Genomic DNA, 922746 nt, shown 5'->3' on the forward strand with positions numbered 1-922746 from the left:
GGCCCGACCTCGCTGGCGGCCAGCACCGCGGCCCGGTCGAGGATCTGCTCCTTCTCCGCGCGGGCCGCCTCCAGCGCGGCGAGGTCCGCCGGGCGGGCGGCGCCGGGCGGTCCGCTCGTCCCGCGGTCGCTGGGGCCGGCGGACGGTGCGGGGTGGGGCATGGCCCCGACGCTAGTGCGAGCGCGTGGCGGCCGTCACCAGGCGCGTCAGGCCTTCACCTTGAGCGGCAGGATCAGCTCCGCGATCCAGCTGAAGAGGGCGATGAGGAAGCCGCCCACGATCGCCGTCCAGAAGCCGTCGACCTGCAGCCGGTCGGACACCGCCGCGGTGATGCCGAGCATGGCCGCGTTCACGACCAGCAGGAACAGCCCCAGCGTGAGCACCACGAACGGCAGGCTGAGCAGCCGCACCACCGGGCCGACGATGGAGTTGACCACCGCGAAGAGCAGGGCGACCCAGAGGAAGGTCCCGGTCTCCCCGAACGTGCCGTCGGGGTTGCCGACGACGGTGATGCCGGTGACCAGCTGGGTGACCACGTAGATGATCCCGGCCAGGACGACGACACGGAGCGCGAACCTCACGACGGACGACACGCCGGTCATGGTGGCAGAGGCCCTCTCCATGGGTCCCTCTACGACTCTCTGCGCGTGGTCGCTAGACAGCCGTAGACGGACCTCGAGAGCGGGATCGCCGTAGCCTCCGCGCGTGACCACGCACACGGAGGGACACCTCTCGACCGGGCAGTTCTGGCAGTCCTGGACGCCGGAGGCAGAGGTGACCGGGGTGGTCGTGCTGGTGCACGGGCTGCACGAGCACGGCGGCCGGTACGCCCACGTCGCCGAGCGCCTGGCCCGGGCCGGCTACGCCACCTCCGCCCCCGACCACCCGGGGCACGGCCGCTCGCCCGGGAGCCGGGGGAACATCGGCTCGATGGCCGCCACGGTGGCCGGGGTCGACGAGGTCGTCCGGCGGGCGGTCGAGGCGCACCCCGGCGTCCCGCTGTTCGTCTACGGGCACAGCATGGGCGGGCTCGTCGCCGCGCAGTACCTCACCGGTCGGCCCTCGGTCGCCGTCCGCGGCGCCGTGCTCTCCGCCCCCGCGCTGGACCTCTCCACCGCCAGCGGCGTGCAGCGGGCGGTCGCCCCGGTGCTGTCGCGGCTGCTGCCAGACCTCGGCGTACTGACCCTGGACGCGACCGCGGTCAGCCGCGACCCCGCCGTCGTCGCCGCGTACCAGGCCGACCCGCTGAACCGGATGGGCAAGGTCCGGGCGCGCACCGGTGCCGAGATGGTCGCGGCCACCGCCGCGATGCCCGACCGGTTGCGTTCCCTGACGATCCCGCTGCTGGTGCTGCACGGCAGCGCCGACCGGCTGGTGCCGCCTGCAGCCAGCGAGCTCGTCGTGGACCGCGCCGGGTCGACCGACGTCACGCACACCGTCTACGACGGGCTGTTCCACGAGCCGCACAACGAGCCCGAGCAGGACCGGGTGCTCGACGACGTCGTGGCGTGGCTGGACGCACACCGCTGAGGCCCCCCCTGGGGGGAACACCGACCCGGCGGACGTGCTTGTCTGGAGCAGGCCGGTCCGGTGCATGCCCCCGGGCCTCACCCCCGTCGCCACGAGCGACCACTCGCCGCGAGGCGGCTGTCCGGACCGGCCCTCACTCCTCCCGGCTCACCCCGCCGGGACGACCGACGGGGAGCCCGCCTCCCCGACCGGGATCGCGTCGAGCAGGGCGCGGGTGTACGCGTGGGTCGGGTGGTGGAAGAGCTCGGCGGGGCTGCCGCTCTCCACGATCGACCCGGCCCGCATCACGTGCACGACGTGGCAGATCATCCGGACGACGGCCAGGTCGTGGCTGATGAACAGGTAGCTGAGCCCCAGCCGCCGCTGCAGGGACACCAGCAGCTCGAGGATCTGGGCCTGCACCAGCACGTCCAGCGCCGACACCGCCTCGTCCAGGACCACGACGTCGGGGTCCAGGGCCAGGGCCCGGGCGATGGCGACCCGCTGGCGCTGCCCACCGGAGAGCTCGTGCGGGTACCGGCGGGCCAGCTCGGGGTCCAGCGCGACCTGGGACAGCAGCTCGGCCACCTTCGCCCGCCGCTCCGCCGGGGTGCCGACCCCGTGCACGTCCAGGGGCTCCCGGATCGCGTCGCCCACCGTGTACCGGGAGTCCAGGGCGGCGTAGGGGTTCTGGAAGACCGGCTGCACCCGTCGGCGGAACGCGAAGAGCTCCCGGCCCCCGATGCCGGTGACCGACGTGCCCTCGAAGGCCAGCTCGCCGGCGGTGGGCTCCGCCAGCTTGAGCACCATCTTGGCCACGGTCGACTTGCCCGAGCCGCTCTCCCCGACGATCCCGACCGTCGTCCCGCGGGGGATGGTGAAGGAGACGTCGTCGACGGCGGTGAACGGGGTGCGCCGGCCCAGGGCGCCGGTGCGCACCGGGTACTCCTTGCGCAGGCCGGTGACCTCGATGATCGGCTCGGCGGTGCCCTCCGGCGGGGTGACCATCGAGGAGGTCGCCAGGCTGGGCGCGGCCGAGATCAGCAGCCGGGTGTACTCGGCGGTGGGCGAGGTGAGCACGGTCTGCGCCGGGCCCTCCTCCACGACCGCGCCCTTGCGCATGACGACCACGTGGTCGGCCCGTTCGGCGGCCAGCGCGAGGTCGTGGGTGACCAGCAGGACGGCGGTGCCCATCGTCTCGGTGAGCTCGGCCAGCTGGTCCAGCACGGTCTTCTGCACCGTCACGTCCAGGGCGGACGTGGGCTCGTCGGCGATGAGGAGCTGGGGACGCAGGGCCAGGCCCATCGCGATGAGCACCCGCTGGCGCATGCCGCCGGAGAACTCGTGCGGGTACTGCGCGTAGCGCCGTCCGGCGTCGGCGATGCCGACCCGCTCCAGCAGCTCGACCGCCTTCTTCTTCGCCTCCCGGCCGCGGGCCTCGCGGTGGACGGTGAACACCTCGGCGATCTGCGACCCCACCGAGCGCAGCGGGTTCAGGTTCGACATCGGGTCCTGCGGCACCAGGCCGATCTGCTTGCCCCGGACGCCGTTCATCTGGCGCTCGGACCGGGCCAGCAGGTCCACCCCGTCGAAGGTCACCGACCCCTGGGTGACCCGGCCGTTGGGGGCCAGCAGCCGGTTCACCGCGGCGGTCAGCGTGGACTTGCCCGACCCGGACTCACCCACCACGGCGACGGTCTGGCCCGCGTGCACGGTCAGGGAGGCACCGGAGACGGCCTCGACGTCGCCGCGGTCGGTGCGGAAGGCGACCGACAGGTCGCGCACCTGGAGCAGGGGAGCAGTGGTCATCTCAGCGTCCTCGGTTCTTGACGTCGAACACGTCGCGCAGGCCGTCGCCCAGGAAGTTGACCGCGAGCACCACCGAGACCATCGCGATGCCGGGTCCGGCCGCGATCCACCACTGGTAGAAGTTCGCCGCGCCGTCGGTGATCATCGCGCCCCACTCGGGGGAGGGCGGCAGTGCGCCCAGGCCCAGGAAGCTCAGCGACGCGACCAGGATGATGATCGAGCCCAGGTCCATCGTGGCGTTGACCGACACCGGGGTCAGCGAGTGCGGCAGGACGTGCTTGCGCAGGACCGCCCACCGGCCCATCCCGATCGCCCGGGCCGCGAGCACGTGCTCGCGCTCCTTGATCGACAGGATCTGGCCCCGCACCAGCCGGGCGTAGATCGGCCACCAGACCGCGACGATCGCCAGGAAGGCGTTGGCCAGACCCGGCCCGAGGGCGGCCGCGACGGCCATCGCCAGCAGGATCGACGGGAACGCCATGGTGATGTCGGCCGTGCGCATGAGGACGGCGTCGACCCAGCCGCCGAAGAAGCCCGCGACCGCGCCCACCAGGCTGCCCACCAGCACCGACAGCACGATGGCCAGCACCGCGATCGGCAGCGAGAGGCGCGCCCCGTGCAGCACCCGCGAGAACACGTCGCGGCCCAGGGAGTCGGTGCCGAAGAGGTGCTCGCCCGACGGCGGGAGCAGCCGGCCGCCGGAGGAGGAGAACGGGTCGTGCGGGGCCAGCACGCCGGCGAGGGCGATGACCAGCAGCCACACCAGGACGACGACGGCGCCGACGACGATCTGCGGCCGGGCGAAGCGCCGCAGCCGGGCCCGGAACGGGAGCTTCTCGTCGTCGAGCGGGGCCTGGGGGAGGGCGGTGCCGCCGAACGGGCCGGCCTCCGCGAGCGGGCCTGCGGTGATGGTCATGAGAGCCGCACCCTGGGGTCGATGGTCGCGTAGGCGATGTCGGTGAGCAGGTTGCCGAGCAGGAAGAGCACGCCACCGACCAGACAGACGCCGGTGATGGCCGGGAAGTCCAGCCCCCGGGAGGACTCGACGGCGTAGGTGCCGATGCCGTTCCAGGAGAAGATCGTCTCGATCAGCACCGCGCCCATGATCAGGAGCCCGACCGAGACGCCGATCAGGGTGACCACCGGGGTGATCGCGTTCTTCAGCACGTGCCGGTTGAGCACCTGGCCGCGGGCCATGCCCTTGGCCCGGGCGGTCCGGACGTAGTCCGCGCCCTGCTCCTCCAGCATCTGGGAGCGCACCAGCCGGATCACCGTGCCCAGCAGCGCCAGGCTCATGATGAACGCGGGCATCAGCAGGTGCGCGAACGCGTCGGTGAACAGCGGCCAGTCCCCGGCCAGCAGCGAGTCCACGGTGTAGAAGCCGGTGACGTCGGGGGGCGGGATGACCCGGGCGGAGAGCCGGCCCGGGCTGGGCGCGATGCCCAGGGTCGCGTAGAAGACGAACAGGAAGACCAGCCCGACCCAGAACACTGGCAGCGACGAACCGGCCAGCGCGGCGACCCGCAGGACGCCGTCGGCGACCCTGCCCTGGGTGCGGGCGGCGATCACCCCGCCCACGGTGCCCAGCACGACGGCGATGACCAGCGCGGTGAACGCCAGCTCCAGGGTGGCCGGCAACCGCGCACCGAGGTCGTCCAGCACCGGGGACTTGGTGCGGAACGAGGTGCCCAGGTCACCACGGACCAGGTTGGTCAGGTACACCCAGTACTGCTCGGCCAGGCTCTTGTCCAGGCCCCACCGGCGGGTGGCCGCGGCCACGACGTCGGGGTTGCCCAGGTTGCGCTCGCCCACGATGGTGACCAGCGGGTTGCTGGAGACCGAGCGGGACAGGAAGAACGCGATGGTCACGATGCCCCAGAGCAGCAGGGGGATCAGGGCCAGGCGCCGGAGGGTGAAGCGGAGCACGGGCTGCCTCCTGGGTGGGGGATCGGGTCCCCGGGGGCGGTCACCCGCCCCCGGGGCCGGACTCAGTCGGTGAAGGAGAGCCTGGTCAGGTCGAGGTTGCGGGTGATGTCGTAGTTGTTGCCCTGGAGGTCGGCCGAGCTGGCCAGGATGTAGCTCGGGTTCACGATCGGCAGGATGATCGCGTCGTCGTACATCAGCTGGCCCAGCTCGGTGTAGGTCGCCGTCCGCTCGTCACCGGACTGCGCCAGGGCCGCCGCCACCAGGTCGTTCTCCTCCGGACTGACCGGCATCCGGGCCCGGCCGGCCCAGACCGAGCCGTCGATCAGCGAGAAGTACTGGAAGTACTGGACGGTGTCGGGGTGGTCGGGCGCGAAGTAGATCGCGGTCACCGGGTAGCCGGTGCTGTCGATCTGCTCGCCCCAGGTGGAGAAGTCCACCGGCGCCAGGTTCAGCGTCACGCCGACCTCGGCCAGGCTCTGCTGGATCGACTGCATCTCGGTGTTGGAGCTGACCCCGTAGGCCGAGAACGTCGGGTACGTGGCGTCGAGGGTCAGCCCGTCGGGGTAGCCGGCCTCGGCCAGGAGCGCGCGGGCGCCGTCCGGGTCGAAGTCCGGGATCGGCAGGTCCTCGCTGCCCTCGAAGCCGTTCGGGATGCCGGTGGACTGGCGCTCGCCGTTGCCGGCCAGCGTGGCGTCGATGACGGTGTCGTAGTCGATGCCCATCCGGATGGCGTCGCGCACCCGCACGTCCTGCAGGGCCTCCCCGCCGGCCACGCCGGGGGACAGCGCCAGGTACAGGAAGTTGTAGGAGGGGACGACGTCGGTGGTCAGCGACGAGTCGGACTCGATCTGGTCCAGGGAGTCGAAGCTGATCTGCATGGCCAGGTCGATGTCGCCCTGCTGCAGCTGCTGCAGCTGCGCCGAGGCGTCGGTGACCTCCTTGATCGTGACGCTGGAGAAGTTCGGCTCCTCGCCCCAGTAGGAGTCGTTGGCCGACAGCACGATCTCCGAGCCCTCGGAGTAGGAGTCCAGGACGTACTGACCGGAGCCGGCCGAGTTCTCCAGGAACCACTGCTCGGCGGTGTCGCTGCTGGCCGCGTCGGCGTCGGCGGTCGCGCCGTTCTCGGCCGCGACGTCGGAGTTGACCACGCCCATGTAGGACGCCGAGGCGATGTTCAGGAAGGCCGAGTTCGGCGCCGCCGAGGTGACGACGACGGTGCGGTCCCCGGTGGCCTCGACACCGGTGATGCCCTGCATGAAGTAGCTGGGCAGGCCCTGCAGGTTCTGCACCCGCAGCCACGACCAGGCCACGTCCTCGGCCTCGACGGCCGAACCGTCGGCGAACACGGCGTCGGGGTCGATCTCGAAGGTGAACTGGGTGGAGTCCTCGTTGGCCTCCCACGACTCCGCCAGCAGCGGCTCGAGCTCGCCGTCCGGGGTGGCCCGCACGACCGTCTCGTAGACCGCGGAGTTGTAGATCTGGCACGTGTCGCAGAGCGACCGGGAGATGTCCAGGGAGTTCACGTCCATCGCCCGGCCGATGATGATCCCGGTCCGGTCGGTGGTGGCCGGCCCGGTCGAGGAGCACGCCGCCAGGGACGTCGCGGCCAGGACCACGACCCCTGCCCGTACTGCGGTTCGTCGACGGTGCGGTGCACTCGGGCGGGCGCTGCTCATGGGTCTCCTCTGCCGTGCCGGGTGGGGGTGGGGTGGGTCAGACGTCGAGCGAGGCGAGCTCGTCGAAGGCGTCCTGGGTGCGCAGCAGCGCCTCGTCGACGACGTCGTCGGTGTGGGCCGTGGAGAGGAACATGTTGTGCCAGGGGTGCAGCAGCACCCCGCGCCTGATCGCGGCGTCGGTGAAGGCGAAGGCACGCTTCTTGTGCACGTCGTCGGCGAACACCAGCAGCGGCATCTGGGTGGGTCCGGTGAGCTGCAGCGGCCGCCCGGCGGCGATCGACTGGGCCTCCAGCCCCGCCTTGAACCGGTCGCCGGCCGACCGGGTGAGGCCCGGGGCGTCCAGCGCGACGGCCTCCCCGACGGTGGCGATGCCGGCCGCCATGGGCACCGCGGAGTACCAGAAGGACCCGGTCACGTAGACCTCGGACGCAGCGGCGCTCAACGCGTCGGTGCCGACCAGGGCCGCGATCGGGTAGCCGTTGCCCAGCGCCTTGGAGAAGGCGGTGAGGTCCGGGCGGATGCCCAGGGACTCCCAGGCACCCCGGACGTCGAGCCGGAAGCCGGTGCGCACCTCGTCGAGCACCAGCGCCGCGCCCTCGGCGGTGGCCAGCTCCCGGGCGGCCCGGGCGAAGGCCGGGTCCACCAGCTCCTGCGGGACGAAGGCGTCGTGCCGGAACGGGGTCACGATGATCGCGGCGACGTCCCCGGCGTGGGCGTCGACGGCCGCCCGCAGCGAGGCGACGTCGTTGTACTCGAACTCGACGATGTTGGCCCGGTCCTCGGCCGTGACCCCGACCGCCCGGGGGGTGAACCAGTCGTTCGCGCCGTGGTAGGCGACCGCGGCCTTGAGGAACTTGCTCTTGCCGGTGGCGGCCCGGGCGATCCGGATGGCCGTCGAGGTGGCGTCGGTGCCGTTCTTGGCGAACACCGCCCAGTCGGCGTGCGCCACGGTGTCGGTCAGCAGCTCGGCGAACTCCACCATCCGGGCCGAGGGGCCGGTGAGCGTGTCACCGAGGGCCTGCTGGGCGGCCGCGGCGGCGTCCACCCGGGGGTTGCGGTGCCCCAGCAGCATCGGCCCGAAGGCGCACATGAAGTCGATGTAGCGGTTGCCGTCGACGTCCCAGGTCAGGGCCCCCTCACCGCGTGCGTAGAACTGCGGGAAGGAGGGCGGCATCGTGTGCTCGTTGGCCGTCATGTGGCCGTACATGCCGCCGGGGATCACCCGGGCGGCCCGGGCCCGCAGCTCGGCGTCCAGCGTCCGGGACACGGTGAGGCGTTCTTCGGCGAGAGTCACGAGGGGGCCTCCTGGGAGCGGGGTGCGAGCACGTCCGACTATTTATGTCGGATGTTCGATATAAGTTAGGGTCCGGCTACGCTGCTGTAAAGGGTTCGGCGCCTGTTTCTCGTGACCCAGCTCACCCGTCGGCCACCAGCCGTCACCGAGGAGTCCCGTGCCCAAGATCGTCGACCACGCCGAGCGTCGGCGGGAGGTCCTCGACGCCACGTGGCGGGTCATCGCCCGGACCGGACTGGACTCCGCGACAACCCGGGCGATCGCCGAGGAGGCCGGCTACTCCATCGGCGTGCTCACGCACTACTTCAGCGACAAGCAGGACATCCTGGTCTCCGCGCACCGGCTGGCGTTCGCACGGGCGCGCGACCGCATCCTCGCCGCCACCCGGGAGACCACCGGCATCGCGGCCCTGCGCCTGGCCCTGCTGGAGGCCCTCCCGCTGGACGCCGAGCGGTTCGTGGAGGCGCAGGTCGACGTGAGCTTCCTCGGCCAGTCGGTCGGCAACGCCCACCTGCGGGGCATCCGGAGCGCCACCTACGAGGGCTCCCGGCGGCTGTGGCGGTCCTTCCTGGACCAGGCCGACGCCGGCGGTGAGCTGGGCCCCGACGCCGATCTCGCGCTGCTCGTCGACGACGTCGTCTGCCTGGTCGACTCGCTGTCGATCCAGGCGATCGTCGACCCCGACCACATGACCGCCGACCACCAGGTCGTGCTCGTCGACCGGTTCCTGGCGCGGGTCAGCGCCGGTGGTGCACCGGCGCCCGCTCGCTGACCGGGGTCGGGATGCCTGCGTACCGGGCGGCCAGCTGCAGGGCCAGGTACAGCGAGTAGTGCCGCGACTGGGACAGGTTCCCGGCGTGGAACCACAGCTGGGGGACGGCGGTCGGCTTCCACACGTTGCGCAGCTCGCCCTCCCAGGGCCCCGGGTCGCCCGTCGTCCCCGAGCCCGTGCCCCAGACCCGGCCCACCCGGTCGGCGGTGTCCTGGTCGACGAGGTCGGCGACCCAGCCGTTCATCGGGTCGTACCCGGTGGCGTGGACGACGAGGTCGGCCGGCAGCTCGGTGCCGTCCTCCAGCACCACGGCGTCCTCGGTGAGCTCGCGGACCTGCCCGCGGGCCAGCCGCACCGAGCCGTCGGCGATCAGCTCGGAGGCGCCCACGTCGATGTAGTAGCCCGAGCCCCGACGCAGGTACTTCAGCAGCATGCCGGTGTCGTCCTCGCCGAAGTCCAGCGCGAAGCCGACGGCCTCCAACCGCGCGTAGAAGTCGGCGTCCTGCACCCGGATGCGGTCGTAGACCGGCTTCTGGAAGCGGCCCAGCAGCGCCAGCGGGACCGACGCCAGCGTCAGGTCCGCCTGCATCGTGGTCACCCCGGCGGCCAGCGCCTCCTCGGAGTACGTCCCGGCCATCGACTGCAGCACGGCCTCGCTGCGGACGACGAGGGTGGAGCTGCGTTGGACCATCGTGACGTCGGCGCCGTTCTCCCACAGCGCCGCGCAGATGTCGTGCGCGGAGTTGTTCGACCCGACCACCACCACCCGTCGTCCGTCGTGCGCGCCGGAGCCGTCGTGCTCGGAGGAGTGCCGCTGCTCCCCGCGGAAGCGGTCCGCGCCGGGGAAGACCGGCACCCGGGGCTTGCCGCTCATGCCGGTGGCGAACACCAGCTGGACCGGGTGGACGGTGAGCTCCTCGCCGTCCCGCTCCAGCACCACGTCCCAGCGTCCGGCGGTGGCGTCGAAGGACGCGGAGCGGACGGTGGTGGCCGACCGGTAGTCGATCTCCATCACCCGCACGTACACCTCCAGCCAGTCGGCGATCGCGTCCTTGGGGGCGAAGACCGGCCAGGTGGGCGGGAAGGGGAGGTAGGGCAGGTGGTCGTACCAGACCGGGTCGTGCAGGCGCAGGGACTGGTACCGGCTGCGCCACTGGTCACCCGGCCGGCCGTGCCGGTCCACCACCACCGCCGGGACGCCGAGTGCCTTGAGCCGAGCACCCAGCGCGATGCCGCCCTGCCCGCCGCCGATCACCAGCACGTACGGCTCGGCCGTCCCCGGTCCTGGGCGGGGCTCGGTGCCGCGGGGACGGCGGGTGCCGGTCGCCTCCTCGTGGCCGGTGAGCTCGAACAGCGTGGTGAGCAGCGTCCACGCCCGGCCGCCGGTCAGCCGCAGGTGCCCGCGACCGCGGCCCACCGAGGTCTCGAACTCGATCCACGCCTCCTCGAGGGCCCCGTTGCGCGTGGGCGACGTGCCCGCGGACACCCGGAAGCCGGTGGGGTCCACCCGGTCCAGCACCTCGACCAGCCGGGCCCGGACGGCGTCGCGGCCCTCGGCGGTGGCGATGTTCCACGTGAAGGCGACGAGGTCCCGCCAGAAGCACTCCGGGGCGAACAGGTCCACGACCGCGTCGACGTCCCGGGCGGTGAGCGCGTCCTGGAAGCGGGCCAGCCAGGACTGCAGGTCGTCGGACACGAGCGCCTCCGCGGGTCTTTTCCATGTCGGTCGTTCGATATACGTTAGGGCGATGGAGCCCGTCCCACCAGGTGCCGACGTCCAGCGCGCCCGCCAGGCCGTGGCCGAGGGCGGACGACGGCTGATCAGCGAGGGCCTGGTCACCGGGACCGCCGGCAACGTCAGCATCCGGGTCGGTGACCTGGTCGCGGTGTCGCCGTCCTCGGTGCCCTACGACGAGGTCGGACCCGACGAGGTCTGCGTGGTCGACCTGCAGGGCCGGGTGGTGGCCGGCAGCCTCCGCCCGTCCACCGAGACCGGGCTGCACCTGTCGGTCTACGCGGCCACCGACGCCGGCGCGATCGTGCACCACCACGGCCTGCGCAGCGTCGCCGTCTCCACCGTCGTGGACGTGCTCCCGCCCCTGCACTACTACGCCGTCCGGCTCGGGGGCGCCCCGCGCGTCGCGCCGTACCACCGTTACGGGACGCCGGAGCTCGCCGCCGCCGTGACCGGGGCCCTGCAGGACCGCACCGCCGCGCTGATGCAGAACCACGGTGCCGTGACGTACGGCGCCGACCTGGACCAGGCCTTCGAGCGGGCCCACCTGCTCGAGTGGCTCTGCGAGCTGTTCGGGGAGGCCAGCGCGCTGGGCCGCCCGCGGGTGCTCACCGACGACGAGCTCGCCGAGGTCGCCGCTGCCGCCTACGGAGGGACCCCCCGATGACCCACGTCGTCTGCATCGGCCCGCACATCGTCGACGTGCTGGTCCGCCCGGTCACCGAGATCCCGCCCGGACAGGGCGGGGTGCTGATCGAGGACGCGCGGATCACCGCGGCCGGGACCGCCGCCGGGACCTCGGTGGACCTGGCCAAGCTCGGCGCCCGGGTGACCTCGATCGGGGCCATCGGGTCGGACTCCCTGGGGCGGCTGCTCCGCATGCTGCTGGCCGACCACGGGGTCGAGACGGACCGGTTGGTCACCCGCGAGGGCGGCCGGACGTCGACGACGATCCTGCCGATCCGGCCCAACGGCGAGCGGCCCACGATGCACCTGCCCGGGGTCACCGCGACGCTGACCGCCGACGACGTGGACCTCGACCTGGTCGCCCGTGCCGACGTGCTGCACCTGGGTGGACCCGACGTCCTCGGCCCGTTCGCCACCGAGGTGGCACCGGGTCTGCTCCGGCACGCCCGCGGGTCGGGGACGACCACCACCGTGGACCTGCTGCGATCGGGCGCCGGACCGGACGTGCTGGAGCTGCTGAGGCCCCTGTGGCCCTGGGTGGACCTCTTCGTGCCCAACGACGACCAGCTGCGCTCGATGACCGGCCTCGCCGACCTCGAGGAGGCCGCCCGGGTGCTCCGGGGACTGGGCGTGGGCACGGTCGTGGTGACCTGCGGCGCCGAGGGCTCGCTGATCGTCGGGGAGGGCCCGGCCGAGCGCGTCCCGGCCTTCACCCTCGACGTCGTGGACACCACCGGGTGCGGCGACGCCTTCACCGCCGGGCTGGTCGTGGGTCTGCAGCTCGGCTGGGACCTGCCGGTGGCCGCGCGACTGGCCACCGCGGCCGCCGCGCTGGTCGCCCAGGGCCTGGGGTCGGACGCCGGCATCGTCGACCTGCCCTCGACCCTGGCGTACTGGGCCGAGCGGGCCGACCAGGTGGGCCTCGCCCCGCCCTCAGCCCAGCAGGGCTGACACCACCAGCAGCACCGGGATGGAGCCCACCGTGCTCAGCGTGATCGACTCCCGGGCCAGGTCGACGGCCGTCCGGTAGGTGACCGCGTAGGTGAAGATGTTCTGCGCCGCGGGCAGCGCGCAGAGCACCACGACGACGAAGAGCGTCTGCGGCCCCAGCCCCAGCGCGAGCCCGAGCAGCCAGGCCACCAACGGCATGCCGACCAGCTTGACGCCGACCGCGGTCAGCACCGGCGCCCGCTCGGCCCCGCGGCCGGGCACCGGACTGCCGTGCAGCGAGATGCCGTAGGCCAGCAGCACCGCGGGGACGGCGAGGCCGCCCAGCAGCCCGATCGGGTCGAGCAGGAAGCCGGGCACCCGGACGTCGAAGGCGCTGACCAGCAGGCCCAGCGCCGACCCGATGAGCACCGGGTTCTTCACCGGCGCCAGCAGCCGCTCGCGCAGCGTCGTCCCCGAGCCCGGGACCGCGAGGTCCAGCACCACCAGCGACGCCGGGACCAGCACGACCAGCTGGAACAGCAGCAGCGGGGCGACCGCGGTGGCGTCCCCGAGCACGTAGATCGCGATCGGGATGCCCAGGTTGGCGCTGTTGACCATGCTCGCGCTCAGCGCCCCGATGGTCGTGCGCCCCAGCCCCCACCCGCACACCGCGCCGACGACGGCGAACACCGCGATGGCCGCCAGCGCCGACACCGAGGTCACCAGCAGCACGGGGGAGAAGACGTCCCCCAGCTCGGCCCCGGCCAGCGTGGTGAACAGCAGCGCCGGCGTCGCGACGAGGAACGAGGCCCGGGAGAGCACCTCCTGCGCGTGCGGGCCCAGCACACCGCGCCGGCCAACGAGGTACCCGACCCCGATGACCACCCCGATGACCAGGAACCCCGCCAGCACCCCGGTCACCGGCCCATCCTCGCCCACGGCCCGCACACTGGGGGCGATGAGGCGGGCGCGGGTGACGACGGCGCAGGCCGTGCGGGCAGCGCTGTTGGTCCTGCTGCTGGTCGCCGGGGTGGTGCTGGCGGTGACCGTCGACCTGCCCTCGGTGGCGACGCTGCGCGGGTGGCTGGCCGACGCGGGGGCCTGGGGCTGGGTCGGGCTCGTCGTGGTGTCGGCGCTGGTCACCCTCGCCCCGGTGCCGCGGACGGCGCTCAGCGTGCTCGCCGGGGTGCTCGCCGGGTTCGAGGGCGGCCTGGTGGTGGCCTGGGCCAGCGGGGTGCTGGGTGCCGCGGCCGGGTTCGGGGTGGCCCGGCTGCTGGGCCGGGACACCGTGCAGCGGCTGGCCGGGCCCCGGCTGGCCCGGGCCGACGCCGTGCTGACCCACCGCGGGGTGCTGTCCACCCTGCTCGGGCGGCTGACGCCGGTCGCCCCGTTCACGCTGGTCAGCTACGCGGGCGGGCTCTCGGGCATCCGCTTCCGCGACCACCTGCTGGGGACGGCGATCGGCCTGGTCCCGGGCACCGTGCTGCACGTCGGGGTGGGCGCCACGGTCGGTGCGGCCGGCGAGCTCGGCGGGTGGACGCTGCTGGCCAGCGCGCTGCCGTTCGCCGTCGTCGGCACCGTGCTCGTGGTCCGCTGGCTGCGGCGGCGCCGTCTGACCCGGTCTGCGGCCGTCTAGTCCCGCCGCTAGAGGACCGCAGACGCCGCTACGGGACCTCGACGGTGGTGGTCACCCGCACCACCGAGGGCCGGGGCGGCACCGAACCGAACCCGAACCGGACCGGTGGGTCGACGGGGGCCAGGTCGCCCAGCGGCGCACCGTCCCAGCTCGCCGTGGCCGACACCAGGGCGTGCAGGTCCTGCACGCCGTACCACTCGGTCCGTCCGTTCCCGGCCGAGCCGCGGGTGTGCAGGCCGGTGAGCAGCTGCGCGGGGCGGTCCAGCAGCCCGACCCAGGCCGGGGTGCGGGCCAGCGGCGGCGGGACGGCGCGCAGCAGCCAGCCCAGGGCCGGACGACGTCCCACGCGTACCTGCAGGGCCAGCGGACCGGCCTGCACCGTCCACCGGTCGGCGGCCCGGCGCACCGCGACGTCGACGACGTGCACCGCGTCGAAGGAGTAGGTGGCCGCCACGAAGTCGGCCAGCGGCCGCGTCTGCGCCAGCAGCACCCGGTGCCCGTCGGCGCGCTCGACCATCACGTCGGACACCGCGCCCAGCGGCGACCGCGGCCAGTGCCCGACGACCAGCCGGGTGCCCGAGGTCGTGCCGGTGCCGAGGATCCAGCCGTCGAACCGCTCCCGATGCGCCACGCGACACGCCCTACCCCGTTCTACGCAGGTCTACCTCGACCGCTAGAGAGCCGAATACGGTGCGACACATGGACCCCGTGCGGAACCCGTACGCCCCCGGCGCCGGTCAGCGGCCCCCCGAGCTCGCCGGCCGCGACACCGAGCTGAGCGCCTTCGACGTCGTCCTCGAGCGGATCGCGCACGGCCGCCCGGAGCGGTCGCTGGTGCTCACCGGGCTGCGCGGGGTCGGCAAGACGGTGCTGCTCAACCAGCTGCGGTCCGCGGCGATCGCCCGCGGGTGGGGGACCGGCAAGATCGAGGCCCGGCCCGACCAGTCGCTGCGGCGGCCGGTCTCCAGCGCGCTGCACATGGCGCTGCGCGAGCTGGGTCCGCGGCACGGCGACCAGGAGTCGGTGCAGGAGGTGCTGGGCGTGGTCAAGGCCTTCGCCCAGCGGCAGGCACCGGACGCCAAGGTGCGCGACCGCTGGCAGCCGGGCATCGACGTCCCCGCCGCCACCGGCCGGGCCGACAGCGGCGACATGGAGATCGACCTGGTCGAGCTGCTCAGCGACGCCGCCGGGGTGGCCGCCGACATCGGCAGCGGCATCGCGCTGTTCATCGACGAGATGCAGGACGTGCAGCCCGACGACGTCAGCGCCATCTGCGCCGCCTGCCACGAGCTCTCCCAGCAGGGGGCGCCGCTGATCGTGGTGGGCGCCGGGCTGCCGCACCTGCCCGCCGTCCTCAGTGCCTCGAAGTCCTACTCCGAGCGGCTGTTCCGCTACCTGCGGATCGACCGGCTGGACCGCCCCGCCGCCGACCGAGCCCTGGTCGGCCCGGCCGAGCGGGAGGACGTCGCCTTCGACGCCGAGGCCCTCGACGCGCTCTACGACGCCGCCGACGGCTACCCCTACTTCGTGCAGGCCTACGGCAAGGTCACCTGGGACGTCGCCGCCACCTCGCCGATCACCGCCGCCGACGTCGCGATGGCCGCACCGGCCGCCGAGGCCGAGCTGGCGGTGGGGTTCTTCGGCTCCCGCTACGACCGGGCCACCCCCGCCGAGCGGGAGTACATGCACGCGATGGCCGAGCTGGGCGGGCCCTCCGGCACCGCCGTCAGCACCTCCGACGTCGCGGTCTCCCTGGGCCGCAAGCCCGCCTCGCTCTCCCCGGCCCGGGACTCGCTGATCAAGAAGGGCCTGGTCTACAGCGCCGAGCGCGGCCAGATCGCCTTCACCGTGCCCCACTTCGGCCGGTACCTGCTGCGCCAGCCGGGCTGATCGGGGAGTCGGTCGCGGTGATACGCGGTGGCCGGCGCAGGTGCTCGTAGACCACGCTGGTCCGCACGTCGCCGACCTCCGGCCGCTGGGTGAGCCGGTCGACGACGAAGGAGTACAGCGCCTGGTTGTCGGCCAGGGCCACGTGCACCAGGAAGTCCTCGGCGCCGGAGACGACGAACAGCCCGATCGTCTCCGGCTGGGCCTGCGCCCAGTCCCGGAAGGCCTCGATCGCGCGGCGGGAGGGCGGGCGCACCCGGATGGCGATCAGCGCCTGCACCGGGCGCCCGACCGACGCCAGGTCGACGTCCAGGGTGGCTCCCCGGATGACCCCGCGGTCCCGCAGCGCCCGGGTGCGCTCCAGCGCCGTGGACGGCGCCACCCCCACGGCGGCCGCCACGTCCCGGTTGGTCCGCCGGGCATCGGACTGGAGTTCCCGCAGGATCGCCGCATCGAGTTCGTCCACGGACCCATCCTGCCGCCCTCTCCCGAACGTCGTTCGGAGTGCACCCACCGAGGGCGTGGATCTGCCTAGCGTGCGGGCATGACAGCGAACGAGATCGGCTTCCTCCCCGACGAGGTGGTCACCGCCGAGCCGACCCGCAACGCCCGGCTGAAGTGGGTGGTGGTCGTCGACGCCGCCGTGCCCGCCGGTGAGGCGGTGAACGCCGTCGCCTGCGTGGCGGCCGCGACCGGGGCGGCGGTCGACAACCTGCTCGCCCACGGCGGACCCGACGCCGACGGCGTGCACCACCCCGGCCTGCCCTGGGCCGGCTGCTCGGTGCTGACCGCCACGGCCGAGGAACTGGCCGCCGTCCGGGCGAAGGCGGTGGAGTCGGCCGGGGTGCTCGTGATCGACATGCCGCGGGCGGCCCAGACCCACCGGGTCTACGACGGCTACCTGGCCGAGCTGGTGACGACGCCCGGGGCCGAGCTGGCCTGCCGGGCACTGAGCCTGGTCGGTCCGCGCAACCGGGTCTCGGCGATCACCAAGCGACTGGGCCTGCTCACCGGCGGGGCCGCGTCGCCACCCGCGTGAGGGGTCCCGCGTTCCACGTGGAACGCCGACCGCCCCCGACCCGGGCGGGGTCGGGGGCGGTCGGGGGAGCGGTCAGCGCTGCGGGCCGATGCCCTGCGCGTTGAGGCCCTCGATGATCCGGCTGGTCTCCTCGAACCCGATGACCAGGATCGCGTCGGGGTTCAGGTCGACCATCTGCGACACCTCGCTGTCGTAGTTGGCGGCCTGGGGGTCGTAGACCAGCGTCACGATCGAGTCCTCGGCCAGCCCGTCGGCGACCAGGTCGGCGGCGGTGTTCTCGGCCAACCCGGTGCCGTAGGGGTCGTTGAGCGCCAGGATGCCGACGGTGTTGTTGCCGTCGCCGCCGATCAGGTCGGCCAGCGCCCGGGCCTGCAGGGTGTCCGGCGGGACGGTGCGGAAGTACAGCCCGTTGTCGGCGTAGTCGGTGAGCACGTCGGAGGTGTTCGCCGGGCTGATCATGAGCACGCCGGCCTGGGTGATCGCGTCGATGACGGTCAGCGACACCCCGGACGACGAGGCCCCGACGATCGCGTTGGCCCCGGACTGCAGCAGCCGGTCGGCGGTCTGGGTGGCCGTGTCGGTGGAGGCGTCACCGGAGTCGCCGGTGACCAGCTGGACGTCGCCGCCGAGCACCCCGCCCGCGGCGTTGACGTCGGTGACGGCGAGGGTCAGCGCGGCGATCTGCTGCGGGCCCTGGTAGCTCAGGTTGCCCGTCAGCGGGGTCAGGCTGCCGATCACCAGCGGCGCCCCGGTGGTGCCCGGCGCGGCGGGCGCCGGGCCCTCGTCGGTGGCGGCGTTCGCGATGTCCCCGGCCTCGACGAACTCCCGGGCGTCCTCGTCGATCTGGTTGTCCTCGGTGAAGCTCTCGATCGCGAAGCTGGCCACCGAGGGCTCGCCGGGCTCGGTGAAGGCCAGCTCGCCCATGATCCCGTCGTAGTCGGGGTTCCCGCCCGAGGCGATGACCGCGCTGCAGGCCGCGAAGTCCGTGCACTTCTCCCCGCCGAAGGTCACCCCGTTCACGTACGGGGCGAACGTGGTGGCCTGGTTGCTGCCGGCCAGCTGCGCGGCCAGCGCGGTGATGACGACGGCGTCGTAGGTCTCCCCGGCGGTGTTGAAGTTGACCAGCGTGGGGTCCTCGGCCAGCAGCCGGTCCCGGAAGTCCTGCGCCAGGTCGGTGAGCAGCACCGTGCCGCGCATCCCGGCGAGCACGCCCGGCTCGCTGAAGTCCTCGCCGAGGCCGTTGTTCATGTTGCCGTCGGCGCCGTAGACGTTGACGGTCTTCGCGCCGGCGTCGCTGCTGGGGGCTGCCGCGTCCGTGTCGTCGCTGCTCCCGCCGCAGGCGGTGGCGGCGAGCAGGACGGTGGCGCCCAGCGCCAGCGTCCGTCCGAGGGTGGGGTGGGTCCGCATCACGGTCTCCTGTGGGGAGGGGGAGGGCCGGCGACGAGCTGTCGTGCCGGTGGAGCGGGGAGGGTCAGCGCATGGCCGCGCCGCCGGCGATGACCACGGTCTCGCCGGTGACGTAGCCGGGTTCGACCAGGCGTTGCACCCAGACGGCGATCTCGTCGGGCTGGGCGACCCGGCCGAGCGGGATGGTGGCCGCGGCGGCCGCCATCCGGCCGGTGGCGGCGTTGCCGGGGGTGTCCACCCAGCCGGGGGCGACGGCGTTGACCACGATCGCGTCGGGGGCCAGCTCGATCGCCAGTGACTTGGTGATCGAGAGGACCGCGGCCTTCGAGGCGCTGTAGAGCAGCTGGCCGGGGGAGACCGCGAAGGCGTCGACGGAGGCGAAGTTGACCACCGCACCCCCACGGGCGGCCCGCAGGTGCGGGACGGCGGCCGCGGTCACGTTCAGGGTGCCGAGCACGTTGACGTCGAAGACCCGCCGGTAGACGTCCTCGGAGTAGTCGTCGAGCCGGGTGGGCGGGTAGATGCCCGCGCAGTTCACGACGGCGGTGAGCCGGTGCCCGGCGACGAGGCCGTCCACGGCGGCGGTGACCGCGGCCCGGTCCACCACGTCGGCGACCAGCGGGACGACGGCCGGCCCCACCTCGGCGGCCAGGGCGTCCAGCGCCTCGGCGGACCGGTCCAGGGCGAGCACCCGCCAGCCCGCGCCGGCGAGCCGCTCGACCACCGTGCGGCCCATCCCGCTCGCGGCGCCGGTGACCAGGACGGTGTCGCTCATCGGGTGCTCTCCTGCAGGGTGCGGGCCGGGTGGGTGGGGAGGCCGTCGAGCACCTGGTGCGACCGGGTCATCTGCTGCGACCAGACCGGCCGGAGCACGTCGACCCGGTCGTCGGGGGCGCCGGCGGCCAGCAGTTCGACGTCCAGCGGGCGGGCGGTGCGGCCCTCCAGGCCCAGCAGCCGGACGGCGAGGGCGGACTGCGCGCTGAACACCGGGAACTGCGCGCCCCGCGGGCTGGCCAGACCGACGGTGTACATCCGGGCGGTGCCGACCGGCACCGTCATGCCGCCGACCCGCAGCGGGGCGCCGGCGGACCAGGTGAGCTGGTCGGGGGCCAGGAACGGCAGGCTGACGGCGAACCCGGTCGCCCACAGCACGGTGTCGAACTCGGCGAAGGTGCCGTCGGCGAAGGAGACCTTGCGGCCGGCGACCCCGACCACGCCGGTGCGGGCGGTGATCCGGCCGTGCTGCAGCCAGTACAGGAGCAGGTCGTTGACCACCGGGGCCTGCTCGTTGAGGTTGCGGGTGACCGGTTCCTGCAGGCCGGGGTAGTCCGACGGGCTGCCCACCGACACCCTCACCAGGGCGCGCTGCACCCGCTCGGCCGCCCACGGCGGGAGCTTGGCGAGGAGGGGCAGCTGGTTGCGGCCCCGGCCGAAGAAGGTCTTGGGCTGGAACACCTGCCCGTGCCGCATCGCGATGGAGACCTCGAGCCGGGCGTTCGCGGCGTCCACCGCCAGGTCGCAGCCGCTGTTGCCGGCGCCCACCACGAGCACCCGGCGGCCTTCGACGTCGGCGACCGAGCGGTACTGCGAGGAGTGCAGCGAGCGGCCGGTGAAGTCCGCGGCCATCGCCGGGAGCCGGGCGTCCCAGTGGTGCCCGTTGGCGACCACCACGGCGTCGAACCGCTCGGTGCCGGCCGCGGTGGTGACGTCCCAGCCGGAGACCCCGCCGTCCGGGCTGGTGACGGCGGTGACCTCGGTGCCGAAGCGGACGTGGGCGAGCAGGTCGTGGTCGGCGGCGAAGGCGTCGAGGTAGGCGATGACCTGCTCCCGGCTGGGGAACAGCGGGTAGGACGCCGGCATGGGGACGCCGTCGAAGCAGGAGACGTCGCGCGGGGTGATGAGGTGCAGCGCCTCGTAGTCGGTGTGCCAGTGCCCGCCGGCCCGCTCGCTGCGGTCGAAGGCGACGACGTCGTGCCCGGCGTCCCGGAACACCCGGACCGCCTCCAGGCCCGCGGCACCGGCGCCGATCACGCAGACCCGCTGGGGTGTGCTGGTGGTCATCGGTCCTCCCGTGCCGGCCGGGGTGGTCGGCGTCAGGACGAGTCTGGGGCTCCCCGGGCGCCGTGTGAACGGGCAGTTCGGGACGCCAGCTCAAGGCTTAACCTCTGGCCGGACCGCCGTCGGCCGCGCGTTGCAGGGCCCGGATGTGGGTGTGCGCCAGGTCCATGAACACCCGGGTGGCCGGGCTCAGCACCCCGCCGGTGCGGGTGATGAACGCGAACCGCTCGTGCACCGGTGGTTCCAGCCGCACCCAGTGGAGCCGGCCGGGGTAGCCCGACCAGCGGGTGACCAGGTAGGAGACCAGGGAGTCGCCCAGGCCGTGCGAGGCCAGCTCGACCGCCGCGGTCTGGAACTCCACCTCGATCTGCGGTCGCAGCTCCACACCCGCGGCCCGCGCCCGGTCGGTGAGCATGCGGCGCAGCGGGTCCTCGGCACCCCAGCGCGCCTCGGACAGGATCAGCGGGGCGTCGGCCAGCTGCTGCACCGTCACCGGCTCCCGGGTGCGGTCGCCGTCGGTGCTGACGTAGACGACGGAGTCGGTGAGCACCGTGGGCCCGACGTCCAGCCCGCGGTCGTCCACCGGCAGCTGGACCAGCCCGGCCTCCAGCTCGCCGGTGCGCACCTGGGCGGCCACCTCGGAGCTGTTGAGCCCCACGACCCGGGTGAGCACCCCCGGGTAGCGGGCCCGGAAGTCCCCGATCAGCGCGGTGAGCAGGTACAGGTGCGCACTGGAGAAGGTGCCGAAGCTGACCGTGCCGCCGGACAGCTCGCGGACGTGCCGCGCGCTCTCGGTCAGCGCCGTCGCGTCGGCCAGCGTGCGCTGCGCGGCGGGCAGCAGGGCACGGCCGGCCTCGGTGAGCTGCAGCCGACGGTTGGTGCGCACGAAGAGCGTCACGCCGAGGGTGTGCTCCAGCCGGCGCACCTGTTCGGACAGGCTGGGCTGGGCCACGTGGGTGGCCTCGGCCGCCGCGACGAACGAGCCGTGCTCGACCGCGGCCACGAAGTAGGTGAGCTGCTGGAGGGTCGGCAGCTGGGCCACCCGCGCAGGCTACCGGCGCACCCCGGCCGCACAGCACGACGCCCGCGCCCCCTCGAGGGGGACGCGGGCGTCGGGGTGGGGCGGGTCAGCGCAGGGACTCCCGGGCGAGCTCGCGCTCGGCGTAGGCGGCGTCGCGCTGGCCGGGGCCGGCGTTGGTGCCGCTGGCCGGGGCGGCGTCGACCGGGTCGCCGTCGGTGCTCGACGGGGCGTGGCCGTCGTCGATCATCGTGGTCTCGTCGAAGGGACGCTCCCCGGACAGCACGGCCTTCATCTGCTCGCGGTCCAGCTCCTTGGTCCAGGTCGCCACGAGCATGCAGGCGATCGCGTTGCCGGAGAAGTTGGTGACCGCGCGGGCCTCGCTCATGAACCGGTCGATGCCGACGATGAGGCCGACGCCGTCCAGCAGCTCGGGGCGGTGCGACTGCAGGCCACCGGCCAGCGTGGCCAGACCGGCGCCGGAGACCCCGGCCGCGCCCTTCGAGGCGATGATCATGAAGACCAGCAGGCTGATCTGCTCGCCGACGCTCAGCGGGTCACCGAGCGCCTCACCGATGAACAGCGAGGCCATCGTCAGGTAGATCGCGGTGCCGTCGAGGTTGAAGGAGTAGCCGGTCGGCACCACGATGCCGGCGACGGGCTTGCTGACCCCGGCGTGCTCCATCTTGGCGATGAGGCGGGGGAGCGCGGTCTCCGAGGACGACGAGGAGACGATCAGCAGGTACTCGCGGCCCAGGTACTTCAGGAACGTGAAGACGTTGATCCCGACGACCACCCGCAGGATCGCGCCGAGGAACACGAAGACGAACACCGCGCAGGTGGCGTAGAAGCCGAGCATCAGGATGCCCAGGCTCTTCAGCGCGTCGACACCGGTGGCGCCCACGACGGCGGCGATGGCGCCGAAGGCACCGATCGGGGCGACCCACATGATCATCGCCAGGATGCGGAAGACCAGCTTCTGCAGGTGCCCGATGCCGGTGAGGATCGGGGCGCCGGCCTTGCCCATGGCCTGCAGCGCGAAGCCGACCAGCAGTGCGATCAGCAGCGCCTGCAGCACCGAACCACTGGTGAGCGAGGACAGCAGGGTGGTCGGGATCAGCGACAGGATGAAGCCCGTGGTGCCCTCGGGGGCGCCCTCCGCGGACTCCGAGAGCAGCTCGGCGCCGGCGCCGCGGACCTCGTCGGTCAGCTGCAGGCCGTCGCCCGGGTGCAGGACGTTGCCGACGACCAGGCCGATGGCCAGGGCCACCGTGCTCATCGCGATGAAGTAGCCCAGCGCCAGACCGCCGATCCGGCCGACCTGCGCGGCCTGCCGGATGGCCCCGATCCCCAGCACGATCGTGCAGAAGATGACCGGCGCGATGATCATCTTGATCAGGCCTACGAACGCGGTCCCCAGCCACTTCAGCGAGACGCCGAACTCGGGGAAGACCAGGCCCACCACGATGCCGGCGACCACGGCGACGATCACCGAGATGTAGAGCCAGTGGGTCTTGTCGCGCTTCTGCCGGGGGGCGGTGTCGGTACCGGGGGATGCCATGGACTGCTCCTGTGGAGTCGGTGGCGGACGGGGTGCTCGGGGTGACGGAGCGCCGTCCTGACTGCGGCCGCCGAGTCCGGCGACGCGCTGACTGTCGCGTCTCCCGTGATGGCCGTCACCCATGCGTTCATTGCGTTCACACCGCACCGACACCGGACCGGCACACTCCACCCGTGCGCTTCCCCGCCCTGCTCACCCGCGGGGGCGGCAGCCTGGCCCGCCAGCTGCTCGCCCTCCAGGCGCTGGTGCTCGTCGTCGTCGTGGCCGCGTTGGGCTGGGTCGCCGTCGACGACGCCCGGGACGCCGTCGAGGCGCGGGCCGACACCCAGGCGCTGAGCATCGCCGAGACGATCGCGGACTCCCCGCTGGTGCGCGCCACCGTCGTCGAGCCCGACCCGTCCTCGGCGCTGCAGCCCTACGTGGAGCAGGTCCGCGCCGACACCGACACCTCCTTCATCACCGTGCTGGCCCCCGACCGCACCCGGTTCACCCACCCCGACCCGGCGCTGATCGGCCAGCCCTTCGTCGGCACGATCGGCCCCGCGCTGCGCGGGGAGACGTTCACCGAGACCTACGCCGGCACGCTGGGCCCCTCGGTGCGCGCCGTCGCCCCGGTGTTCCGCTCCGGCAGCACCACCGACGTGGTCGCGCTGGTCAGCGTGGGCATCACCGTCGCCGCCATCGGGGACGACGTCGCGGCCGCGCTGCCGGGCATCCTGGGCGTCGCGGCGGCCGTGCTGCTCGTCGGGGCGCTGGGCAGCCTGGCGATCAGCCGGCGGCTGCGCCGACAGACCCATGGCCTGGGTGCCGAGCCGCTGGCCCGGATGCTGGAGTACTACGACGCGGTGCTGCACGCCGTCCGGGAGGGCCTGCTGCTGCTGGACGGCGAGCGGCGGGTGCAGCTGGTCAACGACGAGGCCCGCCGGCTGCTGGAGCTCGAGGGCGACGTGACCGGCCGGCACGTGGGCGACCTGGGCCTGTCCCCGGAGCTGGTGGCCACGCTGGGCCGGCAGCGGCTGGCCGTCGACGAGGTGCACGTCAGCGGCTCCCGGGTGCTGGTGGTCAACCAGGCGCCGGCCACCCCGCAGGGCGGGTCGGTGGGTGCGGTGGTGACCCTGCGGGACCACACCGACCTGCAGGCCCTCACCGGCGAGCTGGACAGCGTGCGGGCCTTCGCCGAGTCGCTGCGCGCCCAGGCGCACGAGGCGGCCAACCGGCTGCACACCACGGTGTCGCTGGTCGAGCTGGGCCGCAGCGCCGAGGCCGTGGAGTTCGCCACCGCCGAGCTCGCCCTGGCCCAGCGGCTCACCGACCGGGTGGTGGGCGCGGTCGACGAGCCGGTGCTGGCCGCGCTGCTGCTGGGCAAGGCCGCCACCGCGCACGAGCGCGGGGTGGCCCTGGAGATCGACCCGGCCACCGCGGTGGGCGCGACCGGCATCCCGGGCGGGGACCTGGTGACCATCGTGGGCAACCTGCTGGACAACGCCATCGACGCCGCCCTGGCCGGTGATGCCCCGCGCGAGGTGCAGCTGGCCCTGTGGACCGAGGACGGCCGGCTGGAGCTGCGGGTGGAGGACACCGGCCCCGGGGTGAGCGACCCCGAGGCGGTGTTCCGGCGCGGCTGGTCGACCAAGGACGACGGCCCGCGCGGCACCGGCCGCGGGCTGGGCCTGGCGCTGGTCGCCCAGGCCGTGCGGCGCAACGGGGGCACGGTCGCCGTGCGGCCCGGCCCGGGTGCGGAGTTCACCGTGTCGCTGCCGCTGCGCGAGACGGCCGACTCGTGAACGACCTGCGGGTGCTCGTCGTGGAGGACGAGCCGGTCGCCGCCGACGCGCACCGCGCCTACGTCGAGCGCACCGCGGGGTTCACCGCGGTCGCCGTCGCCGGCACCGGGCAGGCGGCCTGGGACGCCCTGGGCCGGCTGCCGGTGGACCTGGTGCTGCTGGACATGAACCTGCCCGACACGCACGGCATCGAGCTGGTCCGCCGGCTGCGTGCGGCCGGCCGGGACGTCGACGTCCTCGCCGTGACCTCGGCCCGCGAGCTGACGACCGTGCGGGCCGCGGCGGCCGCCGGGGTGGTGGGCTACCTGCTCAAGCCCTTCACCTACGCCGCGCTGCGCGACCGGTTGACCGCCTACGCCGACTACCGCGCCCAGCTGCGCGCCGACGGCGACGTCACCGGGCAGGACGCCGTCGACCGGGTGCTCGAGGCCGCCCGCCCCGCCCGGCCGGCGCCGCTGCCCAAGGGGATGGGCCGGGAGACCCTGGACGCGGTGGTCGCCGCCGTCCGGGGCGGGGACGGGCTCTCCGCGGCCGAGACCGGGGAGCTGATCGGGGCCTCCCGGATCACAGCCCGCCGCTACCTGGAGCACCTGGCCGAGGCCGGGCTGGTCGCCCGGACCCCGCGCTACGGCGGGACCGGACGACCGGAGCTGGAGTACCGCTGGCGTCAGTGACCCGCGCTCTCCGGCCTGCGCCGTGACATCGGGTGCGGCCACCAGGTCCGCTCGCCCAGCAGCCGCACGACCGCCGGCACCAGCAGCGACCGGACGACGAAGGTGTCCAGCAGCACGCCGAAGGCGACCAGGAACGCAATCTGGAGCAGGAAGAGGATCGGCAGCACCCCGAGCGCGGCGAAGGTCGCGGCCAACACGATGCCGGCGCTGGTGATCACCCCGCCGGTGACCGAGAGCCCGGTGAGGACGCCCGCGCGGGTGCCGTGTTCGAGGGACTCCTCGCGCACCCGGGTCATCAGGAAGATCGAGTAGTCGATCCCCAGCGCGACCAGGAACACGAAGGCGTACAGCGGCACGGTCGGGTCGCCGCCGGGCAGGTCGAGCACGTGGTCGAAGACCAGCGCGGCGGCCCCGAGGGTGGCCGCGAAGCTCAGCACGTTGCTCAGCAGCAGCACCAGCGGTGCGACCAGCGACCGCAGCAGCACCGCCAGGACGACGAAGACCACCAGCAGGATCACCGGGATGATCCGGTCGCGGTCGGCCACCGAGGTGTCCCGGACGTCGAGGGCCTGCGCCGTCGTCCCGCCCACGAGGGCGTCGGCGGAGACGTCGTCGAGGTCGGTGCGCAGCGCGGCGACGGCGTCCTCGGCGGCGGGGGAGTCCGCGGCGTCGACGAGCGTGACCTGCAGCTGGACCAGCCCGTCGACCTCCAGCGGCTCCCCGGTCGCCGGGTCGGGGGTGGGCTGCACGTCGGAGACGCCCGCAGCGCCGCCGACCACCTCGGTGACCGCCTCGAGCTCGTCCGCCGGCGCCACGACCAGGGTCGGTGACCCCGAGCCGGCCGGGAAGTGCCGGGCCAGCGCCTCGCCGCCGACCACGGACTCCACCCGGTCCAGGAAGGTGTCGGTCTGGCTCACGCCGTCGGTGTCCAGGGTCGGGGCGAAGGCGGCCAGCACCACGAGGAACAGCGCGCTGAGCACCCCCACGGCGACCGGACGGCGGCCGACCAGCGCGGCCACCCGGGCCCAGACGCCGGTGGTCTCCGGGCCCTGCGACCCCACGTGCGGCACCCCGGGCCAGAACACCCACCGGCCGTGCTCACCGGCCGACGTCCGCCCCGGCAGCACCAGCAGCGCGGGCAGGAAGGTCAGCGCGGCGAGCACCGCGGACACGATGCCCACCGCGGTCACCGGGCCGAGGCCGCGGGTGGGGCCGATGTCGGCCAGCAGCAGGCAGAGCAGGCCCAGCACGACGGTGGCGGCACTCGCGGCGACCGGCTCGAGCGTCTGCCGCCAGGCCCGGCGCATCGCGTCGTACCGGTCGTCGTGCCGGCGCAGCTCCTCCCGGTACCGGGCGACCAGGAGCAGCGAGTAGTCGGTGGCCGCACCCACCACCAGGATGGAGAGGATGCCCTGGCCCTGCCCGTCCAGGGTGACGACCCCGGCGTCGGCCAGCAGGTAGACGACCAGGCTCGCGGTGGTGAGCGCGAACCCGGCCGTGAGCAGCACGAAGAACGGCAGCACCGGCGAGCGGTAGACCACCAGCAGGATCAGCAGGACGGCGATCCCGGCGACGAGCAGCAGCGTGCCGTCGATGCCGCCGAAGGCGCTCACCAGGTCCGCGGTCGTGGCCGCCGGCCCGGCCACGTAGACCTCGCCGCCGAGGTCGGGCACCGCGGCCCGGACCTGCTCGACCGCGACGGTGATCGGGCTCTCGCCGTCGGGCAGCGAGGCGCTGGTCAGCCCGCTGTCGAAGGAGACCAGCGCCAGCGCGGCCAGGCCGTCGTCGCTGGGCACGACCGGGATCGGCCCGGGGACCAGGAAGTCCCCGACCCGCTGCGCCGTCCCACCCTCCACCGGCACCTCGACGTCGGGCAGGGACTGGGCGAACGCGCTGAAGTCCTCCAGCTGCTGCGGGCTGAGCGGGGTGTCGGACTCCAGCAGCAGGTAGGCCGGGAAGGCCTCGGTGTCGCTGAACCCGGCCGACAGCTCGGCCACCCGCTGGGACTCCGCGCTGCTGGGCAGGAAGTCGCTCTGGGAGTTGGACTGCACCTCCGACAGCCGGCCGCTGTACGGCCCGGCGACCGAGGACAGCGCGAGCCAGCCGACCACCAGCAGCGCGGGCAGCAGCCAGCGCAGCCGTCGGCGGGACCGGGTGCTGTCGGGGTGGGCCATCGGGGTGCTCCTGCGTGCTGGTGGGCGACGGGGCAGAATGGTCAGCCTGCTGAGGGAATCTAGCAGGATGTTCAGCATGCTGAGCAAAACGGGGAGGTGGGGATGGCGGACCGTCCTGCCGACGACCCCTCCACCTGGGCCACCGGGCGGTTGCTGTCCACCGCCGCGCGGCTTGTCGAGCACGCCTGGGACGCCCACCTGGGCCAGTGGGGGCTCAACCACGCCGGGTTCGCGGTGCTCTGGATGCTGACCGGCGGCCCGCGCTCCCAGCGCGAGCTCGCGCAGGCCGTGCAGGTCGAGGACCAGACCATGAGCCGGGTGCTCGAGCGGCTGGAGCGGCACGGCCACGTCAGCCGGGCGCGGTCCACGGTCGACCGGCGCCGGGTCGAGGTCAGCGTCACCGGTACCGGGCGGACCGCACTGGCCGAGGCCGGGGACGGACAGGCCGCCGAGCGGGTGCTCGGGGACGCCGTGCCGGACCTGCCGCAGCTGCGTGCCGGGCTCATCGCGATGGTCACCGACCTGTCGGCCCGCCGGTGGCCCGACGAGGACTGAGATGCTGCCCGGGTGTCTGTCCTGGACGACCTGCCCGCCCACCGCCGCGAGGTCTTCGACGCCCGGGTGGCCCGCTGGCTGCCCGACCTCCTCGCCGGGCTGACCCCGCTCTACCCCGACCCGGGGGCCGTCGCCGACCGGCTGCTGCTGGCCGCCGCGCAGGCCTTCGCCGACCGGGACGACGAGCTGCACGCCCTGGACCTGCGTCGCACCCTGGCCCCGGACTGGTTCCAGCAGCCGGAGGCCCTGGGCTACGCCGCCTACGCCGACCGGTTTGCCGGCACGCTCGCTGACGTCGCCGACCGCGCGGGGTACCTGGCCGACCTCGGCGTCACGTACCTGCACCTCATGCCGGTGCTCACCCCCGGCCCGCCGCCCAACGACGGCGGCTACGCAGTGGCCGACTACTCCACGGTCCGCCCCGACCTGGGGACGACGGCCGACCTGCGGGCGCTCACCCGGGAGCTGCGCGGCCGCGGGATCAGCCTGTGCCTGGACCTGGTGCTCAACCACGTCGCCCGCGAGCACGCCTGGGCCCGGGCCGCCCGGTCAGGCGACGCGGAGAAGCGCGCCTTCTTCCACGTCTTCCCCGATCGGACGCAGCCCGACGCCTACGAGGCCACGCTGCCCGAGGTCTTCCCCGACCTGGCTCCCGGCAGCTTCAGCTGGGACGACGACCTCGCCGGCTGGGTGTGGACGACGTTCAACGACTACCAGTGGGACGTCGACTGGTCCAACCCCGACGTGTTCTGCGCCTACGCCGACGTCGTGCTGGAGCTGGCGAACCACGGCGTCGAGGTGCTGCGGCTGGACGCGATCGCCTTCACCTGGAAGCGGCTGGGCACGAACTGCCAGAACCAGCCCGAGGTGCACGCGCTGACCCGGGCGTTGCGCGCGGTGGCCCGGATCGCCTGCCCGGCGACGGTCTTCCTGGCCGAGGCGATCGTCGGCCCGCGGGACCTGGTCGGCTACCTCGGGCAGGGCGAGCACTGGGGCAGGGTCAGCGACCTCGCCTACCACAACGGGCTGATGGTCCAGGTCTGGTCGATGCTGGCCGCCCGCGACGCGGTGCTGGCCTCCCGCGCGCTGCAGCAGCTCCCCGTCCCGCCGTCCACCACGGCCTGGATCACCTACGTGCGCTGCCACGACGACATCGGCTGGGCCGTCGACGACGGGGACGCCGCGGCCGTGGGGCTGTCCGGGTCCGCGCACCGCCGGTTCCTCTCCGACTGGTACTCCGGGGCCTTCCCCGGCTCCTGGGCCCGCGGGCTGGTCTTCGGGGAGAACGAGGAGACCGGGGACCGCCGCATCTCCGGCACCGCCGCCTCGCTGGCCGGACTCGGCGCCTGGGACCCGAACGCCGTCGCCCGGGTGCTGCTCGCGCACGCCGTCGTCCTCGGGTTCGGCGGGCTGCCGGTGCTGTGGAGCGGGGACGAGCTGGGGATGCTCAACGACCCGCACTGGGCCGAGGAGCCCGGGCACGCCGAGGACAACCGCTGGGCGCACCGCCCCCGGCTCACCTGGCCCGCGGAAGGACCGCCCGCCCCGGTGTCCCCGGCGATCGCGGCCGGCATCCGGGCGATGGCCGCGGCCCGGGCGACGCTGCCCCAGCTGCACGCCTCGGTCGCCGCGCAGGTGCTCGACCCGCGCGACCCCGCCGTCCTGCTCGTCGCCCGCCGGCACCCGCTGGGCACCGTGCTGGGCGTCTACAACGTGGCCCCCGAGCCCCGGCACGTGCCCCTCGACGTGCTCCGAGAGCTCGGCCTGGACCCGGCCCGGGTGGTCGACCACCTCACCGGCGAGGCCCCGGTGATCAGCGACGGCGCCGTCCAGCTGCGCCCCTACGAGGCCCACTGGCTCCGCTGAGTGGAGGGCGGGAGGCGAGGTCTCCTCACCTCCCACCCTCCACTCAGCGCACGGGGGAGAGGACCGCGCCGGTGGACAGGTCCTTGGCGTAGAGATCGCGCAGTCGGTTCGCATCGGCGGGCAGCAGGGCCTGGGACGTCGTCAGCAGCACCAGGTCGCCGCTGACCGGCAGCACCCGGCCGTACTCCGCCGGCGCCACCGCCCCGGCCGGCCCGGTGGTCGTCCGGCCGTCGGCGTCGGCGGTGACCAGGGTCAGCGTGCCCGTCTCCAGGTCCCGGCGGACGACGTCGGTGTGCCCGTTGGCGTCCCCCGGCGTGACGGCCGCCGTCGTGGAGAAGAACCCGTACCGGCCGGTCGGGTCCAGGCCGACCTGGTGCTCCCAGGCCGCGGTCTGCCCGCTGCCCACTGGGGAGAGCGCGCCGGTGACGACGTCCTTGCGGTAGGCCAGCCCCGTCGACCAGCTGCTGCCCGGCGCGGTCGGCTTCGCCGCCGTCACCAGGGCGACGTACCGGCCGTCGTCGGAGACCGCGACGTCCCCGGCGTCCCGGTAGACCGCGACCTCCGTCGTCCGGCCGGCGGCGACCACGGTGGAGACGACGACCGCCTCGCCCGCGCCGGCCCCCGACAGCGTCTTCCGGTAGAGCACCAGCGGGCCCGACGACGAGGTCGCCGGGAAGACGGCGAACCGGCCGTCCGGGGTGAGCGCCAGGGCCGGGCCGGTGGCGGTGCGCGGCAGGTCCGTGCCGGTCGCGGTGGTGGAGACCCGGGTGACCGCGCCGGTGGACACCCGCGTGGCGTAGACGTCGACGGCGCCGTTGGTGTCCCGCGGCCCGAGGTCGGCCCGCGCGGAGTAGTACGCGACGAGGTCGCCGTCGGCGCTCATCGCCACCGTCGGGCTGGTCGCGTGCACCGACGAGCCGGTCTGCAGCACGGTGCCGGCCACCGTGGCGCTGACCCGCCCCCCGGCCGGGACGCTGACCAGCACCCAGGTGCGGGTGGCCAGGTCCAGTCGGTAGACGTCGCTGAGCCGGTTGGTGTCGGCCGGCAGCAGCGCGGCGGTGGTGGCCAGCGCGACGTACCGCCCGTCGTCGCTGACCGCCGGGGCGGCGGTGTTCGTCGGGTCGGTGGCACCTGTGGCGGTCACGGCCAGGGGGGCGACGCGGACGGCGGTGCCGGCGGTGCGGTCGAGCAGGTACAGCTCGTAGGCGCTGTTGGTGTCCGCGGGCTCGAGCTGCGCCCGGGTGCCGACGACGACGAACCGGCCGTCCCGGGAGGCCGCGAGCCCGCCGGTCTCGCCGGAGCCGAGCGGGGGCACCGTGCCCACCGCCGGGACGACGACCACCGCGACCGACGCCGCCGAGGCGTTGCCGCTCCCGTCGAACGCCACCACGGTGAAGCGGTAGGACGTGCCGTTGACCAGCCCGGACACCGTCGTCGACGTGCCGGTGACCGTGGCGACCACGTCACCGTCCTGCAGCACCCGGTAGCCCGCGACGTCGGTGTCGGCGACCGGCTGCCACCCGACGGTGGCCGCGGTGTCCCCGGCCCGGCCGGTGATCCCGGTCGGGACCGCCGGCGCGGTGGTGTCCACCGGCGTCACGGTGACCGTCGCGGACACCGGGGAGACGTTGCCGTGCCCGTCGACGGCGACCACGGTGAACGACACCGGCGCAGGCTCGAGGCCGGTGACCGTCGCCGACGACCCGGTCGAGGTGGCGACGACGACGCCGTCGCGCAGCACCCGGTGCGCCACGACGTCCCCGGCGGCCGACGGCGCCCAGGTGACCGTGGCCGAGCGCTCCCCCGCGGTCGCGGCCACGTCGGTGGGGGCCGGCGGCGGGGTCAGGTCGGTGGGGGTGGCGTCGACCGGGGGAGAGGGCGGCGAGGCGTTGCCGTGCCCGTCGACCGCGACCAGCGTGTAGCGGTAGGCCGTGTCGTTGGTCAGCCCGGTGTCGGTCACCGAGGTGCCGGTGACGGTCGCGACGACGACGCCGTCGCGCAGCAACCGGTACGACGCGACGTCCGGCTCGGGGGACGCCGTCCAGCTCAGGGCGACCTCCCCGTCGCCGCGGGTGGCGACCAGCCCGGTGGGCCCGGCCGGGGCGGTGAGGTCGGTGGGGGTGCCCGGCACGGCCGGTGCCGACGTCGCCGAGGCGTTGCCGTGGGTGTCGACGGCGGCGATCGCGTACCGGTAGGTGGTGTCGTTGGTCAGCCCGGTGTCGGCCAGCGAGGTCGTGCCGGCGGGGACGGTGGTGAGCAGCGCGCCGTCCCGGAACACCCGGTAGCCGGCCAGGTCGGGCTCGGTGTTCGGCGTCCAGGACAGGTCGACCCGGCCGTCGCCGCGGGCGGCAGCCAGCCCGGTGGGGACGGTCGGTGGCGTCAGGTCGGTGGGCGTCGCGGCGACCGCGGGGGACGACGCGGGCGAGCGGTTGCCGTGGGTGTCCACGGCGACCAGGGAGTACCGGTAGGTCGTGTCGTTGGTCAGCCCGGCGTCGGTGACCGACGTGCCGGTGACGGTCGCGACCTCGACGCCGTCGCGCAGCAGCCGGTAGGAGCCCAGGTCGGACTCGGTGTTCGCGGTCCAGGACAGCGCGACGCGGCCGTCGCCACGGACCGCGGTGAGGCCGGTCGGGGCCGCGGGCGGGGTGAGGTCGGTGGGGGTGGCGGCGACGGCGGGGGAGGACGACGCCGACCACTGCCGGCTGACGTCGACGGCCTGCACCGTGTAGCGGTAGGTGACGTCGTTGGTCAGCCCGGTGTCGGTGTAGGAGCGGCCGGTGAGCGTGCCGGTGACCACCGTCCCGTCGCGCAGGACGCGGTAGCCGACGAGGTCGGCCTCGCTGTTCGCCGCCCAGGAGAGCTGCACCTGCCGCTCCCCGCGGACCGCGACCACACCGGTCGGCGCGGCCGGGGCGACGCCGTCGCGGGGGTACCCGCTCACCGGGGCGCTCGGGCGCCCCTCGTACTGGGTCAGGCCGAAGAAGCCCCCGCGCGTGCGGGTGGCCACGGTGACGGCGTAGTCCGTGCCGTTGACCAGGCCGGTCACCGTGAGGCTGGTTGCGGTGGTGGTGCCGCGGTCGACGCCGCCGACGACCACCCGGTAGCCGTTGGTCCCTGTCTCCCCGGACGCCGTCCACCGGACCAGCAGGGCGGTGTCCTGACCGGTGACCGTGATGCCGGTCGGGGGCACGGGGTCCTCGGTGCTCGCCAGCTGGAGGACCGGCGTGGGCACCGGCGTCGCCGGCACCCCGGCCGTCGTGAGCACCGCCGCGCCCACCACCGCCAGCGCCAGCGCCCGCACCCACCGTCGTCGTCCCGTCCGCTGCTGTTGCACGTGGAACACCCTCGACCGGGCGCGGGTGGAGTTGAGTCCGGTCCTGTTTTGTTGACGTTTCATGCACCTGGGCCTACGGTCGTGCCATGGCCTCGATCTTCGACCCGCAGGTGCCCGCCGGTGCCTTCGACGACTTCCTCGTCGACGCACTCCCCGCCGCGCGCGAGCAGCGCAGCTGGACCGCCGAGGACGGGGCCCTGCCGAGCCTGTACCTCAGCCACGGCGCGCCCCCGCTGTTCGACGACGGCCCGTGGATGCGCGACCTGCACACCTGGGCGCTGTCGATGCCCAAGCCCAAGGACGTGCTGATCGTCAGCGCGCACTGGGAGTCCGCGCCGCTGTCGCTGTCCGGGTCGGCCGCGCACACGCCGCTGGTCTACGACTTCGGCGGCTTCGCCAGGCGCTACTACGAGATGACCTACGAGACCCCGGACGCCTCCGACCTCGCCCGCCGGGTCGCCGCCGCCATGCCGGACTCCGAGCAGGTCCACGAGCACAGCAACCGCGGCCTGGACCACGGCGCCTGGGTGCCGCTGAAGGTCATGTACCCCCTGGGCGACGTCCCGGTGCTGCAGATGAGCCTGCCCACCCACGACCCGGAGCGGCTGATGGACCTGGGCCGCCGGGTCCGCGAGCTGCGCGAGGAGGGCACGCTGGTGATCGGCTCGGGCTTCATGACCCACGGCCTGCCGTTCCTCACCCGCGAGTCGGTGACCAGCGGCCAGGTGCCGAGCTGGTCGGCGGACTTCGACGCCTGGGCCGCCGACGCCCTGGACCGGGGCGACGTCGACGCCCTCGCCGACTACGCCCACCGCGCCCCGGGCCTGCCCTACGCCCACCCGACGGTCGAGCACTTCACGCCGCTGTTCGTCACCCTCGGCGCCGCCGACCAGCCCGAGCGCCCGGTCACCACCACCATCGACGGCTGGATGATGGGCCTCTCCCGCCGGTCCTTCCAGCTTCAGTAACGGAACCGACCCACCGTCGTCCGCAGCTCGCCGGCCATCCGGGCCAGCTCGTCCACGGCGACCTGGGTCTGACCCAGCGCCTGGGTGGTCGCCCCGGCGGCGTCGCTGACCCCGGTGATCGTGCCGGCGATCTCGGTGGTGCCCCCGGCTGCCTCGGTCACCGAGCGGGACATCTCGTTCGTCGTGGCCGTCTGCTCCTCGACCGCGCTGGCGATGGTCAGCTGGTGGTCGTTGATCGTCCCGATGGTCACCGAGATCCGGCCGATGGCGGCGACCGCGGCCACCGAGTCGCCCTGGATGGCCTCCACCCGGCGGGCGATGTCCTCGGTCGCCCGGGCCGTCTCCTGCGCCAGCTCCTTCACCTCGTTGGCCACGACGGCGAAGCCCTTCCCGGCCTCCCCGGCCCGCGCCGCCTCGATCGTCGCGTTCAGCGCCAGCAGGTTGGTCTGCTCGGCGATGGACGTGATGACCTTGACCACGTCGCCGATCTCCTTGGAGGAGACGCCGAGCTGGGTGACCGTGGCGTTGGTGGTCTCGGCCTCGCCCACCGCGGTGGTGGCGACCCGCACGGCCTCGTTGGCGCTCTGCGCGATCTCCCGGATCGACGCGCTCATCTGCTCGGCCCCCGCGGCCACCGTGGCCACGTTGCGGGACACCTCGTCGGCCGACCGCGACACCTGCCCGGACTGCGTGGAGGTCTGCTGTGCGGCGGCCGAGATCTGCGCCGAGGACGCCGACAGCTCCTCGCTGGACGCCGCGACCGCGTCGGCCGAGCCCACGACGGCGGCCATCAGCTCACGCAGCCGCACCTGGGCGCTGGTCAGCGCCCGGGCCATCTGGCCCAGCTCGTCGGCCGAGTGCACCTCGGGGACGACGGTCAGGTCGCCGGACTCCAGCGCGGTCAGCGACCGGTGCACCGAGGCGACCGACCGGCGGATGCCGCGGACGACGACCCAGGCCAGGGCACTGCCGATCACCACGACGGCCAGCAGCCCGAGCCCGAGCACCCACAGCGTCCGCGAGGCGGCCGCGTCGGCTCCGACGATCTGACCCGCCGCCTCCTCGCTGGAGCGGGTCTGCTCGGCCGAGAAGTCGTCCATCACCGCGTCGGTGGCGGCCTGCACCGGGCCGGTGACCAGCGCGGCGACCGCGGCGGTGTCCCCCCGGTCGGCGGCGGGCACGAGCTCGTCGTCCACGACGGCGTAGTAGGCGGCGAGGTCGGCGCGGAACTGCTCCCAGGCAGCCGGGTCGATCGCCAGCGGGGCGTAGCCGGCCAGCTGGTCCTGCAGGGTGGTCTGCCGCTCGGCGAGCTCGGTGGCCAGCGCGGCGCGGGTCTCGGCGTCGGCCAGGCCGTAGGTGATGTAGCGGGCGCGGTCGCCCTGGTAGCTGCGCTGGATCTCCCCGAGGGCGTCCAGGCCGACCACGTGTCCGGTGTAGAGGTCGTCGGCCTCGGCGCGCAGCTCCTGGGAGCGCAACGCGGCCACGGCCATCAGCACGCCGCTGAGCAGACAGACCACGGCGACGATGGCACCGGTCTTGACGGAGACGGATCGATCGGTGAACCAGCGCACGGGGACTCCTGGACGACGACGGGCCGGCGGTGTGGCCGGTCACACCCGTCACTTCGGCCCCACCCGCCCCGGCCTCGCGCCGAGGGGTCGGTCGTGTCCGAACCGGTGCACGGCACAACGGTCACCGCCCCGGACCGGTCGACATCTCGACGGGTCCGGGGCGGTGGGCGTCCGGTGGTGCGGTGCCGCGGGTCAGGCCTCGTGCGGTGAGCTCTTCACCCCAAGGATCGGGCACTCGACGTCGAGCAGGATGCGCTGGGCGGCCGAGCCCATCAGCAGCTTGCCCACCGCCGAGCGCTTCTTGAGCCCGATGACCAGCAGCTCGGCGTCGGTCTCGCGGACCACGTCGGCCAGCTCCTCGGAGACGTCCCGGCCGCGCACCGGCTGGCGCACCTCGGCGCGCACCCCCGAGGCGGTGAGCTCGTCGTGCAGGGCGCGCAGCGCGTCGCCCTGCAGGAAGTCCGAGTCCACCAGGGCGTCCCCGCGGGAGCTGTTGACCACCACAAGCAGCGCGTCGCGACGACGGGCCTCCGCGAGGGCGTGGTCGAGCGCGAAGCGCCCGCGGGTGTTGGGGACGTACCCCACGACGACGACGGCCATCCGACGATCCTCTCCCATCACTGGTCCCTGCCCGACGTGACGACGCTCTCGTCGTCCCGGTGCTCCAGCTGCCCGTCCCGCTGGACCTCCTCCGGCGTGGCCCGCCGGCCCTTCACCAGCCGCAGCACGAACGGCCCGACCAGGGCGACGAGTGCGAGCAGCAGCACGATCCGGCTGAACCAGGTGTCGGTCAGCGCGGACAGGTCGCCGTCGCTGATCGCCAGCGCGCGGCGCAGGTTGTTCTCCGCGATCGGGCCGAGGATCAGCCCGATCACCGCGGGGGCGACCGGCCAGCCGTAGCGGCGCATCACGAACCCGAGCAGACCCAGCACCATGAGGATGACCAGGTCCAGCGGGTCGGCGTTGACCGCGAACGAGCCGAGCGAGGCGAAGACCAGGATGCCGGCGTACAGGTAGGGCCTGGGGATCTTGAGCAGCTTCACCCAGACGCCGACCAGGGGCAGGTTGAGCACCAGCAGCATCACGTTGCCGATGAACAACGAGGCGATGAGCGCCCACACCAGCGGACCCTCGGTGGTCAGCAGCGTCGGGCCGGGCTGGATGCCGTAGCCCTGGAACGCGGCCAGGATGATCGCCGCAGTGGCCGAGGTGGGCAGGCCCAGGGTCAGCAGGGGCACCAGGACACCGGCGGCGGCAGCGTTGTTGGCCGCCTCCGGTCCGGCGACGCCCTCGATCGCGCCCTTGCCGAAGTCCTCGGGGTGCTTGCTGAGCTTCCGCTCGGTGGCGTAGCTGAGGAAGGTCGGGATCTCGGCACCACCGGCGGGCAGGGCGCCGAACGGGAAGCCGAACGCCGTCCCGCGCAGCCAGGGCTTCCAGGAGCGCTTGAAGTCCTCTCGGGTCATCCAGTTGCCCTTGTGGTCGATGACCTGCACGGCGCCCTTGCGCAGCCGGCTGGCCACGAACAGCGACTCGCCCACGGCGAACAGCGCCACGGCGACCACGACGACGTCGATGCCGTCGGACAGCTGAGGGATGCCGAGGGTGAAGCGCTCCTGACCGGTGATCAGGTCGGTGCCGACCAGGCCCAGGTACAGGCCCAGGCAGAGCGCCGCCAGTCCGCGCAGCGGGGAGGACCCGAGCACGGTGGAGACGGCGACGAACGCGATGACCGCGAGGGCGAAGTAGTCGGCCGCGGTGATCCCGATGGCGAGGTCGACCACGGTCGGGGCGACCAGCGCAAGCAGCAGGGTGGCAATCGTGCCGGCGACGAAGGAGCCGATGGCAGCGGTGGCCAGCGCGGCCGACCCGCGGCCGGCCTTGGCCATCTTGTTGCCCTCGAGCGCGGTCATGATCGAGCTGGACTCACCGGGGGTGTTGAGCAGGATCGACGTCGTCGACCCGCCGTACATGCCGCCGTAGTAGATGCCGGCGAACATGATCAGCGCCGCGGTGGGCTCCAGCACGTAGGTGGCCGGCAGCAGCAGCGCCACCGTCATGGCCGGGCCGATGCCCGGCAGCACGCCGACCGCGGTGCCCAGGACGACGCCGAGCAGCGCGAAGAGCAGGTTGACCGGGGTGATCGCGTCGGCGAACCCGCCGAGGAGTGCCTCGATGCCCATCAGAACCAGCTCGTCACGAACTCGAGGACCGTGCCGCCGGGCAGCGCCACGTTGAGGGCCTTCACGAACAGGACCCAGGCGATGCAGCCCAGGGCCAGGCCGATGAGGAAGGGCCGGACGATGCCGACCGCCCCCAGCGCCCAGGCCACCGCGGCGAACATCAGCGCGACCGCCAACGGCCAGCCGATGACGTTGATCAGCAGCGCGTGGGCCAGGAAGGCAACCGCGATGACGGCGACGGCGCGCCAGTCGGTCGGGGCGTCGGGGTCGACGTCCTCGCTGTCGTCGGAGGGCGCCCGGTCACCGCGGAGCACCCGCAGCGCCAGGAACGCACCCGTGACGACGGTCAGCCCGCCGACGAGGTAGGGGAAGAACCGCGGGCCCAGGGTGTTCGTCGAGCCGGGCACGGCGATCGCGCCGGCGTCGACCAGCAGGTAGACGCCCAGGGCGGCCAGCAGGACGGCGAGCACCAGCTCGCCGGTGTTGCGCTTGGTGGTGGTGGTCGGCTCGGTCACGGGGCGGACGTCGTCCGCTCGGGTGCTCACTGGCTGCGTCTGATGGCCCATCTCGCTGGCGCTCACTGGATCAACCCGATCTCGGTCAGGACCTGGCGCACGCGGGTCTCCTCCTCGGCGAGGAACTCGCCGTACTCGTCTCCGGTCATGAAGGTGTCCAGCCAGCCGTTGGTGTCCAGCGCTTCCTGCCACTCGTCGGTGTCGTGCGCCTCGGTGACCAGGCCGATGAGGTCCTCGCGGGCGCCGGCGCTCATCCCCGGGCGGGCCATCAGGCCGCGCCAGTTGGTGACCTCGACGTCGTAGCCGCTCTCCAGGATCGTGGGCACGTCGGGCACCTGGGTGGACCGGTCCGCGGTGGAGACGGCGATGCCGCGCAGGTCGCCGCTCTGCACCTGGGGGCCGTAGTCGGCGGTGCCGGAGATGCCGGCGGCGACCTGGTCGCCCAGCAGCGCGGCGAGGGACTCACCACCGCCGGAGTAGGCGATGTAGTTGACCTCGATCGGGTCGATGCCGACGGCCTGGGCGAGCAGCCCGGCCAGGATCTGGTCGGTGCCGCCGGCCGAGCCGCCGGCGATCGGGGTGCCGCGCGGGTCGGCGGCCCAGCCCTGGACGAAGTCCTCGAGCGTCTCGTAGGGCGACTCGGCCGGGACGACGATCAGCTCGGTCTCGGCGATCAGCTGGGCGATCGGGGTGACGTCGGTGAGCCGGGTGCTCGAGTCGTTGGTGTCGATGGCCCCGACCATGACCAGGCCCATCATCATCAGCAGGGCGTCGTCGTCCTCGCGGGACAGCTGGCCCAGGCCGATCGTGCCGCCGGCCCCCTCGACGTTGAACACCTGGACGTTGCGGGCGACCCCGGTCTGCTGGATCACGCGCTGGAGCGTGCGGGCGGTGGTGTCCCACCCGCCGCCCGGGCTGGCCGGGACCATCATGCGCAGGCGGGACAGGTCGCCCGGGGAGACGACGGTGCCGGCACAGGCCGACAACGCGGACAGGGCCGGCAGCGCGAGCGCTCCGGCCAGGAAACCTCTGCGGGTCAGCTGCACGGGAGGTGCACCCCCGACGCTGGGGAGACGGCGATCACGTGACGGGACGCTAGGGCCCGCGGCGACCCACGTCACAGGTCCGGGGCTGTCCCTTGGTTACACAACCCGCGCACGTCCCAGAAACCGCGGTTTCCGGGGACGTCAGACGTGCAGGGCCGTGGCCAGGCGCTCGAGCAGGGCGCGGACGCCGTCCAGGTCGGGAACCCGGTGTGCGGCGGCGGTCTCGCCGGGGCCGACCTTCACGGTCACGTCCTCCCGACCGAGGGCAGTGAACGCGTCCTCGTCGGTGGTGTCGTCGCCCAGGTACAGCGCCCCGTCGGCGCCGAGCTCGCGGCGCAGCCGGAGCACCGCCGTCCCCTTGTCGGCGTCGGTGAGGGCCAGCTCCAGCACGTCCTTGCCCGGCTTGCGGGTGATCCCGGTGTCCGCGGCGGCGTCGGCGGCGGCCAGCAGGCCGGCGGCTGCGTCCCGGTCCGTCGCGGTGCGCACGTGCACGGCGACCGCGGCCGGCTTGACCTCCAGCCGGGCACCGGGGACGGCGTCCACCAGCGGCTCGAGCGCGGCGACCAGGGTGTCGCGGTGGGCCAGCAGCTCGGGGTCCGGCCCGCCGTCGAACTCCGCCCCGTGGCTGCCGACCCAGCGGTAGGGGCCGGTGAAACCGCTGGTGGCCTGCAGGTCGGCCACGCCCCGACCGCTGACCAGGGCGACGGTGACGTCAGGAGCCGCGGCGAGGCGGGTCAGCAGGTCCGCCGCCCACGGCTGCGGCCCGGCCTCGGAGGGGACGTCGGCCAGCGCGGACAGCACGCCGTCGTAGTCGGTGGCCAGCAGCAGCGGACGGCGCAGCGCGAGGGCGTCCAGCGCGTCCTCCAGCGTCAGGTCCAACCCGCTCACGACTGGGCCTCCAGGGCGTCGAAGAACGACCCGGCCCAGTGGTCGAGGTCGTGACCCCGCAGGTAGCGGCGCATCGCCTTCATCGCCTTCGCCGACTCCGCCGGGTCGGCCCGCAGCGCGCGCATCAGCTGCTTCTTGACGCCGTCCTTGTCGTGCGGGTTGACCAGGTAGGCCTGCTTGAGCTCGGCCGCGGCACCGGCGAACTCGCTGAGCACCAGCGTGCCGCCGTTGTCGCTGCGCGCGGCGACGTACTCCTTGGCCACCAGGTTCATGCCGTCCCGGTAGGGCGTCACGAGCATGACGTCGGCGGCCCGGTAGAGGGCGGCGAGCTCCTCGCGCGGCATCGACTGGTTGAAGTAGTGCACCGCCGGACCGGTGGTCGAGCCGAAGACCCCGTTGATGTGCCCGACCTGCTGCTCGATCGTCTCGCGCATGGTCACGTAGTGCTCGACCCGCTCACGGCTGGGTGTCGCCACCTGCATGAACACCGTGGACGGCGCCTCGATCAGCTCGTCCTCCAGCAGCTCCAGGAAGACCTCGAGCCGGACGCCGATGCCCTTGGTGTAGTCCAGCCGGTCGACCCCGAGCACGACCTTGTCGGGGTTGCCGAGCTCGCGGCGGATCTCCGCGGCCCGCTCGAGCACCTCCGGGGACCGGGCCAGCTCGTCGAACACCGAGACGTCGATCGAGATCGGGAACGCCTTGACGGTGACCGTGCGGCCCTCGTACTCGATCGTCCCGCCCTTGGTGGGCAGCTCGTGCAGGCGCTTGGCCAGCTGGACGAAGTTCGTCGCCGCGGCCGGCATCTGGAAGCCGATGAGGTCGGCGCCCAGCAGGCCCTCGACCACGGCGTTGCGCCACGGCAGCTGGGTGAACAGCTCGTAGGGCGGGAACGGGATGTGCAGGAAGAACCCGATGGTCAGGTCCGGGCGCAGCTGGCGGAGCATCGCCGGCACCAGCTGCAGCTGGTAGTCGTGCACCCAGACGATCGCGCCCTCGGCGGCGACCTCGGCGGCCTTCTCGGCGAACCGGCGGTTGACCTGCACGTAGCTGTTCCACCAGGTGCGGTGGTACTCCGGCTTCTCGACCACGTCGTGGTAGAGCGGCCAGAGCGAGGCGTTGGAGAACCCCTCGTAGTACTGGTCGACGTCGTCCTCGCTCAGGGCGACCGGGACCAGGTGCATGCCGCCGGACTCGAAGGGCTCCGGGGCCTCCCCGGCCGAGCCCGACCAGCCCACCCAGGCACCGCCGCGGCCGGCCACGAAGGGCTCCAGGGCGGTGACCAGGCCACCGGGACTGCGGGTCCAGCTGACCGTGCCGTCGGCGGCGACGACCTGGTCCACCGGGAGTCGGTTGGCGACCACGACCACGGGACTGTCTGACTGCGTCTCATCAACCATGCTGGCCCGACCCTACTGAGGCCCGGCGGCCGTCGCAGGTCATCGGACGGCGAGGTACCCGACCGCCGCCGCCCCGACGCCCAGCAGCAACGACCCGGCCACGTAGGCCAGCGCCCGGCCCACCGCCCGTTCCTCGACCAGCCGGACGACGTCGAAGCCGAAGGTGGAGAACGTGGTCAGCGTGCCGCAGAAGCCGGTGCCCACCAGGGCGACCACCGCGGGGGAGATGTCGCGCAGGCCGAGGACGACGCCCAGCACCAGGCTGCCGAGCACGTTGACCGCCAGGATCCCGAGCACGCTGCCCCGGCCCCGCCACCGCACCGCCGCCCGGTCGGCGGCGAACCGCAGCGGCGCCCCGACCAGCGCGCCGAGCGCCACCCACAGCGCGGTCACCGGGCCACCCGCCGGCCCACGCCCAGCCCGAGGACGACGGCGGCCAGTCCGCCCACCACGCTGACCAGCAGGTACGCGACCGCCAGCAGCCACCGGCCGGCCTCGACGAGCTGGACGGCGTCGACGGAGAACGTGGAGAAGGTGGTGTAGCCCCCGAGCACCCCGGTGGCCAGGAACGGCCGCAGCCACGGGTGGTCCGGCGCCCGGGCCAGCAGCACCGCGAGCAGCAGGCCGATGAGCAGACAGCCGGTGAGGTTCACGGCCACGGTCGCCCACGGCCAGGCGCCGGGGGAGTGCGGGAGGCCGAGCTGGACGCCGTACCGGGCCAGGGCCCCCAGGGCGCCGCCGACCGCCACCACGACGTAGGGACGCACGGTGCGGGAGCATGCCACCACGACCTGAGGAGAGTGGGGCACCGTGGCCGGACCGCTGCAGGGTGTGCGCGTCGTGGAGTTCGCCGGCCTGGGCCCGGGCCCGTTCTGCGGGATGCTGCTGGCCGACCTGGGCGCCGACGTCGTCCGGATCGACCGGCGCAGCGCCGGTACCGGGCTGATCGGCGCACTGGGCGGGACCTCGCTGCTCGACCGCGGCAAGCGGTCGATCGCGCTGGACCTCAAGGACGCCGAGGACCTCGCCGTCGTCCGGGCGCTGGTCGGGCGGGCCGACGTGCTGCTGGAGGGCTTCCGCCCCGGGGTGATGGAGCGCCTGGGGCTGGGCCCGGAGCAGGCGCTGGAGCTCAACCCGGCGCTGGTCTACGGCCGGATGACCGGCTGGGGGCAGACCGGGCCGCTGGCGCACTCGGCCGGGCACGACATCGGGTACGTCGCGCTGACCGGGGCGCTGGGGGCCACCGGTCGACCCGACGAGCGCCCGGCACCGCCGCTGAACCTGCTCGGCGACTTCGGCGGCGGCGGGGTGTTCCTCGCCCTGGGCGCGGTCGCCGCCCTGCTGCACGCCCGGACGACGGGGCAGGGCCAGGTGGTCGACGCCGCCATCGTGGACGGCACCGCGGTGCTCACCACGATGATCCACGGGATGCTCGACCAGGGCACCTGGCGCGACGTGCGCGGGGGGAACCTGCTCGACACCGGCGCGCCGTTCTACGACGTCTACCGGTGTGCGGACGGGACGTTCCTCGCCGTCGGTGCACTGGAGGAGCAGTTCTACGCGGCGCTGCTCACCGGTCTCGGCCTGGCCGGGGACGCCTCGCTGCCCGACCGGTCCGACGTGCGCGCCTGGCCGCAGCTGCGCGACCGGTTCGCCGAGGTGATCGGCAGCCGCACCCGGGACGAGTGGTGGCAGGTCTTCGCCGGGACTGACGCCTGCGTCGCCCCGGTGTGGTCGCTGCTGGAGGCGGTCCAGGACCAGCACAGCACCGAGCGCGGGGTGTTCGTCGAGGTGGACGGCGTGCACCAGCCCGCCGTCGCCCCCCGGTTCTCGGTCACCCCGGGCGCGGTCGGCTCCGTGCCGGCCGTCGGCCAGCACGACGCGGAGATCCGCGCCGAGCTGGCCGGCTGACTCAGGAGGGCGACAGCGCCGCCAGCGCCTTGTCCGCGTGCTTGGCGAAGCGGAACTCGCTCTTGATGACGTCCTTGACCAGGCCGTCGGTGCCGATCACGTAGGTGTGCCGCTTCACCGGCGCGGCGTTCATGTTGCGCTTGGTGCCATAGGCCTCGCAGACCGCGCCGTCGACATCGGCCAATAACGGGTAGTCGAACCCGTTGCCCTCGGCGAACACCTTCTGCTTCTGCACCGAGTCCCGGCTGATGCCCACCCGCTGCGCGCCGACGGCGGCGAACCGGGCCTGCTCGTCGCGGACGGAGCACATCTCGGTGGTGCACCCGCCGGAGGAGGCCAGCGGGTAGAAGAACAGCACCACCGGACCGTCCTGCAGCATCGTGGACAGCCGCCGGGGCGTGCCGTCCTGGTCCGGGAGCTCGAAATCGGGGGCCACGTCTCCGCGCTTCATGCCCCACCTTCGCATCCAGCCCCCGGACCGGTTCGGTTCACGGGGTACCCGGGTGGTTGCGGGATGCACCGTCCGGGCAGGACGACGGGCATGGACACACGCACGCTGAACGACCTGACCGTCGCCGCCCAGGGCCTGGGCTGCATGGGGATGAGCGAGTTCTACGGCACCGGGGACCAGGCGGAGGCCGAGCGGACCATCCACCGCGCCCTCGACCTGGGCGTCACCTTCCTCGACACCGCCGACATGTACGGCCCCTTCACCAACGAGCAGCTGGTCGGGGCCGCGATCGCCGGCCGGCGCGACGAGGTCGTGCTGGCCACCAAGTTCGGCAACGAGCGCAACCCCGACGGCTCCCGCGTCGGCATCAACGGGCGCCCGGAGTACGTGCACAGCGCCTGCGACGCCTCGTTGCAGCGGCTGGGCGTCGACGTCATCGACCTCTACTACCAGCACCGGGTCGACCCCTCCGTGCCGATCGAGGACACCTGGGGCGCCCTGGCCGAGCTGGTCCAGGCCGGCAAGATCCGGCACGCCGGCATCTCCGAGGCCGCTCCCGACACGATCCGCCGGGCGCACGCCGTGCAGCCGGTGACCGCCGTGCAGACCGAGTACTCGCTGTGGACCCGGGACCCCGAGACCGACGGGGTGTTCGCCGCCTGCGCCGAGCTCGGCATCGGGTTCGTCGCCTACTCACCCATCGGCCGCGGCTTCCTGTCCGGGCAGATCCGCAGCGTGGACGACCTGGAGGAGGGCGACTTCCGCCGGGTCAACCCGCGGTTCCAGGGGGAGGCGTTCCAGCAGAACCTGCGGCTGGTCGACCGGGTGCGCGAGCTGGCCGAGGGCAAGGGCGTCACCGCGACACAGCTGGCACTGGCCTGGGTGATGGCCCGCTCGGGCGCCGAGGGGCTGCCCACGATCGTGCCGATCCCGGGCACGAAGCGGGTGTCCTACCTGGAGGAGAACGCGGCCGCGGCCGACGTCGTCCTCAGCGCCGACGACCTGCAGGCCCTGGACGAGGCCGCCCCGGTGGGCGCGGCCGCCGGCGACCGCTACCCGGACATGTCCTCGGTGCACGTCTGAGCGACCCGCACCGGGCAGCACCTCAGGAGAACGGCATCAGATGAGCGACGGGGAGTCCTGCTGGGCCCGGGGGGCGACGACCTCGCCGACGTCCTCGGCCAGCCGGGCTCCCACGTGCTCGCGGGCCGGGTCGGCCAGCCGGGCGCTCAGCTCGGTCCAGGTGTCGCAGGCGTCCTGCCCTGGCCAGTCGGTGGCCTTGAGCTCCGGGGGCAGGAACGGGTCGCTCCCCACCATCACCCGGAACGCGCGCAGCGAGCGCAGGTGGGCCCGCAGTGCCTCCGCGCCGCTGGGGCAGGGGGCGGCCAGCTGACCGCGGAACGCGGCGGTCAGCTCCCGCCACCCGGCGGCGAGGGCGTCGAGGTCCCAGCAGCGGTGCGCGAGCTCGAAGTCGGTGGCGGGCATGTCGGCGTCGGCCATCGTGGCCCGCAGCACGTCCAGCCGGGCGATCGGCTCGGTGGCCAACTCGGCGCGCACCTCGTCCAGCGCCGCCTCCTGGGGGGAGATCCAGGTCGCCGGGGCCAGCATGCCGAAGCCGTGCCTGCCCAGGGTGCGGCGGACCCGCTCCCGGGTGGCGCGGTCGGTCTCCGGGACGGTGTAGATGACCATCCGCCAGCGGCCGTCCCAGGGCAGCAGCCGCTGATCCAGGCGCTCCTGGCGGCGCTCGCGGACCGCGCGCAGCCGGTCGGTCGGCGTGTAGAGGGTCTCCCGGCCGCTGCGGCTGGCGGTGAAGAGACCCTCGCGGCGCAGCCCGGCCATCGCGACCCGGGTGGTCGGCTCGGCGATCTCGAGGTCCTCCAGCAGCGCGACCAGGGTCTGCAGCCGGACCGGGTGGGCCGTCGGCCGGTCCAGGTGCTCGGCGAAGAGGTCGCTCACCAGATCGCGGACGGTCATGCCCCGATTCTGTCCCACCACCGGGCTCCTGGGGAGGCCCCGCGGGGGCTACGAGACCCGATCGTGCCCTACCCGCCAGTAGCGCCCGGCGGACGTCGCACTGGGAGGATGGCGGGCGTGACCGGACCGCTGGACCCCGTGTGAGCACCCCCCTGGTGGTCGCGGCCTCCGCGGTGGCCCTGGTGCTGGTCGCCCTCGGCGTGCTGTCCACCGTCCTCCGCCGCCGCACCGGGCAGGCCCACCTGGTCGTCGCCGGGGTGCTGGAGCTGATCCTGGTCGTGCAGCTGGTGCTGGTCGTCGTCGCCCTCGTCGGCGGGGAACGCCCCCCGGAGACGGCCACCTTCCTGGCCTACCTGGTCAGCGTGGTGCTGGTGCCGGTCGCCGGGGTGCTGTGGTCGCGCACCGAGCCCACGCGGTGGGCCGGGTCCGTGATCGCGGTGGCCGGTCTCGTCGTCGCCGTCATGGTGTGGCGGCTGCTCCAGCTGTGGGAGGCCACCGGTGGCTGACCGCCTGGGCGCCCCGGCGGCCGGCTCCGACGGGCCGACCGACCACGGCTCGCGGGGGCCCGGCCGGGTCCTGGTCGCCCTCTACGGCACCTTCGCCCTGGCCGCGGGCGCCCGGGCCGCCGTCCAGCTGGCCACCCAGTTCGACGAGGCACCGGTGGCCTACCTGCTGTCGGCGTTCTCCGCGGTCGTCTACCTGGTCGCCACGATCGGGCTGGCCTGCGGCGGTCGGGGCGGGCGACGCACCGCCGTGGTCGCCGTCCTGGTCGAACTGGTGGGGGTCCTCGTGGTGGGCACGCTGTCCCTGCTGGACCGGCAGGCGTTCCCGGACGCCACGGTGTGGTCGGTCTACGGCCAGGGCTACGGGTTCATCCCGCTGGTGCTGCCGGTGCTGGGCCTGCTGTGGCTGCGGCACCTCGCCGAGCTCGACGCCACGCCCCCGACGACCCCCCCGGCGCGCCGGACCCCGGCGCCGCCTGAGGCCCGCGACCCCGGAGCGGAATGCGGAACGGTCCCGGGTCACAGCCCCCGCTTATGCTGTACGCGTGCCGTCTGAGCGCGACGAGCCGCGGGCCGCGTCGGTCCCCGTCCCCCCGGAAGCCGCCGCGGCGGTCGCCGGTGTGGCGGCGTCCCCGGCGGACGGGTCCTCACAGGCCGGCATCGTGGGCGCTGCCGAGGCCCTGGTGTCCGACCGGCCCCAGGGTGCCCGGTCCGCGCTGCCCGGCGTGCTCTCCGACGTCCCGGTGGCCGTGCTGGTCATCGACCGCTCGGCCGGCACCGTGGTCTACGCCAACACCGCTGCGGTGGAGATCGCCGGGCACGTGCGGCTGCCGGTCCCGATCGACGAGTGGGGTGCGTCGGCGGGCCTGACCGACCTCACCGGCGCGCCGCTGGCCAGCACCGGCAGCCCGCTCTCCCAGGTGGCCGACGGGTCACCCGTCGCCGGGGAGGCCGTGCGGCTGTCGCCGCTGCGCAGCACCGACGCCGACCGCGCCGGCGCCGCCGACGACGACAGCGACCCGCTCACGCTGTGGGTCACCGGGTTCCCGCTCTCCCAGGACCCCGACGCCGAGCAGCTGGCCCTGGTCGTCTTCCTCCAGGTCGACGGCGGCACCTCGGCCGACCCCGAGGCCCAGCTGCAGGCCCTGCGCGACCGGGCCGTCGTCGCCACCGACATCACCTTCACCATCACCGACCCCCGGCAGCCCGACGACCCGCTGGTGTGGGTCAACCCCTCCTTCACCCGGGTCACCGGCTTCTCCTACGAGGAGTCGGTGGGCCGCAACTGCCGGTTCCTGCAGGGGCCGGCCACCGACCGGGCGGCCGTGGACGCCATCGGCGCGGCCCTGCGGGCCCACGAGCCGCTCACCACGACGCTGCTGAACTACCGCAAGGACGGCACGGCCTTCTGGAACCAGCTGTCGATCACCCCGGTCTTCGACGGCACGGGTGAGCTGGTCAGCTTCGTGGGCGTGCAGACCGACGTCACCGAGCGGGTGCGGGTCGAGGGCGAGCGGGCGTCGGCGTTCGCCGCCGAGCAGTCCGCCCGCCGGGAGGCCGAGATCGCCCAGGCCGTCGCCGAGCAGGCCCGCGCCGACGCCGAGCGGGCCACGGCCGAGGCGGAGCTGGCGCAGAGCCGCCTGGCGCTGATGGCCGAGGCGACCAGCACCCTGTCGGCGACGCTGGAGATGAGCGAGCTGCTCGACCGGTTGGCCGGGTTGTGCGTGCCCCTGCTGGCCGACTGGGTGTTCATCACCCTCGTCGACCCGTTCGGCGACGTCCGGGAGACCGCGGCCCGGCACCGCGACGGCATGCACGACGAGCTGCGCCAGTTCAGCAACCTGCACGCCATGCACCTGCCGGAGGCGTCCCCCAGCCGCCAGGCCCTGGACACCTCGCTGCCGGTGCTCATCCCGGACATGGACGACGAGCGGACCGCCGCGGTGTTCAGCCACCCGTCGACCGCCGGGCTGTTCCGCCGGCTGGGCGGCACGTCGGTGCTCAGCGTCCCGATGGTGGCCCGGCGTCGCACGCTGGGCGCGATGGCGCTGGTGATGACCAGCGACGACCGCGGGTTCGACCGCGAGGACGTCGACCTGGCCGAGGACCTGTCCCGCCGGGCCGCCCTCGCGATGGACAACGTGCGGCTCTACCAGCAGGAGCACGAGGTCGCCGAGACCCTGCAACGCTCCCTGCTGCCCGACCTGCCGGAGATCCCGCGGATCACCTCGGCGGCGCACTACGTCAGCGCGTCCACCGCAGCCGACGTCGGCGGGGACTTCTACGACCTGCTGGCGCTGCCCGACGGGTCGGTCGGGGTGGCGATCGGCGACGTGGTCGGCCACGACGTGGTGGCCGCGGCGGCGATGGGCCACCTGCGCGGACTGCTGCGGGCCTGCGTCTGGGAGCCCACCGACGCCGACCCGGGTGCCGTGCTCGGCCGGGTCGACCGGCTGGTCCAGGGCCTGCACGTGGCCTCGATGGCGACCATGGCCTACGTGCGGGCCGAGCCCCCGGCGGGGGAGGGCCGGCCCTGGACGCTGGCCATCGCCAACGCCGGGCACCCCCCGCTGCTCGTCCGCCGTCCCGACGGCAGCGTCGAGGTGCTGGACGAGGTGAGCGGGCTGCTGGTGGGCGTGGACCGGGAGTCCCGTCGGGAGACCCTGCACCTCGAGGTGCCGGTGGGGACCACGTTGATCGGCTACACCGACGGGCTCATCGAGCACCCCGGCGCCGACCTCGACGAGGGCATCCGGACGCTGGTGCGGCGGCTGCGGGACGCCCCGGTGGACGCGCTGCCGCAGGACCTGTGCGACCACGCGGTCGCAGCCGACCTCGACCGCCGGGACGACGTCGCGCTGATCGCCGTCCGCTTCGACTAGCCCTTCGTCTGCAGGCCGTAGGCGCCGCGGTGGAAGACCAGCGGGGCCTTCTCCGCCGTCGCGCCGAGGTCGAGCACCCGGCCGACGACGATGGTGTGGTCCCCGCCCTCGTGCTCGGCGAACAGCTCGCAGTCGATCCAGGCCACGACGCCGTCCAGCACCGGTGAGCCGTGTGCGCTGGGCTCCCAGCTCACCCCGGCGTACTTGTCGGTGCCCGAGCGGGCGAACTGCGAGGACAGCCGGTCCTGGTCGTCGGCCAGCACGTTCACGCAGAACCGGCCGGCCTCGCGCAGCCGCGGCCAGGTGGTCGAGCTCCTCGCGGGGGCGAAGGCGACCAGCGGCGGGTCCAGCGACAGGGAGCTGAAGGACTGGCAGGTGAACCCGATCGGGCCGTCGTCGGCGATCGCGGTGACGATGGTGATGCCGGAGGCGAAGTGGCCGAGCACGTCCCGCATCACACGGGGGTCGACGATCTCCGGGGGCTGCTCGCTCATGCCTGCGATCCCACCACCTCCGGGGACCACGTGCCGCGCGGGGCGTTGCGACCTCCGGCACGGAACAGCGAGCTGGGCAGCTCCCGGCCGACCGCCCGCCGGGTGACCGCGGCGGCGGCCAGGACGGCGTCGAGGTCGATGCCGGTGCGCACCCCGGAGTCCTCCAGCCAGTACACGAGCTCCTCGGTGGCGATGTTGCCGCTGGCGCCGGGGGCGAACGGGCAGCCGCCCAGCCCGCCCACCGAGGAGTCCAGCTGGGTGACCCCGGCCTGGACGGCGGCCAGCGCGTTGGCCTGACCGGTGCCGCGGGTGTCGTGGAAGTGCACGCCGAGGGGGACGCCCGGGGTGGCCCGGCGGACCTCGTCGAGCAGCCGCACCACCCGCAGCGGCGTCGTCGTCCCGATGGTGTCGCCCAGGCACAGCTGGTCGGCGCCGGCGGTGACCGAGGCCCGGGCGACGTCCACCGTGCGGTCCAGGGCGGTGCGGCCGTCGAAGGGGCAGTCCCACGCCGTCGCGACGACCACCTCGAGGCTGCCGCCGGCACCGTGGGCGAGCGCGGCGATGTCCGGGACGGCGGCCACGGCCTCCTTCGTGGGCCGGCCGGCGTTGGCCCGGGAGTGGCTGTCCGAGGCGCTGACCACGTACTCCAGGTCGGCGATCCCGGCGTCCACGGCCCGCTGCGCACCCCGGGTGTTGGCCACCAGCGCGGAGAAGTGCACGCCCGGGAAGCGGTGCAGCTCGGCGGCGAGCGCGTCGGCGTCGGCCAGCGCGGGCACCGCCTTCGGGGACACGAAGGAGGTCACCTCGATCCGGCGCACCCCGGTCTCCACCAGGGCCTCGAGCATCGCCAGCTTGTCGGCCAGCGGCACCGGCGCCTCCAGCTGCAGGCCGTCGCGCATCCCGACCTCGCGGACGTCGACGGCCTGCGGCAGGAGGAGCTCGAAGTCGGTCACCCCCCGATCATGCCGCGTCCGGTGCGGACCCCACGTTGAACATCCAGGGGGTGCCGAAGCGGTCGGTGCACTGGCCGTACTCGTCGCCCCACATCTGCTTCTCCAGCGGCACCTGCACCTCGCCGCCCTCGGACAGCTGCGCCCACCAGCCACGCAGCTTCTCCGTGTCGGTGCCGCTGATGCACACGCTGGCCCCCGCGGCCTTCTCGAAGCCCATGCCGGGGCCGGTGTCCGAGCCCATCAGCAGGATGCCGTCGGGGGTGTCCAGCTGGCTGTGCATCACGCGGGCGGCGTCGGGGCCCTCCATGCCGAACTCCCCGAAGGTGTTGACGGTCAGCTCACCGCCCAGCACGCGCTGGTAGGTCTCCATCGCCTCCCGGGCGTTGCCGTCGAAGGACAGGTACGGGCACAGGTTCGCGGTCATCGGGTCTCCTCTGGGGCGGGGTCTGTCACCCTCTCGGACCGGCGGGCCCGGCGGAAGTCATCGGTCCCAGCGGGCGACCACCTCGGCGAAGGTGCGGGCGGCATGCTCGAGCTCGGTGACCTCCACGTACTCGTCGCGGGCGTGCATGACGGCCGGGGTGCCCGGGCCCCAGACGACGATCGGGGCGCCGTCGGCGACCGGGCCGAGGACCGAGCCGTCGGTGAAGTAGGTGGCCGGCTGGCTGCGCGTCTCCGCCGGCAGGGCCTGCACCCACCGGTCGTCGGCGGGGGTGAGCAGCGGGGGCAGGTCGACCCGGACCTCGACGTCGGCGACCTCGGGCTGGGCCCGCCACCAGGCCTGCAGCGCGGCGCCGTCCCCGACGGTGCGCAGGTCGACGACGACCTCGGCGGCGTCGGGGACGACGTTGGGCACCGTGCCACCGCTGATCACACCCGGGTTCCAGGTCTCGGTGCCGAGGAACGCCTCGCTGGCCAGCGGGAGCTGGGTGCCGGCGCGCTGGAGGACGGCGACGAGGTCCATGACGGCGTTGTGGCCCAGGTGCGGGGTGCTGCCGTGCGCGGCCCTCCCGGCGGCGCGGACGGCGAGCCACAGCGCACCGCGGTGGCCCAGGACGACCTCGTTGCCGGTGGCCTCGGGGACGACGACCGCGCCCGTGCGGGTGCCCTGCAGCGCCCGGGCGGCGACCTGGGCGCCCTTCGAGCCGATCTCCTCGTCGCTGGTGAGCAGCAGGCCGACGGGGGTCTCGGGGTCGGCCGCGGCGACGGCGGCGATCGCGGCCACCAGGCCGGCCTTCATGTCCGAGCCGCCGCGGCCCCACACCCGGCCGTCCTCGGCGTCGGCACCGAAGGGGTCGCGCTGCCAGTGCGTGGCGTCCGCGGCCGGGACGGTGTCGACGTGGCAGGCGAACAGCAGCCGCGGCCGGTCGGGGTCGGTGGGGGTGGTGAGCAGGGTCCACGGCTGGTCGGCGTCGTCGCCGTCGGTGCGCTGCAGGTGCGGCGCCTGCGCGCGGAGCACCTCGGTGACCACGCCCATCACGTCCCGCTGGGGCCGGGGGTCACCGGAGACCGTGGGACGGCGGACGAGCTCGCGGACCAGGTCGACGACGTCGATGCTCATCGGCCCACCCTGCCCGTGGCGGTCGGGGTCGGCACCCCGGACACACGGCGGGCCGGGTTCCACGTGGAACCCGGCCCGGACGAGCCGACCTACCAGCCCTGCGGGCTGTCCTGCCTCGGTCCGGCACCCCGCCTGCTGGCGACCCAGCCGCCGACCAGCGGCAGCGCGGCCAGCACGGCGGCGACCGTCGGCACCGGGAGCAGGAAGACGACCAGGGTGGCCTGGCCCGAGGCGGAGCCGTAGGAGGAGGCCGCGCTGACGACCGCCTGCAGCAGCACGGTGAGGGCCAGGGCAGCTCCGCCCCCGACGACGAACCACCGGTCGGTGCCGGCCAGCAGCCGGATCGAGCCGTAGATCAGTGCGGCACCCGCCGGCAGGCCCACGACCACGCTCACCCAGGTGGCGCTGCCCCCGTCCGAGCCGGCCAGCAGCACGATGCCCACCAGGCCCCAGAGGATCGCGATCCCACCGGCGATGAACCCGAGCACTGCGGCTGCGGTGCCCTGCGCCGGGCGTCCGGGTCCCTTCGGCCAGGCCAGGGGCACGGCCGGCGGCGTCCACCACGGGCCCTGCTGCCCACCCCACGGCTGCTGAGGCGGCGCACCCCACGGCTCCGGGGCCGGGGCGTATGCCGGCGGTGGCCCGCCCTGCCCGTAGGGCGGCGCCCCGGCGCCGTACGCCGTCGCCCCCGAGCCGTACCCGCGCCCGTCACCGCCGGGAGGCGTCGCCCCCGGAGGGTTCGCGTCCCAGCCTCGTCCGTCGTCTCGCGCCCCGGTCACCGGCCCAGTCTGCCCGGACCGGGCCGTTCCCCGTGGGAGGCGGTCGACCCGGGCCACCCGCCGGGGTGACCCGCCGGTGGCGGGGGGATCAGACGGTGGCCAGCACCCGGGTCATCTGCTCCTCGGTGTCGGTGCCCAGCTTCTCCAGCGCCGGCTTGAGCAGCGGCCCGGCCAGGGACGCGACCCCGTGGAAGTCGAAGTCCACGTGGTAGCGGATCTCGGTGCTGGTGGCGTCGACGGCCCGGAAGGAGATCTCGTCGGTCGAGGTGACCGTCTTGTTCTCCCCGACGAGCACGAGGCGGTCGGCCTCCCAGGTGGCCAGCCGGTACTCCAGCTCGGTCTCCCGGCCCATGAACTCGCTGACGTTGCGCCAGCGGGAGCCCACCTGCACCGGCTGCCCGTCGACCGGCGTGCAGCTCTTCGTGCCCGGGTCCCAGGCCTCGGCGTGGGCGAAGTCGGCGAGGTAGTCGACCGCCTTCTCGAGGGGGCACTGCACGACGAAGGTCCGTTCGACGGTGGGCACGGCTGCTCCTGGGGTCGGGGTGGTGGGATCCCGTCATGCCCCCGTGGCGGGGGGTCGACACCACACCTGGAGGCGTCGTCCGCCCCGGTCGAGCACGCCCTCCCGCTCGAAGCCGGCCCGGGTGGCCACCCGGCGCGAGGCGGCGTTGCCGGGCAGCACCAGGGCACGCACCCGCTCGGCACCCCCGGCCAGCAGCATCTCGGCGACCTGCCGGACGGCACCGGAGGCGAGCCCGCGGCCCCGGCCGGCCGGGAGCAGGGCCCAGCCCAGCTCCCAGCCCTCGTCCTCCAGCCGCACGCCCACCACCCCGACGTCCAGTCCGTTGGCCACGACGACCCACCGGTCACCCGTGCCCGCGGCACGGCGCGCGAGGAGCCGGTCGACCCGCGCCCGGGCCTCCTCCTCGGTGAGGTCCGGGGCTGCCGACGTGCCGGCGACGACCAGCGGGTCCCGGGACAGCGCCTGCTCCAGCGGCCAGTCGGCCGCCGTCAGCAGGCGCAGCCCCGGCTCAGACGAGGGCGCGACCGACGGCCACCGCACGGGTGTCCGGCGCGGCGACGCGGGCGGCGTCGGCCTCCTGGTCGTTGTCCTCGGTCTGCGAGCGGCGCTCGGCCTCGACCCGCGCGGCGTAGGAGGCGACCTCGTTGGTGACCCGCTCCTCGTCCCAGCCCAGCACGCCCGCGACGGCCCGGGCCACCGGGAGGGCGGACTCGGTGCCGCGGTGCGGGGTCTCGATGGAGATCCGGGTGCGGCGGGCGAGCAGGTCGTCCAGGTGCAGCGCACCCTCGCAAGCGGCGCCCCACACCATCTCGACCATCAGGTACTCCTCGGCGCCGGGCACCGGCTGGAGCAGCGACGCGTCGTCGGCGGCGAGCTCGAGGACGTCCGGGGTCAGCGAGCCGTACCGGTTGAGCAGGTGCTCGGCACGGAAGCGCGGGACGCCCCACTGGTCGGCCAGCCGGTCCAGGGAGTTGACCATCGCGAAGTAGCCCTCGGCGCCGACCAGCGGCACGTCCTCGGTGACGCTCTTCGGGATGGTCCGGGTGACGTCCTCGGCCACGGCGTCCACGGCGTCGGCGGCCATCGGCCGGTAGGTCGTGTACTTGCCGCCGGCGACGGAGATGACGCCCGGGGAGGGGCGGGCGACGGCGTGCTCGCGGGAGAGCTGGCTGGTGTCCTCGGACTCACCCGACAGCAGCGGGCGCAGCCCGGCGTAGACCCCGGAGATGTCCTCGTGGGTCAGCGGGGTGGTCAGCACCTCGTTGACGTGGTCGAGGATGTAGTCGATGTCGGCCTTGGACGCCGCGGGGTGCGCCTTGTCCAGGTCCCAGTCGGTGTCGGTGGTGCCGACGATCCAGTGCGAGCCCCACGGGATGACGAACAGCACCGACTTCTCGGTCTTGAGGATCAGCCCGGTCTCGCCGTTGATCCGGTCGCGCGGGACGACGATGTGCACGCCCTTGGAGGCCCGCACGTGGAACCGGCCGCGGCCCCCGACGAGGGTCTGCAGGTCGTCGGTCCACACGCCGGTGGCGTTGACCACGACCTCGCTCTTGACGTCGATCTCCTGGCCGGTCTCCACGTCGCGGACCCGGGCGCCGACGACGCGGCCGCCGGCCCGCAGGAAGGAGACGACCTCGGCGGAGTTCAGCACGGTGGCGCCGTACTTGGCCGCGGTCAGCGCGACGGTGAGGGTGTGCCGGGCGTCGTCGGCCTGGGCGTCGTAGTAGCGGACGGCGCCGACCAGCGCGTCGGGCTTGAGGGCCGGGAAGAGCTTGCGCGCCCCGGTGCGGGACAGGTGCTTCTGGGAGGGCATCGGCTCGCTGAGCGCGCCGAACCGGGCCAGCCCGTCGTAGAGCGCCAGGCCGGCGGTCACGTAGGGGCGCTCCCACACGCGGTGGGTCAGCGGGTAGAGGAACGGCAGCGGCTTGACCAGGTGCGGGCTGATCCGGTTCACCGCGAGGTCGCGCTCGTGCAGCGCCTCGCGGACCAGGCCGAAGTCGAACTGCTCCAGGTAGCGCAGGCCACCGTGGAAGAGCTTGGAGGACCGGGACGACGTGCCCGAGGCGTAGTCGCGGGCCTCGACCAGCGCGGTCTTCAGGCCGCGGGTGGCCGCGTCCAGCGCCACACCGGCGCCGGTGACGCCGCCACCGACGACGAGGACCTCGAACTCCTCGGCGGCCAGCGCGGCCCACGCGGCGGCGCGCTGCTCGGGACCCAGCGGGGTGACAGCGGACATGGGGTGCTCCTGTGGTCTCGCCGCCACACGGACGACGTCGTCGGCGTCGGGTGCCCCGGGGTCCGGTGCACCTCGATGTGTGGGCCGCGGTGTGACCCGCGGCTCTTGACGTCCACGGTAGGTCCGCGGCACAGGCCCGGCGAACCCCGGCGTCCGACAATCTCGGACGCGCACCCTCACGGGTAGGGCGCGCCCCAGGCGATGGACAGCGCCACCGCACGCTCCCAGGTCGGGTACTCCGCGGACAGCTGGGCGGCACGCGCGGGCACCGGGCTCCACTGCGCCGAGCGGTGCCAGTTGCGCCGCAGCGCCTCGACGTCGGCCCACAGCCCGACCGCCAGCCCGGCGGCGTAGGCCGCGCCCAGCGACACGGTCTCCCCGACCATCGGGCGGACGACGGGCACGTCGAGCACGTCGGCCACGAACTGCATGAGCAGGTTGTTGGTGGTCATCCCCCCGTCCACCCGCAGCGCCGGCAGCGGCAGCCCGGAGTCCGCGGCCATCGCCCGGACGACGTCCCGGGTCTGCCAGCCCGTCGCCTCCAGCACCGCCCGCGCCAGGTGGCCCTTGGTGACGTAGGAGGTCAGCCCGGCGACCATCCCGCGCGCCTCGCCGCGCCAGTGCGGGGCCAGCAGCCCGGAGAACGCCGGGACGACGTAGCAGCCGCCGTTGTCCTCCACGGTGCGCGCGAGGGTCTCGACCTCCGGGGCGGTGCCGATCAGGCCGAGCCCGTCACGCAGCCACTGGACCAGGGCACCGGCGACCGCGACCGACCCCTCCAGCGCGTAGTGCACCGGTTCCCCGGCCAGCTGGTACGCCACCGTCGAGATCGACCCCGACCGGGTGCGGACCAGCTCGGTGCCGGTGTTCTGCAGCAGGAAACTGCCGGTGCCGTAGGTGCACTTGGCCTCGCCCGGGGCGAAGCAGGCCTGCCCGAACAGCGCGGCCTGCTGGTCGCCCAGCGCACCGGTGATCGGGATGGCCGGGCTCAAGGCGGTGGCCACCCCGAGCTGGCCCACCGAGGGCCGGATCTCGGGCAGCAGCGCGGCCGGGACGCCGAAGAACTCCAGCAGGTCGGGGTCCCAGGCGCAGGTGCGCACGTCCATCAGCGACGTCCGGCTGGCGTTGGTCACGTCGGTGACGTGCACCCCGCCGTCCGGGCCGCCGGTGAGGTTCCAGACCAGCCAGGTCTCCATGGTCCCGAACAGCAGCTCGCCGCGCTCGGCCCGCTCCCGGGCCCGCGGCACGTGGTCGAGCACCCAGCGCAGCCGCGGCCCGGCGAAGTAGCCGGCGATGTCCATCCCGCTGCGCTCGGCGACGATCCCGGCGTCGGGACGGGCGGTCAGCCGGGTGACCAGGTCGGCGGTGCGGGTGTCCTGCCAGACGATCGCCCGGGTCACCGGCCGGCCGGTCGCCTTCTCCCAGACGACCGTGGTCTCCCGCTGGTTGGCGATCCCCAGCGCGACGACCTCGCCGGCGGCAGCGGCCACGTCGTGCAGCGCCTGGGCCGCGGTGCGCTGGGTGTTGGCCCAGACCTCCATCGGGTCGTGCTCCACCCAGCCCGGCCGCGGGAACCACTGCCGGTGCTCCCGCTGGCGGACCGCGACCATCCGGCCGCTGCGGTCGAACACGATCGACCGGGTCGACGTCGTCCCCTGGTCCACCGCCAGCACGTAGCGCTCGGCCACGTCAGCCCCGCCAGCCCAGCTCGCGGGACACCGCGTGCGCCGCCTCGGTGACCATGCCGACCAGCTTGGGCCGGGCCGCACCGCGGCGGTCGCAGACCTCGTCGACCGGCCCGGCGATGCCCATCGCGGCCACGACCAGCCCGGTGGACCCGCGCACCGGCGCGGCCACCCCGCCGGTCGCGGACTCGAACCCGCCGCACTCCACCGCCCAGCCCTGCGCGCGGACGGCGGGGAGCTCGGCGCGGGCGACGTCCTGCACGCCCCGGGTGGAGCGGTGCGGGGCGAAGGCCGCCAGCACCCGGCCGAGCGCCGTGCTCTCGGCCGGCAGCGTCGTCCCCACGTCGAGCACCTGCACGGAGTCGTCGGGCCGGAAGACGTGGTGCACGACGACGACCCGGTCCTCCACCAGCGCGGCCAGCCGGACGGCGTGTCCGCTGCGCGAGGCCAGCGCGTCGGCCCAGTTCGAGGCCCGGGAGCGCAGCTCGTTGACGTCGAGGTGGCTGGCGCCCAGCCGGAGCAGGCCGGCGCCCAGGGCGTACCGGCCCTCGCGGTCCTGCTCGACGAACCCGACGGCCAGCAGGGTGCGCAGCAGGCTGTGCGCGGTGGTCTTGGGCAGCCCGACCGCCGCAGCGATGTCGGTCACGCCGAGGGTGCCCCCGCTGCCGGCCACCACCTGCAGGATGGCGGCGGCCCGCTCGATCGACTGCACGGTGCCCGGCACGCGCCGAACGGTAGGGCATCCCGGGTGGCGGGACGGCAGCACGAGGCGGTGCCGTTCCGTCCGACGATGTCGTACGACGTCCCCTTGGCCTGGTGATCGGGGCCACTTAGCGTCCTGCAGCGACACACCCCGGGGTGACGGGGGACACACCACTCCCCGGGTTCGACGACCGGCCCGCAGTGACGCGGGCCCAGAACGGAGTTCCCCTTGGACCAGGTCAGCCTCATGACCGTCTTCGGCAGCGAGGTCACGGGCACCGCGATCCTCATCCTGCTCGGTGTCGGTGTGGTCGCCAACGTCTCCCTCGCGAAGTCCGGCGCCCTCGGCGGCGGCTACATCGTGATCATCTTCGGCTGGGGCCTCGCCGTCTTCGCCGGCGTCTACGCCGCGGCCAGCTCCGGGGCGCACCTGAACCCGGCGGTCACCATCGGGCTGCTGGCCTCCGGGGCGGCTGAGTACGCGCCCGGGGTCGAGGTCACCGTGGCGTCCACGGTGGTCTACCTGGTCGCCGAGCTGCTCGGCGCGATCATCGGCGCCGTCCTGGCCTGGGTCGCGTTCCGCCAGCACTACGCCGCCGAGACCGACTCCGGCGCCATCCTGGGCACCTTCTCCACCGGCCCGGCCATCAAGAGCACCGTGGACAACCTGCTCACCGAGGCCATCGCGACCTTCGTGCTGATCTACATCATCATCCGGTTCGGCGACACCCCGACCGAGGTCGGCCCGCTGGCCGTGGCCCTGCTGGTCGTCGGCATCGGCGCCTCGCTCGGTGGCCCCACCGGCTACGCCATCAACCCGGCCCGTGACCTGGGCCCGCGCATCGCGCACGCCATCCTCCCGATCAAGAACAAGGGCGCCAGCAACTGGGGCTACTCCTGGGTCCCGATCGTCGGCCCGCTCGTCGGCGCGGTCGTCGCCGGCCTCTTCTCCCAGGTGAACATCTGACCCACGCCCCGTCCTGACCCCGCACCTCAGAGCAGAGGAGACACCCCATGGCCCAGTACGTGGCCGCGATCGACCAGGGCACCACCAGCACGCGCTGCATCCTCTTCGACCACGACGGCACGATCGTCGCGACCGGTCAGAAGGAGCACGAGCAGATCTTCCCCAGGGCCGGCTGGGTCGAGCACGACCCGCTGGAGATCTGGGCCAACACCCGCGAGGTCGTCGGCCAGGCGCTGGCCCGCGGCAACGCCTCCACCTCCGACATCGTCGCCGTCGGCATCACCAACCAGCGCGAGACCACCGTCGTCTGGGACAAGACCACCGGCCAGCCGGTCTACAACGCGATCGTCTGGCAGGACACCCGCACCGGGAAGATCTGCGACGAGCTGGCCGCCCTGGGCGGTGGCGACGAGCGCTACAAGGACCGGGTCGGGCTGCCGCTGGCGACCTACTTCGCCGGCCCCAAGGTCCGCTGGGTGCTGGACAACGTGGACGGCGCCCGCGAGCGGGCCGAGGCCGGTGACCTGGTCATGGGCACCATCGACTCCTGGCTGATCTGGAACATGACCGGCGGCACCGACGGCGGCCTGCACCTCACCGACGTCTCCAACGCCAGCCGCACCATGCTCATGGACTACCGCACGCTGGAGTGGCTGCCCGACATCGCCGAGGACATGGGCATCCCGATGTCGATGCTCCCGGAGATCCGGTCCAACTCCGAGGTCTACGGCAAGGGCCGGGCCGCGGGCTTCCTCGCCGGGGTGCCGATCTCGGGCTCGCTGGGCGACCAGCAGGCCGCGACCTTCGGCCAGGTCTGCTTCGAGAAGGGCATGGCCAAGAACACCTACGGCACGGGCAACTTCATGCTGCTCAACACCGGCGAGGAGGCCGTGCCCTCGGAGAACGGCCTGCTCACCACGCTCTGCTACAAGCTCGGCGACGCCGCGCCGGTCTACGCCCTCGAGGGCTCGATCGCCGTCACCGGCTCGCTGGTGCAGTGGCTGCGCGACAACCTGGGCATGATCAAGGACGCCCCCGAGGTGGAGACCCTGGCCGCCGGCGTCGAGGACAACGGCGGGGCCTACATCGTCCCGGCGTTCTCCGGCCTCTTCGCCCCGCACTGGCGCTCGGACGCCCGCGGCGCCCTGGTCGGGCTCACCCGGTTCGTGAACAAGGGCCACATCGCCCGCGCCGTCCTGGAGGCCACCGCCTTCCAGACCCGCGAGGTCCTCGACGCGATGAACGCCGACTCCGGCGTCGACCTCACCGAGCTGCGGGTGGACGGCGGCATGGTCGGCAACGAGCTGCTCATGCAGTTCCAGGCCGACGTCCTCGACGTCCCGGTCATCCGGCCGAAGATCGTGGAGACCACGGCGCTGGGCGCGGCCTACGCCGCCGGGCTGGCCGTGGGCTTCTGGTCCTCCCTCGACGAGCTCACCGCCAAGTGGGCCGAGGACAAGCGCTGGGAGCCCGCCATGGAGACCGGCGAGCGCGAGCGGCAGTACCGGCAGTGGCAGAAGGCCGTCACCAAGACCCTGGACTGGGTCGACGACGACGTCTCCTGACGCCCCGCTGCCCCGCAGCGTGGATCAGGTGACCTGATCCAAGACTGGCCGCCCTCACCGACGCTGGTGAGGGCGGCCAGTCGTTGGTGAGGGCGGCGGGTCAGGACCCCAGGGCCGCCGAGACGACGGCGCGGGCCTCGTCCTGGACCTGGGCGAGGTGGTCGGCGCCCTTGAAGGACTCCGCGTAGACCTTGTAGACGTCCTCGGTGCCCGACGGGCGGGCGGCGAACCAGGCGTTCTCCGTGGTCACCTTGAGCCCGCCGACCTTCGCCCCGTTGCCCGGGGCCTCGGTCAGCTTGGCGGTGATCGGCTCCCCGGCCAGCTCGGTCGCGGTGACGTCGGAGGGCGACAGCTTCCCCAGCTTGGCCTTCTCCTCGCGGCTGGCCGCGGCGTCGACCCGGGCGTAGGCGGACTCCCCGAACCGGGCGGTCAGCTCGCGGTGGTGCTCGGACGGCGACGTCCCGGTCACCGCCTGGATCTCGCTGGCGAGCAGGGCGAGCAGGATGCCGTCCTTGTCCGTCGTCCACACCCCGCCGTCCCGGCGCAGGAACGAGGCACCGGCGGACTCCTCGCCGCCGAAGCCGACCGACCCGTCGAGCAGTCCGGGCACGAACCACTTGAAGCCGACCGGCACCTCGACCAGCCGGCGGCCGAGGTCGGCGACCACCCGGTCGATCAGGGACGACGAGACCAGCGTCTTGCCCACCGCGGTGTCGGCCGACCAGCCCGGCCGGTGGCTGAACAGGTACTGGATCGCCACGGCCAGGAAGTGGTTGGGGTTCATCAGGCCGCCGTCGGGGGTGACGATGCCGTGCCGGTCGGCGTCGGCGTCGTTGCCGGTGGCGATCTGGAACTCGTCCTTGCGGCTGATCAGCGAGGCCATCGCCGACGGCGAGGAGCAGTCCATCCGGATCTTGCCGTCCCAGTCCAGGGTCATGAACCGCCACGTGGGGTCGACCAAGGGGTTCACCACGGTGAGGTCCAGGCCGTGGGCCTCGGCGATCCGGCCCCACCAGTGCACGCTGGCGCCGCCGAGCGGGTCGGCGCCGATCCGCACGCCGGCCGAGCGGACCGCCTCCAGGTCGAGCACCTGGGGCAGGTCCTCGACGTAGGTGCTCGTGAAGTCGTAGACGCCGGCCGCGGCCCGGGCCCGGGCGAACGGCACGCGCTGCACGCCCTCAAGACCGGCGCGCAGCAGCTCGTTGGCCCGGCCGGCGATCCAGCCGGTGGCGTCGGAGTCGGCCGGGCCGCCGTGCGGGGGGTTGTACTTGAAGCCGCCGTCGCGGGGCGGGTTGTGCGAGGGGGTGACGACGATGCCGTCGGCCAGGCCCGCACCGCTCGTCCGGCCGGCGTTGGCGCGCAGGATGGCGTGGCTGACGCCGGGGGTGGGGGTGTAGGAGTCCTCGCTGTCGACGAGCACGGCGACGTCGTTGGCGGCCAGCACCTCCAGGGCGCTCACCCAGGCCGGCTCGCTGAGGGCGTGGGTGTCCCGGCCGATGAACAGCGGGCCGTCGAAGCCCTGGCCCCTCCGGTACTCCACGATCGCCTGGGTGGTGGCCAGGATGTGCGCCTCGTTGAAGGCGCCGTCCAGGCTGGACCCGCGGTGTCCGCTGGTGCCGAAGACGACCTGCTGGCCGGGGTCCTCGGGGTCGGGCTCGGTGGCGTAGTACGCGGTGACCAGGTGCGGGACGTCGACCAGGTCCGCGGGCTGGGCCGGGGTCCCGGCGCGCTCGGTGCTCATGGGTCGATCCTGGCCTGCCCGGGCCCGCTCCGGCGACCGGAGGCCCTCAGTCCGAGCGACCCATCGCCTTCCGCACCCGGTGCAGCCACCCGCCGGTGGCGATCCCCTGGGCCACCCGCTCCGACGGCGTGGCGTCCGAGCCGGCCGCGACCATCCCGGCCACCTGGCCCTGGAAGGTGGTCCCGCAGTCGGGGCACAGGGTCCGGCCGGTCGGGGTGCGCACCGGCGCCTCGTCGAAGCGGGTCCGGCAGCTGTCGCAGGTGGTGGCCATGCACCAGTCTCACCCCGCCGCCCGTCCCCGGGCCATCGCGACCGGGACTGTCAGCACGCCGCCGTAGCCTGGCCTGGTGCTCGAAGAGTGGCGTCAGGAGGCGTCTGACGCCGCTCTCACGGCACACGTAGGGCCCGAGGTGTTCCGCCGGGCGCTGACCGTGCTGAACGAGGGCGCCGTGACCGCGGTCGACCTCTCCCGCGACGGCCGCCGGGTCACCGCCACCGTCCGCGGCACCGCCTCCCAGCCCTACCGGACGACGATGGTGCTGGCCGGCCAGGGCCGCGAGGGCTGGACGAGCGTGTGCACCTGCCCGGTCGCGGTGGAGTGCAAGCACGCGGTCGCCGCGCTGCTCGCGCTGCGCTCGTCGGCGGTCGGGCCGACGGTGCAGCTGCCCGAGTGGGAGCGCACGCTCACCGAGCTGGTCCAGGGCACCGAGGCCCCCGGCCGGGCCCCGACCCGGGTCCCGCTGGGCCTGCAGTTCGAGGTCTCCGCCGAACCCGCGGCCCGGGCCTCGGTGGGTGCGCCGGGCTCCCGGCCGCGGCTGGTCCGGCTGCGCCCCGTCGTCCCGGGCAAGAACGGCCGGTGGGTGCGCACCGGCATCACCTGGAAGCAGCTGCAGTACGACGCCGCCCAGTCCGGGTGGGACCGCCGGCACCTGGCCGCGCTGCGGGCCCTGTACGCCACCCACCAGGCCTCGCGCGGGCAGTACTACTCCTACGCGCCCACCGACGTGTACCTGCACGAGTTCGGCCCGGGCCTGTGGCGGATGCTCGACCAGGCCCTCGGTGACGGGGTCGTGCTGTCCGGTGCCGGCCCGCGCCAGCAGCCGGTGGTGCTCGCCGACGCCCCCGCCGACCTCGCCGTCGACGCCCGCCAGCAGGCCGGTGGCGGAGCCCAGCTGCAGGCGGTCGTGCGGGTGGACGGCCGGGCCGTCGACCCGGCGGCGCTGTCCTTCCTCGGCCACCCCGCGCACGGGGTCACCGTGCACGAACCCGACCCGGAGACCGCGCTCCTGCTGGCCCGCCTCGACCGGCCGGCCACGCCCACGCTGGCCGGGCTCGCCGCCCGGGGCCGTCCGCTGGACGTCCCGGCGGCCGACGTCGGGCGCTTCCTCCGCGACTGGTACCCCGACCTGCGCAGCCGGGTGCCGGTGGTGTCCGGCGACGGCTCGGTCGAGCTGCCCGACGTCGTCCCCCCGCGGTTGGCGCTGACCGCCACCTACCCCGGCGACCTGTCGGTCGAGATCGCGTGGACGGTGCGCTACGGGCCCGACCGGTCCTTCCCACCGGCCGCGCCCGGGGACACCGCGCAGCCCGGCTCCGGCCGCGACCTCGACGCCGAGCGGGCGCTGGAGACCCGGCTGCCCGGCCCGGTCGGCGGGGTGCCCGAGCTGTGGACGGTCGACCGGCGGCTCACCCCCGCGGCCGAGCTGCGCGGCATGGAGGCCATGGAGTTCACCTCCGAGGTGCTGCCCGCGCTGCGCGAGGACGCGGGCGTCGACCTCACCGTCGTCGGCTCGCCGCCGGACTACCGGCAGTCCACCGCGGCCCCGCAGATCACCTTCACCGCCCGCGACAACACCCAGTCCGACTGGTTCGACCTCGGGGTCGCGATCACCGTCGACGGCCAGGTCGTGCCGTTCTCGGTGCTCTTCCAGGCCCTGGTCACCGGGCGCACCCGGCTGATGCTGGTCACCGGCACCTGGTTCTCCCTGCAGCGCCCGGAGTTCGACCGGCTGCGCCAGCTGATCGAGGAGGCCCGCGCGCTGGAGGACGTGCCCGCCGACGGCGTCGTGGCGGTCAACCGGCTGCAGGCCGGCTGGTGGGAGGAGCTGCTCACCCTCGGCGTGCTGGAGGAGCAGAGCACCCGCTGGACCCGCGACGTCCAGGGCCTGCTGGACGCCGGCACCGGGGACCGACCGGAGGTCCCGGCGGGGCTGACCGCGCAGCTGCGGCCCTACCAGCACGACGGGTTCGCCTGGCTGTCCTTCCTCTGGGACCGCCGGATCGGCGGGATCCTGGCCGACGACATGGGGCTGGGCAAGACGCTGCAGACCCTCGCGCTGCTGGCGCGGGCACACGAGGCCGGTGACCTCGACGAGGCCCCGGTGCTGGTCGTGGCGCCCACCAGCGTGCTGTCCACCTGGGCCCGCGAGGCGGCCCGGTTCGCCCCCGGGCTGCAGGTCGCCGTCGTCCGGGAGACCGAGCGGCGCCGCGGCACGCCGCTGGCCCAGCACGTGGCCGGCGCGCACGTCGTCGTCACCTCCTACGCGGTCTTCCGGCTGGAGGACGAGCAGCTGCAGGCGCTGCCGTGGCGCGGGCTGGTGCTCGACGAGGCGCAGACGGTGAAGAACCACCAGGGCCGCACCTACCAGTGCGCCCGCCGCCTGGACGCCCCGTTCACCCTCGCGCTGACCGGCACGCCGCTGGAGAACAGCGTCATGGACCTGTGGTCGCTGCTGTCGATCACCGCGCCGGGCCTGTTCCCGGACCCCTCGGCCTTCACCCACCACTACCGGACGCCGATCGAGCGGGACGGCGACCGCGAGCGGCTCGCCTCGCTGCGCCGCCGGATCAAGCCGCTGGTGCTGCGCCGCACCAAGGAGTCCGTGGCCCCCGAGCTGCCGCCCAAGCAGGAGCAGGTGCTGGAGGTGACGCTGAACCCCGAGCACGAGGAGCTGTACCAGAAGCACCTGCAGCGCGAGCGGCAGAAGGTGCTCGGCCTGGTCGAGGACCTGGCCAAGAACCGGTTCACCATCTTCCAGTCGCTCACCCTGCTGCGGCAGCTGAGCCTGGACCCCTCGCTGATCGACCCGGACTACGCGAGCGTGGCCTCCAGCAAGGCCGACGCGTTCGTCGAGCACCTCACCGAGGTGGTCGAGGAGGGCCACCGGGTGCTGGTGTTCAGCCAGTTCACCCGGTTCCTGGGGAGGATCCGGGACCGGTTGACCGCCGAGGGCATCGAGTGGGCCTACCTGGACGGCTCCACCAAGGACCGGGATGCCGTCGTCGACGGGTTCCGCCAGGGCGACGCACCGGTCTTCCTGATCAGCCTCAAGGCCGGCGGCTCGGGCCTGACGATCACCGAGGCCGACTACGTCTACGTGCTCGACCCGTGGTGGAACCCGGCCACCGAGGCCCAGGCGGTCGACCGCACGCACCGGATCGGCCAGGACAAGACGGTGATGGTCTACCGGCTCGTCGCCGCCGGCACCATCGAGGAGAAGGTCATGGAGCTCAAGGCCCGCAAGGCCGAGCTGTTCTCCGACGTCGTGGGCGAGGGCGCGCTGTCCTCCGGCGCGCTGACCGCCGAGGACGTGCGCGGCCTGTTCGCCTAGGCCTCGACCTGGGCCAGGCCGTGCCGTTGCTCGACTCCGTCGAGGAACCGGCGCACGGCCTCGGTGAACACCTCCGGGGCCTCCGAGTGCACCCAGTGCCCGGCGTTCTTCACCCGCACCAGCCGGACGGCGGGGAACAGCTCGTCCATCCGGGCCCGGTCCTCCGGCAGCACGTAGGTCGAGTCCGCTCCCGCGATCCACAGCACCGGGCCCGGGAACACCGCACCGGGCGGGGGCTCGGGGAACCCGCGCAGCACGCCCAGGTCGCGGCCGAGGGTCGCCAGGTTCAGCCGCCACCGCCAGCCGCTGGACCCGTCGCGGACGAGGGACTGCAGCAGGAACCCGCGCACCATGTCGCTGGGCACCGCCGTGCGCAGCGCGGCGTCGGCGTCCTCCCGGGTCGCCAGGGCGTCCAGGTCGATGGCCCGCATGGCGGCGATGAAGGCCGCGAACGGGGAGGCCTCCTCGTCCGGGTCGTCGGTGCGGCCGCCGGTCTCGGGGTAGGTCGAGGGCGAGATGTCGACGACGACGAGGGCGCGCAGCAGCTCGGGGTGCCGCAGCGCCAGCTGCATGGCGACCTTGCCGCCCATCGAGTGCCCGACCAGCGTCACCGGCTCGCCCCAGGAGGCCAGCAGCTCGGCCAGCAGCTCGGCCATGTCGACGTAGTCGACCCGGTCGGTCCACGGCGAGTGCCCGTGGTTGGGCAGGTCGACCAGGGTGACCCGGTGCCCCGGGCCGGCCTCGGTGGGATCGGCGAGCCGGCGGGCGATCGTCGTCCAGTTGCGGCCCTGCCCGAACAGACCGTGCACGAAGGCGACCCGCGGTCCTGCCTCGCCGAGGGTGCGGGTGGACAGCTCCAGGTCCTCGCTCACCCCCCGATGAGACCACGGGACGCACGGGGACCCTGGGGGAGGAGGAGGGCAACGGGGCCGGTGGGACGGGAGCACGCTGCCCCGTTCGTGTCGCGCGACCGTTCTGCCCGTGACACAGCGTCATGGTGTGGTCATGACGTTCAGCGGCGAGGCGGTGGTCTGGCAGGGCAGCGGCACCGTGTGGCCGGGTGTCGCCTGGGGTGAGCCGCTGGCCACCGTGCTCGGGACCCTCGGCTGGCGGGTCTCGCTCGTGCCGTGGGGCGACCCGGCAGCCGAGCACCGGGGCCGCGACGGGGTGCTGCACGTGTTCAGCGGCGGCCTGGAGGCGATCGGCTCCGGGAGCGCGGCGATGGCCGAACGCCTGGACGCCGTCCGCGCCGCCCTGGACGTCGCCGCCGACGACCGGGCCAGCGTGGTGGGCATCTGCCTGGGCGCCCAGATGATCGCCGCCGTCGCCGGACAGCTCGACCCCGAGCCGGTGCCCTCGGGCGGGGAGGCCGGCACCACCACGGTGCACGGCCACGGCGTCCCCGACCTCCACGTGGCCACCGCGCACGCCCAGCAGGTGCCGACGGCGTTCCTCGGCACCCCGGGCACCCGGTTGCTCTGGAGCAACGCGGTGACGCCGGTGCAGGGCTTCACGCTCGGCTCCCGGGTGGCCGGCGTGCAGTTCCACCCGGAGCTGTGCCCGCTGGAGGCCGGCTGGGCCGCGACCGCGTTCCAGGAGCTGCTCGGGGTGCCGGACGCCGAACCCGCCCGCGGTGACCTGGACCCGGTGACCGCCACCGGCACCGTGCTGGCGATGGCCGGGGCGCACCGCCGCATCCGCTCGCTGGCCGCCTGACCCACCGCGCCGGGAGCGTCGGACCCCGCCCGTAGCGTCGGGGCGGTCCCCGTCGTCCCCTGCTGAGGAGCCCCGTGCCCGGTCGTCGTCGCCGCGCCACCACGACCCGGAAGGCCGCACCCCGCAAGGCCGCACCCCGCAAGCCGCGGACGGCCGTCGCCGCACCCGACGTGCCGGTCGCCGGGCCGGGGGAGCGGGTGTGGGTGCTCGCGGTGCCGTTCCGGGCGCCGGCCCCGGGTGCCGTCTGGCACAAGGAGCTGCAGGCCCACGTGTGGGTGGGCGCGCAGCTGCCGCCCGAGCTCGCGGTCTACGACCCGGGCCCGTACACCTTCGAGCGCTTCCTGGAGGAGCAGCTCAACGACGAGGCCCGCCCGGTGCCGGCCGGGGACTCGATGACCCCGCGGGCCGAGCAGGTCAGCGGAGCGGCCGCGATCGCGGCCCACGAGGCCGCCGGTGGCCGGATGTTCCTGCTCGGCGACGACCCGGGCGTGGGCAAGACCGGGACGGCGGTCCTGGCCGTGCAGCAGATCGCCGCACGCCGGGGCGCCCGCACCGTGCTGGTGGTCGCCGACCGGCCGGCGGCGATCACCGTGCCGCACTGGACCCGGTCGATCACCGCGTTCGGGTCGGGCGGGCTGCGCTGGTGCGTGACCACCTGGGACCGGCTGGCCAAGGTGCGCGGGCTGTCCTTCGACGTCGTGGTCGCCGACGAGGCGCACATGGTCCGGCACACCACCACCCAGCGGTGGAAGCACTGGAAGGCGGTCTCCGGGTCCGGCCGGGTGAAGGACGCCCCGTTCGTGCTGCTGGCCACCGCCACCCCGGCGCACTCCCCGCTCGAGCTGCCCTACCTGGCGCCGCACTTGGCCGCGGTGCACGACGAGCCGCTGCGGGCCTGGGCCGACCTGCCCACCAAGCTCGCCGAGCACGGGTTCCACGTGGAACGCGGCCGCTACGGCGCCACCTGGACCGAGGACCCCGACGAGCGGCGGGCCGACCTGGCACGGCTGCGCGGCTGGCTCACCGACACCGACCCGCCCTCGACCCTGCACCGGCCGGCCCCCTGGGGGCAGGTGCAGGTGACCGGCACGCCGGTGGCGCTGACCCCGGCCGAGCGGGCGGCCTACGAGCAGGAGTGGAGCGCCTTCCGCGAGGAGATGCAGCTGGCCCGCCGGAAGAAGGAGGCCGCCCGCGGGCGGGCCGCGCTCATGCGGTTCCGGCAGAAGGCCGGGCTGATCCGGGTGCCGGCCACCGTCGACTGGGTGAAGGCGCAGGTGGAGGCCGACCGGCAGGTCGCGGTGTCGGTGGAGTTCGTGGAGACCGCGGCCGACCCGATCCGGACCGCCCTGCTGGACGCCGGGGTCGGCGTCTCGGGCGTCTACGGCAGGGACCGCTTCGACGTCGAGGCCGAGCGGCTGCGGTTCCAGACCGGGGAGTCGCGGGTCTGCGTGTTCACCGTGACCGCGTCCATCAGCCTGCACGCCGGCGAGCAGCTCCCCGGGGGTGCGCCGGCGTCCACCACCCCGCGGGTCGGGCTGTTCCACCAGCCGCGGTTCTCCGGCATCGCCGCCCGGCAGGTCACCGGCCGCACGCACCGCGACCACCAGGTGTCCCCGTGGCGGATCGCCTACGCCGAGGAGACCGTGGAGGAGCAGGTGGCCAAGGTGATGGTCGAGCGGCTCGCGGTCACCGGCCAGACGGCCGGCGGCGACACCGCCGGGCTGCAGCAGATCGCCGAGCTGCTCGACGCCGACTGGCTGCCCGCGGCCTCACTCACCGGGAGCGACTGAGCCGGCGACCACCCGCATCGGCAGGTGCAGGATGCCGTCCTCCAGGTAGTCCTCGCCCGACCGGACGAAGCCGAAGCGGCCGTACCAGGCCTCCAGGTACGCCTGCGCCCCGATGTCCACGGTGCGCCCGGCGCACAGCTCGAGCCCACGGGTCACCAGCTGCGCGCTGAGCCCCCGGCCCCGGGCGGAGACGGCGGTGGCGACCCGGCCGATGGCCCGGTCCTCGCCGTTCTCCAGCACCCGGATGCAGGACACCGGGACGCCGTCCTCCTCGACCCAGACGTGCACCGTGCCCGGCTCGGTGTCCCGGCCGTCGAGCTCGGGGTACGGGCAGTCCTGCTCGACCACGAACACGTCGACCCGCAGCTTGAGCAGGCCGTACAGCTGGGCCGGGGTCAGGTCGGCGAAGCGCTTCTCGACGATCACGACCCCAGCCTGCCGCACGGTCTCAGGCGTTCTCCCCGTCCACCGGCACCACGGTGCCCGTACCGGTGCCGAACGACGACACCGCGTCCCCGGACAGCCGCTTGAGCAGCTGGGCCATGTCGATGCCGGTGAGGTCGCCGGACAGCTGCAGGCCCTGGGCGACGTTGGAGGCCACCGACCGGGACAACGACCCGGGGCCGTCGGCGCTGATCACGGTCATCTTGTCCACGCTGGACAGCGGGGCCGCGGCGGCCGCGACGACCTCGGGCAGCACCTTGACCAGCAGGTCCAGGATCGCGGCCTCGCCGTAGGTGCTGAACGCCTGCGAGCGGGCGTCCATCGACTCGGCCTCGGCCTTGCCCCGGGCGAGGATCGCGGAGGCCTCGGCCGAGCCCTCCCGCTCGACGGCGTCGGCGATCGCCTGACGGCGCAGCTTCTCGGCCTCACCGCGCTTGGCGCCCTCGATGGCCTCGGCCTCGGCGAGGGCGGACCGGCGGGCCCGCTCACCCTCACCGGAGAGCTTGGCCTGCTCGGCGGCAGCCTGGGCCGCGGCGATGGTGGCCTGCCGGTCGGCCTCGGCGGTGAGGATGCGGCTGTTCTTGCGACCCTCGGCCTCCTGCTCGACACGGTAGCGCTCGGCGTCGGCCGGGCGGCGGACCTGGGTGTCCAGCTGGGCCTGGGTCAGCGTCGCGGTGCGCGCGGCGACCTTCTCCTGCTCGGCGAGCACCTGCTGGTCCTGCGCGGCCTGGGCGAGCGGGCCGGCCGCGGCGGCCCGGGCCTTGGCGGCATCGGTCTCCGCGGCGATCTCGGACTGCTTCAGGGCCAGCTGGCGCTGGGAGACCGCGATGGCCTCGTCGGCGAGCAGCTGCTCCTGCTGGGCGGCCTGGCGGGCGCGGGCCTCGGCGATCGAGGCCTCCTTGAGCACCCGGGCGGCCTCGGGACGGCCCAGGTCGGCCAGGTAGGTGCCCTCGGCCTGGATGTCCTGCAGCTGGAAGGTGTCCAGCACCAGGCCCTGGCCGGTGAGGGAGGACTCGGCCTCCTCGGCGACGGCGGAGGCGAAGGCCGCGCGGTCGCGGATGATCTCCTCGATCGTCAGCCGGCCCACGATGGAGCGCAGCGCACCGGCGAGCACCTCCGAGGTGAAGGTGTCGATGCCCTGCTGCTGGGCCAGGAAGCGCTGCGCAGCGGCCCGGATCGAGGACTCGTTGCCGCCGACCTTGACGATCGCGACGCCCTCGAGGTCGCACTTGACGCCCTGCTTGCTCACCGCGCCGCGGATGCCCACTGGGATCCGGCGGCTGGACAGGTCGATCGAGTGCAGCTTCTGCACGACCGGGAGCACGAAGACGCTGGCGCCCATGACGACCTTCTGGCCGGACATGTCCCGGCTGACCGCGCCGTCGGCACCGGTCACCGAGCGGCCCTGCCGGCCGGTGACCAGGAAGGCCTGGTTGGGCCCGGCGACCTTGATGCGGGACAGCACCAGCAGCACGAGCAGGAGGACCAGGGCGACGATGCCGCCGAGGGCGATGAGCAGGGTCACGGGGTGGGGCCTCCAGACGGTTCCGGTGCGGTCGAGACGACCTCCACCGAGGTCGCCGACGGGGTGTCGACGACGTAGACGGGTGTGCCGGCCGGCAGCGCGGCCTCGCTGCGGGCCGAGTACTTGAGCTGCTGGCCACCGACGGAGAGCCGGACCTCGCCGAACCCGCCGGCCGGCACCGCGGAGACCACGACGCCCTGGGTGCCCAGCAGCCGGTCGTCGGTGAGGGTCGGCTCGGTGGGCATGTCGCGCAGCGAGGCCGACAGCCGGAGGGCACCGGCGGCCAGCGGCAGCGCGACGACCAGGCCGGCGAGCAGGCTGAGCAGCACCGTCGCCACCCCGGGCAGGTCGGGCAGCAGTGCCGACGCCGCCGCCCCGCCGAAGCCGATGCCGCCGAGGAAGGCCGCCACCGCGGGCACGGAGAAGGGGCCGTCGACGTCGCCGCCGAACTCGCCGATCTCCCCGACCACCAGGGACAGCACCAGCACGAGCAGACCGACGCCGCCGACGACGAGCAGGGTCACGGCGATCGGGTCCAACCGGGCTCCTCTGCAGGTCGGGCGGTGCGGGGTGACCCCACCCTCACAGCTGGGGCCGCGGCGATCAAGCACGGTCGCGTCTCGGTGGACGGACCTCACCCCTGTGGACGACGACCGGCGGACCGGCGCCCGGGATGCCAGGATCGGCGTCGACACGGGGTGTCCCGACCGCGGGACTGAGAGCACACCCGTCGAACCTGCTCCAGCTGACACTGGCGAAGGGATGTCGACCTCGATGGACGCCGCACTCCTGGGGGCTGCCCGCGGCAGCCTCACCGACACCGCACCCCTGGTGCACTGCCTGACCAACACCGTGGTGCAGACGATCACCGCGAACGCCCTCCTCGCCGTCGGCGCCGCCCCGGCGATGGTCGACGCGCCCGAGGAGGCCGACGCCTTCGCCCGGGTCGCCTCGGCGGTGCTGGTCAACGTGGGCACGGTCAACGCCCGGACGGCGGAGGCGATGCGGCTGGCGGCCCGGGCCGCCGGGGAGGCCGGCACGCCCTGGGTGCTCGACCCGGTGGCCGTGGGCGGGCTGCCCTTCCGCACCCGGCTCGCCGCCGAGCTCGTCGACCTGTGCCCCGACGTCGTGCGGGGCAACGCCTCGGAGGTGCTCGCCCTGGCCGGTGCCGGGGCCGGTGGCCGCGGGGTGGACAGCACGCACAGCACCGACGACGCGCTGGAGGCCGCCGGCGACCTGGCCCGGCGCACCGGTGGGGTGGTCGCGGTCAGCGGCGAGGTGGACGTGCTCACCGACGGGACGACGACGGTGCGGGTGGGCGGGGGCCACGTGCTGCTGACCCGCACCACCGGCGCCGGTTGCGCCCTGGGTGCGCTGACCGCGGCGTACGTGGCGGCGACGGGGTCGAGCCTCACCGGCGCGGTCGCGGCGCACGCGCACGTCGCCGTCGCCGCCGGGCGGGCCGCGGCGGGGACCCCGGGCCCGGGGAGCTTCGCCGTCCGCTGGATCGACGAGCTGGCCGCGGTGACCCCGGGCGACCTGGCCGCGGTCGTCCTCCGGTGAGGTTCGACCCCACGCTCTACCTGGTCACCGACACCGCGCTGTGTCTGCCCCGCAGCGTGCCCGAGGTGGTCGGGGCCGCGGTCGCCGGCGGCGCGACCGCCGTCCAGGTGAGGGACAAGACAGCGACCCGCCGGGAGCTGCTCGCCCTCACCCGGGCCGTGCTGGCGGTGCTGGCCGACCGGCCCGACGTCGCGGTGGTGGTCGACGACGCGGTCGACGTGGCGCTGCTGGCCGGTGCACACGGGGTGCACCTGGGCCAGGACGACCTGCCGGTCACCGAGGTGCACGCACTGGCCCCGCACCTGCACCTGGGGCTGTCGGTCGGCTCCTCCGCCCAGCTCGACGCCGCCCTCGCGCTGCCCGCCGGGACGGTCGACCTGGTGGGGTTGTCCCCGCTGTGGTCCACGCCCACCAAGCCCGACGCCGGGGCCGCGCTGGGCCTGGCCGGGGTCCGCGAGCTGGCCGGCCGGGCGCGGGCCGCCGGGTTGACCGCGGTGGCCATCGGCGGCATCCACCGCGACCGGGTCGCCGAGGTCGCCGCGACCGGGGTGGACGGCGTCTGCGTGGTCTCCGACGTCTGCGCCGCCCCCGACCCGCGGGCTGCCGCGGCAGCGCTGCGCGACGCCCTCGCCGGGGTGCCGGCGTGAGCGCGCGGGTGGCGCTCAGCATCGCCGGCTCGGACCCCGGCGGCGGCGCCGGCGTGCAGGCCGACCTGAAGACCTTCTCCGCGCTGGGGGTGTTCGGCACCGCGGTGCTCACCGCGCTGACCGCGCAGAACACCCGCGGGGTGACCGGGGTGCACCCGGTGCCGGCGGCCTTCGTCGGTCACCAGCTGCGCACCCTGCTCGACGACGTGACCGTGCACGCGGTCAAGACCGGGATGCTCGGCTCGGCGGCGGTGGTGCACGAGGTCGTCGCCGTGCTGACCGACCGCCCGGCCGGCCCGCTGGTCGTCGACCCGGTGATGGTGGCGACCAGCGGTGACCAGCTGATCGACGACGACGCGGTGGACGCCGTCCGCACCGCCCTGCTGCCGGTGACCGACCTGCTCACCCCCAACGTGCCCGAGGCCGCCCGGCTGCTGCGCAGCACCCCGGCGACCGGCGTCGACGGGCTGCGGGAGCAGGCGCTCGCCCTGCTCGAGCTCGGCCCGGGTGCGGTGCTGGTGAAGGGCGGTCACCTGGCCGCCGCCCTGGGCGAGAGCGTCGACGTGCTGGCCGTGGCCGGTGCGGGCGGCCCGACGGTGCACCTCAGCCGACGTCCCCTGGTGCCGACGGCGAACACCCACGGCACCGGCTGCACGCTGTCGGCGGCTCTGGCCGCCGGGGCCGCCCGCGCCGGGGCGGCTCCGGACTGGCCTGCCCTCGTCGAGGACGCCCGCGACCTGCTGCAGGCCGCCCTGCTCGGAGCGGACACGTTGGGGGTCGGCTCCGGGAACGGTCCGGTGCACCACCTGGCCCGCACGTGGGGGGAGGCATGAGCTTCACGGCCGACGCCTGGGCCGCCACCGCCGGGGTGCGCGCCCAGATCGAGGCGCTGCCCTTCCTCGCCGAACTGGCCGACGGCACCCTGGACCCGGCGTCCTTCCGGCACTACCTGGAGCAGGACGCGCTGTACCTGGCCGGCTACGCCCGGGCGCTGGCCCTGCTGGCCGCCCGGGCCCCGGACACCGCGGCGACCGCGTTCTGGGCCGAGGCCTCGCACGGGGCCGGTGCGGTGGAGACGACGCTGCACGCGGACCTGCTGCAGCTCTCCGGCGGGGTCGACCCGGCCGTCGAGCCGTCACCGACCTGCCTGGGGTACGTCTCCTGGCTGGTGGCCACCGCCGCGACCGCCCCCCACCCGGTGGGCTGCGCCGCCGTGCTGCCCTGCTTCTGGGTGTACGCCGACACCGGCGTCCGGCTGGCCGCGACCGCCCGGTCCACGCCCGACCACCCCTACGCCCGGTGGGTCACCACCTACGACGACCCGGCGTTCCAGGAGTCCACCCGGCGGGCCCGCGAGCTGACCGATGCCGCGGCCGCCCCGGAGCACACCGCCGCCATGCACCGGGCCTTCGCCGTCGCGACCCGTTACGAGCGGGACTTCTGGCGGGCCGCGTACGAACGGGAGACCTGGGCCGGCTGAGCTCAGCGCCAGTCGGGCGGATCGGCCGGCTGCAGGTCGGGGTCGTCCCCCGCGAAGGTGCGCACCTTGCCGGGCCCCGTCGTCGGCCCCTCGAACCGGCAGGTGACCCGGTTCAGCCCGCTGCCCCACACCCAGCCGCGGCCGAGCTCGGCGTGCTCGACGTCCTGGCCGGGGTGCCAGACCCGCTGGGCCGGACCGGGGGCGGGGTCGTCGGGGGCCAGGGCGTCGGGGGCGCGGTCCTCCTCGGCCGACTCGACGGCGGCGGACACCGGCTCCTCGGCGGGGGCGAACAGGTCGCCCTGCACGTAGGTGGCCAGGCCCGAGACGCCGACCCCGAGCAGGCGCACCCCGCCGGTGCGGTCGATGCCGGCCAGCAACCGCCGGGCGACCTCGGCGATCGTGCGGGCGTCGTCCACCGGTTGGGGCAACGTCTGCGACCGGGTGAGGGTGGTGAAGTCGTACCTGCGGAACTTCAGCGTGACGGTGCGGCCCGCCGTCCCGTCCGCCTGCAGCCGGGTGACCACCCGGTCGGCCAGCCAGCGGATCTCGGACTCGAGCCGGCCCAGGTCGGTCAGGTCGGTCGCGTAGGTGCGCTCGGCCGACACGCTCTTGGCCTCGCGGTCGGGCACGACCGGCCGGTCGTCCTCGGCGCGGGCCAGGCGGTAGAGCCCCGAACCGTGCGCCTGACCGACCAGGGAGACCAGGTCGGTGAGCGAGCGCTGGTGCAGGTCGGCCACCGTCCGGACGCCGACCGAGGACAACCGGTCCCCGGTGGCCGGGCCGACGCCGGGCAGCGAGCGGACCGGCAACGGGTGCAGCACCTCGAGCTCGGTGCCGGCCGGGATCACCCGCAGCCCGTCGGGCTTGTCGAGCTCGCTGGCGATCTTGGCCAGCGTCTTGGACGACGCGATGCCCACCGAGCCGCGCACCCCGCCGGTGGCCTCGTGGATGCGCACCTTGAGGGCTGCCGCCAACGCCGTGAGCCCGTCGGTGGTGAGGTCGTGGCCGCCGGCGGCGAGGTCGACGTAGGCCTCGTCGACGCTCACCTGCTCCACCAGGGGCGACAGCTCGCGCAGCTCCTCCATCACCACCCGCGAGGTCGTGGAGTAGGCGGCGAAGCGGCCGCCCAGGAACGCGGTCCCGGGCGGACAGCGGCGGCGCGCCTCCCCGGCGGACATCGCGCTGCGCGCCCCGTAGGCGCGCGCCTCGTAGGAGGCGGTGGCGACGACGCCGCGGCCCCCGGTGCCGCCGACGACCACGGGCTTGCCCCGCAGGCTGGGCTTGTCGCGCTGCTCGACGGCAGCGAAGAAGGCATCCAGGTCCAGGTGCAGGATGCTCGCCTCTCGCCGCACCGGTCCATCGTCCTCCACCGGCGCAGCCGATGATGGGCCCGTGACCGAACCGAGCATCTGGGCCCAGCAGGCCGCCGCCGACCCCGAGCACTCCGCGAACTACGTCGCGCGCTTCCGCGGGCTGGCCGCCGACGGGTTCGACCTGGACGGCGAGGCCCGGTTCGTCGACGCGATGCTGCCCCGCGGCTCCCGGGTGCTCGACGCCGGCTGCGGCCCCGGCCGGGTGGGCGCCGCGCTGGCCGCGGTCGGGCACGAGGTGGTGGGCGTGGACGCCGACCCGGTGCTCGTCGAGGCGGCCCGGGCCGACCACCCGGGTCCGACCTGGCTGGTCGGCGACCTGGCCCTGCTGGACGTGCCCGGCCGGTTCGACGCCGTGGTGTGCGCGGGCAACGTGATGGCGTTCCTGGCGCCGTCCACCCGTCGCCGGGTGCTGGCCGGCTTCCGGTCCCACGTCGTGCCCGGTGGCCGCGCGGCGATCGGCTTCGGTGCCGACCGCGGCTACCCGTTCGCCGAGTTCCTCGACGACGCCCGCGCCGTCGGCTGGACCGTCGACCTGCAGCTGGCCACCTGGGACCTGCGACCGGCCACCGCGGAGTCGGACTTCCTGGTCGCCGTCCTCTCCTAGACCACCAGCTCCAACCGCGCCGTAGCCCGGCCGACGGTGACCTGCTGGCCCCAGGAGACGGTCAGGTGGTCGTCCTCCAGGCCGTCGCCGAACACCACCAGGCCGTCGCTCTCCACGGTCACGGTCAGCACGTCGTCGCCGTCCAGCCGGCCCTCGGTGCAGCGGGTGCCGGTGGCCGGGGACGGCCACGCCTCCCGCACGAACCAGGCCAGCGCCGGGTCGACCGGCCCGGGCAGCACCAGCGGGCTGTGCCGCTCCAGCCAGGCCGAGCGGCACCAGCCGGTGGCCCCGGTGCCGGTCGCGACCAGGACCCCGGACGACGCCTGCCGCTCGGCCGCGGCCCCCGGTGCCTGCAGCCGGTACCGGGCGGTCTGGTGGGTGGGCTGACCCAGGTAGACCTCGTTGAGCGCCAGCAGGGTCTGCCCGTCGTCCGCCGTCGCCTGCACCATGGTGAGGGACTCCGTGCGGTCGCGGTGGGCGAGCAGCCGGCCGACGTCGGCCGGGCGGTGCCGCACGAGGACGCCGGCGTTGCGGCCCGGGTCGGGGTCCACGCCGACGACGGGCTGACCGGTGAGGTACTTGGCCACGTTGGCCACCAGGCCGTCCTGCCCGACGACGAGGACGACGTCGTCGGGGGAGAACAGGAAGCGGGACAGGTCGGCCCGCTCCACGCTGCCCCGCCGCCAGTCCAACGGCACCTGGGCCATCGCCCGGGCCACCGCGGCCTGCTGGGCGGCGTCCCGGGCGGCGACCTCCTCGACGTCCCGGCCCCGGCTCTGCAGGAAGAACGCCGCCTGGGCGCGGGTGCCGTGCCGGGCCACCAGCTCGGCGAGCTCGGTGGCCCGGTGCACGAGCACCACCCGCGGGGCGAGGCTCACTCGGTCCTCCCGGCAGCCCCCAGCTTGGCCAGCACCGGGGCCAGCAGGTCCGGGGTGAGGACCAGGCTGTCGATCTTCGGCAGGTTGGCCGCCAGGTCCTTCAGCGCCAACGCGGTGACCAGCTCGGCGTCGACGGTGGCCCAGGCGGCCAGGTCCGCCGCCGTCGTCTCGGCCTTCGCCGCGCCCTGCACCCGCACCGCCTCGGCCCGCACCTCGGCGGTGCGCCGGTCGCGGCGGGCGGCGGCCTCGGCGGCGACCTCGGCGGCGGCCGCGGCGCTCTCCGCCTCGCGCCGGGCGTTCACCCCGCGCTGGGCGACCAGCTCCTCCTCGCGGCGGGCCAGCTCGACCTGGTTGGCCAGCTCGTTCTCCGCGATCGCCCGCTCGCGCTCCACCGCGACCGCCCGCCGGCTGTAGGTGGCCGCGTCCGCGTCGGCCTGCACCTGCTCCCGGGTCGGCGTGCGCAGTGCCCGCTCGACCTCGGGTTCGGGCCGGATCGCCACCACCCGGACGTCGATCACCACGATCCCGGTCTCGGCCAGCCGCGGGTCGGCGGCCAGCCCGGCCGCGACGGTGTCCCGGACGGTGCGCACCCCGCCGGTCAGCGCGACGGTCATCGCCGCACCGGCCAGCAGGTCGATCGCGTGCTGCTGGGCCGACTCGGTGAGCAGCCCGGCGACCTGCTCCAGCGGGGTGCCCCGCCAGCGGCCGGTGTCCGGGTCGATGGAGAAGTCCACCCGGGCCGCGGTCACCGCCGGATCGGTGAACCGGAAGGTCAGCGTCATCTGCACGGTGACGTCCTGGAAGTCCGCCGTCCGGGCGTGGAAGAGCAGTGGCAGCTCGCGGTCGTCGACCGGGATCTCGCTGAGCACCGCCGAGAGCGGGCGGAACCAGAAGCTGGCGCCGGTGCCCGCGTGCCGCAACCGCCCCGCGGTGACGTGCTGGACGTGGGCGGTCGCCGAGCCGCGGAGGTGCCGGACGAGGGGGTAGCGGGCGATGTCGGCCATGACGGGGTCCTCTCGGTGGGCTTTTGTCGTCAGCTCGACGATAAGTGTCGCTAGCCCTTGTCGTCAACCTGACGCTAGGGTGCCGGCGTGGACTTCCCCCCGTTCGCGGTCACCGTCGACCTCGTGGTGCTCACCGTCCGAGGCGACGAGCTGTGCGTGCTGCTGGTGCGCCGGGGCGTCGAGCCCTTCGCCGGCCAGGACGCGCTGCCCGGCGGTTTCGTGCGGCCCGAGGAGGACCTCGCGGCCGCCGCGGCCCGCGAGCTGGTCGAGGAGACCGGGCTGACCGTCGGCCACCTGGAGCAGCTGGCCTCCTACGGGGCGCCGGACCGGGACCCCCGCCAGCGGGTGGTCACCGTCGCGCACCTGGCGCTCGTGCCCGACCAGCCCGCGCCCACCGCCGGCACCGACGCCGAGGCCGCCCGCTGGGCGCCGGTGGCGGGGCTGTCCGGGTTGGCCTTCGACCACGACCGGGTGCTCGCCGACGGCGTCGAGCGCGCCCGGGCGAAGCTCGAGTACTCGGCGCTGGGGACGGCGTTCTGCCCGCCGTCGTTCACCGTCGCCCAGCTGCGCCGGGTCTACGAGGTGGTCTGGGGCCGCGACCTGGACCCGCGCAACTTCCACCGCAAGGTCACCGGCACCGCGGGGCTGCTGGAACCGACGGGTGAGACCACCACCCGGGACGGCGGCCGGCCGGCCCAGCTGTACCGCCGCGGTCCCGCCGACACGCTGCACCCGCCCCTGCTGCGCACCGACGCCTGAGCCGGCTCAGGTGTCCGGGTGGGCCTTCCTGGTCCGCTGCGGGGCGCGGGCGCGCCAGGCGTCGGTGACCAGCTCGGTCAGCAGGTCGACCGCCACGTCGTCCAGCCGGACCAGGACGGCGGCGTACCCGTCGAAGTGCGGGATCGTGAAGCAGACGTCGGGCTCGGCGGCGAGCAGCTCGGCCTTCTCGCCCTCGTCGGCCACCCGGACGCCCAGGACCTCGCCGTCGGGGGCCTCATCGCCGAGGTCGGCGCGGTCCTTCTTCCCCAGCGGACGCACCCAGACGAAGGTCGCCCCCGCCACCTTCCAGCAGCGGTTGCCCCAGGTGGTGCCCTCCTCGACCGCCGGCAGCGCGGTCGCGATGCGCTCGACGTCCGCCCAGGTGGCCATGGCGGCCACCCTGGCCCGGTCAGCCGGCCCCGGCAAGGGCCGCCCGCACCCGGTCGGCGACCTGGGCCATGGTGTCCCGCGCCCGCACCGGGTCCTCGGTGAGGAAGTAGTGGTCCACGCCGGGGGTCTCGTGGTGCCAGACGTCGACGCCGGCCTCCCGCAGCCGCTGGACGTAGCGGACCCCGTCGGGCCGCAGGGTGTCCCGCTCGGCGGTGAGCACCAGCGCCGGGGGCAGCCCGGACAGGTCGGGAGCCAGCACGGGGGAGGCGTAGGGCTCGGTGCGCGAGGCCGGATCGGGGAAGTAGACCCGGCGGACCAGCGCCCGCAGCGACGGCGAGATCATCCCGTTCCCGGCGGGCAGCTCCGCCGCGAGGTCCAGCGCCGGGATGCCCAGCACCTGCAGCACCGGGGTGAAGGACCCCCGGTCACGCGCCTGGAGGCAGACCGAGGCCGCGTTCCCGCCGCCGGAGGAGAACCCGCCGACCGACACCCGCTCGAACCGGCCGGCCACCAACGCGGCGACGTCGTGGCACTGCTCCTGGGCGACCGGGTAGGCCACGTAGGGCCCGGTGCGGAAGTCCACGTTGTGCACCGTCGCCCCGGTGGTCGCGGCCAGGTAGCGGCACCACCAGTCGTCCATCTCGGGGTACCGCATCAGCCAGGCCCCGCCGTGGAAGTGCACGTGCGCCCCGTCGCCGGCCCCGCGGTAGACGTGCACCGGCACCCGGCCGTGCCGCGTGTCCACCCCGACGACCTCGGGGTCGGGCAGGTCGGTGCCCGCGAACCGCAGCTCCTCGCCGTACCGGACCGTCCACCGGGCGGTCGCGTGCATCGTCATCGCCTGCAGCCGGTCGGAGATCCGCATGGCCGGTGTTCGTCCCCCGGGTCGGATCGGTTGCCGTCCTGGTAGGACGAGGGGGTGAGCTTCCCGCCCGACCCGGCGACGGTCTCCCGGCACACCGACCAGGAGACCGCCGGCCAGACCCGCTTCATCGCCACCGGCGCCCAGACCCGCGGTGACTTCGGCCTGTTCGAGGTCACCCTCCCGCCCGGTGGCGGCGGCCCCGGCCCGCACGTGCACCGCACGTTCAGCGAGTCCTTCCACGTGCTGGAGGGCCGGCTGGCCGTGCTGGACGGCGACACCTGGACCACCGCCTGCCCCGGTGACCTGGTCTACGTGCCCCGCTCGGGGGTGCACGGCTTCCACGCCGCGGACGACGACGCCGGCTGCCGGTTCCTCATCCTGTTCACCCCGGGCGCCCCGCGGGAGGACTACTTCCGGGGGATGGCCGCGCTGCACGCCGACGGGCACGTGCCGACGACCGACGAGCTCGACGAGCTGGCGGCCCGGTACGACCAGCTCAACCTGCGGGACTGACGTCGCGCTCGTCGCGGTCCTGCCAGGTGCACACGCACACCTCGTTGCCCTCGACGTCGGCCAGCACCCAGAACGAGCGGGCCATGTCATCGGACAGCAGCCGACCGCCGGCGGCCAGCGCGGCGGCGACCCGGGCCTGCGCCTGGTCGTGGGCGACGGTGACGTCGAGGTGGATGCGGTTGCGCTGGGGGCGTGCGGCGTCCATCTGCTGGAACCAGACCGTGGGCAGCACACCGGCCGGGTCGACCAGGGCCCCGTCGTCACCGGGCTGGGGCACGAGGTCGAGCACCGCGGCCCAGAACGGCAGCACCGCCGGGATGTCCAGGGCGTCGACGGCGATCTCCAGGGCCTGCACCGGGTGGCCGCCGGCGGGCTCGACGGGCCGGTCGAGCGCCGCGGTGGCCCGGTGTGCCAGCTCGACGTCGACCCCGGTGACCAGTGCCCGGTCGCGGGTCTGCAGGCCCACCTCGACCCGGTCGCCGCGCAGGTCGATCCGCAGGTGCCCGTCGGCGTCCGCCCCCAGGGCCCCGGTCACCGCAGTCGCCACCGCCGCAGCGTCGGTCAGCGACCCCACCTCGACCGCCGTGCGCAGCTCTCCGAGCAGCAGCCGCCAGCCCAGCGCCTCGACGGCCGTGGAGGCCTCGGTGCGGGACAGGGCACGGGTCGGGTCTGCTGCCGGTTCCTCGGTCATGGCGCGCATGCTGCACCACCCCTCCGACAGTCAGGACTCCTGTTCCCACAGGGCCCGGTACCAGCGGATCCGCTCGGCGTCCGGCGCGATGCCGTAGGCGTCGAACAGCTCGCCCTGGTGGCCCTCCCCGTAGTTCCAGTCCAGGCTCAGCGAGGCGACGGCGAGGTCGGCCCACCGGTCCCCGACGCTCAGGTCGCCGAGGTCGACGTGGCCCACCCAGCTGCCGTCGTCGGCGACGAGGGTGTTGGGGGCACAGGCGTCCCCGTGCACGACGACGGGGTGCTCGACCGGCGGACGCGGGCCCAGGGCCGGCGGGGTGCGGGCCGCCCAGGCCTCGGCCACCCGGTCGGCGGGGACCACGTCGACCGGCAGCGCGTGCAGTGCCCGGAGCCCGGCCGCGATCGCCGCGACGGCCTCGGGCCGACGGGCCCGCCACCGCGTGGTCCCCGGCCACCGTCGCGGTGAGCAGCCACCGGGCCTCGCCGTCCGCACCGCTGCCCAGCACCCGCGGGACGGGGTGGTGACCGGCGAGCCAGCCCAGCGCGTCCCGTTCCCGCCCCAGGTCGATCCCGGCGGAGTGCGGGCTCCACTTCACGTGCGCGGTCGATCCCAGCGCGAAGGTGAGCCCACCGAGCTGGTTGCGCCAGACCAGCCGGGCCGGTCCGTGCTCGTCCGCCAGCCGGGTGACGACGTCGGGCACCGGGTCCTCGCCGAGCTGGTGGAACCGGGCGAGCTCGCTGAAGGGCCGGTCGGTCACCGGCCCATCAGCGCACGCCCGACGCGGCGGCGCCAGCGACTTCTCAGTTGGCCATGTCCACGAAGCGCGAGTAGTGGCCCTGGAAGGCGACGGTGACGTTGGCGGTGGGGCCGTTGCGGTGCTTGACCAGCATGATGTCGGCCTCGCCGGCCCGCGGGGACTCCTTCTCGTACATGTCCTCGCGGTGGATCATCATCACCATGTCGGCGTCCTGCTCGATCGAGCCGGACTCACGGAGGTCGGACAGCATCGGCTTCTTGTCCTGACGCTGCTCGGACCCACGGTTGAGCTGGCTCATCGCGATCACCGGGACCTCGAGCTCCTTGGCCAGCAGCTTGAGCGCACGGGAGAACTCCGAGACCTCCTGCTGACGGGACTCCACCCGCTTGCCCGACGTCATGAGCTGCAGGTAGTCGATGACCACCAGCTTGAGGTCGTTGCGCTGCTTGAGCCGCCGCGCCTTGGCCCGGATCTCCATCATCGTCATGTTGGGGGAGTCGTCGATGTAGAGCGGGGCGTCGGCCACCTCGCCCATCCGGCGGGCGAGCTTCGACCAGTCCTCGTCGCTCAGCGAGCCCGCGCGCATGTGGTGCAGCGGCACCTTCGCCTCGGCCGACAGCAGACGCATGGTGATCTCGTGCTTGCTCATCTCCAGGGAGAAGATGCAGGCCGCCTGGTGGTGCTTGACGGAGGCGTTGCGGGCGATGTCGAGCCCCAGCGTCGACTTGCCCACGCCGGGTCGGGCCGCGATGACGATCATCTGGCCGGCCTGCAGGCCGTTGGTGAGCTCGTCCAGGTCGCGGATGCCGGTGGGCACACCGCGGGCGGTGCCACCGCGGCTGGCGATGGCGTCCAGCTCGTCCATGGTGGGCTGCAGGACGTCCTCGAGGCGCGAGTAGTCCTCGCTCATCCGCTTCTCGGTGACGTCGTAGATCTCCTGCTGGGCCCGGTCGACGATGTCGTCGACGTCGCCCTTGCCGCCGGCTGCGCCGTAGCCCAGCTGCACCACGCGGGTGCCGGCCTCGACCAGGCGGCGCAGCACGGCCTGCTCGGCCACGATCGCGGCGTAGTAGCCGGCGTTGGCCGCGGTCGGCGTGGACTGGATGAGGGTGTGCAGGTAGACCGCGCCGCCCATCCGGGACAGCTGGTCGGTGCGGTTGAGCTCGGCGGCGACGGTGATCGCGTCGGCGGGCTCGCCGCGGCCGTAGAGGTCCAGCACGCAGTCGAAGACGATCTGGTGGGCCGGGCGGTAGAAGTCCGCGCCGTGCAGGACCTCCACCACGTCGGCGATGGCGTCCTTGCTCAGCAGCATGCCGCCGAGCACCGACTGCTCGGCAGCGACGTCCTGAGGGGGCTGGCGGTCGTACTGGGGAGCTGCGGCCTGCGGCCTGCTGATGTCGTCGAGCACTGCCACTGAGAACTGCTCCCGTCGTTGCGCGGACCCACCACCACCGCGCCCGGACGGGGCGCTGCGACGTCGTCGTGTGTTGGTACCGCGGGGGTCCGACAGTTCCGACGTCGTCGGCCGGGGACCGCCCGCGCGGTGGGTTCGCAGGCGACGCTAGGCACCGCGGGGGGCGCCGTCCACGACCGCTGTGCACGTGGATCTGCACAACCTGTGGACAAGTCGGTGGACGAACGCAGCCTCCGTGTGGAGAGCGTCGGGGACGCGTCCCGGCCACCCGGCGGAAAGGCGCCCGTCACCTGGCAGTCCGCTGCCCGGACCCTGTGGACGGGAGAAAGTCGGCACCTTTCCGCCACACCCGGGCGCGGCGTGACGGCACCGGTGCGTCGCCACCACGGCACCCCACCAGGCCGCGGCCCAGGGCTGGCAGATCTCGCCCGGAACGCCAGCAGGGGCGCCGGACCGGAGTCCGACGCCCCTGCTGGAGGGTGGTGCTGTTACGCGGAGACGACCTCGATGGGCAGCGCAGCGCTGACCTCGGGGTGGACGCGCACCGTGACGGTGTGCGTGCCGGTGCTCTTGATCGAGCTGGGCAGTTCGACCCGACGACGGTCCAGGGCCGGACCGCCGGCAGCGGTCACCGCGGCGACGACGTCGGCCGTGGTGATCGAGCCGAACAGCCGTCCGCCGTTGCCGGCCTTGGCCGGCACGGAGACCTTCAGCGACGACAGCTGGCCGGCGACCTGCTTGGCCTCCTCCAGCGTCGCCACGTCGCGAGCCGCACGCGCACGGCGCAGGCCCTCGATCTGCTTCTCGGCACCGCGGGTGGCGATGATCGCCAGTCCACGGGGCAGGAGGTAGTTGCGGGCGTACCCGCCCTTCACCTCGACGGTGTCCCCGGCGGAACCGAGGCCGGTGACCTCCTGGGTCAGGATCAGCTTCGATGCACTCATGATCAGCGCGCCGTCGAGGTGTAGGGCAGCAGGGCCATCTCGCGGCTGTTCTTCACGGCCACGGCGACGTCACGCTGGTGCTGGGAGCAGTTGCCGCTGACGCGACGGGCACGGATCTTGCCGCGGTCGGAGATGAACTTCCGGAGCAGCGTCGTGTCCTTGTAGTCGACGTAGGTCGCCTTGTCCTTGCAGAACTGGCAGACCTTCTTCTTCGGCTTGCGGATGGGGGGCTTGGGCACAGGGTTCTCTTTCTAGGCTTACGAGATCAGAAAGGGGGCTCGTCGGACGACGACGCCGGGGTCGACCAGGGGTCGCTGGAAGCGCTGCCTCCGCCACCGCCGCCGGAGGAGCCGAAGCCGCCTCCGCCGCCGCCGGACGAGGACCCGCCACCGAAGCCGCCGCCGCCACCCTCACCGCGGTTGGCCTTGGTGACCTTCGCGGTGGCGTAACGGAGCGAGGGGCCGATCTCGTCGACCTCGAGCTCGATGACGGTGCGCTTCTCGCCCTCCTTCGTGTCGAAGGAGCGCTGCTTCAGACGGCCCGAGACGATGACCCGGGAGCCACGGGTGAGGGACTCGGCGACGTTCTCCGCCGCCTGCCGCCACACGTTGCACCGCAGGAAGAGGGCCTCGCCGTCCTTCCACTCCGACGTCTGACGGTCGAAGGTCCGCGGCGTGGAGGCCACGGTGAAGTTCGCGACGGCGGCACCGGACGGCGTGAAACGCAACTCCGGGTCGGCGGTGAGGTTGCCGATGACGGTGATGACGGTCTCGCCGGCCATGGTCAGTGAGCCTCGGGCCGCATCAGCTTGGTGCGCAGGATGGACTCGTTGAGGTTCAGCTGACGGTCCAGCTCGGCGACCGCAGCGGGCTCGGCCTCGATGTCGACGATGGCGTAGATGCCCTCGGCGTTCTTCTTGATCTCGTAGGCCATCCGACGACGGCCCCAGATCTCGGTCTTGACGGTGCCACCGGAGTTGGTGACGACCGACAGGAACCGGTCCAGGCTGGGAGCGATGGTGCGCTCCTCGAGCTCGGGGTCGAGGATGATCATCAGTTCGTAGTGACGCACGGAGAACCCCACCTCCTCTGGTCTCAGCGGCTGCAGAGTGTCTGCAGCAGGAGGGTTGTGCACGCGTCGCGCGTCGGACGGGACGACCACAGGGGGCCACCGCCAGACGCGCGTCGTTCAGGCTACCAGGGGCTGGACCAGCGGTCGGCCCGAGCGCTGCGTCAGCCGGCGGTGCGCTGGGCCCGGTGGGTGCGGACCAGGGCGGCCGTGACACCGGCCAGGGCGACGACGGCGGCCAGGGCCGGGATCGACAGCGCCGGGTCGGGCGTGCCGGCGGCGGAGTCCGCGACGGTCTCGACGTCGTCCCCGGCGCCGGAGCCCAGCGCGCCGCCACCCAGCCCGGCCAGGTCGCCGAAGACCGGGACCGAGGCGCCGTCGTAGGTACCGGCGTTGCCGCCGCCCCCGGCGGTGGAGGCGGCGTCCCCGGTGGCGAACCGGGAGGGGTCGAACGCGGCGGCGGCCGAGGTGTCCAGCGGCGCCATCTGGCCGGCCGGGGAGACGGTGCCGTAGCTGTAGGCGGTCCCGTCGACCGGTGCCTGGGTGGCCGGTGCGGCGGCCGGGGTCTCGGCCACCGGCGCGGTCGGGCTGGTGGTGCCGCTCGGCTGCGCGGTGGGGGTGGTCGGGGTGGTGGGCACGGCCGTGGGGACGGCGACGGGGGGCAGGCTGGGCAGGTTCACCGAGGGCAGGTTCGGCAGCGGGACCAGGGTGTTCACCACGAACGGGGTGGGCGCCGGGAGCGCGGGCAGCAGCGCCGTCGCGCCGTTGACCACCTGGTTGACCAGGTTCGAGGCCAGCCCGGACTGCACGTCGATCCGGTACGTGTAGGTGATGACCCCGGCGGTGGTGGCCGGGAAGGTCTTCGTCATCGAGGCGCCGGGGGCCAGCGGCTGTGCCCCGCCGCCGAAGGCGAGGGACACGTCGGTGTGCGCGGTCGCGGCGATCCCGCCCAGCAGGGGGAGCTGCACCGTCACCGGCTTGTCGGCGATCTGGTTGACGAAGGTGACCGACCCGCCGGCGTCCACCGACACCAGCGGCGGGGTGAGGTCCCGGATGGCCACCGTGGCGGTGGGCGCCGCCTCGGCCGCCGGTGCGGCCAGCACCGAGCCGGCCACGGCCAGCAGCCACCCCAGGGTCGCCACGGCGATGCCGCGTCGAGCCGTCCGCCGGATCCGGCCGCTGTCCATCGGTGCTGCCTCCACGTCGAGGTCTGTGGTGCTGGTGGGGCTACTCACGAGTAACCCACGTCACGGTGGAGAACGAGGGTGTGCCGCCGGGGGTACGCCCGCACCTGGAGGACTTCTGTCGGTCACCCTTCCTAGGGTCGTGCCATGTCCTCGCAACTCGTGGGAGTCCACGTCGGGTCCGGTCTCACCGCCGACAACCAGGTCGAGGACGGCGGGGTGCTGGCCCGGGCCGCCGAGGTCGACGCCGCCGTCGTCCAGGTGTTCCTGGCCGACCCGCAGGACTGGAAGGCCCCGAAGCCCCGCCCGGACGTCGACGAGCTCACCGCCGGCGACGTCGCCCTGGTCGTGCACGCCCCCTACGTGCTCAACGTGGCCTCCCCGAACAACCGGATCCGCATCCCCAGCCGCAAGCTGGTCGGCCAGCACGCCACGGCCGCCGCCGCGATCGGCGCGGTGGGCCTGGTCGTGCACGGCGGGCACGTGACCGGCAAGGACGACCCGGCGGCGGGCTTCGACAACTGGCGCAAGCTCTTCGAGCGGCAGGCCGGCGACGGCGGGTTCGGCGTCCCGGTGTGGATCGAGAACACCGCCGGCGGTGACCACGCGATGGCCCGCGAACTCGAGGCGGTCGCCCGGCTCTGGGAGGCCGTCGGTGAGTTCGGCGCCGGGTTCGTCCTGGACACCTGCCACGCGTGGGCCGCGGGCTGGGACCTCGCCACGGTGGTCGACGACGTCCGCGCGATCACCGGGCGCATCGACCTGGTGCACCTGAACAACAGCCGGGACGAGGCCGGCTCGAACCGCGACCGGCACGCCCCGCTGTCGGCGGGGGAGATCCCGACCGAGCTGCTGCTGGAGGTCGCGCGCACCGCAGGCTGCCCCGTGGTCCTGGAGACCCCGGGCGACGCCGCCTCGCACGCCGCCGAGATCGCCCTGCTGCGGGAGACCCTGGGCTGACTCAGGCGGGGACGGGCTCCGGTGCGGGCTCGGCCCGCCGGGTCAGCACCGGGCGCAGGCCGTCCAGCCGGAACCGGTCCGGGGCCCGGTCGAGCACCCCGCCGGCCGGGTCGTCGGTCCCGGGCCAGCTGCGCCGGACCAGGTCCCCCTCCGGCCGCCACACGTCCCGGACGACCAGGGCCACCAGCACCAGGACGGCGACGTCGCGCAGTCCGACGGCCAGGAAGAACCACTGCACGTCGATGCCCTTGTTGTCGGTGCCCAGGTACCAGAGCATCCGGGGCACCCACAGCAGCGCCTCGGTGGCCTGCCACAGCAGGAGCGAGCGCCACGCCGGGCGGGCCAGCACTGCCAGCGGCAGCAGCCACAGCGAGTACTGCGGACTCCACACCTTGTTGATCAGCAGGAAGCCGGCCACGAGCAGGAACGCCAGCTGGGCCACTCGCGGCCGGGTGGGCGCGGCCAGCGCGAGCCAGCCGACGGCCGCGGCCATCACCACCAGCAGCACCGCGATGACCGCGTTGAGCACCGCGGGTGACTCCCCGGCGGCGAGCGGGCCGTCGAAGAGCCGGTCCCCCGAGGCGGTGATCGCGATGTTCCACAGCGTGTCCGGGTCGGCCGGGCGGCTGTCGTTGAGGGCGAAGAACTCCCGCCAGTTCTCCGGTGCCAGCAGCGCGATCGGCAGGTTCACCGTCAGCCACGCCCCGGCGGCGGCCAGCGTGGCGGTCAGCCACGGCCGCAGCTGCCACGTACGGAGGCAGAGCACCAGCAGCACCCCCAGCAGCAGCACCGGGTAGAGCTTGGCCGCCGTCCCCAGGCCGATCAGCACCCCGGCCAGTGCCGGGTGCTCCTTCGCCCAGGCCCACAGGCCCAGCGTCGCGAGCGCCACGGCGAACAGGTCCCAGTTGGTGAAGGCGTGCACGAACAGCAGCGGCGAGAGCCCGACCATGGCGGCGTCCCACGGCCGGCGGCCGCTCAACCCGGCCACCGAGCGGGTCACCAGCAGGGCGCAGACGCTGAGCATCAGGCAGGTGACCACGTAGTAGCTCTGCACCGGCACGACCGAGGGCAGCAGCCCGACCGCGTCGGCGGCGGTGTCGTAGGCCCGGGCCAGCAGCGCGGCCAGCGCCATGAACCCCCCGGTCAGCACCGGGTACTCCAGCGGCGAGTCCAGGTAGGGGGTCAGCCCCTCCGACAACCCGCGCAGCCCGAACAGCGGCACGGTGTCGGAGTAGCAGAGGTGGGTGTACTGCTTGGACCCCGCCCAGTTGCCGTCCGAGCACGGCGACTGCTTCGCCCACGCCAGCGCCAGCACGACGACGGTGAACAGCAGGCAGACCCGCAGCGGGGTCCAGAACAGCGCCCGTCCGGTGACGGCGTGCCGGCCCCAGGGGCCGCCGAAGGCCTCGCTGGCCTGCCGCGCGACCCGGTCGGACCAGCTGGGGACGACGCGGTCGGGCCACTCGGGCGCGGCGACCTGCGGCGGCCGGCTCACCGTCGGGGACGACACGGGCCCGTCACCCGGCTGGTCGGCCGGGGACGGGCCCGTGTCGTTCGAGGTCACGCGGTCAGTGTGCCTAACCGACCGGCTGCCCCGGGATGGGCACCGCCGGTGCCGGTGACGGTGTCGTGGGCACCGGCGCCTGGGTCGTGGGCGCGGCCGTCGTGGGTGCCGTTGTCGTGACGGGGGGAGCCTCCGTGGTCACCGGCGCCTCCTCCGTCGTCGGAGCCGGCGCCTGCGTCGTCCGCTGGGGCGCCTGCGTCGTCGGCCGGGGGGCCTGGGTGGTCTGCGGCGCCGGGACGCTGTTGCCGGTGTCCCCGCGGATGATCGCCGAGTCCGGCAGCTCCTCCACCGGGGTGCCGGCGAGGACGGCGTCCATGTACTGCTGCCAGATCGCACCCGGCAGACCGGACCCGAAGACGATGGACCCGGCCGCGTTCACGATCGGGTCGCTCGGGCTGTCGTTGCCCATCCACACCGCGGTCGAGATGGACGGGGTGAAGCCGACCATCCAGGCGTCGGAGTTGTCGTCGCCCTGACCCTGGGTGCCGGTCTTGCTGGCCACCGGGCGATCGCCGTCCAGCGAGCGGCGGGAGTACTCCGCGACGCCCTCCATGGAGAAGGTGGTGTCGCTGGCGACGTCGGCCGGCATGGCCTGGGTGCCGGCGTCCACGACGGACTCCGGGGAGACCAGCACGCCGCCCTCGGCGTCGGTCACCGAGCTCACCATGTGCGTGGCGTGGTGCACGCCGCCGTTGGCGATCGTCGCGAAGCCGGCCGCCTGGTCGATCGGGCGCATCTCGTACTCGCCGATGCCGATCGCCGACCCGGTCTGCCGGGTCTCCGGGCTGGACAGCGTGCGCAGCGGGCCGCCCTCGATGTTGCCCAGCTGGGTGCCCTCGGGCCACACGTCGGGCATGCCGGTGGCAGCGAGCGCGACGTCGCGGACGGTGTCGCCGCCCACCTCCAGGGCGAGCCCGTAGAAGGTGGTGTTCAGCGAGCGGGTCATCGCCTGGACCAGCGTGCAGGAGCCGCACGAGGCACCGCCGGAGTTGCGCACCGGCGTCCCGCGGTCGGAGAAGGTCTGCGGCGAGCTGCCGTCGCGCCGGGCGTTGACGCTGATGCCCTGCTCGAGGGCCGCGGCCATCACGTAGGGCTTCATCGACGAGCCGGGCTGGCGCTGGGCCTGCACGTAGTCGGTGCCGGTGCTGGTGACCGGGCTGAAGTAGGTCAGCACGGCCCCGGTGCGCGGGTCGACCGAGACCAGTGCCTCGCGCAGGCCCTCGGGCTCGCCCTCCATCACGTCGGCGACGGCGGCCGCCGCGGCGTCCTGGTAGGCCTTGTTCACCGTCGAGGTGACCCGCAGGCCACCGGCGAAGATGTCCTGGTCGGTGAGCCCGTACGTGGTCTCCAGCTCCTGGACCACCTGGCGGGCGATGAAGCCCTCCGAGCCCTCCGGGTAGTTCAGGTTGGCCGTGGAGGCGGGCAGCACCTCGGGGTAGGTCGAGGCCTCCCGCTCGTCGGCGGTCAGCCAGTCCTGCTCGACCATGCCGTCGAGCACCAGGCCCCAGCGGTCCTGCGAGCCCTCGGGGTTGGTGGCCGGGTCGTAGGCACTGGGGCTGCGGATCAGCACGGCCAGCACCGCGCCCTGCTGCGCGGTCAGCGCGGAGGCGTCGACGCCGAAGTAGGCCTGCGCCGCGGCCTGGATGCCGTAGGCGCCGCGGCCGAAGTAGATGGTGTTGAGGTAGCCCTCGAGGATCTCGTCCTTGGTGTAGCTGTTGTCCAGCTTCACCGCGAGGAAGAGCTCCTGGAACTTGCGGCTGAACGTCTGGTCGGCCGTGAGCAGCGTGTTCTTCACGTACTGCTGGGTGATCGTCGAGCCACCCTGGGTCGAGCCACCGGTCAGGTTGTTCCACGCCGCTCGGGCGATGCCGGTGATCGAGATGCCCGGGTCGTCGTAGAAGTTGCGGTTCTCCGCGGCCAGCACCGCCTCCCGGGCGGGCACGGAGACCTGGTCCAGCGGCACGTTGATCCGGTTCTCGGTGCCGAGCCGGGCCATCTCGGTGGTGCCGTCGGAGTAGTAGATGATCGAGAGCTGGTCCTGCTGGACGTCGTCCAGGCTCGGGACGGTGGTGTTGGCGTAGACCACGCCCACGAAGACGCCGAGGAGCACGGCCACGCTGGCCACCAGCGCGGCGAGGACCTTGTAGACCCGCCGCCGCTTCTGCTTCGCCGTCCGCTTGCCCTTGCGCCTGGGCGCCGGCTTGCGGGCCTGGACGGAGGCGCCGCCACTGCGGGAGGCGGTCGTGCGGCCGCGGTCGGCGCGGGCCGGACGACGGGGGTCCGGCGGGCCGGGACGGCGACCGCCACCCCCGGACCGGGTCTCACGGACAGGGGGCGGACGGCGGAGCGAACCAGCAGGTTGCCCGACGGGGGAGGTCTCGTCGTGGGGAGGCACGGCGGTGGCCCCTCTCTCGAGTCGGTGGGCGGGCGCAGGCGTGCGCCACGCACCCAGGATGGCGGGTCGAGCTGTGAGGAACGGGGGAGCGCGGCGCTCCCGGCGGGCCGAACGCCTACTCGGTGGCTGCCCGGCGGCGGGTCTTGCGGGGCGCCCGACCGGGCAGCGGCTCTGCACCCAGGACGTAGGACGAGGCCAGGTGGTTCCAGCCGCAACCCCGGCAGACCTCGACGCTGTAGACGCTGAACTCGTCCTGCACGGCGTGCATCCGGGCCAGCTCGACCTGGGTCTTGGCCTGCCCGGCGACCGGCCCGAGGGCGTCGCCGTAGACGTAGTTGACCACGGTCAGCCGGTGGACCTGGCAGACCGGGCACGTCTGGTCGACCGTCTCGCCGTGGTGCTTGGCCGCCCGGGCGAGGTGGGGGCCGGCGTCGCAGACCTCGGACACGGTGGTCCGGCCGGCCTGGACGTCGGCCAGCAGCGAACGGCGACGCAGGGCGTAGTCGACCACCGCCCGCCTCACCACCGCAGCTCCGGCCACCTGGCGATCGTACGCACGCAGGGCCTCGCCGTCCCCCCTCCGCGGGCATCCCCGGGCGGACACCCGGGCGTCATCCGGAGTTGCACCGCCGGCCGTGCGTCGATGTATCGTCGCGATACATCGATCAGCGGTGGACGAGGACGGAACGAGGTGGCGGGGTGCTCGAGTTCGCCATCCTCGGTCTGCTCCACCAGTCCCCGATGCACGGCTACGAGCTGCGCAAACAGCTCGCCGGCGTGCTCGGGGGCTGCGCAGCATCTCCTACGGGTCGCTCTACCCGGCGCTCAAGCGGATGCTCGCCGCCGGCCTGGTCTCCGTCGTGGACGGCGACCCCAAGGCGCTGCTCCCCGCGGACGCACCGCCGCTCACCGGGCGGCGCGGCAAGGTCGTCTACGCCATCACCGCCGAGGGCAAGGAGCGCTTCCACGAGCTGGTCAGCCAGACCGGCCCGGAGGCCTACGACGACGAGGGGCGCTTCGGCGTCCACCTGGCGTTCTTCGGCTCCACCGCCGCCGACGTCCGGCTGCGCATCCTCGAGGGCCGCCGCCGCACCGTCGAGCAGCAGCGCGACGGGCTGCGGGCCGCCCTGGCGCGGACCCGGGAGCGGATGGACCGCTACACCCTCGAGCTCCAGCGCCACGGGCTCGACGGGGTGGACCGCGAGGTCCGGTGGCTGTCCGAGCTGATCGATCGAGAACGTGCCGACCCGGCAGCGTCGCCGGAGCCGGACAGCACCACCACCTGAGCCATCTCGTCATCGGAGCCGAGCACGCACGTGTGCTGGCACAAGGAGGAACCCCGTTGTCTTCAGTCAAGGTCGCCATCGTCGGCGTCGGCAACTGCGCCGCGTCGCTGGTGCAGGGCGTCGAGTACTACAAGGACGCCGACGCCACCCAGTCCGTCCCCGGGCTGATGCACGTCGAGTTCGGGCCGTACCACGTCCGGGACGTGCAGTTCGTCGCCGCGTTCGACGTCGACGCCAAGAAGGTCGGCCGTGACCTCTCCGAGGCCATCGTCGCCAGCGAGAACAACACGATCACCATCGCCGACGTCCCGCCGCTGGGCGTGACCGTGCAGCGCGGGCACACCCTGGACGGCCTGGGCAAGTACTACCGGGAGATCGTCGAGGAGTCCGACGAGCAGCCGGTCGACATGGTCACCGCGCTGCGCGAGTCCGGTGCCGACGTCCTGGTCTGCTACCTGCCCGTCGGGTCGCAGGAGGCCGCGGAGTTCTACGCCCAGGCCGCCATCGACGCCAAGGTCGCCTTCGTCAACGCCCTGCCCGTCTTCATCGCCGGCACCCCCGCGTGGGCCCAGAAGTTCACCGCCGCCGGTGTGCCGATCGTCGGTGACGACATCAAGAGCCAGGTCGGCGCCACCATCACCCACCGGGTGCTCGCCAAGCTGTTCGAGGACCGCGGCGTGCAGCTGGACCGCACGATGCAGCTCAACGTCGGCGGCAACATGGACTTCAAGAACATGCTCGAGCGCGAGCGCCTGGAGTCCAAGAAGATCTCCAAGACCCAGTCGGTGACCAGCCAGGTCGACCGCGACATGGGCAAGGGCAACGTGCACATCGGCCCGTCGGACCACGTGCCGTGGCTCTCGGACCGCAAGTGGGCCTACGTGCGCCTCGAAGGCCGTGCGTTCGGCGACGTCCCCCTGAACCTGGAGTACAAGCTCGAGGTCTGGGACTCCCCGAACTCTGCCGGCATCATCATCGACGCCGTCCGCGCCGCGAAGATCGCCCTGGACCGCGGGATCGGCGGCCCGATCCTGTCGGCCTCGTCGTACTTCATGAAGAGCCCGCCGGTGCAGTACAGCGACTCCGAGGCCCGCGACGCCGTCGAGGCGTTCATCCGCGGCGACGCCGGCGCCTGATCCACCGGGGCCCCGGACCTGCTGGTCCGGGGCCCCGAGGGCGTCCAGGGAGCCCTCCTAGGGTGGGGCCATGTCCGCCCGGCCCCGCCTGTTCGTCGTCGTCCTCGGTCTGGTGCTGGCGCTGCTCGCCGGCTGCGGGGACGACGGCGGCGCCTCGGCGACCCGCGCCCCCGGTGACCCGATCACCGCCGACGAGGCCGACGTGCTCGCCGGCCTGCTGCACCGGGACTTCGAGGCCGGCGGCGCCGACTTCACCGTCGCCGCCCCGTTCGCCGAGGGCACCGTGCTGACCCTCACCGGCGAGGTCGACTTCCGCCGCGGCGAGGGCAGCGCGCAGGCCGTCACCAGCTACAGCGACGGCCGGCCCGACGACACCCGCACGCTGTTCTTCACCGCCACCGACCTCTGGTACGGCGACGTCCCCGGGCTGACCGAGGCGATCGCCGCCGCCGGCCGTCCCGACGTCACCTACCTGCAGCGCCCGATCTCCAGCACCCAGCCCGACGGGACGGCGTCGCTGGTCGACGTGCTGGTCCAGCTGGTGCCGCGGCTCTCGGCCCGCGCCGACGACGACCCACGTGCCTTCCTCGAGCGGGACTACACCTGGCAGGGCCAGTCCTCGGTCAACGGCCAGCTCGCCGGGGTCTACCAGTTCGGGGCCGGCACCACCGTGGCCGTGTCCGCAGCCGACCAACTGCTGCTGCAGTACGTCACCCGGCTCACCGACCAGACCTTCGACGTCACGGTGACCCTGGCCGACCACGGGGAGCGCTCGATCACGCTGCCCGGCGAGGACGTCACCGCCCAGGCCGCGGACTACCCGGACGTGGTCGCCGAGCTCGGCTTCTGACGGGGGGAGACAGCGCGGGAGGGACGGTCTCTTCCCCAGACCGTCCCTCCCGCAGGTCGAGTTCTACCAGAGCGCGACGTGCTGCGCGCCCGGCGCGCTCAGTTCTGCGACGGGTCCGCGGTGGCGGTGGAGAGCACGGCCCGACGGCCGGTCTGCCGGCCGAGCACCGACCGCCACAGCGCGGCCCCACCGACGGTGGAGACGACGTCGTCGGGCTGCCCGGCCAGGCACGCCCAGGCGCCCTCGGCGATCTCCGCGCCGAGCTGGCCCGGCGACCACCCGGCGTACCCGGCGAACACCCGCAGCCCGGCGATGCCGTGGCCCAGCTCGTCGGGGTCGGAGTCCAGGTCGACCAGGTGCACGTCGCCGTCGACCGTCTGCAGTGCCGCGCCCGGGCGGCCGGTGGCCACCGCCAGGCACAGCGCCGTCTCGCTCTCGCACGGCCCGCCGACGTGGAAGACCCCCGGCTCGACGGCCAGGTCCGACCAGCCCGGGAGCACGTCGTGGATGGCCACCTCGCTGGGCCGGTTGAGCACCACACCGACCGTGCCGGTCGCGGAGTGGTCGAGCACGTAGACCACCGTGCCGGCGAAGGTCGGGTCGGTCAGCATCGGCATCGCGACCAGCAGGGCACCGGGTCGGACGTCGTCCAGCGTGCCGATCGAGACCGGCGGGGCGGCGACGGCGGACGGCCGGCCCGCAGCCGAGGCGGCGGGCCGACGCTCCGGGTCGGACGAGGCGGGCACCGGGTTCATCGGCTGCCAGTGTGCCCCAGGATCGGGGTCCGGCGGTGCCCTCCACACGTCCGGATGCGTCTCGCTTCCCCGGACGTAGGGTCCTGGGGGTGGCGGGACGTGCGGTGGTGGCACGTCGGCTGCTGGCCCGCGGGGACTTCCGTCGACTCCTGCTGACCCGGCTGTCCTCCCAGTTCGGGGACGGGGTCTTCCAGGCCGCGCTGGCCGGCACGGTGCTGTTCAACCCCCAGCAGGCCACCGACCCGCTCGACGTCGCCCTCGGGTTCGCCGTCCTGCTGCTGCCGTACTCGCTGATCGGGCCCTTCGTCGGCGTCTGGCTGGACCGCTGGAGCCGCCGCCAGGTGCTGCTGTGGGCCAACGTGCTGCGGGCCGGCCTGGTCGCCGTCGTCGCCACGATCACCTGGGCCGGGGTCGGTGGGCCGGCCTTCTTCCTCGCCGGGCTAAGCGTGTTCTCGGTCAACCGGTTCGTGCTCTCGGCGCTGTCGGCCGGCCTGCCGCACACCGTCGACCGCGGGGTGCTCGTGTCGGCCAACGCGCTGTCGACCACCTCGGGAGCGGTGTCCACCGTCGTCGGCGGCGGGGTGGCCGTGGGCGCCCTGGGCCTGCTCGGCGCCGGCAACGGCGGGTACGCGCTGCTGGCGCTGCTCTCCGGCGTCCCCTACCTGGTGGCCTCGGCCGTCGTCGCCGGTTTCGCCCGGCCGTACCTCGGCCCCGACCACCTCACCCGGACGGCGACGGCCTCGGCCCGCGACGTGCTGCACGGCCTGGCCGCCGGGGCCCGGCACGTGCTCGACCACCCCCCGGTGACGGCCGTGCTGGCCGTCATGGCGGTGCACCGGGTCTGGTACGGCCTGCTCACCCTGATGACGCTGCTGCTCTACCGGAACACCTTCACCGAGGGCAGCACGCTGTTCCCGGCCGGGTTGGGCGGCCTGGCCCAGGTGCTCGCCGCCGGCGCCGTCGGCACCCTGCTCGCCGCCTCCGTCACCCCGTGGGCCGTCCGCCGCTGGGGCAAGGTCCGCTGGACGACCGGGGCCCTGGTGCTCGGTGGCGTCGGCCAGCTCGCCCTCGGCCTGCCGTTCCTGCCGCCCACCATCGTGGCCGCCGGCTTCGTGCTCGGCTTCGTCGCCCAGGCGGTGAAGATCTGCGTGGACACCACCCTGCAGGAGTTCGTCGACGACGACTTCCGCGGCCGGGTCTTCTCCGTCTACGACACCGTCTTCAACGCGACCTTCGTGGCCGCCCTGGTGCTGGGCGCCGTCGTCCTCCCCGAGTCCGGCGTCAGCGTCGCCGTCCTCCTCGTCGTCGGCGCCGGCTACCTCCTCCTCGCCGCTGCCTACGGAGTGTGGAGTGCCAGAGCGCAGGTCTCCTCCGCTCCTGCCCTCCGCTCAGGCGACGAGCGGGCTCAGCTCCGCGGCGACCCGAGCCGGTGACCACCGGATGGTGTTCACCGGCCACCTGAGGAGCGTCAGGCCGGTGCCCACGATCGCGTTCTGACGGCGCAGGTCCCACCCCCAGTCCGCGGCCCCCAGGTGCCAGGCCCGTCCGTCGGCTTCGCCGACGACCCCCGCCCGCCGCCACAGGGCGTCGACCTCGAACGTGCCCATCGCGGTCTCCACCTCGGCCCCCCACTCGGGTTCCGGCAGTCCGGCCATCGCGACCACACGCCGGAGGTCGCTCTCCCCGACGGACCGCATCCCCCTCCCTGCGTCGAGCAGTGCCTGTTCCAGCCACGGTGTCCGTCGCCGTCCCAGGAGAACGGCCTCGGCGCAGAGCTCGGCGACAGAGCTCAGCTCCTTCTGCAGGACGTCGGAGACGACGTGATCGACGTCCCGGCGCCTCGGGACGGTGACGGCCACGTCGACGGCAGCCCTGGCCGGGGGACAGCAGGGGAGTCCGTCGACGGAGTGGGGCTCGGGGACGGCCCGACGGCTCTGGTGCACGACGACGAAGCCACGGGAGTCGAGGTGCCGGCCGTGCGGCACCGTGACCTCGACGAGTCCACCCTCGGGTGGTCGTTCGTAGGTCCCCCGCACACCGGCCGGTCGGGGTGCCAGGTCGAGCTCGCTGACCCGCGCCCCCACCGAGACGAGTGCACTGCGGTGCGACAGCACCGCACCGTCGCCCGCGTACTCCAGCGCTGCCTGCCACCGTTCGACGCGGGTGAGCGGCCCGGTGTGGCCCACGACGACCCCCGGCAACGGCTCCTGCCACCGACCGCCCCGGACCGCCGTCCGGATGCGGTAGGTGGACACCTGCGTCAACCGACTGCGGTGAGCGACCGGGCGACCCAGGTGGTCGACGAGAGGCAGGAGCACCGCCGCAGCCTGACGTCATCTCCGCGACTCCCCTCCCGCTGTCCACAGACGGAGGGTGGGAGAGCAGGAGACCTGCGCTCTCACCCTCCACTCAGCGGGAGCGCCACCAGGTGAGGAGCTCGGCCTCGGCGGTGTCGGGGTCCAGCGGGCCGCGCTCGAGGCGGAGCTCCTTGAGGAAGCGCCAGGCCTCGCCGACCTCGCGGCCGGGTGGGATCTCCAGCAGCTCCATGATCCGGTTGCCGTCGAGGTCGGGCCGGACCCGCGCGAGGTCCTCGGCCTCGGACAGCTCGGCGATCCGGGTCTCCAGGGAGTCGTAGGTCGCCGAGAGCATGGCCGCGCGCCGCTTGTTGCGGGTCGTGGAGTCCGAGCGCACCAGCTTGTGCAGGCGGGTCAGCAGCTCGCCGGCGTCGGTGACGTACCGGCGGACGGCGGAGTCGGTCCACTCGCCGGAGCCGTAGCCGTGGAAGCGCAGGTGCAGGAAGGTCAGCCGGGAGACCTGCTCCACGACCTCCTTGGGGTACTTCAACGCCAGCAGCCGCTTGCGCACGAGCTTGGCGCCGACCACCTCGTGGTGGTGGAAGGAGACCCGGCCGCGCGGCTCGTGCCGGCGGGTGGCCGGCTTGCCGATGTCGTGCAGCAGGGCCGCCAGCCGGAGCACCAGGTCGGGGGAGACGGCGTCGGGGTCGGCGAGCTCCAGCGCGATCGCCTGGTCGAGGACGGTGAGGGAGTGGGTGTAGACGTCCTTGTGCTGGTGGTGCTCGTCGATCTCCATCCGCAGCGCGGAGAGCTCGGGCAGGACGACGTCGGACAGCCCGGTGGAGACGAAGAGCTCCAGCGCCGCCCGGGGCGCGGGGTTGAGCAGCGTGCGGGAGAACTCGTGCTGCACCCGCTCGGCGGTGATCCGGGCCAGCTCGGGGGCGAGGGTGGTCATCGCCTCCACCACCTCGGGCACCGGGGTGAGGTCGAGCTGGGCGACGAACCGGACGGCGCGGAGCATCCGCAGCGGGTCGTCGGCGAAGGAGTCGGTGGCCAGGCCGGGGGTGCGCAGCCGCCGGGCGAGCAGGTCGCCGAGCCCGCCGAAGGGGTCGGTGACGGTGCGGTCGGGGCCCAGCGAGACGGCCATCGCGTTGACGGTGAAGTCCCGGCGGGCGAGGTCGTCGACCAGCGAGTCGCCCCAGGCCACCTCGGGGTTGCGCGACTCCCGGTCGTAGCGGTCGGCGCGGTAGGTGGTGATCTCCAGCCGCTCGCCGCGGACCTCGGCACCGACGGTCCCGAAGGCGATGCCGGTGTTCCACGTGGAACTGGCCCACCCGGCGAGGACGGCGAGGGTCTCCTCGGGGCGCGCCGAGGTGGTCAGGTCCAGGTCACCGAGCCGCGGCTCGCCGGCGCCGGCGGCCAGCAGCGCGTCCCGGACCGACCCGCCGACGAGGTGCACCTCGTGGCCGGCCGCGGTGAAGCGCTCGCCGAGTTCACCCAGCACCGGAGTGAGGTCCACCAGGGCGCGGACGGTGTCCTGCACCGCCTCGGGGACGGGCTCGGGGGAGGGGTCACCCGAGGGGCGACGCGGAGGCTCGACGGACACGACCAGCCAGGCTACTGCCGCGGCCCGCGCTACCCTCCTGGCATGGCTGGGACGGGCGGGCGACGACGCCCGGGCCGTCGGCTGCGCCGGGTCGACGAGACCTCCGCCGGTGGCCTGGTGGTCGCCGACGACGACGGCACGGGGCCTCGCGCGGCCCTGATCGGCCGCACCGACCGTCGCGGCCGTCTGCTCTGGTCCCTGCCCAAGGGGCACATCGAGGCCGGTGAGACCCCCGAGGACACCGCCGTCCGCGAGGTGGCCGAGGAGACCGGCATCCTCGGCGAGGTCCTCGCCCCGCTGGGGATCATCGACTTCTGGTTCGTCGCCGACGGACGACGGGTGCACAAGACCGTGCACCACTTCCTCCTGCGGGCCGTGGGCGGCGAGCTCTCCGACGAGGACGTCGAGGTCACCGAGGTCGCCTGGGTGCCCCTGGCCGAGCTGTCGGGCCGGCTGGCCTACGCCGACGAGCGGGCTCTGGTCGAGCGCGCCCCCGGCCTGCTGGCCGACACCGCGTGAACCGGCGGGCCGCCGGCGGCGCCGGCCGCCCACCCGTCGCCGCTCGGGCCCGGTGCGCCGTGCTCGCCGCGTTCGTCGCCGGGGCGACGCTCCTGCCCGGTCTCCCGGCCTCCGCGGCGCCGGCCCGGCCCAGCAGCACGCCCGCGTCCTCGGCCCCGACCGGCAGCTCGGTCGCCGAGCGGCCGGTGGACGTCACGATCACCCGGCTCGAGCCGCGGACGGTGACCCCGTCCGCCACCGTCCAGATGTCGGTCAGCCTGGTCAACGACGGCGACGACACCCTCACCGACCTCAGCCTCCGGCTGCAGCGCGGTGACCGGCTGACCACCCGGCAGGCGCTGACCGAGGACCTGGCCACGCCCTCGACCGGGGGCGCGGCCCAGGCGGCCTTCGCACCCGTGCCCGGGGAGCTCGAGCCCGGCGACTCGATCGCGTTCACCTACACCGCCACCGCGGCGGACCTGCAGCTCACCGAGGCCGGCGTCTACCCGGTGCTGGTCAACGTCAACGGGACCCGCGCCGGACTGGTCGAGCGGGTGGGGGAGCTGTCCACCCACCTGGTGGTCCAGCCCGACGTGGTCCAGCCCGGCCAGCCCACCAGCCGGACGACGGTGGCCTGGCTGTGGCCGCTGACCGACCGGCCGCACCGCGACGCCCAGGGCGCCTTCACCGACGACGACCTGGCGGCCGAGGTGTCCGCGGACGGCCGGCTGGACCGGATGCTCGACGTGGTCGAACAGCTGCCCGACGGTGGGACGACCGTGCCGGTCAGCCTGGCCGTCGACCCGGCACTGGTCGAGGAGCTGGCCGCCATGCGGGGCGGGTACACGGTGGACGGCGAGACCGGCGCGGGCTCGGCCGCCGCGGCGGACTGGCTGGACCGGCTGCGCGCGCTGGCCGCCGTGCACCCGGTCATCGCGCTGCCCTACGCCGACGTGGACGCCGACGCGCTGCAGGCCGCCGGCCTGGCTGGAGCACTGACCCGCAGCCTGCCCGGCACCCCGGAGGGCACCGCCCTCCAGCCCACCGACGCCGGGGGCGACCCCGCCGCCACCCCGACCGCGGCGCCCGACCCGGAGCCGGTGGAGCCGGCGACCACCGGCGCCGGGGCGCAGCTGCTCGCCGACGAGCTCGGGGTCACCCCGCGCACGGACCTCGCGTGGCCGGCCGAGGGCGCCGTCCGCGCCGACACGCTCGCCACCCTGCAGGCCGGCGGGGTCGACCAGCTCGTGCTGTCCGCCGACGGGTACACCGACGCCGCGGCCGCGCTGGGCGGCACCGGGGAGACCGCCGCCGCACGCGTCCCGGTCGACACCGCGTCCGGGGAGACCACGACGCTCGTCGCCGACCCCGCACTGTCCGAGGTGGTCGCCACCGCCGAGACCACCGCCGGCGGGCCCCGGGTCGCCGAGCAGCGGTACCTGGCCGAACTGGGCGTGCTCACCGACCAGCTGGCCACCGTCGACCCCGCCGTCGCGCAGACCGTGCTCGTGGTGCCCCCACGCGACCTGGAGGCCGACCCCGACTGGGCGACGGCGATGATGGCCGACACGGTCACCCAGCCCTGGCTGGCCGCCGCGTCGGTGGAACAGCTGGCCGAGGGCCCGGTCGCCGCGGCCGGCGACCTCGTGGACCCCGCTGCCGCCGACCAGCTGTCCGGCCCCCCGCTGGCCGACCTCGCCGCCGCGGTGGGCATCCGCGAGGACGTGGCCGCCGCGGTCGTCGGGGACGCCGACACCGCACTGGCCGGCTACGACGCGGCGGTGTCGCGCGCGTCGTCCTCGGCCTGGCGCGGGGAGCCAGACGGGTTCGCGGCCGCGGCCGCCGACGTGCTGGACACGCTGACCGGGCTGCGGGGCCAGGTCAGCCTGCTCTCCCCGGCCGACGGCGCCTACAGCCTGGCCTCCAGCGACGCCCCGCTGGTGCTCACGGTGCGCAACGACCTGCCCTTCGCCGTCACGGTCCGGGTCGCGCTGACCTCGCGCGGCAACGTGGGCTTCAGCTCCGGCGAGGTGCCGGCGGCCACCGTCGAGCCCCAGTCGCGGACGACGGTCACCGTGCCCACCCAGGTGCGGCAGTCCGGTTCCTTCCAGGTCGTGGCGATGCTGACCACCCCGACCGGTGGACCGCTGGGCGAGTCGGTGCAGATGCGGGTCACCAGCACCGCCTACGGGCCCATGACCCTCGCCATCACGATCGGCGCCGCCGCCCTGCTGGGGCTGCTCTTCCTGCGCCGCCTGGTGCTCTTCGTGCTGCGCCGACGCCGCGGGGAGCCCCGGCCGGTGGACGACGACGTCCTGGTGCCCGTGGACGGTCCCGGCCCGGCCGAGAACGGCCCCCCGCCGACCCGACGGAGCCCGGTGTGACCGGCAGCCACCGGCACGAGGCGACCCCCGAGGCCGAGGAGGCCCCCGGGTCCTCGGAGGCCACCACCGTCCAGGAGATCGTCGAGCGGACCCGCGCCGAGCAGCCGACGCCCCCACCCGGGCCGCTGCTGCCCCCGGTCCCGCCGGCGCGGCCGACGACCGGGGAACGGCCGCGCGCCGCGTCGGGCCCCCGCTCGACCGAGCAGGCCAGGCCTGCGGCACCCCTGCCGCCGGCGCCCTACCGGGCGGCCCCGCCGCTGGCCTCCCCCTCGGCGGGGGCGTTCGGGAACACCGACGCCCCCCTCGGCAGGTCCGGGCGCGGCCCGGGTGCACCCCCGGCAGCGGCACCCCGGCAGGCACCCGCCGAGCGCGCTCCGGGCACCCGGGTCAGCCCGCTGGGTGCCGCGCTGCCCCCACCGGTCGCACCCCCCGTGCTGCCACCGGACCACGACCCCCTCGCCCTGCCCCCGACCGACGCGCCCCCGGTGCAGCCCGGCCCCCGGTCGGTCGAGCAGCACGTCCCGCTGCGCGAGCGCTTCCTGCCCGCCTCCGAGGACACCCAGCTCATCCCGGTGCTCCCCCCGGTGCCGCTGGTCCGCCAGGAGGACGAGGACGAGGACACCGGCCAGGTCGAGCTCCGCGAGGGCCGCCCCGGCGGCAGCCGCGGGATCCTCCGGGCCGCCGGCACGATGGCGGTGGCCAGCCTGGTCTCCCGGATCACCGGGCTGCTGCGGACCATCGTGCTCGCGGCCGTGCTCGGCGTGGCCCTGGTCAACGACACGTACACGACCGTCAACACGCTGCCGAACATCGTCTACGAGCTGCTGATCGGCGGGGTCCTGACCTCGGTGATCGTGCCGCTGCTGGTGCGGGCCCAGGAGAAGGACGCCGACGGTGGCGTGGGCTACGCCCAGCGGCTGACCACCGTGGCCATGGTCGGGCTCACGGTGATGACGGCGCTGGCGGTCCTGGCAGCCCCGCTGCTCACCCGGGCCTACGGGATCACCGGCGACCCCGAACAGGTCGCCTTGGCCAACTGGCTGGCCCGGCTCCTCCTGGTGGAGATCGTCTTCTACGGCCTGGGTGCACTGGCCACGGCGATCCTCAACGCCCGGGGGGTGTTCGGCTGGCCGGCCTGGGCGCCGGTGCTGAACAACCTGGTGGTGATGGCGACCGCCGTGCTGTTCGCCCTGGCCGGCGGCCCCGGGGACCTGACGCCGGTGACCATCACCGACACCCAGGTCTGGTTGCTCGGCCTGGGCACGACCCTGGGCATCGCCGTCCAGGCACTGGTGCTGGTCCCGCAGCTGCGCAAGGTCGGCGTGCCGTTCCGACCCCGCTGGGGACTGCGCGGCACCGGGCTGCGCGAGGCCGGGACGCTCGGGCTCTGGGTGATCGCCTACGTCGCGGTCAGCCAGGTCGGCGTGCTCGTCTCGACCCGGGTGGCCAACGCGGCCAGCCGCGAGGGCGGCCTGGGCCCCGGGGCCCTGAGCATCGTGAGCCTCCTGTTCCAGATGCCCTACGGGATCATCGGGGTCGCGCTGCTGACCGCCCTGGTGCCCCGGATGAGCCGGGCAGCCAGCAGACAGGACGTACCCGGTGTGGCCGCCGACCTGTCGCTGGGCCTGCGGCTGTCGGCGACCGGCCTGCTGCCGGTGACCGCCTTCCTCGTCGTGCTCGGCCCGGCCGTTACCACGATCGCCTTCAGCATCGGCCGCACGACGCCCACCGACGCGACCGCGATGGGCCAGGCCCTGGCCTGGGGCGCCTTCGGGCTGCTCCCCATGGCCGTCACCCTGCTGCAGCTGCGGGTCTTCTACGCGATGAAGGACGCCCGGACCCCCACGCTGATCCAGATCGCCATGGTCGCCGTCCGGGTGCCGCTGCTGTTCGCCGTCCCGGCGGTGGTGGAACCGCGGCACGTGGTCGCCGGGCTGATGGTGGTGACGTCGCTGACGTACGTGACCGGCTGGGTGGTCGGCGACCTCGCGCTGCGCAGGCGGCTCGGTGCGCTGCGCACCGGGGACGCGGCCGCGTCGGTGCTCAAGCTGCTTGCCGTCTCCGTGGTCGCGGGGGCCCTGGGCTGGGGCGCCCTCACGCTGACCACCGGTACCGAACCCGGCACGTTCGCGGAGTCGCTGGCGACCCTCCTGATCGGTACCGTGGTCATCGGCACCGCGGTCGTCGTGGGTGTCGTGCTGGCGAAGGTCCCCGAGGTCTCGGGTCCGGTCGCGGCGATCCGGTCCCGGCTGGGTCGTGCACGGCGCTGACCCGACCCTCGTGCCAGTCCGGCGCACCCTGTGCCGGCGGGGGACCCAGGAGGTCGGCAGCGCCCGTGACGTCGACGACCACCGGGCTGCCCGACCGGTACCGGCCCCTGGACCAGCTGGCTCCCGACGAGCCCACCAGCACCGGTGTCATCCGCTCCTGGCGGGCCCGTGACCGGGTCCTCAACCGGGACGTCGCGCTGCGCGTGCACACCCCCGGCGGCCCGGCCGCCCGCACCTGGATCACCCGCGCCCTGACCGCCGGCGGCCTGGCCACCCCGGCCCTGTCGATGGTCTACGACGCCGCCGAGGGCACCTCCGACGACACCCCCGCGGCCTACGTGGTCAACGAGTGGATCGAGGGGGAGACCCTCGCCGAGCGGCTGGCCACCGGCCCCCTGCCCGAGCGCGAGGCCCGCACCGTCGTCCGCCGGCTGGCCGAGGGCGTCGCCGAGGCGCACCGGGTCGGTCTGGCCGTGGGCGGTCTGACGCCCGAACACGTGGTGCTGCGGCCCGGCGGCCTGGTCGGCCTGCTCGCCGTCCCCGCCGCCGAGGGCACCGTCCCCGGCGACATCGCCGCCCTCGGTGCGCTCCTCGAGCTGTGCCTGACCGGGTTGCCCGGCGAGGGGCACGCCGAGCCCGTCATCGCCCAGCCCGACCTGTCCGCCCTCGTCCGCCGGGCCCGGTCGACCGAACCCGGCACCGCGCTGTCCAGCGTCGCGGCGATGGCCGCGCTGCTCGGCGAGCCGCCCCGGGGCGGGCACACCGGACCGATCCCCGCTGCGCGCCCCGACGAGGCCGACAGCGGCTGGCTCCGCCGGTTGCGTGACCGCCGCGACGAGGCCGATGCCGCCGAGGCCCAGGCCCAGGCCGTGCACGGCACCGACGACGCCCCCGTGCCCGTCGACCGCGCCACCCTCCCGCCGGTGCCGCGCTCCCGGGCCGCCCAGCGCGACGACCCCGACGAACGGCTGGACTGGGGCGGGGCGTTCCACGACGGCAGCCCCGAGGACCCCGACGAGGACGACGAGGTCCGGGCCGGCGGCTGGCGTCGCACCCTGCTGGTGGTCGGCCTGCCGCTGCTGGCACTCGTGCTCGTCGTCGCCGGCGGGTACTGGCTGGGCACCAACGTCGTCTCCGCGGCCTCCAGCACCGAGGACTCGGTGGGCTCCACCCCCACCACCGAGGCCCCTGCCGAGGGCGGCGCCCCCGCGGAGGAAGCCGCGCCCGCCCCCCTGGCGATCGCCTCGGCGCAGGTGTTCGACCCCTTCGGCGACGGTGAACCCGAGAACGACGACGACGTCCCGCTCTCCTACGACGGCGACCCCGCCACCTCCTGGCCGACGCTGAACTACCGCGGCAGTGCCGAGTTCGGCAACCTCAAGCCCGGTGTCGGCGTGCTCTACGACCTGGGCACCGAGCAGGCGCTCTCCGCGGTGACCATCGGCACCGACACCCCGGGCGCGACCGTCGAGGTCCGTACCGGCTCCAGTGCCGACGGCGAGCTCGACTCCTACCCCGTGGCCGCCGAGGGCGAGCTCACCGGCACCGACGACCTGACCTTCGCCGAGCCGGTGACCACCCGCTACGTGCTGGTGTGGGTGACCGGTCTGGTGTCCCAGGACGAGGGCTTCTCCGCCGACCTGTCCGAGGTCACCCCGGTGGCAGCCGACGCCGGCTGAGCAGCCCGCACGGCCCGCAGCCCGGGAATGACACCCCTACCCTGTCCGTTGTGCCGCCTGTGACGACGAACCAGCCCACTCCCGGACCTGCTGTCTCGACGGACGGCCCCCCGGCCATCCCGCCGGCAGAGCACGACGGGGTCCGCGACCTGATCATCATCGGGTCCGGTCCGGCCGGGTACACCGCTGCGACCTACGCCGCGCGGGCCAACCTGCACCCCCTGGTGTTCGAGGGCTCCCAGTTCGGTGGCGCGCTGATGACCACCACCGAGGTGGAGAACTTCCCCGGCTTCCCCGAGGGCGTCCAGGGCCCGCAGCTCATGGACGACATGCGCACCCAGGCCGAGCGCTTCGGCGCCGAGCTGGTGCCCAGCGACGTGACCTCGGTCGACCTGACCACCACCCCCAAGACGGTGACCGTCGGCGACGAGGTGCACCGGGCCCACGCGGTGATCGTGGCGACCGGCTCCAAGTACCGGTACCTGGGCCTGGAGAACGAGGCGCGGCTGCTGGGTCACGGTGTCTCCGCCTGTGCCACCTGCGACGGGTTCTTCTTCCGCGACCAGGACATCGTGGTCGTCGGTGGTGGTGACTCCGCGATGGAGGAGGCCACCTTCCTGACCCGCTTCGCCAAGACGGTCACCGTGGTCCACCGTCGTCCCGAGCTGCGCGCCTCGAAGATCATGCAGAAGCGCGCCCAGGACAACGAGAAGATCCGCTGGGCGCTGGGCAAGCAGGTCACCGACGTGCACGGCGACACCCAGGTGCAGTCGGTCACCCTGACCGACGCCGAGACCGGCGCCACCGAGACCCTCGACGTCAGCGGCCTTTTCGTGGCCATCGGCCACGACCCGCGCAGCGAGATGTTCGCCGGGCAGCTCAAGCTCGACGACGAGGGCTACGTGCAGGTCGAGCACCCCACCACCCGCACCAACATCGACGGCGTGTTCGCCTGCGGCGACGTGGTCGACCACATCTACCGCCAGGCGATCACCTCGGCCGGCACCGGTGCCGCCGCCGCGATCGACGCCGAGCGCTGGCTCGCCGACACCTTCGACGAGCGCTGACGGCCGCCAGGCCGTCCCCTCCACCTCCCCTCACCCCGGCACCACCCCCACCGAAGGAGCCACCACCATGGCCAGCAACACCGTGAAGGTCACCGACGACAGCTTCGCTGCCGACGTCCTGGGCAGCGACAAGCCCGTGCTCGTCGACTTCTGGGCCGAGTGGTGTGGCCCGTGCAAGATGGTCGCCCCCGTGCTCGAGGAGATCGCCAGCGAGCACGGCGAGAAGCTCACCATCGCCAAGCTGAACATCGACGAGAACCCGCAGATCGCCCGCGACTACCAGGTCATGTCGATCCCGACCATGACGGTCTTCCAGGGTGGCAAGCCGGTCAAGAGCATCATCGGCGCCAAGCCCAAGGGCGCGATCCTCTCCGACCTCGCCGACTTCATCTGAAGAAGGACCTGACTGCCCCCCACGACGTGCTCCGCACGCCGCGGGACCCTGCAGCCAGGCCGTAGACCCGACGGGGCCCGGACGCCGCACCACAGCGTCCGGGCCCCGTCGCGTCCGGCCCTCCCCGCGCGGACGCCGAGCACCCAGGTGCGCGGCCGTCCCCGGGGAGGACGACAATCGTGGGGCACCCCGCCCCCTCGACCCCCTGGAGCGACACCCGCGTGGAGATCCTGGTCCCCGGCAGCACAGGTCCGGCCGTCGCCGACGTCCGCGCCGTCCTGCACGGTCTCGGGCTGCTGCAGCCCGAGCCCACCGGAGCCACGGGCGGTACGGCCCCGGACGTGTTCGACGACGCGACCTCCCTCGCCGTCCGGCACTTCCAGCAGGTCCGCGGCCTCTCCGTCGACGGACGGGTCGGCGAGGAGACCTACCGGGCGCTGACCGAGGCCCGCTGGTCCCTCGGCGACCGGGTGCTCCGCTTCGACCCCGAGCGCCCGATGCGCGGCGACGACGTGGCGGTGCTCCAGGAACGGCTGCTCGAGCTGGGCTACGACGCCGGCCGGGCCGACGGCATCCTCGGCTCGGAGACCGAGGCCGGGCTGCGTGCCTTCCAGCGCGACTACGGCCTGACCGTGGACGGCACCTGCGGCCCGGGTACCATGCGGGCCCTCAAGCAGCTGGGACGACGGGTCACCGGCGGGCGGCCGCAGCTGCTGCGGCAGAGCGCTCACCTCGTCGACTCCGGGCCGCACCTCATCGGCCGGGTCATCGTGATCGACCCCGGGCACGGCGGGGAGGACACCGGGTACACCGCGGGGGAGACCACCGAGGCCGACCTGGTGTTCGACCTGGCCTCCCGCATCGAGGGCCGGCTGGCCGCCGCGGGCGCCACCGTCTACCTGACCCGCGGGCGCCGGGGCGGCCCGGCCCTGGCCGAGCGCACCGCGTTCGCCAATGACGCCCGGGCCGACCTGTTCGTCTCCCTGCACATGGAGGCGCACGACTCCCGGCACGCCCGCGGGGTGGCCAGCTACTACTACGGCACCGGCTCCGGGGCGTCGTCCACGGTCGGTGAGGAGTTCGCCAACCTGCTGCGCCGCGAGGTCATCGCCCGCACCGGGATGCTCGACTGCGGCTCGCACGCCAAGACCTGGGACCTGCTGCGGCTGACCCGGATGCCGGCCATCCGGATCGACTGCGGGTACCTCTCGCACCCCGTCGACCGGCTGCTGCTGCTCGACGCGCGACTGCGCAGCACCATCGCCTCCTCGGTGCTGGCCGCCGTCCAGCGGCTCTTCCTGCCCGCCGACGCCGACCCGCCCACCGGCACCTACCAGCTCCGCACCCCGGCCTGAGGCACCCCCCCGAATACACTCCGGGCATGTCCTCCTCGACGCCCGACCCCTCGGTCAGCGCGTCGGTCCCGGTCCCGGCGCGTCACCCGCGGCTGGACCCGCTGGCCGACCGCTACGCCGCCCGCACCCACGGCATGAAGAGCTCGGAGATCCGGGCCCTGTTCTCCGTGGTCAGCCGCCCCGAGGTGGTCTCGCTGGCCGGTGGCATGCCCGCCGTCACCGCCCTGCCGCTGGACGCCGTCGGGTCGATGATCGGCGAGCTGGTGTCCGGGATGGGCGCCCAGACCCTCCAGTACGGCTCCGGCCAGGGCGACCCCCGGTTGCGCGAGCGGATCTGCGACGTCATGGCCCTGGAGGGCATCACCGACGCCTCGCCGTCGGAGGTCGTGGTGACCGTCGGCTCCCAGCAGGGGCTCGACCTGGTCACCCGCGTGTTCGTCGACCCGGGCGACGTCATCCTCGCCGAGGCGCCGTCCTACGTGGGTGCGCTGGGGGTCTTCCAGGCCGCGCAGGCGCGGGTCCAGCACGTCACGATGGACGACGACGGCCTGGTGCCCGAGGCCCTGGAGGACGCCCTCGTCGAGTGCCGCGCCCGGGGCGACAAGGTCAAGTTCCTGTACACGATCCCGAACTTCCACAACCCCGGCGGCGTGACGCTGACCGAGGAGCGGCGGGTCCGGATCATGGACATCGCCGACCGCTACGACCTGCTGGTCGTCGAGGACAACCCCTACGGCCTGCTCGGCTTCGAGCACGAGCCGATGCGCGCGCTGCGGGCCCGCAACTCCGAGCGGGTCGTCTACCTCGGGTCGTTCTCCAAGACGTTCTCCCCGGGCCTGCGGGTGGGCTGGGTGCTCGCGCCTCTCGCCGTCCGGGAGAAGCTGGTGCTGGCCAGCGAGGCGCAGGTGCTGTGCCCGCCGTCCCTCACCCAGTACGCAGTCGCCCGGTACCTGGACACCCAGCCGTGGCAGCAGCAGATCAAGACCTTCATCGAGCTGTACCGGGAACGCCGGGACGCGTGCCTGGAGTCGCTGTCCGCGCTCATGCCCGCGGGCACCACCTGGACCAGGCCCGACGGTGGGTTCTACGTCTGGCTCAAGCTGCCGCACGGCCTGGACTCCAAGCTGATGCAGCCCCGCGCGGTGAGTGCGCACGTGGCCTACGTGCCGGGCATCGGCTTCTACGCCGACGGCCAGGGCAAGGAGTTCATGCGGCTGTCCTACTGCTACCCCGAGCCGCACCAGATCCGGGAGGGCGTCCGCCGGCTGGCCCGGGTGATCGAGGCCGAGCTGGACCTGCACTCCACCTTCGACGGCGTCGACACCGGCACCTTCCGCACCGTGGGCAGCTCGTCGAGGCGTCCGCAGACCCCCACGACGCCGAGCCTCACCGGTCCGGCGTCCTCCGACCAGATCGGGGACCAGCCGTGACCGACGCCCCGCCCGTGACCGATCTGCTGCGGGCCGTCGTGCTCGCCGGCGGACTGACCTTCGAACGCGAGGTCAGCCTCTCCTCGGGCACCCAGGTGGTCGAGGCGCTGCTGCGTGCCGGTCTGGACGCCGAACTGCGGGACGCCGACGGCGAGCTGCTGCCCGGGCTGGCCGCGGCCCCCGGGGACGCCGTCTTCATCGCCCTGCACGGGGCCACCGGCGAGGACGGTGCCGTCCGCGCCGTCCTCGACCTCGCCGGCGTGCCCTACGTCGGTTCACCGGCTGCCGCCTGCCGGCTGGCGTGGGACAAGCCGGCCGCGAAGATCGTCGTCCGCACCGCCGGGGTGGCCACCCCGGACTGGGTGGCGCTGCCGCACTCCACCTTCCGCGAGCTCGGCGCCGGTGCGGTGCTCGACCTCATCGTCGCCCGCCACGGGTTGCCGCTGATGGTGAAGCCCGCGTCCGGCGGGTCCGCGCTGGGGGCCCAGAAGGTGACCCGGGTCGAGGACCTGCCGGCCGCGATGGTCAGCTGCTTCGCCTACGGCGACACCGTGCTCGTGGAGCGGTTCGTCGAGGGCATCGAGCTCGCCGTCTCGGTCATCGACCTCGGGGACGGCCCGCAGGCGCTGCCCGCGGTGGAGATAGCCCCCGAGTCCGGCGTCTTCGACTACACCTCGCGGTACACCCCGGGCCTCACCGAGTACCACACCCCGGCCCGGGTGTCCGACGAGATCGCCCGGCGTGCGGCCGAGGTGGCCGTCACCGTGCACGAGGTGCTGGGGCTGGCCGACCTGTCGCGGACCGACCTGATCGTCGACGCCGAGGGCACCGTGCACTTCCTGGAGGTCAACGTCTCCCCGGGGCTCACGGAGACCTCGATGTTCCCGATGGCCGTCGAAGCTGCCGGGTACCGGCTCGGTGACGTGCTGACCCGACTGCTGCAGCGGGCCGCCACCCGCTGAGACCTCCCCGGTTCCGTCCGTGACGGAACCGGGGACCACGACGGGGGTCAGCCGGTCTGGGAGCTCCGACCGGTGATGTCGGGGGCCATCATGCCGATGATGCGCTGCAGGTCGTCGACCGAGCCGAACTCGACCACCACCCGGCCCTTCGACCGGCCGATCTGGATCTTGACCTTGGTCTCGAAGACGTCGGACAGCCGACCGGCCAGCTCCTCGACCCCGGGGGCGGTGATCGACCGGCGCTTGCGGGTGGCCTCCGGCGCCGCCGCGACCGCCATCGCCACGGCCTCCTCGGTGGCCCGCACGCTCATGCCCTCGGCGACGATCCGGGTGGCCAGGGCGTCCATGGCCTCGGGGGTGGGGAGCCCCAGCAGGGCCCGGGCGTGCCCGGCCGACAGCACCCCGGCGGCCACCCGGGTCTGCACCTTCACCGGCAGCTTCATCAACCGGATGGTGTTGGTGACCTGCGAGCGGCTGCGACCGATCTTGCTGGCCAGCTCCTCGTGGGTGGCACCGAACTCCTCGAGCAGCTGCTGGTAGGCGGCCGCCTCCTCCAGCGGGTTGAGCTGCACCCGGTGGATGTTCTCCAGCAGGGCATCGCGCAGCATCGCGTCGTCGGAGGTGTCCCGGACGATCGCCGGCACCGTCCCCAGCTCGGCGAACCGGGCCGCGCGCAGTCGGCGCTCGCCCATGATCAGCTCGTAGCCGCCCTCGGCCCGCTCCCGGACGACGATCGGCTGCAGGAGACCGAACTCCTTGACCGAGTGGGCGAGCTCCTCCAGCGCCTCGTCGTCGAAGACCAGCCGGGGCTGCTTGGGGTTGGGGACGACGTCGTCGACGGCGATCTCCCGCAGGTACGCGCCGGGCACACCCACCACACCGGCGTCGGGCAGGTCCGGCACCGGCGCCAACGGCGCCACCTGCACGTCGCTGTCCGGCTGACCGTGGGCGGCCCGCTCGGCCGCCGCCTCGACGGCCTCGGCGGCCCGGGCGGCCGGGGTGGCCGTGGGGGCCGGTGCACTGGTGGGGATGAGGGCCGCCAGGCCCCGGCCGAGTCCGCCGCGCTTGCTCATGAGCTCTCCTGGGAACGAGATCGGGTGCCCGTCCCGGAGTGACCGAGGACGAGGGCGTTCAGGGGCGGCGCCGCCGGGGGAGCGGCCGCGACGGCGGGTGCCGGAGCCACGGGCACCAGGGGCTGCAGAGCGACGCCACGCTGGGCGAGCTCGCGGGCGGCCTCCACGTAGCTGGTCGACCCGCGGGAACCGGGGTCGTAGGTCAGCACGGACTGCCCGTAGCCCGGCGCCTCGGACACCCGCACGTTGCGCGGGATGACCGAGCCGAGCACCAGCTCACCGAAGTGGTTGCGCACCTCGTCGGCGACCTGGTCGGCGAGCTTGGTGCGCCCGTCGTACATGGTCAGCAGGATGGTGCTCACCGCGATGGTCGGGTTCAGGTGCGCCCGGACCAGCTCGATGTTGCTGAGCAGCTGGCCCAGGCCCTCCAGCGCGTAGTACTCGCACTGGATCGGGATGAGCACCTCGTCCCCGGCGACCAGCGCGTTCAGCGTCAGCAGCCCGAGCGAGGGCGGGCAGTCGATGAGCACGTAGTGCGGGCGCTCCTCGGCCGGCAGCGCGTGCAGGTGCGACTCGATGGCCCGGCGCAGGCGGTGCTCGCGGGCCACGACGCTGACCAGCTCGATCTCGGCACCGGCCAGGTCGATGGTCGCCGGGATGCAGACCAGGTTCGGCGAGGCCGTGGTCGGGTGGGTGACCTCGGCGAGGGAGGAGTCCCCGACCAGGGTGTCGTAGATCGACGGCGTGCCCACCGAGTGGTCCACACCGAGGGCCGTGCTGGTGTTCCCCTGGGGGTCGAGGTCGATCACCAGCACCCGGAGACCGAACAGCGAGAGGGCCACGCCGAGGTTCACGGTGGACGTGGTCTTCCCGACCCCGCCCTTCTGGTTGGCGATCGTGATCACCCGGATCCGGCCCGGAGCCGGGAACGGGTCCTGCTCACCGGCGTGCAGCACCCGGGTCGCCCGCATGGCCTCCATCGCGATGGGGCTGTCGAACTCGGCGACCGGCTGCTGGTCGGCGGCCAGACTGCTGCGCAGCCGTTCGCCCGGATCGGTCATGCCGGCGTCCTCCTCACCCGATCGTGTTCCACGTGGAACGGCACTCGGGTTCCTGTCGTCGTTCATCGCTGGTCGCGGCCCGTTCCACGTGAAACGAGCGCGGGGCATCGTCTCGCCGGTCAGCCTACGGGTCCTCGGGGGTCGGGCGGACGTACCGCTCAGCGTCCGGTGCGGGTCATCACGACCACCGTCGTGGCGGCGGCACCCAGCGACGCCCCGACCGCACGCACCTCGACGTCGGCCATCCCCGCCGCGGTGAACTGGGGGATCAGCTCGGGCACCTCGGCAGCTGCCTTGGCGCCCACCAGGGCGACCAGCTGCGCGCCGGGGCGCAGCAGGCCCCGGGCCCAGCCCACCAGCCGGGGGAGCGGCGCGACCGCCCGCGCGGTGACGACGTCGACCGGCCCGACGGTGCGGACGACGGACTTCTCCTCCGCCCGCCCGCGCACGACCGTCCAGGGCGCACCCAGGGCGGCGACCACGTCCTCGAGGAACTCCACCCGGCGGGCCATCGGCTCGACCAGGGTCAGCGTGAGGTCCGGTCGGGCCAGGGCGAGCGGGATGCCCGGCAGGCCGGCGCCGCTGCCGATGTCGACGACCCGGGCGCCCTGCGGCACCGCCTCGGCGACCGCGGCGCTGTTGAGCACGTGACGCTCCCACAACCGCGGCACCTCGCGCGGCCCGATGAGGCCACGGACCACGCCGTCCCCGCCGAGCAGCTCGACGTACCGGCGGACCGCCGGGAGGGCATCGCCGAAGAGCCCGGCGGCCAGGTCGGGCTCGGCGGGCAGCTCGGGGGGCGGGGTCTCGCTCACGTCTCCGGCAGGACCACGACGCGGCGGTTCGGCTCCTCGCCCTCGGACTCGCTGCGCACACCGGCCGCGGCGGCGATGACGTCGTGCACGACCTTGCGCTCGAACGGGTTCATCGCGGCCAGCCGCTCGGCGGTGCCGCTGGCGGCCACCCGGGAGGCAGCGGCGCCGGCGAGCTCGGTCAGGTCGGCGCGACGCTGGGCCCGGAAGCCGCCGATGTCGAGCATCAACCGGCTGCGCGTGCCGGTGGACTGGGCCACGGCGAGCCGGGTGAGCTCCTGGAGGGCCTCCAGGGTCGCGCCCTCGGGCCCGATCAGGGTGCTGAGCTGGCCACCGACCACGGCCACCGAGGCGCGGTCGCCCTCGACGTCGAGGTCGATGTCGCCGTCCACGTCGAGGATGTCGAGCAGCCGCTCGAGGTAGTCCCCGGCGACGTCGCCCTCCTGCACGAGCAGGTCGTCGCCGTCCTCGTCGTCGTCCTCGTCGTCACCGTCGGTGGTCTCCACGACCTCGGCGGACTCGACCACGGCGTCGGCGGAGGCCGCGTCGGCGTCGGGCAGCGCGGTCTCGCCGGTGTCGGTGGCGGTGACCGCGTCCTCGGACGTTGCTTCGGCGGTCGTCTCGGTGGTGCTCTGCGGTGCGGTCACGGTTCCTCCTGGGGCGTGCAGGCGGCCGGGGTGTCCCGGTGGTGTGGGGGCTCCGGTGGACCGGAGCGGGGGCGCCGGTGGGTCAGCGGCGCTTGCGTCTGCCGCGGTTGGCCGGCCCGGCCGATCCTCCGGAGGAGCCCGATCGGGGCCGGGCGGAGCCACCGGAGACGCGGTTCTCCCCGGTGCCCGGCCCGGAGGACGCAGCCGTCGAGCCGGTGCCGTCCGCCACCGGGGCCTCGGCGTCGGTCACGTCCTCAGCGGGAGACGTCGCAGCCGGCAAGGCCGTGGACTTGCCGTTCTTGGGGCGGACCGGCTTGGCACCCGGCTTGGGAGCCAGCAGCTTCGGGTCGATCTTGGGCTTGTCGGCCTCGGCCTTGGCCAGCGCACCCGGGGACCCGGGCGGCGGCAGCTTCTTGAGGATGTAGAACTGCTGGCCCAGGGTCCACAGGTTGTTGGTGAACCAGTACAGCAGCACCAGGATCGGGAAGAAGAAGCCGGAGACGAAGAGGCTGATCGGCATGCCGTAGAGCAGCAGCTTCTGGATCGTGGCGGCCTGGCCCTCGACCGGGCCGGAGCGCTTCTGGATCTGCTTCTGGGTGTAGAAGGTCGTGAAGCACATGATGATGATCAAGATCATCGCCACGATGCGGATGTTGGTGTAGCTGTTGTCCGTCAGGGCGAGGATCGCGCTCTGCTTCGGCTCCTGCATGTTGAACGACGCCGCGATGGGCGCTCCGAACAACTTGGCCTCGGCGGCCTGCTGCGTGAGGTCGAAGTCCCAGCTGTAGAGCCCGCGGGCCTCGGGCGCGATCCGTCGCAGGACGTGGAAGAGACCGATGAAGATCGGGATCTGCGGCAGGATCGGCAGACAGCCGGCCAGCGGGTTGACCCCGCGCTCCTTCTGCATGGCCATCATGGCCTGGCTGAAGCCCTGCTTGTCACTGCCGTACTGCTTGCGCAGCTTCTGGATCTCCGGCTGGATCTCCTGCATCGCCCGCTGGCTCTTCACCTGCTTGACGAACAGACGGAACAGCAGCACGCGGATGGTCACCACCAGCATGACCACCGACAGCGCCCAGGCGATGCCGCTCGCGGGGTCGAGGAACGTGGAGAACAGTGCGTGCCACTGCTTCATCACCCACGCGATCGCGGTGTACAGCCAGTCAAGCAACGCGTGCCTCCTGCGGCGGGGTCCGGCCAACGGTGGGCCGGGGAGCGACGGCGGAGCGGTCGGCTGCTGCCGGGCCCGCCCCCGTGTCCGACGAGTGGGGGTGCTGTGCGGTTCCTCGCGTCCGGCTGTGGCCGGGCTCGGGGACCAGGTCGATGCCACCACGGTGCCACGGCGCGCACTTCGCGATCCGCCGGGCGGCCAGCCAGCTGCCGCGCCCGGCGCCGTGCACCGAGACAGCCTCGAGGGCGTACTCGCTGCAGGTGGGGGTGAAGCGGCAGCGCGGGCCCAGCAGCGGGCTGATCCCCCGCCGGTAGAAGCCGATCAGGCCGAGCAGCGCGCGGGCCGGGAGGCCGGGGCGCTCCCTCACCGTCGGTCCAGCACGCGGTCGAGACCGCGACCGAGGTCGCGGCGCAGGGTCGCGGCGTCGGCACCGGCCGCCTCCGGGCGGGCCCGGACGACGAGGTCGGCGGTCGCCGGGAGGCGGTGGAGCTCGTCGCGGACCAGGTGCCGCAGCTGGCGGGTCACCCGGTGCCGGCAGACGGAGTTGCCGACGGACTTGCCCACCACGAAACCGGCCCGCGGTCCGACCTGCGGGTCCTGGGGACCCGGGGCCTGGACGACGGGCCGTTCGGGGAGGTAGTGCAGCACCATGGTCGGACGCCCGGCACGCCGGCCGGAGCGGACGACCACGGTGAACTCCGGACGCCGGCGCAGGCGTGCCTGCGTCGGCAACACCTCAGGCGGAGAGCTTCTCGCGGCCCTTGCGCCGGCGACCGGCGAGGATCGCGCGGCCCGCACGGGTGCGCATCCGGAGCCGGAAGCCGTGGGTCTTGGACCGACGACGGTTGTTCGGCTGGAACGTGCGCTTGCTCACGAGGTACTCCCACTGACGACGTCGAGGCGGTGGCCGGCCGGTCGGGCCGACCACGCGGGGTGCCGGCGCGGGCCGGCGTCTGCCGTCCCCACGCCCACACCGAGGCTGGTCTGCTGCGGTCACGCACGGACGAGCACGCGTTGAACACACGAGCGAGCCGTCCGCTGTCCACAGACCCGGTCAGCATAGCCGAGACGGACGGCGTACCGGCGGACGGGCGGAGAGCGGACCCGTCATGCTGCACCACGGCCGGTCCGCCCCACCCGCGACGCGCCGGGCGCGACACGACCGGGGGCGCACACAGCGGCCCTCGGCTCGTTGCCCGCCTGTGGATGGGGCTGTTAGCGTCGCCTCGCTCCAGACCCGCCGCCGGACGCCTGAGGGCAGGACCGTCCGGCGCGGGCCGCCCGACCGGCGGACGCACCGGTCCCGCCCGCCGTGCGCGCCCGTGACCAGGGCGTACCGATCGGGACCGGGGTCGGTCCACCGGCCCCGCACGACAGCCCTGCCCGCGAGCCCCTCCGGTGTCCACAGTCTGTGGACACGGGTGTGGAACCCGCACCGGCGCGGGTCCCCACCTGGGGACGGACCGGGGGACGACGGAGCGCGGCGACCGGGACGGACCGGTCCCGACACACCCTCACGACACACGGACCACCCGCCGCTGCGCGGCACACCACGGGGACGCAGGAAGGGACACAGCCGATGCCGGATCCGATCGACCTCGCCACGGTCTGGGAGGGCATCCGCCACCGGCTGGCCGGGAGCCTGACCCCGCAGCAGACCGCGATGCTCAACCTCACCCGCCCCCTGGGCCTGGTGGAGGACGTGGCGGTGCTGGCCGCCCCCAACGAGTTCACCCAGACCGTGCTGGAGTCCCGCATGCGGGCCGCGCTCAACGAGGCGCTGTCGGCGGAGTTCGGCCGGGAGATCAAGGTCGCCGTCCAGCTCGAGGACGGGCCCACCCCGCCGCCGCCGCCCCGCGAGGACCGCGAGCAGGCCTGGCCGGCCGAGCCCGCCCGTCGTCCGGAGTGGGAGCGCGCCGACCGGCGCGACGCCGAGGACCGGGCCCGCGAGGACCGGTCGAGGGACGAGCGCACCAGGGACGACCGCAACCGCGACGACCGCAACCGGGAGGACCGGGACCGCGACGACCGAGACCGGGACGACGAGGACCGTGCCGCCCGCGCCCAGCTCGACGACGGCCGCAGCGCGTTCGGGGTGCGCACCGACGCCCCCCGCCGGGACGCCTGGCTGCCCGAGTCCGGGGACGGTCGGGACTGGTCCCGCGGCACCGGCTACGACCGCGAGGCCCGCGAGGACCGGGCCCCCGCCTGGGACCGCCCCCGCGCCGACCCCCGTCGTCCGGCCCCCTGGGACCAGGACGACGCCGCCGGCGACCCGGGCTCGGCGTCGGCCGGGTCCGAGGACGGCCGCCCGTCCGACGGCGACCACGGGATCGGGCGGGACCCGGGTCAGGCCGGTGCCGCCGGCCGAGGTGGGTACGGCGACCGTCGCTCCCCGGGCAGCGACCTGGGTCTGAACCCCAAGTACGTCTTCGACAGCTTCGTCATCGGCAACAGCAACCGGTTCGCCCACGCCGCGGCCGTCGCCGTCGCCGAGGCGCCGGCCCGGGCGTACAACCCGCTGTTCGTCTACGGCGACTCCGGGCTCGGCAAGACCCACCTGCTGCACGCGATCGGGCACTACGCGGCGCGGATGTTCCCCAACGTCCGGGTCCGCTACGTGTCGACCGAGGAGTTCACCAACGAGTTCATCAACCTGGTGCACTCCGGGCGGGCCGAGGACTTCCGCCGTCGCTACCGGGACATCGACTTCCTGCTGATCGACGACATCCAGTTCCTGGAGCGTGCCGAGCGCACCCAGGAGGAGTTCTTCCACACCTTCAACACGCTGCACAACGCCAGCAAGCAGATCGTGATCACCTCCGACCGGCCGCCCAAGAAGCTGACGACGCTGGAGGACCGGCTGCGCACCCGCTTCGAGTGGGGTCTGATCACCGACGTCCAGGCGCCGGACCTGGAGACCCGGATCGCGATCCTGCGCAAGAAGGCGTGGGGGGAGCGGCTGCAGGCCCCCGACGCGGTGCTGGAGTTCATCGCCAGCAAGGTGCAGACCAACATCCGCGAGCTCGAGGGCGCCCTGATCCGGGTGACCGCCTTCGCCAGCCTGAACAAGCAGCCCGTGGACCTGGCGCTGGCCGAGCTGGTGCTCAAGGACCTGATCAGCGACGAGCAGGGCCCACAGATCACCGCGGCGATCATCATGGCCGCCACCGCCGAGTACTTCTCCGTGACGATGGAGGAGCTGCAGGGCGCCAACCGCTCGCGCACCCTGGTCAACGCCCGGCAGATCGCGATGTACCTGTGCCGTGAGCTGACCGAGCTGTCCCTGCCCCGCATCGGGGCGTCCTTCGGCGGCAAGGACCACACCACGGTCATGCACGCGGTCAAGAAGATCACCGGGCTGATGAGCGAGCGCCGCGCCACCTACACCCAGGTCACCGAGCTCACCGCCCGCATCAAGAGCCGCGCCCGCCAGTGAGGCCCCGGGTGCCCCTGCACCCGCACCGTTGCAAGAAGCGCCCTTCTCGTCAGGACTCCTGACGAGAAGGGCGCTTCTCGTCGTGGGGGACGTCGAAGAGGGCGCTTCTCGTCGGTGGGGGTGGTGACCGGCCGGGTGACCGGGCTCGGGGGTCGACTCGGCGACCGGCACGCCTCACCCGTCCTGGTGACTCTGCGCAGTCGCCTGAGCACCGGGCTGCCCCACGGGTCTCGTTGTCCCCAGCTCTGTGCACAGCCTGGGGAGATCGCGTGTGCACCGCTCCACCCAGGGTCACCACGGTTGGTCACGCTGCGTCCGCGCAGGTCACGTCGCTGCACCCGGACGAGGGTCGGTGACCGTCCCGGCGGACCCGCTCACCGGCCCTCGCCGTCCACACCGTGTCCCCATGTCGACCCCCCTCCACCCCCAGCCCGTCCCGAGGTGCTCCCCAGCGCCGTCCCCCCTGCGGGGGGTGACGTGCGCCCTGGGGACCGACGGGGGGATCGGGCGGGAGAGCGGGTGGACCAGGGGTGGAGGAGGACGGTCACCGGTGGACGCGGGCTCCTGTGTCCCCAAGTCGACCCCAGGGAGACGGTCACCGGCCCACAGCGGGCCAACAGGGGCACTCACGGCCTGACCTGGGCGGAAGGGCTCGGTCCCCAGTACCCACACCTGTGATGACGGTGATGAGTGATGTCCCTCGAGGAGTCCTTGAACCACACACTGGGTGTGCACGTGCCGGTCGACGAGTCGACACGGACGAGCAGCACCGACCCGGGGGGCTCCGTGCAGGGGCAGGTCGACGCCGGGGTCGATCGCAGGGGAGGATGACGCGGCACCGGCAGCGGGACCGCTGGTCCGAGCTGGACCGAGACAGCAGCACCAGACCGAGCAGGACGAGCAGGGGTGGACACGACATGAAGTTCCGGGTGGCACGTGAGGTGCTCGCCGACGCGGTGGCGTGGACGGCGCGCAGCCTCCCCCCGCGACCGTCGGTGCCGGTCCTCGCCGGGATCCTGCTCGAGGTCGAGGGCAACCAGCTGTCGGTCTCCGGCTTCGACTACGAGGTCTCCGCGCGGTCCGAGGTGGACGTGCAGTCCAGCGAGAGCGGTCGCGCCCTGGTCCCCGGCCGGCTCCTGGCCGAGATCACCCGGGCTCTGCCCCCGCAGGCCGTCGACGTCGTCGCCGAGGGCGCCCGGCTGTCCATCAGCTGTGGCAACGCCAAGTTCTCGCTGCCCACGCTCCCGGTCGAGGACTACCCGTCGCTGCCCTCGATGCCCTCGACCGCGGGGGTCGTGGACAGCGACGCCTTCGCCGAGGCCGTCGGCCAGGTCGCCGTGGCCGCCGGCCGCGACGACACGCTGCCGATGCTCACCGGCGTCCGGCTGGAGATCGAGGGCGACCTGGTCACCCTGGCCGCCACCGACCGCTACCGGCTCGCGGTCCGCGAGTTCGCGTGGCGCCCGGAGACCCCGGGTCTCTCGGCCGCGGTCCTCGTGCCCGCGCGCACGCTCGCCGACGCGGCCAAGACGCTGACCAGCGGACCCGAGGTCGTGCTGTCGCTGTCCTCGGGCGGCTCCGGCGAGGGCATCCTCGGCATGAGCGGCAAGGACCGGCAGACCACCACCCGGCTGCTGGACGCCGAGTTCGTCAAGTACCGGGCGATCATGCCGAACGAGTCGGCCTCCCACGCCACGCTGCCGGTCGGGCTGTTCACCGACGCCGCGAAGCGCGTGGCCCTGGTCGCCGAGCGCGGCACGCCGCTGCGCTGCGAGTTCACCCCCGGGCAGGTCACCCTGCGCGCCGGTGGCACCGACGACGAGGGCCAGGCCGAGGAACGCTGCGACGTCGAGTTCGACGGCGACCCGCTGACCATCGGCTTCAACCCGACGTTCCTGCTCGACGGCCTCGCCGCCGTGCACACCGAGCGGGCCCGGATGGACTTCACCAGCGCGCTCAAGCCCGCGGTGCTGTCCGGCCACGAGGAGCCCAGCGAGGACGGCGCGGTCCGGCCCGGCTCCTACCGCTACCTGATCATGCCCGTCCGCCTGCCGGGCTGAGGAAGGACCCCGTCGCCCCCCACGACTCGCGAGCTCGCCGTGGGACCCTGCGACGGGGCCGGGGGGCAACGACCTCCGGCGACCACATCGAACGAGGAGACACGACGTGCAGCTGGGCCTGATCGGACTGGGCAAGATGGGCGGCAACATGCGCGAGCGGCTGCGCCGCGCCGGGCACGAGGTCGTCGGCTACGACCGCTCGCCCGAGCTGCAGGACGTCGACAGCCTGGAGTCGCTGGTCGGTGCGCTGAGCGCACCCCGCGTCGTCTGGGTGATGGTCCCGGCCGGTGACCCGACCCGGGAGACCGTCGAGGCGCTGGGGAACCTGCTGGAGGCCGGTGACGTCGTCGTCGACGGCGGGAACTCGAAGTTCACCGACGACAAGGTGCACGCCGACCTCCTGGCCACCAAGGGCATCGGCTACGTCGACGCCGGCGTCTCCGGCGGTGTCTGGGGCCTGGAGAACGGCTACGCGCTGATGGTCGGCGGGACGAAGGAGGACGTGGCCAAGGTCCAGCCGGTCTTCGACGCCCTCAAGCCGCCGGTCTCCACCGAGACCGACTCCCCGGCCGGTGAGGGCGCGGGCTTCGTGCACGCCGGTCCCGTGGGCGCCGGGCACTTCTCGAAGATGGTCCACAACGGCATCGAGTACGCGATGATGCAGGCCTACGGCGAGGGCTACGAGCTGCTGGCCGCGGTCGACCTCGTCGAGGACGTCCCCGGCGTCATCGCCTCCTGGACCCAGGGCACCGTCATCCGCTCCTGGCTGCTGGACCTGCTGGTCCGCGCGCTGCAGGAGGACCCGGGCCTGGACGACATCACCGGCTGGGCCGCCGACTCCGGAGAGGGCCGCTGGACCGTGGAGCAGGCCATCGAGCACGCGGTGCCGATGCCGGCGATCTCGGCCTCGCTGTTCGCCCGGTTCTCCTCCCGGCAGGACGACAGCCCGACGATGAAGGCCGTCGCCGCGCTGCGGAACCAGTTCGGCGGCCACGCGGTCAAGGCCCGCGAGGTCGAAGACCCCGCCTAGCAGCAGCGTCGAAGACTCCGAACTGATCGGCCCCCTCGCAGGGGCCCGGACCGAGCCTGCGAGGTTCGGGGGGCGAGGGGGTCCTTCATGTACGTGAGACACCTGCAGCTGGGGTCCTTCCGCAGCTGGGAGGCCGTCGACCTGCCGCTGACGCCGGGTCCGACGGTCTTCGTCGGGCGCAACGGCCAGGGCAAGACCAACCTGGTCGAGGCGATCGGCTACCTGGCGACGCTGGGCAGCCACCGGGTGTCTTCCGACGCACCGCTGGTCCGGCACGGCGCCGAGCAGGCCGTCGTCCGGGCGGCGTTGCGCAAGGACGACCGGGAGCTGCTGGTCGAGGTCGAGATCAACCCCGGCCGGGCCAACCGGGTGCGGGTCAACCGCTCCCCGCTGCCCCGGCCGCGGGAGCTCCTCGGCCTGGTCAAGACGGTGCTCTTCGCCCCCGAGGACCTCGCCCTGGTGCGTGGTGACCCGACCGAGCGCCGCCGCTTCCTCGACGAGCTCCTGGCCAGCCGCACCCCGCGGCTGGCCGGGGTCCGGTCGGACTACGACCGGGTGCTCAAGCAGCGCAACGCCCTGCTGAAGACGGCGAAGCTGGCCCGCGGGAACGCGCTGGCCACCCTCGAGGTGTGGGACGGCCACCTCGCCGACCTGGGCGGTCAGCTCCTGGCCGCCCGCCTGCAGCTGGCCACCGACCTGGCCCCGCACGTGACCGAGGCCTACGCCGGGGTCGCCGGGGACGGCGCCGACCGGGCGAGCCTCGGGTACACGAGCACGGTCCCGCTGGCCGGGGACGGGACGGCGTTCCTGCCCGGCTGGGGTCTCCCGACGGCGGCCGAGCTGACCGCGGCGCTGGCCCGACGGATCGAGGAGCGGCGCAAGGACGAGGTCGACCGCGGGGTCACCCTGGTGGGCCCGCACCGCGACGACCTGGTGCTGCACCTGGGCCCGGCGCAGGCCAAGGGCTACGCCAGCCACGGCGAGTCCTGGTCGTTCGCGCTGGCGCTGAAGCTCGCCTGCTTCCAGCTCCTGCGGGCCGACGGCGAGGAGCCGGTGCTGGTGCTCGACGACGTGTTCGCCGAGCTCGACGCCGGCCGGCGCACCGCGCTGGCCGAGGTCGCGCGTACCGCCGAGCAGACGTTGATCACCGCTGCCGTGGCCGAGGACGTGCCGGCGGCGCTCCGCGGCACCCGGGTCGAGGTCGTGGGTGGAGGAGCGCACGTGCTCGCCGATCCGGAGGATGCTGGGACGCGTGACTGAGCCCGGACGCCCCGCCCGGCCCAGCGACATCGCCCGCGCAGCCCTGGACGCCGCCCGGGCCGCCTCGGCCGCCCGGCCCAAGCCCACCCGGCGCCGGGTCGCCGGGCCGCGGAGGTCCTGGACCGGGGCGCACCCCGGCGCCGACGACCCGCAGACGCTGGGGGCGCTGGTCGACTCCCTGGTCAGCCACCAGGACTGGAGCGAGCGCACGAAGGTCGGCTCGGTCTTCGGCCGGTGGGACGCCCTGGTCGGGGCCGACATCGCCGCGCACTGCAGCCCGCAGTCGCTGAGCGAGGGCGAGCTGACCGTGGTCGCGGAGTCCACAGCCTGGGCGACCCAGCTGCGGATGATGGCCCCGACGATCCTGGCCAAGCTGCACGGGGGGTTGGGCGGCGGCGTCGGTGGGGACGTCGTGACCCGGTTGCGCGTTGTCGGTCCGACGGCGCCCAGCTGGAAGAAGGGCCCGCGGACCGTGCGTGGCCGCGGCCCGCGCGACACCTACGGCTGAGCACCCGCCCACCCCGATCCGCACACCGACCCCGAGAGCGAGCCAGGCGATGACGACCCCCCGCGACGGTTCCGACCGACCCGAGGACCAGCCGGCCGACGGCGACCAGTCCCGGGCCTGGGAGCCGCCGGGCTGGTCGCTCCCCCCGGCCGAGCCCGACCGCAGCCAGCAGTCGGCCACCCCGCCGGCCCAGCAGCCGGCGCCCCCGGAGCAGGACTGGGAGGCCACCCCGCCTCCGCCGCAGCAGCCCGCCGCCTGGGACCCGCCGCAGCAGCCCGAGCCGTGGGACCAGCCGCAGCAGCCCCCCGTGCAGGAGGAGCCGCGCCGCGGGGGCCTGTTCGGCGGGCTCTTCGGCGGCGGCCGCAACCGCCCGCCGGTGGACCGCCCGCCGCGCAAGCCCACCGCGCTGGAGGAGGTCTACCGCCCGCGGGAGGCCGGCACCTGGATGGACACCCAGGCCTGGGGTGCCGCCCACGGCTGGACCCCCAGCGACGGCACCGGCCCGCAGGACGCCCCGCTCGTCGCCCTGACCCGCAGCGCCCCGGTCCGCCCGGCCAAGAGCGAGGTCCCCAGCAACGTCCTGCGCGGCCGGGACGCCGGCCTGGACCTGGTCGCCTTCGACATCGTCTCCCCGGTCGGCCAGGCCTGGGTGGCCACCCACGCCGTCACCGCGGCCCCCGTGCTCGGCGGTGCGCCGGCCTTCCGGCTGACCCCCGCCCGCTTCTGGCGGCACGGCACCGGCGGCCAGCTGCAGATCCCCAGCGGTGACCCCGAGTTCGACCAGCGCTGGGTGCTGCTGGTGCCCGAGGACGGCCCGCAGGTGCGCCGGCTGGTCGAGGACCCGGTGGTCCGGCAGGCCCTGCTGGGCTCCGACGACGGCGACGAGCTGTGGTCGGCCGAGGGCTTCGTGGCCGCCGTCCGGCCCGACGGCAACCGCCCGCTGCTCATCCAGCACCACGCCCGGATCCTGGCCGCGGTCACCGCCGCGCTGGCCAGCGCGTACTGAGCCCGCCCTGACCACCACCGACCAGCCCGAGTCACCCACCGCGGGGCTGCGCGAGCTGCTGCCCCTGCTGCGCCCGCACCGGCGGGCGCTGATCGCGGCCGCCCTGCTCTCGCTGGTGTCGGCGGCGGCCGCGCTCACCCAGCCGCTGCTGGTGTCGCGGGTGATCACCGCGGTGGGGGCGCAGACGCCCCTGCTGCCGGTGGTGGCGACCCTGGTCGTCGTCCTGGTCGCGGCCGCGGTGCTCGGTGCCGGCCAGCAGTACCTGCTGCAGCGCACCGCCGAGGGCGTCGTCCTCACCACCCGGCGGACGCTGGCCGACCGGTTGCTCCGGCTCCCGGTCGCCGAGTACGACCGGCGGCGCACCGGGGACCTGATGAGCCGGGTCGGCTCGGACACCACCCTGCTGCGTTCGGCGGTGACCAGCGGGGTGGTGGAGATCGGCGGCTCGCTGGTCGTCGGCATCGGCGCGCTGATCGCGATGGCGCTGGTCGACGGCCTGTTGCTGCTGGTCACCCTGGCCAGCGTCAGCATCGGCGTGGGGGTGGCCATCGCCGCTGCCCGCCGGGTGCGGGTGCTCTCCCGCCAGGCCCAGGAGCAGGTCGGCGCGATGAGCGCCGCGGTGGAACGGTCGTTGTCGGCAGTGCGCACCATCCGGGCCAGCGGGGCCACCGGCCGCGAGGTGGCCACCGTGGGGTCCTCGGCGGAGAAGGCGTTCTCCGCCGGCGTCGCCGTCGCCCGGCTGCAGGCGCTGGTGTCCCCGGCCAGCGGCATCGCCGTGCAGGGCGCGTTCCTGGCGGTGCTCGGCCTGGGCGGCTACCGGGTGGCCACCGGCGCGATCGAGGTCGCCGACCTGGTCGCCTTCATCCTCTACCTGTTCCTGCTGGTCATGCCGTTGGGTCAGGTCATCCGGGCCTACACCGAGCTGCAGACCGGGCTCGGCGCACTCGCCCGCGTGCAGGAGGTGCTGTCGCTGACCCCCGAACGGGACGACGTCGCCGAGCGGCCCGGCACCACCACGTCCCCGCGGCTGCCGGCGGCCGGTGACCCGGTCCCCCTGCTGGAGCTCCGCGACGTCGACTTCGGCTACCCGGACGGCACCCGGGTGCTCTCCGGGGTCTCCTTCGCCGTCCCGGCCGGCACCCGCACGGCGCTGGTCGGGCCCTCGGGCGCGGGCAAGTCCACCCTCCTGGCGCTGGTCGAGGGCTTCTACCCGATCAGCGGCGGGTCGGTCCGCTGGGCGGGCGCCGACGTGCGGGAGCTGCCGCGCGCCCAGCTGCGGGCCGCGATCGGCTACGTCGAGCAGGAGGCCCCGGTGCTGGCCGGCACCATCCGGGAGAACCTGCTGCTCGCCGCCCCGGACACCCCGGAGCCCGCGCTCTGGGCGGCGTTGGCCGACGTCGGCCTGACCCCGGTGGTCACCCGGTCACCCCTGGGCCTGGACGTGGCGGTCGGCGACGACGGCGTGCTGCTCTCCGGCGGGGAGCGGCAGCGGCTGGCGATCGCCCGCTCGCTGCTGGCCCGCCCGGCGTTGCTGCTGCTCGACGAGCCGACGGCCAGCCTGGACGCCCGCAACGAGACCCTGCTGCGGCAGACCCTGGCCACCGCCGCCCAGGACCGGGCCCTGCTCGTCGTGGCCCACCGGCTGTCCACGGTGCGGGACTCCGACCAGATCGTGGTGCTCGACGGGGGCCGGGTGGTCGCCGTCGGCACGCACGACGAGCTGGTCGAGACCGACCCGCTCTACCGCGAGCTGGCCACGGCTCAGCTGCTGGTCTGACCCGCCAGCGCGGCCCGGACGGCGTCCTCGAAGCCCAGCCGGGGCGGGGCGTCGAGGACCGACCAGACCCCGTCGTCCGCGGCGACGACGGTGTTGGGCAGCGACTCGACCAACGAGCGGGCCAGCTCCCGGGACACCGGGGTGAGCGCGGCGACGCCCCAGGCGGCCAGAGCCGGGCCGGCGTCCGGCACCCGCAGGAAGCGCCGGCGCCCGAGCCCGGCGACCGCGGCGTAGCGCTGCACCAGCTCGGCGTAGGTCAGCACGTCCGGGCCGGCGAGGGCGAACGCACCGTGCACCTCGGCCGGCAGGGTCGCGCAGCCGACCAGGGCGGTGACGACGTCGCGCAGGGCGACCGGCTGCACCCGGGTCTCCACCCACCCGGGGGCGGGGAGGACGGGCAGCCGTTCCGTCACGTGCCGCAGCATCTCGAAGCTCGCCGAGCCCGGGCCGACCACCATGGCCGCGCGCAGCACGACGGTGGGCACCCCGGACTCCAGCAGCAGCGCACCCACCTCCTCGCGGGAGAGCAGGTGCGCCGAGAGCGCCTCGTCGGCCGGTCGGGGTCCGCCCAGGTAGACCAGCCGGCGCACCCCGGCGCCCCGGGCCGCGCGGGCGACCACCCGGGCCGTCGCGCGGTCGGCCGCGGCGAACCCGGGTCCGGTGTCCAGGGCGTGCACCAGCCAGTGGACGACGTCGACCCCGGCGCAGGCCCGGGCCACCAGGTCGGCGTCGGCGGCGTCCCCGACGACCACCTCGACGTCGTCCAGCCAGGGCCGCCCGGCCAGCCGGTCGGCGTCCCGGGTGAGCACCCGGACGCGGTGCCCGGCGCCCAGCAGCGCCGGGACCAGCGCACCCCCGACGTGTCCGGAGGCACCGGTCACCAGGCACACGGGGTCGTGGGTCACCCGGCCGATTCTGGCCTGGTCCTGCCCCATCCGCCTCACCCGTCCGTGGAGGGCGCGGGAGGGGCGGGGACGGGAGGGGTGGTGGACGGCCTCACGATCAAGGCTCACGGACGACGTCAGGGCGTGGACGGCGCATCCTGGTGGCAGGGACCCGGTACGATCGAGGGGTCACACCGCCAGCAGCCCGCCGTGTGCCTCCCTGAGCCCCTGCCGCACCGCCGCGGCCGGTCACCACGGGGGCCCGTGCGGCGTCGCGCGAGAGAAGGGCCCCACGTGGTCGCTCGACCCAGCACTGAGTCCCAGGAGCAGCAGAACGCCTACTCCGGCAGCTCGATCACCGTCCTCGAGGGGCTCGAGGCGGTCCGCAAGCGCCCCGGCATGTACATCGGCTCCACCGGCATCCGCGGCCTGCACCACATGGTGCAGGAGGTCGTGGACAACGCCGTGGACGAGGCGCTGGCCGGCTTCTGCGACACCGTCGAGGTCACCCTGCTCGACGACGGCGGCGTGCGGGTCGTGGACAACGGCCGTGGCATCCCGGTCGACATCCACCCGGTGGAGAAGCGGCCCACCGTCGAGGTCGTCATGACGATCCTGCACGCCGGCGGCAAGTTCGACGGCAAGTCCTACGGCGTCTCCGGCGGTCTGCACGGCGTCGGCGTCACCGTGGTCAACGCACTGTCCACCGAGGTGGACGTGACCATCTGGCGCAACGGCATGGAGTACCACCAGCGCTACCGCGACACCGTGCCCGGCCCGCTCGAGGAGGTCGGCCCCACCGAGCGGCGCGGCACCTCGATCACCTTCTGGTCCGACGGGTCGATCTTCGAGACCACGGTCTACGACTACGACACGATCCGCCGTCGGCTGCAGGAGATGGCGTTCCTGAACAAGGGCCTGACCATCAAGCTGCGCGACGAGCGCCGCACGCAGGTCGAGGCCGAGGCCGCCGCCGAGGACATCCTGACCCTGGCCGCCGAGCCCGCGGTCGAGGACGGCAAGCCCTTCGAGCCGACCGAGGTGACCTACAAGTACGACGGTGGCCTGGCCGACTACGTGGCGCACCTGAACGCCAAGAAGGACGCCATCCACAAGTCCATCGTCAGCTTCGGCGCCGAGGGCGTCGGCAAGAACGACATGGCCATGAGCGTCGACGTCGCGATGCAGTGGTCCAGCGCGTACTCCGAGTCGGTGCACACGTTCGCCAACGTGATCAACACCCACGAGGGCGGCACCCACGAGGAGGGCTTCCGCGCGGCGCTGACCTCGATCGTCAACCGCTACGCGGTGGACAAGAAGATCCTCAAGGACAAGCCCGAGGACAAGCTGACCGGCGAGGACATCCGCGAGGGCCTGGCCGCGATCGTCTCGGTGAAGCTCGGCGACCCGCAGTTCGAGGGCCAGACGAAGACCAAGTTGGGCAACACCGAGGTCAAGGGCTTCGTGCAGAAGACCTGCAACGAGCAGATCAGCCACTGGTTCGAGGCCAACCCCGGCGAGGCCAAGACGATCATCACCAAGGCCAGCTCGGCCGCCCGGGCCCGCCGCGCCGCGCAGGACGCCCGCAAGCTGGCCCGCAAGAGCCCGCTGAACTCCACCGGCCTGCCGGGCAAGCTCGCCGACTGCCGCTCCACCGACCCGCGCAACTCCGAGGTCTACATCGTGGAGGGCGACTCGGCCGGCGGTTCGGCCAAGTCCGGCCGCGACTCGATGTACCAGGCGATCCTGCCCATCCGCGGCAAGATCATCAACGTCGAGAAGGCCCGCATCGACCGGGTGCTGAAGAACACCGAGGTCCAGGCGATGATCACCGCCTTCGGCACCGGCATCCACGACGAGTTCGACATCGCCAAGCTCCGTTACCACAAGATCATCCTGATGGCGGACGCCGACGTCGACGGCCAGCACATCCGCACGCTGCTGCTGACCCTGCTGTTCCGCTTCATGCGCCCGCTGGTCGAGGCCGGCTACGTCTACCTGGCCAACCCGCCGCTGTACAAGATCAAGTGGGGCGCCAAGCTCGGCGACGAGTACGTCTACACCGACGCCGAGCGCGACGCCCTGCTCAAGGCCCGGGCCGCCGAGGGCCGCAAGCTGCCCAAGGAGGACGCGATCCAGCGCTTCAAGGGCCTGGGCGAGATGGACGCCAAGGAGCTGTGGGAGACCACGATGAACCCGGAGTCCCGGATCCTCTCGCTGGTCACCCTGGACGACGCGGCCGCCGCCGACGAGCTCTTCAGCATCCTGATGGGCGAGGACGTCGAGGCACGGCGGTCCTTCATCACCCGCAACGCCAAGGACGTCCGCTTCCTCGACGTGTGACCTGGCGTTTGTCCCCCGCTGTGCATCGACTTGTGGAGAACTGAACCGTGACGGAGACCCCCAGCCGCGACCGGATCGAACCGGTCGACCTGCAAGAGGAGATGCAGCGCAGCTACATCGACTACGCGATGAGCGTCATCGTCGGTCGAGCGCTGCCCGAGGTGCGTGACGGGCTCAAGCCCGTGCACCGCCGCGTCCTCTTCGCGATGTACGACCAGGGCTTCCGCCCCGACCGGGCCACCGTCAAGTGCGCCCGCGTCGTCGGCGAGGTGATGGGCAACTACCACCCGCACGGTGACTCCTCGATCTACGACGCCCTCGTGCGGCTGGCCCAGCCCTGGTCGATGCGGTACCCGCTGATCGACGGCCAGGGCAACTTCGGCTCCCCGGGCAACGACCCGGCCGCCGCGATGCGGTACACCGAGGCCCGGCTGACGCCGCTGGCGATGGAGATGCTCGCCGACATCGGCGAGGACACCGTCGACTTCCAGCCCAACTACGACGGCAAGAACATGGAGCCCCTGGTCCTGCCGGGGCGCATCCCGAACCTGCTGGTCAACGGCTCGGCCGGGATCGCGGTCGGGATGGCGACCAACATGCCCCCGCACAACCTGCGCGAGGTGGCGGACGCCGTCTACTGGATGCTGGACAACCCCACGGCCCCGGCCGAGGAGGCCCTGGCCGCCTGCATGGCCGTGGTCAAGGGCCCGGACTTCCCGACCCACGGCCTGATCGTCGGCCGGGACGGCATCGAGGACGCCTACCGGACCGGTCGCGGCTCGGTGCGCATGCGCGCCGTCGTCGCCGTGGAGGAGGACAGCCGGGGCCGGGTGCAGCTGGTCGTCACCGAGCTGCCCTACCAGGTCAACCCCGACAACCTGGCCGAGTCCATCGCCGAGGGCGTGCGCGACGGCCGGCTGCAGGGGATCTCCGAGATCGCCGACGAGTCCTCCGACCGGGTGGGCCGCCGGCTGGTCATCACCCTGCGCCGCGACGCCGTCGCCAAGGTCGTGCTGAACAACCTCTACAAGCACACCCAGCTGCAGACGACGTTCGGCTGCAACATGCTCTCCATCGTCGACGGGGTGCCCCGCACGCTGCGGCTGGACGAGCTGATCCGCTACTGGGTCGCCCACCAGGTCGAGGTCATCCAGCGGCGCACCCGCTACCGGCTGCGCAAGGCCGAGGAGCGCGCGCACATCCTGCGCGGCTGGGCCAAGGCGCTGGACCAGCTCGACGCGGTGATCGCCCTCATCCGGGCCAGCGAGTCCGCCGAGACCGCCCGCACCGGTCTGATGGACCTGCTCGACGTCGACGAGGTCCAGGCGCTGAGCATCCTGGACCTGCAGCTGCGCCGACTGGCCGCCCTCGAGCGCCAGCGGATCATCGACGAGCTGGCCGAGATCGAGGCCCGCATCGCCGAGCTGCAGGCGATCCTGGACTCCCCCGAGCGCCAGCGGCAGATCGTCCGCGACGAGCTCAAGGAGATCGTCGACAAGTACGGCGACGACCGGCGGACCAACTTCATCGCCCACGACGGCGACGTGTCCATGGAGGACCTCATCGCCGAGGAGCAGGTGGTCGTCACGATCACCCGCACCGGCTACGCCAAGCGCACCAAGGCCGACCTGTACCGGTCCCAGCGCCGCGGCGGCAAGGGCGTCATGGGCGCCACGCTGAAGCAGGACGACCTGATCCAGCAGTTCTTCGTGGGCTCCACCCACGACTGGATCCTGTTCTTCACCAACAAGGGCCGGGTCTACCGGGCCAAGGCCTACGAGCTGCCCGAGGCCGCCCGGACCGCGCGCGGTGCCCACGTGGCCAACATCCTGGCCTTCCAGCCCGACGAGAAGATCGCCCAGGTCATCCAGATCAAGGACTACACGGTCGCGCCGTACCTGGTGCTGGCCACGGCGAACGGCCAGGTGAAGAAGACCCGGCTGGCCGACTTCGACTCCCCGCGCAGCGGCGGCGTCATCGCGATCAACCTGCGCGACGGCGACGAGCTGGTCGGGGCCTCGCTGATCGACCCGGAGCAGAACCTGCTGCTGGTCACCAGCCGGGCGATGAGCATCTGCTTCAAGGCCGACGACGCCCAGCTGCGGCCGATGGGCCGGGCCACCGAGGGCGTGCGCGGCATCTCGCTGTCCGACGACGACCGGCTGCTGTCGATGATCGTGGTGACCGAGGGCGTCGACGTCCTGGTGGCCACCGAGGGCGGCTACGCCAAGCGGACCGGGATCGAGAACTACCCGGAGCAGAACCGCGGCGGCAAGGGCGTGCTCACCGCCGACCCCAAGTCCCGCAAGGGCGTGCTGGTCGGGGCCCTGTCGGTGGTGCTCGGCGACGAGCTCTACGCCATCACCTCCACCGGCGGCGTCATCCGCACCCCGGTCAACGGGGTCCGGCACAACAAGGACCGCGCGACCATGGGCGTCAAGCTCATGAACTTGCCGGAGGACGTGACGATCGTGGCGATCGCCCGCACGACGGACAACGACGAGCCCGACGCCTAGGCTGAGGCGTGATGCCAGACCCGGGGCCGGACTCACCAGTCCGGCCCCGGCCTGTCTGGAGCGCGCACGGGACTGACCGATGCACCGACGCCCTCCCGCCCGGGAGCGTGTCGAGTGCGAGGGGGCGACGAGAGTCGCCCGGGGACGGGAGTACGGCATGAGCGACCGGACACAGGGCTCGGTCCGCGACGACGCCGGACGGCCGTCGCAGGGACCGGGCACGCAGGCGACGCCGGCGAACGGGGCGGCCCCCGCGGCCCCGACCGGTTCCTCGGCCGCGGGCAGGCCGTCGGCCCCCACGACCGCCCCCGGCTGGGGCGGTGCCACCCCGGCCCGTCCCGCCGACCAGGGTGGGACGACGAAGGCCGCCACCCTCCCCGCGCCGGCGCCCCAGCCGGCCACGGCCCAGCAGCCGGCGGTCACGCCCCCCGCCGCGCCGCCGGCGCCCAAGGCGACCCCGCCCAAGCAGGCCCCCCCGAAGCAGCCCGCCGCCCGGGCCGCAGCCGCTGGTGCCGCTGGTGCCGCCGTCGGCGCAGCCGCCACCCGGACCTCCTCCGCGCAGGGCGGCCGCGCCCCGGCCGCCGAGCGCCCCGCGGCAGCCCGGGTCACCCCGGCCGCAGCCGCCCCGGCCACCGGCACCGGTGGTGGCGGGGGCACCGGCCCGGGCGGTCCCGGACGACCCACCGGTGGGTCCGGCAACAGCGGTTCCGGGAGCTCCGGCGAGTCCTCGGGCACCACCAAGACCAAGGGCGGCCGCGGACCCCGCCGGGCCCGGCTGCAGCTGCGGCACATCGACGTGTGGTCGGCGCTGAAGATCTCGCTGGTCCTGGCGATCGCGCTGTTCTTCGTCTGGATGGTCGCCGTCGGCGTGCTCTACGGCGTGCTCAACGGCCTGGGTGTCTTCACCACCGTCAACGACCTCATCGGCCAGCTCGGCTCCACCGCCGGGGTGACCGACGGCGCACCCGCCGACGTCATCACCCCCGGCATCGTCTTCGGTGGCGCCGCGGTCATCGGCGCGGTCAACATCGTGCTGTTCACCGCGCTGTGCACCGTCGGGACGTTCATCTACAACCTGTGCTCCGACCTGGTCGGTGGCCTGGAGGTCACGCTCTCCGAGCGCGACTAGGTCCACGGCGATGCTCCGCATCGCACCGCCACCAGGAGCCGTCCCCGGCTCTTGGTGAGCCGTTGCGCCCCTCCTCGGGGAGGCCTCCGGCCCCCCGCTCGTCGGGGACTCGGACGGTCCCGTCGCGATGTCGGGTCCTCCGCTGGCCTCTGAGGACCCCGTGTGCGGTGGCCGGAACAGCTCCACGTATGCTTTCCGAGGTTCACGGGCCTGTAGCTCAGACGGTTAGAGCGCATCCCTGATAAGGATGAGGCCGGAGGTTCAAGTCCTCCCAGGCCCACCCGTGCACCGCCGTGGGGCCCTCCCGGCGCCGCGACGGACACCGGTCACCCCGCAGCCGCGGGAGCCGACTCGTCGAGGAGGTCCCCACCCGTGCTGAAGACCCTCGCCGGCGCAGCGCTGGCCGTCGCGGCCCTGGTCGCGGTCCGCAAGCGCTCCGCCGCCCGCGGCGACACCGGCCTCTGGGCCGAGGCCACCAGCGGGCCCGAGGCGGTCAGCACACCCACCCGCTAGACCCACCGCGGTACCGTGCGCACCGCACCGGGGACGTAGCTCAATTGGTAGAGCACCGCCTTTGCAAGGCGGGGGTCAGGGGTTCGATTCCCCTCGTCTCCACCCACCGCACCACCTCCCGCCGGCCCTGCCCGGGATGAGCCAGACTCACCGCGTGCGCACCCTCCACCGGGCGGCCCCGGCCGCGATCGCCGTCGCGCTGTCCGTCGTCCTCACCGGCTGCGGCAGCGCCGAGGAGCCGGTCGCCGCCCCCACCAGCGCGTCGACGGCCGCCCCAGGATCGGCGACGACCACGGCGGCCGCGCCGACGACGACCGTCGCGCCCACCCCGGAGACCGTCGAGCAGGACTGCCCCTACCTGGACACCGCCACCGTCCAGGACACCGTCGGCCAGCAGACCCCCACGGTCACCACCACCGGCGTCCCCGGTGGTCCCCCGCCCACCTGCACCTTCCTCAAGCCGAACGACGAGGCCGCGGCGACCGTCGAGGTCAGCCAGGCCACCGACGCGATCGCCGCGCAGACCGCCGCGGTGCAGCGGGTCGCGGGCATCGGCGGCACCGCGGTCGACGACATCGCCGACGGCGGCGGGATCGCCAGCACCGACGGCGGGACCGTGCTGGCGGTGGCCGACGGGACCCTGGTCGTCGTGGTCACCATCAACCAGGCGTCCAGCCTGCAGGCCCGGGAGCTGGCCCAGGCCGTCGTCGCCGTCCTCTGACCGGGTCGTCGGCGCCGCCGGGAGGTGGGACGATGGGCGGGTGACCGAATCGACTCCTGCACGGCGCGCAGTCCTGCACACCAACCACGGCGACATCACCGTGGACCTGTTCCCGGACCACGCCCCCAAGACCGTCGCCAACTTCGCCGAGCTCGCCGAGGGCAGCCGCGAGTGGGTCGACCCCCGATCCCGGGCCAAGACCACCGAGAAGCTCTACGACGGCACGATCTTCCACCGCGTCATCGACGGCTTCATGATCCAGGGCGGCGACCCGCTCGGTCAGGGCACCGGTGGCCCCGGCTACCGCTTCGGCGACGAGTTCCACCCCGACCTGCAGTTCTCCAAGCCCTACCTGCTCGCCATGGCCAACGCCGGCCCGGGCACCAACGGCTCGCAGTTCTTCATCACCACCACGAACACCCCGCACCTGAACAACAAGCACACGATCTTCGGCGAGGTGGCCGACGACGCGTCCCGCAAGGTCGTCGACACCATCGGCAAGGTCCCGACCGCGCGTGGCGACAAGCCCCTCGAGGACGTCGTGATCACCTCGGTCGAGGTGCAGCGCAGCTGAGCACGCCCGACGGCCCGGTGGGCGCCGGCGGCGAGCAGCCGCCGGCGCCCCCGGCCACCACCTGCTACCGGCACCCCGACCGGCCGACCCGGATCTCCTGCGTCCGCTGTGGCCGGCCGATCTGCCCCGAGTGCATGCACCCCGCCTCGGTGGGCTTCCAGTGCCCCGAGGAGATCGCCGACGCCCGGCGCACCGTCCGGCAGCCCAAGCGCACCACCGGCCTGCAGATCGCCGGTCGCCGCTGGGGCACCGTCACCGTCACCCTCGTCGCGCTCAACGTCGCGGTGGCCGTCGCGACCGCGATCTCGGCCATCAGCGTCGGCAACAGCCCGCTGCGCACCTTCTCCTCCCCGTTGCAGTCCGCGCTGCTCACCGCCCCGGTGCTGGTCGACGACGGCCAGTGGTGGCGGGTGGTCACCAGCGCGTTCACCCACGCCAGCCTGGTGCACCTCGCGCTGAACATGCTCGCCCTCCTGCTGTTCGGCTCCGAGCTCGAACGCATGATGGGCAAGGCGCGCTACCTGACCGTCTACCTGGTCGCCGCGCTCGGCGGAGCCGCCGCGCTGCAGCTGTTCGGCGCCTACCTCGGCGGTGTCGTCGGGGCCTCCGGAGCCATCTACGGGCTGCTCGGCGCCTTCGGCGTGGTGCTCGTCCGACAGAAGCAGGACCTGCGCGGCCTGCTCACCCTGCTCGCCATCAACCTGGTGATCAGCTTCCTGCCCGGGGTCTCCCTGCTCGGGCACCTCGGTGGTCTGGTCACCGGTGCCGCGACGGCTGCGATCCTGCTGTGGGCCCGGCGACGCACCGCACTGGCCGTCGGCGGGACCGCCGTGCTGGTCGCGGTCCTCCTGGTGCTCGTCTTCGGCGGACTCCGCTAGCTCCCGGCCGGGCGCAGCCGCAGCAGCTCGGCACCGACCCGCTCCGGGTCGGTGCCGAGGTCGCGCCGGCCGAGCACCAGCAGCACGGTGTCCTCGGCGGTGTCCTCCAGCTCCAGCGTCGTGGTGCGCAGGCCCAGCCGACGGGTCGTCCGCACCCGCGTCCGCAGCCGGGCCCACGGCACCGTCGTCGTGCCCGCGGTCGTGCGGACGACGACACCGGCCTCGTCGGCCGACAGCCGGGGGGCGCGCACCACGTCCCGGACGGCGACGGCGAGCAGCAGCAGCGCCGCACCCCCCACCAGGACGGCGCCGACCGGGTCGACGACCAGGGCGGCCGCTCCGAGCACGGCCGCCACGACGACGGCGCCGACGGTCTCCCCGAGACGTGTGGACCACTGCACGGCCCCATGGTCGCAAGCGGTTCGTCCACAGGGCCGGGACGCTCACCGCCGAGACGGGTGGGACGACGGTGACCCGCGGGACGAACTGCCGGTTCACCAGCGGCGCGTCCGGGTAGACGAGCGGCGGGTGACCGTTCTCGCAGCGAGGTCACCGCACCGGTCGAGTCGACTTCTCCACACCTGTGTGCACAGGTGGGGACAGAAGAACAGACGTGTAGTTACGCCGTTGCGTCGTGCGCCCCGTGCGTCACACGGTCCGCATCGGTGCAGGTCAGCGGCCCGGCGGAGGTAGCCCGGAATCCACACTCGGTGGACAACCCTGGGGGTGACGGTCCCGGCACGCTGTGGACTCCCGTGTCGACCTGTGCACAGCGGTGCACACCCGGGTCGGGCCGCCGGGCCGGTCGTCGAGTCGACCCCACGCCTCGCCTGGCAGAGCGGGCGCACAACCGCGACGCTGGGCCGATGCAGGTCTTGGTGACGGGTGCGTCGGGTTTCGTGGGCGGTCGACTCACGTCGGCCCTGGTCGAGGAAGGCCACCGGGTGCGGGCCATGACCCGCCGTCCCGATGCCTACGAGGGCGCCGGTGAGGCCGTGGCCGGGGACGTGACCGACGAGGGCTCGTTGCGCCGGGCGATGGAGGGCTGCGAGGCGGCCTACTACCTGGTGCACAGCCTGGACGCAGCCGACTTCCAGGACCGGGACGCCGCGGCCGCGCGCACCTTCGGCCGGGCGGCCGCCGACGCCGGGATCCGCCGGATCGTCTACCTGGGCGGCCTCGGGGACGACGCCGACGACCTGTCGGCGCACCTGCGCAGCCGCCGCGAGGTCGAGCGCCTGCTGGGCGGTGCCGGCGTGCCGGTGACCGTGCTGCGGGCCGGCATCGTCGTCGGCCACGGCGGCGTCTCCTGGGAGATGACCCGCCAGCTGGTGGCCCACCTGCCGGCGATGGTGACCCCGCGCTGGGTGCACACCCGGACCCAGCCGATCGCCGTCGCCGACGTCGTCCGCTACCTGGTGGGGGTGCTGGAGGCGCCCGAGGCCGAGGGCCGGGTCTTCGAGGTCGGCGGGCCCGACGTGCTGGAGTACCTGGAGATGCTCACCCGGGTGGCCGACATCCAGGGCCGGCACCTGTTCGTGCTCCCGGTGCCGTTGCTGAGCCCGCAGCTGTCCTCCCGCTGGCTGGCGCTGGTGACCGACGTCGACGTGCAGACCGGCCGCTCGCTCATCGACTCGATGACCAACGAGGTGGTCGTGAAGGACGACGCCATCCGGCAGGTCGTGCCCTTCGAACCGATGGACTACGACCAGGCGGTGCTGGTCGCCCTCGGCGAGCGCGCCGCCGACCGGCGCCGGACGTCGGGACCGGGCAAGCGGCTGGGGCTGCTCGCCCGCGGTGCCCGCTCGTGAGTCGCGCCTCGGTGCCCGACCGGATCTGGGGTCAGGTGACCTCCCGCGCCCCGGCGTGGCTGATCGACCCGGTGCCCCGCGACCACCGGGAGTCCGACCGGGCCTTCTGCCGCCGCCGGCGGGTCACCGCGGCCGTCTCGGTGGTGGGCGCCGGCCTGCTGGGCACCTCGTTGTCCCAGAAGCCGGACTCCAAGGCGTTCTACGGCCTCACGATGGCCGTGGCGGGCACGTGGGTGGCCGGGGGCATCGCCTCCGGGCCGCTGCACCGGGGGTGGATGCGCTCCTCCCGCGAGGTGCTGCACCGCCCGGTGATCACCCCCGTCGTGACCGGCGTGGGCGTGTTCGGGCTGTTCTACAGCGCCGCCCTGGTCGCCCGGCGGATCCCGGTGCTCAACGCCGCCGTCACCCGGGTGCTGCGCTACGCCCACCAGGGCAACCCCGCGCTGGTGGCGACGACGACGCTGGCCAACGGGGCCGCCGAGGAGGTCTTCTTCCGCGGGGCGCTCTACGCCGCGGCCGGGACCACCCACCCGGTGCTGAAGTCCACCGCGGTCTACGGGCTGGCCACCACGGCCACCCGCAACCCGGCGCTGGTGCTGGCCTCGGTCGTCATGGGCGTGCTGTTCGGCTGGCAGCGCAAGGTCACCGGCGGCATCCAGGCCCCGATGCTCACCCACCTGGTCTGGTCCACGCTCATGCTGCGTTACCTGCCGGCGCTGTTCGACGACCAGCCCGGCATCAACGCCCCGGTGCCCGCCGACGAGGGCCCCGCAGGCACCACCGCCTGAGACGACGACGGCCCCCTCCCGCGGGGGAGGGGGCCGACGGACGGCGGTGCGGGGGCCTCAGCGCCAGCGCATCGACATGACCAGCCCGGCGACCATCGCGCCGAAGCCGATCGCGAAGTTCCAGGCGCCCAGGGACACCATCACCGGGATCTGGTCACCGGCGACGTAGTAGACGACGATCCACACCAGGCCGAGCACCATCAGCGCGACCATCACCCCGGCGTACCACCGCGGGCTGGGCTGGGCGGCGCGGGCGCGCGCGGCACTGGCCGGCAGCACCCCCTCGGGCGGGGTGTAGACCGACTTCTTGCGCACCTTGGACTTGGGCACTGCGCGGACTCCTCGGGCTTCGCTTCCACGTGCAGGGGTGTCCGGGCACGAGCTCCACCGGCCACGACGTCCACCCAGCCTAAGCTGACGGCCACGGGCCGGGGTGCTACGGCCCGCACGGAAGTGCGAGGACGTTGCCGAGGACGTTGCCCAGGAGGTGCCGTGACGCGAGCCGAGACCCGCCGTCGCGGGCGCCCCCCGCGCACCGTGTGGACGGCGCTGGTGCCGGTGGTGGCGTTGGCGGCCGGGCTGCTGTTCGCCACCTCCGGTCAGACGGCGCGCGGCACCGACCTGCGGGCCGGGGACGTGTCCCAGCTCGGCGGGCTGATCCAGCAGCTGCAGGCGGCGGCCGACCGGCAGGAGGCCGAGCTGTCCACGCTGCAGGCCCGCAGCGAGGAGCTGACGGACGAGGTGGCCGGCCGGGACTCCGAGGTGGCTGCGCTGCAGGCCGCAGGCGATGCCGGGCTGCAGTCGGCCGGTCTCACCGCGCTGTCCGGCTCCGGGGTGGAGATCGTGCTCGACGACGCCCCGGCCACCGCCGACGGCACGCTGCCCCGCGGCGCCGAGCCCGACGACCTGGTCATCCACCAGTCCGACGTGCAGGGCGTGGTGAACGCGCTGTGGGCGTCGGGCGCCGACGGCGTGACGATCATGGGCCAGCGGCTGATCGGCACCAGCGCCGTCCGTTGCGTCGGCAACACCCTGCTGCTGCAGGGCCGGACGTACTCCCCGCCCTTCGTGGTGACCGCCGTCGGCGACGCCGACGCGATGCGCGAGGAGCTCCGCGGGTCCTACGAGGTGCGGTTGCTGCAGGCCGCGGTCGACCGGTTCGGCCTCACCTACCGGGTGACGGACACCCGCGACGTGGCACTGCCCGCCTACGATGGCGCACTGGACCTGCAGCACGCCACACCCGTGGGCTGATCCCAGCTCCGTCCGGGCGGTGTCGGCGCAGGTCAGACCGACGGCCCCGGGGGGACCACAGTGGACGGCGAGAGCACCAGCGGCGGGGACCGTCGCGGACGACACTCCCACCGCGCCGACCCGACGCCCCCCGTGGACGGCGACACGCCCGCCGAGCGAGACGAGAACGACCGGAACGACGACGCCACGGCCTGGCAGCCGTTGGTCCCCGGTGTGCCCGGTGTGCCCGCACCCCGGGCCGACGAGGCAGACGACATCGCCGACGCTCCAGCCGAGGCCGACGGGTCCACGGCCGCCGTCCGCCGGCCCGAGCGCACCCGCGGCGACCTGGTGCGCACCGGCGTCCGCGGCGTGGGGCAGCTCCTGGTCACCGCCGGCCTCGTCGTCCTGCTCTTCGTCGTCTACGAGGTCTGGGTGACCGACCTGTTCAGCGACCGGAAGCAGACCGAGCTGAGCCAGGAGCTGCGCGAGGACTGGACCGAGGACCCCACGGTGCCCACGCTGCCCGACGGCGGGATCTCCGAGGTGCCGCTGGGGCAGGGGTTCGCGTTCATCCGGATCCCGGCGTTCGGCGAGGACTACGTGAAGGTGGTGCTCGAGGGCACCGACGAGGAGGAGCTCGTCGAGGGCCCGGGGCACTACGTGGACTCCGCGATGCCCGGCGAGCAGGGCAACTTCGCCCTGGCCGGGCACCGGGTCGGCAAGGGGTCGCCGTTCCTCGACCTCGACCAGCTCCAGCCCGGCGACCCGATCGTCATCGAGACCGCCGACACCTGGTTCACCTACCGGGTGGTCGGTCCCGACGACCCCAACGGCATCCCGTCCCAGCAGATCGTGCTGCCCAGCGACGTCTCGGTCATCGCCCCCACCCCGAACGGACCGCTGGACGGGCCGTCGTCGGGTGCCTACCTGACGCTGACGACCTGCCACCCCAAGTTCTCCGCCCGCGAGCGGCTGATCGTGCACGCGGTGCTGGACGGCGAACCGGTCAGCAAGACCGACGCCCCGGACGGCCCCCCGGCCCTGACGGAGGGCTGAGCCGTGTACACCTGGATCTGGCGGCACCTCCCCGGCGGCACCGGACTGAAGGCGGTCCAGGCACTCGTCCTGGTCCTCGCGGTCTGCGCGCTGCTGCTGTTCGTGGTGTTCCCGGCGATCGAGCCCTCGCTGCCCTTCAACGACGTGACGGTGGACCAGTGACCGAACCGACCGGACGACCCGTCCTCGTCGTCGACAACTTCGACAGCTTCGTCTACAACCTCGTGCAGTACCTGGGGCAGCTCGGCGTGCCCAGCATCGTGCGGCGCAACGACGCGGTGACCACCGCCGAGCTCGCCGACCTCGACGTCGCCGGGGTGCTGCTGTCCCCGGGCCCCGGCACGCCCGTCGACGCCGGTGTCACCGTCCCGATGGTGCGCGCGGCCGCCGAGGCCGGGGTGCCCGTGCTGGGCGTCTGCCTGGGCCACCAGGCGATCGCCGAGGCCTTCGGCGGGGACGTCGTCCGGGCCCCGGAGCTGCTGCACGGCAAGACCAGCCAGGTCGTGCACGACGGCGCCGGCGTCCTCGCCGGGCTCCCCTCGCCCTTCACCGCCACCCGGTACCACTCGCTGGCCGTGGAGTCCTCGACGTTCCCCGCCGAGCTCGAGGTCACCGGCCGGACGCCGTCGGGCATCGTGATGGCCCTGCGGCACCGCGACCTGCCGATCGAGGGCGTGCAGTTCCACCCCGAGTCGGTGCTGACCGAGGGTGGCCACCAGCTGCTGGCCACCTGGCTGGAGAGCTGCGGCCTGGCGCCCGACCCCGCCCTGGTGGAGTCCGCCAGCGCCTCGGCCAAGCGCCTGCTCACCGCCGTCGGCTGACGAGGAGCGCCCTTCTCGTCGGGGCGCCCGACGAGAAGGGCGCTCCTCGTCAGTCCTGGGGCTGGCCCGGGATGGGGATGACGCCCGTCGGGGTCGCGGTCGGCGTCCCGGTGGGCGCCGTCGTCTCCGTCGGGGTCGGGGTGGGGACGGCGATCAGGACCGTGATCTCGGTGTCCGCGGTGACCTGGGTGTTGGCGCCGGGCTCGGTGCTCACCACGGTGCCGGCGGCGACGTCGTCGCGTTCGACGTTCTGCGGGGTGATGACCGTGAGCCCGGCCGTGCGCAGGGTGGTCTCGGCGGTCGCCTGGTCCTGACCGGCCACGTCGGGCAGCGCGATGGTCCCGGTGGAGATCTGCAGCGTGATCGAGGTGTCGGGGGCGACCTGCTGACCCGCGGCCGGGTCCACCGAGACCACGGTGCCCTCGTCCTGCAACGACTCCACCTGCTGGCTGTTGATGCTGCCGGTGAAGCCCTGGCTCTCCAGGTTGGCCCGGGCGTCGTCCTCGGTGAGGCCGACCACGCGCGGCACCGTGATGGGGTTGGGTCCGGCCGAGACCACCAGCGCGACCGCGGAGCCCTCGTCGAGGGTCTCCCCGGCGGCGGGGTCGGTGCGGATGACCTGGCCGGTCTCGACGGTGTCGTCGGGCTCGCTGGTCACGGCACCCACGGTGAGGCCCTCGGCCTGCAGGGCGGCCGTGGCCGCGGCCTGGTCCTGCCCGACCACGTCGGGCACGGCGACCGTGACGACGGTCGGCGTCGCCGGGGTGTCGTCGTCCCCGCCGCCGCTGTTGAGCGCGATGAGCAGGGCGACCAGGCCGACGAGCACGAGGACGCCGGCGACGACGAGGGCGATGATGCCGCGGCGGCGGCGCTTGGCGTGCGCCTCGTCGTCGGCGTCCCACTGGTCGTCGTGGCCGGGGTAGCCGCCGGCCCCGATGAACGAGGTGCGCTCGGCGTCGCCCATCACCGGGGTGGCCTCGACCCGCTGGCCGGCGACGGCGCGGAGCAGGTCGGCGCGCATCTCGGCGGCGGACTGGTAGCGGTTGGCCGGGTTCTTGCTCATCGCCTTGAGCAGGATGGCGTCGAGCTCCGGCGGGACCTCGGGGTTGATCGAGGACGGCGTCCGGGGGTCCTCGCGCACGTGCTGGTAGGCCACCGCCACCGGGGAGTCACCGGTGAACGGCGGGGCGCCCGTGACGAGCTCGTAGAGCAGACAGCCGGCGGAGTAGACGTCCGAGCGCGCGTCCACACCCTCGCCGCGGGCCTGCTCGGGGGAGAGGTACTGCGCGGTCCCGATGACGGCGGCGGTGGACGTCATGGTGGCCGCGGAGTCCGAGACGGCCCGGGCGATGCCGAAGTCCATCACCTTGACGGTGCCCTGCGGGGTGATCATCACGTTCCCGGGCTTCACGTCCCGGTGCACGATCCCGTTGCGGTGCGAGAAGTCCAGCGCCGCGGAGATGTCGGCGGTGAGGCTCATGGCCCGCTCGGGGGAGAGCCGGCCCTCGCGGCGCAGCACGTCGCGCAGCGTCTCGCCCTCGACGTACTCCATGACGATGTAGGGCGTCGCGCCCGTGGTGGTGCGGTCCTCACCGGTGTCGTAGACCGCGACGATCGCCGGGTGGTTCAGCGACGCCGAGGCCTGCGCCTCGCGACGGAAGCGGACCTGGAACGAGGGGTCGCGGGCGAGGTCGTGCCGGAGCACCTTGACCGCCACCTCGCGGCCCAGCCGCAGGTCACGCCCACGGTGCACCTCCGCCATCCCGCCACGGCCGAGGACGCCACCGATCTCGTAGCGCTCACCGAGCACCTGCGGGGTGGTCATCGGAGGTCCTCTCGGGCGGCTCGGGCATGCGGTCCCGGGAGCGTGGCGGTGGTCGGGCGGAGCGTAAGCGATCGGTGCGTCGTGACCCGGGCGGCGCGGGGGAGCGCGGTCACGGCGGCGTCCCGGGGCCGGGCGCCGCACCCTCTGGTGGGACCGGCGTGGTCGTCTGCTCCGTCGTCGGGGCCGCGGTCGTGGTGGTCGGCGCCGGGGTGGTCGACCGCGTCGTCGTCGCCGGGGGCCGCGTCGTCGTCGGCGCCTGGGTGGTGGTCGCCGGCGGGGGTGCCTCGGTGGTCTCCTCCTCGGTCTCCTCCGGCGGCGGGGCCTCGGTGGTCTCCTCGGCGGTGGTCTCGGGTGCCGAGGTGGTGGTGGCCGGGGCGGAGGTCGTGGTCGCCGGGGCGGTGGTGCTCGGGCCCGGGTCGGTGTCCTCGCCGGTGTCGTTGCCGCTGAGCAGGGTGAAGGCCACGACGGCGCCGATCACGAAGAGCACCACGGCCACCGCGACCACCCAGGGCCACGGGGAGCGCCGGCGCCGGGGCTCGTCGTCCCGGTAGGCGTACGGGTCCTCGCCGACGGGTGGGCCCTGCAGGGGCGGCATGGTGCGCGGGGCGGTGTCCGGGCCCCGGGAGGCCCGGGCCGCGGCGGCGCCGGCGAATGCCCCGGCGCCGAGGCCGGCGGCACCCGCGGCACCGATGGCCCGGGTCCGGCCGTCCGCGTCGTCCTCGACCGCGGGGATCATCTGGGTGGTCGCGGCGGCGGTGGCCGGCCCGGGGCCCCCGGCAGCGACGGCCCGCGCGGCGTCGGCCAGGTCGCCGCCGTCCACGAAGCGGGCGGCGGCGTCCTTGGCCAGTGCCTTCTCGATCAGCGCCCGCACCGGGGCCGGCACGGAGTCCGGCAGCGGGGGCGGGGGGCGGTTGATCTGGGCCAGGGCGATCGCGACCTGCGACTCGCCGTCGAAGGGGCGGTTGCCGACCAGGCACTCGTAGCCCAGCACGCCCAGGGAGTAGACGTCGGACGCCGAGGTGACCCCGAAGCCCTGCGCCTGCTCGGGGGAGAGGTACTGCGCGGTGCCCACGACCATGCCGGTGCGGGTGAGCGGGGCGGCGTCGCGGGCCCAGGCGATCCCGAAGTCGGTCAGCTTGACCACGCCGTCGGGCCGCACCATCAGGTTGCCCGGCTTGATGTCGCGGTGCACGACCCCGGCCCGGTGCGCGGCCGACAGCCCGTCACCGGCCTGGGCGAGCACGTCGAGGGTGCGCTGGGGGGTGAGCGTGTGCTCGCGGTCGAGGATGCTGACCAGCGGCTCGCCCTCGACGAACTCCATCACCAGGAACGCCAGCGCGCGGCCGTCGTCGTCGGTGGTCTCGCCGTAGTCGTAGACCGAGGCGATGTTGGGGTGGGTGAGCGCGGCGGTGTGCCGGGCCTCGTTGCGGAAGCGCTCGAGGAAGGCCGGGTCGCCGGTGTACTCGCTCTTGAGCACCTTGGCGGCCACCGTGCGGCCCAGGGTGCGGTCGGTGGCCTTCCAGACCTCGCCCATGCCGCCGGTGGCGACCGGGGCGGTGATCTCGTACCGGTCGGCGAGCAGGCTGCCCACGCGCAGTGCCATCAGTTGCCACCCTGTCCGGCGAGGTAGGCGCTCATGACCTGCTGGGCCACGGGCGCGGAGAGGTCGCCGCCGGTGCCCTGACCGCCCTGCACGAAGACCGCGACGGCGATCGAGGGGTCGCCGTCCGGGCCGGCGAAGCCCACGAACCACTGGTTGTCGTCGCCGTCGGCGGTGGTCTGCGCGGTGCCGGTCTTCCCGCCGACGGTGACCCCGTCGATCTGGGCCCGGCGACCGGAGCCGTTCTCCACGACGCTGACCATCATCTCCTGGAGCTGGCTCGCGACGTCGGAGGAGACCGCCTCGCTGAGCACCTCCGGCTCGGTCTGGTCGATGACGGTGAGGTCCGGTGCCTGCACCTGGTCCACCAGGTAGGGCTGCATGAGGTCCCCGTCGTTGGCGATCGCAGCGGCGATCATCGCCCCCTGGAGCGGGGTGATCTGCACGTTCTGCTGGCCGATCGAGGCCACCGCGAGCTGGGCGTCGCCCTCGATGTCGCCGACCGTGCTCTCCGCGACGGCCAGCGGCATCTCGAAGCCGCCGGTGTCCAGGCCGAAGGACTCGGCGGTCTCCCGGATCCGGTCCTCGCCGAGCTCGACGCCGAGCTGGGCGAAGGCGGTGTTGCAGGAGATGGTGAGCGCGTCGATGAGCGGCTGCTCGCCGGTGCCCGAGCACGCCTCGCCACCGAAGTTGTTCAGCGGCCGGCTGGTGCCCGGCAGGGTGTACTGCTGCGGGGCCGGGACGACGGTGTCGGGGGTGTACCCGTCCTCCAGCGCCGCGGCCGAGGTGATCAGCTTGAACACCGACCCGGGTGAGTAGCGCTCGGCGATGGTGGTGTTCACCCGGGGGTCGGGGTCGAGCTGGTCCAGGCTGGCCGAGTACGCCCGGATGGCCTCGGGGTCGTGGCTGGACAGCTGGGCCGGGTCGTAGCCGGGGCTGCTGACCATGGCCAGCACGGCGCCGGTCTGCGGGTCCAGGGCGACGACGGCGCCGTCCACCCCGTCCAGGCCGGTGACCGCGGCCTGCTGGGCGGCCGGGTCGAGGGTGAGCTCGATGTTGCCGCCGGCCGGGTCGCGGCCGGTGAACAGGTCGGCGAGCCGGCGGAAGGTCAGCCGAGCGTCGGAGCCGGAGAGGATCTCGTTCTCCGCGCGCTCGAGCCCGGTGTTGCCGTACACCAGCGAGTACGCCCCGGTGACCGTGGAGTACAGCTCGGACTGGGGGTACTGGCGCAGGTAGGTGAGGGTGTCGTCGGTCTCGACGGACTCGGCGACCAGGTTGCCGTCGACCACGATCGACCCGCGCTCCCGGTCGTACTCCTCGGCCAGGATCCGGGTGTTGCGCGGGTTGTCGCGCAGCTCGGAGGACCGGACGACCTGGATGTAGTTGGCGTTGAGGATCAGCAGGGTGAACAGCACCAGCACGCTGATCGCGACCTTGCGCAGCGGGGCGTTCACCGCTTCACCACCTCGGTGGGTGCCTCGCCGAGCTTGGGCGGGGCGGGTGCGGCGGCCGTCGGGGGACGCCGCGCGGCGTCGCTGATGCGCACCAGCAGCGCGACCAGGCCGAAGTTGGCCACCAGCGACGAGCCGCCGTAGGCGACGAAGGGCGTGGTCAGGCCGGTGAGGGGCAGCAGCCCGGTCACCCCGCCGAGGACGACGAAGACCTGCCAGGCGACGGCGAAGGCCAGCCCGGCGGCCAGCAGCTTCCCGAACGCGTCCCGGACGACGAGGGAGGTGCGCAGCCCGCGCTCGACCAGCACCAGGTAGACCACGACGACGGCGACCAGGCCGAACAGGCCCAGCTCCTCACCGAGGGCGGCGGCGATGAAGTCGCTCTTGGCCACCGGCACCTGGTCCGGGCGCCCGCCTCCGAGGCCGGCGCCGAAGATGCCGCCGGTGCCCAGGCCGAACAGCGACTGGACGATCTGGTAGCCGCCGGTGTCGGCGTAGGCGAAGGGGTCCAGCCAGGTGTCGACCCGGACCCTCACGTGGCCGAAGAGCTGGTAGGCCAGGCTCGACCCGGCGGCGAACAGCAGCACGCCGATGACCAGCCAGGACGCGCGCTCGGTGGCGACGTAGAGCATCACCACGAAGATCCCGAACAGCAGCAGCGAGCTGCCCAGGTCGCGCTCGAAGACCAGCACCAGGATCGACAGGCCCCAGGCCAGCAGCACCGGGCCCAGGTCGCGGGCCCGGGGGATCTCCAGGCCGAGCACCCGGCGGCTGGCCAGCGCGAGCACGTCGCGCTTGTCGACCAGGTAGGCGGCGAAGAAGACGATCAGGCAGATCTTGGCGAACTCACCGGGCTGGATGGAGAAGCCGGCGACCCGGATCCAGATCTTGGCGCCGTTGACCTCGCTCATCGAGGCGGGCAGCAGCGCGGGGATCGCCAGCAGCACCATGCCGACCAGGCCGATCGTGTACGCCAGCCGGGAGAGCACCCGGTGGTCGCGGACGACCAGCAGCACGGCCACGAACAGCACCAGGCCGACGGTGGCCCACAGCAGCTGGGTCGGGGCGTCCTCGCGGGTGGTGACGGCCTCGCCGAGGGCGTTGGCGGCGATGTCCAGCCGGTGGATCATCACCAGGCCCAGCCCGGTGAGCAGGGCGATGCAGGGCAGCAGCAGCGGGTCGGCGTAGGGCGCGAACTTCCGGACGACGAGGTGCGCGGCCACCCAGATGCCGGTGAACCAGCCGCCGAAGGTGGCCAGCTCGGGGCTGATGGCGCCGGTGACGGTGATGTCGACGATGCACTGCGCGGCCAGCGTGATCAGCACCGCGAAGCCCAGCATGGCCAGCTCGGTGTTGCGGCGCTTGGGCGGGACGGCGATGCCCGGGGCGGCCTGCTTCGGGTCGGTGCCCGGTCCCTGCGCGGGTCCCTGGGCAGCGGAGGCGGCCATCAGCCCGCCACCCGGCAGTCCACTCCCGGCTCCTGCGTCCGGGCGGACGTCGACGGGCTGGTGGTGGTGCTGGGTGCCGCGGTCGTCGTCGGGACGGCGCTGGCGCTGGGGTCCACGGGGGTGCTCGACGGCGCGGGCGTCGTCGTCGGCGCGGCGCTGGTGGTGGCCGGGGTGCTCTCGGGGGTGCTCTCCGGGGTGCTGCAGACCGGCAGCCGCTGCTCGAGCAGGTTCGCCAGGATCCGGTCGGCGTCCTCGCGGTCCCCGGCCTCGATCCCGTCGACGACCCGGCTGCGGGCGGCCTGGGTGAGGTCGGTCAGGGACAGCTCGGTGGGGGTGTCCAGCCGGTAGAGGTCCAGGCCCAGCAGCGAGGCGTTGACCCCGCGGTAGACCGCGACGTCGCCCTCGTCGACCGACCGGACGAACCAGTGGCTCATCACGAACAGGTAGGCACCGACCGAGGCCGCGGCCAGCACCAGCACGGTGCCCAGGGCGATGAGCGCGGTGCGCAGCGGCCGGCGTCGCTGCACCGGGGCCGAGGTGGTGGCGGTGGCCGTGGGGGTCGCCGGTCGGGGGTCGGCCAGCGCGGCCCGCCCGGCGGCCGAGCGGGGGTCGACCTCGCGCTGGCCGCGGTTGTCCCCGGCGGCGCCGTCGACGACGGGGTCCATCCGGGAGCTGCCGTCGTCGTCGACGACGTCGGCCACGATCACGGTGATGTTGTCCGGACCACCGCTGCGCAGCGCCAGCTCGATCAGGCGGTCGGCGGTGGCCTGCGGGTCGGGGTCGTGCAGCGCGTCGGCCATGGTCTCGTGGCTGACCACGCCGGACAGGCCGTCGGAGCAGATGAGGTAGCGGTCGCCGGCGCGGGCCTCGCGCATGGAGAGGTCGGGTTCGACGTCCTGCCCGTTGAGGGCCCGCAGCAGCAGCGAGCGCTGCGGGTGGCTGTTGGCCTCGTCGGCGGTGATCCGGCCGTCGTCGATCAGGGTCTGCACGAACGTGTCGTCGTGGGTGATCTGGTTCAGCTGGCCGTCGCGCACCAGGTAGGCGCGGGAGTCACCGACGTGGCACAGCGCGAGCCGGCCGCCGGCGAAGAGCACCGCGGTGAGCGTGGTGCCCATGCCCTCCAGCTGGGGGGACTCCCGGATGACCTCGCGCAGGTGCTCGCTGCCGTCGAAGACCGCCCCGCGCAGCAGCTGCAGCATGTCCCCGGAGGGGGCGTCGTCGTCCAGGTGCTCCAGCGCCGCGATGACGACCTTGCTGGCGACGTCGCCGGCCGCGTGCCCGCCCATCCCGTCGGCGACGGCCAGCAGCCGGGGCCCGGCGTACACCGAGTCCTGGTTGCTGCCGCGGATCAGCCCGCGGTCCGACCGCGCCGCGTAGCGCAGCACGAGGGTCATGAACGGAGCTCCAGCACGGTCTGTCCGATCCGGATCGGTTGTCCCGGGGCCACCAGCAGCGGACCCTGCACGCGCTGCTGGTCCAGGTAGGTGCCGTTGGTGGAGCCGAGGTCCTCGACGTACCACTGGCCGCCGCGGTTGGTCAGCCGCGCGTGCCGGGAGCTGGCGAAGTCGTCGGTGAGGACCAGGGTGGAGTCGTCGGCACGGCCGATCAGGATGGCCTGCTCACCCAGGGTGATCTTGGTGCCGGAGAGCGGGCCGGCGGTCACGAAGAGCGTCTTGAGCGCGCGCGGGCCACCACGCTTCTTGCCGGCCTGCGCCCGCGGGGGGACCGAGGCGACCCGGCCGGTGCGCCCGCCGAACAGGTCGGCACGCACGACCCGGAAGGCGGCGAAGACGAAGAGCCAGAGCAGCAGCAGGAACCCGAACCGGAAGGCCTGCAGCACGATCTCCGCGGTCATGCGCCGTCCTGCCGGTAGACCAGCACCGAGTGCCCGATCCGGATGACGTCGCCGTCGGCCAGCGGCTGGCGGCCGACCCGGCGGCCGTTGACCAGGGTGCCGTTGGTCGAACCGAGGTCCTGGACGGCGGCGACCGGGCCCTCGAGGACGACGTCGACGTGCTTGCGGCTGACCCCGGTGTCGGGCAGCCGGACGTCGGCCTCCGTGCCGCGGCCGATCACGTTGCTGCCCGGGGTGAGCACGTGCCGGGTGCCCGGGCCGTCGACGACCAGGACGTGGGTGACGCCGGGGCGCTGGCCCGAGCGGCCGATCACCGAGGGCGCCGCGCCGGTGTCGGGGGTGCGGCCGCGCAGCGGCGGGAGCGGGGGCAACGGCGGCCGGCCGGGCACCGGGGGCGCGCCGGGGGCCGCGGCGGGTGCGGGGGCGCCGTGGCCGGGCACCGGGCCGCCCCAGTCGTCGGAGAGCCCCGCGGAGACCGCCGAGGCGCGGGCCTGCGACCGGGCCGGGCGGGACGGGTCGGCCACGCTGGAGGCGACCTCGAAGACCCCGGTGTGCAGCTCCTCGTCGAGCTCCAGGGAGACCTGGATGTCGCCGAAGGTCTGGAAGCCCTCGTCGGCCACGTGCTCGGCGACCATGTCGGCGAGCTCGGCGGCCAGCTGCTCGGACCACTCGGAGAGGTTGTCGTAGTCGGTGCGGCCCAGCCGGACGGCGTAGACGTTGGGCACCAGGACCCGGCCCTCGCCCATCACCTTGCGCTGCTCGGTGGCCTCGCGCTGGAGGGCCTTGGCGATCTCGGCGGGGTGGACCTTGCCCTTGAAGACCCGGGCGAAGGCCAGCCCGACCATGCCCTCGAGACGTCGCTCGAAGCGCTGCAGCACGCCCACAGTCGCTCCCTACGCTCGGTTGACCTCCCACTGACTGGTGGCCGATCGTAACCGGGGACGGTGGCCGAGTCCGGTCGGTGAGCCTGCGACTCCCCGGTGTTCTCGGTGGACCCGGCAGGTCCCGAACCCACCCGGCGGAGCACGGCGGAGCCCCGTGTAGTGTCCTCCCTCGCCAGGGCAAGTGGCGGAATGGCAGACGCGCACGGTTCAGGTCCGTGTGTCCGAGAGGACGTGGGGGTTCAACTCCCCCCTTGCCCACCAGCACGAGAGCCCCCACCCGGGTCGGGTGGGGGCTCTCGTCGTCTTCGGGGGTCAGGCCGTGCGGCGCCGGGTGGTGACCGTGCGGGCCAGCAGGGCCACGCCCCACGGGCCAACCACCCACACCGGCCAGGGGTACAGCCAGTCGCCGGTGCCCAGCACGCTCATCAGCCAGATCCCCCAGACCAGCGCGGCGACGAATGCCCAGTGCCGCCACACGGCGCCCAGGTCCTCGGCGTCCTCGGTGGTGCCGTCCGCGGCCGACGGGGCCAGGGCTGCGGGGAGGTCGGCGGTCAGCGCGGCCAGCTCGCCGTGGGTGCGGGCGGCGTAGGCGGCGGTCAGCCGCTCGTCGTACTCCTCGACCTGCAGCCGGCCCTCGTGCAGGGCGGTCCCGAGGACCTCGGCGACCGACGCGCGGTCGGCGTCGGCGGCACGCAGCTGGGGTTCGGACACGGTGACCTCCCTGGTGGGCATGGTCACGAGTCTTCGCCGCGCACCCCCTCCGGCACCACTGACGTCTGTCACCGATGTGCCCTGCCCGCCGTCACCGGGTAGCGACCCCCCATGACCGATCGCGACACCGCCGCCCGGGTGCTCGAGCTGCACGGCACCGGCTACGCCGAGGAGGCCGGCATCCGGCTGGCCGACACCCCCGCCCCGCTGTTCCAGCTCCTGGTGCTCGCCGAGCTGCTGTCGGCCCGGATCTCCGCCGACATCGCCGTCGCCGCGACCCGGGAGCTGCTGGCCGCGGGGGAGACGACCCCGGCGCACACCCTGGAGGCGAGCTGGCAGGACCGGGTCGACGCGCTGGGCCGGGGCCACTACCGCCGCTACGACGAGCGCACCGCCCGCCAGCTCGGCGAGCTCGCCGGGCAGGTGCAGGAGCGGTGGCACGGCGACCTGCGCGGGCTCGCGGCCGAGGCCGACGGGGACGTCGACGCCGCGGCCGCCCTGCTCCAGGACTTCCCCGGCATCGGCCCGACCGGCGCCTCGGTGTTCCTGCGCGAGGTGCAGCAGGTGTGGCCGTGGGTGCGCCCGTACCTCGACGAGCGCGCCACCCGCGGTGCCGAGCGGGTCGGGCTGCCGACCGAGGCAGCCGCGCTGGCCGGTCTGGTGGACGGCGACGAGCTGGCCCGGTTCGCCGCCGCCCTCGTCCGGGTCTCCCTGCTGCCGGCTGCCGAGGACCCGCTGGCGTGAGCGTTCGCCGCGCGGGTCGGCCCGTGGTGAGCTGACCGCAGGCCACACCACCCCTGGGAGTCCGACCGTGCCGCTCGACCCGCACTTCCCCCCGTTCCTCGAGCGTCTGGTCGAGGGCGGCTGGACGCCCCTGGTGACCGGGGACGCCGTCGCCGACCGGGACCGCTACCGGCGGCTCTCGCTGGTCCGCCGTGGCGACGGGTACCGGCCCGAGCCGGTCGCCGACGTCGAGGACCGCACGATCACCGGCCCCGGAGGCGACCTGGCGCTGCGGGTCTACCGCTCGGGGCTGGGCCGGGTGCAGGGCGGCGCGGCGCGGCCGGTCGTCGTCTGGCTGCACGGGGGTGGCTGGGCGGTCGGCGACCTCGACACCCACGACCCGGTCTGCCGGGCGGTGGCCAACCGGCTGGGCGCCACCGTCGTCGCGGTGGACTACCGGCTGGCCCCCGAGCACCCGCACCCCGCGCCGCTGGACGACTGCTACGCCGCCGTCGAGTGGGCCGCCCGCCGCTGGCCGACCGCGCCGCTGGTGGTGGGCGGCGACAGCGCCGGGGGCGGGCTGGCCGCCGGGGTCGCCATCCGGGCCCGGGACGCCGGCGGCCCGGTGCTGGCCGCCCAGCTGCTCGCCTACCCCGGCCTGGACCCCGCCCAGTCGATGCCCTCGGTGGAGGAGAACGGCAGCGGGCTCTTCCTCGAGCGCGGGGACATGCGCACCTTCTACGACTGGTACGTCCCCGGTGACCTGGCCACCGACCCGCTCGTGTCCCCGCTGGGCAGCGACCTGACCGGGCTGCCGCCGGCCGTCGTCGCCACCGCCGAGTTCGACCCGCTGCGCGACGAGGGCGACACCTACGCCGTCGAGCTCGCCGCCGCCGGCGTCCCCGTCATCCACCTGCCCGGCCCCGGCCTGGTGCACGGCTACTTCGGGCTCACCGAGGTCGCCCCGGCCGCCGCGGTGCGCCGGGCGGAGGTGCTCGACGTCGTGGCCGACCTGCTGGGGACGCCGGGGGCCACCCCGGACGCCGAGCCGTGGCCGACCACCGAACCCCTCGGCGCCTGGCTGGAGCGCGGGGACGCCCGGGTCGCGGTCGACCTGCGCGGTGGCGGGCTGCGCCGGCTCGCCGTCGGCGACTGGGACGTCCTGGACGGCTACCCCACCGGCGTCGTCCCGAAGGGCCGGCGTGGCGGGCTGCTGCTGCCCTGGCCGAACCGGCTGCGCGACGGGCGCTGGAGCTGGGAGGGCGCCGACCTGCAGCTGGACACCGCCGGGCCGGGCGGGCACGCCATGCACGGCCTGTTGTCCTGGCAGCCCTTCGACGTGCTGTCCCGCACCCAGGACACCGTCACCGTCGGCACCGTGCTGGAGCCGCGCTCGGGCTACCCGTTCCGGCTGGCCGTCGCGCTGGACTACCGGCTGGACCCCGACCGGCTGTCGGTCACCGTCCGGGTGCGCAACGTGGGCACGCACGACGCCCCGTTCGGGGTCGGCATGCACCCCTACCTGCACGTGGGGGCCGAGGCCGACGGGGACATCGGGCTGGGCGTGCTCGACGTCCCCGCCCGCACGTCCCTGGACGTCGACGGCGGCCTGCCGACCGGGGGCCGCAGCCCGTTCGACGGCGCGGTCGGCCGGATCGCCGACACCGAGCTGGACACCCCGCTGACCGACCTGGTGCGCGACGCCGACGGGTGGGCGCGGGTGCGGCTGTCTGGTCCGGCCGGGGCCCTGGAGCTCGCGGTGGACCAGCAGTGGCCGTGGCTGCAGGTGTACAGCGGCGACACCCTGCCCGAGGGGCAGCGCCGGCGCAGCCTGGCCGTGGAGCCGATGACCTGCCCGCCGAACGCGCTGGCCGACGACGCCGACCTCGTGGTGCTCCCCGCCGGGCAGTCGTGGGCGGGCACCTGGACGCTGACCTGGCGGCCCGCGTGAGGGTGCTCGAGATCTGGCGCTACCCGGTCAAGTCGCTGCAGGGCGAGCGGCTGACCCAGGCGGAGGTCGGGGTGGAGGGCATCGCCGGCGACCGTGGCTGGGCGCTGTTCGACAGCGCGACCGGCTTCGGGCTCACCGCCCGGCGGGTGCCGGACCTGCTGTTCGCCTCCGCCCGGCTGGTGGGGGACCGCCCCGAGGTGGTGCTGCCCGACGGCACGGTCACCGACGACGACGCCGTCCTCTCGTCCTGGGTCGGCCGCCCGGTGCAGCTGCGACCGGCCTCCTTCAGCGGCGAGCGGCACTACGAGAACCCGGCTGACCTGGAGACCGAGTCGCGCTGGGACCCCTTCGCCGGCGCGGACGGCGCGTTCCACGACAACGCCGGCGCCCGGGTCACCCTGCTGTCCACCGGCTCCACCCGGGACTGGGCACCCCGCCGGTTCCGGGCCAACGTGCTGCTGGACGGGTCGGGGGAGGACGCGCTGGTCGGCAGCCGGGTGCGGCTGGGCACCACGGTGCTCGACGTCGGGATGCACGTGGACCGCTGCGTGATGACCACCCGCCCGCAGCCCGGCGGGATCGGCCGGGACACCGGGGTGCTGAAGACCATCCACCGCGAGCACGACGGCACGCTGTCGGTCGGCGCGGTGCCCGTCACCCCGGGCCGGATCGCCGCCGGCGACGAGCTGCGGGGAGACTGACCCCCGTGCAGACCGTCGAGCTCCGCCCCGGTGAGGACGTCATCCGGCTGGGCCAGCTGCTGAAGCTGGTCGACGCCGTCCCCACCGGTGCGCAGGTGAAGGACGTGCTGACCAGCGGCGACGTGTCGGTCAACGGCGAGGCCGAGGAACGCCGGGGCCGTCAGCTCCGCAGCGGCGACGTCGTCACCGTCGAGGGCCTGGGCGACTTCCGCATCGCCTGACGAAGGACCCCGTCAGCGGGGCTGGCACACGGGGCACCACCAGACCTTGCGGGTGCCCATCTCGGCGACCCGGATCTCGGTGCCGCAGCGCAGGCAGGGCTCGCCGTCGCGGCGGAAGACGTAGAACGCGTCGTCCCGGGAGACGTGGCCGTCGGTCTCCGGGCGGTCGGCCGGGTCGGTGGTGATCTCCTTCCCGCCCCGTTCCACGGCGGCCTGCATCACCCGGCGCATCTGCGTCCACATCGTCGTGAACTCGTCCTCGGTGACGTCGACCCCGGGGCGGTGCGGGTCGACCCCGGCCAGGAACGGCACCTCGGCCCGCCAGATGAGCCCCGCGCCGGCGGTCACGCCCTGGTCCAGCAGCAGCCCGCCGATCGGCTTCTTCGACTTCCGCACCTTGGCCCAGGCGACGTCGGGGTCGGCGTCCTCGCGCAGCGGGTCGGGGCCGAGCTTGGCGACCGCGCGGTCCACGCCCTCCTCGTCGACGAGCGTGCAGGTGATCGCCCCGCGCAGCTCGGCCGAGCGCTCCGCCGTCCCCCGCCCCGAGCGCAGGCGCAGCCGCACGTTGCTGGAATCGGCGTTGACCACCGGGCGGCCGGAGAGCTGCTGGTGGTCGTGGTCCCACCAGGTCCAGCCGCCGATCAGGCCCAGGTGCACGTGCAGGTACTGCGGGGAGTCGCCGGAGAACCGCAGGAACAGGTTCTTGCCGAAGGCCTCGGTGCTCCGCAGCGTGCGGCCGTCGAGCGCGGCGGCGCCCTCGGCGAAGCGGCCCTGCGGGCTGTCGGTGTGCACCACGTGGCCGCCCATCGCCTCGTCGAACCGACGGGCGTCGACGTGGATCATGTGTCCCTCGGGCATGCGCCCTGTCTACCCGGCGCGGTTCCACGTGGAACCGGGGCGGGCCCTGTGTCACGGTGGCCGCATGGCCGTGCGTCGTGTGCTGAGGGTCCCCGGCCGGTTCGACTCCGCGGCGATCGCGGCGGAGTTCGGCGTCCCCGACGCGTTCCCGGCCGAGGTGCTGGCCGAGGCCGACCGGGTGGTCGCGGACCCGCCCGGCGGTCCGGACGACGACCGGTACGTCGACGCCGCCGACCTGCCGCTGGTCACCATCGACCCGTCCGGCGCGAAGGACCTGGACCAGGCCGTGCACCTGGCCCGGTCCGGCGCCGGCTACCGGGTGAGCTACGCGATCGCCGACGTCGGCGCCTTCGTGCCGCTGGGCAGCGCCATCGACGCCGAGGCCCGCCGCCGCGGCCAGACCCTCTACCTCCCCGACGGGCGGGTCCCGCTGCACCCGCCGCAGCTGTCCGAGGGCGCGGCCAGCCTGCTGCCCGACCAGCTCCGCCCGGCCGCGCTGTGGACCATCGACCTGGACGCCGACGGTGAGGTCACCGCGGTCGACCTGCACCGTGCCCGGGTGCGCAGCCGCGAGCAGCTGGACTACGCGACCGTCGGGACGCAGGTGCCGCCGTCGCTGGAGCTGCTGCCCGAGATCGGCCGACTGCTGCAGGCCCGGGCCCGGGAGCGGGGCGCGATCGAGCTCGGCACGCCGTCCCAGGAGGTCGAGGCGCTGCCCGACGGCACGTGGCGGGTGGAGTTCCGCGGCCAGTCCGACGTCGAGGGCTGGAACGCGCAGATCTCGTTGCTCACCGGCCGGTGCGCGGCCCGGCTGGTGCTCGACGGGGGGATCGGGGTGCTCCGCACGCTGCCCCCGGCCGCCGAGCGGGACGTCGCCGCGCTGCGCCGGCTCGCCCCGGGGCTGGGGGTGACCTGGCCCGAGGGCGCCGGGCCCGGCGAGGTGATCGCCACGCTGGACCCGGCCCGGCCCCAGCACGCCGCGTTCCTGGACGCCGCGGCGTCCCTGCTGCGCGGCGCGGCCTACACCGCGTTCGACGGCGAGCCGCCCGCCGAGCCCGGCCACGGCGGGGTCGGCGGCCCCTACGCCCACGTCACCGCCCCGCTGCGCCGGCTGGTCGACCGGTTCGGCACCGAGGTGTGCCTGGCGCTGGCGGCCGGCCGGCGTCCGGGTGACGAGCTGCGCGCGGTGCTGCCCGAGCTGCCCGGCCTCATGGCGGCCTCGGACCGGCGGACCCGGGACGTCGAACGGGCCGTGGTGGACGCCACCGAGGCGACGCTGCTGGCCGGCCGGGTGGGCGAGGTGTTCGACGCGGTGGTGCTGGACTCCGACGGCAAGCGCTCCACCGTCGTGCTGCCCGACCTCGCCGTGCAGGCCCGCTGCGACGGCGCACTGACCCCTGGTGAGGTGGCGCGGGTGCGGCTCACCGCTGCCGACCCGGCCACCCGCACGGTGCGCTTCGAGGCCGCGTGAGCCCGGCCCGCCCCCGCAAGAAGGCCCCGGCCCCGGTGGCCGCACCGTTCACCGACTACCGCGACGAGCTGATCGCCGTCGGGGACCGGGTCCGCATCGCCCCGACCCGCACCCGCCGGGGGGTGCCCGCCTACCTCGGCGGCGAGGTCGGCGTGATCGCCTCGCTGGGCCGCTCGAAGGTCACCGTCGTGCTCGACCGCTACCCCGACCGGCCCTGGGTCGTGCCCCCGGACGTGCTCGGCAAGGTGCGGCTGGGAGGCTCCCCGGCATGAGCACCCCGCACCTGGCCGCCCGGCTGCAGGGCTTCGGGACGACGGTCTTCGCCGAGATGAGCGCCCTGGCCGTGGCCACCGGCTCGGTGAACCTGGGCCAGGGCTTCCCGGACACCCCCGGCCCGCCGGAGGTGCTCGACGTCGCCCGCGCCGCGATCGGCACCGGCCTGGACCAGTACCCGCCGGGCCCCGGCCTGCCGGTGCTGCGCGAGGCGATCGCCGCCCACGTGCAGCGATTCCGGGGCCTCGCCTACGACGCCGACACCGAGGTGCTGGTCACCGCCGGGGCCACCGAGGCCCTGGCCGGGGCGATGCTGGGGCTGCTGGACCCCGGCGACGAGGTGGTCGTCTTCGAGCCGGTCTACGACAGCTACGCCGCCGGGATCGCGATGGCCGGGGGCGTCCTCGTGCCCGTCCCGCTCCGCCCGCCCGCGGTGGTCGACGGGGTCAGCACCGATCCGTGGACCTTCGACGAGGCCGAGCTGCGCGCCGCGGTCGGCCCGCGCACCAAGCTGCTGCTGCTCAACACCCCGCACAACCCGACGGGCAAGGTGTTCGACCGCACCGAGCTGCAGCTGGTCGCCGACCTCGCGGTCGAGCACGACCTGGTCGTGGTCTGCGACGAGGTCTACGAGCACCTGGTCTTCGCCGGCAGCGAGCACGTCTCCCTGGCCACCCTGCCCGGGATGCGTGAGCGCACCCTGCTGGTCTCCAGCGGCGGCAAGACCTTCTCCACCACCGGCTGGAAGGTCGGCTGGGTGTGCGGCCCGGCCGAGCTCGTCACCTGCGTGCGGACGGCGAAGCAGTTCCTCACCTACGTCAACGCCGGCCCGTTCCAGCCGGCCATCGCCGCCGGGCTCGGTCTGCCCGACGCGTTCTTCACCGCGCTGGCCGCCGACCTCGAGGGCAAGCGGGACCTCTTGGTCGCCGGGCTCGCCGCGGCCGGCCTGCCGGTGGTGAGTCCGCAGGCCACCTACTTCGCCACCGTCCGGGTCCCCGGCGACGGGCTGGAGTTCTGCCGGGAGCTCCCGCACCGGGTGGGGGTGGTCGCCGTCCCCAGCTCGGCGTTCTACACCCGCGAGCACGCCGACCTGGGCCGGCACCTGGTCCGGTTCGCGTTCTGCAAGCGCGACGAGGTCCTCCTCGAGGCCACCCGGAGGCTGAGCGCATGAGGAGGCCCGCATGAGGATCGCCGCCGTCCAGCACGACGTCGTCTGGGAGGACCGGGAGGCCAACCACGCCCGGCTCGCCCCGCAGGTCGCGCACGCCGTCGGGGCCGGGGCCGACCTGGTGCTGCTGAGCGAGACGTTCTCCACCGGGTTCTCGATGACCCCGGGCATCGGGGAGCCCGAGGGTGGCTCGTCGGCGCAGTGGCTCCAGGCGCAGGCCGCCGAGCACGGCGTGTGGGTCGGCGGCTCGTGCGCGGAGGTCGCCGAGGACGACCCGCGGCCGTTCAACTCCTTCGTCCTGGCCGGCCCGGACGGCGAGGTGCACCGCTACCGCAAGCTGCACCCGTTCACCTTCGCCGGCGAGCACGAGCGCTACCGGGCCGGGGCGGAGCCGGTCACCGTGACGGTCGGCGGCCTGCGGATCAGCCTGTTCGTCTGCTACGACCTGCGCTTCGCCGACGAGTTCTGGGCGCTGGCGCCGGACACCGACGTCTACCTGGTGCCGGCCAACTGGCCCGCCGCCCGCCGGCTGCACTGGCAGACGCTGCTGCAGGCCCGGGCGATCGAGAACCAGGCCTACGTGGTCGGCTGCAACCGGGTGGGGACGGCGGGCGACGGCACCGAGCACGTCGGGGACAGCCGGATCGTCAGCCCGCTGGGCGAGCTGCTGGCCACCGCCGCCGAGGGCGAGACGATCCTGCTCGCCGATGTCGACGCCGCCGAGGTCGCCCGGGTGCGCGACCGGTTCCGGTTCATGGCCGACCGGCGCTGAGTGGGACGAGAGTTCACCCAGACGCAACACCGATCAGGTGCAGGAGGGCCCGCCGCGGGGCAGTGCAGGGGTGCCCGGGCGGCGGTGGCCAGCCCCGCCGCCCGGGGCTCCCGCTCAGCGAGGCGGCAGCGACAGCTCCGTGACGACGGCCCGGTGGTCGCTGCCGGCCACCCGGTGCACCCGCACCGCGCGCACCCCGACCCGGCCGTCGACCAGCACGTGGTCGATCACCAGTCGCGGGTGCGGCAGGCGCTGCGGCGTCCAGGTGGTGGTCAGCGCCTGCCCGGCCGCGCGGGCCGCGTCGACGTACCCGCGGGCGAGCAGCCGGCGGAACCCGGCGTGGTCGAGGGTGGCGTTGTAGTCCCCGGCCAGCACCCGCACGACGTCGGCGCCGGGAGCGGGCAGCGCCTCGAGGTCGGCCACCCACCCGGCGACGTCGGCGGGCGAGCCCGCCGGTGGCTGGCTGTGCACCGCCGTGAGGTCCACGCCGGGTGCGCCGGGCACCTCGAGCACCGCCCGGGGCTGGTCGAACCGGCCCGGCACGGTGGTCCGGTCCGTCAGCGGCGTCCGGGAGAAGACGGCCCCGCCGGCCCCGGGCGGGTTGCCCGGCCGGGCGTGCACCACGTGGTCGTGCGGCAGCAGGTCGCCGATCCCCGCGGCCCGCAGACCCGCCTCGGCCTCGGGGGTGACCTCCTGCAGCGCCAGGGCGTCCAGCCGCTCCCGGCGGACCAGCGCCACCAGCCCGGCGGGGTCGGCCCGCCCGTGCAGCAGGTTGACCGTGCCCAGCCGGAAGGGCACCGCCCCCTCCGGGGTGGGTCGGGTGCCCCGTCGTCCGAGCACGGCGGTGGTCAGGGCGCCGGTCGCCACCCCGGCCAGCAGGGCCGCGGGCGCCGACCGGCGGGCCACCGCGAACCCCAGCGGGAGCACCGAGGTGAGCGCTGCGTAGGGCGTGAACGACAGGGCCGGCACCAGTGGGAAGCCCCGCTCGGTGCCGGTGGCGCGCAGCGTCGCCCACACCGCCCACGGGGTCGCGGCGGCCAGCGGGAGGAGGTCGCGCGGGGTCGAGGCCATCGACGGCCACGGTAGGCGGGCCCTCCCCAAGATCCACTCCGAGGTGTGCCGTTCACCTGGTTGCGGTAACAACTGCGCTGACCACCTCGTTCGGGCGTGGTCGGACGACCGAGCAGGAGTGGGTGCCCCGTGGCCAGCCAGCACACCGAGATCGAGCGGAAGTTCGACGTCGAGGAGACGTTCGCGCTGCCCGACCTCAGCGCGGTGCCCGGGGTCGCCTCGGTCGGCGCCCCCGTGGTGCACGAGCTCGCCGCGAGCTACTACGACACCAGCGACCTGCGCCTGGCGCACGCCAAGATCACCCTGCGTCGGCGCACCGGTGGCACCGACGCCGGGTGGCACGTGAAGCTGCCGGCCTCGGCCGGGGCGCGCCTGGAGCTGCAGTCCCCGCTGGGCCGGGCGCTCAAGGCCCCGCCGCGTGCGGTGCTGGCGCCGGTCGTCGGCATCGTGCGCCGGGCCATCCCCGCCCAGGTCGCCACGCTGCACACCCGCCGGACCGTGGTCACCCTGCTCGCCGAGGACGGCCGGGTGCTGGCCGAGGTCGCCGACGACCAGGTCACCGGCACCGCCCTGCCCGCCCGCGCCGGCGAGGCCGCCGTCGTCACCACCTGGCGTGAGGTCGAGGTCGAGCTCGTGGACGGCGACGAGGAGCTGCTCGGTGCCGTCGGCGCCGAGCTCGAGCTCTCCGGCGCCCGCCCCTCGGACTCCCCGGCCAAGCTCACCCGGGTGCTCGCCGACCGGCTCGCCCCGCCGCCCGCGCCTGCCGCCGACGACGCGGACACCGACGTCGACGAGGACGGCGCCGAGCCCCCGGCCAGCGAGGACGAGCCCGAGGACCTCACGACGGCGGAGCCGGTGGACGAGGAGCCCCTGCCGGAGGGCAAGAAGGCCCGCGCCAAGGAGACCGCCCGCCGCGAGGCGGCCGCGAAGGCCGCGGCGAAGGCGGCGGAGAAGGCCGCGAAGGAGCACGCGAAGCGGGTCGCCGCCGAGGCGAAGGCCGCGAAGAAGGCCGCGAAGGCCCGGGCCGCGGCCGCCGCCGAGCAGGCCCGGCTGGACGCGATCCCCAAGGCCGGGGACGTCGTCGTCGACGCCCTGGCCGCCCAGCTCGCCGCACTGCAGCGGGCCGACGTGATGGTCCGCACCGACACCGCGGACGGCGTGCACCAGGTCCGGGTGGCCTGCCGCCGGCTGCGCAGCATCCTGGCCGCCTACCGGCCGGTGCTGGACCGGGAGCGCACCGACCCGGTCCGCGCCGAGCTGCAGTGGCTGGGCCAGGAGCTGTCGGGCACCCGGGACGCCGAGGTGAGCCTCGAGCACCTGCGGGGGCTGGTCGCCGCGCAGCCCCCCGAGCTGGTGCTCGGCCCGGTGGCCGCCCGACTGCAGCAGGCCGAGCTGCAGGGCGAGACCGGCGGTGCCGACCGGGCCCTGCAGGTGCTGGGCACCGCCCGCTACCTCACCCTGCTGGACACCCTGTTCGACCTGGTCCAGCACCCTCCGCTCACCGAGCGCGCCGACGAGCAGGCCGCCGACCTGGTCGCCGAGGTGCTGCGCCGCACGGTGAAGCGGCTGCGCGGCCACGTCGAGGACGCCGAGGTCGCCGAGCGCGGCAACGCCCCGCTCGGCTCGCCGCCCCAGCACCAGGACGAGTCCACCGGCACCGCCGAGACGCCCTACGAGCTGGCGCTGCACGAGGTGCGCAAGGCCGGCAAGCGGGTCCGGTACACCGCCGAGGTCGCGGCCCCCGTGCTGGGCGGGTCGGCGATGGGCGTGGTCGACGCGATGAAGCAGCTGCAGGACGTGCTGGGCGACCGGCAGGACACGGTGGTCACCCGGGAGCAGTGCCGTCAGCTGGGCATCGCCGCCTTCGGGGCCGGGGAGAACGCCTGGACCTACGGCCGGCTGCACGCCCTGGAGGAGGCCCGCGCCCAGCGCGCGGAGCACGACTTCTGGGCGCTGTGGCCCTCGCTGGCGCCGGTGCTCAACGCCGTCGCTGCGAAGAAGTAGGCGACCACCCCGGTGATCGACGGGCACCGGCTGGTCGACGCGCACGTGCACGCCGCCCGGCTGCCCACGCTCAAGCAGGCCTGGCACGACTGGGCGGCCCGCTTCGGTGACGCCGAGGTGCTCGGCCGCGTCTACGACGAGGCGGGCTCCGTGCGCCCGGCCGAGCTGGACGCGTTGTTCGCCGAGCAGGGCGTCGACGTCGCGCTGCTGTTCACCGAGTACAGCCCCAAGGCCACCGGCATCCAGCCGGTGGAGGACGTGCTGCCGGTGGTCGAGCACGCCCCCGAGCGCTTCCGGCTGGTCGCCAACGTCAACCCGCACCTGCACTTCCCGCTCGGCGAGGAGGTCGAGCGCCAGCTGGACCTGGGTGCCGTGGCGGTGAAGCTGCACCCGGTGCACGCCGGGTTCGCCTGCAACGACCGCGCGCTCTACCCCGCCTACGAGGTCTGCCGGGCCCGCGGCGTGCCGGTGGTCGTGCACGTGGGCACCAGCTCGTTCCCCGGCTCGATGAACCGGTTCGCCGACCCGGTGCTGCTCGACGAGGTGGTGGGGGACTTCCCCACCATGGACGTCGTCCTCGCCCACGGGGGCCGCGGCTGGTGGTACGACGCGGCCGCCTTCATGGCGCTGGCCCGGCCGAACGTGTGGCTGGAGCTCTCCGGGCTGCCCCCGCACAAGCTGCGCGACTACTACGCCCGGCACGACTGGACCCGGCTCACCCGGCGGATGGTGTTCGGCACCGACTGGCCCGGCGTGCCCGGCACCGCGGCCAACGCCCGTGCGGTCGCCTCCCTCCTCCCCGACGACGAGACGGTCGGGCTGGTGCTCGGCGGGAACGCAGCGCGGGTCTTCGGCGTCTGACTGCTGATCCCCCTCTGACTGGAGTCCCGGCTTGTCCCTGATCGGCCTGCTCGGCTTCGGTTCCGTGGTCCTGCTCGCGATGGCCGTGCTGCACGGCTGGCTGTGGTTCCGGCTGGTCCGCAGCACGACCCGCCGCGGCCCGACCCGGCGCCGGCTGACCGTGCTCACCGTCGTGCTCATGGTGCTGCCGGTGGCCGCGGTCGTCGGCCGCCGCGACCTGCCCTACGCGATCGCCACCCCGCTGGACTGGGTCGGCTACTCCTGGTTGGGCATCGCGTTCTACGCGTTCCTGGCGCTGCTGGTCCTGGAGCCGGTCCGCTGGGTGCTGCGGGCGGTGCAGCGCCGGCGGACCCCGGCCGCCGTCCCCACGCCCGTCGAGGAACCCGCCCCCGAGCCGGCGCCCGAGCCCGCCGACGTCTCCCGACGGCTGTTCCTGGCCCGCTCGCTGGCGGTGACCGCGGGCGTGGCCGCCGTGAGCACCGCCGGCTACGGCGCGTGGGCCGCGAACTCCGCCCCGCTGGTGCGCCGGGTGCCGATCACCATCCCGGGGCTGGCCCCCGAGCTCGCCGGCTACCGGATCGTCACCTTCTCCGACGGCCACCTGTCGGCGACCTACGGCGGCCGGCGCTTCGAACGGCTGGTGGAGACGGTCAACGCCCAGGACGCCGACGTGGTGGCCATCGTCGGCGACCTGGTCGACGGCGAGGTGTCCGAGCTGCGCGAGGACGCCGCTCCGCTGGGCGACCTGGTCAGCCGGGAGGGCGCGTTCTTCGTCACCGGCAACCACGAGTACTTCGTGGACACCAACGCCTGGCTGACCCACCTCGGCGGCCTGGGCATCGACGTGCTGCGCAACGAGCGGGTGGCGCTGGGCCGAGGCGGGGCGACGTTCGACCTGGCCGGCATCGACGACCGCACCGCGGCGGCGTCCGGGCTGCCCGGGCACGGCGCGGACCTGGACGCCGCCCTCGACGGCCGGGACGAGTCGACCCCGGTCGTGCTGCTGGCCCACCAGCCGGTGCAGGTGGAGCAGGCCCGCCGGGCCGGGGTGGACCTGCAGCTGTCCGGGCACACCCACGGCGGGCAGCTGTGGCCCTTCGACTACGCGGTGCTGCTGGACCAGCCGGCCGTGGAGGGGCTGTCCCGGCAGGGCGACACCCAGCTGTACGTCACCGCGGGTGCGGGGTACTGGGGCCCGCCGATGCGCGTCGGCGCCCGACCGGAGGTCACCGTGATCGAGCTGGTGCCCTAGATCGAGCGGAGTGCCTCGAAGGCCTCGTCGACGAACTGGGCGAGCGAGCGCTCGCCGTCCCCGGCCGCCCAGCGCAGGAACGAGGTGGTCGAGGCGTTCATGCAGGCAGCGACCACGACGGTGTCGGCAGCGCCGTCCGAGCCCGTCGGGTCGACGCCCAGGTGTCCCAGCAGCACCTGCACCGAGGCCGTCTCCCGCTCCATGCTGCGGCGCCGGAGCACCGGGACGGTGAGCACGAGCCGCCACCGGCGCAGCAGCTCGGCGTGGCGCTCCGGGGGGAGGGCGGCGATCATCGACTGCAGGCCGAGCCGGATGCGCTCGGGCAGCGGCTGGTCGGCGGGGGTGCTCTCGAGCAGGGCGACGATCCAGCCCGGGTCCTGCGGCGGCAGGACGACGTGCTCCTTGTCGGCGAAGTACTTGTAGAACGTCGGGACCGAGACGCCGGCGCGGGCGGCGACGTCGCTGACCGGGGTGGCGTCGTAGCCACGGTCCTCGAACAGCTCGAAGGCGGCGTCGGAGAGCCGTTGCCGGGTGGCGTCGCGCTTGCGCTCCCGCCAGTCGCCTCCGGTCATCCGACCAGCTTTGCAGGTCAGGAAGGTGGGAGCGACCCGGGTGGGCCACGCCGGGTCGCCACCAACGAGACCGCGGAGTCGGATCGTCCTGGGTGTCAGCTGTGCAGGTGGGGGCGGACGACCGCGTCCACGAGTGCGTCGACGAGGGTGTCGTCGACCGGACCCATCTGCATCAGGAACCGCTCGGTGAGCAGGGCCGCGGCAGCCCGCAGCGCCAGCTCGGGGAAGCCACCCGGCGCCACCTCGCCCCGCTCCTCGGCCCGTCGGACGACGGCGGCCGTCGCGACGTCCCAGGCCCGGGCCCGGCCGTCGCGCAGCACCTCGACCAGTTCCGGGTGCCGGGGCAGGTCGGGGGTCAGCTGTCGGGTCGCCCGGGCCAGCGGCGTGCCCAGCGCCGCGCGCAGCCCCTCCAGGTGGGCCCGGGCGTCCTCGACGAGGCTGCCGCGGTCGCCCTCGGGGACGGGCAGCGTCGTGGCGTTGCGGAAGGCATCGAGGACCAACGCCTCCTTGCTGGGCCAGCGCCGGTAGATCGTCGCCTTGCCCACCCCGGCGCGGCGGGCCACCTCGTCGAGGGCACAGGCGTCGAGGCCGCCCTCGGCGAGGAGCTCGATCGCGGCAGCCCGGATCGCCACGTCCAGACCGGGGTCGCGCGGTCGACCGGCCGAGCGGGGCTGCTGGGGGTCCATCAGGGCGTCCTGTCGGTGCCGGGGGGCGGGTCGGGGGCTGAGGGTAGACCGGTGTCCTGGCGTCCCGGCAAGGGTCTGGGATCGATCCCAGATGTCTTGCGGACGATCCTGTTGCGCATCGCTGAGTCTCCTGACCCCCTCGTCGTCATGACGTCTAGACGTCTGCTCGTGCTAGACGTCTCGTCGTGGCGTAGGTTCGCCGTCGTGGCGAGCCCGGAGGCAGGTCCGAAGTACCTCGCCGTCCGGGAGCACCTCCGGCGCCGGGTCGCCGGGCTCCCCGAGCACACGCTGCTGCCGCCGGAGCCGGTGCTGTGCGAGGAGTACGGGGTCAGCCGGATCACGCTGCGGCGGGCCGTGGACGGCCTGGTCGCCGACGGCCACCTGGTCCGGGAGCAGGGTCGTGGCACCTACGTCACCCGCCCGGGCATCCGGCACGAGTACCGCGAGAGCTTCGTGCACCGCATCGCCGGCTTCCGGTCGGCGATGACCGAGGGCGGTGCGCAGGTCGGCACCACGGTGGTCACCCAGCACGTCGCCCCGGTGCCGCCGTCGGTGGCCGCTGAGCTGGGTCTGGACCCGGCCGACGAGGTGGTGGAACTCGTGCGGCTGCGGTCGGTGGACGGGCTGCCCAACCACGTCGTGCACTCCTACCTGCACGCCGAGACCTACCCCAAGGTCGCCACCGAGGACTTCGGGCACGGCTCGCTCTACGAGTTCCTGCGCACCGAGTACCAGGCCGAGCTCGCCCAGGCCCGGATCAAGGTGGACGTGGCCACCGCCGGGGCCGCGGAGGCCGAGCTGCTCCAGGTCAGCGCGGGGTCACCGCTGCTGGTGGTGCGGACGACGGTGCACGACCCCGCCGGCCATCCCCTCGTGCACTCCTTCGCCCGGCTGCGTCCCGACGTCAGCCAGGTCGAGTTCGAGGTCTCGGTCAGCGGCCACTGAGGTCTGGCGCTCCCGCGCGCACGGGGGACGTCTTCCGGCGCTGGGTCCCCCTGCACCCCGACGGGCTCGCGGCACGTGTCGGCTGACGACCCGGTGCAGGTCGGTACTGCCGGTGCCGGACGGCCTGGCACCGCTCCCTTCCCGCCGGGGAGGGCCAGGCCGTTGCTGAGCTGTCGGAGGCCGGTTCGCATCACCCTGCGTGGCGATGTCGTAGCGGAGAAATGTCCTGCTGAGGGCCCTGTCATGGACCCGTTTCTGTCAGACCCCTCCTCTAGCTTCGTGTCATGGAGACGGGGCTGCGGTGGGAAGTCGGGGTGTCGGCGTCCTTGGCCGTGCCCGACCCGTGGCCTGACGAAGACCTCCCTGCTGGGGTGACTCGTCGGCGGACGCGCTTGTCGGAGATCGTGGACGTCTCCCACTGGGACGACGCCGCGTGCGCTCAGGCTCTGCAGGCGCTGGCCGACGCGGACTCCCAGCTCGCCGCCTTCCGGGCCGATGTGGTGAAGCGGTTCGCCGACGTGCGCCCGGACCTGTGGGACCTGAACCCCGACGATCCGGCCGCGAAGGTGGAGGGCTGGGGGTCCGGGAGGACGTTCAACGGGGTGACGGAGTTCTTCACCGACGAGCTGGCCACGGTGTTGGGCACCTCGCGGATGCGGGCGGACACCCTGGCCAACTTCTCCCTGGTGCTGCGCGAGCAGCTCATCGACACCTGGCATGCCCTCGCTGAGGGCCGCATAGACGAGCCGCGGGCGCACGCCCTGGTGAAGGCCCTGGGTTGGCAGGCACCGGCGGTGGACCCCGAGGTCGTGGCTTCTGTCGAGCGCGAGGCGCTCGGGTGGGCTTTGGCCGGCGAGGGCCCCTACCGGCTGCGGGAGCGGGCAGCGGCCTTGTTGCTGCAGTACGACGCCGAAGCCTCCGACCGGCGGCGGAAGGCCGCCAAGAAGCTCACCGACGTGGTGGTCCGCAACCCGGCAGACGGGTTCGCGGACTTCGTGGTGCGGATGCCCACCGAGGTGGCTGCCGCCAGCTGGGACACCTGCGACACGTACGCCCGGATGCGCAAGGCGGCTGGGGACACCCGCCCGATCGGGGAACTCCGGGCGCTGGTTGCGAGCGACCTGATCCTGCGGCCGTGGGACACCTCCCGGGAACCGGTCACGGCGCACCTGACGCTGTTCGCCCCGTTGCCCAGCCTGGTCGACGACCCACGCGCCGACCAGCCAGACCCCGACGCTCCGACCGAGTGCGGCCGGGTCGGGAACCAGCCCATCACCGCAGCCCACCTCCAGGAACTCCTCACCCATCTGGGGTTCTGCACCGCAGCCGGCCTCGACGTCCCATCGGGCAGCACGGTCGACATCGGCCTCACCGACCCCGACACCGGGGCACTGAGCCGTCGTGACCCCGCACCAACTGCGCCACCTCGCCCGCAGGGGGTGCACAGAGCACCAGGGGACAGCTGTGTCCTGCGACTGCGCCGTCCTCGATGCGCCCCCGCCCACCGACGCCTACCGGCCCACCCCTGCACAGAACCGGTTCATCGACGCCCGTGACCGCACCTGCCGCCACCCTGGCTGCCAGAGACCAGCCCGGTTCACCGACGCCGACCACGTCATCGCCTTCCACGACGGCGGCCGCACCGAGTGCGCCAACCTCTGCAACCTCTGCCGCAGACACCACCGGCTCAAGACCCACGCCCCCGGCTGGCGCTACTCCATGACCCCGGACGGGCGGCTGTCGGTCACCACACCCAGCGGCGTCACCCGCACCTCAGCGCCACCGGGCACCCACCACCGGCTCCGACCCGACGACCTGCTCCACCCCCTGGAGACCGCGGTCCCCGAGCTGCCCGCACCCACCGTGGACCCCGCGGACGACCCACCACCGTTCTGAGCTCCACGGTCGAGGTGGCGGCACGCGCGCTGGGGCCCCAGGTCGCGCGGTTACCGTCAGGGGCGCACCAGGACCCCCGTCCGCACCACCTCAGGAGCTGCATGACCACCGCGACCGGCACCCGAACGGTCCCGCAGAGCCGGGCCGAGGTCTGGCGCGCCCTGGCCGTGCTCGAGCCCTACTGCGCGGTCTGCGACGTCTCCTACGTCGTCACCGGCACGGCTGGCCTGGGAACCACGTTCGTCTGCGTCCCGGGCCGCATCGAGGCCGACCGGCCCCCGGCGGCCACGGCACCGCGCGGGGAGATCGTCGAGTGGGAACCGCAGAAGACGGTCGCCACCCGGCTGGAGCTCACCCCGGAGACCTGGACCACCCGCATCGAGCTGGCCGACGCCGCCGACGAGGCGGGCACCGCGGTCACCATCACCGTCACCCACCAGCCCAAGGGCGGCTCCAAGCTGGTCCGGTTCGTGCAGAAGGGCGCCACCACGCGCCTGGTGCAGCACACCGTCGACTCCGAGCTCGCCAAGTTGCCCGAGCACCTCGCCCAGGTGAACTCTCCGGACGCTGCCGACACCGGGAACTGACCCGGGCGCGGAACCCGTGCACCGCACCTACCGTTGACGAAGACGGACCCCCGCCGCTCGACCTCTGGAGCACTGCTGTGAGCGCTGCTGCGCACGCCCTCGAGTGGCAGGCCGCCGCCGCCGCGTTGATCCGCGCCATGCCCCGGCACCGGATGGTCGGCAACGGCATGCAGGCCACCGACGCCGACGAGCTGCACGCCGGGGTCTCCGCCGGCGCCGCCTGGTCGGAGGTGGCCGCCCGGCTCGCCCGCCGGCAGACCCGGCTGGCCGTCGAGGCGATGGCGGTCGGTGACCCGGTGACGGCCCGGGAGAAGTTCCTCCGCGCCGCCGCCTGCTGGTCCTTCGGGCAGATCCCGCTGGAGGACGGCCCGGCCAAGCAGGCCCACTACCGCAGCCTGGTCGAGGCCTTCGGTCGCGCCGGCGCCCTGCTCGACCCCCCGGCCGAGCACGTCGAGGTGCCGTGGGCCGGGAAGAGCCTGCGCGGTTGGCTGCTCCGTCCGCACGGCGTCGTCCGCCCGCCCGTGGTGATGGTGCTCGGCGGGATGGACGCCTGGCGCGAGGAGTACGCCGCCGGTGCCGAGCTCGTCCGCGACCGTGGCGTGGCGCTGTTCCTGCTCGACGCCCCCGGCCAGGGCGAGACCCGCGTCCTGGGCGGCCTGCACCTGGACCGCGACGTGCGGCTGGCGCTGTCCGCGGCCGTCGACCACGTGCTCGCCGACGACCGCCTCGGGGACCGGGTCGCCGTCTGGGGCAACAGCATGGGCGGGCACCTGGCCGCCCTGCTCGCCGCGCAGGACCCGCGGATCGCCGCCTGCGTCGTCACCGGCGGCACGGTGACCCCGTCGGAGACCCACACCCGCTTCCCGCGCTTCATCGGCAAGGTCCAGGCCATGCTCGGCCTGCAGCACGACGAGGACGCCGCGCGCAGCCTGATGGACGGCCTCGCCCTGGACGCCGAGACGCTGTCCGGCCTCACCTGCCCGCTGCTGGTGCAGCACGGCAAGCGGGACGCCGTCTTCAAGATCGCGAACGCGCGGCCGATCCACGACCTCGCCGCCTCGACGGACAAGACCTGGCAGGAGTGGGCGGACGGCGACCACTGCGTCGACAACCACGCCGACGAGAAGTACCTCGAGGTCGCCCGCTGGCTGGCCCCCCGGCTGACCGGGGCACCCGTCCCCGCCTGAGAGCGGCGGGGCCGGGTTCCACGTGGAACGCGGTCAGCCGGTGACGGCGTCCTCGTAGTCCTCATAGGTCGCCAGCACGTCCTCGATGTCGATGATGTCGGGGAAGTCGGCGACGTCCTGGTGCTTCTTCAGGAAGTCGATCGTCGTCACGATGAAGTCCGGCTCGTCGTCGTCGGACACGCCCAGGCGGTCCAGCACGGCGGGGGAGAGCTTGAACCAGACCTCGACGGTCTCGCCCTGCTCGTTCAGCCGGACGACGTACTCGTGGTCGCCCTGCTCCTCGATGTCGTAGTCCTCAGCAGGCATGGCCGCCGCCTACCCGGGCCCGCGGGAGCCCGAACGTGACCCCGGTGTCACAGCTGGACCGACTCCCCGGGGGCCAGCCGGTGATAGGTCGACGGCGAGCCGGGACCCTTCTCCCCGACCATCCCGCCGATCGCCTGCAGCCCGATGTCGTTGAGCAGCCCGTCGTGCACGGCGTAGGCCTGCGGGGCGGCCACCTCGCGCAGGTAGTCGACCAGCTCGGAGACCTTCGACCAGGGCGCGTGCAGGGGCAGCAGCAGGGTGGGGACGGCGACACCGGGCGCGGTGAGCGCGTCACCGGGGTGGAAGACCTGCCCGTCGACGAGGAACCCGGTGTTCAGGATGGTCGGGACGTCGGGGTGGATGACCGCGTGGTGCTCGCCGTGCGCGGTGACCTCGAAGCCGGCCGCGGTGAAGGCGTCGCCGTCGCCGACGACGTGCACCCGGGAGCCGCCGTCGAGCTGCTCGGCCACCGAGCGGTTGGTCCACACCTCCAACGCCGGGTCGTCGGCCAGGGCCTGCTTCGTGCGGCCGACGTCGAGGTGGTCGAAGTGCTCGTGGGTGATGAGCACCGCCGAGGCGCCGGTCCAGGCGCTCTCCTCGGTCAGCGAGCCGGGGTCGAGGACCAGGCGGCGGTCGCCGTCGGACAGGACGACGCAGGCATGTCCGTGCTTGGTGAGCTGCATGCGCCCGACGCTATGTCGAGGACGGGTGGAGCGCAGCGTGTTCGGCCGGCCGGTGTGCGGGGCAGGAGCCGGGCATGGAACACGTGAGGCTGAACAACGGCGTCGAGATCCCGCAGCTGGGCCTGGGCACCGCCCGGGTGGAGGACGAGGAGATCCGGCGCATCGTGCGGGAGGGCCTCGAGGTCGGCTACCGGATGGTCGACACCGCGGCCAAGTACGAGAACGAGGTCGGTGTCGGGCAGGGGCTGGTCGACTCCGGGCTCGCCCGGGACGACGTCTTCGTGACCACGAAGCTGCGCGGCGCCGACCAGGGCGGCGAGTCGGCGAAGCAGGCGCTCACCGACAGCCTGCGCCGGCTGGGCCTGGACCACGTCGACCTCTACCTCGTGCACTGGCCGCTGCCGCAGCAGGACCGCTACCTCGAGTCGTGGCAGGCCCTGCAGGAGCTCACCGCGCAGGGCCTGACCCGGGCGATCGGCGTCTCCAACTTCCTGCCCGAGCACCTGGACCGGTTGGCCGCCGAGACCAGCACGGTCCCGGCGGTGAACCAGATCGAGTGCCACCCGCGCTTCCCGCAGGTCGCCCAGCGCGACGACGACGCCCGCCGCGGCATCGTCACCCAGTCCTGGTCACCGCTGGCCAACGGCGGGGACCTGCTGGGCGACGACGTCGTGACCCGGATCGCCGCCGAGCACGACGTCACCCCCGCGCAGGTGGTGCTCCGCTGGCACGTGCAGCAGGGCCTGGTCACCATCCCGAAGGCCAGCTCGCGCGAGCGCCTGGTGGCCAACCTGGACGTGTTCGGCTTCGCCCTCACCGACGCCGACCTGGCCGCGATGACCGCCCTGGACACCGGTGAGCGCACCGATCCGCGTCAGGACCCCGCCACCTGGGAGGAGTTCTGACACGCAGGGCGACCAGCGGGTTCCCGACCTGGAGGGCGAGAAGGTGACCAACCCGGACGGGTGAGTTCGTCAGCGACGCAACTGCACACCACACCCGCGGCGGCCGACGGTGGGGACATGAGCAGCGAACTGGTCCTCACCCTCGCCGCGGCCCAGGGCCGCAGCACCGGCCTCTGGCACGCCGTCGAGCTGCACCGCAGCCCCTCGGAGGTGGACGGCGCCTGCGAGGTCGCCGTCTGCGGCGCCCTGGCCCGCGTCGACGTCGAGCAGCGCTGGGACGGCGCGGACGACGAGTCCTGCGAGGCCTGCGCCGACCTCCTGTACTGAGCCCCTCAGACCGGGGGCGCCACCGGCGCGTCCTCGTCGGGCACCTCGAAGGGCGCCACGTGTGCCCCGAACCGCTCGCACACCCAGCCGCCCTCGACCGGGGCCAGCACCGCGAACTCGGTGTTCGCCAGGTGCGTGGTCATCGCGAACGTCGCCGGCAGGTCCGACACCGACGTCGCCACCCAGCGGATCGCCGCCCCGTGGCTGACCACGACCACCGAGCGCGCCGGATCGGCCTCGAGCAGGCGACGGACGTCCTCGACCACCGGCAGGTAGCGGGCCAGCACGTCGTGCCCGCTCTCCCCGCCCGGCGGGGCCACCTCGGGTGCGCCGGTGAACCACTGCCCGTAGGCGCGGTCGTACTCCTCCAGCACCGGCCAGCCGGCCTGCCCCTCGAGGTCACCGACGAAGGTCTCCTGCAGCCCGTCGCGGACGTCGACGTCCAGCCCCAGCCCGGCCGCCAGCGGGGCCGCGGTCTGCTGCGCCCGCAGCGCGCGCGAGGCCAGCACCGCCGCGACGGGGATGCCGCGCAGGGTGTCCACCAGCGCGCGGGCCTGTGCCTGCCCGTCCTCGGTCAGCGGGGCGCCCGGCGGCAGCGAGTCCAGCCGCATCGCCACGTTGGCCTCGGACTGGCCGTGCCGCACCAGCAGCAGTCGGCCGTTCACTCGCCGGTGAAGACCGGCGGACGCTTGGCCAGGAACGCCTCGACGGCCTCGGTGTGGTCGTGCGTCTGGCCCAGGGCCTTCTGCAGCCGACCCTCCAGCGCGAGGGTGTCGGCCAGGGAGTCCGTCGCCGCCGTCGCGAGCACCTCCTTGATCGCCCGGTAGGCCGCGGTCGGGCCGGCGGCGAGCCGGCCGGCCAGCTGCTGCGCGGTCACCAGGACCTCCTCGGCGGGGACGACGTGGTGCACCAGGCCCCACTCGCCGGCCTGCTCGGCGGTGAACGTGTCGGGGAAGAGCAGCAGCTGGGTGGCCCGGGAGCCGCCCACCGAGTGCACCAGCGCGGAGGCCAGGGCGGAGTCGCTGCCCAGCCCGATGCCGGCGAACGCGGTGCCGAACTTCGCGCCCGCCGCGGCCACCCGCAGGTCACCGCGCAGGGCGAGCCCCAGCCCGGCCCCGACGCAGGCGCCGTTGACCGCCACCACGGTGGGCACCCGCAACGCGGCGAAGGCCAGCACCATCGGGTTGTAGGAGTCGGCGACGACGTCCAGGGAGGTGCTCGCGTCCCCGTGCAGCGCCTGCACGTGCTCGGCGAGGTCCTGCCCGACGCAGAACGCCCGGCCGGAGCCGGTGAGCACCACGGCGCGCACCGACCGGTCGCCCGCCACGCCCTCGATGGCCGCGGTCAGGTCGGCGCGGGACTGCCGCGACAGCCCCGGGACCAGCAGGGTCAGGGTGGCGACGCCGTCGGCGTCCGTACGAGTGACGGTGTCGGACATCGTCGTCCCCTCAGCTGTAGTCGTGGAAGCCGCGACCGGTCTTGCGACCCAGGTCACCGGCGGCCACCTTGTCACGCAGCAGCTGGGGGGCGGCGAACCGGTCGCCCAGGGTCCCGGCCAAGTAGTCGGCGATGGCCAGCCGGACGTCGAGACCGACCAGGTCGGTGGAGCGCAGCGGGCCCATGGGGTGCCGGTAGCCCAGCTCCATGGCCTGGTCGATCGCCTCGGCGTCGGCCACGCCCTCCTCGAGCATCCGGATCGCCTCCAGGCCGAGCAGCACGCCCAGCCGGGACGACGCGAAGCCGGGGGAGTCCTTGACCACGACGTCGGTCTTGCCCAGCTCGCGCACCCACGTCCGCGCGGTCTCGACGGCGTCGGCGGCGGTCTCCGGCGCGACGACCACCTCGACCAGCTTCGACGCCGGCACCGGGTTGAAGAAGTGCATCCCGAGGAAGCGCGCCGGCCAGTCCAGTGCCGCGGCCAGTTCGGTCACCGACAGGGAGCTGGTGTTGGTGGCCAGCACCGCGTCCGGGCCGATCGCGGCCTCGGCGGCCCGCAGCACCGCGATCTTCAGCGCCGGCACCTCGGGCACGGCCTCGACGACGAGCACGGTGTCGCCGGGCAGCTCGGCGGCGGAGTCCACCATCGTCAGGCGGGCGGCCACCTCGGCGACGGACCCGGTCAGCTTCCCGCGGCGGTCGGCCTCCTCGAGACCGGCGACGATCCGGTCGTGGGCGGCCTGCGCGGCGTCGTCGCCGGCCTCGACCACGTGCACCTGCGCGCCGGTGCCCAGCAGCGCCTGGGCGATCCCGCCGCCCATCCGCCCGCCGCCCACGACGCCGACCGGGCGGGCCATCAGACCCGCTCCACCAGCATCGACACGCCCTGGCCGACACCGACGCACAGCGTGGCCAGCCCGCGGCGGCCGCCCTCGCGCTCCAGGCGGCCGAGCAGGGTGACCAGCAGCCGGGCGCCGGAGCAGCCCAGCGGGTGGCCCAGGGCGATCGCGCCGCCGTCGGCGTTGACGATCTCCTCGTCGATGCCCAGCCGGCGCAGCACCCCGAGGGACTGAGCGGCGAAGGCCTCGTTCAGCTCGACGGCGTCGAGGTCGGCGGTGCTCCAGCCGGCCTTGGCCAGCGCCTTCTCCGTCGAGGGCACCGGACCCAGGCCCATCACGTTGGGGGCCACGCCGGCCGAGGCGGAGACGACGACGCGGGCCCGGGGGGTGAGCCCGTGCCGCTCGACGGCCTCGCCGCTGGCCAGCACCAGCGCAGCCGCGCCGTCCGAGAGCGGGGAGCTGTTCCCGGCGGTGACGATGCCGCCCTTCCGGAAGACCGGCTTGAGCTTCCCCAGCGACTCCAGCGAGGAACCGGGGCGGGGGCCCTCGTCCCGGGTGACGGTGACGGTCTCCTTCTTGCCGACGACCTCGACCGGGACGATCTCGGCGTCGAACCGGCCGGCCTCCTGCGCGGCGACGGCCCGGGCGTGGCTGCGGACGGCGAAGGCGTCGCACTCGTCGCGGGTGAGCCCGTCCAGCGCCGCGATCTCCTCGGCGGTCTCGCCCATGGTGAGGGTGATCTTGCGGGTGGTCGGGTCCTCGGGGTGCTCGACGGCGCGGTCGTGCGCGGCGAAGGTCGGGTTGGTGAAGCGCCAGCCCAGCGAGGTGTCCACGACCTCGCCCGGGCGCGCCCACGGGGTGCCGGGCTTGGCCATGACCCAGGGGGCGCGGGTCATCGACTCGACCCCGCCGGCGATGGCCAGGTCGATCTCCCCGGCCCGGATGGAGGCCGCGGCCGAGGCGGTGGCGGTCAGCCCCGACGCGCACAGCCGGTTGGTGGTGTACCCGGGCACGGTGTCGGGGAGGCCGGCCAGCAGCACGGCCATCCGGGCCACGTCGCGGTTGTCCTCCCCGGACTGGTTGGCCGCACCGAGCACGACCTCCTCGACGAACTCGGCCCCGGCACCCGAGCGGCGCAGCGCCTCACCGACGACGAGGGCGGCCAGGTCGTCGGGCCGGACCCCGGCCAGGGCCCCGCCGTACTTGCCTTGGGGCGTGCGGGCCCCGCTGACCAGGTAGACCTCGGTGGACGGCATCGTCGCTCCTCGCAGCTGGGACGTCCGGTGAAACTGACCGGACGGTCAGGAAAGCCTGTCGCCACCTTCGTGCACACCGATGGGCAGGGCAAGTCCCCGCTCCCGACCAGCGGGAGCGGGGACGGCGGGCGCGCCGGTGACCTGCCCCGTCACCGGCGGACCCCGGTCGGGTGCCCCGTGGGCGACACGGTGGTCAGGGGCACCGGTCGTGTCAACGGCCGTGCAACGTTCGCCGGCCCTTTACTTGACTCGTTCCAGAACAGCCCGCATGCTCGGGGGGTGACCACGCCGGCGGACCTCGAGCAGGAGCTGCGCTCGGCGGCCCTGCGCGTGACCCGGCCGCGGCTGGCCGTCCTCGGCGTCGTCCGTGCCCACCCGCACGCCACCACCGACACGGTGCTGCGGCTGGTCCGCGAGCAGCTGCCCGAGGTCTCTCACCAGGCCGTGTACGACGTGCTCCGGGCGCTGACGTCGTCCGGGCTGGTGCGGCGGATCGAGCCCTCGGGCTCGGTCGCGCGCTACGAGTCCCGCGTGGGCGACAACCACCACCACCTGGTCTGCCGGTCCTGCGGGGTGATCGTCGACGTCGACTGCGCCATCGGCGAGGCCCCCTGCCTGACCCCGTCGGCCGACCGCGGCTTCGTCGTCGACGAGGCCGAGGTCATCTACTGGGGGCGTTGCGCCGCGTGCGTGGCCGCCCCCGCGTCACCGCACCCCGTTCCACAGCTCCCCGTTCCTCAGCTCCACGCCTGATCCCCGTCCGGAAGGAAGTCACGTGAGCGACGAGAACCTCCCCATCGACACCCAGACCGTCGAGCGCAACATGAACGACGAGGTCGACGGCGGCTGCCCCATGGGCGACCGCTTCAAGCACCCGACCGAGGGTGGGGGCAACCAGGACTGGTGGCCCAACTCGCTCAACCTCAAGGTGCTGCGCAAGCACCCGGCCGTGGCCAACCCGCTCGACGCCGACTTCGACTACGCCGCCGCGGTGGCGACGATCGACGTCGAGGAGCTCACCCGCGACGTCGACGCGATCATGACCGACTCCAAGGACTGGTGGCCCGCCGACTTCGGCCACTACGGCGGCCTCTTCATCCGGATGGCCTGGCACAGCGCCGGCACCTACCGGGTCAGCGACGGCCGCGGCGGCGCCGGGGCCGGCATGCAGCGCTTCGCCCCGCTGAACAGCTGGCCGGACAACGCGAGCCTGGACAAGGCCCGTCGGCTGCTCTGGCCGGTCAAGCAGAAGTACGGCCAGAAGCTCTCCTGGGCCGACCTGATCGTCTTCACCGGCAACCGCGCGCTGGAGACCATGGGCTTCCAGACCTTCGGCTTCGCCTTCGGCCGCCCCGACGTGTGGGAGCCCGACGAGGACGTCTACTGGGGCCCCGAGCAGACCTGGCTGGGTCGCGAGCGCTACGGCGCCGACGACAAGCTGCAGGGTCCGCTGGCCGCCGTCCAGATGGGCCTGATCTACGTCAACCCCGAGGGCCCGGCCGGCAACCCCGACCCGATGGGCTCCGCCCGGGACATCCGCGAGACCTTCGGCCGGATGGCCATGAACGACGAGGAGACCGTCGCCCTCATCGCCGGTGGGCACACCTTCGGCAAGACCCACGGTGCCGCCGACCCCGAGCCGCACGTCGGCCCCGAGCCCGAGGCCGCCCCGCTGGAGGCGCAGGGCTTCGGCTGGGCCAACTCCTTCGGCTCCGGCAAGGGCCGCGACGCCATCACCTCCGGCCTGGAGGTCACCTGGACCTCGACCCCCACCCGCTGGGGCATGGGCTACCTGGAGAACCTCTACGCCTACGAGTGGGAGCTCGAGAAGAGCCCGGCCGGTGCGCACCAGTGGCGCCCGGTGGACGGCGGGGGCACGAACACCATCCCCGACCCCGAGTCCGGTGAGCTGAACCGCTACCCGACCATGCTGACCAGCGACATCGCGCTGCGCGTGGACCCGGTGTACGAGGAGATCACCCGCCGCTTCCTGGCGAACCCCGACGAGTACGCCGACGCCTTCGCCCGCGCCTGGTTCAAGCTCACCCACCGCGACATGGGCCCGATCCAGCGCTACCTCGGCCCGCTCGTGCCGCAGGAGGAGCTGGTCTGGCAGGACCGCGTGCCGGCCGTGGACCACCCGCTGGTCACCGACGCCGACGTCGCCGTCCTCAAGGAGAAGGTGCTCGCCTCCGGTCTGACCGTGGGCCAGCTGGTCAACACCGCGTGGGCCGCGGCCGCGACCTTCCGGATCAGCGACAAGCGCGGTGGCGCCAACGGCGGGCGCATCCGGCTCCAGCCGCAGGCGAGCTGGGACATCAACCAGCCCGACGAGCTCGCCGGGATCATCGGCGTCCTCGAGGGGATCAAGGCCGACTTCGACGCCTCGGCGGCGGACGGTCGCAAGGTCTCCTTCGCCGACCTGGTGGTCATCGCCGGCAACGCCGGGGTCGAGAAGGCCGCCGCCGACGCCGGGACGCAGCTGACGGTGCCCTTCACCCCGGGCCGCACCGACGCCACCCAGGAGCAGACCGACGAGGACTCCTTCTCCTGGATGGAGCTGCACACCGACGGCTTCCGCAACGTCACCGGCAAGGGCGAGATGCTGCCCGCTGAGTACCTTCTGGTCGACCGGGCGAACCTGCTCAGCCTGTCCGCGCCGGAGATGACCGTGCTCGTCGGTGGCCTCCGGGTGCTGGGTGCCAACAACGGCGGCTCGGCGCAGGGCGTGCTCACCAGCCGTTCGCACACCCTGACCAACGACTTCTTCGTGAACCTCCTGGACATGGAGAACACCTGGAAGCCGGTCGGGGACGGCAGCTACGAGGCCCGCGACACCGCCGGCCAGGTCGTGTGGACCGGCAGCCGGATCGACCTGCTCTTCGGGTCGAACTCCGAGCTGCGGGCCGTCGCGGAGGTCTACGCCCAGGGCGACTCGGCGGAGAAGTTCACCCGCGACTTCGTCGCCGCCTGGACCAAGGTCATGGAGCTGGACCGCTACGACGTGAAGTGACGTAGCAGCCAGGAGGCCCCCGTGCGTGTGCACGGGGGCCTCCTGCGTGTCTGGGAACTCCCTGGGGGGCCTCGACGTTCTCGTGCACCCCGTCTAAGGTCAGCCTGCCCTTGGTCGACCGACCCCGCGGCAGTGACGTGCCAGGAGGTGTCCGCCGTGGGCCAGGTCTTCTTCCCCAGCTACCTGATCGGCCTGCGCGAGGGCCTCGAGATGGTGCTCATCGTCAGCGTGCTGGTCGCCTACCTGGTCAAGACCGACCGCCGCCGGCACCTGCTGCCGGTCTGGGGCGGGGTCGCCGCCGCCGTCGTGCTGTCGGTCGGGTTCGGCGCCGCGCTGTCCTACGTGTCCACCACCGTGCTGGGCGGCCCCGGCCAGGAGCTCTTCGACGCGATCACCTCGGTGGTCGCCGTCGCCCTGGTCACCTGGATGGTCTTCTGGATGCGGCGCACCGCCCGCAAGCTGTCGGGTGAGCTGCGCGGCAGGCTCGACGACGCCGTGGGCCTCGGGCTGGGCGCCGTCGTCGGCATCGCGTTCGCCTCCGTCGTCCGCGAGGGCCTGGAGACGACGCTGCTCTTCTTCGCCTCCGCCCAGGGTGCGGTGAGCGCGACCCCGCTGGTCGGGCTGCTGGCCGGGCTGGCCACCGCCGTCGTCCTCGGGTTCGCGCTGTACGCCGGCGCCGTCCGGATCGACCTGTCGCGGTTCTTCACCGTCTCCGGAGTCCTGCTGATCTTCATCGCCGCCGGGATCTTCAAGTACGGCGTGCACGACTTCCAGGAGGCCGGCGTGCTGCCCGGCCTGACCACGTACGCCTACGACGCGTCGGGCTGGCTGGACCCCGGCAGCTGGTACGGCGCGGTCCTCGACGGCGTCTTCCACGTCTCGGCGCAGCCCACGGTGCTGGAGATGGTCGCCTACGTGGCCTACCTCGTGCCGGTGCTCGCCCTCTTCCTGCTGCCCGGCCGCTCGGCAAGGCAGACCCCCCGCACCACCACCACGGAGCCCCAGCATGTCGACGCCACTGCGTAAGTCCCTCGGCAACGCCCTCGCCGCGACCTCCCTCGCCGCGGTCACCCTGCTCGCGGCCTGCGGCGGCGCCACCGACTCCTCGGCGGGCGGCGCGGGCGAGGCCTCCGACGACATCGCGGTCGCCGCCAGCGACGACACCTGCGACGTCGCGGCCAGTGAGCTCGAGGCCGGCACCCACCAGTTCACGGTGACCAACTCCGGCAGCAAGGTCACCGAGTTCTACGTCTACGCCGAGGGCGACCGGGTGATGGCCGAGGTCGAGAACATCGCCCCCGGGGTGGCCCGCGACCTGCTCGTCGAGCTCCCGGCCGGGGACTACGAGACCGTCTGCAAGCCCGGCATGGTCGGCGACGGCATCCGCAACGACCTGGTCGTCTCCGGCGAGGCCGTCACGCTCTCCGAGGACGAGAACCTGCAGCAGGCCGGGGTGGACTACCAGCGCTACGTGCAGAGCCAGACCGGGGCGCTGCTGGAGCAGACCACGGCCTTCACCGACGCCGTCAAGGCCGGGGACGTCGCGACCGCGCAGGCGCTGTTCCCGGTCGCCCGCACCTACTGGGAGCGGATCGAGCCGGTCGCGGAGAGCTTCGGCGACCTGGACCCGCTGATCGACGGCCGCGAGGGCGACCAGGCCGAGGGCGAGGACTTCACCGGGTTCCACCGCATCGAGCAGGCGCTGTGGGAGACCGGCGACGTCTCGGACATGGGCCCCTACGCCGACGACCTGCTGGCCAACGTGCAGGAGATCGTCGCCCGGGCCAACGAGGTCACCCTCGACCCGCTGCAGCTGGCCAACGGCGCCAAGGCCCTGCTCGACGAGATCGCCACCGGCAAGATCACCGGCGAGGAGGACCGCTACTCGCACACCGACCTGTGGGACTTCGCCGCCAACCTCGAGGGCTCCGAGGCCGCCGTGCAGGCGCTGCGCCCGTTCCTCGAGGAGGCCGACCCCGACCTGGTGGCCGAGATCGACGCCCGCTTCGCCGCCACCGAGGCCGAGCTCGAGCAGTACCGTGTGGGGGACGGATGGGCCCTGCACGACACGCTCACCGAGGACCAGCTGCGCGGCCTCAGCGACAGCATCACCGCGCTGAGCGAGTCGGTGAGCCAGGTGGCCGCCGTCGTCGCCGACCAGTAGGGAGTCCCGGAGTTGGGTGCCGAGCAGGGCGGGCTGTCCCGCCGACGCTTCTTCGGCCTGGCCGGGGCCGGCACCGCCGGGGTGCTGGCCGCCGGGGCCGCCGGCGGGGTGATCGGCCGGGCCACGGCCGAGGAGCCGACGTCGAGCGGGCCCAGTGCCAGCGACGCCGTGGACTTCGAGGGCACCCACCAGGCCGGGATCGTCACCCCGCGCAGGACCGGCTGCACTTCGTCGCCTTCGACGTGACCACCGACGACCGCGACGCCCTGGTCGAGGTGCTGCAGGCCTGGACGGCGGCCGCCCGGCGGATGACGGCCGGTCAGGACGCCGGCCCGGTGGGCGCGGTCGCCGGCAGCGAGTACGCCCCGCCGGACGACACCGGGGAGGCCATCGACCTGCCCCCGGCCGGGCTGACCATCACCGTCGGGTTCGGCCCGACGCTGTTCACCACCGCCGAGGGCGCCGACCGCTTCGGGCTCGCCGACCGCCGTCCCGACGCGTTGACCGAGCTGCCCGCCTTCCCCGGCGACGCCCTGGACCCCGCCCGCAGCGGCGGCGACCTGTGCGTGCAGGCCTGCGCGAACGACCCGCAGGTCGCCGTGCACGCCGTGCGCAACCTGTCCCGGCTGGGCGCCGGGGTGCTCAGCGTCCGGTGGTCCCAGCTCGGCTTCGGGCGGACGTCGTCCACCTCGTCGGGGCAGAGCACCCCCCGCAACCTCTTCGGTTTCAAGGACGGCACCGACAACCTCAAGGCCGAGCAGCCCGAGACCCTCGACCGGTTCGTCTGGGTGTCGGGCACGGACAGCTGGATGGACGGCGGCTCCTACCTGGTCAGCCGGCGCATCCGGATGCGGATCGAGCCGTGGGACACCTCCACGCTCGTCGAGCAGGAGCAGACCATCGGCCGGGCCAAGGGCAGCGGGGCGCCGCTGGGCCAGCGCGACGAGTTCGACCCGGTCGACTTCACCCAGCAGGTGGACGGCGAGTTCGCCGTCCCCGAGACCTCGCACGTGTTCCTGGCCCACCCCACCAACTCGGGGACGGCGATCCTGCGCCGCGGCTACAGCTTCGTCGACGGCTCGGACGGGCTGGGTCGGCTGGACGCCGGGCTGTTCTTCCTCTGCTACCAGTCGGACCCTGCGACCGGGTTCACCCAGGTGCAGCGCAACCTGCGGCTGGACAAGATGAACGAGTACGTCCAGCACACGTCCTCGGCGGTCTTTGCCTGCCCGCCCGGGATCACCGGCCCCGACGACTGGTTCGGCCGGGCGCTGTTCAGCTGAGGCTGGCGGGGCGGCTGGTCCGCGACGGCCGTCCCGGGTGAGGATGGGGGAGTGGAACCGGCTGCCCGCACCCTCGGTGGGCGCTACGAGCTCCGCTCGCTGATCGCCTCGGGCGGCATGGGCCAGGTGTGGCGGGCCCACGACCAGCTGCTCGGCCGGGCCGTCGCGGTGAAGGTGCTGCGCAGCGAGTACGCCGGCGACCCCGCGTTCCTGGGGCGCTTCCGGGCCGAGGCCCGGCACACCGCGCTGCTGCACCACCCCGCCGTCACCTCCGTCTTCGACTACGGCGAGACCGACGCGTCCTCCGGGGAGCACCTGGCCTACCTGGTGATGGAGCTGGTCGAGGGCGAGTCGCTGGCCGACCTGGTGCGCCGGGAGGGCGCGCTGGACCCGGCCCGGGCGCTGGAGGTGCTCCGGGCGACCGCCTCGGGGCTCGCCGCCGCGCACGAGGTGGGCGTCGTGCACCGCGACGTGAAGCCCGGCAACGTGCTGGTGGGCTGGGACGGCGCGGTGTCGGTCACCGACTTCGGCATCGCCTGGTCGGCCTCCAGCGTCTCCCTCACCGACACCGGCCAGGTCATCGGGACCGCGCACTACCTCTCCCCGGAGCAGGCCGAGGGCCGCCCGGCCACCCCGGCCAGCGACGTCTACGCCCTGGGCATGGTCGGCTACGAGCTGCTCAGCGGCCGCAAGGCGTTCCAGGGCGAGAGCTCGGTCGCGGTGGCGCTCAGCCAGATCCGCGAGGAGCCCCCACCGCTGCCGGCCACCGTCCCGGCGCCCGTGCAGGCGCTGATCGCGGCCATGACCACGAAGGACCCCCGGGCCCGGCTCGCCGACGGCGACGCAGTGGTCGCGGCGATCGACCGGCTGCCGGCCGCGGTGCGCGAGGACCCCACGCTGCTCCTGCCCACGACCGCCTCGGTCCCCGCCGCCGACGAGCCCGGGTCCCGACGTCGCCGCCCGCTCGTGCTGGCCCTGCTGGCCGGCGCGGTGCTGCTGGCCGGGGTGGGCGTCGCCGTCCTGCTCGGGGTCGGCGGCACCGAGGCCACCGCGGACGCCGGCCCCGCCCCCTCGGCCGCGTCCTCCACGACGGCTGCTGCGCCCACCACGACGGCCGACGTCGTGCTGACCGCCGGTGACCTCCTGGGCCGCCCGGCCGACGAGGTGGTCGCCGAGCTGACGGCGCTCGGGCTCGCGGTCACCCGCGCGGAGACCGCCAGCGCCCAGCAGACCGTGGGGACCGTCCTGGCCGTCGACCCCACCGGCACCCCGCTGGCCCCGGGATCGGCGGTCACGGTGACCGCCGCGGTGGCCCCGCCGACCGAGTCGCCGGGGTTGACCACCGTCGGCGGCACCACGGGCTCCGGGGCCGAGGGTGTGCCCGTCGTCCCCACCGCGGAGCCCGCGCCCACGACCGCGGCCCCGGCGCCCGCCCCCGGGCCGGGCAACGGGAACGGCAACGGCAACGGCAACGGACCGGGGAACGGGAACGGCCCGGGCGGCGGCGGGCCGGGGAACGGGAACGGCCCCGGCGGCGGGCGGGACGACGAGGACGACGACTGACCCCGATGATGGGCCGGTGCCCCTGCTGCGTCCCACCCCGCCCGCCCTGCCCGACCTGAGCGACCGCACGGTGCTGGTCACCGGGGCGAACGCGGGGCTCGGCCGGTGGGCGGTGGAGCAGCTGGCCGGGGCCGGTGCCCGGGTGCTCATGGCCTGCCGGTCGGCGCAGCGGGCGGCCCGGGCCGCCGACGACGTCCGCGCGCGGGTGGCGGGGGCCCGGCTGGAGCTGCTGACCCTCGACGTCGCCGACCTGGCCTCGGTCGCGGCCTGCGCGCGGGCCGTGGACACCGAGCTGGACGCGGTGCTGTGCAACGCCGGGGTGACCGAGACCCGGGGCCGGCAGGAGACCGCCGACGGCCTCGAGCTGATGATGGGCGGCAACACGTTCGGCCACGTCGCGCTGGTCGCGCAGCTGGCCGACCGGATCGCCCCCGGTGGGCGGGTGGTCACCGTGGGCTCGATCGCGCACCGCTGGTCGCCGCTGGACCCGACCGACCTGCAGGCGCAGCGGTCCTTCTCCTCGTTCCGGCAGTACGGACGCTCGAAGACCGCGTCGATGGCGTTCGCGTTCGAGCTGGACCGGCGGTGGCGGGCCGTCGGCCGGGACGCGGTCGCGGTGACCGCGCACCCCGGGTTCGCACTGGACTCGCTGTCCCCGGCCCGTCGGGGCGACGGCGTGCCCGCGGCGCTGCGCGCGGTGGCGGCGCCGGCCCGGGCGTTCAGCCAGGGCAAGGACGAGGGCGCCTGGCCGCTGGTGCACGCCTGCGTCGCTGACGGGGTGCAGGGCGGGGAGTACTGGGGTCCCGGCGGCTGGCAGGAGATGACGGGCCGGCCCGCGCTCTCCCGGGCCCGCGACCACGCCCGCGACCCGCTGACCGGCGCCCGGCTGTGGGCCGCGGTGGAGCGGGCGACCGGGGTGTCGTTCCCGATCGCCCCCTGAGCTCAGGCGGGGGCTGTCGTCCTCGTCGCACGGTGGGCGGCGAGCAGGGCGGCCGCTGCGCCCAGCAGGGCGAGGCGGCCCGGGCTGGCGTCCAGGCCGCCGAGGACCACCCCGACCCCGGCGGCGGCCGCCGCGGCCAGCAGCAGCCGGTCCCGGCCCGTGCGGACGGCGACCAGCGCGCAGGCCAGCGCCGCGACGACGGCGACCCGCGCCGGGTGCGCCGCGCCGGGCCCGACGCCCCAGGAGAGCCCGAGGGCGAGCAGTCCGAGCACCCCTCCGAGGGCGGCCAGCGACCGCGGGGTCACGGGGTGGCGGTGCGACCGGGGGTCAGCCACAGCGCGGCGCCCGCCAGCCCGAGGGCCGCGGTGAGCAGGAAGCCCTGGTCGCTGGCCACCAGCGGCAGCACGACCAGCACCCAGAACAGCGCCAGCCCGCCGACGCCGGCCGCGCCGACCCGCCACGCCTGCCGGCGGCTCAGCCCGCCACCGGGCACGAAGGGCACCAGGGCGACGAGGGCGGCCACCGTGGCGAACGCCGACCAGGTGGGCACGGCCGACCACAGCGAGGTCAGTCCGAACGACAGCGCCAGGCCGAGCTGGAGGACGACGAGGGCCAGCACGCCGAGCACCGTCGCGGTGAGCCTGGCCCGGTCGGCGGTGCCGCGGTTGCGCGGTGAGACCTGGGGGGCGCGGCCGGTGTCGTGCTGGCCGGGGGGCCCGGCCTGCGGCGGCGGGCGGTCGCCCGGGAAGCCGGGGACCCAGTCCATCGGGCCGGTCGGCGCGGCCGGGTAGGCCGGGTCGTAGCCGGTGGGCACCCGGTACTCCTGCGGTCCGGTGGGCTGTCCGGGCGGCGGGCCGACGGGCTGGGACCACTGCGGCTGACGCTGCACGGGCTGCGAGTGCTGCTGGGCGACCGGCTGCTCACCGGTGGGCTGCGCGGGGATCTGCGCGGTCCGGGGCGCCCTGGGGTTCTCGGAGGGGTCGTCGGCCGGCGGGTGGGGCGGGTACGGCGGCTGGCTCACCGGCCCACCGTATCGGCGGCCGGGGGTGCGACCGGGGACCCGACGCCGACGGGCGGCGAGGCCCGGTCATCCCGCCTACGGTCGCAGGCGTGGCAGTCCGTGCAGGCATCGTGGTCACCGGCACCGAGGTCCTCACCGGGCGGGTGACCGACCGGAACGGCCCCTGGCTGGCCGAGGCGTTGCGCGCCCGCGGCGTGGACGTCGGGCAGGTGGTCGTCGTGGGCGACCGGCCGGAGGACCTGCGCTCGGCGCTGGCGTTCCTGTCGGCCGGCAACGACCTGGTCATCACCTCCGGTGGGCTCGGGCCCACCGCCGACGACCTCACCGCCGAGGTGGTCGGGGACGTGCAGGGCCGGCCCAGCGCCGTCGACGAGGAGCTGGCCACCCGGATCGGCGCGATCGTCGAGCGGTTGATGAGCCGCCGCGGTTGGAAGGTCGACCCGGAGGCGACGCTGGCCGGCACCCGCAAGCAGGCCCGGGTCCCGGCCGGGGCCCTGGTGCTCGACCCGGTGGGCACCGCGCCGGGTCTCGTCGTCCCCCCGGCGCAGGGCGACGGGCCGCCGGTCGTCGTCCTCCCCGGGCCGCCGCCGGAGCTGCAGGGCATGTGGCCGGCCGCGCTGGCCGCCGCCCCCGTGCAGGCGGTGCTCGCCCGGGCCACCGAGCTGCGCCAGGACACGCTGCGACTCTGGGGCACCCCCGAGTCCGAGCTCGCGGCCACCCTGCGCCGGGTCGACGACCAGCTCGCGGGGCTCGAGATCACCACCTGCCTGCGCGACGGCGAGCTGGAGATCGTCACCCGCTACGCCCCCGACGCCGCGGACGCCTACGGCCGGCTCACCGACGCCGTCCGCGGCGACTTCGGCCCGACCCTGTTCAGCGAGGGCGACGACGTCGACACCCTGGTCGCGGCCGGCCTCGTCGACCGGGGCTGGACCGTCGCCACCGCGGAGTCCTGCACCGGCGGGCTGCTCGCCGCCCGGCTCACCGACCGGGCCGGCGCCTCGGCGTCGGTGCTGGGCGGGGTCGTGGCCTACGCGAACAGCGCCAAGGAGCAACTGCTCGACGTCCCGGTGGCGACGCTGGAGGCGCACGGCGCGGTCAGCGCCGAGGTCGCCCGGGCGCTCGCAGAGGGCGCCTGCGCCCGGTTCGGCTCCGACGTCGGCATCGGGGTCACCGGCATCGCCGGGCCCGGCGGCGGGACGGCGGACAAGCCCGTGGGCACCGTCCACCTGGTCGCGGTCGGCCCGGACGGGGCGTCGGCGAGCCGGTCCCTCGTCGTCCCCGGCGACCGGTCGGCGTTCCGGAAGCGGACCGTCACCGTCGGCCTGCACGTGCTGCGCGAGCTGCTGCTGGGCGGGCCGCCCGCCTGAGCCCCACGGTTCCACGGGGGACGGATCGGGCAGGGTGGAGGGCATGACCTCTGTGCGCCTGCACGCCACCGGTCCGGTCCACCCCGACGAGGCCTGGGACCGGTACCTCCACCCCGCCCGCTGGTCGGACTGGTCACCGCAGATCCGCGGGGTGCTGACCGACGCGGTGCGGATCGACCCCGGGGTGACCGGTCGGGTGCAGGGTCCGCTGGGGGTCTCGGTGCCCTTCGTCGTCGACGCGGTGGACGACGAGGCCCGCGAGTGGACCTGGTCGGTGGACATCGGCCCGGGCACGTTGGTGCTCGTGCACTGGGTGCGCCCCGGCCCCGGCGGGGGGACGACCACCGGCCTGCGGGTGTCCGGGCCGCTGCCGCTGGTCGTCGGCTACCTGGCGCTGGCACAGGTGGCACTGCAGCGGCTCGTGCGTCGCTGATCTCCCCTCCGGGTCCCCGGGGACGGGCCTGCACCTCCGTAACGTCGGGGGCATGAGCTCCACGCACGAGGTGACCAACCAGGTGCCCCCGCTGGTCGGTCACGACCCCATCGCCGGTGACACCGCGCTGGTCGAGGCCTGTCTGCGGCACGCCGACGAGCTGACCCTGGACTCCCTGGAGGAGCTCGGCGCGCTGGCCGGCAGCGAGCAGGCCGCGGAGTGGGGGCGGCTGGCCAACGAGAACCCGCCGCGGCTGCGCACCCACGACCGCACCGGGCACCGGGTCGACGAGGTCGAGTTCCACCCGGCGTGGCACGAGCTGATGGGCGCCGCCGTCGGCCACGGGCTGGCCGGGGCGCCGTGGGCACTGGCCGACGACCCCGAGCACCCCGACCCGCACGCACACGTCCGCCGGGCGGTGGGCTACCTGGGCTGGACGCAGGTGGAGATGGGGCACGCCTGCCCGGTGACGATGACGTACGCCGTCGTCCCCGCGCTGCGTCGGGCGCCCGAGCTCGCGGTGGTGTTCGAGCGCGGGCTGACCAGCACCTCCTACGAGGCCGGGCTGGCCGATCCGCGCACCAAGGCCGGGCTGGTCGCCGGGATGGGGATGACCGAGAAGCAGGGCGGCTCCGACGTGCGGGCCACCACCACCCGCGCCGTGGCCCAGCCCGACGGCACCTACGCGCTCACCGGGCACAAGTGGTTCACCTCGGCGCCGATGAGCGACCTGTTCCTCGTGCTCGCGCAGCTGGAGGAGGGCGTGTCCTGCTTCCTGGTGCCCCGGATGCTGCCCGACGGCGACCGCAACGTGTTCCGCCTGCAGCGGCTCAAGGACAAGCTCGGCGACCGCTCCAACGCCAGCAGCGAGGTGGAGTTCGACGGCACCGCCGGCTGGCTGGTCGGTGAGCCCGGCCGCGGCGTGCCGGCGATCCTGGAGATGGTGGCCACCACCCGGCTGGACTGCGTGCTCGGCTCGGCGGCCACCGTGCGGGCGGCGCTGACCCAGGCGCTGCACCACGCCCGGCACCGGGAGGCCTTCGGCGCCCGGCTGGTCGACCAGCCGCTGATGCAGAACGTGCTCGCCGACCTGGCCGTGGAGAGCGAGGCCGCCACCGCGCTGGCGATCCGGCTGGCCGCCGCCCAGGACGCCGGGGAGGCCGACTTCCTGCGGCTGGCCGGGGCCGCGGCGAAGTTCGCCGTCTGCAAGCGGACGCCGACCGTGGTCGCCGAGGCCCTCGAGGTGCTCGGCGGCAACGGCTACGTCGAGGAGTCGGTGCTGCCGCGGCTCTACCGGCAGGCGCCGCTGAACTCGATCTGGGAGGGCTCGGGCAACGTCATCGCCCTCGACGTGCTGCGGGCGATGGACCGCCGCTCGGAGTCCGCCGAGGCCGTGCTGGCCGAGATCGAGGCCGCCACCGGCGCCGACGACCGGTACGACACGGCCGCCGCCCGGCTGCACGCCGAGCTCGCCGACCCCGAGCAGCTGCCCTTCCGCGCCCGGCGGGTCGCCGAGCTGCTGGCCCTGTGCCTGCAGGGCTCGCTGCTGCTCCAGCACGCCCCGGGCGCCGTCGCCGACGCCTTCTGCGCCACCCGGCTGGGCGGTGACTGGGGCTCCGTCCTCGGCACGCTGCCCGCCGGCACCGCGACCGCCGAGATCGTCGACCGCGCGGTGGTCGCCCCGGCCTGAGGCTGGGAAGCTCGAGCGGGTGACGCAGCGCAAGCCCGAGGGGGTCTCGTTCGAGACCTGGGTCGAGCACCAGATCCGGACGGCGGACGAGCGGGGCGAGTTCGCCGACCTGCCCGGCGCCGGCAAGCCGCTCCCGAAGCGGGACGGCCCGGAGGACGCGTACTCCTGGGCACTGTCCTGGGCCCGCCGGCAGGAGCCCGACGCCACCTTCCTGCCGCCGTCCCTGGCGCTGCGCCGGGAGTACGACGACCTGCCCGCGCGACTGGCCACGCTGCGCGAGGAGTCGCAGGTCCGGGCTGCGATCGCCGAGTTCAACGGCCGGGTCGCCGCGGCCTGGCGGCAGCCGCTGGACGGGCCGCCGGTCGTCGTCCCGATGCGGGAGGAGGAGGCGGCGGTCGAGGTGTGGCGGGCCTCCCGGCCGCCGGAGCCCGAGCCGGAGGAGCCGGCGCCGGAGCCCGTCGTCCGCACCCGGTGGTGGCGCCGGACCCGGTGACACCGGTGCGGCTCACTGTCGGTCGGGGAGCCCGGGTCTAGCGTGGTGACGATGTCGATCGAGGAGCAGCGCCGGGCGGTCCCCGTGCCCGGCAGCTCCCTGGTGACCCCCCGGTTGCGGCTCCGACCGGTCCGCGCGGGGGACGGCGACGACGTCGTCGCCCTGCACGGGGACGCCGAGGTGATGCGCCACCTGGGCACCGGCCACCCCGTCCCGCCGGCCCGGGTGCGCGGGCGTGACCTGCCCCGGCTCCTGGCCAACCACGGCGCGCACCCGCTGGGCTGCTGGGCCGCCGAGGACCGGGCGACCGACGCCTTCGTCGGGTGGTTCGAGCTGCGACCGATGGCCACCACGCCGGTCGTCGCCGTCGAGCTGGGCTACCGGCTGCGACGCGCTGCCTGGGGTCGCGGGCTGGCCACCGAGGGCGCCCGCGCGCTGGTCGAGGCGGTGTTCACCGGCACCGACGTCGACGAGGTGGTGGCCACCACGATGGCGGTGAACACCGGGTCGCGGCGGGTGATGGAGAAGGTCGGCCTGACCTGGCGGCGGACCGTGACCGAAGAGGCCCCCGGTCCCCTCCCCGGTGCCGAGCACGGCGAGGTCGAGTACTCCCTCGCCCGCGCCGACTGGCGCCCGGCCCGCACCGAGCCGTTCCACCGCCGCCAGCCCCGCCGCTGGTCCACCCGCCGCCCCTGACTCAGCTCCCGCGGTGCACGCGGAGGACGGCGTGGGCGGCCAGGGACGGGGCGTCGGTGAAGCGGCCCTCGCGCACCCGGGCGAGGAACTCGGCCTCGGTGACGAACGCGCTCACCATGTCGGCCTCGCTGACCTCGCGGGCGGTCGGACCCCGGGTGAGGTCGGTGGCCAGCCACAGGTCGAACTGCTGGGTCATGATCCCGGGCGCGAGGTCCAGGTGGGCCAGGTGCTCGAGCCGGCCGGCCCGCAGCCCGGTCTCCTCGGCGAGCTCGGCCCGGGCCAGCTCCTCCGCCGTCCCCGACGCGCCGGCCGGCCACCCGCCCTGCGGGAACTCCCAGCTGCGCCGGCCGATCGGGTGCCGGTGCTGCTCGACCAGCCAGAACCCGTCGCGCTCGGCCGGCACCACCATCGCGAAGTCCGGGCGCTCGACCACCCCGTACACGCTGGTGGAGCCGTCGGCCAGCACGACGGTGTCCTCCCGGACCGTCGTCCAGGGGTTCCGGTAGACCTCGCGACTGCCCGTGGTGCGCACCCCGGCAGCGTGGCAGCAACGCGCCCGGGTGACCCGGTCGGGTGACGCTCCAGGTGTTTCGGACGAATGTGGCCCGTATCGTCCTCGTCACACGGGCCGGTGCGGCCCCGACGGGGGGAGCAGCGGGGTGTTCGGACTCGGTGCCCGGGACGGCGCAGCGCCGCTCGCCGCGGTGCTGGACACCCTGCCGGCGGCCACCGTCGTCATCGACGGCTCCTTCACGATGCTCGCGGTGAACGCGGCCTGGCGGCGGGCCGGGGGCACGATGCTCGAGCCGGGCAGCGAGATCTCGCTGGACGGCGACTCCTACCCCGACGCGCTGGACCGGGTGCTCCCGCCGCCCGAGCGGGCCCGGCTGGTGACCGCGCTGCGCGGGCTGCGCGCCACCGGGGAACCCACCGAGGTGCTCCGGTTCGCCGTCAGCGGTGCGTCGGGGGTCGTCTGGACCCAGTGGCAGGCGGCCGCGCTGCCGGAGGACGCCGGGCCCGGCGGAGCGCTCTTCGTCGTCACGCACACCGACATCACCGAGCTGGTCCGGCGGGAGCAGGAGCTGGCCTGGCGGGCCGGGCACGACGACCTCACCGGGCTCCCCGGGCGCAGCCGGCTGCACGAGCTCGTCGGCGAGGTGGTCGACGCCGGGGCCGGGGCCGCGGTCCTCTTCCTCGACGTCGACGGCTTCAAGAACGTCAACGACAGCCTCGGCCACCGGGCCGGCGACGAGCTGCTCACCCAGGTCGCCGCCCGGCTGGAGCGCCGCACCCGCCCCGGGGACGTCGTGGGCCGGGTGGGCGGCGACGAGTTCCTGGTGCTGGCCCGGGACTGCGACGTCGACGGTGCGGTGGCCATCGCCGAACGGCTCCGGGCGGCCTTCGAGGAGCCGTTCCTGCTGGGCGTCGAGCGGGTGTCGCTGACCGCGAGCGTCGGCATCTCGGTGACCCCGTGCCCCTCCGGGGCGGCCGCGGCCGACGACGGCGAGCCCCCGGCCGACGGCCTCATCGGCGACGCCGACGCCGCGATGTACGCCGCCAAGTCCGCCGGGCGCGACCGCACCGTCGTCTTCAGCACCGAGCTGCGGCAGGCCGCGCGCTGGCGGCTGGAGGTGTCCTCCCGGCTGGGCGACCCGGCCACGTACGCCGAGCTCGTCGTCCACTACCAGCCCATCGTGCACCTGCCCTCGGACCGGATCACCGGCCTGGAGGCGCTGGTCCGCTGGCAGCACCCCCGTCGCGGGCTGCTGCTGCCCGACGAGTTCGTCCCCCTGGCCGAGGAGACCGGGACCGTCGTGCCGATGAGCCGCTGGCTGCTGCACGAGGTCTGCCGGCAGGGCGCGGCCTGGTCGGCCGCGGGCACCCCGGTGGTCATCGGGGTCAACGTCTCCGCCCGGCACTTCGGCGCCGGGACCCTCGTGCAGGACGTGGTCGCCGCACTCACCGCCGCCGGCCTGCCGCCGTCCCAGCTGGTGCTGGAGCTGACCGAGACCGCGCTGGCCGACGAGCCGCACACGGTGGCCGCGCAGCTGCTGGAGCTCGACGCACTGGGCGTCAGCATCGCGGTCGACGACTTCGGCACCGGCTGGTCGACGCTGGCCCGGCTGCTCGCCCTGCCGCTGGACACCCTCAAGATCGACCGGTCGCTGCTGGACGCGGTCGACGGCATGAGCACCGACCAGGCGCACGGGGTGATGGCCGCCATCGTGGCGCTGGCCGACACCCTGGGCATCCGGGCGCTGGCCGAGGGGGTGGAGACCCCGGCGCACCTGGCCCGGGTGCGCGCGGCCGGCTGCGTCTTCGCCCAGGGCTGGCTGTTCGGCCGGCCGGTGCCGGCCGAGGAGCTGGGGCCGATGCTGGACGGGGTCGGGGAGCCGTGGGCGGACGTGGCCCGCGCGGGCTGACCGCGCGGCTGGGACGATCCCCGACGTGGCCTTCCCCGCGATCGCGCGTCGCTCCCGCCGGGCCACCTCCCCGGCGGGTCCCCCCTCCCGGGTGACCGCCCCGGCGGACCGGCCCTCCGGGACCACCGACGACACACCGACCCGGCACACTGCGGAGGTGACCGTGACCGAGAGCCCCGACGTCGAGAGCGGCTGGGAGCCCAGCACGGAGGCGTCGCCCGCCCGTCCGCGGCCCTCCCTGGACCTGCTGGTCTGGGACGCACCCAACATCGACATGACCCTGGCGACCGTCATCGGCGCCCGGCCCACCGCGGCGTCGCGCCCCCGGTTCGACGCCATCGCGTCCTGGTTCGTCAACGGCGCCGGCGACCCGGCCGGCAGCGGCTCCGACGACGTCGAGGCCTGCGTCTTCGCCAACGTGCCCCCGCAGCACGTCACCACCCTGCGCGGCTGGGTCGAGGCGCTGCGCAGCTTCGGCTACTCGGTCTTCGCCCGCCCCAAGAGCCGCCCGGACGACGACATCGACCAGTCGATGCTCGACCACATCGAGGTCCGCGCCGCCAGCCACGACCTGCGTCGGCTGGTCGTCTTCTCCGGTGACGGCCGCAACTTCGCCGAGCCGCTGGAGACCCTGGCCCGCAGCGGCACCGAGGTCGTCGTCGTCGCCTTCTCCGAGGTCGCCGGTTACGCGCTGAGCTCGGACCTGCTGCGCTTCGTCGACATCGAGGACGTCCCCGGCGCCTTCGCCGCCCCGCTGGACCGGGTCCGGCTGGACTCCCTGCCGGTGGACGGTGCCTGGCTGCGGCCGACCAAGAGCCTGCGCGAGGCGGCTGCGGCGTTCGTGGCGAAGCGGTCCACGTGAGCGCCGAGGAGGTCGGCACCACCACCGACCCGGACACCGGCGGCTTCTCCGCCGCCGTCCCCAGCCCGCGGGAGCCGGTCGACGACGACCCCACCCGCGGCAGCGTGCTGGTCCCGGGCGAGACCGTCTGGCGGATCGAGCGGGCCACCTCCCACGCGGTGTTCGTCGACGCCGCGGACTACTTCGCCACCCTCAAGCAGCTGATCCTGCGCGCGGAGAAGCAGGTGCTGTTCATCGGCTGGGACTTCGACCCGCGGATCCGGCTGGACCCCCGCACCCCCGGCAGGGGCCGCGACGACCGGGTCGGCCGGGTGCTGGAGCAGGTCGTGCAGGACAAGCCCGACCTGTTCGTCGGCGTCCTGCAGTGGGACCTGGGCATGTTCGAGGCCCTCGGCCGCGGTCTGGTGCCGATCGTGCTGCTGAACCGGCGCACCTCCGACCGCTTCCAGATGAAGGTCGACGCGCACCACCCGCTCGCCGGCGCGCACCACCAGAAGATCGTGGTGGTCGACGACTCGCTGGCCTTCGCCGGCGGCATCGACGTCACCGCCGACCGCTGGGACGACAGCCGGCACCTGGACCGCAACCGGTACCGGCACCGCCCCCGGTCCCGGCGCTCCACCCAGCCCTGGCACGACGTGACCAGCCTGGTGTCCGGGCCCGCGGCGAAGGCCCTGGGCGAGCTCGCGCGGCGGCGCTGGGCGGCCGGCACCGGCCAGCAGCTGGACCCGGTCGAGGGCATCGAGCACGCCTGGCCCGAGCAGGTGCCGGTGCTGCTGCGCGACGTCGACGTGGCCATCTCCCGCACCCGCCCGGAGTTCCGGGAGTGGGAGCTGGTGCACGAGATCGAGGACCTGTGGCTGGCCAGCATCGCCAGCGCGCAGACCTGCGTCTACATCGAGAGCCAGTACTTCGCCAACCGCCGGGTGGCCGAGGCCATCGCCGCCCGGCTCGGTGAGGACGACGGGCCCGAGTTCGTCGTGGTCAACCCCGAGACCGCCGACGGCTGGCTCGAGGAGAAGGCCATGGGCACCGCCCGGGCCAAGCTGCTGCGGATGGTCCGCGAGGCCGACGTGCACGGCCGGTTCCGGCTCTACGTCCCGGTCACCGCGACCCGGCAGCCGATCTACGTGCACGCCAAGGTGTGCGTCGTCGACGACCGGCTGCTGCGGATCGGGTCCTCCAACCTGAACAACCGCTCGATGGGCACCGACACCGAGTGCGACCTGACGATCGAGGCGACCGCCGACGACCCGCGGCGGGAGGAGATCGCCGGTTCCGTGCTCGGCATGCGCGACCGGTTGCTGGCCGAGCACCTCGACGTCACCCCCGACGAGGTGGCTGCCGCGATCGCCGGGCACGACGGCTCGCTGGTGGCGGCGGTGGAGTCCCTCGTGCGTGCCGAGGGCCGGTCGCTGGCGCCCTTCGAGATCCCCGAGCAGGGCCTGCTCGACACGGTGCTGGCCGACACCGAGCTGCTGGACCCCGAGACCACGCCCAACCGCGCCCAGCGGGTGGTCGCCCGGTTCCAGCGGCGCGGGCACCACGGCTGACCCGACCTCGGGGCCGGTGACCCCGGCGGGTTAGGGTCCCCTCACATGGACGGGGTGCCGCAGACCGCGGGGGCGTTGCTGCGTCGTGCGCTGCGCCGGCACCCCCGTCGGCTGGGGGCCGCCGTCCTCCTGCTGTCGGTGCACCAGGCCTGCGAGGCGCTGGTCCCGGTGGCCATCGGGGTCACCATCGACCGGGCGGTGGCGACCGGGTCGGTGCCGGCGCTGATCGCCTCGCTCGGTGGCACGGCGCTGCTGTTCCTCGTGCTGTCCCAGGCCTACCGGTACGGCGCCCGCAACGTGGTCACCGGCTGGTACCGGGAGAACCACCTGCTGCGGGTCGAGGTGACCGCCCGGGTGCTGGATCCCCGCGGGCTGCGGGGCGCGCCGCCCACCGGTGAGCTGCTCTCGATCGCCACCTCCGACGCGGAGAAGTCCGGCCGCGTGCTGGAGGCGGCCGCGATCGTCGTCGGCGGGACCACCGCGCTCGTCGTGTCCGCGGTGAGCCTGCTGCTGATCAGCGTGCCGCTGGGGGTCGGGGTGCTGCTGGGCGCGCCCCTGCTGGTCGCGGTCCTCCAGCTCCTCGCCCCCGTGCTCACCCGGCGCACCGCCACCCAGCAGGAGGACGTCGCCCGCACCGCGGGGCTGGCCACCGACCTGGTCCGCGGTGTCCGGGTGCTGCGCGGGATCGGGGCCGAGGACGCCGCCGCCGCGCGCTACCGGGCCACCAGCGCGACCGCGCTGGGCTCCACGCTGCGGACCGCCGGCGTGATCGGGGCCTACCGCGGTGCCACCGTGCTGGGCAGCGGGTTGTTCCTGGCCGCCGTGGCCGGCGTCGCCGGGGCGCTGGCGCTGGAGGGCCGGCTGTCGGTGGGTCAGCTGGTCACCGTCGTGGGGCTGGCGCAGTTCCTCGCCGAGCCGGTCGGCCTGCTGGGCTTCGCCGGGCAGAAGCTCGCCGAGGCCCGGGCCTCCGCGGCCCGGGTGGTCGGGGTGCTCACCGCGCCGCCGCTGCACCCGGCCGGGGTCGTGCCCGCCCCCGGCCCGGGTGCCCTGGAGCTGCGCGGCCACGGGTTCCACGTGGAACCGGGCCAGGTGCTGGGGGTGGTCGCCCCCGACCCCGCCGACGCGGAGGGGCTGGTCGGCCTGCTGGCCGGCCGACGCCCGGCCGACCCCGGTGAGCTGCTGCTCGACGGCGTCGACGTCGGCACGTTGGACCCCGGCACCGTCCGGGCCGCGGTGCTGGTCGAGCCGCACGCGGTGGTGCTGTTCGAGGGCACCCTCCGGACCGCGGTCGACCCCGCCGGGGACGCCGACGACGACCGGCTGACCGGGGCGCTGGCCGCGGCCGGCGCCGCCGACCTGACCGACCTGGAGCTGGCGGTGGCCGACCGCGGGCGCTCGCTGTCCGGGGGCCAGCGGCAGCGGGTCGGGCTGGCCCGGGCGTTGCTGCGCGACCCCCCGGTGCTGGTGCTGCACGACCCCACCACCGCCGTCGACGCGGTGACCGAGGAGACCATCGCCGAGGGGCTCACCCGGCTGCGCCGGACCCGCACCACCGTGCTGGTCACCAGCAGCCCGGCCCTGCTCGGCCGGTGCGACCACGTGGTCGTGCTGGCCGGCGGCCGGGTCCGCACCCGCGGCACGCACACCGAGCTGACCGCCGACGCCGACTACGCCGCGGCGGTGCTGCGGTGAGCGTGCCGGTGCCCGGGACCACCGACCAGCTGCTGCCGATCGCCACCGGCCGCCGCGCCGCGCAGGTCGTCGGTGCCCACCTGCGGGAGCGGCCGTGGGTCAGCGCGCTGACCGCGCTCACCGCGGTGGCCGCCTCCGCGGCCGGGCTGATCGCCCCCTGGGTGCTGGGCCGGCTGGTGGACGCCGTGGGGGGTGGCGGCTCGGTCTGGCCCTACGTCGGCGGGCTGCTGGGTGCCGCGGTGCTGGTCGCCGTCCTCACCGGGCTGTCGGCGCTGCTCATCGCCCGGCTCGGGGAGACCGTGCTGGCCCGGCTCCGCGAGGCCGTGGTCGACCGCGCGCTGCACCTGTCCTCGGCGACCCTGGACCGGGTGCGCGGCGGGGACCTGCTCTCCCGGGTCGGGGACGACGTGGCGAAGGTGGCCGACTCGGTCACCAGCGGGCTGCCCCAGGTCGCCGGCGCCGGGCTCACCGTGCTGCTGACCGTGGTCGGGCTGGGCGCGCTGGACGGGCGGCTGGCACTGGCCGGTCTGGTGGCCATCCCGCTCTACGTCCTCGCACTGCGCTGGTACCTCCCGCGCTCGGCCCCCCGGTACGCCGCCGAGCGGGTCGCGATGGGCGAGCGGTCCCAGGCGCTGGTCAGCTCCGTGCAGGGCGCGGACACCGTGCACGCCTACGCCGACGAGCAGCGCCACCGTGACGTCGTCACCGACCGCTCGGCCCGGGCGCTGGACATCGGGGTCGGGGTCTTCCGGCTGTTCACCGACTTCGGCTGGCGGATGAACCGGGCCGAGTACGTGGGCCTGGCCGCCGTTCTCGGGGTGGGGTTCGCGCTGGTGCGCAGCGGGGACGTGACCGTCGGCGCGGTGACCACCGCCGCGCTGCTGTTCCACCGGCTGTTCGGCCCGCTCGGGCTGCTGTTGTTCAGCTTCGACGACGTGCAGTCGGCCGGGGCGAGCCTGGTGCGCATGGTGGGCGTCGCCGACCTGCCCGCCGTCCCGGACCGGGAGCCCGCGCGCACCCCGCACCGGCCGGCGGTGGAGCTGCGCGGGGTGACGCACGGCTATGGCGACGGCCCGCCGGTGCTCACCGACGTCGAGCTGCGGCTGGCCCCGGGCGAGCGGGTGGCGCTGGTGGGGGCCTCGGGGGCCGGCAAGACCACGCTGGCCGGGGTGCTCGCCGGTGGACTCACCCCGCGGGCCGGCACGGTGCTGCTCGACGGCGCCCCGGCCGACCTGCGCGCCCACGTCGGGCTCGTCAGCCAGGAGGTGCACGTCTTCGCCGGCACGCTGGCCGACGACGTCCGGCTGGCACGGCCCGGGGCCAGCGACACCGAGGTGCGTGCGGCGCTGGCGGTCGTGGGTGCCGACTGGGCGCAGCTGGACGACCGGGTCGGCGAGGGCGGGCGTGAGCTCACCGCCCCGCAGGCCCAGCAGCTGGCCCTGGCCCGGCTGGTGCTGGCCGATCCCCCGGTCGCCGTGCTCGACGAGGCCACCGCCGAGGCCGGCAGCGCCGGCGCCCGCGACCTCGAGGAGGCCGCCCTCGCCGCCACCGCCGGCCGCACGACGCTGGTGGTCGCCCACCGGCTCACCCAGGCGGCCCGGGCCGACCGGGTCGTGGTGCTCGAGGCGGGCCGGGTGGTGGAGGAGGGCACGCACGCCGAGCTCGTCGCCGCCGGCGGGCGCTACGCCGGGCTCTGGTCGGCCTGGACCGCGCGGGGGTGAGTCAGGCGAGGACGCGGACGGCGAGGACGGCGATGTCGTCGTCCCGGGCCGGGCCGGTGAGGTTGGTCAGCACGTCGTCGAGCAGCTCGTCCACCGGGCGGTGCTGCTGGCCGGCCAGGGCCCGGGCGAGGTCGCCGGTGCCCACGTCGAGGTCGCGGTCGCGGTGCTCCACCAGGCCGTCGGTGTAGAGCACCAGGGTGCTGCCCACCGGCAGGTCGCGGACGTGGTCGTGCCGCAGCCGCGTCGGGTCGACGCCGATCAGCACGTCGGGCGGGGTGACCAGCAGCTCGACCGCGCCGTCGGGGTGCACCAGCAGCGGGGGCGGGTGCCCGGCGTTGGACCAGGTGACCCGGGCACCCAGGTCGAGCCGCTCGACCCGGGCCAGCAGCAGGGTGGCCAGGGTGTCCAGGTCCAGACCCGCGGCGGCGCGGTCGACCCGGTGCACCGACTGCGAGGGCACCTCGGAACGGTCGAAGGCGAACCCGCGCAGCAGGGTGCGCAGCTGGCCCATCGAGGCGGCCGCCGCGGTGTCGTGCCCGGTCACGTCGCCGATGGCCAGCACGGTGGTGCCGTCGGGGGTGGTGAAGGCGTCGTACCAGTCCCCGCCGACCTGGTCCTGGGCGTGCGAGGGCAGGTAGCGGGCCGCCACGGCCAACCGGTCCGGTGCCGGGAGCTCGGTGAGCATCGCCCGCTGCAGCGTCTCGGCGACCCCCCGCCGCTCGGCGAGCAGCAGTGCCCGCTGCAGCGCCTGGGCCACGTACCGGGCCAGGGCCCGGATCACCAGCCGGCCGGCCGGGGTGATGTCGCGTCGGGAGGTCCAGACGAGGCTGAGCACCGCGCGCTCCTGGCCGACCAGGTCCAGCGGCAGGTGCAGGTTGGCCTCGAAGGGGGCCACGTCCTCGGTCAGCCCGGGGACGGCGGCCCGGGTGGCGGCGGCGTCGGCGAACCAGCGCTCCCGGCCGTCGAGCGCGGTGAGGGTGGCCGGGTGCGGCTCGTCCTGGGGGCGGGGCCGCCAGCTGCCGGTGCCGGGGCGCCCGTCGGCGGTGACCGGCACCAGGTCCCGGCGGTGGCCCTCCTGCAGCGAGACCACGGCCCGGTCCACCCCGAGCCGGCGGGTGGCCAGCTGGGCGACCGTGGAGGCGACGTCCGCGACGGTCTCGGTGCGGTTCAGCGTCTCCGACAGGGCCAGGAGCAGCCGGGACTGCCGGCCGGACTCGGCCTCGGCGTCCGCGGCGGCGTCGGCACGCAGCTGCAGGGTGCGCAGTCGCAGCTCCGACGAGCAGGCCGAGGCCAGGTCGGCCAGGCTGCCCAGGTCGTCGGTGGTCCAGGTGCGGGTCTCGGTGTCGATCGCGCACAGCGCCCCGATCACCCGGCCCTCGGCGTCGACCAGCGGGTGCCCGGCGTAGGCGATGAGCCCCAGCCCGGGGATGGCCAGGCTGTCGCGCAGCAGCGGGTGCTCGCGGGCGTCGGGGACGGCCAGCGGACCGGCGGTGGTGACCACGTGCTGGCACAGCGACCAGGAGATCGGCATCGAGCGCTCGGTGGCGAAGGGCTCGGGCAGGCCGACCGCTCCGGGGAACACCTGCCGGTCGGCGTCGACCAGGCTCACCAGCGCGATCGGCACCCGGAGCTGGCGGGCGGCGAGCCGGGCGAAGCGCTCGAAGGCCTCGTCGGTGCGGGCCGGCAGGGGGGTGGCGACGGGCAGCGGCAGCGGGAGCCGGAGCGGCTGGGTCAGCTCGCCGCTGTCGGTGCCCTGGCGGGAGATCGTCACCCGCGCAGCGCCACCAGCACGGCCTCGACCCGCCGGTCGCGGGTGGCGTCGGTCTTCGCGCCGTCCACGGCGAGGGCGTGCGCCTTCTGCTTCGACGGCGAGAGCGCGGCGAACGCGGCCCGGTCGGCGTCGTCCATCACCGCGGCCAGTGCGGCCGGGGGCTCCACGGTGCGCGGCTCGGTGTCCAGCTCGAGGTCGACCACGACCTCCTGGCCCGCCTCGACACCCGCGGCGGCCCGGTACTCGGCGGCCAGCGGCACCAGGTCCTGCCCGCCCATGACCGCCACCGTGCTGCGGTAGGAGTACCCGTTCAGCCTCACGGTGACGGCCGGTCGCCGCCCACCGCCCAGGGCGGTCACGACGTCGTCCGGGACCGGCAGACCGGTGGCGGTCTGCCGGGCCGCGAGGACGGTCGTGCGGAACTGCATGGCCTCATCCTGCCCGACGTGACCACCCCCCGGGAACGTCCGTGGCCGGAGGCCCTGCGGTGGCTCCCGTCCACCAGGGACGCGGCATGATCGCGGCGTGTCCGACTGGCTGGCCCGTGTCCCCCTCCTCGGCTCCCGCGTGCACCTGGTGCCGCTGGGTCCCGAGCACGCCGGGGCGTGGCTGACCGGCCTGACGGCCGACGTCGCCGAGCACCTGTCCATCGGCCCGCCGGCCGACCGGGTGGCCGCCCTCGACCAGGTCGCCACCGCTCTGACCCAGGCCGGCCGGGTGCCGTTCGTGCAGCTGACCCCGGCGGGGGAGTTCCTCGGGTCGACTTCGTTCTACGACGTGGACGAGGCGAACCGGTCGCTGGCGGTCGGCTACACCTGGCTGGTCCCGGCCGCGCAGCGCAGCGGGGTCAACCGGGAGGCCAAGCTCCTGCTGCTCACCCGGGCCTTCGACGAGCTGGGCGCGGTGCGGGTCGTCTGGCACACCGACGAGCGCAACGAGCGCTCCCGGGCGGCCATCGCGGCCCTCGGCGCGGTCGAGGAGGGCCGGCTGCGCAAGCACCGCCGCCGGCGGGACGGCAGCTGGCGGACGACGGTGCAGTTCGCGATGACCGACGAGGACTGGCCGGCGGTGCGCGACCGGCTGCGCGCCGGGTCGTCGTCGTGAGCGACCTGCGCGGGCCGGACTGGTACGGCGAGGACCTCTCCGGCCGCGAGCACACCGGCGACGCGTTCTGGGACGGCGACCTGTCCGAGGTGACCGGCACCGCCGCGACCTTCACCGACTGCACGTTCGGTGGCGTCCGGTTCAACGCGGCGCGGCTGACTGGCTCGGCCTTCCGGTCCTGCACCTTCACCCGCTGCTCGTTCTTCGCCGCCGAGCTCGAGGAGTGCAGCTTCGTGGGCAGCCGGTTCACCGACTGCACGCTGCGGCCGTTGACCGTGCGCGGTGGGGACTGGTCGTTCGTCTCGCTGGTCGGTCAGGACCTGCGGGGGACGACCTTCGACGGCGTCCGGCTGCGCGAGGTGGACCTGACGCGGGCCGACCTGTCGACCGCGGCGGTGACCGGCGCCGACCTCTCCGGCGCCGAGCTCACCGACAGCACCTGGACCGGTGCCGACCTGCGCGGCAGCGACCTGAGCGCCTTCGACGTCCGCGAGGTGGCCCTGGCCGGCGTGCGGATCCGCGCCGAGCAGGCCGTCACCCTCGCCCAGGCCCTGGGCCTGCGCATCGGCTGACGCGGGGGCCTCAGCCGCAGGAGCCGACGTCGATGCCGTGCGCCTGCAGCCAGGGGGCCGGGTCCTGCCGGTCCTGGTAGAGGCCGGCGTAGTGCGTCTCGATGTGCAGGTGCGGCCCGGTGGACTGGCCGCGGTTGCCGACCTCGGCGATCTTCTGGCCGGTCTCGACCACCTGTCCGGCGCGGACGTCGAAGGAGTCGACGTGGCCGTAGAGGGTGATCACGCCGTTGGGGTGCTGGAGGTAGACGGCCTGGCCGAACCCGCTGGCCGGGCCGGCCTGCAGGACGACACCACCCTCGGGGGCGTAGATGGGCGTCCCGATCGGGGCGGCGATGTCGATGCCGTAGTGCGTGGTGCCCCAGCGCGAGCCGTAGCAGGAGGTGATCCGGCCGGTGACCAGCTGCCCGGTGCCGGCGGTCGCGACCTCGGTGGCCCGGGTGGCGGCGGCGGTCGCAGCGGCCTCGGCGTCCTCGACGCCCTGGGCAGTGAGCAGCGCGACCTGGGCGTCGAGCAGCTGCTGGGCCAGCGCGGCCCGCTCGGCCTCGGCGGTGGCGTAGGAGGCCTGGGCGGCGGCGAGCTCGCCCTGCGCGGCGGCGTCGGCCTGGGCGGCGGTGGCCGCGGCGGCGTCCAGCTGGGTGACGGCGGTCTGCGCGGCGGCGTCGGCGTCCTCCTGCTGGTCCTGCACGAGCTCGACGGCCTCCAGGCGCTCGGCGCGGTCCACCCCGAGCCGCTCCAGCGTGGCGGCCCGCTGCAGCACGTCCTCGGGGCCGGCGGCGTCGAGCAGCACGGTGGCCGCACCGAGGGACTGCTGGCCCATGAAGGCCTCCCGGCCCAGGGTGGCGACGTCGGCCTCGGCCACCTCGGTGGCGGCGATCGCGGTCTGCAGCTGGGCGGCGGTCTGCACCTGGGCGGCCTGCGCGGCCACCAGGGACTCCTGCGCGGCCCGGTCGGCGTCCGCGGCGGCCTCGGCGAGCACGGTGACCCGGGCCAGCTCCTCCTCGGCGGCGGCGACCAGCGCGGTCACCCGGTCGACCTCGGCGGAGGCGGTCGCGATCCCGGCGGCGTCGGTGGGCACGTCCCCGGGAGCGGCGGACGCCGAGGGCGCCCAGAGGCCGGAGAGCGACAGCGCCGCGAGGGTGGCGACCAGGGCTGCCAGCAGGCGGCTCCGGTGGGTGTGCTCGGGGCGCAGCGACAGCAGGACGGACTCCGTTCGAGGTGTGACGAATGGTGTGGGTGGGGCGCGGGGCCCTGGCGACCGTAGCCGGAGACACCCCCGCCTGTCACGAACGGGTAACGGACCTGTGGAGGAACCCACACCCCCGGGGGGCCACGGACGGGTGAGCCCGGCCCCGGGTCGGGTCGCGCTCACTACCATCGGGCGCGTGGGTTCTGCACACACCCGGCTCGGACGGGCCGGCGACGCGGTCTCCGAGGAGCTGGTCGAGGCCGCCGAGGCGGCCCTGGCCGGGCCGTCGGGGGGATCCGCGGTGCTGCCGCGGGTGGTGGGCGAGGCCCCCGTCGCGGTGCTGCTCATCGACCGCGGCACGGGCGAGGTCACCTACGGCAACACCGCCGCCCTCCGCCTGGCCGGTGACCTCGAGCTGCCGCTGGGCACCGACGCCTGGGCCGATGCCGTGGGGCTCACCGACCTCGACGGCCACCCGCTCTCGGGCACCGACGGGCCGCTCTCGGCCATCGCCACCGGGCTCCCGGTCGCCGGCGAGGCCGTGCGGGCACCGGGGGCCGACGGCGGCCCGGAGCAGGTGCTGTGGGTGACCGGTTTCCCGCTGGGCCCCGGGGTGGACGGGCTGGACCTCTCCCTCGTCGTCCTGCTGGCCGTGGACGAGGGGCCCGACGCGGCGACCGGCCTGGTGCTGCAGTCCCTGCGCGACCGGGCGGTCGTCGCCACCGACATCTGCTTCACCATCTCCGATCCCCGCCGCCCGGGGAACCCCCTGGTGTGGGTCAACCCCTCGTTCACCCGGGTCACCGGGTACAGCGCGGAGGAGGCGCTGGGCCGCAACTGCAGCTTCCTGCAGGGCCCGGCCACCGACCCCGCGGTGGTCGCCGAGATCCGGGCCGGGATCGCGGCCCGCCGGCAGACCACGGTCACCCTGCTCAACCACCGCAAGGACGGCACCGCGTTCTGGAACCAGCTGTCGATCTCCCCGGTGTTCGACCGGATCGGTGAGCTGACCGGCTTCGTCGGCGTGCAGTCCGACGTGACGGCCCGGGTGCTGCTGGAGGCCGAGCGGGCGGCCGCGCACGCAGCGGAGCGGACGGCCCGCCGGGACGCCGAGGCCGCCCAGGAGCGGCTGCGCCTGATGGCCGAGGCCACCACGCTGCTGGCCGGCACCCTGGACACCGGGGAGCTGCTCGACCGCCTCGCCGGACTCTGCGTCCCGTCGCTGGCCGACTGGGTGTTCATCGCCCGGCTGGACGGCGACGGGGTGGTGGACGAGGTCGTGGTGCACCACACCGGTGGCGACCCGGCGCACCTGCAGGACGTGCGCTCGGCCTTCCTGGGCCGGCACCTGCCCGAGTCGTCCCCGGCGTACGAGGCGGTGCGCACCGGGGGGCCGGTGGTCGTCCGCGACCTCCGGCCCGAGACGCTGCAGCCCTTCTCCCGCGGCCTGGACCCCCGGATGCTCGCCGAGCTGGGCACCCGGTCGCTGCTCGCCGTCCCGTTGCCGGCGCGCGGGGGCACCCGCGGGGTGATGACCCTGGTGCGGGCGATCGACGACGGCTTCTCCGCCAGCGACGTCGGTCTGGCCGTCGACCTGGGCACCCGGGCCGGACTCGCGCTGGACAACGCGCGGCTCTACGAGCAGGAGGCGTCGGTGGCCGAGGCCCTGCAGCGCTCCCTCCTGCCCGAGCTGCCGGCCATCGACGGCGTCACCGGGGCTGCGCACTACACCAGCGCCTCGGCCGCGGCCGCCGTCGGCGGGGACTTCTACGACCTGCTCGCGCTGCCCGGCGACCGGATCGGCATGGTCATCGGCGACGTGGCCGGACACGACCTGAACGCCGCGGCGACGATGGGGCAGCTCCGAGGCCTGCTCCGGGCCGGGTGCTGGGACCTCGACGCCCCCGACCCCGCCGTCGTCCTGGGTCGGGTCGACCGTCTGCTCGACGTGCTCGACGTCCCGGGGCTGGCCACCACCGTGCTGCTGCGGGCCGACCGACCGGCCGACGGCGGGCCGTGGCGGGTGGAGTGCTCGAACGCCGGCCACCCGCCGGTGCTGGTGCGCGGCCCGGACGGGTCGGTGCGGCCGCTCACCGAGGAGCACGACCTGCTGCTGGGCGCCGCGCCGCAGGCCCGGCGCCGCACCGCGGTGGTCGAGGTGGAGCCCGGCAGCCTGCTCATCGGCTTCACCGACGGGCTCATCGAGCAGCCCGGCGCCGGCGGCGGGCCGGCCCGGGACGTCGACTCGGGCACCGCAGCGCTGGTCGGGCTGCTCGCCGGGCTGCCGGTGGGTCTGCCCGCGCCGGACGTGTGCGAGGCGATGACCGCGCTGGTCTCCGCCCGGCTGGACGACGTGGCCTGCCTCGTCGTCGCCCTGCACTGACCTTCAGGCCTTCAGGCCTTCAGGCGCGGGTGGACCTCGGGGCCGGGGTGGCACCGGGGACGCCGACGCCGGAGGTGAGCTGGGCCCACACGTGCTTGCGGTCCTGACCCACGGCGTAGCCGTAGTGGGCCGACAGCTGGGCCACCATCGGCAGGCCCATGCCGCCCAGCGCCGGGTCGCGGTCGACCGCGGGCACCGGCGGACGGTCGGGGGCCTCGTCGGACAGGGTCAGCAGCCAGCCGTCGCGGGTGGCCACGATGACGGCCTCGACGGCGCCGCCGCCGTGCCGCAGCGCGTTGGAGGCCAGCTCCTCGAAGGCCAGCAGCAGGCCCTCGCGGGCGTCCTCGGTGGAGGACGAGGTGAGGGAGGGGTGCGCCAGCCGCGCCCGCAGGTCCATCCGGACCCGGGAGGCGTCGTGCACGCTGGGCAGCTGCCACCGCCAGACGTCGCCGACGATGTCGGGCACCGGCGCAGCCGGCCAGGCGTCCTGGTTCACCGTCGGTCCTCCCCGGATGTCGTGGTCCGACGGGCCGTGCCGACCCGGTGACGGCTGGTGCGCACGTTCACGGGGCCTCCACTGCTCGAAGGGCGGTCGTCGTCCATGGTGCGGGACGGCGCAGCTCCCCGCACGGGGGAGCCGGTCCTCAGGAGGTGCTGGGCGCTCCGTGGACCGGGATGATCCCCGGGGTGACCCCCCGCAGCACGGCCGTGCCCGGTCAGGACGTCGTGGACCTGCCGACGGCCCTGGAGCAGCTGCGCGACCGGGTGGCGGCCGTCCCGCTGGTGCTGGCCACCCCCGGTCGGGACGCCGCCGACCGCACCGCCCGGTCGGTCGTCGACCAGGTCACCGACCACCTGCTGCCCCGGGTGCGCGACATGGACGCCCCGCTGCTCACCGTGGTCGGCGGCTCGACCGGGGCCGGCAAGTCGACGCTGGTCAACAGCCTGCTCGGCGCCACGGTGACCACCCCCGGGGTGCTGCGCCCCACCACCCGCTCACCGGTGCTGGTCTGCGCCCCGGCCGACCGCGCCGCGTTCGCCGACGACCGGGTGCTGCCCGGCCTGGCCCGCACCACCGGGGGCTCCGGCGGCCCGGGGACGCTGCAGCTGGTGGTCACCGACGCGCTGCCGGCCGGCCTGGCCCTGGTGGACGCCCCCGATGTGGACAGCGTGGTGGAGGCCAACCGCGACCTCGCCGGGCAGCTGCTGTCCGCCGCCGACCTCTGGGTCTTCGTCACCACCGCGTCCCGGTACGCCGACGCCGTGCCGTGGGACCTGCTGCGCACGGCCGCGGAACGGGGGACGGCGCTGGCCGTGGTGCTGGACCGGGTGCCCCCGGAGGCCGTGCGGGAGGTGGCCGAGGACCTGCACGGGATGCTCGGGCGGGCCGGCCTCGCGCAGGCGGCGTTGTGGGTGGTCGAGGAGCGACCGTTGGTCGACGGGTTCCTGCCCGAGGACCAGGTCGCCCCGCTGCGGTCCTGGCTGCACGGCCTCGCCGCGGACGCCGGGGCCCGGGCCGCCGTCGTCCGGCAGACCCTGGTCGGTGCGCTGGCCAGCCTGGACGAGCGGGTGGCGGTGGTGGGTGTCGCGGCCCAGGAGCAGGCCGCGGCGGCCGGGGCCCTGGCCGCCGCCGCCGACACGGCCTACCGGCGCGCGGAGGAGGCGGTGGACGAGGGCGTGCGCAGCGGCACCCTGCTCCGTGGGGAGGTGCTGGCCCGCTGGCAGGAGTTCGTCGGCACCGGGGAGTGGATGCGCAGCCTGCAGGCCGGGATCGGCCGGCTGCGCGACCGGGTCACCGCGGCGTTCACCGGGAAGGCGACCCCGGCCGAGGACCTGCAGGTGGCGCTGGAGTCCAGCGTGGAGCACCTGCTGCGGGCCTCGGCCGACGAGGCGGCCGAGCGCACCGTCACCTCCTGGCGCGGGCTGCCCGGCGGGGCCGCGCTGGTGGCCGGCCGGGAGCGCGAGCTGGGCACCGTCACCCCCGGCTTCACCGAGGCCGCCGCCGACGAGGTGCGCGGGTGGCAGGGCGCCGTCCTCGGGCTGGTGCGTGACGAGGGGGCCGGCAAGCGCTCCCGGGCGCGGCTGCTGTCCTGGGGCGTCAACGGTGCCGGTGCCGTGGTCATGGTCGCGGTGTTCGCGCAGACCGCCGGACTCTCCGGGGCCGAGGTCGCGGTCGCCGGCGGGACGACGGTGGTCGGCCAGCGGGTGCTGGAGGCCGTGTTCGGCGACGCCGCCATCCGCCAGCTCGCCGACCGGGCCCGCACCGACCTCGACGCCCGGGCGGCCCGGTTGCTCCACGTGGAACACGACCGCTTCGTCGCCCTGCTGGAGCCCGCCGCGACCCCGGCGGACGCCGAGGAGCTGCGCGCCGCGGTCGCCGTGCTGGCCCGGGCCCGCTCGTGAGCCGCCGCGAGCTGTCCCTGGCCGACCGGCTGACCGCGCTGCGCGAGGCGGTCGAGGTCGCCGACGGCCGGCTCGAGGTGCCCGAGGTCGGCAGGGCCCGCGCCCTGCTGGCCAAGGCCGGGGCCCGGCAGGCGCTGGGCGACGCGACCGTCGTCGCGTTGGCCGGGGCCACCGGCAGCGGGAAGTCCACCCTGTTCAACGCGCTCAGCGGCAGCGAGGTCAGCACCCCCGGGGTGCGCCGGCCCACCACCGGCGTCGCGCACGCCACGGTCTGGGGGGAGGGTGCCGACGGGCTGCTCGACTGGCTCGAGGTGCCCCGCCGGCACCGGCACGCCCCAGACCCGGCGCTGGACGGGTTGGTGCTGCTCGACCTGCCCGACCACGACAGCGTGCGCCTGGAGCACCGGCTGGAGGTCGACCGGCTGGTCGAGCTGGTCGACGTGCTCGTGTGGGTGCTCGACCCGGAGAAGTACGCCGACGCCGCGGTCCACGACCGGTACCTGAAGCCCCTGGCCGGGCACGCCGGCACCCTGCTCGTGGTGCTCAACCAGGTCGACCGGCTCACCGACGAGGCCGCCGCGGCCTGCCTGACCGACCTGCGCCGGCTGCTGGACGCCGAGGGGCTGGCCGGCACCGAGGTGGTCGCGGCCAGCGGACGCACCGGTCAGGGCCTGCCCGAGCTCGTCGACCGGCTGACCCGCCGGGTCGCTGCCCGCCGGGCCGCCGCGGAACGGCTGACCGCCGACGTGCGCGGGGCGGCCCGCGGCCTGGCCGAGCACTGCGGGACGGCGGGGGAGACGTCGCGGGCCGACCGGGAGGTGCTCACCCGCGCCCTCGGCGACGCGGCCGGGGTGCCGGCGATCACCGCTGCGGTGGAGCGCTCGACCACGAAGGCGGGGACAGCGGCGACGGGGTGGCCCGTCGTCCGGTGGGTCGGCAAGCTCCGCCCGGACCCGTTGAAGCGGCTGCACCTGGGCAACGCCGACAGCCGCAGCTCGCTGCCCGAGGCCGGGGCGGTGCAGCTGGCCGGGGTGGCCACCGCGGTGCGCCGGGCCCGGGACTCCGCGGGCGAGGGCCTGCCGGTGGCCTGGACCGACGACCTGCGGCGCACCGTCGAGGTGCACTCCGACCGGCTGGGCGACCGGCTCGACCGCGCGGTCACGGGCACCGACCTGGGCTCCGAGCGCACCCCGGTCTGGCAACGGGTCGTCGGCGGGCTCCAGTGGCTGCTCGCCGCGGCCGCCCTGGTCGGGGTGCTCTGGCTGCTGGGCCTGGTGGTCCTCGGGTGGCTGCAGCTGGACGACGTCGTGCCGCTGCCGCGGGTGGAGGGCCTGCCGGTGCCCACGCTGCTGCTGGTCGGCGGGTTGCTGGCCGGTGCGTTGCTCGCCCTGCTGGTACGACCGTTCGTCGCGCTCCGGGCCCGACGCCGGGCCCGCCGGGCGCGGAAGCGGTTGGACACCGCGGTGGCCGCGGTCGCTCAGGCCGAGGTGCTCGACCCGCTGGCCGAGACGACCGCCGACCACGCGCGCTTCTGCGCCGCGGTCACCCGCGCCGGCAGCTGACCTGCCGGCGCGGGTGGTCGCTCAGTTGAGCGGCCGGACCCCGTCGGGCAGGTTGCCGCCGGCGATCGCGTCGGTGGCGAAGTCGGCGAACGCGGTGAGCGCCAGGCGCTGGGTCCACGGGCCGAAGGACACCCGGGCCACGCCGAGCTCGGCGAGCCGGGCCTGGGGCAGCGAGCCCGGGACGTTGATGACCGAGACCCGGCGCTCGCCGATGCCCTCGACCAGCTGCACCACGGTGGGCTCGTCGAGCAGGCCGGGCACGAACACGCAGGAGGCCCCGGCCTCCAGGAAGGCCCTCCCGCGCTCGATCGCGTCGGCGACGACGTCGGCCCTCGGACGGTCGCCGGCCTTGACGAAGGCGTCGGTGCGGGCGTTGAGCACGAAGGGCACGCCCTCGGCCTCACCGGCGGCGACCACGGCGCGGACGGCGGCCACGGCCTGCTCCAGCGGCTTCATCTGGTCCTCGAGGTTGGCGCCCACGATGCCGACGCCGATGGCCTTGCGGGTGGTCTCGCCGGCGTCGCCGTAGCCGCCCTCGAGGTCGGCCGACACCGGCACGGACACGGCGGCGGCGATCCGGCCCACGGCCTCGATCATGGTGTCCACCGGGATGTTCTCCCCGTCGGCGTAGCCGTACGAGGCGGCGATCGAGTGGCTGGCGGTGGCCAGCGCCCTCGTGCCGGGCAGGTCGGCCACCACGGTCGCGGTGATCACGTCCCAGACGTTGACGACGGTCAGCAGCTCGGGGTCGGTGTGCAGGCGGAGGAGCTCCGCGGCCTTCTCGGCGTTCGTGGGCATGCCTCCAGTCAATCCGAGACCTGGGCGGACGGCCCGTCGGCGGGCGGCACCGCGGGCCCGGTGCGGTCCTCGGGGGGCACGGAGTGCGCGGGCATCCCGCTGACGTCGAGCTGCTGCAGGAGACCGGTGAGCTCCAGCGGCCCGGTGACGATCCGGCTGGTGGCGACCACCCGCACCCGCTTGCCCGCGGCCTCCGGGTGCTGGCTGAGCCAGACCAGCGCCGTCACCCCGGCGGAGCCGAAGAAGTGCACCGCGGAGAGGTCGACGGTGAGCACGTCGTCGGCCTCGCGCAGCGCGGTGAGCAGGTCGTGCTGCAGGGCCGGGTTGTAGGCGGAGTCCAGCACCCCGGTGACCGCGGCGACGAGGTCGCCCTCGGTGCCGGGGTGCGTGGACACCGTGTAGGGGACGTCGTGGGCGTGGTCGTGCACGGTCATGTCGGGCTCCTCTGCTCGCCCTCTTCCTCACCGCTGGCGGCGGGTCCGAAACGCGCTGGTCGGACGCCTTCGTGACGGCATCGTGATCTCCACGGGGTCGACAGGTGGGGCTGGTGTGGCACGGTGGAACGCAGTCGAAACGGACCGGGTGCGTACTGCACCGGTCCGGCAGCGGGGGCAGCCGACACGGTTCTCCGTCGCGTCCGGGCCACCCCGACCGGGGTGGCCCTCCCGAGGACCGAGGAGGTGGACCCGTGTGTGGCAGTACCTCGTGGACCGCCGTGAGCTGATCGCGTTCCAGGCCTACCAGCACGTCAGCCTGGTGGTGCAGTGCGTGCTGCTGGCCACCGTGCTCGCCGTCGGGCTGGCCGTGCTGGCCTACCGCAGCCCACGGATCACCAGCCTGGCCAACAGCGTCTCGGCGATCGGGCTGACCATCCCGTCGTTCGCGCTGCTGGGTCTCCTGCTGGCCCCGTTCGGCTTCGGCATCACCCCCGCGGTGATCGCCGTCGTCTTCTACGCCGCGCTGCCGGTGCTGCGCAACGCCGTGGTCGGCCTGGCCGGCGTCGACCAGTCCCTGGTCGAGTCCGCGCGGGGCATCGGGATGAGCCGGCTGACCACCCTGCGCCGCGTCGAGCTGCCCCTGGCCTGGCCGGTCATCCTGGCCGGCGTCCGGGTGTCCACCCAGATGGTCATGGGCATCGCCGCCGTCGCCGCCTACGTGCTGGGGCCCGGCCTCGGCAGCCTCATCTTCTCCGGACTCTCCCGGCTCGGTGGCGCGAACGCGCTCAACGCCACCCTCGTCGGGACCATCGCGGTCGTCCTGCTCGCCCTCGTCCTGGACGTGGTGCTCGTGCTGGTCGGCCGCCTGACCACCTCGAGGGGCATCCGTGTCTGAGACGACCGTGACGCAGCAGGACGACCGCACCGTCAGCGGGGTCGCCATCCGGCTGGAGGGCGTCACCAAGCGGTACCCCGGGCAGACCACGCCCGCCGTGGACGCCGTCGACCTGGACATCGCCGCCGGTGAGACGGTCATGTTCGTCGGCCCCTCGGGCTGCGGGAAGACCACGCTGCTGAAGATGCTCAACCGGCTCATCGAGCCCAGCGGCGGGAAGATCTACCTGGGTGACGAGGACGTCACCGACCAGGACCCCGACCAGCTGCGCCGCCGGATCGGCTACGTCATCCAGGCCGGCGGGCTCTTCCCGCACATGACCGTGGGCACCAACATCGGGCTGGTCCCCGGCATGCTCAAGTGGGAGAAGCAGCGCATCGCCGAGCGGGTCGACGAGTTGCTGGACCTGGTGGGCCTGGACCCCGAGGTCTACCGCGACCGGTTCCCCAAGGAGCTCTCCGGCGGCCAGCAGCAGCGGGTCGGGGTGGCCCGCGCGCTGGCCGCGGACCCGCCGGTGCTGCTCATGGACGAGCCCTTCGGCGCGGTCGACCCGATCACCCGCCAGCGCCTGCAGGACGAGCTGCTGCGGATCCAGGAGGAGCTGGGCAAGACGATCGTCTTCGTCACCCACGACTTCGACGAGGCGGTGAAGCTCGGGGACAAGATCGTGGTCTTCGACGTCGGCGCCCGGGTGGTGCAGTACGACACCCCCGAGGCGATCCTGGCCGAGCCGGCCGAGGAGTACGTCGCGGACTTCGTCGGCGCCGGGGCGACGCTCAAGCAGCTGACCCTCACCCGGGTCGCCGACACCGACCTGCACACACCGGTCACCGCACAGGCGGGCGAGGACAGCGCGGCCGTCGTCGCCCGCGCCACCGCGGCCGGCGAGCAGTACGTCGTCGTCACCGATGCCCGGGACCGCCCGGTCAGCTGGCCCTCGGTCGCCGAGCTCACCCGGACGACGACCGTGCCGGCCACCCGGGACGACCGGCTGCCCGTGGTCGGCCTGCGCTCCACCCTCAACGACGCCCTGGACACCATGCTCGCGGCCAGCCAGGGCGGCGTCGTCGTCACCGGCCGGCGGGACGTCGTGGCCGGCGTGCTGGTCGTCGAGCAGGTCATGGCCGCGATCCAGGCCACGCGCGGGGAGACCCGCGGATGACGGCCGCGGTCGGCGGGGCGATGGACGAGGCGGTCGACGTCGAACCCGGGGGGCGCCGTACCGGCACCGCCTGGCGGGGGCTGCTGGTGCAGCCCGTGCTGATCCTGGCCGTCCTGGCGGCGTTCGTGGTCTGGCGGTCCACCGCCACCCTCACCGATGCCGAGGCCCGGCCACTGGCCTGGTCGGCGCTGGGCAGCAGCATCGCCGACCACCTGTGGCTCGTGCTGGTCTCCGCCGTCGTCGTGCTGGTGGTGGGCGTCCCGCTGGGCGTGTTGCTCACCCGCGGCCCGTTCCGCCGCGCCACCCCGGTGGTGCTGGGCATCGCCAACACCGGGCAGGCGGCCCCGGCGATCGGGCTCTTCGTGCTGCTGGCCACCTGGCTGGGGTTCGGCTTCCGGTCCGCCGTCCTGGCCCTGGTCCTGTACTCGGTGCTCCCGGTGCTCCGGAACACGATGGTCGGGCTGCAGGGCGTGGACGCGCGGCTGGTCGAGGCCGGCCGGGGGATGGGCATGAGCTCGCTGGCGGTGCTGCTGCGGGTCGAGCTGCCGCTGGCCGTGCCGGTGATCCTGGCCGGCGTCCGCACCGCCCTGGTGCTCCTGGTCGGCACGGCGACCCTGGCCACCTTCATCGACGGCGGCGGCCTGGGCCTGCTGATCACCACCGGGATCAACCTCAACCTCGACGTGCTGCTCTACAGCGGCGCGCTGCTGGTCGCGCTCCTGGCGTTGGCCGTGGACTGGCTGGGGCGGGTCGTGGAGACCGTCGCCCGGCCGAAGGGACTCTGATGCGCCGCTACACCACCGCTCTGCTGATCGCCCCGCTCCTGCTGGCCGGGTGCGGCCTGCAGGCCGCCAACCAGTACACCCCCGACGCCGACCCCGGCCTCATCGAGCCGATCGCCGGTGCCGAGGGCGTCGAGCTCGTCGTCGGCAGCAAGAACTTCACCGAGCAGCTGATCCTGGGCAAGGTCGCGGTCATCGCGCTGCAGACCGCGGGGTTCGACGTGCTGGACCGCACCAACATCCCCGGTTCGGTGCCGGTGCGCACCGGTGCGACCAGCGGTGAGATCGACATGAACTGGGAGTACACCGGCACCGCCTGGCTGACCTACCTGGGCATGTCCGAGGGCATCCCGGACCGCACCGAGCAGTACGAGGCGGTGCGCCAGGCCGACCTGGCCAACGACCTGACCTGGCTGCCGCCGGCGGAGATGAACAACACCTACGCCTTCGCCATCCGCAGCGAGGCCGCCGCCGACCTCGGCGTGAGCACGCTGAGCGACATCGCCGAGCTGCCGGTGGAGCAGCGGACGTTCTGCGTCGAGGCCGAGTTCGCCAGCCGCAACGACGGGTTCGTGCCGATGCTGGAGGCCTACGGCATCCCGCTGGGCAGCCCGGACGGCGTCCCCCGCGACAACGTCTCGACGCTGGACACCGGGGCGGTCTACACCGCCACCGACCAGGGCGCGTGCAACTTCGGCGAGGTCTTCACCACCGACGGCCGGATCGAGTCCCTCGACCTGACCGTGCTCGAGGACGACCGGCAGTTCTTCCCCGCCTACAACGTGGCCCCGGTGGTCTACACCCCCACGCTGGAGGCGCACCCCGAGCTGGCCGACGTGTTCGCCGAGATCACCCCGCTGATCACCGACGAGGTCATGATCGAGCTCAACCGCCGCGTGGACGTCGACGGCGAGGAGCCAGTGGACGTGGCCCTGGACTGGATGCGCTCGGAGGGCCTGGTCACCTGACCCGCTGGCCCCGTGGCGTGGCAGGGCGCGGTCCCCGCGCCCTGCTCACTCCATGATGGGCACCGTGGACTTCGACGAGGTCGCCGACGAGCTGTATGCCGCGCTGCCCGGGGAGTTCATCGCCGCCCGGGACGACGCCGTGGCGGCGGCCAAGCGCACCGACAAGGTGCTGGCCCGCCGGCTGGGTGCGCTGGGCAAGCCGACGCTGGCCGGCTGGACGGTGAACACGCTGGTCCGCTCCGCGGGGGACCAGGTGCAGGAGCTGGTGTCGCTGGGCGAGCTGCTCCGCTCGGCCCAGGACTCCCTGGACCCCGAGGCCATGCGCGAGCTGGGCAAGCAGCGTCAGCAGGTGGTGCGGGCGCTGGCCCGGGAGGCCGCCAGGCTCGCCCGGCGCGCCGGGCACCCGGTGAGCGAGCAGGTGGTCGGCCAGGTCGAGGAGACGCTGCGGGCCGCGGTGGCCGACCCGGCGGCGGGCGAGGCGGTGCTGGCCGGCCGGCTCACCGGGGCGCTGACCTACAACGGCCTGGGGACGCCGGAGCCCGCGGCCCGCCCCGCCGGCCCGGCGCGCCGTCCCCCCGCACGCGCGGCCGCCCCGGAGGAACCCGAGGAACCCGCCGCCCCGCCGGTCGACCTGGACGCCGCCCGGGCGGCCAAGGCCGACCGGGCCGCCCGGCGGGAGGCCGAGGAGCGGTTGCGCCGGGCCCGGGCCGAGCTGCGCACCGCCCGCACGGTGGCCGACGACGCCGCCGGCGAGGTCGAGCAGGCTGTGACGGCGGCGCACGAGGCCGAACAGGCCGCCGCCGAGGCGCGTCGCGGCCGCGACGACGCCGACCGACGGGTCACCGAGCTGGAGTCCGCGCTGGAGGCCGCCCGGGAGCGGGCCACCGCGGCCGCCGACGACGTGACGCAGGCCGAGGACGCCGCCGCCCGCGCCGAGGACGACCGGCAGACCGCCCGGGCCGAGGCCGAGCGGGCCGCCGAGCAGCGGGACAGGGCCCAGCAGGTCGTCGACGAGCTGTCCTGAGCACCCTGCCGGGTTGCCGCTGGAGCTCGTCGGGGCAGGATGTGACGCACAGCACTCACCCGCCTGGACGGGTGAGGCGGCCGATCGTGCGGAGACCCACAGATGACGACCAGCCAGCGGCGCACCCGACCGGAGACCACCGTGGCCGAGCCCGCGGAGCAGCAGTCGGACCTGGAGCTCGTCGAGGCCGCGATCGAGGCGCTCACCGGGGCGCTCCCGGTCGCGCTGAGCCCCACCCAGGGGCTGGCCGCCGCCCGTCGGCTGGTGGGCACCGTCGTCCGGCAGCCCCGGGCGCTCACCAAGCGGGGGGTGGACCTCACCGCGCAGCTGGCCCGGATCGCCGCGGGCACCTCCGACATCGCCCCCGACCGCAAGGACGCCCGCTGGAAGGACCCGGCCTGGCAGACCAACCCGCTCTACAAGCGGGTCGGCCAGTCCTACCTGGCCTGGAACCGCGCGGTGCACGGCGTCGTGGAGGACCTCGACCTCGACGAGAAGAGCAAGTTGCGCGCACTGTTCCTGCTCAAGCTGGTCACCGAGGCGGTGGCGCCCACCAACACGCTGGTCGGCAACCCGGCGGCGCTCAAGCGGGCCCGCGAGACCCGGGGCAGGAGCCTGGTCGACGGGGCCCGGCACGCCCTCTACGACGTGCGCAACAACGGGGCGATGCCCTCGATGGTCGACTCCCGGCCCTTCGTGATCGGCGAGACCATCGCCGCGACCCCGGGCGCGGTGGTGTGGAAGAACGAGATCGCCGAGCTCATCCAGTACTCCCCGAGCACCGGGAAGGTGCACGAGCGGCCGATGCTGGTCATGCCGCCGCAGATCAACAAGTACTACGTGCTGGACCTGGCCCCGGGCCGCAGCATGGTCGAGCACCTGGTCTCCCACGGACACCAGGTCTTCATGCTCAGCTGGGCCAACCCCGGCAAGGGCGACGCGGCCTGGGACTACGACTCCTACGCCCGCACCGCGCTGGAGGCCTCCGACGTCGTCCGGGAGATCACCGGGTCCTCGGACATGAACCTGCTCGGCGTCTGCGCCGGCGGGATCACCGCGGCCGGGCTGCTCGGGCACCTGGCCACTGCCGGTGACGACCGGTTCGCCAGCGTCACCTTCCTGGTCACCCTGATCGACTTCGAGGTGCCCTCCCAGGTGGGCACCTTCATCTCCAGGCCGGTCGTGGCGGCGGCGAGCCGGAAGAGCCGGAGCGAGGGCGTGCTGTCCGGCCGGGAGCTGGCCCGGGTGTTCGCCTGGCTGCGGCCCAACGACCTGGTCTGGAACTACTGGGTCAACAACTACCTGATGGGCAAGAACCCGCCGGCCTTTGACGTCCTGGCCTGGAACGCCGACGCCGTCGACCTCCCGGCGTCGCTGCACGGGGACTTCATGGACATGGCGCAGAGCAACTCCCTCACCCACCCCGGCGAGCTGCGGGTGCTGGGGACGGGGGTCGACCTGGGGAAGGTGACCGTCGACAGCTACGTGGTCGGCGCGGTCACCGACCACATCTGCCCCTGGCGGGCCTGCTACCCGGTGGTGGACCTGATGGGCGGCTCGGTGGAGTTCGTGCTCAGCAGCCAGGGCCACATCCAGGCGCTGATCAACCCCTCGGGCAACCCGAAGGGTTCTTACCGGACGACGGACGGCGACGACCCCGCCCGCGGTGCGGACGACAGCGCCGGCAGGCCCACCGCCGACGAGTGGCTCGAGCGGGCCACCGAGCACCCGGGCTCCTGGTGGGACCACTGGGTGGAGTGGCTCGAGCCCCGCTCGGGGGCGGAGAGGAACGCCCGGCGGAAGCTGGGCAGCAAGGCCCACCCACCGATCGAGGACGCCCCGGGCAGCTACGTCCGGGCGAAGGTCTGAGGGTGGCGCGCACCGCTGCTGCCCGCGGTCGCTCCGGCGCCCGCACCCTCGAGGTCGCTGGGTACTCCCTCCGCGTGCGGGTGGAGCACGCCGGGGCCGGCCGGCCCCTGCTGCTCGTCAACGGCATCGGCGCCACCGGCGACCTGTTCGACACGTTCCGCTCGCACCTGGGGGACAGGGAGACCGTCTCCTTCGACGCGCCCGGGGTGGGGGAGAGCTCCACCCCGACCTACCCGCCGACGATGCGCAAGCTGGCCGGCGTGGTCGCCGAGCTGGTCCGCGCGGTGGGCCACGAGCAGGTCGACGTCCTGGGGCTGTCCTGGGGCGGGGCGCTGGTCCAGGAGCTGGCCCGCCGGCACCCCGACGTCGTCCGGCGGCTGGTGCTGGCCGGCACCACCCCGGGCTGGGTGTCGCTGCCCGGGCGGCCGGCGGCGATCAGCATCCTGGCCTCCCCGATGCGCTACTACTCCCCGGGCTACCTGACCCGGGTGGCCCCGACGCTCTACGGCGGCGGCATCCAGCACCACCCCGACCTGCTCGGCGAGCACGCCGCGCAGCGCTCGGCGCACCCGCCCACGCCCTACGGCTACCTCTGCCAGCTCGCGGCGCTGCGCCGCTGGTCGAGCCTGCCCTGGCTGCACCGGCTGGAGATGCCGACACTGGTGCTCGCCGGGGACGACGACCCGATCATCCCGCTGGCCAACGCCCGGCTGATGGCCTCCCGGCTGCCGCACGGCGAACTGCACGTCGTCCGCGGTGGGGGGCACCTGTTCCTGTTCACCCACGCCGACCGGATGGCCGGCGTGGTGCGCGAGTTCCTCGACTCCCCTCAGGCGCCGTAGGACTCCAGCCGGCCCACCAGGAACTCCACCGCGGCCTCGCTGTCGACGGTGTCGGCGACCTCGACGGCGGTGTCGGCGGTGCTCACCGCACGCAGGTCGGCGAGCGTCTGGCCGCGGGCGGCGCCCAGCGTGGTGCCGACGACGACGTCCCGGCGGGTGGTGCCCAGCGTGCCGGGCACGACCGCCTCGGTGAGCGCCAGGGCGTCGTGCACGCACACCCCGCTGATCCCGTAGCTGTTGCGGGCGGCGTCCACGTACTGCTGCAGCACCGCCGCGGCGGTCCGGCCCACGTGACCGCCGTGGGCGCGGAAGCGCTCGATGCCGGGCTCGGTGAGCACGGTGGGCAGCGTGACGTCCAGCCCCACCATGGTCACCGGCAGCGGGCTCGTGAGCACCGCGTGCGCGGCCTCCGGGTCGGCCCAGGCGTTGAACTCCGCCGCCGCGGTGACGTTGCCGCCGCGGGCCGCCGAGCCGCCCATCCAGACGACGCGGCCGATCCGGGCCGCGGCCTCGGGGAAGACGGCCAGCAGCAGCGCGATGTTCGTCAGCGGGCCGATCGGGGCGACGGTGACGGTGCCCGGGTCGTGGGCCATCAGCAGCTCGGCCAGCGCGACCACGGCCGGTCGCGGGTCGACCGCGGCCGGGGAGGGGTCCAGCTCCACCCCGCCCATGCCGGCCGCGCCGTGCACGTGCCCGGCCCGCTCGGGCAGCGGGTGCACGAGCGGGCCGGCGGCACCCACCGCGACCGGTACGTCCGAGCGCCCGGCCAGGTGCAGCACCCGCAGCGCGTTCTCCGTCGTCTGCGCGAGCTCGACGTTGCCGTGCACCGTCGTCACCAGCTGCAGGTCGACCTCCGGGCTGGCCAGGGCCAGCAGGATCGCCAGCGCGTCGTCGATGCCGGGGTCGGTGTCGATCACCAGGGGGATGCGGTCGGTCACGGCGGCCACCCTGCCGCACGCCCCGCCCCCGACGAGAGGCGCCCTTCTCGTCGGCAGTCCCACGCGACACGCCAGCCCCACGTGTCGCGTCCGGAGGTCACCGTCCCGGAAACCGCGGTTTCCGGGGGATCTGGGCCCTGGGGGTCGACAAGTGACCGGATCGCGAGGGGGGTCACCGGCCCGCGACACGGGTTGCGCATCGGTTCGGTCACGCGGGCTCCAGAGCGTGTCCGTGGTGGCCGATCACGGGAGTCCCACGCGTCACTCTCGTCCCTGACCGGAGCTCCTCCCCGGCTCCGGCCCACTCCCGCCCAGGAGACAGACGATGACGATGACCGCGGTCCCCGTCCCCACCACGCTCGTGCTCGACGCCCTGCCCGCCCTCTCCTTGACCTCCATCGACACCGACGTCGAGTTCCTGGAGCCCCGACCCCGCCGGTCCGAGGTGAGCGACCTCTGGGCCGCGCTGGAGGCCTCCACCGACCCGCAGGTGCCCGCACCGACCCGGTTCGCCGGCCTGCTGCAGACCCTGGTCGGCTGGCTGCGCCGCCAGTGGCTGCGGCTGGGCTCCTGGGGCGCCGGCCCCCGGGGCGAGCACCTGGCCTGGGGCGGACGCCGGTACGCCCCGCTCCAGCCGGCCGCCCCGGCCCTGCGCCACCGCGCCCCGGACGACGACGACCCGGTGCCGATGCGCGAGCTGCCCAGCACGCCGACCACCGCACCCCGGCCCCGGCACACCGGCGCACTGCGGACGACGTCCCTGCAGGCACCGCACGTGCTGCTCGGCCGCCGGGCGCCGGCCCCGCTGCCGCCCCGGCCCGCCCCTGCGCCGGTCGTCGTCCGGCCGCTGCCCCCGCTGGTGCACGCCCGGCGGACCACGTCGGTCGTGGTGCGACCCAGCGGCGCCGACCGCTCCGTGCCCCGCTCGGTGCGCCCGGGACTGCGCACGGTGAGCCGGACCACCCGACCGGTCCTTAGTCTGGCTACGTGTCCAGCCCCGCTTTCACCACCCGACCCGAGCTCGCCGGCACGTTCGGGATGGTCGCCTCGACGCACTGGCTCGCCAGCCAGGCGGGCATGGCGACGCTCGAGGCGGGCGGCAACGCCTTCGACGCCGCCGTCGCGACCGGTTTCGCCCTCCACGTCGTCGAGCCCCACCTCAACGGCCCGGGGGGCGAGGTCCCGATCCTCTTCGCCCGCGGCGGGAGCGGGGCAGGCGCGGGGCAGCCCGTCCTGCTGTCCGGTCAGGGGGTCGCCCCCGCGACCGCCACGATCGACGCCTTCGAACACCTGGGCCTCGAGCTCGTCCCCGGCACGGGACTGCTCGCCGCCACCGTCCCCGGTGCCGTCGGCGCCTGGCTGACCCTGCTGCGCGACCACGGCACGATGCCGCTGGACGCCGTCCTCCGCTTCGCCATCGAGTACGCCGAGACCGGCCACCCGCTCACCGCACGGGTGGCAGCGACCGCGGCCTCGGTCTCCGAGCACTTCCGCACCCACTGGCCGACCTCGGCCGCCACCTGGCTCACTTCCGACGGAGCACCCCCCACCGCCGGCCGCCTGTTCCGCAACGACGTCCTCGCCTCGACCTACCGCCGACTGCTCGACGCAGCGCGCGGACCCTCCCGGGAGGCGGGCATCGACGCGGCGCTGGCTGCCTGGTACCAGGGGTTCGTCGCCGAAGCGATCGACGTGTTCTCCCGGTCCCCCGTTCGTGACGACTCCGGTCGTGATCACGCGGGCTTCCTGACCGGACACGATCTGGCCGGCTGGCGACCGACGTACGAGCCGCCGGTCACGACCGACTGGCGTGGGTGGAGTGTCTCGAAGGCCGGGCCCTGGTCCCAGGGACCGGCGCTGCTCCAGGCGCTGGCGATGCTGGACGGCGTCCCGTCGGTGTCACCGGGTTCCGGCGCGGGTCGGCAGGCGCCGACGGCCGACGTCGTCCACGACACCGTGGAGGCGGTCAAGCTGGCCATGGCCGATCGCGAGGCCTGGTACGGCGACGAGGCCGACGTCCCCCTGCACGACCTGCTCTCCCCGGCCTACACCGACGGCCGCCGCGCCCTGATCGGCGCACGCGCCGACCTCGGGCTCCGCCCCGGCTCCCCTGGGGGCCGTGCGCCCCGGCTGCCCCGGCACGTCACCGACCCGAGCGGTTCGTTCGCGGTCGGGGCCGGGGTCGGCGAGCCCACCGTGGCCCGCACCGGTGAGCAGGTGGTCTCCCCCGACGGCACCACCCGCGGCGACACCTGCCATGTCGACGTCGTCGACCGCTGGGGCAACGTCGTCTCGGCCACCCCCTCGGGCGGCTGGCTGCAGAGCTCGCCCGTCGTCCCCGGCCTGGGCTTCCCGCTGGGCACCCGGGCGCAGATGTTCTGGCTGGACCGCGGGCTGCCGAACTCCCTGGCCCCGCGCAAGCGGCCCCGCACCACGCTCACGCCGTCCCTGGCGCACGACCGGGAGACCGGCCGCTGGCTGGCCTTCGGCACCCCGGGCGGTGACCAGCAGGAGCAGTGGCAGCTCTGCTTCTGGCTGGCGCACACCGTCCGCGGGCTGGACCTGCAGGCCGCGATCGACGCCCCGGCCTGGCACACCACGTCGTTCCCGTCGTCGTTCTACCCGCGGGAGACCAATGCCGGTGAGGTGGTGGTCGAGTCCCGGGTGGGGGACGACGTGATAGCCGACCTCCGCGGCCGCGGACACTCCGTCGTCGTGGCCGACGCCTGGTCGCTGGGCCGGCTGTCCGCGGTCAGCACCGACCCGTCGACCGGGATCGTCCGTGCCGCCGCCAACGCCCGCGGCATGCAGGGCTACGCGATCGGCCGCTGACCCGTCAGGGGCGGGCGGGGGTCAGCGGGCGAGGGCGAGGAGGGCGGGGGTGTCCTGGCCGGCCCAGGTGCCGCGCAGGACGGGGCCGCCGACGGAGCCCTCCTCGGGGCCGCCGAGCACCCGGAGCAGCACGAGCTCGCCGCCGTCGGTGCGCAGCACGGTCGTCGTGCCCTCGGTGGTGACGGTGACCTCGGCGTCGGCCGGGGGTCCGCTGAGCGTGCCCAGCGCGCCGTCGACGTGCACCCGGGCGGTGGGCTCGCGCACCTCGGGGCCGTCGGGGGTCTGGTACTCCAGCTCCGCCTGCGGGGTGCCGGTGAGCAGCGCGGAGGAGAGCGCGGCGGCGTAGACCGGGTCGGTGGGGCCGTCGTAGACGAAGCGGTGGCCCAGCACGGAGTGCTCCGTCGTCCCGACCAGGACGGCGTCCTCCAGCGGCTGGGCCCGGTAGGTCACCGGCACGTGCAGCACGGTGCCGTCCCCGGTGCGCAGCAGGAAGGTCTCGGTGCCGACCTCGCCGGCGGGGTCGTCGAAGCGGTAGGCGCCGGCGAGCTCGAGGGCGGTGGTGTCCAGCCCGGCGGCCCACGGCTGGGTGGGCACCCACGCCTGGAGCAGCTCGAGCTTGCCGGGGACGAGGGTGGCGAGGTGGATGACGGCCATGCCCGGACGCTAGCGCCGGACGTCGGCCGGCCCGCGCCCGACCGGGAACCCGGCGTCCCGCCACGCGGCGAACCCGCCGGCCAGGTCGGTCGCCCGGTGCAGCCCGACGGCACGCAGGCTCGCCGCGGCCAGCGAGGAGCTGTAGCCCTGGTGGCAGACCACGACCACCTCGACGTCCCAGCCGGTCGCCTCCGGGACGCGGTGGCTGCCGGTCGGGTCCAGCCGCCACTCCAGCACGGTCCGGTCGATCACCAGGGCGCCGGGCAGCTCGCCCTGCTCGGCGCGCTGGGTCTCGGTGCGGGTGTCCACCACGAGCGCCCCGCGGGCCAGCGCGGCCGCGGTCTCCGCCGGTCCGGGTCGGTGCACGCCGTCCCGGGCCCGGGCGAGCACGTCGTCCACGCCGGTCACCGGGGTGCCTGCTCGGCCGGCCCGGGGGCGACGACGGCGGTGAGGCAGCGCCGCAGGGTGGTCACCACGCTGCCGGCCACGAACAGGTCCTGGCCGCTCTCGACACGCTGGGCCCGGACCCGGTCGGCGAGCGCCTCCACCGCGACCCGGGCCCGGGCGACCACCGCGGGGTCGCCGACCACGTCGTCCCCGATGGCGTCGTCGGCGACCGAGCGCAGGACGTCGGCGATCGCGGTGAGGGCCCGTGCGGTGTCCGGACGGAGCCTCGGGCCCATCGCGATCTCGTCCCAGGGCAGCTCGGCGGTCTCGTGCTCGCGCACCAGCTCGGTGAGGTCGGCGACCAGGAACGCCAGGCTCTCCAGCGCCCGGGCGTGCTCGTACTGCTGCTGGGCGGTGTCGGCGTGCCGGCGGGCCCGCCGGTTGCCGCGGCGGGCCTCGTCGCTGAGCCGCACCGCCTCCCGCATCCGGGTGAGCACCGGGTCCACCGCCCGCATCCGGCCCCGCCACTGGGCTCCGTCGGGCAGCTCGTCCTGGGTGAGCCCGGCGGCCAGGTCGTCGAGCTGCTCGGCCAGCAGGTCGCGCAGCAGGGCCAGCTGGGTCTGCGCCGGGGCCAGCGGCAGCGGCGGGAACGCGGCGGTGACCGCGAGGCCGATGGCCGCGCCCAGCAGGGTCAGCCCTGCGTAGCCGGAGACGTACCCGACGGGGTCGGCGTCCCCGATGATCAGGGTGAACAGCGCGGCGGTGGCCACCCAGCTGCCCGCGGTCCCCAGTGCCCGCCACCCGGCCAGCAGCACCCCGAGGGCGATGACCAGCGCGACGGTGGCCACGTTGGGGTAGGCCAGCGCGTCGACGGCGAGGGCCACCACCGCACCCAGCGAGATCGCCCCGACGGTCTGCAGGGCCTCCCGGGCCGAGCCGGCCAGCGTGGTGGAGGTGGCGATCACCGCGCCCAGGGGTGCGTAGTACGGGTACTCCCCGGCGGCACCGGGGACGAGCTGGACCACCGCCCAGGCCAGCGACGCGGCCAACGCGGCCTTCACGGCCAGGCCGAGCCGGGGGTGGCGGGCCCAGGTGCGCAGCAGGGCACCGGTGGGTCCGGGCCGTCGGGCGGTGGGGGTCACCGCGTCATGGTGCTCCGTCGACGCCCGGAGGGGTGGTCCCGCGTCCGTCCGTGGGGCGCAGCGCCCCCGGTCCGGGCAGGATGGGGGGATGGACGACGGGGAGCAGGTGTCGGGCGGTGCCGCACCGCCGTCCGGGCCCGTGCCCACCGGTGACCGGGAGGGCGCCCCCGGCGACGTGCTGACCGCGGCGCTGGCCGAGGGCCTGCGGGGGGACCGGGACCGGGTGTCCGCCGTCCGGCGGGTCGAGGCCGCGGCCGTGGGGTCCCGCGCGCTGGAGCGGCTGGCCCACCTGGCGGCACGGCTGCTGGACGCCGGGTCGGCCCAGGTCTCGCTGCTCGGTGACCTGCAGACCGTGGCCGGCGGAGCCGGGTTGGCCCCGGACTCGGTCGGTGGGCAGGGCCCGCTGGCCGACTCGCTGTGCACCGTGACCGCCGGGGGCCAGGGCCCGTTGGTGGTCACCGACGCCCCGGCTGACCCCCGGGTGGCACACCTGCCCCCGGTGCGGGCCGGTGCCGTCGGCTCCTACCTGGGCATGCCGCTGACCGGCTCGGGCGGCTTCACCGTCGGGGCGTTGTGCGTGTTCGACCCCGCCCCGCGCACCTGGAGCGACTCCGACGTCTCGTTGCTGCGCCAGCTCGCCGACTCGGTGTCCACCGAGCTGGAGCTCTCGGCGCTGTCCACGGAGTTCGAGGCCAGCCGGCTGCGCTGGGGCCTGGCCATCGACGCCGCGGAGATCGGCAGCTTCGACTGGGACCTGCAGACCGGCCGGCTGGTCTGGGACGACCGGCTGGTCGAGCTCTTCGGCTACGACCGGGGGGTGTTCGGGGAGACCATCGAGGACTTCAACGCCCGGCTGCACCCCGACGACGTGCCCCGGGTGGCCGACGCCCTGCAGACGGCCATCGACACCGTCGGGCCCTTCGAGGCCGAGTACCGCGTGCAGCTGCCCTCGGGGGAGACCCGCTGGGTCGTCGGGCGCGGCCGGGCGCTGGCCGACGGCAGCGGCCGGTCGACCCGCATCCTCGGCGCTGCCTACGACACCACCCGGCAGAAGCACGGCGACGCCCGGGTCTCGCGGGTGCTGGAGTCGATGTCGGCGGCGTTCTACTCGATCAGCCGCGACTGGCGGTTCACCTACGTCAACGCCGAGGCCGAGCGGCTGCTGCAGAGCTCGCGCGAGGACCTGCTGGGCGGGGAGATCTGGGAGCTGTTCCCGGCGACGGTCGGCAGCGTGTTCGAGACCGCCTACCGCGGGGCGATGGCCAGTGGGGAGCAGGTGGTCTTCGAGGCCTACTACCCGCCGCCGCTGGACGGCTGGTTCGAGATCCGGGTCTGGCCGAGCCCGGACGGTCTCAGCGTCTACTTCCTGGAGATCACCGAGCGCCGCGCCGCGGAGAACGCCGCCCGCACCAGCGCGGCCCGGCTGGAGATGATCGCCGAGGTGACCGCCGCGTTCGGCGCGCTGCTGGCCGGCGACCGGACCCACGAGGAGGCCCTGCACCAGCTCGCCCGGTCGGTGGTGCCGGTGCTCGGTGACGCCGCGATCGTCAGCGAGGCCGACGCCGACGGCCGGATGCGCGACATCGGCAGCTGGCACGTCGACCCCGACCGGGCAGCGGCGCTGGCCCGGTACACCGAGCTGCGGTTGCCGCACCTGTCGCCCGGCGCCCCCCTCCTGCGCAGCCTGGACACCGGTGAGGTGCTGGTCAGCGAGCAGGTGGCCGAGCTGGTCGAGGAGTTCGTGGCCGGCGACGACGCCGCCCGCGCCTACGCCGACCTGGACCTGAGGTCCCTGGTCGTCTACCCGCTGGTCGCCCGCGGCCGGACGGTGGGCGCGCTGTCGGTCTACCGCGGTGCCGAGCGGGCTGCGCAGGACGACGACGACCTGGCTGCCGGCCGGGAGGTCGCCGACCGCGCCGCGCTCGCCCTGGACACCGCCCGGCTCTACGAGCAGCAGCGCCGGATCGCCGAGGAGCTGCAGCGCAGCCTGCTCACCGCCCCGCCGTGCACCCCCGGCGCCCGGATCGCGGTGCGCTACCTCCCGGCGGCCGAGGCGGCCCAGGTGGGCGGGGACTGGTACGACGCCTTCCTGCAGCCCGGTGGGGAGCTGGTGCTGGTCATCGGCGACGTCGTCGGCCACGACACCGAGGCCGCGGCGTCGATGGGCCAGCTGCGCGGGCTGCTGCGCGGCATCGCCTACCGCGAGGGGGTCGGACCCGCCGACGTCCTCGCCGGTCTGGACCGTGCGATGGCCGGCCTGCAGGTCGACACGATGGGCACCGCCGCCGTCGCCCGGCTGGAGGGCGTCGGTGACGCCGGGCCCACCCGGGTCACCTGGTCCAACGCCGGGCACCCGCCGCTCATGGTGGTCGCCGCCGACGGCACGGTGACCGAGCTGACCGCGGGCCGCGCCGACCTCATGCTCGGTGTCGACGAGACGGCGTCCCGCCGCTCGCTCCCGCTGGAGCTGGGTGCCGGCGCGGTGCTGCTGCTCTACACCGACGGTCTCGTCGAGGCCCGGGACATGCCGCTGGACGAGGGCCTGGACCGGCTGCGCACGACGCTGGAGGACCTCGGACCGGTCGGACCGGGGGAGCGGGACCTCGAGGAGTTCTGCGACCGGGTCGTGGCCCGGCTGCGGCCGGCGGGTTCCGAGGACGACGTGGCCCTGGTGGCCGTCCGGCTGGACTGAGCTCAGCCCCGCAGCAACGCCCAGACCACCTTGGTGTCGGTCTCGGCGTGCCACCCGTGCTCGACCGACATCTCGGCGATGAGGTAGAGCCCCAGCCCGCCCTGGCTGGGGTCACGGCCGACGGCCGGGGTGGGTGGCCGGACCCTGGCTGCGTCCCGCACCTCGACCAGCCAGCAGTCCGCCGACCGGCTGACCGTCGCGGTCGCGCCGCTCCCGCCGTGGCGCAGGGCGTTGGAGGCCATCTCGTCGAAGGCCAGCACGACCCGGTCGACGGCCTCGCCGGCCCCCACCAGCAGCCGGCGCAACGCCGCGCGGACGCCCGGGAGTTCCGCGACGTGCGTGAGCGACCACGACCACCCGTCGACGACGGGCGGGGGAGGGGCTGCGGGCCACACGGGGCTCGCCCACTCGCGGGTCACGTACGCACTCCTCGTCCACTCGGCAGTCCGGCACCCGGGGTCGCGTGCTCGTGGCGGCTGCTGCGCCTCGGGGTGGATGCTCAGCCGCCCCGGTGCCCAAACACGCAGCTCACCCCGGGGTGAGGGCGGCGACCCGCTGCACGGTCGCCCAGTTGCGCGCGGTGCCCGCGACACCGAGCAACCGATCCCACCGCCAGCGGCCCACCGGGGTGTCCTGCACCCCGCCGGGCAGCCACAGGTGCAGCTCGCGGTCGCGCAGCCACCAGCCGCCCTCGTCCGGTCCGGCCGCGGGGACGGCGGCGGCCAGCGCGGGGTCGGGGGTGCCGGCCAGGAAGGTCACCAGGTAGCGGGCCGGGTCCAGGACGGCGGGGTCCTCGAGCAGCGGGCCGGCGGCCACCACCACGGCCAGCTCGGCGGCGGTGCGGACGACGACGGCCACGTCGTGCCCCAACCCCTCGGCGACCGCCGCGTGCACGTCGGCGGCGACGGCCTCGGCGTCGAGGTCGCTGGACAGGATGACGTTGCCGCTCTGCAGCAGCGTGCGCACGTCCCGGTGCCCACGGGTGGTGAGCAGCTCGCGGAGCGGGCCCATCCCCACCCGCTTCGCCCGCCCCACGTTGATCCCGCGCAGCAGGACGACGTAGCGGGTCACGCCCGGCACCCTAGGGCCCCCTTACGGTGCGGTCGGGTCTCGGCTCTGCCAGGGTGGTCCCGTGCGGTGGTGGGGGGCCGAGGGTGCCGGACCGCAGGTCGGACCGGCAGCTCCGGGGGTGCCCCGGGGACCGCAGCACGCCGCCACCACCACGCCTCCGGCCACGCGCTGCGCTCCGCGCAGCCGATGGTCGGGACGACGGGACAGGTCGGCCCCTCCCACCGCACGGTGTTCCACGTGAATCGCGAGGTGGCCCGGGCGCTGGCCGACGCGTTCCTCGGGGCGCCGGCCTGGCGGGTCTCGGTGCTGGTCGACCGGGGCCGCGCGGTGCTGTCGACCGAGCCCTCCTGGCTGGGCCGGGCCGCTGTCGCCGCCGTCACCAGCTGGCCGGAACCGCCGGTCGACGCCCCGGGCGAGCTGGCCCGGTTCCTGCTCGGGGTCGACGTGGGCCCCGAGGACGAGGAGGCACGCCCGGAACCGCCGCCCCGCGTGGTCCGCCGGGTGCCCACCCCGACCCGCATGGGCCGCACCCGCTGGCCGGTGCACCCGCTGCACGACCTCGCCGACGTGGCGGAGCTGCTGGGCACCGACCTCGAGCACCTGGACTGGTACGCCGACCGCCAGGGCCGCCAACGTGCCGAGCCGGCCGGTCACCTGCAGCTCTACCGCCGGCGGTGGCTGCCCCGCCCGGGCCGGGTGCCCCGGCTGCTGGAGGTGCCCACCCCCCGGCTGCGTGCGGTGCAGCGGCTGCTGCTGGACCGGGTGCTCGGGCCGGTCCCGGCGCACCCGGCCGCGCACGGGTTCGTGCCCGGGCGCAGCGCGGTGACCGGGGCGGCGCAGCACACCGGTGCCGACGTCGTCCTCACCCTGGACCTGGCCGCGTTCTTCGCCACCGTGACGTCCGGGCGGGTCCACGCCACGCTGCGGACGGCGGGCTACCCGGAGCCGGTGGTCGCGCTGCTCACCGGGCTGGTCACCACCCGGGCCACCCGCGACGACCTGGCCACCATGCCCCCCGGCGGCACCGATGCCGCCCGGCACCAGCTGCGCGGCGCGTTGGCCGCGGCGCACCTGCCGCAGGGCGCCCCGACCTCGCCGCACCTGGCCAACCTCGGCGCCCAGCGGCTGGACCGCCGGCTGGCCGGGTACGCCGCTGTCGCCGGGGCCGGCTACACCCGGTACGCCGACGACCTCACCTTCTCCGGGGGGCCCGACGTGGCCCGCCGGGTGCGGGCGCTGCAGCACGGCATCGAGCGGATCGTGGCCGACGAGGGCTTCGTGGTGCACCCGACCAAGACCCGGGTGCGTGGTCGGGGTGCCCGGCAGACCGTGACCGGCATCGTGGTCAACCGGGGGACGTCGCTGCCCCGGGCCGAGCTCGACGCGCTGCGGGCCCGGCTGACCAACGCCGCCCGCCGCGGCCCCTCGGCAGCCGACCTCGCGGCGTTCGACGACGACCGGGTCGCGCTGCGGGCGCACCTGACCGGCCGGGTCGCCTGGGTGGCCCAGGTGCACCCCGCGAAGGGGGCGCGGCTGGCCGCGCTCCTCGCCGCCGTCGACTGGGACGGCCCCGACACGTCGCTGTGACCCGGCTGTGACCCGGACCCGCCAGTCTCGCCTCACGCGCGGTGCAGCGGGTGCCGTCGCAGAGCCAGGGGGAGCACGACGTGGCGACGACGAAGACCGGCCTCCAGAGGGACCCCACCGACCCGAACGCGCTGCCGCCGTGGTCGGTGGCCGTGCCGCTGGGCCTGCAGCACGTGCTGGCCATGTTCACCTCGAACCTGACCCCGGCGATCCTGCTGGCCGGGGTCGTCGGCGCCACCACCGGCGAGGCCACCCTGCTGGTGCAGGCGGCACTGCTGTGCGCCGGGCTGGCCACCCTGCTGCAGACCGTGGGCATCGGCCCGGTCGGCAGCCGGCTGCCGCTGATGATGGGCGCCGGGTTCGCCTTCATCGCCGTCGCGGTGCCCCTGGCGGCGGACTACGGGCTGTCCGCGGTGCTCGGCGGCGTGCTGGTCACCGCCGTGGTCCAGGTGCTCATCGGGTTGAACATCCACCGGGTCGCCCAGTTCTTCCCGCCGGTGGTGACCGGCACGATCATCCTGGTCATCGGGCTGGGTCTGCTGCCCAGCGGCGTGAACCTGGCCGCCGGCGGCATCGGCTCCCCGGACTTCGGTTCGCCGGCGAACCTGGCGGTCGCCGCCGTCGTGCTGGTGCTCACCGTGGTGCTCAACCAGTTCGGCCGCGGGCTGCTGTCCAGCGCCGCGGTGCTCATCGCCGTCCTCGTCGGGTACGTGGTCGCGATCCCGTTCGGGCTGCTCGACCTCTCCGGGGTGGGTGACGAGCCGCTGGTCGCCGTCCCCACGCCGTTCGAGTTCGGGGTGAGCTTCCCGCTGGTCGCGGTGCTGTCCATGGCGGTGGTCGGGGTGGTCAACATGGTCGACTCGGTGGGCACAGTGCACGCGGTCACCGAGGGCGGCGCGGGCCGGCCGGCGACGACGAGGGAGCTGCGCGGCGGGATCCTCGCCGAGGGCGGCAGCGCGGTGCTGGGCGGGGTGTTCGGTGCCCTGCCGACCACGATGTTCAGCCAGAACATCGGCCTGGTCGCGCTCACCAAGCAGATGAGCCGGCACGTGGTGACCATCGGCGCGGTCGTGCTGGTGCTGCTCTCGCTGCTGCCCCAGGTCGCCGCGGTGCTCGCCGCCATCCCGCCGGCAGTGCTGGGCGGGGGCGTCCTGGTGCTCTTCGGGATGGTCTGCGCCATCGGCGTGCAGCTGCTGAGCAAGGACGGGCTCACCACCCGCTCGCTGCTCGTCGTGGCGATGTCGCTGGCCCTGGGACGCGGCATCGCCTCGGCCCCGGACGCCCTGGACCGGGTCACCGGTGAGTGGGGTGCGCTCTTCGACTCCGGGATCGTGGTCGCGGCGGTGGTCGCCGTCGTCCTCAACCTGGTGCTGCCCGGCCGCACCCGCGCCCCGCTCGCGCCCGAGGTGCTCGTCGAGGGCGCCGCCGACGCCGAGGCCGACCGGCGCCGCGAGGACTGAGCCGCACAGCCGCGCGCTCTACGCTGCGCGGCGATGGCGAAGACCGGGCTCCTCGAGGTGCGTGACCTGTCGGTCGGCTACGGCGGGGAGCCGGTCTGCGCACCGGTCACCCTCAGCGTGCAGGCCGGGACGGCGGTCGGGGTGATCGGCCCCAACGGCGCGGGCAAGTCCACCGTGCTGCAGACCCTGGTCGGGCTGCTCCCGGCGATCGCCGGCACCGTCGAGCTCGAGGGCCGCCCGGTGGACGAACGGGAGGCGGTGTTCCGGCGCTCGGTGGCCACCGTGCTCGACGACGACGCCTTCTTCCCCTCGCTCACCGGCGCCGAGCACCTGCTGCTCACCGCCCGCGGGCACGGGGTCACCGACGCCGAGCAGGTGGTCACCGACGAGATCGCCGAGTTCGGCCTCGAGGAGCGCGCGCACGCGCTGCCCTCGGCGCTGTCCTCGGGTCAGCGGCGCCGGCTCGCGCTGGCGGCGGCCTTCGTCCGGCCGGCCCGGTTGCTGGTGCTCGACGAGCCCGAGCGCCGCCTCGACGCCCAGATGCGCCGCCGGCTGGCCGCCCGGCTGGCCGAGGACGTCGCCGACGGGCTGACCGTGGTGTTCGCCAGCCACGACCCGGAGTTCCTGTCCACCGTGGCCCGCCGGGTGCTCGTGGTGGACGACGAGGAGTGCACCGTGGTCTCCCCGAAGGCCGCCGTCGCGGCGCTGCGCGAGGGGTGAACGCCGACCCGACGCTCGAGCTCAGCGGGGCAGGCGTCCGCAGGTACACCCGGCAGGCCACCGCCACCCGGGCCGACACGAGCTGGCTGACCCTCGGCGGGGACGTGCTGTCCTGGCTGACCACCGCCGGGGTCGTCGTCGCCGTCCTGGGCGGGGCGTTCTCCGCGTTGCGCGAGCGGATCGCGGCCCGTCCGGAGACCGGGACGACGGTCCTGCCCGGCGAGCTGACCGCCGTCGTCGCCGCCGTGCTGGTCACCGCGGGGGTGGTCGCGCTGTTGTCCCGGCTCGGCCCGGTCAGTGCGACCCCGGCCACCGCGGCCTGGTGGCTCCCCCTCCCGGCCGGACGGCGCGGCCTGCTGCGCGGTGAGCTCCGCCGGGTCGGCCTGGTCGCCGTGGTGGCCGCGGTCGTGGTCGCCCTGCCGGTCGTGCTCGCCGCCCCGGCCGCGCCCACGGTCGCCGAGGTCGCGGCCACCGTCGCCGGTGCGGCCCTGCTGGCCCTGGCGGTGGTCGGCGCCCTGGTGGTGCTGCAGGCCGCCGGCCGCACCGGGTGGGTCGCCCCGGTCGCCGGGTCGCTGGCCACCGTGGTCGTCGTCGTCCCCGCGCTGCTGGGCACGGTCGCCGGGTCGTGGGCGTGGGAGCCCAGCGCCCCCCACCTGCCGGTGCCGGTGCTGCTCGGGGTGCCCGCGGTGCTGGCCGTGGCCGGGCTGGTCGCCGCCGACCGGGTCAGCGACCGGCTCGCCGCCGGCGCCCTGCGCGAGCGGGGGACGGCGGTGTTCGTGGCCTCGGCGTCCGCCTTGTCGCTGGACACCCGGGAGCTGGGCCGCGCGCTGGGCACCCCGGTGCACCCGCCGCGGCGCACCCGCTCGTGGAGCTGGGTGCGCGAGCCGTGGCAGGCCGTCGTCGCCGCCGACCTGGCCGTGTTCTCCCGCTCCCCGTGGCGCTGGGGGCAGCTGGCCATCGGGGCCGCGCTGCCGGTGCTGGCCGCCCGCACCCGCGGGCTGGGCGAGGTGCCCGCGCTGGTGGCGGTGGCCGTCGTCCTGGGCTGGTCGCTGGCCGCGGTCGCGCTGGGGGAGCCCAGCCGCCGGGCGCACGGCGCCCCGGCGGGCGACCGCTCGCTGCCGCTGGACGCCCGGGACGTCGTCCGCTCGCGTGCCGTCGTCCCGCTGGTCGGCCTGGTCGTGGTCTGCGGGGTGTCGCTGGGGCTGACCGGGCTCGGCTGGGAGTGGGTGCTGCTCGGCGTGGCGACCGCCCCGGCCTGGGCGGGCGCCGCGGTGCGCGGGGGCTACCGGCCGGAGCTGGACTGGTCGGGGCCCGTGCTGTCCTCGCCGATGGGCGCGGTGCCCACCGGTGTCGGGGCCACGCTGGTGCGCGGGTTGGACCTCGGGGTGCTCGGCACGGTGCCGCTGGTCGTGGCGCTGCTGCTGGGTGAGGTGCCACAGCTGCTGCTCGGGATCGCCGTCGCCTGGTCGGTGGGGCTCGGGCTGGTCTCCGTGGAGACGGCGCGCCGCTCGAAGGAGTGATCACGACGCGCTGACCTGCGGTTCCTGTGGGAGGGTGCGGATCCGTCCGACGAGGGGAACGCACGTGTCACTGGGGTCCTGGTACGTCAGCCGCGGTCGGATCGACCGGCGCACCTACTGGTTGCGGTACTTCCTGCCGGTGTTCGTGGTGCTCGTCGTCGTCGCGGCGGTCGTGTTCGCGCTCTTCGGCGAACAGACGGCGCCGGGGACCGTGTCGGTCACCGGCGGGCCGGCCTTCCTGCTCTTCGCCGTCTACCTGGCGGTGCTCACCCCGGCCCTGACCTCGGCCCGCAGCCGGCTGCACGACACCGGCCGCTCCGGGTGGTGGCTGCTGATCGGCTTCCTGCCGCTGGTCGGTGCGATCGTGCTGCTGGTCTTCTACTGCCTGCCCGGCGACCCGGGCCCCAACCGGTACGGCCCGCCCACGGGCGCCCTGCAGCAGCAGCCCGGGTGGGCGCCCCAGCAGCAGTACGGCCAGCCCCCGCAGGGCTACGGGCAGCAGCCCCCGCAGGGGTACGGCCAGCAGCCCTGACGGACGGCGGCGGTCAGCTCCCGGCGCGGGTGGTCGGGTCCGGGGTGTCCTGCGAGGCGGCGTCGGAGTCCGAGCCGCGGAGCACGCGGTAGACCAGCGCACCGAGCACGCCGCCGACCAGCGGGACGACGATGAAGACCCACAGCTGCTCGAGGGCGGTGCCCCCGGTCAGCACGGCCGGGCCGAAGCTGCGGGCCGGGTTGACCGAGGTGCCGTCGACCGGGATCGCGACCAGGTGCGCGACGACGAGGGTGAAGCCGATCGGGAGCCCGGCGACGGCGGCGTTCGACTGCCGCGCGGTGGCCGACAGGACGACCAGGACCAGCAGCGCGGTCAGCACCAGCTCGACCACGATCGCCGAGGACAGTCCGTAGCCACCGGTCGAGGCCGCGCCCCAGCCGTTGGCGCCCAGGCCGTCGGTGGACAGGTCGAACGAGGGGTCACCGGAGCGGAACGCCAGCACCACGCCGGCGCCGGCCAGACCGCCGAGCAGCTGGGCCACGACGTAGACCCCGGCCGCGGCCGGCTCGATGCGCCGGGCGACGAGCAGGCCCAGGGTCACCGCCGGGTTGACGTGGCAGCCCGACACCGGTCCCAGCGTGTACGCGAGCACCAGCAGGGCGAGGCCGAAGGCCATCGCGATGCCGAGCGTGCCGGTGTCGGGGGCGGCGACGGCCGTGCCGACGCCGGCGATGACGAGCAGGGCGGTGCCGAGGAACTCGGCGAACCCGCGGATCGGCAGCGCCGGCTGGGACGGGGCGGTGGTGGTGCTCATGGGGACCTTCCCGGAGTCGTGGGGACGACGCGCCTCAGGGCGCGTCCGGGGGGTCAGACGGGGCGCGGCGGCGATCCTCACGCGCTGTCCGGTGTGAACCGGCTCACCGACCACCGGCGACGTCGGCCACGTGCACGTCGACCTGCAGGGCAGTCAGCCCGGTGAACACCCGGACGTGCCGGGCGACCAGCCGGCGGACCCGGTCCACCAGGGGCGGGATGGGCACCCCGGCGTCGACGGTGACGGTGAGGACGACGACCACCGGCGGGTGGTCGCCGTCCCGGCGCCCGTGGTCGGGCCCGTCGGAGGGCAGGGCACCGCCCGGCAGGACCCGGCCGGTCACCGTGTGCACCCCGGCGACGCCGGCGGCGGCCCGGCGGGCGACCACGGCCACCACCCAGGCCCCGATCCGGGTGCGCCCGGTCCGGTCGGCGACCACGGCGTGCCAGCCGTGGACGGCGTGCGTGGCCACCCGCTCCATGACGCTGGCGTCCAGCGTGCGGGGAGTCGGCGGCGTCTCGTCGAGGGCGTCCAGCGGGGCCCAGGCGGTGGCGAGCTCCGCCAGCGCCGGCCCGCAGAACGGGCAGGTGCGCTGGTGCTCGAGGGTCCCGGCGTCGGGGACGACGCCGTCGGCGACCTGCTCCAGGAGTGCCTCGACGTCGGCCCCGCAGGGCAGCCGCGGGGTCGGGGGTGCGCTCACCGGGTCACCGCCAGTCCGCCATCGCGGTCACCAGGGCCCGGCGGGCCCGGTGCAGCCGGCCGCGCACGGTGGGTTCGGTGAGCTCCAGGACGTCGGCGACCTCGGCGTAGGACAACCCCTCGAACTGGTGCAGCACCAGGGGGGCGCGCTGGTCGAAGGGCAGGGCGAGGACGGCGGCGCGCAGCGCGGCGGTGCGGGCCCGCCGCTCGACGACGCGGTCGGGCTGCTCGGAGACCGGCACCGGCTCCTCGCCGGTGAGCGGGACCGTCCGGCGCGGCCGGCTGAGCAGGGTCAGCGCCTGGTTGGTGACGATGCGGTGCAGCCAGGTGCTGAACGCCGACCGGCCGGCGAAGTCCGGCAACCCGCGCCAGGCCGAGACCAGCGCCTCCTGGGCGACGTCCTCGGCCAGTGCCCGGTCGCCGACCAGTCGGTAGGCCAGCCGGTAGGCCCGGTCGCGGTGCCGCTCGACGAGCAGGCCGAACGCCTCGACCGAGCCGCGGGCGGCCTGCTGGACCAGGTAGTCGTCGGGCAGCCCCGCCCCGTCGAGGAACCCCGCGTCCAACCGGGCGGGGACCGGCCGAGGGTCGTCGTGCTCGATCTGCGGGGCGGCCGAGGTCGTGGGGTCCGCGGCCGGTTGCGGCCGGGCCGGGCTGTCGGACAGCGGGAGGCCGACGGGGGGAGCGGGCAGGTCCAGTGGCGCGACGTCGTCCGCGGTCTCCGGGGTGGCCAACGGGCCGGTGAGGTGGTCGGCGAGGACCTCCCGGGCGGCTGCCGGGTCCGCCACCGCGCCCGACGGCTCCACCGGACCGCGCAGGGCGGTCTCGCGGGCGGGGTGGGTCACGGCGGTGGGTCCTCGTCGGTCGTGGGTGGGGCACGCTCCAGCGCACTGCGGAACTCGTTCGTCCGTTAGGGCCTGTCCGGATTGCCCACGTCGGATGTCGTGTCGTGCCCTACCCGGTGGTGGACAACCGAGCGTACGAGACCAGTGATGCAGCTCACTTGATCGAGACGTGAGGATGCGGCGGCGTCCCCGTCTGAAGGGGTGTCAGCACGTCACGCCCGGCACCGTCCGGGCCACACCCTGAAGGAGATCCCCATGAGCGGCATCGACAAGATCAAGAACGCTGCGGAAGAGGCCCTGGGCAAGGCCAAGGAGGCCGTCGGCGGCGCGACCGACAACGAGGAGCTGCAGGCCGAGGGTCAGAAGGACCAGGCCTCGGCGAACACCAAGCAGGCCGGCGAGAACGTCAAGGACGTCTTCAAGTAGGTCGTCCCCGGGGTCTCCGACCCCTGCCCGGCCCGGGCGCCAGCACGCGCCCGGGCCGGGCCGCCCCACCCACCCACCGAACGAGCGAGAGCGAGCACCGCACCCCGATGGCCGTCCACCGCACCGTCCGCGTGCAGCACAGCGCGACGCACCCCGACCGGGGGGCCATCACCCTCGACGGGGACACCCTGACCCTGGTCGGCGAGGTCGACCACGGGCTGGTCGCCCGGTGGACCGCCGAGGCGCCCGCCGACGTCACCGCGACGACGGTCGACGCCCGCGCCGTCACCTTCCTGGGCAGCGCCGGACTGGCCCTGCTCGCCGGGCTCGCCCGGGCGACGCCGTCCCGGGTGGTGCTCCTGACCGAGCAGCGGGTGGTCACCCGCCCCCTGACCGTGACCGGCCTCGACGCGCTGTTCGAGATCCGCCCCGGCTGAGCCGCTCAGCCCCCGACGAACACCGGGTCCCACGCCCCGGCCAGCACGCTGGCGGTCACCGCGACCGCGCAGACGGCGACGGTGGCCAGCACGAACCAGCCGTCGCGGGCGTGCAGCACCGATCCCCGCGCGTTGGTGCGCACCACGCCGGAGTCGAACCCCCGCGCGTCCATCGCCGTGGCCAGCCGCGACGCCCGCCGCACCGCCCCGACCAGCAGGGTGAACCCGATCCCGGCCAGCAGCCGCACCCGGGCGACCGGGTCGCGGCCGGCCTCCACGCCCCGCGTCCGCCGGGCCAGTCGCACCGACTCGAACTCGGCCACCAGCAGCGGCACCAGCCGCAGCGCGGCCAGCGCGCCGACGGCGAACCGGGCCGGGAAGCGCCAGTGCACGGTGAGCGCGTCGGCCAGCCGCACCGGGTCGGTCGAGGCCACCAGGAACACCCCGGGCAGCGCCAGCCCGACCACCCGCAGCGCCAGGCCGAGTGCCGACACCGCCCCAGACTCCCCGAGCCACAGGTTCACCAGTCCGACGCTCGTCGCCCCCACCAGCAGCGGCCAGGTGCGCAGCCACACCGTGCGCGGGTGGGTGAGCCCGGCGGCGGGGAAGAGGCACAGCTCCACCGCGACGACGACGGCCGGTGTCACCACGTCCAGGCTGGTCAGCAGCACCAGCGTGACGACGACGATCGCGGTCAGCTGGGCGACCGGGTTGATCCGGGACAGCGGCACGTCCGGCGTCGGCCCCAGGGCCAGGGACGCCGTCACAGCGGGTGCTCCCCGTCGGCCAGGACGTCGACCAGGTCCCGGTCGTGGGTGACCACGCAGACCGCGCACCCGGCGGCCCGCTGTTCGGCCAGCAGCGTGACCAGCTCGCGCCAGGTCGCGGCGTCCTGGCCGAAGGTCGGCTCGTCGAGCACCAGCACCCGGGGCGCGGTCGCCAGCGCCGTGGCCACCGACAGCCGGCGCTGCTGCCCGCCGGACAGCGTGAACGGGTTGGCGTCGGCGAAGGGTGTCAGCCCCAGCCGCTCGAGCAGCTCCTCCGCCCGGGCCCGCGCCGCGGTCGACCCCGAGCCCGAGCGCAGCGGCCCCAGCTCCAGCTCGTCGCGCAGCCGGCCGGTGAGGAACTGGTGCTCGGGCTGCTGGAACACCGTGCCGATCCGGGTGACCAGCTCCCCGGCCCGCCACCGGTGCGGTGCCCGCTCCCCGCGCACGGCCAGCTCCTCCGCCGCCCGCACCCGGCCCCCCGTCGGGCCCCGCAGCCCCGCCAGCAGCAGCGCCAGCGTCGACTTCCCCGTCCCGTTCGCCCCGGTCACCGCGGTCACCGCCGCCGCGGGCAGCGCCAGGTCGGTGGGCGTCAGCGCGGGCGTCGTCGTCCCCCGGTAGGAGAACCCCGCCCCCTCCGCGACCACCAGCGCCCCCCAGCGTGGATCAGGTGACCTGATCGACGTCTCTCCGCCCTCAGCAACGTTGGTGAGGGAGGCCAGCTTTGGATCAGGAGACCTGATCGAAGCTGGGGGCAGCACCAGGCCGGCGGTGCGGGAGGCCGGGGTCCAGCCGGGGCCGTGGGCGACCAGGCCGCCGTCCACCACCTCGACCACCCGGTCGACCAGCGGGAGCCACGGCGCGGCGTCGTGGTCGACCACGAGCAGGGTGGTGGCGCGGTCGGCGACGGCGCGCGCCACCGAGGTGCGGACGACGTCCGAACCCGCCGGGTCCAGCTGGGCGGTCGGCTCGTCGAGCAGCAGCAACCCGGGACGCCGGGCCAGCGCCCCGGCCAGCACCAGCCGCTGCTTCTCCCCGCCGGACAGCATCTGGGTGGGCCGGTCGCGCCCGTACCTCCAGCCCATGGCGTCCAGCGCGGCGTCCACCCGCGGCCAGATCTCCTCGGCGGGCACGCCGGCGTTCTCCAGGCCGAAGGCGACGTCGTCCCCGGCGCGGGTCATCACCAGCTGGCTGTCGGGGTCCTGCAGCAGCAGGCCGAGCCGGTCGCGGGCCACGGCGGGCGCGAGGCCGTCGACCGTCAGCTCGCCGGTGACCTCGGCGGCCTCGGGGTCCAGCAGCCCGGCGAGGACGGCGAACAGCGTGGACTTCCCGGCCCCGGACGCGCCGGTGACCAGCACCCGCTCACCGGGGGCGACGTCGAGGTCGACCCCGGTGAGCGCCCAGGCCAGCCGGGAGGCGTGCCGGACGGCGAGTCCGCGCGCCCGGACCGTGGCGGGCGCCGGCACCTCAGACGCGACTGCGGCCGGAGGCGAACGAGCTCAGTGCCCCGGTGCGGGCCAGCGCCCGGACCAGCAGCAGCCCGACGACCCCGGCGAGCAGCACGCTGCTGAGCACGGTGAACGCGGTGTAGGGCACCTTGTAGGCCCAGAAGCCCAGGTCGGCGTAGTAGACGGTGGTGTCCAGGATGGAGGTGGACAGCCCCGCGGTGACGCCGGCCAGCACCGCCGTCCCCCAGCCGAAGCTGCGGTAGCGGGTGAGCAGGAAGCCGATCTCGCCGCCCAGGCCCTGGATCAGGCCGTAGACGATGATGATCCCGCCGTAGGGCGAGCCCAGCAGCAGGCTGACCGCGGCGGCCAGGCCGGAGGCGAACACGGCGGCGCCCGGCTTGCGCACCAGCAGCCCGGCAACCACGCCGGGCATCAGGTAGACCCCGTTGAGCACCGCGGACAGCGGCGGGAAGAAGTCCAGCGGGGCGGCCAGGACGCCGAAGACCAGGTTCCAGGCCCAGAAGACGACGCCGAACGCGACGCCCAGGACGGCGGTCGTGACGATGTCGACGGTGCGCCAGGTGCGGCGCGGTGCGGTGCTGCGTGCAGCGGTGGGACGGGTGACCTCAGCGGTCATGTCGATCTCTCCAGACTCCCTACGCCGGCATGACCCGGTTCAGGTTCGAGGGTCTGCGGTTGCCCGCACTCTCAGCGCCGTCCGGCGCTCCCCTGTCGGTGTGTTCTGTTGTGAGCGGGACTGTACGCAGGCCCGCATCGAGCCGCCGTCCGGGCCTGCTGGTAGACCGGTGCGCAGACGTACTGGCCAGTAGGACAGCGCGAACGGACTCGACGAGGAGCGCAGAACAGATGGCGGACACACAGCGGACGGCGATCGTCACCGGCTCGGCCCGGGGGATCGGTGCGGCGATCGCCCTGCGGCTCGCCGCCGACGGGATGTCGGTGGCGGTGCTCGACCTGGACGAGGGCTCCTGCGCCGGCACGGTCGAGCAGATCAAGGCCGCCGGCGGCGACGCGATCGCCGTGGGCGCGAACGTGGCCGACGAGGCCAGCGTGGCCGCCGCCGTCGACCGGGTCGCCGAGGAGCTCGGCGGGCCGACCGTGCTGGTCAACAACGCCGGCATCACCCGGGACAACCTGCTGTTCAAGATGAGCGTCGAGGACTGGGACGCCGTCATGAACGTGCACCTGCGCGGTGCCTTCCTGATGACCAAGGCCGCCCAGAAGCACATGGTGGAGGCCGAGTACGGCCGGATCGTGAACCTGTCCAGCGTCTCGGCGCTGGGCAACCGCGGCCAGGTCAACTACTCCGCGGCCAAGGCCGGCATGCAGGGCTTCACCAAGACCCTGGCCATCGAGCTGGGCCGCTACAACGTGACCGCGAACGCGATCGCCCCGGGCTTCATCGCCACCGACATGACCGCCGCCACCGCGGAGCGGGTCGGCGTCCCCTTCGAGGACTACAAGGCGATGGCCGCCAAGCAGATCCCGGTCGCCCGGGTGGGCCAGCCCGAGGACATCGCGCACACGGTGTCGTTCCTGACCAGCGAGGGCGCGGGCTTCGTGTCCGGTCAGGTCATCTACGTCGCCGGCGGCCCGCGCGACTGACCTGGTGGAGGGTGGGCGCGCAGGATCCCTGCGCGTTCACCCTCCGGCCGGGCGCACCAGCGTCCAGACGGGCAGCTCGTGGTCGACCGCGGTGCGCTCGCTGGCGCTGACCACGAAGCCCAGTGACTCCGCCCAGCGGACGACGCCGGAGGTGTAGGCGGCCAGCGCGGCCGGCACGCCGTCGGCGTCGCAGCGCTCGAGCACCGGGCGCAGCACCGCCGCGCCCAGGCCCTGCCGGCGCACCGAGGCCCGGACGCCGGCCGCCCGCAGCCACCAGTGCGGTCCGTCGGGGCGCCCGCCGGCGGCGATCCGGTCGGAGGCCTGCACGACCCGGTGCCGGCCGCCGAACACCTTGGGCAGGTCGCGGTCGAGCACGGCCTGCATGTCCGCAGCCGGGGCGGGGTCGCCGGGTGCCTCCCAGGTGGCGACGGCGGTGCAGCCCTCGCTCACCCACGTCGTCCCGGCGTCCACCCCGGCCAGGCCGGCGAGCACCTCGTGCCACCGGTGCAGCCGCTGGGCCCGGCCGTCGTCGGGGAAGGCCCAGGAGGTCCAGCGGTAGTCCGGGTAGGCCGCGGCGAGCGTGGCGGCCAACCGGGGGACGTCGGAGCGCTGGGCCAGGCGGACGGCGGGGGCCGGTGGGAGCTCGCTCACGAGGGCGATCCCACCACGCGGCCCCCGGGGCCGCCCGGGTTCAGGCGGCGACGCGGCGCGACGTGCTGAGCCGGCGGCCGTGCTCGGCCGCCTCGCGCTCGGCGTCGGCCTTGAGCTCCTCGGCCATCGCGGTGAACTCGTCGAGGGCCGGGTTGACCCCGACCAGGGTGAACTCGCGGGTGACGACGGTGAGGTCGAGCTGCCAGACGTCGGCGAGGATGCGGCGCAGCCAGCCGGTGGCGTGGTCCCAGTCCTCGCGCGGGGTGCCGGCGCTGTAGTTGCCGCCGTGCACGGTGACCAGGACGGCGGGCTTGCCGGCCAGCAGCGGCGGCTGACCGGGGGCCATCCGGGGGTCGGTGATCACCAGGTCGACCCAGTTCTTCACGTGCTGGGAGACCCCGAAGTTGTACAGCGGGACGGCGATGAGCAGTGCCTCGGCGTCGGCGAGCTCGTCGGTGAGGATGGCAGCGAGCGCGACGGCCTCGGTCTGGGCGGGGGTGCGCTGGTCCTCGGGGGTGTAGGCGGCGTTGACCGCGTCACCCCAGGCGGTGGCGGGCAGCGGCTCGGTGCCGACGTGCCGGCGGGTGACCGGGGCGTCGGGGGCGTCCTCGCGCCACTGGGCCTCGACGATGTCGGCGATGGCCCGGCTGGCCGAGCCCTCGGTGCGGATGCTGGCGTCCAGACGGAACAGGGACACGGTGACCACTTCTCTCAGGTGTGTAGCTAGGAAAAAACGAGCGACCAGAGAAAAGCTAGCACGGGTAGGGTGGGTCGTGTGGAGGACGTGGTGCACGAGCCCCGGGCGTGTGACGCCGCCTTGAGCCACGCCTTCTCGTTCCTGGGCAAGCGCTGGAACGGCATGGTCATCGCCGTCCTCACCGGGGGGCCGGCCACGTTCAGCGAGCTGCGGCGGGCCGTCGGCGGGATCAGCGACTCGGTGCTGTCCGACCGGCTCACCGAGCTGGCCGGCGCCGGGTTGGTGCAGCGGACCGTCGACGCCGGGCCGCCGGTGGGCGTCAGCTACCGGTTGACGCCCTCGGGCGACGCGCTGGCCCCGGTCCTGGACCAGTTGGGTCGCTGGGCGACGGAGAACCTCGCCCCGCGCTGCCCGTCGGCCGGCTGACCCCTCAGGGACGCATCACCAGGATCGAGCTGGTCGCCGTCGCGAGGAGCCTGTCCGCGCCGTCCACGAGCCGGGCCTCGGCGAGCGCCGTCCGGCCGCCCAGGTGGGTGACGGTGCCGATGCAGCGCACCGGTCCGGTGTCGGTGCGCATCGCGCGCAGGAACTTCACCGTCAGGTCCAGGCTGGTGTAGCCCACCCCGGCCGGGAGCATCGAGTGCACCGCGCAGCCGCAGGCTGAGTCGAGCAGGGTGGCGTAGACCCCGCCGTGCACCGAGCCGATCGGGTTGTAGTGGAACTCGGCAGGCTCCAGGGTGAAGACCACCCGGCCGGGCTCGACGGACTCCAGCCCCATGCCCAGCGTGGAGGCGATCGGGGCCGCGGGCAGCCGGCCCTCGGCGATCCCGCGCAGCACCTCGATGCCCTCGCTGGTGCGCACCTCGGCAGCGGAGACGCCGGGGTCTCCCCAGGTGTGGGTGCGTTCACGAGTCGGTTCGAGCGCCACACCGACAACGTAGCTGTCGCTCGTCCCGACCCTGCCCCTTGACATCCGGCCAACTGACATCTGAGATGTCAGTTGTGCGCGTGCTGCTGCGGGACCAGGCCCTGGTGCGGATCCGGGAGGCGATCGTCTCCGGTGAGCTGCCCCCGGGCGGGGTGGTCAAGGACGCCGAGCTCGCCACCCGGCTGGGCCTCTCGGTCGCCCCGGTGCGCACCGCGCTGGCCCGGCTGGCCGACGAGGGCCTGGTCGAGTCCAAGCCGCAGAGCCACACCCGGGTCACCGCCGTCGTCCCGGCCGCGGTGCGCGATGCTGCCGTCGTCGTCCGGGCGATGCACGAGCTCGCCGTCCGCACCGCCGTCCCCACCGTGACCGCGGACGACGTGGCGGCCATGCGCACGGCCAACGCCGCCTTCGCCGCGGCCGTCGGGGCCGGGGACGTCGACGCCGCCCTGGACGCCGACGACGCCCTGCACGCGGTGCTCGTGGCGCGCTGCGGCAACGGCGCCGTCACCGCGACCGTCGACCGCTTCACCCCGCTGGTCCGCCGGCTGGAGCGGCTGCGCTTCGCCGCCGCCCACGGCGCGGACTCCGTCGACCTGCACGACCGGCTCATCGCCGCGTGCGAGCACCGCGACGTCGAGGACGCCGTCTCGGTCACCACCGCCATCTGGACCGCCCTGCTGGCCGAACTCTCCGAGGAGACCCCGTGACGACGCTCGACGACTTCCCCCGCACCCCGCTGCTCTTCGGGCCCTCGCCGGTGCACCGCCTGGACCGGCTGACCGAGCACCTCGGCGGTGCCGCGGTGTGGGCCAAGCGGGAGGACTGCAACTCCGGCATCGCCTACGGCGGCAACAAGACCCGCAAGCTGGAGTACCTGGTCGCCGAGGCGCTGGCCCAGGGCTGCGACACCCTCGTGTCGATCGGCGGGGTGCAGAGCAACCACACCCGCCAGGTCGCTGCCGTCGCCGCGCACCTCGGGCTGTCCTGCGTGCTGATCCAGGAGAGCTGGGTCGACTGGCCCGACGCCGTCTACGACAAGGTCGGCAACATCCTGATCTCCCGCCTGGCCGGCGCCGACGTGCGGCTGGTGAAGGCCGGGTTCGGCATCGGGTTCAAGGAGAGCTGGGAGACCGCGCTGGCCGAGATCGAGGCCCGCGGGGGCAAGCCCTACGCCATCCCGGCCGGTGCCTCGGACCACCCGCTCGGTGGCCACGGCTTCGCCCACTGGGCCCGCGAGGTCGCCCAGCAGGAGGCCGAGCTGGGGGTCTTCTTCGACACCGTCGTCGTCTGCTCGGTGACCGGGTCGACGCAGGCGGGCATGGTCGCCGGGTTCGCCAAGCTCGAGGAGGACGGCGCCCGCCCACGCCGCGTTCTCGGCGTCGACGCCTCGGCCAAGCCCGCCGAGACCCGCGACCAGGTGCTGCGCATCGCCCAGCGCACCGCCGCCGCGATCGGGCTCCAGCGGCAGCTGACCCTGGACGACGTCGAGCTCGACGAGCGCTTCCACGCGGGGGTCTACGGCATCCCCGACGACGTCACGCTGCGCGCCATGGAGACCGCCGCCCGCACCGAGGGCATGGTCACCGACCCCGTCTACGAGGGGAAGTCGATGGCCGCGACCATCGAGCTGGTCCGCTCGAAGGAGATCTCGCCCGACTCCACCGTGCTCTACGCCCACCTCGGTGGACAGCCGGCCCTGAACGGGTACAGCGCCCTCTTCAGCTGACGCGCTGTGGAGTGGGAGGGCGCGCTCCCCGCGTCCCTGCCACTCCGTGAGCCGGGTACACCTCCGGCCCGACCGCCCCTGGCTGGGGTGGTCGGGCCGGTGGTGCCCTGTGGGGGTCTCTACTGCTGGTGCTGGCGGCGCCGGGTGGCGGTCGTCAGGCCCAGGCCGAGGGCGAGGGCGAGGAGGGCGGCCAGCAGCGGGGTGGTGAGGTCGGCGCCGGTGTAGGCGAGGGTCTCGTCGGTGCTGGTGTTCTGGTCGTCGGTGCCGGCGTCGTAGGTGACGGCGGTGGCGACGGGAGTGCTGCCGGTGAGGACGACCGGGGTGAGGCCGCGGGGGGTCTCCGGGGTGGTGGCGTCCTCCGGGGTGGTCACCGGGGTCTCGGGGTCCGTCGGGTCCTCAGGGGTCCCCGGGGTCTCGGGGTCGGTGGGGGTGCCGGGGGTGGCGGGGCCGCAGTCGGCGGCGGCGTCGCCGAGCAGGCCGACGGCGATGCCGCAGACGTCGACGGGGACGGTGACGGGGACGTCGATGCCGGTGCCCGGCGTCGTGGTGCCGGGGGTGGTGGGGGTGGTGCCGCCGGTCGTGCCACCGGTGCAGCCGGCCGAGGCGTCGCCGATGACGCCGGCGGCGATGCCGCAGACGTCCACGGGGACGGTGATCGGCACCGTGACGTCGTTGCCGGTCCCGGGCGTGGTGCCGGGGTCGGTGGGCGTGGTGCCCGGGGTCGGGGTCGTTCCGCCGGTGGTGGAGCCGCCGGTGCAGTCGCTGCTGGCGTCACCGATCACGCCGGCGGCGATGCCGCAGACGTTCACGGGGATGGTGACGGGGACGTCGACGTCGTTGCCGGAGCCGATGGTGTCGGTGCCGGGGGTGGTGGTGCCCGGCGTGGTGGGGGTGGTGCCGCCGGTGGTGGCTCCACCGGTGCAGTCGCTGCTGGCGTCACCGATCACGCCGGCGGCGATGCCGCAGACGTTGACGGGGATGGTGACGGGGGCGTCGACGTCGTTGCCGGAGCCGACGGTGCCGGTGCCGGGGGTGGTGGTGCCCGGGGTGGTGGGGGTGGTGCCGCCGGTGGTGGAGCCGCCGGTGCAGTCGGCGGCGGCGTCACCGAGGAGGCCGACGCCGATGCCGCAGACGTTCACCGGGACGGAGATCGGGGCGTTCACGTCATTGCCGGAGGCGACGCGGTCGGTGCCCGTCGTCGGGGTCGTGCCGGTCGTGGGCGTGGTGCCGCCGGTGGTCGCGCCACCGGTGCAGTCGGCCGCGGCGGAGCCGATGGCGATGCCGCAGACGTTCACCGGGATGGAGATGGGTGCGTCGACGTCGTTGCCGGTGGCGACGCTGCCGCTGTTGGTCGGGGTGGTCCCGGTGGTGGGTGTGGTCCCGCCGGTGCTCGCGCCGCCGGTGCAGTCGGCGGCGGCGTCACCGAGGAGGCCGACGCCGATGCCGCAGACGTTCACCGGGACGGAGATCGGGGCGTTCACGTCGTTGCCCGAGGCGATCCCACCGGAGCCGGTGGTGCCGGTGGTCGGGGTGCTGGGCGCCGGGGTGGTGGAGGCGCCGCCGGTGGAGCCGGCAGCGCTGTCTCCGAGGACGCCGGCGGCGATGCCGCCGACGTTGACGGGGGCGGCGACGTCGACGTCCACGTCGTTGCCGGAGGCGATCCCCCCGGAGGAGGACGCGGGCGCCGGGGCAGGAGCAGGCGGAGGAGCGGTTGCGGCGCCGCCGGTGGAGTCGGCAGCAGCGTCGCCGAGTACGCCGGCGGCGATGCCGCCGACGTTGACGGGGGCGGCGACGTCGATGTTCACGGTGTTGCCCGAGAGCAGTCCACCGCTGGCTGCGGCGGGTGCAGGAGCAGGGGCCGGTGCCGGGGTGGTGGTGCCGCCGGTGGAGCTGGTGGTGGCGTCGCCGAGGAGGCCGGCGGTGATGCCGGTGACGTCGACGGGGGCGGCGATGTCGATGGTGATGGTGTTGCCGGTCAGGAGGCCGGTTCCGGTGTCGGCTGAGGCGATACCGCTGCCGGTGGCCAAGAGGCCTCCGGTGAGCAGTGCCGTCTGCAGACCGCGCTTGACCCACAGGTTCATCGCGAGAGTCCTTCTCAGAGGGGTGGTGCTGGGACTGATGGGTGCCGGCCCGCTCGGAGGGGGTCGGGTGTCGCCGTGCTCAGCGCGCAGAGGCTGAGGGCGCCCGGGTCAGTCGGGGGAGAAGGAGGGGTCGTACGCGGTGTTGCCCGCGGCGTCGCGGGCGGTGTCGGCGGTCGCGGTGAGGCCCGCGGCGTCGGCGGCCAGCACGGCGGCGGAGAGGTCCGCGGCCGTCTGGTCGTGCTGGGCGGGGCCACCGACGGAACCGGTGGAGGCACTCATCGGAGCCGCCGGGGAGACCGGGGCAGCCGGGGAGGAGGACGGTGCGGCGGGGGTGGCAGCGACGTCGACGACCGCGGTCACCGGCGCAGTGGAGGTCCCGATCGTCGGGACGCCGACGCTGCCTGCAGCCGCCTCGGGGGCGCTCGGGACGGTCCCCGCGGACGGCGCTGCGGTCGGCTGGAGGTCGTCCAGGACGGAGCCCAGCACGGGGGCCAGCGACACCGCGACCGGCGCCAGCGGCTCGGTCACCGGGGCGACGGCGTCGACGACGGGGGTGAGCGTGCCGGTCACGGGCGTGAGGGCCTCGGTGACGGGCGACAGGGCCTCGGTGACCGGCGCCAGGCTCTCCACCAGCGGGTCCACCGCGGGAGCGACGGCCTGCGTGACCGGGGCCAGCACCGGCGCGACGGCCTGCACGACGGGTGCCGTCACCTGGACGACCGGAGCCACCACGGGTGCAGCGACCTGCGCCACCGGTGCCACGACCTGCGCCACCGGCGCGACGACCTGGGCGACGGGAGCAGCCACGGGCGCGGCGACCTGGGAGACGACCGGGGCGACCGGGGTGGTCACCGCCGTCACCACGTCGGCTACCGGGGCGGTCACGCTCGACAGCAGCGAGGGCTGCTCGGCCTGCGCCGACGCGGTCGCCTGACCGGCCAGCCACAAGCCGGCACCCAGGCCGGCCACGGTCAGCGCGCGCCCGGCGAACCGGGAGAGGCGGACCCCACGTCGGGACTCGGACATCGGGCACACCTCCACTCACGGTCATCGGACGACTACACCTAGTAGAACGAGACGATGCCGTCCGGGGCCCGGTGAAGCGCGTCGCCCGATGGGATGGAGATGCGGGAACGGACGGTGACGATCCGTGAGCCCCCCGTTCGGGTCAGGCCGGCGTCGGGTGTCGGCGGGTGAGCAGCGCCGCCAGCGCGGAGAGCACCAGCACCAGGACAGCCAGCGCAGCGGCGGCCACCGTCAGCGACGTCCGGGTGGCGATCTCCCCGACCCCGACCACCGGCACGGTGATCCCCAGGTAGGCGACGACGAAGAAGCTCGACGTCACCGCGGCCCGCTCCTCGGCCGAGGCGAGTCCGCCGACCCGGGCCACCGCCGACTGGAACGAGAACCCCACGCCGGAGCCGCCGACCACCGCGGCGAGCAGGAACAGCGGCAGCGACCCGACCCCGAGGGCGGCCACCACCAGGGCCGTCCCGGTGGGCAGCAGCACGGCCCCGACGAGCGCCGCCCGGTCCAGGTCCCACCGCTGCACGAGCAGCTGGCACGCCACGGCCGCGGCGAACATGACCGAGATGGACAACCCGACCAATTGCGGGCCGGGATCGCCGAGCTCCTGCCCGAGGAAGGACGACGTCAGCGCGGTGAACAGCCCCAGCACGGAGAACGCGGCGAAGCCGCCGACCGCCGCGGCCGCGAACCGGGCCCGGGTCGCGCGGGGCACGGCGAGCCGCTGCGGCCGGACGGCGCTGCGCAGCGACCCGGTCCGCGGCCGGGTCTCGGGCACCAGCCCGAGCGCGAGCACCGGCACCAGCAGGACCAGGAACACGAGGTAGGGGCCCACGGTCGGGCCGGGCAGGTGCTGGGCGACCAGCCCGGACACCACCGGGCCCAGGCCCAGGCCGCCCATGTTGGCCACCGTGGCCAGGGTGGTCGCCGTCCGCCGGTCGTGGTGCAGCTCGGCGATCGCCGCCGTCGCCGTCCCGGTCGTCAGACCCACCGACAACCCCGACAGCACCCGGGCCAGCAGCAGGCCGGACAGGGTGGGGGCGACCAGGAACACCACCGTGCTGAGGACGGCGACCGACACCGCCAGGGCCAGCACCGGCCGTCGTCCGACCCGGTCCGACAGCCCGCCGCCCAGCAGGAGCGCGGTCAGGGTGCCCACCGCGTAGGCGGCGAAGACGAGGGTGACCTGCAGCTCGGAGAGGTCCAGCGCCTGCACGTAGAACGGGTAGAGCGGGGCGGGCACCGTGCCCCCGAGCATGACGACGGTGAAGACCCACACGACCAGCCACACCGCACCACGTCCGCGCACGGCGCGACGGTAGGACCGGGAAGCCCTGCGCGCCCGGTGTCGTTGGCCACCCACGTGACGACGCCGACGACCACCACCGCCATCGCCGCCCTCCGACCCGGGGCCGTGGACGCACCCGACTCCTTCGCCACCGTGCAGCTGGACCTGGCCCCGCTGGGTGCGCACGACCTGCTGGTCGACGTCCGTGCTGTCTCGGTGAACCCGGTGGACGGGAAGGTGCGTGCCTCCTTCGACGCCGCCGAGGGCCCGAAGGTGCTCGGCTTCGACGCCTCCGGCGTGGTCACCGCGGTGGGCGAGGCCGTGACCCGGTTCGCGGTCGGCGACGAGGTCTACTACGCCGGCTCGATCGCCCGGCCGGGCACAAACGCCGAGCTCCACCTGGTCGACGAGCGGGTCGTCGGCCCCAAGCCCCGGTCGCTGGACCACGCCGAGGCCGCCGCGCTGCCGCTGACCACGATCACCGCCTGGGAGACCCTGTTCGACCGGCTCGGCCTCACGGCCGACAGCACCGGCACGATCCTGGTGGTCGGCGGGGCCGGCGGCGTGGGTTCCATGATCGCCCAGCTCGCCCGGGCCCGGACGCAGCTGACCGTGGTCGCCACCGGCGCTCGCCCGGAGTCCGTGGAGTGGGCGACCTCGATGGGTGCCCACCACGTCGTCGACCACCACGACCTGGTCGCCGCCGTCCGCGAGGTCGCCCCCGACGGCGTCGACCACGTCTTCAGCGCGTTCTCCGAGGGCAACGTCGAGGCCTACGCCGAGCTGCTCCGGGTGCACGGCGCGGTCGTGGCGATCGACGACCCGGTGGGCCTGGACCTGATGCCGCTGAAGTCCAAGGCGCAGACCTGGCACTGGGAGTTCATGTTCGCCCGCCCGCTGCACCTGCCCGAGGACGCCTACCAGCACGACCTGCTCGTCGAGGTCTCCCGCCTGGTGGACGCCGGCCGGCTGCGGACGACGGCCACCACCCGCCTGCAGGGGATCACCGAGGACACCCTCCGCGAGGCGCACCGGCTGATCGAGGCCGGCTCCGTCGTCGGCAAGGTCGTCCTGACCCGCGACTGAGGCCCGTCACCACGCTGGGTGGTCGTCGCCGTCCGGCGTTCACTCTTTCGTGGACGCGTGCACTCCGGAAGGCCTGACGCCCTTACGTTCCGTGACCATGAGCCAGCAGCAGCCCCCCGTCAGCACAGCCCTGCGGGTCGAGCGGATGCAGACCGTCCCGGTGGAGCTCGTCGCGGGTTTCTACGAGCTCTACCGGGAGGCGTTCGAGCCGCTGCGCACGCTGGCCGCGGCCCGGCACGTGCTCAGCCCAGCCGAGTTCGCCGAGGAGATGGCCGACGAGCGGATCGACAAGTACGTGGCCTTCGACGCCGACGGCAGCGCCCTGGGGTTGACCACGTTCACCGGCGACCTGACCGCCGTCCCGTGGATCGAGCCGGCCTACTTCGCCGCCCGGCACCCCGCGCACGCCGCCCGCGACGCCATCTACTACCTGGGGTTCACGCTGACCCACCCCAGCGCCCGCCGCAGCCTGGTCTTCCGCACCACGCTGCAGCCGATCATCGACCGGGTCGTCGCCGACCGCGGGGTGGTCGCCTTCGACATCTGCGCCCACAACGACACGGTGCAGCACATGAGCGCCACCCTCGAGCGCTGGATGACCGGCGCCTGCGACGGCACGATGCGCGCCCCCGACGTCCAGACGTACTACGAGATGGAGGTCCACGGCCCAAAGGTCGCCTGACCGGGGCCATCGGGGCGTGCCCAGTACGCGGTCCGGACGGCGACTGCGTACCACCCACGCCCTGATGGGAAGGGCCGGTGTCCACAGGGCGAGGGCTCGTCCACAGATCGCCTCCGGGCGGGGTCACCGGGTCCCGTCACCTCCATGGTCGAGCTGTGACGACGGACCTGACCGCCCTGCTCGGTGACGACGGGGTCTGCCGGTGGCAGGACCTGGCGGCCCGGACCCATCCCAGCAGCGTCACCCGATGGCTGGCCTCGGGCCGGCTGGTCCGGCCGCTGCCCGGCGTCGTCGCACTGCCCGAGGTAGCCGGGCGCTGGCGCAGCAGGGCCGGGGCCGCCGTGCTGTGGAGCGGGGGCCACCTCGCGGGCCGGAGCGCCCTGGCCGCCTGGGACGTCGTCGCGACCCCCGGACCGTTGGTGCGCGTCGCCGTCCGGCGGTCACGGAACGTGCCCACCGTCCCGGACTGGTTGCGGGTGCACCGCATCGACCTGCCCCACGGACCGACGCGGGACGACTTCCCGGTCCTCTCCCTGGCACGGTCGCTCGTCGACTGCTGGGGGCACGCGCACGCCCGGACCGGGTCACCCCGCGATGTCGAGATCGCCCGCGGTGCCCTCATCGGCGCGGTCCGCCGACGGGTGACCGCGGTCCGCGAGGTCCGCCGAGAGCTGCGCAAGCACCCGAAGCTCCCCGGTCGGGCAGCGCTGGTGCACCTGCTCGACCTGGTCGAGGCCGGCTGCCAGAGCGAGTTCGAGATCTGGGGTCTGCGCCACCTGCTCGACGTCCCGGGCCTACCTGCGGTCACCCTCCAGCACCCGCTCGTGACCCGGATCGGCGAGATCCACCACGACGGCGCCTGGCCCGAGGTGCGGTTGGCGGTCGAGCTCGACGGAGCGCAGTTCCACCGCGCACCCGACCGCCGCGAGCAGGACCTCCGCCGCGATGCGGCCTCCCTGGCGAGGGGCTGGGCGGTGCTGCGGATCAGCTACCGGCGAGCCCACGCCGAACCGGAGGTCTGCCGAGAGGAGATCGCCACCGCGTTCCACGCCCGCCGCTGATCGTGGCGTGCCCCCTACGCAGTCCAGAGCTGGACTGCGCACCCAGCACGCCACGATCGAGCGGGTCAGCGGTGGAAGGGGTCCCGCGCCAGGCCCAGCTGGCTGACGCCGAGGTAGCCGCTGCGGAAGCCGGCCTCGCAGTAGGCGAGGTAGAACTCCCACATCCGGCGGAAGGTGCCGTCGAAGGAGCCCGACAGCTGCGGCCACTCGGCGATGAACCGGTCGCGCCACAGGTGCAGGGTGTGGCCGTAGTGCGGGCCCAGGTCGCGGCGCTCGACGATCGACAGCGACGTGTGCGCGGTCAGGTTGTCCTCGATGGAGCGGACCGAGGGGATGATCCCGCCGGGGAAGACGTACTTGTGGATCCAGGTGTAGCTGCGGCGGGTGGCCATCATCCGGTCGTGCGGCATGGTGATCGACTGCAGGCCGACCCGCCCGCCGGGCACGAGCAGGGTGTCCAGCGCGGAGAAGTAGGTGGCCCAGAACTTCTCGCCGACCGCCTCGATCATCTCCACCGAGACGACGGCGTCGTACTGGCCGGTCGCGTCCCGGTAGTCCTGGAGCTTGACGTCGACCAGGTGGGCGACGCCGGCCTCCTCCGCCCGGGCCCGGGCCAGTGCCTGCTGCTCGGAGGACAGGGTCAGCGTGGTCACCCGGGCACCGCGGTCGGCGGCGGCCCGGATCGCCAGTGCGCCCCAGCCGGAGCCGATCTCCAGCACGTGCATGCCCTCGCTGACCCGGGCCATGTTGAGCACGCCGTCGATCTTGCGGAGCTGCGCGGTCGCCAGGTCGTCACCGGGCTCGAACCAGGCAGAGCTGTAGGTCATCGTCTCGTCGAGGAAGGCCTCGAAGAGCTCGTTGGAGAGGTCGTAGTGCCGGCTGATGTTGTGCCGGCTGTTCTCCTTGGTGTTCTCCTCGCCCATCGGCTGGGTGCGCTCGACCAGGTGCCGCAGCCGCTGGAACGCGGGGTGCACCAGGGAGGACATCCGCGCGGCGAAGGGGGCCAGCAGGTCGGCGAGGTCGGTGTCGGGCCCCGTCGTCCAGTCGCCGGTCATGTAGGCCTCGCCGAAGCCGATCTTGGCGTCGGCGCCGAGCCGGTGGAACACGTTGGCCGGGCGGACCATCCGCATCACCGGGGCGTGCCGGTCGCCGGCCCCGAGCACCGTGCCGTCGGGGAAGACCACCCGCACCGGCAGGGTGCGCACGGCGTTGCGGAAGAGGCCCTCGGCGATCCGGGCGCGCAGCGCGTCGTGGGGCGGGGTGGCCAGACCGGGCCAGTGCGCCTCGTCCGGGCGCGGCACGGGGAACCGTGCGTCCTCGGTCCGGCTGGCGTTGTGGTGCACCGTGGTCATGGTCTGTCCCCGTTCGGGCTGGTCAGTGGGTCGTGGGTGTTCGCAACGACACCCGCAACCGGATCGTGTGGGGGGCGGGGCACGACCGGGAGCCGTCGGGCCCACAGCCGGATCCCCTGCCACCGGATCAGCACGGCCACCCACAGGCTCATGAGCGGCCAGCGCAGGAGAGTACGGATCACGACGCCCGTCGTCGCCGGCCGGGCGCTTCCGGTCAGCGTGGCCACGAAGGGCGTGCGGCCCTCGACCTGGAGCGCCATGGTCACGTGCAGCTGCTCACCGGGACCGGAGAACCGCATGAGGTAGCGGCCGTCGACGGTGTTGAACGGGGAGACGTAGAAGTCCTTCTCCGCCTGCGCGCGACCGGCCTCGTCGGGGTCGAGCAGGTAGGCGTGCCGTTCCCCGTAGGTGTTGTGCACCTCGGCGACGATGCAGGCCAGCGACCCGTCGGCCCGGTAGCACCAGTGCGTGGACAGCGGGTTGAACACGTGCGGCCCGCTGCGCGCGTTGGCCATCATCACCACGCGGGCGACGTCGTCCACACCGTGCAGGGCGGCGAAGCGCACCACGTTGCCCTTCAGCGACGCCGCCGGGTCGCCGAGGTGGTCGGCGGCCTCGAACCGGGCCGCCCAGCGCAGCCCGCGGGGGAGCCGGGGCAGGTCGTCGAGGTCGACCAGCCACAGGTAGCCGCCGTACTCGAACCGGTTGCGCAGCGGCCACGAGCGCGTGTGCCCGACCCGGACGTCGTAGAGCGCGGGCACCGTCGTCGGGGCCCAGTCGACGAGCGCGGGCCGGACGGCGGTCACCAGCCGCTGCCGAGGGACTCCGCGGCCCGCACGCCCGACGCGCAGCCGTCCTCGTGGAAGCCCCAGCCGTGGTACGCCCCGGCGAACGCCGTGCGCCCGGTGTTCAGCGCGGGCAGCCGGCGCTGGGCGGCGACCGAGGCCGGGGTGTACTCGGGGTGGTCGTAGACCATCCGGCGCAGCACCGTGCTCGGGTCGACCTTCTCGGGGGCGTTGAGGGTGACCAGGTAGTCCAGCGGCTCGTCGATGGCGTGCAGCTTGTTCATCCAGTACGTCACCTGGACGGCATCGGTGTCGGTGCCACACCCGGGCATCCGGTAGTTCCACGACGCCTTGGCCTCGGCCGCCCGCGGCAGGATCGTCGGGTCGGTGTGCAGCAGCGTCTCGTTGCGCGAGTAGGAGAAGGCCCCGAGGACGGCGCGCTCGTCGTCGGTCGGGTCGCCGAGGAGGGCGAGGGCCTGGTCGGGGTGCGTGGCGACGACGACGACGTCGGCGGCGTGCCGCTCACCGTCGGCGTCGACGAGCTCGACGCCGTCCACGTGCCGGGTCAGCGAGGTGACGCCGCTGCCGGTGCGCACCGCGGTCAGGCCCTTGGCGGCCTTCTCCACGTAGGCGCGCGAGCCGCCGGTGACGGTGCGCCACTGGGGCGAGCCGGTCACCGAGAGCATCCCGTGGTTGGCCAGGAACCGGAACAGGTAGACGGCCGGGTACTGCAGCGAGAGCCCGGTGCCCGAGGACCAGACGCAGCTCACGACCGGGATCATGAAGTGCCGGACGAAGTAGTCGGAGTACCCGCCGAGGGCCAGGAACGCGCCCAGGGTCAGGCCGTCGAACTCGCTCGTCCCACCCGCGCCGCGCTCGTGGTCGGCGCCGGCCAGGTCGAGCAGCCGGTGGGCCTGGCGGTGGAACTTCTTCACCTCGACGAGCATCCGCAGGTAGGCCGGGTTGGCCAGCTGCTTCTTCTGCGCGAAGACGCCCTTCATGCCGCGGGCGCCGGCGTACTCGAGCCCGCAGCCCTCGCAGACGATGGACATGCTCATCTCGGTGGGCTGGGTGGCCACGCCGAGCTCGGCGAAGAGCTTGAGCAGGTTCGGGTAGGTGCGCTCGTTGTGCACGATGAAGCCGGTGTCGATGGGCACGACCCGGTCGTCGGGGGTCGCGACGTCGTGGGTGTGGGCGTGCCCGCCGAGCCGGTCGTCGGTCTCGAACAGCGTCACGTCGTGGGTGCGCTGCAGCAGGTGCGCCGCGGTCAACCCGGAGACACCGGAGCCGACGACGGCCGCGGTGGGCCGGTCCATCGCCGCGGCGGTCACTTGCCCGCGCCCTTCAGGGAGACCGCGCAGAGCGCGGCGTAGCCGAGGGCCACGGCCAGCGACTTGGCCTTCTTGTCCCCGGTCGGGGCGTTGAGCCCGAAGGAGACGGCGTCGGTGAGGTCGGAGACGATCCGCATCACCGTGGCGGCCTGCAGCTGCGGGCCCGCGGGGGCGACGGTCATCGCCAGCCCGATCGCGACGTCCCGCGCGCCGAGGGAGTGGTGCAGCGTGCGCAGCGCGACCGAGGGCTTCCCGAGTCCTGCGGCGTTCCCGTACAGGTCGGTCTTGACGAACTCCAGGACGCCGAAACCGGCGGTGGCGACACCGAGCACACGGGACAGGACGGGCATCTTCTACTCCTCGGCAGGCGGAGGTGCGGATCGCACCGGGCCTCACCCCGAGGAGCTGGTCGTCACAGCGGGACGGCCAGGCCCTCCGGGCTCGGTTGCTGGAGGGCGTTCGTGACGTCGTCCCGCATCGGTTCGAGGCCGGTGCCGGCCAGCACGATGTCACGGGCGAAGGCGTGCCAGCGGTGGGCCCGCCGCAGCATGGTGTGCCCGCCCGGGGTGGTGAAGCGGGCGACGCGGGCTCCGGCGCGCCGGGCACGAACGGCGAAGTCCGCGCTGAGCCGGGCCGGCACCCACCGGTCGGCCGACCCGTGCAGGATCGCCACCGTCTGCCCACGCAGCTGCATGACCGGCTCACCCGGCGGGGTCCAGGGGGCCAGCGCGCAGACGGCGGTGACCTGCGGGTCCCCACCGGCCTTGAGCGCCGCGCGACCGCCCATCGAGTGCCCGACGAGCACGATCGGCACGTCCTTGCCGACGTCGTCCCGCAGGGCGTCGATCGACCACTGCACGTCCTGGTAGGCGTCGGCGGCCTCGCCGTTCCACCCCGCGACCCGGTAGCGCACCAGCGCCGTCTGGATGCCCCGGTCGCCCAGGTCGTTGCGGACGAACTGCTCGAAGGCCCGGATCCGGACCAGCGACAGCGCCTTCTCCTTCGGCGGGGCGATGCTCGACGCCGTCCCGCCGTGACAGAACAGGGCGATGCCGCGGGTCTCGCCGTCGACGGGGTGGCGCTCGAGCTGGGGGTCGGTCACGTGCGTCCTTCGGATCGGGGGTGCCGAGCGGATGGAGCGGTCAGCGGCGGCGACCGCGCAGCTTGGCCGCGCCGTTCTCGGCCAGGTCGCCGGCCTTGATCAGGTTCTTGCTGATCGCCGACGGGCCGTTCTTCGACTCGAGCTTCCGACCGAGGGAGCGCAGCACCCGGGTGCCCAGCGGCACGAGGACGGTGAGCAGGAGGTACATGCGGATGCGCCGGGAGATGAAGAGCCACATGGGGTCCTCACTTCCCGGCGCACCCGGTGCTCAACCGGCGTCGGGTGAGAGACGCACGACCATCTTCCCGGTGTTGCCGCCGCGCAGGAGGTCCAGGAAGGCCGGGACGGCGTCGTCCAGCCCGTCGCGGAGGGTCTCCCGGGCCTGCAGCTCGCCCGAGCGCAGCCAGCCGGTGACGGTCTCGACGAACTGCGGACGCAGGTCGGTGTGGTCCCCGACGATGAACCCGCGCAGGCTCAGCCGCTTGCCCACCACCAGGAACATGTTGTCCGGCCCGGGGGCGGGCGTGGTGGCGTTGTAGCCGGAGATCGCCCCGCACAGCGCGGCCCGGCCGTGCTCGCGGAAGGAGGCCAGTGCGGCCTCCAGGTGGTCCCCGCCCACGTTGTCGAAGAAGACGTCGATGCCCTGCGGAGCGGCCTGTGCGAGCAGGTCGCGCACCGGGCCGTCGTGGTAGTCGAAGCCGCCGGTGAAGCCGAGCTCCTCGGTGATCCAGCGGACCTTCTCCGGCGTCCCGGCGCTGCCGACGACGCTGTTCGCACCGCTCAGCCGCGCGAACTGGCCGACCAGGCTGCCCACGGCGCCGGCGGCCCCGGAGACGAAGACGTCGTCCCCGGCGCGGAAGTCGGCCAGCCGGAACAGCCCGGCCCAGGCGGTGAGCCCGGGCATGCCGAGCACCCCGAGGTGCCAGGTCAGCGGCACGCCGTCCAGCTCGGGCAGCACGCTGACCAGCGTGTCGTCGAGCACCGCGGTGTCGCGCCAGCCGGCGTTGTGCAGCACCAGTGCGCCCTCGGGCACCCGCTGCGAGCGGGACTGCACGACCCGCCCGACGGTGCCGCCCTGCATGGTCTCGCCGACCTCCCAGGCCGGGGCGTAGCTGGGGCCGGCGTTCATCCGGCCGCGCATGTAGGGGTCCACGCTCATCGCGGCGTTGGCCACCACGACCTGGCCCTCGGTCGGGTCGGGGCGCTGCAGCTCGACGGTGCGGAAGTCGTCGGGGGTGGGCTCGCCGTGCGGACGGGCGGCCAGCTGGACCTCGCGGGTGGTGATCGGCATGTCCGGTGCAGGGCCGCCGGGGCCCCGGATGTTCCCGCTGCCGCGGGTTGCGGGGCCGTCCTACATTCGGGGCATGTCGTTCTTCTCCCGCGCCAAGACGCAGGCGGTCACCGCGGAGGACGCCCTGCCGGGCCGGTCCCAGGTGCTGCCGCACATCCCCGAGCTCCACGCCGTCAACGGCAACCGGATCCAGCCCCCCTTCCCCGACGGGATGCAGACCGCCGTCTTCGGCGCCGGCTGCTTCTGGGGCGTGGAGAAGGTCTTCTGGCAGCACCCGGGCGTGTACTCGACCGCCGCGGGCTACGCCGGTGGCCACACCCCCAACCCCACGTACGAGGAGGTCTGCTCGGCGCGCACCGGGCACACCGAGGTCGTGCTGGTGGTCTTCGACCCCGCCGTCGTCTCCTACGACGTGCTGCTCAAGGAGTTCTGGGAGGAGCACGACCCCACCCAGGGCATGCGCCAGGGCAACGACATCGGCACCCAGTACCGGTCGGCGGTCTACTACACGACCCCCGAGCAGCAGGCTGCCGCCGAGGCCTCCAAGGACCAGTACCAGGCCCGGTTGACCGCCGCCGGCTACGGCGAGATCACCACCGAGATCCTGCCGCTGGGCGAGTTCTTCTACGCCGAGGACTACCACCAGCAGTACCTCTACAAGGTGCCCAACGGCTACTGCCCGGTCAACGGCACCGGCGTCTCCTGCCCGGTGGGCCTCACCGGCGTCTGAGCCCCCGGAGCAGCGTGGATCAGGTGACCTGATCCAAGCCTGGCCGCCCCCACCAACGCTGGTGAGGGCGGCCAGTCGTTCGTGAGGGCGGACGGCGGTCGTGGGGACGACGACCGGCGTGGGGGACAGTGGACGACGTGTCCGACCCCTTCTTCGACCAGCTCCGCCGCGAACCCGACGTCGAGGCCCCGGACCTGGTGGCCGTCGACGCCACCGACCGGCTCCTCCTCGACGAGGCCGCTGAGCTGATCGCCGCCCACCCGGACGCCCTCGTCACGATCGACGACGCGCACGGCGCGCTGACCCTCGGCGCGATCGCGCTGCACGGGGCCACCGGTGTCCGGGCCCACCAGGACCTGCGGGTCGCCGAGCGGGCGCTGGACGCCAACGCCGAGCGCACCGGGACCACGGGCTTCACCCACCACGCGCTCGACGCCGACCTCCTCCGCGGCGCGACGGTCGTGCTGGTGCAGGCGCCCAAGGGCCTGGACGCCCTCCGGGAGATCGCCGAGACCGTCGCGCGGCACGCCGACCCCGAGGTGACGCTGCTGGTCGGCGGCCGGGTCAAGCACATGACGAAGGCGATGAACGACGTCCTCGGGGACTCGTTCGGGCACGTGCACGCCACCCTCGCCCGGCAGAAGTCCCGGGTGCTCGTGGCCCGGGAGCCCCGGCCCGGGGACAGCAGCTTCCCCCGCCGCCAGGAGCACGCCGACCTGGGGATCGCCGTCCTCGCGCACGGTGCGGCGTTCGCCGGCACCAAGGTCGACATCGGCACCCGCTCGCTGCTGAGGGCGTTGCCCGGGACAGGCTCGGGGACGGCGGTGGACCTCGGCTGCGGCACCGGCGTGCTCGGCGTCGTCCTGGCCCGCGCCGGGTACGACGTGCTGGCGTCGGACGCCTCGGCGGCCGCGGTCGCGTCCGCCCAGGCCACCGTCGAGGCCAACGGGGTCGCCGACCGGGTCACCGTCGTCCGGGACGACGCGCTGGACGGCGTCGAGGACGCCAGCGTCGACCTCGTCGTCCTGAACCCGCCGTTCCACCTGGGCGTCGCGGTGCACACCGGCGCGGCGGAGCGCCTGTTCGACGCCGCGGCCCGGGTGCTGCGCCCCGGCGGCGAGCTGTGGTGCGTCTACAACTCGCACCTGCCGCACCGGCAGACGCTGCAGCAGACGGTCGGACCGACCCGTCAGCTCTCCCGCGACCCGAAGTTCACGGTGACCGCGTCGACCAAGCGCGGCGGCATCCACCGCGTCGCGTGATCAGTGGGCGAGGCCGCCGCGGCGGTTGACGACCGGGGGCTGCACCGACCAGGGGAAGTCGATCCAGGCGTCGGTGCGCTTCCAGACGTAGTCGCACGTCACCACCGAGCGGGGCTTCTCGTAGACCACCGCGGACCGCACCTCGGCGACGTAGCCGGCGCAGAAGTCGCGGACCAGCTCGAGGGTCTTGCCGGTGTCGGCGACGTCGTCGGCGATGAGCACGTTGGCCCCGGTGAGGTCGACCCGGTCCAGGGTCGGCGGCAGCACCACCGGCAGGTCCAGCCGCTCGTCCACGCCGGTGTAGAACTCCACGTTCATCACGAAGATGTTCTTCACGTCCAGGGCGTAGCCCAGCGCCCCGCCCAGGAACAGCCCACCGCGGGCGATCGCCAGGATGAGGTCGGGCTCGTAGCCGTCGTCGGCGACCTGCTGGGCGAGCTCGCGCCCCGCCGTCCCGAACGTCTCGTAGGTCAGGGTCTCCCGCTCGGGCGCTGTCACGTCGGTGATCTCAGCAGAAGCCCGGGGTGCCCTGCCAGGCGACCTCGGCAGGGGCGACGTCGTCGCGCAGCACCTGGCCCTCGATGAGGCCGTAGGGCCGGTCGTCGGCGTGGTAGACGACGTCGGGGTTGTCCAGGCCGAAGGCCGAGAGGTCCTGCAGGAAGTGGTGCTTGTTGGGCATCGACATCCGCACCTCGGCGACCTCGGGCACGGTCTCCAGGACGGCGGACCCCATAGCGAACAGGGTCTGCTGCAGGGCGAGGGAGTGCGTGCCGGCGAAGGCCTCCAGCAGCGTCGTCCGCACGGTGTCGTAGACGCCGTTCCAGTCCAGGTCGGTGCCCACGTAGCGCCAGCGGGCGGTCACCGCGGTGGCCAGGATCCGCTCCCGGGTCTCGGCCAGGGTCGTGTACGCATCGCGCGGGAAACCCCAGAACTCCGATCCGGTGGACTTCAGGACGACGAGGTCGGTGAGCCCGGCCACGACGTGCCGCTCGTCGCCGTCGGCGGTGACGACGGCGGTGCGCACCTCGCCACCGGCCTTGCGGAACGCGTGGTCGTGCGGGGTCCCGCCGACGGCGATCCGGTCCCAGCCGTAGGACTCCACGGCTACCCGGGCGCCGGTGACCCAGTCGTAGGACCCGGCGAAGTGGCCGGCCAGCCGCAGCCCGAACTCCTCGGGGGAGGCGATGCCGTCCCGGGCGAACGCGAAGACGGTGTTCTTCTGCGCGTCGGTGGTGAGCACGTGGGCGTTGTCGCCGGTCAGGTGCGCGTCGGCGAAGTCACCGCGCAGGGCCGAGCTGACGTTGAGGTCCATCAGGGTGTGCCGGGGGGTGGAGCGGTCGACCGCGACCACCCGCACCTCGGCCTTCCCGTACTGGTTGGGTCCGAGCACGATCGCCATGCGCGCAGCCTCTCCGATCGGTGTTGCCGTGGTGTTGCACGTGGAACGTCAGTGCAGCGGGACGTCCCGGCCTCGCTCGGCCTCGGGCCGGGGCCCGGTGATCCGCCGGTCGGCCTCGGTGATCGGCACGTCGTTGATGCTCGCCTCGCGCCGGCGCATCAGGCCCTGCTCGTCGAACTCCCACAGCTCGTTGCCGTAGCTGCGCCACCACTGCCCGTCGGCTTCGTGCCACTCGTACTGGAACCGGACGGCGATCCGGTCCTCGGTGAACGACCACAGGCTCTTGCGCAGCGCGTAGTCGAGCTCGCGCGCCCACTTCTCGGTGAGGAACGCGACCACCTCGGCCCGACCGGTCAGGAACCGGTCGCGGTTCCGCCAGACGGTGTCCTCGGTGTAGGCCAGGCTCACCCGCTGCGGGTCGCGGCTGTTCCAGGCGTCCTCGGCGGCCTGCACCTTGGCGGCGGCGCTGTCGGCGTCGAAGGGCGGGAAGGGCGGGCGGGGTGTGCTCACGGGTGGGTCCTCAGCTTCCGCGGTAGGTGCTGAACGCGAACGGCGACAGCAGCAGGGGCACGTGGTGGTGCGCGGCCGGGTCGAGGACGGCGAACTCCAGGGTCACCGACGGGTAGAACGTCTCCCGGCCCTGCTCGGCGAACCAGGCGCCGGTCCCGAACACCACCCGGTGGGTGCCCGCGCCGGTGTCCCGGTCGGCCAGCCGGAACCGGCCGTCGGCGTCCGTCACGCCCTCGGCGAGCAGCTGGTCGCCCTCGAACAGCTGCACCACCATCCCGGCGGCGGGCCGCCCGAGGACGGCGTCCAGCACGTGCGTGGAGACGCTCACGAGACCAGCCCCCGCACGCGCAGCTCGGTGATCTGGGCCAGCTGCTCGAGCACCTCGGGTCGCTCCTGCTCCGCGGTGTGGGCCAGTCGACGCCGGAGCTCGGCGAGCATCTCGGCCGGCGTCCGGCCGGCGGCCCGGATCAGGAAGACGTGGTCGAAGCGGGCCTCGTAGTCCCGGTTGCCCTGCAGCAGGGCGGCGCGGACGTCGTCCTCGGCCGTGGACATCGCAGCCTGCTCCCGCCGCGAGGACGCTGCCTCCGCCGAGTCGCCGGACACCCGGTCGCCGATCCGCGGGTGCGCGGCCAGCGCCTGGGCCACCTCGTCCCACGGGAGCGCCCGGGACACCTCGCCGGCCCGCGCCACCAGGGCGTCCACCGACGGGTACGGCCGGCCGGCGGCCACGGTCGGGGCGAAGGAGGCCGCGGCGTTGCACGCGCGCAGCGCCCCGGTCACCTCGGCGGGGCTCGCTGCGGAGAAGCTGGACAGGTCCACGGCTGCGAGGATGCCAGGACCAGAACCCCGATCGAAGGAGTGCGCGTGATCGACGTCCAGGTGATCGGTCCCGAGGTCGAGCGGTCGGTCGAGGTGCTCACCCCCGAGGCCCTGCAGTTCGTCGGCCGGCTGCAGCACCTGTTCGGCGCCAGCCGCGACGAGCTGCTCGCCACCCGCGCCCTGCACCGGCAGGCGATCGCGGACGGGCAGCCGCTGGACTTCCGGGTCGAGACCGCGGACGTGCGCGAGGGCGACTGGCAGGTGCCGCCGCCCCCGCCCGGGCTCGTCCGGCGCCGGGTCGAGATCACCGGGCCCACCGAGCCGAAGATGGCGATCAACGCGCTGAACTGCGGCGCCGACGTGTGGCTGGCCGACCTCGAGGACGCCAACACCCCGCACTGGCGCAACGTCGTCACCGGGCAGGTCGTGCTCAAGGACGCCGTCCGCGGGTCCCTGGAGTTCACCAGCCCGGAGGGCAAGCAGTACGCCGTCCGCCCCGACGCCGTGCTGCCCACGATCGTGCCCCGCCCGCGCGGCTGGCACCTGGACGAGCGGCACCTGCTGGTGGACGGCGACCCGGTGGTCGCCGCGTTCGTCGACGCCGGGCTGTACCTCTTCCACAACGCGGCGGAGCAGCTCGAGCGCGGCAGCGGCCCCTACTTCTACCTGCCGAAGATGGAGTCCCACCTCGAGGCTCGGCTGTGGGCCGACGTCTTCGTGCACTGCGAGCGCGAGCTCGGGCTCCCGCGCGGCTCGATCCGCGCGACGATGCTCATCGAGACCATCCCGGCCGCGTTCGAGATGGAGGAGATGCTCTACGAGCTGCGCGAGCACGCCACCGGGCTGAACGCCGGCCGCTGGGACTACCTGTTCAGCGTGGTCAAGGTCTTCCGCGACGCCGGGGCCGACTTCGTGCTGCCCGACCGCTCCGCGGTCACCATGACCGCGCCGATGATGCGGGCCTACACCGAGCAGCTCGTGGCCACCTGCCACCGCCGCGGCGCGATGGCCATCGGCGGCATGGCCGCCGCGATCCCCAGCCGGCGCGACGCCGAGGCCAACGAGCGCGCCCTGGCCAAGGTCCGTGAGGACAAGACCCGCGAGGCCGGCGACGGCTTCGACGGCTCGTGGGTGGCCCACCCCGACCTGGTCGGCATCTGCCGCGAGGTCTTCGAGGGCGTGCTCGGTGACGCCGACAACCAGCTCACCCGCCGGCGGGACGACGTCCGGGTCACCGCGGCCCAGCTGCTCGACGTCGCCGGCGTGCCCGGGGAGCGCACCGAGGCGGGGCTGCGGGCCAACGTCGAGGTCGGCATCCGCTACCTCGCCGCGTGGCTGACCGGCAACGGCGCGGTCGGCATCCACGGCCTGATGGAAGACGCCGCCACCGCCGAGATCTCCCGCTCCCAGGTCTGGCAGTGGGTGCGCACCGGGGTCGTGCTGGACACCGGCGAGACGGTCACCGCCGAACTCGTGCACCGGGTCGTCGAGGAGGAGGTCGCCGGCATCGGCGAGCTCGACCGGCTCGACGACGCCCGCCGGCTCTTCGAGCAGGTCGCGCTGGCCGACGAGTTCCCCGACTTCCTGACCCTCCCGGCCTACTCGTTGATCGACTGATGACCCCAGAAACCGCGGTTTCTGGGGTCACCGAGGAGGTGCTGGCCGAGCTGGACCGGCGGCTCGGGCCGGTGGACGACGCCCGGGCGGCCGTGTACCCGGGGGAGCGGTCGACCCGGCAGCCGGTGCACACCTGCTACGTGCCCGCCGACGCCGTCGTCCCCGGGTTGGTCGCGTCGTGGGGCGAGCAGGCGCTGACCGCCCTCGACGAGCACGGCCTGCCCGACCTGGGGCTGGACGCAGGGCTGGTCGAGCAGGTGCTGCCCCGGGTGCGGGAGAAGCTGGCCCGCGAGCCGGTCGAGGACCTGCGGGTGGACAGCGAGGACGGCTACCGCGGCCCGCCCGACCGGGAGGACGAGGACGTGGCGAGGGCCGCGCAGGTGCTCGCCGCCGAGGCGGCCCTGCCGCCGTTCTGGGGCACCCGGGCCAAGTCGCTGGAGGGCCCCACGAGGCGCCGCGGGGTCCGGTCCCTCGACCTGTTCCTCGGCGGCCTGGCGGGGACGGGCCGGGCGATCGTCACCCTGCCCAAGGTCACCGCCGTCGAGCAGGTGGCCGCGTTCCTGCCTGTGCTCGACGCGCTGGAGCAGGCGCACGGCCTGGCGTTGGACCTCGAGCTGCAGGTGGAGACCCCGCAGGCGGTCCTCGGCGCCGACGGCGTCGCCACCCTGGCCGCGATGCTGCACGCCGGCGGCGGCCGGGTGACCGGCCTGCACTACGGCACCTACGACTACTCGGCGTCCCTGGGCATCGCCGCCGCGCACCAGGCCAGCGACCACCCGGCCGCCGACCACGCCAAGGCCACGATGCAGGTCGCGGTGGCCGGCACCGGGGCGCGTGCGGTGGACGGCTCGACCAACGTCCTGCCGGTCGGGGCGCGGGACGCGGTGCACCACGGCTGGCAGCTGCACGCCGGGCTGGTCCGCCGGGCCCTGGAGCGCGGTTTCTACCAGGGCTGGGACCTGCACCCGGCCCAGCTCGTCACCCGCTACGTGGCCACCTACGCCTTCTTCCGGGCGGCGCTGCCCGCCGCCGGTGCCCGGCTGGCCGCCTACGTGAGCCGGGTGGACGGCGGGGTGCTCGACGAACCGGCGACCGCCCGTGCGCTGGCCTCGGTGGTGCTGCGCGGGCTGGACTGCGGCGCGCTGGACGCCGCGGAGGTGGAGGCCGCGACCGGGCTGGGCCGACCGGTCCTGGACCGGCTGGCCGGTAGGGCGCAACCGGGTTGAGCACCGGCGACGCGCCCGATGTGCGCGCTCACATCCCTCGTGCGGGGTGAAGCCGCAGGTCACGGGCGTGGGGGTCGTGAGCGTGGGCAGCGGTCCTCCAGCCTCCTGGTTGCCGGACGGCGGCATGCTCCATGATGGGTCGATCGGCCTGACCGGGCCGCACGGGGACGGAGGGGCGCTGTGACGGCTGGCCGGCACCTCCTCCAGCCCTCGCCGGCCCCGGAGCTGCCCGTCGACGGCGCCCTGGACCCCGCGGTCGCCGACGGTGGCCGGGTGCACCGCGTCGCCGTCGTCGACACCGACGACGAGCTGATCGCGATCGCGCTGGGGTTCCTCCGGGCCGGGCTCGACCAGGGCGACGTGGTGGTGGCCTACCTGGCCCCGGCGGCCGCCGGGCACGTCCGCGCACAGCTGCCCGAGGTCGACGTCCGGGAGCTGAGCGTGCCGACCCCGCGGGAGCCCGACGCCATCGCCGGCCACCTGCAGATGCTGGGGGACGCCCAGGCCGAGGGCCGCCGCCTGCGGGTGCTGGGCCAGGTGCACGAGCGCGACCGGCGGGCCTGGGACGAGCGGGTGCGCGGCGAGGCCGCCCACGAGCACGTCTTCGCCGGTGAGCCGATGACCTCGCTGTGCGTGTACGACAGCCGCACCACCCCGCTCGAGGCGCTCGAGGTCGTGCTGGTCGCCCACCCCGAGGTCGTCGTCGGCGGCCGGGTGCACGAGAGCCCGGGCTTCCGTCCGCCGCTGGACCTGCTGGCCTCGCTGCCGGTGCCCGAGGAGCCCCTGCAGGCCCAGGCCCCGGTGTTCGCCGTCGACGACGCGCCGTCGCTGCCCGAGCTGCGCCACCAGCTGGCCGCCGCGCTGCGGGGCCGGTTCGCCGGGCGGGACGCCGAGGAGGACTTCCACCTCGCCGCCTCCGAGATCGCCGCCAACGCCTTCCGGCACGGCGGCCGGCCGGTCTCGGTGCGGCTGTGGGCGGCACCGGACCGGGTGGTCTGCACGATCAGCGACGGCGGCAGCGACTACGACGGCTTCCTCGCCGGCTACCGCCCCGCGCACGGCGACGACCTCTCCCGCGGCGGCATGGGCCTGTGGCTGGCCCGCAAGCTCTGCGACCACGTCGACCTGCACCGCTCCGCCGCGGGCCTCACCGTCCGCCTCACGGCCGCCGTCCCCGCCTGAGCCCCCGGCCGACCCCGGCGTCGATCAGCTCCGACGACCGACGTGCGTCCTCAGCCGTCGACGTCGGTGGAGGAGGACGCACGCCGGTGGCGCAGGACGACGGGTGAGCCGGGCTTGACGCGGCGGTCTCTCACCGGTGAGCTACCCGGGTGATCGTCGTGACGGCAGCTGGCGGCAACACCGGGACGGCGGTGGTCCGCGCGCTGCGGGCCCGGGGGGAGCGGGTGCGGGCCGTGGTGGGCAGCGCGAAGCCCCGCCCCGAGCTCGACGGGCTCGGCGCCGAGGTCGTCGTCGCCGACCTGGTGGGGGCACCCGCGAGCCTCCCGCTGACCGACGTCGACGCCCTCTACCTGGTCTGGCCGAACTTCGAGCCGACCGAGGCCGCCGGGGTGCCCCGGGCCGTGGAGGCCGCGAGGCAGGCCGGCGTCGGGCGCGTGGTCTACCACTCGGTGCTCCGTCCGCAGCTGCGCTCGATGCCGCACCACGCCGCCAAGGACCGCGCCGAGGAGGCGCTGGACGCCGGCGGGGTGCCGTGGCGGGTGCTGCAGCCCTGTGCCTACGCCGACAACCTCGACGCCCAGCTGCCCCGGATCGCCGAGACCGGCGAGCTGCGCAGCCCGTGGGGCCTGGAGCAGGCCCAGTCGCTGGTCGACCTGCGGGACGTCGCGGACGCCGCGGCGGTGCTGCTCACCGAGGACGGTCTGGACGGCGGCACCTTCGAGGCGGTGGGCCCGCAGCCGCTGACCGCGCCGGACCTGGCCGCGGCGCTCGGCGAGCACCTGGGCCGCGACGTCCGCGCCGTGGACACCCGGCCGGGCACGGACGACGACTACGCCGGCCGGTGCTCGCGGACGATGTTCGACTGGTACCGCCGGCACGGGTTCACCGGCAGCCCGCGGGTGCTCACCGCGTTGCTGGGCAGGGAGCCCGCCACGTTCGCCGACCACCTCGCCGGGCTGTCCCGGTGACCGGACGCGGCGACGCGCTGGACCTGATCCTCGAGCAGTGGGGTCGCGAGCGCCCGGACCTGGACTGCTCGCCGATGGGCGTGATCGGCCGGATCACCCAGCTGCAGCGCGAGGTGTTCCTCGCCCAGCGCGCCACGTTCGCCCGGCACGGGCTGGACGCGCCCTCCTTCGACGTCCTGGCTGCCCTGCGCCGGGCCGGTGAGCCCTACCAGCTGACCCCGACCGCGCTGATGCGCACCGCGCTGGTCACCAGCGGAGCGATCACCCAGCGGCTGGACCGGCTGGAGGAGAAGGGCCTGATCACCCGCGGGCGCAGCGAGGCCGACGGCCGGGCCGTCGTCGTCACCCTGACCGCGGCCGGCCGGACGGCGCTGGACGCGGCGCTGCCCGACCACCTGGAGACCGAGCGCGGCATGCTCGAGGGCCTCAGCGACGCCGAGCAGGCCCAGCTGGCCGACCTGCTGCGCCGGTTCCTGGTGGCGCTGGGCCGCACCCCCGACGGGCCGGCGCCCGACCCCAGCTGAGCCCTCTAGGGTCGCCGGGGTGAAGATCGCCGAGGCCCTGTCCCTGCGTGCCGACGCCCAGCGCCGGGTCGAGCAGCTGCGGCACCGCATCGTGTCCAACGCCCGCTTCCAAGAGGGCGAGGAGCCCGCGGAGAGCGCCGCGGACCTGCTCGTCGAGGCCGACCGGGTGCTCGACGGGCTCGAGGTGTGGATCGCCCGGATCAACCGGACGAACGTCGCGGTCGACCTCGGCGCCGACGGCACCATGACGGAGGCGCTGGCCCGCCGGGACGTGCTGCGGCTGCGGCACTCCGTGCTGTCCGCCGCGGCCGACGCCGCCGGCTCCGACACCGGCTTCCGCCAGCTGCGCAGCGAGCTGCGGCAGGTCACCGCGCTGCCGGTCCGCGAGCTGCGCACCCGGGCGGACGACGTCGCCCGACAGCTGCGCGAGCTCGACATCCGCATCCAGCAGGCGAACTGGACCCACGACCTCCTAGAGTGACGCCGGCCGTCGCGGGAGCCGGCAGCCGAGGGGGAGCGGGCACGAACCCGACGGACCGGCGGGCAACCCGGTCCTCGCTGGCGGGTGGAGGGCAGCTCGGGGTTCGACTCCCCACTGCACGGCGCAGCCCAGCAGGCCGCACCACCGACAGCGCACCGAGCACGACTCACCACCGTGTGTCGGCCCCCGAGGTCAGGCTCCCGCGGCGGTCCCCAGCGCGTCGGCGGCCGGTGTCCAGTCGAGCCCGTGGGCGGCGGCGACCGGCTCGCTCGTGAGGGTCCCGCCCAGGCTGGTCAGGCCCTTCGCCAGCACCGCCGACGTGCGGGCGGCCCCGCGGACGCCGTGGTCGGCGACGGTGACCAGGTACGGCAGGGTCGCCGAGGTGAGCGCCAAGGTGGAGGTGCGGGCGACGGCGCCGGGGATGTTGGCGACGCAGTAGTGCACGACGCCCTCCTCGACGTAGGTCGGCTCGGAGTGCGTGGTGGCCCGGCTGGTCTCGAAGCAGCCGCCCTGGTCGATCGCGATGTCCACGGCGACGCTGCCCGGGCGCATCGAGGCGATCATCTCCCGGCTGACGAGCTTGGGGGCCTTGGTGCCGGGCACGAGCACGGCACCGATGAGGACGTCGGAGTCCGCCACGTAGGCGGCCAGCCGGGCGCGGTTGGGCTGCACCAGGTCCAGCCGGCCCTCGAACACGTCGGAGAGGTAGGCCAGCCGGGCGGGGTTGGTGTCGAAGACCCGCACGATGGCGCGCATGCCGACGGCGATCTTCGCGGCCTCGGTGCCCGAGACCCCGCCGCCGATGATCGTCACCTTCGCGGCCGGCGTGCCGGGGACGCCACCGAGGAGCAGGCCGGCGCCACCGGCGGGGCTCTCCAGGTGGTGCGCGGCGGCCTGCACGGCCATCCGGCCGGCGACCTCGCTCATCGGCGTCAGCAGCGGGAGCCGGCCGTCGGGGGTCTGCACGGTCTCGTAGGCGATGGAGTCGATCTCCCGCTCGACCAGGAAGTCGGTGAGCGACCGGTCGGCGGCGGCGTGCAGGTAGGTGAACAGCTGCTGGCCCCGGCGGAAGCGGTGGTACTCCGCGGGGACCGGCTCCTTGACCTTGACGATCAGCTCGGCGCCGAAGACCTCGTCCACCGAGGAGGCGATCCGCGCACCGGCGGCCACGTACTCCTCGTCGCTGAACCGGGAGCCCACGCCCGCCCCGGCCTGCACGAGCACCTCGTGCCCGTGGTGCACGAGCTCGGCGGCGCCGTCGGGCTGCAGGGAGACCCGCTGCTCGTTGTCCTTGATCTCGCTGGGGATGCCGATCAGCACGGGGGTCCTCCTGGGTGGGTGTGACGTGGCACCATCCACCCACCCGCTGCGGGTCAGGACCAGGGGAGTCGAACAAGTGCGCAGTCTCAGGCCCGATGTCCGCAGGATGCGATCCCCTCGGTTGCCCCGACGGTGAGTCGCCGAACGCTGGACGACGTCGACCGCCGCCTCTTGGAGCTCCTCCGGTCCGACGGACGACGGCCGAACAACCAGCTCGCCGCTGCCGTCGGCGTCTCGCCGTCCACCTGCCTGGCCCGGGTGCGCGCGCTGGTCGCCGACGGTGTCATCACCCGGTTCACCGTCGACGTCGACCCCGAGGTGCTCGGCCGGCCGCTGCAGGCGCTGGTGTCGGTGCGCATCCGGCCCGGGGCGCGGCACCAGCTGACCGCGTTCTCCGACCAGCTGCGCGGGTTGCCCGAGGTGGCCCAGTTCTTCTACCTGGCCGGGGCGGAGGACTTCGTGGTGCACGTGCGGGCCCGCGACACCGCGCACCTGCGCGACTTCGTCACCGACCGGATCTCCACCCAGCCGATGGTCGCCGCCACCAACACCAGCCTGATCTTCGAGCACGACCACAGCGGTTGAGCCGGGTCCGGCCGGGGGATGCAGGCCCGGTGAGCGTCGATCTGAGGAACCTGCGGCGGGTGGTCGGTGCGTCGGCGGCGGTGGTGACCGCGCTGCAGGCGGGGACCGCGGCGCTGGCCCTGCGGAAGGGACGCCGGGACTACGCCGACGGTGTCTGGGGGCCGGGGCTGGCGGCGGTCGCCATCACCGGTGCCGCCCTCGGCACCGGTGACCCGTGGCGCCGGTGGGCGCTGGCCGCGGTGACCACGGGGTGGGCGGTGCGACTGGAGACCCTCATGCTGGGCCGCCTGCGCGGCACGGACACCGAGGACGAGCGCTACACCGAGTTCCTGGAGGGGGCCTCGACGCCCACCGTGCTGGCCAAGGTGTTCGGCACCCAGGCGCTGGCGCAGCTGGTGGTCTCGGCCCCGCTGCAGCTGGCCGCGGCCAGCACGCTGCCGAGCTCGGCCCGCCGGTGGCTGTTCCCGGTGGGGGTCGCCGCGGCCGTCGGGGGTGCCGTGGTGGAGGCGGTGGCCGACCGCCAGAAGGCGGCGTACTCCGCGCGCGACCGGGACGAGCGGCCCGACGTGCTCGACACCGGGCTGTGGGCGGTGAGCCGGCACCCCAACTACCTGGGTGACTCGATCGTCTGGGACGGGCTGTGGCTGGCCGGGGCGGCGTCGGCACCCGGGGGGTGGCTGTTCCCCGCCCCGGCGGCGATGAACTGGTTCCTGGTCCACGCCACCGGCGCCAAGCGCACCGAGGACCGGATGGGCGACCGACCGGCCTACCAGGACTACCAGCGGCGGGTGTCCTTCTTCTTCCCCGGGACCTGACCGCGGGGGATCCTGACCCGGTGGCCCGCCTGCTCTACTCCGCGATCTGCTCCCTCGACGGCTTCGTCGCCGACCGCGACGGCGACTTCGGCTTCGCCTTCCCCGACGAGGAGGTGATGGCGTTCGTCAACGAGCAGACCGCCCGCATCGGCACCTTCCTGCACGGCCGGCGGATGTACGAGCTCATGCAGGGCTGGGAGACCGACCCCTCCTGGGCCGAGGGCACCTCCGGCGAGGCCGACTTCGCCGCGCACTGGCAGCGGGTGGACAAGGTGGTGTTCTCCACCACGCTGGGCGGCACCGTCACCGAGCGGACCCGGCTCGAGCGCACCTTCGACCCCCGGGCCGTCCGCGACCTGGTGTCCGCCGCCGAGCTCGACGTCACCGTCGACGGCCCGACGCTGGCCGCGTCGGCGTTCCGGGCCGGCCTGGTCGACGAGGTGCACCTGCTCCTGGCCCCGGCCGTCGTCGGCTCGGGCCTGCGGGCACTGCCCGACGACGTCCGGCTGGACCTGGAGCTGCTCGACCAGCGCCGGTTCGCCGGGGGCTTCCTGCACGTGCGGTACGCCGTCCGGCGCTGACCTCAGTCGTCGAACTCGGTGCTCGTGCTCAGCTCCCGCCAGCGCTCCAGCTCGGCGCGCCGGTCCTCGAGCACGCCCTCGGCCGCGGTCACGGCGTCGGTGCCCAGGAGCAGCAGCTTCGGCGGGGCGGCGCTGGTGACGGCATCGATCAGCGCGGTCGCGGCCTTGGCCGGGTCGCCGGGCTGGGTGCCGTGCGTGGTGTCGTGGGCCTTGCGGCGCTTGCCGGCGGTCTCGGCGTAGTCGTCGATGGCGCCGGCGGACTCCCCGATGGAGCGGCCGGAGAAGTCGGTGCGGAAGGCGCCGGGCTCCACCACGACGACCTGCAGCCCGAGCGGCTCGACCTCGCGGCGCAGCGACCCGGACAGCGCCTCCAGGGCGGCCTTCGTGGCGGCGTAGTAGCCCGAGCCGGGCGGGCAGATCTGCGCGCCGATCGAGGAGACGTTCACGACCGTGCCGCTGCGGCGGGCCCGCATGCCCGGCAGCGCGGCCTGCGTCACCGCGACCGGGCCGAACACGTTGGTGGCGAACAGCTGCTGGACGTCGGCGTCGTCGGCCTCCTCCAGGGCGGCCCGGTAGCCGTAGCCGGCGTTGTTGACCAGCACGTCGATCGCGCCGAACCGCTCCTGCGCCGCCTGCACCGCGGCGGTCACGGCAGCCGGGTCGGTGACGTCGAGGGCGAGGGCCAGCGCGGTGTCCGGGTGCGCGTCGACCAGGTCCTGCACCGACCGCGGGTCACGGGCGGTGACGACGGCCTGCCAGCCCCGCTCGAGGACGGCGGCGGCCAGGGCGCGCCCCAGGCCGGTCGAGCAGCCGGTGATGAACCAGGTGGGCACGGTGGGACTCCCTGCGGTGGCGGCGACGAGGCCCGGGGCCTACCCGCGACCGCCGACGTCAACCGACGGGTCCGTCGGTGGACCGGAACGAGAACGGCCTGACCCGACGGAGGGGGACGGCGCAGCTCGACTCCGCCCGGGCCCCGGCGCCGTCCGATGTGCTGGACATGCGTCTGTCCTCCCCGCCCTCCCACCCCCGTCGCGGGGTGCCGCTCACCGTGCACCTGACCGCGCTGGTCCTGGTCCCCGTCGTCGGGGTGCTGGTGATGGTGGGCGTGCTCGTGCACGCCGCCGTCGGTGACTCCCGGGCCGCGGTGTCGGCCGAGCGGTCGGTGCGCGCGGTGGCGCAGCTGGAGACCGCACGCAGCAGCGTCGAGCAGGAGGTGATCCCGGTCCTGACCCTGGCCGTGCTGTCCAGCCCGGACACGCTGGCCCAGCTCGGTCTGTCCGGCGGCTTCGCCGACATGGCGCGCACCCAGGCCGACGCCGCGGTCGAGACCACCCGCCAGGCCACCGACGACGCCGTCGCGGCCGTGCCCGCCGGCTCCCCCGCTGCCGCGGCCGCCGCGGCGGCGGCCACCGAGCTGGCCGACCTGCGCGCCCCGGGTGCGGACGGCGAGATCAGCTTCGCCGACGTCGTCGACACCTACACCGGGTACCTGCAGGTGTCCGCCGACCTCGCCGCCGCCCAGCGCCTGGCCGGCGCCGGGGCGGGCAACCAGGACGTCTCCGCCGGCACCCGGGGCGCCGTGGCCGACGTCGGGCTGGTCGCCCGCGCCTCGCAGGCCGCCAGCCGGGAGATCCCGCTGTTCCTGAGCACGATGACCGAGCTGGACGAGGCGGTCGGCGTGGACTCCTGGGTCACCGCCCGCGCGGACTTCCGGTCGGCCACCGCGTCGCTGACCCAGCTGTCGGACCGGGGCCTGACCGAGGACTGGACGGCGGTCCAGGCGCTCCCGGCCGTGCAGGCCATCGACGCCACGCTCGACGCCCAGCTGCGGCCGGGTGCCACCCCGCTGGGGGCCCTGCAGATGTTCGGCCTGGTCACCCAGAACGCCGAGCGTGCGGCGGCGTTCAGCCAGCTGCTGGAGTCCGCCGTCCAGGACGCCGTCACCGCGGCGGCCGCCGACCGCGCCTCGGCCGACAGCGCCCGGGACACGACCCTGCAGGTGGGCCTGGCGCTGCTGGTCCTCTCCTGCGGTGCCCTGGTGTGGGTCGGCCGGCTGGTCACCCGATCCCTCGGACGGCTGGCCGACCGCGCCCAGGAGGTGAGCCGCGGCTCGCTCGTGGACGTCGAGGTCACCGGTCCACGGGAGGTGCGCACGGTGGGCGCCGCGCTGCACGCCAGCGTGGCCAGCCTGCGGCGCATCCAGGACCAGGCCGGTGCGGTCGCGGCCGGCGACCTGGACCACGCCCTGCTCGCCGAGCCGCTGCCCGGTCCGCTCGGCGAGGTGGTGCACGCCTCGGTCCAGCAGATCGTCACCTCCGTCCGCGAGCGGGAGGAGCTGCAGTCCAAGCTGGCCCACCAGGCCGCCCACGACCCGCTGACCGAGCTGCCCAACCGTGCGCAGGCCCGCCGGCTGACCACGTCGGCGCTGCACCGTGCCCAGCGGTCCGGGTCGGCCATCGGCCTGCTGTTCATCGACCTCGACGGCTTCAAGGCCGTCAACGACGGGTTCGGGCACGCCGCGGGCGACGAGGTGCTGCGCACCGTGGCCGACCGCCTGCTCCGTGAGCTGCGCTCCGGGGACGTCGTCTGCCGGCTGGGCGGGGACGAGTTCGTCGTCCTCGTCGAGCCCGCGGAGGACGAGGAGGCGCTGCTCGAGCTCTCCGCCCGGCTCATCGAGGCCGTCTCGGCACCCATCCGGGTCGAGGGAGCCACCATGGCCGTGGGCGCGAGCATCGGCATCGCCGTCAGCCGGGACGCCGGGACCGACAGCGACGCCCTGCTCGCCCAGGCCGACGCCGCCGTCTACCGGGCCAAGGCCCACGGCCGCGGCCGCGCCGAGCTGTTCGACGAGGCCCTGCGGGCCCAGCTGGTGGCCCGCGCGGGCCTGCAGGCGGCCATCGCGGCCGGTCTGGCGGCGGGGGAGATGCGGCTGCAGTACCAGCCGGTCCACGACGTGGCCACCGGCGCGCTGACCGGCTACGAGGCGCTCATCCGCTGGGACCGGCCCGGGCACGGGACGGTGCAGCCCGACGACTTCATCGCCGCCGCCGAGGCCTCCCGGCTGATCTGCCAGCTCGACCGCTGGGTGCTGCACGAGGCCACCCGGCAGCTCGCCGAGTGGCGGACGACGTCGGGGCCGGTGCGTCCCGGGGAGCCCACGGTCGCGGTCAACATCTCCGGCCGGCACCTGTCGGACTCCCGGGTGGTCACCGACGTCGTCGACGCCCTCACCGCCTCCGGGGTGCCCGCGGGGCTGCTGGTCGTCGAGGTCACCGAGACCGTGCTGGTCGACGACCCCGCCGCGTACGCCCACCTGGCCGCGCTGCGGGACCTGGGCGTCAGCATCGCCATCGACGACTTCGGCACCGGCTACACCTCCATCGGCCAGCTGCGGCACATGCCGGTGGACACCGTGAAGATAGACCGCAGCTTCATCGCCAGCGACGAGGCCTCGCACCGCACGCTGGTGGCCCTGATGATCCAGTCGGCACACGCCTTCGGGCTGACCGTCATCGCCGAGGGCGTCGAGGAGGCCGACCAGCTGGCCCGCCTGCAGGCCGACTCCTGCGACCTGGCGCAGGGCTACCTGCTGGCCCGCCCGATGACCCCGGCGCAGGCCCTGGCGCTCCGGGCGGCCCAGCCGGTCTGACTCACACGTGGACGGGCTGGCCCGTCGCCTCCAGCACCGAGAGCCAGAGGTCCCCGCGGGGGTCGACCTGGTTCCGGGACGACGTCACCAGCGGGATGGGCAGGTTGACGAAGCGGCCGTGCCAGCGGCCGGCGACCGCCGCCGTCCGCCCGGCCATCGCCGCGTGCACCGCGGCCTGGGCGAGGCGGGTGCAGTAGACCGAGTCGTGGCTGTTGGCCGGGACGCTGCGGATGGCGTAGCCGGGGTCGACGTAGCGCAGCTGGAACTGCTTGTCGGCGGCGGCGAGGTGGCCGGTGAGCCGGTCGCGGAGCAGCGCGCCGATGTCGTGCAGCTTGGCGTTGCCCGAGGGGTCGGTCTCCTCGCTGCCGGCGAACAGCTCCTGCCCGGCGCCCTCGGCGACCACGATCAGCGCGTGGTTCTGCCGGTCGAGGGTGCGTTCCACGTGCGCCAGCACCCCGCGCTCGCCCTCCAGCGGCATCTGCACCTCGGGGATGAGCACGAGGTCGACGTCGTCGCTGGCCAGGGTCGCGTAGGCGGCGATGAACCCGGAGTGCCGGCCCATCAGCTTCACCAGGCCCACCCCGCCCGGGTGCGAGCGCGCCTCGGTGGCCGCCGCCCGGATCGACTCCGCGGCGCGGCCGAACGCCGTCTGGAACCCGAAGCTGCGGTCGATCCACGGGATGTCGTTGTCGATCGTCTTGGGGACGCCGACCACCGCGATCGGCAGCCCCCGTCGCTGCGCCTCGTCGGCGATGGTCTGCGCCCCGCGCAGCGACCCGTCACCGCCGACCACGAACAGGACGTCGATCCGGCGCAGCCGCAGCGTCTCGACCATCACCCTGGGGTCCTGGCCACCGCGCGAGGTGCCCAGCACCGTGCCGCCCTGCTGGTTGATCCACCGCACCGAGTCCGGCGTCAGCACCATCGGCTCCGCGCCGTAGGGCGTCAGGCCCTGGTAGCCGTCCCGGAAGCCCAGCACCTGGTGCACGCCGTAGTGCTCGGCCAGCTCGTCGACCAGCCCGCGGATCACGTTGTTCAGCCCAGGGCACAGCCCGCCGCAGGTCACGATGCCGACCTTGGTGCGCTTGGGGTCGAAGAACAGCTTGCGGCGCGGGCCCCCGGGCTCGAACGTGGGCAGCTCCTCCACCGGCACGCCGCGGCGCATCGCCACGCCCAGCGTGCCGTCCACCAGCACCCGGTCGTGCTCGCCGACGTAGTGCATCGACTCGCCGCGCTCGAGCAGCCCGCCGTCCAGCGGGGAGTGGAACGTGAGCTCGCCGAGGGTGCGCACCTCGAGATCCGCCGCCGTCAGCTGCAGCTGTTCGCCCGTGTCCACGAGGTAGATCATCCCGGGTCGCTGTTGCGGGCCGGTCACGGGCACGCTGGCCCCGTGCCGATGTCTCCCTACGTCGCCGGGATGCGTGCCCGGATCGGCGACGACCTGCTGCTCCTGCCCACCATCGCGGTTGCCGTCTTCGACGACGCCGGCCGCCTGCTGATGGCCGAACACGTCGAGGGCGGCCGCTGGTCGGTGATCGGCGGCGGCGTCGAACCCGACGAGGACCCTGCCGACGCGGCCCGCCGCGAGGTCGCCGAGGAGGTCGGGCTGGCCGTCGAGCTGCGCGGCATCGTCGGCGTCTACGGCGGCCCCGACTGCCGCAACCACTACGCCAACGGGCACCAGGTCGCCTTCGTCGCCGCGCTCTTCGCCGCGTCGCTGGTGGGCGAGGTGCCGGGGACGACGGACGGCGAGATCAGCGCCACCGGCTGGTTCGACGAGCCCGGCGTCGCCGCCCTGGACACCCCCGACTGGACCCGCCGCGCCGTCGCCGACGCCTTCGGCTGGTGGCGGACGCACGGAACAGCGCCCGGGCAGCCCTCGTTCGACCGGGCGTGACCTTCTCCCTGGCCGTGCTGGGCGACTCGATCGCCTACGGCACCGGCGCCTCCAGCCCGGCCGACGCGATCGGGCCGCGGCTGGTGCGGGCGCTGGCCGAGGACGACGTCGACGCCGCGCTGCAGGTGGTCGCCGTCCCCGGGTCGGTGTCGGCGGGGCTGGCCGCCCAGCTGCGCCAGGTCGCCCGGGCCGACCTCGCGATCGTCGTCGTGGGGTCCAACGACCTGACCCGGCTCGTCCCGCCGGCCACCGCGGCCGCGCTGCTGGGCGATGCCGTCCGGGCGCTGCGGCTGCTGGGTGCCGACGTCCTCGCCGTCCCCGCACCGGACCTGTCCACCGTGCCGTGGGTGCCGCCGGCGCTGCACTCACTGGTGAGCAGCGCCAGCGGGGAGCTGCGGCGCCGGCAGACCGAGGCGGTCCGGGCGGCCGGCGGGGTGGCGGTGCCGATCGCCGACGACCTGTCGGCCCGCTTCAAGGCCCAGCCGGCGCTGTTCGCCGCCGACCACTTCCACCCGTCGTCGGCGGGCTACGCGCTCATCGCCGAGGCGCTGGCGCCCGTCGTCCGCTCGATCGCCCGGGCGCGCACCGCGGCCTGAGGTCAGTCCTCCTCGTCGGCCTCCCGCGCCTTGAGCTCGCGGGTGGCCATGCCGCCCGTGCCGCCCTCGTCGTGCGGGCCGGGGTGCAGCTGGGCCTCGGCGTCGTCCTTCTCCGGCTCGGTCATCCGCCCACCCTGGCCCGGCCTGCTCCATCGCGCAGGCCGAGCCGCCGTCGTCAGAGCTTGTCGAACTCGTTGAACGACGCCCCGCCCGAGAGCGTCGCGTAGCCCGGGCCGCGGTCGAAGAAGGGCTCGTCCCCGGTCCGCTCGGCGCGCATCGAGGAGCGCAGGGCGTCGGTCGCGGTGAGGTCGGCGTCCCCGTCGTCGTCGATCACCACGCCGTAGTCCCGCCGGGCGCCGGCGACGGACACCTTCAGCCAGGCGATGTCCTGCAGCACCTCCTCGACCGGGCGCTCCAGCGGGTCGCCCCAGCCGCCGCCCCCCGTCGTCCGGACGCGGACGACCGTGCCGGCCTTCAGCGGCTCGGCGTCGGCGAGGGCGTCGACCTCGTGCTCGTCGGGGCCGCCGGGGTCGACGGTGATCTGGAAGGGCTGGCCGGCCTTGCCGCCCTTGACGCCCCAGCAGGCCAGGATCGAGCGGTCCGCGATGGACATGAAGTGCGCGTCGCGGAGCACCCGGATGTGCTTCTCGTAGCCGCAGCCACCGCGGTACCGGCCGGCGCCGCCGGAGTCCAGCGCCAGGCCCAGGGCCTCGATGCGCAGCGGGAAGCGGCCCTCGGTGAACTCGGTGGGCAGGTTCCGGGAGTCCGGGACGACGTGGATGGTGTCCTCGCCGTCGGCGTAGTAGCGCCCGCCGGAGCCGCCGCCGAGCACCTCGCGCATGAGGTAGGACTCGCCGTTGGCGTCGGTGCCGTAGACACCGGTGTAGCGGATCGTCTCCTGGTCGGCGGGCATCCGGCCACCGGTGGCCTTGGCCAGCACACCGGCCAGCACGCCCAGCAGCCGCAGGATCACGAACGTGCGGGCGTTGGTGGGTGCGGGGAACACCGGGGTGAGCAGCGTGCCCTTCTCCGGGAAGCGCATCTCGATCAGCGGCACGACGCCCTCGTTGACGTCGAGCTCGGCCATCCGCTCCGGGGTGGCCGCCAGGTTGCGCAGCACCGGGGCCAGCCACTTCTTGAGGAAGTTGCCGTCGGAGTAGTCGCCGCAGTGGTTGATCGGGCCCTTGGCCTGGGGGCCGGTGCCGGTGAAGTCGATGACCAGCGGCACCTCGGCGGTGCTGTCCATCGTCAGCGTGATCCGCTGGCGGTGCAGCATCGGCTCGTCCACGCCGTCGTGCTCGGCGTAGTCCTCCCAGACGTAGGTGCCGTCGGGGATCTGGCTGAGGATCTCGGTGCGGTAGACCTCGGTCGAGTTCGACAGGATCGCGTCGAAGCAGGCCTCCACGGCCTCCACCCCGTACCGCTCGAACAGCTCACCGAGCCGGCGGGCACCGGACAGGCAGGCCGAGCACTCGGCGTCGAGGTCGGCGGCCAGCGAGTCGGGCATCCGGGAGTTGCGCGTCATGATCTTGAGCGCGCTCTCGTTCGGGACGCCGCGGTCCCACAGCTTGATCGGGGGGACCATCAGGCCCTCCTCGAACATGCTGGTGGCCGCCGAGGGCATCGAGCCCGGGACGGCACCGCCGATGTCGTCGTGGTGCCCGAATGCCTGCACGAACGCCACCACCGCGCCGCCGGCGAACACCGGCACGGTCACGCAGAGGTCGGGCAGGTGGCCGATCCCGCCCTCGGAGAGGTAGACGTCGTTGTGGAAGAAGACGTCGCCCACGTTCATCTGGTCGATCGGGTAGTCCCGGACGACGGGCTGCACCAGCGCGGAGTAGGAGCGACCGGTGAGCTTGCGCAGCTTGCGGTCGTGGATCCCGGCCCGGAAGTCGTGCGCGTCGCGGATCATCGGCGAGCGCGAGGTGCGGCCGATGGCGGTCTCCACCTCCATCTCGATCGCGGCCAGCGTGCCCGCGACGATCTCGACGAGCACCGGGTCGGCGGCAACGGCGGTCATCAGGACTCCTTGGTGAGCAGCAGGTTGGCGAACGGGTCGACGGTCGCGCGGAAGCCGGGGTGCACCGGGACGGTGGAGCCGAACTCCTCCACGATCGCCGGGCCGGCGACGACGTCGCCGGGCTGGAGCTCGGTGCGGGTGTAGGTGGGGGTGTCGACCCACTCCGTGTCGAAGAAGACCCGGCGCGAGCCGGAGACGGCGTCGGCGACCGACCCCGACGTCCGCTCGGGGGCCGGGACCATCGCCGGACGACGGATCGGGCCGATCCCGCTGACCCGCAGGTTCACCCACTCCACGGCCTGGCGGGGGTCGGCGGCGAAGTCGTAGCCGTAGAGCTGGCGGTGCGCGGCGTGGAAGGCCGCGGCGACCTCGTCGAGGTCCTCGCCGTGCACGGGCACCCGCACCTCGAAGGCCTGGCCGACGTAGCGCAGGTCCGCCGTCCGCTGCATCTTCTGCTCGTCGCGGGTGAAGCCCTCGCCGTCCAGTGCGGTCGCGGCCTGGGCCTCGAGCGCGGCGAACGCGGCGCCGACCGCGGCCGGGTCCAGCGCGGTGTGCCGGGTGACCATCGTCTGCACGTAGTCGTTGCGCACGTCCACGGTGAGCAGCCCGAACGCGCTGACGTTGCCCGGGTTCGGCGGCACCAGGGTGCGCGGCAGGCCCAGCACGTCCATCAGCCGGCAGGCCAGCAGCGAGCCCGAGCCGCCGAAGGTGGTCAGGGTGAAGTCGCGGACGTCGAGACCGCGGGCCACGGTGACCTGGCGCAGCGCGTTGGCCTGGTTCCAGGCCGAGATCTCCAGGATGCCGGTGGCCGCGCGCTCCAGGGACAGGTCGAGCTTCCCGCCCAGCTCCTCGAGGCCGCCGCGGGCCGCTTCGACCGACAGCGGGATCTCCCCGCCCAGCAGGTGCGGGGGGATCCGGCCGAGCACGACGTGGGCGTCGGTGACGGTGGGCTCGGGGCCGCGGCTGGGGTAGCACATCGGGCCCGGGTCGGCGCCGGCCGAGCGGGGGCCGACCTTGAGCGTGCCCTCGGGGGACAGCCAGGCGATGGAACCACCGCCGGCGCCCACGGTGACGACGTCGATCATCGGGATCTTGGACGGGTAGTCGCCCACGGTGCCCTCGGTGGTGAGCGCGGGCTCGCCGTCGATGACCACGGTGACGTCGGTGGACGTGCCGCCGCCGTCGCAGGTGAGGATCCGGTCGAACCCGGCGGTGCCGGCGATGAGCGCGGCACCCAGGGCGCCGGCGGCCGGGCCGGAGAGCATCGTGGTGATCGGCTGGTGCACGACCTCTTCGGCGGACAGCACGCCGCCGTTGCTCTTCATCACGTAGAACGGAACGTCGGGGGCGAGCTCGTCCAGGCGGCGGCGGATGTTGGTGACGTAGGCGGCCACCTTGGGCTTCACCGCGGCGTCGACCAGCGTGGTCACCGACCGCTCGTACTCGCGGTACTCCCGCAGCACGCCGGAGGAGATGGAGACGACGCAGTCGGGGTGTTCCACGTGGAGCACGTCGAGCATGGCGCGCTCGTGGGTGTCGTTGGCATAGGCGTGCAGGAAGCAGACCCCGACGGTGGTGATCCCGGCGTCCTTGAAGAACCGGGCGGCCGCGACGGCCTGCTCGCGGTCGAAGGGGCGCACCTCGGCGCCGGTGTGGTCCAGCCGCCCGCCGACGGTCTTCACCAGGTCGGCCGGCACGATCCGGGGCGGCTTGACCCAGAAGTAGCTGTTGCCGTAGCCGTCGGGCACCGACTGGCGGGCGATCTCCAGCACCGAGGCGTAGCCCTCGGTGGTGATGAACCCGATCCGGTCGAGCTTGCCCTCGAGCAACTGGTTGGTGGCCACCGTCGTGCCGTGGCTGACCGCCTCGATCGCCGCGGCGGCGTCGGTGATGCCCAGCATGTCCAGGACCTTCTGGACGCCGGCGAGGAACCCGTCGGCCGGGTTGCCCGGGGTGGAGGGCGTCTTCGTCGTCGTCGTCGCGCCGGTCTCCTCGTCCACCGCCACCACGTCGGTGAAGGTGCCGCCGGTGTCGATGCCGATGCGTACGCGCCTGCTCGTCATGGATTTACCTTAGCGATGAGAGACCCGGAGCGGAAGGTGCTCGACGGGATGACGCGTGTGTCCTGGGGTTGCACGTACCGCCGCCGACCGGCATCCTCTTACCTGTGACCAACGGTCACACGCACTGTTCCCGGACAGCGGAGGACCCAGCGATGACCAGCACCCTGCCGAACGCCACCACCGACGAGCTCACCGGCGTCTTCCACGCCGGGGCCCGGGACGGCGAGGAGGTCGCGCGCCGGCTCCTGGACTCCGCCGCCCAGCTCTCCTACGACCCGAGCACCGAGGTCGACTGGGACGAGCCGCTGGGCGAGGGTCTGCACGGGCTGAACCCGGAGTGGAGCACCCTCTACGGCACGCCCCTGTGGGACGAGATGACCGAGGAGCAGCGGGTCACGCTCACCCGGCACGAGGTCGCCTCGATCATGAGCACCGGCATCTGGTTCGAGATGATCCTGCAGCAGATGCTGCTGCGGGAGCACTACGCCGGGGACGCCACCCGCAAGGACTTCCAGTTCGCGCTCACCGAGATCGCCGACGAGTGCCGCCACTCGATCATGTTCGCCCGGGCCTGCGAGAAGCTCGGCGCCACCGGCTACGCGCCCAAGCGCAGCGGCATCGAGCTGGGTCGGTTCTTCAAGACCGTCGCCGGCGCCGAGCGGGCCTTCGGGGCCGCCCTGGTCGCCGAGGAGGTCCTCGACGTCATGCAGCGCGACTGGATGCGGGGCGAGGACGTCCTCCCGATGATCCGCACGACCAGCCGGATCCACGTGGTCGAGGAGTCCCGGCACATGACCTACGCCCGGCAGGAGATGCGGGAGTCGCTCGTCGGGGCCTCGAAGCCCCGGCTGCGCGCCTCGGCCCTGCTGATCGCCATCGTGACCTCGGTGGTGGTGACGAACCTGGTGCACCGCGACGTCTACACCGCCGCCGGGCTGGACGCCGACCGGGCCGAGCGCGAGGCCGCGGCCAACAAGCACCACCACGCGATGATGCGCACCAGCAGCCGGCACCTGATGGCCTTCCTCGGCGAGTGCGGGCTGCTGACCGGTGCCGCGGTGGCTGTCTACCGCCGCCTGCACATGCTCTGAGGACGACGACGACATGGCGTTCGCGATCACCCAGAACTGCTGCTCGGACGCCTCCTGCGTCTCGGTCTGCCCGGTCAACTGCATCCACCCCACGCCCGACGAGCCGGAGTTCGGCCACACCGAGACGCTGTACGTCGACCCGGCCACCTGCATCGACTGCGGCGCCTGCGCCGACGCCTGCCCGGTGGACGCCATCGCCCCCACCTGGGTGCTCCGGCCCGACCAGCAGGTGTTCGCCCAGGTCAACGCCGACTGGTTCACCCGGCCCGACGCACCGGCGGCCCCGGTGTGGGATGCCCCGCGCTTCCCGACCGTGGACCTGTCGAAGGTGGGCAGGCTGGAGGTCGCCGTCGTCGGCACCGGGCCGGCCGCCGTCTACGCGGCCCAGTCGATCCTGCGGGCCACCGAGGCCCGGGTGACCTTCCTCGAGCGGCTCGGGACGCCGGGCGGACTGGCCCGCTGGGGCGTGGCCCCGGACCACCCGGGCACCCGGCGGGTGCTCGAGCACACCACCGCGGTGCTCCGGCACCCCCGGGTCACCCTGCGCACCGGCGTCGAGGTCGGTCGTGACGTCACCCCGGCCGAGCTCGCCGCCCGCTACGACGCCGTCCTCTACGCCACCGGTGCCGCCGGGGACCGGGCGCTGGACGTGCCGGGGCAGGAGCTGGCCGGCAGCGTCTCGGCCCGCGAGGTCGTCAACTGGTACACCGGCCACCCCGAGGCGGCGCCGGTCGACCTGACCCGGGTGCAGCGGGTCGTCGTCGTCGGCACCGGGAACGTCGCGCTCGACGTGGCCCGGATGCTCGCCGGGGACGTCGGCCGGCTGGCCGGCACCGAGACCTCCCCGGCCGCGCTCGAGGCGCTGCGCACCAGCGCGTTGCGCGAGGTGGTGGTGGTCGGCCGTCGCGGTGCCGAGGACGCCGCCTGCAGCCGGTCGGAGCTCCGCGCGCTGACCCACCTGGCCGGCGTCCGCACCGTGCTCGCCGGGGAGGCCCCCGACGGCGCGGCCCCCGGCAGCCTGGGCGAGCTGTTCGCCGGGCTCCACCGGTTCGACGACGACCTGTCGGCCGCCCCCGGGCCCGGCCGCCGGATCGTGTTCGCCTTCGACCGGGCCACCACCGAGCTGGTCGGGAGCGAGCGGGTCGAGGGCATCACCCTGACCGGCAGCGAGGGGAGCACGACCGTCCCCACCGAGCTGGTGGTGCGGGCGATCGGCCACCGCGGCACGGAGCTGCCGGGACTGCCCTTCGACGAGGAGCTCGGCCGGGTGCCGCACAGGGCCGGTCGGGTGACCGGCGGACCCACCGGCACCTACGTCGTCGGCTGGGCCAAGCGCGGGCCCTCGGGCGGCATCGGTGCCAACCGCGCCGACGCCGAGGAGACCGTGGACTCCCTGCTGGCCGACGCCGCCGCCGGCCTCATCGGCCGGCGGTAGCGCCGGGGGCAGCGCCGGGACTCAGCCCTGGGCCAGCTCGGCCACGTGCTGCCACTCCTGCCAGCCGGCCAGGCGCTTCTCGTAGTCGGCGGTGGCGATGCCCAGCGGGGCCGAGCCGAAGAAGACCCGCAGCGGCGGGTTCTCGGCGTCCACGACCTGGAGCACCGCGGCGGCGGAGGCGGCCGGGTCGCCGGGGGAGGAGACCCGGGCCTTGCGCTGCTCGGCGGCCTTCTCCCGGAACGTGTCGTAGGCCGGGTTCGGCGTGGCGTGCTTGGCCGAGGCGCCGCCCCAGTCGGTGTCGAACCCGCCGGGCTCGATGAGCGTCACGTGCACGCCGAAGTCGGCGACCTCGGCAGCCAGGGCCTGGGAGAAGCCCTCCAGGGCCCACTTGGAGGCGTTGTAGACCCCGATGTTCGGGAACGCGGAGATCCCGCCGATGCTCGAGACCTGCAGCACGTGGCCCGAGCCCTGTGCGCGCAGGAAGGGCAGCGCGGCCTGGGTGACCCAGAAGGCGCCGAACACGTTGGTCTCGAACTGGGCGCGGACCTCGGCCTCGGAGGCCTCCTCGATCATCCCGAACTGGCCGTAGCCGGCGTTGTTGACCACGACGTCGAGCCGGCCGAAGTGCGCGTGGGCCTGCTCGACGGCCGCGAACACCGCGGTCCGGTCGTCCACGTCGAGCCGGATCGGGAGGAGCCGGTCGCCGAAGCGCGCGGCGAGGTCGTCCAGGGAGGCGGTGTCCCGCGCGGTGGCGGCGACTGCGTCCCCGCGCTCGAGGGCGGCGATGGACCACTCGCGACCGAAACCGCGGGAGGCCCCGGTGATGAACCAGGTCTTGGGCATGTCAGGCCCAGCGCATCAACCGGCCGGACTGTTCCGTACCGACGCCCGCAGCACGTTCTTCTGGATCTTCCCGGTGGGGGTGCGAGGCAGCTCCTGGACCAGCACCAGCGACTCCGGGTACTTCTGCCGGGCGATGCCGAGCCCGTCGAGGAACGTGGTGAGCGACGCCAGGGTCACCGTCGCCCCGGCCCGGGGGACGACGACGGCGCAGCCCCGCTCGGTCAGCACCGGGTCCGGCACGGCCACCACCGCGACGTCGGCGACGTCGGGGTGCCGGTACAGCAGGTCCTCGACCTCCTTGGCGCTGATGTTCTCCCCGCCGCGCAGGATCAGGTCCTTGCTGCGGCCGGTGACGGTGAGGAACCCGGCCTCGTCGACCCGGCCCAGGTCCCCGGTGGCGAACCAGCCGTCGGCGTCCACCACCTGCCGGTCGAGGCCGTGGTAGCCCAGGAACATCTCCGGGGCCCGGGCCCGCAGGTGGCCGACCGTGCCGGCCGGCACCTCGCGCTCCTCGTCGTCCACCACCCGCAGCTCACCGAGGCCGACCACCCGGCCGTCGGTGTCCGCGCGCAGGTCGGCCGGGTCGTCGGCGTGCCCGGCGGTGACGGTGGGGATCTCGGTGGAGCCGTAGACCCGGACCACCGTGCAGTCCAGGTCGCGGGCGGCCTCCCGCACCAGCTCGGGCGGCACGTCGGCCCCGCCGCAGCCGAACACCCGCAGGGACGAGGACGCCGGCCGGGCCGGGGAGTGCGTCAGCCCGTGCAGGAACGGGGTGGCTGCGACCGTGACGCTGCAGCCCTCGGCCTCGATCAGCGCCCAGCCGCGCTCCGGGGACCAGACGTCGCAGAACACGACCGCGGTGCCCAGCAGCGACGCCAGGTGGAAGCCGTAGAGCACCCCGGTCACGTGCGCGACCGGCGAGGCCGCGAGCACGACGTCGTCCCCGGTGAGCTGCAGGTGGGCGACCATGCTGCGGTCCTCGTGGCCGAGGGTGTCGTGGCTGTGCACGGCGCCCTTGGGGTCGGACTCGGTGCCCGAGGTGTAGAGCAGGCACACCGGGTCGCCGCTGGTGCGCCCCGGCTCGGCGTGCCCGCCCTCGGTGGTCGAGAGCAGCTCGTCGAAGCCGGGCGCGCGGGCGGTCACCACGTGCTCGAGGGCCGGGCAGTCCGCCCGCAGCCGCTGCGCCATCGCGGTGTGGTCGCACCCGCGGAACACCCCGGGGACGACGAGCACCCGCGCCCCGCCCGAGCGCAGCGCGAACCGCATCTCGGAGTCCCGCAGGATCGGCATCAGCGGGTTGCTCACCGCGCCGAGCCGGATCGCGGCCAGGTGGACGACGAGCGCCTCCCACCAGTTGGGCAGCTGCTGGGCCACGACGTCCCCGGGCCCGACGCCGAGCCGGCGCAGCCCCGCGGTCGCCCGCACCACCCGGTCGTCGAGCTCGGCGTAGGTCAGCCGGACGTCGCCGTCGACCAGGGCGAGCCGGTCGGGGTCGGCACCGGAGACCCAGGCGTCGAGCAGCGTGCCGTCGTACGCGCCGGCGGCGGTCCACCGCTCCCGGACGGCGTCCGACGCGCGCGGGAAGGTGCTCACGCCAGGGTCTGCTTCGCCCGCTCGGCCAGCAGGAACTTGCGGGGCCGACCGGACGGCGTCAGCGGGATCTGGTCCGGTGCGATGGCCAGCACGTGCCGGGGCACCTTGTACCGGGCCAGCCGCTGCGCGGCGAAGGCCAGCACCTCGGCGGCGTCCAGCTCGGCGCCCGGGGCCAGCACCACCCAGGCGACGCCGACCTCGCCCATCCGCTCGTCGGGCAGCGGGACGACCAGCGCCGTGGTGATCCCGGGGTGCTCGGCCAGGACCACCTCGACGTCCCCGGGCACCACCTGCTCCCCGCCGCAGCGGTAGCAGTCCTTGACCCGGCCGGCCAGCCGCAGCCACCCGTCGGCGTCCACCGAGCCCAGGTCGCCGGTGCGCAGCCACCCGTCGGCGGTGAAGGTCGCGGCGTCGGCGGCCGGGTTCTCGAAGTAGCCGGTGATCACGCCGGGGCCGCGGGCCAGCAGCTCGCCGACCGCGCCGGGCTCCAGCGGCTCCCCGGTCACCGGGTCCGCGGTGCGGTAGACGACCAGCCGTCGGTCCAGCGCGGGGTCCCCGGCGACGCCGGCGTCCCGCACCCGGCCGTTCGTGGTGCGCCGCCGGTCCGGCGGGTCCTCCGGGCGGGTGCACGTGGTGGAGGCCGTCGTCTCGCTCTGCCCGTAGCCGGTGACCACCTCGACGTCACCGAACACCTCGTCGATGGCGTCCCAGATGCCGGCGGGGGACACCCCGCCGGAGGAGAACAGGTGGGTCAGCGACGACACGTCGTGCACGTTCTCCCGCAGCTCGGCCAGCACCGCCAGCGTCATCGTGGGGATGAGCAGCGCGTCGTCACAGCGGTGCTCCTCGATCGCGGCCACGGTGCTCGCCGCGTCGAAGGACAGCTGCGCGACCAGCGAGCCGCCCACGAACGGCACCGTCAGCAGGCCCTCGACGAAGCCGTACACGTGGTACATCGGCAGCGAGAACGTCAGCCGGTGGCCGTCGGCGAAGGCCCGGCCGAACACCGAGGAGAACGCCGCCCGCAGCAGCATGTCGTGGGTGAGCGGCACGCCCTTGGGCTCGCCGGTCGTGCCCGAGGTGAACAGCAGCACCGCGGCGTCGTCCGGGTCCCCGGTGGACTCCTGCAGCGGCGCGGTCTCGGAGAGCGCGGCCAGCGTCGTCGTCCCCTTGCGGGGCAGCGCCTGCCCGGTCTCCACGACGACGACGTGCCGCAGCTCGGGCAGCGACTCCCCGCCCCCGGCGGTCTCCCAGCCCGGGGCCAGCTCGTCGAGCATCGCCAGGTGGTCGGTGCCCCGGAAGGAGTCCATGACCACCAGTGCGACGGCGTGCGAGCGGCGCAGCACGAAGCCGAGCTCCGCCGTCCGGTTCAGGAAGTTGATCGGGACGGCGGTGACCCCCAGCCGGCTCAGCGCGTGGGTGACCACCGGGAACTCCGCGTAGTTGGCCAGCACCACCCCCACGTGGTCCCCGGCCCGCACCCCCAGCCCGGCCAGTCCGGCGGCCAGCCGGCGGGAGCGCTCGGCGACCTCGGCGTACGTCCACCGCACCCGGTCGGTGATCACGAACGGCCGGTCGGCGAACTCGGTGCAGGCGTGGTCCAGCGCGCCGGACAGCGTCCGCGGCGTCCACGTCGGGAAGCGCTCCTCCAGCAGCTCGCGCCGCCGGGCGGGGGAGAGCGGGTGTGCGGTCACCGGGCGGCCGCCGTGAGGTGGAACCCGTCGTAGCCGTCGGCCACGACCTTGTCCAGGACCCGGGTGTAGCCCCGCACCCCGCCGACGTAGGGCGTGAACACCCGTGGCTTGCCGGGCACGTCGTCCCCCATGTAGTAGCTGCGGGCCTGCGGGTAGAGCGTGGCCTCGGCCCGTTCGTTGACGTGGTCGACCCACCGGTCCTGGGCGGCGGCATCGGCCTCGATCACGTCCGCGCCCCGTTCCCCGGCGGCCTGGAGCAGGTCGGCCACCCAGTCGACGTGCTGCTCGATGCTCAGCAGGACGTTCGACAGCAGCGAGGGGCTGCCGGGGCCGGCGATGACGAACAGGTTGGGGAACCCGGCCACCTGGACGCCCAGGTAGGTGCGCGGCCCGCCCGACCACGCCTCGCGCAGCGTGAGCCCGTCCCGGCCGACGATCTCGGGCTTCAGCAGCGCCCCGGTCATCGCGTCGAACCCGGTGGCGAAGACGACGACGTCGAGCTCGACCTCCCGCTCGGTGGTCTGCAGCCCCCGCGGGGTGAAGCCGGTGACCGGGGTGTCCCGCACGTCGACCAGGTCGACGTCGTCCCGGTTGAAGGTCTCGAAGTACCCCGAGTCCACCGGCGGCCGCTTGGCCCCGAAGGGGTAGCCCTCGGGCAGCAGGTGCGGCAGCAGCTCGGGCTTGGTCACCTTCTCGGTGATCTTGGCCCGGACGAAGTCCGCGACGGTGGCGTTGGCCGCCTCGTCGAGCATCAGGTCGCGGTAGGCCAGCAGGAACCCGAAGCCGGTGGTCGGCCACTGCTCCTCGTAGTGCCGGCGGCGCTCCTCGGGGTCCACCTCGAGGGCGGACTCCCGGCTGACCGGGAAGCTCAGCCCGGTCGGGGAGGTGCGCGCGGCCTCCCGTCGCTCCCGGTAGACGGCCTTGACCGCGGCGTCCTCGGCGTCGTCCACGGGTGCGTTGGTGGCCGGGATGGAGAAGTTCGGGGTGCGCTGGAAGACGGTGAGGTGCGCGGCCTGTTCGGCGACGACGGGGATGAGCTGGGTGCCCGACGACCCGGTCCCGATGACGCCGACCCGCTTCCCGGTGAGGTCGACGCCCTCCTTCGGCCACCGGGCGGTGTGCAGCACGGTGCCGGTGAAGTCGTCCTGCCCGGGCAGCTCGGGGTCCTTGGGCACGCTCAGCTGGCCGGTGGCCATGACCACGAAGCGGGCCCGCCAGGCGCCGGCCGTGGTCTCCACGTCCCACCCGCCGTCGCCGAACACCATCCGGGTCACCCGGGTGTGCAGGTGCACGTCGCGGGCCAGGTCGAAGCGCTCCACCACGTGGTCGACGTAGCGCAGGATCTCCGGCTGGGTCGCGTAGCGCTCGGTCCAGCGCCACTCCTGCTCCAGGTCGGGGTCGAAGCCGTAGGAGTAGTCGTGGCTGCGGACGTCGCAGCGCGCCCCGGGATAGCGGTTCCAGTGCCACACGCCACCGATCCCGTCCCCGGCCTCCAGCACGGCCACGCTGTGCCCGCGCTCGCGCAGCGTGTGCAACGCGCGCAGACCGGCGAAGCCGGCTCCCACCACCACGACGTCGACGTCGGTCATGGGGCGACTGTGGCCCTGGACACGTCGGGCTGTCAACACCTACGTTGGCGTTGACGACAGCCGGGACGACGACGGAGGAACCGACATGGGCCGCAGGGTGCCGACACCATCGATGCTCACCTACGAGAAGGAGGGCCGGATCGCCACCATGACGCTGAACCGGCCCGACCGGGGCAACGCGCTGTGCCGGCAGCTGCGCGACGAGATGGACGACGTCCTCGACGACCTGGACAGCGACGACGACACCCGGGTGCTCATCGTCGCCAGCAACGGAAGAAACTTCTGCACCGGCTACGACCTGTCCGAGTGGGGCTACCTCTGGGGCACCGGTGAGCCCTCGCGGCCCGAGGACAGCCGCCCGCACCGCCGCGCCCCCATCTTCAGCCGCCGCGAGTTCCACGAGTCCCGCGAGCGCTGGATGCGGCTGTGGCGCATCCGGCAGGCCACCGTCGGCGTCGTCCGCGGAGCCTGCGTGGCCGGCGGGCTGGACCTGGCCGGCGTCCTCGACGTGGTGTTCGCCGCCGACGACGCGACCTTCGGCCAGCCCGAGGCCCGCACGATGGGCGAGATCCACACCTTTGGCATGTGGCCGGTGCACCTGGGCATGCGCAAGACCAAGGAGTGGCTGTTCACCGGCGACTCGATGACCGGCACCGAGGCCGAGCAGTACGGCCTGGTGAACAAGGCCGTCCCCGCCGACGAGGTGATGGCGGTGGCCCGCACCTACGCCGAGCGGATCAGCCACGTGCCGCTGGAGATGCTCTACAGCCACAAGGAGGCCACCAACCGCTGGTGGGACGCGATGGGCATCGCCTCGGCGATCGCCGCGGCCAACGACGCCGACGCGATGGCGATCGCCGGGCCCGCGATGGCGGACTTCGAGCGCATCCAGCGGGCCGACGGCGTCCGGGCCGCGGTCGAGGACCGGGACGAGCCGTTCAGCCACCACCGCACCTACTGGGAGGCCTACCAGGCCGGTCGCGCGGCGGAGCGCGCGTCCCGGGAGTGAGGTGAGCTCCCCCGAGCCCTCCAGCGACCTCGGTCGGCGCCGGGCCGCCCGGCGGGACTCCGGCAAGCCCGCGTTCGCCGAGCGCCGGGCCGAGATCGTCACGGCCGCGGCCCGGGTCTTCTCGGGCCGCGGCTACGCCCGGACGACGCTGGCCGACGTCGCCGCCGAGCTCGGCATGGACCGGGCCTCGCTCTACCACTACGTGGGCAGCAAGCAGGAGCTCTTCCAGGACGTCGTCGGCGAGACGGTGGAGCGCAACGCCGAGCGCGCCGAGGCGATCGCGGCCGGCCCGGGGACGCCTGCGGACAAGCTGCGTGAGCTGGTCACCGAGATGATGGCCAGCTACGCCCGCAGCCACCCGTTCCTCTACGTCTACCTGCAGGAGGACCTGCGCGCCGTCACCCCGGACCGCTCGGAGTGGGCCCAGCACATGCGGCGGGTCAACAAGCGCTACGAGAACGCCGTGGTGGCCATCGTGGCGGCCGGGGCCGACGACGGGACCTTCGCCGTCCGTGGTGACCCGTACGTCGTCGCAGCCGGGGTGATCGGGATGGTGTCCTGGACCAACCGCTGGTTCGACCCCGGGACGTCGGCGTTCACCGCCGCCGAGATCGCCCGGACCTACGCCGACACGCTCGTGCTGGGGCTGTCCGCGGGCTGAACGCACGAGCGCCCCTCCCGACCGTGGTCGGGAGGGGCGCTCGCAGGGTGCGGGGTGGGTCAGCGCTGCTGGCCGCCCTGACCCTGGTCGCCCTCGAGCCGCTCGTAGCCGGTGGCCCGGGGGAGCTGCTGGGTGCCCGGGTCCTCCTGCTGGACCGGGGGCTGGGCGTAGGCCTGCGAGGGGTCCGGGACCGGGACGGCCTCGGTGGAGTACCCCTGCGGCTGGCCGTACTGCTGCTGCTGGCCCTCGGGCTGGCCGTAGCGCTGGCCCTCGGCGCCGTACTGCTCGGTCACGCCCTGGCCGTAGCGCTGGCCCTGGTCGCCGTAGGCCTGGCTGGGGTCGCCGCCCTGCTGCTGGTCGTAGGGCTGCTGGCCGTAGGCGCTGGCGCCGTACTGCTGGCCGGCCTGCGGCTGGCCGTACTGCTGCTGGCCGGCGTACTGCTGGGCCTGCTGGTCGCCGTACTGCGGCTGCCCCTGCTGGGGCTCGGGGCGGTACTGCTGGGCCTCCTGGCGCAGGGCCTCACGCGGGGAGCTGGCGTTGGCCGCCTCGCGCTTCATGTTCGGGGCCTCGGCCTCGACCTTGGACAGCGCGTTCTCCCAGCGCTGGCGCATCGGCACGATGCCACCACCACCGACGGCCACGACGACGACGCCGACGAGCGCGGCGAGCGTGGCGTAGAGGACGGCGTTGACCACGTTCTGGGCGATCTCGAGCTGGTTCAGCGCGGCGATGACACCCAGGGCCAGGATCACCGTGGAGGCGACGTTGGCCAGGATCTTGCCGTAGGACAGCGAGCCCAGGGTGTTCTGCACCAGGAGCTTGACGCCGGCGGCGATCGCAGCGGCGATCACCAGGATCAGGATCGCGACGAAGACCTTGGGCAGGTAGCCGATGATCGCCGACAGGTAGTCGCTGATCGGGTTCTGGCCGAAGACACCGAACGCCGTGGACAGCACGAAGAGCATGACCGCGTAGAAGACGATCTTCGCGAGGATCTGCGAGGCGTCGTACTGCGAGTTCTGCAGGGCCTTCTTGATGCCGCCGCGCTCGACCGCCCGGTCGAAGCCGACCTTCTCGAGCACCTTGACCAGCACCTTCTCCAGCGCCTTGGCGATGAAGTAGCCGATGGCCAGGATGATGATGAACAAGAGCAGTGCGGGGAGGAACGCCACGACGTTGTCGAGTGCGTTCCGGAAAGAGTCGCCCATGGGCGCATGCCTCCGTCGGTGAGGTGCGCCGCGGGTGCGGCGTCGTCGGGGCTCACTGCCCCGTGATCGACTCCGGCAACCCCCCAGTGATCATCTGGTGCGGAACCGTTCCGTTGCCCCCGGACGAGAAAGGCGCTTCTCGTCAGCCCGGCCGGGTCAGGCCCGGCGGCCCAGCAGGTACCCCACGAGGACACCGAGCAGCGTGAGCACCCCACCACCGGCGGCGGCCAGGGCCAGCTCGGCCGGGGCGGACCCGCCGGCGGCGGTGGCTGCGGGGGCGGCGAACCGGGTGGCCGGGGCAGGCGCAGCGGCAGGTGCGGCCGATCCGGTCTGTGCGGCGGTGTCGCTGACCGCGGCGGCGGAGGGCGTCACGTTCGCGTTCGCCGGGGCGGCCGGCGCCGGGGCGGTGCCGGTGAGCTCGGCGTCGATGGCGGAGAAGAACTGCCCGGCCAGCCGCTTGGCGACCCCGGTGATCATCCGCTGGCCCACCCCGGCCACGGCGCCACCGACCACGGCGTCCGCGTCGTAGGTCAGCCTGGTGCCGCCCTCGACCTCCTCCAGGGTGATCGGCACGGTGGCCCGCACCGAGCCGGGCCCGCCGGAGCCCGAGGCGTGCATGACGTAGCGGGTGGGCTCGGTCTTGTCGGTCAGCTTGACCTCGCCGGCGTAGACGCCGCGGATCGCGCCGACGCCGACCGAGACGGTCATCGCGTACTCGTCCTCGCCGGTGCGCTCCAGGCCCTGGCAGCCGGGGATGGTGCGGGCCAACACCGCGGGGTCGGTGATCGCGGCCCACACGGCGGCGGGGGGAGCGGACAGGGTGGCGGTGCCGTCGAGCTTCACGCGGGGACTCCAGGGATGGCGGCGGGGACGCGCTCGGCGTCGGGGGAGCGGACGAGGTCGTAGAGCTCGGTGGGGCTGATCGGCATCGCGGCGATCCGGAGACCGATCGCGTCCTCGATGGCCGAGGCGATGCAGGCGGTGCCCGGGATGACGCCGGCCTCACCGGCGCCCTTGAGGCCCAGCGGGTTCAGCGGGGACGGGGTCTCCTGGTGGTCGATGACCACGTCGGGGACCTCGCTGGCGTAGGGCATCAGGAAGTCCATGAACGAGGCGTTCTGCAGCTGGCCGTCGCTGTCGTAGGCCATCCGCTCGTAGAGCGCCCCGCCCACGCCCTGGGCGACCCCGCCGTGCACCTGGCCCTCGACGATCATCGGGTTCACGATGTTCCCGCAGTCGTGCACGACGGCGTAGTCGACGACGTCGATCTCCCAGGTGGTCGGGTCGATCTCCACCACCGCGGCGTGTGCGCCCGAGGCGAAGGTCGACCGGATCGGGGAGTAGTAGTCGACGTGCTCCAGGCCGGGGGCGTCGCCGACGGCGACCGGGGGCTTGCTGTCGTCGCCGGGGCCGGCGAACTGGGTGGCCTGCCGGGCGGCCTCGTCGAAGGCGTACCGCAGCGGGTTCGACAGCACGGCCACGGTGCGCAGCGGGATCGCCGTCCCGGGCGTGCCCTTGACCTGCACCACGCCCTCGTCGATCTCGAGGTCGTCGACGTCGGCCTCGAGGATCTCCGCGGCGATCCGCAGCGCCTTGGCGCGCACCCCGCGGGCGGCGAGGGCGATGGCGTTGCCGCTCATCACCGCCGCGCGGGAGGCGAAGGTGCCCACGGCGTAGCCGAAGCGCCGGGTGTCGCCGGTGGTGACCTCGACGTCCTCGATCGGGACGCCCAGCTCGTGCGCCACGATCTGCGCGAAGGCCGTCTCGTGACCCTGGCCCTGGCTGGTCAGCCCGGTGGAGACCAGCACCTTGCCCGAGCCCAGCACCTGCACGTGGCCGCCCTCGTAGGGGCCGGGGCCGGTGCCCTCGACGTACATGGCCATCCCGATGCCCAGCTGCTTGCCGCGGGAGGCGGCCTCGGCCCGGCGCTCCTCGGCGCGGTCCCAGCCGACCAGGGCGACCAGCTTGTCCAGCAGGCCCTCGTAGTCACCGGAGTCGTAGATGACCGGCCGGCCGTCCTGGAACGTCAGGTGGTGGTCGTAGGGGAACTGGTCCTTGCCGATCAGGTTGCGGCGGCGCACCTCGGCCCGGTCGAGCCCGAGGTGCTGGGCGATCCGGTCCATCGTGCGTTCCATCGCGTAGCAGCCCTGGGGGCGACCGGCGCCGCGGTAGGGCGTGACGATGACGGTGTTGGTGTAGACGCTGTCGATCCGCACCCGGTAGACCGGGACGGCGTACGGGCCCACCAGCTGGGTGGCCGTCACGATCGGCACGATGATCCCGTAGGGCGTGTACGCGCCGTTGTCGTGCCAGGCGCGGACGTCCAGCGCGGTCACCCGGCCCTCGTCGTCGTAGCCGACGGTGATCTCCTGGCGCTGTTCGCGCTCGTGCGCGGAGGAGATGAAGTGCTCGCGACGGTCCTCGGCCCAGTGCACGGGCTGGCCGAGCGCGATGGCGGCCATCGGCACCAGCAGCTCCTCGGGCCACGGGTGCACGATCTTGACGCCGAACCCGCCGCCGACGTCGGGCGCGACGACCTCGACCTTCTCCAGCGACAGCTGCAGCTTGGCGGCGATCGCGGCCCGCACCGAGGTGGAGGCCTGGGTGGAGGTGTGCACCCGCAGCGAGGAGTCGTCGTGGTTCCACACCGCGTGCACGCCCTTGCCCTCCATCGGCATGCAGGCGCTGCGCTCGATGTACTGGGTGAAGGACAGCGTGTGCGTCGAGGCGGCCAGCGCGGCCTCGACGTCGCCGGTCTCCTGGTGGTGCCGGGCGGCCACGTTGTCCGGGACGTCCTCGTGCACCGCGTGCACGGCGGCCCGGGAGGCGTCGACGCCCACGACGACCGGCAGCTCCTCGTAGGTGACGACGATCCGGTCGCAGACGTCCTCGGCGACGTAGCGGTCGGTGGCCACCACCATCACGACGGCCTCGCCCACGTGCTGGACGACATCGCGGGCCAGCGGGAAGCCGGTGCGCGGGGCGGTGAGCTGGGGGTGCGGGATGAGCACGGGGAGCGGCTCGGCCATCGGGCCGAACAGGTCCTCGTAGGTGTAGACGGCGACGACGCCCTCGACGTCCAGCGCGCCGTCGACCTCGATGCCGGTGATCCGGGCGTGCGCGTAGGGGCTGCGCACGAAGGCGGCGGCGAGCGCGCCGTGCCCGATGTCGTCGGTGTAGCGCCCGCGGCCAGTGATCAGCCGCAGGTCCTCTCGCCGGCGGACCGGCTCGCCCATCAGCTTCGTGGTCACTCCGCGGCCTCCTTCATGAGGCCCGCGGCGTGCCGGCAGGCCTTCTTGATGTTGGCGTAGCCGGTGCACCGGCAGAGGTTGCCGCCGACGATCTCGTCGACCTCGTCCTCGGTGATGTCGGTGCTCTGGTCGCGGGCCTCGAGCCCGGCGGCCATGGTCATCAGGAAGCCGGGGGTGCAGAACCCGCACTGCAGGGCGTGGCACTCGCGGAAGGCGGTCTGCACCGGGTGCAGCACCTCGCCGCCCCGGCCGTCGTCCCGGGCCAGGCCCTCGACGGTGGTGACGGCCTTGCCGTCCACCTGCACGGCGAGCACCAGGCAGGAGCGCATCGGCTGCCCGTCGACCAGCACCGTGCAGGCGCCGCAGACGCCGTGCTCGCAGCCCACGTGGGTACCGGTCAGCTCGAGGTCGTGGCGCAGCGCGTCGGACAGCAGCCGGCGGACCGGGACCGTCGTTTCACGTGGCACACCGTTGACGGTGACGGAGATGGTGCGCTCGGTGGAGACGCTCATCGGTTCTGTGCCTCCTGGGCGGCGCGGGCGAGGGTGCGTTCGGTGAGGACGCCGACCAGCAGCCGGCGGTAGTCCGCGCTGGCGTGCAGGTCGCCGTCCGGGTCGACGAGGGTGCGGGCCAGGGCGCCGGCGGCGGCCCAGTCGGCGGTGTCGGCGGACTGGCCGGCGACGGCCTCGGTGAGGTCGTGCACCTCGGGCACCAGCCCGACGGAGATGTAGGACGCCCGGGCGGAGGTGACCCTCGAGTCGTGGTCGAGGGTGACCGTCACGCCGGCGCCGCAGACGGCGTAGTCGCCCTTGCGGCGGGAGATCTCCTCGAACGCGGTGCCGGTGCGGGCGGGCAGAGCGGGGAAGAAGGCGTCGGTGACGACGGCCGGGCCGTGCACCGAGGTCTCCAGCGGGCCGACGAAGAAGTCCGCCCAGTCCACGACGGAGGACCCGGCCGGCGTGGCGACGGTGACCGAGCCACCGGTCAGCGCCAGCACCGAGGTCATCTCCCCGGAGGGGTCGGCGTGCGCGATCGAGCCGACGGTGGTGCCGCGGTTGCGGATCGCCGGGTGGGCGACGTTCGCGGTGGCGCGGGCCAGCAGCGGCTGGACCGCGGCGGCACCGGCGTGGTGCAGCAGGTCCACGTGCCGCACCAGGGCCCCGACCCGGACACCGTCGTCGCTCACGACGACGGTGTCCAGGTCGGGCACCCGGTTGATGTCCACGAGCGTGGTCGGCGAGGCCAACCGCATGGACAACAGGGGGAGCAGTGACTGCCCTCCGGCCATCACCTTGGCGCCCTCGCCCTCGCTCTGGAGGACGGACAGCGCCTCGCCGAGCGAGGTGGGGTCGGCGTAGCCGAAGGGTGCGGGCTTCACTGCGTGCGGGTCTCCTTCACGGTGCCTGTCTGTGCGTCCAGCGACGAGGGGTCGGCGGCGCCGTCGGTGGTGTGCGCACCGGTCGCGCCCAGGGCGGGGCCGGTGCCGTGCCGGAAGCCGTCCTCGGCGTCCAGCGAGTCCTTCATCTCCCGGGGCGCGAGGGCCCGGGCCAGGTGCCAGCCGCCGACGGCGACGATGGTGCCCAGCGAGATGCCCGACAGCGAGAAGTTGTCGGTGACCTGGAGGTTGACGTTGCCGATGCCGATGATGATCCCGGCCGCGAGCGGCACGAGGTTGATCGGGTTGGCGAAGTCGACCCGGTTCTCCTTCCAGATCTTGGCGCCCAGCAGACCGATCATCCCGTAGAGGACGACGGTGATGCCGCCGAGGACGGCACCCGGGGTCGCGTTGACCACGGCGCCGAACTTGGGCACCAGGCCGAGCACGATGGCCACGATCGCGGCCACGTAGTAGGCGGCCGTGGAGTAGACCCGGGTGGCGGCCATGACGCCGATGTTCTCGGCGTAGGTGGTCGTGGGGGAGCCACCGACGGAGCTGGCGAGCACGGTGCCGACGCCGTCGGCGAAGACCGCGCGGCCCATGACCGGGTCGAGGTTGCGCTTGGTCATCTCACCGACGGCCTTGACGTGCCCGGCGTTCTCGGCGACGAGCGCGATGACCGCGGGCAGCACCAGCAGGGAGAAGTTCACCGAGAAGCTGGGGGCGGTGAAGGTGGGCAGCCCGAACCAGTCGGCCTGGCCGATCCCGTCGAGGTTGACCCGGTCGTGCGCGCTGACCACGCCGGCGCCGTCGGGGGCGGTGATCTGGCCGATGCTCGCGTCGAGCACCAGGGAGAGCACGTAGCCGAAGACCAGGCCGAGCAGGATGGAGATGCGCGACCAGAAGCCGCGCAGCGCCAGGGACACCACGACGACGAAGGCCATGGTGGCGAAGGCGACCCACTGGTCCTGGGGCCAGTACGTCTGGGCCGCGACCGGGGCCAGGTTGAAGCCGATCAGGAGCACCACGGCGCCGGTGACGGCGGGGGGGAGCACCTTGTTGACCACGACCGGACCGGCCTGCTGGATCACCAGGCCGACGATCATCAGGACGACGCCGGAGACCAGGATCGCGCCGACCACGTCGCCGCTGTCACCGCCGCCGGCCCGTACCGCGGCCACGCCGCCGACGAACGCCGCCGAGGTGCCCAGGTACGAGGGCACCTTCCCCTGCACGATCAGCAGGAAGACGATCGTCGCGATCCCGCTCATCATGATCGCGAGGTTGGCGTCCAGGCCCATGATCAGCGGGAAGACGAAGGTCGCACCGAACATGGCGACGACGTGCTGCGCGCCGATCCCGACCGTCAGCGGCCACGACAGCCGCTCGTCGGGGGCCACGGCCTGACCGGGCGGCGGGGTCTTCCCGTCGCCGTACAGCTTCCACCCGAACGCCATGGTTCCTCCTGCTCGTGACGGCAACTCGCCGCAGCCGGCGGGCTCGATCCCACCGGGAGCGGTCACTGTGACACCGACCACCGACAGTCCGGAAGTACCTCAGCGCTAAATCTTCGTGCCGGGATCATTGCATCCGGATTTCCCTCACCGCTGAGACACTTCCGCCTGTAGCGTCCGGACGGTGAGTGCCCCCACAGCAGCGGCCGGCGACCTCCAGCAGGTGCCCCGGCACGTCTCCCTGCGCAGCGGCGTCTACGCCGACTCGGTCAAGTTGATGCAGGTCAGCAAGGCGATCGGCGCCCGCGAGGGCGTCACCGCCGTGCTGGTCGCGATGGCCACGCCGCTCAACCTCGAGCTGGCCGCCGGGATGGGCCTCTCGCCCGACCCCGGGGCCAAGCCCGACCAGCTCCTCATCGCGTTGACCGCGACCGACGACGCCGAGCTCACCTCCGCGGTCGCCGCGGTCGAGGCCGCGCTGACCGCCCGCGAGGACCGCGGCTCGGCGCAGGCGATCCCCTCCCGCACGGTCGGCGCGGCCCTGGACGAGGAGCCCGAGACCCCGCTGGCGATCGTCAGCGTGCCCGGTCCGTACGCCGTCGCCGAGGCGATGGACGCGATCGCCGCCGGCCGCAGCGTGCTGGTGTTCAGCGACGGCGTCCCGGTGGAGCACGAGATCGCCCTCAAGCAGGCCGCACACGACGCCGGCGTGCTGGTGATGGGCCCCGACTGCGGGACCGCGATCGTCGCCGGGGTCTTCCTGGGCTTCGCCAACGTCGTCCGGCCCGGGCCCGTCGGCCTGGTCGCCGCCTCCGGCACCGGCGCCCAGCAGGTCAGCTGCCTGCTCGACACCGCCGGCGTCGGCGTCAGCCACGTCCTGGGTGTCGGCGGCCGCGACCTCTCCGCCGCCGTCGGCGGCCTGGCCACCCTCGACGCGCTCCGGATGCTCGAGGAGGACACCGCCACCGAGCGGGTGCTGCTGGTCTCCAAGCCCCCGGCCCCCCAGGTCGCCGAGCGCGTCGCCGCCGCGTCGGCGGAGCTGTCCACCCCGGTGTCCAGCGCCGCGCTCTCGGCCGACAGCCCCGACCTGACCGCCGCGGTCGAGGCGCTGCTGCGCGACATGGGCGTCGCCGTCCCCACCTGGCCGACCCGGCCCGGGGCCGACCGGGCCGTGCCCGCCGGTGCCGTGCTCAAGGGCTTCTACTCCGGCGGCACGCTCGCCGACGAGGCGATGCTGGTGGCCGCCCCGGCCCTCGGCGACGTCCGCTCGAACACCCCGCTGCGCCCCGAGCTCGACCTGGGCGCTGACTTCGCCGCCCGCGGGCACGTGGTCGTCGACTTCGGGGACGACGCGCTCACGGTCGGCCGAGCGCACCCGATGATCGACCCCACGCTGCGGCTGGAGGCGATCGCGACGCTGGCCGCCAGCGGTGAGCCCGCCGTCCTGCTGCTGGACGTCGTCCTCGGCCACGGCGCCGACCCCGACCCGGCGGGTGCGCTCGCCCCGGCCCTGCGCGACCTGCAGGTCCCGGTCGTCGTCGCACTCGTCGGCACCGAGGGCGACCCGCAGGGCTGGTCGGCCCAGGCCGACGCCCTCGCCGCTGCCGGCGCCGCCGTCTTCGCCTCCAACTCCGCGGCCACCCGGCACGCACTCGACCTGATCGGGGCATCGAAGTGACCAGCCTGCTCAGCGGCCCGCCCGCCGTCGTCGCCGCCGGGGTCGACGTCTTCTCCGACGCGCTGCGCGCCCAGGGCGCCGCGGTGACCGACGTCGAGTGGCGTCCGCCGACGATCGGCTCGGCCGAGGACCTCACCCAGCTCGCGCTGGACCCGCGCCGGGCCGCCGCCAACCGGGCCGCCGTCGAGCGTGTGCTGGCCGCGGGCTCGGTGCTCACCGACGTCCTGCCCGCCCGCGACGTGCTGGGTCTGCCCGACCGCACCCTCCTGCACAGCGGACCGCCGCTGACCTGGGAGACGGCGTCGGGCCCGATGCGCGGCGCGCTCATGGGCGCCTGCCTCTACGAGGGCTGGGCCGAGACCCCCGAGGACGCCGAGGCGCTGCTGGCCTCGGGCGGCATCGCGCTGGACCCCTGCCACCACCACCGCGCCGTCGGCCCGATGGCCGGGGTGACCAGCCCGTCGATGTGGATGTGGTGCCTCACCGACCCCACCGACGGGCGACAGGCGTTCTCCAACCTCAACGAGGGCCTGGGCAAGGTGCTCCGGATGGGCGCCTACGGCCCCGAGGTCGTCGAGCGGCTGCACTGGATGACCCGCACGCTGGGCCCGGTGCTCCAGGCCGCCGTCCGCAGCCGGTCCGCGGACCCGCTGGACGTCAAGGCCGTGCTCGCCCAGATGCTGCAGATGGGCGACGAGGGGCACAACCGCAACCGGGCCGGCTCCCTGATGACCCTGCGCGACCTGTCCCCGGCGATCGTCGAGGTGGACGCCCCGTCCTCCGACATCGCCGCGGTCCTGACGTTCATCGGCGGCAACGAGCACTTCTTCCTCAACCTCGGCATGCCGACGGCCAAGCTCGCGATGGACGCCGCCCGCGACGTCCCCGGCTCCACGCTGGTGACCGTGCTCGCCCGCAACGGCACCGAGTTCGGCGTCCAGACCGCCGGCACCGGCGACCGCTGGTTCACCGCGCCGGCCAACACCCCTGTCGGGCTGTTCCTCGGCGACTACGGCCCGGACGACGCCAACCCCGACATCGGCGACTCCGCGATCATGGAGACCTACGGCGTCGGCGGCTTCTGCATGGCCGCGGCCCCGGCGATCGTCCGTTTCGTCGGTGGCACGGTGCCCGACGCGTTGGCCACCACCGAGCGGATGTACCAGATCACGATGACCGAGAACCCGGCGATGCAGGTGCCGGTGCTCGGCTTCCGCGGCGCCCCGACCGGCATCGACGTCGTCTCGGTCGCCCGCACGGGCTGGCTGCCGCAGATCAACACCGGGATGGCGGGCCGGGTCGCCGGCACCGGGCAGGTCGGCGCCGGCCTGGTCCAGCCCCCCGCCGCCTGCTTCGAGCAGGCCGTGGTGGCGCTGGCCGAGGAGTCCCGCACCGCCCTCGCCTGACCCCCGCGCCCCACCCTCGGCAGGGGAAGCCCTGCACACACCCGGGAGCCCCGACGGTGTGTGCAGGGCTTCCCCTGCCTGGGGCCGATGTCAGCGGATCAGCGTCCCCAGGTCCACCGGCAGCTGGATCCCGGTGACGTGTCGGGCCTCGTCGCTGGCCAGGAAGGCGACGGCGTTCGCGATGTCCTCGGGCTGGGAGAACTGGTCGGGCAGCGCCTGCATGAAGATCGGCGCCAGGGTCTGCGCGTTGGCGGCGATCAGCGGGCCCAGGTCGTCCACGGTCATCCCGGTCGCCACGCCGTGCGGGTGCACGGTGTTGACCCGGATCGAGTGCTGGGCCAGCTCGTTGGCCAGCGACTTCGCGTAGCCCACGACCCCGTGCTTGGTCGCCGCGTAGGCCGACAGGAACGGCAGCCCGCGCAGCCCGGCCACCGAGCTGGTGATGACGATCGAGCCGCCGGTGCCCTGCTCGAGCAGCGTCGGGATGGTCGCCTTGGCGGTGTGGAAGACCCCGGTGAGGTTGACCGCCACGGTCTCGTCCCACTGCTCGAGGGTGATCTCCCAGCTGTTGCCCGCCGAGCAGATCCCGGCGTTGGCGACGACGACGTCCAGGCGCCCGAGCTCGGCGACGCCCTCGGTCACCGCGGCCTGCACGGCGGCAAAGTCCCGGACGTCGGCCTGCCGGGCCACGATGCGGCGGTCCAGCGCCTCGACCTGGCGGACGGTCTCGGCGAGGTCCTCCGGGGTGGCGCCGGCGTAGTGCGTGGTGGCGGGTTGGGTGCAGACGTCGATGGCGATGACGTCGGCGCCCTCGCTGGCCAGCCGGACGGCGTGCGCCCGGCCCTGGCCGCGGGCGGCACCGGTGACGAAGGCGACCTTGCCCTCGAAGCGGCGGGGGTTGGTGGACATGGGGATCTCCTCGGGTCAGGCGGGGGCGCCGGAGGTCGTGGTCGCCAGCAGGGCGCCGGCGTCCACCTTGAGCTGCAGGCCGGTGACGTACCGGGCCTCGTCGGAGGCCAGGAACAGCACGGCGTTGCTGATGTCGACGGGGTCGACGAAGGGGATGGGCATCGGCTGCATGGCCGGGAAGGCGAGCATGGCGTCCTCCCGGGTCGGGTTCTCCAGGTCGGGCCGGAAGACCTTGTACATGGGCTCGCTCTGCAACATCGGGGTGTCGACGTTGGTCGGGTGCACCGCGTTGACCCGGATCGACTGCGGGGCGAGCTGCTTGGCCAGCTCGTGCACGAAGCGGGCGACGTTCTGCTTGGCGAAGCTGTAACCGGATCCGCCGGGGCCGTTCTGCGGGTTGTCCGTGCCGCCGGACAGCAGCCCGGCGACCGAGCCGGTGCAGACGATCGAGGCACCGGCGCCCAGGTGCGGCAGGGCGACCTCGACGGCGTTCAGCACGCCGGTCAGGTTCACCGCGACGACGTCGAACCAGCCCTGGACCGGGACGTCGGCGCCCAGCGGGCAGATGCCGGCGTTGGCCACGACGACGTCCAGGCGCCCGAGCTCGGCGATGCCGGCCTCGACGGCCGCGGCCAGCTGGGCGCGGTCGCGCACGTCGGCGACCCTCGTGACCACCCGGCGGTCCAGCGCCTCGATCTGCCGGGCGGTCTCGGCCAGGTCGGCCTCGGTCGCCAGCGGGTAGTGGTTGGTCGCGATGTCCGCGCAGACGTCGACGGCGATCACGTCGGCGCCCTCCTGGGCCAGCCGCAGGGCGTGGCTGCGGCCCTGACCGCGGGCGGCCCCCGTCACGAACGCGACCTTGCCCGTCATCCGACCTGCCACAGCTGACCTCCAGACAGTCTGGTTGCACTCAGTGCAACGTGAGCGCGGTCACCGTAGCGCGCCCGGGCTAGCGTGGGAACCGTGTCCCTCCCGGTGCGCGAGCAGCAGCGGCGGGACAGCTGGTCGGCCCTGCAGGCCGCGGCCCTGGACCTGGTGGCCCGGCAGGGTTTCACCGCCGTCACGGTGGACGACGTCGCCACGGCCGCCGGGGTCTCCCGCCGGACCTTCTTCAACCACTTCCCGACCAAGGCCGCCGCGCTCTTCGACCCGCACCCCGACGACGCCGACCGTCTGGCCCGCCTCCTCGCCGACGTCGACACCACCGGAGGGCTGTGGGCCGCGCTGCGTTCGGTCCTCGTGGAGTTCGTCGGTGGCTTCGCGGCCGTGCTGCCGGTCCGCCGCCGGTTGGTGGCCGAGGACGCCGAGCTGGACGTCTACCACCGCACCGCCCACCGGCACGTCGGTCACGCCGTCGAGACGTGGACGCGGGACCGGCTGCCCGACGACCCGCACCGGGCCGCCCTGGTCGCCGAGGCCGTCGCCGCCGTGCTCATCACCGCGTTCACCACCTGGGACCCCGACGACGACCCGGCCGTCTTCGTCGAGCTGGTCGCCCGCGGCTTCGACGTCCTCGGCGCCGGCCTGTCCTGACCCGCAGGCGACACCGCCGTGACACCGGCGCAACAAGGCTGAGCCAGCCTGGGCCGGTGAGCTTCGAGGTCCCCGTCGTCGACATCTCCCCCTACGTCACCGGGGTCGGTGACCGGGCTGCGACCGCTGCGGCCATGGACGCCGCCTGCCGTGCCGTCGGGTTCGTCCAGGTGGTCGGGCACGGTGTCCCGTCGGCCGCGGCCGACGGGCTCGCCGCCGCGATGGACGCCTTCTTCGGGCAGCCGGCCGAGGCGAAGCTCGCCGTCAGGACCCCACCGGAGGTCAACCGCGGCTACAGCCCGCCGAGGAGCGAGTCGCTGTCGCTGTCGCTGGGCGTGGAGTCCGCGGCCCGGATGAACGACTTCTTCGAGGCCTTCAACGTCGGCGCCTCCCAGGACACCTACCCGGCGGTGCCCGACCTGCCGGTGCCGGACTACGCGCCCAACACCTGGCCGGACGTCGCGGGCTTCCAGGCCGCGGTGGACGTCTGGTTCCCCGAGGCGGCCCGGGTCGCCCGCACCCTCACCCGGGTCTTCGCCGACGCCCTCGACCTGCCCGCGGACTTCTTCGACGGCATCACCGGGCACTCCCTGGACGTGCTGCGGATGAACAACTACGCGCTGCCCCCGGGCACCGTGGACCTCGACGGCGAGCTGACCGGCATGGGCGAGCACACCGACTACGGGATCGTCACCGTGCTGTGGGCCGACCAGGTGCCGGGCCTGCAGGTGCTCGCCGCCGACGGCAGCTGGCACGACGTCTCCCCGGTCGACGGCGCGCTGCTGGTCAACCTGGGGGACGTGACCGCGCGGCTGACCAACGAGCGCTGGTCCTCGACCCTGCACCGGGTCAAGCCGCCGATCGTGGACGGCGCCATCCGCCGGCGCCGGTCGGCCGCGTTCTTCCACGACGGGGACGTCGACGCCGTCATCGCCACCCTGCCCAGCTGCCTGGACCCGGGGGAGGTGCCGCGCTACCTGCCGGTGACGGTCGGGGAGCACGTCGCGGCCAAGCTCCGCGGCTCGCGGGCGGGCGTGGTCAACACCGCCGCCGAGCGGGAGGCCGCCCGGGTGCTCGCCGCCCGCAGCTGAGGGAATCCCCGGGCGGCACCGTGTCTTGGCCCAGGTGACCACCCCGACCACCTGGAGGACCACCGTGCCCGTCGTCTACACCGCCATCGCCACCGCGACCGGGGAGGGTCGCAACGGCCACGCCCGGTCCTCCGACGGCCTCATCGACGTCGACCTCGCGACGCCGGCCGAGATGGGCGGCGCCGGCGGGGCGACCAACCCCGAGCAGCTGTTCGCCGCCGGCTACGCGGCCTGCTTCCACTCCGCGCTCAAGGTCGTCGCCAAGCGCGAGGGCACCACGCTGGCCGACTCCGCGGTCACCGCCGAGGTCGGCATCGGCCCGAACGACGCCGGCGGCTTCGGCCTGGAGGTCGTGTTGCACGTGGAACTGGGCGGCGGGCTGGACCAGGCCGCCGCCGAGGCGCTCGTCGAGGCCGCGCACCAGGTGTGCCCGTACTCCAACGCGACCCGCGGCAACGTCCCGGTCACCCTCGAGACCACGGTCGCGTGATCCGCAACGTCGTCGTCGGACGGCTGCTGCCCGGCGCCGACCCGGCCGCCGTCCAGACCGCGCTCGACGCGATCGTCGCGTTGCCCGTGCAGGGCTGTCTGGACGTCCGGGTGGGGCGCGACGCCGGGCTCCGGGACGGCGCCTGGGGCTTCGCGATCACCAGCGACTGGGTGGACGCCGAGGCCTACCGGGTCTACGACCTGGACGCCGAGCACAACCGGATCCGGGCGGAGCTGTTCGGGCCGTTGTGCGCCGAGATCGCCCGCGTCCAGTTCGAGGCCTGAACGCACGAGCGGCCCGCACCCCGGTGGGTGCGGGCCGCTCGCGTCGTCGTCAGGCCTTGACGATGGCGGCGACGGGGCCGCCGCCCGAGGGGCCCTGGTGCACGGCGGCGACGGAGACGAAGACCGCCGGGTCGCCGGTCACCGAGGCGGCGACGCCGCCCACGGTGGCCTTGATCTGGCGGTGCCAGAACACGTCGGAGTCGTCGAGCATCGCGTTGCGACGGCCACGGACGTAGCCGGTCGGGTCGGCCTCGCACTTGAGGAAGACGTTGACCAGGTCGTCGCCCAGGTCGGAGGTGCGGGGGCGCTCGGGCAGCTCGAGACCGGCCTCGCGGATGGCGTCCCAGATGCCGTCGGTGTCCAGGGCGTCCTTCATGACCGAGTGGCCGATGCGGTAGGCCCCGCCGTGCCCGCGGGCGTTGCCGACGACGACGATCTGCGCCTGGTCGAGCTCCACGCCCGAGGAGCAGGACGCGACGGCCGAGAACAGCGAGAAGTCCCGCATGACCTGCTTCTGCTCGGGCAGCTCGATCTCGCCGAGGGCCAGCGCGATGCCCAGCGCCGTGGTGCCGTTGGAGAGGTCCATCGAGCCGTGCGGCTCGTCGTAGTAGGTCTCCTGGCCGCGCGACTTGGCCTCGCGGATCGTCTCGATCGTCAGCAGCGGGGTCTTGGTCTGCACGTAGTGCACGTCGGCGGGGTCGGTGATCCCGGCCTCGGCCATCGCCCGGCGGACGCCCTCGGCGACCTTCTCGACCATGGTGATCCGGCCGATGTCCTCGGGCAGCAGCACCTCGCTCATCGCGAAGCCGACGGTCAGCCGGGGCTCGTCGGTCTTCTCGACCGAGTCCTCGGGCAGCGTGGCGAAGATCGTGGCGTGCGGGCTGATGACGCCGTCGGTGCCACCGGACCACACGATCGGGATCTGCTTGACCTCGGCCTCGCTGCGGGTGCCCTTGGCCATCAGCACCTCGCGGAAGGCCCGGTCGGCGATGATCCGGGTGTAGTCGTTGACCCCGCCGTTGCCCTCGGTCTTGCCGATGACGGCGACGACGCGGTCGGCGTCCATGACGCCCTCGTCGATGAGCTTGGCGAGCTCCGAGGCGTCACTCACGTTGTGCAGCGGGACCTTGCGGACCTCGATCGGTGCGGGCATCAGGACTCCTCCTGGTTGATGACGGTGCCGACGGCGTCGTCGGCGACGGCTTCTGCGATGTGTTCGAGAGAGGTGATGACGGCGCGACGGCCGGTCCCGCCGGCGACGAACCGCAGCGCGGCGTCGACCTTCGGGCCCATGCTGCCGCGCGCGAACTGGCCGGCCGCGGCGTGCTCGCGCAGCTCGGCGACGGTGACCCGACCCAGCGGCCGGGCGTCCGGGGTGCCGAAGTCGACCATGACGTTGTCGACGTCGGTGGCGATGACCAGGGTGTCGGCGCCGAGCTCGGCGGCCATCAACGCCGCGGTCAGGTCCTTGTCGATGACGGCCTCGACCCCGCGCAGCGCGGCGCCGTCCCGGCCGTCGTCGACGACCGGGATCCCGCCGCCGCCGGCGCAGACGACGACGTACCCGGCACCGGCCAGGGTGCGGACGGCGGGGGAGTCGAGCACCGACAGCGGAGCCGGCGAGGCGACGACGCGGCGCCAGCCCTTGGCCCCGCGGTCCTCCCAGGTCTGGCCCAGGTCGATGAACCGCTGCGCCTGGTCGCGGGGCAGGAAGCGGCCGACGGGCTTGGTGGGCTCGGTGAACCCGGGGTCCCCGGCGTCCACGAGCGTGCGGGTGACCAGGGCGGCGGTGCGCTGGGTCAGTCCCCGGGCGGCGAGGGCGGCGTCCAGCTCGTCGACGACGGTGAAGCCGATCGTGGCCTGGGTCTGGGCGACGTTCCAGTCCAGCGGGACCGGGGGGACCTCGTGCGCGGCCAACTCGTTCTTGACCAGCAAGTTCCCCACCTGGGGGCCGTTGCCGTGGGTCAGCACGACCTGGACCCCGGTGGCGACGACGTCGGCCACGTGTCCGGAGGCGACGGCGATGGCCGCGCGCTGGGCGCCGGGTGTCGCCGACCCGTCCGCCCCGGTCATCGCGTTGCCGCCCAGGGCGATCACGACGGTGCGGGGTGAGGTCATGGACGGACCCTAGCGGGATTTCTCTTAGCGGTGAAGTAGTTCACCCTCGGGGGTTCGGGCGGGGTCAGCGCCGCCAGAAGTCGAACCGGTCGCGACCGGGGGAGAACCCGGCCGCCTCGACCACGTCGACGGCGAGGTCGAACCGCTGGCCGACGGCGGTGGGGGTGTGCGCGTCGCTGCCGAAGCTGACCGCCTCGCCGCCCTCGTCCCGGAACCAGCGCACCAGCTCCACCGAGGCGAGCGGGCTGGTCGTGTTGACCTCCAGCGCCCGCCCGGTCTCGGCCAGCGCCCGGAACACCTCGCGGTACTCGGCCTCGAAGGGGAGCTCGGCGTACCGGTCGCGGCCGCCGGGCCAGTAGCGGCGCGGGTAGTCCACGTGGGCGAGCACCTGGAACACGTCGCTGGCCCGCACCATCGCGGCCATCTCGGTGAGGTATCGGCGCATCGTGGCATCGGCGCCGGAGCGGGTGAGCATCCGGTTGACCCCGATCAGCCGTTCGCCCTGGGTGAGGGAGTGCAGGGAGCCCAGGACCCGGTCCACCGGCGCCGCGGCCAGGTGCTTCGCGACGCTGGCCGCGAACAGGTGCGGCTCGCCTGCCTCGACCCCGGAGACCACCCGCAGCTCGGGGAACCGGTCCCGGCACTCGGCGATGGACGCGGCGTAGGCCTCGACGTCGATGGGGCGCTGGTTGGCCGGGTGCCGGTCCACCAGGCCGTCCCGGGCGGCCCGGTCCTCGGCGGCCCAGACGGTGAAGTCCAGGTGCTCGGTGAACGCGACCGCGGGCAGTCCGATCCGGACGGCCTGCTCGCAGGTCTCCACCATCGAGGCCCAGGGCCCGGTGTCCCACGAGAACTCGGTGTGCACGTGGTTGTCGGGAGGAAGCATCGAGGTGCATCCTCCCCCGTCGTCCACAGGTCCGCCTCGTCGGGCGGGGACTGTCACACCGGGTGCCTAGTGTCGGACCCATGAGCACCGCCGTGGCACCCACCGAGATCGCCGACGAGGCCCTCGCGGTCCTCCGTGAGCTCACCGGGCGGGCCGACGCGGTCTTCCGCGAGGGCCAGGACGCCGCGGTCTCCGCCCTGGTGGAGCGGCACCAGCGCGCCCTGGTCGTGCAGCGCACGGGCTGGGGCAAGTCGGCGGTCTACTTCGTGTCCACCGCGCTGCTCCGCCGTCGCGGCGCCGGCCCCACGCTGCTGGTGTCGCCCCTGCTGGCCCTGATGCGCGACCAGGTGGCCGCCGCCGCGCGGGCCGGGATCAAGGCGGTGGAGATCTCCAGCGCCAACGCCACCGAGTGGGACGACGTCGCCGCGCGGCTGGCCGCCGACGACGTCGACGTCCTGCTGGTCTCCCCGGAGCGGTTGACCAACCCGCGGTTCCGGGACGAACAGCTGCCCGACCTGGTCGACCGGTGCGGCCTGCTGGTGGTGGACGAGGCGCACTGCGTGTCCGACTGGGGCCACGACTTCCGGCCGGACTACCGGCGCATCCGCGAGCTGCTGGGCCGGCTGCCCGCCGGCACCCCGGTGCTGGCCACGACGGCGACGGCCAACGAGCGCGTGGTCGCCGACGTCGCCGAGCAGCTGGGTTCCGGGGGCGTCGACGTGACCACCGTCCGGGGGCCCCTGGCCCGGGACTCCCTGCGGCTGGGCGTGCTCCGGCTGGACACCGACCGGGCCCGGCTGGCCTGGCTGTCCGCCCACCTGGAGGACCTCCCGGGCAGCGGCATCGTCTACACCCTCACCGTGGCCGCGGCCGAGGAGACCGCCGCGCTGCTCCGCGACGCCGGTCACGAGGTGCGCTCCTACACCGGGCGGCTCGACGACGCCGACCGCAAGGACGCCGAGGAGGCCCTGCGGGAGAACCGGGTGAAGGCGCTGGTGGCCACCTCCGCGCTGGGCATGGGCTTCGACAAGCCGGACCTGGGCTTCGTGGTCCACCTGGGGGCGCCGTCGTCCCCGGTCAGCTACTACCAGCAGGTCGGTCGTGCCGGCCGTGCCGTGGAGCACGCCGACGTGCTGCTGCTCCCCGGGCCCGAGGACATCGCGATCTGGCAGTGGTTCGCCACGTCCTCCATGCCCCGGGAGGACCACGCCGCCTCCGTGCTCTCGGCCATGGCCGACGGGAAGGCCTGGTCGGTGGCCCGTCTGGAGACCGTCGCCGACGTCCGCCGGTCCCGGCTGGAACTGCTCCTGAAGGTGCTCTCCGTCGACGGGGCCGTGGAGCGGGTCCAGGGCGGCTGGCGCTCGACCGGGGTCCCGTGGGTCTACGACGCCGACCGGTACGCCCGGGTCACCCGCACCCGGGAGGCCGAGCAGCGGTCGATGATCGCCTACGCCCGACCGGTCGGGGAGGCGGAGTGCCGGATGGCGTTCCTGCAGACCGCCCTGGACGACCCGACGGCCGCCCCCTGTGGACGGTGCGACGTCTGCGCCGGCCCCTGGTACGCCACCGACATCCCGGCCGGGGCGTCCGAGGCGGCCACCGCGCGGCTCGACCGGCCCGGTGTCGAACTGCCGCCACGGGCCCAGTGGCCGACCGGTGCCGACCGGCTCGGCGTCGAGGTCAAGGGCAAGATCGCGCCCGGCGACCAGGTGCTGCCCGGCCGCGCCGTCGCCCGGCTCACCGACCTGGGCTGGGGTCAGCGGCTGCGCACCCTCTTGGGGGACGACGGCGTGGGCGGGGTCGCCACCCTGGCCGAGGACCTCGAGGCGCCTCCCCTGGAGGAGGACCCGGATGCCGCCCTCGACGTCGCGCACCGGGTGATCCGACCCGGGGTCGCCTCCGACGCGCCGCCCACCGAGGAGCTGATGAGCGCCTGCGCCCGGGTCCTCGGCGCCTGGGACTGGGCTGACCGGCCGGTCGCGGTCGTCTCGATCCCGTCCCGGCGGCGCCCGGCTCTGGTGTCCGGGGTGGCCCTGGGGCTGTCCCGGCTGGGACGGCTCCCCTACCTGGGGGAGCTCGAGCTCGCCCACGGCGGGCCGACCGGCGGACCCGGGGGCAACTCCGCCTTCCGGCTGGCCGGGGTGTGGCAGCGGATCGTGGTCGGTGACGAGCTCCGCGGCCGCCTCGCCGAGCTGTCCGGACCCGTGCTGCTGGTCGACGACCTCGCCGACTCGCGCTGGACTACGACCGTCGCCGGCCGCGAGCTGCGCCGGGCCGGGGCCAGTGGGGTGCTCCCGTTCGTGCTCGCCCTCTCGGCCTGACCCCTCCGTCCACAGGGTTTCGCACACCTGTTCGAAACTCCGTTAGCCTGTGGACATGCCTGTGGCTCACCAGCTGTCCATGTGGGACGTCGCCGAGTCCGCCTCGCTGGGCCCGCTGGGGGACCGGGTCACCCGGCACCACCTGAGCCGTGGGGCGTGGCTCGACCACCTGCCCGCTTGGGTGCTCGGTTCCGACGAGGTGCTCGAGGTCCTGCTCGGGGACATCGGCTGGCGTTCCGACCGGCGGCAGATGTACGACCGCGAGGTGGCCGTGCCCCGGCTCCTCCGCTGGTACGCCGGCGGTGAGGAGCTGCCACACCCGCTCCTCGACGATGCCCGAGGCGCACTCGACCAGCACTACGCGGCCGAACTCGGCGAGCCCTTCGTCTCTGCCGGCTTGTGTCTGTACCGGGACGGTCGGGACTCCGTCGCCTGGCACGGCGACACGATCGGCCGGGGTCGCTCGACCGACACGATGGTCGCGATCGTGTCCTTCGGGTCGCCTCGCGTCCTGGCGCTGCGCCCCGTCGGCGGCGGGGAGTCGCTGCGCTTCCCCCTCGGTCACGGGGACCTGGTGGTGATGGGTGGTTCCTGCCAACGCACCTGGGAGCACGCGGTTCCCAAGACCGCGGCACCCGTCGGACCGCGGGTGAGCGTCCAGTTCCGCCCCCGCGGTGTCGCCTGACACGGGCCGTTCTGCCTGCTCAGGGCCGATGTGAGGGGTGGTGTCGGTGGGCCCTGGACCCCCCTCTGGGGACCCCCCTGCGAGGGCCCTCAGAAGGCGTGTATGGTTCTCCTTGCACCGCGAAACACCGGGGCGGGACGAGAGTCCAGCCCCCGAGCCAGCCCCCCGGGGTTGACGAGCTCGGAGCGTGGAGTAGCGTGTAGCAGCCACCAGGAAGACGAAGCCTGCAAGGGCTGGCGTTCCTGAGTGTCCGCTCCTTGAGAACTCAACAGCGTGCTGAAAGTCAGTGCCATATGTTTTACCCCAGTCCTGGGGTGCCTTCGGGTTTGCCAGGATGGGTTCCTTTGGTTGATTGACATCGAGAGTGCCAACTCTTGGTTCTCAGCCGTGATCAAATCATCTACGGAGAGTTTGATCCTGGCTCAGGACGAACGCTGGCGGCGTGCTTAACACATGCAAGTCGAGCGAGGCCCGCCTTTCGGGGTGGTGCCCTAGCGGCGAACGGGTGAGTAACACGTGGGCAACCTGCCCTCAGCTCTGGGATAACTCCAAGAAATTGGTGCTAATACCGGATATGACTACTGGCCGCATGGTCTGGTGGTGGAAAGATTTATCGGCTGAGGATGGGCCCGCGGCCTATCAGCTTGTTGGTGGGGTGATGGCCCACCAAGGCGACGACGGGTAGCCGGCCTGAGAGGGTGACCGGCCACACTGGGACTGAGACACGGCCCAGACTCCTACGGGAGGCAGCAGTGGGGAATATTGCGCAATGGGCGGAAGCCTGACGCAGCGACGCCGCGTGAGGGATGACGGCCTTCGGGTTGTAAACCTCTTTCAGCAGGGACGAAGCGAAAGTGACGGTACCTGCAGAAGAAGCACCGGCCAACTACGTGCCAGCAGCCGCGGTAATACGTAGGGTGCAAGCGTTGTCCGGAATTATTGGGCGTAAAGAGCTCGTAGGCGGTTTGTCGCGTCGGCTGTGAAAGCCCGGAGCTCAACTCCGGGTCTGCAGTCGATACGGGCAGACTTGAGTGTTGCAGGGGAGACTGGAATTCCTGGTGTAGCGGTGAAATGCGCAGATATCAGGAGGAACACCGGTGGCGAAGGCGGGTCTCTGGGCAACAACTGACGCTGAGGAGCGAAAGCGTGGGGAGCGAACAGGATTAGATACCCTGGTAGTCCACGCCGTAAACGTTGGGCGCTAGGTGTGGGGGCCATTCCACGGTCTCCGTGCCGCAGCTAACGCATTAAGCGCCCCGCCTGGGGAGTACGGCCGCAAGGCTAAAACTCAAAGGAATTGACGGGGGCCCGCACAAGCGGCGGAGCATGTTGCTTAATTCGATGCAACGCGAAGAACCTTACCTAGGCTTGACATGTGCGGAAATCCTCCAGAGATGGTGGGTCCGTAAGGGTCGCACACAGGTGGTGCATGGTTGTCGTCAGCTCGTGTCGTGAGATGTTGGGTTAAGTCCCGCAACGAGCGCAACCCTCGTTCCATGTTGCCAGCACGTAATGGTGGGGACTCATGGGAGACTGCCGGGGTCAACTCGGAGGAAGGTGGGGATGACGTCAAATCATCATGCCCCTTATGTCTAGGGCTGCAAACATGCTACAATGGCCGGTACAAAGGGCTGCGATACCGCGAGGTGGAGCGAATCCCAAAAAGCCGGTCTCAGTTCGGATTGGGGTCTGCAACTCGACCCCATGAAGTTGGAGTCGCTAGTAATCGCAGATCAGCAACGCTGCGGTGAATACGTTCCCGGGCCTTGTACACACCGCCCGTCACGTCACGAAAGTCGGTAACGCCCGAAGCCGGTGGCCCAACCCCTTGTGGGAGGGAGCCGTCGAAGGCGGGATCGGCGATTGGGACGAAGTCGTAACAAGGTAGCCGTACCGGAAGGTGCGGCTGGATCACCTCCTTTCTAAGGAGCACTGGCCGCCACACTCGTTGTGGTGGTCCAGAGCCGTGCACGGGCCGTGAGATGTCTGCATTCGCAGGTGTCCTGGTGTTCGTGACGGAGCTCAAGGGTGGAACACTGACCAGTTCGGTTGATGATGGTCATCGGCCCCTAGTACAGCTACCTTCGGGTGGTGGGAACGGGGATGGTGGCGGTCGGAGGCCGTAGGCACGCTGTTGGGTCCTGAGGGAGCGGACCTTGCGCCGGTAGGCGCGGGGGAGGCGATCTCGTGGGGGACTAGCCGTCCGTCACACCGCCGCAGTAATGCGGGTCTGGTGGCGGCATGGGGTTGGTCGACTCTCCGTACTTTGAGAACTGCACAGTGGACGCGAGCATCTTGTAGGAAACAATGACTCCTGCACCGTGACCGTGAAGCACGTATCGCCTTCGGGTGGTGGGTGTGGATGGCCGGGGTGTGGGTTTGTGTGTGTTCAAGTTAGTAAGGGCACACGGTGGATGCCTTGGCACCAGGAGCCGATGAAGGACGTAGGAGGCTGCGATAAGCCTCGGGGAGCTGTCAACCGAGCGTTGATCCGAGGATTTCCGAATGGGGGAACCCCGCACCAGTCATGTGGTGTGACCCTCGCCTGAACACATAGGGCGAGTGGAGGGAACGTGGGGAAGTGAAACATCTCAGTACCCACAGGAAGAGAAAACAACCGTGATTCCGTGAGTAGTGGCGAGCGAAAGCGGATGAGGCTAAACCAGTCACATGTGACAGCCGGCAGGCGTTGTGTGGTTGGGGTCGTGGGACGTTCTTAGATCTTCTGCCGAAGGTCTGGAGAGTCAGAAAAGTGTGTTGTTAGTGGAAGGCCTCTGGAAGGGGTCGCCATAGAGGGTGAGAGCCCCGTACACGAAAACGCGCACTCTCTCTTGAGCTCATCCCAAGTAGCACCGGGCCCGTGAAATCCGGTGTGAATCTGGCGGGACCACCCGCTAAGCCTAAATACTCCCTGGTGACCGATAGCGGACAAGTACCGTGAGGGAAAGGTGAAAAGTACCCCGGGAGGGGAGTGAAATAGTACCTGAAACCGTGTGCCTACAAGCCGTGGGAGCCTTATGCGTTTTCGGACGTGGGGGTGACTGCGTGCCTTTTGAAGAATGAGCCTGCGAGTTAGCGGTACGTGGCGAGGTTAACCCGTGTGGGGTAGCCGTAGCGAAAGCGAGTCCGAACAGGGCGTTTGAGTCGCGTGCTCTAGACCCGAAGCCGAGTGATCTACCCATGGCCAGGTTGAAGCGCGGGTAAGACCGCGTGGAGGACCGAACCCACTTCAGTTGAAAATGGAGGGGATGAGCTGTGGGTAGGGGTGAAAGGCCAATCAAACTCGGTGATAGCTGGTTCTCCCCGAAATGCATTTAGGTGCAGCGTCACGTGTTTCTTGCCGGAGGTAGAGCACTGGATGGTCTAGGGGCCCCACAAGGTTACTGAAATCAACCAAACTCCGAATGCCGGTAAGTGAGAGCGTGGCAGTGAGACTGCGGGCGATAAGGTTCGTAGTCGAGAGGGAAACAGCCCAGATCAACAGCTAAGGCCCCTAAGCGTGTGCTAAGTGGAAAAGGATGTGGAGTCGCAGAGACAACCAGGAGGTTGGCTTAGAAGCAGCCACCCTTGAAAGAGTGCGTAATAGCTCACTGGTCAAGTGATTCCGCGCCGACAATGTAGCGGGGCTCAAGCACACCGCCGAAGCTTTGGCATTCATGCAATAGCCTGCCTTTCGATCAAGGTCGTTGGGCCAGGTGTGTGGATGGGTAGGGGAGCGTCGTGTGGCGGTGGAAGCGGCGGAGTGATCCAGCCGTGGACGCCACACGAGTGAGAATGCAGGCATGAGTAGCGAAAGGGGAGTGAGAAACTCCCCCGCCGGATGACCAAGGGTTCCTGGGCCAGGCTAATCCGCCCAGGGTGAGTCGGGACCTAAGGCGAGGCCGACAGGCGTAGTCGATGGACAACGGGTTGATATTCCCGTACCCGCGAAAGAGCGTCCATGCTGAGCTCAGCGATGCTAACCACCTGAAGCCCCGTGATGGCTTCCCTTCGGGGGAGTCGCGTGTGGGTGGAACGTGGGACCCGGACTGGTAGTAGGCAAGCGATGGGGTGACGCAGGAAGGTAGTCCTACCGGTGAGTGGTAGTACCGGTGCAAGGGTGTGGCCCGTTCGATAGGCAAATCCGTCGAACACACAGGGTGAGACCTGACGCATAGCCGAATGAGGCGAATTGGATGATCCTATGCTGCCGAGAAAAGCCTCTAGCGAGCTCTGAGCGGCCCGTACCCCAAACCAACTCAGGTGGTCAGGTAGAGAATACCAAGGCGATCGAGCGAACTGTGGTTAAGGAACTCGGCAAAATGCCCCCGTAACTTCGGGAGAAGGGGGGCCATTGTCTGTCAACCGACTAGCTCGGGGCAGCAGATGGTGGCCGCAGAGACCAGTGAGAAGCGACTGTTTACTAAAAACACAGGTCCGTGCGAAGTCGAAAGACGATGTATACGGACTGACGCCTGCCCGGTGCTGGAACGTTAAGGGGACGGGTTAGCTTTACGGCGAAGCTCAGAACTCAAGCGCCAGTAAACGGCGGTGGTAACTATAACCATCCTAAGGTAGCGAAATTCCTTGTCGGGTAAGTTCCGACCTGCACGAATGGCGTAACGACTTCTCAGCTGTCTCAACCACAGGCTCGGCGAAATTGCACTACGAGTAAAGATGCTCGTTACGCGCGGCAGGACGGAAAGACCCCGGGACCTTCACTACAGCTTGATATTGGTGTTCGGTTCGGTTTGTGTAGGATAGGTGGGAGACTGTGAAGCGGGCACGCCAGTGTTCGTGGAGTCGTCGTTGAAATACCACTCTGGTCGAATTGGATGTCTAACCTCGGTCCGTGATCCGGATCAGGGACAGTGTCAGGTGGGTAGTTTAACTGGGGCGGTTGCCTCCCAAAATGTAACGGAGGCGCCCAAAGGTTCCCTCAGCCTGGTTGGCAATCAGGTGTTGAGTGCAAGTGCACAAGGGAGCTTGACTGTGAGACCGACGGGTCGAGCAGGAGCGAAAGCTGGGACTAGTGACCCGGCACCGGCATGTGGAAGCGGTGTCGCTCAACGGATAAAAGGTACCCCGGGGATAACAGGCTGATCTTCCCCAAGAGTCCATATCGACGGGATGGTTTGGCACCTCGATGTCGGCTCGTCGCATCCTGGGGCTGGAGTAGGTCCCAAGGGTTGGGCTGTTCGCCCATTAAAGCGGCACGCGAGCTGGGTTTAGAACGTCGTGAGACAGTTCGGTCCCTATCCGCCGTGCGCGTAAGAGACTTGAGAAGAGCTGTCCCTAGTACGAGAGGACCGGGACGGACGAACCTCTGGTGTGCCAGTTGTTCCGCCAGGAGCACTGCTGGTTGGCTACGTTCGGCAGGGATAACCGCTGAAAGCATCTAAGCGGGAAGCTCGCTTCGAGATGAGGTCTCTCACCGGGTCAACCGGGTAAGGCCCCCGCCCAGACCAGCGGGTTGATAGGCCGGAAGTGGAAGCACAGCAATGTGTGGAGCTGACCGGTACTAATAGGCCGAGGGCTTGACCAACACACCTTGCATTGAATATCTACTGTCTCGCGTCCACTGTGCGGTTCTGAAAGTGCGGAACCCATCGTTCCACCACCCCCCTGTCTTGACCGGATGGGTGTGGGTGGAGACTTTCACAGCGTTACGGCGGTCATGGCGAGAGGGAAACGCCCGGTCTCATTCCGAACCCGGAAGCTAAGCCTCTCAGCGCCGATGGTACTGCCCGGGGGACTGGGTGGGAGAGTAGGACGCCGCCGGACATCATTCCCGAAACGGGGTCACAGCTACGGCTGTGGCCCCGTTTCGGCGTTCCCGGCACATCCACGGAAACCGCGGTTTCTGGGGTGTCCCGATGCCAAGAAGCGCCTTTCTCGTCAGGACTCCTGACGAGAAAGGCGCTTGTCGTCGTGCGGGGGCTTGTGGTGTGACGGTTTCGGTGGCTGGTCCCGGGGTCTGCGCAACAGGACCGTCACACCCCCGGGTTAGCGTCCACCGAACCCGACGAGGAGGTCGACCGGTGCACCTGTCCCCGCACGAGCAGGAACGGCTGCTGCTCAGCTACGCCGCCGAGCTGGCCCGCCGCCGGCAGGCCCGTGGCCTGAAGCTGAACCTCCCCGAGGCCACGGCCCTGGTCAGCGACCACGTGCTCGAGGGAGCCCGCGACGGCGTCCTGGTCACGGAGTTGATGCAGACCGGCCGCACCGTGCTCACCCGGGACGACGTCATGGACGGCGTTCCCGAGATGCTGGAGGAGGTGCAGGTGGAGGCGACCTTCCCGGACGGGACGAAGCTGGTGACCGTCCACCACCCCATCCCGTGATCCCGGGCGAGGTCATCCCGGCCGAGGGGTCCATCGAGACGCTCCCGGGGGTGCCGCGGGTGGAGCTCGAGGTGCACAACAGCGGCGATCGACCCGTCCAGGTGGGGTCGCACTTCCACTTCACCCAGGCCAATGCCGCGCTGGTCTTCGACCGCGGTGCTGCGCACGGGCACCGGCTCGACATCGCCGCGGGCACCGCCGTCCGCTTCGAGCCGGGCATCGAGAAGACCGTCGTCCTCGTCCCCCTGGCCGGCGCTCGCGTCGTGCCGGGGCTCTCCGCAGAAGGGGGTCTGGGCTGATGGTCCGGCTGTCCCGTGAGCGTTACGCCCAGCTGTACGGCCCCACCACGGGTGACCGCATCCGGCTGGCCGACACCGACCTGCTCATCGAGGTGACCGAGGACCGGTCGGGCGGGCCCGGGCTGGCCGGCGAGGAAGCCGTCTTCGGTGGCGGCAAGGTGATCCGGGAGTCCATGGGGCAGGGCCGGACCACCCGCGCCGAGGGTGCCCCCGACCTGGTGATCACCGGGGCGGTCGTGCTGGACCACTGGGGCGTGGTCAAGGCCGACGTCGGCATCCGGGACGGGCGCATCGTGGCGTTGGGCAAGGCCGGCAACCCCGACACCATGGACGGGGTCCACCCGGACCTGGTGATCGGACCGGCGACCGAGGTGTTGTCCGGGAACGGGAAGATCCTCACCGCCGGCGGCATCGACTGCCACGTGCACTTCATCTGCCCGCAGATCGTGCCGACCGCGTTGGGCTCCGGGGTCACCACGCTCATCGGTGGCGGCACCGGACCGGCGGAGGGCTCCAAGGCCACCACGATCACACCCGGCGACTGGTACCTGGCCCGGATGCTCGAGTCGATGGACGTCTGGCCGGTCAACGTGGCCTTGCTGGGCAAGGGCAACACCGTCTCGCACGCCTCGCTGGAGGAACAGCTCCGGGCCGGGGCGAGCGGCTTCAAGCTGCACGAGGACTGGGGGTCCACGCCCGCAGCCATCGACGCCGCCCTCACCGTGGCAGGACGGCACGGGGTCCCGGTCGCCCTGCACTCGGACACCCTGAACGAGGCCGGTTTCGTGGAGGACACCCTGGCGGCCATCGGTGGCCGGAGCATCCACGCGTACCACACGGAGGGGGCCGGAGGAGGTCACGCGCCGGACATCATCACCGTCGCGGGGCACCCGAACGTGCTGCCCAGCAGCACGAACCCGACCCGGCCGCACACCGTCAACACCCTCGACGAGCACCTCGACATGCTCATGGTCTGCCACCACCTGGACAGTTCCGTGCCCGAGGACCTCGCCTTCGCCGAGAGCCGGATCCGACCCACCACCATCGCCGCCGAGGACCTGCTGCACGACCTGGGGGCCATCTCGATGATCGGCTCGGACGCCCAGGCCATGGGACGGGTCGGCGAGGTCGTCATGCGCACCTGGCAGACCGCGCACGTGATGAAGCGCCGCCGGGGCTCGCTGGCCGGGGACGGTGCCGCCGACAACGCCCGGGCCCGCCGGTACGTCGCCAAGTACACGATCTGTCCAGCCGTGGCGCACGGCATCGACGGCGAGGTCGGCTCGGTGGAGCCGGGCAAGCTGGCTGACCTGGTGCTGTGGGACCCGAAGACCTTCGGCGTCCGGCCGCACGTGGTGCTCAAGGGCGGCATGATCGCCTGGGGCCAGATGGGGGACGCGAACGCCTCGATCCCCACGCCGCAGCCGGTCTACCCGCGCCCGATGTTCGGCGCCTACGGCAAGGTGCCGGCGATGACGTCGATGCACTTCGTCGCCCAGGCCGCCCTCGACGACGGTCTGGCCGATCGGTTGGCGGTGGACCGGCGACTGGTCGCTGTCTCCGACACCAGCCGGCTGGGCAAGGCGGACATGCCGGAGAACACCGCCCTCCCCGACATCCGCGTCGACCCGGACACCTTCACCGTGTCTGTCGACGGGGAGGTCTGGGACCCCGAGCCGGTCGCCGAGCTGCCCATGGCCCAGCGCTACTTCCTGTTCTGACGTGACCGCTGCCCTGCTCGCGCTCGCCGACTCCCGCCTCCCGGCCGGCGGCCACACGCATTCCGGTGGGGTGGAACAGGCGATCACCGCCGGGGTGGTGCACGACCCGCGCACGCTCGAGACGTTCCTGCGACGACGGCTCTCCACCGCGGGTCGGGTGGCCGCCGGTCTCGCGGCAGCGTCCTGCCGCGCGGTGCTGACCGGGGAGGAGTCGACCCTGACGACGTGGGACGCCGAAGCGGAGGCGCGTACACCGTCCCCGGCGCTGCAGCAGGCCTCCCGCCAGCAGGGCCGCGGGCTGGTGCGGGTCGGGCGTCGCGCCTGGCCGCACCCGGCGTGGGACGCGCTCCCCGACCGGCCGCACCACCCCGTGGCGCTCGGGGTCGCGGCCGCCGCCGGCGGCCTCACCGCACGGGATGCAGCGGCAGCTGCCGCCTACCTGTCCATCACCGGTCCGGCCACCGCCGCCCAGCGACTGCTGGCCATGGACCCGATCACCGTCGCCACGGTCACGGCCCGGCTGAGCCCCGACGTGGACGTGGTGGCCAGCACGGCCCAGCCGGACCCGTGGCTGCCCGCCGACACCGATCCCCTCCTCGACCTGCTGGCCGAGGTGCACGCCTCCCGGAAGGACCGGTTCTTTGCCTCCTGACCACAACCTCGACGACTACGTGGACCCCTACGCCGATCCCGCGAACCGGGGCCACCGGCACGGCCCGCTCCGGGTGGGCCTGGGCGGTCCGGTCGGATCGGGCAAGACGGCGCTGGCGGCTGCGCTGTGCCGCACGCTCGGCGCCGAGTACGACCTGGCCGTCGTCACCAACGACATCTACACGACCGAGGACGCCGACTTCCTGCGCCGCAACGCCGTGCTGCCCGACGACCGGATCGAGGCGGTGCAGACCGGCTGCTGCCCGCACACCGCGATCCGCGACGACATCACCGCCAACCTGGACGCCGTCGAACTGCTGGAGTCCCGGCACCCGGGGTTGGAGCTGGTGTTCGTGGAGTCCGGTGGGGACAACCTGACCGCCTCGTTCAGCTACGGCCTGGTCGACGTGCAGGTCTTCGTCGTCGACGTGGCGGGCGGGGACAAGGTGCCGCGCAAGGGCGGGCCAGGGGTGACCAGCGCCGACCTGCTGGTGGTCAACAAGACCGACCTCGCGCCGATGGTGGGTGCCGACCTCGGTGTGATGCGCCGGGACTCCGACGCCGTGCGCGACGGCAAGCCCACCTTCCTCATCTCGCTGCGCGAGGACCCGGCGGCCACCCAGGTCGCCGAGTGGGTGCTCGAGCAGGTGCGCGCCCGCGCCGTGCAGCACGCCTGAGGCACCGGTGAGGACGGTGGTGGAGGTGGTCGCCCGGGCGGGTCCGGGCGGGCGCACCGTGCTGCCCGTGGTGCGGGCCAGCGGCCAGTTCGCCGTCCGACGCACCGGCCCGACGACGGTGCACCTGGTGGCCACCGCCTTCGGCCCGCTGGGCGGGGACGACGCGCAGATCAGGCTGGTCGTCGAAGCCGGCGCGCGCCTCTCGGTCTGCACGGTGGCCGCCGCGGTGGTGCTGCCGGCGCGGTCCAGCGACGGATCGGGGTCCCCGCCCTCGGTCCAGCGGGTGCTGGCCGAGGTCGCCGGGGAGCTGGACCTGCAGCCCGAACCCACCGTGGTGACCGCCCGGGCCCACCACCACGCGCTGCTGCACGCCGTGCTGGACGACGGGGCCCGGCTGACCGCCACCGAACAGGTCCAGCTGGGCCGCACCGGCGAGGAGCCCGGGCACTGGACGGGCACCACCCGTGTCGAGCGGTCGGGTGTGCCGGTGCTGCACACCACCGTCGGCCTCGGCCCGGGCGCAGCGGCGTGGCTGCCCCCGGTCGCCCCCCGGGCGTACGCGAGCACCACTCACCTGGGCACGCAGGGCGGCCGTGCCGTGGGCGACGACGCGGTGCGGCTGCCGTTGCCCGGCGGGTGGGTGGCCACGGCCTGGGGTGACCGGCTGACCCCCACCCTGGCCCGGCTGGGCGCGCTGGAGGACACCCCCCTGACGAGGAGAGAGGCCCGATGACCGAGGACCTGCCGGCGGACCTGGTGGTCCGGGCCCGTCGGGTCGTGCTGCCCGACGGCGAGCGTCCTGCGGCCGTGCACGTGCGTGACGGTCGCATCGCGGCCGTCACGGCGTTCGAGGACGCCCCCGCTGGTGCCACGACGCTGGCGGAGGACGAGGTGCTGATCCCCGGATTGGTGGACAGCCACGTGCACGTCAACGAACCCGGCCGCACGGCCTGGGAGGGGTTTGCCAGCGCAACCCGGGCCGCGGCAGCCGGTGGGGTCACGACGGTGGTGGACATGCCGCTGAACTCGATCCCGCCCACGACCTCGGTGGGTGCGCTGGAGGTCAAGCGGGCGGTGGCTGCGGGCCAGGTCAGCGTGGACGTGGCGTTCTGGGGCGGCGCCGTGCCGGACAACGCCGGTGAGTTCGCCCCGATGCTGGCCGAGGGGGTGGTGGGCTTCAAGTGCTTCCTGCTCGACAGCGGCGTCCCCGAGTTCCCGCCGCTCTCCACCGACGGCCTGCGGGCCGCGCTCACCGAACTCGCGGCCGTCGACGGTCTGCTCATCGCGCACTGCGAGGACGGCCCGACCATCGACGCCGCCCCCGACCCCGACGGCACCAGCTACGCCGCGTTCCTCGCCTCCCGGCCCGGGGCTGCCGAGGAGACCGCGATCGGCACCCTGTTGGCCGTGGCCGCCGAGACGGGGGCCCGGGTGCACGTGGTGCACCTGGCCGACGCGCACGCCCTGCCGCTGCTGCGACGGGCCCGGGCGGACGGCGTCCGGGTGACGGTGGAGACCTGCCCGCACTACCTCACCTTCGCCGCGGACGAGGTGCCCGACGGGGACACCGCCTTCAAGTGCTGCCCGCCGATCCGGGAGGCCTCCCACCGGGAGGCGCTGTGGCAGGCACTGGTCGACGGCGAGATCGACCTGGTGGTCAGTGACCACTCCCCGTGCACCCCGGAGCTCAAGCGGCTCGACGTGGGCGACTTCGGGCTGGCCTGGGGTGGCATCGCGGGCCTGCAGGTGGCGCTGCCCGCGGTGTGGACCGGCGCCCGGGCGAGAGGAGTGCCCCTGGCCCGGGTGGTGGAGCTGATGTCGGCGGCCCCGGCGGCGCTGGCCGGGCTGCCCCGCAAGGGCGGCATCGAGGTCGGGAAGGACGCCGACCTGGTCGCCTTCGCCCCCGACGCCACCGCGGTGGTGGGCCGCCTCGAGCACAAGAACCCGGTGACCCCCTACGCGGGGCGGGAGCTGACCGGAGTCGTGCGGGCGGTGTGGCTGCGCGGGGAGCGCACCGGCGGGGCCCCCGCGGGCAGGTTGCTGCGCCGCGGGGACCGGTGAACAGGGGCTACTGCTGGGGCTTGGCAGCAGCCGCCTCGTCGATCGGCTTCGGGTCGGTGGCCACGCCACCGGCGGGGTCGGCGTTGCCCAGCGCGGTCTCGGCGGGCAGCTCCTGCATCGCCTTCTTCGCGCGTTCTGCCAGGTCCTTGGGGGTCGGGGTGCTCATGGGTGCTCCTCCTGTTGGTGGGACCGGAACCACCCACTGTGCACCCTCCGGCGCTGATCGGTGGCCTGAGAGGGTGGGACGTCACCCCGAGTCAGGAGAACGATGACCGACGTCCGCGCCCCCTGGACCCAGCTGCCCGACCTCGCCGGCCGCACCCTGGGCGGTGCCGTGGTCGCGGCCAACGACGAGTTCTTCGCCGCCCGGGAGAACCTGGTGCTGCCCTGGCCGGCCGTGCGGCGGGACGACTTCGGTCACAAGGGCAAGGAGTACGACGGCTGGGAGACCCGCCGCCGCCGCACCCCGGGCGAGGACTGGGCCGTCGTCCGGCTCGGGGCGCCCGGCGTGGTGTCCGGGGTCGTCGTCGACACCGCGTTCTTCACCGGCAACTACCCGCCGCAGGCCTCCGTCGACGGGGTCGCGGTCGAGGGCCACCCCTCGGTCGAGGAGCTGGCCGGCGCCGACTGGCAGCCGCTGCTGGGCCGGGTGGACCTGGCCGGGGACACCGCCAACGCGTTCGCCGTGGTCAGCGACCGGCGGGTGACCCACGTGCGGCTGACCATCCACCCCGACGGCGGGGTGGCCCGCTTCCGGGTGCACGGCACCGTCGTCCCCGACCCGCGGTTCCTGGACGCCGGCCCGTGCGACCTGGCCGCGCTGGAGAACGGCGGGCGGGTGACCGCGGTCAGCAACGACTTCTACGGCAGCCCGCACCAGGTGCTCGGCCGGGGCGACGCCCGCTCGATGGGCGAGGGCTGGGAGAACGCCCGCCGCCGGGACGACGGCAACGACTGGCTGGCCGTCCGGCTGGCCTGCGAGGGCACGGTCACCCTGGCCGAGCTGGACACGTCGTACTTCCTGGGCAACGCCCCCGGTGCGGCCTCCCTCACCGGCATCACCGCCGACGGCACCGAGGTCGAGCTGCTGGCCCGCACCCCGTTGCAGCCGGACACCCGGCACCGGTTCCTGCTGACCGACGCGCCCGGGGTCACCGACGTCCGGCTGGACGTCTTCCCCGACGGCGGGATGGCCCGGTTGCGGCTCTGGGGGCGGCCGACCGAGGGTGGCCGGGCCGAGCTGGACCGCCGGTTCGGGGCGGGCTGACCGGGCCGTACAGCGGGCGGAGCTCCCCGGCCGACGGGTCGCCCGGCTGCACCGGCTCCGACGTGCGGACCCACACCGACGGCGAGGTCGTGGGCGCCGACACCCCGCGCCGACCGCCACCCGCGTGGGTGACGCTCACCGAGCCGACACCCGCCAGGGTCGCTACCTTGCCGGGGAACGCACAGGGAACACCCAGGTGCGCCGACCGAGGAGACAGCCATCACCCGCTCAGCCTTCCGCCGCGCCGCCCTGGGTGTCGCCGCCGCCCCCGTCCTCGCCCTGTCGCTGAGCGCCTGCGGCGCCGGCTCGGTCGACTCCGACAGCGTCGAGTCGCAGGTCGAGGACCAGCTCGAGCAGCAGGTCGGCGTCCGCCCGGACGTCGAGTGCGAGGAGGACCTCCCCGCCGAGGTCGACGCGACGATCACCTGCGCCCTGGAGGTCGACGGCGAGGACGGCGTCTACGACGTCACCGTCACCACGACCTCGGTCGACGGCGACACCGCGATGTTCGACGCCCAGGTGGCCGACACCCCGCGCTGAGGCACGTCGGCGACCGGGCCGGAAGCAGGGTCCCCGGTCCGGTCGCCCGTGTTCCACGTGGATCACGGGGGCGTCCTGTGCGAGGGGTCGGGCGCCTCCGGGAGCCGGTTCGCCGGCGCGCTGAGCGAGTGGGTCGAGGGGCAGCTGCGGCCCGACCCTCAGAGCACCGATGCCAGCTGGTCCAGCTCCGCCTCGGTGACGTCCAGGTGCGGGGACACCCGCAGCACCGGGGCGGCCAGCTCACCCGGCGCCCGGGAGGGCAGGCACAGCGTGGTGACGATGCCGTGCTCGACCCGCAGCCGGGTGTGGGTCTCGGTGACGTCCACCCCGTCCGGAGCCGCGATCGTGGTCGCCGGCGTCGGCTCGTCGACCGGCTCGACGACCCGCCAGCCGGCCACGCCGTCCAGCCGTTCACGGGTCGCCCGGCCGATCCCGGCCAGCCGCTGTCGGACGGCGACGGGGCCGGCGGCGAGGTGCTCGCCGATCGCCAGGGTCAGGCCCACCCGGCCGGCCACGTGCGCGTCGTGGGTCTCGAAGGACGTGGCCTCGGCCGGGTCGCCCTGCACCGGGGTGAGCCGGGCCCGGAACGAGGGCCGCAGCACCAGGAAGCCGACCCCGCGCGGACCGGCCAGCCACTTGCGCGAGGTGCCGTAGACGGCGTCGGCGGGGACGTCGCAGTCCACCTGGCCCAGCGCCTGGGCGACGTCGACGACCAGCGGCACCCCGGTCGCCCGGCAGATCCGGGACACCTCGACCAACGGCTGGACGACGGCCCGGTGGCTGGCCACCACGGTCAGGTGCACCGCGGCCGGGGGGTCGGCGCGCAGCGACCGGGCCAGCGCCTCCAGGTCCACCCGGCCCAGGTCGTCGGCCGCGAGCACCTGCGGCTGCAGGCCGGCGTACCGGATCGCGGCGAGGTTGCCGTGGTACTCCCCGGGCAGTACGGCCACCCGGGAGCCCGCGGGCAGCTGCCAGGACGAGAAGAGGATGCGCACCGCCGAGGACGCGCTCTCGCAGAACGCGACGTCGGCAGCCGCCAGCCCGACCAGCCCGGCGAGCACCGACCGGCCCTGCTGCAACAGCGGGGCCGCGGACTCCTCGGCCTGGTAGCCACCGACCTCGGCCTCGTGCCGGGCGTGGTGGGCGACCGCGTCGAGCACCTTCACCGACTGCCGGCTGCAGGCCGCGGAGTCCAGGTGCACCGCGGCCGGACGTGGGCGGGCGGCGCGCCAGGAGGCGCCGAGCTCGGGGTGGGGCAGGGCGCTCACCGGGCCGAGGCTAGACGGGGGTGGCCAGGGTGAGCGCGAAGTCCCCGTCGTCGTCGGTCCAGCACTCGGCGACCCGCAGCCCGGCGGCGGCCAGCTCCTCGGCGACGGCCTCGACGGTGAACTTGGTGGACACCTCGGTCCGCAGGTCCTCCCCGACCGCGAAGGGCACCTCCAGGTCCAGGCCGTCGATCCGCACGACCTGGTCACGGGTCGAGCGCAGCACCATCTCGATCCGGGAGTCCGGGGCGTTCCAGCGGGCCACGTGGTCGAAGGCGTCGAGGTCGAAGTCGGCCTTGAGCTCCCGGTCGACCACGGCCAGCACGTTCTTGTTGAACGCCGCGGTCACTCCGGCGGCGTCGTCGTAGGCGGCGACCAGCCGGCCGGTGTCCTTCACCAGGTCGGTGCCCAGCAGGAACCAGTCGTCCGGGTCGAGCATCGCGCCGACGGCGGCCAGGAACGCTGCGCGCGGGCCGGGCTCCAGGTTGCCGATGGTCGAGCCCAGGAAGGCGACCAGCCGGCGTCCCTCGCGGGGGAGCTCGCCCAGGTGCGCGGTGAAGTCGCCGACCGCGGCGTCCACGGCGAGGTCGGGGAACTCCTCGGCCAGCTGGGCGCCGGCCAGCCGCAGCACCGACGGGTCGACGTCGAAGGGCACGAACCGGGTCAGCGTGCCGGCGGTCTGCAGGGCGGTGAGCAGCAGGCGGGTCTTCTCCGACGTCCCGCTGCCCAGCTCCACCAGGGTGTCGGCGCCGGAGAGGACGGCGATCTCGTCGGCGTGCTCGACCAGGATCGACCGCTCGGCGCGGAACGGGTAGTACTCCGGCAGCCGGGTGATCTGGTCGAACAGGTCGCTGCCCCGCTCGTCGTAGAACCAGGTCGGCGGCAGCGTCTTCGGGGCCGCGGTGAGACCGGCGGCGACGTCGGCGCGCAGCGCGGCGCCGGCGTCGACCGGGCCGAGGTGGTCGGTGAGGGTGAACGTCACTGCAGGTCCTCCAGGGAGATGCCGTCGGGGGTGACCGACACCAGGTGCCGGTCGGGGACGTCGACCCAGCGCGGGTCGTCGTCGAAGGGCTCGCTCGCCAGCACCGTGCCGGCGTCGGTGGTGAGCACCGAGAGCGTGTCGCCCCAGGTGGTGGCCAGCAGCCGGGTGCCGTCGGCGGCCAGCAGGTTCAGCCGGGCGGCGGGGTCCGCGGCCCCCACCTCCCGGACGACGTCGCCGAGGTGGTCGACGCCGCGGTGGAACACCAGCGCGGCCAGCTGTGCGCTGTCACAGACCGACTCGGCGCCCGGGGACGCCGGCAGCACCGCGCGGTCGACCCGGCCGTTGTGCGACAGCAACCACCGGCCGTCGGTGAACGGGGCGGCCGCGGACTCGTCGATCGGCATGCCGACGGTGGCCGAGCGCACCGCGGCGACCACGCAGGAGGCGGCCACCGCGGGGGCGACCGAGGCGAAGGACGCCGAGCCCCACAGCGGGGTCGCCGCCCGCCACCGGGCGGGTTCGGCGCGTCCCTCGGCCCACCAGCCCACGCCCCAGCCGTCGGCGTTCACCGTGCCGTGCGCCTGCCGACGGGGTGCGTAGGACTGCACGACGAGCGCCGACGGCGGGTCGAGCACCAGTGAGGCGAGCGTGCGGGGCCGCCCCAGCCACGCGAGGTGCCTACACATCCCAGGCCAGCCGGATCCCGCTGAACACCTGGCGGCGCTGCGGGTGGTCCCAGTTGCGGAAGCTGGGCCGCAGCGTGGAGGCACCGACCGCCCAGGAGCCCCCGCGGAGCACCCGGTAGTCGCCGCCGAAGAAGGGCTCGGAGTACTGGGCGTAGAGCATCGGGGTGAACCCGGGCCAGGCGGTGAACGCCGAGCTGGTCCACTCCCACACGTCGCCGAGCAGCTGTTCCACGCCGTACGCCGAGGCCCCGGCCGGGTAGGCGCCGACCGGGGCGGGCCGCAGGGCGACGCCGTCCAGGTTGGCCAGCTGCGCGCTCGGCTCGGACGCCCCCCACGGGAAGCGGCGCCGCGTGCCGGTGGCTGGGTCCCAGCTCGCCGCCTTCTCCCACTCGACCTCGGTGGGCAGCCGGGCCCCGGCCCAGGCCGCGTAGGCCTCGGCCTCGAAGAAGGTGACGTGCTGGACCGGTTCGTCACCGGGCACCTCCTCGACGGTCCCGAAGCGGGTCCGGGTGCCGTCGGCGTGCCAGGTCATCGGCCGCTCCAGCCCGGCCTCGGCCACGTGCGCCCAGCCGCGCTCGGACCACCACCGCGGGGTGCGGTAGCCCTCGTCGGCGACGAACCGGGCGTACTCGGCGTTGGTGACCGGCACCAGGCCGATCCGGAAGGCCGGGACGTCCACGGTGTGTGCTGGGCGCTCGTTGTCCAGGCTGAAGGGCTCCTCGACGCCGTCCACCCCGAGCTGGCACGGGCCCGCGGGCACCAGCACCGAGGTGCCGGCCACCCCGGGCCGCCCGGGGGGCAGCGGTGTGCCGGCACCGAGCACCGCGGGGCCCGAGCGCAGCTGCAGGGTCTGCAGCATGGTCTCCCCGTGCTGCTGCTCGTGGCTGACCACCATCGCGGCCGGGAACAGCGCGGTGCCCGGGTCGTCGGACCGGCCGGCGGCCTCGATGCCGTCCAGCACCCGCGCCCGGACGTCGGCGACGAAGCCGCGGGCCTCCACCGGCGGCAGCAACGGCAGCCCGGCGCGCACGGCGCGGGGGTGGGTGAAGGCGTCGTAGAGCGCCTCGACGTCCACCGGCAGCACCCCGGGGCGTCCGGCCTCGCCGCCGCGCAGCAGCCAGAGGTCCTCCTGCTGCCCGATGTGCGCGAGGTCCCAGACCATCGGGCTCATCAGCGGGTCGTGCTGGCGGAGCAGCTCGGGCTCGTCGAGGTCGGTCAGGTGCAGGGTGCGGTCCCGGGCCGCGGTGAGGTCCCGGACGACGGTCTCGGCGGTCGGCTGCTGGGGGGCGGTGGTCACGAGGTCTCCTCCATCGGGGTCGGGTCGGCACAGGCGGCGAGCAGGGCGGCGGCAGGACCCGAGCGGCGGGCGGTGTCCAGCACGTCGTCGGCCGGGCTCCGACCGGCGTCGACGAGCGCGGCGAGGGCCTCGACCTCGGCCCGCAGCCCGGTCGGCGACCGGTCGAGTGCCGCGGCCAGGCAGCCCCGGGCGGCGGCGTGCAGCGCGGGATCGGCCAGCCCGAGCCGGGCGGCATCGGACCACCGGCCGGCGACCGGCTCGCAGGCGGCTGCCGCGGCATCGGCGGCCACCGGGTCGTCGAGCAGCGTGGTGGTGACCGCGGCCAGGGCCGGCCACCAGGGGTCGGGGGCGGCGTCGAGGTAGCGGACCTCGAGGAACCCGCGCAGCCGGACCGGGGGGAACAGCGTGGTCAGGTGGTAGTCGAGGTCGGCCGGCGTGGGTCGTCGTCCGCCCAGCAGGGTCTCCCCGGACGCCCAGTCGGCGAACGGGACCCGGCCGGTGACCGGCTCGGCGCCGCCGGCGTCGGTCAGCCGCACCAGCATCACCGGCGCGGCCAACGCGTAGTCGGCCCACTCGTCGGCCGGGTCGCCCCGCCCGAGCAGCGGCCCGCAGCGGGCCTGGTCCAGATCACCCCACACCTGCTGCCGGGTCGACACCCAGCCGGTCTCCTGCCCCACCAGCAGCGGGGACGACGCCGAGACGGCCACCAGCACCGGGCCCAGCGCGTGGGCCAGCGCGACCCGCTCGCGCCACCGTCCCGGCGCCCCGGCCTCCAGGTTGACCTGCAGGGACGCCGTCGACGTCATCATCGCCGCGCCGGCCCGGGTGCAGTCCACGGCGGCGAAGTGGTCCTCCATCGCCCGGTACCGGGGCCCGGGGCTCACCCGGGCCGCCGGGCGGAGCGGGTCGGCGCCCAGCGGGGCCAGCCCCAGTCCGTCCCGGGCCAGGGCGCTGCGGAGCACGGCCGCGTCGGACCGGAGGGCTGCCACGGCGGCGGTCACGTCGGGGTGCGGCGGGCCGGACAGCTCGACCTGGCCACCGGGCTCCAGGGTGACCGCGTTGCGTCCGGGCAGCGGACCCAGCCGGTCGACCAGCCCGGTGATCCGGGCCCAGGGCACCCGGACCGCGGGATCGCGCAGGTCGACCAGGTGCGCCTCGAGCTCGAGCCCCACCGGGCCGGGCGCGCCCGGGTGCAGCGCCGCGGCCACGACGTGCTCGTGGGCACTCGGCACGCCGTCCAACGGACGGGCGTCGGTGATCGTGCTGTCTGTGCTGGGAAACGCCGTGGCCACAGCCACCCCCTCCAGGTCCGGACCGGTCACGTACGACCGCGGGTCGGTGCGGGGGCGGCCTGCCGTGGCGGGCCGTCCTCGTCCACCAGGGTGCCACGCCGCTGCCACTGCCTCGACCGGGGAGAATCGGGCAGGTCCGGACGCCTAGCCTCGTCCCCACCCGGGTAGTCCGCGGGTGAGCGCCGTCCGGCGTCGACGAACGAGGGGCGGTGGGACGACGTGGGTGCCGACCGGGACTGCGCGCGACACAGCGCGTTGCTGGTCTCCGCCGACGCCGACCTCACGGCCGCCGGGGCGAGCTGGGTGCGGGCCGGCCACGAGCTCGGCCAGCCCGTCGTCGCCGTGCTCACCCCGGACGTCGCCGCCGCGCTCGCGCCGGGCACCACCGACGGCACCGTGGTCTGGGCCGACTGGTCCGAGGTGTTCGCCGGGGGCGCTCCGGCCGCGGTGACCGCGCTGCGCCGGCTCGCCGCCCGGCACCGCGTGGGGGAGGACGGCGTCGTCCGGCTGCTCATCGAGCCCTGGGCCGGCACCGACCCCGACGCGTGGCGGGAGTGGCAGCGCTTCGAGGCCGTGCTCGACCACGTCGCCGGCAGCGAGCCGCTGTGCGTGGCCTGCGTGCACGACACCCGTCGGCAGCCCGCCCAGCTGGTCGACACCGCCCGGGCCACCCACCCGGTGCTGCTGCAGGCCGAGGGCGAGGTCGCCAACGCCGACCACCAGGACCCGGCTGCCTTCCTCACCGCCCTCCCGGTGCCCGCCGAGCCGCTGGAGGGCGAGGCGCCGCTGGTCTCCGCGGACTCGGTGCGCGACCTGCGCGGGCTGCGTCACGACCTGTCGGTGCGTACCTCGGAGAACGGGCTGCTGGCGGGCCACGAGACCACCGTCGAGGACTTCCTGCTGGCCGTGGACGAGATGACCACCAACGCGCTGCGGCACGGCCGGCCACCGGTCGACCTGCGGCTGTGGGCGACCGCCGACCGGCTGGTCTGCCGGGTCACCGACCACGGCAGCGGCCTGGACGACCCGTTCATCGGCTACGGGCCCGCGCACGGCGAGGACCTCTCCCGCGGCGGGATGGGGCTGTGGCTGGCCCGCCAGCTCTGCGACCACGTGGACATCACCCCCGAGGGCGACGGCGTCTCCATCCGGCTGACCACCAGCCTGGACTGACGGTGGCCCGGGACCGGGACGCCGAGGGACGGGCCCGCAACGCCCGACCCCGGGACGGCCTGGGGCGGCCGCTGCCGCACGGGTCGCCGGGGGTGGAGCGGGCCCCGGAGGGCGTCGTCCGCACCGCCGGGGACACGCTCGTCGAGGCCCAGCGCCTGCTCGACGCAGGCCGGCCCTTCCACGCCCACGAGGTGCTCGAGGACGCGTGGAAGACCGGTCCGGACGACGAACGCGAGCTCTGGCGCGGGCTGGCCCAGCTGGCGGTCGGGCTCACCCACGCCGCCCGCGGCAACACCACCGGCGCGCGCACCCTGCTCGACCGGGGTGCCGGGCACGTGCAGGCGGCTGCCGGCACCGCGGCCCGGCTGGGGGTGGACGGCGTGGAGCTCGCCCGCTGGGCCCGGTCCGCCGACGTGACCGGTCCGGTCGAGCCCCCCGTGCTGACGGTCAGGCGGGGACCGGCACCGCAGCGTGCTCCCGACGGCGCCGCAGCACCCGGCGGGCCACCAGGACCGCGACCAGGACCGTGACCGCCAGCGGCACGAGCACGTAGACGTCCGCGTCCAGCGGCGGCATCAGGTTCGCCGCCGTCGTCCCGCTGACCACCAGGGTGGTCGCCCAGGCCAGGGCGCCGACGAACTGGGCCACGGTGAAGCGGCGGTAGGAGACCCCGGCTGCCGCTGCGGCCCGCGGGGTGAGCGTGCGGGTGCCGGCGACGCACTGGGCGACGGCGACGACGACGAGCGGGTGCCGCCGCAGCCCGGCGAAGACCCTGCTCACCAGCGCTCGGGCGCGGCCGGGGGCCTTCGCGACGAGGTCGCCGTCCCGACCCCGCCACCACGACAGGTGGGCACCCAGCACGGTCGCGGCGGTCACGACGCCGATGACCACCGGGAGCGGCAACCCGCGGTTCACGGCCAGCCAGCCGGCGGCGAGCACGGCGGTGCTCCCGGGCAGCAGCATCCCGGCGAGGAACCCGGACTCGGCGACGAGGACGACGGCGATCAGGGCCAGCCCGACCCCGCGGGGGGTCGCTGCGAGAGCTCCGAGCACGTCGTCCACGAGGTCCGGATGCCCCCGGGGCGAGATCGTGTAACGCGCAACTACTCCTGTGACGCGTCTCGCAGGGCGTCCACGGCGGCGGTGAGGAAACGGGCGACCACCGCGACGTCGTCCGCGCTCATCCCGTCGAGCACCGCGCCCACCCCGGCGGCCATCGGGGTGAAGAACTCCCGGGCCAGGTCGCGGGCCCGGTCCTGCACCCGGAGCACGACCTTGCGCCGGTCGGTGGTGCTCCGCTCGCGCACGAGGTGACCCGACCGGGCGAGCCGGTCGACCAGGGCCGTCGTGGCCGGGGAGGACAGGCGCAGCTCGGTCGCCAGCAGACCGGGGGTCATCTCCCGCCCGGCCATCGAGGCGCCCACGACGACGGCGAGGGCGTCGAGGTCGGTGCGGTGCAGGTCGTGGGTCTCGCCGAAGACCGCGGCGGTGCGGTTGCTCTCCACCGACACCGAGCGGAGCAGCAGGACCACCTCGCGCCGGCGTGCGTCCATCGTCACCCCTCGGTTTGGGTCGGGTACTTCCACGGTAGAGACATCTCGTCGTCGAAGGAACGTCCGAGGAGCACAGCATGAAGGACAGCACCAGGGTCGTCGCGGTGGTCGTGGCCGCCGTGGCCCAGATCGTCGGGAGCCCGCTGGGGACGCTGGTCTCCGGCCGCAGCGTCGGGGACGTCAGCGACGGGGCCCGCTCGCTGGTCACCCCGGCCGGCTGGGCGTTCTCGATCTGGGGGCTGGTCTTCCTGGGCTCGCTGGCCTGGGCGGTGTACCAGGCCCTGCCCGCCCAGCGCACCCGGTCGGTCCACCGCCGCACCGGGTGGCCGCTGACTGCGGCGTTCGCCGGCAACGCGGTCTGGGAGACCGTCTACCCGCTCGGCGGGGCGTGGCAGTACGTCGCCCAGGTGCTGATCTTCGGGATCACCGCCGCGGCCGCCGTCGGGTTCGCCCGGCTCCAGGACCTGGACGCCCGCGGCGAGGTCGCCGGCCTGGCCCGGGTGCTGCCCGCGGCGACGGCCGGCCTCCTCCTGGGCTGGGTGACCGTCGCCCCGGTCGCCAACGTGGGCAACACCGGCGTCGCGCTGGGCATCGACCCCGACACCACGTCGTCCCAGGTGTGGGCCGTGGTCGCGATGGTCGCCGTCGCCGCCATCGGGGCCTTCGTCGTGCTGGCCTCCCGGGTCGCCGCCGGCCCGTTCGCCGCCGCCGTGGTCTGGGGCACCGTGGCGATCGCCGCCGCCGGGGGGCCGCTGCCGGTCACCGTCGCCGCGCTCGGTGCCGCCGCCGTGGTGCTGGTGTCCCTCGGCGTCCGCGCCGCCGCCCCGCAGGTCAGCGCCCGCACCCTGCTCGTCGGCTGACCCACCCCGCCCGCGGCGTCGATCAGCTCCGACGAGGGACGTGCGTCCTCCTCCACCGGCGTCGGTGGAGGAGGACGCACGGTGGTCGTCCCACCTGATCGAAGAGCGGGGCCAGGAAGCAGGGGGCGGGGGGTCAGGTGGCGAGCTCGATGGCCACCCAGCCGATCAGCACGATGAGGAGCGGGATCGCGTAGAAGACCAGGGTGGCCCAGCGGGGGGTCCGCACCAGGGGTCGGCCGGTGCGCGGGTCGCGCACCTCGCGGGCCCGGCGGCTGACCATGTACGCCGGCGGGATGCCGACGACCAGGCCGGTCGCCAGCCACAGCCAGCCCGAACGGCCCAGGTACGGCTCGTCGAGCAGGACGGCGAAGGCCCCCTGGCCGATCAGCCAGCCGGCCGCGGCGGCCAGCACCAGGGTGGTCGTCGTCCACCACCACGGCGGCTTGCGGTGCTCGTCGGTGAGGCTGGCCGCGTACTCCCGCGGCGTGCCGAAGGCCTCGACGGGGTCCTCGCCGGTGTCGGCGACGTGGCTCTCGACCTCGGCGACGATCTCCCCGATCCGGTCCGGCGGGACCTCCTGCAGGCGCAGGTGCAGCACCAGGGACTGGCCGTAGTCGGTGACGGTGGGCGTGGGGTCGTTGCTCATCGGGTGCTCCTCGGGCTCGGGAACAGGCCGGCGGCCCGCTCGGTGAACGTGTGCCAGGCGGCTGCCCGGCGCTGCAGGTGGTCGCGGCCGGCGTCGGTGGCGGCGAAGAACTTGCGGCCGGGGCCGCCGACCCCCTCGCGCCAGGACGACGTCAGCAGTCCGTCGGCCTCCAGCCGGTTGAGCACCGGGTAGAGGGTGCCGCCCTTGACCGCCCCCAGACCCGCGGTCTGCAGGCGCTGGGCGACCGCGTACCCGTACGTCTCCTCCTCGGCGACGGCGGAGAGCACCGCCAGGGGCAGCACCGCCCGCAGCCACTCGGTGGGCAGTTCGTCGTCGGCCATGACTAGAAGCTAGCGGCCACTAGTCAGGGACACAAGCTAGTCGCGCCGATGGAACCCGGTTGCGGTCACAACGGTCGCCGTCCCGTCGTTGGGAGACGTGGGTCACCGGTGGGAGGCTCGGCGGGCCATGACAGAGACCCCTGCCCAGACCCCCGCCGAGACCCCGGCGCCCGCCCCCGCCCGGGGGCCGGTCACCTCGGCCTCCTACTCCGTCACCGTCCGGCTGGCCGCCGACGGCGACCCCGCCACCATCGGCCGGATCGCCACCGCGGTCGGGTCCGCCGGCGGGGCGGTCACCGCGATCGACGTGGTGGAGTCCCGTTCGGACGGGCTGACCGTCGACGTGACCTGTTCGGCGGCGGACACCACGCACTCCGAGGAGGTGGTCGCGGCCCTCGACGCCCTGGACGACGTCCACGTGCGCAAGGTCAGCGACCGCACCTTCCTCCTGCACCTGGGCGGGAAGATCGAGGTCGGGTCCAAGGTGCCGCTGAAGACCCGTGACGACCTGTCGATGGCCTACACCCCCGGGGTCGCCCGGGTCTGCCTGGCGCTCGTCGACCACCCAGAGGACGTCCGGCGGCTGACGATCAAGGGCAACACGGTCGCCGTCGTCACCGACGGTTCGGCGGTGCTCGGGCTGGGCGACATCGGCCCGGGCGCCGCGATGCCGGTCATGGAGGGCAAGGCCGCGCTGTTCAAGCGGTTCGCCGACATCGACGCCTGGCCGGTCTGCCTGGACACCCAGGACGTCGACGAGATCGTCCGCACCGTCGAGCTCATCGCGCCCGGCTTCGGCGGCATCAACCTGGAGGACATCGCGGCGCCCCGGTGCTTCGAGATCGAGGCCCGGCTGCGCGAGAAGCTCGACATCCCGGTGTTCCACGACGACCAGCACGGCACGGCGATCGTCGCGCTCGCGGCCTTGCGCAACGCGCTGCGGGTGGTGGACAAGCGGCTGGAGGACGTCCGGGTCGTCGTCGCCGGGGGAGGCGCCGCGGGGACGGCGATCGTGTCGCTGCTGCTGGAGGCCGGCGCGCAGCACGTGCTCGTCTGGGACCGCGAGGGCATCCTGCGCCCGGACGACGACCGGCTCTCCCCGGCCAAGCGCGAGCTGGCCGCCCGGACCAACCCGGCGTGCCGCAGCGGCGAGCTGCCCGACGCCCTCGTGGGCGCCGACGTCTTCATCGGCGTCAGCGCGGGCAACGTGCTCCCGGTCGAGGCGCTGGCCGGGATGGCCGAGAGGGCGATCGTCTTCCCGATGGCCAACCCGACGCCCGAGGTCGACCCGGTGCGGGCCCGGCCCTACTGCGCCGTCGTCGCCTCGGGCCGGTCGGACCTGCCGAACCAGATCAACAACGTGCTGGCCTTCCCCGGCGTCTTCCGGGGTCTGCTGGACGCCAAGGCCACCGAGATCCGGCCCGGGATGCTGCTGGCCGCGGCCGACGCGTTGGCCGCCGTGGTGCGGGACGACCAGCTCAACGCCAACTACATCATCCCGAGCGTGTTCGACGCCGCGGCGACGGAGGCGGTGGCGCATGCCGTCGCGGAGTCCGCCCGACAGGCGCCCGGCGCGACGCTGCAGCTCGATGAGGACCGGCTGCCGGTGTGAGTAAGGTGAGCCTCACCTAAACCAGCGGGAGGCTCGACGTGGCACGCAGGAACGGACTCGGCACGGTGGCGCTGGCGGCGGTGGGGGGTCTCGTCCTGGCCGCCTGTTCGGCGGATCCCGGCCCGGCGGGGGCGCCGGTGGCGGCCACGGACGAGGTGCGGTCGGTGACCCACGCGCTGGGCACCACCGAGGTGGTCGGCACCCCCGACCGCGTCGTCGTCCTGGACAGCGGCGAGCTCGACGCCGTCACCTCCCTCGGCATCGTCCCGGTGGGCACGGTGGAGACCGAGGGGCTGCTCGACGAGCTGGCCGGCACCCACGGGTTCGAGGCCGACGACGTCGAGGTCGTCGGCTCGATCTCCGAGCCCGACCTGGAGGCGGTCGCCGCGCTGCAGCCGGACCTGATCCTGACCAACGCGATCCGGCACGAGGCGATCTACGACCAGCTGTCCGCGCTGGCCCCGACGGTGGTGTCGGCCGAGCTCGGGGCCGTGTGGCAGGAGAACTTCCTGCTCTGCGCCGAGGCGCTGGGCATGACCGAGCAGGCCGAGGAGATGCTCACCGGCTACGAGACCCGGATCGGGGAGATCGCGGCTGCCTGGGGCGACCCGGGCGTCACCGAGGTCGCCGTCCTGCGGTTCATGGGGGGCGGTGAGGTGCGGGCCTACGCCCGCGGCTCGTTCATCGGCAGCGTGCTCGAGGACGTCGGGTTCACCTGGCCGGCCGCGCTGGACACCACGGAGAACCGGGTGGAGCTGACCCCGGAGTCGCTGGACACGGTCACCTCCGACGTCGTCTTCTGGTCCCCGGGCTTCTCCGACGCCGGCGCCGCCGAGTCGGCCTCGATCACCTCGGGCGGGCTGTGGACGTCGCTGCCCCCGGTGCAGGCCGGCGGCGACCACGAGATCGACGACAGCCGCTGGTTCCTGGGCCTGGGCCCGTCGGGCGCCGACCTGGTCCTCGACGACCTCGCGGAGATCGCGGCCGCCCGCTGACGAGAGGCGCCCTCCTCGTCACCCGGGCGGGGGGTCGTGCGGTGGACGGGGTGTCGTCGGTGGGACGACGATGGACCCGTGCCCGAGTTGCCCGAGGTGGAGGCGCTGGCCGCGTTCCTGCGGGAGAACGCCGTCGGCAGGGTCGTCACGCGGGTGGACCTCGCGGGGATCCAGACGCTGAAGACGTTCGACCCGCCGCTGGTCGCGCTCGCCGGGCTGGAGGTCACGGGCGCGTCCCGGTCGGGCAAGTTCCTCGACCTGGACGTCTCGGGCATCCACCTGGTGGTGCACCTGGCCCGCGCCGGCTGGCTGCACTGGCGGGCCCAGCTGCCCGAGGCCCCGCCCAAGCCGGGCAAGGGACCGCTGGCGCTGCGCCTGCACCTGGACGACGGGGCCGGCTTCGACCTCACCGAGCAGGGCACCCGCAAGGGGCTGGCGGTCTACGTCGTCCGGTCGCCGACGGCCGAGGTGCCCGGCATCGCCCGGCTGGGGCCCGACGCGCTCGCGGTCGACGCCGAGGCGTTCGCGGCCCTGATGGCCGGCCGCAAGGGCCAGCTCAAGGGCGCCCTGACCGACCAGACCCTGATCTCGGGCATCGGCAACGCCTACTCCGACGAGATCCTGCACATCGCGAAGCTGTCGCCGTTCAAGGGCGCGGACAAGCTGAACGACGACGAGGTGCTCCGGCTCTACGACGCGATGCGCACCACGCTGGCCGATGCCCTCGAGCGGCAGGTCGGTCAGAAGGCCGCGACGCTCAAGGGCGAGAAGCGGGCGACCATGCAGGTGCACGCCCGCACCGGGCTCCCCTGCCCGGTCTGCGGGGACACCGTGCGCGAGGTGTCCTTCGCCGACACCTCGCTGCAGTACTGCCCGACGTGCCAGACCGGCGGCAAGCCGCTGGCCGACCGGCGGATGTCCAAGCTCCTGCGGTGAAGGACCCCGCTGCCCCCCACGACACGCTCCGCGCGCCGTGGGGCCCTGCAGCGGGGCCGTTCCATCAGGTCAGCTGCATCAGGCGTTCTCGAACGCGACCCTGTCCACCCGGCGGTGGTAGGCCGAACCGATGCGGCCGCCGAGCAGCGCGCCGATCAGGGTCACCACGAGCACCGCGCCGAGGGCGATGAGCCCCGCGGTGGTGGCGGTGCCGGACTCCACCGGCAGCGCCGGCAGGTTGAGCTGGTCGAACACGTTGTACTGCGAGCCCAGGACCAGCCCGGCGACGGCGACCAGCACCGTGATGATGACGCCCCACAGCCAGACGCCCAGGCCCTGCTTGGCCCCGTTGAAGCGGGCCATCCGGCCGGCGACGTACCCACCGGCCAGGTAGGCGAGGAACAGCACGACCAGCAGCGCGATCGCCGCACCCAGGCCGATGCCGGTGGCCGCCTGGTCGGTGGCGCTCTGGGCGTCGTCGATGGTGGCGTTCAGGCCGAAGGCCAGGCCGGCCGCGGACAGGACCGCCAGCAGGATCACGGCGACGCCGATCGCCGACAGCCAGCCGAAGAACGCCGTCCCCATGTGCAGGCCGCCGTAGCGGGCCCGCTGCACGGCGGCCATCTCCTTGGCCGTGGTCGGGACGGCGGCCCCGGTGCGGTCGTCGCGACCGTCGCCGTCCCGGTCGACGGGGTGCTCGGCGTCGGCGACGGGCCGCGCGCCGTGCCGGCCGGAGCCGTCGGCGAGCTGGTCGGTGGTGGGGTCGTACGGGGTGGCGCCCCGGCTGTCGTCGGCCATGGTGGGACTCGTCTCGGTGGGTGCACCGGCGCCTCGGGCGGCTCCGGTCGTCGGGGATGGGTGCCCGGCCCTCCGCGCGTGCAACCCTGCGTGCCGTGTTCGTGACCTTCGACCTGTTCAGCGCCCTCGTCGACAGCCGCACCGGGGCGGCCGCCGCGCTGGCCGAGATCACCGCCGGCGCGGGGCACCCGGCCGACGGCGGTGAGGTGTACGACGACTGGGACGCCCGCAACAAGGCCTCCCAGCGCGACGTCGTCGAGTGGGTGCCCTTCGCCGAGCACTGCCGCCGTTCGCTGGCCGCCACCTGGGCCGCCCGGGGGTGGTCCGACGACCCGACCGCGGCCACCGACGCGCTGCTGGCCGGCCTGCCGGACTGGCCGCTGTGGCCCGACGTCGCCGAGGTGCTGGCGGTGCTGGCCCGGGAGCACCGGGTCGGTGTGCTGAGCAACGTCGACGACGCGCTGTTCGCCCGCACCCGGGTGGCCGGGCTGGTCGACCCGGCGGACCTGGTGAGCAGTGAGCGGGTGCGCGCCTACAAGCCGCACCCGCAGCTCTACCGGGGTGCGGTGGCCGCCGGGGTGGACGTGCACGTCCCGGCGTCCGCGCGGGACACCCGGGGAGCGCTGGAGGCCGGGCTGGCCGTGGTGCGGGTGGCCCGCCCCGGGCACCGGGTCGACCCGGCCGGCCCGCAGCCGGAGCGGACCGTGTCCGACCTGCGGGCCCTGCCGGGGGTGCTCGCCGGCCTCAGCGGACCGCCGTCCACCAGTCGGGGGTGACGGGGGTCGAGTCGGTGAGGTCCAGCCGCTCCCCGGGCCGGGGGACGACGACCGGGACGTCGGACCGCGCCGCCGCCTCGAGCAGCCGGTCGACCGGCTCGGCCCAGCCGTGGAAGGCCAGGTTGAACGTGGCCCAGTGGATCGGCAGGAAGACCCGCCCGCCCAGGTCGCCGTGCGCGCGGACCGCTTCCTCGGGGTCCATGTGGATGGCGGCCCACGCGGGGCTGTAGGCCCCGATCGGCAGCAGGGTCAGGTCGAAGGGGCCGTGCTGGGCGCCGATCGCGGCGAACGCCGGGTGGTACCCGGTGTCCCCGCCGAAGAAGACCCGGTGCCGGGGGCCGCGGACCACCCAGGACGACCACAGCGTGTCGTCCCGGGACAGGCCGCGTCCGGAGAAGTGCCGGGCCTCCACGCAGGTGAGGGTCAGCGGACCGACGGTGTGCGAGCCGGCCCAGTCGAGCTCGACCACGCGGTCGGCGGGGACGCCCCAGCCCCGCAGGTGCTCCCCGATGCCCAGCGGGACGACGAACGGGGCGGACTGCTCCGTCACGAGCCGGCGGACGGTGGGCAGGTCGAGGTGGTCGTAGTGGTCGTGGCTGATCAGCACCGCGTCGACCTGGGGGATCTCCTCCAGCGGCCCGGGGACCGGGTGCAGCCGGCGCGGCCCGAGGGTCGCCGAGGGGGAGACCCGCTCGCCCCACACCGGGTCGACGAGCACCCGGTGGCCGTCGACCTCGAGCAGGGCGCTGGCGTGGCCGTACCAGGTGACGGCGAGGTCGGCGGCCTGTGCGGGCACCTCAGGGCGCACCAGCGGCACGGACCCGCTGGGGACGCCGGCCCCCCGGCCCTCGCGCAGCTGCTTGAGCAGGGCTCCGCGGGAACCCGGCTCCATCGTCGGGGTGGGCACCGTGTTGCGGAACTTGCCCTCGGAGAACTGGGGGGACCCGGTGACCAGGGGGCGCAGCCTGCGACGGCGCGCACCGATCTGGGTCGGGACGCCCCAGGCGGCCCGGCCCAGCAGTGCGGCGGGGACGGCGGCGGCCGCGGTCAGGGCGGCGGCGGCGAGGGCCGAGGTGAGGGAGCTGCGGCGGGGGTCAGGTGACACGCCCTCCAGCATCCCCGCCGGGAGCGCTCCGCGTCAGCTGGGGGTGGGCGTCGCCAGCGGGGAGGGGCTGGTCTCCGTGGGCTCGGTCGTGGGCTCCGGGGTCGGCTCGGGGGTCGGCTCGGTCGTGGGCGCCGGGACCGACTCGGAGGTGGTCGTCGGCGGGGTGGTCGACGGCGGTGCCGTCGTCGTCGGCGCCGTGGTCGTCGGCTCGGTCGACGTCGGCGTCGGCTCGCTGGTCGTCGGTTCCGTGGTGGTGGGCTCGGTGGTGGTCGGTGCCGTGGTGGTCGGTGCCGTGGTCGTCGGCCCGGTCGTCGTGGGGACCGGCTCGGTCGTCGTCGGCGTGGCGGTGGTCTCCCGGGCCGACGCGGTGGTCGGCGCGGTGGTCGGCTCGGGCACCGGCTCGGGGGCCGGCACCGCGACGGTGGGCTCCTCGACCTCGGCCTCCTGGGGCACCTCGACGGGGGCCTCCACCGGCGCCTCGGCCCGGTCCTCCACCGACGGCTCGGGCGCCGACGTCGGCACGGTCGTGGTGGCGCCGGTGTCGACGTCCCCGGGCTCGACGGGCGCGGACGGGACCACGGACGCCGGCGGGGTGAGGGCACCGGTGGCCACCGGGGCGTCCACCGTGGTCTCCGCGGCACTGGTCGCCACGGCACTGGTCTCCTCGCCCGGGCCGGCGAGGAACTCGGCCTGCCCGGCCTGGCTGGGGTCGGTGGGGGTGGAGTCGGAGGGGGAGGCGACGGCGAGCACCGTCAGGCCCCCTGCTGCGACGACCCCGACGCCCAGGGCGACGGCGGCCGGGGCGACCCGCCGGGCCACGGTCGGCCGCCGGGGGCCGACGGTCAGGGGCTCGGCGTCGGGCACCAGGTCGGCGACGATCACGACCGGGGTGTCCCCGGTGTCGGCGTGCCGGCCGTAGACCTCGGCGTCGGGGTCGAACCCGTCCTCGGTGGCTGCCATGACCTGCCCCTCCCGTCGTCCGGACCCGGTGGTCCGCCCCCGACTGCACCACGGATCAGCGCCCCGTGCCGGACGGCCGGGGCGCTGACCTGCGTATTCGTCGCTGTGCGTCAGGTGACGCGCACTGCCTGTGCCTGTCAGCCGGCGATGGCGGCCACCGGTGAGGTGCGGGCCGCCCGTCGGGCGGGCAGCACCGAGGCGAGCAGCCCGGCGAGGGTGGCGACCAGGACGATCGCCAGGACCTGGAGCCACGGGATGCTGACGACGGTGCCGTCGGCGGACAGCGAGCCGAGCACCGACGCGGCCCCGACCACGCCGTAGCCGCCGCCCAGGAGCACCCCGAGCGCGGCGGCCACCCCGGCGACCAGCACGGCCTCCCACGCCAGCAGGCCACGCAGCTGACCCCGGGTCAGGCCCAGCGCCCGCAGCAGCCCGCTCTCCTGCCGCCGTTCCACCACCGACAGCGCCAGGGTGTTGCCGACCCCGATCAGGGCGATCAGCACGGCCACCCCCAGCAGCCCGGTGACGACCAGCAGCAGGGTGTCGAGCACGTCGTCGATCGCGGCGCGCTCGCTGGCGATGCCGCTGACCGCGGCGGTGGGGACGGCGGTCCCGGCCAGCTCGGTGACGTCCTCGACCACGGTGGCGGTGTCGGCGCCGTCAGCCAGCCGCAGCCAGACCTGGCCGGTGCCGGCGTCGGGCACCAGGGCGGCCAGCTCCGGTCCGGTCAGCCGCGGCTCGTAGACGTCGTCGCTGCCCAGCACCGTGGTCATGGTCAGCGACCGGTCGCCTGCGGTGAAGGTGACCGGGTCGCCGGCGGCCACCCCGAACTGCTGGGCCAGGTAGGGCGGCAGCACGGCCTCCCCGACCGCGGGGAGCTGCTGGTCGGTGGTCGACCGCAGCACCGGCAGCGTGGCGGCGGTGTCGAAGCCCTCGGCGTCCCAGACCTCGCCGTCGGGTCCGGTGACCTGGCCGGTGGTGACCGCGACGCCGGCACGCACGCCGGACACGGCCGTCAGCTGGCCCAGCAGCGAGGCGGGCAGGTCGCCCGAGTAGTCCTGGACGACGACGTCGGTGGGGTAGGCCGCGTCCAGGCCGGCCGAGGCGGTCGCGCGGGCCGAGGAGGCGCCGACCACCATCGCGGTCGTCAGGGTCACCCCGATGACCAGGGCGGTGGCCGTGGCCGCCGTCCGGCGGGGGTTGCGGGTGGCGTTGCCGGCCGCCAGGCGGCCGGGCACGCCCCCGGTGCGGCCGAGCAGCCGGCCGGCCAGTGCCACCACGGGCGGGACGGCGCGCTGGGCCAGCAGGAGGGCGCCCAGGAAGCTGAGCACCCCGCCGGGCAGGGCGACGAGCACCTCGCCGGACGCGGCGCCGTAGAGCAGCAGCGCGACGCCGGGCAGCAGCATGAGCAGGCCCAGGGCCAAGCGCAGCACACCGCTGCGGGAGCGCAGCGGGGCGGCGTCGGTGGGCCGCAGCGCGGCGAGCGGAGCCACCCGGGTCGCGGCGCGGGCGGGGGCCAGCGCGGCCACGACCGTCGTCACGAGGCCGACGACGACGCCGGCGGCCACGGCGGTCCACGGCACCGTCACCCCGGACAGCGGGATGGGCGAGTCCAGGCTCCCGGCCAGCGCGGAGACCCCGGCGGCCAGTCCGATCCCGGCGAGCACACCCAGCACGGAGGCGGCCAGGCCGGTGACCGCGGCCTCGCCGAGCACGCTGCGGCGGACCTGCCGGGACGTCGCCCCGATGCAGCGCAGCAGCGCCAGCTCGCGGGTGCGCTGGGCCAGCAGGACGGCGAACGTGTTGGCGATGACCAGCCCCGCGACGAGGACAGCCACGGTGGCGAAGACCAGCAGGACGACGGCGAGGGCGTCCGAGCCGCCGGTGATGGCGGCAGCCGCGGTGTTCGCGGCCTCCTCACCGGTCTGCAGGGTGACCGCACGGGTGGCGATGGCGGCCTGCAGTGCGGTGGTGTCGGGGTCGCCGGCGATCCGCAGCTCCGACGCGGTGGCACCCCAGGCCTGCGCCTGCGCGGGGGTGACGAAGCCCTGCGCGTAGAGCCCGCCGGTGAGCGAGCCCGAGAGGTCGACCAGGCCGGTCACGGTGACGTCACCGGTGGTCTCGGTCCCGTCGGCGGCGAAGGTGGTGACCGGCAGGACGTCGCCGACCGCGACGTCGGTGGACGCCGACAGGGCGATCTGGCCCGGCCCGGTGGGGAAGGAGCCCGCGGTGAGCTCCTGCCAGCGCAGCTGCTCGGCGTCGGCGACGGGCGTGATCGCGACGTACCGGGCGCCGGTGGTGCCCGGGAGGACGGTCTGGAGGGAGGTCGTCCACTCGGGGGCGACGGCGGTGACCCCGGGGACGGCGGCGACGGCCGCGGCGTCGTCACCGAGGGAGGCGCCCTCGGTGGAGGACAGCACGTGGTCGCTGCCGACGTACTGGGCGCCGACGGAGTCGAGCACCGTGGACTTCGCGGTCTGGTTGAGGACCAGGGTGGCGACGACGAAGGCGACGGCGATGACGATCGCGGTCATCGAGGCGATCAACCGGCCGGCGTTGGCCTTGACCTGGGCGAGGAGCACGCGGTCCACCCGGTCAGCCCCCCAGCCCGCGGAGCGCGTCGATGACGGCGTCGACGGTGGGCTGGTGGACCTCACCGGCGAGCCGGCCGTCGGCCAGCAGGACCACCCGGTCGGCGTAGGCGGCGGCCACCGGGTCGTGGGTGACCATCACGACGGTCTGCCCGGTCTCCCGGACGCTGGAGCGCAGCAGGCCGAGCACCTCGGCGCCGGCCCGGGAGTCCAGGTTCCCGGTGGGCTCGTCGGCGAAGACCACGTCGGGGCGGGGCAGCAGCGCCCGGGCGACGGCGACCCGCTGCTGCTGGCCGCCGGAGAGCTCGTGCGGGCGGTGGGCGAGCCGGTCGCGCAGGCCCAGCCGGGCCACCACGTCGTCCATCCAGGCCCGGTCGGGGCGCCGACCGGCCAGCTGCATCGGCAGCACCATGTTCTCCCGGGCGTCGAGCACCGGCAGCAGGTTGAACGACTGGAAGACGAAGCCGATCCGGTCCCGTCGGAGCCGGGTGAGCTGGTCGTCACGCAGCGAGGTGAGCTCGGTGTCGCCGAGCCAGACCTGCCCGGCGGTGGCGGCGTCCAGGCCGGCCAGGCAGTGCATGAGGGTGGACTTGCCCGAGCCCGAGGGGCCCATGATCGCGGTGAACCGGCCGCGGTCGAAGGCGACGTCCACCCCGTCGAGGGCGTGCACGGCGGTCTCTCCCCGACCGTGGGTCTTGGTCAGCCCGACCGCGCGGACGGCGGCGGCGCTGGGCGGGGCCTCGCCCGGGACGGTCATGACGGGGACGGCGGAGTCGAGCACGGGTGCCTCCTGGTGGGCGGTGGTCAGGACCCGTCCAACCTCCCGCCGGGAGGCCCTCCACCGCGTCGGAGCTGGGGCGGGACCCTGCCCCGGCCGTGCTGCACCCGTGGGGGGAGGACCGTCATCCCCCGGGGGGACTCACTCGTCGAACAGGTCGTCCGGGCCGGCTGCGGTGACCGCCTGCCGGGTGCCGTCGGGCAGCACGAGGGCCGTGGTCGCGCGGTCGTCGTCGACCAGCGCGAGGCCGTCGGTGAGTGCCAGCGGGGTGGTCGTCGTGCCGTCGACGAGGGCCAGGCCCGCGGTGCCGGCCGGGGCGGTGACCAGCAGCGTGCTGAGCACCCGGGTGGTCTCCCGGTCGGCGACGTTGCACCGGGCGGCGACCACCAGGGCGGCGACGTCGGTGCCGGCCGGGGAGGTCTGCAGGCCGCAGCCGTTCTGCTGCAGGGTCCCGTCGTCGAGCCGGTCGGCCCAGGCGGTGCTGAGGACGACGGCCCCGCTGGGCACCGGCACGGCGAGCACCGCGGCGTCCACGGTGCCCCCGAGCGGGTCGGGCAGCGCGCCCGCCCAGAGCAGGGTGGGCCGCAGGGTCGCGGGGTCCAGCCCGGTGGGGACGGCGACCGCGGACAGCGCGGCCCCGACCGCGGCGACCGAGGGCGGGGAGCTCGACCGCAGCGCCGACAGCTCGGGGACCGGCGCGGCCGGCCCGACGGGCAGGTCGGCCACGGTCACCGGCACCGGGGCCAGTGTCAGGTTCGAGAACTCCCCGGCCCGGGCCACCTGGACGCGGACCGCGACGCCGCCGGCGTCGGGTGCGGCCAGCCGCAGCGTGCCGACCCCGGCGTCCACCGGCAGGGCGGTGAACACCCGCTGCACCGTGCCCGCCGGCCCGACGACCTGCCCGGTCGAGACCCGCACGCCCTCGTCGGGGGCGGCGACCACCAGCAGCGCGGTGCCGGCGAGCAGGGCCGCGGGCTGGTCGGGCCGCAGGGTGACCGGCCGGTTCGCCGGCACCATCTCCTCGGCGGCCGCGCCGGGCGGCCCCAGCGACCACCGGCCGGACAGCTCGCCGTCCACCGTGCCGACCACCAGCACCCACCGGGCGTCCAGCTCGTCACCGGCGAAGACCACCCGGCGGTCGGTCGGCGTCGGCTCCCCGGCGAAGGCGGCCTCCGTGACGGCCGCCAGGAAGGCGTCGTCCCCGGCCGCGGAGCCGCGGGTGGGTGCCTCCAGGGCGGTGTCCCGGTCGGCCGGGGCCGGGTCACGGGGCAGCGCCCGGACGACGGGGACCAGCAGGGCGAGCACCACCAGCACCGCCACGGCCAGCAGCGGACGACGACGGGCGGACCGTCGGTGGTCCCGCACGACGACCGCGGCGTCGGCGTCGGTGAGCACCGGCGGCCGGCGCACGGCGAGCAGCCCGTCCAGCGCGCCACCGGGGTCGGCCCCCAGGGCCCCGGCAGCGGGCGGCAGGGGCCGGCCGGACGCCGCGGCGAGCACCACCGCGGTGCGGTCGGCGGTGGCCAGGGCGGCGAGGGCGGCGGCGGTCCGGCGGGCGGCGGCCAGCTCGGTGGGGGACACCCACCACGGGTCCGCGCCGCCCCCGGTGACCCGGCCGCGGGGGTCCCGGGTGCGCACCAGGGCGGCCAGGGCCGCGGCCCGGTCGGCGTCGGCCGGCAGCCGGGCCAGCGCACGGTGCGCCCGGTCCTCGGCGAGCTGCTCGTCGCCGGTGAGCAGGAACCCCGCCTCGAGCAGGGCGGTGCGGTGCGCGGCGACCAGCGCCCGGTCGCGGTCCACCGGCTCAGGCAGTGGCGTCGCGCAGCAGGTCGGCCGGTTGCACCAGTCCGCAGCGGTAGGCCAGCACCACGGCCTGCACCCGGTCCCGGGAGCCGGTCTTGGCCAGCACCCGGCCGACGTGGGTCTTGACCGTCGCCTCGCTGACGAACAGGCCGGCGGCGATCTCGGTGTTGGAGGCGCCGTAGGCCATCTGCACCAGCACCTCGCGTTCCCGGGGGGTCAGGTCGGCGATGCCGGGGTCGGGGGTCGCCGGGGTGGCCGGCTGCTCCGAGCGCAGCATCGGCGCCACGTGCTGCAGCAGCCGGCGGGTGGAGCTGGCGGCGATCACCGCCTCGCCGGCGTGCACGGTGCGCAGCGCGGCCAGCATCTCCTCGGGGGCGGCGTCCTTGAGCAGGAACCCGCTGGCCCCGGCACCGATCGCGGCCAGCACGTACTCGTCGAGGTCGAAGGTGGTCAGCACCACCACCCGCGGGGGGTCGGGCAGCGCGGTGACCTGCGCGGTGGCCTCGATGCCGTCCGTCCCGGGCATCCGGACGTCCATCAGGACGACGTCGGCCGGGGTGCGTCGCAGCAGCGCGACCGCGGCGGCCCCGTCACCGGCCTCGCCGACCACGGTCAGGTCGGGCTGGCTGTCGATCACCATCCGGAACCCGGCCCGGACCATCTGCTGGTCGTCGACCAGCACCACGCGCACCTGCTCGGGGGAGCTCATCGGCGCTGACGGTAGGGCAGCACCGCGTGCACGCCGAACCCCCCGCCGTGCCGGGGCCCGGCGTCCACCCGGCCGCCGTGCAGGGCGGCCCGCTCGCGCATGCCCAGCACGCCGTGCCCACCCCCGTCCCCGGTCTCCCGGACGGCGGCGGCACCGCGGCCGTCGTCGAGCACCGAGAGCTCCAGGGCGTCCTCGCGCCAGTGCAGCCGCACCCAGGCACGGCTGGCCGGGCCGGCGTGCTTGAGCACGTTGGTCAGCGACTCCTGGGTGATCCGGTAGGCGGCCAGCTGGGTGCCCGCGGCCAGCTCGACCGGGGTGCCCTCGCTGATCAGGTCCACGTCCAGGCCGCTGCGCTGCACGTCGGCGACCAGGTCGGTGATCGCCGCGACGTCGGGCTGGGGGGCGAACTCCTGGGCGCCGTCCTCGCGGAGCACGCCCAGCAACGAGCGCATGTCGGTCAGTGCCGTCCGCCCGGTGGCCGCGATCTGCTCGAGCGCCCCGATCGCGGCCCCGGGGTCGGTGCGCCCGGCGTACCGGCCGCCGTCGGCCTGGGCGATGACCACCGACAGCGAGTGGGCGACGACGTCGTGCATCTCGCGGGCGATCCGGGCGCGCTCGGCGCTCGCGGCCAGCGCCATCTCCTGGTCGCGCTCGACCTCCAGCAGCTCGGCCCGTTCGCGCAGCCCCTGCTCGCGCAGCAGCCGGCCGCGCTTGACGCTTCCCATGGCCCAGCAGGCCAGCACCAGGACGGCGATGGCCGCGGCGCTGATCAACGTGCCCTGCAGGCTCGCGTAGCCCGAGCCCACGCCCAGGTAGACGTTGCCGAAGTACCGGTCGGCGGCGAGCAGGGCGCCCACGAGACCGACGACCAACCCGGCCCGTCGCCAGGCCGCCGGTGCGTAGGCGGCCAGGGCGTAGACCATCGCCGGGGCCGCGACGTTGGCGAGCAGGAACTGGGACAGGGCGACCAGCTCGACCAGCCCCGCGACGGTCACCGCGATCGCCGCGGGGACGGTGGCCCGGCGGCGCCAGGCCAGCGGCGCGATGAGGGCCAGGCTCAGGACCAGGACCACCGAGGTGCTGTCGTCGCTGCCGAGCCCGCTGGTCACGACGAGGAAGAAGAGGAGGACGGCGAGGGCGGCGTCGACGAGGAAGGGGTGCTCGCGCAGCCAGCGGGAGACGCGCTCCAGCGCGGGCTGCCGGTCCGCTCCCACCTGCGTCGTCACCTGCTCGACCCTAGGCAGCCGCCGCCCCGGCGTCGTCGTCCCCAGGGATGACCCCGGGTGCGACCGGGGTGTGCCGGTGGCAGGCTCGGGCCCGCCCGTGGCGTGCGTCGAGACGAGGACCCCATCAGCACGACGACGACCGACCCCGCCGACGAGGGCCGCCGTCCCTTCGGAGCCGACGTGGGCACCCCCGACACGGCGGGTCAGCTGGTCGTGCGGGTGACCGGGGTGCTGGACAACTACAGCAACCCGCGGCTGCCGCGCCAGCTGCTGGCCGCGCTGGAGGACGCCCCGCAGCGCCTGCTCGTCGACCTCGAGGGCGTGGACTTCTTCGGCTCGGCGGGGATCACCGCGCTGGTCGAGGTGTCCAAGGCCGCCGACGCCGCCGGCAAGGAGCTCCGGGTCCGGGCCACCCAGCGCACGGTGACCGGCCCGCTCGAGGTGACCGGACTGCTCGACCGGCTGCGGCTCACCGAGGACTGAGCCGCACCCGCGGTCAGCGCAGCGCGACCCGGATGCCCGCGGGGCCGCTGAGGAACTGCACGTGGGACAGGTCGGGGGCGTAGCCGTCGGCCTCGAGCTCGCTGTGGTCGTGGGTGTCCCCGACGGCCAGCGTCGCGCAGCCCGCGGCCCGGCCGGCGGCCAGTCCGGCGGGGGCGTCCTCGACGACCAGACAGCGCTGCGGGTCGACCCCGATCCGGTGGGCGCCCAGCAGGAACGGGTCGGGCGCGGGCTTGCCGTTGGCGACGTCGTCGACGCAGACCACCTCGCGCGGGCGACGCAGACCCGACCCGGCGATCCGGGCGGCCAGCAGCGGGCCGGTGCAGGAGGTGACGATCGCGACCCGGTTGGCCGGCAGTGCGGTGAACGCCTCGGTCACCCCGGGCAGCACGTCGATGCCGGCGTCGGCCTGCGCGGTCTCCAGCTCGTGGATGCGGTGCATCCCGGCGGCGACCTGCTCGGCGGGCAGCAGCGAGCCCACGATCAGGGCCGCCGGGCGTCCCCCGACGGCGGCGAGCGCGGCCGGGTCGACGCCGAACTCCGCGGCCCAGGTGTGCCAGGCCTCGACCGCGCCGGGCATGGTGTCGATGAGGGTGCCGTCCATGTCGAACAGCACGCCGTCGAACGTCCGACCGGTCAGCGCGTCGAGGTCGAGGAGGGCGCCGGGGCGCGGCTGGGTCCGTTGCACGTGACCGAGGGTCCCACCACCGGTCGAACGGGCGGTGACACCGGGGCGACGGTCCGTCGGGTCTCGCTCGGAGGGGCCGGGTGGCAGGGTGGTCCGGCGTGCCCCTCGGTCGGTCGTTCTGGAGGCTGCTGGCCGCCAGCACGCCCTCCAACCTGGCCGACGGCGTCACCCGGGTCGCGCTGCCGCTGCTGGCCGCGACCCTCACCCGTGACCCGGTCGCCGTCGCCGCGCTGACGGCCCTGGCCTTCCTGCCCTGGCTGCTGTTCGCCCTGCCGGCCGGGGCGCTGGTCGACCGGTCGGACCGGCCCCGGGCGATGGCGCTCGCGAACACCGTCCGGGCCCTGGCGTTCGGGCTGCTCGCCGCGGCCGTGCTGACCGGGACCGCGGGGCTGCCGGTGCTCTACGCGGTGGCGTTCACCATCGGGGTGGCCGAGACGGTCTACGACTCGGCGGCCCGGGCGGTCCTGCCGCAGGTGGTCACCCGCGACCAGCTCGACCGGGGCAACGGCCTGCTCACCACGGGGGAGTCTGCCGGTGAGGGCTTCGTGGGGGCCCCGCTGGGCTCGGCGCTGTTCGTGCTCACGGCCGCGGCGCCCTTCGTGACCAACGCGGTGGTCTACGCGCTGGCCGTGGTGCTGGTGCTGACCATCGCCGGCACCTCCCGCCCCGTGCGCACGGCCGTGGCGCCGACGACCGTCCGTCGCGACGTCGCCGACGGGGTGCGCTGGCTGTGGGCACACCGGCTGCTGCGCGGTCTGACCGCGGTCTCCGGGGTCACGTCCCTGCTGGCCGCCCTGACCTCCGGGGTGCTGGTGCTGCTGGCGCTGGAGACGCTGCGGGTGACCGAGGCCGGGTTCGGGCTGCTGCTGACCGCCTCCGCGGTCGGTGCGGTGGCCGGCGGGCTCACCGCGACACCCCTGGCGCGCCGGATCGGCCGGACGGCGACCCTGGTGCTGGGGGCGGCGCTCGCGGGGAGCTGCTTCGTGGCGCTGGGGGCGGTCTCGGACCCCTGGGTGGCCGGGGTGCTGCTGGCCGTGGACTCGGCGGCCGTGATGCTCTGGAACGTGCTGACCATGTCGCTGCGCCAGGCGCTGATCCCGGAGGAGCTGTTCGGCCGGGTGCAGGGCGCCTACCGGACCGTGGTGTGGGGCGCGATCCCGGTCGGCGCGCTGCTGGGCGGCTGGCTGGCCGCGGCCACCACGGTGCCCACCGTCTTCCTCGTCGCCGGGACCGGCCAGGTGCTGGTCAGCGGCTGGCTCTGGCGGCTGCTCCGAGCCCATCGCGGCGAGGTGGCCGGCGCCCTCACCTCGGCGCGCTGAGCCCCTGGTCCGCGGGCGGGCCGAGCTCCAGCACGACGGTCGTCCCGGGGGCGTGGACCAGGCGCAGCCCACCACCGGAGGCCTCGGCGGTGCGGCGGGCGATGTCCAGCCCGAGACCGCTGGAGCCGGCTCCGGAGACCCCGCGGTCCAGCACCGCGGTCGTCAGGCCGGGGCCCTCGTCGGCGACGGTGACGACGGCCCCGCCGCCGGTCCGCGCCTCGACGAGCACCGCGAACGCCGTCCCCACCCCGGTGTGCGCCACCACGTTGCCCAGCAGGGCGTCCACCGCGGCGGCCAGGTCGTCGGCGGCCAGCCGGACCGGCAACGGGCCCGCGGGGAGGGAGACGGTGACGGACCGGTCCTCGTCCTCGGCCAGCGGGGTCCAGAAGGCGATCCGGTCGGCGACGACGGCCACCGCGTCACACCCGGCGACCAGCCCCTCCCGCTGGGACCGGCGGGCCTCGGCGATCACCGCGTCGACCGTCCGGTCCAGGGCGTCGACGTCGTCGACCAGCCGGTCCCGGGCCGGGCCCGGGGGCAGCGCGTCGGTGTCCAGCCGCAGCGCGGTCATCGGGGTGCGCAGCCGGTGTGCGAGGTCGGCGGCGGTCTCCCGCTCCGCGGTCAGCAGCTCGTCGATCCGGCCGGCCAGCCGGTTGAGCGCCGTCCCGACCGCCCGGACCTCGGGGGGCCCGGCCGGTTCGACCCGGGCGTCCCGGTCCCCGGCCCCCAGCCGGTCCGCGGTGTCGGCCAGCCGACGCACCGGACGGGTCATCGAGCGGGCCAACCGGTCGGCCAGCAGCAGGGCCAGGAGGAACAGGAGCACCCCCAGCCCGGCGAGGACCGCCCAGCTGCGGGTCACCCCGGCGCGCTGCTCCTCCTCGGGGACGAGCACCGAGAGCGTCGCCGTGCCGCCGTCGGCGCGGCCCACCGGCTGCACCAGCCGGGTGCCGTCGGCGGACTCCTCCTGCGCGGCAGTGCTGCCCACCGGACCGTCGGGGACGGCCGAGGGGTCACCGAGCACGGTGCCGTCGGTCCAGACCACGGCGACCCGCCGTCCCGAGGCGACGGCCACCTCCACGGCCACCCGGACGTCGTCGAGGCCGGCGAGGGCGACCGAGGGGATCAGCACCTGCACCTGTTGCTGCCCGGCGTCCAGCGCCCGGGACGCGGCCACCCGGGACACCAGCGTCGCCGCCGGCACCAGGAAGGCCAGCAGCACCACCGAGGTGGTGGCCGCGACCAGCAGCGTGATCTGCCGCCTCACGGCGCGGGCACCGCCAGCCGCACGCCGACCCCCCGGACCGTCTCCAGGAACCGGGGCTCGGCGGCGGTCTCGCCCAGCTTGCGGCGCAGCCACGACAGGTGGACGTCCACCGTCCGGTCCGAACCGCCGTACGGCAGCTGCCAGACCTCGGCCAGCAGCTGGCGCTTGGTGACGACCGCCCCCGGGCGGGCCATCAGGTGGGCGAGCAGGTCGAACTCCTTCGGCGCGAGGTCCACCGCTGCCCCGTCCAGGGTCACCCGCCGGCTGCGTGGGTCCAGCACGAGCCCGCCGACGGTGACCGGCCCGGCCCCGTCGTCCGCGTCGCCGGCGGCCCGGCGCAGCACGGCGCGGATCCGGGCGTCCAGCTGGGCCGCGGCGAAGGGCTTGACCACGTAGTCGTCGGCGCCGGCGTCCAGGGCGCGCACCACGGAGGCGTCGTCGTCGCGGGCGGTGGTGACGATGACCGGCACCGCGGAGACGGCCCGGAGCATGCGCAGCACCTCGACGCCGTCCAGGTCGGGCAGCCCCAGGTCCAGCAGGACCAGGTCGGGGGTGCCGTCCACGGCCAGGCGCAGGCCCTCCAGCCCGGCGGCGGCCGAGGACAGCACGTGGCCCCGCTCGCGCAGCGCCCGGACGACGGCGCCGCGGATCCGGTCGTCGTCCTCCACCACCAGCAACTGGGCCACGGCCGGACGCTAACCGACCCCGCAGCCACCGGGGGACCGGCCGTGCGGGAGCTTGTCGCCGCCTTGACCTGCCCTTGACCTCGCTGGCGACAATCTCCTCGCCATGACCAAGACGAGCATCCTCCTCGGAACCGCCTGGACCGGTGCGGCTGCGGCCGCCGTGGGCCTGGGCCTCGTGGCCGTCGGCCTGATCGACGCCGACGGCGCGACCGCAGCCACCCCCGCTGCCTCGACCAGCACGCTGGCGACGGCGGCGCCCGCGACGACCCCCGCCCCCGGCGCGACCGGGACCGTGACCACCGCCGGGGTGCACCAGACCGCCGGCGGCACCGTCTACGCCAGCTGCACCGACGGCACCCCGTCCGTCTCGGGTGCCCCCGCCCTCGGGTGGGAGCTCGACGACAGCCCCGCCCCCGGCGAGGTGGAGTTCAAGCAGGGTGACCTGCGGGTCGAGGTGCTGGTCACCTGCGGCGCCGACGGCCCGGTCTTCACCGACGACGACCGCTCCGGCGGCTCGTCCTCGTCCTCGTCCTCGTCGTCGTCGTCGTCGTCCTCGTCCACCGCCCCGGCCACCGGCTCGACGTCGGCACCCACGTCGGCCGACGACCACGGCTCGGGCGGGCACGGCGCCGACGACACCGGCCCCGACGACTCGGGCTCCGGGTCCGGGTCCGGGTCCTCCGGCAGCGACGACCACGGCTCGGGCGGACACGGCTCCGACGACTGAGCCCCGCACGCCTCCGCCGAAGGCGCCCACACCACCGGGGTGGGCGCCGTCCTCATGCCGCGGCCTGGTCCTCCGCCGGGCCTGGCGCCGCGGCCCCGGTCGCCCGCACCCCCACCACCCAGTCGGCCAGCGTGCGGCGCAGCGCGACCCCGAGCCGGTCGGCCGGCACGTGCAGCTCCGCGCGCATCGTCAGCGGCAGCCCGGGGCTGTCGGCCCGCTCGAGCAGCCGGAGGTCCGCGGCGAGCTCCGTCCGCTGCTGCGCCACGGCGGCGGCCCGCTCGGCCCGGGACGCCCCGGGCAGCGTGACCCGCACGTAGACCCGGGTGGAGTCGGCGTCCTCCGGCTGGAGCAGGACGAGCACGGTGCGCGACGTCCCGTCGTCCCGGCGCCGGAGTTGGAACGGCGTGGCCACGTCGGCCCGGCCGCCGGCCCAGGTGCCGGCGAAGCCGCCCTCGTGCAGCACGACCTCGGGCACCGCGGGGGTCGGGTCCAGCAGCGCGTCGGCCAGGACGGCGGCCGGGACGCCGGTGCGCACCGCCGGCAGCCAGGTGCCACCCGGGTCGCCCGGTCCGAGATCGGCGCCGCGGGGCTCGGCCGGCGCCAGCCACACCACGCCCCACAGCTCGCGGACCCCCCAGGCCGGGGCGGCCGCGGTCACCTCGCCGCCGGTGCGCTCCAGCGTCCAGGTCCGCCCGAGCAGCCGGACGGCGAGCCACCCGCCCTCCCGCAGCTCGACGGCGAGGGCCACCGGGTGCCAGGCGTGCTCCAGCGAGGCGTCCAGGTTGCCCAGCACCGGACCGGTCGGGCCGGGCAGCACCGGGACCGGGTCGGCCGTCGTGTGCGACCCGGCCCGGGGCGGGCGGTGGTGGACGGTGCGTTCGGGGGCGATCCACACCCAGCCGTCGCGTTCCTCGACCGCCCAGGGGGCTGACAGGTCCGCGCGCGGGGGCGGGGTGCCGTCGACGCCGAGGGACGGGATGTCCACGCAGCGGCCGTCGGTGGTGAACCGCCAGCCGTGGTGCGCGCACTCCAGGGTGCCGTCCACGACGGACCCGGTGGTCAGCGGCGCCAGCCGGTGCGGGCAGCGGGCCGACAGCGCGGTGACCTCGGCGCCGGGCCGCAGCCGCAGGACGACGTAGGGACGCCCGCCCGCACCGACCGCGATCGGGCGCTGCCGACGTCGGCCGCGCGGGCGACGGGGAACCAGCCGGTGGAACCGGGTGAGGGGACAGTCCTCGAGAGGGCCATGCACCAGGGGACCGCCCGGGGATCACCCCCGCGTTGCCCATAGGTGACGAGTTCGGGTCGGCCCGGACCGCACCGGGTCCCGGCGGGTCGTTCCGGAACCCCGCACCGCACCCCTAGTGTGAGCGTTCACACACAGCGGACCCACAGTGAGGTTGGACCCCGTGACACAGCCCGAACGCCGGCTCCTCACCCCCGAGGAGTACCGCCAGGCCCAGAACTCCCCGGAGTTCACCGAGCTGCGCCGACGCTTCCGACGGTTCGCCGTCCCGATGACCGTGGCCTTCCTGGCCTGGTACCTGCTCTACGTGCTGCTCTCCACCTACGCGGTGGACCTGATGAACACCCACGTGTTCGGCAACGTGAACCTCGGGATCCTGCTGGGCCTGGGCCAGTTCGTCACGACGTTCCTCATCACCCAGCTCTACGTCGCGTACTCCGCGCGGCGCACCGACCCCATCTCCGACGAGATGCGCGGCCGGCTCGAGGCCCACGAGTTCGCTGCGAAGGAGGACCCGCGATGACCCCGGAGACGATCGGCGAACCGGCCGTCAACATCTCGATCTTCGGCGTCTTCGTCCTGATCACGCTGGTCATCACGTTCCGGGCCAGCCGGGGCAACTCCAGCGCGGCGGACTTCTACGCCGCCGGGCGCAACATCTCCGGCACCCAGAACGGCCTGGCCATCGCCGGGGACTACCTGTCCGCGGCCTCGTTCCTCGGCATCGCCGGCGCCATCGCGGTCTACGGCTACGACGGCTTCCTCTACTCCATCGGCTTCCTGGTCGCCTGGCTGGTGGCGCTGCTGCTCGTCGCCGAGCTGCTGCGCAACACCGCCCGGTTCACCATGGCCGACGTCCTGGCCTTCCGGATGCGCCAGGGGCCGGTGCGCACCGCGGCCGCGCTGTCCACGCTGACCGTCTCGCTGTTCTACCTGCTCGCCCAGATGGCCGGCGCCGGTGGACTGGTCACCCTGCTGCTCGGGGTCAGCGGCGAGGCCGCCCAGGCGCTCACCGTCGTCGTCGTCGGCGCGCTGATGATCTTCTACGTGCTCGTCGGCGGCATGCGCGGCACCACCTACGTGCAGCTGATCAAGGCGACGCTGCTCATCGCCGGTGCGTTCGTCATGACGATCTGGGTGCTGGGCAAGTACGGGTTCAACCTGTCCTCGCTGCTCGGCGGGGCGGCCGACACCGCCGCCGTGCAGGCCACCCCGCGCGACGTGCTCTCCCCGATGGGCCAGTACGGCGCCAGCGGCACGTCCAAGCTGGACTTCGTCTCCCTGGGCCTGGCGCTGGTGCTCGGCACCGCGGGTCTGCCGCACGTGCTCATGCGCTTCTACACGGTGCCGACGGCCAAGGACGCCCGGAAGTCCGTGGTCTGGGCGATCTGGCTGATCGGGTTCTTCTACCTGTTCAGCCTGGTCATCGGCTACGGCGCCGGCGCCCTGGTCGGGGCCGACGAGATCCTCGCCGCCCCCGGCGCGGTCAACTCCGCCGCCCCGCTGCTGGCCTTCGAGCTCGGCGGCACCGTGCTGCTGGGCATCATCGCCGGCGTCGCCTTCGCCACGATCCTCGCGGTCGTGGCCGGCCTGACCATCACCGCGTCGGCGTCCTTCGCCCACGACGTCTACAACTCGGTGATCAAGAAGGGCTCCGCGTCGGGCAAGCAGGAGGTCCGGGTCGCCCGGATCACCTCGGTGGTCATCGGCGCGGTCGCCATCGGGCTGGGCATCCTGGCGCTGCAGGCCGGGCTGAACATCGCCTTCCTGGTGGCGCTGGCCTTCGCCGTCGCGGCCTCGGCGAACCTGCCGACGATCCTCTACACGTTGTTCTGGAAGCGCTTCACCACCCAGGGCGCGCTGTGGTCGATCTACGGCGGGCTGATCTCCTGCCTGGTGCTGATCCTGTTCTCCCCGGTCGTCTCCGGCGGTGCGGTCAACCCGGCCACCGGCAAGTCCACGTCGCTGATCCAGGACGTCGACTTCTCCTGGTTCCCGCTGAACAACCCGGGCCTGGTCTCCATCCCGCTGGCCTTCTTCCTCGGCTGGCTGGGCACGATGCTGTCCAAGGAGAAGCCGGACGTCGACAAGTACGCCGAGCTCGAGGTGCGGTCCCTGACCGGCATCGGCGCGGAGCAGGCCGTCCAGCACTAGGCCCGGCTGCAGGGCCCCAGGGCGCGCGCAGCGTGTCCTGGGGGGCAGCCGGGTCCTTCTTCCGGCGTCCCCAGGACGCCGGGGCTCTGCTGTGTCAGCGGGGGACGGTGGAGAGGTCGGCGGCGGCGTCGTCGTAGAGGTCGGCCATCGCCGTCCGCAGCTTGTACTTGAGCACCTTGCCGCCCACGGTCTCGGGCAGCGCGTCGCTGAAGAGCACCGCCTTGGGCGTCTCGAAGCCGGCCAGCCGGCCCCGGCACCAGTCGACGAGCTCGCGCTCGGTGATCGTGGCCCCGGGCGCGCGGACGACGACCGCCGTCACCGCCTCGCCCCAGCGGTCGTGCCGCAGCCCCACGACGGCGGCCTTGGTCACCTGCGGGTGCTCGTGCAGCAGGGCCTCGACCCTGATGCTGGAGACGTTCTCGCCGCCGCTCTTGATGATGTCCTTGTACCGGTCGACCATGATCCGCAGCCCGTCCTCGTCGACCACGCAGCTGTCCCCGGAGTGGAACCAGCCGTGGCGGAAGGCCTCCTCGGTGGCGGCCCGGTCGCGGTAGTAGCCGGCGGTCACGACCGGGGAGCGGTAGACGGCCTCGCCGGGCACCCCGGGGGAGTCCATCAGGGAGCTGCCGTCGACGTCCATCACGGTGGAGGCCAGCAGCGGGCTGGGGATGCCGACGTAGTTCACCGACGAGCCGGCGGCCCGGTACTTGGCGTCCTCGACGTCGGGCCAGAACCGGTGGCAGCTGATCGCCTCGGTCTGCCCGAAGATGCCGACCAGGGTCAGGCCCTCGCCGCAGGTCGCCTTCAGCGAGTCCCGGACGCCGACCTCGACGGCACCCCAGCCGTAGACGACCACCCGCAGCGTGCTGGTCCCCGGTGCGGACGCCGCGGCCAGCTCCGCGGCGAAGGCCTTGACCAGCTGCGGTGAACCGCCCCAGACCGCCGTCCCGCCCTCGCGGACGACGGCCGCGGCCATGTCCGCCGGCACCGGGCGCCGGCCGATGACCAGCCGCCCCCCGGCCAGGAACGCCGACAGCGACAGGATCTGGTCGGCCACGTGGTAGACGACGGGCAGGAACGCGACCTGGACGACGTCGGCCTCGACCGGGATCCCGCGGGTGAGCGACAGGGCGTGGCCCAGCGCCGCCTGGTGGGCGTAGTGGTGGGACAGCATCACGCCCTTGGGCAGTGCCGTGGTCCCGGAGGTGAAGAGGATCTCCCAGACGTCGTCGCCGTGGACGGTCGCCGCCCCGGCGTCCTCGGCGGACTGGGCGGCGGTGAAGTCGGCGAAGGACGCGCTGCCCTCGATCGGGCCCCCGCCGATGGTCACGGTGACGTCCACGGCCAGGTCGCAGGCCTCGAAGGCCGGGCGCACGTGCTCCCAGAGCTCGGCGTCGACGACGGCGAACCGCGGCTGCGCCAGGTCCACCAGCTGCTGCACGACGTCGGGGGCCAGGGAGGGGTTCAGCGGTACCGACACCAGCCCGGCCCGGGCCGCACCGAGCTTGGTCAGGTAGGCCTCGACGGAGTTCTCGCAGACCAGCAGCACCCGGTCGCCGCGCACCAACCCGGCCGCGAGCAGCCCGTGGGCGATCCGGTCGACCAGCCCTGCGGCCTCCCGGTAGGTCAGCCGCTCGAACGCCGGGTCGCCGAACGCCCCTGCCCACCCGGTGATCGCCACCCGGTCGGGCCGGCTGTACGTCAGCCGTTCCAGCACGTCTCCGACGCTCGTCCGGTTCCACCGGTCGTCGGCCCGGCGGTCGTACAGGCTGTCCACGTCGATGGCCACGCGTGCTCCTCGTCCCCGGCCGGGCGTCGTCGCGCGGCGTCGTCGGGAGTGAACCGTCGACCACTCGGCACCCTCCCGTCAAGGGCAGGCTGTGAGCCCGTGCACAACGGGGCCTGGTCTCTGTCGGTGGGGTCGGCTACGGTGCGGCAGTAGTGAACGACCGATCACATGGGAGTGCCCGATGGAGTTCGCCGAGAAGCCCGAGCTGCAGGCCCTGCGCGAGACCGTGGGCGCCATCGCGGCCCGCTACGGCGGCGCGTACTACGCCGAGCACGCCGCCCGGCACGAGCCGCTGACCGAGCTGTGGGCCGAGCTGGCCCGGGGCGGCTTCATCGGCATCAACGTCCCCGAGGAGTTCGGCGGCGGGGGCGGTGGGCTGGTCGAGCTCGCCATCGTCTGCGAGGAGATCGCCGCGCAGGGCTGCCCGATGCTGCTGCTCCTGGTGTCGGCGGCGATCTCGGCGGAGGTGATCACCCGCTTCGGCGACGCGGAGCAGAAGCAGCGCTGGCTGCCCGGCCTGGCCGACGGCACGTCCAAGGTGGTCTTCGCCATCACCGAGCCGGGTGCGGGGTCCAACAGCCACCAGCTCGCCACCACCGCCCGCCGCGAGGGCGACGACTGGCTGATCTCGGGCACCAAGTACTACATCTCCGGCGTCGACGAGGCGCAGGCGCTGATGGTCGTGGCGCGCACCGGCACCGACGAGGTCAGCGGCAGGGCGCAGATGTCGCTGTTCCTCGTGCCCACCGACGCCGAGGGCCTGGTCGCGCAGCCGCTGCCGGTGGACGCGATGCTCCCCGAGCGCCAGTTCACGCTGTTCTTCGACGACGTCCGGGTCGGCCCGGAGATGGTGGTCGGCGAGGTCGGTGCCGGGTTCGCGCAGGTGTTCCACGGCCTGAACCCCGAGCGGATCACCGGTGCCGCGCTCTGCGTGGGGATCGCCCGGTACGCGCTGGGCAGGGCCACCGCCTACGCCAACGAGCGCACCGTCTGGAAGGCCCCCATCGGGTCGCACCAGGGCGTCTCCCACCCGCTGGCCAAGGCAGCGATCGAGACCGAGCTGGCCGCGCTGATGACCCGCAAGGCCGCCTGGACCCACGACGCGGGCCTGCCCGCCGGGGAGTCCTCGAACATGGCCAAGTACGCCGCCGCGGAGGCCGCACTCGGTGCGGTGGACGCCGCGATCCAGACCCACGGCGGCAACGGGCTGTCCTCCGAGTACGGCCTGGTCCCGTACTGGGGGCTGGCCCGCCTGCTGCGGATCGCCCCGGTGAACCGGGAGATGGTGCTCAACCACGTCGCCCAGCACACCCTCGGCCTGCCCCGCTCCTACTGAGGAGAGCCCCGTGCCCGTCACCCCCCTGCAGGACAACCTGGTCCACCGGGTCAACGTCGGCGACACCCTCACCCGCACCGCGGACCGGATGCCGTCCAAGGTCGCCGTCGTCGACGGGGACCGCCGGATCACCTACCGCGAGCTCGACGACTGGACCGACCGGCTGGCCCACACCCTCGTCGACCGGGGCTACGCCCCCGGTGACTCCCTGGGCTTGGCCAGCGGCAACAGCGCGGAGTTCCTGGCCGTCTACTACGCCTGCGCGAAGGCCGGCGTGGTCTGCGTGCCGCTCAACCTGGGCTGGCGGGCCGCCGAGGCCGGCTACGTGCTCGGGCACGCCGGCGTCCGCGGGATCGTGCTGGAGGCCCAGCTCGCCGACTGGGTGGGCGAGGCGCTCACCGACGTGGACGGCGTCACCGACGTGGTGGTCGCCCCCGGCACCGGTGGATCCGTGCCGAGCACCCTGGCCGGTCGGACGACGACCACCCTGGAGGGGTTCACCGGCACCGGCACCGGCCCCGTCGAGGTGCTGGTCGCCGACCGGGCGCCGCTCACCTACCTCTACACCTCGGGCACCACCTCGGCGCCCAAGGGCGTGGTGGGCAACCACCTGGCCGTCTACGTCGAGTCGATGACCATGGCGCTGGAGGCCCGCTGGACCGACGAGGACCGGTTCATCGCGATGATGCCGATGTTCCACACCGCCCAGCTCAACTGCTTCTGCACCCCGGCCGTGCTGCTCGGCGCCACCCTGGTCGTGCACCGCGGGTTCGACGCCGACCGGTTCCTGGACACCGTCGAGGCCGAGGGGATCACCCAGGTGTTCGGCCTGCCGATGATGTTCCGCGCGCTCACCGAGCGGCCCGACACCGCCGGCCGCGACCTCTCCACCCTGCGGCGGGCCTGCTACGCCATGGCCCCGATGCCCGAGGCGCAGCTGCGCCGGGCGATCGAGGTGTTCGGCTGCGAGTTCTTCCTGCTCTTCGGACAGACCGAGATGAGCCCGACGACGACGCTGTTCCGGCCCGAGCACCAGCTCACCCACGCCGGGGCGGTCGGCACCCCGACCGTCGGCGTCCGGGTCGCCCTGGTGGGTCCGGACGGGGAACGGGTGCCCGCCGGCAGCGAGGGCGAGATCGTCTACCGCAGCCCGCAGGCGCTCACCGAGTACCTGCACGACCCGGTGGCCACCGAGGCGGCCTTCGCCGACGGCTGGTTCCACTCCGGGGACATCGGCCGCTTCGACGACGACGGCGTGCTCTGGTTCGCCGACCGCTCCAAGGACGTGATCAAGACCGGCGGGGAGAACGTCGCCTCCATCGAGGTCGAGCGCGCGCTCTACGCCGCCGACCCCGACATCGCCGAGGTGGTCGCGGTCGGCCTGCCCCACGAGCGGTGGACCGAGGCCATCACCGCCGTCGTCGTCGCCCGGCCCGGGACGACGGTCGACACCGACGCGCTGCTGGCCGCCGTCCGCGCCCGGCTGGACGGCTACAAGGTGCCCAAGGCCGTCGTCGTGCTGGAGGACCTGCCGCGCACCTCCACCGGCAAGGTGCAGAAGAACGTGCTGCGGCAGCGGCTGGCCGACCACTACCGCGAGGTGACCGCGTGACCGTCTCCACCGACCCCCGGGTCACCGAGGGCACCGTGCTGACCTCGCTGCTGGACACCCGCGGCGACCAGTACCGGACCAACCGCACCGCCTCCCTGGCCGTGCTCGACCAGCTCGAGGAGCAGCTAGACCTGGTCCGGGCCGGCGGCGGTGAGCGGTACCAGGCCCGGCACCGCGACCGGGGCCGGCTGCTCGCCCGGGAGCGGATCGAGCTGCTGCTGGACCGGGACGCGGCCTTCCTCGAGCTGTCCTCGCTGGCCGCCTGGGGCACGCCGTTCACCGTCGGGGCCAGCATCGTCACCGGCATCGGCGTCGTCTCCGGCGTGGAGTGCGTGCTCATCGCGCACGACCCCACGGTGCGCGGTGGGGCGATGAACCCGATCTCGCTGAAGAAGACGCTGCGCGCGCTGGAGATCGCCCGGCGCAACCGGCTCCCGGTGGTCAACCTGGTCGAGTCCGGCGGTGCCGACCTGCCCAGCCAGGCCGACCTCTTCGTCAACGCCGGCCAGATCTTCCACGACCTCACCGAGCTCTCCTCGATGGGCGTCCCGACGATCGCGCTGGTGTTCGGCAACTCCACCGCCGGGGGCGCCTACGTGCCCGGCATGTGCGACTACTCCGTGCTGGTCGACCAGCAGGCCAAGGTGTTCCTCGGCGGCCCGCCGCTGGTCAAGATGGCCACCGGCGAGGACGCCGACGACGAGGAGCTGGGCGGCGCGGCGATGCACGCCCGGGTCTCCGGGGTCGCCGACCACTTCGCCGTCGACGAGCGGGACGCGATCCGGCTGGGCCGACGGATCATCTCGGAGCTGAACTGGCGCAAGCAGGGCCCGGGGCCGAGCTTGCCCGCCGACGAGCCGCTGTACGACCCCGACGAGCTGCTGGGCATCGCCCCGGCCGACATCCGGGTGCCCTTCGACCCCCGCGAGGTGCTCGCCCGGGTCGTGGACGGCAGCCGGTTCGGTGAGTACAAGCCGGAGTACGGCACCAGCCTGGTCACCGGGTTCGCCTCGGTGCACGGCTTCCCGGTCGGTGTGCTGGCCAACGCCCGCGGGGTGCTGTTCAGCGAGGAGGCCAAGAAGGCCGCCGAGTTCATCCAGCTGGCCAACCAGGTCGACACCCCGCTGGTCTTCCTGCAGAACACCACCGGCTACATGGTCGGGAAGAGCTACGAGCAGGGCGGCATCATCAAGGACGGCGCCAAGATGATCAACGCCGTCACCAACTCGACGGTCCCGCACATCACGATCAACACCGCGGCGTCCTTCGGGGCCGGCAACTACGGGATGAGCGGGCGGGCCTACGACCCCCGGCTGATGTTCGCCTGGGCCGGCGCCAAGCTCGCCGTCATGGGCGCCACCCAGCTGGCCGGGGTGATGTCCATCGTCGGCAAGGCCTCGGCGGAGGCCTCGGGCCGGCCCTTCGACCAGGCCGCGGACGACGAACGACGGCGCGGCATCGAGGCCCAGATCGAGGCCGAGTCGCACTCCTTCTTCGTCACCTCGAAGGTCTACGACGACGGCCTGCTGGACCCCCGCGACACCCGCACGGTGCTCGGCATCGCGCTGTCCGCCGCCCACTCGGGCCCGATCGAGGGGCGCCGTGGCTACGGCGTCTTCCGGATGTGAGCGCCGTGACCATCTCCAAGCTGCTCGTGGCCAACCGGGGTGAGATCGCGCTGCGGGTCATGCGCACCGCCCGCGAGATGGACGTCGCCACCGTCGCCGTCTTCTCCGACCCCGACGCGGACGCACCGTTCGTGCACGCCGCCGACGAGGCCGTCGCGCTCCCCGGGTCGAGTCCGGCCGACACCTACCTGCGCGGTGACCTGGTGATCGCCGCGGCGCTGGCCACCGGTGCGCAGGCGGTGCACCCGGGCTACGGGTTCCTCAGCGAGAACGCTGGCTTCGCCCGGGACTGCGCCGCGGCCGGGCTGGTCTTCGTCGGCCCGACCCCCGAGGCGATCGACGCGATGGGTTCCAAGACCGCGGCCAAGGAGCTGATGGCCGCCGCCGGGGTGCCGGTGCTGCCCGGCGTCGTGGTCGACGAGGGCACCGACCTGGTCGCCGAGGCCGCCCGGATCGGCTACCCGGTGCTGGTCAAGGCCGCGTTCGGTGGCGGCGGCCGCGGCATGCGCATCGTCGCGGGCCCGGACGGGCTGACCGACGCCGTCGACAGCGCCCGGCGCGAGGCGGTGTCGGCGTTCGGCGACGGCACGGTGTTCCTGGAGCGCTACGTCGAGCGGCCCCGGCACGTCGAGGTCCAGGTCGTCGGCGACACCCACGGCACCGTCGTGCACCTCTTCGAGCGGGAGTGCTCGATCCAGCGCAGGTACCAGAAGGTGCTGGAGGAGGCACCGTCCCCCGCGGTGGACGACGCGCTGCGCGCCCAGCTCGGCAAGGCCGCGGTCGCCGCCGCGCAGGCGATCGGCTACGTCGGCGCCGGCACCGTGGAGTTCGTGCTCGCCCCCGACGGCGACTTCTTCTTCCTGGAGGTCAACACCCGGCTGCAGGTCGAGCACCCGGTCACCGAGCTGGTCACCGGCCTGGACCTGGTGCGGGTGCAGCTGCAGGTCGCCGAGGGCCTGCCGCTGCCGCCCGAGGTGCTCGACGCCCGGGTCACCGGGCACGCGATCGAGGCCCGGCTCAACGCCGAGGACGTGCCGGCCGGGTACCTGCCGGTCACCGGCACCGTGCACCGGTTCGCCGTCCCCGCTCTCCCCGGGGTGCGGGTGGACAGCGGCGTGGCCGACGGCTCGGTGGTCGGCGTGCACTACGACTCGATGCTGGCCAAGGTCGTCGCGCACGGGGCCACCCGCGACGAGGCCTGCCGGCGGTTGGCCCGTGCGCTGGCCGAGACCCGGGTGCACGGCATCGTCACCAACCGCGACCTGCTGGTCGCCGTGCTGCGGGAGCCGGAGTTCCGGGCCGGGGAGATCGACACCGGCTACCTGGGCCGGCACCCCGAGCTCACCTCGCCTGTGCTGGACGCCGAGGTGACCGCACTGCACGCCGCCGCGGCTGTGCTCGCCGACGCGGCCGGCCGCCGCGCCACCGCGCGGGTGCAGCGACCGGTGCCCAGCGGCTGGCGGAACGTGCCGAGCGGGGACCAGGTCGCCGTCCTCACGCACGGCGACGACGAGCTGGAGGTGCGGTACCGGCGGACCCGGGACGGCTGGCGGGTGCGCGTCGGGGACACCGCACTCGACGTCGGCGCCGTGCAGGCGACCGCGGACCGGGTGCTGCTGACCGTCGGTGGGGTCCGCCGGTCCCTGGCCGTGCACCGGGTGGGCGAGGAGGTGTTCGTCGACGGCCCCGCCGGGTCGACGGCGTTCACCGAGGAGCCGCGGTTCCCGGTGCCGGGCAGCCAGGCCGGGGAGGGCTCGCTGCTGGCCCCCATGCCCGGCACCGTCGTCCGGGTCGCGGTGGCCGAGGGCGACACCGTGACCGCGGGGCAGACCGTGCTGGTGCTGGAGGCGATGAAGATGGAGCACGTGGTGGCCGCACCCACCGACGGCGTGGTCGGCGAGCTGCACGCGACGGTCGGGCAGACCGTCGACACCGGCGCCGTGCTGGCCGTGGTGACGGCGGTGGAGGCGTGAGCGTCACCTACGAGGTGGTCCGCCGGGTCGCCTGGCTGACCATCGACCGGCCCGAGGCCCGCAACGCGCTGTCCGCCGAGGTGCGGCGGCTGCTCACCGAGGGGTTCGAGCGCTTTGCCGCCGACGACGGGGCCGCCGTCCTGGTCGTCACCGGCGCGGGGGAGAAGGCGTTCTGCGCCGGCGGAGACCTGCGGGAGATGGCCGACACCGGCCTCACCGTGCCGCCGCCGGACTTCGTGCCCCAGCCCGGCCGGACGATCGAGCTGACCAAGCCGGTGGTCGCCGCGGTCAACGGGATCGCCTACGGCGGCGGGTTCCTGCTCGCCCAGCAGTGCGACCTGGTGCTGGCCGCCGAGCACGCCCGGTTCGCGATCAGCGAGGCCAAGGTCGGCCGTGGTGCACCCTGGGCGGCCCCGCTGTCCTGGCTGGTCCCCCCGCGGATCGCCATGCAGCTGCTGGTCACCGGCGACCCGATCACCGCGCAGCGCGCGTACGAGGTCGGCCTGGTCAACGAGGTCGTGCCGGCCGACGAGCTGCACGACGCCGCCCAGGCCCTCGGCGAGCGGATCGCGGCCAACGCCCCGCTCTCGGTCGCCGCGGGCAAGCAGACCGTGCGGCTGATGGCCGGGCAGCGGTTCGCCGACGCGTACGCCGAGGCCGAGGCGCTGTGGGAGCCGGTCTACCTGTCCGACGACGCGCAGGAGGGACCGGCCGCGTTCCGGGACAAGCGCACCCCGGTCTGGACGGGGCACTGAGGTGCCCGTCGACATGGGCGCGCTCGTCGCCGACCTCGCCGCCGAGTCCGCCGACTTCGACCGGGTGCTCGCCGCACTGCCCGAGGACGCCTGGGCCACCCCCACGCCGGCGGAGGGCTGGACGGTGGCCGACCAGGTCGTGCACCTGGCCCACTTCGACGAGACCGCGACCACCGCGGCGCTCGACCCCGACCGGTTCCGCGCCGAGGCCGAGGCGCTGATGGCGCACGGCGACGACTTCACCGAGGTGGTCACCGCCGCGAACCGGGGGCGGACGCCGGCCGACCTGCTGGGCTGGCTGCGGACCGCCCGGGCCGGGTACCTGCGGGTGTTCGGTGCGATGGACCCCGGCACGGTGCTGCCCTGGTACGGCCCCCCGATGAGCGCCGCCTCCTCGGTGACCGCCCGGCTCATGGAGACCTGGGCGCACGGCCAGGACGTCAACGACGCCGTCGGCGCCACCCGCGAGCCCACCGGTCGGCTGCGGAACACCGCCCACCTGGGGGTGGCCACCCGGGGCTGGAGCCACCGGGTCCGGGGTGAGGAGCCGCCGTCCGAGCCGGTCCGGGTGGAGTTGACCGCACCCGACGGCGCGGTCTGGACCTGGGGACCCGCCGACGCCGAGGACCGGGTGACCGGCCCCGCGCTGGACTTCTGCCTGCTGGTCACCCAGCGCCGGCACCGCGCCGACCTCGCCCTGACCGCCACCGGCCGGGTCGCCGACCACTGGCTGGACCTCGCGCAGGCCTTCGCCGGCCCGCCCGGACCCGGGAGGACCGCCTCGTGACGCGGGAGCCGATCAGGATCGCCAACTGCTCCGGCTTCTACGGCGACCGGCTGGCCGCCGCCCGGGAGATGGTCGAGGGCGGCCCCATCGACGTCCTCACCGGTGACTACCTGGCCGAGCTGACCATGCTCATCCTCTGGAAGGCCCGCCAGAAGGACCCCGACACCGGCTTCGCCCGCACCTTCCTCACCCAGCTCGAGGAGGTGCTCGGCACCTGCCTGGACCGCGGGATCAAGGTGGTCAGCAACGCCGGTGGCCTCAACCCGGCCGGCCTGAGCACCCAGATCGGCGCGCTCGCCGAACGGCTCGGGCTGCACCCGCAGGTGGCGTACGTGCACGGGGACGACCTGCTGCCCCGGGTGCCGCAGCTGCTCGCCGACGGCGTGGACCTGGCCCACCTGGACACCGGTCAGCGGCTGGCCGACGCCGGCGTCGACCCGGTCTCGGCCAACGCCTACCTGGGCGGCTGGGGCATCGCCGAGGCGCTCACCGCCGGGGCGGACGTCGTCGTCACCGGCCGGGTCACCGACGCCTCGGTCGTCGTCGGGCCGGCGGCCTGGTGGCACGGCTGGTCGCGCACCGACTGGGACGCCCTGGCCGGTGCGGTCGCCGCCGGGCACGTGATCGAGTGCGGGCCCCAGGCGTGCGGGGGCAACTACGCGTTCCTGGACGAGGTCGTCGACCGCCGGTACCCCGGCTTCCCGATCGCCGAGGTCGCCGCCGACGGGTCCAGCGTGATCACCAAGCACGCCGACACCGGGGGTCTGGTCTCGGTCGGCACGGTCACCGCCCAGCTGCTCTACGAGATCGACTCCCCGGTCTACGCCAACCCCGACGTCGTCGCCGACTTCGGCACCTGCGAGCTCACCCAGCAGGCGCCGGACCGGGTGCTGATCGCGGGCACCCGGGGGTCGGCGCCCTCGGACCGGCTGAAGGTCGCGCTGAACCACCTGGGCGGCTACCGCAACACCATGACCCTGGTGCTCACCGGGCTGGACGTGGAGGAGAAGGCGGCTTGGGCCACCGACGAGCTGTTCGGCATCCTCGGCGGCCGGGACTCCTTCGCCGGGACCGACGTCCAGCTGCTCCGCTTCGACACCGCCGACTCCCCGCTCAACGCGCACGCCACCGCGCACCTGCGGGTGACCGTGAAGGACGCCGACCGGCGGAAGGTCGGCCGGCGGTTCTCCGACGCCACCATGCAGCTGGCCCTGGGTGGCTACGCCGGCTTCCACACCACCACCCCGCCGTCGGCGGAGAGCGCCTACGGCGTCTACTGGCCGGCCCTGGTGCCCCGTGACCTGGTCGAGCACGTCGTCGTCCTGCCCGACGGCACGGCCCGGCTGGTCGAGCACTCGCCGTCCGGTCCGGTCCCCGCGCCGGTGTCCGCCGCGGTGCCGGCCTGGGACGACGACGGGCCCACCGAGCGGGTGCCGCTCGGCCGGCTGGTGGGGGCGCGGTCCGGGGACAAGGGCGGCAACGCCAACGTCGGGCTCTGGGCCCAGGACGACGAGACCTGGGCGTGGCTGGCCGCCACGATGACCGTCGAGCGGTTCCGCGAGCTGCTGCCCGAGGCGGCCGACCTCGCCGTCCGCCGGTGGGAGCTGCCGCACCTGCGCGCGCTCAACCTGGTCGTCGTCGGACTGCTGGGGGAGGGCGTGGCGTCGGCGACCCGGCCCGACCCGCAGGCCAAGGGGCTGGGGGAGTACCTGCGCTCCCGGACCCTCGAGGTGCCGGTCAGACTGCTGCGGTGACCAGCGACGGGGGTGGCGTGCGCACCCGCGACCCCGACCGGCGGGTGCGGATCCTCCGGGTGGCCGCCGACCTGCTCGCCGACCGCGGGTTCCACGGCGTCTCGATGGCCGACATCGGCGGGGCGGCCGGCATCGTCGGGTCGGGGGTCTACCGGCACTTCGACAGCAAGTCCGCCGTCCTGGTCGCGCTGCTGGACGACGTGATGGACCGGCTGCTGCAGACCGCCTCGACCGCCGGGGCCTCGGGCCGGGACGAGCGCGAGGTGCTCGCCGACCTGGTGCACGGCCAGGTGCTGTTCGCCGTCGACGACCGGGCGCTGTTGCAGCTCTACCAGCGCGAGGTGCACAGCCTGCCCGACGCCGACCGCCGCCGGCTCCGTCGCCTGCAGCGGCACTACGTGGAGGAGTGGGTGCACGTGCTCGCCGAGCTCCGCCCGGAGCTGACCGACGCCGTCGCCCGGGCCTCGGTGCACGCCGCGATCGGCGCGGTGCAGTCGGTGGCCACCTACGACGGCGGCCTGCCCCGGGACGAGGTGGTCGCGCTGCTCACCCGCACCGCCTACGCCTGCCTCGGCGTCGAGCCGTGACCGCGCTGGCCTGCGTCGACATCGGCTCCACCTTCACCAAGGCCGCCCTCGTCGACACCGACACCGGGGCGCTGCTGGCCACCGCCCAGGCCCCCACCACGCTGGAGGACGTCGTCCGCGGGGTGCTCACCGCGACCGCCGACTTCCCCGACGCCCCGGTGCGGGCCTGCTCCAGCGCCGGCGGTGGGCTGCGGCTGGCCGTGGTCGGCTACGAGGCGCTGATCAGCGCCGAGGCCGGGCACCGAGCCGCGCTGAGCGCGGGGGCACGGGTGGTGCACGTGGCCGCCGGGCTGCTCTCCGCCGACGGGCTGGTCGGTCTGGCCGCCTCCCGCCCCGACGTCGTCCTCCTGGTCGGCGGCACCGACGGCGGCGACACCGCGGTGCTCACCCACAACGCCCGGGCCCTCGCCGGGTGGGACCGGTCCGTCCCCGTCGTGCTGGCCGGGAACGCCCAGGTCCAGGACGAGGTGGCCGGCCTGCTGCGGGACGGCGGCCTGCCGGTCACCGTCTGCGACAACGTGCTGCCCGACATCGGCCTGCTCGCCCCCGAGTCGGCCCGGGCGGGCATCCGCGCGGTCTTCCTCGACCACGTCATCGGCGGTGACCGGCTGTCCACCGACCCCCGGCTGCGGCAGTGGGTCCGCGCGGTCACCCCGGACGCGGTGCTCGACGGGGTCGTGGTGCTGGCCGGTCTGCGCGCCGACGCCGCCGTCCCCGGCGTGGTGGTGCTCGACGTCGGCGGCGCCACCACCGACGTGTACTGCGTGCCCGACCTGGACCCCGAGCAGGCCGCGCTGCGCCGCGAGGCGGTCGGCGTGCCCGCGCACCGGCGCACCGTGGAGGGCGACCTCGGGGTGCACCACGCGGTCGAGGACCTGCGCGCCGCAGCGCACGCCGAGGGCCTGCCGCCGCTGCCCGACGGCGCCCTGGCGATGGGCGAGGCGGCCGCCACCGTGGCGCTGCGCCGGCACCTGCGCGCCGAGGCCGCCTACGGCCCGGGCGGGGCCAGCGCCCGCGGGGTGGGCCTGGTCGTGCTGTCCGGCGGGGTGTTCCGGCACGCCGGCGCCGCCGCCCGGGACGCCGTCGTCACCCGGCTGGCCGCCGACCGCGGAGGCGCCGGGGGTGTGCTCGGTGGGACCGAGGTCGCCGTCGATGACCGGTACGTGCTGGCCGCAGCGGGCCTGCTCGCCGGCGACCACCCCGCCGCCGCCCGCGGCCTGCTCGCCCCCCTCGCCTGACCCCCTCGCTCGCCCGCTCTTCGATCAGGTGGGACGACCACCGTGCGTCCTCAGCCACCGACGCCGGTGGAGGAGGACGCACAGTGGTCGTCGGAGCTGATCGACGCCGCGGGGCCGGGTGGCGGTGGGGGGGCTGCTCGTGGGTCTGGTGCTGCTGGGCCTCGACGTGGTCGACAACCCGTTCTGGTGCGTGTCGATCGGCATCGTCGTGGCCGCGGTGGCCATGCCGATGCGCCGGGCCGTCAGCCGGGCGGGCTGAGCGTCCGGGCCCACCGGCCCGACGCGGCGGCGGCGAACGGTGCCGCGTCGTCCGCGCTGAGGTCCAGCGCGGTGTAGCCGCCGCTGCCCGCGCCGACGGCCGCCACGACGGTGGCCAGGCCCTGCCGGCGCTGGAAGAACGTCTGGTGCACCTGCCAGCCGACCACGGCGCGACGCTGCAGCACCGCCTGCTCGCGCACCAGCCAGCCCGACCGCACCGAGAACGACCGGGGCCCGGCCGCGTGGCCCAGCGCGGCGTACCGGCCCAGCCCCAGCGGCACCCCGAGCGCGCTCAGCACGAGCCCGACGGCGAGCAGCCACCACTGTCCCGTCAGGGCCAGCAGCACGCCACCGCCCACGGTCACCAGCAGCCCGCCGACGACGGCCCGCAGGATCCTCCGCCGGCGCGCCGCGGGCGGGTGGGCCCGCAGCGGGCCCGGGTCCTCGACCAGCCGGGAGGCCAGTGCCCACGCCTCCGCCCGCGGGCCCAGCGGCAGCAGCTGCCCCCGCCGGGTGGCATCGCCCAGGCCGGTGACCAGTGCCGAGGCCCGCGCGGCCCCGACCCAGCGCATGCCCAGGCCCTCCGAGACCGTGCAGCCGCGGATCCGGTCGACCTCCAGCTCGGTGTGCCGCCGGGTCAGCAGCCCCCGGACGGCGACGAGCGACCCACCCCGGCGGACCAGCCGGAACCGCCAGTTCACCAGCGCGCTGCCCACCACCGCACCGACGGCCAGCAGCACGACGGCGACCAGGAGGGCGACGACCAGCAGCCCGGTGTCGGTGAGGTCGGGCCGCCCCAGGTCGGGCGTGAACCGGTCGGGCAGCTCGTCGGCCAGCCGGAACAGCGCGCCCACCGCGGCCAGGGGCACGGCCAGGTAGCTGCCGACCAGCGGGGCGTAGAGCAGCCAGCGGTTGTCGAACCGGGCGAACTCCTCCTCGACCGGTTCGGCCTCGAAGGCCTCCACCGGCACCTCGGGGGCGCGCCGGGCCAGGAGGTGGACGCGCAGCCGGTCGGCCTCGGCGGGGGTGATCCCGTCGACGACCAGCTCCTCCTCCTTGGCCGAGACGGCGCCGGCCGCGGCGTCGACCCGCACCCGGACGAGGCCCAGGAGCCGGTGCACCAGCGGGGTCTCGACCTCCACGCCGCGCACCCGGTCGTTGGGCACGGTGCGCACCGAGCGGGACAGCAGGCCGCGGGTGACGACCATCGCGGACGCACCGTCGACGTAGGTGAACCGCCACCACGACAGCAGCGCCCCGGCCAGCGACAGCACGGTGATCCCGACCGCGATGAGCACGACGGCGAACACCCCGTCGGTCAGCCCGCGGAACGCCCCGATGCCCAGCACGACCGGCACGAACTGCCGGGCCTGCCGGAAGGTGATCGTGTGCACGAGCACGACGCGCCAGGAGGTCCGGCGTCCGACCGGGGCCCGCGCCGGGTCCGGCGGCTGCCAGGGACCGCTCACGTGGCCTCGTCCCGCACCGTCTCGGCCCGGCGCGCCAGGTCGTCGGCGACCCGGGCGGCGACGTCGGCCTCCAGGTGCAGGATCCGCACGGTGCCCTGCGAGGACGCCGTCAGGACCGCGACCGTGGCCAGCCCGAACACCTGCTGCACCACCCCGCGGGTGACGTCGACGGTCTGGATCCGGGACACCGGCACCAGCGTCCAGGTGCGCGACAGCCAGCCGGTGAGGGTGTAGACCGCCTCGTCGGTGACCTCCCAGCGGTGCACCCGGTACCGCAGCCGCGGGCGCAGCCCGATCGTCACCACGGCCTCGACCACCACGAGCACCGGGAGCAGCACCGCCACCCAGGTGGGCAGCGGGAGGAACACCTCCAGGAGCACCACCACGACCACCCAGAACAGCGCCCCGAGGACCCCCTCGGCGGTCCACAGCCCGATCGCGTTGCGACCTGGGGACCAGGCGGGCTGTCGGGCCGGGTCGTGCCGGGGAGCGCTCATCGTCGTCCATCCTCGCAGGCCGGACCCCGGGCGGGCGTGCCACGATGGGGTGCGTGACGATGCCGCAGCAGGTCCCCACCGTGCCCGCCGACCAGGTCCCCGACGACGCCGTCGTGCTCGACGTGCGTGAGGACGACGAGTGGGTCGCCGGCCACATCGACGGCGCGACGCACGTGCCGATGGGCGAGGTGCCCGCCCGGCTGGACGACCTCCCCGAGGGCGACCCGCTCTACGTGACCTGCCGGGGCGGTGGCCGCTCGGCCCGGGTCGCGGCCTGGCTGAACCAGAACGGCTACGACGCGGTGAACGTCGGCGGCGGCATGGGCGACTGGGAGGCCGCCGGCCGTCCCATGGTCAGCGAGACCGGGAACGCACCGAGAGTCGTCTAGACGCCACCTGCCGCGGGCCCCGGTGCAGGGGCCCGCGGCGTGCGCAGCGCGTCGTGGGTGGCAGCGGGGTCCTCCTACTGCGGCTGGTAGTCCGCGAAGCGGGTGCGCAGGTCCTTCTTGGAGAACTTGCCGACGCTGGTCTTGGGCACCTCGTCGATGAACTCGACCGCCTCGGGCAGCCACCACTTGGCCACCAGCGGGGTGATGTGGTCGATGATCTCCTGCTTGGAGGACTCCTCGCCCTCCTTGAGGACGACGCAGGCCAGCGGGCGCTCGTCCCACTTGGGGTCCGGGATCGCGATGACCGCGGCCTCCTTGACCTTGGGGTGGCTCATGATCGCGTTCTCCAGGTCGACCGAGCTGATCCACTCGCCGCCGGACTTGATCAGGTCCTTGGTCCGGTCGGCGATGCGCACCGAGCCGTAGGAGTCGACCGCGGCCACGTCGCCGGTCTTCATCCAGCCGTCGGAGGTGGACAGCTCCACGCCCTCGTCGGGCTTGTAGTAGTCCTGCGCGGTGGTCGAGCCACGCACCTGGAGCTCGCCGGTGGCGACGTCGTCCCAGGGCAGCTCGTCGGTGGTGCCGGCCTCGACGATCCGCACCTCGACGCCCATGAACGGGATGCCGGCGCGGGCGCGCCAGGCGGCCTTGTCCTCGTCGCTGCCGTCGAACAGGTGGCGGGGGAGGCGGGCCGAGGTGGCCACCGGGTGCGTCTCGGTCATGCCCCAGGCCTGCAGGATGGGCAGCCCGACCTGCTCGCGGTAGGCCTCGCTGAGGGCCTTGGGGACGGCGGACCCACCGCAGCCGATGTCGCGCAGCTGGTGCTCGCGGCCGGCCAGCTCGGGGAGCACGCCCTGCCAGATGGTGGGCACGCCGGCGGTGAACGTGACGCCCTCGTCGACGATCAGGTCCGCCAGCGCCTTGGGCTGCATCATCGGGCCGGGGAAGACCATCGCGGCACCCACCGAGGGGCCGGCCTGCGCCAGGCCCCAGGCGTTGGCGTGGAACATCGGCACGACCGGCATGACGACGTCGGTCTCGCCCATCGAGAAGACGTTGGGCTGCACCACGGCCATGGTGTGCAGCACCGTCGAGCGGTGCGTGTAGAGCACGCCCTTGGGGTTGCCCGTGGTGCCCGACGTGTAGCACATGCTGGCTGCCTGGTCCTCGTCCTCGACCCGGAAGTCGACCGGGCTGGCCGCGGCGAGCAGCTCCTCGTAGTCCCGCACGCGCGGGTCGTCGGGGATCTCGTTGTCCCCGCCGTCGTCCATCACCACGACGTGCTTGACGGTGGTCATCGTGTCCACCAGCGGCCAGAACAGCGGGAGCACCGTGCGGTCGACGAAGACGACCTCGTCCTCGGCGTGGTTGGCGATGTAGGTCAGCTGCTCGGGGAAGAGCCGGATGTTCAGCGTGTGCAGCACGCGCCCGGTGCTGGGGACGGCGAAGTACAGCTCCAGGTGGCGGGCGGAGTTCCAGGCGAACGTGCCCACCCGGCCGTCGGCGCTGATGCCCAGGTCGTCCAGGACCCCGCCCAGCTTGCGGGTGCGCTTGGCCCACTCCGCGTACGTCGTCCGGACCGGCCCGGTGGGCGAGTTCGTCACGATCGGCTTGTGGCCGTGGTGGCGCTCGGCGTACCGGAAGATCGAGTCGATCGTCAGGGGCGTGTGCTGCATGTGACCGCGCATGCAGCGCATCGTGCCAGTGAGCGCGCTCACCTTCTACTGGTGGGTAGCTCCGCTCAGCGGCGCAGCACGACCGGCAGCTCGGCCAGCCCGCGGATGACGAACTCCGGACGACGGACGGCCTCCCCGCCCAGCTCGACGGACGACGTCCGGGACAGCAGCGCGCCGAACCCGGCCTGCAGCTCGACCCGGGCCAGCGGGGCGCCGATGCAGAAGTGGATGCCGGCCCCGAAGCTCACGTGCGGGTTGTCGGCCCGGCCCACGTCCAGGTCGCCGGGGGAGTCGAAGACCGCGGGGTCGTGGTTGGCGCTGCCCAGCAGGGCGGCGACCTTCTGGCCCCGCTCGACCACGACGCCGCCGAGCTCGACGTCCTCGGTGGCGGTGCGCTCGAAGAGCTGCAGCGGGGAGTCGTAGCGCATCAGCTCCTCGATCGCGGTCGGCAGCAGCGCGGGGTCCGCGCGCAGCCGGGCCAGCTGGTCGGGGTGCTGCAGCAGCGCGAGCAGGCCGTTGCCGGTGACGTTGACGGTGGCCTCGTGACCGGCGTTGAGCAGCAGGATGCAGGTGGTGACCAGCTCGTCCTCGGTGAGGGCGTCCCCGGCGTCCCGGACGCCGACCAGGTGGCTGACCAGGTCGTCCCCGGGCACCCGGCGGCGTTCGGCGGCGAGCTCCCGCAGGTAGGCCACGAACTCGTCGGCGGCCCGCTCGGCGGCGTCCTCGGTGTCGGGGGTGCGGCCGTACTCGTACATCTTCACGATGGCGTTCGACCAGGGCCGCAGCAGCGCCCGGTCGCTCTCGGGGACGCCCAGCAGCTCGGCGATCACCGCGACGGGCAGCTGCTCGGCCATCCCGGTGAGCAGGTCGACCGGGGTGCCGTCGGCCGACGCGTCGGCGAGCTCGTCGACCAGCCGGTCGGCCAGCTCCACCACCCACGGCCGCAGCCGCTCCACGTGCCCGCGGGCGAAGGCCTTGCTGATCAGCCGCCGCAGCCGGGTGTGGTGCGGGGGCTCCATCTCCAGGATGGCGTTGCGGTGCACCAGGTTGAACGACCCGAAGCGGTCGGCGGGCTCCCGGTCGGCCCAGATCCGGCCCAGCCGGCGGTCCCGCAGCACGGTGTTGGACTCGGCGTGGGTGAACGCCAGCCACAGCCCCAGCCCCTCGTGCCACTGCACCGGGGCCACGGCCCGGGCGGCGTCGAAGGCCGGGTACGGGTCGAGGACGACGGCGGGGTCGGACAGGTCCAGCGGCGGGGCGGTCGGCACACGCGGAGGCTAGCGACGCCCGCTCCGTAACCTGGGCGGCATGGCCCGCACCGCATCCCGTCGTCGTCCTGCCGCCCCCGCCGCCGACGGTGAGGTCAACCCCAAGGCGCCCTGTCCCTGCGGGTCGGGCCGCAAGTACAAGCACTGCCACGGCTCGGCCTACGCCCCGGTCGTGTCCCGGCCCTTCGAGGGCCTGGCCGGCGAGGCCGACTGGGTGGCGCTGCGCGAGCTGGTGCCCTCGGCGACGGCGACGCTCTCCACCGCGGACGGCCGCACCGTGACCCTGGCCAGCGTGCTGCCCGGGGGCGCCCCCGGCCTGGTCCGGGCCAACGGCGAGATCGTCCTCGGCGTCCAGCTCGCCACCTCCTCCGACGACGTCAGCCGCGACCTGGGCACCGCGCTCGCCGCGGCCCTGGAGGCCCCGGCCGGCAACCCGGTCGACCCGGGCCCGATCGGCGCCGAGGGCTCGGCCGGCCCCCGGCTGCAGGAGCTGCTGGACCCGGCCGCCCCCCTCGAGGTGACCGTGCACGAGGACTTCGGCTTCTGGCTCGAGGGCACCGGCGCAGGCCCGGCCGCGCTGGCCGGCCTGGAGCGGGCCAACGAGGCGGTCATCCCCACCGTCCGGCTCGAGGGCCTGGACGCCGCCTACTGGTGCCGGCCCGCGGTGGACCGGGCCCACGTGCGGTGGGTGCGTCCCGAGCCCGAGGAGCAGCTCCTGGACGCCCTCGCCCGGCTGGGCGCGGCCGAGCAGCTGACCCTCGGTGAGGGCACCAAGTACGCCGGCGCCTTCCGGGCGCACGGCCTCGTCGTCCCGGTGTGGGACGTGCCGGCCGACACCCCGCCGGCCGACTGGGCCGGCCCGGCCGCCGAGCTGCAGACCCGCCTGGAGGCAGCCCTCGCGGTCACCGAGCCGCTGTCCACCGACGAACGCCGGTCACGGGCCGGGCTGCTCTCCCGGCAGGTCACCCTGCGCTGAGGCGGACGGGGCCCGGGTGGTTCCGAACCCACCCGGGTCCGCCTGCTGTGGCCGACGTGGCGCAGGTCACGCCCGGCCCGCTTCGGCCCGTTCCGCGCACAGCCGGGTTACGTGGGGCCACCGCCTTCGTTACGAGAACGTGACACGAAGCTGTCCGGAACCTCTTGACGGGAGTGTGTTGTTAGCGCTCACAATGTGAGCGCCCGCACAGACGTGGGCCTGAGCGCCGAGATGTGTGTCCGGCGGCAGACGTCTCGAAGAGGAGATCCATTGAGCAACAAGCTCAAGATGACCGCCCTGGGTGCCGCGCTGGCATTCGGCCTGACCGCGTGTGGCGGCGGTGGCGCCGGCAGCGGCGGTGGCGACACCGCGGACGCCGACCCCAGCGACCTCAGCATCGGCGTCTCGATGCCGACCGAGACCTCCGAGCGGTGGATCGCCGACGGCGACGCCGTGCAGTCGCAGCTCGAGGACGCCGGCTACACGGTGGACCTGCAGTTCGCCAACGACGACATCCCCACCCAGTCGCAGCAGATCGACCAGATGATCACCGAGGGCGCTGACCTCCTGATCATCGCCGCGATCGACGGCACCGCGCTCTCCGGCCAGCTCCAGGCCGCCGCCGACGCCAACATCCCGGTCATCTCCTACGACCGCCTGATCCGCGACACCGAGAACGTCGACTTCTACGTCACGTTCGACAACTTCGCCGTGGGCGAGGCCCAGGCCAACGCGCTGCTCACCGGCCTCGGCCTGCAGAACGCCGACGGGTCCGCCGGCACGGCGACCGGTCCGTTCAACATCGAGCTGTTCGCCGGCTCGCTGGACGACAACAACGCGTTCTTCTTCTTCAACGGCGCGATGTCGGTCCTGCAGCCCCTCATCGACGACGGCACGCTCGTCGTCCCCTCGGGCCAGACCACCATCGAGCAGGCCGCCACGCTGCGCTGGCAGCAGGAGACCGCCCAGTCGCGCATGGAGACCCTGCTCACGGGTTCCTACAACGACGGCACGGTCCTCAACGGCGTCCTGTCGCCCTACGACGGCATCTCGCGCGGCATCATCACCGCCCTGCAGAACGCCGGCTACGGCCCGGACCTCGCCTCCACCCCGCAGCCGCTGCCCGCGGTGACCGGTCAGGACGCCGAGATCGCCTCGGTCGCCCTGATCGACCAGGGTGTCCAGAGCTCCACGATCTTCAAGGACACCCGTCAGCTGGCCGAGCAGGCCGTCACCGCCGCCACCGCCATCCTCGAGGGTGGGGAGCCGGAGGCCAACGACACCGAGACCTACGACAACGGCGTCAAGGTCGTCCCGTCGTACCTGCTCCCCGTCGAGACGGTCTACGCCGACGACATCCAGTCGGTGCTCGTGGACTCGGGTTACTACACCGAGTCCGAGGTCCAGTCCGGCCAGGCCGACTGACCCACCCCGCCTGACCCGGTCGGGCCCGGCAGCCTCGCGCTGCCGGGCCCGACCGGCACCACCCCTGGGCACGCTCCCGGGGGCACCTGCACGAGCACGATCCGGCAACGAACGAGTGAGACGACGGAGTCCATGGCCGACCACATCCTCGAGATGCGCTCCATCACCAAGACCTTCCCCGGCGTCAAGGCCCTGTCCGACGTCACCCTGGCGGTGTCGCGCGGCGAGGTCCACGCCATCTGCGGGGAGAACGGCGCCGGCAAGTCGACGCTGATGAAGGTCCTCTCCGGGGTGTACCCGGCCGGGGACTACGACGGCGAGATCGTCTTCGACGGGCAGGTGTGCAACTTCGCGGGGATCCGCGACTCCGAGCACGCCGGCATCGTGATCATCCACCAGGAGCTCGCCCTGGTGCCCTACCTCTCGATCGCCGAGAACATCTTCCTGGGCAGCGAGAAGCGCGGGCGCTTCGGTCTCATCGACTGGAACCTGGCCAACGCCGAGGCCGGTCGACTGCTGCGTGAGGTGGGCCTCGAGGAGAGCCCCACCACCCCGGTCGGCACGCTCGGCGTCGGCAAGCAGCAGCTGGTGGAAATCGCCAAGGCACTGAGCAAGGACGTCAAGCTGCTCATCCTCGACGAGCCCACCGCGGCGCTGAACGACACCGACTCCGCGCACCTGCTCGGGCTGATCCGCGGCCTCAAGGGCCGGGGGATCACCTCGATCATCATCTCGCACAAGCTCAACGAGATCGACGCGATCGCCGACCACACCACGATCATCCGGGACGGCCAGACCGTCGAGACCCTCGACATGGCCGACCCCACCGTCGACGTCGACCGGATCATCCGGCTGATGGTCGGCCGGGCGCTGGACTCCTACTACCCCGAGCGCGAGTCGCACCCGGGCGAGGAGGTCCTGCGGGTCGAGAACTGGACCGTCAAGCACGCCACCCAGGACCGGCTGGTCGTCGACGGCGCGAGCTTCGACGTCCGGGCCGGTGAGGTCGTGGGCATCGCCGGGCTGATGGGCGCCGGGCGCACCGAGCTCGCGATGAGCATCTTCGGCCGCTCCTACGGCACCTACGTCGACGGCAAGGTCTTCGTGCACGGCCGCGAGGTCAAGGCCAAGAGCGTGTCCGAGGCCATCGACGCCGGTCTGGCCTACGCCACCGAGGACCGCAAGAAGTACGGCCTCAACCTCATCGACGACATCTCGCGCAACGTCTCGGCCGCCGCGCTGGGCAAGCTGTCCACCCGCGGGTTCGTGGACTCCAACGAGGAGACCCGCGAGGCCGAGGACGCCCGGACGTCGATGAACATCAAGGCCCCGACGGTGAAGTCGATCGTCGGCAAGCTGTCCGGTGGCAACCAGCAGAAGGTCGTGCTGTCCAAGTGGCTGCTGACCGACCCCGACGTGCTGATCCTCGACGAGCCCACCCGTGGCATCGACGTGGGCGCCAAGTACGAGATCTACACGATCATCAACCGCCTCGTGGCTGCCGGGAAGGCGGTGGTGGTCATCTCCTCGGAGCTGCCCGAGCTGCTGGGCATCTGTGACCGCGTGTACACGCTCTCGGCCGGCCGCATCACCGGGCAGCTGCCCGTGGCCGAGGCGACCCAGGAACGCCTCATGACCCTCATGACCCAGGAGAAGGAGCTCGTCGGATGACCCACACCGTCGGTCCGACGTCGGAGCCCGAGGCCGAGTCGGCCACGCAGGCCAAGGACGTCGCCCCCGCTGCCGCACTCGGAGTCGGCACCAGCGACGTCCGCGCGCTGCTGACCCGCAACCTGCGCACCAGCGGCATCTACATCGCCTTCGTGGTGGTGGTCGCGCTGTTCGCGATCCTGACCGGGGGCACCTCGCTCTCCCCGGGCAACATCACGAACATCGTCCTGCAGTACTCCTACATCCTGATCCTGGCGATCGGCATGGTCATCGTGATCATCGCCGGCCACATCGACCTCTCGGTCGGTTCGGTCGTGGCGGTCACCGGTGCCACGTCCGCCGTGATCGTCATCCGGCAGGACCAGCCCTGGTGGGTCGGCGTGCTCGCCGCCCTCGCCGTCGGCCTGGTCATCGGTGCGTGGCAGGGCTTCTGGGTCGCCTACGTGGGCATCCCCGCGTTCATCGTGACCCTGGCGGGCATGCTGCTGTTCCGCGGCCTGACCCTGCAGGTGCTGGACAACATCTCGCTGTCGCCCTTCACCCCGGAGTACGGGCGGATCGCCTCGGGCTTCAGCAACGGGCTGCTGGGTGGCAACGGCTTCGACGCGTTCACCCTGCTGGTGTTCGCCGTCGCGGTGGTCGCCTACGCGGTGAGCCAGTACCGCACCCGCCTCGCCCGGGTCCGCTACAACCAGACCGTCCCGTCGTTCCCGCTGTTCGTGGCGCAGATCGTCGTCGTGGCCGCCGTCGTCATGGCCTTCGGCTACCAGCTGGCCACCGCCCGCGGTCTGCCCTACGTGCTGGTCATCCTGGCCGTGCTGATCATGGTCTACGGCATCGTGACCAAGCGGACCGTCTTCGGCCGGCAGGTCTACGCCATCGGCGGCAACCTGGCCGCGGCCACGCTGTCCGGCGTCAAGGTCAAGGCGGTCAACTTCTGGATCTTCGTGAACATGGGCTTCCTGGCCGCCGTGGCCGGTGTCGTGTTCTCGTCCCGGTCCAACGGTGCCCAGCCTGGCGCCGGCAACAGCTTCGAGCTCGACGCCATCGCCGCGGCCTTCATCGGTGGCGCTGCCGTCACCGGTGGTGTCGGCACGGTCGTCGGGGCGATGGTCGGTGGTCTGCTCGTCGGTGTCATGAGCAACGGCATGCAGCTCATGGGCGTCGACCAGTCCATCCAGTCGATGGTCAAGGGCCTCGTGCTGCTGCTCGCGGTCGCCTTCGACGTCTACAACAAGCGCAGGGCCGGCTCCTCCCGCTGACGCGGGGGGACCGGCAGGGGCGGCGCGGGTGTCGACGGAGACAGCCGGGGCCGCCCCGGCCGGGGCGGTGAAGGCGTTGGTCATGGCCGACGTCGCCGCCCGGGCCGGGGTCTCCCACCAGACGGTCTCGCGGGTGGTCAACGACCACCCCAACGTGGCCGCACCCACCCGGGAGCGGGTGCAGCGCGCGATCGCCGAGCTGGGCTACCGGCCCAACACCGCGGCCCGCGCGCTGGTCACCGGCTCGTCCCGGACCATCGGGCTGATCACGATCAACGTGAACCAGTACGGGCCGGCGCAGACGCTGATCGGCCTCGAGGAGGCGGCCCGGGCCGCGGGCTACTCGCTCTCGGTGGCCATCCTCGACGAGCCCGGACTCGACGAGCTGCAGGGTGCGCTGGACCGCTTCCTGGCCCAGTCGGTCGACGCGGTCGTGCTGCACACCTCCAGCTCCCAGGCCGTGGAGGCACTGCGTTCCCTCGACCCGCCGGTGCCGCTGGTCGCGGTGCAGATGGGGGCCGAGGAGGTCCGGCCCACCGTCACGGTGGGGCAGGAGGCCGGCGCCCGGCTGGCCGTGGCGCACCTGCTGGGCCTGGGTCACGCGACCGTGCACCACGTCGCCGGCCCGGCCTACTCCCTGGAGGCCCAGCGACGGGTGGTCGGCTGGCGAGCCGAGCTGACCGGCGCCGGCGCAGAGGTCCCCGAGGTCGTGCACGGCGACTGGTGGCCGACGTCGGGCTACGCGACCGGGCTGGCCCTGGCCGCCCGGATCGCTGCCGGGGAGGTCATCACCGCGGTCTTCGCCGGCAACGACCAGATGGCCCTGGGGTTGATGGTCGCGCTCTGTGCCAGCGGCCTGGAGGTGCCCGGTGACGTGAGCGTCGTCGGCTTCGACGACGTGCCGGAGGCGGCGTTCTACACCCCGCCGCTGACCACGGTGCGCCAGGACTTCGCCGAGCTCGGCCGCCGGGGCGTGGCGCTGGTGCTCGCGCAGCTGGCCGGCGAGGACACCCTCCCCGACCAGGTGGAGCCCCAGCTGGTCGTCCGGTCCAGCACCGCCCCACCCCGCCGCTGAGCCGCGCCCTCGACAGGGGTGTGGTCCGGAGCACGTTGTTAGCGCTAACATACTGAACACCGCGGACGGGTCCGACGTCGTGACCGCGCCGCGCGGAGGAGGAACGCATGTCCGAGCAGCACGTCATCGGGGTCGACTACGGCACCCTGTCCGGCCGGGCCGTCGTGGTCCGGGTGTCCGACGGGGCGGAGCTGGCCAGCGCCACGCACCCCTACCCGCACGCCGTCATCGAGCGCGAGCTGCCCGGCACCGGGGAGCAGCTGCCGCCGGACTGGGCGTTGCAGGTGCCCGCCGACTACGTCGACGTGCTCAAGACCGCGGTGCCGCAGGCGCTCAAGGCCAGCGGCGTCGACCCGGCCTCGGTCATCGGCATCGCCACCGACTTCACCGCCTGCACGATGGTGCCCACGCTGGCCGACGGGACCCCGCTGTGCGAGGTGCCGGAGTTCGCCGGGCGCAAGCACGCCTTCGTCAAGCTCTGGAAGCACCACGCGGCCCAGCCGCACGCCGACCGGATCAACGCCCTGGCCGCCGAGCGTGGCGAGGCGTGGCTGCCGCGCTACGGCGGGCTGATCTCCAGCGAGTGGGAGTTCGCCAAGGGCCTGCAGCTGCTGGAGGAGGACCCGGAGGTCTACGCGGCCACCGAGCGCTGGGTCGAGGCCGCCGACTGGATCGTCTGGCAGCTGTGCGGGGAGTACGTGCGCAACGCCTGCACCGCCGGCTACAAGGGCATCCGGCAGGACGGCGCGTACCCCTCCGCCGACTTCCTCGCCGCGCTGAACCCGGGGTTCGCCGACTTCGTGACCGACAAGCTCGACCAGCCGATCGGCCAGCTCGGTGAGCGGGCCGGCGGCCTGACCCGGGAGGCCGCGCGCTGGACCGGGCTGTCCGAGGGCATCGCCGTCGCCGTGGGCAACGTCGACGCACACGTCACCGCCCCGGCCGCCCGGGCCACCGAGCCCGGCCAGATGCTCGCGGTGATGGGCACGTCCACCTGCCACGTGATGAACGGCGACACCCTGGCCGACGTGCCGGGCATGTGTGGCGTCGTCGACGGCGGGATCATCGACGGGCTCTACGGCTACGAGGCCGGGCAGAGCGGCGTCGGCGACATCTTCGGGTGGTTCGTCGACACCGCCGTCCCGCCGGCCTACGTGCAGGCCGCCGCCGAGCGCGGCATCTCGGTGCACGAGCTCCTCACCGAGCTCGCCGCCGTGCAGCGGGTCGGTGAGCACGGCCTGATCGCGCTGGACTGGCACGGCGGCAACCGCTCGGTGCTCGTCGACGCCGAGCTGTCCGGGGTCGTCGTGGGCCAGACGCTGGCCACCCGCCCCGAGGACACCTACCGCGCGCTGCTGGAGGCCACCGCCTTCGGCACCCGCACGATCATCGAGTCCTTCGAGTCCAGCGGGGTGCCGGTCACCGAGCTGGTCGTGGCGGGCGGGCTGCTGAAGAACGCCTTCCTCATGCAGACCTACGCCGACGTCTGCCGCCGTCCGCTGTCGGTGATCGTGTCCGAGCAGGGCCCGGCACTGGGCTCGGCCATCCACGCCGCCGTCGCCGCCGGGGCCTACCCCGACGTGCCGGCCGCCGCCGAGGTCATGGGCAAGGTCCGCCGCGGGGCGTACACCCCCGACCCCGAGCGGGCCGACGCCTACGACGCGCTGTTCGCCGAGTACACGCTGCTGCACGACCACTTCGGCCGGGGCGGCAACGACGTGCTGCACCGGCTCCGCAAGATCCGTCGCGAGGCCGCTGCCGCCGCCGGTCGTGGCGTCACCACCCCCGCCCTCGACACCGAGGCCCCCAGCCTCGAGGAGCTGCCCGCATGAGCGCCGACACCCGCAACACCGTCAAGACCGCCGCGTCCGGCGAGTCCGGGACCTTCCGCGCCCAGCGCGAGGACCTCGCGCGGCTGCACCAGCTGCTGGTGAGCAACGGCCTGGTCACCTGGACCTCGGGCAACGTCAGCGAGCGGGTGCCGGGGGAGGACCTGTTCCTGATCAAGGGCAGTGGCGTCGGCTACGACGAGCTGACCTGGGAGGGGATCACCGTCTGCGACCTCGACGGCCGCGCCGTCGACGGCGTCAAGGGCCCCTCCAGCGACACCGACGCGCACGCCTACGTCTACCGGCACATGGCCGAGGTCGCCGGCCAGGTGCACACGCACAGCCCCTACGCCACCGCCTGGGCCGCGCGGGCCGAGCCCATCCCCTGCGTGCTCACCGCGATGGCCGACGAGTTCGGCGGACCGATCCCGGTCGGGCCGTTCGCGCTGATCGGGGACGACTCGATCGGCCAGGGCATCGTCGCGACGCTGCAGGGCCACCGCTCGCCCGCCGTCCTCATGCAGAACCACGGCGTGTTCACCATCGGCGGGAGCGCCAAGGCCGCGGTCAAGGCCGCCGTCATGACCGAGGACGTCGCCCGGACCGTGCACTTCTCCAAGCAGCTGGGCGAGCCCCTCCCGATCAGTGACGCCGACGTCACGGCGCTGTGGCAGCGCTACCAGAACGCCTACGGGCAGAAGTGAGCGAGATGACGACCCCCCAGATCTGGTTCCTCACCGGCAGCCAGGACCTCTACGGCCCCGAGACGCTCCAGCAGGTCGCCGAGCAGTCCCAGCGCGTCGCCGCCACCCTCGACGGGGCCGCCGCGGTGCCCGTCGAGGTCGTGTGGAAGCCGGTCCTCAAGGACTCCTCGGCCATCCGGGCCGCCATGGGCGCGGCCAACGAGGACGCCGCCTGCATCGGCGTCGTCACCTGGATGCACACCTTCTCCCCGGCCAAGATGTGGATCGCCGGGCTGGACGCGCTGCGCAAGCCGCTGCTGCACCTGCACACCCAGGCCGACGCCGCCCTGCCGTGGGCGACCATCGACATGGACTTCATGAACCTGAACCAGGCCGCCCACGGCGACCGCGAGTTCGGCTTCGCCCTGACCCGGCTCAAGGTCCCGCGCACCACGGTCTCCGGGCACGCCTCGAACCCGGCCGTGCAGGCCCGGGTCGGCGGCTGGGCCCGTGCGGCGCTCGGCGTGGCCGAGGCCCGCACCCTGAAGCTGGCCCGGTTCGGCGACAACATGCGCAACGTCGCGGTGACCGAGGGCGACAAGGTCGAGGCCGAGCTGCGGGTGGGCGTCTCGGTGAACACCTACGGCGTCAACGACCTGGTCGACGTCGTGGCCCAGGTGACCGACGCGCAGATCGACGCGCTGGTCGCCGAGTACCTGGACTCCTACGTCGTGGCCGAGGACCTCCGCCCCGGCGGCGACCGGCACGACAGCGTGCGGGAGGCCGCGCGGATCGAGGCCGGCCTGCGCGCCTTCCTCGTCGACGGTGGCTTCCGGGCCTTCACGTCCAACTTCGAGGACCTCGGCGCCCTGCGCCAGCTCCCCGGCCTGGCCGTGCAGCGGCTGATGGCCGACGGGTACGGCTTCGGCGGCGAGGGGGACTGGAAGACCTCGGCGCTGCTGCGCATCCTGAAGGTCGTCGGCGGCGACCGGCCCGGCGGGACGTCCTTCATGGAGGACTACACCTACGACCTGTCCGCGGAGACCCCGAAGATCCTGGGCGCGCACATGCTCGAGGTCTGCCCCTCCATCGCGGGGGAGAAGCCGAAGCTCGAGGTGCACCCGCTGAGCATCGGTGGCCGCGAGGACCCGGCCCGCCTGGTCTTCACCGCGGCGTCCGCGCCCGGTGTGGTGGTCGGCTGGGCGGACCTGGGCGACCGGTTCCGCTGGGTGGCCAACGAGATCGACGTCGTCCAGCCCACCGAGGCGCTGCCGAAGCTCCCCGTCGCGCACGCCGTGTGGGAGCCCAAGCCGGACTTCGCGACCTCCACCGAGGGCTGGCTGACCGCCGGGGCACCGCACCACACGGTGCTCTCCACGCAGGTCACCACCGACGAGCTCACCGTGCTCGCCGAGGCGTTCAGCACCGAGCTGGTGGTCATCGACGAGGCCACCACCCGGCGTGGCCTGGCCCAGGAGCTCCGCTGGAGCGCCGCGTACCACCGGCTCGCGAACGGCGTGTAGCCCACAGTCGCCACGGGGCGGGCCGGATCACCGGCCCGCCCCGTGTGCTCCCACCGGCTCAGCGGCCGGTGTGCTCCATCCAGATGCGACGCCGCTCGACCTTGGTGCGCACCCGGCTCATCGCCTCGACCCGGCGGGTCTGCTCGGGGGTGGCCCGACGCTCGGCGACGGCGACCTCGGCCTCGCGGATCTCCCGCTCGGCCCGGCGCTCGGCCGGGGTCGATGGCGGCAGCTCCGGCTCCTCGTCGGCGTCGGTCTCCCGGTTGCCCGCGGTCTGCAGGTGGTACGGGTTGTCCGCCGGCAGGTTCCCGCTGACCCGGCCGTACAGGCCCAGGGTCAGCAGCACGATGCCGGTGACGATCGAGAAGATGACGTTGGCCATCGAGAAGGCCAGCACGTTCAGCGACGTGTTCAGCACGAACAGGTGCCAGAACGCCGACAGCAGGAACGCGACCCCGAAGCCGATCATCACCACGCCGGACTGCCGGCCGCCGCGCAGCGCGGAGGCGACCAGGACCGCGGCGGTGAGCAGCGAGATCGTGGAGAGCAGGCCGTTGCTGGACAGGCCCACGACGGTGTCGCCATCGGTGGAGAAGTACTCGAGGCCACCGAGCAGGCCCAGCAGGCCGAAGACGGCGAGCACCGCGGCGACCACGAGGGCGCCGATCCGGTGCACCACCTTGACCTTGCGCGCGGTCGGGGTGTCGAGGTCGTCCTCGGTGCCCCACACGGTGGCACCGCTCTGATCGGGGCGCTGCGGGTCGACCGCGGGGCGCTGGGGGGCGTTCGTGGAGTCCATGACGGGTGCCTCTCTCGGTGCGCTCTGGTCTGAACGACCTGCGCCAGCTACCCGCCCCCGCGCACCTGTAACCGTCGCTTACGCCGGTGGGGGGAGGCTGTGTGGCACCCCGGTGTCGGCCAGGAGCTCGGCGACGGCGGCCTCGGCCTCCTCCCGGGCCCGGCCCGGGCCCTCGACCAGCGCGGAGAGCACCGTGCCGTCGAACACCGCGACCAGCCGGGCCGGCGGCGGGCCGCCCCGACCGCTGCGGTCGAGCACCTCCTGGACCAGGGCGTCGAGCCGCCGTCGGGTCGCCGCGAGCACCGGGCGCACCGCCGGGTGGCGCCCGGTGGCCAGGAAGCGCTCGTAGTACGCCAGCAGGTCGGCGTCGGTGCGGCGACCGGGCCCGACCACCACGTCGGCGACGAGGCCCGCGGTCGCCGCCGTGGGCCGGCGGCGGCGGGGGAGGGCCTCGACCAGGGCGGCGACCTCGTCCAGCTCTCGCGTCCCGAGGGTCTCCAGTGCGGCCGCCAGCAGGTCGGCCAGGTCGCGGAAGTAGTAGGTGGTGGCGGCCAGGGGCACCCCGGCGGCCGCGGCCGCGGTGCGGTGCGAGACCGCGTCCGGGCCGCCGGCTGCCACCAGGTCGGCCGCGGCGCGGACGATCGCGGTCCGGCGCAGCTCGCCCTTGGGGGTGGCGCCCACGGCTCAGTGCGCCGAGGAGGGGGCCAGGTTCAGCCCGATGACCCCGGAGACGATGAGCACGATCGACAGGATCCGCAGGGTGCCCACCGGGTCACCGAGCAGCGCCATGCCCACGATCGCCGTCCCGGCCGCCCCGATGCCGGTCCACACCGCGTAGGCCGAGCCCACCGGGAGGGTGCGCAGCGCGATGCTCAGCAGGGTGAAGCTGACCGCGGCGCACACGATGAACGAGACGGTCCACCAGAGCCGGCTGAACCCCTCGGAGTTCTTCAGCGAGACCGCGAACGCGGTCTCGAAGAGTCCGGCGACGATGACGAGTGCCCAGGCCACGGGGAGCCCCCTCGGTGCGAGCCGCGGGCTGGTCCGGCGGCTTTCTGGCACGACCGTACCAAAAAGTCAGGAGGTGGGCGGCTTGGGCACCTCGGCCCAGACCTGCTTGTCCTCGGGAGTGACGTCCACCCCGTGGGTGAGCGAGAGGTCCGCGACCAGGTAGAGGCCGTGGCCGCCCTCGGCGGCGGGGCGGTCGACGGCCGGTTCCGGCAGGCGCTCGACGGCGGCGTCGGCGGCCACCACCACCCACGAGTCGGCCCGGTCGAACACCTCCAGCCGCGCCGGGGGGCGCCCGTGCCGCAACGCGTTGGAGGCCAGCTCGTCGATCACCAGCACGACCTGCTCCACGGTGTCCTCGACGACGTCGGGGTCCTCCGGCCCGGCCGCCCCGGTGGGCAGGGCGGTGTCCAGCAGCAGCTGTCGGGCCGCGCGACGGACGGCGGCCAGGCCCCGCAGGTCGGTCAACGCCCACTGCTGCGCCGGGGCCGGGACCGGCGGGGTCGCCGCGGGCAGCCAGAGGTCGTCCCGGTCGCGCGTCAGCACGGGTGCGGGGTCCAGCTGCAGGGCCAGCAGGGCGATGTCGTCCTCGGCCTCCTGGGCCACCAGGTCGAGGAGGTGGTCGCAGAGGTCGCCCCCGCGCACCCCGGCTGCGGTCGCGGCGCCGACGGTCGCGACGAGCCACGCCGTCCCGTCGTCGAGGTCGGTGCCCCGGCGCTCGACGAGGCCGTCGGTGTACAGCAGCAGCGTCTCCCCGGGCGCCAGCTCGGCGCGGTGGTCCGACCGCCGGGCAGCGGGGTCCACGCCGAGCATCAGCTCGGGTCGGGTGTCCAGCAGCTCGACCCGCCCGTCGGCCCGGACCACGAGCGGGGCCGGGTGCCCGGCGTTGGTCCAGCGGACCACCCGGACCTCGCGCTCGTCGGGCTCCTCCAGGCAGGCCAGGACCAGCGTCGCGTAGACGCCCGTGCCCAGGTCGGCCAGGGCACGGTCGAGCTGGCCGACGACGGCGGCCGGGGGCTCGTCGACGGTGTAGGCGATCCCGCGCAGCAGGTTGCGGGCCTGGCCCATCAGCGCCGCGGCGTCCTGGTCGTGCCCGCTGACGTCGCCGACCACGACGTCGACCAGGCCGGCCGCGGTGGTGAAGCTGTCGAACCAGTCGCCGCCGATCTGGGCGAGCAGCCCGGCCGGGCGGTAGCGGGCGGCCACGGTGCACCCGGGGTGCTGGGTCGGTTCGGTGAGCAGGCTGCGCTGCAGCGCCTCCGACATCTCCACCGCCTGCACGGCCCGGGCCTGTTCGGCGTCCCGGGCCCGGATGCGCACCAGGGCCTGGGCGCACTGGGCGGCCAGCGCGGAGAACACGTCCTCGTCGGCGGGGGAGAAGGACCGCGGGTGGTCCCAGCCGAAGGTGAGCGCGCCGAGGGTCTCCCCGCCGGCGAGCAGGGGGTAACCCACCACGGCGTGCAGGCCGGTGGCCTCGAACATCTCCGCCATGCCGGCGCCGCTCGCCCCGCCGACGGCCCGGTCGCCGAGCAGGACCGGACGGCGGCCGACGGTGACCGCGGCGGGGATGAGCTCGCTGTCCAGCGGGATCTCGGCGTACGCCGCGATCGCGTCGTCGGCGCCGGTGGTGATCGCCTGGGAGACCACCCGGCCCCGCAGCACCCCGATCGCCCCGGTGGTGGCGCCCACGGTCCGCAGGCCACGGTCGACCAGCACCCCGCGGAGCTCGGCCAGGTCGCGGGCCTGGGCCATCCCCAGCGCCGCCTCGGCCAGTGCGGCCCGCAGTGCGAGGGCGTCGCTCTCGGCCGCGCGGGCCCGGGACACCTCACCGGCCCGGGCGAGCATCCGCGCCTCGACCTCCTCGGCCCGGGCCCGCCAGGTCCCCTCGGTGGGCGTGGGCAGCGCCGCCTGCTGGCCCAGCACGTAGTCGGTGACCTCGGTGAGCACCTGCACCACGAGGACGACCTCGTCGTCGGCGACCACCGGGACGGCCAGGTGCGACCAGTAGCGCTCGCGCGGGATACCGGTGTCCCGGTCGGCGATGTCGTAGCGGGCCACCGGCATCGGGTCCGGCCGCCGGGACGCCGCGGCGCGCTGGAAGGACTGCACGATGAACGGGGTGCCGTCGACGTCCAGGCTGCCCGGGTCGGGCGGGAACAGCGAGACGATGTCCCGGCCGACCACGTCCGCGCGGGTCATGCCGAACATCCCCAGGTACGCGTCGTTGGCGTCGACGACCACCATGTCCGGGTCGACGGCCACGTGCGGGGTGGGGAGTGCGGCGAACAGCTGCGCGTACAGGTCCCGCGCCACCGCCCACCTCCTGCTCGTCCACCCGTGTCGCTGGAGATGATGACCCACCCGGGGCGGCCGGGGGTCAGCCGGGGAGGTCCTCCCGGACCACCGGGCAGCTCATGCACCGCGGTCCGCCGCGGCCGCTGCCCAGCTCGGACCCGGCGATCGGCACGACCTCGATCCCGGCGGCCTCCAGTGCGGCGTTGGTGACGGTGTTCCGCTCGTAGGCCACGGCCAGCCGGGGGGCCAGGGCGAGGGTGTTGTTGCCGTCGTCCCACTGCTCGCGCTCGGCGGTGACCGGGTCCAGGCCGGTGTCGATGACCCGCAGCCGGTCGATGCCCATCGCGGCGGCAGCGGCGACCAGCAGCGGCTGCGGGCCGGTCACCCGCAGCTCGGTGGTGTCGGCGTCGTCCGGGGGCTGCTCCCCGGCCGTGACGGTCCAGGCGACCAGGTGGTCGGCGAGGTTGGGGTACATGACGACGGCGTCGACGTCGACCATCGTGCAGATGGTGTCCAGGTGCATCGTGGCCCGCTCCTGCGGCACCGGGACGACGAGGACGGTGTGCGCCAGGCCGCGGGCGAAGGCCCGCCGGGCCACCCGCTCGGCCCCGCCGGCGGTGGTGCGCTCACCGACGCCGACGGCCAGCACGCCCGGGGCCAGGGCGAGCACGTCGCCGCCCTCGAGGTGCTCCAGCTCGGGGCCGTAGAGCTGCTCGGTGCCGGCGAAGCGCGGGTGGTGGCTGTAGACGGCCCGGGTGATCGTCGACTCGCGCAACCGGGCCGGCATGGTCAGCGAGGTGACCGCCACCTGGTCGCCGACCCACACCGAGGAGTCCCGGGTGAAGAGCAGGTTCGGCAGCGGGGGGACGACGAAGTCCCCGCGGGTCATCAACTCGTAGGCCAGGCCCCGGCCGCCCCGCAGCTCGTCGTGCGCCAGCCCGGCGATGAGCACCGAGGCCAGGTCCGCCGCGCCCAGCCCGGAGAGGTGGGAGGTGGTGGCGTGCCGCAGCGTCGCGCCCAGCCGGGGGTCGTCGACCGCTGCGGCGATCAGCTCGTCGCGGGCGGCGGGGACCTCCATGACGTCGGCGAGCAGCCGGTCCAGGTGCAGCACCTCGACCCCGCGCCCACGCAGCGCCTCGGCGAAGGCGTCGTGCTCCTCCTGGGCGCGGGCCACCCACGGCACCCCGTCGAAGAGCAGCTGGTCGTTGTTGCGCGGGGTGAGCCGACGCAGCTCGGCGCCGGGGCGGTGCAGCATCACGGTGCGCAGCCGGCCGACCTCGCTGGTCACCCGGGGCGGCAGGGGGGCGCTCGTCGCGTCGGCGGTCACGGGGGCGGCGGTCATGGGTGCAGAGCCTTCCCTGCGCCCACCTCCCGGTCCAGCCGGGGCAGACTGTCGCGGTGACCGAGCCCCGTGCCGCCCAGCCGACCTGGTTCGTCGTCCTGCTCGGGCTCGGCCTGGCCGTCCTGGTGGCCGGGCTGTCGTTCTTCGCCCTGCAGGCCCTCGGGGTCGAGGCCGTCGGCGGTGGCTTCGTGCTGGTGATCTGCCTGCTGGCCGCCGTCGTCGGGGGCTTCCTGGCGCGCACCGTCGCGGCCAGGCTCCCTCCGCTGGGCCGCCCCCGCTGACCTGCCGGTCGACCCCAGCAGCACCCCGCCGACCACGAGGGCGCCCCAGGCGAGCTCGGTGCCCGTGGTCGGCTCACCCAGCAGCAGCCAGGCCGACCCGATGCCGACCACCGGGACCAGCATGGAGAACGGCGCCACCGTCGACGACGGGTGCCGGCTCATCAACGCACCCCAGACCCCCGAGCCGAGCAGGGTGGCCACCAGCACGGTGAAGGCCAGTCCGGCCAGCGCCAGCAGCCCGGTCGTCGTCCCCAGGGTGGTCAGCGAGCGCCCGACGGCGTCGGGCCCCTCGACGGCGAGGGAGACCCCGAGCATCGGCAGCGGGGGCACCACGCTCATCCACAGCGTCAGGGCGAACGGGCGCGGCGCCCGGGCCTGACGGGTGCAGAGGTTGCCCAGCGCCCAGCCCAGCCCGCCGCAGAGGGTGAGCAGCACCGGCAGCAGCAGCGCCCCGCCGTCCACCTCGGCCCGGTGCAGGGCGATCCCGGCCAACCCGGCGACGGCGACGGCCACCCCGAGGGCCTGCCGTCCGGTGAGCCGTTCGCGCAGCAGCAGCGCGGCCAGCACGACGGTGCAGGGCGCCGAGGACTGCAGCACCAGGGAGGCCAGCCCGGTGGGCATCCCGGCGGCCATCGCCGCGTAGAGGAAGAGGAACTGCAGGACGCCGAACCCGACCCCGTAGCCCAGCACCCAGCGCCAGGGGACCCCGGGCGGACGCACGAAGAGCACCGTCGGGACGGCGATCAGCGCGAAGCGCAGGGCGACCAGGAAGAAGGGCGGGAACTGCTCGAGCGCGACGTGGATGGCCGGGAAGTTGAGGCCCCAGGTGACGGCGACGAGGCAGGCGAGCAGGCGGTCGCGGGTGGGCACGTGCTGATCCTGCGGCGGGAGATCGTTCAGCACCATCGAATCCTGGTGCGCTGTCGATGTAGCGTTGCTGCATGGACGTGCGGGCGCTGGAGACGCTGCGAGCGGTGCGCAGCCAGGGCGGGGTGACCGCCGCGGCCGCGGTGCTGCACCTGACCCCGTCGGCGGTCTCCCAGCAGCTGGCCGGGCTGGCCCAGGACGCCGGCGTGCCGCTCACCGAGCGGGTCGGGCGCGGGCTGCGGCTGACGGCCGCGGGGGACGCGCTGGCCGATGCCGCGGTCGACGTCGCGGTCGCCCTGGAACGGGCCCGGACCGCGTGCGCCGTCTTCCGCGACGCGCCCACCGGCACGGTGCGGGTCGCGGCGTTCCAGTCCGGGGCCTGGATGCTCTTCCCGCGGCTGCTCACCCGGGTCGCCGCACAGGGCGGGATCGAGCTGCGCTGCTCCGACGAGGACGTCGCCCAGCGGGAGTTCGCCGCCCTCACCGACCGCCACGACCTGGTCGTGGCGCACCGCCCGGAGGACGGCGAACCCGGGTGGGGCGGGGGCGTGCGCGTGGTGCCGCTGCTGCGGGAGCCGCTGGACGTGGCACTGCCCGCGGAGCACCGGTGGGCCGACCGGGAGTCCGTCACCCCGGCCGACCTGGCCGACGAGGACTGGATCACCGTGCGGCACGGGTTCCCGCTGGCCCGGGCCCTGGCCGACGTCGGGCTGCGGTCGGACACCACGCCCCGGGTGGTGCAGCGGATCAACGACTTCCACGTGGTGGAGGCGCTGGTGGCCGCCGGGCACGGCATCGCGCTGCTGCCCCGGTACTCCTCCGGCCTGCACCCCGGCGTCCGGCTGGTGCCGTTGGTCGGGGTGCGGGCCGGGCGTCAGGTGGACGTGCTCGTGCGCCGGGACGTCGCCGAGCGACGGGCCGTGCGAGTGGTGCTGGAGGAGCTGGTCGCCGTGGCCGGGGAGATCGACGGCCGCGGGGACCTCAGGCCGGGGTGACCGGGGCGGGCACCGAGCGGAAGACCCGGTTGAGGCCCGTCTGGTTCAGCAGCAGCCGCAGCGACGTGGGGGGCTCGACGAGCTCCAGCTCGGCGCCGGCGCGCTTCTGCTTGCGGGCCAGGTGGACCATCAGCTCCAGCCCGGCCGAGCTCATGAAGGTGACCTCGCGGGCGTCCACGCGGGAGGGCCACTGGGCCGGTCGCACGGTCACCCGGAAGTGCCGCACGACGTCCTTGTCGATCTCGCCGGTGAAGACCAGCAGCTCCCCGTCGCCGACGAGGGAGATCGAGCCGTGCTCGGGGGCGGTGTCTTCCGCGGGCTCGGTCATGGCTGCGCCTGTAGCCGACCTGTGCGTTCGCAAACCCCGGCCCGGCGCGTCACCCCGGGAGGAGGACCCCCGGGTTGCAGACCCCCTGCGGGTCCAGCCGGGCCTTGACCGCCCGCAGCACGTCCACGCCGAGGGCCCCGACCTCCTGCTCCAGCCAGGGCCGGTGGTCGGCGCCGACGCCGTGCTGGTGGGTCAACGTGCCGCCGGCGCCGAGCAGCGCGTCGGTGGCTGCGCGCTTGGCGGTGAGCCACTGCTGGAGGGGCAGGCCGTCGTCCCGGTCGGCCAGCACGGTGACCACCAGCGAGGCGCCGGTGGCGTAGCCGTGCGCGACGTGGGTGAGCACGAGGGGTCGGTGGCCGGGCCGGCTCAGCGACTCCCGCAGCGCCCGGCGCACGGCGTCGTAGACGGTGGGCAGCGCCGACCAGGTGGCCGCGGTCTCCAGGGTCTCGACCAGCAGGCCCTGGTCGAGCAGCTGGTCCCGCAGCTGCGGCACCGCCGCCCGGGGTGCTCCGGCGCGGGTGCCCAGCCGCATCGCGCCGCTCTCCCGCAACAGCGCCGACGCGGCGGCCCGGCGGGCGCGGACCACCGTCGGCAGCCCCTCCCAGCCCAGCACCAGCAGGCAGTCCCCACCGTGCCGCCGGGACCGGAGCAGGCCACGCAGGGCCCGCGCCCCGGACCCGCCGGCCAGCAGCGACCCGGTGCGGGTGTGCGCGGGGTCCCCGAGCGACACGACGTCGGGCAGCAGGTCGTGCCGGGCCAGCCGCTGCAGCGCGGCCAGGCCGGCGGCCCAGCTGCGCAGCGACCAGCCCTCGTGGTGCCGGGCGCGGGGCTCGGGGCGCACCTGCAGCCGCAGCTCGGTGACCACCCCGAGGGTGCCCTCGGACCCCAGGGCGAGGGCGAGCAGGTCGGGTCCGGCGGCCGGTGCCGGGGGCCGGCCGAGCTCGAGGACGCCGGTGGGGGTGGCCAGGGTCAGCCCGGCGACCAGCCGGTCGAAGCCGCTGGTGCCGGTGGCCGCGTGCCCGCCGAGGGTGCCCTCGGCGAGGTCCTGCGGGAGCCGGTCCAGGGCCAGCCCGTCCGCCTGCAGCGCCTCGGCCAGCGCGGGCGCCCGCATCCCGGGGCCGACGGTCACCAGCGAGGAGGGCACGTCCAGGGCGCGCACGGAGGCCATCCGGGCCAGGTCGAGCACGACCACCGGCCGGTCGTCGGCGTCGGTGCCGGGCAGCCCGCCGACCGGGCTGGTGCCGCCTCCCCAGGGGACGACGACGACCCCGCGGGCGCTGCACAGCGCCAGGACCGCGGCGGTCTGGTCGGTGTCGGCCGGGGTCAGGACGGCGTCCGGGGCGTCGGAGGCGTCGCCCTGCCGACGGCGCAGCCGGTCGAGGTAGCTGGTGCCGCCGGTGTGCCGCAGCCGGGTCTCCCGGTCGTCGGCCACCTGGTCCTCGCCCAGCAACGCCACCAGCTCGGCGCGCACCTCGGCGGGCAGCCGGGTGGCCCGGGGCTCGAGGTCGGCCGCCGGCACCGGCGGCGTGGCCCGCGGGGTCCAGCCGAGCTCCCGGGTCAGGTGCTTGCGCGCGGCCTTGGACAGGGTCTGCTCCCGGGCAGCGGGCTCGGCGGGGGTCGGTGCGGGCTGCTCGGGCATCGGTCCAGTCTGCCCGCCCGGGCCGCCCCCACCCGGGACCCCCGCGGGTCGGTCAGGGCGTGGGCCAGTCCGGGAAGCGGCCGTCGGGGAAGCGGGCGGTGCCGACGACGACCGCGGCGCCGGCGAGCAGGGCGGCGTTGAGGAGGGCGAACCCCAGGAACCCGGCCGGGGCCAGCACCGCGCCGGCGACCAGCGGCACGCTGACCTGCCCGGCCCGGTTGGCCCACAGCCGCACGCCCAGCGCAGCACCCTGCACGCCGGGGGGCACCAGGCCGACGGTCCAGGACATGGTGAGCGGCTGGGGCGCGCCGAGGGCGACGCCGAGCAGCACCATCGCCGGCCACCCGGCAGCCGTGGGGCCCAGCGCCAGGAGCACCAGGGCCAGCACGCCGGTCACCAGGGCCCCGGCGAGCACGGGGCGGACGCCGAGCCGGTCGACGATGCGGCCCAGGGCGACCCGGCTGAGCACCGACACCGCTGCGCGCAGGGCCAGCAGCAGGCCCAGGGTGCCGGCGGCGACGTCCCGCTCGGCGGCCCAGAGCGGCAGCATCGTGTACATCAGGTCGACGGTCACCAGCACCGCGGCGCTGGTGCTCAGCGACCGCCAGAACTGGGGCAGCCGCACCAGCCGGTGGGCCGGGAGCCCGGCCCGGGTGCCGTCCGCGGCCCGGGGCGCCCGGGTGGGGCGGGGTGCGCTGCGCACCGCCACCCCGGCGGCCACCAGCCCGACGACCCCGGCGATCCCGCAGGCGACCAGGCCCTGACCGGTCCCCGCCGCGGCCACCGCGCCGAGACCACCGGTGACCGCCAGCGGCGCGACCAGCTGGCCCAGCGACGCCGCGGTGGTCACCAGGGAGAAGTGCCCGGTCCGGTCGCCGGCGGCCGAGCGGGCCGCGACGACGGCCTGCTGGCCGACCATCGCGAGCAGGCTGCCCGCGCCGGTCACCGCGGCGCCGGCGAGGAGCCGGGGCAGGTCGGGGGCGGTGGCGATCAGCGTCGTCCCCACCAGCAGGACGACGATGCCGAGGACGGCGACCGCGCCCCCGCCGAACCGGTCGCAGGCGCGTCCCGCGGGCACGGCACCCAGCAGTGCGGGGAACGCCGTCGTGGCGGCCAGCACCCCCAGGGCCGCGACCCCGGCGCCCTGCTCCACGGCGACGAGCCCGGCGAGCACCCGGGCGCCCACCCAGACCACCTGCACCGCGGCCGTCTGCAGGGTGAGGAGGGCGAGCCAGCGCTGTCTCACGAGGGCCGCAGCGGGACCTCGCCGCGGCCGCCGACGAGCCGGGTCAGGTCGTCGATCGACTCGCGGACCGCCGTGTAGTGCCCGGCGTCGAGGTGGTGCACGGCCAGCTGCAGGGCGTAGACGATGGCCATCGGCACCAGCAGGGTGTTGTACTCGCTGTCCCGGCCGCGGCCGGCGGCCAGCACGTGGTCGGGCCGGGGCTCGAACTCGTAGCCGGGCGTGTCGGTGACCAGCACGACCCGCCCGCCGCGGTCCTGGGCTGCGGCCACCAGGGCGGGCAGGCTCGTGGGCGCCTCGCGCAGCGCGAAGGCCATGAGCAGGCAGTCGGCCCCGAACGTCACGAACCCCTCGGCGATCTCCCGGGCGGTCGGGCCGATCGGGACGACGACCTTGCCCAGCCGCTTCAGCCGGCGGGCGAGCAGGTCCACCGCCTCGCGCGCGCCGACCGACGTGTAGAGGTAGACGCGCGCCGAGTCGTGCACCGCCCGCGCGGCCGCGTCGACGTCCTCCTGTCGCAGGTGCCGGCCCATGAGGGTCAGCGCGGCGGCCTCGTCCTCGGCCAGGGACGCGACGTCGTGCCCGGTCTGGGAGCGCATGACGCCGCTGGGGGCCCGGTCGCTGCTCTCGTCCCGGCGCAGGTCGGTGCGCAGCTCGGCGTACCCGCGGTAGCCGAGCTTCTGGGCCAGCCGCACCACGGTGGACTCGTGCGCCTGGGCCCGTTCGGCCACCTGTGCCGCGGTGAGCCCGGAGGCCTCCTCCTCGGTGAGCAGGACGTTGAGGACACGCCGGTCGGACGTGCTGATCGATCGTGCGTTGGTGGCCAGCGCCGCCCGGAACCCCACGTGGTCTCTCCTCGGTCCGCTCGAGCCGTCCGGCTCGGGTTGTTGACAGCATCACACCTCAATGCAAGCCTGTGCAAGCTTGCAAGTCCGCCCGCCAGGGTGGAGGACTCCTCGCAATGGGGCGACATCCGATGACATCTCAGACCCACTCCCGCACCATCCTCGAACGGACCCTCGTCGGGTCCGCCGCCGTCGCCGGCGCCGTGGCCCTCGTGGCCGGCAACGGCTACGGGCTGACCGCCCCCACGGGCGTCGGCTCCGGCGTCGTGCCGGCCGTCGCCGGGGTGCTGCTCCTGCTCGGCGCCCTCGCCTGGACCGTCGAACTGGTCGTCGCCGGCCGGGCCGCGGCCGACCAGCCCGCACTGGCCACCGTCGTGGCGCACCAGGTGACCGACAGCGAGCTCCTCGACGACGAGCTCGAGGAGGAACCCGACCCGATGCCCGGGCGTCGGGACGTGGGCCGGGTGGTCACCGTCCTGGTCGCGATCGCGGCCACCGCGGCCCTGCTCCCGGTGCTCGGGTTCAGCGTCAGCATGGTGGCGCTGCTCCTGGTGCTGCTGATCGGCGTCAGCCGTCGCCGGCCGCTGGCCGCCGTCGTCGTGGCGGTCGTGGCGACCGCCGCCGCCCGGCTGGTCTTCGAGACCTGGCTGGGCACGGCGCTGCCGACCAGCTCCCTGCCCCTCCTGTCGACCTGGGGGCTGTGAGCCGTGTTCGGTGCCCTGTTCGACGGTCTGCTGTCCATCCTCACCGTCCACCACCTGGCGTTCGCGCTGCTCGGCTGCGTGCTGGGCATGCTCGTGGGCGTCCTGCCCGGCTTCGGCCCGGCCGCGGCGGTCTCGCTGCTCATCCCGGTCACGTTCGGCCTGGACGCCACCACCGCGATCATCACGCTCGCCGCGATCCTCTACGGCGCCGCGTACGGCGGGACGACGACGGCGGTGCTGCTGCGCATCCCGGGTGAGGCCTCCTCGGTGGCCACCACCCTGGACGGCTACGCGATGGCCAAGCGCGGCCGCGCCGGCCCCGCTCTCGTCATCGCCGCGCTGGCCTCCTTCGTCGGCGGCATGGTCGGGGTGGTCGGCTTCGTCCTGGTCGCCCCGTTCAGCCGGCTGGCGCTGGAGTTCGGTGCCCCCGAGCTGACCCTGGTCGCCGTGCTCGGGATGGCCCTGATCACCGCCTTCGCCGGCTCCAGCCCGGGCAAGGCGCTGGTCAGCGTGGGCCTCGGCGTCCTGGTGGCCAGCGTCGGCATCGACCAGGGCCAGGGCCTGCAGCGCTTCACCTTCGGCCTGCCCGAGCTGTTCGCCGGCATCGGCCTCGTCCCGGTCGTGATGGGCGCCTTCGGGCTCAGCGAGATCCTGTCCCAGGTCGCCCGGGCCAACGGCGCCCCGGTCGCACCCTTGGAGGTCGGTCGGCTGATGCCCACGAGGACCGACCTGCGCCGATCGGCGGCCCCGTTCGCCCGCGGCTCGGTCATCGGGTTCTTCATGGGCCTGCTCCCCGGCTCGCCCGGAGCGGCCACCTCGCTGGCCTCCTACGCGCTGGAGAAGAAGGTCTCCCGCCGGCGTGGGGAGTTCGGCCGCGGTGCCGTGGAGGGCGTCGCCGGACCCGAGGCGGCCAACAACTCCCTGGCCATCTCCTCGATGATCCCGCTGTTCACCCTGGGCATCCCGACCAGCGCCACGGTCGCGATCATGGCCGGGGCGTTCACCATCAACGGCCTGGTCCCCGGCCCGCTGCTGTTCCGGGACAACCCCGACGTGGCCTGGGGCATCATCGCCAGCCTCATCGTCGGCAACGTCATCCTGCTGGTGCTGAACATCCCGCTGGCCCGGGTCTGGGTGTCGCTGCTGCGCATCCCCTTCCCGTACCTGATGGGGCTGATCATGGTGTTCCTCGTCCTGGGCACCTACAGCATCAACGGGACCACGTTCGACGTCTTCGTGATGGTCGCCGCCGGCGCCCTGGGCTACGTGATGAGCCTGGCCGCGGTGCCGCTCACCCCGTTCGTGCTCGCGCTGATCCTCGTGCCGATGATCGAGGACAACTTCCAGCGGGCGCTGGCGCTGTCCCGCGGTGACTACGCCGTCTTCACCGACGGCCCGATCAGCAGCACCCTGCTCGGCCTCATCGCCCTCGCCGTGCTCGCCACCGCGGCCCGCCCGCTGGTCTCCCGGGCCCTCGCCCGGGTGCTGGCCCGCCGCGTCGACCGCAGCCAGGGCGAGCCGCCGGCCGGCCCCGCGGCCCCCAGCGGGGACGACGACGGACCGGTCCCGCCGGCCCCGACCGCTCCCGCCACCCACGACCCGGCACCCGCCGCGGTCGTCGACCCCACCCGCACAGACACCCGCACAGACACCGACACCCGCACGGCCACCCGCACGACGACGAAGGAGTCGATCCGATGAGCAGCACCCGCCCCCTGATCCGCCGGACCCTGGGCGCGTTCGCCCTGGTCACCGCCACCACCCTGACCGCCTGCTCGGGCGGGTCCGCCGGGGGGACCGAGGCCGACGCCGCGGCCTTCCCGGAGGCCGGGTCGACGCTGGAGTGGGTGGTCCCCTCGGCCGCCGGCGGTGGCAACGACATCCTGGCCCGGATCGTCGCCCCGGCCCTGGCCGAGGAGCTGGGCGTGACCGTGCAGGTGGTCAACCGCGAGGGCGGCAACCAGGTCATCGGTCTAACCGAGCTGGCCAACGCCGACCCCGACGGCACGACGTTCGGCTACACCAACCTGCCCTCGATCCTGGGCCGGTACCTCGACCCCAGCCAGCAGGCGAGCTTCGACCGGGAGAGCTTCACCCCGTTCGGCTCGTTCGCCAGCAATGACATCGTCATCGCCGTCCCCGCCGACAGCCCGGTGCAGACGATGGAGGACTTCGTGGAGGCCGCGCAGGACGACCCCGGCGCGATCACCGCCGGCACCGACTCCCGGGCCGGCGACGACCACGTCAACCTGTCGGTCCTGGAGCAGGAGCTCGACATGGACCTCAACGTCGTGCACTACGACTCCGGCTCGGACAAGGTCGCCGCGCTGGTCTCCGGCGAGGTGGACATGGCCCTGGGCGGTGTCTCGAGCTTCTTCGGCCCCTACCAGTCCGGGGACATCCGGCTGCTGGCCGTCGTCGCCGACGAGCCCAACCCCTTCGTCGAGGACGTCCCCACGCTCACCGACGCCGGCTTCCCCGGCATCGACCAGATGACCAGCCGGTTCACGCTGTCGGTCCCGGCCGGCACCCCCGAGGGGATCGTCACGACGCTGGAGGCCGCCCTCGAGGTGGCGACCACCGACCCGGAGGTCATGAGCGCCCTGGAGGACGCCGCCACCCGGCCGGACTTCCTCGACGCCCAGGAGGCCGCCGACCTGTGGGCCGAGCGCGAGACCGCCGTGGAGCCGATCATCGCCGACCTCCTCGTCGGCCAGTGACCCGTCCGACCGCCCCCGCCCCTGCCGCCGGAGGAACCCGATGACCGTCGTCTCCCGACCCGACACCACCGACCTCGTCTCCCGCGCCGCGCTGCTCCCGACGGCGAACATCGGCGACGCCCAGGAGCGCTTCGGCGTCCCCCGGGGTATCACCCCGGTCTGGTCCGGCGCCCGGGTCGCCGGCCGGGCGTTCACGGTGCAGACCAGGGCCGGGGACAACCTGTTCGTCCACCGGGCCCTGGAGCTCGCCAGCCCCGGTGACGTGCTGGTCGTCGACGGGGGAGGGGACACCTCCCGCGCGTTGATCGGCGACCTCATCGGTCTCAAGGCCCAGCGCGCCGGCATCGCCGGGTTCGTCGTCGACGGCGCCGTGCGGGACGCCGATGCGCTGGCCGAGCTGGGCCTGCCGGTCTTCGCCCGCGCGGTCACCCCGGCCGGTCCCTACAAGCACGGCCCCGGCCGGCTCGACGTCGCGGTCGCGATCGGCGGGGTCGTCGTGACCCCCGGCGACCTCGTGGTCGGCGACGCCGACGGCGTCGTCGTCGTCCGGGCCGCCGACGTCGAGACCGTGCTCACCGACGCCGAGGCGGTGCTGGAGCGCGAGCAGGGCAAGCGCGCCACCCGGGGCTGACCAGGATCGCCTCTCCCGTCCTCACGGGAGGGGCGCTCCCCGCCGGTCGTGGGGCGGGGGAGGGCGGCGAGGGCGGTCACGGCGGCGGCGACGCCGAAGGCCAGGGGGGCGCCGTGCGGGAGCAGGGCGCCGGCCAGGGGGGCCCCGACCGCCTGGCCGGCCAGCAGGGCGACGAAGAAGGCCGCGACCGCCGGGCCGGGGGTGCGGGTGACCCGGCCGGCCCAGGCGATGAGCACCGTGGTCGCCGCGGTGTGCCCCAGCCCGAAGAGCGCCGCAGCGAGCCAGGGGAGCGGGCCGACCGCCAGCAGGACGGTGGCCACCGCGGTGGCCAGCACGCACGCGGCCCAGGCGAGGGACACCCCGTGGCGGAGCAGGCGCGGGGTGGCGATGGCGGCCAGGGTCGCCCCCAGGCCCAGGGCGATCCAGGCGCCGACGGCCCGGGTCGGGGAGAGCCCGCCGTCCTCGAGCACCGCCCGGCCCCAGGTCCAGACCGCGGCGCTGCCGGTGCCCAGCAGGACGGCGGCGAGCAGCGGGCGGGCCCACGCGCGGGAGAGGTCGAGCCCGGTGGGCGGGGCGTCGTCCCCGGCCAGGCCGCGGGTGCCGACCAACAGCGCGACGGTGAGGCCGGCGGTGACCGCGGCGGCCACCACCCAGCCCCGCTGCCACTGCGACCCGGCCACCACCGCGATCACGCCGGCGGCGACCAGGCCCGGACCGGTGCCGGCGTTCACCAGCGACTGGGCGGCGTCCCGACGGGGTGCGGCCACCGCCCGGCGGACCAGCACCACCAGGCCCGGCGAGGCCGCCCCGGCCCCGGCGCTGCCGAGGACGACGGCGGTGGCGAACGCCGTCGGGCCGGTGGCGAGGCCCGCGCCCAGGGCCCCGGTGGCCGCGACCGCCCCGGCGGCGGTGACCACCGCGCGCGGCCACCGCTCGCACGCCCAGAACGCCAGCACGGCGGCGACGCAGTAGGCCACCGACGTCGCCCCGGACACCGCCCCGGCGGCGGCGGTGGACAGCCCGAGGTCGCGCTGGGCGGCCGGCACCGACAGCCCGTAGGCGTAGCGGACCAGGCCGTAGGTGGCGGCGACGAGCCCGGTGCCGAGGACCACGGTGGCGGATGACTGAAACGATCGTTTCACAGAACGCACGTTACAGTCCGCTCGTGACCGCGCGACCCGACGCCCGCACCCGGCTGCTGGCCGCGGCCGACGAGCTCTTCGCCGCCGAGGGGTTCACCGGCACCCCGGTGGACGCCGTCCTGCGGCGTGCCGAGGTCGCCCCGGCCACCCTGTACGCGCACTTCGGGACCAAGGCGGGCCTGCTCGAGGCGGTGCTCACCGACCGGCTGGCCGCCTGGGACGCCACGTGGGCCCGGGCCGTCTCCGCGGCCCGTGACGACCGGGCGCGGCTGCTGGCCGTGTTCGACGCGGTCGAGGCCTTCCGTGCCGGCGCGACGCCGGCGCGGTGGTGCGCGTTCCTGGACGCCGCCGCCGGCACCCCGACCGGCGACCCCACGGCGGAGGCCGCGCTGGCGCAGGACACGGCGCTGCTCCGCCGTCGGCTCACCGAGCTCGCCGGCCCGGTGGCCGGGGACCGGGCCGCCGAGCTGGGGGAGCACCTGGTCCTGGTCGTCACCGGGATGCTGGCGATGCAGCTGCGCGAGGACGCCGACGACGCCCGGTGTCAGGGGCGACGCACCGCCGAGCTGCTCGTGGACGCCCTCGCCCCCGCTGTTCCGAGCCGGCGCGTTTCCACCTCGTCCCGGCCCGGGTAGGCCCCCTGAGACGGAGGACGGCTCCAGCGAACTGGCCGCCTCCGACCTCCAGCACCCCACGGGGTGCGCCTCTCCCCGACGTCCAGACCCGGCGTCGCGCAGCCCTCGCTGCGCGGGGACCACCCCTGTGCCACCCCTCGTGCCGCGCGCTGCGCTGCACGCCCCTCAGCCGTGCCCGCTCGCCGGTGCCGGCCCCCAGGAGGACCAGATGACGCACTCCCTCGACACACCCCCGGCCTCGGACTCGACGTCCACCGCCGACACCGCCGAGGACGAGGCCCGCGCGGTCGGTCAGACCACCGCGGACGCCGGCAAGCAGGTCGCCGGCGCCGCCGCCGAGCAGGCCGCGGAGGTCGCCCAGGAGACGAAGAAGCAGGCGGCCGACCTGCTGTCGGAGGGTCGCACCCAGGCCGTCGACCAGGCCCGCGCCGGCCAGGCCAAGGCGGCCGAGAGCCTCTCCGCCCTGGCCGAGGAGATGCGTGGCATGACCGGCGGTGACGGCTCCGGCCCGGCGCACGACCTGGTCGGTCAGGCCACCGGCATCGTCGAGGACGTGGCCGGCCGGCTGCGTGACCGCGAGCCCGGCGAGCTGCTGGACGACCTCCGCACCTTCGCCCGCCGCCGTCCCGGCGCCTTCCTGGTCGGTGCCGCCGTCGCCGGTGTCCTCGCCGGTCGGCTGACCAGCGGGATCAAGGCCTCGCACGCCGACGACTCCGGCTCCGCGGGCGCCACGTCCCCCGCCGCCGGCCTCCCCGACCGCCCGGCCGGCTACGCGCCCGCCACCACCCCGGTCGCCGGCTACGAGACCGTGACCACCACGGGGCTCCCGAGCGGGAGTGGCCAGGCGTGAGCACCCCCTACCAGCCGCCCGCGGGCCCCGCGGGCCAGCCGACGACCGCCGACGGGCACCCCGACGTCGAGGGCACCTCGGTCGGCCAACTGCTCGGTGAGGTCAGCAAGGACCTCTCCACGCTCATGCGCCAGGAGCTCGAGCTGGCCAAGGCCGAGGTCAAGGCCGAGGCGACCAAGGCCGGCAAGGGCGTCGGCATGCTCGCCGGCGCCGGTTACGCCGGTCACCTGACCGTGCTCTTCCTCAGCCTCGCGCTGTGGGCCGCCCTGGCCAGTGCGATCCCCGCCGGCTGGGCCGCGCTGATCGTCGCCGTCGTCTGGGGCGCGGTGGCCGCCGTCCTCGCCCTGAGCGGCCGCAAGCAGCTCAAGACCGTCAACCCCAAGCCCGAGCGGACGGTGGAGACCCTGTCGCGGGTGCCCGACGCCGTGCGTCCCTCCTGAGCGAAGCGAGAGAACCCATGACCAGCAGCAGTGACCCCGACGTCATCCGTCAGCAGATCGAGGAGACCCGCGCGGGCCTCTCCTACGACGTGGACGCCCTCAACGAGAAGGTCAACCCCGCCCGGGTCGTCGACCGTCGCGTGACCAAGACCAAGGACGCCGTGGACGGCCTCCGCAACCGCGTGATGGGCGGGAGCGACGACGGTCCCGGCCGCGTCTCCCAGGCCGCGCACGGTGCCACCGACGCGGTGACCGGCGCCCCGGACGCCGCGCTGGGCAAGACCCAGGGCAACCCGCTCGCCGCCGGCCTCATCGCCTTCGGCGTCGGCTGGCTCGTCTCCTCACTGCTCCCCACCACGCAGAAGGAGAAGGAGCTCGCCGCCCAGGCCGAGTCCGCCGGCCAGCCGCTGCTCGAGCGGGCCAAGCAGGCCGCCCAGGAGGTCGGGGAGAACCTGAAGCCGGCCGCCCAGGACGCCGTCGAGTCCCTGAAGGGGACCGCGCAGGACGCCGTCGGCACCGTGAAGCAGGAGGGCCAGTCGGCCGCCTCGGACGTGCAGGGCCAGGCCCAGCAGTCCCGCGAGGCCGTGCAGGGCTCGCAGGGCTGAGCGCCCTGTAGGACCGGAGGGCGGGGGTCGAGGACCCCCGCCCTCCGTCGCGCGCGGTGCCGGCGACGCTCGTCTACGGTGAGGACGCTTCGCACGGATGCCTCCAGGGACGGGGGTGACCGCGACGGTGGAGGCACCGCATGACCCGCCCGGCACCCGTCCACGACGGGCTCGCTGAACCGACGGCGTTCGACGACAGCACGATCCTCGGGGCGCTGCACGACCTGCTCGTGGCCGCCGCCCAGGGGGCTCCCGGCGTCCTGAGCTGTGTGCTGACCCTGGTCAGCCCGCAGGGTGAGGTCGCCGTGTCCTCCGCCGACCCGCTCGGCCGGGCCGCCCGGCTCACCGACGACGACCTCGGGGCGGGCCCCGGCCTGCAGTGCGCCCGGGACGGCGACGTGGTGTTGGTCGGCGACACCGCCGCGCAGGGCCCCTGGGGCGCCGCCGCGGAGCGGTCCGGCGTCCGGTCCAGCTCCTCGTACCCGCTGGCCGTGGACGCCGGCACCCGGGGCGCGGTCACCTTCCTCTGCGCCGAGCCCCGCACCCCGGTCGACCCGGTGCACGCCGCGCACACCGCGGGGCGGGTGGCCGGGCTGCTGACCGCCGCCGCCCGGCTCGCCGAGCACGACGACCAGATCGCCCAGCTCGGCCGGGCGCTGGAGAGCCGGACGGTGATCGGCCAGGCCGCCGGCCTGCTCATGGCCCAGACCCGGTGCCGGTCCGACACCGCCATGGACGCGCTCAAGCGGCAGAGCCAGCACGCCAACCGCAAGGTGCGCGACATCGCCGTGGAGCTCGTGCAGGCCCACGAGGACGCCGTCAGCAGGGCGGTCGCCGCGGCGGCTCCCGCGCCGGCCGAGCTGACGCCGGCGGCCTCCCCGGCGGTGGAGGCCGTGCCGCCGGCGGAGGCCCAGGACGAGACCGCGCGCACGCCGGCCCGGCCCCGGGAGGCCGCCCGCACGGCGCCCGTCGACCCCGGCGTCCTCGTGCTGCACCGCGGCGGCCCGCACGCCGGGCGGGTCCGCCGGGTGCCGGCCGAGATGTCCCGACAGGCCCTGGTCTACGAGCGCGACCTGGCCGTCTACCGCCCCGAGGTGCCGCCCCGGCTCCTGCCCACCCCCGAGGGCCCGGCCCAGGTGTGGGTCTGCACCTGAGCGCCCCGACCCCCCGAGTTCCACGCCCCGACTAGCCTCGACCCCACCCGGCGGGTCCCAGGACCGTCGCCGGGGGCGTCCAGACCCGGCGCCCCACTCCCGCCGTCGACCTCCCGCCGGCGGTACCGGCGTGGGCGTCGGACGCCTCGAGGAGGACCCCGTGGACACCCCAGCAGCAGACCCGACCCGCCGACCGGTGGAGCTGGGCGACGTGCGCCTGGCGGCCGAGTCGATGCAGTCCCTGCTGCACCGGGTGGCCGACCTCGCCGTCGCCACCGTGCCCGGGGTGGCCGAGGCGTCGGTGACGGTCATGGAGCGCACCCGGGCGCACACCGTGGCCGGCAGCGGGCTGCTGGCCTACGAGCTGGACGAGGCCCAGTACGGCCTCAACTACGGCCCGTGCCTGTTCGCGGCCACCAGCGGGCAGCCGGTGCTCATCCGCGACCTCGCGACCGAGACCCGGTGGCCGGAGTTCTGCCGGCTGGCCTCCCGGCAGGGGGCGGTGAGCACCTGCTCGGTGCCGATCCTGATCGTGCACGAGCTGCAGGCCGGGCTGAACGTCTACAGCACCGACCAGCCCCTCGACGAGGAGTCCCGGGCCGCCGCGCTGGACCTCGCCGGCGTCGTCGCGGTGACCATCAGCAACATGCACGCCCTCGAGCGGGCGAACCGGACGGTCGGCGAGCTGCAGGAGGCCATCGCCTCCCGGGCGGTCATCGAGCAGGCCAAGGGCGTGCTCATGGTCCAGCTGGGGCTCTCGGCCGACGAGGCGTTCACGCAGTTGTCCCGGCGGTCGCAGAACACCAACCGCAAGCTCCGGGACATCGCGGTGGAGGTCGTCGACGGGGTCCTGCGGGGCAGCTGACCCCGGTCGCTACCGTCGGTCGCTGCCCCTCCCGACCGAGAACAGGCCCGTGCTCCCCCTCGACCTCGTCCCGGCCGACCTCTCCGGGCTCGCCCTCCTGCTCCTCCTGGTCGCGGCGTTCGCCGCGGGCTGGGTCGACGCCGTGGTGGGCGGCGGTGGGCTGATCCAGCTGCCGGTCCTGCTCCTGGTCGGCGGGATGAGCCCGCTGCAGGCGCTGGGCACCAACAAGCTGGCGTCGGTCTTCGGCACGCTGACCAGCGCCACCACCTACTTCCGGCGGGCCCGACCGGCGGTGCGGACGGCGCTGCCGATGGCCGCCGGGGCGTTCGTGCTGGCCCTCGCCGGCGCCTCGGTCGCCTCCCGGCTGCCCGCCGAGGTGATCAAGCCGGTCATCGTGCTGGCCCTCGTCGCGGTCGCGGTGGTCACCGCGGCGCGGCCCTCCCTCGGTGACCTGGCCCGGACCCGGCGGGCCGCCGGCAGCCACTACCTGCTGGCGATGGTGCTGGCCGTCGTCATCGGCTTCTACGACGGCGTGCTGGGCCCGGGCACCGGCACCTTCCTGGTCATCGGCCTCATCGCCCTGCTGGGCTACGACTTCCTGCACGCCAGCGCGACCGCGAAGATCGTCAACGCCGCGACCAACCTGGGTGCGCTGGCCTTCTTCCTGCCCACCGGCGCGGTGCTCGTCGGGCTCGGCGTCGTCCTCGGGCTGGCCAACGTGGCCGGCGCCTACCTGGGCTCACGGATGGCCATCGCGAAGGGCAACCGGTTCATCCGGGTCGTGTTCCTCGTCGTCGCCACCGCGCTGATCGTGCGGCTGGGCGTCGACGTCGTCCGCGACCTGGCCTGACGGGGTCAGCCGGCGTACGGGGCGACGACGTCGAGCACCCACGTCACGCCGAAGCGGTCGGTGACCATGCCGTACAGCGGGGAGAACCCGGCCGGGCCGAGAGCCGCGCGTACGGTGCCGCCCTCGGCCAGCCCCTCGAAGAACCGGGTGACCTCCGCGGCGTCGTCTCCACGGACGGACACGTAGACGGCGTCGGTGCCCTGGTCGTAGGCCCTGCCCGGGGGCACGTCGAAGGCCATGACCGAGAACCCGGCGGGGGACTGCACGCCGCCCCACTTCAGCTGGTCGGCGGCCGCGCCGTCGGCGGTGTCCCGCTCGTCGCCGCCCTGGGCGAAGGTGAAGGCCTGGACCTCTCCGCCGAACACCGCGGCGTACAGGTCGAGCGCCGCGCGGGCCTGACCGCGGAAGTTCAGGTGGGTGGTGGTGGTGACGGCCATGTCGCTCTCCTCGGGTCTGCCGGCGCTCACCGCCGGCGATGGACCCACTGTGTCGGGGGTGGCGGACAGGTACGGTCCTCTACTCCAGGCATCCTGGCGGGCATGACCGGGACGTCGGCGCGACTGCTCACCCTGCTGTCCCTGCTGCAGGCGCGTCGCGACTGGCCCGGCGCCATCCTGGCCGCCCGGCTCGACGTCACGCCGCGGACGGTGCGCCGCGACGTCGACCGGCTGCGCGCGCTGGGCTACCCGGTGCAGGCGTTCAAGGGCCCGGACGGCGGCTACCGCCTGGACGCGGGCGCCGAGCTGCCGCCACTGCTCTTCGACGACGACCAGGCCGTCGCGCTCGCCGTCGCCCTGCAGCTGGCCGCGGTCAGCGGTGCCGGCATCGAGGAGGCGGCGGCCCGGGCGCTGACCACGGTGCGCCAGGTGCTCCCCGCCCGGCTGCGGCACCGGGTCGACGCGGTGCAGGTCACCGCCGTCCCGCACGGTCGGGACGCCGACGTCGACCCGGCCGTGCTGGTCGCGCTGACCTCCGCCGTCCGGGCGCGCGAGGTGCTGCGGATGGACCACGCGACCCCCGGCGCGCCCGAGGAGTGGGCGCCGCCGCGGCGGGTCGAGCCGCACCACCTGGTCACCCGGGCCGGCCGCTGGTACCTGGTCGCCTGGGACCTCGACCGCGCCGACTGGCGCGTCTTCCGGGCCGACCGGATCACCCCGCGCACCCCCACCGGCCCGCGCTTCGTGCCCCGCGAGCTGCCCGGCGGGGACGTCGCCGGGTTCGTCGCCGCCCGGTTCAAGGGCTCGACCGGAGCCGACCAGTGGCCGTGCCGGGGCGTGGTCGAGCTGGCGGTGCCGGCCGCCGAGGTCGCCCCGTTCGTCGGGGACGGCGTCGTCGAGGCGATCGCCGCGGACCGCTGCCGGCTCACCCTGGGCGCCTGGTCCTGGAACGGGCTGGCGGCGTCCATCGGGCGGTTCGACGCCGACGTCACGGTGCTCGGCCCGCCGGAGCTGGCGGCCGCCTTCCGGGTGCTGGCGGCCCGGTACGCGGTGGCCGGCGGCTGAGTGCGGTCAGCGGCGCAGCGCCCGGCCCACGTTGGCGAACAGCGTCCGGCGCCCGGACGGCGGCAGCGCGGCCGCGACGCGGGCCATGCTCGCCGCGACCGCGGCGGGGGAGGACCCCACGTCCAGGTAGGCCGCCCACGCCCGGGGCGGCAGGGTGAAGAAGGCCCGGAAGAACGCGTCGGTCTGCGCCTCGTCCAGGCCGACCAGCACGTCGCGGCCCAGCCCCAGCAGCGCCAGGGTGGCCCGGCGGCGTCGCGACCGGACCAGCGCCCGCAGCTCGGCGGCCCCGGCCCCGCGGAGCACCGCGTCGGCGACCACCGGTCCCAGCCGCAGCGACGTGGCCACGCTGTAGCCGGTGGCCGGGTGCACCAGCCCGGCTGCGGCACCCACCGGGACCCCGCCGGTGCGAGCGGCCGGGGCGTCCAGCGGGATGGCCACCTTCTCGGGCTCGCCGACCGTGCGCAGGTCGTGCGCGGCGAGGAACACGTGCAGCCGGTCGCGCAGCTCGGGCAGCGGCACCGGGGGGCGGGCGGCCAGCGAGGTGGCCTCGAGCAGGGTGCTGCCGTCGTCCAGGCCCATGCCGTAGAGGAAGGCGACCGGCTGCGGGTCCGACGGGTCGCGCAGCGCGGCCCAGTCCATCAGCAGCGCGCTGCCGGCGGGGACGACGTCCTCGACCGGGCCGGTGACCCGCTCGCCCCAGGCCCGCTGCTGGGCGGTGCCCGGTCCGCTGCCACGGGCGTCGACCACGACGGCGCCGGTGAGCGCGGTGCCGTCGGTCAGCACGACGCTCCGGTCGTGCACCTCCGCCACCGACCCGGTGCGGGTCTCGCCGCCGGCGCGCACCCGGTCCAGGAACGCCGCGTGCACCGCCGCGTTGTCCAGCCGGGCGTAGGGCCGGCCCAGGTCGTGGTCGCCGGCGCCGGTGCGCACCAGGGTCGTCGGGTAGACCGTCCCGGCGACGGTCAGCTCGTCGGCCCACAGCCCGTAGGTGTGCGTCCAGGGCCGCAGCGCCGGGGCGACGACGACCGTGGACAGCCCGCGGGCCACGCAGGCCGCGGCGACCGCGAGCCCGGCCGGCCCGGCGCCGGCGACGACGACGTCCCAGCGGTCGCGTCCGGGCGGGGCCATGCCGACCAGCCAACCAGGTGTGCGCGGGGTCAGTCGGGCAGCCGGGCCTGCAGGTCGGCCGCGAAGCCCTCGGCGACCGCGAGCTGCTCGCGCAGCGCGGTGACCCGGGTGTCGGCGGCGGCGTGGAACATCCGCAGCCGGTCCTCCAGGGCCGGGCGGGTGGCGTCGTCGGCGGTGCTGAGTTGGTGCAGCACGTCGAGCAGGGCGGCCATGTCCTCGAGGCTGAAGCCCAGCGGCTTCATCCGCTTGACCACCTCGAGCCGGGCGACGTCCTCGGCGCTGTAGAGCCGGAACCCGCCCTCGGTCCGGGTGGTCGGTACGACGAGGCCGTTCTCCTCGTAGAAGCGGATGGTGCGCAGGCTGAGCCCGGTCTGCTCGGCCACCTGGCCGATCTGCACCAGCTCGCCCCGGGCGACCGGGGTCACCCCGTCGACCATCAGTGGCCGCCGGTGAGCTGGCCGCTGTGCCGCGCGTAGCGGGTGGCCGAGTGCCCGGCCAGGCCGACGACCTCGACGGTCTTCCTGCGCAGCTCGTACTTGTGGGTGATCGCGTCCAGCGCGGCGACGGTCGAGGCGTCCCAGACGTGGGCGCCGGAGAGGTCCACGACCACGTGGTCGGGGTCCCCGGCGTAGTCGAACCGGGTGTACAGCTCGTTGCTGGAGGCGAAGAACAGCGCCCCGGTGACGGTGTAGACGCGGGTGTCGCCGTCGGTGGTGGCGGTGACGTCGACGAGGTGGGCGACCCGGCGGGCGAAGAGCACGCAGGCGACGAGCACGCCGACGCCGACGCCGATCGCGAGGTTGTGGGTGACCAGGGTGGTCGCGACGGTCGAGAGCATCACGACCGTCTCGCTGCGCGGCATCGTGTGGATGGTCCGCAGCGAGTGCCAGTCGAAGGTCGCGATCGACACGAAGACCATCACCGCGACGAGTGCGGCCATCGGGATGACCGCCACGACCGGCCCGAGGACGACGACGAGGACCAGCAGCAGCGCGCCGGCCAGGAAGGTCGAGAGCCGGGTGCGGGCCCCGGACTTCACGTTGATCATGGTCTGGCCGATCATCGCGCAGCCGCCCATGCCGCCGAAGAAGCCCGAGGCGATGTTGGCGACGCCCTGGCCCCAGGACTCGCGGGTCTTGTCCGAGCCTGTGTCGGTGAGGTCGTCGACCAGCTTGGCCGTCATCAGCGACTCCATCAGCCCGACGAAGGCCACGCCGAGGGCGTACGGCGCGATGATCGTCAGCGTCTCCAGCGTGAACGGCACCAGCGGGACGCCGAAGAACGGGATGCTGTCGGGCAGTGCGCCCTGGTCGCCCACCGTGGGCACCAGGATGCCGGCGGCCACGGTGAGCCCGGTCAGCACGACGATCGAGACCAGCGGGGCGGGCACGGCCTTGGTGAACCGGGGCAGCCCGAAGATGATCAGCAGGCCGGCGGCGACCATCGGGTAGACCAGCCACGGCACGTCGATGAGGTACGGCACCTGGGCGCTGAAGATGAGGATCGCCAGGGCGTTGACGAAGCCGACCATGACGCTGCGCGGGATGAACCGCATGAGCTTCGCGATGCCGCCGGCGGCCAGCAGCACCTGGAACACCCCGCCCAGGATCACGGCGGCGAAGAGGTACTCCACCCCGTGCTCCCGGGCCAGCGGGGCGACGACCAGCGCGATCGCGCCGGTGGCCGCGGTGATCATCGCCGGGCGGCCGCCGGTGAAGGCGATGACCACGGCCATCACGAACGAGGAGTAGAGCCCGACGCGGGGGTCGACGCCGGCCAGGATGGAGAAGCTGATCGCCTCGGGGATCAGCGCCAGGGCCACGACGAGGCCGGCGAGCACCTCGGTCTTGGCCACCTTCGGGTCCAGCCAGGCGGGTCGGGTCAGGCGGGGTGGGGTCAGGGTGGAGGTCATGGTCCCGTTCCGGGTCGGGTGCCCGCGGGCGCCGTGGGTCGGCAGCTCCGTGCGGGCGTGGCGGGGGAGGAGGCTCGTGGTCGAGCCGGGCGACGGGGTGTCGCCATCCGCTGCACCTGACTCAACCCTCACGTGAGGGGAATGTCCACGTGCGTCGGGTCACAGTCGCTGCGGCACCGGCTCCGTGGGCCGCGGGGACAGCAGGGCGGCGACCGCCACGAGCCCCGGGAGGACCGCGCCGGCCAGCAGGGCCGGCCCGTAGCTGCCGGTGGCGTCCCGGACCAGCGCGAACGCCACCGGCCCGAACGCCGTCGACCCGACGCTGACCGAGGCGACGACGCCGCGGATGGAGCCCAGGTGCGTCGTCCCGAAGTACCGGGGGAACGACCCGGCCTCCAGGGTGCGGATCGCTCCGCCGGCAGCCCCGATGGTCAGCCCGAAGCCCAGCGCGGACCACCCCGGGGTGACGACCGTGCCCCACAGCAGGCCGCCGGCCAGCGGGAGCATGCAGGCGACGGCGAGCCGGCGGCCGTCGAACCGGTCGACCAGGGCCCCGACGGCCAGGGTGGACAGGAGCCCGGCCGCGGTCTGCGGCAGGAAGTTCGCCGCCGCCTCGGTGCTGCTCAGCCCGCGCTCCCCGAGCAGGTCGAGCTGGTGGAAGGTGACGCCGGTGGCCAGCATCCCGGACACCGCGACCCCGGCGAGCACCACCCAGAAGAACGGGGTGCGGGCGGCCTGCCTGAGGGTGCGGCCCTCGACCGGTGGTGGTGCGGGACGGTCGGCGTCCACGCGGCCGTCGGGCACCTGCCCCAAGTCCGCGGGCCGGTCGAGCAGGCCGAGCACCGCCAGCGGGACGACGACCGCCCACACCACCAGCCCCTCGACCAGCCAGGCGGTCCGCCAGCCCTGCGTGGAGACGAGCACCTCCAGCCCGACCGGGGCCAGCGAGATCCCCGTCGCCCCGACGGCCGAGACGATCCCCAGCGCCAGGCCGCGGCGGCGGGTGAACCAGAACGCCACGGCGGTCGTGGCGGTCAACCCCAGTGCGCCCTGACCGGCCAGCCGGACGCCGACGAACCCCGCCGTCAGCCCGACCAGGCTGCTGACCAGGGACAACCCGACCAGGACGGCGCCGAACACCGCCCCGATGACGGCCATCGTCCGCCGGGCGCCGAACCGGTCCAGGGCCCTACCCACCAGGGGCATCGCAGCGGCGCCGGTGAGCGTGCCGACCAGGTAGGCGGTGGCGACCGCCGAGCGGCTGATGCCCAGCTCGGCGGTCACCGGGCCGATGAAGGCCGCGATGCCGGCGGTCTGGCCCGGGGCGGTCAGCGCCAGCGCGAGGGCCGAGACGCCGACGACGTGCCAGCCGTAGAACCCGCCGGGCGAGCGGCTGCGGAGCCTGGACGTGGGGTTCCTCCCGGGGTCGAGAGCCTCCGGGCAGGACCCTCGACGTACACCGTAAGCGTCTGCTTGACTCCTCGGGTGCGACCTGATGACGACGGGTTGCGCTCCTCGGTGCCGTCCCCGGCCGTGGGCGCCGACCTCGTCGTCCCCACGTCGGCCCGCGCCGGTGGGGCGCACCGGGACGACGCGAGGGCCCCTGGGCGGGGTCCCTCAGCCGCGTCCGTGCACGCCCAGAGCGACGCGGTCGCCGCCGCCACGCAGGCCGCGGACCCCGCGTCCCCGGTGCCCAGTTCGGCCCTGCCGGCGATCCTCGGGGACGTGCCGGTCGCGGTGCTGCTCATCGACCAGTCCACCGGCGAGGTCACCTTCGCCAACGGCGCGGCCATGGACCTGGCCGGCAAGGTGCCCCTGCCGGTGGCGACGGACAGCTGGGGCGCCGCCGCCGGGCTCACCGATCTCGACGGTCGCCCGCTCGCCGGCACCGATGCCCCGCTGTCCCGGGTGGCGGCGGGTCAGCCGCTGGCCGGGGAACCGGTCCGGTTGTCCCCGCGGCGCAGCGACGACCGCGAACGGGCCGGCGCCCACGACGGCCGGGACGACCAGCTGCTGTGGGTCACCGGGTTCCCGATGACCACGCCGGAGGCCTCCGCCACCGACCAGCAGGCGCTGTCGCTCGTGGTGTTCCTGCCGGTCGCCGACCCCGAGGCCCGCGACGGCGGGGTGCTGCTCCAGCGGCTGCGCGAGGGTGCGGTGGCCGCCACCGACATCTGCTTCACCATCAGCGACCCCCGGCAGCCCGACGACCCGCTGGTCTGGGTCAACCCCGCCTTCACCCGGGTCACCGGGTACTCGCTGGAGGAGGTGGTGGGCCGCAACTGCCGGTTCCTGCAGGGCCCGGCGACCGACCCTGCTGCCCTCGAGGAGCTGCGGGCCGGGCTGGCCGCGCGTCGTCCGGTGACCGTCACGCTGCTCAACCACCGCAAGGACGGCACGGCGTTCTGGAACCAGCTGTCGGTGAGCCCGGTCCTCGACGGCGCCGGTGAGCTGGTCAGCTTCGTGGGCGTGCAGTCCGACGTCTCCCAGCGGGTGGTCGCCGACGCCGAGCGGTCGCGGGCGCTGCGTGCGGAGACCGCGGCCCGGGAGACCGCCGAGCAGGCCCAGCAGCGGCTGCTGTTGATGGCCGAGGGCACCGGGCAGCTGTCGGCGACCCTGGACACCGGCGAGCTGCTCGACCGGCTCACCGGGATCTGCGTGCCGGGGCTGGGGGACTGGGCCTTCGCCGTGGGGCTGGACGACCACGGCCAGGTGGGCCGGGCGTCCGCCGCGCACCGGGACGGCGACCGGCCCGAGCTCGCCGGGCTCGTCGAGCTGGTCACCGGGCGGCCGCCGCCGTCCGGTTCGCCCGCCGCGGCCGCCATCGCCGACGGGACGGTGGGCCTCCTCGCCGACCTCACCCCGGAGGCGCTGGCCGGCCACGTCAGCACCGAGGCCGGTCGCCGGCTGATCGAGTCCCTCGGGATGCGGGCGCTGCTCACCGTGCCGATGACCGCGCGCGGTCGGACGCTCGGCGTGCTCAGCCTGGTGCGCACCGGCTCTCCCTTCGCCCCGGACGACGTCGAGGTGGCCACCGACCTCGGCCGCCGGGCGGCGATGGCGATGGACAACGCCCGGCTCTACCAGCTGGAGCAGTCGGTGGCCGAGACGCTGCAGCGCTCGCTGCTGCCCCAGCTGCCCGACGTCCCCGGGGTCACCGCGGTGGCGCACTACGAGGCCGCGTCCGCGGGGGCCGCGGTCGGTGGCGACTTCTACGACCTGATCGTGCTGCCGGACGGCGCGGTCGGGATCGCGATCGGTGACGTCGCCGGGCACGACATCGACGCCGCGGCCGAGATGGGCCAGCTGCGCGGGCTGCTCCGGGCCTGCGCCTACGACGGTGGCAGCACCGAGCCCGGCCGGGTGCTCGACCGGCTGGACCGGCTGGTGCTGGGTCTCGGGCTGCGCACCCTGGCGACCGTCACGTACGCCTGTGCCTGCCGGGCCGAGGACGGCAGCTGGACGCTGCACGTGGCCACCGCCGGGCACCCGCCGCTGCTCGTGCACGCACCGGACGGCGCCGTCCGGCAGCTGGACGACGTGCGCGGGCTGATGATCGGCGTGGCCGACGGCGCCTCACGGGTCTCGGTGGCCCACCACCTGCCCGCCGGCAGCACGGTGCTCGCCTACACCGACGGGCTGGTCGAGCACCGCGGGCCGGACCTCGACGTGGGCACCGCCCAGCTGATGGCCGCCCTGGCCGCCGTCGGGCCGGTCACCGGACCGCAGGAGCTCTGCTCGACGGCGATGCGCCAGGTGGACGCCCGCCTCGACGACACCGCCTGCATCGGCGTCACCCTGCACTGAGGGTCTGCGCCTGCTCAGTGCAGGTGGGTGCGCTCGCCGCCGTGGTCGAAGATCGCGAGGATCTCGGCCGGGCCGCCCTCGGCGCCGAACGAGTGGGGGGTCATCGTGGAGAACGAGGCCGCCTCGCCCGCCTCGACCCGGATGGTCCGCTCGCCCAGGAACAGCACGACCGTGCCCGACAGCACCGTGAACCAGTCCCGGCCGGGGTGCACCGGGAGCTCGCCGGTACCGCGCGTCGGGGCCGGCCGGGTGAGCCGCAGCTTGGCCACGGTCATGCCCTGCGGGCCGTTGTCGCCGTTGAGCTGCCAACTGGTGAAGCCCTGCTCCTCGTTGCGCTGCGGTCGGATGACCACGTCGTCGTCGGAGTCGGAGGCGACCAGCTGGTCCAGGGTGGTGTCCAGCGCCCGGGCGATGCCGCTGAGCTGGTCCAGGCTGATCCGGCGGGCGCCGGTCTCGATCCGGCTCAGCGTCGAGGCGCTCTGGTGGCACCGGCTGCCCAGGTCGTCGAGGGACCAGCCACGGGCCACCCGCAGACCGCGGATGCGCTGCCGGACGAGAGAGTCGACGTCACCGTCTTGCGTCATGCGCAACAGCGTAGGACTTCGGCGCAAGGCCGTCCTACCGTCGGGGCATGACCTCCCACGCGCACGGCCACGCCCACTCGCACGACCACGGCTCGGCCCAGGGCGGCCTCGCCGAGCTGCTGGACCTGGATGCCGAGGTGCTCGGCGACCACCTGGACGACGTCCTCGGCTGGGTGGCCGCCGCGGTCGGTGACGGAGCGGTCCGGACCGTGCTGGACGTCGGCGCGGGCACCGGCACCGGAACCTTCGCCCTGCTGGAACGGTTCCCCGACGCCCGGGTGGTCGCGCTGGACGTGGACCCGGACATGCTCGCCCACCTGGCTGCCCGGGCAGCGGAGCGGGGCGTGGGGGACCGGGTCCGCGGGGTGCAGGCCGACCTGGACGGCGACTGCCCGACGTCGGGCCGGTGGACCTGGTGTGGGCGTCCTCGTCGCTGCACCACATGGCCGACCCCGACCGGGCGTTGGGCCGGATGCGCGACGCGCTCGCCCCCGGCGGCCTGCTGGCGCTGACCGAGATGGACTCCTTCCCCCGCTTCCTGCCCGACGACGTCGGGGTGGGGGAGCCCGGCCTGGAGGCGCGCTGCCACGCCGCAGCTGCTCAGGCCCGGGCCGAGCACCTGCCGCACCAGGGTGGTGACTGGGCGGCCCGGATCGCCCGCGCGGGTTTCACCGTCGAGGACGCCCGGGTGTCCGTGGTGGAGGTGCCGGCCCCGCTCTCGCCGACCGCCCGCCGGTACGCGTTGCTGTCCCTGCGGCAGATGCGTCGCGGCCTGGCCGAGCGGGTGGGTGCTGAGGACCTCGCCACCCTCGACGTCCTGCTGGACGACCACCGTCCGGAGGGCGTGGCGCAGCGCTCCGACCTCCGCGTCCGCGCCACCCGCGACGGCTGGCTCGCCCGCCGGCCCTGAGTCGCCCCGCCGCTCAGAAGGGCGGCGGGTCGTCCGCGGGGTCGTCGGCGGGTGGGGGCAGTTCGGGCACGGCGGTCTCGAGTGGGTGGAGGAGGTCGTCGGGTCGGAGCCGGTGGTGAGTGCCCGGGGGTGCGCTCGTCCTGGTGACGCCGCTGGGTGTGGTGACCGACAGTCGTCCGTCGGGGGTCATGGAGTAGCGCCAGCCGGGTGCGTGGGTCTTGAGGCGGTGGTGTCTGCGGCAGAGGTTGCAGAGGTTGTCGCAGGACGTGGGTCCGCCGTCGTGGAAGGCGATGACGTGGTCGGCGTCGGTGAACCGGGCCGGTCTCTGGCAGCCGGGGTGGCGGCAGGTGCGGTCGCGGGCGTCGATGAACCGGTTCTGCTCGGCGGTGGGCCGGTAGGCGTCGGTTGGCGGTGGTGCGTCGAGCACGGGGCAGTCGCAGGGCAGGGCTGTCCCCTGGTGTTCCAGGCACCCCCTGCGGGCGAGGTGACGGAGCTGGTGGAGGGTCACCACTGCTCGCAGCGCCCCGGTCCCGGGGTCGGTGAGGGCCACGTCGACGGTCCCGCCCGGTGGGACGTCCAGTCCGGTGGCGGTGCAGAACCCGAGTTGGGTGAGCAGCTCGCGCAGGTGGGCGGCGGTGATGGGCTGGTTGCCGACCCGTCCGTCCTGGAGTCCTGACTCCTCCGGCGGGTCGGGCAGCGTCGCGAACAAGGTCAGGTGGGCGGTCACCGGCTCCCGCGTGGCGTCCCACGGCCGCAGGATCAGGTCCGAAGCGACCAAGGCCCGGAGCTCGCCGATGGGCCGGGCGTCGCCTTCGGCCTTGCGCATCCGGGCGTAGGTGTCGCAGGTGTCCCACGACGCGGCCGCGACCTCGGTGGGCATCCGCACGACGAAGTCGGCGAACCCGTCGGCGGGGTTGCGGACGGTCACGTCGGTGAGCCTCCTCGCGGCCTTGCGCCGCCGGTCGGAGGCCTCCGCGTCGTACTGCAGCAACAGCGCGGCGGCCCGCTCTCTCAGTCGGTAGGGCCCCTCGCCGGAGATCGCCCAGTCCAGGGCCTCGTGTTCCACGGCCGCGACGACGTCGGGGTCCACAGCGGGGGCCTGCCACCCGAGAGCGGTGACCAGCGCCTGGGCCCGGGCCAGGTCGATGCGCCCGTCAGCCAGGGCGTGCCAGGTGTCCACCAGCTGCTCCCTCAGCACCAGGGACAGGTTGGCCAGCGTGTCCGCGCGGACACGAGAGATCCCCAGGACGGTGGCGAGCTCGTCGGTGAAGAACTCGGTGACCCCGTTGAACGTCCGCCCGGACCCCCACCCCTCGACCTTCGCGGCCGGGTCGTCGGGGTTCAGGTCCCACAGGTCCGGGCGCACGTCGGCGAACCGCTTCACCACGTCGGCCCGGAACGCGGCCAGCTGGGAGTCCGCGTCGGCCAGCGCCTGTAGAGCCTGAGCGCACGCGGCGTCGTCCCAGTGGGACACGTCCACGATCTCCGACAGACGGGTCCGTCGACGGGTCACCCCGGCGGGCAGCTCCTCGTCAGGCCACGGGTCGGGCACGGCCAGCGACGCCGACACCCCGACCTCCCACCGCAGCCCCGTCTCCATGCCACGAAGCTAGAGGAGGGGTCTGACAGAAACGGGGCCAGAACAGGCCCCCCAGCAGGACTTTCTCTGTCACCCTGCGACTGCGCCGGGTCACGGCGCGGCCATCGACGGAGGGACACCCGTGAGCGACGTCGACGACTACATCGCCGGCTTCCCGGCACCCACCCGGGCCGCCTTGGAGGAGTTCCGGGCAGCCGTGCACCGAGCCGCCCCGGGGGTGACCGAGACCATCAGCTACCGCATGCCCACCTTCGTGCTCGACGGCCGACCGCTGGTGCACCTGGCCGCGTGGAAGGAGCACATCGCGCTCTACCCGCTGCCCGACGGCGACCCCGAGCTGGATGCCCACCGCACGAAGGCCGCCACCGGCCGCTTCCCGCTGTCCCAGCCGGTGCCCGTCGCGGTGGTCGAGCGCGCGGTGCGCCTGCTCCTCGACCGACGGGCGGGGTGACCCCGCGTCAGAGGCTCTCGCCGACCGGCGCCGCGTACGGCGCGATCGCCGCGAGCTCGTCGGCGGACAGGTCGGGGCCGGCGAGGGCCTGCAGGTTGGCCTCGAGCTGGGCGACCGAGCTGGCGCCGATGATCGCCGTCGTCACCCGGTCGTCGCGCAGCACCCAGCGCAGCGCGAGCTGGGCCAGGGTCTGGCCGCGGCCGGCCGCGATCTCGTTCAGCGCGCGGGCCCGGGTGACCAGGTCGTCGGTGACGTCCTCGGCCGACAGGTAGGCGCTGCGGGTGGCCCGGGAACCGGCCGGGACGCCGTCCAGGTACCGGTCGGTGAGCCGGCCCTGGGCCAGCGGGGAGAACACGGCCACCCCGGCGCCGGCGGTCGCGGCTGCCTCGAGCACGCCGCCCTCGGGGCTGCGGTCGAAGACCGAGTAGCGGGGCTGGTGCAGGGTCAGCGGGGTGCCCAGGTCGGCGAGCAGCTCGGCGGCGCGGGCGGTGTCGGCGGGGGAGTAGTTCGAGATGCCGACGTACAGCGCCTTGCCGGCCCGGACGATCGCGTCGAGGGCGCCCATCGTCTCCTCGAGCGGGGTGTCGACGTCCCGCCGGTGGGAGTAGAACACGTCGACGTAGTCCAGCCCGGTGCGCCGGAGCGACTGGTCGAGGCTGGCCACCAGGTACTTGCGCGACCCGCCGTCGCCGTACGGGCCGGGCCACATGTCGTAGCCGGCCTTGGTGGAGATCAGCAGCTCGTCGCGGAAGGGCCGCAGGTCGCTGGCCAGCACCGCGCCGAACGTCGTCTCGGCCGAGCCGTAGGGCGGGCCGTAGTTGTTGGCCAGGTCGATGTGGGTGACCCCGAGGTCGAAGGCCCGGCGCAGGATCGCCCGCGGGGTGGCCAGCGGCCGGTCGGCGCCGAAGTTCTGCCAGAGGCCCAGCGACACCGGCGGCAGCAGCAGCCCGCTGCGCCCGGCCCGGCGGTAGGCGGTGCTGGCGTAGCGGTCGGCAGCGGGGGCCCAGCCGGAGTCGGTCCGGTCGTCGGTGATCACGTCCGGATCATCGCAGGGCCCCCGCGGTCGGTCAGCGGCGCTCGACCAGGGCCCGGGCGACCTGGGCGGCGATCGCGGCGTTGTTCTCGGCGAGCGCCAGGTTGGCCGGGATCGACTCCCCGTCGGTCTCCTCCTCGATCCGCGCGAGCACGAACGGGGTGACCTTCGGCCCGGTCACGCCGGCCTGCTCGCTGGCCTGCAGGGCGCGGACCATCTTGGCCTCGATGTCGGCGGCCGGGATCTCGGCGGCCTCGGGGATCGGCACGCTCAGCAGCACCCCGGTCTCCTCGCGCAGCCGCGCGCGCAGCACCCCGGCCACCTCGGCGGCGGTCTCCACCCGGTGCGGGACGGGCAGCCCGCTGGAGCGGGAGTAGAACGCCGGGAAGTCGTCGTGCTGCCAGCCGAGCACGGGCACGCCCGCGCCCTCGAGGAACTCCAGCGTGCGGGGCAGGTCCAGGAAGGCCTTGGCGCCGGCGCAGACGGTGACGACGGGGTGGTTGGCCAGCGCGTCGAGGTCGGCGGAGACGTCGCCGGTCAGCTCGACCCCGCGGTGCACGCCGCCGATCCCGCCGGTGGCGAAGACCTCGATGCCGGCGGCGTGCGCGAGCGCGACCGAGGCGGACACGGTGGTCATGCCCTCGGCCCAGCCCTGCGCGATCGCCACCGGCACGTCGCGCTCGGCGACCTTGTTGCTGCCCTCGAGCACCCGGTCGACCTGCGCGGCGTCCAGCCCGACGCGGGGCTTCCCGTCGAGCACCGCGGTCACCGCGGCGACGGCGCCCGCGGCCCGGACGGCGGCGACGCAGCGCTCGTAGGCCTCCCGGTTGCCCGGGGCGGGCAGCCCGAGGTTCGAGAAGATCGTCGACTCCATCGCGACGACGGGCGTGCCGGAGGCGAGGGCGTCGGCCACCTCGTCGCCGATCACGAGTCCGATGCGCTGGGCCAGGGGGGTCATGGGGTCTCCTCGTTCGGGGTGGGGACGGTGCGGGTGAGGCTGGCGCCGGGGTGGGAGAGCACGGCGGCGGCGAGGTCGTGCCCCGCGGTCACCGCCTGCTCCGGGGAGGCGTTGCGCAGGGTGGCGGCGAGGAAGCCGGCGGCGAAGGCGTCGCCGGCCCCGGTGGTGTCCCGGACGTCGGCCACCGGCGCGACGGCGACCCGGGTGCGGACGCCGTCCGGCGAGGTGATGGTCACCGGGTCCGCGCCGGCCTTGACCACCACGGAGGTGCCGGGCAGGGACTCCTCGACGAGGGAGAGCGCGGCGGCCTCGTCGGCGTTGGCGAACAGGACGTCGGGGGCCAGGGCGCGCAGCGTCGCCAGGACGGCGTCGGCCCCCACCCGCAGGATCAGGTCGACCGAGGACGCGTCGACCGAGACCAGCGCACCCGCGGCGCGGCCGGCCGCGAACAGGTCGAGCGTCGCGGCGGCGCAGGTCGGTGTCGCCCAGGAGTAGGCCGGGGCGTGCACCACCCCGGCGTCGGCGACCCAGCCGGGCGGCACGTCGGCGAGCAGGGCGGCGGCACCGCGGTCGGGGAACATCGTGCGCTCGCCGTCGGGGGCCACGAGGATGACGTTGCTGCCGGTCCGGCCCTCGCGCTGCACCCGGACCTCGACGCCGGCGTCGGTCATCTGCCGCTCGAGGTGGCGGCCCAGCTCGTCGTCCCCCAGCCGGCCGATGAAGCGCGAGGCGGCGCCCGTGGAGGCGGCCAGCGCGGACACGTTGGCGGCGCTGCCGCCGCGCACCCGGGTGATGGTCGCCGGGTTGTCCGTCCCGTGGGCCAGCGGCCCGGACGGCCAGACGATGACGTCCTGGATGAGGTCGCCGATGCACACGAGCACCTGTCCGGGCACCGTCACTCCCTCGTCCTGCGCTGGGTTAGGCGCTTAACCTAGCAGCGTGGAGGGCGCTCCGGTGCTCTCCCGGACGACGAGTCCCACCGGCAGGACGACCTGCCCGCGCGCGGGCCCGCCGTCGATGAGCTCGCCCAGCAGCTCCGCCGCCCGCCGTCCCAGCTCGTGGGCCGGCAGCCGCACCGTGGTCAGCGCCGGGCCGGCCACCGCGGCGAAGGCGATGTCGTCGAAGGAGCCCAGCGAGACGTCCCCGGGGACGGCCACCCCCAGCTGGGTCAGCCCGGACAGCACGCCCAGGGTCTGGATGTCGGTGGCGCCGACGACGGCGGTCACGCCGTCGCGTCGCCAGTGGTCCCAGCGGGCCAGGGTCAGCTCGCGGGCGGCCTGCAGGTCGATGCCGCACCGCTCGGTCTGCACCTCGGCGCCGGCGCGGGTCAGCTCCTCGGTCAGCGCCGTCCGGCGGCGGGTGAAGGTCGCCCAGGGACGGGCGGCGTCGAGGTAGCGCACCCGCCGGTGCCCGAGGTCGAGCAGGTGCCGGGCCAGGGCGCGGGCGCCGGCCTCGACGTCGAAGCACACCCCGGGCCCGGGGGCGTCGGGGTCGTCCAGGTGCACCACCGGGGTGCCGGTCGCGACCGTGGCGCCCCCGGGCCAGTTCAGCAGCACCCCGTCGACGGTGGAGGCAGTGGCGTCGGTGAACGCCGGCGCCTGGTCCCCGGTGGACAGCGCCAGCACCAGGCTCGCCCGCCCGGCCAGCGCCGCGGCGACCCCGGCGGCGACCTCGGCGGTGAACGGGTTCGTCATGTCGTGGGCCAGCAGCGCGATGCTGTGTCCCCGGCCGGTGGCCAGTGCGCGCGCGGTCTCGTTCGCCACGTAGCCCAGCTCGGCGACGGCGGCCCGCACGCGCTCCTGGGTGGCCTCCGAGACCCGGCCCCGCGCCTTGCCGTTGACCACGAACGACACCGTGGCGACCGAGACCCCGGCCCGGGCGGCGACGTCGCTCGCCCGTGCCCGTCCCACCACGGCACCAGTAGAGCAGCGCGTGTCGGTTCGATGTGCAAACCTCCGGCCGTGGTCGTCCTGTCCGAGCTCCCCGGCCGCCCCTGCTCGATCGCCGCCGCGCTGGAGGTGGTCGGGGACCGGTGGGCGTTGCTGGCCGTCCGTGAGGTCCACCTCGGTGCGCACCGCTTCTCCGACGTGCTGGCCGGCACCGGCGCGCCCCGCGACCGGTTGGCGGCGCGGTTGAAGGACCTGGTGGCCGCCGGCGTGCTGGAACGCCGTCCCTACCAGGACGCCCCGCCCCGCTCGGACTACCACCTGACCGAGGCCGGGCGGGAGCTCGTCCCCGTGCTCGCTGCGCTGAGGACGTGGGGACGGCGCTGGGCCGTCGAGGACGAGGACGCCTCGACCGGCTGACCCGTCGTCCCCGACCCCCCGGTGGGGCGGGACGCGGCTACGGTGGACCGACCGGTCTCGACCGGTCGCGCGTCCAACAGCGGGCGTCCGCTGGGGTGTCGTCGGTCCCGCCGCCGCGCCCCACTGTGCAGGCACGTGCCTGCCGAGGGGCCCCGCATGAGCTCCACCGCGCACGACCCCACCCCGCACGACCCCACCCCGCACGACGACACCGCGCCGGAGGGTCCCGAGCTCCTCCTGGTGACCGACCACACCACGACCGCGCTGCTGGAGCAGCTCTCCAGGACGGCCCGCCGGCGCGTCCCCGGCGTGGCCGAGGCGTCGGTCACGCTGCTGCAGGACGGCCGGGTCTCCTCGGTCGGCTGGACCGGCCTGCTGGCCTACGAGCTGGACGAGGCGCAGTACGTGGCGGGCCACGGGCCCTGCGTGGACGCTGCCCGCTCGGGCGTGGCCCGGTGGGTCCAGGACAGCAGCGTGGACCGGAGGTGGCCGGTCTACCTCGACGCCGCGGTGGCCCGGGGCGCGCTGAGCTCGTTCTCGGTGCCGATCCCGATCACGACCGACGACGGCTTCCGGGCGGGGCTGAACCTGTACAGCACCGTCGCCGACGGGTTCTCCGTCCAGGCCCGGGAGACCGCCGTCGAGGTCGTGGTGGCCGCGGCCCCGGCGGTGGCCAACCGGCACGTCTACGACCTCGTGGTCACCCAGGTGGAGCACCTGCACCGGGCCATGGAGACGCGCTCGGTGATCGACATGGCCAAGGGCGTGCTGGCGTTCGGTCTGGGGCTGTCCGCCGACGAGGCGTTCGCGGTGCTGGCCCGCCGGTCCCAGAACACCAACGTCAAGGTGCTGGAGCTGGCGGCGCAGTTGCTGGCCGCCGTCGCGGCCGGGGAGGGGGCGGCAGCGGTGGCGGTGTACCGCTGACCGGGATCAGCCGGTGGGGAGCTCGCCGGCGAGCACCAGCTCCGCTGCCCGCTCCAGGTCCAGGTCGTGGGTGAAGGCGTGCGCCCGGAGCAGGGCGAGGGCGTCCGACGTGGTGCAGGCCCGCTGGCCGGCCAGGTAGCCGACGGCGATCCAGACCTTCTCCCGCGCCTCGGCGGAGGGTCCGGTGAGCCAGCTCGGGGTGCCCGCCAGACGGTCGTCGGCGGTGGCCAGGTCGTCGGCCAGGGCCGCGCCGACCAGGTCGGCCACGGTCTGGACGTCGTCCGCGGGGAGGGTCGCGACCGCGTCGGGTGACCGGACGTACAGGTCGATCCCGGCGACGCCGCCCAGCGGTCCCCCCACCGGGACGGCGACGACGCCGCGGAACGGGGTCCCGGTGACCAGCTGTCCGGCGTAGACCGGCCAGGAACCCTGCAGCTCGGGCAGCGCGGCCCGGACCAGGCGGTGCTGTCGCTGCGCGGTCAGGCAGGGTCCCTCGCCCAGGGCGAACTGCAGCCGTTCGGCGGTGGCCGCCACCGGGTCGCTGGCGCCCACGGGCAGCCGGCGGTCGGAGGTGAAGGTGTAGCTGAGCCCGGCGCCGTCGACCTGGGGCAGCGCCGCGACGCAGGCGCGGGCCAACCGGTCGGGCAGGAGGGCGGGCTCGGCGGAGGAGGTCTCGAGGTGGCCGAGCGCGGCGGCGAAGACGTCGGCGGTCGTCACCGCCCGCGCTCCGGGCAGGGCAGGACGGCAGGCGGGACGGGGAACGACACGGGGGGTCCTCGAGGCAGTACCGGAACACGGACCCCCGTTGTTCGAGGCCGCCCGTCAGTGTGCCCCTGTCGGCGTCCCCCGTCGCGCCGGGGGCGGGGTCAGCCGGGGCCGTAGACCAGGTGGGCCACACCGTTGCTGAGCCGGTCGGCCGCCACCAGGGTCAGCGGCGTCTGCGGCGCCCCCTCCGGGAACAGCCGGGTGCCGGTGCCCACCGCCACCGGGTAGACGAACAGGTGCAGCTCGTCGACCAGCCGGTCGGCCAGCAGGGCGCGGACCAGGGTGGTGCTGCCGCTGACGTAGAGGTCGCCGCGGGTGGTCAGCTCCCGGATGCGGTCGGGGTCGTAGCCGCCCAGCACCTCGGTGTTCGACCACGTGGGGTCGGTCAGGGTGGTGGAGACGACGTGCTTGGGGCTGTCGTTGAAGAACGGGGCACCCGGGTCGTCCTCGACGGTGCGGGTCGACCAGGCCGGCGCGAACATCTCGTACGTCCGGCGGCCCAGCAGGATGCCCGCCGCGTCGGCGGTGAGCGCACCCACGGCCGCGGAGAGGTCCTCGGGGAACCCGTACGGGAACGTCCAGGTGGGGGTGTCGACGACCCCGTCGACGGTGGTGAACTCGTGGACCTTGATGGCGCCCATGGCTGCTCCTGGGGGAGTGGTCGATCCGGGCGTGGAGGAGGACTCCGCCGACGGTCGGGACTCATCGTCTCCCGCGCGGGGCGGCACGGGGGTGCGGGGCGTGGTGGGTCGGTCGGTGTGCACGACGGCTGCTCGGGTGGGGGTGTGCCGTCAGCGCCGCCCCGGACGCCGTCGCCGTCCTGCTGCTGGGCCTGCTGCGGGGGCTCGCCGCCTACTGAGCGGTCGACGGGCCGGGGCCGGGCCGAGGGTGCAGGGTCGGCACCGTGCACCGCCGGGTGCCGACGACCCCCGAGGAGAACCCGTGCCCACGTACACCTGCTGGTCGGAGTCCGGGCTGGTCGGCCCCGAGCAGAAGCAGGCCGTCGCGACCGCGCTCACCGAGATCCACCACGAGGTCGCGGTCGCGCCCCGCTACTTCGTGCAGGTGCTCTTCACCGAGCTGGTGCCCGGGTCGGTGTTCCTGGCCGGGCAGCCGGCGACCCGGGGCCACGTCTGGATCCGGGCCGACATCCGCGCCGGGCGGACGGTCGAGCAGAAGCGTGCCCTGCTGGAGCGGATCACCGTGGAGGTCGGCGCGATCCTGGGTCTGCCCCCGGAGGAGGTCTGGGTCTACGTCTGCGACATCCCGGGGTCCAGCATCGCCGAGCACGGCCGGGTGCTGCCCGAGCCCGGGGGCGAGGACGCCTGGTTCGACGCGCTCCCGCCCGACCTGCAGGAGCGGCTGGCCGCGCTGCGCTGAGCGGGCGCGGTCACCCGGTCTCGGTGCCGTGCGGGTGCAGCCGCGGGGCCCAGGTGCCGGCCAGGGCGTCCTCCACCGACCGGCGCCAGACCGCGGTCTCCTCGGTGGGCACCGAGGTGGTCTCCGCGGCGACCCGGCAGACCCGCTCGACGCCCTCCCGGACGGCGTCGTCCACGGTGCCCTCCGGGGCCCGCCAGGCCAGCTCGCGCAACAGCCCGGCCAACCGGCGGAGCACCGCGGGGGAGCCGCCGGCGTACTCCAGCGGCTCCTCCAGGGCCACGTGCAGCAGGGCCGGCAGGTCCCACTGGGGGACGACGACGCGCAGCACGCCGTCCTCGTCGTGCGCCTCCACCGGCTCCAGACGGCGGTGCACCAGGTCCCCCAGCAGGGCCGAGACGTGCGACAGGGCGTGCACCGCGGTGGTGGGGTCGTTGATGCCGCTGCTCAGGGCGCGGGCGGCGATGTCGACGACCTTGCGCAGGCTGTAGGCGACGTCGGAGCGGGTGGCCCGCTCGAAGTCCAGCTCGACGGCGGTGCCCAGCGCCCGCCGGAGCGGGTCGAGGTCGGTGCCGGGCGGGGCCCAGGCGTGCGCCAGGGGCGTGCCGGCGACGACGGAGTCCCCGATCCGCAGGTCCAGCACCACCAGGGCGTCGCACCCCCGGGCAGCGGCCGCCAGGGCCTGCTCGTCGACCTCGACGAGGAACCCGCTTGACGTCGCGGCCAGCGGGGTGGCGGGCCCCTCGGGGAGCCGCACGGCAGACCGCGGCCCGGGGGGATCGGTGCCGAGCACGTCGTCGTAGGTGTCCACCGCCTCGTCGTGGACGTCGCGCAGCATCGTCTCCACCCGCAGCGACCGGGCCAGGTGGCCCAGGAAGAGCACCAGGGCGACGACGGCGCCCAGCGTCAGCAGGTAGGCCACGGTGATGGACAGCCGGGGCACGAAGGCGTAGTCGAACTCCGAGGCGTCCTGGGTGCGCACCGTGCGCAGCACGGTGAGGGCGTAGACGAAGGTGAGCACCAGCTGGGCCAGGGTCAGCTGGACGACCCGGTCGGTGACGAAGGTGGCCAGCAGGCGCGGGGAGTACTGGGAGCTGCCCAGCTGCAGGGCGACCACGGTCAGGGAGAACACCAGCCCGGTCACCGAGATCAGCGACCCGGCGATGGCGGCCAGCAGGTCGCGGGCGGCCGACGGGCCACCGCCGAAGACGAACGTCAGCGGGCTGGCGCCGCCGCCGTCCTCGAGCACCTCGTCGACCGCCGGGAGCCCGACGCCCAGCGCGATGGCCACGACCACGCCCAGCAGCGGGATCGGCCACAGGGAGCCGCGCATCCCCCGCCACAGCCGCTTCGCCGGGCCCGGACGCCGTCGTCTCACGAGGTGATCACCGCGCGCCCCTTCCCCGGCCGTCCTCCGTCAAACCCCGAGGGCGCGGAAGACGTGCTGCTCACAGGGGGGTTCGGGGGGCGGTGGCCGGGTAGCCGTGGGCGGTCCGTCCCCCCGTCGTCCCAGGAGTCACCGTGCGTCGTCGTCCCGTCCTCGTCAGCCTCGCCGCCGTCGGCGTCCTCGCCCTGAGCGCCTGCTCCGACGAGGCGCAGACCCGGCCCAGCGGTGAGGTGGTCGGCGGGAACGCCGGCGTCGACGAGCGGGTCGGGGACGACCTGACCGTCGCCGACGTGGAGCTGGAGTTCCCCGACGACGGCGAGGGCTACGCCGAGGGCGACGACGCCGACCTCTACCTGGCGATCACCAACAGCGGCCCGGCCGACGACACCCTGGTCGAGGTGCGTGCCGCCGAGGCCGACTCGGTCGGCGGTGACCTGCCGATCGACGTGCCGGCGGACGACAACGTCTACGTCGGTGCCGAGGGCGGGCCCGAGCTGGTCCTGGAGGACCTGCAGACGGCGCTGCGTTCCTCCCAGTCCACCGAGGTCACCTTCGTGTTCGAGAACGCCGGCGAGGTCACCGTCGAGGTGCCCGTCGCGGCCTCCCCGCGCACCGACTCCGACGAGGACTTCTCCGGCGTCGACGGGGAGACCGGCAGCGAGGGCTGAGCCGCACCGCTCAGCGGTACCACCGGTCGACCTGCTCGAAGGCCCGCATCGCGTGGTCGGCACGGAAGTGCTCGTGGTCGGCCTGCACCCGGTCCCGGGCCTCGAGGGCGAAGCGCAGGACGTCGTCGACGAACAGCTCGCGCGGGCCGACCGCGGCGATGACGTCGGGTTCGACGTCGTGGTCGACCAACCCGGCCTCGTCGGACAGTGCGTGGGCGTGGGCGAGTACCGCCCCGCAGATGCCGGCGTAGTCCGACCAGTCGGCCTTGGACAGCCCGGCGAGGTCGACGTCGTTCTTGTACGGCGAGCGCTCCCGGACCATGAAGCTGACCCCCTCGGCGTCGACGCTGCCGAAGAAGGCGTCCCCGCCGACCAGCTGTACGCGCTGGGCGTGCGCGACCCGGTCGGCCTCGCCGATCAGCTCGAACTCCGAGGGCGGCACCAGTCCGCGCAGCGCTGAGCGGCGGGCCTGCTTGAACTCCAGGACCACGTCGTCGGTGGCGTCGCCGGCCGGGCCCTCGATGAGCACGTAGTACCGCTGCAGGCCCAGCGAGGCCACGCCCTGCCCGTGCCGCAGGCAGACGTCCTTGACCCGCATGGCACCCGCCCGGGCCGGCGGCGTCAGCCGGTTGACCTCGACGTACCGCTGCACCAGGGCCTGGAACTCGGGCACCCGGTGGGTGACCGGCTCCAGCCTCGCCGAGGACGCGAAGCCCCGGCCGCTCTCGTCCAGGTACTTCTTCCGCAGCCACCGGGCCCGGGACCGCGCGGCGGACTCCTGGAGCACCGCGGCGACCAGGGGCGGGGCGTCGGCCAGGCCCATCTGGCCGGCGGTCTCGTCCAGCTCGCCGGCGTAGCGGTCCATCGCGTCGAGGTAGCCGGCCAGGAAGGCCCGCACGGTGCGCCGCTGCGTCTTCGGTCCGTACCCGCCATCGGCCACGCCGAGGAGGAAGCCGACCGCGCCGCGCTTGAGGTCCCAGGTGAACGGGGCGTAGAACGCCTCGTCGAAGTCGTTGACCCCGAACACCGGGACGTCGTCGGCGTTCGGCATCACCCCGAAGTTGTCCGGGTGCACGTCGCCCAGGGTGAGCACGGTCGGCATCCACGCGTCCTCGCCGGCCAGGTCGCGGTAGAAGAGCAGGCACGAGCCGCGGAAGAAGGCGAACAGCGAGTCGGCCATGACCTGGAACTTCGCTGCGGCGTCGGCGGCCCCGGTGACGATCCGGTTCTCGTGGTCCTCCCGGACGGTCTGCCGGACGTGGATGCGCCGGTCGTGCCCGGTGAGCATCCGAGGCAGCAGCACCATCTCCCCGCGCCCGCGCGCCCGGGCCAGCTCGGCGAAGGCCTCGATCCGGTCACCGACCGGCGTGGGGGAGCCGTCGTCGGCGGTGGCGGCGCCGGGGCCGCGGGGGCGGGTGGGGGTGCGGGTCACGGACCCCTCTTCCCCCGTCCGGACGGCGGTCATGCAGGAGCGGTGCGCGCAGTCCCTCCCGGGGTCAGACCGGCGCGGTCGGCATGAGCGCCCAGACCGTCTTCACGTCGTCCTGGGGCACCCAGCCGCAGGCCGAGGCCACGTGGGCGACCATGCCCAGGCCCATGCCGCCCTGGCCGGGGTCGCGGGTCGACGTGGGCATCAGCGGGGTCGAGGCAGCCCGGTCGCTGACCAGGAGCAGCAGGCCGTCGGCGGCGGCGCGCACCTCGACGTGGACCGGCGGCCGCCCGTGCCGCAGGCCGTTGGACATCAGCTCGTCCAGGGCCAGCACCGACTCCTCGACCCGGTCGGCCGGCAGCACGGGACCGGGCAGGTCGTCCCCGCTGATGTTCGTCCGGAACTCCCGGCGGACCGCGGCGAGCTCCTGCAGCCCGGACGGCGCCCAGGTCCAGCAGGTGTCGCCCTCGGGTGGGGGGGTCATCTCCCACGCACGTGCTCGGTCCACGACGGCCCTCCGGTCGGACGCACCGGGCCGACGGGCCCGACCCGCTGGTGATGCCCGCTCCACCGGGCTCCGACACCCCGCGGTGCGCGTGGCTACCGTGGGTCCTCATGCCTGAAGGTGACACGATCTACCGCCTCGCCCGCCGCCTGGGTGTGCTGACCGGCACCGAGGTCCAGAAGAGCGACTTCCGCGTCGCCCGGCACGCCACCGCCGACCTCCGCGGGGCGCGGGTGCTGGGCACGACGTCGCGGGGCAAGCACCTGCTCACCCGGTTCGACCACGGCGGCGAGCTGATCACGCTGCACACCCACCTCCGGATGGACGGCGAGTGGAGCATCGTCGGGGCCGGCAAGACCCTGCCCCGACGGCTGATGGGCGAGGCCCGGCTGGTGCTCATGACCACCGGGGCGACCGCCACCGCGCTGCGGATGCCCGTCGTCGAGCTGCTGCCCACCAGCGCCGAGGACACCGTGGTCGGCCACCTGGGCCCGGACCTCCTCGACGACCGCCGGGACGTCGGCGAGCTGATCGCCGAGGCGACCCGCAACCTCGAGGCACAGCCGGACCGCCCGCTGATCGCGGCGCTGCTGGACCAGCGGGTGCTGACCGGGCTGGGCAACGTGTGGGTCAACGAGCTGTGCTTCCTGCGCGGGCACCTGCCGCTCACCCCGGTCGGCGAGGTCGAGGTCGAACCGCTGGTGCGGCTGGCGGCCCGGGCGATGCGGTTCGCGGTGCAGCCCACCGGCGTCGGCCGGGTGACCACCGGGAACACCCGCCCCGGCCAGCGCTACTACGTCTACGGGCGGGGCAACGAGGCCTGTCGCCGCTGCGGCACACCGCTGCTGTTCTCCGCGGAGATCCCGAACGACCCGGAGGTCCGGCACACCTGGTGGTGCCCCAGCTGCCAGACCTGAGCGGTTCCGGCTCCGGGCCGGGCAGGAGTACCTGTGACACCGGGTTGCACACGACCACCCTGCGGCGTACCAATCAGTTGGCAAAGACAACTGGTTGTGCCACAGAGAGGTGGTCGACGTGTGCGGCATCGCGGGATGGGTCTCCTTCGACGGGGACCTGAGGACAGAACGGGCCACCGCTGCGGCGATGACCGACACCATGGCCTGCCGGGGGCCCGACGACGTCGGGCTGTACCTGCGCCCGCACGTCGCGCTGGGGCACCGCCGCCTGGCGGTCATCGACGTCGCGCACGGCCGCCAGCCGATGGCCCTGGCCGCCGACGGCGGGCTGGCCGCCGGCCCGGACGTGGAGCGGGTGACCGACGAGGACCTGGCGCTGGTCTACTCCGGTGAGGTCTACGACTTCCGCGAGCACCGCGCCCGCCTGGGCGGCCGGTTCGACACCGACAGCGACACCGAGGTCGTGCTGCGCGCCCACCGCGCCGGCCGCGGCCGGGACCCCCGCGAGGTCGTCGCCGGGTTCAACGGCATGTTCGCCTACGCGCTGTGGGACGCCCGCGCCCAGGAGCTGCTCCTGGTCCGCGACCGGCTCGGCGTGAAGCCGCTGTACTACCGGCAGACCGCCGACGGCGTGCTCTTCGGCTCCGAGCCCAAGGCCGTGCTGGCCCACCCCGACGTCCCCCGGGTCGTCGACGCCGCCGGGCTGCGCCAGGTGTTCGGCCTGGTCGCCGACCCCGCACACACCCCGTTCGCCGGGCTGCGCGAGGTGCCCCCGGGCCACGTCGTCCGGGTGACCCGCACCGGCGTGCAGGAGCTGCGGTACTGGCAGCTGGAGTCCACCCCGCACACCGACGACGTGGACGCCACGGTGCGCACCGTCCGCGAGCTGCTCGACGACACCGCCGCCCGCCAGCTCGTCGCCGACGTCCCGCTGTGCACCCTGCTGTCGGGTGGGCTGGACTCCTCGGCGCTCACCGCGCTGGCCGCCCGCCAGCTCGGGGCCGCCGGTCAGGGCCCCGTCCGCTCGTTCTCGGTCGACTTCGCCGGCAACGACGCCGACTTCGTGCCCGACGAGGTGCGCGGCACCCAGGACGCGCCCTACGTCGTCGACGTCGCGCGGCACGTGGCCAGCGACCACACCGACGTCGTGCTGGACGACGCCCGGCTGCTGGACGACGCCGCCCGGGCCGCCGTCCTGCGGGCCCGGGACACCCCGGGCATGGGGGAGATCGACACCTCGCTGTACCTGCTCTTCGCCGCCGTCCGGAAGAGCTCGACGGTCGCGCTGAGCGGGGAGAGCGCCGACGAGGTGTTCGGCGGCTACATCGACTTCCACGACCCCGCCGCCGTCGGCGCGGGCACCTTCCCCTGGCTGGCCGGGCGGATGGTGCGCGGGCACCGCCTGGGTGACCTCCTGCACGAGCGGGTCGCCAAGGAGCTCGACCTCACCGGGCACGTCGCCGACGCCTACGCCGCGACCATGGCCGAGGTGCCCCGGCTGGCCGGGGAGACCGGGCACGACGCCCGGATGCGCGAGGTCTCCTACGCCTACCTGACCCGCTTCCTCCCGGTGCTGCTGGACCGCAAGGACCGGATGAGCATGGCCGTGGGCCTCGAGGTGCGGGTGCCGTTCTGCGACCACCGGCTGGTGCAGTACGTGTTCAACGCACCCTGGCACCTGAAGACCTTCGACGGCCGGGAGAAGAGCCTGCTGCGGGCCGCGACGGCCGACCTGCTGCCGCGGTCGGTGGTGGAGCGGGTCAAGAGCCCCTACCCCTCCACCCAGGACCCGCGGTACGGCGCCGAGATCGCCCGCCGGTTCGGCGTCCTGGCCGACGACGGGACGACGCCGCTGGGCGAGCTGGTCGACCTCGAGGCCGCCCGCAGCGCAGGGCGGGACGTGCAGGACCGGCTGCTCTACGTCGACGCCTGGCTGCGCGAGTACGACGTCGAGGTGCAGCTGTAGGTCCCCGGGGGTGGCGCCCGGTGGCCCGGCACACTGGGCGCCATGACCCTCGACGACCTCGGCCTCGGCCCCGTCCTGACCGCCACCGTCTACCTGGCCCCGGTCGGCCTCAGCGACCAGGTCGCCGTGCTGAAGGACCGCAAGGTCGTGCTGCGCGAGGGCTTCACCCACGTGCAGACGACGACCGGCGGGCAGACCGTGGTCAGCGCCTACCCGGCCAGCCGGGTGGTCAAGGTCGAGGACCTGCGGAGCTGAGGTCCCGCACCGCGTCGGCGAACCGGCCGGCGACGGTGTGGTGGCCGGCGGCGCTGAGGTGCAGCCCGTCGGGCAGCGGGTCGGCGTCGTGGTCGGCCGGGCCGTAGAGCCCGAGGCCGTCGACCAGGTGCAGGTGCGGGTCCCGCCGGACGGCGAGGACGGCGGCCAGCGCGGTGCGGACGACGGTGAGCGTGAGCTTGCCGGCGGCCACCTCGGCCGGGTCGCCGGTGGCCAGGAACCGCACCCGGCCGGTCGTGTACGAGGCGGGGTCGACCGCGCCCGGGCCGGGGGTGTCCTCGTGGAGCGGGCAGAACAGCGGGGTCACCACCAGCAACGGGGTCGTGGGGTGCGCGTCGCGCAGGGTGTCCAGGAACCCGTGCACCGCCGGGCCGAACGCACGCAGCCGCATCAGGTCGGTGTTCACCAGGTTGATGCCGACCTTGACGCTGAGCAGGTCCGCGGGCGCGGCGGCCATCGTCCGGGCGGTGAACGGGTCCAGCAGCGCGCTGCCGCCGAAGCCGAGGTTCACCAGCGACAGCCCGGCTGCCGCGGCGGCCAGCGCGGGCCAGGTCTCCGTCGGGCCCTCGGCGTTCGTGCCGTGGCTCAGCGAGCTGCCGTGGTGCACCCAGACCGGCCGGGGGTCCGGCGCCGCAGGGCGGACGGGGGCGTCGGTGTGCAGCTCCAGCAGCTCGGTGGTCTCGGTGTGCGGCAGCCACACCTCGACCTCCTTGTCGCCGGGCGGCAGGGCCGGGAAGACGACCGGGCCGGGCTCGCCGTCGACCACGGTGCGGCTGCCGTCGCGCAGGTCGATCACGAGCTGCCGGCCGCCCGAGCTGTGCGCCCGGGCGGTGCGCACCCCGTCGACCAGCAGGTCGTAGGCGCCGTCCGGGCGGTCGGGGGTGCCGGCGTAGCCGACCCGGGTGCGCCGGGTGACCAGGGTGAGCGCGGTCGACGTGGTGCCGAACACGACCCGGACGCCGGAGGGCTGGGACTCGGCCATCAGCAGCTGGGGGTCCTCGTGCCGCTCGCGCACCCAGCCGGGGAGGCGGTGTGGGACCAGTCCGTCCGCGGTGGTCTCGACGTCGACGGCGCCACGCAGCATCGCGGCGGTGACGGGTGTGCGGACGGGGGTGCTGGTCACGGGTGCTCCTCGGGGGTGGGGGTCCAGGAGCGGACGAGGGCGTCGAGGGACGCCAGGCACCGCTCCCAGCTGAGCTCGGGCGCGGGCTCGCTGTGCCCGAAGGCGCCGGCCCGCTCCAGGGCGACGAATCCGGCGACGAGGCTGCCGAACAGCCGGACGGCGTGCACCTGGTCCTCGGCGCCGAGGGCGAACCCGCGCAGCGCGGCCCGGACGAAGGCGGCGTGCTCGGGGCCGGCGCTGCCCGCGGCGGTCGCCGGGTCCACCGGGAACGTCGAGGCGTCGTACCGGCCGGGGTGGGCCCGGGCGAAGTCCCGGTAGGCACCGGCCAGGGCGGCGAGGGCGTCCGCGCCGGCGCGGCCACCGATGGCGTCCCGGGCGAGGTCGGCCATCTCGCGCAGCGCGGCGACCGCCATCCGGGTGCGCAGGGCGTCCAGGCCGGCGACGTGGGCGTAGAGGCTGGGGGTGGCGACGCCGAACCGCCGGGCCAGCGCCGACAGGGTCACCGCCGTCGCCCCGACCTCGTCGGCCAGCTCGAGGGCGGCCCTCGTCAGGCCGTCCGCCGTCACACCGCTGCGAGCCACGACCGGAACCTACACCCATTAGGCTGATGACTCGGACGTGTAGGTGCGTGGCCCACCCCGTGCGGGGGGCCGTCCCCGCCGAGGGCTCAACGGCGCCGCCCACCGCGCCGACAGCAGCAGGGTGACCGGAACGCCCCCTTCCGCCGACGTCCACGCCGTGCTCGCCGCGCGGGCCGTGACCAGCGTCTTCCAGCCCATCGTCGACCTCGACAGCGGCCGGGTCGTCGCCTACGAGGCGCTGGCGCGCGGCCCGGAGGGCGCCCTGCGCAGCCCCGACGCGCTGTTCGCCGCCGCCCGCGAGGCCGGCGTGCTGGCCGAGCTGGACGCCGCCTGCCGGGTGGCCGCGTTCCGCGGCGCGGTCGACGAGCACCTCCTCGCGCCCCTCACCGTCTTCGTCAACGTCGAGCCCGAGGTGCTCGACGGCGCCCCGCTCGACGAGCTGCTGGCGATCGCCCAGGGGGCCCCGGCCGAGCTCCGGGTCGTCGTGGAGATCACCGAGCGGGCGCTGGCCGCCCGGCCGGCCGAGCTGCTGCAGACCGTCCGGCGGGTCCGGGAGGTCGGCTGGGGCGTGGCCCTGGACGACGTCGGCGCCGACGCGGTCTCCCTGGCCTTCATGCCCCTGCTGCGCCCCGACGTCGTCAAGCTCGACCTGCGGCTGGTGCAGGACCGCCCGGGTCCGGCGGTCGCCGAGATCATGAACGCGGTCAACGCCTACGCCGAGCGCACCGGGGCCCTGGTGCTCGCCGAGGGCATCGAGACCCCGGAGCACCTCACCGCCGCGCTCGCCCTGGGCGCCACCCTCGGGCAGGGCTGGCTCTTCGGGCGCCCGGAGGCGGGCCCGGCCCCGCAGTTCGAGACCGCCGAGCTCGTGCTGCCCCCCGCGGCCGCGGCCGTCCCCGCGGTCGACGTCTCGCCCTTCGCCTGCCTGCCCCCGGGCACCCCGCTGCGCCGCTCGCCCAAGCTGCTGCTGATCGAGCTGAGCAAGCAGCTCGAGCGGCAGGCCATGCGGCTGGGGGAGACCTGCGTGGTCGCCGCGACCTTCCAGGAGGCCCGGCACCTCACCCCGTCCACCGTGCAGCGCTACCGCGAGCTGGCCGCCCGCACCGCCTTCGTCGCCGCCCTCGGCGACGGGCTGTCCACCGAGCCGGTCCCCGGTGTCCGTGGCGCCACGCTGGCCACCACCGACGAGGTCCGCGGCGAGTGGGACGTCGCCGTCCTCAGCCCGCACTTCAGCGCGGCGCTGCTGGCCCGCGACCTGGGCGACGACGGTCCGGAGCTGGAACGCACCTTCGAGTTCGCGCTCACCTACGACCGCGACGTCGTCGCCCGCGCCACCCACGCCCTGGTCTCCCGGGTGGCCCCCCGGGAGACCCGGCTGCCGGTGGCCCGCCGGGCCGCGGCGGTCACCGCCCCCCGGGTCCCGGAGATCACGGTGACCGCGCCCGGCGCGGAGGGCCTGCTGCACCGGGCGATGGCCGCCACCAGCAGCGGCGTCGTCATCGTCGACATGCAGCTGCCCGACCAGCCGATGGTCTTCGTCAACCGCGCCTTCGAGCGGCTCTCCGGCTTCTCCCGCGACGAGGTGCTGGGCCGCAACTGCCGGTTCCTGCAGACCCCGGACACCGACCTGGCCGCCGTGGCCCGCATCCGGTCGGCCATCGCCGAGGGCCGGGAGTGCCGGGAGACCGTGCTCAACCACCGCGGCCCCGACCAGGTGCCCTGGTGGAACGAGCTGCACCTGGCGCCGGTGACCGACTCCGCCGGTCGGGTCGTGCAGTACATCGGCGTGCAGGACGACGTCACCGGCCGGGTGGAGGCCGAGCGCCGGCTGGCCCGCGAGCAGGACCGCACCCGGCAGCACCTGGGCCGGATCGAGCAGCTGGCCTACACCGACCCGCTCACCGGTCTGCCCAACCGGCGCCGGCTGCAGGAGCAGGTGGAGCTGGCGATGTGGGAGTCCGAGACCGCGGGCACCGCGGTGGGGCTGCTCTTCCTGGACCTCAACGGCTTCAAGGCCGTCAACGACCGCTTCGGCCACGCGGTGGGCGACGAGCTGCTCGTGGTCGTCAGCCGCCGGGTGCGCAGCCTGCTCCGGCGCACCGACCTGCTCGCCCGGCTCGGTGGGGACGAGTTCCTCGTCGCCCTGCCCGGTCTGGACCCCTCCCGCGCGCAGGCGGAGGCGGCCCGGGTCGTCGACACCCTCGTCGCCGGGGTCGCCCTGCCGATCGAGCTGGACGGCGAGGTGGTGACGGTGGGGGCGAGCATCGGTGCCGCGGTGTCCCCGACCGACGGCGTCGACTTCGCCACCCTCCTGCACGCCGCGGACCTGCGGATGTACGCCCTCAAGGAGCAGCGCCGGGAGGCCGTGGGCGTCTGAGCAGCGGAACCACCGCTGACCGGAACCAGGAGGACCGTCGACTCGGCGCGAGCCCGACCGGGACCTGTCGAACGTCCGGTGAGGGACGACGTCGTGACCACGGCGGACGGCACCCCGCCTCGCTCAGGAGTCCCCGTGTTCACCGCCCTGCACCGCCCCCGCCCCACGTCCGCCGCCGGGCCGACCGGACCCGGAGCCGGAGCCGATGCCGACATCGACGCGGTCACCGCGGTCGTCACCGGGCTGGCCCGCGCGCGATCGGCCGAGGAGGCCGTCGACCTCGCCCTGCAGGCGGTGCGCACCGCGTTCGGCTGGGGCCACGGGTCCTACCGGACCGTGGAGCCGGCCGAGGGCTCGGCCGGGCGGGCGTGGGCGACCGGTGAGCTGGTGCACGCGCCCGACGAGGCCGTGGTCTGCCTCCCGCTGACCGCCGCCGGGGTCGTCGTCGGCGTCCTGGAGTTCCCCGGCGCCGGCCCGCTCGGCGGCCGCCGCCTCGCCACGCTGCGGTGCGTGGGCGTGCTGGTGTCCCAGGCGCTGGAGCGTGCCGCCCTCGCCGAGGAACAGGACCGGACCGCCCAGGACGTCGCCGCCGTCACCGGGGTGCTGGAGCTGCTGACCGCGGCGACCGACGCCGACGCCGCCCTCGGCGTGGCCCTGGACACCGTCCGCCGGGACTTCGGCTGGGCCTACGGCTCCTTCTGGCGGGTGGACCCCGCTGCCGGGGTGCTGCGCTTCGAGCGGGAGTCCGGGGACGCCGGCCCGGAGTTCCGCGCCGTCACCCTCGCGGCCACCTTCGCCCCCGGGGTCGGGTTGGCCGGGCGGGCCTGGCAGGCCGACGACCTGGTCTCCGTCGCCGACCTGGGCGAGCTCACCGACTGCGTGCGGGCGCCGGCCGCCCAGCGCGCCGGTGTCCGGTCCGGGGTGTGCCTGCCCGTGCGGGTCGGGGGTCGGGTGGTCGGCACGATGGACTTCTTCGCGCTGACGACCCTGACCCTCTCCGCGGGCCGGCGGGCCGCGCTGCGCAACACCGCCTTCCTGCTCGGCAGCGCCCTGGACCGGATCGCCGCGACCGAGCAGCTGGCCTCCGCCGGCCGGGAGCTGGTCGCCTCCATCGAGGAGGTGGAGCGCAACGTGCTGTCCGCGACCTCGGTGGCCGGCGAGGGCCGGCGGCTGGCCGAGGCCGCCCACGAGGTGGTCGCCCAGCTCGGGGACTCCAGCCGCCAGGTCGGACAGGTCGCCGTCACGATCGGCACCATCGCCGGGCAGACCAACCTGCTGGCCCTCAACGCCACCATCGAGGCCGCCCGGGCGGGGGAGGCCGGCCGCGGCTTCGCCGTGGTCGCCAACGAGGTGAAGGAGCTGGCCCGGGAGACCGCGACCGCCACCACCGACGTCACCGCGAGGATCACCGCCATCCAGGAGCAGGTGGACGCCGTCGTGGCCACCCTGGGCGGCATCGGCGCGGTGATCGAGCAGATCAACGAGACCCAGGCCGTGATCGGCGGCGTGCTGACCGAACAGGTGGCCGTCACCCGGGGGATCCTGGACTGAGCAGGGGCGTTGCCTTCCGGGCCGGTGGTCGACACGCTGTCCCCCTGCGGGGCGCACCCGCGGGCGACGAGGGGGACACCATGCCGGCGCCGGCCGACAGCCACGACCTGATCCGGGTGCAGGGCGCCCGGGAGAACAACCTCAAGGACGTCAGCGTCGAGCTGCCCAAGCGGCGGCTGACCGTGTTCACCGGGGTGTCCGGGTCGGGCAAGAGCTCGCTGGTGTTCGGCACGATCGCCGCGGAGTCCCAGCGGATGATCAACGAGACGTACAGCGCGTTCCTGCAGGGCTTCATGCCCACGCTGGCGAGGCCCGACGTCGACGTCCTCGACGGCCTGACCACGGCGATCATCGTCGACCAGGAGCGGATGGGGGCCAACCCGCGCTCCACCGTCGGCACGGTCACCGACGCCGCCGCGGTGCTGCGGATCGTGTTCAGCCGGCTCGCCCAGCCCCAGATCGGCGGCCCGCAGGCCTACTCGTTCAACGTGGCCTCGGTCAGCGGTGCCGGCGCCATCACCACCGAGCGGGCCGGCAAGCAGGTGAAGGAGCGCAAGACCTTCACCGTCACCGGCGGCATGTGCCCCACCTGCGAGGGCCGCGGCACGGTCAGCGACATCGACCGGACGGCGCTCTACGACGACTCCAAGTCCCTCAACGAGGGCGCCCTGACCATCCCGGGGATCACGATGGACGGCTGGTACGGCCGGATCTACCGGGAGAGCGGCTTCTTCGACCCGGACAAGCCCATCCGCGACTACACCGCGACCGAGCTGGACGACCTGCTGCACAAGGAGGCCACCAAGCTCAAGATCAGCGGGATCAACCTGACCTACCTGGGCCTGCTCCCGCAGGTCCGCAAGACGTTCCTGGCCAAGGACCGGGAGGCCATGCAGCCGCACATCCGGGCCTTCGTGGACCGGGCGGTCGCGTTCACCACCTGCCCGGACTGCGGCGGCACCCGGCTGGCCGAGGCCGCCCGGAACAGCCGGATCGGCGAGGTCTCCATCGCCGACGCCTGCGCCATGCAGATCACCGACCTGCGCGACTGGGTGCACGGCCTCGACGAGCCCTCGGTCGCCCCGCTGCTGGGCGCGCTGCGGCACTCGCTGGACTCCTTCGTGGAGATCGGCCTGGGCTACCTGTCCCTCGACCGGCCCTCGGGCACGCTCAGCGGCGGCGAGGCGCAGCGGGTGAAGATGATCCGGCACCTCGGGAGCTCGCTCACCGACGTCACCTACGTCTTCGACGAACCCACCATCGGCCTGCACCCGCACGACATCGCCCGGATGAACACCCTGCTGCTGCAGCTGCGGGACAAGGGCAACACCGTGCTGGTCGTCGAGCACAAGCCCGAGGCCATCGCGATCGCCGACCACGTCGTCGACCTCGGGCCGCGGGCGGGCACCGCCGGCGGCGAGGTGGTCTTCGAGGGCACCGTCGAGGGGCTGCGGGCCGCCGACACCCTCACCGGCCGGCACCTGGACGACCGCGCCCGGCTCAAGGACGTCGTCCGCACCCCCACCGGGGTGCTCGAGGTGCGCGGCGCGAGCGAGCACAACCTGCGCGACGTCGACGTCGACGTCCCGCTCGGGGTGCTGGTCGTCGTCACCGGGGTGGCCGGGTCGGGCAAGAGCTCGCTCGTGCACGGCTCGGTCGCCGGCCGGGACGGCGTGGTGGTGGTCGACCAGGGCGCGATCCGCGGCTCCCGGCGCAGCAACCCGGCCACCTACACCGGCCTGCTCGAGCCGGTGCGCAAGGCCTTCGCCAAGGCCAACGGGGTCAAGCCGGCACTGTTCAGCGCCAACTCCGAGGGGGCCTGCCCGACCTGCAACGGCGCCGGGGTCGTCTACACCGACCTGGCGATGATGGCCGGGGTCGCCACCACCTGCGAGCAGTGCGAGGGGCGCCGCTTCGACGACGCGGTGCTCGAGTACCACCTCGGCGGCAAGGACGTCAGCGAGGTGCTGTCCATGCCGGTGTCCGAGGCGGTGGAGTTCTTCGCCGCGGGGGAGTCGGCGGTGCCGGCCGCGGCGAGGATCGTGGCCCGGATGGTCGACGTCGGGCTGGGCTACCTGACGCTGGGCCAGCCGCTCACCACGCTGTCCGGCGGCGAGCGCCAGCGGCTCAAGCTGGCCACCCACCTGGGTGGGGACGGCGGGGTCTTCGTCCTCGACGAGCCCACCACCGGCCTGCACCTGGCCGACGTGGAGCAGCTGCTCGGACTGCTCGACCGGCTGGTCGAGTCGGGCACCTCGGTGGTCGTCATCGAGCACCACCAGGCGGTGATGGCACACGCCGACTGGATCATCGACCTGGGGCCCGGCGCCGGGCACGACGGCGGCCGGGTGGTCTTCGAGGGCACCCCGGCGCAGCTGGTCGCCGACGGCTCGACGCTCACCGCCCAGCACCTGGCCGCCTACGTGGGACGGTGACGTCGGGCACCCCGTGACCGATCGGACAGGTCCGACGTGCATGGTGGACGGCGAGACACCCCCGAGCCACCCAGGAGCCCGTCGCCCGTGTCCGTCGAACCGCCCCCCGACCTGCAGCCCGACGACGTCTTCGGCCCCCTCACCCGGGTCGACGTCGACCCGCTGCCGTGGCTGGCCACCCACCGCGAGGCCGGCCCGGTGGCCCGGCTCGACCTGTTCGGCAACCCGGTCTGGCTGGTCACCCGGCACGCCGACGTCCGGGCCGTGCTGGGGGACACCGCGACCTTCAGCAACGACTTCGCCCACCTGGCCGCGGCCGACGACGACGGCGACCTGGGCCTCTCCGACCCCGGTGGCCTGGGCTTCCGCGACCCGCCCGACCACACCCGGCTGCGCCGCATGCTGGCCCCGGCCTTCACCGCCCGGTCGATCGCCGCGCTGGAGCCCGCCGTCCGCCGGGTCGTCGACGAGTGCCTGGACGCCGTCGCCGCGGCCGGACCGGGCGTGGACCTGGTCAGCGTGTTCGCCGACCAGGTGCCGGCACTGGTGATCGGCGAGCTGCTGGGCGTGCCGCGCGCGGACCAGGTGGACTTCGCGGCCCTGGCGGCCGGTCGCTTCGACCTGCTGCAGAGCATCGTGGCCCCGCTGGACTCCGCCGCCCAGTCGCTGGTGCTGCTGCGCGACCTGGTGGCCCGGGAACGCAAGGACCCGGGCACCGGCCTGCTCGGGGACCTGGTGCGCGAGCACGGGGACACCGTGGACGACGAGGAGCTCGCCGGGCTGGTCGACGGCCTGCTCGTCGGTGGGCACGAGACCACGGCGAGCATGCTGGCCCTGTCGACCCTGCTGCTGCTGCGTGACCCCGCCGCAGCCGACCGGCTGCGCCGGGACCCGGCGGCGGTGCAGGGTGCGGTCGAGGAGCTGCTGCGGCACCTGACCGTCGTCCAGGTGGCGTTCCCGCGGTTCGCCCGTGCCGACACGGTGCTGGCCGGTCAGCCGGTCGCGGCCGGTGAGCTGGTGCTCTGCTCGCTGGCCGGCGCCGACCGCGACCCGCGGTGGGCCGCCGACCTGGAGGAGCTGGACCTCTCCCGTCCGGCCCTGCAGCACCTGGCCTTCGGGCACGGCATCCACCACTGCCTGGGTGCGCCGCTGGCCCGGCTGGAGCTGCAGGTCGCGCTCCCCGCGCTGCTCGCCCGCTTCCCCGACCTGCAGGTCGCCGACCCTGCCTGGCAGCCGGCCTTCCGGCAACGCTCCATCGTGTTCGGGCTGGAGTCGCTGCAGGTCAGCTGGTGAGACGCCCCCACCCTGCCGCTCAGGCGCCCGCGGGGTCCTGCAGGGTCTCCGGCGGCAGGTGGTGTGCGCCGGTGTCGAGCATCGTCGTCAGCCGGTCGAGCAGGCTCTCCAGGGCCTCCTCGAACTCCGTCACCGTCTCGTCCAGGGACAGCAGCGGCTGCAGCTCGACGATCAACGGGTAGGCGTCCAGGTCGCTGACCCGGGCGGTGGAGGACCCGTTCGGGTCGTCGATGGCGTTCATCGCGATGCCCCGCTGGGCGACCTCGAGCAGCAGGTGACCCAGCAGGAAGCTGGTGTAGGCGCGATACGCGACCACCGCCTGCACGCTGGTGAAGCCGTTGGTGTGCAGCGCCCGCAGCAGCGACTCCACCCACCTCAGGCTGCGCAGTGGCGGTCGCACCCAGGGTGCCGCCGGCGGGCGGGTGGCCACCAGCGGGAAGAGCGCCGGGTGGGCGAGGGCGATCCGCCGCACCCCGTGCGCCAGTCGCTGCAGGTAGTCCTGCCAGCCGAAGCGCGGCTCGAAGAACACGTCCGCGTCGCCGAACAGCTCGTCGACCACGGCGTCGACGACACCGTCGAGCAGGTCGTCCCGACCGGGGACGTAGCGGTAGAGGCTCATCGCCTCCACGCCCAGGGCGGTGCCCAGCCGACGCATCGTCAGGGCCGGCAGGCCGTGCGAGTCGATGAAGTCGATGGCACCGGAGATGATCCGGTCCCGGTCGAGCGGGATGCGGGTGCCCAGGTCCGGCGGGCCCACCGGGTCCTCGGCCGGTCGCAGCCCGCGGTTCTCCGGCAGGTCGGGGTCGTCGGGGTGGTCGGGGCTGTCGATGCCCCCCTGGCCGACGGCGCCCACCTCGTTGCGGGGGACCTCGTCGGCCGCCTCGTCGGTGGTCGCGGGCACGCTGTTCCTCCGCTCGCCGTTCGGTTGACGCCGTCAACCCTTGCACCGGCTCCACCCAGCGGCACGTCGAAGCCGCATGTCACCCCCCAGGGGGTTTGGGGCGTTGCCTTACGGCGTACACCTCCCCTCGACGACGCGCCCTTACGACGTAGGAAGCGCGGGGTCACACCGGATGGTGCGCAATGCACCGTCCGGGAACCGATCGCCCGGGCAGCTGCCCGGACGGCCCCGGCGCTCCGGCGCCCGACACGAGGAGATCCCCATGAGCGGCATCGACAAGATCAAGAACGCTGCGGAAGAGGCCCTGGGCAAGGCCAAGGAGGCCGTCGGCGGCGCGACCGACAACGAGAAGCTGCAGGCCGAGGGTCAGAAGGACCAGGCCTCGGCGAACACCAAGCAGGCCGGCGAGAACGTCAAGGACGTCTTCAAGTAGGTCGTCCCCGGGGCCGGGCGTCCACCGCGACGCCCGGCCCGGCGCGTCCCCGGCCCCACCTGCACCCCCCCCTCATCGACACCCGGCCACCGGTCGCGCACTCCAGGAGCACCGCATGAGCACCGACCCGAACACCCGCGCCGACACGACGGCCGGCGCGACGCCGGCCTCGGCCGTCACCGCCGACCGGCACGTCGACCGCAAGGACGTCGTCGCCCTCGAGAAGTCCCGCGTCGGCGGCGTGAAGATCGGCTCGGCCTTCTTCGGCTGGCTGACCGCCACCGGCATGAGCATCCTGCTCATCGCCCTGGTCGCCGCCGCCGGCACCGCGGTCGGGCTCAGCAACGACGTCGACCTCTCCGAGGCGGCCGACCAGGCCGCCCAGGACCCGCAGTCGGTGGGCCTCGTCGGCGGCATCGCGCTGCTGGTCATCCTCTTCATCGCCTACTACTGCGGTGGCTACGTCGCCGGCCGGATGGCCCGCTTCCACGGCGCCCGCCAGGGCATCGCCGTCTGGGGCTGGGCCGTCGTCATCGCCGTCGTCATCGCGATCGTGGCCGCCGTCGCCGGTGACCAGTACGACGTGCTCGGCCAGCTCAACGTCTTCCCCCGCCTGCCGGTCAACGAGGGCGACCTGACCACCACCGCCCTGATCGTCGCCGGGATCGTCGCCCTGACCGCCCTCGTGGGTGCCGTCCTCGGTGGTCTGGCCGGCATGCGGTTCCACCGCAAGGCCGACAAGGCCGGTCTGGGCGCCTGACCCACCCGGGCACCGCACCCGCCCCGCACCGTCCGACGGTGCAGCAGTGACCCACCCCCGCCCGGGCGACGAGCCCGGGCGGGGGGCCTCGGCCCCCCGAGACGTCGCGCCCCTGGACTCGGAGCTGACCAGCCCCACCGACCCCGCCGCCGTCCTCCCCGACCCCGAACGGGGCCCGGCAGCCGGCACCGTGCGCGGACGGGCCGCCGTCGTCGACGGCGTCCTGGTCCTCACCGGCGAGATCGACGGTGACCTCCGTCGACTCTGGGACGACGAGGCCCCCGCCGGCCTCGACGTGGTTGCCGTGGACGCCCGGTCCGTCACCTACCTCGGCACCGCCGGTCTGGCGTTGTTGTCCGAGCTGTCCGGCACCTCCGCCGAGCCGATCCCGCTGTGGACGGCGAGCCGGGCGGTGCTGCACGCCCTCCGAGCGGTCGGCCTGGACTCCGGGTTCGACCTGCACGACCCGTCGTCCCCCACCGGCTGAGCGTCCGCTCCCCGGCCCCCTGATCGGAAGGAACCCCGCCGTGTGGGTCCTGCTCTCCAGCAAGCTGCGCACCTGGGTGCTGCTGTCCGTCGCCGTCCCCCTCGTCTCGCGGCTGCTGCGCACCGTGGCCGCCTCCCTCGAGAAGCGCACCGGTCACACCGTGATCACCCGCGTGCTCGCCAAGGCCGGTGACCTGACCGGTCGCGTCGCCCGCAAGGGCGCCTCGAAGGCCGCGACCACCGCGACCGACGCCGCCTCGGGTCAGAAGCGCGCGGCGTGAGCACCGCCCGGTCGACCGCACCGGCCCAGCCGGCGCTGCCGATCCGCGGTCTCGCCGAGTTCCTCGGCACCGCGCTGCTCGTCATCGGCGGTGTCGGCACCGCCGTCGCCGCCCCGGACACCGGCACCGTCGGGATCGCCCTGGCCTTCGGCCTGAGCCTGCTGGTGCTGGCGTACACGATCGGCCCGGTCTCGGGCTGTCACGTCAACCCTGCCGTCACCCTCGGCGCGCTCGTCGCGGGCCGGATCGCCCCGGCCGCGGCGGGCGTCTACGTCCTCGCCCAGCTCCTGGGCGGACTCGCCGGTGCCGGCGTGGTGTTCGGCATCCGCTCGGCCGACCCGACGTTCCGCCTCTCCGTCGACGGCCTGGGCACGAACGGCTGGGGCGAGGCCTCGACCGGCGGCTACGGCATCGGCGCCGCGCTGATCGTCGAGTTCGTGCTCACGCTGCTGCTGGTGCTCACCGTGCTCACCGCGACCGCCCGGACGACGAACGCCGCCGTCGCCGGCCTGCCGATCGGGTTCGCCCTGGTCGTGGCGCACCTCGTCGCGGTCCCGATCGACGGCACCTCGGTCAACCCGGCCCGCAGCCTCGGTCCGGCGCTGATCTCGGGGGGCACCGCGCTGAGCCAGGTCTGGCTCTTCCTGCTCGTCCCGCTCGTCGGCGCACTCGCCGCCGCGCTGCTCTACAAGGTGCTGTGGCCCGCCGGGTCCGAGCAGGCCGGCGACGACGCCCCCGCCGAGGGTGGCGCCCGGGGCCGGGCCGCGCGGAACCGCACCCAGCCCGACCCCACCACCGGTCCGGCGGGCAAGCGCCGCCGCTGACCAACCCGTCCCACGGAGCGGGAACACCGTTCCGCTCCGTGGGACACCGGTGCATGCTGCCGGTGTGGACACCTACACCCACGGCCACGCCGACGCAGTCCTGCAGTCCCACCGCTGGCGCACCGCGGAGAACTCTGCCGGGTACCTGCTGCCGCACCTGCGCCCCGGCCTGGACGTCCTCGACGTCGGCTGCGGGCCCGGCACGATCACCGTCGACCTGGCCCGGCTGGTGGCACCCGGCGGCCGGGTGACCGGTCTGGACCTCTCCCCGGCCCCGCTGGACGAGGCCCGGGCGCTGGCGGCCGAGCGTGGGGTCGACGTGGGCTTCGCCGTCGGCGACGTCTACGCCCTGGACCTCCCCGACGACAGCGTCGACGTGGTGCACGCCCACCAGGTGCTGCAGCACCTCACCGACCCGGTCGCTGCGCTGCGCGAGATGGTGCGGGTCTGCCGGCCCGGGGGCGTGGTCGCCGTCCGGGACGTCGACTACGCCGCCACCACCTGGTTCCCGGCCGACGACGGGCTGGACCGCTGGCTGGCGCTCTACTCCCGGGTCGCCCGGGCCAACGACGCCGAACCCGACGCCGGACGGCGGCTGCGTTCCTGGGCGCACGCCGCCGGACTGCGCGACCACACCGCGACCACCTCGGCCTGGTGCTACGCCGGCGACGCCGAGCGCGAGTGGTGGGGCACCTCGTGGGCCGGCCGGGCGACGGCGTCCGCCTTCGCCGAGCAGGCCGTGTCCTACGGGCTGGCCACCCCGGCCGACCTGGACGACGTCGCCGCGGCCTGGTCGCGCTGGGCCGCGGCCGACGACGGCTGGCTCGCCCTGCTGCACGGCGAGCTGCTGATCCGGGTCTGAGCGCTCACGCCTCCTGCGGGTGCCGGACCTGTGCCTCGAGGGCCTGCAGCGAGCGGCGGACCCCCACGGTCACCGCGCCCAGGGCGAAGAACCCCTCGTCGTCGGGGATCTCCGAGGCGCGCAGCAGGTGGGTCAGCCGGTCCAGCGCCCCGACGGCGGCGACGATGGCCGCATCGCGACCGTCGGGGTCGTCCCCGTCGTGGTACGGGGTGCGGACGACGCCGGCCAGCCCCTCGAGCGCGTCGGCGAGCACGTAGCCCGTGCCGTCGTCCACCCGGTCCAGGCCGCGGCGGTGCGGCTGGAACTCCACCACGAGCGTGGTCAGGTCGTCGATCAGGACCGCGACCCGGTCCAGCGCGCGGGACTGCTCGCGGATGCTGCCGGCCCGGCCCTGCCAGCGGTGCGCCCGCGGGTTGGCCCGCCGGGCCCGCTCGACCTGCTGCTCGTCCCGGCGCAGCCGGTCCAGCGCGGCGTCGAGCACCTCGCCGCGCTGGTCCCAGTCGGCGGGGCTGGGCACCCGCCCGACCCGGAGGGCGACGGCGACGTCCTCGAGGTGGGCGGCCAGCAGCGAGCGGGTGACGGCGAGCTGCTCGACGGCCCGGGTGAGCAGCATCGGCGGGAAGAGGAGCGTGGTCACCACGACCCCGACCGCGGCCCCGAGCAGGGTCAGCCCGCCGTAGCGGAGCACGTAGGACGCCGGGTCGTCGGTGCCGACGGTGATCATCAGGACCGCCGCGAAGCTCACCCAGCTGGCCTGCTCGCGCAGCAGCCGCCACTGCTCGACCACCACGGCGATCCCGACGATGAGCGCGATGGTCAGTGCGTTCGGCACCCCGCGGGTCAGCTCGTAGACCCCGACGGCCAGGCCGAAGCCCAGGAACATCGCGGCCACGGTCCGCCAGGCCGCCGAGACCGAGTCGGCCACCGTCGGGTGCACGGCGATCACCGCGCCCAGCGGGGCGTAGTAGGCGTAGTCGCTCAGCGTCGGCGGCAGCAGGAGCGCGATCTGCCAGGCCAGTCCCGCCGCCACCGCTGCCCTGATCCCACGCTGCACCCACGGCCGGCGCAGCAGGTCGACCGCCTGCCTCACCGGGTCATGATGGGACAGCCCCCGTCGTGGCCCGCCGCCGGGTTCAGCGGGCGGCGGCGGCGCCGGCCCGCCCGGTCTCGACCCACCCGCGCAGCGCGGCCTCGTCCTCCAGCTGCTCGGCCTGCACCACCAGCCAGCCGGCCATCTCACGGTCCCGCATGACCATCCGGGTCACCCCGGGTCGGGCGAGCAGGTCCTCGGCCCGGGCGGGGTCGCAGCGGACCATGAGCACGCCGGCGCGGTTGGCGGCCAGCACCATCCGGCCCCCCACGAGGAAGGCCAGTCCGCCGAACATCGCCTTCTCGCTCGCCCCGGGCAGCGCGGCGCGCAGGCGGTCGGCGAGGTCCCGGTCGTAGGCCATGCGGCACCGTACTGGCTGTCGGTGCCGGTGGTCAGGCGTCGAGCCGGTAGCCGACCCGGTTGACCGTGACGAGCTGGCCGGCCGCGGGCCCGAGCTTGGCGCGCACCCGCATGAGGAAGACGTCGACGGTCCGCCGTCCGGGCTCGGGGCCCGCGCCCCACACCCGGCGCAGCAGGTCGGCGCGGGTGAGCACCTCGCCGGGCTGCCGGGCCAGCACCTCGAGCACCTCGAACTCCCGGGCGGTGAGCTGCAGCTCCTCGCCGTCCACCCAGGCCCGGTACCCCGCCGGGGCCATGGTGAGCCGGCCGACGCGGACCAGGTCGTCGGTGGGCAGGGCGGGGCTGGTCGCGTGCGCGTCCAGGGTGCGGGCCAGGGCGGCCACCTCCGCGGGGGTGGCCTCGTGCACCGAGCCGTCGTCGGCGTGCACGGACACCGCCAGCGAACCCGGTTCGTCCTCCCGCTGGTGCACCGTGATCACGGTGATGGTCATCGTCGTCTCCAGGTGACCGGGGCGGGTACGCCGACGGCCGGGGTCCACGACGGTGCGTGGGCCCCGGCCGCCGGGCCGTGCCGTTCTGCGGTGCGGTGGGTCAGCCGGCGTTGATCGCGTCGACGGCGGTCTGGCCCTCCTCGCGGAGGGTGTCGGAGATCGGGGCGGAGCCGGCGGCGTCGGCCGCGGCCTGCTGGCCGTCCTCGCTGATCACGTAGCCCATGAAGGCCTTGACGAGCTCGCCCTGGGCGGCGTCCTCGTAGTCGATGCAGCCGATGTGGTAGCTGACCAGCACGATCGGGTACTCGCCGGACTCCTCGGTCTGCCGGTTGACCTCGATGGCGAAGTCGTACTCGCCGCGGCCCTCGACGTTCTCGGAGTTCTCGACGACGGCGGCGGCGGCCTCGGCGGACGGGGCGACGAAGTCGTCCCCGACACCGATGTTGGCCACGCCGAGGTCGCCGGCCTGCGAGGCGTCGGCGTAGCCGATGGCGCCGGCACCGGCCTCGACGGCGGAGATGACGCCCGAGGTGCCGTTGGCGGCCTCGCCACCGGACAGCGGCCACTCGCCGTCGGCCTCGTCGGTCCAGACGTCGGGAGCGGTCTGGCCGAGGTAGTCGGTGAAGTTCTCGGTGGTGCCCGAGTCGTCACCGCGGTGCACGGGGGTGATGGCGGTCGAGGGCAGGTCGGCGTCCGGGTTGTCCGCGGCGATCTCGGCGGCGTCCCAGGTGGTGATGGAGCCGTTGAAGATCCCGGCCAGCACGGTGGGGGAGAGGTTCAGGTCGTCGACGCCGTCGAGGTTGTAGACCACGGCGATGGGCGAGATGTAGTTCGGCAGCTCGAAGACCTCGCCGCCGCCGCACCGCTCCTGCGCCGCGGCCAGCTCCTCGTCGTCCAGGTAGGCGTCGGAGCCGGCGAACGCGGTGCCGCCGTCGATGAACTGCTCACGACCGCCGCCGGAGCCGACCGGGTCGTAGTTGACCGTCACGTCGGGGGCGACGGAGGTGAAGCCGGCGGCCCAGCCCTGCATGGCGGCCTGCTGGCTGGAGGCCCCGGCGCCGACGAGCTCGCCGGAGAGGTCGGCCGAGGCGGAGTCGCCGCCGGCGGCGGTGTCGGAGCCGCCGCCCTCGTTCGAGGCGCCACAGGCGGACAGGGCCAGGGTGCTGACCAGGGCCGCGGAGAGGGCCCAGGTGCGCGTGGTGGTGCTGAGCTTCACGAGTGACCTCATCTTGTGTTCCGGGCTCACAAGCCCGACGGGGACCGCCCGGGATCCCCCGGGTCGCTGTCGGGTGGAACGGTCCGGTCAGCCGGTGAGCGGACGGGTGCCGTTCGGTGGACCCCCGGTGAACGAACGGTCAAGAAGAGGTCACGGACCTGTGACGACGACGGCTGCTCGCCCGCCGGCCACCCGGCGTTCACCCGCGGCGTGACGAGGGTCTCGGGGCGCCCGCCCGGACCCGGCGTCGATCAGCTCCGACGAGGAGAGTGCGTCCTCCTCCACCGGCGTCGGTGGAGGAGGACGCACGGTGGTCGTCCCAGCTGATCGACGCCGACGAGGGTCAGGTCGCGGGGTGCTCGGCGTTGGCGACGACGGCGGTGCTGACGTACTGCGCGAGGCCGGGGGCGATCGCGTCGTAGTACCGGGTGAACCGGTCGTCCTCCACGTACATCCGGCCCAGGCAGGCGTGCAGCTCCGGCGGGCAGTCGTACCAGCGGGTGGTGATCTGCTGGCGGTGCTCCTCGGCCAGGTCCCGTGCCCGCTGCCCGTCGGCGGGGGCGCCCTCGGCCAGTGCGGCGGCGAAGCGGGCCTCCAGGTCGGCGGTCTCGGCCTTGACGTCGAGCCAGTCCTGCTTGCTCATCGCCTGCTGCCGCCCTTGCGACTGCGCCCAGGCGTCGGTGTCGCCCCAGCGCTCCTGGGCCTCGTCGGCGTACTGCTCGGGCAGCCAGTCGCCGAACACCTCGAACCGCTCCTCCGGGGTCAACGAGATCCCCATCTGCCGTGCCTCCATCTCCTTCTCGACGGCCGCGACCATCTGGTGCGTCCGGTCCAGCTGCTCGGTGAGCAGCCGGTGCTGTCGACGCAGGTGTTCCCCCGCGTCGACGTCCGGGTCGTCCAGCAGTGCGCCGATCTCCTCGAGGCCGAAGCCGAGCCCGCGGTAGAGCAGCACGCGCTGCAGCCGGTCGACGTCGGGCACGTCGTAGACGCGGTACCCCGCCGACGTACGGCCGGACGGCGTCAGCAGCCCGATCCGGTCGTAGTGGTGCAGCGTGCGCACCGTGACCCCGGCCAGCCGGGCGAGCTCTCCCACCGTGTGGCTCACGGCCCCTCCTCTCTCTGACGATCTCGACTGAAGCGCCTGACGTCGCGTCAGGGTCAACCCCGCTCCCGACGAGAAACGCCCTTCTCGTCAGCGTCCCTGACGAGAAGGGCGCTTCTCGTCGGGCGTGGGCGGGGGGACGGGGCCAGGATCGGGGCGTGCTGCCCTCCCCGGACGACCGCTTCCCCCGCTCCCGCGTCAGCATCCGCGGCAAGGAGATGGCCTACGTCGACACCGGGTCCGGGGAGACGATCCTGTTCCTGCACGGCAACCCGACGTCGTCCTACCTGTGGCGCAACGTCATCCCGCACCTCACCGACCAGGGCCGGTGCGTGGCGCCGGACCTGATCGGCATGGGCGAGTCGGACAAGCTCGAGGACCCCGGCCGCGGCACCTACTCCTTCGCCACGCACGCGGCGTACCTGGAGGACCTGCTCGAGGACCTGCAGCTCGGCGACCGGATCACCCTGGTGCTGCACGACTGGGGCTCCGCGCTCGGGTTCGACTGGGCCTCCCGGCACCCCGAGCGGGTGCGGGCGATCGCGTTCACCGAGGCCATCGTCAGCCCGCTGCTCTGGGCGGACTGGCCCCGGGCGGCCAAGGGGGTCTTCCAGGGCATGCGCTCGGACGCCGGGGAGTCCCTGGTCCTGGACCGCAACACCTTCGTCGAGCGGATCCTCCCCGCCTCGACCCTGCACGGGCTGACCCCGGAGGCCCACGACCGGTACCGGCAGCCGTTCCTGGAGCGGGAGGACCGCTGGCCCACGCTGGAGTGGCCGCGGCAGATCCCGATCGAGCACGTGCCGCCGGACGTGCACGACGTCGTCGACCACTACGGGCAGTGGCTGGCGCACTCCGAGGTGCCCAAGCTGTTCCTGGACGCCGACCCGGGCTCGATCCTCACCGGGCGGCTGCGGCACCTGGTGCGTCGGTGGCCGGCGCTGACCGAGGTCACCGTGCCGGGCTCGCACTTCGTGCCCGAGGACTCCCCGCACGAGCTGGGGACGGCGATCGCGGACTGGCTGCGCAGCCTGCCCTGAAACCGGTGGCCCGACGGCGGGCGGGGCTGGCAGGGTCGGGCCGGTGAGCGCACCGGCCCGCCAGGAGTCCGCCGTCGCCGCTGCCGTGGCGGCCGCCCGCACGCTGGGGCTGGTCGTCGAGGAGCCCCGGGTGCTCTACGACGGGTTCTCCGTCGTCGTCCACCTCGCACCGTCCCCGGTGGTCGCGCGGGTGCCCACGGTGCTCGGGCGGACGGTGCTGGCCGACCGGAGCGCGCAGCTGCGCCAGATGCGGCTGGAGCTGCAGGCCACGGCGTGGCTGGCCGGCACCGGGTTCCCGTGCGTCCGCCCCGCGCACCCCGAGCCGCTGCAGGCCGGCGGGCACGCGCTGACCCTGTGGGAGCTCGTCGAGCAGCTGCCCGACCCGGTCACCGAGGCCGAGAGCGGTGCCGTGGTGGCCCGGCTGCAGGCAGCGCTGGCCACGTGCCCCGTCGACCTGGACTGGCTGGTGCCCCTGGACCCCTCGGTGCCCGACGGGATCGTCCAGCTCGCCGACACCAGGCCCGGCCACGTCACCGCCGACGACGTCGAGCGCGCCCTCGCCGAGTGGGCGGTGCTCGAGCCGTGGGCCACCGACCCGACCGTGCACGCCGCGGTCTTCCCCGACGTGCCGGTGCAGCCGGTGCACGGCGACGCCCCGTTCTACAACGTGATCGTGACCGCCGACGGGGTGCTCAGCTCGGACTTCGAGCACGTCGGGCTGGGCCCGCGGGAGTGGGACGTGGCCGGGGTGCCCGCCGGCGTGCGGGCCGGGTACGACGAGGCCGCCGCCGAGCTGGGCCTGCCCGGGCTCGACCCGCAGGTGCTGGCGCTGTGCGAGCGGGGCCGGCTGCTGCAGCTGCTCGCGGTCTTCCCGCTGGCCGACGCCGTGCCGGGCATGGTCGACGCGCTGGAGCCGCTGGTCGCAGGATGGCGGGACTCGCCCCCGCTCACCGACCTGCGGACGCCGCTGACCTGAGGGCGTCAGACGCCCGCGGGCTCCAGGACGGCGTCGCAGACGGCCAGCAGGCGCTCGCGGAGGGCCGCGCCGCGGGCGGCGAAGCCGCGTTGGGCGGCGGCGTACTCGGCCTTGCCGGCGGCGGTCTCGATGCGCACGGGGGACCAGCCGTGGTCGGCCAGGTCGTACGGGCTGGCCCGCATGTCGAGCTCGCGGACGTCGGCGGCGAGCACGAAGCCGTCGGCCAGCAGCTCGCCGGGCACGGCGGGGGAGAGCTTGTAGGCCCACTTGTAGAGGTCCATGGTGGCGTGCAGGCAGCCCGGCTGCTCCAGCTCGGACTGGGTCTCCCGGGTGGGCGTGAGGCTGTTGCGCCCCACGGCCGGCTCGGTGAAGAAGCGGAACGCGTCGATGTGCGTGCACTGCAGCCGGTGCCCCTCGACGACGGCGTCGGTGCCCGCCGACCCCAGCCGCAGCGGCACCGCGCCGTGCCGGACGTCGTCCCCGGAGCGGTAGACCATCGCCCACTCGTGCAGCCCGAAGCATCCGAACTGTCCGGCCCGGGACGCCGTCCGCTCGAGCAGGGACGCCGTCCAGCCGGCCGCCGTCCCCCGCTTGGCCCGGAACGCGGCGACGTCGAGGCCGACCGACCCGTCCCCGAGTCGGGCGTACATCGGCCAGCCCAGCCGCTCCTCGGCGAGCTCGCCGGTCACCGCCGTCCCCACGCCGGGGTGCCAGCGCAGCAGCTTGGCGGGCGACTCGGAGTAGTAGGTGAAGAGGAAGTCCCAGACCGGGTGCGCCTCGCGCCGGCTGCGGCGCTCCTGGTGCGGGCCCACCCAGGGCAGCAGCCGCTCGCGGTGCGCGGCGGCCCGGGCGGCCGCGACGTCGGGCGGCAGCACGGTCACGGCTCGAGGGTAGAGCGGGGCTCCCTTGACAGTGGTCGCGCGTTCAACGATCGTCCGACCCAGCCGTGACCGCGGTCACCACCCCAGCTGAGGAGACACCCGTGCCCGTGGAGACCGACGTCCTGGTGGTGGGCACCGGCCCCGCCGGCGCGTCCGCCGCGCTGTTCCTAACCACCTACGGCACGCGCGTCCTCGTCGTCACCAAGTACGGCCGGCTGTCCCAGGAGCCGCGGGCGCACATCACCAACCAGCGGGCCATGGAGACCCTGCGCGACATGGGCGTCGAGCAGACGCTCACCGCGCTGGCCACCCCGTGGGAGCTGATGGGCACCACCACGTTCTGCACCAGCCTGGCGGGGGAGGAGCTCGGCCGGATCCCCTCGTGGGGGACCGACACCGTGCGGCACGCCGACTACGAGCTGGCCAGCCCCTGCACGATGCTCGACGCCCCGCAGACGATCACCGAGCCGGTGATCGTGAAGGCCGCCCAGGACCGGGGTGCCCGGGTGCGGTTCGAGACCGAGTACGTCTCCCACGTCCAGGACGACGACGGCGTCACCACCACGCTGCGGGACCGGATGACCGGCGTGGAGTACGAGGTGCGCTCCCGCTACCTGGTGGGTGCCGACGGCGCCCGCAGTGCGGTCGCCGCCGACCTCGAGCTGCCCTTCGAGGTCCCCGGCGCGGTGGGCGGTGCGCTGGGCATCGTGTTCCGCGCCGACCTGACGCACCTGGTCGCGCACCGGCCCTCGGTCCTCTACTGGATGCTCCAGCCGGGCGCGGAGAAGGAGGGCGTCGGGCTGGGCGTGCTGCGGATGATCAAGCCCTGGACCGAGTGGATGCTGATGTGGGGCTACGCGGTCGCCGACGGCCCGCCGGAGCTGACCGACGCGTTCGTCCGTGAGCTCGCCGTGGGCCTGGTGGGCACCGACGACTTCGAGATGGAGGTGCTGTCCGGGTCGCCGTGGACGGTCAACCACCACTTCGCGACGACGATCTCGAAGGGCCGGGTCTTCTGCGCCGGGGACGCCGTGCACCGGCACCCGCCGACCAACGGCCTGGGCTCCAACACCTCGATCCAGGACGCCTACAACCTGGCCTGGAAGCTCGCCCACGTCATCGCCGGGACCGCCGACCCCGCGCTGCTGGACTCCTACGACGCCGAGCGCGCCCCCATCGCCCGGCAGGTCGTCGAGCGGGCCAACCAGTCCATCGCCGACACCGGCCGGATCATGGCGGCGCTGGAGCTGACCGACACCACCGACGTCGAGGTGCTCGAGCGCCAGCTCGCGCTGCGCCGGGCACCGGGCCCCGAGGGCGACCGCATCCGGGCCGCCGTCCGGGACGCGATCGCGCACAAGGCCTACGAGTTCGACGCGCACGGCGTGGAGCACAACCAGCGCTACGCCTCGGGCGCGGTGGTCCCCGACGGGACGCCGATGCCGGCCTACGAGCGGGACGCCGAGCTGTACGCCCGGCCCACCACCTGGCCCGGCGCCAAGCTGCCGCACACCTGGGTCACCCGCGACGGCCGGGAGGTCTCCACCCTGGACCTGGTCGGGAAGGGCCGGTTCGCCGTCGTCACCGGCGTCGGCGGCGAGGCCTGGGTGGAGGCCGCCGCCGAGCTCGGTGCCGAGCGCGGGCTGCAGCTCACCGCCGTCCCGATCGGGCCCGGGCTGCCCTACGACGACCCGTACGGCACCTGGGCCGCGCTGCGCGAGACCGCGGACGGCGGGGTGCTGCTGGTCCGCCCCGACGGGTACGTCGCGGCCCGGCAGCTGACCGCCCCGGCCTCGGCGGAGCAGGCCCGGGAGTGGCTGGCGACCGCGCTGGACGCCGTCCTGGGGCGTCGTCCGGCCTGAGTGACCCCCGGGGGTGGCAGCGCGACTACCGTGGCTGGCTCTCGTCCAGCGCCACCCCCAGGGAGTCTGCGAACCGTGCCGAGCGCCACCCCTGAGGTCCCGACCGATCCCGTGCTCGCTGCCGAGCAGGAGCACGTCACGGGGCTGTACGCCCGGCTCGACGCCGCCCGCGAGCTCGCCGTCACCCGCCGGCAGCAGGCCATCTCGGCCCCGCTGGTGGACAACGCGCAGGCAATGGGGGAGAAGGAGGCCGCGGTCCGCTTCCACGGCACCCGGATCGTGCAGCTGGACGCCGCGGAGGCCGGCCTGGTGCTCGGGCGCCTGGACCGGGAGTCCACCCCGCAGCCGCTCTACGTGGGCCGCACCGGGCTGCCCGCCGACGACGCCGGCGGCGACCCCGCGCTGGTCGACTGGCGGGCCCCGGCGAGCCGGCCGTTCTACACCGCCACCCCGTTCCGGCCCGAGGGCGTCACCCGGCGTCGGCACATCCGCACGCTGGGCCGCACCGTCACCGACGTCGACGACGAGGTGCTGGTGCTCGCCGAGGGCGAGGAGGCCGACGAGCACGGGCTGACCGGCGAGGCCGCGCTGCTGCGGGCGCTGACCGCCGACCGCACCGGCCGGATGACCGACATCGTGCGCACGATCCAGGCCGAGCAGGACCAGATCATCCGCTCGGACTCGCGCGGGATCCTCGTCGTCCAGGGCGGGCCGGGCACCGGCAAGACCGCCGTCGCCCTGCACCGTGCTGCCTACCTGCTCTACACCCACCGCGACCGGCTGGCCCGCAGCGGGCTGCTGGTCGTGGGCCCCACCCCGACCTTCCTGCGCTACATCGCCGACGTGCTGCCCGCCCTCGGCGAGACCGGCGTCGTGATGGCCGGGCTGGGCCAGCTGCGCCCCGGCCTGGACGCGACCGCGCTGGACGGCCCCGAGACCGCCGAGGTCAAGGGCCGCCTGGACATGGCCGCCGTGATCGCCGCGGCGGTCAAGGAGCGGCAGGGCGTGCTGCGCGGCACCCGCGAGGTCGTCGTGGACCGGGAGCGGATCCGGCTGCGTGCCGGCGACATCAGCCGGGTGCGCACCCAGGCGCGGCGGGCGTCGCGGCTGCACAACCTGGCCCGGCCGGCGTTCTACCGCGGCCTGGTCGACCTCATCGCGCAGCGGGTGGCCGACCGGCTGGGCTCCGACGTCCGCGGCGGGGAGAACCTGATGGACGCCGAGGACCGGCGCGCGTTGCGCCAGGAGATCGCCGGCGAGCCCGCGGTGGCCGACCTGGTGGAGGAGCTGTGGCCGCTGCTCACCCCCGAGGAGCTGCTGCGCGACCTGTTCTCCTCGGCCGACCGGCTCGCCCGGGCCGGCCGCGACCTCTCCGAGGCCGACCGGGCGCTGCTTCTGCGCCCCGCGGACGCGCCGTGGACCGTGGCCGACGTGCCGCTGCTGGAGGAGGCCGACGAGCTGCTCGGGGTGGACGACAGCGCCGAGCGCGCCGCGGCCGCCCGCCGCCGCCAGGCCGGGGTCGACGACGCCCAGCGCACCCTGGACCTGCTGCACGGTTCCCGCTCGCACGACGCGGACGACGACGAGGAGTCCGAGGAGCTCACCGCCGCCGACCTGCTCGACGCCGAGGGGCTGGCCGACCGCGAGGAGGAGGCCGACTACCGGTCCACCTCCGAGCGGGCCGCCGCCGACCGCACCTGGACCTTCGGGCACGTGGTGGTCGACGAGGCGCAGGAGCTGTCGGCGATGGCGTGGCGGGTGCTGGCCCGCAAGTGCCCGACCCTGTCGATGACCGTGGTCGGCGACCTGGCCCAGACCGGCTCGCTGGCCGGTGCCTCGAGCTGGTCGGAGGTGCTCACCCCGCACGCCCGCACCCAGTGGCGGCTGGCCCAGCTGACCGTCAACTACCGCACGCCGACCGAGATCATGGACGTCGCCGCCGACGTGCTGGCCGCTTCGGGCTCGGAGCTGGAGGCGCCCCGTTCGGTGCGCAGCAGCGGCGAGCACCCGCGCGCCGAGCGGGTGGACGAGCGCGAGCTGCTCGACCGGGTGGTCATGGTGACCTCGGACCTGTCCGGCAAGGGCGGGACGACGGCGGTCATCACCCCGGTCAGCCGGTTCGACGCGGTGCTCGCCGCCGTCTCGGCCGAGCTGTCCTCGGTCACCGCCGGCGCCGGCGCGGACTCCTCGGCCGGCACCGTGGTGCTGCGCCCGGCCGAGGCGAAGGGCCTGGAGTTCGACTCCGTCGTCCTCGTCGAGCCCGAGCGGGTGCTCACCGAGGGCGTCCGCGGTGACAGCGACCTCTACGTGGCGCTCACCCGGGCCACCCAACGGCTGGCCGTGCTGCACACCGGCGACCTCCCCGAGAGCCTGCACCGGCTCACCGACTGAACCCCCCGCCCCCCTCGGCAAAGGAAGCTCTACACCCCCATCGGGGCCGCGGATGGGGTGCAGAGCTTCCTTCGCCGGAGGGGCGAGCGAGGGAGACTCCTCGAGTGACCACGGACGACGAGGTGCTGGCCGCCGCCCACGCGGTGGCGGGCGAGGACGAGGACCGGGCCGGCGTGGCGATGCTGGTCGCGCTGCACGGCGGGGCCCCGGGGACGGGTACCGACGACGACCGGGCGCTCGCCGAGGACCTCGACCGGGCCTGGCGGGTGCTCCGGGCCGCCGCCCCCGACACCACCGTGCAGGACGCCCTCGCCGCCCTGGCCCACCTGCGTTTCCGGCCGCCCGGTCCTGCGGCGGAGCCCTCCGCCGCTCCACTGGCCGCATGGCGCCCGGCCGACACCGGCCGCGGCGACCGGGACGCCGAGGCCGCGCGGGTGCACGACGCCGTCCTCGCCGGCCGGCACCTGCGGGTCGTGAACTGGCACAACACCCCCGCCTCGCACGCGGCCGAGCTGCGGCGCGAGCTCACCTGGTACGCCGAGCGGTTCGCCCCGGTCACCGAGGCCGAGCTGCACACCGCGCTGGACACCGGCCGCTGGACCGACCCGCGGCCCGGCGTCGTCCCGGCCTTCTTCGACGGGTTCGCCAGCGCCGCCGAGGTGGCCGCGCCGCTGTGCGAGGAGCTGGGCCTCGTCGGCTGGTTCTACCCGCCGACGGAGTTCCTGGACTGCCCCGCCGGCGAGCAGCGCGCCTTCGCCGCCGAGCACGACCTGGGCGTGCTCGACGAGGACCTGCCCGGCGACGCACCGCTGGCGATGAGCTGGGACGCGCTGGCCGACCTCGCCACCCGGCACGTCGTCTGCGGGCACTCGGCCACCCACGCCAGCTCGGCGTCGGTGCGGACCCCGGCCGACGTCGACCGGCAGGTGCACCGCCCCCTGGCCCGGCTCACCGAGGTGATCGGCCGTCGTCCGGCCGCCTGGGCCTGGCTGGGCGGCACCCCCTTCGACCCGGCCGCCCCCGGCGACGCCGCCGTCGCCGCGTCCGGCGTCCGGCTCTGGACCTCCAACGCCGCCGTCGAGCGCCTCCACCCCTGACGACAAGGGCGCTTCTCGTCAGCGGGGGACCAAGATCGACTCGCGTGTGACGTGCGGAACCCCGACTGTTCAGCGGTGATCGACTCACGACGTAGTCGCGGGTTCTCGCGACGGTCCTTCCTGGCCGCCTCGGGGGCCGGTGCGCTGGCCCTCGCCGGGTGCGGCACCGGGTTCGAGCTGCAGCGCGGGGACGGCACGGCCAGCCGCGAGGGCCGGCTCAGCTTCACGCTGTGGGCGGGGGACGCCGAGCTGACCGCGTTCACCACCGTCGCCGAGGAGTGGTCGCGCACCAGCGGCATCCCGGTGGTCTTCAACGTCGTCCCGTTCGGCGAGGCGTTGACCGGCATCGACGCGGGCCTGGCCAGCAGTCGGGCGCCGGACCTGTTCCGGGTGACCTACCAGGACATCGGCATCTACGCCGCCGGCGACGCCCTGCTCGACCTCACCGACCTGCTGCCCAGCGGGTTCGTCGACGGGTTCGGCCCGGCATTCGTCTCCGCGGTGCAGTCCGAGGGCCGGGTCTACGGCGTGCCGCACCACACCGACACCTCCCTGGTCCTCTACGACACCGAGGCACTCGCGGGGGCCCGCATCCCCGAGAGCCTGGACGACGCCTGGACCTGGGAGGAGTTCGGCTCGATCGCCCGGTCGCTGCCGACCGGGGAGGTCCAGTTCGCCTTCGGGGTCAACTGGCAGCTCGCCGGGGCCTACCGCTGGCTCAACTGGGTCGACCAGCTCGGCGGCCGGCTGCTCACCGAGGACCTCACCGGGCCCGCGATCGACAGCCGGGCGGGCCGGGACGCCCTGGCCTTCACCCAGTCCTTCTTCGCCGACGGCCTGGTGCCGCGGACGACGTCGACCAAGGGCGCCTACGTCGACGAGCTGTTCACCGCCGGCACCATCGCGATGGTGTTCGCCGGGGACTTCCTGCTGCCCACCATCGACCCGGCCTTCCTCAGCGCCGGCCGCGAGTACGGCGCGACGTTCCTGCCCCGGGACGAGCGGGCCTCGGCCGACCTGGGCGGCAACGCCGTGGTCGCCACCTCGCAGTCGAAGAACCCCGAGGCCGCCGCGGACTTCCTGGCCTACCTGTCCGGGGACGAGGCCCAGGCGCTGTTCTGCGCGCAGGCCACCGTGCTGCCCACCCGGACGGCGCTGCTGGACCAGCAGCTGGACTACGCCGTCCGCCCCGATCTCATGGAGCTCTTCGTGCAGCAGGCCACCACGATCACCCCGGAGCTGTCCGCCCAGGTCACCGTGCCGCAGTTCAACGCGGTCAACGCCTCGATGGTCGACCGGCTGGAGCAGGCGTTCCTCTCCGGGGACGACCCGGCCGGGGTGCTCGCCGACCTCTCCGACGACATCGCCGGCCGGCTCTCGTGACTACGACGGCCCCGGCGGCGGTCACCGCGCCCCTGCCCGAGGACGACGAGGAGCAGCGGCCCACCAGGAAGCGGCGCGGCGCGTGGAAGGACTCCGCCGCCGCCTGGGCGATGCTCTCGCCGAACCTGCTGGTGTTCGGGCTGTTCCTGCTGCTCCCGCTGCTGGCCACGTTCTGGCTCTCGCTGTACTCCTCCTCGGGGTTCGGGCCGAGGGAGTTCATCGGGTTCGAGAACTACAGCGAGCTGTTCGGCGACGACACGTTCTGGCGGGCCACGCTCAACACCGGGGTCTACGCGCTGCTCACCGTGCCGGTGTCGCTGGTGCTCGGCCTCGGCGTGGCGCTGGCGATCAACAGGCCGATGCGCGGTCGCGGGCTGCTGCGCGGCATCTACTACGTGCCCTACGTGATCAGCGGCGTGGTCATCGCCGTCGCCGGCCGGTGGGTGTTCAACGAGAACGTCGGGGTGGTCAACCGGCTGCTGCGCGGGGCGGGTCTGGACGGCGTGCCCTGGCAGTCCGACGGCGTCGGCGCGATGGCCTCGCTGGTGCTGATCAGCGTGTGGACCAAGATCGGCTTCTGCATGGTCGTCTACCTGGCCGGGCTGCAGTCGATCCCGACCGAGTACCTGGAGGCCGCCCAGATGGACGGCGCCGGGCGGTGGACCCGGCTGCGGCACGTCATCGTGCCGCTGCTCAAGCCGACGACGGTGTTCCTCGTCGTCCTGGGCGTGATCGAGAGCTTCCAGGTGTTCGACATCGTCTACGTGCTCACCGGCGGTGGCCCGGGCAACGCCACCGAGATGCTCGTGACCTACGCCTACGCCGAGGGCTTCGACGCCCGCCGGCAGGGCTACGCGGCGACGATCGGCGTGGTCACCTACCTGCTGATCGCGGTGCTGACGGCGCTGTGGTGGCGCCGCCAGAAGGCGACGGAGGCCGACCAGTGACCACCCTGCAGACCAAGCCCGAGGCGCTGCGGCGGACCCCGAAGCGCGGTGGGGCCGGATGGATCTCCGGGCGCAAGGTCGCGCTGGTCCTGGGCGCGGTGGTGATGCTCTTCCCGCTGTACTGGATGGTCGTCACCGCCTTCAGCGGGCAGGGCTCCCTCACCAGCGGCCCGCTGCGCTGGTTCCCGGAGAACCCCACCCTGGACGGGTTCCGCCGGGCCTTCGAGCTGCTGCCCTTCGGCAGCTTCTTCGTCAACTCCCTGGCCATCGCGCTGGTGGCCATGGCGCTGTCGGTGACGCTGAACCTGATGGCCGGCTACGTGCTGGCCAAGTACCGGTTCCGCGGCCGGCAGGCGGTCTTCGTCGTCATCGTCTCGACGCTGATGATCCCGGTGCAGGTCGTGATGGTGCCGCAGTTCCAGCTGGTCGCCGGGCTGGGCTGGATCGACTCCTACTGGGCGGTGATCGTGCCGCGCGCGGCGGAGGCGTTCGGCATCTTCCTGTGCCGGCAGTTCATGCTCGCCATCCCCGACGAGATCCTCGAGGCCGCCCGGATGGACGGCGCCGGGCACCTGCGGGTGTTCTGGTCCGTCGTGCTCCCGATGTGCCGGCCGCTGATCGCGGTGCTGGTGATCCTCACGTTCATGTACCGCTGGAACGAGTTCGCCTGGCCGCTGATCGTGCTCAACGACCAGCAGCTGTTCACCGTGCCGATCGGGCTGGCGTTCCTGCAGGGCGAGTACGGCACCGACTACCCGGCGCTGATGGGCATGGCGCTGCTGTCGACGCTGCCGGTGCTCGTGGTGTTCGCGCTGTTCCAGAAGCAGTTCGTGGAGGGCGTGGCCCGCAGCGGCCTGCGCTGACCCGTCCGGGGTGGCCCAGCGGACGGACCGCCGGAGGGCGCGGGAGACTGACCCCATGGGGTTCACCTCGCTGTACACGCACGGGTTCGCCCGGGTCGCCGCGTGCACCCAGCGCACCGCGCTGGCCGACCCGCCGGCCAACGCCGCGGCCGTGCTGCGCCAGGCGCGGGCCTGCCACGACGACGGTGTCGCGGTCGCGGTGTTCCCCGAGCTGACCCTGTCCGGCTACTCGATCGAGGACCTGCTGCTGCAGGACCCGCTGCTCGACGCGGTCGAGGGGGCGCTGCAGACCGTGGTCGAGGGCAGCCGCGACCTCCTGCCCGTGCTCGTCGTCGGCGCCCCGCTGCGGCACCGCAACCGGGTCTACAACTGCGCGGTGGTGGTGCACCGCGGCCGGGTGCTCGGTGTCGCGCCGAAGTCCTACCTGCCGACCTACCGGGAGTTCTACGAGCGCCGTCAGCTCGCCCCCGGCGACGACCAGACCGGCACGATCCGGGTGGCGGGCGAGGACGTGCCCTTCGGCCCCGACCTGCTCTTCGCCGCCACCGACGTGCCGGGTCTGGTGCTGCACGCCGAGGTCTGCGAGGACGTCTGGGTGCCGATCCCGCCGAGCGCGCAGGCCGCGCTGGCCGGGGCCACCGTGCTGGTCAACCTGTCCGGCTCGCCGATCACCGTCGGCCGGGCCGAGGACCGCCGGCTGCTGGTGCGCAGTGCGTCCTCCCGCTGCCTGGCGGCCTACGTCTACGCCGCCGCGGGGGAGGGCGAGTCGACCACCGACCTGTCCTGGGACGGGCAGACCCTGGTCTACGAGAACGGCGTCCTGCTGGCCGAGACCGACCGGTTCCCCGACGGGGACCGGCGCGCGGTGGCCGACGTCGACCTGGACCTGCTCCGCCAGGAGCGGGCCCGGATGGGCACGTTCGACGACAACCGCCGGCACCACGATCCCGTCACCCGGACGATCGACTTCACGCTGGCCCCGCCGGATGCGGACCTCGGCCTGCGCCGGGAGCTGGAGCGGTTCCCGTTCGTGCCCAGCGACGACGCCCGGCTGGCCCAGGACTGCTACGAGGCCTACAACATCCAGGTCGCCGGCCTCGCCCAGCGCCTCGGTGCGATCGGCGACCCGAAGGTGGTCATCGGGGTCTCCGGCGGGCTGGACTCCACCCACGCGCTGATCGTGGCCGCCCAGGTGATGGACCGGGTCGGCCGCCCGCGCAGCGACGTCCTGGCCTACACGTTGCCCGGCTTCGCCACGAGCGACCACACCAGGGGCAACGCCTGGGCCCTGATGCGCGCCCTGGGCGTCACCGCCGCCGAGCTGGACATCACGCCCACCGCCCGGCTGATGCTCGAGGAGATCGACCACCCGTTCTCCGACGGGCAGGACGTCTACGACGTGACGTTCGAGAACGTGCAGGCCGGGCTGCGGACGGACTACCTGTTCCGGATCGCCAACCACCGCGGCGGGATCGTGCTGGGCACCGGCGACCTGTCCGAGCTGGCGCTGGGGTGGTCCACCTACGGCGTGGGCGACCAGATGAGCCACTACAACGTCAACGGCGGGGTGCCCAAGACCCTCATCCAGCACCTGATCCGCTGGGTGATCGGCTCCGGCCAGTTCGACGACGAGGTCGGCGGCATCCTGCAGGCGATCGTGGACACCGAGATCAGCCCCGAGCTGGTGCCGGGGGAGACCGCGCAGTCCACCGAGGCGTCGATCGGGCCGTACGCGCTGCAGGACTTCACCCTGTTCCACGTGCTGCGCTACGGGTTCCGGCCCTCCAAGATCGCGTTCCTGGCCTGGCACGCCTGGCGGGACGCCGAGGCCGGCGACTGGCCGCACGGCTTCCCCGAGGCCAAGCGGACGGCGTACGACCTGGCCGAGATCCGCCGCTGGATGGAGGTCTTCTGCCAGCGGTTCTTCGGGTTCAGCCAGTTCAAGCGCTCGGCGATGCCCAACGGGCCCAAGGTGTCGGCCGGCGGCTCGCTGTCCCCGCGCGGGGACTGGCGGGCCCCCTCGGACGGCTCGGCCGCACTCTGGCTGGCCGAGCTGCGGGACAACGTCCCGGGGTGAGCATCCGCCCGACGGCCGCCGAGGTGGCGGCGACGCTGCCCGGGGACGACCTGGTCCCCGACGCCGCCGTCGTGATGGACACCGCGTTCTCGCTGCCCGCGCCCCCGGCCGCGGTCTGGCCGTGGTTCGTGCAGCTGGGCAAGCGGCGCGGCGGGTACTACCTGCCGCGGTGGGTCGAGGCGCTCACCCCGCCCGCCCGGCGGGGCCTGCGGCACCTGGAGCCCCGGCTGCTGGACCTCGCCGTCGGCGACACCATCCCCGACTGGGGCGGCCGGCACGCGACCTTCACCGCCGCCGTCCTGGAGCCGCCGCACACCCTGGTGCACCGCTCCACCCGCGGCGCCGTCCGGCTGACCTGGGCGATCGCGCTGCGCGCGGAGGGACCGGGCACCCGCGTTCAGCTGCGGTTGCGGCTGGCCGGGGTGCGCCGGCAGCGGCTGGCCCGGCTCGTCGGCGGGGCCGCGGACCGGCTGACCGTGGCGGGTCTGGCCATCGGGTTGCGGGAACGCCTCCGATGAGGAGCAGGATGGTTCGATGGCCACCGTCGAACGACACGTCTCCGCCGAGCCCGCCGCCGTCTGGGCCGTGCTGGCCGACGGCTGGGCCTACAGCAACTGGGTGGTGGGCGCCTCGCACGTGCGCGCCGTCGAGGCGGCGTGGCCTGCCGTCGGCACCCGCATCCACCACGCCCAGGGCAACTGGCCGGTGACCCTGGACGACGAGGCGGTCGTCGAGCAGAGCGAGCCCGGGCGCCGGCTGGTGCTGCTGGCCAAGGGCCGCCCGCTCGGCTCGGCTCGGGTGGAGGTCGTCCTGCACCCCGCCGACGGCGGCACCCGCGTGGTCTTCACCGAGACCCCGGTGTCCGGGCCGGGCAGCTGGCTGCACAACCCGGTCAGCGAGGCGGTGCTGGTCAAGCGGAACGTCGAGGCGCTGTCCCGGCTGGCCGCGATCGCCGAGCGCCGGACCACGCCTCAGGACTGAGCGAGCCGCTGGGGTGCGTGCCGGGTGGGCTCCCGGTACAGCGGGTACAGCTCGCCGACCGTGCGGGCCACGGCGGCGACGTCGAGCCAGGCCGGCCCGCCGACCCGCTCGGTGGCCTCGGGGGTGAGCCGCACGGGCCGGCGGTCCGGGCCCTCGGCGACCCCCAGCCCCACGAGGTCGCTGCCCCTCGCCAGCAGCCGCCGCAGCACTCGCTCGCCGATCCGGCCGTAGGACAGCGTCTCCACCTCCAGGCCCGGGACCAGCACCTTGGCCACGTGCACCCCGCGCACCCCGGTCGCGGCGACGAGCAGGTCGAACCCGGCCAGCCGCTCCCGGTACAGCGCCAGCGTCTCCGCCGGCCCGTGCACCGCCGACGTGGGCAGTCCGGCGAAGGGCACCTCGGTGCGGCGCGCCCACAGCGGGGCGAGCAGGTCCGTCAGCTCGGCGGTGCCCAGGCCGGTCCAGGCGGTCATCGCCGCCAGCGCCCGGGGCTCCTGCTCGGGGAGCGGGGTGGCCAGCTCGTCGGCCAGGTAGTCCGGGTGCCGGGCCCGCACCCCGGCCAGCGGGCCGAACGCGAACGCCCGCCGGGCTCGGGAGGACGCCAGCTCCAGCACGGCCTTGCGCACCGCCTCCGCCCGGTCGGGGGCGGCGGCCTCGCCGATCGCGCTGACCACCACCGGCACCTCGGCCGCCGGGTCGGTGGCCACCGCGTGCACGACGACGGCGAACTCCGTGCTGGCCAGCTTCACCGTCACCTGCAGCCCGGCCGCCTCCAGCGCGGCGATCGCGGCGAGGGCCTGGGGGTCGTCGATGCCGGTGACCACCCGGCCGGTGTCCAGGGCGCGGAAGTCCACGGTGTTGCCGTGCCGCTGGAGCAGCTCCCCGATGCCGTGGCCCACGGCCCGCTCGATCGTGTCCCCGGCGCCCATGCCGTTGGTGATCGGGGTGACCAGCCAGCCCCCGGCCGGGGGAGGAGCGGCGATGCCGGCGGCGTGCGGGGCGACGAACTCGGCCGGCACCAGCACCTCCTCCCCGGTCGCCCAGCGGGTGGTGGGCAGCCAGCGCAGCGGCCGGTCCGGGTCGTCGTCCACGCCGGCGGGGAGCACCAGCGTGCGCGGGTCGGCCACCCGGTCGGCCCCGCGCTCGGCCACCAGCTCGCGGAAGGAGGCGGTGCGCGGCTCCCGGGCCAGCAGCGCGTCGTCGAGCAGCACCTGCTCGGCCAGCTCGCCCCACGCGCCGATCGCCGCGGCCTCCTCGGTCGCCCCGTAACCCACGCCGTGCCCCGACCGGGTGCCGTCGGCAGCCCGCCACACCGTGGCGGTGACCGGGATGCCGGTGCGGTCGTAGCCGCGCAGGTCCAGCTCGGTGGTGCGGCCCTCGGGCAGGGCGGCGCGGTAGGCGGCAGCGGGGTCGGTCACGCACCCACGGTGCCCGGCCGGCCGGCCCGGCACACTCAGTCCCGGCGGGGGCGCCCGCGCTTGACCACGTACATCGCCTCGTCGGCCGCGGTCAGCATGGTCTCCGGGGTCGACGCGGGCCCGCTGAGCGCGACGCCGACGCTGACCCCGACCTGGTGCCGGCCGGCGCTGGACCACAGCGGATCGGTCATCGCCTCGGTCACCCGCTCGGCGAGCGCGGCCGCCACGGCGGGGTCGGCGACCTCGGGGCACATGAGCACGAACTCGTCGCCCCCGATGCGGGCGGCGGTGTCGCCGGGCCGGACGACGGCGGCGAGCCGGACCGCGGCCTGGGCCAGCACCTCGTCCCCGGCGGCGTGCCCGTGCGCGTCGTTGACGGCCTTGAACCCGTCGAGGTCGCAGTACAGCAGGGCCACCTGGTCACCCCGGCGGGCGGCGGCGACCAGGGCGTGGTCGAGCCGGTCGACCAGCAGGCTGCGGTTGGGCAGCCCGGTCAGCGGGTCGTGCAGCGCCGCGGTGCGCAGCTGCTCCTCCAGCTCGCGCTGGGCGGTGACGTCGGCCATCGCGACCACCGCACCCAGGAACCGGCCGGAGACGTCACGCACCTCGGTCGCCGAGCAGGACACCGTGCGCGGGAACCGGTCGTGCGGGTGGATGACGATCTCGGCGTCGGTGACCCGGCCCTCGGTGTAGGCCCGCAGCAGCGGCACCTGGTCGGCCGGCAGCGGGGTCCGCCCGTCGGCCTCGAACAGGTCGTAGGCGGTGGGCAGCTCCGCCGGGGTGAGACCGCTGTCGGTGTCGTGGCCGTGCCAGAAGCGGCTGACCTGGTTGAACAGCGTGATCCGGCCCTCGGCGTCGGCAGCCACCACGCCCACCGGCAGCGCCTCCAGCAGCGCCCGGTCGAAGGCCTGGGTGCGCACCAGCTCGTCGTTGGCCCGCACCAGCTCGGCGCGGGCGGCCTCGCCGATCCGGGCGGCCCGGCGGCGCTCCAGCAGGGCCACCACGACCCAGGCGAGGTCGTTCAGCCGGGCCACCTGGTCCTCCGTGAGCACCCCCGGCACCTCGTCGCTGACGCACAGCGTGCCGATGACGACCCCGTCGACCACCAGCGGTGCGCCGGCGTACAGCCGGACCCGGGCCCAGCGGCCGTCGACCCAGGCGCTGTCGGTGAACCGGGGGTCGGCGGCCAGGTCGGGGGAGGAGAACACCCCGCCGAGTTGCGCCACCCGGTGGCAGGGCGACTCGTCGCGGGGTGACTCCCCGCCGACGAACCCGAAGGTGGCCGGCTGGGTCATGACGTCGGTGTCGAGCAGGTGGATCCCGGCAAAGCGGGTGCCGCACACGGTCGCGGCCAGCCGGGTCACGGCGTCCAGCTCGGCGTCGGACGGGGCGTCGAGCAGGTCCAGGTCGACCAGCACCCGGTGCTGGCGTTCCCGCTGCGCGGCGTCGTCGTCCGGGGGGTCGAGGACGCCGTCCCCGTACCGCTCGCTGAGCATGCCCACGTCCCACCCGTCCTGTCGGCGGACCCGTCGTCCGTCAGGAGGACAACGGCCCGGACGCTAGTGGTCTTGAGACGTCCCGGACAGGGTCCCCCGGCAGGGGGAGGAGGTCACCCGACCAGCTGACGCACCGTCTCCACCACCGCGACGACGGCGAAGACCGCGAAGAGCACCGCGGCGACCCGGCGGATCAGCGGGATGGGCAGCTTGTCGGCGAGCTTTGTGCCCAGGAAGACGGCCAGCCCGGAGACGACCAGCAGCGCGGCCCACGCGCCGACGAAGACCGAGAGCGGCTCGTCGTAGCGGGCGGCCAGGCCGGCGGTGGCCAGCTGGGACAGGTCGCCCCACTCGGCGGCGAACAGCACGCCGAAGGAGATCGCGGCCGCGCGCAGGAACGGGGTCTTCTCGCGCTGCTCGGCGGCCTCCCCGCCGTCCTCGGGTCCGCTGTTCGCGCTGCGCCACAGCAGCACGGCGCCGACCAGGAACAGCAGCGCGACGATGCCGCTGACCAGCGCCGCGGGCAGCAGCGACAGCAGCGAGCCGGCGGTGACCGCGATGGCCACCTGCACGGCGAACGCGGTGCCGACGCCGACGAAGACCGGCAGCGGGGCGAACCGGGTGGCCAGCACCAGGGTGGCGAACAGCGTCTTGTCCGGCAGCTCGACCGGGAGGATCAGGATGAACGCCGCAGCGACGACGGACAGGACCACGGGGGCCTCTTCTCTGCTCGGCGCGACCGGGCAGGGGGCGCACGCCTCCGACCGGCAGCGCCACGGGTGGGTGGACTGCAACAGTCGAAGGTCTCGCCCATCCGGTTCGCACCGGACCCGCTGACCGGGTGCCCCGGGGGGCACCAGCATGTCGACCAGCGGACGGGGGGCTACTCCCCTTCTCCGCCCGGGACCCTAGCCCATGCCGCCGCGGTGGCGGCACGCAGCACCTCCTTGACCGGTAGACCCCGCTCACGGGCCAGGGCGGCGACGTCCTCGAACTCGACGCTGACGTTGAGCACCCGGCCCGCGTCGTCCCGGGCGGTCTTGGTGCCCACCCGGCCGCCGAGGACGTCGACGTGGTCCTGGCTGCGGGCCAGGGCCACCTTGCCGACCGGCGAGACGCGCAGCCCGATCGTGGGGGTGTGGGCGAACACCGCCCGCTGGACGGCGGCCACCGTCTCGGGCCGGCACAGCGCGGCCAGCGTGTGTGCCGGGCGGCCCTTCTTCATCAGGATCGGGGTCAGCCAGGCGTCGCTGGCCCCGGCGGCGAAGAGCGCGTCGAGCACCCCGGGCCACAGCCGGGGGTCCAGGTCGTCGATGTTGGCCTCGAGCACCACCGGTGTGCCGGGGGTGGCCACCGGCTCCCCGAGCACCAGCCGGACGGCGTTGGGCAGCTCGACCGGGTCGCGGCCGCCGGCCCCGGACCCGACCAGGGCCGGTCGCATCCCGGGCAGCGGGCCCCAGACGTCCACCAGCTCGGCGACCAGCGCCGCCCCGGTCGGGGTGCAGCACTCGTGCGGCACCGGTCCGGCGTGCACCGGCAGACCGGTCAGCAGCTCCAGCACCGCCGGTCCGGGCACCGGCACGACGCCGTGCTCCCCGCGGGCGGTGCCGCTGCCCAGCGCCACCGAGGTCGCGTGCAGCTCGGCCAGCCCGAGGTGGGCGAACCCGGCGACCACCCCGACCACGTCGGCCAGGGCGTCCAGGGCGCCGACCTCGTGGAAGTGCACCTCGTCGGCGGGCACCCGGTGCACCCGGCCCTCGGCCGCGGCCAGCCGGGCGAAGACGGCCAGCGCCCGCTCCCGGACGGCGTCGTCCAGCGTCGCGCCGCCCAGCAGCTCCCGGACGTCGGCCCAGGTGCGGTGGTGGGTGCTCGGCGGGGCGTCGACGTGCACCCGGGTGGCACCCAGCCCGTGCCGGGTGACCTGCTCGGTGCGCAGCAGCACCGGTTCGACCGGCAGCCCGGCGACGGCGTCCTGCACCACGGCCAGCGGCACGCCGGCGTCGACCAGGGCGCCGAGCAGCATGTCGCCACTCGCGCCCGCCGCGAGGTCCAGCCAGCCGATCACGAGGTCATGGTGCCCCGAGCGGCGCGGCCCGGGTCAGCGGGGGATGGACCGCCGGGCGATCCGGGCGGCGAACACGCCGGCGGCGTAGCCGTTGTCGATGTTGGAGACGACCACGCCCGGGCTCGCCGAGTTGAGCACGGTGAGCAGCGCGCCGAAGCCACCGAAGGAGCTGGTCTGCCCGGTGGAGGTGGGGACCGCGACGATCGGCACCTCGGTCATCCCGGCGACCACGGTGGCGAGTGCGGCGTCCAGGCCGGCGACGACCACCAGGCAGTCGACATCGGTGAGCAGCGAGCTGTCGGCCAGCAGCGGGCGCATCCGGCTGCCCCCGACGTCGTCGACCCGGGTGACCTCGGTGCCGGTCACCTTGGCCACGAACGCGGCCTCGGCGGCGACCGGGGTGTCCCCGGAGCTGGCGCACAGCACGGCGACCCGGCCGCGCACCTCGGGCAGCGGGCCGACGGCGGCGGCCATCGCGGCGGCGTCCATGGTCGTGTAGGCGTCGTGCTCGCTGGCCAGGGCGACCAGCGTCTCCGCCGAGGCCCGGACGACGACCGCGGCCCGGTCGGGGAACTCGCGGCGGGCGTCGCGGACCAGGGCCAGGACCTGCTCGGTGCTGCGCCCGGTGCCCCAGATGACGTCGGGGCCGACGGTGGCGGGGGGCTGGCGGGTGACGACCGGGCTGGTGCTGGGCGGACGGACGTCGGCCTGCGGGGTCTGGGTGGCCTGCTGCCGGGGGGCGGGCTCGGGCCGGACCGTGCGGCCGCGCTGCTCGCGCTGGCCGCCGGCACCGGGGACGGGCTCGACGAGGAGCCGGGCGAAGCCGCCCGCGCCGTCCTCGTCGGGGGCGTCGTCCTGCTCGTCGGCCGCCGGGGTCGGCTCGGCAGCGGGCCCGTCGCCGAAGAGCACGTCGGTGGGCCGGCCGGGACGCCGCGTCGCGTCGCTCGGGCCGGACTCCTCGGCGTGGGTCTGCGGCTGCACGTCAGTGACACTAACCGGCCCGTCCCCTGACTCCGGGTCATCCGCGGGGGCCGTGTCGGCGGGCAGCAGCTCGCCCTCCAGGAAGGTGGGGGACAGCCGGTAGACCGGCGCGACCTCGGCGGTCGGGTCGTCGGTGGCCCGGGTCTGGGTGACCCCGGAGAGCCGGACGACGCGGTCCCGGCCGCTGCGCTTGGCGTCGTAGAGCACGCCGTCGGCGGCGGCGAACAGGGTGCGCCGGTCGTCCCCGCGGGCCGCCGAGGCGATGCCCACGCTGATCGTGACCGGCACGTCGATGCCGAGGGCGGACCAGTCGTTGCCCGAGATCGACCGGCGGATCCGCTCCATCGCCCGCTCGCCCTGCTCGGCGGTGGTGTCGGGCAGCAGCACGACGAACTCGTCGCCGGCCCAGCGGCACACCTCGTCGCTGTCGCGCACCCCGTCGACCAGCAGCTGGGCGACGGCGCGGAGCACCGCGTCACCGCCGGGGTGCCCGGCGGCGTCGTTGATGGACTTGAAGTGGTCGATGTCCACCACGGCCAGCGCGGGCGCGGCGCCCGCGGCCAGCAGACCGTCGAGGCGGGCCTCGGCGTAGCGCCGGTTGGGCAGGTGGGTCAGCGGGTCCTCGTAGGCCTGGCGGCGCAGCTGGCCGGCGGCCCGCTCGGTCTCCAGCAGGCTCTTGCGCCGGCCGAACAGCTCGACCCAGCGGGTGCGCCGCTCGTCGACCCGGTCCAGCTCGTCGGCCAGGTAGGCCTGGAGGTAGGGCAGCGCGCGGGCGGCGTCGTCGAGCTCGGCGTGCAGCGTGCACAGCTCGCGCAGTGCGGACCGGCGCAGGCGGGGCAGGCCGTGCTCGGTGGCCAGCGCCAGAGCGTGCGCCAGGTGGTCGTCGGCCGAGCGGACCCGGGCGGTGTCCCCGACCAGGCTGCCGGACCGACGCAGTGCCCGCCCCAGCGCCAGCTCGGCGGAGGCGAGCAGCCCGCGGTCGTCCTCGGAGGTCAGCGCGACGGCCTGCCGCAGCGGGGCGACGGCGGCCGGGCACTCGCCCAGCCCGACCAGCGCCCACCCGTGCACGACCTGGGCCTGGACCCGGCGGGGGTCACCGACCGGCAGCTCGGCCAGCGCCCGGTCGGCCAGCGCCCGGGACTCGGCGAAGTAGGGCCGGGCGTCGTCGGTGCGGGCGTCGTCGAGCAGGTTCTCCCCGACCTCGGCGCACAGCGCGGCCAGGCGGGCGGCGGTGTCCCCCACCAGCGCGGCGGACCCGGCGCCGGGCACGTCGTCGGCCAGCCGGACGGCGGTGTCGTGGGCGCGCCGCTGGTAGTCCAGGGCCAGCGGCATGAGCTCGAGGTCGGCGAGCACCCCGGAGAGGGCGCCCAGGGTGTGCACCAGCAGCGGGCTGACCGGCAGCGCCGGGTCCAGCAGGCTGGCGGCCTCGACCGCCTCGTCCATCGCGGCGTCGGTGCGGCGGGAGAGCAGCTCGATCCGGGCGTGCCGGGCCAGGCCCGCCGCGCGCTGCAGGTCGTCGTCGGAGGCGTCGAAGGCGGCCCGGGCGGAGCGGACCAGCGCGATCGCCAGCGCGGCGTGCGCGGCGGACTCCGAGCGGGTGCCCAGCTCGACGGCCGCGACTGGGGCGTCGTCGGGGGTCTCGGCGGCCTCGAGCAGCTCGGCGACCCCGTCGTGCAGGTCCAGCGGCTCCTCGGTGGCCGAGGCGTCGATCGGGTCACCGAGCAGGGTGAAACCGGCCATCCGCAGCCGCCGGACCAGCAGCTCGGCGCGCAGCGTGTCGGCCCAGGCGCGGGCCAGGGAGGTCAGCGGGGCGCCGGCGGTGGGCGGCACGGAGAGACCGGCGTCGCCGTCGACGTCGGCCAGGAGCGTCTCGGCGAGGTCCAGCTGCCAGTTGGCCAGCGCGGAACTCACCTGCTCGTGCAGGACCCCGGGTGGCACGAGCGCAGAGTGCACGCTGGCGGTGCCGCTGTCACGCACCGGGCCCGGGGCACGCCGGGAGTCCGCCCGTCCGTGCTGTCGGTCGCCCGTCCCGGCACCCGACCGGCGGGGTCGGGGAGCGCTCACGACGACGGCTCGTCGTCGGGTGCGAACGCCCAGCCCGGCGGGCGCTGGGTGCGGGCGCCCAGCAGCTCGTCGACCAGCTCGTCGACCGAGGCGTGCGCGGTCGAGGGCTGCCCCCCGACGCCGGTGTCGCCCGGACCGGTGGCCGGGGCGGGGGTGCCGGTGCGGACCCGGTCGCGGCCGGTGCGCTTGGCGGAGAACAGGTGCAGGTCGGCGCTGTCGAACAGCTGCCGCCAGCTCTGCGGTCCGGTCTGGTCCGGGTGGGTCGTGGCGATGCCGATGCTCACCGTCACCGGTCCGGCGAGGTCCAGCTCGTCCCACGGGCACTCGACGACGGCCACCCGCAGCCGCTCCATGGCGACCACGGCCTGCGCCTCGTGCGCCCCGGGCAGGATCACCAGGAACTCGTCGCCGGCCCAGCGGAAGACCTCGTCGCCGGTGCGGCAGTGCAGCCGGAGCAGGTCGGCCAACCGGCGCAGGACGGCGTCCCCGTGCAGGTGGGAGTTGTCGTCGTTGACCGACTTGAACCGGTCGACGTCGACCACGGCCAGCGAGGCGGTGGTGGTGGTCAGGTCGAGCTCGGCGAGCCGGCGCTCGGCGCTGCGCCGGTTGCCCAGCCCGGTGAGCGGGTCCTCCATGGCGTGCCGGCGCATGAGCGCGGCCTGCCGCTCGGCCTCCCGCAGCCGGCTGCGGCGGACGAACATCTCCGCCCACAGCTCGCGGCTGCGCAGCGCCACCTGGGAGGCCTCGGCCCGGTAGGCCTCCAGCCAGTGCAGGGCCTCGGCGGCCCGGCCCAGCGCGGCGGTGGCCTGGCCGAGCTCGAGCAGGCACTGCCGGTGCCGGCGGCGGTCGCCCACGGCGGCGAACGCGCCGGCCGCGGCGACCAGCAGGTCGGTGGCCTCGTCCGCCAGCCGGACCGATTCGGGTGCCTCGGTGCTCCCGACCCGGGTGGCCTCGCGCTGGGCGGTGCGGGTGAGCAGCCGGGCCAGGGCCAGGTCGGCGTAGCCGAGCAGCCACAGCCCGCCCTCGGCCTCGATCCGGCCACGCACCCGGCGCAGGGCCGGGAGGGTGTCGTCCAGGTCGTCGGCCAGGGTCAACGCCCAGCCGTGGACGACGGCCAGCAGGTCGCTCTCGGCGTCCGGGGGCTCCCAGTCCAGCGCGGTCGCGGCGTGCGAGCAGCGCAGCGCGACCGCGGCCAGCCGGGCAGCACGGACCTCGTCCCCCCGGCGGTGCACGGTCTGGGCCAGCTCGGCGTGCTGCTGGGCGCACAGCCGCAGCAACCGCCAGCGGTCGGCGACCCCGCCCAGCGCGGTGGCGACCCGGTGACCGCGCAGCGCCTGGGCGACCGCGAGCTCCTCCAGGTCGAGCCGGGTGAGGGCCAGGGAGAGCCAGTGGTGGGCCTGGTGCAGCTCGCGGCTGGGGTCGTCGGCGGGCACCTGGTCGGTGAGCAGGCTGGCGTCGACGGCCAGGTGCATGGCGGCGTCGGAGCGGTCGCCGCTGACCTCCAGGTGCGCCAGGTAGGCCAGCGTCAGGGCGCGCTCGGCGTCGGCCGGGCACAGCTCGGTCGCCGCGCGGGCGGCCGCGACCTCGGCGGCTGCGGCCTCAAGGTCGTGGGTGGCCAGCAGGCGGCGGGCGGCGAAGGCGTGCGACCAGGCCACCCAGCGCGGGGTGCCCGCTCCGGTGAGGTCGGCCTCGACGGCGGCCAGGGTGTCCAGGAACGCGTGGGCGTCCTCCCGGTCGCTGGCCTCGAGCAGGGTCCACCGTGCCTGGGCGAGGAAGGCGTCGTCGACGAGGGCCGGGATGCCGGTGCTCACCACGTCCTCCACTCACCTGTGGGTCGCCCGGACGCGCGGGGTCCCCGCGTCCGTGCTCCCGGCCGGTGGCGAGGCAGCTCCCCCCGGGTCGGGGACTGGACCCGACCCGGCCGCACTACCCTCGTCGGATGCCTCAGCAGCACCCGACGCGGTTCGCCTATCTGGGGCCCGAGGGTACCTTCACCGAGGCGGCCCTCCGCAGTCTCGGTGCCTCCTCCGAGGGGGAGCGGCGACCGGCCGCCAGCGTGCCCGCCGCACTGGCCGCGCTGCGCGCCGGTGAGGTCGACGCGGCCTTCGTCCCGATGGAGAACTCGGTCGAGGGATCGGTGTCCCCGACCCTGGACGGACTGGCCGCCGGGGACCCCGTGGTCATCACCGGTGAGGTGTTCCTGGCCGTCGACTTCGTGCTGGCCGTCCGCCCCGGTGTCGGGCTGGACGGGGTGGGCTCGGTGGCCAGCCACCCGCACGCGCTGGCCCAGACCCGCGGCTGGGTGGCCGAGCACCTGCCCGCCGCCGACGTCCTCGCCGCGGCCTCCACCGCCGACGCGGCCCGGCTGGTCGCCGAGGGCGCCTTCGACGCCGCCGTCTGCCCGGCGCTGGCCGCCGAGCGCTACGGCCTGGACGCCGTCGCCACCGGCCTGGCCGACCACCCCGGGGCGGTCACCCGCTTCGTCCAGGTGGAGCTGCCGGGCCGGCTGCCGGCGCCCACGGGGGCGGACAAGACGACCGTGCACTGCGTGGTCACCGACCGGACCGGGGCGCTGCTGGACCTGCTCACCGAGTTCGCCGTCCGCGGGATCAGCCTGACCCGGCTGGAGTCCCGGCCCACCCGGGAGCGGCTGGGCGTCTACTCCTTCTCCCTCGACGTGGAGGGCCACGTCGCCGACGCGCGGATGGGCGACGCGCTGGCCGCGCTGCACCGGCGGTGCGAGGAGGTCCGGTTCCTCGGGTCCTACCCCCGCGACGACGGCCAGGCGCCCAAGCCCGTGCTCGACGCCGACGGCGACCCGGCCTTCGGTGCCGCGGCCGACTGGCTCGCCGACCTGCGCCGGGGCCACTGACCCCGCTGCGCACACCCCGGCTCCGGTCATGGTCACCCAGTGTGCTGCGCCCAGAGCCTGGTGCAACCCCTTCGTCCTCGATCGGTGGACGGACGGGTCCTTCACACGTGCGCTGTGTCACCCACGAGGGTCTCGGCAGCGTCCACCCGGGCGCGGGTGGCCACGGTGGTGCCGCTTAGCACCCCGCCCGGGCTGCGTCGTCCGGGCAGCACGAGGACGGCGAGGAGCAGCACCGCCAGCCACGCGGCGATGACCAGACCGGTCTGCCGCGGGGTGTCGGCCAGGTCCACCAGCACCGCGAGCGGGGCCCAGTGCAGCACCGAGCGCAGCAGCACCCGGACGCGCGGGGCCGCCGTCGTCCCCGTCCGGTCGGCGACGGTCAGCCCCACGGCGGCCTGACCCGGGGTGCTGCGGTGCCGGCCGAGCATGGGGAGCAGGCCGACGAGCAGGACGGGGACGGCGTAGCCCGCGCCCGCGCGCAGGGTGTCGAAGGTGGTGGTGTCCAGGGCGGCGGTACCGGCCACCGCGGCCACCCCGAGGGTCAGGGTCACCGTGGCCAGCCCGGCGGCAGCCACCAGGGCCAGCAGGTCCACGACGACGGCCAGCCCGCGGCGGGGCAGCGTCGGGGGCTCCAGGTCCGCGGCGGGGGCCGGCACCGGGTCGGGCAGCAGCCGGCGGGCCGGGGCGGCCAGCAGACCGCCGATCAGGGCGCCGAGGGTGTTGGTGAGCAGGTCGTCGACGTCGGCCACCCGGTACGGGCAGGGGTAGGCGCCGAGGACCGCCGTCCCCTGGGTGGTCTCGATGCCCAGCGAGACGGCCGCACCCAGCAGCACCGCGGGGAGCAGCCCGATGCCGAAGCGCCAGCGGGCCAGCACGCCGAGCGGCACGAACAGCACGACGTTGAGCAGCACCTGGAGCACGGCCGGGTGGGTCAGGAAGCCCAGCGGGTCGCTGCCGGAGGCGCGGGCCAGGGCGTCCTCGACCGAGCCGAGGGGAACCAGCTGCCAGGTGGCGCTGCGCGAGCAGGCGCCGGGTGGCTCGTCGGGCAGCGGGAACAGGGTGAACGCGACCAGCCCGCAGGCGTAGAGCCCCACCGCGGTCGACACGGCCGCCGGCCAGCCGCGCAGCCGGCCGTACCGGCGGTACTGGGCGGCCAGCCACGGCAGGAACGTGACGGCGACCAGGCCGGCGAACAGGAAGACCGCGACGAACGCCGAGGCCAGCCAGAGGGTCATGCGCGGGTCAGAGGTAGAGCCCGGTGGCTTCCTCGATGCGCTCGGCCGCCACGGCGTGCACGTCGCGCTCGCGGAGGATCACCAGGTCCTCGCCGTGCACCTCGACCTCGTGCTGGTCCTCGGGGGAGAACAGCACCTGGTCGCCGACCTTGACCTGTCGCACGTTCGCGCCGACCCCGCGCGCCTCACCCCAGATCAGCCGCTTGGCGACCTGGGCGGTGGCGGGGATGAGGATGCCGCCGGAGCTGCGCCGGTCGCCGGCGTCCTTGCGCAGGGAGACCAGCAGCCGGTCGTGCAGCATCTTGATCGGCAGACCGGTCTGCGAGGCGTCGTCGGGCACGTCGTCGGACGCTACCGGTCCCTCAGCCCCAGCCGAGTTCGTGCAGCTTCTCCTCGTCGATGCCGAAGTGGTGCGCGATCTCGTGCACCACGGTGATCGTGACCTCGTCGGCGACCTGCTCGGCGGTCTCGCAGACGTCGCAGATGGCCTCCCGGTAGACCATGATCCGGTCCGGCAGCTGGCCGGAGAGGTCCCAGCTGCGCTCGGTCAGCGCGTAGCCCTCGTAGAGGCCCAGCAGCGTGGGCTCGTCCTCGTTGCGGTCCTCGACGAGCACCACGACGTTGTCCACCAGGGCCATCAGCTCGGCTGGCACCTGGTCGAGGGCGTCGGCGACGAGGTCCTCGAACTCCTCGAGCGGGAGGGCCCTCACCAGCTGGTCGGCAGCGGGCGGCCCTCTTCGTAACCGGCGGCGGACTGCACCCCCAGCACGGCACGCTCGTGCAGCTCGTCCACGGTGCGGGCGCCGGCGTAGGTGCAGCTGGACCGGACACCGGCCACGATCTGGTCGACGAGGTCCTCGACGCCGGGGCGGGCGGGGTCCAGGTACATGCGGCTGGAGCTGATGCCCTCCTCGAACAGCCCGGCGCGGGCGCGGTCGAAGCCGGACTGGGTCGACGTCCGGGCCTTGACGGCGCGGGCCGAGGCCATCCCGAAGCTCTCCTTGTAGAGCCGACCGGTGCCGTCCTCGTGGACGTCGCCGGCGCTCTCGTAGGTGCCGGCGAACCAGGAGCCGACCATGACGCTGGCCGCGCCGGCGGCCAGGGCCAGGGCGATGTCGCGGGGGTGCCGGACGCCGCCGTCGGCCCACACGTGCTTGCCGGCCTCGCGGGCGGCCGCGGCGCACTCCTCGACGGCGGAGAACTGCGGGCGGCCGACGCCGGTCATCATCCGGGTGGTGCACATGGCGCCGGGGCCCACGCCGACCTTGACGACGTCCGCGCCGGCCTCGATCAGGTCGCGGGTGCCCGCCGCGGTGACCACGTTGCCGGCCACGACGGGCGTGGAGCCGGCGACCGAGCGGGCGGCGCGGACGGCCTCGACGGCCTTGGCCTGGTGGCCGTGCGCGGTGTCCACGACGAGCACGTCGACGCCGTGGGCGAGCAGTGCCTCGGCCTTGCCGGCGACGTCGCCGTTGATGCCGACCGCGGCGGAGGTCAGCAGGCGGCCTCCGGCGTCGAGGGCGGGGGAGTAGAGCGCGCTGCGCAGCGCGCCCTTGCGGGTGATCACGCCGACGAGGCGGTCGCCGTCGACGACGGGGGCGGCGTGCACCCGGGCCTCGGAGAGCACGTCGAAGACCTTGGGCAGGTCGGTGCCGGCGGGGATGGTCAGCGGGTCGGCGGCCATCACCTCCGACAGCTGGGTGAACCGGTCGACGCCCTGGCAGGCGCCGTCGGTGACCACGCCGATCGGGCGGCCGTGCTCGACCACGACGACGACGCCGTGCGCGCGCTTGGTGAGCAGCTGCAGCGCCTCGGCGACCGTGGCGGTCGGCGCCAGGGTGATCGGGGTGTCGTAGACGGGGTGCCGGTCCTTGACCCAGCCGACGACCTCGCCGACGACGTCGGTCGGGATGTCCTGCGGGAGGACGGCCAGCCCACCGCGCCGGGAGATGGTCTCGGCCATCCGCCGGCCGCTGATCGCTGTCATGTTGGCCACGACCACCGGGATCGTGGTGCCCACCAGGTCCGGCGTGGTCAGGTCCACCTCGAGCCGGGAGCCGATGGTCGAGTCGTTGGGGACCATGAACACGTCGGCGTACGTGAGGTCCGTGGCCGGGCGCTGGTCGTTCAGGAACCGCATGACCCCATCGTCCCGCACCAGGCCCGCTGAGCACAGAGGCGCCTCTCCCCCTCCCTCCCTCCCATCCATCCCTCCCCCGGTGATCACGGGGTTGTTGCCAGGGACCCGCCGACCACCAGCGTGTCGTCTGGCGAGAACCCCGTGATCACCGCGGAGAGGGGGGAGCGAGGAGGGGGAGGGACCACCTCGCGGACCCGCCGGTCCTGTGATCGGATTGCACGCGCCGGGGCCGCGCGGTGAACAGGCAGTGACTTCACAGGCTCTCGGCCAGCGTAAAGATCTCTTACGTGGGTAGGCTCCGTCGGAACGTCGCACCGCCTCTCCTGGGCGCGCGGCCCCACCGAGTCGAGGTCCCCACCCGTGTCCGCACTGCTCTTCGGTTCCATCAGCACCCTGGCCGACACCTCCGAGCTCCAGCGTGAGTCGTTCAACGAGGCCTTCGCCGCCCACGACCTGGACTGGCGCTGGGACCGCGAGGACTACCGCGAGATGCTCCGCGGCAACGGCGGGGCCGACCGCATCGCCGGCTACGCGGCCGAGCGCGGCCAGGACGTCGACGCCGCCGCCGTGCACGCCACCAAGTCCGAGCTGTTCCAGCAGAAGCTGGGCCGCGGCGGCCTGACCGCCCGCCCGGGCGTGCTGGAGTCCCTGCGCAGTGCCAAGCAGGCCGGCGCCAAGGTCGCGCTGGTCACCACCACCTCGCCGGAGAACGTCGTCAGCCTGGTCCAGGGCGTCCAGGACCTGCAGCTCGACGACTTCGACCTCGTCGTCGACAACTCCGTGGTCAGCGAGTCCAAGCCCGACCCGGCCGCCTACACCCACGCGCTGAGCGCGCTGGGCGTGGACGCCGCCGACGCCGTCGCCGTGGAGGACAACACCGGCGGGGTGCAGGCCGCGAACGCCGCCGGCATCACCGTGCTGGCCTTCCCGAACGAGAACACCGCTGAGCACGACTTCAGCGCCGCCTCCCGGGTGGTCGACCACCTGGACCCCGCCGAGCTGCCCGCCGGGCTGCAGGCCTGAGCACCAGGAGACCCCGATGACCACCCTCAGTTCCAGCGTGACCCGCCAGGACGGCGGCTTCACCGTCGAGGCCGTGCAGAAGACCGAGTACCGGCTCGTCCCGGTCGACGGCGTGTTCACGCCGGAGAACGAGCAGCTCGCCGACTGCTACCGCGCCGCCGGCCGCTGCCTCGCCGTCGTCGACGAGAACGTGCTGGCCCTGCACCGCGAGACGATGCAGGCCTACTTCGACGCCCACGGCATCGCGCTGACCGTCATCCCGGTGGCCATCGCCGAGACCGACAAGACGCTGGCCACCCTCGAGCGCCTCGTCGACGCCTTCTCCGCCTGGGGCCTGCTGCGCACCGAGGCCCCGCTGGTCGTCGGCGGCGGCTTGGTCACCGACGTGGCCGGCTTCGCCTGCGCCTCCTACAAGCGGTCCACGCCGTACATCCGCATCCCCACCACGCTGATCGGCCTCATCGACGCCAGCGTCTCGATCAAGGTCGCGGTGAACCACGGCAAGGCCAAGAACCGGCTGGGCGCCTACCACGCCAGCTCGACGGTCTTCCTGGACTTCTCCTTCCTGGCCTCGCTCGCCGAGGACCAGGTGCGCAACGGCATGGCCGAGCTGATCAAGATCGCCGTCGTCGCGAACCGGACCGTCTTCGACCTGCTCGACGAGCACGGCGAGGACCTGCTGCGCACCCGTTTCGGCCACCTCGACGGCACCCCGGAGATCCGCAAGATCGCCGACCAGGTCACCGACGAGGCGATCGACACCATGCTGCAGCTCGAGGTGCCCAACCTCGCCGAGCTCGACCTGGACCGGGTGATCGCCTACGGGCACACCTGGAGCCCCACGCTGGAGCTCACCCCGGAGACCCCGTTCTTCCACGGGCACGCGATCAGCGTCGACATGGCCTACTCGGCGACCCTGGCCGCCGCGCGGGGGTACATCACCGTCGCCGACCGCGACCGGGTGCTGGCGCTGTTCAGCCGCCTCGGCCTCACGATCGACACCCCGTACCTGACCGCGGACCTGCTGCAGGAGTCCACCAAGTCCATCCTGCAGACCCGCGACGGCCTGCTGCGCGCCGCGGCCCCCAAGCCGATCGGGGAGTGCACGTTCATGAACGACGTGGACGACGCCGAGCTGGCCCGCACCCTCGACCTGCACCGCGAGGTCGTCTCCGCGCTGCCCCGCGAGGGTGCCGGTGTCGACGCGTTCATGGTCCCGCGCACGAGCCCCGTCGTCGCCGCACCGTGACGGTGTCGGCAGGGCTGCGTCCGGTCACGCCGCTGGGCATCCTGGCGGCGCGGCTGGACGCGGTCTGCGGGCGCCTGGACGGGGTGCCCGAGGAGGTCCGCGCCGAGCTCGAGGGCATCCGGGACCTCGCGGTGGGCTTCGAGCCCTACCTCGAGGCGCAGACGACGCCGGAGTCCCCGGCTCTCGCACTGCTGGCCGAGCGCACCCTGGCCGCCGCGTGGTCGGGGTCGCTGGAGGCCGAGATGCTCTCGGGGCACGTGGAGGGCCGGTTCCTGGCGTTCCTGCTGCGCACGGCGCGGGCCCGTCGGGTGCTGGAGGTCGGCATGTTCACCGGCTACTCGGCGCTCGCGATGGCCGAGGCGCTGCCCGCCGACGGCGAGGTCGTGGCCTGCGAGCTCGACGCCGACGTCGCCGCCTTCGCCCGGGAGTGCTTCGACGAGTCCCCGGACGGCGGCACGATCGACGTCCGGGTCGGCCCGGCGGCGGACACGCTGGCCGCGCTGGTCGCCGAGGGGCAGGTGTTCGACGTCGTCTTCGTCGACGCCGACAAGGCCGGGTACGCCGGCTACCTGCAGACCGTGCTGGACGGCGGGCTGCTCGCCGACGGCGGTCTCGTGGTCGTGGACAACACCCTCATGCAGGGCCAGCCCTGGGCCGGGGACCGCACCGCCAACGGCGAGGCCATCGCCGCGTTCAACGACGCCGTCACCGCCGACCCCCGGGTCGAGCAGGTGCTCGTCCCCCTCCGCGACGGGATCACCCTGATCCGCCGCACCGACAGCTGAGGACCCCCGTGCACACCACCACCCTCGAGCCGCTGGGCGCCGAGCTCACCGACACCGACATCGCCGCGCTGACCGACGACCAGATCGGCGAGGTGCGCGGCCTGCTCGCCGAGCACGGCGTCGTCGTCTTCCGCGACCAGCACGTCGACGACGACGCGTTCCTGGCGTTCCTGCAGCGCTTCGGGCCCCTGACCTTCACCGCCGGGGAGACCCCGGTCGACGGGTTCCCCGACCTCAACGTGATCAGCAACGTGGGCCGCACCGAGCCGCCGCGCAGCACCTTCCACGTGGACAGCTCCTACCTCTCCACCCCGCCGGCCTACACCGCGCTGCGCGCCGTGGAGATCCCCAGCCAGGGCGGGGAGACGGTGTTCACCAACCAGTACCGGGCCTACGAGACGCTCGGCGACGACGTGAAGGCCCGGCTCGAGGGCGCGACCATCACCCACGTGGTGACCGGCATCGACCCGAGCCTGCTGACCGAGGACGACGAGACGCAGGCCGAGCACCCGGTCTTCCGCCCGCACCCGCTCTCGGGCCGGACGGCGCTCTACATGTCCACCCCCAAGCGCTGCGCCGCGGTCAGCGGGCTGGACGACGACGAGGCCGCCGAGGTGGTGGCGCAGCTGTACGCGCACTCGACCACCGAGGAGAACAGCCACGCGCACCGCTGGGCCCCGGGCGACGTCGTCATGTGGGACAACGGCTGCGTGCTGCACCGCGGTGACCACTCCGTCGTCGTCGGCGACCGGGTGATGCACCGCGGCATGGTCGCCGACTACGGGCTGGACCGCTGACCACCCGACCCCGGCCCACCCCGCTGCGGTCGCTGGGGGCACTGGCGGCGCTGACCCTCACGCTGCCGGTGGACCTCGCGGTGACCGCGGCGGCGCTGGTCAGCACCCGCGCCACGCGCCCCGCACCGGCGGCGGACCGGAAGACCGTGCTGATCAGCGGCGGGAAGATGACCAAGGCGCTGCAGCTGGCCCGGTCCTTCCACGCCGCGGGGCACCGGGTGGTGCTGGTGGAGAAGGACACCTACCGGTTCACCGGGCACCGCTTCTCCCGCGCCGTCGACACCTTCCACGTCGTCCCCGACCCCCGGGACCCCGGCTACGCCCACGCGCTGCTGCGCATCGTGCAGGCCGAGGGCGTGGACCTGTACGTGCCGGTCTGCTCACCGGTCGCCTCGGAGTTCGACGCGGCGTCGGCGGAGGTGCTCGCCGGGCACTGCGAGGTGCTGAGCCTCGAGCCGGAGACGGTGCGCACGCTGGACGACAAGCACCGGTTCACCGAGCTCGCCGCCTCGCTGGGCCTGAGCGTGCCCGACACGCACCTGGTGACCGACCCGCAGCAGGTCCTCGACTTCGACTTCAGCGGCCGGCCCAGGCCCTACGTGCTCAAGTCGATCGCCTACGACCCGGTGCACCGCCTGGACCTCACCCAGCTGCCGCTGCCCACCCGCGCGGCGACGAGTGCGTTCCTCGCCGGCAAGCCCATCTCGGCGGACAACCCGTGGATCCTGCAGGAGTTCGTCACCGGCGCGGAGGTCTGCACGCACTCCACCGCCCGGGACGGCGTCGTCACCGTCTGGTGCTGCTGCCCGTCCTCGGCGTTCCAGGTCAACTACGCGCAGGTCGACCGGCCCCGGATCCGGGAGTGGGTGACCACCTTCGTCAGCGAACTGGGGTTGTCCGGGCAGGTGTCCTTCGACTTCCTGGAGGAGGCCGACGGCACCCCGTTCGCCATCGAGTGCAACCCGCGCACCCACTCGGCCATCACCATGTTCTACGACCACCCCGGGCTCGCGGACGCGTACCTGGAGCCGCGGGACACCCCGCTGGAGCCGCTGCCCACCAGCCGGCCCACCTACTGGAGCTACCACGAGCTGTGGCGGGCGCTGAGCTCCCCGCGCACCGCCGCCGAGCGCTGGCGGGTGGTCCGGGAGGGCAAGGACGCCGTGTTCGACCGGGCCGACCCGCTGCCCCACCTCGTGCTGCACCACGTGCAGATCCCGCTGCTGCTGTGGAAGAACCTGCTGACCGGCGGCGCGTGGAACCGCATCGACTTCAACATCGGCAAGCTCGTCATGCCGGCAGGGGACTGAGATGACCACCCGCGTGCTGCACCTCGTCGGCTCGCCCACGAGCGCCTTCATGGACGACCTGTCCCGGCTCTACGCCGCCGACTGCCTGGCGAACGTCGGCCCGGGCTGGGAGCACGTGGTCGCCCACGTCTCGCCCGACGGCTCGTGGCGCTTCCCCGAGACGCTCGACACCCTGGCCGCTGCCGAGCCGATGCCCATCGGAGCGGGCATCGCCCGGCTCACCGCACTGGACGTCGACGTCGCGCTGCCGCAGATGTTCTGCATCCCCGGCATGACCCACTACCGCTCGCTGCTGGACACCCTGGGCATCCGCTACGTCGGCAACACCCCCGACGTGATGGCGCTGGGTGCGCACAAGGACCGGGCCAAGGCCGTGGTGGCCGCCGCCGGCGTCCGGGTGCCGGACGGCGAGGTGCTGATGCGCGGGCAGGAGCCCACGCTCGCGCCGCCCGTCGTCGTCAAGCCGGTGGACGCCGACAACTCCCACGGCGTGACGCTCGTGCACGACACCGACGACTACGGGGCCGCCCTGGCGGCCGCGTGGGAGCACTCCGACGGCGCCCTGGTCGAGCAGTTCGTGCCGCTGGGCCGCGAGGTGCGCTGCGGCGTCGTCGTCCGGGACGGGGAGCTCGTGCCGCTGCCGCTGGAGGAGTACGGCCTGGGCGAGGGTCGTCAGGTGCGCACCGCCGAGGACAAGATCCGGCGCGCGGACGACGGCACCCTGGGCCTGATGGCCAAGGACACCCCGACGGTCTGGATCGTCCCGGCCGACGACCCGGCGAACGCCGCCGTCTGGGAGGCCGCGCGGGCCTGCCACGTCGCCCTAGGCTGCCGGGACTACTCGCTGTTCGACTTCCGGATCGACCCCGACGGCGTGCCGTGGTTCCTCGAGGCCGGGCTCTACAACTCCTTCGCCCGGCAGAGCGTGATCCCGACGATGGCCCGGGCCGCCGGCATCGAGCTGCCCGAGCTGTTCGCCGCCGGCATCGCGGGCGCCCTGGCCCGCTGAGCCCGCCACCTACGATCAGACCCGTGATCGACCTGCGACTCGTCCGCGAGAACCCCGACCTCGTCCGCGCCAGCCAGCGGGCCCGGGGTGCCGACGAGTCCCGGGTCGACGCCCTGCTGGCCGCCGACGCCGGGCGCCGCGCCGCCGTGCACCACGCCGACCAGCTCCGCGCCGAGCAGAAGGCGGCGTCCCAGGCGGTGAAGAAGGCGACCCCCGAGGAGCGGCCCGCCGTCCTCGAGCGCGCGAAGGCCCTGGCCGCGGAGGTCAAGGTCGCCGAGGAGGCCACCCGCGCCGCCGACGAGGCGCTGCGCGCCGCGCACCTGGTGATCGCCAACGTCGTGGCCCCCGAGGTGCCGCCCGGTGGTGAGGACGACGCCGTCACGATCCGCACCGTCGGTGAGGTGCCCACCTACGACTTCGAGGTCCGCGACCACCTGGACATCGGCACCGCCCTGGGCGCGATCGACATGGAGCGCGGCGCCAAGGTCTCCGGCGCCCGGTTCTACTTCCTCACCGGCCCCGGCGCGATGCTCGAGTTCGCGCTCGCCCAGCTGGCCATCACCCGCGCGGTGGCCGCCGGCCTCACCCCGGTCGTGGCCCCCGCGCTGGTCGGGCCGAAGGCGATGGAGGGCACCGGCTTCCTCGGCGAGCACGACGAGGAGGTCTACCGGATCGAGCGCGACGACCTCTACCTGGTCGGCACGTCGGAGGTCGCGCTGGCCGGCATGCACGCCGACGAGGTGCTCGACCTGTCCGCCGGTCCGAAGCGGTACGCCGGCTGGAGCTCCTGCTTCCGCCGGGAGGCCGGCTCCTACGGCAAGGACACCAAGGGCATCATCCGGGTGCACTGGTTCGACAAGGTCGAGATGTTCAGCTTCTGCGCGCCCGAGGACGCCGAGGCCGAGCACCTGCGGCTGCTGCAGTGGGAGGAGGAGTTCCTCCAGGCCCTCGAGCTGCCCTACCGCGTGGTCGACATCGCCGCCGGCGACCTCGGCACGAGCGCGGCCCGCAAGTTCGACATCGAGGCGTGGTTCCCCACCCAGGGCACGTACCGCGAGCTGACGTCGACGTCGGATTGCACCACCTTCCAGGCCCGCCGGCTCTCGATCCGCTCCCGCGACGCCGACGGCAAGCCGCAGACCGTCGCCACCCTGAACGGCACGCTGTGCGCGATCGCCCGCACCATCGCCTGCCTGCTCGAGGTGCACCAGCAGGCCGACGGCTCGGTGCACGTGCCGGTCGCGCTGCGCCCGTGGCTGGGTGGCCACGCCGTCCTGAGCCCCGGCATGTCGCTGGTGCCCACCGCGTGACCGCACACATCCCGGCCCGCGCCGCCAACACGCTCCCGAAGCACTCCGGCGGCGAGGGCAGCGACCTGGTCGTCGAGCTCGGCGACCTCGGGCCCTGGCGGCCGAAGCTCGTGGCGACCGACCTCGACGGCACCCTGCTCACCAGCCAGGGCGTGGTCAGCGACCGCACCCGCGCCGCGATGGACGCCAGCTGGGCGGCCGGTGTGCCCGTCGTGGGGGTCACCGGCCGCGGCCCGCGGCTGCTCGACAGCGTCCGGACGACACTCGGTGGCCGCGGGGTCGCCGTGCTCGCGCAGGGCGGCTTCGTCGTCGACCTGGACTCCGACGAGGTGCTGCGCACCGTCGGGCTGCCCCGGGACGAGGCGCACGCCGTCATCGCCGCGATCGAGGCGGTCACCGGTCCGTTGGTCATCGCCGTCGAGGACGCCGCCACCCAGAGCGAGGCGCTCAGCCCGCTGCGGGTGCAGCACGGCTTCGACTGGCCCTACCCCGAGCCCGCCGACCTGCTGCCCCGCGAGCACGTGCTGCCCGACGGGCCGGTGCTCAAGGTGTTCCTGCGCTCGGAGACCCTCGACCAGGACGAGCTGCTCTCCCTCGCGCTCTCGGTCACCGACTCCTCGGCCGCCGAGGTCACCCACGCCGGGCTGGGCTTCATCGAGGTGCTGCCGCCGGGGATCACCAAGGCGACCGGTCTGGCCGTCGCGCTGGAGCGCTTCGGCGTGCCGATGGCCGACGTGGTCGTGTTCGGCGACATGCCCAACGACCTGCCGATGATCCTGGCGGTCAATGAGGCCGGTGGCCGGTCGGTCGCCGTCGCGAACGCGCACCCGGCCGTGAAGGCCGCCACCACCCACCGCACCAGCGGGCACGACGCCGACGGCGTCGCCCGCTACCTGGAGGCGCTCGCGTGAGCGACTGGAAGCCCAAGCTCATCGCCAGCGACATGGATGGCACGCTGCTGCGCAGCGACGAGACCGTCGCGCCGGCCACCCTCGAGCAGATCGAGGCCTGGGGTGCCGACGGCGTGCCGTTCGTGCTGGCCACCGGCCGGCCGCCCCGCTGGATGGTCGGCATCCGCGAGGTCATCGGCACCGGCACCGCGGTCTGCTGCAACGGTGCGGTGATGCTGGACCTGGGCGCCTTCGAGGTCACCCACGAGCGCACCGTGGCCCCCGAGGTGCTGCAGCAGATCACCGCCGGGCTGCGCGCGGCCCAGCCGGGCACCTGGTTCGCCGTGGAGTACGGCCTGGAGTTCCGGCACGAGCCGGTGTACCAGCCGCGGTGGGACGTCGACGCCCCCGGCGTCGCCCAGGCGACCCTGGAGGAGATGGTGTCCGCGCCGGTCGCCAAGTTGCTCGCCCGGCACGAGGACCTCTCCCGCGAGGAGTTCATCGCGCTGGTCGACGAGGTGGTCGGCGACCTGGCCACGGTCACCAACTCCTCCTCCGACGCCCTGGTGGAGATCTCCGCGCTCGGGGTCAGCAAGGCCACCGGGCTGGCCGACGTCTGCGCCGAGCTGGGCATCACCGCCGGGGACGTCGTCTTCTTCGGGGACATGCCCAACGACGTCGAGGCCTTCCACTGGGTGCGCGAGGGCGGCGGCCGGGCGGTCGCCATGGGCAACGCGCACCCCGACGTCCTCGCCGCGGCCACCGACGTCACCGACACCAACGACGAGGACGGCGTGGCCGTCTTCCTCGCGTCGCTCCGCTAGAGCCGGGTCAGCTCCGTCGCGGCCAGGGTGGCGGGGTCGGCCAGCAGGTCGATCGCGGTCACCCGGCCCTCCTCCACGGTGAAGGCGAAGACCACCCTCACCTCGCCGCGGTGCTGCCAGGCCGCGCCGGCCCAGCCGTCGACCGCCAGCACCCGGGCGGCCCGGGCCGCGCCGTCGAAGAACGCGGCCACCGTCTCCCGCCCGGTCAGGTCCGGGGAGCCCATCGCGGCCGCAGCCCCGTCGGCGCGGACGACGGCGCCGGGGTCGAGCAGCTCCAGCAGGCCCTGCAGGTCGCCGTCCCGGGCCGCGGTGAGGAACGCCTCGACCACCCGCCGATGGGCCTGCCGGTCCGCGGCGGTGTCCTCGCCGGGCCGCTGCACCCGGCGCCGGCCGCGGCTGGCCAGCTGACGCACCGCGGCCGGCGACCGGCCGACCACCGTGCCGATCTCCTCGAAGGGGACCCCGAACAGGTCGTGCAGCACGAACGCCAGCCGTTCGGCCGGACGCAGGCTCTCCAGCACCACCAGCAGCGCGGCGCCCACCCGGTCGGCCAGCTCCGCCTCGGCCTCGGGGCCCGCGTCGGCCGCGGGCAGGTCGACGTGCTCGGCGACGGCGTCCTCCCGGCGGCTGCTGCGGGCCCGCAGCTGGTCCAGGCAGACCCGGGAGACCACGGTGGTCAGCCAGCCGCGCAGGTTCACCACGTCGGAGGTGTCGGCGCGGGCCAGCCGCAGCCAGGTCTCCTGCACCGCGTCGTCGGCCTCGTGCGCGGAGCCCAGCAGCCGGGTGGCGACCGCCCGCAGGTGCGGGCGGTGCTCCTCGAAGGCGGTGGCCGGCAGGTCGTCCACGTCGGGTCCTCACGTCGGTGTCCGTCACCCCCCTGACGTGCCGCGCGGTGCGATCGTGACGCCGCCGGGGCGGCGCCGGGGGTGCCGGCGTGTCCATGATGGCGTCGTGGCCGAGCACGAGGTGTCCGGACGGGCGCCCACGGTGCTGTCGGTCGGTGCGGCGGCGGCCCGGCTGGGCGTCGCCCCGGAGACGCTGCGCAGCTGGGGTCGGCGCTACGGGCTGACCCCCAGCGGGCACACGGCCGGCGGGCACCGGCGCTACGACGACGCCGACCTGGACCGGCTGCTCCGGATGCAACGGCTGGTCGCCGAGGGCTGCAGCCCGGCCGCGGCCGCCCGGCAGGTGGTGGCCGGGTCGCAGGACGAGCCGCCGACCCGACGCCCCGGGCGGCCCCGCCGACGCTCGGGTGCCGGTGGCACGGTGCTCGCCCTGCCCGACGCACCCCCCGAGGCCCGCGGCCTGGCCCGGGCGGCTGCCCGGCTCGACGCCGACGGGGTGCACGAGATCCTCGGCGACCTCCTGGTGTCCCGCGGCACCGTCGCGACCTGGGACGACGTCCTCCGGCCGCTGCTCGTGGCCGCCGGGGTGCGCTGGGAGCAGACCGGCGCGGGCATCGACGTGGAGCACCTGCTCAGCGAGGCGGTGACCGAGTCGCTGCGGGCGCACCGGTCCTGCCAGCCCCGCCCCGAGCCCGGCCGCGGGGTGCTGCTCACCTCACCGCCGGGGGACTGGCACGTCCTCCCGCTGCACGTGCTGGCGGCTGCGCTGGCCGAACGCCGGGTGCCCACCCAGGTGATGGGCCAGCTGCCCGCGGCGGCCCTGGCGTCCGCGGTGCGGCGGACCGGGGTCTCCGGGGTGTTCGTCTGGAGCCAGCGCCCGCGGGGCGGGGACGAGGTGGCGCCCCGTTTCCCGGTCGACGCGCTGCCACGCACCCGCAGCGGGCGGGTGCTCGTGGCCGGCGGCCCGGGCTGGGCCGGTGCCTCCCCGGACCCGCGGGTGACGCTCTCGGCCGACCTGGCCCACGCCGTGCGGGTGCTGGCCGCCGCCCCCCGGTGAGGGACCGACGTCCCGAACCTGTGCAACTGGACGCGTTGCCTGCATCGGCGTAAACCCCGCTTACCGGAAACGGTCGGTCCCGTCACGAGGCGGGACCGGGTCCCCCTCCCGTGAGGCCCCCGATGGTCCAGGCATCCGCCGTCAACATCCCGTCCCTCTCCGCCGGCAACTTCGCCACGGTCTACAACCTGTTCTCCCTCGCGATCGCCTGTCTGCTCTTCACCGCGCTGTACCTCGTGGTGTCCCAGCGGCAGGTGGCGAAGCAGTACCGCAACGCCGTCATCGTGTCGGCGACCGTCTGTGCGATCGCCGCGTACCACTACTTCCGGATCTTCAACAACTTCGAGGCCAGCTACCCGGCCGGCGAGACGATCGACTCCGCGCACCAGCTCTCGAACATCGAGTTCAACGAGGGCTACCGCTACGTCGACTGGTTCCTGACCGTCCCGCTGCTGCTCCTGGAGACCGTCGCGGTGCTCGCCCTGGGGCGGGCGGCGTCGAAGAAGCTGCTGTTCAAGCTGATCCCGGCGTCCGCGCTGATGATCGCCCTGGGCTACCCCGGCGAGATCACCAACGAGGTCGTACCGCGGTTGGTGTGGGGCACGTTGTCCACCATCCCGTTCCTCTACCTGCTGTACGTGCTCTTCGTCGAGCTGTCCAAGTCGCTGGACCGGCAGCCCGAGGAGGTCAAGCACACGATCAAGATGCTCCGGATCGCGTTGGTCGGGCTGTGGGGCGTCTACCCGATCGCCTACCTCTTCCCGATCCTGGGCGGGGACTTCTTCGGTGGTGAGGGCGGCTTCGTGCTGAAGCAGGCCGGCTACTCCATCGCCGACATCCTGGCCAAGGCCGCGTACGGGCTGGCGATCTACAAGGTGGCCCGGACGAAGAGCCGGATCGAGGACCCGGAGTACGACGACCACCCGGACACCGTGCACGACGGCAGCCACGAGGCGATCGTCGACGAGCCGGTCGGTGCCTCGCGCGCCGGCCGGACGAACCGGACCGCACGGACGAGCTGACCCGTGCTGCAGACCACCGGGCAGACCCGGCCCCCGCGTGGGTCCGGGCCTGCCCGGCGGGCCGGGCGGGCCCGTCCCTCGGTCGCCCTCGGCCGGGCCCTGGTCCTGCTCGTCCTGGCCGTCCAGCTGCTCGACCCGGACCTGGTGGCCCGGGCCGCCCCGGTGCTGGCGATGGTCGGGATCGTGCTGGGCGTGCCGCACGGCGCGGTCGACCACATGGTCCCGTTCTGGACCGGGGGACGGCGGCCGACGCCGGCCACGCTCGCCTCGGTGCTGGCCGGTTACCTGGCCGTCGCCGCCCTCGCCGCGATCGCCCTCCTGCTCGCTCCCACGGTCACCGTCACCGCGTTCCTCCTCGTCTCGGTGCTGCACTTCGGCCGCGCCGAGGCCGTCGTCTGCGCCGAGGACGCGGGCCGCCCTGTCCCCGGCCCGCTCCAGGACGTCGCGACGACGCTCGCGCACGGCCTCGCCGTGGTCGGTCTGCCGCTCGTGCTGTGGCCCCAGGAGTCCGCCCGGGTGCTGGGCCACCTCGCGCCGGCCTGGGGCGTCCCGCTCCCCACCTCGGCCCGCGCCCTGCTGGGTCTGGTCCTGGTCGGCGCCGTGCTGCTCTCGGCCGCCGGCGCGCTGCACCGTGGCCGGCCGGAGGAGGCCGCCGAGCTGGTGATGGTGGTGGCGCTGTTCACCGTCGTCCCCCCGCTGGCAGCCTTCGGGGTCTGGTTCGCCGGCTGGCACGCGCTGCGGCACACCGCCCGGCTCGTGGCGCTGGTGCGCGGCGGCCCCTCCGCCCCGGGACCGGCCCGCGCGGCCGGCCGGGTCGCGCTGCACGCCGCGGTCCCGACCGTGGTCAGCCTGGGCGCCGTCGTCGTGCTGGCCGGGCCGGCGGCCTCACCGGCCGCGGTGGGTGCGGCGCTCGCCGTGGTGCTGGCGCTGACGTTCCCGCACGTCCGGACGGTCGCCGCCCTGGACCGATCGGCCCGTCAGAGGTACTGACCGCCGCCGGGCTGCTGCGGCATGCCGGACTGCTGCGGGGCGCCGCCGGGCAGCGCCTTGCGGCGCATCTCCTCCAGCTGTGCCCGGGCGGCCATCTGCTGGGCGAACAGCGCGGTCTGGATGCCGTGGAAGACGCCCTCCAGCCAGCCGACCAGCTGGGCCTGGGCGATCCGCAGCTCGGCGTCCGACGGGGTCACGCCGTCGGTGAAGGGGAGCGTGATCCGCTCCAGCTCCTCGCGCAGCTCCGGCGCCAGGCCCTTCTCCAGCTCGCGGATCGACGAGGCGTGGATGTCGCGCAGCCGGTTGCGGCTGGCCTCGTCCAGAGGTGCGGCGCGGACCTCCTCGAGCAGCTGCTTGATCATCGTGCCGATCCGCATCACCTTGGCGGGCTGCTCGACCAGGTCGGCGATGCCTCCCTCGCCGTCGGCCGGCATGGGCATCGTGCCGACGGGCTGGCCGTCGGGACCGACGACGACGATCTGCTGGTCCTGGCTCTCCGGCCCCGCTGCTGTCATGCCCCCATCCTGCCCTCCGCGGGTGGTTGCTGAACGTGACGGATCGACCCCTCACCGCGTCACCCGTCGAGTTAGGGTCTGCACCATGTCACCGGGGGCCGCACGGCTGGACGTCGCGCGCGTCCGCGGGCTCTTCCCCGGGCTCTCCGACGGGTTCGTGCACGCCGACGGCCCGGCCGGGTCACTGGTGCCCGAGAGCGTGCTGCGCGCGGTCACCCAGGCCATGCGGGTGCCCATCGCCAACCGCGGCGGGGTGTTCCCCTCCTCGGCCCGGGCCGAGCAGCTGGTCAGTGGTGCGCGGTCGGCCGTGGCGGACCTGGTGGGCGGGGTCCCGCAGGGCGTCGTCCTCGGACCGAACATGACCTCGCTGACCTACACGATGGCCCGCACGCTGGCCAAGACCTGGCGGCCCGGGGACGAGGTCGTGGTCAGCCGGCTCGACCACGACGCGAACGTGCGGCCCTGGGTGCAGTTGGCCGAGGAGGCCGGGCTGCTGGTCAAGTGGGCCGAGGTGGACATCGAGTCCGGTGAGCTGCCGGACTGGCAGTACGACGAGCTGCTCACCGACCGCACGAGGCTGGTCGCCGTCACCCTGGCCAGCAACGCCATCGGCACCCGGCCCGACGTCCGGTCGATCGCCGACCGCGCCCACCAGGTCGGTGCGCTGGTCTACGTCGACGGCGTGCACGCCGCCCCGCACGGGCTCATCGACCTCGCCGCCACCGGCGCGGACTTCCTGGCGCTGTCGGCCTACAAGTGGTGCGGCCCGCACGTGGGCGCCCTGGTCGCCGACCCCGCGCTGCTGGAGTCCCTCGTCCCGGACAAGCTGGTGCCCTCCTCGGACCGGGTGCCGGACAAGTTCGAGACCGGCACCCCCGCCTTCGAGCTCTACGCCGGGGTGTCCGCGGCCGTGGACCACCTGGCCGCCCTGTCCCCGGACGCCACCGGCACCCGACGCGAGAAGCTGGCCACCTCGATGGCGGCGGTCGGCCGGTACGAGGCGGAGCTGTTCGACCGGCTGGACCGCTCGCTGCGCTCGATGGCCCACGTGCAGGTGCTCGGCTCACCGCTCTACCGCACGCCGACCCTCTCCTTCACCGTCTCCCGGATGCGCCCGCGGCAGGTGGCCACCGAGCTCGCCAGGCAGACGATCTGCGCCTGGGACGGCGACTACTACGCCCGCGAGCTCTTCGACGCCCTGGGGGTCAACGAGACCGGCGGCGCCGTGCGGCTGGGGCTGCTGCACTACAACACCGTCGAAGAGGTCGACCACATGATCGAGAGCATCAGCGCCCTGCGCTGACCGGGACGGCAGACGGGGGCCCGACCCGCGTGGGTCGGGCCCCCGTCCGGTGGGGTCGTACGGGTCAGACGCGACGCTTCCGGGCTACGACGAGGGAGCCGGCTCCGACGAGGAGCAACCCGCCCGCGAGGGCGAGTGCCGGGCCGGTCTCAGCCCCGGTGTTCGCCAGCGTGGGACCGGCGGGGGCCGCGGCCACCGGTGTCGTCGCGACGGGCGCCGCGGTGACCGGGGTCGTGGTGGGCGGGGTCCCGGGGGCAGCCTCGACCGCCAGGCTGGCCGTCCCGACGGTGCTGGTGAGCCCCGTCAGACCGGTCACGGCGTCCGGGGTGATCGTGTACGTCCCTGCTGCGGTGGCGACCACGGGCACGGAGATCACGCAGTTGGCGGTCGCAGGCACGGCGCCGGAGGTGAAGGTGACCGTGGACGAGCCCGGGGTCGCGGTCAGCGTGCCGCCGCAGGAGTTGGCGGGCGCGTCGGTGCCGAGGGTGAGACCGGCCGGCAGGGTGAAGCTGAAGCCCACGCCGTCCACGGCGGTGAGCTCGGTGTTCACGATGTCGAAGTCCAGCAGCGTGGACTCCCCGACCGCGGCGACGGGTGACCGGAACGACGCGGAGAGGTTCGTCCCCTGCTCGTTGACGAAGGTCTCCTGGGCGCGGGAGTAGGTGCCCGGGGCCGACCCGAGGTCCCACTGGATCATCAGACCGGCGTCGTGGAGCGCGGTGTCCACGGTGAAGCCGATGTCCTCGCCGGCGCTCACGGCGTCGTAGGGCGCGTCGTAGTCCTGGGACGTCGCCCCGTCGAAGGGGGCGCTGGTGGGCACCTGGCGGTAGCCGAGCAGGACGCCGGCGTCGGGGTTCAGGCTGATGACCGAGTAGGCCGGCTGGGTGAGCAGGATGCCGTAGCCCCGGTCGCTGCCGCCGGGGGACGTGTCCCCGCCCTGGTTCAGGACCACCGGGAGGGTGTTGCCGGTCGGGATGGTGACGGAGTACGCGTCGGTGAAGTAGTCGTTGGGGAAGGTGTAGCTGAGGGTGCGGTCCAGGGTGTAGGTGAGGCCGTCGAGCGTCACCGAGTAGCGGAGGACAGCCGATCCGTCGCCGGTGGTCGCGGCGCTGCTGCCGGTGTACGTCCCCTCGGGCGTGACGGTGGCGGACCCGGAGGACGACACCAGCGTGACGCTGTCCCAGTCCAGGGAGTCGTTGTAGGTCGCTGCGCCGGCCTGGCCGACCAGCTGCCCACCGATGGTCAACGAGGGGGCGGCCGCGCCGCAGCAGTACTGCTCCTCGTCCCGGTAGAGGATCTGGTCCTCACCGGGGTCGTCGTACTCGGCGTCGACGTTCACCAGGACGTGGAGGCCGTCGCTGCCGTCGGTGAGGGCGCCTCCGCCGGGGTTCAGCTCCACCATGGGGCCGCCGAACTGACCCTGGGCGGCCAGGGCGGCGCCGGTGGTGAGACCGAGGAAGACGGGTGTGGCGAGTGCGCCGGCGAGCACTGCCGCCGACAGGCGCCGGGTGAGGCGGCGCGCGGGAGCCCCAGCGGGCTCGAAGTCAGTCATGCCGGTGACTATCGGCAGTCGGTACGCCGACACGGGGCAGCCCCACCGTGGACACACCGACGCCGTCCCACCGTTCCCACGGCTCCCGCGATGTCCGTGTCGCGCACGCCGGAACCGCCGAAACAGCCCCTGGCGCCTCGTCAGTCGTTGACGAGCAGCACCTTCCCGATGTGCGAGCTCTCCTCGAGCACCTGGTGGGCCTCGGCGGCGCGGGCCATCGGCAGGCGGCGGTCGACGATCGGGCGGACGACGCCGCGCTCGACGTCGGGCCACACGTCGTGCAGCACCGCGGCGACGATGTCGGCCTTGGAGTGCCGGCCGGTCGCGGGGCGGCCGCGCAGGGCGGTGGCGTGCACGGTGCCGCGCTTGCGCAGCAGCTTCCCGAGGTCCAGCTCGCCCTTCACCCCGCCCTGCATGCCGATGACGACGATCCGGCCGTCGGGGGCCAGCACGTCGACGTTGCGGGGGAGGTACGCAGCGCCCATGTTGTCCAGCACCACGTCGGCCTGGCCGACGGCCTCGACGAAGTCCTGGGACCGGTAGTCCACCAGCACCTCGGCGCCCAGCTCGCGGCAGAAGTCCAGCTTGGCCTGGCTGCCGGCCGTCGTGGCCACCCGGGCGCCGGCCCGGACGGCGAGCTGGATCGCCATCGTCCCGATGCCTGAGGACCCGCCGTGCACCAAGAACGTCTCCCCGCGCTGCAGCCCGGCCAGCATGAACACGTTGGACCACACGGTGCAGACCACCTCGGGCAGCGCCGCGGCGGTGGCGAGCTCGACCCCGGCGGGCTTGGGCAGCACCTGCCCGGCCGGGACGGCGACCCGCTCGGCGTAGCCACCGCCCGACAGCAGGGCGCACACCTCGTCGCCGACCATCCAGCCGGTCACGCCCTCGCCGACCTCGGAGACGATGCCGCTGCACTCCAGGCCGAGGATCTCGCTGGCGCCCGGGGGCACCGGGTAGTTGCCCTGACGCTGCAACAGGTCGGCCCGGTTGACCGCGGTGGCGACGACGTCGATCACGACCTCGCCGGGGCCGCAGACGGGGTCGGGGGCCTCACCCCAGACCAGGACCTCGGGGCCGCCGGGGGAGTCGATCGTGATCGCGCGCATGGGCCCGACCGTAGGCCGCACCCGTCGGGCGCGCGCGGCGCAGAACCCGCAGGGTGGACCGGTGAGCCAGCTGCCCGTCCCCGCCGTCGACGACGTCCCCCGCTGGGTGGGCGAGCACCTCGGCCACCTGCACCGCGACGACGACGTCCACCCCTCGGGCCGCTTCCGCGGCGGCCAGACCGCCGCCGACACCGCGCTCGCCACCCTCGACGTCACCGGGTACGCCGGACGGCGCAACGAGGTGCTGCCGGAGTCCCGCCGCGGTGCCTCGGCGATGAGCCCGTACATCCGGCACGGCCTGCTGCAGCTGCCCGAGGTGTGGGACGCCGTCGAGGACGCCCCCACCCGCGACCGCACCAAGTACCGCGCCGAGCTGCTGTGGCAGGAGTACTCCCGGCACCTCTACGCCCGGCTGGGCACCCGCACCCGGTCGGCGCTGCGGGCCGAGCCCGCCCGCGGCCACGCCCGCTGGCAGGAGCCCTGGCCGCGGGAGATGGCCTGCCTGGACACCGTGCTCGGCGAGCTGGACGACGACGGCTGGCTGGTCAACCAGACCCGCATGTGGGTCTCCTCGCAGTGGACGGTGCGGGCCGGGCACGACTGGGCCGAGGGCGAGGACGAGCTGTTCGCCCGGCTCATCGACGGGTCCCGGGCGGCGAACCGGGTGGGCTGGCAGTGGACGGTGGGCTCGGGCAACGGCAAGCCCTACGGGTTCTCCCGCTGGCAGGTGCGCAAGCGCGCGCCGGGGCTGTGCGAGCGGTGCCCGCTGGCCGCCGACTGCCCGATCGAGCAGTGGCCCGAGGACCAGCCGGTGCGCTGGCTGGAGAAGGACCCGCTGATGACCGCCGACCCCGACCCCGGGCGCACCGCCGGGCCGGACGACGTGGTCACCGACGCCCCGCCCGAGGCGGTGTGGCTGACCGCGGAGTCCCTGGGCGCCACCGACCCGGCGCTGGCGGCCAACCCCGACCTGCCGGTGGTGTTCGTCTTCGACGAGCCGCTGCTCACCCGGCTGCGGCTGGCGTCCAAGCGGCTGGTGTTCCTCACCGAGACCCTCGCCGAGCTGGCCCAGGACCGGGAGGTGGAGCTGCGGCTGGGGTCCCCGGCGCAGGAGCTGGCCGGACGGTCCCTGGCGGTCACCCACGCACCGGTCCCCGGGTTCACCCGGATCGCCGCCGAGCTGCGGCCGGCCGAGGTGCACCCGTGGCCGTGGCTGCGGCGTCCGCACGCCGGGGGCATCGGCTCCTTCAGCGCCTGGCGGAAGGGCCTGCCCCGCACCCGCTGAGGCGTCTCGGCGGGTGCGGGGGAGGGCTCAGCGGGCGCGCAGCTCCTTGCGCAGGATCTTCCCGGCGGCGGACTTCGGCACCGCGTCGATGAACTCCACCAGCCGGATCTTCTTGTGCGGGGCCACCTTCTCGGCCATGTAGGCCTTGACCTCGTCCTCGGTGATCTCGGTGCCGGGGGCGCGGACCAGGAACGCCTTGGGCAGCTCCTCGCCGGACTCGGCGTCCTTCACCCCGATGACGGCGGCGTCGGCGATCTGCGGGTGCCCGATCAGCACGGCCTCCAGCTCGGCCGGGGCCACCTGGTAGCCCTTGTACTTGATCAGCTCCTTGACCCGGTCGACCACCGAGTACCGGCCCTCGGCGTCGACCATCGCGACGTCGCCGGTGTGCAGCCAGCCCTCGGCGTCCAGGGTCTCGTCGGTCGCCTTCTGGTTGTTCAGGTACCCGAGCATCACCTGCGGCCCGCGGACCCACAGCTCGCCGCGCTCGCCGTCGGCGGCGTCCTCGCCGGTGGCCGGGTCGACCAGCCGGCACTCGGTGTTGGGCAGCGCGTACCCGACCGAGCCCTTGGGGACGTCGGAGGCGCCGGCGGGCTCGGTGCCGTGGTCGGGCGTGGTGTGGCTGACCGGGGACAGCTCGGTCATCCCGTAGCCCTGGGCGACGGTCACCCCGTCGTCCCCGGTGCCGGCCAGGGTGCGGAGCCGGTCCTGCGCGGCGAAGGCCAGCGACTCGTCCAGCGGGGCCGCGCCGGAGGTGACCGAGCGCAGCGAGGACAGGTCGAACTGCTCGACCAGCGGGTGCTTGGCCAGCGCCAGCAGGATCGGCGGGGCCACGAACGCCCGGGTGACCCGGTGGTCCTGGATCGCGCGGAGGAACTGCTCGAGGTCGAAGCGGGGGAGGGTGACGACGGTGCCGCCCCACTGCAGGCCCTGGTTCATCAGCACGGTGAGGCCGTAGATGTGGAAGAACGGCAGGACGGCGATGATCCGCTCGTCGCCATCGTGCAGGTCGATCAGCGGCCGGGTCTGGGCGACGTTGGCCACCAGGTTGCGGTGGGTCAGCATCACGCCCTTGGGCAGCCCGGTGGTGCCGCTGGAGTAGGGCAGCGTGACCAGGTCGGTGGCCGGGTCGATGTCGACCTGTGCGGTGGGAGCGCCGCCGGTGAGCAGGTCGCGCAGGCTGTCCACGCCCTCGGCGCCGTCGAGCACCACCAGGTCGGTCACCCCGGCCTCGGCCATCGCCGGGCGGGCCCGGTCCAGGAACGGCGAGACGGTGACCAGCAGCTTGGCGCCGGCGTCCTTGAGCTGGAAGGCGATCTCGTCGGGGGTGTAGAGGGAGTTGATCGGGCTCATCACGCAGCCGGCTGCGGCGATGCCGTGGAAGACCACCGGGAACCAGATGGTGTTGGGGGAGAACACCGCGACCACGTCGCCCTTGCGCAGGCCGCGGGCGTGCAGGGCGGCGGCGAAGCGCTCCACGTACGCGACGAGCTGGCCGTGCGTGATCGTCTCCCCGGACAGCCCGTCGACCAGCGCCGGGGCGTCACCGAGCTCCGGCGAGCGGGCCAGCACGTAGGCCGGGACCGGCAGGTCGGGGATCTCGATGTCGGGGAAGCGACTGGCCAGGGCCACGGGGTGTTCCTCCTCAGGAGCGGACGGACGTGACCCCAGTCTCACACCCGCCCGGGCCTGCGCCCCATGCGGGTTACCGGCCGGTACGGGTCAGCGCGGCCACAGCACAGACTGGGTGCAGCGGAACAGCGCCAGCGTCTTACCCGAGCCCGCGTCGGTGACCACGGCGTCCCAGACCTGCGTCGTCCGGCCGGCGTGCACGTTGGTGGCGACGGCGTCGATCCGGCCCTCGCGGGCGGTGCCCAGGTGGTTGCTCTTGAGCTCGATCGTGGTGAACCCGGTGGCGCCCTCGGCCAGCAGCGCCCGGGTGGCGAGACCGCAGGAGGTGTCGGCCAGCCCGACGACGGTCGCGGCGTGCAGGTAGCCGTTGGGCGCCAGCAGCTCGGGCCGGACGTCGAGGTGGCTGGTCAGCCGGCCCGGCTCGTGGCTGTCGATCACGATGCCCAGCAGCCCGGGCAGCGTGCCCGGCAGCAGGGCGTTGAGCTCGTCGGCGGTGTGGAACCCGGTGGCGGCCATGGTCGGCAACCTAGCTCTGGACCAACCGGTCGCTGCGCAGCAGGGCGTGCACCCCCACGGCCTGGTTCACCACCTGGGTGACCCGCAGGTCGACCAGCACCGAGGCCAACGCCAGTGCCTCCGAGTGGCCGAACCCGTGCAGCGCCCCCATCAGGTCGAGCACCGCGTCCAGGGCGTGTCCGGTGGCGGTGTCCAGGTCGTCGGCCACGCCCATCGCCACCCAACCGGACGGGGTGTCGGCGACCGGGGTGCGCAGCGTGAGCCCGTGCAGGTCGTCCAGCACGTCGACGGTCAGCGTCGCCTCGACCGGGCTCTCGATCGCGGTCCCGCTGACCTCGCCGTCGCCCTGCGCGGCGTGCCCGTCGCCGACGCTGAGCAGCGCGTCGGTCACGGTGACCGGCAGGTACAGCGTGCTGCCGGCGACCAGCTCCCGGCAGTCCAGGTTCCCGCCGTGCCAGCGCGGCGGCACCGTGGAGTGCCGGCCGGGCTCGGCCGGCGGCAGGCCCATCACGCCCAGGAAGGGGCGGGTGGCCACCCGGTGACCGTGCTGGTCGACCGCGGTGTCGCCCTCGATCGTCCAGCGCAGCACCACGGGGTCGGCCAGCACGCCGAGCCGCCGGTTGAGCGGGGTGTCCCGCAGGCCGCAGTAGGTCGTCCCGAACGCGCCGGGGACGACGGCGTCCACCCCGATCGCGAGCACCTGCCCCGGCTGCGCCCCCCGGACGGCGATCGGCCCGGTCAGGGCGTGCCCGGTGCCCGGCTCCCACGCCGGGTGCCGTGGGCGCGCGGCCAGGTCCCCGCCGTCGAAGGGGCCGGTGGACCAGCCGGAGTCCAGGCAGCCCACCGTCACCGTCGAGCCGGGCTCGACGGTGACCACCGGGGGCAGGTCGCGGTCGAACCAGCCGTGCAGCGTCTCCGCGGTGGGGGCGATCACCCGACGATCGCCTGGTTCACCAGCTGGCGCAGGTAGGAGCGGATCGGCAGCGTGCTGGAGGGCAGCAGCTGCGTGTAGAAGGTGACGGTCAGGTCCTCGACGGGGTCGACGTAGAACGCGGTGGACGCCGCGCCGCCCCACGAGTAGTCGCCCACCGAGGCGACCGTCCCGTAGCGCGCCGGGTCCAGCACCATCGAGAAGCCCAGCCCGAAACCGACGCCCCGCAGCGGGGTCTCGGCGAACAGAGGGCGCCCGTAGGTCTCCAGGTCGGCGTTGCCCGGGACGTGGTTGCGCACCATGTGCGCCAGCGTGCGGGAGCCCAGCACCCGCGTGCCGTCGGCCGCCACGCCCCCGGCGCGGAGCATCTCCACGAAGCGCAGGTAGTCCCCGGCCGTGGAGACCAGCCCGCCCCCGCCGGACAGGAACGCCGGCTTCTGCTTCGCGGCCGGCTCGAAGGCCGCGAGCGGGACGAGGCCGGCACCGTAGAGCCGGGCGAGCATGCCCGGGTCGTCGTCCGGGCGCAGGCCGAAGGAGGTCTCGGTCATCCCGAGCGGGCCGAACACCCGCTCGGCGAACACCTCGTCCAGCGGCTTGCCGGCGATCACCTCGACCAGCCGACCCAGCACGTCGGTGGACACGCCGTAGTTCCACTCGCTGCCGGGCTGGAACACCAGCGGCATCGCCGCCCACTGGCGGGTGACCTCGGCGGAGTCCGCGCCCGGCGGCGTGCCCCACTCGTGCCCGGCGGCCCGGTACATCCCGTCGACGGGGTGGGCCCGGTGGAAGCCGTAGGTGAGCCCCGAGGTGTGGGTGAGCAGGTGCCAGACCCGGATGGGCTCGACCTGCGGCACCGTGACCGGCTTCTGGTCCGACCCCGCGACGTAGACCCGGGTCTCGGCGAACTCCGGCAGCCAGCGGCTGATCGGGTCGTTCAGCTCGAACGCGCCCTCCTCGTACAGGCTCATCGCCGCCACCGAGGTGATCGGCTTGGTCATCGAGAAGACGCGCCAGATCGTGTCGGGGGTGACCGGCAGGCCGGCCTCGACGTCCCGCATGCCGTGGGTGCCCACGTGCGCCAGCTCCCCGTGCCGGGCGACGGTCACCAGGAAGCCGGGCAGCTGCCCCTCGTCGACCCAGCGGGCCAGCCGGGCGTCCAGTCGCGCCAGGCGGGCCGCGTCGAGGCCGACGGCTGCGGGGTCTGTCTCCACGGTGAGCACGACCGCATCCTGCCCCCGGACGTGCGACGGCGCCCGCCCCGGTGGTCGGGGACGGGCGCCGACGAGGGGCTGGGTGCTTACTTCACCGGGACGGCGGCAGCGGCCTTCTTGAGGTTCGAGCCGGCGGTCAGCTTCGCGGTGTTCGAGGCGGCGATCTCGATGGACTCACCGGTCTGCGGGTTGCGGCCGGTGCGGGCGGAGCGGGAGCCGCGCTCGAGGGTCAGCAGACCCGGCAGGGCGATCTTGTCGCCACGGGTCAGGGCCTCGACGAACTCCTCGCCGAGGGCGGCGATGACGGAGTCGACGGTGGTGGCGGGGACGTCGGCGCGCTTGGAGATGGCGGAGACGAGTTCGGCCTTGTTCACGGTGGGTTCCTCTCGGTGGTCTGGTGGCCTGCCACGTGGGGCGGGCCTCCCCGGTCGTCCGGGTGGACGTCCGGGGCCTCCGCGGGGTTCCTGGCGGGCCGGTCCCGGCTCGCTCGGGTGCCCCGTGGGCGGTCTGGTCGACCACGTCGTCGACCAGGGACGTCAGGCACGGTGCCATGCCGACCTGCGGATTGGCCAGCGACAGGCCTGGTTTTCCGGGGATCCGGTGCCCCAGGAGGCCTCCGGAGCCCCTCCCGACCCCACCGGCCACGCAGCGTGAGGGACCGGTCCGACGTAGGTTCGGGGCATGCCTCAGCTCCCCGGGACCGATCTCACCGTCAGCGATCTCTGCTTCGGCGGCAACGTCTTCGGCTGGACCGCGGACGAGGCGACGTCCTTCGCGCTGCTGGACCGGTTCCACGACGCCGTGCCCTCGACGCAGTCGCCGTTCGTGGACTCCGCGGAGATGTACGGCAACGGCCTGAGCGAGCAGATCCTGGGCCGGTGGATGGCCGAGCGCGGCGCCCGCGACCGGGTGGTGGTGGCCACCAAGGCCAGCCCCGGCGAGAAGGAGCACCCGCTGGCGGCCGCGGAGATCCAGGCTGCGTGCGAGCGCTCGCTGCGCAACCTGCAGGTCGACACGATCGACCTCTACTACGCCCACTACGACGACGAGACGACCCCGCTGGAGGAGTCGCTGACCGCCTTCGACGCCCTCGTGCAGGCCGGCAAGGTGCGGTACGTGGCGGCCTCGAACTACTCGGCCGCGCGGCTGACCGAGGCGCTGGACCTGCAGCAGGCCCACGGCCTCGCCCCCTACGTGGCGCTGCAGCCGCACTACAACCTGATGGAGCGACCGGTCTACGAGGACGAGCTGCGCGACGTCGTCGCCGCCCGCGGCCTGGGCACGCTGCCCTACTTCTCGCTGGCCAAGGGCTTCCTGACCGGCAAGTACGCCGCCGGGCAGACCATCGACAGCCCGCGGGCCAAGGGCGCCTCGGCCTACGTGGGGGACAAGGGCGACCGGGTGCTCGCCGCCCTGGCGGAGGTCGCCGGGGCCCACGGCACCACCGGCTCGGCCGTCGCGCTGCGCTGGCTGGCCGACCAGCCCACCGTCGTCGCCCCGATCGCCAGCGGCCGCAGCGTCGAGCAGCTCGCCGACCTGCTGCCGATGCTCGACCTGGTGCTCACCGACGACGAGCGGCAGGCCCTCACCGACGCCAGCGCCTGACGCTCAGCCGGCGGTCGCGGCCCCGGCCAGGTCCTCGACCCGCAGCAGGCCGACGACGGCGCCCAGGGCGTCGGTGCACGGCACCGGGTCGAACCGGTGCGCCGGCCGCCGGGCCAGTGCGCGGTGCAGCGCCTCGGCGACCGGGGTGTCGGCGGGCAGGGTGAGCGTGACGGGGGCGTCGAACCAGACACCGGTCCGGGCGTCGACCAGGCTCATCGTCGCCGGGTGGCCGTCGGGGTCGAGGACGACGACGGGCGGGGTGAGCTGGCGGTCGTCGCGGCCGGGCAGCCAGCACCGCACCGGGCGCAGCAGCCCGGCCACGCTGGCGTCCCGTCGTCCCTGCACGGCGCGTCCGCGCAGCAGCCGCAGGACGTCGGCGGCGGCCGGGCCGGGGGTCTCGCCCGGGCGGCCGAGCAGCCAGCCGCGGGCCAGGTGCACCCCGAGGGCGCTGAGGCCCGACAGCTCGGCGGTGGTCTCCACGCCGTCGGCCAGCACGAGGGCGCCGGTGCGCTCGGCGTAGCCCAGCACGCCGGCGGCGACGGCGGTGCGGCGCGGGTCGCCGGCCAGTCCGGCGGTCAGCGCCGGGGGCAGGACGACGACGTCGGCGGGCAGCTGGGGGAGCCGGTGCAGCAGCGTGGTGGGGACGGCGAGGCTGGCGCCCCGGTCGGCGAGCAGGTGGCAGCGTCGCAGCAGGGTGCCCTCGTCGTCCACGGGGGAGTCGGCGAGCTCCAGGAGGACCCCGGCCAGCGGGGTGTCCAGGGCCTCGTGCACCACGGGCGCGCCGAGCAGCCAGGGGTCGACCGGGATCGACAGCCAGCCGTCGGCGGGCCGCCGGGCCAGCGCGGTCTGCAGCAGCAGGGCCTGCAGGGGGGCGGCGAGACCCGCGTCGGCCGCGGCGGCGAACCAGACGTCGGGGGTGGCGGTGCCGGGGAAGCGGGCGGCGGCCGACCAGCCGGCCACGGAGGCGGCGGACAGGTCGATCACCGGCGACAGCGCGAGGCTGAGGTCGTCGGGGTCGGCCAGCAGCGGGCGGCAGTCGGCGCGGCGCGTGGGCTCGAACAGATCGGTCACACCGTGTACGTCGACGCCCGGCGCGGGGGGCTTGACGCCGTCCCACCCCGTCGAGGGGGTCAGCCGACGGTGAGGGCGCGGCGCTCGAGCAGGGCGGGCACGTCGGCGCCGTCCATCGGCCGGCCCAGCAGGTAGCCCTGGGCGAACTCGCAGCCCAGCTCGCGCAGCGCCCGCACCTGGGAGGGGCGCTCCACGCCCTCGGCGACCACCTGCAGGCCGATGTCGTCAGCCAGCCGCAGCACCGCGCGCAGGAAGGTGGCCTGGCGGGCGTCGGTGTCGATGGTCGTGAGGAAGGACCGGTCGATCTTCACCGAGTCCAGCGGCATCGAGTTCAGCTGGGCCAGCGAGGAGTAGCCGACCCCGAAGTCGTCGAGGGAGACCCCGACGCCCAGGGTGCGCAGCTGGACGACGGTGCGCCGGGCGGCGTCCAGGTCGGCGAAGATGCCGGACTCGGTGATCTCCAGGACCAGCCGACCCGGCAGCAGCCGGTAGCGGGTCACCAGCTCGCCGACGGTGTGCACGAAACCGGGGGCGATCAGCTGGCTCGGGGCGATGTTGACGTGCACCGTCAGCGGTTCGTGCCGGCCGCGGGTCCAGTCCGCGAGCTGGCCGCAGGCCTCGGTGAGCAGGTCGGCGGTGAGCGCCGGCATCAGGCCGGTGCGCTCGGCGAGGGGGATGAAGACGTCGGGCGGGACGTCGGCGTCCCCGTTGCGCCAGCGGGCCAGCGCCTCCAGGCCCAGCACCCGGCCGGTCTCCAGCTCCACGATCGGCTGGTAGGCCAGCCGCACCCGGCGGTCGTCGATGGCGGTGCGCAGCGCCTGCCGCAGCTCCTGGTCCTGCAGCTCGGCCAGGCTCATGCCCACGCTGTAGGTGACGATCCGGTCCTTGCCCGAGCGCTTGGCCGAGTACATCGCGGTGTCCGAGCGGGCCAGCAGCTCGTCGGCGGCGATCGGCGGGTCGTCGGCCGAGAGCGCGCAGATGCCGATGCTGGCGTGCACCTGGAGGCTGGTGCCGCGCAGCGTGAACGGGGTGGTCAGGCCGCCGGCGATCTTGTCGCCGATCTGCAGGGGGTCCCCGCCGTCCTCGAGCAGGACGGCGAACTCGTCGCCGCCGAGCCGGGCCACGGTGTCCCCGGTGCGCACCGAACCGGTGAGCCGTTCGGCCACCCGGACCAGCAGCTCGTCGCCGGCGGCGTGCCCGAGGGTGTCGTTGATGACCTTGAAGTCGTCGAGGTCGAGGAACACGACGGAGACCGGGCGCAGGTCACGGGCGTGCAGCTGGAGGGCGTGCTCGAGCCGGTCGCGGAACAGCGCCCGGTTGGCGATCCCGGTGAGGCCGTCGTGGAAGGCCTGGTGGCGCAGCTCGGCCTCGCGCACCGCGAGCTCGGCGGCCAGCCGGCCGTTGTCGCGCAGCGCCAGGTACTGCCGGGCGAGCAGCAGGGCGACGACCAGTCCGGCGGTGAGCAGCTCCCCGCCGTCCAGCTGGCGCCCGCCCACCGCGAGGGCGGCGGTGACGACGAGGGCCGCCGCGACCGGCACGTAGGGCAGGAAGGCGGCCCGGGCGCTGGCGCGGCGGACGGTGTGCTCCCGGCCTGCCGGCCCCTCGGTGCCGTCGACGTCCCGAGGGCTCAGCGCCGCCAGCGCGATGAGCAGGAAGCCGGCGACCCAGCCCAGGTCCAGCGAGCTGCCCACGTAGCCGCCGGTCGCGGCCACGTAGGCGAAGGCGCTGTCGGAGACGCTGAAGGCGACCAGCCCGGCCCCGACCAGGGCCAACGGCGTCCGGCCACGGGTGCTGCGCGCCAGGGTGAGGACGGCCAGCACGACGAGCAGCACGTCGAGGACGGGGTAGGCGACCAGCAGGGCGGAGGTCAGGGTGTTCTCGGTGACGTCGACGGCGACGACCGCCCCCAACGTGGTCTCCCAGCTCACCAGGCCGACCGCGGCCGAGGTCATCAGCGCGTCCAGGGGGCGCTGCCACCGGCCCGTGCGCCCGCCCCCGGCGGGGTGCAGCAGCAGTGCGGCGGCGGCCAGCAGGGGGAAGGCGATGAAGCCCACGTCGGCGAACGAGGGGAAGGGGGTGGCGCCGTCCTGGACGATCTCCACCCAGCACCACCAGCCCTGGGCCAGCGTCCAGGCCGCGGTGCCGGCGGTGAGCAGCCCCCAGGACCAGCGGTTGCGGCCGACGAGGCCGGCAGCCCGCCAGGCCCCGGCCGCGGTCGCGGCGGCCCCGGCCAGCAACTGGGCGAGGTTGGAGACGAAGCGGTCGAAGACGTCGGGGCTCGCGGTGACGGCGAGGACCTGGCAGACCGCGAGCACGACCACGACCGCCAGCACCGCGCCCGTGGGCGGTGCAGCGGGCCAGGGTCGTCGCCCCCGTTGCATGAGGATCCCTTCGTGTCGCGCCGCTCTGGCCCGACACGGTGATCATCGGTGAACGTCCGGGTGGTCCTCATCCCCCGCAGGGGTGACCTGGTGCAGTCGACCGGTGACCGATCGCTGTCAGCGGCGGCCCAGACGGCGCCGCCGCCTGGCTGCGTCGTCCGCCGTCCGGGTGGTGGGCCGGCGCACCCGGGCCAGCCGGGACCGGGCCCGCAGCGGCAGGTCGATCGCGACCGGAGCGGCCCACCCGCGCCAGACCGACAGGATGCGCAGCCCGGTGACCAGCACGATCACCAGGACGGCGACGGGCAGGGGCGGCACGTCCAGCGGACCGGCGAGCACCGTCAACGCCGACGCCCCGATCAGCGCGGCCACCGCGTTGTAGGGCCCGGGCTGCACGATGTCGGCGCGCTGGGCGAGCAGCACGTCGCGGATGACCGTGCCCCCGACCGCCGTCACCACCCCGATGAACACCACGCTCGCGCTGGGCAGCCCGGCCAGCTGCGCCTTCTGGGCGCCGATCAGGGTGAAGAAGCCCAGCGTGAGGGCGTCCAGACCGACCAGCAGCGCCGTCGCCCGGGACAGCCAGCCGGAGAAGAAGAAGGTGACCATCGCGGTGATCGCCACCGTCGGCAGGTAGGCCGGGTTGGTCAGCGCCACCACCGGCACGCCGAGCAGCACGTCGCGGATCAACCCGCCGCCCAGCCCACCGGACACCGCCAGCAGCAGCACCCCGGACACCGCGAAGCCCTCACGGGCGGCCAGCAGACCGCCCGTGAGGGCTCCGATCACGATCGCGGCGAGGTCGACCGCCGCAGGGACGCGCAGCGCCTCGTCGGCGGCCACGTCCGCGGTGACCTGGAGGAGTGCGCCGGTGGTGCTCACCGGCTCATGGTGCCCGCTACTGCGCGGGGGCCATCTCCAGGTCGACGGCGGTGTCGTCGGGGGTGTCCACGGCGGACTCCCCGGCCGGTGCGGCGGCCCGGACGCGGGCGTCCTCGGCGGCCATGGCCTCCTGGCGGGCGCCCTCGGTGTCCACGATCGAGGACTTCACCCACGCCTCGGGGATCGCGAAGGCGTCGACCAGCGTGCGCATGTGCGGCCGCAGCTCCTTGAGCAGCTGGTTGACCGCGCCGGTGAGCGCCTTGGCCCGGGTCGGGGTGAGCCGGCCGTGCTCGAGGAACCAGGCCTTGTCGGCCTCGATGGTGGTCAGCGCGTAGAGGTCGCACACCTTGGCCAGCAGCGCCTTGGCCGCGGGGTCGGTGGTCCGCTCGATGCCGGCGACGAACGCCTCCAGTACGACCCGGTCGATGTGCGTGACCGCCGTCTTGAGCACGTGGTCCTGCACGTCGTTGAAGATGTCGAAGGGCTTGATGCCCTTGGTGGCCGCCCCCTTGCGCAGCCGCTTGATCGCGCCGTCCAGCGTGTGCTTCTCGCGGTCCTCGAAGGCCCTGAGCTGCCAGCCGCGGTCCAGCAGCGAGACCTCCTCGTCCCGGCCGGGGACGGCGTCGACGAGCCGGGCGATCAGCGAGCGGGCCGCGGTGCGCTCGAGCACCGTCTCGCGCACCTGGTCGGCGACGAACTGGGCCTTGCCCCAGCCGTCGAGGGAGCCGAACGCGTCCCGGTACCCGGTCAGCAGCCCCTTGGCGACCAGCTGGAGCAGGACGGTGTTGTCGCCCTCGAAGGTGGTGAAGACGTCGGTGTCGGCCTTGAGCGCCGGCAGCCGGTTCTCCGCCAGGTAGCCCGCCCCGCCGCAGGCCTCGCGGGCCATCTGGATGGTGGCGGTGGCGTGCCAGGTCTGGGCGGCCTTGAGCCCGGCCGCCCGCGACTCGAGCTCGCGCTGGGCCGCCTCGTCGACGTCCGCCTGGCCCTGCACGTCGTGCATGGTGGAGACGAGCTCCTCCTGGGCGAAGTGCAGCGCGTAGCTCGTGGCCAGCGCCGGCAGCAGCTTGCGCTGGTGCACCAGGTAGTCGTTGACCACGATCTCGCGGTCCTCGCCGGGGGCGGCGAACTGGCGGCGGACGTCGCCGTAGCGCACGGCGATCTCCAGCGCGAGCTTCGTCGCCGAGCCCGCCGACCCACCGACGCTGACCCGCCCGCGCACCAGGGTGCCGAGCATGGTGAAGAAGCGGCGGGTCTCGTTCTCGATGGAGGACGTGTAGGTGCCGTCGGCGGCGACCTGGCCGTACCGGTCCAGCAGCATGTCGCGCGGGACGGTGACGTGGTCGAAGGAGAGCCGGCCGTTGTCCACGCCGTTGAGCCCGGCCTTGGCGCCGTCGTCCCCGATGGTGACGCCGGGCGCGGCGTTGCCGGCCTCGTCACGGATGGGCACCAGCCAGGCGTGCACGCCGTGCCGCTCACCGCCGCTGACCAGCTGGGCGAACACGACGGCCATCCGGCCGTCCTGCGCGGCGTTGCCGATGTAGTCCTTGCGGGCCGAGTCGTGCGGGGTGTGCAGGTCGAAGGTCTCCGTCGCCGGGTCGTAGGTGCACGTCGTCCGCAGCTGCTGGACGTCGGACCCGTGGCCGGTCTCGGTCATCGCGAAGCAGCCCATGAGGTCGGCGGAGATGATGTCGGCGAGGAACCGCTCGTGGTGCCGCTCGGTGCCCAGCAGCTGCACGGCGCCGCCGAACAGCCCCCACTGCACGCCGGCCTTGACCATCAGCGACAGGTCGCCGAACGCGAGCATCTCGATCGAGGTGACCGAGGCGCCGGCGTCCTCCTGCCCGCCGTAGGCGCGCGGGAAGCCCAGCGCGGTGCGGCCGGTGGCGGCGAGCTCCTTGGTCAGGCCGGTGATCCGCGCACGGGCCTCGGCGTTGGACTCGCCGTAGACGGGGGCGTACTTCTCCTCCCCGAGCTGCTCGCGGGCGTCGCGGCGGACCTGTGCCCAGCGGCCGTCGAGCACCTCGGTGAGGCGGGCCGGGTCGACCGTGGTGGGGAGCGGCGTGCTGGTCATCGGTTCTCCTCCGTGTGGTGCCGGGTCTTCTCGGGGATCTCGACCACGACGCCGGACAGTCCGGTCCACGCGAGGTCGGTGAGGTGTGCGGTGAGCTCGCCGCGGGACATGCCGCCCGCCGAGCCGAGCCAGCGGTCGCCGGCCGAGCGGACCAGGCCCACCAGGCCGTGGCCCCAGGGGCCGGCGGCGGCGGTGTCCCGGCCGGCCTGCTCCAGGGCCAGCTCGACGAGGGCGGCGGCCTGGTCGCCGACGAGTTCGCTGAGCCCGGCGATCGGGTCGGCCTCGGGGTCGCGGTCGGCGGGGGAGTGGACGACGAAGCGGTAGAGCTCGGGATCGGCCTCGATGAAGGCCAGGTAGGTGTCGATGGCGGCGGCGACCATCTGGCGGGGCCGGTCGGTGTCGGCCATGGCCACGCGCAGGGCCGCGAGCAGCTGCTCGGCGACCTGGGCGCAGACGGCGAGGTGCAGCTCGCCGCGGTCGGCGAAGTGCCGGTAGACGACGGTCTTCGACGTCCCTGCCGCGGCGGCGATCTCCTCCATGCCCACCCCGGGGCCGTGCTCGCCGACCGCGGTGACCGTGGCCTGGACGAGCTGCTCCCGACGGGCCCGCCGGTGCTCGTCCCACCGGGAGTCCCGCTTGTCGCGGGGCAGGGGTCCGATCTCGTGCTTCGTCACCGCCTCGGCTTTCACGGCACCGACGGTACCTGATACCGTCGGTACCGACAACGCCCGCCACTCGACGGAGGCACTCCGTGACCCGCCCTGACACCCGCTCGGCCGCGATCGTCGGCGGGAACCGCATCCCCTTCGCCCGCTCCAACTCCGCCTACGCCCGGGCGTCCAACCAGGACATGCTCACCGCGACCCTCGACGGACTGGTCGCCCGCTTCGGGCTGCAGGACGAGACGGTCGGCGAGGTCGTGGCCGGCGCCGTCCTCAAGCACTCGCGCGACTTCAACCTGACCCGCGAGTCCGTGCTCGGCTCCCGGCTGTCGGCCGCGACCCCTGCCTACGACGTCCAGCAGGCGTGCGGCACCGGTCTGGAGGCCGCCGTGCTGGTGGCCAACAAGATCGCCCTGGGCCAGATCGAGTCCGGCATCGCCGGCGGGGTGGACACCACCTCCGACGCTCCCCTCGCGGTGAACGAGGACCTGCGGCACGCGCTCATCGCGCTCAACAACGCGAAGACCCTCCCGCAGCGGCTCAAGGCCATCTCGGCGATCCGGCCGGGCCAGCTCGCTCCCGACATCCCGCGCAACGTCGAGCCGCGCACCGGGCTGTCGATGGGCGAGCACGCCGCGATCACGGCGAAGGAGTGGGCCGTCACCCGGGAGTCCCAGGACGAGCTCACCGTCGCCAGCCACCAGCACCTGGCCGCCGCCTACGACCGCGGCTTCTTCGACGACCTGATGACGCCGTTCCTCGGCCTCACCCGCGACCAGAACCTGCGGCCGGAGTCCTCGCTGGAGAAGCTGGCCACCCTGAAGCCGGTCTTCGGCAAGGGCGAGGGCGCCACCATGACGGCGGCCAACTCCACCCCGCTGACCGACGGGGCCTCGGTGGTGCTGCTGGCCAGCGACGAGTGGGCCGCGTCGAAGGGCCTGCCGGTGCTCGCGCACCTCGTCGATGCGCAGACCGCGGCCGTGGACTACGTGCACGGCGGCGAGGGCCTGCTCATGGCCCCGGCCTACGCGATGCCGGTGATGCTGGCCCGCAACGGCCTGACCCTGCAGGACTTCGACCTGTACGAGATCCACGAGGCGTTCGCCTCCACCGTGCTGTCCACCATGGCGGCCTGGGAGGACCCGGCGTTCTGCCGGGACAAGCTGGGCCTGGACGCCCCGCTGGGCTCCATCGACCGCAGCAAGCTCAACGTCAACGGCTCCTCGCTCGCCGCCGGCCACCCGTTCGCCGCCACCGGCGGTCGCATCGTGGCCTCGCTGGCCAAGGCGCTGCACGAGATGGGCCCGGGCAAGCGCGGGCTGATCTCGATCTGCGCCGCCGGCGGCCAGGGCGTCGTCGCCGTCCTCGAGTCCTGAGAAGGAGACCCACCCCATGAGCGACTGGTACCGCGACTTCGCGAACTCCGGTGTCGGCACGACCGTCACCAAGCAGCTCGGCCTGCCCCGCCCGGCCGTGCTGCGCCGGCACACCCCCGGCGACCCGCTGCTGCCCGGTCCCGCCGTCGTCGGCTCGGCCGGTGAGGGGCGCCTCCGCGCGGAGCTGACCTCGCTGCTGACCGAGGCCGGGGTGACCGTGCTGTCCCCGGCCGCCGACACCGAGAAGCTGTCGGCGGTGCTGCTCGACGCCACCGGCGTCACCGGCCCGGCCGACCTGGCCAGCGCGCACGACTTCCTGGCCCCGGCCCTCAAGCGGCTGCGCCCCAATGGCCGGGTGCTCGTGCTGGGCGACCCACCGTCGGAGACCGCCTCCCCGGCGCAGTCCGCGGCCCGGCAGGCCCTCGACGGCCTGGTCCGCTCGATCGGCAAGGAGCTGCGTGCCGGGGCGACCGCGAACCTGGTCTACGTGCCCCTCGGCGCCGAGGCCTCCATCGCCAGCCCCGTGCGCTTCTTCCTCTCCGGCCGGTCGGCCTACGTCGACGGTCAGGTCGTCACCGTGTCGGCGGCCCAGTTGCCCCCGGCCGAGGACGTCGCCCGCCCGCTGGCCGGCAAGGTCGCCGTCGTCACCGGTGCCGCGCGCGGCATCGGTGCGGCCATCGCGCGCACCATCGCCCGGGACGGCGCCCACGTGGTCGCCGTCGACGTCCCGGCCGCCGGACAGGCACTCGCCGACGTCGCCAACGAGGTCGGCGGGACGGCGCTGCAGCTCGACATCACCGCCCCCGACGCGGCTCGGCGCCTGGTCGAGCACCTACGGGAACGGCACGGCGGGGTCGACGTCGTCGTGCACAACGCCGGCATCACCCGGGACAAGCTGCTGGTCAACATGGACACGGCACGCTGGAACTCGGTGATGGCGGTCAACCTGCAGGCCCAGCTGGACATCACCCAGGCACTCCTGGACGCCGACGGCGTGCTGCGTGACGGGTTCCGGGTCGTGTGCGTCAGCTCGACCAGCGGCATCGCCGGCAACCGCGGGCAGACCAACTACGCCGCGTCCAAGGCCGGGATCATCGGCATGGTGCGCGCCTGGGCCCCGGAGTTCGCCTCGCGCGGTGGGGCGATCAACGCCGTGGCGCCGGGGTTCATCGTCACCGAGATGACGGCGAAGATGCCCTTCGGGACCCGCGAGGTGGGCTCCCGGATCAACTCGATGCAGCAGGGTGGGCTGCCGGTGGACGTCGCCGAGACGATCGCCTGGCTCTCCCAGCCGGGGTCCGGCGGGGTCAACGGCCAGACCGTGCGGGTCTGCGGCCAGTCGATGTTGGGCGCCTGATGGGCGCCCCGGTGGTCCTCTCCTCGGCCCCCTCCATGGCGAAGCTCTTCGCCCAGGCCGCGTTGTCGGCCCGCGGGCGCGGTGGCGACCTGCCCGACACGCACCTGGCCCGGGTCGCCGTCGAGGTGGACCCGGTGCAGGTCGCGGACTACGCGCAGGTCTGCCGGTTCCCGCTCGGCGACGTCCTGCCGCCGACCTTCCCGCACGTGCTGACCTTCCCGCTGCAGGTCGCGCTGATGGCCGACAAGGCGTTCCCGCTGGCGCTGCCCGGGCTGGTGCACGTGCGCAACCGGGTCGACGTCGTCCGGCCGGTGCTGGCGTCGGAGAAGCTCGACCTCGAGGTCTGGGCCGACGACCTCCGCCCGCACCGCTCGGGCGCGACGGTCGACCTGGTCGCCTCGGTGCGCTCCCGCGGTGACGAGGTGTGGCGCGGTCGCTCGACGTACCTGTCCCGCAGTGCCACGGCGCCCTCCGGTGAGCCGGCCGACCTCGACCTGACCGTCGGCGAGGTGTCCCCGGCCGCGCAGTGGCGGGTGCCCGACGACGCCGGCCGGCGCTACGCCAAGGTCTCCGGCGACGTGAACCCGATCCACCTGTCCGGCCTCACCGCGAAGGCGTTCGGGTTCAAGCGGGCCATCGCACACGGCATGTGGGTCAAGGCCCGGGCGCTCGCCGCCCTCTCGGGTCGGCTTCCGGAGTCGTTCTCGGTGGACGTGGCGTTCAAGAAGCCGCTCTTCCTGCCCTCCACGGTGACGCTGTCCACCGGTGCCGTCGACGGCGGGTGGGACCTGACGGTGCGCAACGAGAAGTCCGGCGCCGACCACGTGCTGGGGCTCGTCCGCCCGCTGTAGCCGGTCGGATGGTCACAGGTTCTTGCCAGGCTGCCGATGGGGTGGGCGGTGGGAACGACCCCACCGCGTGCCCGGCGTCCCGGGCCACCCCGGGGGAGCCCGCCCATGCGTTTCACGTCCCCGTCCCGCCGTGCGCTCGGCCTGCTGGCCGTGTCCACGATCGGGATGTCCACCGCTGTCCTCGGCGTCTCCGGGGTTGCCTCGGCTGAGCCCCTGCCCACCCTCGAGGCCGGAGACCAGTTCTCCTCCGACGACGTGAGCTCCTTCCAGGTCGGGGCCGGGGTCTGCTCCATCACCTGGACCGTGACCGGTGCGATGGGCGGATACGCCACCGGAGACGTCAAGGGGGCCTACGGCGGCGAGGTGACCGCCGACCTGGATGCCGAGGCAGGAGAGGTCTACTCCCTCTACCCCGGGGAGTCCGGGGGCCACGGCAGCTACGACGTCGACAGCGACACCGCGACGGCCGGTGCTGGCGGCGGCAGCGGCTGGTCCGACGGTGGCGCGGGCGGGACTGTCGACGGGAGCGAGGCGGGTGGCGGCGGGGGAGCCGGCTCGGTCGTGACCCTCATGACGGGTGCGGACGAGGACGCGGTCATCGGCGCCTTCGGTGGCGATGGCGGCGGCGGTGAGCTCGGCGGCAGCGGCGAGGGCGACGAGACGAACTTCCTGCTCGACGTCGAGTCGGCCACGGCGTCGACCTCCGTCGGTCCTGGCTACATCACCGCCAGTGCGAACGAGTGCGCGGTGTCCTACGCCCCGTATCTCAACTACGTCACCGCAGGCGACGGCTCGGTGACCGTCGTCTTCGTGGCTCCGCAGAACGACAACGGCATCGAGGTCACCGGCTACGAGGTCACCGTCGACGGCGGACTCACCTGGGCACCCCTGGCCGTGACCGACGAGGAGGGCACCCTCTCCGGGACCGTCACCGGCCTGACCAACGAGACCGAGTACAACGTCGGCGTCCGTGCGGTCAGCGGTGCCGACGGGTCGGTGAAGGGCGACGCCAGCGACTTCCAGACGGCCACCCCGTACGAGCCCCTCGCCGCCCCGGCGATCACCTCGCTCACCACCGGGCCCTCGCAGGTCACCCTGACCTGGACCGCGCCGTCCGGCGACGTGAGCGGCTACGACGTGGGCTACGGCACCGGCCGCAGCGGCAACGGCGGCGTCTGTGCGACCGACCAGCCGACCGTGCTGACCTGCACCTTCGCTCTGCCCGCCAGCTCGGGCTACACCGTCGGCGTCACCGCGCTCGACGACGAGGGTCGCCGCGGCCTCTCCGCCGTCCAGGAGGCCGTCACCGTCCCCGCCCCGGCCGTCCCGTCCTCGGTCCCGACCAAGGACGACGGCGACATCGTCGGCCCGGCCGGCCCCATCACCGCGGTCACCGCCGGCCAGACGCTGACCGTCCAGGGCCAGGGCTTCGCGCTGTACTCCACGGTGCGGCTGAGCCTCTTCTCCACCCCGATCGACCTGGGCACCGTCGACACCGATGACACCGGGTTCTTCCGCACCCAGATCACGCTGCCGGCGAACCTGACCAACGGCACCCACACCCTGGTCGCCACCGGGATCAACCCCGACTTCACCACCCGGAACCTGGTCATCACGGTGACCGTGTCCGGTGGGGTCGTCACCAGCGCGACGCTGGCCAACACCGGCGTCGACACCGCCGTCCCGCTGGCCGGTGGCGCCCTCGCGGTGCTCGCCGGCATGGGGCTGCTGGTCGGCGCCCGCCGCCGCAGCACCGTCTGACCCGCACGCGCTGGACCCGGCGGCCCCGTCTCCCACCCGGGAGGCGGGGCCGCCGGCGTGTTTCCGCGGAAACGTCTCAGGCACTGAGCGAGCGGACGGCGGGGACGCCGAGCACCCGCTCGTAGTGACCGATCAGCTCGTCGCCCAGCCGACCCCAGGTGCGGTGCGCGACCGACGGGCGGGCCCGGGCGGCAGCCACCCGCAGCGAGAGCCGGTCGTCGCGCAGGCCGGCGACCTGAGCGGCCAGCACCTGCGGGTCGTCGCCGGCCCAGAGCCAGCCGTTCTCGCCGTGCCGCACGAGGTCCAGCGGCCCGCCCGATGCAGCGACCAGTGCCGGGACTCCGGCGGCGAGGGCCTCCTGCACGGCCTGGCAGAAGGTCTCGTCCGCGCCCGGGTGCACGAGCAGGTCCAGCGAGGACACCAGCTCGCCGAGCTCGGCGCCCACCACCCGGCCGGCGAACACCGCCCGGGGGAGCGCGCGCTGCAGGGCCCGGCGCTGCGGGCCGTCGCCGACCACCACCAGGCGCACCCCGGGCAGCTCGGACAACGGGCCGAGCAGGTGCAGCCGCTTCTCCACCGCCAGCCGAGCGACCGTGCCCACCAGCAGTTCGCCGTCCGGGGCCAGCGAGGCGCGTAACGCCGGGGACCGGCGGCCGGGGGCGAACTGCTCGAGGTCGACCCCGCGAGCCCACAGCGCGAGCGGACCGATGCCGTGTCGGCGCAGCATCGCCATCGTCGGGGTCGAGGGCACCAGCGTCAGCGCCGCCCGGTCGTGGACCGCACGCAGCCACCGCCACGCCGTCGCCGCGCCGCCCGGGAGCCGGTAGCGCCCGGCGTAGGCGGCCAGGTCGGTCTGGAACACCGCGACCGCCGGGATGTCCCGGACCTGGGCGGCGCGCGCAGCGGCTGAGCCGAGCACGGCGGGAGAGGCCAGGTGGACGACGTCCGGGCGCAGCCGGTCCAGCAGCGCGCCGACCTCGGCGGTCGGCGCGGCCAGCGGCAGCTCCCGGTACCCGGGCAGACGGACCGCCCGCACCGGGTGCACCTCCACCCGCGCACCGCAGCGGGACTCGTAGGAGGACCCGGACGGCGCGATCACCACCGGTTCGTGGCCACGCAGCGCCAGGTGGTCGGCGGCGCGCAGCACCGACGTGACCACGCCGTTCACCGCTGGGCTGAAGGTCTCGGACACCAGGGCCACCCGCATGCCCCCAGGACACCGGTCCCAGGTCGCCTGCGGGTGACGGGCACCCGACGGGTCGACGGCGTCCGGACGACGATCACCCACCGCGGCGCCCCGGGATAGGGTCGGCGGCGCCGGGAGGGCTCGCCTAGTGGCCGATGGCGGCGGTCTTGAAAACCGCTAGGGGTGAAAGCTCCTCGAGGGTTCGAATCCCTCGCCCTCCGCTCTGAACAGCACGTTCATGCCTCGGCTCTGAGTTCGGGGCCGGGCTGAGGTGGCTCAGATGCCCCGTCGTGCCCGCTGCGTGCCCGTTCGGGTCGCGCGCGTGCCCTCCCAGAGCCGGCCGAGCCGGTTCGCGACCTCTGCGTCGCGCTGGGTCCGCGGCGTGCTGGTAGCTCATCGCGGCGCGCGTGGAGGAGTGGCCGGCACGGCGCATGACCTCGGCCAGGGTGGCACCGCTCTGGGCGGCCACCGTCAGGCCGGTGTGCCGCAGGTCGGGCAGGTGCGCCTCCGGGAGACCCACATGGCGACGTGTCGTCTGCCAGGCCGAGTGCACGTGGTGGGCGCGCAGAGCGCTGCCGTCCGGTCGGGCGAACAGGTTGGCTGCCGGGGTCCGAGGCTCCCCGTACGCGGAGGTGTTCGTCCACGGCGTCGATGCCCTGGTCCGGCAGGTGCACGGTCCGCTGACTGTCGGCCTTGGGCGGTCCTTCGCGGGGCCGTCGTCGGTCTCGACGATCTGACGGCGGGCGGAGATGGTGCCTGCGTCCAAGTCGACGTCCTCGATGCGCAGCGCGGCCAGTTTCCTCCATACGCAGGTTCCCCGAGCACCCGAGCTTCACCGGGCCCGCCGGCGATGCGGCAACGTCGACGCCTAGCTCGCCGTCAGCCTCGTCAGGGCTGACCCGTCACCGGCCGGTGGTCTCCTGCTCACCCGGCTGGAGGCTCGTCTCGGACAGACCGGGCTTGCTGGTCGGCCGCTCCTGAGGCGTGGCGTCGCCATCTGCGGGCGGGGGGAGCTGGCCGCGGGTCTTGAGCAGCGAAGCGACGGTGGCGATCACCAGCACGCCGAGGATGACCGCCAGCGACAGCCAGATCGGGATCTCCGGGACCGCCTCGATCGGCTCCCCGCCGTTGATGAACGGCAGCGAGTTGTCATGCACAGCCTCGAGGATCAGCTTGACGCCGATGAAGGCCAGGATCACCGCGAGGCCGTAGGAGAGGTAGACCAGCCGCTTGAGCAGCCCGCCGAGCAGGAAGTACAGCTGCCGCAGGCCCATGAGGGCGAAGACGTTGGCGGTGAAGACGATGAACGCCTCGCGGGTCAGCCCGAAGATGGCCGGGATGGAGTCCAGCGCGAAGAGCAGGTCCGTCGTCCCCAGCGCGAGGAAGACCACGATCATCGGGGTGAAGAGCTTCTTGCCGCCCTTCTCCACCCGGATCTTGTTGCCGTGGAAGTCCGCCGTCATCGGCAGGACCTTCTTCAGCCGCCGGATGAGGGCGTTCTCCTCGTAGTCCTCGTCCTCGCCACTTCCACGGATCAGGTTGATGGCGGTGTAGACCAGGAACGCGCCGAAGATGTAGAAGACCCAGGTGAACCGCTCGATCACCGCGGCGCCGAGCAGGATGAAGATCCCGCGCAGCACCAGGGCGATGATGATCCCGACCATCAGGACCTCTTGCTGCAGCTTCCTGGGCACCTTGAAGCGGGCCATGATGATCACGAATACGAAGAGGTTGTCCACCGACAGCGAGTACTCGGTGAGCCAGCCCGCGTAGAACTGGGTCGCGAAGTCCCCGTTGGTGACCACCAGCAGCACCAGGCCGAACAGCAGGGCCAGGGCGATGTAGAACGTCACCCAGATGCTGGCCTCCCGCACCGAGGGTTCGTGCGGACGACGGGCAACGATGGCGAGGTCGGCCAGCAGCAGGACGGTGAGTCCCACGAACGTGCCGATCTCGAACCAGACCGGGAGCTCCACGTTCGAGCACATTACGTCGAGGAGACGGGACGGGGCGGGTCCTGGCCAATACCCGCGCGGCGCGCTGCGGTGTCGGAACGGTGGATTCCAGCTCTCCGACTCATAGGCTGCGGCCGTGCAGGCGATCGAGCTGAGCAAAGGAGCCAACACTCCACTCGCTGAGGGAACCCCTGGGGTCCGCTGCGTCATCGCCTGGGGGCAGTCCGAGGTGGAGGTTGATGCGTCGGCGCTGCTACTGACGTCCTCAGGGCGTGTGCGGAACGACGCAGACATGGTCTTTTACAACCAGCCCACGTCTGAGGACGGCGGCGTTCGCCATTTGGGTAGTGCACTCACTGAACACGGGGGCCAAGAGAGTCTGGCGATCGACCTCGAGTCGCTGCCCGTGGACGTTGTGACCGTGGCCTTGGCGGCCAGCGTTGCCTCTGGGACCTTTGCCGACGTCAAGGAGTGCATCCTGCTGGTCTGCGACCAGAACGGCAGTCCGCTCGCCTCCCACCGAATTGTCGGGGCTGACGCAGAGACGGCCATGGTGCTCGGCGAGATATACCGGCGGAATGGGTCGTGGCGGGTCCGAGCTGTGGCACAAGGATGGGCGAGGGGCCTCGCCGGACTGGCTACCGACCTGGGTGTCACGGTGGCGGACGAGATGGAACTGGACGTCGCCACCCCGCAGGCCACTGGCGAACCGGAGCAGACACCAGAGGGAGCCGGCGACGACGTCATCGTCATCGAGCTCGCCGCAGAAGCCGCTGCTCCGATGGCGGTCGTGGTGGAGCCAACGGCTCCCCGGATGACGCCCGCCCCCTCTCTGGGTGATCGCGAAGTGGTGGGGGTGCGCACGGTTCGTGCGGGCGTGCGGACGCGCAAACAGCCCCCTAGCCGAGTTGTGCCGCCGGCACTGAAGCTCGCCGGTGCCGACACGTGGGGGGCTGCTCGCTTGTTCTCCATCTCGGGGGTGGGGAACGCTGCCGAGCAGGAGAAGCGGGCCACCTCTGCGCTCTTGGCCACGATGATGGCCGTGCGCCCATTTGGTCGGGGGATCACTGCTCGATTCGGGGCTCCGTCAGGTCTCCTCGAGTCCTATCTCGAGGTCCCGTTCCACCGGGGCGAGTCGCTGGTCGTCCCCGATGGCGTCATCCGTGTCCAGCGCGGGGCGCGTCTGTGGACAGCACTGCTGGAGACCAAGACGGGGAGTGGGCAGCTCCGCCGTGAGCAGATCGAGAGCTATCTGGACGTAGCCCGACACGAGGGTTACGACGCTGTCATAACGCTGTCCAACGAGATCGCGCCCGGGGTGAATGAGCACCCGGTCACCGTTGACCGTAGAAAGCTCGCAAAGGTCACGCTCCACCACCTGTCCTGGGCAGAGGTGGTGCACGAGGCGCACATGGTCCTCAACCACCGCGGGGTGGCGGATGCCGGGCAGGCCTGGCTGCTCCATGAGTTCCTCCGTTACGTCCAGCACCCTCGGTCCGGCGCTGCCGGGTTCGACGACATGGGCGTGGCCTGGGTCCCGGTCCGCGAGGCCGTGGCCGCCGGCACGTTGCGTCCTGGTGACCGAAAGGTCCCGTCCGCTGTCGACGCCTGGATCCGGTTGGTCCGGCAGCTGTGTCTACGGCTCACCGCGGAACTCGGAGTGGACGTCGCTCACGTGCTGCCGCGACGGCTGGCGACCGACCCTGATGCCCGGACCCGCGCGGGGGTGGAGTCGTTGGCCAGCACCGGACGCCTGGAGGCCACGCTGCGGGTCCCCGGAGCTGTCGGCACGGTGGAGGTGGTGGCCGACCTGCGCACTGGGCAGGTGCTCACCTCCACCCGTGTGCCCGCTCCGCAGGAAGGCACCAACCACCGCCGCATCAGCTGGCTGGTCAAGCAGCTCGCCGATGCCCCTGCGGATCTACTGGTCGAGGCGGGGTTTGATGGCGCTGCTCCGCCGACCTGTGAGCAACTGCAGCTCGTCAGAACCGACGCTGCCTGCCTCGCACCCACGACACGGGTCGCGCTGTCGTCCTTCCAACTGACCCGCAGCGTCCCGATGGGGACCAAGCGGTCCGGAGTGCGGGGGGCGTTCATCCCCAGCGTGATCTCGGCCGTCGAGGACTTCTACGGCTACGTCGTGCAACCCATCAGGCCGTGGGTGGCCAAAGCACCTCGCCTTCCCGACGACGTGGTGGAAGACGACTCTGCGGACGCCGCGGCCACCGAGCTGGAACCCGCAGGCGGTGACCGACCTTGAGACCGGCGGACCGCCGCGCCTCCGGTACCGAGGCTGCTTAGGATCGCTCACAGGCGCCGGTGTCCGGCGTCACAGGGTTGCGCCGTTCGACCGGCGCCCCATCCAACGGGAAGAAGACGGAGACAATCGCGTGGCAGTCAGCTTGAGCAAGGGTGGCAACGTCTCTCTGACCAAGGAGGCCCCCGGCCTCCGTGCGGTGACGGTCGGTCTCGGCTGGGACGCCAGGACCACCGACGGCAAGGCCTTCGACCTCGACGCCTCTGCCATCGGGTGCCGACCCGACGGCAAGGTCGCCTCTGACGAGCACTTCGTGTTCTTCAACAACCTGCGGAGCCCCGACGGAGCCATCGAGCACACCGGGGACAACGTCACTGGCGAAGGTGCCGGTGACGACGAGCAGATCAAGGTCGATCTCGCCGGCGCTCCGGCAGACCTCGACCGAGTGGTCTTCCCCGTGTCGATCTACGAGGCCGAGAGTCGTGGGCAGAGCTTTGGTCAGGTCCGCAACGCCTTCATCCGGGTGATCAACCAGGCTGACAACGCTGAGATCGCCCGATACGACCTCTCGGAGGACGCCTCCACCGAGACCGCCATGGTGTTCGGGGAGCTCTACCGCAACGGATCGGAGTGGAAGTTCCGGGCCGTTGGCCAGGGCTACTCCACCGGACTCGGCGGCATCGCCGCCGACTTCGGCGTCAACGTCTGATCCGGGACTGGGACGGGGGAGCAGATCATGAGTGTGAGCCTCAGCAAGGGCGGCAACGTCTCGTTGACCAAGGAGGCGCCCGGTCTGACCGCGGCCCTCGTCGGCCTGGGATGGGATGCCAGGACGACGTCAGGGAACGCTTTCGACCTGGATGCTTCAGCGCTGTTGGTCGACGCCGGCGGAAGGGTGTTGAGCGACGCGCACTTCGTCTTCTTCAACAACCTCACGTCGCCGGACGGGTCGGTGACCCACACGGGAGACAACTTGACCGGTGAGGGTGACGGTGACGACGAGGCGCTGACGGTCGCCCTGCCCGTCGTGCCCGCAGCTGTCGACAAGATCGTGTTCGCAGTGTCGATCTACGACGCCGATGGGCGAGGCCAGTCTTTCGGTCAGGTGCGCAATGCCTACATCCGAGTGGTGAATCAGGCCGACGGCGCGGAGATCGCCCGTTACGACCTGTCCGAGGATGCATCCACCGAGACCGCCATGATCTTCGGTGAGATCTACCGGCACTCCGGTGATTGGAAGTTCCGCGCTGTCGGCCAGGGCTACACCTCGGGTCTGGGCGGCATCGCCCGGGACTTCGGGGTCAACGTCGGCTGACCGCCACACCCGGGGCCGACATCGGCCCACCCACGAGGACACCCCGGGAGGCCGGGGCGAGAGACGAGGCATGCCGTGCCCATCGACTACACCAAGCGCTCCGCTGGGCCATCGCCCCAGCCCCCGTCGGCCGGACCGTCAGGCAAGGTCACGCTGACCAAGTCCGCGCCGACGGTCTCGCTGACCAAGAGGGCCTCCGCCGGCGGAGTCCTCCGGGTGAACCTCAACTGGACCGCCCGCCCGCCGGGTCAGCAGAGCGGCTTCTTCGCGCGTCGTGAGCCTGACATCGACCTCGACCTGGGTTGCCTGTACGAGTTCTCCGACGGGAGCAGGGGCGTCGTCCAAGCGCTCGGGAACTCCTTCCATGCGGGTCTGCCAGGAGCGCCGTCCCCGGCCGTCTGGCTGGACGGGGACGACCGGTCGGGGGCGAACTCCGGCGGCGAGAACTTGTTCATCGACCTGCAGTACGCCCCCCACATCACCCGCGTTCTCGTGTTCGCTTACATCTACGAGGGCGTTCCCAACTGGGCCGCGGCTCAGGCGCTGGTCACGCTCACGCCCCCGGACGGGCCGCTGATCGAGGTGGCTCTCGACGAGCCGCGCGCCGGGGCCACCAGTTGCGCGGTCGCGCTGCTCGCACCATCGGCCGGGGACTTCTCCATCCGCCGTGAGGTCCGCTACGTCGACGGGGCGCAGCCCCAGCTCGACGCCGCTTACGGGTGGGGCATCCGTTGGAGCTCAGCCCGCAAGTAACAACCCCACCCTGCCTTCCGGGCCGAGCAGACCCAAGGCCCTCCGGTCATCGCCCACCTCCAACCACACCCCGACACGAGGAGTCCCCATGAGCGTCAACTTGAGCAAGGGCCAGAAGGTCTCGCTGGCCAAGCGGGACGGTGGCCAGCTGACCCGTGTCCGGATGGGTCTGGGCTGGGACGCCATCAAGAAGAAGGGCTTCTTCGGCAGCCGTGACCAGTCGGTCGACCTCGACGCTTCGGTCCTGATGTTCGACGCCGCCGGCAAGCTGGTCGACCAGGTCTGGTTCCAGCAGCTGCGCAGCAAGGACGGCTCGGTCCAGCACACCGGCGACAACCGAACCGGCGCCGGAGACGGCGACGACGAGTCCATCCGTGTCGATCTCACCAAGCTCCCGGCCACGGTCACCACGTTGGTCTGCACGGTGAACTCCTTCACCGGTCAGGACTTCTCCCAGATCGCCAACGCGTTCTGCCGGCTCATCGACGAGACCAGCGAGACCGAGATCGCTCGCTACGAACTTAGTGGTTCCGGCCGGCACAACGCCCAGATCATGTCCAAGGTGTCCCGCGACGGCGCAGGCTGGTCGATGACCGCTCTGGGCGTCCCGGCCTCGGGTCGTACTTTCCGCGACCTGCTCCCGGCCATTTCCGGCAGCCTGTAGCGCCCCCTTCTCTCCGTTCCCGTTCGCTCGTCGCCTCAGGAGGCAAGCCACCATGTCCGAGCTGGACCTCGGTACTTCGTCCGCACCGTCCCCCGGTGGGCAACCCGCGCCCGCTGCGGGGGCTTTGGTCCTGACGCCGCCCGCGCCGGTGGTCGTCGTCGCCCCTGAGCAGGCCGCTGGGGCAGTCACGCTGGAGAGCTCCAAGCAGATCGAGCTGCGCAGCAAGGCCAACGCCTTCGTGACCGACCTGGTGTCGCTGGACACCAAGAGCCCCGCCTTTGCGCAGAAGGTCGGCTCGATCACGGCCATGGGCGGCAAGGAGATGCGGGCCTCGGCTGCAGTCTCCAACCGGATGCTCGACCGGCCTGCCGCGGCCATGGGTGCCAAGGGCAAGAGCGGAGACGCCGTGACTCGGGTGTCCAACACCCTGATAGACCTTCGGCACACGGTGACCGAGCTCGACCCCAAACGGTCGGATCTCAGCGGGGTCAAGAAGGTGTTGAAGTGGCTTCCGGGTGGGGACAAGATCGATCGCTACTTCGACAAGTACAAGTCTGCCCAGTCCCACCTCAATGCGATCATCAAAGCGCTGGACTCCGGTCAGGACGAGCTGCGCAAGGACAACGCGGCCATCGAGACCGAGAAGGCCAACATGTGGACGACGATGGGCAAGCTCCGGGAGTACAACGAGTTGGCCACCGCCCTGGACGAGGCGTTGGAGGGGAAGGTCGCAGAGCTGGAGGCCGCCGGCCTCGGCGACGACGCGAACACCGTGCGGGCAGACGCGCTGTTCCCAGTCCGGCAGCGCCGCCAGGACATCACGACTCAGCTCGCCGTATCCGTGCAGGGGTACATGGCTCTCGATCTCATCCGGCGGAACAACCTGGAGCTCATCCGCGGTGTCGACCGCGCCCAGACGACGACCATTGCCGCCCTGCGTACCGCGGTCATCGTGTCCCAGGCGCTCAGTCGCCAGAAGTTGGTCCTCGACCAGATCAACGCGCTGAACACCGTGACCTCGGATCTGATCCAGTCCACGTCGGAGCAGCTGCGGGTGCAGGGAGCGGCGATCAACCAGCAAGCGGCTGCGTCGACCATCGACGTCGCAAAGCTGCAGGCGGCATTCGACAACGTCTTCGCCACCATGGACGCCGTCGACACCTTCCGGGCACAGGCCGTGACCTCCATGGCCGACACGGTCCGGGCGCTGGAGGGCCAGCTGGAGCGGGCCCAGCCGTATCTGGCGCGGGTCCGTGCGAACGAGGCCATCGAGGGGTGACCTGTTCGTGAGCACCAGGGAGTGGCAACGTGCCCTGGTTCCGGCGTAGCGAAGAGCCCGAGCCGACTCCGGTCGTCGGCCAGCCGGGGGTCGACCAGGAGGACACCCCGTCCGCCCTGCACGCCGAGATCGCCGGCGCCGTCCGACTGGTCAATGCCGCCGCCGGCGACCTGCCGGTGGCGTCGGTCGTGGCGGCACGTCGAATCACCGACCTGCTGACGGAGGTGGTACGCACCTCTGACGTCCGGCCGCTGGACGTCTACGCGGCCATCTCGGTGCGGGCCACCGCCACCGACTACCTACCCACCACGGTCCGGGGCTTCACCGCTCTCGACCCCGACTTGGTCGACGTCCCAGCGGCCTCAGGCATGACCCCCACCCAGTCGCTCGCCACTCAGCTCGGCTCGCTGGAGGGGGCCGCTGAGCAGGTGCTGGAGGCGGCCCGGCGGCAGGACGTGGACGTGCTGATGACTCAGGGCAGCTTCTTGCGCACGAAGTTCTCCGGCTCCGACCTGGACCTGTGACCCGAGCCCCGTGAACCGACCCGCACGACATGAGAGGCGAGCACCGTGGCACGCATGACCCGCGGGGCCAATGTGGCCCTGACCAGGGAGATCCCTGGCCTGACCAGCCTGGTCGTCGGGGTGGCCTGGGACGCCGGCAGCGAACGCGTGCTCACTGACAACCTCGTCCTCGCGCTGCTGCTGTGTGGGCCTGACAGCCGGGTGCTGTCCGCGCGGCACATGGTGTTCTTCAACCAGCTGACCTCGCCCGAGGAGTCCGTGGCCGCCCGCGACGAGGCCCTGGACGGCGACCAGGAGCAGATCGAGATCGACCTGCGCGGCGTGCCTGCCGAGGTCTCGCGGCTGGTTGCCGTGGTCTACGTCAACGAAGGGACGCCGCAGCGCCGCACTCTGGGCCAGCTGCGCGCGGTGTCCGTCGTGGTCCGGGACGCGCGCACCCACCGCGAGCTCGTCCGCTCGGAAGACCTCGCCCCGGTGCTCCAGGCTGAGACCGCGCTGGTGCTAGGCGAGGTCTACCGGCACGGCGGCGACTGGAAGTTCAAGGTGGTCGGCGAGGGCTACCGCAACGGGATCAGCGGCATCGCCGCCGACTACGGGTTACCACTGTGACCACCGTCCCCGGGGACGCGCCCGCCCGCCCGGACCTCGATTGGCTGCGCCACCGGAGCCGCCGTCAACCCGAGACAGGTGCGGTGTCTCCCGCCACCGGGTCGGTCGGGTTGGCCGACTTCTTGGCCGGCCGGACCACCCGCCGGCAGCCTGAGCCGACGGCCACCCCGGAACCGGCCCTGCCGCAGGTCCACCGCCCGGCCCCGGCCGGGGACCTGCACCTCATGACGCCGGCCGCTGACCCGCTGGACCTGTCCGGTCCGCCGTCGGCCCGACCGACCACTCCACGCGCACCGGCCCCCGTGGCCCCGCCGGGCGGCGACCAGGTGGACCTGTCGCCGCCGAGCACTGTGCGGCCCGCGTCGCGTCAGGTCAGCGAGGACCTCGACCTCTCCTCGTCGGACCTGGACCTGTTCGAGCGGGCACCGCGCCCCGGCCCGTTGCAGGCCCCCGTGTCCGCCGACCTGGCCGTGTCCGACCCGCCGGTCGCTCCGCCGTCCGCCGCCCGCCCTGAGTCCTCCGACCTCGACCTCTTCCCCGAGGCCTCGAGGAACCGGGTGCCGCGGACCCCGGCACCGCCCCCGCGGCTCGAGCCGGTGGTCCGCAGCGTCCCGCGTGTGCCGCCGGGGGGGCGGGTGATCCTGACGCCGCGGGAGCCCACGGTCACGCTCGACCGCGTGCAGTCCGGGGTCGGGGCGCTCACCATCACCGCGATCTGCTCGCCAGCCGTCGGTGACCTCGTACTGGGCGCGGTGCACCAACTGGCTGACGGCAGCTCCGGCGTGGTCAGCCGCACTGTGGGCATCCCGACGGCTCCGCCGCGTTCGCGCCGGCCGGTGCTCGAAGCCGGCCGCGGCGAGTTCGACCAGATCCGGGTCGACCTGCGCCAGAGCCGGTCATTGCGCCGGTTCGTCGTCTACGCGGTGTCGGCGTCCGAGTCCTCGCTGGCTTGGGGCGGGACCCTGTTGCTGTCCACCCACGGAGGCTCCCGGGTGGAGATCCCCCTGGACCTGGCCCAACACGACGGCCCCGTCGTCCTCTCGTCCGTCTACGTCGTGGACGGCGAGTTCGTGGTCCGCGCGGAGCTCGACCCCGTCCGCGGCCTGGTCCGCGACGTCGCGCAGGCCTATGGCTTCCGGGCCATCACCTGGGCCGACGCCCGCACCCCGGTGCTGTGAGCGCTCCCGTCAGGCCGCTCCCGCTGCGGCACTTCGCGCACCTGGACCCCGCCGACGAGCACCGTCTCTTCCTGCAGCCGCCTCAGCCGGTGGACCCCGAAGGCGACCCCGAGGTCCTCGCGCTGGCGTTGGGAGCCACGCTCTACCTGCCCGCCGACCGGCCGGCGCTTGCCGGCGACGTCCGCCGGCAGCAAGCCGCCGGGGTGACCAGCGTCGTGCTGTGCCTGGAGGACGCGATCGCAGACGCTGACGTCAAGACCGCGCAGGCCAACCTGGTGCACCACGTCCGGGACCTGGCCGCCGACCCGCTCCTGCCTCTGGTGTTCATCCGGGTCCGCTGCGCCGAGCAGGTCGGCGAGCTCATCGACGCGCTGGGGGACACCGCCGCGGTCCTCACCGGTTTCGTGCTGCCCAAGTTCACGGGCGCCACCGGCCCAGCCTTCCTCGAGGCGGTACGGGCGGCGTCGGCCCGGCTGGGTCGGCCCTTGCGGGTCATGCCCGTCGTGGAGTCCCGGGAGATGGCGCACGCCGAGACCCGGGTCGACGCCCTGGTCCAGGTGCGCGACCTGCTCGCCGAGCACCGGGCCGAGGTGCTCGCCGTCCGGATCGGGGCGACCGACCTGTCCGCAGCGTTCGGCTTGAGACGCCGCCGCGAGCTCACCGTCTACGAGGTCCGGGTGGTCGCTGACGTCATCGCCGACGTGGTCAACGTGCTGGGCCGGGCCGACGGCACCGGCCACGTGGTCACCGGCCCGGTGTGGGAGTACTTCAACAGCCCCGACCGGGTCTTCAAGCCCCAGCTGCGCGAGACGCCGTTCCGCGAGCTCGAAGAGCGGTCGCTGCGAGCCGACCTGCTCGCCCGCGACCTGGACGGTCTGATCCGTGAGGTGGTGCTCGACCAAGCCAACGGCCTCAACGGCAAAACGGTCATACACCCCACCCACGTGGCCGCCGTGCACGCACTGTCGGTCGTGCCGCACGAGGAGCACGCCGATGCCCTCGACATCCTCGGTGCCGGGGCCGGCGGCGGGGTGGCCGCGTCGTCGTACCGGAACAAGATGAACGAGTCCAAGCCGCACCGGGCCTGGGCCCACCGACTGGTGCAACGAGCGCAGGTGTTCGGCGTAGCTCGGCCCACGACCTCCTTCGTCGACCTGCTCGGCGCCGGGATGCACCCGTGACCGCCGGCTCGCCCTGGACCGGGGAGTGGGTGTGCGGTGAGCTCGACATCGTCGTCACCACCACCGACGCAGCAGGGTCCCTGAACGTCACCGACCTGGTGGGGATGGCCGTGCGGGTCAACCCGCGGCGTGCCCATCTGCTGGTCAGCCGGGTGCTGGGCAAGCACGTGCCGGCCGACCCCGACGTCGTGCGCGGGGCCGGCATGCTGCTCGGCCGACTGGTCGCCGACCGTCTGGCCGGGGTCGACAGCGGCGTGGCCGCCGCTGGCGGGGACCTCCTCGCAGCCGCCGTCCGCGGAGACAGCGGCGCTCCGGCCAGCCTGGTCGAGCTCACCCGGTGGACCACCGATCGCGCTCCGTGCGACGTGCTCGTGCTCGGCTACGCCGAGACTGCGACAGGCCTGGGCCACCTGGTCGCCGATGCGCTCGACACTGATGTCCTGCACTCGACGCGCCGACCGGTCGGCACGACACCCTTTGGCACGTTCGAGGAGGTGCACTCGCACGCGACTGGCCACCTCTTGCTGCCCGACGATCCCGGCCTGTTCGCCGGGGATCGCCCGGTCGTGCTGGTAGACGACGAGTTGTCGACCGGGGCCACGGTCATGGACACCATTCGGGGAATCCAGGCAGTCGCGCCGCGGCACCGGTGGGTCGTGGCCAGTCTGGTCGACCTGCGAACGGCCGAGGCCCGCGTGGAGCTGGACCGCTTCGCCGACTCGCTGGGCGTACAGATCGACGTGGTGGCGCTGGCAACCGGGGTGGTCGATCTGCCCGTCGACGTCTTGGCCCGCGGGAGGAAGTTGGTCGCCCAGCGCCTTGCCGGGGATGACGCACCCCCCAGCCCGGACGCCGGAGGACCAGTTGCGGAAGTGCACACCGGTTCCGGAATCCGGGACGGCGGCCGGCACGGCTTCACCCCTGCCGACCGTCGCGCGATGGAGTCGGCCCTCCCCGGGATCGCCGCCCAGGTGGTCGGGGCGCTGGGCCCAGTCGCCGGCCGGGTGCTGGTCCTCGGCAGTGAGGAACTGGTCTACCTACCGGTGCGAGTTGCCGGCGAGCTGTCCGCTCGCGGGGTCGACGTGGTCGTGTCGAGCACCAGCCGCTCCCCGGTGCTGGCGGTCGACGACCCTGGGTACGCCGTCCGGTCAGTTGTGCGCTTCCCCAGCCACGATCGGCCCGCGGATGGCCCGGGTCCACGCTTCGCGTACAACGTGGCCCCGCCTGTGGGGGTCGGTGCCTTCGCCGCCGCCGTCCTCGTGGTCGACGACGCGAGTCGAGATTGGAGTGACGATCCGTCTGCGCTGCCCTCCGTGTTGGCGTCGGTCGTCGACGGGCCGGTTGTGGTGGTGACCGTCCCCAGCCATCGGCCCACCCCGGAGCCCCTGCGTGGCCCGACCTTCGGTTCCTACGCCCCTGACGAGGTGGGCTGGCTGCTCACCGATCTCTCGCACCTATCGCTGGAAGCCCCGGTGGAGGATCGCGAACGTGCCATCCAGGCTGGCCGTGCGCATTACTCGGAGTCCTTGCCTGTGGAGTACCAGCCCGGTCCTGCCTACCTGGAACTGTTCGAGCAGGCTCTGGCGGCCTCCGCTTCCCGTCTCGCTACAGCGGTGGGTGTGGTGACCGAGGTGGTGCTCGCTGGCCGGTCCCGGCCCCCGGTGCTGGTGTCGCTGGCTCGCGCGGGCACGCCCATCGGTGTGCTGATGCGGCGCTGGGCGGCCCTGCGCCGGATCGACGTCCCCCACCTGACCGTCTCCATCGTCCGGGGACGTGGGCTGGACCCCCGAGCGCTCGACCACCTGGCAGCCCACTACGACCCAGCCGACGTGGTCTTCGTCGACGGGTGGACGGGTAAAGGGGCGATCACCCGCGAGCTGTCGGCGGCGGTGAGAGGAGCAGAACGTGAGCAGGCCCGCGGCTTCCGGCCCGAGCTCGCGGTCGTCGCGGACCCCGGCGGCTGCACGTCGCTGTTCGGCACCCGAGAGGACTTCCTCATCCCCTCGGCGTGCTTGAACTCCACCGTCTCCGGATTGGTGTCGCGGACGGTGCTCCGAGATGACCTGGTGCCGCCGGGCGGTTACCACGGTGCGAAGTTCTACCGCGAGCTTGCGGCCCAGGACGTCTCGGGCAGGTTCTTGGACGTCGTGTCCAGCCACTTCGAGTCGGTTGTCGACGATGTGGCTCGCAACCTGGCGGCCCCAGTGGACCGAGCCCCCACCTGGGCCGGCTGGGCCGCTGTGGAGGAGGTCGCGCAGGGGTTCGGCATCACAGACCTGAACCTGGTCAAGCCCGGGGTCGGGGAGACCACCAGGGTGCTCTTGCGCCGTGTGCCGTGGAAGGTGCTGGTGCGGCCCGACCGGACGGCTGAGCTTGCTCACGTCCTCCACCTGGCGAGCGACCGCGGCGTCGAGGTCGAGACGCGTCCGGACATGCCGTTCTCCTGCATCGGTGTCATCCGCCCTGGCGGGGCCACGTAGTGACAGCCGACGTCCTCATCGCCACGGATCTCGACCGCACGCTCATCTACTCGGCGAACGCGGCGGGAGAGCCGTTGCCGGGGGAGCCGCCCTGGGTGGTGGTGGAGCACCTGGACGGGCGGGCCATCTCGTACGTCTCCGCGCTCGCGGCCAGCCGTTACGAGACCCTGGCCGATGCCTGGTGCGTCGTCCCGGTGACCACCCGGACCCCTGCGCAGCTGGCACGGATCCGACTGCCGGGTCCGGCCCCCAGGTACGCCGTGGCCGCGAATGGTGGGGTCCTGCTCGAGGAGGGGAAGCCCGATCACCTGTGGGCGGAGACGGTTGCCGCGGCCATGGCCAAGGTTGCTGCGGTCGACGAGGCCCACGCCGCACTTGCTCGCGCCTGCTCGGCGGACCTCAGTGCGCGGCTGTACACCGTGCCCGGCCTGTTTTGCTATGCCGTTGTCGACCGGCCGGCGTTCTCGGAGGACAGGCTTGCCGAGCTGCGCGCCTGGGGCCGTGTGACGGGGTGGGGAGTTTCGCTACAGGGCCGCAAGCTCTATCTCGTACCGACGGTTCTGACCAAGTCCGCTGCGGTCGCCGAAGTGGCCCGACGCGCGAGGGCTCGGTGTGTGCTCGCTGCCGGTGACTCTCTCCTGGACATCGACCTCTTGGAGTTTGCGGACGCCGCCGTCAGGCCGGGGCATGGTGAGCTGGCGGAGCGCAGTTGGTCGCGGCCGCATGTAACGACCCTCGAGTCGCAGGGCATCAGGGCCGGGGAGGATGTCCTGGCCTGGTTCGCAGAGCAAGCCGGCGAGCGTCGAGCCGGGATGGTGTCCCCGCTCTAGCTTGCTGGCTGATGCGCGCAGCGTGGGGCCGTTGGCGTCGCCGGAAACCCGCTGGGAGTGAAAGCTCCTCGAGGGTTCGAATCCCTCGCCCTCCGCTCGAGCAGGTCGCGGGGGATCAGACCCCGGCCATCACGGTGGTCCGGGTCAGCTGCGGCGCCGCCGCCAGCACCTCCGCCAGCCGGGAGGCCCCCTCCGGTGTCTGGCGCCAGGCCCGGTAGGCGTCGTCGTGCTCCAGCGACTCCCAGCGCTCCACCACCACGACGTGGGCCGGGTCGGTGGCGTCGACCGTCACCTCCACCCCGAGGCAGCCGGCGAAGGCGCGGGTGGCCTCGAGGGTGGTGGTGAGGAGGCGCCCGGTCCCCTCCGAGTCGGCGGCGGCAGCGGGGGACAGGGTCAGCTCCAGCAACGAGATCACGGTCATGGCCGCATCATGCCGCCACCCAGCACGTCTCAGCGAGCGCCCGTGGGCCCTCCGCCCGAGCGCCCGCGGCGCCGGTGCTTGGGCCGGTCCGAGGGCGGGGGCCCGGCGTCGGAGCCGCGGCCGCGGTCGGCGCGGTTGTGCGCGTTCGGGTCCTGCCGGCCACCGGCGCCGATGTCGGACTTGCGCGGCTTGCGGCCGCCCGTCGTCCCCCCGGACTTGGCGCCCGAGGACGAGCCCGAGCGGGACGGGCGACCGGAGCGGGCCGGAGCACCCTCGCGCGGCGGACGACGGTCCGAGGCAGCCGGCCGACCGGCCGGGCGGGTGCCGCAGTCCCGGCAGGTGGTGAACCACGGCGCGATCGGCGTCCCGCACTCGACGCACTTCGCGGCGGTGGACATGGCGATCGCGTCGGGCAGCAGCTCGGTGATCCGCTGCGCGCACTTCTGCTCGTTGGCAGCGGCGTCCTCGCTGGTCAGGCCGGCGACCCCGGGGAAGGAGCGGAGCAGCGTCTGGGCCTCGCGGGCCTGCGCGGCGGCCATCTCGAAGTCCTGCACCGTGGCGGTGCGGGGGACGTCGGGCAGCACCAGCTCGCGGCTGACGTGCAGCCCGGCTTCGTGCTGCAGGGCGGCGCGGGCCAGCGCGAGCCAGCGCACCTTGCGCGGCGGGTCGTGGTCGACGGCCAGGTTGATCAACCGCCAGACCGTCCACAGGTCGGTGGCCAGCGGGCCGCGCAGCATCGGGAGCAGGGCCTGCACCCGGATGACCAGGCCGGTGACGTCGTCCGGCGTCATGACCTGGGAGTCCTTGGTGGCCGCGCGGGCCCAGGCGGCCCAGCGGGTCAGCGCCTCGGGCAGGTCGACGGCCTCGAACGCGCCGAGGTCCTCGAGCTCCGGGCGCAGCCGCGGACGGCGGTGCGGCAGGTCGCTCATCACGTCGCCGCGGGCGACGGAGGCGCCGGCGACGACGAGGGAGGGCACCGGCTTGAGGCCGGGGATGCCGCCGAGGACGCCGACGGTGCCGTGCCCGGTGAGGCCGTACCGCCCGGCGCGACCGGCGATCTGGGCGGCCTCCCAGGTGCGCAGCGGGCGCAGCTCGGTGCCGTCGTACTTGGTGGTCTCGGCGAACAGCACCGTCGTCGCGGGCACGTTGATGCCGTGCCCGATCACGTCGGTGGTGACCAGCACCTCGAGCTCGCCGCGGGTGAAGCGGTCGATGACGTCGCGCCGGGTGGCCGGCGGCAGCGCCCCGTAGAGGACGCCGACCTTCCCCTGGCGGTGCGGGTCGAGCTGCGCGGCGACGGCGTAGACGGTCTTGCGGGAGAACGCGACGACCAGCGTCTGGGCCTGCACGTGGGCCGGGCGGACCGGCCGCTCCAGCACGTCGAGCCGGGACAGCCGCTTGTGGTTGACCACGACGACCTGCTGGGCGTCGGCGACCAGCGGGCGCAGCAGCAGCAGCGCCTCGGCGGCGGAGATGAGGTGCATCTCGCGGTACTCACCGGTCAGCAGCAGCCGGGCCCAGTGGTGGCCGCGGTCGGGGTCGGCGACCCAGTGCGACTCGTCGAGGACCAGCAGGTCACCGCGCGGCGGGGCCTTCTCCACCGTGCAGCAGACGATCGGCGCGTACGGGTCGATCTCCTCCTCGCCGGTCGACAGACCGACGGTGCCGGCGGGCAGCTGGGCGGAGAGCTTGGCGTACGCCTCGTGCGCGAGCTGGCGCAGGGGGGCGGCGTAGACGCCGGAGCCGGCGGCCGCGAGGGCCTGCAGCGACTCGTAGGTCTTGCCGGAGTTGGTGGGGCCGAGGTGGAAGACCACGTGCTCGGGCCGGGTGGTGCGCACCGGCAGCGCGGGCTCGGCGCCGTCGACCCAGGTCTGCTGGGCGCGGCGCTCGTCGCGGGCGGCGGCCTTGTCGGCGGTGCGGGCGGTCGCCTCGTCGGCGGCACGGCGGGCGGCCTTGCCGGGGCGGCCGGAGGGGGTGCGCACCCGGCGACGGGCGGCGGGGGAGGGAGGGGTCACGGTGTCCTTCGGGTACAGGGCGGGTCGGCGCAGTGCTGCGCTCGGGACCTCACAGGGGGCAACAGCGCCGTCATCGGTTCTGTGCCCACCTCCACGGTCCCACACGGGCCCACCCCGGGGGGTGAGGGCGACCGCCGACGGACGAAGTCGGGGCGCTGACCTGCCGATCTTCCCGTCGTGCACACCCCCGACCGACGGCCACCGTGGACCGTCCCGACGTGGCTGGCCCCGCGCGACCCGCGCCTGGGCCCCCTGGTGGCCGCCGCCCTGCTCGCATGCGGCGCGCTGCTCGACCTGACGCTGATGCTGTTGCTCCCCGCCCTCGGCGGCACCGCGCCGGGCTTCGGCTGGGTCGTGCTGGTGCTGCTCGTGGTCAACGGCCTGGTCTGCGCGACCGCGCCGCGAGGGAGCGCGACCAGCCAGCTGTCGGTCGTCGCCGGGGCGCTCACCGCGATCGTGGCCTGCGCGTCGATGTGGGGCCTGCTCTACGGGGAGCTCGACGCCGGGGTCTCGCTGATGGGGCTGCCCGCGGTCTTCGCCGCCAGCCAGCTCCGCCGCCCGCTCGCGATCGCGCTCACCGGGCTCACCTGCCTCTCGGCGGTCACCGTGCTGGCACTGGTCGCCCCGTGGACGGCGTTCCGGACCGTCGACGCGGTGATGGTCTGCGGCAGCCTGACGCTGCTGTGCGGCGCCACCCTGCACTACGTCGAGGACACCCGCCGGCTGCTGGACCGCCTCGAGCGGCTGGCCGCGGTCGACGGGCTGACCGGGCTGGTCACCCGCCGGGTGCTGGACGACGCCCTGGCCACCGCACTCACCTCGGCCGGCGCGCAGACCGGCACCGCGCTCGTGCTGGTCGACGTCGACTCCTTCAAGACCGTCAACGACCGCTACGGCCACCCGGTCGGGGACGCCGCACTGCAGCACGTGGGCGCCGTCCTCACCGCCGCGGTGCGCAGCACCGACGCCGTGGTCAGCCGGCTGGGCGGGGACGAGCTGGCGGTGCTGCTCCCCGGCTGCGCCACCGACGTCGCCCGCGCCCGGGCGCAGGACCTGGTGCTCGCCGTCCGCGCTGCCCCGCTGCTGCTGGCCGACGGCTCGCCGCTGCCGATCACCGTGAGCGTGGGTGTCGCGCACGCACCCACCCACGCACCCGACGTCCGGGCGCTCTACGCCGCCGCGGACGGCGCGCTGTACGCGGCCAAGCGCGGCGGCCGGGACCGTTCCGAGGTCGCCGAGGTGGCCGTCCTCAACTGAGCCGGCGGGCCGCCGCGGCCAGCGTGCGGGCGGTCAGCCGGCCGTCGGCCAGGCCGAGGGCGACGACGTCGTCGAAGACCCGCTGGTCGTCCCCGGCCGCCCGGAACGCCGCGTCCATCACCCGTGGCCAGCGGCTCACCCAGGAGGCCGTCGAGGAGTGCGCCAGGTGGACGCCCAGGCGGGCCCGCAGCGCGGAACGGAAGGCCCGTCCGGCACCGGCGCCCTGCGCGGCGGCCGCACCGGCCAGCGCCCCGGAGAGCACCGCGTAGAAGATGCCCTCCCCGGTCATCGGGTTGATCAGCGACTGCGCGTCCCCGGCCAGCAGCACCCGGCCGTCGGGCAGACGCGGGCGGCCGGTGGACAGCGGCAGCCGGTGTGCCCGCAGCCCGGTCGGATCGACGCCCGGGAGCAGCCGGTGCAGGCCCTCGAGCAGCCCGGCGCGGGTCGCGCCGCCGCTGACCAGCTCGCCGTAGCCGACGTTGGCCCGGCCGTCGCCGATCGGGAACGACCAGGCGTAGGCCGGCCAGCGCTGGTCGGTGGTGGTGATGACCTGCACGCCCCCCTCGCCGGCGGGGGCGTAGCCGCGGATCGCGATGGCCAGCCGGTCCGGCCGGTTCGGGCCGATGCCCAGCGCCCGGCGGACGACGGACTCCGCGCCGTCGGCCCCCACGAGCACACCGGCCCGCAGCACCCCGTCGACGTCCACGCCGTCCGGACCCGGCGTCACCCGCTTCACGGTGTGCCGGCGGAACGCGGCGCCGGCGGCCAGTGCGGCGTCCAGGATGCGGCCGTCGAGCACCGCCCGGGGGACGACGACGGCCGGCCGGTGCATCGTCCGCTCGACGGTCCGGCCCGAGGGCGAGGTCAGCCGCAGCCGCGGGACGGCGGGGTACCCGTCGGTGAGCGCGTCGACGTCCACCCCGAGGACGGCCAGGACGTCGAGGGCCTCGGGGGCGATGCCGTCACCGCAGACCTTGTCGCGGGGGAAGTCCGACCGGTCGAGCACCAGCACCGAGGCGCCGTGCCGGCGGGCGGCCAGCGCGGTGGCCGCTCCGGCCGGGCCGCCGCCGACCACGACGACGTCCCAGGTCTCCACGGTGCCGACGGTAGGTGGTTCCGCCCGGGGCCGCGCCGGTGCAGGCTGGGCGCATGAGCGAGCACGAGCTGTGGCTGCGGTCGATCGCCGAGCAGCGGGCCGCGTTCCGGGGTGCGGTCTCGGGGCTGACCGAGGAGCAGGCCCGCTCGGTGCCCAGCGCCAGCGGCCTGTCGCTGGCCGCGCTGGTGAAGCACGCGGTCTGGGCCGAGGACACCTGGGTCGGGGCGCGCGTCGGCGGGGTCGTGCCCGACGAGGGCCCGGCCGGGTGGGTGGCCGGGTTCGAGCTCACCGCCGAGGACACGGTGCCCGCCCTGCTGGCCCGCTGGGACGCCGCCGCCGTCCGCACCGAGCAGGTCGTGCGCGCCGAGCCCGACCTGGACCGGCCGGTGCCGCTCAGCGCGGAGACCCGGCAGTACGTCGACCCGACCGCCGAGCCGACCGTGCGCTGGGTCCTGCTGCACCTGGTCGAGGAGCTGGCCCGGCACGCCGGGCACGCCGACGTCGTCCGGGAGTCGATCGACGGCAAGGGCGCCGCCGACCTCGCTCAGCCCTGAGCCGGGCGGGTCCACTTCCGCTGCGGGTGCTCGTACCGCTCGACGAACTCCAGCAGCCCGTCGGCGGTGTGCACCACGCCGAGGGCGTCGAGCCGGCGGCCGTCGAGGTAGCCGTCGTCGACCATGCGGTGCAGCTGGGTGAGCAGCGGCTGCCAGAAGTCGTCGACGTCCAGCAGCAGGGTCGGCTTGGCGTGCAGGCCGAGCATCCCCCAGGTCCAGGCCTCGAAGAGCTCCTCGAGCGTGCCGGCCGCGCCGGGCAGCGCGACGAAGGCGTCGGCGAGGTCGGCCATCGCCGCCTTGCGCTCGTGCATCGAGGACACCACCCGCAGGTCGGTCAGCTCGGGGTGGGCCAGTTCGTCGTCCACCAGGTGCTGCGGGATGACCCCGACCACCTCGCCGCCGGCGGCCAGCGCGGCGTCCGCGACCGTGCCCATCATCCCCACCTTGCCGCCGCCGTAGACGATGCCGACCCCGGCGCGGGCCAGGGACTCGGCGAACGCGGTGGCCGCGTGCTGGTGGGACGGCGGCCCGGCCTGGGACCCGGTGAAGACGGCGATGCGCATGGCGTCGACCTTATGGAGTGCCACGGGCGAGGATTCCTGCGCCGTGGCACTCCATCAGGGTCAGGCGGGCTGGCCGTAGGCGCGGGTGACCCACTCGGCGATGCAGACCGGCTTGTCGCCGCCCTCGCGCTCGATGACGACCGACAGGGTGTTCTGCACCCCGCCGGCCACCTCCTCGACGTTCGCCAGGGTGGCCGTGGCCCGCACCCGCGAGCCCACCGGCACCGGCGCGGGGAAGCGGACCTTGTTCAGCCCGTAGTTCACGCCCATGACGGCGTCGGTGATCGTGTAGGTCTGGGTGGCCAGCGGCACCAGCAGCGACAGGGTGAGGAACCCGTGCGCGATCGGCCCGCCGAACGGGCTCTCGGCCTTGGCGCGCTCGACGTCGATGTGGATCCACTGGTGGTCACCGGTGGCGTCGGCGAAGGTGTTGACCGCCTCCTGGGTGATCTCGTACCAGTCGCTGGTGCCCAGCTCGGTGCCCTTCAGGCCCGGCAGGTCGGCGATCGTCGTGGTGGTGGTCATGCGTCACTCCTCGATGAGTACGTCTGGCGTAGGTCGGGCTTGCGGATCTTGCCGGTCGCGGTCTTGGGGAGCTCGTCGACGAACCGGACCTCCTTGGGCACCTTGAACCCGGCGAGCCGTTCCCGCAGCGTGGCGCGGAGGGCGTCGGCGTCGGGCACGGTGCCGGGCGTGGGGACGACGACGGCCAGGCCGACCTCGCCCCAGTACGGGTCGGGCACGCCGATGACGGCGACCTCCTGCACCTCTGGCAGCTCCAGCATCGTGGACTCCACCTCGGCCGGGTACACGTTCTCCCCGCCGGAGATGATCATGTCCTTGTAGCGGTCCCGGATGGTCAGGTAGCCGTCCTCGTCGACCGACCCGGCGTCCCCGGAGTGGTACCAGCCGTCCACGAGCACGGCGGCGGTCGCCTCGGGGGCGTCCCAGTAGCCCTGCATCACGTTGGGGCCGGAGACGACCACCTCGCCGATCTCGCCGGGCGCGCACTCGGTGCCGTCGGGCCGCACCACCCGGACGTCGACGAAGAACTGCGACCTCCCGGCCGACCCCACCTTGGCCACCGCGTCCGCGCTGTCCAGCATCGTGCCGGCCGGTGCGGTCTCGGTCATGCCGTAGGCCTGCTGCACGGTGATCCCGCGGTCGAGCCAGGTGTGCAGCAGCGGCAGCGGCAGGGGAGCCCCTGCCGCGGCGACCGTCCGCAGGGCGGAGAGGTCGAGGGTCGCGAAGCCGGGCTGCCGGGCGAGGGCGTCCATCATCGTGGGGACGGCGAAGAACGACGTCACCCGCTGCTCGCTGATCACCTGCAGCGTCGCGGCCGGGTCGAACCCGCGCACCAGGACGACGCAGCCCCCGCGCAGCAGGGTCGGGTTGACCGTGCCGTTGAGCCCGCCGACGTGGAACAGCGGGGCCAGGCCCAGCGTCCGCTCGTCGGGGCCGCCCTCCAGGCTGAGCACCTGGTCCAGGCACGCCCACGTCATGTTGCCGTGGGTGAGCACCGCGCCCTTGGGCCTGCCGGTGGTGCCCGAGGTGTACATGACCAGGCAGACGTCGTCGTGGGTCACGGGCTCGTCGCGGAGCAGCGGTGCGGCCGCCGCGGTGAGCGTCGTCCAGTCCAGGCTGTCGGCGCCGCCCTCGAGCGGCGGCTCGGCGGCGATCCAGGTGCGGACGGCGGGCAGCTGGTCCCGCAGCACGTCGGCCGTCGTCCCGTGCTCGCGGCCGTGCACCACCAGCGAAGCCCCGGAGTGGGCGAGCACGTACTGCGCCTCGGGCGGGGTGAGCCGTGCGTTGACCGGCACCCACACCGCGCCGAGCTGGCCGCAGGCGTAGAGCAGTTCGAGGCCGACGGGGTGGTTGGCGCCCAGCCAGGCGACGCGGTCGCCACGCTGGACGCCCAGGTCGTGCAGGACCGAAGCCGCCCGGCGGACGGCGAGGGCGAACTCGCCGTGCGTCGTCGTCGTCCCCTCGAACCAGATGGCCGGCTTCTGCGGCGACATCCGCAGCCGGCGCTCGGGCCAGGACCCGAGCCCGGAGTTCCTCACCGCAGCCCCAGGGCGACGATGGCGTTCTCCTTCATGATCAGCGGCACGACCTCGGGCTTCATCTCGAGCGTCGAGAAGTCGGCCATCCAGCGGTCGGGCTTGAGCAGCGGGTAGTCCGAGCCGAACAGCACCTTGCGCTTGAGCCGCCCGTTCGCCGCCTTCACCAGCTGCGGCGGGAAGTACTTCGGTGACCAGCCGGACAGGTCGATGTAGACGTTGGCCTTGTGGGTGGCGATGGAGATCGCGGCGTCCTGCCAGGGCACCGAGGGGTGCGCCATGATGATCGTCAGGCCCGGGAAGTCGGCGGCGACGTCGTCGAGGAGCATCGGGTCGGAGTACCGCAGCTTGATCCCGCGCCCGCCGGGTAGGCCCGCGCCGATGCCCGTCTGGCCGGTGTGGAACAGCGCCGGGACGCCGAGGCTCTGCAGTTCCTCGTACAGCGGGTACACCGCGCGGTCGTTGGGCTCGAAGGCCTGGATCGACGGGTGGAACTTGAACCCGCGGACCCCGTGCTGCTCGACCAGCTTCCGGGCCAGCGCGATGCCCTTGGCCCCGCGCGCGGGGTCGACCGAGCCGAACGGGATGAGCACGTCGGGGTGCTGCGCGGCGAGGTCGGCGATCTCCTCGTTGGACAGCGCCGGGTGCCCGGTGGCGTGCTCGATGTCGACGGTGAAGACGACCGCGGCCATGTTCCTGCTGCGGTAGTCCGCGGCGATGTCCGGGACGGTCGGGTCGTAGGGGTCGCCCTTGAAGTACTTCGCGGCAGCAGCGTTGAGCTCGTCGTCCAGTGCGAAGTGGCCGTGGGTGTCGGCGTGCACGTGGGTGTGCACGTCGATGGCGACCAGGTTCTCCAGGTCCAGCTGCAGGGCCATCTCAGGACTCCGGCTCGAACTGCTGGCCGACGGTCTGCTTCGAGGCCTCGAACCGCTCGGGCCAGATCGCGGCGATGGCGTCGGCCGACCAGCCGGTGCCGTCGGCGAACTCGACGACGACCTCCGACGGGTGGCTCCACAGCGCGAGCCGGTCGCCGCCGATGCCGACGGCCTGCCCGGTGATGCCGGCCGCGGCGTCCGAGGCCAGGAACGCGATCAGCCCGGCGACGTCGTCGGCGGAGCCGAAGGCCAGCTGCTGGCGGGCGTAGGGCGGCAGCTGCTCGCCGGCCTTGAGCGCGGTGACGTAGGGCTCGAGGAAGGGCACCGTCTCGGTCATCGCGGTGGCCGCGACCGGCACGACGGCGTTGACGGTGATCTCGGCGCGGGCCAGCTCCATCGCCCAGGTGCGCACCATGCCGACGATCCCGGCCTTGGCCGCGGCGTAGTTGGTCTGGCCGAAGTTGCCGACCTGACCGGTGGGGGAGCCGATGCAGATGACGCGCCCGCCCTCGCCCTGCTCGCGCAGCTTCACCGCGGCGGCCCGGGTGCAGGTGAACGTGCCGCGCAGGTGGGTGGTGATGACGGCGTCGAACTGGTCGTCGGTCATCTTCCACAGCGTGGTGTCGCGCAGGATGCCCGCGTTGTTGACCAGCACGTCGAGCCGGCCGAACTCGGCCACCGCCCGGTCGACGAGGGCCTGGGCGGTCTCGCTGCTGCCCACCGGCACGACCTCGGCCACGGCGCTGCCCCCGGCGGCGGTGATCGACTGCACCGCGGCCTCGGCCACCTCCGCGTCGACGTCGTTGACCACGACCGCCGCACCGCGGCGGGCGAGCTCCTGGGCGTACGCGAGGCCGAGGCCCCGCCCGGATCCGGTGACGACGGCGACCTTGCCGGTCAGCTCCACGGGTTCTCCTCGATGAGTGGGGGTGGTGCCGGGACCGTAGGCGGGTATCGTGGAGGTTGTCAACGATGGAGGAACTCATGGACAGACCGTTGAGCGAGGACCTGGGCTTCCTGCTCTCCCGGGCCAGTGGCGCGGTCGTCCGGACGACGAACGCCGCCCTGGTCGAGCACGGGCTGCGTGTGCGGCAGTACTCGGTGCTGGTGCTCGCCTGCGAGACGGCCGACGGGGTGAGCCAGCGCACACTGGCCACCGTGCTGGGTCTGGACCCCTCCCAGGTGGTCCTGCTGGTCGACGAGCTGACCGCCGCGGGCCTGGTCGAGCGGCGGCCCGACCCCGCCGACCGCCGCACCCGGCTCGTGGTCGCCACCGCCGCCGGACGTCGGGTGCGGGGCCTGGCCGGCACCGCGGCCGCGGCAGCCGTCGAGTCGCCGATGGCCCTGCTGGACGAGGCCGACCGGCAGGTCCTGCGCGAGCTGCTCACCCGGATCTGGTCGGCCACCACCTGAGCCGACGGCCGGGGCGGCCGCCCCGGGTCAGGCGGTCTGCTCCTCGGGGATGGTGTCCAGGCAGGCCGCTGCGGCTGCCCGGGCGGCCGGCTCGACCCGGGCGTGCTCGGCGGAGAACAACGCCTGGGCCTGCTCGCCGGGCCACGGGCTCGGCAGCAGGTCCAGCGGGAGGCGGGGGGTGTCCCGCAGCGCCAGCCGCCACTCCTCCTGCAGGGCCAGCTGACGGGCCAGCGGGTCGGTGTGCCGACGGTCGGAGCTGCCGCCGTCCCAGCGGCGGGTGAACGCCTCGAAGGTCTCCGCGGCCGCGGGCACGTCCCAGACCTCACCGAGCAGGACGGCGGGGTCCAGGCCGGCGTGCGGTCGTGCGGTGAAGGCCCGGACGTGGGCGGCCGCCTCCAGGTCGCCGAGCGCCGCACCGATGTCCACCGTGCCCGGGGCCGCCCACAACCCGCCCTGCAGCAGGCCGAACCCCGCGGCCTGCAACCGGGTGCGCAGCTCGTGCCGCTGGCGCTGCCAGGCGTCGGGCAGGTGGAAGGACAGCAGCGTCCACTGCCCGTCCCACTGCCGGTCGGCCGTGGCGTCCTCCCGCCAGATGCGGGTGTAGCCGGCGCGCAGGGCCTGCACCGAGGAGGGGGTCAGGCCCAGGTAGACCTGGCGGCCGCGCTTGTGGCCCACCAGTCGGCTGCGGCGCACCATGCGGGTGATCGCCGACCGGGTGGCGTGTGCCGTCACGCCCAGCCCGTCCATCACGTCGATCAGGCTGGGCGTGGCGACCAGCAGGCCCCGGTCCAGCACGTGCGCGCCGTAGAAGGTGAGCAGCAGGCTCTCCGGGCGCAGTGCCACGTCCTCGGGGCCGCCGGCCGTCGCGCCGGCGGCCGCGTGCTCCTGCTCCTCGACGTCCTCCACCTGGCCAGTGTCACCGATGACCTGCGCGGACCCCCGCCGGCCGTCAGCCGAACGGGCGGTTGAAGCGGGGCGGGGTGTACGGGACGTAGCGCGGGGCGGGGTCGGCGCCCAGGGCGGCGGCCCGGGCGTTCATCGCGGCTGCCGAGGTCGCCGGCCAGTGCCCACGGTCCAGTCGCTGGACGAGGGTGTCGATCGCGGCCTGCTGCTCGGCCGCCGAGAACGTGCAGTGCCCGACGGTCGCGGTGTACGTCTGCCGGAGCAGGGACGCGCTGCCCGCCCGTCGCACCAGGGACTCGTAGTGCTGCTGCTGGGCCACGGTGGAGATCTGGTCGCCGGTCGGTGACAGGGTCAGCACCGGGACCTGCAGCTCCCCGTCGAACACGATGCCCTCGGAGAAGCGGTCCACCGCGGCGGGGTCCGCGGCGATCCGGGGTGCCCCGGCCAGGGCGGCGAGGTCCGCGCGCAGGTCGATGCCGGCGGCTGCGTAGAGCTCGCGCACCACGCGGCGGGCCTCGGGGTCGGCCGCCTGGAGCTGTCGGGCGTAGTCCACACCGGTGTTCCACGAGGGGTTGCCACCGGCCGCGGCGGTGAGGGCGGCCCGGCTGCTCATGGCCTGTCCGATGTAGGGCAGCGGACCGCCGGCGAGAGCCAGGAAGGCGCCCTCCTGCAGGGCTGCGACGTCGTGGCGACCGGGCGGGGGCGGCTGCGTGCCGTCCGGCTGCACGCCCCAGTTCGGCAGCTGCCCGATCGCGGTCGCCAGCGCGATGCGGGCGCGGCCCTCGGGGGTCTGCTGGGCGGTGGTCAGCGCCTGGATCCAGGCCTGCTGGGCGGCCGGGACGTCGGGGACCTCGAGGACCGGCAGCCCGGGCGCGACGAGCTGCTCGAGCACGAAGACCGTGTCCAGCTTCTGGTTCCACTGCGGCACGGAGCCGCTGAGACCACCGCACATCGGGACGGCACCGTCGAACACGTCGGGGTGCACCTGGGCGACGCCGGCGGAGACGAACCCGCCCATCGAGGTGCCGGCGGCGACCGCGTGCCGGGCCGGGCCGTAGGCGGCCTCGAAGCGGGCCAGCGCCTCGGCCTGGTTGTCGATGGCGGAGGCGATGTCCCACCCGGTCACGGTGCGGGTGGTGCCGCCGCGGGCCGTGCCCTCGGCCAGCAGGCGCTGGGTCAGCGCCTCGGCGGGCCCGGCGCCGACGAAGTCCAGTGCGACGACCACCGTGCCGTTCCAGTCGGCCGGGACGAGGAACTCGTACGGGGTGCCGTCGGTGAGCACCCCGCTGATGCAGGTGGGTCGGGCTGCCGAGTCGACCTGGCAGGGGACCCCGCCGGCGGGCGCGGCTGCGGCGGGGGCCGTCGCCGTCCCCAGCAGCAGGGCGAGGGCGCCCACCACGGTGGCGGCCCGGCGGGTCCTCGGGGTGGTTCGGGAGCGGGTGCGCACGCGGCTGCCTCCACGGGTGGACGGGTGCGGCCGCCCGGTCGGGCCGCCGCGGCCGGCGGTTGTGACGGGGGCCACCGGACGGCGGCGAGCGTCCACCCGGACTCCCGATGATGTCAAGCAGCTTGAGATGTCCAGCCCGCTGCGAGACTCCCCGGTGTGGCAGGTGAGGGCACAGGGTCCCCGGTCGATCCCGGTCGTCTGCCCCGGGCGGCCGCGGGCCGGGTGGAGTACGTCGCCCAGCGGCTGGCGCGGGCGCTGACCCGGTCCACCGACGCGATCGCCGCCCGGCACGGCGTGAGCGTCCCGGAGTACCGGGTGCTGCTGCTGCTCAGCGACCAGGTGCCCCGCTCCAACGCCGAGCTCGCCCGGTTGTCGTTCGTGTCCGCCCAGGCCACCCACCTGGTGCTGGCCGACCTGGTGGCGCGGGGTCTGGCCGAGCGGGGGGCCCACCCGGAGAACCGCCGGATCCGGTTGGTCCGGCTCACCGACCAGGGCGCCGCCGTCCTGGAGGCCTGTCTGGCCGACGTGGTCGCCGTGGAGGACCGCCTGCACGCCGGCATGCCCCAGCCCGAGCGCGACCTCCTGCTGTCGGCCCTCACCCGGGCCGCGGAGACCCTGGCCGGCGGCCACTTCGGCGACCTGCACTCCGAGCGCGAGGCGACGGAGCGACGCCGACACCGGCCCTGAGCCCCGAGGGGCGCGTCGAGAACGTGCGGCACTTTCTTGACGGCCGTCACGCAGACGACTAGCTTCCTGTCACCGGTGAGCTGTGGATCACACCGACGTGATGCGGCGCGGCACGCGCCCAGGACTGGAGTTCGCGATGAAGAGGCTCATGACCGCGGCAGCGACCGCTGCCCTGCTCACCCTGGCCGCCTGCGGCGGGTCCGGGGACGACGGCGGGGAGTCGGCCGACGCGTCGGGCGGTGCCGGGGCCGTGCAGGCCGAGTTCTCCCAGGAGGCGGCCGACCTGCTGCCGCAGGCCATCCAGGACAGCGGCACCATGACGTGGACCGCGGCGCCCAAGCCGCCGTTCTACGTCGACGGCGAGGACGGGTTCACCGGGCTGGGCCCGGACCTGCAGGCCGCGATGGAGCAGGTGCTGGGCGTGGACATCGAGTTCCAGGCCACCGACGGGCTCAACTCGGTGCTGCTGTCCCTGCAGTCCGGCCGGGCCGACTTCTTCGTCGGGGGCGTGCGGGCCACCCCCGAGCGCCAGCAGGACTTCGACCTGGTGGGCTGGCTGACCGTCGGCCCCTCCTACCTGATCCCGGCCGAGCGGGCCGACGAGCTGACCGAGCCGGGCGACCTCTGCGGGCTGACGGTCGCCTACGAGGAGGGCAGCTCCATGGAGTCCTTCGTGACCGCGCTGGCCGAGGACTGCGCCGGTGGCAGCGACGGCGAGCTGACCCCGCTCCCGCTCACCGCCGACGGTGCCCGGCTGGCCGTGGACTCCGGGCGCGCCGACGCCTTCGCCGCCAACGAGAGCGACAGCCGCTACATCCAGCTGCAGCGCGAGGGCCGCTACGAGGTCATCGTGGAGGACACCGGCACGTCGGACCTGACGGCGGGCATGTCGCTGGCCGGGTCCGGCGTCGGGGAGGCCATGGCCGCTGCCTTCCAGGCGCTCATCGACCAGGGCGTCTACGAGGAGCTCATGACCGAGTGGAACCTCGCGGACTCGATGGTCGACGAGTCCGTGCTGAACCCGGCATGAGCGTCCAGGGCCCGGAGTCCCCGGCCCGGTCGGTGGTCGGAGCGACCCGGGCGACCGACGGGGGGACGACGGTGGACGCGCGGGACAGCCGCCCCGAACGCCGTCCCCTGCTGTGGCTGGCCTGGGTCGTGCTCGTGCTGCTCGTGGCCCAGGTGGTCGCCTTCGTGCTGCGCAGCGACCGGCTGGAGCTGTCGGTCGTGGGGGAGTACCTGTTCGCCGAGCCGATCCTGGACGGGCTGGTCACCACCGTCGTCCTCACCGCCGTCGCCACGGTGCTGGGCACCGCACTGGGGGCGCTGGTGTGCCTGGCCCGGCTCAGCTCGCTGGCCCCGGTCCGCTACCTGGCCACGGCCTGGATCGCGGTCTTCCGCAGCGTGCCCCCGCTGGTGCAGCTGCTGTTCTGGTTCAACCTGGCCTACCTGGTGCCCGTGCTGTCGCTCGGCATCCCGTTCGGGCCGTCGTTCGGGGAGTGGAGCGCCAACGACGTCATCACCCCGTACACCGCCGCGGTCGTCGGGCTGTCGCTCTACAACAGCCCCTACAGCGCGGAGATCATCCGGTCGGGGCTGTCGGCGGTGCCGCGGGGTCAGCTCGAGGCGGCCAGCTCCCTGGGGCTGCCCGGGCGGGACACCTTCTTCCGCATCCGGCTCCCGCAGGCCACCCGGATCATCCTGCCGCCGATGGGCAGCCAGGTGATCTCGCTGCTCAAGGGCACCTCGCTGGTCAGCGTGATCGCGATGACCGACCTGCTCGGCGCCGCCCGCGAGGTCTACACCCGCACCTTCGAGGTCGTGCCGCTGCTCATCGTCGCGATCGTCTGGTACATCGTCCTCGTGGCGGCCCTCACCGCAGGGCAGTCCTGGTTGGAACGGCGGTTCTCCCGTGGCTACTGACCCAGCGACCCCGGTGCTGCGCGCCCGCGGTGTGGGCAAGGTGTTCGGCGAGGTCACCGCCCTGGAGGACGTCGACCTCGACGTCACCGAGGGCGAGGTCGTCGTCGTCATCGGCCCCTCGGGGTCGGGCAAGTCGACGCTGGTGCGCTGCATCGACCAGCTCGAGCAGATCGACGCCGGCTCCATCGAGCTCGACGGCGAGCTGCTCGGCTTCCGGGTCGACCGCGGTGGCGTGCTGCGCCGGCTGCCCGCCCGCAGGACCGCGCCCCAGCGGCGCCGGATGGGCATGGTCTTCCAGTCGTTCAACCTCTTCGCCCACCTCACCGTGGAGCGCAACGTCTGGGAGGCCCCGGTGCGCTCGCTCGGCGAGCCGGTCTCCGAGGCCAGGGCCCGGGCCCGGGAGCTGCTCGACCGGGTCGGGCTCGCCCACAAGGGCGAGGCCTACCCGGTGCAGCTGTCCGGCGGCCAGCAGCAACGGGTGGCGATCGCCCGGGCGCTGGCGATGCGCCCCCGGCTGATGCTCTTCGACGAGCCCACCAGCGCGCTGGACCCCGAGCTCGTCGGTGAGGTGCTCGCCGTCATGAAGTCCCTGGCCCAGGAGCGCACCACGATGGTCGTGGTGACGCACGAGCTCCAGTTCGCCCGCGAGGTCGCCGACCGCGTCGTCTTCATGGACGCCGGCCGGGTCGTCGAGCAGGGCCCGCCCGACGAGCTGTTCGGCCGGCCGCAGACGGAGCGGCTGCAGGCGTTCCTGCACCGGTTCTCCGCCGCCTCCTGAGGCCCCCACACCCCCCGTCCCTCCCACGCCGACGTCCTCCACCGGTCCCGCCCAGGCGGGCGACCGGGGTGCCCGTCGGGTCTGGAGCCCCACCGTGCCCACGAACGAGACACCCACCCCCGAGACCGACGACCGGCCGCTGGCCGGGATCCGGGTCCTCGACCTGACCCGCGCGCTCGCCGGGCCCTACGCGACCCTGCTGCTGGCCGGCCTCGGTGCCGAGGTGGTCAAGGTCGAGGACCCCGACTCCGGCGACCTGGCCCGGGAGAACAGCCCCTACCTGGGGGCGGACGGCGTCACCGTGGGCCGGCAGGGCCCCGACGACGTCTCGCTCTCCCACCTCACCCGGTCCCGCGGCAAGTCCGGCGTGACCCTGGACCTCAAGCACCCGATGGCCGCCGAGGTCTTCACCGACCTGGTGGCCAGGTGTGACGTCGTGGTGGAGAACTTCACCGCCGGCACCGCCGAGCGCCTCGGGGTGGACTACGCGCGGGTCAAGGAGGTCAACCCGCGCGCGGTGTACCTCTCCCTCAGCGGCTTCGGGCAGGACACCCGGGCCGGCAGCAAGGCGATGGACGTGCTGGTCCAGGCGCTGAGCGGGGTCATGTACACCAGCGGCGAGGCCGAGGACCCGCCGGTGCGGCTGGGCATCCCGGTGGCGGACATGCTCGCCCCGGTCTTCGGCGTCATCGGCATCCTGGCGGCACTGGAGCGCCGGCACCGGACGGGCCTGGGCGACTGGGTCGACGTCTCCATGCTGGGTGCGCTCACCTCCTTCGTCGCCATCGAGAACTGGGGCGCGATGGCCGAGGCCGGCATGGAGGCCCGCACCGGGCGCACCGTGCACCGGCTCTCGCCCTTCGGCGTCTTCGAGTGCGCCGACGGCTGGGTGGCGGTCGTCGCGGTGCACGACAAGCTGGCCACCGGCCTGTTCAGCGCCATGGGCGACCCCACGCTCGGGGACGACGACCGGTTCCGCAGCCGGGACCGCCGGGTCGCCAACGCCCGCGAGCTGGAGGCCCGCATCGAGGCGTGGACCAGGACCCTCCCGGTCGCGGAGGTGCTGGACCTGCTGGAGCGGCAGGGCGTGCCGGCGGCCCCGGTGCGCACACCGGAGGAGGCACTCGCCGACCCGGGCACGCTGCGCCGGCAGGAGTCCGTCCCGGTCGTGCACCCGGTGCACGGCCCGGCCGAGGGCCTGCACACCGCCGGGGTGCCGATCACGTTCACCTCGGGCAGCGTCGGCTTCGACGACGTCCTGCCGCTGCACCTGGGGCAGCACAACGACCACGTCTACGGCGACCTGCTCGGCTACGACGAGGAGCGGGTGCAGGAGCTGCGGGACCGCGGGGTCATCTGATGCCGTCCCCGTACCAGGCACTGGTTGCGGCGCACGCCGCCCGTCGGGACCCCGCCGGCTGGCGGGGTGCGGGACCCGTCGTGCTGCTGGTCGGACCGGTCTCGGCGACCGAGCTCGTGCTGGCGGCGGGGATGCACCCGGTCGAGCTCTCCGCGGACCCGGACGCGGCCACCCCGACCCTCGACGAGCTCGCCGGGCCGGTGGCGCTGGGGTGGCGGGGGCGTTCGCTGCTGGACCAGGTGCTGGCCGCGCGGGACGACGCCGCCGCGGTGCTGTTCACCGGGACGACGTCGGCCGACGCCGGGCTGTACGCCACGGTGCGGGAGCTGGCCCGCACCACCGGCGTCGCCCTCCCGCCGTGCCACCACCTCGACGCCCCGGGCCTGGACCGGGACACCTCGCGCCGCTACCGCCGGGAACGGCTGACCGGGGCGATGGCCTGGCTCGGGGGCGTCGGCGGGAGCGAGGTCACCCCGGGACGGCTGCGCGAGGCTGCCGCGGTCGTCGCGTCCCGGGACGCCGTCCTCGCCGAGCTGCGCGCCGAGCAGGCGTCGGTCCGGCCGCGCCTGGGCGGCCACGCCGTGCAGGTCGCCGGGCAGGCCGGGGCCGCGCTGGGGCCGGCCGCCCACGAGCAGCTGCTCGCCGCCCTGGTGGCCGAGGGGTTCGCCTCCGCCCCGGCCCCGGTCGGCAACGGGCCCCGGATCGTGCTGTCGGGCAGCGTCCAGGACGAACCGTGGCTGACCGCCGTGCTCGAGGAGTCCGGCGCGGTGGTGCTCGACGCCTCCGGGGGCGGCGTCGCCCGCGCCCTGGACCGCACGCCCGACGTCGTGGGCGCCCTCGCCGAGCGGCCGGTGCGCTGGTCCGGACGTCCGGCTGCCGACGACGGGGAGCTGGTGGCCGACCTCGTGCGCCGGGCTCGCGAGGCCGACGCCACCACCCTCGTGCACGCCGCGTGGGACGGCGACGAGGTGGCCGCCTGGGACGGCGCCCGGTTGCAGGCCGGTGCGCCCGCCGACCTCCGGGTGGTCGTCGTCCGCGGCTCGGCCGGGCGGCACCGGGCAGCCGGGTTCTCCGCGGACCGGGCCGGCAGCGGACCTCGCCCGCGGCCCGTGGCGACCGCGACGGACCGGCCGGCCCGGCCCGCCCCGCCGGGGGCGCGGTCCCGGAAGGTGCTGACCGTCAGCGACTCCTTCAGCGCCCACCAGCGGGAGTGGTTCGCCGAGACCACCCAGCGGGCGCGCGAGGGCGAGCCGTTCGCCGTCGTCTCGGCCGACTACCCGCACGAGCTGCTGCGGGCGATGGACGTGCCCTACGTGGTCACCCAGTGGTGGGCCTCGATCGTCGGGGCCAAGCGGCTCACCGCCGGCCACGCCGAGGTGCTGGCCGCCGCCGGGTACGCCGCGGACGTCGAGCCCTACAGCGCGCAGGGCCTCGCCAGCCACCTCGCCACCGGGGAGGAGCCGTGGGGCGGGTTGCCCCGTCCGGACCTGCTCGGGGCCTCGCTCGGCACCCCGCCCACCCAGCGGCTGTACACCGCGTGGGCCCGGGAGACCGGTGCCCGGTACCTGCCGCTGGAGCGGTCGGCCGAGACGCGCTGGGAGCTGTCCCCGACCTGGTGGGAGGACCTGCGGCACGACTGGGACACCGCCCTGGAACCGGCCCGGCTGGACCTGCTGCAGGCCGAGCTGGCCGGGGTGGTGCGCGGGGTGCAGGAGCAGACCGGGCGGCGGCTGGACCCCGACCGGCTCGCCGAGGTGCTCCAGCTGGCCAACGAGCAGGCGCAGGCCAACCGGGAGGCCCGCGACCTGCTGGCGGCGGCCCGCCCGGCCCCGGCCGGGGTGGTGGACACCATGCCGGCCACGATGGTGCCGCAGTGGCACCGCGGGTCGGTCTGGGCCCGTGACGCCGCCCGCGCCCTGCGTGACGAGCTCGCCGAGCGGGTGGCGGCCGGGCAGGGCGTGGTCGCCGACGAACGGCTGCGGCTGATGTGGGTGGGCCGTGGCATGTGGGGCGACACCGGGCTGTACCAGCACCTCGAGGACACTCACGGCGCGGTGTTCGTCTGGTCGATGTACCTGGCGCTGGCCGCCGACGGCTACGAGCGGCAGTGTGCCCCCGGGCAGGACCCTGTGCGGGCGCTGGCCAGCAGGTTCGCCGTGATGGGCGACGAGCTGAGGATGCCCGGGTGGGCCGGCCCCTGGCACGTCGAGGAGGCCCGGCGGCACGGGGTGGACGCCGCCGTGGCCATCGCCGACGCCGACCCCTTCGTCGTCCGCAGCCTGGAGGCGGCCGGCGTCCCGGTTCTCCGGCTGGACCTGGACAACACCGCGCACGACGGTGGCGCCCTCGCCCGACGCCGACTGGAGGACTTCGTCGCGGGGCTGCACCCGGTCCGGTGAGCCGCCCGGGCGTGCTGCGCGGGTACTTCCTGGGCTACGTGCTCGGTGCGCTGAGCTCGGGCACCGGCATCTGGATGCTCCGGCTGGGCCAGACGCTGGCGCTGCTGCAGGTGCCCGACGTCGCCGGCTGGGCCTTCGGGGTGCTCGCCGCCCTGCAGACCGTGCCGGTGGTGCTGTTCTCCCCGGTGGTCGGGGTGCTGGCCGACCGGGTGCCCCGGCTGGCGCTGCTGCTGGCCGGGCAGCTGTTGATGTCCGCCGTGGCCGTCGTCGAGGCCGTCCGTGCCCTCACCGGCACCCACCTGCTGGCCCCCTCGCTCGTGCTGGCCGCCGTGCTGGGGTGCGCGGCCGCCCTCGACCAGCCGGTGCGGACGTCCGCCGTCTCCGACCTGGTCCCCGCCCGGGACCTGCCGCGCGGGGTGGGCGCGGTGGTGCTCACCACGCAGCTGGGCCGGGTCCTGGGCCCGGCCGCCTGTGCCGGGCTGACCGCCGTACGGGGCACCGCCGCGGTCTTCGTGGGGTGCGTCGGGCTCTTCGCCGTGTTCACCGCGACCCTGCTGCCCGGACTGCGCAGGCGCAGCCGGGGGAGGCCCCGGACCGCCGGCGGCCTGCGCCGGGCGTGGGCGGCCCTGCGGGACGACCCGGCGCTGCTCGTGGTGCTGTGGTTCGTCGGCTGCGGTGGGCTCGTGGGTCCGAACCTGACCACGCTGAGCACCCTGACCGTCAGCGGGGAGTTCGGCGGGGGTGCTCTCCAGGTGAGCATCGCGACGCTGGCCCTCGCCGTGGGAGCCGTCGCCGGGGCGGTGTGGACCACGGTCGGGCTGCGGGGACCGTCGCCGGTGTCGGTCGGTCTGGGCACGGTCGCCTGCGGCGTGACGGCCTCGGCATCGGGACTCGCACCGACGTACCCGCTCTACCTCGGGGCGCTGGTGCTGTGCGGTGCACGTCGCTGTTCATGGCCTCCCAGGGCAGTGCCCTCGTGCAGGTCCGGGTCCCCGACGAGCTCCGGGGGGTGGTCACCGGGTTGTTCACGGTGGCCCTGATCGTGGGCGTGCCGCTGGGGGCGCCGCTCATGGGCCTGGGGTCCGACGTGCTCGGGCCCCGGTCCACGGCGGTCCTCGCCGGTGCCGCCGTGGTCGTCGCCGCCGTCGGGGGGCTCGCGTGGTCGCGGCGCCCCGGGCTTCCGCCACGCGGAAGTCCCGTTCCGCCGACCCCGTGACGGCAGTCACGCTCGACCCGTCACCGCCGACGCCCCAGGAGGACCCCGCATGACCTCGATCGTCCGCGACCAGTGGTACGTCGCCGCCTACGGGCGCGAGATCGGCAGTGGCCCGGACCGGGAGGTCTTCGGGCGGACGATCTGCGGGGAGTCGATCCTGTTCTGGCGACGGGAGGACGGTGTGGTCACCGCCATGAGCGACCGGTGCGTGCACCGGCGGTTCCCGTTGAGCGAGAAGCCCAGCCACCTCGTCGGGGACACCGTCGTCTGCGGCTACCACGGCTTCACCTACGGGGCCGACGGGAAGTGCGTCGCCGTCCCCGGTCAGACCCGGGTGCCGCGCACCGCCCGGCTCAAGACGTACCCGGTGGTCGAGCAGGACAGCTTCGTCTGGGTCTTCATCGGCGAGGACGAGAAGGCCGAGAGCGTGCCGGTCCCGCGCGCGCCCTGGCTGGACCAGGAGGGGTACGCAACGGTCAGCGGCATGGAGCCGCTCGCCGCGCGGGCCAGCCTGCTGGTCGACAACCTCATGGACCTCTCCCACGAGACGTACCTGCACGGCGGCTACATCGGCACGCCCGAGGTGGCGAACACCCCGATCACCACCGAGGTCGACGAGGACGCCCAGGTCGTCTACGTCTCCCGGCACATGGACGACGCCGACTGCCCGCCCTTCTACGCCAACTCCACCGGCATCCAGGGCCGCATCGTGCGCTGGCAGGACATCGAGTTCCACCCGCCGTGCCTCTACCTGCTGCACAGCAGGGTCGCCCCGGTCGGCGTGCTGCCGGCCGAGGACGGCACCGACCCGGGCGGCTTCCACGTCGAGGTCGTCTACGCGATCACCCCGGAGACCGAGCACTCCACGCACGACTTCTGGGCCGTCGCTCGCGACTTCGCCCTCGACGACCAGGGGGTCAGCGACTACCTCGCGGAGAGCAACCGCACCGTCGTGCTGCAGGACGTGCACGCCCTCGACGCGCTCGAGCGGGTCCTGGCCGGGGAGCCCGACGGCTACCAGGAGCTGTCGATCAACATCGACACCGGTGGGCTCGCCGCGCGCCGGATCATCGCCGCCCAGGCCGCGGCCGGCGCCGAGCGCGTGCCCGACAGCCCCGCGGTCCTCAGCCGGTGACCCCCACGCCCACCCGGATGCTGGACGGCGACCGGGTCACCCGGGTGGCCTGGCTGCCCGGCAACGACCGGCTCGTGGGGGAGTGCTCCTGCGGGGCGTCCGCCGAGGCCGGTGACCCGATCCACCTGCAGGACTGGCTGCTCGCCCACCCCGACCACCCGGCCACCGTGGTCGAGCCCGACCAGGAGACGGTCGAGCACGTGCCGCCCCCGCACCGGGTGCTGCACCCGTGGCAGGCCGCAGGCGATCGGCGGGCGGTCACGTGAGGCTGCGAGTCGCGGGGCGGACCGAGGGCGCGGAGGGCGTCGTCGTCCTCGAGCTCGCCGACCCCACCGGCGCCGACCTGCCCGCCTGGACCCCCGGCGCGCACGTCGACCTCCTGCTGACCGACGACCTGACCCGGCAGTACTCGCTGTGCGGCGACCCGGCCGACCGGTCGGTCTACCGGATCGGGGTGCTGCGCGAACCGGCCGGGCGGGGCGGCTCGGCGTACGTGCACGACCGGCTCCGCGAGGGGGACGACGTCGACGTGCAGGGCCCGCGCAACCACTTCGAGCTGGCGCCCTCCCCGCGGTACCTCTTCATCGCCGGCGGCATCGGCATCACCCCGATCCTGCCGATGGCCGCCGCCGCGCGGGCAGCGGGCGCCGACCACGAGCTGCACTACGGCGGCCGCAGCCGGCGCTCGATGGCGTTCCTGGCCGAGCTCGAGGGCACGCTGCACCCGCAGGACGAGGTCGGCCTGCTCGACCTCGACGCCCTGCTCGGCACCCCGCGGCCGGACACGCTGGTCTACTGCTGCGGCCCCGAGCCGCTGCTGGCCGCCGTCGAGGAGCACTGCGCCGCTTGGCCCGCCGGGACGTTGCACGTGGAACGGTTCGCCTCCAAGGGCGTCGGCGACGTCGTCCGCGCCGAGGGGTTCGAGGTCGAGTTGAGCCTCACCGGGACGACGATCACGGTCACCCCGGAGCAGTCCGTGCTGGCCGCGCTCGAGGCCGCGGGGGTCGACGTCCTCTCCTCCTGCCAGGAGGGCACCTGCGGCACCTGCGAGACCGCGGTGCTGGCCGGCGAGGTGGACCACCGGGACTCCCTGCTCACCCCCGACGAGCAGGCCGCCCACGACACGATGTTCGTCTGCGTCTCGCGCGCTGCCGGGCCACGGCTCGTCCTGGAGCTGTGACACTGCCGCGGTGAGGACGGCGAACGGCAAGCTGCTCGCCGTCCTGGACGCCTTCGGCCGGGACCGTCCGGTGCTCACCCTCTCCGAGCTGGCCCGGGCGGTGGGGGTGCCGCTGTCCACCGCGCACCGGCTGGTCGCCGAGCTCACCGCGTGGGGTGGCCTGGAGCGCGACGCGGACGGCGGCTACCGCGTGGGCCTGCGGCTGTGGGAGCTCGGGGCGCTCGCCCCGCGGGGACTGGGGCTGCGCGAGGTGGCGCTGCCGTTCATGGAGGACCTGTACGAGGTCACCCACGAGAACGTGCAGCTCGCGGTGCGGGACGGGGCCGAGGTGGTCTTCGTCGAGCGGTTCGCCGCCCGGGGCGCGGTGACCGTGCTGACCCGGGTGGGCGGGCGGTTCGCGCTGCCGCCCACCGGGGTGGGGCTGGTGCTGCTGGCGCACGCCCCGGTCGAGGTGCAGGAGGAGGTGCTGGGCGCCCCGTTGCAGCGGCACACCCGGCACACCGTGGTCGACCCCGGTCGGCTGCGCCGGGTGCTGGCCGAGGTGCGCCGCGCCGGGCACGCGGTCAGCGACCGGCAGGTCACCGACGACGCGGTGTCGGTCGCTGCGCCGGTGTGGGAGCGCGGGCAGGTGGTCGCGGCGCTGTCGATCGTGGTGCGCGGGGAGTCCGCCGCCGTCGTCCGGCCCTTCGTGCCCGGGGTGATGGCGGCCGCGCGCGGGATCAGCCGGTCGCTGCCGGGGTGACCCGGTCGTCGACCACCCGGTCGCGGCCGGTGCGCTTGGCCTCGTAGAGGTGCCCGTCGGCGCGGCTGAGCAGCTCCGAGGGGGCGGCCGTGGCCGACCACCGCGTGCTGGTGGCACCGATGCTGACCGTCACCGGGACGGCGCCGGTGAGCGACTCCCACGGGTGCTCGGCGATGGACCGGCGGACCTCCTCCAGGCGTCGCGCGGCTGTCTCGGCGTCCAGCCCGACCAGCACCAGCAGGAACTCCTCCCCGCCCATCCGGGCCGCGAAGGAACCCGGCGGCTCGGGCGTCACGGCACCCTCCAGCAGCGAGGCGACCCGGCGGAGCACCTCGTCGCCCACCTCGTGGGAGCAGGTGTCGTTCACGGCCTTGAAGTGGTCCAGGTCCAGCAGAGCGACCTCGGTGGCCTGGCCCTGCACCGCGGCCTGCACGAGCAGGGCGGGCAGCTGGTCGTCGACGTGGCGGCGGTTGTAGAGCCCGGTCAGCGGGTCGCGCAGCGACAGCTCGCGGTACCGGCGGCTCTGCCGGCGGGCCTCGGTGGTCTCGTACATCGCCTGCAGCGTGCGGGCCCGGGAGTCCCGCTGGGCGTCGAGCTGGTCCAGCGCGTCGCGGGTGTAGGTCACGTGCTCGGTGTAGGCGGCCTCGAAGTCACCCTGCGCGGCGTGCAGCTCGGCCTGGGCGCGGCGGGCACGCACCCGGATGGCGGTCAGCCCGTGGGTCTCGCACCGCCGGACGCACTCGTCCAGGCTGGCCTGGGCCTCGCCGAGGTGGCCGCGGGCGCGCTGCACCTCGGCGTGGGTGAGGAGGAAGTCGGCACCGTCGTCCCCGTCGGGGGAGCCGGCGAGCACCTCCGGGGTCAGCGCCGGCCGCAGTGCCGCCTCGGCGTCGTCGAGGCGGCCGAGCCCGACGAGCACCCGGGCCACGGTGTCCAGCCGGCCGACGTCCAGCCCGATGCCGTGCTGGGCCGACAGCGCCTGCAGCCGGGTGGAGCGCTCCAGCGCGGTGTCGTGCACCCCGGCCAGGGAGGCGGTGTAGGCGCTGTTGTTGAGGATCAGGAGCAGCCGGTCCAGGTCGCCCAGGGCCTCGGCCCGCTCGAGCACCTCGGAGTAGCGGTGCTGGGCGGTGGCGTCGGCCTGCAGGCCCAGGCAGTCGGCCAGCCGCACGCGGTGGTCGATCTGCAGCTGTGCCGGGGCGTCGTCGGCCAGCAGCTCGACGGCGTGCACGGCGTGCTCCAGGGCCACCGCGAGGTCGCCCAGCTCCTGGAACACCGAGGCCAGCAGGAAGTGGCTGCGGGAGAGCAGGTGGGTGGCCTCGTGGTCGGTCGCCCAGCGGTGCACGTCGTGCGCGGTGCGGCCGGCCTCGGCCACGTGCCCGCGGCGACGGCGGACGTCGGCGGCCACCAGGTCGGCCCGCAGCTCGAACTCGGTGAGCCCGAGAGCACGGGCGTCGGCCGCGGCCACCTCGGCGCCGCGGGCGGCCAGGTCCATGTCCCGGTCGAAGCGGGAGAGGGCCTCGAGGTCGTCGAGGGTGGCCTCGAGGCGGGCGGCGGTGGGCGCGGTCGAGGGCACGGCAACAGGCACGGCGGCACCCGCTGCCTGCCCGCCCGTCACCACCATCGCGTCGCCCACGTCCTCCCCATCGTCAGTCCGGCCCCCCTCATGAACCCGGGAGTGCCGCTTCCCACCCTCCCGGGTGTTCCTGGACCCGATCGTGCCGCATCGGTCACACCCAGGTCACGGGGTGGTTGGCCGTGTCGGGGGCGGGGCAGTCGACGACGTGCCCGCCTCCCTCCGCCGACGACTCGACCACCTCGTGCGACGGCTGGACGCCGACCGCTACCTGCAGCTGGTGCTGCTGGGCTTCGGCGGCTCCATCGTGGTCACCCGGCTGTACCTCGAGCTGACCGACTACCCCACCGTGGGCGGGGACACCCTGCACATCGCCCACGCGGTGTGGGGCGGACTGCTGCTCTTCGTCGGTGGAGTGCTGCCGCTGGTGCTGGCCAACCGCTCCGCGCTGCCCTGGGCGGGGCTGCTCACCGGCATCGGTGCCGGGCTGTTCGTCGACGAGATCGGCAAGTTCATCACCGTCGACAACGACTACTTCTTCGCCGCCGCCGCGCCGGTGGCCTACGCGGTGTTCGTGCTGGCGCTCTGGCTGTACTTCCGGGTGCGCGGACAGCGCGACGACTCGCCCCGCGCCGAGCTGCACGCCGCCCTCGAGCTGCTCGGCGACGTGGTCGACCGCGACCTCTCCCGGGACGACCGGCGCGAGCTGGAGCGGCGGCTGGAGTCCGCCGGCCGTTCGGACGTCGAACGGCTGTCCCGGCTGGCGGGCGAGCTGCTCGAGCTGACCCGCAGCGGCGCCCTGGACGGCGGCATCGAGGAGCCGGGGCGGCTGCGCAGGCTGGCCGACCGGGCCGGGGCCTGGGCCGACCGGCACCTCGCCGGTCCCCGGCTGCGCCGCCTCACCGTCGGCGCCCTGGTCGCGCTGGGGGTGGTCGCCGTCGGCGACCTGGCGGTGGTCGCCACCATCGGCGTCGACCTGCTCGACGGGACGACGACGTCGCTGGCCGACGCGGCGAACGACTACGCCCGGGTGGGCATCCAGGACGGGCTGGGCGTCACGCTGCTGCTCCTGCGGGTCGGCCTGGACCTGGTCGTCGGCGTGCTGCTGCTGGTCGCGGCCGTGCTGCTGCTCCGGGGCCGCGACCGGCGCGGGGGTGGAGATCGGCCAGGGCGGCCTGCTGCTGGCCCTCACCCTGGTCAACGTGCTGCTCTTCTACACCGAGCAGTGGGTCGCCGCGGGGGCGGCGACCGTCGAGCTCGTCGTCCTCGGCCTGGTCTGGCGGTTCCGCCGTGACGCGCTGCAGGAGCAGCCCGACGGCTCCGACGACGAGCCCGCCGAGGTCAGAGAGCCGGCCGGACGAACGAGTTGACCTGGCTGGTGATCACCTTCGGGAAGGTCTCGAAGGCGGTGGCACGCTCGGCCGAGGCGTTGTAGGTGGCCTCCACCTCGCGGAAGCGGTCCTCGTCGCCGTCGAGCTCGACGGCCCAGACGAAGGCGTCGTTGGTCTCGTCCACCCACGGCTGGAGCACCCGGAAGCCGTACTGCCGGCGGACCGGGACGATCGAGGGGAACCAGGCGAGGAAGTCGGCCATCCGGCCCGGCTCGACGGCGTAGCGACGCAACTGCACGGTCGTGGTCATGCGCGCAGTGTGCCGGGGCCGCAGGGCGGCCCCGGCACGCACCTCACGCCGGGGGTGCGTAGAACTGCAGGTCGTTGCCCTCGGTGTCCTTGAAGGGCGCGATCTTGCCCCACGGGTGCTCGCTGATCCCGCCGGTGAACTCCACCCCGGCGCCCTGGAGCCGCTCGACCTCGGACTCGATGCCGCCGTCGGGCTGGAAGGTGATCACCGCGCCGCCGTGCGAGTGGCCGGTGTCCTCACGCCCGTTCAGCCCGATCATCAGGCCGTTGGCGTCGAACTCGCTCCAGTCCTCGGTGACCTTGCCCTCGGGCAGGCCCAGGACGTCCCGGTAGAAGGCCCGGGCCCGCTCCATGTCGTCCACGGGCACCCACACGCTCGCCACTCCGCTGGCCATGTCGTTCTCCTTCGCTCGTCGGATGTCTCCACGCCTCGTGCCCGCCGGGCCGGGATCGCAACCGTCGGGGGAGACTGACGGCATGGCCGATCGCAACTGGGGTTTCCGCACCCGGGCCCTGCACGCCGGGGGTCAGCCCGACCCCACGACCGGGGCGCGGGCGGTGCCGATCTACCAGACCACCAGCTACGTCTTCGAGAGCGCCGACGACGCCGCGAACCTGTTCGCACTGCAGAAGTACGGCAACGTCTACACCCGGATCGGCAACCCGACGGTCGCCGCGTTCGAGGAGCGGATGGCCTCGCTGGAGGGCGGGCTCGGGGCGGTGGCGACGTCGTCCGGGCAGTCCGCGGAGTTCCTGACCTTCGCCGCGCTCGCCGGCGCCGGGGACGAGATCGTCGCCGCGGCCTCGCTCTACGGCGGCACGATCACCCAGCTCGACGTCACGCTGCGCCGGTTCGGGGTGACCACCACGTTCGTGCGGGGCAACGACCCGGCCGACTACGCCGCGGCGATCACCCCGCGCACCAAGCTGCTGTTCGCCGAGGTGGTGGCCAACCCGGGCAGCGAGGTCAGCGACATCGCGGGCCTGGCCGAGGTCGCGCACGCCGCGGGCATCCCGCTGGTGGTCGACGCGACCACGGCGACGCCGTACCTCTGCCGGCCGATCGAGCACGGTGCCGACCTCGTGATCCACTCGGCGACCAAGTTCATCGGCGGGCACGGCACCACGATCGGCGGCGTCGTCGTCGACGCCGGCACCTTCCCGTGGGACAACGGCAACTTCCCACAGATGACCGAGCCGACGGAGTCCTACGGCGGCATCTCCTGGTGGGGCAACTTCGCCGAGTACGGCTTCCTCACCAAGCTGCGCAGCGAGCAGCTGCGCGACATCGGCGCCTCGCTCAGCCCGCACAGCGCGTTCCTGCTCATCCAGGGCGTGGAGACGCTGCCGCAGCGGATGCGTGAGCACGTCGCCAACGCCCAGCGCGTCGCCGAGTGGCTCGACGCCGACGAGCGGGTCGCCTGGGTGCGGTACTCCGGGCTGCCCGACCACCCGCACCACGCGCTGGCCGAGAAGTACCTGCCCGAGGGCCCGGGGGCGGTGTTCAGCTTCGGCGTCGTCGGGGGCCGCGAGGCCGGCCGGCGGTTCGTGGAGTCGGTGGAGCTGTGCAGCCACCTGGCCAACATCGGCGACGCCCGCACCCTGGTCATCCACCCGGGCTCGACCACGCACGGCCAGCTCTCGGTGGAGCAGCTGGAGACCGGTGGGGTGTCCCCGGACCTGATCCGCATCTCGGTGGGGCTCGAGGACGTGGAGGACGTGCTGTGGGACCTGGACCAGGCGCTGACCCAGGCGGTGCGGGCGTGAACCCGACCGCCGGCGAACGGCAGACGATCCTCGACCGCACCCGCACGGTCGCCGTCGTGGGCGCCTCGGACAACCCGTCCCGGGCCTCCTACTTCGTGGCCACCTACCTGCTGTCGACCACGCCGTACGAGGTCTGGTTCGTCAACCCGCGGGTGAGCGAGATCCTCGGCCGGCCGGTGTACCCGTCGCTGGCCGAGCTGCCCGGCGTCCCGGACCTGGTCGACGTCTTCCGCAAGCCCGCCGACCTGCCCGGGGTGCTCGAGGAGACGATCGCGGTCGGCGCGCGCACCTTCTGGCTGCAGCTGGGGCTCTCCGACGACGCCCTGGCCGCGAAGGCCACCGACGCCGGCCTCGAGGTGGTCATGGACCGCTGCCTGAAGATCGAGCACGCCCGCTTCCACGGCGGCCTGCACCTGGCCGGCTTCGACACCGGCGTGATCAGCTCCCGCCGCCGTCCGGCCCGCCGCTGAACCAGGGGTGGCGGGCCGTTCTGCACGGTGGCGAGCCGGTGCAACGCCCCGCCACCGTCAGAAGTGACCCGCGCCCCCGGTCCCACCGGGGCCGAGGGGGCCACCCAGGGTGTCCTGGGCCCGCCACAGCCAGCCGTCGTCAGCCGTCCCGGTCCGGACCTTCCCGACCGGGCGGGCCCGTTCGCCGAACTCGCGGTGCCGCGGGCCGGGCAGCGCCAGCTCCCGCAGCACCCGGGCCCGCAGTCGTGACCACTCCTCGGCCAGCATCCGGTAGGTGATCCGGACGAAGCGGATGCCGAACGACCGCAGCAGGTCCTCGATGCGCTTCTCCTCCCACACGTCGGTCCGCTGGTCGGCTGGGCCCAGGTACTTCGAGCGTCCGTCGAACTCCACGGCCAGCGCCGCCTCGGGGTACCACCCGTCGACCACCTTGAGCAGCTCGCCGTCGAGCCAGATCTCGACCTGGGGGACGAAGGGCGGCAGTCCACCGGCCGCGAAGGCCAGTCGACCGCAGGTCTCGAGCCAGCTCTCCGCCCGGCCGTCCGCGAGCTCCAGGACCCGCCGCACCGCGGGTGTGCCGGCAACGGTGGCGTGTCGCTCGAGCGTCTCGACCAGCTCCTCGCGTGTGGTCAGCCCTCGGAGGAGCGCGGCGTCGGCGGCAGCCACGGCATCGACCTCCCGCCAGGTCCGGGCCACGTCCACCACCGTCCGACCGGGGGTGGTGAGCAGGTAGGCGCCCCGGCGGGTCACCTCGTCCGTCGGCAGGGCTGCCCGGTGGAGCACCCAGTCGCGGCCCCGGCCACCCACCCCGGCCGGGTCGACGAGGTGGACCCGGTCGACGGTGCCGTGGCGACGGGCCGAGCGGGGCAGGCCCCAGACCCAGGCGGCCGTGCCTGCGGCCAGCGGCGCCGCTCCGCCGCCGACGGCCGCGCTCACCGCCAGGGCCCGCAGTCCCGGCAGTCGACGGGTGCGCTCGACCTCGGCCAGGTCGGCGGCCGAGACGTAGGCGCCCCGCCGCACCTGGCGCAGCTCGCCCGCACGGACGGCCGCCGCGATCTCCCGGTCGGTCACCCCACGGGCCAGGAGGGCAGGGCGGGTGACGAGGCCCAACCGGTGGCGCGCGGCCTCCCGGGTGGTCAGCGGCAGCACGAGGGTCATGCCCCGACCGTGACCCGCGCCGCGGCCGCCCGGGGTCCGGGGAACGGATCTGTGGACACCGCCGGCGGGTGTGGACGCCGGCGAGCGCGTCGGGCCTGGGTCTGCTCCTCGGGGTCGGGGGCCGTTCTGCACGGTGGTGGACCGGTGCAACGGCCCGCCACCGGGGGGAACCACCCGCCGGCTGCCCGCGCGGCAGGGGAGGATGGGGCGGTGAGGTCACCCACCGACGGCTGGACGCGCTGCTCGCTGGGCCACCGGCACTGGGGGCTGGCCGGGGCGGCCGGGCTGCTGGTGCATCGCCGGGGGGCCGACGGCGTGGAGCTGCTGCTGCAGCACCGGGTCGAGTGGAGCCACCACGGCGGCACCTGGGGCACCCCCGGCGGGGCGCTGCACCCGGACGAGTCCGCGGTGGACGGTGCGCTGCGCGAGGCGGGGGAGGAGCTGGGGCTGACGGCGTCGGCGCTGGTCCTGGGCGCGCAGAGCGTCGACGACCACGGCGGCTGGAGCTACACCACCGTGCTGGCCACCCCGGTCGGTGACCTGGAGCCGGCGGACCTGCAGCTCAACGACGAGAGCGTCGGGGTGGCCTGGCTGTCGCCCACCGACCTCGGGGTGCCGCTGCACCCGGGCCTGGCCGCCTCGCTCCCCACGCTGCTGCCGCTCCTGGGCTGACACGTTCGGGTGGACGTCGGCGCGGCTCGTCCTGTGCCGGAACGGGAGCGTGCAGGATCGTCGGGCACGGGTCACCCCTCGAACTGCGGAGTCCACCGGATGCGCCTGCCGCGCCTCGTCCTCACGTCCCTCGCCGCCGCTCTCGTCGGTGCCGTCGCCCTCCCGGGGGTCGCGGCCGCCGCCCCGCCGCGGGGCGCCTACGGGCTGCCCACGGGTGGGGGTGCCGCTGCCGGCAGCTACGACACCGCGGTGGTGGGCTTCCCCGGCATCGAGCGGTCGACGACCAGTGGGCTGGCGCCGACCACGCCGACGACGTCCGCCCTCTTCCTGAACGCGGCCACCCCGTTCGGGGCCGTCTTCGGCACGTCGGCCGGGCAGTCCTACCTCTCGGTCCGGACCGGTGCCCAGGCGACGACCACCGTCCTCACCCTCGCCTCCCCTGCACCGGCCGGCTCCTGGGGCTTCGCGCTCGGCGACGTCGACGCCGAGTCGTTCGTGGTCACCGGCACCGGTGCCGACCAGCAGCCCCTCACCGCCGCGGAGCTGGGGGTGCAGGCCGCGTTCTCCCTGTGCGGCGCAGACCCGGCCGACAGCACCGACCCAGGGGTGTGCCCCGGCCCGGAGGCCGGCAACGTCCCGGCGATCAGCTCGGCCGGGGGTGCCGTCACCGTCGCCGGGACCGCCGACAACGCCACGGGTCTGGACTCCGAGGGAGCGTCCGCCTGGTTCCGGCCGACCGCGGAGGTCACCTCCGTCACCCTCGTCTCCACCCGCCGGCCCACGGTCGGCACCACGCCCACCGCGCAGCTCTGGGTCGCCGCCCTGGCCGCGACCCTCTCCGGGACCGTCACCCCGCCACCGGCCACCCCCGAGGCCCCGGTCGCGGGCCTGACAGTGACCCTGGAGACCCCCGAGGGCGAGCCGCTGGTCGATCCGGCGACCGACGCCCCCGCCAGCACGGTGACCGGTCCCGACGGCGCGTTCGACTTCCCCGCCGTCGTCGCCCAGCCGGTGGTGGTCGTCGTCGCTCCGCCGGCCGGGGTGGACGCCGCACCGACCACCGTGTCGGTCGACCTGTCCGACGGCGACGTCCTCGACGTGAGCGCCGCCCTGCCGGTCGCGGCAGCGCCCCCGGTCACCCCGCCGACGACCCCACCCGCGACGCCGACCGCGACGTCCTCCGCGCCGGGCGCCGTCCCCGTGGCCCCGGTCGCCGTCACCCCCGCCCCGCAGCTGGCCGCCACCGGCACCCCGGTCGGCCTGCTCGCCCTGGGCGGTGGCCTGCTGCTGGCGGCGGGGTCCGGCACGGTGCTGGTCAGCCGGGCCCGCGCCGGGCGATGATCCCGCGGTGACCGACCGACGGACCGCTGCCCGGGTCTTCCACACCGTGCTCGCGGTGCTGGTGACCGTCTCCGTGCTCACCGAGCTCGGCCGGGCGGTGACCGGCGCGAACGTGCTGGTGCCGACGAACGACCCGGGCACCGGGATGCGGGTGCTGCGGTTCTTCTCCTACTTCACGGTCCAGAGCAACCTGCTGCTGCTGGCCGCGGTGCTGCCGCTGACCCGGGACCCCGACCACGACGGCCGGGGTTGGCGGGTGCTCCGGCTGACCGCGCTGCTGGGCATCACGGTGACCGGGCTGGTCTACGTGTTCGTGCTGGGCCCGACGCTGGACCCGGTCGGGCTGGGGTGGTGGACCAACGCGGGGCTGCACTACGCCGCGCCGCTGCTCGCCGTCGTGGGCTGGCTGGCCTTCGGGCCGCGCCCGCGGGTCACCGGGCACACCGTGGGCTGGTCGATGGCCTGGCCGGTGGGCTGGATCGGCTACGCGCTGGCGCTGGGCGCGCTCACCGACTGGTACCCCTACCCGTTCATGGACGTCGTCGAGATCGGCTACCCGACCGCGCTGCGCAACCTGGCGTTCGTCGCGGTGCTGGCGATCGCCCTGCTGCTGCTGTTCCGGCTGGTCGACCGCCGGCTCCCGGCCACGGAGGTCAGCCCGGCACGACGGTGACCGCGGCCATCCGGTGGTCCCCGAGGGACAGCCGGGTGACGACGGGGTCGGTGCCGACCAGGCCGCCCAGGGACAGCAGGTGGTCGAACTGCACCTTGGGGTCCGGGGCCGGCCAGGTGCGCTCGCTGACCAGCCGGCGGCCACCGGTGACCACCGAGGACAGCGAGCCGCCGAGGTTGAGGTCGCCGGCGACGAGCACCGGGCCGGGCAGCGAGCGGGTCCAGCGGTGCACCCGGCGCAGCTGCCGGGCCGCCGAGGGGGCGGAGAAGGACAGGTGCGTGCCGACGACGGTCACCCCGTCGAGCTCGGCGGCGATCGCGGCGCGGGGCTCGTCGGGGAACCACCACAGCTTCCGGTCGCCGGTGCGCGGGTCCGGTGCCACCAGCGGCAGCTTGAGCGGGCCGGCCCGCAGACCCAGCACGTGCCAGCGGCGCACCGGCAGCCGGCTGAGCAGCGCCACCCCGTAGTGCGGTCCGGTGACGGCGTCGCCGGGCCCCTGGAGGACGCCGTCCAGCGCCGTCCAGGAGGCGAACGGGTCGGGCGTGCCGGCCAGGGTCGGGGCGAACCGCCAGTCGGTGGCCCCGACCGCCTCGGCCACCGCGGCGGGCTGGTGCACCCGGTGCGAACGCGCCTGCTCGACGTCGACCTCCTGGAGTGCCAGCACGTCGACGTCCAGGTCGGCGAGGGCGCCCGACAGGTCGTCGCGGGAGGCGGACCGGCCCGAGGAGTCGCGCCCGGAGGCCAGGTTCAGGGTGCCGACGCGCATGGGCCCACCCTGCGGGTTCTGGGTCGGGCGCGCGCGGGCTACGGTCGCCTGCGTGAGTGCACTCGAGGGCGTCTCCGAGACGTTCGACCCGGCCGCCTGGCAGACCGTCGAGGGCTTCGAGGGCCTGACCGACCTGACGTACCACCGGGCGGTGGACGCCGGCGTCGTGCGGGTGGCCTTCGACCGACCCGAGGTCCGCAACGCCTTCCGGCCGCAGACCGTCGACCAGCTGCTGCAGGTCCTGGAGCACGCCCGGCTGGCCACCGACGTCGGCTGCGTGCTGCTCACCGGCAACGGCCCGAGCCCCAAGGACGGCGGCTGGGCCTTCTGCTCCGGCGGGGACCAGCGGGTGCGCGGCAAGTACGGCTACGAGGCCGGCGCCGGGGTGAGCGGGCGGCTGCACATCCTGGAGGTGCAGCGGCTGATCCGCTTCATGCCCAAGGTCGTCATCGCGGTGACCCCCGGTTGGGTGGCCGGCGGCGGGCACAGCCTGCACGTGGTCAGCGACCTGACCCTGGCCAGCGCCGAGCACGCCCGGTTCAAGCAGACCGACGCCGACGTGGGCAGCTTCGACGGCGGGTTCGGCTCGGCCTACCTGGCCCGCCAGGTGGGGCAGAAGTTCGCCCGGGAGATCTTCTTCCTCGGTGACGAGTACTCCGCGGCCGACGCGCACCGGATGGGCATGGTCAACGCCGTCGTCCCGCACGCCGAGCTCGAGGCCACCGCCCTGGACTGGGGCAGGCGGATCGTGGCCAAGAGCCCGACCGCGCAGCGGATGCTCAAGTACTCCTTCAACGCCATCGACGACGGGCTCGTCGGTCAGCAGCTGTTCGCCGGGGAGACCACCCGGCTGGCCTACATGGCCGAGGAGGCCGTCGAGGGGCGGGACTCCTTCCTGGAGAAGCGGCCGGCGGACTTCAGCCGGTTCCCCTGGCACGTCTGAGGAGGCGCACGTGATCGTCGAGGTGCTGGGCCCGGACGACGTCCGGGTGGTCGACGTGGACGACCTGACGAGGTTGCACCTCGCGCTGGGGGTGGTCGACGCCGCGGAGGCCGACGCCGCCCTGCGCGCGGCCGGTCTGGGCCGGCTCGACGGGCCGGACGACGCGGTGCTGGACACGGCCGCGCTGCGGGCCGCTGCGCAGCTGCCGGACACCGACCCGGGCTGGGTCGGCATGCTCCGCTACGCCGAGCAGCACGGCTGGCTCGTGGAGGACGGCGCCGGGATCCGGGTGCACGTGGAGTCCGCCGCCGGCTGAGGTGACTGGTTGAACACGTGACGACCTGTTTTCGTCACGCCGAGTGACACCAGGCTGACGGCGTAAGGGACACGCGGAATTGTCGGACGTCGGTCGTTGTGGTGACTCCACTCCTAGAGGCACCATGGGGTTGTGACGAGCACCAATGACGTTCCCGCACCGGCGCTGGTGCGTTCCCCAGGACGGCCCCTCAGCCCCGAGCTCAGCGACCAGCTGACCTCGGTGGCGGTCGACATCCTGGCCGACGAGGGGTGGGGCCGGCTCAACAGCGACCGGGTCGCCGCCCGTGCCCGGGCCGGCAAGGCCGGCATCTACCGGCGCTGGCCCACGATGGCGGCGCTGGCCCGGCACGCGGTCACCGGCTTCCAGCTGGTCCGCACCCCGGAGGACTCCGGCTCCGTACGCGGCGACCTCACCGAGCTGCTCGGCCCCTGGACGCGCCCGCTGGACCGCGAGGAGCGCGCCGCGGCCAGCCTGGTCGGCGCCGCCCGGCACGACCCCGAGCTGCGTGCCGGGCTCGACTCGGCGGTCGTCCAGCCGTTGGCCGCGGTGCTCACCGAGATCACCGACCGCTCGGCCGACCGGGGCGTCGTCGTCCCGGAGAACCGGCGCGCGCTGCTGGGCACGCTGGTCCAGGCCCTGTGGTGGGAGCGCTACACCGCCTTCGCGGTGCCGCTGACCGACGCTGAGGTCGACGAGCTCGTCGCCGAGGTGCTGCTGCCCGTCGTCGAGCCGGCAGCGGTGCTCTCGGCCTGAGCCCGGTCGTCGAGCACCTGCAGCCCCGCCGCGATCGCGTCGAAGACCGCGGTGGTCGTGGCCGCGATGTCGGCGTCGGTGACGTCGGCCTGCTCGCTGAGGATGAGCCGCCGCTGGGCCACGATCAGCACCCGGGCGGCGCTGAGGAACTGGCCGGCGACCAGGTCGGCGGACAACTTCAGTCGAGGCGAGTCGGTCTCCCACGCCTCCAGGACGGCGCGGGCCAGGGTCCGTTCGGCCACCCGGTAGCGCTGTGACTCGGCCGCACGCAGGGCGTCTGACTCGCTGAGCACCTCGAGGTAGCGCCGTCGCTCCGGGCGGCTGACCGAGGCGGGGTAGGAGTTGATCTCCCGCTGCAGGAAGTCGCGCAGCGCCGCGACCGGCCCGACGCCGTCGGACCGCTCCCGCACGGCCTGGGCGGGCCGGTCCACCCACGGGGTGCGGTCGGCGAAGAAGAGGTCCTCCTTCGCCGCGAAGTGGTTGAAGACGGTCTGCACGGCCACGTCGGCCCGCTCGGCGACGTCGGCGATGGTCACCGCGTCGAAGCCCCGCTCGGCGAACAGCAGGTGTGCGGCGTCACGGATCTCGGTGCGCGTCAGTGCCTTCTTCCGCGCCCGCCGGTCGCTGCCCTCCTGCACGCAGGCAGCGTAGGCAGGGGTCACGCCCGGGGGAAGCGCGTCAGCGGCGGGTCGTGACGCCCGTCCAGTCCCCGACGACGGCGGCCGACCAGGACCGGACCAGCGCGGGCAGGTCCACCACGTCGAGGTCGGCGGCGACGTCGGCGACCGTCGTCGTCCACTGCTCGGGCCGGACGGCGGGGGCCGCCGACCCGTCGCCGAGCAGCTGCCGCAGCCGGGCCAGTGCCGCCGCGTCGTCCCCGAGCGGGTGCTGGGCGTCGTAGGTGGCCTCGGCCAGCTCCAGGACGCCGGCGGCCCGCAGGTCGCTGGGGGCCTCGTCGCGCAGGCCCCGGACCGTGACGTCGAAGAGCCGGGTGCAGGCGGGGGAGGCGCCCTCGTGTCGGACCTCGAGACCGGGGACCGCGGCCAGCACGGCGCCGCACCCGGGGCAGCGGGAGACCATGCCCGACGGTTCGGGCAGAGCCGGGGGAGCGGCGGCCGGGGACGGGTCAGACGGCACCCGGCGATCCTGCCGCACGCAGCGGCGGCCCGCCCGCCGCCGGGGGGAGACTGTGCGGCATGTCGCTGACCACCGGCCCCGGCCCGCTCGCGCACGCCAACCGCGGGCGGTTCAACGTCGACCTGTCCGCCGCCCCGGCCCACCTCCTCTACCTGCACGCCGTGCCCCAGCGGGTCCGCGGCGTCCTGGCCGGTCAGACCGTCGTGGACACCGAGCGGGCGGTGCTGCTGCACGAGAGCGCGCTGCTGCCCCAGTGGTACGTGCCGCGCGAGGACGTCCGGTTCGACCTGCTCACCCCGACCGCCACCAGCACGCACTGCCCGTTCAAGGGCGACGCCGTCTACTGGTCGCTCACCGTCGGCGACCGGGTGGTGGAGGACGCCGTCTGGGGCTACCCCGAGCCGCTGGACGCCGTCCCCGAGCTGGCCGGGCTCGTCGCCTTCTACTTCGGCGAGCTGGACGCCTGGTACGAGGAGGACGAGCTGGTCTTCGGCGGCCATCCGCGCGACCCCTTCCACCGGGTGGACACCCGGCGCAGCAGCCGTGAGGTCACCGTCACCGTGGGCGGCACCGTCGTCGCACGGACCGACCGGGCCGTCGCGCTGTACGAGACCGGCCTGCCCACCCGCTGGTACCTGCCCCGCGAGACGGTCGACCCGGCAGCGCTGACGGCGTCGGACACCCGCAGCGAGTGCCCCTACAAGGGCGTGGCGAGCTACGCCCACCTCACCGTCGACGGCACCCGGCGGGAGGACCTGCTGTGGTCCTACGTCGCGGCGTTCCCCGAGGCCCAGGGCGTGGCCGGGTACTGGGGCGTGGACGACTCCGCCGAGGACGTCGAGGTGCGGGTCGGGTGAGAGCGCCCCTGCTGCTGGTCGGCGCGCTGATGCTGGCCGGCTGCGGCAGCCCGCCCGCGGCCTCGACGATCAGCGCCGCCCTGCAGGACGACGGCGCCCCCGCCGCGCTGGCCGACTGCTTCGCCGCGGGCCTGCTGGACGCCGACGTCTCCGGCAGCACGCTGGACACGTTCGCCGAGCAGGGCGCGGTCGACGACGAGGGCGCCGACGTCGAGCTCGACGTCGACGACCTGCCCGTCGCCGACGCCCTGCTGGCCGACTGCGCGGAGCAGACCACCTCGGGTTGAGCCCACCGGCCCCTGGGCACCGCGGGGACCGTGCCCGCACCCGTGATCGCTGTCCTGGACGTCGACGGCACCCTCGTCGACTCGAACTACCACCACGCGCTGGGCTGGTACCGGGCGTTCCGCTCGGTGGGGGAGACCTTCCCGGTGTGGCGGCTGCACCGGCTGATCGGGATGGGCGGGGACCAGCTGGTGGCCGCGATCGGCGGGCAGGAGCTGGAGGACCGGGTCGGCGACGAGGTGCGGGACCGCTGGGCGGCCGAGGTGGAACCCCTGCTCGGTGAGCTGTCCCCGCTGCCCGGCGCCCGGGACCTGCTGGTGGCGATCCGCGACCGCGGCCACCGGCTGGTGCTCGCCAGCTCCGGCAAGCAGTCGCAGGTCGACGGCTACCTCGACCTGCTCGACGCCCGGGATCTCGCCGAGGACTGGACCACCAGCGACGACGTCGAGTCTTCCAAGCCCGCGCCGGACCTGCTGCAGACCGCGCTGCGCAAGCTGGGCGAGCCCGCGGACGCACCCGCCGTGCTGATCGGGGACTCGGTGTTCGACGTGGAGGCGGCGAAGCGGGCCGGCATGCCCGCCATCGCCGTCCGCTCCGGTGGCTTCGGGGACGACGAACGATGCGAGGCCGGCGCCGTGGCTCTGTACGACACCCCGGGCGACCTGGCCGCCGACCTCGACGCCACCGCGCTCAGCTGACGGCGGCGAACCGCTCGACGTAGTCGGCCACGGTCACCATCGGCGGCCGCTGGTCGACCGCGACCGGGATGCTGGTGGGCACGAAGCCCTCGCCGTCGTGCGCGAACTGGGTGAGCAGCCCGCCCGGTGCCGAGCGGTGCCGGTTGCCGCGCTGGGAGCGGGCCAGCACGGTCGACAGGATCTGACCGGCCATCGCGCCGAGCGCCTCGTCGGTCTGGTGCGAGTGCACCCGGGTGCCGAGGTCGACCTGGGCCAGGCCGGGCAGGCCGCAGACCTGCAGCAGGTCGACCAGCAGACCCACCTCGACCCCGTAGCCGGAGACGAAGGGCACCTGCTCCAGGGCCGAACGCCGTCCGGCGTACTCCCCGCCCAGGGGCTGCACGAAGCCGGCCAGCTCGGGCCACAGCGCGTTGAGCAGCGGTCGCGCGGTGAGCTCGGTGACCCGGCCGCCGCCGGCCGCGCGCACCTCGCCGTCCACGGACAGCGGGCGGGTGTAGCAGCCCTTGACGTAGTCGACCCGCGGGTCGGTGAGCAACGGGCCGAGCAGGCCCGGCACGTAGTGGCTGACGTCGTTGAGCAGGTCGGAGTCGATGAACACGACCAGGTCTCCGCTGGTGGCGGCCAGGGACTTCCACAGCGCCTCGCCCTTGCCGCGGCGCGACCCGTGGCCGGGCAGCACGTCGGCGGTGGCCACCACGTCGGCGCCGGCGGCCCGGGCGATCGCGGCGGTGTCGTCGGTGGAGTCGGAGTCCATCACCAGGACCTCGTCGACCAGCTGCACGTCCTCGACCCAGCGGGTGACCAGGTCGCGGACCAGCCCGCCGACCGTGGCCGCCTCGTTGCGCGCGGGGAGCACGACCGAGATCCGGTGGCCCCCGCGGCGCTTGGCCGCGAGCAGGGCGGGGACGTCGATCTCGGCCAGGGAGGTGGCCGAGGTGGTGCGGTGCTCGAACCAGGCGCGGGCGTCGGGTCTCATGCGCCCACTGTCAGACACCCCTGCCTCTCCTGTCGCGTCCGCAGGGGCGGGTTCACGCGATCTTCACGTCCGGCGCGGCGCGGGGCACACGCCCGTAACGGAGCCTGACCAGGCCGTTCCCGCCGTCCACCGGTCGTTCACCCGCCGGCCGCCTCCACCCTCGCGGCGGCGCGGGGATCGGGGTGGCCCAGGTCGGTGAGCCAGCCGCGGAGGACCCGGTGCAGCGCCTCGGCGCCGACCACCTCCCCGGGCGGGGTGAAGGACGACGGGTAGACCAGGAAGCCGTGCTGCTGCGGCCCGCCGAGCCCACCGTGCGACCCCACGTGCGGCTCGAAGGGGGAGGCCTCGTCGGTCTCCGGGTCGTACCGGCTGTTGATCATCAGGTCGGCGCAGTGGGGGAAGGTCGAGGCCCGGGCGACCAGCGATGCGGCGTGCTCGCCGTAGGGCTCCAGCGGGTCCTCGCCGACGACGACGCCGGAGTCCAGCCGGCGCAGTCCGTCGCGGCCGAGCACCACGGGGCCGAACTCGGCGGTCTGCACCAGCACGAAGCCCACCCCGGCGTGGTCGACGAGCCGGGGGAGCAGGTCGGGCCAGCGCTGCTCGATCTGCTCGATGGTGGCCCGGCCGGGCAGGTCGGTGAAGCTGACCAGCGCGGTGTGCCCGCTGACCACGCAGACCACCCCGGGGGCCACCCGCGCGGTCCGGCCGGGCTCGCCGGTGACGTCCCGGGGGCGGTGCTCGGCCGAGCCGGCCGTCTCCACCCGGGCGCGCAGCCGGCGGGCGATCGGGCCGTCCCCGGTGGACACCTCGGCGAGCGCGGCGCCCACCTGCCAGCCCTCCGCGGGGCGGCGGCTGTCCGAGGGGCCGGCGAGCGGCTTGTGCCGGCCGCGGTGCCGGCGGGTCTGCGGCACACCGCCGCACAGCCGGCCGACCAGCTCCTCGACGGTCTCGCCGAACCGGTCGGCGAAGGCCTGGCCCTGGGTCTGGCCGTGGTCGGAGAGGCAGACCAGGTGGTAGGGCCGGGGGGCGAGCTGGGTGGCCCGCCAGAGCCGGCCGATCTGCTGGTCGATGCTGCGCAGCACCTCGAGGGTGTCGTAGCGCTCGATCCCGGAGTGGTGCGCGACCTCGTCGTAGCCCAGGAAGTCCGCGTAGGCGACGGGGCGGCCGGCGACCATGTCCTCGATCAGCGCGGCGACGACGACGTCCCGGGCGATGACCGTCGTCCCCGGTCGGGCCAGCGGGTAGACGCCGCCGCGCCGCACCCGGGGGCGGACGTCGGCGCGGCGCTGCTTGCCCGCCGCGCGCAGCTCGCGCCACACGTCGACCAGGGACACCGCCAGCGTGCGCAGGGTGTTCACCGGGTTGGCGAAGTAGGAGTAGTAGCCGGCGCCGAAGCGCGCGTCGGCGGCCCGCGAGCCCCGGGCGACCAGCTTGGGCAGTGCGCTCATCGTGAGCGAGACGTGGTCGGCGTCCCCGGTGAACAGGTTGCCGCGCCCGGCGCCGCCCCCGGACAGCAGCCCGGCCCCGTCGCTGTGCCGGGCCTCGACCAGCGCGGCGTCCCCCGGGTGGGAGACGGTGACCACCCGGTCGCGCTCCTTCTCGTACCAGCGGAAGGCGACGACGTCGAAGTTGTCGCCCTGCAGGATCCCGCAGACGCTGGCCCCGGTCTGCGAGCTCCAGTCGGTGTGCCAGGAGGTGAGCACGTGGCTGTCGGCGCGCAGCCACGCGGCGAGCGTGGGCATCGTGCCGTCCCGCACGGCACGGCGGGCGATCGCGTGCCCGAGGCCGTCGATCTGCAGGAACAGCACACCGGGGACGTCGTCCCGGGTGCCGTCGCCGGCCTTGCGCCGGGCCCGCCGGTGGAACAGCTCGTCCTCGTCCAGGGCCAGCGCGCTGCTGATCACCGCCGCCACCCCGGCCATCGCGACCGCGACCACGATCGACGTCCGGAAGGAGGTGACCTCGACCCCGGGGATGGCGTAGAAGACGCCCAGCACGCCGGCGCCGAGCACCAGGAACCCGCCCAGGCCCAGCGTCACGAACGCGAACGGCAGCGCGATGCGCATGAGCAGCGGCCAGACGACACCGGCCAGCACGCCCAGCAGCAACGCGGCGACCGGCGGCTGCCACCACGCGTCCATGGCGAAGCCGGTGAGCCAGCGGTCCAGGCCCCACAGCGCCAGGGTGGCGAGCAGCCAGACCAGCAGCACCCGGGCGACGGCGCGGCCGGAGGTGAGCACCCGGCCGGGGGGACGGTGCGGGGCGCTCACTCGACCGGCTGCTTCCGCTTCCGGCGCCGGGAGGCCACCAGGTTGCCGACCAGCCCCACCAGCAGCACCAGCCCGGTGGCCACCAGGGTGGCGATCAGCGGGTTGTCGAAGATGCCGCCGCTGACCACGCCGAGCAGGGCGTAGGCGACCGCCCACAGCAGGGCGGCGCCGAACGAGGCGGGGAGCAGCCGGCGCCAGGGGTAGGCCAGCGCGCCGGTGGCGACCAGCACCGGGATGCGGCCGGCGGGCAGCAGCCGGCCGGCGACGACGATCTGCCAGCCGTGCGCCCGGAACTGGGTGCGCACCTCCTCCAGCCGGGAGGCGTGCTGGCCGCGGGAGACCCAGCGGACCGCCGACGGGCCGCCGAACCGGGCAATGGAGAACGTCACGACGTCGCCGAGGAAGGCGGCCAGGGTGGCGAGCACCAGGACGAGGGCGATCTCCAGCCGGTCGGTGGTCATCGCGACCGCGGCCGCCACCGACAGCAGCGGCCCGGTGGGGACGACGGGCACGATCGAGCCGAGCAGGATGCCGCCGAACAGCACCGGGTAGCCCAGCGAGCTCCCGTCGGTCCACCCCGAGGCGAGCACGGTGACGCTCACGGGGCGGGCCAGGCGATCGGGGAGCCGGGGGCGGTGACGAGGACGGTGGTGTCCAGGCCGGCGGCGGCCACCGCGGCGGCGAAGTCGTGCGGGGGGTCGACGAGCAGCCGGCGCATGAGGGGACCCACGCGCGGCAGTGTCGTCGTCCCCACGGCTGCGAGGGTGCCCCAGTGCACTGGGACGGCGTGCCGCGGGTGCAGCAACGCGCAGGCCAGGGCCGCGCCGGCCGGGTCGAGGTGCCCCGGGCCCAGGGAGGTGCCCCAGCCCCAGACGGGCAGCAGCGCGAGGTCGATCGTCCCCAGGGAGGACATCTCGGGGAACACGTCGGTGTCGCCGGCGGCGTAGACCGTCGTCGTCCCGTCGGAGAGCAGGTGGCCCATCGCGAGGGCGTCCGGGCCGCGCTCGGAGCGCGGGCCCCACCGGTGGCCGCTGTGGTGCGCGGGCACCCCGGTGACGGTCAGCGCGCCGTCGGTGAGCACCTCACCGGGCGCCAGCTCCTCGACCCGGGTGAACCCCTTGCCGCGCAGCCACGCCCCGGACCCGCGGGGGACGACGACGCGGGTGCCGCGGCCCAGCGTCCGCAGCGAGGGCAGGTGCAGGTGGTCGCCGTGCTGGTGGCTGATGAGCACGAGGTCCACGTCGGCCCACGCCGAGGGGTTCAGCCGGGGGACGACGCGGCGCAGCGGACCCACCCCGCCGGTGAGCAGCGGGTCGGTGAGCACCACCCGGTCGGCGAGCTCGAGACGGACGGTGGAGTGGCCCAGGAAGGTGGCCGCCGGTGTCCGCACGGGGTCAGTGAACAACAGAGATGCAGGTCAGCGGCCACCGACGCTCGGGGCGCCCTCGGCCAGCAGGGCGCGGACCCCGCCGATGTCGACCAGCTGGGGGGTGGCCCGGCTGCGCACCATCCGCACGCCGGTCGCCAGGGCGGCGTCGCGCAGGGGGGGTGGCCTCCACGCCGTGCACGATCGTGGTGATCCCGAAGGCGTCGGCGGTCGCGGTGATGGCCGCGAGCACCTGGAGGGCCCGGGCCTCGTCGCCCCGGGCGCCCAGGGCCGACAGGTCCACGCGGACGGAGTCCAGCGGGATGCGGGACAGGTGCTTGTAGAGCGTCTGGCCCATGCCGTAGTCGTCCAGGCAGATCCGCACGCCGTCGGCGTGCAGCACGTGCAGCGCCCGGGGCAGCGAGGCCGGCGCCGTGGCCAGGGCCTCCTCGGTGACGGCCACCGAGAGCCGGGGCGCGGGCAGGCCGGAGGTGGCCAGGGCCGTGCGGACGTCGGCGACCAGCAGCTCGGGTAGCACGTGCCCGGCGGGCAGGTCGACGGCGAGGGTCAGGTCCGCGGGCAGGGTGGCCGCCTCGGCGGTCGCGGTGTGCACCAGCCAGCGCTGCAGGGCGGCTGCGTGACCCTGCCGGCCACCGGCCGCCCAGAGCTCGGCGGCGGGCAGCTCGCCGGCGGTGCGGTGGACCCAGACCGGGACGGCGTGCACGGCCAGCACGGGGGACTCCGCGGAGCCGGCCAGGGTGTAGCGGAGCTGGACCTGGCCGTCGGCGAGCGCGGCGGCGACGTCGGAGTCGGTGGAGTGCGAGCCGCGGCCGTCGTCCCACACCCGGACGCAGCCCTTGCCGGCCTGCTTGGCCGCCCGCAGGGCCGCGTCGGCCTCCCGGAAGGCGAGCTGGCCCCCGCCGGGGTGCAGCTGGGCGACCCCCACGCTGGCGCCGACGGCGTAGGTGCCGGCCGCGGTGCGGTGCGGGTGGGCGAGCGCGTCGACCACCCGCTGGGCGGTGTCGCGGGCCTCGCGCAGCGTGCCCTCGACCAGGACGGCGAACTCGTCGCCCCCGAGCCGGGCGACGACGTCCTGCTCGCGGACGGCCGAGCGCAGTCGACGGGCCACCTCGACCAGCAGCTGGTCGCCGGCCTCGTGCCCGGCCTCGTCGTTGACCGCCTTGAAGCCGTCGAGGTCGAGGACCAGCAGGCAGCGTTCGGCGGTGCCGTTGCCCATCTCCTGGAAGAGCAGGGCGCGGTTGGGCACCCGGGTGAGGTGGTCGGTGTAGGCCATCCGCTCGAGCTCGCGCTCGCGCCGGCGGCGGGTGGTGACGTCGCGCAGGTGCAGCACCCGGCGGTCGCTGCCGGGACGGTCGTGGTGGGTGACCTCGAGCTCGGTGTGCCCGTCGTCGTCGGCCGGGACGCCGAAGTGCAGCACCGAGCCGCCCACGGCCAGCTCCTGCCCGACGCGCTCACGGTCGGCGGCGTCGACCAGGTCGAGCAGCGGGATCCCGGCACCCGGGTCGTCCAGACCGAGCAGGCTGCGCGCGGCGCGGGACGTGAACTGGAGGCGGAGGTCGCCGTCGACGATGACCACCCCGTCGGTGCTGGACTCCACGAGCTCGCGGAAGTCCTCCTCGGTCCGCATCAGGTCCGCCACCAGCCGCCCGCTGTCCCGCACCCGCAGGCTGGTGCGCACCAGCAGCAGGGCCACGACGGCGGCCACCCCCGCGAGGGCCACGGGCGAGGGCTGCTGGCCCCGGAGCACGGCGACGAGCAGCGCCAGCGGGAGGCCGAAGAGCGCCGCGACGGTGATGCCCAGGCCGATCGGGTTGATCCGGGGCGCCCGGGCGCGGGGGCCCTGGTCGGCCGCGACCGTGCGCGGTGCCGCGGCGATGGCGAGGAGGAAGGCCTCCAGGGCCAGCAGGACGGCACCGTCCCCGACCGCCTGCCAGAGCTGCAGCGGGTACAGCAGGGAGACCGCGAGCATCGAGGACGCCAGTGCGCTCAGGGCGATGCCGACCACGACGGCGGTGGCCGAGTGCCGCAGCGCGCGGGTGGACACCGTGCACAGCGCTCCGCCGAGACCGACCGCGACGGCGGCGTAGCTGCCGTAGCCGACGGCCAGCGGGCCCAGGGCGCCCGCGCCCTCGGCGGTGAACACCAGCAGGTCGGTCACGACGAGCAGGGACAGCGTGACCAGCAGGCCGTCGACGAGCAGGGTCGGTCCACGCGTGCTGCTCACCTGCCGGGCGAGCAGCACGCAGACCACCGGCGGGAGGCAGACGGCCAGGCCGAGCAGCAGGTCCCCGATGCCGACGCCACCGAACGCGGGTGCCAGGCCGCTGCCGGTGACCAGCCCGGACAGGGAGAAGAGCCCCCCGCAGACGAGCAGGAGCCGCCACGGGGTGCGCGCCCGGGAGTCCAGGCCGCGGGCGGCCCGGGCCGCCCGCAGGGTGGCGACCGCCGCGAGGAGGCCGAGGGCGAGGTTGTCCCACTGCCGGCCGGAGCCGTCCGGCGGCGACGACGGCAGCGCGAGGGCCAGCACGAGGCCCCCGACCACGAGCGCCACCACGCTGGAGCGCGGGACGGCGGTCACGACGGCAGACCCGTGGGGGCCACGGCGTTGCGGGCCACCCGGTCGGGGAGGTCGACGGCCTCCAGCGGCCGGGCCAGCAGGAAGCCCTGGACGAACCGGTGGCCCATGTCGCGCAGCAGCTGCAGCTCGGCCGGGGTCTCCACGCCCTCGACGACGACGTCCATGCCCAGGCTGCTGCCCAGGTGGAGCACCGAGCGGCACAGCGCCCGGCGCTGCCGGTCGTGCTCGATGTCGGCGAGGAACTGCCGGTCCATCTTGAGGACGTCGATGGGCAGCCCGACCAGGTAGGCCAGCGAGGACCACCCGGTGCCGAAGTCGTCCACCGCGATCCGTACCCCGAGCCGGTGCAGGGCGAGCAGCTCGTCAGCGACGTGCACGTCGTCCAGCACCACCGACTCGGTGAGCTCGAGGGTCAGCCGCGAGGCCGGGAGGCCGCTGTCCTCCAGGGCCGTGAGCACGTCGGTGAGCAGCTCCCCGGACCGGACGTGCCGGGCCGAGACGTTGACCGCGACGGCCACCGAGCTGGTCGGCAGCGCGGCCACGGTGCGGGTCGCGGCGCCGAGCACCCAGCGGCCCAGGGTGACGACGAGGGCGGACTCCTCGGCCAACGGGACGAACTCGGCCGGGGACACCTCGCCCCAGGTCGGGTGCGACCAGCGCAGCAGGGCCTCGACCGAGACGGTGCGGTGCAGGGCGAGGTCCACGATCGGTTGGTAGACCAGCCGCAGCTCGTCGCGCTCCAGGGCCACCTCGAGGTCCCGGCGCAACGCGTCGCGGCGGTTCTGGGCGATGAGCAGGGCGACGCTGTGCCTGCGGACCCGCCCGGGTCCGGCCGCCCGGGCACTGGTCAGCGCCGTGCCCGCCCGGCGGAGCACGTCACCGGCGTCGGCGTCGTCCTCGAGGGTGGCGATGCCGGCGGCCGCGGACAGCCGCAGCCCGCCGAGCGGGGTGTCCGGGTCGACGGAACCGGTGAGCCGGTGGGCGACGGCCTCGGCGTCGGTGACGGACCCGGCGACCAGCACGGAGAACTCGCCGGTCCCGGACCGCACGAGCCAGTCGTCCCCGCGCAGCAGTCGGGCGAACCGGGCGGTCAGCTCGACGAGGGCCGCCGGGTGGGGCCGCTCACCCAGGCCGCTGACGCCGATCTTGACCAGGGCGGTCGGGCGGCAGGGCCGGTCCCGGAGCAGGGTCGCCAGGCGCTGGACCAGCTCGGGGCGGGTGGGCAGTCCCGTGACCGGGTCGGTGGCCGTCACCAGGGCGACGTCGGCGCCGTCGGTCCCGCGACGGCCGCTCACGTCGCGGCAGTAGAGCACCAGGGCCCCGACGTCGGGGTCGGCCCGCAGGTCGCGGACCCGGGCCTGGATGAGCCGCCAGCTCCCGTCCCGGTGCTGCAGCCGGGCGGTGCGGGTGCGGCCCTCGGGTCCCTCGTCGCCGGCGGTCGAGCGGAGCCCGGCGAACAGACCGGGGGCGTCGTCGGGGTGGACGACCTCGGAGATGAGGTGCCCCACGGCCCGGTCGGCGTCCCGGCCGAGGAGGTCGGAGACCCCGCTGGACGCCCAGGCCACCCGGAGCTGGTCGTCCAGCACGACGACCGGGTCGACGCTGGAGCGGACGACGGTGCGGAAGTAGGCCTCGCTGCGCGTCAGGTCGGCGGTGAGGGCCCGGTGGTCCCGCCAGGCGACGGCCTGGTGCAGCACGAGCAGGGCGAGCCCGACCACGCCGAGGACGACGCCGACCCGGCTGAGCTCACCGGTGACCAGCACGCTCACCAGCAGCAGGGTCCCCCCGACCAGGGCGGTCGCGTGCGGGAGGAGCGCCCCTACCGGGGACAGCAGGACGTCGGCGGGGACGGTCGGCGCGGGGGAGCGGTCGGCGAGCGCGGCCACGGCCAGCAGGCCGAAGCCCAGCACCCCCACGGCGCACGCCACCGCCGGGGGGTCCGTCGCGGCGGGGTCGACGAACTCGCGGAGGGCGCCGATCGAACTGGCGAGAGCGTTGGCGAGCTGGGCGGCGAGGACCACGAGGGCGACCCGGCGCAGCGGCCCGGTGCTGCTGGTGGTCAGCAGCAGGCTGACGCCGGTGGTGAGGGCGACGACGATGCCCAGCGCGTAGAGCGTGGCTCCGTCGGTGGTGCCGGCGTCGAGGTCGCCCCCGTTGAACAGGACGAAGACGGTCAGCAGGCACAGCAGGCAGGCGACGACGAACAGCGACAGCGAGCTGGCGAGCTGCAGGGGCAGCCCGCGCCAGGTCGCCGCGGGGATGAGCAGGGCCACCGGGACCAGGGCCAGCAGCATGCCCGGGAGCGCGCCGGCGGTCGGTGGGACGGCGTCACCGGAGACCACCTGGACGAGCCCGGAGCCCAGGGTGGTGGCCAGCGTGGCCGCGGCGTACCAGCGCCACACCGCCGGGTGGCCGCTGCGCCCGGCCAGCCGCAGGCACGCGACGGCGGAGGCCACCAGGCCGCCGAACGTGAGGGTGACGAGCGCCGCCGTGCCCGTTGCACCGGGCAACCGGCCGGCGGCCAGCGTGGCTGCTGCGGCCAGGAGGACGAGACACGTCGCCCGTCGGAGACGACTGTCGGAGGGGGACCCGGTGGTCGCCACGGAGGCGCGGGGTCCAGTGGTCACGGGCAGATCTTCGGGACCGGGAGGCCCCAGGTGGAGCCCCCCGCGTGGTTGTCACCCGAAGGGGGAGCGCTCCGTGACCACATAGTTACGCGCCGTCCACCGAATGACTGGCTGAACCCCACGCGTCACACTAGGTTCCAGTGACCCGCACCACTGGTGCGGCCATACCCCCGAGGAGGGGTCGATGTTCATCCTGTGGATCACACTGGCGTGGTCTGTGGTGGCGTGCGCGGCCGGCCTGTGGATCGGTGCGTCGATGCACCTCGCCGAGCTCGCCGACGAGGTCCGGTTCGACGTGGACGAGCTGTTGCGCCGGGAGTTCGCGCCCAGCTGACGCGGGTCAGCCGGCGGTGCTGGCCGCGGACGTCGTGGCCTGCGCCGACGGGCTGGTCGTCGTCTCCGACGTGGCCGTCGCGGCCGTGTCCGTGGCGGTCGCGGTCGCGGTCGGCTCGGAGGACGCGGTCGGGTCCGGCGTCGGCTCCGTGCTCGGGGCGGGGGGCGTCGTCTCCGTGGGGACGGACGCGGTCGGAGCGGTGACCTCGTCGACCACCGGCGGGACGACGCCCGGGTCGACGGCCTGCGTCGTCGCCGTGGCCGTGGTCGGGGTGGTGGGGACGGGCGCGACGGAGGTGGCGGCGGTCGTCGCCGACGCGGGCTCGGCGCGGGTGGTCGCGCTGTCCACGACGGGGGTGGCCGGGTCGCTCATGGCCCCGTGGGCCAGCACCGCCAGCGGGACGGCGGCGAAGCTGAGCGTCCAGACGGCGAGGGCGACCGGGAGCCACTGCTTCTGGGGTGGCCGGGCGGGCGCCCGACGGCGGGAGCCGTGCCCCGCCGCTCGATGACCACCCACCGTGTCGCTCCCCGTGTCCGCCTGATGACTGCAGGCACGGACGCTAGTCACCTCAGGCCGTGACGGACCAGTCCCACCGGCGTGTCCCCGAGCGACGCGCCCGCCGTCCGGTCGGGATCACGCCGGGGCGGTCGTCGTGCAGTCCGTCGTGCAGCTGGGTGTCGTCGTCGTGGACTCCGACGTCGGGGCGCTGCTCTCCGACGTGCTCGAGGCGGACGAGGTCGAGGTCTCCACCGGGGTGCTCGTGACGACCGGGGCGTCCGGGGTGACCGGCGCGGGCGGGCGGGGCGTGGTGGTGGTGTGCACGACCGGGGTGCTCCTCGGCGCCGACGTGGTCCGCGCCGCGGTGGGCGGGCTCCCGGCCCCGGCGGTGCCCGGGGTGCCCGGCGTGAGGTCGATGGTGGGGATCGCGGGCATCGGCAGCTCGGCGGTGGTGGTCGCCGCCGGGGTGGTGGCGACCACGGCCTCGGTGCCCGCCGCGTCGTCCGTGCTGGTGGTCGGTGCCGGGTTGCTCGCGAACCCGGTCGTCAGGACGACCGCGGCCACGACGGCGGCGACGGTGACCCCGACGCCGGCCGGGATCCACCGGCGGTGCGAGGGGCGGTGGACCAGCACGCGACCGCCGGGGAGGTCGTCGTCGGGCTCGTCGACCGCGGCGTGCCGGCCGGTCTCGGTGAGCACGGGCGTCGGCGTGACGCTGGTGTCCTCGGAGAGGTCGGCGTGCCGGCCGGAGTCGGACAGCCGGTCCGCGGGCGGGAGCCCGACCGGGCCCGGCGCGGGTGCGGCGGCGTGCCTGCTGGCCTTCGGGGGGACGGGAGGGAGGCTGCCTCGTCGCACGGGCTGGTCGTCCATGGTGGGTCCCCCTCGGTGCCGCCGCCGGTCACTCTCCGGCGCACGCGATCGTGACAGTCCGGAGGTGTGCACGTACAGAACGTGCAGGCGTGTCGTCGACGGGCGGTCGGCGTGTCCGGTCACACGGCGCGTCCGGTCACACGGCGCGTCGGTCAGGCGGCGACCGGCTCCGCGACGGCGACCTCGGCGCGGCGCGGCGCGGCGGTGAGGCGAGGACCGATCACGCAGGCGAGCGCGCAGGCGATGAAGACCGCGTGGTGGCTGGCCCAGACGAGGAACGCGAACAGCGAGGCGTCGACCCAGAAGCTCATGGCGGGATCCTCAGGGTCACCGTAGGAGCACGGTGCGCGACATGCCGCTGGTGGGGGCATCACGTGACGGAAGGGACCGGTGTTCCGTCGGGCGGCCCACCCGGGGCCGCCTGCCGTGGGTCAGGAGGCGCGGACGGTGCTGGTCGCACCGGGCGGGGGTGTGACCGCCCGCGCACCGTCGCGTCACGGGTGGCACGATCGTCCGGGTGAAGACCTGGCTCGACTCCTGGCCGGTGTTCCGCCAGCTGACCGGTTCCGACCCCCTGGGTCGTGGACACGCAGCGCGGAGCAAGGCGACCGAGAACGTCACGAGCCGGACGGCCACCGCCGACCGGGTCGTGAAGTCCATCTGCCCCTACTGCGCCGTGGGTTGCGGCCAGCGGGTCTTCGTCAAGGACGAGAAGATCGTCCAGATCGAGGGCGACCCCGACTCCCCGGTCAGCCGCGGCCGGCTGTGCCCCAAGGGCAGCGCGAGCAAGTCCCTGGTCACCAGCCCCACCCGGGTGACCACGGTGAAGTACCGCGCGCCGTACGCCACGGAGTGGACCGACCTCGGGCTCGACGAGGCGATGGAGATGATCGCCGACCGCGTGCTCGCCGCCCGTACCAAGGGCTGGCAGGACACCGACGGCGGCAAGCGCGTGAACCGCACGATGGGGATCGCCAGCCTCGGTGGCGCGACGCTGGACAACGAAGAGAACTACCTCATGAAGAAGCTCTACAGCGCCATGGGGGCCATCCAGATCGAGAACCAGGCCCGCATATAGCACTCCGCCACCGTGCCCGGTCTGGGTGCGACGTACGGGCGCGGCGGCGCCACGGGGTTCCAGCAGGACCTGGTCAACGCTGACGCCATCGTCATCGAGGGCTCGAACATGGCCGAGTGCCACCCGGTCGGGTTCCAGTGGGTGATGGAGGCCAAGGCGCGGGGCGCCAAGGTCATCCACATCGACCCGCGCTTCACCCGCACCAGCGCGGTCGCCGACCAGCACGTGCCGCTGCGGGTGGGCACCGACATCGCCTTCCTCGGCGGGCTGATCAGCTACGTCCTGGAGAACGAGCTCGACTTCCGTGACTACGTCACCGCGTTCACCAACGCGGCGTCCATCGTCAGCGAGGACTTCGTCGACACCGAGGACCTCGACGGCCTGTTCTCCGGCTGGGACGACGAGTCGAACTCCTACGACAAGGCCAGCTGGCAGTTCGAGGGCGCCCAGGAGCCCAGCGCGAGCGGGTCCGACGAGGTCGGCGCGACCATCCCCGAGCCCTCGAAGGTGTCGGGCACCCCGGCCACCGACCCGACGCTGCAGCACCCCCGCTGCGTCTACCAGGTGCTCAAGCGGCACTTCGCCCGCTACACCCCCGAGATGGTCTCCGACATCTGCGGCATCGAGGCCGAGGTCTTCCTCGACGTCGCCCGCACGGTGACGGCGAACAGCAACCGGGAGCGGACGACGGCCTGGGTGTACTCGGTCGGCTGGACGCACCACACCGTCGGCGCGCAGTACATCCGCACCGCCGGGATCCTGCAGGCCCTGCTGGGCAACATGGGTCGGCCCGGGGGCGGCATCCTCGCCCTGCGCGGGCACGCCTCCATCCAGGGCTCGACCGACATCCCGACGCTGTACAACCTGCTGCCGGGCTACCTGGCCATGCCGCACGCCACCGAGCACGAGACGCTGGACGACTTCTGCGCCGTCGGTGACGAGATGAACGGCTTCTGGGGCGGCACGCGGGCCTACATGGTCAGCCTGCTCAAGGCCTGGTGGGGCGACGCGGCGACCGCCGAGAACGACTACCTGTTCAACAACATCCCGAAGATCAACGGCGACCACGGCTCCTACCGCCAGGTCGCGGACATGATCCAGGGCAAGATCCCCGGCTACTTCCTGGTGGGGGAGAACCCCGCGGTCGGCCACGCCAACGGCAAGATGCAGCGCCTGGGCCTGGCCAACCTGGACTGGCTCGTCGTCCGCGACCTGCAGATGATCGAGTCGGCCACCTTCTGGAAGACCGCCCCGGAGATCGAGACCGGTGAGCTCGTCACCGAGCAGATCGGCACCGAGGTCTTCTTCATGCCGGCGGCCACGCACACGGAGAAGGAAGGCACCTTCACCAACACCCAGCGGCTGCTGCAGTGGCACCGCCAGGCGGTCGAGCCGCCGGACGACGCTCGCAGCGACCTGTGGTTCTACTACCACCTGGGCCGCATCCTCCGGGACCGGCTGGCCGACTCCACCGACCCCCGCGACCGCCCGCTGCTGGACTTGACCTGGGACTACCCGACCCACGGTCCCTTCGTCGAGCCCAGCGCCGAGGCGGTGCTGCGCGAGATCAACGGCGTCGGCCCGGACGGGAAGACGCTGTCCTCCTACACCGAGCTCAAGGACGACGGCTCCACGTCGGCCGGCTGCTGGATCTACACCGGTGTCTACGCCGACGAGGTCAACCAGTCCGACCGGCGCAAGCCCGGCCGGGAGCAGTCCTGGGTGGCCCCGGAGTGGGGCTGGGCGTGGCCGGCGAACCGGCGCACCCTCTACAACCGCGCCTCGGCCGACCCCGAGGGCAAGCCGTGGAGCGAGCGCAAGGCCTACGTCTGGTGGGACGAGGACGCCCAGAAGTGGACCGGGCACGACGTCCCGGACTTCGAGGCGACCAAGCCGCCGTCCTACCGGCCCGCGCCCGGCGCCAAGGGTGCCGACGGCATCTCCGGCGCTGACGCGTTCGTGATGCAGAACGACGGCAAGGCGTGGCTGTTCGCGCCGACCGGGCTGGCCGACGGCCCGATGCCGACGCACTACGAGCCCGACGAGTCGCCGGTCTCCAACGCGCTCTACGCCCAGCAGTCCAACCCGGGCCGCGAGGTCATCGAGGCGGCCTGGAACCGGAGCAACCCGCCGACCAGCGACGTCTACCCGTACGCGTTCACCACCTACCGGCTCACCGAGCACCACACCGCCGGCGGGATGAGCCGCACGCTGCCCTACCTGTCCGAGCTGCAGCCGGAGTTCTTCGTCGAGGTGAGCCCCGAGCTCGCCGACGAGCGCGGGCTGGAGAACGGCGGCTGGGCGACGCTGGTCAGTGCCCGGACGGCGATCGAGGCCAAGGTCCTGGTCACCGAGCGGGTGCGCCCGCTCAAGCTCAAGGGCGGCCGGATCGTGCACCAGATCGGCGTCCCGTACCACTGGGGCGAGCAGGGTCTGTCGGTCGGCGACAGCGGCAACGACCTGTTCGGCGTCGTGATGGACCCCAACGTGCACATCCAGGAGTCCAAGGTCGCCACCTGCGACATCCAGCCCGGACGGCGCCCGCGCGGCCCGGCGCTGGTGGACTTCGTCGAGGCCTACCGCGAGCGGGCCGGCGTGAAGTCCGGCCGCGTCCCGGTCGGCGGCCGGTCCCCGGTCGAGGCGGCGTCCTTCACCGGCGAGAGCGGCCACCAGGCGAACACCACACAGACCAACCCGTCCGGCGACGGACCGAGGACCCCGTGACCCAGATCAGCTCAGCCAGCCCGGTCTTCACCGGCAAGGACGACGAGAACCGGCTCTACGGGCCGCTGCCGGACGTGTCCGGAGAGGCCGGGTACGAGGACGACCACCCGGCCCGGGTCGGGTTCTTCACCGACACCAGCGTCTGCATCGGCTGCAAGGCCTGCGAGGTCGCCTGCAAGGAGTGGAACACGCTCCCCATGGACGACGCCGACGGTCTGAAGGACGCCATGGGCCTGTCCGGGATGTCCTACGACAACACCGGCATGCTCGGGGCCAACTCGTGGCGGCACGTCGCGTTCGTGGAGCAGTCCCGCGCGATCGACCTGCCGATGCCCTCGATCGGCGTGCCGGCTGCCCCGGGCCAGGGTGCCCAGTCGGCGGGTGGGTGCGGTGGGTCCTGCGGTTCGGGGGAGTCCCCGGCGCACGCGAAGGCCGACGGCGTGACGATCGACCAGGCCAGCGTGCTCAACGCCCAGGCGCTGAGCTCGTTCGACCCGCAGACGGCGCCCTCGGGTGACCGGGAGATCCGCTGGCTGATGTCCTCGGACGTCTGCAAGCACTGCACGCACGCCGGCTGCCTGGACGTCTGCCCGACCGGTGCGCTGTTCCGCACCGAGTTCGGCACCGTCGTGGTGCAGGACGACATCTGCAACGGCTGCGGCTACTGCGTGCCGGCCTGCCCGTACGGCGTGATCGACCAGCGCAAGGACGACGGCAAGGTCTTCAAGTGCACGATGTGCTACGACCGGCTGACCGACGGTCTGCAGCCGGCGTGCGCCACGGCGTGCCCGACCCAGTCGATCCAGTTCGGTGATCTGGCCGAGCTGCAGGAGCGTGCCGACGCGAGGTTGGCGACGCTGACCGAGCAGGGCGTGACCACGGCGCGGCTGTACGGCCGCGACGAGGACGACGGCGTCGGGGGAGCGGGGGCGTTCTTCCTGCTGCTCGACGAGCCGGAGGTCTACGGCCTGCCGCCGGACCCGATCGTCACCACCCGCGACCTGCCCTCGATGTGGAAGCACGCGGCCGGTGCGGCCGCGATGCTGGTCGGCGTGGCCGTCACCTCGTTCCTGGGACGGCGGAAGTGAGCGACGCAGGCAAGCGGTCGGCCCCGGAGGTCTCGCCGGACTCGGCGATCGTCGGGCGCCCGTCCGAGCCGGTCGACGCGCCGCTGGACCACCGCCCCGGCACCTCCGGGGTGGCCACCCCGGGTGGTGGCTGGCGCAAGGCCGACGGTCCCTCGGCGCAGAAGCGGACCAAGCGGAAGCGCAAGGGCGGCGGCGGTGGGCGCGGCCGGGACGGCGACCCCACGGTCGGCGACGCGGACTTCCAGTCCTACTACGGCCGGCAGATCGTCAAGTCCGCGGTGTGGAAGACCCCCGACGTGCCGCTGTACCTGTTCCTGGGTGGCGCGGCCGGTTCGGCGTCGGTGCTGGGTGCGATGGCCGAGTTCACCGACCGTCCCGCCCTGGCGCGCACCGGACACCTGATCGCCGGCGGCGGCGCGATCGCCTCGGTGGGCTTCCTGATCCACGACCTGGGCCGCCCCGAGCGCTTCCTGCACATGCTGCGGGTGTTCAAGCCGACCTCGCCGCTGAGCGTGGGTTCCTACATCCTGTCGCCGTTCAGCGCGCTGACCGGCGCGACCGCGGCGCTGCACCTGCTGGGCCAGGTCCCGGCCGTGCGCCGCTCGGGTGGCTGGCTGCCGAAGCTCATCCGCTCGGTGGGCCTGCGCAAGACCGCCGGCATCGGCGCCGCGGTCTTCGGTGGCCCGATGGCCGCCTACACCGCGGTGCTGCTGGCGAACACCGCGACGCCGTCCTGGCACGAGCCCGGCGACCAGCTGCCCTTCGTCTTCTGCGGTTCGGCGCTGGCCGCCGGTGGCGGCCTGTCGATGGTCTTCACCCCGGTCGACCAGGCCGGCCCCGCCCGCCGCACGGCCGTCGCCGGTGCCGCGGTCGAGCTGGTCGCGATGCACAAGGTCGAGAACGACCACGGCATCGTCTCCGAGCCGTACCACATCGGCCGGGCCGGGAAGCTCCTGCGGATCGCCAAGGCGTGCACCGCCGCGGGCGCGGTGGGTGCCACCGTGGTCGGCGGGCGGCGCTGGGGTGCCGTTGCGTCAGGGACGCTTCTCGCGGCTGGCTCGCTGCTGACTCGGTTCGGCGTCTTCGACGCGGGGATGGCGTCGAGCAAGGACCCGAAGTACGTCGTCGTCCCGCAGCGGGCGCGGATGGCTGCCCGGGAAGCGGCTGCCGCGGGCTGAGTCGGGCTCCTCCGGCACGTGCGTGGGGGTGCGCCGAGATCCCGCGTGGGTCAGCACGCCCCGCAGCGGATCCGCCCGGTCTAGGTTCACCCCGTGCAGCAACGGGTGAACCAGGCTCTGGCCGCCGTACGCACGGCGCGGGCGGTGAGCCAGCACGTGGCCGGGCGCAGACCCGTGACCGGTGGAGGCGCGTCGGGTGTCGTCGTCTCGCTCACCACGCACGGGCGGCGGGTCCGCGGGGTGCACCGGACCATCGAGACGATCGCGGCCGGTGTGCTCCGGCCCGACCGTCTGGTGCTCTGGCTGGACCCCGCCGACCACGCGACACCGACCGATGCCCTCCGGCGGCTCGTCGACCGTGGTCTGGAGGTCCACGAGGCCCCGGCCGAGTGGGGACCGCACAAGAAGTACCTGCCCTACTGCCTGGCGCACGCTGCTGACGGTGCACTGCTGGTCACCGCCGACGACGACGTCCTCTACCCGCGTCGCTGGCTGCAGGACCTGGTGGACGCCCACAGGGCGGACCCCGCGGCGGTCTGGGCGCACCGGTCGCGGATGATGCGGCTGACCGCCGACGAGTCCGTCCTGGCGCCGTACCAGGCATGGTCGTACTCGCGCAGCTCCGGTCCGTCGTTCGCGCGGGTGCCGATCGGCATGGGCGGCGTCGCCTACCCCGCCGTCCTCCAGGCTCGGCTGGCAGAGGGGGGTGCGAGCGTGCCCGACCTGGTGCGGCGCACCGATGACCTCTGGTTGCACCGGCACGCCCTGCGGGGCGGCTTCCCGGTGGGACAGGTCCGGGAGGTGGCCGCCGACTTCCCCGTCCAGTTGGGTTCGCAGGACTCGGCCCTGTTCCGGACGAACCTGAACGGTGGGAACGACCACGTGGTGAGCCGGCTCTACGACCCCGCCGACCTCGAGCTGCTGCGGGAGCACGCCCGGGGCTGAGCTGTGGGCGGTGTCATGGGCGGTGGCGCCGTCGTCGGAGCGGTCCGGGGGTTCTGGCTGACTACTCTCGGAGGGGAGGGCTGCCGTCGCCGGTGCCGTTCGGGGCGTCCCGTGACGGGTGCCCGCCCGACGAGGGAAGAGGCCCCGGAACCCGCATGGCCCAGCTCGAGACAGCCCGCCCACCGTCGCGGAACCGCCCCCCGGTCCGGCGGGTGCTGGAGTTCTACGGGCTGACCGCCGCCACGGCTCTGGCGCCGCTGGTCGCGCTGCCGGCGATCACGTCCTCGGCCGGTGCGTCCGGGTTCGCCGCCGTCGTGCTGGGTCAGACACTGGGCGCTGCGGCGGCCGTCGTCGTCCTCATGGGCTGGGGCCTGGTGGGGGCGCACGCAGTGGCGGTCCGGCGTGACTCGCCGGTCGAGCTCCAGGAGGTCTACTGGACCAGCCTGTTCACCCGGTTGGCGGTGGCTGCGGTCGTCCTGCCCGTCGTGGGCCTGATCGCCTTCCTGGTCGCACCCAGCCACGCCGCCGTCGTGGTCCTGGCCGCCGTCGGCTCCGGGCTCGTCGGGCTCACCAGCTCCTGGTACTTCACCGGGCTCGGGCGCAGTGGCCTCGTCGCGCTGTACGAGACGCTGCCGCAGGTCGCCGTCTCCGTGCTCGGTTCGGTCGCCCTCTGGTCCGGGATGCCGCTGATCGGGTTCCCGGTGCTCACGATCGTCGCGAACGTCCTCGCCGTGGTCCTGGCGTTCGTGCGGCTGCGCGGTGACCGGGCCACCCGCACCGTCCCGGGCCCCCGGGCGATCGGGACGTCGCTGCGAGAGCAGTCCGGCCTGATCCTCAGCTCGCTGGCTGCCTACGCCTGGACGGGGTTCTCGGTCACCCTCGTGGCCACGGTCTCCCCCGCGTCGCTGGCGCTGTTCGCCGCCCTCTACCGCGTGCAGCTGCTCGGTCGGGCACTCCTCTTCCCGTTCAAGAACGCGCTGCAGAGCTGGGTCTCCGGCGGTGCCGACGAGGACCGCCCGGCCCGCACCCGCACCGCCGTGCTGGTCACCGTGGCCGCGGGGGTGCTGGTCGCCGTCGGGATGGCGGTCCTGACGCCGCTGTTGGACGGGGTCGTGTTCTCCGGGACCATCGAGGTCGGGTTCGGGCAGGCCTCGGCCATGGCCGTCTCCCTGGTCGTGGTGTCGATGTCGCTGGCGTTCTCGGCCTACGTGCTCGTTCCCGGGGGGCTGACCAGGATCATCGTCACGAGCACCGTGGCAGGTGCAGTCGTGGGCGTCCCGCTGCTCTTGGCTGGAGCGAACTGGGCAGGGGCGGTGGGGGCGAGCCTGGCCATCCTGCTCACCGAGCTCGTCGTGCTCGGCAGCGCCTTCGTCCTGTGGAAGCTGAAGCGGCGCCGGTTCACGGGGCCGGCGAGTTGAGCCGGCCGTTCCCGTCCGCGCGGACGCCGGGGTCAGGGTGCCGTTCCCGCATCGCTGCCACCACGACGAGCATCGCCACAAGGAACGACGCGCTGCCCAGCATCTCGAGGAGCTCCTCGGGGATCATCATCGCCGAGTACCCCGTCCGCTGGACGTCGCCGTCCCACTGCAGGAACTCGAGCACCTGGGAGACCACCCAGCAGACGGCACCGAGCACCCAGGTGCCCCGGAACGCGGGGATCGCCCAGTACCGGCGCAGGGCGAGGAGGAAGCAGACACCGGCCACAGCGAAGGCGGGGAGGTAGAGCACCTGCCAGTCGACCCCGGTCGTCGCTTCCAGGGTCTCGTGGAGCGCCGTGACCTCGTCGACGGCCATGAAGCACAGCAGGACCCCGACAGGGAGCACGGCCCGCCCGGAACGGTCTCGTCGCCAGACCCCCACGGTCGAGGTGCCGGCAGCCAGGAGCAGCAGGGCGGAGAAGACCGCAGCCCCACGCAGCTCAGCATCGAGCTCGAACCACTGGGCGGCGGCCACGTCGAGCCTCGCCAGGAACCCCGTGATCGCGAAGAGCGTGATGAGAGCCAGACAGACCACTGCCACGAGCACCGGCGGCCGGGGTGCCTCCATGGCCAAGGCCCCTGCTCGCCGGATGGTCGAGTACCGGGACGTGGGCGTGCCCAGCGACATGACACCTCTCTCGGTCCAGGCTCGGCACTCGGCGTGAGTGAGGGCGCTCGCCTGGTGAACGCCCGATCAGGTGAACTGTTGGTCGGTTGTTCACCCGCTGTCAAGCTGGGTCGGCGCGCAGGTGCGTCGATGCCCCCTGACCCCGGTCTGCGCCGGCCACGTCCGTGCCCGACCACCCTCGGGGCGGCGGGAGCAGGGGCCTCCTGCGGCGGGCAGTTCGGCTGTCGGCCGCCGTGCGACCGGTGTCACTCCATAGTGCACCCCGGGTGGGGGACACTGAGGGTGATGATGATGCGTCAGTCAGTTGCGAGACCGTCCCGCTCCGGGTGGTCGGGAGACCGCAGGGGTGCGCTGTCGTGATCGCCGTGGAGGACGCCTCGGACGCGGCCGTACGCCACGCTCGGCTGCGCGTGCTGTTCGCGAGCCACACCCCGGAGAGCGGGGTCTTCCGGGTGGGCAGCCACCACCTGTCGCGGGAGTTCGCCCGGCAGGGGATGCAGGTCGGGCACATGTCCACTCCGCTGTCCCCGGTGAAGTTCCTGGGCCTCGGGAACCGGATCGGCCTCCGTTCGCGGTTGTCGGCGACGCTCAGCGGCCCCACTGCGGACGCCGACGGGCGCATGTCCTCGGTCCCCTTCACCACGTTGCCGGTGCAGTTGACCGCTGGGTGGCCGGTCAACCTGGCGCTGCACACGGCCGTGCCGAGCCTCCGTAGGACGATCCGGGCGTCGGGTCTGGAGCGCCCGGACTTCCTGCTGATGGACCAGCCGATGTTCGCCGGCCTCGGTGCCATGGTGGGTGCCCGGACGACGGTCTACCGCCCGACCGACGTCTACACCGGTGAGCGCATGCGGGCGGCACAGGATCGTGCGCTCGCCGAGTCGGACGCCGTCGTCGCCACGTCGCAGGAGGTGCTCGACCGGCTGCCCTCCCGTGCTCGGGACCTGCCCAGCCTGGTGCTGCCGAACGGGGTGGACGCACCGTTCTTCCGTGGCGGACGAGCCAGGACCGTCGCCGAGGACGCCGTCGTCTACGTGGGCGCTCTGGACGACCGGCTGGACTGGGCCTGGTTGCGCGACCTGGCGAGATTGCGGCCACACGTGCGGTTCGACCTCTTCGGCCCTCCGCCGCCCGTCCGGCCCGACGGTCTGGGGGAGAACGTCCGGCTGCGCGGGGCGATCGACTACGCCCGGGTGCCGGCCGCCCTGGCTGGGTACCGGACCGCGTTGATGCCCTTCACCCCCGGGGTCACCAACAGCGGACGCAGCCCGATGAAGCTCTACGAGTACCTCGCTGCTGGACTCCGGGTGCTGGCCACCCCGCACTTCGCCGGCAGCAGCACCCCACCGCCGGGTGTGTTCGTGGCGGCGGATGCGAGCGCCGCTGCCGGCATCCTCCCCGGTCTGCTCGTGGCCGACGACCGCAACGAGGCCGGAGCCGAGGTGGCGGACGACCGCGACTGGAGCCACCGGTCGACGACGCTGTTGGACTTCCTGCTCACGCTGTGACGTCTGGAGGCCCCACCCGTCGCCCCTTCGGGTGAGGAGGGGGCGCCTTCGGCCCCCAGCACCTCCAGTCCCACCGCTCCCACGTCGATGGGCACTCGAGAACACTCGAGTCCCAGGGAGCGCGTCGTGCACACAGATCAGACACCGTCGAACGTCGCCGGTCGGCGACGCCGACGGATCTTGATCGGGGCCACCCTCGTGGTGCTCGTCGGGGCCGGTGTCCCGAGCCTGACCTCGTCGCAGACCAGGCTGCCCGAGACCGGCGTCGTGTCGATGCCACCGTCCAGCCCGGCCGTGGCCCAGCCGTACCCGGTGGCGACCCAGGCCCGCGGGCAGGTCCCCGGCGACCCGGCCGGTGCCGGGACGTCGTCGACGACGCAGGCGCCGCCGACCACCGTCGAGGTCCCGGTCCCCGCCGCCGTGCCCACGCCCGTTGTGCCCGTCACCGTCCCGACGGCCGCACAGCCGGCGCCTGCACCGGCTCCGGCCCCCGACCCGGTGCCGGCGCCCGCCCCGGAGCAGCCGGTCGTCGTGGACCCGGTCGTCGTCGACCCGGGCACGCCCCCGGTCTCCGGCGACCCCACGACCGAGCCCGCACCGCCGTACGAGGGCGGTGACACCGACGCCGCCGTCCGGCTGTACTCGGTGACGGAGTTCGGTGCCGTCGGCAACGGCGTCACCGACGACACCGCCGCCCTGCAGCGGGCCTTCGACGCAGCACGGGACGGCGACGTCGTCGTCATCCCCGAGGGCCGGACCTTCGTCCAGGCCGACGTCCTCACGGTGCGCCGGGACGGCATCACGATCACCGGCGGCGGCACCGTGCTCGCCACCCGTGAGGCCCGCTCGTCCTTCGTCCTGGCCGCCGACCGGGTGACCCTGGACGATGTGACGCTGCGCATCTCCGGGACCTCGAAGCGCTGGGACGCCTACGAGCAGCAGCGCCTGCGCATTGCCGGGCACACCGGGATCACCGTCCGGGACGTCGCGGTCGTCGGCTCGGCAGCCGCAGGCATGTACATCGGCAACGGGACGTCGAACTTCCTCATCGAGCGGGTCGACGTCTCCAACACCCGCGCCGACGGGATCCACATGACCCAGGGCGCTCGGGACGGGCGGGTCGTGGCTCCCTACGTGCACAACGTCGGCGACGACGGCGTCGCCGTCGTGTCCTATCGAGGTGACGGGGCCCCTTGTACGCGCATCGAGGTGGTCTCTCCCCGGGTGGACGGCACGAGCGGCGGCCGTGGGATGTCCGTCGTGGGGGGCACGGACATCACCTGGCTGGACGTCGACGTCCGCAACACCTACGCGTCGGCCCTCTTCATCGCGGCGGAGGGCAACTGGGGCACCACGGGCGTGGCCCGGGTGCGGGTGCTCGGAGGGACCGTGGTGAACGCCAACGCCGACACCACGATCGACCACGGGTCGGTCATGCTCTACAACGGCACCAGTGACCTGGCTGTGGAGGACGTGGTCATCTCCGACATCAACGTCTCCGGGTACCGCGGCACGATGAGCCGGGTGCTCGGTCTCATCGCCAACACCCCCGCCGGCGTGATCCGGAACATCTCCCTGCAGTCCATCACGATCACCGGTGACAGCCGGCCGGCCGCCCTCGTGGTCAACCAGCCGACGAGCCAGTTCGGGATGGCGGGCGTGACGCGCAACGGTGGCGGACTCCGACAGTCCGGGGGCTACTTCCGCTGACCGGGGCGGCGCATGGGATCCTCGTCCACGGTCCGGCGGGACGCGATGGGCCCGGCTGGGTCCATTCCGCTGGGCCGACGAGGAGGACGCAGCCGTGGCGGCAGACCCGCAGACCGACCCGCTCGAGGCAGGTGGGCCCGCAGCGCCGCGGATCACCCTGGTCCACGAACGCTTCACCGAGTTCGCCGGCTCCGAGGCCGTGGTCGAGCAGCTGGCCCGCCTGTGGCCGCAGGCCCCCGTCCTGGCCCCGGTCGGGATCCCCGGTGTCATGCCGGCCGACCTCGAGCCACGGGTGCAGACGACGGCGTTGAGCCGCCTGCTGCGGGGGGACTCCTACGCGCACCTCCTCCCGGCGCTCCCGGTTGCCGTGCGCCGGCTGCACGTGCCGCCCTCGGACGTCGTCGTGGCGTCCCACCACGCCTTCGCCAACCAGGTCGTGCACGCCACCGATGCCCCCGTCGTCTCCTACGTGCACTCCCCGGCCCGCTGGGTCTGGGACCCCTCCATGCGGGACGGCGAGGTGGGCGGCCGGGCCGGTGCACTGGCCCTGGGGCTCTTCGCCGCCGCCTACCGCCCGGTCGACGTCAAGGCCGCGGCGCGGGTGCACACCCTGGTCGCGAACTCCGAGGCGGTCGCCCAGCGCATCCGCGACTGGTGGCAGCGCGACGCCGTCGTCGTGCACCCGCCGGTGGACACCGAGGCCTACACGCCGGACCCGAGCATCCCGCGGGAGGACTTCTTCCTCCTCGCCGGCCGGCTCGTCCCCTACAAGCGCCCCGATCTGGCGGTGCGCGCCGCTGCCGCGGCGGGTGTGCCGTTGGTGGTCGCCGGCGACGGCCGGGCCCGTGCCGAGGTCGAGGCCCTGGCCGGCCCGAACACCACGTTCGTCGGCCGGGTGAGCGACGAGGGGCTGCTGGACCTGTACCGCCGGTGCGCCGCCCTGCTCATGCCCGGCGTCGAGGACTTCGGCATCGTGCCGGTCGAGGCGCAGGCCTGCGGAGCGCCCGTCATCGCCGTCGACGCCGGTGGGGCCCGGGACTCCGTCGTCCCCGGGGTCACCGGCGAGCTCGTGCCCCAGCAGTCGACGCTCGCGGCCGAGGTCGACGTCTGGGCGGAAGCGCTGCGGGACTTCCAGCCCTCCCGTTACGAGGCGACGGGCGTGCGCGCCCACGCCGAGGGGTTCTCGCGGGCGCACTTCCGCGCGGCCATGGACGCCGTCGTGCAGGGCGTGCTCGCCGGACGGTGACCCTCCGGCGTCACCCGTTGGGAGGTCGGGAGCACCGAGACGGTTTCGTAGACGGCTGCTGAGCTCTATCTTCGCCTTTCGAGACCGGGCCGACTCCTCCTCCGTCTGGGGACGGGAGCAGTACCCGGTGACTGAGGGTCACGAGGAGAGCACGCATGGACGACCTGACCGCTGCCTGGGACCAGCGGGTGGAGACCCTCGACCCGGTCGGGCACGCGACGCCGGTGGTCGCCGGGGCCGACCTGCGCAGCTACCTGGCACCGCGGACCGGCGCCGGTGCGGTCGTCCCCACCAGTTCGCTCGTCGGTCGCGCCCGCCGGGTCCTCGGGCCCCGCCAGCGTGCAGCCGTCAAGATCGCCGGGACCCGCATGATGGCCCCGCGGTCGGTCCGCAGGTTCCGGTCCCTGCTGGCCGGTGGCGAGCCGTTGCTGCTCAACCTGGGCAGCGGCACCTACAACGCCCCCGGCTGGGTCAACGTCGACCTCTGGGGGCTGCACCGCTCGTGGGGCGTCGACCCCGACGTCATCTGGGACCTCCGCCGCCCACTGCCGCTGCCCGACGGGTCGGTGCGAGGGGTCTTCCTCGAACACGTCCTGGAGCACCTGCCCGCCCCCGTGGGCCTGGCCGCGACCGACCAGGCCTTCCGTCTGCTCGAGCCCGGCGGCGTCCTGCGCATCTCGGTCCCGGACTTCGGCAGGTACGCCCTCACCTACGCCGACCGCGTGCGGGGCCTGCGTTCCGGCACCGATCTCATCGCCAGCGAACGCCCGGGCCGGCCCACGGAGCTGCTGGCCGTCGCCGAGGTGGTCTACGACCACGGTCACGTCTCCGTCTGGGACGCCGAGACCCTCATCGCGCTGATGCGGGCTGCCGGCTTCGTCGACGTGCACGAGTGCAGCTTCGGGTCGGGGGCCGTGCAGCCCGTACCCGACTCTCCCGCCCGGCGCGGCGAGAGCCTCTACGTCGAGGGCACCCGGCCCGCCTGAACCGCCTCAGCGGCCCGACAGCACCGCCGCCACCGTCTCGGCCGCCACGTCGTCCCAGCTGCGGGTCACCGCCGGCGGGGTGCGGGTCCCCACCGGGACGGCGAGGTGCTCGAGCGCGACGCGCGCCCAGCCGGCGACGTCGTCGGGGGCCAGGTGGACGGCGCGATCGCCGCTCACCTCGACGAGGGCGGCGTCGGTGGAGGTCACCAGCGGGGTGCCCAGGTCGATCGCCTCGGCGGCCGGGAGCCCGAACCCCTCCGCGAGGCTGGGGGTCAGCACCACCGACGCGTGCTCGTAGGCCCAGCGGAGCACCCCGTCGGTGACGTCCTGCAGCTGGTGCAGGTTGCCCGAGGCGACCAGGGCGTCGAAGTCCGGCCCGTAGTCCTGCTCGCCCCACGGCGGCGGTCCGACCTGCAGCAGCACGGCGTCGGGGCGTTCGGCGGCGACGCGGCGCCACGCGGACACCACGGTCGGGAGGTTCTTGCGCGGCTGGGTGTCGCCCACGACGAGTGCGAAGGGCCGGTCGGCCACCGCGGGGACCGGGACCGGCTCGCTTGTGCGCAACGCCGGGCTCGTGGCCAGCGGGACGACGGCGCTGCGCGGACGCGTGCCGGGCACCGAGACGACCAGTCGCTCACGCGTCGCGGCACTCACGCAGAGCAGCGTGTCCGCCTGCCGGATGGACGCCGCGTAGGGCTGGCGCAGCAGGGTGCGCTTCGCCGTCCCGAAGTCCTGCGGGCGGTCGTAGAGCAGCATGTCGTGCACGGTGAGCGCCGTGCGCGCGGCGACGCCGCAGGGGACCAGGTGCTTGGTGCCCTGCACGACGTCGAACCGGTCGCCGAGCGTCCGGCCCAGCAGGGCCCGCTCGTACCCGGACACGGCCAGCCCGGGCAGGCCCGGCAGCCGGACCAGCCGGTCGGGGCCGTCCACGAGGTCCACGAGGCCGTCGGCGGCGGCCGGGTCGACGAGCAGGTGCAGGTCGACGTCGTCCCGCCGGCGGAGGGCCTTCGCGAGTTCGACGGTGTACCGGACGATGCCGCCGCCGCGGCCGCTGGCCGCGACGTGACCGGCCATGAGCAGCCACCGTGTGGGCGCGGTCATCGGACGGCCTCCGGGACGCGGTTGCCCACCGCTGCCGGCGGCGCGGGGAACCGCCGGCGGGGGAGCGGTTGCCGGCTGACGCCCACGGGGCGCCCCACGTACAGGGCGACGGCCACCAGGCACACCACGGCGGGGACGACGCGCCCCTGGGTCCAGTAGAGGTACCGGGGGAGGTCGAAGAGACCGGTGACGACCATCGGGTAGAGCAGGGCGCCCATCGGGGAACCGTCGACGAAGCCCCGGTACAGCAGGCCGATCACCACGCCGCAGAGGACGAAGAAGAGGAACCCGCCGAGCAGGCCGAAGTCGACGAAGGGCGTGGTCACCCCGCCCGGGTTGTTGAACTCGGGGTTGCCGAACCGCTCCAGCACGTTCTGCGCCGTCACCGGCGCCGGGGCGGACAGCCGGTCGTACAGGCCGAGCTGGGCGATGCCGGGGGCCGACCAGAAGGCCGCGATCGAGTCCAGCGGCATCCGCCCCGGGTAGGGGTCGTGCACCAGGTGCAGCTGCCCGTTGTTGTACGACGTCGCGTAGTAGCCGGCCAACCGGATGAGGGCGAAGACGGGGAACGACTCGTCGGTCCGGGTCTTGAAGAACTGCCAGCTCCGGGAGAACTCGAAGGCGGCGAAGAGCAGGAACAGCAGCGGGGCCAGGACGAGGGGGGCGAGCCGGGCCGCGGCCCGCTTGCCCCGCCGCAGGGACCTGCCACCGGCGAGCACGAGGACGACGATCACCGGCACGGACACCTCGACCAACGCCAGGCGCTCGCTGGCGATGAACGACCGGAGCAGGCTGAGGAAGAAGACGAACCCCAGCTGGGCGGCGAGCCGCCGGTCGCGGCCCTGCAGCAGCAGGTACGTCGCGACGATGACGAAGGCGATGCCGACCTGGGTGAGCGTGGTGATGCCGGCGACGCCGGACAGCTGCTCCTTCAGGTCGCCGCTGTAGTTGCTCTGGCTGAACACCGCGTTGAAGACGTCCGCGGGACGCAGGCCGTTGGACGCGCCGACGGCGAAGTACAGCAGGTAGCCCACCATCGTGAGCCAGAAGAGCGCCTGACCGGCCGAGTACAGCCGGCGGGGGACCACGCCGGGGGAGCGGACCAGCCGGCGCTTGCCCGACGGGGCGAGCGAGGCGGTCACGGCGGCGGTGGCACCCAGCACGAGCACCGTGACCGCGATGAGCAGCAGGGTCTCCCCGGTGACGGACTTGGGGGAGCGGTAGAACAGCCGGAACGCGTTGTCGTCGAGCCGGGCGGTGAGCAGCAGCGTGATCGGCACGACGAGGGCCAGCGCGCCCACGGGGGAGATCCACCAGGTGCCGCCCCGACGGCGGACCGGCGCTGTCACGACCGTGACCCCACCGGCAGCTCGCGGGGGCGACGGTCGGTCCACCCGGCCCAGGTCCCGCGCAGGTAGGCGAGGTCAGCCCGGGCCAGGTTCCGCTGGCCTCGCACCCGACGGACCACGGCCCCGACGACCTTGCGTGCCGAGTACCAGGCCAGCAGCCACCGGGGCAGCCGGTGCAGACGCCAGAGGTGGCCGTTGCCGCAGCCGTAGCGGAGCATCTTGCGCTCGAACGCCGCGTCCGCGTCGTCACGGGGCTCGTCCTGCAGGACGACGAGCTCGGGCACGTACTGCACCCGTCCGCCCCCGGACAGGACCCGGAGCAGCAGGTCGGACTCCTCGCCGGCGCCGTACCAGCCGGCCGAGCCCACGCCCATGCCCTCGTCGAAGTGCCCGACCCTGTCGATCACGTCCCGGCGGAAGAACATCGTGCTCATGATCGACGTCTTCATGAAGTTCGTCCGGGTGACGGGGCCACCGGTGGAGGGCCACCGCAGCATCGACGGACGGCGGTCCAGGGTCTGCTGCTGACCGCTCAGCCCGGACAGCCCCGGGTCGGCGGCGAAGGTCGCGACGACGGCGGACAGGGTGTCCGGTGGGAACCAGCAGTTGTCGTCGGGGAAGCCCACGAGGGGGGCGGTCGCCACCTCCAGGCCGGCGTTGCGGCCCACGGAGGCGCCCCGGCCCGACGTGGTGGCGACCCAGCGGAAGGCAGGGTCACGTTCCCGCAGCACGGTGGCGCAGGACTGGTCCGCGCTCTGGTCGCAGACGACCAGCTCGACCAGGTGCGCGGGGACCGTCTCCTCGATCGAGGTGATCAACCGGTCGAAGTCGACCGGCCGACCCACCGTGCTGACGACCAGGGAGAGCGCCGGTGCGGCGTCGACCTGCTCAGCCATGCCGCGGCCGGGCGACCACGTTCGGTGCCTCGGGACGGACGACGGGCATCTCCTCGGTCACCGGGGCCGCGTCGACCTCGGGTCGACGGTCCTGGGCCTCGGCGGCGCGACGACGGTGTCGACGGCTCTCCGCGGCCTCGTCCTCGAGGGGCTGGCGGTCCGAGGAGGACGACGCGGATCGTGCCGCTCCCCGCGGGAGGCGGTTGACCAGCACGCCGGCGGGCGTGGTGCCGGCCGCGTGCAGGATCTGCACCGCCCGGTCGACGTCGACCACCCGGGACGAGCCCACGGCGGCGACGACGAGGGTCTCCCGGCACTGACGGGCGGCGCGCACGCCCTCGTCGGAGACGTCCAGGGGAGGGGCGTCCACGACGACGGACCAGCCTGCGGCGGTGGCCGTGGGGACGAACCCGTCGGGCAGGAGGTCGTCGATGCTGCGGGCGTCGGCGACGTGGTCGGTCGTCGCCTCGCCCAGGACGAGCACCAGCAGGCCGGGCACCGGCGTCGTCCGCAGGCCGTGGACGACCACGAGACCGGCGACCGGGTTGCTCGGGGTGAGCGTCAGGTCGACGTGGTCCTGCAGGCCCCCGACGCCGTCGGCGACCCCCGGGCCGTCGGAGGTGACGAGGACGGTCTTGCCGCGGCGGGCGGCGTGCAGGGCGTGGGCGACGGCGGTGAAGGTGGCGCCGACCCCGGGGGTCGCCGCGACGACGGCGAGGGAGCCGCCGTTGACCGGGCCGGCGGGGAGCTGGAGCGCCTGCAGCTGCACGGCCCGGAGGAGGGCGGCGGACCGGCGCGGGGCCGAGGCCGAGGGCAGGTCGGGGCTCAGCACCGGGACGCCGAGGTTGGCGACGTCCTGGTCGTCGCGCACCCGGCCACGCAGGGCGGAGACGACCGGTGCCAGGACGGCACCGAGCAGCGCGCCGAGGAGGACGGCGGCCGCGATGGTCAGCACGTTGTCCGACACGGCCCCGCTGGGCAGCACGTCGGCCTGCTGGATCTGGCCGGCGATCTGGCTGGTGTCGGCCGCGGCCCGCTGCAGGGTGTCCCGCGCGTTGAGCAGGTCGACGCTCTGCTGACCCAGGGCACCGCGCTGCTGCTCGTTCGAGTCGAAGCCCGTGATCGGGGGGTCGGGCAGCGCGGCGATCGCCTGCTCGTTGGCCGTGATCTGGCTCTGCACAGAGGCCAGGACGGCGTTGATGCGGTCAGTCAGCCGCTGGACGCGGCCGGCGATGTACACGTCGGCGGCGGTCTGGGCCTGAGCGAGTGCGCCGGCCCGGTCCGGGGCGGTCGAGGTGATGTTGATGACGTTGGAATCGCCCACGCGGGCCGCTTCGAGATCGACCTCGGCGAGGTCGATCCCCAGGGTCGTGGCGACCTGGGTGGACAGGTCGGTGCCGTTCAGGTAGACCAGCTCGGTCTCCACGTAGGTGGCGTTCCTGGCTGCAGCGTCACCGCCGACGGTCCCGGTGAGGGGGTTCTCCACCGCGTCCGGGTCGGCGTAGCTCTGGACCAGAGCCTCGGCGCTGACCGGCCTCTCGGCGGTCGCGGCCAGCGCGACGCCCCCGGCTCCGAGCACCAGCGCACCGACCAGGGCTCCCACGAGCAGGCGACGGCGGCGGCCCGAACGGGCCGGGCGCCCGGCGCGGGCGTCTGCCACCTCGTCGGTGGGCAGGGGAGTCGGGGTGGTCACCGGTGCATCCCTCCGTCGAGGTGGGTCCGACGCCGTGTGGCGGCGTCCTTCTGCGGGCTGAGCTGGGCCAACGACACTCTCCGACCTCCAGGTCTGATCGTCGTCGCGTGCCGCGTGGGTACGCTGGGGACTTCACGCCTCCCGCCCCCGTGGCGGGATCAGACCGGCCCAGTATCCACGAGCTGGGCACTGGAGCGGGCGCGACGACGCGTCTGACGTCCCTCATGAGAGGCACGTCTCGCCCGGTCGACCGCCCCCCTCCGACGACGGGAACTCCCGGATGCCCTCGCACAGATCCCCCTCTTCCGAGCTCGGCGAGGCCCCGCTGGCCGCCGGTGCGCCGGAGGCCGATGCCCCCGGGACCGGCCCCGCCGGCTCCCGCCGCCTGCTGGTGCTCGGGATCGTCATCGCGCTGCTCGTCGTTGCCGGCGGTGCCTGGTTCCTCTTCGGCCGGGGGGACGATGCCGAGCCCACCGGTGCGGACACCCCACCGCCGGTCGACCTGGCTTCTGCGCTCACCGTCGAGGAGTTCGGTGCCGTCGGTGACGGCACCACCGACGACACCGAGGCCGTCCAGGCCGCTCTCGACGCGGCCGACCCGGGTCAGGGCGTTCTCTTCGCCGAGGGTGCGACCTACGCCGTCGACGACGTGCTCACCGTCACCACCGAGGGTGTCGTGCTGACCGGTGGGGGCACGCTGCTGGCCACCGACGAGCAGCTCTCCTCGCTCACCATCAGCGCCGACGACGTCGTGGTGCAGGACCTGACCCTGGCCGTCGAGGAGACCAGTCAGCGGTGGGACGCCTACGAGCAGCAGCGCCTGCGTCTCGACGAGCACTCGGGCATCGTCGTGCGTGACGTGCGGGTCACGGGGTCTGCCGCAGCCGGCATCTACGTCGGAGGGACCACCGACTTCGTCCTGGACGCCGTCGAGGTCAGCAACACCCGGGCCGACGGGATCCACATGACCCAGGGGGCCAGCGACGGTCGCGTCCTGTCCCCGCTGGTGCGTGACGTGGGCGACGACGGCGTGGCCGTGGTCTCCTACGCCCCCGACGGCGACCCCTGTGCCCGGATCGAGGTCGTCTCCCCGGTGGTGGAGGGCTCGGACGCCCGAGGGGTGTCTGTGGTGGGCGGCGAGGACGTCACCTTCACCGACATCCAGGTGTCGGACACGGCTGCTGCCGGTGTCTACATCGCTGCCGAGGGCAGCTACGACACCGCCGGGGTCATTGGCGTGCGTGTCGAGGGCGGCACCGTGACGGGCGCCAACACCGACTCCGACACCGACCACGGGGCCGTGCTCGTGTTCAACGGCACCGAGGGCCGCACCATCGAGGACGTCGAGATCTCCGGTCTGGAGCTGCGGGACACCCGTGAGGACGCCTCGCGGTGGGTGGGCCTGCTCGGGGGCAGTGGCGGAGAGATCACCGACGTCCAGCTCACCGGTCTCGCACTCGACGGTGACGGGCCGGGCACCCTGCTCGAGAGCAACGAGGACAGCACGGACTTCAGCGCGCAGGACTGGACCCGCGACGGCGAGGCCGTCGAGGACGAGAAGAGTTCACCGTGAGCTCCGTGCGTCCCGTCTTCGGCACGGCCCAGCTCGACGGTCTCGCCGACGACCGTCGATCGGGCGCCCTGCTCGACGCGGCGTGGGAGGCGGGGTTCCGCGCCTTCGACACCGCGCCCTCCTACGGGGGCGGCCGCGCAGAGGCCCGCCTCGGGGCCTTCCTGGCCGGCCGTTCCGAGTCGGTGCTGGTCAGCACCAAGGTGGGGCTGGCTCCCGCCCTCGGTTCGCGAGCCGGTGGCAAGAAGCTCGTCAGCATCGCCCGTCGCGTCCTGCCGACACGGGTCACCCGGGCCCTCAAGGCCAAGTCCCAGTCCTCGATGCGGGGCCGCTTCGACCCCGATGCGGTCCAGTCGTCGGTGGAGGCCTCGCTCCGACTGCTGGGGGGCCGGATCGACCGGCTCCTGCTGCACGAGGTCCGCGCCGAGGAGATCACGGACGACCTGCTCGCCCGGTTGGCGGCGTTGCTCTCTCGAGGTGACGTCGGCGCCGTCGGTGTGGCGACACAGAACGACGCGGCCGCGGCAGCCGTGCGCCGGGGCGGGGAGCTCGTCACCGTGGCCCACCTGGCGGTCGGGGTCCTGGACGCGCCGGTCCCGCTGCCCAGCCACGTGACGACCCGGGTGGGCCACGGCCTGCTCGGCGGTGGAGGGTCGCACCTGCGGGCGATGGAGGCCGTCCTGGTCTCGGACTCCGATGCCCGCCAGGAGTGGCATGCCGCCGCCGCAGGTACCCGCTACGCCGGGGCGGGCGGACTGCCCGCCGCCCTGGTGGCCGCTGGTCTGGCCCGGGACGTCACCGACGTGCTGGTCGCCACCACCCGCGTCGAGCGTGTGGCCGTCAACCTGGCCGCGGTGGGGGGAGACCCCCTCACTCCTGACCTGGCTTCCGCCGTGCGGTCGCTCGCCGCGCGGACGACGCGGGGCACCACCCCGGACTGAGGACCCGGCCGCCCCGGTCACACCGCGGCACCCGTGGGTCCCGTTACAGTCTCCGCCGCGCGGTCGTGGGACCGGCGTCACGGAGGAGGTCTGATGCGCACCATCGCGTCGTTCGACGTGTTCGACACGGTGCTCGTGCGGATGACCGGCACCCCCCGCAGTGTCTTCGAGGCCGTCGGCCGTCAGCTGACCTCGGAGGGCGTCACCGGGTGTTCCCCGACGGCCTACGCCGCCGCCCGCGAGGCTGCGGTCGAGGTGCTGACCGTGGACAAGGCAAGACACCCGACGCTCGCCGTCATCGCTCGGGAGACAGCCGCCCGGCTGGGTCTGCCACGCGATGCCGCTGACCGCTTGGCCGAGGCGGAGGCGCAGGTGGAGGCCGAGGGTCTCGTCGCCGTGCCCGGCATGGTCGAACGGCTCGAGGCCGAGCGGGTCGGGACCGGTCACGGCGTCGTCTTCGTCTCCGACACGTGTCTGTCCTCCCGCTGGTTGCGGGACGTCCTGGGGGAGCGAGGGCTCTTCCGTCCGGGCGACGCCGTCTACGTGTCGTGCGAGGCCGGCGCCAGCAAGCAGCACGGGGGCCTGTTCGCCGCCGTTGCTGCGGACCTGGGGGTGCCGCCGGCGACGATGAGCCACCACGGTGACGACCGCTGGTCCGATGTCGCCCACGCCCGCCTCGCCGGCTGGCGCGCCACCTGGCTGCCCCAGGGTGCGTTCACCGCACGCGAGCAGGCACTCCTGCACCGTTCGGACGAGACCGACGGCGCGACTGCGCGGTTGGCCGCCGCCGCCCGGTACGCCAGGCTCGCCGCTGGTCACCGCGGTCTCGTGGACGAGGCGGCCGACGTCGTCGGGATCGCCGGATCGGTCGCGGCACCCGTGTTGGTGGGGTTCGGGCTGTGGGTCCTCGGGCAGGCGAGGCAGCGGGGTCTGGACCGGCTGTACTTCATGTCGCGCGACGGCGAGCTGCTGCAGCAGGTGGTGAGCCGGCTGGCCGACGCAGCCGGGATGGCGATCGACTGCCGCTACCTGTACGGCTCGCGTCGTTCCTGGCAGCTGTCCGCCCGTGGTGGCGCGCGGGCCGACGACTCACGCCGCCCCTGGGTGCCCGACCAGGAGACTGCAGCGAACAAGACGCCGCGCCAGCTGCTGGCACTCATCGACCTGCGGCCGGAGGACCTGGCGGGCTCAGCCGTGAGCGGCCTGAGCGCTGCCGGCCGTGCCGACCGGCCCTGTGGTGCGGGGTTGGCCGGGGAGATCGTCCGTGCCGTCGCCCAGGAGCCGCTGGCCGGCATCGCGCGGGAACGCGCACGGTCGGGAAGGGAACGGCTGCTCCGCTACCTCGACCAGGAGGGCGTCACCGACCCCTCCGCTCGGGTCGCCCTCGTCGACGTGGGGTGGAGCGGGAAGGCCGCGCGGGTCTTCGAGGACGTGCTGGCCGGCACCGATCGCCCGCTCCCCGTGGCTCACCTCTACGTGGGCCTCACGCGGGCAGCCCCCGAAGCGATGGGTCCCGAGCTCTTCGAGCGCTCGGAGGGCTGGATGATCGACGGGGGCCGTGGCCGGGTGCCCGACGGTGACGCCGAGGACTTCGTCCGCCTGATCGAGACCCTGTGCATGGGCGCGGAGGGCACGACCGTCGGGTTTGCCGACGAGGGCGCCCGGGTGGTCCCCGTCCTGGCCCACGAGCGCAATCCGGAGACCGACCGGTGGCGTTTCGAGGAGTACCGGACCGGGGTGCTGGACGCCGTCGATGCCTATGCCCGAACCGACCCAGGCCCGGCCGCGGACCTCGCCGTCGACCTGCGGTCGGCCACCTGGGCCCCGCTGCTCGGGCTCTGGCGCCGGCCGTCTCCGGCCGAGGCGCGTGCCTGGGGTCGCCAGCCCTTCGGCGACGACTTCGGCAACGACCACGCCGTCCCCCTGGCCAGCCCGATGACCGTCCGCAGGGTGTTGGCCCGACTCGGTGTGCGAGCCGGTGAGTGGCGTGAGCCGACCTACTGGCTGCCGGGGTCACTGGTACTGACCCCGTCACCCCTGCGGCCGGTGCTGGCGACCGTCGACCGAGGGGAGCGGGCGGTGCCACGGTTGCGGCGCCTGCCGAGACGGCTCCGCGCGGAGTGGGTCCTGCGACACGGTCGACGCTGAGGCCCGGTCCGGTCCCGGGCGACCCGGCCGGGCGCGGCACAATGGGGCCCTCCAGAACGTCTACCTCTGTGAGGCCGCACCGATGATCATCGACCTCGACACCGCCGGGCAGGTGGCACTGGGCCGCCTCGACCCGCAGGCCACGCTCGTGGTCGGTGGTGGAGCGGCCGGCCTGGCAGTGGCACTCGGCCTGGAGGACCTCGGGCGCCCCGTCGTCCTGCTGGAGTCGGGCGGGGACCCGCGCGACGTCGAGGCGCAGGCCGCCTCCTCGGAGCTCAACGTCGGCCAGGTGTCCGGTGCCCCCTACCGCGGGCTGGAGGGCGGCCGGGCGCGGGTGCTGGGCGGGGCCACCCAGCTCTGGCACGGGCAGTGCACCCGATTGCGGGACTCCGACCTGGCGGTCCGTCCGTGGGTCCCCGGGAGCGGCTGGCCTCTGGGGCCGAGCGACCTGGAGCCCTGGTACACCGCAGCCGAAGCGTGGTTCGGGCTCAGCGGCCGTGGCTACGACGCGGAGCGGTGGGCCGAGCACCGTTCCGTGAGCCCCATCCCCTGGTCACCGGACAAGCTCCAGGCAGACTTCAGCGAGTACACGATCACCCCGCACCTGGGGAGCAAACACCGCCGCCGGCTGACCCGCTCCAGCACGGTCACCACCGTGCAGCACGCCACCGTGGTCGGTGTCCTGGTCGAGGAGCAACGAGCGGTCGGAGTGCGGCTGCGGGACCGCTCCGGTGCGGAGGTCGAGCTGCGGGGCGGTCGGGTCGTGCTCGCCGCCGGCGCGATCGAGAACGCCCGGATCCTCATGCTGAGCGACCCCGAGGGCATCGGGCTGGGCACCGGCCGCGGAGTCACCGGGCGGTACCTGCAGGACCACCCCGTGGTGGAGACGCTGGAGATCCACCCGACGCGACGGTCCTGGTTGCAGGACCGGACCTCGCACCTGCACCGGGGCCGCCGTCGCCTCTACCCGAAGGTCCGTCTCAGCCGGGCCGCCCAGGAGGGTTCGCGGCTGGTGGCGGCCAACGCCGTCCTGGTGCACGAGCACGACGACCCGGGTCTGGAGGCCGTCCGCCGACTGCTCGGATCGGCGGTCGCGCGGACCCGCCCGGAATCCCTGCGCCGGGACGTCGTCCGGGCCGTGGGCTCGGTGCCTGCGGTCGCCCGGACGGCCTACCGGCGGTGGGTGCGCGGGCTGTCGGCTGGGCGGCCGTCGTCCTCGGTGCGTCTGCAGATCTGGCTGGAGCAGGTCCCGGACCGGGAGAGCCGGGTGACCCTGGGCGCGGCCTCGGACCCCCTCGGCCTCCCCGTGGCCGACGTGCGCTGGCGCCTGGCGGACCAGGAGATCGAGACCAGTCGCGTCTTCAGCCGCTGGGTCGCCGACGACCTGCGGAGCGCCGGCCTGGCCGAGGTCACCGAGCTGCCTGCGATGGTCGACGACGCGGCATGGCGCGCCCAGGTGGTGGACGCCTACCACCCGGCGGGGACGACCCGGATGAGCGTGGACCCCGCTGAGGGCGTCGTGGACACCGACAGCCGGGTACACGGTCTCGACGGGTTGTTCGTGGCGGGCAGCAGCGTCTTCCCCATCGCCGGCTACGCCAACCCGACGTTGACGATCGTCGCGCTCAGCCTGCGGCTGGCCCATCACCTGGCGGGGTTGCCGGCCCGCCGCTGAGCAGGTCACGCTCCGAGGGCCTCATCGCGGGCCGCCCCACTCCCCGCGCTGGTACACCTCGGTGAGCCGGTCGACGTGTACGCCGAGACTGAACTCGGCTCGCTGCAGCTCCTGCAGTTCGCGTCCGTACGTGGCCCGCCGGGTGGGGTCGTCGGCCAGGGCCCAGAGGTGGTCGGCGGCTGCGTTGGCGTCCCCGGCGGGGAAGAGCGTCGCTCCCGCGGCGGTGCCGACGGTCTCGGGGTTGCCCCCCGAGGCCGAGGCGACGACGGGGAGACCGAAGGACATCGCCTCCAGGATGCTGAGCCCGCAGGGCTCGGCGAGGGCCGGGGCGAGCAGGACCCCCGACGTCCGGAATGCGTCGGTGGGGTCGGGGAGCCAGCCGACGAAGTCCGTGCTGTCTGCGACACCGAGCTCGCGGGCCAGCTGCTCCAGGGGGTCCCGCTCGGCACCGTGGCCGGCGATGACCAACGTCCACCCACGGTCGGCGAGACCGGACAGGGCCCAGGCGCGGATGCCGGTCTCGGTGTCCTTCTCCGGGGCCAGTCGGTGTGCCATGAGGACGACGTGCTGCCGGTCAGGACTGGTGTCCGGCTGCTCCCGCACCCCGTTGAGCAGCACGACGTCGGAGGCAGGCCGGACCTCGTCGGACACGAACCGGCTCACCGCGATCTCACGGTGGAGCGCCCGGCGCACGAGGGGCGCCAGGCGCTGGGCGCGGGGACCGTGGCCGCGCGGGGCGGTCAGGTGACGGGTGGAGAAGCGCCGCCCGCGGTTCACGGGTGCTGCGGCCAGCGCCACGAAGTCGGCCTTCGTGATGTGGCTGTGCACGACGTCCCGCCGCCCCTGCCGGACCAGTGCCCGCAGCGCGTCCCGGGGCGTGGCACCGGGGTGCCACTCGACGGCGGGGGTCAGCAGCCGCTGCATGGACGCCGGGTCACCCCCGACGACGGACACGTGATGGCCGCGGCGTGACTGCTCAGACGCGACCTCCACGACGTAGCGCTCGAGGCCGGCGAACTGGTCGGTGCCCACGACATGGGTGATGCGCAGTTGACTCTCCTGGTGTTCCGGGGTCAGCCCGCTCGCCGACAGCGGCGGCCAGGCTAACCGTCCGACGGTCCGCCGGGCTAGCCCCGGTGCCTACCCCCGGCCGTGGTGGGGGCCGTGCGGGCCGGTCGGGGTGACAAGCCGGCGAAGGCGCGTCCGACCGGGCCGGGCAAGGTCCCGGCCAGCCACGCGGTGTCCTCCCGGCCCACCAGCCCGAGGAAGCGGACGGTCACCGCGAGCACCAGGCCGAAGGCGACGACCGCCAGCACGACACCGGCGAGACCGCCGACCAGGAGGAGGGTGCCGTGCGCAGCCCCGCCCGCAGCCAGGGCGATGGCCGTGGTCACGGCCAACCGGCCCGGGCTGATCTCCAGCCGGATGCCGCGGCGGTGGGTGTGGACGGCGATGAGACCCGCGGACACGGCTGCGGCGCCTAGCGAGGCCACCACGGCACCCGAGGCTGCGAACGGGGGCACCAGCGTCCACGCGAGGGTGATGTCGACGACGGCGCCTGCTCCTCCCGCGATGAGCACCGGGCGCAGGTGGCCGGTACCGGTCCACAGCGCGCTGTAGAGGTGCCCCAGCGGCAGGATGAGGAGCGTGAGGCCCAGGAGGCGCACCAGGGTGCCGGCCTCGGCGAAGTCCTCCCCGTACGCGGTGGTGACCAGCCGTGGGCCGATGGCGATGGTGCCTGCGGTGAGGACCAGGTTGACGGCCACCACCACGCGGGCGGCCCTGCTCAGAGCAGCCGTGACCGATCCGGGGTCGCGGGCGTGCCGGGCTGCGATGGCCGGCATCGACGCCCCGATGAGCGCTGCGGAGACCATCGTCGGGATGCCCACGACGTTGAAGGCCACGGAGAACATGGCCACGGTCTCCGGGGAGTGGAACCAGTCCAGGAAGACGAGCTCCAGGCGGCGCTCGACGATCTGGGTGATGAGGACCGAGAGGGAGAACATCGACCAGAGCCGCAGTACCGGGGCCCATGCGGGACGGTCCGTGCCAGCCACCGACGGGGTCTGGGTGCGGCGGTCGACCCGGCGCAGCACGAGCAGCAGCACGACGGCCACCACCAACTGGGCTGTGAAGACGCCCTCGATGCCCAGGCCGGCATAGACGGCCGCGATGGCGAGCGCAGGGCTGACGGCCTGCGCGACCAGCCTGCGGGACGCCGTGGGCCCCCACCCGTGCCGGGCGATGTCGCGGCTGGCGTGTGCCCAGCCGATCGAGTCGACCATCGCGGTGGCCGCGGCCAGGAACCACAGCGCCTGGTAGTCGCTGCGGGCGAACCCGATCGACACGAGCAGCAGCGCCGACACGAGACCACCGGTCAGGTGGGCGGCGAAGGACCAGCGCGACAACCAGGCGAGCCGGTCCCGGTCGTCCCCGGCGTTCGTGGCCGCCAGCATCTGCACGCTGGCGGAGGTGAACGAGAAGATGAGGACGGACACCATCAACGAGTTCACGTACGCGACCAGGCTCTGCTGGCCCAGAACGGCGGGACCCAGCTCGCGGCTCACGACGACGGACAGCACGAGGGTGGCGCCCATGGGGAGGACGGCCGAGGCCGCGTTCCAGAGTCCGCCTGCGAACGCACCCTTCCGGGTGTCCAGTCCGCTCTGCACCGCTGGCTCGGTCGTCCCCGTGGCGGGGTCGTCGAGCTGGACGCCGACGACAGGAGCAGCCCGCGTGCCCGTTTCCGAGCGGTCCGAGGGTTCCACGGGTCCCCCTCTCGTCCTCTGCCACCGGTTCTTCCGAGGTCGGCACCAGGGTAGGCGTGCCAGGGGCGCCGGCTCGAGCTCGTTCAGGCGACATGGGTTGCAGGGGACGCCACGCCCGACATGACGGGAGTCACTCAGGTAGAGGTGTCGAGTCGCCCAGATCACTCTGGGTGGAGCCTCGGGGTGAGCACGCCCCCTGTCACTCGACCCAGAGTGACGATTTGTGCACGAAGCGTCTACGAGCGGCCCCGATCGTGGTCATCCATCGGGTGACGATGCTCGCTTGCGGTGTCGTTCCGTGACGAGGGCAGATAGCTTGGGACCCGTCAGCGAGCCCAGCGTCGGGCCGGACCGGAGGGCACCTGCGTGCCCTGATCCCATGCCTTCGGGGGCGTTCAGACTTGCTCTTCACCCAGGACCACCGGCCCAGTGGGCCCGCGCACCGGCGTCTCAACGCCCGAGCGGCCACCGCCCGACTCCGGGGCGAGGGCACCGACGCCCGCCGCGCGTGGCGGACGACCTACCGCCGCAGCATCGCGACCGGCGACGTCCTCGCCGCCACGGCCGCGACGGCCGTGAGCTACCTCTTCCACTTCGGTCCGGCTGCGCCGGTCACCGCGGTCTCCCAGCCGGCCGCCCGCTGGTTCGCGCTGCTCATGCCGGTCGTGTGGCTGCTCGTCATGGGGGCCTCCCGCTCCTACGAGGAGCGGTTCCTCTGGATCGGCCCCGAGGAGTACCGCCGGGTGTTCCGCGCAGCCCTCATGCTGCTCGCCGGCGCCGCGCTGGTGTCCTGGGCGCTGAAGCTGGACCTGGCCCGCGGGTTCGTCATGACGGCGATCCCGTTGGCCGCGGTCCTCACGCTGGCCCAGCGCTGGGTGCACCGCAAGATCCTGCACCGCCGTCGCACCGCCGGTGAGCACGTGCAGACGACGATCATCGTCGGCCACCGCAGCGCCGTCGCCGCGCTGCACGAGCAGATCGACCGCGAGGCCCACCACGGCTACCGCGTCATCGGCTGCCTCGTGCCCCCGGCGGTGGGCGGCACCGTCCCGCCGTCCTTCGACGGTCTGCCCGTCCTGGGTGACCTGTCGATGGTCGCCGAGGTCGTCAGCGACTACCAGGTCGACACCGTCGCCGTGCTGCCGTGCCCCGAGCTCGACGGTCCGGCGCTGCGCAGCCTGGGCTGGGAGCTCGAGTCCACCAAGGCCGAGCTGCTGCTCGCCCCGGCCGTCACCGAGGTCGTCGGCACCCGGGTGGCCATCCGCCCGGTGTCCGGCCTGCCCCTGCTGCACGTCGAGCGCCCCGAGTTCGGTGGGCCCCGCCGGCTGGCCAAGACCGCCTTCGACAAGGTGTCGGCCTCGCTGCTGCTGCTCGTCCTGCTGCCGGTCTTCGTCGCCATCATGATCGCGATCAAGGTGACGAGCCCCGGCCCGGTGTTCTACCGCCACGAGCGCGTGGGCCTGGACGGTCAGCCGTTCCACGTCCTGAAGTTCCGCAGCATGGTGCCCGGTGCCGACCGCCAGGTCGACACGCTCTTCCTGCAGAACGAGGGCAACGACGTCCAGTTCAAGATGAAGAGCGACCCGCGGGTGACCGGGGTCGGTGCGTTCCTGCGCCGCTACTCCCTCGACGAGCTGCCGCAGCTGCTCAACGTCCTCGGCGGCAGCATGTCGCTGGTCGGCCCCCGCCCGCACGTGACGCGCGAGGTAGAGCAGTACGGCCACGACATGCGCCGCCGCCTGCTGGTCAAGCCGGGCATCACCGGCCTGTGGCAGGTCAGCGGCCGCTCGGACCTCTCGTGGGACGAGTCGGTGCGCATCGACGTCCGCTACGTGGAGAACTGGTCGCTGTCCTTCGACTTCATGATCCTGGCGAAGACCGTCGGCGCCGTCGTCCGCAGCTCCGGGGCGTACTGACCCCCAGCAGCACCTGAGTTCGCACCGGCCCGGACCTGCCCAGGTCCGGGCCGGTCTGCGTCCTACCCAGGGTCACCACCCGGACGGGTGGAGTCGCCCGGCCGTGGACTACACACGGCACCCGGTCCTGCCGATGATCGGCTCATGGTCCTGATGCTGCTGGTGTGGGTGTTCGCCGCGATCACCCTGGCGTTCGTGCTCGGTGCGGCCGTCCGCATGGCCGACCACCACGAGGCGTGCGACCTGTACCTGGACGACGTCCTGGCCGTGGCACACGGCGGCGTCGCCGTCCCCGCCGACCGCTGACCCACTGGCAGCCGGCAGCCCGGCTCAGTTGGGGACGGCGTCCAGCGCCTCGTCGGTGAACTCGTCGGCGTTCTGGCTCAGCGAGTCCGACTGCAGGTAGCCCCACATCCGCTCGGCGGTCGTGGTGTCCAGGTAGACGACGCTCGCGGCGCCCTCGGTCCCGGTGCCCAGCACGGGCGCGGTGAAGAAGTCGATCCCGTCCGGGGTGACGCCCCGGGCGGAGAGGGCCAGGGACAGCAGGCCGCCGTTGCCGAGCGAGTCGTCGACGGCGATCGAGCTGGTCACCGCGAGGAGCACCTCGTCGAGCTGTCCCGGGCTGGAGAACGTGCCCTGCTGGAAGAGCTTGGTGAACAGCGACCGCAGGTAGTTCTGCTGCCGCCGGACGCGGTCGAAGTCCCCGCCGGGCAGGTCGTAGCGCTGGCCCACGTACCAGCGGGCCTGGTCGCCGTCCAGGTGGTTCGTGCCCTGGGTGAAGGTGTACGGTCCCCAGCTGGTGGTCTCGGCGACCTCGACGTCCACCCCGCCGAGGGCGTCGGTCATCGAGATGAGGCCCTCGAAGCTGATCGCGGCGTAGTGGTCGATGCGCACGCCGGTGAGCTGCTCCACCGTCTGGACCAGCAGGCTGGGCCCACCGAAGGCGTAAGCGGCGTTGATCTTGTTCTTGCCGTGCCCCGGGATGTCGACCCACGAGTCGCGGGGGATGGACACGACCTGGACGTGCTGCCGGTCGCCGGACAGCCGGGCGATCATGATCGCGTCCGACCGAGCATCGGGGAGCTCCCCGCCGGCGATGTCTGCCCGGGTGTCGGACCCGACCAGGAGGAAGGTGACCGGCTCGGCGTCCGTGCCGTCCTCCGGCGTGGCCGGTGCGGGACGGCTCTCGGGGTCCAGGCCGGCGAAGACGTCACCCACCCGGTCGATGTTGCCGGCGTAGCGGTCGGTGAGGTACCAGGCGGCACCGCCGACGACCAGGGCCATGACCAGGGTCAGCACGCCGAGGCCGACAGCCAGGCGGCGCAGCACCGAGCGACGGCGAGGTGGCGGCGGGCTGTCACGCTCGTCGACGGCGGCTGTCGTGTCCTCGGTCGACGTCACCGCGCCGTCCAGCGGACGTGGGTCGGCGTCGGCCGTTCCTGGCTGGTCGTCGTCCATGGTCTCCCCCGTCGGTTCGCGCCGACGGTACGGCGGGAGGGCTCCGGGGCGCTCAGGGGTCACCCGTCAGGGTGATTCGCGGCCCAGCAGGGTCAGAGCCCGGGTCGACGCTGTCCGCACCGGCAGGCGTAGGTGCTCCCGTGGTCCAGCCACTCCGGCCCTGACCAGCGGAACCAGTGCAGGTGTGTCCTCTGCAGGATGCGCACCGCCTGCTCGCCTCCTGGTGGGTTCGATCACGGGCGGGTTCGCCCGGGGTGATCCTGCCTCCTCGCAGGGGACCCGGCTGCGTGGTCCCGCGGGGTGTCGCGGCCTGCCGCTCAGGGGTCGTCACTGGCAGTAGTCGGGTGTCAGGGGCCGGCGGGAGTGCGTGTTCACCTCCCGGCTACCCGAACGGGTGGGGCAGTCCACGATCCCTTGTCTTTGCTGTCACGGAGGGTCACTATTCGACCGGACCAGAGCTGAGGACCTGCACGTCAACGACGAGCACCCATCGAGCTCGACAGAAGTGGTCACGTGGAGTGAGAGGTCGGGGGAGATGCTCGCGGGTTCAGGTGGGGGTACACCGGGCGGTTCGCGGTCTGCTGCGGCGCTCACAGAGCGTGCGGTGTGGACGAGGACTGCGCGCCGCGCGGACCTGCGTGTCCTGACCACTCCCGTCACGCAGGTCCCGGGGACCCCGGCTCACGGGGCACCCGCGGCGCCCCGTGCCCTGCACCCCCCGGTCGGCGGCACCCCGCCGTGGGCCCGCCGGTACCTGGCCGCCCTCGTGGGTGGCGACGTCCTCCTCGGAGCAGCAGCCGGTGCGGTGCTCGTGGGTGAGGTCATGGCCACCCCGCGGAGCGCTCTCCTCTGGGCCTGCCTGCTGCTCCCGGTGCTGTGGCCGGCGCACGTCGCGCTCGCTGGCGGTTACGCCGCCCGGGTCGCTGCCCTGGGCCGGGAGGAGCTCTCCCGGGTGCTGCGGGCCGGCCTGGCCGCCCTCGCCCTCGTCGGGTTCGCCTCCTACGCCTTCGAGCTGGAGCTCTCCCGCCGTCTCGTCGTCCTGGTCCTGCCCGCCCTGGTGCTGGCCTCCCTGGTGCTGCGCTACGCGGCCCGAGCACGGCTGCGGGCCCTACGGCGCTCCGGGCGGTGCACCAAGCGGGTGCTCCTCGTGGGCCGCGGGCAGGCCGTGCTGAGCCTGGCGGAGCGGCTGGCCGCCGATCCGTCCTCCGGTCTCGTCGTCGTCGGCGCCTGCGTCACCGACCCCGACCGGCGGCACGTGGCCGGCGTCACCGGCCTGCCGGTGGCCGGTCTCGCGGACGTCGCGGCGACCGCTGCCGACCTCGGCGTGGACACCGTCGCGGTGACCAGTGCCAGCGAGACCGCGGCCGAGTACCTGCGCCGCCTGTCCTGGCAGCTCGAGGGGTCGGGCCTGGAGCTGCTGGTGGCGCCCGGTCTGATCGAGGTGGCCGGTCCGCGGCTGCACATCCGCCCGTTCGACGGGCTGCCGCTCCTCGCCGTCGAGCAGCCCCGGTTCGAGGGCTGGCGGCGCGTGGTGAAGGCCCTGGTGGACCGCGGCCTGGCCCTCGCGGCCCTGGTCGCCCTCGGGCCGCTGCTGATGGTGCTGGCCGTGGCGGTGCGCTGCGACAGCCCCGGCCCGGTGTTCTTCCGCCAGGAGCGGGTGGGCAAGGACGGCCACACGTTCTCGATGATCAAGTTCCGCAGCATGGTCGTGGACGCCGAGGTGCAGCTGGCCCGCCTGCGCGAGACCAACGAGTCCGACGGGCTGCTCTTCAAGATGCGGGCCGACCCCCGGATCACCCGCACGGGCCGGTGGCTCCGGCGCCTGTCCCTCGACGAGCTGCCCCAGCTCTTCAACGTCCTGGGCGGCTCGATGTCCCTGGTCGGCCCCCGACCGCCCCTGCCGGTCGAGGTGGCCCGCTACGACGGCTCGATCACCCGACGGCTGCTGGTCAAGCCGGGCCTGACCGGCCTGTGGCAGATCAGCGGTCGGAGCGACCTGTCATGGGAGGAGTCGGTCCGCCTGGACCTGCGCTACGTGGAGAACTGGTCCCTGGCCATGGACGCCTCGATCCTCTGGCGGACCACCCGTGCGGTCCTCTCCTCCTCCGGCGCCTACTAGCGCCCCCGGAGCCCCGGCCACTGCCGGCTCCGCACCCGCCTTCCCCCGAATCGACAGAGAAGCGAGACCAGCCATGCGCATCGCCCTGGTGGGCACCCGAGGGGTGCCTGCGGCCTACGGAGGGTTCGAGACCGCCATCGAGGAGGTGGGGCAGCGCCTCGTCCGCCGTGGGCACGACGTCGTCGTCTACTGCCGCACCACGCCCGACTCCCCGGCCGAGCTCCCCTCCACCCACCTCGGCATGGAGCTGGTGCACCTGCCGGCAGCCCGCAAGCGGGCTCTGGAGACGCTCTCGCACACGGCCCTGTCGGTGGCGCACCTGGTCACGCACCGCACCGACGCGGCGTTCGTCTTCAACGCCGCCAACGCGCCGCTGCTGCCGGTCCTGCGGGCCGCGCGGATCCCCGTCGCGACCCACGTGGACGGCCTGGAGTGGAAGCGCACCAAGTGGAGCGGCACCGGCAAGCGGTACTACCGCGCCGCCGAGTCCCTCGCCGTCCGCTGGTCGGACGCGCTGATCTCCGACGCCCAGGGCATCGCCGACTACTACACCGAGGAGTTCGGGGCGCCCACCGACCTCATCACCTACGGGGCTCCGATCATCGACCCGCCCGCCGACCGGCTGGCCGAGCTCGGCCTCACCGCCCGCGGCTACCACCTCGTCGTCGCCCGCTTCGAGCCCGAGAACCACGTCGCCGAGATCGTCGCCGGCTACGCCGCCAGCGGCGCCACCCACCCCCTCGTGGTCGTCGGCTCCGCGCCCTACTCCGACGAGTACACCCAGCGGGTGCACGGCCTCGGCGACGAGCGGGTGCGCTTCCTCGGCGGGGTCTGGGACCAGGAGCTGCTGGACGTCCTCTACGCCCACGCCACCTCCTACCTGCACGGTCACTCCGTCGGGGGCACCAACCCCTCGCTGCTGCGGGCGATCGGTGCCGGCGCGACCGTGCTGGCCTACGACGTCTCCTTCAACCGCGAGGTGCTCGGCATCTCCGGTCGCTACTTCTCCGGTGCCGACGACGTGCCGGCCCTGCTCGTGCGGGCCGAGAACGACCCCGAGAACGCCCGCAAGCGGGGCGCGCAGGCCCTCGAGCGGGCCGCGGCCTACGACTGGGACGTCGTGGCCGCCGCCTACGAGGACCTCGCGGTCCGGCTGGCGGCCCGGGCCTTCCCGCGTCGCCGTCCGGCCGGACGGCGAGCCCGCCAGGCCCTGCCCGTCCCGGTCGACCGTCCCGTGGCGCAGGACGGCCCCGCCGGCCTCCGGTCCGTCGCGTGACCGCCACCCTGCCGGCCCCGGCCCGCCCGTCGGCCGACGAGACCGTCCGCGACACCGTGCGCCGGCTCGCCGGAGCCCAGAAGGGCGCGCAGGGTGCGCCCGCGTACTCGCGCTTCGTCAACCGCCCGATGGGCCGGGTGCTGGCCGCCGTGGCCTTCCACCGCGGGCTGACCCCCGACGGCGTCACGGGCCTCAGCGCCGCCTGCAGTGCCGCCGGGCTGGCCCTGATCGCGCTCGCTCCGCACACCGTGCTGACCGGGGTGGCCGTGGCGGTCCTGCTGGTGCTCGGCTACGCCCTGGACTCCGCCGACGGCCAGCTGGCGCGGCTGCGCGGCGGCGGGTCGCCCGCGGGGGAGTGGCTCGACCACGCGGTCGACTCCGCCAAGGTCGTGGCGATCCACCTGTGCGTGCTGATCGGTCTCTACCGCACGGGTGAGCTCGCCCCCGGGTGGCTCCTGGTCCCGATCGGCTTCGCCCTCGTCGCCGTCGTCCACTTCTCCCTGACGCTGCTGAACGAGTCGCTGCGGGCCCAGCACGGTGCCCGCACCCGGGCGTCCCGCGGCCAGGGACGGCCCAGCGTGGTCCGTTCGCTGCTCGTCGCCCCCACCGACTACGGGGTGCTCTGCCTGGTCTTCCTCCTCCTGGGGGCGACGCCGGTGTTCCTCGCCGGTTACGGTCTGTTGGCAGTCGGCTCCGCCGGGTACGTGCTGCTGGCCCTGCCGCGGTGGCGGCGTGAGATGGCGGCCCTGGGCCGCCGGGACGGGACGACGTCGTGAGCTCTCCTGCTGCGTCTGCCCGCCGCCCCTCCCGACGACTGCTGGTGCTGCTCGGGCTCGGGGTCGTCGTCCTCGTCGTGCTGGTCGTGGCCCTCACCGGTCGCGGCGGCGGGGATGCGACCGGTCCGGCTGCGAGCGGGAGCAGTGCGGCTGCCGCGTCGTCCTCCGCGGCGTCGGGTTCGGCCCTACCTCCGCCGACCAACCCGCCCACCCCGGAGCCCACCGGCCCGACGGCCGACGCGACGGCCCTGCCGCCGACGCTGGACCCGGTCGGTCTCGACGACGAGGCCGCCGTCGGGGACGGGGTCACCGGACGGCTGGTCTCCATCGAGGCCGTGCAGGGCGACGGCGAGGGCGTCGGCAACGTCGACGGGCCGTCCCTGCTGGTGACCGTCGAGCTCACCAACGGCACCGACGGGCCGCTCTCCTTCGACGCCGCGGTGGTCGAGGCCTACACCGGTCCCGACCTCGCCCCGGCGACGCTCCTGGACGACGCGCAGGCCTCCCCGCTGCGGGGCACCGCCGCCCCGGGGGAGTCCCTGACCGGGAGCTACGTCTTCTTCGTGCCCGAGGACCAGCGGGACGACGTCACGGTGCAGATCGGCTACCAGGCAGGCGCGCCCTACCTGGTGTTCACCGGCAGCGCCTCCTGATTGGTCCGGCCACGCCCGGACCTCCGCTCCACCCCGGTTCCTGAACCGTTCCTGACTGCATCTCTTCAGTCACGCAGAGTCATGGACCCGCACCTTTGCGGTCGCCTGACCTGCAACTTCACTCGATCGAGGCGCGCTCACCCCTGGTGTTCCCGCGTCCGGTCACGCACAGTCAACGCCGATGCCGGGCGCCTGGGGGCATGCCGGCCTGCGAGATCGAAGGACCCATTGCGCACCACAGCACTGTCCGGCACCTGGCGCATCGCCGCCGCGGGCGTCCTCTCCCTTCTCCTCCTGCTCGGCTCGTTGGCCGGCGGCGCCCTCCCGGCGCGCGCCGACTCCATGCCCGTGGCGGACATGACGACCGGGAAGACCGCGCCGACCACGGTGACCGCCGACGCCCTGCCGACCACGCAGATCAACGGCGTCGTGTGGGACCAGGCGGTCGTCGGGAACACCGTCTACGTCGCCGGCCGGTTCACCACCGCCCGGCCGGCCGGGGCTGCCGCGGGCACGAGTGAGGTGTCGCGCAACAACCTGCTCGCCTACGACCTCCGCACCGGGGTGCTGGTCTCGTCGTTCAACCCCAACCTGAACGCCCAGGCGTGGAGCCTGGCCACCAGCCCGGACGGGCGGACGCTGTACGTCGGCGGTGAGTTCACCCGGGTCGGTACGGCCACCCGGAACCGGATCGCGGCCTTCGACACCGCCACGGGCGCCCTCACCTCCTTCGCCCCGAGCGTCTCCGGCGTCGTGAAGGCCATCGCCGCCACCTCCTCAGCCGTCTACTTCGGCGGCACGGTCTCCGCCGTCGGCAGCACGAGCCGCAGCCGCCTGGCGGCCGTCTCGCCGGCGGGCACCCTGCTGCCGTGGGCCCCGGTCCCCGGCGTCGGCCCGACCGACGGCAACTCGCTGCCGAACAACCCCACCCGCAACGCGCAGACCAGCAACGAGGTCAAGTCCATCGTCGTGACCGGGGGCGGCAGCCAGGTCGTCGTCGCCGGACACTTCTACACGCTCAACAACCAGCCCGCCTCGGGCGTCGGGGCCCTCGACGGCGCCACCGGTGCCACCCGGCCCTTCGCCATGGGCACGATCGTGACCAACCAGGGCGTCAACTCCGCGGTCTACAGCCTCTCCACCGACGGCACGAACGTCTACGGCACCGGCTACGACTACTACGGCCCCGGCAACCTGGAGGGCTCCTTCTCCGCCGCTGCCGACGGCGGTGCCCTGCAGTGGGTCAACGACTGCCACGGCGACACCTACTCCAGCGTCCCCTTCAACGGCGCGCTCTACATGGCCGGTCACCCGCACACCTGTGAGGCCATCGGCGGCTACCCCGAGCAGGACCCGCGGGTCAGCAAGTACGCCACCGCCGTCTCCTTGACCGCCGAGGGCACCAACGCCTGGGGCTTCAACGGTGCCCCGGCCCCCCAGCTGCTGCACTGGTACCCCGACCTCAACGTCGGCTCGGTCTCCGGGTCCTACCAGGCCGGCTGGGACGTCGCCGCCGCCGGTGACTACCTGCTCTACGGCGGGGAGTTCACCCGCGCCGGCAACACCGGCCAGCAGGGCCTGGTCCGCTTCGCGATGCCCACGGCCGCGCCGAACAAGGTCGGGCCCGTGTCCGACGCCGGCATCACCCCGACCGCGGTCTCGGTCGCCGCGGGGTCGGTCCGGGTCTCCTGGACCTCGGCCTACGACAACGACAACCAGCAGCTCACCTACCGCGTGACCCGGTCGGACAAGCCGAACGCCCCGGTCTACGAGACGACGGCTCCCTCCAGCTGGTGGAACCGGCCGGCCCTGGGCTTCGTCGACCGGACCGTGGTCGCGGGGACGAACTACACCTACCGCGTGGCCGTCAGCGACCCCTTCGGGAACACCACCACCCGGGGCAGCGTCACGGTGCGGGCCTCCTCGGCCGCCCTGTCCGACTACTCGACCCGGGTGCTCGCCGACGGCGCCACCGGCTACTGGCCGCTGGAGTCGCTGACCGGCAGCACGAGCTACGACTACGCCGGACTGTCCGACGTCACCGTCGCGCCCGGTCTGACCGCGGCCGCCGGGTCCCCGACGGGCACCACCTCCCTGTCCGGTGACGGCAGCACCGCCGCCCGCGGCACGGCCGGGGCCACGGGCGCCCGCACGGTCGCTCCCGACACGTTCAGCCTCGAGCTGTGGTTCAACACCACCACCACCGAGGGTGGCCGCCTGGCAGGCTTCGGCAACGCGGCCAACGGCGACAACGGCTCCTACGACCGTCACCTGTACCTCGACCGCCTGGGCGTCCTGCGCTTCGGCGTGTACCCCGGCAGCGTGCAGACGGTCAGCTCGCCGTCGGCGCTCAACGACGGGCGTTGGCACCATGTGGTCGCCGAGCTCTCCCCGGCCGGCCAGGTCCTCTACGTGGACGGCGTGCGGGTCGGCGCCAACAGCCGGGCCACCACGGGCCAGCCCTACACCGGCTTCTGGCAGGTCGGCGGCGGCAACATGGGCGGCTGGCTCGGCTCGGACGACTTCGAGTACACCGGTCAGCTGGCCCAGGTCGCCGTCTACCCGACCGCCCTGGACACCGCTGCGGTGCGAGCCCACTACACGGCCACCGGCCGGACCGTCGACGTCGTCGCGGCCCCGACCGACCCGTACGGTGCCGCTGTCGCCGCCGACGGGCCGACGACCTTCTGGCGCCTGGACGACGCGGCCGGCTCCGGGCGCGCCGCCGGTGTCAGCGAGAGCGGTGCCACCGGCACCTACACCGGGGACGTCACCCGACGCACCCCCGGTGTGTCGCTGCCGGGCACCACGTCCTCGGCCATCGACCTGGACGGCCGCGGCGGCTACGTCGTCGCCGACCAGCGGGTGGCCAACCCGACCACCTTCTCGACGGAGGTCTGGTTCAACACCACCTCCACCCAGGGTGGACGCATCATCGGCCTGGGCAACAGCCAGGACGCCTGGAGCCAGAACTACGACCGCTTCGTCTACATGTTCAGCGACGGCCGGGTGCGGTTCGGGGTCTGGGCGCCGGGTGAGGCGGTCATCGACAGCCAGCGCGCCTACAACGACGGGGACTGGCACCACGTGGTCGCCACCTTCGGCGCCGGCGGCATGGCCCTCTACGTCGACGGGGCCCTGGTCGGCACCAACACCAACACCTCGGTGGACGGCTACGACGGGTACTGGCGGCTGGGTTCGGACAACATCTGGGGCGGGGCAGCGACCGCGGCCTTCGACGGTCAGCTGGACGAGGCCGCGGTCTACGACCGGGCACTCACCCAGCAGCAGGTGAGCGCGCACTTCGCGGCCGCCGCGCAGACGGCGACGGTCGCCCCGACCCGGCCGGCCGACGCCTACGGGGCTGCGGTGTACGACTCCAACCCCACCCTGTTCTGGCGGATGGACGACACCAGCGGCAGCGCGGCCGCGGCCGCGGCGCCCGCCGGTGGCCGTGGCACCTACGCCGGGGGTCCCGGTCTCGGGGCCACCGGCCCCCAGCTCGCCGGGACGTCCGCCAACCGGGCGGTCGCCTTCGACGGGACCGACGACGGGCTCTACAGCCGTACTCCTGTCGCCAACCCGACCTCCTTCACCACGGAGCTGTGGTTCAGCACCACCTCCACCCGGGGCGGGAAGCTGATCGGGTTCGGGGACCGCCAGACCGGTCTGAGCGGCAACTACGACCGGCACGTCTACCTCGAACCGTCCGGCCAGGTGAGCTTCGGTGCCTACACGGGGCAGACGAACATCGTGACCACCCCGGCCGCGTACAACGACGGTCAGTGGCACCAGGTCGTGGCCTCCATGGGTGCCGACGGCATGCGGCTCTACGTCGACGGGGCCCTGGTCGGCTCCAACGGCAACACCGGGGCGCAGGCCTACACCGGGTACTGGCGGGTCGGCGGTGACTCCAGCTGGTCCGGCGACCCCTACGTCGCCGCCACGATCGACGAGGTCGCCGTCTACGACCGGCAGCTCTCGGCGACCGAGGTCAGCACCCACCACCGGGCCTCCGGTCTGGGTCCGGACGCCGTGCCGGTCTCCCGGTTCACCTCGACGGTGGACGAGCTCGCCGTGGTCGTCGACGGCTCGACGTCCGCCGACGTGGAGGGCCCCATCGCCTCCTACGCCTGGGACTTCGGGGACGGCACCACGGCCACCGGCACCCCGGTGTCCCACCGGTACGCCACCGCAGGTGACCACCAGGTGACGCTCACGGTCACCGACTCGAAGGGCCAGCGGGCCACCTCGACCCAGACGGTGACCACCACCGCTCCCGTGCCGAACTCAGCACCCGTGGCGTCGTTCACCGACACCACGGACGCGCTGGCGGTCTCCCTCGACGGCACCGGCTCCTCCGACACCGACGGTGCCGTGGCCACCTGGGCCTGGGACTTCGGCGACGGTTCCACCGGGACGGGCGCGACGGTGAGCCACACCTACGCGGCCGAGGGCACCTTCGTCGTCCGGCTGACCGTGACCGACGACGACGGCGCCTCCACGACGGTGACCCGCTCGATCACGGTCACCGCACCGAACGAGGCGCCCACCGCCGTGGCGACGGTGACCCCGACCTTCCTGGCCGTGGCCGCCGACGGCCGGTCCTCGGTCGACCCGGACGGGTCGATCGCCTCCTGGGCGTGGGAGTTCGGCGACGGCGCCGTGGCCACCGGGTCGACCGCGACGCACACCTACTCCGGGGCCGGCACCTACACCGTGACCCTCACCGTCACCGACGACGAGGGTGCGACCGGTCGCACCACCAGCAGCGTGACCGTGGCACCGCAGCCGCCGCCGAACCAGGCGCCGACCGCGGCCTTCACGGCACCGGTCACCGACCGCACGGTGCAGGTGGACGGCAGGACCTCCACCGACTCCGACGGCCAGGTCGCGACCTGGGCCTGGACCTTCGGGGACGGGGCCTCGGCCACCGGCGCCACCGCGTCGCACACCTACACCGCGGCGGGCACCTACACGGTGACCCTGACGGTCACCGACGACGACGGCGCCACCGCCGTCCTGAGTCGGGACGTCGTCGCCACGGACCCGCCCAACCAGGCGCCGACCGCGGGTGCCAGCGTGCAGGGCGCCGGGCTGGACGTCACCGTGGACGGCCGCACCTCCGCTGACGCGGACGGCCGGGTCGTGGCGTGGGCCTGGACGTTCGGGGACGGGGCCTCGGCCACCGGTGCCACCGCGTCGCACACCTACGCCGCGGCGGGCACCTACACGGTGACCCTGACGGTCACCGACGACCGTGGGGCCACCGGCTCCACGACCCGCTCGGTCACCGTCAGCCCGGCCGCCCCGGCCGTCCTCGCCTCCGACGCCTTCGGGCGGACGGTGACCGGGGGCCTGGGTCAGGCCGACACCGGTGGCGCATGGGTCGCCAGCTACGGCGCGGCCCGGTTGTCGGTGACGCCGGGGGTGGCCCAGCTGGCGCTGACGTCGCCGACCAACCAGACCGGTGCCTACCTGGCGGGGGTCTCCTCCACGGCCGTGGACCTGCGGACGTCGGTGGCGCTGTCCGGCCCGGTCACCGGCGGTGGCACCACCGTCTACGTGGCAGGCCGCCGGGTGGGGCTGAACCAGGAGTACCGGCTGCGCCTGCGCTTCCAGTCCAACGGAGCGGTCGGGGTGGCCGTGACGCGGCTGGCCGGCTCCGCGACGGAGACCCTGATCGGCGGCGAGGTGACCCTGCCGGGTCGCTACACCGCGGGCCAGGTCCTCCAGGTGGACCTGCGGGTCTCCGGTTCGGGGACCACCACGGTGAGCGGTTCGGTCTGGGCCGACGGGGCGACCGCTCCGGTGACGCCCACGGTGACCCGGACCGACACCACCGCGTCGCTGCAGGCGCCGGGCTCGGTGGGTCTCACGGCCTACCTGTCTGGTTCGGCGACCAACGGGACCGTCGCACGGTTCGGCGCACTCACGGTGACCGAGCTGCGCTGACCGTCCGTCACCGTCATCCGGGCGGCACCGACCCCAGGGTCGGTGCCGCCCGGACCCGTCTCCGCTGTCCCCTGACCGGGTGACCGCGGGCAGGTGCCACTCGGACGGGGCTACCGAGAGTGACCTGCAGCGGTCATGATGGGTCGCCGACGGACCCACCCGTCGGTTCGCGCTCACGGATGGTGACTGAACGGTGTCTTTCTCCTCGCGTCGGACGTGGCTCTCCCGCCTCCTGGCCGTGTCCGTCGTCGGCCTCGTCGTCGCGGCCACCCCGTCCATCGCGACCGCCGCCGAGCAGCCCTCGGCGGGCGCTCCGCCTGCCGCGGCGACCACGGTGGCCGCGGACGGACTCCCGACGGTCCAGATCGACGGCGTGGTCTGGTCCCAGACGGTCGTCGGCACCACCGTCTACGTTGCCGGGCGCTTCGCCAACGCGCGGCCTGCCGGCGCCGCACCGGGCACCTCCCTGGTGCCCCGGGCCAACCTGCTGGCCTACGACATCCGCACCGGCGTGCTCGTCCCCGGGTGGGCCCCGTCGCTGAACGCCCAGGCGTTGACGATCACCGCGTCCCCGGACGGGTCGCGCATCTACGTGGGCGGTGACTTCACCACCGTCGACGGCCAGACCGCCCGGCGCATCGCAGCCCTGGACCCGACGACCGGTGCTCTGGTCCCGGACTTCCGGCCGGCCGTGACGGCGTCCGTGCGGGCCATCGTCGCCACCGCCGACACCGTGTACGTCGGCGGTGACTTCAACGCGGTGGGCAGCGCCTCGCGCCTGCGTCTGGCGGCGTTCGACCCGGCCGGGCAGCTCCTGCCGTGGGCCCCCGGCACCGGCGTCGGCCGCAACCGCGACGGCAGCGTCGCCGCCGGTGCCGGCGTGAGCGCGCTCGCCCTGGTCGGCGACCAGCTGGTCGTCGGCGGTCGGTTCGGCTCCATCAACGGCACGGCGACCAGCGGCGTGGGTGCGGTCTCGGCGACCACCGGGGAGGTCCGCCCCTTCGCGGTCGGGCAGCGCATCACCAACCAGGGTGACGACTCCGGCGTGACCAGCCTGACCACCGACGGCACCACCGTGTGGATCGGCGCCTACGACTTCTCCGGGCCGGGCAACGCCGAGGGGGTCGTGGCCGCCCGGGTGGCCGACGGCTCGCTCGTGTGGGACGCGGACTGCCGCGGTGACACCTACTCCACCTTCCCCGTGGGGGGAGCGGTCTACGTCGCCGGCCACCCGCACGTCTGCAGCAACATCGGCGGGTTCCCCGAGGTGACCCCCCGGGTCAGCCGCTTCGGGATCGCCTACTCGCAGGCGACCACCGGGACGGTGGGCACCGGGACGTGGGGCAACACGGCCTTCCGCGGTGCCCCCGCCCCCTCGGTGCTGGACTGGTACCCGACCATCACCCCCGGCACCTTCACGGGGCAGGGCCAGGCCGGTTGGAGCGTCACCGGCACCTCGGAGTACGTGCTCTACGGCGGGGAGTTCCCCCGGGTGAACTCCGTCGGCCAACAGGGCCTCGTGCGGTTCGCCGTCCGATCGCTGGCACCGAACCGGATCGGCCCGGTGGCCGGGAGCCTGGCCACCCCCACCGTGACCGCAGGCGGGGCCGGCGTCCTCTCGGTCGGCGTCACCACGACGTCCGACAGGGACGACCGGAACCTGACCTACTCCCTGTACCGGGACGGTGACACGGCCACCCCGGTCGCCACCCAGGTCGTGGACTCGATCTTCACCACCCCCCGCACCGTCACCCTCCACGACCGGGGGCTGGCGCCGTCGTCGACGCACACCTACGTCGTCCGCGCCCAGGACGCCTGGGGCAACACGGTCACCAGCCCGTCGTCGTCGGGCACGGTGAGTGCCGAGCCGCTGCCGTCGGCCTACACGCAGACCGTGCTGGCCGACGGCGCGACCTCGGCCTGGCCACTGGGCTTCCTCACCGGTTCCACGAGCGGTGACGCCACCGGGGCCGCGCCCCTGACCGTCGGCTCGGGCGTGACCCGGCAGGCGACCGGGGCGGTCGCCGGCGACGCCGGCGGGGCCTTCGCGCTCGGCGGCACCGCGTCCTCCCGGATGGTCGCCGGGGCTGCCCAGGGTGCCCGCAGCGCGCCGCAGACCTTCTCGCTGGAGTTGTGGTTCTCGACCACGGCGACCACGGGCGGGCGGCTGGCCGGGTTCGGCAACTCGGCCACCGGCAGCAACACCAGCTACGACCGGCAGGTCTACCTCGACGCCGCCGGCCGGGTCCTCTTCGGCGTCTCGAGCGGGAGCCGGCAGGTGTTGGCCAGCCAGGCCGCCTACAACGACGGGGGATGGCACCACGTCGTGGCCTCGCTCGGGCCACCGGGACCTCGCTCTGGGTGGACGGCGTCCTCGTCGGCACCGCACCCGCCGTGACGTCGGCTGCGGCCTACGCCGGCTGGTGGCAGATCGGCGGCGGACCGCTGAGCAACTGGCCCAGCGCCGGCGCCACCGACCTCGTCGGCGCGGTCGACGCCGTCGCGGTGTACCCGACGGTGCTCGACCAGGCCACGGTGCGGGCCCACGTCGGGGCCGCCGGGGCGACCGGGCGGTGGACCTCGCCGCCCGCCGACCCCTACGGGGCCGCGGTGTTCGCCGACCGGCCGTCGCTGTCCTGGCGGCTGGACGAGTCGTCGGGCACCCGGGTCGCCGGTTCCCAGCCCGCCGGGGACGGCGGCACGGGCGTGCTCCTGGGCGGGCCGTCGCTGGGCGCGGCGGGTGCCACGGACACCCCCGGCCGGGCGGCGGGCACGGCCCTGGCCCTGGACGGCAGCAACGACGTCCTCGCCACGGTGGCCTCGGCCGCGGCTCCGGGCACGTCCTCCCAGGAGCTGTGGTTCGCCACGACGACCACCCGCGGCGGCGGCCTGATCGGCTTCGGCAGTTCCCAGAGCGGGACGTCGAGCACCGCCGACCGGGTGCTCGCGATGCGCACGGACGGGCGACTGAGCTACACCGCCAGTTCGTCGCTCGTGAGCACCCTCACGGTCACCTCGAGCTCGGCGTACAACGACGGGCGGTGGCACCACGCCGTCATCAGCACCGGGGCCGCCGGCACCGTGCTCTACGTCGACGGGCGGGCAGTGGCCACCGACTCGCGCACCGTGGGCCGGTCGATGACCGGGTGGTGGCGGGTCGGCGGTGACCGGGGCACGACAGCGACCGGCACGTGGTTCGCCGGTCGCGTCGACGACGTCGCCGTCTACCCGACGGCTCTGTCCGCGGCCCAGGTCGCGGCGCACTGGGCCGCAGCGCAGGTGGTGCCCAACCGGGCCCCGACCGCGTCGTTCACCGCGACGGCCGCCGACCTCTCCGCGACCGTCGACGCCCGTGCCTCCTCGGACTCCGACGGCTCCGTCGTCGGCTGGGCGTGGGACTTCGGCGACGGCGGCACCGCCACCGGGGCCACGGCCACCCACACCTGGTCGACCGCAGGGGACTTCGTGGTGACGCTCACGGTCACCGACGACGACGGGGCCACGGCCACCACGACGCGCACGGTCACGGCGAGCCTGCCGGTCAACCGGGCCCCGACCGCGGCCTTCACCGCGTCCTCCACCGACCTCACCGTGGCCCTCGACGGGTCCGGGTCGACGGACCCGGACGGCGTCGTGACCGGCTTCTCGTGGGACCTGGGCGACGGGACCACGGCCGTGGGGCCGCAGGTGCAGCACGCCTACCGGGCACCGGGGGACTACCCCGTCGTGCTGACCGTGACCGACGACCGCGGGGCGACCGCCCGGACGACACGTCAGCTGACGGTCACCGCGCCCGCCGTCTGGACCGTCGCCTCCGACGCCTTCGCGCGCACCACGAGCGGAGGACTGGGGACGGCCGACGTGGGCGGGCCCTGGAGCTCGCTGAGCGGCGCCAGCCGCACCTCCACCGCCGACGGCGCGGCCGGTTTCGCGCTGACCGCGCCCGGGACCGCGGCTGCGGCCCACCTGGGGCTCGTCTCGGTCCCCGGCGTGGAGGTCGCCACGTCGGTCTCGGTGGCCACGGCACCGACCGGCGGAGGCACCTACGCCTACGTGACGGGCCGCCGGGTGGGCCCGGACCTGGAGTACCGCCTGCGGCTGCGCTTCCTGCCCGACGGCTCCGTGCGGGCCGGGGTCACCCGGCTCGCCGGCAGCGCCAGCGAGACGCTCCTGGGAGCGGAGACCACCGTGGCCACGGGTCTGGCCCCGGGTGCCCGCCTGCAGGTGCGCCTGCAGGTCACCGGGGTGGGGACCACGGCCGTCACGGCCAGCGTCTGGGCCGACGGCGGCGCCGCGCCGGTGACCCCGTCGCTGAGCCGGACCGACACCACGGCGGCGCTCCAGGCGGCCGGGAGCGTGGGCCTGGGGTCCTACCTGACCAGCTCGTCGACCGCGGCCACCGCGGTCCGGTTCGGGCCGTTGCGCGCCAACGGGCTGGCGTGACCGGAGCCCCCACGTCCTCCCGCACGGCGTCGCGACCCGACCGGGCCTCCGGTCGCGGCCGCCTCGTCGGCGCTCTGGTGGGCCAGGGCACGTTGGCCGCCTCCGGTCTGCTGTTGCAGGTGGTGGCCGCGCGGGAGCTCGGTGCTGCCGGGCTGGCCGCGTTCTCCGTCGGCTACGGCGCGATCGTGCTGGCCACGTCGGTGAACAGCGGGCTGGTCGGGGACTCCCTGACCGTCCTGGACCGGCACCAGCACGGCGTGCGGGCCGCGTTGCACGTGCTCGCCCTCGGGGTGGCCGTCGTCGCCGGACTGGTCGGCGGGGTCGCAGCAGCCCTGGCCGGGTGGGGGGGTGTGGCTGCCGGGCTCTGGGTGGGGCTCGCCGCGCTGGCCTTCGTGCTGGAGGACGTGCTGAGGCGGCTGCTCATGGCGGCCGGGCGGTACTGGCGGCTCCCCGCGGTCGACCTCGGAGGGGCCGCGGTCTCCCTGGCGGTCGTCGTGGCCCTCGCCCCCGGTGGCGTGGGTCTGGTCGACCTGTTCGCGGCCCTGGCGGTCGGGCAGACCACGTCGGTGGTGGTGGCCCTCGTGCTGCTGCCCCGCGGCGAGCGACCGGGGGGTCCCTGGCGAGGGGGTGACCTGCGTCCGGTGGTCGCCTTCGGTGCGTGGCGGGCCGCCGGCCAGGCGGTGCGCCCCGGCACGCTCACGCTGGTCCGGGTGGTCGTCATCGGGGCAGCCGGAGCCGCCGCCTACGGCCCCGTCGAGGCCGCCCGCGTGCTCACCGCGCCCACCCTCGTGCTGGTGGCCGGGGTCGGGTCCTTCCTGCTGCCCTGGTTCGCCGCGGCCCGGGACCGCCCGCAGCAGGAGCTGCTCCGGCGTGCCGACCGGGCCGCGGTGGCCGCTGCCGGAGCGACCGCGCTGGTCGTCGTGGGCACCGTGGCGCTGCTGCCCTGGCTGGGGCCCCTGCTGTCGGGCGGGGAGTACGCGGTGCCCCTGGTCGCCGTCCTCGGGTGGGGGCTCTACGCCGTCACCGGTGCGGTCCTGCTGCCCTACGCCGGCCTGGCCTCGGTCCACCGCGCGCAGCGGGCCGTGCTGGGCTGGCGGGTCGTCGAGCTGACGGCGCTGCTGGGAGTCGCGGCCGTCGTGCTCGTCCACCCCGGGGCGGCTGCGGCGGCGCCGGCCGTCCTGGCGGCCGGCCCGCTGCTCGCTGCGGTCGGTGTCCGGTGGCGGGTCCTGGTGCCCCGGGTCCGGACCGCGCGGGTCTAGACCGTCGGGTCCTGCCCGCGTCCGGGGGCGGCCGTCCCGACCACCTGCGCCACGATGGCGTCCCGGTAGCGCTGCAGCCCGAAGCGCTCCCGGGCCGAGCGGTTGCCGGCCCGGGCCAGGTGGTCGGCGGACCCGGGGTCGGTGAGCAGCTGGTGGACGGCGTCGGCGAGAGCCGCCGGGTCGTCGGCCGGCACGGACCGGCCGGTGACCCCGTCGGTCACGATCTCGCGCAGGCCCTGGACCGCGCTGGCCACCACCGGCCGCAACGCCAGCTGGCCCTCGACCGCCACGTTCCCGAAGGGCTCGGCGCGCGAGGGCACCAGCACCACGTCGGCCGCGGCGAGCGCCGGCCAGGTCGGTGAGGTGTACCCGGCCAGGTGCACGTGACCGGCCAGGTCGGGGCGGGCGGCCCGGTCGCGGAGCTGCTCCTCGAACCACTCGTAGCCGGGGAAGACGGTGCCGCACAGCTGCAGCTCGACGTCCACCCCGCGGGCCCGGAGCAGTGCGGTGGCCTCCACGGCGACGTCGCTGCCCTTGCGCGGGGCCAGCCGGCCGACCAGGACGAGCCGGGCCGGCCCGTCGCTGCGGGCGGGGGCGCTGGGCGCCTCCGGGGGGCCGGCGACGCCGTTGTGCACCACCCGGGTGCGGCGGGCCAGTTGCGGGACCGCGCCGAGCAGGGCCTCCGCGGCGGCGTGGCTGTTGACCACGACCCGGTGGGCCAGCAGCAGGGGGGCGTTGAGCACCCACCGCTGCCACCGCGGGAGGTCGGTCTCCGCCTCGTGCACGTGCACCAGGACGGGGACGCGGGCGAGACGGCACAGCGGCAACCACGCCGGCAGCGTCACGGTGTTGACGTAGACGACGTCCGCCGCGGTGCGGCGGAGCAGCCGCCAGGCCGGCGGGCTGGAGGTGAGCACGGACCGGACGAGGGTGAGGGCACCACGCGGACGCAGCAACGACTTGCGAAGCACGGGCACGGGCAGCACGACGACGGTGGCGCCGGCGGCGGCCAGGCGTGCGGTCAGCGGGCCCTCGCCGGGGAGGGTGACCGTGACGGAGCAGCCGGCCGCGGTCAGGGCGGCGACGCTCTCCACCAGCTGGAGGTCCGATCCGTACAGGTCTGCCGAGGGGTGCGCGACCAGCACACGGAGGCGGGCGTGCTCAGCCACGACTGCCCACCGCCTGGCTGCGCGGGACGTCGGCCGGGACGGCGACGTCCTCCCGGGTGCCCCGTTCGCCCGCCAGGGCGAGGGTCAGAAAGACCACCAGTGCGGGAGTGGCGTCGAACAACCCGCTCTCCAGGAGGCTGCGGACGACCACGAAGCAGAGCAGCCCCGCCGCGAGGGGCCACAGCTGCGGGGGCAGGGTGCGCAGGCCCCGCGCACACGCCACGACCCAGCCCGCCGCGACGAGCAGCCCGACGAGGCCCGCCTGCACGAAGACCGACACCCAGCTGCTGTCGAGCAGCTGCTCGTTCCACCACTGGCCGGCCACGGGGATGAGCTTGACCGAGAGTCCGGCCCCCATCGCCCACTGCCAGGCCGAGTCCGCCCAGTCCAGTGCGGCGGACCACGCGATGAAGCGGGAGTCCAGGGTGCTGTTGCCCGAGGCGTCGGTGCGCTCGGCGAAGGAGACCACCAGGTCGGTGGACGCCAGCACGAGCACCCCGGCCGTCACCGCGGCCCCCAGCCCGACCACGAGTCCCACCTGGGGGCGCCGCAGCCGGACGGCGGCGACCAGGACGGCGAGGAGGGCGACCGCCAGCGAGGTGCGGGAGCCGGTCAGCCACAGCACGCCGAGCGCAGCCGTTGCGACCACGGCGTGCGCGGGCCGGCCCTGCCCCAGGAGGGCGGGCCAGGCGGCACCCAGCAGGACGATGCCCGCCAGCAGCGCGATCTCGTTGGGGTTCAGCGGGGGGATGCCCCCGAAGAGACGTCCCTCGGCGATGCTGGGCAACCCCGTCAGGGCGGCGAGGCCCCCGACGATCCCGCAGGCCCAGACGGTGGCGACGAGCACCTCCTGGGCGCCCAGCGCGCGGACCAGCAGCCGGACGGTGACGGCGAGGAGGGCCACCCGTACGGCCACCACCGCGCTCGGGAGGAGCGTCCCGTGTTCGGCCGCGCCGAGCACGCTGGCGGTCAGCAGGACCGCCAGCGCCACGAGAGAGGCCGTACCCACCCGCCGCCCGGCGCCTCGCCGGGAATCGAGGAGCGCGGCCAGGCCGAGCGCCAGCAGGCTGACCAGTGCCTTGGCCGCGACGACCGGGTCGACCCCGCCGGCGAACACCTCGCCGCGCCGCCAGGCCACCGACCCGGCGACGACCAGGAGGAGCGCCAGCAGACCGGGGGTGCCCGGCCGGGCGAGCAGGCGGGGCGTCGTGGCCGGCGTGGTCACCGCAGGCGCGGGCGCGAGGGCGTGGAACGGCTGCCCGACGACTGCGCAGGCTGTCGGCGGGAGGGTGCCGTCGGTCGTCGGCCGCCCGATCCGTTCTTCTTCCCCGTGGTCGCCGCCGGGGGCGTCGCGGACGCCGGGGCGGGCTCGCGCTCACTGCTGGGCTCGACGCCCTCCCCGGCAGTGCTCGCCGCGCCCTGACGCTGGGACGCCGTCTCCGGGGTCAGAGGTGCCCAGGCCGTGTCCGTGGCCGACCGCTTCGGACTCGTGGACGACGCGCCGGTCGTGGTCGGGTCCCCCTCGGGCGGGAAGAAGCCCTGATCGGCCGTTGCGGGACCGGCGGGGTCGGGAGCCGGTGCCTGGTGCTCCGTGGTCCCTCGGGTGGGCCGCCGCTGGCGACGGACGGGGCGGGTCAACAGCATCGCCACCGTGGAGGCCTCGACGCCGTCGAGCACCTGCCCCAGCTCGAAGACGTCCACCCGGTGTGCGCTGCCCACGGGGCAGACGACGACCACACCGTCGCTGTCCCTGGCCTCGTCACGCCACCTGCTCAGGGCGGCGTCCGCCGGGACGACGCGGAACTCGATGTCGGGCTGCCCCGACGGGCCGTCGGTGGGCGAGCCGGGGGAGTGGCTCGTGGGGGCGCTGTAGACGGCGGACAGGCCTCGTGCACACAGGACCCGGATCAGGGAGGCGACCAGGTCGTCGACGGCTGCGCCGCCCGCGGCTGTCGGGGCGACCAGGACCACGCGCTGCGGCCCGTCCTGGGCCCGTCGCTCGATGCGCCGGGCCAGCACCTGCGCCGCCCGGTCCGCCGGCTCCTGGCGGGTGGGCGGAGCGACGACCTCGGGGGCCGTCGGACCCCAGGCCCCACGGGCGTCCTCCACCGACCACACCCGCCGGTCCCAGCGGTCCCGGAGCACGGCGGCGGCCAGTCCGGCCCCGGCTCCACAGACCAGCCCGAGCAACAGCAGCAGGGACACCTGCGGGCTGGAGGGGCTGGTGGGCACCACGGCGGGGTTGGTGACGCTCAGGGCGACGGGACTGGTGCCCGCGTCGGTGGTCTCCAGCCGGCTGACCGTCGAGCTGAACTCCTCGGCGACGGCATCGGCGATGCGGGCGGCGAGCTGGGGGTCGCCGTCCACGACGGAGATGTTGATCTGCGAGGTGTCGACCGGGTTGACGGCCGTGACCTGGGTGCGCAACGCGGTCAGCGACAGGTCCAGGTCCAGCTCGTCGAGGACCGGCTCGAGCACCTCGGCACTGCTGGCGACGTCGGGGTAGCTGCGCACCCGCTGCTGGACGAACTGCGAGCCGGCCGTGCCGTCCTGCGTGCTGGAGACGAACACCTGGGTGGTGGCGGTGTAGGCCGTGGGGGTGATCGCGGCGACGGTCCCCGCCAGGGCGAGCCCGATGACCAGGCACGCCGCCCACCACCGCCAGCGGCGCGTCAGCACCGCGGCGTACTCGCGCAGCTCCACCTGGACTCCGTCCCCCTGGGGGACGCCGCGGGGTGTCCGCGGCGCCTCTGACCGCAAACGTACGTCGCAGACCCGCCCGCGGACGGCTCTCGAGCCGTCTCGCCACCCGGACGGGGGACGAGGTCGCCGGACCGCGCGGACGGAGGACGTCTCACGCAGAGTGACTGAACGAGTCCGCGGTGTCATGCGGGTGCGAGCGCCTGGGCTGCATGTTCTCGCCGATGGGCCTCACACGTACGGGTGGAGGAGGTCGTCGTCGTGACACAGAGTGCAGAATCTGTCCTAGGGTCAGGTCGATGGTCCGACCCGGGCCGCCCACCACCTGGAGGACCCGTGACCGTCGTCGGATACGCACCCGGCGCGTACGACCTGTTCCACATCGGCCACCTGAACGTGCTGCGGCACGCGGCGGACAACTGCGACCACCTGATCGCCGGTGTGGTCGCCGACGACGTGCTGGTGCGGACCAAGGGCAAGGCCCCGGTCATCCCGCTCTCGGAGCGGATGGAGATCGTGGGCGCCCTGCGTTTCGTGGACCAGGTCCACGCCGAGGTCGTGCCGGACAAGGTGGAGACCTGGCGCCAGGTCGGCGGCTTCGACGTCATCTTCAAGGGCGACGACTGGCGGGGGACGGCGAAGGGCGACGCCCTGGAGCGGGACTTCGCCGCCGTGGGTGTCCGGGTGCACTACTTCCCGTACACGATGCACACGTCGAGCACGATCCTCCGCAAGGCCCTGACCGCCATCGACCGTCCGGAGCCGGTCGGCCGCGTGGCGCGCGCGCTGACCAACTGACCGCACGACCGGTCGGTCCTCGGCGTGGGTCTTCACCCGAACGGGTGACGGTGCGGGGCGCCTGTCCCCACTGCCCCCGCGCGGGACGGTAGACAGCACAGCGTGTCCACCGTCGTCGCCCCACGGGCGCGTGTCCGCCGGCCGCCGGTGCCCCGGTGGGCCTGGCGGTTGGGCGGGGTCGTCGTAGGCCTCGAGATCGTGGGCTTCCTCCTCCGGGTGCTGCACGCCCCCCGGTGGATCTCCCGACCGTTGTCCATGGAGCTCCCCTTCTCGGCTCCCCGGCTCCTCATCGCGGCCGTCTTCGTCGCCGTCGCCGTCGCCGCGCTCTCCGGGGCTGCACGGCTGAGGGGACGCAGGACCTGGTGGACCGCCATCGCCGGAGTCGCTGCGCTCGTCGCCGTCGTCAAGGCGGGCAGCGTCGTGCACAAGGTCGTCCTGGAGGCCATCGACGGGTACGCGCACCCGGTGCGGACCCTGCTGCTCTCCGGGTCCGTCGCTGCCGCCGGGATCGCCTGGTTGTGGTGGCTGAGCCGCGACGACCGCCGTGACCGTCGACGGGTCCTCACCTGGTTCGCCGTCTACGCGGGGGCATCGGTGGGCCTGTCCACGGTCTCAGGCGTCGTCGAGAGCGCCCTGGGCCACGGACACCCGCTGACCGCGGCGGCGGCACTGGTGGAGGAGGGCACCGAGGGCATCGCAGCGGTCGGACTGCTCCTTGCCGTGCTCCTGGGTGTCGCACCCAAGCTCGTCCTCCCGGCCGGCTGGAGCTTCCGCCGCCAGGACGACGAGGGGAGCCCGGAGCCGGTCGAGGCCGACCGGAGGACTCAGCCCCGCAGCTGATCCGGCGCCCGGGTGTTGACGACCCGGTCTGCACCGATCCCCGCCTGCACCGCCCGCTCGCACCCGGCGCCCTGCCAGTCCAGCTGCCCCGGTGCGTGCGCGTCGGTGTCGATCGAGAACTCGCAGCCGATGTCGGCGGCGAGCTGCAGCAGGCGCATCGGCGGGTCCAGCCGCTCGGGGCGGGAGTTGATCTCGACGGCCACGCCGTGTTCGAGGCAGGCGGTGAACACGGCCTCGGCGTCGAAGGTGCTCTCCGGGCGCGGGCGCTGCGTCTTTCCGCCGGCCTGCTGACGCTCGACCAGCAGCCTTCCGGTGCAGTGCCCGAGGACGTCGGTGTGCGGGTTGGTGACCGCGGCCAGCATCCGCTCGGTCATCTGCGCCTTGGCGGCGCGCAGGTCGGAGTGCACGCTGGCGACGACGACGTCCAGCCGTGACAGCAGGTCCTCGTCTTGGTCCAGCGAGCCGTCGGCCAGGATGTCGCACTCGATCCCGGTCAGGATGCGGAACGGGGCCAGCTCGGCGTTCAGTTCGGCGACCACGTCCAGCTGGCGTTCCAGTCGCTCCGCGGTGAGCCCGTTCGCGACGGTCAGCCGGGGGGAGTGGTCGGTGAGCGCCAGGTAGTCGTGGCCGATGTCGCGGGCCGCCTCGGCCATCTCACGGATCGGGCTGCCGCCGTCGGACCAGTCGGAGTGGGTGTGCAGGTCGCCCTTGAGCGCCGCCCGCAGCTCGGCGGCGGGGCCACTGAGCTCCTCGGGCACCTGCTCGTCCTCGACGTCCTGCAGGTACGAAGGGACCTTCCCGGCGGCGGCCTCGAGGATGACGGTCGCCGTCTTGTCGCCGATGCCGGAGAGGTCCTTCAGCGTCCTGGTCCGCACCCGGTGCTCGAGCTCACCGTCAGCCATCCGGTCGACGACGGCCGCCGCGGTGCGGAACGCCTTCACCCGGTAGGACGGCTCGCGGGCGCGCTCCAGGAGGAAGGCGATCCTCCGGAGCGCGCCCGCGGGTGTCATGCCGGTGGTGCTCAGAGCCCGGCGGCCTTCTTGGCAGCCTTGGCCTGCTTGCGGATCTTGCGCCCGGTGCGGCCACGGGCGGCCTTCTTCTGTGCCTTCTCGGCCTTCTTCGAGGCCTTCTCGAACTTCTTCTCGGCCTTGTTGATCGTGCGCTCGCTGACGTTCTTCACGCGCCAGCCGGCCGAGGGCTTGCCCTCGGTGTCGACGGCGGCGATCAGCAGACCGCCGAGCAGTCCGGCGTTCTTCAGGAAGTGCGCCTGGTTGCTGAACTTCTTCTCCGGGTCGCTGTCCTCCCAGAAGCGGTGCCCGGCCAGCGTGGTCGGCACGATCGACGCGGCGAGGGCCAGGGCGGACAGCCGCGGGAAGACCCCGAGCGCGAACGTGGCGCCGGCGCCGACCTTGATCCCGGCATCGACCTTCACCCACTGCTCGACGTCCTTGGAGACCTCGACCGGGAGCTGCTTGTCGGCCTGCTCCGCGAGCTGACCGACGATCTTGGTGGCGCCCGGAACCCGGCTCTGGGGGTTCCGCAGCGTGCTGATGCCCCCGTACACGAACGAGGAGGCGAGCAGCGGCCGAGCGATCCGGCGGACCAACATGGGGAGTACCTCTTCCATCGACGACGTCGGCGGGTCCTGTGCCCGCGGTGACCGCCGGGCAACCCTCGTCAGGACCGTAGTGACGTCCGGTGGGGGACGCCTGGGGAGACCCTGGGTGTGACCGACGGCGCAGGTCCCGGCCCGGCCCGGGGCGCGCACACTGGTCAGGTGACCCCGCGACCGGCATCTCCCGGTCCGCGGGACGACACGTGGTTGTGGGCCCTCGTCGGGCTGGCACTGGGGTTGTTCTCCCTGGGGTTCCTGGTCCGGTGGCGGTGCGCCGTGGGGTCCTGCCCCCTCCCGGGCCGGGAGTGGATCGTCGACCTGGACGCCATCGGCGGGCTGCCGCGGTTGTTCACCACCGCGGTCTTCGCCGCGACCGCGGTGGCTGCCGCCGTCGCTGCGGTGCAGACGCGGGGGACGTCCCGGCTCTGGTGGAGCGCCGTCACGGCGATCGGCGCGGGGCTGGTCTTCGCCAAGCTCGTGAGCGCGCACTCGGTGCTGGAGACCTCCGACGGGACGACGCTGACCCTGCTCGTGGGGACCGTCTGCACCGTCGTGGGTCTGCCCGCACTGTGGGCCGCAGGCCGTGCGTGGGGGGTCGCCGGCAGCGGGCTCGTCGTGCTGGGACTGGCCGTCTACGCGGTGGCCGCCCTGGGTCTGGACGTGGTCACCCGGACGGTCGCGGTCGTGCAGCCCCAGCCGCTGCCCCTGACGGCTGCCACCTTCGTCGAGGAGCTCGGGGAGGCGCTGACCGCGGTCGCGTTGCTGGGGGCCGTCGCCCGGGCCAGGGCGCGGCGTCGCCTCGGCGGGCGAGGGCAGCACGCCGGCAGCGGCCGGCTCAGTCGTACGGGTTCGTGAGGACGGCGCCCGCTTCTAGGACGGCGAAGGTGACCGCAGGCCCGTCCGTGGTGGTCGTGCCCGGGACGGCGACCTGCGCGCCGCCGTCGACGCTGAACGTCGCACCCCAGGTGACCGTGACGTAGGCCGTGTAGCTGCCGGACGAGTAGTCGTGGGTGACCGTCTGTCCGGGGTAGGGGGCGCCGGGGTCGGTGCTGGTGAGGGTGGTGCCGTCGCCGGTGTGCCAGGTGTAGGACTGCGCCCCCGCCACGATCACGACCTGGAAGCCCCGGATGTCGACGGTGAACGTCTGCTGCGTCGGGCTGTCGGTGAAGAAGATGACCGGCAGCCCGACCAGCCCGTTGCCCGGGGGCTGCTGCTGGGTTACCAGCTCGGGCAGCGGGAGCGTCTGGAAGTAGCGGAAGACCTCGTCGGGGGACGGCGGGGGATTCAGGTCGGTGACATCGACGCAGCTGAGGCCTTCGTTGGTTGGGGGCCCGTAATTCGCGCCTGGGACGGCCCCGGGAGCGGGTGCGAGTCCGTCGATGGCTGCCGCATCTCCCTGCACGACCCGGCGGCTGATGACGTAGAACTGCGTGACTACGCGTCCTTCGATCTGTACGCAGGGTTCAAGACCGACCTCGCAAGCTCCTTGCGGGCCGTCAGTGAAGTCGCACGGCCGCACCAACTCGTAGGTACGCAACGTGGGGGTCGCGAAGCTAGCGCTCCGTACTGCGTCACCCGGTGCCCCCGACACGACAGCGGTCGTGACGCTCCCCTCTCCGATCGACACATCAGCCGAGGGCGGGGGGCATGTTGCACCGAAGCAGGCAAGGGCAGGTGTAGGAGCGAGGACGGCAACGGCTACCAGCACAGCCACGACAAGCGACGTGCGCCTCATTCGAAGAGCAAGCTCGTGGTAATCCATGCCTGGCTGGTAGTGGACCAGGTCATCGAGGCCGATGTTGGTACCCCAAAGACGGCATCTTCGCTGCGATCGGGGAGCGCCTGACCCTGGGCATCGGTCGCAGAGACCGCGGTTTGGTCGACTGTTGCAGAGAACTCGGCGAGCAGGTCGTTGACGGCAGGAGGTGCAGAGGCAGCAACCGTTATCTCGCCCCCCTGGAACGAGATGCCCTCAAGTGCGTCGGCGTCCGATTGGTCTGCAAAGAACGTGCAGAGCTCGCAGTCCTGGCTGAGTTGGCGCAGTGGCCCCCCGTCTACGCCAGCCTGGCGCCCGATGAGAGACAAGTAGTAGCGGAACGCAGCGTCCGCGCCCGAGGCCGTTTGCTGGCGAGCCTCGTCAGGCACTGGAAAGTCCGCCGGCCCCAACGGCTCGAGAGTCGCCTCCGCGGATGCAGAACCCGACGCCGTCGGCAGCGTCCCGTTCGCCTCCTGCCCCCGCGAACACCCGGAGGCGAGCAGGGCAACAGCACAGCCCACCGCCAGCACAGACCTGACCCGCATCTCACGCCCCCGCGTCTCCCGACAGAAGTCACGGGAGTCTATGCAGGTCAGAGGCCTGAGACGACCCCCGCTGTGGACAAGGGGATCAGCGGTTGCAGTACACAGTCAGCCGCTGACGCTTCGTGAACGTGAACGACGTGGCGGCCGACCCGGTCTCCCCGTCGTAGGCCACCGTCTGCGGCCCCGACCGGGACTCCACCCGCAGCTGCTCCACCTGGAACTGCGCGTACGAGCGGCTGTGCTCGCTCACCCCCAACAGCGTGGCGAGCACCGCCCGGGTCCGGCCGAAGCGCAGGTCGGCCCGCAGGTACTGCACGTCCAGCATCCCGTCGGCCAGGGACGGGCGCCAGGCCGGTGACAGTCCCCGCGGGGTGTAGACGCCGTTGCCGACGAAGAGGATCCACGCGCGGATCGGCTGCCCGTTCACGACCAGCTCGATCGGCGACCCGGTCCGCAGCACCTGGCCCGCCGCGACCGTCAGCGCCGCCCACTTGCCGATGCGGCCCTTCATCGCGTCCCGCCGTCGCACCATCTCCGGGTACAGCCCGATGCTCGCGGTGTTCAGGAACGACGTCCCGTTCACCGTCGCCACGTCCACCTGCACCCCGTGCCCAGCCTCGACCGCCTGCGCCGCCTCCACCGGCGTCGCCACCCCGACGTCCCGCGCGAAGTGGTTCAGCGTCCCGGCCGGCAGGACCGCCAACGGCAGCCCGTGGGTGAGCGCCACCGCCGCGGCCGCTGCGACGCTGCCGTCGCCGCCGGCCACGCCCAGCGCCCGCGCACCGTTCTGCGCCGCCTCGGTCAGCACGTCGGTCACCGACTGCGCCGGCGTGATGTCGACGACCGTCGCCCCGGGCAGCAGGCCCTGGATGTCCTCGGCCGGGTCGTAGTCCTCCCGGCCCGAGCGCGGGTTCACCGCCACGGTGAGCCCCTCGCCCCGGGGGAGCGCGGGCGCCGCGAACGACGTCCGCACCTTCGCCGGCGTCGTCGGCCGCACGTGCCACCAGTGCTGGCTGGCCGCCGCGATCGCACCCCCGACCGCCATCCCGGCCAGCACGTCACCGGGGTAGTGCACGCCCACGTGCACCCGCGAGTACCCGACCCCCAACGCCACCGGCGCGACCAGGGCCCCGGCCCACGCGCTCTCCATGGCCACCCCGGTCGCGAACGCCGCCGCCGACGCGGAGTGCCCGCTCGGGAACGACAGAGTGGTGAGCTCGCGGTCCAGCGCCCGCGAGGACAGCGCCCCGCTCTCGGGCCGCCCCCGCCGGAACACCGGCTTGAGGACGACGTTCACCAGCGCGCTGGACACCGCCATCGACCCCAGCCCCCGGATCGCCGCCCGCCGGGGTGCGCCCTGCTTGGCGGCCAGCACGAGCCCGACCCCCACCCAGAGCTTGCCGTGGTCGGCCAGCTCGGACAGCCGGCGCAACGTCCCGTCGGCGCGCGTCTGGGGCAGGCGGTGGACGGCGGCCTGCAGGCGGGCGTCGAGGCGGCGGGGAGAAGGCACGCGACGACGCTACGACGCCGACCTGGGCCCTCACCCCTCCGAGGGACGACGGGTGCGGACCCGCCGTGCACCGGTCGATGGGAGGGGGACGCCATCTCCACCACCACGAGGGACTGACACGACGTGCGCACCAGGGTCCGACTGCTCCCACTGCTCGCCGCCACGCTGATCGGCGCGACCGCCACCGCGGGCCCCGCGCTGGCCGAGGTCGCGCCGACCCCGGCGCCGGCCGAGGAGACGGCGCCGACCCCTGCCCCCGAGCCGGAGCCCGTCACCCCGGCGCCCTCGCCCGCCCCGGCACCAGCACCGGCACCGGCACCGGTCCCCGTCCCGGCGCCCCAGCCGGCCCCCGCCCCCGAGCCGGCCCCCGCCCCGGCACCTGCCCCCGAGACCGCGGCCCCGCAGACGCAGCAGGCCCCGGCTCCGACGCAGCGCGCGACCCCCCGTCCGACCACCCAGGGCACCGGCTCCAGCCGCCCGTCCCAGCAGCAGGGTCCCGTCGTCGTCCCCGAGCAGCCCAGCACCGGCGGCTCGGCGGAGGCCGACACCGCGACCGCGCTGGCCGCCACCGCGGCCACGGCCGCCACCGACGGCGCGCGGCACGCCGCGGAGGCCGAGGCCGGTCAGCTGCTGGCCGCCGGCTACGCCGACCGGGCCAACGCCGCGGCCCTCGCCGACGCCACGTACACCCGCGACCAGGTCGCCGCCGCGCTCGCCGACGCCAGCACCGCTCGCGACCTCCTCGCCGACCAGGTCACCGCCGTCACCACCTCGGTCGAGCAGGCCCAGGCCGCCCTGGCCACCGCTGTGGCGAACCGCGACCAGGTCCTCGCCCTCCCACAGGGGGCCCGCGGTGTCGCCGCGCAGGCCGAGTACGTCGCCCAGGTCGTCGCCGCCGCGCAGGTGTCGGTCGACCGGTCGGCGGCCGCACTGGCCTCGATCGGCTCGTTCACCGCGCCCGTCGACGACGCCGTCCGCACCCTGAGCGCCCTCGCCGATCGGCTCGACCCGGCCGCCAGCAGCACCCCGCTGCCCGACGTCGCCGCGGTCTACGCCCTCGGCGGGGTCGTGCTCCTCGGGGTCGGCGTCGCCGGGGTGGTCGGCATCGGCCACGTCCGGACGACGCCGCGCCGCCGGATGGCCTAGCTCTTCTGCCGCGCCCGGTACGCCGCCACCGACGACCGGGACGCGCAGGTGTTCGAGCAGTACCGCCGGCTGGCGTTGCGCGAGGTGTCCACGTAGACGTTCCCGCATCCCTCGGCCGCGCAGACCCCCAGCCGCTGCCAGCCGTGCTGCACGACCACCTGCGAGAGGCCCATCGCCACCGTGGTGGTCAGCTGCTCCAGCGCGCCGGCCTCTGCGGCGGCGTAGTGCAGGTGCAGCTCGCCGTCGTGGTCGGTGGCGTAGGGCTTCGGGGCCGCCATCGCGAGCAGCGCGTTGAGCCGCGCCACCACCTCGTCCTGGGACTCCGCCAGCGCCACCTCGCGCACGAGGTCGGCGGTCTCGGCGACCGCGCGGGCCTGCCGCGCCGTCAGCTCGAGCGCCGTCCCGTCGGTGAACCACTCGTCGTGCGCGGTCAGGAACTCCGGCACCCAGGAGTCCGTCTGGTCGGCGTTGGCCAGGTCGATCGCCAGCTCGACGGCGTTGGAGCCGTAGTCGTCGTAGTCCATCAGGACCCTCCCGCCGTGTAGGCGTCGTCACGCATTTGACTCCCTACGAACCGGCTCGTACCGTCGGGAACACGTAGGGGGCCAACGGTGGTTTGCACCCTACGATTCCCCCTCTCGTACGTTCGAAGTGAGCTCCGTCATGCGCCAGTACCTCACCGTGTGGCGGCTGCCGTCCGCCCCGGTGCTGCTCGTCGCCGGCTTCGCCGGTCGGCTGCCGTCCGCCATGGTCCCCCTCGCGCTGCTCCTGCTGGTGCAGCAGCAGACCGGTTCCTACGCCGTCGCGGGCCTGGCCTCGGCCACCTACGGCATCGCGATGGCGGTCATGGCCCCCGTGCTCGGCCGGCTGGCCGACCGCCGCGGCGCCCGCGTCATCCTGCTCTCCCAGGCCGTGGCCTACCCGCTGCTGCTGGTCGTGCTGGCCTCCACCGTGCTGACCACCACGTCGGTGCCGCTGATGGTGGCGGCCTCGGCCGCCGCCGGCATGAGCACGCCGCTGGTCAGCGGCACCGTGCGCGCGCTGTGGTCCCGCGTCGACCCCCGGGTCCGCCCCACCGCCTACGCCCTGGACGCCACCACCACCGAGCTGGTCTTCGTCGCCGGCCCCACCACGGTCGCCGCGCTCACCCTGCTCGCCAGCCCGGTCGCGGCCATCGCGCTGGCCGGCGTGCTCACCGTCGTCGGCACCCTGGGCATCGCGTTCTCCGGCGCCATGCGCGCCTGGCAGCCCGCCGTCCCGGTGCAGCGCAGCCTGTTCTCCACCGTCCGGGTGCCGGGCATGCCCCGCGTCCTGGTCAGCGGCACCGCGCTGATGCTCGCGTTCGGCGCGATCGAGGTCGCCGTCCCGGCGTTCGCCGACGCCGCAGGCAGCCCCGGGCTGTCCGGCGTGCTGCTCGCGACCTGGTCCCTCGGGTCGGTCGCCGGCGGGCTCTGGTTCGGCGCCCGGGTGCTGTCGGTCTCGCTGCCGCGGCTCTACCGCTGGGGCCTGCTGGGGACGACGATCGGCATGGTGCCGCTCGCCGCGGTCTCCAGCCCGCTCGTGCTCGGTGCGCTGCTGTTCCTGGGCGGCACCGCGATCGCCCCGACGCTGACCGTGCAGAACTCCCTGGTCGGCTCGATCGCCCCGGCCGACGCCACCACCGAGGCGTTCACCTGGCTGTCGACGATCGCGTTCGGCGCCTCCGCGGTCGGAGCGGCCGTCGGCGGGGCGATCGTGGAGACCTCCTACGGCGTCGGTGGCGCGCTCGTGATGGCCGCGACCGCGGCTGCGCTGGCCGTCGCGGTGACCCTGCTGCCGGGTCGGCGGGTGCCGGCGCCGGTCGTGCGCGAACCCGTCGCGGCCTGAGGCACCCCCCGGGAGCCCGGGGTCGGAGGCGCTGGTAGTCTTCATCCTCGGTGCTCCCGGGGGAACCTGGAGCCCGGGGAGGCTTCGCCTAGTCCGGTCTATGGCGCCGCACTGCTAATGCGGTTTGGGTTTTGGCCCATCCCGGGTTCAAATCCCGGAGCCTCCGCGCAACAACTGAACAGCACCACCAGGCACCCGTAGCTCAACGGATAGAGCATCTGACTACGGATCAGAAGGTTAGGGGTTCGAATCCCTTCGGGTGCACGTCTGGTTGAGACAGCGCCGGCCCCCGCACTCCTCGGAGTGCGGGGGCTGACGACTGTCCGGGGGTCCTACAGCGGGAAGCTCACGTACTTCGTCGACAGGTACTCGGCCAGGCCCTCGTGGGCGCCCTCGCGGCCCAGGCCCGACTGCTTCACGCCGCCGAACGGGGCGGCCGGGTCGCTGACCACGCCGCGGTTGACGCCGACCATGCCGAACTCCAGGGCCTCGGAGAGGCGCAGGCCGCGCGCCAGGTCCTGCGTGAAGACGTAGGCGACCAGCCCGAAGGGCGTGGAGTTGGCCAGCTCGAGCACCTCGGCGTCGTCGGAGAAGGTCGCGATCGGGGCGACCGGGCCGAAGGTCTCCTCGACCACGGCGGCCGAGCCCGCGGGCACGTCCACCAGCACGGTCGGCGGGTAGAAGAAGCCTGGACCGGACGGCCGGGTGCCGCCGGTGACCACCCGGGCGCCCGCCTCGACGGTGGCCTGCACGATCCGGTCCACCTTGGCGACGGTCTCCTCGTTGACCAGCGGACCCAGGCCGACGCCCTCGTCGTCCCCACGCCCGACCTGCACCGCGCCCATCCGAGCGGCCAGCTTCTCGGCGAACGCGTCGGCGACCGAGGACTGCACGTAGAAGCGGTTGGCCGCGGTGCAGGCCTCGCCGCCGTTGCGCATCTTGGCCAGCATCGCGCCGTCGACGGCGGCGTCGAGGTCGGCGTCGTCGCAGACCACGAACGGGGCGTTGCCGCCGAGCTCCATGGAGGAGACCAGCACCTGGTCGGCGGCCTGCTTGAGCAGGATCTTGCCCACCTCGGTCGACCCGGTGAAGCTGATCTTGCGCAGTCGGGGGTCGGCCATCGCGGTGGCCACGACGTCCTTCGCGTTCAGCGTGGGGACGATGTTGACCACGCCGTCGGGCACCCCGGCCTCGGCGAGCACCTGGGCCAGCAGCAGCGCGGTGAGCGGGGTGTCCTCGGCCGGCTTGACCACCACGGTGCAGCCGGCGGCGATGGCGGGGCCGAGCTTGCGGGTCAGCATCGCGGCCGGGAAGTTCCACGGCGTGACCAGCAGGCAGACCCCGACGGGCTGGCGGGTCACGATCGTGCGGGTGCCGCCGGCGGGCGCGACCCGGTAGTCGCCGTCGATGCGCACGGCCTCCTCGGCGAACCAGCGGAAGAACTCCGCGGCGTAGGTCAGCTCGGCCTTGGCGTCGGCGGTGGCCTTGCCGTTCTCCCGGGTCATCAGCAGCGCGAACTCGTCGGCCCGGGCGGTCATCGCCTCGAACGCCCGGCGCAGCATCTCCCCGCGCTGACGGGGCGGGGTCGCGGCGAACCCGGGCAGGGCGGCGTGGGCGGCGTCGACCGCGGCGGTCACGTCGTCGGTGGTGCCGTCGGCGACGGTGGCCAGCACGGTCTCGTCGGCCGGGTCGAGCACGTCGAAGGTCGCCCCGGACGACGCGTCGCGCCAGCTCCCGCCGATGAACACGCCGGTGGGCACGGGGGAGGAGATGCCGGGGATCTGCACGTCGGTCGTCACCGGGTCATCCCACCACCACCGGCCCCGCTCAGCAGCGGCGGAAGCCCGCCACGGTGACCTCGCCGTCGGCGAACCCGGCTGCCCGGGCCTCGATGCCGGCCAGCGTCGCCGCCGCCCGGGAGCAGGGGAACCCCCACCGCGCCTGCACCCGGTCGCTGGCGGTCCGCATCGCGTCCCGGCTCAGCGCCACGAACTCGGCCACCGGGTAGGGGTGCCCGACGGTGAACACGTCCTCCACCACCAGGGACGGCGAGTACACCCACCCCGAGCGTCCGTCGGGCCAGTGCACGTCGAACTCCACTTCCGGCATGGGGACGAGTGTGGGGCGGGGCGCCGGTCCTGGCGGTCTGGCCGCGTTGGTCGGCTGCGCTCGTCGGTGAGGAGCCTTCGTTTGCCGGCTGCCCCGCCCACGACCACTGTGACGCAGGACACACAGCGCCGTCAAGACCTGCGCAGCACCTCCGGGGAGAGCTGGTCGACCGAGGTGTGCCCGGTGAGCCCGAGGGTCAGGTCGAACTCGCCGACGACGTCCTCGACCACCTGGCGCACACCCGCCTCCCCGGCCAGGCCCAGCCCGTAGACGTAGGAGCGGCCCAGCAGGCAGGCGCGGGCGCCGAGCGCGACGGCGACGAACACGTCGGCGCCGCTGCGCACCCCGCTGTCCAGCAGCACCGGCACCCGGCCGTCGACCGCGGCCAGGACGTCGGGCAACGCGTCCAGCGCGCCGATCGAGCGGTCCACCTGTCGGCCGCCGTGCGTGCTGACCACCAGCCCGTCGACGCCGGCGTCCACGGCCTGACGGGCGTCGTCGGGGTGCAGGACCCCTTTGAGCAGCATCGGCAGCCGGGTCTGGGCACGCAGCCAGGCCAGGTCGGTCCAGGTGATCGAGGGCCGGGAGTAGATGCCCAGGAAGGTCTCGACGGCGGCCCGGGGGAGCGGGGAGCGCAGGTTCTCCCGCAGCGACCCCGGCCAGGCCCGGGCCATCCCGACCATCGCGGCGACGGCGGCCGCGGTGGGTCGGGGCTGCGGTCCGCGCGGCCCGGCGGCGGCCGCCCGCTCCTCGACGAGCCGGCGGAACACCGGGTCGGAGGTGTACTGCGCGATGCCCTTGCCCAGGGCGAACGGGAGGTGGCCCAGGTCCAGGTCCCGCGGACGCCAGCCCAGCATCGTGGTGTCCAGGGTGACGACGACGGCCTCGCAACCGCTCGCCTCGGCCCGGCGCAGCATCGAGGTCACCAGCTCGTCGGACGTCGACCAGTACAGCTGCATCCACCGCGGCGAGTCGCCCATCGCCGCCGCGGTCGTCTCCATCGGCACCGAGGCCTGGTTGGAGAACACCATCGGCACCCCGGTGGCAGCCGCAGCCCGGGCGACGGCGAGGTCGGCGTCGCGGTGCACCAGCTCCAGCGCCCCCACCGGGCCGAGCAGCAGCGGGGCGGGCAGGCGTCGTCCGAACAGCTCGACGGAGGTGTCCCGTGCGCTGACGTCGCGCAGCACCCGCGGCACCACCTGCCAGCGGTCGAACGCGGCCCGGTCGGCGCGCACCGTCGACTCCCCGCCCGCGCCGCCGGCCACGTACCCCAGCGCCCGTGCGGTCAGCTTCCGCCCGGCCGCGGCGGCCAGCCGGGTGTGCACGGTGGGGACCGTCGGACGGCGGCCGTAGACCCCTGCCCGGTAGACCTCGTCCTGCCGCCGCCGTCCGGTCCCTGCGCCTGCGCTCATGGCCCGACGCTAGTGACCGGCGCCACCCCGTGCGGCGCGGCCGACACGCCCGGGAACCCGGTCACGACTCGACAACCCTGGGTGGTCAGCGGGGATGATGGGCGGGGAACACAGCAGGGACGAGCAGGACGACGGGGGTGGGGAGCAGTGCGCAGCGCAGTGTCGGCGCACCGGTCCGTGCTGCTCGTGGTGCTCGCGGCAGCCCTGGTCGTCGGCCCGGTCGGCCCCGCGTGGGCGGCGCCGGTGGAACCCTCCCCGACGGCGAGCGCGACGCCCACCCCGAGCCCGGCGCCCGCCCTCGTGGCACCGGCCTCCGCACGGCTCACGTACGGGCCCAACTGCGTCGACGGGTACGTCCGCGTCGAGGTCACGGCCGGCAGCGAGGCCGCGACCGTCGAGCTCACCTACGACGGTGCACCGGCCGGCGACCAGGCGTCCCTGGACCCGGGGCAGACCGTGGTGCTCGAGGGCGCCGAGGTCGACTGGGGGACGTCGGTCGAGATCGCCGTCGCGGTCACCACCGCCGCCGGCCCGCAGTCCCCGATCGTCATCGGCTCCCGGGTGCGCCCCAGCGAGGCCGACTGCGACGCGGTTCTCACGCCGCCGCCGACGAGCCCGCCGACCACGACGCCGACCATGGGCACCACCCCGCCCAGCAGCAGCGCCCCGACCACGGCCCCGCCGTCGACGATCCCGGTCCCGACCACCCCGCCGTCGTCGTCCGGTCCGTCGTCGACCGGGCCGTCGACCACCCCGCGGCCGACCACCCCGAGCCCGTCGACGTCCGCCCCGACGACCCCGGCCACCCCGTCGACACCGGGCAGCCCGAGTGGTCCGCTGGGCGGTTCGTCCTCGAACGGGCAGGTCTCCCCGGGCAGCGTGGTCACCATCCGCGGCACCGGGTTCACCCCGGGCGAGCAGGTCACGGTGACGCTGGCCGGCGCCGTCACGCCGCTGGCCACGGTGACCGCCGACTCCGACGGCGCGGTCGAGGCGGTCGTGCAGATCCCGCAGGACACCGACCTGGGTGCCGCCGTCGTCCAGCTGGTCGGGGTGCAGTCGGCCCAGACCGCGGGGGTCGATCTCGAGGTCGCCGCCGTCGAGGTGCCCGCGGCGACCGGCGGCACGCCGTGGCCGCTGCTCGCTGCCGGGCTGGGGCTGCTCGGGGTGGCCGTCGCGCTGGCCTCGGCCGCGGCCCGTCGTCCCCGGCGCGACGACTGGCAGGCGCCGGGCGGCGCCCCCAGCTGATCGCGGGGGGCGCCGGCCAGGACCGCTACTGCAGGTAGCTCTCCACCTGGGACTCCGGGCGGTCGTCGGCCTCGGCCGGGTCGTTGCCGTACTGGCGCTTGGCCCGCCGCTGGCGCAGCAGGTCCCAGGCCTGGTCGAGGTGCTTCTCCAGCTCGGCCATCCGGGCGCGCTGGTCCTCGCCGTGCTCGGCGGCGCTCTCGCGGAGCTGGTGCTCCTCCTCGACGAGGCTGTGGATGCGGCCGAGGACGTCGGCCTCGGTGGGGTCGGGTGCGGTCACGGGGTGGCCTCTTCTCGTCGTGGGTGAGCCCCCACCCTGCCCCTCCGGGCGCCGGCCTACGCCCCGGCGGGCACCCAGCCCTCCACGAAGGCGGCCAGCCGCCGGTCCACCGCGCCGCCGGCGCGGCCCAGCGCGAGCAACGCGGCCCGGTCCAGCGGCACCCGCACGGTGCGCCGCTGCGCGGACCGCCCGGTCACGACGGCGTGCCCGGCCTCGACCAGCTCGGGCCACGGCCGGTCCAGCTGGGCCCGCACCGCGTCCAGCGCGGCCGCCGTCGGCCCGGCGTTGCCCTCGACCATCGCGGTGACGAAGGCCGGGTCGCTGCCGACCACCCGCGTGCCGCTGGAGAAGCTGCCGGCAGCCAGCCCCAGGGTGAGCGGGCCGGCGTCACCCGCGGCCGCCGCGAGGGCGGCGGCCAGCAGGTGCGGGACGTGGCTGATCGCGGCGACCGCGGCGTCGTGCTCGGCGGCGGTCACCGGCACCACCTGGGCGCCGACGGCCAGCGCCAGCTCGGCGACCCGCAGCCAGCGGGGCAGCTCGGTGTCGGGCTCCAGGCAGACCGCCCAGCGGGCACCGCGGAACAGCTCGGGGTCGGTCGCGGCGTGCCCGCTGCGCTCGGTGCCGCACATCGGGTGCCCGCCGACCACCCGGGTGCCGAACCGCTCGCGCAGCGCGGCCAGCACCGGCGCCTTCACCGAGCCCAGGTCGGTGACCGTCGCGTCGTCGTCGACGTCCAGGTCCTCCAGGGCGGTGGCCAGCGCCGGCAGCGGGGTGGCCAGCACGACCACCCCGGACAGCTCCCGGCCGACGGTCACCCCACGCGCAGCGGCGGCGTCTCGGGCGGCCGGGTCGGTGTCCCAGCCGGTCACCGGCCTGCCCGCGGCCACCAGCGCGGCGGCCAGCGACCCACCCAGCTGGCCCAGCCCCACGACGGAGACCGGGGGCGCGGGCATGGTCGGCACCGGGAGCCGGCTCACCGCAGCTCGTCCGGGGCCGGCGTCGGGCCGGCGGGGCGGGTGCCGGGCCCGCCCACCGGCGGGGGTGGCGGGGGAGCGGCGTCGGCGTCGACCGGGGTGAGCTGCATCGTCGGGGGAGCGGCGGGGCCGGCCAGCTCCCAGTCGCGGTCGGTGCGGAACACCCGGGCCAGCGCGATGGCCACCATCCGGCCGTCCTGGGCGCGCGCCTCGATGCGGTAGACCGCCGTCCGGCTGCTGCGGTGCAGCTCGGTGCCCTCGGCGACCAGGTGGTCACCCGGGCGGCCGGGGGCCAGGAACTCGGTGTGCACGTCCTGGGCGACGGCGACCGTGCCGTGGCTGTTGCTCACCGCGGCGTGCACCACGTCCAGCAGCGCCATGGTCGCCCCGCCGTGCGCCGTCCCCACCGCGTTGAGCTGTGCCGGGCCGACCGTCATCGACGCCCGGGCGTACCCCGGTGCCACCTGCTCCAGGGTGATGCCCAGGTGGGCGGCCAGCGGGTCGGCGGCCAGGGCAGCGAACAGCGCCGGCGGGACGTCGGGGGCGGGCGCGGTGCTGTCGGGGTCGGCCACGTCGGCGATGATCGCACCCATGAGCGACCCGATGACCGGCCCGATGACCGAGGTGCTGCCCTCCTGGGCCGTGCGGGTGGAGAAGCAGTCCGACCGCTGGGTGGTCGAGCTGCTCGCCCAGGACGCCTCCGACGAGCTGCCGGTGCTCGAGCGCGCGCTCGGCGAGCCGGGTGCGAGCTGGCCCGGGCCCTACGTGTTCGTGGTCGACACCCGGCTGTACTTCGTCGCCCTCACCCACGGTCCGGGCGGGATGGTCCGCGCACTGATCAGCGACGTGACCCTGCAGGAGTGGGTGCTGGCCAGCGAGGTCGTGGAGCGCTACGGCATCGAGGTCGACGAGGACGCCACGGACGACGACGACGAGGACGGCTTCCCCGCCGGCGACCTGGACCTCTTCTCCGACGGCGGGCTGCCGGCCGCCGAGCTCCAGCCGATCCTCACCGCCGACCTCTGGGCCGACGAGATGGTCGCCGCGATCGCCACCCGGCTCGGCTTCGCCGACGAGCTCGCCGCGGCGATCGCGCCGTGACCGTCTCCGCGGTCGTCTTCGACCTGGGCGGGGTGATCACCACCAGCCCGCTGGCCGCCTTCGGTGACTACGAGCGCGACGCCGGCCTGCCGGTGGGGCTGATCGCCCGGCTCAACACCGAGAACGCGCACACCAACGCCTGGGCCCGCTTCGAGCGCAGCGAGCTCGACCGCGACGGGTTCGTCGAGGTCTTCGAGGCCGAGGCGCGCGCGGCCGGGCACGACGTCGACGCCACCCGGGTGCTCGCCGCGCTGAAGGGCAGCGTGCGGCCCGAGGTGGTCACCGCGATCCGGCACCTGGGGACGGCGGGGGTGCCACTGGCCCTGCTGACCAACAACGCCGCCCCGATGGACCCGGCGTCCGAGCACGGCGCGCTGATGGAGCTCTTCGACGTCGTCGTGGAGAGCTCGGTGGAGGGCATCCGCAAGCCCGAGCCCGAGATCTACCCGCTGACCCTGGAGCGGCTGTCCCGGGCCGTGGCCCGGGAGATCGCGCCGAGCGAGGTGGCCTACCTCGACGACCTGGGCCCCAACCTGAAGCCGGCCCGGGCGCTGGGCTGGCAGACGGTCAAGGTCGTCGACCCGGCCGAGGCGCTCGCCGAGCTGGCCCGGCTCACCGGGGTGCGGCTGGCATGACCCCCGAGCAGGCGATGGACCGCGCGCTCGAGCTCGCCGCCGCGGCGCCGGGCTGGGGGGACGCACCGATCGGTGCCGTCGTCCTCGGGTCCGACGGCACCGTGCTGGCCGAGGCGGCCAACGAGAGGGAGAGGACCGGCGACCCCACCGCGCACGCCGAGGTGCTCGCGCTGCGGGCAGCGGCGGCCGCGCACGGGGACGGCTGGCGGCTCACCGGCGCGACCCTGGTGGTGACCCTGGAGCCGTGCACGATGTGCGCCGGGGCGGCCGTGCTGTCCCGGGTCGCCCGGGTGGTCTACGGCGCCGACGACCCCAAGGCCGGGGCGGCCGGCTCGCTGTGGGACGTCGTCCGGGACCGCCGGCTCAACCACCGTCCCGAGGTGCTCGCCGGGCTGCGGGCGGCGGAGTCCGGGGAGCTCCTACGCGCCTTCTTCCGCGCCCAGCGGGGCCTGTAGTCTGCTCCACGGTGGCGTGTCCGAGCGGCCGAAGGAGCACGCCTCGAAAGCGTGTGAGGTTCACAGCCTCCGTGGGTTCAAATCCCACCGCCACCGCCAGCACGAGAGGGCGGCACCCACGCGGGTGCCGCCCTCTCGTCGTCCCGGCCCTCAGGCGATGACGTCGACGTCCATGAGCAGCGCGCCGTCCGCGCCCTCGACCAGCACGAAGCGGTGCTGCTCGACCTGCTCCTCGCCGTCCTCGACGAAGGTGACCTGCCCGGTGGCCTCCAGCGACCCGTCGGTGGCGCTCACCGGGCCGAGCACGACGTCGTCGAACCGGTTCCAGAACGACGTGTAGTCGCCGCGGCTCGAGGCCTCCTGCAGCGTCGGGCCGGTCAGGCCGTAGGCGGTCTGCGGGTCACCGGGCAGCAGCGCGTAGTAGCCCTCGATCGCGGTGGCCACGTCGGCGGCGGTGACGACGTCCTCGGTCGGCTCGGTGGTGGCCTCCGTGGTGGGCGCGGCCTCGGTGGTCGGGTCCTCGGTGGGGGCGACCGGCTGGGCGGCCGACGTCGCCGGGGCGGACGTCGTGGGGTCGGCCGTCGTCGTGGACGCGTCGTCGGGCCGGGTGACCAGGAAGACCCCGCCCGCGACCAGCAGCAGGACCAGCACGAGGCCCGCGGCCACCAGCCCGCCACGGGACCGGCGGGGTGCCGGGGCCGGAGCGACCGCCGTCCGCCGTGGGGGAGCGGGCAGGTCGGTGCGGGTCGGTGCGCGGGGCGGTGCCGGCACCGTCTGCAGCGGCGTCCGGGCGGTGAGCACGGCGGTGACGTCGCCCCCGCGTCCCGCGGCCAGGCCGGCCAGCTCGTCGCGCACCTGGGCCATCGTGGGGCGGGCCGCCGGGTCGGTGCCGAGCATCCGCTCGATCGTCGCGGTGAGCGCACCCGAGCGCTGCGGCGGGCGGACGTCGCCGGCCGCGGCCCGGTGCAGCATCTCCAGGGAGTTGCCCGACGAGCCGAACGGCGGGTCGCCCTCCAGGCACGTGTAGAGGGTCGCGCCGAGGCTGAACACGTCGCCGGCCGGGCCCGGCTCCTGGCCGCGGGCGACCTCGGGAGACAGGAACGCCGGGGTGCCGGTGAGCATCCCGGTCTGGGTCAGCCGGACGTCGCCCTGGGCGTGCGAGATCCCGAAGTCGGTGATCTTGACCAGGCCCTCGAGCCGGTCGCCCTGCCCGACCAGGACGTTGCCCGGCTTCACGTCCCGGTGCACGATCCCGGCGGCGTGCGTGGCGACCAGGGCGTCGGCCAGCTGGGCACCGATCTGGGCGACCTGCTGCACCGGCAGCACCCCGTCGGCGGACAGCACGTCGGCCAGGCTGCGCGAGGGCAGGTGCTCCATGACCAGCCACGGTTGGCCGCCGTCCTCGGCGACGTCGTAGACGCTGATCGCGTGCGGGTGGCTGACCCGTGCGGCGATCCTGCCCTCCCGCATCGTGCGGGCCCGGTGCTCCTCGGCGACCGCGGGGTCCACGCCGGGGGGCAGCACCACCTGCTTGATCGCGACCTCGCGGCCCAGCCGCTCGTCGGTGGCCAGCCAGACCGCGCCCATCCCGCCGCCACCGAGTCGGGACAGCAGCCGGTAGCGCCCGGCCACCCGGTACCCGGGGCCGATCCCGGCGCTCGTCATCCCGGCGACGCTACCGGCGGTGCCGGTCGGGCGCTCAGGCCTGGGCGGGCGTGCCGTACCGCTGGGCGTACTCGGTCTGGGCGCCCTCCGGCAGGGCGTCGTACAGCTCGGCGAGCTCGGTCTCGGTGCCGGCCGGCAGGTCGTCGAACAGCTGCGCCCAGGTGGGCGGGTCCTCGTAGCTCCGGGTGAGCAGCAGCTCCCAGGCCCGCACCTGCCGGTCGCGCTGGTCGCGGCCGGCGATCATCCGGGTGAAGTACCGGTCCTTGGCGGCGTCCTTCTCCGCGCGCGTCGCGTCCTCGGGGAGGTCGCTGGGGTCGGTCTCGGTGAGCGCAGCCACGATCGCGTCCACCACCTCGGGGCGGATCTGTTCGGCGTCGCTGCTCATCGCGTGCTCTCCCGGGTCGGTGCTGCGGTGTCGGGCCCGAGCTTGCCCGGTCCCGACCCCGCTGACCACACCGGTGACCCCGCCGCATCCGACGTCCGCACCCTCGGGCGGCCCACCCGGTGCCGGCCGCCGAGAGCCGGGGCCGAACCGCCCCGGGTCGACCGGTAGTCTGGTCGGCGCAGTTGGAGGATTCGCCTAGTGGCCTATGGCGCTCGCTTGGAAAGCGGGTTGGGTGCAAGCCCTCGGGAGTTCGAATCTCCCATCCTCCGCAGGTACAGCCCGGCCACGGCGCCGAGCATGAGCAGGCCCCCCACCAGTGCGGTGGGGGCCAGCCGCTCGCCCAGCAGCACCGTGGCCAACGCCGTCGCGGTGAGCGGTTCGAGCAGCGTCACGATCGACACCACCGCCGCGGGCACCGCTCGCACCCCGGTGAAGAACAGCCCGTAGGCCAGTGCCGTGGGCACCGCGCCCAGGTAGACCAGCAGCGCCAGGGCCACCGGGTCGGTGGTGGAGTCCAGCCCGACGGCCAGGGCGACCGGGGTCAGCGCGACGGCGCCCACGGCGAAGCCGATCGTGGTCGTCGGCACCCCGGCCGGCACCCGCGACGAGGTGAGGACGACGGCCGCGTACGCGACCGCGCAGCCCAGCGCGGTGAGCGCCCCCAGCACGACGGCGTCCCCGCCGTCCCCGGTCGCGGACACCCCGACCAGCAGCACCAGACCGACCAGGGCGACGGCCAGCGCGGCCCAGGTCGTGGTGTCGGGCCGGCCGTGGCCCAGCAGGCTGCCGCCGACCGCGATGAGCAGCGGGGCGGCGCCCAGGGCGACCAGGGTGGCGATCGAGACGCCCGCGGTGCCCACGGCGAGGAAGTAGGCGGCCTGGTAGACCGCCAGCCCGACGCCGACCACCAGGAGGCGCGCCCGGGCGCCGTCGGTGGTGGACGCCTTCCGGCGGGCGAGCTGAAGGGCGACCAGCAGGGCCGCCCCGATCGCCATCCGGTGCCAGGCGACGTCGAGCGGGTCGAGGTCGGTGCGGCGGAGCACGGCGTCCCCGGCGACCCCGGAGGTGCCCCAGGCCAGTGCCGCGGCGACGACGAGGGCGAAACCGCGGGCCGGGGTGGTCACCGGGAGATGATCGCGGAGGCGTCCACCGGGTTCCCCGGGCGTCCTCTAGACTGACCGGCAGACCCCTCGTGCGGCGTCATCCTGTGAACCTCCCCAGGGCCGGAAGGCAGCAAGGATAAGCGGGCTCTGGCGGGTGTGCGGGGGGTCCCTTGTGTTTCCGGCACGGCTAGACTGCTTGAACCTTCATCATCGGGAGTGTTCGTGCCCAGTCGCCGCACCTGGACCGTCGTCGGGGGTGTCGCCGCGCTCGTCGTGGTCGGTGCCGTCGGCGGACCGCTCGTCTACGCCGCGCTGCAGGAGGACGCCGCCCCGGCGACCACCGTGCAGGCGCAGGACTCCGACGCACCGCTCGTCGAGACCACTGACGGCACCTGGACCGTGAGCAGCGGCTCGTCGGCCGGCTACCGGGTCGACGAGGTGCTCAACGGCGCCGACGTGACCGTGGCCGGCACGACCGACCAGGTGACCGGCACCGTCGTCGTCAGCGGAGGGGACCTGGCCTCGGCCGAGGTGGACGTCGACGTCGCCTCCGTCACCACCGACAGCGACCGGCGGGACTCCTACTTCCGGGACGACGTGATGGAGGTCGGGGAGTTCCCGACCGCCTCCTTCGTCGTGGACCGGGCCGTGGACCTGCCCGAGCTGACCGGGACGCCGGTGACCGTGCCCGTCGCCGGGACGCTCGCGCTGCACGGGGTCACCCAGGACGTGACGGTGGACCTGTCCGTCGTCCGGACCGCCGACGGCGTCGAGGCCTCCGGCTCGATCCCGGTGACCTTCAGCGACTACGACGTGACCGCGCCGGACCTGGGCTTCGTCTCCGTCGAGGACGCCGGCTCGGTCGAGCTCTTCCTGGTGCTCGCGCAGTAGCAGGAGTGTCGGAGGAGACCCGTAGCCTCGGGGTGTGGCTCTGGCGCTCTACCGCAAGTACCGTCCGGCGACCTTCGCCGAGGTGGTCGGGCAGGAGCACGTCACCACCCCGCTGGTGAACGCGGTGGAGAGCGGGCGGATCAACCACGCCTACCTCTTCAGCGGCCCCCGGGGCTGCGGGAAGACCTCCTCGGCGCGCATCCTGGCCCGCTCGCTGAACTGCGAGCAGGGCCCCACGGCGACGCCGTGCGGGGTCTGTGTCTCCTGCGTGGCGCTGGCGCCGGACGGCCCGGGCTCGATCGACGTCATCGAGATCGACGCCGCCAGCCACGGTGGCGTGGACGATGCCCGCGACCTGCGGGAACGGGCCTTCTTCGCCCCGGTGCACAGCCGGTACAAGGTCTACATCGTCGACGAGGCCCACATGGTCACGACGGCGGGCTTCAACGCGCTGCTCAAGGTGGTCGAGGAGCCGCCGGAGTTCCTGGTCTTCGTCTTCGCCACCACGGAACCGGAGAAGGTGCTGCCGACCATCCGGTCGCGCACCCACCACTACCCGTTCCGGCTGGTCCCGCCGACCACGCTGCGCAAGCTGCTGGAGAGCACCTGCGAGCGGGAGGGCGTCGAGGTCGAGCAGACCGTCTTCCCGCTGGTGGTGCGGGCCGGCGGCGGGTCGGTGCGCGACTCGCTGTCGATCCTGGACCAGCTGCTGGCCGGCGCCGGGCCCGAGGGCGTCACCTACAAGACCGCGGTCGGCCTGCTCGGGGTCACCGACGACGCGTTGCTCGACGAGACCCTCGACGCACTGGCCGCCAGCGACGCCCCCGGGGTGTTCCAGGCCGTCGACCGGGTGGTCGAGGCCGGGCACGACCCCCGCCGGTTCGCCACCGACCTGCTCGACCGGCTGCGCGACCTGATCGTGCTGGAGGCCGTCCCCGAGGCCGGTGGCAACGGGCTGCTCGACTGCCCGCCCGACCGGCTGGACCTGATGAGCCGGCAGGCCACCTCGATGGGGGCCGCGACGCTGTCCCGGCTCGCCGACACCGTGCACGAGGGCCTCACCGAGATGCGCGGGACGACGGCGCCGCGGCTGCTCCTGGAGCTGGTCTGCGCCCGCATGCTGCTGCCCGGGGTCGACGGTTCGGCGGTGGCCACCCTGCAGCGTCTGGAGCGGCTCGAGCGGCGGATGTCGATCGCCGGGGAGCACGCGGGCCGTCCGGAGGTCGCGCCTGCACCGGTGCGGGCTCCCGCTGCGGAGGAGGCCTCGGCCCCGAGTGCCTCGCGGGCGTACGTCCGGCCCTCGCAGACGCGGTCCGAGCCCACCCCGGCGCCTGCTCCGACACCGCCCCCCGCTCCGGCGCCCGAGCCACGGCCGGCCGCGCCGACCCCTGCGCCGGACCCGACGCCTGCCGCGCCGGTCCCTGCCCCCACCCCTGCCCCGGTCGCACCGGCGGCGGAGGAGGACGGCTGGCCGGAGACCGCGACCCCCGGGGCGCCGGTGTCCTCGCTGGACCGGTCGACCGCGGCGGCGGCCGCTGCCCGGCCCGTCCCGGCCGCAGCTGCCGAGGTGGACGGCTGGCCGGAGACCGCGGTGCCCGGTGCACCGCCGGCTGCGCCCGCGCCCACACCCCGGCCCGCGGAGACGTCGTCCGAGCCCGACGTCCCGTTGCCGCCCGAGCCCACCGACGACGAGGACTGGCCCGCCCCCAGCCGTCCTGCTGCTCCCGCCGCGCAGGCCGCACCGCAGCCGCGGGCGGCCGCGGAGTCCTCACCCGCTCCCCGCGGCGGGGAGCCCACCCCGCTGGTCACCGCCAACCCGCCCGACCAGGCCGAGGACGGCGCGTTGACCACCGCCGACGTCCGGCGGATCTGGCCCGAGCTGATGGCCGTGGTCAAGCGGCACAAGCGGACCACCGAGGCGCTGCTGAAGAACGCCCAGGTGCACGAGCTGTCCAACGGCGTGCTGACGCTGTCGACCACCTCGCCGGCGCTGTCGCGCAGGCTGGGCGACGACCTGAACAAGGACGTCGTCCGCGAGGCGTTGAACGAGCTGCTCGGGGTGCGGTGGCGGGTGACCGCGATCGTCGACGCCCCCGGTCAGGCCCCGGCCGGGACGCCCCCGCCGGCGCCCGAGCAGGTCCGTGCCGCGGCACGGGCCGCGGAGAGCGCCGAGGCCGACGAGCTGATGGCCGAGCGCCGGGCCGATGTCGACGCTGCCGCCGGCCAGGACGCCCCGCCCCCGGTCGACCCCGAGCAGGCCGCGCTGCAGCTGCTGCGCACCCAGCTCGGCGCCCGCCCGCTGGAGGGCTGACGACGACGGGCGCCCACCCCGCAGGGTGAGCGCCCGTCCCCGGCCCCCTCGCCGGGAGCGAGGGGGTCCTTCCTCAGTGCGCCATGACCGGGGCGGACTCCGGGTCGCGCTGCACGGCGCCGTGCGGCAGGAGCAGGCCGCAGACGACGGCACCGGCGGCGAAGATGGCCGCCGACCAGGCGAAGACGGTCGTGTAGCTGGAGACCGAGGCCTGCAGCAGGGCGGCCGGGTCGCTGGGGTCCACGCCGACCAGGGCGTCGGTGGCGGCAGCCGCAGCCAGGGCGCTGAGCACCGCGGTCGCGATGGAGCCACCGATCTGCTGAAAGGTGTTCACCGCGGCCGAGGCGACCCCGGCGTCGTCGGCCCGCACCCCGAGGGTCGCGGCGGCGAAGGCGGGGGCGATGACCAGCCCGATGCCCAGGCCCACGACGACCAGGCCGGGGAAGACGTGGGTCCAGTAGCCGCTGTCCACACCGAGCGTCGTGAAGATCAACAGGCCGACCGCGCCGACGGCGAAGCCGAGGGCGACGGGCACCTTGACCCCGACCCGGGCGACGACCGCCGGGGAGGTCTGGGCGGCGATGGTCAGCGCGACGATCATCGGCAGGAAGGCGACGCCGGTGGGCAGCGGCTCGTAGCCCAGCACCTGGGTCAGGTAGTAGGTGAGGAACAGGAAGACGCCGAACATGCCGGCCCCGACCAGCCCGACGGCCACGAACGCACCACCCCGGGCGCGGTCGGTGACCACGCGCATGGGCAGCAGCGGGTGGTCCACCCGGGTCTCGACGACGACGAAGGCGATCAGCAGCACGATGCCGGCGGCGATGAACCCCAGCGTGGTGCCCGACGTCCAGCCCTCGGTCTCGGCGCTGGCCAGGCCGTAGACCAGGGACACCAGGCCGGCGACGCTGAGCAGCGCACCGGGGACGTCCAGGCCGGGGGCGTCGGCGGCACGGGTGCCGCGGCGGGGCAGGAAGACCAGCGCGCCGACGACGGCGACGATCGCGATCGGGATGTTCACGTAGAGGCACCAGCGCCAGGACAGGTACTCGGTGAGCGCGCCACCGAGGATCAGCCCGATCGCGCCACCGGCGCCGGAGATGGCGCCGAACACGGCGAAGGCCCGGCCGCGCTCGCGGCCGTCGGTGAAGGTGACGGTCAGCAGCGAGAGGGCGGCGGGGGCCAGCAGGGCGCCGAACACGCCCTGGGCACCACGGGCGGCGACGAGCACGCCAAAGCCGTCGGCCGCGCCACCGACCGCGGAGGCCAGCGCGAAGCCGATCAGCCCGACGAGGAAGACCGGCTTGCGACCGACCAGGTCGGCCAGGCGCCCACCGACCAGCAGCAGGGAGCCGAAGGCGAGGGCGTAGGCGGTGACGATCCACTGGCGGGAGTCGTTGCCGAAGCCCAGGTCGGCCTGGGCGGTGGGCAGTGCGATGTTCACGATGGTGGCGTCGAGGACGACCATGAGCTGGGCGAGCGCGACGACGCCGAGCACCAGCCAGCGGCGGCGGTCGCCGCCGTCGGTGGCCGGGGTCGCGCCGGGCGGAGTCGCCTCCGGGCCGGTGCGGGTGGTGCTGGTCATGCGTCCTCCGGGGAAGTGGAAAGGTCGTTCCGGTTCGGTCGAGACGGTAGCAAGGAAAACGGAGAGGTTGTTCCGCTTCGGTTACGATGGCGTCATGTCCTCCGTCACGCCGGCCGCGCGCCCGTTGCGGCGCGACGCCGAGCGCAACCGCCTGCTGATCCTGGAGGCGGCCCGCGAGGTCTACGCCGACCGCGGGCTGACCGCCGGGTTCGACGAGATCGCCCGGGTCGCGGGGGTGGGCGTGGGCACCGTCTACCGGCGCTTCCCCGACCGTGCCGACCTGGTCGAGGCGCTCTTCGACCAGCAGGTCGACGACGTCGTCGCCCGGGTGGAGGCCGCGGCCGACCACCCGGACGCGTGGGAGGGGCTCTGCGCCTTCGCCCGCTGGGGGGTGCAGACCCAGGCGGCCGACCGGGGGCTGGCGCAGGTGCTGTCCTCGGCCGGGCACGGGCACGACCGGGTTGCCGCCGGGCGGGAGCGGATCGAACCCGCCGTCCGGGTGCTGGTGCGGCGGGCCCAGCAGGCCGGTGCGCTGCGCCCCGACGTCACCGAGCTCGACCTGGGCATGACGGTGGCGATGGTCAGCCGGATCGGCGGCCCCGGGGACCACGAGCTCCGCGAGCGGTTCCTGACCCTGGCCCTCGACGGGCTGGCCACGCGCCGGGAGGCCCCCAGCCCGCTGCCGGCCCGACAGCCCTCCCAGCACGACCTGGGCTGCGTCGCCGAGCTGGCCCGCCCCGCCCGCTAGACCCGTCCTCCTCCGCCACTGTGCGTCCTCCTCCACCGACGTCGGTGGAGGCGGACGCACGGTGGTCGTCGGAGCTGATCGACGCCGGGGCGAGGGTGTCGGACCCACCCCCTACCCTCGGGGCATGCAACCCGGTGGAGCCCCCGACATGGCGCAGATCCTCAAGCAGGCGCAGGCCATGCAGCAGCAGCTCGCGTCCGCGCAGGAGGAGCTCGCCCAGGCTGAGGTCACCGGCACCGCCGGCGGCGGCATGGTGTCGGCGACGATGACCGGCAGCGGCGAGCTGACCGCGATCACCATCTCCAAGGACGCCGTCGACCCCGACGACGTCGAGACGCTGCAGGACCTCGTCGTCGCCGCCGTGCGCGACGCCAACCGCGCCGCCGGTGAGCTGACCCAGGCGACCATGGGCCCGCTGGCCGGCGGCATGGGCGGGATGGGCCTGCCCGGCTTCTGAGCCGCCGCACCAGGAGCCACCGCACCACGAGCGCGACCCGACGAGCGCAGGAGCACCCGTGTACGAAGGCGCCGTCCAGGACCTGATCGACGAACTGGGCCGGCTGCCCGGCGTCGGCCCCAAGAGCGCGCAGCGGATCGCCTTCCACCTGCTCGCCGCGGACGCCACCGACGTCGGTCGGCTGGTCGCCGCGCTGCAGCGGGTGCAGGCCGAGGTCCGGTTCTGCGTGACCTGCTTCAACGTCGCCGAGGGCGAGCAGTGCCGGATCTGCCGCGACCCGCGCCGCACGCTGGACGTCATCTGCGTGGTCGAGGAGCCCAAGGACGTGGTGGCCATCGAGCGCACCCGGGAGTTCCGCGGCCGCTACCACGTGCTCGGCGGGGCGATCAGCCCGATCGAGGGCATCGGACCCGACGACCTGCGGGTCAAGGAGCTGATGACCCGGCTGATGGACGGCTCGGTCACCGAGCTGATCATCGCCACCGACCCCAACCTCGAGGGCGAGGCGACCGCGGCCTACCTGGCGCGGCTGATCAGCCCGATGGGCATGGCGGTCTCCCGGCTGGCCAGCGGGCTGCCGGTCGGTGGCGACCTGGAGTACGCCGACGAGGTCACCCTCGGGCGGGCCTTCGAGGGCCGCCGACGGGTCTGAGGCGACGGAGGGCTAGGCCCAGGCCAGCGCGCTGCGGGTCGCCCAGTAGGTCGTCGGCTCCTCAGCGAGGTCGGGCAGGTCGACGTCCAGTCCGCGGGCGTCGGCGTTGGAGCGCAGCTGCGCGACCGTGACGGCACCGCTGAGGACGACGTCCACCCACGGCTGGGCCAGCACCGCGGCCAGGGCGACGGCGTCGGGGGATGCCCCGGCCCCGCGGACGGGGGAGTCGGCGGGCAGGCCGCGGTCGGTGAGCCGGCCGTTGGCCACGCCCTCCTTGACCACCACCCGCAGCCCGGCGGCGTGGGCATCGGCCAGCGCCGGGCCGGCCGAGGTCTCCAGCAGGTTCCAGGTGCTCTGCACGGTGCCGAAGAGCCGCGCGCCGTCGACCTCCAGCACGGTCCCGCGGCGCACTGCGTCGGCCTGGGCCGGCCCGGAGGTGGAGAAGCCCAGCTCGGTGCCGGCGTCGCGCAGCCCGGCCAGGCGGTGGAGCAGGGCCCCGTCGTCCCAGAGCGGGCTGTCGGCGGTCAGCGAGTGCACCTGGTGGAGCCGCAGCCGGTCCCCGAGCAGGGCCTGCGTCTCGCCCCACTGGCGCTCCAGGGTGGGCAGGTCGTGCGTCTTGACCTCGTCGGCGTCGACCGTGGGGTCCTCGGCGGTGTAGGTGTAGCCCCACTTGCTGGCCACGAACGGGTCGTCGTCCCGGCCGCGCAGCCACGAGGCGAGGAACTCCTCGGCCCGGCCGTAGGACCGGGCGGTGTCCAGGTAGGAGATCCCGAGGTCGGTGGCGGCGTCGAGCAGCTCGTGCGCGCGGGCCTGCAGGACGGCGGGGGAGCGGTCGGCGGGCAGGTCGGCCGAGCGCCCCAGGGTGATGTAGGCGGGGCGGCCGACCGCGGCCAGACCGAGTCCCAGGACGGCGCTCACCCGGCCATCCTGCCCCCTCTCCTGGTGACCCACGTCATTGCCCCGGCGAAGGGCCGGGGTTGGTCTCGATCCGGTGACGATCACCCGGACGGGTCACACGACTGTCACAGGCGGGGCTTAACGTCCCGTTCGCCGTCGGGACGTCCTCTCGTCCTCGGTCCGTCACGCATCAGCTCATCCGGCCCGCTCGGGCCGAGAAGGCAGGTCTTCCGCGATGCACCGTCGCCCCACACGTGTGTTGGCCGTCTCGGCCGCCACCCTCACCGCTCTGTCGATGGCGGCCTGCGCCTCCAGCGACCGGGAGGAGACCAGCGCCGGGGGCGGTGAGTCGTCCGGGGGCACCTTCGTCTTCGGCGCGGCCGGCGACCCGACGATGTTCGACCCGGCCTTCGCCACCGACGGTGAGTCCTTCCGGGTCACCCGGCAGATCTACGAGGGCCTGCTGACCAACGAGGAGGGCTCCGCGGACCTCGCGCCGTCGCTGGCCGAGAGCTACGAGGCCTCCGAGGACGGGCTGACCTACACCTTCGACCTGCGCGACGACGTGACGTTCCACGACGGGACGCCGTTCAACGCCGAGGCCGTCTGCTTCAACTTCGAGCGTTGGTACAACTTCGAGGGCCTCGCGGCCAGCCCCGCGGCCTCGGAGTACTACCAGAACAACTTCGGCGGGTTCGCCAGCACGCCCGACGTCCCCAGCCTGTACGCCGGCTGCGAGGCCACCGACGAGTTCACCGCCGAGGTGCAGATCAGCCAGGTCACCAGCCGGTTCCCGGCCGTCCTCGCGCTGCCCTCGTTCGCCATGCAGAGCCCCGAGGCCCTCGAGCAGTACGACGCCGACGAGCTCGGTGGCAACGGCGACGCGCTGACCTACACCGAGTACGCCCTCGAGCACCCGACCGGCACCGGGCCCTTCCGGTTCGACAGCTGGGACCAGGGCAACGGCGAGGTCACCATCGTGGCCAACGAGGACTACTGGGGCGACGCGCCCGGGGTCTCCGAGATCGTCTTCCGCTCCATCGCCGACGGCAACACCCGCCGCCAGGAGCTGCAGGCCGGTTCGATCGACGGGTACGACCTGGTCGCCCCGGCGGACTACCAGACGCTGGAGGACGGCGGGTTCCAGGTGCTGCCCCGCGACCCGTTCAACGTGCTGTACCTGGGCATGAACGGCGGCAACGTCGAGGGCACCAACGCCAACCCGGCCCTGCAGGACATCCGGGTGCGGCAGGCCATCGCGCACGCCATCGACCGCGAGACCATCGTCAACTCGCTGCTCCCCGAGGGCGCCGAGGAGGCCATCGAGTTCGTGCCGCCGGCCGTCGACGGGTGGACCGAGGACGTCACCACCTACGACTACGACCCCGACCTGTCGCGTCAGCTGCTCACCGAGGCCGGTGCGCTGAACACCACGCTGCGCTTCTACTACCCGACCGACGTCAGCCGGCCCTACCTGCCCGACCCGGCCGCCATGTTCGAGGTCATCAGCCAGAACCTGACCGACGCCGGCTTCACCATCGAGCCCGTCTCGCTGCCCTGGAACCCGGACTACCTCGACGCGGTCAGCGCCGGGCAGGCCGACCTCCACCTGCTGGGCTGGACCGGTGACTACAACGACGCCTACAACTTCATCGGCACGTTCTTCGCCGACGCCGGTGGTGGGCAGATGAAGGCCGAGTTCGGCGGCTGGTCCGACCAGGCGATCTTCGACGCGCTGGCTGCCGGTGACGGCGAGGCCGACATCGACGCCCGCGGCGAGCTGTACGCCGAGGCGAACGCGGCGATCATGGACTTCCTCCCGGCGGTCCCGGTCTCGCACAGCCCGAACGCGCTCGTCGTCGCCGACGACGTCGACGGTCTGGTCCCCAGCCCGCTGTCGGCGGAGGACTTCTCCACCGTCACGATCGGCAACTGACCCACCCCTCCGGCCGGTGCCCCCTCCGCGGGGGTGCCGGCCGGAGGTCCGTCCGGGCCCCGCCGGGCCCGGCTCCCGACCCGAGAGGCTGACCGACGCGTGCTGCGCTTCATCGTCCGCCGGCTCCTGCAGCTGATCCCGATCCTGCTGGGGCTGTCGATCCTGCTCTTCGCGTGGCTGCGGGCACTGCCCGGTGGCCCCGCGCTCGCCGCCCTCGGTGAGCGCGCCACGCCGCAGCGCATCGCCGAGTACAACGAGGCCTTCGGTCTCAACGAGCCGGTCTACGTCCAGTACCTCAAGTTCCTGGGCCGCGCGGTCCAGCTGGACTTCGGCACCTCGGCCCGCACCGGCCAGTCGGTCACCTCGGAGTTCTTCCTCCGCTTCCCGGGCACCATCGAGCTGACCCTCTTCGCGATGGCCTTCGCCATCGGCGTCGGCATCCCGCTGGGCTACCTGGCCGCGAAGAAGCACGGCGGCTTCGTCGACAACGCCTCGGTCATCGGCTCGCTGCTCGGGGTCACCATCCCGGTCTTCTTCCTGGCCTACCTGCTGCGCCTGGTGTTCGCCGTCGAGCTGGGCTGGCTGCCCGGCTCCGGCCGCCAGGACGTCCGCATCGACGCCACCCACATCACCAACTTCTACGTCCTGGACGGCCTGCTCACCCGGGAGTGGGACGCCGCCTGGGACGCCCTGACCCACCTCGTGCTGCCCGGCGTCGCGCTGGGCACCATCCCGCTGGCGATCATCGTCCGGATCACCCGGGCCGCGGTCCTGGACGTGGTGAACGAGGACTACGTGCGGACGGCGAACGCCAAGGGCCTGGCCACGACGACGGTGCGCAACCGGCACGTCGTCCGCAACGCCCTGCTCCCGGTCTCCACCACCATCGGGCTGCAGACCGGCCTGCTGCTGAGCGGGGCCGTGCTCACCGAGACCGTCTTCGCCTTCGGTGGGGTGGGTTCGGCGTTGCGGCAGGCGATCAGCGACCGTGACTACGCCCTGCTGCAGGGCTTCATCCTCATCCTGGCGGTGGTCTACGTGCTGGTGAACCTGCTGGTCGACGTCTCCTACGGGCTGCTCGACCCCCGGGTGCGCACCCGATGAGCGCCCCGACCCTGGTCCCCGGCGGACGCCGCCGGGAGAAGATCGACGAGCTGGCCGCCCGGGCCGGTGCGCTGTCGGCCGGTGCCGGTGGCGAGTCGCTGTTCCGCAGCGCCGTCCGCCGCCTGCGCCGCGACCCGGTGGCCATCATCGGCGCGGTCATCGTCGTCGTGTTCCTGGTCGTGGCGATCCTGGCGCCGTTCCTCGCGCCCCGGGACCCCTACGCCCAGACATTGCTCTCGGAGGTCCGGCAGGGTTCCATCCCCGGCGCCCGGGAGGGCTTCCCGCTGGGCGTGGACCAGCTCGGCCGCGACGTCCTCTCGCGGCTGATCGTCGGGTCGCGGCAGTCGCTGGTCATCGGCGTGGTCTCCACCGTGCTCGGCGCGGCCGTCGGCATGGTGCTGGGCATCCTGGCCGGCGGGCTGGGCGGCAAGGTCGACACGATCGTCATGCGGTTCGTCGACATCCTGCTGTCCATCCCCGGCCTGCTCATGGCGATCAGCGTCTCGGTGCTGCTGGGGGCCAACCAGCTGTCGCTGATGATCGCGATCGCGGTGACCCAGGTGCCGGTGTTCGCCCGCCTGCTGCGCGGGTCGATGCTCGTCCAGCGGGACAGCGACTACGCCCTGGCCGCCCGTGCGCTGGGCGTCAAGCGCCGGAAGATCGTGCTGGGTCACGTGCTGCCCAACTCGCTGTCCCCGGTGATCGTGCAGGCGACGCTGTCGCTGGCCACGGCGATCATCGAGGCCGCGGCGCTGAGCTTCCTGGGTCTCGGCGACCCCGACATCAGCCGGCCCGAGTGGGGAGCCATGCTCGCCAGCGCCCAGGCCGTGCTGTCGGTCCGCCCGGAGCTGGCCGTCTACCCGGCGCTGTGCATCATCGTGGTCGCGCTCGGCTTCACCCTGCTCGGGGAGTCGCTGCGCGAGGCCCTCGACCCCAAGTTCCGGCGGTGAGCGGCGTGCAGGTGCCCCAGACACCCGTGCTCGAGGTCGACGACCTCCGGGTCCGGTTCCAGCGACGTGGCGAGCCCGCCACCCTCGCGGTGGACGGCGTCAGCTTCGCCGTCGCCCCGGGCGAGACCGTCGGCCTGGTCGGGGAGTCCGGCTGCGGCAAGTCGGTCACCTCGCTGGCCACCATGGGCCTGCTGCCGAAGCGCGGCGTGCAGGTCACCGGCTCGGTGCGGCTGGACGGCCAGGAGCTGCTCGGCGCCGGTGACCGGACACTGCGCAAGCTGCGCGGCAAGGACATGGCGATGGTCTTCCAGGACCCGCTGTCCTCGCTGAACCCCACGGTCACCATCGGCGTGCAGGTCACCGAGGTGCTCGCCGCGCACCGCGGGATGAAGGGCGACGCCGCGAAGGTCGAGGCCGTCGACCTGCTCGACCGGGTCGGCATCCCCGACCCGCGGCGCCGGCTGGGGGAGTACCCGCACCAGCTCTCCGGTGGCATGCGTCAGCGCGCGCTCATCGCGATGGCGCTGGCCTGCTCGCCCCGGCTGCTCATCGCCGACGAGCCGACCACCGCCCTCGACGTGACCATCCAGGCGCAGATCCTGGAGCTGCTGCGCGACCTGGTGCAGGGCTCCGGGACGGCGCTGGTGATGATCACCCACGACCTCGGCGTCGTCGCCGGGCTGTGCGACCGGGTGCACGTCATGTACGCCGGCCGGATCATCGAGACCGCCGAGCGGCGGGACCTCTTCGCCCGCCCCCGGCACCCCTACACCGGCGGGCTGCTGAACTCGGTGCCCCGCCTGGACAGCGGGCGCGGCACCCCGCTGACCCCCATCCGCGGCTCGGCCCGCGACACCATCCCCTGGGCCCAGGGCTGCGCGTTCGCCCCCCGCTGCGACGTGGCCGAGGACGACTGCCTGGTCGAGGTGTCCGGCAGCGAGGTCGCGCTGGTCCCCGACGGCGGCGCCCGCGAGCTGCGCTGCATGCACCCCCTGACCCCCGCCGCCCAGACCGCAGGAGCCCCCTCGTGACCGCCGCCGCCGAACCCCTGCTGCGGGTCGAGGGCCTCAAGGTGCACTTCCCGATCAAGCGCGGGGTCTTCATCGACCGCACGATCGGGCACGTCAAGGCCGTCGACGGCGTGGACCTGTCCATCGAGCGGGGGACGACGTACGGCCTGGTCGGGGAGTCCGGCTGCGGCAAGTCGACCCTGGGCCGGGCGATCCTCCGGCTGGAGGAGCCCACCGCCGGTCAGGTCTGGTTCGACGGGGTGGACGTCGCCTCGTTGAAGCCCGAGCCGCTGCGGCACATGCGCCGCCGCATGCAGATGGTCTTCCAGGACCCGCTGGGCTCCCTCGACCCCCGGCAGGACGTCGAGTCGCTGCTGGCCGAACCGCTCAAGGCGCACGGCCTGGGCGGGGACAAGGCCGCCATCTCCACCCGGCTGCGCGAGCTGCTGGACGCCGTCGGGCTGCCCTCGGCCGCGCTGCGCCGGTACCCGCACGAGTTCTCCGGCGGTCAGCGCCAGCGCATCGGCATCGCCCGGGCCATCACCGTCGAACCCGACCTGCTCATCGCCGACGAGCCGGTGTCGGCCCTCGACGTCTCGGTGCAGGCCCAGGTGCTCAACCTGCTCGAGGAGCTGCAGGGCCGTCTCGGGCTGACCTACCTGGTGATCGCGCACGACCTGGCCGTCGTCCGGCACATCTCCGACACCGTCGGGGTCATGTACCTGGGCTCGCTGGTCGAGCAGGCGCCGGCCGACTCGCTCTACGAGCAGCCGCTGCACCCGTACACCCGGTCGCTGATGAGCGCGGTCCCGGTGCCCGACCCCGTCGTGGAGGACTCCCGCGAGCGGATCCTGCTCTCGGGTGACCTGCCCTCCCCGGCGGACCCGCCCTCGGGCTGCCGGTTCCACACCCGCTGCCCGTGGCGCCAGGAGACCCGGTGCGACACCGAGGTGCCGGTGCTGCGCGAGCTCGCCCCGGCGCACCTGGTGGCCTGCCACTGGGCCGAGGACGTCCGGGACGGGAAGCTGCTGCCCAAGGGCCCCGAGGAGGTCGCCGCCACCCAGGGCGTCTCGATCGCGGCCACCGGCGCGGACGTCGCCCCGGACTCGATGGTGGCGGTCGACCAGCCGATCGAGCGCCGCTAGCGCCGACCGGCGGGGTGGGGCGGCCGGGATGCGCCAGGATGGCCGCCATGCGCCGACCGCCCCTCCCGCTGGCCCGCCTGCTCGTCGTGCTCGGGCTGGTCGCCGCCCCGGTGCTGCTGGCCTCCCCGGCGTCGGCGCAGGAGCCGTCCCGGCTGGCCGACCAGCTCACCGACGACGCCGGGGTGCTCTCCGACGCCGACCGGGCCGAGGTGGAGACCGCACTCCAGGAGCTGCAGGACGCCGACGGCACCCAGCTGTTCGTCGTCTTCGTGGACACCTTCGACGGGCAGAGCGGCCCCGACTGGGCCACCGAGACCGCCGAGCTGTCCGGGCTGGGCACCTCCGACGCGCTGTTCGCCGTCGCTGTCGAGGACCGGGCCTACGGGATCGACGTGGCCGACGGGTTCCGGCTGAGCGCAGCCGAGATGGACGACCTGGCGGTCAGCGACGTCGAGCCCCGGCTCGGCGACGACGAGTGGGGTGCTGCGGCGGTGGCGCTGGCCGAGGGGCTGACCCCGGGCTCGCCGCCGTGGGCCGCCCTGGGGATCGGGGCCGGCGTGCTCGCGGTGGGTGGCGGCGGGTTCCTGGTGGTCAAGCGCCGCCGGGACGCCGCCGAGGAGGCCGAGCGGGTGCGCGAGGCCGGTCCCTACCCGGACGAGAGCACCGAGCAGCTCACCGCCCGGGCCAGCGAGGGCCTGCTGGCCGTCGACGAGGCCGTCCGCACCTCCCAGCTGGACCTGGACTTCGCCCGGCTGCAGTACGGCGAGGCCGCGGTCGGTGAGTTTGCCGGCACGGTGGGGACGGCGAGGCAGGAGATGGCCGAGGCGTTCTCGATCCGCCAGCAGCTCGACGACGAGACGCCCGAGAACGAGCCCACCCAGCGGCGGATGCTGGCCCGGCTGCTCGAGCTGGTGCAGGCCGCCGACGACCGGCTCGACGCCCAGGCCGCGGCCTTCGCCGCCCTGCGGGACCTGGAGGCGAACGCGCCCCGGGTGCTCGACGGGCTCACCCCGCGGGTGACCGCGCTGACCGGTCGGTTCGCAGCCGAGGAGCAGCGGGTCGAGGCGCTGCGCCGGCGGTGGGCCCCGGCGGTCGCGGCCTCGGTCGAGCAGGCGGTGCCCGAGGCCCGGCAGCACGTCGCCGCCGCCGATGCGGCGCTCGCCGCCGCGCGCAGCGAGGTGCAGGCCGGCCGGCCCGGCGCCGCGGTGTCCCCGCTGCGTGCGGCGGAGGCCGCGGTCGCCTCGGCCCAGTTCGCGCTGGACTCGGTCGGGGCCCGCGAGCAGGAGGTGCAGGCAGCGGCCACCGGGGTCGCCGAGGCCCGCGCCGACCTGCAGGCCGGCATCGTCTCGGCCGGTCAGGCCGACCCCGCCGACGCCTCCGCCCTCGCCGAGCCGGTGCGCCAGGCGCGGGAGGCCCTCGCGGTCGCCGACCAGCTGACGGCCGGCCCGGCGCCGGACCCGCTCACCGCGCTGGCCCGGCTCGACGCCGCCGACGACACCCTGGACGCCGCCCTCGGCGCTGCCCAGCAGGCCGTCGCCGCCCGCCGGGACGCCGCCGCCCGGGCCGAGCGGGCCGTGCTGAGTGCCCGGATGGCGGTCGGCAACGCCACCACCGCCGTGGCCGGTGGCCGGTCCTACGCCTCCACCGAGTCGCGCACCCGGCTCAGCGAGGCCGAGCGGCACCTCGCCGCCGCCGAGGCCGCCCTGGCCGGTGACCCCGCGGCAGCCACCAGCGAGGCCGGCCAGGCCTCGTCGCTGGCCGAGCGGGCCGTCTCGATCATCACCGCGGCCCGGCGCCGGCAGCAGGACCTGGACTCGAGCTACAGCGGGGGTGGCGGGTTCTTCGGCGGGTCCGGGGGTGGCTGGTCGGGCGGGTCGTCCTACCGCAGCTCCCGCACCCGGTCGTCGTCCCGCTCGTCGCGGTCCTCGAGCCGGTCGTCGTCCTCGGGTCGGCGGAGCTCCGGCGGCCGGTCGGGTGGACGGCGGAGTTCCGGCGGCCGCTTCTGACGTCCAGCGGGCACACAGCTCGCTGAGGGACGATGGAGGCATGCGTCTGCCGTACCGCCTCCTCGCCGGGTCCGCCGTCGGCGCCACCGTCCTCCTCGCCGGAGCTGGTCCCGTGCTGGCCGAGGCGCCCTTCTCGCCCGTCGAACAGGTCACCGACAACGCCGACGTGCTCTCCGCGGACGAGGAGCAGCAGGTCCAGGACGCCATCGACGTCCTGCAGGACGACGGCACCTCGCTCTACGTCGTCTACGTGGACTCCTTCGACGACCTCACCCCTGCCGAGTGGACCGAGCAGAGCTACACCGACGGCGGGCTGGGCGGGAACGACGTGCTGCTGGCGGTCGCCGTGGACAGCAACCGCGTCGGGGCGGGCACGGCCCAGACGGGCACGGACCTGCAGCAGATCGTCCAGGACGACGTGGAGCCCCTGCTCGGCCAGGGGGAGTACGCCACGGCGGCGGTCACGTTGGCCGAGGAGCTGCAGCCCGGGGACGGCGGCACGATCGCCCTGGGTGCGCTGGCCGGGATCGCCGTCGTCGGTGGTGGCGGGTACGCCCTGCTGCGCAACCGCCGGAAGAAGAAGGTCGCGGCGGCCTCGGCGCAGGCCCGCCGGGAGCGCGAGGAGGCCGAGGCGGCTGCGGCCGACCCGCACCACGGCACCCCGACCCAGCAGCTGACCTTCCGGGCCAGCGAGGAGCTGCTCGCCTTGGACGAGGCGGTCAAGACCTCCGAGCTGGACCTCGCCTACGCCCGCTCGCAGTACGGCGACGGCCCGGTGGCCGGGTTCGGCGACGCGCTGGCGGAGTCCAAGGCCGAGCTGTCCCGGGCGTTCACCATCCGGCAGGAGCTCGACGACGACATCCCGGAGGACGAGCCCACCCAGCGCCGGATGCTCACCGAGCTGCTCGAGCTCACCGGCACCGCCCGCACCCGGCTGGAGGGCCAGCGGGAGTCCTACGCCGAGCTGCGCCACCTGGCCGACTCCGCCCCCGAGGCGCTGGAGGCGCTGACCCCCGTCGCCACCCGGCTGCGCGGTCGGCTGCCCGACGGTGAGCGCACGCTCACCTGGCTCGCCGAGCGCTACGCCCGCTCCGCGTGGGCGCCGGTGGCCGACAACGTGGCCGAGGCGCAGGCCCGGATCGAACGGGCCGAGCAGCTCGTCGTCGCCGGCCGGGCCGAGATCGAGGCCGGCCGGCCCAACGGTGCCGTCCCCGCCGTCCGGGCCGGGGAGGACTCCCTGGCCGAGGCCGGCAAGCTGCTGGACGCCGTCGACCGCACCGTGGCCGACCTGCGCGACGCCCCCGGGCACTTCGAGGCCGTGCGCGCGGAGACCGAGCGCGACATCGCCGAGGCGAAGGCGATGCTCGCCCGCAACGTGGACACCCCCGGGCTGCGCGAGCAGCTGGCCCGCGCGGAGGCGGCACTGGCCGGCTCGGTCGGGACGCTGCAGCCCACCGACGGGTCGCTGCCCGACCCCGTCGCGGTGACCCGCCGGCTCGACGAGGCCGACCTCGCGCTGGAGGCCGCGCTCGAGCCCGCGCGCGACCTGCGTCAGCAGCAGGAGCGGGCCACCGCCCACCTGCAGCAGGCGATCCGCTCGGCCGACGCCTCGGTGGCTGCAGCCGGGGACTTCATCACCACCCGCCGCGGGGCCGTCGGCAGCTCGGCGCGCACCCGGCTGGCCGAGGCCGAGCGGTACCTCGACGACGCCTCACGGTCCGGGTCGAGCGACCCGATCGCCGCACTGCGGTCCGCCCAGCGGGCCGACGCGTTGGCCCAGCAGGCGATGCAGGCCGCCCAGCAGGACGTGCAGGACTACCAGGACGGCCAGTACGGCGGTGGCGGCTACGGCCGGCCCGGGTACGGCCGCGGCGGGTACGGCGGCAGCGGATTCGGGCCGGGCCTGGCCGGCGGCCTGCTCGGCGGGCTGCTGCTGGGTGGCATGGGCGGCGGCAACGGCGGCGGGTTCGGTGGCGGCGGGGGCGGCGACTTCGGCGGTGGCGACTTCGGGGGCGGCGGCGACTTCGGCGGCGGCGGCTTCTGAGTGGAGGGCAGCAGCGCAGAGGACCTGCGCTGCTGCCCTCCACTCACCTCTCGCGGCCGCGGGCCTTCAGGGGGACGGGGGGCATCGGCGGGGCGCCGGTGCGCTCGCCGTCCTCGAAGCCGTCGACGTGGCCGAAGCGCTCACCGGCCTCCCACTGCTCGCGGGCCTCGGTGACCTCCTCGCCGCTGCGGCCGACGAAGTTCCACCACATGACGATCTGCTCCTCGAACGGCTCGCCCCCGAGCAGCAGCAGCCGGCTGGGCCGCTCGGCGCGCACCCGCACCGTCGTCCGGCCGGTGCCCAGGTAGAGCATCGAGCCGTGCGCCACCGGGGCGCCCTCGACCGTGGAGTCGCCGGAGGACGCGAGGACCGCGTGCTCGAAGCCCGGCTCCAGCGGCAGTTCGACGTCCGCCCCGGCCTCCAGGGCCAGATCGACACCGACCAGCGGGCTGTACGCCGTCCCCGGTGAGGTCTGCCCGGCCATCGAGCCCATCAGCACGGTCGCGGTGACGCCGTCGGAGACGAAGCCGGGCAGCGTGGCGTGGTGCTCGAAGGCCGGGGCGGTGTCCCGGGTGCCGTCGGGGAGGGCCACCCACAGCTGGGCGCCCTGCAGCAGCCGGGGGTGGGTCACCGGGGACTGCTCGCTGTGGCTGATGGCGGAGCCAGCGGTCATCAGCGCCAGTTCGCCGGGGTGGAACAGCACGTCGCTGCCGAGGGAGTCGCGGTGGTGCACCGAGCCCTCGATCAGCCAGGAGACGGTCTGCAACCCGGTGTGCGGGTGGGGGAGCACCTGCATGCCGTCGCTGCTGGAGATGTCGTCGGGCCCGTAGTGGTCCACGAACGCCCAGGCGCCGACCATCCGGCGGCTGAGGGTGGGCAGCAGTCGGCGGACCTGCATCTTCTCGCCCAGCGTCACGCTCTTGCCGGGCAGCAGGTCCAGGGCCGGGCGAGGGGCGACGCCCCCGAGCCCGCCCAGCGTGTGCGGTGCGGGGCGGGGCTCGAGGTCGCTCACGTCAGTCAGCCTGCCCCTGCACGCCGGCGTGCGCGACGTGCTGGGCCGGGATCGACCCGAGGCGCCCGCCCTGCCAGTCGGTGAAGGCGTCCCGGACCTCCTCGCGGGTGTTCATCACGAAGGGCCCGTACATCGCGATGGGCTCGCGGATCGGCTGTCCGCCGAGGATCACGACGTCCAGGGACGGCGTCCGGCTGTCCTGGTGCAGGGCACCCTTGACGGTCACGGTGTCGCCGGGGCCGAAGACGGCGAGCTGGCCTCCGGTCACCGGCTGGTCGCCGGCGCCCACCGTGCCGTTGCCGGAGAGGACGTAGACCAGGGCGTTGAAGTCCGGGTTCCACGGCAGGTCCAGGGTGGCGCCGGGGGCGATGGTCGCGTGCACCATGGCCATCGGGGTGTACGTCGTCCCCGGGCCGGCGTGCCCGCCGACGTCACCGGCGATGACCCGCAGGAACGCACCGGCGTCCGGGCTGGCCAGCAGCACCGACTGGTCGGCGCGCAGGTCCTGGTACCGGGGCTCGACCCACTTCTGCGCCTTCGGCAGGTTTACCCAGAGCTGCAGGCCGTGGAACAGACCCCCGGAGAGCACGAGCGACTCCGGCGGCTTCTCGATGTGCAGGACACCGCCGCCGGCGGTCATCCACTGGGTGTCGCCGTTGGTGATCGACCCGCCGCCACCGTGGCTGTCGGCGTGCTCGAAGGTGCCGTCGATGATGTAGGTGACGGTCTCGAAGCCGCGGTGCGGGTGCCACGAGGTGCCCTTGGGCTCACCCGGGGCGTACTCGACCTCGCCCATCTGGTCCATGTGGATGAACGGGTCCAGGTCGCGCAGGTCGACCCCGGCGAACGCGCGGCGCACCGGGAAGCCCTCGCCCTCGAAGCCACGGGGAGCGGTGGTCACCGACCGGACGCGGCGCCGGACGGTCTTCGGGGCGGGCACCGGCACCCGGGCCAACGTGGTGGTGTCCTCGACGGTGACGGCGGGCATCTCGACCTCCAGAGTTGAGCACTCAACTACTTGTGTGCACCTTAAGCCACGCGCGCGGGGATGTGTTCCTCAGCCCCGCAGTCGGCCCCAGAGCCGGACGACGGGGGAGGTGGCGAACTGCAGGAGCAGGCCCCAGAACCCGATCGCCGGCACCAGCAGGCCCAGCACCAGGGCCACCAGGAACAGCGCGGTGGTGACCGCGGAGGGGACGACGCGGCCGACCTCACCCGACCCGGCCCGCTGCACCGCCGGGGTGCGGGCCACGTGCACCACGATCAGGGTGAGCGCGATCGAGCTGGCCGTGAGGTCGCCGACGTAGAGGGCGAACACCGTGCGACCGCCGTCCTCCCCGGCCAGCAGCGCCGTGGGGAAGGGCAGCAGCACGATGGTGAACAGCCACAGCAGGCTGAGTCGCACCAGCGTGCGGTCGTAGCCGCCGACCCGCTCGAACACCGCGTGGTGCACCGACCACAGCCGGGCGATCACCACGAAGCTCAGGGTGAAGGCGGCCAGTTCGCCCACGTGGTCGCCGAGCAGGTCGGCGACCGACTGGCCGGGCTCGCGCTCGGTGGCGACATCGACCAGCGGCAGGACCAGCAGCGTGATGGCGATGGCCACCACCGCGTCGACGAAGGTGACGAAGCGGTCGAGACCCCGCTCGGTGCGCAGCGGCGCGGGAGGGGACACGGGTGGACGGTGTCCCCTCCCGGCCCGGCCGTCAACGGTGCCGGCGCAGCACCTCCGCGTAGAACAGGGCGGTGTCCTTCGGCGTCCGCACCTGGGTGTCGTAGTCCACGTGCACGATGCCGAAGCGCTGGTCGTAGCCGCGGGCCCACTCGTAGTTGTCCAGGAACGACCAGGCGAAGTAGCCCCGGACGTCGGCACCCTGCTCGATCGCGTCGGTGACCGCGGCCAGGTGGGTGAGCAGGTAGTCGGTCCGCTCGGGGTCGTGCACGGCGCCGTCGGCCGAGACCTCGTCCGGCCACGCCGAGCCGTTCTCGGTGACCACCAGGGGCAGGCCCGGGGCGGTGTCGCGCAGCCGGAGCAGCAGCTCGGTGAACGCCGCGGGTGTCACTCCCCAGCCCATCGTCGTGGTCGGGCCGGACGGCGGGACCTCCTCCACCCGCTCGCCGCCGATGAACGCCGAGGCCTTCCCGGTGGGCTCCTCGGTGGCCCGTACGACCGAGCCGAAGTAGAAGTTCACGCCCAGCCAGTCCAGCGGGGCGGCGATCACGTCGAGGTCGCCGTCCTCGACCGGGAGCGGTGCACCGGCGGCGGCGAGGTCGGCGACGACGTCGGCCGGGTACTCGCCGGTGACCACCGGGAGCAGGTACATCCGGTTCTGCTGGCCGTCGAGCCGTCGCGCGGCGTCGGCGTCGGCGGCCGAGTCGGTGGCCGGGGTCATCGGGGTGAAGTTCAGCGTCAGTCCGAGCGACTCCACGCCCCGCTCGCGCAGCACCCGGGCGGCCAGGCCGTGCCCGAGCAGCAGGTGGTGGGTGGCCCGGGAGGCCTCGACGGCGTCGGTGTGACCGGGGGCGTGCTGGCCGGCCATGTGCCCGAGCAGGGCGCTGCACATCGGCTCGTTGAGCGTCGACCAGTGCCGCACCCGGTCACCGAGCGCGTCGTGCAGGACGGCGGCGTAGTCGGCGAAGCGGGCGGCGGTGTCCCGCGAGGTCCAGCCGCCGGTCTCCTGCAGGGACTGGGGCAGGTCCCAGTGGTAGAGCGTCAGCCAGGGGTCGACGCCGGCGCCGAGCAGCTCGTCGACCAGCCGGGAGTAGAAGTCCAGCCCGCGCTGCTCGACCCGGCCGGCGCCCTCGGGGAGCACCCGGCTCCACGAGGTGGAGAACCGGTAGGCGGACAGGCCCAGCCCGGCCATCAGGGCGACGTCCTCGCGGTAGCGGGCGTGGTGTTCGACGGCGACGTCGCCGGTGTGCCCGAGGTGGGTCTTCCCCGGCGTGTGGCTGAAGACGTCCCAGATCGAGGGGCCGCGGCCGTCGACGTCCACCGCGCCCTCGATCTGGTAGGCGGCGGTGGCGGCGCCGAAGACGAAGCCCGGTGGGAACACCAGGCCGTCGGTGGCCCGGGTGCGGGTGTCGGTGCTGGTCATGCGGGGGCTCCAGGGGGTGGGCGCGTCAGGCGACGCGGGTGCCGGTGGTGGGGTCGAAGACGTGCAGGGCGTCGGCCCGGGGCGCGACCCAGACGGTGTCGCCGACGGCGGGGGCCTCCCGGGACGCCGTCCGCAGGACGACGGCGTCGTCCCCGCAGGTGCCGTGCACGTAGGCGTCCGAGCCGAGCTGCTCGACCAGCGTCACGGCGACGGGCAGCCCGTCGCCCGCGGCGCCGACGACGAGGGACTCCGGCCGGAAGCCGACGGTCGCCCGGCCGGTGCCGCCCGCGGCCCGGTCCAGCTGGGCGCGGGGCACCGGCAGCACCGTCGTCCCCACCCGGACGCCGCCGTCGACGGCGTCCCCGGTCACCAGGTTCATCGCCGGGGAGCCGATGAAGCCGGCGACGAAGGCGTTGGCCGGGCGGGCGTAGAGCTCCCCGGGCGGGGCGCACTGCTGCAGCACGCCGTCCCTGAGCACGGCGACCCGGTCGCCCATGGTCATCGCCTCGACCTGGTCGTGGGTGACGTAGACGGTGGTGGTGCCCAGCCGGCGCTGCAGGGCCGCGATCTGGGTGCGGGTCTGCACCCGGAGCTTGGCGTCGAGGTTGGACAGCGGCTCGTCCATCAGGAAGACCTGCGGGGAGCGCACGATCGCCCGGCCCATGGCCACCCGCTGCCGCTGCCCGCCCGACAGCGCCTTGGGCCGCCGGTCCAGGTGTGCGGCCAGGTCCAGCACGGTGGCGGCCTCGGTGACCCGGCGGGTGATCTCGGCCTTGGAGACCTTCGCCAGCCGCAGCGCGAAGCCCAAGTTCTCCGCGACCGTCATGTGCGGGTAGAGCGCGTAGTTCTGGAACACCATGGCGATGTCGCGGTCCTTGGGCGGCAGGTCGGTGACGTCGCGGTCGCCGATCCGGATCGCGCCCTCGTCGACCTCCTCGAGACCGGCGAGCATCCGCAGCGAGGTGGACTTGCCGCAGCCCGAGGGGCCGACGAGGACGAGGAACTCGCCGTCGGCGACGTCGAGGTCGAGCCGGTCGACCGCCGGGGCGTGCGCGCGGTCGTAGACGCGGGTGGCGCCGGCGAAGGAGATGCTGGCCATCAGGGAGCTGCCTTCCGAACGAGGGGGTGGGGGAGCGGGTCAGCCCTTGACGGCGCCGGCCATGATGCCGCCGACGATCTGCTTGCCGAGGACGCCGAAGACGACGAGGACCGGCAGGGTGCCGAGCAGGGTGCCGGCCATGATCACGGCGCGCTGGGGCACGTAGCCCGAGCCCAGGTTGGCGATCGCCACCTGCACCGTCGGGTTGGCCGCGGTGAGCGCGATGATCGGCCAGAAGAACTCGTTCCAGGCGGTGAGGAACGTGAGCATCGCCAGCACCGCCATCGCCGGGCGGGCCACCGGCAGCACGATGGAGAAGAAGATCCGGTGCGTGCTGGCGCCGTCGACCCGGCCGGCCTCGAGCAGTTCGTCGGGCAGGGCCGAGACCAGGTACTGGCGCATGAAGAACACGCCGAACGCGCTGACCAGCGTCGGCAGCACGACCGCCTGGAGCTGGTCGACCCACTGCAGCTCGGCGATCATCATGAACAGCGGGATGACCGCCAGCTGGGTCGGCACCATCATCGTGCCGACCACCAGGGACAGCAGCAGCCCGTTGCCGCGGAACCGCAGCTTGGCGAAGGCGAACCCGGCCAGCGTGCAGAACAGCACGGTGCCCACGGTGATCGCGCCGGAGACGATGACCGAGTTGAGGATCGCCAGCCCCAGCGGCGCCTGCTCCAGGGCGGCGTCGATGTTCTCGAACAGCGTCGCGTTGGGCAGGAACGGCGGCGGGGTCGCCGCGATCTCGGCGTTGGTGTGCGACCCGGCGACCACCGTCCAGTACAGCGGGAAGACCGACACCAGGGCGAAGAGCGCGAGCAGCGAGTAGGTGACCGGCCCGGCCTTGCCCGTCTTGGTGCGGCGCCGGGCCTTGCGCGGGGCGGGGGTGACGGGGGCGGACGGCGGAGCGAGCGTGGCGGTCACGGGGTGCCTCCGGTGCGGCGGGCGCGGAGGCGACCGGCGAGTGCCGCGAGCCCCACGACCAGCAGGATGATCAGGAACATCGCCCACGCGGTGGTGGCGGCCTGGCCGATGTTGAAGTTGGACCAGCCCTGCTGGTACATCAGCAGGCCCAGGGTCTGGTACTGGTTCCGGGCGCCGCCGGTGGTGCTGCCGTTGCCGGCGAACAGCAGCGGCTCGCCGAACAGCTGCACCGCCCCGATCGTGGAGACCACGACGGTGAACAGGATCGTGGGGCGCAGCGACGGGATCGTGACGTGCAGGAACTGCCGCCACCGGCTCGCGCCGTCCATCTCCGCGGCCTCGTAGAGCTCGTCGGGGATCGACTGCATGGCCGCCAGGTAGATCAGCGCGTTGTAGCCCGTCCACCGCCAGGTCACGATGACCGCGATGGCGACCTGGCTGGTCAGGCTGCCGGACTCCCAGTCGATCCGGTCCAGCCCGACGGCCTCCAGGCCGGTGTTGATCAGGCCGTAGTCCCGGCCGAACAGGGTGGCGAAGACCAGGGTCGCAGCGGCGATGCTGGTGGCGTAGGGCATCAGCATCACGACCCGGAAGAAGGTCCTGCCGCGCAGCTTGTAGTGCAGCAGGTGGGCCAGCCCCAGGGCCAGGCACAGCTGGGGCACGGTGGCCAGGACGCCGATCGTGACCGTGTTGCGCAGGGCGTTCCAGAAGTAGGCGTTGCCCAGCAGCGCCGCGTAGTTGTCCAGCCCGACGAAGGTGCCCCCGCCGATGTCGGACAGCCGGGTCTCGTGCAGGGAGATCCACAGCGTGAAGACGAAGGGGAAGAGGCTGAAGGCGCCGAAGACGAGGAAGAAGGGGGCGACGTAGGCGTAGCCCCAGCGGTTCTCCGACAGCCGGGCCCGGCGACGGCGGGGCGCTGTGGTGTCGACGGGTGGTGGGGCGACCGGCTCGGGCACGGCCACGGGAAGGGCGGTGCGCAGGCTGTCGTCGGCGAGGGTCACGGTGCTCCCGGTGGTCGGGGTGGTGGTGTGTGGGCCGGTGCAGGTGCCCGGGGGTGGAGACCACCCCCGGGCACCGCGACTCGGGTGGTGCGGCCGGTCAGCCGCCGACGACCTGCTCGATGGCGTTCAGCGCGTCGGTGTAGGCCTCGTCGGGGGTCCGGTCACCGTCGGCCACCGTGGTCAGCGCCGCGGAGAACGCGTCCTGGATCTGGGTGTCGTACGGCCCGATCGGCGTCCGGCGCACGGAGTCCGCGGCATCGCCGAAGACCTGCCCGATGGGCGCGTCGCTGAAGTACTCGCTGACGGTGTCGGCGACCTCGGGGCTCTCCGCGGCGGTCGAGCTGGAGGGGAAGAACCCACCGTCGGTGAACATCCTCACCTGCTGCTCGGGGGCGGTCAGCCACTCGACCAGGGCGGTGGCCTCCTCGACGTGCTCACCGCTGCTGGGCACCCCGAGCCACGAGCCGCCCCAGGTGCTGCCGGCCTCGGCCTGCCCGGGCAGGGTGGCGATGTTCCACAGCCCGGCCCCCTCGTCGCCCATCTGCGAGGTGATGTAGCCCAACATCCAGGACGGGCAGGCGATGGTGGCGAACGCGCCGTTGCTGAAGGCGGCGTTCCAGTCGTCGCCGAACTGGGCCAGCGACGCCGTCAGGCCGTCGTCCGCGGCCTGGCTGGCCAGGTCCCACGCGGTCTCGACGCCGTCGCTGTCCTCGACGACGGGGTTGCCGTCCTCGTCGTCGTAGGCGACGTCGCCCTGCCGGACGGCGGGGGCGAAGACGCTGTTCGGGCTGTCGACGAACGAGCTGCCCTCCTGGCGGGTGGCCGAGTCGGTGTACTGCTGACCGGTGGCCAGGTAGTCGTCCCAGGTGGGCCACAGCGCGCTGACCGCGGCCGGATCGGTGGGCAGCCCGGCGGCCTCGAAGAGGTCCTGGCGGTAGCACATGGCCTGCGGGCCGGCATCGGTCCCGAGCCCGATCACCCGGCCGTCGGTGGTGCTGGCCTGGTCCCACTTCCAGTCGTAGAAGGTCCCCTCGAGCTCGTCGGCGTTGTCCTGCGCGGCGAAGTCGACGAAGGCGTCGGCGTGGTTGGCCGTCACGTCGGCGACGAAGCCGATCTCGATGCCCTGCACGTCGGCCATCCCCGAACCGGCGGCCAGCCGGGTCTGCAGCGCCTGGTAGTACGCCCCGGACTGGGCCACCACGGACTGCTCGATCCGGATCTCCGGGTGCAGCTCCATGTACTCCTCGTAGAGCCCGGCCTCCTCGTAGCCGAAGGTGCCGTAGAGGCCCATCGTCAGGGTGATCGGGTCGTCGGCGCTGCCGCCGTCCGCGGCGCTCCCGCCGCCGCAGCCGGCGGTCAGCAGGGCGAGGGCGACGGCGGCGGACGCAGCCGCGCGTCCGCGTCGGTGATCGAACATGGGACCTCCATCGAGAGCCGCCGGTCCGGGGCGTCAGTGCCCGGTGGCGGAGGCCGTGAGAACGCTCTCACGGGCTTGACGGAGAGAGTGGGCGGCGTCACAGGGGGCTGTCAAGGACCCGGCACAGAAATGTGGGAGCGCTTCCACGGAGCCCTTCCCAGGACGCCCCTCGTGCCGCACGATGGCCCCGTGACCACGACCGGGACGCGCACCGCGCTGCCGACCCTCGACGAGGTGGCGGTGCTGGCCGGCGTGTCCCGGGCGACCGTCTCCCGGGTGGTCAACGACTCCCCGCGGGTCAGTCCCGAGGCGCGGGTGGCCGTGCACGCCGCCATCGAGCAGCTGCACTACGTGCCCAACCGGATGGCCCGCAGCCTGGTCACCCGGCGCACCGACACCATCGCGCTGGTGCTGTCCGAGCCCAACAGCCAGGTCTTCTCCGACCCGTTCTTCGCCAGCATCGTGCACGGGGTGTCCGCCGCCCTGGCCGACACCGAGCTGACCCTGGTGCTGCTCACCGCCCGGGACGCCCGGGAGCAGCAGAAGATCGGCCGCTACGCCCGGCAGGGCCACGTCGACGGCGTCGTCCTCATGTCCCTGCACAGCGAGGACCTGCTGCCCGCCGTGCTCACCGACGCCGGGGTGCCGTTGGTGCTGTGCGGTCGGCCCTACGACGGGCGCGAGGTGGCCTTCGTCGACGCCGACAACGCCGGGGGCGCCGGGGTGGCCACCCGGTTCCTCCTGGAGCAGGGGCGGTCCCGCATCGCCACGCTCACCGGCCCGATGGACATGATCGCCGGGGTCGACCGGCACGCCGGCTGGGCCCGGGCGCTCACCGCGGCCGGTCGGCCCACCGACCCGGCGCTCGTCGCGCACGGCGACTTCACCGAGGCCGGGGGAGAGGCCGCGATGGCCCGGCTGCTCGAGCAGAGCCCCGACCTGGACGCGGTGTTCGTGGCCTCGGACCCGATGGCGGTGGGCGCGCTGCGGGCGCTGCGCGCGGCCGGCCGCCGGGTGCCCGAGGACGTCGCCGTCGTCGGCTTCGACGACGCGGAGGTGGCCCGCACCTGCGACCCCCCGCTGACCACCGTGGCCCAGCCGCTGGACCGGATGACCCGCCAGCTCACCGAGCTGCTGCAACGCCAGATCGACGGGGTCGCCGGGCCCGCGGAGTCCCGGGTCTGCGCGACCGAGCTGGTCCGCCGCGCCTCTGCCTGAGCGGCTGTGCGCGCCGACACGCGCCGTTCACGAGCCCTGGATAGGTTCCCCGCATGGCGGACCTCTTCGACGGCTACCCCCTCGGGGAGCAGTGGGACGAGATGTTCGGCGCACCGGCCCAACCGCGGCCGCCGTACGCCGGGCTCTTCAGCTCGCTCCAACCGATGTCCGGGGAGGAGCTCGCGGCCCGCGCGGACGTGCTGAGCCAGACCTACCGCGACGCCGGGGTCACCTTCGCGCACGCGGGGGAGGAGCAGCCCTTCCCGCTGGACATCGTGCCGCGGGTGATCGGCAGCGACGAGTGGGCGCACGTCGAGCGCGGGGTCGCCCAGCGGGTGCACGCCCTCGAGGCGTTCCTGGCCGACGTCTACGGCGCCGGTCAGGTGTTCGCCGACCGCATCGTCCCGCGCAGCGTGATCACCACCAGCGCGCACTTCCACCGCGCCGCGCACGGCCTGGTGCCGCCCAACGGCGTGCGGGTGCACGTCTCGGGCATCGACCTGGTCCGCGACGAGGCCGGGGACTTCCGGGTGCTCGAGGACAACCTGCGCAGCCCGTCGGGCGTCAGCTACGTGATCACCAACCGGGCGGCGATGAGCCAGGTGCTGCCCGAGCTGTTCGGGGACCACCGCATCCAGCCTGTCGCGGACTACCCGTCCAAGCTGCTCGCCGCGCTGAAGGCCTCGGCGCCGACCGGGGTGAGCGACCCGACCGTCGTCGTCCTCACCCCCGGTGTCTACAACTCGGCCTACTTCGAGCACGCCCTGCTGGCCCGCCAGATGGGCGTCGAGCTGGTCGAGGGCCGCGACCTGGTCTGCTCCGGCGGCCAGGTCAGCATGCGGACGACGGACGGCCAGCAGCGCGTGGACGTGGTCTACCGACGCATCGACGACGAGTTCCTCGACCCGGTGCACTTCCGCTCGGACTCGGTGATCGGCTGCGCCGGCGTGCTCAACGCCGCCCGCGCCGGCCGGGTGACCATCGCCAACGCGGTGGGCAACGGCGTCGCCGACGACAAGCTCATCTACACGTGGGTGCCCGACCTCATCCGCTACTACCTGGGCGAGGAGCCGGTGCTCGCCAACGCCGACACCTACCGCCTGGACGACGCCGACGCCACCGAGTGGGTGCTGTCCAGCCTGGACCAGCTCGTGCTCAAGCCGGTCGACGGCTCCGGCGGCAAGGGCATCGTGATCGGCCCGCGTGCCGACGAGAAGACCCTGGCCGAGCTCGCGGTGAAGGTGCGCGCCTCCCCCCGGGACTGGATCGCGCAGAAGCCGATCGGGCTCTCGACGTCCCCGACGCTGATCAACGGCAAGATCGCCCCGCGGCACGTCGACCTGCGGCCCTTCGCGGTCAACGACGGCACCGACGTGTGGGTGCTGCCCGGCGGGCTGACCCGGGTCGCGCTGCCCGAGGGCGAGCTGGTGGTCAACTCCAGCCAGGGCGGCGGGTCCAAGGACACCTGGGTCATCTCCGGTTCCCGCCCGCAGGCCGAGCCCACCCCCGACCGCACCCAGATCGAGTTCACCACCGCCGACCTGCCCGCCGAGCCCCCCGCCCAGGACCCCGGCCCGGCCAACGACAACGCCGTCGCCCAGGGCCAACAGCAGCAGCAAGGGGTGTCGCAGTGCTGAGCCGCATCGCCGAGTCGCTGTTCTGGATCGGGCGCTACGTAGAGCGGGCCGACGACACCGCCCGGATCCTCGACGTGCACACCCAGCGGCTGGTCGAGGACCCGTGGATCGACGAGCAGCGGGCCTGCCACAACCTGCTCGCGCTGATGGGCGTGCCCTGCCCGCTGGAGGAGGCCGACACCGAGCGGGTGCTCGGCACGCTGGCCTTCGACCGGGTGGCCCCGAGCTCGATCGTCGGTGCGCTGAGCGCGGCCCGGGAGAACGCCCGCGGCGCCCGCGAGGTGCTGTCGGCGGAGATCTGGGAGTCCCTCAACGTCACCCACAACGCGCTGCCCCAGCAGCGCACGATGGCCCGCCGCTACGGCCCGCACTCCCTCTTCCGGTTCGTCCGGGAGCGCTCGGCCATGGTGTTCGGGCTGGCCGACGCCACGATGAGCCGGGACGAGAGCTGGCTGTTCCTCATCCTGGGCCGCTCGCTCGAGCGGGTGGACATGACCAGCCGGATGCTCTCCACCCGGGTGCTGGCCGGTGACGCGGCGCCGTCCTGGACGTTGGTGCTGCGCTCGACCGGGGCCTACGAGCCCTACCTGCGCACCTACCGGGGTGCGGTCAACTCCAGCCGGGCCGCGGAGTTCCTGCTGCTGGACCGGCTCTTCCCCCGCTCGGTGTTCGCCGCGCTGGAGCAGGCCGAGGGCTGCCTGGCCGAGCTCGAGCGCTCCAACGTCCGCGACGGGCACCGGATCGGCGTCGCGGGGGAGGCCCACCGGATCGTCGGACGGGCCCGGACGATGCTGGAGTTCATGGGCACCGACGAGATCCTCGCCAAGCTGCCCACCCGGCTCGACGAGCTGCAGCGCACCTGCTCGGCGGCCAGCGAGGCCGTGACCAGCAGGTTCTTCACCGAGCAGGCGCCCCAGGTGTGGGTGCCGGAAGGCGTGGGATGAGCCCGATGAGCGCGCAGTCCCAGACGCAGTCCCAGTCCCGCCCGGCGCCGGACCGGTGGCGGTTGCAGGTCGTGCACCGCACCCGCTTCGAGTACGCCGGGCCCGTGCGGTCCTCCTACAACGAGGCCCGGATGACCCCGGAGAACACCACCCGGCAGACCACGCTGCGCTCCCGGGTCGAGGTGGAACCGGCGGCCTCGATCCACGCCTACCGGGACTACTGGGGCTCCACGGTCACCGCGTTCGACCTGCACGGCCCGCACCGCGAGCTGGCCGTCGTCGCCACCTCGGTGGTCGAGGCCGGGCCCGAGCCCGACCAGGCGCCGGTGGTGTCCTGGGAGGGGCTGGCCGACGCCGACGTCGTCGACCGGTTCGGGGAGATGCTGCGGCCCACCCCGCTGACCGCGATGGACGCCCCCGTCGTCCGTGCCGTCCGCGACGTCGTCGGCGACGCCGACCCGCGCGAGGCCGGCCACCGGGTGTGCCGGTTCGTGCACGACCACATGCAGTACCTGTCCGGCTCGACGAACGTGAAGACCAACGCCATGCAGGCGTGGACGTCGGGCAAGGGCGTCTGCCAGGACATGGCGCACGTGTCGGTCGGGCTGCTGCGCTCACTCGGCATCCCGGCCCGCTACGTGTCGGGCTACCTGCACCCCAAGCCCGGTGCGGCGATCGGCGAGCCGGTCAAGGGCGAGAGCCACGCCTGGGTCGAGTGGTGGGACGGCAGCTGGACCGGCTACGACCCCACCAACGTCGTGGAGATCGGCACCCGGCACGTGACCCTGGGTCGCGGCCGGGACTACCGCGACGTGCCCCCGCTGAAGGGGATCTTCTCCGGTCCGCGCAGCCAGGGGCACTCGGTCGTCGTGGAGGTCACCCGGCTCGCCTGATGCCGGGGCCGTCGGTCCGGTGGCAGGGACCTGGGAGACTGAGGTCCTCATGACGACTCCGCTCAACCTGGTCTCGCTCGAACGCGTCTCCAAGGCCCACGGCACGACCTCCCTGCTCGACGACGTCTCCCTCGGCATCTCCGCCGGCGAGCGGATCGGCGTCGTCGGCCGCAACGGCGGGGGCAAGTCGACCCTGCTGTCGGTGCTCACCGGCGTGGAGCCCCCCGACTCCGGCCGGGTGACCATGCGCAACGACATCGCGATGGGCGTGCTCGACCAGGCCGGCACGCTGCCGGCGGGCACGACCGTGCACGACGTCGTCCTCTCCGGGTACGCCGCGGAGCACGAGTGGGCCGCCGACCCCGCCGTCCGCTCCGTGCTCACCGGCCTGGAGCTCGACCGGCTCGGCCTGGACGCCCCGGTCGCCCCGATGTCCGGTGGCGAGCGCCGCCGCGTCGCACTGGCCGCGCAGCTGGTGCGGCCGCTGGACCTGCTGGTCCTCGACGAGCCCACCAACCACCTGGACGTCGAGGGCGTCGCGTGGCTGGCCGAGTACGTCAAGCAGCGTGCCGGCGGCATGGTGGTCGTCACCCACGACCGGTGGTTCCTCGACGAGGTCTGCACCACCACGTGGGAGGTCGCCGACGGCTCGGTCTACGCCTACGACGGCGGCTACTCCGCCTACACGCTGGCCCGGGCCGAGCGTGCCCGGATCTCCAGCGTCACCGAGGAGCGCCGGCTCAACCTGGTGCGCAAGGAACTGGCCTGGCTGCGCCGGGGCCCTCCGGCCCGCACCAGCAAGCCCAAGTTCCGGATCGATGCCGCCCAGGCGCTCATCGCCGACGAGCCGCCGGCCCGCGACAAGCTCGCGCTGTCGAACTTCGCCGCCCGCCGGCTGGGCAAGACGGTCTACGAGCTCGAGCACGTCGACTACGCCGTCCCCACCGAGGACGGCCCGCGCACGTTGTTCGCCGACCTCGACTGGAACGTCGGCCCGGGCGACCGGATCGGCATCGTCGGGGTCAACGGCGCCGGCAAGACCTCGCTGCTCAAGCTGCTGGTGGGGGAGAACAGGCCGGACTCCGGGACGATCAAGGTCGGCCAGACCGTCTCGCAGGCCTACCTCTCCCAGCACGTCACCGAGCTGCCGCCCAAGGCGCGCGTGCTCGAGGCCGTGCAGGACGTCGCCCGCGTGGCGCGGCTGGGCAACCAGGAGATCTCCGCGTCCACGCTGGCCGAGCGTTTCGGCTTCGCGGCGAGCCGGCAGTGGACCCCGGTCGGGGACCTCTCCGGTGGGGAGCGGCGCCGGTTGCAGCTGCTGCGCCTGCTGATGGCCGAGCCCAACGTGCTGATCCTCGACGAGCCGACCAACGACCTGGACATCGACACCCTCACCGCGCTGGAGGACCTGCTCGACTCCTTCCCCGGCACGGTGCTGGTCGTCAGCCACGACCGGTACTTCGTCGACCGGGTCTGCGACACCGTCGTCGCGCTGCTCGGTGACGGGTCCCTGGCCCAGCTCCCGGGCGGCGTCGAGGAGTACCTGCGGCGCCGCGCCGCCGGCGGTGCCCCGCTGACCACGGCGTCGGGCGCGCAGTCGGGCCTGGGGACGACGGCGCAGGCACCGGCGGTCTCGGCCGCCGACGCCCGCGCCGCCCGCAAGGAGGTCCAGAAGCTCGAGCGCCGGATGCTCAAGCTGGACGGCGACGAGAAGAAGCTGCACGACCAGCTCGCCGCGGCCGCGACCGACCACGCGAAGGTCGCCACCCTCAACGCCCAGCTGCTGCAGCTGCAGGCGGAGAAGGAGCAGGTCGAGACCGACTGGTTGGTCGCCTCCGACCTCGCCTAGGACCCGGGCCCACCCGAGGCAGGGGAAGCCCTGCACACACCCGTGAGCCCCGCAGGTGTGTGCAGGGCTTCCCCTGCCTGGGTAGTCAGCGCGGGGTGGCGGGGTCCTCGTGGTGGCAGCGGGCCTGGTGGGCGAGCACGTCGGAGAGCCGCAGCCGCCGGTGGCTGCCGGGCTGGTCGTAGGGGATCAGCCCGTGGTCCAGCATCCGGACCAGTGTCGGGCGGCTGACCCCGAGCAGGTCGGCGGCCTCCTGGGTGGTGACCATCCGCTCGTGCCGGCTCAGGGTGACCGCGGCGCCGTCGGTGAAGGCGTCGGCGACGAACTCCAGGGCCTCGGCCAGCTCGGTCGGCAGCGTGATCTCCGTCCCGTCCGGGCCCGTGAGCACCCACGGACCCGCGGGCAGCGGGGGCGACACGGCAGGCGGGTGCACCGTCGACTCGCGCAGGCCGTGGTCCACGGGGCAGACTGTAAATCGAACGAATCGAACGCGCGCGCCGTGATCACGCCCGGCCGCATCCCGAGACCCCCTGGAGACCCGTGGGCCTGCTCCTCCTCGCACACCTGGTGGCCGCCGTGCTGGCGCCCGTCCTGGTGCGCTGGTGGGGGCGCTCGGCCTACTACGTGCTCGCCCTGGTCCCGGCGGCCGCCTTCGGCTGGCTGATGGCCCAGCTGTCCACGGTGCTGGACGGCGGCACCGTCGACGAGGTCACCACGTGGATCCCGGCGCTGGACCTCGACGTCACCCTGCGGCTGGACGCCCTCGCGCTGTCCGTCGCCGCCCTGGTCACCGGGGTGGGCGCACTGGTCTTCGTCTACTGCGCCCGCTACTTCGAGCCCGACGACGAGGGCCTGCGGCGGTTCGCCGGCGTCCTGATGGCCTTCGCCGGGTCGATGCTGGGCCTGGTCGTGGCCGACGACATGCTGCTGCTCTACGTGTTCTGGGAGCTGACCACGGTCTTCTCCTTCCTGCTGATCGGTGGCAGCGGCGCCGCGGTGGCCGCCCGGCGGGCCGCCCAGCAGGCGCTGATCGTCACCACCGCCGGCGGGCTGGCGATGCTCGTTGGGCTGGTGATGATCGGGCAGGCCAGCGGGAGCTACCTGCTCAGCGAGGTCGTGGCGGACCCGGGCACCGGCCCGGTGGTCACCGTCGGCGTGCTGCTGGTGATCGCCGGCGCGGTCACCAAGTCCGCGATGGTGCCGTTCCACTTCTGGCTGCCCGGCGCCATGCAGGCCCCCACCCCGGTCAGCGCGTACCTGCACGCCGCGGCGATGGTGAAGGGCGGCATCTACCTGATCGCCCGGCTGGCCCCCGGGTTCGCCGACACCCCCGGCTGGAAGCCCGTCGTCCTCGGGCTGGGTCTGGCCACGATGCTGCTCGGCGGCTACCGAGCTCTGCGCCAGTACGACCTCAAGCTGCTGCTGGCCTTCGGCACGGTCAGCCAGCTGGGCTTCCTCATGGTGCTGGTGGGCACCGGCAGCCGGGAGGCCGCTGCGGCCGGGATCGCGATGCTCCTGGCGCACGGGCTCTTCAAGTCCACGCTGTTCCTCACCGTCGGCGTCATCGACCACACCTGCGGCACCCGCGACCTGCGCGAGATCAACGGCCTGGGACGCCGGGTGCCGGTGCTGGCCGTCGTCGCCGGGCTGGCCGGCGCCTCGATGGCCGGGCTGCCCCCGCTGCTGGGCTTCGTCGGCAAGGAGGCGGCCTTCACCGCGTTCCTGGACGGCGGCCTGGAGAGCCGGGTCTGGGCGATGGTCACCCTGCTCGGCCTGCTGCTGGGCTCGGTGCTGACCGTGGCCTACACCGCCCGTTTCCTCTGGGGCGCCTTCGGCACCGGCGGCTCGCTGCGGCACTGTGCGGCCGACCGCCCCAGCCCCGAGCACCTGCACCGGCCGGGTCCGGCGTTCCTCGCCGCCCCCGTCGTCCTGGCGCTGCTCGGCCTGGCCGCCGGCCCGCTGAGCTCCTTCCTGGAGCCGCTGGTCGCCCCCTACGCCGATACGCTGCCGCTGGTCGCCGAGGAGGCCGAGTCCCTCGCGCTGTGGCACGGCCTGCAGCCGGCGCTGCTGCTCTCGCTGGTCACCCTGGTCGGCGGTCTGGCGCTGTTCGCCGCCCGCGACCTGGTCGCGCGGCTCCAGCGCCGGGTCGCCATGGACGCCTCGGCCGACGAGGGCTACTGGCACACCATGCGCGGCCTGGACGTCGTCGCACAGGTCACCACCCGCACCACCCAGCGCGGCTCGCTGCCCACCTACCTGGGCGTGATCCTCGTGGTGCTGGTCGCGCTGCCCGGCTCGATCCTGGTGTTCCGGGCGCCCTGGCCCGACGACGTCCGGCTCTGGGACACCCCGGTGCAGGCCCTGGTCGGCGTCGTCGTCCTCGGGGCCGCCGCCCTGGCCGTGCGGATCCGGCAGCGGCTGTCGGCCGTGCTGGTCGTCGGCGTCACCGGCTACGGCATCGGCGTCCTCTTCGCCCTGCAGGGCGCCCCCGACCTCGCGCTCACCCAGTTCCTGGTCGAGACGCTCACCCTGGTCACGTTCGTGCTCGTGCTGCGCAAGCTGCCCAAGGACATCTCCGACCGGCACCAGGCCAAGGAACGCACCGCCCGCGGCCTCATCGCCGTCGCGGTCGGCCTGCTCATGGGCGGGGTCGGCGTGGTCGCCCTCGGCGCCCGCACCGCGACGCCGGTCTCGGTGGACTACCCCCAGCAGGCCTACGACTTCGGCGGCGGCGAGAACATCGTCAACGTGACCCTGGTCGACATCCGGGCCTGGGACACGATGCTCGAGGTGTCGCTGCTCGTCGTCGTCGCCACCGGCGTGGCCAGCCTGGTCTTCCTCCGCGAGCGCACCGGCGCCGTCGCCCGCGCGACCCACGCCCCCGACGCCGGCGCCGCCGCGGCCCGCCGCGCCCCGCGCGACCGCTGGCTGGCCGCGAGCGCGACCCTGGCCCCGCAGCGCCGCTCGGTCATCCTCGAGGTGATCACCCGGGCGCTGTTCCACACGATCATCGTGCTGAGCGTCTACCTGCTGTTCAGCGGGCACAACGTGCCCGGTGGCGGCTTCGCGGGCGGTCTGGTGGCCGGGCTCGCGCTCGTGCTGCGCTACCTGGCCGGTGGCCGGTACGAGCTCGGCGAGGCGGCGCCGGTCGACCCCGGCAAGCTGCTCGGCGGCGGCCTGCTGCTGGCCGGCACCACCGGCATCGCCGGCCTCGTCCTCGGCGCCGACGCGCTGCAGACCACCATCCTCGAGCGCACCGTGCCGCTGCTGGGCGACGTCAAGCTGGTCACCTCGCTGTTCTTCGACATGGGCGTCTACCTGATCGTCATCGGCCTCGTGCTCGACGTGCTGCGCAGCCTCGGCGCGCAGATCGACGCCGACGACGAGGACGACGACCGCGAGCAGGAGGACGGCGACGGCACGGGCACCGGCGGCGTGCACCACGTCGAGGACGGCGGCCCGGTCGCGTCGTCCCGCGAGGCCTCCGGCGCCCTCGCCCCGGGAGGACCCCGATGACCCCCACCGTCGTCCTGCCGGTGATCATCGCCGGGCTCTACGCCGCCGGCGTCTACCTGCTGCTGGACCGCAGCCTGACCCGGGTGCTGCTGGGGTTCCTGCTGCTGGGCAACGCGACCAACGTGCTGCTGCTGTCGGCCGGCGGAGTGGCCGGGCTCGCCCCGATCCTCCCCGTCGACGACGAGTCGCAGATCAACGACCCGCTGCCCCAGGCGCTGGTGCTCACCGCCATCGTCATCACGTTCGGCATCTCCGCGTTCGTGCTGGCGATGATCTACCGCTCGTGGCGGCTGGTGCGCGATGAGGTCGTGCAGGACGACGCCGAGGACCTCCGGGTGGCCACCCGCGAGGAGATCGACGCCGACGACCGCGACCCCGAGCTGCTGCACCCGGCCGAGCGTGGCCCCGGCGACGGGCTCACCGTCGAGGCGCCCCCGCACCACCCAGACACCGACACCCCCTCGGACGACGTCGCGCTGGGCCTGGCCGGCGCCGAGGCGGCCGAGAACGAGTCCGCCGAGGCTGCCGCCGTCGGTGACGTCAGCGCGACCCCGGCCGGCGGCCGGTCGGCCCGACGGGAGGAGGAGCACTGATGGACGACCTGATCCGCGTGCTCACCCCGCTGCCGGTGCTGCTGCCGCTGCTGGGTGCCGCCGGGGCCCTGCTGGTCGGCAGGCACCCCCAGCTCCAGCGGACGCTGAGCATCCTGGTGCTCACCGCGGTGCTCGCCGTCTCGGTGTCGCTGCTGTTCCTCGCCGACGCCGAGGGCGCCACCTCGGTGTCGGTCGGCGGGTGGCCGGTGCCGCTGGGCATCGTGCTCGTGGTCGACCGGCTCAGCGCGCTGATGCTGGTCGTGGCGAACACCGTCACCCTCGGCGTGCTCGTCTTCGCCGTCGGGCAGGGTGTGGCCGACGGCGACGAGACCGACACCCCGTTGTCGATCTTCCACCCGACCTACCTGGTGCTGGTCGCCGGCGTGAGCAACGCGTTCCTCGCCGGGGACCTCTTCAACCTCTACGTCGGCTTCGAGGTGCTGCTGGCCGCCAGCTACGTGCTGCTGACCCTGGGCGGCACCGCCGGGCGCATCCGGGCCGGCATCACCTACGTGGTGGTCAGCCTGATGAGCTCGCTGGTCTTCCTGGCCGCGATCGCGCTGGTCTACGCCGCCACCGGAACGGTCAACATGGCCCAGCTCGCCGTCCGCCTCGGGGAGCTGCCCGACGGCACCCAGCTGCTGCTGCAGTCCATGCTCCTGGTCGCGTTCGGGATCAAGGCCGCGGTGTTCCCGCTCTCGGCCTGGCTCCCCGACAGCTACCCCACCGCGCCGGCCCCGGTCACCGCGGTGTTCGCCGGGCTGCTCACCAAGGTCGGCGTCTACGCGATCATCCGGACGAACACGCTGCTGTTCCCCAGCGGTGCGCTGAACGACCTGCTGCTGTGGGCCGCGCTGGCGACCATGGTCATCGGCATCCTGGGTGCGGTCGCGCAGACCGACGTCAAGCGGATGCTGTCGTTCACCCTGGTCAGCCACATCGGCTACATGGTCTTCGGCGTCGCGCTCGGGACGACGGCGGGCTTCGCCGGGGCGATCTTCTACGTCGTCCACCACATCGCCATCCAGACCACGCTCTTCCTGGCCACCGGCCTGGTCGAACGCCGCGGGGGGACGACGAACACCGAGAAGCTGGGCGGCCTGGCCAAGGCGTCCCCGCTGCTGGCGATCCTGTTCTTCGTCCCGGCGATGAACCTGGCCGGGATCCCGCCGCTGTCGGGCTTCATCGGCAAGCTCGGGCTCATCGAGGCCGGCGTCGCCGTCGGCGGGGTCGGGCCCTACGTGCTGGTCGGTGGCGCCGTCGTCACCAGCCTGCTGACCCTGGTGGCCATCGCCCGCGTCTGGGGCCGTGCCTTCTGGCGCCCCCGCGCGGTGGACACCGCCGACGAGGACCTCGAGGCGATCCGGCCGGCCGCCGGCACCGCCGTCACCACCGAGCAGCTGCAGGCCGCCAAGCTCCCCAAGACCATGGTCGCGGCCACCGCCGGCTTCGTCGCCATCACCGTGGCGATCACCGTGTTCGGCGGGGTGCTCTACGGCGTCGCCGACCGGGCCGCGGACGACCTCGTCGACCGCACGCCCTACCTGGAGTCGGTCTTCGGCGACCGGGTGGTCGAGTGACCGCGCGGGTGACCCGGCTGCGCCAGCAGGTGCCGCTGCTGGTCTGGCTGGTGCTGGTCTGGAACATGCTGTGGGGCACGTTCAGCTGGGCGAACCTGTTCAGCGGGCTGCTCATCGCGATCGTGGCGACGACGCTCCTGCCGCTGCCCAGCGTGCCCGCCTCCGGGCGCTTCCGGCCGCTGGCCGCGCTGCGCTTCCTGGGCCGGTTCGTGGTCGACCTGCTGGTGTCCAGCGCGGAGGTGTCGTGGCTGGCGTTCCGGCCCGGCCGGCACCGCTCGGCGATCATCACCGTGCAGCTGCGCACCGACTCCGACCTGCTGCTGACCGTCATCGCCGAGGCGTTGTCGCTGGTGCCCGGGTCGCTCGTGCTCGACCTGGACCGCGAGGAGCAGGTGCTCGCCCTGCACCTGGTGCAGGTGCGCGACCTGGCGCACGTCGAGCGGCAGCGGGCCAACGTGCTGGGCATGGAGGACCGCGTGGTGCGCGCCTTCGGCTCGGCCGAGGACATCGCCCGGCTCGACCGTCCCGACACCGACACCCCGGAGACCCAGGGCACCGAGAGGCTGAGCCAGCGATGACGACCGTGGTCCCCCTCGTCTGCTTCGCCCTGCTGGGGGTGGGCGCCGTGCTGATCCTCGCCCGCCTCGCGATGGGCCCCTCCCTGCTGGACCGGGTGGTCGCCACCGACGCGCTGCTGGTGACCATCGCCTGCGGCATCGCCGTGTACTGCGCGGTCTACGAGGACATCTCGCTGGAACCGGTGCTGCTGGTCGTCGCCCTGCTGGCCTTCGTCGGGTCGGTCTCGGTGGCCCGCTACATCGGCGGCATGCTGGTGAGCACCGGGGACCCGGCCACCCGCGGGGGCGACGCCGACCTCTCCGGTCGGGCCGACGCACGCAGCGAGGGGACGCCGTGAGCGTCGCCGACGTCGTCGCGTCGATCTGCCTGGTCGCCGGCTGCTTCCTCTGCCTGACCGCGGGCCTGGGGCTCATCCGCTTCCCCGACGTGCTCAACCGGATGCACGCGGCCACCAAGCCCCAGGTGCTCGGCGTGCTGCTGGTGATGACCGGCGCGGTGATCCGGCTCGCCGGCCAGCCCATCGTCTGGATGCTGGTCCTGGTCGGGGTCTTCCAGCTGCTCACCGCCCCGGTCAGCGCGCACATGGTCAGCCGGATCGCCTACCGCCGCCGGCACGTGCGCCGCGACCTGCTGCTGGTGGACGAGCTCGGCAAGCCCGCGGACCCGCTGCCCAGCCGCCCGCACCCCGAGCACCCCGAGGGCGACCCCGACGTCGACGAGCCCGCCGACGGCCCCGACGCCACCCCCCGCACCACCTCCTAGCCCCCGGGGCCCGCGGATGGTCCGCGCAGGTGGGGGATGGTCCGGAGCCGGCGGCGGACCTCCCCCCAGCCCGGCGGACCATCCTCAGGTGGTGAGCGGGTAGGCGGCCCACCGAGGGGCACCCGGGCGCACCCGACCTGCGGCGCGTGGGACTGCGGTGAACGCCTCGAGGCGTGGGACCGGTGCGGCGATCATGCGCGCGACGCGTGCGTGCAGCGCCGGCCAGCCACCGAACACGTCGGTGACGGTGGGCCGGACCACCCGGATGCCGACGGCGCGCACCTGGTCCTCCAGCCGCTTCTCCTCCCAGGCCACCTGCGCCGGCGACCGCCCGTCGTAGGCATCGGTGTACTTGGTCTTCCCGTCCGTCTCGAAGGCGACGGCGTGCTCGGGCAGCCAGCCGTCGACCACCTTGACCAGCGCGCCGTCGATCCAGATCTCCACCTGGAGCTCCGGCACCACCAACCCGGACGTCAGGTGGCGCACCCGCCAGGCCGACTCCAGCCAGGACTCCGCCCGCCCGTCGGCCAGGGCCAGGGCACGCTGCACGGTCGGTGTCCGCTTGCTGGTCGGCGAGGCGCGCAGGACGGCGTGGAGCTCCTCGACCGTCACCAGGCCGCGCAGCAGGGCGTCGTCCACCAGGGCGACCGCGTCGACGAGGGCGCGGTCCCCGGTGGTCGACGCCGCGGGGGACCAGCTCGCGCGAAGGCAGTCGACGACCGTGCGCGCCACCGCGGTCACGGCGAACGGGCCCAGGCGGGTCACCTGGTCGACGGGGAGGGCGGCGCGGGTCATCCGGTACCCGTTGCCGTGCCGGGTGCGTCCGGGATCGACCAGTTGGTGGACCTGGCGCCCGCGCGGGGCCGGTAGCAGCAGCCCGTGCAGGTACCCAGCCGTGCTGCGGGCGAGCACAGCCCCGGGGCGGTCGAGCTGGCGGAGCAGGGCGAGCAGATCGAGGTGGTAGCGGCGTCCCGGGTCGGCAGCACCGAGCACGGCGGTGGGGCAGTACTGCCCGGGGCGGAGCGCTGACCAGGTGCCGCTGCGCAGGAGGGCGCGCACCTCCTCGGGGGAGCGCCCGCCGGCCAGCGCCGCCTGCCGGCTGACCAGGTCAGCGGTCCAGGCCGGGTGCGACGCGGTCACCCGGCCAGCGTGGCGCCGGATGACCCGCCGTGGGGCTCTGGCGGCCCATCTGTGGACGCAGCACCCACCTGTGGACGGCGGATGGTCCGCGCAGGTGGGGGATGGGCCGCAGCCGGTTGCGGCCCATCCCCCAGCCGGGCGGACGTACCTCAGCGCAGGGCGCGGTTGACCGCCGACACCACGGCGCGCAGGGAGGCGCTCACGATGTTGGGGTCGATGCCGACGCCCCACAGCACGCGCTCGCCGACGGCGCACTCCACGTAGGCCGCGGCGCGGGCGTCGCCGCCGGAGGAGAGGGCGTGCTCGGCGTAGTCCAGCACCCGGACGTCGACGTCGACGCCGGAGAGCGCGTCGACGAAGGCCGCGATGGGGCCGTTGCCGCGGCCGGTCAGGGTCACCGGCACGCCGTCGTCGACGAGCTCGACGGTCATCTCGTCGGGGCCCGAGCCGCTGGCGGTGTGCTGGTGGCCGGTCAGCGCGAGGCGGCCCCAGGGCGCGTGCGGGTCGGGGAGGTACTCCGAGGTGAAGGCCGCCCACATCTGCTCGGCGGTCACCTCGCCGCCCTCGTCCTCGGTGTGCCGCTGGACGACGGCGGAGAACTCGATCTGCAGCCGGCGCGGCAGGTCCAGCTGGTTCTCGGTCTTCATGATGTAGGCGACGCCGCCCTTGCCGGACTGACTGTTCACCCGGATCACGGCCTCGTAGCTGCGGCCGACGTCCTTGGGGTCGATCGGCAGGTAGGGCACGGCCCACGGGATGTCATCGACGGTCACGCCGGCCTCGGCGGCATCGGCCTTCATGACCGCGAAGCCCTTGTTGATCGCGTCCTGGTGCGAGCCGGAGAACGCGGTGTAGACCAGGTCGCCGCCGTAGGGGTGCCGCTCGTGCACGCCGATCTGGTTGCAGTACTCGACGGTGCGGCGGATCTCGTCGATGTCGGAGAAGTCGATCTGCGGGTCGATGCCCTGGCTGAACAGGTTCAGGCCCAGGGTCACCAGGTCGACGTTGCCGGTGCGCTCGCCGTTGCCGAACAGGCAGCCCTCGATGCGGTCCGCGCCGGCCCGGTAGCCCAGCTCGGCGGCGGCGACGGCGGTGCCGCGGTCGTTGTGCGGGTGCAGGGAGAGGACGACGGAGTCGCGCCGGCCCAGGTGGCGGTGCATCCACTCGATCTGGTCGGCGTAGACGGTCGGCTCGGCCATCTCCACGGTCGCCGGCAGGTTGAGGATCGTCGGGTTGTCCGGGGTGGGCTCCCAGACGTCGGTGACGGCGTTGCAGATCTCGACGGCGAACTCCAGCTCGGTGCCCGTGAAGGACTCCGGGGAGTACTCGTAGCGGATCTCGGTCTCCGGCATGTTCTCGGCCAGCTTGCGCACCAGCCGGGCGCCGTGGACGGCGATGTCGACGATGCCGGCCTTGTCGCTGTTGAACACCACGCGGCGCTGCAGCGTGGAGGTCGAGTTGTAGAGGTGCACGATCGCCTGCTTGGCGCCGACCAGGGACTCGAAGGTGCGCTCGATCAGCTCGTCGCGGGCCTGGGTGAGCACCTGGATGCTGACGTCGTCGGGGATCAGGTCGTCCTCGATCAGCTGCCGGACGAAGTCGTAGTCGGTCTGGCTGGCGGCCGGGAAGCCGACCTCGATCTCCTTGTAGCCCATCCCGACGAGCAGCTCGAACATCCGGCGCTTGCGGTCGGGGGTCATCGGGTCGATCAGCGCCTGGTTGCCGTCGCGCAGGTCGACGGCGCACCAGCGGGGGGCGACCGTCGTCGTCGTCGCGGGCCAGGTGCGGTCGGGGACGTCGACCGGGGTGAACGGCGCGTACTTCCCGATCGGCATCGCCGAGGGCTGCTGGGCGTTGCGGGCGTGCGGGTGCTGGTCGGTGCTCATGGGGCTCTCCGGGGTGTGCCGAGGTGTGTCGGTCAGCAGCGCGGGTGCGGACACGCGCGGTCACCGCGGCGAGGGAGCCGACCTAGGAGAGGGCCTCGCCGCGGCACGTAAGGAGGAGGCTGCCGCGCACGTCGGACACCGTAGCAGCGGCTCAGAACTCGTGGCGCACCCTGAGTCGGACGGGGCGACCGTCCGGGTCGTGGACCAGCTTGTAGAGCGGGGTCGCCCAGACCCGTTCCACCCGGGTCAGCTCGGGCCGGCGGTGCGGCCGGATCCGACCCGGGGGACGGGGGCCGACGCGGCCACCGGTGTGCCAGCCCTCCAGGGCGTCGGCGGCCGCCACGCAGGCGGCGACGAACTCGTCGGGGTCCAGCAGGCCCTCGTCGTCGTCCCGGTCGAGGTGTTCTCGGGCCAGTTCCAGGCGCAGGTCGCGGGCGAACGTGCGGGCGCCGTCCCCGAGTCCGGCCGGGTCCTGCGGTTCGCGCTCGTCGAGGGTGGTGTCCAGGACGGCGTTGGACAGCTCGCTGTCGTGGGTCCAGGACCGCCGGTTCATGTTGTCGCTGCCCACCTCGGCCCACACGTCGTCGACGACGCAGACCTTGGCGTGCACGTAGACCGGGGTGCCCTCGTGGTTCTCGATGTCGAACACGTGCACCCGGCCCGGCGCGGCCTCCTGGAGCAACCGCATCGCCTGGGCCTGACCGTGCTGCTGCGGGCGCTCGGAGAACGCGCCCTGCTGGTCGGGCACCCGGGGGACGACGACGACCAGCTGCAGCGTCTCGTGCTCGCGCAGCGAGGAGGCCAGGTGGTCGGCGATGTCGGTGGACCACAGGTACTGGTCCTCCAGGTAGACCAGCCGCCGGGCCCGGGTGAGCGCCTTGGTGTACCCCCGCGCGATCGACCGCTCGCCCTCGGGGGCGAAGTCGAAGGCCGGCCAGACCTTGGGGTAGGTGCGCAGCGTCTGCACCGTGTGCGGCCCGCACGCCGGGGGTGCCGGGGGCTGGTCGGGGAGCGGGGTGGGGTCCATCTGGTTGCGGCCCAGCCACTGCAGCGTCTTGTCGTGCAGCCAGGCGAACGGGCTCTCCGACGCCGGGCTCGTCGGGTCGTCCCACCGCTCGCGGAAGCAGTCGTCGAGCACACCCACGACCGGGCCGCGCAGCTGCAGCTGGACGTCGTGCCAGGGCGGGGTGTCCCCGTACGCGTCGGACATGTCCTGCGGCTGCGGGTCGCCGCGGTGCTCGGCGTCGTCCCGGCGGGTGTGCCCGAGGTCGATCCCACCGGCGAAGGCCACGTCGCGGGAGGGGTCCTGCGGGTGCCGGCAGAGCACCAGCTTCTGGTGGTGGCTGCCCATCCGGCGCACCCGCTGGTCCCGGACGACGACCGCGCCGTCCTCCTCCAGCTCCCGGTCCAGCGAAGCGTTCTGCTCCTTGGAGAAGCTCAGCCCGTCCCAGTGCGACCGCCACACCAGCCCGCGGACGACGACCCCGCGCCGGGCGGCGCGGGAGAACAGCTCGTCGACGGTCGGGCCGTCGGCACGCAGCTTCTGGCCCGGGTCGCCCCGCCAGTCGGTGAAGAAGAGGTGGTCGCCCTCGCCGAGGTCCTCCACGGCGTCGACCAGCCGGTCGAAGTAGGCCGCGCCGTGCACCAGGGGCTCGGCGAGGTTCCCCGCCGTCCAGGCCGGGATCGCGGTCGCCGGGTTGTCGCGTTCTGCGGTGGTCAGCAGCCAGTCGCGGGCGTCGTCCTCGGTGTCGGGCACCGGGTGATCTCACCACCGCCCGCCCGTCGGCGCTGGTCCGCGCCCCGCGCCGGTAGGCTGCGGCCCCGTGGCCCTGGTCGTGCAGAAGTACGGCGGTTCGTCCGTCGCCAACGCCGAACGCGTGAAGCGCGTCGCCGAACGCGTCGTGGCGGCCAAGAAGCAGGGCCACGACGTGGTCGTCGTCGTCTCCGCGATGGGCGACACCACCGACGACCTGCTGGACCAGGCCAGCCAGATCACCGCCGACCCGCCCGGCCGCGAGCTGGACATGCTGCTCACCGCCGGCGAGCGCATCTCCATGGCGTTGCTGGCCATCGCGATCTCGGTGCACGGCTACCAGGCGCGGTCGTTCACCGGCTCGCAGGCCGGGGTGATCACCACGTCCAGCCACGGCAAGGCGCGGATCATCGACGTCACCCCGGGCCGGCTGCGTTCGGCGCTGGACGAGGGCTCGATCGTGATCGTCGCGGGGTTCCAGGGCGTCAGCCAGGACACCAAGGACATCACCACGCTGGGCCGCGGCGGTTCGGACACCACCGCGGTCGCGGTCGCGGCAGCGCTGCACGCCGACGTCTGCGAGATCTACACCGACGTGGACGGCGTCTTCACCGCCGACCCGCGGATCGTCCCCAACGCCCGGCGGCTGGACACCGTCACCTACGAGGAGATGCTGGAGCTCGCCGCCTGCGGGGCGAAGGTCCTCATGCTGCGGTGCGTCGAGTACGCCCGCCGCTACGACATCCCGGTGCACGTCCGCAGCTCCTACTCACAGCTCCCCGGCACCACGGTGTCCGGTTCGATGGAGGACCTCACGGTGGAACAGGCCATCATCTCCGGCGTCGCGCACGACCGGAGCGAAGGCAAGATCACGGTCTACGGCGTCCCGGACCGGCCCGGTGAGGCCGCCCAGCTGTTCCGGGTGCTGGCCGACGCCGAGATCAACATCGACATGATCGTGCAGAACGTGTCGGCCTCGGCGACCAAGCTCGCCGACATCTCCTTCACCCTGCCCAAGAGCGACGGCCCCACCGCGCTGGCCGCCCTGGAGAAGGTCAAGCACACGGTCGGGTTCACCGACGTGGTCTTCGACCAGCACATCGGCAAGGTCTCCCTCGTCGGTGCGGGCATGCGCTCGCACCCGGGCGTCTCGGCCAAGTTCTTCGGCGCGCTCGCCGACGCCGGGGTCAACCTGGACCTGATCAGCACCTCGGAGATCCGCATCTCGGTCGTCTGCCGCGAGGAGGACGTCGACCTCGCCGTCCGCGCCGTGCACGACGCGTTCGAGCTGGGCTCCGACGTCGAGGCCGTCGTCTACGGCGGGACCGGGCGATGAGGCCGCTGCACCTGGGCGTCGTCGGCGCGACCGGTCAGGTCGGCGTCGCCATGCGGCAGATCCTGGCCGAGCGCGACTTCCCGCTCGCGAGCATCCGGTTCTTCGCCTCCGCCCGCTCGGCCGGCACCACGCTGCCCTGGGGCGACGGCGAGATCACCGTCGAGGACGCCTCGACGGCCGACCCGACCGGGCTGGACGTGGCGCTGTTCTCCGCCGGTGCCACCACCTCGCGCGCCCAGGCCCCCCGCTTCGCCGCGGCCGGGGTGACGGTCATCGACAACAGCTCGGCGTTCCGCAAGGACCCGTCGATCCCGCTGGTCTGCAGCGAGGTCAACCCCGGCGACATCGCGCTGGCCGGTGAGCAGCGCATCATCGCCAACCCCAACTGCACGACCATGGCCGCGATGCCGGTGCTCAAGCCGCTGCACGACGAGGCCGGGCTGACCCGGATCGTCGCCTCGACCTACCAGGCCGTCTCCGGCTCCGGCGTCGCCGGCGTCCGGGAGCTGCACGGGCAGGCGCTCGCCGTCGTGGCGGAGGCCGACCAGCTGGCCTACGACGGGTCGGCGCTGGCCTTCCCCGACCCGGCCGTCTACGTCGCGCCGATCGCGTTCAACGTGCTGCCGATGGCCGGCTCCGTCGTCGACGACGGGTCCTTCGAGACCGACGAGGAGCAGAAGCTCCGCAACGAGTCCCGCAAGATCCTCGGCATCCCCGACCTGCGGGTCTCCGGCACCTGCGTCCGGGTGCCGGTCTTCACCGGGCACTCGCTGTCGCTGAACGTGGAGTTCTCGCGGGAGATCAGCGTCGAGCGCGCCCGCGAGCTGCTGGCCGGCGCCCCCGGGGTCGAGCTGGTCGACGTCCCCACGCCGTTGCAGGCCGCCGGCAAGGACCCCTCCTACGTCGGCCGGGTCCGCCAGGACGGACCCAACGGCCTGGCCCTGTTCGTCTCCAACGACAACCTGCGCAAGGGCGCCGCGCTGAACACCGTGCAGATCGCGGAGCTCATCGCCGCCCAGGGCTGACCGGTCCGCCCTGAGCGTTGATCAGGGTCCTGCACCGATGTGCGTCCTCCCCCGGGAACGATCGCGGGGGAGGACGCACGGTGATCAGGGACCCTGATCAACGCTCCGGGGTCAGGGCCGCACGTGGCGCAGGGCGAAGTCCAGGGCGACCTCGACCTGGCGGATGGTCTCCTCGATGACCAGGGAGCCGTGGCCGGCGTCGAAGCGGTAGACCTCGTGCTCCTTGCCGCGCTCGGTCAGCGCGGCGAGGTAGTTGTCGATCTGGCGGATGGGGCAGCGCGGGTCGTTCGCGCCGGCGACCACGAGCACCGGGGCGACGACGGCGTCGACGTGGGTGAGCGGCGAGGACCGGCGGTACACGTCGGGCACCTCGTCGGGGGAGCCGCCGAACAGCGCCCGGTCGTAGGCCCGCAGGCCCTCCATCTCGTCCTCGTAGGCGGCCAGGTAGTCCGCCACCGGCACCTCGGCGATGCCGGCGGTCCAGCGCTCGGGCTGGGTGCCCAGGCCGAGCAGGGTGAGGAAGCCGCCCCACGAGCCGCCGGTGAGCAGCGTGCGGGTCGGGTCGACGACGCCCTCGGCGACGAGGGAGTCGTAGACGGCGGCGACGTCCTCGAGCTCGGTGGGGCCGGGGTTGCCGGTGAGGGCGTCCCGCCAGGTCGAGCCGTAGCCCGAGGAGCCCCGGTAGTTGACGTGGACGACGGCGTACCCGGCGTCGACGTAGGCCGCCCGGCGGGCGCGGTAGGAGTCGTCGTCGGCGGACTCCGGGCCACCGTGCACCAGGAACGCCGTCGCGTACGGCGCCTGCCCGGCCGGGCGCACCAGCAGGGCGTGCACGTCGCCGCCGGGGCCGGGGACCCAGCGGTCCTCGACCGGGTACGCGGCCGGGGGCTCGTCGCCGGGGGCGGCCAGCACGACCGGACCGTCGGCCCGGCGGATGACCGGCGGACGCTCCGAGCTGGACCAGGCAAGCTCCACCGAGCCGTCGGGGCGGGCGGTGGCGCCGCGGACGACGCCCGGCGGGGTCTCCAGCCGGGTCAGCTCACCGGTGGCCAGGTCGTACCGGTACAGCTCGCTGCGGGCGGCGTGGTCGTGGCCGACCAGCAGGGCCGAGCCGTCGGGGTACCAGCCGGCGGTCACGTCGCCGGGCAGGTCCAGCACGACCTCGGTCTCGGTGTCGGTGGCGACGTCCCAGATCAGCAGCTCCTCGCGGCCGCGGCGCTCGTGGCCGACCAGCAGCCGGCGGTCGCCGGGCACGGGGGCGAACCCGAGTGCGTGCAGGCCGCGGCCCTCGCCGTCCCACTTCTCGGCCACCACCCAGGGGCTGTCGGCGGTGGTCTGCCCGCCCCCGGCGGCCAGGAAGGCGGCCACGTCGAACACCCGCAGCGCGGGGTAGCGGGGGTCGCCGGGCTCGGAGTGGCTGATCACGACCAGGTCGTCGTCGTGGGAGAGGCCGTCGACAGCGGCGGTGTCGGGGGTCGAGTAGCAGACGGTGGGGGTGCCGCCGACCGGTGCGACCCACAGCTCGCTGCCGTCGTCGGTCGACCGGCCCAGGGCCACCAGTCGACGGCCGATCTCCAGGCCCGAGGGGTAGGCCGGGCCCACCTCCGGGACGGCGACGACGTCCTCGCCGCCGGTGAACGGCTGCCGGCGCCAGACGCCGAACTCGTCGCCGTCGGTGTCGGCGAACCACCAGATGCTCTCGCCGTCCGGGCTGATCGTGGCCGCCAGCGTGCCGTTGGCCCGGTCGGTGACCTGGCGCTGCTCACCGGTGTCGCGGTCCCAGGTGTACTGCTCCACCACGCCGGTGACGTCGGAGGCGAACAGGCAGCGCTGGGGGGCGTCCTCGGCCCAGTCGGGCAGGCTGACGCGGGGGGCGCGGAAGCGGGCCTGCCAACGGGCGGTGATCTCGGGGGAGAGGGCGTCCACGGCGCCCATCCTGCCCCGGGTGGTCAGCTGCGCCCGGAGGTGGTCGGCGCCCGGTCCTCGACCGAGGCGTCGCGCACGTCGCCGATGAGCTGCTCGAGCACGTCCTCCAGCGCCACGACGCCGAGCACGTCGCCGTCCTCGACCACCCGGCCCAGGTGCACCCCGGCCTCGCGCATCGCCTGCAGCACCTCGGGGAGCGGCTCGTCGGGGGAGAGCTCGACGAAGTGCTCCAGCGCCGCGTCGGGGAACGGGTCGTCCCGCTCGGTCACGCCCAGCACGTCCTTGACGTGCACGTAGCCCAGCCAGCCACCGGCGGCGTCGAGCACCGGGTAGCGGCTGAAGCCGTGCTCGCCGACCGCGCGTTCCAGGTCCCGCGGGGTGGCCTCGCGGGTCACGGTCACCAGCTCGTCGGTGGGCAGCAGCACCGACCGGGCGTCGTGGGTCTCGAAGCCCAGCGCCCCGGCCGCCAGCTCGCCGACCTCGTCGCCGAGCAGGCCCTGGCTGCGCGACTGGGTGATCATCGAGCGGATCTCCGAGCTGTCGAAGCTCGCGGCCACCTCGTCGGTGGGCTGCACCCCGAACAGGCGCACGAAGGCGTTGGCCAGGGTGTTGAAGAACCAGATCAACGGCTTGAGCACCGTGACGACCCTCGCCATCGGCGGGCCCAGGGCGATCGCGGCGCGGTCCGGGCCGGCGATGGTGATGTTCTTGGGCACCATCTCCCCGAGCACCATGTGCAGCACCGTCACGATCGACAGGGCCACCACCAGCGCGATGGGGTGCAGCAGGCCCTCGGGCACGCCGGCGCTCTCCAGCGGCACCTCGATCAGGTGCGCCACCGCGGGTTCGCCGACCGCCCCCAGGCCCAGCGAGCACAGGGTGATGCCCAGCTGCGCTCCCGCCATCATCTGGGACACGTTCCGCATCGCGGTCAGCGTCTTCTGCGCCCGCGCCGAGCCCGCGGTGGCCCGGGGCTCGATCTGGTCGACCCGGGCCGAGACGAGCGCGAACTCCGCGGCCACGAAGAACGCGTTGCCCAGCAGCAGGGCGACCAGCACGAGCAGTGCCACGGCATCGCTCACGCCTGCGCCACCTCGTGCTGGCGGGCGGGCAGGTCGTCGTCCCCGGTGGGCACCGGGTCGGCGTGCAGGACCGCCACCCGACGGCCCTCGAGCCGGGCGACGGTGAGCCGGTGGCCCTCCAGCTCGACGGAGTCACCGACGGCGGGCAGCCGGGCAAGCCGTTGGGTGACGAAGCCGGCGACGGTCTCGTAGCGCCCCTCGGGGACGGCGACCCCGGTGCGCTCGCGCACCTCGTCGGGGCGCAGCAGCCCGGAGACCTCCCAGCCCTCCCCGCGGCGGCGCAGCTGGCGCAGCGGGCGGTCGGTCTCGTCGGCGATCTCCCCGACCAGCTCCTCGACGATGTCCTCCAGGGTCACGATGCCGTGCGTGGCGCCCCACTCGTCGACGACCAGGGCCAGCTGCAGGCCCTCCTCGCGGAGCAGGTCCAGCAACGGGTCCAGGTGCAGCGAGCTGGGGACGGCGAGCACCGGGCTGGCGAGCTCACCGGCGGTCCGGGTGGCCCGCTCGTCCTCGGGGACCGCGACGGCCTTCTTCACGTGCACCAGGCCCGTGACGTCGTCCAGGTTCGAGTGCCAGACCGGGAAACGGCTGTTGCCCGAGGCGATCGCGGCGGCGATGACGTCGGCGGCGGTCGCGGTGTCGGGCAGGGTCACCAGCCGGGTCCGCGGGGTCATCACGTCGGTGGCCAGCTTCTCCCGCAGGCCCAGCGAGCGGTCCAGCAGGCGGGCCGCGGTGGGGGAGAGGTCGCCCTCCTCGGCCGAACGGCGGGCCACCGAGGCCAGCTCACCGGCGCCGCGGGCGCTGTCGAGCTCCTCGCGCGGCTCGAAGCCCAGCTTGCGGACGATCGCGTTCGCCAGCCGCTGCAGCGCCCGGACCAGGAAGCCGAAGACGGTGGTGAACGCCCGCATCCCGGGGGCGACGAACCCGGCCACCGCGAGCGGACTGGCGATGGCCAGGTTCTTCGGGCCGAGCTCGCCGATGAGCATCTGCAGCGTGGTGGCCAGCGCGATGCCCAGGACGACGGCGACCGCGGTGACCGTGCCCTCGTTCAGCCCGAGGGCGCCCAGCGGCCCCTCGAGCAGCCCCCCGATCGCCGGCTCGGCCAGGTAACCGACCAGCAGCGTGGTGATCGTGATGCCCAGCTGGGCGGCCGAGAGCTGGGTGGACAGGCCCTGCAGCGCGGTCACCGTGCCCGCGGCACCCCGGCGGCCCTCGGCGGCGGCCTGCTCGGCCTGCCCGCGGTCGACGGTGGTGAAGGAGAACTCGGCGGCGACGAAGAAGCCCGTCAACACGGTCAGCACGACCGCGGCGAGCAACAGCAGCCACTCGGTCATCGAGGCCCAGCGTGCGGGTTGCGCGCTGCAACCGCGCGTCGACCGGGTGTGGCGTTCAGGACAGCAGCTGCTCCACCCGCCGGGCCGCGGCGAGCAGGGCGCCGTCGGCACCGGGGAGGGACTCCAGCGACAGGCCCACCGGCAGGCCGGCCGACGTCGTCCCGCACGGCAGGCTCAGCGCGGGCATCCCGGCGGTCGACCCGGGGGCGGTGTTCTGCACGACGGTGGCGAAGACCGGCACGTCGCGGCCGGCCAGGTCGGTGGTCACGTCGTCGCCCACCGGCGGGGCGGGCAACGGGACGGTCGGGTAGACCAGTGCGTCGAGCCGCCCGCCGTCCGCCGTCCTCAGGGCGCGGTCGTAGGCCTCGCGGAGCTGCTCGCGCAGCTGCAGGCACTCGGCGTACGCGTCCTCGGGCACCGGTGCGCCGAGGGCGTGCTCCAGCGCGCCGCGGACGTCGGGGGAGGCCACCTGGGCCAGCACCTCCTCCAGGGTCGGGCCCTCGGGCAGCGAGGCCAGGTAGCGGGGCAGCTCGCGGACCACCTCGTGGAAGACGATCGGGAACCCGCAGCGGGCGTCGAGCTCGTGCCCGCCGGCGACGTCGACCTCGACCAGCTCCACCCCGGCGTCGGCCAGCCGGTCCAGTGCCTCCCCGACCCGGTCGGAGACCTCCGGGTGCAGGCCGTCGAAGAAGCCGGGGAGCGGGACGCCCAGGCGCAGGGCCCGGGCCGTGGGCACGGTGGTCGGGCCGTCCCCGGTCACGACCTGGTCGAGCAGGACGACGTCGGCGACGGTGGTGGCCAGTGCACCGGCGGTGTCCCGGGTGCCCGAGAGCGGCACGGTGCGGCCGCTGCCCCACCGCCCGGTGGTGGGCCGGAACCCGACGATGCCGCAGAACGAGGCGGGGACCCGCAGCGACCCGCCGGTGTCGGTGCCCAGCGCGACGGCCGTGACCCCGGTGGCGACGGCGATCGCCGACCCCCCGGACGAGCCGCCGGCCACCCGGTCGGGGTCGTGCGGGTTGCGGGCCGGCCCGTAGGCGGCGTTGTTGCCGGTGATGCCGAAGGCCAGCTCGTGCAGGTTGGTCTTGCCGACGACGGTCGCACCGGCCTCCCGCAGCATCGCCACCGCGTGGTGGTCGCGCCCCGGCTGCGACTCGTGCAGTGCCGGGGTGCCGCCGGTGGTGGGCAGGTCGGCGGTGTCCAGGTTGTCCTTGACCGCGATCGGGACGCCGGCCAGCACGCCCTCGGGGTGGCCCGGGTCGGTCGCGTCGGGGTCGACCACGGTGACGAACGCCCCCAGGTGGCCCACCGCGTGGGCCCGGGCGACGGCGGCGGAGAGCCGCTCGGCGGCGCTCCCACCGCGGGACCGGGACAGGTCGAGACGGTCCAGGCGGGTCACTGGGGCACGGTACGACGGGTGGCGCCGTCCTGCCCCTGGAACGCCTGAAGGCCCGCCTCGTGGAGGCGGGCCTTCAGGTGGTGGTCGGGGTGACAGGATTTGAACCTGCGGCCTCGTCGTCCCGAACGACGCGCGCTACCAAGCTGCGCCACACCCCGAGGTCCTCCGACAGCCTAGCCGACGGCTGCCGGTGCGCCGACGGCGGTCCTCAGGGCTCCCGGGCGACCAGGGTCAGCAGCGTGGCCTCGGGCGGGCAGGCGAAGCGGACCGGCGCGTACGGGCTGGTCCCGAGCCCGGCGGAGACGTGCAGCCACGTGCCGGTGGGGTGCGCGGCGGTCGGCTCGGCCCAGCGGTGCAACCACCGGCAGCGGTCCCGGTCGATGCCGCAGTTGGTCACCAGCGCGCCGTAGAACGGCACCCGCAGCTGCCCGCCGTGGGTGTGCCCGCACAGCAGCAGGTCCCAGCCGTCGGCGGCGAAGCGGTCCAGCACCCGCGGCTCGGGAGCGTGCACCAGCCCGATGCGCAGGTCGGCGGTGGGGTCGGCCGGGCCGGCGACGTCGTCGTAGCGGTCGCGCTTGACGTGCGGGTCGTCCAGCCCGGCGAACACGATCCGGCGGCCGTCGACCGTGAGCTCGCCGCGGGCGTTGTCCAGGTCCAGCCAACCCCGGTCGGTCTTGCCGTCGCGCAGCGACTCCCACGGCAGCCACTCGCCGTGCACCCGCTTGTGGCCGGGGAAGAAGTACTTGAACGGGTTCTTCGGCCTGGGCGCGAAGTAGTCGTTGCTGGCCAGGACGAAGGCCCCCGGCTTGTCCAGCAGCGGGTCCAGCGCGCGCAGCGTGGGCCCGACGGCGTCGTGGCCGGCCAGGTTGTCCCCGGTGGTGACCACGAGGTCGGGGTCCAGGGCGGCGAGCCCGGCGATCCACTCCTGCTTGGACCGCTGACCGGCGGTCATGTGGATGTCGCTGATCTGCAGCACGGTCAGCGGCCGTTGGCCCGGGGGCAGCACGGGGACGTCGAAGCGACGCAGCGTCCAGTGGGTGCGCTCGATCAGCGACGCGTAGCCGACCGTGGCGGCACCGGTCGCCAGGACGGCCGCGGGGACGGCGAGAGCGGGGCGCATCGGGTCAGCCTATGTCGCGCGGGCGGTGCGACTGCGGTGCGGACGGCGTCGTCCGCGTGACAGGCTGGTGGGCGTGTCCGACCTCAAGCAGACCCTCCGCGACGACCTGACCACCGCCATGAAGGCCCGGGACGAGCTGCGCACCGCCACGCTGCGCATGGTGCTGTCCGCCGTCAGCGCCGAGGAGGTCTCCGGCAAGGCCGCGCGCGAGCTGTCCGACGACGAGGTGCAGGCGGTGCTGCGCCGCGAGGCGAAGAAGCGCAAGGAGGCCGCGGAGGCCTTCGGCGGCGCCGGCCGGGCCGAGCAGGCCGCCCGCGAGGAGGCCGAGGGCGAGGTGCTCGCCGGCTACCTGCCCACCCAGCTCTCCGACGAGGAGATCGCCGCCATCGTCACCGAGGTCGTCGCCGCGACCGGGGCCAGCGGGATGGGCGACATGGGGAAGGTCATGGGCCGGGCCAACGGCCAGGTCGCCGGGCGCGCCGAGGGTGGCCGGGTGGCCGCCGAGGTCCGCCGGCAGCTCGCCTCGTAGGACCCCGCAGACGCCGAGGGCCGGTCGACCACCTGGTCGACCGGCCCTCTGCCGTTCCTCGTGCCGCCGGGATCAGCCCGGCTGACCGTCCCCGTTGGTGTCCGGGGCGTTCGGGTCGGCCGGCGGCTGCTCGGCCGCCGGGGGAGCGACCTGCGAGCCGTTGCTCACCAGCACCGTGACGCGGGCGCCGGCCTGGATGCGGTTGCCCGCCGACGGGTTGAGCCCGACGACGGTGCCCGCGGGCTGGTCGGAGTCCACGCTCTGCTGGCCGCCGTAGGTCAGCTCCGCGCCGGTGATCGCCGACTGGCAGGCGCTGACCGAGGAGCAGGACGGCACCGCGCGGGTGTTGCCGTTCTGCACGCCCGCGTCGGCCTGCGGGAAGTCGACCGAGGGCTCGTTGGCCAGGATCGGCGCCATCGCGTCGTTGAAGATCTCGGCGGGCTTGTTGCCACCGAAGCCGCCGACGTTCTGGTTCCCGATCGGGTTGAAGACCATGACGCTGGCGGTGTACTGCGGGGTCGAGCCGATGAAGCTCACCGACACGTTGCCCTGCGCCGTCCCGGTCTTGCCGGCGATCTGGTGGCCGGGGACCGCGGCCCGACGGCCGGTGCCGTAGGAGGCCTGGGTGTCGCCGATCATGATCTGGTTCATCGTGGTGGCGACACCGGACGGGATGGCCTCGGGGGTGCACCGGTCGGCGGTGTTGATCGGGGTGCCGTCGGGCAGCGTGGCCGGGGCGCCGGTCTGCGCGACGACGATCGAGGTGACCGGGTTGGGGTCGCACTGGGTGCCGTTGGCCGCCAGCGTGGAGTACGCCGACGCCAGGTCCAGCGGGCTGGTGGCGTAGGGCCCGAGGGTGAAGGACCCCTGGTTCTCCGCGATGATCTGGTCGGCCGGGGTCTGGTTGGCCCGGTCGAAGTTCATCCCCATCCGCTCGGCCATCCGCACCGGGGCCTCGACCGAGCCCAGCCGGTCCTCCAGGGCCACGAAGTAGGTGTTGGAGGAGCGGACCAGGGCCTGCTCCAGGTCCAGCGTGCCCGGGTAGGTGCCGGCGTTCTGCACCGTGTAGGCCCGCCCGCCGTTGCGGTAGACGCTGGACACGTAGGGGTCGGAGGTGGTCAGCGAGTAGTACTGCGAGTAGCCCTGCTCCAGCGCGGCGGCGGCGGTGAAGACCTTGTACGTCGAGCCCGCGCCCTTGCTGGCCACGGCGTTGAAGTTCACCGACTCGCAGGCGGCGTCGACGGCCTCGTCGCACCCGAACCGGCGGTTGTTGGCCATCGCCAGCAGGTGTCCGGTGCCCGGCTGGACGACGGTGAACGTGCCGACCAGCGGGTCGCCGAGGGCCACGGTGTTCAGCACGGCCTGCTCGCCGGAGGCCTGGATGTCCGGGCGCAGCGTCGACTGGATGACGAACCCGCCGTTGTCGATCTGGTCCTGGGTCATCCCGAGGGTGTTGATCAGGTAGCCCTCGAGGTAGTCGCAGAAGTACCCGCCCAGGGAGGCGTTCGCGCAGCCGTTGACGGGGGGCTGGCTCTCGGCGGTGACGACGGGGGAGGCGGTGGTGTCGGCCAGTTCCTGCTCGGTGATGTGGCCGAGGTCGAACATCCGGTTGAGCACCTGGTCGCGCCGGATCTGCGCGTTCTCCGGGTTGGCCAGCGGGTCGTCGGCGGTCGGGCTCTGCACCAGGCCGGCGAGCACCGACGCCTGGGCCAGGTTCAGGTCGATCGCGTTGACCGAGAAGTAGCGCTGCGAGGCGGCCTGGATGCCGTAGGCGCCGGCGCCGAAGTAGGCGATGTTCAGGTAGCGGGTGAGGATCTCGTCCTTGGAGTAGGTCTCCTCCAGGGCGAGGGCCAGCCGGGCCTCGCGCAGCTTGCGGCCGACGGTCTGCTCGTCGGCGGCCTCGCGCTCCTCGACGGTGTCCGCGGTCTGCAGCAGGGTCTGCTTCACCAGCTGCTGGGTGAGGGTCGACCCGCCCTCGGCGACGCCACCGGCGGCGATGTTGGTCGCCAGCGCACGCAGCGTGCCCTGCACGTCCAGGCCGTTGTGGCTGTAGAAGCGGCTGTCCTCGATGTCGACGATCGCCTGCTTCATGATCGGCGAGATCTGCTCGGCGGTCACCGGGGTGCGGTTGTTCGTGTAGAAGTTCGTGATCGGCTGCCCGTCGGCGGCCAGCACCACGGTGTTGCCGTTGGGCGTCTGGTCGGTCAGCTCGACCGGCAGCGCGTCCAGCAGCGAGGCGGAGTTCCGGGCGACCAGCCCGGTCCCGCCGACGAACGGGAGCATCATCCCGGCGACCAGCGCTCCGGCCACGACGATCGTCGCGACGAGCTTGGCGAGGGCGCCGACCTTGGAAGCAGCGGTGTCAGACATCGCAGGCCAAGGTACCTGTCGGACGGGTCCGTCCGGTGTGTCGCGCACCGGACGCGCAGAGCCGTCCGGTGGGTTCGTTCCCACCCGTCACAGGCCCCGCACAGCAGTCTCAGCGGCGGGCCGGCAGCACCCTCGTCCGCGGCGTGCCGGTGCGGGTGTCCCCGTCGGCTGCGGTGAGCTCGCCGGCCATCACCCGCAGATCGGCCAGGTCGTGCACGTCCCCGGCGGCCGCCGGCACGGTGCGGACGGCGACCTCGGGGTGCGCGTGGGTGAACCGGTCGGCCAGCCGCTGCTCCCGCACGGCGAGGGCCATCCGCTCGGCGTGCACCCGCAGCGCCCCGGCGGCCAGCTTCGCGCCCTTGCCCCCGCCCTCGGCGACGGCCTCCGCGGCGGCCTCCGCCCGGGTGGCCGACAGCGCCGTCGTCGCCGGCGGGTGGGTGCGGTTGAGCACCAGCCCGGCCAGCGGCATGCCCTCGGCGGACAACCGGTCGACGAAGTAGGAGGCCTCGCGCAGCGCGTCGGGCTCGGGGGAGGCGACGACGAGGAAGGAGGTGCCGGGCTGGCGGAGCAGCTCGTAGGTCGCCGTCGCCCGCTCGCGGAACCCGCCGAACATGGTGTCCAGCGCGGAGACGAACGCGGAGATGTCGTTGAGCAGCTGCCCGCCGAGGATCTTGGAGATGATCCGGCTGAAGAAGGAGAACCCGGCGCCGACGATCCGCAGCCCGGCCTTGCCGCCGGCCCGGGCGGGGGCGGTGAGCAGCCGGATCATGGTGCCGTCGAGGAAGCGGCTCATCCGGTTCGGGGCGTCCAGGAAGTCCAGCGCCGACCGGGACGGCGGGGTGTCCACGATGATCAGGTCCCAGACGTCGCTGGCCCGCAGCTGGCCCAGCTTCTCCATCGCCATGTACTCCTGCGTGCCGGCGAAGGAGGAGGAGAGCGCCTGGTAGAAGGGGTTCTCGAAGATCGTGGCGGCCCGCTCGGGCGTGGAGTGAGCGGCGACGATGTCGTCGAAGGTCCGCTTCATGTCCAGCATCATCGCGTGCAGCTCGCCGCCCGCGGAGCCGTCCAGCTCGGGCACCACGACCTGCCGCGGCTCGTTGTCCAGCTCCTCCAGACCCAGGCTCTGGGCCAGCCGGCGGGCCGGGTCGATGGTCAGCACGACCACCTTGCGGCCGGCCTCGGCGGCGGCCAGCGCCAGGGCGGCCGACGTCGTCGTCTTGCCCACCCCGCCGGCCCCGCAGCACACGACGATGCGGGTGGCCGGGTCGGCGACGATCGCGGCGAGGTCCATCGCCGGGGCCGTGCGGGGGGCGGTCACGCGGCGACGCCCTGGGCCAGGTGGGCCTCGAGGCGGTCGGCGAGCTCGTGCAGGGCGCCCAGGTCGATCGGCCCGACCAGCATCGGCAGCTCGACGGTGGGCCGGCCCATCTCCCCGACCCGGTCGCGCAGCGCGTCCTGGGACTGCCAGCGACGGGCGTGCTCGACGGCCTCCACCACCAGGCCCTCGGCGATCGCCGGGTCGGCGGGCAGGCCGCCGGCGGCCAGCGCGGGGGCGAGCTCGGCGGCGGTGATCCGGCCCTCGGCGGCGCGGGCCAGCGACGAGGCCGGCAGCAGCGGCTCGGTGGCCATGTTGACCAGCACCGACCCGACGGGCAGGCCGGTCGCGGCGAGCTCGGTGATCGCGTCGGCGGTCTCCTGCACCGGCATCTCCTCCAGCAGCGTCACCAGGTGCACCGCCGTCTGGGGGGAGCGCAGCACGGCCATCACGCCGTCGCTCTGGGTCTTGATGGGCCCCGAGCGGGCCAGCCCGGCGACCTCGTCGGTGACGTTGAGGAACCGGGTGATGCGACCGGTCGGCGGGGCGTCGACCACGACGGCGTCGTAGACCTGCCTGCCGTCCACCCGGCGGGTGACGGCCTCCTTGACCTTGCCGGTGAGCAGCACGTCCCGCAGGCCCGGGGCGATGGTGGTCGCGAAGTCGATCGCGCCCATCTTGCGCAGCGCCCGCCCGGCCCGCTTCATCGAGTAGAAGAGCTCCAGGTACTCCAGGAGCGCCTCCTCGAGGTCGATGGCCAGCGCCTTGACCTCACCGCCCCCGCGGGCCACGGCGACCCGCCGCTCCTCGTAGGGCAGCGGCGGGGTGTCGAAGAGCTGGGCGATGCCCTGCCGCCCCTCGGTCTCCACCAGCAGGACGGAACGCCCGTCGGCGGCCAGCGCCAGGGCCAGGGCGGCCGCGACCGTCGTCTTCCCGGTCCCGCCCTTGCCGGTCACGACGTGGCAGCGCACGGGGAACGGCTCGAGGCTCACCGGACGAGCGTACGAGCGGGGACCGGGGTCCCGCCCGCTCGGACCGCCCCGCGCCCGGGCCGCGGGTCCGCCGCTGCGCTAGCGTCCGGCCCCATGACCGAGTCGACCCGACGGACGTGGGAGTACGCGACCATCCCGCTGCTCACCCACAACACCAAGGCCATCCTCGACTCCTGGGGGGTCGACGGCTGGGAGCTGGTCACCGTGCTCCCGGGTCCCGGTGGCGGCGACCAGCTGGTCGCCTACCTCAAGCGGCCCTCCGCCTGAGGCGCCGGCCGTGACAGAGAGCACGCCGCAGAGCTGGCACGCCCGCCTCGCCGAGCTGGGGCTGCGGCTCCCGCCGGTCGCCGCGCCGGTCGCCTCCTACGTGCCCGCCGTCCGCACCGGGCAGCTGGTGATGACCAGCGGCCAGCTGCCCTTCGTCGACGGTGGCCTGCGCCGCACCGGCAAGGTCGGCGGCTCGGTGGAGATCGAGGACGCCGCCCACGACGCGAAGGTCTGCGCGCTGAACGCGCTGGCCGCCGTCGACGACCTGGTCGGCCTCGACTCCGTCGCCCGCGTCGTCCGGGTCGTCGGGTACGTGGCCAGCGCCGAGGGCTTCACCGGCCAGCCCCGCGTCGTCAACGGCGCCAGCGAGCTGCTGGGCCGGGTCTTCGGCGAGGCCGGCAAGCACGCCCGCAGCGCCGTCGGGGTCGCCGAGCTGCCCCTGGGCTCCCCGGTCGAGGTCGAGCTCACCGTCGAACTCCGGTGACCCAGCCGATCCGCCAGGCCGCAACGGTGCTGCTGCTGCGGGACGGCGACACCGGGCTGGAGGTCCACCTCCAGCGACGCACGCGGGGGATGCCCTTCGCCGGCGGCATGACCGCCTACATCGGCGGCGGGGTCGACCCCCGGGACGCCGACACCGACGTCCCCTGGGTCGGCCCCAGCCCGGCCGAGTGGGCCACGACCTGGGGGTGCGACCCGTCCACGGCGCGCCAGCTGGTCTGCGCCGCCGTCCGGGAGACCTTCGAGGAGGCCGGCGTGCTGCTGGCCGGACCCGAGTCCGGCGGGGTGGTGCCCGACGTGTCGGGGGAGGAGTGGGAGGCCCAGCGGCAGGCCCTGCTCACCCGGGACATCGCGCTCTCGGAGCTGTTGAGCCGGCGGGGCCTGGCCCTGCGCTCGGACCTGCTGCGGCCCTACGCGCACTGGATCACCCCGCCGCAGGAGACCCGGCGCTACGACACCAAGTTCTTCGCCGCCCTCATGCCCGAGGGGCAGGAGGCGCGCGACGTGTCCGGGGAGGCCGACGAGGTGTCCTGGCTGACCGCCGACGCCGCTCTCGCCGAGCTCGCCGCCGGCACCCGGCCGATGCTGCCGCCGACGATCCACACCCTCACCCAGCTGCAGGCCTTCCCCGACGTCGCCGCCGCGTTGGCCGGCTGCCCCCCGGACCCGCTCGAGCCGATCAGCCCCACCTTCGAGGACGACGACGAGGGCCAGCGCTGGGCCGTGCTCCCCGACGGCACCCGCATCCGTCTCGTGGTGCCACTCCCGTCCTGATCCCGTACTCCTGATCCCGTACTCCTGATCCCGTACGACGAAGGCCCCCGCTCCTGGTCGGAGCGGGGGCCTTCGTGTCGTGCTGGACTCAGCGGGCGCGGCGGCGGAGGCGCTCCTCGTCGAGGACGACGACGGACTTGCCCTGCAGCTGGATCCAGCCGCGGTGCACGAAGTCGGCCAGCGCCTTGTTCACCGTCTCGCGGGAGGCGCCGACGAGCTGGGCGAGCTCCTCCTGGGTCAGGTCGTGCTTGACGCGCAGGCCGTCGGACTCGCGGCTGCCGAAGCGGTCGGCCATCTGCAGCAGCGCCTTGGCCACGCGGCCGGGGACGTCGGTGAAGATCAGGTCGGCGACGGAGTCGTTGGTGCGGCGCAGCCGGCGCGCGAGCACCTGCAGCAACCGCTCACCCACCTCGGGGTGCGCCTCGATCCACGGGCGGAGCATCGCCTGCGGCATCTTGGCCAGCCGCACGTCGGTCACCGCGGTCGCGGTGGCCGTGCGCGGGCCGGGGTCGAAGACCGACAGCTCACCGAACTGGTCGGAGGGGCCCATCACGGCCAGCACGTTCTCCCGGCCGTCGGGCGAGCGACGGGAGAGCTTGATCTTCCCGGACAGCACCACGTACAGGCTGTCACCGGGCTCGCCCTCGTTGAACACGACCCGGCCGCGGGGCAGCGACACCGTCTCGAGCCCGCTCGCCGTGGGCTCGGAAGCCTCCTCCGACAGCCCCTGGAACAGACCGGACTGGGCAAGGACCTCGTCCACCAGCGCACCTCTCACCGACGTCGTCGTGGGTGCAGAGATCACCCACGTCCGCAGGCAGTCTAGGGCCTGTGGGCGCGCTCACCATGCGGAGCGTCACCACGGTGCCCACTCCGGGTGGGACCGGTCAGTCCGCCTCGGGTGCGGTGAGCGCGGTCTGGCGGGCCTCGACGGTGCGCGCGGACCGGCGGCCACGCCACCGCTCCATGGCGCGCCGGATGCCCGAGTGGGCCAGTTCGTCGACGTCGGCGGGGGTCGCCGTGGCGAGGAACTCCTCCACCTGGCGCTGGGACGTCGGCCGCCGCAGCGGCTCCTCCACCCGCTCCATGACGAGCAGGAAGGCGATCACCAGCGGGGGGAACAGGATGACGATGAGGGCGACCACCAGCACCTCCTCGGCGTGCGTCTCCGGGGGCTGGGGCAGTCCCCGGGGGGAGAGACGGACGACGTCGGCGGGTCGGGAGGCGACACCGGTGTGACGGGTGGGCCTGCCGGGACGAGCATGACAGGTCCGTGCGTGTCGGCCCCCCGGCCTACGCTCGACCGCGTGTCCGTCCCCGCCGCCCCGACCCGCACCGAACCGCCGGCACCCCCGCGGCGGGCCGCCCGGGCCGCCCGCCTGGGTGTGTCCCCGTACGACCCGGGCGAGACGTCGCTGGGCCGCACCCGGAGGGCTCGTCGGATGGCCCGCGAGCTGGCGGTGATCCACCCCGACGCGCACTGCGAGCTGGACTTCACCACCCCGCTGGAGCTGCTGGTCGCCACCGTGCTGTCCGCCCAGACCACCGACCGCACGGTCAACACGGTCACCCCGACGCTGTTCGCCCGGTACCGCACGGCCGCCGACTACGCCGGGGCCGATCGCGAGGAGCTGGAGACCATCCTCAAGCCGACCGGCTTCTACCGGGCCAAGGCGAACTCGGTGCTGGGCCTGGGGCGGGCGCTCGTCGAGCAGTTCGACGGCGAGGTGCCCGGCCGGCTGGCCGACCTGGTGACGCTGCCCGGGGTCGGCCGCAAGACCGCGAACGTGGTGCTCGGCGATGCCTTCGGGGTCCCCGGGCTCACGGTGGACACCCACTTCGGCCGGCTGGTGCGCCGGTTCGGCTGGACCGCCGAGGAGGACCCGGTGAAGGTCGAGACCGAGGTCGCCGTGCTGGTGCCGAAGAAGGAGTGGACCGACTTCTCCCACCGGGTGATCTTCCACGGGCGCCGGGTCTGCCACGCCAAGAAGCCGGCCTGCGGCGCCTGCGGGCTGGCCCGCTGGTGTCCGTCCTACGGCACGGGGCCGATGGACCCCGAGACTGCGGGGAAGCTCGTGAAGAGCCCGGCCGCCTCGGACACGCTGTGAAGCGCCGGTTCCTGCTGGTGCTGGCGGCCTCGGCGCTGCTGGCCGGGTGCACCAGCGGCTCGGACGACGACGCAGCCGCACCGACGACCTCGGACGTGGACGTCCAGGGCCTGGACACTGCGCTGGAGTCCTGTCCTGAGCAGGACGGTCCCGACGTCACTGCCACCGAGGCACTCCCGCCGCTCGTCTTCGACTGCATCGGGGGCGGCACGCTCGACCTGGGGCGAGCTCCGGGCGTGCCCACCGTCATCAACCTGTGGGGGTCCTGGTGCCCGCCGTGCCGCGAGGAACTGCCGATCGTGCAGCAACTCGCCGAGGCCGCGGGTGACCAGGTCCAGGTGCTCGGGCTCGTCAGCGTGGACACCCTGACCGCTGCCGACTCCTTCGCTGCCGATGCGGGTGCGACGTTCCCCAACGCGTTCGACCGGCAGGGTGACCTGTCTGCCGAGCTGGGCTACCGGGGCGCGCCGTACACGTTCTTCCTCGCCGCGGACGGCACGTTGACGTACACGGAGACCGGGGCAGTGGACTCGCTCGCGGAGTTCGAGCAGCTGGTCTCTGACCACCTGGGCGTCACGCTGTGACCGAGCTGCTCGACCCCGATCTGACCGGCGTCCCCGAGCACGTCCGCCGGCTGGTCACCGGCGCGGCGGACCTGCCTCTGCGGCACCGGCGCGCCGACGCCACCGACAGCGCCCGCCGGTCGGCGGTGCTGATCCTCTTCGGCCACGGCCCGGCCGGGCCCGACGTGCTGCTGATCGAGAAGTCCGACCGGCTGCGCACCCACGCGGGCCAGCCGGCGTTCCCCGGCGGCGGCGTCGACCCCGGCGACGACTACCCGGTGGGGACGGCGCTGCGCGAGGCGCACGAGGAGGTCGGGGTGGACCCGGCCGACGTCCGGGTGCTGGCCACGCTGCCCGAGCTGTTCCTGGGGCCCTCGGACAACCTCGTCGTCCCGGTCGTGGGGTGGTGGGACGACCCCCGCGAGACGGTGACCGGCGACCCGTTCGAGGTCGCCCAGGTCGCCCGGGTGCCCCTGGCGGCGCTGGTCGACCCGGTGAACCGCTTCCGGGTGCGGCACCCGTCGGGCTACGTCGGGCCGGCCTTCGCGGTGGCCGGGATGGTCGTGTGGGGCTTCACAGCCGGCGTGCTCGACGCCGTCCTCACCGCCTGCGGGCTCGAGCGGCCCTGGGACGCGACCGACGTGCGGCCGCTCGCCGCCGAGCAGGAGCGGGTGCGCGGGGCGCACGCGCAGGTCACCGAGGAGCCCGCCGACCGCGCCGCGCCGACGGTCGCCGAGGCCCCCGGACGCACAGGTGCGCCGCGTACGGTCCGACGGCGATGACTGCTTCCCCGCGCTCCGCCCGCGCCGTGCTCGTGGCGCTGCTGCTCGCCCTCGGCCTGCTCGCCGGCTGCACCAACGAGACCCCGGCGACCCCGGACGCGACCCGCACCCCCGACGCCGGGGTCGGGGTCGTGACCACCGACGAGGCGGGCGTCCAGGAGATCACCCTGGAGACCGGCGACGACTACGTCTTCACCCCGAACACCTTCACCGTGGCCCCGGGGGTGGTGCGGCTGACCGTGACCAACACCGCCACCCAGCTGACCCACAACTTCCTCTTCACCGAGGGAGCCGGCGTGGAGGACATCAGCGAGCAGATCCCGCTCCTGGCCCCCGGCGACAGCCAGACGATCGAGTTCACCGTGACGACGCCGGGCGACCACCCCTTCGAGTGCAGCTTCCACACCGCTCTGGGCCAGGTCGGCACGATGACCGTCAGCGGCTGACCCCGCCGCCGTGTCCTTCGTCGACCTCGCGCTCATCGCGCTGGCCCTGCTGTTCGCGCTGTCGGGGTTCCGGCAGGGGCTGATCGTCTCGGCGGCGTCCTTCGTCGGGTTCTTCGGCGGGGCCGTGGCCGGTGCGCAGCTGTCGGGTCCCGTGGCCGACCAGGTCTCCGGGTCCAGCCTGGCCCGGGTGTTCGTGGCGCTGGTCGTCGTCCTCGCCGGGGCCCTGCTGGGCCAGCTGGTGTTCGGCGCGGTCGGGCGGGCCATCCGCAGGAAGGTCACCTGGGAACCGGCCAAGGTCGTCGACTCGGTGGCCGGGGCGTTCATCTCGGCCGTCGCCGTGCTGCTGGTCGCCTGGATGGTGGCCACCCCGCTGGCCAACTCGGCGTTCCCGGCGGTGGCCAGCCAGGTGCGCCAGTCGACGCTGGTGCAGGCCGTCGACCAGGGTGTGCCCGACGGTGTCCGGTCCCTCTACGACTCCCTGCGCGAGGCGATCGACCGCCGCGGCCTGCCCGACGTGCTCGACCCGCTCACCCCCACCCAGGTGCGCGACGTGCCCGCCCCCGACCAGGGCCTGCTCGCCAGCCCGGTGGTCACCCAGGTCCGCGGCTCGGTCGTCCAGATCAGCGGCATCGCCTCCTCCTGCTCCCGGCAGATCGATGGCTCGGGCTTCGTCTACGCCGACGAGCGGGTGATGACCAACGCCCACGTGCTGGCCGGCGTCACCTCGCCCACGGTCAACGCCGAGGGCGAGAGCTACGACGCGGTCCCGGTCTTCGTCGACGAGGAGACCGACGTCGCCGTGCTGGCCGTGCCCGGCCTGCCGCAGGTGCCGTTGACCTTCGCCGCGCAGCCGGCCGACTCCGGCGCCGACGCGATCATCATGGGCTACCCCGGTGGCGGTGGCCTCTACGTCGGCCCCGCCCGGGTGCGCGACCGCGGCGACATCAGCGGCCCGGACTTCCGCGCCTCGCAGACCGTCGTCCGCGACGTCTACGCGCTCTTCGGCCAGGTGCGCGCCGGCAACTCCGGTGGCCCGCTGCTGGCCACCGACGGCACCGTGCTGGGCGTCGTCTTCGCCTCGGCCATCGACGACCCGGACACCGGCTACGCCCTCACCGGCGCCCAGGTCGCCGAGGCCGCCGCCGCGGGCAGCACCGCGCGCACCCCCGTCGACACCGGCCCCTGCGAGTGACGGACCCCTCGCCCCGGCGTTGATCAGCTCCGACGACCACCGTGCGTCCTCCTCCACCGACACCGGCGGCTGAGGACGCACGCTGGTGGAGGAGGACGGGCGGGTCAGGCTGCGGCCGAGCTGGACGAGCCCGGGTCGGCGGTCCACGGCCGCGCTCGGGGCTCCCGGCGCAGTCCGCCTCGCCACTGCTCGATGCGCACGCCGGGCGGGAGCACCAGTGGCTGGGTCAGGAGGCCGCGCAGTCGGTCGACCTTGGGAGCGAGGGCTCGTCCCAGGTCCGGCTGGGCGAAGCGGACGCCGACCAGGCCGAGGTCCACGAGCGCGTCGTGCCGGCGCTTCTCCTCCCAGGCGACGTCCGCTGCTGACCGGCCCCGCCACGGGTCGGTCCACTTCACCCGGCCGTCGCACTCGCCGAACGCGGGCGTGCCCTCCCACCACATGTCCAGGACCGCCAGCAGCCGGTCGTGCTGGAGGACGGCGGCCTGCAGGACCGGCTCGGGCAGGCCGGCCGCGACCAGGTCGAGCCGCGTCCTGGTCTCCAACGGGGAGTGGGCGCCGAGGCGGGCCAGCCCGACCGCGCCAGCGGAGTTGCCCACCCCGACCCAGTGTGTCTGCTCGAGGACGCCGTCCACCAGGTCCTGCAGCGTGATCCGACCGTCGGCGAGGGCGTCGTCCAGGGCGGTCACGGTGTCGACGACGTCCCACTCGCGGCCCAGGTCGAGCAGGGTGCGTCGGACGCTGGTGAGTCGGAGTGGGTCGCGGGTCTCGACTTCCCCGGCTGGCAGGCGCGCGGCGAGCACGCGGTAGCCGCGGCCGAGTCGGAAGCGCTCGGGATCGGTCAGGGTGACCCGGGTGTCGGCGTCCCGGGGGAGCACGAGGTCGTGCAGGCGACCGGCTGTCGCGTGGCTCAGGACGGTGCTCGGACGGCCCAGTCGGGCCAGCACGGCGGCAGCAGCCAGCCAGTGCGGGCTCCCGGCGTCCGTGTGCTGACGCCGCACGTGATCGGTCGTGTAGACGCCGAAGCGCACGCCGTGCCACGCGCCCGACCGGACGAGGGCGGCGATGGAGTGGCGGGTGTGCCCGACGGCCACGGCGTCGGCGGTGGTGAACACGCCTCCGCGTCGGAGCATCGCGGCCAGCAGCTGGGGGTGCATGCCGGCAGCGTGGCGTGCCGCGTTGCCCCGTGGAGGCTCACGTCGAGGTCTGGGGACGGACCCCTCGGATGTGGACGGCGATCAGCCGATCCGGGCCGGAGTGGGGTAGCCGCGCGTCGTCCTCAGCCACCAGCGTGCATCCTCCGCCGGCGACGTCGGTGGAGGAGGACGCACGGTGGTCGTCGGAGCTGATCGAAGCCCGGGGGGAGGGCGGGTCAGCGGGCCCAGGCGGCTATGGCGGCGCTGACCTCGTCGGGGGTCTCCTCGTGGGGGAAGTGGCCGATGCCGGGGAGCTCGCGCCACTCGTAGGCGCCGGCGACGTAGCGGCCGGACCCGTGGGCGGTGGCGGGCAGGATGCAGCGGTCGAGGGCGCCGTGCAGCTGCAGGGTGGGGGCGGTGACCGGGGCGGCCATCCGGCGGGCGTAGCGCAGACCGTCCGGACGCAGCTGGGAGCGGAACGCCCAGCGGTGGAACTCCATCGCGCCGTAGGCGGCCTGCGGGATCCGGGCGGCCTGACGGTAGCGCTCCACGGCCTCGGCGAAGTCGGTGGTGTGCACCCAGTCGGGGCCGGCCCAGCGGCGCAGCAGCTCGGCGACCGGGTCGTCGTCGTCCCGGGTCAGGCGGCGCTCGGGCAGCCGGGGAAGCTGGTAGCGCAGGGCGTACCGCGAGGCCCGGCGCTGGGCGCCCGAGGTCATCGCCGAGCGGAGCTCGCGGGGGTGCGCGGAGGACACGACGACCAGCCCGCGGACCGTGCGGGGGTGCAGCGCGGCCATCGTCCAGCCCAGCAGCCCGCCCCAGTCGTGCCCGACGACGACCGCGTCGGACTCACCCAGCGCCCGGACGACGGCGGCCACGTCGGCGGACAGCGTGGGCAGGTCGTAGCCACGCGGGGGCTTGTCGCTGCCGCCGTAGCCGCGCAGGTCGACCGCGACGGCCCGGAACCCGGCGTCGGCCAGGGCCACCAGCTGGTGCCTCCAGGCCCACCAGAACTGCGGGTACCCGTGCAGCAGCAGGACCAGTGGGCCCTCTCCGGCCTCGGCGGCGTGCAACCTGACCCCGTTGGCGGAGATGTCGCGGTGCCGCCAGGGCCCGGGCAGGAGCACGCTGGTCGCGTCGGGGGCGCCGTCCGGGACCCGCGGGGCCCCGGCGTCGGTCACCGGGTCAGCCCAGGCGGGAGTGCGGGTCCTGCCGGGCGAACTGCCCGTCGCGCACCACGGGCAGGTCGCGCTGACGCTGGCCGGGGAGCTCGCGGCGCATGACGTCGGGCAGGTCCTTCAGCGTCTCGATCGTGCGCTCGGGCTTGCGCATCTTCTTGGTGAGCTTGACGCCGACCATGATCGCGAGCGCGGCGAAGAGCACCAGGGCGCCGAAGACGATGAAGTAGGAGACGAAGCGGGGCAGCCCCAGCCAGGTGATCAGCTCGGCCAGCCCGATGAACAGGAAGATCGAGGCGAAGGCCAGCATCACGGCGCCGGCCGCGATGAGCCCCCCGCCGATGCCGACCTTCTTCACCGACGAGCCGACCTCGGCCTTGGCCAGCTCGATCTCGCTGCGGATCAGGGTGGAGACGTCGGCCATGGCGCTCTGCGCGAGAGAGCCGATGGAGGGCTCCTGGGGACCGGCCGGCTCTCCGGACAGTCGGGTCGTCGGCGCGCTGTGGGCCACGGGGTCCTCCTCGAGTACTGCGGGTGCTGCCGTGGGTCGGCCCCGGTCTGGTCATGATCGTGCCTCATCGGCCAGTGCGCCGCGCGCCCCGAGCCGCGGGGCCACCCCTGATGGAGTGCCAGGGACGCGAAAACCGCGCCCTGGCACTCCACCGGCGGTGTCAGTCCTCCGTCGAGCTCGGCATCTTGGAGCCGATGAGCTCCATCACCGAGGAGTCGGTGAGCGTCGAGACGTCACCGAGCTCGCGGTTCTCGGCCACGTCGCGAAGCAGGCGGCGCATGATCTTGCCCGAGCGGGTCTTGGGCAGCTCGGCCACGACCATGATCTGCCGCGGCGAGGCGATCGGGCCGATCTCCTTGCGGACGTGCTGGCGCAGGGTCTTCACCAGGTCCTCACCGGAGTCGGTGGCGTCCCCGCGCAGGATCACGAAGGCCACGATGCCCTGGCCGGTCTGCGGGTCGGTCGCCCCGACGACGGCGGCCTCGGCGACCGTCGGGTGGCTGACCAGGGCCGACTCGACCTCGGTCGTGGAGATGCGGTGCCCGGACACGTTCATCACGTCGTCCACCCGGCCGAGCAGCCAGATGTCGCCGTCCTCGTCGAGCTTGGCGCCGTCCCCGGCGAAGTAGACGTTGTTCCCGTAGCGCGACCAGTAGGTCTCCACGTAGCGCTCGTCGGAGCCCCAGATCGTGCGCAGCATCGCCGGCCACGGCTCGGTGAGCACCAGGTAGCCGGTGGCGCCGGGCTCGATCGGCTTGCCCTCCTCGTCGACCACGGCAGCCGAGATGCCGGGGATCGCGCGCTGCGCGGAGCCGGGCTTGGTGGCCACGACGCCGGGCATCGGGGCGATCATGTGCGCGCCGGTCTCGGTCTGCCACCAGGTGTCGACCACCGTCGCCGTCCCGCCGCCGACGTTCTTGCGGTACCAGAGCCACGCCTCGGGGTTGATCGGCTCACCGACCGAGCCGAGCACCCGCAGGGTGGACAGGTCGAGGGGCTCGAGCTCCTCGGCGCCCCACTTCATGAAGGTGCGGACGACGGTCGGGGCGGCGTAGAGGATCGAGACGCCGTACTCCTGGACGATCTCCCACCAGCGGCCGCGGTGCGGGGTCTCCGGGGTGCCCTCGTACATCACCGAGGTGGCGCCGTTGGAGAGCGGGCCGTAGACGATGTAGGAGTGGCCGGTCACCCAGGCCACGTCCGCGGCGCACCAGAAGACGTCGGTGTCGGCCTTCAGGTCGAAGGTCGCCCAGTGCGTCCAGGACACCTGGGTGAGGTAGCCGCCGGAGGTGTGCAGGATGCCCTTGGGCTTCGCCGTCGTCCCGGACGTGTACATGATGTAGAGCGGGTGCTCGGCGTCGAAGGCCTGAGCCTCGTGCTCGGTGGACTGGCCGTCGACGAGGTCGTGCCACCACTGGTCGCGGCCCTCGGTCCACTCGACGTCCTGCTCGGTGCGCTTGACCACCAGCACGTGCTCGACGCCGGCGACCTTGGTCAGGGCCTCGTCGACCGCGGGCTTGAGCGCCGAGGGCGCACCCCGGCGGAAGCCGCCGTCGGCGGTGACGACGACCTTCGCGCCGGCGTCCTCGATGCGGGAGGCCAGGGCGTCGGGGGAGAAGCCGCCGAACACGACCATGTGGACGGCGCCGATGCGGGCGCAGGCCAGCATCGTGATCACGGCCTCGGGGATCATCGGAAGGTAGACCGCGACCCGGTCGCCGGACTGCACGCCGAGCGCGGTGAGTGCGTTGGCGGCCTTCGAGACCTCGTCCTTGAGCTGGGCGTAGGTGATGGTGCGGGTGTCCCCGGGCTCACCGACCCAGTGGTAGGCGACCTTGTCGCCGTTGCCGGCGGTGACGTGCCGGTCGACGCAGTTGACCGCGACGTTGAGCTCGCCGCCGGTGAACCACTTCGCGAAGGGCGGGTTCGTCCAGTCCAGGACCTCCTCCCAGGGCTTCGACCACTCCAGGCGGCCGGCGGCGTCGGCCCAGAAGCCCAGCCGGTCCTCGGCGGCACGGTCGTAGTCGGCCTGCGTGACGTTCGCGTGCTCGGCCAGTGCGGTGGGCGGGTCGAACACACCGCCGGCCGGGATCTCGCTGGACAGGCCCTGGGTCTCGGTCTCGCTCACGGCGTCTCCTCGGGTCTCCGGCGTCGCGCGAGGGACCGGCGACGCTGCCTGGGGTCCGACCCTAGGGCGCCGGGGCGCCGACCGGCAGGTCGGCGGTCAGACTGGGCCGGTGACCCTGCCGGACGACGCCCAGACGGCCGTCGCGGCCCGGTTCCCCGGCGCCGCCACCCTCGGGCTGCTGGTGCCCCCGGGCTCGCGGCCGCTGGCCGGGACGGCGTTGGCCGACGTCGCGTGGACCACCGAGCACCTGGAGCTCCAGGCGGTGACCGGCCGGACCGCGGACCGGCGGGTGCTGGCCACCCTCTGGTGGTACTCGGCGTCCCTGGTGCTGCTGGGTCCGGCGCTGGCCGGGCTGGTGGCCGGCCGGGCGCTGTCGGCGCGGCTGGAGGACACCACGCTGCACGTGGTCGGGGACCTGCCGTGGGCGGCCACCGCGACGGCGGCCACCGGGGACGTGGTGGTGGAGCTGCGCGACTCCCTGGCCGCGGTCGTGGCCACCGTGGCCGAGGCCGGCGGCCTGCGGGAGGCGCCGCTTCGGGCGATCGCCACGGACGCGCTGGCCAACAAGCTGCTCGCGCTGGGCCGGTCGCGGCGGGACGTCGGCGCGGTCACCGCCCTGGCCGGGCCGCTGGCCCGGGAGGCGGGTCTGCCCGCCCCGAGGTTCGTCGAGGCGGGCGGCCAGCGGTTCACCCGGCGGGCGTCGTGCTGTCAGATCTGGCGGGTGCCGCACGAGGTGCTGTGCACGTCCTGCCCGCGCCGGGACGCCGCCGAGCGGCAGGTCCTGCTGGAGGACACCGCCGCCCGGATGGGGTGACCGGTCAGGGCTGGGTCTGGTCGGTGGGGCGCACGAGCACCTCGTTGACGGCGACCGCGGCCGGCTGGGTGACCACGTAGAGGATGGCCCGGGCGACGTCCTCGGCCTGCAGCGAGCGCATCGACGCGTAGTTCTCCTTCGACGTCTTCCGGGCCTGCTCGTTAGTGATCTGGTCGTTCAGCTCGGTGTCCACGGCGCCGGGCTCGACCAGGGAGATCCGCACGCCCTGGGCGGTGACCTCCTGGCGGAGGGACTCGGAGAAGGCGTTGACCGCCCACTTGCTGGCGTTGTAGACCCCGGCACCGGACCGGGCGACCCGGCCGGCGACGCTGCTGATGTTCACCACGTCGCCCGAGCCCTGGGCGACCAGGCCCTCGATCGCGGCGTGCGTGACGTACATGGTGCCCAGCACGTTGGTGGTGATCATCCGGCGCCAGTCCTCGGTGTCGGCGTCCACGATCGGGCCGAGCAGCATGAGGCCGGCGGAGTTGACGACGACGTCGAGCCCACCGAGCTCCTCCCGGGTGCGCGCGACGGCGGCCGCGCAGGCCGCCTCGTCGGTGACGTCGAGGTCGACGGTGAGCACGGTGGCGCCCTCGGCGCGCAGCTCCTGGGCGAGGGCCTCGAGCCGGTCGGCGCGACGGGCACCGATCGCCACGGACGCCCCGGCGGCGGCCAGCGCGCGGGCGGTGGCCGCGCCGATGCCGGAGGAGGCGCCGGTGACCAGGGCGACCTTCCCGTCGAGGGGGGTGGTGGGGTCGGTCATGTCGAGCTCCTCGTGAAGTAGGTCGTGTACGACCTAACTGCCCGCGGCGCCCGGCTTCGATGCCTCGGTGGGCCGGACCAGCTCGCGGTAGGCGCCGGCGTAGGCCCTCAGGTCGGCGGCGACCCGGGCCGCCTCGTCGCCGATGCCGTGCGCGGCCGGCAGGGCGGTCGAGGCCCGGACGGCGGCGGTCACGTCGGCGACCACGGCGAGGTGGGCGCGGGCGGCCTCGTGGAGCTCGGTGGAGTGGTCGGAGGCCGTGGTGGTGACCAGGCGCAGCGCGCGGGACAGCGCGAAGCCCTCGTCGGCCAGCCGGGGGAGCACGGTGGGGACCTCGCCCAGGTGGGCACCGGCCCGGCGGGCGACGGCCACCTCACGCTGGAGGGTCACCGACGCCGCGGTCACCCGGGCGGCCAGGACGCCGGCGGTGCGGTCGACCCGGGCGGGGTGTCGGGCGACCCCGACGGCGAGGGTGGCGTAGCCGCCCAGCTCGCCGGCCCGGCGCACCGTGCTGCTGGACCGCAGCGCCCGGACGGCGCGGCGGGTGCCCACCACGGTGCCGGTCACGACGGTGCCGGCCACGAGCAGCATCAGCAGGACCAGGAGCAGCACGGGTTCCACGGGACCTCCACAGGCCGGGCGGACGGACCCGCCGGTCCTCCCCGACGGTAGCCGACGCCGGACGCCCGGGACCGATCCGTCACGAGTCCCGGAGTTGTCCGTCACCCGCGGACACAGCTGTCGTTGTCCGGTCAGCCGGGGCCTGCTGCGGGCCCCTCCGCCCGTCCCGACCAACGGAGGTCGCCGCCGTGCCCCAGTCCCACCCCTCGTCCCGCACCGGACGGCGGCTGCTCACCACCGGCCTGCTGTCCGCCGTCGTCGTGCTGGGCACCCCGGCGATCGCGTCGGCCGCACCCGCGCTGCCGAGCCTGCCGAGCCTGCCGCTGCCCGGCCTGCCGCTGCCCGCGGGGACCGCGACCCCGTCCCCGACGGTCTCGCCCGCCGTCCCCACGTCCGGCGCGGGTCTGCCCTCGCTCCCCGGCGCGGGCGCTCTCCCCGACCCGCTGGAGTCCGTCTCCGCCGGCGCTGCCTGCGTGGACGGCCTGGCCACCGGCATCCAGATGTCCATCACCGACGTCGTGGGCGGGTTGGCCGGCCTGGGCGGGCTGCTCGCCGGCCTGCCCGGCGGCGACCTGGTCCCGGTGCCGGGGACGTCGAGCACCTCGGCGGCGACCACCATCCCGCTGAGCATCGACGACCTGCGGGACCTCCTCGGTCCCGAGCGGCTGGCCGAGCTGCTGGCCGGTGGGCAGGAGGACGTGACCGCCCAGATCGAGGTCGTGATCGGCGGGGTGACCAGCCTGGTCCCCGTCGTCCTGGACTTCGTCTCCTGCCTGGCCGCGCTGATCCCGAGTGCCGCCCCGGCCGCGCCGACCACCACCGCGCCGGTCGCCCCGGCCGTCCCGGCCGCGCCGACCACCACGGGCCCGGCCCCGACGAGCGCCCCGGCTGCCGTCCAGCCGGTCGCCTACCCCGGATACGCCCCCACCGGTGGCGCCCCGGGCGAGGAGAGCCACGCCCCGCTCGCGCTGGCCGGGCTGGGCGTGCTGAGCGCCGCGGGTGCGTCCGCGCTGTGGCTGCGGGGCCGTCGTGGCGTCACCGGCTGAGGAAGGCGGCTCGAGCTCGGGCCTGGCCGTCCTCGTCGTCCTGTTGACCCTGGTCGGCGGCGGGTTCGTCTACGGCTACGACGAGGTGACCGATCCGGCCGCCGACGCAGCGGTCGCGTCCACCCCCATCGTCCCGGCCTCGCTCAGCGTGCCGGCGATCGGCGTGGAGGCACCGGTGGAGTCCCGGGGCACCGTGCAGTACGAGAACCCGTTCACCGGGCAGCCGGTGACCGGCTACGGCGTCCCGGAGAGCATGGCCACCACGTCCTGGTGGTCCGACGGCCCGCAGCCCGGGTCCGGACAGATGGCCGTGGTCCTGGGCCACGACGTGCCCGGGGACGAGGCCGGCGTGTTCGACGGGCTCGCCGACCTGGAGCCCGGGGACGCCGTCGTCCTCACCGACGCCGCCGGCACCCAGCTGCAGCTCCAGGTGATCGAGGACCCGCTGACCGGCCTGGACAAGGCCACCTCGGACCTCTCCGACGCCCTCAACGGCCACCCCGAGGGTGCCGACGTCGCCCTGGTCACCTGCGGCGGGGAGTACGACTCCTCGGCCGGTGCCAGCGAGGAGAACGTGGTGGTGTTCGCCTCCGTCGTCTGAGGGACACCCACCCGCTCCTGCCCCCCGGTGATCATGGGGTCGTTGCCGGCGGACACGCCGCACACCGGCGCGCCCCCGGCAACAACCCCATGATCAACACCAGGGGGAGGGGGAGGGGGGAGGGGGAGGGGGAAAGAGGGGGTCAGGCGCCCAGGGCGACGACGTCGCCGACCACCCAGACGGCCGGCGGGCGGACGGCCTCGTCGGTGAGGGTCTGCCCCAGGTCGGCCAGTGTCGTGCGGAGCAGGCGCTGGGTGGGGCTGGCGCCGTCCACGACGACGGCGACCGGGGTGTCCGCGGCCCGGCCGTGCTCGACCAGGGACGCCGCGATGGCCGGTGCGGTGTCCACGCCCATGAGGACGACGAGGGTGCCGCGCAGCCGGCCCAGCGAGGGCCAGTCCACCAACGAGGCGGGGTGCCCGGGCGGGACGTGCCCGGAGACGACGACGAACTCGTGGGTCATCCCGCGGTGGGTGACCGGGATGCCGGCCAGCCCCGGGACGCCGATCGCGCTGGTCACCCCCGGCACGACCTCGACCGGGACACCGGCGGCCGCGCAGGCCTCGAGCTCCTCCCAGCCGCGGCCGAAGACGAACGGGTCGCCGCCCTTGAGCCGCACCACCCGCTTTCCGGCCAGGGCGTGCTCGACGAGGAGGGCGTTGATCTGCTCCTGGGCCATCGACCGGCCGCGGGGCAGCTTCGAGGCGTCGATGACCTCCACGTGCGCGGGCAGCGAGGACAGCAGCGACTGCGGGGCGAGGTGGTCGGCGAGCACGACGTCGGCGGTGGCCACGGCCTGTCGGCCGCGGACGGTGACCAGGCCGGGGTCGCCGGGTCCGCCGCCGACCAGGACCACGCTGCCGCGGCCGTCGGCGGGGCGGGAGACGGTGTCGGCGATGCTGCCGTCGGTCAGGCCGGCCAGCACCGCGTCCCGGACGCCGACGGCCCGCTGCGGGTCGCCGCCGCCGTGCACGCCGACGACGAGGTCGCCCTGCCGGCCGACCGCGGGGGTCCAGGCGCTGGACTGCGAGCGGTCGTCGGCGCGGGCGCAGAACACCCGCATCCGGTCGGCCTCGGCGGTGACCGCGGCGTTGACCTCGGGGTCGTCGGTGGCGGCGACGGCGTACCAGGCGCCGTCCAGGTCGCCGTCGGCGTAGGGCCGGGCCTGCCAGGTCAGCGACCCGGGCTGCACGAGCGCCTCCAGGGCCGGGGTGACCTCGGGGCTGACCAGGACGACGTCGGCGTGCGCCTCGAGCAGACCGGCGACCCGCCGGTGCGCGACCTGGCCGCCACCGACGACGACGACGCGCCGGCCGGTGAGCCGCAGCCCGACGGGGTAGACGACGCCCAGGCGGGGGTCGACGGGGGTGGCCGGCATCAGGCCTTCTCGGTGACGCCGGCGGAGTCGAACGTGGCCACGTCCTGCAGCGCCCGGGCGGCACTGGCGACCAGCGGGTACGCCAGCAGCGCGCCGGTGCCCTCGCCCAGCCGCAGGTCCAGGCCGAGCAGCGGGCGCAGGCCCAGCGCGCGCAGGGCGAAGGCGTGCCCGGGCTCGGCGGAGACGTGTCCCGCCAGCGCGTGCTCCACCGCCGTGGGGCACAGCGCGGCCGCGACCAGGGCGGCCGAGCCCGCGATGACGCCGTCCAGCAGCACCGGCACCCGGGCGGCGGCCGCGCCCAGGACGAACCCGGCCAGCGCGGCGTGCTCGAGCCCGCCGACCTCGGCGAGCACGGTGAGCGGGTCGGCGTCGGCGTCCAGCCGGGTCAGCGCGCGGGTGACGACGTCGACCTTGCGGTCCAGCGTGGCGTCGTCGACCCCGGTGCCGCGGCCGGTGGCCTGGGCGGGGGTGGCGTCGGTGAACGCGCAGACCAGCGCGGCCGACGCGGTGGTGTTGGTGATCCCCATGTCGCCGGTGACCAGGCAGCCGTGGTCGGCGGCGAGCTGGGTGGCCACCGCGATGCCCACCTCGACGGCCCGGCGGGCCTCGTCCCGGGTCATCGCCGGGCCGACGGCGAGGTCGGCGGTGCCGCGGCGCACGTTGCGGTCCAGGAACCCCGGGGACGGTGCGGTGGGGGAGGCCACCCCGACGTCCACGACGACGACGTCGGCGCCCAGCTGCGCGGCGAAGGCGTTGACCACGGCGCCGCCGGCGGCGAAGTTGGCCACCATCTGCGCGGTCACCTCCTGCGGCCAGGGGGTGACGCCCTGGGCGTGCACGCCGTGGTCACCGGCGAAGACGGCCACCGCGACCGGGGTGGGCAGCGGTGCGGGGCACACCCCGGCGGTGCCGGCCAGCTGGGCAGCGACGTCCTCGAGCACGCCCAGGGAGCCCGGGGGCTTGGTCATCCGGTCCAGGCGCTCGCGGGCGGCCCGCTCGGCGGCGGGGTCCCGGGGCGTGATCGCGGCGATCGTCTCGTCGAGCAGGCTCATGGTGACTCCAGGATCGCAGTGAGGGCGGCGGCGAAGGCAGCCGAGGTGTCGGGGTCGCGCACGGCGACCCGCAGGTGGTCGGGGGCCAGGCCCGGGAAGGTGTCGCCGCGCCGCACGGCCCAGCCGCGCCCGCGCAGCTCCCGGCGCACCCGGTCGGCCTCGGGGACGGCGAGCAGCACGTAGGAGGACCGGGGCTCCCCGACCACGGTGACCCCCGGCGGGAGGAGGGCGAGCAGGGCGGCCCGGTGCGCCGTCAGCTCGACGGCGACCGCCTCGGCCTCGGCCCGGGCGCGCTCGGAGGTGCAGGCGACCAGCGCAGCGAGCGCGGGGGTGGAGACCGGCCAGTGCGGCTGCGCGGCGGCCAGCATCGCGACCAGGTCGGGCGGGCCGAGGGCGTAGCCGACCCGCAGCCCGGCCAGCCCCCAGGTCTTGGTGAGGCTGCGGACGACGAGCAGCCCGGGCAGGTCACGCCGGCCGGCCAGCGACCCCGGCTCCCCGGGCACGGTGTCGGCGAACGCCTCGTCGACCACGGTCACCCGGCCCGGGCGGCACAGCGCGGCGACCGCGTCGGCGGGGTGCAGCACCGAGGTCGGGTTGGTGGGGTTGCCCAGCACGACGAGGTCGGCGTGCTCGTCCGGGGCGGTGAGCGCGTAGGAGGGCGCCGCGAGCAGGTGCCGGTGCACCGCGTGGCCGGCGGCCCGCAGCGCGGCCTCGGGCTCGGTGAAGGAGGGGTGCACGACGACGGCGTGCCGCGGGGTGAGCGCCCGGGCCAGCAGGGTGAACGTCTCCGCGGCGCCGGCGGTGAGCAGCACCTCGTCCTCGGGGCGCCCGTGCGCGGCGGCGACCGCGGCGCGGGCGGCGTCCTGCGAGGGGTAGGCGGCGCTGTCCTCGACCGCGGCGTGCAGCACCGCGCGCAGCCAGGCCGGCGGTGCCCCGGCGCGCACGTTGACGGCGAGGTCGACCAGGCCCGGGGTGGCCTCGGCGTCCCCGTGGTGGTGCAGGTCGGTCACCGGAGCACGACCGCCACGGTGACCCGGCCGTGCACCGTGCGGGGGACGACGAGCTCGCCCCCGCCGACCAGCGCGGCCGCCTCGGCGACGCTCCCGGTGCCGACGGCGGCCCGCACCCGTGCCGAGGAGGTGGGGGTGGCGACGCCGTCCAGCTCGGTCGCGGCGTGCGCGGACAGCGCCCAGCCGCGCAGCGCGACGGCGTCCCGCAGCCCCGGCTCGGCCGCCCGCCGGTCGAGCGTGGCCACCAGGTCGACCGGCCCGCCGACGGCGTCGACGGCGGCCAGCACCTCCTGGGCGCTCACCCCGCGGCGCGCCCCGATCCCGACGACCCTCACCGCCCCGCACCCCCCGACGAAGGAGGCTCTGCACCCCCGGACGAGCTGATGAGGGGGTGTAGAGCTTCCTTCGTCAGGGGGCCCAGGGCGGCGAGGAGGGCGGCGGTGTCGCGGGGGAGGACGCCCTCGGGCAGCAGGCCCAGCTCGCGGAGGCGGGCACCGACGGTGAGGGTCCAGGGGCGGTCGAGGCGGGCGCGGGCGAGCAGGTCGTCGTCCCCGAGCACGACCTCGGGGCGGCCCTGCACGACCCGGCCGTCGACGACGACGGCGACCTCGTCGGCCCAGCCCAGCGCGAGGTCGACGTCGTGGGTGCTCATCACCACCGTGGAGCCGGACCCCTGCAGCCGGGAGAGCGCGGCCAGCGCCTCGGTGACCGCGGAGGGGTCCAGACCGGCGGTGGGCTCGTCGAGCAGCAGCACGCAGGGCCGCATCGCGACCGCGCCGGCGATGGCGACCCGCTTGCGCTCGCCGAAGGACAGCTGGTGGGTGGGCCGGGCGGCCAGGCCGGTGACGGCGAGCAGCTCCAGGGCCTCGGCGACCCGGGCGCGCACCTCGTCGTCGGTGAGCCCCAGGTTGAGCGGGCCGAAGGACACGTCCTGGGCGACCGAGGCGCTGAACAGCTGGTCGTCGGGGTCCTGCAGCACGAGCTGGACCTCCTGGCGGTGCGCCTTGAGCCCGGCGCGGCTGTACCGCACGGGCGCCCCGTCGACGACGACCTGCCCGGAGGTGGGTTCCAGCGCCCCGGACAGGCAGCGCAGCAGCGTGGTCTTGCCCGATCCGTTGGCGCCCAGCAGGGCGAGCCGGCGGCCCTCGGGGATCGTCAGCGAGGCGCCGTCGAGCACCCGTCGGCCCCGGGTGTAGCCGACGACCAGGTCGAGGGCGGCGAGCTGCTGGTGGCTCACGCGAGCACCAGCGTGGTCGCGACCAGCGCGGCGAGGCCGAGGACGGTGGCGGTCAGGAACAGCCGGGACGACGGGAGGACCTCGGGCAGCACCCGCAGGTCGGTCTCCATCCCGCGGCCGGCCAGGCCCTCCTGCAGCCGCCGGGCCCGGTCCCAGGAGCGGGTGAGGACGGCGGCGGTCAGCATGCCGGCGGAGCGGTAGGAGCGGCGGAACCCGGTCCAGCCCATCCGGGCGGTCTGCGCCTCGCGGATGGTGCGCAGCGACTCCAGCAGCACGAACAGCAGCCGGTAGGTCACCGACGCGACCTCGACGACGGCGCCGGGCACCCGGGCCCGGCGCAACGCGGGCAGCAGGTCCGACACCGGTGTGGTGGTGGCCAGCAGCATCACCGCGGCACCGCCGGCCAGGGCGTGCCCGACCAGCCCGCCGCCGACGGCGAGGGCGTCCGGCGCCCAGCCGATCCCGTCGCCGGACACCGATACGACCGCCGTCACCGCCCCGATGGTCACGAACACCAACGGCAGCCGGACGGCGCGGCCGAACACCCGGGCGGGCACCCGGGCCGGGCCGAGCGCGAGGACGACGGCGGCCACCCCGACCAGCACCGAGCCCGGCCAGACCGGCAGCACCAGGGCACACAGCACCAGCCCGAGGGAGAGCAGCACCTTGTCGCCGACCGCGCGCGGACGCCAGGCCGAGGCCCAGGCCGCGTCGTCGATGGCGAGACCGGTCACGGGGTGACGTCGTCCTTCGCGGTGGCCTCGCGCTGCGCCCGGCGGCCACGGAGGCGACCGAGCACGTAGCCCAGCACCCCGCCGCCGATGGCGGCCTGCAGCGCGAACAGGCCGGATTCGACCTCGGAGGAGCCGGGGGAGAAGACGTGGTCGAACCACGGCACGTAGTCGGGGTTGGACGCCTCGATGGCCTCGGTGGCCAGGCTGTCGGTGCCCGCGTAGTCGCTGGGGGCGCCGAAGAGCAGCGGCAGCGCGAACAGCGCCACCACCCCGAGCACCAGCGCGAGGGTGACCCAGTGCCGACGGCTCATCGGGTGGCCTCCTCGGTGGGCTGGGGCTTCAGGACGCCGAGGCGTTCCAGCTCGGGCCGGGCGTTGACCGTCAGCACCCGGAACAGCAGCACGCCGAGCAGGCCCTCGGCGATCGCCAGCGGCACCTGGGTGACCGCGAAGACGCCGAGGAACTTCACGGCGGCACCGAGGAAGCCGGTGGAGGCGTCGGGGAAGGCCAGGGCCAGCTGCAGCGAGGTGGTGACGTAGGTGGCGAGGTCGGCGATGGCCATGCCGGCGAACACCCCGACCAGCAGCTGCCCGGAGGCCTTGCGGGCCAGCCGGTAGGCCCCGTAGCCCGCCCACGGTCCGACGATGGCCATGGAGAACGCGTTGGCGCCCAGCGTGGTGAGCCCGCCGTGGGCCAGCAGCAGCGCCTGGAAGAGCAGCACCACCGTGCCGAGCAGGGCCATCACCGGTGGCCGGAAGAGGATCGCGCCCAGCCCGGTGCCGGTGGGGTGCGAGGAGGAGCCGGTGACCGAGGGCAGCTTGATCGCGCTGAGCACGAACGTGAACGCCCCGGCCGCACCGAGCAGCAGGGTGGACTCGGGGTTCTCCCGGACCTCCTTGACCACCGCCCGCGCACCGTGGACGACGAAGGGCGCCGCGGCGATGGTCCAGCCGATCGCGTGGACGGGGGGCAGGAAACCCTCAGCGATGTGCACGGGCCACCTCCTGGACGCGGGCCGCCGCAGCGACGAAGCGGGTGGCCATGGTCGGTGACCCGGCCCAGTTCAGGTGCAGGTAGGAGGCGTGCACGGCGCCCTGCACGAACCCCTCGGGCCCGTCGGCGTTCCACTGCCAGGCGGGGGTGGCACCCGCGCCGGGGTCGGTGCGGGTGCGGTGGAACTCGTGCCCGCGCACCCGCGTGCCGGCCGGGGCCAGCACGCTGTCGGTCAGCGCGACCGCCGAGCGGTACCCCAGGGTGAGCCGGGGGTGCATCGCGGCGCCGGCGTCCAGGACGCCGCACATCGGTTCGCCGTCAAGCTCGCGGGCCAGGTAGAGCAGCCCGGCGCACTCCGCGGCGATGGGGGCGCCCCGGTCGGCGAGGGCGGAGATCGCCGTCCGCAGCCCGACGTTGGCCGCCAGCGCCGAGGCGTGCACCTCGGGGAAGCCGCCGCCGACCACGAGGCCGCAGGTGCCCGGGGGCAGGTCGGCGTCCCGGAGCGGGTCGACGGTGACCACCTCGGCACCGGCGGCCGCCAACAGCTCGGCGGTCTCGGCGTAGCCGAAGGTGAACGCGGGTCCACCGGCCACGGCCACCACCGGGCGGCCCTCGGCGCGGGTGACCTCGGTGGCCGGGTCCCACGGGTCGGCGTGCAGGTCGGGGGCGGTGCGGGCGAGCCGGAGGACGGCGTCGAGGTCGACGCTGGACTCCACCACCGCACCGAGCGCACGCACCGTGTTGATGGCCTCGGCCGACCGCTCCGCGGCGGGCACGAGGCCCAGGTGCCGGGACGGCGTCTGCAGCGCCTCGATCCGGCGGACGGCACCGAGCACCGGCACCCCGGCCGAGCCGAGGGCCTCGCGCAGGATCGCCTCGTGCCGGTCGGAACCGACCCGGTTGAGCACCACCCCGCCGAGCCGGACGGTCGGGTCGAAGGTGGCGAACCCGTGCACGACGGCGGCGACGCTGCGGGCCTGCGCGGAGGCGTCGACCACCAGCACGACCGGGGCCTGCAGCTGGGCGGCGACCTGCGCGGTCGACCCGTAGCCGGGCTCCACCGAGGGGTGGCTGGCGCCGTCGAACAGGCCCATCACGCCCTCGACGACGGCCACGTCGGCCGGGGTCGGGTGGGTCGCGCCGCGCAGGAACAGCGGGACGATCCGGTCCTCGCCGACCAGCCAGTTGTCCAGGTTGCGACCGGGACGGCCGGCGGCCAGGCCGTGGTAGCCGGGGTCGATGTAGTCCGGGCCGACCTTGTGCGGGGAGACGGTCAGCCCGCGGGCGGTGAAGGCGGCGATGAGGCCGGTGGCGATCGACGTCTTGCCCGAGGACGAGGACGGCGCGCCCAGGACGATCCGCGGGACGGTGGTCACCACTCGATCCCCCGCTGGCCCTTCTGCCCGGCGTCCATCGGGTGCTTGACCTTGGTCATCTCCACGACCAGGTCGGCGGCCTCGACGAGCGCCGGGTGCGCGGTGCGCCCGGTGATCACGACGTGCTGGTTCCCGGGCCGCGCGCGCATCGTCTCGACCACGTCCTCGACGTCCACCCAGCCCCACTTCATCGGGTAGGTGAACTCGTCGAGCACGTAGAACCGGTGCGCCTCGGCGGCCAGGTCGCGCTTGATCTGAGCCCAGCCCTCGGCGGCGTCGGCGGCGTGGTCGGTCTCCTCGCCGTGCTTGCGCGACCACGACCAGCCCGAGCCCATCTTGTGCCAGACGACCGGCCCACCCTCACCGGTCTCGGTGTGCAGCCGGCCCAGGGTGGTCAGCACGTTCTCCTCGCCGACCTTCCACTTGGCGCTCTTGACGAACTGGTAGACCGCGATCGACCAGCCCTGGTTCCAGGCGCGCATCGCCATCCCGAAGGCGGCGGTGGACTTGCCCTTCATCTCCCCGGTGTGCACGGCGAGCAGCGGCCGGTTGCGGCGCTGGCGGGTGGTGAGCCCGTCGACCGGAACGGCGGTGACCTGTCCCTGGGGCATCAGGCAGCCGCCTTCACGGTGCGGACGAGCTGTTCGGCGCCGAGCTCGTCGAGGCGGAGGGTGCGGGCACCCAGGTGCGCGCCCAGGTCGCCGGCCAGGCCGAGCCGGACGTGCCCGGCCTCGCAGTCCACGACCACGCCCGCGGTCCCCGCGGCACGCAGCAGCCCGGCGGCCCGGCGGGCCTCGCCGAGGTGGTCGACCCCGCGGGCGCCGGTGGCCCGACCGTCGGTGACCAGCACCAGCAGCGGACGGCGCCGGGGGTCGCGGACGGCCTCCACGCGCAGCGTCTCGTGCGCCCGCAGCAGCCCGGCGGCGACCGGCGAACGGCCGCCGGTCGGCAGGCCGGTCAGCCGGGCCGCGGCGGCCTCGACCGACCAGGTCGGCGGGAGGGCGAGCTCGGCGCCGGAGCCCCGGAAGGTCACCAGGCCGACCTTGTCCCGCCGCTGGTAGGCGTCCACGAGCAGCGAGAGGACGGCGCCCTTGACCGCGGCCATCCGGTCGGCGGAGCCCATCGAGCCCGAGGCGTCGACGACGAAGAGCACCAGGTTGCCCTCGCGGCCCTCCAGCGTGGCCTGCCGCAGGTCCTCCTTCTGCAGCCGCAGTCCCGGTCCGCTGCGGCCCCGCGCCCGCTGGTGCGGGGCGGCCGCGACGACGGTGTCGACCAGGTGCAGCCGGGTCACCGCGCCCTCGGGACGCCGGGAGCCGACCACGCGGCCGCGGTCGCTGCGCGCCTTGGACCGTCGTCCGGCCACGCCCTCGCCGATCCCGGGCACCTCGAGGCGGCGGGCGCGGAACGCCTCGCCCGGGTCGACGGCGGCCCGCTCGGGGGCCGGGACGGGCGTCGCGGTGTCCCCGTCGGTGTCGTCGGCCTCGCCCCGCGGGGGCATGGGATCCCCTGCGGACGGCGGGGCATCCGTGCTGTCCGCATCGGATTCCGTGCCGTCGCGGCCGGGTGGGGTCTCCCCGGCGCCCTCGCCGGTCTCCTCGGGCTGGCCGCCGCCGTCGCCCTCGGGCGGCGTCGGGTCGTCGTCGGGCTCCTCGGGGCGGGCGTCGTCCAGGGCCTGCTCGAGGGTGTCGGGGTCCAGGCCGGGGGCGTCGAAGGGGTTGCGCCGGCGGCGGTGCGGAAGCGCGAGGCGGGCAGCCACCCGGACGTCGTCCTCGGTGACGGTCTCCCGGCCCGACCAGGCGGCGTGCGCGATGGCGGCGCGGGCGGTGACGATGTCGGCGCGCAGGCCGTCGACCTCGAAGGCGGCGCAGACGGCGGTGACCTGGCGCAGCGCGTCGTCGCCGAGCACCACCCGGGGCAGGCGCTCGCGGGCCTCGGCGATCCGGTCGGCGAGCGCGGTCTCCTCGCCGTCCCAGCGGGCGGAGAAGCCGGCGGGGTCGGCGTCGGCGGCGAACCGGCGGCGGACCACCTCGGCGCGCAGCTCGGGCTCGCGCGGTGCGGCGACCTCGACGGTCAGCCCGAAGCGGTCCAGCAGCTGGGGGCGGAGCTCGCCCTCCTCGGGGTTCATGGTGCCGACCAGCAGGAACCGGGCGGCGTGCTGCACCGAGACGCCCTCGCGCTCGACGTAGGCCCGGCCGAGCGCGGCGGCGTCCAGCAGCAGGTCGACCAGGTGGTCGTGCAGCAGGTTGACCTCGTCGACGTAGAGCACGCCGCGGTGCGCGGCCGCCAGCAGGCCGGGCTCGAAGGACTTCACGCCCTCGGTGAGCGCCCGCTCGATGTCCAGCGAGCCGACCAGCCGGTCCTCCGAGGCGCCGACCGGGAGCTCGACCAGCCGGGCCGGACGCTGCGGAGCGGGGGAGTCGGCGAGGTGCGGGCCGTCGGGGCAGTCCGGGTCCGGAGCGGCCGGGTCGCAGCCGAAGCGGCAGCCGGCGACGACGGCGACCGGCGGCAGGACCGCGGCCAACGCGCGGACGGCGGTCGACTTCGCCGTCCCCTTCTCCCCACGCACGAGCACGCCGCCGACGGCCGGGGAGACGGCGTTGAGCAGCAGGGCCAGACGCATGTCGTCCATCCCGACGACAGCACTGAACGGGTACACCACGGATGCGGTCCTCTCCCCGGGTGTCCGCGCCCGGAGATAGCAGGAGGCGACGGCTGGAGTTCCTGGCTCACCCCGGGGGGCTGACAGTGGCGGGACCGCGCCGGAGTCGCACCGGCTTCCTCCACTGCCGTCGCAGTTCGAAGGCCATCAGACCACGCGCCCCCCTCCGGGCGACAGGCCCGCACGACTTGACGGATCGGAAAGTCACGGTGGAGACTTTCCGACATGGAAAGCGACGAGGTGCACAGGGACCGTGCGGCGGCCGACCTGGCCGCCCTGCAGGCCGACCGGACGGCGCTGGCCGACCGGCTGCGGCAACCCGGCTGGTACGACCCGGCGCTCGGCGTGCTGGTCGCGGGGTTCTTCTCGACCTACTCCTTCGGCTACCCGTGGGTCACGCTCGTGGCTCTGCCGGTGTTCATGGCCGGTATCGCGCTGCTGGTCACGGGCTACCGCCGGCACACGGGGACGTGGGTGAACGGCTTCCACGGGGGGCCGGCCACCAAGCCGGTGATCCGTGCGTGGGGGGCTGCATGCCTGGCCGTGTTGGCGCTGGGGCTGCTGGGGGAGTTCGTGGTCGACGTCCGCTACTCGATGGTCGTGGCCGGCGTCGTCCTCGGCGTGGTCGCCGCACTGCTCAGCCGCCGGTGGACGACGGTCTACCAGCGCGAGCTGCGGGGCGAGCTGTGAGCGCCGACCGCGAGCGGGCCGCCGCCGACCTCGCCGCGCTGGACCGCGACCGGGCCGCACTGGCCGAGAAGGTGCTGCAGCCCTGGTGGTTCGACGCCGCGCTCGGCCTGCTGCTCTTCGGCTTCCTCGCCGTCCAGGCGATCGACGCGGCCTGGGTCACCGCGCCCACGCTGCTCGTCTTCGCCGGGGGCCTCGCACTGCTCGTGCGGGTCTACCGGGCCCGGTCCGGGGTCTGGGTGCACACCCCGGCGCGGGTCATGGCCGCGTGGGGCGCGCTGGTGCTCGTCGTCCTGGTGCCCGCCTACCTGCTGTCCTCCCAGGGCCACCTGTGGGCGATGGTCCTCGCCGGTGCGGTGCTGGGGCTGGCCGTCGCGCTGCTCAGCCGGCACTGGGGCCGGGCCTGGCAGCGCGAGCTGCGGGAGGGCGTGTGACGGCCGTCGAGCCGCGCTTCGACCAGGTCGTGCACGCCCCGCCCCGGCTGCAGGTGTGCGGCCTGCTCGCCGCGGTGGACACCATGGAGTTCGCCGCCGTCCGCGACGCCGTCGGGGTGAGCGACTCCGTCCTCTCCAAGCACGTCAAGCAGCTCGAGGACGCCGGCTACGTCCGGGTCCGCAAGGCCACGATCGCCTCCCGGGTGCGCACCAGCCTGTCCCTCACCGCCGAGGGCCGGACGGCGTTCGGCGCGCACGTCGCCGAGCTGAAGCGGATCACCGGGGGCTGACCACCCCGAGGCCCCGCAGGGCGCGGGTGTAGCGACGCCGGTACACCCGCTGCGCGACCAGCAGGACCGGGAAGACCACCCGCCAGGGCCCGCGGCCTGGCCCGGTGACCGAACGCAGGGTCAGCCGGACACGGCCGTCGGGGTCGCGGTGCAGCACGAAGGCCTCCTCGCCGGAGACCGGGTGGCCGGGTCGGGTGGCGTAGGCGAAGCCGCGGCGGTCGGGGGTGTCGACGACGGCGACCACGCGGACCGGCTCGTGCACCCGGAGCGGACCCACCACCGCGGTGAGCCTGAGGTCCTGGCCCACCCGGACGGGCCCGGGCGGCTCGACCCGGAAGCCGCTGCGGGTCTTGACGCCCCAGGCCAGCAGCGCGGCCGAGGCCGCCGCCCAGTGCGCGTCACCCCAGCCCGTCACGGTGGTCTGCTCGTGGGTGCGGCCGGGTGGCCGCGTCCACTGCCGGGCGGCCGGAGCGGTCTGCACGGTGGCGTCGGCCGGGTCTGTGCGCACGGTGGGGATCCTGCCGGGCAGAGTGGGCACCCGTGGACGGGGGACGACGCACGCTGGTACTCGACTGGGTCGCCGTCCTCGCCGTCGCCGGGGCGCTGACCGCTGCCTTCGAGCTGCTCGGGGTGCCCTCGGCGACCCTGTTCGCCGGCCTGCTCGCCGGGCTGGGACGGGCGCTGCTGGTCCGCCGCCGGCTCGGGCTGCCCAAGCAGGGGATGACCGCCGCGCAGGCCGTCGTCGGCGTCTCGATCGGGGCCCTGGTCTCGGTCTCGACGCTGCAGACCATCGCCACCGACTGGGCCCCGGTCCTGCTGGTCACGGTCGGCACGCTGCTGCTCAGCCTGGTCGCCGGCCAGGTGATGGCGCTGCGCAGGGACATCACCCGGGTGACCGGGGCGTTCTCGATGATCGCCGGCGGGGCCTCGGGCATCACGGTGATGGCCCGCGAGCTCGGTGCCGACGAGCGCATGGTCGCCGTCCTGCAGTACCTGCGGGTGCTGATCATCGTGTTCGCGATGCCGGTGGTCGCCGCCGTCGGCTTCGGTGCCTCCAGCGCGGACGCGGGGCCGGCCGCCGCCGACGGGCCCGGGTTCTGGGCCGGGGTGCTGTTCACCGTCGTCTGCATCGCCGTGGGCATCCCGCTGGGCCGGCTCACCCGGATCCCGGTGGCCTCGCTGCTCGGGCCGATGCTGGTGGCGGCCACCCTGGACCTCACCGGGCTCTCCCAGGGCGCGCAGGTCCCCGCCGCGCTCGAGGGCCTCGGCTTCGTCGTCATCGGCCTGCAGGTGGGGCTGTCGTTCACCCGGGACAGCCTGCGCACGGTCGGCCGGGCGCTGCCCCTGGCGCTGGTCACCATCGTGGCGGTCATCGGGGCCTGCGCCGGGCTGGGGGCGCTGCTGGCCGCGACCGCCGACGTCAGCCCGCTCACCGCCTACCTGGCCACCACCCCCGGCGGGCTCTACGCCGTGCTGGCCACCGCGACCGACAGCGACGCCGACGCGACGTTCGTGCTCGCCGTCCAGGTGTTGCGGCTGTTCGTCATGCTGCTCACCGCGCCGCTGGTGTCCAAGCTGCTCCTGCGGGGGCGCTGAGCGTGGACCCGGCCCGTGCCGACGAGGTCTTCGTCGCCGCCCTGGAGGCCCGGCCGGGCAGCCGCAACCGGCAGCGACTACGGGTGCTGGGTGCCTTCGTCGCCGAGCTCGCCTGGGGACTGCTGCCGCACCCCTCGGTCAGCGACCTCGTGGTCCGCCGGCGGGACAGCGGGGTGGAGGTGCTCCGGCTGGAGGCCGGCGACCCGCACACCAGCGGTGACCTGCTGCGCCAGGCCCGCGAGGCGATGGGCCGGCTCTCCCCGGCCGCCTTCGAGTACCAGTGGGGCCTCGACCGGCCCTGACCTCACCAGCCCAGGACGCGGCGGGCCTCGGTGGCGACGGCGTCGAAGCGGCGGCGGTCCAGGGTGGCGCCCTCGCGGCGGACGTCACCGGCGTCGATCTGCAGCACCCGGTCCACCCGGACCTCGCTGGGCCGGCCCTGCCGGTCCCAGTCACCGCTGCCGATGTCCACCCAGTGCCGGCCGTGCCGGGCCTCGTCGGCGGCGTCCCGGTCGTGGTCCTTGCTGGTCAGCATGAAGCCGAGGAGGTCGGTGCCGGTGCGCCCGACGACGAGCACCGGTCGGTCCTTGCCGCGGCCGTCGCCCTCCTCGTAGGGCACCCAGGCCCAGACGATCTCGCCCGGGTCGGGGCGGCCGTCGTCCCGGGGGGCGTAGTCGATCTCGCCGCGGCCGCTGAACTCGCCCGCGCCCCGGGCCTGCGGGCGGGCCAGCGCATCGCGCGAGGGCCGGTCGGGGAGCTTCGCCGGGGCCCCCGCACCGGCAGACCGGCGGCGCAGTTCCTTCGACCCCTCCCGCACCACGGTCTGCACCACACGGGAGAGCACGGACTTCCAGCCGGTCGCCATGCCCCGCGACGCTAGGGGACGACGACGCCGCGCGCGCCCCCACCCCGGTCGGCCGACACACCCGGACGGGAGGGGCACGCGGGGCGGGTGTGGCCCGATGGGACGAACCGGTCACACCCCCGTTTGAGCTGGGCGTTCCCGGGTCATCCACCGAGCGGGCGGCGGTGCCGCTCCACCACGGGAGGCGGTCGTCATGACCAGCGCAGAACCGGTCCGGCCGGCCACCACCACGACGGGCCTCTTCGGCACCACGAAGATCCAGGCCTCCGTGCTCGCCTCCTACCAGCTCGTCGAAGACGCCCGGCAGCGCACGCCCGAGCACGTCCGCAAGCGTCAGCGCGCCCGGGCCCGCGCCGAGCAGGTCGTCGCCGTCCGCAAGGCCGCCCGCGAGTTCGAGCGGGCCGAGCGTCCCGTCGTCCCCACCGTGGTGGCCTCCGACCTCAGCTGAGGCAGAGCTCGTTGCCCTCCGGGTCGGCGATCGTGATCCACGAGGACGGCCCCTGCCGGCTGCGGTGCAGCTCCCGGGCGCCCATGCCGACCAGCCGGGCCAGCTCGCCCTCCTGCTGGTCGGCACCCACCCGCACGTCCAGGTGCACCCGGTTCTTGACCGTCTTGGGCTCGGGCACGAGCTGGAAGAGCACCCGGGGCGCGGCCGGTTCGTCGGGGTGCCGGATGGCCGCACCCTCCCGCCACACCAGCTCGCCCCGGTGCACGGCGGTGTCGGACTCCTGGGCGTGACCGGCATCGACCATCCGGCGGATGAACGCCTCGTCGCTGGGTTCGCGGGTCCAGCCCAGCGCTTCGGCCCACCAGTCGGCGAGGTCGTGCGGGGTGGGGGAGTCGACGGTGACCTGGAAGACGTGTGCCATGCCGGCACGCTAGGACCACCCACCGACAGTCCTCGAGGGGCAGCGTCGCCGGGGCGACCGTAATCTCACCCGGTGCCGATCAGCTCGCCCGAGGGCAAGGACTGGACCCGTCAGAAGATCCGCGAGCTCGCGCCGGAGTCGCTGCTGGACGTGGGAGCCGGAGCCGGCACCTACGCCAAGCTCCTGGCCGAGGACCGGCCCGCGCGGCTGACCGCGCTGGAGGTCTTCGAGCCCTACGTGGAGAAGTACGGGCTGCGCGAGCTCTACGACGAGGTGGTGCTGGGCGACGCCCGCACCACCGAGCTGCCCGCCGCCGACGTCGTCGTCCTCGGTGACGTGGCCGAGCACATGACCGTCGAGGAGGCCCAGGACCTCTGGCGCCGGGCCGGCGAGGCCGCCGGGCGCGCGGTCTACATGAGCATCCCGATCGTGCACTACCCGCAGGGCGAGCTGGAGCACAACCACCACGAGGTGCACGTGGTCGACGACTGGGACCACGACAAGGTCATGGCCGCCTTCCCCGGGATCACCGACACCTTCCGCGGCGAGGTCGTCGGGGTCTACGAGCGCCGCACCGACTGATCGGAGGGTGGGGGCGCAGACTTCCTGCGCTCCCACCCTCCACTCAGAGCTCGAGGGCCAGTTCGGCGCGCATCTCGGTGTCGTCCTGGGCCGGGGTGGCGGCCTTGGTGTGCTCGCGCCAGACCTGGCCCATCGGCGGGAACACCGAGCGGTGCACCTGGGCGCCGGGGTCCCACAGCCTGGAGCGCATCACGGCCTTCGCGCAGTGGAAGTAGGCCCGCTCGACGTCGATCACGGTCACCGACAGCGGCTGCTTGCCGAACTCGGTCAGGTCGGCGTCGACCTCGGCCGGGGTGACCAGCCGGGCGCGGCCGTAGACCCGCAACGTCTCCTCGATGCCGGGCACGAAGAACATCAGCGCCACCCGGGGGTTGCCGGCCAGGTTGCGCAGGCTGTCGACCCGGTTGTTGCCCTGGCGGTCGGGCAGCGCCAGCGTGTGCTCGTCGACCACCCGGACGAAGCCTGGACCGCCACCGCGGGGGGAGACGTCGGGGAAGCCGTCGGGGTCCACCGTCGCCAGCGTGGCGAACGGCGAGAGCTCGATGAACCGGGCGCAGTGGTGGTCGACGTGGTCGATCACCTTGTCCACGGCGCGGGTGGACGCAGCGGGGTAGCTGGAGACGACGGTGCTCACCTGCGCAGGAGAACACACCCCGGGTTGCGTCCGTGTTGCCCGGCCTACCGTCTGCAGCCGTGTCCCTCACCTGGAGCGCCCCGGTCCGGTACAGCGAGTGCGACGACCAGCGGGTGGTCTTCAACGCGAACTACCTCGTCTGGGCCGACGAGGCCTCCAACGCGTGGTGGCCCTCGGTCGGGCTGACCTGGGACCCCGACGGCGTCGCCGGCGTGCAGCCGATGGTGAAGGCCTCGACGTTGGAGTGGACCGCCAGCGCCCGCTGGGGGGACGTCGTCGACGTGGTCTGCGCGCTGGACTCCCTCGGCCGGACCAGCCTCACGCTGCGCTTCACCGTGTGGGTGGGCGAGCGGCTGTGCTGCGTCGTCCGGACGACCTACGTCGCCACGTCGGACGGCGCGGCGGTGCCCTGGCCCGACGTCGTCCGGGCCGCCGTCACAGCCGGCTGACGGTCTCCCGGTCCTCGACGCCGCGGTACCACTGGTCCAGCACCTGACCGAAGAGCGGCTGGTCGGGGTCGGCCCGGCCGAAGAGCGTCATCGACGAGCGCAACTTGCGGTCGTCGGGGGAGTGCAGGACCTCGAGCGCCGTGCGGTCGGGGTGGGCTAGCAGCAGCTCGGTGACCTCGAGCAGCCTCGGGCCGAGGACCGGGTGGGCCAGGTACTCGCGCGCGGCGTCGAGGTCGGGGATCGCGTAGCGGCGGTTCATGTCCGAGGTGCCCAGGCCGGCGAGCTGGGGGAAGACGAACCACATCCAGTGCGTCCGCTTGTCCCCGGCGCGGAGCTCGGTGCGGACGTCGTCCCAGAGCGGGTCCTGGGCGTCGACGAAGCGCTGGGTGTCCATCAGGAGCCTCCGGGTGGGAGCAGGGGGAGACCGGACGGGGCGCCGGCCTCGATCAGGCGCCACAGCGCGTCGGTGTCGGCGTGGTCGGCGATCAGGTCGCCCAGGGCGTCCAGGCGGGTCTCCCGGACGGCGGCGAAGTCGGTGTCCTCGGCGACGAGGAAGCGCCGGCCGGTGAGCCGGGCGACCTCGGTGAGGAAGGCCCGGCGGAAGCCGTCGTTCTCCAGCGCGCCGTGCCACGTCGTCCCGAAGACCGCCCCGACCCGGGTGCCGTCGAGGAACGGCTCACCGCCCTCGACGGTCACAACGCCGTGGTGTATCTCGTAGCCGCGCACCTCGTGGCCCAGCGCCTGTCCGACCGGGCGGCCCAGGGTCTTGTCCCGGGCGAAGACGACGTCGGTGGGCAGGAGCCCCAGCCCGTCGACGGCCCCGGCCCGGGACTCCACGTCGTCCACGATCGTGCGGGCCAGCATCTGGTGCCCGCCGCAGATGCCCAGCACCGGCTGGTCCGCCGCGGCCCGGCGGGCGAGCGCTGCGTCCAGGCCACGCTCGCGCAGCCAGGCCAGGTCCGACACGGTCGAGCGGGTGCCGGGGAGCACCACCAGGTCGGCGTCGGCGAGCTCCTCGGGGCGGGTGGCGTAGCGCACCAGCACGCCGGGCTCGGCGGCCAGCGCGTCCAGGTCGGTGAAGTTCGACAGCCGCGGCAGCTGCACGACCGACACCCGCAGGACGTCGTCCCCGCGTGGGGGGAGGGAGGGGCCGCGGTCCCCGGCGAGGTCCAGGGAGTCCTCGACGTCGAGCCACAGGCCGGGCAGCCAGGGCAGCACGCCGAACGTGGGCCGGCCGGTGAGCCGCTCGAGGGTCTCCAGGCCGGGGGCCAGCAGGCGGACGTCGCCGCGGAACTTGTTCACCAGGAACCCCGCCACCAGCGCCTGGTCGGCCGGTGGCATCAGCGCGACGGTGCCGTAGAGGGCGGGGAACACCCCGCCGCGGTCGATGTCGCCGACCACGAGCACCGGCAGGTCGGCCGCGGTCGCCAGGCCCATGTTGGCGATGTCGGTGTCGCGCAGGTTGATCTCGGTGGGGGAGCCGGCGCCCTCGCAGACCACCACGTCGAACCGGCTGCGCAGGTCGGCCAGGCTGACCAGCACCTGCTCGAGCAGCGCGGCCTTCATCGGCCGGTAGCTGAGCGCGGTCACGTCGGCGACGGCCCTGCCCAGGACGACGACCTGGCTGGAGTTCTCGCCCCCGGGCTTGAGCAGCACCGGGTTCATCGCGGCCTCGGGCTCGACCCGGGCGGCGGCGGCCTGGAACACCTGGGCCCGGCCGATCTCCGCACCGTCGGAGGTGACGCCGGAGTTGTTGCTCATGTTCTGCGCCTTGAACGGCGCCACCGAGACGCCCTGGCGGACCAGCCAGCGGCAGATCCCGGCCGTGACGACGGACTTGCCGGCGTCCGACGTCGTCCCGGCGACCAGCAGCGCGCCGCTCACCAGCCGGACTTGTCCTGGCCGGACAGCTCGGCGATGGCCTCCATGACCCGGTCGGTGACCACCCGGCGGGCCTTGCCGTTGCCGGCCAGCCCGCGCTGCTCGGGGAAGGTGATCGGCTCGCCGAAGGTGATGGTCACCTTGTGCGGGCGCGGCCAGCGGGCCCCGACCGGCTGCACGTGCTCGGTGCCGTGCACCGCGACCGGGACGACGGGGCAGTCGGCGGTGAGCGCCAGCCACGCCACCCCGGTCTTGCCGCGGGCCAGCTTGCCGTCGCGGGACCGGGTGCCCTCGGGGTAGATGCCGAACGCCTCACCGGCCTCCAGGGCGTGCAGCACCGTGTCCAGCGCGGCCTGCGCGGCCCGGTGGGTCTGCCGCTCCACCGGCCGGGCGCCCAGCGCCGTGAACAGCGTCTTCGAGGCCCACCCGCTGATCCCGGTGCCGGTGAAGTACTCGGCCTTGGCCAGGTACCCGACCTTGCGCGGGGCCATCAGCGGGATGGCGATGGAGTCGATGAAGGACCGGTGGTTGCTGGCCAGCAGCAGCGGGCCGGTGAGCGGCAGCCGCTCCTTGCCGACCACGGTGGGCCGGCAGGTGAGGATGAACAGCGGTCTGAGCACGAACCGGGCGATGAAGTAGAACACCGCGCCTCCCTCCATCGCGTGCCCGACGACGGCGTCCGGGCAACCCCGGCAGTCTCCCCCACGCCCGGCGCCGACCGGGGGTGGGGCGGGTCACCTCAGACCACGGTGGACGACGGCGCCGGCCGCGGGGTGGCCTGTCCGCGCAGCTGCCGGTCCAGCCCGGCGAGCACCTCGACGGCGCTGCGCAGCTCTCCCGGGGGCCGGGTGAACGGCAGCCGCAGCCGGTCGTCGAAGGCCGCGCCGGTGCCGAACACCCGGCCCTCGGCGAGCAGCAGCCCGGCCGGGGCCGCCGCCGCGGTGAGCGCCGCGGAGCTGAGCCCGGGCGGCAGCTGCGCCCACACGCACAGCCCACCCGAGGGGACCGTGAGCGACCAGTCGGGCAGCTGCTCCCGCACCGCGGCCACGAGGGCGTCCCGCTGGGTGCGCAGCTGCTCCCGGCGGTGGGCCAGCACGGCGTCCAGGTCGCGGACCAGCGTGGTGGCGGCGAGCTGGTCGAGCAGGCCGACCGACAGCTGCCGGTGCCCCAGCACGGTGGCCAGCCGCTCCACCAGCGCCGCGTCGGTGCGCAGCCACCCCACCCGCAGTCCGCCCCAGACGGACTTGGAGAGCCCGCCGACGGTGATCATGGCGGCGTCGGGCAGTCCGGCGGCGACGTGCGGAGCGGGGTCGCCGTCGATGACGAGCTCGGCGGCGATCTCGTCGACGACGGTGAGCACGCCCTGCTGCCACAGCGTCGCGGCCAGCCGGCGGCGGCCGGTGGCGCTCAGCGAGATGCCGGTCGGGTTGGCGTGGTCGGGCATCAGGTAGGCCATCCGCGGGGCGCTCTGCCGGGCGGCCAGCCGGGCCGCCTCGACCAGGGCGTCGGGGTCGGCGGCGTCGACCGGCACCGGGACGCAGCGCCCGCCGGCCAGCTCCACCGACCGGATCGCCCCGGGGTAGCTGGGGTGCTGCACCAGCACCCGGTCGCCGGGCTCCACCAGGGCGCCCCAGACCAGGGCCGCGGCGTCACCGGCCCCGGAGGTGATGAGCACCTGGTCGGCCGTGGTCGGCAGGCCCTGGGCGGTGTACCGGTCGGCGACCGCTGCCCGCAGTTCGGGCAGGCCGACCGGCACGTAGCCGCTGCCCCGCGTGTACGCCTCCAGCCGGGTGAGGGCGTCGGCGTAGGCCGGGGCGAGCAGCGGGGACGCCGGGGACGCGCCGTGGGCCAGGTCCACCACGCCGGGGACGTCACCGGACCGCCAGTTCCAGGCCGGTCGGTCGTCGGGCAGCTCCAGCACGGTGCCCGAGCCGTGCCGGGTGTGTGCGAACCCGGCCTCGCGCAGCGTCCGGTAGGCGCTGGCCACGGTCACCCGGCTGACCCCCAGGGCGGCAGCGAGGTCGCGCTCGGCCGGCAGTCGGGTGCCGACCGGCAGCTCGCCGGTGACCACCAGCTCCCGCACCCGGCGGGCCAGCGCGGCGTACCGGGGCGATCCGTCCGTGTCCCCGAGCTGAGCAGCGAGCTCGTGCGCAGGAGTGGACTGCTCGGTGACGACTGGCATGCGGACCACCATGCCGGACTGGACTGCTCGGCACCAGTCCTCCGTGCGTCACGGTGGGTCCATGACCTCGGGTGGAGTCCTCGCGCTGCTGTTCCTGCTCGGCTGTGGCTGGCTGCTGCTGGCCACCGTCCGGGCCGTCGTCCGCGGTGGCCTCGGCCCATCCGACCCGCCGGCCAGCCACCCCCGCGTCGACCCGGCCGGCTTCCTCGCCTCGCGCTGACCGGGCCCGGGCGTCGATCAGCTCCGACGACCACCGTGCGTCCTCCTCCACCGGCGTCGGTGGAGGAGGACGCACTCTGGTCGTCCCAGCTGATCAACGCCGGGGGCGGGCCAGCAGGCGGGTGAGGACGGCGAGGGCGGCGGACGCCGTCCACACCGCGCGGGAGAGGGCGACCGCGCGGGCGACGTCGGCCCGGACCGGGGGAGCTCCGTCGCCCATCGTGGGGCGCTCCTCCACCCGGGTGCCGTAGACGTTGCGGCCGCCCAGCCGGATGCCCAGCGCGCCGGCGGCGGCGGCCTCGCAGCGGCCGGAGTTCGGGCTGGGGTGCGCCGCGCCGTCCCGCTGCCAGATCCGCAGCGCCTCACCTGCCGAGCCGCCGACCAGCGGCGCGACGGCGACGGTGAGTGCCGCGGTGAGCCTGGCGGGCAGCCAGTTGGCGACGTCGTCCGCCCGGGCCGATGCCCAGCCGAACCGGAGGTACCGGTCGGACCGGTAGCCGACCATCGCGTCCAGGGTGTTCACCGAGCGGTAGGCGACCAGCCCCGGCAGCCCGGCGACCGCACCCCACACCAGCGGGGCGACCGCGGCGTCGGAGGTGTTCTCCGCGACCGACTCCACCGTGGCGCGCACCAGCTCGGCCTCGCCCAGGGACGACGGGTCGCGGCCGGCGAGGGAGGACAGGTGCGCCCGCGCGGCGGGCAGGTCGTCGGCGGTCAGGTGCCCGGCCATCTTCGTCCCGGCCCGGCCCAGCGAGGTGCCGCCGAGCACCGACCAGGTGACGAGGGCGGTCAGCGCCGCGCGGGTGAGCGGCCGCGAGCGGGTGGACCGGTCGGCCGCCGTCCCCAGCGCGGTGACCGTGCCGACGCACACCGCCCAGTACGCGGCACCGGTCGCCCGGTCGTCGCGCCAGACGCGTCGTTCCAGCGCTGCGGCGGCCTGGCCGAAGCCGGCGACCGGGTGCCGGCGGCGCGGGTCGCCGAGCGCGGCGTCGGCCAGCGAGCCCAGGGCGAGGCCGGCGGCGGTCGGGAGGTCCACGAGGGGAGATGGTGCCAACTACGATCGGCCCCCATGCGCCTGCCCGGCCGTTACGACGGCGTCGCCCGGCCGATCGTCACCTACGGCAGCAACGAGGTCCTGCACCGTCCGTGCACGCCGGTGACCGAGTTCGGCCGCGACCTCAAGCGGCTGCTGCTGGACATGTTCGCCTCCATGGAGGCCGCCGACGGCGTGGGCCTGGCGGCCAACCAGATCGGCGTCGACGCCCGGGTGTTCGTCATCGACTGCCCGGACGCCGACGGCGAGGACGTCATCGGCTACGTGGTGAACCCGGTGCTCACCGTGCTCGAACCGCTGGACGGAGAGCCCGAGGTGGAGGTCACCGAGGAGGGCTGCCTGTCGGTCCCCGGCCCCTACGCCGAGCTCGAACGGCGCTTCCGCGCCCGGGTCGACGGCGTGGACGCCACCGGCCAGCCCACCTCGATCGAGGCCACCGGGATGGCCGCCCGCTGCCTGCAGCACGAGTGCGACCACCTCGACGGCACCGTCTACGTCGACCTGCTCCCCGAGGAGCTGCGCGAGCGGCTGCTCGCCGAGGCCGCCGGCCCCGGGGGCGAGCTCCCCGCGTGACCGTCGTCGTGGTCGGCATCGGCGCCGACGGCTGGGACGGGCTCGCGCCGCTGTCGAGGGCCGCCGTCGAGGCCGCCGAGGTGCTGCTCGGCTCGGACCGCCAGCTCGACCTCGTCCCCGCTTCGGTCACCGCGCACCGGCAGGCCTGGCCCTCCCCGATGGTCCCGGCGCTGCCCGGGCTGTTCGAGACGCACGCCGGGCGGGCCGTCGTCGTCCTCGCCTCCGGTGACCCGATGCTGTCCGGCGTCGGCACCACGCTGGTGCGGCTGCTCGGCCCCGGGCAGGTGCGGGTGCTCCCGGCGCCGTCCTCGGTCTCGCTGGCCTGCGCCCGGCTGGGCTGGGCGGTGGAGGAGACCGAGGTGGTCTCGCTGGTCGGCCGGCCCCTGGAGCTGCTGCACCCGCGCGTGCAACCCGGCCGCCGGCTGCTGGTCCTGGGCTCGGACGGCGACACCCCCGCCGCCGTCGCCGCCCTGCTCACCGCCCGCGGCTACGGGGAGTCCACGGTGACCGTGCTGTCGGAGCTGGGCGGTCCGGCCGAGGCCGTGCACACCGGTACCGCAGCAGCCTGGACACCGACCGCCGACCCGTTGGTGGTCACCGCCGTGGAGTGCCGGGCCACCCGCGGCACCGCCCCGCTGCCCACCACCCCCGGCCTGCCCGACGGCGCCTACGAGAACGACGGCCAGCTGACCAAGAACGAGGTCCGCGCGGTCACGCTGTCCCGGCTGGCCGCCGTCCCCGGGCAGCTGCTCTGGGACGTCGGCGCGGGCGCCGGGTCGATCGGCATCGAGTGGATGCGCACGCACCCCTCCTGCCGGGCGGTCGCGGTGGAGTCGGTGCAGGAGCGGGCCGAGCGCATCGTCCGCAACGCCACCCGGCTCGGCGTCCCGCACCTGCGCGTGGTGCACGGCCGGGCGCCGGAGGTCTTCGGTCGGCTCGCACCGCCGGACGCCGTGTTCGTGGGCGGCGGGGCCACCACCCCGCTGCTGCTGGACGCCTGCTGGGACGCGCTGCGGGAGGGTGGCCGGATGGTGGTCAACGCGGTGACCGTGCAGAGCGAGGCCGTGCTCGCCGACTGGCACGCCCGCTTCGGCGGTGAGCTGGTGCGCATCTCGGTGCAGCGCGGCGAACCCGTCGGCGGCTTCACCGGCTGGAAGCCGGCCATGCCCGTGACGATCTGGAGCGGCACCCGATGACCGTGCACTTCATCGGCGCCGGCCCCGGCGCCGCCGACCTGGTGACCCTGCGTGCTGCCCGGCTGATCGCCGCCGCCCCGGTCTGCCTGTACGCCGGCGCCCTGGTGCCCCGCGAGCTGCTGGACACCGCGCCGGCCGACGCCCGGCTGGTCGACACCGCCGACCTGGACCTCGACCAGATCACCGCCGAGCTGGTCGCCGCGCACGAGGCCGGGCTCGACGTCGCCCGGCTGCACTCCGGGGACCCGTCGGTGTGGAGTGCGATGGCCGAGCAGATGCGCCGGCTGGACGCCGCCGGGGTGCCCTACGACGTCGTCCCCGGCGTGCCGGCGTTCGCCGCCGCGGCCGCCTCGCTCAAGCGCGAGCTGACCGTGCCCGGGGTGGGCCAGACGGTGGTGCTCACCCGCACCTCGGCGCGGTCGACCGCCATGCCGCCCGGGGAGCAGCTGTCGGCCTATGCCGCGACCGGGGCCACCCTGGTGCTGCACCTCGCCGTCCAGCGGATCGCGGAGCTGGCTCCCGAACTGGCCGAGCACTACGGCACCGACGGGCCGGTCGCCGTCGTCGCCCGGGCCAGCCGGGACGACGAGCTGGTGCTGCGCGGCACGCTGGGCGACATCGCCGAGAAGGTCGCGGCCGCGGGCGTCGTCCGGACGGCGGTGGTGGTGGTCGGCTCGGTGCTCACCGCCGGGGAGTTCCCGGACAGCCACCTCTACTCGACCTCCCGGACGCGCTAGTGGAGTGGCAGGGGCGCGGGATCCGCGCCCTGGCACTCCACCTACGCACGCCCCACGACGGTGCCGCCGCGGTCGATGACCACGACGTCGACCTCGACCGGGGCGCCGGCCAGGGTGCGCAGGCAGGTCTCCCGGGCGCCGGCCGCGACCAGGTCGCCCAGCGGGAGGCCGGCGGCCTGGCACTGCTGCAGCGCGTCCAGCGCGGTGTTCGCCGCGCGCACGCCGGCGGCCAGCTCGGCCGACCCGCCGGCGCCGGTGACCAGCTCGGCGAGGGCGTCGGTGGAGACCTGCGAGCGGGCCGAGTGCAGGTCGAGGTGGCCGTCGGCGAGCTTGGCCAGCTTGCCGATCCCGCCGGCGATGGTCAGCCGCGGCACGGGGTGGGTGCGCAGGTACTTCAGCACCGCGCCGGCGAAGTCGCCCATGTCCAGCAGCGCGTCCAGCGGCAGGCCGTGCAGCGCGGCCACGGTGTTCTCACTCGTCGAGCCGGTGCAGCCGGCCACGTGGGTGTGCCCGGCGGCCCGGGCGACGTCGATGCCCCGGCGGATCGAGTCGATCCACGACGCGCACGAGTAGGGGACGACGACGCCGGTCGTGCCCAGGATGCTCAGCCCGCCCAGGATCCCCAGCCGCGGGTTCCAGGTCTGCGCCGCGAGGTCCGCGCCGCCCTCGACGGACACGGTGAGGACGACGTCGCCGCTGCCGCCGTGCCGGGCCGCGACGGCCGCGACGTGCTCGCGCATCAGCCGGCGCGGCACCGGGTTGACCGCCGGCTCACCGACCGCCAGCGGCAGCCCGGGCTTGGTCACCGTGCCCACGCCCTCGCCGGCCACGAACACCACGCCGCTGCCGGGCTCGCCGTGGGTGACCGTGACGCCGATCAGCGCGCCGTGCGTGACGTCCGGGTCGTCGCCGGCGTCCTTGACGATGCTGGCGCTGGCGTGCGCCGGCCCCAGGTCCTCCCGGGCGAGGGCGAACGACGGGTGCCGGTCGCGGGGCAGGTCGATCTGCACCGGGTCGGGGAACGTGCCGGTGAGCAGCGCGGTGTAGGCCGCGGTGGTCGCCGCGGTCGCGCAGGCGCCGGTGGTCCAGCCGTGCCGCAGGCCCGTGCTCCCCTCGGTCCCGGCACTGGTCACGGCTCCATGGTGCCCGGTCGGTGACCGTCCTCGTGCTCGGTGGCACCGGCGAGGCCCGGGCGCTGGCCGCGGCCCTGGTCGGGGACGGCGTCGACGTGCTGTCCTCGCTGGCCGGTCGGGTGGCCGAGCCGCTGCTGCCGTTGGGCGGGGTGCGGGTCGGCGGGTTCGGTGGCGCTGCGGGGCTGGCCGCCTGGATCGCCGAGCACCGGCCGACCGCCGTCGTCGACGCCACGCACCCCTTCGCCGCCACCATCACCGCGAACGCCGCAGCCGCCTGCGCCGCCAGCGGCACGCCCCTGCTCCGGCTGCAACGCCCGGGGTGGACGGCCCAGCCCGGCGACGACTGGCGGTGGGCCGACTCCCTCGCCGAGGCCGCCACGATGGTCAGCGGCACCGTCTTCCTCACCACCGGGCGGCAGGGGATCGGCGCGTTCGCCGCGCTGCCCGGCACCGTGCTGGTGCGCTCGGTCGACCCCCCCACCGAGCCGCTGCCCGCCGGGGCCACCCTGCTGCTGGCCCGGGGGCCGTTCACCCTGGACGACGAGCTCGCCCTGCTGCGGGAGCACGCCGTCGACGTCGTCGTCACCAAGGACTCCGGAGGGCACATGACCGAGGCCAAGCTGACCGCCGCCCGCACGCTCGGCATCCCGGTGGTGCTGGTCCGCCGGCCCGCGCTGCCCGCGGGGGTGGCGGTGGTCGACACCGTCGAGGCGGCCCTGGCGTGGCTCCGGTGAGGCTCGTCCTGTTCGACCTGGACGGGACGCTGGTCGACTCCTCGCCCGGCATCCACGCCAGCATCCGGGTCGCCGCCGACGCCCTCGGGCTGCCCGCACCCACCGCCGACCAGCTCACTGCGATGGTCGGCCCGCCGCTGCAGGACGGCTTCGCCGCCGCGTTCGGGCTCACCGGCGCCGACGTCGACCGCGCGGTGGCCGCCTACCGGGCGCACTACGCGGCCGGCGCGATCCTCGACGCCCCGGTCTACCCGGGCATCGCCGAGCTGCTCGACGTACTCCGGGCCGACGGGGCGGTGCTCGCCGTCGCCACCAGCAAGCCCGAGGAGTTCGCCCGCCGGATCCTCGACCACGTCGGGCTCACCGACGCCGTCGCGAGCGTGCACGGCGCGACGATGGACGGCCGGGTGCGGCACAAGCAGCAGGTCGTCGGGCTGGCCCTGGCCGCCCACGCCGACGGCGAGCGGCCGGTGCTCGTCGGGGACCGCGCCCAGGACGTCGTCGGCGCCCGGGTGCACGGTCTGCCGTGCATCGGCGCAGGCTGGGGGCCCGCCCGGCCGGGCGAGCTCGCCCAGGCCGGGGCCGCCGTCGTCTGCGCCGTCCCGGGGGACGTGCCGGCCGCGCTGGCGGACCTGTGACTCCCCTGGGTGATCACCCGTCCGGCGACTGTTCCGTGGGGCATCCGCAGCCGATGACCTGACCAGCGGGGCACTCCGGTCCCGGACGTCGTCGGGAGGTGTGTGCGTGCTGCCGGGTGCCGAGCTGCCGCTGCCGCGTGCGCTCGTCGACGTCGTCGTCGGCGGGGTGGTCGTGACCGGTCGGGTCGAGCGACTGCGCCCCACCGGCCTGGTCGTCGAGCTGCCCGGCGCGCTGCCCCCGGGCGACGGCGTGGAGCTGTACTGGAACGGGGCGGACGGCGTCCGCGTCGTCCCGGCCCGGGTGGTGCTGTGCTGGACCGTGCGCACCGGCGTGCGGGTGCAGCTGGTGCCCAGCGGCCCGGCCGAGGCCGGCAACCGGCGGGACGCCGTGCGCGCGGACCTGCGGCTGCGCGCCCAGCTCACCGAACGGGAGTCCGGCGCGGTGTTCCTCGGCCGCACCCGGGACGTCAGCGAGACCGGACTGCGCTGCCTGCTGTCCCCCGGCCCGCTGGCCCCGACGACCGGCGCCGAGGTCGACGTGGGCCTCACGCTCCGCGGCGCGGTGTTCCCGGTGCCCGGACGGCTGCACCGGGTGAGCCCGGACGAGCACGGCTGGGACGTCGTCGTCGCCTACGCCGGGCTGTGCGCGAGCATGGCCGACCTGCTGCGCGCCCAGGTGTTCGCGGCCCTGCGGGAGCAGCGGCGGCTCAGTCTGCGGTGACGAGCGCCCGGGCCGGTGCCCCGCGCTGGTGCACCAGGAGGCCGACCACGGCCGACAGCGCGAGCACGATCACCGCCACCCCGTAGACCTCCGCGGTGGTGGTCAGGCCGATGTGCGTGCTGGCCACCCCGGCCGCGATCGCCGGGATGCTGAACGCCAGGTAGCTGACCGTGAAGACCGCCGACAGCAGCCCGGCGCGCTGACCGGGGTCGACCCCGCGGGTGACGGTGGCCATCGCGCCCAGGAACGCCGACCCGAAGCCGAACCCCGACACCACCGCGGCCACGAAGAAGAAGGCCAGCGACCCCGCCAGGAGCGCGGCCACCGTGCCCGCGACCCCGACGGCAAAGACCAGCGCCCCGGTGATCATCCCGCGGGTGGGCTCGAGCCTCTGGGTGAGCAGCGAGCCGACCAGCCCGGTGCCGTTCAGCGCCAGGATCAGCAGGCTGCCCACCACGTGGTTCTCCACCCCGTAGACCCCGGCGACCAGCGAGGGCCCCAGCGAGGCGTAGAGCCCGCCGAGCGCCCAGGTCGCGGCCAGGCACGGCAGCACGACCACGAACGCCCGCCGGTTGGCCCGCGGCACGTGCATGCTCGGCCGCAACGACGCCCACGCGCCCGGCCGCCGCGGCGAGGACTCCGGCAGGCCCAGCCACACCGCGGCAGCCGCCACCAGGAACACCACGGTGAGGACGCCGAAGACCCATTCCGTGGGCGAGGGCACGAACTGCACGGCGATCCCCGCGCCGACCGCGCCCGCGCTGAGCCCGAAGCCCGGCGACGCGCTGTTGACCAGCGGGCCCAGGGGCTTCTCCGGCCGCTGCAGGTCCAGCAGCGCCGCCCCGAACGCCCCGGTCATCGCGCCGGTGGCCAGGCCCTGCACGACCCGGGCGGCCAGCAGCCAGCCCACGCCGTCCGCGGCCAGGAACAGGCCCATCGCCGCGGCCTCGAGCACCAGCGCGACGGCCAACACCGGGCGTCGTCCGACGTGGTCGCTGAGCCCGCCCACCACCAGCAGCGCCCCCAGCAGGGCGAAGGCGTAGACGGCGAACACCACGGTGATCACGCCCGAGGAGAAGCCGAACTCCTCGGCGTAGACCCGGTACAGCGGCGAGGGCACGCCGCTGGCGGCGAGGACCAGGACCAGCAGCACCGCGACCGACCAGAACGCCGCCGGCCGGGAGAGTGTGCGCACTCGTTGCGCAAGCCACCGGCCCCCCGGTCTGTTCCCGGCGCGCCGAGTGCACGCTCGCTCTTCCCCAGGGAGCCGCGGGACCAGATCAAGCGTGCAGTCAGTGCATGGGGACGCCGAGAGCGGAGGCGCGGGCGGCCAGCGCAGCAGCGATCCTCTCGACGAGGCCCCTCATGTCGTGCGGGTCCGGTGCGGTGACGTAGAACAGCTGCCACCCCAGCTCCTGGACCTCGTTCAGGACGCGGCGGTCCTTCGGCAGCCGGAACCGCTGCTCCGGGCGGGTCGAGGTGCTCACGTGGGTCGACCCGTCGTACTCCACCGCGAAGCGCAGGTGCGGCCACGCGAAGTCCAGCGTCTTCACCGTCTGACCCGACGGCTTGCGCAGCCGGTGTTGCGCGACGGGGTCCGGGAGCCCGGCTGCGCGCATCGCCAGGCGGAGCACGGTCTCGGGAGGTGACCCGGCGAGCCCGTCGGCGTCGGCGAGAGCGGCCCGGAGGCCGCGACAGCCACGCCCGGACCAGAGCGCGCCGGCCGCCCGCAGCTGCGCGAGGGTCACCGGCGCCGACTCCACGAACTGGTCCAGCACCACGACCGACTCGGTGTGACCGCGGGCGGGGTCGGCCGCCAGCTCGAGCGCCGCGTGCACCGGCCACAGCGCGGGCACGTCCCGCATCCAGGGCACGCAGCCGATGTGGTCGGGGTGCAGCGCACGGCGCCGGATGTGCAGGCCCCGCACCTGGCGCCCGTCGCCGGGGGGCACGGTGACCTCCACCGGGTGGCCGCGGAGCGCGCCGTCCGGACCGTCGACGTCCACGCCCCAGAGCCAGGCGGCGCTGCGGCCGCTGACAACCGCCGAGGGCAGCAGCAGGTGGGCGGCCTGCGCCCGGACGTCGTGGGTGACCGTGGTGCCGGCAGCCACGTAGACGTCCCACAGGACGCGTTCCCAGCCTGGGCCGTGCAGCTCGTTGCGGGTCAGGAGACCGGCAGCGAGGGCCCGCGACCCGCGGAACGGTCCGGTCGCGAGCTCGGGGACCGGGCGGAGGCGGAGAGGCACCGCCGGAGAGTGCCGGACGTCGTCCAGGCGACGGGGCCGCTGTCCACAGGCGCAGCGACCGAGTGCACGCTCGGTCTGGTTCCCGGGCCTCTCGAACCAGACGGGGCGTGCACTCGGCGAGTCAGCCCGGGTAGTGGCGGCTGGTGTACACCTGGCCGGACGGGGTCACGCGCGTCTGGGTCGAGCCGATCATCACCAGGCAGCGCATGTCGACGGTGCCGGGGTCGAAGGCGCCCAGGGTGGTGACCACCAGCGACTCCTCGGGGCCGCCGACGTCGCGGCCGACGACGACCACGGTGTCGGGGGAGCGGACCTCGAGCAGGGCGTCGCGGGCCTCGAAGAGCTGCTGCGGGCGCGCCTTGGAGCGCGGGTTGTAGAGCGCGATGACCAGGTCGGCCTGCGCCGCGTGCCGCAGCCGGTCCAGGACGACGTCGAAGGGCTTGAGCACGTCCGACAGCGACAGGATGCAGAAGTCGTGGCCCAGCGGGGCGCCGACCCGGGAGGCGACGGCCTGGGCGGCGGTGATGCCGGGCAGCACCCGCACCGGGACGTCGGGGAAGTCGGCGGCGGCCACCTCGAGCACGGCCGCGGCCATCGCGAACACCCCCGGGTCGCCCGAAGACACGACTGCGACCCGGCGGCCCGAGCGGGCCATCTCCAGCGCTGCGGCCGCCCGGAGAGCCTCCACCCGGTTGTCGCTGGGGTGCTTGACCTGGCGCGGGTTGGCCGGCACCCGGTCCAGGTAGGGGCCGTAGCCGACCAGGTCGTCGGCCTCGGCGAGCGCGGCGGCGGCCTCGGGGGTGGTCCAGGCGCGGGAGCCCGGTCCCAGCCCGACCACGGTGACGCCGGGCTCGGTGGGCGGACCGGCGAACGACTCGGGCGCGTTGCCCGGCCCGGTCAGCTCCGAGGGCAGCAGGGCGAGCGAGAAGTACGGCACGCTCTCCGGGTCCACGTCGGCCAGCGGCAGGACGCGCTGACGCGTGGTCGTGGCCCGCTCCACGTACCAGGCGCGGTCGAGCACGCCGGCGGCCTCGAAGGCGTCCCGGACGCCGGGGAAGGTGCGGCCCAGCTTCATCACCGCGGCCGAGTCGGTGGTGGCCAGCCACTCGGCGAGCTCGTCGGAGGGCAGCGTGCCGGGCAGCACGGTGAGCACCTCGTCGCGCTCGACGAGCGGCCGGCCGAGGACGGCCGAGGCGCCGCTGACGCTGGTCACCCCGGGCACGACCTCGGTCTCGTACCGGTGCGCGAGCCGCTTGTGCATGTGCATGTAGGAGCCGTAGAAGAACGGGTCCCCCTCGGCGAGGACGACGACGTCCCGGCCGGCGTCCAGGTGCGCGGCGAGCCGGGCGGCGGCGGTCTCGTAGAACTCGTCGATCGCGCCCTGGTAGCCGCCGGGGTGGTCGGTGGTCTCGGTGGTCACCGGGTAGACCAGCAGCTCCTCGACCTGGCCCGCGCGCAGGTACGGCTCGGCCAGCCCGCGGGCCACCGAGCGGCCGTGCCGGGCGGCGTGGAAGGCGACGACGTCGGCGGCACCGATCAGCCGGGCGGCCTTGACGGTGACGAGCTCGGGGTCGCCGGGGCCCAGGCCGACGCCGTAGAGGCGGCCGGTCACTCCGCGGTGCTCGCCAGCGCGTTGACCGCGGCGGCGGTCATCGCCGAGCCACCCCGGCGGCCGCGGACGACGAGGAAGTCCAGGTCGGAGGCGGCCAGGGCCTCCTTGCTCTCCACCGCGCCGATGAAGCCGACCGGGATGCCCACGACGGCGGCCGGGCGCGGGCCACCGGCGGCGACCATCTCCAGCAGGTGGAACAGCGCGGTGGGGGCGTTGCCGATCGCGACGACGGCGCCCTCGAGCTTCTCGCCCCACAGGTGCAGGGCCGCCGCGGTGCGGGTGGTGCCCATCTCGCGGGCCAGGTCCGGGGTGCGCGGGTCGTTGAGCGTGCACACCACCTCGTTGAAGGCCGGCAGCCGCTTGCGGGTCACCCCGGCGGCCACCATCTGCGCGTCGCACAGCACGGGGGCACCGAGCTCCAGTGCGGCCCGCGCCTTCCCCACCACGCCGTCGGACCAGGCGACGTCGGAGACCAGGTCGACCTGTCCGCAGGCGTGGATCATCCGCACCGTCACCTGGGCGACGTCGGCGGGCAGCCGGTCCAGCGCCGCCTCCCGGCGGATGGTCGCGAAGGACTGCCGGTAGATCTCGGCGCCGTCGTGCTCGTACTCGTACTGCGCGCTCACACCGCTCCGATCGTGTAGCCGTCACCGGTGGCGACCACGTCCAGGGCCCCGGCGGGGCGGCCGCAGCGTCGTCCGCAGCCGGCCCAGTGCTGCCGGGCACCGTCTGCAGGCAGTCTGCCCGCCGTCACCGCGGCCCCTGCATCCGCCCGGACGTCGGCGAGGGACTTCGCGCACCCGGGCCGGCCGGCACACGTGGTGACCTGCAGCCACGGGCTCGACTCGTCGAAGACGAACCCGGTGCGGAACAGGTCGACGGCGGCGTCGTCCACGGCCTCCTCGGCCAGGTCCGGGACGACGACGGTGCGCCACGGGGTGATCCGCACGCCGTCGGCCAGCTCGGCGAGCAGCTCGGCCTGGTCGGCGCTCAGCCGGCCGAGGGGGACGACGCCGACCAGCGCGGTCCGTCCATCGGGCTGGGCGACCGCGCCCACCTGGCCCACCAGCGGCGCGGCGGGCACCTCGACCGGGGTGCCGCGGCGGGCGGTGAGCCGGGCGGCGACCCGGGCCGGTCCGTCGTCCAGCTCGGCCAGCCGCCAGGCCTGCGAGTCCTGCGCGGCGCGTTCGGCGAGCAGGGCGCGGGCGGCCTCGAGCGCGAGGTCGACGGCGCCGCCAGGGTCGGTGCGCAGCCCGGAGTCGACCCCGCCGAGCACCAGCGCGACCTCGGTGGCCGACAGCGCCAGCAGGCCGACGTCGGCACCCAGGCCGATCACGTCGCCGCGGCCGTCGTCCAGGGAGACCAGGAAGCGGCCGGGCAGCTCGGCGAGGGCGGGGTCGGCGACCAGACCGGCGTCCAGGGCCCGCACCCAGGGGGAGGCGTTGACGTGCCCCTCGTCGTCCAGGCCGGTGAGCGCGCTGGCCAGCACGTTGCGGACCCGCTCGTGGGTGGCGCTGGGCAGCAGGCCGGCGTCGGCCAGCCGGTCGCCGAGGTCGTGGACCACCGGGAGACCACGCAGCTGCAGGTTGCCGCGGCTGGTCATCTCCAGGTGGCCGTCGCCGAGCTCGCGGGACGCGAGCGCCAGCACCCGCAGCTGGTGGGCGCTCAGCGACCCGCCGGGCACCCGCACGCGGGCGAGCTCGCCGTCGGCGGCGGTGTGCGTCTGCAGGGCGCCGGGGCAGGCGTCGACGCGGTCGCGGGGTGAGGTCATGACCCGGGCGAGGTTACGTGCGCGCCCTTCAGCAGCAGCACGGCCAGCGGGACCAGCAGCACCCCGGCGGCGACGGCGACCGTGCCGTAGCCACCGGCCGACAGCACCGGTCCGGCCAGCGCGCCGGCGGTGGCCCCGGCCAGGCCCATCACCAGGTCCGAGCTGCCCTGCACCGGGGTGCGCACCTCGGCGGGGACGGACTCCGAGAGCAGCGTGGAGCCGGCGACCAGCCCGGCCGACCAGCCGAGCCCCAGCAGCAGCATCGAGACGGTCACCCAGCCGTGGGCCTCGGCCGGGGCGAGCCCGCCGACCAGCAGCGCCACGGCGAGCAGGCCCACCCCGAGCCCGAGGGTGGGCACCCGGCCGAACCGGTCGGCCAGCCAGCCCATCACCGGGGAGGCGGCGTACATGCCGGCCACGTGCACGCTGATCACCAGCCCGACCAGCTGCAGCGAGGCGCCGCCGTGGCCCAGGTGCACCGGGGTCATCACCATCACCCCGACCATCACCGCGTGCGACGTGGCGATCGCGACCAGCCCGAGCCGGGCGGCCGGCAGGCCCCACACCACGCCGAGCGTGGTCCGCAGGGAGGGCCGTGGACCGGTCGGCGCGCCGGGCCCGGCGACCACCAGCGGGTCGGGCCGCAGCAGCACCCAGACCAGCACCGCGCCGGCGGCGAAGGCGGCCGCGGCGAGCAGGAACGGCCCGGCCAGCGGGGTCACCCCGACCGCCTCGCCCAGCCGGCCGCCGACGCCGGACAGGTTGGGGCCGAGCACCGCGCCGGCCGTGGTCGCCCACACCACGGTGGACAACGACCGGCCGCGGGTCGCCGGCGTGGCTGCGTCGGTGGCGGCGTAGCGGGCCTGGAGCCCCGACGCCGTGGCCCCGCCGACCAGCAGCAGACCGGCGACGAGGAGCACGAACGAGCCGAGGACGGCGGCGAGCACCACCAGCCCGGCGCCGGCCAGGCCCAGCCCGTACCCGGTCGCCAGCGCCGGACGTCGTCCGCGGGCGGCGGCCAGCCGGGCCATCGGCACCGCGAGCCCGGCCGCGCCCAGCACGGTGGCGGTCTGCGCCAGACCGGACAGCGCCGTCGACCCCGACACCTGCTCGGCCAGCAGACCGCCGACGGCGATCCCGCCGGCCACCCCGACGCCGCCGAGCACCTGGCTGCCCACCAGCACGGGGACCGCCCGCCGGCGGGCCTGCTCACGGCTCGCGGTCGGGGTCTCGACGGCACGGGTCACCCGGAGGATCCTGCCCCGTGGACGGCGGGAAGGGCAGCGGCCCGTGGCGCGTTGTGCCCCCGCCTGAGAGGAGGCCCCCCATGACCGACATCGACCTGCACTCCGAGTTCCTCCGCGCCGAGCTGTTCCTGACCAGCGGGCAGCCGACCGAGGCGGTGGCGATCCTGGCCCCGGTCGTGGCGGCCGAGCCGACCAACGTCGCCGTCCTCGAGCTGCTGGGCCGGGCCTGCTTCGAGTCCGCGCAGCTGGTCAGGGCCGAGCAGGCGTTCGAGGCCCTGGTGGGCCTGGCGCCGGCCGACGGCTGGGCCCGCCGGGCGCTGGCCCGCACGCTGGAGCGCCAGCACCGGGCCGACGAGGCCGCACTGCACCACCGGCTGGCCGACGCCCTCGGCGCGGCGAGCTGAGGTGGAGGGCCGGAGCGCAGGAGACCTGCGCTCCGGCCCTCCGCCTACGCGGTGCGGCCCAGGCGGGCGAGCACCCGGGTCTGCCGGTCGGCGCCGTCCGGGGCGGGGACGGCGGGGGCGCAGATGCCGTCCATGTGCAACGCCTCGCCGAAGCCGTCCGCGCCGGCCTCGGTGCGCGCCAGCTCGGCGTCGGTGAGCGTCTCGTCGCCGCCGGTGGCCCGGGCGACGTCCCAGCGGTGCACGACCATGTCCCAGACGTAGAACTGCTCGAGCGTGGCGCCCACGGTGGTGGGGCCGAAGAACCCGTCGTAGGTCCGGTCGGCCAGCTCGCCGGCCAGGCCGAGCAGCTCGATGCTGTGCGCGCGGAAGGCCGCGGCCGGGTCCGCTAGGTCGGGCGCCGGACCGAGCGCGGCGCCGTGCGTCGTCAGCAGCTCGCGCTGGGTGGTGACCACGTGGGCGACGACGTCGCGGGCCGACCACCCGTCGCACGGGGACGGCGCGTCCCAGGCGGTGGCCGGGACGGCGTCGAGGACGGCGGACAGGGGTCGGGCGGCGGCCTCGTAGGCGGCGGTGGCGTTCACGCCACGGACCCTCCTGCGTGCGGCAGGGTGGCGTCTTGATGGAACCCGACACCCCACGCCGCTCGGTGGACGCCGTGGAGCGCGCCCACCTGCGGGCGCCCGGCGACCGCTCGCACGTGATGCACCGCTACCCGCCGCCGCCCGGGCTGGAGCCGCTGGTGCAGCGGTTCTGGGTGCCGGTCTGGTCGGTGCCGGCCGGGGAGGAGTCGGTGCAGCGGGTGCTTCAGTACCCGGTGTCGCTGCTGGTCGTCGCGCACGACTACGCCCGCTTCTACGGCGTCCGCACCGGGCTGTCGGAGACCACGCTGGCCGGGGACGGCTGGGCCGTGGGCGTGATGTGCACGCCGGCCGCCGGGTCGCTGGTGGCCGGCGGGTCGATGGCCGCGTTCACCGACCGGCACGTGGACCTGGGTGAGGTGCTCGACTCGGCTGAGCTCGTCGACAGGGTGCGGACGGCGATGGCCGTCGACCCGCTCGCCGCGACCGCCCACGAGGCCTCCATCGCGGCGTTCGCCGAGGCGCTGACCCCGCTGCTGCCGGTCGACCCCGAGGGCGAGCTGGTCGACCGGGTGGTCGCGCTGGTGGAGGGCCGGCCCGACCTGCTGCGGGTGGCCCAGCTGTGCGAGGAGACCGGGCTGGGCGAGCGTGCCCTGCAGCGGCTGCTGCAGCGGCGGCTGGGGCTGACCCCGAAGTGGCTGGTCCAGCGGCGCCGGCTGCAGGAGGCCGCCGACCTGCTGCGGCACGACGGCGCCCCGCTCGCCGAGACCGCCGCGGTGCTGGGCTACGCCGACCAGGCCCACTTCGTCCGCGACTTCTCCCGGGTCACCGGCACCACGCCCGGCCGGTTCGCCGCGTCACACCGTGAGGCGCAGCGGTAGCGAGTCCCAGGCGCGCAGGGTGTTGTTGAGGTGTCGCACCGGCTCGCCGGTGAGCTCCAGCCGGGTGACCCGGGCCAGCAGGGCGGTGAGCAGCGACTCGGCCTCCAGCCGGGCGACGTGCTGGCCGACGCACTGGTGGATGCCCATCCCGAAGCCGACGTGGCCGGAGGGGTCGCGGGTGAGGTCGAAGGCGTCCGGGTCGGCCCAGTGCCGGGGGTCGCGGTTGGCGGCGGCGAAGAACACCAGCACCTTCGCCCCGGCCGGGACGACCGCGTCGGCGACCGGGACGTCGCGCACCGTCGTCCGGAAGAACGCCTGGACCGGCGACTCCCACCGGACGGCCTCGTCGAAGGCCACCCGCACCAGCTCGGGGCGGGCGCGCAGCAGGTCCCAGGCGCCGGGGGTGGCGGCCAGGGCGTGCAGCACCGCGCCGATGCCGTGCACGGTGGTGTCGACCCCCGCGGTGAGCAGCGAGCGGACGACGAGCGGGGCCTGGGCGTGGGTGAGGTCGCCGCGGTCGGCGGCGGCCCAGATGTCGGCGCCGAAGCCGGCCGGGGCCAGGTTCTCCCGCAGGCACTGCTGCCCGACCCAGCCGGCGTGCTCGGCCATGTGCTCGTTGCCGGCCAGCACCAGCGGGTTGTCGGTCGGCCCGAAGGCGTTGAACGCGTGGTCGCCGTAGGGGAGCAGGTGCTCCCGGCCGTCGGCCCGCAGGCCCACCGCGTCGGGGAAGACCCGCAGCGGGAAGGCCGCGGCCAGCGTCGGGACGGCGTCCACCTCGACCTCGGACCGGCCGCCCAGCAGGTCGTCGACCAGGGCCACGGCGTCGGCGGCCCAGTCCTCGCGCAGCCGGCGCAGCGCCCGCGGGCCGAGGATCCTGGCCAGCACCGTGCGCGGGGCGTCGTGCGCCGGCGGGTCGGCCTCCAGCAGCAGGGACGGCGGGCGCCACGGCGTCTCGGTGCGGAAGTTCGTCAGCCCCACCCCGGCCGAGGACTCGAAGGACTGCCAGTCGCTCAGCGCCGCCCGGACGTCGGCGTACCGGGCGATCGCGTACGTGTCGTACCGCGGGAGGCGGACCAGCGGGCCGGCGTCGCGCAGCGCGGCGTGGGCGGGCAGCGGGTCGCGCAGCACCTCGGGGTCGAAGGGGTCCAGGTCCAGGGCCGGCAGGGCGCTCACAGGTCCAGCACCAGACGGTCGCCGCGGGAGCGGGAGACGCAGACGAACAGGCAGTCCCCGGCGGCACGTTCGGCCTCGTCGAGCACCGAGTCTCGGTGGTCGGGCTCCCCGGCGAGCACGGTCGTCTCGCAGGTGCCGCAGGTGCCCTCCCGGCAGGAGGACAGCACGTCCACCCCGACCGACCGGACCGCCTCCAGCACGCTGACGTCGGGGGTGACCACCACCTCGACGCCGGTGCGGTCGAGCACCACGGTGAACGGGGTGTCCCGGGCCGGGGCGCCCTGCTCCTGCGCAGCGAACCGCTCGGTGCGCAGCACTCGCGGGGGGAGGTCGAGGCCGGCGACGGCGTCCAGCAACGGGGCGGGGCCGCAGCAGTAGACCCGGGTGTCGGCGTCGACCCCGGCGAACAGCTCGGCCAGCGGCAGGTGCCCGTGTTCGTCCTGGGGCAGCACGGTCACCCGGTCGCCGTGCACCGCGAGCTCGTCCAGGAAGGCCATCGAGTCGCGGGTGCGGCCGCCGTAGACCAGCCGCCAGTCCGCGCCGAGCCGACGGACGGCGTCGATCATCGGCAGCAACGGGGTGATCCCGATGCCGCCGGCGATGAAGAGGTAGCGCGGCGCGGGGACCAGCCGGAACTGGTTGCGCGGGCCGCCGACGCCGACCAGGTCGCCGACCGCGAGCTCGTCGTGCACCCAGGCCGAGCCGCCGCGTCCGATCGGCTCGCGGAGCACCGCGACCCGGTAGGTCGAGGCGTCCCAGCGGTCCCCGCACAGCGAGTACTGCCGGGTCAGCCCGGTGGGCAGCACCAGGTCGACGTGCGAGCCGGGCGTCCAGTCGGGCAGCCGGGCCCCGGCCGGGTCGGCCAGGGTGAGCGCGACGACGCCGTCGGCCACCGTCTCCCTGGCGGTCACCCGCAGCGTGGCCTGCCGCGGCGCTGCGGCGGTCGGTGTCATGCCGCGGAGCATCTCCGGATGCACGTGACGGCTGCCATGCCGTTCTCGCTCAGTGAGAGACGAGCTGTCGGCCGATCCCTCGGGCCGCCGCCCGCAGCGCCGGGACCTGGGTCCGGGCATCGGCGTCGTTGGGCACGATCACCGCCAGCGCGGCGACGACGGCACCGGCCGGGTCGCGCACCGGGACGGCGATCCCGCAGGCGTCGGCGTGGATGTGCCCGGGGCAGAACGCCACGCCCTCCCGGCGCACGTGGTCCAGTGCCGCCCGCAGCCGTGCCGGGGTGCCGATCGTGGCCGGGGTGAAGGTGCGCAGCGGCCCGGCCAGGGTGCGTTCCTGCAGGTCGGGGCCCGCATGGGCGAGCAGCACCAGCCCGGAGGACGAGGCGTGCAGCGGCAGCCGACCGGCGATGCGGGTGTAGTTCACGACCGCGCCCGGGGCGGACAGCCTTTCCAGGAACAGCACCTCGGCGCCGTCGAGCACGCCCAGCTGGGTGTGCTGGCCGACCACGGCGTGCAGGTCCTCCATCAGCGGCATGGCCACCTCACGCAGCGACAACGCCGGCGAGGCCCGGGCGCCCAGCTCCCACAGCCGCAGGCCCAGCCCGACCCTGCGGTCGGTGTCCCGCCGGAGCAGCCCCAGCTCGACGAGCTCGGCGACCAGCCGGGACGTCGTCGCCACGTGCAGGCCCGACCGGCGGGCGATCTCGGAGACCCCGAGCGTGGTCTCGCCGGGCCGGAAGGCGTCGACCACCCGCACCGCCCGGCTGACCACCGACTCGCTCACCGGCTGAACAGGTCCGCGCCCTCGCGGGTCACCGTGCCCGGCACCCCGTCGGCGGAGACCTCGGTGAACGCGTCGGCGTCGGCGACGACGAAGCCCCACCCGCGGTCGAGCCCGGGCGTGACGGTCGTGCCGCCCGCAGCGATGCCGAGCACCACGGGCACCCCGGGCGGGGCGGCGACCAGCAGCGTCACCCCGAACGTGGAGCCGTCGCCGGCGTAGGAGCCGCAGCGGGCGGCCACGGTCAGCGAGGCCGGGTCGGTGCCCGCCGGGTGCCCGGTGCTGCCGCAGCTGCCCCAGCTGGTGGTCTGGGTGCCCACGCTCGCCCAGGCCGTCGTCGTCACGAGGCCGCCGTCGGGCAGCACTGCAGCAACGGAGACGGCGTCGGCGTCGGTGCCCCCGGGGAGCGGGAACGTGCCGGCGCCGAGCACGGTGACGTCGAGCTGCTCGGGGGCCCAGCCGGTGGCGTCGCCGATGGTCGACAGCGCGACGGCCAGCGCCCGCGCGGAGCTGGTCGCCGCCCCGGACCGGGACGGCGGCCCGGCGGGGGTGGGGGGCTCGGCGCCGTCCCCGAGGTCGGCGACGACGGCCGGGCCGTCGGGGTCGAACGGCACGGCCGGGTCGAAGAGCAGGTCGTCCCGGACGACCTGGTACCGCACCGCGTCCCCGTCGGGCCGGACGGCGACGGCGGCCACGCCGTCCTCGGACACGGGGACGTCGGCGAACACCTCGCTGGTGCTGCCGTCGGCCGCCACGTCCAGGCCGGGGGAGACCCGTAGCTCGTCACCCGGGCGCCCGACGACCAGCAGGGTGGGGTCCGCGACGCCCTGGTCGGGGCCGACCACCACCGCGGCGGCCTCCGGGGCCTGGCCGGGGGACCACGCGACGGAATCCAGCTCGCCCGCCGGGGCGCCCGCCGGGCCGGTCAACCAGGTCAGCTCGGTGGTGTCGGGAGCGCCTCGGCTGAGCAGGACGGCGCGCACCCCGGACAGGTCCCCGGCGAACTCCACGGTCCAGCCGTCAGCGCCGGTGCTGCGCCAGCCCGGGTCCAGGGCGGTGCGGACGTCGCGGAGGAACCCGTCGTCCGCGGCCAGCGACCCGCGGGTCGGCGAGGCCGTGGGGGTCGCCGAGGGTGCCGCCGCCGTCGGGGCGTCCCGCGTCGTGAGGCCGGGCGCCAGCACCGCGCCCACGGCGAGGACGGCGACCGCACCGACGGCCAGTGCGACCCGGCGACGCCGGTCGGTGGTCACCCCGCGGACGCCCAGCGCCACGGTCTCGTCGGTGAGCGTCCCTGCGTCCGACAGCGCGGCCAGCCCGTCGAGCCGGGCCGGGAGGTCGGCGGGGTCGGGGACCTCGTCGGCGAGCAGGGCCGCGGCGGCGACCGGGTCGGTGTCGGGCACCAGGGCGGTGGTGTCGGGCACGCCCTCGTGGAAGCGCAACACCACCGCGGCCCGCTGGGCCGGGGTGAGCCGGTCCAGGGCCGCGGCCAGCCGCGCCGCGGACGCGGCGTCGGCGGGGGAGACCCAGAACGGCGGGGTCGGGGTGCCGACGAGCGTGCCCGACCCGCGGAGCCGGCGTCGCAGGTGGGCCCGGACCAACCCGCGCAGCGCGGCGTCCCGGTCGTCGCCGTCCCGCACGGCGGCCAGCCCGCGCAGCAGCAGGTCGCGGGCCTCGGCGTCGGAGCCGGTGAGCAGGTGTGCGGTGGGGAGCAGGGCACGCCACTGCTCCGTGACCACCCGCCCGGACCCCCGCACGCCGCCAGTGAACCCGGTCACCGGCAGCGCGTCACCTCACGACGTCGCGTGGATGGCCTCGATCGCCGCGAGGGCCTCCTCGCGCAGCGCGTCGGAGATCGGCGCCGACCCGGCCACCTCGGCGGCGGCGTCCTGACCCTCCTCGCTGACCACGTAGGAGAGGAACGCCTGCAGCAGCTCGACGGTCTCCGCGTCGTCGTACGCCAGGCACCCGACGTGGTAGCTGACCAGCACGATCGGGTACTGGTCGCCCGTCGTGGTGTCCCGGGCCAGCTCGATCGCGCGGTCGTGCTCGCCGCGGCCGGGCAGCAGCTGGGACTCCTCGACGACGGCCGCGGCGGTCTCCGCCGACGGCGCCACGAAGGTCTCGCCCACCCCTATCGAGGCCACGCCCAGCTCGCCGACCTGGCTGAGGTCGGCGTACCCGACGGTGCCGCTGCCCCCGCGCACGGCGGCGACCACCCCGGAGTTGCCCTGGGCGGCCTCCCCGCCGCTCAACGGCCACTCGCCGGAGGCGGCGGCCGGCCAGGCGTCGCCGGCCGCGGCCACCAGGTAGTCGGTGAAGTTCTCCGTCGTCCCCGAGTCGTCGCTGCGGTGCACCGGGGCGACGGCGAGGTCGGGCAGGGCCACACCGGGGTTGTCGGCAGCCACGGCCGGGTCGTCCCAGCGGGTGATCGCGCCGGAGAACAGCCCGGCCAGCGTGGCCGGCGCCAGCTGCAGGTCCGGCACGTCCAGGCTGTGCACCACGGCGATCGGGGCGATGTAGTCGGGCAGCTCGAACACCCCGGCCGGCCCGCAGCGCTCGGTGGCCTCGGCCAGCTCCGCGTCGTCCAGGGCGGCGTCGGAGCCGGCGAAGACGATGCCCCCGGCCAGGAACTGCTCGCGGCCACCGCCGGACCCCACCGGGTCGTAGTCGACGGAGACGCCGGGCTGCAGCGCGGAGAAACCCGCCGTCCAGCCCTGCATGGCCGCCTGCTGGGCGCTGGACCCCGCGCCGACCAGCGACCCGGTCAGCTGGGGTCCCTCAGCGGTGCCGGTCCGCCGTTCGTTGACCGGGGTGAAGGTCGCCGCGAAGGCGACGAACCCGCCGAGGGCCAGCACCACGGCGCCGGCGCCGAGCTTCCTGCCGAGAGTCACCCGGCCCAGTGTGCCCGAGGCCGGCCGGGGTCAGGCCGACCAGTCGGGGTCGGTGTCCGCGCGGTGCAACGGGTCGGCCGAGGCCCAGACGCCGACCGCCACCCCGCCGGTGCGGGCCCGGTGCAGGGCGTCCCGGACCGTGACCGGTCCGCCCGGGGGGTCGGGCACGAAGTCGGTGATCCGGTGGTCGTGCGAGGCCATGCTGTTGGGCAGGCTCATGATCAGGTCGGCGGCCAGCTCGTGCGGCAGCGGGGTGAGCCGGGACGCGATGGCCGCGACCAGGCGGGCAGGGACCGGGGGCATCGGCACCCAGAGCCGGCGCAGCCCGGCGTCCGCCGCGTAGGCCTTGATCAGGTCGGCGTAGGAGGGGTCCTCGCCGTTGGACACGTCGTAGGCCCCGGCCGGCAGCACGTCCCGCTCGGCGGCGGCGACCAGGTGGCGCAGCACGTCGGAGACCGCGATCGGGGAGACCGGGTGACGCATCCAGGTCGGCAACGGCACCACCGGCACCCGGTCGGCGATGTGCCGGACCAGCTCGTAGGACGTCGAGCCGCCACCGAGCACGATCGCCGTACGCAGCCAGACCAGCTCGACGCCGGCCTCGCCCAGGGCGTCGCCGACGTCGGCGCGGCTCTCCAGGTGCTCGGACAGCTCCTCCTGCTGCGGCACGAACCCGCCCAGGTAGACCAGCCGGCGCACCCCGGCACGGTGCGCGGCGGCGGCGAACTGCCGGGCGCTCTCCAGGTCGTGCTCGGCGAAGTCGCCCTCGCCGATGGAGTGCACCAGGAAGTAGGCGACCTCGACCGGGCCGGCCTCGGCGAACGCCCGGTCGCAGGAGGCCGGGTCGGACACGTCGAGCTCCACGGCCGGGACGTCGTCGGGCCAGTCGAAGGCGGCCAGCTTGTCGACGTCACGGGCCGAGGCGGCGACCTCGTGCCCGGCCCGCACGAGCTGGACCACCAGCCGGGATCCGATGTAGCCCGTCGAACCGGTCACCAGGCAGCGCGTCACCGGTGGGTCCTGTCCGTCGCGGGGGGAGGTGGAAACGGCGCGGGCGACACTGGCGACGTGATCCTCGACCTGCGCACGCGCACCGTGGCCCGGCTGCGGGCGGCCGGCTGCGTGTTCGCCGAGGACGAGGCCGAGCTGCTGCTGGAGGCCGCCGGGGGCGCCGCGCTGGACGCGCTGGTGGCCCGCCGGGTCGCCGGCGAGCCGCTGGAGCACCTGCTCGGCTGGGTCGAGTTCGCTGGGCAGCGGGTGCCCGTCGACCCCGGCGTCTTCACCCCCCGCCGGCGCACCGAGCTGCTGGTGGAGCTGGCCGTGGCCCACGGGGGCGCCGTGGTGGTCGACCTGTGCTGCGGCGCCGGCGCGGTCGGGGCCGCCGTGCACCGCCAGCTCGGTGGCGGGGAGCTGGTCGCCGCCGACGTCGAGCCGGCCGCCGTCGCCTGCGCCCGCCGCGCGGTCGAGCCCCTCGGTGGCCGGGTGGTGGCCGGCGATCTGTACGCCGCCCTGCCCGCCGACCTGCGCGGCAGGGTGGACCTGCTGTGCGTGAACGCGCCCTACGTGCCGAGCGCGGCCGTCGCGGACATGCCGCCCGAGGCCCGTGACCACGAGCCGCTCGTCGCCCTGGACGGTGGGGACGACGGCCTGGACCTGCACCGCCGGGTCGCGGCCGGCGCGGCCGACTGGCTGGCCGAGGACGGGTTGCTGCTGCTGGAGACCAGCCGCGGCCAGGCCGACCGGACCGCCGCCCTGGTGCGGGAGGGCGGGCTGACCGCCGAGGTGGTCACCGACCCCGACGAGGACCGCGGCGGCACCGTCGTGGTCGGGCGGTCAGCGCGCCGGTGACCCGGTGTCGTTGACCGCGCCGCACCGCGGGCAGCGCAGCAGGCCCTCCCCGGCCGGCCGCGGGCGACGGGCCAGGGCCAGCACCTGCCCGCACTCCCCGCAGACCAGCTGGTCGGCGGTGTCGGACCCGCGGGGGAGCGAGGTGCGGACGCCCTCGCCCGGGTCGGGGACGACGGTGAGCCGGTGGTCGGTGGGCACGGGGCTCCAGGTCTGACACGGGCGTTCCGGCCGGGCGACCGATCGAGCCGATCCTCCCTGCTCAGGCTCGGGCGCGCGCGGCAGCCACCAACGCCCGGGTCTCCTCGGCGACCAGGTCGGCGTTCACCATCGCGCCGGCCTGCAGCCCCGAGGCCATCGAGGAGACCACCTGGGCCATCGGGTCGGTGGTGTTCCCGGCCACCCAGACCCCGGGCACGCTCGTCCTGCCGGTCGGGTCCGCGGCGATCTTGGTGCCCAGCACCGCCCCGGCGTGCACCAGGTCCTCGGCGACGAGCCCGAGCGAGGCCAGGTGGGTGTCGCGGGCCCGGAACTGCGGGGCGACCACGAGCGCGGCCCGGGGGACGACCTCCCCCGACGCCAGCCGCACACCGCTGAGCCGGTCGTCGGTCACCTCGACACCGACCACCTCGCCCTCGACCACCCGCACCCCGCGGGCGGCGAGGGCCTCGGCGTCCTCGGCCGACAGCGCCGGCCCGGTGTGCGCGAAGTAGACGACGTCCGCGGTGAGCTGGGAGAACAGCATCGTGCCGTGCACCGCCATGGGGGTCGTGGCCAGCACGCCGACCGGGGTGTCCCGCACCTCCCAGCCGTGGCAGTACGGGCAGTGCAGGACGTCGCGGCCCCACCGCTCGCCCAGCCCCTCGACGTCGGGCAGCACGTCCTGCAGCCCGGAGGCGATCAGCAGCCGCCGGGCCCCCAGCGAGGTGCCGTCGGCCAGGTCGACCCGGAAGCCGCCGTCGGGCAGGGCGACGGCGTCGGTGACCCGCCCGGAGCGGACCTGCCCGCCGTAGGCCGCGAGCTCGGCCCGCCCGGCGGCCAGCAGCTCGCGCGGGGCGATGCCCTCGTTGCCCAGCACGTTGTGCGCGCCGTCCGCGGTGGCGTTGCGCGGTCGGTCGTCGTCCACGACCACCACCGACCGCTTCGACCGCGCCACCGCCTTGGCCCCGCTCAGCCCGGCGGGGCCGCCCCCGACCACCACGACGTCGACCTGCTCCAGTGCTGCGTCCACGGTTCCGTCCTCTCCTCCGTCGGTCACTCCGACCGACCACCTCACCGTCCGCTGCCCACGCCCCACCGGCAACACCCCTTGCGCATCCGGCAAGAAGCTGACGACAAGCGCCCTTCTCGCCGGCTCCCCGGACGAGAAGGGCGCTTCTCGTCAGGGGTCTGGGAGGATGTGGGACGTGCGTCCACATTTCCTCTGGCTGCTGGGCGGGGCGGTGGCCACCGAGGTCGTCGGCACCCTGGCGTTGCGGGTGTCCGACGGGTTCACCCGCCCGCTGCCCACCCTCGGCACGCTGCTCGGCTACGGCGTCTCGCTCTGGCTGTTCTCGCTGCTGCTCGACCGCGGGGGCATCGGGCTCGGCGCGGCGTACGCGACGCTGACCGGGGCCGGGCTGGTGGCGGCGACGGCGGCCAGCGTGCTGCTGTTCGGTGACCCGCTGACCGCGGTTCAGGCCCTCGGGCTGCTGCTGCTCGCGGCCGGGGTGGTCGTCGTCCAGACCGCGCGTCCGCCGGTGGCGCCGTGACCGGGGTGGGGCTGGCCTGGCTCGCCGGGGCGGTCGTGGCGCAGGTGGTGGGCATCGCGGCGCTGCGGGTCAGTGCGGGCTTCCGGCGTCCGGGCATGGCGTTGCTGACCCTGGCCGGCATCGGGGGGTCGGTGACCCTGATGGCGCAGGCCCTGGTCAACGGGGTGTCCCTCGCCGTCGGCTACGGCATCTGGACCGGCTCGGGGATCGCGTTGGCCACCCTCGGGGGTGCGGTCTTCTCCGGCGACCGGCTCGGCGGCCGGCAGCTGGTCGGGGTGGGGCTGATCGTGCTGGGCGTCGTCGTCGTGCACGCCGGCTCGTGACCACCCCCGACGGACGGCGCGCCCGGGGGGAGGAGACCCGCGGGGAGCTGCTGGACGCCGTCCGCCGGCTGGTCGCCCGAGAGGGGGTCGACGCCGTCACGCACCGCACGGTCGCGGCCGAGGCGGGGGTGGCCAAGACGTCGGTGGCCTACCACTTCGCGACCCTCGACGGGCTGCTCGCCGCCGCGCTCGCCCAGCAGACCGACGAGCTGGTGGCCGCCGTCCCGGCTGTGGGTGCCGACCTGCACTGGCTCGCCGGGCGGCTGGTGGACGCCTTCGCGGCCGACCCGGAAGCGGTGCGCGCGGGCTACACGCTGTACCTGGCGGCCGGGCACCGGCCGGCGCTGCGGGAGTCGGCGCAGGGCTGGGTGCGGCTGCTCACCGACCTGGCCTCTGCGCACACGCCCGACCCGGACCGGGCCCGGGCGGCCGTGGCCGTCGTCGACGGGTGGGCGGTGCAGTCCCTGGTGACCGGGACGACGCCGGACCGGGGCGTGCTCGGCCGGTCGTTGACCGTCCTGCTGGGGGAGTGAGCTCAGCCCCAGGCGCGCTGGTGGACGTCGTCCCGGTCGGCCAGCTGGACGACCGCCCGCGAACCGTGTGCCTCGGTGTAGACGTCGATCAGCTGGGCGCGGCGCAGCTCACCGACGGCGTCCAGCAGGGCCCGGTGCCGCGAGGACCACTCCTCCCGGTCGCCCTGGGCCGGTCGCGGGTTGAGCCGGGCGAGCAGCTCGCGCAGCTCGACCGGCCGGCCCAGGTCGGCCAGGGCCCGCAGGCAGGTGGTCGCCAGCCGGGACGCACCCACCGGATCGGTCGGCGACGGGTGCGGGTCGACCTCGGGGCGGCGCATCGGCCCAGCCTGACCCCTACCGACCGTCCCCGTCCAGTCTCGTTCCGTAGTCGTGACTCAACTCGTCAGCTCCAGGTAGAGGTCCCGGATCTTGTGCTTCTGCAGCTTCCCGGTCAGCGTCCGCGGCAGTTCCTCGACGAACAGGACGCTGCGCGGCACCTTGTAGTGGGCGATCCGGGCCCGCAGGAAGTCCAACAGCTCGCGCTCCAGCTCCGGTCCCGGGGTCGCCTCCGGCGCGGCCTGGACGACGGCCCGCACCGACTCGCCCATCTCCTCGTCCGGCACGCCCAGCACGGCCAGGTCGGTGACCGCCGGGTGCAGGGTGAGGGCGTTCTCGACCTCCTGCGGGTAGATGTTCACCCCACCGCTGATGATCATGAACGCCTTGCGGTCGGTCAGGTAGAGGAAGCCGTCCTCGTCGACGTGCCCCACGTCGCCCGTCGTGCCCCAGTTGTCGTGCTGCGGGTGCTGCGCGCGGCGGGTCTTCTCCGGGTCGTTGTGGTAGCTGAAGGGCAGCACCTCGCGCTCGAAGTACACGAGCCCGGTCTCCCCGACGGGCAGCTCGGTGCCGTCGTCGGCGCAGACGTGCAGGACGCCGAGCCCGGCGCGGCCCACCGAGCCCTGGTGGGTCAGCCAGGTCGGGCTGTCGATGAAGGTGACCCCGACCGCCTCGGTGGCCGCGTAGTACTCGTTCAGGATCGGGCCCCACCACTCGATCATCGCGGCCTTGACCTCGGCCGGTGCCGGGGCCGCCGCGTGGATCGCGACCCGGTGCGAGCCCAGGTCGTGGCGGGTGCGCTCCTCGGTGGGCAGCTTGAGCATCCGCACGAACATCGTGGGCACCCACTGGCTGTGCGTCACCCGGTACCGCTCGATGGCCGCCAGTGCGGCGACGGGCTCGAACCTCGGCATGACGACGACGGTGCCGCCGACCATGTGCACCATCCCGCCGAAGCGCAGCGGGGCTGCGTGGTACAGCGGGGCGGGGGAGAGGTAGACGGTGTCGGCGTCGAAGCCGTACATCGGGCCGAAGACGTTCAGCAGCGGCTCGCCACCCTCGGTGACCTGCACCCCGGGCAGCGGCGGCTTGACGCCCTTGGGCAGCCCCGTCGTCCCGGAGCTGTAGAGCATGTCCCGGCCGCGCGGCTGGTCCGCCGGCGGCTCCGGGGACGCCGCGGCCAGGGCCCCCTCGTAGTCGCCGTGGCCCTCGACGGCCCCGCCCAGGGCCAGCCGCAGCGTGATGCCGGGGGTCTCGGGGACCACGGCGCGGGCCAGCTCGCTCAGCGCGGCCGAGACGATCAGCGCCTTCGCCCCGCAGTCGTCGAGCACGTAGGTCACCTCGCCCGGCGCCAGGTGCTGGTTGATCGCGGTCAGGTACAGCCCGCTGCGCATCGCGGCCCAGAAGACCTCGTAGGTGTGCAGCCCGTTCTCGGCCAGCAGCGCGACGTCGTCCCCGGGGCGCAGGCCGGCGTCGTGCAGGGCGTGGGCCAGCCGGACCGACCGCTCCTCCAGCTCGCCGTACGTGAGCGTCGCGCCGGTGTCGCTCATGACGACGGCGGGGTGGTCGGGGGCGTGGGCGCCTGGGTACACGTTCGGTCCTCCACGGTCAGGGCTGACGGTTCCGGCGCAGCATGCCCGGTGCGTGTGACGGGGACAACACCGCGACACCCCGGCCTGTCGACACGCCGGACACGCCGGGCTGTTGCACAGTGGTGGCAACAAGGCCCCTGGCCCACGCGAACGAGTGACGCGTGTGAAGGGTGTGGCCTGCATGTGACGAGCACCCCACCCCCGGTGCACACAAGCTGTCGAACTCACAGCGAGTTCCGAGTCTTCTCGCCCCGTAAGCCCAGAATCCGCTGGCAGCTGCCTAGGTTGTGCACGTCGCAGCAGGAACACGGGGTACCACCAGTCCTGCCGCTCCACCGCTCAGCCGTCCGGGGAACCCACAGCTCACCGGCTGCTGCGACACCCTCATCGGTGATCTCCCGTCCACACGGACGGCCTGGGAAGGACGCACATGTCCGAGCACGACCACATCCTCCAGCGGCGCAGCACGCGTGCAGCCGCACTGTTGACCGCGGGCGGGGTGCTCGCCGGCTCGGCCGTGATCGGGCTGCTCCCGACCGTGGCCGGCGCCTCCAGCCACCGCGAGGCCCCGCTCATCGCGGCCGACCCCGCGGTGGACAACACCGACGTCTACGCGTTCGTCGACCCGACGGACCCGACGCTGGTCAACCTGATCGGCAACTGGATCCCGTTCGAGGAGCCCAACGGCGGCCCGAACTTCTACCCGTGGGCGACCGGCGCTGCCTACGACTTCAACATCGACAACGACGGCGACGCCGTTGCCGACCTGATCTACCGGTGGGAGTTCTCCACCCAGGACACCCGTGGCACGGACACGTTCCTCTACAACAACGGTCCGGTCACCACCCTGGACGACGAGAACCTGCTCTTCCAGCAGACCTACGACCTGACGCTGTCCGAGGACAACGGGACGACGTTCACCACCGTCCTGGACGACGCCCCGGTCGTGCCGTCCTTCACCGGCAACGCCGGGATGCCGGACTACGAGTCGCTGCGCACCGCAGGCATCACCGCTCTCCCCGACGGTGGGCAGACCGTGGCCACCCAGGCGGACGACTCGTTCTTCCTGGACCTCCGCGTCTTCGACCTGCTCTACGGCGGTGACCTGTCCGAGGTCGGCCAGGACACCCTCGCCGGGTACAACGTCAACACCCTCGCCCTGCAGCTGCCCGCCGACGCCCTCGCCCTGAACGGCGACGCCGAGGCCAACCCGCACTTCGGTGTGTGGAGCACGACGTCCCGCGACTCGATCACCACCCGCAACGCCGACGGCACCGTGACCACCGGTGGTCCCCTGCAGCAGGTCTCCCGCCTGGGCCAGCCGCTGGTGAACGAGGTCGTCATCCCCGCCGGCCTGAAGGACGCGTTCAACGCGATCACCCCGGCCGACGACGCCGGCATCCCCGCCGTCGTGGACCGGGTCCTGAACCCGGAGCTGCCCGCGCTGATCGAGGGCATCTACGGCGTCACCGCGCCGGCCACGCCCCGCAACGACATCGCGCAGGTCTTCCTGACTGGCATCACCACGGCGTTCCCGGCCCTCGCGCCCGGTGGCACCGCACCGCTGCCGATCGACCTGAACTCGCAGGCACTGAACACCGACTACGTCGACGGCACCTTCGTCCCCTCGGAGATGCTGCGCCTGAACATGTCCATCCCGCCGACCCCGGCTGCGCAGCAGAGCCGGCTGGGCGTCGTGGGCGGTGACCTGCAGGGCTTCCCGAACGGTCGTCGCCTCGGTGACGACGTCCTGGACATCGAGGTCCTCGCTCTCGAGGGCGTCTACGACGTCACCGACTTCCCGAACAACGTCCCGGCCGACCGGGTCGCTGCCGGAGTCGCGGCCCTCGCTGCCGGTGACGCCGTCGACGTCAACGACAACGACTTCTCCAACGTGTTCCCGTACGTCTCGCTGCCCAACACCGAGGCCGTCAACGGCGGCGGCGGCACCGGTGGTGGCGGGCTCAGCCCGGTTCCCCCGGCTCCGGCCCCGACCCCCGGTGGCGGCGCGGCGACGCCGTCCACCACCCCCGTCGCCTCCGCCCCGGGTCAGTACCCGGTCGGTGGCGTCGACACCGGTGCCGGTGGCTGGGACGACACCCTGATGCCGGCGCTGACCGGTGGGGCCGCGCTCCTGCTCCTCGGTGCCGGAGCGGGTTCGCTCATCCGCGGTCGTAACCTCCGCTCCAAGGCCGCGGGCACGCCCCAGGTCTGACCTCGCACGACGGTGCCGGGGTGTGGTGGCAGCTGCCACCACACCCCGGCACCACCCCCTCACGGACGAACCCTCACGCCGCCGGCACCCCTGACCGGGGCCCGTCGGGAGGCAGCAGACCGAAGGAACGGACTCCCATGGCTGACCACTCCGCCCCGTACGGCTCCGACCACGGCAACGGTGACGACACCCCGTTCCTCGAGTCCGAGATGACCACCGACGAGCCCGCCCCCACGAAGCGTCGTCGGCTCCCCACCTGGCTGATCCCCACCGTCGCCGCGCTCGCCGTCGGCGTCCTGGTGGGCGCCCTGTTCTTCGGCGGCTCCGACGCCCCCGCAGCGACCCCGTCGGCCACCGCCCCGACCAACTCCGCGGGCGAGCCGATCCCGCACCTGACGACCGCGCTGACCCGCTCCGAGCCGGTCCAGGTCGACATCCCCGCCATCGAGGTCAGCTCCTCGCTGGTCGACCTCGGGCTCAACAGCGACGGCACCCTCGAGGTGCCGGTGGACTTCTCCCGGGCCGGCTGGTTCACCGGCGGCAACTACCCCGGTGACCCGCAGGGCCCGCCCGGGCTGATCGCCGGCCACGTCGACGACTACACCGGCCCGGCGGTCTTCTACCGGCTCCGGGACCTCGCCGTCGGCGACGAGGTGATGATCACCCGTGCGGACAACACCGTCGCCGTCTTCACCGTCACCGAGAGCCAGGAGTACGCGAAGGACGCCTTCCCCGCCGACGAGGTCTACGCCCCGGTCGGTGACAGCGAGATCGTGCTGATCACCTGCACCGGTGCCTTCGACCAGGGTGCCCGCTCCTACGACGACAACCTCGTCGTCCGCGCCACCCTGGACCTGGACCGCTCGCTCGAGGAGAGCGACGCCCGGATCGCCGCCGGCACCCCGGCCCCCGCCGGCGACCAGCCGAACGTCTGATCGTGCGTCGTCGCAACGCGGTGGCCGCCGTCGCCGCCGGGGGTCTGCTCCTGGTGGCGTCGGTGGCCGGGTTCGCCAGCGCCCAGCAGGACCGGCAGACCACCGAGGCGGCCGCCGCCGAACAGGCTGCCGTCGTCGACCCGCTGACCGCCGCCATCGCCGCGGCGCAGACGCGGCTGGAGACCGTGCCCGGGGACTACACGACCTGGGCGCAGCTGGGCTCGGCCTACGTCGAGCAGGCCCGGGTCACCGCGGACCCGAGCTACTACGACCTCGCCGACGGTGCCCTGGCACAGTCGCTGACCCTCCGGCCCGACGCCAACGACGCCGCGCTGACCGGGCAGGGTGCGCTCGCCAACGCCCGCCACGACTTCGCCGCAGCGCGCGACGCCGCGGACGCCGCCCTCGCGATCAACCCCTACAGCGCGACCGCCTGGGGGGTGCTCACCGACGCCCGCACCCAGCTGGGCGACTACCCGGGTGCCACCGAGGCGCTGGACCGGATGCTCGAGCTGCGGCCGGGCCTGGCGTCCTTCACCCGCGCCTCCTACGACGCCGAGCTGCACGGCGACCTCGCCAACGCCCGGTCGGCGCTGGAGCAGGCGCTGGAGACCGCGACCGGCGACCCGGCCAGCGAGGCCTTCTGCCGCACCTACCTCGGGCAGCTCGCCCTGAACCAGGGCGACCTGGACGAGGCCGGCGCCCAGTTCTCCGCCGGGCTGGTCGACCTGCCCGACGACGCGTCCCTGCTCCTGGGCCGCGCCCGGGTCGACGCGGCCCGGGGCAACGAGGACGCCGCGGTGGCCGGTTTTCAGCGGGTCGTGGACTCCAGCCCCCTGCCCGAGCACTTCGTCGAGTTCGGTGAGTACCTGGAGTCCCTCGGTCGGGACGACGAGGCCCAGCAGCAGTTCGCCCTGGTCGACACCGTCCGCCAGCTCTTCGCCGCCGGCGGGGTCACCGACGACCTGTCCGCCGCGCTGTTCGCCGCCGACCACGGCGACCCCGCTACGGCGCTCACCGCCGCGCAGGCCGAGTACGACCGCCGGGTCAACATCGACAGCCAGGACGCCCTGGCCTGGGCGCTGCACGCCGCCGGCCGGGACGCCGAGGCGCTCCCGCTCGCCCAGCAGGCCACCTCCCTGGGCGGAGCCAGTGCGCTGTTCCTCTACCACCGCGGGGCCATCGAGGCCGGGCTCGGGATGACCGACCAGGCGCGCGCGACCCTGACCCAGGCGCTGGACACCAACCCGTACTTCTCCCCGCTGCTCGCGCCGCGGGCCACCGAGCTGCTGGAGTCCCTCGGCGGACCGGCATGAGGTCCCGGCGGGCAGCCGCCGTCGTCCTGGGCGCCGGCCTGTTCTGGGCGGTCGTCCCGGCCGGGGCGGCCCAGGCGCACCCGCTGGGCAACTTCACGGTCAACCACTCCGACGCCTTCGTGCTGACCCCGGACCAGGTCGCGCTGACCGCCGTCGTCGACCGGGCCGAGATCCCCACCGCGCAGCTGCTGCAGACGATCGCCCCGGACGGCTCGCCGACCGACGACCAGCTGTCCTCGGCCGCTGCCGACGAGTGCACCGACGTCGCCTCGGCCGTGCGTGCCTCGGTGGACGGCGAACAGCTGACCTGGGCCGGCCAGGGGTCGTCGATGACGACGGTGCCCGGTGCCGGCGGTCTGCCCACCCTGCGTCTGACCTGCGACCTCACCGCACCGGCCGACCTGGGTGGCGACGCGGCGTTCGAGGTCGAGGACACGTACCTCGCCGACCGGGTCGGCTGGCGGGAGATGACCGCCGTCGGGGACGGGGTCGCCCTCCTCGACCCCCCGGTGCCCAGCGAGAGCATCACCGACGCCCTGCGCGAGTACCCCGTGGACCTGCTGGCCTCCCCGCAGGACGTCCGCGGCTTCACCGTGGACACCCGGCCGGGCGAGGGCTCGGGCTCCGCACCGACGATCAGCACCGGGGGAGGGGACCCGTTCACCAACGCCGTCGCCGCCCTCGACCGCCGCTTCGAGGACATGATCGGTGGCCGTGAGCTGACCCCGCTGGTGGGCACGCTGGCAGTGCTGCTCGCGGTGCTGCTGGGCTGCGGCCACGCGCTGCTGCCCGGTCACGGCAAGAGCGTGATGGCCGCCTACCTGGCCGGCCGGCGGGGCCGCAGCCGGGACGCCGTCCTCGTCGGGGCCACCGTCACCGGCACCCACACCGTGGGCGTCCTCGTGCTGGGCGCGGCCATCACGATCTCCAGCTCGCTGGCCGGGGACCAGGTGCTCCGCTGGCTCGGCGTGGCCAGCGGCCTGCTCGTCGCGGGGATCGGCGTGGCCATGCTGCGCGGCGCCGTCCCCCGCTGGCGGGCCGCCCGGGCCCTGCAGATCCCGCCGGAGCAGGCGCTGCCGGAGCCGGCACTGGCGGGGGCCGTCAGCGCTCTGGGCGGACACCAGCACGCGGTGCACGGGCACGACCACGGCGCCGGGCACGACCACCCGCACCCGCACCCGCACGACCACGACCACGCGCACGACCACGACCACCCGCACGACCACGACCACGACCACCCGCACGGCGAGCACGACCACAGCCACGGCGAGCACGAGCACGACCACGACCACGACGAGCACAGCCACGACGACCACGAGCACGGCAGCTGGTGGAGCGGTGGCCACAGCCACGGTCCCGGCGGTCACTCGCACGGTCCCGGGGTGGGCCGCGGCGGGTTGATCGGGATGGGCGTCGCAGGCGGTCTGGTGCCCAGCCCGTCGGCGTTGATCGTCCTGCTGGCCAGCATCGGCCTGGGGCGCACGGCCTTCGGCGTCGTCCTCGTGGTCGCCTACGGCCTGGGCATGGCCGCCACCCTCACCGCAGTCGGCCTGCTGCTGGTCAAGCTGCGCGGCCGGCTGGAGCGCCGGGTGGCCGACCTGCGCCGGGCCCGGCTGCTGTCCCGCGTCGTGCTGGCGCTGCCGGTCCTCACCGCCGTCCTGGTGCTGGTGGTCGGGCTGTCCCTGGTCCTGCGCGGGGTCGTGCTGGGCGCCTGATCCCGGCAGCCGTTGCCAGGGCGCCCCGCATCCACTAAGACCGCCTCATGAGCACCCCGGAGCAGCACGCCGAGCACGAGCACACCCACGCCGAGGGCGCCCACGCCCACCCGCACGGGGAGGGGCACCACGAGGGCGCCGTCGTCGTGGAGCACCACGAGCACGAGCACGGCCACCCCGAGGACCCCGAGCACGCCGACCACCAGCACCCGCACGCCCACGAGCACGGGCCCGAGCACCACCACTGACCTAGACGGTCACCCGCGGCAGCGGCACGACCGGTGTCCGGCCCAGCTCGGCCTTGGCCAGGCTGCGCAGGTGCACCTCGTCGGGGCCGTCGAACAGCCGCATCGCCCGGTGCCAGCCGTACATGGCGGCCAACGGGGTCACGTCGGTGACCCCGGCGCCGCCGTGCACCTGGATCGCCCGGTCGATCACCGCGGTGGCCGCCCGGGGGACGGCGACCTTGGCCATCGCCACCAGGTCCTTGGCGGCCTTGTTGCCCTCGCTGTCGATGACGTGGCTGGCCTGGTGGCAGATGGCGCGGGCCTGCTCGATCTCCAGGCGGGACTCCGCGATCTGCTGCTGCACCACGCCCTGCTCGGCGAGCGGCTTGCCGAACGCGACCCGTTCCTGCACCCGGGCGACCATCATCGCCAGCGCCCGCTCGGCCGCACCCAGGGCACGCATGCAGTGGTGGATCCGGCCGGGGCCCAGCCGGGCCTGGGCGGCGGCGAACCCGCCGCCCTCCTCGCCGACCACGTTGGTCACCGGCACCCGGACGTCGTCGAAGCGGACGACGGCGTGCCCGTGCTGGTCGTGGTGGCCGAACACCGGCAGGTCGCGCTCGACGGTGATGCCCGGGGTGTCCATCGGCACCAGCACCATCGTCTGCTGGCGGTGCTTGGGGGCGTCGGGGTCGGTCTTGCCCATCAGCACCAGCACGGCGCAGCGCGGGTCCAGCGCGCCCGACGTCCACCACTTGCGGCCGGTGATCACGTAGTCGCCGCCGTCCCGGGTGATCCGGGTGGCGATGTTGGTGGCGTCGCTGCTGGCCACGGCGGGCTCGGTCATCGCGAACGCCGAGCGGATCTGCCCGGCCAGCAGCGGCTCGAGCCAGCGCTGCTGCTGCTCCGGTGACCCCAGCAGGTGCAGCAGCTCCATGTTGCCGGTGTCCGGCGCGGCGCAGTTGGTGGCCTCCGGGGCCAGCTCCAGGCTCCAGCCGGTGAGCTCGGCGATCGGTGCGTACTCCAGCTGGGTCAGCCCGGACTCACTCGGCAGGAACAGGTTCCACAGACCGGCTGCCTGCGCGCTCTTCTTCAGCCGCTCGACCACCGGGGGCGGTTCGTGCCCGTCCGGGCCCGCCGCGCGACGGTCGCGCTCGTACTCGGCCTCGGCCGGCAACACCTCGTCGCGGAGGAAGTCCCGCATCCGTCCGTGCAGGGCGACGGCGTGCTCGGAGGGGGCCGGCAGCGAGACGGTCATGGGGGCGACTCCGGTGTGTGCACGAGCGGCTGTGACCTGCATCATGCACATGACCACCGACCGTGCGAGTGCCCGGCCAGCTCAGGGCGCCGCGAGAGACCGGAGACGACGATGTCCGACGTTCCTGCCATGCGCGAGGTCCTGGGCGACGACGCCCCTTCCAACTGGGGCAAGTGGGGTCCCGACGACGAGCTCGGTTCGCTGAACTACCTCGACGCCGCCGAGGTGCTGCGCGGCGCCCAGCACATCCAGAGCGGTGAGACCTTCACCCTCCAGATCCAGATGGGCCGCGCCGAGGCCCCCGGCGACCCGCTGTGGCCCGGCCGCCGCGGCATCGAGCGCAAGAACGAGCTCGACGAGTCCACCTGGGACACCGACGCCGCCCCGCAGTTCCCCGGCGGTCTGCACTACGCCGACGACACCGCGCTGATGTTCCTGCAGGGCTCCACGCAGTACGACGCGCTGGGCCACGTCTGGTACGACGGCAAGCTCTGGAACGGCTACGACGCCCGCTCCACCGTCGGCGGCATGGACAAGGCCTCTGTGCTGCCGATCGCGGAGAAGGGCATCGTCGGGCGCGGCGTGCTCATCGACATGGCCCGCCACCGCGGCAAGCAGTGGCTGGACAAGGGCGAGACCTTCGACCACACCGACCTCGAGGCCGCCGCGGCCGCCCAGGGCGTGGAGATCCAGCCGCACGACATCCTGGTGGTCCGGACCGGCTGGATGAAGTACTGGTACGACCTCAACGACCCGGAGACCTTCTACGACGGGTTCGCCGAGCCCGGCCTGACCTACTCCCGCGAGCTGGTCGAGTGGTTCCAGCGCACCGAGATCCCCAACCTGGTCACCGACACCATCGCCAACGAGGTCACCTACGACCCGGTGTCCGGCGTCGCCCTGCCGCTGCACTGCGCCCTGATGCGCAACCTGGGCGTCACGCTCACCGAGATCGCCTGGCTCGACGACCTGGCCGACGCGTGCGCTGCGGACAACCGGTGGACGTTCCTCTACGTCGCCGCCCCGCTCAAGGTCGTCAACGGCACCGGCGCCCCGGTCAACCCGGTCGCGATCCGCTGACCCGGGCATGAGCGTCTACACCGACAAGCCCTGGCTGGCCCTCTACGGCGAGGGCCAGCCGGCCTCGATCACCCCCGAGCACGACACCCTGCTCGCGGTCTTCGAGGCCACCCTGACGGCCACCCCCGACGCGGTGGCGATCCGCTACTTCGACGGCACCCTGACCTTCGCCGACCTCGACGTCGCCTCCGACGCCCTCGCGGTCGGACTGCTCGGCGCGGGCTTCGCGCACGGCGACCGGATGGGCCTCTACGTCCAGAACGACCCGGCGTTCGTGATCGGGCTGCTCGGGGCGTGGAAGGCCGGCGGGTCCGCGGTCGCGATCAACCCGATGAACAAGTCCGCCGAGCTGACGTACCTGCTCGCCGACTCCGGCGCCACCGCGCTGCTGTGCCTGGACGAGCTGTACGACACGGTCGCGAAGGGGGTGATCGAGGCCGGGAAGACGAAGGTGACGACGGTCGTCACCTGCTCCGGTCTGGACCACCAGACCCGCGGCGACCAGCGGCTGTTCGAGGGCACGGTCAAGGCCCACCCCGAGGGGACCCTGGACCTGGGGGAGCTCGTGGCGACCCACGCCGGCGAGCAGCCACCGCCGGTGCAGCTGACCGGCGACGACATCGGCGTCCTGACCTACACGTCGGGGACGACGGGGCGACCCAAGGGGGCGATGAACACCCACTCCACGATGGTGTTCAACGCCTGCACCTACCGGGAGTGGATGGGCCTGGGCCCGCAGGACTCGGTGCTCGGGGTGGCGCCGCTGTTCCACATCACCGGGCTGATCGGGCACGTCGCGATCGCGATGCTGGTCGGCTGCCCGCTGGTGCTGGCCCACCGGTTCCACCCCGACGTGGTGCTGGAGGCCATCCGGGAGCACCAGCCGACGTTCACCGTCGGGGCCATCGCGGTGTTCATCGCCCTGGGCAACGCGACCGGGGCCGGCCGGGAGGACTTCACCTCCCTGCGGGCCGTCTACTCCGGTGGCGCCCCGATCGCCCCGGCGGTCACCGACCAGCTGGAGGAGAAGCTCGGGGTCTACGTGCACAACATCTACGGGCTGACCGAGACCAACAGCCCGTCGCACGGGGTCCCGTTCGGGGTCAAGGCACCGGTGGACGAGAACTCCGGGGCGTTGAGCGTCGGCGTCCCGGTCTACGACACCGTCGTCCGGGTGCTGGGCGAGGACGGCGAGGAGGTGCCCGTCGGCGAGGTCGGGGAGTTCGCCACCTCCGGGCCGCAGGTCGTGCCCGGGTACTGGGAGCGCCCGGACGCCACCGCGGAGTCCATCCCGGGCGGGGAGCTGCGCACCGGTGACGTCGGGTTCATGGACGCCTCGGGCTGGTTCTTCCTGGTCGACCGCAAGAAGGACATGATCAACGCGGCCGGCTACAAGGTCTGGCCCCGCGAGGTGGAGGACGTGCTCTACGGCCACCCCGCGGTGCGCGAGGCAGCGGTCGTGGGCATCCCCGACGAGAAGCGCGGCGAGACGGTGAAGGCCTACGTCTCGCTCAAGCCGGGTGCCTCGGTCACCCCCGAGGAGGTCATCGCCTGGTCCAAGGAGCGGATGGCGGCCTACAAGTACCCGCGGTTCGTCGAGGTGGTCGACGAGCTCCCGAAGACCACGACGGGCAAGATCCTCCGCCGCGAGCTGCGGGCGAGGAACTGAGTGCGCAGTTGCGGTCGTCGACACGCACCGGCTCGCCGGGGCCGGCGGCCGCAACTGCACTCTCGACAGGGGAGGGGCGCCGGGTAGCGTCCGGGGCCACGGCAGTGCAGCGAGGAAACCGGTGAGATCCCGGTGCGGTCCCGCCACTGTGACCCCCACCCGGGGGTGAGCCAGACACTCCGGCTGCCGTGCCCGACGAACTCCGGGCGCGGACCCGGGGGAAGGCGACACCCCTCATGCGCACCTTCACGCTGCTCTCCACCGGCGACACCGACCTGCTCTCGGCCAAGGCCGGCGCCTCGGACTGGAAGCTGGGCAACCCCTACCGGGTCGGCCCCGGCGAGCTGGCCGAGTTCGCCGCCGGCACCGACCTCGTCGTGTTCCGGATCCTCGGCGCCCGCCGGAAGTACGAGGACATGATCCAGCCACTGCTGAACAGCGGGCTGCCCGTCGTCGTCCTCGGCGGGGAGCAGCTGCCCGACGCAGAGCTCATGGAGCTGTCCACGGTGCCCATGGGCGTGGCCACTGAGGCGCACGCCTACCTCGCGCAGGGCGGGCCGGACAACATCGACCAGCTGCACCGCTTCCTGGCCGACACCGTTCTGCTGGACGGCGAGGGCTTCCAGGCCCCGGCCGTCGCGCCGGACTGGGGGCTGCTCGACCGGCCGACCCAGGCCACCGGTCCCCGGGTCGCCGTCCTCTACTACCGGGCGCACCACCTGGCCGGCAACACCGCGTTCGTGCACGCACTGAGCGCGGCGATCGAGACCGCCGGCGCCGTCCCGGTCCCGGTCTACTGCTCCTCGCTGCGCTCGGTCGCCCCCGAGATGCTCGACGTGCTGCGCACCTGCGACGCCCTGGTGGTCACCGTGCTGGCGGCCGGCGGTTCGAAGCCGGCCACCGCCCAGGCCGGGGGGGACGACGGCGCGTGGGACGTCGGCGAGCTCGCCCGCCTCGACGTGCCGGTGATCCAGGGCCTGGTGCTGGGCACCCCCCGTGAGGTCTGGGCGGCCAACGACGACGGGCTGTCCCCGCTCGACGTGGGCAACCAGGTCGCGATCCCGGAGTTCGACGGCCGGATCATCACCGTGCCGTTCTCCTTCAAGGAGGTCGACGACGAGGGCCTGACCTCCTACGTCGCCGACCTCGAGCGCTGCGCCCGGGTCGCCGGCATCGCGGTGGCGCACGCCCGGCTGCGGCACACCGCCCCGGCCGACCGCAAGATCGTGGTGATGCTGTCGGCCTACCCGACCAAGCACTCCCGGATCGGCAACGCGGTCGGCCTGGACACCCCCGCCTCGGTGGTGCGGCTGCTGGCCGCGATGGCCGGCCAGGGCTACGACATCGGCCCGTTCGACGGCCCCGGGTCGCTGCCCGGCGTGGCCGACCTGGACGGCGACGCCCTCGTGCACGCCCTCATCGCCGCCGGTGGGCAGGACCCCGACTGGCTCACCGAGGAGCAGCTCAGCGGCAACCCGGTGCGCATCGCCGCCGCGGACTACCGGGCCTTCTTCGACACGCTGCCCGCCGAGCTCACCGACCGGATGGTCGAGCACTGGGGCCCGCCGCCCGGGGAGCTGTTCGTCGACCGCAGCCACGACCCCGACGGCGAGATCGTCTTCGCCGCGCTGCGCGCCGGCAACCTCGTGGTGATGGTCCAGCCGCCCCGCGGGTTCGGGGAGAACCCGATCGCGATCTACCACGACCCCGACCTGCCGCCCTCCCACCACTACCTGGCCGCCTACCACTGGCTGCGCACCTCGTTCGGCGCGCACGCGGTGGTGCACGTGGGCAAGCACGGCAACCTGGAGTGGATGCCGGGCAAGACCGTCGGGCTGTCCGCGGCCTGCGCCCCCGACGCCGCCCTGGGCGACCTGCCGATGGTCTACCCGTTCCTGGTCAACGACCCCGGCGAGGGCAGCCAGGCCAAGCGCCGTGCGCACGCCGTGCTGGTCGACCACATGGTGCCGCCGATGGCCCGCGCGGACACCTACGGCGACATCGCCCGGCTGGAGCAGCTGCTCGACGAGCACGCCAACATCGCCGCGATGGACCCGCCGAAGCTGCCCGCCGTCCGGCAGCAGATCTGGACGCTCATCCAGGCCGCCAAGCTCGACCACGACCTCGGCCTGGACGACCGCCCGCACGACGCCGAGTTCGACGAGATGATCCTCAACGTCGACGGCTGGCTGTGCGCGATCAAGGACAGCCAGATCCGCGACGGGCTGCACGTGTTCGGCTCCCCGCCCGAGGGCGACGCCCGGGTCGGGCTGGTGCTGGCGATCCTGCGGGCCCGCCAGATCTGGGGCGGCTCGGTCGCCATGCCGGGTCTGCGTGAGGCCCTCGGCCTGGTCGAGGACGGCTCGGCCGGGCTGCACGAGACCGACGACGTCGAGGCCCGCGCGCTGGCCCTGGTCACCGGGATGGAGGAGGCCGGCTGGACGTCGGCCGCCGTCCCCACCGTGATCGAGACCGTGCTGGGCGAGCCGCACGCCGACGTCGAGCGGGTGCTGCGCTTCGCCGTGGAGGAGGTCGTGCCCCGGCTGGCGAAGACCACCGACGAGCTGGACATGGCGCTGCACGCCCTCGAGGGCGGCTACGTGCCGGCCGGTCCGTCGGGCTCGCCGCTGCGTGGCCTGGTCAACGTGCTGCCGACCGGGCGGAACTTCTACTCCGTCGACCCCCGCGCCGTCCCCTCCCGGCTGGCCTGGGAGACCGGTCAGGGCCTGGCCGAGTCCCTGGTCGAGCGGTACGTCAGCGAGACCGGGGAGCACCCGCGTTCGGTCGGGCTGTCGGTGTGGGGCACCTCGGCGATGCGCACCTCCGGCGACGACGTCGCCCAGGTGCTCGCGCTGCTCGGCGTCCGGCCGGTCTGGGACGAGGCCTCCCGCCGGGTCACCAAGCTCGAGGCCATCCCGCTGGCCGAGCTGGAGCGCCCGCGGATCGACGTCACCGTGCGCATCTCCGGGTTCTTCCGGGACGCGTTCCCGCACGTCGTCACGATGCTGGACGACGCGGTGACCCTGGCCGCGGGCCTGGACGAGACACCCGAGCAGAACTTCGTCAAGGCGCACGTGGACGCCGACGTGGCCGAGCACGGGGACCGCCGCCGGGCCACCACCCGGGTGTTCGGCTCCAAGCCCGGGGCCTACGGGGCCGGTCTGCTGTCGCTGATCGACAGCCGGGACTGGCGCACCGACGCCGACCTGGCCGAGGTCTACGCGGTGTGGGGCGGCTACGCCTACGGCCGGGACCTGGACGGCGTCGCCGCCCGGTCGGACATGGAGACCTCCTACCGGCGGATCGCGGTCGCGGCGAAGAACATCGACACCCGCGAGCACGACATCGCCGACTCCGACGACTACTTCCAGTACCACGGCGGGATGGTCGCGACCGTCCGCGCGCTGACCGGCAGTTCGCCCAAGGCCTACGTCGGGGACTCGACCCGGCCCGAGCACGTGCGCACCCGCTCGCTGGTCGAGGAGACCTCCCGGGTGTTCCGCGCCCGGGTGGTCAACCCCAAGTGGCTGGCCGCGATGCGCCGGCACGGCTACAAGGGCGCCTTCGAGATGGCCGCCACCGTGGACTACCTGTTCGGCTACGACGCCACCACCGGCGTCGTCGCCGACTGGATGTACGAGAAGCTCACCCAGACCTACGTGCTCGACCCGGAGAACCGGGCGTTCATGGAGGAGTCCAACCCCTGGGCGCTGCACGGCATCGCCGAGCGGCTGCTCGAGGCCGCCGACCGCGGGCTGTGGGCCGAGCCCGACCCGCAGCTGATGGCCGACCTCAAGCAGGCCTACCTGGACACCGAGGGCGACATCGAGGGCGGGGAGACCCCCGCGCAGACCTCCACCCAGCCCACCCCCGAGAGGACCCCGTGACCCGCCGTCCCACCCTGCTCCTGACCACCCTCTCCGCCGCCGCACTGGTGCTCACCGCCTGCGGCGCGGACCCCGAGCCGGAGGCCTCCGCGGAGCCGACCGCGACCTGCGAGAGCGTCCCCGCGACGGCGGAGGCACCGTCTTCGGTGTCCACGGACCTGGCCGTGGCACCCGAGGTGCCGGCCTCGGACGGCCTGCCGCCGTGCGGGCTGGTGGTCAGCGACGTGGTGGTCGGCGACGGCGCGGTCGCCGAGCAGGGCGACCCGGTCGAGGTCAAGTACGTGGGGGCCTTCTACGACACCGGCGAGCAGTTCGACTCCTCCTGGAGCCGGGGGGACACCGAGACGCTGCCCTTCACCGCCGGTGGCGGCCAGGTGATCGAGGGCTTCGACGAGGGCACGCTCGGCATGGCCGTCGGTGGTCGCCGCTACGTCACCATCCCCAGCGACCTGGGCTACGGCCCGGCCGGTCAGGGGCCGATCCCCGGCGGGGCGACGCTGGTCTTCGTCGTCGACCTGGTGTCGGTGGGCTGACCTCAGCCCAGCAGGACGGCGGCGGCCAGCAGGGTCGCCGCCGTCGTCACCTCGCCGGCGGCGCCCATCACGTCCCCGTTCACCCCGCCGAGCCGGGCGCGGGCCCGGCGGTGCAGCAGCTCGCCGGCGGCCAGGCCGAGCACGCCGGCGGCCACCAGGCGGGCCCCCTGCGCGACGTCGCCCAGCCACGTCGCGGTGGCCAGCACGCAGGCCACCGCGACGACGGTGCAGCCGGCCAGCCACACCCGGGAGACGGTGCCGGCGACCGCGGCGCCCAGCGACGAGCCCTCGGCCACCGGCACCCCGGGCAGGCCGGTGCGGGCCATCGCCAGTCGGGCCGCGACGACGGCGGTCCACAGCGCGAGCCAACCGCCCTCGACCGTGAGCAGCTGGGCCAGTGCCGCCACCTGCAGCAGCAGCGTCAGGACGAGCGTGGCGACGCCGAAGGGCCCCACGTCGCCGGCCCGCATGACCTGCAGTGCGCGTTCCCGACCGCGCAGCGGGCCCAGCCCGTCGGCGGTGTCAGCGAGCCCGTCCAGGTGCAGCCCGCGGGTCAGCCAGGCCAGCAGCGCCACCCCGAGCACCGCGCCGACCAGGGGCGAGGCGTACCGGGCGCCCAGCCAGCCGGTGAGCGAGGCCAGGTCGCCGAGCACCAGCCCGACCAGCGGTGCCCAGGGCAGCACGCCCCGCGGTGAGGGGTTGCCGCCGACCCGCAGGACCGTGAGCCAGCCGAACGCCGCCCTCATCGCAGGCGCTGGGGCAGCCCCGCGACGACGAACCACACCTCGTCGGCGGTGGCCGCCAGCCGCTGGTTGACCGTGCCCAGGGTGTCCCGGAACAGCCGGCCCGACCGGGTCTCCGGCACGATGCCCAGTCCCACCTCGTCGCTGACCGCGACCACGTGCGCCGGGGTCATCACCCAGGCCTCGAGCAGCTCGTCGACCCGGCGGGAGAGCCTGTCGGTGGCCCGCTGACCGCCGTCCCAGACCCCGCTGGCGTCCATCATCGCGGTGACCCAGGTGGTGATCGAGTCGACCAGGTAGGTGCCCGGGAGCACGAGCTCGCCGGGGTTCGTCGTCTCCTTGGTGCGCCAGGTGCTCGGCCGGCGGGCCTGGTGGGCGGCGATGCGCTCGGCCCACTCGGCGTCGTCCGGGCGGGGGTCCGACGTCGCCAGGTAGGTGACGTCGTCCCGGCCCTCGAGCAGGAGCTCGGCGTGGGCGGACTTCCCCGACCGGGAACCGCCGAGGACCAGCGTCCGGCTCACAGCTCGAGCCGGGTGACGGTGCCGTTGTGCGGGGTCACGTGCGGCATGGCCTCGGGGCCGTCCCCGGCGACGACGGCCTGCACGGCCCGGATGGTGTCGCCGTGGGTGACCAGGGCGACGACGTCGGCCGGCGGGGCGTCGCGCAGCGTCTGCAGGTAGGCGGCCACCCGGGCGTGCAGCTGGGCCAGGGACTCCCCGCCCTCGGCCGACCAGTGCACGTCGGTCCAGTCGACGAGGTCCCACAGCTCACGGGAGGGCCGGCCCTCCAGCACGCCGTAGCCCTGCTCGCGCAGCGCCGGGGTGGTGGTGAACCGGCGACCGGTGGCGGCCATGCAGTGCTCGGCGGTCTGCACCGCGCGGCGCAGGTCGCTGGAGACCATCGCGCCGGGGGCCAGCGCCGCCAGCTCCGCGGCGGCGGAGCGGGCCTGCTCGTGGCCGAGCTCGGTCAGCGGGACGTGCGCCGTCTGGCCCTGCATCAGGCCGCTGGCGTTCCAGGTGCTCTGTCCGTGCCGGACGAGCAGGAGCGTGGTCATCGAGGGGGAGCCTAGGTGGCGGGCGGGCGCGGCTACCGTCGTCGCCGTGACGATCCCGATGCGGCCCCCGACGGACGGTCCCGGCGCCTCCGGCCTGGGCGTCCGGCGGGCCGCCCCGCGCCCGACCCGGCCGGCCGGGCCCGACCCGCTGGCCCCGCTGCTGGAGCTGCCCGGCGTCCGGGAGGCCGCCGACGGCGCCCGCACCGCGATCGACCGGCTGCTCGGGCACAAGGTGCTGCGCCGCGAGTCCGCCGGGGTGAGCTCGGAGTCCGCGCTGCGCGGCGCCCGGGCCTCGGCCGCGCTGGAGGGCGTCGACGTCCCGCTGACCCAGGTGCGCTCCGGCGACGTCAGCGAGCCGACCCTGCAGGGCGCGCTGCGGGTGTCGGTCGCGCTGGGTTCGATGGTGGAGACCTGGGACCGGGCGCCGGGCCAGGTGCTCGCCCGGATGCACGTGCTGGCCGCCGCCGACCTCGCCGCCCCGGCCGACCTGGGCCGCCCCGAGGTGCGGGCCGGAGGACGGCTGGGCGGGGTGTTCTCCCTGGTCACCGGAGCGACCACCGCCCCGGCGGTGCTCATCGCCGCCGTCGTGCACGGCGAGCTGGCCGCGATCGCGCCCTTCACCGTCGGCAACGGCGTGGTCGCCCGGGCCGCCGGCCGGCTCACCGGGATCGCCCGCGGGCTGGACCCCAAGGCCGTCTCGGTGCCCGAGGTGGGCTTCGCCGAGTTGGGCGCCCCTGCCTACGCCGCCGCCCTGGACGGCTACACCGCCGGCACGATGGACGGCGTCGCCGGCTGGCTGGTGCACTGCGCCCGCGCCACCGAGCTCGGTGCCGTCGAGGGCCTGGCGATCTGCGAGTCGCTGCTCCGCGGCTGAGGGACCCTCGATGTGTGCGCCCGGCGCTCCGGGGCACGGGGCAACCCATGCGCTTCATCGAGGTCGACGGATTGGGTCCGGTCAGCCGTATCGGGCTGGGCACCTGGCAGTTCGGGTCCCGTGAGTGGGGCTACGGCTCGGACTACTCCGGGGGTGGTGCCGGGGCGATCGTCCGGCGGGCCCGCGAGCTGGGCGTGACCCTCTTCGACACCGCGGAGGTCTACGGGTTCGGCACGAGCGAGCGGATCCTCACCGAGGCCCTCGGGGACGAGCGCGCGGACGTCGTCGTCGCCAGCAAGGTCTTCCCCGTCGCGCCGTTCGCGCCGATCGTCCGCAACCGGTTCGAGGGCTCGGCGAAGCGCCTGCAGCTGGGGAAGATCCCGCTGTACCAGGTGCACCAGGCCAACCCCGTCGTCCCCGACTCGATCGTCATGCAGGGCATGGGCGAACTGCTGGACGCCGGGAAGATCGGTGCCGTCGGCGTCTCGAACTACTCGCTGGACCGCTGGCGCGCCGCGGACACCGCGCTGGGCCGCCCGGTGGTCAGCAACCAGGTGCAGTTCTCCCTGGCCACCGCGGGCCCGCTGGAGGACCTGGTGCCCTTCGCCGAGCGCGAGAACCGGATCGTGATGGCCTACAGCCCGCTCGCCCAGGGCCTGCTCGGTGGGAAGTACGGCGTGGACCACCGCCCCGGCGGGGTGCGCGCGATGAACCCGCTGTTCGGCACGGAGAACCTGCGGCGCATCGAGCCGCTGCTGGCCGTGCTCCGCGAGGTCGCCGACGCCCACGACGTGAAGCCCGCGCAGGCCGCGCTGGCCTGGCTGCTCGGGCTGCCGCAGGTCGTGGCGATCCCGGGGGCCGCCAGCGTGGAGCAGCTGGAGTTCAACGTGGCCGCGGCCGACCTCGACCTCGCCGCCGACGAGCAGGCCGCGCTCACCGGCGCGGCCCGCGCCTTCACCCCGCAGGGCGTCGTCCCCACGCTGGTCGAGCGGGTGCGGGAGAAGCTCGGGCGTTAGTCCGAGCCGGACTCCATGGCCGCCCGGTCGAGCATCTCCTCGTCGGCGGAGACCGTGCCGCGGGAGGCGATCGCCTGGGCGCCACCGGCGGCCATGTCCCCGACCAGCGCGGTCTGGGCGCCGCCGACCATGCCCAGCCCGGCGTACTGCTCGAGCTTGGCGCGGGAGTCGGCGATGTCCAGGTTGCGCATGGTCAGCTGGCCGATCCGGTCGACGGGGCCGAACGCGGAGTCCGTGGTGCGCTCCATCGACAGCTTGTCCGGGTGGTAGCTGAACGCCGGGCCGGTGGTGTCGAGGATCGAGAAGTCCTCGCCACGCCGCAGCCGCAGGGTGACCTCGCCGGTGACGGCGGCACCCACCCAGCGCTGCAGCGACTCGCGGACCATCAGCGCCTGCGGGTCCAGCCAGCGGCCCTCGTACATGAGCCGGCCGAGGCGGCGACCCTCGCGGTGGTAGGTGGCGAGGGTGTCCTCGTTGTGGATGGCGTTGACCAGCCGCTCGTAGGCCACGTGCAGCAGGGCCATGCCCGGGGCCTCGTAGACCCCGCGGCTCTTGGCCTCGATGATCCGGTTCTCGATCTGGTCGCTCATGCCCAGGCCGTGCCGGCCGCCGATGGCGTTGGCCTCCAGCACGAGGTCGACGTCGGAGTCGAAGCGGGCGCCGTTGATCGTCACCGGGCGGCCCTGCTCGAAACCCACGGTGACGTCCTCGGTGGCGATCTCGACCTCGGGGTCCCAGAACCGGACGCCCATGATCGGCTGCACGGCCTCCAGTGAGACGTCGAGGTGCTCCAGCGACTTCGCCTCGTGGGTGGCGCCCCAGATGTTGGCGTCGGTGGAGTAGGCCTTCTCCGTGCTGTCCCGGTAGGGCAGGTCGTGCGCGACGAGCCACTCGCTCATCTCGGTGCGGCCGCCCAGCTCGGTGACGAACGCGGCGTCCAACCAGGGCTTGTAGATGCGCAGCTCGGGGTTGGCCAGCAGGCCGTACCGGTAGAACCGCTCGATGTCGTTGCCCTTGAAGGTCGAGCCGTCGCCCCAGATCTGGACGCCGTCCTCGAGCATCGCGCGCACCAGCAGGGTGCCGGTGACGGCGCGGCCCAGCGGGGTGGTGTTGAAGTAGGTGCGGCCGCCGGACTTGATGTGGAAGGCGCCGCAGGTCAGCGCGGCCAGACCCTCCTCGACCAGCGCGGCGCGGCAGTCGACCAGCCGGGCGACCTCGGCGCCGTAGCTGGTGGCCCGGCCGGGGACCGACCCGATGTCGGGCTCGTCGGCCTGGCCGATGTCGGCGGTGTAGGTGCAGGGCACCGCGCCCTTGTCGCGCATCCACGCGACGGCCACGGAGGTGTCGAGGCCTCCGGAGAAGGCGATGCCGACACGTTCGCCGACGGGCAGGGAGGTCAGTACCTTGGACACCGGAACATCATGCACCACACTGCATCACTATGCAGAGTCAGGGGTCGGTGAGGCCCTGCTCGATGGCGTACCGGGTGAGCTCGACCCGGTTGTGCAGCTGCAGCTTGCGCAGCGTGTTCTGCACGTGGTTCTCCACCGTGCGGTGCGAGAGCACCAGCCGCTCGGCGATCTGTCGGGCCGACAACCCCCGGCTGACCAGCTTGAGCACCTCGGTCTCCCGGTCGGTCAGCCGCGGGGCGCCGTCGTCGGGACTCGAGCGCAGCCGCCGGTACTCACCGAGCAGCAGGCCGGCGAGGCCCGCGGAGAAGACCGCGTCGCCGGCGGCCGTACGGGTGACGGCGTCGGCCAGCTCGTCGGCGGAGGAGGACTTGACCAGGTAGCCCGATGCGCCGGCCTTCACCGCCTCGAGGACGTCGACCTGCTCGGCGCTGGCCGAGAGCACCAGCACCCGGGTGGCCGGCAGCGCGGCCACGACGTCGCGGGTGGCGTCCACCCCGGACCCCTCGCCCAGCTGCAGGTCCATCACCACCACGTCCGGGCGGACGGCGAGTGCCCGGCGGACGGCGGCTCCCACGTCCCCGGCGGTCGCCAGCACCTCGAACCCGCGGGCGGTCAGGTCGCGTTCGACCGCCTCGCGCCACATCGGGTGGTCGTCGACCACCATCACCGTCGTCATCGGGTGGCTCCCTCTCTCGGCACGGTCAGTTCCCACTCGGTGCCCTGGCCCGGGCCGGTGTGCAGCTGCGCGGTGCCGCCCAGGTCGGCCAGCCTGCCGCAGATCGAGGACCGCACGCCGTGGTGCCCGGCCGCGACGGCCGCGGGCAGGCGACCGTCGGGGATGCCCGGCCCGTCGTCCCGGACGACCACGAGCACCACGTCGTCCTCGGGCTCGACGCTGACCCAGGCCCGGGCGGCCGGTGCGTGCTCGGCGGTGTTGGCCAGCGCCTCGCGCACCGCCGCGGTCAGCTCGTCGGCCACCGGGGCGGGCAGCAGCACCGGCTCGGCCGGCGAGGAGACCTCGACGTCGGGGGTGGACAGCAGGCGCAGTGCGGCCCCCAGGTCGGCCACGTCGCCGTCCCGGGCCGAGGGAGCGGAGGAGAGCAGCCCGCGCAGGGCGACCTCCTGCTCGGCGGCCAGCCGGGCGAGGTCCGCGGCGTCCCCGCCGAGCTCCTCACCCCGGCGGCGGACGGCGGCCAGCACCTGCAGCACCCCGTCGTGCACCGCGCGGCCCAGCCGCTCCCGCTCCGCGGCCGCGGCGGCGGTCGCCGCGGCCTGCTGCACCGCCAGGGTCGCCGCCCGGGTGGTGGTCGCCGCGTACCCCAGCAGCACCGCGGACAGCGTGAAGAGCACCAGGTTGAACAGCTCCTCGTCCCCGACCCGGCCGCGCACGGCGGACACCGCGGCCCAGACGACGACGCCGCCGACCAGCCCGCCGTCCCGGCCCCGGGCCACCGCCAGGGCGTAGGCGGGACCGGCCACCCACAGCGAGGTCAGGATCGGGGCGTCGGCGGCCAGGGCGTCCCGGCTCTGCGTGGTGAGCACGGCTGCCAGCAGGGCCAGGGTCACCGCCAGGTCGACCAGCGCGGTGCGGGTGCGTCGTCCCTCGGCCCGGGAGTAGGCGACGGTGACGACCACCGTCCACACCGCCATCGCGGCCAGCAGGAGCACCGGGGCCAGCAGGCCGGGGTACTCCTCCCGCCCGCCCACGAACCCGACCACGGCGACCACCCACGCCAGCGGCCGGAAGACCACGACCGCCCGCCACAGCGGGGCGAGCAGGTCCCGGCGGCGGGTGCTCGCGGGGGCGGTCATGCCGGGATGGTGCCAGCCCGGGGCGTCCGCCGGGCGGGCCTGTGGACAGCGGTCACGCGCGGGCGCGGGGCCGTCGCCGGTGCTGGGGGGCTGCCTCCAGCAGGCGCAGGGCCCGCCGCCGGGCGTACCAGGCGAGCCCGACGACGGCGGCGCCGACGCCGACCGCGGCGCCGGTGACCAGGGGCGCGCGGCGCTGGGCGGACCGGGCGCTCAGCGGCACCGGGCGGGCGAACTCCAGCACCGGCCAGCCCCGCTCGGCCGCGGCCCTCCGCAGGCCCCGGTCGGGGTTGACCGCGGTCGGGTGGCCCACGGCGGCGAGCATCGGGAGGTCGGTGACGGAGTCGGAGTAGGCGTGGCAGTCGGCCAGGTCGTAGCCCATCTCGGCGGCCACCTCGCGCATCGCGGCGGCCTTGTTCTCCCCGTAGGCGTAGTACTCGATCTCCCCGGTGTACCGGCCGTCCACCACGACCATCCGGGTGGCGACGACCCGGTCCACGCCGAGCATCTCCCCGATCGGGGTGACCACCTCCGACCCGCTGCTGGACACGATGACCACTTCCTGGCCGGCGGCCCGGTGGGCCTCGATCAGGTCGGCGGCCTCGGCGTAGACCAGCGGGTCGACGATCGAGTGCAGGGTCTCCCGGACGATGTCGTGCACGACGCCGACGTCCCACCCGGTGCACATCGCGGTGATCTGGTCGCGCATCCGGTCCATCTGCGCGGCGTCCGCACCGGCCAGGGAGAACACGAACTGGGCGTAGGCGCCCTTGAGCACGGTGCGGCGGTTCATCAGGCCGCCCTCGAAGAACGGTCGGCCGAAGGCCAGCGCGCTGGACTTCGCGATCACCGTCTTGTCCAGGTCGAAGAACGCCGCTGCGCGCCCCACCTCGCCGGTCATGGCGCGAGGCTAGGGCCAGCACACCCCGGGGGCACCCGGCGCGCCGTCGTCCACACCCGGAGGGGTCGTCCACAGATGCGCCGGACGTCTTCCCGGCGCCGGGTCCCCGCGGCTGACTCGACCCGTGGACGAACACACCCCCGACCTGCCCCGACCCCTGGTGGTCAGCTCCGACGACCAGCTCGTCGACGAGCTGCTCCGGCTGCTCGCCGCCGCCGGCACGACCCCGGAGCTGACCCACGGCTCGGGGGCGCTGCGCCGGGCCCACCGGGGCGCGCCGCTCGTGGTGCTGGGCGCCGACGTGCTGACCAGCCCCGCGGTCCGGGCTCTCCCACGCCGTGCGGGCGTGGTGGTCGCGACCCGCACGGAGCTGTCGGGGGAGGGGTTCGAGGCCGCCCTCGGCGTCGGCGCCGAGCGGGTGGTGGTGCTGCCCCGCGACGAGGGCTGGCTGGTGGAGCGGGCCGCGTCGGCCGTGCGCGACCCCGTGGAGCCCGGGGCGCTCGTCGTGGTGGGGGGCTGTTGCGGCGGCGCCGGGGCCAGCACGCTGGCGACCGCCCTCGCACTCACCCTGGCCGGCACCCGCGCCCCGTTGCTGGTGGACGCCGACGGCACCGGTGGCGGCCTGGACCTGCTGCTGGGCGCGGAGTGGGTCTCCGGCCTGCGGTGGCCCGACCTGGCCGGGCTGCGCGGACGCGTGGCCGGGGAGCAGGTGGTGGCCGCGCTGCCCGAGGCGCACCGGGTCCGCGTGCTGGCCCCGAGTCGGGACGCCCCGTCCCCGGTGGTCCCCGAGGTGCTGGCCGCCGTGGTCGCCGCGGCGCGGGCCGACGGGCACCCGGTGGTGGTCGACCTGCCCACCCGCGCCGAGCCCCAGCTGGCCGAGGCGGTGCTGCCCGAGGCCGACGTGGCGGTGCTGGTGGTGCCGTCGCGGGTCAGGGCCCTCGCGGTCGCCGGCAGCCTGCTGACCGGTCCGGCCTGGGGCCGTGCCCTGGTGGTCACCCGGGCCGTCCCCGGCGGGGTGCCGTCGGCCGAGGTGGGGTCGGTGCTGGGCCGGCCGGTGGTCGCCGAGCTCGGCCACGACCGGTCCGCCGTCGCCCGGGGCGAACGCGGCGAACCGCCGCTGACCGGTGCGCGCGCTCCGCTGGGCCAGGTGTCGCGGCAGCTGCTGGCCCGACTGCGGGCCCGGGAGACCGCCCGTGCGTGAGTCGACGCCCCTGGTCGACCGGGTCCGGGCCCGGATGGCGGCGGACCCCGCGATGACGAGCCAGGCGGCCGTCGCCGCGCTCGTCCGGCAGGAGGCCGGCGGGCTGGTGGGGGACGGCGACGTGCTCGACGCCGTCCGGGCCACCGTCGACGAGCTGTCCGGGGCAGGGGTGCTCGAGCCGCTGCTGCGACTGCCCGGGGTGACCGACGTGATGGTGGTCGGCGCGGACCGGGTGTGGGTCGACCGCGGGGCGGGGCTGGAGGAGACCGGTGTCCGGTTCGCCGACGACGAGGCGGTGCGTCGGCTGGCGGTGCGGCTCGCGGCCTCGGCCGGGCGGCGGCTGGACGACGCCGCCCCCTGGGCCGACGTCGGGCTGCCCGACGGCACCCGGCTGCACGCGGTGCTGCCACCGGTGTCCGGATCAGGGACCTGCCTGTCACTGCGGGTGCTCCGCCGGGCCCGGCTGGACCTCACCGACCTGGCCGCGGCCGGTGCCCTGCCCGGTGCGGCCGAGCACCTGCTGCGCGCCCTGGTGGCCCGGCGCTGCGCGTTCCTGGTCACCGGCGGCACCGGGACGGGCAAGACCACCCTCCTGTCGGCGCTGCTGGGTCTGGTCCCGCCTGCCGAGCGGGTGCTGGTGTGCGAGGACGCCGCGGAGCTCGACCCCCAGCACCCGCACGTGGTCCGGCTGCTCACCCGGCCGCCCAACGTGGAGTCCGTCGGCGCGGTGACGCTGCGCGACCTGGTCCGGCAGGCCCTGCGGATGCGCCCGGACCGGCTCGTGGTGGGGGAGGTGCGCGGGGCCGAGGCCCCCCGCCGCCGGGTTCCCCAGGCGGCGAGTCGCCGCCCGCGCCGAGCGGGTCGTCTCCGCCCGGCAGCTCGCCCTCGATCGCCAGCGCCGGGGTAGCCGAGCCGTCGAGGACCGTCACCCGCACCCGGAGGAGCTGCAGGACCTCCCGCTGCTGCTCCGGGCCCATCGAGGGCAGCCGCTCAGCCGCCTGGACGGCCAGCCGGCGGATCGTGACCGCCCGATCGGCCTCCGCGGCCCGCGACGCCTGCACCGCTTCGAGCTGGGCCGCGTAGGCCGCCAGGCTCTCCGCTTCCCGCTCCAGCTCGGCGACCGCGGCGGCGAGGATCGCGGGGTCCACCCCCGCTCGGAGATAGGCGGTGACCCGCTGGGTGCGGGCCCGCTCGTTCTCCGCCAGCTTCCCCCGCACCGCCTCGAGGTCGGAGGGGCCGTCGTCCCCGGCCTGCTCGCCGAGGTAGGCGTCGGCGGCGGCGATGAGCCGGTCCGGGTCGCCGAGGACCTCGGTGACGGCGGCCCAGACGCGGGCGTCCAGCTCGTCGGCGTGGAGCTTGGGGCAGCCGCAGCGGGGGAGGTCGCCGGGGCGCCACTTCGCGTTCGAGCACCGGTACTGCCGCAGGTCCCGCTCGACTCGATAGACGCCGCCGAGCCGCCCGCCGCACGGGGTCGCCGCCCCACTCACCGGGTAGACCTTGTCCGGGCGCTTCTGCCCGTAGGACCGGCGGCTCAGCGCCCGTTCCAGCGCCTCGTGCTGCCTCGCGGTGAACGGCGGGTCCGCGAGCCGCACCAGGATCGGGTCGCCGTACTTCGGGTTCCCCCAGCGGTCGAGCTTGGTGTGGTGCCCGAGCCGCTTAGGGCGGTCGGCCTTCCCCCACCAGACCTCGCCGCGCATCGACTCTCGCCGCAGCAGGCGGGCGAGGTTGTTGTGGACCCAGGGGCTGCCCCGGCGGGTCAGGTGCCCCAGCCCGTTGAGCAGCGCGCAGGTCTCCCCGGTGGTCTTGCCGTCGCGGACCAGGGCCTTGTAGGCGAGGTCCAGCACCTCGCGCTCCGCCGGGTCGGGCACGCACCGGGCGTCGCGGGTCCGCCCCTCCAGCCGGTAGCCGTAGGGAGCCTCCCCACCGGGCCAGCGACCCTCGGCGGCCTTCCGGCGCTGCCCGCCGACCCCGCGCTCGGCGATGACCTCGCGCTCCATCTCTGCGAAGACGGCCAGAACCCCGCGCATGGCGCGGCCGGCGACGCTGCTGGTGTCGAAGTGCTCGGCCAGGCTGACCAGCGCGACGCCGAGCTCGTCCAGCTCGGCGACCAGCGGGGCGAACAGCGCTGTGGACCGCCCGAGCCGGTCGAGCTTGGTGACGACGAGGGCGTCCACGCGCCCGCCCCGGACCTCGGCGAGCATCCGGTCGAGGGCGGGGCGGGAGTGCTTCGCGCCGGACTCGCCCTCTTCCCGGTAGACGTGCCGCTCGTCCAGGGCCCAGCCGCGGTTGGCGACCTCGGCGCGGCAGCGGTCGAGCTGGTCATCGAGGCTGGTCCCGCTGACCTGGTCGAGCGTGGAGACGCGGGTGTAGATCGCTGCGCGGGGGGCCCCCGGCGGGCGGACGGGGCGGGCGGGGGCCTCCCGCCCGCCGGGGGCCCGGCTCACGCTGCGCCCTCCGCCCCGCCGCGGAGCTGGCCGCGGACCGCCTGGGGCGCGCCATCGCAGGTCGAGGAGTACAGGCTGCGCGGCCTCGCGCCGACGCCGTCATCGAGCTCCAGGACGACGCTGTCTTCGGCCTCCGAGGGCTTCCGGTCGGTCCCGGCCCCTGCCTGGAGCACGCGCTCCAGGAGGGTCATGAGCCGCCACCAGGCCATAACGCCCCCCTGGACACCCGTGTCGATCCCCTCCTCGACGCTGATGAGCCTGGGCATGTCGGGGCGCGAGCCGTCGGACCACTCCTGGGCGATCAGCCAGGCGAACTGCTCGGGGGTCCGAGCGATCCTGTCAAGCGATCTCGTCAGCACTACGCCGACCCGGCGCGCGCGGATCCGCTCCCTCAGCTGCCGGAGGCCGAAGTCGGGGAAGTGGCCGATGTCGACGTAGGCCCTGACGCGCGTGCCCCGGCGTTCGAGGTCAAGGCTTGCCGCGAGGTCCAGAAGGCCCTCGAGGTGCTCGTCCGCTTCTCCCGCGCGGGTGGTCCGTTCGTAGACGGCGATCTCCATGATTTCCTCGTTCTCGTAGGTAGTGCTGGAAGGCGGCGGGGCGCTGTAACGCCCCGCCGCCCCACGCCCCCGGACGGGGGCGGGGCTTGTTGGCCCCGGGCGGACCGGGGCGGGTCTAGCGGCTGGCCGCCTCCGCGGCCTCGGCGGCGAGCCGGCGGGCGGCGCCGGGCCCGTGGGCCTCGGCGATGACGAAGAGCAGAGCGGCACATTCCTCGGCGTCCGCGTCCCACTCCCCGGCGGCGGGGTCGTGCTCGGTGAAGGCCTCGCGGGCGACCTCGCCGGCCGCTGTCAGGAGGCCCTCCCCGCCGCCCCCGAGAACGGCGGGGGCGGCGGCGAGAAGGTCAGCGGGGGAGGGGTCTGGACGGGTCACGGGGCGGCTCCGAGGGGGGGCTTGCCCGGCTGGCAAGCGCTTGCCCCGAGTCAACCGACCAAGATCGTTCCCAGGAATCCATCGTGGGACCTGGGCGCCACGGGCGGGTGCCCGCCTCACGGCGGCGCCGCGAGCGCGTTCAGGTACTGCTCGACCTGCCGCCGCTCGTACGCCGGGAGGGCGAGCGCCGCCGCCCGGAGCTGCCCCCGCTCCATCGGCGTCAGCGACGTCCGGGCCAGCAGCTCCGCCGCCCGCTCCTCCGCCGGCACCGGGGCGGTGACGCCCGGCGCCGAAAGCGCCCGCAGCTCCCCGCGCTCCATCGCGGTCAGCGTCCCCGCGGGCTTCGCCGCCAGCTCCGCCCGCCGGGCGGCCAGCCGGTCCGGGGCGCTCATCGCCGCGACGCCCAGTCGAAGCGGCGCCGGACCGGAACCACCCGGTTCACGGGCGAGTCCGGCTCCGGCCGGACCGTCCGACGGGGCGGTTCGAAGGCCGCGGCGTCAACCTCCCGGGCGTCCCGAATGCAGCTCTCCCCGGAGGCCGCCGCCCGCAGCAGCTCGGCCGTGTCCCTTGGCGGGATCGCCTCCAGGGGCTCCGATCCGGCGGCCCGCCGGAGCACCCCGACGGCCTCGCGCAGCTCTAGGACCTCTCGCAGCTTGCCGCGCAGGACCGCGTCCACCTCGCGGACCTCAGCGTGGACCGACGCCTCCAGCGCCTCCGCCTCCGGGAGCAGCCGCTCCGCGGCGGCGGCCAGCGCCGCCTGGGCCCGTACGCGAGCCTGCTGGACCGCGAACTGGAGGTCCGCGTGCAGCTGCTCCTCCCCGCGGAAGACGGGCTCGGGCTCAGCGAGGACGCTGTAGTCTCCGGCGGCGGCGCGCTCGGCGAGGTGGGCGCGGCGGTTCGACCTCGCCCGCTCGAACTCCGCCTGCCGGTCTCGCAGCGCGTCGCTGAGCTTCGCCAGCGCTTCCTCTGCCTTCGCCTCGGTGGCCTTGGCGGCCCGTACTCCGGGGTCCGCCTCGATGAGCTTGTGCATCTCAGTCTCCTTCCTGGCCCGCCGAGTGGCGGGGGTCTGTGGGGTGGTGCATCGGGTCGCCGCCGGCCCTGCGGGCCCGGACCTCGAGCGACCCGTCCGGGAGCTCCGTCTCCGTGGGGCCCTCCCGCTCGGGCTCGGGGGCGGCCTCGATCTCCCGGGGCGGCGGGGCGGTCCACGCGGCCGCGTGCGGCAGGCCGGTAACCGGCTTGGGGGCGCCGGTTGCGGGCTCGCCGCGGAGGTCCGCGCCTGGGGCGAAGTTGCCGAGGTACCAGCCGAAGAGCGTCCGGGCGTCCTCGAGCTGCCCGGCGTTGGAGCCGAGGTCTGCGAGCACGGCGAGCAGCAGGTCGAGGACGAACTGCGCGTCCTGCTCCGCGAGCTTCCGGTCCAGCTCGCCGAGCCCGTGCTTCGCGGCGGCGTCGGCGACGCGCAACAGCTGCCCCCGCTCCGTCGCCAGCTCCGCGGCGACGCCCTCAATCCGGACGTCGTGGGAGCCGCTTCGCTCCATCTCGACGAGGTGCGCTTCGAGGGCCTGGACTCGCCCGGCGGTGCGGGCGAGTTCGTCGGCGAACTGGTCCAGGGGGCGGGCGCCGTCCACCCGGTTGCCCCACAGCCCGGCCTTCTCCTGCTCCCGCTCCGCGTACCTCCGGCGGTCCTCGGCGGCGGCGGCGGCCCGGACGTTCGGGAGGGTGCCGCCATGCAGCCGGCAGGGACCGGAGCGGTTCGGGGTCCCGGAGCCCGCCGGGTTCTGGCAGGGGGCCCCGGCGGGGCCGGCGGGGGTCTCCCGGTAGGTCGGCCGTCCGCACCGGTCGGCGGGCCACGCCTGCACGGCGGGGTGCCCGGCCTTGTGCGCTCGGCGGGGCCGCTTGACCGGCTCCCCAGCCGCCGCGCTCCCGTTCAGCCTCGGCACGGCGCACCCCCGACCGTCCGGAGTGGGCCGCGGAGGGCCTTCGTGTCGCCGACGTCGGTCTGCGAGGGGCGGCGGGGGCCCACGGCGGGGGTCGAGCCGAGCGAGCCAACCGGCGGCGGCGGGTGGGCACCCGGGCGGGGTGCCCCGGCACCCCGCAGGAACCGGGTGGTCACGACAGCACCCCCGGCTGCGGGCGGCCGGTCCACCGAACCCAGTCGTCCACCGGAGGCGGGACCGCCCAGCGCTCGCCGATGCCGGGGGCGATCCGGAGGACCCGGACCCAGCCGTCGGCGGGCAGCCGAAGCTCCCCGAGGAGGCAGGGGCGGACGCGGGCGTCCTCCTCCGGGTACTCGTCGAACCACTCGCGGTCCAGCCGGGCGGCCAGGGCGGTGACCTCCGGCGCCTCGGGGGGCAGGCGGGGGCTCACCGGGTCCACCCGCGTCGGGCGGCCAGCTCAGCCAACAGCCGGTTCTGCTCGGCCTCCGGCAGCAGCCCGAAGGCGGCCTCCCGGTCCCGGCGCCTCGCGGCGCGGTTCCGGTCGTACGCCCGGCGGTCCTCCACGCCGTCCAGCGCGCGCTGGGCCCGCCGGCGAACGGCGCACGGTGCGCAGACCCGGGGGCGGTCCACCTCCGTCCCGCAGCCGGCGGAGCACTGCAGCGCTCCCAAAACGGTCTTGGGGCCCTCGGTCCTACTCATCTCGGTCTCCGCCTTCCCTCGCGATTCGGGTACTGGGGCGCCGCGCCTTGCCCAGCTGGCACGGGTCTGTTGACGGGTTGACGGCGTTGACGGGCCGCTGCGGGGTGTCGCAGCCCCGCCGCCCGACCCCCTCCGGCCCGTTTCCCCCTCTTCTAAGAGAAGGGAAAAAGAGCCCGCTCTCTGCCGTCAACGCCGTCAACGCCGGGCGGCCTAAGGGCCTCAGCCGCGCCGTCCGGGGCCTCTCGCGCCCTCCGCGGGTTGACGAGGGGGGCTTCCCCGCCGTCAACGTCTCGTCAACAGCCGTCAACGTCTCGTCAACGCTCCGGCGGCTCACGCGGCGCCCCCGTGGGGCAGCTCGGTCTGCGCGGGGCCGTCAACGCCGTCAACGCCGTCAACGCTGCGGCGGATGGCCCACCCGCGGTCGCGCTTGTTCCGGTAGGGCTCGACGTCCCAGCCGCTCTGGCGTAGGGCGGGCGCGACCCGGGCGACGTGGCCGCCCAGGGCGGCGGCGGTCTTGGGCCAGTTCGGCGGCCGCTCGCGCGGTTCGACCCGGAGCCTGAGGAGGTCCAGGATTTCCCCGGCGGAGGCCCGAAGCTCGCCACCGGGGGAGCTGCCCGCCAGCTCCAACAGCGGCCCGACGACCGGGTCGCCCTCCATCACCTGGGCAGCTAGGCCCTCCTGCATCGCCATGTAGGTGCCGTAGGCGTCGGTCCCCCGGGCGACGTCGACGGCGCGGGCGTAGCGGGCGAAGTCGATCATCCGGGGGTTGCGCGGCAGCTCGACCTCCCCGTCGCGGATCGCCCGCAGGGCGCCGGCGAGCACGTCGAGCAGCGCGCCGAACAGCGCGGGCCGCAGCCGCTCGAAGCGCTCCTTCAGGGCGGCGATCTCAAGCCGGTTCTCGGGCGGAATCCGCCGCAGCTGCAGGTGGACCATCCGGTCGGCCAGGTCACCGCGGACAGCGCCCACGCCGATCCCGTTCATCATGATCACGCGCTGGTAGCTGCTCACGACCAGCGACTTGTCGCCGTAGAGCTTCCGGCGGACGTCGCCCTCCCCGGTCGAGGCTCGGCAGACCGCGTCGGAGAACCAGTCCGGGAGAGCGCTGAGATTGTCGAAGTTGGCGACGAGGCTGCCCTCGACGGAGACGGTGAAGCCGTGGTCGTCGCGGGGGGCCTTCCGGCGCGGGGCGGGGCCAGGGTCCATAGCCATGCAGACGAACTCCGAGGTGGTCGTCTTGGCCGCGCCCTGCTCCGCGGTCAGGAGCAGCACCGGGTGAGCGATCTCCGGGACCCAGGCGGCGACCATGTAGGCGACCAGCAGGTCGAACTCCCCGGGGGCGACGTTGAGCAGAGCGGCGAAGTCGGCGAGATCCCCGCCGCGCTCCGGCCGCGGGAACGCGCCGGTGACGTTCGAGCGGGCGAACAGCACCGGCGAGCGGTCGAGGACTCCCCAGCCGTCCGGGCCAACCCGGACGGCCCAGCCGGCCTCGTCGCCGCCGTGGACGTGCACCGATCCGTCCGCGGCCCTCCCGGCCCGCATGTACGCCCGTTCCGGCTCGGTCCGGAGGGCCATACCCCCGAGGACGGCGGCGGCGTCCGTCCGGGCCGCCCCTGGCGCGACGGACCTGTAACGCTCGTAGTACTTGGCGTCCAGCTCGGCCTTGAACTCGCTCCCCAAGACGCGGGTTACGCGACCCCCGGCCTTCGGCACCACGTGGAGGTCGCCGTCGGGGGTGCGGCCCAGGTCGTAAGCCTCCAGAGCCAGCTCGACCAGCCGGTCCGCGGCCTTCAGCCCATCGTCCTGCCTGCCCTCGCCCCCCGCGGCCCCGTCGTCTGCGCTCCGCGAGGGGCCTTCCTCGTACTCGGAGTAGACCCGGTGGAGCGTTGCCTCGATGAACGGGAGGTCGTGCCCGCAGTGCGGGCCGCGGTCGATGCGCCGCAGGACGTCCGGGGCCTGAGCGAGAGCGCCGGCGAGCGGGACCGACCGGCCCCGGCAGCTAGCCGCCCACTGGAAGACGGTCGTGTCGTGCGCGCCGGACTCGATCCGCTCGGGGAGGACGAAGCGCTCGCCCCCGGCTCCGGGCCCAGCTGCCTGCTTCCGGTCCGGGGCGCGGGCCGCGAGGTACCTCGACGCCACCCAGTCGGGGGCGGGCCCCGGCGCATGCTCCTCGCCCAGGAGGGCGCGGCCCTCCTGGCCGGGGCACACGACCAGCCCCCCGAGCCCACGGACGTCCACCCCGGGGTCGACGGTCTGCACGCGGTTCTTGACCCGGTCGGCCCCGAGTCCCTCCAGCGTCTCGAGGTCCGGGTAGGCGTAGAAGTAGTGGGCGCCTCCGCCGGGGCTGCTGGCGACCAGGGCGGCCCCCAGCTCCGCCCCGGCCTCAGCCTCCGCCTGGGCCAGCGACTCCGGGCCGCCGTTCTTGACGTCCGCGTCGAGGACCCAGATCCCGGAGCCGGGGCCGGTCGCAACCCCGACGAGCGTGCCGCGGTGGGTGCCGTTCTCCCCCCACCAGCCAGCCCAGGCGGTGGGGCCGTCGGAGGCCCGGGCCTGCCAGCCCTTGAGGGCGGGGCGCTTGTCCCCGGCACGCACGGGGAAGACCTTCCAGCCGTACCGGGCGGCAAGGCCAAGGGCGGTGTCGAGCTCCTCAGGCCACCGCCGCGCCGCTGCGGGGTCGGAGACGCCGAGGCGTAGCCGGGGCATCAGGCACCGCCCCGGGCACGGCGAGGGACGGGCCGGAGGGACGGGCGTGGGCTCGCGTACCCGACCCGCCCCCCCGGCCTGCCGGACCCGGCGGGCGGGAGCAGGGGAGCCTCCGCCGGGTCGTCTGCGGCGTCGCTGAAGAGCAAGGTCAGCAGCCGGCGCCGCTCCTCGGGGGGAGGGTCGGCGGGGGACCACTGGACCGTGACTCGTTCGCTGGGCACGGCGAAACGGAATCGTGGGACTCCTCGGGCCCCCGACTCTTCAGAGCAGGAGTCCGGGCGGGGCGGGAGGACGGGCGGGACGTCGGCCCGCCTGCCAGGGGGCTGCCGCTCGGCGCCGGGGGTCGTGGACGCCAGGGGTCGCTTGAGCACGGCCGGAGGGCCTCTCGGATCGGGGAAGGTGGCCACGGCGGGCACGACCCGGGAACCCGCGGACGGCGTGCGCCTATCCGGGTTGCCTCAGGTGGTGCCCGACTGTCGTGGCTTCCGCGTCCGAGTTCGGCTCCTCGCTCCCCCCGGCTGGTTGCCGGAGCTCGCGCGCCCCCACTTGCCCTTCACGCCCAGCCATGGTCTGGCGCCCGGAGACCGGTGAGTCCGGGGGCTGGCGCTAACAGTCGTACTGCGTTCGCTTGCTCTTCGATTGCCCGCCGACGGGTGCCGCGGGGCGCTCGGGCTCCTTTGTATAACCGGTCCCCCGCCCACCGCAAGGGCGTGGGCTCGGTCCCTGGGCGCGGGTGCCGGTGCGGGCAGGCGGGCCGCCCGCCGCCGCCGGGTTCAGGCCGGAGGCGGCTCGGGCGCGGAGGCCGGGAGCCGCAGCTCGGGCTCCAGGCCGGCCAGCCCGCCGAACGCCTCCGCCACCTCGCGGAGGGTCGAGGTGATCTGGTCGTAGGCGGAGCCCAGTGCGCGCTGGGCCTCAACGTCGAAGCTGCCGTCCGGCGCCAGCGGCACCGACACGGTCAACGCGCGCATCCGCTGCAACGACGGCCGCAGGGTGCGGTCGAAGGCCTCCGCGCGGGCCAGAGCGATCGCCGCGCGGCAGAACGACGGGTCCAAGTCGTCCACCAGGATCTCGATCCGCCCGCAGTGGTCCGTGATCGCGAACTCGGTGCCGGCTTCCTTGAACGCAAGCGTGAAGTCCCCGTCGATGCCGAAGAGGACCGACGGGGCGTCGAAGTCGGCGAGGTTGGACTCGTCCAGGTACCCGAACGGCTCCACGACGTTCGCGGAGTAGAGGGGGACGTCGCCGGCGGCCTTGCCGAACAGCTCTCCCTTCAGCACTCGCTTGCCGATCGAGAGCCTGAAGTAGCGCCCGTCGCCAAGGGACACCGCCCGCGTCTCCTGCGGGGCCTGGGAGTCGGCCTGCTCGACCAGGGCAGCCGCGAGGTCGGAGACGGTGCCCGACACCTCCGTGAGCCGCTCGGCCAACTCCCTCGGCGAGATCGAGGCGCGGGCTTCGTGCTCCGGGAGGGCCGCTAGCTCGTCCTCGCCCCACCAGCGGTCGACCAGCCAGTGGCTCTCCGGGTGGAAGCGCTCGAAGTCGCGCACCCTCACGCGGTTCCCCGGCGCGGAGGGCGCCTGGTACAGCTCCGGGTACCCCGAGAAGAGGCGGAACTGCTGGGCCATGTCGACCAGGTCGTTCTCGGGGATCACGAAACGCTTGGCGTCGAGGGTCTCGCCGACCCGCCCGACGATGTAGGTGAAGACCGGGGAGACCTGCTCCACCCCGCTGACCTGCTTCTTCCGCAACGAGACGATGTAGGTCTTCTTCGGGGTGCTGTAGAAGGTGTCCTTGGGCAGCGAGATGACGGCCTCCAGGACGCAGTCACGCAGGATCCGCCGCTTCAGGGACTCCTCGGAATGCCGGGCCAGAAGACCGTCGGGCAGGACCACCAAGGCCCGCCCGCCCGGCTTGAGGCCGTTGACGATCTCCTGGACGAAGAGGTTCTCCACCCCAGATCCGGACACGTCGTAGTAAGCCGCGAGCCTGGGGTCCCTGCCGATCGCCTTGCGCTGGCTCGTAGAACCGGCGACGACGTACGGCGGGTTCGTCATGACGAGGTCCCACTGGGCCCGGGGCGCGAGCCGGAGGCTGCCGACCTGGGAGTCGGCCATCGACGTGAAGGTGTCGTTGAGGATCGGCGCGAGGCGGGCAGCGGCCCCGGCGGGGTCCCGCTCGATTGCCTCGCTCAGGTGGATGAGCATGTTGGCCTTTGCGAGGCGCACCGTCTTGGCGTCTCGGTCGTAGCCGCGGTAGGTCAGCGGTGCGGCCGCGGGGTCGCGGAAGTCATGCGCTCGCTTGTGCACCAGGGGCTCGAGGAGGAAGCCCCCCACGCCGGCCGCCGGGTCCGCGACGGACGCGCCCGGCGGCAGCGACTCGACGCCGCTCATCTCCACGATGGCCTTCACGACGTTCCTCGGGGTGAAGAACTGGCCCCAGTTCTTCTGGCTGATGCTCTTCTTCAGGAACCGCTCGAAGATCCTGGACTTGAACTCCGGGTCGATGCGCCGCAGGTTGCCGAAGGCTTGGAACCGCGCCAGCACGCTGAGGAAGATCGACCGGTGGTCGCGGTTCGCCGGGTCGAGGGAGAGGCCGCCCACGACGCTGACGCCGTCGGAGCCGGGCGGGAACAGGCGCTCGATAGCTGGCCTCGTCTCCTCGACGTACCTGGGGAGGGCTTGGTCGGTCGAGAGGGTCCGGACGGACTCGAAGTCCACCTTCACGCCGCTCGGTGAGACGCCCAGCAGGCCGAGGTCGGACAGGAACTTAAAGAGCAGAACCTCAACGAAGGACGCGAGGCATGTCTCCGGGCTGTCCCCCGACGCCAGCCAGAGCATTTGCCACGTTTGGTCCGCCAGCCTGGTCGGGTCAACTGAGGCAAGCGGGACCAGTGACGCGGTGGCGGGGTCCAGCTCGGTTTGCAGACGCGAGATCAGCTCGGCCAGAGCCTCGCGGCCGTCAACCGACGCGAGGTCAACCGGCGCGTCCAGCGGGTAGCCGTCCTCGCGCCCGATCGCTCGCCACGTCGCCGCCTGGGGGTCCACCAGTAACCAGAAGGTGCTGACCGTGTCGCTAACGACGGCCAGCGAGCAGTCCAGCTGGCCGTTGTAGACCTCGGCCACCTTGTTGAAGACGGTGGTCCGGCGTGCCTCCGTCCCAAGCTCCCCCCGGTCCTTGTACTCGACGACCAGGATGGGGCGGGGGTGCTCGGGGTCGCGCCGGTCGACGACCAGGCCGTCCGGCTTGGCGGTCGGGCTGGCGTAGAGCTTGTCCTGGACGGCGCCCACGGCCTTGAGCTGGCGGATCGTCGAGTTGCCGATGTTGAAGCCCTCGTACGGGCCGACTCGGTCCCCCCTCAGCGCTCCGTCCGCCGCCAGATAGCCGCGTTGGCGCAGGTCTTCGGACATCTCGTTCCCCCAGACGCGGCTGGGGTTCACCAGCAGCTCCAGGAGAGTACCTACGCGTTCTGGGGTGGTCTGCATGGGGGCCAGAGCACTCGCTGGGCTGGCGAACCGCGGGGATGCGGCCCGCGACGCGTCGGCGGGGCCGCGCCTAGCCGTCCCCGGGTACCCCCACCGGAGCGGCGCCGGCGGGGCGGCGCAGCACCCCGTGCTTCGACAGGATGTTCCGCACCGCCGAGTGCGAGCGGTCCGTTAGCTCTGCGAGCTCGCGCAGGGACCGGCCCTCGGCGTACGCCGCCAAGATGAAGGCCTCCACCCGGGCCTGCACGGCGGGGTCCGGCCGGGGAGCCGCGGTACCCGCGAACTCGCAGAGCGGCTGTGGTTGTGGCCGCGGCGGGTAGGGCACGGAGCCGACCCTATGGCCTCCGCGAACTGGCGCCGGGGGCTCAGGCGCCCTACAGCACGACGTATAGCAAGCCCACGAGCGTCGCGAACAGGCCGATGCCAGCCATGACGGCCCCGCCCACGGCGGGGGCGCCGATGGTCCATGCGACGAGCGCGCAGCACCCGGCGAATGCGAGCAGGCAACCGATGAGCCGCTTGGCCGCCACCGTGCCGTAAGCGCGGCGGGTCCAGCCGATGGTGGCGATCCATGCCCGCGAGCCGCTGGTTAGGGCGGGGTCGAGGCCCGAAGCGTCGAGAACCGCGATCATCTCCGCGACGTAGACGGCGAACCCGTCGTCCGCCTCGTCGTCAGCCGGACCCAGGCCCGCGCCAGCCCCGTCGTTCCCGGCGTCTTCGGGGGCCACGTCGCCCGGGGGCTCGACACTGCCGCCCCCGCCCTCGCCCTTCTCGGCCCCCGGGAGCCACCCGTACGACTCGGCGGCCGCGCGGTTCGCCGCCGCCGTCTCCGCGGGCGTGGCTCCCTCATCGGCCAGGCCCAGCCAATCCTCCGTGAACGGGGCGACCGCCTGCCGCGCCAGCTCGTCGGCCCGCAGGTCGTAACCCGCCAGCGCCAGCTTCGCCGCCTCGTACGCGTTCGGCAGATCGCGGACTTGCGACGCGGCGCGGACGCTCTCCGTCAGGGTCGCGAGCCGGTCGGCGGGGACGTCCGAGCTCGCCAACCGGGCGGCTTCGAAGGTCAGCGGGGCCGCGGCTGCAGCCCGCATGGTCGCGAGCTGGGCCTGCGTGGTGGCGGCGATCTGCTTCGACAGCTCCGAGTAGGGGATCTGGGCCTGAGCCAGCATCGGCGCGACGGCGGCCTTCACCCGGTCGTTCAGCGCCGCGTTGAGGTGGGCCTCCGCCAACCGCGCCGTCTTCCGGAGCTGCTCCAGGTGCTGGCTGGTCCACGTGCGACCGATCGCCTGCAGCTGCTCCCGGTGCTGCCGCTCGGCCGCCTGGGCCGCCTCGCGCACGCCCCGGAGGGGGTCGGTCCCGTACGGGTGGCTCGTCACGCCTCCGACGCTACTGGGGCAGTACCGGCCCCGCCCCGCCACCGCTAGGCGGCCTCCGCCCGCCAGCGCATGGGCACCCCGGGCGCGTGGGGCCGAGGTGGTCGACCTGCTGGCCGCGCTCAACACCGGGCACGACGGTGGCTGCGGCACGCTGCACGTCAACCGGGCCGCCGAGGTGCCCGCCCGGCTCGAGGCCCTGGGCGTGGCCGCCGGCCTGGACCGGGCGGCGGTGCACAGCCAGGCCGCGGCGGCGCTGTCGGTCGTGGTGCACCTGCGCCGCGCAGCCGGGGGCCGCCGGGTCGAGGAGCTGGGCGTCGTGCGCCGGCGCGGCGAGCTGATCGAGGTCGTGTCCGGGTGGCGCGCGGACGGTGCCGAGGCACCGGCGGGGGCGGAGCTGGCGGCCCTGCTCGGGGTGCGCGCGTGAGCGCCGTCGTGCTGAGCCTGCTGGGTGCGGCGGTCGTGACGTGGCCCCGTGGCTCGGACCCGCTCGTGCGCCGCGCCCGCAGGCTCCAGCCCCGGGGCCGTCCCGGGCCCCCGACCACGCTGCCCGTGGCGGTCCTCGTCGTCGGTGCGGCCGTGACGACCGCGGCGCTGTTCTCGACCCCGGTCGTCGCTGCCCTGGTCGGCGGCGCGGCCGTCGCGGGGGTCCGGGCCTGGCGGCGGCGGGCGGCCGAGCGGGACGCCGAGGTCCGCGACCGGGCCCTGGCCGAGGCCCTCGGGGTGCTCGCCGCCGAGCTCCGGGCCGGCCGACCGCTGGCCGACGCCACCACGACCGCGGTCGGGGGCTGCCCGCACCCGGCCGTCGCCGCAGCCCTCGGCCCGGTGCTGCGCACCGGCACCGCGGACCCCGGCGAGGGCGGGGCGCTGGCCCGACTGGCTGCGGCGGTGACCGTGAGCGCCCGCACCGGCTGCTCGCTGGCGGCGGTCGTGGCCGCCGCCGAGGACGACGTGCGGGCCCGGCTGCGCACCCGGGCCGAACTGCGAGCTGCGGTGTCCGGGCCGCGGGCGTCCGGGGTGGTGCTGGCCGGGCTGCCGGTGCTCGGGCTGCTGATGGGGGCCGGGGTCGGGGCCGACCCGTGGCAGGTGCTGACCGGCACCCCGGTCGGCACGGCGCTGCTCGTCGGGGGCGTCGGCCTGGAGGCCCTCGGTCTGTCCTGGACGGCCCGGTTGGTGCGCCGGGCAGCAGCCCGGTGACCGGCGCGCCCCTCGCGCTGCTGGCCCTCGCCCTGCTCGCCTGGCCGCGCCCGCCCGGGACCGCCGGCCGCCGGCTCGGTCCGCGGCAGCCGGCGGTCCCGCCGGACGACCCGCCCCCGGGTGTGGTCCGTCGGTGGGCGGTCGGCGCCCTGGCCGGCCTCGTGGTCCCGCTGCTCGCCGGGCCGGGGCCGGTCTCGCTGCTGTGCGCCGTCGCCGTGGCCGTCGGCGTCGAGCGGGTCACCCGCCGCGCCGGAGCCCCGCCCGACCCGGCGGGCCCCGTGCGGGCCGACCTCCCGGTGGCCTGCGAGCTGCTCGCGGTCTGTCTGGCCGGCGGGACCCCGGTCGCGGGCGCGGTGGGCGCGGTCGGCACCGCCCTGGGCGGACCGCTGGGCACGGCCATGCAGACCGTCGCCGCCCGCTACCGGCTGGGCGCCTCCCCACGAGCCGCCTGGTCCGACGTGCCCCCGACCGCCGCTGCCCTGGCCCGCACGGTGGTGCGGGCCGGGGAGTCCGGATCGGCGGTGGTGCCCGCGCTGCGCCGGCTCGCCGACGACGCCCGGGTCACCGAGCGGGCCGACACCGCGGCCGCGGTGCAGCGCGCCGGGGTGTGGGTGCTGGCGCCCCTGGGGCTGTGCTTCCTGCCCGCGTTCCTCTGCCTCGGCGTCGCCCCGCTCGTGCTCGGCATCGCCGCGGACGTCTTCGGGTGAGCACGGACCGGGCCCGGTGTGCCGGCCGCCGTCCCCAACCGGAGTGGCTGTCCACAGATCGCCCGGACGGGGCCTGCCCGGGGCCGCGCCGCCGGAGTCTCGGGACGGGTCCGACGGACGGACCCGGGAGAGGAGTCGACATGACGACACGACGACACGAACGGGGACCGGCCCGGGAGGCGCGGGTGCACCCGGTGGTGGTCTCGGCCTGGCCCGCCCGGGTCCGGGCCCGGTTGACCGCGGACCCCGAGGCGGGGATGAGCACCGCGGAGTACGCGGTCGGCACGGTGGCGGCCTGCGCCTTCGCCGCCGTCCTCTACTCGGTGGTGACCGGCGCCTCGGTGGTCACCGCGATGAGCGGGCTGGTGGCCGACGCGCTGGCCACGCTGTCCTGAGGTGTCCCGACGACGAGCACGGTGGCGGGACGACCGGGGGATGGTGACCGCCGAGACGGCGGTGGTGCTGCCGGTGCTGCTCCTGGTGCTGGCCGGTGCGGTGGCCGCCGTGGTCGTCGTCGGGGCCCAGCTCCGCTGCGTGGACGCCGCCCGGGAGGGCGCCCGGGCGGCGGCCCGGGGCGAGTCGGCCGCGACGGTGGCATCGCTGGCCGGCCAGGCCGCCCCCGACGGGGCCCGGGTGGCGACGGCGACCGACGGCGACCGGGTGACCGTCACCGTCTCGGTCCGCGTGCAGCCGCTGGGTCCGCTCCCACTCGCGGTCACGGTGTCCTCGGCCGCCACCGGCCTGACCGAACCGGCTGCCGGGGCGCTGCCGTGAGGGACGAGGAGGGGTCGGCCACCGTGTGGGTGGTCGCGCTGGCCGGCCTGCTCGCGGCCCTCGGCGCGGTCACCGTGCTGGTCGGGTCGGCGGTGGTGGCGCGGCACCGGGCGACCACCGCCGCCGACCTGACCGCGTTGGCGGTGGCCGGCCGGGCGGTGCTGGCGGACCCGGCGGCCTGCGCGGTGGGGGAGGGGGTGGCCGCGGCCAACGGTGCCGGCCTGGTGTCCTGCCGGGTCGACGCCGGCGCGGTGGTCGTCGTCGAGGTGACCGTGCCGGTCCGCCTCGGGCCGCTCGGGGTGACCGCAGCCCGGGCGCACGCGCGGGCGGGCCCGGTGCCGCCGTGACCGGCCTAGAAGACGACGTCGTCGACCGGGCGGGTCCGACGATCGGGGGCGGCGTCGGTGTCGGCGTGGTCCTCGACGTCGCTCCACTCGGCCTCGGTCCCGGGTGCCACCTCGTCCGGGACCGCCACCGGCGTGCGCGAGCCCCGCATCGGACGGGCCGCCGGTGCCGAGCCCAGCCGCTGGCGCCGGCGCAGTGCCCTCGAGTGCGCCGCGGACGTCGCCGCCCGCGCCTGCGCGAACGGCCCGCCGAGCCCGAGCGGGTCGGGCTCCTCGACGGCCGCGTCCTCCGCCGCCTCGGTGTCCCCGGCCGCCGCGAGCTCGTCGAGGACCACGTCGAGCACCCGGACCGCCCCGGCCTTGTCCAGCGGGTCGTTGCCGTTGCCGCACTTGGGCGATTGGACGCACGACGGGCAGCCCGAGTCGCACTCGCAGCTGGCCACCGTCGCCCGGGTGGCGGTGAGCCAGCGGCGGAGCACCGCGTGCCCGCGCTCGGCGAAGCCCGCGCCGCCGGGGTGCCCGTCGTAGACCACGATCGTGGCCGCGCCGGTGTCCGGGTGCAGCGCGGTCGAGATGCCGCCCAGGTCCCACCGGTCGCAGGTCGCCAGCAGCGGCAGGATCCCGATCGCGGCGTGCTCGGCGGCGTGCAGCGAGCCCGGCACGGCCAGGTCGTCGAGCTCGGCGCGCTGCAGGGCCCGCTCGTCGAGGGTCAGCCAGACCGCCCGGGTGCGCAGCTGCCGGGCCGGCAGGTCCAGCGGGAACTCCGCCAGCACCTCACCGGTGCCGACCCGACGCCGCTGGTAGGCCACCACCTGGTTGGTCACGTCGACCGTCCCGGTGTGCGCGGTGACCGTGCCCAGACGACGGGTGGTGCTCACGTCCACGATCGACAGGTCGGTGACGTCGCGGGCCACCGTCGTCCACTCCGGGCTCTCCGGGTGCACTGCGGCGCAGGCGTCCTCGACGTCCAGGGAGTCCACGACGAAGGTCTCCCCGCGGTGCACGTACAGCGCGCCCTCGTGCACGGCGGAGTGCGCCGCGTCGCCGTCCACCGTGCCCAGCAGCCGGCCGGTGGAGCCCTCGATGATCGACACCGGCTCGGCCCCGGAGCCCCGGATGTCGACGTCGGGCCGGCCGCGCCCGGCCCAGTACCAGCCGGTGGGCCGCCGCCGCAGCTGCCCGGTGGCGACCAGGTCCTCCAACGCGGCCCGGGCCGCGTCGCCGCCGAACTCCTCGAGCTCGTCGTCGGTCAGCGGCAGCTCGGCCGCGGCGCAGCACAGCTGGGGGCCCAGGACGTAGGGGTTGGTGGGGTCGGTGACCGTGGCCTCCACCGGCCGGCCGAACACTGCGCGCGGGTGGTGGGCCAGGTAGTGGTCCAGCGGGTCGTCGCGGGCGACGAAGACGACCAGGGACTCGCGTTCCGCGCGTCCGGCCCGCCCGGCCTGCTGCCAGAGCGAGGCCAGCGTGCCGGGGTAGCCGGCGAGCACGACGGCGTCCAGGCCGGCGATGTCGATGCCCAGCTCCAGGGCGTTCGTCGTCGCCACCCCGAGCAGGTCGCCCGCCGACAGCGAGCGCTCGAGCTCGCGGCGCTCCTCGGGCAGGTAGCCGCCCCGGTAGGAGTCCACCCGGCGGACCAGGTCCGGGCGCCCCCGGTCGGTGAGGATCCGGCGGGCCTGGTCGGCGACGGACTCCGCGGAGCGCCGGGACCGGACGAACGCCAGCGTCCGGGCGCCCTGCTCGACCAGGTCGGCGAGCAGCCCGGCGGCGTCCGCGGCGGCCGAGCGGCGCAGCGGGGCCCCGTGCTCCCCGGTCTTCTCGGTCAGCGGCGGCTCCCACAGCGCGAAGGTGGCGCCCGGCCGGGGTGAGCCGTCCTCGGTGACCGCGGTGACCGGTGCCCCCACCAGCCGGGTCGCGGCTGCTGCCGGGTCGGCGACGGTGGCCGAGGCCAGCACGAACACGGGGTCGGCGCCGTAGCGGCGGCAGATCCGCCGCAGCCGACGCAGCACGTGCCCGACGTGGGAGCCGAAGACCCCCCGGTAGGCGTGGCACTCGTCGACCACGACGTAGGCCACCCGGCGCAGCGTGGACGCCCAACGCTGGTGCCCCGGCAGGATCCCGCGGTGCACCATGTCCGGGTTGGTGACGATCCACCGGGAGTGCCGGCGCACCCAGTCCCGCTCCTCCTGCGGGGTGTCCCCGTCGTAGGCGGCCGGGCGCACCGAGGGCCCGGCGATCGCGCTCACCGCGGCCAGCTGGTCGCGGGCCAACGCCTTGGTGGGCGCCAGGTACAGCACGCAGGCCCGGTCGTCCTCGGCGAGGGTGGACAGCGCGGGCAGCTGGTAGGCCAGCGACTTGCCCGAAGCCGTGCCGGTGGCGACCACGACGTGCTGCCCGGCGTGCGCCAGTTCGGCGGCGGCGACCTGGTGGCTGAACGGGGCACGGACGCCACGGGACACCAGCCGCTCCCGCAGGTCGGTCGGCACCCAGGTCGGCCAGACGCCGTGGCTGCTCTCCCGCACCGGCAGCCGGTGGACGTGGGTGACCGGGGAGTCCTCCTCGGGGGTGCCGACCAGCAGCGCGTCGAGCAGCTCGTCCCCGGGCAGGGCGGACGGCGGCACCGGGACCGCTGCGGAGGACGTCACCCCACCACTGTCCCTCGTGCCACCGACAGTCCGGTGCACACACCCCGGCCGTCCGCACCAGCAGTCCGGCCCGGCTGTGGACGGGGGCCCCGCCTGTGGACGACGGGCCCCGGACCGTCGGTGGCGGAGCCGAGGGTCGCCGTCGTCGGCCCCACCCGGGGGCCGCGACCGACAGGAGCCCCCCGTGCCCGACCTCGTGACCGTCCAGCTGGACGCCGTCGACGCGCTGGCCGCACGGCTGGCCGGGCTGGGCGGTGAGCTGACCGCCGACGCCGAGCTCACCCGGGTGAGCGCGCCGGCTGCGGCCGCCGCCCTCCCCGGGCCGGCCGGCGCGGAGCTGGCGGGCACCGGCACGGCCTGGTCGGCGCTGCTCGACGTGCTGGCCGAGAGCACGTCGGCGATCGCGGCCACGCTGGTCGCCTCGGTGGCCGCCTACCGGGCCCTGGACGCGTCGCTGGACGCAGTGATCACCCAGCGGATCAGCGGCCGGTACGGCCTGACGGCGGTGGCCGCGTGAGCGCCGCGGACCTGTACGCCATTGCCGGCTGGGACGTCGCCGCCCTGCGCGGGTCGGCCGGGACCCTGGGCGACGTCGCCGAGCGGGTCGGCCCGTGGGCGGTCCGGGTCGACGGCCTGGCCGTGGCGCTGTCGGCCGCCGACTGCTGGTCCGGTCCCGCGGGCACCGTCGCCGCCGCTGCACTCACCGAGCTCACCCGGGCCGCCGGCGGGGTGCACGTGGCCCTGGTGGCCGCCGGCGAGCAGCTCCTCGTGGTGGCCGGGGAGGCCGACACCGCCCGGACCGCGGCCGAGACGGCACTGGCGGTCGCGGCCACCGGTCCGGTGGAGCTCGCCGCGGACGGCACCCTGGTCGGACCGCCGCCCGCGGCCACGGCGGTCCCGGAGCTGGACCAGGTCGGGGTGGTGGAGGACCGGCAGCGCGCCGCGGACCTGGCGGTGCGGTGGGCGCGCGATGCGCTGGCCGCGGCCGGCGCCACCCACCTCGCCGCGGTCGCCGTCGGCACGGCGCTGGCCGAGGTGGGGGTGCTCGCCGCCGTCGCGCCCGCCGACCTCGCCGGCCTGGTGGGCGCCGTGGACAGCCACCCCGTCGCCGCGCCCCGGGTGCCGCCGCCCGGTGACCCGACAGCGGCCGGGGCCTGGTGGACCGGGCTCACCCTGGTCGAGCAGCAGGCCGTGGTCGCCGCCGACCCGGAGGCGATCGGCGGGCTGGACGGCGTCCCGGCGGCCGCCCGGGACGAGGCCAACCGGGCGCTGCTGGCCCGTGCCCTGGCCGACCCGCAGGCGGACGGCTCCGGGACGGCCGTGGCCGTGCAGGACCAGCTCACCCGGCTGGCCGCCGACGGGCGGACCGCGCAGCTGGTGCTCTTCGACCCCGGCGAGGACCTCGTCGCCCTGGGCGTCGGTGACCTGGACACCGCAGGGGCGGTCGGGGTGCTCGTCCCGGGGATGATGACCGCCCCGGTCGGTGACCTGGGGGCGATGACCACCGACGCGGTGCACGTGCAGGACCTGGCCGAGGCGGCAGCGCCCGGCCTGGCGGTGGCCACCCTGGTCTGGATGGGCTACCAGACCCCGGGGGTCGGCTCCTTCTTCCTCCCGGTCAACGCGCGGGCGGCCGGTCCGGTGCTGGACCGCACCCTCGACGGGCTCGCGGTGGCCAGGTCCGGGCCGGCGGCGGCCGGGGGAGCACCGCTCCCGCGGACGACGCTGGTCGCGCACAGCTACGGCACGGTCGTGGCCGGGGAGGCGGCCCGCGCCGAGGGCGAGCTGGCCGCCGACGCCGTCGTGGTGCTCGGCAGCCCGGGCATGCGGGTGGCCGACGCGAGCGGGCTCGAGGCCGACGAGGTGTACGGCGCCTGGAACATCGAGGACCCGGTGTCCTGGTCGGGCTACTACGGTCCCGGGCCGTCCACGCCGTTCTTCGGTGCGGTCCCGTTGCCCACCGATCCCGACCAGGGACACACCTCTTACTACGACCCCGAGCGGCCCACCCTGCAGGCGATCGCCGAGGTCGTGGCGGGCACCCGGGAGCCGTCCTGACCGGGGCCCTGGCCGAGCCCCCGGCGCGCCCGTGCCACCTCGTCGCACGGACGGCCTGCTCCGCCGTGGCCTACCGTGGCGCTGCCGGGCGGGTGCTGCGCCGCCGCTCTCCTCGGCACCCGGGTGCGTCCCGGCGCTCGCGCACAGCACCACCGACAGGAGCCCCGTTGCCCCCCACCAAGACCGCGAAGCCCACCACCGACGACGTCGAGGCCACGGCCGAGACCGCCGCCGGTGGCACCGCCACGCCGCCGCGCAAGCGTGCTGCCGCGGCGTCGGGGGGCAAGCCGTTGGTCATCGTGGAGTCGCCGTCCAAGGCCAAGACGATCGCCGGCTACCTGGGCAGCGGGTACGTCGTGGAGTCCTCCATCGGGCACATCCGGGACCTCCCGCGCAACGCCGCCGACGTGCCGGCCGCGCACAAGGGCGAGTCGTGGGCCCGGCTCGGCGTCGACGTGGACAACGGCTTCCACCCGCTGTACGTGATCAGCCCCGAGCGCAAGCAGCAGGTCAGCCGGCTCAAGTCGCTGGTGAAGGACGCCTCCGAGGTCTTCCTCGCCACCGATGAGGACCGCGAGGGCGAGGCCATCGCCTGGCACCTGATCGACACCCTCAAGCCCAAGGTCCCGGCCCGGCGGATGGTCTTCCACGAGATCACCCCGGAGGCCATCGCCCGCGCCCTGGCCAACCCGCGTGAGCTGGACACCGCGCTGGTCGACGCCCAGGAGACCCGGCGCATCCTCGACCGCCTCTACGGCTACGAGGTCTCCCCGGTGCTGTGGAAGAAGGTGCTGCCCAAGCTGTCGGCCGGCCGGGTGCAGTCCGTCGCCACCCGGATCGTCGTGGAGCGCGAGCGGGCCCGGATGCGCTTCACCGCCGCCGACTACTGGAGCCTGACCGGCGTCTTCGACGTCCAGCAGGGCGCGCAGGCCGCCGACGAGGGCGAGCCGACCAGCCTGACCGCCAAGCTGGTCAGCGTGGACGACCGGCGGGTCGCCACCGGCCGGGACTTCGAGCCCGACACCGGCACCGTGGCCAGCGACGTGGTGCACCTGGACGAGGCCGGTGCCCGCGGCCTGGCCGCCCGGCTGGAGTCCCGCCCGGTCGAGGTCGTGCGGGTGGACCAGAAGGACTACCGGCGCCGCCCGTACGCCCCGTTCACCACGTCCTCGCTGCAGCAGGAGGCCGGCCGGAAGTTCGGCTGGTCCTCCCAGCAGGTCATGCGCACCGCGCAGCGGCTGTACGAGAACGGCTTCATCACCTACATGCGCACCGACTCGACGAACCTGTCGGAGACGGCGCTGCGCGCGGCCCGTACCCAGGCCCGCGAGCTGTACGGCGACGCCTACGTGCCGGCCGAGGCGCGGCGGTACTCCAAGAAGGCCAAGGGCGCCCAGGAGGCGCACGAGGCCATCCGCCCGGCCGGGGACGCCTTCCGCACCCCCGGGCAGCTCGCCGGCCAGCTGGCCCGTGAGGAGTTCCGGCTCTACGAGCTGATCTGGCAGCGCACGGTCGCCTCCCAGATGTCCGACGCGGTGGGCAACACCGTGAGCATCCGGCTGGCCGGCACCTCGACCACCGACGAGGCCGTGACGTTCACCGCCAGCGGTCGCACGATCACCTTCCCCGGCTTCCTGCGCGCCTACGTGGAGAGCCGGGAGGACCACGAGGTCGGGGACGCCGACGACGCGGAGAACCGGCTGCCCCGGGTCGAGCGCGGCCAGCAGCTGGACACCCGGTCGCTGGACGCCAAGGGGCACACCACCACCCCGCCGGCCCGCTACACCGAGCCCTCGCTGACCAAGGCCCTGGAGGAGCTCGGCATCGGCCGGCCCTCCACCTACGCCTCGATCATGCAGACCATCCAGGACCGCGGGTACGTCTGGAAGAAGGGCTCGGCCCTCATCCCGACGTTCGTGGCCTTCGCGGTGGTCAACCTGCTCGAGCAGCACTTCGCCGCGCTCGTCGACTACGACTTCACCGCCTCCCTCGAGGGGGAGCTCGACGAGATCGCCGGCGGCACGCTGCGCCGGGTCGACTGGCTCACCGAGTTCTACTTCGGCGGCGGGGGTGGGCACGCCGGGGGCATCGCGGCCTCCGGCGGGCTCAAGCAGGTCGTCGGCCAGCGGTTGGAAGAGATCGACGCCCGCGGGGTCAACTCGATCCCGCTGCGCGCCACCGGCCCCGACGGCCAGCCGGTGCTCGTGCGGGTCGGGCGCTACGGCCCCTACCTGCAGGCCGGCGGCGAGGAGGGCACCCGCGTCTCCATCGCCGACGACATCGCCCCCGACGAGCTCACCCCCGAGCGTGTCGAGGAGCTGCTGAACGCCCCCTCCGGTGACCGGGAGCTCGGGGTCCACCCCGAGTCGGGCCACCAGGTGCTGGTCAAGGCCGGCCGCTACGGGCCCTACGTCACCACCGTGGTGCCCGAGGACAGCAAGGAGTCCCCGCGCACCGGGAGCCTGTTCGCCTCCATGACCCCGGAGACGCTCACCCTCGACGAGGCGCTGAAGCTGCTGACGCTGCCGCGCACCGTGGGCACCGCCCCGGACGGCGAGGAGATCCAGGCACTCAACGGCCGCTACGGCCCGTACCTGAAGAAGGGCACCGACTCCCGCTCGATCGACAGCGAGGAGAAGCTCTTCACCACCACGCTGGAGGAGGCCCTCGCCGTCTTCGCCCAGCCCAAGCAGCGCGGTCGGGCCGCGGCCAAGCCCCCGCTGAAGGAGCTGGGCCCCGACCCGGTCACCCAGGGCCAGGTCACCGTGCGGGAGGGCCGCTTCGGGCCCTACGTCACCGACGGGGAGTCCAACGCCAGCCTCCGCAAGGGCGACGACCCGGCGACCATCACCCTCGAGCGGGCGGCCGAGCTGCTGGTCGAGCGTCGGGAGCGGGCGCCGGTGAAGAAGAAGGCCGTCCGCAAGACCGCGGCCAAGAAGACCACCGCGAAGAAGACGACGGCGGCGAAGAAGACCACCGCGGCGAAGAAGACGACCACGGCGGCGAAGAAGACCACGACCGCGAAGAAGACGGCCGCGAAGAAGACCGCCGCCCGGACGACGACCGGCGACGGGGTCGTCCCGGCCGGGAGCTGACGGTGACCGGGCCGGCGTGGGACGCCCGGCGGACCTCCTTCGGGTCCGTCGCGGCCGACTACGCCGCGCTCCGGCCCGGGTACCCCGCCGACGCGGTCTCCTTCCTCCTGGGGGAGCGGCCGCTGCGGGTGCTGGACCTGGGTGCGGGCACCGGGCTGCTCACCGACCAGCTGCTGGCGGCCGGGCACGAGGTGCTCGCCGTCGACCCCTCGGCCGGGATGCTCGACCAGCTCACCGCCCGGCTGCCGCAGGTGCAGGCCGCGGTCGGGGACGCCGAGTCCCTGCCCGTCCCCGGCGGTGACGTGGACGCCGTCGTCGCCGGTCAGGCCGCGCACTGGTTCGACCCCGAGCGTGCCGCGCCGGAGCTCCGTCGGGTGCTGCGCCCCGGTGGCGTGCTCGGCTTCGTCTGGAACACCCGCGACGAGCGGGTGCCGTGGGTGGGCGCGCTCGGGGCGGCGCTGGCGGCCGAGGCCCGCGACCACGAGGCCGACCAGACCGTCGTGGCCCGGTTCGCCGCCGCGCTGCCCGCGACGGTCACCGAGCACCTCTCGACCGTGGTGCAGCGGCTGACCCCGGAGCAGGTGGTGGGCACCATCGGCACCCGCAGCTACGTCGCGACCATGACCCCCGACGAGCGGACGACGTTCCTCGACCGGTTGCGCGCCCTGCTCGCCGAGCACCCCGACACCGCGGGCCGCACCGAGCTCGAGCTGCCGTACGTGACCCGCAGCTACCGGCTGGTCCCGGCCTGACCGACGGCGAACACCCGCCGGAAGGGCAGCAGGGTCGTCCCGTCGGCGCGCTCCGGGTAGGCCTGCCGCAGGGCCTCGGCGTACGTGCTCTCGAACGTCCCGGCGTCGTCCCCCAGCCGGGCCAGCACCGGCCGCAGCACCGAGCCCCGCACCCAGCCCAGCACGGCGTCCGGGCCGCGCAGCACGTGCAGGTAGGTCGTCTCCCACGCCTCGGCGCGCAGTCCGGCCGACTCCAGCACGCCGAGGTACCCGGCGGGGTCGTCCACGGCGGACGTCGAGGGCGCCAGGTCGCCCACCCGGTCGGCCCACCGCGGGTCGCGGCACAGCGCCGCCAGGAGCGCGTGCGTGGGCGCCGCGTGGTTGCCCGGAACCTGGAACCCCAGCCACCCGCCCGGCGTCAGCGCACCGGCCCACTCCACCAGGCGTCGCCGGTGCTCGGGCACCCACTGCAGGGCGGCGTTGGAGACGAGCACGTCCACCGGGCCCTCGGGCTCCCAGGTCTCCAGGTCGCCCGGGACGAACGACACCCGGCCCGGGACGGCGTGCGCGGCCGCGGCGGCGAGCATCGCGGGGGAGGAGTCCACCCCGGTGACCCGGGCGCCCGGCCAGCGGCGGGCGAGGGAAGCGATGAGCTCGCCCTCCCCGCAGCCCAGGTCGACCACGACGCCCGGGTCGACGGCGTCGACTCGGGCCAGCAGATCGACATACGGGCGGGACCGCTCGTCGGCGAAGCGCAGGTACCGGGACGGCGACCGGTCGGCAGGCACACCCCACCCTGGCAGCCCGAGGACTGTCGGTGCCCGCCGGTACCGTCGCCAGCGTGACGAGCCAGGAGGACCGCCCGGCCGGGGTGTTCCTCGCCTTCGAGGGCGGCGAGGGGGCGGGCAAGTCCACCCAGGTCGCCCGGCTCGAGGCCTGGCTGACCGCGCAGGGCCGCACGGTCCGCACCACCCGGGAGCCCGGCGCGACCGTCATCGGCGGCACCGTCCGACAGCTGCTGCTCGACCCGTCGACGGTCGGGTTGTCCTCCCGCGCGGAGGCGCTGCTCTACGCCGCCGACCGCGCCCAGCACGTGCACGAGGTGGTCCGCCCGGCGCTGGAGGCCGGCGCCGTCGTCGTCACCGACCGGTTCGTGGACAGCTCGCTGGCCTACCAGGGCGCCGGCCGCACCATCCCGCTGGAGGACGTGCGCTCGATCAGCAGCTGGGCCACCGGCGGCCTGCTGCCCGACCTGACCGTGCTGCTCGACCTGCCCCCGGAGACCGGGCTGGCCCGCGCCCGGGGCCGGGCCACCGCCGACCGGCTGGAGGCCGAGTCCCTGGAGTTCCACCTGCGGGTGCGGCAGACCTTCCTGGAGCTCGCCGCGGCCGAGCCGGCCCGCTACCTCGTCCTGGACGCCACCGCCGCCCCCGACGAGGTCGCCGAGGGCATCCGCACCCGGGTCACGGAGCTGCTCGCGTGAGCGTCTGGACCGACGTCGTCGGCCAGCCCGCCGCGGTCGCCGAGCTGGAGCGAGCCGTCGCCGACCCCTCCGCGATGACGCACGCCTGGCTGTTCACCGGCCCGCCCGGGTCGGGCCGGTCCACCGCCGCCCGGGCCTTCGCCGCGGCGCTGCAGTGCCCGGCCGGCGGCGACGGCACCTGCCACGCCTGCCACACGGCGCTGGGCGGCACGCACGCCGACGTCCGGGTCGTCGCCCCCGAGGGGCTGTCGATCGGGGTCGCGGAGGTGCGCGAGATCGTCCGGATGGCCGGTCGGGCGCCGTCCCAGGGCCGGTTCCAGGTGGTCATCGTCGAGGACGCGGACCGGATGACCGAGCAGGCCACCAACACCGTGCTGAAGATGCTCGAGGAGCCACCGGCCCGCACGGTGTTCCTGCTCTGCGCGCCCTCGCTGCACCCCGACGACGTGCCGGTGACCATCCGGTCGCGGTGCCGGGTGGTCGCGCTGCGCACCCCGCCGGTCGAGGCCGTCGCCGAGGTGCTCGTGCGGCGTGACGGCATCGACCCGGCGCTGGCGGCGTGGTCGGCCGCCGCGGCTGGTGGGCACGTCGGCCGGGCCCGGCACCTGGCCCGCGACGAGGGTGCCCGGATGGCCCGCAAGGCGGTGCTCGACGTCCCGCTGTCGCTGGTCAGTCTGGCCGCGTGCCTGAACGCCGCGGACGACCTGGTGTCGGCGGCCAAGGAGGAGTCCGACCGGACGACGGCGGTGGTCGACGGCGCCGAGACCGAGGCGGTGAAGGCCAGCCTGGGCGTCGGTGCCCGCGGCCCGGGAGTCGCTGCGGCCAGCCGCGGCGCCGGTCAGCTCAAGGAGCTGGAGAAGAAGCAGAAGTCCCGGGCCACCCGGCTGGGCCGGGACTCCCTGGACCGGGCGCTGGTCGACCTGGCGTCGATGTACCGGGACGCGCTGGTGATACACACCGTCCGCGGCGACCTGTCCCGGGTGCCGCAGCTGGCCCACCCCGACCGCAAGGCCGACAGCCTGGAGCTGGCGAAGAAGATCGGTGCCGAGGGGGCGCTGCGCCGGATCGACGCGGTGCTCGCCGCCCGCACCGCGCTGGAGCAGGCGGTCAAGCCGCAGATCGCCATCGAGGCGCTCTGCGTGGCACTCCGGCTCCCGGCCTGAGCGCGGGGTGGCACACCCGGTCCCGTAAGCTCTCGCAGGCACGCCCGCCGCCTTAGCTCAGTCGGTAGAGCATCTCACTCGTAATGAGAAGGTCGTCGGTTCGATTCCGACAGGCGGCTCCACGCACCACCCGGCACGGCGGTTACGTTCACCGCCGTGGACATGGTCTTCCCGGCGCCGGGACGTCAGCTGGCCGGCGACGAGCTGCTGGAGGCCTACCCGTGGCCCGACGAGGGCCGCTGGGTCCGGGCGATGATGGTCACGACGCTGGACGGCGCGGCAGCCGGGCCGGACGGGCTCAGCGGCTCGATCTCCTCCTCGGTCGACGGCGACGTGTTCACCGCCGTGCGCCGGATGGCCGACGCCGTCCTGGTGGGTGCGGGCACGCTGCGGGCCGAGGAGTACGGCCCGATGCAGGCAGCCGGTGCCGACGCCGGGCGCCGCCGCGCGGCCGGTCAGGCGCCGGCGCCGCAGCTGGCGGTCGTGTCCGGGTCGCTGGACCTGCCGTGGGCGCTGCCGGTGTGGGCGGAGTCCACGCTCACCCCGCTGGTGCTGACCGGGCCGACGCCGGACGCCGAGGCGCTGGCCGCCGCCCGGGAGCACGCCGAGGTGCTGCAGCTGGCCGACCTGGAATCCGCGTCGCTGCTCGCCGCGCTCACCGACCGCGGCCTGCGCCGGATCGTGTGCGAGGGCGGGCCGAGCCTGCTGGAGGCCGTGGTCGCCGCCGACCTGCTCGACGAGGCCGACATCACGCTCGCGCCGGTCTTCGCCGGCACCGCGCAGACCCCCCGCACCGACGGGCTCGCCGAGATCGCCCGGTTCGACCTCGTGCACCTGCTCACCGCCGAGGGCTACGTCATGGCCCGCTACGTCCGCCCGGGACACCGGTGATCAGCCTCCGCGAACTCGCCCGGCTGGCCACGGAGCACGCCGCGGACCTCGAGCACCCGGTGGCTCCGTTCCGGGTGGGGGACCGGGTGCTGGACACCGATGCCCGCCCGGCGCTCATGGGCGTGGTCAACCTGTCCCAGGACTCCTGGTACCGGGAGAGCGTCGCGCCCTCCGCCGCCGCCGCCGTCCGGCGCGGGATCGTGCTGGCCGCGCAGGGTGCCGACGTCGTGGACCTCGGGGCCGAGTCGGTGGTCGCCGGCAGCACCCGCGTGGGCCCCCAGGACCAGATCAGGGCCCTGGTGCCCGTGGTGGAGGAGCTCGCCGCCGCCGGGGTGGCCGTGTCGGTGGAGAGCTACCACCCGGAGGTGGTGCGGGCCGTGCTCGCCGTCGGCGCACAGGTGCTCAACCTGACCGGCTCGGCCGACGACGGCGCGATGTTCGACCTGGCCGCCGAGTTCGACGCCGCCCTGGTCCTCTGCCACGTCCTGGGGGACAACCCCCGGGAGCTCACCGACACCGCCGTCGACCGGGACCCCTACCCCGCGATGGCCGCCGCGCTCGGCGCCCGGGTCGACCTCGCCCGGGCCCGGGGCGTGCGTGCCGGCATCTGCGTCGATCCGGGGGCGGGCTTCGGCATGGCGCGGCTGACCGACCCGCTCGAGCGGCTGCGGCACCAGTCGGTGCTGCTGCTGCACGCCTTCCGGCTGCGCAGCCTGGGCCTGCCGGTGTGCCACGCGCTGCCGGCCGGGTTCCCGTACTTCGAGGACGAGGTGCGGACGGCGGAGGGGTTCTTCGCCGTCCTCGCCGGGCTGGGCGGCACCGGGGTGTACCGCACCCACGAGGTCCCGCGCGTGCGGGCCGTGCTGCGGGCGATGGCGGACCTGCCCGTCGACTGAGCGCCGCGGCCCGGGTGTCGAGCAGTCAGTGCTGACCGGGCAGACTCGGGTGTGTCAGCGCCCGACCCGGGGCGCCCACAGAGAGGTGGACCTGCCCCGATGACCCTGCCCGACGTCCTCCGCGGTCGGCTGAGCCTGCCGGTGATCGCCTCGCCGATGTTCATCGTCAGCGGACCCGACCTCGTCGTCGCCCAGTGCACGGCCGGCGTCGTCGGCTCCTTCCCGGCGCTCAACGCCCGGCCCGCGGCGCAGCTGGGCGACTGGCTGACCGAGATCGACGAGCGGCTCGCCGCGGCAGCCGCCACCGGGGCGACCGTGGCCCCCTACGCGGTGAACCAGATCGTGCACCGCTCCAACGACCGCCTCGAGGCCGACGTCGCGCTGTGCGTGGAGCACGAGGTGCCGATCGTGATCACCTCGCTGGGCGCCCGGGCCGACGTCTACGACGCGGTGCACTCCTACGGCGGCATCGTGCTGCACGACGTCATCAACGACCGGTTCGCGCACAAGGCGGTCGAGAAGGGCGCCGACGGGCTCATCGCGGTGGCCGCCGGTGCCGGCGGCCACGCGGGGACGACGTCGCCGTTCGCCCTGGTGCGGGAGATCCGCCAGTGGTTCGACGGCCCGCTGGCGTTGTCCGGGGCGATCGCGCACGGCAGCTCGGTGCTCGCCGCCCAGGCCGCCGGTGCCGACCTGGCCTACGTCGGGTCGGCGTTCCTGGCCACCGAGGAGGCCCGCGCCGAGGCCGGCTACAAGCAGATGGTCGTGGACAGCCGCGCTGACGACATCGTCTACAGCAACCTGTTCACCGGGGTGCACGGCAACTACCTGTCCGGCTCGATCGTCGCCGCCGGCCTGGACCCGGCCGACCTGCCCACCTCGGACCCCAGCGCCATGAGCTTCGGCAGCGACGGCGGGGCCAAGGCCTGGCGCGACGTGTGGGGCTCGGGCCAGGGCATCGGCGTCGTCGACGGGATCGTGCCGGCCGCCGAGTTGGTGGCCCGGCTGGCCCGGGAGTACGCCGAGGCGAAGTCGGCGCTGGACCGCGCCTACGTGCCGGCCTGAGAGACGACCGCCCCAGACGCGACCGCCCCAGACGCGACTGCCCGAGACACGACGACGGGCGCCGCACCCGGTGGGGTGCGGCGCCCGTCGGTCGTCCGGGTGCGCTCGGCGGCCGTGAGGTGACCGGCCAGTCAGGAGGGGGTCAGTGCTTGTTCGAGGCCTGCTTGGCGCGCTCGAAGGACGCGGTGATCTCGGCTTCCGCCTCGACGATGCCGACCCAGTCGGCACCCTCGACGCTCTTGCCGGGCTCGAGGTCCTTGTAGGTCTCGAAGAAGTGCTGGATCTCCAGCCGGTCGAACTCCGACACGTCGGTGATGTCCTTGAGGTGGGCCATCCGGGGGTCGGTGGCCGGCACGGTGAGGACCTTGTCGTCCCCACCCGCCTCGTCGGTCATCCGGAACATGCCGATGGCACGACAGGTGATGAGGCACCCGGGGAAGGTCGGCTCCTCCAGGAGCACGAGGGCGTCGAGGGGGTCACCGTCCTGCCCGAGGGTCGCCTCGATGTACCCGTAGTCCGCCGGGTACCGCGTCGAGGTGAACAACATCCGGTCCAGCCGGATGCGTCCAGTGGCGTGGTCCAGCTCGTACTTGTTCCGCTGGCCCTTGGGGATCTCTACCGTCACGTCGAACTGCACCGACGTAGTGTGGCCCACGCCGGCCGGACGTGGGTCGCCGGAGGTCCGAATCTGCCCGGGAGGGGTCATCGCGCGCACTCCCCGAGGCCCCGGGAAGACCCCTCCGCGCTGGCGCCGCCGGATCTGGCAGGCCCTCGTGGCGGTGTGCCTGGCCCTCGTCGTGGTCGCCGGTGCGGTGCTGGTGGCGATCAACGTGGGCTCCGACGCCGACCCCGACACGGTGGCCGCCGTCCCCTCCGACGCCGAGGCCGTGCCCGACGCCGTCCTGCCCGACCTGGACGAGCCGGCCCCGGTGCTGGCCGCGCTCACCGGCCCCGCCCCCGACCCGGCGGCGGTGGCGGCCGTCCTGGCGCCGCTGCTGGCCGCGCCGGCCCTCGGCACCGGGCTGTCCGCTGAGGTCGTCGACGCCGCCACCGGGCAGGTGCTGCTCGACGTCGACGCCGCCGCCCCCGGGACACCGGCGTCCACGGCCAAGCTGCTCACCGGGCTGGCCGCGCTCACCACCCTGGGCCCGGGGGCCACCGTGCCCACCACCGTCGTCGCCGGCGCCGTCCCGGGGCAGGTGGTGCTGGTCGGCGGTGGTGACCCGACGCTGTCCACCACCGCCCCGTCGCTGAGCTACCCGGGCGCACCCACCGTCGCCGAGCTCGCCGGGCAGGTGCAGACCGCGCTGGCCGGGGTCCCGGTGACCTCGGTCGTCGTGGACGACTCGCTGTTCGTCGGGCCGCTCACCGCGAGCGGCTGGGGCAGCGAGGACGCGCCCTCGACCTACGCCGCGCCGGTCACCGCCACTGCCGTGGACGGCGCCCGGCGCACTCCCGGGCAGTCCCCGCGCAGCGGCCAGCCCGGCACCGACGCCGGCACGGCGCTGGCCGCGGCACTCGGCGCACCCGGCGCCACGGTCACGCTGGGGACGGCGCCGGCCGGTGCCGCGGTGCTCGGCCAGGTGCGGTCCGCCCCGGTCGAGCAGCTGGTCGAGCAGGCGCTCACCGCCTCGGACAACCTGCTCGCCGACACCCTCGCCCGGCAGGTCGCGCTGGCCACCGGCGCCGAGGCCAGCTTCACCGGCGCCGCCCAGGCCGTGGCGGACGCCGTCTCCGCGGCCGGGTTCGACACCACGGGGTTGTCCCTGTCCGACGGTAGCGGGCTCTCGGGGGAGGACCTGGTGCCGGCGCGCCTGCTGGTCGACGTGCTGGAGGCCGGGGCCGACGGGTCGGTGCCAGGGGCCGCGACGCTGCTGTCCGGGCTCCCGATCGCGGGCTACACCGGCACGCTCGCCGACCGCGCAGACGCCGACCCGGCGACCGAGCCCGGCGCGGTCCGGGCCAAGACCGGCACGCTGTCCACCACGAGCGCGCTGGCCGGCACCGTGGTCACCCTCGACGGGCGGCTGCTGGTCTTCGCCGTCCTGGCCGACGGCACCCCTGGCAACGTCATCGCTGCCGAGGCCGCCCTGGACGCCGTCGCCGGCGCCCTCGCCTCGTGCGGCTGCTGAGACCCCCTCCCGCCCGCCTGCGGCGTCGATCAGCTCCGACGACGAACGTGCGTCCTCCTCCACCGGCGTCGGTGGAGGAGGACGCACAGTGGTCGTCCCAGCTGATCGACGCCGGGGCGGGGGGCGGGTCCCGCCGTACATTCGGGCGATGAGCAGCTCCCTGGTCGACTGGGCCCTGGCCAACCGGACCGCGAAGCGGCTGGTCAACGCCGGTCCGGTCACCACCCGCGAGGAGGCTGCCGCGGTGGTCGCCGAGCTGCACGAGTGCGCCGCGGCCGCCGTCGCGCACGTGCAGGCGCTCACCGGGCTCAGCCCGGCCCCCGGGGCCCCGACGCCGACGGTCGCCGTGGTCGACCGGCCGGGCTGGGTGCGGGCGAACACCGCGGGCATGGCGGCGCTGCTCGACCCGCTGACCGAGGCGCTGCAGGAGAAGACCGGCTCGAAGCCCGGTGCGATCGCCCAGGCCGTGGGCAGCCGGGCCACCGGGCTGCAGGCCGGCGGGGTGCTGGCGTTCGTGTCCTCCAAGGTGCTGGGGCAGTACGAGGTGTTCGGCTCCGGCGGCCGGCTGCTGCTGGTGGCGCCGAACATCGTCGAGGCCGAGCGCAAGCTGCGGGTCGACCCCTACGACTTCCGCCTGTGGGTCTGCCTGCACGAGGTCACCCACCAGCTGCAGTTCACCGCAGTCCCCTGGTTGACCCCGTACCTGGAGAGCCAGATCGAGGCCTTCGTCGAGGTCAGCGACCTCGACCCGACCGTGCTGCGCGAGCGGCTGCGCGACGTGGTGTCCAGCCTGTCCGACGCGGTGCGCGGCAAGCCGGTGGAGGGCGACGCCCCCGGCGGGCTGATGGCGCTGATCGCCGACCCCGCGCAGCAGGAGGTCATGGACCGGGTCACCGCGGTCATGAGCCTGGTCGAGGGGCACGCCGAGTTCGTGATGGACGGCGTCGGCCCCGACGTGCTGCCCACCGTGGCCACCCTGCGCAAGCGGTTCAGCCAGCGCCGGAAGGGCACCGGCCCGGTCGACCGCGTGCTGCGCCGGCTGCTGGGGCTGGAGCAGAAGATGCAGCAGTACGCCGACGGCCGGCACTTCGTCGCCGGGGTGGTCGACCTGGTCGGCATGGAGGCCTTCAACACCGTCTGGACCGGGCCGGAGACGCTCCCGCTCAAGGACGAGCTGACCCACCCCGAGCGCTGGGTCGAGCGCGTGCTGCACCGCCCCGCCGTCACCGTCTGACACGCCGGTGGGTCCCGACCCGGCGGTCGCCGCGGTCCGCAGCGCGGTGCGCCCCGGGCTGGCCGACGGTCCGGTGCTGGTGGCCTGCAGCGGGGGAGCGGACTCCCTCGCGCTGGCCGCGGCGGTGGCGTTCGAGGCGCCGCGGGCCGGGTGCGCGGCCGGGGCGGTCACCGTCGACCACGGGCTGCAGCCGGGGTCGGCCGACCAGGCGGCCCGGACGGCGGAGCAGCTGCGCGCCCTGGGTCTGACCCCGGTGCACGTCGTCCGGGTCGAGGTCGGCACGGACGGCGGCCCGGAGGGTGCGGCCCGCGACGCCCGGTACGCCGCACTGCGCACGGTCGCCGCCGGGCACGGTGCCCGGATCGCGCTGGGCCACACCCGCGACGACCAGGCCGAGACCGTGCTGCTCGGGCTGGGCCGGGGGAGCGGTCCGCGGTCGCTGGCCGGGATGACCGAACGCCGCGACGTGTTCTGGCGCCCGCTGCTGGGCGTCGACCGGGCCACCACGGTGCGGGCCTGCGCCGCCCAGGGGCTCACCGTGTGGGAGGACCCGTGGAACACCGACCCGGCCTACACCCGGGTCCGGCTGCGCACCGAGGTGCTGCCGCTGCTGGAGGAGGTGCTCGGCGGCGGGGTGGCCGCCGCACTGGCCCGCACCGCCGCGATGGTGCGGGAGGACGTCGACGCCCTCGACGCGCTGGCCGCCGCCGTCCCGGACCCCACCGACTGCACCGCGCTCGCCGCGCTGCCGGCTGCGCTGCGCCGCCGGGCCCTGCGCGACTGGCTGCTCGGAGCCGGGACAGGGGACCTGCAGGCGGTGCACCTGCAGGCCGTGGAGAGCCTGGTCACCCGGTGGCGCGGGCAGGGTCGCGTGGACCTCCCCGGCGGTGCGGGCGTCGTCCGGGTGTCTGGCAGGCTGGTCCTGCAGCCCGGTCCCCCCGTCGTCGCGACGCCCGGGCCGGCACCCGAACCCCGCACCGAGGAGCCAGCACCGTGAGCGAGTCCGCCACCCCCACCGGAGCTCTGGGCCCCGACCACGGCTACGGGCCGGACATCGACCACGTGCTGCTCAGCGAGGCCCAGATCCAGGAGAAGATCGGCGAGCTCACCGCCACGGTCTGCGAGGACTACGCGGGCAAGGAGGTGCTCCTCGTCGGCGTGCTCAAGGGCGCGGTGCTCTTCATGAGCGACTTCGCGCGGGCGCTGCAGCTGCCCACCCAGATGGAGTTCATGGCCGTCTCCTCCTACGGGTCGGCCACCAGCTCCTCCGGCGTCGTCCGGATCCTCAAGGACCTCGACCGGGACATCACCGACATGCACGTGCTGGTCCTCGAGGACATCATCGACTCCGGCCTGACGCTGTCCTGGCTGTTGAAGAACCTGGGCAGCCGCCGCCCGGCGTCCCTCGAGGTCTGCGCCCTGCTGCGCAAGCCCGACGCGGTCCAGGTCGACGTCCCGGTGAAGTACGTCGGCTTCGACATCCCCAACGAGTTCGTGGTCGGCTACGGCCTGGACTACGCCGAGCGCTATCGCGACCTGCCCTACATCGCGACCCTCAAGCCCGAGGTCTACAGCTCCTAGCAGCGCCTCCTCCCTCCAGGGGACGGCGGTCGTCTGAGCAGCTGACGCACAGCGTCGTCCGTGTACCGTCGGTCCAACGACGTCGCCCCTCGCGACGCAGGTGCCCACCTCGGGTCGCGCGGCGTCCCCGGACGATCAGGAGGGTCGACGGGCACCCCCGGGTACGTCACCGGGAGCCCGGCATCGGTGTATGGAACGCAAGAAGATCTTCCGCTCCGTCTGGTTCTGGGTCGCCCTCGTCGTCCTGCTGGTGGCCATCGTGCTGCCCTCCTTCCGCGGCAACAGCGGTGGTGAAGAGGTCCCGACCTCGACGGCCCTGGCCCAGTTCGCCGACGGCAACGTCGACCGCGTCACGATCAACGACCGGGAACAGACCCTCGACATCGAGCTGTCGTCCCCGGTCGACGGCAACGACGAGATCACCACGTCCTACCCGGCGGGTGCCTCCAGCCAGATCTACGACCTGGTCCGCGGCACCGACGGCAGCGGGTCGGACAACCCGGTCCGCTTCGACACCAACGTCACCCAGGACAACCTCCTGGTGTCGATCCTGGTCAGCTTCCTGCCGTTCCTGATCATCCTCGGTCTGCTGTTCTGGCTGTTCAGCTCGATGCAGGGCGGTGGCCGCGGGGTCATGGCCTTCGGCAAGAGCAAGGCCAAGGTGGTCAGCAAGGACACCCCGAAGACGACGTTCGCCGACGTCGCCGGGGCCGACGAGGCCATCGAGGAACTGCACGAGATCAAGGACTTCCTGCAGAACCCGGTCAAGTACCAGGCGATCGGCGCGAAGATCCCCAAGGGCGTGCTGCTGTTCGGCCCTCCCGGCACCGGCAAGACGCTGCTGGCCCGCGCCGTGGCGGGCGAGGCCGGCGTGCCGTTCTACTCGATCTCCGGCTCGGACTTCGTGGAGATGTTCGTCGGCGTCGGCGCCAGCCGGGTCCGCGACCTGTTCGAGCAGGCCAAGACCAACGCCCCGGCGATCATCTTCATCGACGAGATCGACGCCGTCGGCCGGCACCGCGGCGCCGGCATGGGCGGCGGCCACGACGAGCGCGAGCAGACCCTCAACCAGATGCTGGTCGAGATGGACGGCTTCGACGTCAAGGGCGGCGTCATCATGATCGCCGCGACCAACCGGCCCGACATCCTCGACCCGGCGCTGCTGCGCCCGGGCCGCTTCGACCGGCAGATCGCCGTCGACCGGCCCGACCTGCTGGGCCGCGTCGCCGTCCTCAAGGTGCACGCCACCGGCAAGCCGCTGGCCGACGACGTCGACCTCGAGACCCTGGCCCGTCGCACCCCCGGCTTCACCGGTGCCGACCTCGCCAACGTGCTCAACGAGGCCGCGCTGCTCACCGCCCGGCACGGCGGCACGCTCGTCACCGACGCCACCCTCGAGGAGGCGATCGACCGCGTGCTCGCCGGCCCCGAGCGCAAGACCCGGGCGATGAGCGAGAAGGAGAAGAAGGTCACCGCCTACCACGAGGGCGGGCACGCGCTGGTCGCGCACGCCCTGCCCAACCTGGACCCGGTGCACAAGGTGACGATCCTGCCGCGCGGCCGCTCGCTGGGGCACACCCTCGTGCTGCCGACCGAGGACAAGTACACCCAGACCCGCTCGGAGATGATCGACACCCTGGCCTACGCCCTGGGTGGCCGGGCCGCCGAGGAGCTGGTCTTCCACGAGCCGACCACCGGTGCCGGCAACGACATCGAGAAGGCCACCGCGATGGCCAAGTCGATGGTCACCGAGTACGGCATGAGCGCCAAGCTCGGTGCGGTCAAGTACGGCAGCACCGACGCCCAGCCGTTCATGGGCCGCGACATGGGCTCGCGCTCGGACTACTCCGAGGCCGTCGCCGCCGACATCGACTCCGAGGTGCGCGCGCTGATCGAGGCCGCGCACGACGAGGCCTGGGAGATCCTGGTCGAGTACCGGCACGTCCTGGACGACCTGGTGCTCGAGCTCATGGAGAAGGAGACGCTGACCAAGGACGACATGGCGCGCATCTGCGCCGGTGTCTCCAAGCGGCCGAACCTGGCTCCCTACAGCGGCTTCGGCAAGCGCACGCCGTCCGCCGAGCCGCCGGTGCTCACCCCGGCCGAGCGGGCCCGCGGCAACGGGGCCCTGAACGGCCACGGCGGTGGGGACGTCGAGAAGCCCCTCCCCGTGGGCGACGCCGGCGCCCCGCAGCACTGGTGAGCACGCACGTCGACCACGCCGTCGACCCTCGGCCCGTGCCGCACTCCGCCGATCAGGTGGACCACGCGCGGGCCGAGGCCGCGGTGCGGGAGCTGCTGATCGCGGTGGGGGAGGACCCCGACCGCCCCGGGCTCCGGGAGACCCCGGCCCGGGTCGCCCGGGCCTACGCCGAGACCTTCGCCGGGTTGCACCAGGACCCGGCGGAGGTGCTGTCGACGACCTTCGACGAGGACCACGACGAGCTCGTGCTGGTCAAGGACATCGCGCTGTACTCGACCTGCGAGCACCACCTGGTGCCCTTCCACGGGGTCGCGCACATCGGCTACATCCCGGGCGAGGACGGCCGGGTGACCGGCCTGAGCAAGCTGGCCCGGCTGGTCGAGGTGTACGCCCGCCGCCCCCAGGTGCAGGAGCGGATGACCAAGCAGATCGCCGACGCGATGATGTCGGCCCTGCACCCCCGCGGCGTGATCGTGGTCGTGGAGGCCGAGCACCTGTGCATGGCGATGCGCGGGGTCCGCAAGCCCGGCACCCGCACGATGACCTCGGCGGTGCGCGGCATCTTCAAGGAGAACGCCTCCACCCGGTCCGAGGCGATGGGCCTGGTGCTCGCGAGGTGAGCCTGCCCGTCACCGACCGCTGTCAGGTGATGGGCGTCCTGAACGTCACGCCCGACTCCTTCTCCGACGGCGGCTGCTTCGCCGACACGCCCAGCGCGGTCGCCCACGGGCTGGCCATGCACGTTGCGGGTGCCGACTGGGTCGACGTGGGCGGGGAGTCCACCCGCCCCGGTGCCGACCGGGTGGAGGCAGCCGAGGAGTGCGCCCGGGTCGTGCCCGTGGTGCGGGAGCTGGCCGCGGCCGGCATCCGGGTCAGCATCGACACCACGCGGGCCGAGGTGGCCGCCGCCGCCCTGGACGCCGGTGCGCAGCTGGTCAACGACGTCAGCGGCGGGCTGGCCGACGCCGGGATGGCGCCGCTGGTCGCCGAGCGTGGCGTGCCCTGGGTGCTCATGCACTGGCGCGGCCACAGCCGGGAGATGTACGCCGCGGCCCGCTACGGCGACGTCGTCACCGAGGTCTGCGCCGAGCTCACCGCCCGGGTCGAGGACGTCGTGGCCGCCGGTGTCGACCCGTCCCAGCTGGTGCTGGACCCCGGGCTCGGCTTCGCCAAGAACGCCGAGCACAACTGGTCCCTGCTGGCCGGGCTGGACCGGCTGGTCGGCATCGGACTGCCCCTGCTGGTCGGGGCCTCCCGCAAGAGCTTCCTGGGCCGGTTGCTGGCCGACGAGGACGGTGTCGTCCGGCCGGCCGAGCAGCGGGACGCCGCCAGCCTGGCCACCACGGTGCTCGCCGCCCAGGCCGGTGCCTGGGGGGTGCGGGTGCACGACGCGGGACCGTCGGTGGACGCCGTCCGTACCGTGGCCGCGGTCCGCGCCGCCCGACCGAGGAGCTCCCGTGCCTGACCAGATCGCCGTCCGTGGCCTGACCGCGCACGCGAACCACGGCGTCTACGCCGTGGAGCGCGAGCAGGGCCAGACGTTCACCGTCGACGCCGTGCTGGACGTGGACACCGCCCCGGCGGCCGCCGGTGACGACCTGGACAAGACGGTGAACTACGCCGAGCTGGCCCAGCAGCTGCACGCGGTGCTCACCGGTGAGCCGGTCGACCTGCTGGAGACCCTGGCGCAGCGGCTGGCCGACGTCTGCCTGGCGAACGCCCTGGTCGACGCGGTCGAGATCACCGTGCACAAGCCCGAGGCGGACCTGGGCGTGCCCTTCGACGACGTCACCGTGCGCATCCGCAGGACGCGATGACCCGCGCCGTCCTGTCCCTCGGTGCCAACCTGGGCGACCGGGCCGGCACGCTGCGCACCGCCCTGCGGGCGCTCACCGGCGAGGGGCTGGTGGCCCGGTCGGTGCTCTACGAGACCCCGCCGTGGGGCCCGGTCGAGCAACCGCCGTTCCTCAACGCCGCCGCCGTCGTCCGCGGGGAGCGGAACGCCGCCGGCTGGCTGGCGCTGTGCCACGAGCTCGAGGACGCCGCCGGGCGCACCCGGGGGGTCCGCTTCGGCCCCCGCACGCTGGACGTCGACGTCATCACGGTCACCGGGGACGACGGCACCCCCGTGCTGTCCGAGGACCCCGAGCTGACGCTGCCGCACCCCCGGGCGCACCAACGGGCCTTCGTGCTGGTCCCGTGGCTGGCCCTGGACCCCCGGGCCGAGCTGCCGGGCCACGGGCGGGTCTCCGACGTGCTGGCCGGGCTGCCCACCGAGGACGTCGAGGGCGTCGTCCGCTGGGAGCAGCTGGCGTGAAGCCGGTTTCCCGGCGCGACCTCGCCGTGGTGGCCGTGGGGGCCGCCGTCATCGGCTGGCTGGTCGTGGGCACGTTCTACGGCGACCTGCCGGCGCTGCGCTGGTGGCAGCCGCTGCCGATCGGCCTGCTCGCCGCCGCCGAGGGCCTCGGGGCCCGCACGCTGCGGGCCCGCCTCGCCGCCGAGCGCGACCGCCGTCCGGCCCCCGGCCGCTCCGGCGCCGCCGCGGCACGCCCGGTCGAGCCGATGCTGGTCGCCCGGCTGGCCGTCCTCGCCCAGGCCAGCGCCTGGGCGGGCGCGGCCTTCACCGGCCTGTGGGCCGGCGCCCTGGTCCACGCCCTCACCGAGGTCGGCCGCCTCGCCGCCGCCCCCTCGGACGCACTCGCCGCGGGTGTGGGCGTCGCCATGTCCACGGCCCTGGTCGCCGCAGCCCTCTTCCTGGAACACACCTGCAAGGTCCCCGAGGGCCCGGAGGAGTCGGCCTAGCTGCTGCTCCTGGATCAGCTCCGACGACGGACGTGCGTCCTCATCCACCGACGTCGGTGGACGAGGACGCACAGTGGTCGTCCCACCTGATCGACGAGGGGGTCAGACGGCTCCGGCGGTCTCGGGGACCTGGCCCTCCACGCTCCGCCGCAGGGCGCGGTGCAGGGACTCGGGGGTGAGGACGCCGAGGAAGCGGCCGCCGTCCAGCACGGCCACCCAGCCGGCCTCCATCCGCAGCATGATGGCGAAGGCGTTCTTGAGCGTGGAGTCGACCGGGACCCAGGCCTCCATCCGCCGGCTGGCGTCGTAGACGCTGCCCTCGCCGGCGGCGCGGTCGGTGGAGATCCAGCCGTGCAGGTCCTCCCGGTCGTCGAGGACGACGGCCCAGCGGGCGCCGGCCCGCTCGAGCACCTCGCGGACCTGCGCCCGGCTGTCGTCGACGTGCACGACGGGCGGGTGCTCGAGGTCCTCGACGGCGATGCCGGTGACGGCCAGCCGCTTGAGCGCGCGGTCCGAGCCCACGAAGTCGGCCACGAACGGGCTGGCCGGACGGCCCAGCAGCTCGGCGGGGGTGGCGTACTGCTCGACCTTGCCGCCCTCGCTCATCACCGCGATCCGGTCACCGAGGCGCACGGCCTCCTCGATGTCGTGGGTGACGAAGACGATCGTCTTGCGGACGGTCTCCTGGAGGCGGAGGAACTCACCCTGCAGGCGCTCGCGCACGACCGGGTCCACGGCGGAGAACGGCTCGTCCATCAGCAGCACCGAGGGGTCGGCGGCCAGGGCGCGGGCGACGCCGGCGCGCTGACGCTGGCCACCGGAGAGCTGGTGGGGGTAGCGGTCACCGAAGGTGGCGGGGTCCAGGCCGACGGTGGTGAGCAGCTCCTCGACGCGGTCGCGGGTGCGCTTCTTGTCCCAGCCCAGGAGCTTGGGGACGGTGCCGACGTTGGTCCGGATGGACTGGTGCGGGAAGAGCCCGACGTTCTGGATGACGTAGCCGATCCGGCGTCGCAGCTGGACCGGGTCGACCCGGGTCACGTCGTCGTCACCGACCAGGATCCGGCCCGTGCTGGGCTCGATGATCCGGTTGATCATCTTCATCGTGGTGGTCTTCCCGCAGCCCGAGGGGCCGACCAGCACGGTCAGCTCACCGGCGGCGAAGTCCAGGTCGAGCTCCTGCACGCCGACCGTGCCGTCGGCGTAGACCTTGCTGACCCCCTCGAGGCGGATGTGCTCGGCGCCCCCCTGACCTGCGTCAGCGGTGGTGGGTGCGGTGGAGGTGGCAGTAGCGTCCACGCGGTGGCCTTCCTGGTGAGCACTCGGTGAGCGCAGCGAGCGAGATGACGGTGCTCGCGGTGGACGCGGCGCCGAACCCCTGGTTCAGCCCCTCGTGGGTGGTCGACAACTGGGGCACCATCATGCCGTTGTTGGCCCAGCACGTCAGGTTGACCGTCGTCTCGGTGCTGATCGGGGCGGTGATCGCGTTCCCGCTGGCCCTGCTCGCCCGGCGCAGCCGGTACCTCACCGGGCCCGTCCTCGGCGTCTCGACGCTGGTCTACACGATCCCGTCGCTGGCCATGTTCGCCTTCCTGGCGCCCTTCACCGGGCTGTCGGAGACGACGGTCGCGGTCGGCCTGGTGCTCTACTCGCTGGTCATCCTGGTGCGGAACTTCCTGGCCGGGCTGCAGGCGGTGCCCGCCGACGCCGTCGAGGCGGCGCGGGGCATGGGCTACGGCCCGGGCCGGCTGCTGCTGAAGGTGGAGATCCCGCTGGCGCTGCCCTCGATCATGGCCGGGCTCCGGATCGCCACGGTCTCCACCGTGGCGCTGGTGACCGTCGGGGTCGTCGTGGGCCAGGGCGGGCTGGGCCAGATCATCATCGTCAACGGCTTCAGCGCGAACTACTACCGGCCGCCGATCGTCTTCGGCACCCTGGCCTGCGTCGTGCTGGCCCTCATCGCCGACCAGCTGCTGGCCCTGCTTGAGCGGGTGCTCACGCCCTGGACCCGCACACCCACCCGGGCGGTCACCTCGTCCACCGGGACGCCCGCCCAGACCGTGGAGGCCGCCGCGTGAGCGTCGTCGGGGACGCGTTCCTCTACCTCAACGACCCGGTCAACTGGACCCGCCCGCGCGGCATCCTCGACCTGGCCGGCCAGCACCTGCAGATCGCCGGGCTCTCGCTGGGGATCGCCCTGGTCGTCGCCGTCCCGCTGGCGGTCGTCCTCGGGCACACCGGCCGCGGCGGGGCGCTGACCGTCGGCCTGGCCAACGTGTCCCGCGCCGTCCCCACGCTGGCGATCCTGACGATCTTCGCGGTGACGCCGATCGGGTTCACGATCTGGGCGCCGGTGATCGCCCTGACGGTCTTCGCCATCCCGCCGATCCTGGCCAACACCTACGTCGGCTTCCGCGAGGTCGACCGGGACGTCGTGGAGTCCGCGCGGGCGATGGGCATGAGCGAGAAGCAGGTGGTCTTCCGCGCCGAGCTGCCGCTGGCGGTGCCGCTGATGATGACCGGCATCCGGACAGCAGCCGTGCAGGTCGTCGCCACCGCCACCCTGGCCGCCCTCCTGGGCGGCGGCACGCTCGGCTCGGTCATCCGCACCGGCTTCGCCCGGCAGGACAACGGCGTGGTGATGGCCGGGGCCCTGCTCGTGGCGCTGCTGGCCCTCATCACCGAGGTCCTGCTGGCGCTGGTCAGCTTCGCCGTCACCCCCGGTCAGAAGACCCTGCCGTTCAGCCGGGCCAGGAACCGCCGGCCGGTCGACGAGCCGGTCGACCTGCCGGCCGCCGACGACCGGGACGACCTCGTCGGAGCCGGTTCCTCCCCCCGGTAGGTCACGGGACGGCAACGGTCGATTGCACAGGTCGGTGGTGCGGCGCAGAGTCGTGCGCTGCGGGAGTCCTCCCGCCAGACACGCGTCGCCCCCGGACCGGGGGCGCGGGACACAGAAGGCGGACCCATGCGCACCAGCGCCCGCATCCTCACCACCACGTTCGCCGTCGCCACGGTGCTCGCCACCGCCGCCTGCGGTGAGTCCGGTTCGTCCGGCACCAGCGCGGGCAGCGGCGGGGAGGCCTCCGGCGACGCCTGCGCGCCGATCCCCGGCGACCAGCTCGTCGTCCTCGAGGACGACAAGGGCCTGCAGGCCGTCGACAACATCATCCCGGCGATCAACACCGCGTTCTCCGAGGCGAACCCCGGGGTGCTCGAGGTGCTCAGCTCCATCTCCACGGTGCTCACCACCGAGGACCTGGTCGCGATGAACTCCGGGGTGGACATCGAGCGGCAGTCCGCCGAGGACGTCGCCGCGGCCTACGTCAGCGACAACGACCTGGGCGCCGACGCGACCGCCGGGAGCGGTGCCGTCGTCGTCGGCGCCGCCAGCTTCACCGAGAGCCAGATCCTGGCCAACGTCTACGCCGACACCCTGAACGCCGCGGGCTACACCGCGAGCGTGCAGACCGTCGGCCAGCGCGAGACCTACCTGCCCGCGCTCGAGGCCGGGGACTTCGACGTCTTCCCCGAGTACGTCGGGACGCTCACCGAGTACCTGGACGGCAACCCCGACGAGGCGGTCGCCAGCTCCGACCTCGACGCGACCGTCGAGGTGCTGCGCCCCCTGGGTGAGGCCGTCGGCCTGACCTTCGGCGAGCCGGCCGAGGCCGCCGACGAGAACGCCTTCGCCATCACCACCACGCTGCAGGACGAGCTCGGCGGGGTCACCACCCTGTCCGAGCTGGCCGAGGCCTGCTCCGACGGGTCCCTGGTCCTCGGTGGCACGCCCGAGTGCCCGACCCGGCCCTTCTGCCAGCCCGGCCTCGAGGAGACCTACGGCTTCACCTTCGCCCAGGTGAACGACTACGACCTCGGTGCCCCCACCAACCAGGCGCTCATCCAGGGCGAGATCTCCCTGGCCCTGGCCCTGTCGACGGACCCGGTCTTCGCGCAGTAACGCGAGGACGACGACGGACGGGCACCCCCACGGGGGTGCCCGTCTGTCGTTCGGCAACGAATCGGTCACGGTGCACCCGAGGGTTTGCGCTGGTGAGGGCACACCGGGTTCTCTCAAGGGCCGCGGGACACCTCCCGCCAGACACGCGTCGTCCCCGGGACCGGGGACGCGGGACACAGAAGGCGGACCACATGCGCATGCGCGCCCGCGTACTCACTCCGTTCGCCATCGCCGCGGTGCTGGCCACCGCCGCCTGCGGCGAGTCCGGCTCCTCGGGCAACGGCTCCGGCGGCAGCGACGGCGGCCAGGCCTCCGGCAGCGCCTGCGCGCCGATCGCCGACGACAACCTCGTGGTGATGGAGGACGACAAGGAGCTCCAGGCCGTCGACAACATCATCCCGGCCCTGGAGACCACGTACTCCGAGGCCAACCCCACCGCGATCGACGCCCTGAACACCGTCTCGGAGGTGCTCACCACCGAGGACCTGGTCGGCCTGAACGCCGCCGTGGACGTCGAGCGGCAGAGCGTCACCGACGCCGCGGCCGCCTACGTCGAGGAGAACGACCTCGGCTCGGGCGTCACCGGCAGCGGCTCGGTCACCGTCGGGGCGGCCAGCTTCACCGAGAGCCAGATCCTGGCCAACGTCTACGCCGGGGCGCTGAACAACGCCGGCTTCACCGCCACCGTGCAGACCGTCGGGCAGCGCGAGGCCTACCTGCCCGCCCTGCAGGCCGGCCAGTTCCAGGTCTTCCCCGAGTACGTCGGCACGGTCGCCGAGTACCTGGACGGCAACCCCGACGAGGCCGTGGTCTCCGGTGACCTGGACTCCAGCGTCGAGGTCCTGCGCGGCCTGGGGACCCCGGCCGGGCTGACCTTCGGCGAGCCCGCCGAGGCCGAGGACAGCAACGCCTTCGCGATCACCGTCGCGCTGCAGGAGGAGCTGGGCGGCATCACCACGATGTCCGAGCTCGCCGAGGCCTGCTCGGACGGCTCGCTGATCCTGGGCGCCACCCCCGAGTGCCCGACCCGGCCCTTCTGCCAGATCGGGCTCGAGGACGTCTACGGCTTCCAGTTCGCCTCGCTGGGCGACTACGACCTGGGTGCGGCCACCAACCAGGCCCTGATCCAGGGCGAGATCTCGATGGCCCAGGTCCTCAGCACGGACCCGATCCTCGCCCAGTAGCGCGAAGGACCGGACCGCAGAGGCGGGCACCCCACACGGGGTGCCCGCCTCTGGCGTCAGCGGCCCCTCTGCAGGGGCCCGCGCCGAGCTTGCGAGGTGTGGGGGGCAGAGGGGTCCTTCTAGTACCAGCCGTTCTCGGGGAGCTGCTCGCCGACCGGGACGACGGCATCGAGCTGGTTGCCGGCCTGGGGCAGGGGGCAGGACCAGCGCGGGTCGTAGGTGCACGAGGGGTGGTAGGCGAAGTTCAGGTCGACGACGAGGTGCCCGTCGTCCCCGCCGAGGTCGGCGCCCTTGACGGTGTCGAGCAGGTAGCGCCCCCCGCCGTACGTCGTCTGGCCCGCGCTGCCGTCGCGGAAGGGCAGGAAGACGCCCCCGCCGTAGCCCCCGAGCCACCACACGTCGAGCCGGCCCAGGTCGCCCAGGGTGACCCGGCCCAGCAGGTCGAGGTCGACGACGCCGTCGTCGGCGGTGGGCAGCGACAGGTGCTGGGGCTCGACGTCGGTGTCCAGCCGGGCCCGGAAACGGAAGGCCGGGTCGTGGTCGGCGACGGGCAGCCCGGTGAAGGCGGCCCGGGCGTCGGGGCCCAGCGGGGAGTCCGGGTGGTCGGCGAACAGCGCGTCGCGGCCGGCCCGCCAGGCGGCCCACCCGGCGGCGGGGTCGGGCTCGGCCCGCACGGCGGCGTAGAGGGCGTGCACCTGTCGGCGCCAGTCGAGGAGGGTGAGGCTCACCGGGACGACTGTGGCACCGCCGGCGCGGACCGGCGCGTCCGACAGCGGGGCAGGTCACGGCCGAGGGGGGTCCGGGAGCCCGTAAGGTCACGGATGTGGCAGGTGAGCCGGACGAGACGGGACCGCGGGTCCCCGGCACGTCCCGGCCCGGCCTGAACCCCGTCGTCCGGGTCGTCGGACTGGTGCTCGGGTTCGCCCTGGCCATCGCTGCCACGCTGGCCGTCTTCCTCACCGAGGACGCGCTCTACCTCCGCCTGGCCGTCATCGCCGTCGCCTGGGCGTTCGTCATCGCCGCGTTCGCCGCCGGCCGACGGTCCACCGACCAGGCCGTCGCCGCCGGGCGGGAGGCCGAGCTGCGGCAGGCCTACGAGCTCGAGCTGGAGCGTGAGGTCGCCGCCCGCCGGGAGTTCGAGCTGACGCTGGAGAACCAGCTGCGCCGCGAGGCGCAGGAGGCCATGCGCGCCGAGCTGGACCAGATGCGCGCGGACCTCGCCTCGGTGGCCCAGTTGCGCGACCAGCTGGCCGGGCTCGGTGAGCTGCGCGCCGACATGGGCCGCTTGCGGCGGGAGCTCACCGAGCAGCTGTCCGGGGAGATGCTGGTCGAGCGGATCGTGATGCGCACCCAGTCCATCCGGATGCCGGCCGACCGCCCGCTGCTGGGCGCACCCGACGCGCGCCTGCTGGAGGGGACCCCCCTCTCCGAGCCCGTCGTCGAGCAGCCCCGCCGCGCCGTCCCGCCCCCGGTACCGGCCCCTCCCGGCCCTGCCGAGTCCACCCAGGCCCTGCCGCGGGTCGTCGAGCCGGAGCCCGAGCCCGAGCCCGAGCCCGAGCCGAGGCCGGAACCCGCACCCGGCCCCACGACCGGCTCGCACGCGGCCCTCTGGGACGCCCCGGCCGCGGTCGCGCGCACGCCCCAGGACGGTCCAGCCCCACGCCGGCACCGTCGCGCGGCCCCGGAGGAGGAGGTCGTCGCCGTCCCCCAGGAGCCCGAGCACGAACCGGACGTCTACGAGACCGCCGGCCACCAGCGGCTGACCCAGATCCTCGAGGAGTCCGGTGCGACCGCCGGTGGGGGCGGCCGCCGGCGCCGCCGCGCCGCCGAGGACGACGACGGCGACGACGTCCTCGCCCGGGTGCTCAGGGGGAAGTGACGGTCTGGAACGGCCTCGTCCCCGGGACCCGCGGCGCGCGCAGCGTGTCGTGGGGAGGGACGAGGTCCTTCTCTAGATGGGGCCCTGGCTCAGCGCGCCGCCGTCGAGCACCAGGGTCTGACCGGTCACCCAGCCCGCGCCGTCGGACAGCAGGTAGGCCGCGGCCTCGCCGATGTCCTCGGGCACACCGAGCCGGCCGACCGGGTACTGCCCGGAGACCTCGTCCTCCCGGCCGGTGAACAGCGCCTCGGCGAACTTGGTCTTGACCACGGCCGGGGCGACGGCGTTCACCCGGATCCGCTGCGGACCGAGCTCGACGGCCAGCTGGGTGGTGAGGTTGACCAGCGCCGCCTTGCTGACCCCGTAGGCGGCGATCCCGGCGCTGGACTTCAGCCCGGCGACCGAGGCCACGATGAGCACCGACCCGCCGTGCTGGCCCATCCACGCCCGGTGCGCCTCCTGGACCAGGCCCAGGGTGCCGACGACGTTGGTGTCCAGGATCTTGCGGAAGGCGTCCAGCGGGGCCTCGATCAGGGGTCCGTAGTAGGGGTTGATCCCCACGTTGCCGACCAGGCAGTCCAGGCTGCCGAACGTGTCGATCGCGGTGCGGACCGCCTCGGCGCGGTGCTCGGGGTCCCCGGCGTTGCCGGCCACCGCGACGGCGACCTCCGGGCCGCCGAGGGCCTCGACCGCCTCGGCGAGCGCCTCGGGCTTGCGGGCGGTGAGCACCACCCGGGCGCCGCGGTCGACCAGGCTGCGGGCGATGGCCAGCCCGATGCCCCGGCTGCCGCCGGTGACCAGGGCGGTGCGTCCTGCGTAGGAGTCGGACGTGCTCAGGGGGTGCTCCTCGGGGGTGCTGGCCGGCCGCGTCGCCGACGCGGCGAACCTACCGAGCCCCACGGGTGAGTCAGCACACAGCCGCCGTGCGTTGCCGAGCGGCCCCTGGGATAACACACTCGCCGACGACACGACACCTGCGTGACACACCCGGTCGCAGCAGGGGCCCGCGTCGCCGCACCACCCGATCCACCCGCGGCTCCCCGACGACGAGGAGCCGCACCCGCCGACAGTCCGGTACCCGCGAGGGACTGGAACGAGAGGTGCACCCCCGTGAACCGTGCCCGCCGCACGCCCGCAGGACCCGTCCCGCCCCCCGCCCGCCTCCGCGTGGGCATCGTCGGCGCCGGCCGGGTCGGCTCCGTCCTCGGTGCGGCCCTCGCCGCCGCCGGTCACGACGTCGTCGCCGCGTCGGGGGTGTCCACCGCCTCCGCCGAGCGCGCCGGCCGGCTGCTGCCCGGGGTCCCGCTGCTGCCCGCCGACGAGGTGGTGGCCGCCAGCGACCTCGTGGTGCTCGCCGTCCCCGACGACACCCTGCCCGGGCTGGTCGCCGGCCTGGCCGGCACCGGCGCCTGGCGTCGCGGCCAGCTGGCCTTCCACACCTCCGGCGCCCACGGCCTGGCCGTGCTGGCCCCCGCGGAGGAGCACGGCGTGCTCAGCCTGGCGCTGCACCCGGCCATGACCTTCTCCGGCGGTCCCGAGGACGTCGCCCGGCTCACCGGCACCGCGTTCGGCGTGACCAGCCGTCCCGAGCACCGTGCAGTGGCCGAGACGCTGTCGCTGGAGATGGGCGGCGAGCCCTTCTGGGTCGCCGAGGACGACCGGGCGCTCTACCACGCAGCGCTGGTCACCGGCGCGAACCACCTGGTCACGCTGGTCGCCGAGGCCGCGGACCTGCTCCGCGCCGCCGGCGTGGACAGCCCGGCCCGGGTGCTGGGCCCGCTGCTGACCGCCGCCCTGGACAACGGGCTGCGCCGCGGGGACGCCGGGCTCACCGGCCCGGTCAGCCGGGGGGACGTCGGCACGGTCGCCGGGCACCTGGCCACCCTCGCCGAGCGGGCCCCCGACGCCGTCGGCGCCTACGTGGCGATGGCCCGCCGCACCACCGAGCGGGCCGCGGCCGCCGGGCGGCTCAAGCCGCACGAGGCAGCCCCGCTCACCGAGCTGCTCGACGCCGCCGGACAGGACGTGCCGCGATGACCGCGAACACCGCGCTGCGGCTGCCCGTGGTCGCCGAGACCGTCGGCGAGCTGCGCGAGGTGCTGGCCACGCTCCCCGCCCCGGTCGTGCTGGTGCCCACCATGGGCGCCCTGCACGAGGGGCACCGCACGCTGGTGCGGGCCGCCCGCGGGCTCGGCGGCAGCGTCGTCGTCTCCGTCTTCGTCAACCCGACCCAGTTCGGGCCGGGGGAGGACTTCGACCGCTACCCCCGCACCTGGGACGCCGACCTCGCTGCCCTGGCCGAGGAGGGCGCCGACGTGGTCTTCCACCCCGGTGTCACCGACGTCTACCCCGAGCCGGCGACCGGTGTGACCGTGCAGCCCGGCCCGGCGGGTGACGTGCTGGAGGGCGCCGTCCGCCCCGGGCACTTCGCCGGGGTGCTGACCGTCGTCGCCAAGCTCTTCGGCCTGGTGCGCCCGGACGTCGCGGTCTTCGGGGAGAAGGACTGGCAGCAGCTCACCCTGGTGCGCGGCATGGCCCGCGAGCTCGCCCTCGGCGTCGAGGTCGTGGGCGTCCCCACGGTCCGTGAGGACGACGGGATGGCGCTGAGCTCCCGCAACCGGTTCCTCGACGGCGACCAGCGCACCGCGGCGGCCGCCCTGTCCGCGGCCCTGCGTGCGGGGTCCGCTGCCGGGTCCGACGGGGCCGACGCGGTGCTCGCCGCCGCGCACGCCGTGCTGGACACCGCACCCGGCCTGGTGCTCGACTACCTCGCCCTGACCGACCCCGACCTCGGCCCCGCGCCGGCGGAGGGCCCGGCCCGCCTGCTCGTCGCTGCCCGCGCCGGCAGCACCCGACTGATCGACAACACCGCCGTCCACCTGGGGGTATCCCGATGATGCGCACCATGCTCAAGTCCAAGATCCACCGGGCCACCGTGACCCAGGCCGACCTGCACTACGTGGGCTCGGTGACCGTCGACGAGGACCTGATGGACGCCGCGGACCTGCTGGCCGGCGAGCAGGTCGCCATCGTCGACGTCACCAACGGCGCCCGGCTGGAGACCTACGTGATCCCCGGCCGGCGCGGTTCGGGCGTGCTCGGCATCAACGGCGCGGCCGCGCACCTGGTGCACCCCGAGGACCTGGTGATCCTGATCAGCTACGGGCTGGTGGACGACGCCGAGGCCAAGGCGCACATCCCGACCGTCGTGCACGTCGACGGGCAGAACCGGGTGGTGGAGCTGGGCACCGACCCGGCCACCCCGCCGCCGGGGGTCGCCGGCAACGGGCTCGTGCGCGGGGACGTCGTCGAGCCCGGCCGGTGACCACCACCGCGGTCCACCCCAGCGCCACCCCGGTCGCCGGGCCCCCGCTGCCCACCGGCCTGCCCCTGCGGCTGGCCGCCCCGGTGCCGGGCTGGGAGCTGACCGCGGACGTCTGCGTCGTCGGGTCCGGCGTCGCCGGGCTGTGCGTGGCGCTGCACGCCCGGGCCGCGGGCCTGTCGGTCGCCGTCGTTACCAAGGTCGAGGTGGACGACGGGTCGACCCGGTGGGCGCAGGGCGGCATCGCCGCGGTGCTCGCCGACACCGACTCCCCGGCCGACCACGCCGCCGACACCGAGGTGGCCGGCGTGGGGCTGTGCGACCCGGCGGCCGTGGCCGCGCTGGTCACCGAGGGCCCCGACCGGCTGCGCCAGCTGATCAGCTGGGGCGCTGCCTTCGACCGCGGCCCCGACGGGCACCTGCTGCTCACCCGCGAGGGCGGTCACCACGCCGACCGGATCGTGCACGCCGGCGGCGACGCCACCGGCGCCGAGGTGCAGCGCGCGCTGCACGCCGCGGTCACCGCCGACCCCGGGATCACCCTGGTCGAGCACGCCATGGTGCTGGACCTGGTCACCGATGCCGCCGGGCGGGCCGCCGGGGTCACCCTGCACGTGTTGGGGGAGGGCAGCTCCGACGGCGTCGGCGCCGTCCGGGCGCGGGCGGTCGTGCTGGCCACCGGCGGGATGGGCCAGGTCTACGCGGCCACCACCAACCCGGCCGTGTCCACCGGCGACGGTGTCGCGCTGGGCCTGCGCGCCGGGGCGGTCGCCACCGACCTGGAGTTCGTCCAGTTCCACCCCACTGCGCTGTACCTGGGCCCGGGCGCCCGCGGTCAGCAGCCGCTGGTGTCCGAGGCGCTGCGCGGGGAGGGCGCGCTGCTGCGCGACGCCGCCGGGGAGCGGTTCATGGTCGGCGTGCACCCGCTCGCCGAGCTCGCCCCCCGCGACGTCGTCGCCAAGGCGATCACCCGGGTGCAGCTGCGCGACGGGGTGGACCACGTGTTCCTCGACGCCCGCCACGTCGAGGGCCTGGCCGACCGCTTCCCGACCATCGTGGCCCGCTGCCGGGAGGCCGGCGTCGACCCGGTCACCGAGCTGGTGCCGGTCACCCCGGCCGCGCACTACGCCTCGGGCGGCCTGGCCACCGACCTCACCGGCCGGACGACGGTGCCCGGGCTCTACGCCTGCGGCGAGGTCGCCTGCACCGGTGTGCACGGGGCCAACCGGCTGGCCTCGAACTCGCTGCTGGAGGGCCTGGTGTTCGCCGGCCGGATCGGTGCGGCGCTGGCCGTCGAGCTCCCGGTCCCCGAGGAGGTCCCGCCGCACGCCGCCCACGCCGACGGGTTGCTCGACCCGGCCGCCCGCACCGAGCTCACCGCGACGATGTCGGCCCGGGTCGGCGCGCTGCGCAGCGGAGCCGGGCTGACCGAGGCCGCCGGCGCGCTCGCCGGACTGGCCGCCCGGCTCGGGGACGCCGAGCCCGGGGTCGCCGGCTGGGAGGCCACCGACCTGCTGACCGTGGCCACCGCGTTGACCGCCGCCGCCGGCGCCCGCGAGGAGACCCGCGGCTGCCACTGGCGGGAGGACCACCCCGACGCCGAGGACGCCTGGCTGGTGCACCTGGACCTGCAGCTGGGGCACGACGGCGCCCTGCAGCTGACCCCCCGCCCGGTGGGCACCCCCGTGGCGGTGGCCTGGTGAGCGAGGTGGCCACCCCCCGTGACGCCCGGGACCTGACCGGCACCGGCCTCACCGAGGCCTGGGTGGCCGAGCTGGTCGAGCGCACCCTGGCCGAGGACCTCACCGGCGGCTCGCCGCTGCCGCACGCCCCCGACCAGGCCGTGGCCCACGACGTCACCAGCGCGGCCACCGTGCCGGCCACCCAGCGGGGCACCGCCGACCTGGTCGCCCGGGCCGACGGCGTCGTCGCCGGCCTCCCGGTCGCCGCCCGGGTGTTCGGCCGACTGTCGCCCTCGGCCACGATCACCGCCTCGGCCGCCGACGGCGACGTCGTCCGCCGCGGGGACGTGCTGCTGACGGTGTCCGGCCACGTCCGGGCGCTGCTGGCCGCCGAGCGCAGCGCGCTCAACATCGCCAGCCGGGCCAGCGGCATCGCCACCGCCACCCGCGCCTGGGTGGACGCCGTGGCCGGCACCGGTGCCGTCGTGCTGGACACCCGCAAGACGACCCCCGGGCTGCGCGCCCTGGAGAAGTACGCGGTGCGCTGCGGCGGGGGCTCCAACAAGCGGATGGGGCTCTACGACGTCGCGATGATCAAGGACAACCACGTCGCCGCGGCCGGGTCGGTGGCCGCCGCCGTGGCCGCCGTCCGCGAGCGGGCGCCACGGGTGACCGTGCAGGTGGAGGCGGACACCGTCGCGCAGGCCGTGGAGGCCGTCGAGGCGGGGGCGGACTTCCTGCTGCTGGACAACATGAGCCCGGCGGTGCTGCGCGAGGCCGTCGCCGCGGTGGCCGGGCGGGCCGAGACCGAGGCCACCGGGGGGCTCACCCTCGCCGTGGCCCGCGAGGTCGCCGAGACCGGGGTGGACTACCTGTCGGTCGGGGCCCTCACGCACAGCTCGCCCATCCTGGACCTGGCCCTCGACCTGCGGACCGGCTGATGCTGCTGGCCGTGGACGTCGGCAACAGCCACACCGTGCTCGCCGTGTTCGACGGCGACCGGGTGGCCGGCTGCTGGCGGGTGCGCACCCAGCCCCGGGCCACCGCCGACGAGCTCCAGCTGCTCTGGCGCGGGCTGCTGCGCGACACCGAGGTCACCGGGGTCGCCGCCTGCTCCACGGTGCCCCAGCTGCTGCCCACCCTCCGGCAGCTGCTCGACCGGCTCGAGGTGCCGGTCACCCTCATCGGTCCCGGCGTGCGCACCGGGGTGCCGCTGCACGTGGACAACCCCCGCGAGGTCGGCGCCGACCGGGTGGTCACCGCCCTCGCCGCGCACGAGCTGTTCGGACGACGCCCCGACGGCACCGGCCGGCCCGTGGTCGTCGTGGACTTCGGCACCTCCACCACCGTGGACGCCGTCGGCCCGACCGGTGCGTTCCTCGGCGGCGCGCTGGCCCCCGGCGTCGAGGTGTCCCTGGACGCCCTCGCCGCCCGCGCGGCCCAGCTGCGCTCGGTGGAGCTGACCGTGCCCACCCAGGCGATCGGCAAGAACACCGTGGCCGCCCTGCAGTCCGGGGTGGTGCTCGGGTTCGCCGGGCTCGTCGACGGGCTGGTCACCCGGATCGCCGCCGAGCTGATCGCCCAGTTCGGCGTCGGCCCGGTCGTGGTCGCCACCGGGGGACTGCACCCGCTGGTCGTGGACAGCTGCCGGTCCATCGGGGAGCGCGAGCCCGACCTCACCGTGCACGGCCTGCGGCTGGCCCACCAGCGGCACCAGGCCGGTGGGCGCTGAGGGAGGCACGTGAGCGGGGCCACCGGGCCCGGACTCCGTAGGCTCGTGGGGTGACCGTCGAACCACCCGAACAGCCCGACGACGAGCTGCCCGAGCAGCTGCGCGTCCGCCGCGCCAAGCTCGACCGGCTCCGGGAGTCCGGTGTCGACCCCTACCCGGTGGGCGTGGCCCGCACGACGTCGCTGGCCGACGTCCGCGCCGCCCACCCCGACCTGGACGCCGACCAGACGACCGGCCAGGTCGTCGGGGTCACCGGCCGGGTCATCTTCAGCCGCAACACCGGCAAGCTGTGCTTCGCGACGCTGCGCGAGGGCGGCACCGAGCTGCAGGTCATGCTCTCCCGCGACCGGGTCGGCGAGGAGGCCCTGGCCGCCTGGAAGTCCGACGTCGACCTGGGCGACCACGTGCTCGTCACCGGCGAGGTGGGCACCTCCCGCCGCGGGGAGCTCTCGGTGTTCGCCGACTCCTGGCAGCTGGCCGCCAAGGCGCTGCGCCCGCTGCCGGTCGCACACAAGCCGATGAGCGAGGAGCTGCGGGTCCGCCGCCGCTACGTCGACCTCATCGTCCGCGACGAGGCCCGCCGGGTCGTGCACCAGCGCTCGGCGGTGAACGCCGCCGTCCGCGCCGGGCTCACCACCCGCGGCTACCTCGAGGTCGAGACCCCGATGCTGCAGGTCGTGCACGGCGGGGCCACCGCCCGGCCCTTCCGCACGCACATGAACGCCTTCGACCTCGACCTGTACCTGCGCATCGCCCCGGAGCTGTTCCTCAAGCGGTGCATCGTGGGCGGGCTGGACCGGGTGTTCGAGATCAACCGGAACTTCCGCAACGAGGGCGCCGACAGCTCGCACTCCCCGGAGTTCGCGATGCTGGAGTTCTACGAGGCGCACGCGGACTACCAGCAGATGGCGACGACGACGCGCGAACTGGTGCAGGAGAGCTGCGCGGCGCTGTTCGGCGACCACGTCGCCCGGCACCACGACGGCACCGAGGTCGACCTCTCCGGCGTCTGGCCGCAGGTGTCGCTCTACGGGGTCACCTCGGAGGCGCTGGGGGAGGAGATCACCCCGGCGACCCCGGTGGAGACCCTGCGGGCGCACGCCGAACGGGTGGACGTCGGCGTCGACCCCGCCTGGGGAGCCGGCAAGCTGGTCGAGGAGCTCTTCGAGGCCCTCGTCCAGGACACCCTGCAGGACCCCACCTTCGTCGTCGACTACCCGACCGAGACCTCCCCGCTCACCCGTGCGCACCGGTCGGTCGAGGGCGTGGCCGAGAAGTGGGACCTCTACATCGGGGGCATCGAGCGGGGCACCGGGTACTCCGAACTCGTCGACCCCGTCGTCCAGCGCGAGCGCTTCACCGCCCAGGCGCTGCTGGCCGCTGCCGGTGACCCCGAGGCGATGGTGCTCGACGAGGACTTCCTCGAGGCACTCGAGTACGGGATGCCCCCGACCGGTGGTGTGGGAATGGGGATGGACCGCCTGATGATGACGCTGACCGGTCTCGGGATCCGCGAGACGATCCTCTTCCCGCTGGTGCGCCCGATCACTTCCTAGACCATTCTGACCCGATCGGGGCTCTTTTCCTGCGAATGGCCACGCGGATTCGTCCAATGCGCGTGCGTCGTGGTGCAATGAATGCGTCGCCGAAATGGCGACGAGTTCCACGGCCGCACGGGGGCCAGCAACGGAAAAGGGAAACAAGATGGCTCGCAAGGTCCAGGTGATCCTCAGTGACGACCTCGATGACGACGTCTCGGCGGACGAGACCGTGACGTTCTCCCTCGACGGGACCACGTACGAGATCGACCTGTCGGACAAGAACGCCGGCGAGATGCGCGACGTGTTCAGCAAGTACGTCAACGCCGCCCGCAAGGTCAGCAGCCGCGGCACCCGCGCCTCCGGCGCCGGCCGTTCCAAGGCCACCGGCGGCGGCGCCGGCCGGATGGACCGCGAGCAGGCCGGCGCGATCCGCGACTGGGCCCGCAAGAACGGCCACGACGTCAGCGACCGGGGCCGCATCCCCGCCACCGTCGTCGACGCCTACGAAGCAGCTCACTGAGGAAGGACCCCGTCTCCCCCCACGACCCGCTCCGCGCGCCGCGGGTCCCTGAGACGGGGCCGTTCCAGCACGTCACGAGGCCCGACCCCGTTCCCGGGGTCGGGCCTCGGTCCGTTGCGCTGAGGGCGTAACCGGGGCGGAACACCGGTCCGGGACCGTCAGTTGTGCAGGGCAGACGCAGGACCGGAGGGTGTGCACGCACGCTCCCGACCCCGCGTCGGTGACTACAGTGGAACGACCGGTGCCCCGTCCTCGGACGGACAACAGTCGACGACGTCGGCAGCACCACCCCGCGAGGGGAGCAGCACCGCACGTCCGAGCCGGTCAGAGGGGAAGCAGCAGATGTTCGAACGGTTCACCGACCGAGCCCGTCGGGTCGTCGTCCTGGCTCAAGAAGAAGCCCGGATGCTCAACCACAACTACATCGGCACCGAGCACATCCTCCTGGGTCTGATCCACGAGGGTGAGGGTGTCGCCGCGAAGGCGCTGGAGTCCCTGGGCATCTCGCTCGAGGGCGTGCGCCAGCAGGTCGAGGAGATCATCGGACAGGGCCAGCAGGCCCCCTCCGGTCACATCCCCTTCACCCCGCGGGCCAAGAAGGTCCTGGAGCTCTCGCTGCGCGAGGCCCTCCAGCTCGGCCACAACTACATCGGCACCGAGCACATCCTGCTCGGCCTCATCCGCGAGGGCGAGGGCGTCGCCGCTCAGGTGCTGGTCAAGCTCGGCGCCGACCTCAACCGGGTCCGCCAGCAGGTCATCCAGCTGCTCTCGGGCTACCAGGGCAAGGAGCCGGCCGCTGCCGGCGGCCCCGCCGAGGGCACCCCGTCGACCTCGCTGGTCCTCGACCAGTTCGGCCGCAACCTGACCCAGGCCGCCCGCGACGGCAAGCTGGACCCGGTCATCGGCCGGGCCAAGGAGATCGAGCGGGTCATGCAGGTCCTCTCCCGCCGCACCAAGAACAACCCGGTGCTGATCGGTGAGCCCGGCGTCGGCAAGACCGCCGCCGTCGAGGGCCTGGCCCAGGCCATCGTCAAGGGCGAGGTGCCCGAGACGCTGAAGGACAAGCAGCTCTACACCCTCGACCTCGGCGCCTTGGTCGCCGGTTCCCGCTACCGCGGTGACTTCGAGGAGCGGCTGAAGAAGGTCCTCAAGGAGATCCGCACCCGCGGCGACATCATCCTGTTCATCGACGAGATCCACACCCTCGTCGGGGCCGGTGCCGCCGAGGGCGCGATCGACGCCGCCAGCATCCTCAAGCCCATGCTGGCCCGTGGTGAGCTGCAGACCATCGGTGCCACCACGCTGGACGAGTACCGCAAGCACCTGGAGAAGGACGCCGCGCTCGAGCGTCGCTTCCAGCCCATCCAGGTCGCCGAGCCGACGCTCGCCCACACGATCGAGATCCTCAAGGGCCTGCGCGACCGCTACGAGGCACACCACCGGATCAGCATCACCGACAGCGCACTCGTGGCTGCCGCGACGCTGGCCGACCGGTACATCTCCGACCGGTTCCTGCCCGACAAGGCGATCGACCTGATCGACGAGGCCGGCGCCCGCATGCGCATCAAGCGGATGACCGCCCCGCCGGACCTGCGCGAGTTCGACGACCGGATCTCGGCCATCCGCCGGGAGAAGGAGTCGGCGATCGACGCGCAGGACTTCGAGAAGGCGGCGAACCTCCGCGACAAGGAGAAGCAGCTGCTGGGCGAGAAGGCCGAGCGCGAGAAGCAGTGGAAGGCCGGCGACATGGACGTCGTCGCCGAGGTCGACGACGAGCAGATCGCCGAGGTCCTCGCCAACTGGACCGGGATCCCCGTCTTCAAGCTCACCGAGGAGGAGACCACGCGTCTGCTCCGCATGGAGGACGAGCTCCACAAGCGGATCATCGGCCAGGAAGAGGCCATCAAGAGCGTCAGCCAGGCCATCCGGCGCACGCGTGCGGGTCTCAAGGACCCGCGTCGTCCGGGCGGTTCGTTCATCTTCGCCGGCCCCTCGGGTGTCGGTAAGACCGAGCTGGCCAAGACGCTGGCGAACTTCCTCTTCGGCGACGACGACGCGCTCATCCAGATCGACATGAGCGAGTACCACGACAAGTTCACCGTGTCGCGGCTCGTCGGTGCCCCTCCCGGCTACGTCGGTTACGACGAGGGCGGCCAGCTGACCGAGAAGGTGCGGCGCAAGCCGTTCTCGGTGGTCCTCTTCGACGAGATCGAGAAGGCCCACGCCGATGTCTTCAACACGCTGCTGCAGGTGCTGGAGGACGGGCGGCTGACCGACGGTCAGGGCCGGATCGTGGACTTCAAGAACACGATCCTGATCCTCACCACGAACCTCGGCACCCGGGACATCTCCAAGGCCGTGGGTCTGGGCTTCCAGGTCGGCAACGACGACCAGAGCAACTACGAGCGGATGAAGCTCAAGGTCAACGAGGAGCTCAAGCAGCACTTCCGGCCCGAGTTCCTCAACCGCATCGACGACATCGTCGTGTTCCACCAGCTGACCGAGAACGAGATCGTGCACATCGTCGATCTCATGCTCAACCGGGTCGAGACCCAGCTGTCGAACAAGGACATGTCGCTGGAGGTGACCCCCGCGGCCAAGAAGCTGCTGGGCTCCCGCGGCTTCGACCCCGTGCTCGGTGCGCGACCGCTGCGTCGCACCATCCAGCGCGAGATCGAGGACACGCTGTCGGAGAAGATCCTCTTCGGCGAGATCGCCCCCGGGCAGATCATCGTCGTCGACGTGGAGGAGAACGCCGACCCCACCAAGTCGACGTTCACCTTCCGCGGTGAGGCCAAGCCGATCGACCTGCCCGACACCCCGCCGGTCGCCCTCTCGGGCGCCGACGGCGACGAGGACAGCGCACCCAGCGCGTGATCTGAGCACCACCTGACGAGGGCCGTCACCCGCACACGCGGGTGGCGGCCCTCGCCGCGTCTCAGGAGGGGAGGGCGAACCTGTCGTCGTCGGTCTGCACGACCAGGCCGTCCACCAGCAGCGAGTCCAGGCAGCGGGAGCGCTGGACGGCGTCGGACCACACCGCGTCCAGTTCGGCCGCCTCCACCGGGCCGGGGGCCGCCCGCAGGACGTCCAGGAGCCGCCCGCGCACCTGGCGGTCGGTGCCGGCGAACTTCTGCACCTTCTTGGGCGGCCCGTCGTACGGCGGGGAACCGGCCAGCCGCCAGGCGCACACCGTGCGCACCGGGCAGACCCCGCAGCGCGGGGTGCCGGCCACGCACACCAGGGCGCCGAGCTCCATGACGGCCACCGAGAACCGGACCGCGCGGTCGTGGTCGGCCGGGGCCAGGGACGCGATGTCGTCCAGGTCGGTGGCGCGGGCCGGGGCGGCCTCGGCCCGGCCGTGCACCAGGCGGGCGACCACCCGCCGCACGTTGGTGTCCACCACCGGCTGGCGTTGCCCGTAGCCGAAGCAGGCCACCGCCCGGGCGGTGTAGGTGCCGATCCCGGGCAGCGACTCCAGCACCGCCACGTCGTCGGGGACGACGTTGCCGTGCTCGGCGGCGATCGCCGCAGCAGCCGCCTGCAGGCGCATCGCCCGACGCGGGTAGCCGAGCTTGCCCCAGGCGCGGATGACGTCACCGGGGGAGGCGGCCGCGAGGTCGGCCGGGGTGGGCCAGCGGTGCAGCCACTCACGCCACAGCGGCTCGACCCGGGCGACGGGGGTCTGCTGGAGCATCACCTCGCTGACCAGCACCGCCCACGCATCCACCCCGGCCACCCGCCAGGGCAGGTCCCGGGCCGCCCAGGCGTACCAGTCGACGACCAGGTCGCCGGGGGAGCTGTCGGTCGTGGGGGAGTAGCTCACGAACAGCCAGTCTCCCAGCCGCCCCTGAGGCCCGTCAGCCGCCGTAGGGAGCGGTGGCCGACACCTCGTGCACGGTGATGGTGGGCTCGGCGGTCACCAGCGGCGGCAGGGCCGCCAGCAGCGCGGCCAGGCCGGGGGTGCCCATGTGCCTGTCCAGGTCCTCCCGGGTCTCCCACTCCTCGACCGACACCAACGCGTTGGGGTCCTCCAGGTCGGCGTGGAAGGCGTAGGAGAGGTTGCCCTGCTCCTGGCGGGAGGCGCGGGCCGCCTCGACGAGCAGGGCGACGAGGTCGGCCCCTCCGTCGGGGCGGGCGAGGGCACGGGCGACGACGAGGATCACGGGCGGAGCGTGGCACGCGGTCGTGGTCGGCGCCAGGCGCCGCGGCGAGCCGTCCGCGCCGGTCGGCGTCGGACGGTTAGCGTCACAGGGTGCTGCATCCGGTCGGCGAGCTGCCTCCCGCCGTCTACTGGCGGCGGCGTGCGCTGCTGCTCGGTCTGCTGGTCGCCCTCGTCGTCGGGGGCGGGTGGGCCGTGGTGTCCGCCGCGGCCGGTGGCACCGACACCGCGGCCGTCGCCGAGGACACCGGCGCCGACTCCCCGGTGCTCCCCGCGCCGTCCCTGGAGCAGGTCGTGCCCTCGTTGGCCGCCGGGGAGACGCCCACCGCGCCGGCCCCCACGACGACCGAGCCGGCCCCGGTGGAGCCCGCACCGGCCCTGGAGACGCCTGCCGGACCCGTCTACACCGAGGGCCAGGCCTGCGGCGACGACATGATCGCCGTCGGGGTCTCCGCCGACCCGGCGCAGGCTGCCGCGGGCAGCAAGCCGACGTTCACGCTGACGGTCACCAACACCTCGCCGGTGTCCTGCACGCGCAGCCTGGACGCCGGGCTGCGCGAGATCGTGCTGCTCGACGGTGCCGGGACCCGGCTCTGGGGCAGCCAGGACTGCTTCCCCGAGGCCAGCAGCGAGCCCCGCACGCTGGCCGCGGGCGAGGTGCTCGCCTACCCGGTGGTCTGGGGCGGGCTCACCAGCTCGCCTGGCTGCGCCACCGACCGGGTCACCCCGGCGCCGGGCGCGTACCAGCTGCAGGCCCGGCTGGACACCGCGGTCGGCCCCGCGGTCCCCTTCACCTTGCAGTGAGGTGATGGCCCCGTCTCAGGGCCCCACGACGCGCGCAGCGCGTGGTGGGGGGAGACGGGGTCCTTCTCTCAGCTGTAGCGGTCGAGGATCGAGGTCTCGGCCAGCCGGGACAGCCCCTCGCGGATGCCGCGGGCCCGGGCCTCCCCGACGCCCTCGACGGACAGCAGGTCCTCGATGGTCGCGGCCAGCAGCTTCTGCAGGCCCCCGAAGTGGACGACCAGCTTGTCGATGATGCCGGCGGGCAGCCGGGGCACCCGGGCCAGCAGCCGGTAGCCCCGCGGGCTGACCGGGGAGTCCAGCGCGTCGGGGGAGGTGGGGAGCCCGTAGCAGCGCGCCACCGCGGAGAGGTCGAGCAGCTCGGTGGCGGTGAGGGCGCGCAGGTCGGTGAGGACCTCCTCGCCCGCCGGCGTGCGGCGCCCGTCGGTGGGCAGGTAGTCCCGGACCAGCAGGCCCCGGTCCTCCTCGACGCCGGCCAGCATCTCGTCGAGCTGCAGGGCCAGGAGCCGCCCGTCGGTGCCCAGCTCGACGACGAAGCCCTCGATCTCGTCGGCGATCCGGCGGACCATCTCCAGCCGCTGGCTGACGCTCATCGCGTCGCGGACGGTGACGAGGTCCTCGATCTCCAGCGCGGACAGCGTGGAGGCCACCTCGTCGAGCCGGAGCTTGTACCGCTCGAGGGCGGCGAGGGCCTGGTTGGCGCGGGCCAGGATCGTCGTGGGGTGCTCAAGGGTGTAGCGACGGCCGGCGACGTAGACGCTGATGATGTGCATCGACTGGCTGACCGACAGCACCGGGAAGTCGGTCTGCAGGGCGACCCGCTCGGCGGTGCGGTGCCGGGTGCCCGACTCCTCGGTGGGGATGGTCGGGTCGGGCATGAGGTGCACGCCGGCGCGGACGATCCGGGTGCCGTCGTAGGAGACGATCACCGCGCCGTCCATCTTGGCCAGCTCGCGCAGCCGGGTGGCCGACAGCGCGACGTCCAGGGCGAACCCGCCGGTGCACAGGGACTCCACGACCCGGTCGTAGCCCAGCACGATGAGCGCGCCGGTGCGGCCGGCCAGGATCCGCTCCAGACCGTCCCGCAGCGCCGTCCCCGGCGCGATCCGTCCCAGGAGCTCGCGGAGGGCGACCTCGGGGTCCACTGCGGGGGGCACTCGCGCTCCTGACGTATGCGGGTGGTGCGAGGGCTGAGTCTAGGTGACGCCCTGGCCGGGGGCCTGGGCTCCGGTGCGCCGGGACCGCGGGGGGCTCAGAACAGCTTGTGGAACAGCGCGCCCAGGTCGGCGACCTCGACCAGGCGCATCCCGGGCGGGGCCTGTCCGGCGTCCGGGGGGACGAGCGCCACGGTGTAGCCCTGGCGGGCGGCCTCGGCCAGCCGCCGGCCGGTTCCGCCGACCCGTCGGATCTCACCCGAGAGCCCGACCTCGCCCAGGGCGATGACGTTGCCCGGGACCGCGCGGTCCTTGCTGGCCGAGGCGATCGCCAGCGCCAGGGCCATGTCGGCCGCCGGCTCGGTGATCTTCACCCCGCCGACCGAGGCGGCGAACACGTCGGCGTCGGCCAGCCGCACCCCGCCGCGCCGCTCGACCACGGCGTTGATCATCGCCACCCGCTGGGGGTCCAGGCCGCTGACCGCGCGGCGCGGTGACCCGCCGCCGGACGGGGCAACCAGCGCCTGCACCTCGGCCAGCAGCGGTCGGCTGCCCTCCATGGTCACGGTCACGGCGCTGCCGGCCACCGGGGAGGTGCGGCGGGAGACGAACAGGTGGGAGGGGTCGGGGACGCCGATGACGCCGCCGTCGCCGATCTCGAAGCAGCCGATCTCGTCGGCCGGGCCGAACCGGTTCTTGGTGGCCCGGACCATGCGCAGGGTCGAGTGCCGCTCACCGTCGAAGCTGATCACCACGTCGACCAGGTGCTCCAGGGCGCGGGGCCCGGCGATCGCGCCGTCCTTGGTGACGTGCCCGACCAGGATCACCGTCATCCCGCGGGCCTTCGCGATCCCGGTCAGCGCACTGGCCACGGCGCGGACCTGGGTGGCGCCGCCGTCGGTGCCGTCGACGGCGGGGGAGCGGACGGTCTGCACGCTGTCGAGCACGAGCAGGGTGGGGTTGACGTCCTCGATGTGCGAGAGCACCGCGGACAGCTCGGTCTCCGCGGCCAGGAACAGCTCGTCGTGCAGGGCGCCGATCCGCTCGGCGCGCAGCCGCACCTGGGCCGCGGACTCCTCCCCGGACACGACCAGGGTGGGCCCGTTGCTGGCCGCCACCCGGTGGGCCACCTCGAGCAGCAGCGTGGACTTGCCGACCCCGGGCTCACCGGCCACCAGCAGCACCGCACCGGGCACCAGGCCACCGCCCAGCACCCGGTCGAACTCCTCGATGCCGGTGGGCACCGCGCGGGCACCGGCCAGCTCGACCTGGGCGATCGGACGGGCCCGGCCGGTGGTGGGGCCGGCCTGCACCGAGCGGAGGCCGCCGCTGGCGGTGGCGCCGACCTCGGCGATCGTGCCCCAGGCCTGGCACTCGGGGCAGCGACCGACCCACTTGGCGGAGGCGTAACCGCACTCGGTGCAGCGGTGGCCGGGGCGGGACTTCAGGCTGGTCGGTGGCACGGCTCCATCGTGCCCGGTGGGTACGACAGAACCGTGCGGCTACTCCTCGCCGTGGAAGTCGAAGCCCTCGCCGCGCGGGAGGTCCAGCGCCGGGGTGCCGACCAGCACCGGGAGGGTGACCTCGCCGGCGTTCTCGAAGGTCATCGTGACCTGCAGCGCCGTGCCAGGGGTGAGCTCCTCGGTCAGCCCGACGAGGGTGACCGCCGGGCCGCCGTCGCCGACGTAGACGTTGCCGCCGGCCGGGATGGTCAGCTCGGTGGTGGGCTCGGTCGCCTCGGGGTCGGCCTCGGGGTCGACGATCTCCACGGACTCGAAGCCGTCGCCGGAGATGTCGGTGAGCACGTCGTCGGTGGGCCCGGAGTTGGCGATGGCCACCAGCAGGCGGGCGTCGTCCCCGGCCTCGTACAGCCCGTTGGTCGGGTACGCGGTGGTCGCGGTGCGCAGGTGGATGTCGCCGAGGTCGGCCTGCCCGCCGCGGATGTCGCGGTCCTGGGTGGCGGTCTGGGCGATCTGACCGGCGCTGCAGGAGGTCAGGAGCACCGGGGACAGCAGCAGCGCGCCGACGGTGGCGGTGCGCAGGACGCGGTTCACGGCGGGGGACCTCCAGGAGCAGCACGGCCACCGGACGTCGGTGGCTCGAGTCGCGCTGAGCCTAACGGTCTGCCCACCATGCGCGCGGGGAGGTGAGGCACGTGGCCGCACACAGCACGCAGGAGCACGCCGTGGACGCCGAGGACGACGGGCGGGCACCGGACGACCCGGCCCTCGCCGACTTCCCGGAACGCGCGCCGGACACCCGGCGCTGGTGCTTCGCCGACCAGCTCGGCCCGCACTTCCTGGACGACCCGCACCAGGAGGTGCTGCTGGTCGAGTCCCGCGCGGTCTTCCGCCGCCGCCGGTTCCACCGGCAGAAGGCCCACCTGGTGCTGTCCGCGCTGCGGCACCGCGCCGCCGAGCTCGGCGACCAGGCGGTGTTCCTGCAGACCGACACGTACGGCGAGGCGCTCGACCGGGTCGAGGGCCCGGTGAGCGTGTGCGCACCGACCACCTGGGGCGGCCGGGACTTCGTGCTGGCCCGCGACGGGCTGCAGGTGCTCGCCGCCCGCGGCTTCGTGACCAGCCAAGCCGACTTCGCGACCTGGGCGGGCGGGCGGTCGAACGGCCGGCGCGGCCGGGCGCTGCTGATGGAGGACTTCTACCGCGACGCCCGCCGCCGGCACGAGGTGCTGATGGACGGCGCCGAGCCCGTGGGCGGGCGGTGGAACCTGGACGCCGACAACCGCGAGCCCCCGCCCAAGGACGGCCGCTCCCCGGCGCCGGAGCCCTGGATGCCGGCCGAGGACGAGATCGACGAGCAGGTGCGCGCCGACCTGGACCGGTGGGAGGCCGACGGCGATGTCTCCTTCGTCGGGGACGACGGTCCGCGGCTGTTCCCGGTCACCCGCCGGGAGACGCTGCACCGACTGCGCGACTTCCTGGACCACCGGCTGGCCGCCTTCGGCCCGCACGAGGACGCGATGCTGGCGGGCGAGCCGTGGCTGGCGCACTCGCTGCTGTCCGCGCCGATGAACCTGGGCCTGGTCGACCCGGTCGAGGTCGTGCACCGCGCCGAGGCGGCCTACCGCGACTCGGTGGGCGACGGCGCCGGGCTGCCGCTGAACTCCGTCGAGGGCTTCGTCCGCCAGGTCATGGGCTGGCGCGACTACGTCTGGCACCTCTACTGGTTCCTGGGTCGCGACTACCGGGAGGGCAACGCCCTCGAGGCGCACGCCGCCGTCCCCGACTGGCTGGCCGACCTGGACACCAGCCAGGTCGACGCCGCCTGCCTGGCCGGCGTGGTCGGCGACCTCCGGGCCCGTGGCTGGGTGCACCACATCCCGCGGCTGATGGTGCTGGGCAACTACGCCCTGCAGCGGGGCATCGCCCCGCAGGCCATGACGGACTGGTTCCACCGGCTGTTCGTCGACGGCTACGACTGGGTGATGGTGCCCAACGTGGTCGGCATGAGCCAGCACGCCGACGGCGGGGTGCTGGCCACCAAGCCCTACGCCTCGGGCGGGGCCTACATCGACCGGATGAGCGACTACTGCGGCGGCTGCCGGTACGACCCCAAGAAGCGGATCGGGGAGGACGCCTGCCCGTTCACCGCCGGCTACTGGGGGTTCCTGGACCGGACGAGGGAGAATCTCGCCGGCAACCACCGGATGTCGCGCCCCCTGGCCGGGCTGGAGCGGCTCAAGGACCGCGCCGAGGTCGTCGACCAGGAGCGCCGGAGGGGGACCGACCCCTTCTAGAAGGACCCGGCTGCCCCCCACGGCACGCTCCGCGCGCCGCGGGACCCTGCAGCCGCGCCGTTCCAGCACGTCACGTCACGGCTGCGCCGCCGGCGAGCAGCAGGACGACGTCGACGACGGTCAGCAGCATGACCGCCGGGAAGGCGGCCCGGCGGAAGCGCTCGGTGCCGGCGAGGGCGGCCACCCCCAGCGCCGGGACGGCGACGACCAGGGCCACCCAGCCCAGCGGGGTGGGCGGGCCGGCGGGTCCGAGCACCAGGACGAGGGACGCCCCGCCCAGCAGCAGTGCCGCGACGAGTGCCGACGCCGTGGCGCCCAGCCGGTGGGGGAGCCCGCGCACCCCGGTGGCGGCGTCGTCCTCCAGGTCGGGGGCCACGTTGGCCAGGTGCGCGGCCCCGCCCAGCGCGGCACCGGCGGCGACCAGCCACCACGGGGCGACCGGGGTGCCGGGGGCCGCGGCCACCACGCCGGCCGGGAGCAGGCCGAAGGCCACCAGGTAGGGCACCAGCGAGGCCGCGGTCCGCTTGAGCCCGGCGTTGTAGGCCCAGCCGCCGGCGACGACGCCCAGCAGCAGCACGCCGGGCGCGGGGCCGAGGGCCAGGGAGAGCACCACGGCGAGCGCGAGGGCCACCAGCGCGGCCGCGCGCAGCCGGGCCGGGGTGACCAGACCCTGCACGGTCGGCTTGTCCGCGCGGGCGACGGCGGCGTCCCGGTCGGCGTCCAGCCAGTCGTTGCTCCACCCGATGGAGGCCTGCCCGGCGAGCACCGCGAGGGTCACCAGCACCGTCCGGGTGGGCCCGACCCCGGCGGTGACGGCCAGCAGCGCGCCCACCGTGGTGACCGCCACGGTGGGTCCCAGATGGGTCGCCAGGGCCATCGCGAGCACCACCCGACCGGCCCCCGGACGGTCCCCGTCACCCGCTGCAGGCACACCCACCATCCCCTGTCAACCCCACTCTGACCAGCAACAAGCCTCTGACCTGCACGTTTGGCAGGACCAACCAGATCCGTAGCACCCGTCCCGTGGTATTCTGGGGTCCAGCGAAAGGGGCTACACACACATGGGCTTCACCGTCGGCGAGACCGTCGTCTACCCGCACCACGGAGCAGCGCTCATCGAGGCGATCGAGCAGCGCACCGTCAAGGGAGTCGAGAAGGCCTACCTCGTGCTCAAGGTCGCCCAGGGCGACCTCACCGTACGAGTACCAGCAGACAACGCCGAGATCGTGGGCGTTCGTGACGTGGTCGGGCAGGAGGGCCTGGACAAGGTCTTCGAGGTCCTGCGCGCCCCGCACACCGAGGAACCGACCAACTGGTCGCGTCGCTACAAGGCCAACCTCGAGAAGCTGGCCTCCGGTGACGTGAACAAGGTCGCCGAGGTCGTCCGCGACCTGTGGCGTCGCGACAAGGACCGCGGCCTGTCGGCCGGGGAGAAGCGGATGCTCTCCAAGGCCCGTCAGATCCTGGTCAGCGAGCTCGCGCTCGCCGAGGGCACCAACGAGGACAAGGCCGAGATCCTGCTCGACGAGGTCCTCGCCAGCTGAGCACCGCGCCCCACCAGAACCACACCCGGACCACTCCCGTGCACGCTGTCGGCATCGTCGCAGCGGCCGGGAGTGGTCTGCGTCTGGGCCACGAACGCCCCAAGGCCCTCGTCGAGCTCGCCGGCCGGCCCCTGGTCGCCTGGGCGGTGCAGACCCTGCTCGAGGGCGGGGTGCAGCGCGTCGTCGTCGCCGTCCCGGCCGCCGACCGGGCCGCCTTCGCCGCAGCGCTCGGGCCCGACGTCGAGCTGGTCGAGGGCGGGGACACCCGCACCGCCTCGGTCCGCGCCGCGCTGGCCCTCGCCCGCGAGGACGTCGACGCCGTCCTGGTGCACGACGCCGCCCGTCCGCTGACCCCGCCGGACGTCGTCGCCCGGGTGCTCGCGGCGCTGGCCGCCGGTGCCCCGGCCGTCGTCCCCGTGCTGCCGGTCGTCGACACCACGGTGGCCGTGGCCTCCGACGGGTCGGTGACCACCGAGGTCGCCCGGGCCGCGCTGCGCCGGGTGCAGACCCCGCAGGGCTTCCACCGGCAGGCCCTGGTCGCCGCCTACGCCGCCGCGCACGGCAGCGCCGCGGAGTTCACCGACGACGCCTCCGTCGTCCGCGCCTCGGGCGTGCCGGTCACCACCGTGGACGGCGACGAGCGGGCCGCCAAGATCACCGTCCCGCACGACCTCCGTCTCGCCGAGCTCCAGGTGGCCGCCCCGTGACCCAGCCCGTCCTGCCCCGCGTGGGCACCGGCACCGACGTGCACCCGGTCGAGGCCGGGCGCACCTGCTGGCTGGCCGGTCTCGAGTGGCCCGGCGTGGACGGCTGCGCCGGGCACTCCGACGGCGACGTCGTGGCCCACGCCCTCACCGACGCGGTGCTGGCGGCCGCCGGTCTCGGTGACATCGGCGGGCTGCTGGGCACCGACGACCCGCGCTGGGCAGGGGCCCGGGGAGCCGACGTCCTGGTGCACGTGCGGGAGACCCTGGCCGCCGCCGGGTGGGTCGTCGGCAACGCCACGGTGCAGCTGGTCGGCAACACCCCGAAGGTCGGCCCGCGTCGCGCCGAGGCCGAACGGGTGCTCACCGCGGCCCTCGGTGCCCCGGTCGGGCTGACCGCCACCACCACCGACGGGCTCGGGCTCACCGGTCGCGGCGAGGGACGGGCGGCGATCGCCACCGCGCTCGTGGTCCGGACCGGTGGCGGGGCCTCCGTAGACTCCGCCCGGTGAGCCTCCGCCTGTACGACACGGCCGCGCGTGCCGTGCGCGACTTCACGCCCCTGCGTGCCGGGCGGGCCTCCATGTACGTCTGCGGCCTCACCGTCCAGGGCCCGCCGCACATCGGGCACGTGCGGGCCGCGCTGGCCTTCGACGTGCTGCGCCGCTGGCTCACCCACGACGGCCTCGACGTCACCTTCGTGCGCAACGTGACCGACGTCGACGACAAGATCCTGGCCAAGGCCGAGACCGCCGGTGTGGAGTGGTGGGACTGGGCCTACCGCAACGAGCTGGCCTGCACCCGGGCCTACGACCTGCTGGGCACGCTGCCGCCCACCTACGAGCCGCGGGCGACCGGCCACGTGCCGGAGATGATCGAGATGATCGCCCGGCTGGTCGAGCGCGGGCACGCCTACCCGGCCGGTGGCGACGTGTACTTCGACGTCCGGTCCTGGCCGGCGTACGGCGAGCTGACCGGGCAGAAGCTCGAGGACCTGCAGCCGGCCGCCGACAGCGACACCGACGACCTCAAGCGCGACCCCCGGGACTTCGCGCTGTGGAAGGCGCACAAGGCGACCGACCCGGCGACCGCGTCCTGGGACACCCCCTGGGGTCGGGGCCGGCCGGGCTGGCACCTGGAGTGCTCGGCGATGGCGCACAAGTACCTGGGTGCGGAGTTCGACCTGCACGGCGGCGGGCTGGACCTGCGCTTCCCGCACCACGAGAACGAGCAGGCGCAGTCGCGCGCCGCCGGCGACCCGTTCACCCGGTACTGGCTGCACAACGGCTGGGTCACCCTGGGCGGGGAGAAGATGAGCAAGTCGATGGGCAACACCGCCCTGGTCGACGACGTCGTCACCCGGGTTCGGCCGGTCGAGCTGCGCTACTACCTCATCGCCCCGCACTACCGCTCCACCATCGAGTTCACCGAGGACGCCCTGGCCGAGGCCGGTCAGGCCTACCGGCGGCTGGAGTCGTTCGTGCGGAGGGCGGCCGAGCGGGTCGGTGCCGACGCCGGGGCGCCGGAGCTGGCACCGGAGTTCACCGCCGCGCTGGACGACGACCTGGCCACCCCCGCCGCGGTCGCCGCCGTGCACGAGGCCGTCCGGGTCGGCAACACCGCGCTGGCCGACGGCGACGAGACCGCGGTCGCCACGGCCCTGGGCTCGGCGCGGGCGATGCTCGCCGTGCTCGGGCTGGACCCGCTGGACCCGCACTGGGCCGGGTCCAGCGGCAGCGATCCCCGGCTCGCCGAGGTGACCGACGGTCTGGTCCGGCTCGCCCTGGACCAGCGTGCGGCGGCCCGGGCCCGCAAGGACTTCGCGGCGGCCGACGCCGTCCGCGACCAGTTGACCACCCTCGGCGTCAGCGTCGAGGACACCCCGTCCGGCCCCCGCTGGGAGCTCTCCCGGTGAGCCGGACGGCAGCAGCACGGAGAGAGGTGACCCGCTGATGGCGGGCAACAGCCAACGACGCGGACGGTCGGCAGGCGCCGGCAAGAAGACGGCGACCGGGGGCACCGGCGGGAAGAACCGCCGGTCCCTGGCCGGCCGGGGGGCCACCCCCAAGGCCGAGGACCGGCCTTACCACCCGGCGCACAAGCGGGCCAAGCAGGTGCAGGTCCGCCGCGAGGGCCGGGCCCGGGTGCAGCGCCGCAACGAGGAGACCCCCGAGCTGCTGCTCGGGCGCAACCCCGTCGTGGAGGCGCTGCGCGCCAGGATCCCGGCGACCGCGCTCTACGTGGTCACCGGCGACACCAGCCGCGGCGGCACCGACGAGCGGATCGCCGAGGCCGTGCAGCTCTCGGCCGACCGCGGGCTGCCGCTGCTCGAGGTGGGCAAGGCCGAGTTCGACCGGATGAGCGACGGCGCGCTGCACCAGGGCATCGGGCTGATGGTCCCGCCCTACGAGTACGCCCACCCCGAGGACCTGCTCGACATCGCCCGGGACAGCCAGCGGCCGCCGCTGATCGTCGCCCTGGACGGGATCACCGACCCGCGCAACCTGGGTGCCGTCGTCCGGTCGGCCGCGGCCTTCGGCTCGCACGGCGTCGTCGTGCCTCAGCGTCGTGCGGTCGGCATGACCGCCTCGGCCTGGCGCACCAGCGCCGGTGCCGCGGCCCGGATCCGGGTCGCCCGCGCGGTCAACCTGGCCCGTGCGGTGCAGGGGTACCAGGAGGCCGGGCTGCAGACCGTCGGGCTGGCTGCCGACGGCGACATGAGCCTGCACGACTACGACGGTCTGGCCGACCCGATCGCGCTGGTCGTCGGCGCCGAGGGTGCGGGCCTCTCGCGGCTGGTGCGCGAGCGCTGCGACGTGGTGCTGAGCATCCCGATCTCCAAGGACACCGAGTCGCTGAACGTCAGCGTCGCGGCCGGCATCGCGCTCTACGCGGCGGCCTCGGCCCGACGCTGATGCCGGGCACGGCGGAACGGCTCGGACTCGAGCCCCACCCCGAGGGTGGCTCGTTCCGCCGCACCTGGACCGCGCCCGCGGCCGACGACGGTCGGCCGCGGGCGACGGCGATCCTGTTCCTGCTGGCCGCCGGGGAGTCCTCGGCCTGGCACACCGTCGACGCCGACGAGCTGTGGCTCTGGCACGGCCCCGGCCGGCTGCGGCTGCAGGTCGGGGACGACGTCGTCGAGCTCGGCCCGGAGCACGTCCAGGCACTCGTGCCGGCGGGCGTGCGTCAGCGGGCCGAGCCGGTGGACGGCGAGGTCTTGGTCAGCTGTGTGGTGAGCCCCGGCTTCGAGTGGGCCGGGTTCACCCTGGACGGACCGCCGGCCTGATCAGGCGGCGAGCCGCCGGCCGTCCTCCGGGTGGAACAGGTGCTGCTCGCCGGGGCGGACCGACAGGTCGACCGTCGAGCCCATGACCGGGGGCGTGCGCCCGTCGACCCGCACGACCATCTGCTGGGCCTCGCCGCCGTGCCGCACGGTGCCGTGCAGGTACGCGTCGGCGCCGAGCTCCTCGACCAGCCGGACGTCGAGCTGCAGGCCGGTGGGGGAGCTCGACAGCTCGAAGGACTCCGGCCGGATGCCGATGGTGACGGTGTCGGTGACCCCGGTGAGGGCCTCACGGGGCACCGGGACGGTCAGCCCGCCGACGGTGACGCCGTCGGCGGTGACCGGGGCGGTGAGGATGTTCATCGCGGGGGAGCCGATGAACCCGGCGACGAACACGTTCGCCGGGGTGTCGTAGAGCTCGCGCGGGGTGGCCACCTGCTGGAGCAGCCCGTCCTTCAGCACCGCCACCCGGTGGCCCATGGTCATGGCCTCGGTCTGGTCGTGGGTGACGTAGAGCGTGGTGGTGTTCAGCTCGCGCTGCAGGTTCGCGATCTCCGAGCGGGTCTGCACGCGCAGCTTGGCGTCGAGGTTCGACAGCGGCTCGTCCATGAGGAACACCCGGGGCGAGCGGACGATGGCCCGGCCCATCGCGACGCGCTGCCGCTGGCCACCGGAGAGAGCCTTGGGCTTGCGGTCGAGGTAGGCGGTGAGGTCGAGCATCCCGGCGGCCTTGGCCACCCGGTCCTTGATCTCGGCCTTGGGGGTCCCGGCCAGCTTGAGCGCGAAGCCCATGTTCTCCCCGACCGTCATGTGCGGGTAGAGCGCGTAGTTCTGGAACACCATGGCGATGTCGCGGTCCTTGGGTGCGGCGTCGGAGACGTCGCGGCCGTCGATCCGGATCTCCCCGGCGTCGACGTCCTCCAGCCCGGCCAGCATCCGCAGCGCGGTGGACTTCCCCGAGCCGGACGGGCCGACGAGGACGAGGAACTCCCCGTCGGCGACCTCGAGGTCCAGCGCGTCCACCGCGGGGGTGTCGGAGCCGGGGTAGATGCGGGATGCCTGCACGTAGGCGACCTGAGCCATGCCCGCGACAGTAACCGGGGTCACCCGGCGTCGCAGCCGGGGTCGGTGCAGGTCAGCCCAGCAGTTGGGCCACCGTGTAGATGACCAGCCCGGCCAGGCCGCCCACCACGGTGCCGTTCACCCGGATCCACTGCAGGTCCCGACCGACCTGCAGCTCGATCCGCCGGCTGGTCTCCTCGGTGTCCCAGCGGGCCACGGTGCTGCTGACCAGCTCGGCGAGGTCCCCGGCGAACCGGTCGACGACGTAGCCGGCGGCCCGCCGGGTCTGGGTCTGCACCAGGTCGCGGGTGGTGGGGTCGGTCTGCAGGAGCACCGCACCCTGCCGGATGAGCCCGGCGATCCGGACGCGCAGTTCGGAGTCGGGGTCGGCGGCCGCGGCGAGCACGGCGTTCTTCGCGGTGGTCCACAGCGACCCCGACCAGGTGCGGACGGCGGGGTGGTCGACCAGCTCGGCCTTGAGCTCCTCGACCCGGGCGGCGGTGGCCGGGTCGGTGCGCAGGTCGTGCACGTAGGTGCGCAGCCGCTGGTCGTAGGAGCGACGCAGCTCGTGCCGGGGGTCCTCGCCCACCTCGGCGAAGAAGCCCTGGAGCAGGGTGAACACCTTGTCGAAGAGCCGGTCGTCGACCCAGATCGGCACCCAGCTGGGCGAGGCGTCCCCGAGCTGGGCGCGGAACACCGCCTGGTTCTCCTCGAGGAAGGCGGCCAGCGCCTTCAGCCCGGCGCTGAGCACCTCCTGGTGCCGGTCGCCCTCGATCACCAGCTCGATCGCCCGAGCCAGCGCCGGGGCGGCCGGGGTGTCCCGGAGCTTGCGGTCGACCAGCGCGGCGACGGCGGGCTGCAGGTCGTCGTCCTTCAGGAGGTCGCCCAGTGCCCCGAGCGCGACGCCGGCGTCCCCGGCCAGGCGTTCGGCCCGGCCCGGAGCCGCCAGGAAGTCCCCGATCCTCCCGGGCACGTCGACGGCGGCGAGCCGCTCGTCGACCACCGCGCGGGTCAGGAAGTTCTCCTGGACGAAGGCGCCGAGGCTCTCCCCGATCTGGTCCTTCTTGCGCGGGATGATCGCGGTGTGCGGGATCGGCAGCCGCAGCGGGTGCCGGAAGAGCGCGGTGACGGCGAACCAGTCGGCCAGCGCCCCGACCATGGACGCCTCGGCGGTGGCCCGGACGTAGCCGACCCAGGTGCGGTCGCCCCCGAACAGCACGCAGACCAGGAAGACCACCGCGGCGAGCACGAAGAGCCCGGTCGCCAGCCGCTTCATCTTCTGCAGGTCGCGGGCCCGGGCGGGGTCGTCGAGCGCCCCGGTCAGGGGGAGGGACGTCCGGGGTGCCGACACCGGACCAGCCTAGGAGGGCCCGGACGTGCGACGACCCGGCACTCCAGGTGGAGTGCCGGGTCGTCCGTCGTCGGCCTCAGCTGGTGGCGGTGCCCAGCGTGACGTCGACGGTGCTGGTGCTGTCCCCGCGGCGGACGGTCAGGGTGACCTTCTCGCCGGGCGAGGAGCTGCGCACCGCGGCGGTGAGCTCGGTGGAGGTGGTGATCGCCCGGTCACCGACCGCGGTGATCACGTCCCCGGCCTGGAGACCGGCCGCGGCGGCCGGGCCGCCGGACTGCACCTGGGAGACCTGGGCGCCCTCGCCGACCTGGGAGTCCCCGGAGGCGGTCTGGGCGCTGACCCCGAGCAGCGCGTGGCTGGCGCTGCCGTTCTCGACGATCTCCTCGGCCACCCGCTTGGCGGTGTTGGAGGGGATGGCGAACCCGACGCCGATGTTGCCGCTCTGGCCGGCCTCCTGCCCCGGCACCGAGGCCGCGGCGACCGAGGCGATCGCGGTGTTGATGCCGACCACCTCACCGGCGGCGTCCACCAGCGCGCCGCCGGAGTTGCCCGGGTTGATCGCGGCGTCGGTCTGCAGGGCGTCGATGACCGTCTGCTCGGTGTCCGACCCGGTGGCGACGGCACGGTCGGTGGCGCTGATGATGCCGTCGGTGACGGTGTTGGACAGGCCCAGCGGTGCGCCGATCGCCACCGCGAGGTCACCGACCTGGACGTCGTCGGAGTCGGCGAACGTGGCCGGGGTCAGACCGCTGGCGTCGGACAGCTTGACCACCGCGAGGTCGGAGCTGGGGTCGGTGCCCACGACGGAGGCGTCGTAGAGGGTGCCGTCCGCCGTCCGCACCTGGACCGTGGCGGTGGAGGTGCTGCTGTCCAGCGTGACCACGTGGTTGTTGGTCAGCACGTAGCCGTCCTTCGTCAGGACGACGCCGGAACCGGAGCCGGACTCGCTGCTGCCCGAGACGTAGATCGTCACCACGCTGGGGGCGGCCTTGGCCGCTGCCGCCGTGGCCGACGTCGCGTCCTGCGGGTCGGTGATCACCACGCTCTGCGCCGAGGCGGCCGGGGTGGTGGCCGAGGAGTCCGAGCCGACCAGGCTGACCACCCCGGCCCCGGCGCCGCCACCGATCAGCGCGCCGGCGACGAGCCCGGCGACCCCGATCCGCCAGCGCCCGGTGCGCCGGGCCGGCTGCGGGGGCACGAAGACCGGGGGGAGGCCCGGGCCCGCGGTCGCGTACGAGGGGACGGCGGGCTGCGGCTGCCCGGTCCACCCCTGGTGCGGCGGCACGTGCGGCGAGGGGGCGCCGTAGGGCTGCTGGGGCGGCAGGCCCTGCGTCGGGTACCGGCCGGTGTTCTGCCCGGTCTCGTCGGCCGGGCGGTTCTGCTCGTTCACTGCTGTCCTCCCACCGTCGCGGAGGTGTTCTCCGCTCGTGGTGACGACGGTGCCCGGGCCGACTCTGCGCGCGCTGCACGTGGGCTGTGAGGTCCCTGCACGCCGGACATCCGACCGGGGCCCCCGGTGCGAACGCCGCACGTCCCGCTCCACCCCGACCGTGCACCAGGAGGCGTCGTGTCCGCCCGTGGTCTGGTGGGTCGTGGGCCGGGTGCCCCGGGGGTGGTGGTCCTGGCGGCTCTGTCGCTGGTCGTCGCGGTGCTGGTGGGGGGCCTGGCCGGGGTGCTGGTGGCGGTCGCGCTGGCCGGCCTGACGACCTTCGCCCTGCGGACCCGAGGGGGCCGGGCTGTGCCCGGCCCCGCGGTGCCGGGGTCCCCGCTGCTGACCCCGGTGGCAGAGCTCAGCACCGACGCCCTGGGCCGGGAGTGGCTGCGCACCGCGGGCGCACTGGGTGCCGAGCTGGAGCCGGGGACGCGGCAGCACGTCGTCCGACGGCGGCAGGACACCCTCGATGAGCTGGAACGACGTGACCCCGCCGGCTTCGCCCGCTGGCTGGCCGACGGGGCCCGGGTGGACAGCGACCCCGCGTCCTGGGTGCGGGGCGACGCGCCTCAGCCCTGAGTCGTGAGCCCTGCGTACAGCGCGCCCATGTCGACGCCGGAGGGGTCGCCCACGCGGTCGGCCGCGACGGTCATGGTCTCCAGCACCGCTGCGGCCAGCCGGTCGCTCACCCCGGCCGAGCGCAGCGCCTCGGCGATGAGACCGGCGTCCTTGATCGCCCCGGCCAGCGCGAAGCTCACCGGGAACTCCCCGGCCACCATCTGCGGGGCCTTCATCCGGGCGTAGGGGGTGTCCATCGCGCCGCCGTCGATCGCGGCCAGGAAGTCCTCGGCGTCCAGACCCAGCCCCTCGGCCAGCGCCACCGACTGCGCGATGCCGGCGATCACCGAGAGCACCCAGGCGTTGGCGACCAGCTTCAGCGCGCTGCCGCGGCCGGCCTCGCCGACCCACTGCGTGCGGCTGCCGACCGCGTCCAGCACCGGGGCGAGGAGCGGCTCCACCTGCTCGCGCGGTCCGCTGGCCAGCATCACCAGGGCGCCGTCCTCCGCGGGCTTGCGGGTGCCGAGCACGGGGGAGTCGACGAGCACCAGGCCGAGCTCGTCGGCCAGCGTGATCGTGCGCGCCGCGCCCTCGACGCCGACGGTGGTGGTCTGCAGCCAGACGGTGCCGGCCGGGGGTGCGGCCTCGCGCACGACGGCCAGGGTGGAGTCGGCGTCGAAGAGCATGGTGAGGACGACGTCGGCACCCGCGACGGCCTCGGCCGGGGTGTCCAGGGCGAGGGCGCCGGAGTCGGTGAGCGCGCGGGCCTTGGCGGCATCGCGGTTCCAGGCGCGCACCGGGAGGCCGGCCCGGCGCAGCGACCGGACCATGCCGGCGCCCATCACGCCGGTGCCGAGCACCGCCACGGTCGGGTGTGTCGTCGGCTCGGTGGGTGTGTCGGTGGCGGTCATGCCGGCGATGCTGCCCCGGTAACCTGCTCGGCGCAGCACGCCCCGTTAGCTCAGTGGTAGAGCACCCGCCTTGTAAGCGGAAGGTCGTCCGTTCAATCCGGACACGGGGCTCCCTCCCCACCCGGCGGACCCCCGGGTCCCGTGCCAGGGTCGTGCCCAGTCCCGCCGGGTCCCCGGCGGCCCTGAGCGAGGAGACCGTCGTGAGCGACCACGTGTACCGGCTGAGCGAGATCGTCGGCAGCAGCACCACCAGCGTCGACGACGCCATCCGCACGGCGGTGGCCAAGGCCTCGGAGACCGTCCGCAACATCGAGTGGTTCCAGACCTCGGAGATCCGCGGCATGGTGTCCGAGGGCCAGGTGCAGTACTTCCAGGTGACGATGAAGATCGGCTTCCGCGTCGAGGACTGATCCTCAGCCGAGGACGACGTCCGAGCCCCGGACGGCCAGCGCCACCGGGGTGAGGCCCTCCTCGGCCGGGCCGTCCAGCACGTCCCCGGTCGCCGGGTCGAAGGCCGAGCCGTGGCACGGACAGCCCAGACCGCCGTCGGCGAGTGCCCGCACCGCGCAGCCCTGGTGCGGGCACTCGGCGTCCCAGCCCCGGACGTCGTCCTCGGCCGGCCGGGTGACCAGCGTCCGCCGGCCGTCGACGTCCAGCTCGACGGCGCCGCCCACCGGGAGGTCGGCGACCGGCAGGACGACGTCCCCCGGTGCCGTGGCGTCGGAGGTGCGCACGGGCTCACCGGCGCAGGCGGTGAGCGACACCAGTGCGGCCGCCGAACCGGTGGCGGCGAACAGGGCGCGGCGGGACAGGCAGGTCACGGGGTCTCCGGGGGTCGTGCGGACCGGTCAGTCGTAGCTGCCGGCGCCGTCGCGGCGGTAGCGGGCGTGCCGTTCGACCTCATCACGGGCGGCCCGCTCGGCGCGGACCCGGGCCGTCGTCCCGGGCGGCCAGCCGGCCTTCACCGCGCGGTGCTCGGTGGTCTCGGTCATGTAGGCCGCGGAGAACAGCAGGCCCAGGAACACCCCGCCGCCGGCCGCGGCGGCGCGGAACGCGAAGGGCACCACGGGCACGGCGACCAGGCACACCAGCAGCACCGGGCTCATCTGGACCAGGGCGCGCGCCAGGTGCCGGACCGGCCAGCTGCGGCGGGTCGTGTCCTCGAGCACCCAGCGGGAGTACGCCCGCGGGAGGCCGCCGCCCATGGCGTACCAGAGCCACCGCAGCACGGGGGGACGGCGGTTCGGCACGCGCCCACGGTAGGCGTCTGTGCGCCGCCCGGGGCGGCGCTGTGCGGACGACGGCAGCGGGGCCGCCCCGGTCTCCCGGAACGGCCCCGCCTCCCGTGCGGTGGTGCGGTGGTGCGGTGTGTCCTCCGGGGTCAGGCGGAGGGGGTGTTGCTCATCCGGCGACGCAGCGGGCCCGCGCCCAGGGCGGCGCCACCGACGGCCAGCAGACCCAGGCCGAGGCCCAGCATCGGCAGGGGCTCCGCGCCGGTGTTGGCCAGCGCGGCCGGGCGGGCGGGGCCGCCGGCGATCGGGTTCACGACCGGGGTCGTGGTGCCGGGGGGCGTGACCGGCGGGGTGACCGGGGGCGTGCCGCAGGTGATGCCGCCGGCGATGTTCGTCGCGTCGACCCCGAGGGCGCCGATGCCCAGGTCCACGAGGTCCACCGGGGCCGTGACGGCTCCGGTGCCGTCCAGGTCCACGGCCAGGGTCAGGCCCAGGATCGAGGCGTCGACGACACCGGCCTGGACGTCGGCGTCGGTGATGGTGTTGAAGACGTAGGTCAGCGCCAGGCTGGGTCCGGTCTCCCCGGCCGGGGTCAGCGGCAGGTAGACGGTGTCGCTGCTGCCCTCGGGGAGGGCGACCGCGCCGCCACCGCCGGGGGTGGTGATGGTGCCCGTGGGGGCGGTGTAGTCGAGGACGGCGGCTCCGGTGGCGTCCGGCACCAGGGCGGTCAGCTGCCCGCCGGTCAGGTCGATGACCGTCTCGGCGTCGGTGCCGCCGAACAGGGTCAGCCCGGCGACGTCCAGGGTGGCGGTCGACTGCGTGCTCAGGCCCGGCTGGCCGGCCGCGACGAGGGCCACCGACGAGGTGGAGGTGACCTCGTCGGTCGTGACGAGGCCGGTGCCGGCGAAGTCCAGCAGGGAGACGTCGGTCAGCACGCTGCTGCCGAGCCCGAGGGGGGCGTCGGCGACCGGGCAGTTGTCCGCGCCGAGCGCCCGGGCGCCGGCGGTGTTGGTCACCAGGCCGGCGGTCAGGACCGGGCCGAGGTCGACCGTGGCGCTGGCGGTGTCGGGGGCGGCGTTGTCGGGGGGAGCGACCTGGCCGGCGTCCAGGGCGGTGAGGCGGGTGCTGGCCTGGTCGAGCTCCAGGGCGGCTGCGAGGTTGCTGGCCGTCGCGCTGGCGGTCTGCGGGTCGACCTCGGGGGCGTTGGCCGCTGCCGTGGCGTTGCCCAGCTCGACACCGGCGGCCAGGCCGACCGAGTCGACCAGGTCGGCGACGGTCCCGGTGAGGGTGCCGGTCGGGTCGGCGACGGTGAGGGCCGCGAGGAGCTCGGTGATGCCCGCGGTCGGGGCGGCGCCGACGGCCAGGAAGTTGGAGGACGCGGTGCCGCTGAAGGTCTGCCCGGGGGCGGCCATCGCGGGGGTGGCGAAGACGAAGGGGAGGGCGATGGAGCCGGCTGCCAGCAGGCCGGCCGTTGCTGCTGCGCGCTGACGCGCCATGGGAGCTCCCGGGGAGTGGGGTGTGCGTGGAGTGCGGATGTGGAAAAGCTAGGAGCAGGAACTGCTCGTTCCGGATCGCGTAGAGCCGTGTCCCTGCCGTTTCGGAACGAACACGGACGCGGGTGACTGTGCAGAGTTGTCCAGGTCGCGCCTCAGTGGTCCCAGGGCTCACGACAGCCCCATCACCCACTCCGTCGCGCACGACCGACCTGCGCCCCGGGGTCCCCGGCGGCCACCTCGCGAGGGCGATGACCGTTTCGCTCCGGTCACGCTTGACCTCGCCCGCTTGGGACACGTAGACAGGTCCCCCACAGCAGAGTGAGGGGCGTCACGTGTACGCGGAGGAACGGCAGGAGCACATCCTGCGGGCGGCCCGGTCGGTCGGACGGGTCGAGGTGGCCGAGCTGGCCGCAGAACTGGACGTGGCACCGGAGACCATCCGCAAGGACCTGACGGCGCTGGAGCGGGTCGGCGTCGTCCGGCGGGTGCACGGTGGCGCGATCCCGGTCGAGCGTCTCGGCTTCGAACCCGCGGTGGCCGCCCGCGACGTCGTCCTGACCGCGGAGAAGGAGCGGATCGCCAAGGCCGCGATCGCCGAACTCCCCGACGAGGGCGCCGTCCTCATCGACGCGGGCACCACCACGGCGCGGCTGGCCGACCACATGCCGACCGACCGCGAGCTCACCGTCGTCACCAACTCGCTGCAACTGGCCGGGAAGCTGGCGGCCTTCCCGGCCCTGAACGTGCTGCTGCTCGGTGGGCGGGTCCGGTCCCGCACGCTGGCCAGCGTGGACGCGTGGGCGCTGTCGGCCCTGGCCGGCGTCTACGTCGACCTCGCCCTGCTGGCCACCAACGGCGTCTCGGTCGAGCGCGGCCTCACCACCCCCGATCCCGCCGAGGCCGCGATCAAGACCGCGATGATCGGGGCGTCCCGCCGGGTGGTGCTGCTCGCCGACCACAGCAAGGTCGGGCACGACCACTTCGCCCACTTCGGCGACCTGGACGCCGTCGACCTGCTCATCACCGACACCGGTCTGGACGAGCGCACCGCCGCCGAGCTCGCCGATGCCGGCCCCCGGGTGCACAGGGTCTGACTCCCGGGCGGCCACCGACCCGTCGGCGGTGGCAGGCTCGCCCTCACCGTCCCGCACCGCCCCCTACCGCAGGAGCGCGAACACCATGGCGAGCATCGAAGGCAAGGACGTCCGCAAGCTGGTCATCGCGTGCGACGCGGGGATGGGCAGCAGCGTGCTGCTGGCCAACCAGCTGAAGAAGCGCCTCAAGAGCGACGACGTCACGGTCGTGCACAGCCCGGTCGACGCGATCCCCACCGACGCCGACGTCGTGCTCACCCACGCCAAGCTCGTGGAGCGGGCCCGTCGCTACGCCGGCGACAAGCCCGTCGTCCCCTTCACCCTGTTCGTGGGCGACCCCGCCGTGGACGGTCTGGTCGAGGCCATCCAGGGCGGGTCGACCATCGATGGCTGACGGTCTGGTCGCCGGCCTCCTGGACCCGAGCCGGATCGTGCTCGACGGGGTGGCGGCCGACAAGACCGAGGCCGTCCGGCAGGCCGGTGAGCTCCTGGTCGCCGCCGGCGCGGTCACCGCCGACTACGTCGCCTCCATGCTCGAGCGCGAGGAGTCGATCTCGACGTACATGGGCGAGGGGGTGGCCATCCCGCACGGCACCAACGCCGGCCGGGAGTCGGTGCTCGGCGACGCGCTCACCGTCACCCGCTACCCGGCCGGGGTCGACTGGGGCAACGGGCGGGCCGAGGTGGTCATCGGCATCGCCGCCGTCGGCGACGGGCACCTGCCGGTGCTGGCCGCGCTGGCCCAGGTGCTGGTCGACCCGGAGAAGGCCGCCGAGCTGCGCGCGGTCACCTCGGTCGAGCAGGTGCTGGCCCTGCTCACCGCCGACGTCGAGGACTGAGCAGCCCCGGGCCGTCGCCTCGCGCGCCACGGCCCGACCGCCCCGCCGGCGGGTGCCAGGATGCCCGCGTGCAGCCCCCACACCAGCCCCCGTACCCGCAGCAGCCGCCCGCCGGCCTGGTCGCCCCGCTGGGTCCGCCGCGCCGGGTGGACCCCACGCTGCGCACCGTCGTGCTGGTCGCCCTGGGCGTCCTGGTGCTCGTGTTCTCGGTGTTCGGCGGGTACGAGACGGCCCTGCACGACAGCGACCGGCTGGGCACCATCGGCTGGTTCCTGCCGACCATCGCGGTGTTCGTGGCGATGATCGTCCTCTGGCAGGACAGCGCCTTCTCCCTGCGCAGCGACGGCCGGGTGCTCGAGGGCACCGGGCTGCTCGGCAGGCACGGCATCGACCTGGCCCGGCTGACCTCGGTGACCTCCGCGGCCGCCCGCGGGTCGGTCTCGCTGACCCTGCGGGACGACGTCGCCGCGATGACCGTGGACTCCAAGGCGCTGGTCAAGGCCGGTCCGGCGGTGCTCGACGCGGTCGGTCGGGCGGTCTGGGCGGGCCAGGAACAGCGGCGCTACGTCGTCACGGTCGGTGCGGCCGGCGTCTGGGGGATGCCGACCCTGCCCGGAGCACCCGCGCACGGGACGAGCGGGGTGACCGGGCGCGCCCTGCTCGCGGTGGCGCTGCTGGTCGTCGGAGTCACCGTCGGCGTCGTGCTCGGCAGTGCGGCGTGACGGGCCTGGCGCCCCCGCTGGGGGAGCCGCGCCGGATCGACCCGCGCCGGCGCACCGTCGTGGTGTGGGTGCTGAGCGTCGTCATGGTCGTGTCGGGAGCCGTCGGGGGCTTCCGGGCCACCCGCGCCGAGGGTGACCCCGCCGTCCCGGCCCCCTGGTTCCTGCTCGCGCTGATCGCGTTCACCGCGCTGTTCTCGATCTGGCCCGGGATCAGCTTCCGGGTGCGCAGCGACGGCCGCGTGCTGGAGGGCCGGGGGCTGCTGGGCCGCCACGGCATCGACCTGACCCGGCTGACGCACGTGGGGTCCGCGGCCACCGGTCGGTCGGTGTTCCTCGCCCTCAGCGACGACGTCGGCACGCTCAAGATCGACTCCCGCCTGCTGCGCCGGGCCGGCCGTCCGGTCCTCGACGTCGTCGGACGGGCGGTCTGGCAGGGCCAGCAGGAGGGGCGGTACGTCGTCCCACGGGGGGCCGCGCAGGTGTGGGGCATGCCGGCACGGCCCGACGCCCCCGGTGGCAGCACGACCGGGACGACACGGCAGCAGCTGGTGGTCGTGGCGATGATCGCGGCCGCGATCGGCGCGGGCGTCCTCCTGGGGCAGCTCGTCTAGAGCCGGCCCACCCAGGAGCTCGCCGACGCGGCCTCCTCGTAGTCCAGCTCCTGGAGCACCGCTCGCATCACCTCGTCGTCCAGGTGGCCCGCGTCGCGCTCCTCCATGAGCACCCGGCGCTGCACCTCGATGATCTCCTGGCGCACCCGGTGGAAGACCTGGGCGCGCTTGCGGTTGCGGTCGGCGTCCTCCTGCTCCTCCGCACGCACCGAGGCGGCCATCGACTGCGCCCGGCCCTTCAGCGGCCCCCGGATCCGGTCGGCGACCGCCTTCGCCCGTTCCGGGCCCACCCGGGCGGCGATGTCCCGCTCGAGCTCGGCGACCCGATCCAGGGCCGCGGCGGTGGCCCGCTCCACCAGGTGCACCTCGGCCTCGGCGTCGCGCTGGGCCTGGCCGGCGTCGTGCACGTCGAGCCGGCGGATCAGCCACGGGAGGCTCAGCCCCTGGAGCAGCAGGGTGCCGATGGCCGCGGTGAACGCCAGCAGCTGGAGCACGTCACGGTCGGGGAATTCGGCCGGCACCGCAGCGGCGGCGGCGAGGGTGACCACCCCGCGCATCCCGGTCCAGGAGATGACCGCCTGCTGCTGCCAGGTGGGCCGGTGCGAGCGGGACCTGCGCCCCGACCACGGGCGGGGTGCCCGGCGCAGCGCCTCCACGGCGAACACGAACAGCGGCCGGACGACGATCACGGTGAGCAGCACGGCGGCCGCGGCGCCGACCAGCGCGACGTTCGACCGTTGGGACTCCACCACCGACTCGGCGACGTAGCGCAGCTGCAGCCCGATGAGCGCGAACACCACCGCCTGCAGCAGCAGGTCCAGCGAGGACCACAGCGGGCGCTCCTGGAGCCGGCTGGCGTACCCGGCCTCGGGCGAGCGGTGGCCCAGGTAGAGCCCGGCCGCGACCACGGCCAGCACCCCCGAGCCCTCCAGCTCCTCGGCGAGCAGGTAGGCCGCGAAGGGGACGACGAGGCCCATCACCGAGGTGACCACCGGGTCGTCCAGCCGCACCCGGACCACGTGCACCACGACGCCGATCGCCAGCCCCAGGAGCACGCCGACGCCCACGGCCAGCCCGAAGGTGCCCGCCGCGACGCCCCAGTCGAGCCCGAGCACCCCGCCGCCGACGCCGAACACCGCGGCCAGCGCCACCTTGTAGAAGGTGAGGGAGGCCGCGTCGTTGATCAGGCTCTCGCCCGACAGCACGGTCATCACCGGGCGGGGCAGGCCCAGCTGGCGGCCGATCGCGGCGGCGGACACCGCGTCCGGTGGGGCCACCACGGCGCCGAGCACCAGGGCGGCGGGCAGGGGGAGACCGGGCACCACCCAGTGGGCGACCAGGGCCACCACGACCGCGGTGACGACGACGAGCACCACCCCCAGCTGCACGATCGGCCGCAGCAGGGCGCGGAAGTCGGCGTAGGAGACCTCGAGGGCCGCGGAGTAGAGCAGCGGCGGGAGGACGACGGCCAGCAGCAGGTCGCCGTCGATGGCGAACTCGGGCACGCCGGGCACGAAGCTGACGACGAACCCGACCAGCACCAGCAGCAGCGGCGTCTGCCAGCCGAACCGGCGGGCCACCGCCGCGACCGTCACCGCCCCGACCGCCAGGGCCAGCAGGGCAGGACCCTCCACGTGTCCGTCCTCTCCCGCGCCAGCTGCGCCACCGGGGTTTACCCGGGGCCCTCGCGGGTGCATCCCCAGGGGACTGCTCGTCCCCGCCTCGTCTGGAGTCCACCATGCGCATCCCCCTGCGAGTCGCCCCGTGAGCCCGAAGGTGGTCGTCGTCACCGGTGCGAGCGGCGGGGTGGGGCGGGCCACCGCCGTGGAGTTCGCCCGCCGGGGCGACCGGGTGGCGCTCCTGGCCCGCGGGGAGGTCGGGCTGGCCGCGGCGGCCGAGGAGGTCCGGGCCGCCGGGGGCACCGCGCTGGTGGTGCCCGTCGACGTCGCGGACGCCGCTGCCGTCGAGGCCGCCGCGGACCGCGTGGAGGCCGAGCTGGGGGAGATCGACGTCTGGGTCAACGTGGCCTTCACCGCCGTCTTCGCGCCCTTCCACGAGCTGACCGCCGAGGAGTACGCCCGGGTCACCGAGGTCAGCTACCTCGGTTTCGTGCACGGCACGATGGCCGCGCTGCGCCGGATGCGACCGCGCGACCGGGGTGTGGTCGTGCAGACCGGGTCGGCACTGGGCCGCCGGGGCATCCCGCTGCAGAGCGCCTACTGCGGGGCCAAGCACGCGGTGAAGGGGTTCACCGAGTCGGTGCTCACCGAGCTCAGGGCCGAGGGCAGCAACGTGCACGTCACCCGGGTGGACCTGCCCGGGGTGAACACCCCGCAGTTCAGCTGGGTGCTCAACAAGATGCCGAAGCGTCCGCAGCCGGTCGCGCCGATCTACTCCCCGGAGCTGATGGGCCGGGTCATGGTGCACGCCAGCGAGCACCCCCGCCGCCGGGCCTGGTGGATCGGGACGCCGACGGTCTACACGGTGCTGGGCGCCGAGGTGTGGCCGCAGTTCATGGACTGGTACCTGGCCCGCGGCGGCATCGAGGGCCAGCTGACCGACGTCGACGCGAGCCCGGACGACCCGGTGAACCTGTTCGAGCCGGCCGACGGCGAGGGCGGCCGGGACTTCGGCGCCGAGGGACGGTTCTCCGACCAGCAGTGGGGCTGGGACGCCCAGATCTGGGCCAGCCGGTACCACGGCACGGTCGCCGCGGTCGCCGGCGCCGGGCTGCTCGCCGGGGCCGGCGCGCTGGTCCGCCGGAGCCGGTCGTGAGCACCCGGGCCACCCGGGTGGTCGCCGTCGTCGCCGCCCTCGAGGGCCTGGCGCTGCTGGCCCGGCCCGTGCAGGCGACCGCCGCACTCGGGCTGGGGGAAAAGCCCCCGCCGACGTGGGTGGTGCGGGTGCTCGGGGCCCGGCGGCTGGTCCAGCACGTCGCGCTGGCCGCGGCACCGGGCCGGGGAGCCGCCCGGCTCACCGTGGTCACCGAGCTGGCCCACGCGGCGAGCATGCTCCCCGCGGCGCTGGTGTGGCCCCGGCACCGGCGGGCCGCGCTGACCAGTGCCGCGGGTGCCACCGCCGCCGCGCTCGCGGTCGGCGTCGCGCAGGCCGGGGAGGACGCCGGGACCGGGGAGCTCTGGGCCGACCCCACCCGCTGAGCCCGGCGTACGGTCCGGCCGTGGCTGAGCGGCGGACCGGGGTCCTGATGGGTCTGGCGGCCTACGGCGCGTGGGGGCTCTTCCCGCTCTACTTCCCGCTGCTCGAGCCCGCCGGCGGCGTGGAGATCGTCGCCCACCGGATCGTCTGGTCGCTGCTGTTCATCGCCGTCCTGCTCACCGTGCTGCGCCGGTGGTCGCACGTGCGTGCCGCGGTGCGCGACCGGCGCACGATGCTGGTGCTCGCCGTGGCCGCGGTGCTCATCGCGGCCAACTGGCTGACCTTCGTCTACGGGGTCAACTCCGGGCACGTGGTGGAGACCTCGCTGGGCTACTTCGTCAACCCGCTGGTCAGCGTGCTCCTGGGCGTCGTGGTCTTCCACGAGCGGCTGCGCCGGCTGCAGTGGGTCGCCGTCGGCATCGCGGCGCTGGCGGTGGTGGTGCTCACCGTCGACTACGGGCGGCCGCCGTGGATCGCGCTGACCCTGGCGCTGACGTTCGGCCTCTACGGGCTGATGAAGAAGCTCGTCCGCGTCGAGGCCGCGCCCGGGCTGTTCCTGGAGACCCTGGTCGTCGTCGTCCCCGCGCTGGTCGTGCTCGGGGTGCTGCAGGGCGACGGGTCGGGCACGTTCGGCGGCGCCGGGGCCGGGCACGCGCTGCTGCTGGTCAGCTCGGGTGTCGCCACGGCGATCCCGCTGTTGCTGTTCGCCGCCTCCACCCGTCGGATCCCGCTGTCGACCATCGGCCTGCTGCAGTACCTGACCCCGCTCATGCAGCTGGCGATCGGCGTCTTCGTCTACGACGAGCCGATGCCCGCCGCCCGGCTCGCCGGTTTCGTGGTGGTCTGGGTGGCGCTGGCGGTGTTCACCGTGGACAGCCTGCGGGCCGCGCGCACCGCCCGGCGGGCCGCTCCGGAGCCGGTACCGGCCGGGCTCTGAGGCAACCGTCCGGTCGCTCCCGGTGACGCCACTGGGGCGCCGTGGCCGGGCGGGTCGGGTGGGACGGACGCGCACGGAGGGCGTCCCGGCACCAGGCGCGCGAGAGGGTTAGCGTCGGGTCTCACCCCCCGCTGCGCGATGCGCGACGGGCCCGATCGACGACCCGGAGGACCACCCCCGCATGAGCAGCGACGCCGCCACCGCACCTCAGGACCCGCAGGGCGCCGCGGGCCCCGACGGGGCGCCCGGTGACGTGTCGGGACTGCCGCGCCGGGAGCGGGACGTGCTGGCCTTCGAGCGGCAGTGGTGGCGCTACGCCGGGGCCAAGGAGGCCGCCATCCGCGAGCAGTTCGGGCTCTCGGCGACGCGGTACTACCAGGTGCTCAACGCCGTGATTGACCGTCCGGAGGCGCTCGCCGCCGACCCGCTGCTGGTCCGCCGGCTGCGTCGGATGCGGGCGACCCGGCAGCGCCAGCGCTCGGCCCGCACCCTGGGCATCGACCTCACCTGACCACTAGGGTCGGTCACCGTGGGGAGGCATGGGGGACCGGGCGGTGACGAGGGCCCGTCGGACGGCGAGCGCCCCGCAGGGGGCCGGCGCCGCGCGCCGGAGCCCACGGCCACCCCGCCCGACGCACCCCGCCCCGACGACGACGAGCTGACGACCCTGGGCCGGCGCACCCGGGCCGAGCGGCGCCGCGAGGGTTCGCTCCCGCCGGGGGAGGACCCCATGTCGGGCAGGCCGGTCCGCAGCATCCGGCCGACCCCGCCGCCGCCGGGCCCGCCGGCCCGACCGGTCGAGTCCGCGCGCACACCTCCGCCGGGTCGTGCCGCCGGCGAGGGCGCCCCGCGCGACGGTGCCCCCCCGCCGGTCTCGGGCCCCCGGACCACGTCGGACCCGCTGACCACCACCCGGCCGCCGGTGCCCCGGACGCCCGCGCTGCGGGCACCCTCCACGACGAACCTGCCGGTCCCCGCGGGTCCGCCGCCGGCCCCGCCGCACGAGGCCCCGCCGGCCGGGGCCACGACGTCGGCAGCGGGCGCTACGACCGAGGCCCCTCGCGACCGGGTGCCCGAGGTCCCGGCGACGCCCGCCCCCTCGCCGTCCTCCGCCCCGGTGCCTCCTCCGCCCGGTACCCCGCGTCTGGAGGCGACCCCGTCGGCGACGACGCAGACGCCCGGTGACCGACGGCCCGGGACACCGGGTCCGGCCACCGGCCCGCAGGGCGGTCGCGCCGCGTTCCGGGCCGAGCGCCAGGCCGCGGACGCCGCGCGGCGCAAGGACGACCGTCGCCGCGGGACGCCCCCGGAGCCCACGCCCCTCGAGGAGACCCGGCGCGGATCCCGCTCCCTGGTGATCGGCCTGGTCGCGGTCGTGGTCGTCGCGCTGGTGCTGCTGAGCGTCTGGTCCTTCCAGCGCACCGACACCGACGAGGCGGCCCGGTCGCAGCCGGTGGCCCCCACCACCGCCGCCACGACCCAGGCGCCGGCCCCGACGACCACGGCGGCGCCCGACGGGACCCCGGCCGCCCCCGCACCCACCGGGCCGGTCTTCGCCCCGGTGTCGGTGCTCAACAGCGCCGGCATCTCCGGGCTGGCCGCCGACATCGGCGACCAGCTGGTGGCCGGTGGCTGGGAGATCCGCACCCTGGGCACCTACGGCTCCGACGACGTCGCCACCACGACGGTCTTCTACACCGAGGGCGACACCACCCAGCAGCAGGCCGCGGAGAGCCTGGTGGCCCAGTTCCCCGAGGTCAGCGGCCCGGCCGTCCGGTTCTTCGAGATCCCGGACCTGCCCGACCCGGGCATCGTGGTCATCGCCGACGGCAGCTGGCGGCCCTGACCCGCCAGGGTCCCCCGCGCAGCTCCGGCACAGCCTCGTCGCCGGCGGAACACAGTCCCGTCGTCGTCCGTTCAGGTGCCGTGCGTCCCACCCGCGGGCTCGTGCGTCCCAGCCCGCGCCCCGGCGCCCGTGCGACGCTCCGTGCCCTCCCCGCCGTCCTGGTCACCGCGCTCCTCGGCGCGCTGGTGCTCGCCGTCCCCACCGCGACCCCGGCGCGCGCCGCCGAGGACGTCGCCACCGAGGACGCCACCGTCGCCTCGGGCAGCGGGGCCGACGCCGTCGAGCTGGACACCACCGTCTACGTGCCGGCCTCGGCCACGGCCGACACCCCGGCCGCAGCCGTCGTCCTCGCGCACGGGTTCGGCGGCAGCAAGGACTCCACCGCCGACGACGCCCGGGACCTCGCCGGCCGCGGCTACGTCGTGCTCACCTACTCCGCCCGCGGGTTCGGGGAGAGCACCGGGCAGATCGGCCTGGACGACCCGCGGTACGAGGTCGCGGACCTCTCCACGCTGATCGACCGGCTGGCCGAGCGGGACGACGTGCTCCTCGACGGCGAGGGCGACCCCCGGGTGGGGGTCTCGGGGGCCAGCTACGGCGGGGCGCTCTCGCTGCTGGGCGCCGCCTACGACGAGCGGGTCGACGCGATCGCCCCGCAGATCACCTGGAACTCCCTGACCAGCGCGCTCTTCCCGTCCCAGGCCGGCACCGTGGACGCCGACACCGTCGCGGCCACCCCCACCACCGGGGACACCGGGGTGTTCAAGCGGCTGTGGGCCGGGCTGTTCTTCGCGACCGGCTCGGTGCCCACCGGGGACGGGCTGCTCGCCTCGATCACCGGTGGGGGCTCGACCGGCGCCGCAGCCGGGGGCCTGCCCGACGTCGACCCCTCGACCCTGGACTCCGCGGCCGTCGAGCAGGCCCTGACCTGCGGCCGGTTCCGGCCCGAGGTGTGCGCGGCCTACCAGTCCGCGGCCTCCACGGGCACGCTCACCCCGGAGATCGCCGAGGTCCTCGACCGCTCCAGCCCCGCCGCCGTGCTCGACCGGATCACCGCGCCGACCCTCCTGGTCCAGGGCACCCAGGACTCGCTGTTCGGCCTGGGCCAGGCCGACGCCAACGCCGCCGGGATCGCCGCGAACGGCACGCCGGTCAAGGTGGTCTGGTACGAGGGCGGCCACGACTCCTCGGCCGACGAGGGCACCACCGCCGACCTGCGCGACCTGGTCGCCGGCTGGTTCGACGACCACCTGCGCGGGGAGGGCGACGCCGGCACCGGCTTCACCTACCCGGTGCCCACCGGCGTCGGCGCGGCCACCGGCAGCGTGCAGGGCGGCGGCCAGACCGAGCAGGCCGCGGCCTACCCCGGCACCGGCGACGCGGCCCCGGCGCAGCGGGCCGACGTGGCGCTGTCCGGGACCATCTTCCCGGTCGTCACCCCGCCCGGGGGCAACCCGGCCGCGATCACCACCGTGCCCGGCCTGGGTGCGGTCACCGCGGCCCTCGGCGGGACGACGGTGGAGATCCCCGGCCAGTTCGCCGCCTTCGACTCCGAGCCGCTGACCACCGCCACCGACGTGGTCGGCGCCTCCACGGTGACGCTCGCGGTCTCCTCGCCGACCGGCACCGCGACGCTGTTCGCCAAGCTCTACGACGTCTCACCCGACGGCGGCCAGTTCCTGCCCTCGGGCCTGGTCGCACCGATCTCGCTGACCGGCATCTCCACCGACCCGACCGCCCCCACCGAGGTCGAGGTCGCCCTGCCCGGCATCGTGCACCGGTTCGAGACCGGCCACACCATGCGGGTGCTCGTCTCCTCCACCGACCAGGCGTTCGCCGCGCCGGCCGAGGCCGGGGTGTACTCCGTCGCCCTCGCCGGGGACGGCGCCCTGGCCGCGCCCACCGTCGACGGCACCGTGCAGGGCGAGTCCGGCGCCACCCGGTGGTGGGTGCTGCTGGCCGTCCTGGTCGGTCTCGGGGTGCTCGGCGTCGTCGTCGCCAAGCTCTGGGGCGCCCGTCGCCGCAGGCAGCTGTCGGTCGTCGAGCCCGACGGCGAGGACGTGCCGTTGCGCTTCGAGGGCGTCACCAAGTCCTACAAGGACGGGTTCACCGCCGTCCGCGACCTGTCCTTCGAGGTCCGCCGCGGCCAGGTGCTCGGCCTGCTGGGGCCCAACGGGGCGGGCAAGACCACCTCGCTGCGGATGCTGATGGGGCTGATCCAGCCCTCGGAGGGCACCATCTCCGTCTTCGGGCACCCGGCGTCCCCCGGCGCCCCGGTGCTCTCCCGGCTCGGCTCCTTCGTCGAGGGCACCGGCCTGCAGCCGCACCTGTCCGGCCGGGACAACCTGGAGCTCTACTGGGCCGCCACCGGCCGGCCCGCCGAGGACGCGCACCTGGAGGAGGCGATCGAGATCGCCGGCCTCGGGACGGCGCTGGACAAGCGGGTGCGCTCCTACTCCCAGGGCATGCGCCAGCGGGTGGCCATCGCCCAGGCCATGCTCGGCCTGCCCGACCTGCTGGTGCTCGACGAGCCGACCAACGGGCTGGACCCGCCGCAGATCCACGCCATGCGCGAGGTGCTGCAGGACTACGCGAAGACTGGTCGCACGGTCATCGTGAGCAGCCACCTGCTGGCCGAGATCGAGCAGACCTGCTCCCACGTCGTCGTGATGGCCAAGGGCCAGAAGGTCGCCGAGGGCACGGTCGAGGAGATCATCGGCACCGGTGGGGCCGTGCTGGTCGTGCTCGCCGACGACGCCGACACCGACCGGGCGGTCACCGTCCTGGAGTCCCTGGACGGTGCCTCGGTCGAGCGTGCCGACGAGGGGCTGGTCGTCGACCTCGGCGGCACCAGCCGGGCGGCCGCCGTCGCCGCCCTGGTCGGAGCCGGCATCGGCGTCGACCAGGTCACCCCGCGTCGTCGCCTCGAGGACGCGTTCCTGTCGCTGGTGGGGGAGTCATGAGCAGCACGACCGGGTCCACCGTCCAGTCCACCGGCGCCGTCGCCGGGTACCGCCCCGAACGCACCCTGCGGCTCTCGGTGGAGCTGCGCCGGCAGTTCAAGCGGCGGCGCACCATCGGGGTCTTCGCCCTGATGGTCGCCCTGCCGCTGGTGCTCATCGCCGCCCTGCAGCTGGGTGCCAGCGAGGACGCGCAGGCCAACAGCCGGCTCAACCTGGTCGACGTCGCCACGTCGTCCGGGCTGAACTTCACGCTGTTCGTGCTGTTCGCGACCACGTCGTTCTTCCTGGTCGTGGTGTACGCGCTGTTCTTCGGCGACACCGTGGCCAGCGAGGCCCAGTGGGGCTCGCTGCGGTACGCCCTGGCGACGCCGGTGCCCCGGATGCGGCTGCTCCGGCAGAAGTGGCTGGCCGCCCTGGTGCTCTCGGTGTCCGCGCTGCTGACCGTCACGGTGGTCGCCGTCGTCGCCGGCGGGATCGCGTTCGGGTTCTCCGACATCCAGACCCCGATCGGGATCAGCATCGGGCAGGCCGACGGGCTGCTGCGGCTGGCCGGGATGGTCGGCTACCTCGCCGTCCACCTGCTCGTCGTCGGCACCCTGGCGTTCTGGCTGTCCACGGTCACCGACGCGCCCCTGGCCGCCGTCGGTGGCTCGGTGTTCACCATGTTCGTCTTCGCGATCCTCGACCAGGTCGAGCAGCTCGGCGCCGTCCGGGACTACTTCCCGACCGCCGAGGAGTTCGCCTGGACCGACCTGCTGCAGACCCCGATCGACAGCGGCGACCTCTACCGCGGCGTCGTCCAGTCGCTGCTCTACGCCGCCGTCTTCACCGCCCTGGCCTTCCGGCACTTCTCCCGGCGCGACGTCACCTCGTAGCCGCGCGCGTCAGAGGGAGGCGCGGACGGCCTGGGCCCAGCCCTCGCCCATCGGGGCGTCGGTCACGGTGACGTTCGCGAGGGCGGCGATGGCCTCGGTCATGCCCGGGACGGCGGCGCCGTTGGCGGTGACCCACAGGCGGCCGACCGCGGGTGCCATCTCCAGGTCGCTGACGGAGTCCCCGACGGCGACGGCGTCGGCCGGGTCGATGCCGCGGCGCGCGAGGTCCCAGGTGATGGCGGCGCCCTTGTCGATCCCCCGCGGCATCAGGTGGTAGACGTGCGGGTCGCCCTCGTGGTCGGCCAGCGTCATCCGCGAGGTGCGCGGCACCCTCCCGTTGTCCTTGACCGTCAGCCACCCCCAGCCCCGCTGGGCCAACCAGCCGTCGACGGCGACGGTGTCCACCCAGCCGCGCAGCAGCGCGTCGGCGGCGTGCGTAGCGTGCCAGGGCGCGTGCCACTCCAGCCGGCCGGGGTGCTCGGCGACCAGGGCGTCGACCACGCCGAGCTCGGCCAGGACGTCCATCGGCGTCCGGCCCTCGTGCTCGTCGGGCAGTGCGCCGGTGAGCAGGTGCGTCTCCCGGCCGCCGTCCCAGCTGACCAGCGAGCCGAGCTCGGCGACGTGCCCGTCGACGGCGAAGACCCGGCCGGCCTCCAGCAGCTGCGCGTGGGTGCGCCCGGAGACCAGCACCAGCGGGATGCCGGACCGGTGCAGGTCCAGCAGGGCGCCGGCGGGGGAGTCGGTGAGCTCGCGTCCGGCGGTGTGGAAGAAGGAGCCGCGCGGTCCCACCATCGTGCCGTCGAGGTCGGTGTAGACGATCGCAGCGGCCATGCAGGTCATCCTGCCGGAGCCCCGGTTCCGGTACGGTGGCGCCGTTCCACTCATCCAGAGGGGCAGAGGGACACGGCCCGCTGAAGCCCCGGCAACCACCGTGCGCACTCGTGCGCGCAGCAGGTGCCCCTTCCGTCCTGCGCGGCTCGACGGCCCGACGCGGGGAAGATGAGGAGGTAGTCGTCGTATGACCATGACCGCTCCGGTTGCTGGAGTCGCTGCCCAGCGCTCCACCCAGCCCATCCCGACCAACCCCGCCCGCGGCCTGGTGTGCCGCAACTGCGGGGCCACGTTCGGCCTGATCGCCGAGCACGCCTGCGCCGAGTGCTTCGGCCCGCTCGAGGTCGACTACGACCCCGAGCTCATGCGCGCGGTGACCCGCGAGCAGATCGAGGCCGGCCCGCAGAACATCTGGCGCTACTCCGCGCTGCTGCCCACCGGTCAGGACCCCGAGTCCCGGGTCAGCCTCGACCCCGGCATGACCCCGCTCGTGCGCGCCCAGCGCCTCGGCGACGAGCTGGGCTTCACCGCCCCGCTGTGGGTCAAGGACGACTCGGCCAACCCGACGCACTCCTTCAAGGACCGCGTCGTCAGCCTGGCCGCCACCGCGGCCAGGGGCTTCGGCTACGCGAAGATCGCCTGCGCCTCCACCGGCAACCTGGCCAACTCCGTCGCCGCGCACGCCGCCCGCACCGGGCTGCCCTCCTTCGTGTTCGTGCCCAGCGACCTCGAGCCGGGCAAGATCGTCCAGTCCGCGGTCTACGGCCAGACGCTGGTCGCCGTCGACGGCTCCTACGACGACGTCAACCGGCTCACCAGCGAGCTCGCCGAGACCGACGAGTTCGAGGACTGCGCGTTCGTCAACCAGAACGTGCGGCCCTACTACGCCGAGGGCTCCAAGACCGTCGGGTACGAGATCGCCGAGCAGCTCGGCTGGCGCATCCCGGCCCAGGTGGTCATCCCGATGGCCTCGGGGTCGCTGCTCACCAAGGTGGACAAGGCCTGGCGCGAGCTGGTCGCCGCCGGCATCGTCGCCGACACCGAGTGGACCGTCTACGGCGCCCAGTCGGCCGGCTGCGACCCGATCGCCACCGCCTTCGAGAACGGCTGGGACGTCGTCAAGCCGGTCAAGCCCACCGGGATCGCCAAGTCGTTGAACATCGGCAACCCCGCCGACGGCCCCTACGCCCTGGACGCCATCCGGCGCACCGGCGGCTCGGTCGGCCGGGTCGGGGACGCCGAGATCGTGCAGGGCATCCGCGACCTGGCCCGCACCACCGGCGTGTTCGCCGAGACCGCGGGCGGGGTGACCACGGCGGTGCTGCGCCAGCTCGTCGAGCGCGGGGTGCTCGACCCGGCGAAGGAGACCGTGGTGCTCAACACCGGCGAGGGCCTGAAGACCCTGGACCCGCTCGCCCCGGTCGTCGGGCCCACCCACCGGGTGGACCCCTCGCTGAAGTCGGTCCGGGCGGCCGGGCTCATCAGCTGACCCCCGTGGACGGCCCCGGCACGCCTCCCCGGGTGCCGGGCCGCTCCTGGGCTCCGGCCCTGCTCGCCGGGCACGGGGTGCTGGCCGTCGTCCTGCTCCTGGTCACCCTGGTGACCGCGCTGGTCGGCGGCCGGCTGGACGCCACCCCGGGGCCCGACGACGTCGTCCGTGCCGCGGTCCTGGTGCTCGCGCTGGCCGTGGTCGTCGTCACCGCGCTGCGGGTCGGACGGCGCCGCCCCGGTGTCGAGGCGCGCTGGTGCGCCGTCGTCGCGCTGTGGGTGGTGCTGCCCTGGGCGTGGGCCGGGTTGTGGGTCGGCGGGTCGTCCCCGGCCGCGCTCTCGGTCGGCGTCCCGCTGCTGGGCTTCTTCTGGTGGCCGTTCATCCTGGTCGCGGGGCTGCTGGGGGCCGTCGTCGCCACCGTGCTGGCAGCCGTCGCCGCCCGGCGGGCGGACTGAGCCCGGACCCCCACTCCTTGCACTCGCAGGGGTCGAGTGCCAGACTCGGGCTGGCACTCGGAGCACCTGAGTGCCAACCAGGTCGGACCGGTGAGGCACCGGCACGTGAGCCGCAGGAGGCGCACGGTGCGGGTGTCGTCCGTCGCGGGCACCGCCCGACCAGCAGCGAGCCACGCATGGAGGACACCACCACATGGCCAAGATGATCGCCTTCGACGAAGAGGCCCGCCGCGGCCTCGAGCGGGGCATGAACACCCTCGCCGACGCCGTCAAGGTCACCCTCGGCCCCAAGGGCCGCAACGTCGTGCTGGAGAAGAAGTGGGGCGCCCCCACGATCACCAACGACGGTGTGAGCATCGCCAAGGAGATCGAGCTCGAGGACCCGTACGAGAAGATCGGGGCCGAGCTCGTCAAGGAGGTCGCCAAGAAGACCGACGACGTCGCGGGTGACGGCACCACCACCGCCACCGTGCTCGCCCAGGCCCTCGTCCGCGAGGGGCTGCGCAACGTCGCCGCCGGCGCCAACCCGATGGCCCTCAAGAAGGGCATCGAGAAGGCCGTCGCCTCGGTCTCGGAGTACCTCCTCTCGACCGCCAAGGACGTGGAGACCAAGGAGCAGATCGCTGCCACCGCCTCCATCTCCGCCGCTGACCCGGCCATCGGCGAGCTCATCGCCGAGGCGATGGACAAGGTCGGCAAGGAAGGCGTCATCACCGTCGAGGAGAGCAACACCTTCGGCCTCGAGCTCGAGCTCACCGAGGGCATGCGCTTCGACAAGGGCTACACCTCGCCCTACTTCGTGACCGACACCGAGCGCATGGAGGCCGTCCTCGACGACCCGTACGTGCTCGTCGTCAACAGCAAGATCAGCTCGGTCAAGGACCTGCTGCCGCTGCTGGAGAAGGTCATGCAGTCCGGCAAGGCCCTCATGATCATCTCCGAGGACGTCGAGGGCGAGGCCCTCGCGACCCTGGTGGTCAACAAGATCCGTGGCACCTTCAAGTCCGTCGCCGTCAAGGCCCCGGGCTTCGGTGACCGCCGCAAGGCCATGCTCGGCGACATCGCCATCCTCACCGGTGGCCAGGTCGTGTCCGAGGAGGTCGGCCTCAAGCTGGAGAACGCCGGTCTCGACCTGCTCGGCCGCGCACGCAAGGTCGTCGTCACCAAGGACGAGACCACCATCGTCGAGGGCGCCGGCGACACCGACCAGATCGCCGGTCGGGTCAACCAGATCCGCGCCGAGATCGAGAAGTCGGACTCCGACTACGACCGCGAGAAGCTCCAGGAGCGTCTGGCCAAGCTCGCCGGCGGCGTCGCCGTCATCAAGGCCGGTGCCGCGACCGAGGTCGAGCTCAAGGAGCGCAAGCACCGCATCGAGGACGCGGTGCGCAACGCCAAGGCCGCCGTCGAGGAGGGCATCGTCGCCGGAGGTGGCGTCGCGCTCGCGCAGGCCACCACCATCGCGTTCGAGAAGCTCGACCTCGAGGGCGACGAGGCCACCGGGGCGAACATCGTCCGCGTGGCGCTCGAGGCACCGCTGAAGCAGATCGCCATCAACGCCGGCCTCGAGGGCGGCGTCGTGGCGGAGAAGGTCCGCAACAGCGACATCGGCTGGGGCCTCAACGCCGCCACCGGTGAGTACGTCGACCTGGTCGCCGCCGGCATCATCGACCCGGCCAAGGTCACCCGCTCCGCCCTGCAGAACGCCGCCTCCATCGCGGCTCTGTTCCTCACCACCGAGGCCGTCATCGCCGACAAGCCGGAGAAGTCCGCGCCGGCGATGCCGGGTGGCGACGGCGGCATGGGCGGCATGGACTTCTGAGTCCAGCAGCACCTGCACCACCAGCACGTCCCTGACGGGGCGGTCCTCCTCGGAGGGCCGCCCCGTTCGGCGTTCCGGGGCGGTCGTGATCACGCTGAGACAAGGGCAGGCTAACCTCACCAAGCCGCACTCGTCCGATCTTGGAGAACCATGACCCGCCGCCCCCTGGCCGCCCTCGCGGCCGCCGCGACCGCCCTCACCCTCGCCGCCTGCGGCAGCGGTGACGACAGCGCCGACACCGCCGAGGCCACCGGCGGCGCGTCCTCCGACAGCGCCTTCCCGGTCACCATCGAGAACAAGTTCGGCACGACCGAGATCCCCGCCGAGCCCGAGCGCATCGTCACGATCGGCTTCAACGACCAGGACTTCGTGCTCGCCCTCGGCGGCACCCTGGTCGGCGAGCGCGAGCTGATCGGCGACTACGACGCCACGCAGCGCCCCTGGGCGCAGGACCTGCTGCCCGACGACGCCGTCCCCACCGTCGGCAGCGACGAGCTGAACCTGGAGGAGATCGCGGCGCTGCAGCCCGACCTCATCGTGGGCGTCTACTCCTTCATCGACCAGAGCGTGTACGACCAGCTGTCGGAGATCGCCCCGACGCTGGCCCAGACCGACGAGTACGCCGACGGGGCCACCCCGTGGCAGGAGCAGACCCTGCTCACCGGCCGCGCCCTGGGCGTCGAGGACGAGGCTCAGGAGCTGGTCGACGAGGTCGAGGGCCGGTTCGAGCAGGCCGTCACCGACAACCCGGACTTCGCCGGTCAGGACATCGCCGTGGACCTGACCGGTCTCGGCGGGTCGGGCCACTACCTGCTGGGCCAGGACGACCTCCGCACCCAGTTCTTCTCCGACCTCGGCTTCACCGTGCCCGAGGCGAGCACCGAGCTGAGCGCCGAGCGGCTGGACCTCCTCGACGCCGACGTCCTGGTGATGAACGGCTACGACCAGGCCGCGCTGGACGCCGACACCCTGGTCGCGCCCCTGGGAGCCGTCACCGAGGACCGCACCGTGCTCATCGGCCAGTACTCCAGCCCGGTCTCCGCCGCGCTGGGCTTCGGCAGCCCGCTGTCGCTGCCCTACCTGCTCGACCAGCTGGTCGACCCGCTGGCCGCCGCAGCCGACGGCGACCCGGCCACGACGGTGGAGCAGCCCACCGCGTAGCCCCGGCGCCCCCCTGACGAAGGAAGCTCTGCACCCCGGTTTCTCTCCCGGAGGGGGTGTAGAGCTTCCTTTGCCAGAGGACGGGCGGGGGTCAGCGGGCTTCGGTGAACGCCACGCCGAGCTGGCCGGCGGCCTCCTCCAGCACCCGCATCACGGCGACCGTGTCGGCCAGCGGCATGACGGCGGACTCGGTGCGCCCGGCCAGCACGCCCTCGTGCACCTCGGCGATCTCGTGGCTGTACCCGGTGCCGGTGGCCGGCAGGGTGGTGGTCTCGGCGTCCGCGCCGGCCCGGTGCAGCACGATCGTGGCCGGGTGGTGGAACCGGGGGAGGACGTCGATCCAGCCCTCGGTGCCGAACACCCGCGCCTGGCCGGGCAGGGCGTTGCGCAGCGAGGTGGTCAGCGTCGCGGTGCGGCCGTCGTCCCAGCCCAGCAGCAGGGCGGCCTCGGCGTCCACCCCGGTCGGGAACGTCGAGCCCGTCGCGCGCACCGTGTCCGGCGTGCCCAGCAGCATCTGGGCGAACGACACCACGTAGACGCCGAGGTCCAGCAGCGCCCCGCCGCCGAGCTCCTTCGCGAAGAGCCGGTCCTCGGGGTCGAACTCCCGGGCCACGCCCAGGTCGGCCTGCACCGAACGGACCTCCCCGATCGCGCCCTCGGCGATCAGCTCCCGCAGCCGGACGACGGCGGGCTGGAAGCGGGTCCACATCGCCTCCATGACGAAGACCCCTGCGGCCCGGGCCGCGTCGACGACCTCGACGGTGCCGGCCACGGTGGCGGTGAACGACTTCTCCACCAGCAGCGCCTTGCCCGCGGCGATGGCCTGCAGGGCGACCGCGTGGTGCTGGGGGTGTGGGGTGGCCAGGTAGAGCACGTCGACGTCGGGGTCGGCGACCAGCTCGGCGTAGGAGCCGTACGCGGTGCCGATGCCGTGCCGGCCGGCGAAGTCCCGGGCCCGGTCGATGGACCGGGAGGCCACGGCGGTCACCGTCGCGCCGTCCACGTGCGGGAAGTCCCGGACGACGTTCTCCGCGATCCGGCCCGGTCCGACGATGCCCCAGCGGGTCCCTGTGCTCACGCCTGCGACGGTAGCGGGGGAGACTCCCACCCGTGGCGCTGCTGATCGACACCCCCGTGTGGCCCTGGCGGGGGCGGCTGTGGTCGCACCTGGTCAGCGACACCGACTACGACGAGCTGCACGCCTTCGTCGAGGCCGAGCTGGGCATCCCGCGGCGGGCCTTCCAGGGCGACCACTACGACGTGCCCGAGGAGCTGCACGCCACCGCGGTGGCCGCCGGCGCGGAGTCGGTGTCCTGCCGCGAGCTGCTGGCCCGGCTGCTCGCCGCCGGGTTGCGGGTCAGGAAGCCGCGCGCGAGCGCAGCAGGGTGAGCTCGGCGGTCAGGTTCGCCCGGGCCGGCCCGGTCCACAGCGCGGCGGTCCGGGGCAGCCGGTAGAGCGCCGGCAGCGCGAGCAGCTGCTCCAGGACGGCGGTCCGCCCGGCGGTGAACGCCTCGTCGTCCAGGTGGCCGTACTCCTCGCGCACCGCCGAGGCGTAGGCCGCGTAGCTCGCCGGTGGGCCGGCCAGCACGGCGAGGTCGGCGTCGCACAGGACGGCGCCGTTCGGGTCGTCCTCGGCCGGGTCGTGGGTGGTGGTGAGCAGGACCAGTCGCACCACCTCCGCGACGACGTCGTCGGGCACCAGCCCGAGCAGCCCGATCCGCGCCCGCTCGGCACTGACCTGCTCGTTGTCGCTGCGCTGCGGGTCGTAGGCGACGTCGTGGTACCAGGCGGCCAGGGCCACCGCGGTGGGGTCCGCGGCATCCGCGGCGAGCTCGTCGACCAGGCCGAGCACGGCGGCCAGGTGGGTGAGCGAGTGGTAGGCGCGGTGCGGCTCGGACCAGGCGCCGACGACCGCGGCCCACTCGGTGCGCGAGGTCTCGGACTCCCCGGCCAGTGCCGCCCAGTCCTCGAAGGTCACGCCCACGAGTGCACCCCGCACTGCCGCAGCGCCGTCAGGGCGAGCACCCGGGCCACGTGCACGACGTCGTCCACGGGCACCTGTTCCTGGGGGGCGTGGGCCAGGGCGAGGTCGCCGGGGCCGTAGTGCAGGGTCGGGATGCCGGCGGCGGCGTAGAGCCGCAGGTCGGTGCCGGCGGGCAGGGCCCGTTCGACCGGACGCGCCCGACCGGCGTCCTCGGCGGCCCGGGTGACCGCCGGCAGGAGCGCGGACCCCTGGGCGAGCTGGCCGCTGGCGAAGCTGCCGCCGACCCACTCCACCCGCACCGGGTGCTCGGCCAGCCAGCCGTGCCCGGCGCAGAACCGGGCCAGGTGCGCCTCGAACACGGTGCGTGCGGTCTCCACCGGCTCGCCGACCCGCACCCCGTACCGGCCCTCGGCCACCAGCCGGTCGGGCACGGTGGAGGACCAGTCGCCGGCGTGCACGGTGCCGACCGAGATGCCGTACGGCAGCCGGGTGCCCAGGAACCTGTCGACGTCGTCCTGCCGGCCGGCCTCCAGCTCGCGCAGCGCGGCGTGCACCAGACCGAACAGCTCCACCGCGCTGACCCCGGCGTCCCGCATCGCGCCGTGCGCGGCCAGCCCGGTGACGGTCAGCCGGAAGGTGAGCGCGCCGGCGCTGGCGGTCATCACCGCACCGGCGGTCGGCTCGGGGATCACGCAGGCGGCGCCGCGGTGCCCACGGTCCAGGGCCGCCCACGCGCCGAGGCCGCCGTCCTCCTCGCCCACCACGCTGTGCACGGCGAGCGGGCGGACCAGCCGGACCCCGGCGGTGTGCACCGCGCGGGCGGCGGCCAGCGCGGCCACCAGGCCGCCCTTCATGTCGCAGGTCCCGCGACCGTGCAGCACGCCGTCGACCAGTCGCGGTGCGAACGGGTCGCCCGACCACAGCGCCGGGTCACCGGCCGGGACGACGTCGGTGTGCCCGCACAGCACCAGGCCGGGTTCGCCGTCCTCGTGCCCGGGCAGCGTGCCCACCACGCCCCACGCCTCGTCGCGGACCACCTCCTGGCCGGGGGCGTCCTCCGCGGTCGCCGCGGCGACCAGGTCGACCGGCCAGCAGTCGACGTCCGAGCCCTGGGCCGCGAGCCACCCGGCGACCAGGTGCTGCGCCTCGGACTCCGCCGCACTGCCACCGACCGAGGGGACGGCGACCAGCTCCCGCAGCCTGTCGAGCAGCCACACCTCGTCCAGGGCGTCGAGCACCCGCGTCTCCGCCTCGCTGAGCCTGCTCACGGGGACCAGTCTGGCGCACTACGGTGCACGCCATGTCCTCTCCGCCGCCCCCGCCGGGCTGGTACCCCGACCCGTCCGGCACCCCCGGGAACCGCTGGTGGGACGGACAGCGGTGGACCGAGCACGTGCAGCAGGCGCAGCCCGCGCCGGTGCAGGTGCAGCAGGCCCCGCCGCAGCCCCAGCCGGGCCAGTACGGCGGCCCGCCGCCCCGGTCGGTGCTGTTCGAGCAGCCCACGCTGGTGGTGAACCAGAAGACCAAGCTGATCGAGCTGACCAACGAGTACGCCGTCTACGACGCGAACGGCCAGCAGCTGGGCGCCGTCGTCCAGGTCGGGCAGAGCACCGCCCGCAAGGCGCTGCGGTTCGTCTCCCAGCTCGACCAGTACCTGACCCACCGGCTGGAGGTGCGCGACGCGAACGGGGTGGTGCTGAACCTGGTGCGCCCGGCCAAGCTGGTGAAGTCCCGGGTGGAGGTGACCCGGGCCGACGGGTCGCCGGTCGGGGAGATCGTGCAGGCCAACGTCTTCGGCAAGATCCGCTTCGACCTGGTGGTGCAGGGTCAGCTGGCCGGGGCGATCCAGGCGGAGAACTGGCGGGCGTGGGACTTCTCGATCTCCGACCACTCCGGCCAGGAGGTCGCCCGGATCACCAAGAAGTGGGAGGGCTTCGCGCGCACGGTGTTCACCACGGCGGACAACTACGTCGTCCAGGTGCACCGCCGGCTGGAGGACCCGCTGGCCAGCCTCGTGGTGGCGGCCGCACTGACCGTGGACACCGCCCTCAAGCAGGACGAGCGCGGCTTCAACTGACGCCGGGAGGCGTACCGTTCACGGGGTCCGGGCCGGGCGACCTGTGTCCCCGGGCTCCACTGGATAACTGCCGCTGGGGAATACCGCTCTCACGAGGCTGGAGCCCCAGATGCGCAACTCGCCGCGAGGCGACCAGCGTCCGGCTCGGATCTGAACGACGACGAAGGCCCCCTCCCGCGCGGGAGGGGGCCTTCGGTCACTCGTCGGTCTGGCCCAGCAGCCAGCCGCACGGGGCGGCCAGGTCGTTGGCCGCCGTCGGACCCCAGGAGCCGGGCTCGTAGGGCTGCACCTCGGGCCGGTCCTCGAGCAGCGGCTCGACCGAGGCCCACGCCTTGGACAGCCCGGCGCTGGTGGTGAACAGCGACCGGTCACCGGTGACCACGTCGTGGATCAGCGAGACGTAGGGCGGCAACGGGGTGCCGCCCTCGATGTCGGCGAGGTCCAGCGACGTGGTGGCCTGGGTGAGCTCCAGCGACGGGCCGGGCTTCTTCGCCACGAACTGCAGGTCCAGCGAGCCGGCCCCCGACAGCGACAGCGAGACGACGTTGCCGTGCCCGGGCACCTGGGTGACCGGGCCGTCGGGCTTGCGCAGCAGCAGGGAGACCCGCTGCTGGGACTCGGCGAGCTTCTTGCCGGTGCGCAGCAAAAAGGGCACGCCGTGCCAGCGGTCGGTGTCCACCCACAGGCGGGCGGCGACGAAGGTGTCGGTGGTCGAGTCGTCGGGGACGCCCTCGATGTCGGTGTAGCCCTCGAACTGCCCGAGGACGACGTCCTCCTTGGCCAGCGGCCGGAACGCGGCGAGCACGGACTCGCGGGCGTCCTGCAGGGACTCCGGGGACAGGTCGACCGGGGGCTCCATGGCGACCTCGGCCGCGACCTGGAACAGGTGGGTGACCAGCATGTCCAGGGTGGCGCCGGTGGCGTCGTAGAACTCGGCGCGCTGGCTGACGTCGAGGGTCTCCGGGACGTCGATCTGCACCTGCTGCACGTGCTCGCGGTCCCAGACGTGCTCGAACAGCCCGTTGGCGAAGCGCAGGACGTGCAGGTCCTGGGTGCCCTCCTTGCCCAGGAAGTGGTCGATCCGGAAGACCTGCTCCTCGTCGAGCACGGAGAGCACCAGCTCGTCGAGCTCGCGGAAGGACTCCGGGTCGGTGCCGTAGGGCTTCTCGTAGACCACCCGCGAGCCCTCGGTCAGGCCGTGCTCCTGCAGGCCCTTCGTCAGCTTCTCGAACGCGGTCGGGGGGACGGCCAGGTAGTGCACGTGCTGGGGGTCCCCGCCCATCTCGGCCTTGGTGTCCTCCAGGACGTCGAGGAGGCTGCCGGGGTCGGTCTCGTCGAAGCCGCCGCCGGCGAAGCGCAGGTTCTTCGAGAACTCCTCCCACGGGCCCTCCTCGGGCTGGGGGCCGAACTCGGTGAGCGCGTCCTTGACCCGACCCTGGAAGTCCTCGTGGGACACGTCGCCGCGGCCGTTGCCGACGAGCCGCCACTCCGACGGCAGCAGGCCGTACTGGGCGAGCTGGAAGAACGCCGGCAGCACCATGCGGCGGGCGAGGTCACCGGTGGCGCCGTAGAGCACGAAGATGGTGGGGGGAAGGTCGCTGTCGGTCGTCCCGTTCTCGGGCACGGTGCTCCTCTCGCAGGGGTGCGCCACCGGGTCCGCCCGGCGTCGCCAGCCCGTGCCATGCCCGTACCCACCTGCGGCTACGCCTGCCCGGCTGCATGAGACGGCTCTCATCGTCTCCTCATGCGGACCTCGTGGTCCGTGGGCAGCATCCTGCCCATGACCTCACGCCGACTGCTCCTCGCCCTCCCCGCCGCCGCCGGCCTCGTCGTCCTCTCCGCCTGCGGTTCCGACGACGTCCAGGGCGCCGCCGAGGCGGGCGCCAGCAGCGTCTCCTCCGCCGCCTCCTCCGCCGCCTCCTCCTCCGCTGCGTCCTCGGCCACCTCCTCCGGCTCGTCCTCCGGGGGCAGCAGCGCCGCCGCCGAGATCGACTTCGAGGACCAGTCCGGCGGTGGCGACGTCGCCACGGTCGCCCGGGTGAGCGCGCCCGAGGCCGGCTTCGTGGTCGTGACCGTGGACGACGACGACCGCAGCGACGACGGCGCCGTCCTCGGCTCCACCGCGGTGGACGCCGGCACCTCCACCGACGTGCAGGTCCCGCTGGCTCCGCCGCTGGACGGCGACGCCGACCTCGAGGCGACCCTGTTCGCCGACACCGACGGCGACGGCAGCTTCGACGCCTCGGTCGACCAGCCGGTCGCCGAGCCCGAGGACAGCGACGACGGCGACGACACCGACGTGGTCGACGACGGCGCGGAGTACGCCGTCAACTGACCCTGTGCCCTGCCGGTGGGCGCGCTGAGTGCTGGGTCACTACCCTCGCCCGAGACCCAGCCGCCCACCGACGGGAGTCCCCGTGGCCAGCACCGTGCAGCAGCAGGGCACCGAGACCGAGCAGCACAAGCTGCCGATCAAGACACTGGTCTCGGCCAGCATCGGCAACGCCGTGGAGTGGTTCGACTGGACCGTCTACGCCACCTTCGTCGTCTACTTCGCCGGGCAGTTCTTCCCGGCCGAGAACGAGGCGCTGGCGCTGATCGGGGCCACCTCCACCTACGCCCTGGCCTTCTTCTTCCGTCCGCTGGGCGGGTACGTGCTGGGCCGGTTCGCCGACCTCAAGGGCCGCAAGGCCGGCATGCTCGTGACGATCCTGCTGATGGCCGGCGGGTCGCTGGTGATCGCCGTCCTGCCCACCTACGAGCAGGTCGGCTGGTTCGCGCCGATCCTGCTGCTGCTCGCCCGGATCGCCCAGGGCATGAGCCTGGGCGGTGAGGTCTCCAACGCCTCGGCCTACCTGGCCGAGATCGCCCCGGCATCGCGCCGCGGCCGCTACTCGGCGTTCTTCTACGTCTCCACCGGCACCGCGCTGCTGCTGGCCTCGCTGCTGGGTGTGCTGCTCACCAGCGTGCTGACCGACGACCAGCTGCAGGCCTACGGCTGGCGGATCGCCTTCGGCATCGGCGGCGTGCTCGGCTTCGTGGGCATGTACCTGCGGCGCTCGCTGGTCGAGACCGACCAGTTCGAGGAGAACGCGGAAAAGGCCCGGGCCACCAAGAACCCGCTGATGCAGACCATCAAGCACCACCCGCGGGCCGTCGTGCAGCTGTGCGCGTTCACGCTGCTCTCGACCCTGAGCTACTACACGTTCTTCTCCGCGCTCACCCCGTTCGCGATCAACTTCCGGGGCGCCGACGGCAACGAGGTCTTCATCGCCCTCTCGATCGGCACCGCGATCTTCGTCGCGCTCTGCTACCCGTTCGGCGCGCTGTCGGACCGGATCGGGCGCAAGCCGCAGATGCTCTTCTGGTCCGGGGCGATGGCGGTGCTGATCATCCCGCTGTCGTTCCTGGTCCAGGACGACCTGTTCTCCCTCATCGTCGTCTTCTCGGTGGGCCTGACGCTCTACGCGATGATGGCCTCGCTGGCCCCGGCGGTGATGAGCGAGCTGTTCCCGACCGAGCTGCGGGCCACCGGCATCGGCTCCTGGTACAACCTCACGGTCGCGCTCTTCGGGGGCACCGCGCCGCTGGTGATCACCGCGCTGTCCGGGGCCGGGCACCCGGTGTTCTTCTTCGTCTACGTCGCGGTCGCCGCGGCCGTGGCCTTCGGCGTCATCCTCACCCTGAAGGAGACCAGGGGCACCGAGCTGCGCTGAGGCCCCTCAGGGCCGGACCGGCCGGCGGACGACGTGACCGCCCCCTGCCGGCCGGCCCCCCTCAGGGCGAGCGTCCTCGTCATCGCACCCGATGACAGAGGAGGACACCCGTGGACGCCGTCTGGGGACCCGGAGCCGAGGCCGAACTGGCCTACCGCCGTGAGCAGCTGAGCCTGGCCCGTGGGGTGGGACGGCGGCCCGCCCTGCCGCGGTGGCCGTTCCGCCGGCGCTGACCCGGACGTGTCGGAGGGGCGTGCCACGATCGGTCACGTGCCGCAGTGGGTGGAGGGTCCGCTGGTCGGGCGGGCCGAGGAGCTGGCCCGGCTGACCGGGCACGTCGCACGGGCCAGGGCCGGTCGGCCCTCGGCGGTGCTGCTGGCCGGGGACGCCGGGGTCGGCAAGAGCCGGTTGCTCGGGGAGCTGGCCACCGTGGCCCGGACCGCGGGCCTGCGGGTGCTGACCGGCCACTGTCTGGACCTCGGCGACGTCGGCCTGCCCTACCTCCCCTTCGTCGACCTGCTGCGCCCGCTGCGCGAGGAGCCGCCCCCGGCCGCACGCCGCCCGGCGGTCGCCCCGCTCCTGGGCGGACCCGCGGCGTCCGCGGCCGACGAGGACGCCCGGCTCCAGCTCTTCGAGGGGGTGGCCGCGCTGCTGGGGGAACTCGCCGCGGAGCAGCCCCTGCTGCTGGTGCTGGAGGACCTGCACTGGGCCGACCGGTCCAGCCGTGACCTGCTGCGCTACCTGCTCACCCGGCTGGTCGAGGAGCCGGTGTTGCTGGTGGCCAGCTACCGCAGCGACGACCTGCACCGTCGGCACCCGCTGCGCCCGGTCCTGGCCGAGCTCGTCCGGCTGCCCGGGGTCGAGCGGGTGGACCTCGCCCCGCTCCCCGACGTCGAGGTGGCAGCCCTGGTGCGGGCCGCGGCGGCCGGCGACGGCGGGGTCGACGAGCAGGTGGTGGCCGACGTGGTCGCCCGGGCGGAGGGCAACGCGTTCTACGCCGAGGAGCTGCTGGCGGCCGGGGCGGGCGGCGCGCAGCTGCCGGTCGGGCTCACCGAGGTGCTGCTGACCCGGGTCGAGGAGCTGGGGCCCGACGCCCAGCAGCTCCTGCGGGTCACCGCCGTCGCCGGCCGCCGGGTGCGGCACGACCTGCTGGCCGCGGTCGCCGGGCTGCCCGGCCGGGAGCTCGACGCCGCCCTCACCGAGACGGTGCAGCGACACCTGCTGGTGGTCGAACCCGACGGCAGCTTCCGGTTCCGGCACGCCCTGCTCCGCGAGGCGGTGCTGGCCGACCTGCTTCCGGGGGAGCGCACCCGGGTGCACGCCGCCGTCGCCGCCCGGCTGCGGGTCGACGGCACGGGGACCGCGGCCGAGCTCGCCCACCACGCCCGGGAGAGCAACGACCTGCCCGCGGCGTTCACCGCCGCCCGGCAGGCGGCCGAGGAGGCCCGCTCGGTCGGTGCGCCCGCCGAGGCGCTGCAGCACCTGGAGGCGGCGCTCACCCTGTGGCCGGCGGTGCCCGACCTGCACGCGGGTGTCCCGGACGGCGAGGTCGGTCTGCTGTTGTCGGCCGCGGCCGCCGCGCGGGCGGCCGGTGAGCTGCACCGCGGGGTGGCCCTGTTGCGCGCGGCCCGGGACGCGGTGTCCGAGACCGCCGACCCCCGACTGGCCGCCCGGGTGCTGTCCACCCTGGCCCAGGCGCTCACCCGGGTCGACGACCTGGCCGGTGCGGTGGTCGCCAGCAGCCGGGCGATGGAGCTGGTGCCCGCCGAGCCGGTGACCCCCGAGCGGGTCTGGGCGGCCGCCACCCGGGCGCGCACCGCCTGGGCGACCGGCGGTGCCGACGCCGAGGCCCAGGCGGTGGCCCGGGAGGCGCTGGCCGGCGCCGAGCAGCTGGGCCTGGAGGACGCGTGGTCCGACGTGGTCATCTCGCTGGCCCGGATGACCGAGAGCGGCGACCCGGTGGCCCGCACCGCCGCGCTCACCGAGGCACTGGAGCGGGCCCGGCGCGCCGGGGACGTCGACGTCGAGCTGCGCGCCGCCTACAACCTGTCCAGCATCGCCTACGAGGACGGCGACCTCGGGGCCGCCGCGGGCTGGATCGACCCGGCAGTGGCCCGCAGCGTCGCGCTCGGGGTGGAGTGGAGCTTCTACGCCGCCGAGCTGCGCTTCCTGCAGGTCCTGGTGCGGCTGGCGCGCGGTGACTGGGCCGGCGCCCAGGCCACCGCCGAGGAGCTCGCCCGGGTCCCCGACACCGCCGCCCACGTCCGGGTGGCCGGGCTGCACGTGGCCGTGGCGCGCGGCGCCGAGGGGGTGCGCGAACAGGTCGACCGGGCCGCGGCCACCGCCGACCGGCTGGGGCACGCCACGCTGCTGCTCACCGCGGGGAGCGCCGCGATCGAGCTGGCGGTCTGGGGCCAGGACGCCTCGGCCGCGGTGGCCGTCGCCGAGCGCACCGTCCGCCGGCTGCGGGAGATCTGGCCGCTGGACTTCCTGGTCGCCGTCCGGCTGGTGGCCGTGGCGCTGGGGCCGGTCGCCGACGCCGCGGTCGTGGCCCGGGAGGCGCGGGACGCCGACACCGCGGCCCGGTGGGTGGCGGCCGGCCAGCGGCTGGTCGCCCAGGCCCGGGACGCCCAGGCGCTGTTCGCCGAGCACCTCGGGGAGGTCTCCCGGGAGGGTCGGGCGTGGGGGCTGCGGCTGGACGCCGAGCTGGGCCGGCTGCTCGGCGCGGCCGACCCCGCCGCCTGGGCCACCGCCGGCGCCGCCTTCGGGGACGAGCAGGTCTACGAGCTGGCCCGCTGCCGGTGGCGGGAGGCCGAGGCGCTGCTCGCGGCCGGGGACCGCACGTCGGCGGCCACGGTGCTGCGGGCTGCCCACGACGCGGCCGTCGCGCTCGGGGCCGCCCCGCTGCAGGCCCGGCTGGCGGCCCTCGCCCGGCGGGGCCGGCTGGACGCCGGGATCCCCGGGACGCGCCCGGTCGACCCAGCCGCGGTGTTCACCCCGCGGGAGGCCGAGGTGCTCGGGCTGGTGGCCCAGGGCCGCACCAACCGGCAGATCGGTGCGCAGCTGTTCATCAGCGAGAAGACGGCCTCGGTGCACCTGTCCCGGGTGCTCGCCAAGCTCGGCGTCTCCGGGCGCACCGAGGCGGTCGCCGTCGCCGCCGCACGCGGCCTGCTGGACTGACCGGTCAGCGCAGCACGAGGCCGGCGGCCAGGAGCAGCACCCCGACGGCGTCGACGGCCAGCGCGGTCAGCGCGGTCCGGTCGACCACCAGGCCCTGCTGGGTGAACCGCTCGGGCCGGGCCGGGTCGTACCGCAGTCGGACGGCTCCGTCGCGCCCCGGCGTCGCCACGTCGGCGGGGGTGGCTGCGGTGGCCGTGACCTGGCTGCCCTCCGCGGTGGTGAACCGGACGACGGGGAGGCGGACCCCGGACAGGTCCTGGTGTCCGGTGACCACGCCCTGCGCCGGGACCCAGCGGGAGTACCGCAGCACCCGGCGGAGGTAGAGGGTCACCCCGACCGCCATGAGGAGGGCGCCCACCACGATCATCGCGAGGGGCACGAGCGCGGGCAGACCGCTGGTGGAGGTCACCGGTGCAGCCTGCCCGAGCGCTGTCACCATGGCCCGGTGACCTCCCGGTCGGCCGTGTGGGCCGGCACCCTCGCCGCCGCCCCGCTGTGGGCGGTGGTGCAGCGCGCCGAGGCCGGTCCGTACCTGCGCCGGGACGCCGACCGGTTCGCCGCGTGCCTGCGCCGTCCGGACGTGGCCGCGTTGTCGCCCCGGGCCCGGTTCGGCTGGCTGGTCGCCCGGCACCCGGAGTTCCGCTCCCTGGTGCACTT

General features: G+C 74.4%; 848 protein-coding genes, 11 tRNA genes, 3 rRNA genes, 1 other RNA gene, 21 pseudogenes and 5 riboswitches (2 of these 889 running past the window's edge). Of the genes and pseudogenes, 474 read left to right on the forward strand and 410 right to left on the reverse strand.

Features of this window, described 5'->3' with window-relative positions; genetic code table 11:
• Both F1C76_09360 and F1C76_09365 read right to left on the reverse strand, forming a co-directional pair.
• Nucleotides 1-161 carry the start of an NAD-glutamate dehydrogenase gene (locus F1C76_09360; protein QNG36775.1) on the reverse strand. It extends 4762 nt beyond the left edge of the window, so the window shows 161 of its 4923 coding nt (coding positions 1-161); the start codon lies at nt 159-161; the stop codon falls past the left edge of the window.
• A gap of 45 nt (nt 162-206) precedes the next feature.
• Nucleotides 207-623: a phage holin family protein gene (locus F1C76_09365; protein QNG36776.1), complete on the reverse strand. Its 417-nt coding sequence runs from the start codon at nt 621-623 to the stop codon at nt 207-209.
• Between the two features lie 82 nt (nt 624-705).
• Here F1C76_09365 and F1C76_09370 point away from each other — a divergent pair, with 82 nt between their 5' ends.
• Nucleotides 706-1530: a lysophospholipase gene (locus F1C76_09370; GenBank protein ID QNG36777.1), complete on the forward strand. Its 825-nt coding sequence runs from the start codon at nt 706-708 to the stop codon at nt 1528-1530.
• Nucleotides 1531-1677: 147 nt separating this feature from the next.
• Here F1C76_09370 and F1C76_09375 read toward each other — a convergent pair whose 3' ends face one another.
• The 5 genes from F1C76_09375 to F1C76_09395 all read right to left on the reverse strand — a co-directional run bounded on the left by F1C76_09375 (nt 1678) and on the right by F1C76_09395 (nt 8127).
• Nucleotides 1678-3318 carry an ABC transporter ATP-binding protein gene (locus F1C76_09375; GenBank protein ID QNG36778.1) on the reverse strand — a complete coding sequence of 547 codons (1641 nt, stop codon included), beginning with the start codon at nt 3316-3318 and terminating at the stop codon, nt 1678-1680.
• 1 nt (nt 3319) lies between these two features.
• Entirely contained in the window at nt 3320-4234 is a 915-nt protein-coding gene (locus F1C76_09380; GenBank protein QNG36779.1) for an ABC transporter permease, read from the reverse strand.
• Entirely contained in the window at nt 4231-5244 is a 1014-nt protein-coding gene (locus F1C76_09385) for an ABC transporter permease (GenBank protein ID QNG36780.1), read from the reverse strand. Before F1C76_09385 ends, F1C76_09380 begins: the two co-directional genes overlap by 4 nt.
• 62 nt (nt 5245-5306) lie before the next feature.
• Nucleotides 5307-6920: an ABC transporter substrate-binding protein gene (locus F1C76_09390; protein ID QNG36781.1), complete on the reverse strand. Its 1614-nt coding sequence runs from the start codon at nt 6918-6920 to the stop codon at nt 5307-5309.
• A 37-nt stretch (nt 6921-6957) separates the two neighbouring features.
• Nucleotides 6958-8127 carry an aminotransferase class III-fold pyridoxal phosphate-dependent enzyme gene (locus F1C76_09395; protein ID QNG39130.1) on the reverse strand — a complete coding sequence of 390 codons (1170 nt, stop codon included), beginning with the start codon at nt 8125-8127 and terminating at the stop codon, nt 6958-6960.
• A 244-nt stretch (nt 8128-8371) separates the two neighbouring features.
• Between F1C76_09395 and F1C76_09400 the strand changes: the two genes are divergently transcribed.
• Entirely contained in the window at nt 8372-8986 is a 615-nt protein-coding gene (locus F1C76_09400; protein QNG36782.1) for a TetR/AcrR family transcriptional regulator, read from the forward strand.
• On the opposite strand, the gene F1C76_09405 is transcribed toward F1C76_09400, so the two are convergent.
• Nucleotides 8952-10850 (reverse strand): NAD(P)/FAD-dependent oxidoreductase, encoded by a 1899-nt coding sequence (locus F1C76_09405; GenBank protein ID QNG36783.1) that lies wholly within the window; start codon nt 10848-10850, stop codon nt 8952-8954. The two genes, F1C76_09400 and F1C76_09405, sit on opposite strands and share 35 nt — an antisense overlap.
• On the opposite strand from F1C76_09405, the gene F1C76_09410 reads away from it, so the two are divergent.
• A complete protein-coding gene (locus F1C76_09410; protein ID QNG36784.1) occupies nt 10735-11388 on the forward strand; it encodes a class II aldolase/adducin family protein in 654 nt (217 codons plus the stop codon). The two genes, F1C76_09405 and F1C76_09410, sit on opposite strands and share 116 nt — an antisense overlap.
• Entirely contained in the window at nt 11385-12359 is a 975-nt protein-coding gene (locus tag F1C76_09415; GenBank protein QNG36785.1) for a carbohydrate kinase family protein, read from the forward strand. The genes F1C76_09410 and F1C76_09415 overlap by 4 nt, the downstream gene beginning before the upstream one ends.
• Here F1C76_09415 and F1C76_09420 read toward each other — a convergent pair.
• Nucleotides 12342-13259, reverse strand: coding sequence for an AEC family transporter (locus F1C76_09420; GenBank protein QNG36786.1), 918 nt, complete (start codon nt 13257-13259; stop codon nt 12342-12344). The genes F1C76_09415 and F1C76_09420 overlap by 18 nt on opposite strands.
• A gap of 37 nt (nt 13260-13296) precedes the next feature.
• Between F1C76_09420 and F1C76_09425 the strand changes: the two genes are divergently transcribed.
• Nucleotides 13297-13974 carry a TVP38/TMEM64 family protein gene (locus F1C76_09425; protein ID QNG36787.1) on the forward strand — a complete coding sequence of 226 codons (678 nt, stop codon included), beginning with the start codon at nt 13297-13299 and terminating at the stop codon, nt 13972-13974.
• Between the two features lie 28 nt (nt 13975-14002).
• Here the strand turns inward: F1C76_09425 and F1C76_09430 are convergent, their stop codons facing one another.
• Nucleotides 14003-14605, reverse strand: a complete 603-nt coding sequence (locus F1C76_09430) for a hypothetical protein (protein ID QNG36788.1) — start codon at nt 14603-14605, stop codon at nt 14003-14005.
• A gap of 68 nt (nt 14606-14673) precedes the next feature.
• Between F1C76_09430 and F1C76_09435 the strand changes: the two genes are divergently transcribed.
• Nucleotides 14674-15864, forward strand: a complete 1191-nt coding sequence (locus F1C76_09435; protein ID QNG36789.1) for an ATP-binding protein — start codon at nt 14674-14676, stop codon at nt 15862-15864.
• Here the strand turns inward: F1C76_09435 and F1C76_09440 are convergent.
• Nucleotides 15818-16327, reverse strand: coding sequence for an Lrp/AsnC family transcriptional regulator (locus tag F1C76_09440; protein QNG36790.1), 510 nt, complete (start codon nt 16325-16327; stop codon nt 15818-15820). The genes F1C76_09435 and F1C76_09440 overlap by 47 nt on opposite strands.
• A 78-nt stretch (nt 16328-16405) precedes the next feature.
• Between F1C76_09440 and F1C76_09445 the strand changes: the two genes are divergently transcribed.
• On the forward strand, nt 16406-16900 hold the full coding sequence (locus tag F1C76_09445; protein ID QNG36791.1) for a DUF2000 domain-containing protein: 495 nt from the start codon (nt 16406-16408) through the stop codon (nt 16898-16900).
• Nucleotides 16901-16972: 72 nt separating this feature from the next.
• Here the strand turns inward: F1C76_09445 and F1C76_09450 are convergent, their stop codons facing one another.
• From F1C76_09450 to F1C76_09470, 5 genes are all read right to left on the reverse strand, one after another.
• Nucleotides 16973-18307 (reverse strand): ABC transporter substrate-binding protein, encoded by a 1335-nt coding sequence (locus F1C76_09450; GenBank protein ID QNG36792.1) that lies wholly within the window; start codon nt 18305-18307, stop codon nt 16973-16975.
• Between the two features lie 64 nt (nt 18308-18371).
• Entirely contained in the window at nt 18372-19082 is a 711-nt protein-coding gene (locus F1C76_09455) for an SDR family oxidoreductase (protein ID QNG36793.1), read from the reverse strand.
• Nucleotides 19079-20368 (reverse strand): SidA/IucD/PvdA family monooxygenase, encoded by a 1290-nt coding sequence (locus F1C76_09460; protein QNG36794.1) that lies wholly within the window; start codon nt 20366-20368, stop codon nt 19079-19081. The genes F1C76_09455 and F1C76_09460 overlap by 4 nt, the downstream gene beginning before the upstream one ends.
• A 97-nt stretch (nt 20369-20465) precedes the next feature.
• Entirely contained in the window at nt 20466-21407 is a 942-nt protein-coding gene (locus F1C76_09465; GenBank protein ID QNG36795.1) for a LysR family transcriptional regulator, read from the reverse strand.
• Between the two features lie 85 nt (nt 21408-21492).
• Nucleotides 21493-22944 (reverse strand): cation:dicarboxylase symporter family transporter, encoded by a 1452-nt coding sequence (locus F1C76_09470; protein QNG36796.1) that lies wholly within the window; start codon nt 22942-22944, stop codon nt 21493-21495.
• Between the two features lie 212 nt (nt 22945-23156).
• Between F1C76_09470 and F1C76_09475 the strand changes: the two genes are divergently transcribed.
• Together F1C76_09475 and F1C76_09480 are read left to right on the forward strand one after the other, a co-directional pair.
• The gene (locus F1C76_09475) at nt 23157-24728 is read left to right on the forward strand and encodes a sensor histidine kinase (GenBank protein ID QNG39131.1); all 1572 of its coding nucleotides are present in this window, start codon (nt 23157-23159) and stop codon (nt 24726-24728) included.
• Nucleotides 24725-25402: a response regulator gene (locus F1C76_09480; GenBank protein ID QNG36797.1), complete on the forward strand. Its 678-nt coding sequence runs from the start codon at nt 24725-24727 to the stop codon at nt 25400-25402. The genes F1C76_09475 and F1C76_09480 overlap by 4 nt, the downstream gene beginning before the upstream one ends.
• Here F1C76_09480 and F1C76_09485 read toward each other — a convergent pair.
• On the reverse strand, nt 25396-27576 hold the full coding sequence (locus tag F1C76_09485) for an MMPL family transporter (GenBank protein ID QNG36798.1): 2181 nt from the start codon (nt 27574-27576) through the stop codon (nt 25396-25398). The two genes, F1C76_09480 and F1C76_09485, sit on opposite strands and share 7 nt — an antisense overlap.
• Nucleotides 27577-27678: 102 nt before the next feature.
• Here F1C76_09485 and F1C76_09490 point away from each other — a divergent pair, with 102 nt between their 5' ends.
• Both F1C76_09490 and F1C76_09495 read left to right on the forward strand, forming a co-directional pair.
• Nucleotides 27679-28131: a MarR family transcriptional regulator gene (locus F1C76_09490; protein ID QNG36799.1), complete on the forward strand. Its 453-nt coding sequence runs from the start codon at nt 27679-27681 to the stop codon at nt 28129-28131.
• Nucleotides 28132-28143: 12 nt separating this feature from the next.
• On the forward strand, nt 28144-29997 hold the full coding sequence (locus tag F1C76_09495; GenBank protein ID QNG36800.1) for an alpha-amylase: 1854 nt from the start codon (nt 28144-28146) through the stop codon (nt 29995-29997).
• A 43-nt stretch (nt 29998-30040) separates the two neighbouring features.
• Here F1C76_09495 and F1C76_09500 read toward each other — a convergent pair whose 3' ends face one another.
• Nucleotides 30041-33394, reverse strand: coding sequence for a hypothetical protein (locus F1C76_09500; GenBank protein ID QNG36801.1), 3354 nt, complete (start codon nt 33392-33394; stop codon nt 30041-30043).
• Nucleotides 33395-33417: 23 nt separating this feature from the next.
• On the opposite strand from F1C76_09500, the gene F1C76_09505 reads away from it, so the two are divergent.
• Nucleotides 33418-34299: a dioxygenase gene (locus F1C76_09505; protein ID QNG36802.1), complete on the forward strand. Its 882-nt coding sequence runs from the start codon at nt 33418-33420 to the stop codon at nt 34297-34299.
• On the opposite strand, the pseudogene F1C76_09510 reads toward F1C76_09505, so the two are convergent.
• The 9 genes and pseudogenes from F1C76_09510 to crcB form a co-directional block, all read right to left on the reverse strand.
• A pseudogene (locus F1C76_09510) lies at nt 34293-35864 on the reverse strand (methyl-accepting chemotaxis protein). The gene F1C76_09505 and the pseudogene F1C76_09510 overlap by 7 nt on opposite strands.
• A 198-nt stretch (nt 35865-36062) precedes the next feature.
• Nucleotides 36063-36470, reverse strand: a complete 408-nt coding sequence (locus F1C76_09515; GenBank protein QNG36803.1) for a universal stress protein — start codon at nt 36468-36470, stop codon at nt 36063-36065.
• Nucleotides 36471-36487: 17 nt separating this feature from the next.
• Nucleotides 36488-38053 carry a tripartite tricarboxylate transporter permease gene (locus F1C76_09520; GenBank protein QNG36804.1) on the reverse strand — a complete coding sequence of 522 codons (1566 nt, stop codon included), beginning with the start codon at nt 38051-38053 and terminating at the stop codon, nt 36488-36490.
• The gene (locus F1C76_09525; GenBank protein QNG36805.1) at nt 38050-38631 is read right to left on the reverse strand and encodes a tripartite tricarboxylate transporter TctB family protein; all 582 of its coding nucleotides are present in this window, start codon (nt 38629-38631) and stop codon (nt 38050-38052) included. The genes F1C76_09520 and F1C76_09525 overlap by 4 nt, the downstream gene beginning before the upstream one ends.
• Nucleotides 38628-39611: a tripartite tricarboxylate transporter substrate binding protein gene (locus F1C76_09530; GenBank protein ID QNG36806.1), complete on the reverse strand. Its 984-nt coding sequence runs from the start codon at nt 39609-39611 to the stop codon at nt 38628-38630. The genes F1C76_09525 and F1C76_09530 overlap by 4 nt, the downstream gene beginning before the upstream one ends.
• 141 nt (nt 39612-39752) lie before the next feature.
• Nucleotides 39753-40484 (reverse strand): trehalose-phosphatase, encoded by a 732-nt coding sequence (gene otsB, locus F1C76_09535; protein ID QNG39132.1) that lies wholly within the window; start codon nt 40482-40484, stop codon nt 39753-39755.
• An 11-nt stretch (nt 40485-40495) separates the two neighbouring features.
• The gene (locus F1C76_09540; protein QNG36807.1) at nt 40496-41899 is read right to left on the reverse strand and encodes a trehalose-6-phosphate synthase; all 1404 of its coding nucleotides are present in this window, start codon (nt 41897-41899) and stop codon (nt 40496-40498) included.
• A 39-nt stretch (nt 41900-41938) separates the two neighbouring features.
• Entirely contained in the window at nt 41939-42292 is a 354-nt protein-coding gene (locus F1C76_09545; GenBank protein QNG36808.1) for a CrcB family protein, read from the reverse strand.
• Nucleotides 42289-42666, reverse strand: coding sequence for a fluoride efflux transporter CrcB (crcB, locus tag F1C76_09550; protein QNG36809.1), 378 nt, complete (start codon nt 42664-42666; stop codon nt 42289-42291). Before crcB ends, F1C76_09545 begins: the two co-directional genes overlap by 4 nt.
• A gap of 43 nt (nt 42667-42709) precedes the next feature.
• On the opposite strand from crcB, the gene F1C76_09555 reads away from it, so the two are divergent.
• Entirely contained in the window at nt 42710-43810 is a 1101-nt protein-coding gene (locus tag F1C76_09555) for a CoA transferase (protein QNG36810.1), read from the forward strand.
• 1 nt (nt 43811) lies between these two features.
• Here the strand turns inward: F1C76_09555 and F1C76_09560 are convergent, their stop codons facing one another.
• Entirely contained in the window at nt 43812-44261 is a 450-nt protein-coding gene (locus F1C76_09560) for a peroxiredoxin (GenBank protein ID QNG36811.1), read from the reverse strand.
• Between the two features lie 90 nt (nt 44262-44351).
• On the opposite strand from F1C76_09560, the gene F1C76_09565 reads away from it, so the two are divergent.
• Nucleotides 44352-45344 carry an aldo/keto reductase gene (locus tag F1C76_09565; GenBank protein ID QNG36812.1) on the forward strand — a complete coding sequence of 331 codons (993 nt, stop codon included), beginning with the start codon at nt 44352-44354 and terminating at the stop codon, nt 45342-45344.
• 36 nt (nt 45345-45380) lie between these two features.
• Here F1C76_09565 and F1C76_09570 read toward each other — a convergent pair whose 3' ends face one another.
• Complete coding sequence (locus tag F1C76_09570) at nt 45381-46235, reverse strand: PaaX family transcriptional regulator (GenBank protein ID QNG36813.1); 855 nt, start codon at nt 46233-46235, stop codon at nt 45381-45383.
• Nucleotides 46236-46375: 140 nt separating this feature from the next.
• On the opposite strand from F1C76_09570, the gene F1C76_09575 reads away from it, so the two are divergent.
• The 3 genes and pseudogenes from F1C76_09575 to F1C76_09585 all read left to right on the forward strand — a co-directional run bounded on the left by F1C76_09575 (nt 46376) and on the right by F1C76_09585 (nt 49620).
• Complete coding sequence (locus F1C76_09575) at nt 46376-46741, forward strand: hypothetical protein (protein QNG36814.1); 366 nt, start codon at nt 46376-46378, stop codon at nt 46739-46741.
• Between the two features lie 4 nt (nt 46742-46745).
• Nucleotides 46746-47150, forward strand: a pseudogene (locus F1C76_09580) (hypothetical protein).
• A gap of 133 nt (nt 47151-47283) precedes the next feature.
• Nucleotides 47284-49620, forward strand: coding sequence for a SpoIIE family protein phosphatase (locus tag F1C76_09585; protein QNG36815.1), 2337 nt, complete (start codon nt 47284-47286; stop codon nt 49618-49620).
• Here F1C76_09585 and F1C76_09590 read toward each other — a convergent pair.
• From F1C76_09590 to F1C76_09635, 10 genes are all read right to left on the reverse strand, one after another.
• Nucleotides 49617-50114 (reverse strand): flavin reductase family protein, encoded by a 498-nt coding sequence (locus F1C76_09590; GenBank protein QNG36816.1) that lies wholly within the window; start codon nt 50112-50114, stop codon nt 49617-49619. The genes F1C76_09585 and F1C76_09590 overlap by 4 nt on opposite strands.
• Nucleotides 50111-51067 carry a hydroxymethylglutaryl-CoA lyase gene (locus F1C76_09595; protein ID QNG36817.1) on the reverse strand — a complete coding sequence of 319 codons (957 nt, stop codon included), beginning with the start codon at nt 51065-51067 and terminating at the stop codon, nt 50111-50113. The genes F1C76_09590 and F1C76_09595 overlap by 4 nt, the downstream gene beginning before the upstream one ends.
• Nucleotides 51068-51074: 7 nt before the next feature.
• The gene (locus F1C76_09600; GenBank protein QNG36818.1) at nt 51075-51491 is read right to left on the reverse strand and encodes a VOC family protein; all 417 of its coding nucleotides are present in this window, start codon (nt 51489-51491) and stop codon (nt 51075-51077) included.
• Nucleotides 51492-51548: 57 nt separating this feature from the next.
• The gene (locus tag F1C76_09605; protein QNG39133.1) at nt 51549-52622 is read right to left on the reverse strand and encodes a M20 family metallopeptidase; all 1074 of its coding nucleotides are present in this window, start codon (nt 52620-52622) and stop codon (nt 51549-51551) included.
• A gap of 95 nt (nt 52623-52717) precedes the next feature.
• Nucleotides 52718-53407: a hypothetical protein gene (locus F1C76_09610; protein QNG36819.1), complete on the reverse strand. Its 690-nt coding sequence runs from the start codon at nt 53405-53407 to the stop codon at nt 52718-52720.
• Nucleotides 53408-53495: 88 nt separating this feature from the next.
• Nucleotides 53496-53930 (reverse strand): polyketide cyclase, encoded by a 435-nt coding sequence (locus tag F1C76_09615; protein ID QNG36820.1) that lies wholly within the window; start codon nt 53928-53930, stop codon nt 53496-53498.
• A 33-nt stretch (nt 53931-53963) separates the two neighbouring features.
• Nucleotides 53964-54470 (reverse strand): GNAT family N-acetyltransferase, encoded by a 507-nt coding sequence (locus F1C76_09620; protein QNG36821.1) that lies wholly within the window; start codon nt 54468-54470, stop codon nt 53964-53966.
• Entirely contained in the window at nt 54439-56169 is a 1731-nt protein-coding gene (locus F1C76_09625; protein QNG36822.1) for a glycerol-3-phosphate dehydrogenase/oxidase, read from the reverse strand. Before F1C76_09625 ends, F1C76_09620 begins: the two co-directional genes overlap by 32 nt.
• A gap of 176 nt (nt 56170-56345) precedes the next feature.
• Entirely contained in the window at nt 56346-57857 is a 1512-nt protein-coding gene (glpK, locus tag F1C76_09630; protein ID QNG36823.1) for a glycerol kinase GlpK, read from the reverse strand.
• 1 nt (nt 57858) lies between these two features.
• Nucleotides 57859-58578, reverse strand: a complete 720-nt coding sequence (locus F1C76_09635) for an IclR family transcriptional regulator (GenBank protein QNG36824.1) — start codon at nt 58576-58578, stop codon at nt 57859-57861.
• Between the two features lie 225 nt (nt 58579-58803).
• Between F1C76_09635 and F1C76_09640 the strand changes: the two genes are divergently transcribed.
• Together F1C76_09640 and glpK (F1C76_09645) are read left to right on the forward strand one after the other, a co-directional pair.
• Nucleotides 58804-59523: an aquaporin family protein gene (locus tag F1C76_09640; GenBank protein QNG39134.1), complete on the forward strand. Its 720-nt coding sequence runs from the start codon at nt 58804-58806 to the stop codon at nt 59521-59523.
• Nucleotides 59524-59570: 47 nt separating this feature from the next.
• Nucleotides 59571-61088, forward strand: coding sequence for a glycerol kinase GlpK (gene glpK / locus F1C76_09645; protein QNG36825.1), 1518 nt, complete (start codon nt 59571-59573; stop codon nt 61086-61088).
• A gap of 100 nt (nt 61089-61188) precedes the next feature.
• Here the strand turns inward: glpK (F1C76_09645) and F1C76_09650 are convergent, their stop codons facing one another.
• Nucleotides 61189-62829 carry an alpha-D-glucose phosphate-specific phosphoglucomutase gene (locus F1C76_09650; GenBank protein ID QNG36826.1) on the reverse strand — a complete coding sequence of 547 codons (1641 nt, stop codon included), beginning with the start codon at nt 62827-62829 and terminating at the stop codon, nt 61189-61191.
• A gap of 46 nt (nt 62830-62875) precedes the next feature.
• Nucleotides 62876-63100 (reverse strand): hypothetical protein, encoded by a 225-nt coding sequence (locus F1C76_09655; GenBank protein ID QNG36827.1) that lies wholly within the window; start codon nt 63098-63100, stop codon nt 62876-62878.
• Nucleotides 63101-63176: 76 nt separating this feature from the next.
• Between F1C76_09655 and F1C76_09660 the strand changes: the two genes are divergently transcribed.
• Nucleotides 63177-66440: a DEAD/DEAH box helicase gene (locus F1C76_09660; GenBank protein QNG36828.1), complete on the forward strand. Its 3264-nt coding sequence runs from the start codon at nt 63177-63179 to the stop codon at nt 66438-66440.
• On the opposite strand, the gene F1C76_09665 is transcribed toward F1C76_09660, so the two are convergent.
• The gene (locus F1C76_09665) at nt 66437-67300 is read right to left on the reverse strand and encodes an alpha/beta fold hydrolase (protein QNG39135.1); all 864 of its coding nucleotides are present in this window, start codon (nt 67298-67300) and stop codon (nt 66437-66439) included. The genes F1C76_09660 and F1C76_09665 overlap by 4 nt on opposite strands.
• Before the next feature lie 145 nt (nt 67301-67445).
• Here F1C76_09665 and F1C76_09670 point away from each other — a divergent pair, with 145 nt between their 5' ends.
• Nucleotides 67446-68156: a hypothetical protein gene (locus F1C76_09670; protein ID QNG36829.1), complete on the forward strand. Its 711-nt coding sequence runs from the start codon at nt 67446-67448 to the stop codon at nt 68154-68156.
• A 74-nt stretch (nt 68157-68230) separates the two neighbouring features.
• Entirely contained in the window at nt 68231-69946 is a 1716-nt protein-coding gene (locus tag F1C76_09675; protein ID QNG36830.1) for a helicase, read from the forward strand.
• On the opposite strand, the gene F1C76_09680 is transcribed toward F1C76_09675, so the two are convergent.
• Genes F1C76_09680 through F1C76_09690 form a run of 3 tightly spaced genes read right to left on the reverse strand, consistent with a single transcriptional unit; the run spans nt 69926 to nt 72454 of the window.
• Nucleotides 69926-70372: a GNAT family N-acetyltransferase gene (locus tag F1C76_09680; GenBank protein QNG36831.1), complete on the reverse strand. Its 447-nt coding sequence runs from the start codon at nt 70370-70372 to the stop codon at nt 69926-69928. The two genes, F1C76_09675 and F1C76_09680, sit on opposite strands and share 21 nt — an antisense overlap.
• Before the next feature lie 22 nt (nt 70373-70394).
• Nucleotides 70395-71915 (reverse strand): flotillin family protein, encoded by a 1521-nt coding sequence (locus tag F1C76_09685; GenBank protein QNG36832.1) that lies wholly within the window; start codon nt 71913-71915, stop codon nt 70395-70397.
• Nucleotides 71912-72454: a hypothetical protein gene (locus F1C76_09690; protein ID QNG36833.1), complete on the reverse strand. Its 543-nt coding sequence runs from the start codon at nt 72452-72454 to the stop codon at nt 71912-71914. The genes F1C76_09685 and F1C76_09690 overlap by 4 nt, the downstream gene beginning before the upstream one ends.
• A gap of 145 nt (nt 72455-72599) precedes the next feature.
• Nucleotides 72600-72695: riboswitch (TPP riboswitch) on the forward strand.
• On the opposite strand from F1C76_09690, the gene thiM reads away from it, so the two are divergent.
• The 4 genes from thiM (at nt 72690) to F1C76_09710 (ending at nt 75605) form a co-directional block, all read left to right on the forward strand.
• The gene (gene thiM / locus F1C76_09695; protein ID QNG36834.1) at nt 72690-73478 is read left to right on the forward strand and encodes a hydroxyethylthiazole kinase; all 789 of its coding nucleotides are present in this window, start codon (nt 72690-72692) and stop codon (nt 73476-73478) included. Its footprint overlaps the riboswitch before it by 6 nt.
• Nucleotides 73475-74125: a thiamine phosphate synthase gene (gene thiE, locus F1C76_09700; GenBank protein ID QNG36835.1), complete on the forward strand. Its 651-nt coding sequence runs from the start codon at nt 73475-73477 to the stop codon at nt 74123-74125. The genes thiM and thiE overlap by 4 nt, the downstream gene beginning before the upstream one ends.
• Nucleotides 74122-74958: a bifunctional hydroxymethylpyrimidine kinase/phosphomethylpyrimidine kinase gene (gene thiD / locus F1C76_09705; GenBank protein ID QNG36836.1), complete on the forward strand. Its 837-nt coding sequence runs from the start codon at nt 74122-74124 to the stop codon at nt 74956-74958. Before thiE ends, thiD begins: the two co-directional genes overlap by 4 nt.
• Nucleotides 74955-75605 carry a TenA family transcriptional regulator gene (locus F1C76_09710; protein QNG36837.1) on the forward strand — a complete coding sequence of 217 codons (651 nt, stop codon included), beginning with the start codon at nt 74955-74957 and terminating at the stop codon, nt 75603-75605. The genes thiD and F1C76_09710 overlap by 4 nt, the downstream gene beginning before the upstream one ends.
• Nucleotides 75606-75607: 2 nt before the next feature.
• Here F1C76_09710 and F1C76_09715 read toward each other — a convergent pair whose 3' ends face one another.
• A complete protein-coding gene (locus F1C76_09715; protein ID QNG36838.1) occupies nt 75608-77014 on the reverse strand; it encodes a DNA polymerase IV in 1407 nt (468 codons plus the stop codon).
• Between F1C76_09715 and F1C76_09720 the strand changes: the two genes are divergently transcribed.
• Nucleotides 76998-77582 carry a class I SAM-dependent methyltransferase gene (locus F1C76_09720; protein ID QNG36839.1) on the forward strand — a complete coding sequence of 195 codons (585 nt, stop codon included), beginning with the start codon at nt 76998-77000 and terminating at the stop codon, nt 77580-77582. The two genes, F1C76_09715 and F1C76_09720, sit on opposite strands and share 17 nt — an antisense overlap.
• Here F1C76_09720 and F1C76_09725 read toward each other — a convergent pair.
• Together F1C76_09725 and F1C76_09730 are read right to left on the reverse strand one after the other, a co-directional pair.
• Nucleotides 77579-78460 carry a hypothetical protein gene (locus tag F1C76_09725; GenBank protein QNG36840.1) on the reverse strand — a complete coding sequence of 294 codons (882 nt, stop codon included), beginning with the start codon at nt 78458-78460 and terminating at the stop codon, nt 77579-77581. The two genes, F1C76_09720 and F1C76_09725, sit on opposite strands and share 4 nt — an antisense overlap.
• A complete protein-coding gene (locus tag F1C76_09730; protein ID QNG36841.1) occupies nt 78457-79464 on the reverse strand; it encodes a hypothetical protein in 1008 nt (335 codons plus the stop codon). Before F1C76_09730 ends, F1C76_09725 begins: the two co-directional genes overlap by 4 nt.
• A gap of 87 nt (nt 79465-79551) precedes the next feature.
• Here F1C76_09730 and F1C76_09735 point away from each other — a divergent pair, with 87 nt between their 5' ends.
• Nucleotides 79552-80223, forward strand: a complete 672-nt coding sequence (locus F1C76_09735) for an NUDIX hydrolase (GenBank protein ID QNG36842.1) — start codon at nt 79552-79554, stop codon at nt 80221-80223.
• A gap of 6 nt (nt 80224-80229) precedes the next feature.
• Here the strand turns inward: F1C76_09735 and F1C76_09740 are convergent, their stop codons facing one another.
• A complete protein-coding gene (locus tag F1C76_09740) occupies nt 80230-80613 on the reverse strand; it encodes an MmcQ/YjbR family DNA-binding protein (protein QNG36843.1) in 384 nt (127 codons plus the stop codon).
• A 19-nt stretch (nt 80614-80632) separates the two neighbouring features.
• Nucleotides 80633-81451 (reverse strand): alpha/beta hydrolase, encoded by an 819-nt coding sequence (locus F1C76_09745; protein ID QNG39136.1) that lies wholly within the window; start codon nt 81449-81451, stop codon nt 80633-80635.
• Between the two features lie 81 nt (nt 81452-81532).
• Here F1C76_09745 and F1C76_09750 point away from each other — a divergent pair, with 81 nt between their 5' ends.
• Nucleotides 81533-81991 (forward strand): cupin domain-containing protein, encoded by a 459-nt coding sequence (locus F1C76_09750; protein QNG36844.1) that lies wholly within the window; start codon nt 81533-81535, stop codon nt 81989-81991.
• Here the strand turns inward: F1C76_09750 and F1C76_09755 are convergent.
• The 8 genes and pseudogenes from F1C76_09755 to F1C76_09790 form a co-directional block, all read right to left on the reverse strand.
• Nucleotides 81975-82682, reverse strand: coding sequence for a 4a-hydroxytetrahydrobiopterin dehydratase (locus tag F1C76_09755; protein ID QNG36845.1), 708 nt, complete (start codon nt 82680-82682; stop codon nt 81975-81977). The two genes, F1C76_09750 and F1C76_09755, sit on opposite strands and share 17 nt — an antisense overlap.
• A gap of 30 nt (nt 82683-82712) precedes the next feature.
• Nucleotides 82713-83439: pseudogene (locus F1C76_09760) on the reverse strand (phosphotransferase).
• Between the two features lie 43 nt (nt 83440-83482).
• Complete coding sequence (gene dnaB, locus F1C76_09765; GenBank protein ID QNG36846.1) at nt 83483-84853, reverse strand: replicative DNA helicase; 1371 nt, start codon at nt 84851-84853, stop codon at nt 83483-83485.
• Nucleotides 84854-85341: 488 nt separating this feature from the next.
• The gene (locus F1C76_09770) at nt 85342-85797 is read right to left on the reverse strand and encodes a 50S ribosomal protein L9 (GenBank protein ID QNG36847.1); all 456 of its coding nucleotides are present in this window, start codon (nt 85795-85797) and stop codon (nt 85342-85344) included.
• A gap of 2 nt (nt 85798-85799) precedes the next feature.
• The gene (gene rpsR / locus F1C76_09775) at nt 85800-86036 is read right to left on the reverse strand and encodes a 30S ribosomal protein S18 (GenBank protein ID QNG36848.1); all 237 of its coding nucleotides are present in this window, start codon (nt 86034-86036) and stop codon (nt 85800-85802) included.
• Nucleotides 86037-86062: 26 nt separating this feature from the next.
• Complete coding sequence (locus F1C76_09780; protein ID QNG36849.1) at nt 86063-86578, reverse strand: single-stranded DNA-binding protein; 516 nt, start codon at nt 86576-86578, stop codon at nt 86063-86065.
• Nucleotides 86579-86580: 2 nt separating this feature from the next.
• Entirely contained in the window at nt 86581-86868 is a 288-nt protein-coding gene (locus F1C76_09785) for a 30S ribosomal protein S6 (protein ID QNG36850.1), read from the reverse strand.
• A gap of 161 nt (nt 86869-87029) precedes the next feature.
• On the reverse strand, nt 87030-88100 hold the full coding sequence (locus tag F1C76_09790) for a hypothetical protein (protein QNG36851.1): 1071 nt from the start codon (nt 88098-88100) through the stop codon (nt 87030-87032).
• Nucleotides 88101-88196: 96 nt separating this feature from the next.
• Between F1C76_09790 and F1C76_09795 the strand changes: the two genes are divergently transcribed.
• A complete protein-coding gene (locus F1C76_09795) occupies nt 88197-89009 on the forward strand; it encodes a deoxyribonuclease IV (GenBank protein ID QNG36852.1) in 813 nt (270 codons plus the stop codon).
• 1 nt (nt 89010) lies between these two features.
• On the opposite strand, the gene F1C76_09800 is transcribed toward F1C76_09795, so the two are convergent.
• From F1C76_09800 to F1C76_09810, 3 genes are all read right to left on the reverse strand, one after another.
• Nucleotides 89011-90504 (reverse strand): DUF2029 domain-containing protein, encoded by a 1494-nt coding sequence (locus F1C76_09800; GenBank protein QNG39137.1) that lies wholly within the window; start codon nt 90502-90504, stop codon nt 89011-89013.
• An 82-nt stretch (nt 90505-90586) separates the two neighbouring features.
• A complete protein-coding gene (locus F1C76_09805) occupies nt 90587-92968 on the reverse strand; it encodes a penicillin-binding protein (GenBank protein QNG36853.1) in 2382 nt (793 codons plus the stop codon).
• 115 nt (nt 92969-93083) lie between these two features.
• Nucleotides 93084-93479 (reverse strand): hypothetical protein, encoded by a 396-nt coding sequence (locus F1C76_09810; GenBank protein ID QNG39138.1) that lies wholly within the window; start codon nt 93477-93479, stop codon nt 93084-93086.
• Nucleotides 93480-93667: 188 nt separating this feature from the next.
• Between F1C76_09810 and F1C76_09815 the strand changes: the two are divergent.
• From F1C76_09815 to F1C76_09825, 3 genes and pseudogenes are all read left to right on the forward strand, one after another.
• Nucleotides 93668-94254 (forward strand): annotated as a pseudogene (locus tag F1C76_09815) (PadR family transcriptional regulator).
• A 56-nt stretch (nt 94255-94310) separates the two neighbouring features.
• Nucleotides 94311-95390 (forward strand): inositol-3-phosphate synthase, encoded by a 1080-nt coding sequence (locus F1C76_09820; GenBank protein QNG36854.1) that lies wholly within the window; start codon nt 94311-94313, stop codon nt 95388-95390.
• Nucleotides 95391-95460: 70 nt separating this feature from the next.
• Nucleotides 95461-96240 (forward strand): hypothetical protein, encoded by a 780-nt coding sequence (locus F1C76_09825; GenBank protein ID QNG36855.1) that lies wholly within the window; start codon nt 95461-95463, stop codon nt 96238-96240.
• 98 nt (nt 96241-96338) lie between these two features.
• Here the strand turns inward: F1C76_09825 and F1C76_09830 are convergent, their stop codons facing one another.
• Nucleotides 96339-96995 (reverse strand): hypothetical protein, encoded by a 657-nt coding sequence (locus F1C76_09830; protein QNG36856.1) that lies wholly within the window; start codon nt 96993-96995, stop codon nt 96339-96341.
• An 89-nt stretch (nt 96996-97084) separates the two neighbouring features.
• Between F1C76_09830 and F1C76_09835 the strand changes: the two genes are divergently transcribed.
• Entirely contained in the window at nt 97085-98428 is a 1344-nt protein-coding gene (locus F1C76_09835) for an MFS transporter (GenBank protein ID QNG36857.1), read from the forward strand.
• On the opposite strand, the gene F1C76_09840 is transcribed toward F1C76_09835, so the two are convergent.
• A complete protein-coding gene (locus tag F1C76_09840; protein QNG36858.1) occupies nt 98384-99250 on the reverse strand; it encodes a hypothetical protein in 867 nt (288 codons plus the stop codon). The genes F1C76_09835 and F1C76_09840 overlap by 45 nt on opposite strands.
• 154 nt (nt 99251-99404) lie before the next feature.
• Nucleotides 99405-100832, reverse strand: coding sequence for a CCA tRNA nucleotidyltransferase (locus F1C76_09845; GenBank protein ID QNG39139.1), 1428 nt, complete (start codon nt 100830-100832; stop codon nt 99405-99407).
• A 105-nt stretch (nt 100833-100937) separates the two neighbouring features.
• Here F1C76_09845 and F1C76_09850 point away from each other — a divergent pair, with 105 nt between their 5' ends.
• The gene (locus F1C76_09850; protein ID QNG36859.1) at nt 100938-101414 is read left to right on the forward strand and encodes an NUDIX hydrolase; all 477 of its coding nucleotides are present in this window, start codon (nt 100938-100940) and stop codon (nt 101412-101414) included.
• A 1554-nt stretch (nt 101415-102968) separates the two neighbouring features.
• On the opposite strand, the gene F1C76_09855 is transcribed toward F1C76_09850, so the two are convergent.
• The gene (locus F1C76_09855) at nt 102969-103217 is read right to left on the reverse strand and encodes a hypothetical protein (GenBank protein ID QNG39140.1); all 249 of its coding nucleotides are present in this window, start codon (nt 103215-103217) and stop codon (nt 102969-102971) included.
• 958 nt (nt 103218-104175) lie between these two features.
• Between F1C76_09855 and murJ the strand changes: the two genes are divergently transcribed.
• The 7 genes from murJ (at nt 104176) to F1C76_09890 (ending at nt 112937) form a co-directional block, all read left to right on the forward strand.
• On the forward strand, nt 104176-106050 hold the full coding sequence (murJ, locus tag F1C76_09860) for a murein biosynthesis integral membrane protein MurJ (protein QNG39141.1): 1875 nt from the start codon (nt 104176-104178) through the stop codon (nt 106048-106050).
• A gap of 65 nt (nt 106051-106115) precedes the next feature.
• Nucleotides 106116-107729 (forward strand): hypothetical protein, encoded by a 1614-nt coding sequence (locus tag F1C76_09865; protein QNG36860.1) that lies wholly within the window; start codon nt 106116-106118, stop codon nt 107727-107729.
• A 59-nt stretch (nt 107730-107788) separates the two neighbouring features.
• On the forward strand, nt 107789-108796 hold the full coding sequence (gene trxB / locus F1C76_09870) for a thioredoxin-disulfide reductase (GenBank protein QNG39142.1): 1008 nt from the start codon (nt 107789-107791) through the stop codon (nt 108794-108796).
• A gap of 67 nt (nt 108797-108863) precedes the next feature.
• Nucleotides 108864-109190 (forward strand): thioredoxin, encoded by a 327-nt coding sequence (gene trxA, locus F1C76_09875; protein ID QNG36861.1) that lies wholly within the window; start codon nt 108864-108866, stop codon nt 109188-109190.
• A 221-nt stretch (nt 109191-109411) separates the two neighbouring features.
• The gene (locus F1C76_09880) at nt 109412-110545 is read left to right on the forward strand and encodes an N-acetylmuramoyl-L-alanine amidase (GenBank protein ID QNG39143.1); all 1134 of its coding nucleotides are present in this window, start codon (nt 109412-109414) and stop codon (nt 110543-110545) included.
• Between the two features lie 26 nt (nt 110546-110571).
• Nucleotides 110572-111975, forward strand: a complete 1404-nt coding sequence (locus F1C76_09885) for a PLP-dependent aminotransferase family protein (protein QNG36862.1) — start codon at nt 110572-110574, stop codon at nt 111973-111975.
• Nucleotides 111972-112937, forward strand: coding sequence for a D-alanine--D-alanine ligase (locus F1C76_09890; protein QNG36863.1), 966 nt, complete (start codon nt 111972-111974; stop codon nt 112935-112937). The genes F1C76_09885 and F1C76_09890 overlap by 4 nt, the downstream gene beginning before the upstream one ends.
• A 47-nt stretch (nt 112938-112984) precedes the next feature.
• Here F1C76_09890 and F1C76_09895 read toward each other — a convergent pair whose 3' ends face one another.
• The 8 genes from F1C76_09895 to F1C76_09930 all read right to left on the reverse strand — a co-directional run bounded on the left by F1C76_09895 (nt 112985) and on the right by F1C76_09930 (nt 118575).
• Nucleotides 112985-114010, reverse strand: coding sequence for a ParB/RepB/Spo0J family partition protein (locus tag F1C76_09895; GenBank protein ID QNG36864.1), 1026 nt, complete (start codon nt 114008-114010; stop codon nt 112985-112987).
• Nucleotides 114007-115071, reverse strand: a complete 1065-nt coding sequence (locus F1C76_09900; GenBank protein QNG36865.1) for a ParA family protein — start codon at nt 115069-115071, stop codon at nt 114007-114009. Before F1C76_09900 ends, F1C76_09895 begins: the two co-directional genes overlap by 4 nt.
• A 158-nt stretch (nt 115072-115229) precedes the next feature.
• On the reverse strand, nt 115230-115844 hold the full coding sequence (rsmG, locus tag F1C76_09905) for a 16S rRNA (guanine(527)-N(7))-methyltransferase RsmG (protein QNG39144.1): 615 nt from the start codon (nt 115842-115844) through the stop codon (nt 115230-115232).
• 38 nt (nt 115845-115882) lie between these two features.
• The gene (locus tag F1C76_09910; GenBank protein QNG36866.1) at nt 115883-116530 is read right to left on the reverse strand and encodes a protein jag; all 648 of its coding nucleotides are present in this window, start codon (nt 116528-116530) and stop codon (nt 115883-115885) included.
• A gap of 82 nt (nt 116531-116612) precedes the next feature.
• A complete protein-coding gene (yidC, locus tag F1C76_09915) occupies nt 116613-117689 on the reverse strand; it encodes a membrane protein insertase YidC (GenBank protein ID QNG39145.1) in 1077 nt (358 codons plus the stop codon).
• 4 nt (nt 117690-117693) lie between these two features.
• The gene (gene yidD, locus F1C76_09920; protein ID QNG36867.1) at nt 117694-118068 is read right to left on the reverse strand and encodes a membrane protein insertion efficiency factor YidD; all 375 of its coding nucleotides are present in this window, start codon (nt 118066-118068) and stop codon (nt 117694-117696) included.
• On the reverse strand, nt 118065-118436 hold the full coding sequence (gene rnpA, locus F1C76_09925) for a ribonuclease P protein component (protein QNG36868.1): 372 nt from the start codon (nt 118434-118436) through the stop codon (nt 118065-118067). The genes yidD and rnpA overlap by 4 nt, the downstream gene beginning before the upstream one ends.
• 1 nt (nt 118437) lies before the next feature.
• A complete protein-coding gene (locus tag F1C76_09930; protein QNG36869.1) occupies nt 118438-118575 on the reverse strand; it encodes a 50S ribosomal protein L34 in 138 nt (45 codons plus the stop codon).
• 789 nt (nt 118576-119364) lie between these two features.
• On the opposite strand from F1C76_09930, the gene dnaA reads away from it, so the two are divergent.
• From dnaA to F1C76_09965, 7 genes are all read left to right on the forward strand, one after another.
• The gene (dnaA, locus tag F1C76_09935) at nt 119365-121140 is read left to right on the forward strand and encodes a chromosomal replication initiator protein DnaA (protein ID QNG39146.1); all 1776 of its coding nucleotides are present in this window, start codon (nt 119365-119367) and stop codon (nt 121138-121140) included.
• Between the two features lie 917 nt (nt 121141-122057).
• Complete coding sequence (locus tag F1C76_09940) at nt 122058-123200, forward strand: DNA polymerase III subunit beta (protein ID QNG36870.1); 1143 nt, start codon at nt 122058-122060, stop codon at nt 123198-123200.
• A gap of 106 nt (nt 123201-123306) precedes the next feature.
• Complete coding sequence (gene gnd / locus F1C76_09945; GenBank protein QNG36871.1) at nt 123307-124230, forward strand: decarboxylating 6-phosphogluconate dehydrogenase; 924 nt, start codon at nt 123307-123309, stop codon at nt 124228-124230.
• Between the two features lie 87 nt (nt 124231-124317).
• Entirely contained in the window at nt 124318-125490 is a 1173-nt protein-coding gene (recF, locus tag F1C76_09950) for a DNA replication/repair protein RecF (protein QNG36872.1), read from the forward strand.
• Nucleotides 125471-125998: a DUF721 domain-containing protein gene (locus F1C76_09955; protein QNG36873.1), complete on the forward strand. Its 528-nt coding sequence runs from the start codon at nt 125471-125473 to the stop codon at nt 125996-125998. The genes recF and F1C76_09955 overlap by 20 nt, the downstream gene beginning before the upstream one ends.
• A 49-nt stretch (nt 125999-126047) precedes the next feature.
• Nucleotides 126048-127004 (forward strand): hypothetical protein, encoded by a 957-nt coding sequence (locus F1C76_09960; protein QNG36874.1) that lies wholly within the window; start codon nt 126048-126050, stop codon nt 127002-127004.
• 46 nt (nt 127005-127050) lie between these two features.
• Nucleotides 127051-128781: an ABC transporter ATP-binding protein gene (locus tag F1C76_09965; GenBank protein QNG39147.1), complete on the forward strand. Its 1731-nt coding sequence runs from the start codon at nt 127051-127053 to the stop codon at nt 128779-128781.
• Here the strand turns inward: F1C76_09965 and F1C76_09970 are convergent.
• Nucleotides 128766-129716, reverse strand: a complete 951-nt coding sequence (locus tag F1C76_09970) for an NAD(P)H-binding protein (GenBank protein QNG36875.1) — start codon at nt 129714-129716, stop codon at nt 128766-128768. The genes F1C76_09965 and F1C76_09970 overlap by 16 nt on opposite strands.
• Before the next feature lie 243 nt (nt 129717-129959).
• Here F1C76_09970 and gyrB point away from each other — a divergent pair, with 243 nt between their 5' ends.
• The 8 genes from gyrB to F1C76_10010 all read left to right on the forward strand — a co-directional run bounded on the left by gyrB (nt 129960) and on the right by F1C76_10010 (nt 138339).
• On the forward strand, nt 129960-132008 hold the full coding sequence (gyrB, locus tag F1C76_09975; GenBank protein QNG36876.1) for a DNA topoisomerase (ATP-hydrolyzing) subunit B: 2049 nt from the start codon (nt 129960-129962) through the stop codon (nt 132006-132008).
• A 47-nt stretch (nt 132009-132055) separates the two neighbouring features.
• Complete coding sequence (gene gyrA, locus F1C76_09980) at nt 132056-134524, forward strand: DNA gyrase subunit A (GenBank protein ID QNG36877.1); 2469 nt, start codon at nt 132056-132058, stop codon at nt 134522-134524.
• Between the two features lie 157 nt (nt 134525-134681).
• Nucleotides 134682-135653: a DUF3566 domain-containing protein gene (locus tag F1C76_09985; GenBank protein QNG36878.1), complete on the forward strand. Its 972-nt coding sequence runs from the start codon at nt 134682-134684 to the stop codon at nt 135651-135653.
• A 206-nt stretch (nt 135654-135859) separates the two neighbouring features.
• A tRNA-Ile gene (locus tag F1C76_09990) sits at nt 135860-135933 on the forward strand.
• Between the two features lie 262 nt (nt 135934-136195).
• A tRNA-Ala gene (locus F1C76_09995) sits at nt 136196-136268 on the forward strand.
• Nucleotides 136269-136302: 34 nt separating this feature from the next.
• Entirely contained in the window at nt 136303-136887 is a 585-nt protein-coding gene (locus tag F1C76_10000; protein QNG36879.1) for a DUF2020 domain-containing protein, read from the forward strand.
• A gap of 40 nt (nt 136888-136927) precedes the next feature.
• Nucleotides 136928-137461 carry a peptidylprolyl isomerase gene (locus F1C76_10005; GenBank protein ID QNG36880.1) on the forward strand — a complete coding sequence of 178 codons (534 nt, stop codon included), beginning with the start codon at nt 136928-136930 and terminating at the stop codon, nt 137459-137461.
• A gap of 134 nt (nt 137462-137595) precedes the next feature.
• Nucleotides 137596-138339, forward strand: coding sequence for a rhomboid family intramembrane serine protease (locus F1C76_10010; protein QNG39148.1), 744 nt, complete (start codon nt 137596-137598; stop codon nt 138337-138339).
• On the opposite strand, the gene F1C76_10015 is transcribed toward F1C76_10010, so the two are convergent.
• On the reverse strand, nt 138336-138740 hold the full coding sequence (locus F1C76_10015; GenBank protein QNG36881.1) for a PH domain-containing protein: 405 nt from the start codon (nt 138738-138740) through the stop codon (nt 138336-138338). The genes F1C76_10010 and F1C76_10015 overlap by 4 nt on opposite strands.
• Before the next feature lie 465 nt (nt 138741-139205).
• Here F1C76_10015 and F1C76_10020 point away from each other — a divergent pair, with 465 nt between their 5' ends.
• Nucleotides 139206-140150, forward strand: a complete 945-nt coding sequence (locus tag F1C76_10020) for an NAD(P)H-binding protein (protein QNG36882.1) — start codon at nt 139206-139208, stop codon at nt 140148-140150.
• A gap of 23 nt (nt 140151-140173) precedes the next feature.
• On the forward strand, nt 140174-140938 hold the full coding sequence (locus tag F1C76_10025; GenBank protein QNG39149.1) for a CPBP family intramembrane metalloprotease: 765 nt from the start codon (nt 140174-140176) through the stop codon (nt 140936-140938).
• Between the two features lie 57 nt (nt 140939-140995).
• Here F1C76_10025 and crgA read toward each other — a convergent pair whose 3' ends face one another.
• Complete coding sequence (crgA, locus tag F1C76_10030) at nt 140996-141268, reverse strand: cell division protein CrgA (protein ID QNG36883.1); 273 nt, start codon at nt 141266-141268, stop codon at nt 140996-140998.
• Nucleotides 141269-141430: 162 nt separating this feature from the next.
• Between crgA and F1C76_10035 the strand changes: the two genes are divergently transcribed.
• The 3 genes from F1C76_10035 to F1C76_10045 all read left to right on the forward strand — a co-directional run bounded on the left by F1C76_10035 (nt 141431) and on the right by F1C76_10045 (nt 144051).
• Nucleotides 141431-142192, forward strand: coding sequence for a DUF881 domain-containing protein (locus F1C76_10035; protein QNG36884.1), 762 nt, complete (start codon nt 141431-141433; stop codon nt 142190-142192).
• Nucleotides 142193-142519: 327 nt separating this feature from the next.
• Nucleotides 142520-143230, forward strand: a complete 711-nt coding sequence (locus F1C76_10040) for a class E sortase (GenBank protein QNG39150.1) — start codon at nt 142520-142522, stop codon at nt 143228-143230.
• Between the two features lie 158 nt (nt 143231-143388).
• A complete protein-coding gene (locus tag F1C76_10045; protein ID QNG36885.1) occupies nt 143389-144051 on the forward strand; it encodes an aminodeoxychorismate/anthranilate synthase component II in 663 nt (220 codons plus the stop codon).
• 49 nt (nt 144052-144100) lie between these two features.
• Here the strand turns inward: F1C76_10045 and pknB are convergent, their stop codons facing one another.
• The 7 genes from pknB to F1C76_10080 all read right to left on the reverse strand — a co-directional run bounded on the left by pknB (nt 144101) and on the right by F1C76_10080 (nt 153114).
• A complete protein-coding gene (gene pknB / locus F1C76_10050; protein QNG36886.1) occupies nt 144101-145876 on the reverse strand; it encodes a Stk1 family PASTA domain-containing Ser/Thr kinase in 1776 nt (591 codons plus the stop codon).
• Between the two features lie 109 nt (nt 145877-145985).
• Nucleotides 145986-147479, reverse strand: coding sequence for a serine/threonine protein kinase (locus F1C76_10055; GenBank protein QNG36887.1), 1494 nt, complete (start codon nt 147477-147479; stop codon nt 145986-145988).
• The gene (locus F1C76_10060) at nt 147479-148930 is read right to left on the reverse strand and encodes a penicillin-binding protein 2 (GenBank protein QNG36888.1); all 1452 of its coding nucleotides are present in this window, start codon (nt 148928-148930) and stop codon (nt 147479-147481) included. Before F1C76_10060 ends, F1C76_10055 begins: the two co-directional genes overlap by 1 nt.
• A complete protein-coding gene (locus F1C76_10065) occupies nt 148927-150375 on the reverse strand; it encodes an FtsW/RodA/SpoVE family cell cycle protein (GenBank protein ID QNG36889.1) in 1449 nt (482 codons plus the stop codon). Before F1C76_10065 ends, F1C76_10060 begins: the two co-directional genes overlap by 4 nt.
• Complete coding sequence (locus tag F1C76_10070) at nt 150375-151769, reverse strand: serine/threonine-protein phosphatase (GenBank protein QNG36890.1); 1395 nt, start codon at nt 151767-151769, stop codon at nt 150375-150377. Before F1C76_10070 ends, F1C76_10065 begins: the two co-directional genes overlap by 1 nt.
• Nucleotides 151766-152230, reverse strand: coding sequence for an FHA domain-containing protein (locus F1C76_10075; protein QNG36891.1), 465 nt, complete (start codon nt 152228-152230; stop codon nt 151766-151768). Before F1C76_10075 ends, F1C76_10070 begins: the two co-directional genes overlap by 4 nt.
• Entirely contained in the window at nt 152227-153114 is an 888-nt protein-coding gene (locus F1C76_10080; GenBank protein ID QNG36892.1) for a DUF2662 domain-containing protein, read from the reverse strand. Before F1C76_10080 ends, F1C76_10075 begins: the two co-directional genes overlap by 4 nt.
• A gap of 175 nt (nt 153115-153289) precedes the next feature.
• On the opposite strand from F1C76_10080, the gene F1C76_10085 reads away from it, so the two are divergent.
• Nucleotides 153290-153375 (forward strand) — tRNA-Leu (locus F1C76_10085).
• Nucleotides 153376-153426: 51 nt separating this feature from the next.
• Here the strand turns inward: F1C76_10085 and F1C76_10090 are convergent.
• Entirely contained in the window at nt 153427-153825 is a 399-nt protein-coding gene (locus F1C76_10090) for a DUF1707 domain-containing protein (GenBank protein ID QNG36893.1), read from the reverse strand.
• Nucleotides 153826-153936: 111 nt separating this feature from the next.
• Between F1C76_10090 and F1C76_10095 the strand changes: the two genes are divergently transcribed.
• From F1C76_10095 to F1C76_10115, 5 genes and pseudogenes are all read left to right on the forward strand, one after another.
• Nucleotides 153937-154569 (forward strand): endonuclease, encoded by a 633-nt coding sequence (locus tag F1C76_10095; protein ID QNG36894.1) that lies wholly within the window; start codon nt 153937-153939, stop codon nt 154567-154569.
• 67 nt (nt 154570-154636) lie between these two features.
• Nucleotides 154637-155491, forward strand: a pseudogene (locus F1C76_10100) (alpha/beta hydrolase).
• 72 nt (nt 155492-155563) lie between these two features.
• Nucleotides 155564-156499, forward strand: a complete 936-nt coding sequence (locus tag F1C76_10105) for an aldose epimerase (GenBank protein ID QNG39151.1) — start codon at nt 155564-155566, stop codon at nt 156497-156499.
• Nucleotides 156496-157200: an MOSC domain-containing protein gene (locus F1C76_10110; GenBank protein QNG36895.1), complete on the forward strand. Its 705-nt coding sequence runs from the start codon at nt 156496-156498 to the stop codon at nt 157198-157200. Before F1C76_10105 ends, F1C76_10110 begins: the two co-directional genes overlap by 4 nt.
• A gap of 5 nt (nt 157201-157205) precedes the next feature.
• A complete protein-coding gene (locus F1C76_10115; GenBank protein ID QNG36896.1) occupies nt 157206-157421 on the forward strand; it encodes an RNA-binding S4 domain-containing protein in 216 nt (71 codons plus the stop codon).
• 12 nt (nt 157422-157433) lie between these two features.
• Here F1C76_10115 and F1C76_10120 read toward each other — a convergent pair whose 3' ends face one another.
• A complete protein-coding gene (locus F1C76_10120) occupies nt 157434-158279 on the reverse strand; it encodes an Fpg/Nei family DNA glycosylase (protein ID QNG39152.1) in 846 nt (281 codons plus the stop codon).
• A 64-nt stretch (nt 158280-158343) separates the two neighbouring features.
• On the opposite strand from F1C76_10120, the gene F1C76_10125 reads away from it, so the two are divergent.
• The 4 genes from F1C76_10125 to F1C76_10140 are packed head-to-tail and all read left to right on the forward strand — an operon-like array spanning nt 158344 to nt 161963.
• The gene (locus F1C76_10125; GenBank protein QNG36897.1) at nt 158344-159750 is read left to right on the forward strand and encodes an RNB domain-containing ribonuclease; all 1407 of its coding nucleotides are present in this window, start codon (nt 158344-158346) and stop codon (nt 159748-159750) included.
• Nucleotides 159747-160022 carry a hypothetical protein gene (locus F1C76_10130; protein QNG36898.1) on the forward strand — a complete coding sequence of 92 codons (276 nt, stop codon included), beginning with the start codon at nt 159747-159749 and terminating at the stop codon, nt 160020-160022. The genes F1C76_10125 and F1C76_10130 overlap by 4 nt, the downstream gene beginning before the upstream one ends.
• A complete protein-coding gene (locus F1C76_10135) occupies nt 160019-161194 on the forward strand; it encodes a pyridoxal phosphate-dependent aminotransferase (protein QNG36899.1) in 1176 nt (391 codons plus the stop codon). The genes F1C76_10130 and F1C76_10135 overlap by 4 nt, the downstream gene beginning before the upstream one ends.
• Nucleotides 161195-161204: 10 nt before the next feature.
• The gene (locus tag F1C76_10140; protein QNG36900.1) at nt 161205-161963 is read left to right on the forward strand and encodes a carbon-nitrogen family hydrolase; all 759 of its coding nucleotides are present in this window, start codon (nt 161205-161207) and stop codon (nt 161961-161963) included.
• Between the two features lie 114 nt (nt 161964-162077).
• Here F1C76_10140 and F1C76_10145 read toward each other — a convergent pair whose 3' ends face one another.
• Nucleotides 162078-163034 carry an endonuclease/exonuclease/phosphatase family protein gene (locus F1C76_10145; GenBank protein QNG36901.1) on the reverse strand — a complete coding sequence of 319 codons (957 nt, stop codon included), beginning with the start codon at nt 163032-163034 and terminating at the stop codon, nt 162078-162080.
• Nucleotides 163035-163163: 129 nt separating this feature from the next.
• Here F1C76_10145 and F1C76_10150 point away from each other — a divergent pair, with 129 nt between their 5' ends.
• From F1C76_10150 to F1C76_10160, 3 genes are all read left to right on the forward strand, one after another.
• Nucleotides 163164-165038, forward strand: coding sequence for a CYTH and CHAD domain-containing protein (locus tag F1C76_10150; GenBank protein QNG36902.1), 1875 nt, complete (start codon nt 163164-163166; stop codon nt 165036-165038).
• Between the two features lie 12 nt (nt 165039-165050).
• The gene (locus tag F1C76_10155) at nt 165051-165899 is read left to right on the forward strand and encodes an amidohydrolase (GenBank protein QNG36903.1); all 849 of its coding nucleotides are present in this window, start codon (nt 165051-165053) and stop codon (nt 165897-165899) included.
• 79 nt (nt 165900-165978) lie between these two features.
• Nucleotides 165979-167151 (forward strand): metallophosphoesterase, encoded by a 1173-nt coding sequence (locus F1C76_10160; protein ID QNG39153.1) that lies wholly within the window; start codon nt 165979-165981, stop codon nt 167149-167151.
• On the opposite strand, the gene F1C76_10165 is transcribed toward F1C76_10160, so the two are convergent.
• Nucleotides 167148-167723 (reverse strand): TetR family transcriptional regulator, encoded by a 576-nt coding sequence (locus tag F1C76_10165; protein ID QNG36904.1) that lies wholly within the window; start codon nt 167721-167723, stop codon nt 167148-167150. The two genes, F1C76_10160 and F1C76_10165, sit on opposite strands and share 4 nt — an antisense overlap.
• 95 nt (nt 167724-167818) lie before the next feature.
• Nucleotides 167819-168409: a TetR/AcrR family transcriptional regulator gene (locus tag F1C76_10170; GenBank protein QNG36905.1), complete on the reverse strand. Its 591-nt coding sequence runs from the start codon at nt 168407-168409 to the stop codon at nt 167819-167821.
• Between the two features lie 147 nt (nt 168410-168556).
• On the opposite strand from F1C76_10170, the gene F1C76_10175 reads away from it, so the two are divergent.
• The 4 genes from F1C76_10175 (at nt 168557) to F1C76_10190 (ending at nt 173024) form a co-directional block, all read left to right on the forward strand.
• The gene (locus F1C76_10175; GenBank protein ID QNG36906.1) at nt 168557-169354 is read left to right on the forward strand and encodes a GntR family transcriptional regulator; all 798 of its coding nucleotides are present in this window, start codon (nt 168557-168559) and stop codon (nt 169352-169354) included.
• 392 nt (nt 169355-169746) lie between these two features.
• A complete protein-coding gene (locus F1C76_10180) occupies nt 169747-170910 on the forward strand; it encodes a hypothetical protein (protein ID QNG36907.1) in 1164 nt (387 codons plus the stop codon).
• Between the two features lie 441 nt (nt 170911-171351).
• Nucleotides 171352-171837, forward strand: coding sequence for an SRPBCC family protein (locus tag F1C76_10185; GenBank protein ID QNG36908.1), 486 nt, complete (start codon nt 171352-171354; stop codon nt 171835-171837).
• A gap of 77 nt (nt 171838-171914) precedes the next feature.
• Nucleotides 171915-173024 (forward strand): alpha/beta fold hydrolase, encoded by a 1110-nt coding sequence (locus F1C76_10190; GenBank protein ID QNG36909.1) that lies wholly within the window; start codon nt 171915-171917, stop codon nt 173022-173024.
• A 33-nt stretch (nt 173025-173057) separates the two neighbouring features.
• Here the strand turns inward: F1C76_10190 and F1C76_10195 are convergent, their stop codons facing one another.
• Nucleotides 173058-173330, reverse strand: coding sequence for a hypothetical protein (locus F1C76_10195; protein QNG36910.1), 273 nt, complete (start codon nt 173328-173330; stop codon nt 173058-173060).
• A 47-nt stretch (nt 173331-173377) separates the two neighbouring features.
• The gene (locus F1C76_10200; protein ID QNG36911.1) at nt 173378-174013 is read right to left on the reverse strand and encodes an MBL fold metallo-hydrolase; all 636 of its coding nucleotides are present in this window, start codon (nt 174011-174013) and stop codon (nt 173378-173380) included.
• Between the two features lie 74 nt (nt 174014-174087).
• On the opposite strand from F1C76_10200, the gene F1C76_10205 reads away from it, so the two are divergent.
• Both F1C76_10205 and F1C76_10210 read left to right on the forward strand, forming a co-directional pair.
• Complete coding sequence (locus F1C76_10205; GenBank protein ID QNG36912.1) at nt 174088-174918, forward strand: aldo/keto reductase; 831 nt, start codon at nt 174088-174090, stop codon at nt 174916-174918.
• Between the two features lie 117 nt (nt 174919-175035).
• Nucleotides 175036-175245 (forward strand): hypothetical protein, encoded by a 210-nt coding sequence (locus tag F1C76_10210; protein ID QNG36913.1) that lies wholly within the window; start codon nt 175036-175038, stop codon nt 175243-175245.
• A 5-nt stretch (nt 175246-175250) separates the two neighbouring features.
• Here F1C76_10210 and F1C76_10215 read toward each other — a convergent pair whose 3' ends face one another.
• Genes F1C76_10215 through F1C76_10230 form a run of 4 tightly spaced genes read right to left on the reverse strand, consistent with a single transcriptional unit; the run spans nt 175251 to nt 178777 of the window.
• Complete coding sequence (locus F1C76_10215; protein ID QNG36914.1) at nt 175251-175910, reverse strand: histidine phosphatase family protein; 660 nt, start codon at nt 175908-175910, stop codon at nt 175251-175253.
• Nucleotides 175907-176683: an enoyl-CoA hydratase gene (locus tag F1C76_10220; protein QNG36915.1), complete on the reverse strand. Its 777-nt coding sequence runs from the start codon at nt 176681-176683 to the stop codon at nt 175907-175909. Before F1C76_10220 ends, F1C76_10215 begins: the two co-directional genes overlap by 4 nt.
• 10 nt (nt 176684-176693) lie before the next feature.
• Complete coding sequence (locus F1C76_10225; protein QNG36916.1) at nt 176694-177539, reverse strand: 3-hydroxyacyl-CoA dehydrogenase family protein; 846 nt, start codon at nt 177537-177539, stop codon at nt 176694-176696.
• Entirely contained in the window at nt 177539-178777 is a 1239-nt protein-coding gene (locus tag F1C76_10230; protein ID QNG36917.1) for a thiolase family protein, read from the reverse strand. Before F1C76_10230 ends, F1C76_10225 begins: the two co-directional genes overlap by 1 nt.
• A 279-nt stretch (nt 178778-179056) precedes the next feature.
• Between F1C76_10230 and F1C76_10235 the strand changes: the two genes are divergently transcribed.
• The 7 genes and pseudogenes from F1C76_10235 to F1C76_10265 all read left to right on the forward strand — a co-directional run bounded on the left by F1C76_10235 (nt 179057) and on the right by F1C76_10265 (nt 187740).
• Nucleotides 179057-179530, forward strand: a complete 474-nt coding sequence (locus tag F1C76_10235; GenBank protein ID QNG36918.1) for a transcriptional repressor — start codon at nt 179057-179059, stop codon at nt 179528-179530.
• A gap of 70 nt (nt 179531-179600) precedes the next feature.
• Nucleotides 179601-181790 carry a catalase/peroxidase HPI gene (katG, locus tag F1C76_10240; protein ID QNG39154.1) on the forward strand — a complete coding sequence of 730 codons (2190 nt, stop codon included), beginning with the start codon at nt 179601-179603 and terminating at the stop codon, nt 181788-181790.
• A 156-nt stretch (nt 181791-181946) separates the two neighbouring features.
• A complete protein-coding gene (locus F1C76_10245; GenBank protein QNG36919.1) occupies nt 181947-182816 on the forward strand; it encodes an iron transporter in 870 nt (289 codons plus the stop codon).
• Complete coding sequence (gene efeO / locus F1C76_10250) at nt 182797-183954, forward strand: iron uptake system protein EfeO (protein QNG36920.1); 1158 nt, start codon at nt 182797-182799, stop codon at nt 183952-183954. The genes F1C76_10245 and efeO overlap by 20 nt, the downstream gene beginning before the upstream one ends.
• Before the next feature lie 12 nt (nt 183955-183966).
• Nucleotides 183967-185237 (forward strand): annotated as a pseudogene (efeB, locus tag F1C76_10255) (deferrochelatase/peroxidase EfeB).
• Nucleotides 185238-185354: 117 nt separating this feature from the next.
• Nucleotides 185355-186800 carry a serine/threonine protein kinase gene (locus F1C76_10260; GenBank protein ID QNG39155.1) on the forward strand — a complete coding sequence of 482 codons (1446 nt, stop codon included), beginning with the start codon at nt 185355-185357 and terminating at the stop codon, nt 186798-186800.
• A gap of 25 nt (nt 186801-186825) precedes the next feature.
• Nucleotides 186826-187740, forward strand: a complete 915-nt coding sequence (locus F1C76_10265) for an SDR family NAD(P)-dependent oxidoreductase (protein QNG39156.1) — start codon at nt 186826-186828, stop codon at nt 187738-187740.
• A gap of 2 nt (nt 187741-187742) precedes the next feature.
• On the opposite strand, the gene F1C76_10270 is transcribed toward F1C76_10265, so the two are convergent.
• Entirely contained in the window at nt 187743-188045 is a 303-nt protein-coding gene (locus F1C76_10270) for a hypothetical protein (protein QNG36921.1), read from the reverse strand.
• Nucleotides 188042-188761, reverse strand: a complete 720-nt coding sequence (locus tag F1C76_10275; protein QNG36922.1) for a hypothetical protein — start codon at nt 188759-188761, stop codon at nt 188042-188044. Before F1C76_10275 ends, F1C76_10270 begins: the two co-directional genes overlap by 4 nt.
• Nucleotides 188762-188850: 89 nt before the next feature.
• On the opposite strand from F1C76_10275, the gene F1C76_10280 reads away from it, so the two are divergent.
• Genes F1C76_10280 through F1C76_10300 form a run of 5 tightly spaced genes read left to right on the forward strand, consistent with a single transcriptional unit; the run spans nt 188851 to nt 193443 of the window.
• On the forward strand, nt 188851-190131 hold the full coding sequence (locus F1C76_10280; protein QNG36923.1) for a competence/damage-inducible protein A: 1281 nt from the start codon (nt 188851-188853) through the stop codon (nt 190129-190131).
• Between the two features lie 43 nt (nt 190132-190174).
• Entirely contained in the window at nt 190175-190564 is a 390-nt protein-coding gene (locus F1C76_10285; protein QNG36924.1) for an SRPBCC family protein, read from the forward strand.
• 52 nt (nt 190565-190616) lie between these two features.
• Complete coding sequence (locus F1C76_10290) at nt 190617-192254, forward strand: DNA alkylation response protein (GenBank protein ID QNG36925.1); 1638 nt, start codon at nt 190617-190619, stop codon at nt 192252-192254.
• Nucleotides 192255-192273: 19 nt separating this feature from the next.
• Nucleotides 192274-192747 carry a DUF1992 domain-containing protein gene (locus F1C76_10295; GenBank protein ID QNG36926.1) on the forward strand — a complete coding sequence of 158 codons (474 nt, stop codon included), beginning with the start codon at nt 192274-192276 and terminating at the stop codon, nt 192745-192747.
• Nucleotides 192748-192798: 51 nt separating this feature from the next.
• Complete coding sequence (locus tag F1C76_10300; GenBank protein QNG36927.1) at nt 192799-193443, forward strand: GNAT family N-acetyltransferase; 645 nt, start codon at nt 192799-192801, stop codon at nt 193441-193443.
• 1 nt (nt 193444) lies between these two features.
• Here F1C76_10300 and F1C76_10305 read toward each other — a convergent pair whose 3' ends face one another.
• Nucleotides 193445-193975 (reverse strand): NUDIX hydrolase, encoded by a 531-nt coding sequence (locus F1C76_10305; GenBank protein ID QNG36928.1) that lies wholly within the window; start codon nt 193973-193975, stop codon nt 193445-193447.
• A gap of 127 nt (nt 193976-194102) precedes the next feature.
• Between F1C76_10305 and F1C76_10310 the strand changes: the two genes are divergently transcribed.
• The 5 genes from F1C76_10310 (at nt 194103) to F1C76_10330 (ending at nt 201694) form a co-directional block, all read left to right on the forward strand.
• Complete coding sequence (locus F1C76_10310; GenBank protein QNG36929.1) at nt 194103-195866, forward strand: EAL domain-containing protein; 1764 nt, start codon at nt 194103-194105, stop codon at nt 195864-195866.
• Nucleotides 195867-195891: 25 nt separating this feature from the next.
• Entirely contained in the window at nt 195892-196728 is an 837-nt protein-coding gene (locus F1C76_10315) for an NYN domain-containing protein (GenBank protein ID QNG36930.1), read from the forward strand.
• A 104-nt stretch (nt 196729-196832) separates the two neighbouring features.
• Nucleotides 196833-198281 (forward strand): phospholipase, encoded by a 1449-nt coding sequence (locus tag F1C76_10320; GenBank protein ID QNG39157.1) that lies wholly within the window; start codon nt 196833-196835, stop codon nt 198279-198281.
• Between the two features lie 45 nt (nt 198282-198326).
• Nucleotides 198327-199973 carry an ABC transporter ATP-binding protein gene (locus F1C76_10325; GenBank protein ID QNG36931.1) on the forward strand — a complete coding sequence of 549 codons (1647 nt, stop codon included), beginning with the start codon at nt 198327-198329 and terminating at the stop codon, nt 199971-199973.
• Nucleotides 199970-201694 (forward strand): ABC transporter ATP-binding protein, encoded by a 1725-nt coding sequence (locus tag F1C76_10330; protein ID QNG36932.1) that lies wholly within the window; start codon nt 199970-199972, stop codon nt 201692-201694. The genes F1C76_10325 and F1C76_10330 overlap by 4 nt, the downstream gene beginning before the upstream one ends.
• Before the next feature lies 1 nt (nt 201695).
• Here the strand turns inward: F1C76_10330 and F1C76_10335 are convergent, their stop codons facing one another.
• Entirely contained in the window at nt 201696-203465 is a 1770-nt protein-coding gene (locus F1C76_10335) for a SpoIIE family protein phosphatase (protein ID QNG36933.1), read from the reverse strand.
• On the reverse strand, nt 203462-203893 hold the full coding sequence (locus tag F1C76_10340; GenBank protein QNG36934.1) for a DUF1905 domain-containing protein: 432 nt from the start codon (nt 203891-203893) through the stop codon (nt 203462-203464). Before F1C76_10340 ends, F1C76_10335 begins: the two co-directional genes overlap by 4 nt.
• A gap of 97 nt (nt 203894-203990) precedes the next feature.
• Between F1C76_10340 and F1C76_10345 the strand changes: the two genes are divergently transcribed.
• The gene (locus F1C76_10345; protein QNG36935.1) at nt 203991-204569 is read left to right on the forward strand and encodes a GNAT family N-acetyltransferase; all 579 of its coding nucleotides are present in this window, start codon (nt 203991-203993) and stop codon (nt 204567-204569) included.
• On the forward strand, nt 204566-205141 hold the full coding sequence (locus F1C76_10350; GenBank protein QNG36936.1) for a pentapeptide repeat-containing protein: 576 nt from the start codon (nt 204566-204568) through the stop codon (nt 205139-205141). The genes F1C76_10345 and F1C76_10350 overlap by 4 nt, the downstream gene beginning before the upstream one ends.
• A gap of 10 nt (nt 205142-205151) precedes the next feature.
• Here F1C76_10350 and F1C76_10355 read toward each other — a convergent pair whose 3' ends face one another.
• Nucleotides 205152-206288 carry a M23 family metallopeptidase gene (locus F1C76_10355; GenBank protein QNG39158.1) on the reverse strand — a complete coding sequence of 379 codons (1137 nt, stop codon included), beginning with the start codon at nt 206286-206288 and terminating at the stop codon, nt 205152-205154.
• Between F1C76_10355 and F1C76_10360 the strand changes: the two genes are divergently transcribed.
• Entirely contained in the window at nt 206119-208710 is a 2592-nt protein-coding gene (locus tag F1C76_10360) for a SpoIIE family protein phosphatase (GenBank protein QNG36937.1), read from the forward strand. The two genes, F1C76_10355 and F1C76_10360, sit on opposite strands and share 170 nt — an antisense overlap.
• A gap of 19 nt (nt 208711-208729) precedes the next feature.
• On the opposite strand, the gene F1C76_10365 is transcribed toward F1C76_10360, so the two are convergent.
• Complete coding sequence (locus tag F1C76_10365) at nt 208730-209206, reverse strand: ATP-binding protein (protein ID QNG36938.1); 477 nt, start codon at nt 209204-209206, stop codon at nt 208730-208732.
• A 179-nt stretch (nt 209207-209385) separates the two neighbouring features.
• On the opposite strand from F1C76_10365, the gene F1C76_10370 reads away from it, so the two are divergent.
• The gene (locus F1C76_10370; GenBank protein QNG39159.1) at nt 209386-211113 is read left to right on the forward strand and encodes an ABC transporter; all 1728 of its coding nucleotides are present in this window, start codon (nt 209386-209388) and stop codon (nt 211111-211113) included.
• Nucleotides 211110-212675, forward strand: a complete 1566-nt coding sequence (locus F1C76_10375) for a GTP-binding protein HSR1 (protein ID QNG36939.1) — start codon at nt 211110-211112, stop codon at nt 212673-212675. Before F1C76_10370 ends, F1C76_10375 begins: the two co-directional genes overlap by 4 nt.
• 21 nt (nt 212676-212696) lie before the next feature.
• Here F1C76_10375 and F1C76_10380 read toward each other — a convergent pair whose 3' ends face one another.
• On the reverse strand, nt 212697-213473 hold the full coding sequence (locus F1C76_10380) for an isocitrate lyase/phosphoenolpyruvate mutase family protein (protein QNG36940.1): 777 nt from the start codon (nt 213471-213473) through the stop codon (nt 212697-212699).
• 8 nt (nt 213474-213481) lie between these two features.
• Complete coding sequence (locus tag F1C76_10385; GenBank protein ID QNG36941.1) at nt 213482-213907, reverse strand: STAS domain-containing protein; 426 nt, start codon at nt 213905-213907, stop codon at nt 213482-213484.
• Between the two features lie 256 nt (nt 213908-214163).
• On the opposite strand from F1C76_10385, the gene F1C76_10390 reads away from it, so the two are divergent.
• The 4 genes from F1C76_10390 to F1C76_10405 are packed head-to-tail and all read left to right on the forward strand — an operon-like array spanning nt 214164 to nt 217717.
• Complete coding sequence (locus F1C76_10390) at nt 214164-214805, forward strand: ABC transporter permease (protein QNG36942.1); 642 nt, start codon at nt 214164-214166, stop codon at nt 214803-214805.
• Nucleotides 214798-215967 (forward strand): ATP-binding cassette domain-containing protein, encoded by a 1170-nt coding sequence (locus F1C76_10395; GenBank protein QNG36943.1) that lies wholly within the window; start codon nt 214798-214800, stop codon nt 215965-215967. Before F1C76_10390 ends, F1C76_10395 begins: the two co-directional genes overlap by 8 nt.
• Nucleotides 215968-215987: 20 nt before the next feature.
• A complete protein-coding gene (locus F1C76_10400; protein QNG39160.1) occupies nt 215988-216752 on the forward strand; it encodes an ABC transporter permease in 765 nt (254 codons plus the stop codon).
• Nucleotides 216752-217717 carry a glycine betaine ABC transporter substrate-binding protein gene (locus F1C76_10405; GenBank protein QNG36944.1) on the forward strand — a complete coding sequence of 322 codons (966 nt, stop codon included), beginning with the start codon at nt 216752-216754 and terminating at the stop codon, nt 217715-217717. Before F1C76_10400 ends, F1C76_10405 begins: the two co-directional genes overlap by 1 nt.
• 848 nt (nt 217718-218565) lie before the next feature.
• Here F1C76_10405 and F1C76_10410 read toward each other — a convergent pair.
• Nucleotides 218566-218745 (reverse strand): annotated as a pseudogene (locus F1C76_10410) (hypothetical protein).
• A gap of 98 nt (nt 218746-218843) precedes the next feature.
• Here F1C76_10410 and F1C76_10415 point away from each other — a divergent pair.
• Both F1C76_10415 and F1C76_10420 read left to right on the forward strand, forming a co-directional pair.
• Nucleotides 218844-220610 carry an alpha/beta fold hydrolase gene (locus F1C76_10415; protein ID QNG36945.1) on the forward strand — a complete coding sequence of 589 codons (1767 nt, stop codon included), beginning with the start codon at nt 218844-218846 and terminating at the stop codon, nt 220608-220610.
• Complete coding sequence (locus F1C76_10420; protein ID QNG36946.1) at nt 220253-221452, forward strand: alpha/beta fold hydrolase; 1200 nt, start codon at nt 220253-220255, stop codon at nt 221450-221452. Before F1C76_10415 ends, F1C76_10420 begins: the two co-directional genes overlap by 358 nt.
• Here the strand turns inward: F1C76_10420 and F1C76_10425 are convergent.
• Nucleotides 221440-222390, reverse strand: coding sequence for a nucleoside hydrolase (locus tag F1C76_10425; protein ID QNG36947.1), 951 nt, complete (start codon nt 222388-222390; stop codon nt 221440-221442). The genes F1C76_10420 and F1C76_10425 overlap by 13 nt on opposite strands.
• Before the next feature lie 1038 nt (nt 222391-223428).
• On the opposite strand from F1C76_10425, the gene F1C76_10430 reads away from it, so the two are divergent.
• Nucleotides 223429-225222 (forward strand): gamma-glutamyltransferase family protein, encoded by a 1794-nt coding sequence (locus F1C76_10430; GenBank protein QNG39161.1) that lies wholly within the window; start codon nt 223429-223431, stop codon nt 225220-225222.
• A gap of 21 nt (nt 225223-225243) precedes the next feature.
• Here the strand turns inward: F1C76_10430 and F1C76_10435 are convergent, their stop codons facing one another.
• Genes F1C76_10435 through F1C76_10445 form a run of 3 tightly spaced genes read right to left on the reverse strand, consistent with a single transcriptional unit; the run spans nt 225244 to nt 227405 of the window.
• Nucleotides 225244-225876, reverse strand: a complete 633-nt coding sequence (locus F1C76_10435; protein QNG36948.1) for a hypothetical protein — start codon at nt 225874-225876, stop codon at nt 225244-225246.
• A gap of 9 nt (nt 225877-225885) precedes the next feature.
• Entirely contained in the window at nt 225886-226284 is a 399-nt protein-coding gene (locus F1C76_10440; protein ID QNG36949.1) for a rhodanese-like domain-containing protein, read from the reverse strand.
• Nucleotides 226281-227405 (reverse strand): FUSC family protein, encoded by a 1125-nt coding sequence (locus F1C76_10445; GenBank protein ID QNG36950.1) that lies wholly within the window; start codon nt 227403-227405, stop codon nt 226281-226283. The genes F1C76_10440 and F1C76_10445 overlap by 4 nt, the downstream gene beginning before the upstream one ends.
• An 88-nt stretch (nt 227406-227493) precedes the next feature.
• On the opposite strand from F1C76_10445, the gene F1C76_10450 reads away from it, so the two are divergent.
• Complete coding sequence (locus F1C76_10450; protein QNG36951.1) at nt 227494-230097, forward strand: SpoIIE family protein phosphatase; 2604 nt, start codon at nt 227494-227496, stop codon at nt 230095-230097.
• Between the two features lie 2 nt (nt 230098-230099).
• On the opposite strand, the gene F1C76_10455 is transcribed toward F1C76_10450, so the two are convergent.
• Both F1C76_10455 and F1C76_10460 read right to left on the reverse strand, forming a co-directional pair.
• Complete coding sequence (locus F1C76_10455) at nt 230100-230516, reverse strand: ATP-binding protein (GenBank protein QNG36952.1); 417 nt, start codon at nt 230514-230516, stop codon at nt 230100-230102.
• A gap of 109 nt (nt 230517-230625) precedes the next feature.
• Nucleotides 230626-231168 (reverse strand): DUF1697 domain-containing protein, encoded by a 543-nt coding sequence (locus F1C76_10460; protein ID QNG36953.1) that lies wholly within the window; start codon nt 231166-231168, stop codon nt 230626-230628.
• A 237-nt stretch (nt 231169-231405) separates the two neighbouring features.
• Here F1C76_10460 and F1C76_10465 point away from each other — a divergent pair, with 237 nt between their 5' ends.
• The 5 genes from F1C76_10465 (at nt 231406) to F1C76_10485 (ending at nt 236987) form a co-directional block, all read left to right on the forward strand.
• Nucleotides 231406-232755: an RNA-directed DNA polymerase gene (locus F1C76_10465; GenBank protein QNG36954.1), complete on the forward strand. Its 1350-nt coding sequence runs from the start codon at nt 231406-231408 to the stop codon at nt 232753-232755.
• 80 nt (nt 232756-232835) lie between these two features.
• Nucleotides 232836-234215, forward strand: a complete 1380-nt coding sequence (locus F1C76_10470; GenBank protein QNG36955.1) for a purine permease — start codon at nt 232836-232838, stop codon at nt 234213-234215.
• Between the two features lie 33 nt (nt 234216-234248).
• Complete coding sequence (locus F1C76_10475; protein QNG36956.1) at nt 234249-234935, forward strand: ABC transporter ATP-binding protein; 687 nt, start codon at nt 234249-234251, stop codon at nt 234933-234935.
• Nucleotides 234932-236455 carry a hypothetical protein gene (locus F1C76_10480; GenBank protein QNG36957.1) on the forward strand — a complete coding sequence of 508 codons (1524 nt, stop codon included), beginning with the start codon at nt 234932-234934 and terminating at the stop codon, nt 236453-236455. Before F1C76_10475 ends, F1C76_10480 begins: the two co-directional genes overlap by 4 nt.
• A 34-nt stretch (nt 236456-236489) precedes the next feature.
• Nucleotides 236490-236987 carry a DUF805 domain-containing protein gene (locus tag F1C76_10485; protein QNG36958.1) on the forward strand — a complete coding sequence of 166 codons (498 nt, stop codon included), beginning with the start codon at nt 236490-236492 and terminating at the stop codon, nt 236985-236987.
• A gap of 13 nt (nt 236988-237000) precedes the next feature.
• Here the strand turns inward: F1C76_10485 and F1C76_10490 are convergent, their stop codons facing one another.
• The 3 genes from F1C76_10490 to F1C76_10500 all read right to left on the reverse strand — a co-directional run bounded on the left by F1C76_10490 (nt 237001) and on the right by F1C76_10500 (nt 239480).
• Nucleotides 237001-237762, reverse strand: coding sequence for an MIP family channel protein (locus F1C76_10490; protein QNG36959.1), 762 nt, complete (start codon nt 237760-237762; stop codon nt 237001-237003).
• A gap of 103 nt (nt 237763-237865) precedes the next feature.
• Nucleotides 237866-238462, reverse strand: a complete 597-nt coding sequence (locus tag F1C76_10495) for an Asp23/Gls24 family envelope stress response protein (GenBank protein ID QNG36960.1) — start codon at nt 238460-238462, stop codon at nt 237866-237868.
• 4 nt (nt 238463-238466) lie between these two features.
• Nucleotides 238467-239480 (reverse strand): RNA polymerase sigma factor, encoded by a 1014-nt coding sequence (locus F1C76_10500; protein QNG36961.1) that lies wholly within the window; start codon nt 239478-239480, stop codon nt 238467-238469.
• A 78-nt stretch (nt 239481-239558) separates the two neighbouring features.
• On the opposite strand from F1C76_10500, the gene F1C76_10505 reads away from it, so the two are divergent.
• Together F1C76_10505 and F1C76_10510 are read left to right on the forward strand one after the other, a co-directional pair.
• Complete coding sequence (locus F1C76_10505) at nt 239559-239729, forward strand: CsbD family protein (protein QNG36962.1); 171 nt, start codon at nt 239559-239561, stop codon at nt 239727-239729.
• 107 nt (nt 239730-239836) lie between these two features.
• Complete coding sequence (locus F1C76_10510; protein ID QNG36963.1) at nt 239837-240166, forward strand: hypothetical protein; 330 nt, start codon at nt 239837-239839, stop codon at nt 240164-240166.
• Between the two features lie 5 nt (nt 240167-240171).
• Here F1C76_10510 and F1C76_10515 read toward each other — a convergent pair whose 3' ends face one another.
• The 3 genes from F1C76_10515 to F1C76_10525 all read right to left on the reverse strand — a co-directional run bounded on the left by F1C76_10515 (nt 240172) and on the right by F1C76_10525 (nt 243015).
• Nucleotides 240172-240933 (reverse strand): energy-coupling factor transporter transmembrane protein EcfT, encoded by a 762-nt coding sequence (locus F1C76_10515; protein QNG36964.1) that lies wholly within the window; start codon nt 240931-240933, stop codon nt 240172-240174.
• The gene (locus F1C76_10520; protein QNG36965.1) at nt 240930-242396 is read right to left on the reverse strand and encodes an ABC transporter ATP-binding protein; all 1467 of its coding nucleotides are present in this window, start codon (nt 242394-242396) and stop codon (nt 240930-240932) included. Before F1C76_10520 ends, F1C76_10515 begins: the two co-directional genes overlap by 4 nt.
• A 1-nt stretch (nt 242397) precedes the next feature.
• The gene (locus F1C76_10525) at nt 242398-243015 is read right to left on the reverse strand and encodes a hypothetical protein (GenBank protein QNG36966.1); all 618 of its coding nucleotides are present in this window, start codon (nt 243013-243015) and stop codon (nt 242398-242400) included.
• A riboswitch (TPP riboswitch) is annotated at nt 243015-243119 on the reverse strand. It overlaps the preceding gene by 1 nt.
• A gap of 126 nt (nt 243120-243245) precedes the next feature.
• Between F1C76_10525 and F1C76_10530 the strand changes: the two genes are divergently transcribed.
• Nucleotides 243246-244004: an SDR family oxidoreductase gene (locus F1C76_10530; protein QNG36967.1), complete on the forward strand. Its 759-nt coding sequence runs from the start codon at nt 243246-243248 to the stop codon at nt 244002-244004.
• Between the two features lie 36 nt (nt 244005-244040).
• On the opposite strand, the gene F1C76_10535 is transcribed toward F1C76_10530, so the two are convergent.
• Nucleotides 244041-244655, reverse strand: coding sequence for an N-acetyltransferase (locus F1C76_10535; protein QNG36968.1), 615 nt, complete (start codon nt 244653-244655; stop codon nt 244041-244043).
• Nucleotides 244656-244695: 40 nt separating this feature from the next.
• On the reverse strand, nt 244696-245352 hold the full coding sequence (locus tag F1C76_10540) for a flavodoxin family protein (GenBank protein QNG36969.1): 657 nt from the start codon (nt 245350-245352) through the stop codon (nt 244696-244698).
• 78 nt (nt 245353-245430) lie between these two features.
• On the opposite strand from F1C76_10540, the gene F1C76_10545 reads away from it, so the two are divergent.
• The gene (locus tag F1C76_10545; GenBank protein QNG36970.1) at nt 245431-245778 is read left to right on the forward strand and encodes a helix-turn-helix transcriptional regulator; all 348 of its coding nucleotides are present in this window, start codon (nt 245431-245433) and stop codon (nt 245776-245778) included.
• Between the two features lie 4 nt (nt 245779-245782).
• On the opposite strand, the gene F1C76_10550 is transcribed toward F1C76_10545, so the two are convergent.
• Entirely contained in the window at nt 245783-246325 is a 543-nt protein-coding gene (locus tag F1C76_10550) for a PaaI family thioesterase (GenBank protein QNG36971.1), read from the reverse strand.
• A 20-nt stretch (nt 246326-246345) separates the two neighbouring features.
• Between F1C76_10550 and F1C76_10555 the strand changes: the two genes are divergently transcribed.
• Nucleotides 246346-246987: a GntR family transcriptional regulator gene (locus F1C76_10555; protein ID QNG36972.1), complete on the forward strand. Its 642-nt coding sequence runs from the start codon at nt 246346-246348 to the stop codon at nt 246985-246987.
• Entirely contained in the window at nt 246984-248006 is a 1023-nt protein-coding gene (locus F1C76_10560; GenBank protein QNG36973.1) for a 1-aminocyclopropane-1-carboxylate deaminase, read from the forward strand. Before F1C76_10555 ends, F1C76_10560 begins: the two co-directional genes overlap by 4 nt.
• Before the next feature lie 119 nt (nt 248007-248125).
• Here F1C76_10560 and F1C76_10565 read toward each other — a convergent pair whose 3' ends face one another.
• From F1C76_10565 to F1C76_10575, 3 genes are all read right to left on the reverse strand, one after another.
• On the reverse strand, nt 248126-250087 hold the full coding sequence (locus F1C76_10565) for a DUF320 domain-containing protein (protein ID QNG36974.1): 1962 nt from the start codon (nt 250085-250087) through the stop codon (nt 248126-248128).
• 108 nt (nt 250088-250195) lie between these two features.
• Entirely contained in the window at nt 250196-251113 is a 918-nt protein-coding gene (locus tag F1C76_10570; GenBank protein ID QNG36975.1) for a hypothetical protein, read from the reverse strand.
• Nucleotides 251114-251255: 142 nt separating this feature from the next.
• Nucleotides 251256-252422, reverse strand: coding sequence for an MFS transporter (locus F1C76_10575; protein ID QNG36976.1), 1167 nt, complete (start codon nt 252420-252422; stop codon nt 251256-251258).
• A gap of 81 nt (nt 252423-252503) precedes the next feature.
• Here F1C76_10575 and F1C76_10580 point away from each other — a divergent pair, with 81 nt between their 5' ends.
• From F1C76_10580 to F1C76_10590, 3 genes are all read left to right on the forward strand, one after another.
• Nucleotides 252504-253487 carry a zinc-binding alcohol dehydrogenase family protein gene (locus F1C76_10580; GenBank protein QNG39162.1) on the forward strand — a complete coding sequence of 328 codons (984 nt, stop codon included), beginning with the start codon at nt 252504-252506 and terminating at the stop codon, nt 253485-253487.
• A 97-nt stretch (nt 253488-253584) separates the two neighbouring features.
• Nucleotides 253585-254169, forward strand: a complete 585-nt coding sequence (locus F1C76_10585) for a hypothetical protein (protein ID QNG36977.1) — start codon at nt 253585-253587, stop codon at nt 254167-254169.
• Nucleotides 254170-254246: 77 nt separating this feature from the next.
• The gene (locus tag F1C76_10590; protein ID QNG36978.1) at nt 254247-255230 is read left to right on the forward strand and encodes a DUF559 domain-containing protein; all 984 of its coding nucleotides are present in this window, start codon (nt 254247-254249) and stop codon (nt 255228-255230) included.
• Nucleotides 255231-255295: 65 nt separating this feature from the next.
• Here F1C76_10590 and F1C76_10595 read toward each other — a convergent pair whose 3' ends face one another.
• The 7 genes from F1C76_10595 to F1C76_10625 all read right to left on the reverse strand — a co-directional run bounded on the left by F1C76_10595 (nt 255296) and on the right by F1C76_10625 (nt 261085).
• Nucleotides 255296-256582: a class I SAM-dependent methyltransferase gene (locus F1C76_10595; GenBank protein QNG36979.1), complete on the reverse strand. Its 1287-nt coding sequence runs from the start codon at nt 256580-256582 to the stop codon at nt 255296-255298.
• Complete coding sequence (locus tag F1C76_10600; protein QNG36980.1) at nt 256579-257388, reverse strand: DUF1365 domain-containing protein; 810 nt, start codon at nt 257386-257388, stop codon at nt 256579-256581. Before F1C76_10600 ends, F1C76_10595 begins: the two co-directional genes overlap by 4 nt.
• Nucleotides 257385-258683, reverse strand: a complete 1299-nt coding sequence (locus F1C76_10605; protein ID QNG39163.1) for an NAD(P)-binding protein — start codon at nt 258681-258683, stop codon at nt 257385-257387. Before F1C76_10605 ends, F1C76_10600 begins: the two co-directional genes overlap by 4 nt.
• A gap of 11 nt (nt 258684-258694) precedes the next feature.
• Nucleotides 258695-259048, reverse strand: a complete 354-nt coding sequence (locus F1C76_10610) for a hypothetical protein (GenBank protein QNG36981.1) — start codon at nt 259046-259048, stop codon at nt 258695-258697.
• A 62-nt stretch (nt 259049-259110) separates the two neighbouring features.
• Nucleotides 259111-259800: an alpha/beta hydrolase gene (locus tag F1C76_10615; GenBank protein ID QNG36982.1), complete on the reverse strand. Its 690-nt coding sequence runs from the start codon at nt 259798-259800 to the stop codon at nt 259111-259113.
• 40 nt (nt 259801-259840) lie between these two features.
• On the reverse strand, nt 259841-260038 hold the full coding sequence (locus tag F1C76_10620) for a hypothetical protein (GenBank protein ID QNG36983.1): 198 nt from the start codon (nt 260036-260038) through the stop codon (nt 259841-259843).
• A gap of 30 nt (nt 260039-260068) precedes the next feature.
• Nucleotides 260069-261085: an NADP-dependent oxidoreductase gene (locus tag F1C76_10625; GenBank protein ID QNG39164.1), complete on the reverse strand. Its 1017-nt coding sequence runs from the start codon at nt 261083-261085 to the stop codon at nt 260069-260071.
• Nucleotides 261086-261164: 79 nt separating this feature from the next.
• Between F1C76_10625 and msrA the strand changes: the two genes are divergently transcribed.
• A complete protein-coding gene (msrA, locus tag F1C76_10630) occupies nt 261165-261821 on the forward strand; it encodes a peptide-methionine (S)-S-oxide reductase MsrA (protein ID QNG36984.1) in 657 nt (218 codons plus the stop codon).
• 137 nt (nt 261822-261958) lie between these two features.
• The gene (locus F1C76_10635) at nt 261959-263083 is read left to right on the forward strand and encodes a methyltransferase (GenBank protein QNG36985.1); all 1125 of its coding nucleotides are present in this window, start codon (nt 261959-261961) and stop codon (nt 263081-263083) included.
• Here the strand turns inward: F1C76_10635 and F1C76_10640 are convergent, their stop codons facing one another.
• The 5 genes from F1C76_10640 to uraD are packed head-to-tail and all read right to left on the reverse strand — an operon-like array spanning nt 263084 to nt 265811.
• Nucleotides 263084-263581 (reverse strand): phosphoribosyltransferase, encoded by a 498-nt coding sequence (locus F1C76_10640; protein QNG36986.1) that lies wholly within the window; start codon nt 263579-263581, stop codon nt 263084-263086.
• 10 nt (nt 263582-263591) lie between these two features.
• The gene (gene pucL, locus F1C76_10645) at nt 263592-264482 is read right to left on the reverse strand and encodes a urate oxidase (protein ID QNG36987.1); all 891 of its coding nucleotides are present in this window, start codon (nt 264480-264482) and stop codon (nt 263592-263594) included.
• Nucleotides 264483-264530: 48 nt separating this feature from the next.
• A complete protein-coding gene (locus F1C76_10650) occupies nt 264531-264992 on the reverse strand; it encodes a nuclear transport factor 2 family protein (protein ID QNG36988.1) in 462 nt (153 codons plus the stop codon).
• A 10-nt stretch (nt 264993-265002) separates the two neighbouring features.
• Nucleotides 265003-265320 carry a hydroxyisourate hydrolase gene (gene uraH, locus F1C76_10655; GenBank protein ID QNG36989.1) on the reverse strand — a complete coding sequence of 106 codons (318 nt, stop codon included), beginning with the start codon at nt 265318-265320 and terminating at the stop codon, nt 265003-265005.
• Nucleotides 265317-265811 (reverse strand): 2-oxo-4-hydroxy-4-carboxy-5-ureidoimidazoline decarboxylase, encoded by a 495-nt coding sequence (gene uraD / locus F1C76_10660; protein QNG36990.1) that lies wholly within the window; start codon nt 265809-265811, stop codon nt 265317-265319. The genes uraH and uraD overlap by 4 nt, the downstream gene beginning before the upstream one ends.
• A 48-nt stretch (nt 265812-265859) precedes the next feature.
• On the opposite strand from uraD, the gene aceB reads away from it, so the two are divergent.
• The 6 genes from aceB to F1C76_10690 all read left to right on the forward strand — a co-directional run bounded on the left by aceB (nt 265860) and on the right by F1C76_10690 (nt 271809).
• A complete protein-coding gene (gene aceB / locus F1C76_10665) occupies nt 265860-267428 on the forward strand; it encodes a malate synthase A (protein ID QNG39165.1) in 1569 nt (522 codons plus the stop codon).
• Nucleotides 267428-268654, forward strand: coding sequence for an aldolase (locus tag F1C76_10670; GenBank protein ID QNG36991.1), 1227 nt, complete (start codon nt 267428-267430; stop codon nt 268652-268654). The genes aceB and F1C76_10670 overlap by 1 nt, the downstream gene beginning before the upstream one ends.
• A gap of 180 nt (nt 268655-268834) precedes the next feature.
• Complete coding sequence (locus tag F1C76_10675) at nt 268835-269836, forward strand: sensor histidine kinase (protein QNG36992.1); 1002 nt, start codon at nt 268835-268837, stop codon at nt 269834-269836.
• Nucleotides 269837-269985: 149 nt separating this feature from the next.
• Nucleotides 269986-270804 carry an NAD(P)H-binding protein gene (locus F1C76_10680; GenBank protein ID QNG36993.1) on the forward strand — a complete coding sequence of 273 codons (819 nt, stop codon included), beginning with the start codon at nt 269986-269988 and terminating at the stop codon, nt 270802-270804.
• On the forward strand, nt 270801-271328 hold the full coding sequence (locus F1C76_10685) for a MarR family transcriptional regulator (GenBank protein QNG36994.1): 528 nt from the start codon (nt 270801-270803) through the stop codon (nt 271326-271328). Before F1C76_10680 ends, F1C76_10685 begins: the two co-directional genes overlap by 4 nt.
• 19 nt (nt 271329-271347) lie before the next feature.
• On the forward strand, nt 271348-271809 hold the full coding sequence (locus tag F1C76_10690; protein QNG36995.1) for a hypothetical protein: 462 nt from the start codon (nt 271348-271350) through the stop codon (nt 271807-271809).
• Nucleotides 271810-272001: 192 nt separating this feature from the next.
• Here F1C76_10690 and ald read toward each other — a convergent pair whose 3' ends face one another.
• Nucleotides 272002-273129 carry an alanine dehydrogenase gene (gene ald, locus F1C76_10695; GenBank protein ID QNG36996.1) on the reverse strand — a complete coding sequence of 376 codons (1128 nt, stop codon included), beginning with the start codon at nt 273127-273129 and terminating at the stop codon, nt 272002-272004.
• Between the two features lie 147 nt (nt 273130-273276).
• On the opposite strand from ald, the gene F1C76_10700 reads away from it, so the two are divergent.
• The 3 genes from F1C76_10700 to F1C76_10710 are packed head-to-tail and all read left to right on the forward strand — an operon-like array spanning nt 273277 to nt 275110.
• Complete coding sequence (locus F1C76_10700; protein QNG39166.1) at nt 273277-273714, forward strand: Lrp/AsnC family transcriptional regulator; 438 nt, start codon at nt 273277-273279, stop codon at nt 273712-273714.
• Nucleotides 273711-274529 (forward strand): DUF1295 domain-containing protein, encoded by an 819-nt coding sequence (locus tag F1C76_10705; protein ID QNG36997.1) that lies wholly within the window; start codon nt 273711-273713, stop codon nt 274527-274529. Before F1C76_10700 ends, F1C76_10705 begins: the two co-directional genes overlap by 4 nt.
• Before the next feature lie 20 nt (nt 274530-274549).
• Nucleotides 274550-275110, forward strand: coding sequence for a dihydrofolate reductase family protein (locus F1C76_10710; protein ID QNG36998.1), 561 nt, complete (start codon nt 274550-274552; stop codon nt 275108-275110).
• A gap of 2 nt (nt 275111-275112) precedes the next feature.
• On the opposite strand, the gene F1C76_10715 is transcribed toward F1C76_10710, so the two are convergent.
• Nucleotides 275113-275943, reverse strand: coding sequence for an SDR family NAD(P)-dependent oxidoreductase (locus tag F1C76_10715; GenBank protein ID QNG36999.1), 831 nt, complete (start codon nt 275941-275943; stop codon nt 275113-275115).
• A 167-nt stretch (nt 275944-276110) separates the two neighbouring features.
• Here F1C76_10715 and F1C76_10720 point away from each other — a divergent pair, with 167 nt between their 5' ends.
• Nucleotides 276111-278762, forward strand: a complete 2652-nt coding sequence (locus F1C76_10720; GenBank protein QNG39167.1) for an EAL domain-containing protein — start codon at nt 276111-276113, stop codon at nt 278760-278762.
• 1 nt (nt 278763) lies between these two features.
• Here F1C76_10720 and F1C76_10725 read toward each other — a convergent pair whose 3' ends face one another.
• Entirely contained in the window at nt 278764-280110 is a 1347-nt protein-coding gene (locus F1C76_10725) for an ATP-dependent 6-phosphofructokinase (protein ID QNG37000.1), read from the reverse strand.
• A gap of 42 nt (nt 280111-280152) precedes the next feature.
• Here F1C76_10725 and F1C76_10730 point away from each other — a divergent pair, with 42 nt between their 5' ends.
• Complete coding sequence (locus F1C76_10730; GenBank protein QNG37001.1) at nt 280153-280659, forward strand: NUDIX domain-containing protein; 507 nt, start codon at nt 280153-280155, stop codon at nt 280657-280659.
• Entirely contained in the window at nt 280656-281255 is a 600-nt protein-coding gene (locus F1C76_10735) for an SGNH/GDSL hydrolase family protein (GenBank protein QNG37002.1), read from the forward strand. The genes F1C76_10730 and F1C76_10735 overlap by 4 nt, the downstream gene beginning before the upstream one ends.
• Before the next feature lie 175 nt (nt 281256-281430).
• Here the strand turns inward: F1C76_10735 and F1C76_10740 are convergent, their stop codons facing one another.
• Together F1C76_10740 and F1C76_10745 are read right to left on the reverse strand one after the other, a co-directional pair.
• Nucleotides 281431-283278, reverse strand: coding sequence for a hydantoinase B/oxoprolinase family protein (locus tag F1C76_10740; GenBank protein QNG37003.1), 1848 nt, complete (start codon nt 283276-283278; stop codon nt 281431-281433).
• Nucleotides 283278-285341 carry a hydantoinase/oxoprolinase family protein gene (locus F1C76_10745; GenBank protein ID QNG37004.1) on the reverse strand — a complete coding sequence of 688 codons (2064 nt, stop codon included), beginning with the start codon at nt 285339-285341 and terminating at the stop codon, nt 283278-283280. The genes F1C76_10740 and F1C76_10745 overlap by 1 nt, the downstream gene beginning before the upstream one ends.
• 152 nt (nt 285342-285493) lie before the next feature.
• Between F1C76_10745 and F1C76_10750 the strand changes: the two genes are divergently transcribed.
• Nucleotides 285494-286432, forward strand: coding sequence for a diiron oxygenase (locus F1C76_10750; GenBank protein QNG37005.1), 939 nt, complete (start codon nt 285494-285496; stop codon nt 286430-286432).
• Nucleotides 286433-286445: 13 nt separating this feature from the next.
• Nucleotides 286446-287867, forward strand: coding sequence for a 4Fe-4S dicluster domain-containing protein (locus tag F1C76_10755; protein QNG37006.1), 1422 nt, complete (start codon nt 286446-286448; stop codon nt 287865-287867).
• Nucleotides 287868-287888: 21 nt separating this feature from the next.
• Here F1C76_10755 and F1C76_10760 read toward each other — a convergent pair whose 3' ends face one another.
• From F1C76_10760 to F1C76_10775, 4 genes are read right to left on the reverse strand one after another with little or no spacing between them, the layout of a single operon-like run.
• Nucleotides 287889-288710, reverse strand: coding sequence for an SDR family oxidoreductase (locus tag F1C76_10760; protein QNG37007.1), 822 nt, complete (start codon nt 288708-288710; stop codon nt 287889-287891).
• A gap of 15 nt (nt 288711-288725) precedes the next feature.
• A complete protein-coding gene (locus F1C76_10765) occupies nt 288726-290303 on the reverse strand; it encodes an AMP-binding protein (protein ID QNG37008.1) in 1578 nt (525 codons plus the stop codon).
• Entirely contained in the window at nt 290300-291997 is a 1698-nt protein-coding gene (locus tag F1C76_10770; protein ID QNG37009.1) for an acyl--CoA ligase, read from the reverse strand. Before F1C76_10770 ends, F1C76_10765 begins: the two co-directional genes overlap by 4 nt.
• Nucleotides 291994-293586, reverse strand: coding sequence for an NAD(P)/FAD-dependent oxidoreductase (locus tag F1C76_10775; protein QNG37010.1), 1593 nt, complete (start codon nt 293584-293586; stop codon nt 291994-291996). Before F1C76_10775 ends, F1C76_10770 begins: the two co-directional genes overlap by 4 nt.
• Here F1C76_10775 and F1C76_10780 point away from each other — a divergent pair.
• A complete protein-coding gene (locus F1C76_10780; GenBank protein QNG37011.1) occupies nt 293585-294595 on the forward strand; it encodes a hypothetical protein in 1011 nt (336 codons plus the stop codon). The genes F1C76_10775 and F1C76_10780 overlap by 2 nt on opposite strands.
• 1 nt (nt 294596) lies before the next feature.
• On the forward strand, nt 294597-295256 hold the full coding sequence (locus F1C76_10785; protein QNG37012.1) for a TetR/AcrR family transcriptional regulator: 660 nt from the start codon (nt 294597-294599) through the stop codon (nt 295254-295256).
• 59 nt (nt 295257-295315) lie between these two features.
• On the opposite strand, the gene F1C76_10790 is transcribed toward F1C76_10785, so the two are convergent.
• From F1C76_10790 to F1C76_10815, 6 genes are all read right to left on the reverse strand, one after another.
• Nucleotides 295316-296464: a hypothetical protein gene (locus tag F1C76_10790; protein QNG37013.1), complete on the reverse strand. Its 1149-nt coding sequence runs from the start codon at nt 296462-296464 to the stop codon at nt 295316-295318.
• Nucleotides 296465-296620: 156 nt separating this feature from the next.
• Entirely contained in the window at nt 296621-297307 is a 687-nt protein-coding gene (locus F1C76_10795; protein QNG37014.1) for a carbon monoxide dehydrogenase subunit G, read from the reverse strand.
• Nucleotides 297304-299715, reverse strand: a complete 2412-nt coding sequence (locus F1C76_10800; protein ID QNG37015.1) for a xanthine dehydrogenase family protein — start codon at nt 299713-299715, stop codon at nt 297304-297306. The genes F1C76_10795 and F1C76_10800 overlap by 4 nt, the downstream gene beginning before the upstream one ends.
• Nucleotides 299712-300227 (reverse strand): (2Fe-2S)-binding protein, encoded by a 516-nt coding sequence (locus F1C76_10805; protein QNG37016.1) that lies wholly within the window; start codon nt 300225-300227, stop codon nt 299712-299714. Before F1C76_10805 ends, F1C76_10800 begins: the two co-directional genes overlap by 4 nt.
• Entirely contained in the window at nt 300224-301093 is an 870-nt protein-coding gene (locus F1C76_10810) for a xanthine dehydrogenase family protein subunit M (GenBank protein ID QNG37017.1), read from the reverse strand. Before F1C76_10810 ends, F1C76_10805 begins: the two co-directional genes overlap by 4 nt.
• The gene (locus F1C76_10815; protein ID QNG37018.1) at nt 301090-302550 is read right to left on the reverse strand and encodes a nitrate reductase; all 1461 of its coding nucleotides are present in this window, start codon (nt 302548-302550) and stop codon (nt 301090-301092) included. The genes F1C76_10810 and F1C76_10815 overlap by 4 nt, the downstream gene beginning before the upstream one ends.
• A 274-nt stretch (nt 302551-302824) precedes the next feature.
• Here F1C76_10815 and F1C76_10820 point away from each other — a divergent pair, with 274 nt between their 5' ends.
• Both F1C76_10820 and F1C76_10825 read left to right on the forward strand, forming a co-directional pair.
• Nucleotides 302825-304225 carry an FdrA family protein gene (locus F1C76_10820; GenBank protein ID QNG39168.1) on the forward strand — a complete coding sequence of 467 codons (1401 nt, stop codon included), beginning with the start codon at nt 302825-302827 and terminating at the stop codon, nt 304223-304225.
• A complete protein-coding gene (locus F1C76_10825; GenBank protein QNG37019.1) occupies nt 304222-305631 on the forward strand; it encodes a DUF1116 domain-containing protein in 1410 nt (469 codons plus the stop codon). The genes F1C76_10820 and F1C76_10825 overlap by 4 nt, the downstream gene beginning before the upstream one ends.
• A gap of 90 nt (nt 305632-305721) precedes the next feature.
• Here F1C76_10825 and F1C76_10830 read toward each other — a convergent pair whose 3' ends face one another.
• A complete protein-coding gene (locus tag F1C76_10830) occupies nt 305722-306540 on the reverse strand; it encodes a mycofactocin-coupled SDR family oxidoreductase (GenBank protein QNG37020.1) in 819 nt (272 codons plus the stop codon).
• 15 nt (nt 306541-306555) lie between these two features.
• Entirely contained in the window at nt 306556-307410 is an 855-nt protein-coding gene (locus F1C76_10835; protein ID QNG37021.1) for a mycofactocin-coupled SDR family oxidoreductase, read from the reverse strand.
• Between the two features lie 84 nt (nt 307411-307494).
• Here F1C76_10835 and F1C76_10840 point away from each other — a divergent pair, with 84 nt between their 5' ends.
• From F1C76_10840 to F1C76_10855, 4 genes and pseudogenes are all read left to right on the forward strand, one after another.
• Complete coding sequence (locus F1C76_10840) at nt 307495-308073, forward strand: TetR family transcriptional regulator (protein ID QNG37022.1); 579 nt, start codon at nt 307495-307497, stop codon at nt 308071-308073.
• 59 nt (nt 308074-308132) lie between these two features.
• Nucleotides 308133-309164 (forward strand): annotated as a pseudogene (locus F1C76_10845) (isopenicillin N synthase family oxygenase).
• Between the two features lie 64 nt (nt 309165-309228).
• Nucleotides 309229-309654, forward strand: coding sequence for an organic hydroperoxide resistance protein (locus F1C76_10850; GenBank protein QNG39169.1), 426 nt, complete (start codon nt 309229-309231; stop codon nt 309652-309654).
• Nucleotides 309651-309938: a Dabb family protein gene (locus F1C76_10855; protein ID QNG37023.1), complete on the forward strand. Its 288-nt coding sequence runs from the start codon at nt 309651-309653 to the stop codon at nt 309936-309938. Before F1C76_10850 ends, F1C76_10855 begins: the two co-directional genes overlap by 4 nt.
• Nucleotides 309939-309987: 49 nt before the next feature.
• Here F1C76_10855 and F1C76_10860 read toward each other — a convergent pair whose 3' ends face one another.
• The 3 genes from F1C76_10860 to F1C76_10870 form a co-directional block, all read right to left on the reverse strand.
• Nucleotides 309988-311091, reverse strand: a complete 1104-nt coding sequence (locus F1C76_10860) for a ring-opening amidohydrolase (GenBank protein QNG37024.1) — start codon at nt 311089-311091, stop codon at nt 309988-309990.
• Nucleotides 311091-312056: a carbamate kinase gene (locus tag F1C76_10865; protein ID QNG37025.1), complete on the reverse strand. Its 966-nt coding sequence runs from the start codon at nt 312054-312056 to the stop codon at nt 311091-311093. Before F1C76_10865 ends, F1C76_10860 begins: the two co-directional genes overlap by 1 nt.
• Nucleotides 312057-312120: 64 nt before the next feature.
• On the reverse strand, nt 312121-312942 hold the full coding sequence (locus F1C76_10870; GenBank protein QNG37026.1) for a PHP domain-containing protein: 822 nt from the start codon (nt 312940-312942) through the stop codon (nt 312121-312123).
• Between the two features lie 80 nt (nt 312943-313022).
• Here F1C76_10870 and F1C76_10875 point away from each other — a divergent pair, with 80 nt between their 5' ends.
• From F1C76_10875 to F1C76_10940, 14 genes are all read left to right on the forward strand, one after another.
• A complete protein-coding gene (locus tag F1C76_10875; GenBank protein ID QNG37027.1) occupies nt 313023-315263 on the forward strand; it encodes an ATP-dependent DNA helicase RecQ in 2241 nt (746 codons plus the stop codon).
• Nucleotides 315264-315318: 55 nt separating this feature from the next.
• Entirely contained in the window at nt 315319-315948 is a 630-nt protein-coding gene (locus tag F1C76_10880; protein QNG37028.1) for an alpha-ketoglutarate-dependent dioxygenase AlkB, read from the forward strand.
• Nucleotides 315949-316350: 402 nt separating this feature from the next.
• A 16S ribosomal RNA gene (locus F1C76_10885) occupies nt 316351-317878 on the forward strand.
• A gap of 454 nt (nt 317879-318332) precedes the next feature.
• Nucleotides 318333-321476: ribosomal RNA gene (locus F1C76_10890) — 23S ribosomal RNA — on the forward strand.
• A gap of 118 nt (nt 321477-321594) precedes the next feature.
• Nucleotides 321595-321711: ribosomal RNA gene (gene rrf, locus F1C76_10895) — 5S ribosomal RNA — on the forward strand.
• Together the 16S, 23S and 5S rRNA genes form the textbook arrangement of a ribosomal RNA operon.
• Nucleotides 321712-321968: 257 nt before the next feature.
• The gene (locus tag F1C76_10900) at nt 321969-322271 is read left to right on the forward strand and encodes an urease subunit gamma (GenBank protein QNG37029.1); all 303 of its coding nucleotides are present in this window, start codon (nt 321969-321971) and stop codon (nt 322269-322271) included.
• Nucleotides 322268-322570: an urease subunit beta gene (locus F1C76_10905; protein QNG37030.1), complete on the forward strand. Its 303-nt coding sequence runs from the start codon at nt 322268-322270 to the stop codon at nt 322568-322570. The genes F1C76_10900 and F1C76_10905 overlap by 4 nt, the downstream gene beginning before the upstream one ends.
• Complete coding sequence (locus F1C76_10910) at nt 322570-324291, forward strand: urease subunit alpha (GenBank protein QNG37031.1); 1722 nt, start codon at nt 322570-322572, stop codon at nt 324289-324291. The genes F1C76_10905 and F1C76_10910 overlap by 1 nt, the downstream gene beginning before the upstream one ends.
• A 1-nt stretch (nt 324292) precedes the next feature.
• Entirely contained in the window at nt 324293-324943 is a 651-nt protein-coding gene (locus tag F1C76_10915; protein QNG37032.1) for an urease accessory protein, read from the forward strand.
• A complete protein-coding gene (gene ureG / locus F1C76_10920) occupies nt 324933-325619 on the forward strand; it encodes an urease accessory protein UreG (protein QNG37033.1) in 687 nt (228 codons plus the stop codon). The genes F1C76_10915 and ureG overlap by 11 nt, the downstream gene beginning before the upstream one ends.
• Before the next feature lie 7 nt (nt 325620-325626).
• The gene (locus tag F1C76_10925) at nt 325627-326352 is read left to right on the forward strand and encodes an urease accessory protein UreD (GenBank protein QNG37034.1); all 726 of its coding nucleotides are present in this window, start codon (nt 325627-325629) and stop codon (nt 326350-326352) included.
• Entirely contained in the window at nt 326349-327680 is a 1332-nt protein-coding gene (allB, locus tag F1C76_10930; GenBank protein QNG37035.1) for an allantoinase AllB, read from the forward strand. The genes F1C76_10925 and allB overlap by 4 nt, the downstream gene beginning before the upstream one ends.
• Before the next feature lie 268 nt (nt 327681-327948).
• Complete coding sequence (gene alc / locus F1C76_10935; protein QNG37036.1) at nt 327949-328947, forward strand: allantoicase; 999 nt, start codon at nt 327949-327951, stop codon at nt 328945-328947.
• Between the two features lie 219 nt (nt 328948-329166).
• Nucleotides 329167-329487 carry a DUF4333 domain-containing protein gene (locus F1C76_10940; protein QNG39170.1) on the forward strand — a complete coding sequence of 107 codons (321 nt, stop codon included), beginning with the start codon at nt 329167-329169 and terminating at the stop codon, nt 329485-329487.
• A gap of 158 nt (nt 329488-329645) precedes the next feature.
• On the opposite strand, the gene egtE is transcribed toward F1C76_10940, so the two are convergent.
• The 5 genes from egtE to egtA are packed head-to-tail and all read right to left on the reverse strand — an operon-like array spanning nt 329646 to nt 335009.
• A complete protein-coding gene (gene egtE / locus F1C76_10945) occupies nt 329646-330755 on the reverse strand; it encodes an ergothioneine biosynthesis PLP-dependent enzyme EgtE (GenBank protein QNG37037.1) in 1110 nt (369 codons plus the stop codon).
• 10 nt (nt 330756-330765) lie between these two features.
• On the reverse strand, nt 330766-331734 hold the full coding sequence (gene egtD / locus F1C76_10950; protein QNG37038.1) for an L-histidine N(alpha)-methyltransferase: 969 nt from the start codon (nt 331732-331734) through the stop codon (nt 330766-330768).
• The gene (gene egtC / locus F1C76_10955; GenBank protein ID QNG37039.1) at nt 331731-332420 is read right to left on the reverse strand and encodes an ergothioneine biosynthesis protein EgtC; all 690 of its coding nucleotides are present in this window, start codon (nt 332418-332420) and stop codon (nt 331731-331733) included. Before egtC ends, egtD begins: the two co-directional genes overlap by 4 nt.
• Entirely contained in the window at nt 332413-333717 is a 1305-nt protein-coding gene (locus F1C76_10960) for an ergothioneine biosynthesis protein EgtB (protein QNG37040.1), read from the reverse strand. Before F1C76_10960 ends, egtC begins: the two co-directional genes overlap by 8 nt.
• Nucleotides 333714-335009, reverse strand: coding sequence for an ergothioneine biosynthesis glutamate--cysteine ligase EgtA (gene egtA, locus F1C76_10965; GenBank protein ID QNG37041.1), 1296 nt, complete (start codon nt 335007-335009; stop codon nt 333714-333716). The genes F1C76_10960 and egtA overlap by 4 nt, the downstream gene beginning before the upstream one ends.
• A 219-nt stretch (nt 335010-335228) precedes the next feature.
• Between egtA and F1C76_10970 the strand changes: the two genes are divergently transcribed.
• Together F1C76_10970 and F1C76_10975 are read left to right on the forward strand one after the other, a co-directional pair.
• Nucleotides 335229-336182 carry a sensor histidine kinase gene (locus F1C76_10970; GenBank protein ID QNG37042.1) on the forward strand — a complete coding sequence of 318 codons (954 nt, stop codon included), beginning with the start codon at nt 335229-335231 and terminating at the stop codon, nt 336180-336182.
• A complete protein-coding gene (locus F1C76_10975) occupies nt 336179-336712 on the forward strand; it encodes a DUF309 domain-containing protein (GenBank protein ID QNG39171.1) in 534 nt (177 codons plus the stop codon). The genes F1C76_10970 and F1C76_10975 overlap by 4 nt, the downstream gene beginning before the upstream one ends.
• On the opposite strand, the gene F1C76_10980 is transcribed toward F1C76_10975, so the two are convergent.
• Nucleotides 336630-337244: a hypothetical protein gene (locus F1C76_10980; GenBank protein ID QNG37043.1), complete on the reverse strand. Its 615-nt coding sequence runs from the start codon at nt 337242-337244 to the stop codon at nt 336630-336632. The genes F1C76_10975 and F1C76_10980 overlap by 83 nt on opposite strands.
• A gap of 41 nt (nt 337245-337285) precedes the next feature.
• Nucleotides 337286-337735: a MarR family transcriptional regulator gene (locus F1C76_10985; protein QNG37044.1), complete on the reverse strand. Its 450-nt coding sequence runs from the start codon at nt 337733-337735 to the stop codon at nt 337286-337288.
• 77 nt (nt 337736-337812) lie between these two features.
• Here F1C76_10985 and F1C76_10990 point away from each other — a divergent pair, with 77 nt between their 5' ends.
• Nucleotides 337813-338595 carry a hypothetical protein gene (locus F1C76_10990; protein QNG37045.1) on the forward strand — a complete coding sequence of 261 codons (783 nt, stop codon included), beginning with the start codon at nt 337813-337815 and terminating at the stop codon, nt 338593-338595.
• Nucleotides 338596-338728: 133 nt separating this feature from the next.
• Here F1C76_10990 and F1C76_10995 read toward each other — a convergent pair whose 3' ends face one another.
• Both F1C76_10995 and F1C76_11000 read right to left on the reverse strand, forming a co-directional pair.
• Nucleotides 338729-339241 (reverse strand): hypothetical protein, encoded by a 513-nt coding sequence (locus tag F1C76_10995; protein ID QNG37046.1) that lies wholly within the window; start codon nt 339239-339241, stop codon nt 338729-338731.
• Nucleotides 339238-339582: a PadR family transcriptional regulator gene (locus tag F1C76_11000; GenBank protein ID QNG37047.1), complete on the reverse strand. Its 345-nt coding sequence runs from the start codon at nt 339580-339582 to the stop codon at nt 339238-339240. Before F1C76_11000 ends, F1C76_10995 begins: the two co-directional genes overlap by 4 nt.
• A 127-nt stretch (nt 339583-339709) precedes the next feature.
• Between F1C76_11000 and F1C76_11005 the strand changes: the two genes are divergently transcribed.
• From F1C76_11005 to F1C76_11015, 3 genes are all read left to right on the forward strand, one after another.
• Nucleotides 339710-341194 (forward strand): NAD-dependent malic enzyme, encoded by a 1485-nt coding sequence (locus F1C76_11005; GenBank protein ID QNG37048.1) that lies wholly within the window; start codon nt 339710-339712, stop codon nt 341192-341194.
• Nucleotides 341195-341232: 38 nt separating this feature from the next.
• Nucleotides 341233-342189 carry an iron-siderophore ABC transporter substrate-binding protein gene (locus tag F1C76_11010; GenBank protein QNG37049.1) on the forward strand — a complete coding sequence of 319 codons (957 nt, stop codon included), beginning with the start codon at nt 341233-341235 and terminating at the stop codon, nt 342187-342189.
• Nucleotides 342190-342267: 78 nt separating this feature from the next.
• Nucleotides 342268-343125 (forward strand): Fpg/Nei family DNA glycosylase, encoded by an 858-nt coding sequence (locus F1C76_11015; GenBank protein QNG37050.1) that lies wholly within the window; start codon nt 342268-342270, stop codon nt 343123-343125.
• Nucleotides 343126-343203: 78 nt separating this feature from the next.
• Here the strand turns inward: F1C76_11015 and F1C76_11020 are convergent.
• Nucleotides 343204-343758: pseudogene (locus F1C76_11020) on the reverse strand (hypothetical protein).
• A 221-nt stretch (nt 343759-343979) separates the two neighbouring features.
• On the opposite strand from F1C76_11020, the gene F1C76_11025 reads away from it, so the two are divergent.
• Nucleotides 343980-344699, forward strand: a complete 720-nt coding sequence (locus tag F1C76_11025) for a haloacid dehalogenase (protein QNG37051.1) — start codon at nt 343980-343982, stop codon at nt 344697-344699.
• Here the strand turns inward: F1C76_11025 and F1C76_11030 are convergent.
• The 8 genes and pseudogenes from F1C76_11030 to F1C76_11065 all read right to left on the reverse strand — a co-directional run bounded on the left by F1C76_11030 (nt 344668) and on the right by F1C76_11065 (nt 353856).
• Nucleotides 344668-345816, reverse strand: coding sequence for a hypothetical protein (locus F1C76_11030; GenBank protein ID QNG37052.1), 1149 nt, complete (start codon nt 345814-345816; stop codon nt 344668-344670). The genes F1C76_11025 and F1C76_11030 overlap by 32 nt on opposite strands.
• 24 nt (nt 345817-345840) lie before the next feature.
• Nucleotides 345841-346137, reverse strand: a pseudogene (locus tag F1C76_11035) (5'-nucleotidase).
• 764 nt (nt 346138-346901) lie between these two features.
• Nucleotides 346902-347774 carry an ABC transporter permease gene (locus F1C76_11040; GenBank protein QNG37053.1) on the reverse strand — a complete coding sequence of 291 codons (873 nt, stop codon included), beginning with the start codon at nt 347772-347774 and terminating at the stop codon, nt 346902-346904.
• 480 nt (nt 347775-348254) lie between these two features.
• A pseudogene (locus F1C76_11045) lies at nt 348255-349040 on the reverse strand (FtsX-like permease family protein).
• A gap of 319 nt (nt 349041-349359) precedes the next feature.
• Complete coding sequence (locus F1C76_11050) at nt 349360-350112, reverse strand: ABC transporter ATP-binding protein (GenBank protein QNG39172.1); 753 nt, start codon at nt 350110-350112, stop codon at nt 349360-349362.
• Between the two features lie 162 nt (nt 350113-350274).
• On the reverse strand, nt 350275-351930 hold the full coding sequence (locus tag F1C76_11055) for a hypothetical protein (protein ID QNG37054.1): 1656 nt from the start codon (nt 351928-351930) through the stop codon (nt 350275-350277).
• A 4-nt stretch (nt 351931-351934) separates the two neighbouring features.
• Nucleotides 351935-352642 (reverse strand): response regulator transcription factor, encoded by a 708-nt coding sequence (locus F1C76_11060; protein ID QNG37055.1) that lies wholly within the window; start codon nt 352640-352642, stop codon nt 351935-351937.
• Nucleotides 352639-353856: a sensor histidine kinase gene (locus tag F1C76_11065; protein ID QNG39173.1), complete on the reverse strand. Its 1218-nt coding sequence runs from the start codon at nt 353854-353856 to the stop codon at nt 352639-352641. Before F1C76_11065 ends, F1C76_11060 begins: the two co-directional genes overlap by 4 nt.
• A gap of 69 nt (nt 353857-353925) precedes the next feature.
• On the opposite strand from F1C76_11065, the gene F1C76_11070 reads away from it, so the two are divergent.
• On the forward strand, nt 353926-354351 hold the full coding sequence (locus F1C76_11070) for an STAS domain-containing protein (GenBank protein ID QNG37056.1): 426 nt from the start codon (nt 353926-353928) through the stop codon (nt 354349-354351).
• A gap of 13 nt (nt 354352-354364) precedes the next feature.
• On the opposite strand, the gene F1C76_11075 is transcribed toward F1C76_11070, so the two are convergent.
• Nucleotides 354365-354973: an HAD-IA family hydrolase gene (locus F1C76_11075; protein ID QNG39174.1), complete on the reverse strand. Its 609-nt coding sequence runs from the start codon at nt 354971-354973 to the stop codon at nt 354365-354367.
• A 182-nt stretch (nt 354974-355155) separates the two neighbouring features.
• Here F1C76_11075 and F1C76_11080 point away from each other — a divergent pair, with 182 nt between their 5' ends.
• Nucleotides 355156-356376, forward strand: coding sequence for an MFS transporter (locus tag F1C76_11080; GenBank protein QNG37057.1), 1221 nt, complete (start codon nt 355156-355158; stop codon nt 356374-356376).
• Here the strand turns inward: F1C76_11080 and F1C76_11085 are convergent.
• On the reverse strand, nt 356360-357640 hold the full coding sequence (locus tag F1C76_11085; GenBank protein ID QNG37058.1) for a HAMP domain-containing histidine kinase: 1281 nt from the start codon (nt 357638-357640) through the stop codon (nt 356360-356362). The genes F1C76_11080 and F1C76_11085 overlap by 17 nt on opposite strands.
• Nucleotides 357637-358326, reverse strand: a complete 690-nt coding sequence (locus F1C76_11090; GenBank protein QNG37059.1) for a response regulator transcription factor — start codon at nt 358324-358326, stop codon at nt 357637-357639. The genes F1C76_11085 and F1C76_11090 overlap by 4 nt, the downstream gene beginning before the upstream one ends.
• Before the next feature lie 103 nt (nt 358327-358429).
• Here F1C76_11090 and F1C76_11095 point away from each other — a divergent pair, with 103 nt between their 5' ends.
• A complete protein-coding gene (locus F1C76_11095) occupies nt 358430-359053 on the forward strand; it encodes a hypothetical protein (protein QNG37060.1) in 624 nt (207 codons plus the stop codon).
• 52 nt (nt 359054-359105) lie between these two features.
• On the opposite strand, the pseudogene F1C76_11100 reads toward F1C76_11095, so the two are convergent.
• Nucleotides 359106-360301 (reverse strand): annotated as a pseudogene (locus F1C76_11100) (Rieske 2Fe-2S domain-containing protein).
• Nucleotides 360302-360462: 161 nt separating this feature from the next.
• Between F1C76_11100 and F1C76_11105 the strand changes: the two are divergent.
• Both F1C76_11105 and F1C76_11110 read left to right on the forward strand, forming a co-directional pair.
• Nucleotides 360463-360822: a DUF485 domain-containing protein gene (locus F1C76_11105; protein QNG37061.1), complete on the forward strand. Its 360-nt coding sequence runs from the start codon at nt 360463-360465 to the stop codon at nt 360820-360822.
• On the forward strand, nt 360819-362453 hold the full coding sequence (locus tag F1C76_11110; protein ID QNG37062.1) for a cation acetate symporter: 1635 nt from the start codon (nt 360819-360821) through the stop codon (nt 362451-362453). The genes F1C76_11105 and F1C76_11110 overlap by 4 nt, the downstream gene beginning before the upstream one ends.
• A 94-nt stretch (nt 362454-362547) precedes the next feature.
• On the opposite strand, the gene F1C76_11115 is transcribed toward F1C76_11110, so the two are convergent.
• A complete protein-coding gene (locus tag F1C76_11115; GenBank protein QNG37063.1) occupies nt 362548-364242 on the reverse strand; it encodes an AMP-binding protein in 1695 nt (564 codons plus the stop codon).
• Between the two features lie 181 nt (nt 364243-364423).
• Here F1C76_11115 and F1C76_11120 point away from each other — a divergent pair, with 181 nt between their 5' ends.
• The 9 genes from F1C76_11120 to F1C76_11160 are packed head-to-tail and all read left to right on the forward strand — an operon-like array spanning nt 364424 to nt 375912.
• A complete protein-coding gene (locus F1C76_11120; protein QNG37064.1) occupies nt 364424-365578 on the forward strand; it encodes an acyl-CoA dehydrogenase in 1155 nt (384 codons plus the stop codon).
• Between the two features lie 10 nt (nt 365579-365588).
• Entirely contained in the window at nt 365589-367190 is a 1602-nt protein-coding gene (locus tag F1C76_11125; protein ID QNG37065.1) for an AMP-binding protein, read from the forward strand.
• Nucleotides 367187-368818 (forward strand): acyl-CoA carboxylase subunit beta, encoded by a 1632-nt coding sequence (locus F1C76_11130; protein QNG37066.1) that lies wholly within the window; start codon nt 367187-367189, stop codon nt 368816-368818. Before F1C76_11125 ends, F1C76_11130 begins: the two co-directional genes overlap by 4 nt.
• Before the next feature lie 5 nt (nt 368819-368823).
• A complete protein-coding gene (locus tag F1C76_11135; GenBank protein ID QNG37067.1) occupies nt 368824-370791 on the forward strand; it encodes an ATP-grasp domain-containing protein in 1968 nt (655 codons plus the stop codon).
• Entirely contained in the window at nt 370788-371546 is a 759-nt protein-coding gene (locus F1C76_11140) for an enoyl-CoA hydratase/isomerase family protein (GenBank protein QNG37068.1), read from the forward strand. Before F1C76_11135 ends, F1C76_11140 begins: the two co-directional genes overlap by 4 nt.
• A gap of 1 nt (nt 371547) precedes the next feature.
• Complete coding sequence (locus F1C76_11145) at nt 371548-372333, forward strand: TIGR03084 family protein (protein QNG37069.1); 786 nt, start codon at nt 371548-371550, stop codon at nt 372331-372333.
• Complete coding sequence (locus F1C76_11150; protein QNG37070.1) at nt 372330-374087, forward strand: DUF1446 domain-containing protein; 1758 nt, start codon at nt 372330-372332, stop codon at nt 374085-374087. The genes F1C76_11145 and F1C76_11150 overlap by 4 nt, the downstream gene beginning before the upstream one ends.
• Nucleotides 374084-374674, forward strand: a complete 591-nt coding sequence (locus F1C76_11155; protein QNG37071.1) for a TetR/AcrR family transcriptional regulator — start codon at nt 374084-374086, stop codon at nt 374672-374674. The genes F1C76_11150 and F1C76_11155 overlap by 4 nt, the downstream gene beginning before the upstream one ends.
• A complete protein-coding gene (locus F1C76_11160) occupies nt 374671-375912 on the forward strand; it encodes a glutamate mutase (GenBank protein QNG37072.1) in 1242 nt (413 codons plus the stop codon). Before F1C76_11155 ends, F1C76_11160 begins: the two co-directional genes overlap by 4 nt.
• Nucleotides 375913-376154: 242 nt before the next feature.
• On the opposite strand, the gene F1C76_11165 is transcribed toward F1C76_11160, so the two are convergent.
• Together F1C76_11165 and F1C76_11170 are read right to left on the reverse strand one after the other, a co-directional pair.
• A complete protein-coding gene (locus F1C76_11165; protein ID QNG37073.1) occupies nt 376155-377639 on the reverse strand; it encodes a PH domain-containing protein in 1485 nt (494 codons plus the stop codon).
• On the reverse strand, nt 377636-378136 hold the full coding sequence (locus tag F1C76_11170; GenBank protein ID QNG37074.1) for a PH domain-containing protein: 501 nt from the start codon (nt 378134-378136) through the stop codon (nt 377636-377638). The genes F1C76_11165 and F1C76_11170 overlap by 4 nt, the downstream gene beginning before the upstream one ends.
• Nucleotides 378137-378180: 44 nt before the next feature.
• Between F1C76_11170 and F1C76_11175 the strand changes: the two genes are divergently transcribed.
• Nucleotides 378181-378525 carry a rhodanese-like domain-containing protein gene (locus F1C76_11175; protein ID QNG37075.1) on the forward strand — a complete coding sequence of 115 codons (345 nt, stop codon included), beginning with the start codon at nt 378181-378183 and terminating at the stop codon, nt 378523-378525.
• A gap of 74 nt (nt 378526-378599) precedes the next feature.
• Here F1C76_11175 and F1C76_11180 read toward each other — a convergent pair whose 3' ends face one another.
• Together F1C76_11180 and F1C76_11185 are read right to left on the reverse strand one after the other, a co-directional pair.
• Nucleotides 378600-380213: a long-chain fatty acid--CoA ligase gene (locus F1C76_11180; protein ID QNG37076.1), complete on the reverse strand. Its 1614-nt coding sequence runs from the start codon at nt 380211-380213 to the stop codon at nt 378600-378602.
• 53 nt (nt 380214-380266) lie between these two features.
• Nucleotides 380267-381469, reverse strand: a complete 1203-nt coding sequence (locus F1C76_11185) for a cytochrome P450 (GenBank protein ID QNG37077.1) — start codon at nt 381467-381469, stop codon at nt 380267-380269.
• Nucleotides 381470-381509: 40 nt separating this feature from the next.
• Between F1C76_11185 and F1C76_11190 the strand changes: the two genes are divergently transcribed.
• The 8 genes from F1C76_11190 to araA all read left to right on the forward strand — a co-directional run bounded on the left by F1C76_11190 (nt 381510) and on the right by araA (nt 391913).
• A complete protein-coding gene (locus F1C76_11190) occupies nt 381510-382445 on the forward strand; it encodes an SEC-C domain-containing protein (GenBank protein ID QNG37078.1) in 936 nt (311 codons plus the stop codon).
• Between the two features lie 288 nt (nt 382446-382733).
• A complete protein-coding gene (locus F1C76_11195; GenBank protein ID QNG39175.1) occupies nt 382734-383870 on the forward strand; it encodes a sugar ABC transporter substrate-binding protein in 1137 nt (378 codons plus the stop codon).
• Nucleotides 383871-384002: 132 nt separating this feature from the next.
• Nucleotides 384003-385541 (forward strand): sugar ABC transporter ATP-binding protein, encoded by a 1539-nt coding sequence (locus tag F1C76_11200; GenBank protein QNG37079.1) that lies wholly within the window; start codon nt 384003-384005, stop codon nt 385539-385541.
• Nucleotides 385538-386803 (forward strand): sugar ABC transporter permease, encoded by a 1266-nt coding sequence (locus F1C76_11205; protein QNG37080.1) that lies wholly within the window; start codon nt 385538-385540, stop codon nt 386801-386803. The genes F1C76_11200 and F1C76_11205 overlap by 4 nt, the downstream gene beginning before the upstream one ends.
• Before the next feature lie 82 nt (nt 386804-386885).
• Nucleotides 386886-387878, forward strand: coding sequence for a LacI family DNA-binding transcriptional regulator (locus tag F1C76_11210; GenBank protein QNG39176.1), 993 nt, complete (start codon nt 386886-386888; stop codon nt 387876-387878).
• Between the two features lie 107 nt (nt 387879-387985).
• Entirely contained in the window at nt 387986-389710 is a 1725-nt protein-coding gene (gene araB / locus F1C76_11215) for a ribulokinase (protein ID QNG37081.1), read from the forward strand.
• On the forward strand, nt 389707-390411 hold the full coding sequence (locus F1C76_11220) for an L-ribulose-5-phosphate 4-epimerase (GenBank protein QNG37082.1): 705 nt from the start codon (nt 389707-389709) through the stop codon (nt 390409-390411). The genes araB and F1C76_11220 overlap by 4 nt, the downstream gene beginning before the upstream one ends.
• Before the next feature lie 5 nt (nt 390412-390416).
• The gene (gene araA, locus F1C76_11225; protein ID QNG37083.1) at nt 390417-391913 is read left to right on the forward strand and encodes an L-arabinose isomerase; all 1497 of its coding nucleotides are present in this window, start codon (nt 390417-390419) and stop codon (nt 391911-391913) included.
• 58 nt (nt 391914-391971) lie between these two features.
• Here araA and F1C76_11230 read toward each other — a convergent pair whose 3' ends face one another.
• The 6 genes from F1C76_11230 to F1C76_11255 all read right to left on the reverse strand — a co-directional run bounded on the left by F1C76_11230 (nt 391972) and on the right by F1C76_11255 (nt 398508).
• Nucleotides 391972-392712: a DUF4383 domain-containing protein gene (locus F1C76_11230; GenBank protein QNG37084.1), complete on the reverse strand. Its 741-nt coding sequence runs from the start codon at nt 392710-392712 to the stop codon at nt 391972-391974.
• A 78-nt stretch (nt 392713-392790) separates the two neighbouring features.
• Nucleotides 392791-393393, reverse strand: a complete 603-nt coding sequence (locus F1C76_11235) for a TetR family transcriptional regulator (GenBank protein QNG37085.1) — start codon at nt 393391-393393, stop codon at nt 392791-392793.
• Between the two features lie 3 nt (nt 393394-393396).
• Entirely contained in the window at nt 393397-393723 is a 327-nt protein-coding gene (locus F1C76_11240) for a multidrug efflux SMR transporter (protein QNG37086.1), read from the reverse strand.
• Nucleotides 393724-393789: 66 nt separating this feature from the next.
• Nucleotides 393790-396081 carry a SpoIIE family protein phosphatase gene (locus F1C76_11245; GenBank protein ID QNG37087.1) on the reverse strand — a complete coding sequence of 764 codons (2292 nt, stop codon included), beginning with the start codon at nt 396079-396081 and terminating at the stop codon, nt 393790-393792.
• Between the two features lie 16 nt (nt 396082-396097).
• Nucleotides 396098-397357 (reverse strand): arginine deiminase, encoded by a 1260-nt coding sequence (locus F1C76_11250; GenBank protein ID QNG37088.1) that lies wholly within the window; start codon nt 397355-397357, stop codon nt 396098-396100.
• A complete protein-coding gene (locus tag F1C76_11255; protein QNG37089.1) occupies nt 397354-398508 on the reverse strand; it encodes an EamA family transporter in 1155 nt (384 codons plus the stop codon). Before F1C76_11255 ends, F1C76_11250 begins: the two co-directional genes overlap by 4 nt.
• A 71-nt stretch (nt 398509-398579) precedes the next feature.
• Between F1C76_11255 and F1C76_11260 the strand changes: the two genes are divergently transcribed.
• Nucleotides 398580-399500 carry a LysR family transcriptional regulator gene (locus F1C76_11260; GenBank protein ID QNG37090.1) on the forward strand — a complete coding sequence of 307 codons (921 nt, stop codon included), beginning with the start codon at nt 398580-398582 and terminating at the stop codon, nt 399498-399500.
• Here the strand turns inward: F1C76_11260 and F1C76_11265 are convergent.
• The 4 genes from F1C76_11265 to F1C76_11280 are packed head-to-tail and all read right to left on the reverse strand — an operon-like array spanning nt 399487 to nt 403555.
• Entirely contained in the window at nt 399487-399828 is a 342-nt protein-coding gene (locus tag F1C76_11265) for an STAS domain-containing protein (protein ID QNG37091.1), read from the reverse strand. The genes F1C76_11260 and F1C76_11265 overlap by 14 nt on opposite strands.
• Before the next feature lie 49 nt (nt 399829-399877).
• Nucleotides 399878-401467, reverse strand: coding sequence for an FAD-binding oxidoreductase (locus F1C76_11270; GenBank protein ID QNG37092.1), 1590 nt, complete (start codon nt 401465-401467; stop codon nt 399878-399880).
• A gap of 52 nt (nt 401468-401519) precedes the next feature.
• Nucleotides 401520-402713 (reverse strand): MFS transporter, encoded by a 1194-nt coding sequence (locus tag F1C76_11275; protein ID QNG37093.1) that lies wholly within the window; start codon nt 402711-402713, stop codon nt 401520-401522.
• On the reverse strand, nt 402710-403555 hold the full coding sequence (locus F1C76_11280; protein ID QNG37094.1) for a MurR/RpiR family transcriptional regulator: 846 nt from the start codon (nt 403553-403555) through the stop codon (nt 402710-402712). The genes F1C76_11275 and F1C76_11280 overlap by 4 nt, the downstream gene beginning before the upstream one ends.
• Before the next feature lie 116 nt (nt 403556-403671).
• Here F1C76_11280 and F1C76_11285 point away from each other — a divergent pair, with 116 nt between their 5' ends.
• From F1C76_11285 to F1C76_11300, 4 genes are all read left to right on the forward strand, one after another.
• Nucleotides 403672-404259 (forward strand): hypothetical protein, encoded by a 588-nt coding sequence (locus F1C76_11285; GenBank protein QNG37095.1) that lies wholly within the window; start codon nt 403672-403674, stop codon nt 404257-404259.
• An 87-nt stretch (nt 404260-404346) separates the two neighbouring features.
• Entirely contained in the window at nt 404347-405960 is a 1614-nt protein-coding gene (locus F1C76_11290) for a tripartite tricarboxylate transporter permease (GenBank protein ID QNG39177.1), read from the forward strand.
• Nucleotides 405957-406979 (forward strand): tripartite tricarboxylate transporter substrate binding protein, encoded by a 1023-nt coding sequence (locus F1C76_11295; protein QNG37096.1) that lies wholly within the window; start codon nt 405957-405959, stop codon nt 406977-406979. The genes F1C76_11290 and F1C76_11295 overlap by 4 nt, the downstream gene beginning before the upstream one ends.
• A 40-nt stretch (nt 406980-407019) precedes the next feature.
• Nucleotides 407020-407610, forward strand: a complete 591-nt coding sequence (locus F1C76_11300) for a methyltransferase (GenBank protein ID QNG37097.1) — start codon at nt 407020-407022, stop codon at nt 407608-407610.
• Here the strand turns inward: F1C76_11300 and F1C76_11305 are convergent.
• On the reverse strand, nt 407421-408761 hold the full coding sequence (locus F1C76_11305; GenBank protein QNG37098.1) for a YbfB/YjiJ family MFS transporter: 1341 nt from the start codon (nt 408759-408761) through the stop codon (nt 407421-407423). The genes F1C76_11300 and F1C76_11305 overlap by 190 nt on opposite strands.
• Here F1C76_11305 and F1C76_11310 point away from each other — a divergent pair.
• The 7 genes from F1C76_11310 to F1C76_11340 all read left to right on the forward strand — a co-directional run bounded on the left by F1C76_11310 (nt 408731) and on the right by F1C76_11340 (nt 414151).
• Nucleotides 408731-409387 carry a TetR/AcrR family transcriptional regulator gene (locus F1C76_11310; protein QNG37099.1) on the forward strand — a complete coding sequence of 219 codons (657 nt, stop codon included), beginning with the start codon at nt 408731-408733 and terminating at the stop codon, nt 409385-409387. The genes F1C76_11305 and F1C76_11310 overlap by 31 nt on opposite strands.
• 208 nt (nt 409388-409595) lie before the next feature.
• A complete protein-coding gene (locus tag F1C76_11315) occupies nt 409596-410237 on the forward strand; it encodes a hypothetical protein (GenBank protein QNG37100.1) in 642 nt (213 codons plus the stop codon).
• Nucleotides 410234-410677, forward strand: a complete 444-nt coding sequence (locus F1C76_11320) for a phage holin family protein (GenBank protein QNG37101.1) — start codon at nt 410234-410236, stop codon at nt 410675-410677. The genes F1C76_11315 and F1C76_11320 overlap by 4 nt, the downstream gene beginning before the upstream one ends.
• A 17-nt stretch (nt 410678-410694) precedes the next feature.
• On the forward strand, nt 410695-411282 hold the full coding sequence (locus F1C76_11325; GenBank protein QNG37102.1) for a DUF3618 domain-containing protein: 588 nt from the start codon (nt 410695-410697) through the stop codon (nt 411280-411282).
• 140 nt (nt 411283-411422) lie between these two features.
• The gene (locus tag F1C76_11330) at nt 411423-412436 is read left to right on the forward strand and encodes an ANTAR domain-containing protein (GenBank protein QNG37103.1); all 1014 of its coding nucleotides are present in this window, start codon (nt 411423-411425) and stop codon (nt 412434-412436) included.
• A 160-nt stretch (nt 412437-412596) separates the two neighbouring features.
• Entirely contained in the window at nt 412597-413301 is a 705-nt protein-coding gene (locus F1C76_11335; GenBank protein ID QNG37104.1) for a GAF and ANTAR domain-containing protein, read from the forward strand.
• 49 nt (nt 413302-413350) lie between these two features.
• Nucleotides 413351-414151 (forward strand): TSUP family transporter, encoded by an 801-nt coding sequence (locus F1C76_11340; GenBank protein QNG37105.1) that lies wholly within the window; start codon nt 413351-413353, stop codon nt 414149-414151.
• Between the two features lie 5 nt (nt 414152-414156).
• Here the strand turns inward: F1C76_11340 and F1C76_11345 are convergent, their stop codons facing one another.
• On the reverse strand, nt 414157-414588 hold the full coding sequence (locus tag F1C76_11345) for a VOC family protein (protein ID QNG37106.1): 432 nt from the start codon (nt 414586-414588) through the stop codon (nt 414157-414159).
• A gap of 102 nt (nt 414589-414690) precedes the next feature.
• On the opposite strand from F1C76_11345, the gene F1C76_11350 reads away from it, so the two are divergent.
• Nucleotides 414691-415653, forward strand: coding sequence for a WYL domain-containing protein (locus F1C76_11350; protein ID QNG37107.1), 963 nt, complete (start codon nt 414691-414693; stop codon nt 415651-415653).
• A 6-nt stretch (nt 415654-415659) separates the two neighbouring features.
• Here the strand turns inward: F1C76_11350 and F1C76_11355 are convergent, their stop codons facing one another.
• Genes F1C76_11355 through F1C76_11365 form a run of 3 tightly spaced genes read right to left on the reverse strand, consistent with a single transcriptional unit; the run spans nt 415660 to nt 418693 of the window.
• Nucleotides 415660-416781: a lycopene cyclase gene (locus tag F1C76_11355; GenBank protein ID QNG37108.1), complete on the reverse strand. Its 1122-nt coding sequence runs from the start codon at nt 416779-416781 to the stop codon at nt 415660-415662.
• A 29-nt stretch (nt 416782-416810) separates the two neighbouring features.
• Nucleotides 416811-417218, reverse strand: coding sequence for a MerR family transcriptional regulator (locus F1C76_11360; protein ID QNG37109.1), 408 nt, complete (start codon nt 417216-417218; stop codon nt 416811-416813).
• Nucleotides 417218-418693, reverse strand: coding sequence for a SulP family inorganic anion transporter (locus F1C76_11365; protein QNG37110.1), 1476 nt, complete (start codon nt 418691-418693; stop codon nt 417218-417220). The genes F1C76_11360 and F1C76_11365 overlap by 1 nt, the downstream gene beginning before the upstream one ends.
• Nucleotides 418694-419050: 357 nt before the next feature.
• On the opposite strand from F1C76_11365, the gene F1C76_11370 reads away from it, so the two are divergent.
• Complete coding sequence (locus F1C76_11370) at nt 419051-422500, forward strand: SpoIIE family protein phosphatase (GenBank protein ID QNG37111.1); 3450 nt, start codon at nt 419051-419053, stop codon at nt 422498-422500.
• Nucleotides 422501-422514: 14 nt separating this feature from the next.
• Here the strand turns inward: F1C76_11370 and F1C76_11375 are convergent, their stop codons facing one another.
• Complete coding sequence (locus F1C76_11375) at nt 422515-423084, reverse strand: helix-turn-helix transcriptional regulator (GenBank protein QNG37112.1); 570 nt, start codon at nt 423082-423084, stop codon at nt 422515-422517.
• A gap of 47 nt (nt 423085-423131) precedes the next feature.
• On the opposite strand from F1C76_11375, the pseudogene F1C76_11380 reads away from it, so the two are divergent.
• Nucleotides 423132-423994, forward strand: a pseudogene (locus tag F1C76_11380) (class I SAM-dependent methyltransferase).
• A 13-nt stretch (nt 423995-424007) separates the two neighbouring features.
• Here the strand turns inward: F1C76_11380 and F1C76_11385 are convergent.
• Nucleotides 424008-425594 carry a DUF222 domain-containing protein gene (locus tag F1C76_11385; GenBank protein ID QNG37113.1) on the reverse strand — a complete coding sequence of 529 codons (1587 nt, stop codon included), beginning with the start codon at nt 425592-425594 and terminating at the stop codon, nt 424008-424010.
• Between the two features lie 22 nt (nt 425595-425616).
• Here F1C76_11385 and F1C76_11390 point away from each other — a divergent pair, with 22 nt between their 5' ends.
• Complete coding sequence (locus F1C76_11390; protein QNG37114.1) at nt 425617-426045, forward strand: DUF1801 domain-containing protein; 429 nt, start codon at nt 425617-425619, stop codon at nt 426043-426045.
• A gap of 7 nt (nt 426046-426052) precedes the next feature.
• On the opposite strand, the gene F1C76_11395 is transcribed toward F1C76_11390, so the two are convergent.
• Genes F1C76_11395 through F1C76_11410 form a run of 4 tightly spaced genes read right to left on the reverse strand, consistent with a single transcriptional unit; the run spans nt 426053 to nt 430099 of the window.
• Nucleotides 426053-427081: an aldo/keto reductase gene (locus F1C76_11395; GenBank protein QNG37115.1), complete on the reverse strand. Its 1029-nt coding sequence runs from the start codon at nt 427079-427081 to the stop codon at nt 426053-426055.
• A 31-nt stretch (nt 427082-427112) separates the two neighbouring features.
• Entirely contained in the window at nt 427113-428036 is a 924-nt protein-coding gene (locus F1C76_11400) for a pseudouridine-5'-phosphate glycosidase (GenBank protein ID QNG37116.1), read from the reverse strand.
• A complete protein-coding gene (locus F1C76_11405; protein QNG37117.1) occupies nt 428033-428935 on the reverse strand; it encodes a sugar kinase in 903 nt (300 codons plus the stop codon). The genes F1C76_11400 and F1C76_11405 overlap by 4 nt, the downstream gene beginning before the upstream one ends.
• Before the next feature lie 27 nt (nt 428936-428962).
• A complete protein-coding gene (locus F1C76_11410; GenBank protein ID QNG37118.1) occupies nt 428963-430099 on the reverse strand; it encodes a LacI family transcriptional regulator in 1137 nt (378 codons plus the stop codon).
• On the opposite strand from F1C76_11410, the gene F1C76_11415 reads away from it, so the two are divergent.
• Both F1C76_11415 and F1C76_11420 read left to right on the forward strand, forming a co-directional pair.
• Entirely contained in the window at nt 429980-430342 is a 363-nt protein-coding gene (locus tag F1C76_11415; protein QNG37119.1) for a helix-turn-helix transcriptional regulator, read from the forward strand. The genes F1C76_11410 and F1C76_11415 overlap by 120 nt on opposite strands.
• 156 nt (nt 430343-430498) lie before the next feature.
• A complete protein-coding gene (locus F1C76_11420) occupies nt 430499-431266 on the forward strand; it encodes a GAF and ANTAR domain-containing protein (protein QNG37120.1) in 768 nt (255 codons plus the stop codon).
• Between the two features lie 6 nt (nt 431267-431272).
• Here the strand turns inward: F1C76_11420 and F1C76_11425 are convergent, their stop codons facing one another.
• A complete protein-coding gene (locus F1C76_11425; protein ID QNG37121.1) occupies nt 431273-431983 on the reverse strand; it encodes a GAF domain-containing protein in 711 nt (236 codons plus the stop codon).
• A 149-nt stretch (nt 431984-432132) separates the two neighbouring features.
• A complete protein-coding gene (locus F1C76_11430) occupies nt 432133-432672 on the reverse strand; it encodes a dihydrofolate reductase family protein (protein ID QNG37122.1) in 540 nt (179 codons plus the stop codon).
• 301 nt (nt 432673-432973) lie between these two features.
• On the opposite strand from F1C76_11430, the gene F1C76_11435 reads away from it, so the two are divergent.
• A complete protein-coding gene (locus tag F1C76_11435) occupies nt 432974-433411 on the forward strand; it encodes a 4-oxalocrotonate tautomerase (GenBank protein ID QNG37123.1) in 438 nt (145 codons plus the stop codon).
• A gap of 10 nt (nt 433412-433421) precedes the next feature.
• Here the strand turns inward: F1C76_11435 and F1C76_11440 are convergent, their stop codons facing one another.
• Nucleotides 433422-434741: a DUF2254 domain-containing protein gene (locus F1C76_11440; protein ID QNG37124.1), complete on the reverse strand. Its 1320-nt coding sequence runs from the start codon at nt 434739-434741 to the stop codon at nt 433422-433424.
• A gap of 188 nt (nt 434742-434929) precedes the next feature.
• Between F1C76_11440 and F1C76_11445 the strand changes: the two genes are divergently transcribed.
• Complete coding sequence (locus F1C76_11445) at nt 434930-435463, forward strand: copper chaperone PCu(A)C (GenBank protein QNG37125.1); 534 nt, start codon at nt 434930-434932, stop codon at nt 435461-435463.
• A 10-nt stretch (nt 435464-435473) separates the two neighbouring features.
• Here the strand turns inward: F1C76_11445 and F1C76_11450 are convergent, their stop codons facing one another.
• Together F1C76_11450 and F1C76_11455 are read right to left on the reverse strand one after the other, a co-directional pair.
• A complete protein-coding gene (locus F1C76_11450; protein QNG37126.1) occupies nt 435474-436928 on the reverse strand; it encodes a DUF2252 domain-containing protein in 1455 nt (484 codons plus the stop codon).
• Between the two features lie 31 nt (nt 436929-436959).
• On the reverse strand, nt 436960-437376 hold the full coding sequence (locus F1C76_11455; protein QNG37127.1) for an ATP-binding protein: 417 nt from the start codon (nt 437374-437376) through the stop codon (nt 436960-436962).
• 131 nt (nt 437377-437507) lie between these two features.
• Here F1C76_11455 and F1C76_11460 point away from each other — a divergent pair, with 131 nt between their 5' ends.
• From F1C76_11460 to F1C76_11470, 3 genes are all read left to right on the forward strand, one after another.
• Nucleotides 437508-438314, forward strand: a complete 807-nt coding sequence (locus tag F1C76_11460; GenBank protein QNG37128.1) for an Fpg/Nei family DNA glycosylase — start codon at nt 437508-437510, stop codon at nt 438312-438314.
• 118 nt (nt 438315-438432) lie between these two features.
• Entirely contained in the window at nt 438433-440280 is a 1848-nt protein-coding gene (gene asnB / locus F1C76_11465; GenBank protein QNG37129.1) for an asparagine synthase (glutamine-hydrolyzing), read from the forward strand.
• Nucleotides 440281-440322: 42 nt separating this feature from the next.
• The gene (locus tag F1C76_11470) at nt 440323-440535 is read left to right on the forward strand and encodes a hypothetical protein (GenBank protein ID QNG37130.1); all 213 of its coding nucleotides are present in this window, start codon (nt 440323-440325) and stop codon (nt 440533-440535) included.
• On the opposite strand, the gene F1C76_11475 is transcribed toward F1C76_11470, so the two are convergent.
• Nucleotides 440510-441637 (reverse strand): lipase, encoded by a 1128-nt coding sequence (locus F1C76_11475; GenBank protein ID QNG39178.1) that lies wholly within the window; start codon nt 441635-441637, stop codon nt 440510-440512. The genes F1C76_11470 and F1C76_11475 overlap by 26 nt on opposite strands.
• A gap of 35 nt (nt 441638-441672) precedes the next feature.
• A complete protein-coding gene (locus F1C76_11480; protein QNG37131.1) occupies nt 441673-442257 on the reverse strand; it encodes a TetR family transcriptional regulator in 585 nt (194 codons plus the stop codon).
• A gap of 121 nt (nt 442258-442378) precedes the next feature.
• Between F1C76_11480 and F1C76_11485 the strand changes: the two genes are divergently transcribed.
• The 4 genes from F1C76_11485 (at nt 442379) to F1C76_11500 (ending at nt 449913) form a co-directional block, all read left to right on the forward strand.
• A complete protein-coding gene (locus tag F1C76_11485; protein ID QNG37132.1) occupies nt 442379-444634 on the forward strand; it encodes an EAL domain-containing protein in 2256 nt (751 codons plus the stop codon).
• 147 nt (nt 444635-444781) lie between these two features.
• Nucleotides 444782-446185, forward strand: coding sequence for a GAF domain-containing protein (locus tag F1C76_11490; GenBank protein QNG39179.1), 1404 nt, complete (start codon nt 444782-444784; stop codon nt 446183-446185).
• 80 nt (nt 446186-446265) lie between these two features.
• Nucleotides 446266-448620 carry an excinuclease ABC subunit UvrA gene (locus tag F1C76_11495; GenBank protein QNG37133.1) on the forward strand — a complete coding sequence of 785 codons (2355 nt, stop codon included), beginning with the start codon at nt 446266-446268 and terminating at the stop codon, nt 448618-448620.
• Between the two features lie 111 nt (nt 448621-448731).
• Complete coding sequence (locus F1C76_11500) at nt 448732-449913, forward strand: cytochrome P450 (GenBank protein QNG39180.1); 1182 nt, start codon at nt 448732-448734, stop codon at nt 449911-449913.
• A 19-nt stretch (nt 449914-449932) separates the two neighbouring features.
• Here the strand turns inward: F1C76_11500 and F1C76_11505 are convergent, their stop codons facing one another.
• Nucleotides 449933-450607 carry a TetR/AcrR family transcriptional regulator gene (locus tag F1C76_11505; protein QNG39181.1) on the reverse strand — a complete coding sequence of 225 codons (675 nt, stop codon included), beginning with the start codon at nt 450605-450607 and terminating at the stop codon, nt 449933-449935.
• A 469-nt stretch (nt 450608-451076) separates the two neighbouring features.
• Between F1C76_11505 and F1C76_11510 the strand changes: the two genes are divergently transcribed.
• The 6 genes from F1C76_11510 (at nt 451077) to F1C76_11535 (ending at nt 454460) form a co-directional block, all read left to right on the forward strand.
• Complete coding sequence (locus tag F1C76_11510) at nt 451077-451247, forward strand: CsbD family protein (GenBank protein QNG37134.1); 171 nt, start codon at nt 451077-451079, stop codon at nt 451245-451247.
• Nucleotides 451248-451362: 115 nt separating this feature from the next.
• Complete coding sequence (locus tag F1C76_11515; protein ID QNG37135.1) at nt 451363-452007, forward strand: hypothetical protein; 645 nt, start codon at nt 451363-451365, stop codon at nt 452005-452007.
• A gap of 46 nt (nt 452008-452053) precedes the next feature.
• Nucleotides 452054-452494, forward strand: a complete 441-nt coding sequence (locus F1C76_11520) for a hypothetical protein (protein QNG37136.1) — start codon at nt 452054-452056, stop codon at nt 452492-452494.
• A gap of 40 nt (nt 452495-452534) precedes the next feature.
• Nucleotides 452535-452774, forward strand: a complete 240-nt coding sequence (locus F1C76_11525) for a hypothetical protein (protein ID QNG37137.1) — start codon at nt 452535-452537, stop codon at nt 452772-452774.
• On the forward strand, nt 452771-453598 hold the full coding sequence (locus tag F1C76_11530; GenBank protein QNG37138.1) for a hypothetical protein: 828 nt from the start codon (nt 452771-452773) through the stop codon (nt 453596-453598). The genes F1C76_11525 and F1C76_11530 overlap by 4 nt, the downstream gene beginning before the upstream one ends.
• Nucleotides 453599-453662: 64 nt before the next feature.
• A complete protein-coding gene (locus F1C76_11535; protein ID QNG37139.1) occupies nt 453663-454460 on the forward strand; it encodes a methyltransferase domain-containing protein in 798 nt (265 codons plus the stop codon).
• A gap of 4 nt (nt 454461-454464) precedes the next feature.
• On the opposite strand, the gene F1C76_11540 is transcribed toward F1C76_11535, so the two are convergent.
• The 5 genes from F1C76_11540 to F1C76_11560 all read right to left on the reverse strand — a co-directional run bounded on the left by F1C76_11540 (nt 454465) and on the right by F1C76_11560 (nt 458722).
• On the reverse strand, nt 454465-455700 hold the full coding sequence (locus tag F1C76_11540) for a hypothetical protein (GenBank protein QNG37140.1): 1236 nt from the start codon (nt 455698-455700) through the stop codon (nt 454465-454467).
• Nucleotides 455594-455911 (reverse strand): TfoX/Sxy family protein, encoded by a 318-nt coding sequence (locus F1C76_11545; protein QNG37141.1) that lies wholly within the window; start codon nt 455909-455911, stop codon nt 455594-455596. The genes F1C76_11540 and F1C76_11545 overlap by 107 nt, the downstream gene beginning before the upstream one ends.
• Before the next feature lie 31 nt (nt 455912-455942).
• Complete coding sequence (locus F1C76_11550) at nt 455943-456401, reverse strand: winged helix-turn-helix transcriptional regulator (GenBank protein QNG37142.1); 459 nt, start codon at nt 456399-456401, stop codon at nt 455943-455945.
• Between the two features lie 100 nt (nt 456402-456501).
• A complete protein-coding gene (gene pstS, locus F1C76_11555; GenBank protein QNG37143.1) occupies nt 456502-457629 on the reverse strand; it encodes a phosphate ABC transporter substrate-binding protein PstS in 1128 nt (375 codons plus the stop codon).
• A 331-nt stretch (nt 457630-457960) separates the two neighbouring features.
• Entirely contained in the window at nt 457961-458722 is a 762-nt protein-coding gene (locus tag F1C76_11560) for a MerR family transcriptional regulator (GenBank protein QNG37144.1), read from the reverse strand.
• 158 nt (nt 458723-458880) lie between these two features.
• On the opposite strand from F1C76_11560, the gene F1C76_11565 reads away from it, so the two are divergent.
• On the forward strand, nt 458881-459759 hold the full coding sequence (locus F1C76_11565; protein ID QNG39182.1) for a haloalkane dehalogenase: 879 nt from the start codon (nt 458881-458883) through the stop codon (nt 459757-459759).
• Nucleotides 459760-459802: 43 nt separating this feature from the next.
• The gene (locus F1C76_11570; GenBank protein ID QNG37145.1) at nt 459803-460735 is read left to right on the forward strand and encodes a phosphotransferase; all 933 of its coding nucleotides are present in this window, start codon (nt 459803-459805) and stop codon (nt 460733-460735) included.
• Between the two features lie 5 nt (nt 460736-460740).
• Here F1C76_11570 and F1C76_11575 read toward each other — a convergent pair whose 3' ends face one another.
• Nucleotides 460741-461616, reverse strand: a complete 876-nt coding sequence (locus F1C76_11575; GenBank protein QNG37146.1) for a 3-methyladenine DNA glycosylase — start codon at nt 461614-461616, stop codon at nt 460741-460743.
• Nucleotides 461617-461717: 101 nt separating this feature from the next.
• On the opposite strand from F1C76_11575, the gene F1C76_11580 reads away from it, so the two are divergent.
• The 9 genes from F1C76_11580 to F1C76_11620 all read left to right on the forward strand — a co-directional run bounded on the left by F1C76_11580 (nt 461718) and on the right by F1C76_11620 (nt 473217).
• Entirely contained in the window at nt 461718-463478 is a 1761-nt protein-coding gene (locus tag F1C76_11580) for an FAD-dependent monooxygenase (protein QNG37147.1), read from the forward strand.
• Nucleotides 463479-463553: 75 nt separating this feature from the next.
• The gene (locus tag F1C76_11585; GenBank protein ID QNG37148.1) at nt 463554-465869 is read left to right on the forward strand and encodes an AAA family ATPase; all 2316 of its coding nucleotides are present in this window, start codon (nt 463554-463556) and stop codon (nt 465867-465869) included.
• A gap of 104 nt (nt 465870-465973) precedes the next feature.
• The gene (locus F1C76_11590; protein ID QNG37149.1) at nt 465974-466966 is read left to right on the forward strand and encodes a hypothetical protein; all 993 of its coding nucleotides are present in this window, start codon (nt 465974-465976) and stop codon (nt 466964-466966) included.
• 51 nt (nt 466967-467017) lie between these two features.
• On the forward strand, nt 467018-468349 hold the full coding sequence (locus F1C76_11595; GenBank protein ID QNG37150.1) for a sugar ABC transporter substrate-binding protein: 1332 nt from the start codon (nt 467018-467020) through the stop codon (nt 468347-468349).
• Complete coding sequence (locus tag F1C76_11600; GenBank protein QNG37151.1) at nt 468346-469296, forward strand: sugar ABC transporter permease; 951 nt, start codon at nt 468346-468348, stop codon at nt 469294-469296. Before F1C76_11595 ends, F1C76_11600 begins: the two co-directional genes overlap by 4 nt.
• A 104-nt stretch (nt 469297-469400) precedes the next feature.
• Nucleotides 469401-470159, forward strand: coding sequence for a carbohydrate ABC transporter permease (locus F1C76_11605; protein QNG39183.1), 759 nt, complete (start codon nt 469401-469403; stop codon nt 470157-470159).
• Between the two features lie 55 nt (nt 470160-470214).
• Complete coding sequence (locus F1C76_11610; GenBank protein ID QNG37152.1) at nt 470215-472236, forward strand: NAD(+) synthase; 2022 nt, start codon at nt 470215-470217, stop codon at nt 472234-472236.
• The gene (locus F1C76_11615) at nt 472233-472754 is read left to right on the forward strand and encodes a hypothetical protein (protein QNG37153.1); all 522 of its coding nucleotides are present in this window, start codon (nt 472233-472235) and stop codon (nt 472752-472754) included. The genes F1C76_11610 and F1C76_11615 overlap by 4 nt, the downstream gene beginning before the upstream one ends.
• Nucleotides 472755-472770: 16 nt before the next feature.
• Nucleotides 472771-473217, forward strand: coding sequence for an SRPBCC family protein (locus F1C76_11620; GenBank protein QNG37154.1), 447 nt, complete (start codon nt 472771-472773; stop codon nt 473215-473217).
• Here the strand turns inward: F1C76_11620 and F1C76_11625 are convergent.
• From F1C76_11625 to F1C76_11650, 6 genes are all read right to left on the reverse strand, one after another.
• Nucleotides 473208-474812: a hypothetical protein gene (locus F1C76_11625; protein ID QNG37155.1), complete on the reverse strand. Its 1605-nt coding sequence runs from the start codon at nt 474810-474812 to the stop codon at nt 473208-473210. The two genes, F1C76_11620 and F1C76_11625, sit on opposite strands and share 10 nt — an antisense overlap.
• Nucleotides 474671-476131, reverse strand: coding sequence for a diguanylate cyclase (locus tag F1C76_11630; protein ID QNG37156.1), 1461 nt, complete (start codon nt 476129-476131; stop codon nt 474671-474673). Before F1C76_11630 ends, F1C76_11625 begins: the two co-directional genes overlap by 142 nt.
• A 113-nt stretch (nt 476132-476244) precedes the next feature.
• Nucleotides 476245-476994: a TMEM165/GDT1 family protein gene (locus F1C76_11635; GenBank protein QNG37157.1), complete on the reverse strand. Its 750-nt coding sequence runs from the start codon at nt 476992-476994 to the stop codon at nt 476245-476247.
• A gap of 20 nt (nt 476995-477014) precedes the next feature.
• Complete coding sequence (gene larC, locus F1C76_11640; protein ID QNG39184.1) at nt 477015-478154, reverse strand: nickel pincer cofactor biosynthesis protein LarC; 1140 nt, start codon at nt 478152-478154, stop codon at nt 477015-477017.
• Between the two features lie 75 nt (nt 478155-478229).
• On the reverse strand, nt 478230-481241 hold the full coding sequence (locus tag F1C76_11645) for a diguanylate cyclase (protein ID QNG37158.1): 3012 nt from the start codon (nt 481239-481241) through the stop codon (nt 478230-478232).
• On the reverse strand, nt 481238-483040 hold the full coding sequence (locus F1C76_11650; protein ID QNG39185.1) for a GGDEF domain-containing protein: 1803 nt from the start codon (nt 483038-483040) through the stop codon (nt 481238-481240). Before F1C76_11650 ends, F1C76_11645 begins: the two co-directional genes overlap by 4 nt.
• A gap of 140 nt (nt 483041-483180) precedes the next feature.
• Between F1C76_11650 and pheA the strand changes: the two genes are divergently transcribed.
• Entirely contained in the window at nt 483181-484113 is a 933-nt protein-coding gene (gene pheA / locus F1C76_11655) for a prephenate dehydratase (protein ID QNG37159.1), read from the forward strand.
• Between the two features lie 101 nt (nt 484114-484214).
• Here pheA and F1C76_11660 read toward each other — a convergent pair whose 3' ends face one another.
• From F1C76_11660 to F1C76_11675, 4 genes are all read right to left on the reverse strand, one after another.
• Nucleotides 484215-485348 (reverse strand): VanZ family protein, encoded by a 1134-nt coding sequence (locus F1C76_11660; protein ID QNG37160.1) that lies wholly within the window; start codon nt 485346-485348, stop codon nt 484215-484217.
• Between the two features lie 7 nt (nt 485349-485355).
• A complete protein-coding gene (locus tag F1C76_11665) occupies nt 485356-485649 on the reverse strand; it encodes a co-chaperone GroES (GenBank protein ID QNG39186.1) in 294 nt (97 codons plus the stop codon).
• Between the two features lie 61 nt (nt 485650-485710).
• Nucleotides 485711-486058 carry a metallopeptidase family protein gene (locus tag F1C76_11670; GenBank protein ID QNG37161.1) on the reverse strand — a complete coding sequence of 116 codons (348 nt, stop codon included), beginning with the start codon at nt 486056-486058 and terminating at the stop codon, nt 485711-485713.
• The gene (locus tag F1C76_11675; GenBank protein QNG37162.1) at nt 486055-487488 is read right to left on the reverse strand and encodes a GuaB1 family IMP dehydrogenase-related protein; all 1434 of its coding nucleotides are present in this window, start codon (nt 487486-487488) and stop codon (nt 486055-486057) included. Before F1C76_11675 ends, F1C76_11670 begins: the two co-directional genes overlap by 4 nt.
• A gap of 360 nt (nt 487489-487848) precedes the next feature.
• Between F1C76_11675 and F1C76_11680 the strand changes: the two genes are divergently transcribed.
• The 9 genes from F1C76_11680 to F1C76_11720 are packed head-to-tail and all read left to right on the forward strand — an operon-like array spanning nt 487849 to nt 496685.
• Nucleotides 487849-488511 (forward strand): HAD-IA family hydrolase, encoded by a 663-nt coding sequence (locus F1C76_11680; GenBank protein ID QNG37163.1) that lies wholly within the window; start codon nt 487849-487851, stop codon nt 488509-488511.
• Nucleotides 488512-488527: 16 nt separating this feature from the next.
• Nucleotides 488528-489760, forward strand: coding sequence for a sedoheptulose 7-phosphate cyclase (locus F1C76_11685; GenBank protein QNG37164.1), 1233 nt, complete (start codon nt 488528-488530; stop codon nt 489758-489760).
• A 14-nt stretch (nt 489761-489774) separates the two neighbouring features.
• Nucleotides 489775-490545 carry an SAM-dependent methyltransferase gene (locus F1C76_11690; protein QNG39187.1) on the forward strand — a complete coding sequence of 257 codons (771 nt, stop codon included), beginning with the start codon at nt 489775-489777 and terminating at the stop codon, nt 490543-490545.
• A gap of 8 nt (nt 490546-490553) precedes the next feature.
• Complete coding sequence (locus tag F1C76_11695) at nt 490554-491342, forward strand: TauD/TfdA family dioxygenase (GenBank protein QNG37165.1); 789 nt, start codon at nt 490554-490556, stop codon at nt 491340-491342.
• A gap of 23 nt (nt 491343-491365) precedes the next feature.
• Nucleotides 491366-492652 (forward strand): ATP-grasp enzyme, encoded by a 1287-nt coding sequence (locus tag F1C76_11700; GenBank protein QNG37166.1) that lies wholly within the window; start codon nt 491366-491368, stop codon nt 492650-492652.
• 1 nt (nt 492653) lies between these two features.
• Nucleotides 492654-493661, forward strand: a complete 1008-nt coding sequence (locus tag F1C76_11705; protein ID QNG37167.1) for a D-alanine--D-alanine ligase — start codon at nt 492654-492656, stop codon at nt 493659-493661.
• 23 nt (nt 493662-493684) lie between these two features.
• Nucleotides 493685-494971, forward strand: a complete 1287-nt coding sequence (gene serS, locus F1C76_11710) for a serine--tRNA ligase (protein QNG37168.1) — start codon at nt 493685-493687, stop codon at nt 494969-494971.
• Nucleotides 494972-494979: 8 nt separating this feature from the next.
• The gene (locus F1C76_11715) at nt 494980-495882 is read left to right on the forward strand and encodes an HAD family hydrolase (GenBank protein QNG39188.1); all 903 of its coding nucleotides are present in this window, start codon (nt 494980-494982) and stop codon (nt 495880-495882) included.
• Entirely contained in the window at nt 495879-496685 is an 807-nt protein-coding gene (locus tag F1C76_11720) for an HAD family hydrolase (protein QNG37169.1), read from the forward strand. The genes F1C76_11715 and F1C76_11720 overlap by 4 nt, the downstream gene beginning before the upstream one ends.
• On the opposite strand, the gene F1C76_11725 is transcribed toward F1C76_11720, so the two are convergent.
• Entirely contained in the window at nt 496682-497530 is an 849-nt protein-coding gene (locus F1C76_11725; protein ID QNG37170.1) for a sigma-70 family RNA polymerase sigma factor, read from the reverse strand. The two genes, F1C76_11720 and F1C76_11725, sit on opposite strands and share 4 nt — an antisense overlap.
• Between F1C76_11725 and F1C76_11730 the strand changes: the two genes are divergently transcribed.
• The 3 genes from F1C76_11730 (at nt 497469) to F1C76_11740 (ending at nt 500599) form a co-directional block, all read left to right on the forward strand.
• Nucleotides 497469-498587: a MerR family transcriptional regulator gene (locus F1C76_11730; GenBank protein ID QNG37171.1), complete on the forward strand. Its 1119-nt coding sequence runs from the start codon at nt 497469-497471 to the stop codon at nt 498585-498587. The two genes, F1C76_11725 and F1C76_11730, sit on opposite strands and share 62 nt — an antisense overlap.
• Before the next feature lie 122 nt (nt 498588-498709).
• Nucleotides 498710-499609, forward strand: coding sequence for a xanthorhodopsin (locus tag F1C76_11735; protein ID QNG37172.1), 900 nt, complete (start codon nt 498710-498712; stop codon nt 499607-499609).
• 3 nt (nt 499610-499612) lie between these two features.
• Nucleotides 499613-500599 carry a hypothetical protein gene (locus F1C76_11740; GenBank protein ID QNG37173.1) on the forward strand — a complete coding sequence of 329 codons (987 nt, stop codon included), beginning with the start codon at nt 499613-499615 and terminating at the stop codon, nt 500597-500599.
• Here F1C76_11740 and F1C76_11745 read toward each other — a convergent pair.
• The gene (locus F1C76_11745; protein ID QNG37174.1) at nt 500587-501114 is read right to left on the reverse strand and encodes a bacterial proteasome activator family protein; all 528 of its coding nucleotides are present in this window, start codon (nt 501112-501114) and stop codon (nt 500587-500589) included. The two genes, F1C76_11740 and F1C76_11745, sit on opposite strands and share 13 nt — an antisense overlap.
• A gap of 85 nt (nt 501115-501199) precedes the next feature.
• Between F1C76_11745 and F1C76_11750 the strand changes: the two genes are divergently transcribed.
• Nucleotides 501200-502417, forward strand: coding sequence for a cysteine desulfurase-like protein (locus tag F1C76_11750; protein QNG37175.1), 1218 nt, complete (start codon nt 501200-501202; stop codon nt 502415-502417).
• 64 nt (nt 502418-502481) lie between these two features.
• On the opposite strand, the gene F1C76_11755 is transcribed toward F1C76_11750, so the two are convergent.
• A complete protein-coding gene (locus F1C76_11755) occupies nt 502482-503969 on the reverse strand; it encodes an LPXTG cell wall anchor domain-containing protein (GenBank protein QNG37176.1) in 1488 nt (495 codons plus the stop codon).
• 140 nt (nt 503970-504109) lie between these two features.
• Nucleotides 504110-505081, reverse strand: coding sequence for an NAD(P)H-quinone oxidoreductase (locus F1C76_11760; GenBank protein QNG37177.1), 972 nt, complete (start codon nt 505079-505081; stop codon nt 504110-504112).
• Between F1C76_11760 and F1C76_11765 the strand changes: the two genes are divergently transcribed.
• Nucleotides 505080-506366, forward strand: coding sequence for a deoxyribodipyrimidine photolyase (locus F1C76_11765; GenBank protein QNG37178.1), 1287 nt, complete (start codon nt 505080-505082; stop codon nt 506364-506366). The two genes, F1C76_11760 and F1C76_11765, sit on opposite strands and share 2 nt — an antisense overlap.
• 27 nt (nt 506367-506393) lie before the next feature.
• On the opposite strand, the gene F1C76_11770 is transcribed toward F1C76_11765, so the two are convergent.
• From F1C76_11770 to F1C76_11790, 5 genes are all read right to left on the reverse strand, one after another.
• Nucleotides 506394-507998 carry a 4-coumarate--CoA ligase family protein gene (locus tag F1C76_11770; GenBank protein ID QNG37179.1) on the reverse strand — a complete coding sequence of 535 codons (1605 nt, stop codon included), beginning with the start codon at nt 507996-507998 and terminating at the stop codon, nt 506394-506396.
• A gap of 90 nt (nt 507999-508088) precedes the next feature.
• Entirely contained in the window at nt 508089-508514 is a 426-nt protein-coding gene (locus F1C76_11775) for a PaaI family thioesterase (protein ID QNG37180.1), read from the reverse strand.
• A gap of 10 nt (nt 508515-508524) precedes the next feature.
• Nucleotides 508525-509448, reverse strand: coding sequence for an acetamidase (locus F1C76_11780; GenBank protein QNG37181.1), 924 nt, complete (start codon nt 509446-509448; stop codon nt 508525-508527).
• A complete protein-coding gene (locus tag F1C76_11785; protein ID QNG37182.1) occupies nt 509445-510665 on the reverse strand; it encodes a beta-lactamase family protein in 1221 nt (406 codons plus the stop codon). The genes F1C76_11780 and F1C76_11785 overlap by 4 nt, the downstream gene beginning before the upstream one ends.
• Before the next feature lie 77 nt (nt 510666-510742).
• Nucleotides 510743-511030, reverse strand: coding sequence for an integration host factor (locus tag F1C76_11790; GenBank protein ID QNG37183.1), 288 nt, complete (start codon nt 511028-511030; stop codon nt 510743-510745).
• Between the two features lie 307 nt (nt 511031-511337).
• Here F1C76_11790 and F1C76_11795 point away from each other — a divergent pair, with 307 nt between their 5' ends.
• On the forward strand, nt 511338-512261 hold the full coding sequence (locus tag F1C76_11795; protein ID QNG37184.1) for an aldo/keto reductase: 924 nt from the start codon (nt 511338-511340) through the stop codon (nt 512259-512261).
• A gap of 3 nt (nt 512262-512264) precedes the next feature.
• On the opposite strand, the gene F1C76_11800 is transcribed toward F1C76_11795, so the two are convergent.
• The 5 genes from F1C76_11800 to F1C76_11820 all read right to left on the reverse strand — a co-directional run bounded on the left by F1C76_11800 (nt 512265) and on the right by F1C76_11820 (nt 519325).
• Nucleotides 512265-513485 (reverse strand): EAL domain-containing protein, encoded by a 1221-nt coding sequence (locus F1C76_11800; GenBank protein QNG37185.1) that lies wholly within the window; start codon nt 513483-513485, stop codon nt 512265-512267.
• Nucleotides 513392-515653 (reverse strand): bifunctional diguanylate cyclase/phosphodiesterase, encoded by a 2262-nt coding sequence (locus F1C76_11805; GenBank protein ID QNG37186.1) that lies wholly within the window; start codon nt 515651-515653, stop codon nt 513392-513394. The genes F1C76_11800 and F1C76_11805 overlap by 94 nt, the downstream gene beginning before the upstream one ends.
• A 177-nt stretch (nt 515654-515830) precedes the next feature.
• Complete coding sequence (locus F1C76_11810; protein QNG37187.1) at nt 515831-516595, reverse strand: hypothetical protein; 765 nt, start codon at nt 516593-516595, stop codon at nt 515831-515833.
• Nucleotides 516596-516611: 16 nt separating this feature from the next.
• On the reverse strand, nt 516612-518666 hold the full coding sequence (locus F1C76_11815) for an acyl-CoA oxidase (GenBank protein ID QNG37188.1): 2055 nt from the start codon (nt 518664-518666) through the stop codon (nt 516612-516614).
• Nucleotides 518663-519325 (reverse strand): TetR/AcrR family transcriptional regulator, encoded by a 663-nt coding sequence (locus tag F1C76_11820; GenBank protein ID QNG39189.1) that lies wholly within the window; start codon nt 519323-519325, stop codon nt 518663-518665. The genes F1C76_11815 and F1C76_11820 overlap by 4 nt, the downstream gene beginning before the upstream one ends.
• A gap of 92 nt (nt 519326-519417) precedes the next feature.
• On the opposite strand from F1C76_11820, the gene F1C76_11825 reads away from it, so the two are divergent.
• The 4 genes from F1C76_11825 to F1C76_11840 all read left to right on the forward strand — a co-directional run bounded on the left by F1C76_11825 (nt 519418) and on the right by F1C76_11840 (nt 524673).
• Nucleotides 519418-520704, forward strand: a complete 1287-nt coding sequence (locus tag F1C76_11825; GenBank protein QNG37189.1) for an acetyl-CoA C-acetyltransferase — start codon at nt 519418-519420, stop codon at nt 520702-520704.
• Nucleotides 520705-520720: 16 nt separating this feature from the next.
• Nucleotides 520721-522061, forward strand: a complete 1341-nt coding sequence (locus F1C76_11830; GenBank protein ID QNG37190.1) for a 3-oxoacyl-ACP reductase — start codon at nt 520721-520723, stop codon at nt 522059-522061.
• Nucleotides 522061-522912: a hypothetical protein gene (locus tag F1C76_11835; protein ID QNG37191.1), complete on the forward strand. Its 852-nt coding sequence runs from the start codon at nt 522061-522063 to the stop codon at nt 522910-522912. The genes F1C76_11830 and F1C76_11835 overlap by 1 nt, the downstream gene beginning before the upstream one ends.
• 105 nt (nt 522913-523017) lie before the next feature.
• Nucleotides 523018-524673, forward strand: coding sequence for a fibronectin type III domain-containing protein (locus F1C76_11840; protein QNG37192.1), 1656 nt, complete (start codon nt 523018-523020; stop codon nt 524671-524673).
• Nucleotides 524674-524749: 76 nt separating this feature from the next.
• Here F1C76_11840 and F1C76_11845 read toward each other — a convergent pair whose 3' ends face one another.
• On the reverse strand, nt 524750-525880 hold the full coding sequence (locus F1C76_11845) for a glycosyltransferase family 1 protein (protein QNG37193.1): 1131 nt from the start codon (nt 525878-525880) through the stop codon (nt 524750-524752).
• 113 nt (nt 525881-525993) lie between these two features.
• Between F1C76_11845 and F1C76_11850 the strand changes: the two genes are divergently transcribed.
• Nucleotides 525994-526080 (forward strand) — tRNA-Ser (locus F1C76_11850).
• Nucleotides 526081-526235: 155 nt separating this feature from the next.
• On the opposite strand, the pseudogene F1C76_11855 reads toward F1C76_11850, so the two are convergent.
• Nucleotides 526236-526655, reverse strand: a pseudogene (locus F1C76_11855) (tyrosine-type recombinase/integrase).
• A gap of 106 nt (nt 526656-526761) precedes the next feature.
• A complete protein-coding gene (locus F1C76_11860) occupies nt 526762-527835 on the reverse strand; it encodes a TerC family protein (protein QNG37194.1) in 1074 nt (357 codons plus the stop codon).
• A gap of 115 nt (nt 527836-527950) precedes the next feature.
• Between F1C76_11860 and F1C76_11865 the strand changes: the two genes are divergently transcribed.
• The 12 genes from F1C76_11865 to F1C76_11920 all read left to right on the forward strand — a co-directional run bounded on the left by F1C76_11865 (nt 527951) and on the right by F1C76_11920 (nt 540884).
• Nucleotides 527951-530074 carry a TerD family protein gene (locus tag F1C76_11865; protein ID QNG37195.1) on the forward strand — a complete coding sequence of 708 codons (2124 nt, stop codon included), beginning with the start codon at nt 527951-527953 and terminating at the stop codon, nt 530072-530074.
• A gap of 130 nt (nt 530075-530204) precedes the next feature.
• A complete protein-coding gene (locus tag F1C76_11870) occupies nt 530205-530780 on the forward strand; it encodes a TerD family protein (protein QNG37196.1) in 576 nt (191 codons plus the stop codon).
• 27 nt (nt 530781-530807) lie between these two features.
• Nucleotides 530808-531386 (forward strand): TerD family protein, encoded by a 579-nt coding sequence (locus tag F1C76_11875; protein QNG37197.1) that lies wholly within the window; start codon nt 530808-530810, stop codon nt 531384-531386.
• A gap of 75 nt (nt 531387-531461) precedes the next feature.
• A complete protein-coding gene (locus F1C76_11880; GenBank protein ID QNG37198.1) occupies nt 531462-532139 on the forward strand; it encodes a tellurium resistance protein in 678 nt (225 codons plus the stop codon).
• 88 nt (nt 532140-532227) lie between these two features.
• Nucleotides 532228-532803 (forward strand): TerD family protein, encoded by a 576-nt coding sequence (locus F1C76_11885; protein QNG37199.1) that lies wholly within the window; start codon nt 532228-532230, stop codon nt 532801-532803.
• A 52-nt stretch (nt 532804-532855) separates the two neighbouring features.
• A complete protein-coding gene (locus F1C76_11890) occupies nt 532856-534082 on the forward strand; it encodes a toxic anion resistance protein (protein ID QNG37200.1) in 1227 nt (408 codons plus the stop codon).
• A gap of 29 nt (nt 534083-534111) precedes the next feature.
• Entirely contained in the window at nt 534112-534606 is a 495-nt protein-coding gene (locus tag F1C76_11895) for a hypothetical protein (protein QNG37201.1), read from the forward strand.
• 54 nt (nt 534607-534660) lie between these two features.
• Entirely contained in the window at nt 534661-535215 is a 555-nt protein-coding gene (locus tag F1C76_11900; GenBank protein ID QNG37202.1) for a TerD family protein, read from the forward strand.
• A gap of 83 nt (nt 535216-535298) precedes the next feature.
• Nucleotides 535299-536393 carry a hypothetical protein gene (locus F1C76_11905; protein ID QNG37203.1) on the forward strand — a complete coding sequence of 365 codons (1095 nt, stop codon included), beginning with the start codon at nt 535299-535301 and terminating at the stop codon, nt 536391-536393.
• A 23-nt stretch (nt 536394-536416) separates the two neighbouring features.
• Nucleotides 536417-537574 carry an HpcH/HpaI aldolase/citrate lyase family protein gene (locus F1C76_11910; GenBank protein ID QNG39190.1) on the forward strand — a complete coding sequence of 386 codons (1158 nt, stop codon included), beginning with the start codon at nt 536417-536419 and terminating at the stop codon, nt 537572-537574.
• Between the two features lie 104 nt (nt 537575-537678).
• Complete coding sequence (locus F1C76_11915) at nt 537679-540054, forward strand: phosphoribosyltransferase (protein ID QNG39191.1); 2376 nt, start codon at nt 537679-537681, stop codon at nt 540052-540054.
• Complete coding sequence (locus F1C76_11920; protein QNG37204.1) at nt 540054-540884, forward strand: HAD family hydrolase; 831 nt, start codon at nt 540054-540056, stop codon at nt 540882-540884. Before F1C76_11915 ends, F1C76_11920 begins: the two co-directional genes overlap by 1 nt.
• A gap of 115 nt (nt 540885-540999) precedes the next feature.
• On the opposite strand, the gene F1C76_11925 is transcribed toward F1C76_11920, so the two are convergent.
• Together F1C76_11925 and F1C76_11930 are read right to left on the reverse strand one after the other, a co-directional pair.
• The gene (locus F1C76_11925) at nt 541000-541305 is read right to left on the reverse strand and encodes a hypothetical protein (protein ID QNG37205.1); all 306 of its coding nucleotides are present in this window, start codon (nt 541303-541305) and stop codon (nt 541000-541002) included.
• Between the two features lie 29 nt (nt 541306-541334).
• Nucleotides 541335-543287 carry a helicase gene (locus tag F1C76_11930; protein QNG39192.1) on the reverse strand — a complete coding sequence of 651 codons (1953 nt, stop codon included), beginning with the start codon at nt 543285-543287 and terminating at the stop codon, nt 541335-541337.
• A gap of 504 nt (nt 543288-543791) precedes the next feature.
• Between F1C76_11930 and F1C76_11935 the strand changes: the two genes are divergently transcribed.
• The gene (locus F1C76_11935) at nt 543792-544577 is read left to right on the forward strand and encodes a GGDEF domain-containing protein (protein QNG39193.1); all 786 of its coding nucleotides are present in this window, start codon (nt 543792-543794) and stop codon (nt 544575-544577) included.
• On the opposite strand, the gene F1C76_11940 is transcribed toward F1C76_11935, so the two are convergent.
• Nucleotides 544570-545673: a geranylgeranyl reductase family protein gene (locus tag F1C76_11940; protein ID QNG37206.1), complete on the reverse strand. Its 1104-nt coding sequence runs from the start codon at nt 545671-545673 to the stop codon at nt 544570-544572. The genes F1C76_11935 and F1C76_11940 overlap by 8 nt on opposite strands.
• Nucleotides 545674-545726: 53 nt before the next feature.
• Here F1C76_11940 and F1C76_11945 point away from each other — a divergent pair, with 53 nt between their 5' ends.
• On the forward strand, nt 545727-546227 hold the full coding sequence (locus F1C76_11945) for a DinB family protein (GenBank protein QNG37207.1): 501 nt from the start codon (nt 545727-545729) through the stop codon (nt 546225-546227).
• On the opposite strand, the gene F1C76_11950 is transcribed toward F1C76_11945, so the two are convergent.
• The 5 genes from F1C76_11950 to F1C76_11970 are packed head-to-tail and all read right to left on the reverse strand — an operon-like array spanning nt 546218 to nt 550632.
• Complete coding sequence (locus tag F1C76_11950; protein ID QNG37208.1) at nt 546218-546790, reverse strand: TIGR00730 family Rossman fold protein; 573 nt, start codon at nt 546788-546790, stop codon at nt 546218-546220. The genes F1C76_11945 and F1C76_11950 overlap by 10 nt on opposite strands.
• 60 nt (nt 546791-546850) lie before the next feature.
• On the reverse strand, nt 546851-547315 hold the full coding sequence (locus F1C76_11955; protein QNG37209.1) for a MaoC family dehydratase: 465 nt from the start codon (nt 547313-547315) through the stop codon (nt 546851-546853).
• Nucleotides 547312-548853: a long-chain fatty acid--CoA ligase gene (locus F1C76_11960; protein ID QNG37210.1), complete on the reverse strand. Its 1542-nt coding sequence runs from the start codon at nt 548851-548853 to the stop codon at nt 547312-547314. The genes F1C76_11955 and F1C76_11960 overlap by 4 nt, the downstream gene beginning before the upstream one ends.
• Entirely contained in the window at nt 548850-549713 is an 864-nt protein-coding gene (locus F1C76_11965; protein QNG39194.1) for an amidohydrolase, read from the reverse strand. Before F1C76_11965 ends, F1C76_11960 begins: the two co-directional genes overlap by 4 nt.
• Nucleotides 549714-549726: 13 nt before the next feature.
• Entirely contained in the window at nt 549727-550632 is a 906-nt protein-coding gene (locus F1C76_11970) for an SDR family oxidoreductase (protein ID QNG37211.1), read from the reverse strand.
• A 65-nt stretch (nt 550633-550697) separates the two neighbouring features.
• Here F1C76_11970 and F1C76_11975 point away from each other — a divergent pair, with 65 nt between their 5' ends.
• A complete protein-coding gene (locus tag F1C76_11975) occupies nt 550698-551138 on the forward strand; it encodes a winged helix-turn-helix transcriptional regulator (protein QNG37212.1) in 441 nt (146 codons plus the stop codon).
• A gap of 27 nt (nt 551139-551165) precedes the next feature.
• Here F1C76_11975 and F1C76_11980 read toward each other — a convergent pair.
• Both F1C76_11980 and F1C76_11985 read right to left on the reverse strand, forming a co-directional pair.
• Nucleotides 551166-551972 (reverse strand): annotated as a pseudogene (locus F1C76_11980) (PaaX family transcriptional regulator).
• A 115-nt stretch (nt 551973-552087) separates the two neighbouring features.
• On the reverse strand, nt 552088-553437 hold the full coding sequence (locus F1C76_11985) for a hypothetical protein (GenBank protein ID QNG39195.1): 1350 nt from the start codon (nt 553435-553437) through the stop codon (nt 552088-552090).
• A gap of 207 nt (nt 553438-553644) precedes the next feature.
• Between F1C76_11985 and F1C76_11990 the strand changes: the two genes are divergently transcribed.
• From F1C76_11990 to F1C76_12040, 11 genes are all read left to right on the forward strand, one after another.
• The gene (locus F1C76_11990) at nt 553645-554175 is read left to right on the forward strand and encodes a MarR family transcriptional regulator (GenBank protein QNG37213.1); all 531 of its coding nucleotides are present in this window, start codon (nt 553645-553647) and stop codon (nt 554173-554175) included.
• Between the two features lie 148 nt (nt 554176-554323).
• Complete coding sequence (locus F1C76_11995; GenBank protein ID QNG37214.1) at nt 554324-555205, forward strand: transporter substrate-binding domain-containing protein; 882 nt, start codon at nt 554324-554326, stop codon at nt 555203-555205.
• Nucleotides 555202-556098 carry an amino acid ABC transporter permease gene (locus F1C76_12000; GenBank protein ID QNG37215.1) on the forward strand — a complete coding sequence of 299 codons (897 nt, stop codon included), beginning with the start codon at nt 555202-555204 and terminating at the stop codon, nt 556096-556098. The genes F1C76_11995 and F1C76_12000 overlap by 4 nt, the downstream gene beginning before the upstream one ends.
• A gap of 13 nt (nt 556099-556111) precedes the next feature.
• Complete coding sequence (locus tag F1C76_12005; protein ID QNG39196.1) at nt 556112-556876, forward strand: amino acid ABC transporter ATP-binding protein; 765 nt, start codon at nt 556112-556114, stop codon at nt 556874-556876.
• A 148-nt stretch (nt 556877-557024) separates the two neighbouring features.
• Nucleotides 557025-558236: a CoA transferase gene (locus tag F1C76_12010; protein ID QNG39197.1), complete on the forward strand. Its 1212-nt coding sequence runs from the start codon at nt 557025-557027 to the stop codon at nt 558234-558236.
• A 1169-nt stretch (nt 558237-559405) separates the two neighbouring features.
• On the forward strand, nt 559406-560635 hold the full coding sequence (locus F1C76_12015) for a 2-hydroxyacyl-CoA dehydratase (GenBank protein ID QNG39198.1): 1230 nt from the start codon (nt 559406-559408) through the stop codon (nt 560633-560635).
• Nucleotides 560632-561675, forward strand: coding sequence for an MFS transporter (locus F1C76_12020; GenBank protein QNG37216.1), 1044 nt, complete (start codon nt 560632-560634; stop codon nt 561673-561675). Before F1C76_12015 ends, F1C76_12020 begins: the two co-directional genes overlap by 4 nt.
• A 225-nt stretch (nt 561676-561900) precedes the next feature.
• Nucleotides 561901-562986: an aromatic ring-hydroxylating dioxygenase subunit alpha gene (locus tag F1C76_12025; GenBank protein ID QNG37217.1), complete on the forward strand. Its 1086-nt coding sequence runs from the start codon at nt 561901-561903 to the stop codon at nt 562984-562986.
• Nucleotides 562983-563252, forward strand: a complete 270-nt coding sequence (locus F1C76_12030; protein ID QNG37218.1) for a hypothetical protein — start codon at nt 562983-562985, stop codon at nt 563250-563252. Before F1C76_12025 ends, F1C76_12030 begins: the two co-directional genes overlap by 4 nt.
• Nucleotides 563249-564166 carry an oxidoreductase gene (locus F1C76_12035; GenBank protein QNG37219.1) on the forward strand — a complete coding sequence of 306 codons (918 nt, stop codon included), beginning with the start codon at nt 563249-563251 and terminating at the stop codon, nt 564164-564166. Before F1C76_12030 ends, F1C76_12035 begins: the two co-directional genes overlap by 4 nt.
• A complete protein-coding gene (locus F1C76_12040; GenBank protein ID QNG37220.1) occupies nt 564135-564908 on the forward strand; it encodes an IclR family transcriptional regulator in 774 nt (257 codons plus the stop codon). Before F1C76_12035 ends, F1C76_12040 begins: the two co-directional genes overlap by 32 nt.
• Here the strand turns inward: F1C76_12040 and F1C76_12045 are convergent.
• Nucleotides 564886-566526 carry a GGDEF domain-containing protein gene (locus tag F1C76_12045; GenBank protein QNG39199.1) on the reverse strand — a complete coding sequence of 547 codons (1641 nt, stop codon included), beginning with the start codon at nt 566524-566526 and terminating at the stop codon, nt 564886-564888. The two genes, F1C76_12040 and F1C76_12045, sit on opposite strands and share 23 nt — an antisense overlap.
• Nucleotides 566527-566686: 160 nt before the next feature.
• On the opposite strand from F1C76_12045, the gene F1C76_12050 reads away from it, so the two are divergent.
• Nucleotides 566687-567772 (forward strand): hypothetical protein, encoded by a 1086-nt coding sequence (locus F1C76_12050; protein QNG37221.1) that lies wholly within the window; start codon nt 566687-566689, stop codon nt 567770-567772.
• Nucleotides 567773-567819: 47 nt separating this feature from the next.
• On the opposite strand, the gene F1C76_12055 is transcribed toward F1C76_12050, so the two are convergent.
• Together F1C76_12055 and F1C76_12060 are read right to left on the reverse strand one after the other, a co-directional pair.
• Nucleotides 567820-568119 (reverse strand): hypothetical protein, encoded by a 300-nt coding sequence (locus F1C76_12055; protein ID QNG37222.1) that lies wholly within the window; start codon nt 568117-568119, stop codon nt 567820-567822.
• A 43-nt stretch (nt 568120-568162) separates the two neighbouring features.
• Complete coding sequence (locus F1C76_12060) at nt 568163-568492, reverse strand: hypothetical protein (GenBank protein QNG39200.1); 330 nt, start codon at nt 568490-568492, stop codon at nt 568163-568165.
• A gap of 103 nt (nt 568493-568595) precedes the next feature.
• On the opposite strand from F1C76_12060, the gene F1C76_12065 reads away from it, so the two are divergent.
• Both F1C76_12065 and F1C76_12070 read left to right on the forward strand, forming a co-directional pair.
• A complete protein-coding gene (locus F1C76_12065; GenBank protein ID QNG37223.1) occupies nt 568596-569885 on the forward strand; it encodes an O-acetylhomoserine aminocarboxypropyltransferase/cysteine synthase in 1290 nt (429 codons plus the stop codon).
• Nucleotides 569882-570355, forward strand: coding sequence for a CoA-binding protein (locus F1C76_12070; GenBank protein ID QNG37224.1), 474 nt, complete (start codon nt 569882-569884; stop codon nt 570353-570355). The genes F1C76_12065 and F1C76_12070 overlap by 4 nt, the downstream gene beginning before the upstream one ends.
• A gap of 57 nt (nt 570356-570412) precedes the next feature.
• Here the strand turns inward: F1C76_12070 and F1C76_12075 are convergent, their stop codons facing one another.
• Entirely contained in the window at nt 570413-571513 is a 1101-nt protein-coding gene (locus F1C76_12075; GenBank protein QNG37225.1) for a type IV toxin-antitoxin system AbiEi family antitoxin domain-containing protein, read from the reverse strand.
• A 210-nt stretch (nt 571514-571723) separates the two neighbouring features.
• On the opposite strand from F1C76_12075, the gene F1C76_12080 reads away from it, so the two are divergent.
• The 3 genes from F1C76_12080 to F1C76_12090 all read left to right on the forward strand — a co-directional run bounded on the left by F1C76_12080 (nt 571724) and on the right by F1C76_12090 (nt 574199).
• Entirely contained in the window at nt 571724-572185 is a 462-nt protein-coding gene (locus tag F1C76_12080) for an NUDIX domain-containing protein (GenBank protein QNG37226.1), read from the forward strand.
• A 99-nt stretch (nt 572186-572284) separates the two neighbouring features.
• The gene (locus F1C76_12085) at nt 572285-573526 is read left to right on the forward strand and encodes a hypothetical protein (protein ID QNG37227.1); all 1242 of its coding nucleotides are present in this window, start codon (nt 572285-572287) and stop codon (nt 573524-573526) included.
• A 7-nt stretch (nt 573527-573533) separates the two neighbouring features.
• Entirely contained in the window at nt 573534-574199 is a 666-nt protein-coding gene (locus F1C76_12090) for a hypothetical protein (GenBank protein QNG37228.1), read from the forward strand.
• Here F1C76_12090 and F1C76_12095 read toward each other — a convergent pair.
• Nucleotides 574180-574965 (reverse strand): endonuclease, encoded by a 786-nt coding sequence (locus F1C76_12095; protein QNG37229.1) that lies wholly within the window; start codon nt 574963-574965, stop codon nt 574180-574182. The genes F1C76_12090 and F1C76_12095 overlap by 20 nt on opposite strands.
• Here F1C76_12095 and F1C76_12100 point away from each other — a divergent pair.
• The 3 genes from F1C76_12100 to F1C76_12110 all read left to right on the forward strand — a co-directional run bounded on the left by F1C76_12100 (nt 574964) and on the right by F1C76_12110 (nt 576980).
• The gene (locus tag F1C76_12100; GenBank protein QNG37230.1) at nt 574964-575908 is read left to right on the forward strand and encodes a 1,4-dihydroxy-2-naphthoyl-CoA synthase; all 945 of its coding nucleotides are present in this window, start codon (nt 574964-574966) and stop codon (nt 575906-575908) included. The genes F1C76_12095 and F1C76_12100 overlap by 2 nt on opposite strands.
• A gap of 10 nt (nt 575909-575918) precedes the next feature.
• Nucleotides 575919-576224, forward strand: a complete 306-nt coding sequence (locus F1C76_12105) for a hypothetical protein (GenBank protein ID QNG37231.1) — start codon at nt 575919-575921, stop codon at nt 576222-576224.
• A 165-nt stretch (nt 576225-576389) separates the two neighbouring features.
• Entirely contained in the window at nt 576390-576980 is a 591-nt protein-coding gene (locus F1C76_12110) for a TetR family transcriptional regulator (protein QNG39201.1), read from the forward strand.
• On the opposite strand, the gene F1C76_12115 is transcribed toward F1C76_12110, so the two are convergent.
• Together F1C76_12115 and F1C76_12120 are read right to left on the reverse strand one after the other, a co-directional pair.
• A complete protein-coding gene (locus F1C76_12115; GenBank protein ID QNG37232.1) occupies nt 576878-577642 on the reverse strand; it encodes a TetR family transcriptional regulator in 765 nt (254 codons plus the stop codon). The two genes, F1C76_12110 and F1C76_12115, sit on opposite strands and share 103 nt — an antisense overlap.
• A gap of 16 nt (nt 577643-577658) precedes the next feature.
• Nucleotides 577659-578117 (reverse strand): hypothetical protein, encoded by a 459-nt coding sequence (locus tag F1C76_12120; protein ID QNG37233.1) that lies wholly within the window; start codon nt 578115-578117, stop codon nt 577659-577661.
• A gap of 59 nt (nt 578118-578176) precedes the next feature.
• On the opposite strand from F1C76_12120, the gene F1C76_12125 reads away from it, so the two are divergent.
• The 3 genes from F1C76_12125 to F1C76_12135 are packed head-to-tail and all read left to right on the forward strand — an operon-like array spanning nt 578177 to nt 579957.
• Nucleotides 578177-578974, forward strand: coding sequence for a DUF427 domain-containing protein (locus tag F1C76_12125; protein QNG37234.1), 798 nt, complete (start codon nt 578177-578179; stop codon nt 578972-578974).
• Nucleotides 578971-579261, forward strand: a complete 291-nt coding sequence (locus tag F1C76_12130; protein QNG37235.1) for a hypothetical protein — start codon at nt 578971-578973, stop codon at nt 579259-579261. Before F1C76_12125 ends, F1C76_12130 begins: the two co-directional genes overlap by 4 nt.
• A 30-nt stretch (nt 579262-579291) precedes the next feature.
• Nucleotides 579292-579957, forward strand: coding sequence for an HAD family hydrolase (locus tag F1C76_12135; protein QNG37236.1), 666 nt, complete (start codon nt 579292-579294; stop codon nt 579955-579957).
• Here F1C76_12135 and F1C76_12140 read toward each other — a convergent pair.
• The 8 genes from F1C76_12140 to F1C76_12175 all read right to left on the reverse strand — a co-directional run bounded on the left by F1C76_12140 (nt 579950) and on the right by F1C76_12175 (nt 591497).
• Nucleotides 579950-580933: a glucosyl-3-phosphoglycerate synthase gene (locus F1C76_12140; protein QNG37237.1), complete on the reverse strand. Its 984-nt coding sequence runs from the start codon at nt 580931-580933 to the stop codon at nt 579950-579952. The two genes, F1C76_12135 and F1C76_12140, sit on opposite strands and share 8 nt — an antisense overlap.
• A 137-nt stretch (nt 580934-581070) precedes the next feature.
• Nucleotides 581071-583203: a phage holin family protein gene (locus F1C76_12145; GenBank protein QNG37238.1), complete on the reverse strand. Its 2133-nt coding sequence runs from the start codon at nt 583201-583203 to the stop codon at nt 581071-581073.
• A complete protein-coding gene (locus tag F1C76_12150) occupies nt 583200-583805 on the reverse strand; it encodes a DedA family protein (GenBank protein ID QNG37239.1) in 606 nt (201 codons plus the stop codon). Before F1C76_12150 ends, F1C76_12145 begins: the two co-directional genes overlap by 4 nt.
• Nucleotides 583802-584593 (reverse strand): MBL fold metallo-hydrolase, encoded by a 792-nt coding sequence (locus tag F1C76_12155; protein QNG37240.1) that lies wholly within the window; start codon nt 584591-584593, stop codon nt 583802-583804. The genes F1C76_12150 and F1C76_12155 overlap by 4 nt, the downstream gene beginning before the upstream one ends.
• Nucleotides 584594-584597: 4 nt before the next feature.
• Entirely contained in the window at nt 584598-587168 is a 2571-nt protein-coding gene (locus tag F1C76_12160) for a diguanylate cyclase (protein ID QNG37241.1), read from the reverse strand.
• Nucleotides 587165-589795 carry an EAL domain-containing protein gene (locus F1C76_12165; GenBank protein ID QNG37242.1) on the reverse strand — a complete coding sequence of 877 codons (2631 nt, stop codon included), beginning with the start codon at nt 589793-589795 and terminating at the stop codon, nt 587165-587167. Before F1C76_12165 ends, F1C76_12160 begins: the two co-directional genes overlap by 4 nt.
• Nucleotides 589796-590135: 340 nt before the next feature.
• Nucleotides 590136-590645, reverse strand: coding sequence for a hypothetical protein (locus tag F1C76_12170; protein ID QNG37243.1), 510 nt, complete (start codon nt 590643-590645; stop codon nt 590136-590138).
• 117 nt (nt 590646-590762) lie between these two features.
• On the reverse strand, nt 590763-591497 hold the full coding sequence (locus tag F1C76_12175) for a hypothetical protein (protein QNG37244.1): 735 nt from the start codon (nt 591495-591497) through the stop codon (nt 590763-590765).
• Between the two features lie 508 nt (nt 591498-592005).
• On the opposite strand from F1C76_12175, the gene F1C76_12180 reads away from it, so the two are divergent.
• The 6 genes from F1C76_12180 to F1C76_12205 all read left to right on the forward strand — a co-directional run bounded on the left by F1C76_12180 (nt 592006) and on the right by F1C76_12205 (nt 599928).
• Nucleotides 592006-592575, forward strand: coding sequence for a dehydrogenase (locus F1C76_12180; GenBank protein QNG37245.1), 570 nt, complete (start codon nt 592006-592008; stop codon nt 592573-592575).
• A 21-nt stretch (nt 592576-592596) separates the two neighbouring features.
• Nucleotides 592597-595299 carry a molybdopterin-dependent oxidoreductase gene (locus tag F1C76_12185; protein QNG39202.1) on the forward strand — a complete coding sequence of 901 codons (2703 nt, stop codon included), beginning with the start codon at nt 592597-592599 and terminating at the stop codon, nt 595297-595299.
• The gene (locus tag F1C76_12190) at nt 595296-596387 is read left to right on the forward strand and encodes a 4Fe-4S dicluster domain-containing protein (protein ID QNG37246.1); all 1092 of its coding nucleotides are present in this window, start codon (nt 595296-595298) and stop codon (nt 596385-596387) included. The genes F1C76_12185 and F1C76_12190 overlap by 4 nt, the downstream gene beginning before the upstream one ends.
• Before the next feature lie 83 nt (nt 596388-596470).
• Nucleotides 596471-597565, forward strand: coding sequence for a nitrite reductase (locus tag F1C76_12195; GenBank protein ID QNG39203.1), 1095 nt, complete (start codon nt 596471-596473; stop codon nt 597563-597565).
• A 93-nt stretch (nt 597566-597658) separates the two neighbouring features.
• Entirely contained in the window at nt 597659-598510 is an 852-nt protein-coding gene (locus F1C76_12200) for a hypothetical protein (protein ID QNG37247.1), read from the forward strand.
• A gap of 212 nt (nt 598511-598722) precedes the next feature.
• Nucleotides 598723-599928, forward strand: a complete 1206-nt coding sequence (locus F1C76_12205; GenBank protein QNG37248.1) for a hypothetical protein — start codon at nt 598723-598725, stop codon at nt 599926-599928.
• On the opposite strand, the gene F1C76_12210 is transcribed toward F1C76_12205, so the two are convergent.
• Nucleotides 599909-600616 (reverse strand): hypothetical protein, encoded by a 708-nt coding sequence (locus F1C76_12210; GenBank protein QNG37249.1) that lies wholly within the window; start codon nt 600614-600616, stop codon nt 599909-599911. The genes F1C76_12205 and F1C76_12210 overlap by 20 nt on opposite strands.
• Before the next feature lie 356 nt (nt 600617-600972).
• Here F1C76_12210 and F1C76_12215 point away from each other — a divergent pair, with 356 nt between their 5' ends.
• The 4 genes from F1C76_12215 to F1C76_12230 all read left to right on the forward strand — a co-directional run bounded on the left by F1C76_12215 (nt 600973) and on the right by F1C76_12230 (nt 606066).
• A complete protein-coding gene (locus tag F1C76_12215; GenBank protein QNG37250.1) occupies nt 600973-602124 on the forward strand; it encodes a glycosyltransferase family 1 protein in 1152 nt (383 codons plus the stop codon).
• Nucleotides 602125-602211: 87 nt separating this feature from the next.
• Nucleotides 602212-603834: a hypothetical protein gene (locus F1C76_12220; protein QNG37251.1), complete on the forward strand. Its 1623-nt coding sequence runs from the start codon at nt 602212-602214 to the stop codon at nt 603832-603834.
• 151 nt (nt 603835-603985) lie between these two features.
• The gene (locus F1C76_12225) at nt 603986-605080 is read left to right on the forward strand and encodes a glycosyltransferase family 4 protein (protein QNG39204.1); all 1095 of its coding nucleotides are present in this window, start codon (nt 603986-603988) and stop codon (nt 605078-605080) included.
• Nucleotides 605081-605235: 155 nt separating this feature from the next.
• On the forward strand, nt 605236-606066 hold the full coding sequence (locus F1C76_12230) for a class I SAM-dependent methyltransferase (GenBank protein QNG37252.1): 831 nt from the start codon (nt 605236-605238) through the stop codon (nt 606064-606066).
• Between the two features lie 6 nt (nt 606067-606072).
• Here F1C76_12230 and F1C76_12235 read toward each other — a convergent pair whose 3' ends face one another.
• Genes F1C76_12235 through F1C76_12250 form a run of 4 tightly spaced genes read right to left on the reverse strand, consistent with a single transcriptional unit; the run spans nt 606073 to nt 611105 of the window.
• Complete coding sequence (locus F1C76_12235; GenBank protein ID QNG37253.1) at nt 606073-607167, reverse strand: glycosyltransferase family 4 protein; 1095 nt, start codon at nt 607165-607167, stop codon at nt 606073-606075.
• Nucleotides 607164-608570 (reverse strand): oligosaccharide repeat unit polymerase, encoded by a 1407-nt coding sequence (locus F1C76_12240; GenBank protein QNG37254.1) that lies wholly within the window; start codon nt 608568-608570, stop codon nt 607164-607166. Before F1C76_12240 ends, F1C76_12235 begins: the two co-directional genes overlap by 4 nt.
• A complete protein-coding gene (locus F1C76_12245; GenBank protein QNG37255.1) occupies nt 608513-609412 on the reverse strand; it encodes a glycosyltransferase in 900 nt (299 codons plus the stop codon). Before F1C76_12245 ends, F1C76_12240 begins: the two co-directional genes overlap by 58 nt.
• Nucleotides 609405-611105, reverse strand: a complete 1701-nt coding sequence (locus tag F1C76_12250) for a CpsD/CapB family tyrosine-protein kinase (GenBank protein ID QNG37256.1) — start codon at nt 611103-611105, stop codon at nt 609405-609407. The genes F1C76_12245 and F1C76_12250 overlap by 8 nt, the downstream gene beginning before the upstream one ends.
• A 280-nt stretch (nt 611106-611385) precedes the next feature.
• On the opposite strand from F1C76_12250, the gene F1C76_12255 reads away from it, so the two are divergent.
• The 4 genes and pseudogenes from F1C76_12255 to F1C76_12270 all read left to right on the forward strand — a co-directional run bounded on the left by F1C76_12255 (nt 611386) and on the right by F1C76_12270 (nt 617439).
• The gene (locus F1C76_12255; protein QNG37257.1) at nt 611386-612678 is read left to right on the forward strand and encodes a hypothetical protein; all 1293 of its coding nucleotides are present in this window, start codon (nt 611386-611388) and stop codon (nt 612676-612678) included.
• A pseudogene (locus F1C76_12260) lies at nt 612630-612884 on the forward strand (hypothetical protein). Before F1C76_12255 ends, F1C76_12260 begins: the two are co-directional and overlap by 49 nt.
• An 825-nt stretch (nt 612885-613709) precedes the next feature.
• Nucleotides 613710-615764, forward strand: coding sequence for a hypothetical protein (locus F1C76_12265; protein QNG37258.1), 2055 nt, complete (start codon nt 613710-613712; stop codon nt 615762-615764).
• Between the two features lie 82 nt (nt 615765-615846).
• Nucleotides 615847-617439, forward strand: coding sequence for a GMC family oxidoreductase (locus tag F1C76_12270; protein QNG37259.1), 1593 nt, complete (start codon nt 615847-615849; stop codon nt 617437-617439).
• A gap of 21 nt (nt 617440-617460) precedes the next feature.
• On the opposite strand, the gene F1C76_12275 is transcribed toward F1C76_12270, so the two are convergent.
• Both F1C76_12275 and F1C76_12280 read right to left on the reverse strand, forming a co-directional pair.
• Nucleotides 617461-618471 (reverse strand): glycosyltransferase family 4 protein, encoded by a 1011-nt coding sequence (locus F1C76_12275; protein ID QNG37260.1) that lies wholly within the window; start codon nt 618469-618471, stop codon nt 617461-617463.
• 95 nt (nt 618472-618566) lie between these two features.
• On the reverse strand, nt 618567-620036 hold the full coding sequence (locus F1C76_12280) for a polysaccharide biosynthesis protein (protein QNG37261.1): 1470 nt from the start codon (nt 620034-620036) through the stop codon (nt 618567-618569).
• A gap of 572 nt (nt 620037-620608) precedes the next feature.
• Between F1C76_12280 and F1C76_12285 the strand changes: the two genes are divergently transcribed.
• Nucleotides 620609-622123 carry a sugar transferase gene (locus tag F1C76_12285; protein ID QNG37262.1) on the forward strand — a complete coding sequence of 505 codons (1515 nt, stop codon included), beginning with the start codon at nt 620609-620611 and terminating at the stop codon, nt 622121-622123.
• Nucleotides 622124-622453: 330 nt separating this feature from the next.
• Here the strand turns inward: F1C76_12285 and F1C76_12290 are convergent, their stop codons facing one another.
• Nucleotides 622454-623581 (reverse strand): LytR family transcriptional regulator, encoded by a 1128-nt coding sequence (locus F1C76_12290; GenBank protein ID QNG37263.1) that lies wholly within the window; start codon nt 623579-623581, stop codon nt 622454-622456.
• A gap of 535 nt (nt 623582-624116) precedes the next feature.
• On the opposite strand from F1C76_12290, the gene F1C76_12295 reads away from it, so the two are divergent.
• The 8 genes from F1C76_12295 to F1C76_12330 all read left to right on the forward strand — a co-directional run bounded on the left by F1C76_12295 (nt 624117) and on the right by F1C76_12330 (nt 640062).
• Nucleotides 624117-625700: a sugar transferase gene (locus F1C76_12295; GenBank protein QNG37264.1), complete on the forward strand. Its 1584-nt coding sequence runs from the start codon at nt 624117-624119 to the stop codon at nt 625698-625700.
• Between the two features lie 73 nt (nt 625701-625773).
• Nucleotides 625774-626976 carry a glycosyltransferase family 1 protein gene (locus tag F1C76_12300; GenBank protein ID QNG37265.1) on the forward strand — a complete coding sequence of 401 codons (1203 nt, stop codon included), beginning with the start codon at nt 625774-625776 and terminating at the stop codon, nt 626974-626976.
• Entirely contained in the window at nt 626973-627752 is a 780-nt protein-coding gene (locus tag F1C76_12305) for a CDP-alcohol phosphatidyltransferase family protein (GenBank protein ID QNG37266.1), read from the forward strand. Before F1C76_12300 ends, F1C76_12305 begins: the two co-directional genes overlap by 4 nt.
• Entirely contained in the window at nt 627749-628405 is a 657-nt protein-coding gene (locus F1C76_12310; GenBank protein ID QNG37267.1) for a hypothetical protein, read from the forward strand. Before F1C76_12305 ends, F1C76_12310 begins: the two co-directional genes overlap by 4 nt.
• A gap of 228 nt (nt 628406-628633) precedes the next feature.
• Nucleotides 628634-634360, forward strand: a complete 5727-nt coding sequence (locus F1C76_12315; GenBank protein ID QNG37268.1) for a PKD domain-containing protein — start codon at nt 628634-628636, stop codon at nt 634358-634360.
• 238 nt (nt 634361-634598) lie between these two features.
• Nucleotides 634599-636758, forward strand: a complete 2160-nt coding sequence (locus tag F1C76_12320) for a hypothetical protein (protein QNG37269.1) — start codon at nt 634599-634601, stop codon at nt 636756-636758.
• Nucleotides 636755-638803: a PKD domain-containing protein gene (locus F1C76_12325; protein QNG37270.1), complete on the forward strand. Its 2049-nt coding sequence runs from the start codon at nt 636755-636757 to the stop codon at nt 638801-638803. Before F1C76_12320 ends, F1C76_12325 begins: the two co-directional genes overlap by 4 nt.
• Before the next feature lie 74 nt (nt 638804-638877).
• Nucleotides 638878-640062: a hypothetical protein gene (locus F1C76_12330; GenBank protein ID QNG39206.1), complete on the forward strand. Its 1185-nt coding sequence runs from the start codon at nt 638878-638880 to the stop codon at nt 640060-640062.
• Here the strand turns inward: F1C76_12330 and F1C76_12335 are convergent.
• Genes F1C76_12335 through F1C76_12345 form a run of 3 tightly spaced genes read right to left on the reverse strand, consistent with a single transcriptional unit; the run spans nt 640059 to nt 644120 of the window.
• The gene (locus F1C76_12335) at nt 640059-641207 is read right to left on the reverse strand and encodes a glycosyltransferase (protein ID QNG39205.1); all 1149 of its coding nucleotides are present in this window, start codon (nt 641205-641207) and stop codon (nt 640059-640061) included. The two genes, F1C76_12330 and F1C76_12335, sit on opposite strands and share 4 nt — an antisense overlap.
• A 16-nt stretch (nt 641208-641223) precedes the next feature.
• Nucleotides 641224-642456 carry a hypothetical protein gene (locus F1C76_12340; GenBank protein ID QNG37271.1) on the reverse strand — a complete coding sequence of 411 codons (1233 nt, stop codon included), beginning with the start codon at nt 642454-642456 and terminating at the stop codon, nt 641224-641226.
• Nucleotides 642453-644120: a hypothetical protein gene (locus F1C76_12345; GenBank protein QNG37272.1), complete on the reverse strand. Its 1668-nt coding sequence runs from the start codon at nt 644118-644120 to the stop codon at nt 642453-642455. Before F1C76_12345 ends, F1C76_12340 begins: the two co-directional genes overlap by 4 nt.
• 147 nt (nt 644121-644267) lie before the next feature.
• On the opposite strand from F1C76_12345, the gene F1C76_12350 reads away from it, so the two are divergent.
• Together F1C76_12350 and F1C76_12355 are read left to right on the forward strand one after the other, a co-directional pair.
• Nucleotides 644268-644729: an adenylyltransferase/cytidyltransferase family protein gene (locus F1C76_12350; protein QNG37273.1), complete on the forward strand. Its 462-nt coding sequence runs from the start codon at nt 644268-644270 to the stop codon at nt 644727-644729.
• 102 nt (nt 644730-644831) lie between these two features.
• A complete protein-coding gene (locus tag F1C76_12355; GenBank protein QNG37274.1) occupies nt 644832-645569 on the forward strand; it encodes a hypothetical protein in 738 nt (245 codons plus the stop codon).
• Here the strand turns inward: F1C76_12355 and F1C76_12360 are convergent.
• Together F1C76_12360 and F1C76_12365 are read right to left on the reverse strand one after the other, a co-directional pair.
• Entirely contained in the window at nt 645554-646579 is a 1026-nt protein-coding gene (locus F1C76_12360; protein QNG37275.1) for a PHP domain-containing protein, read from the reverse strand. The genes F1C76_12355 and F1C76_12360 overlap by 16 nt on opposite strands.
• An 11-nt stretch (nt 646580-646590) precedes the next feature.
• On the reverse strand, nt 646591-647151 hold the full coding sequence (locus F1C76_12365; GenBank protein QNG39207.1) for a DoxX family protein: 561 nt from the start codon (nt 647149-647151) through the stop codon (nt 646591-646593).
• Between the two features lie 240 nt (nt 647152-647391).
• On the opposite strand from F1C76_12365, the gene F1C76_12370 reads away from it, so the two are divergent.
• Nucleotides 647392-648039 (forward strand): hypothetical protein, encoded by a 648-nt coding sequence (locus tag F1C76_12370; GenBank protein QNG37276.1) that lies wholly within the window; start codon nt 647392-647394, stop codon nt 648037-648039.
• On the opposite strand, the gene F1C76_12375 is transcribed toward F1C76_12370, so the two are convergent.
• From F1C76_12375 to F1C76_12395, 5 genes and pseudogenes are all read right to left on the reverse strand, one after another.
• Complete coding sequence (locus F1C76_12375) at nt 648020-648919, reverse strand: hypothetical protein (protein ID QNG39208.1); 900 nt, start codon at nt 648917-648919, stop codon at nt 648020-648022. The two genes, F1C76_12370 and F1C76_12375, sit on opposite strands and share 20 nt — an antisense overlap.
• Complete coding sequence (locus tag F1C76_12380; GenBank protein ID QNG37277.1) at nt 648916-649329, reverse strand: hypothetical protein; 414 nt, start codon at nt 649327-649329, stop codon at nt 648916-648918. The genes F1C76_12375 and F1C76_12380 overlap by 4 nt, the downstream gene beginning before the upstream one ends.
• Nucleotides 649330-649570: 241 nt before the next feature.
• A complete protein-coding gene (locus F1C76_12385; GenBank protein QNG37278.1) occupies nt 649571-650995 on the reverse strand; it encodes a phosphatase PAP2 family protein in 1425 nt (474 codons plus the stop codon).
• 281 nt (nt 650996-651276) lie between these two features.
• Nucleotides 651277-651393: pseudogene (locus F1C76_12390) on the reverse strand (TetR/AcrR family transcriptional regulator).
• 744 nt (nt 651394-652137) lie between these two features.
• Complete coding sequence (locus tag F1C76_12395) at nt 652138-652665, reverse strand: CGNR zinc finger domain-containing protein (protein ID QNG37279.1); 528 nt, start codon at nt 652663-652665, stop codon at nt 652138-652140.
• A 139-nt stretch (nt 652666-652804) separates the two neighbouring features.
• Between F1C76_12395 and F1C76_12400 the strand changes: the two genes are divergently transcribed.
• From F1C76_12400 to F1C76_12410, 3 genes are all read left to right on the forward strand, one after another.
• Nucleotides 652805-654007 (forward strand): MFS transporter, encoded by a 1203-nt coding sequence (locus F1C76_12400; GenBank protein ID QNG39209.1) that lies wholly within the window; start codon nt 652805-652807, stop codon nt 654005-654007.
• A gap of 77 nt (nt 654008-654084) precedes the next feature.
• Nucleotides 654085-654173: transfer RNA gene (locus F1C76_12405), tRNA-Ser, on the forward strand.
• A 25-nt stretch (nt 654174-654198) separates the two neighbouring features.
• Nucleotides 654199-654271: transfer RNA gene (locus F1C76_12410), tRNA-Arg, on the forward strand.
• Between the two features lie 68 nt (nt 654272-654339).
• Here F1C76_12410 and F1C76_12415 read toward each other — a convergent pair.
• From F1C76_12415 to F1C76_12425, 3 genes are all read right to left on the reverse strand, one after another.
• Nucleotides 654340-655779 carry an NAD-dependent succinate-semialdehyde dehydrogenase gene (locus tag F1C76_12415; protein ID QNG39210.1) on the reverse strand — a complete coding sequence of 480 codons (1440 nt, stop codon included), beginning with the start codon at nt 655777-655779 and terminating at the stop codon, nt 654340-654342.
• A gap of 55 nt (nt 655780-655834) precedes the next feature.
• A complete protein-coding gene (locus tag F1C76_12420; protein QNG37280.1) occupies nt 655835-656116 on the reverse strand; it encodes an MSMEG_0570 family nitrogen starvation response protein in 282 nt (93 codons plus the stop codon).
• Nucleotides 656117-656247: 131 nt separating this feature from the next.
• A complete protein-coding gene (locus F1C76_12425; GenBank protein ID QNG37281.1) occupies nt 656248-657528 on the reverse strand; it encodes a lactate 2-monooxygenase in 1281 nt (426 codons plus the stop codon).
• 147 nt (nt 657529-657675) lie between these two features.
• Here F1C76_12425 and F1C76_12430 point away from each other — a divergent pair, with 147 nt between their 5' ends.
• A complete protein-coding gene (locus F1C76_12430; GenBank protein QNG37282.1) occupies nt 657676-658776 on the forward strand; it encodes a hypothetical protein in 1101 nt (366 codons plus the stop codon).
• Nucleotides 658777-658801: 25 nt separating this feature from the next.
• Here the strand turns inward: F1C76_12430 and F1C76_12435 are convergent, their stop codons facing one another.
• The 3 genes from F1C76_12435 to F1C76_12445 are packed head-to-tail and all read right to left on the reverse strand — an operon-like array spanning nt 658802 to nt 660620.
• Entirely contained in the window at nt 658802-659053 is a 252-nt protein-coding gene (locus F1C76_12435) for a DUF2630 family protein (protein ID QNG37283.1), read from the reverse strand.
• 56 nt (nt 659054-659109) lie between these two features.
• Nucleotides 659110-660030: a prephenate dehydrogenase/arogenate dehydrogenase family protein gene (locus F1C76_12440; GenBank protein ID QNG37284.1), complete on the reverse strand. Its 921-nt coding sequence runs from the start codon at nt 660028-660030 to the stop codon at nt 659110-659112.
• Nucleotides 660027-660620, reverse strand: coding sequence for a hotdog fold thioesterase (locus F1C76_12445; GenBank protein ID QNG37285.1), 594 nt, complete (start codon nt 660618-660620; stop codon nt 660027-660029). The genes F1C76_12440 and F1C76_12445 overlap by 4 nt, the downstream gene beginning before the upstream one ends.
• A gap of 10 nt (nt 660621-660630) precedes the next feature.
• Between F1C76_12445 and F1C76_12450 the strand changes: the two genes are divergently transcribed.
• The 4 genes from F1C76_12450 to F1C76_12465 all read left to right on the forward strand — a co-directional run bounded on the left by F1C76_12450 (nt 660631) and on the right by F1C76_12465 (nt 662317).
• Nucleotides 660631-661128 carry a hypothetical protein gene (locus F1C76_12450; GenBank protein ID QNG39211.1) on the forward strand — a complete coding sequence of 166 codons (498 nt, stop codon included), beginning with the start codon at nt 660631-660633 and terminating at the stop codon, nt 661126-661128.
• Nucleotides 661125-661763: an HAD-IA family hydrolase gene (locus tag F1C76_12455; protein ID QNG37286.1), complete on the forward strand. Its 639-nt coding sequence runs from the start codon at nt 661125-661127 to the stop codon at nt 661761-661763. The genes F1C76_12450 and F1C76_12455 overlap by 4 nt, the downstream gene beginning before the upstream one ends.
• Nucleotides 661760-662218: a nucleoside deaminase gene (locus tag F1C76_12460; protein ID QNG37287.1), complete on the forward strand. Its 459-nt coding sequence runs from the start codon at nt 661760-661762 to the stop codon at nt 662216-662218. Before F1C76_12455 ends, F1C76_12460 begins: the two co-directional genes overlap by 4 nt.
• A 10-nt stretch (nt 662219-662228) precedes the next feature.
• A tRNA-Ser gene (locus F1C76_12465) sits at nt 662229-662317 on the forward strand.
• Nucleotides 662318-662368: 51 nt separating this feature from the next.
• Here F1C76_12465 and F1C76_12470 read toward each other — a convergent pair.
• Nucleotides 662369-663883, reverse strand: coding sequence for a protein kinase (locus F1C76_12470; protein ID QNG37288.1), 1515 nt, complete (start codon nt 663881-663883; stop codon nt 662369-662371).
• A gap of 34 nt (nt 663884-663917) precedes the next feature.
• Nucleotides 663918-664268 (reverse strand): hypothetical protein, encoded by a 351-nt coding sequence (locus F1C76_12475; protein ID QNG37289.1) that lies wholly within the window; start codon nt 664266-664268, stop codon nt 663918-663920.
• 184 nt (nt 664269-664452) lie between these two features.
• On the opposite strand from F1C76_12475, the gene F1C76_12480 reads away from it, so the two are divergent.
• Nucleotides 664453-664537, forward strand: a tRNA-Ser gene (locus F1C76_12480).
• Here the strand turns inward: F1C76_12480 and F1C76_12485 are convergent.
• Nucleotides 664529-665392 (reverse strand): annotated as a pseudogene (locus F1C76_12485) (EamA family transporter). The gene F1C76_12480 and the pseudogene F1C76_12485 sit on opposite strands and share 9 nt — an antisense overlap.
• A 57-nt stretch (nt 665393-665449) precedes the next feature.
• Here F1C76_12485 and ffs point away from each other — a divergent pair.
• The 3 genes from ffs to F1C76_12500 all read left to right on the forward strand — a co-directional run bounded on the left by ffs (nt 665450) and on the right by F1C76_12500 (nt 668573).
• Nucleotides 665450-665545, forward strand: an RNA gene (gene ffs, locus F1C76_12490) — signal recognition particle sRNA small type.
• 48 nt (nt 665546-665593) lie between these two features.
• Nucleotides 665594-666262, forward strand: a complete 669-nt coding sequence (locus F1C76_12495; GenBank protein QNG37290.1) for a YceI family protein — start codon at nt 665594-665596, stop codon at nt 666260-666262.
• A 34-nt stretch (nt 666263-666296) separates the two neighbouring features.
• Nucleotides 666297-668573, forward strand: a complete 2277-nt coding sequence (locus F1C76_12500; GenBank protein QNG37291.1) for a DNA polymerase III subunit gamma and tau — start codon at nt 666297-666299, stop codon at nt 668571-668573.
• A gap of 73 nt (nt 668574-668646) precedes the next feature.
• Here F1C76_12500 and F1C76_12505 read toward each other — a convergent pair whose 3' ends face one another.
• The gene (locus tag F1C76_12505; GenBank protein QNG37292.1) at nt 668647-670158 is read right to left on the reverse strand and encodes an MFS transporter; all 1512 of its coding nucleotides are present in this window, start codon (nt 670156-670158) and stop codon (nt 668647-668649) included.
• Nucleotides 670159-670252: 94 nt separating this feature from the next.
• On the opposite strand from F1C76_12505, the gene F1C76_12510 reads away from it, so the two are divergent.
• From F1C76_12510 to recR, 3 genes are all read left to right on the forward strand, one after another.
• Nucleotides 670253-670906: a TetR/AcrR family transcriptional regulator gene (locus F1C76_12510; protein QNG37293.1), complete on the forward strand. Its 654-nt coding sequence runs from the start codon at nt 670253-670255 to the stop codon at nt 670904-670906.
• Between the two features lie 124 nt (nt 670907-671030).
• Complete coding sequence (locus F1C76_12515; GenBank protein QNG37294.1) at nt 671031-671363, forward strand: YbaB/EbfC family nucleoid-associated protein; 333 nt, start codon at nt 671031-671033, stop codon at nt 671361-671363.
• Nucleotides 671364-671421: 58 nt separating this feature from the next.
• Entirely contained in the window at nt 671422-672015 is a 594-nt protein-coding gene (recR, locus tag F1C76_12520) for a recombination protein RecR (GenBank protein QNG37295.1), read from the forward strand.
• Nucleotides 672016-672027: 12 nt separating this feature from the next.
• Here the strand turns inward: recR and F1C76_12525 are convergent, their stop codons facing one another.
• Entirely contained in the window at nt 672028-672966 is a 939-nt protein-coding gene (locus tag F1C76_12525; GenBank protein ID QNG37296.1) for an aldo/keto reductase, read from the reverse strand.
• A gap of 181 nt (nt 672967-673147) precedes the next feature.
• Here F1C76_12525 and F1C76_12530 point away from each other — a divergent pair, with 181 nt between their 5' ends.
• The 7 genes from F1C76_12530 (at nt 673148) to F1C76_12560 (ending at nt 683107) form a co-directional block, all read left to right on the forward strand.
• The gene (locus F1C76_12530) at nt 673148-674848 is read left to right on the forward strand and encodes an ABC transporter substrate-binding protein (protein QNG37297.1); all 1701 of its coding nucleotides are present in this window, start codon (nt 673148-673150) and stop codon (nt 674846-674848) included.
• 99 nt (nt 674849-674947) lie between these two features.
• A complete protein-coding gene (locus F1C76_12535; GenBank protein QNG37298.1) occupies nt 674948-675952 on the forward strand; it encodes an ABC transporter permease in 1005 nt (334 codons plus the stop codon).
• Complete coding sequence (locus F1C76_12540) at nt 675949-676902, forward strand: ABC transporter permease (protein ID QNG37299.1); 954 nt, start codon at nt 675949-675951, stop codon at nt 676900-676902. Before F1C76_12535 ends, F1C76_12540 begins: the two co-directional genes overlap by 4 nt.
• Before the next feature lie 26 nt (nt 676903-676928).
• The gene (locus tag F1C76_12545; protein QNG39212.1) at nt 676929-677933 is read left to right on the forward strand and encodes an ABC transporter ATP-binding protein; all 1005 of its coding nucleotides are present in this window, start codon (nt 676929-676931) and stop codon (nt 677931-677933) included.
• Nucleotides 677930-679057 (forward strand): ATP-binding cassette domain-containing protein, encoded by a 1128-nt coding sequence (locus F1C76_12550; GenBank protein QNG37300.1) that lies wholly within the window; start codon nt 677930-677932, stop codon nt 679055-679057. The genes F1C76_12545 and F1C76_12550 overlap by 4 nt, the downstream gene beginning before the upstream one ends.
• A gap of 38 nt (nt 679058-679095) precedes the next feature.
• Nucleotides 679096-681063, forward strand: a complete 1968-nt coding sequence (locus F1C76_12555) for a TPM domain-containing protein (GenBank protein QNG37301.1) — start codon at nt 679096-679098, stop codon at nt 681061-681063.
• Between the two features lie 40 nt (nt 681064-681103).
• A complete protein-coding gene (locus F1C76_12560; GenBank protein QNG37302.1) occupies nt 681104-683107 on the forward strand; it encodes a TPM domain-containing protein in 2004 nt (667 codons plus the stop codon).
• 43 nt (nt 683108-683150) lie between these two features.
• Here the strand turns inward: F1C76_12560 and F1C76_12565 are convergent, their stop codons facing one another.
• The 8 genes from F1C76_12565 to F1C76_12600 all read right to left on the reverse strand — a co-directional run bounded on the left by F1C76_12565 (nt 683151) and on the right by F1C76_12600 (nt 691658).
• Nucleotides 683151-684119: a pirin family protein gene (locus F1C76_12565; protein QNG37303.1), complete on the reverse strand. Its 969-nt coding sequence runs from the start codon at nt 684117-684119 to the stop codon at nt 683151-683153.
• A gap of 1 nt (nt 684120) precedes the next feature.
• Complete coding sequence (locus F1C76_12570; protein ID QNG37304.1) at nt 684121-685107, reverse strand: pirin family protein; 987 nt, start codon at nt 685105-685107, stop codon at nt 684121-684123.
• A gap of 69 nt (nt 685108-685176) precedes the next feature.
• On the reverse strand, nt 685177-685776 hold the full coding sequence (locus F1C76_12575) for a DUF1211 domain-containing protein (GenBank protein ID QNG39213.1): 600 nt from the start codon (nt 685774-685776) through the stop codon (nt 685177-685179).
• A gap of 49 nt (nt 685777-685825) precedes the next feature.
• On the reverse strand, nt 685826-687214 hold the full coding sequence (locus F1C76_12580) for a beta-glucosidase (protein QNG37305.1): 1389 nt from the start codon (nt 687212-687214) through the stop codon (nt 685826-685828).
• A gap of 25 nt (nt 687215-687239) precedes the next feature.
• Nucleotides 687240-688313 (reverse strand): sn-glycerol-3-phosphate ABC transporter ATP-binding protein UgpC, encoded by a 1074-nt coding sequence (gene ugpC, locus F1C76_12585; protein QNG37306.1) that lies wholly within the window; start codon nt 688311-688313, stop codon nt 687240-687242.
• A gap of 39 nt (nt 688314-688352) precedes the next feature.
• Complete coding sequence (locus F1C76_12590) at nt 688353-689240, reverse strand: carbohydrate ABC transporter permease (protein ID QNG37307.1); 888 nt, start codon at nt 689238-689240, stop codon at nt 688353-688355.
• Nucleotides 689237-690202 carry a sugar ABC transporter permease gene (locus F1C76_12595; protein ID QNG39214.1) on the reverse strand — a complete coding sequence of 322 codons (966 nt, stop codon included), beginning with the start codon at nt 690200-690202 and terminating at the stop codon, nt 689237-689239. Before F1C76_12595 ends, F1C76_12590 begins: the two co-directional genes overlap by 4 nt.
• 136 nt (nt 690203-690338) lie before the next feature.
• Nucleotides 690339-691658 carry an extracellular solute-binding protein gene (locus F1C76_12600; GenBank protein ID QNG37308.1) on the reverse strand — a complete coding sequence of 440 codons (1320 nt, stop codon included), beginning with the start codon at nt 691656-691658 and terminating at the stop codon, nt 690339-690341.
• A gap of 189 nt (nt 691659-691847) precedes the next feature.
• Between F1C76_12600 and F1C76_12605 the strand changes: the two genes are divergently transcribed.
• From F1C76_12605 to F1C76_12625, 5 genes and pseudogenes are all read left to right on the forward strand, one after another.
• Nucleotides 691848-692876, forward strand: coding sequence for a LacI family transcriptional regulator (locus F1C76_12605; GenBank protein ID QNG37309.1), 1029 nt, complete (start codon nt 691848-691850; stop codon nt 692874-692876).
• 53 nt (nt 692877-692929) lie between these two features.
• Nucleotides 692930-694495: pseudogene (locus tag F1C76_12610) on the forward strand (circularly permuted type 2 ATP-grasp protein).
• 11 nt (nt 694496-694506) lie between these two features.
• Nucleotides 694507-695457, forward strand: coding sequence for an alpha-E domain-containing protein (locus tag F1C76_12615; GenBank protein QNG37310.1), 951 nt, complete (start codon nt 694507-694509; stop codon nt 695455-695457).
• A 5-nt stretch (nt 695458-695462) separates the two neighbouring features.
• The gene (locus F1C76_12620) at nt 695463-696350 is read left to right on the forward strand and encodes a transglutaminase family protein (GenBank protein ID QNG37311.1); all 888 of its coding nucleotides are present in this window, start codon (nt 695463-695465) and stop codon (nt 696348-696350) included.
• 49 nt (nt 696351-696399) lie between these two features.
• Nucleotides 696400-698199: an ABC-F family ATP-binding cassette domain-containing protein gene (locus F1C76_12625; protein QNG37312.1), complete on the forward strand. Its 1800-nt coding sequence runs from the start codon at nt 696400-696402 to the stop codon at nt 698197-698199.
• An 85-nt stretch (nt 698200-698284) separates the two neighbouring features.
• Here the strand turns inward: F1C76_12625 and F1C76_12630 are convergent, their stop codons facing one another.
• Complete coding sequence (locus F1C76_12630) at nt 698285-698656, reverse strand: helix-turn-helix domain-containing protein (GenBank protein QNG37313.1); 372 nt, start codon at nt 698654-698656, stop codon at nt 698285-698287.
• A gap of 80 nt (nt 698657-698736) precedes the next feature.
• On the opposite strand from F1C76_12630, the gene F1C76_12635 reads away from it, so the two are divergent.
• Genes F1C76_12635 through F1C76_12660 form a run of 6 tightly spaced genes read left to right on the forward strand, consistent with a single transcriptional unit; the run spans nt 698737 to nt 705226 of the window.
• Nucleotides 698737-701712: a Na+/H+ antiporter subunit A gene (locus tag F1C76_12635; protein QNG37314.1), complete on the forward strand. Its 2976-nt coding sequence runs from the start codon at nt 698737-698739 to the stop codon at nt 701710-701712.
• On the forward strand, nt 701709-702305 hold the full coding sequence (locus F1C76_12640) for a Na(+)/H(+) antiporter subunit C (protein QNG37315.1): 597 nt from the start codon (nt 701709-701711) through the stop codon (nt 702303-702305). The genes F1C76_12635 and F1C76_12640 overlap by 4 nt, the downstream gene beginning before the upstream one ends.
• Before the next feature lie 11 nt (nt 702306-702316).
• Nucleotides 702317-703885, forward strand: coding sequence for a Na+/H+ antiporter subunit D (locus tag F1C76_12645; protein QNG39215.1), 1569 nt, complete (start codon nt 702317-702319; stop codon nt 703883-703885).
• Nucleotides 703882-704463 (forward strand): Na+/H+ antiporter subunit E, encoded by a 582-nt coding sequence (locus F1C76_12650; protein ID QNG37316.1) that lies wholly within the window; start codon nt 703882-703884, stop codon nt 704461-704463. The genes F1C76_12645 and F1C76_12650 overlap by 4 nt, the downstream gene beginning before the upstream one ends.
• Complete coding sequence (locus F1C76_12655; GenBank protein QNG37317.1) at nt 704460-704801, forward strand: pH regulation protein F; 342 nt, start codon at nt 704460-704462, stop codon at nt 704799-704801. The genes F1C76_12650 and F1C76_12655 overlap by 4 nt, the downstream gene beginning before the upstream one ends.
• Entirely contained in the window at nt 704798-705226 is a 429-nt protein-coding gene (locus F1C76_12660) for a monovalent cation/H(+) antiporter subunit G (protein ID QNG37318.1), read from the forward strand. Before F1C76_12655 ends, F1C76_12660 begins: the two co-directional genes overlap by 4 nt.
• Nucleotides 705227-705310: 84 nt before the next feature.
• Here the strand turns inward: F1C76_12660 and F1C76_12665 are convergent, their stop codons facing one another.
• The 3 genes from F1C76_12665 to F1C76_12675 all read right to left on the reverse strand — a co-directional run bounded on the left by F1C76_12665 (nt 705311) and on the right by F1C76_12675 (nt 710008).
• The gene (locus F1C76_12665) at nt 705311-706366 is read right to left on the reverse strand and encodes a hypothetical protein (protein ID QNG37319.1); all 1056 of its coding nucleotides are present in this window, start codon (nt 706364-706366) and stop codon (nt 705311-705313) included.
• A gap of 149 nt (nt 706367-706515) precedes the next feature.
• Nucleotides 706516-708252, reverse strand: a complete 1737-nt coding sequence (gene leuA, locus F1C76_12670; GenBank protein ID QNG37320.1) for a 2-isopropylmalate synthase — start codon at nt 708250-708252, stop codon at nt 706516-706518.
• 151 nt (nt 708253-708403) lie between these two features.
• Complete coding sequence (locus F1C76_12675; GenBank protein QNG37321.1) at nt 708404-710008, reverse strand: phospholipase; 1605 nt, start codon at nt 710006-710008, stop codon at nt 708404-708406.
• A gap of 67 nt (nt 710009-710075) precedes the next feature.
• Between F1C76_12675 and F1C76_12680 the strand changes: the two genes are divergently transcribed.
• Together F1C76_12680 and F1C76_12685 are read left to right on the forward strand one after the other, a co-directional pair.
• On the forward strand, nt 710076-711341 hold the full coding sequence (locus F1C76_12680; protein ID QNG37322.1) for an aspartate kinase: 1266 nt from the start codon (nt 710076-710078) through the stop codon (nt 711339-711341).
• Nucleotides 711338-712366, forward strand: a complete 1029-nt coding sequence (locus F1C76_12685; protein ID QNG37323.1) for an aspartate-semialdehyde dehydrogenase — start codon at nt 711338-711340, stop codon at nt 712364-712366. Before F1C76_12680 ends, F1C76_12685 begins: the two co-directional genes overlap by 4 nt.
• Before the next feature lie 111 nt (nt 712367-712477).
• Here F1C76_12685 and F1C76_12690 read toward each other — a convergent pair whose 3' ends face one another.
• The 6 genes from F1C76_12690 to F1C76_12715 form a co-directional block, all read right to left on the reverse strand.
• A complete protein-coding gene (locus tag F1C76_12690) occupies nt 712478-714301 on the reverse strand; it encodes a S9 family peptidase (GenBank protein ID QNG37324.1) in 1824 nt (607 codons plus the stop codon).
• 14 nt (nt 714302-714315) lie between these two features.
• Nucleotides 714316-715374, reverse strand: coding sequence for an HlyC/CorC family transporter (locus tag F1C76_12695; GenBank protein ID QNG37325.1), 1059 nt, complete (start codon nt 715372-715374; stop codon nt 714316-714318).
• Nucleotides 715371-716708 carry an HlyC/CorC family transporter gene (locus F1C76_12700; GenBank protein ID QNG37326.1) on the reverse strand — a complete coding sequence of 446 codons (1338 nt, stop codon included), beginning with the start codon at nt 716706-716708 and terminating at the stop codon, nt 715371-715373. The genes F1C76_12695 and F1C76_12700 overlap by 4 nt, the downstream gene beginning before the upstream one ends.
• A gap of 55 nt (nt 716709-716763) precedes the next feature.
• Nucleotides 716764-718083 carry an indole acetimide hydrolase gene (locus F1C76_12705; protein ID QNG39216.1) on the reverse strand — a complete coding sequence of 440 codons (1320 nt, stop codon included), beginning with the start codon at nt 718081-718083 and terminating at the stop codon, nt 716764-716766.
• Between the two features lie 105 nt (nt 718084-718188).
• Nucleotides 718189-718265 (reverse strand) — tRNA-Pro (locus F1C76_12710).
• Between the two features lie 50 nt (nt 718266-718315).
• Nucleotides 718316-719227, reverse strand: a complete 912-nt coding sequence (locus tag F1C76_12715) for a metallophosphoesterase (protein ID QNG37327.1) — start codon at nt 719225-719227, stop codon at nt 718316-718318.
• Nucleotides 719228-719300: 73 nt separating this feature from the next.
• Here F1C76_12715 and F1C76_12720 point away from each other — a divergent pair, with 73 nt between their 5' ends.
• A complete protein-coding gene (locus F1C76_12720) occupies nt 719301-719756 on the forward strand; it encodes a GatB/YqeY domain-containing protein (protein ID QNG37328.1) in 456 nt (151 codons plus the stop codon).
• Between the two features lie 72 nt (nt 719757-719828).
• Here F1C76_12720 and F1C76_12725 read toward each other — a convergent pair whose 3' ends face one another.
• From F1C76_12725 to F1C76_12735, 3 genes are all read right to left on the reverse strand, one after another.
• A complete protein-coding gene (locus F1C76_12725; protein QNG37329.1) occupies nt 719829-722126 on the reverse strand; it encodes a PASTA domain-containing protein in 2298 nt (765 codons plus the stop codon).
• Between the two features lie 109 nt (nt 722127-722235).
• The gene (locus tag F1C76_12730) at nt 722236-723417 is read right to left on the reverse strand and encodes an ArsA family ATPase (protein QNG39217.1); all 1182 of its coding nucleotides are present in this window, start codon (nt 723415-723417) and stop codon (nt 722236-722238) included.
• A 23-nt stretch (nt 723418-723440) separates the two neighbouring features.
• Entirely contained in the window at nt 723441-724397 is a 957-nt protein-coding gene (locus F1C76_12735) for an ATPase (GenBank protein ID QNG39218.1), read from the reverse strand.
• Between the two features lie 313 nt (nt 724398-724710).
• On the opposite strand from F1C76_12735, the gene F1C76_12740 reads away from it, so the two are divergent.
• Nucleotides 724711-725184 (forward strand): RidA family protein, encoded by a 474-nt coding sequence (locus tag F1C76_12740; protein ID QNG37330.1) that lies wholly within the window; start codon nt 724711-724713, stop codon nt 725182-725184.
• A complete protein-coding gene (locus tag F1C76_12745; protein ID QNG37331.1) occupies nt 725181-725975 on the forward strand; it encodes an NUDIX hydrolase in 795 nt (264 codons plus the stop codon). Before F1C76_12740 ends, F1C76_12745 begins: the two co-directional genes overlap by 4 nt.
• 88 nt (nt 725976-726063) lie before the next feature.
• On the opposite strand, the gene F1C76_12750 is transcribed toward F1C76_12745, so the two are convergent.
• Together F1C76_12750 and F1C76_12755 are read right to left on the reverse strand one after the other, a co-directional pair.
• Nucleotides 726064-726738 carry a Crp/Fnr family transcriptional regulator gene (locus F1C76_12750; protein QNG37332.1) on the reverse strand — a complete coding sequence of 225 codons (675 nt, stop codon included), beginning with the start codon at nt 726736-726738 and terminating at the stop codon, nt 726064-726066.
• Between the two features lie 124 nt (nt 726739-726862).
• Nucleotides 726863-727120 (reverse strand): hypothetical protein, encoded by a 258-nt coding sequence (locus tag F1C76_12755; protein ID QNG37333.1) that lies wholly within the window; start codon nt 727118-727120, stop codon nt 726863-726865.
• 117 nt (nt 727121-727237) lie between these two features.
• Here F1C76_12755 and nth point away from each other — a divergent pair, with 117 nt between their 5' ends.
• The 5 genes from nth to F1C76_12780 are packed head-to-tail and all read left to right on the forward strand — an operon-like array spanning nt 727238 to nt 731066.
• Entirely contained in the window at nt 727238-728083 is an 846-nt protein-coding gene (gene nth, locus F1C76_12760) for an endonuclease III (GenBank protein ID QNG37334.1), read from the forward strand.
• Between the two features lie 35 nt (nt 728084-728118).
• Nucleotides 728119-728667, forward strand: coding sequence for a TlpA family protein disulfide reductase (locus F1C76_12765; GenBank protein QNG39219.1), 549 nt, complete (start codon nt 728119-728121; stop codon nt 728665-728667).
• Between the two features lie 5 nt (nt 728668-728672).
• The gene (locus tag F1C76_12770) at nt 728673-729428 is read left to right on the forward strand and encodes a CoA pyrophosphatase (protein ID QNG39220.1); all 756 of its coding nucleotides are present in this window, start codon (nt 728673-728675) and stop codon (nt 729426-729428) included.
• Nucleotides 729425-729874, forward strand: coding sequence for a hypothetical protein (locus tag F1C76_12775; protein QNG37335.1), 450 nt, complete (start codon nt 729425-729427; stop codon nt 729872-729874). Before F1C76_12770 ends, F1C76_12775 begins: the two co-directional genes overlap by 4 nt.
• A 10-nt stretch (nt 729875-729884) precedes the next feature.
• On the forward strand, nt 729885-731066 hold the full coding sequence (locus tag F1C76_12780) for a MarP family serine protease (GenBank protein QNG37336.1): 1182 nt from the start codon (nt 729885-729887) through the stop codon (nt 731064-731066).
• 104 nt (nt 731067-731170) lie between these two features.
• Here F1C76_12780 and F1C76_12785 read toward each other — a convergent pair whose 3' ends face one another.
• The 4 genes from F1C76_12785 to acs all read right to left on the reverse strand — a co-directional run bounded on the left by F1C76_12785 (nt 731171) and on the right by acs (nt 736013).
• The gene (locus tag F1C76_12785) at nt 731171-732220 is read right to left on the reverse strand and encodes a type IV toxin-antitoxin system AbiEi family antitoxin domain-containing protein (GenBank protein QNG37337.1); all 1050 of its coding nucleotides are present in this window, start codon (nt 732218-732220) and stop codon (nt 731171-731173) included.
• Between the two features lie 215 nt (nt 732221-732435).
• Nucleotides 732436-733377, reverse strand: coding sequence for an alpha/beta hydrolase (locus F1C76_12790; GenBank protein QNG37338.1), 942 nt, complete (start codon nt 733375-733377; stop codon nt 732436-732438).
• Between the two features lie 4 nt (nt 733378-733381).
• Nucleotides 733382-733885, reverse strand: a complete 504-nt coding sequence (locus F1C76_12795) for a phage holin family protein (protein QNG37339.1) — start codon at nt 733883-733885, stop codon at nt 733382-733384.
• 160 nt (nt 733886-734045) lie between these two features.
• Nucleotides 734046-736013, reverse strand: coding sequence for an acetate--CoA ligase (acs, locus tag F1C76_12800; GenBank protein QNG37340.1), 1968 nt, complete (start codon nt 736011-736013; stop codon nt 734046-734048).
• 115 nt (nt 736014-736128) lie between these two features.
• On the opposite strand from acs, the gene F1C76_12805 reads away from it, so the two are divergent.
• Nucleotides 736129-736827, forward strand: a complete 699-nt coding sequence (locus F1C76_12805; GenBank protein ID QNG39221.1) for a (2Fe-2S)-binding protein — start codon at nt 736129-736131, stop codon at nt 736825-736827.
• A 4-nt stretch (nt 736828-736831) separates the two neighbouring features.
• Here F1C76_12805 and F1C76_12810 read toward each other — a convergent pair whose 3' ends face one another.
• Together F1C76_12810 and F1C76_12815 are read right to left on the reverse strand one after the other, a co-directional pair.
• A complete protein-coding gene (locus tag F1C76_12810) occupies nt 736832-737593 on the reverse strand; it encodes an SDR family NAD(P)-dependent oxidoreductase (GenBank protein QNG37341.1) in 762 nt (253 codons plus the stop codon).
• A 33-nt stretch (nt 737594-737626) separates the two neighbouring features.
• Nucleotides 737627-738211: a hypothetical protein gene (locus F1C76_12815; protein QNG37342.1), complete on the reverse strand. Its 585-nt coding sequence runs from the start codon at nt 738209-738211 to the stop codon at nt 737627-737629.
• A gap of 188 nt (nt 738212-738399) precedes the next feature.
• Here F1C76_12815 and F1C76_12820 point away from each other — a divergent pair, with 188 nt between their 5' ends.
• Both F1C76_12820 and F1C76_12825 read left to right on the forward strand, forming a co-directional pair.
• The gene (locus tag F1C76_12820; protein ID QNG37343.1) at nt 738400-739257 is read left to right on the forward strand and encodes a hypothetical protein; all 858 of its coding nucleotides are present in this window, start codon (nt 738400-738402) and stop codon (nt 739255-739257) included.
• A complete protein-coding gene (locus F1C76_12825) occupies nt 739211-739858 on the forward strand; it encodes a class F sortase (GenBank protein ID QNG37344.1) in 648 nt (215 codons plus the stop codon). Before F1C76_12820 ends, F1C76_12825 begins: the two co-directional genes overlap by 47 nt.
• 142 nt (nt 739859-740000) lie before the next feature.
• Here the strand turns inward: F1C76_12825 and cobA are convergent, their stop codons facing one another.
• Genes cobA through F1C76_12880 form a run of 11 tightly spaced genes read right to left on the reverse strand, consistent with a single transcriptional unit; the run spans nt 740001 to nt 750297 of the window.
• The gene (gene cobA / locus F1C76_12830; GenBank protein ID QNG37345.1) at nt 740001-741236 is read right to left on the reverse strand and encodes a uroporphyrinogen-III C-methyltransferase; all 1236 of its coding nucleotides are present in this window, start codon (nt 741234-741236) and stop codon (nt 740001-740003) included.
• Nucleotides 741236-742288 (reverse strand): nicotinate-nucleotide--dimethylbenzimidazole phosphoribosyltransferase, encoded by a 1053-nt coding sequence (gene cobT / locus F1C76_12835; protein ID QNG37346.1) that lies wholly within the window; start codon nt 742286-742288, stop codon nt 741236-741238. The genes cobA and cobT overlap by 1 nt, the downstream gene beginning before the upstream one ends.
• On the reverse strand, nt 742285-743298 hold the full coding sequence (locus F1C76_12840; protein ID QNG37347.1) for a threonine-phosphate decarboxylase: 1014 nt from the start codon (nt 743296-743298) through the stop codon (nt 742285-742287). The genes cobT and F1C76_12840 overlap by 4 nt, the downstream gene beginning before the upstream one ends.
• On the reverse strand, nt 743295-743633 hold the full coding sequence (locus F1C76_12845; protein QNG37348.1) for a cobalamin biosynthesis protein: 339 nt from the start codon (nt 743631-743633) through the stop codon (nt 743295-743297). The genes F1C76_12840 and F1C76_12845 overlap by 4 nt, the downstream gene beginning before the upstream one ends.
• The gene (locus F1C76_12850; protein ID QNG37349.1) at nt 743630-744535 is read right to left on the reverse strand and encodes an ATP-binding cassette domain-containing protein; all 906 of its coding nucleotides are present in this window, start codon (nt 744533-744535) and stop codon (nt 743630-743632) included. The genes F1C76_12845 and F1C76_12850 overlap by 4 nt, the downstream gene beginning before the upstream one ends.
• A complete protein-coding gene (cbiQ, locus tag F1C76_12855; GenBank protein QNG37350.1) occupies nt 744532-745269 on the reverse strand; it encodes a cobalt ECF transporter T component CbiQ in 738 nt (245 codons plus the stop codon). Before cbiQ ends, F1C76_12850 begins: the two co-directional genes overlap by 4 nt.
• The gene (locus tag F1C76_12860) at nt 745266-745580 is read right to left on the reverse strand and encodes an energy-coupling factor ABC transporter substrate-binding protein (GenBank protein QNG37351.1); all 315 of its coding nucleotides are present in this window, start codon (nt 745578-745580) and stop codon (nt 745266-745268) included. Before F1C76_12860 ends, cbiQ begins: the two co-directional genes overlap by 4 nt.
• Nucleotides 745577-746263: an energy-coupling factor ABC transporter permease gene (locus F1C76_12865; protein QNG37352.1), complete on the reverse strand. Its 687-nt coding sequence runs from the start codon at nt 746261-746263 to the stop codon at nt 745577-745579. Before F1C76_12865 ends, F1C76_12860 begins: the two co-directional genes overlap by 4 nt.
• Nucleotides 746250-747638: a cobyrinate a,c-diamide synthase gene (locus tag F1C76_12870; protein ID QNG37353.1), complete on the reverse strand. Its 1389-nt coding sequence runs from the start codon at nt 747636-747638 to the stop codon at nt 746250-746252. Before F1C76_12870 ends, F1C76_12865 begins: the two co-directional genes overlap by 14 nt.
• On the reverse strand, nt 747635-748249 hold the full coding sequence (gene cobO / locus F1C76_12875) for a cob(I)yrinic acid a,c-diamide adenosyltransferase (GenBank protein QNG37354.1): 615 nt from the start codon (nt 748247-748249) through the stop codon (nt 747635-747637). The genes F1C76_12870 and cobO overlap by 4 nt, the downstream gene beginning before the upstream one ends.
• Nucleotides 748249-750297, reverse strand: coding sequence for a putative cobaltochelatase (locus F1C76_12880; protein QNG37355.1), 2049 nt, complete (start codon nt 750295-750297; stop codon nt 748249-748251). Before F1C76_12880 ends, cobO begins: the two co-directional genes overlap by 1 nt.
• Before the next feature lie 33 nt (nt 750298-750330).
• Nucleotides 750331-750461: riboswitch (cobalamin riboswitch) on the reverse strand.
• A gap of 61 nt (nt 750462-750522) precedes the next feature.
• Here F1C76_12880 and F1C76_12885 point away from each other — a divergent pair.
• The 3 genes from F1C76_12885 to F1C76_12895 are packed head-to-tail and all read left to right on the forward strand — an operon-like array spanning nt 750523 to nt 751708.
• Complete coding sequence (locus F1C76_12885) at nt 750523-750987, forward strand: hypothetical protein (GenBank protein QNG37356.1); 465 nt, start codon at nt 750523-750525, stop codon at nt 750985-750987.
• Nucleotides 750984-751418, forward strand: coding sequence for a hypothetical protein (locus F1C76_12890; protein QNG37357.1), 435 nt, complete (start codon nt 750984-750986; stop codon nt 751416-751418). The genes F1C76_12885 and F1C76_12890 overlap by 4 nt, the downstream gene beginning before the upstream one ends.
• Nucleotides 751415-751708 (forward strand): helix-turn-helix domain-containing protein, encoded by a 294-nt coding sequence (locus F1C76_12895; protein ID QNG37358.1) that lies wholly within the window; start codon nt 751415-751417, stop codon nt 751706-751708. The genes F1C76_12890 and F1C76_12895 overlap by 4 nt, the downstream gene beginning before the upstream one ends.
• Here F1C76_12895 and F1C76_12900 read toward each other — a convergent pair.
• Entirely contained in the window at nt 751695-752216 is a 522-nt protein-coding gene (locus F1C76_12900) for a DUF1990 domain-containing protein (protein ID QNG37359.1), read from the reverse strand. The two genes, F1C76_12895 and F1C76_12900, sit on opposite strands and share 14 nt — an antisense overlap.
• A gap of 32 nt (nt 752217-752248) precedes the next feature.
• Here F1C76_12900 and F1C76_12905 point away from each other — a divergent pair, with 32 nt between their 5' ends.
• Together F1C76_12905 and F1C76_12910 are read left to right on the forward strand one after the other, a co-directional pair.
• Entirely contained in the window at nt 752249-753304 is a 1056-nt protein-coding gene (locus F1C76_12905; protein QNG37360.1) for an AbrB family transcriptional regulator, read from the forward strand.
• A gap of 2 nt (nt 753305-753306) precedes the next feature.
• Entirely contained in the window at nt 753307-753606 is a 300-nt protein-coding gene (locus F1C76_12910; GenBank protein QNG37361.1) for a hypothetical protein, read from the forward strand.
• Nucleotides 753607-753608: 2 nt separating this feature from the next.
• Here F1C76_12910 and F1C76_12915 read toward each other — a convergent pair whose 3' ends face one another.
• Nucleotides 753609-754169, reverse strand: coding sequence for a type II toxin-antitoxin system PemK/MazF family toxin (locus F1C76_12915; protein QNG37362.1), 561 nt, complete (start codon nt 754167-754169; stop codon nt 753609-753611).
• Nucleotides 754170-754362: 193 nt separating this feature from the next.
• Here F1C76_12915 and F1C76_12920 point away from each other — a divergent pair, with 193 nt between their 5' ends.
• The gene (locus F1C76_12920; GenBank protein QNG37363.1) at nt 754363-754617 is read left to right on the forward strand and encodes a hypothetical protein; all 255 of its coding nucleotides are present in this window, start codon (nt 754363-754365) and stop codon (nt 754615-754617) included.
• Here the strand turns inward: F1C76_12920 and F1C76_12925 are convergent.
• Nucleotides 754610-755038, reverse strand: coding sequence for a VOC family protein (locus tag F1C76_12925; GenBank protein QNG37364.1), 429 nt, complete (start codon nt 755036-755038; stop codon nt 754610-754612). The genes F1C76_12920 and F1C76_12925 overlap by 8 nt on opposite strands.
• 72 nt (nt 755039-755110) lie before the next feature.
• On the opposite strand from F1C76_12925, the gene F1C76_12930 reads away from it, so the two are divergent.
• Nucleotides 755111-755620: a class I SAM-dependent methyltransferase gene (locus F1C76_12930; GenBank protein QNG37365.1), complete on the forward strand. Its 510-nt coding sequence runs from the start codon at nt 755111-755113 to the stop codon at nt 755618-755620.
• A gap of 43 nt (nt 755621-755663) precedes the next feature.
• Here F1C76_12930 and F1C76_12935 read toward each other — a convergent pair whose 3' ends face one another.
• The gene (locus tag F1C76_12935; GenBank protein QNG37366.1) at nt 755664-756254 is read right to left on the reverse strand and encodes a pyridoxamine 5'-phosphate oxidase family protein; all 591 of its coding nucleotides are present in this window, start codon (nt 756252-756254) and stop codon (nt 755664-755666) included.
• Nucleotides 756255-756313: 59 nt separating this feature from the next.
• Between F1C76_12935 and F1C76_12940 the strand changes: the two genes are divergently transcribed.
• The gene (locus F1C76_12940; protein QNG37367.1) at nt 756314-756703 is read left to right on the forward strand and encodes an acyl-CoA thioesterase; all 390 of its coding nucleotides are present in this window, start codon (nt 756314-756316) and stop codon (nt 756701-756703) included.
• Here F1C76_12940 and F1C76_12945 read toward each other — a convergent pair.
• From F1C76_12945 to F1C76_12965, 5 genes are all read right to left on the reverse strand, one after another.
• Nucleotides 756690-757097, reverse strand: coding sequence for a DUF1810 domain-containing protein (locus F1C76_12945; GenBank protein ID QNG37368.1), 408 nt, complete (start codon nt 757095-757097; stop codon nt 756690-756692). The genes F1C76_12940 and F1C76_12945 overlap by 14 nt on opposite strands.
• Complete coding sequence (locus F1C76_12950) at nt 757097-758587, reverse strand: cobyric acid synthase (GenBank protein ID QNG37369.1); 1491 nt, start codon at nt 758585-758587, stop codon at nt 757097-757099. The genes F1C76_12945 and F1C76_12950 overlap by 1 nt, the downstream gene beginning before the upstream one ends.
• A complete protein-coding gene (locus tag F1C76_12955) occupies nt 758584-759228 on the reverse strand; it encodes a 1-acyl-sn-glycerol-3-phosphate acyltransferase (GenBank protein ID QNG37370.1) in 645 nt (214 codons plus the stop codon). Before F1C76_12955 ends, F1C76_12950 begins: the two co-directional genes overlap by 4 nt.
• A 95-nt stretch (nt 759229-759323) precedes the next feature.
• Entirely contained in the window at nt 759324-760766 is a 1443-nt protein-coding gene (locus F1C76_12960) for a PLP-dependent aminotransferase family protein (GenBank protein ID QNG37371.1), read from the reverse strand.
• A 313-nt stretch (nt 760767-761079) separates the two neighbouring features.
• Complete coding sequence (locus F1C76_12965; protein QNG37372.1) at nt 761080-762021, reverse strand: cobalamin biosynthesis protein; 942 nt, start codon at nt 762019-762021, stop codon at nt 761080-761082.
• A 33-nt stretch (nt 762022-762054) separates the two neighbouring features.
• On the opposite strand from F1C76_12965, the gene def reads away from it, so the two are divergent.
• The 3 genes from def to cobM are packed head-to-tail and all read left to right on the forward strand — an operon-like array spanning nt 762055 to nt 764545.
• Nucleotides 762055-762612 carry a peptide deformylase gene (def, locus tag F1C76_12970; GenBank protein ID QNG37373.1) on the forward strand — a complete coding sequence of 186 codons (558 nt, stop codon included), beginning with the start codon at nt 762055-762057 and terminating at the stop codon, nt 762610-762612.
• Entirely contained in the window at nt 762609-763808 is a 1200-nt protein-coding gene (locus F1C76_12975) for a bifunctional cobalt-precorrin-7 (C(5))-methyltransferase/cobalt-precorrin-6B (C(15))-methyltransferase (protein ID QNG37374.1), read from the forward strand. The genes def and F1C76_12975 overlap by 4 nt, the downstream gene beginning before the upstream one ends.
• Entirely contained in the window at nt 763805-764545 is a 741-nt protein-coding gene (cobM, locus tag F1C76_12980; GenBank protein ID QNG37375.1) for a precorrin-4 C(11)-methyltransferase, read from the forward strand. The genes F1C76_12975 and cobM overlap by 4 nt, the downstream gene beginning before the upstream one ends.
• 41 nt (nt 764546-764586) lie before the next feature.
• Here the strand turns inward: cobM and F1C76_12985 are convergent, their stop codons facing one another.
• On the reverse strand, nt 764587-765678 hold the full coding sequence (locus F1C76_12985; protein QNG37376.1) for a cobalt-precorrin-5B (C(1))-methyltransferase: 1092 nt from the start codon (nt 765676-765678) through the stop codon (nt 764587-764589).
• A 20-nt stretch (nt 765679-765698) separates the two neighbouring features.
• On the opposite strand from F1C76_12985, the gene F1C76_12990 reads away from it, so the two are divergent.
• From F1C76_12990 to F1C76_13000, 3 genes are read left to right on the forward strand one after another with little or no spacing between them, the layout of a single operon-like run.
• Nucleotides 765699-766412: a cobalt-precorrin-6A reductase gene (locus tag F1C76_12990; GenBank protein QNG37377.1), complete on the forward strand. Its 714-nt coding sequence runs from the start codon at nt 765699-765701 to the stop codon at nt 766410-766412.
• Nucleotides 766400-767050, forward strand: a complete 651-nt coding sequence (locus tag F1C76_12995; GenBank protein ID QNG37378.1) for an HAD hydrolase-like protein — start codon at nt 766400-766402, stop codon at nt 767048-767050. The genes F1C76_12990 and F1C76_12995 overlap by 13 nt, the downstream gene beginning before the upstream one ends.
• A 28-nt stretch (nt 767051-767078) precedes the next feature.
• The gene (locus tag F1C76_13000; protein QNG37379.1) at nt 767079-767771 is read left to right on the forward strand and encodes a PilZ domain-containing protein; all 693 of its coding nucleotides are present in this window, start codon (nt 767079-767081) and stop codon (nt 767769-767771) included.
• Here the strand turns inward: F1C76_13000 and F1C76_13005 are convergent.
• The 6 genes from F1C76_13005 to F1C76_13030 all read right to left on the reverse strand — a co-directional run bounded on the left by F1C76_13005 (nt 767758) and on the right by F1C76_13030 (nt 774656).
• Nucleotides 767758-768966, reverse strand: a complete 1209-nt coding sequence (locus tag F1C76_13005) for an MFS transporter (protein QNG37380.1) — start codon at nt 768964-768966, stop codon at nt 767758-767760. The genes F1C76_13000 and F1C76_13005 overlap by 14 nt on opposite strands.
• A 97-nt stretch (nt 768967-769063) precedes the next feature.
• Nucleotides 769064-770017 (reverse strand): hypothetical protein, encoded by a 954-nt coding sequence (locus F1C76_13010; protein ID QNG37381.1) that lies wholly within the window; start codon nt 770015-770017, stop codon nt 769064-769066.
• 121 nt (nt 770018-770138) lie between these two features.
• The gene (locus F1C76_13015; GenBank protein QNG37382.1) at nt 770139-771629 is read right to left on the reverse strand and encodes a precorrin-2 C(20)-methyltransferase; all 1491 of its coding nucleotides are present in this window, start codon (nt 771627-771629) and stop codon (nt 770139-770141) included.
• A complete protein-coding gene (locus F1C76_13020) occupies nt 771626-772255 on the reverse strand; it encodes a precorrin-8X methylmutase (GenBank protein QNG37383.1) in 630 nt (209 codons plus the stop codon). The genes F1C76_13015 and F1C76_13020 overlap by 4 nt, the downstream gene beginning before the upstream one ends.
• Nucleotides 772252-773400 carry a precorrin-3B synthase gene (locus F1C76_13025; GenBank protein QNG37384.1) on the reverse strand — a complete coding sequence of 383 codons (1149 nt, stop codon included), beginning with the start codon at nt 773398-773400 and terminating at the stop codon, nt 772252-772254. The genes F1C76_13020 and F1C76_13025 overlap by 4 nt, the downstream gene beginning before the upstream one ends.
• Entirely contained in the window at nt 773397-774656 is a 1260-nt protein-coding gene (locus F1C76_13030; GenBank protein ID QNG37385.1) for an MFS transporter, read from the reverse strand. Before F1C76_13030 ends, F1C76_13025 begins: the two co-directional genes overlap by 4 nt.
• Before the next feature lie 71 nt (nt 774657-774727).
• Between F1C76_13030 and F1C76_13035 the strand changes: the two genes are divergently transcribed.
• Nucleotides 774728-775051, forward strand: a complete 324-nt coding sequence (locus tag F1C76_13035; GenBank protein ID QNG37386.1) for a tetratricopeptide repeat protein — start codon at nt 774728-774730, stop codon at nt 775049-775051.
• A gap of 44 nt (nt 775052-775095) precedes the next feature.
• On the opposite strand, the gene F1C76_13040 is transcribed toward F1C76_13035, so the two are convergent.
• On the reverse strand, nt 775096-775632 hold the full coding sequence (locus tag F1C76_13040) for a maleylpyruvate isomerase family mycothiol-dependent enzyme (protein QNG37387.1): 537 nt from the start codon (nt 775630-775632) through the stop codon (nt 775096-775098).
• A 38-nt stretch (nt 775633-775670) separates the two neighbouring features.
• Between F1C76_13040 and F1C76_13045 the strand changes: the two genes are divergently transcribed.
• Entirely contained in the window at nt 775671-776510 is an 840-nt protein-coding gene (locus F1C76_13045) for a helix-turn-helix transcriptional regulator (GenBank protein QNG37388.1), read from the forward strand.
• Here F1C76_13045 and F1C76_13050 read toward each other — a convergent pair.
• From F1C76_13050 to F1C76_13075, 6 genes are all read right to left on the reverse strand, one after another.
• Nucleotides 776487-777674, reverse strand: a complete 1188-nt coding sequence (locus F1C76_13050) for a cytochrome P450 (GenBank protein ID QNG39222.1) — start codon at nt 777672-777674, stop codon at nt 776487-776489. The two genes, F1C76_13045 and F1C76_13050, sit on opposite strands and share 24 nt — an antisense overlap.
• Nucleotides 777675-777679: 5 nt before the next feature.
• Nucleotides 777680-778636, reverse strand: a complete 957-nt coding sequence (locus F1C76_13055) for an oxidoreductase (GenBank protein ID QNG37389.1) — start codon at nt 778634-778636, stop codon at nt 777680-777682.
• 49 nt (nt 778637-778685) lie between these two features.
• Entirely contained in the window at nt 778686-779393 is a 708-nt protein-coding gene (locus F1C76_13060) for an IclR family transcriptional regulator (GenBank protein ID QNG39223.1), read from the reverse strand.
• 23 nt (nt 779394-779416) lie between these two features.
• A complete protein-coding gene (locus tag F1C76_13065; GenBank protein ID QNG37390.1) occupies nt 779417-781192 on the reverse strand; it encodes a hypothetical protein in 1776 nt (591 codons plus the stop codon).
• 15 nt (nt 781193-781207) lie between these two features.
• The gene (locus tag F1C76_13070) at nt 781208-782275 is read right to left on the reverse strand and encodes a phosphate ABC transporter substrate-binding protein PstS (GenBank protein ID QNG39224.1); all 1068 of its coding nucleotides are present in this window, start codon (nt 782273-782275) and stop codon (nt 781208-781210) included.
• Between the two features lie 63 nt (nt 782276-782338).
• Nucleotides 782339-783319, reverse strand: coding sequence for an NAD(P)H-binding protein (locus F1C76_13075; GenBank protein ID QNG37391.1), 981 nt, complete (start codon nt 783317-783319; stop codon nt 782339-782341).
• Nucleotides 783320-783376: 57 nt separating this feature from the next.
• Between F1C76_13075 and F1C76_13080 the strand changes: the two genes are divergently transcribed.
• A complete protein-coding gene (locus F1C76_13080; protein QNG37392.1) occupies nt 783377-784156 on the forward strand; it encodes a putative protein N(5)-glutamine methyltransferase in 780 nt (259 codons plus the stop codon).
• On the opposite strand, the gene F1C76_13085 is transcribed toward F1C76_13080, so the two are convergent.
• Nucleotides 784142-784354, reverse strand: a complete 213-nt coding sequence (locus F1C76_13085; GenBank protein ID QNG37393.1) for a hypothetical protein — start codon at nt 784352-784354, stop codon at nt 784142-784144. The genes F1C76_13080 and F1C76_13085 overlap by 15 nt on opposite strands.
• Nucleotides 784355-784415: 61 nt before the next feature.
• Nucleotides 784416-785372, reverse strand: a complete 957-nt coding sequence (locus tag F1C76_13090) for an NAD(P)/FAD-dependent oxidoreductase (protein QNG39225.1) — start codon at nt 785370-785372, stop codon at nt 784416-784418.
• A 178-nt stretch (nt 785373-785550) separates the two neighbouring features.
• On the opposite strand from F1C76_13090, the gene F1C76_13095 reads away from it, so the two are divergent.
• Genes F1C76_13095 through F1C76_13105 form a run of 3 tightly spaced genes read left to right on the forward strand, consistent with a single transcriptional unit; the run spans nt 785551 to nt 786760 of the window.
• Nucleotides 785551-785904, forward strand: coding sequence for a QacE family quaternary ammonium compound efflux SMR transporter (locus tag F1C76_13095; GenBank protein ID QNG37394.1), 354 nt, complete (start codon nt 785551-785553; stop codon nt 785902-785904).
• Nucleotides 785901-786227: a QacE family quaternary ammonium compound efflux SMR transporter gene (locus F1C76_13100; GenBank protein QNG37395.1), complete on the forward strand. Its 327-nt coding sequence runs from the start codon at nt 785901-785903 to the stop codon at nt 786225-786227. The genes F1C76_13095 and F1C76_13100 overlap by 4 nt, the downstream gene beginning before the upstream one ends.
• Complete coding sequence (locus F1C76_13105) at nt 786224-786760, forward strand: TetR family transcriptional regulator (GenBank protein ID QNG37396.1); 537 nt, start codon at nt 786224-786226, stop codon at nt 786758-786760. Before F1C76_13100 ends, F1C76_13105 begins: the two co-directional genes overlap by 4 nt.
• 2 nt (nt 786761-786762) lie before the next feature.
• Here F1C76_13105 and F1C76_13110 read toward each other — a convergent pair whose 3' ends face one another.
• On the reverse strand, nt 786763-787077 hold the full coding sequence (locus F1C76_13110; GenBank protein QNG37397.1) for a hypothetical protein: 315 nt from the start codon (nt 787075-787077) through the stop codon (nt 786763-786765).
• Between the two features lie 57 nt (nt 787078-787134).
• Nucleotides 787135-788667, reverse strand: a complete 1533-nt coding sequence (locus F1C76_13115) for an acyl-CoA synthetase (GenBank protein ID QNG37398.1) — start codon at nt 788665-788667, stop codon at nt 787135-787137.
• Nucleotides 788668-789097: 430 nt separating this feature from the next.
• On the opposite strand from F1C76_13115, the gene F1C76_13120 reads away from it, so the two are divergent.
• The 5 genes from F1C76_13120 to F1C76_13140 all read left to right on the forward strand — a co-directional run bounded on the left by F1C76_13120 (nt 789098) and on the right by F1C76_13140 (nt 795096).
• Nucleotides 789098-790882, forward strand: coding sequence for a DUF4331 domain-containing protein (locus F1C76_13120; GenBank protein QNG37399.1), 1785 nt, complete (start codon nt 789098-789100; stop codon nt 790880-790882).
• Between the two features lie 137 nt (nt 790883-791019).
• Entirely contained in the window at nt 791020-791817 is a 798-nt protein-coding gene (locus F1C76_13125; GenBank protein ID QNG37400.1) for a sortase, read from the forward strand.
• A 2-nt stretch (nt 791818-791819) separates the two neighbouring features.
• Nucleotides 791820-793133, forward strand: coding sequence for a tetratricopeptide repeat protein (locus tag F1C76_13130; protein ID QNG37401.1), 1314 nt, complete (start codon nt 791820-791822; stop codon nt 793131-793133).
• Nucleotides 793130-794848, forward strand: coding sequence for a nickel transporter (locus F1C76_13135; protein ID QNG37402.1), 1719 nt, complete (start codon nt 793130-793132; stop codon nt 794846-794848). The genes F1C76_13130 and F1C76_13135 overlap by 4 nt, the downstream gene beginning before the upstream one ends.
• Before the next feature lie 47 nt (nt 794849-794895).
• The gene (locus F1C76_13140) at nt 794896-795096 is read left to right on the forward strand and encodes a CbtA family protein (GenBank protein QNG37403.1); all 201 of its coding nucleotides are present in this window, start codon (nt 794896-794898) and stop codon (nt 795094-795096) included.
• Between the two features lies 1 nt (nt 795097).
• Here F1C76_13140 and F1C76_13145 read toward each other — a convergent pair whose 3' ends face one another.
• The gene (locus F1C76_13145) at nt 795098-796333 is read right to left on the reverse strand and encodes an acyl-CoA dehydrogenase (protein ID QNG37404.1); all 1236 of its coding nucleotides are present in this window, start codon (nt 796331-796333) and stop codon (nt 795098-795100) included.
• A 111-nt stretch (nt 796334-796444) separates the two neighbouring features.
• Between F1C76_13145 and F1C76_13150 the strand changes: the two genes are divergently transcribed.
• The 4 genes from F1C76_13150 (at nt 796445) to F1C76_13165 (ending at nt 803502) form a co-directional block, all read left to right on the forward strand.
• Nucleotides 796445-797413 (forward strand): cyclase family protein, encoded by a 969-nt coding sequence (locus F1C76_13150; protein ID QNG37405.1) that lies wholly within the window; start codon nt 796445-796447, stop codon nt 797411-797413.
• 7 nt (nt 797414-797420) lie between these two features.
• Nucleotides 797421-799082: a long-chain fatty acid--CoA ligase gene (locus F1C76_13155; protein ID QNG37406.1), complete on the forward strand. Its 1662-nt coding sequence runs from the start codon at nt 797421-797423 to the stop codon at nt 799080-799082.
• Between the two features lie 111 nt (nt 799083-799193).
• Nucleotides 799194-799262, forward strand: a riboswitch (cobalamin riboswitch).
• Nucleotides 799263-799318: 56 nt separating this feature from the next.
• Nucleotides 799319-802969: a cobaltochelatase subunit CobN gene (gene cobN, locus F1C76_13160; protein ID QNG37407.1), complete on the forward strand. Its 3651-nt coding sequence runs from the start codon at nt 799319-799321 to the stop codon at nt 802967-802969.
• A gap of 44 nt (nt 802970-803013) precedes the next feature.
• Nucleotides 803014-803502, forward strand: a complete 489-nt coding sequence (locus tag F1C76_13165; protein QNG39226.1) for an FKBP-type peptidyl-prolyl cis-trans isomerase — start codon at nt 803014-803016, stop codon at nt 803500-803502.
• Nucleotides 803503-803504: 2 nt separating this feature from the next.
• Here F1C76_13165 and F1C76_13170 read toward each other — a convergent pair whose 3' ends face one another.
• The 3 genes from F1C76_13170 to F1C76_13180 are packed head-to-tail and all read right to left on the reverse strand — an operon-like array spanning nt 803505 to nt 805299.
• On the reverse strand, nt 803505-804248 hold the full coding sequence (locus tag F1C76_13170; GenBank protein ID QNG37408.1) for a cobalamin biosynthesis protein CobS: 744 nt from the start codon (nt 804246-804248) through the stop codon (nt 803505-803507).
• Nucleotides 804245-804766, reverse strand: a complete 522-nt coding sequence (gene cobU, locus F1C76_13175) for a bifunctional adenosylcobinamide kinase/adenosylcobinamide-phosphate guanylyltransferase (protein ID QNG37409.1) — start codon at nt 804764-804766, stop codon at nt 804245-804247. The genes F1C76_13170 and cobU overlap by 4 nt, the downstream gene beginning before the upstream one ends.
• Nucleotides 804763-805299: a histidine phosphatase family protein gene (locus F1C76_13180; protein ID QNG37410.1), complete on the reverse strand. Its 537-nt coding sequence runs from the start codon at nt 805297-805299 to the stop codon at nt 804763-804765. The genes cobU and F1C76_13180 overlap by 4 nt, the downstream gene beginning before the upstream one ends.
• 94 nt (nt 805300-805393) lie before the next feature.
• Between F1C76_13180 and F1C76_13185 the strand changes: the two genes are divergently transcribed.
• Nucleotides 805394-806173 carry a Fic family protein gene (locus F1C76_13185; GenBank protein QNG39227.1) on the forward strand — a complete coding sequence of 260 codons (780 nt, stop codon included), beginning with the start codon at nt 805394-805396 and terminating at the stop codon, nt 806171-806173.
• A 47-nt stretch (nt 806174-806220) separates the two neighbouring features.
• Nucleotides 806221-807189, forward strand: a complete 969-nt coding sequence (locus F1C76_13190; GenBank protein QNG37411.1) for an aldo/keto reductase — start codon at nt 806221-806223, stop codon at nt 807187-807189.
• On the opposite strand, the gene argG is transcribed toward F1C76_13190, so the two are convergent.
• From argG to F1C76_13210, 4 genes are read right to left on the reverse strand one after another with little or no spacing between them, the layout of a single operon-like run.
• On the reverse strand, nt 807186-808601 hold the full coding sequence (gene argG, locus F1C76_13195) for an argininosuccinate synthase (GenBank protein ID QNG37412.1): 1416 nt from the start codon (nt 808599-808601) through the stop codon (nt 807186-807188). The genes F1C76_13190 and argG overlap by 4 nt on opposite strands.
• A gap of 37 nt (nt 808602-808638) precedes the next feature.
• Nucleotides 808639-809277, reverse strand: coding sequence for a response regulator transcription factor (locus tag F1C76_13200; protein QNG37413.1), 639 nt, complete (start codon nt 809275-809277; stop codon nt 808639-808641).
• Nucleotides 809274-810413: an ATP-binding protein gene (locus tag F1C76_13205; protein ID QNG37414.1), complete on the reverse strand. Its 1140-nt coding sequence runs from the start codon at nt 810411-810413 to the stop codon at nt 809274-809276. The genes F1C76_13200 and F1C76_13205 overlap by 4 nt, the downstream gene beginning before the upstream one ends.
• A gap of 52 nt (nt 810414-810465) precedes the next feature.
• Entirely contained in the window at nt 810466-811311 is an 846-nt protein-coding gene (locus F1C76_13210) for an HAD-IB family hydrolase (protein QNG37415.1), read from the reverse strand.
• A gap of 124 nt (nt 811312-811435) precedes the next feature.
• Between F1C76_13210 and F1C76_13215 the strand changes: the two genes are divergently transcribed.
• Both F1C76_13215 and F1C76_13220 read left to right on the forward strand, forming a co-directional pair.
• Complete coding sequence (locus tag F1C76_13215; GenBank protein ID QNG37416.1) at nt 811436-812512, forward strand: septum formation initiator; 1077 nt, start codon at nt 811436-811438, stop codon at nt 812510-812512.
• Between the two features lie 34 nt (nt 812513-812546).
• Nucleotides 812547-813419, forward strand: coding sequence for a hypothetical protein (locus tag F1C76_13220; protein ID QNG39228.1), 873 nt, complete (start codon nt 812547-812549; stop codon nt 813417-813419).
• Here the strand turns inward: F1C76_13220 and F1C76_13225 are convergent.
• The 12 genes from F1C76_13225 to F1C76_13280 all read right to left on the reverse strand — a co-directional run bounded on the left by F1C76_13225 (nt 813205) and on the right by F1C76_13280 (nt 826029).
• Entirely contained in the window at nt 813205-814956 is a 1752-nt protein-coding gene (locus tag F1C76_13225; protein ID QNG37417.1) for a hypothetical protein, read from the reverse strand. The genes F1C76_13220 and F1C76_13225 overlap by 215 nt on opposite strands.
• Nucleotides 814953-815513, reverse strand: coding sequence for a hypothetical protein (locus F1C76_13230; GenBank protein QNG37418.1), 561 nt, complete (start codon nt 815511-815513; stop codon nt 814953-814955). Before F1C76_13230 ends, F1C76_13225 begins: the two co-directional genes overlap by 4 nt.
• Nucleotides 815514-815628: 115 nt before the next feature.
• The gene (locus tag F1C76_13235; protein ID QNG37419.1) at nt 815629-815883 is read right to left on the reverse strand and encodes a hypothetical protein; all 255 of its coding nucleotides are present in this window, start codon (nt 815881-815883) and stop codon (nt 815629-815631) included.
• 116 nt (nt 815884-815999) lie between these two features.
• Nucleotides 816000-816275, reverse strand: coding sequence for a hypothetical protein (locus F1C76_13240; protein QNG37420.1), 276 nt, complete (start codon nt 816273-816275; stop codon nt 816000-816002).
• Nucleotides 816272-816913, reverse strand: a complete 642-nt coding sequence (locus F1C76_13245; GenBank protein ID QNG37421.1) for a hypothetical protein — start codon at nt 816911-816913, stop codon at nt 816272-816274. Before F1C76_13245 ends, F1C76_13240 begins: the two co-directional genes overlap by 4 nt.
• A 1-nt stretch (nt 816914) precedes the next feature.
• Complete coding sequence (locus tag F1C76_13250) at nt 816915-817820, reverse strand: hypothetical protein (protein ID QNG37422.1); 906 nt, start codon at nt 817818-817820, stop codon at nt 816915-816917.
• A 169-nt stretch (nt 817821-817989) separates the two neighbouring features.
• Entirely contained in the window at nt 817990-818247 is a 258-nt protein-coding gene (locus F1C76_13255; GenBank protein QNG37423.1) for a hypothetical protein, read from the reverse strand.
• A complete protein-coding gene (locus F1C76_13260) occupies nt 818244-818447 on the reverse strand; it encodes a hypothetical protein (protein ID QNG37424.1) in 204 nt (67 codons plus the stop codon). The genes F1C76_13255 and F1C76_13260 overlap by 4 nt, the downstream gene beginning before the upstream one ends.
• Nucleotides 818448-818846: 399 nt before the next feature.
• The gene (locus F1C76_13265) at nt 818847-821216 is read right to left on the reverse strand and encodes a bifunctional DNA primase/polymerase (protein QNG37425.1); all 2370 of its coding nucleotides are present in this window, start codon (nt 821214-821216) and stop codon (nt 818847-818849) included.
• A 773-nt stretch (nt 821217-821989) separates the two neighbouring features.
• Complete coding sequence (locus F1C76_13270; GenBank protein QNG37426.1) at nt 821990-824695, reverse strand: N-6 DNA methylase; 2706 nt, start codon at nt 824693-824695, stop codon at nt 821990-821992.
• Nucleotides 824696-824765: 70 nt separating this feature from the next.
• Nucleotides 824766-825020 carry a helix-turn-helix domain-containing protein gene (locus tag F1C76_13275; GenBank protein QNG37427.1) on the reverse strand — a complete coding sequence of 85 codons (255 nt, stop codon included), beginning with the start codon at nt 825018-825020 and terminating at the stop codon, nt 824766-824768.
• Nucleotides 825021-825069: 49 nt separating this feature from the next.
• A complete protein-coding gene (locus F1C76_13280) occupies nt 825070-826029 on the reverse strand; it encodes a hypothetical protein (GenBank protein ID QNG37428.1) in 960 nt (319 codons plus the stop codon).
• 124 nt (nt 826030-826153) lie between these two features.
• Here F1C76_13280 and F1C76_13285 point away from each other — a divergent pair.
• From F1C76_13285 to F1C76_13310, 6 genes and pseudogenes are all read left to right on the forward strand, one after another.
• Nucleotides 826154-826492: pseudogene (locus F1C76_13285) on the forward strand (pilus assembly protein CpaF).
• Nucleotides 826489-827262, forward strand: coding sequence for a pilus assembly protein TadB (locus F1C76_13290; GenBank protein ID QNG37429.1), 774 nt, complete (start codon nt 826489-826491; stop codon nt 827260-827262). Before F1C76_13285 ends, F1C76_13290 begins: the two are co-directional and overlap by 4 nt.
• Nucleotides 827259-827969 carry a type II secretion system F family protein gene (locus tag F1C76_13295; protein QNG37430.1) on the forward strand — a complete coding sequence of 237 codons (711 nt, stop codon included), beginning with the start codon at nt 827259-827261 and terminating at the stop codon, nt 827967-827969. The genes F1C76_13290 and F1C76_13295 overlap by 4 nt, the downstream gene beginning before the upstream one ends.
• A gap of 140 nt (nt 827970-828109) precedes the next feature.
• Nucleotides 828110-828364: a DUF4244 domain-containing protein gene (locus F1C76_13300; protein ID QNG37431.1), complete on the forward strand. Its 255-nt coding sequence runs from the start codon at nt 828110-828112 to the stop codon at nt 828362-828364.
• Nucleotides 828365-828404: 40 nt separating this feature from the next.
• On the forward strand, nt 828405-828743 hold the full coding sequence (locus tag F1C76_13305; GenBank protein QNG37432.1) for a pilus assembly protein TadE: 339 nt from the start codon (nt 828405-828407) through the stop codon (nt 828741-828743).
• Nucleotides 828740-829090, forward strand: a complete 351-nt coding sequence (locus F1C76_13310; GenBank protein ID QNG37433.1) for a flp pilus-assembly TadE/G-like family protein — start codon at nt 828740-828742, stop codon at nt 829088-829090. Before F1C76_13305 ends, F1C76_13310 begins: the two co-directional genes overlap by 4 nt.
• 311 nt (nt 829091-829401) lie before the next feature.
• On the opposite strand, the pseudogene F1C76_13315 reads toward F1C76_13310, so the two are convergent.
• Nucleotides 829402-831705, reverse strand: a pseudogene (locus F1C76_13315) (DEAD/DEAH box helicase).
• A gap of 208 nt (nt 831706-831913) precedes the next feature.
• Between F1C76_13315 and F1C76_13320 the strand changes: the two are divergent.
• From F1C76_13320 to F1C76_13335, 4 genes are all read left to right on the forward strand, one after another.
• Complete coding sequence (locus F1C76_13320; GenBank protein QNG37434.1) at nt 831914-832246, forward strand: hypothetical protein; 333 nt, start codon at nt 831914-831916, stop codon at nt 832244-832246.
• Nucleotides 832243-833787 (forward strand): hypothetical protein, encoded by a 1545-nt coding sequence (locus F1C76_13325; GenBank protein QNG37435.1) that lies wholly within the window; start codon nt 832243-832245, stop codon nt 833785-833787. The genes F1C76_13320 and F1C76_13325 overlap by 4 nt, the downstream gene beginning before the upstream one ends.
• A 167-nt stretch (nt 833788-833954) precedes the next feature.
• Nucleotides 833955-836882 carry a type I DNA topoisomerase gene (topA, locus tag F1C76_13330; GenBank protein QNG37436.1) on the forward strand — a complete coding sequence of 976 codons (2928 nt, stop codon included), beginning with the start codon at nt 833955-833957 and terminating at the stop codon, nt 836880-836882.
• A 2-nt stretch (nt 836883-836884) separates the two neighbouring features.
• Complete coding sequence (locus tag F1C76_13335) at nt 836885-837634, forward strand: methyltransferase domain-containing protein (GenBank protein QNG37437.1); 750 nt, start codon at nt 836885-836887, stop codon at nt 837632-837634.
• Here F1C76_13335 and F1C76_13340 read toward each other — a convergent pair.
• Nucleotides 837613-838401 (reverse strand): methyltransferase domain-containing protein, encoded by a 789-nt coding sequence (locus tag F1C76_13340; protein ID QNG37438.1) that lies wholly within the window; start codon nt 838399-838401, stop codon nt 837613-837615. The two genes, F1C76_13335 and F1C76_13340, sit on opposite strands and share 22 nt — an antisense overlap.
• 8 nt (nt 838402-838409) lie before the next feature.
• Between F1C76_13340 and F1C76_13345 the strand changes: the two genes are divergently transcribed.
• From F1C76_13345 to F1C76_13370, 6 genes are all read left to right on the forward strand, one after another.
• A complete protein-coding gene (locus F1C76_13345; protein QNG37439.1) occupies nt 838410-839096 on the forward strand; it encodes a dTMP kinase in 687 nt (228 codons plus the stop codon).
• On the forward strand, nt 839093-840259 hold the full coding sequence (locus F1C76_13350) for a DNA polymerase III subunit delta' (protein ID QNG37440.1): 1167 nt from the start codon (nt 839093-839095) through the stop codon (nt 840257-840259). The genes F1C76_13345 and F1C76_13350 overlap by 4 nt, the downstream gene beginning before the upstream one ends.
• A gap of 46 nt (nt 840260-840305) precedes the next feature.
• Nucleotides 840306-840381, forward strand: a tRNA-Thr gene (locus F1C76_13355).
• 34 nt (nt 840382-840415) lie between these two features.
• Nucleotides 840416-841150 carry a pyrimidine reductase family protein gene (locus F1C76_13360; GenBank protein QNG37441.1) on the forward strand — a complete coding sequence of 245 codons (735 nt, stop codon included), beginning with the start codon at nt 840416-840418 and terminating at the stop codon, nt 841148-841150.
• Nucleotides 841147-842046: a dihydropteroate synthase gene (locus F1C76_13365; GenBank protein QNG37442.1), complete on the forward strand. Its 900-nt coding sequence runs from the start codon at nt 841147-841149 to the stop codon at nt 842044-842046. Before F1C76_13360 ends, F1C76_13365 begins: the two co-directional genes overlap by 4 nt.
• 99 nt (nt 842047-842145) lie before the next feature.
• Nucleotides 842146-843111 carry a nitronate monooxygenase gene (locus F1C76_13370; GenBank protein QNG37443.1) on the forward strand — a complete coding sequence of 322 codons (966 nt, stop codon included), beginning with the start codon at nt 842146-842148 and terminating at the stop codon, nt 843109-843111.
• 142 nt (nt 843112-843253) lie between these two features.
• On the opposite strand, the gene F1C76_13375 is transcribed toward F1C76_13370, so the two are convergent.
• Entirely contained in the window at nt 843254-843748 is a 495-nt protein-coding gene (locus F1C76_13375) for an inorganic diphosphatase (protein ID QNG37444.1), read from the reverse strand.
• Here F1C76_13375 and dacB point away from each other — a divergent pair.
• The 10 genes from dacB (at nt 843672) to F1C76_13425 (ending at nt 853063) form a co-directional block, all read left to right on the forward strand.
• Nucleotides 843672-845243, forward strand: a complete 1572-nt coding sequence (dacB, locus tag F1C76_13380; protein ID QNG37445.1) for a D-alanyl-D-alanine carboxypeptidase/D-alanyl-D-alanine-endopeptidase — start codon at nt 843672-843674, stop codon at nt 845241-845243. The two genes, F1C76_13375 and dacB, sit on opposite strands and share 77 nt — an antisense overlap.
• Before the next feature lie 160 nt (nt 845244-845403).
• Nucleotides 845404-846477 carry a zinc-dependent metalloprotease gene (locus F1C76_13385; protein QNG39229.1) on the forward strand — a complete coding sequence of 358 codons (1074 nt, stop codon included), beginning with the start codon at nt 845404-845406 and terminating at the stop codon, nt 846475-846477.
• 7 nt (nt 846478-846484) lie between these two features.
• The gene (gene tilS, locus F1C76_13390) at nt 846485-847474 is read left to right on the forward strand and encodes a tRNA lysidine(34) synthetase TilS (GenBank protein QNG37446.1); all 990 of its coding nucleotides are present in this window, start codon (nt 846485-846487) and stop codon (nt 847472-847474) included.
• A 26-nt stretch (nt 847475-847500) separates the two neighbouring features.
• The gene (gene hpt / locus F1C76_13395; GenBank protein ID QNG39230.1) at nt 847501-848058 is read left to right on the forward strand and encodes a hypoxanthine phosphoribosyltransferase; all 558 of its coding nucleotides are present in this window, start codon (nt 847501-847503) and stop codon (nt 848056-848058) included.
• 190 nt (nt 848059-848248) lie between these two features.
• Entirely contained in the window at nt 848249-850261 is a 2013-nt protein-coding gene (locus F1C76_13400; protein ID QNG37447.1) for an ATP-dependent zinc metalloprotease FtsH, read from the forward strand.
• A 35-nt stretch (nt 850262-850296) separates the two neighbouring features.
• A complete protein-coding gene (folE, locus tag F1C76_13405; protein QNG39231.1) occupies nt 850297-850881 on the forward strand; it encodes a GTP cyclohydrolase I FolE in 585 nt (194 codons plus the stop codon).
• A gap of 29 nt (nt 850882-850910) precedes the next feature.
• Nucleotides 850911-851726, forward strand: a complete 816-nt coding sequence (gene folP, locus F1C76_13410) for a dihydropteroate synthase (GenBank protein QNG39232.1) — start codon at nt 850911-850913, stop codon at nt 851724-851726.
• On the forward strand, nt 851719-852078 hold the full coding sequence (gene folB, locus F1C76_13415; protein ID QNG37448.1) for a dihydroneopterin aldolase: 360 nt from the start codon (nt 851719-851721) through the stop codon (nt 852076-852078). The genes folP and folB overlap by 8 nt, the downstream gene beginning before the upstream one ends.
• Nucleotides 852075-852578, forward strand: a complete 504-nt coding sequence (folK, locus tag F1C76_13420) for a 2-amino-4-hydroxy-6-hydroxymethyldihydropteridine diphosphokinase (GenBank protein ID QNG37449.1) — start codon at nt 852075-852077, stop codon at nt 852576-852578. Before folB ends, folK begins: the two co-directional genes overlap by 4 nt.
• A complete protein-coding gene (locus F1C76_13425) occupies nt 852575-853063 on the forward strand; it encodes a DUF3180 domain-containing protein (GenBank protein ID QNG37450.1) in 489 nt (162 codons plus the stop codon). Before folK ends, F1C76_13425 begins: the two co-directional genes overlap by 4 nt.
• Nucleotides 853064-853165: 102 nt before the next feature.
• Here the strand turns inward: F1C76_13425 and F1C76_13430 are convergent, their stop codons facing one another.
• On the reverse strand, nt 853166-854359 hold the full coding sequence (locus tag F1C76_13430; GenBank protein QNG37451.1) for an ATP-binding cassette domain-containing protein: 1194 nt from the start codon (nt 854357-854359) through the stop codon (nt 853166-853168).
• A gap of 44 nt (nt 854360-854403) precedes the next feature.
• Here F1C76_13430 and F1C76_13435 point away from each other — a divergent pair, with 44 nt between their 5' ends.
• From F1C76_13435 to F1C76_13450, 4 genes are all read left to right on the forward strand, one after another.
• Nucleotides 854404-855138, forward strand: coding sequence for an ABC transporter permease (locus F1C76_13435; GenBank protein QNG39233.1), 735 nt, complete (start codon nt 854404-854406; stop codon nt 855136-855138).
• Entirely contained in the window at nt 855135-855902 is a 768-nt protein-coding gene (locus F1C76_13440; protein QNG37452.1) for an ABC transporter permease, read from the forward strand. Before F1C76_13435 ends, F1C76_13440 begins: the two co-directional genes overlap by 4 nt.
• Before the next feature lie 126 nt (nt 855903-856028).
• A complete protein-coding gene (locus F1C76_13445) occupies nt 856029-857021 on the forward strand; it encodes a glycine/betaine ABC transporter substrate-binding protein (GenBank protein QNG37453.1) in 993 nt (330 codons plus the stop codon).
• 191 nt (nt 857022-857212) lie between these two features.
• On the forward strand, nt 857213-858205 hold the full coding sequence (locus F1C76_13450) for a glycine/betaine ABC transporter substrate-binding protein (protein QNG37454.1): 993 nt from the start codon (nt 857213-857215) through the stop codon (nt 858203-858205).
• Nucleotides 858206-858324: 119 nt separating this feature from the next.
• Here the strand turns inward: F1C76_13450 and F1C76_13455 are convergent, their stop codons facing one another.
• On the reverse strand, nt 858325-858933 hold the full coding sequence (locus F1C76_13455; protein QNG37455.1) for a DUF1684 domain-containing protein: 609 nt from the start codon (nt 858931-858933) through the stop codon (nt 858325-858327).
• A 95-nt stretch (nt 858934-859028) separates the two neighbouring features.
• On the opposite strand from F1C76_13455, the gene F1C76_13460 reads away from it, so the two are divergent.
• Nucleotides 859029-860084 carry a hypothetical protein gene (locus tag F1C76_13460; GenBank protein ID QNG37456.1) on the forward strand — a complete coding sequence of 352 codons (1056 nt, stop codon included), beginning with the start codon at nt 859029-859031 and terminating at the stop codon, nt 860082-860084.
• Nucleotides 860085-860156: 72 nt separating this feature from the next.
• Here the strand turns inward: F1C76_13460 and F1C76_13465 are convergent, their stop codons facing one another.
• Entirely contained in the window at nt 860157-860921 is a 765-nt protein-coding gene (locus tag F1C76_13465; protein QNG39234.1) for an SDR family oxidoreductase, read from the reverse strand.
• Nucleotides 860922-861194: 273 nt separating this feature from the next.
• Here F1C76_13465 and F1C76_13470 point away from each other — a divergent pair, with 273 nt between their 5' ends.
• The 9 genes from F1C76_13470 (at nt 861195) to F1C76_13510 (ending at nt 871758) form a co-directional block, all read left to right on the forward strand.
• Nucleotides 861195-862121, forward strand: coding sequence for a DUF2520 domain-containing protein (locus F1C76_13470; GenBank protein QNG37457.1), 927 nt, complete (start codon nt 861195-861197; stop codon nt 862119-862121).
• A complete protein-coding gene (locus F1C76_13475) occupies nt 862118-862981 on the forward strand; it encodes a pantoate--beta-alanine ligase (protein QNG37458.1) in 864 nt (287 codons plus the stop codon). Before F1C76_13470 ends, F1C76_13475 begins: the two co-directional genes overlap by 4 nt.
• A complete protein-coding gene (locus F1C76_13480; protein QNG37459.1) occupies nt 862978-863409 on the forward strand; it encodes an aspartate 1-decarboxylase in 432 nt (143 codons plus the stop codon). Before F1C76_13475 ends, F1C76_13480 begins: the two co-directional genes overlap by 4 nt.
• Nucleotides 863406-865109, forward strand: a complete 1704-nt coding sequence (locus F1C76_13485; protein ID QNG37460.1) for an L-aspartate oxidase — start codon at nt 863406-863408, stop codon at nt 865107-865109. Before F1C76_13480 ends, F1C76_13485 begins: the two co-directional genes overlap by 4 nt.
• Before the next feature lie 62 nt (nt 865110-865171).
• Nucleotides 865172-866029 carry a carboxylating nicotinate-nucleotide diphosphorylase gene (gene nadC / locus F1C76_13490; GenBank protein QNG39235.1) on the forward strand — a complete coding sequence of 286 codons (858 nt, stop codon included), beginning with the start codon at nt 865172-865174 and terminating at the stop codon, nt 866027-866029.
• The gene (locus tag F1C76_13495) at nt 866029-866820 is read left to right on the forward strand and encodes a type III pantothenate kinase (GenBank protein QNG37461.1); all 792 of its coding nucleotides are present in this window, start codon (nt 866029-866031) and stop codon (nt 866818-866820) included. The genes nadC and F1C76_13495 overlap by 1 nt, the downstream gene beginning before the upstream one ends.
• 50 nt (nt 866821-866870) lie before the next feature.
• Complete coding sequence (gene lysS / locus F1C76_13500; protein ID QNG37462.1) at nt 866871-868376, forward strand: lysine--tRNA ligase; 1506 nt, start codon at nt 866871-866873, stop codon at nt 868374-868376.
• A 148-nt stretch (nt 868377-868524) separates the two neighbouring features.
• Nucleotides 868525-868881 carry an Lsr2 family protein gene (locus F1C76_13505; GenBank protein QNG37463.1) on the forward strand — a complete coding sequence of 119 codons (357 nt, stop codon included), beginning with the start codon at nt 868525-868527 and terminating at the stop codon, nt 868879-868881.
• A 342-nt stretch (nt 868882-869223) separates the two neighbouring features.
• Nucleotides 869224-871758, forward strand: a complete 2535-nt coding sequence (locus F1C76_13510) for an ATP-dependent Clp protease ATP-binding subunit (protein ID QNG37464.1) — start codon at nt 869224-869226, stop codon at nt 871756-871758.
• Nucleotides 871759-871819: 61 nt separating this feature from the next.
• On the opposite strand, the gene F1C76_13515 is transcribed toward F1C76_13510, so the two are convergent.
• The gene (locus F1C76_13515; GenBank protein QNG37465.1) at nt 871820-872707 is read right to left on the reverse strand and encodes an A/G-specific adenine glycosylase; all 888 of its coding nucleotides are present in this window, start codon (nt 872705-872707) and stop codon (nt 871820-871822) included.
• Between the two features lie 34 nt (nt 872708-872741).
• Nucleotides 872742-873083, reverse strand: coding sequence for an antibiotic biosynthesis monooxygenase (locus F1C76_13520; GenBank protein QNG39236.1), 342 nt, complete (start codon nt 873081-873083; stop codon nt 872742-872744).
• A gap of 53 nt (nt 873084-873136) precedes the next feature.
• On the opposite strand from F1C76_13520, the gene F1C76_13525 reads away from it, so the two are divergent.
• On the forward strand, nt 873137-873847 hold the full coding sequence (locus F1C76_13525; GenBank protein QNG37466.1) for a MucR family transcriptional regulator: 711 nt from the start codon (nt 873137-873139) through the stop codon (nt 873845-873847).
• Between the two features lie 68 nt (nt 873848-873915).
• On the opposite strand, the gene disA is transcribed toward F1C76_13525, so the two are convergent.
• The 3 genes from disA to F1C76_13540 form a co-directional block, all read right to left on the reverse strand.
• Entirely contained in the window at nt 873916-875001 is a 1086-nt protein-coding gene (disA, locus tag F1C76_13530; protein ID QNG37467.1) for a DNA integrity scanning protein DisA, read from the reverse strand.
• Between the two features lie 95 nt (nt 875002-875096).
• Entirely contained in the window at nt 875097-876446 is a 1350-nt protein-coding gene (gene radA, locus F1C76_13535; GenBank protein ID QNG39237.1) for a DNA repair protein RadA, read from the reverse strand.
• 54 nt (nt 876447-876500) lie between these two features.
• The gene (locus tag F1C76_13540; protein ID QNG37468.1) at nt 876501-877211 is read right to left on the reverse strand and encodes a copper chaperone PCu(A)C; all 711 of its coding nucleotides are present in this window, start codon (nt 877209-877211) and stop codon (nt 876501-876503) included.
• Between F1C76_13540 and F1C76_13545 the strand changes: the two genes are divergently transcribed.
• Nucleotides 877184-878755 carry a cryptochrome/photolyase family protein gene (locus F1C76_13545; protein QNG39238.1) on the forward strand — a complete coding sequence of 524 codons (1572 nt, stop codon included), beginning with the start codon at nt 877184-877186 and terminating at the stop codon, nt 878753-878755. The genes F1C76_13540 and F1C76_13545 overlap by 28 nt on opposite strands.
• A gap of 70 nt (nt 878756-878825) precedes the next feature.
• On the opposite strand, the gene F1C76_13550 is transcribed toward F1C76_13545, so the two are convergent.
• Nucleotides 878826-879695, reverse strand: coding sequence for a ubiquinone biosynthesis protein UbiA (locus tag F1C76_13550; GenBank protein ID QNG37469.1), 870 nt, complete (start codon nt 879693-879695; stop codon nt 878826-878828).
• A 121-nt stretch (nt 879696-879816) separates the two neighbouring features.
• Here F1C76_13550 and F1C76_13555 point away from each other — a divergent pair, with 121 nt between their 5' ends.
• From F1C76_13555 to F1C76_13580, 6 genes are read left to right on the forward strand one after another with little or no spacing between them, the layout of a single operon-like run.
• Nucleotides 879817-880299 carry a CarD family transcriptional regulator gene (locus F1C76_13555; protein QNG37470.1) on the forward strand — a complete coding sequence of 161 codons (483 nt, stop codon included), beginning with the start codon at nt 879817-879819 and terminating at the stop codon, nt 880297-880299.
• A 38-nt stretch (nt 880300-880337) separates the two neighbouring features.
• The gene (gene ispD / locus F1C76_13560; GenBank protein ID QNG37471.1) at nt 880338-881006 is read left to right on the forward strand and encodes a 2-C-methyl-D-erythritol 4-phosphate cytidylyltransferase; all 669 of its coding nucleotides are present in this window, start codon (nt 880338-880340) and stop codon (nt 881004-881006) included.
• 11 nt (nt 881007-881017) lie between these two features.
• Nucleotides 881018-881515, forward strand: coding sequence for a 2-C-methyl-D-erythritol 2,4-cyclodiphosphate synthase (locus tag F1C76_13565; protein ID QNG39239.1), 498 nt, complete (start codon nt 881018-881020; stop codon nt 881513-881515).
• Nucleotides 881512-882918: a cysteine--tRNA ligase gene (locus F1C76_13570; GenBank protein ID QNG37472.1), complete on the forward strand. Its 1407-nt coding sequence runs from the start codon at nt 881512-881514 to the stop codon at nt 882916-882918. Before F1C76_13565 ends, F1C76_13570 begins: the two co-directional genes overlap by 4 nt.
• A gap of 37 nt (nt 882919-882955) precedes the next feature.
• Complete coding sequence (rlmB, locus tag F1C76_13575) at nt 882956-883918, forward strand: 23S rRNA (guanosine(2251)-2'-O)-methyltransferase RlmB (protein QNG37473.1); 963 nt, start codon at nt 882956-882958, stop codon at nt 883916-883918.
• Nucleotides 883918-884292: a cupin domain-containing protein gene (locus tag F1C76_13580; protein QNG37474.1), complete on the forward strand. Its 375-nt coding sequence runs from the start codon at nt 883918-883920 to the stop codon at nt 884290-884292. The genes rlmB and F1C76_13580 overlap by 1 nt, the downstream gene beginning before the upstream one ends.
• Here F1C76_13580 and ugpC (F1C76_13585) read toward each other — a convergent pair whose 3' ends face one another.
• The 3 genes from ugpC (F1C76_13585) to F1C76_13595 all read right to left on the reverse strand — a co-directional run bounded on the left by ugpC (F1C76_13585) (nt 884293) and on the right by F1C76_13595 (nt 888026).
• Nucleotides 884293-885372 (reverse strand): sn-glycerol-3-phosphate ABC transporter ATP-binding protein UgpC, encoded by a 1080-nt coding sequence (gene ugpC, locus F1C76_13585; protein ID QNG37475.1) that lies wholly within the window; start codon nt 885370-885372, stop codon nt 884293-884295.
• 52 nt (nt 885373-885424) lie between these two features.
• On the reverse strand, nt 885425-886702 hold the full coding sequence (locus F1C76_13590) for a DUF445 domain-containing protein (GenBank protein QNG37476.1): 1278 nt from the start codon (nt 886700-886702) through the stop codon (nt 885425-885427).
• A gap of 76 nt (nt 886703-886778) precedes the next feature.
• Entirely contained in the window at nt 886779-888026 is a 1248-nt protein-coding gene (locus F1C76_13595) for a PDZ domain-containing protein (GenBank protein QNG39240.1), read from the reverse strand.
• A 243-nt stretch (nt 888027-888269) separates the two neighbouring features.
• On the opposite strand from F1C76_13595, the gene F1C76_13600 reads away from it, so the two are divergent.
• Nucleotides 888270-888713, forward strand: coding sequence for a hypothetical protein (locus tag F1C76_13600; GenBank protein QNG37477.1), 444 nt, complete (start codon nt 888270-888272; stop codon nt 888711-888713).
• Here F1C76_13600 and F1C76_13605 read toward each other — a convergent pair.
• Nucleotides 888704-889603: an NAD(P)-dependent oxidoreductase gene (locus F1C76_13605; GenBank protein ID QNG37478.1), complete on the reverse strand. Its 900-nt coding sequence runs from the start codon at nt 889601-889603 to the stop codon at nt 888704-888706. The two genes, F1C76_13600 and F1C76_13605, sit on opposite strands and share 10 nt — an antisense overlap.
• A gap of 39 nt (nt 889604-889642) precedes the next feature.
• On the opposite strand from F1C76_13605, the gene F1C76_13610 reads away from it, so the two are divergent.
• A tRNA-Thr gene (locus tag F1C76_13610) sits at nt 889643-889714 on the forward strand.
• 89 nt (nt 889715-889803) lie between these two features.
• On the forward strand, nt 889804-890013 hold the full coding sequence (locus tag F1C76_13615; protein ID QNG37479.1) for a dodecin domain-containing protein: 210 nt from the start codon (nt 889804-889806) through the stop codon (nt 890011-890013).
• 3 nt (nt 890014-890016) lie between these two features.
• On the opposite strand, the gene F1C76_13620 is transcribed toward F1C76_13615, so the two are convergent.
• The 3 genes from F1C76_13620 to F1C76_13630 form a co-directional block, all read right to left on the reverse strand.
• Complete coding sequence (locus F1C76_13620) at nt 890017-890424, reverse strand: Rieske (2Fe-2S) protein (protein QNG37480.1); 408 nt, start codon at nt 890422-890424, stop codon at nt 890017-890019.
• Nucleotides 890425-890451: 27 nt separating this feature from the next.
• A complete protein-coding gene (locus F1C76_13625) occupies nt 890452-890808 on the reverse strand; it encodes a hypothetical protein (protein QNG39241.1) in 357 nt (118 codons plus the stop codon).
• Between the two features lie 176 nt (nt 890809-890984).
• On the reverse strand, nt 890985-892331 hold the full coding sequence (locus F1C76_13630) for a hypothetical protein (GenBank protein QNG37481.1): 1347 nt from the start codon (nt 892329-892331) through the stop codon (nt 890985-890987).
• A gap of 332 nt (nt 892332-892663) precedes the next feature.
• Between F1C76_13630 and F1C76_13635 the strand changes: the two genes are divergently transcribed.
• The 5 genes from F1C76_13635 (at nt 892664) to F1C76_13655 (ending at nt 895597) form a co-directional block, all read left to right on the forward strand.
• On the forward strand, nt 892664-893425 hold the full coding sequence (locus F1C76_13635; GenBank protein ID QNG37482.1) for a DeoR/GlpR transcriptional regulator: 762 nt from the start codon (nt 892664-892666) through the stop codon (nt 893423-893425).
• An 85-nt stretch (nt 893426-893510) separates the two neighbouring features.
• A complete protein-coding gene (locus F1C76_13640; GenBank protein ID QNG37483.1) occupies nt 893511-893819 on the forward strand; it encodes a PTS lactose transporter subunit IIB in 309 nt (102 codons plus the stop codon).
• A complete protein-coding gene (locus F1C76_13645; GenBank protein QNG37484.1) occupies nt 893812-894264 on the forward strand; it encodes a PTS sugar transporter subunit IIA in 453 nt (150 codons plus the stop codon). The genes F1C76_13640 and F1C76_13645 overlap by 8 nt, the downstream gene beginning before the upstream one ends.
• A gap of 68 nt (nt 894265-894332) precedes the next feature.
• On the forward strand, nt 894333-894986 hold the full coding sequence (locus tag F1C76_13650; GenBank protein ID QNG37485.1) for a hypothetical protein: 654 nt from the start codon (nt 894333-894335) through the stop codon (nt 894984-894986).
• Entirely contained in the window at nt 894983-895597 is a 615-nt protein-coding gene (locus F1C76_13655; GenBank protein ID QNG37486.1) for a hypothetical protein, read from the forward strand. The genes F1C76_13650 and F1C76_13655 overlap by 4 nt, the downstream gene beginning before the upstream one ends.
• Here F1C76_13655 and F1C76_13660 read toward each other — a convergent pair.
• On the reverse strand, nt 895594-897294 hold the full coding sequence (locus F1C76_13660; GenBank protein ID QNG37487.1) for a Na+/H+ antiporter: 1701 nt from the start codon (nt 897292-897294) through the stop codon (nt 895594-895596). The genes F1C76_13655 and F1C76_13660 overlap by 4 nt on opposite strands.
• A 67-nt stretch (nt 897295-897361) precedes the next feature.
• Between F1C76_13660 and F1C76_13665 the strand changes: the two genes are divergently transcribed.
• The 7 genes from F1C76_13665 (at nt 897362) to F1C76_13695 (ending at nt 905374) form a co-directional block, all read left to right on the forward strand.
• Nucleotides 897362-898372 carry an SDR family oxidoreductase gene (locus F1C76_13665; GenBank protein QNG37488.1) on the forward strand — a complete coding sequence of 337 codons (1011 nt, stop codon included), beginning with the start codon at nt 897362-897364 and terminating at the stop codon, nt 898370-898372.
• Nucleotides 898369-898755 (forward strand): hypothetical protein, encoded by a 387-nt coding sequence (locus tag F1C76_13670; protein ID QNG37489.1) that lies wholly within the window; start codon nt 898369-898371, stop codon nt 898753-898755. Before F1C76_13665 ends, F1C76_13670 begins: the two co-directional genes overlap by 4 nt.
• 20 nt (nt 898756-898775) lie before the next feature.
• On the forward strand, nt 898776-899690 hold the full coding sequence (gene rarD / locus F1C76_13675) for an EamA family transporter RarD (GenBank protein QNG37490.1): 915 nt from the start codon (nt 898776-898778) through the stop codon (nt 899688-899690).
• A 181-nt stretch (nt 899691-899871) separates the two neighbouring features.
• Nucleotides 899872-900201 (forward strand): DUF3263 domain-containing protein, encoded by a 330-nt coding sequence (locus F1C76_13680; GenBank protein QNG37491.1) that lies wholly within the window; start codon nt 899872-899874, stop codon nt 900199-900201.
• Nucleotides 900202-900219: 18 nt separating this feature from the next.
• The gene (locus F1C76_13685; GenBank protein ID QNG37492.1) at nt 900220-901536 is read left to right on the forward strand and encodes a LytR family transcriptional regulator; all 1317 of its coding nucleotides are present in this window, start codon (nt 900220-900222) and stop codon (nt 901534-901536) included.
• Nucleotides 901537-901616: 80 nt separating this feature from the next.
• Nucleotides 901617-904499, forward strand: a complete 2883-nt coding sequence (locus tag F1C76_13690; GenBank protein QNG37493.1) for an alpha/beta fold hydrolase — start codon at nt 901617-901619, stop codon at nt 904497-904499.
• Nucleotides 904496-905374, forward strand: a complete 879-nt coding sequence (locus tag F1C76_13695) for an ABC transporter permease subunit (protein ID QNG37494.1) — start codon at nt 904496-904498, stop codon at nt 905372-905374. The genes F1C76_13690 and F1C76_13695 overlap by 4 nt, the downstream gene beginning before the upstream one ends.
• A 9-nt stretch (nt 905375-905383) precedes the next feature.
• On the opposite strand, the gene F1C76_13700 is transcribed toward F1C76_13695, so the two are convergent.
• On the reverse strand, nt 905384-906205 hold the full coding sequence (locus F1C76_13700; GenBank protein QNG37495.1) for an HAD family phosphatase: 822 nt from the start codon (nt 906203-906205) through the stop codon (nt 905384-905386).
• Between the two features lie 47 nt (nt 906206-906252).
• A riboswitch (SAM riboswitch) is annotated at nt 906253-906380 on the forward strand.
• A gap of 18 nt (nt 906381-906398) precedes the next feature.
• Between F1C76_13700 and F1C76_13705 the strand changes: the two genes are divergently transcribed.
• The 4 genes from F1C76_13705 to F1C76_13720 all read left to right on the forward strand — a co-directional run bounded on the left by F1C76_13705 (nt 906399) and on the right by F1C76_13720 (nt 911132).
• Nucleotides 906399-907694: a threonine synthase gene (locus F1C76_13705; protein QNG37496.1), complete on the forward strand. Its 1296-nt coding sequence runs from the start codon at nt 906399-906401 to the stop codon at nt 907692-907694.
• 5 nt (nt 907695-907699) lie between these two features.
• Nucleotides 907700-908149, forward strand: coding sequence for a hypothetical protein (locus F1C76_13710; GenBank protein ID QNG37497.1), 450 nt, complete (start codon nt 907700-907702; stop codon nt 908147-908149).
• A 193-nt stretch (nt 908150-908342) separates the two neighbouring features.
• Nucleotides 908343-909971: a chaperonin GroEL gene (groL, locus tag F1C76_13715; protein QNG37498.1), complete on the forward strand. Its 1629-nt coding sequence runs from the start codon at nt 908343-908345 to the stop codon at nt 909969-909971.
• Nucleotides 909972-910121: 150 nt separating this feature from the next.
• Entirely contained in the window at nt 910122-911132 is a 1011-nt protein-coding gene (locus F1C76_13720; protein QNG37499.1) for an iron-siderophore ABC transporter substrate-binding protein, read from the forward strand.
• Nucleotides 911133-911223: 91 nt separating this feature from the next.
• On the opposite strand, the gene F1C76_13725 is transcribed toward F1C76_13720, so the two are convergent.
• The gene (locus tag F1C76_13725; GenBank protein QNG37500.1) at nt 911224-912210 is read right to left on the reverse strand and encodes a Gfo/Idh/MocA family oxidoreductase; all 987 of its coding nucleotides are present in this window, start codon (nt 912208-912210) and stop codon (nt 911224-911226) included.
• A gap of 32 nt (nt 912211-912242) precedes the next feature.
• Between F1C76_13725 and F1C76_13730 the strand changes: the two genes are divergently transcribed.
• Nucleotides 912243-912521 carry a DUF4031 domain-containing protein gene (locus F1C76_13730; protein QNG37501.1) on the forward strand — a complete coding sequence of 93 codons (279 nt, stop codon included), beginning with the start codon at nt 912243-912245 and terminating at the stop codon, nt 912519-912521.
• Here F1C76_13730 and F1C76_13735 read toward each other — a convergent pair.
• On the reverse strand, nt 912490-913131 hold the full coding sequence (locus tag F1C76_13735; protein QNG37502.1) for a metal-dependent phosphohydrolase: 642 nt from the start codon (nt 913129-913131) through the stop codon (nt 912490-912492). The two genes, F1C76_13730 and F1C76_13735, sit on opposite strands and share 32 nt — an antisense overlap.
• A complete protein-coding gene (locus tag F1C76_13740; GenBank protein QNG37503.1) occupies nt 913107-914384 on the reverse strand; it encodes an ArgE/DapE family deacylase in 1278 nt (425 codons plus the stop codon). The genes F1C76_13735 and F1C76_13740 overlap by 25 nt, the downstream gene beginning before the upstream one ends.
• A gap of 32 nt (nt 914385-914416) precedes the next feature.
• On the opposite strand from F1C76_13740, the gene F1C76_13745 reads away from it, so the two are divergent.
• Nucleotides 914417-915193, forward strand: coding sequence for a DUF2510 domain-containing protein (locus tag F1C76_13745; protein QNG37504.1), 777 nt, complete (start codon nt 914417-914419; stop codon nt 915191-915193).
• A 196-nt stretch (nt 915194-915389) separates the two neighbouring features.
• Here the strand turns inward: F1C76_13745 and F1C76_13750 are convergent, their stop codons facing one another.
• On the reverse strand, nt 915390-916928 hold the full coding sequence (locus F1C76_13750; protein QNG37505.1) for a glucose-6-phosphate dehydrogenase (NADP(+)): 1539 nt from the start codon (nt 916926-916928) through the stop codon (nt 915390-915392).
• A 45-nt stretch (nt 916929-916973) separates the two neighbouring features.
• Here F1C76_13750 and F1C76_13755 point away from each other — a divergent pair, with 45 nt between their 5' ends.
• The 3 genes from F1C76_13755 (at nt 916974) to F1C76_13765 (ending at nt 922089) form a co-directional block, all read left to right on the forward strand.
• Nucleotides 916974-917528, forward strand: a complete 555-nt coding sequence (locus F1C76_13755) for a hypothetical protein (protein QNG37506.1) — start codon at nt 916974-916976, stop codon at nt 917526-917528.
• An 82-nt stretch (nt 917529-917610) separates the two neighbouring features.
• Nucleotides 917611-918909, forward strand: a complete 1299-nt coding sequence (locus F1C76_13760) for an MFS transporter (protein QNG37507.1) — start codon at nt 917611-917613, stop codon at nt 918907-918909.
• Between the two features lie 270 nt (nt 918910-919179).
• The gene (locus F1C76_13765) at nt 919180-922089 is read left to right on the forward strand and encodes an AAA family ATPase (protein QNG37508.1); all 2910 of its coding nucleotides are present in this window, start codon (nt 919180-919182) and stop codon (nt 922087-922089) included.
• Nucleotides 922090-922093: 4 nt separating this feature from the next.
• Here the strand turns inward: F1C76_13765 and F1C76_13770 are convergent, their stop codons facing one another.
• Complete coding sequence (locus F1C76_13770) at nt 922094-922528, reverse strand: DUF3592 domain-containing protein (GenBank protein QNG37509.1); 435 nt, start codon at nt 922526-922528, stop codon at nt 922094-922096.
• A gap of 93 nt (nt 922529-922621) precedes the next feature.
• Between F1C76_13770 and F1C76_13775 the strand changes: the two genes are divergently transcribed.
• Nucleotides 922622-922746, forward strand: the 5' portion of a protein-coding gene (locus F1C76_13775; protein ID QNG39242.1) for a serine acetyltransferase. It continues 364 nt past the right edge of the window; only the first 125 of its 489 coding nucleotides appear in the window; the start codon lies at nt 922622-922624; its stop codon lies off the right edge, out of view.

This window comes from Geodermatophilaceae bacterium NBWT11 (assembly GCA_014218215.1).
GTDB lineage: Bacteria > Actinomycetota > Actinomycetes > Mycobacteriales > Geodermatophilaceae > Klenkia.

Excerpts from the sequence above, each read along its gene's own strand:
- F1C76_13550 (QNG37469.1), bottom strand. The coding sequence starts at position 879,695 with ATGGTGGGTGTGCCTGCAGCGGGTGACGGGGACCGTCCGGGGGCCGGT.
- F1C76_10505 (QNG36962.1), top strand. The coding sequence starts at position 239,559 with ATGAGCGGCATCGACAAGATCAAGAACGCTGCGGAAGAGGCCCTGGGC.
- F1C76_12265 (QNG37258.1), top strand. The coding sequence starts at position 613,710 with ATGCGCACCATCGCGTCGTTCGACGTGTTCGACACGGTGCTCGTGCGG.
- F1C76_09755 (QNG36845.1), bottom strand. The coding sequence starts at position 82,682 with ATGACCGAGGAACCGGCAGCAGACCCGACCCGTGCCCTGTCCCGCACC.
- F1C76_11760 (QNG37177.1), bottom strand. The coding sequence starts at position 505,081 with ATGCGCGCGATCACGATCGACTCCCCCGGCGGCCCCGAGGTCCTGGTC.
- F1C76_10140 (QNG36900.1), top strand. The coding sequence starts at position 161,205 with ATGAGGATCGCCGCCGTCCAGCACGACGTCGTCTGGGAGGACCGGGAG.
- F1C76_10450 (QNG36951.1), top strand. The coding sequence starts at position 227,494 with ATGGACGACGGGGAGCAGGTGTCGGGCGGTGCCGCACCGCCGTCCGGG.
- F1C76_11350 (QNG37107.1), top strand. The coding sequence starts at position 414,691 with ATGACCGGGACGTCGGCGCGACTGCTCACCCTGCTGTCCCTGCTGCAG.
- F1C76_13155 (QNG37406.1), top strand. The coding sequence starts at position 797,421 with ATGAGCGTCTACACCGACAAGCCCTGGCTGGCCCTCTACGGCGAGGGC.
- F1C76_11815 (QNG37188.1), bottom strand. The coding sequence starts at position 518,666 with ATGACCAGCACGCCGCTCCCCACCACGGTCGACCCGGCCCGCCTCACC.
- F1C76_09365 (QNG36776.1), bottom strand. The coding sequence starts at position 623 with ATGGAGAGGGCCTCTGCCACCATGACCGGCGTGTCGTCCGTCGTGAGG.
- F1C76_13125 (QNG37400.1), top strand. The coding sequence starts at position 791,020 with ATGGCTGACCACTCCGCCCCGTACGGCTCCGACCACGGCAACGGTGAC.
- F1C76_10300 (QNG36927.1), top strand. The coding sequence starts at position 192,799 with ATGTCGATCGAGGAGCAGCGCCGGGCGGTCCCCGTGCCCGGCAGCTCC.
- F1C76_11365 (QNG37110.1), bottom strand. The coding sequence starts at position 418,693 with ATGACCTCCACCCTGACCCCACCCCGCCTGACCCGACCCGCCTGGCTG.
- F1C76_11610 (QNG37152.1), top strand. The coding sequence starts at position 470,215 with ATGGGGTTCACCTCGCTGTACACGCACGGGTTCGCCCGGGTCGCCGCG.
- F1C76_13035 (QNG37386.1), top strand. The coding sequence starts at position 774,728 with ATGACCGACATCGACCTGCACTCCGAGTTCCTCCGCGCCGAGCTGTTC.
- F1C76_11430 (QNG37122.1), bottom strand. The coding sequence starts at position 432,672 with ATGGGCGCCATCAAGGTCCACGAGTTCACCACCGTCGACGGGGTCGTC.
- F1C76_12395 (QNG37279.1), bottom strand. The coding sequence starts at position 652,665 with ATGGACTACGACGACTACGGCTCCAACGCCGTCGAGCTGGCGATCGAC.
- F1C76_12690 (QNG37324.1), bottom strand. The coding sequence starts at position 714,301 with ATGGGCGCCGTGGACGCCCTCTCCCCCGAGATCACCGCCCGTTGGCAG.
- F1C76_13580 (QNG37474.1), top strand. The coding sequence starts at position 883,918 with ATGCCGGGCACGGCGGAACGGCTCGGACTCGAGCCCCACCCCGAGGGT.
- F1C76_10000 (QNG36879.1), top strand. The coding sequence starts at position 136,303 with ATGAGCCAGACTCACCGCGTGCGCACCCTCCACCGGGCGGCCCCGGCC.
- F1C76_09970 (QNG36875.1), bottom strand. The coding sequence starts at position 129,716 with ATGGGGCAGGACCAGGCCAGAATCGGCCGGGTGACCCACGACCCCGTG.
- F1C76_11875 (QNG37197.1), top strand. The coding sequence starts at position 530,808 with ATGAGTGTGAGCCTCAGCAAGGGCGGCAACGTCTCGTTGACCAAGGAG.
- F1C76_11360 (QNG37109.1), bottom strand. The coding sequence starts at position 417,218 with ATGGTCGACGGGGTGACCCCGGTCGCCCGGGGCGAGCTGGTGCAGATC.
- F1C76_10070 (QNG36890.1), bottom strand. The coding sequence starts at position 151,769 with ATGACCCTCGTGCTGCGCTACGCGGCGCGGTCGGACCGCGGGCTGATC.
- F1C76_09500 (QNG36801.1), bottom strand. The coding sequence starts at position 33,394 with ATGAAACGTCAACAAAACAGGACCGGACTCAACTCCACCCGCGCCCGG.
- F1C76_10165 (QNG36904.1), bottom strand. The coding sequence starts at position 167,723 with ATGACCGGAGGCGACTGGCGGGAGCGCAAGCGCGACGCCACCCGGCAA.
- F1C76_11250 (QNG37088.1), bottom strand. The coding sequence starts at position 397,357 with ATGACCGCCGCCCCCGTGACCGCCGACGCGACGAGCGCCCCCCTGCCG.
- F1C76_10205 (QNG36912.1), top strand. The coding sequence starts at position 174,088 with ATGGAACACGTGAGGCTGAACAACGGCGTCGAGATCCCGCAGCTGGGC.
- F1C76_11550 (QNG37142.1), bottom strand. The coding sequence starts at position 456,401 with ATGACCATCACCGTGATCACGGTGCACCAGCGGGAGGACGAACCGGGT.
- F1C76_12655 (QNG37317.1), top strand. The coding sequence starts at position 704,460 with ATGACGACCGTGGTCCCCCTCGTCTGCTTCGCCCTGCTGGGGGTGGGC.
- F1C76_11075 (QNG39174.1), bottom strand. The coding sequence starts at position 354,973 with ATGGACGGCACCCTCATCGACACCATGCCCGGCGCGGTCGAGGCCTGG.
- folP (QNG39232.1), top strand. The coding sequence starts at position 850,911 with ATGGGCGTCCTGAACGTCACGCCCGACTCCTTCTCCGACGGCGGCTGC.
- larC (QNG39184.1), bottom strand. The coding sequence starts at position 478,154 with ATGCTGCTCGGCGCCCTGGTCGACGCCGGCGTGCCGCTGGCCGTGGTG.
- F1C76_11345 (QNG37106.1), bottom strand. The coding sequence starts at position 414,588 with ATGGCCGTCACCACCACCACCCACCTGAACTTCCGCGGTCAGGCCCGC.
- F1C76_11890 (QNG37200.1), top strand. The coding sequence starts at position 532,856 with ATGTCCGAGCTGGACCTCGGTACTTCGTCCGCACCGTCCCCCGGTGGG.
- F1C76_12570 (QNG37304.1), bottom strand. The coding sequence starts at position 685,107 with ATGCCCGCCGTCACCGTCGAGGACACCACCACGTTGGCCCGGGTGCCG.
- F1C76_12230 (QNG37252.1), top strand. The coding sequence starts at position 605,236 with ATGGACGACCTGACCGCTGCCTGGGACCAGCGGGTGGAGACCCTCGAC.
- F1C76_12700 (QNG37326.1), bottom strand. The coding sequence starts at position 716,708 with ATGACCGAGTGGCTGCTGTTGCTCGCCGCGGTCGTGCTGACCGTGTTG.
- F1C76_11620 (QNG37154.1), top strand. The coding sequence starts at position 472,771 with ATGGCCACCGTCGAACGACACGTCTCCGCCGAGCCCGCCGCCGTCTGG.
- F1C76_11660 (QNG37160.1), bottom strand. The coding sequence starts at position 485,348 with ATGACCCTCTGGCTGGCCTCGGCGTTCGTCGCGGTCTTCCTGTTCGCC.
- F1C76_10170 (QNG36905.1), bottom strand. The coding sequence starts at position 168,409 with ATGGACCCCCAGCAGCCCCGCTCGGCCGGTCGACCGCGCGACCCCGGT.
- F1C76_12505 (QNG37292.1), bottom strand. The coding sequence starts at position 670,158 with ATGACCAGCACCACCCGCACCGGCCCGGAGGCGACTCCGCCCGGCGCG.
- F1C76_12280 (QNG37261.1), bottom strand. The coding sequence starts at position 620,036 with ATGGGCGCCACCCTCGTGCTGTCCGTCGTCGTGAGCCGCGAGCTGGGT.
- araA (QNG37083.1), top strand. The coding sequence starts at position 390,417 with ATGACGACCCCCCAGATCTGGTTCCTCACCGGCAGCCAGGACCTCTAC.
- F1C76_09955 (QNG36873.1), top strand. The coding sequence starts at position 125,471 with ATGCTGGGACGCGTGACTGAGCCCGGACGCCCCGCCCGGCCCAGCGAC.
- F1C76_11830 (QNG37190.1), top strand. The coding sequence starts at position 520,721 with ATGAGCGACTGGTACCGCGACTTCGCGAACTCCGGTGTCGGCACGACC.
- F1C76_10860 (QNG37024.1), bottom strand. The coding sequence starts at position 311,091 with ATGCCCGCACCGATCGAGGTCCGCAAGGTCCCGCTGCACAACGTGAGT.
- araB (QNG37081.1), top strand. The coding sequence starts at position 387,986 with ATGTCCGAGCAGCACGTCATCGGGGTCGACTACGGCACCCTGTCCGGC.
- F1C76_11935 (QNG39193.1), top strand. The coding sequence starts at position 543,792 with ATGTGGGGCCTGCTCTACGGGGAGCTCGACGCCGGGGTCTCGCTGATG.
- F1C76_10435 (QNG36948.1), bottom strand. The coding sequence starts at position 225,876 with ATGGCCGTCATCCACCTCGCCACCCTCGTCCCCGGCAAGCTCGAGCTG.
- F1C76_09740 (QNG36843.1), bottom strand. The coding sequence starts at position 80,613 with ATGGCCACCTGGGCGGACGTCGAGCGCATCGCGACCGCGCTGCCGGCG.
- F1C76_12450 (QNG39211.1), top strand. The coding sequence starts at position 660,631 with ATGACCGGCCCGATGACCGAGGTGCTGCCCTCCTGGGCCGTGCGGGTG.
- katG (QNG39154.1), top strand. The coding sequence starts at position 179,601 with ATGAACGACGAGGTCGACGGCGGCTGCCCCATGGGCGACCGCTTCAAG.
- F1C76_11630 (QNG37156.1), bottom strand. The coding sequence starts at position 476,131 with ATGCTCAGCGAGCGGTACGGGGACGGCGTCCTCGACCCCCCGGACGAC.
- F1C76_13695 (QNG37494.1), top strand. The coding sequence starts at position 904,496 with ATGAGCAGCACGACCGGGTCCACCGTCCAGTCCACCGGCGCCGTCGCC.
- F1C76_09640 (QNG39134.1), top strand. The coding sequence starts at position 58,804 with ATGACCGTCTTCGGCAGCGAGGTCACGGGCACCGCGATCCTCATCCTG.
- F1C76_13705 (QNG37496.1), top strand. The coding sequence starts at position 906,399 with ATGACCGCTCCGGTTGCTGGAGTCGCTGCCCAGCGCTCCACCCAGCCC.
- F1C76_10380 (QNG36940.1), bottom strand. The coding sequence starts at position 213,473 with ATGCCCACGAACGCCGAGAAGGCCGCGGAGCTCCTCCGCCTGCACACC.
- F1C76_09470 (QNG36796.1), bottom strand. The coding sequence starts at position 22,944 with ATGGCATCCCCCGGTACCGACACCGCCCCCCGGCAGAAGCGCGACAAG.
- F1C76_09715 (QNG36838.1), bottom strand. The coding sequence starts at position 77,014 with ATGCTCGGTTCGGTCACGGGCCCATCATCGGCTGCGCCGGTGGAGGAC.
- F1C76_12125 (QNG37234.1), top strand. The coding sequence starts at position 578,177 with ATGTCGCTGACCACCGGCCCCGGCCCGCTCGCGCACGCCAACCGCGGG.
- F1C76_13645 (QNG37484.1), top strand. The coding sequence starts at position 893,812 with ATGGCTGACGGTCTGGTCGCCGGCCTCCTGGACCCGAGCCGGATCGTG.
- F1C76_13300 (QNG37431.1), top strand. The coding sequence starts at position 828,110 with ATGACGACACGACGACACGAACGGGGACCGGCCCGGGAGGCGCGGGTG.
- trxA (QNG36861.1), top strand. The coding sequence starts at position 108,864 with ATGGCCAGCAACACCGTGAAGGTCACCGACGACAGCTTCGCTGCCGAC.
- F1C76_09825 (QNG36855.1), top strand. The coding sequence starts at position 95,461 with ATGTCCGCCCGGCCCCGCCTGTTCGTCGTCGTCCTCGGTCTGGTGCTG.
- F1C76_11475 (QNG39178.1), bottom strand. The coding sequence starts at position 441,637 with ATGCTGCGTGGCGCCGTCGACGTCGAGACCACCGCGGACGGACTGGTC.
- F1C76_12290 (QNG37263.1), bottom strand. The coding sequence starts at position 623,581 with ATGGACGACGACCAGCCAGGAACGGCCGACGCCGACCCACGTCCGCTG.
- F1C76_10775 (QNG37010.1), bottom strand. The coding sequence starts at position 293,586 with ATGACCGACGTCGACGTCGTGGTGGTGGGAGCCGGCTTCGCCGGTCTG.
- F1C76_10340 (QNG36934.1), bottom strand. The coding sequence starts at position 203,893 with ATGCAGTTCCGCACGACCGTCCTCGCGGCCCGGCAGACCGCCACCGGT.
- F1C76_10570 (QNG36975.1), bottom strand. The coding sequence starts at position 251,113 with ATGTCCGAGTCCCGACGTGGGGTCCGCCTCTCCCGGTTCGCCGGGCGC.
- cobA (QNG37345.1), bottom strand. The coding sequence starts at position 741,236 with ATGCCGGCCACCCCCGTCGACCCCCGCCTGGGCGTCGTCTACCCCGTC.
- F1C76_12255 (QNG37257.1), top strand. The coding sequence starts at position 611,386 with ATGCCCTCGCACAGATCCCCCTCTTCCGAGCTCGGCGAGGCCCCGCTG.
- F1C76_11300 (QNG37097.1), top strand. The coding sequence starts at position 407,020 with ATGACCGTCGTCTCCCGACCCGACACCACCGACCTCGTCTCCCGCGCC.
- F1C76_09885 (QNG36862.1), top strand. The coding sequence starts at position 110,572 with ATGTCCTCCTCGACGCCCGACCCCTCGGTCAGCGCGTCGGTCCCGGTC.
- F1C76_10755 (QNG37006.1), top strand. The coding sequence starts at position 286,446 with ATGGCGTTCGCGATCACCCAGAACTGCTGCTCGGACGCCTCCTGCGTC.
- dacB (QNG37445.1), top strand. The coding sequence starts at position 843,672 with ATGCGTCCAGTGGCGTGGTCCAGCTCGTACTTGTTCCGCTGGCCCTTG.
- F1C76_10555 (QNG36972.1), top strand. The coding sequence starts at position 246,346 with ATGTCAGTTGTGCGCGTGCTGCTGCGGGACCAGGCCCTGGTGCGGATC.
- F1C76_10565 (QNG36974.1), bottom strand. The coding sequence starts at position 250,087 with ATGAACCTGTGGGTCAAGCGCGGTCTGCAGACGGCACTGCTCACCGGA.
- F1C76_12235 (QNG37253.1), bottom strand. The coding sequence starts at position 607,167 with ATGACCGCGCCCACACGGTGGCTGCTCATGGCCGGTCACGTCGCGGCC.
- F1C76_11945 (QNG37207.1), top strand. The coding sequence starts at position 545,727 with ATGAGCGAGCACGAGCTGTGGCTGCGGTCGATCGCCGAGCAGCGGGCC.
- F1C76_12640 (QNG37315.1), top strand. The coding sequence starts at position 701,709 with ATGACCCCCACCGTCGTCCTGCCGGTGATCATCGCCGGGCTCTACGCC.
- F1C76_12065 (QNG37223.1), top strand. The coding sequence starts at position 568,596 with ATGGCCGATCGCAACTGGGGTTTCCGCACCCGGGCCCTGCACGCCGGG.
- F1C76_10370 (QNG39159.1), top strand. The coding sequence starts at position 209,386 with ATGATCCCCGGGGTGACCCCCCGCAGCACGGCCGTGCCCGGTCAGGAC.
- F1C76_10835 (QNG37021.1), bottom strand. The coding sequence starts at position 307,410 with ATGACGGGCAAGGTCGCGTTCGTGACGGGGGCCGCCCGCGGTCAGGGC.
- F1C76_13110 (QNG37397.1), bottom strand. The coding sequence starts at position 787,077 with ATGCGCCGCCCCGAGGTCGACCCGCACCCGTCGCCGACCGATCCGGTG.
- F1C76_11170 (QNG37074.1), bottom strand. The coding sequence starts at position 378,136 with ATGAGCGCTCCCCGGCACGACCCGGCCCGACAGCCCGCCTGGTCCCCA.
- F1C76_13505 (QNG37463.1), top strand. The coding sequence starts at position 868,525 with ATGGCTCGCAAGGTCCAGGTGATCCTCAGTGACGACCTCGATGACGAC.
- F1C76_09390 (QNG36781.1), bottom strand. The coding sequence starts at position 6,920 with ATGAGCAGCGCCCGCCCGAGTGCACCGCACCGTCGACGAACCGCAGTA.
- F1C76_12625 (QNG37312.1), top strand. The coding sequence starts at position 696,400 with ATGACGACTCCGCTCAACCTGGTCTCGCTCGAACGCGTCTCCAAGGCC.
- F1C76_12730 (QNG39217.1), bottom strand. The coding sequence starts at position 723,417 with ATGGACCTCGCCGCGATCGTCGCCGACCCGGCCACCCGCATCGTCGTG.
- F1C76_13630 (QNG37481.1), bottom strand. The coding sequence starts at position 892,331 with ATGGCGCGTCAGCGCGCAGCAGCAACGGCCGGCCTGCTGGCAGCCGGC.
- F1C76_12295 (QNG37264.1), top strand. The coding sequence starts at position 624,117 with ATGCTCGCGGGTTCAGGTGGGGGTACACCGGGCGGTTCGCGGTCTGCT.
- F1C76_09450 (QNG36792.1), bottom strand. The coding sequence starts at position 18,307 with ATGCGGACCCACCCCACCCTCGGACGGACGCTGGCGCTGGGCGCCACC.
- F1C76_12245 (QNG37255.1), bottom strand. The coding sequence starts at position 609,412 with ATGGCTGAGCAGGTCGACGCCGCACCGGCGCTCTCCCTGGTCGTCAGC.
- F1C76_12085 (QNG37227.1), top strand. The coding sequence starts at position 572,285 with ATGCGCCTGCCGCGCCTCGTCCTCACGTCCCTCGCCGCCGCTCTCGTC.
- F1C76_09770 (QNG36847.1), bottom strand. The coding sequence starts at position 85,797 with ATGAGTGCATCGAAGCTGATCCTGACCCAGGAGGTCACCGGCCTCGGT.
- F1C76_12915 (QNG37362.1), bottom strand. The coding sequence starts at position 754,169 with ATGGCGACCGGCTGGAAGTCCGTGCTCTCCCGTGTGGTGCAGACCGTG.
- F1C76_11175 (QNG37075.1), top strand. The coding sequence starts at position 378,181 with ATGGGGTGCGTGACGATGCCGCAGCAGGTCCCCACCGTGCCCGCCGAC.
- F1C76_11470 (QNG37130.1), top strand. The coding sequence starts at position 440,323 with ATGACCCTCGACGACCTCGGCCTCGGCCCCGTCCTGACCGCCACCGTC.
- F1C76_13750 (QNG37505.1), bottom strand. The coding sequence starts at position 916,928 with ATGAGAGCCGTCTCATGCAGCCGGGCAGGCGTAGCCGCAGGTGGGTAC.
- F1C76_09435 (QNG36789.1), top strand. The coding sequence starts at position 14,674 with ATGGACCCCGTGCGGAACCCGTACGCCCCCGGCGCCGGTCAGCGGCCC.
- F1C76_10415 (QNG36945.1), top strand. The coding sequence starts at position 218,844 with ATGACGACCAGCCAGCGGCGCACCCGACCGGAGACCACCGTGGCCGAG.
- F1C76_12000 (QNG37215.1), top strand. The coding sequence starts at position 555,202 with ATGAGCGTCCAGGGCCCGGAGTCCCCGGCCCGGTCGGTGGTCGGAGCG.
- F1C76_10475 (QNG36956.1), top strand. The coding sequence starts at position 234,249 with ATGGCGAAGACCGGGCTCCTCGAGGTGCGTGACCTGTCGGTCGGCTAC.
- F1C76_12475 (QNG37289.1), bottom strand. The coding sequence starts at position 664,268 with ATGAGCAGCGACGCCGAACAGATCCGCCCCGAGGTGGTGGACGCGATC.
- F1C76_12715 (QNG37327.1), bottom strand. The coding sequence starts at position 719,227 with ATGCGCCCCGCTCTCGCCGTCCCCGCGGCCGTCCTGGCGACCGGTGCC.
- F1C76_11885 (QNG37199.1), top strand. The coding sequence starts at position 532,228 with ATGAGCGTCAACTTGAGCAAGGGCCAGAAGGTCTCGCTGGCCAAGCGG.
- F1C76_11220 (QNG37082.1), top strand. The coding sequence starts at position 389,707 with ATGAGCGCCGACACCCGCAACACCGTCAAGACCGCCGCGTCCGGCGAG.
- F1C76_09505 (QNG36802.1), top strand. The coding sequence starts at position 33,418 with ATGGCCTCGATCTTCGACCCGCAGGTGCCCGCCGGTGCCTTCGACGAC.
- F1C76_13555 (QNG37470.1), top strand. The coding sequence starts at position 879,817 with ATGGGCTTCACCGTCGGCGAGACCGTCGTCTACCCGCACCACGGAGCA.
- F1C76_10870 (QNG37026.1), bottom strand. The coding sequence starts at position 312,942 with ATGCTTCCTCCCGACAACCACGTGCACACCGAGTTCTCGTGGGACACC.
- cobT (QNG37346.1), bottom strand. The coding sequence starts at position 742,288 with ATGAGCCTGCTCGACGAGACGATCGCCGCGATCACGCCCCGGGACCCC.
- F1C76_12420 (QNG37280.1), bottom strand. The coding sequence starts at position 656,116 with ATGCCGGAAGTGGAGTTCGACGTGCACTGGCCCGACGGACGCTCGGGG.
- F1C76_10430 (QNG39161.1), top strand. The coding sequence starts at position 223,429 with ATGGTCGCCTCGACGCACTGGCTCGCCAGCCAGGCGGGCATGGCGACG.
- F1C76_13605 (QNG37478.1), bottom strand. The coding sequence starts at position 889,603 with ATGACCGCCACCGACACACCCACCGAGCCGACGACACACCCGACCGTG.
- F1C76_12375 (QNG39208.1), bottom strand. The coding sequence starts at position 648,919 with ATGAGGCGCACGTCGCTTGTCGTGGCTGTGCTGGTAGCCGTTGCCGTC.
- F1C76_10220 (QNG36915.1), bottom strand. The coding sequence starts at position 176,683 with ATGTCCGACACCGTCACTCGTACGGACGCCGACGGCGTCGCCACCCTG.
- F1C76_12095 (QNG37229.1), bottom strand. The coding sequence starts at position 574,965 with ATGCGCGTCGGCACCCTGAACCTGGCCTCCGGGCGCGACTCCTCGGGC.
- F1C76_10405 (QNG36944.1), top strand. The coding sequence starts at position 216,752 with ATGCGCCGCTACACCACCGCTCTGCTGATCGCCCCGCTCCTGCTGGCC.
- F1C76_09490 (QNG36799.1), top strand. The coding sequence starts at position 27,679 with ATGGCGGACCGTCCTGCCGACGACCCCTCCACCTGGGCCACCGGGCGG.
- F1C76_11995 (QNG37214.1), top strand. The coding sequence starts at position 554,324 with ATGACCGCGGCAGCGACCGCTGCCCTGCTCACCCTGGCCGCCTGCGGC.
- F1C76_11915 (QNG39191.1), top strand. The coding sequence starts at position 537,679 with ATGGCCGTGCGGGTCAACCCGCGGCGTGCCCATCTGCTGGTCAGCCGG.
- F1C76_11845 (QNG37193.1), bottom strand. The coding sequence starts at position 525,880 with ATGCGGGTGGCCCTGGTGTCCGAGACCTTCAGCCCAGCGGTGAACGGC.
- F1C76_11510 (QNG37134.1), top strand. The coding sequence starts at position 451,077 with ATGAGCGGCATCGACAAGATCAAGAACGCTGCGGAAGAGGCCCTGGGC.
- F1C76_09455 (QNG36793.1), bottom strand. The coding sequence starts at position 19,082 with ATGAGCGACACCGTCCTGGTCACCGGCGCCGCGAGCGGGATGGGCCGC.
- F1C76_09745 (QNG39136.1), bottom strand. The coding sequence starts at position 81,451 with ATGACGATGCACGCGACCGCCCGGTGGACGGTCCGGTACGGCGAGGAG.
- dnaA (QNG39146.1), top strand. The coding sequence starts at position 119,365 with ATGCTCAACCTCACCCGCCCCCTGGGCCTGGTGGAGGACGTGGCGGTG.
- F1C76_13150 (QNG37405.1), top strand. The coding sequence starts at position 796,445 with ATGTCCGACGTTCCTGCCATGCGCGAGGTCCTGGGCGACGACGCCCCT.
- F1C76_12270 (QNG37259.1), top strand. The coding sequence starts at position 615,847 with ATGATCATCGACCTCGACACCGCCGGGCAGGTGGCACTGGGCCGCCTC.
- F1C76_09850 (QNG36859.1), top strand. The coding sequence starts at position 100,938 with ATGGCTGGGACGGGCGGGCGACGACGCCCGGGCCGTCGGCTGCGCCGG.
- F1C76_10125 (QNG36897.1), top strand. The coding sequence starts at position 158,344 with ATGGCCGTGCGTCGTGTGCTGAGGGTCCCCGGCCGGTTCGACTCCGCG.
- F1C76_13495 (QNG37461.1), top strand. The coding sequence starts at position 866,029 with ATGCTGCTGGCCGTGGACGTCGGCAACAGCCACACCGTGCTCGCCGTG.
- pknB (QNG36886.1), bottom strand. The coding sequence starts at position 145,876 with ATGACCACCCCGCAGGTGCTCGGTGAGCGCTACGAGATCGGTGGCGTC.
- F1C76_11635 (QNG37157.1), bottom strand. The coding sequence starts at position 476,994 with ATGCTGGTGCCCCCCGGGGCACCCGGTCAGCGGGTCCGGTGCGAACCG.
- F1C76_13025 (QNG37384.1), bottom strand. The coding sequence starts at position 773,400 with ATGACCTCACCCCGCGACCGCGTCGACGCCTGCCCCGGCGCCCTGCAG.
- F1C76_10065 (QNG36889.1), bottom strand. The coding sequence starts at position 150,375 with ATGGCCGCCTCCGCTGCCCAGGGACCCGCGCAGGGACCGGGCACCGAC.
- F1C76_13170 (QNG37408.1), bottom strand. The coding sequence starts at position 804,248 with ATGAGGGCGGCGTTCGGCTGGCTCACGGTCCTGCGGGTCGGCGGCAAC.
- F1C76_11060 (QNG37055.1), bottom strand. The coding sequence starts at position 352,642 with ATGAGCTCCCCCGAGCAGGTGCGCGTGGTGCTGGTCGACGACCAGCAG.
- F1C76_09940 (QNG36870.1), top strand. The coding sequence starts at position 122,058 with ATGAAGTTCCGGGTGGCACGTGAGGTGCTCGCCGACGCGGTGGCGTGG.
- F1C76_11775 (QNG37180.1), bottom strand. The coding sequence starts at position 508,514 with ATGGCCGCCACCGGGTTCCACACCGCCGACGAGCTCAACGCCCTGCTG.
- pstS (QNG37143.1), bottom strand. The coding sequence starts at position 457,629 with ATGAGGTCACTCGTGAAGCTCAGCACCACCACGCGCACCTGGGCCCTC.
- F1C76_13435 (QNG39233.1), top strand. The coding sequence starts at position 854,404 with ATGACGGTGCTCGCGGTGGACGCGGCGCCGAACCCCTGGTTCAGCCCC.
- F1C76_13700 (QNG37495.1), bottom strand. The coding sequence starts at position 906,205 with ATGGCCGCTGCGATCGTCTACACCGACCTCGACGGCACGATGGTGGGA.
- F1C76_10720 (QNG39167.1), top strand. The coding sequence starts at position 276,111 with ATGCGTCTGTCCTCCCCGCCCTCCCACCCCCGTCGCGGGGTGCCGCTC.
- F1C76_11545 (QNG37141.1), bottom strand. The coding sequence starts at position 455,911 with ATGGCCTACGACCGGGACCTCGCCGACCGCCTGCGCGCCGCGCTGCCC.
- F1C76_12540 (QNG37299.1), top strand. The coding sequence starts at position 675,949 with ATGAGCGCCCCGACCCTGGTCCCCGGCGGACGCCGCCGGGAGAAGATC.
- F1C76_10200 (QNG36911.1), bottom strand. The coding sequence starts at position 174,013 with ATGCAGCTCACCAAGCACGGACATGCCTGCGTCGTCCTGTCCGACGGC.
- cobO (QNG37354.1), bottom strand. The coding sequence starts at position 748,249 with ATGCCCCAGGGACAGGTCACCGCCGTTCCGGTCGACGGGCTCACCACC.
- F1C76_10790 (QNG37013.1), bottom strand. The coding sequence starts at position 296,464 with ATGGGCGACTCTTTCCGGAACGCACTCGACAACGTCGTGGCGTTCCTC.
- F1C76_11400 (QNG37116.1), bottom strand. The coding sequence starts at position 428,036 with ATGACCCCCCTGGCCCAGCGCATCGGACTCGTGATCGGCGACGAGGTG.
- F1C76_09460 (QNG36794.1), bottom strand. The coding sequence starts at position 20,368 with ATGACCACCAGCACACCCCAGCGGGTCTGCGTGATCGGCGCCGGTGCC.
- F1C76_12925 (QNG37364.1), bottom strand. The coding sequence starts at position 755,038 with ATGGCACACGTCTTCCAGGTCACCGTCGACTCCCCCACCCCGCACGAC.
- F1C76_10285 (QNG36924.1), top strand. The coding sequence starts at position 190,175 with ATGACCTCTGTGCGCCTGCACGCCACCGGTCCGGTCCACCCCGACGAG.
- F1C76_09590 (QNG36816.1), bottom strand. The coding sequence starts at position 50,114 with ATGAGCGAGCAGCCCCCGGAGATCGTCGACCCCCGTGTGATGCGGGAC.
- F1C76_12725 (QNG37329.1), bottom strand. The coding sequence starts at position 722,126 with ATGTCTGACACCGCTGCTTCCAAGGTCGGCGCCCTCGCCAAGCTCGTC.
- F1C76_12920 (QNG37363.1), top strand. The coding sequence starts at position 754,363 with ATGACCAGCGCAGAACCGGTCCGGCCGGCCACCACCACGACGGGCCTC.
- F1C76_11110 (QNG37062.1), top strand. The coding sequence starts at position 360,819 with ATGACCCCGGAGACGATCGGCGAACCGGCCGTCAACATCTCGATCTTC.
- F1C76_12860 (QNG37351.1), bottom strand. The coding sequence starts at position 745,580 with ATGAGCCGTCGGCACTGGGTCACCCTCGCGCTGGTGCTCGGGGTGGTG.
- ugpC (QNG37306.1), bottom strand. The coding sequence starts at position 688,313 with ATGGCCAGCATCTCCTTCGCCGGCGCCACCCGCGTCTACGACCGCGCG.
- F1C76_12685 (QNG37323.1), top strand. The coding sequence starts at position 711,338 with ATGAGGCCGCTGCACCTGGGCGTCGTCGGCGCGACCGGTCAGGTCGGC.
- F1C76_12510 (QNG37293.1), top strand. The coding sequence starts at position 670,253 with ATGTCCTCCGTCACGCCGGCCGCGCGCCCGTTGCGGCGCGACGCCGAG.
- egtC (QNG37039.1), bottom strand. The coding sequence starts at position 332,420 with ATGTGTAGGCACCTCGCGTGGCTGGGGCGGCCCCGCACGCTCGCCTCA.
- F1C76_11315 (QNG37100.1), top strand. The coding sequence starts at position 409,596 with ATGACGCACTCCCTCGACACACCCCCGGCCTCGGACTCGACGTCCACC.
- F1C76_10120 (QNG39152.1), bottom strand. The coding sequence starts at position 158,279 with ATGCCCGAGGGACACATGATCCACGTCGACGCCCGTCGGTTCGACGAG.
- F1C76_11325 (QNG37102.1), top strand. The coding sequence starts at position 410,695 with ATGACCAGCAGCAGTGACCCCGACGTCATCCGTCAGCAGATCGAGGAG.
- F1C76_11050 (QNG39172.1), bottom strand. The coding sequence starts at position 350,112 with ATGACCGTCCCGGGCGAGGCCCCGCCCAGCGCCGCCGCCGTCCGCGCG.
- F1C76_11925 (QNG37205.1), bottom strand. The coding sequence starts at position 541,305 with ATGACCGTGATCTCGTTGCTGGAGCTGACCCTGTCCCCCGCTGCCGCC.
- F1C76_11210 (QNG39176.1), top strand. The coding sequence starts at position 386,886 with ATGGCCGACGTCGCCGCCCGGGCCGGGGTCTCCCACCAGACGGTCTCG.
- F1C76_09515 (QNG36803.1), bottom strand. The coding sequence starts at position 36,470 with ATGGCCGTCGTCGTCGTGGGGTACGTCCCCAACACCCGCGGGCGCTTC.
- F1C76_09655 (QNG36827.1), bottom strand. The coding sequence starts at position 63,100 with ATGGCCACCACCTGCGACAGCTGCCGGACCCGCTTCGACGAGGCGCCG.
- F1C76_09425 (QNG36787.1), top strand. The coding sequence starts at position 13,297 with ATGAGGCGGGCGCGGGTGACGACGGCGCAGGCCGTGCGGGCAGCGCTG.
- F1C76_13625 (QNG39241.1), bottom strand. The coding sequence starts at position 890,808 with ATGGGCGGCGGCCTCCCGCGGGCGTACTCCCGCTGGGTGCTCGAGGAC.
- F1C76_13240 (QNG37420.1), bottom strand. The coding sequence starts at position 816,275 with ATGAGCGCCCCGGACCGGCTGGCCGCCCGGCGGGCGGAGCTGGCGGCG.
- F1C76_10725 (QNG37000.1), bottom strand. The coding sequence starts at position 280,110 with ATGATCTACCTCGTGGACACGGGCGAACAGCTGCAGCTGACGGCGGCG.
- F1C76_13445 (QNG37453.1), top strand. The coding sequence starts at position 856,029 with ATGCGCACCAGCGCCCGCATCCTCACCACCACGTTCGCCGTCGCCACG.
- F1C76_09570 (QNG36813.1), bottom strand. The coding sequence starts at position 46,235 with ATGACCGTCCGCGATCTGGTGAGCGACCTCTTCGCCGAGCACCTGGAC.
- pheA (QNG37159.1), top strand. The coding sequence starts at position 483,181 with ATGCCTCAGCAGCACCCGACGCGGTTCGCCTATCTGGGGCCCGAGGGT.
- F1C76_09795 (QNG36852.1), top strand. The coding sequence starts at position 88,197 with ATGTCCTCGCAACTCGTGGGAGTCCACGTCGGGTCCGGTCTCACCGCC.
- F1C76_09405 (QNG36783.1), bottom strand. The coding sequence starts at position 10,850 with ATGCTGACGTTGCCGGCGGTCCCGGTGACCAGGCCCTCGCTGATCAGC.
- F1C76_12075 (QNG37225.1), bottom strand. The coding sequence starts at position 571,513 with ATGACCCTCGTGCTGCCGCTGACCACCCGGGAGGCCGCGCGCCACCGG.
- F1C76_10225 (QNG36916.1), bottom strand. The coding sequence starts at position 177,539 with ATGGCCCGCCCGGTCGGCGTCGTGGGCGGCGGGCGGATGGGCGGCGGG.
- F1C76_10780 (QNG37011.1), top strand. The coding sequence starts at position 293,585 with ATGGGGCGACTGTGGCCCTGGACACGTCGGGCTGTCAACACCTACGTT.
- F1C76_09625 (QNG36822.1), bottom strand. The coding sequence starts at position 56,169 with ATGTCCGCTGTCACCCCGCTGGGTCCCGAGCAGCGCGCCGCCGCGTGG.
- F1C76_10385 (QNG36941.1), bottom strand. The coding sequence starts at position 213,907 with ATGACCGTGCACGACCACGCCCACGACGTCCCCTACACGGTGTCCACG.
- ugpC (QNG37475.1), bottom strand. The coding sequence starts at position 885,372 with ATGGCTCAGGTCGCCTACGTGCAGGCATCCCGCATCTACCCCGGCTCC.
- F1C76_10745 (QNG37004.1), bottom strand. The coding sequence starts at position 285,341 with ATGACGAGCAGGCGCGTACGCATCGGCATCGACACCGGCGGCACCTTC.
- F1C76_09780 (QNG36849.1), bottom strand. The coding sequence starts at position 86,578 with ATGGCCGGCGAGACCGTCATCACCGTCATCGGCAACCTCACCGCCGAC.
- groL (QNG37498.1), top strand. The coding sequence starts at position 908,343 with ATGGCCAAGATGATCGCCTTCGACGAAGAGGCCCGCCGCGGCCTCGAG.
- F1C76_11675 (QNG37162.1), bottom strand. The coding sequence starts at position 487,488 with ATGCGGTTCCTGAACGACCAGCGCCCGGCCACGGACCTCACGTACGCC.
- F1C76_11260 (QNG37090.1), top strand. The coding sequence starts at position 398,580 with ATGGACGTGCGGGCGCTGGAGACGCTGCGAGCGGTGCGCAGCCAGGGC.
- F1C76_13480 (QNG37459.1), top strand. The coding sequence starts at position 862,978 with ATGATGCGCACCATGCTCAAGTCCAAGATCCACCGGGCCACCGTGACC.
- F1C76_10075 (QNG36891.1), bottom strand. The coding sequence starts at position 152,230 with ATGACCGCGGAGATCGTGCTGCAGGCCTTCCGGTTCGGGTTCCTGCTG.
- F1C76_10880 (QNG37028.1), top strand. The coding sequence starts at position 315,319 with ATGCCTGTGGCTCACCAGCTGTCCATGTGGGACGTCGCCGAGTCCGCC.
- F1C76_10820 (QNG39168.1), top strand. The coding sequence starts at position 302,825 with ATGCAGGTCAGCAAGGCGATCGGCGCCCGCGAGGGCGTCACCGCCGTG.
- F1C76_11735 (QNG37172.1), top strand. The coding sequence starts at position 498,710 with ATGGTCCAGGCATCCGCCGTCAACATCCCGTCCCTCTCCGCCGGCAAC.
- F1C76_10020 (QNG36882.1), top strand. The coding sequence starts at position 139,206 with ATGCAGGTCTTGGTGACGGGTGCGTCGGGTTTCGTGGGCGGTCGACTC.
- F1C76_13745 (QNG37504.1), top strand. The coding sequence starts at position 914,417 with ATGTCCTCTCCGCCGCCCCCGCCGGGCTGGTACCCCGACCCGTCCGGC.
- F1C76_13245 (QNG37421.1), bottom strand. The coding sequence starts at position 816,913 with ATGCACAAGCTCATCGAGGCGGACCCCGGAGTACGGGCCGCCAAGGCC.
- F1C76_11355 (QNG37108.1), bottom strand. The coding sequence starts at position 416,781 with ATGGCCCCGCCCGGACGCGACCGCTGGGACGTCGTCGTCGCCGGCGCC.
- F1C76_09650 (QNG36826.1), bottom strand. The coding sequence starts at position 62,829 with ATGAGCACCGAGCGCGCCGGGACCCCGGCCCAGCCCGCGGACCTGGTC.
- F1C76_12400 (QNG39209.1), top strand. The coding sequence starts at position 652,805 with ATGCGCCAGTACCTCACCGTGTGGCGGCTGCCGTCCGCCCCGGTGCTG.
- F1C76_13200 (QNG37413.1), bottom strand. The coding sequence starts at position 809,277 with ATGACGACGGTGATGGTGGTCGACGACCACCCGATGTGGCGCGAGGCG.
- F1C76_09600 (QNG36818.1), bottom strand. The coding sequence starts at position 51,491 with ATGACCGCGAACCTGTGCCCGTACCTGTCCTTCGACGGCAACGCCCGG.
- F1C76_10160 (QNG39153.1), top strand. The coding sequence starts at position 165,979 with ATGGCCGTGCTGCACGGCTGGCTGTGGTTCCGGCTGGTCCGCAGCACG.
- F1C76_10175 (QNG36906.1), top strand. The coding sequence starts at position 168,557 with ATGACGTCTAGACGTCTGCTCGTGCTAGACGTCTCGTCGTGGCGTAGG.
- F1C76_12470 (QNG37288.1), bottom strand. The coding sequence starts at position 663,883 with ATGACGAGCGCCGGGATCGGCCCCGGGTACCGGGTGGCCGGGCGCTAC.
- F1C76_13270 (QNG37426.1), bottom strand. The coding sequence starts at position 824,695 with ATGCAGACCACCCCAGAACGCGTAGGTACTCTCCTGGAGCTGCTGGTG.
- F1C76_10740 (QNG37003.1), bottom strand. The coding sequence starts at position 283,278 with ATGACCGCCGTTGCCGCCGACCCGGTGCTCGTCGAGATCGTCGCGGGC.
- F1C76_09830 (QNG36856.1), bottom strand. The coding sequence starts at position 96,995 with ATGAACCCGGTGCCCGCCTCGTCCGACCCGGAGCGTCGGCCCGCCGCC.
- F1C76_13210 (QNG37415.1), bottom strand. The coding sequence starts at position 811,311 with ATGACCGGCGAGGTGGGGCGCGCAGCGGCGTTCTTCGACCTGGACAAG.
- F1C76_13055 (QNG37389.1), bottom strand. The coding sequence starts at position 778,636 with ATGACACCGACCGCCGCAGCGCCGCGGCAGGCCACGCTGCGGGTGACC.
- F1C76_13770 (QNG37509.1), bottom strand. The coding sequence starts at position 922,528 with ATGGTGACAGCGCTCGGGCAGGCTGCACCGGTGACCTCCACCAGCGGT.
- F1C76_12460 (QNG37287.1), top strand. The coding sequence starts at position 661,760 with ATGACCCCCGAGCAGGCGATGGACCGCGCGCTCGAGCTCGCCGCCGCG.
- thiM (QNG36834.1), top strand. The coding sequence starts at position 72,690 with ATGGACGCCGCACTCCTGGGGGCTGCCCGCGGCAGCCTCACCGACACC.
- F1C76_11030 (QNG37052.1), bottom strand. The coding sequence starts at position 345,816 with ATGCTGGAGGGCGTGTCACCTGACCCCCGCCGCAGCTCCCTCACCTCG.
- F1C76_12530 (QNG37297.1), top strand. The coding sequence starts at position 673,148 with ATGCACCGTCGCCCCACACGTGTGTTGGCCGTCTCGGCCGCCACCCTC.
- F1C76_11000 (QNG37047.1), bottom strand. The coding sequence starts at position 339,582 with ATGGCCGACGACGAACTGCCCACCGAGTGGCTGCGGGCGGTGCTGCCC.
- F1C76_10510 (QNG36963.1), top strand. The coding sequence starts at position 239,837 with ATGGCCGTCCACCGCACCGTCCGCGTGCAGCACAGCGCGACGCACCCC.
- F1C76_13510 (QNG37464.1), top strand. The coding sequence starts at position 869,224 with ATGTTCGAACGGTTCACCGACCGAGCCCGTCGGGTCGTCGTCCTGGCT.
- F1C76_11460 (QNG37128.1), top strand. The coding sequence starts at position 437,508 with ATGCCTGAAGGTGACACGATCTACCGCCTCGCCCGCCGCCTGGGTGTG.
- F1C76_13475 (QNG37458.1), top strand. The coding sequence starts at position 862,118 with ATGACCGCGAACACCGCGCTGCGGCTGCCCGTGGTCGCCGAGACCGTC.
- F1C76_11495 (QNG37133.1), top strand. The coding sequence starts at position 446,266 with ATGCCGGCGCCGGCCGACAGCCACGACCTGATCCGGGTGCAGGGCGCC.
- F1C76_10490 (QNG36959.1), bottom strand. The coding sequence starts at position 237,762 with ATGAGCACCACCACCGCCCCGTCCCAGCCGGCGCTGCCGATCCGCGGG.
- F1C76_11745 (QNG37174.1), bottom strand. The coding sequence starts at position 501,114 with ATGACAGCAGCGGGGCCGGAGAGCCAGGACCAGCAGATCGTCGTCGTC.
- F1C76_11750 (QNG37175.1), top strand. The coding sequence starts at position 501,200 with ATGTCACCGGGGGCCGCACGGCTGGACGTCGCGCGCGTCCGCGGGCTC.
- F1C76_13755 (QNG37506.1), top strand. The coding sequence starts at position 916,974 with ATGACCTCACGCCGACTGCTCCTCGCCCTCCCCGCCGCCGCCGGCCTC.
- F1C76_11605 (QNG39183.1), top strand. The coding sequence starts at position 469,401 with ATGCTCTTCCCGCTGTACTGGATGGTCGTCACCGCCTTCAGCGGGCAG.
- F1C76_11440 (QNG37124.1), bottom strand. The coding sequence starts at position 434,741 with ATGCGCGGCTCCCTGTGGCCGATCCCGCTGCTGGGCGTGGTCGTGGCC.
- cobN (QNG37407.1), top strand. The coding sequence starts at position 799,319 with ATGCGCACCTTCACGCTGCTCTCCACCGGCGACACCGACCTGCTCTCG.
- F1C76_10525 (QNG36966.1), bottom strand. The coding sequence starts at position 243,015 with ATGACCGCTGAGGTCACCCGTCCCACCGCTGCACGCAGCACCGCACCG.
- F1C76_11025 (QNG37051.1), top strand. The coding sequence starts at position 343,980 with ATGGGTGCCCGGCCCTCCGCGCGTGCAACCCTGCGTGCCGTGTTCGTG.
- F1C76_11415 (QNG37119.1), top strand. The coding sequence starts at position 429,980 with ATGTGCAAACCTCCGGCCGTGGTCGTCCTGTCCGAGCTCCCCGGCCGC.
- F1C76_10670 (QNG36991.1), top strand. The coding sequence starts at position 267,428 with ATGACCCCAGAAACCGCGGTTTCTGGGGTCACCGAGGAGGTGCTGGCC.
- F1C76_09710 (QNG36837.1), top strand. The coding sequence starts at position 74,955 with ATGAGCTTCACGGCCGACGCCTGGGCCGCCACCGCCGGGGTGCGCGCC.
- F1C76_09960 (QNG36874.1), top strand. The coding sequence starts at position 126,048 with ATGACGACCCCCCGCGACGGTTCCGACCGACCCGAGGACCAGCCGGCC.
- F1C76_12045 (QNG39199.1), bottom strand. The coding sequence starts at position 566,526 with ATGGTGGTGACGGGCGGGCAGGCAGCGGGTGCCGCCGTGCCTGTTGCC.
- F1C76_10325 (QNG36931.1), top strand. The coding sequence starts at position 198,327 with ATGGACGGGGTGCCGCAGACCGCGGGGGCGTTGCTGCGTCGTGCGCTG.
- pucL (QNG36987.1), bottom strand. The coding sequence starts at position 264,482 with ATGGCGATCGTGCTCGGACCCAACCAGTACGGGAAGGCCGAGGTGCGG.
- F1C76_10260 (QNG39155.1), top strand. The coding sequence starts at position 185,355 with ATGGGCCAGGTGTGGCGGGCCCACGACCAGCTGCTCGGCCGGGCCGTC.
- F1C76_13305 (QNG37432.1), top strand. The coding sequence starts at position 828,405 with ATGGTGACCGCCGAGACGGCGGTGGTGCTGCCGGTGCTGCTCCTGGTG.
- F1C76_11205 (QNG37080.1), top strand. The coding sequence starts at position 385,538 with ATGACCCACACCGTCGGTCCGACGTCGGAGCCCGAGGCCGAGTCGGCC.
- F1C76_10210 (QNG36913.1), top strand. The coding sequence starts at position 175,036 with ATGAGCAGCGAACTGGTCCTCACCCTCGCCGCGGCCCAGGGCCGCAGC.
- F1C76_12555 (QNG37301.1), top strand. The coding sequence starts at position 679,096 with ATGGCCGCCATGCGCCGACCGCCCCTCCCGCTGGCCCGCCTGCTCGTC.
- F1C76_11840 (QNG37192.1), top strand. The coding sequence starts at position 523,018 with ATGCGTTTCACGTCCCCGTCCCGCCGTGCGCTCGGCCTGCTGGCCGTG.
- F1C76_13120 (QNG37399.1), top strand. The coding sequence starts at position 789,098 with ATGTCCGAGCACGACCACATCCTCCAGCGGCGCAGCACGCGTGCAGCC.
- F1C76_12025 (QNG37217.1), top strand. The coding sequence starts at position 561,901 with ATGACCTCGATCGTCCGCGACCAGTGGTACGTCGCCGCCTACGGGCGC.
- F1C76_09560 (QNG36811.1), bottom strand. The coding sequence starts at position 44,261 with ATGAAGCGCGGAGACGTGGCCCCCGATTTCGAGCTCCCGGACCAGGAC.
- F1C76_10595 (QNG36979.1), bottom strand. The coding sequence starts at position 256,582 with ATGACCACGGTGCACCACAACGCCAGCCGGACCGAGGACGCACGGTTC.
- F1C76_09415 (QNG36785.1), top strand. The coding sequence starts at position 11,385 with ATGACCCACGTCGTCTGCATCGGCCCGCACATCGTCGACGTGCTGGTC.
- F1C76_12945 (QNG37368.1), bottom strand. The coding sequence starts at position 757,097 with ATGGACACCCAGCGCTTCGTCGACGCCCAGGACCCGCTCTGGGACGAC.
- F1C76_12775 (QNG37335.1), top strand. The coding sequence starts at position 729,425 with ATGACTGCTTCCCCGCGCTCCGCCCGCGCCGTGCTCGTGGCGCTGCTG.
- F1C76_09900 (QNG36865.1), bottom strand. The coding sequence starts at position 115,071 with ATGACCGATCCGGGCGAACGGCTGCGCAGCAGTCTGGCCGCCGACCAG.
- F1C76_13720 (QNG37499.1), top strand. The coding sequence starts at position 910,122 with ATGACCCGCCGCCCCCTGGCCGCCCTCGCGGCCGCCGCGACCGCCCTC.
- F1C76_10910 (QNG37031.1), top strand. The coding sequence starts at position 322,570 with ATGGTCCGGCTGTCCCGTGAGCGTTACGCCCAGCTGTACGGCCCCACC.
- F1C76_13180 (QNG37410.1), bottom strand. The coding sequence starts at position 805,299 with ATGACCACGCTCCTGCTCGTCCGGCACGGACAGAGCACCTGGAACGCC.
- F1C76_11755 (QNG37176.1), bottom strand. The coding sequence starts at position 503,969 with ATGACTGACTTCGAGCCCGCTGGGGCTCCCGCGCGCCGCCTCACCCGG.
- F1C76_11295 (QNG37096.1), top strand. The coding sequence starts at position 405,957 with ATGAGCAGCACCCGCCCCCTGATCCGCCGGACCCTGGGCGCGTTCGCC.
- F1C76_13045 (QNG37388.1), top strand. The coding sequence starts at position 775,671 with ATGGAACCCGACACCCCACGCCGCTCGGTGGACGCCGTGGAGCGCGCC.
- F1C76_10400 (QNG39160.1), top strand. The coding sequence starts at position 215,988 with ATGGACGAGGCGGTCGACGTCGAACCCGGGGGGCGCCGTACCGGCACC.
- F1C76_13265 (QNG37425.1), bottom strand. The coding sequence starts at position 821,216 with ATGCCCCGGCTACGCCTCGGCGTCTCCGACCCCGCAGCGGCGCGGCGG.
- F1C76_11290 (QNG39177.1), top strand. The coding sequence starts at position 404,347 with ATGCTCGTGGGCGTCCTGCCCGGCTTCGGCCCGGCCGCGGCGGTCTCG.
- F1C76_10550 (QNG36971.1), bottom strand. The coding sequence starts at position 246,325 with ATGTCAAGGGGCAGGGTCGGGACGAGCGACAGCTACGTTGTCGGTGTG.
- F1C76_13220 (QNG39228.1), top strand. The coding sequence starts at position 812,547 with ATGGCGGCGGACCCCGCGATGACGAGCCAGGCGGCCGTCGCCGCGCTC.
- F1C76_09410 (QNG36784.1), top strand. The coding sequence starts at position 10,735 with ATGGAGCCCGTCCCACCAGGTGCCGACGTCCAGCGCGCCCGCCAGGCC.
- F1C76_10010 (QNG39148.1), top strand. The coding sequence starts at position 137,596 with ATGCACCCCGCCTCGGTGGGCTTCCAGTGCCCCGAGGAGATCGCCGAC.
- F1C76_09375 (QNG36778.1), bottom strand. The coding sequence starts at position 3,318 with ATGACCACTGCTCCCCTGCTCCAGGTGCGCGACCTGTCGGTCGCCTTC.
- F1C76_11955 (QNG37209.1), bottom strand. The coding sequence starts at position 547,315 with ATGACCACCACCACGACGATCGCCGACCTGCCGGGCCTGAAGGGCACC.
- F1C76_12810 (QNG37341.1), bottom strand. The coding sequence starts at position 737,593 with ATGACCGACCCCACCACCCCCCTCGACGGGAAGGTCGCCCTGGTCACC.
- F1C76_11230 (QNG37084.1), bottom strand. The coding sequence starts at position 392,712 with ATGGACTCCACGAACGCCCCCCAGCGCCCCGCGGTCGACCCGCAGCGC.
- F1C76_11270 (QNG37092.1), bottom strand. The coding sequence starts at position 401,467 with ATGCCCGAGCAGCCCGCACCGACCCCCGCCGAGCCCGCTGCCCGGGAG.
- F1C76_10865 (QNG37025.1), bottom strand. The coding sequence starts at position 312,056 with ATGACCTCACCCCGCACCGTCGTGATCGCCCTGGGCGGCAACGCGATG.
- def (QNG37373.1), top strand. The coding sequence starts at position 762,055 with ATGCGCCTGCCCGGCCGTTACGACGGCGTCGCCCGGCCGATCGTCACC.
- F1C76_11420 (QNG37120.1), top strand. The coding sequence starts at position 430,499 with ATGAGCTCCACCGCGCACGACCCCACCCCGCACGACCCCACCCCGCAC.
- F1C76_10605 (QNG39163.1), bottom strand. The coding sequence starts at position 258,683 with ATGGACCGGCCCACCGCGGCCGTCGTCGGCTCCGGTGTCTCCGGGTTG.
- F1C76_09985 (QNG36878.1), top strand. The coding sequence starts at position 134,682 with ATGAGCGACCGGACACAGGGCTCGGTCCGCGACGACGCCGGACGGCCG.
- F1C76_09540 (QNG36807.1), bottom strand. The coding sequence starts at position 41,899 with ATGGTTGATGAGACGCAGTCAGACAGTCCCGTGGTCGTGGTCGCCAAC.
- F1C76_12055 (QNG37222.1), bottom strand. The coding sequence starts at position 568,119 with ATGACCACGACCGTGCAGTTGCGTCGCTACGCCGTCGAGCCGGGCCGG.
- F1C76_11975 (QNG37212.1), top strand. The coding sequence starts at position 550,698 with ATGGAGGAACTCATGGACAGACCGTTGAGCGAGGACCTGGGCTTCCTG.
- F1C76_11005 (QNG37048.1), top strand. The coding sequence starts at position 339,710 with ATGACAGAGACCCCTGCCCAGACCCCCGCCGAGACCCCGGCGCCCGCC.
- F1C76_10145 (QNG36901.1), bottom strand. The coding sequence starts at position 163,034 with ATGGCCTCGACCCCGCGCGACCTCCTCCCGCTGGCCGCCGCGACCCCG.
- F1C76_11665 (QNG39186.1), bottom strand. The coding sequence starts at position 485,649 with ATGCTGCACGACCGGCTGCTGGTCTCCCTGCGCAAGGACGCCGGCGAC.
- nth (QNG37334.1), top strand. The coding sequence starts at position 727,238 with ATGACAGGTCCGTGCGTGTCGGCCCCCCGGCCTACGCTCGACCGCGTG.
- F1C76_10230 (QNG36917.1), bottom strand. The coding sequence starts at position 178,777 with ATGCCGTCCACCGAGGTCTACCTGGTCAGCGGGGCCCGCACGCCCCAA.
- F1C76_10805 (QNG37016.1), bottom strand. The coding sequence starts at position 300,227 with ATGAGCGTCTCCACCGAGCGCACCATCTCCGTCACCGTCAACGGTGTG.
- F1C76_12300 (QNG37265.1), top strand. The coding sequence starts at position 625,774 with ATGCGCATCGCCCTGGTGGGCACCCGAGGGGTGCCTGCGGCCTACGGA.
- F1C76_12360 (QNG37275.1), bottom strand. The coding sequence starts at position 646,579 with ATGACACCCGCGGGCGCGCTCCGGAGGATCGCCTTCCTCCTGGAGCGC.
- efeO (QNG36920.1), top strand. The coding sequence starts at position 182,797 with ATGTCGACGCCACTGCGTAAGTCCCTCGGCAACGCCCTCGCCGCGACC.
- F1C76_11095 (QNG37060.1), top strand. The coding sequence starts at position 358,430 with ATGACCAAGACGAGCATCCTCCTCGGAACCGCCTGGACCGGTGCGGCT.
- F1C76_10990 (QNG37045.1), top strand. The coding sequence starts at position 337,813 with ATGAAGGACAGCACCAGGGTCGTCGCGGTGGTCGTGGCCGCCGTGGCC.
- F1C76_11950 (QNG37208.1), bottom strand. The coding sequence starts at position 546,790 with ATGCGCATCGCCGTCTTCACCGGGTCCCAGGCCGGGCCGCCGTCCCAC.
- F1C76_10095 (QNG36894.1), top strand. The coding sequence starts at position 153,937 with ATGACCGATCGCGACACCGCCGCCCGGGTGCTCGAGCTGCACGGCACC.
- F1C76_11795 (QNG37184.1), top strand. The coding sequence starts at position 511,338 with ATGCCTCAGCTCCCCGGGACCGATCTCACCGTCAGCGATCTCTGCTTC.
- F1C76_13230 (QNG37418.1), bottom strand. The coding sequence starts at position 815,513 with ATGGAGATCGCCGTCTACGAACGGACCACCCGCGCGGGAGAAGCGGAC.
- F1C76_12515 (QNG37294.1), top strand. The coding sequence starts at position 671,031 with ATGCAACCCGGTGGAGCCCCCGACATGGCGCAGATCCTCAAGCAGGCG.
- glpK (QNG36825.1), top strand. The coding sequence starts at position 59,571 with ATGGCCCAGTACGTGGCCGCGATCGACCAGGGCACCACCAGCACGCGC.
- F1C76_11685 (QNG37164.1), top strand. The coding sequence starts at position 488,528 with ATGACCACCCTCAGTTCCAGCGTGACCCGCCAGGACGGCGGCTTCACC.
- F1C76_11900 (QNG37202.1), top strand. The coding sequence starts at position 534,661 with ATGACCCGCGGGGCCAATGTGGCCCTGACCAGGGAGATCCCTGGCCTG.
- F1C76_11265 (QNG37091.1), bottom strand. The coding sequence starts at position 399,828 with ATGACCGAGCCCGCGGAAGACACCGCCCCCGAGCACGGCTCGATCTCC.
- F1C76_11330 (QNG37103.1), top strand. The coding sequence starts at position 411,423 with ATGACCCGCCCGGCACCCGTCCACGACGGGCTCGCTGAACCGACGGCG.
- F1C76_13680 (QNG37491.1), top strand. The coding sequence starts at position 899,872 with ATGAGCAGCGACGCCGCCACCGCACCTCAGGACCCGCAGGGCGCCGCG.
- F1C76_10135 (QNG36899.1), top strand. The coding sequence starts at position 160,019 with ATGAGCACCCCGCACCTGGCCGCCCGGCTGCAGGGCTTCGGGACGACG.
- F1C76_12620 (QNG37311.1), top strand. The coding sequence starts at position 695,463 with ATGAGCGCGCAGTCCCAGACGCAGTCCCAGTCCCGCCCGGCGCCGGAC.
- F1C76_12580 (QNG37305.1), bottom strand. The coding sequence starts at position 687,214 with ATGACCAGCACCGACACCCGCACCCGGGCCACCGACGGCCTGGTGTTC.
- F1C76_11200 (QNG37079.1), top strand. The coding sequence starts at position 384,003 with ATGGCCGACCACATCCTCGAGATGCGCTCCATCACCAAGACCTTCCCC.
- F1C76_11765 (QNG37178.1), top strand. The coding sequence starts at position 505,080 with ATGGGCCCGACCGTAGGCCGCACCCGTCGGGCGCGCGCGGCGCAGAAC.
- leuA (QNG37320.1), bottom strand. The coding sequence starts at position 708,252 with ATGAGCACCGACCAGCACCCGCACGCCCGCAACGCCCAGCAGCCCTCG.
- F1C76_12210 (QNG37249.1), bottom strand. The coding sequence starts at position 600,616 with ATGTCGCTGGGCACGCCCACGTCCCGGTACTCGACCATCCGGCGAGCA.
- F1C76_13400 (QNG37447.1), top strand. The coding sequence starts at position 848,249 with ATGGAACGCAAGAAGATCTTCCGCTCCGTCTGGTTCTGGGTCGCCCTC.
- F1C76_13205 (QNG37414.1), bottom strand. The coding sequence starts at position 810,413 with ATGACCGCCCCCGCGAGCACCCGCCGCCGGGACCTGCTCGCCCCGCTG.
- F1C76_10620 (QNG36983.1), bottom strand. The coding sequence starts at position 260,038 with ATGTGGCTCTTCATCTCCCGGCGCATCCGCATGTACCTCCTGCTCACC.
- F1C76_10055 (QNG36887.1), bottom strand. The coding sequence starts at position 147,479 with ATGGCACTGCGCGTGGGCAGCCTGCTCGCCGACCGGTACGAGATCACC.
- F1C76_13450 (QNG37454.1), top strand. The coding sequence starts at position 857,213 with ATGCGCATGCGCGCCCGCGTACTCACTCCGTTCGCCATCGCCGCGGTG.
- F1C76_12560 (QNG37302.1), top strand. The coding sequence starts at position 681,104 with ATGCGTCTGCCGTACCGCCTCCTCGCCGGGTCCGCCGTCGGCGCCACC.
- rlmB (QNG37473.1), top strand. The coding sequence starts at position 882,956 with ATGGCGGGCAACAGCCAACGACGCGGACGGTCGGCAGGCGCCGGCAAG.
- F1C76_12960 (QNG37371.1), bottom strand. The coding sequence starts at position 760,766 with ATGCCAGTCGTCACCGAGCAGTCCACTCCTGCGCACGAGCTCGCTGCT.
- F1C76_10830 (QNG37020.1), bottom strand. The coding sequence starts at position 306,540 with ATGTCCACCAACCCCCGCCGCTTCGAGGGCAAGGTCGCCTTCGTCACC.
- F1C76_11195 (QNG39175.1), top strand. The coding sequence starts at position 382,734 with ATGACCGCCCTGGGTGCCGCGCTGGCATTCGGCCTGACCGCGTGTGGC.
- F1C76_09445 (QNG36791.1), top strand. The coding sequence starts at position 16,406 with ATGACAGCGAACGAGATCGGCTTCCTCCCCGACGAGGTGGTCACCGCC.
- F1C76_11385 (QNG37113.1), bottom strand. The coding sequence starts at position 425,594 with ATGGAGACGGGGCTGCGGTGGGAGGTCGGGGTGTCGGCGTCGCTGGCC.
- F1C76_10875 (QNG37027.1), top strand. The coding sequence starts at position 313,023 with ATGAGCACCGCCGTGGCACCCACCGAGATCGCCGACGAGGCCCTCGCG.
- recF (QNG36872.1), top strand. The coding sequence starts at position 124,318 with ATGTACGTGAGACACCTGCAGCTGGGGTCCTTCCGCAGCTGGGAGGCC.
- F1C76_10995 (QNG37046.1), bottom strand. The coding sequence starts at position 339,241 with ATGAGCAACGACCCCACGCCCACCGTCACCGACTACGGCCAGTCCCTG.
- F1C76_12220 (QNG37251.1), top strand. The coding sequence starts at position 602,212 with ATGGGCACTCGAGAACACTCGAGTCCCAGGGAGCGCGTCGTGCACACA.
- F1C76_13660 (QNG37487.1), bottom strand. The coding sequence starts at position 897,294 with ATGCACCCGCGAGGGCCCCGGGTAAACCCCGGTGGCGCAGCTGGCGCG.
- F1C76_13640 (QNG37483.1), top strand. The coding sequence starts at position 893,511 with ATGGCGAGCATCGAAGGCAAGGACGTCCGCAAGCTGGTCATCGCGTGC.
- F1C76_10290 (QNG36925.1), top strand. The coding sequence starts at position 190,617 with ATGAGCTCCACGCACGAGGTGACCAACCAGGTGCCCCCGCTGGTCGGT.
- msrA (QNG36984.1), top strand. The coding sequence starts at position 261,165 with ATGTCGTTCTTCTCCCGCGCCAAGACGCAGGCGGTCACCGCGGAGGAC.
- F1C76_10985 (QNG37044.1), bottom strand. The coding sequence starts at position 337,735 with ATGGACGCACGCCGGCGCGAGGTGGTCCTGCTGCTCCGCTCGGTGTCG.
- F1C76_10185 (QNG36908.1), top strand. The coding sequence starts at position 171,352 with ATGACCACCGCGACCGGCACCCGAACGGTCCCGCAGAGCCGGGCCGAG.
- F1C76_11180 (QNG37076.1), bottom strand. The coding sequence starts at position 380,213 with ATGCGCGGTCACATGCAGCACACGCCCCTGACGATCGACTCGATCTTC.
- allB (QNG37035.1), top strand. The coding sequence starts at position 326,349 with ATGACCGAGGACCTGCCGGCGGACCTGGTGGTCCGGGCCCGTCGGGTC.
- F1C76_13135 (QNG37402.1), top strand. The coding sequence starts at position 793,130 with ATGAGGTCCCGGCGGGCAGCCGCCGTCGTCCTGGGCGCCGGCCTGTTC.
- F1C76_12425 (QNG37281.1), bottom strand. The coding sequence starts at position 657,528 with ATGAGCGCAGGCGCAGGGACCGGACGGCGGCGGCAGGACGAGGTCTAC.
- F1C76_10585 (QNG36977.1), top strand. The coding sequence starts at position 253,585 with ATGAGCCAGCAGCAGCCCCCCGTCAGCACAGCCCTGCGGGTCGAGCGG.
- F1C76_13145 (QNG37404.1), bottom strand. The coding sequence starts at position 796,333 with ATGACCGTCTCGCTGCCGGCCCCCTCCGAGCACGCCGTCGCCCTGCAC.
- F1C76_13190 (QNG37411.1), top strand. The coding sequence starts at position 806,221 with ATGCGCTTCATCGAGGTCGACGGATTGGGTCCGGTCAGCCGTATCGGG.
- F1C76_11190 (QNG37078.1), top strand. The coding sequence starts at position 381,510 with ATGGCCCGCACCGCATCCCGTCGTCGTCCTGCCGCCCCCGCCGCCGAC.
- F1C76_12345 (QNG37272.1), bottom strand. The coding sequence starts at position 644,120 with ATGACACCGCGGACTCGTTCAGTCACTCTGCGTGAGACGTCCTCCGTC.
- F1C76_13140 (QNG37403.1), top strand. The coding sequence starts at position 794,896 with ATGAGCACCCCGGAGCAGCACGCCGAGCACGAGCACACCCACGCCGAG.
- F1C76_09730 (QNG36841.1), bottom strand. The coding sequence starts at position 79,464 with ATGGCCGACATCGCCCGCTACCCCCTCGTCCGGCACCTCCGCGGCTCG.
- F1C76_10530 (QNG36967.1), top strand. The coding sequence starts at position 243,246 with ATGGCGGACACACAGCGGACGGCGATCGTCACCGGCTCGGCCCGGGGG.
- F1C76_11705 (QNG37167.1), top strand. The coding sequence starts at position 492,654 with ATGACCACCCGCGTGCTGCACCTCGTCGGCTCGCCCACGAGCGCCTTC.
- F1C76_11515 (QNG37135.1), top strand. The coding sequence starts at position 451,363 with ATGAGCACCGACCCGAACACCCGCGCCGACACGACGGCCGGCGCGACG.
- F1C76_13370 (QNG37443.1), top strand. The coding sequence starts at position 842,146 with ATGACCCTGCCCGACGTCCTCCGCGGTCGGCTGAGCCTGCCGGTGATC.
- F1C76_11310 (QNG37099.1), top strand. The coding sequence starts at position 408,731 with ATGACTGAAACGATCGTTTCACAGAACGCACGTTACAGTCCGCTCGTG.
- F1C76_13095 (QNG37394.1), top strand. The coding sequence starts at position 785,551 with ATGTGGGACGTGCGTCCACATTTCCTCTGGCTGCTGGGCGGGGCGGTG.
- F1C76_10760 (QNG37007.1), bottom strand. The coding sequence starts at position 288,710 with ATGCCCAAGACCTGGTTCATCACCGGGGCCTCCCGCGGTTTCGGTCGC.
- F1C76_10195 (QNG36910.1), bottom strand. The coding sequence starts at position 173,330 with ATGCCTGCTGAGGACTACGACATCGAGGAGCAGGGCGACCACGAGTAC.
- cobM (QNG37375.1), top strand. The coding sequence starts at position 763,805 with ATGACCGTGCACTTCATCGGCGCCGGCCCCGGCGCCGCCGACCTGGTG.
- F1C76_10815 (QNG37018.1), bottom strand. The coding sequence starts at position 302,550 with ATGGCGTTCGGGTGGAAGCTGTACGGCGACGGGAAGACCCCGCCGCCC.
- F1C76_09395 (QNG39130.1), bottom strand. The coding sequence starts at position 8,127 with ATGTACGGCCACATGACGGCCAACGAGCACACGATGCCGCCCTCCTTC.
- F1C76_10750 (QNG37005.1), top strand. The coding sequence starts at position 285,494 with ATGACCAGCACCCTGCCGAACGCCACCACCGACGAGCTCACCGGCGTC.
- F1C76_09380 (QNG36779.1), bottom strand. The coding sequence starts at position 4,234 with ATGACCATCACCGCAGGCCCGCTCGCGGAGGCCGGCCCGTTCGGCGGC.
- F1C76_12100 (QNG37230.1), top strand. The coding sequence starts at position 574,964 with ATGGGCCCACCCTGCGGGTTCTGGGTCGGGCGCGCGCGGGCTACGGTC.
- F1C76_12885 (QNG37356.1), top strand. The coding sequence starts at position 750,523 with ATGGAAAGCGACGAGGTGCACAGGGACCGTGCGGCGGCCGACCTGGCC.
- F1C76_12785 (QNG37337.1), bottom strand. The coding sequence starts at position 732,220 with ATGCACCCCCAGCTGCTGGCCGCGATGCTCCGACGCGGAGGCGTGTTC.
- F1C76_12445 (QNG37285.1), bottom strand. The coding sequence starts at position 660,620 with ATGGGTGCGATCATCGCCGACGTGGCCGACCCCGACAGCACCGCGCCC.
- F1C76_11455 (QNG37127.1), bottom strand. The coding sequence starts at position 437,376 with ATGACCCCCCCACCCGAGGGCGACACCTGCTGGACCTGGGCGCCGTCC.
- F1C76_12175 (QNG37244.1), bottom strand. The coding sequence starts at position 591,497 with ATGGACGACCAGCCCGTGCGACGAGGCAGCCTCCCTCCCGTCCCCCCG.
- F1C76_10610 (QNG36981.1), bottom strand. The coding sequence starts at position 259,048 with ATGCCCGTCCTGTCCCGTGTGCTCGGTGTCGCCACCGCCGGTTTCGGC.
- F1C76_11835 (QNG37191.1), top strand. The coding sequence starts at position 522,061 with ATGGGCGCCCCGGTGGTCCTCTCCTCGGCCCCCTCCATGGCGAAGCTC.
- folK (QNG37449.1), top strand. The coding sequence starts at position 852,075 with ATGACCCGCGCCGTCCTGTCCCTCGGTGCCAACCTGGGCGACCGGGCC.
- alc (QNG37036.1), top strand. The coding sequence starts at position 327,949 with ATGACCGACGTCCGCGCCCCCTGGACCCAGCTGCCCGACCTCGCCGGC.
- F1C76_11450 (QNG37126.1), bottom strand. The coding sequence starts at position 436,928 with ATGACCGCCGTCCGGACGGGGGAAGAGGGGTCCGTGACCCGCACCCCC.
- F1C76_11285 (QNG37095.1), top strand. The coding sequence starts at position 403,672 with ATGGGGCGACATCCGATGACATCTCAGACCCACTCCCGCACCATCCTC.
- F1C76_09485 (QNG36798.1), bottom strand. The coding sequence starts at position 27,576 with ATGGCCCACCCCGACAGCACCCGGTCCCGCCGACGGCTGCGCTGGCTG.
- F1C76_12600 (QNG37308.1), bottom strand. The coding sequence starts at position 691,658 with ATGTTCGATCACCGACGCGGACGCGCGGCTGCGTCCGCCGCCGTCGCC.
- F1C76_09565 (QNG36812.1), top strand. The coding sequence starts at position 44,352 with ATGGACACACGCACGCTGAACGACCTGACCGTCGCCGCCCAGGGCCTG.
- F1C76_12140 (QNG37237.1), bottom strand. The coding sequence starts at position 580,933 with ATGAGACCCGACGCCCGCGCCTGGTTCGAGCACCGCACCACCTCGGCC.
- F1C76_09670 (QNG36829.1), top strand. The coding sequence starts at position 67,446 with ATGACGTTCAGCGGCGAGGCGGTGGTCTGGCAGGGCAGCGGCACCGTG.
- F1C76_09895 (QNG36864.1), bottom strand. The coding sequence starts at position 114,010 with ATGAGCAAGCGCGGCGGACTCGGCCGGGGCCTGGCGGCCCTCATCCCC.
- F1C76_11375 (QNG37112.1), bottom strand. The coding sequence starts at position 423,084 with ATGACGCAAGACGGTGACGTCGACTCTCTCGTCCGGCAGCGCATCCGC.
- F1C76_11120 (QNG37064.1), top strand. The coding sequence starts at position 364,424 with ATGGAGTTCGCCGAGAAGCCCGAGCTGCAGGCCCTGCGCGAGACCGTG.